Genomic DNA, 885,981 nt, shown 5'->3' with positions numbered 1-885,981 from the left:
TCGATCAACGAAACGCTGAACCGCACCCTCGGCACCTCGATGACGCTGCTCCTGTCGGCGCTTCCCCTGGCGCTGTTCGGCGGCGACACCCTGGCCGGCTTTGCCTGGACCATGGTGTTCGGCATTGTCGCCACCACGACCTCCTCGATCTTCATCGCCGCGCCGATCCTGCTGTTCCTGGGCGAGAACCGGCTGCGCCGCGGCACCGAGGCGCCGAGTCCGGCCACCCGCGCCGCATCCGGCACCTGAAACGGGGACGCCGTCCGGCCTTCCCCTTCGGGGAGAAGGCCGGACGGCGTCTCAATTTTAACCATATCTTTACTTTACGCGATGCCCCACTAACATCTTCCTGGCCTTCACCGCGAAGGGGAGGAAGATGGCTTTCCGCTTTCCACCGAACCTGGACGAGGCCGATCCGCCGCTGCTGCTGGCGGATGATCCGGCGATCGTCAGCGCCGCGCAGGCCGCGATGATGGGCCTCGGCCGTCTGGCGCCGCAGCGGGTTGCCTCCGGTCGGGAAGCGTTGCACCATCTGCTCGGGGGGGACCGGCCCCGCCGGCTGGTTTGCCAGCCTTCCGCCGCGGGATCGAGCTGGCCGGCCCTGCTGGCCACCGCCCGCGACCCGCTTTCCTCCGCCGGTATCGTTGTGGTGCTGGAGGATGGCCCGCCCATCGCCGGCATCAACGCGGTGCTGCCCAGGGCCGCCGATCTCGCCGCCGCGTTGAGCCTGCCGGAGCCGGTGGCGATGGCCTCGACGGCGATGCCTTTTCCCCTCACCGATCCCGCCGAGCTGGCTTCCGGCCTTGCCCGGGGCGAGTTCATGGTGCGGTACCAGCCCATCCTGCGGGTCGCTGACCGGCGCCCCGTGCTGCTGGAGGGACTGGCGCGCTGGCACCGCCACACCACCACCCCGGTCGGGCCGGAACTGTTCATCCCGTTGGCGGAAAGCAGCGGCCAGGCCCGCGCCCTGACCGAAGCCGTGGCCTGCGCCGCCTTCCGGGAGATGGCCACGGCTCCGGCCCGGCTGGGCGCCTCCATCAGCCTCAACCTGCCGCTTGCCCTGCTGCTGGAGCGCGACGTGCTGCCCTGGCTGCGGGGAATGATGGCCGGCCAGCGCTTCCCGGCCTCGGCCCTGATCCTGGAACTGACGGAAACCACCCCGGTCCGCGACCGCCCCGCCCTGCGGCGGGCGCTGCGCCGGCTTGAGGCGGCGGGCGTGCCGGTGCTGATCGACGACATGGGGCTGGAGGATGATCGCGCCGCCCTGATGGAACTGCCCTTCGCCGGCATCAAGCTGGACAGGCACCTCGTCGGCGCCCTGCCCGGCAGCCGGCGCGCGCGCGCGGAGGTGGAGCGGCTGATCCGCCACGCCCATCGCCGCCGCATGACGGTGACCGCCGAGGGCGTGTCCGACAGCCGCCTTTGGCGCGCGGCCGCCATGGCGGGGGCCGACCATGTGCAGGGCTATGCGGTAAGCCGCCCGCTCAGCGCCGCTGCCCTGGCGGGCTGGGCCTCGGCCTGGCGTGGCAAGCGGCCCCATGGCAGCGCCGTGCCGCGCCGCAGCCACTCCGGCTGAGCCGCCAACAGCCTGCCGGCGCCGGTTTATCTTGGGCCGGTTCACCTTGGGGCAGCGGCCCGATCCCGCCGGGCTGGTGCGGACCGCCAAACGTCGGCACGGGCATGGCGGCCCCACAGGGCACGCGGCACACTGGGCGGCATGCACCGCAGCCTGTTGATCTACCTCGCCGCCGCCCTCGCCGAGATCGGCGGCTGCTTCGCCTTCTGGGCCTGGCTGCGCCTCGGCCGCACGGCGCTGTGGGTGCTGCCGGGGATGGCCAGCCTCGCCCTGTTCGCCTGGCTGCTGACGCTGGTGGAAACCGAGGCGGCGGGCCGCGCCTATGCCGCCTATGGCGGGATCTACATCCTCGCTTCCCTGTTGTGGCTCTGGCTGGCCGAAGGACTGCGGCCGGATCGCTGGGACTTGGCCGGGGCGCTGATCTGCCTGGGCGGCGCGGCGGTGATCCTGCTGGCGCCGCGGACCGGCTGAGGCTCAGCCCTTGCCGCGATCCCGCCGATGAACCGGCAGATTGTCCGCCGGCACCATCCAGGCGACGCGGCTGCCGAAGAAGACATGGTCCTCCGGCGGCACCAGGGACGGGTCGTCCAGCGTGGCGGTGGCGATGTCCACCTCGGGCAGGTCCTTGCCGTGATAGGTCACGCTGGTGCCGCAATCGGGGCAGAAGCCACGCTGCGCCCGTTCACTGGATGAATGGCAGCGCAGCCGCCCCGCCACCACGCGGAAGCCGCTGGCGAGGATGCTGAACCAGGCCATGGCCGGCGCGCCGCTGCTGCGGCGGCAATCGGTGCAATGGCACCAAGTCGCGTGAAAGGGTTCGCCCTCCGCCTCGTAGCGGAGTTGCCCGCAATGGCAGCCACCGGTGAGCATCGCCATCCTCCCCTGCCTGACCGCAAGGAACCCCGGCTCCGGCCAATCGTTGCAAGGGCAGGACACCCTTCAGGAGAACACCGCATGGCCGAGGAACGCGCGCCTGGCACCGACACCACTGGCAGCGAAAGCACGCATCGCGAGATGGGCACCCCGCCCCGCAACCCCTGGCTGGAGCGCAAGCCGCGCCCTGTCGCCGCCGGGCAGGAAGCCGAGGGCGAAACGGAGCGCACGGGGGAGATGCCGCCCCCGGTGCGTCCGGGGAAATAGCGCTGGGAGGATAGCGCCTAGGCCTGGCCGACCGGCCGCAGGCGGGACAGCCGCAGCGCCACCAGGAAGGCGACCAGCAGGATGCCGCCCAGCATCCAGCCAATGCCGCCCCACCCGCCGCGGGCCCAGGCCCAGCCGCCGGCCGCGCCGATCAGGCTGGCACCCATGTAATAGGCGAACAGGTAGAGCGAGGAAGCCTGCGCCCGCGCCGACTGCGCCCGCCGCCCGACCCAGGAGGAAGCGAGGGAATGGGCGCCGAAGAAGCCGAAGGTCATGGCCGCGATTCCCGCCACCGTCGAAGGCAGGGAGGGCGGCAGGGTCAGCCCCAGCCCGGCCAGCATCAGCAGCAGCATCACCCACAGCATGGCGCGCCGCCCGAAGCGGTCTGCCAGCCCGCCCACCAGGGTCGAGGCGCCGATGCCCACGATGTAGAGGGTGAACACCAGGGCCACCGCGCCCGGGCCGAGGCTGAAGGGCGGCGCGATCAGCCGGAAGCCGATGTAGTTGTACAGCGTCACGAAGCTGCCCATGAACAGGAAGGCTTCCAGGAACAGCCAGCGCAGCCCGGCATCGCGCAGATGCAGCGTGAAGCTGGCCATAAGCCCGTCCAGCGCCAGCGGGCGTGGGCTGAAATGGCGGGACGGCGGCAGGGCCCGCCAGAAGATGATTGCGCTGGCAAGGCCAAGCAGGCCCATGCTGCCCATCGCCCAGTGCCACCCGCCCCAATCCTGCAGCAGCCCCGTGAGGACGCGCCCGGCCATGCCGCCCGCCGCCGTGCCGCTGATATAAAGGCCCAGGGCGAAGCCGCTCGCGGAGGGCTCCATCTCCTCGGCGATATAGGCCATGGCAACCGCCGGCAGGCCACTCAACGCGATGCCCAGCAACAGGCGCAGGCCCAGGAACAGCTCCCAGCCCGGCGCCAGGGCGCAGGCCAGGGTCAGAATCGCCGAGGCCATGACGGAAACCACCATCACCGGCTTGCGCCCCCAGGCATCCGACAAGGCGCCGGCCACCAGCAGGCAGAAGGCCATCACCGCCGTGGTCAGCGACAAGGACAGGCTGCTGGCGGCGGGGCTGATCCGGAAATCCGCAACAAAGGCCGGCAGCAATGGCTGCACGCAATACAGCAGCGCGAAGGTGGCGAAGCCGGCACACAGGAAGGCGAGGTTGGCACGGCGGAACTCGGCCGTGCCGCGGCGGATGAAGGGCACCTCCCGCAGCGGCGCGCGAAGGGTCGTGGGCAGGGTATCGGGCATGAAGATCCGGGCGGTGATCTGTTCCTGCCCCGGACCATGGGCCCGCGGCGGCAGGCTGTCATTGCCCTCCGCCGGCTTTTTCATTCGGCAGATCCGAATACACTCTTATCCAGCGCGATAATGAAGCGAGGCCCCCTGCTTGGAAACTGTCCGGCTGTGAGACCTCGTTGGCGTCCGCAGCAACGAGGCGGCGCCGGCCGCGCGCGACTTCATCCGCCACCTGCGGCAGATCGCGGCGCGGCAGCAAAAGGGAAACTGGGCCCGCGCCTCAATGGCGGGCCGCGAGAGGCGCGGAGACCGATTCCAGCGATCGCCGCTCCGCCGCGAAGCCCAGCTTCCATTCGGTGAAGGCCGCCAGCAGCATCAGGAAGGCGGCAAAGGCGAAGCCGCCGGCGATGTAGATCCGCTCCCCGCCCTCGATCAGCCAGCCGAACACGGCCGGGCCGGCGATGCCGCCCACCGCCGTGCCGAAGGCATAGAACACGGCAATCGCCATGGCGCGCATTTCCAGGGGAAAGCTTTCGCCCACCGTCAGATAGGCGGCGGAAGCGGCGGGCGAGGCGAAGAAGAAGATCACCGTCCAGGCCAGGGTCTGCTCCCAGGCGGTCAGCCAGCCATGGTGGAAGGCGAAGCCCGAAACCAGCATCAGGATGCCGGAGATGGCATAGGTGGCGGTGATCATCACCCGGCGCCCGATGCTGTCGAAGAACGGCCCCAGCACGAACGGGCCGAGCAGGTTGCCGAGGGCGAAGGGCAGGATGTACCAGCCGATCTCGGCCGCCGGGATATCGTAGAACTTGGTCAGCACCAGCGCGTAGGTGAAGAAGATCGCGTTGTAGCAGAAGGCCTGGCAGGCCATCAGCGTGACACCCAGCACGGTACGTTCGCGGTGGTGGTGCATCATGATGTGCAGCACTTCCCGCATGGTCGCCTGACCACGCCGCTTCAGCCGCACAGGGCCGTATTCCAGCGGCGGCAGCGGCCTGCCATAGCGCTTGGCGACGCCTTTCTCGATCTCCTCCACCACGCGGTCGGCCTCGCCGGGCTTGCCATGGGTCATCAGCCAGCGCGGGCTTTCCGGTATCCAGCTTCGGAGGAACATGATGACCACGGCCAGCGCACCGCCGACGATGAAGGCGGCGCGCCAGCCGATCTCCGGGTCCACCACGTCAGGGTCGAGCACCACCAGGGCGGAGGCGGCGCCAAGGGCGGCACCGGCCCAGAAGGTGCCGTTCACCGCGAGGTCCACCGTGCCGCGCTTGCGCGCCGGGATCATCTCCTGGATGGCCGAGTTCACTGCCGCGTATTCGCCGCCAATACCCGCACCCGTCAGCATGCGGAAAAAGGCGAAAGACCAGAAATCCCAGGAGAAGCCCGTGGCGATGCTGGACAGGATGTAGAGGATCACCGTGACGAAGAAGATCTTCCGGCGTCCGAGCTTGTCCGTCAGCCAGCCGAAGAACAGCGCCCCGGCCACCGCGCCGATCAGGTAGGCGGAGGCGGTCAGCCCCACCTGCGTCTCGCTCAGCCGGAGGGAGGGGCTTTCATGGATGGCGGCGGCCAGGGAGCCGACCAGCGTCACCTCCAGCCCATCCAGCGTCCAGGTGATGCCGAGCGCCGCGATCACCAGCCAGTGGAAGCGGTCCCATGGCAGGCGGTCCAGCCTGGCCGGCACATGCGTCTCGAACACGTCGCCTTCCAGGGCCCTGTCCTTCGACATGCCTTTGCTCTCCCTCCCGGTCCCGGCGGTCAACGTCAGGGGCGCGGCCGCGTTGCGGCTTGGCGCCGCCGCCAATGCCCCTATCCTGCGCGGGTGAGCTGTCTATCGATTCGATCCGCCGCCCCTTCTCGCCGGGATGCCCGCTGATGCTGGCCCCCGCCGCCGCGCCGGCGCGCAGCCTGGCACCGCGCCTCGCACGCGCCCACCTGGCCAGTGACCCGGTGCTGGGACCGGTGATCCGGCAAGTCGGGCCGCTGAAGCTGAGGCCGCTGAAGCGGGAGCCCTATGAGGCACTGGTGCGCGCCATCGCCCACCAGCAGGTGCATGGCCGCGCCGCCGAGGCGATGCTGAACCGCCTGATCGCGCTGTTCCCCGGCCAGGACTTCCCCCATCCCGAAGGTGTGCTGGCCCTGCCGGAGGACGCGATCCGCGGCTGCGGCTTTTCCGGCGCCAAGCAGGCGGCGATCCGCGACATCGCGCTCAAGACGGTGGGCGGGCTGGTGCCGACCCGCCGCGCCGCCGCGCGCCTGCCCGATGAGGAGCTGATCCAGCGGCTGGTGGCGCTGCGCGGCGTCGGCCGCTGGACGGTGGAGATGCTGCTGATCTTCACCCTCGGGCGGCCGGACATCCTGCCGGTGGATGATTTCGGCGTGCGGGAGGGCTACCGCCTCGCCGCCGGCCTGGACGCGCAGCCGAAGCCCAGGGAACTGGCCGGGATCGGGCTGCGCTGGGCGCCCTTTCGCTCGGCGGCGGCGTGGTATCTGTGGCGGGCGGCGGATCTCAATAAGGAAGGGCGCTTCAAGGCGCCCGCCGCCATCTAGAGCAGATCCCGATCAGGCGGGATCGCCTGATCGGGTGAAGATGCTCGACAGAACAAGGAGCTGGAGCATTTGAAGTGAGCCAGTGCGAACGGAAAATGCTCCAGCCGGGCTTGGCTCAGCCCAGAAAGGCCGCCAGGGCGGCCAGGAACCCTTCGGGCTTCTCCGCGTGCAGCCAGTGCCCCGCCCCCTTCACCTTGCCGAAGCGGGCGGCAGGAAAACGGGCGCGGAAGACTGGCCGGTGCTCGGGCAGAACATAGTCGGACCGCTCGCCGGACAGCACCAGCGTCGGGCCGTCATAGCGCGTGCCATCAGGGAATCCCGGCGCGGCCTCGACCACTGGCAGGGCGGCGGCGATCTCCCGCAGCCCGTTGCGCCACCGGGGCGCCTCGCCATCCAGGCGGAGGTTCTGCAGCAGGAAGCCGCGCACGCCAGGATTGGGAATGGCGCCGGCCAGCGCGGCATCGGCTTCCCGCCGCGTCAGGCCCGGGCGCAGCGGGAGGGACAGCATGGCCTCGGCATAGGGGCGGAAGGCCGGCGGATAGGCAACCGGCGCGATGTCGGCCACGACCAACCGCGCAACCATGTCGGGCCGCTCAAGAGCCAGGGTCATCGCCACCTTGCCGCCCATGGAATGGCCCAGCAAGGCGACGGGCCCCGTATCCAGGTCCTGCAGCGTTTCCAGCACATCCGCCGCCATGGCGGGGTAGTCCATCTCCGCAGCGTGCGGGGAATCCCCATGGTTGCGCAGATCAAGCGCGAGGACGCGGCGCGAGCCGGCCAGCACCTTCTGCACGGAAGCGAAGTTCTGCGCCTGTCCGAACAGCCCGTGCAGCAGCACCAGCGTTTCCCCGGCGCCCTGCCCCATCTCCACCGCTTTCAGCCGCATCGAACGCCTCCGCCTATCCGCGCGTCGCCACCACGACGCTGGCCCCGATCAGCAGCCCGGCGAGTATGACATCCCATCCCAGCGGCTCGCCCAGCCAGATGGTGGACACCACCACCCCGATCACTGGCGCCAACAGAAATCCGACCGAGGCCACCGAGCCCGGCAAACGGCGCCCGGCCTCGATCACCGCCCAGGTGCCGAGGGGCGCCACCACGCCGCCGATCAGCCCCGCATGCCAGTAGGCGCCGGGACCGATGCCGCCCTGCGGTTCCAGCAGCAGCGCCAGCGGCACCAGCACCACGCCGCCGAGCAGGAAGCAGTAAGGCAGCGTTTCCAGCATGGTGCGGGTGGGCGGGAAACGCCGCGTGGCGATAATGGCGCAGGACCACAGAAAGGCGGCCAGCACCAGCATGGCATGGCCGCCCAGCACGCCGGGATGGCTCCAATCCACCGCCCAGGGCCCCGCCAGCACCGCGACGCCAGCCAGGCCCAGCCCCGCCGCCAGCCAACGCCGCGGCGACACCTTCTCGCCCAGCAGCAGCACCGACATCGGCACCAGCCAGTAGATGGTGACGTTGGCCAGCACGGCCGTCCGCCCGGCCGGCACCAGCGCCACCGCCAGATGGGTCAGGGCGAAGAAGCCCCCCAGTTGCAGCAGCCCCACCGCCAGGATCGCCGGCCAGTCCCGGAGCCCGGGCCATGCCAGGCGGCGCAGCCCGGCCAGCGCCAGGCCCACGACCAGGGCACCCAGCAGCGTGCGCGACACCGCGAACCAGAGCGGCGTCGCGTCGCTGAGGGCGGCCTTGGTCACCGGCCAGGCGCCGCCGAACAGCGTCACCGCCACCAGCAGGAGGCGCAGATCGGCCAGGCGCAGCATCAGGCGGTGCGGTCACCCACCGTGAGGATGATCTTGCCGATATGGGTGCTGCTTTCCATCAGCGCATGCGCCGCCGCCGCCTCCCCGAGCGGGAAGGTGGCATGGATGGTGGGCAGGCATTCCCCGCGCTCCAGCAGCGGCCAGACCTGCTGTTGCAGCGCGTCGGCGATGGCGCCCTTCTCGGCCGTGCTGCGCGGGCGCATGGTGCTGCCCGTCACCACGAGGCGCTTGATCATGATCGGCCGCAGATCGGCGCGCTCCACCTCGTGGCCTTCCAGGAAGGCGATGATCACCAGCCGTCCATCCTTGGCCAGCACCTTGAGGTTGCGCTGGAAATAGCCGGCGCCGACCATGTCGAGCACCACATCGACGCCGCGGCCATCGGTGTGGGCGCGCACCGCCTCGGCGAAATCCTGTTCCCGGTAGTTGATCGCCAACTCAGCACCAAAGCCTTCGCAGGCCCGGCACTTTTCCGCGCTGCCGGCGGTGGCGATGACGCGGGCGCCAAAGGCGCGGGCCAGCATGATGGCGGTGACGCCGATGCCGGAGGTGCCGCCATGCACCAGCACCGTTTCCCCCGCCGCCAGGCGCCCATGGCCGAACAGGTTGGCCCAAACGGTGAAATGGTTCTCCGGCAGGGCGGCGGCGCGCACCGCGTCGAAGCCGGCGGGCCAGGGCAGGCTCTGCGCCTCGGGGGCGGTGCAGTATTCGGCGTAGCCGCCACCATTGGTCAGGGCGCAGACGCGGTCGCCGACACGGAAGCGGCGCGCCTCGGCGCCCACCGCCACCACCTCGCCCGCCACCTCGAGGCCCAGCACCGGGCTGGCGCCGGGCGGCGGCGGATACAGGCCCTTGCGCTGCTGCACATCCGGCCGGTTCACGCCGGCGGCCATGACACGGATCAGCACCTCATCCGGCTTCGGCGCCGGGAGGGAGCCATTGGCTGGCACCAGGACAGAGGGCTCACCGCCCTTGCCATGGTCGATGAAGCGCATCTGCCGGGGCAGGTCGGTCATGCTGCTGATGATCCCTCCAGGAGCCGGCGCACAGCCTCGGGCCGCACGGGGGCGCCGTCAAGGCAATGGCCGGAAACAGACCGGGCGGGGATCGCTCCCCGCCCGCTTCCGCTCAGTCAAGCTTGATGCCGGCTTCCTTGATGATCGGCTCCCACTTGGCCATCTCGTCGGTCAGCCACTTCTTCGTGCTGTCCGGCGTGGTGTCGCTGCGGGTGGACATGGTGAGGTCGGACAGCTTCGACCTCACGCTGTCCATGGCCATCACCTTGTTGATCGCCTCGTTCAGCTTGGCGATGATCGGCTGCGGCGTGCCGGCGGGCGCCAGCACCATGTGCCAGGTATAGGCCTCGTAGCCCGGCACGCCCGCCTCCTGGAAGGTGGGGATGTTCGGCAGCTGCGGCAGGCGCTGCGCCGAGGAGATCGCCAGGCCCTTCACCTCGCCGCTCTGCACGAAGGGCATCGCGCTGTTGGCCACGTCCAGCATCATCGCGACGGTGCCGTTCAGCAGGTCCGGCATGGCGGCGGCCGAGCCGCGATACGGGATATGGTTCACCTTCAGCCCGCCCGCCTGCTTCAGGAACAGCTCGCTGGCCAGGTGCAGGGCAGCGCCGCTGCCGGTGCTGGCGTAGTCATACTGGCCCGGCTCCTTCTTGAAGAGCGCGATCAGCTCCTGAAGGTTGTTGGCCGGCACCTGCTTGTTCACCATCAGCAGCATCGGGATGGTGCCGGTCAGCGCGACGGGCTGGAAATCCTTGACCGGATCGAAGGGCAGGTTCGGGTAGATGGCGCGGATCGTCGCCTGCGAGATGGTGGTGTAGAGCAGGGTGTGCCCGTCCTTCGGCGCCTTGGCGACGGCATCGGCGCCCACCACCGTTCCGGCGCCGGTGCGGTTCTCGACGATGACGCGCTGCGGCAGCATCTTGGACAGCTCATCGGCGACCAGGCGGGCGGGAATATCCGTCGGTCCGCCCGCTGAGAACGGAACCACCATCCGGATCGGCTGGTTCGGATAGTCGCCCTGCGCCCGCGCCCCGGCAGGAAGCAGAGCCGGCGCGGACAGGGCAGCGCCCAGCGCCAGGAGGTTGCGGCGGTGCAGCATCATGAACTCACTTCCACGGACAACATGAAATGGGCGCGCTTTATCAACTTCGGACGGCCGGAAAGTCCAGTGCTCGTCACAAGGTTTAACATTGGCCGGAAAAACGCCCAGCCACATTCATGGGCGGCCTGCGGCCAGGGTCATCGCGCCGTGTTTGTCATCGCGCCGTGTTTAAGGGCCGGCCCCGGCGGAGCGGCAAGCCCGCGCGCCATGACGGCGCGCGGGCGGCGCCGGTCACGGTCGGGCCCGCCGGAGACATGCGGGCCTCCGGCACGGCCCATTCCATGCTTTGCGGCGGACGCTCAGGGCCGCGCCGCACCCCGCAGTTCCGCCGGCACCAGCTGGTCATACAGGGTGGGATCGGTGGCGCCTTCCGTGCCGAACACCAGGACGCGGCTCGTGGCCTCCAGCCGGAGCGCGTGGCGCGCGTCCGGGTCCTGGGCCGCCAGCAGCAGCCCGGCCAGTCCAGCCGTGGCGCTTTCGCCGGCCACGATGCCTTTCGGCGCCAGCAGGCGCATGGCGTCCACAGCGGCCTGATCGGGGATCGCCATGAAGGCGAAGGCGGCCCGCTCCAGCTCCTGCCATGCCAGCAGGCTCGGCTCGCCGCAGGCGAGGCCCGCCATCAGCGTGTCCAGCTCGCCGGGAACCGTGCTGGGCGCGCCGGCCTCGGCGCTGGCCAGCAGGCATGCCGCCTTGTCGGGCTCCACCACCACCAGACGCGGCGCAGGGGCATCGGGGCGGGCGGCATGGCGGGTGCGAAGCTGCACCGACACCGCCGCCGCCACACCGCCCACGCCCCCCTGCACGAACACATGGGTGGGCGGGGCCGGCAGCGCCTCCAGCGCCTCCTCCGCCATCAGGCGGTAGCCCTGCATCACGTCGCGCGGCACCTCGGTGTAGCCGGGCCAGGACGTGTCGGAGATGACGAACCAGCCTTCGCGCTCCGCCACGGCGGCGGCCTCGCGCACCGCGTCATCGTAGTGGCCAGGCACCACACGGATCTCGGCGCCATAGGCGGCGATGGCATCGCGCCGCCCCTGGCTGACATTCTCATGCACGAAGATGACGCATCGCGCGCCGAAGCGGCGGGCACCCCAGGCGACGGAGCGGCCGTGATTGCCATCGGTCGCGCAGGTCACGGTGACGGAGCGCGCGGCTTCGGCATGCCGCCCGGCTTCCAGATCGGCCAGCGGCACGGCGTTGGCCACGCCGCGCCGCGCCAGCTCCGCCGCCAGCAGCCGGCCCACCGCATAGGCGCCGCCAAGGGCCTTGAAGCTGCCAAGACCGAAGCGCCCGCCCTCGTCCTTGTAGTGCAGCGCGGCGATGCCGGCTTCCGCCGCCTGCCCCGGCAGGACGTGGAGCGGCGTCGGCGCGTAGCCGGGCCAGGACGAGATCTCGGCGGCGGCGCGCCGGAACCCGCTCTCCGGCAGCACCACCACTCCGGGCGTGCCATGGCGGGGATTGGGGAACAGCCGGAAGGGCTGGCGCGGGATCATGCCGCCTGATCCTTGCAGTGCTGCGCCAGCTCGGCATGGGTGGCGAACCAGATGCCGTCATGGCCCCTGATGTGCTCGATCAGCCTTTCCAGCAGCGCGATGCGACTGCGATGGCCGATGATGTGCGGATGCATGGTCAGCAGGAAGGTGCCTCCCTCGGCATAGGCGCCGTCGAACTCGGCGCGGAAGATCTCCTCCACAGCGGAAGGCGGGGTGTAGGGCCGGATGCCGGAAAATCGCTGCATGTTGAGATAGGGCGCGTCGTCGCGGATCCATTCCGGCGGCAGCTCGACGATGCCGGTGGGCTCGCCATCGGCCAGCAGCTCGTAGGGCTCGTCATCCGCCATCAGGGAGCTGTCGTAGAGCAGCCCCATCTCCCGGATGATGCCCAGCGTGTCTGGGGAGAAATCCCAGCTTGCCGTGCGGATCCCCACCGGGCGCCGGCCCGCGACGCGCTCCAGCGTGTCGGCGGCGCGCAGGGTCAGCTCGCGCTCCACCCCCGGCGGCAGGCTCGTATTGACCTCGTGGATCCAGGAATGGATGCCGATTTCATGCCCCTCCCCGGCCACCTCCCGCACCTCCTCCGGATGCAGGAGGGCGGAAACGGCGGGATAGAAGAAGCTGGCCTTGATGCCGTGCCGCCGCAGCAGGGCGCGGATGCGCGGCACGCCGCGGCGGCTGCCATACTGGCCCTGGCTGATGCGCATCGGACTTTCATCGGCGTCGCGCAGCGGAATGGTCTCGTGGTCGGCGTCGAAGGACAGGGCGACGCAGCAGCGCGCGCCATTCGGCCAGGCCTTCGGGGACAGGCTGCGGCCGCCATAGGCGCGGCCGACAATGCGGCGCCACTGCTCCTCCGGCCATTCCCAGGGCCTGGATGCGCTTTGGTCGGCCATGGCGGGCAAATCTCCTTGGAAGTCGCAAAACACCGATCCTGCGCCGGCTGGCGCCGCGCGGGAACCCCCCTCCCCCTGGCGTGGCGGAGCCGCACCCGCCTTGCCACGATCCGCCCACGGCGGCCCATGGGCCGCCGCCCCCTGGAGGGGACATAAGGGAATCGCCACGCGCGCCCTTTCCCCCCGGTTCGGGCGGGCGCTATTGCCGGTTCTTCGAAGACCCGCGGAGTAGCCTCATGTCCGACACCGATCCGGCGCTGATGTCCGCCGAGCAGCTTTTGTCCCTTTATGCCAGCCGGCGCCTGTCGCCGGTGGAAGCGCTGCAGGCGGTGCTGGAGCGGGTGGCGCGCTACAATCCCTGGGTCAACGCCTTCGCCATGCTGAACCCGAAGGCGCTGGTGCAGGCCGGCGAATCCGAGGCCCGCTGGGCGGCCGGCCGGCCCATCGGGCCGCTGGACGGCGTGCCGGTCACGGTGAAGGACCTGCTGAACGTCCAGGGCATGCCGACGCGGCGCGGCAGCAAGACCACCAGCAGCGCCCCCGCCACCGAGGACGCGCCGGCCGTGCTCGGCCTGAAGGCGGCCGGCGCGGTGATCTTCGGAAAGACCACCACCACTGAGTTCGGCTGGAAAACCCCCGGCGACTGCCCCCTGCACGGCATCAGCCGCAATGCCTGGAACCCGGAGCGCACTGTGGGCGGCTCCTCCTCCGGCGCCGGCGCGGCAGGCGCGGCGGGGTTCGGGCCGCTGCATGTCGGCACGGATGCCGGCGGCTCGATCCGCATCCCGGCCGCCTATTGCGGGCTGGTGGGCATGAAGCCGAGCTATGGGCGCATCCCGCAATGGCCGCACAGCGCCTTCGGGCAGGTGTCCTGCGCCGGGCCGATGACGCGCTCGGTGCGGGATGCCGCGCTGATGATGTCGGCCATGGCGCAGCCCGACATCCGCGATCCCTTCTGCCTGCATGACGAGCCGCGCGATTGGCGGAGCGGCATCGAGGCCGGCGTGGCCGGGCTGCGCGTCGCGGTGGTGCGCCGCCTCGGCTATGCGCCGCCGATCGATGCCGAGGGCGAGGCCGCCATGCTCGCCGCCGCCCGCATCCTTTCGGAGCATGGCGCCATTGTCGAGGATGCCGAGCCCGACCTGCCGGATACGCGCCAGGTGTTCGGCCGCGTCTGGGGCGTGGCGCTGGCGCGGCTGGTGAAGACCACCGCGCCGGAGAAGCGCGCCCTGCTGGACCGTGGCCTGGAGGAGGTGGCGGAGCGCGAGGGCGGCATGTCGGCGGTGGATTTCCTGGGCGCCGAGGCGCTGCGCACCGAGGCGGCGCATGCTATGGCCCGGTTCCACCTGAAATACGACCTGGTGCTGTGCCCGACCACGCCGACCGCGGCCTTCGCCGCCGATGCGCCGACGCTGAAGCCGACCGAGGCGCTGTGGCGCGACTGGGCGCCCTGGACCTTTGCCTTCAACCTGACCCGGCAGCCCGCCATCTCCGTGCCCTTCGGGCTGGATGAGCATGGCATGCCGCGGGGCGTCCAGATCGCCGCCGCGCAGCTGCGCGACGACCTGTGCTTCCGCGCCGCACGGGTTATCGAGCAGGCCGTGGCGGTTCCCGTGGCGCAGCCGGAACAGCAAAGCTGCGGCCACCACCATTGATGCCCCGCGCCCGGCGCCATGCCGGGCGCGGCGGGCTTCAGCCCCGCATCTTGCGCAGGGCGTCTTCCAGGTGGCGCATGGCATAGGGCTTGGGCAGGAAGCCCAGGCCCTGCCGCAGTTCGGGAGGCAGGTCGAGCGTATCCGCCGACTGGCCGGTGGTCAGGAGGATGGGCACCGTGGGATGCGCCTGCCGCACCGCCACGGACAGCGCCACGCCATTCATGCCCGGCAGGCGGAGATCGGTCAGCAACAGGGCCGGCGGCCCGTTCTTGTTGATCCAGTCCAGCGCCGCCTCGCCGCGCGGCACCGAAGGAGCGGCGAAGTCCAGCATCTCCAGCATCTGCACCAGGTTCATGCTGATGAGCGGATCATCCTCCACCACCAGCACGGTGCTGCCCACCGGCCACCCGGTGCGGCCCGGCTGCGCGGCCTGTGCGGAGACGCCTGCCGGCGCCGGGGGGGGTGGGTTACCTGAACTCAAGACCACTGCTCCATCATCCTGCTGGCGGTAGCCAGTTTCCATGGCGCTGTCCATGCTTGCCTGGCATCGCCCGGCGGCTTCACGCCGGGCCGCCGATCCGTCACCCTGTCCGCCTTGCGATCACAGGAGACTCCGCCCATGGCCGGTACCGAATCCCGCATCACCGAGTGGCTCGCCACCCAGCAGGACGCCATGCTGGCCGAGCTGGAAGCCATGGTGAACACCGATGGCGGCTCCTACGACAAGGCGGGCGTGGACGCGGTGGGCGAGCGCGTGAAGGCATTCTGCGCCCGCCACGGCATCCCTGTGGAAACAATTCCCGGCGCGAAGCATGGCGACTGCCTGCGCGCCACCGTGGCGGGCGGCGATGGCCTCGCTTCCGGCAATGCCCGCCAGAACATCGTGCTGATGGGCCACCGCGACACCGTGTTCCCCAAGGGGGAGCCGGAGCGCCGCCCCTTCACGGTGAAGGATGGCATCGCCACCGGCCCCGGCGTCTGCGACATGAAGGCCGGGCTGGTGCAGAACATGTTCGTGCTGGCCGCCTTCGCGCAGTTCGGCGGCGCCCCGGGACCCCTGGTCGGGCTGTTCACGGGGGACGAGGAGATCGGCTCCCCCGAGGGCCGGCCGGTGATCGAGAAGGAAGCCCGCGCCGCCCGCGTGGTGTTCAATTCCGAACCGGGCCGCCCTTCCGGCGGTGTCGTCACCGGCCGCAAGGGCGGCGTGTTCATGGTGATGGACATCGAGGGCAAGGCCGCCCATTCGGGCGGCAATTTCGAGGCCGGCATCAGCGCCATCGAGGAACTGGCGCGCAAGGTGCAGGCGATCCACGCCCTGACCGACATCCCGCGCGGCATCACGCTGAATGTCGGGCTTGTCTCGGGCGGGCAGAGCGTCAACACCGTGGCGCCCTGGGCGCAGGGCCAGATCGACCTGCGCTACATCCATCCCGAGGACCGTGACGAGGTGATGGGCCGCATCGAGGGCATCGTCGCGCAAAGCTTCGTGCCCGGCACGCGCGCGAGCCTGACCATCCGCGGCGAGTTCCTGCCGCTGGCGAAGAACGCCGGCACCGAGGCGGTTTTCGCGCTGTACCGGCAGGCGGCGGCCGAAAGCGGCCTCGACACCCAGGCGGAGTTCGCCGGCGGCTGCGCCGATAGCGGCTTCACCGCCGCGCAGGGTGCCCCCACCCTGTGCGCTGTCGGCCCGGTCGGCGGCCGCGCCCACAGCCCCGAGGAATATCTGGAGGTGGCGACGCTGGTGCCCCGCGCACAGGCCCTTGCCCGCGCTATCCTGAAGCTGGACGCAGCCGGGATCTGATCCGGTGGGGGGGCGTGGCGCCGCCGCCGCGCCGCCCCATATGGGGAACCGGACCCGAGACGGAGGCAACGGCATGGCTCTCGCCGAAAAAACCTATCCCTTCACCCTGAGCGACGCCGAGTGGCGCCAGCGCCTGACGCCGGAACAATACCAGGTGATGCGCCGCCATGGCACGGAGCGCCCCGGCAGCTGCGCACTGTTGCATGAAAAGCGCCAGGGCCGCTTCGCCTGCGCCGGCTGCGGGCAGGCGCTGTTCGCTTCCGGCGGCAAGTTCGAAAGCGGCACCGGCTGGCCGAGCTTTGGCGAACCCCTGGAGGGCGCGGTGGAAACCAGCACCGACCGCTCCTATGGCATGGTGCGGACCGAGGTGCATTGCGCCAATTGCGGCAGCCATCTGGGGCATGTCTTCCCGGACGGGCCGCCACCCTCCGGCCTGCGCTACTGCATCAACGGCGTGGCCATGGATTTCGAGCCCGCCTGACCGCGCGCCTTTCGGTCAGGCGCCCCGTCCCCGCAGCAGCGCGCGCACCCGCCGCGCCAGCTCGGTCAGGGGGAAGGGCTTGGTCAGCACCGACATGTTGGGCGGCAGCTGGGTTTCCCCCAGCGCCGCCGATGCCGCGTAGCCGGTGATGAACAGGACGGCGAGGTTTGGCCGGCTTTGCAGTCCGGCCTCGGCCATTTGCCGGCCGGTCATGCCGCCCGGCAGGCCGATATCGGAGATCACCAGGTCCACCGCCACGCCGGAGCGGAGGATCTCCAGGCCCGAAGGCCCGTCCGCGGCTTGCAGGACGCTGTAGCCGAGATCTTCCAGCTGGTCGGCGACCAGCATGCGGATCGCCGCCTCGTCCTCCACCAGCAGGATGGTCTCGCCCGCCCCTTCCGCCGGCAGGGCGGTTTCGCCCAGCGACCGCGCGGGAAGAACGGTGCCGTTGTGCCGCGGCAACAGCAGCCGGACCTCGGTGCCCTCGCCCGGGGCGGTCTCGATCACCGCCTCCCCGCCCGACTGGTGGGCGAAGCCATAGATCATCGACAAACCAAGCCCCGTGCCGGTGCCAAGCGGCTTGGTGGTGAAGAACGGGTCGAAGGCGCGCGCCGCGACTTCCGGCGTCATGCCGGTGCCGGTGTCCCGCACGGCGATGGCCACGTAATCCCCCTTCGGCTCCGCGCCGGGCGCCGATTGCCGCACATGGTTGCGCGTGCTCAGCACCAGGGTGCCGCCCTGGGGCATGGCATCGCGGGCATTGATGCAAAGGTTGAGCAGCGCGTTCTCAAGCTGGTTGGCATCGCACAGGATCGGCCAGGTGCCGTTCTCCAGCGCGGTTTCCACCTGGATGGCCGGCCCGACGGTGCGGCCGATCAGGTCCAGCATCCCGCCCACCAGCATGTCGGGCTGCACCGGCCGCGGGTCCAGCGGCTGCCGCCGGCTGAAGGCCAGCAGCCGGTGGGTGAGCGCCGCGGCCCGCTCCGCGGCGCGCTGGGCGGAATCGATGTAGCGTTCCAGGCCGTCCGACTGGCCCTGGGCCAGCCGCATCGCGATCAGGTCCAGGCTGCCGGTGATGCCGGTCAGCAGGTTGTTGAAGTCATGCGCCAGCCCGCCGGTGAGCTGGCCGACCGCCTCCATCTTCTGCGACTGGCGCAGCTGGGCTTCCGCCTCCAGCAGCGCCGCCGCCTGGTCCTTTTCCACGGTGACGTCCCGCCCCGCGGCGTGGATGAGCCCTTCGCCGGGAGAGGCGGTCCAGGTGATCCAGCGATAACCGCCATCCCGGTGGCGGTAGCGGTTGTCGAAGGAGCGCACCTGCCGCCCCGCTGCCAGCACGCCGATGGCCTCCCTCGTGCGCGGCATGTCCTCCGGATGCAGCAGGTCGAATATGTTGCTGCCGATCAGCTCGGCTTCCGTCCAGCCCAGCACCATGGTCCAGGCCGGATTGACCGCATGGATGCGGCCGTTGAAATCGGCCAGCAGCATCATGTCGCCGGACAGGCGCCACATGCGGTCCCGGTCGGCGGTCCGCTCCGCCACGCGCTGCTCCAACGTGGCATTCAGGGCATCCAGGCGTTGCCGCTCGCGCTCCAGGTTGCGCTCGGCCACCATCTTGCCGGTGGTTTCCATCACCGTGTCCATGAAGCCGGCGACCGCGCCGGTTTCATCCCGCACCGGGCTGTAGCAGAAGGTTAGAAAGACTTCCTCCAGATAGCCGTGGCGGTCGATCTCCAGGCGGAAATCCTCGACAAAGGTGGCCTTGCCAGCCAGCGCGTCGTCGCAGATCGGCCCCAGGGAGGGCCAGGCTTCCGGCCACACGTCGCGAAACGACCGGCCCAGCGCGGGCTTGTCGCCAAGGATCGGCAGGAACGCATCATTGTGGATGGCGATCAGGTCCGGCCCCCAGCACAGGCATTTGGGGAAGGTCGAGGCCAGCATCATGTCCACCACGATCCGAAGGGCGGGCGGCCAGTCCTGGATGGGGCCGAGCGGCGTTGCGGCCCAGTCATGGCAGCGCACCGCTTCGGCCATGCGGCTGCCGGGCATTGGCCAGGCCTGCTGAAGGCGGGGGGAAGTGGACATCTGGCGGTGTGGTACTGCCCCTGGAGCGGAAAATGAACTGTTCTTCACTATACCGCGAGGATGGCCTCCTGGCAGCGCCGGTTCAAGCCCCAGCTTGGCATGGCAGCCTCAGCCCATGCCTGCTGGCGTTCCGCACCCTTCGCCCTGACGGCGATAAACCTGCAACCCGTCCACAACCGCGATCTGCCGGTAGCGCGCCCAGACTGCGGCAAAGCCAGGATTGGCCTGGGCCAGGATCGCCGGGTAGTTCATGGCGTCGCCGCGCCGGTCCACCACGACGAGGTCCGGGCAGCCTTCCATGAAGTCCTGCACGACCCAGTGGCGGATCGGCCATTCCTCGGGCGCCACGCCGTCCCGCCGCGCCTTCCACAACTCGCCGCGCAACGCCCACATGCTGTCAAAGCGGGAAGCCCAGGTGACGCCGGTGTTGTTCACCACCGGAAAGCCCAGCCCGATCCATTCCGAGAATGCCACATAGGAGCGCACCTTTTCGCGCCGGATCAGCCGCTCCAGCCGCACCTCCACCGTCTGGTCAGGCTCCACCGCCAGCACCAGCCGGCCATAGAAGCGGGCTGACGTATCCTGCGCGAACAGCAGAAGCGGCAGCGCCGCGAGAGCGAGCAGGACAGGGCGGAACCGCATGGCCCGGGCGCGGTAGAGCACCGCGTCGGCGCACCAGAACAGCAGCGCGAACACCACCCCGGTCATGGCGGGGATGCGGTGGTAGAACCAGTTCTTGCCGTCCAGGAACATCGCCACCGTGGCCGCCGCCGCGAAGGCCGTCAGCACCAGCATCAGGCCCGAGGCCGGGGTGCCGCGCGGCGTGCGCCAGGTGAGCAGAACACAAACGCCCAGGCCCAGCAGCAGCATCCAGCTTTCGGCGACCAGTTCCAGCGGCGCGCTGTCCGTGCCGCCATACAGCGTCAGCGCCAGGGGCACAGCGCGCTCGATAAAGGCGGGAAACCAGAACAGGATGCTGAACGCGTACAGCCCCGCCGCCAGCAGCGCGGCCAGCAATGCCATCCGCACGCGCAGGCCGCGATGCAGCCAGCCCGCCGCCTCCACCGCCAGGATGCACAACAAGTAACGCGGCTTCAACCCGCAGGCGAGGCCGGCCAGCAGCCCACCGCCCACCGCCGCGCCCGGCCGCAGGGGCAGCCCCTCCAGGCCGCGGACTAGGATGGCCAGATGCGGCAGCATGCCCATCACCAGAAGGTGCTCGCGCTGGCCGAACTCGACGCCCGGCATCAACAGCAACACGCAGGCGATGCAGGTGAAGACCGGAACCGGGTTCCTGAAAACCGGGCTGACGCCCTGCAGCAGCCGGGCGCTCACCCAGGCGGACAGCATCGCGGCGCCGCCGAACAGGGGAATGGCGACCTGCTTGGCGGTGACGCCCAGCGCATCGGCCAGCAACACGGGAATCGCGCTGATCCACACGATCAGCGGTGGGTTGACTTCCACGATGTCGACATAAAGTTCCTCCCCGCGCAGCCATTGCCGGGCTACCCAGATGAGCCAGGCAAGGTCGTCCTTCATGGGCGCGCGGAGCAGGGTGAACATCACCACGCCCGCCGTCAGCGCGACAATGCCCAGGCACACAAGGCTGGCCTGCCAGCCGGCACGCAGCCGGCGCCTGCCGGGAACAAGGCCATGAGGCCCCCCGGGAACGCTGTAGGTCACGCGATCATCCCCCCTTCCGCCCAGGCCGGACATCAACCGGGCAGACCATCCTCACGGCTCAACAAGACTGCTCGATCCCCGCGCGAAAAGCGAGAAGGATCGTTTCAAAAAGGCGCATTTTGCGTCGAATTGCATCATGCGGCCTGATCCACCGCCAGCCCGAGCATGCTGCGCGCCACCGCCTCAGCGGTGCGGATGCCATCCACTCCCGCGGACAGGATGCCGCCCGCATAGCCGGCGCCCTCCCCGGCGGGAAACAGGCCATGCGTGTTCAGGCTGTGGCCATCGGCGCCCCGCCGCACCCGCACGGGAGAGGAGGTGCGTGTTTCCAGCCCCGTCATCACCGCATCCGGACGGGCATAGCCCTTCAACTGCCGGTCGAAGGCCGGGATCGCCTCCCGCAGGGCCGCCACGGCGAAGTCCGGCAGCAGCGCCGCCAGGTCGGTAGGTGTCACGCCCGGCTTGTAGGAGGGGATGACCTCGCCCAGCGCCGCCGAAGGTCGGCCGGCCAGGAAATCGCCCACCGTTTGGGCCGGGGCGCGGTAATCGCGACCACCGGCCTCGAACGCCGCTTCCTCCAGCCGGCGCTGGAAGTCGATGCCGGCGAGCGGGCCGCCGGGGTAATCCTCCGGCCCGACACTGACAACCAGCGCGGCATTGGCGTTCCGCTCGGCGCGCGAATACTGGCTCATGCCATTGGTTACCACGCGGCCCGGCTCGGAAGCGGCGGCGACCACCGTGCCGCCAGGGCACATGCAGAAGCTGTACACCGCCCGGCCGTTGCCGGCGTGATGCACCAGCTTGTAGTCGGCGGCGCCCAGCGTCTTGTTGCCGGCGAAGTCGCCGAAGCGGCAGCGGTCGATCATGCCCTGCGGATGCTCGATCCGCACGCCCACGGAGAACGGCTTGGCTTCCAGGTAAACGCCCCGCTTCTCCAGCATGGCGAAGGTGTCGCGGGCGCTGTGGCCCACCGCCAGCACTACATGGTCGGATTCGAGGATGGCGCCATCCTCCAGCACCACGCCCCTGATCTGCCGGGCGCCATCGGCGGCCCTGTCGATCAGCAGGTCCGCGACCTTGCTGTTGAAGCGGTATTCACCGCCCAGCGATTCGATGGTGGCCCGCATGCTTTCCACCATGGTGACCAGGCGGAAGGTGCCGATATGCGGCTTGGAGACGGTGAGGATCTCCTCCGGCGCGCCCGCCTTCACGAACTCCTCCAGCACCTTGCGGCCATGGTGCTGCGGGTCCTTGATCTGGCTGTAGAGCTTGCCGTCGGAAAAGGTGCCGGCGCCGCCCTCGCCGAACTGCACGTTGGATTCCGGGTTCAGCTCGGAGCGGCGCCACAGGCCCCAGGTGTCCTTGGTCCGCTCCCGCACCACCTTGCCGCGTTCCAAGATCACCGGACGGAAGCCCATCTGGGCCAGCACCAGCGCCGCCATCAGGCCGCAAGGGCCGGCGCCGATCACCAGCGGGCGGCGCGCCAGCCGTTCCGGCGCGCGGCCCACGAAGCGGTAGCGTGTGTCGGGTGACGGGCCGACATGCGGGTCGGCGGCGAAGCGGGCCAGCACCGCCGCCTCATCCCGCAGGACGAGATCCAGCGTGTAGATCAGCCGGATCGCGGATTTCCGGCGCGCGTCATAGCCGCGGCGGAACACCCGCATTTCCAGCAGGGCGTCATCGGGGATGCCCAGCCGCGCCAGCACGGCCGCGCGCAGCGCCGCCTCCTCATGATCGAGGGGCAGCTTCAATTCGGTCAGTCGCAGCATCGGGGGGTTGCTATCCACCTGGAAGAGCGAGGGGTAATGTGGCGCCATATAGCCCTCCCCCGCCCTCCGATCCACGACCGCTAGCGCGCTTCTGCCCGCAGCGCGGCGCAGACCGCCTCGACCTGGGCATCCGTCAGCTCGGGAAAGATCGGCAGGCTCAGCACCTCCCGCGTCGCCAGCTCGGTTTCGGCGCAGGCGGCGGGGCCGAGCGGCACCCGGCCGAGATAAGCCTCCTGCTGATGCACCGCCGCCGGGTAGTGGATGGCGGTGGCGATGCCCTGGGCGCGCAGCCGCACCGCCAGTTCCTCCCGCGCCGCGCTGCGCACGACGTATTGGTGATACACATGCTCGACATTCGGCCGGCGCACAGGGGCCGCGATCGGGCCACCGGCCAGGGCGGCGTCATAGGCGGCGGCGATCTCCCGGCGGCGGGCATTGCCGGCATCCAGCAAGGGCAGGCGCGCGCGCAGGATGGCCGCCTGCATCTCGTCGAGCCGGCTGTTCACCCCGACCGAGTCGGAAAGGTAGCGGCGCTTCCAGCCATATTGGCGGATGGCCGCGATGCGGTCAGCCAGTGCCTCGTCATCCGTGGTCAGCACGCCGGCATCGCCCAGCGCGCCAAGGTTCTTGGTGGGATACAGGCTGTAGGCTGCGGCATCGCCGAAGCAGCCGACCATGGTCCCGTCCAGCCGGGCGCCATGGGCCTGGGCGCAATCCTCGATCACCGCGACGCCGGCCGCGCGGCAGGCGGCCAGCATCGGAAGCAGGTCGCAGGGATGGCCGTAAAGATGCACGGGGATCACGGCGCGGATCGGCGGCAGGCCTGGCGGCGGGTCGTCCAGAACAGCCAGCAACTCGTCCGGGTCCATGGTGTAGGTGTCGGGATCGATGTCGAGCAGCAGCGGCGTCGCGCCCACCATCTCGATCGCGGCGACGGTCGCGACGGCGGTGTGCGACACGGTGGCGACCGTCATGCCCGGCCCGATACCGAGCCCGCGCAGGATCAGCATCAGCGCATCGGTGCCGTTGGCGCAGCCGACCGCGCGCTTCTGCCGGTTCCAGGCGGCGTATTCGCGCTCGAAGGCGGCGCATTCGCCGCCCAGGATGTACCAGCCCGAGGCCAGAACACGGCCCACCGCCGCGTCGATGGCCGGCTGCTGCGCCCGGTAGGCGGCGCCCAGGTCGGCCTGGGGAACAGTGATCGAGGGCACGTCCATCGGCCCGAACTCCTGCGGGGGTCAGAGGTATTGGTGAAGGCGTGGGCGGAACCAGTCGAGGCTGCGGCGCAGCCCCTCCTCCAGCGGCACGCGCGGCGCCCAGCCCGTGGCGGCGCGGAAGGCCGCGTCATCGGCATGGAAGCTGCCGATGTCGATCGAGGCCCGCTCGGCAGGAAATTCGCGGGTGGTGAACTCGCCGCGCCCGCCATGCGCGGCGAGCGCCGCCTCCGCCAGCTCCAGCAAGGAAACAGGCGGCGCGCCGCCCAGGTTGAAGGCCTGCCCGGCGCAGGCGGGGGTTTCCGCCGCGGCCAGGAAAGCCGCCACCACATCGTCCAGATAAGCCAGGTCGCGCAGCTGCGCGCCGCCCCAGACCTCAAAGGGCTGGCCTTCCAGCAGGCGGCGGAACCAGATGCCCAGAAAGGTCTGCCGGGCATCCTTCACCCGCAGGCGCGGGCCGTAGCAATTGGTCAGCCGCAAGGAAACCACCGGGCGGTCATGCACCCGGCCTTCCATCAGCCAGTATTGCTCGCCGGCCAGCTTCGAGACGCCATTGGCATCGGGCGGGTTGATCGGGTGTTTCTCATCCACCGGCAGGTAGTGCGGGCGCCCGTAGAACTGCCGGGTCGAGGCATGCACCACCACGGCATGGGGGGAGCCGGTCCGCAGCGCCGCCATCAGCCGCAATTGCGCCGTGGCGTTCACGGCGAGGTCGGTGAAGGGATCGGCCATGCTGCCCGCATGGCTGGTCTGGCCGGCCATGTTGAACACGGCATCCAGGCCTTCCGCATGGGGCGCGAGGTCGGCGTCGCGCAGATCGGCCACAACGAGGCGGGCGCCGCTGCCTTCCAGATTGGCCGGGTTGGCGCCGCCTTCCGGCAGCATTGCGTCAAGCGCGATGACCTCGGCTCCTGCCGCGCCCAGCGCGTGACAAAGCCCGCTGCCCAGGAAGCCCGCGCCGCCGGTGACCAGCACGCGCCGCCCGGCCCAGCCGCCATGGGGCTTCATGAGCCGCGCCCCTTCCGGGTGGGGGCGCCCGCCGCCGGACACGCCGCAAGATTCTTCATGCTGCCTCAGCCGCTCAACCGATGTTCCGGCGAAAGTTGCTTTGTTTCTGCGGCGAACTCATGGCGGGCGAGAGGCTCTTCCAAGGCGCTTCCGCGGAAGGCGGAGCATGCATGTTCACGCGGCCGAAATGAAGCGCAATCACATGTCCGAGAGATTTCGATTTCTTAATAAAATGCCGAGACCAAGCTTGTGTCCGGCAGCCCGGCGGGAACGCCGGGCTGCCGGACCGGCATGTCAGGGGCGGTGGGGGCGGGAAACCGGGCCGCCGACACAATAGGCGGAATGAAGCACCCGTCCGCTCCGCGAGGTCGCCTTCAGCGCGGCGCCAGGGCGATGCCGGTGATCTCGACCTTCCATTGCGGGTCCACCAGCTGGCCCTGGATGGTCATGCGGGCGGGCTTGTGCGCCGGGTCCAGCCAGCGGTCCCAGGCGCGGTTCATGGCCGGGGCATCCTGGATGTCCGTCAGCACGATCTGAACCTGCAGCAGCGCCCGCTTGTCGGTGCCCGCCTCAGCCAGAAGCGCGTCGATCTGCGCCAGGATGTCGGCGGTCTGCCCTTCGGCGTCGAGGCTGGCATCGTCGGCCACCTGGCCGGCCAGGAACACGAAGCCATTGGCCACGGTGGCGCCGCACAGGCGCTGCTCCTCGGCGAGGCGGCGGATAGGGTCGGTCATGCGGCAAACCTTTCTGTCGAATCGAAGGGGCGACAGGCTGCCATGGGCGGTCCGGCCGGACGAGGCCCTACCCCGCCAGATGCGGCCGGTGCAGCAGGCGGGCCAGCAGGCCATCCACCGGGCCGGCCAGCACCGACACCACCCAAAGCCCGCCCGCCACCAGCACGATGGCCGGCCCGGTCGGCAGGTCGAGGTGGTAGGACAGCAGCAGCCCTGCCACGCTGGACAGCAGCGCGATGAACACCGCGGCATAGGCCATGCCGCCGACGCTCCGCCCCCAATGCCGCGCCGCCACCGCCGGCAGCATCATCAGCCCCACCGCCATCAACGTGCCAAGCGCCTGGAAGGCCGCCAGGACGTTCAGCACCACCAGCCCCAGGAACACCATGTGCCATGCCCCGCCGCGCGCCCCGGCGGCGGCGGCGAAGCTGGGGTCGAAGCATTCCAGCGCCAGCGGCCGCCAGGCGAAGGCCAGCGCCACCAGGGTCAGGCTGGCGACGCCCGCCATCAGGAACAGCGCCGGGTCATCGACGCCCAGCACGCTGCCGAACAGCAGGTGCGACAATTCCACCGAGCCGGCGCGGGTCGAGATCAGCGTCACCCCCAGCGCCAGCGCCACAAGGTAGAGCGCCGCCAGCGCCGCATCCTCCCGCCCGCCCGTGGCGCGGGAGATCGCCCCCGCCCCCACCGCCACCACCAGCCCGGCCAGCAGCCCGCCCACCGACATGGCGGTGACCGACAGCCCGGCGACCAGGAAGCCCGCGGCGATGCCCGGCAGGATGCCATGGGCCAGCACGTCGGCGGTCAGGCTCATCCGCCGCAGCATCAGGAACACGCCCAAAGGCGGCGCCGCGAGGGACAGGGCAAGGCAGCCCACCAGCGCCCGGCGCAGGAAGCCGAACTCGACAAAGGGCGAGAACAGGAGGTCGAACACGCCGGCGCTCAGGCGGCGCGGCCGCACGCCTCGGCGGCATCGTCCCAGGCCTCGGACATCATCCGGGCCTTCAGGCGGTTGGCGGCGGTCAGCACCGTGCCGGTCGGCCCCCAGGCCACGGGCTCGCGCGCCAGCAGCAGGGTTTCGGGGAACTGCGTCCGCACCAGGTCGAGGTCATGCAGCACGGCGAGGATGGTCCGCCCTTCCCCGTGCCAGCGATGCACCAGCGCCAGCAGGTCGGCGGCGGTGCGCGCATCCACGGCGTTGAAGGGCTCATCCAGCAGGATCACCGGCGCGTCCTGCACCAGCAGCCGGGCGAACAGCACGCGCTGGAACTGCCCCACCGACAGGCTGCCCACCGGGCGGCGCTCGAAGCCTTCCAGCCCCACCGCCGCCAGGGCGTCGCGAGCCGCGCCGGTTTCCGCCGGGCGTAGGGCACGGAAGGCGCCGGCGCGCGACCAGTGGCCGAGCTGCACCACATCCAGGCAGGAGATCGGGAACTGCCGGTCGGTGGCCGCCGCCTGCGGCAGCAGGGCGATGCGCCCCCGCGCCGAAAGCCGCCCTTCATGCGCCGGGTGCAGCCCGGCGATGGCGCGCAGCAATGTGGACTTGCCGGCGCCGTTCGGCCCCACAATGGCGGTGAGGCTGCCAGCCGCGAACTCGCCCGACAGGTGGTGCACCGCAGGATGCCGCCCATGCGTCAGCGTCACATCGGCCAGGAAAATCGGCGCGCTCATGCCGCCAGCGCCCACAGCACGCCGCCCCAGAGCACGGCCAGCAACAGCGCCGCCAGCATCAGGCGGGCGCCGGCACCGGCGGACAAGGCCAGGGGGTCGGCCAAAAGGAGCGAAAGGCGGTCATGCATGATTGTTATGAAATAACATACCTTGCGGGTGGCTCAAGGGTTTGCTGGCGGACGGCATTGTTTCGCCGTCGCGCCTCCCAGGGCGGGGGGCGGCGCACTACCTTGGCGGGGATGCATGGCATGACACCTCCCACCGCTCCGACCGCCCCCTTCCCCGATCCGGAGGCCGAGCTGCGCCGCAACCTGCGGCGCCACCGCCATTTCGCCACTGGCCTGCTGGTCGTCATGGCCGCGCTGATGCTGGGCAGCTATGCCCTGCCGCCCGGCTACTGGACCGATGTGCTGCAGGCCTCGGCCAAGGCCGGGCTTGTGGGCGGCCTCGCCGACTGGTTCGCGGTGACGGCGCTGTTCCGCCATCCGCTCGGCGTGCCCATTCCACACACGGCGATCATTCCGCGGCAAAAGGCCCGGCTGGGGCGCGGCCTGGGCCGCTTCGTCGGCAACCACGTGTTGACCGAGGCTGAGCTGAGCCGGCTGATCCAGCGGATCGACATCGCCGGCATCCTCCGGCGCGTCCTGTCCGACCCGGCCACCACCCGCCCGGCGGCGGAGGCGCTGGCGGCGCAGCTGCCGCGCCTGCTGACCTCCCTGGAGGATGGCCGCGCCCGCCGGCTGCTGCTGCGGCTGCTGCCGCGCATGGTGTCGGGGCCTGCCGCGGCCCGCATGCTGGCGCGCACGCTGCGCACCATGATGGCCGGCGGCCAGCACCAGGCGGTGTTCGGCCTGGCCCTGGCGCAGATCAAGGTGCTGCTGGCCGCCAAGGAAGCCGATCTGCGCGACGCCATCCAGACCCGCGTGCGGGCGGAAGGCGGCGCGCTGGTCGGCTGGCTGGCGGGCGGCGCGGTGGCGCGGCGCATCCTGGCCAGCATCAATGCCGAGCTGGAAAAGGTCGAGCCGGGCGACAGCGAGCTTCGCGCCGCCTTCGAGGCCTGGCTGAACAGCGAGATCGACCGGCTTGAGAATGACCCCGAGCGCGCCGCCGCCATCGGCCAGGCGCTGCGCCAGGCCATGGCGCACCCCACCGTGTCGGTCTGGCTGCTGGATGTCTGGGACCGCATGAAGGGCGCCCTGGCCGCCGATTCGGCGCGGCCGGACGGGCGTGGCGCGATGCTGATCGCCGGCTTGTTCGGCAACCTTGGCAACTGGCTGAGCGAGGACGAGGCGGCGCGGGCGCGGCTGAATGCCGGGGTCGAGCGGATGCTGCGAAGCGCCCTGCCTTCAGCCCAGGCGCAGATCGCCGAGTTCATTGCCGGGGTGGTGGCGCGCTGGGACACCGCCACGGTGGTGGACAAGATCGAGCTGCGGGTCGGGCGGGACCTGCAATATGTCCGCGTGAACGGCACCCTGGTGGGCTTCCTGGCGGGGGGCGCGCTGTTCATGCTGCTGACCGCCTTGTTCGGGCGGGTCGCTCAGTAAGGCGGTCGAAAGGGCATGTTCCTGGCGCGGCCTTCCGGCCGGGGCGCAGGGCGGTTGCCATTGCTCCGTCCTGCGCCGCACGCTAAACCGCCCCGCCGGACCGCCTCCCGCCCGCCGGGCGGCGGCCTTTTCGTGTTCCTTAAAGCGTTCCGCTCAAGACAGGTGCCCCGCCCATGAAGCAGCAGGCCAACCAGATGCGCCCCGGTCAGGTCATCGAGTATGAGGGCCGGCGCTGGACGGTGCTGAAGATCCAGATCATCACCCCGGGCAAGGGTGGCGCCTTCATCCAGGTCGAGATGCGCGACATCAAGACCGGCACCAAGAAGGATGACCGCTGGCGCACCGCCGACACCGTCGAGCGGCTGATGACCGAGGACAAGGAGTTCACCTACTCCTACGCCGATGGCGAGAACCTGGTGCTGATGGACCCCGAGACCTTCGAGCAGACCATGGTTCCCGGCGCCATCCTCGGCGACCGCCTGCCCTTCCTGGCGGAGAACATGACCGTTTCCGTCAAGCTGATCGAGGGCGACCCGGTGGCCATGGAGCTGCCGCAGACCGTGACGCTGGAAGTGGCCGAGGCCGACCCGGTGGTGAAGGGGCAGACCGCCTCCTCCTCCTACAAGCCGGCCCTGCTGTCCAACGGCGTCAAGACCATGGTGCCGCCCTTCGTCACCGCCGGCGAGAAGATCGTGGTGAAGACCGAGGACGCCTCCTACGTCGAGCGCGCCAAGGGCTGACGCCCGGCGGCACGGCCAGCCCGGCCGTGCCGCGCCGACCCCGGGGCCCCGCCCCGGCCAATACGCCTGAACCGGGCCGCGCCCTCCCCCGGGGTCAAGCCCCCCCGGCGGGGCGCCCGCCCCTCCCGCACCGGAGTTCCCCCCGAAGTGGCCCCTTCCGCCCGCCTTTCCCCTGCCCTGAACGTTGTTGTCGCGGCCGCCCAGAAGGCGGGCCGCCGCCTGTTGCGCGATTTCGGCGAGGTGGAGCAGCTGCAGGTCAGCATGAAGGGCCCGGGCGATTTCGTGTCCCAGGCCGATCTCCGCGCCGAGGAAACCCTGCGCGCCGAGCTCGGCCGCGCCCGGCCCAACTTCGCCTTCTATGGCGAGGAGCAGGGCGAAACCGGCGCCGCCGACTGGGAATGGCGCTGGGTGATCGACCCGCTCGACGGCACCACCAACTTCCTGCACGGCATCCCGCACTGGTGCGTCTCGATCGGCATCGAGAAGCGCACCGGGGAGAACAGCAGCGAGATCATGGCCGGCGTCATCTACAACCCTGCCTCCGATGAGCTGTTCTGGGCGGAGAAGGGCAATGGCGCCTTCCTGAACGACCGCCGCCTGCGCGTGTCCGGCCGGCGCGACATGCTGTCCGCCGTGTTCGCCACCGGCATTCCCTTCGCCAAGGTGCAGCGCAAGGCCGAGTTCTCGGCCACCCTCGCCAAGCTGATGCCGCAGGTGGCCGGCGTGCGCCGCATGGGCTCCGCCGCGCTCGACCTCGCCTGGACCGCCGCCGGCCGCTACGAGGGCTATTGGGAGCTGGGCCTTGCCAAGTATGACATGGCGGCCGGGTTGATCGTGGTGAAGGAAGCCGGCGGCTATGTCACCGATCCCGAGGGCGGCGACCCCTACGCCAGCGGCAATGTGGTTGCCGGCAACCCCTTCCTGCAGCCGAAGCTGCGCGATGTGGTGCAGGAAGGCATCGCCCTGGTGAACCGCGCCCGCGGCGAGGGCTGACAGGCGGCGCCAACGCGGCCGGCACCTGTTCCGGCCGCCATTGCCGCCACCGTTTCCGCTGCCGTTTCCGCCCTGGCACGATCTGCTCTAGGGTGGCGCCACCATGCTGCCTCGCCTTTTCCTTGCCCGTCGCCTGCTTCCTTCCCTGTTGTTGCTGGCGGGCGCCATGCCGCTTGCGGCGCAGCCGCTGCCGGCCGATCCGGCGCCATCCGCCCCAAGCCCGCCCGACCTGACCCGCCCTCCCCGCCCCGCCACGCAACTGCCACAGCCCGGCATCAGCCTGGCCCGCGGCATGGAAGCGCTGCCCGGCGGCGGCTGGCGGCTGACCGGCGCCCTCGCTCGGGGCCGTCCGGATGCGGCGGCGCGCGGCAGCCTCGCCGAGATCGCCCGCTGGCTGGCCCAGTCCACCACCGGGCGCGTCACCGTGACGGCGCAGGTCGCGGAACCGCAGGATGATCTCTCCGTCGCAAGGCGGGAATCGCTGGCCCGCGGCCTCGCCATCCGGCAAGTCTTGGAGGAGGCGGGGCTCGACGGCACGCGCATCGATGTCCGGCCGCTGGGCCGCACCGCCGAGGCGCGCGATGCCATCGAGTTGCTGCCGCCCGGCCAGGGCCGGCGAGGTGACAACCAACAGCGGGAGCGCCAGTCCGGCGCCCGCCAACCATGAGCCAGCGCATGACCCGCCCCAATCATTTTCTCATGCGCATGGTGCTGTTCCTGGCCGCCGTGCTGCTCCTGGTGGCGGTGCTGTCGCAGGAGCTGATCCGCGCCTTCGCCGCCAACCCGATCCTGAACGGCGTCATCGTTGCCGTGCTGCTGCTCGGCATCGCCTGGAACATCCGCCAGGTGATGGGGCTGAAGCGCGAGGTGGAATGGCTGGAAGGCTTCCGCGGCCCGCGCGCCGGCGCCAGCACCCGCCCGCCGCCGAAACTGCTGGCGCCGATGGCCTCCATGTTCGCGACGCGGCGTGGCGACCGCCTCGCCCTGTCCGCCATCGCCATGCGGTCCGTGCTGGATGGCATCGGCTCGCGGCTGGACGAAGGGCGCGAATTGTCGCGCTACATGACGGGGCTGTCGATCTTCCTCGGGCTGCTCGGCACCTTCTGGGGCCTGATCCTGACCATCGGCTCGGTGGCCGAGGTGATCAACACCATGTCCGTCGGCTCCGGCGACCTGAACCAGCTGTTCAACCAGCTGAAATCCGGGCTGGCGCAGCCGCTGGGCGGCATGGGGATCGCGTTCTCCTCCTCCATGCTCGGCCTCGCCGGCGCGCTGATCCTGGGATTCATGGACCTGACCGCCGGGCAGGCGCAGGGCCGCTTCTACAACGAGCTGGAGGAATGGCTGGCCGGCGTCACCCGCCTGTCCAGCGGCGCCATCGGCGGCGATGGCGACCTCGCCGGCTCGGTGCCCGCCTATGTGCAGGCCCTGCTGGAGCAGACGGCGGAGAACCTGGACAAGCTGCAATCCATCCTGGCGCGTGGCGAGGAAGGCCGCGCCAACACCACCCAGGCCCTGAACAGCCTGAATGACCGCCTTTCCGCCATGGCGGACCAGATGCGCGCCCAGCAATTGCAGATGCAGCGCTTCGCCGAGAATCAGTCCGGCCTCGTGCCCGCGCTGCAAAGGCTGGCCGAGGCGCAGGGTCATATCCAGGCCCATGGCGCGCTGGACGAGGCGTCGCGCACGCATCTGCGCAACCTGGAAGTCTACATGGCCCGGCTGTGCGAGGACCTGGCGCATGGCCGCGCCCAGTCCACTGCCGAGATCCGCAGCGAGATCAAGATCCTGGCCCGCACCATCGCGGCGCTCGCCGAGGAGAACCCGTGATGCGGCCCGCCATGAACGGGAAAGGCTGAGCCATGGCGCTCGGCCGCCGCCGCCGCGGCGCCCAGGAGGCGCCCAATGCCTGGCCCGGCTATGTGGACGCGTTGTCCACGCTGCTGATGGTCATCATCTTCGTGCTGCTGGTTTTCGTGCTGGCGCAGGGCTTCCTGTCCGTCACCCTGTCCTCCCGCGACCAGGCGCTGGACCGGCTCGACCGGCAGGTGGCGGAGCTGACCGACCTGCTTGCGCTGGAACGAGGCCAAGGCGGCGAGCTGCGCGCCAGCGTCGCCCGACTGAGCGAGGAGCTGCGCCTGGCCACCGCCGCGCGCGAAGCCGCCCAGGCCCAGGCTGGCACCCTGCGCGAGGAGCGCGACCGGCAGGCCGCCGAGCGGGACCGGCTGAACGAGGAACGCGACCGCCTGCAGGCCCGCCTGTCCGACCTGGAACTGTCAGCGGGCAGCGCCAACGCCCGCATCGCCAGCCTGGAGGAAAGGCTGGCCCAGGCGCAGGCGCGGGCGGAATCGCTGGGTGGCGGCAACGCGCAAACGGTGCGCGAGCTGACCGAGGCGCGGCAGCAATTGCAGGCCGAGCGCGCCGGCAATGCCGAGCAGGCACGCGAGTTGTCCCGCCTCGCCGACCAGATCCGCGCCCTGACCGCGCTCCGCGACGAGCTGGAGCGCCGTGCCGCAGAGGCCCTGGCCCGGGCCGAGGGCGAGAACCGTTCCCGCCAGCAGGCCGAGGCCGGTGCCGCCGAGCAGGCGCGGCTCGCGGACAGCGCCCGCGCGCAGGTCGCCCTGCTCAACCGGCAGCTTTCCGAGTTGCGGGCCGAGCTGTCGCGCATCGCCGGGCTGCTGGAGGCCGAGGAAGATGCCGGACGCGACAAGGACGCGCAGATCACGGCCTTGGGACAGCGGCTGAACGCCGCCCTCGCCGCGCGGGTCGAGGAGCTGCAGCGCTACCGTTCCGACTTCTTCGGGCGCCTGCGCGACGTGCTGGGCGAGCGGCCGGAGATCCGCGTCGTCGGCGACCGCTTCGTGTTCCAGGGCGAGGTGCTGTTCCCCGTGGGCGGCGCCGACCTATCGGATGCCGGGCGCGCGCAGCTGCGCAGCTTGGCCGCCGTGCTGAAGGAGGTCAGTCAGCAATTCCCGCCCGACCTGCCCTGGATCCTGCGCGTCGATGGCCATGCCGACCGCAACCCGATCCGGCCGGGTGGGCGCTACGCCTCTAACTGGGAATTGTCGGCGGCGCGGGCCATCGCGGTGGGCCAGTTCCTGATCGGCGAAGGGCTGCCCGCCAACCACGTCGCGGCGGCCGCCTTCGGCGACAACCAGCCGCTGGATGCGGGCGACTCGCCTGAGGCTTATGCCCGCAACCGCCGCATCGAGCTGCGCCTGACCGATCGCTGACACCGCGGCGGCAGGTGGAAACGCGCCTGCCGCCATGCCGGCGCACCGGGTGTCCTGGTTCCGGCCATGGCGGGATGGATGGCCCGCTCAGCGATCCATCCCGAATGGCTTTCGCGGCCTGGACGGGCCGCGATCCGCTCCGGGAGGGCGCGCATGAACCCTTATCGCTTCCGCAACTGCGCCCGGCGCGATCTGCCCCTGCTGGCGCGATGGCTGCATGCGCCGCAGGTGAGGCGCTGGTGGGGCGACCCGGCCGAGCAACTGGCGCTGATCGCCGCGGATCTCGACGAAACGCTGATGCGGCAATGGATCGTCTCGCTGCGCGGCGATCCCTTCGCCTATGCGCAGGCCTATGAGGTGCATGGCTGGGGCGCGCCTCATCTCGCGGCATTGCCGCAGGGCACGATGGCCATCGACTGCTTCATCGGCGAGCCCGCGCTGCTCGGCCGGGGCCATGGCGCCGGCTTCCTGCGCGTCCTGGCACGGAAACTATTGAAGGATGGCGCGCCGCTGGTGGCCATCGATCCCGATCCCGCCAATGAACAGGCGAGGCGCGCCTGCGCGTGCGCCGGCTTCCGCGGCGATACCGTGGTCGCGGCGCCCGAGGGGCCGGCGGTGCTGATGCTGTTCGGGGATGGTGCCGGGTGGTGCGGGTGGTCGGACTCGAACCGACACTCTGTTGCCAGAAACGGATTTTGAGTCCGTCGCGTCTACCATTCCGCCACACCCGCAGTGAGGCGCGCTGCTTTTGGCACAGAAGCGCGCCCGTGTCACGGGCTCCGGCGACGCAGAAGCGTCACGGCGAGCAGCAGCAGCCCCGACAGCAGCACCAGCACCATCGCCGCCGCCATGATGGTCAGGCTGATCGAATCGTTCAGCCCGGAGAACATCTGCCGCGGCAGGGTGCGCTGCGCCGGGCCGCTGATGAACAGCGCCACCGCAACCTCGTCGAGCGAGGTGGCGAAGGCGAACACCGCCCCCGCCGCCACGCCCGGCAGGATCTGCGGCAGGCAGACGCGCAGGAAGGCGCGGATGGGCGAGGCGCCGCAGGATGCCGCGGCGCGCAGCTGCACCGCATCGAATTGCTGCAAGGCCGCCAGCACCGTGACCACCACGAAGGGCGCGCCCAGAGCCGCATGCGCCAGGATCAGGCCGGTGAAGCTGTTGGTGAGGCCGAGCGGGCCGAACACCAGAAGCAGCGCCACGGCAACGATGATGCCCGGCACCACCATCGGCGCCAGCAGCACCGCCATCACCAGGCTCTTGCCGGGAAACTCGGCGCGCCACAGGCCAAAGGCGGCCAGCGTGCCGAGGCTGCCCGCCACCAGCGCCGCCCCCGTCCCCACCTTCAGGCTGTTCCACAGCGCCGGCAGCCAGAAATCGGATGTCCAGAAATCCGCGTACCAGCGCAGCGAAAGCCCCGGCAGCGGATAGAACAGGAAGGAGCCCGAGGAAAAGGACAGCGGCAGCACCGCCAGCACCGGCGCCATCAGGAACAGGATGGCCAGCGCGCCAAAGGTCCAGAGCAGGATGCGCGACGCCCTCATGCCGTGCGCACCTTGCTGAAGCCGACAAGCCGCCCATACAGCGCCACCACCAGCACCACCGCCAGCAGCAGCAGCACGGACAAGGCGGCCGCCATGCCCCAGTTCACCGTGCGGGAGGCATAGAAGGCCACGAAATAGGGCACCATCTGGTCATTCGCGCCGCCCAGCAGCGCGGGCGTGACGTAGAAGCCCAGCGCCTGGATGAACACCAGCAGGCACCCTGCCCCCACTCCCGGCAGGGACAGCGGCAGCGACACCCGCAGGAAGCTGCGCAGGGGCGAAGCGCCGAGCGACATCGCCGCGCGCGGCAGCCGCCAGTCCAGCGCGCGCAGGCTGCCATAGATCGGCAGCACCATGAAGGGCAGCAGGATGTGAACCATGGCCAGCAGCACGGCACCGCGGTTGAACAGCAATGGCAGCGGCTCGGTGATGAGATGCGTGGCCTGCAAGGCGGCGTTGACCACGCCTTCGCGTTGCAGCAGCACCATCCAGGCGGCGGTCCGCACGATCAGGCTCGTCCAGAAGGGCAGCATCACCCCGGCCACCAGGAACGGCACCCAGCGCGGTGGTGCCGTCGCCATCAGCCAGGCCAGCGGATAGCCGATCGCCAGGCAGATCACGGTCGCCAGGGCGCCGATCCACAGGGTACGCCACAGGATGCCGCGAAAGATCGCTTCATCGGCCGGGGCGGCGGTGATGCCGCCGGCCGCATCGCGCTTCAGGTCCAGCACGGCCAGCAGGTTGAAATCCGACACCGGCCCGCCGGCGCGTCGGATGGCGCCCCAGACCGCTGGGGTGCCCCAATCCTCCGAGATGGACAGCAGCGCTTCCCGTGGCGGACCCTCGGCCGCGGCGATGCGGCGGGCGGTCATCGGCAGCAGCGAACGGAAGCCGGGCCAGTCGGCGTTCAGCCGCGCCGCCGCCCGGGCGATGGCGCCGCCGCCGGTTTCCTGGTCACGCGTCCGGGCCTCCCGCAGGTCCTTGGCCAGGGCGGTGAAGGCCGCGTCGCCCGGCATGGCGGCGCCATTCCAGTCCGCCAGGACCGAGACGGTGCGCGGCAGCACCGGCGCTACATCGGCTTCCTGCACGGCGCGGAACAGGAAGGTGCCGATGGGCGCCACAAACACGAGCAACAGAAACAACAGCAGCGGCGCCACCAGCGCCGCGGCCTTCCAGCGGGCGCTCACCAGCCCGCCATGCCCCGTGGGCGAACGGCCCGGCGCGCGTTCACCGCATTTCTTGAGTCCTGCGCGCTCATCGCGCGACCCAGGTGTTGAAGCGCTGGTTCAGCTTGTCGAGGTTGTCGAGCCAGAACTGGTCGCTGAGCTGCAGCGCGCCTTCCGCATTGGCCGGCGCCGTCGGCAGGTTGGCCAGCACGGCGGGGGGCAGGCCGTCCTGCGCGCCCTTGACGGTCGGGCCGTAGGGGATGCGCTGCGGCAACTCGGCCTGGCGCGCCGGCTGGGTGACGAAGTTGATGAATTGCAGCGCCTTGTCCTTGTTCGGCGTGCCCTTCATCACCACCCAGCTGTCGAGGGTGAACAGGTTGTTGGCCCAGGTGATGCCGAAATTGCGGCCATCGCCCTGGTTGGCGGCGGTGATGCGGCCGTTATAGCCAACCGTGGTCACTACCTCCCCCGAGGCCAGCAGCTGCGCCGGCTGGCTGCCGCGCTCCCACCAGATCAGGTCGCCCTTGATGCTGTCGAGCTTGCGGAAGGCGCGGTCCACGCCGGCATTGGTGCCCAGCACCTTGTACACCTCGCCCGGCGGAACGCCGTCCGCCAGCAGCGCGATCTCCAGCGTCGCCTTGGGACCGCGCCGCAGGCCACGCTTGCCGGGGAATTTCCGGGTGTCGAAGAACTCGGCCCAGTTCGCCGGGCCTGTCGGGGTCCGCGCCTTGTCATAGGCGAGAACGAAGGAATACAGGATGTTGCCGACGCCGCATTCATGGACGGCGGAGGGGATGAAGCGTTCCTTTCCGCCGATCGCCGACCAGTCCATCTTCTCGAACAGGCCTTCCTCGCAGCCGATCAGCAATTCCTCGCTCTCGACCTGCACCACGTCCCAGTTGTTGGCGCCGGACTGGATCTTGGCGCGCAGAACGCCGACGCCGCCATCCCAGGTTTCCTCCAGCAGGCGGCTCTTGGTGTCCTGCTGGAAGGGGCGGAAGAAGATGTCGCGCTGGGCATCCTGGTAGGCGCCGCCCCAGGACACCACCGTCAGGTCGCGCCCCTGCGCCAGGGCTCCGCCGGCAGCCAGCAAAACCGCACCCAGCGCCACCATGGCGCCCATACCCCGTCGCAGCATCGCTCCACCCTCCCCGAATGGACGCCATGACAGGGCGCCCGGTCCCAGCCTGATCCTAGAGCCGGAACAAGGGGCTTGCGAAGAGGCGTCAGCGCGGCGGCAAGGCGATGTCCAGCAGCTTCAGCCCGGTCCGCTCCAGCGAATCCGCCGCCGTGAGATGGCCCAGATAGGGCGCCGATGCATAGGCGCCCTCGATCATCATCAGCAGCGCATCGCCCAGCACCTCCGGCTCCGCGGCGCCGGCTTCGGCACAAAGCCGGTGGATGGCGCTCCGCACCTTCAGCTTGTAGGCATCCGCCACCTGGCGGGCCGGGTGCTCGGGGTCGGGAAACTCGACGATCGCCATGACCATCGGGCAGCCGCGATAGCCCTTCTCCCGCATCGCCTCGGCCGCCGCCAGCAGATAGGCGCGCGGCCGCTCGCGCGAGGGGATCGCCTCGTCGCGCACCTTGTCGAACCAGCAGGCATCAGCGTCGCAATCGTCGCGCAGGACCGAGGCGATCAGCTCGTCCTTGGAGGGATAGGCGCGGTACAGGCTGATCTTGGTGGTTCCGGCGACGCGGCAAAGCTCCTCCACGCCCGTGGCGCGGATGCCCTGCTTGTAGAACAGTTCCTTCGCCACGTCCTTGAGGCGTTCCGCGGCCGAACGGGGGTCGCGCTTCCCGGCTTTCGGGGACTCGGACACGGCTGGATTCCCACTCCTTCTGGTCTTCCCTCCGCAGAAGCATTTCCACGGGGATCTTGCAATGTGACCGACCGGTTCGTATCAATGGTACGAACCGGTCGGTATCATCCGGCCATGGAGATAGGCAATGCCGACCCCCATCCGCAAGACCCTTCTGGCTTTTCCCTTGTTATCGCTGGCGATTGCCGCCCCCGGCTTCGCCCAGCCCGCGCCTCCCGCCGTGACCGTGGAACAGCCCCAGCGCCGCGACCTGACGGAATGGGAGGAGCATATCGCCCGGCTGGAGCCCTCCGCCCGGGTCGAGCTGCGCCCCCGCGTGTCAGGACTGGTGGAGCAGGTGCATTTCCGCGACGGCCAGATCGTGCGCGCCGGCGACCTGTTGTTCACGCTGGACTGGCGCCCCTTCGAGATCGCCGTGCAGAGCGCCGAAGCGGAGCGGGATGGCGCCCGCGCCCGGCTGGAGCTGGCGCGGCAGGAGATCCGCCGCACCCTCCCCCTGATCGAGCGCCGCATCGCGCCCGAGGCGCAGCTCGACGCCCGCCGCGCCGCCGAGCGCCAGGCCGAGGCCGCGCTGGCCGATGCCGAGGCCAGGCTGCGCCAGGCCCAGCTTGAGCTGACCTGGACCGAGGTGCGCGCGCCGCAGCCCGGCCGCGCCTCCGACCGGCGCGTCGATGCCGGCAACCTGGTGCAGGCGGGACAGACCCCGCTGACCACCATCCTGACGCTCGACCCCATCTATGCCAGCTTCGATCTCAGCGAGGCCGATTACCTCCGCCTAGCGCGGGACGGCGGCGCCCGCCAGGATGCCGCCGCGCCGGAGATCCGCCTGCGGCTGGCCGACGAGACCGAATGGCATCGCACCGGCCGGCTCGACTTCCTCGACACGGAGCTGCGCCCCCGTTCCGGCACCCTCCGCGCCCGCGCGCTGCTGCCCAATCCCGGCCTGTTCCTGACGCCGGGCGTTTTCGCGCGGCTGCGCCTGCCGGCTGGCCAGGGCGAGCGGCTGCTGGTGCCGGACGCCGCCATCGCCGCCGACCAGGCCAGCCGCGTGGTGATGACCGTCGCCGAGGACGGCACGGTGGTCGCCAAGCCGGTGACGCTCGGCCCGCTGGTGGATGGTCTGCGCGTGGTGCGCGAAGGCCTGTCTCCGCGCGACCGGGTGATCACCGCCGGGCTGCACCTCGCGCGGCCGGGCGCCCGGGTCACCGCGGAGGCGAAGGCGCCGGATGGCCGCCTCGCCGCCGCGACGCGCTGAAAAGGAGCCGCGCCATGCGCTTCGCCCAGTTCTTCATCGCCCGGCCCGTCTTCGCGGCCGTGATCTCGATCGCCATCCTGATCATCGGCGCCATCGCCGGCACGCGGCTGCCGATCAGCGAATATCCCGAGATCGCGCCGCCCACCATCACCATCGCCGCGCAATATCCCGGCGCCTCCGCCTCGGTGATCGCGGAAACCGTCGCCTCCCCCATCGAGCAGGAGATCAACGGCGTCGAGCGGATGCTCTACGTGTCCTCCCAGGCGACGGGCGACGGCAAGCTGACGATCAACGTGGTGTTCGAGCAGGGCACCGACATCGACCAGGCGCAGGTGCTGGTGCAGAACCGCGTCGCCATCGCCGAGCCCCGCCTGCCGCCGGAAGTCCGCACGCTGGGGCTGATCGTGAAGAAGGCCTCGCCCGACATCATGATGGTGATCCATCTGGTGTCGCCCGACAAATCCCGCAGCGACCAGTACCTGGCCAACTACGCCACGCTGAACATCAAGGACCGCCTCGCGCGGCTTGACGGCGTGGGCGACGTGCAATTGTTCGGCGGCGGCGGCGACTACGCCATGCGCGTCTGGCTCGACCCCGCGCGGATCGCCGCGCGCGGCCTGACGCCGGGCGAGGTGCTGGCGGCCCTGCGCCGCGCCAATGTCCAGGTCGCCGCCGGCGGCCTCAACCACGCGCCAACCAGCAATGCCTCGGGCGAGGCGTTCCAGATCAACATCTCCGCCCTTGGCCGGCTGCGCTCGGTGGAGGAATTCGGCGAGATCGTCGTCGCCGCCAACGAGGACGGCGCCGCGCTGCGCCTGAAAGACGTGGCCCGGGTGGAGCTGGGCAGCCAGGACTACACGCTGCGCGCCTACCTGACCGGCGAAAGCGCCGTCGCCATGCCGGTGTTCCAGCGGCCCGGCTCCAACGCCCTGGCCACCGCCGGATTGCTGCACCAGACGCTGGAACAGGCGAAGCGCGACTTCCCGCCCGGCGTCGACTACCGCATCGTCTACGACACCACCCAGTTCATCGAGCAGTCGATGGAGGCGGTGCTCCACACCTTCGTGGAGGCCATCATCCTCGTGGTGCTGGTGGTGATCCTGTTTCTGCAATCCTGGCGCGCCTCCATCATCCCGCTGGTGGCAATCCCCATCTCCATCATCGGCACCTTCGCCTTCATGGGCGCGCTGGGCATCTCGCTGAACTCGCTGTCGATGTTCGGCCTGATCCTGGCCATCGGCATCGTGGTCGATGACGCCATCGTGGTGGTGGAGAATGTGGAGCGGCACCTGGCGAACGGGCTCGACCCCCTCACTGCTACGCGGCGCACCATGGACGAGGTCGGCTTCGCGCTGATCGCCATCGCGCTGGTGTTGTGCGCCGTGTTCGTGCCCACCGCCTTCATCGAGGGGCTGGCCGGCGCCTTCTACCAGCAATTCGCCGTCACCATCGCGGTGGCCACGCTGCTTTCGGCGCTGGTGTCGCTGACCCTCTCACCCGCCCTGGCGGCCTTGCTGCTGCGGCCGCACAGCCATCACAAGGCAAGCGGCTGGCGGGCGGTGGTCGCGGCACCCTTCGGCCTGTTCTTCCGCGGCTTCAACAAGGTGTTCGACGCGCTGTCGCTCGGCTATGGCGCGCTGACGCGGCGGCTGGTGCGGATGAGCGCCATCGTGATGATCCTGTTCGGCGGGCTGCTGCTGCTGACCGGCCAGACCATCCGCACCACGCCGGTCGGGCTGATCCCGCCGCTCGACCGTGGCTACCTGATCGCCGCCTTCCAGCTGCCGCCCGGAGCCACGCTCGGCCGCACCGACGCGGTCATGCGCGCCGCGTCGGAGCAGGTGATGCAGGTGCCCGGCGTCGCCAACACGGTGATGTTCACCGGCTTCGACGGCGCCACCTTCACCAACGCGCCGAACACCGGCGTGATCTTCGTCACGCTGGACAGCTTCGAGAAGCGGGCCGCCGCCGGCATCGCCTATCCGGAGCTGATCGGCGCCGTGCAGGCGGCTGTGGCCACCCAGCGGGAAGCGATGGGGCTGGTGATCCCGCCGCCCTCCGTTTCCGGCATCGGCACGGGCGGCGGCTTCAAGCTCTACGTGCAGGACCGGGGAGACCGTGGCGCGCGCGCGCTGGAGGCGGTGACCAACCGCATCGTCGCCGCCGCCAGCCAGCGCCCCGAGATCGCCATGGCCTTCACCCTGTTCAACACCGCGACGCCGACGCTGCGCGCCGAGGTGGACCGCAGCAAGGCGGAAATGCTGGGCGTGCCGCTCGACCGTGTGTCGGAGGCGCTGTCGGTGTATCTCGGCTCGGCCTATGTGAACGACTTCAACATCCTCGGCCGCACCTATCGCGTCACGGCCCAGGCGGAGGAAGCGCAGCGCCGCGACGCGCGCGACGTGTCCCTGCTGCGCACCCGCAACGATGCCGGGGACATGGTGCCGATCGGCTCGGTCGCCACGCTGGAGCCGGATACCGGCCCCTACCGGGTGCCGCGCTACAACCTGTTCCCGGCGGCCGAGGTGCAGGGCGCCGCGGCGCCGGGCGTTTCCACCGGCCAGGCGATCGCGGCGATGCAGGAGATCCTGGCCCGCGAGCTGCCCCCCGGCTACAGCTTCGAATGGACCGAGATCGCCTTGCAGGAAACCACCCAGGGCAACACGGCACCGGTCGCCTTCGGGCTGGCCGTGGTGTTCGTCTTCCTGCTGCTGGCGGCGCTGTATGAAAGCTGGCTGCTGCCGCTGGCGGTGGTGCTGATCGCGCCGATGTCGGTGCTGGCGGCCTTGTCCGGCGTGTTGTGGCGCGGCCTCGACAACAATGTGCTGGTGCAGATCGGGCTGGTGGTGCTGATCGGCCTCGCCGCCAAGAACGCCATCCTGATCGTCGAGTTCGCCCGCCATGCCGAGCAGGAAGGCATGAGCCGCTGGCAGGCGGCGGAAGCAGCGGCGCGGACGCGGCTGCGGCCGATCCTGATGACCTCGCTGGCCTTCATCCTGGGCGTGCTGCCGCTGGCCATCGCCACCGGCGCGGGGGCGGAGATGCGGCAAAGCCTCGGCACGGCGGTGTTCGCCGGCATGCTGGGAGTGACGATCTTCGGCCTGCTGTTTACACCCGTCTTCTATGTCGTGGCCCGCGCCATGGCGCGGCGCGACCGGCCAGCCGTCGTGCAGCCGGCCGAATGAAGGAGAAGTTCCGCATGGAAAACGCCGCCAAGCCGCCCACCCTGCGCGCCATCACGCGGGACAGCCTACGGGATGGCTCGCTGCTGGCGGCGGTGCGTTCCATGCCGGGGCTGACGCTCAGGACCGACGCGGAGATGGAGGCCACCCTGGCCGATATCCTGGCCGCGCGCCCTTCCGGCGCGCCGGTCTGGGTGTTCGGCTACGGCTCGCTGATGTGGAACCCGAGCTTCCATTTCGCCGAGCGGCGGCAAGCCACGCTGCATGGCTGGCAGCGCCGCTTCTGCCTTTGGCTGCGCGCCGGCCGCGGCTCGGTGGCGAATCCCGGGCTGATGCTGGCGCTCGACCGCGGCGGCCACACCCACGGCGTCGCCTTCCGCCTGCCCGAGGGGCTGGAGGAGGAGGAACTCCGCCTCGTCTGGATGCGCGAGATGGCGGCGGTCGGCTACCTCGCGCAATGGGTGGAGCTGGACACGGCGGAAGGGCCGCTGCCCGCCATCACCTTTGTCGCCGACCGTGCCCGGGACACCTATGCGGAAGGGCTCAGCGACGCGGACAGCGCGGCCCGGATCGCCAGGGCCACCGGCCCGATCGGCAGCTGCGCCGATTACCTGATGCAGACGGCCGCGCATCTGGACGAAATGGGCCTGCATGATGAGGGACTGGAGCGCATCCGCCGCCTCGTCGGCGGCGCCTGCCTGCCATCCGGGATGGCGGCGGAACTGCCCGGGGGCGGCTGATCCATCTGGCCGCGCCACCGCCTTCCCAGCCTTTCTCAGGCGGCTTCCCGCACCCTCCCCCGCGCCGCCAGCCGGACCAGCACCCGGTCCAGCGCCAGCATCACCAGCAGCGACAGCCCGACCAGCGGGAAGATGATGCCGCCCACCGCCAGCATCGCCACCACGCCCCGCAGCACCCGGCGCTCACGCGGCAGGGGCGGCACGCCGAGCGCCCCTTTCGGCCGCCGCTTCCACCACATCACCGTGCCGCTGACGCAAAGCACCAGGATGCCGAGGCAGAACAGCACCAGCCCGATCTGGTTGGCCAGGCCCCATTGCTGGCCAAGATGGATGTTGATGCCCCATTCCAGCGCCCGCCCCAGCGGCCCATAATCGGCATAGCCCATGTCGAGCAGCGCCTGGCCGGAATACTGGTCGAGATGCACCACGCGTTGCCGCGCCAGGTCATTGGGGTAGACCGAGCCGGTGTAGACGCCGTTGCCGCCCACCGGCAGCGACACCGCGTAGCCGGGCGCCAGCTCCAACCGGTCGAACGCCGCGACCGCCGCATCGAGGCCGATCGGCTGCGCCCCATGCCCGGTGGAATGCGGCAGCCTGGCCTGTTCCAGCGACCAGCTGGTGGGCGCGGCGTGGCCGAGATGCTCCTCCGACATCGGCAGGGCGACGCGCAGCCCGGCCGGGTAGCCGAAATTATGGCCGTTGGCCCATTGGTTGACGGTGCTGCCCCAGAACACCGACCACGGCATGCCGGTGATCGCCAGGAACAGCAGCACCACCCCTACCCCGGCGCCGGTCACCGCATGCAGGTCACGCCAGAAGATGCGCCGGCCCGGATGGCCCCGCACCGTCACCACGCCTCCCTTCTCGCGGCCCGTCTCGCCGCTGGGCCTTGGCCACCAGAGATACAGGCCGGTGCCCACCAGCAGGATGCTCCAGCCCGCTGCGATCTCGATCAGCCCATTGGCCACGGGGCCGAAAAAGGCCAGGGAATGCAGCCGCCGGACAATGCCCATGGCCGTGCCCTTGTCCGCGATGGCGCCAAGCACATGGCCGGAATGGGGATCAGCATACACCACCAGCCGCTCCCCGGCGGCGGTGCGGATGCCGATCTCGGCCGACGCATCGGGGCGTGCTGGCGGCACATAGCGGAAGGCGGTGCCGGGCTGGGCCCGCAGCGCCGCGGCCACGAGTTGCTCCGGCGCGTGGCGCGGCCCCGGCTGCGCCACGACGCGCATCACGTCGCGATGGATCAGCGTGTCGATCTCGGCGCGGAAGGCATAAAGGGCGCCGGTCACGGACAACAGGATCAGAAACGGCACCACCAGCAGGCCGGCATAGAAATGCCAGCGCCAGACGGCGCGGTACAGATCCGGCACGCCACGCGGGCGCCCGGCCTGGGGCGAAGATGAAAAGGACATGTCTGCGGGAATCCCGAAAGGGCGCGGCAAACGGCGCCCGAGGTTGAGAAGGATCGGGGTTCAGGCAGCAGGAGGTGGGGCGCGGGCGCCATAGGCGGGGCGGAGATCGCCGACCGGCGGGGGCGGCGTACCGGGCCAGGAAAAGGCCAGGGCGATGTGGCGAAGCGGCGGCAAGGCCGGCCCGTCCGCCGGAAGCGCCGGGATTCCCACGGCGCAGGCCGCGCAGGCCAGGGTGCAGCACAGGGCGTGCCGGTCCCGTTGCGGGACATCGGGCGGGGCGTCCTGCCGCGGATGAAGGCCGCACAGCACGGCCGGGTCCACCGCCTGGTGGCGCGGAAACGCCGCCTCCGCGCCCGCCATGAGCTGAAGGAACAGCGACAGGCACAGGAGGATGGACACCATCTCCCGCCCCAAGGCCCGCCAGGGTCCCCGACGCCGCATGGGCGTCACCCTACGGCTCCCCATGGCACGGGGAAAGTGGCTCATCGGCCAGACCGGGCCACGCGCCCGGGGCGGAGCGGCTCAGATCGCGAAGGCCAGGGCGTGCTTCGCGTCCCACGCCACCGCCGCCGCGCCGCCCGGCTCCGGCAGGGCACCGCCGCCCACGGATCGCTTGGCCAGGATCTCGCCACCCTGTCCGATGCTCAGCCGCAGCCGGATGTGGTCGCCCTGGAAGATCGCTTCCTGCAGCGTCGCGGGAAGCGCTCCCTCGCCGATGTCATCGGCCTCGACCGGCGCCACGGCGATGCGCTCCGGCCGGATCGCCACCATGCAGCGGTCCCCGGCGCCGCCGGTGTCGACGATGCGCGCCTCCACCACCGGGCCGCAATCCAGCGCCACACGAGTGATGTTGCCTTCCGACCCGATGATGCGGCCGGGCAGCCGGTTGTTCTCCCCCACGAAGCCGGCGACAAAGGCGTTGGCGGGCGTCTCGTAGATGCGGCGCGGCGCGGCCAGCTGCCGCACCAGCCCGCCCTCGAACACGGCGATCCGGTCGGACAGGGTCAACGCCTCGGCCTGGTCGTGGGTGACATACATCATGGTCAGGCCCAGCCGCTGGTGCAGGGCGCGGATCTCGTACTGCATCTCCTCGCGCAGCGCCTTGTCCAGCGCGCCCAGCGGCTCGTCCAGCAGCACGATGGGGGGCTCGAACACCATGGCGCGGGCAAGCGCGATTCGCTGCTGCTGCCCGCCGGAAAGCTGGGAAGGGCGGCGGCCGCCGTAATTCTCCAGCCGCACCATGGACAGGGCGCGGGCGACGCGGGCGGCGCGCTCCGCCCGGGCAATGCCGCGCACCTCCAGCGGAAAGGCGACGTTCTCGGCCACCGACATGTGCGGGAACAGCGCATAGGACTGGAACACCACGCCGATGCCGCGCTTGTGCGGCGGCAGGCGGGCGATGTCGCGGCCTTCCAGCATGATGCGGCCCTCGCTGGGCTGCTCGAAGCCGGCCAGCATCATCAGCGTGGTGGTCTTGCCGGAACCGGAAGGACCGAGCAGGGTCAACAGCTCCCCCTTCTCCACCGATAGGTCGAGCTGCTTCACCGCATAACCGGAAGCCGCGGGGCCATAAGCCTTGCGCACGCCTTCGAACCGCACCAGCGCCTCGGCCATTCCGCCTGTCTCCCGTTGAGCCCGCGCTGCGTGCATCGACGCTGGCGGGGCCGCTTGTCAACCGGGCGCTCTGCCGCGACCCTGCATTCCAGGAAAACGGAGGATCCGCATGACCGAAGCCAGCCTGGTCGCCACGCGCGAGGGTAAAGTGGGTAGCCTGCTGATGAACCGGCCCCGCGCATTGAACGCGCTGGACCTGCCGATGATCGAGGGCTTCGCGCAGGCCATCCAGGCCTGGCGGAACGATCCCGATCTGCGCCTGGTGCTGCTGGAAGGTGCCGGCGGGCGGGCATTTTGCGCCGGCGGCGATGTGCGGCGCGTCCGCGAGATGGCGCTCGCGGGGGACACGGACGGGATCGATGCCTTCTTCAGCGGCGAATACGCGGTGAACGGCGCCATCGCCAGCTTCCCCCGCCCCTGGATCAGCCTGATCGACGGCGTGTGCATGGGGGGCGGCATCGGCGTCTCGGTGCATGGCAGCCACCGGGTGGTCACCGAGCGTGCCCTGCTGGCCATGCCGGAAACCGCCATCGCGCTGTTTCCCGATGTGGGCACCAGCCATGTGCTGCCGCGCCTGCCCGACGGGCTCGGCCGCTGGCTGGCGCTGACCGGCGCGCGTCTGCATGGGGCGGAGGCGGTGGAAGCCGGCCTTGCCACGCATTTCGTGCCGTCGGAGCGCCTGCCGGAACTGCGGGCCGCGCTGCTGGCCGAAGCCGATGCCGCGATGGTGGAGCGCTTCGCCCAGCCCGTGCCGCCGGGCCGCATCGCCGCCCTGCGCCCGGCCATCGCCCGCTGCTTCGGCCATCACGACCGCGCCGCGATCGAGGCGGCGCTGGAGGCGGAAGGCGGCGAATGGGCTGCGGAACAGCTGGCCATCCTGCGCCGGGTGTCACCCACTTCCGTCGCGGTGACGCTGGAACTGCTGCGGCGGGGGGCGACGATGGACCTTCCCGCCTGCCTGGAGATGGAGCTGGCCCTCACCCGCCACATCACCCGCCATCCCGACTTCGCGGAAGGGGTGCGGGCCGTGCTGGTGGACAAGGACAACGCGCCCCGCTGGCAGGCACCGCCCGCCGACGCCGCGGCCTTCTTCGCCTGAGGCCGGTGGAACGCCCGGCCGCGCCGGGCGTTGGTCCAGCATCACTCCACAGGAAAGGGCGCATCATGTCCGGCAAGCCCAAGGAAGGTCCGAAGGCGCGGTTCTCGGCGGAGGAAGCCACGGAAGGCTACATCCCCCGCCCTCCCACCCCGGAGGAGCAGGACAGGATCAGCGCCGCGCAAGGTTTGATCACCGACGAATGGACGGGTGAGCCACCGCCCGCCAAGCCGAAAGGCTGAGGCGGCCGCGCCTCAGCCCGCCCCGCCGGGCGGGATGGGCCGCATCGCTGCCGCGGCCAGGAAGGCCAGCACCGACAAGGCCAGGGCGGCGGAGAACACCGCCAGATGCTGCTCCCCCGTGGCGCGGAACAGCGCCGCGAGGCCGAAGCCGCCCAGGGCCTGGGCGGCGGCATAGATGATCGTGGCCCGCACCCAGAGCAGGCCGGCGGCGATGCCCGCCTGTTCCCGTGCCACCGTCAGGGCCACGGCCGACACGCCGACCCCCGCGAAGCCGCAGATCGGCGCCGCCAGCAACATGCTCGCCCAGCCCGGCAGCAGGCTCGTGGCCAGGGCCAGGACCTGCACCAGCAGCCAGATCAGCATCGCCCGCCGCCCGCCAAGCCGCCCGGCGACCCGGCCGCCCGTCAGGGTGCCGGCCACGCCCCCCAGCCCGAACAGCACCCAGGGCAGCGCGTCCAGCGGCGGCGCCAGGCCATGCCCGCGCACCGCGAAATCCGCCAGATACACCATGGGCGCCACCATGCCGGCGCCGGACAAGCCATAGGCCACCAGCATCGCGGCGGCGCGCGGCACGCGCAGCCCGCGCGGCAGGCGCATCATCTCCGCCGGCGGGTCCGGCCAGTTCCGCCGCAGCGCCAGCCAGATCAGCGCCGCCAGCGCGGCCAGGCCCAGCCAGGCCATCGCCACGCCGGCCGGCAGCAGGAACGGCACCGCCAGGGCGCCCAGCACGGTGCCGGAGCCCACGCCGGAGATCACCAGCCCGCTCGCGGCGGCGCGGCGCCCGGCCGGCACGACCGCCTGCACCGCAGGGCCGGCCAGGGCCATCATCAGCCCGCCGGCCAGCCCGGCCAGGGCCCGCCAGCCCGCCATCCAGCCCAGGCCCCAAGGCAGGGCGCAGGCCAGAAAGGACAACACCACCAGCGCCATGCCCAGATCCAGGGCCAGCGGCACGCCGGTTCGCCGGCCCAGGCTGCGGCCTCCCATCGCCCCCAGCAGGTAGCCGGCGAAGTTGCAGGCGCCAAGCAGCCCCGCCCCCGCCCCGTCCACCCAGCCGGCGGATACCAGCGCCGGAAACAGCGGCACATAGGCGAAGCGCGCCAGGCCGATCCCGGCCGACAGCGTGCCCGCCCCGGCCAGGGGCACACGCCATCCGACAGGCGTCGCGGGATGGGAAACCGGCGCGCCGGGTGCGCTCATGCCGGCCATCCAGGAAAAGCCTCAGGGCCGGGCCGTGTCGGCGCCGCCCTGCGTGGCCCGCACGGCGCGGCGCAGCTTGGCCACGCCGGCACGGAAATAGCCGTCCCGGCACAGCCTTCGCCCTTCCGCGGCCAGGCCACGCGCCGGGTCCCGCCAGGCCCGCGCGTTGCGCGCCAGGCGGGCCGACAATTCCACGCATTCGGCCTCGCCAAGTGGCAGCACGCGAACCTCCTGCGCCGAGGCCGGCATGGCCAGAAGAAGCAACAGCACGACATCTCGCCGCAGCAGATCCATGCGGCACAATCTGGCGCGGTGACCCCTGCGCGCCCATGGTCGGGGGATGAAGCCTGGGTCATGCCGCCGGCTTTTCCGTTCCCGCCGACACCGGCAGGCGGAGCAGCACGGCAAGGCCGGGATGGTCCGGCGGCCCGCCGGCATCGGCGAACCACAACGCCCCGCCATGCATCTGCACCACTGCCCGCACCAGCGACAGCCCCAGCCCTGAGCCCGGCGTGGTGCGTGCGGCATCGGCCCGGAAGAAGCGTTCCCCTACCCGGGCGCGATCAGGAACGGACAGGCCCGGCCCCTGATCCGCCACCCGCACCAGGACCGCGTCCTCCTCCTGCGCCGCCGAAACGCGGATCACGGCGCCCGGCGGGCTGAACTTCACCGCGTTATCCAGCAGGTTGGCCAGCACCTGCAGCAGCAGGTCCCGGTCGCCAACCAGGGGCAGGCTTTCCGGCCATTCGGTTTCCAGCACCTGGCCATGCGCCTCGGCCGAGGCGCCGTAGAGTTCCGCCGCGTCGGCCAGCAGCAGGGCGAGGTCGAGCGGCGCGAAGGCGGCGCGGCGGGCGCCATGCTCCACCTCGGCGATGCGCAGCACGGCCTGGAAGACGCGGCTGACATTGTCGAGGTCGGTGATACCGCGCTCGATGGCGCTGCGGAGCGCCGCCGGATCATTGGCCTCGTCCAGCAGCGCCTCCTCCAGGCCGTTGCGGGCGCGGGCGATGGGGTGGCGAAGGTCATGGGCAATGGCGTCGGACACGCCGCGCACCCCATCCATCAGCTGGGCGATGCGGTCCAGCATGGTGTTCATGCTGGCACCCAGCCGGTCGAACTCGTCATCATGCGGCGACAGCGGCACGCGGGGCGAAAGGTCGCCGCCGGCGATCTGCGCCGCCGTGCCGGACGCCGCGGCCAGCCGCCGCTCCAGCGCCCGGCGCATAAGCCAGGCGCCGATGATGGCGCACACCAGCGCGGCGCCGGTGGCCCAGGCCAGGCCCTCGGTCAGCAAATCCCGAAGCTGCTGCTTCTCGCCCACTTCCCGCCCGACGCCCAGGCGGCCGCCATCCGGCAGTTCCACCACCATCAGCCGGCCTTCGCCCGGCGGGCCATCCTCATGGCTGAGCGTGACGCTGTGCCAGGCGGAATTGCCGTCCCGGCGCGGCAGCTCGGCCAGGTTGCCCGCCTGCCGCGCACCATCGGCATCCTGCAGGAGATACAGCGTCTGGCCCTCGGCATCGACGGCCAGGCGCTCCTCGATCGCCTCCGCCACGGAGGGGGCGCCGCCATCGCGCCAGCGATCGGTCAGCGCATGCACATCGGCCCGGATAGCGGCATCGGTCTGGCGTTCCAGGGCGCCCGCCGTGCCCCACCACAGCACGCTGCCGAAGGCCAGGGCGGCGAGCAGGAACACGGCCGCGAACAGCGCCGCGAAACGGAAGCCGGCGGAGGAGAACAGCCGCCAGACCGGCCCGGGATGCTGCCGGCGCAGCCGGGAATGCGGCATGGCGGCGTTGCTCAGGCCTCGCCCCGGATCATGTAGCCGGCATTGCGGACCGTGTGGATCAGCGGCTTGTCGAAGCCCTTGTCCAGCTTCTGCCGCAGGCGGGAAACATGCACGTCGATGACGTTGGTCTGCGGGTCGAAATGGTAGTCCCACACCTTCTCCAGCAGCATGGTGCGGGTGACGACCTGCCCGGCATGGCGCATCAGATGCTCCAGCAGGCGGAATTCGCGCGGCTGGATGTCGATCTTCCGGCCACCCCGCGTCACGGTGCGGGACAACAGATCCAGCTCAAGATCGGCGACACGCAGCCGGGTGGCGGGAGCATCCACCGCCGGGCGGCGGCCCAGGGCCTCGACCCGCGCCAGCAGCTCGGCGAAGGCGAAAGGCTTCACCAGGTAGTCGTCGCCGCCGGCCTTCAGGCCCTTCACGCGCTCATCCACCCCCGCCAGGGCCGACAGGAACAGCACAGGCGTGTGGTTGCCCTGGGTGCGCAGCGTTTCCACCAGCCGGACGCCATCCACGCCCCCCGGCAGCATCCGGTCCAGCACCAGGAGGTCGAAGCCCTCGCTGGCGGCCATGAACAATCCGTCACGGCCGTTCTGCGCGTGCTCCACCGTGTGGCCCGCTTCCTGAAGGCCCTTCCGCACGAAGCGGCCGACCTCGGCGTCATCTTCCACCAGCAGGATTCGCATGGTGTGCTTGCTCCATCTTCCGGGCCCCCGGGGGCCGCTGCACCCGCCGGATGCCAGGCTTTCGCCGCCGGACCGCGGGCCGGGCGGGCGGATGGCAGGATGCCCCGGCGGGGCGCCTCACGCCAGTGTCCGCGCGGCAGGGCAGAACGGCGCCATCCGCCGCTTGCCGACGCCGCGGCAAGGGTTTATCGCGCGGCACAATTGCGAATGAATCTTAATTTCCTGGTGCCCCGATGATCCAGCCCGTTGCCCGAAACGACCGCCTGCCTCAACGGTTGCGGCATCAAACGCGCCTCCGGCGCCTCACCGTGCTGGCCACGGAACGGCTGACGCCGCACATGCTGCGCGTGACGCTGGGCGGGGAGGATCTGCGCGGCTTCGCGAGCCCCGGCTTCGGCGACCACGTCAAGCTGTTCTTCCCCCTGCCCGGCCAGGATGCCTCGGTGCTGCCGGTGCAGGGGCCGGACGGGATCCTGTTCCCCCGTCCGGACCGGCCGGCGGCGCGCGACTACACGCCCCGCCGCCACGACGCGGCGGCCAACACCTTGCAGATCGACTTCGCGCTTCACGAGGCCGGCCCCGCCACGGCCTGGGCGCAGCAGGCCGCACCGGGCCAGCCCCTGCTGATGGGCGGGCCGCGAGGCTCCCTGATGCTGCCCCTGGCCTTCGACTGGCACCTGCTGGTAGGCGACGACACCGCCCTGCCCGCCATTGCGCGGCGGCTGGAGGAGCTGCCCACGGGCCACCATGCCGTGGTGATCGCCGAGGTGGATGGAAAGGAAGACGAGATCGCCTTGCAGAGCGCCGCCGAGGTGACCGTCCGTTGGGTCCACCGCCATCCCGCGCCGGCCGGCGATGCGGCGGCGCTGCTGGCCGCGCTGGAGGACACGCCATTTCCGCCCGGCGAGTTCCAGGCCTGGGTGGCGTGCGAATCCGGGGTTACCCGGGCGCTGAGGCAGGCGCTGGTGGAAAGAAAAGGCGCCGATCCGCGCTGGCTGCGCGCCGCCGGCTATTGGCAGCGTGGCGCGGCGGGGGTGCATGAAACCCTGAACGACGCGAACTGACGCCCACGAATTGATGCCTGGGCCGCCCGCGTGGCGGCCCTCCCGCCTCAGCAGCCGCCCGGCAGCGAATCGAGGCTTTGCAGCACGGCATTTACCGCGAAATCCCCGAAATCCATGTTCATCTCGTCGGCCACGCCATTGGCGTAATAGCGGAGCCCGACCTCATATTCCGGCGCGGCCGCGCCCGCGCTGCCCGCCGCGCCCTGGTTGAAGAAGGCGATGCGCATGCGGGCGCTGCCCTGGTTGGCCAGCAAAGGAAAGCGTGCCTCGGGCCGGGGCTCGGTCCAGCCGGACAGCACGGTGGTGCTGTCCTGCGCGCCATCCTCGCTGGTGCCATCGAACAGGGGCGACACCAGCAGGCGCTTGCCGGTGCGCGCCATTTCCAGGGAACGGATGGTGTGGGCCATGGGCAGAAGCGTTCCGGGCTGCAGCGCCACCTGCGCCTGCGCCGGCGCCTCGTAGCGGACAACGCCATCCTGTCCCTCGCCCTTCAGCTCCGCCTCGCCGCTGATGCGCTGGGTCACCGCGCCCTGCGCCGTTTGCGTCAGGGTGAAGCGCAGGCGCTTGCCATCCTTGCTTTCCCAGGTGGAATAATCGGAGGCGGTTTCCACCAGCGAGCCCGCGCGGTCCGCCACGGTCAGCTGCAGGCGCTGGCGGGTGGTCCAGCCGTCGCAGGCATCAAGCACCTCGAACAGCATTGCGCCCTCGGCGCCGATCACCTCGCCACCCTGCCGCACCCGGTCGAGGTTCAGCTTGTAGGCGGCGCGGTGCGACACCATCGATTGCGGAGACACCTGCGCATTTGCGGCCGGAAGGGCGGCGGGCTGCGCGGCCCGGGCCGGCGAGGCCGCCTGGCCGAGGGCCAGCGCCGCCGCCAGCGACAGCGCTGCCCAGGCTCCTGCTGCCCGGGGGCCCGCCGCCCGGCTTCCGGTCATGGTGTCGCGCAGGCGCATCGCAGGGTCCTTTTCCTGGAAAGGCTTGGCGCGCGCGGGCCGGATTGCCCGCCGCGCCTGCCGACCTTGACTTAGGAAGATTTCGGCGCCGCGGCACCCTTGGCCGGCGGCAGATCCAGCCTGATGGACAGTTCTTTAAGCCGCGCGGGCTCCACGGCCGCCGGGGCGCCCATCATCAGGTCCTGCCCCTGCTGGTTCAGCGGGAACAGGATGACCTCGCGGATGTTGGGCTCATCGGCCAGCAGCATCACCATGCGGTCGATGCCGGGGGCCGAGCCGCCATGCGGCGGCGCGCCGTAGCGGAAGGCGTTCAGCATGCCGCCGAAGCGCTCCTCGACATCCTGCGCCGTGTAGCCCGCGATCTCGAAGGCGCGGATCATGATGTCCGGGCGGTGGTTGCGGATGGCGCCGGAAGACAGCTCGATGCCGTTGCAAACGATGTCGTACTGGAAGGCCTTGATCTCCAGCGGGTCCATGGAGTTCAGCGCCTCCAGCCCACCCTGCGGCATGGAGAAGGGGTTGTGGCTGAAATCGACCTGCTTGGTTTCCTCGTTCAGCTCGTACATCGGGAAATCGACGATCCAGCAGAAGCGGAACTCGCCCTGCTCGATCAGCCCCAGCTCCTCGCCCAGCTTGGTGCGGACCTTGCCGGCGAATTTCGGCGTCTCGTCCTTCTTGCCGGCGGCGAAGAAGACCGCATCGCCCGGCTGGAGGTTGCAGGCGCTCCGGATGGCCTCGACGCGCTCGGCCTCCAGGTTCTTGGCGATGGGGCCCTTGGGCCCCTCGGCGGCGAACTGGATATAGCCCAGGCCGCCGGCGCCCTCGGCGCGGGCCCATTCGTTCAGCTTGTCGAAGAAGCCGCGCGGGTTGCCCGCCGCGCCCGGCGCCGGAATGGCGCGGACGATGCCACCCGAGGCCACCACCTTGGAGAACAGCCCGAAGCCGGAATCGCGGAAGGCTTCCGTCACATCCGTGATCTTCAGCGGGTTCCGCAGGTCCGGCTTGTCCGAGCCGTATTCCAGCATCGCCGTGTCATAGGCGATGCGCGGGAACGGGGCCGGCGTCACCTTGCGGCCATTGCCGAACTCGTTGAACACGCCTTCCATCACCGGCTCGATCGCCGCGAAGACGTCTTCCTGGGTGACGAAGCTCATCTCGAAGTCGAGCTGGTAGAACTCGCCGGGCGAGCGGTCGGCGCGGCTGGCCTCGTCGCGGAAGCAGGGGGCGATCTGGAAGTAGCGGTCGAAGCCCGCCACCATGGCCAGCTGCTTGAACTGCTGCGGCGCCTGCGGCAGGGCGTAGAAGGTACCGGGGTGGTTGCGCGACGGCACCAGGAAGTCGCGCGCGCCCTCGGGGGAGGAGGCCGTCAGGATCGGCGTCTGGAACTCGGTGAAGCCCTGCTCGATCATGCGGCGGCGGATGGAGGCGATGACGCCCGCGCGCAGCATGATGTTGCGGTGCTGCTTCTCGCGCCGCAGGTCCAGGAAGCGGTAGCGGAGCCGCAAATCCTCGGGGAATTCCTGCTCACCCGCCACCTGGATCGGCAGCACATCGGCGTGAGACTGCACCTCCAGCGCCTTCACCCGCAGCTCGATGGCGCCGGTGGGCAGCTTGTCGTTCACCGTGGCCCCCTCGCGCGCCACGACCTCGCCGGTGACGGTGATCACGCTTTCGGGACGGATTGCATCAGCCTGGGCGAACACCTCCGAACCGGCGGGAAAGACGCATTGCGTGATGCCGTAATGATCGCGCAGATCGATGAACAACAGGCCACCATGGTCGCGCTTGCGGTGCACCCAGCCGGAAAGGCGGGCGGTCTGCCCCGCGTCGCTGGCGCGCAGCGCGCCGCAGGTGTGGGTGCGGTAGGCGTGCATGGATCAGTTCAACCCCGAGGCTCGGACGGAAAGGGCCGCAGAAGGGGCGCCAGACCCGCCGCTGTCAAGGGAAACCCCCAAGGGAGGCCAGGAAAGCGGCGGAACCGCCGCACTTTGCGGCGCAGCGCGGCTTCGCTAAACCCTTCCGCATGAGCCGACGCAACCAGGCCCAGGACGCCGACCCGGTCCTGATCACCACCACCGAGGCGCTTGCCGAACTGTGCGCCCGCCTGCGCGCCGAGCCCTTCGTCACGGTCGACACCGAATTCATGCGGGAAAAGACCTATTGGCCGGAGCTGTGCGTGGTGCAGCTCGGCGGGCGGGAGGACGTCGCCGTGATCGACGCCCAGGCGGAGGGGATCGACCTTGCTCCGCTTGGGGAACTGTTCGCCGACCCGGCGGTGACCAAAGTGTTCCACGCCGCCCGCCAGGATGTGGAAATCTGCATCCTGCGCTTCGGCGCACCGCCACGCCCGCTGTTCGACACCCAGGTGGCGGCCATGGTGGCCGGCTTCGGGGACCAGGCTTCCTATGACAGCCTGGTGCGCGGCCTGGCCGGCGCCTCGATCGACAAGGCGCACCGCTTCAGCGACTGGTCGGCGCGGCCGCTTTCCGCGGCGCAGGTCGCCTATGCCGCTGCCGACGTGACCCATCTGCGCCGCGTCTACACCGCGCTGGTGGAACGGCTGACGCAGGATGGCCGCCTGTCCTGGGTGGCCGAGGAAATGGCCGAGCTGATGGACCCGGCCACCTATCGCCAGGACCCGGAAACCGCCTGGGAGCGGCTGAAGCCGCGCACCGCCAACCGCCGCTACCTCGCCGCCATCCGCGCCGCCGCCGCCTGGCGGGAACGGGAAGCGCAGCGCGTCAACATTCCCCGCCAGCGCCTGGTGCGGGATGAGACGCTGCTGGAGATCGCGGCGACGCAGCCCGCCACCGCCGCCGAGCTTTCCCGCGCCCGGGGCATCACCAAGGGCTTCGCCGAGGGCAAGGCCGGTGCCGGCCTGCTGGCCGCGCTGGCCACCGCGCGCGAATTGCCGGAGTCGGACCTGCCGGAGCCGCCGCGCCAGGCGCTCAACCAGGGCACGCCCGCCTCCCCCGCGCTGATCGCCCTGCTGAAGGTGCTGCTGGCCGCCAAGGCCGAGGAACACCATGTGGCGCCGCGCCTCATCGCCAGCTCCGACGAGCTGGAGCGGCTGGCGAGCGAATCGGAGCCGTCCGTCCCGGCGCTGCATGGCTGGCGCCGGCAGGTGTTCGGGCAATCCGCCCTGGCGCTGAAGAATGGCCGGCTGGCGCTGGGCGTCGAGGGCCGGAAGGTGAAGCTGATCCCGGGCTGAGGCCCGGGCGGGAGGTCCGGGGCGGCTTCCTTCGCGCGGAAGCCGCTTCAGCGCGCCGCTTCGGGAGCGACCTCCACCGTGGCGGCAAGGCCCAGAACGGCGGCCAGCGCCTCCACCCGGCGCTGCACGCTGTCGCCGGCGAACAGGCCGCCGCCTTCCACCAGCCGCAAGGTCAGCCTGTCTGCGCCGAGCTGCAGCTCGGTATCGCGCAGCAGCGTCGGCGTGCCGCCCGACAGGGTGTAGGCCAGCCGCAGCGCCGCCCCCAGCATCTCCGCCCGCCGCTGCGATCCACTGTCCAGCAGGGCGCGCGCGGTGCCCAGCCAGGCGGCGTCCAGCTCCGGCTCGTAACGCAGCGCCACGGCGAGGGCGAGAAAGGCGCGCTCATGGTGGTCGAGGCCGATGCCGGGCTGCCGCAGGACGCGCAGGAAGCTTTGCTCGGCACGGTAATCCGGGTGGTCATGGCTGCCGATGTCGGAAAGCCAGCAGGCCGCGTGCCGCAGCGCCGCGCTGGCCTGCGTCTCGCCCGCGAAGATCGGCGCGGTCCAGGCAGCCAGCACCGCCGGCATCGCCGGGTCGCGGGCGAAGCGCAGGGCCATCTCCCGCCCCGCCGCCAGCAGCGGGTCCTCGGCCCGCACGGCAGCATCGAGGTGCCGGGCGTACCAGCCTTCCCGCAACCCGTTGGCGCTGAACACCACGCGGCGGGCACCGGTGGCGCGCAGCAGGCGGCGCAGCGCCACGGCGGCGAAAGGCAGGTCCTGCAGGCGCTTGGAGGGGGCGCCGGGCAGTCGTTCCAGCGTGCGGCGGGTGGCGGCCGTCAGCACCCCGCAAAGATCGCGGACCTCCTCCCGCGGCATCACGTAATGATGAACGATGGACAGCGGGTAGGCCGTCTGGGCGATGTGGATCTTGGCGATCGCGCGCCAGGCGCCGCCAACCAGATACAGGTCGCGATCCTTGCCATGCGCCAGCCAGGGCTGCTTCGCCATCTCCGCCTCGGCGATGCCGCGGGCCCTGCCGACATCGCCAGCCGCCTTGTCGGCCAGCCGGATAGCGCCCAGCGACAGGGAGGCGGTGGCGCCAGGCCGCCCCTGCGTCAGTTCCACCACCTCCAGCGACCCGCCACCGAGATCACCCAGGATGCCATCCGCCTCGGGGAAGCCCAGCAGCACGCCATCGGCGGACAGCGACGCCTCCTCCTCCCCTTTCAGGATCCGGATCGGCACGCCCGGCATGCGCTCGGCGATGGCGGCGGCAAAGGCCGGACCATTCTCCGCGTCGCGCACGGCGGCGGTGGCCAGCACTTCCAACGGCGCGACGCCCATGCCGCGCGCCACGGCGGCGTAGCGTTCCAGCACCGTCAGGGCCTGCGGCACCGCCTGCTCGTTCAGCTTGCCGGTGTTCTGCAGCCCGCGCCCGAGGCCAAGGACCGCCTTCTCGTTGAAGATGGCCAGCGGATTGCGGCCGGAACCTTCGAACACCACCAGGCGAACCGAGTTGGAACCCAGATCCACGATGCCGCTGCGCCGCGGATGGGACAGATCGGCCGCGGAGGCGGGGGCATTGATGTCCAAGATGGTGATGTTCCCTGTGGTAGACGGATCAGTCCTGCGCCACGCGGTCCTGGCGGCGGCGAACCGTGGCGTTGCTCCGCTTCAGCGCGCTGCCGCGGCCGGACAGCGACGGATTGGTCATGAAATACTCGTGCGCCGAAATTGGTTGCGAGCCCGTCGGCAGCCGGCGCCAGGAACCATCGGGCCGCAGCTGCCAGGACTGCGCCGTGTCCTTCAGGTTGGTGACCATGATCTGGTCCAGGATCTGCGCGTGGACCGTGGCGTTCTCCACCGGCACCATGGTCTCGACCCGCCAGTCCATGTTGCGGGCCATCCAGTCCGCGGAGGAGATGAACACCCGCGCCCGCCGCGACGGCAGCCGGTGGCCATTGCCGAAGATGTAGATGCGCGAATGCTCCAGGAAGCGCCCGACGATGGACTTCACCCGGATGTGGTCCGAAAGGCCGGGCACACCGGGGCGCAGGCAGCAGATGCCGCGCACCACGCAGTCCACCTTCACGCCGGCTTGGCTGGCCCGGTACAGCGCATCGATCAGCGCCTCGTCGACCAGGGAGTTCATCTTCAGCCAGATGCCGCCCGCGCGGCCTTCCTGGGCATGGGCGATCTCGGCCTCGATCAGGCTGAGCAGCGCCGGGCGGATGGTCAGCGGGGAAAAGGCCAGCTTGTCCATCGCCTCCGGCCGGGCATAGCCGGTCATGTAGTTAAACAGCTTCTGCGCATCCCGCGTCAGGGCGGGCTCGGCGGTGAAGTAGCTGAGGTCGGTATAGATGCGGGCGGTGACGGGATGGTAGTTGCCGGTGCCGAAATGCGCGTAGGAGCGCAGCGAGCCCGCTTCCCGCCGCACCACCAGAGACACCTTGGCGTGGGTCTTCAGATCCACGAAGCCATAGACGACCTGGACGCCCGCCGCCTCCAGCTCGCGCGCCAGGGCGATGTTGCGCTCCTCGTCGAAGCGCGCCTTCAGCTCCACCATGGCGGTGACCGACTTGCCGAGCTCCGACGCCTCGATCAGCGCGCGGGCGATCGGGCTGTCGCGGCTGGTGCGGTAGAGGGTCTGCTTGATCGCGACCACGCTGGGGTCGCGCGCCGCCTGCCGCAGGAACTGCACCACCACGTCGAAGGATTCGTAGGGGTGGTGGACGACGATGTCCTTGGCGCGGATCGCGGCGAAGCAATCGCCGCCAAAATCCAGGATGCGCTCGGGGAAGCGCGGCGTGTAGGGCGTGAACAGCAGGTCGGGCCGGTCATCGACGATCAGCTTCTTCAGGTCGGCGAGGCCGAGCAGCCCTTCCACCACGAAGATCTCGGCACGTGGGGCATCCAGCTCCTCCACCACGAAATCCACCAGGTCGGCGGCCATGTTGGCTTCCACCGAAAGCTGGATCGCGCGGCCGCGGCGGCGGCGCTTCAAGGCGCTTTCATAGGAGCGGACGAGGTCCTCCGCTTCCTCCTCGAATTCCACATCCGTGTCGCGGATCAGCCGGAACATCCCCTGCTCCGCATTGATGTAGCCGGGGAACAGGCGGGGCAGGAACAGGGTGATCAGGTCTTCCAGGCGCAGGAAGCGGATCGGGCCGGTGCCGGGGGTGATCTGCGGCGCGTCCTCGGCGGCCGGCAGGCGGATGAAGCGCTCGATCTGCGACGGCAGGGGCAGCAGGGCGCGCATGGTGCCGCCATCCTCCTCCCGCACCAGCTTCAGCACCATGCAGAGCGCGAGGTTGCTGATGAAGGGGAATGGATGCGCTGGGTCCACCGCCAGCGGCGTCAGCACCGGGAAGATGCGCTCCAGGAAGTAGGATTCGAGCCAGGCACGGTCCATCTCGGCGAGTTCGTCGAGGCCGCAGACGATCAGCCCCGCTTCCCGCATCTGGGTGCGCAGGCTGCGCCAGGTGGCCTGCTGCTCGTCGATCAGCGCGGCGGCGCGGGCATGGATGGCGGAAAGCTGCTGGCCCGGCGTCAGCCCGTCCGGCGAGGAAGGCTGGATGCCCGCCCGCTCCTGCCCCACCAGCCCGGCGACGCGGACGGAATAGAACTCGTCCAGGTTGGAGGCGGAAATCGCCACGAAGCGCAGCCGCTCCAGCAGCGGGTGGTTCGGGTTGGCCGCCTCCTCCAGCACGCGGGCATTGAAATCGAGCCAGGATAGTTCACGGTTGATGAAGCGCTCCGGGGCGTTCATCGCGATGGCGGGGGCAGGCTCCTGCCCGCGCGCCGGCATGGGCTCGGCCGCCGCGCCGGTGCGGGCGGAAGCGGGGGCGGTGCCGCGGCTGATGGCGGCCGGAGCGTCAGTGTCCATGGCCGCAGCTTATAGCAAGGCCGGCGCACCGGGCGAGGAAAGCTCGGCGGGTTCCATTGAAACGTCATCAAAGCCCTGGAAACCGGGCCAATCGGCCAGGGCGGCACGCGCCAGGGCACGGGTCACGGCCCCGCCCGCGGCCAGGGCGGCGCGGTCCAGGCGGACGGCGGCGATGGCCACCGCCGCCGCTTCCCGCGGCAGCCGGGCGAGCAGCCATTCCTGCACCGCTTCCGGCACCCGCAGCTGGCGCTCGGCGAAGTGGCGGGCCAGCAGGGTGGCGAGCAGCGCGTCCGAAGGCTCGGCGATGCCCACGGCCGTGGTGGCCCGCAGCCGGCTTTGCAGATCCGGCAAGCGCACCGGCCAGCGGGAGGGCGGCGCGCGTCCGGCCAGCAGCAGCGGCAGGCGCTGCGCGGCGCAGGCATTGATCAGGTGGAATAGCGCCGCTTCCTCAGCCACCGCGTCGGCATCGTCCAGGGCGGTGGGCGCCGGCTCCGGCACGCCGCGCAGGGCGGGGCCGGACAGCATGCGCCAGCCATGCGCCTCGGCCTGGCGCTGCAACAGGTGGGACTTGCCCACCCCTTCCGGCCCGAACAGCGCGAGGCGGCCGACCGGCCATTCCTCCACCCGCGCCAGCCATGTCCGCGCCTCGGCATTGGAGCGGTCGGGCAGCACCTCGCCCCGGAACATCACGGGAAGGTCGAGCGGCAGGACGAGCTGGGTGGTGCCGGCAGGCATGGCCTCCCTTCTACTCACCCGTCCGTGGCGGGTCGAGGTAGAGGGGGCTCTCCAGATAGCGGCGCAGCCAGTAGCGGGCCAGCACGCCGATGGCCGCCGCCATGGGCACCGCCAGCAGCACACCCAGGAAGCCGAAGGCGACGCCGCCGGCGAACAGCGCGAAGATCACCCAGACGGCGTGCAGTTCCACCCGGTCGCCCAGCAGCCGGGGATAGATGATGTAGCCTTCCACCACCTGCCCGGTCACGAACACCGCCGCCACCATCGCCACCCCGCTCCAGGTGCCGAACTGGCCCACCGCCAGCAGCAGCGCCGTGCCCAGCCCGGTCATCGAGCCGACATAGGGGATAAAGGAAAGCAGCCCGGAGGTCAGGCCGACGATCAGGCCCAGCTCCAGCCCGACGGCCGAAAGCCCGAACGCGTAATACACGGCAAGCAGCGCGCAGCACAGCAGCTGACCGCGCAGCCAGGCGGACAGCACCCGGTCGGTATCACGCGCCAGCTGCCGCAGCGTGGCGGCATAGCGGCGCGGCAGGCAGCGTTCTATGCGGAGCATGATGCTGGGCCAGTCGCGCAGCAGGTAGAAGGCCACCACCGGCGTCACCACAACCAGGGTGAAGACGGAGAACAGCGCATAGCCGCCGCCGATCAGCCGCGTCGCCGCCGTGCCGAGGAAGCTCAGTATGGCGCCGAGCTGGCTGACGGCGAGGTCGCGCAGGCGGGTGTCGAGCACCTCCGGGCCGAAGCGCTGCTCCAGCGCCTGCACCGCCTCCTGCATCGCGGCGCCGACGCCGGCGATGTAGCTGGGCAGCCGCGCCAGCAGCGTGCCGACCTGGGAAATGATCAGCGGGTAGAGCAGCAGCAGCGCCAGCAGCGCCAGGGCCATCAGCGTGGTGATCAGCAGCAGCGAGCCCAACCCGCGCGGCAGGCCGAGGCGCTGCAGCCGCGTCGCCACCGGGTCCAGGAAATAGGCGACGCAGGCCGCCAGCACGAAGGGCGTCAGGATCGCCGAGAACAGCCAGAGCAGAAACAGGATTGCGGCCAGCAGGCCCAGCACCAGTGCGATGCGCTGACCCCGCGTGGCGGTGCGCGGCGGCGGGCCAGGTGGCCGCACCGGCCGGGCGGGCGCCGCGATCGGCGGCGCCGCGGTCCGGGTGGCGGGCAGCAGGGGATCATGGCTGCCGGAGGGCGCCGTCGGCATGGTCACGGCGCCGCCCCCCGCCGCAGGGCCTGGGCGAAATAGGCCAGGCCCGACAGGGTCGTGGTGACCGCCACAACCACGATCAGCAGCCCGAGCAGCCCGGCATCCGGCAGGCCGAAGCCGGCTGTCGCCAGGGCCAGGGCGGCCAGCAGGATCTGCGCCACCGTGTTGCACTTGGACAGCATGGAGGGCGCCATGCGCGGCGGCTGGCCCAGCACCGCCAGCAGCCCCACGCCGCCCACGATCACCACGTCGCGGAACACCACCAGAATGGCCAGCCAGTCCGGCAGGACGTCCCGCCAGCCGAGGCAAAGGTAGCTGCAAACCAGCAAGGCCTTGTCGGCCACGGGATCCAGCATCGCGCCCAGGGGCGACTGGGCGTTCCACCGCCGCGCCAGCCAGCCATCCAGCGCATCGGACAGGCCGGCGGCGGCGAACAGGAAAAAGGCGAGGTCCAGGCTGTCATGCAGGATCAGCCAGACCGTGGCCGGCACCGCGCAAAGCCGCGCCAGGGTGATGGCGTTGGGGATCAGGCGCAGCATGCCGCCCGCCGTGACCCCCTCAGACGCCACCCGTCAGCCCGAGTTGCCAGGGGCCGGGAACAGGGCCGGAGCCAGGACCGGCCTCGGACGGCGCGGCGGAAACCGGGGCGGCCGGCGCCGGGGCGCCCCAGGGAACCGGCGGCGCCAGCCGGCCCGGAACCGGTGCCGGCGCGGCCCGCGGCGCCAGCCCGGGCGCCATGGACAATCCGCTGGCCGGCAGAGCCTGGGCCGCCGCCTGCGGGTCCTGCCGCAGGCCGAGCCGCAGCCGCGCGCCATCCACCGCGATCGCCTCCACATCGAAGGAGGCGATCTCCGGGCTGGCGGCGAGCCGGCGGCGGACCTCCAGCCATTCGCGCAGGCCGCTGTAGCGCACCTCGGCCTGGATGAAGCCCGTGGCGGGCTGGCGCGGCATGACCGGCGGGGCCGCGGCATCGCCCGGCCGCAAGGCGGGGGCGGCGCCGGCGACGCCACGGCCGGCGCCCGGCAGGCGATCCGGACTGAAGTTGACGGTCAGCCGGCCATTGTAGCCGGTGCGGCTGGTGCGCTCCTCCTCCACGATGATGGAGGACACCATGCCGTCGATCTGCGAATCGCTCAGCCCCTTGGGCAGCCCGAGCTCGGTGGCCATGCGCTCATAGGCAATGCGCTGGGCGGAGGCGATGGCGCGGGTGCGGGCGATCACCGCATTCGCCGCCGTCGCCTCGGCGGGCACGCCTCGCTGGGTGTAGCTGCTGGACGCTGCATCCGGGACCATGGCATCGCCCAGCGGCGGCAGGGCCTGCGCCATCGCCGGCGCCATCATCCCTGCCCCGCTGCCCAGGCCGACCAGGCTTCCCACGACAATGGTTGCGGCGAGACGCCGAAAATGTTGCATTCCGCCCCCTTGGACACCCGGCCCCGCGAAACACTTGCGCCCGGGTCTTTTGCGCATAGCCGATTGGGCCCCCTGATGACCAGTCTCACCTACCGCGACGCCGGCGTTGACATCGAAACCGGAGACGCCCTTGTCGATGCCATCAAGCCGCTGGCCCGCGCCACGAGCCGCAGCGGCAGCATGGGCTCCCTTGGCGGCTTCGGCGCGCTGTTCGACCTGAAGGCCGCCGGCTACACGGACCCGGTGCTGGTGTCCTCCACGGATGGCGTCGGCACCAAGCTCCGGCTCGCGATCGACACCGGGATGCATGACGCGGTGGGCATCGACCTGGTTGCGATGTGCGTCAACGATCTTGTCGTGCAGGGCGCGGAGCCGCTGTTCTTCCTCGACTATTTCGCCACCGGCAAGTTGCGGCTGGAACAGGCGCGCTCCGTGGTCGCCGGCATCGCCGAGGGCTGCAAGCTCGCCGGCTGCGCCCTCGTGGGCGGCGAAACGGCCGAGATGCCGGGCATGTACAGCAAGGATGATTACGACCTCGCCGGCTTCTCCGTCGGTGCCGCCGAGCGCGATGGGCTGCTGCCGAAGCCGGATGTCGGCGCCGGCGACGTGGTGCTGGGCCTGGCCTCCTCCGGCGTGCATTCCAACGGCTTCTCCCTGGTGCGCCGGGTGCTGGAGGCCGCCGGGCAGGACATCGCCGGCCCGGCGCCCTTTGGCGCCGCCGGGCAGACGCTGGGCCAGGCGCTGCTGGCGCCGACGCGGATCTATGTGAAGTCGGTGCTGGCGCTGCACCGCGCCGGGCTGGTGAAGGCGGCGGCGCACATCACCGGCGGCGGCCTGCCCGGCAACCTGCCGCGCGTGCTGCCGGCGGGCAGCATCGCCGTGCTGGATGCCGGCGCCTGGACCCTGCCGCCGGTCTTCGGCTGGCTGGCCCGCAGCGGCAACATCGCGGCGGAGGAGATGCTGCGGGTGTTCAACTGCGGCATCGGCATGTGCGTGGTGGTCAAGGACGCCGACGCGGATGCCGCTGCCGCGCTGCTGTCGGAACATGGCGAGACGGTGTTCCGCCTCGGCCGCATCGAGGCTGGCGCGGAAGGCGCCGTGCCCGAGGTGCGGGTCGAGAACCTTTCGCCGGGCTGGCCGGCCGCATGAGCCTGCGGCGACGCACCGCCATCCTGATCTCGGGGCGGGGCAGCAACATGCGCGCCCTGCTCGCCGCCGCCGCCGATCCCGCCTTTCCGGCGGAGATCGCGCTGGTGCTGTCGAACCGCGCCGACGCGGCCGGGCTCCTCCACGCGGCGGAGGCCGGCATCGCGACGGCGGTGGTGGAATCGCGCCCCTTCGGCAAGGACCGCGCTGCCTTCGAGGCGGCGATGGAAAAAGAACTGGCGGCGCATGGCATCGGGCTGATCGCGCTGGCCGGCTTCATGCGCGTGCTGACGGAGGGCTTCACCGCCCGCTGGTCGGGGCGGATGCTGAACATCCATCCTTCCCTGCTGCCCGCCTTCCCCGGGCTCGACACGCATGAGCGCGCCCTGGCCGCCGGGGTGCGGCTGCATGGCTGCACCGTGCATCTGGTGACGCCCGGCGTGGATGAAGGCCCGATCGTGGCGCAGGCCGCCGTGCCGGTGCTGCCGGGCGACACGGCCGAAGCCCTGGCCGCGCGCGTGCTGGCTGAGGAACACCGCCTTTATCCCGCCGCCCTGGCCTGGCTGGCGGCGGGAACGCTGCGGCTGGAAGATGGCCGCGTCCTGCTGGAGGACGCCCCGCTGCCCAGTGCCACCGCCCTGCGCAACCCGGGCTGAGCCCGGGGCCTCAGCGCAGCGAGGCGGTCCGCGGCAGGGGACAGGCCTCGACGGCGAATTCCACCCGCCGGTCCAGCGCATCCGTCAGGTCGTCGGTGCCGGTGCCGACCAGCGGCGCCGCCGCTCCCGCCCCTTCCGCGTCGGTCCGCAGGGCCAGCGACGCTTCCTCGGCCATCAGCGCCTGGCGGACCGATTGCGCCCGGCCGAGGGACAGGCGCTGGTTCCAGGCCGGGCTGCCGGTCGGGCTGGCATGGCCGGTGATCCCCAGGCAAATGTCGCGCGGCGCGCTCCGGCGCGCGATCTGCCGCAGCCACATGGGATAGTCGCCGCTGATCTCGGGGTTCGGCCAGAAGCTCGTGGTGCCCGGGCGGAACAGGAACTTCACCGCCAGCAGGCCACGATCCAGGCCGTGGTCCACCACATCGCCAAAGGCCTGCTCGGCCGCCTCGGCCCGGCCCAGGGCGCGGTTGCTGAGATAGATGCCGTTGCGCGCCTTCAGTTGCTCGCCATCCGGCTCCCGCAGCGCCGCCTGGTAAAAGGAAAGGGCCTGTTGCGGCTCGCCTTCCTCATAGGCGCGGATGCCATCCGCGATCAGGGCCTGGGCTTGCAGCGCTTCCAGGTAGCGTGGGTCGATGGGATCGCCAGGATTGCCGGCGCAGGTCTGCAGATAGGCGGTTGTGATGGTTTCGGCCGCCCAGGCGGGGCTGTCGCGGAAGAAACCGGTCGGAGCCGCGTCAACCGCGCCCGCCTGCACCCAGGCGGTTTCGTGCGACACCACCTGGCCGCTGCGCAAATCGCCCAGCACCGCCCAGATCCGGTAAACGCCGGGGCGCGGCTCGCGGCTGGGCGGGATGATGCCCTCCCCCGCCACGGGCGTGATGGCGCCCAGCAGGATGATCGGCTTCCGCGCCAGGCTGGCGCTGCTGAACGGCCGCAGCTCGAAATCGGGATAGCGCTCCCGCACAATGGCGGCCATGCGCTGTTCCATGCCGCGCGTAGCGGCTGTCTGGCTTCCGGTGGCGCGGTCGATCAGCGGGTCGATCACCAGATCATAGCGGTCGGACGGCCCCGGCGGATCGATCCGCGCCCGGTCGAACAGCGCCACCGTCATGTCCCGAACCGCCGCGTCCAGGCTTTGCGCGGTTGTTGGCGGGGTTGGCGCGCCTGGAACGCGCATCGGCAACGTGTTGCCCTGCCGTGTCATTGGCGGGACCGCGCAGGCAGACAACACCCCCAGGCCGCCCAGAACCATCAGGGCCCGGCGGGGCAGGACCTCAGCGGCACCCTTCCTGCAGAAAATCATGTTCGGCACGCGATGGCTCCTCCCCAAGCTGCGCCCTGAGAATGATCGCGCGGCAGCGTCGTTGCAGCGGCCCCCCCATAGCCACGGGCTGCACCCTGGCCGGAAGCGGCCGCGCGGCGGCACGGGCCGGCGCGCGCGAAGGGACCGCGGCAGCCATGCGCGGCGGAGCGGTGGGGCGGGTCGCCTCGATTGGCGCTTCCGCCGTGACCAGGGGTGCCGGCGGAAGCATCGCCGCCAGGGCCCTAGGCGGTGGCTGGGCCTGAAGGGTCTCCGGCGGGGCCGGCAAGGTGGCGGCAAGCTGAGGCGGCTGCGGTGTCATGGCGGTGGGCGCGGGCAAGGCGGCCAGGGCGTCCGGCGGGGGCAGCAGCGCCGTCACGGCGGGCAGCGTCGCCGCCGGCGCCAGCTGGGCGGCGACCGAGGCAAGGGCCTCGCTGTCCGGCCAGGCCGGGCGTCCCTGATCCAGCCGATCCAATGCCGCCTGCATGGCATCGGCCTGACGCAGCAATTCCTCGACCTCGGCCAGCAAGGCGGCCGTTTCGCTTTCCGGTGCGGGGGCGGCTTCGGCCAGAACAGGCGGCTGCTGGGGCAGCGGCCTTCCTTGCGGCTGCTTCTGGTTCTGTTGCTCGCTCTGCTTCTCGCTGGCCAGGGTCGGCAGATGCGGCATCGGTTGCTGCACCGACCAGACCAGGGTGCCAAGCGTCGTGGCCAGGCCGATTGCCAGGCCCGGAATGGCGAGCCGACCGGCCAAGCTGTCCCAGCGCCATGTTGGCCTCGGTGGTTTGGCTGTCATGCTCTGCTCCAACAGGTCGCGAGGGGTTTTCGCTCCGCGGATCCTAGCTAAGGTGGATGGCCGTCCTGTCGCACCCTTATCACGAAGCTGTCATACCCCTGGGATTGACAGGACAGCCAATCCCGAGAACGTTCTCAGTCAACAAGAAGACTCGTTCGGAGCTATTTTCAGGAGAACGTCATGGCCATGGGCAGCGCCCCGGTCGCGGCCGTGGGAAGCCATGCCTCCTAGGCCGTCCCAACGCATCACCATCAAGGATCTGGCGCGCGAGCTTGGCATGTCGGTGGCCACGGTCGCCCGTGCCTTCCACCCGGAAGCCGATATTGCCGTGGCGACGCGGGAGGCCGTGCTGCGCCTGGCGCGGGAACGGGGCTACCAGCCGGATGCCCTCGCGCGCAGCATGATCACCGGCCGCACCGGCATCGTGGGCGTGCTGGTGGCGGATCTACACAACCCCTTCTACCCGCAGGCGCTGGCCCTGCTGACCGCCGCGCTGCAGGCCGCGGGCTTCAACACCATGCTGGTCGTGGCCGAGCCCGGCGGAACCGTGGATGCGGCGATCCGGCTGCTGCTGTCCTATCGGCCCGAATATGCGGTTGTTCTGGCCACCGACCTGACCACCGAGGCCACCGCCACCTGCTCCGCCGCCGGCGTGCCGCTGTTGTTCTTCAACCGCGTCCCGGACGCGCCGGATGCGCGCGGCGTCGTTTGCGACAACCAGGGCGGCGCCGCGGCACTGGCGGCGCATATGATCGCCGGTGGCATGCGACGCCCGGGCTTCATTGGCGGGCTCGAAGGCACCTCCACCCACCGCGAGCGCCGCGACGGCTTCATCGGCCACTGCACGGCCGGCGGCCTGACGGTGCGGGAGGAGCCGGGCGGCGCCTTCACCTATGCCGGCGGCCAGGACGCGGCCCGCCGCCTCCTTCGGGGGCCCGACCGGCCCGACGGGCTGTTCTGCGCCGGCGACATCATGGCCCTCGGCGCCCTCGACACGGCACGGCACGAATTCGGCCTGCGCGTGCCGGAGGATCTCGCCATCGCCGGCTTCGACGACATTCCCATGGCCGCCTGGCCGGCGCATGACCTGAGCACGGTGCGCCAGCCGCTGGAGGCCATGGTCGAGAAGACGCTGGCCTGGGTGCGCGGCAGGCCGGCCGCCGGGGCGGAGGCCGGCTGCATCCTGCGCCTTCCCGGGCAACTCATGGAGCGCGGCACCACCAGGCCCGTGCCGTCCCTTCCGTTCAAGGAGATCTGCCGATGAGCATGCACAAGCTGAACACCGTGGCCATTGTCGGCTCCGGGCTGGTTGGCTCCGGCTGGGCGCTGGTTTTCGCCCGCGCCGGCGCCACCGTGCGCATCTTCGATGGCGATGCGGCGCTGCGCGCCCGCGCGCCCGCCCGCATCCGGCAGATGCTGCTGGACATGCAGGGCGCCGGCCTGGTGCAGGATGTGGAGGAACCGTTGTCCCGCATCACCGTCTGCGACACCCTGGCCGAGGCGGTGGGCCCGGCCGATTATATCCAGGAATCCGTGCTGGAACGGGTCGAGGTGAAGCAGGCGGTCTGCGCCGAAATCGACGCGGCGATGCGGCCGGAGGCGATCTGCGGCTCCTCCTCCTCCGGCATTCCGGCATCCGCCTTCACCGAGGCGCTGCGCAACAGGTCGCGCTTCCTGATTGCCCATCCGGTGAACCCGCCGCACCTGGTGCCGCTGGTGGAGCTGGTGCCGGCGCCCTGGACCGATCCCGCCATCCTGCCCGCCCTGCGCGCAGCCATGGAGGAATGGGGCCAGGCGCCGATCGTGGTGAAGGCGGAGATCGAGGGCTTCATCCTCAACCGCCTGCAAGGCGCGCTGTTGAACGAGGCCTGGGCGCTGTACGAGGCCGGGCTCGCCTCCGCCGCCGATATCGACCTGACGGTGAGCCAGGGCCTCGGCCTGCGCTGGGCCTTCATGGGACCGTTCGAAACCATCGACCTCAACGCGCCGGGCGGCATCGCGGATTATTCGGCCCGGCTGGCGCCGCTCTACCACAACATCGCCGTCTCCCGCGCCAATCCCCGCCCCTGGTCGGACGCGGCGATCCGCGGCGCCGAGAAGGAACGGCGCGAGGTGTTGCCGACCGATCAACTGCAGGAACGCACCGACTGGCGCAACCGCCGCCTGATGGCCCTGGTGGCGCATCTGCGAAGCCAGCCCAAGTAGCGTCCTGATCTTTCACTAACGAGGAGACGTTCCTTTGGGAACTCTTGCCATTGTCCTGTCGCTCGCGGGGCTGATGTACTTCGCCTATCGCGGCGTCAACGTGCTGATCCTGGCGCCGATCATGGCCGCCTTCGCCGTGCTTCTGGCGCAGGGCGGCCCGGTGCTGGCAACCTATACCCAGATCTTCATGACCAGCCTCGGCCGCTATGTCGTGCTGTTCTTCCCGATCTTCATGCTGGGCGCCATCTTCGGCAAGCTGATGGCCGATAGCGGCGCCTCCACCACCATCGCGCACACCATCGTGCAGAAGCTGGGGGCGAAGCATGCCATCGCGGCAGTGACGCTGGCCTGCGGCATCCTGACCTATGGCGGCGTGTCGCTGTTCGTCGTCGCCTTCGCCATCTACCCGATCGCCGCCGCGCTGTTCCGCGAGGCGGGGCTGCCGAAGCGCCTGATCGCCGGCGCCATCGCGCTCGGCTCCTTCACCTTCACCATGACCGCCTTCCCCGGCACGCCGGCGATCCAGAACGCGATCCCGACGCGCTTCTTCGGCACCACCACCTTCGCGGCCCCGGGCCTCGGCCTGATCGCGGGCTGCATCATGCTGTTCGGCGGCCTGGCCTGGCTGCACTACCAGGCGCGTCGCGCGAAGCTGGCGAATGAAGGCTACGGCAACCACGTCGAGAACCTGCCGAACTTCGACGATGGCGAGCGCCCCGGCTTCGCGCTTTCCCTGCTGCCGATCGTGGTGGTGATCGGGCTGAACGCGCTGTTCTCGCTCTGGGTCTTCCCGAGCATGGATCTCGGCTACCTGTCGCAGCAGATCTACGGCAACGTGTCGCCCACCGCGGTGATCGGCACCTGGGCGCTGGTGGTGGCGCTGGTCGGCGCCATCCTCACCGTGCTGGTGCTCCAGTGGCGCTACTTCCGGGACCCGCAGAAAACGCTGAACGAAGGCACCATGGGCTCCATGCTGCCAATCTTCAACACGGCCAGCGAGGTCGGCTACGGCGCGGTCATCGCCTCCCTCGCCGCCTTCATCGTGGTGCGCGACTTCGTGGTGGGCATCGCGCCGGGCACGCCCACCATCTCGCTGGCCATCGCGGTCAACGCGCTGGCGGGCATCACCGGCTCGGCCTCGGGTGGGCTCTCGATCGCGCTGGACACGCTGGGCAGCACCTATCTGGCCCGCGCCAATGAACTCGGCATCAGCCCCGACCTGCTGCACCGCATCGCCGCGATCGCCTCGGGCGGCTTCGACTCGCTGCCGCACAACGGCGCGGTGATCTCGCTGCTGACCATCACCGGGCTGACGCACCGCGAATCCTACAAGGACATCTTCGTAGTGAACCTGCTGATCCCGGTGACGGCACTGATCGTCATCATCGTGCTTGGCACCATGTTCGGCGCTTTCTGATCGGGTGGGAAAGGCTGGGGGAATGAATTCCCCCAGACCCCCATCTTTTTTCTGGTCTGTTCACGGGCGCGCCTTGCGGCGGCGCCCGTTTTCCTTGGGTGGGGTGCGCCGGAGGGCTTGGCCCTCCGGCGACTGCGGGTTCAGCCCGTGCTGCCTATAGAAATTCTGGCTTCGCCACGGTGGAGATCCCGTCTCAGTTCCCCCCCGAACCCCAACTGACAAAAAGAAGATGAGGGAGGTCTGGAGGGAGAATTCCTTCTCCCTCCAGCACTTCAAAGGGACGCGCGTTCCACCAGTTCCGCCGGCAGGCGCTCCGCGCGGGGGCCATCCGTCTCACCGGCTAGGCGGGCGCGCAGCAGGTCCACGGTGCGGGCCACCATGGCGGGCACGGGCTGGCGCAGGGTGGAAAGGCGGTAGGCGGGCCAGGCGGCCATCGGGATGTCGTCGAAGCCGAGGACGGAGACATCCTCCGGCACCCGCCGCCCCATCTCGTGGCGCAGCGCGTCCAGCCCGCCGAGGGCCAGGATGTCGTTGGCGAAAAAGATGCCGTCGGCCTCGCGCAGGTCCAGGGCGACGCGGTGCCCGGCCTCGTAACTGAAATCCCCCGCATCGGCGCGGAGCGGCGGCGGCAGGCCGCGCGCCTGCAAGGCCTCGCGGAAGCCGCGCTCGCGCTCCCGGCTGGTGGAGGTGTCCGGCCGCCCGGCGACAAAGGCGAGGCGCCGCCGCCCGCGCGCCAGCAAGGCCTCGGCGGCGGCATGGCCACCCGCGACATTGTCGCAGGCCACGCTGTCCGGCAGGGGCGTGCCGGCGATTGCTTGGGGTTCCGCCTCTCCCGCAGCGGTGCGGTTGAACAGCACGGCGGAACGGCCATCCCCCAGCCAGTCCGCGGCGCCGGCGGCGGAAAGGCTGGCGGCCGTCACCACCACCGCGTCCACATGGTATTGGCGCAGCATCGGCAGGGCGGCATCGGCCTCCTGCCCTGGCGGCACGGTGAACAGCAGGGGCTGGAAGCCGGCCGCGCCCAGGGCGCCCGTGAGCTGCTCCAGCACGGCCGGGTAAAAGGGATTGGAAAGCTCCCCCATCACGATGCCGACGATGCTGCTGCGGCGGCGGGAAAGCGCGGCGGCGATGATGTTGGGGCGGTAGCCCATCTCCGCGGCGGACTGGAGGATGCGCGCGCGCATCTCCGGCGCCACCGAGGCGCCCGGGCTGAAGGCCCGGGACACCATGGATTGCGAGACGCCGAGATGCCGGGCCAAGTCCCGCGCCGTGATGGCGGGGCCTGGCATGCGCGGCGCCCCGCGCTCAGGCGGCGTTCTTGCCACCGTAGCGCCGCACGCGGATATCGGCCTGCTCCTTGTGGCCGGCGAAGTTCTCGATGGCGCAGAGGCGCGAGCAATACTCGCCCACCATCGCGGAAGCCTCCGGCTTCACCTCCTGCCAAGTGCAGGTCTTGATGAACTTGCCGACCCACAGGCCGCCCGTGTAGCGCGCCGCCTTCTTGGTCGGCAGGGTGTGGTTGGTGCCGATCACCTTGTCGCCATAGGCCACATTGGTTTCCGGTCCCAGGAACAGCGCTCCGTAGTTGCGCATGTTGTCGCGGAACCAGCGCGGGTTCCTGGTCATCACCTGCACATGCTCGGAGGCGATCTCGTCCGCCACCTGCAGCATTTCCTCATCGGTGTCGCACAGGATCACCTGGCCATGGTCGCGCCAGGAAACGCTGGCGATGTCGGCGGTCGGCAGCACCTTGAGCTGGCGCTGGATCTCCGCCTCGATGCCCTCGGCGATCTTCTTCGAGGTGGTGAGCAGCACGGCGGGCGAGGTCGGGCCATGCTCGGCCTGCCCCAGCAGATCGACGGCGCAGATCTCCGCATCCACGGTGTCGTCGGCGATCACCAGGGTCTCGGTCGGGCCGGCAAACAGGTCGATGCCCACGCGGCCGTAAAGCTGGCGCTTGGCCTCGGCCACGAAGGCGTTGCCGGGGCCGACCAGCATGTCCACCGGCTGCACCGTCTCGGTGCCCAGCGCCATGGCGGCGACGGCCTGGATGCCGCCCAGCAGGTAGATCTCGTCGGCGCCGGCCATTGCCATGGCGGCAACCGTGGCCGCCGGGGCCTCGCCATTCAGCGGCGGCGTGCAGGCGATGACACGCGGCACGCCGGCCACCTTGGCGGTCAGCACGCTCATATGCGCGGACGCCACCATCGGGTAACGGCCGCCGGGGATGTAGCAACCGACGCTTTCCACCGGGATGTTCTTGTGGCCGAGCGTGACGCCGGGCAACGTCTCGATCTCCAGGTCCGTCAGGCAGGCCTTCTGCGCCTCCGCGAAGCGGCGGATCTGCGCTTGGGCGAACTTGATGTCCTCGATCACCTGCGCGGGCAGGCTGTCGATCAGCGCCTGGATCTGTTCCTTCGAAAGACGGAAGCTCTCGGGCGACCACTTGTCGAAATTTTCCGACAACTCGCGCACGGCGGCGTCGCCGCGGCTTTCCACATCGGCCAGGATGCCTTCCACCGTTTGGCGGACCTTGCGATCGTATTCGGCGGTCTCGGCAGCTTCGGCGCCCTTTTTCAGGTAGCGGATCATGGCGCACCCTTCCCTTCGGCTGTTGGTTCCGGACCAAGGGTGGAGATCTTTGCATCCGCATGCAAGGGGCTTTGCATGCGGATGCAATCACGATGGGCGTGAGGCTTCAGTCGGCGGTCCAGCCGCCATCCAGCATCAGCGCGCTGCCGGTCATCAGCGCCGAGGCGTCGGAGGCCAGGAACACCACGGCACCCATCACATCCTCCACCGCGCCGATGCGGCCCAGCTTGATCTTGCCCAGTGCCCAGTCGCGGAATTCCGGCTTTTCGAAGAAGGGCCGGGTCAGCGGCGTCTCGATGAAGGTTGGGCAGACGGTGTTCACCCGGATGTTGTGCCGGCCGAGTTCCACCGCCATCGCCTTGGTCATCCCCTCCATGGCGTGCTTGCTGGCGCAATAGACGGAACGGTTCGGCCCGCCCACATGCCCCATCTGCGATGACATCTGGATGATCGAGCCGGGGCGGCCCGCCACCATCAGCCGCCGCGCCACGGCCTGGGCCGCGAAGAAGGCGGCCCGGACGTTCAGCCCCATCACCGCGTCGAAATCCTCGGGGCTCACATCCGCGAAGGGCGCCGGGCGGTTGGTGCCGGCATTGTTCACGAGAATGTCAAACGGCTCCCGCTCCGCCACGGCCGCCGCCACGGCGCCGATGTCGCCCACATCCAGGGCCAGCGCCTCGGCCGCGTCGCCACGCGCCCGCAGGGCAACGGCGGCTTCCTCGATCTCGGTGGTGCTGCGCGCGGCCAGGGTCACATGCGCGCCCGCCGCCGCCAGCGCCGCGGCCGCCGCCAGGCCGATGCCCCTTCCGGCGCCGGTCACCAGGGCGCGGCGGCCATCAAGGCGCATGGCCGGGCTGCTGGGCAAGGTGATCATGTCGCGGGTTCCTTTCGCTGATTCGGCGCACAGGATGGAATAAACCGCCCGGCCATGGATACCCGGCGGCAGCGAACCACTTTAGAAGATGAAGGCCGCCATTGCCGGAAAGGCGCTGGCGGCCACACCGCCGGGGAGCGTCAGCATGGGCTGGGAATTCCTGCCAAGCGCACTGGACCTCGCACGATTCCAGTTCGCCTTCACCATCACCTTCCATTTTCTGTTTCCCGCCTTTACCATCGGCCTCGCCAGCTTCCTCATGGTGCTGGAAGGGCTTTGGCTCTGGACCAAGCGGGACATCTATCTCGACCTGTTCAAATACTGGCTGAAGGTCTTTGCCATCGCCTTCGCCATGGGCGTCGTGTCCGGCGTCGTGATGTCCTACCAGATCGGCACCAACTGGTCTGTCTTCGCCGACCGCACCGGCAACGTGCTGGGACCGGTGATGGGCTACGAGGTGCTGACGGCGTTCTTCCTGGAGGCCGGCTTCCTCGGCATCATGCTGTTCGGCCTGCAACGCGTCGGGCCGAGGCTGCATTTCGCCGCCACCTGCCTGGTCGCCATTGGCACGCTGATCTCCGCCTTCTGGATCCTGTCGGCCAATTCCTGGATGCAGACGCCGGGCGGCTACAGCATCGACGCCGAGGGCCGCTTCATGCCGGAGGATTGGTGGGCGATCATCTTCAATGCCTCCTTCCCCTATCGGCTGGCGCACACCGTGGTCGGCGCCTACCTCACCACCGCCTTCATCGTCGGCGCGGTGGGGGCATGGCACCTGCTCTACGACCGGCGCAACGAGCGCACGCGCACCATGTTCTCCATGGCGATGTGGATGGCGGCCATCGTGGCGCCGATCCAGATCCTGCTGGGCGACATGCATGGCCTGAACACGCTGGAACACCAGCCGCAGAAGGTCGCGGCGATGGAGGGCCACTGGGAAACCCAGCGCGGCGCGCCGCTGATCATCCTAGGCCATCCCGACATGGAGCGGGAGGAAACCCGGGTCTGGCTGGAAATCCCGAAGGCGTCGGCGCTGATCCTGACGCATGAGTTGGATGGCGAAACGCCGGGCCTGAAGGACTTCCCGCCGGAGGAAAGGCCGACCAACGTGCCCCTGGTGTTCTGGTCCTTCCGCGTCATGGTGGCGCTGGGCTCGGCCATGGCGGCGGTGGGCATCGTGTCGCTGTTGCTGCGCTGGCGCGGGCGGCTGTATGACAGCGCCTGGTTCCACCGCATCGCATTGCTGATGGGGCCGTCCGGGCTGGTCGCCGTCACGGCCGGCTGGATCACAACCGAGGCGGGGCGGCAGCCCTACACCGTCTATGGCCTGCTGCGCACGGCGGACAGCGTCGCGCCGCTGGCGGCGCCGGCGGTGGGTACCTCGCTGCTCGCCTTCATTGTCGTTTACTTCATCGTCTTCGGCGCCGGCATCTGGTTCCTGTTCCGGCTGTTCAGCCATGCCCCCTACCCCGCCGAACGCGGGCCGGAGGAAAACCAGCCGATCCGCACCAGCGGCATCACCCCCGCGCCCGGCATCCGCCATGCCGGCCATGGCGACTGAAGGAGGGCAAGCGCATGGAATTCTACCTGCCGCTGATCTGGGCCATCCTGATCGCGACCGCCGTGTTCCTTTATGTGTGCATGGACGGCTTCGATCTCGGCCTCGGCATCCTGTTCCCCTGGTTTCCGCACAAGGACGACCGGGACGTGATGGTGAACTCCGTCGCGCCCATGTGGGACGGCAACGAAACCTGGCTGGTGCTGGGTGGCGCGGGACTGTTCGCCGTGTTCCCGCTGGCCTACGCCACCATCTTCCCGGCGCTGTACATGCCGCTGATCCTGATGCTGCTGGCGCTGATCTTCCGCGGCGTGTCCTTCGAGATGCGGTTCAAGGCGCATAACGATCGCGCGCAGACCTGGTGGGACCGCGCCTTCTGCTGGGGCAGCTATGTCGCGGGCTTCTGCCAGGGCATCTGCCTGGGGGCGCTGGTGCAGGGCATCCGGGTCGAGAACCGCGCCTATGCCGGCGGCTGGTGGGACTGGCTGACGCCCTTCTCCCTGCTGACCGGCGCATCGCTGGTGGTCGGCTATGCGCTGCTCGGCGCCTGCTGGCTGATCTGGCGCACGGAAGGGCCGTTGGCGGCCAGGGCACGCCATATGGCGCGGCGGCTCGGTGTCGCGACGCTGGGCTGCATCGTGGTGGTGAGCCTGATCATGCCGTTCCTGCAATCGGCCTTCGCGGCGCGCTGGTTCACCATGCCCTGGATGGCGGCGGCCGCGCCGGTTCCGATCCTGGTGGCGCTGTTCACCTGGCGCTTCTTCCGCGCCATCGACGTCACGGAAAAGCGGGAAGCGGAGGCGCCGGCCGATCCCACCGGCCGCTCCTTCCGCTGGCGGGACGGGGCGCCCTTCCTGTATGCGCTTGGCTGGTTCTTCCTGTCCTATACCGGCCTTGGCATCAGCCTGTGGCCCAACATCGTGCCGCCCGGCATCGATATCTGGCAGGCAGCGGCCTCGCCTTCCTCGCAATTGTTCCTGCTGGTCGGGGCCTCGCTGCTGATCCCGATCATCCTGACCTACACGGCCTATGTGTACTGGCTGTTCCGCGGCAAGATCCGCGTCGGCGAGGGCTATCACTGATGCCGCCTGTCCTGCGGCGCCTGGGCTGGTTCGTCCTGCTCTGGGCCGCAGGCGTCGCCTGCCTCACGGCAACGGCGCTGGCGATCCGCTGGGTTCTCGGGACGGGCTGAGGCCCGGGCGGCGCCCCGCCACGAGCGCCATGCGCGCGGGACCTCCGCCATCCCGGCGCCGGCGCGCTGCCCGGCACCCGCAGGAGCCGCGGCCACCGGCCGCGCTTCCATGCGGCACAGCCGCTTCGCCGGGCGGCGCCAGGGTGCATCAGGCCGCGCCGGCCCGCAGCGCGGCAGGCGCGTAGACCCCCCTTTCCCCTGGCAGAGCGCCCAGCCTGTCGGTCAGCCCCAGCACCGTTTCCGCCCCCCCGAGATACATCACGCCATCCCCCGCCAGCTGCGCCGCAAGGGCGTTCAGCACCCGTCCCTTGGTGGGCGGATCGAAGTAGATCAGGACGTTGCGGCAGAAGACGATGTCGAAACGCCCGAGCATCCGGTGGTCCGAAAGCAGGTTGCGCTCCTCGAAGCGCGTCATGGCGCGCAGTTCGGGCACCGCCCGCCAGCGGGCCGCCTCCTGCCGGAAATACTTCACCATCATCTGGACCGGCAGGCCGCGCTGCACCTCGAACTGGGTGAACACCCCTTCCCTCGCGCGTTCCACCACGTCCCGCGACAGATCGGTCCCGAAGATCTCCGCATGCCGGACACCCAGCTCGGAAAGCACCATGGCCACCGAATAGGCTTCCTGCCCTGTGGAGCAGGCGGCGGACCAGACCCGCAGCTTGTGGCCAGCAGGGCGGGCGGCCAGCATCTTCGGCACGATCCGCCGCAAATGGTCGAATGGCTTCCCGTCCCGGAAAAAGCTGCTTTCATTGGTGGTCAGCGCTTCCGTCACGGCGCGGGCCAGGCTTTCCGCGCGCGGGTCACGCAGCCGCAGGGCCAAGCCATCCAGGTCGGCGATCTTCTCCGCCTTCAGGATCGGCGTCAGGCGCGTTTCCAGCATGTATTCCTTGTCGGGCGTCAGCACGATGCCGGACCGCGCCTTCACCAGCGCCGCGATCGAGGCGAAACCTTCCGCGTTCATGCCATCCCCCTCGCAGCGCCCGGGGTCCCCGCCCCGAATTGCGCCAGAACCCGTTCCGCCAACTGTTCCGGTGGCAGCAGATGCTCCGCCAGCCCCGCCCTGGCGACGGCGCCGGGCATTCCCCAGACCACGCTGGACGCCTCATCCTGCGCCATCACCGTGCCGCCCGCGGCCGCCACCGCCTTGCAGCCCAGCATCCCGTCCTGCCCCATCCCGGTCAGGATGACGGCCAGCACCTGGCCGTCGCAGGCCCTGACGGCGCTGCGCAGCATCGGGTCCACCGCAGGGCGGCAGAAATTCTCCGGCGGGCCTGATGTCAGCCTCGCCACCATGCCGCCAGGGCCGTTCTCCACCAGTAGGTGCCGGTCCCCGGGCGCGACGTAGAAGCGCCCCGCCCTCAGCATTTCTCCATCCCGGGCCTCGGCGGCCTGGGGGCCGCCCAGGCGCGACAGGTGATCCGCGAGCATGGCGGTGAAGCCGGCCGGCATGTGCTGGACGATCACGCCTGGCAGCGGCAGCGGCGCCGTCAGCCGCTTCACGAAGGCGGCCAGCGCCTGGAGGCCACCCGTGGACGCCCCGATCGCGAGCAGCCTTGGCCTGGGCCGCGCCCCAGGCATCCTGACCGGAATTCCGGCCGGCATGCCGATGGAACGCGGCTTCGCGGCAGAGACCTGGAATGCGTACGCAGGCGGGCGTGGCAATGGGCCGGGCTGCGAGACCACCGGTGCCGGTGCGGCCCGTGGCGCGGCCCGAACCCGTGCCCAGCCCTTCACCTTGGCCAGCAATTCCGCCCTGAAGGCGGGATCGTTCATTCCGCCGGCACTGGCGGTGGGCTTCGGAACGTAATCCGATGCCCCCGATCGCAGGGCGGCCATGGCGGCTTCGGCGCCACGCTGCGTCAGCGCGCTCGCGACAATGACGGCGAGGCCTGGCTGCAGCCTCAACAACCGGGGAAGCGCCGTCATGCCATCCATCACCGGCATTTCGAGGTCCAGCAACAGCACATGCGGGCGCTGCCCGGGCGGCAGCGCCGTGATCGCATCCAGCGCCTGCTGCCCATCGCCGACACCGCCGATGATGTCCAGCTCGGGATCGTTGCCGAGCAGCCGCGCGAAGGCCGAGCGCGCCGTCGCGCTGTCATCGCACAGCATGACCCGGACAGCCTGCCGCGCCGCGCGCGGCGGAAGGGAAAGCGGCCCGTTCAAGGCTCCGCTTCCTCAAGCAGGCCAAGCTGCACAAGCTTGCCGGTAACGATCCCGTCGTCGAAGGGCTTCATGATGTACTCGTTCGCGCCATTGCCCAGGGCGAGCACGATGCGGTCGAACTCACTTTCCGTGGTGCACAGCATCACCAGCGGCTCCCGCGGCCCGAATTCGGCGCGCAGGGCGACCAGGAACTCCATGCCGTCCATCACCGGCATGTTCCAGTCCAGCATCACCAGGCGCGGCATCTCGGCGCGGCAGGCCTCCAGCGCCGCCAGCCCGTTCTCCGCCTCCCGCACGGAAAAGCCGTGCCGTTCCAGAATGCGGCGCGCCGCCTTGCGCACGACGCGGCTGTCATCCACGCAGAGCACGGTGTTGGGGTCGCTCATGGCGGCGGGTCCTCAGTCGATGGCCAGGATGCGGTCGACATCCAGCACGATGAGCAACTGCCCGTCCTGCCGGTGCACGCCATGGGAGATGTCGCGCCACACCGTGTCGAGGGTCGGCGGGTTGCCGGCGAAGCCCTCGGATTTCAGCGGCACGACCTCGCCCACGGCATCCGACAACAGGCTGTAGAGCTCCCCGCCCTGCTCGACGACGACGCTCATCGGCGGCGGCGCGCCGGCTTCCCGCATGGGCAGGCCGAGCCGGCGCCGGAGGTCGATCGCCGTGACGATGCGGCCACGCAGGTTGAGGCTGCCGGCCACCTCGGGCGGGGCCAGCGGCACGCGCGTGATGGATGGCGCGGCCATGATGTCCCGCACCGCCAGCACCGGCACGCCGCACAACTGCCCGGCCACCGTCAGCGTCAGATACATCTGCGCGGCGCTGTCACTCATCAGCGCGGTGCCGGGACGCGCGGCCGTTGCCGCGGCCGTGGCCTGAATCGTGGTCTGCATTGCCGTCTTGCTCCTCAGGCCAGGGTCTGCGCGCTCAGGCAATCGCCCAGCGAGGCCAGCAAGGCCTCACGGTCCGATTTGCCAAGCGCGGTGTTGAAGCCGGCCGCCAGCGCCTGTTGCAGCCGTTCATTGTCCATGCGGCCGCTCAGGGCGATCATCGGCACGCCGCGCCACGGCCCTTCCAGCCGCACCGCCCGCGCCAGGCCGAGGCCGTCGAGATCCGGCATCTCGATGTCGGAAACGATCACGTCGAAAGCGGCGCCCTGCTCGCGCAGCCGCAGCGCCTCGGCCGCGCTGTTCACCGCCGTCACCGCGTAGCCGACGGCGCCCAGGCCGGGCACCAGCAGGTGGCGGAAGAAGGCGCTGTCCTCCACAAGGAGAACGCGCGGCGGCGACATCTCCTGGCGCTGCCGGAACCAGTCATCGCCAGCCTGGTGCAGCCACCAAGAGCAATCGATCACATCGGTCACCTTGCCGCAGATCACGGAGGAGCCGAGGAAGCCCGGCTGCTCGGAAGCGCCCTCGATGTTCAGGCATTCCTCCACCACGTCGAGGATGGCGTCCACCATCAGCCCCATGGCGCGGTCGCGGTCGTTGAACACAAGAACGGCCTGGCGGCGGCCCGGCGCGGGCGGCGCCCAATGGCCGGACATCGGCACCAGCGGCATCAGCTTGCCGCGATACTGCACCAGGAACTTGCCGCCGGAATGCTCGATGCTTTCGGCCGGCAGATCCTCCAGCCGCGCCACGAGGCCGAGCGGAACCGCCTTGGGCGTGCCATCCCCCGCGGAGAACAGCAGCAGCGCGGTGCGCTCGCCGGAACGGGTGCCGCGCCCGAGATTGCTGGCCTGCACCGCCTCATCCACCGGCCCGTCGGCGCCGACGCCGGTGGCGCGGGCGATGCCGTTGGGATCGAGAATCATGATGACGCTGCCATCGCCCAGGATGGTGTTGCCGCTGAACATCGTGACATGGCGCAGGATAGGCGCCACCGGCTTCACCACGATCTCCTCGGTATCGAACACCTTGTCGACAATGATGCCGAAGACGTTGCCGCCCACCTGGGTGACGATGACGAAGCCTTCCTCCTTGCCCGCCTCCTCCGGCCGCTGGTCGAGCTGCAGCAGCCGCGACAGCGACACCAGCGGCAGCAGGCGGTCGCGCAGGCGCATCACGGGGGTGTCGTGGATGCGCTCGATCTGCGCGCCCTCGGCACTGCCGCCGGCGCGCACCAGCTCCACCACGCCGATCTGCGGCACGGCGAAGCGCTCGCCTCCCGCTTCCACGATCAGCGCCGAGACGATGGCGAGCGTCAGGGGGATCTTGATGAAGAAGGTCGTGCCCTTCCCTTCCACCGAGCGCAGCTCGATGGTGCCGCCGATCTTCTCGACGTTGGTCTTCACCACGTCCATGCCGACGCCGCGGCCCGACACCGAGGTCACGGCGGCGGCGGTGGAGAAGCCGGCGCGGAAGATGAAATGCTGGATTTCCCGCTCGCTCATGCCGGCGAGCTCCGCCTCGTTGGTCAGGCCCTGGCTCAGCACCTTGGCCTTGATCTTTTCCACCGACAGGCCGCGCCCGTCATCGCCGATCTCGATGATGATGTGGCCGCCTTCGTGATAGGCGTTCAGCGTGATGCGGCCGAGTTCCGGCTTGCCGGCGGCCCGCCGCTGCTCGGGGTTCTCCAGGCCGTGGTCGCCGCTGTTGCGCACCATATGCGTCAGCGGGTCCTTGATCAGCTCCAGCACCTGCCGATCCAGCTCGGTGTCGGCGCCCTTCATCACCAGCTCGATCTTCTTGCCAAGCTCGTTGGCGAGGTCGCGCACGATGCGCGGCAGCTTCTGCCATGCATTGCCGATCGGCTGCATGCGCGTCTTCATCACGCCTTCCTGCAATTCCGACGTGATGTGCGACAGGCGCTGCAGGGGCACGGTCAGGGCCGCGTCGCCACGGGCGCGGACCAGCTGCAACAACTGGTTGCGCGTCAGCACCAGCTCGCTGACCAGCGTCATCAGGTCTTCCAGCACGTCCACCGAGACACGGATGGTCTGGGCTGGCGTGATCGGCCCTCCGCCCTGGGCGGAAACCGAAGCGGCGGCCAGGGCGGTGGCAGGCCCTTCGGCCTCTTCCGGGCGGGCCGGAACCGGGGGTGCCGGCGCGACGGCGGTGGGCTCGGGCGAAACCTGGAACAGCGCCTCGGCCGGGGCCGCGTCCTCGGCAGGGGAGCCGCCTGCCTCGGCACCGTCTCCTGCGGGTCCGGAGGGCGCCGCTCCGCCGCGCCAGGCGGCATCCAGCGCCGCGATCAGCGGCCCGTCATTGCCGGGCGGCTCGCTGCCGGTGCCTTCCAGCCCGGCCACGATGTTCTTCAGCCCGTCCAGGGCGGAAAGGATCAGCGTGATGCCTTCCGGCGTGACCGGCAACGTGCCGTCGCGATAGCGGCCAAGCACGTTCTCGGCCGCGTGGGCGACCTTTTCCAGGCGGGAAAGGCCGAGAAAGCCGCAGGTTCCCTTGATGGTGTGAACATTGCGGAAGATCTCGGAGAGGGTCTGCCGGTCGTTTGGCGCCTTCTCCAGCTTCAGCAACGCACCATCGAGGGCGGCCAACCCTTCATTGGTCTCGGTCAGAAAGTCAGCGAGCAGATCGTCCATCACAGTCCCCGACAGGCTGGGTTCGTCTCTCAGCCTGTGCGGCGGACCCACAACAACCGGTAAACGGCCTGTGCCGGATTCGCGCATTCCCGCCCTCGGCCATGGTCATCGGCCCGGCGCGGGCAGGACCCGGCTTCAGCCGCGGATGGCCGGCCGAAGCCGCAGCACGCCTTCCCGCACCGCCAGTTCCATCGTCCAGCCCGCCGCATCCGCGTGCCGCCGCAGCATGCCCGCCGGAAGTTCGCGCGGCCCCTGCGCCGGCTGCCCCTCCAGCACGGCCAGCAGCGCCGCCGGCCAGTTCACGACGCGGCCTTCCGGGCGCAGCGTGTAACCCTCCGCCTCCTGCGTCAGCGCCACGGTTCCACCGCGCGGCAAGGCTTCCCCGGCCAGCAGGGCCGCCATCAGCAGCATCTGCGCGACAGGGCTAGGAATGGGCTCGTCCTCCGCCAGGGTTCGCAGTTCCAGCCGGGCGCGCCCGCCGGCCAGCATGCCATCCAGCAATCCCGCCAGTTCCGGGACCGCAACCGCGCTGCCGCCCCCGCCGCAGGCCGCGCGCCAGAACTTCAACCGCCGCCGGATCTCCCCGGCCGCGTCGCGCGCGAGATCGGCGGCCTCCGGATCCTCGCCGAGCATGTCCAGCGCCCCGGCGACGGTGCCGAGCGGCCCCACCAGATCATGGCACAGGCGGGCGCACAGGTCCTGCGCCAGGGTTGTCTCAAGATCCATGCGCATCCTCCAGCCTGGCTCCGGCCGGAACGGCACGGGCCGGGCTGGCATCTTGGACATGGCCTGTTGAGAGAACCTTAAGGCCGCTTCCCTCGCCGCCCGCCGGGTCCGGAAATTTGCCGCTGGCATCGCGCTTGCGCCGGCGGCAGGCTGGCCGGATGATGACCTCCCTTGAGCCGGGCTTGTTTGTCCGGCATCCCGCCCATCCGGAATGGGGCACCGGCCAGGTGCAGTCCGTGGCCGGCGACCGCGTGACGGTGAATTTCGAGCATGCGGGCAAGCTGCTGATCAACGCCGCGCAGGTCACGCTGGAAGTGATCGACCCAGCGTGAAAGCCCAAGCCGCAGCCAGGGCTTGCGCGGATGGGGGGGAGCAGCCCAAATGAAGGATCGGTTTCGCATTCATCACCCGCCGGGAGTTGGCCGCCATGATTGATCCGTTCGGCCGGCGGATCAGCTATCTGCGCGTTTCCGTGACGGATCGCTGTGATCTGCGCTGTGTGTACTGCATGGCGGAACACATGACCTTCCTGCCGAAGGCCGAAGTGCTCACGCTGGAGGAGCTGGACCGCTTGTGCGGCGCCTTTATCGGCCTCGGCGTGCGCCGCATCCGCCTGACCGGCGGGGAGCCGCTGGTGCGCAAGGATGTCATGCGCCTGGTGCGCAGCCTTGGGGAGCGCATCGGCCCGGATGGCCTGCAGGAGCTGACGCTCACCACCAACGGCACCCAGCTGACCAAGCACGCGCCCGATCTGGCGGCGGCGGGGGTGCGGCGCATCAACGTGTCGCTCGACTCGCTGGACCCGGGGCGCTTCCGGGCCCTCACCCGCTGGGGCGACATCGACAAGACGCTGGACGGCATCTTCGCCGCCAAGGCCGCCGGGCTGCAGGTCAAGATCAACGCGGTCGCCATGAAGGGCGTCAATGAGGACGAGTTCGACCGCATGGTGGTCTGGTGCGGCGAACATGGCTTCGACCTGACGCTGATCGAAACCATGCCGATGGGCGAGGTGGATGCCAGCCGCGTCGACCAGTATCTGCCATTGTCCGTGGTGCGGGACCGGCTGCGGGCGCATTGGACGTTGCAGGAAACCGACTACGCCACCGGTGGTCCCGCCCGCTACTGGGTGGTCAAGGAAACCGGGCGGCGCCTCGGCTTCATCACGCCGATGACCCACAATTTCTGCGAAAGCTGCAACAGGGTCCGCCTGACCTGCACCGGCACGCTGTTCATGTGCCTCGGCCAGGAGGATGCCGCCGACCTGAGAAGCGTGCTGCGCGATCCCTCGGTGGACGAGGACGGGCTGCGCCAGGCGATCGAGGACGCCATCGCCCGCAAGCCGAAGGGGCACGACTTCATCATCGACCGCCGCCATGAGCGCCCGGCCGTGGGCCGCCACATGAGCATGACGGGCGGCTGATCCATGGAGGATGTGCGCCAGCTGGTTTCCTCCCTGGCCATTCCGGGCATGCCGGAATGGACGGGGCTTCTGCTGCTGCTGCTGGGCCTTCTTTGCGCCGCCGCCTTTCTGCTGATGCCGTTCAGCGTGTTCGGGGTGAAGGCGCGGCTGGAAGCCCTGGAGGTGCAGCTGGACGAGATCCAGGCGGAAATCCGCGAGCTCGCCTTCTCCTTGCAGGACCCCGGCGCCGCGCGCCGCGCCGCCACGACAGGCGAAGGCTGGGTCGAGCCGCCTTCCTTCAACGGCAAGGCGCCCCCCGAGCAGGCCCCGCGCGTGGTGCCGCCGGTGCTGCCCCCGCCCGCCTATCCCGACCGCGCGCCGCTGCGGAACTCGCGCGCCGAGCCGCGGCTGGACTGGCCGCGGCAGCGCTGAGGCTTCAGCGCGCCGCCATTTCCACGGCGCCCCGCGCCGCCAGGGCGATGCGGCGGGTGAAGCTGTCGGCATCCAGATTGAGCAGGCCGCGTTGCCTTTCCGGAACCGCCACGAACACCTTCAGGAAGCGGCCCGCGGCCACGCCGACGCAAACCTGCTGCCACATCGCCGTGCGGCCATAGCTGCCGCCCAGCACCGCGCATTGCAGCGGCCCGCCACCCGACACCGGCAGGACATGGCGCTCCCGCTCGGCCATGCTGCGGCCGGGCGCCGGGGACAGCGCCTCCGCCACGCCTTCCTCCAGCTTGGCGACCACATTGGCTTCCGGCGTCGCGGGGGGCAGCGGCGGCATGCCATGGTCATAGATCATCACCGTGGCGATGGCGGCCCGCGCCGCCACGCCATCCCGCGCCGCCGTGGCATAGTCGATGGCGCGGCCCTGCCCGGGCTGGTTCGCCTCCATGTCGGCGGTGATGCCGCGGGTGAAGCCCTCCGCTTCCCCCGGTAGCCGGGCCAGCACCTCATCGAGCGGGGGGCGCATCGCCGCGCCATCCTGGGAGCCTGGCGCCACGCACCCGGCCAGCATGGCCGCCAGCAGGGCGCCGGCAGCCATGCGGCGCAGCCTCAATGGCTCGCCTCCGGCACGCCCATCCCGAGGCCCAGCACCGTGTTCGCCATGATCAAGCCCTCCCACAACAGCTCCAGCCCCACATAGGTGATGAGCGCCACGCCGATGTAGGCGATGAATCTGTAGCGATCCAGAAGCTTGGCCAGCAATCCGCCCAGCAGCCCCATCATCAGGATGGAAACCACCAGGCCGACGATCAGCAAGGGGAGGTTGGCCCGCGCCACGGCGGCGACCGCCAGCACATTGTCCAGGCTCATGGAAACGTCGGCCAGGACGATCTGCCGCAGCGCCTGCGGCAGCGTCTTCTCGGCCGGCGCCCTGCCCTCGCCGGCGGCGCCCTCGCCGCCATGCCGCAATTCGCCAAAGAAGCTCCATGCGATGTAGAGCAGCGCCAGGCCGCCCAGAAGGTCGACCCACCACAAGGCCAGCAGCATGCTGGCGAAGACCGAGAAGACGACCCGCAGCACGGCGGCGGCGATCACGCCGAACAACACCGCCTTGCCGCGCTGGTGCGGCGGCAGGCCCGCAGCCGCCAGGCCGATCACCACCGCGTTGTCGCCGGACAGGATGATGTTGAGCCACATGATCTCGGCCAATGCCGGCAACATGCTGGTGAACGCTTCCATGGAACCTGATCGCCTCCTGGCCTTGCGGTGCCCGCGGCCCCGGGGGGCGGGACGCTAGTGGAGAGGAGATGGCCCGTGAAGGCGCCGAACCCTTTTATGACAAGGGCTTAACCGCCCCGCAAACAAGTCGGGCCGCCCCTTTCGGGGCGGCCCGCGCATGGTTCGATGTGGCGCCGGTCAGGGCGCGGGAGCAGGAGCCACGGCACCGCCGCCATTGCCGGTGATGTAGGGCAGCACCTCGCCGCCGCCGTGCCAGATCATCTCGATCGCGACATAGAGGATGACCAGCAGGCCGACCCAGGCGATCCAGCGGTGCTTCTCCAGCAGCCGGGCGATGAAGGTGGCGGCGACACCCATGAGCACGACCGAGATGGCCAGGCCCACGACCAGCACCCAGAGGTGGTCCTTGGCCGCGCCCGCCACGGCCAGAACGTTGTCCAGGCTCATGGAAACGTCGGCCACCAGGATCTGGATGATGGCGCTCCGCAGCGTCTTGCGCTCGCCGGTGCCGGCCGCCTGCTGCGCCTCCAGCTCCGCCTCGTCAACCTCGGGCTGGTGGCCGCGCTGCAGCTCGCGGAACATCTTGTAGCAGACCCAGAGCAGCAGGACGCCACCGGCCAGCGTCAGGCCAACGATCGCCAGGAGCTGGGTGGTGATGGCCGCGAAGCCGATACGCATGATGGTCGCAGCGACGATGCCCCAGAAGATCGCCTTGCGGCGCTGATCCGCCGGCAGGCCGGCGGCCGCCATGCCGACCACAATGGCGTTGTCGCCCGCCAGCACGAGGTCGATCAGCAGAACCTGACCGAGCGCGATCAGCTCGGGCATGAAGGCGGACAAATCCATGAACCTGTTCCCGTTCCATCAACAGACGGTCGCGCTTAAAGCGCTGCTCCCCGTTGCACAACGGGCATGTCCTATTTCTAAACATTCCTTCATCTTTACCCGAGGGAGCGGACCAGCGCGCCGAATGGTTGACGGATGCCACGAAGATGGCCATTCCCCGGCCACCGGGCCGCCTTCGGTCGGCCAAACGCCGCCCCTTCTCAGGCAGGAATTCCTCATGGTCCCGCGCTACGCCCGCCCCGAAATGACCGCCATCTGGTCGCCAGAGACCCGCTACCGCATCTGGTTCGAGATCGAGGCGCTGGCCGCGGAGGCGATGGGCGATCTTGGCACCATCCCGGCCGAGGATGCCCGCCTCATCCGTGAAAAGGGCCAGCCGCGGGCGGACGCCATTTCGGCGGCCGACATCGCCCGCATCGACGAGATCGAGCGCGAAACACGGCACGACGTGATCGCCTTCCTGACCTGGATGGCCGAGGGCATCGGCGAAAGCGCCCGCTTCATGCACCAGGGCATGACCTCCTCCGATGTGCTGGACACCTGCCTGTCCGTGCAGCTGACCCGCGCCGCCGACCTGCTGCTGATGGATCTGGACCAGCTGCTGGCGGCGCTGAAGCGCCGTGCCGAGGAGCACAAATTCACCCCCACCGTCGGCCGCTCCCACGGCATCCATGCCGAGCCGACGACCTTTGGCCTGAAGCTGGCCGGCCATTACGCGGAATTCGCCCGCTGCCGCGCCCGCATCGCCGCGGCCCGGGCGGAAGTCGCCACCTGCGCGATCTCGGGCCCCGTTGGCACCTTCGCCAGCGTCGATCCGCGCGTGGAGGAATTCGTGGCGGCGAAGCTCGGCCTCGCCGTGGAGCCCGTGTCCACCCAGGTGATCCCGCGCGACCGGCATGCCGCCTTCTTCTGCGCCCTCGCCGTCACCGCCTCGGCCATCGAGCGGCTGGCCACCGAGGTGCGCCACCTGCAACGCTCCGAGGTGCGGGAAGCGGAGGAATTCTTCCATCCGGGCCAGAAGGGTTCCTCGGCCATGCCGCACAAGCGGAACCCGGTGCTGAGCGAGAACCTGACCGGCCTCGCCCGCGTGGTGCGCGGCTACGCCACCCCGGCGCTGGAGAATGTGGCGCTGTGGCATGAGCGCGACATCAGCCATTCCTCCGTGGAACGCTTCATCGGCCCCGACGCCACCATCACCCTGGACTTCGCCCTGGCCCGCCTGACCGGCATGATGGACAAGCTGACCATCTATCCCGACCGGATGGTGGCCAATCTGGAAAGCCTGGGCGGCGTGGTGCACAGCCAGAAGGTGCTGCTGGCCCTGACCCAGGCCGGCCTGTCGCGCGAGGGTGCCTACAAGGCGGTGCAGCGCGCCGCCATGGCCACCTGGACCCGCCTGGCCGAGCCGGACGGCAGGAGCTTCCGCGACAACCTGCTGGCGGATGAGGAAGTGGCGGGCAAGCTGGGCGCCGAGGCGCTGGACGGAGCCATCGATCCACAGCGCGATTTCCGCCACGTGGACACAATCTTCGCCCGCGTCTTCGGCGCCTGATGCTGCGCCGCGGCACACGCGCTCGTGTTGCCGCGGCCATCCCGGCGCCCCAGCGTCGCCACGGTTCCGCCCCGACTCGCCGCCCTATATGGGAAGCATGACGAGGAGGACCGAAACCATGCGCCGCTTGCGTCAACTGGCCATGATCGGGCTGGCCGCCACCGGCCTGGTGCTGGGCACCGCCGCAGCCCTTCCCACCGAAACCAAGGCCGGCGAGGTCGTGCAGGTGCATGATGGCTGGCGCCGGGGGCCGCCGCCGGGCTGGAGGCACCACCGCCATCCCCCGCCACGCCATTATTACCGCCCGCCGCCGCGGGTCTATTATGCGCCGCCGCCGCGTTACTATCGCCCGCCGCCGCCACGCTATTACCGGCCCCCACCGCCGCCGCACTACTACTACCGCTACTAAGCGGCGCGGGCGGGGATCAACCCCGCCCGCTTCGCGTCAGCCGATATCCTGTTCCGGCAGCGGACCCGGCCTGGGCGTGCCGGATTCGGTGGAATCCGGCTCAACCACCGGCGGCGCGCCCTTCGGAACCGGCTCCACCTTGGGGCCCGATTCGCCCAGCTTCGCTTCCAGCGCGGCGACACGCTCCGCCAGGGCGGAGGATTCCTCCCTCGCCCGGCGGGCGACTTCCAGCGCCGCGTCCAGGTCTTCCCGCTTCACCAGGTCGAGGCGCTGCACCAGCATCTCCAATTGGGAGCGTGCCATCGCCTCCACCTCGGCGCGCAGCCCAGCCGCGACCGAGAACGCGCCGCCGGCCACGCCGGCCAGATCATCGAAAAAGCGGCCACGGCGGCCGGGGTCGCCGCCCGAACCCGTCTCAGAACCGGTATCCATCTGTCATGTGCTCCTTTGGCGGCGCGGGCGCCGCTGTGCCTTGTTCCACCCCCAACTTGCCCCCTGGCCGGCCCGGCGCCTATACCCGGCCAACCCGGCGGAAGGCCCCGGTGGAGGCCCCCGGTGGGAGGCTTCCGCGGAAGGCCAGTGGCCATCCGCCCTTTCCGGGCAACCCGCCCTGCAGCGGTTGGAGGTCTCGCTTTTATGTATCTGGTCACGGGCGGCGCCGGTTTCATCGGCTCCAACCTCGTCGCGGCGCTTTGCGAACGCGGGGCCGAGGTGCTGATCTGCGACCGGCTGCGGGCCGGCGATCCCGGGCGCGAGAAGTGGCGCAACATCGCCCACCACAACATCGCCGGCATCCTGCCGCCGGAACGGCTGTGGTCCTACCTGGCGGAATCGCCGAAGCCCGAGGCCATCTTCCATCTCGGCGCGATCAGCGACACCACCGTGACCGATGGCGACCTGGTGGCGGAGAACAACCTGTCCCTCACCCTCCAGCTCTGGAGCTGGTGCGCCGAGAACGGGGTGCGGCTGATCTTCGCCTCCTCCGCCGCCACCTATGGCGATGGCGGGCATGGCTTCGAGGATGACGCCACGCCGGACTTCCTGGCCAGGCTGCGCCCGCTCAACCTTTATGGCTGGTCGAAGCACGCCACCGACCGGCGCATCGCCGACCTGCTGGCCCGCGGCGGCGCGGCGCCGCCGCAATGGGCGGCGCTGAAGTTCTTCAACGTCTACGGCCCCAATGAATTCCACAAGGGTCGCATGGCCAGCGTGGTGCTGCACAAGTTCCGCCAGATCATGACCGGCTCCCCCGCGACGCTGTTCCGCTCCGACCGCGACAACATCGCCGATGGCGAGCAGCTGCGCGATTTCGTGCATGTCGATGACTGCGTGTCGGTGATGCTTTGGCTGCTCGACACGCCGGCCGCGTCGGGCCTGTTCAATGTCGGCACCGGCACCGCGCGCTCCTTCCTGGACCTGACGCGGGCGATCTACGCGGCGCTCGACAAGGCGCCCGACATCGCCTTCATCGAGATGCCGGCGGACCTGCAAGGCAAGTACCAGTACTTCACCCAGGCCCGCATGGACCGCCTGCGCGGCGCCGGCTACGAGGGCCAGCCGACGCCGCTGGAGGAAGGGGTGCGACGCTACGTGCAGGACTTCCTCCTCCAGCCCGATCCGTATCGTTGAGCGCCATGCTGCTCGCGCTTCCCTTTCCGGCCATCGACCCTGTTCTGGTGCAGATCGGCCCCTTCGCCATTCGCTGGTATGCACTGGCCTATATCGCGGGCATCGTGATCGGCTGGCGGCTGATGCGCCGCCTCGTCACGCTGGAGCCGGTGGCCGCCACGCGGGAACAGGTGGATGATTTCGTCACCTGGGCGGTGCTGGGCGTGATCCTGGGCGGCCGGCTCGGCTATGTGCTGTTCTACCAGACCGGCCATTACCTTTCGGCACCGTGGGAGGCGCTGTATCTGTGGAAGGGCGGCATGTCCTTCCATGGCGGCGCGGCCGGCGTCATCGCGGCCATCATCCTGTTCTGCCGCCGCCACGGATTGTCCATCCGGCGCTTCGGCGACCGGATCACCGCGGTGGTGCCGCTTGGCCTGTTCTTCGGCCGGCTGGCCAATTTCATAAATGGCGAGCTGTGGGGCCGCCCGGCCGATGTGCCCTGGGCCATGGTGTTCCCGCATGCCGGGCCGGAGCCGCGCCATCCCAGCCAGCTTTACCAGGCGGCCATGGAAGGCCTGTTCCTGTTCATCCTGGTGCAGGTGGTCATCCGCGTCCCGGCGCTGCGGGCCCGGCCCGGCTTCACGGCGGGCACCTTCCTCGCCGGCTATGGCGTGGCCCGCATCATTGGCGAGTTCTTCCGCCAGCCGGATCCGCAGCTCGGCTTCCTGTGGGCCGGCGCCACCATGGGGCAATTGCTGTCCATCCCGATGATCCTCGCCGGCCTGCTGCTGATGGTCCTGGCCCGGCCCACGCCCGAGCGGGCAACCGCTTGAACGCGGCGGCGATGACGGCTGCGGGCGAGGCGGAACGGCTGGACCGGTTCATGGCCCGCGCCGCCGCCACCTATTACGCGGCCCGCGATCCCTTCGGCGCGCGCGGCGACTTCACCACTGCGCCGGAGATCAGCCAGGCCTTCGGTGAATGCCTCGGCCTCTGGGCAGCCGTGCTGTGGCAGCAGATGGGGCGGCCCGACCCCGTGCTGCTGGTCGAGCTCGGCCCGGGCCGCGGCACGTTGATGGCCGATGCGCTGCGCGCCATTGGCGGCGTGATGCCGGCCTTCCGCGCCGCGCTGCGCCTGCATCTGGTGGAACAAAGCCTGGCGCTGCGGGAAGCCCAGCGGCGCGCCCTGCATGACGCCGCCCCGACCTGGCACGGGGACCTGTCCACCCTGCCCCCTGGCCCGGCGTTGATCCTCGGCAACGAGTTCCTCGACGCCCTGCCGATCCGGCAATTCGTCCGCCGGGGCGATGGGTGGCGGGAGCGCTTCGTGCTGCATGGCGCCTTTGCCGAGCGGGAACCCGACCCCGCCCCGGCGCTTCCCGACGAGGCGCCGGAAGGCGCGGTGCAGGAGGTCAGCGAAGCCTGCCGCGACCTGGCCACGGCCCTTGGCGCGCGGCTGGCGGCGGAAGGCGGCGCTGCCCTGTTCCTGGATTATGGCCCCGCCCGCAGCGCCCTAGGCGACAGCCTGCAGGCCTTGTCGGCCCATCGCGCGGCCGACCCGCTCGCGGCCCCCGGCACCGTCGACATCACGGCGCATGTGGATTTCCAGGCGGTGGCCGAGGCCGCCCGCGCCGCCGGCGCCGCCGTGCATGGCCCGGTGCCGCAGGGCATCTTCCTGCAATCGCTGGGCCTCGTCACCCGCGCCGCCACGCTGGCGCGCATGGCGCCGGCCAGGGCCGGCGAGCAGCTTTCCGCGGCCCAGCGCCTGATCGCGCCCGAAGGCATGGGGCGGCTGTTCAAGGCGCTGGCACTTTGCCACCCTGTTCTGTCATCCCTGCCTGGTTTCGAGTCCTCATGACCGCCGAATTCCTCACCGCCGACCCGCTGAGCGGCCTGCCGCATGGCTTCTTCACCCGGCGCGGCGGCGTGTCCGCGGGCGGCTTCGCCACGCTGAACTGTTCCCTGTCGGGCCAGGACGATCCTGAGCGGGTCGCCATCAACCGCGCCCGCGCCATGGAGGCGCTGGGATTGCCGCCCGAGTCGCTGTCCGGCGTCCACCAGGTGCATGGCATCGCGGTGGCCGAGGTGACGGCACCTATCCCCAACGGCGCCCGCCCCCAGGCCGATGCGCTGGTGACGCGGCAGCCCGGCCTGGCGCTGGGCGTCGTCACCGCCGATTGCGGGCCGGTGCTGTTCGCCGACCGCAAGGCCGGCGTGGTGGGCGCCGCTCATTCCGGCTGGCGCGGCGCCGTCGCCGGAATGCTGGAGGCGACACTGGACGCGATGGAGCGCCTCGGCGCGCATCGGGCGGACATCGCCGCCGTGGTCGGCCCCTGCATCCGCCAGGATTCCTACGAGGTCGGCGCCGATCTGCGCGATGCCGTGCTGGCGCAGAACGCGGAAGCGGAACGCTTCCTGATCGCCGCGCGCCGTCCCGGCCACTGGCTGTTCGACCTGCCCGGCTATTGCGCCGCGAGGCTGGTGGCCGCCGGGGCGGGCATGGTGGGGGTGATCGCCACCGACACCTTCGCCGATGCGGAACGCTTCTTCAGCCACCGCCGCCGCACCCTGAATGGCGAGGGCCCGATCGGCCACCAGCTTTCCGCCATCGCCCTGCCCCGATGAGGCCGCGATGCCCTACATGGTCATGTTCTTCGCCCTGATGCTGCTCGCACTTCTGGGATCCTGCTTTGCCCTGGTTTGATCGCCTTCCCCGGCTCCTGCTGGTGCCTCTCCTGCTGCTGGCCGCCGCTTGCGGGGATCTGCGGCCTTATGCCGGCAATCCGGGCGGGGACGCGGCGCGGCTGGTGCTTCCCCCGGCCTACCGCATCGCCGTGCCGGTGCCGGAGAACGCAGCCCTGCCCCCGGACGGCGCCGCCCGCTACGCCGCCCTGCTGGCCGAGGCGCTGGTCGCCGCCGAGGTGCCGGCCAGCGCGACGGAGGGCAACCCGCTCGACTGGCGGCTGCAGGTCACGGCCGAGCGCCAGGGAGGTCAGGTGGTGCCGCGCTACGCGCTGCGGGACGCGGATGGCTCCTCCCTCGGCGATACGGCCGGCGCGCCGGTGCCCCTGGACCGATGGGATGCGGGCCAGCCGGCGGCACTGAAGGAGGTCGCGATGCGGGATGCGCCGGCCATTGCCACGCTGCTCGGGGAGGTGGAAGCCAGCCGCAAGGCCAGCGACCCCGCCGCCCTGGCCGGCAGGGGGCCGCTGAAGCTGCGGCTGGCCGGCGTGCAGGGCGCGCCGGGCGACGGCAACAGCAGCCTCAACGACCGCCTGCGCGACTTCCTGACCAAGCTGGGCTACCTGCCGCAGAACACCGCCGAGGGCGCCACCTACGCCGTGCAGGGCGTGGTGAACGCGGTGAACGTGCCGGACAACAAGCAGCGCATCGAGCTGCAATGGATCGTTTCCCGCCGCGATGGCTATGAGCTGGGGCGGGTGGTGCAGCTGAACGAGGTGCCGCGCGGCACGCTGAACGGGCTTTGGGGCGACGTGGCCTTTGTTGCGGCCGAGCAGGCGGCATCCGGCATCAAGCAGGTGCTCGACAACGCCACCGATGCACCGCCCGAGGCATCCTCGGAAACACCGCCCGAGGCGCCACCGGCGGGCACCCGGCCGCCCCCGCAGCCCGGGCAACAGGCGGCGCGCTGATCCCGCGAGCCCCACGCCGTCACGCAGGGCTCTCATGCGCCGACGCGGCAGGTGATGGACATCGCGCCGCCACCTTGTTAGGACGCGCCCGTTCCTCGCCGGGCCCGATCACCCCCTTCAGGGCCTTTGCGGGTCCCGCAGCCCGGAGATGCCGCTCCCCATGAAGATCGTCGCCTGCAACAGCAACCGCCCCCTGGCCGAGGCGGTGGCCGCCGCGCTGAACCTGCCGCTCACCCAGGCTTCCATCCGCCGCTTCGCGGACATGGAAGTGTTCGTGGAAATCCACGAGAACATCCGTGGCGAGGATGTGTTCGTGGTCCAGAGCACCTCCTACCCTGCCAATGACAACCTGATGGAATTGCTGATCACGCTGGACGCGCTGAAGCGCAGCTCCGCCCGGCGCATCACGGCGGTGGTGCCGTATTTCGGCTATGCCCGCCAGGACCGGAAGTCGGGGCCCCGCACGCCGATCTCCGCCAAGCTGGTGGCCAACCTCATCACCGAGGCGGGCGCCGACCGCGTCCTGACGCTCGACCTCCATGCCGGGCAGATCCAGGGCTTCTTCGACATTCCGGTGGACAACCTGTTCGCCGCCCCCCTGTTCGCGCGGGACATCCTGGAGCGCTACAAGGGTCGCGACCTGATGGTGGTTTCCCCCGATGTCGGCGGCGTGGTGCGCGCCCGCGCCATTGCCGCCCGCCTGCACACCGACCTCGCCATCATCGACAAGCGCCGCCCGCGGGCCGGCGTGTCCGAGGTGATGAACGTCATCGGCGATGTGGATGGCCGCGATTGCATCCTCGTGGATGATATCGTCGATTCCGGCGGCACGCTCTGCAACGCCGCCGACGCGCTGATCAAGAACGGCGCCAAGTCCGTCAGCGTTTACGTGACGCATGGCGTGTTCTCGGGCGGCGCGGTGGCGCGCATCGGCGCCGCCTCGATCGAGCAGATGGTGGTGACGGACAGCATCCAGGCCACCGAGGCGGTGCGGGTTTCCTCCAACATCCGGCAGCTGACCATCGCGCCCCTGCTGGCCGAGGCGGTGCGCCGCATTTCCGAGGAAAGCTCGGTTTCCACCCTGTTCAACTGAGCCGGTTCCGGGCGGGGGCGCCATGCCTCCGCCCGGCCCGCTTCAGCTCATGGGTCCCGCGACATGCCGGGCATAGGCGGGGCGGGCCAGCAGCCGCTCATACCAGCGGCGCAGCGCGGGCAGGTCCGGCCGCTCCACCGGCAGGGCGAACCAGCGATGAACAAAGACGCCGAGCGCGATGTCGGCCAGTGAGAACTCGCCTTCCAGATAGTCCTGCCCGGAAAGCTGTTCTTCCACCACCCGCCACATGGCCGTGGCCCGCTTCAGCCCCTCCGCCGTCGCCGGCCAGTCGCGCTGCGCCTCGGGGATGCGGACATAGGTGAAAAAGATCACCGTCATGGGCGGCGTCAGATGGGCGAGTTGCCAGTCCATCCAGCGTTCCACCTGGGCGCGGCGCCGCGGGTCTTCCGGCAGCAGCGCGGCGCCGCCCGGGCGGGTGGCGGCCAGGTAGCGCAGGATGCTGTTGCTTTCCCACAGGCTCCAGCCATCCGCCTCCTCCAGAGTCGGCACCAGGGACATCGGGTTGCGCGCCTTGTAGGAAGCGTCCCCCACCACCCCGAAGGCGCCGCCCGCGTCGCGCCGCTCATGAGCCATTCCAATCTCATCGCAGAACCACAACAACTTCATGACGTTGCTGCTGTTGTTGCGCCCCCAGACCACGGTCATGCCGCTTCCTCCCACAGATCGGGAGGACGGTATGCGCCTGCCGCCGGTCGGTCCAGCCGACGGCATTCTTGACCCGGCGCGGCGCCGGGGCCAGCTTTCCCCCGGTCACTGGCCCAACGGGCCGCCGGCCCCCAAGGAGCCCGCATGAACAAGCCCGTGCCGCATCTGCCGCCCGCCGCCCCCGCCAGCGCGAGCCACCAGCCCAGCCAGGTGCTGGACCCCGTCTGGGTCCGGGTCCAGCGCGAAGCCTCGGCGGCGGCCGAGCGGGAGCCGGAGCTGGCCGGATTCCTTCATGCCGCGGTGCTGCAGCACGACTCGCTGGAAGCGGCGCTGGCCGGCCGGATCGCCGCCCGACTGGACCATGCGGATCTGCCGGAAGCGCTGCTGCGCCGGACCATGGAGCGCGCGCTGGCCGCCGACCCGCTGATGCGCGAGGCGGTGCGGCGCGACATCATGGCCGTGGTGGACCGCGACCCCGCGACCCCACGGGCCCTGGAGCCGCTGCTCTACTACAAGGGCTTCCACGCCATCTCGACCCAGCGGCTGGCGCACCGGCTGTGGCAGGACGGGCGGCGCGACATGGCGCTCTGGCTGCAATCCCGCGCCTCGGTCGTGTTCCAGGTCGATATCCACCCGGCGGTCCGCATCGGCAGCGGCATCTTCCTGGATCACGCCACGGGTGTGGTGATCGGGGAAACAGCGATGATCGAGGATGACGTGTCCATCCTGCAGGGTGTCACCCTGGGCGGCACCGGCAAGGAAGGCGGCGACCGCCATCCCAAGATCCGCCATGGCGTGCTGATCGGCGCCGGCGCCAAGGTGCTGGGCAATATCGAGGTGGGCGCCTGCGCCCGCATCGCCGCGGGGTCGGTGGTGCTGAAGCCGGTTCCCTCGGGCACCACGGTGGCGGGCGTTCCGGCACGGGTGGTCGGGCAGGCCGGCTGCGCCGAGCCTTCCCGCAGCATGGACCAGATGCTGGACGAAGCCGACGCCCCGCCGGGCCACGCCTGACAAGCCACGCCCGGAAATCGCCGATGCCCCTGCTGATCGCCCTTCTGGCGGCCGCGGCGCCCCTCCTCGCCATGGCGACGGAGCGCTGGGGCGGCCTCAACCCGTGCCTGCTGTGCCTGTGGCAGCGCCCCTCCTACTGGGTGGCGGCGATGCTGGCATTGCTGGCGCTGGCGCTGCCCCGCCGGCTGATGCTGTCCCTGGCCGCCCTTGCCGTTCTGTTTTCCGGCGCCGTGGCCCTTGTTCATGTCGGCGTCGAGGCCGGCTGGTGGCCCTCCCCCCTGCCCGGCTGCGCCGCGCCGCAGGCAGGCCAGGCGCGCTCGGTCGAGGATCTGCTGGCCACATTGTCACCCCGCCCGAACAAGCCCTGCGACGAGCCGGCCTTCCTGATCCCGGGCCTCCCGCTCTCGATGGCGGCGATGAACCTCGCCTATGCGCTGGGCCTCGCGGGCTTCATCCTGTGGACGGCGCGCCGCCGGCGCTAATTCTCCAGTTCCGTGTCCCAGTACAGGTAGTCACGCCAGCTTTCGTGGAGATAGTTGGGCGGGAAGGAGCGCCCGTTCTCCTGCAATTCCCAGCTGGTGGGCTGGCGCGGCTCGCGGTACGGAAACATGCGGATCTCGCGCGGCAGGCGGTTGCCCTTGCGCAGGTTGCACGGGCCGCAGGCGGTGACGACGTTGTCCCAGCTGGTCCGCCCCCCGCGCGAGCGGGGAATGACATGGTCGAAGGTCAGGTCATGCGTCGCATGGTGCTCGCCGCAATACACGCAGGCGAAGCCGTCCCGCAGGAAGACGTTGAAGCGGGTGAAGGCCGGGCGGCGCGCGGCCGGGATGAATTCCTTCAGCGCGATGACGCTGGGCAGACGGATCGCCTGCCGCGGGGAGCGCGCTTCCGCGTCATATTCCGACAGCACCGAAACCCGGTCCAGATAGACCGCCTTGACCGCATCCTGCCAGGACCACAGGGAAAGCGGGAAATACGACAGCGGCCGGAAATCAGCATTCAAGACCAAGGCCGGAAAGCCACCCGTCGGTCCCGGCTGGCTTCCCATCAACATCCCGTCAGGCAAGCGCCGCTCCTTTCAAGCGCCGCGCCTCAACCTCTGGGGCCGGACCGGACGACAGGCCCCAGATGTCGTGGCGCCGCCGGTGTGCGGCAGAATTCATGCCAGTCCGGAAAGGCCGGCGCAATGCCTGCCCATAATGGTTTCACGCAGCCGTCACGCGGGCGGGGAAAGCCCTTCGGCCGCGCGTTGCAGAAACAAGGCGCCGGCGCTCAATCCCGCATCGTCGATGCCATGGGCGAGGCCTGGCGCATACAGCGACTCCACTGGCACGCCGGCCTGGCGCAGCGCGGCCTCGGCGGCGCGGCTGGCCTCCGCCGGCACTACTTCATCCACCTCGCCATGCACGATCAGCACCGGCGGCCGGGAGGCGATCTCGGCGGGCAGGAGTTCCTCGCCGATCAGCCGGCCGCAATAGGCCAGAATGGCGGCGGGCGCGGCCGGGCGGCGCAGGCCAGTGAACAGCGCCATCATGGCGCCCTGGCTGAAGCCCATCAGGGCCACATGCGTTTCCGGCAGGCCGGCGGCGGCGCATTCCGCGGCTATGGCCTCGTCGAGCAGCGGGCGCGCCGCCTGCGCCCCGGCCAGCAACATGGCCGGGCTCCGATCCTGCAGGCTGAACCATTGCCGGCCATAGGGCCCGCCCTCGCAGGGCAGAGGGGCATGCGGCGAGATGAACAGGGCGTCCGGCACCGCCTGCGCCCAGTGCGGCGCGAGGTCGATCAGGTCGTTGCCGTCGGCGCCATAGCCATGCAGAAGAACAACAATCACCCTCGGCGCATGGCCGCTCCTTGGCCCCCAGCGCGGCCCTTCCAGTGCAGCCATGCGGCCCTCCTGCTTCCCGGGCCGGCTTGATCACCGCCCTTTCCCTCCGCTACGCGCCGGAGGCCATGCCCGCAAGACCGCGCGCCCTTGTCACCCGCTTCGCGCCCAGCCCCACCGGGGGGCTGCATCTGGGCCATGCCCACAGCGCCCTTATGGGCTGGCGCTGCGCCAGGGAAGCCGGCGGGCGCTTCCTGCTGCGCATCGAGGACATCGACCCGGTGCGCTGCCGCCCGGAATACGCCGCGGCCATCCTGGAGGACCTGCGCTGGCTCGGCCTGGACTGGGACGGGCCGGTGCGGGTCCAGTCGCGGCATCTGGCAGATTACCGCCGGGCGCTGGACCGGCTGGCAGGGGACGGGCTGCTCTATCCGTGCTTCTGCACCCGCGCCGACATCGCGCGGGAGATCGCCGCCATCGGCCATGCGCCCCACGGGCCGGACGGGGCGTTGTATCCCGGCACCTGCCGCCGCCTGCCGGCCGGGGAGCGATCGGCCCGCATCGCCGCCGGAGAGCCTTACGCGCTGCGGCTCGACATGGCTGCGGCCCTACGGCGCGCTGGTGGCCCGCTCTCATTCATCGAACGGGGCGAAGGCCGCATCCGCTGCGATCCGGCGCGCTTCGGGGACGTGGTGCTGGCGCGCAAGGACATCCCCGCCTCCTACCATCTCTGCGTCACCCATGATGACGCGTCGCAGGGCGTGACCCTGGTGACGCGTGCCGTGGATCTGCGCCCCGCCACCGACCTGCACCGGCTGTTGCAGGCCTTGCTGGGCTGGCCGGCACCGCATTACCGGCACCACCCGCTGCTGCTCGGCGCCGATGGCAGGCGGCTGTCTAAACGCGACAAGGCCCCGACGCTGGCGGCGCTGCGCGAGGCCGGCCACAGCCCGGAGGCGGTCCGGGCCCTGGCGATGGGGTAGGTTACTTCCCCTGCGGGTTCTGCAGCTTCGCCAGATCGAAGCCCTTCATCAACGCCGTGAGGATCTCGGCATCCTTCAGGCCGGAGCCTTCGAGCTTCACCGCGACATTGTTGCGGACCAGGGTCAGCTCGGCTTCGTCGCTGTCCGCCTCGCGCTCCAGGATGGCGTTGTCGCCGCCGATGCGCACCCGCTTGGCGTTGCTGCCCAGCATGGCCGGGTTCTTCGCCATGGCGGCAAGGGCCTGGATCAGCGGGCTGTCCACGATCACCGTGGCCTTGATCTCGCTGTCATCGCCGCGGGTGTAGCTGCGCGCGACCATGACGCCGCCGCCCATCATCTGGGCCGCCAGGGCATTGCCGGCCGTGTCCTCGGCCTCCCCCAGCGTCCAGCCGGCCGGGGCGGGCGGGAACAGCTTCGAATACTGCTCGCTGCGCTTCTGGTGCAGGGCGCTGACGGCAAAACCGAGTTCGGTGACCGCCCCGGCCAGATCGCCGGCCTCGTAAAGCTGCCGGGTGCGATCAAGCCCCTCGGTGATGTCGTCGGCCCGGGCCGCGCCGCCCGTAGCCAGCAGTGCTGATGCCAGTGCCGCGCCATGAATCCACCGCCTCATGCCAGCCTTCCTTTTCCCCTCTGCCACGGCCATAGCATTCCGGAGAGTGAAGGAAAGCCAGCTTCAGCGGGGCCGGCACCACATCGGCGCCAACCCCGCCAGCCGGTTCTCAGGCCCGGCCGTAGGTGTCCTCGAAGCGGACGATGTCGTCCTCGCCGAGATAGGAACCCGACTGCACCTCGATCAGCGTCAGCGGGATCATGCCGGGATTTTCCATCCGGTGGACGCAGCCCAGCGGGAGATAGATAGACTCGTTCTCCCGCAGCATGATCCGTTCCGCGTCCCGCTCCACGATCGCCGTGCCGGCGACGACCACCCAGTGCTCGGCGCGGTGGAAATGCTTCTGCAGCGACAGCTTGGCGCCCGGCTTGACCGAGATCTTCTTGACCTGGAAGCGGTCGCCCTTGATCAGGCCCTCGTAATGGCCCCAGGGGCGGTACATCCGCCGGTGCTCGGTGGCTTCCTTGTGGCCATTCGCCTTGAGCTGCTCCAGCAGCTTCTTGACGTCCTGCGCGCGGTCGCGGTGCATGGCCAGCACGGCATCGTCGGTGACCACGATCACCGCGTCCTTCAGCCCGACCACGCCGGTCAGCATGCCCTCGGAGCGGACATAGCAGTTGCGGGCGTCATACAGCTCGACCTTGCCCTGGGCGACATTGCCGGCCTCGTCCTTGGGCGCCACTTCCCACAGGGCCGCCCAGGAGCCGACATCGGACCAGCCAAGGGAAGCCGGGACCACCGCGCTCTGGCCGGTTTTCTCCATCACCGCGTAGTCGATGGAGATGTCCGGCGCGCCGGCGAAGGACGTCGCGTCCAGGCGGACGAAATCCAGGTCCCGCGTCGCGCCCTGCACCGCCGCGCGCACCGCGGCCAGCACCTCCGGCGCCAACTGCTCCAGCTCGGCGATCAGCGTGGCGGCGGTGGCCACGAACATGCCGGAATTCCACAGATGGCGGCCATCCTCCAGATAGGTCCTAGCAGTGGCGAGGTCCGGCTTCTCGACAAAGCTGGCAATGGCGGAAACACCGTCCAGCCCGCTCAAGGGCGCGCCGGCCTCGATATAGCCATAGCCGGTTTCCGGGGCGGTGGGCTTCATGCCGAAGGCGACGATGCGGCCGGCCCTGGCGGCGGCGGCGGCCTTGGAAAGCGCGGCATGCAGCGCGTCGGTGTCGGCGATGGCGGCATCGGCGGCCATCAGCCAGAGCAAGGCCTGCGGATCGGCCTCATGGGCCAGCAGAGCGGCGGCGGCGATGGCCGGGGCGCTGTTGCGGGCCACCGGCTCCAGCACGATGCGCGGCTCGGCAATGCCGGCGTCCCGCAGCTGCTCGGCCACCAGGAAGCGATGGGCTTCGTTGCACACAACCAGCGGGCTGGCGAACGCCGTGCCGCGAGCGCGATTCACCGTGTCCTGCAACATGCTGTTCCGGGACAGAAGTGGCCAGAATTGCTTGGGAAAGCCCTCGCGCGACAGCGGCCAAAGACGGCTGCCCGTACCCCCGCACAACACAACCGGGACGATAGTAGGGTGCCCTGTCACGCTCATCAGCCCAGCTCCTCACAACTTTGAGAAGAATACGGTGCGCCGCAAAAAAGTGAAAGCCGTTCCGAGCAAATGCCCGGAACGGCTCCCACAGTTTAACGAATTCGCCTTGGTGGCGCGACCCCGATGGCGGGGTCAGCCAGCCATGGCGGCTTCCTTCTTCTTACGCAGGGCGGGCAGCAGCATCAGGCCCAGGGCCAGGGCGGCGATGGCCAGCAGCACGGCGGAAATCGGCCGCTCGATGAAAACGATCGGGTCGCCGCGCGACAGCAGCATGGCGCGGCGCAGGTGCTCCTCCATCATCGGGCCGAGCACGAAGCCGACCAGCAGCGGCGCCGGCTCCATCTTCAGCTTGGCGAAGGCATAGCCGAGGATGGCGAAGAACACCGTCTGGTACACGTCAAAGACGTTGTTGTTGATCGAGTACACGCCGATCGCGCAGAAGGACAGGATCGCCGGGTACATGTACTTGTAGGGGACCTGCAGCAGCTTCACCCACATGCCGATCATCGGCAGGTTGATGATCAGCAGCATCAGGTTGCCCAGCCACATGGAGCAGATCAGGCCCCAGAACAGGTCCGGCTGCGCTTCCACCATGCGCGGGCCGGGCTGGATGCCCTGGATGATCAGCGCGCCGACCATCAGCGCCATCACGGCGTTGGACGGAATGCCCAGCGTCAGCAGCGGAATGAAGGAGGTCTGCGCCGCGGCGTTGTTGGCCGCTTCCGGACCGGCCACGCCCTCGATGGCGCCGGTGCCGAACTCGTTGCGGCCCTTAGACATCTTCCGCTCCATCATATAGGAGCCGAAGGAAGCCAGGGATGCGCCGCCGCCGGGCAGGATGCCGAGCGCCGAGCCGATCAGGGTGCCGCGCAGCACGGAGGGGGTAGCGCGCTTCCATTCCTCCTTGGTGAGGAACATGCTGCCCACCTTGGTGGTCAGCACTTCGCGCACTTCGGGCCGCTCGAGGTTCAGGATGATCTCGGCGATGCCGAACACGCCCATGGCGATGGCGGCGAAGTTGAGGCCGTCGGACAGTTCCGGCACGCCGAAGGTGAAGCGCTGCTGGCCGGTCTGGACGTCGGTGCCGACCAGGCCGAGGGCCACGCCGAACACCACCATGCCGACCGACTTCACCACCGAGCCCTGCGCCAACACGGCCGAGATGATCAGGCCCAACAACATCAGGGAGAAGTAGTCGGCCGGGCCGAAGGACAGGGCGACCTCGGTCAGCAGCGGACCGGAAGCCGCCACCAGGATGGTCGCCACCGAGCCGGCGAAGAAGGAGCCGATCGCCGCAATGGCCAGCGCCGCGCCGGCGCGGCCATTGCGGGCCATCTTGTAGCCTTCAAGCGTGGTGACGACGGCCGATACCTCACCGGGTAGGTTCAGCAGGATGGCCGTGGTCGAGCCGCCATACTGGGCGCCGTAATAGATGCCGGCGAGCATGATGATGGCGGTGGTGGCCGGCTGGCCGAAGGTGATCGGCAGCAGCAGCGAAATGGTGGCCACCGGGCCGATGCCCGGCAGCACGCCGATCGCCGTGCCGATAAAGGCCCCGAGCAGCGCGAACAGAAGGTTGTCAAGGCTCAGCGCGACGCCGAAGCCATGCACCAGGTTGGCGATAAGCAGATCCATCGTCGCTTGCCCTTAGAACATCGGCCAGACGTTGACGCGGATGTCCAGCTCGTAAATGAACACCCACCAGCACAGCACCAGCAGAAACACGATCATGCCCAGCACGCCGAGCGGGCGGTGCTTGGGTTCGGCGAAGGCGGAAACGATGATCAGCGCCGTCAGCGCCAGCATCAGCCCGCCCTGATCGAGCAGGATGCCGAACACCGTCATGGCGGCCAGGATCAGCGCCAGCTTGCGCCATCCCGGGCTCACCGCCATCACCCCGAGCCCGAGCATCAGCGCGATGCCGAGCGGGTACCAGTTGTTCGCCAGCCCCGGCACGGCGGCGATGATCGGATAGGCCCCCAGCGTCACGCCAATGCCGACAAACAGGGTGACGAAGTCCAGCTTCGCCCACTTCTCCAGCGGGTCACTGCCGCTGACGAACGAAATGCCCAGCACAATGGCGCCAAGGCCCAGCAGCAGCCAGAAGGTCAACATCGGCATGTAGCCGGGGCCCATCCGGCGGGCGCTGCCAAGCGTATGGTCGAGGTTGAGCCAAAGCCCAACCGCGGCCAGGGTGAGCAACAGCACCCCCGACCAGAAATCTTTCGCGTTGATCCTCATGCCGGTCCTTTCTCGATACCCTGCGTGCGGCAGACACGCGCCCTCTCCAACAATGCAGGATGGTCGCATCGCCCGGCCAGTAGCGGTCGGGTGATACGATCATCCGATAGGCAACTCCCGCCCCTGCCTGCGGGAAGTGCTCTTGATGCGGGATTGGTAACTGACCGCGGCCTGGATTCCGGGCCTGGATGGTCTCTGCGGACCCTGCCATGCCCGTGCTGGTGCGTCGGCTTAAAACAAAGCCCCTGCGCGCCAGCCCGCGATTTCGCCCCTCCCCCTCAGACGCGATCGGCGGCAACCTATGTCACTGACCTGCCCAGGGGCAAGCCAACAGGACGAAATTGAGCAAAGTTCATGGTCCTGCGACACAACAAAACTGTGGCCACCACTCTTCTGGCGCCTGAATCCGAAAGCCGAGAACGATGCCGAGCGAATTTTTGATCAACGACCCGACCACGCGCCTCCGGCAGTCGGCGGCTGCGCTGGCCCCCTGGATGGTTGAGCTGCGCCGCGACCTGCATGCTCATCCCGAACTCGCCTTCGCCGAAACCCGCACTGCCGGCGTGGTGAAGGCGGAGCTGGCGCGGCTGGGCATTCCCCATCGCAGCGGCATTGGCCGCACTGGCGTGCTCGGCATCATCGAGGGCGGCCTCCCCGGCCCCACGCTGGCGCTGCGCGCGGACATGGACGCCCTGCCGATCCAGGAGGAAACCGGGCTTCCCTTCGCCAGCACGGTTCCCGGCCAGATGCATGCCTGCGGGCATGACCTGCACACGGTCACCCTGCTCGGCGCCGCAGCGATGCTGAAGGAACTGGCCCCGCAGCTTTCCGGCCGCGTGGTTCTGGTGTTCCAGCCGGCGGAGGAAACCCTGGAAGGAGCCCCCGCCATGATCGCCGATGGCGCCCTGGAAGGCGTCGACATGGCGATAGGCTTCCACAACCATCCAGACATGCCGGTCGGCACCTTCGGCTTTGTGCGCGGCCCGGCCCTGGCCGCCTCCGACCTGTTTGACCTGGAGTTGCTGGGCAAGTCCGGCCATGCGGCCCATCCCTATGCCGCCGTGGACCCGATCGTGGCGGCAGCGCATTTCGTGACCCAGGCCCAGACGGTGGTCAGCCGCGAGGTGCCGCCGCTGCAACCCGTGGTGGTCACGATCGGCCAGTCGGTCGGGGGCACGACCTACAACATCATCCCGGAGCGCGTGCATCTGAAGGGCACCATCCGCACCCTGCATCCCGAGGCGCGCGACATCGCCGAGGCGGCGCTGCGCCGCCTGGTCAGCGGCATCGAGACGGGCATGCGGGTCCGCGCCAGCCTGACCTATCGCCGGATGATCTCGGCCCTGGTCAATGACGACCGCGTGCTGGACCCGGCGGTGACCGCCCTCCGTGCCCAGTTCGGCGAGGCACTGGTGGAGGAAGGCGAGCCCTCCATGGGGTCCGAGGATTTCGCCGCCTTCGCCGAGCGCGTGCCGGCGGCGCAACTCCGCATCGGCTCCTCCGCCCCGGGCCGGCAGGACCGGCTGCACAACGCCTTCTACCAGCCGGATGAGGGATGCCTTCCGGTGGGGGCGGAAGCCTTGTCGCGCGTGGCGCTCGAATTATTGTCCCGGCATGGCTGAACGGGCGCCCTGGCCGCCTTCCCGCCTGCCTTTCCCGCCTCAGCCCTGGGGATGAAGTAAGATCCATGAAGATCTGTGTGTTCGGCGCCGGCGCGATCGGTGGCCATGTGGCGGCGCGGCTGGCCCTGGGCGGCGCCGAAACCAGCGTTGTCGCCCGCGGTCCGCAGCTGGAGGCGATCCGGTCGCGCGGCCTGACCATCCGGGCGCCGGACGGCACCCATACCGTGCACCCGAAGGCCGGCACCGCCGCCGAGCTCGGCCCGCAGGACGCGGTGATCGTCACGGTGAAGGCGCCCGCCCTCCCGCAGGCGGCCGAGGCCATCGCGCCGCTGCTGAAGCCCGACACCACCGTGGCCTTCGTGATGAACGGCATCCCCTGGTGGTATTTCGACCGCCATGGCGGGGCGCTGGAGGGCCGCCGCCTGCCCGCCATCGATCCGGGCGACGCGGTGCGCCGCGCCATCGGCGTCGGGCGCACCCTGGGCGGCGTGGTGTATTCCGCCTGCACCGTGACCGAGCCGGGCCAGGTGCTGGTGGAGCATGCCAACAACCGTGTCATCCTGGGCGAGGTGGATGGCAGCGACAGCCCGCGCGCCCAGGCCATCGCCGACTACCTGACCAGGGGCGGAATTTCCGGCGAGGTGACCGGGCAGATCCGGCGCGAGATCTGGATGAAGCTGATGGGCAACCTGTCGCAGGGGCCCTTCACCATCCTGACGCGCCAGGGCATGTCCGGCACGCTGTCCGATCCCGTGGTGCGTGCCGCGATCCGGCGCGCCATGGGGGAAAGCATGGCGATCGCCGCGGCGCTGGGACAGGGCTTCGAGTTCGACCTGGACAGGCGCCTCGCCGCCTCGGCCAAGATCGCCCACAAGCCTTCCATCCTCCAGGACCTGGAACTGGGACGGCCGATGGAGGTGGATGCCCTGTTCCGCGTGCCGCTGGAACTGGCGCGCATGGCGGGGGTGGAAACGCCGACGCTGGACCTGTCCGTCGCGCTGGCCACCCAGGCGGCGCGGGCCGCGGGGCTGTACGGCGGCTGAGCCGGCCGGGTCAGCCCTTGCGTGAGGCGGTCTGGGGCAGCGCCGTCTGGCCCAGCACCCATCCTTCCCAGCGCCGCACCCAGGGATCGTCCGGCACGAAATCCGGCCGGGCGCCCTCCAGCACCCCGATCAGGCACAACAGGCCGAGCAGGCTGTCGAAGCGGTCCTCCCCATAGGCATCGGTGCCGAAGCCATCCTCGACAGCCCTCACCAGGGCGGCATCCGGCCGCACGCCCAGGCGCTGCATGGCGATGCGCAGGGGCGGGCCGGCGGCCTGCCGGGTGTCCCGCGCGCGCTTGCTGCCGGACAGGACCAGGCCCAGATGCCGCAGGGCTTCCGCCGGATACACCTCGGCCAGCACGGCGGTGCCGGGCGACAGCAACCCGTGCAACCCACCCGCGAAGGGCCACAGCCGCAGCGGAGCGCCCGCCCGCAGTGCCGGACACAGCCAGCCGCGCCAGGCGGCGATGGCGGCCTTGCCAGTCTGGTTGGCGCCAAGCGTCCAGAACAGCGGCGCGCCGGCCGGGCGCTCGGCGGTCGCCAGGTCGCACCAGCGGTTCAGCGCCGCCGCGCCGGCCAGGCCCAGCGCCGCCGCATGCGCCGCCCGCGTCATGCCGCGCACCCCGCGCGCCGGGTAGAAGGGGCGCAGGGCCGACACCGTATCCAGCCCGGCATTCACGGTGAAGAATGGATCGCCGGCATCAAGGCCGCGCAGGAAGGCGGGGAAATCCGGCTCGGGCCTGCTTTCGGCGAAGCCGCGCGGCACGCCCAGCGGCAGGTCAAGGCCGAAGGCCACCGGCTCCCCATCCCGCAGCAGATCGGCCAGCAGCGCCAATGGCTCTCCGACGGGCCGCGGCGCCGCCGCCAGCCAGCCGCCATCCTTGCGCCACGCCAGCGTCACCCAATTCTTACGGTGATCGACGCTCCAATCGGCATGCGCCGCGATCACCGGCGCCGCTCCGGCCGGTCGGCGTCGAGCGGGAGGAAAACGGCATGCGCTACACCCGCACGGCGCGCTGGCTGCACTGGATCACCGTGGCGGCGATCCTGGTTCTGGCGGTGCTGGGGATCTGGATCGGGATGTTCGAGCCGCAGCCCGAGGCCTTCAAGCTGCGGCTCTACAACATCCATGAAAGCCTCGGCATCACCTTGCTGCTGCTGACGCTGTTCCGCCTGTTCTGGCGGTGGCGCCACCCGCCGCCGCCCATCGAGCCGCCCTTGCCGCCCTTGCTCCAGCGGGCGGCCTTCGCCAGCCATGCGGCGCTGTACGCGCTGCTGATCGCGCAGCCGGTGGTGGGATTTCTGGCCACCAATGCCTGGGGCTTCCCGCTGACCGCCTGGGGCGTGATCCCGGTGCCTTCACCGATCGGCCGCAGCGAGGCCTGGGCGCCGGCCCTGTCCAACCTGCACGCGACCTTCGCCCTGTTGCTCGGGCTGCTGGTGGCGGTGCATGCCGCCGCCGCGCTGTGGCACCATTTCGGCCGGCGGGACACCACGCTGCGGCGCATGCTGTGAGGCCGCGCCGCCCGTGCGGTGGGGCTTACTTGATCGGGCGCTGGGCGCGTTCCAGCAGGCGGGCGAAGAAGCCGGCCTTCTTCGGCGGCTCGGCCGCCTTGGCCGCGGCGGCGGCCAGCTTGTCGCGGTCCTGCGCCTTCATGGCCAGCCACTTGTCCAGGCTGACGCCGGCCTTGGCCGCCCGCTTCGCCTCATAGGCCCGTTGGCCCTCGCTCAACCGGACCTGTTCCTTCACCGCCATTCTTCCACACCTCGCCGCAGGCTTCACCGCCAGCCGGTGGGATGACGCGCCGGCCCGTCTGCCGCAAGGTGTTTTTGCGGCTTGCATCGAGGCGCCGCCACGTCACCCTGGCCGGCATGGAAGCAAGAGTGAAAGCCGGGCTGTGGGCGCAGATGGCCCTGCGCCTGGCCGATATCGCCGGGCGGCCCGGCATGGTGCTGCGCAAGGGCGACCCGGATGCCGGCGGCATCCTGTGCCTGATCCGTGGCCGCGAAGGCTGCGTGGTGCTGGCCCAGACCCGCGACACGGCGGGCGAGCCCGCCTGGATCCGCGGCACCGGCAAGGAGCCGGTGCCGGAGCCCGACGCCGATGCCTATGTGCAGCGGCAGGTCGGGCGCGACCCGGATCTGTGGGTGCTGGAATTCGACGCCCCCGACCTGCTGCCGCCCTTCGAGGCGAAGATCCTGTAGAGCATGCCCGCTCAGCCGAACACCAGATCAACCTCGCTCGCCCGGCCCGTGCCGGTGCCCAGGAAGCCGAAGCTCGCGGTCTGCTCATCCCCCAGCACGCCGTTCCAGGACGCGTTGCGGATGAGATAGCCATCGGCATCGCGCGAAACGATCTCGGCGTTCCAGATCTGCGTGATGTCGAACGGCATGTCGAGCCGCAGGGTCCAGCCGCTCACCGCCGCCGGGCCGTTGTTCTGCACAGCCACGCTGCCCTGGAACCCGCCATCCCACGCATTGGCGAGGCTGTAGCTGCCTTCCAGCCCAGCCGTTGCCGGGGGCTCAGTTGGAGGCTCGGGCGGCGGCACCACTGGAGGAGACGCGGCGGCATCGTCATCCCGGATGGTGCCCGTGCCGGTCAGCTGGCCTCCCGTCGCGCCGCGGGGGTTGGACAATTGCAGGGTGAACTGCTCGTCCCCTTCCACCCTGTTGTCGGCGGTCAGCACCACGGCGACGGTTTTTGCCGTCTCGCCCGGCGCGAAATGCAGCGTGCCGGTGATGGGGGTGAAGTCCGCGCTGTCGGCCGTGCCCGGCATGGTGGCGTAGTCCACCCACACATCCTGCGCCGCGGCGGCGGACAAGGTCACCGCGAAATGCAGCGACCGCGCGCCAGCGGCGGCGCCCTCCGCCGGGGCGCCGAGATCATCCATCAGCGGGTCGAGCCAGGCGGTCTTCGCGGTGATCACCGTGGCCCAGTCATCCGCCAGGATGCCGCCCGTGTCGCCGGAATTCGGATTCCAGGACCACCAGGTCCAGCTCACCCCGTGGTCGCCGGCGGGAATGTCGCGCATGCCATCGGCGTCGAGGTCGCCCGCCAGATAGGCCGTGATCTTTTCCAGCCAGACCAGGTCCTTGGGATCGGCCAGCTTGCTGCCGAACTCGCCCAAGTAAACCGGGGCGATGCCTTCCCTGTAGATGTAGCCCCACATCTCGTCGAACTTGGCGGTGAGCTCGTTTTCCCATCCTGGGCCGCTGAACCAGCTCTGCCCGTAGATCGAGTTGGGATAGTCATGAGCGGAGTAAACCAGCTTGCCGGGCAGGTCGAGTTGCACTGGCCGGTCCCGCACGCCCATCAGGTTGCCGCCCCACCAGTAGCCCTCGCCCTGATAGGTGCCGACGCCTTCCACGAAGATCAGCCAGTCCGGGTTGGCCGACAGCACGGCATTGCCGGCACGCTCCGCGGCGGCGGCCCAGTCATTCGCGCCCCCGCCGCCCCAACTGCCGTTGTAGGGTTCGTTATGCAGGTCGGCGCCGATCACCGTGGCGTTGCCGGCATAGCGGCCAGCCAGCATGGTCCAGTCGGCGATCCACTGCGCCTCGGTATAGCCCTCGCCATACCAGAGCCCGTTGCCCGAGGTCCCTGCGCCGGCGCTGCCGCGATGATGGTCGAGGATGACGCGCAGCCCGATCTCCCCGGCATAATCGATGATCTTGTCCATCACCTGCAGGCCCGAGAGGCCTGCCAGATCGGGGTTCTTCGAGAAGTCGATGCCGTTCAGCCGCTGCGCCGTGTGCAGCAATTCGGAGGAGAATGGCAGGCGGATGGTGTTGAAGCCCTCCTCCTTCATCTGCTCCATCATCTCCTTGTAGCCGCGCGCCCACAGGCCATGCGGCGCAAGGTTGCCGGATTCCAATCCGAACCAGTTCACCCCCGCGATCCTGACCGGCTGGCCCGCCGAATCCACGATCTGGTTGCCGCGCGTGCTGAAGAAGCCATAGGCGGCGCCGTCATCCGGGCTGCCTTCCGGCCCCGCCGCATCGGCCACCGACAGGACCGGCAAAGGCGCGGGCAGCGGATCGTCGTCACGGATGCTGCCGATGGCGAGGCCGCCCGGAGCCAGCGTGGCGCCGGAAGGGTTGGCCAGCAGCAGCGAGAAGCTTTCGGCGCCCTCATGCGTGGCGTCGTCCAGCAGGGTGATCCGCACCGTCTTGCTGGTCTCCCCGGCGGAGAAGACCACGCTGCCTTGCGCGGCGACATAATCGGAGCCGGCCAGGGCGGTGCCATCCGCCGTGGCATAGGCCACGGTGACCGGGCCGCTGGCCGGCTTGTCCAGGCTGACGGTGAAAGCCAAGGCTCCATCGGCCTCCGCGGCCTCGCCACCGCCGACGCGAATCACGGGTGGCACCGGCGGTGCCTCGGGCACTGTCCCACCCTGGGCCACGCCGTTCAGCGTCAGGGCCGTGGCCGCGCCATCGCCGCTGCCCTGGAAACCGAAGGAGATGCCACCGCCCGCCGGAACCTTGGCGTTCCATTCCAGGTTGCGCAGCACGTAATGCGTGCCGACATGGCTGACGATCTCGGCACCCCAGATGTTGGTGATGGCGAAGCCAGCGTCGAAGGCGATGGTCCAGCCATCCAGCCCCGCCTCCCCGCCATTCAGGGCCATGTTGCCGATAAAGCCGCCGGTCCAGGAGTTCGGCACCGAATAGGTCAGGGTCGAGGGCACGCTGGTTCTCCGCGGGACGGAAATGGCGTCGCCATTCCCTGGCCCGTCATGCCAGAAGGGGTGCCGGTTTTCGGCGGGCGCGGCTTGGCCGCCCCGGTGGCGGGGCGGCGCGCACTCACGAAATTATGATCATATCCCTGGAACTGGCAATGAATTTCGTCGCCGCAACGAAGCCCGGCGCATCGTTCACACGCTGGCCATCTTGATCGGCGGCGACAGGTCGTCGGGCAGCGGGCAGACATAGGGGGTGGCGTCGGTCCGCGCCTTCAGGTCGGCCTTGGCCTGCTCAATCAGGGCAGGGTTCTGCAGCGCGTCCACAGCAACGCCGGCCATGATCTTGGCGACATGGACCATGCCCTTATGCGCCAGCGGGGACTGGCCCTGCGCCGTCAGCTGCCAGGAATGGCCGGGCGTTCCGATGGCATAGGTGGCGCCGCGCGCCTGCACCGTGGGCACCACCCAGGACACGTCGCCCACATCGGTGGAGCCCACCATGGCCGCGCCCTTGGCTTCCAGCGGGATGACCTCGTCCGCCAGCGGCACGCCGCGCCGCACCGGCACGCCCATGCGCCGGAAGGCGGAGGCAATGTCCTCCTCCGACAGGGTCTTCTGGAACTCGGCGGCCAGCGCCCGGTCCTCGTCATCGAAGGGGGGCGGGCCCAGGCGCTCGATGTTGTTCTGCATCGCCCGCTCCAGCGGGGTGTTGCCGAGCAGGTTGGACACCGCCGAGACCACCTGGGTGGAAACGCTGGTTTCGGTCATCAGCGCGGCGCCATCGGCGATCTTGCGCACCCGCTCGACCAAGCCGCCCAGCATCGGCAGGTCGGAAGCGCGGATCAGGTAGCGCACCTTGGCCGTGCCCTGCACCACATTGGGCGCGATGCCGCCGGCATCGAGATAGGCGTAGTGGATGCGCGCCTCGGACGGCATGTGCTCGCGCATGTAGTTGACGCCGACATTCATCAGCTCGACCGCATCCAGCGCCGAGCGCCCCAGATGCGGCGCCGCGGCGGCATGGGAGGAGCGGCCGGTGAAGGAAAAGTCGATGCGGGTATTGGCCAGCGACTTCGGCTCGTTCACCGCGGCAAAGGGCGCGGGGTGCCAGGAGATGGCGATGTCCACGTCCTTGAAGGCGCCGTCGCGCACCATGAAGGCCTTGGCGGCGCCGCCTTCCTCGGCCGGGCAGCCGTAATAGCGGACGCGGCCCTTGATGCCGTTCTTCTCCAGCCAGTCCTTCACCGCCGTCGCCGCCAGCATGGCGCCCGCGCCGAGCAGGTTGTGGCCGCAGCCATGCCCGGCGCCATCGCCCGGCAGGGGCCGCCGCTCGGCGACGCCCGCCGCCTGGGACAGGCCCGGCAGCGCGTCGTATTCGCCGAGGATGGCGATCACCGGGCCGTCCTCCCCCGCCTCGCCCATCAGCGCCGTGGGAATGCCGGCGACGTTCTCGGTCAGGCGGAAGCCATGTGCCTCCAGTTCCTTCTTGTGCTCGGCACAGGAGCGGAACTCGGCATAGGCCAGCTCCGGCATCTCCCACACCCGGTCGCTCAGGGCGATGAAGGCGTCCTTGCGGTCATCCACCAGGCGCCAGATTTCCTCGCTGTTCTGCATCGCGACCTCCCCATGCTGCGCAATCAGGGAAGTCAAACTGCGGCCCTGGCCAGCACTTGTCGAGAGGCGGGGCGGGCTATGCCGCCCCATTGCCGGCGAGCGCCTCCAGGCGCGCCACGCCGCGCGCATCAGCCAGCACGGCGGCCAGCTCCGCGCGGGGCAGGCGCAGTGCCTCCCCCAGTTCCTTCGCCTCCTCCACCCGCAGCAGCCCGACCAGCAGGGCGGGGTCGACCGGATCGAGGCGGGGGCGCCGTGGCGGCGGCAGCATGCGGCGATGCGCCTCCAGCAGACGGGGCTCGCGGAACAGTTGCGCCACGTCGCGCTCGGCGGTCAGGGCCTGCCATTCGGCCAGAAGGGCGCGGGCGCGGGCCAGCACGGCCGGCGGCTCCGCCTCCTCGGGCGTCAGGAGCAGGCCGAGGCGCCGCAGGCCGATGCCGACGCCGCGCCGCGCCGTCCAGGCCGCCAGCGGGATGGCCAGCGCCAGGCCCAGCACCACAGGCGACATCCACAAGGCCAGGTAGGGCGACACCAGCCAGGCGGCAGCGCCAAAGGCGAGGCCGAACGCGGTGTGCTTCCAGTAAAGCCGCGCCACCTGCCCGAAGGGAACGGAGCCATCGTCCCGCCGCTGGGCATTCCAGCCGGAATCGCGCCCCAGCAGGATGGCGCCCACATCCACGGACTGGGTCAGCATCGTGACCGGGGCCAGCAGGCCCGCCACCACGGTTTCCAGCAGCATGGACAGGAAGGCACGGATGGCGCCGCCGCTGCCGCGCCGGTCACGCGCGTGGAACAGCAGCGCGAACCAGGCCATCAGCTTCGGCAACAGCAGCAGGCTCATCGTGCCGATGAACACCCACATGGCGCGGACGGGATCGACCACCGGCCATTGCGGAAAAAGGCTCGGCCCCGCCGGGAAGTATTCCGGGCGGATGAAGCGTGCCTGGATGGCCAGCAGCACGCCGCAGACCAGGAACACCAGCCAGATCGGCGCGGTGATGTAGGAGCCGATGCCGGTCAGCAGGTGCAGCCGGCTCACCCAGTGCAGCCCACGCGCCGGCAGCACCCCCGCATGCTGGAGGTTGCCCTGGCACCAGCGCCGGTCGCGGATGGCGAGGTCCATCAGGGAGGGCGGGCTTTCCTCATAGGTGCCGCGCAGCCACGGCACCATGTGGACGGCCCAGCCGGCGCGGCGCAGCAACGCGGCTTCCACGAAGTCATGGCTCAGGATGTGGCCGCCGAAGGGCTTGCGCCCCGGCAGCTCGGGCAGCCCCGCCGCCTCGGCGAAGGCGCGGGTGCGGATGATGGCATTGTGGCCCCAGTAATTGCCTTCCGAGCCGTGCCACCAGGCGATGCCCTCCGCGATCAGCGGGCCATAAACCCGGCCGGCGAATTGCTGCATGCGCGCGAACAGCGTGTTGCCGCCGGCGATGATCGGCAGGGTCTGGATCAGCCCGACATCCGGGTGCCGCTCCATGGCATCGGCGAGGCGCAGGATGGTGTCCGCCTCCATCACGCTGTCGGCGTCGAGCACCAGCATCTGCGGATAGGCGCCGCCCCAGCGCCGCACCCATTCGGCGATGTTGCCGGCCTTGCGCTCCGTGTTCTTGGGACGGCGGCGGTAGAAGATGTTGCCCGCCTCCCCCGTGCGCTCGCGCAGGGCGAGATAGGCGGCTTCCTCGGCGATCCAGGCGGCAGGCTCGGTGCTGTCGCTCAGGATGAAGATGTCGAAGCGGTCCAGCGCGCCGGCCGCGGCCAGCGATTCATGGATCGCCTGCAGCCCGGCCATGATGCGCGCCGGGTCCTCGTTATAGGTGGGCATCAGCAGCGCCGTCCGAACCCCCGGCATGGGCGGCGGCCCGTCCGGGGCGATGCCGAGCCGCCGGTCCGGCCCCAGCAGCAGGCGGACGAAGCCGCAGCAGGCGCTGGTGAAGGACAGCGCGATCCAGGCGAACAGCACCACGAACAGCACCAGCACGAAGGCCTGCAGCGAGGTCGGCTGGCCGCTGCCCAGCACCAGCCACATCTCGCGCGCGCCATAGGCTGTGAGCGCGATGGCGCTGCCGATCACCAGCAGGCGGCGCAGCCACAGCGCCATTGGCCGGGACGGCATGCCGCCTTCCCGCCGCTGGGGCTTCTCGCGCAGGGACTGCACCGGCATCGGCAGCGGGGCTTCCGGCGGCAGGGCGTGCCAGCCGGCATCGGGCCTCAGGCTGTCCATCGGTACAGCATCGTCTCTGCGAGCGGCTTGCCGTCCTGGCGCAGCTCGGCGCGCAGCTCCGCCACGCGCTCCTTGCCGGGGATCAGCTCGAAGGACAGGCGCCACCCGCCGGCTTCGGCATTGCGCTGGGCCACGGGATTGCGGATTTCGCCGCGATCGGTGGTGACGACGATCTCGGGCTTCGCGTCGTCCGGGAGCTGGTCCAGCGTGCCGCCCTTGTAGTCCAGCACCACCTGGCGGCCATCCTTGTTGAAGTTGGCCCCGGAATGCGCTTCCACGATGCGCGCCAGGGCAGGATCGCGCGGCGCCTCGTCGCACCAGTGCATGCGGTAGGTGAAGCGGTATTCGCCCTTCGCCCGCAGCGGCTCCCTGGGTCGCCAGAAGGCGACGATGTTGTCATGGATCTCGCCGGTGGTGGGGATCTCCACCAGCTGCACGACGCCCTCCCCCCAGTCGCCGATCGGCTCGATCCACAGGCTCGGCCGCTTCTCGTAGCGCGCCTCCAGATCCTCGTAGCTGCTGAAATCCCGGCGGCGCTGCATCAGGCCGAAGCCGCGCGGATTGACATCCCCGAAGGAGGAGACCTGCAGGTCGCGCGGATTGTTCAGCGGCCGCCAGATCCGCTCGCCCCGGCCGGTGGACAGCAGCAGGCCGTCGGAATCATGCACCGCCGGCCGCCAGTCATCGCGTCCCGCGCGGTTCATCGCGGAAAACCAGAACATGCTGGTCAGCGGCGCGATGCCTGGGGTCGGCATGTCGGTGCGCGGGAAGATGGTGGATTCAACATCGAACACCGTCACCTCGCCCGGGCGGATGGCGAAGCGGAAGGCGGCCGAGCAGGAAGGGCTGTCGAGCAGCGCGTGCACCTGCGCGGCATTCACGCCAGGGCGCGGCCGTTCCACCCAGAAGGCGCGGAACAGCGGGAATTCCTCGCCCTTCGGATCGGCCGTGCCGATCGCCAGGCCACGAGCCGACAGGCCGTAGATTTGCGACTTGGCCACGGCGCGGAAATAGCTGGCACCCAGAAAGGCGCAGACCTCGTCGAAATAATCGGGACGGTTGAGCGGTGCGTGCAGGCGAAAGCCCGCGAAGCCGAGATTGCCGGGCTCGGGCCGTTCCAGGTTCTGGAAGGTGAACAGCGCGGGATCGTACAGCACTGGATGCGCCATGCCGTCGCGCACATCGTAGATGTCGATCTTCGGCTTGTAGAGGAAGCCGCGGTGAAACAGGTGCATCTGGAAGGGCAGCCCGTCCTGCCGCCAGAAGGCGCGATCCGGGTTGAAGCGGATGTCGCGATACTGGTCGTAGGTCAGATCCTTCAGCACCGCCGGAAGGTCGTCGGGCGGCGCCTTGAAGGGGGCCTGGGCGATCTGCCGCGCGATTTCCCGCACCGTGCCGCCATCGAAGCGGGTCGGCTCCGGACTGGCCAGAAGCTGTGGCGCCGCCGCGTGGGCCGGCTTCTCCGCCAGGGTCAGGGCGGAAAGCGATAAGGTGGCAAGCAGGGCGTCGCGGCGATTCACGGCAGCCGGGTCTCCTCGGGAACAACAATGCAATGCGGGGCGACGGGTCAACGCAGGCACGGCGTGGCAGTTGCGCCACGCCGCCCATCGGGGTGCCCCCAGCCGATCAGGGCCTAGCCCCGCGGCGAAAACCAAGCTTTTTCAGGCCATTGGGATGAATTGATCATCCACCAGCCGTGACCAGATGCCGGTGCGGATATCAAAGGAGCCGCCATGCAGCGTCAGGCGGCCGGCGGCGAGGCGATCGGCGATAAAGGGAAAGGTCAGCAGGTTGCGGAGGGAAAGCTTCACCGTTTCCAGCTCGCACTGGGCCTGGGCATCTTCCGCGGCGGGGGTGCAGGCCAGGGTGCGGCGGCGCGCCTCGGCCGCGATGCCGGTCATCCAGGGTTCCACGAAGTCGCGCGCCTCGGCGGGAAAGCCATTGAGCAGCGCCCTGACACCGCCGCACATGGCGTGACCCAGCACAATGACACGCGGCACTTCGAGCACGGACACGGCGAACTCGATAGCGGCGGAGGTGCCGTGGAAATCGCCATCCGGCTTGTAGGGCGGCACCAGGTTGGCGACGTTGCGCACGATGAACAGCTCGCCCGGCGCCGCGTTGAACACCATGGCCGGATCGACGCGGCTGTCGGAACAGGCGATCACCAGGGCCGTCGGGCTCTGCCCGTTCCGTGCCAGCGTCTCGAACAGCTTGCGGCGCTCCGGCCAGATATCCTTGCGGAAGCGCTGGTAGCCGGCGAACAGGTCCTCAAGTCCGGGGGCGGCATCCAGGGGCGCGGGCTTTGTGTCCATCCTCGGGTTCTCCGCTCAAGCTCTGCCAAGTGTTCCGGAACGGGTTCCTAGCGCCTCATGCTGCGACGCAAAACCCTGATGCGGCCTCCTTTGTCGATCAGGGCGGCGGATTGGCCGCGTTCTCCAGCGGCTCGGCGATGCCGGACAGGCCGAGCGGGGGCGGCACGCGCTGCGCCAGCATGACCTTCAGGGCAGCCGCCTCACCTTGCAGCCGCAGCGGCAGTTCACGCTCCGCCTCGTGCTGGATGGCGTCCTCCAGCGGCAGGGGCAGGCTGCCCGCGATCCGCTGGAGCTCCGCGCAGGCCTGGCGCAGCGTGGCCGCCAGCGCCCCCTCCCCGCTGCTGTCCAGGGCCGGCGCGAAGCCTTGCAGCACCATCGCCGCCGCCGCATCGACATTGGCGCGGATCGCCTGGCCCGAAAGCCGGCTGCGCCAGCATTCCAGCGCCTTTGGCCGCGCTTCGGCCGGGCCCGCCCCCAGCGCCGGCCCGAGCTTCCGGTCGGCCACCGCGGCAACGGCCGCATGCAGCGCGCGCAACAGGTCCAGCGTCGCATCCTGCGGCGTGGCATAGGGCGCCCGCGGCTCGGCCAGCGCGACGGCGTGCGGCGCTTCCCCGCCGGTCCAGCCGGCCAGAAGGTCCCGCCCCAGCGCCGCGAGGTTGCCGCCGATCGCCCGCAGCAGAGCGGCGCGATAACCCGCGCCGGCATCCCCGGCCGCCAGGGCCTCCGCCGCACCCTCGCCGAACAACAACCGTTCCAGCGCGGGCAGGCCCTGCACGCTGACGGCATTGAGGGCGGTGGAGCGGATCTCCAGCAGGCTGGTGTCACGCTGGGCGATGGCGCGCTCCAGATCCTGGCTCACCCTGTCCTGCGGGTCGGGCCAGAGCTGGATGCGGGCATGGCGGCTGAACAGGTCGGCCGGGCCGGAGCGGATATGCTGCACCCCTTCCCAGGCCAGCAGGGTGTCGGCGAAGCCCTGTCGCGCGGATTCCAGCGCCTGCGCCTCGCCGGGAGCGCGCGACAAGGCATCGAGCCGCGCCGTCAGATTGGCGGTGACCGAGGTGAAGCGCCGGTATCCGGGCAGCACCACCTGCTCCACCAGGGCGCGGTTGAGCGCGCGCAGGATGGCGTCGTCCGGCGCGGCATGGGCTGGGGCCGCGAGCAGGGCGGGCGGAAGCAGCAGGATGGCGCGGCGCCCGGCGCGCGGGACCGGCGCCTCCGGCGGGGGATAGGGATGACGATTCATGTTGCGCGCCCCTTCTCGGCCGGCGACAGGAGACGCCGGATGGCCGGGTGCCGGATCGGACCATCATGCCGCAGGATGAAGGCGGGGGAAACGCCTGCCGGGCAGCCCGGGCGCCACAAAGCCCGAACAATTTCCACATGCCTCGGGCCGGATGCCCCATTGGGAATGGTGGCGCATTCCCATGTGGGCGGTTCCGCCATGATCCGGCGCCAGGGGCGCCCTCAGAGGCCGCCTCGATGACGGTCCCCGCCCCGGGCATCCGGGCGCAGCAGCCGTCCGTCACGGGCCCTGTCCATCGGCCACCGGCCCGGTTCCGTCCAGGATATGCCGGCGGCTGCCGTGCGTGAGATGGTCATGCCCATCATGCGGCTGTTCGCCGCTCCCGGGGACGGGCATCCCGGAAGCTCCGGCGTTTCTGCCACGGACACGGGCCCATGCATGCGTCTACGGTCTGGGTGGCCGGCGAAGCCATGCATTGCGGAAGGGAAATGGAACCATCATTTCCCCGCTTCCCGTCATAGCTGGCTCAAGAAGTGGGCGCCGCGCGATGATCCGTTCCCGGCCTTTGGATGTTGGAGGCCGCTTCATGGGGGTCGCCATCGCCGTTTGCTGCCGCCCTGGCTGGCGGTTCCGCGCAGTGGCCCCTCAGGCCTTGTCGGCCGACGGCGCCGAATCCGAAAGCCTGACCGAGCTTGAGCGCCAGGTGCGCCGGGCGATGCAGCCGCTCCGCCAGGATGACGGCGCGCGGTCGCGCGCCGCCTGACGGCAGCGGCCGGCACTTCCGGCCCGGCGGGATGGGCCTCGGCTCAGCGCCAGGCGGGGCGGCCCAGATTCACCGTGTCCGGCCCGGTCAGCGCGCCGCCCGCCGCGCCCGCGGCACCGCCAATGAGCGCCCCGGCGCCGGCATTGCCCGAAAAGGAGCCGATCGCGGCGCCGGTGCCTGCGCCAAGCAGGCCGCCCGAGGCCGCCCGGTCGCCGGTGCTGTAGCCACAGGCGCCAAGGCCCAGCCCGGCCGCCGCCAAAAGGGCCAGAGTCGACTTGCGCATGATGACGATGCTCCTTCGGTTTTGGTTAGGGTGACGCTGTGGCTTCAACGCAACCAGGGCGGGAAAGGTTGCCCAGGCACCACCGATTGCAGCTTGAGCGGCCCTGGTGGCAGCGGTAAGCCACGGCGCTCTGTCACGCCGGCGCGAGCCGGGTGATTCGCCCGGAAGGTTCGCCCCATGTTTTCCCGCTTGTTCGGCTTCCTCTCGGCCGACATGGCCATCGACCTCGGCACCGCCAACACGCTGGTCTACGTCAAGGGGCGTGGCATCGTGCTGAACGAGCCCTCGGTGGTCGCGATCGCCGATATCCGCGGCCGCAAGCAGGTGCTGGCGGTGGGCGAGGAAGCCAAGATGATGCTGGGCCGTACCCCCGGGAACATCGCCGCCATCCGGCCGTTGCGCGACGGCGTCATCGCAGATTTCGAGGTGGCGGAGGAGATGATCAAGCACTTCATCCGCAAGGTGCACAACCGCCGCGGCTTCGCCTCTCCCATGATCATCGTCTGCGTCCCCTCCGGCTCCACCGCGGTGGAGCGCCGCGCCATCCAGGAAAGCGCGGAAAGCGCCGGTGCCCGCAAGGTGCTGCTGATCGAGGAGCCGATGGCCGCGGCGATCGGCGCGGGCCTGCCAGTGACCGAGCCTTCCGGCTCCATGGTGGTCGATATCGGCGGCGGCACCACGGAGGTGGCGGTGATCAGCCTGGGCGGCATCGTTTATGCCCGCTCGGTTCGCGTCGGCGGCGACAAGCTGGACGAGGCGATCATTTCCTACATCCGCCGGCACTTCAATCTTCTGATCGGCGAAAGCACGGCCGAGCGCATCAAGCTGGAGATCGGCGCCGCCGCCTATCTCGCCTATGGCGACGAGGGTCCTGTCACGGCCGTGAAGGGCCGCGACCTGATGAACGGCGTCCCACGCGAGGTGGTGGTCAGCCAGCGCCAGGTGGCCGAGGCCATCGCCGAGCCGGTGTCGCAGATCATCGAGGCGGTGAAGGTCGCGCTGGAGAACACGCCGCCGGAGCTTGCCGCCGACATCGTGGACAAGGGTATCGTGCTGACCGGCGGCGGCGCCCTGCTGCAGCGCATCGACGAGGTGCTGCGCGACGCCACCGGCCTGCCGGTTTCCGTGGCGGAGGATCCGCTGGCCTGCGTCGCGCTGGGCACTGGCCGCGCCCTCGATGAGATGAAGCGGCTGCGGCACGTATTGTCCTCGATGTATTGAAACCGGGGCGCCCTATAATGCGGTGGCCCGTCCCTCGCGAGTGGTTGGAGGCCGCGTGATCCGTCTCAGCATCCCGCTGCGGCAGTCTTTGTCCCGCCTTTCCCTGCCGGTGCTGATCGCGGCGGCGCTGGGCGTGATGCTGCTCGGCCAGGCCGATAAGGGAATGGTGGAACGCGGCCGGATGGCCTTGGCGGATACCCTGGCGCCAGCCTTTTCCGTGATCGCCGAGCCGATGGCCGCGCTCCGCGACCTGCTGGGCGACATGGCGGAATGGCGCGACATTCGCGCCGAGAATGCCCGCCTGCGGGAGGAGAATGATCGGCTGCACCGCTGGCAGGCCGCCGCCCTGTCCCTGCAATCGGAGAACGCGCTGCTGCGCCGGCAGCTCGGCTTCCTGCCGGACGCGCCGGCCAGCTTCCACACCGCCCGCGTCGTCGCCGATGCCGGTGGCACCTATGCCCGCGCCGTGCTGCTGGCGGTGCCGCCGGGCGTCGGGCTGCGCAAGGGCCAGGTGGCGCTGGATGAGCGGGGCCTGGCCGGGCGTGTCACGGATGTGGGCAGCCGCTCGGCGCGGGTGCTTCTGGTCACCGACATGAACAGCCGCATCCCGGTGGTGCTTGAAGGCAGCCGTGCCCGTGCCATTCTCGCGGGCACCAATGGCCGCCTGCCGCGGCTGGAGCATTACCCGGCCGACGCTCCGCCGCGGCAGGGCGACCGCGTCGTCACCAGCGCCGAGGCCGGGGTGTTCCCGGCCGGCTTGCCGGTGGGCGTGGTGCGGCACGGCGCCGGCGGCGCGCCGGAGGTCGAGCTGTTCGCGCGGCTCGACCGGCTCGACATGCTGCGGATCTTCGATTTCGGCCTGTCGGGCATCCTGCCTCCCGAGGCGGTGGCCCGGCCCGAGCCGCGCCCCCGCCGCTGATCCAACAGCATGGGAAGGCGCGCGCACCCTCTGGCCGGGCTGATGAAGCGGCTGGATGGCTGGGCGCGCGCCGCCCTGCCCGCGGGCGGCACGGCCCTGGCGATGGTGCTGGCCACCGCGCCCGCAGGCCTGCCCAGCGCGGTGCCCGCCCTGCTGCTATGCTGCCTGTTCTTCTGGACGGTGTTCCGCCCCGCCGCCCTGCCCCCGCCGCTGTGCTTCCTGCTCGGCCTGTTGCAGGATCTGCTGGGCTTCGCGCCCATCGGCACCGGCATCCTGACCGCCCTTCTGGCGCATGGGCTGGCGCTGCGCCTGCGCCGCATCCTGGCGCGGCAATCCTTCTGGCTGGTCTGGATGGCCTTCGCCGGCGTCGCCGCGGGGGCGGCGCTGCTGGGCTATGGCCTGCATGCGGTGCTGGGCTGGCGGCTGCCGCCTGCCGCGCCGGGCATCGTGCAATTCCTGCTTTCGGTCGGCTTCTATCCGCCGGTGGCGATGCTGCTGACACTCCTGCACCGCTCCATGCAACGCATGGAGGATCTGGTCTGAAATGAGCAAGCGCGACGAGGAGCGCCGCCGCAGCGCCTTCACCCGCCGGGCCCTGATGCTCGGGGCGGGGCAGCTCGGGCTGCTCGGCTTCCTGGGCTACCGGCTGCAGAAGCTGCAATTGCAGGAAGGCGAGCGCTACGCGACGCTGGCCGAGGAAAACCGCGTCTCGACCCGGCTGCTGGCGCCGCCGCGCGGCCGCATCCTGGACCGCGCGGGGCGAGTCGTCGGCGCCAATGAGCTGCATTGGCGCGTGCTGCTGACGGCCGAGGAAACCGAGGATGTCGGCGCCACCCTCGACACCTTCCAGCACCTCCTGCCGCTCGCCGAGGCGGAGCGCGCCCGCGTGGAGCGCGAGGTCCGCCGCCGCCGCCGCTTCGTTCCCATCGTGGTGCGGGAATTCCTCAGCTGGGAGGAGATGGCGCGCATCGAGGTCAACGCCCCCGACCTTCCCGGCATTTCCGTGGATGTCGGCACCACGCGGTCCTACCCCTATGCCGAGCATCTGGCGCATGTGATCGGCTATGTGGCGCCCCCCGCCGAGTCCGACATGGATGAGGATCCGCTGCTCGGCCTGCCCGGCATCCGCGTCGGCCGCGCCGGGGTGGAGCGCTTCCATGAGCGCACGCTGCGGGGCCGCGCCGGCACGGTGGAGATGGAGGTCAACGCCGTCGGGCGGGTGATCCGCGAGCTGGACCGGCGCGAAGGCCAGCGCGGCCAGGAGGTGCAGGTGTCGGTGGATGCCGAATTGCAGAAGGCGGTGCGCGGCCGCATCGGCGAAGGCACCAGCGTGGTTGTGCTGGATGCGCGGAATGGCGAGGTGCTGGCGATGGCCAGCCAGCCTTCCTTCGACCCCAACCTGTTTTCCTCCGGCATCTCGGCGGCGCAATGGCGGGAATGGACACGCAGCCGCGCAACGCCCCTGATCAACAAGACCATCAGCGGCCTCTACGCCCCCGGATCGACCTTCAAGATGGTGGTGGGGCTGGCCGCGCTGGAGGCCAAGGTGCTGTCGCCCGCCGACCGCGTCCCTTGCCCCGGGCATTACGACCTGGGCGATACCCGCTTCCATTGCTGGCGCCGCACGGGGCATGGCAGCCTCGATCTGCGCCAGGCCCTGAAGCAGTCCTGCGATTGTTATTTCTACGAGGCCGCGCGGCGCACGGGCATCAACCGCATCGCCGCCATGGCCACCCGCTTCGGCCTCGGCGTCGATCCGGGGATCGATCTGCCCGGCGCGAAGCCCGGCCTCGTGCCGACGCGGGAATGGCGCATCCGCCAGGGCAAGCCATGGAACATCGGCGACACGGTGGTGCATGGCATCGGCCAGGGCTTCTACCAGCTGACGCCGCTGTCGCTCGCCACCATGACGGCGCGGCTCGCCACGGGCCGGGCGGTGCAGCCGCACCTGACGCACAGCATCGACGGCAAGCTGGTGCATGGCACCCGAGCCGAGGACTGGCCGAGCCTCGGCATCCCCGAGCGCGACCTGGAGCTGATGCGGGAGGGCATGTGGGCGGTGGTGAACGAGGCCGGCGGCACGGCGAGGGCTGCCGCCCTTCCCGCCCCGCTCGGCGTCATGGCCGGCAAGACCGGCTCGGTGCAGGTGCGCCGCGTCACGCGGGAGCAGCGGGAGCGCGGCTACCGCGCCGAGGCCATGCCGCGGGAATGGCGGCCCCATGCGCTGTTCGTCGCCTTCGCCCCGTATGACACGCCGCGCTACGCCATCTCGGTGGTGGTGGAGCACGGGCTGAGCGGCGCCGGCGCCGCCGCGCCGCTGGCGCGCGATGTCATGGTGGATGTGATGAACCGGCTGCGCGACGCCCCCGCCGGGCCTCCGGCACGCCTGGCCGGGCAAGGCTCCCCCCGCCCATGACCGCTTTCGAGCGCCGGCTGCTGACCCAGGACCGAGGCTCCGGGCTGCTTGGCAAGCTGTGGCGCGTCCCCTGGATCTTCGTGCTGCTGCTCTGCGGCCTGGCGGCCATCGGCTATGTGGCGCTGTATTCCGCCGGTGGCGGCGCCCCGGAGCCTTATGCCAGCCGCCACGCCCTGCGCTTCGCCTTTGGGCTGGTGATGATGCTGGGCATCGCCCTGGTGGACATCCGGCTGATCGCCAAGCTGTCCTGGCCCGGCTACGCGCTGGGCATCGGCCTGCTGGTGCTGGTCGCGCTGCATGGGGAGGTCGGCAAGGGCGCGCAGCGCTGGATCGAGCTGGGGCCGATCCAGCTGCAGCCTTCCGAGCTGATGAAGATCATGCTGGTGCTGGCCCTGGCCCACTGGTTCCACCGGGCAAGCTGGGAGCGCGTCGGCAACGTCGTCTTTCTGATTCCACCGCTGATGGCGGTGCTGCTGCCGGTAGGCCTGATCCTGAGGCAGCCCAACCTCGGCACCGGCCTGATCACCCTGATGATCGGCGGTGCGGTGTTCTGGGCGGCCGGGGTGCGCTGGTGGAAATTCGTCCTGGTCCTGGCCGCCGCCGCCGCCATCGCGCCGGTCGCCTATGAGCATCTGCACGATTACCAGCGGGCGCGGATCATGGTGTTCCTTGATCCGGAAAGCGATCCGCTGGGCAGTGGCTACAACATCATCCAGTCAAAGATCGCCCTCGGCTCCGGCGGGCTGTGGGGCAAGGGATTCCTTCAGGGCACGCAGGGCCACCTGAATTTCCTGCCGGAAAAGCAGACCGATTTCATCTTCACCATGCTGGCCGAGGAGTTCGGCCTGGTCGGCGCTCTGGGCACGCTGCTGCTGCTGGCGGCGGTGGTGCTGTTCGCGCTGCTGGTGGCGCTGCGCACGCGGCACCAGTATGGGCGGCTGGTCGCGGTCGGGCTCGGCGTCAATGCGTTCCTGTACGTCTTCGTGAATGTCGGCATGGTCACCGGCTCGATCCCCGTGGGCGGCGTGCCGCTGCCGCTGATCAGCCATGGCGGCTCCGCCATGCTGACCTCCATGCTGGGTTTCGGCCTGCTGATGTCCGTCTTTGTGCATCGCGATGCGGAATTTGCGGCAAGCCGCGAATAAGGGGGTTGCGCGACGACCTGGATCGGCTAAAAGCCCCGCCACGGGCAAGGCGGAGACGCCGAACCGGTTGGGAAACTTCCCCGTTTGGGGGCGCATAGCTCAGTTGGTAGAGCAGCTGACTCTTAATCAGCGGGTCCTAGGTTCGAGCCCTAGTGCGCCCACCATTCCCACCTTCCCCCGACATCCGAAATCAAGTTCCCGGCGCCTCATTCCGCCGTGGCGCGTGCGATCAGCAGGTCCCACTCGGCGGCACTGATCAGGGCATCGGCCTTGGCCTGCGCCAGCGAGGAATAATGCCGATCCGGCTGGCCATCGAATTCCAGGGTGTAGGGCTGCTCGCGCCCAGTGCGCAGGCGCAGGCGGATGGGATAGCCGCTGAGGCACAAGGTCAGGTCGGAAGGCTTTTCGATCCAGTGATGGGCCATGTCACGCCTCTTGTGGCGGCCGCGCCTCGGCCGGGCCGCCATCGCATAAGAACACCACCGGCCATGCCACGATGCAAGCCTTGCCTGGGCCGCGCCGCGAGGCCCTGTTATGCGCGAAAGGCGGAGCGCCCCGGCGCCCCGCCCTTCACATCCATCCAGCCAGGCTTCGGCCTGCCTGGCTTCAGCCCGCCTGGGCCAGTTCCGGCGGCGCCGTGCGGCCGCGCTTGGCCAGCAGCTTGTTCAGCGCATGCACATAGGCGCGGGCCGAGGCGATGATGGTGTCGGTGTCGGCGCCCTGCCCGTCCACCAGCTTGCCATCCTCCTCCAGCCGCACCGTCACGCGCGCCTGGGCATCGGTGCCGCCGGTAACCGACTGCACGGCGAACAGCTTCAGCTCGGCCCGGTGCGGCACCACCTGCTGGATGGCGTTGAAGGTGGCATCCACGGCGCCATCGCCGCCGGCCACGGCATCGCATTGCTCGCCATCCACTTCCAGCGACAGGCTGGCGGCGGGGCGGGTGCCGAGGCCGGTGGCCACCGTCAGCGCCACCAGCTTCACCCGGTCCTTGATGCGCACCACCTCGTCATCGACCAGCGCGACGATGTCCTCGTCATAAACAACCTTCTTGCGGTCGGCGAGGTCCTTGAAGCGGCGGAAGGCGTCGTTCAGCTGGTTGTCGCCCAGGGTGTAGCCCAGCGTCGACAGCTTGTCGCGGAAGGCGGCGCGGCCGGAATGCTTGCCCAGCACCAGGGAGTTGGTGGTCCAGCCGACGCTTTCCGGCGTCATGATCTCGTAGGTGGCCTTGTCCTTCAGCACGCCATCCTGGTGGATGCCGGATTCATGCGCGAAGGCGTTGCGGCCGACGATCGCCTTGTTGGGCTGCACGTCGAAGCCGGTGATGGTGGCCAGCAGGCGACTGGTCTTCAGGATGTTCTGGGTGACGATGCCGGTGGTGAAGGGAATGGCGTCCTGGCGCGTGCGCAGCGCCATCGCCACCTCCTCCAGGCTGGCATTGCCGGCGCGCTCGCCGATGCCGTTGATGGTGGCCTCGACCTGCCGCGCCCCAGCCTGGATGGAGGCGATGGTGTTGGCCACCGCCAGGCCTAGGTCATCATGGTTGTGGGCGGAGAGGATCACGCCATCGGCGCCCGGCACCCGCTCCCGCAGCATGGTGAAGATGCGGTGCAGGTCGGCTGGCACGGCGTAGCCTACCGTGTCGGGGATGTTGATGGTGGTGGCGCCGGCGCGGATCGCCGCCTCGACGCAACGGCACAGGAAATCCGGATCGGTGCGGGAGCCGTCCTCGGCCGACCATTCCACATCCGCCACGTGGTTGCGGGCCAGGGTGACGGATTTGCTGATCGCCTCCAGCACCTCCTCGCGGCTCATCCGCAGCTTGACGCGCATGTGCAGGTCGGAGGTGGACAGGAAGGTGTGGATGCGCTGGCGGGCCGCGGGCTTCACCGCCTCGACGGCGCGCAGGATGTCACCGGGGGCGGAGCGGGACAGGCCGCACACCACGGGGCCGTCCTTGGCGAAGCGCTCGGAGATGGAGCGCACGCTCTCGAAATCGCCCTGGCTGGCGATCGGGAAGCCGGCCTCCATCACATCGACGCCCAGATCGGCCAGGGCATCGGCCATGCGCAGCTTTTCCTCCAGGTTCATGGAGAAGCCGGGCGATTGCTCGCCATCGCGCAGGGTGGTGTCGAACACGATGACGCGCTGGTCGTCGATGGTGCCGAAGCTGGGGTGGTTCAGGGCCATGGGGGCCGTCCTTGTTCGATTGCCGTTTGCCGAAAGCTGCGGGCGCGCTCCGCCCGGGTCACCCCCTGAGCGAAGCCGGCGCGCAGCCGGGCGTCACGCCCAGGGGCGGCTAAGTCGAAGAAGGAGCAGGCCGGACAGCGCGCGCGCCACAGTCCCGGTGAAACGACCGGTCAGCAGCGGAGTGGCGCGCGGGGTGGCGAACATGTTGCAACGATAGCAGCGCCCGCCGCCGATGCAAGCGCCTTGGGCGGCCGGGATCGTCATGAGGATTGGCCTGGCCAGGGCCGGCTCAGTCCAGCCGACCGTGCACCAGCGCCTGGATGAAGCCCAGCTTTCTCACCACCGCCGGCGACAGCACGAAGGGATAAAGGTCCGGCGTGCCCATGCAGCGGTTCAGGCTGTTCACCGCGACGGTCAGCGGCACCCAGGCTTCCATCAGTTCCTCAATGCTGGTGGAACGGTAGGCGTCGAAATCCACCTCCGTTGTCAGCTCGTCACGGCGATCGACGGCGGGGTCGATGCCGATGCCGAAGGCGCGGGCCATCTCCAGCGTGTCGATGATGTGCAGGTAATGCGCCCAGGTTTCGGCGAAATCCTCCCAGGGATGGGCCGTGGCATAGGTGGACACGAAGCCCTCCTGCCAATCGGCCGGCGGCCCTTCCTTGTAGTGGCGTTGCAGGGCGTCACCGTAATCCTGGCTGTCATCGCCGAACACGGCGCGGCACTGCTCCAGCCTGCCGCCATCGCGCACCAGCCTGTCCCAGAAATAATGGCCAGATTCATGGCGGAAATGGCCGAGCAGGGTACGGTAGGGCTCGCCCATCGCTTCCCGCCGGCGGGTGCGCTCGGCATCATCGGCTTCCACCAGGGCCAGGGTGATCAGGCCGTTGTCATGGCCGGTCATGACCTTCTGCGTGGCATCCGGCGCATCGGCCAGGAAGTCGAAGGCCAGCCCGTTCTCCGCGTCCTCCACCCGGTTCGGGAGCGGCAGGCCCAGCCGGATGAAGGCGTAGAAGGCGCGGCGCTTGGCCACCTCGATCTTGCGCCAGCGCTCCAGGTTCCGCGTGTCGGACAGATCGGGGATGGTGCGGTTGTGGCGGCAGGCCAGGCAGAATTGTTCCGCCGTGTCGTCCGGCAGCATCCAGTTGCAGGCTTCGTGCTGGGCATTGGTGCAGAAGCGGTAGGAGCGTTCGGGATCGGCCCGGGGCCGCCAGATCTGAGGCGCCGCCCGGGCGCCGACCTCCGGCTGGCCAGCCTCCTCGGCCCCGCTGGTCTGTTCCTGCACCGCCCGGTCCGATCCTATCTCGCCCGAGGCGGAAACCACCCCCGCCTCGCCGGCCGCCGGATCCAGCGCGCTCAGCCGGTTCTTGTTGGGCAGATAGCCCAGCGTGGCGCCGCAACGCATGCATTGCGTGTTCTCGAAATACAGGAGCTGGCCACAAACCTCGCAACTGAACAGGCGCATCATCCACTTCCCTTGCCGGCTCCGGCGATGCAATGCGGGGCGGCGCCCCAGGTTTCGGGGGCCGCGGGGCCACGGCCGCGATGCCGTGCTTGACGCCCCTCCCCGCCGGCCAGCAGGCTGGCGCCATGCCAGCCCCTTCCCTGAACCGCCGCGCCAGCCTGGGCGCCCTGTTGGGCGCGGCCGGCGCCCTCGCCACGCCCCGCCTCGGCCATGGCCAGGCGGCCCGCTCGCTGCGCTTCGTGCCGCAGGCCGACCTGACCATCCTGGACCCGGTCTGGACCCCCGGCATCGTCACCCGCAACCACGGGCTGATGGTGTTCGACACGCTCTACGGCGTTGACACGGATTTGCGCCCGCAGCCGCAGATGGCCGCCGGCCATGAGGTGGAGGATGGCGGCCGCCGCTGGACCATCACGCTGCGCCCCGGCCTCCGTTTCCACGATGGGGAGCCGGTGCGGGCGCGCGACGCGGTGGCCAGCATCCGCCGCTGGGGCCAGCGCGACACCTTCGGCATCGCCCTGATGGCGATGTGCGACGAGATCGCGGCGCCGGACGATGCGCGGCTGGTGTTCCGCCTGAAGCGCCCCTTCGCCATGCTGCCGGACGCGCTGGGCAAGCCCGGCACCATGAACGCCTTCATCATGCCCGAGCGCCTGGCCCTGACCGATCCCGGCACGCAGGTGACGGAGATGGTGGGCAGCGGCCCCTACCGCTTCCTGGCCGACGAGCATGTGGTCGGCGCGCGCACCGCGTATCGCCGCTTCGAGGGCTATCTTCCGCGCCAAAGCGGAACCCCCAGCCTGCTGGCCGGGCCCAAGGTGGCGCATTTCGAGCGCGTCGAATGGGTCTCCCTCCCCGATCCCGCCACCGCCGCCGCCGCGCTGCAACAGGGCGAGGTGGATTGGTGGGAACAGCCGCCCGCCGACCTGGCTGAGGCGTTGCGCCGCAACCGCAACATCCGGCAGGAGGTGCTGGACACGGCCGGCTCCCCGGCCTTCCTGCGCTTCAACCAGCTTTACCCGCCCTTCGACCGGCCGGCGATGCGCCGCGCTCTGCTCGGCACCATTTCCCAGGCCGATTTCATGCAGACCGTGGCGGGCACGGACCGCGCGCTCTGGCGCGACGACCTGGGCTATTTCCTGCCCGGCACGCCGATGGCGAGCGACGAGGGCATGTCCGCCCTCACCGGCCCGCGCGACCTCGATGCGGTGAAGCGCGCCCTCGCGGAGGCGGGATATCGCGGCGAGCGCATCATCCACCTCCAGCCGACCGACTACCCTTCAGTTAGCGCGCTGAACCTCGTGGCGGCCGACGTGATGCGCCGCTGCGGCATGAACGTGGAATTGCAGGCCATGGATTTCGGCAGCTTCATCCGCCGCATCGCCAACCAGGAAGCGCCCGAGCGGGGCGGCTGGAACTCGGTCTGCGTCAGCACGGCGGGGGCGAGCTGGGTGAATCCGGCGGCGCACAATTACCTGCGGGGCAATGGCCGCCGCTCCATCGTCGGCTGGCCGACCAGCGAGCGGCTGGAAGCCCTGCGCGACCGCTGGTTCGACACCCCGCCCGAGGGCCAGGCGGCGCTGGGACGGGAGATGCAGGCCGCCGCCTTCGAGGATGTGCCCTTCATCCCCGTGGGCCTGTTCCACCAGAACACGGCCTATCGGAGCGACCTCAGCGGCATGGTGAAGGGTGCACCGGTGTTCTGGAACATCCGCCGCGGCTGAAAACGAAAACGGCGCACCGGCCGGGGCCGTGCGCCGCAGGCAGCATGGCGGGGCCGGATCGCCGGCCCCGGCCCGCCTCAGTTCTTGGCCTTGTCGACCAGCGCGCCCTTGGTGATCCAGGGCATCATGCCGCGCAGCTTGGTGCCGACTTCTTCGATGGAATGCTCGGCCAGGCGGCGGCGGGTCGCCTTGAAGGAGGCCTGGTTGACCTTGTTCTCCAGCATCCAGTCGCGGGTGAACTTGCCGGACTGGATGTCGTTCAGGACGCGCTTCATCTCGGCCTTGGTTTCGGCGGTGATGATGCGGGGGCCGGTCACGTACTCGCCATACTCCGCGGTGTTGGAGATGGAGTAGTTCATGTTGGCGATGCCGCCCTCATAGATGAGGTCGACGATCAGCTTCACTTCGTGCAGGCACTCGAAATACGCCATCTCGGGGGCGTAGCCGGCTTCCACCAGCGTCTCGTAGCCCGCCTTGATCAGCTCCACGAGGCCACCGCAGAGGACGACCTGCTCGCCGAACAGGTCGGTCTCGCATTCTTCCTTGAAGGTGGTCTCGATGATGCCCGAGCGGCCGCCGCCGACGGCGGAGGCGTAGGAGAGCGCGATCTCCAGCGCATTGCCCGAGGGGTTCTGGTGCACGGCCACGAGGCAGGGCACGCCGCCGCCCTTCTGGTACTCGCCGCGCACGGTGTGGCCGGGGCCCTTCGGCGCGATCATGAAGACGTCGATATCGGCGCGCGGCTCGATCAGGTTGAAGTGCACGTTCAGGCCGTGCGCGAAGGCGAGCGCGGCGCCTTCCTTCATGTTGTCGTGGAGGTGGTCGCGATACAGGTCGCCCTGGCCCTCGTCCGGGGTCAGCACCATCACCAGGTCGGCCCACTTCGCCGCCTCGGCCGGGGAAAGCACCTTGAAGCCGGCGGCCTCGGCCTTCTTGGCGGAACCGCCCGGACGCAGCCCGATGACGACATCCGTCACGCCGGAATCCCGCATGTTCATGGCATGGGCATGGCCCTGGCTGCCGAAGCCGATCACGGCGACCTTCTTCGCCTTGACCAGGTTCACATCGGCATCACGGTCGTAATAGACGCGCATCGTCAGCGCTCTCCCTTTGGGTTCAGTTCGATTTCGCGCAAGGAGCGCCGCCCCTTCCGCTTTTGCCCACCAGAAACACCGGGTCCCGGCATTGTCCAGGGGCGTTGTCCAGGGGCGGTGCCCCTGGCCGTCCTCAAAGCGCCTTGGTGCCCCGCGCGATCGACACCACGCCGGTGCGCGACACTTCCACGAGGCCGATCGGCCGCATCAGGTTGATGAAGGCGTCCAGCTTCTCGCCGCTGCCGGTCATCTCGAACACGAAGCTTTCGGTGGTGGCATCCACGACGCGGGCGCGGAAGGCGTCGGCCAGCCGCAGCGCCTCCTGCCGGGCGGAGCCGGAGCCGGCCACCTTGATCAGCGCCAGCTCCCGGTTCAGGTGGGGCCCTTCCAGCGTCAGGTCCGCCACCTTGTGCACCGGCACCAGACGGTCGAGCTGCGCCTTGATCTGCTCGATCACCATCTCCGTGCCGGAGGTGACGACGGTGATGCGGGACAGCTTCCCTTCCGCATCCACCGGCGCCACGGTCAGGCTGTCGATGTTGTAGCCACGGCCGGAGAACAGCCCGATCACGCGGGCCAGCACGCCGGATTCGTTTTCCACCAGCACCGCGATGGTGGCGGCGCGGAAGGAGTTGTCGGTGGGGTCGGGCATCAGACCAGCGCGGTCCCTTCATCGGTCACGCCGGCGCCGGCGGCGATCTGGCCGGGGGCGAGCAGCATCTCGTTATGCGCGGCGCCCGAGGGGATCATCGGGAACACGTTTTCCTTTTCGTCCACCGCGACATCGACGATGACGGGGCGGTCGATGGCGATCATCTCGCGGATTACGCGGTCGAGGTCATCCGTGCTCTCGGCCCGCATGCCGACGCCGTGGAAGCTTTCCGCCAGCTTGACGAAATCCGGCAGCGCCTCGGAATAGCTTTCCGAGTAGCGGCCGCCATGCAGCAATTCCTGCCACTGCCGCACCATGCCCATATACTGGTTGTTCAGGATGAACACCTTCACCGGCAGGCGGTACTGCGCCACCGTGGACATTTCCTGGATGTTCATCAGGATCGAGGCCTCGCCGGCGATGTCGATCACCAGCGCGTCCGGATGCGCCACCTGCACGCCCATGGCGGCCGGCAGGCCATAACCCATGGTGCCGAGCCCGCCCGAGGTCATCCAGCGGTTCGGCTTCTCGAAGCCGAAATACTGCGCGGCCCACATCTGGTGCTGGCCGACCTCGGTGGTGATGAAGGTTTCGCGCCCGCTTTCCTTGGTCAGCTCATAGAGCCGCTTCACCGCATGCTGCGGCTTGATGATCTTGCTGTCCTGCACATAGGCCAGGCAGTTCTTGCCGCGCCATTCGTCGATCTGGCGCCACCACTCGGCCAGGGACGGCCGGTCCTGCTTCGCCTCATCTGCGTCCCAGGCCGCGATCAGCGCGCGCAGCACGGCGGCGGCGTCGCCGACGATGGGCACCTCGACCTTGACGTTCTTGTTGATCGAGGACGGGTCGATATCGGCGTGGATCTTCACCGAATTTGGCGCGAAGGCGTTCAGCCGTCCCGTCACCCGGTCGTCGAAGCGGGCGCCGATGTTGAACATCACGTCGCAGCCATGCATGGCGAGGTTGGCCTCGACCGTGCCGTGCATGCCCAGCATGCCCAGGAATTGCGGATCGGAGGACGGATAGGCGCCAAGGCCCATCAGCGTGTTGGTGCAGGGCAGCCCGGCCATGCGCACGAACTTCGTCAGCAGCGCGGAAGCCTCGGGCCCGGCATTGATCACGCCGCCGCCGGCATAGACAACCGGGCGCTTCGCTTCCTTCAGCAGTCGCACCGCCTTGCGGATCTGCACCGCGTCCGGCTCGGTCTGCGGGCGGTAGGAGCGGTGCTCCTGCGATGGCGGCGGGGTGTATTGCCCCTTGCCGATCAGGATGTCCTTCGGCAGGTCGATCACCACCGGGCCGGGGCGGCCGGAGCGCGCCACGTAGAACGCCTCGTGCACCGTGCTGGCCAGCTTGTCCATCTGCTTGACCAGGTAGTTGTGCTTGGTCGCGGGCCGGGTGATGCCGGTGGTGTCGGCTTCCTGGAAGGCATCGTTGCCAATCAGGTGCGTCGGCACCTGCCCGGTCAGGCAGACGATGGGGATGCTGTCCAGCAGCGCGTCCACCAGCCCGGTCACGGCGTTGGTGGCGCCGGGGCCGGAGGTCACCAGCACGCAGCCCACCTTGCCGGTGGAGCGCGCATAACCCTCGGCGGCATGCACCGCCGCCTGCTCATGCCGCACCAGGATGTGGCGGATGGCGTTCTGGTTGAAGATGGCGTCGTAGATCGGCAGCACGGCGCCGCCCGGATAGCCGAAGATGACCTCTACGCCCTGTTCCTTCAGCGCGCGCAGGACGATCTCGGCACCCGTCATGGACTGGGTCTCGGATGCGGCGGGAAGGGTGGCGGAGGACATTGATGCTGGCTTTCCTGCGGTTGCGGGATGCGGCGCGGGGGTGTTGTGCTTGGCGGCCGGTCTGCTGCCGGAAGCGCCGGTCTAGTCGTCTGTTTCGGACCCGTCAACGCCGGAACGAACAAACGAGAAAATTTCAGCCCCCTCACTTTCTGAAAATTGCTCCAATCCCGCGATCCGCGCATGGATCGTATGCGTCAGGCTGGGGGCAGCCAGGGCGTGATGGCGGTACCAGGTGGCCTGGCGCTTGGTGTACTGGCCGATGGCGAGGCAGGCACGGCGCCCCGCCTCCTCCAGCCCAATGGCGCCGCGCTGCACGGCGCCCAGCTCGGGCACGCCATGCGCGCGCATGGCCGGCAAGGCCGGGTCGAGGCCGCGCGCCAGCAGCGCCCGCACCTCGGCCTCCGCGCCGGCGCGCAGCATGGCGGCCCAGCGCAGGCGGATCGCGTCGCGCAGCGCATCCCGCGGCGGGTCTAGCCGGATCGCCGCGAAGCGCCAGGGCCTTTCCCCCAGCCTTGCCGGGCCCGTGCCCCCTTCCTTGTGCCAGAAATCCATTCCCCGGCCGGTGCCGCGCCATACCTCCCAGGCGCGGGCGAGGCGCTGGCTGTCGGAAGGGCGCAGCCGGGCGGCGCTGGCCGGGTCCGCCGCCGCCAGCCGGGCATGCAGCGCGGCGGGGCCTTCCGCCGCCAGCAACCCTCGCGCTTCCTCCCTGGCCTCAGGGGGAATCGGCGGGATCTCCGTCAGCCCTTCGGTCAGGGACCGGAAATAAAGCCCGGTGCCGCCGCACAGGATGGGCAGCCGTCCCGCCGCGCGGGCCGCCTCCATCTCGGCCAGGGCCTGTTCCCGCCACCAGGCGACGCTGGCGGCCTCGGCCGGGTCGCGCACGCCGTAGAGCCGGTGCGGCAGGCATGCCATCTCGGCGGCGGAGGGCTGCGCGGTCAGCACCCGCAGGCCCGCATAAACCTGCATGCTGTCGGCATTGATCACCGTGCCGCCGAAATGCTCGGCGAGTCCCAGCGCCAGGGCGGACTTGCCGCTGGCGGTGGGACCGGCGATCAGCAGGGCAAATGGTTGATCGCTCATGCGTCACCGGGCATGGTCCGCGCGCCATGCAGCATGTGCTCACCCTGATCGCTCCGCCCGGCGGCCTGCCAGCCACCCTCCCCGCGCGCATCCATGATGCGCTCACCCCCCTTGGCGCCAATGCCGCCGCGCCGGACTGGCTGTCGGAGGGCGAGGCGGTGGACCTGCCCTTCAACGGCCTGGCCCCCGAGCAGGCCGAGGCGGCCGCCCGGCTGGCGCTGGACGGCGCCGCGGTGGACGTCATCGCCCAATCTTCGGAAGGCCGGCGCAAGAAGCTGCTGATCGCCGACATGGACAGCACCATCGTCACCAGCGAAACGCTGGATGAGCTGGCCGCCTTTGCCGGGCTGAAGGACCGCGTGGCCGAGATCACCCGCCGCTCGATGAATGGCGAGATCGACTTCGCCACGGCGCTGCGCGAGCGCGTCGCCATGCTGAAGGGCCTCGATGTCTCGGCGCTGGAGGAAACCTGGAAGGACGTGCGGCTGACGCCGGGGGCGGAAGCGCTGGTGCGCACCATGACGGCCAACGGGGCGCATTGCGCCCTCGCCTCGGGCGGGTTCACCTGGTTCACCGGGCGCGTCGCGCGATGGGCCGGCTTCACCAGCCACCACGCCAACATCCTGGAAGATGACGGCCAGCGGCTGACCGGCACGGTGGCCGAGCCGATCTTCGACCGCGACAGCAAGCTCGCCACGCTGAAGCGCCTTTGCGCCGAGCTGAGGCTGACGCTGGCGGACAGCCTCGCCGTGGGGGACGGCGCCAACGACCTGGCGATGATCGGCGCTGCCGGGCTGGGTGTCGCCTACCATGCCAAGCCCGTGGTGGCGGCCTCGGCGCGGGTTCGTGTGGATCATACGGATCTGCGGGCCCTGCTTTTCGCACAAGGGTATCGCGCGGCGGAGTTCGTCGCGTAAAGGCCGCGCGGCGCCCTTCCGGGGCGGCCTGTCCGGAAGGAACGCGGGCCCGACCATGAAAAAAGGGCCGCAAGGGATGCGGCCCTGTTGCCGGAGAGCCCGGCGCCCCCAGGGGCAGCGCCCCCGGGGATATTTCTTCCGGCCTGTCAGCCCGGGCTGCCGCCGCCGCCCTCGGGCGCCAGGCGCAGCGGCACGAAGCGCTGGCCCTGCCCGGTTTCGATCAACAGCAGCGCCGAGGGGCGGTTCTGCCGGCGCAGCCGGGCCAGCTGCTCCTGCACCTCCTGCGGGGTGGAAACGCGGTTCTGCTGCACCTCCACGATCAGGTCCCCGGCGGACAGGCCACGCTCGGCGGCGGAGCTGCCGGGGGCGACCTCGGTCACGACCACCCCACGCGCATCTTCCTTGAGGCTGAAGCGCTCGCGCGTTTCCGGCGACACCGGCGCCACCTTCAGGCCGAGGCCGGAAAGCTCCAGCGCGGCGCCGGGACGCGGCTGTTCCGGCGCCCCGCCCGCCGCCTGCTGCTCGGCCGGCAGTTCCGCCACGGTCAACTCCAGCGTCTGCTCGCGGCCGTCGCGCCACACCACCACCGGCGCCTTGGTGCCGACCGGCGTTTCGGCGACCACCCGCGGCAACTGCCGCATCTCGCGCACGTCATGCCCGTTGAAACGCAGGATCACATCGCCATTCTGGATGCCGCCCTGCGCCGCCGGGCCGCCTTCCTGCGCCCGGGCCACCAGCGCGCCGCGCCCGCCACCCTGCAGGCCGAGGCTTTCGGCGATCTCGTCCGTCACCTGCTGGATGTTCACGCCCAGCCAGCCGCGCCGCACCTTTCCGCCATCCTGCAGCTGCGCGACGACGTTCTTGGCCAGGTTGGACGGAATGGCGAAGCCGATGCCGATCGAGCCGCCGGAGGGCGAGACGATGGCGGTGTTGATGCCGATCACCTCGCCCTGGACGTTGAACAGCGGGCCGCCGGAATTGCCGCGGTTGATGGCCGCATCCGTCTGGATGAAGTCGTCATACGGCCCGGCATTGATGTTGCGGCCGCGCGCCGACACGATGCCGGAGGTGACGCTGCCGCCGAAACCCAGCGGGTTGCCGATGGCCAGCACCCAGTCGCCCACCTCGGCGCGGTCGGAATCGCCGAAGGCCACGGTGGGCAGCGGCTTTTCCGACTTCACGCGCAGCACGGCGAGGTCGGTGCGCTGGTCGGTGCCAATCAGCTCGGCCTTCAGCGTGGTGTTGTCCTGCAGCACCACGTTGATCTCGTCGGCGCCGTCGATGACGTGGTTGTTGGTCACCACGATGCCGGAAGCGTCGATGATGAAGCCGGAGCCCTGGCTCTGCTGGCGGCGCTGCGGCTGGCCAGGGCGCATCCCGGGCGGGCGGTTGCGCTCAAAGAAGTCGCGGAACAACTCCTCGAACGGGCTGCCCGGGGGCGCCTGCGGCATTTCCGGCGCATCGGGCCGGTTGCCGCGCGCCTGCAATGTCTGGTTGGTCTGGATGTTGACCACCGAGGGTAGCAGGCGGCGCGCCAGCGGCGCGAAGCTTTCCGGCGTGGCGGCGGAGGGCGCGGGGGCCACGGGCGTGGGAGCCGATGGCGCGGGAGCCGGCTGCGGCTGGGCCATGGCCAGTTGCGGCAGGGTCAGCGGCGCCGTGGCGACGGTGGCGGACAGGATCAGGGTGGCGAGACGCATCGGCAAACCTCGCTGACGGGACGGGACCCGGGCAAGGCCCGGGCATCGGAAATGGGGCGGAACATGCCAGGGCGGAAGGGGCATCCGCCCTGGCCGGCGGCGCATTGATTGTTACACAATGAAGCGCGGGCGGCCCGGGACAGGCCGCGGGAATGCGCCGGCATCAGCCGCGCACAAGGAAGGTGGCCAGCGCGATACCGGTCACGGCCACGCCGAGCCCGACCAGCCGCAGCCGTTCCGGCGCCACGGCGCTGATGCCGGCCAGGGCGCGGCGCATGGCATCCGGAAAGGCGGCGTAAAGCAGCCCTTCCAGCGCCATCACCACCGCCACCCCGGCCAGCAATTGCAGCCCGGTCACGCCAGGCGCCTCACGGGGCTGGCGCCGCCATGGGCGCGGGCGCGGCGGACGGCGCCGCCTCTCCATCCGGCAGGGCCTGCCGGAAGTAGCGGAAGAACTCCGAGCTCGGCGTCAGGATCAGCCGCGTCTCGCCCTCGGAGAAGGCCTCGCGATAGGCCTGCATGGAGCGGTAGAAGCGCCAGAAATCCCGGTCGCCCTGCGCCGCCTCGGCGAAGATGCGGATCGCCTCCTGGTCGCCCTGGCCGCGCAGCGTGTCCGCCTGGGCCTGGCTTTCGGCCAGCAGAACGGTGCGCTCGCGCTCGGCGCCCGCACGAATGCGGGCCGCGACCTCGGCGCCTTCGGCGCGGGCCTCGCGCGCGACACGCTCGCGCTCGGACTGCATGCGCCGCAGGATGGCCTGGGTGTTCTCTTCCGGCAGGTCGGCGCGGCGGACCCGCACATCCTGCACCTCGACACCGAAGCGCCGGGCCTCGGCGTTCACCTGGCGCTGGATCTCGTTCATGATCCGCGCCCGGTCGGAGGACAGCACTGCCAGCAACGGCTCATTGCCGAGCACGCGGCGCAGCGCCGACGCGACAATGGAGGAAAGGCGGCCACGGATGCCGGCTTCCTGCGCGCCCACCGTCTGGAAGAACAGCAGCGGATCGACGATGCGGAAGCGGGTGAAGCTGTCCATGATCAGCCGGCGCTGGTCGCTGAGGATCACCTCCTCGCCCGGCGCGTCATAATCCAGCAGGCGGCGGTCGAAGGAGATCACCGTCTGGATAAACGGGATCTTGGCGTGCAGCCCCGGGTCGTTGATGACGCGCACCGGCTCGCCGAACTGGGTCACCAGCACCTGTTCGGTCTGCTGCACGGTGAACAGGGAGGAAGCGGCGGCGAGCAGCGCCACGGCGGCGACGCCGCCCAGGATCAGGGCGCGGTTCATCGGCTGGCTCCGGTTTGCGGACGCCCGGCGGGCGCCGGCGGATCAAGCACGGCCGGGGGTGCCGGCGGCGCGCTGTCCAGCGGCGTCACGCGGCCGCCACGGCCATCCAGCGGCAGATACGGCACCACGCCCTGCAACTGGTCGTCGACCAGCAGCTTGGGGTTCCGGCGCAGGATATCCTCCATGGTTTCCATGTAGATGCGGCGCATGGTGACATCCTTGGCCACCTGATAGGCCGACAGGATGGAGGTGAAGCGGGACGCCTCACCGCGGGCGCGGGCAACCTGGCTTTCCTTGTAGCCCTCGGCCTCCTGCACCAGCCGCTGGCCTTCGCCGCGGGCGCGCGGGATGATCTCGTTGCGGTACGCCTCGGCCTCGTTGCGCAGGCGCTCGCGGTCGGCATTGGCGCGCTGCACGTCGCGGAAGGTGTCGATCACCTCGTTCGGCGGATCGACCTTCAGCAGCTGCACCTGGGTGACGTCGATGCCGGACTTGTACTGGTCCATGATGAACTGCACGCCGGTCCGCACCCGCGTTTCAATATCGGCGCGGGCCTCGGTCAGCGCCGGCTGGATCGGCGTCTGGCCGACCACCTCGCGCATCACGCTTTCGGCCGCCGACTTCACGGTCTGGTCGGGATTGCGGGTGTTGAACAGGTATTCGCCGGCATCGCGGATCTGCCAGAACACCGCGAAGTCGATGTCGATGATGTTCTCGTCGCCGGTCAGCATCAGGCTTTCCTCGACCACGTCGCGGGCCGGCACCGGGCGGGCCAGCGGCGCGTCGCCGGCGGCGCGGAAGCCGACATCGATGCGGTTGATGCGGGTGACGCGCGGCGTGGTCACGCTCTCCACCGGCCAGGGGATGCGGTAGTTCAGGCCCGATTGGGTGACGCGGTTGAAGGCGCCGAAGCGCATCACCACGCCCTGCTCGTCCGGCTCCACGCGGTAAATGCCACTGGCCGCCCAGACCACCACCAATGCCAGCGCACCGAGGCCGATCCACTTGCCGCTGCTGCGGCCACCGCCCGGGAGGATGCGGCGTAGCGCGTCCTGCGCCTGACGGATCGCTTCCTCCAGGTCGGGGCCGCCCTGACCCGGGCCACGCCCCCCGCCCGAGGGAGGCTGCCCCCAGGGTCCGCCGGGACGCGGGTTCCCCCATGGGCTCCCCCCTTGGCCGGATCCGCCACTATTGTTCCACGGCATCGGCTGGCTCTTCTCCCGTCATCTGTCGTGCAACCCGGCCAGAAGTGCTTGCGCGATGAAGGTGCATGCGCGACAGGGCCGGACCGCGAGGTCCATATGTCGCCCTGTCCGGGCCGGATGCAACGCGAGGCGGCGCATTCGACGGGGGCGTGGCCGATATTGTCCGCTTTCTGGGGGTTTTCAAGCGATGCCGGAACCGAAGGCTGAAGAAGCGCTGGCTGAAGCGGTGCGCAACGCGCTGCGCGCGGTGCGGCATCCCGGCACCGGGCAGGATGTCGTGGCGGCCGGCATGCTGCAGGGGCTGGCGGTGCGCGGCAGCCTGGTGCAGTTCGCCCTGGCCGTCCGGCGCGAGGAAGCGCGTGCGCTGGAGCCGCTGCGCGCCGCGGCCGAGGCCGCCGCGGGCGCCGTGCCCGGTGTCGCCTCCGCCACCTGCGTGCTGACGGCGCACCGGGAGGCACCGGCCGCGCCACCGCCGCCGCCCCAGCGCCAGGCCGGAATCCAGCCGCGCCATGGCGGCACCGGGCAGATCCCGCTGCCGCTGATCGATTCGGTGGTGGCGGTGGCCTCGGGCAAGGGCGGCGTCGGCAAGTCCACCACAGCGGTCAACCTCGCCGTCGCGCTGGCGCAATCCGGCCTGCGCGTCGGCCTGCTGGATGCCGACATCTATGGCCCTTCCCTGCCGCTGATGCTGGGCACCACCGAGCGCCCGAAGGCCGAGGGCGGCCGCATCCTGCCGCTGGAGCGGTGGGGCCTGAAGGCGATGTCGATCGGCTTCATGGTGGACAACGAAACGCCCATGGTGTGGCGCGGCCCGATGGTGATGGGGGCGCTGGAACAGATGCTGGGCCAGGTGGAATGGGGCCGGCTCGACATCCTGGTGATCGACATGCCGCCGGGCACCGGCGACGCGCAGCTCACCATCAGCCAGCGGGTCAAGATGGCGGGGGCGGTGATCGTCTCGACGCCGCAGGACGTGGCGCTGATCGACGCCCGGCGCGGCATCCGCATGTTCGAGAAGGTGAACGTGCCGGTGCTCGGGCTGATCGAGAACATGTCCTATTTCTGCTGCCCGAACTGCGGCCACACGGCGCATCCCTTCGGCCATGGCGGCGCGCGGGCCGAGGCCGAGCGGATGGGCGTGCCCTTCCTCGGCGAATTGCCGCTGCGGCTGGAGATCCGCGAATTGTCGGATGCCGGCACGCCCGTCGTGATGGCCCAGCCCGAGGGCGAGGCCGCGGGCCGCTACCGCGCGATCGCCGCGGCGCTGCGCCAGCGGCTCTGAGGCCCTCAGCCCCGGCCGCGCCCGTGGCGCGGGGCGGCGGCCGGGGCGGCGCGCGGCGCCGTGGCCCGGCCCAGGGCGAAGCCGCCCACCCCCACCAGCAGCAGCAGCGCGCCCAGGTCGCCCACCAGCGCATGCGCCAGCGGCACGCCGATCAGCAGCACCGCGACGCAGATCATCACGGCGAGCCAGCGGCGCCAGTGGAACCCGGCCAGCAGCGCCGCCGGGGCACGCATCAGCCCGGGGCCGCGCGCCCGCCGGGGCTTGGGCGCGGCGCGACGGGCGGGCGCCGGCTGGCGCGGGCTGCGGGCGGGGGCCGCCATGGCGAAGGCGGCCTCAGGCGTCGCGGCCGAGCTGCGCCATCAGCTCGCGCCATTCCCGCTTGGACAGGCCGCTGCCTTCCTGCGCCACCGCCTCCCCGGCCAGCATGCGGCGCAGCACATCCATCATCTGCGCCGACAGGGTCACGGCGCCGAGGCGGTAATCGCGGAAGGCTTCCGCCACCAGCGGCACCCAGGCCTCCAGGGAGCGCAGCATCGCCTCGGCGTAAACGCGGATCTCGTACTGGGCGTGGCTGTCGGCGCGCAGGCTCAGGAAATGCAGCAGGTTGTTGAGGTCGGTCTTCCAGTACCACTGGGTGTAGGCGTTCAGCGTCAGGTTCATGCGCGCCAGCTCCCGCGCGAGGCCCTGGCGGGACGGGTCCAGGATGTTGCCCGCCTCATCGGCGTTCAGCATCTCCTGGTAATGGTCGTAATTGGTCATGGCGTCCTGCCGCAGCAGCGACAACACGCGCGCCGCCTCCTCCCCCTGCAGCACCGCGCCGCGTCCCTGGCGGTTGTCGGAGGATTGCGCGGCCAGCTGCTCCGGCGCCGGCAGATAGAATTCCCGGTCCATGATCGAATAGCGGGCGGAATATTCGTTCACATTCGCCGTGCGGTGCCGGATCCATTGCCGCGCCACGAAGATCGGCAGCTTCACATGGTACTTGATCTCGCACATCTCGAACGGCGTCGAATGGCGGTGCCGCATCAGGTAGCGGATCAGGCCACGATCCTCGTTGGCAGCACGGGTGCCGCGGCCATAGGAGACGCGCGCCGCCTGCACCACGGCATTGTCGTCGCCCATGTAGTCCACCACCCGGATGAAGCCATGGTCGAGCACCGGCAGCGGCTCGAACAACATCGCTTCCAGCGCCGGCACGGTGGGGCGGCGGGTTTCGGAGCGCACGGCCTTCGCCTCGGCGAGTTCCTGGAGCTGGGCGTCGGTGAGGGCCATGAATCGGGTCTTCCTGGGCAGTGCATCGCATCAATCCGCCGGCCATGGCCGGATAGCGGGCCTCCGGCGAGGGTCGGCAGAAGGCGGTTTACCCAGGCGGAGCCGAGCCACCTAGAGGCAATGTGCATGGCAAGCACAGCAGCTCCGCTCCGGCGGTGAGGCAGCGCCTTCTGCGGATGATGAATTCTGCCGCTCGGCGGCGCGCCACCCCTCGCAATCCGCGGCGTGGCGGCTTATATCCCTCCTGCTCACCTTCGGGTGGCTATGGCGATAAACGGCATGTGGAATAAGCGTTGCGGACCCGGGGGCAGTGCCCGGCGTCTCCACCAGCTTCAGGCACCTGGGATCGTCGGGTGTGCTTCTGGGGACGAAACAGGCTCGACGCGCGTGGTAAAGCCATGTCTTTTGCCCGGCATTGTACCGCCGTTATCGGGCTATATCACAAGTGCCAACGATAACAGCCGCGAGGCTGTGGCGCTCGCTGCCTAACAATAGGTAAGCGCGGTCCGGGGGGAACCGGGCAACAGAATCCCCCCACCTTTCCTGGCACTCCACGATTTGTTTTCCGCCTGCATTCCGCCGCTCCTCATCATCCGGTATGGGGGTCGGGACGACGACAGGCCGGCTACCGGGGTGGAACGCATGACCGAGGAATCGAAGCAGGTCGAGAGCCTGCTGCCCTATGACCGCTGGACCGAGGACGCGATGCGCGAGGTCGCCCTCCGGGCGCTCGACCATGCCGGCGCGCATGGGCTGCCCGGGGAGCATCATTTCTACCTCACCTTCCGCACCGACTATCCGGGCATCTCCATCCCCAGCCATCTGAAGGCCCGCTATCCGGAGGAGATGACCATCGTCCTCCAGCACCAGTTCTGGGACCTGAAGGTGAACCGGGAAGCGGGCATCGTCAGCGCCGGCCTGTCCTTCGGCGGGGTGCCGGCGACGCTGGTGATCCCCATTGCGGCGCTGACCGCGTTCTGGGACCCGCATGTGCGGGTCGGGCTGCGCTTTCCCTCGTCCGAGCCCGCCGCGCCGGCCCAGGCCCCGGAGCCGAAGCCGGCACCGCCCATGGCCACCCAGTCAGCTCCTTCCGACGCTGCCGAGGCAGCGGAGGAGGAAGAAGGCCCGGCCCAGGTGGTCAGCCTCGACGCGTTCCGCCGCCGCCCGACACGCGACGGCGCCTGACCGCCTTCCTTTGTTGCCGCCGCCCTGAGGCGGCGGATGGACAAGGCGGAACTGGGCAAGGCGGAAATCAGCGCTTCAGGATCGAGCCGAGAATGCCGCGCACCAAGGCGCGGCCGATCTGCCCCCCGACCTGCGAGCCGACGCTGCGCGCCACCGATTTGGCCAGCGCACCGGCAGCGCTGTCCCGGCGGCCATTGCCACCGCCCAGGATCTCGCCCAGCAATCCCCTGCCCGAGGCTGGCTGCGGCGCCGCGGCCCGGCGGCCCGCGCGGCGCCGGGGCGCCTCGGCCTGGCCCCAATTGGGGGATGGCAGGCCGCCCCATGGGCCGGATGCGGGGCCAGATGAGGCCTCGCGGCTCCCACCCCAGGGATCGCCGCCGCGCACCGGGGCGGGGGCATCGCCCCAGGGGCTGTGCGGCGCGTCGGCCGCGGGCACCGTCGCCGTGCGGTCCCGCAGCATCTCGTAGGCGGAAGCGCGGTCCACAACCTCGTCGTACTTCCCGCGCAACGGGCTGGCGGCCAGGATCTCCGCCCGCTCCTCCGGCGTCACCACGCCCATGCGGGAACGCGGCGGGCGGATCTTGGTGCGCTGGACCTCGCCCGGGATGCCGCCCGGCTGGAGGCAGGAAACCAGCGCCTCGCCCACGCCCATGGTGGTGATCGCCTCCTGCGTGTCGAAGCCCTTGTTGGCGCGAAAGGTTTCGGCAGCGGCGCGCACCGCCTTCTGGTCGGCGGCGGTGAAGGCGCGCAGCGCGTGCTGCACCCGGTTGCCGAGCTGCCCCAGCACGCCGGCCGGCACGTCCAGCGGGTTCTGGGTGACGAAATACACCCCCACCCCCTTGGAGCGGATCAGCCGCACCACCTGCTCCACCTTTTCCAGCAGCGCCTTCGGCGCGCCGTCGAACAGCAGATGCGCCTCGTCGAAGAAGAACACCAGCTTCGGCCTGGCGAGGTCCCCGGCCTCCGGCAGTTCCTCGAATAATTCCGACAACAGCCAGAGCAGGAAGGTGGCGTAGAGGCGCGGCCGCTGCACCAGCTGGTCGGCGGCCAGCACGTTCACCGCGCCGCGCCCGTGCGGCGCCAGCAGCATCAGGTCCTCCAGCTCCAGCGCCGGCTCGCCGAAGAAATGCTCGGCGCCCTGCTGCTCCAGCGTCAGCAGGCGGCGCTGGATGGTGCCTACCGTCGCCTTGCTGACCTGGCCGTAATGCGCCGAAAGCTCAGAGGCACGCTCAGCCACATGCGCCAGGATCGCCCGCAGATCCTTGAAGTCGAGCAGCAGCAGGCCCTCATCGTCGGCCAGGGCGAAGGCGATGTTCAGAACGCCTTCCTGCGTCTCGTTCAACTCCAGCAGCCGGGCCAGCAGCAGCGGCCCCATCTCGGACACCGTGGCGCGGATCGGGTGGCCCTGCTGGCCGAACACGTCCCAGAACACCACCGGCGCCGCCTCGTAGCCGAACTCGGCCATGCCCGTGGCGGCGGCCCGCTGCTCGACCTTGGGGTTGGGCGCGCCCGGGCGGCCGATGCCGGACAGGTCGCCCTTGATGTCGGCGCAGAACACCGGCACCCCGGCGCGCGAGAACCCCTCGGCCAGGATCTGCAGGGTGATGGTCTTGCCGGTGCCGGTGGCGCCGGCCACCAGCCCGTGCCGGTTGGCGAGCGCCAGATGCAGCCATTGCGGCTCGCTCCCGGCCGCCCCGATCAGGATGCGCGAAGGATCGCCCGAGGCAGTCTGGCTCATGCGGCATGCTCCCTGGCCGGTGATGGGACGGCGTTGCGCCACCATGCAGCCATGGCGGGGGCCGGGCTGTCCAGTTTGGCTGTTCCGTTGGCGCGCCCCAGGCCTGCGGCCATTCCCCGTTGGAATGTGGGGCCGGCTGCGCTACCTCCACCGTGAAAAATGGGGCGCCGCGCGTCGCGACGCCCAAAGGCATTGCCCAAGCCACTGCCCGATCCCTGCCGGAGCGTCCCCATGACCCCTGACAACATTCCCCCGGCCGCGCCACTGGCCGACACCCCGTTGAACGAGACGGATGCCGGCACCCCGGTCAGCCCGCAGCGCCCGGGCAACTTCCTGTACAGCCCGATGACGCCGCTGGGGGAAGACAAGACCCGCTACCGCCGCCTGCCGATCGAGGGCATCCGGACGGTCGAGGTCGATGGCAAGACGGTGCTGAAGGTGTCGCCCAAGGCGCTGGAGGAACTGGCCTTCACCGCCTGCCGGGAAGTGTCCCACTTCCTGCGCCCCAGCCACCTGCAGCAGCTCTCCAACATCCTGAAGGACCCGGAGGCCAGCGCCAATGACCGCTTCGTGGCGCTGGACCTGCTGAAGAACGCCTCCATCGCCGCCGGCGGCAAGCTGCCCATGTGCCAGGACACCGGCACCGCCATCGTGTTCGGCAAGAAGGGCCAGCGCGTCTGGGTCGAGGGCAATGAGGAGGAGGCGCTGAGCTACGGCGTCCACCGCACCTATACCGAGACCAACCTGCGCTACTCGCAGATGGCGCCGCTCTCGACCTTCGAGGAGGTGAACACCGGCAACAACCTGCCGGTGCAGTTCGACATCTACGCCTCCCCCGGCGAGTACCATGCGGACGAGTTCCACATGATGTTCGTCCTCAAGGGCGGCGGCTCGGCCAACAAGACCTTCCTCTACCAGCAGACCCGCGCCGTGCTGCACCCGGAGAAGCTGCTGAAGTTCCTGGAGGAGAAGATCAAGACGCTGGGCACCTCGGCCTGCCCGCCCTACCACCTGGCGATCGTGATCGGCGGCACCTCGGCCGAGACCACGCTGAAGACGGTGAAGCTCGCCTCCACCCGCTACCTGGATGAGCTGCCGACGGTGGGCAGCAAGGCGGGCCATGCCATCCGCGACCCCGAGTTGGAAGCGCAGGTCCACAAGCTGACCCAGAACCTCGGCATCGGCGCGCAGTTCGGTGGCAAGTATTTCTGCCACGACGTGCGCGTTGTCCGCCTGCCGCGACACGGCGCGTCCCTGCCGATCGGCATCGGCGTGTCCTGCTCAGCCGACCGCCAGGTGAAGGCCAAGATCACGCCGGAGGGCGTGTTCATCGAGGAGCTGGAGCACGACCCCGCCCGTTTCCTGCCCGAGGCCACGGATGAGATCCTGGGCGGCGAGGTGGTGAAGATCGACCTCAACCGCCCGATGGACGAGATCCGCGCCGAGCTGTCGCGCCACCCGGTGAAGACCCGCGTCTCGCTGACCGGCACCATTGTCGTGGCGCGCGACATCGCCCACGCCAAGCTGCAGGAGCGGCTCGACCGTGGCGAGGGCCTGCCGCAATACATCAAGGACCATCCGGTCTACTACGCCGGCCCGGCCAAGACGCCCGAGGGCATGCCCACCGGCTCCTTCGGCCCGACAACGGCCGGGCGCATGGACAGCTACGTGGCCGCCTTCCAGGCCGCCGGCGGCAGCCTGGTCATGCTGGCCAAGGGCAACCGCTCCAAGGCCGTGACCAATGCCTGCAAGCAGCATGGCGGCTTCTACCTCGGCTCGGTGGGTGGCCCGGCGGCCCGGCTGGCGCAGGACTGTATCCGGAAGGTCGAGGTGCTGGAATATCCCGAGCTCGGCATGGAGGCGATCTGGAAGATCCAGGTCGAGGACTTCCCGGCCTTTATCGTGGTGGACGACAAGGGCAACGACTTCTACGAAGGGCTGGAATAAGCCTGCCCTTCGCCACCCCTGGAGGGACGCCGGCCGCGTTGCAGCGAAGATGAGCGCGGCCGGCCAACCAGCGGAAGGACCCGGATGCCGCATTCGCCTTTATCGATCAGGGTGCCGGCCCGCTTCGGCGGGCTGGTGATGCCGCTCCTGCTTTCCATCATCATGACCTGCGTGGTGTCCGGGGTGGCGACGCTGAAGGCGCTGGGCTTCACCGCCGAGGCGCTGGCGAGTTGGCCATCCAGCTGGGCCGTGTCCTGGCTGATCGCCTTCCCGACCCTGCTTCTCGCGCTTCCCCTGGCCCGGCGCCTGACGTCGCGGCTGGTGGAAAGCGCGGGTTGAGCCGGCCGTGACACCCCGCCGCCTGATCTCCTCCGGCAGCCGCTTCGAGGCGGAGATCGGTTATTCGCGGGCCGTGGCCGTCGGGGATTTCGTGCATGTTTCCGGCACCACCGGCTATGACTATGCCACCATGACCATGCCGGAGGGCGTGGCGGAACAATGCGAGCAATGCTTCCGCAACATCGCCGCGGCGCTGGCCCAGGCCGGCGCCGGCATGGAGCAGGTGGTGCGCGTGACCTACATCGTGCCGCGCCGCGAGGATTGGCCGGCCTGCTGGCCGGTGACGCGGAAATGGCTGGGCGCGATCCGCCCCGCCGCCACGCTCATCCATGCGGGCCTGCAGGAAGGCGCGATGCGGATCGAGATCGAGGTGACGGCGCAGCACGGCCCCGTCCCCGTGGACCAACATGAAGGGGGACAGGCCTGATGCGTTTCGCGGTCGACCGGCTGGACCATCTGGTGATCACCTGCGCCGATCTGGAGAAAAGCGCCTCCTGGTACCAGCGCGTGCTGGGCATGGAGCGCGCCGCTTTCGGGGAGCATCGCCGCACCGCCCTGAAGTTCGGCGGCCAGAAGCTGAACCTGCGCCCGCAAACCGCGACTCAGGAGGAATGGTTCACCGGCGTGGCCCCGATCCCCGGCAGCCAGGATCTGTGCTTCGTGGTGGCGGTGACGGCACAGGACGTGATCGCCCATCTGCATGATTGCGGCGTCACAGTGGAGGCCGGCCCGGTGCCCAAGGCCGGCGCGTTCGGGCCGATCACCTCGGTTTATTGCCGCGACCCGGATGGCAACCTGATCGAGATCGCCACCTACGGCCCCGCTGCCTGAAGGCGGCGCAGCCCCAGCGATCCAGGCGCCCGGGAAAGCGTCACGCCGAAGCCCCAACTGCGCCACAATTCAGCGCCGATCGCTGCTATGATGGCGTTCATGCAGTTCAGGAGGCCCCGAGCATGAGAATGCTTCGTTCCGCGAGCCTGGCGGTGGCGTTGGGCGCGGCGCTGATGCTGGCAGCCCCCACCGCCGAGGCCGGCGGCTGGCACCGCCGCGGCTCCAATGGCGGCGCCGTCGCCGCCGGGATCATCGGTGGGCTGGCGGTCGGCGCCCTGGCCGGCGCGGCCCTGGCTTCGCCGCCGCCGCCGCCCGTCGCCTATTACGCGCCGCCCCCGCCACCCCGGATTTATTACGCACCGCCCCCGGTCGTGTATGCGCCGCCGCCCGTGGTGTATGCACCGCCGCCGCAGGTCTACTACTACGCGCCGCCGCCTCCGCCGCCACGGCACTATTACGGCTGGTGATCCAGGTGGGGCTGGCCGCGGGGCCGGCCCTTTCGTTTCTGGCCCTTGAGAATTGCCCAGCTGACCTGATCTCCCTGTTGCAAGGAGAGATCCGCATATGGCCGATACCCGTACCGAAACCGACAGCCTCGGCACGATCGAGATCGAGGCCGGGCGCTACTGGGGACCACAGACCGAACGTGCCCGCCGCCTGTTCCGGATCGGGGAGGAGCGCTTCCCCCGCATCCTGATCCGCGCCGTGGGCCTGCAGAAGCAGGCCGCCGCCGAGGCCAACAAGGCCCTGGGCGAACTGCCGGCCGAGGTCGCCGACCCGATCATCGCCGCCGCCGCCGAGATCGCGGCGGGGCAGCGGGACGCCGATTTCCCCCTGCCGGTGTGGCAGACCGGCTCCGGCACCCAGACCAACATGAACGCCAATGAGGTGATCTCGAACCGCGCCAACGAGATGCTGGGCCAGAAGCTCGGCACCCGGAAGCCGGTGCACCCGAATGATCACGTCAATCGCGGCCAGTCCTCCAACGACAGCTTCCCGACCGCGATGCACATCGCCGCGGCGGAGGCCGTGGTGCAGCGCCTGATCCCGGCGCTTGGCGTGCTGCGCGCTTCCCTGGAGAAGCGGGCGCGGGAATGGGACGACATCGTCAAGGTCGGGCGCACCCATCTGATGGATGCGGTGCCGGTGACGCTGGGCCAGGAATTCGCCGCCTGGGCGGCGCAGGTGGCGCATGGCCAGGACCGCCTGCGAGGCGCCCTGCCCCGGCTGCTGCTGCTGCCCCAGGGCGGCACCGCCGTCGGCACCGGGCTGAACCGCCACAAGGATTTCGACACCGCGTTCTGCGAACATGTCCGGGCGCTGACCGGCCTCGACTTCCAGCCCAACCCCAACAAGTTCGAGGGCATGGGCGCCGAGGACAGCTTCGTCGAACTGATGGGCGTGCTGAACACGGTCGCCGTGTCGCTGAACAAGGTGGCGAACGACATCCGGCTGCTGGGCAGCGGCCCGCGCTCGGGCTTCGCCGAGCTGCTGATCCCGGCCGATGGCCTTTCCTCCTCCATCATGCCGGGCAAGACCAACCCGACGCAGTCGGAGGCCATGACCATGGTGGCCGCGCAGGTGATGGGCAACCACACGACGGTCACGGTGGCCGGCGCCCAGGGCCACCTGGAACTCAACGTCTTCAAGCCCGTCATCATCAACGCCACGCTGCAATCGGCGATGTTGCTGGCCGATGTGGCCGAAAGCTTCGCCCGCAACATGGTGGACAAGCTGGAGCCGAACCGGCCGCGCATCGCCGAGAACCTCGCCAAGTCGCTGATGCTGGTGACGGTGCTGAACCCGCGCATCGGCTATGACAAGGCGGTGCAGATCGGCAAGAAGGCCCTGGCCGAGAACCTGACGCTGCGGGACGCGGCCGCCCAGCTCGGCCATGTCTCGCCGGAGGATTTCGACCGCTGGGTCAAGCCGGAGGAGATGGTGGCCCCCGGAGCGACGCTGGCGGGGGCCGGATGACCGGGCCGCATCTGCAGAAGCGGTCCTTCACCCTGGCCGGCCACCGCACCAGCGTGGCGCTGGAGCCGGCCTTCTGGAGCGCGCTGGAAGCGCTGGCGCGGGCCCGGCGGCTGGCGCTTTCCGCCCTGGTGCAGCAGGTCGACGCCGCCCGCACGGAGCCCGACCTTCCCCTCGCCAGCGCGCTGCGGGTGCACGCCCTGCTGTCGCAGGAGGAAGCGGCGCAGACCGGGCCGGTGCCCGGATGATGGGTCAGCGGGCGGCGCGCCAGCGCAGCCATTCGGCCAGTTCCGGCACAGGCCGGGGCGCCCCCGTGGTGCCGCCCAGCCGCAGGCCGAAGGGCGGGGCATCGCCATCCTGCACGGACAACAGAAGGTTCAGCCCGCCCCGCGCCAGATCCACCTCACCTTGAAGGCTGGCGCCGGGCGTCTCGGCCACGGCCAGCCGGCCGTCGCGCAGAACGGCGCGGCCCGCCTCCAGCGTGATCGTGGCGTCCAGTGCCTCGAATCCGGTGGCGCCCTCCGACAGGGCGTGGCGCATCCTGCTTTCCGCTTCCGGCATCGACGGCGCCCCGGCCGCGGCGAGAAGGGCGCGCAGATCCACCCCTTCCAGCACCCCGTCGCGGACCGACAACCGCCCCTCGCCCGCCAGCGTCGCCAGCAGCGCGGCCGGGCTGAACCCGGCGGCGCGCAACGCCGCCTCGGCTTCGATCTGGCCAGCCCGCAGGTCCACGGGCAGGCCCGTCAGGGGGCCGGTCACCGGCACGCCGCCCAGCTTGCCCTGCAGGGTGATCGCCGGGGGGCTGGTAGCGCCTTCCACCCGTAGCGTCCCGCCCAGGGCGCCACCGGCCAGCCGGGCCTGCAGCCCATCCAGCCGCAGCGTGCCGCCGGACAGGCGAAGCTGGGCCGAGGCGCCTTGCAGCGCCGGCAACCCGAAGGGCTCCACCCGGTGCGCCACCACCGCCAGCTCAGCCTCAAGGCCGGTCAGGGCCGCGAGGTCCAGCGGCTCGCGCGAGGCGGGATCGAAGCCGGGCAAGGGCAGCGTGTCGGCCACCACCCGCCCGGTGAAGCGGGGAACCCCCTCGCCGAGAACCGCCTGCACCTGGCCGCCGACCCTGAGGCCGGCGGCGATCAGGTCGAAATGGCTGGCGGACCATTCCTGCTGCGCCCCCGCCAGCCGCATCGCCACGTTGCCGGCCAGCGAGAACGAGCCCTCGCCCAGCCAGGCGGGGGACTGGCGGCCAAAGGCTTCCTGCAACAGCCGTGGCGCGCCGGGATGGCGCAACGTCACCGCCCCCGCATACCGGGCCGCCGGCAGGTCCAGCGTGCCATGCGCCTCCGCCCGCAGGTCGCCGAGGTCCAGGCTGCCTTGCAGCGCCAGCGCACCAGGCGGCCCGTTGCCGGACAGGCGCAGCGCCAGCCGACCATCCGCCAGCGGCGGCAATTCCGTGCCCGTTCGCGACAGCAGGGCGATCATCGGCGCGCCACGCTCGGCGGTGGCTTCCAGTGCCAGTTCCGCCAAACGCGGCACTTCCCCCAGCTGCGCCACCCCCGACAGGACAAGATCCGTTTCCGCCACGCGCCCGGCCAGGCGGCGCGCCGTCAGCCGGCCGCTTTCCAGCGACAGATCGGCGGACAGGCCGCCCACGGCCAACTGGTGCCAACTCGCCTGCTCGGCCGAAAGGCGCAGATTGGCATCCAGCCCCGCCAGGCGCGCCTGGATGTCGGCCCAGCCGGTGCCCGGCGGCAGCCATCCATCCAGCGCCAGCCGCTCCAGGTTCAGCCCCAGGCCCAGCGCCGGCCGGGCGCCCAGCCGCAGCGTCCCGGCGCCGGAAACCCGTCCTCCATCCAGCACGGCGGCGAATTCCGGCATGCCGATCTGGTTGCCATCCAGGGTGAGGCGGAACCGCCCCTCCCCCCGACGCAGCCGGGCCGGATCGATCCCGGCCAGCGGCGCCCCCAGCGCGGCCAGGGTGGCGCGCAGGTCTTCCCCGCGGAACCGCCCGGACACTTCCAGCCGTGCGGCGGGAGCCACGCCCTGCACCGCTTCCGCGGCGCGGGCGGTGGTGCCGTTCAGCGTCACCTCCGTGTCGCCCGGCAGCAGGGCACCAAGGTCGGTCAGCGTCAGCCGGTCGCCTTCCAGAAAAGCGGCGCCACGCAGGCGGCGAAGCGTCATCCCGCGGTAGTCCGCCGCCTCGGCGGACAGATCGAGGCCGAAGGGCAGCGGCACCCGCCCCGCCTGCCGCAGCGCCGCCACCCAGGGGTCCAGCTCCAGCCGCCCGGCACTGAGCGCGAGGTCGATCCGCGGCGCGGGCGCGACCCGCAGCGTGGCCGCGCCGCGCACCGGCGCGCCGCCAAGGTCCAGCGCCAGCTCGTCGGCGGTCAGCAGCTCGGCGGTGACGGACAAGCGGCCGCGCAGGCGGAAGCTGCCTTGCGGCGCCGGCAACAGCGCCGACAGGTCGCTTCCCCCGCCTTGCAGGCTGCCCTCGAAGCCCCCCTCGGGAAGCAGCACGCCGCTGGCCGAAAGCGAGGCGCGCGCCGCCGTCAGCGTCAGGGCCAGTGGCGCGATGCCATCCAGCCCCGGGCGGCCCAGCGTGGCCTCGAACCCAGCCTCCTTCTGGCGCCAGCGGAAGCTGCCCTGGATGCGCAAGGCGTCATTCGGGCCGCTGGCTGTCAGGGTGGCCTGCACCTGGTCGAGCCGGAGACCGCCCATCTCCACCTGGCTGTCCTGGATGCGGCCCTGCAACGTGGTGAGCCAGGGTGGCGGGCGGAAGGGCTGGCCAGGGCTTGGCGGCCAGGGCAGCCGGATCTCGGCGCCAACCACCGCGATCTCCCTTGGCTCCAGTTGCAGCCGCAGCAGCGCCACCCAGTCGAGCCGCAGCCGCAGGGCCTGCGCCTGAACGGACACTTCCCCATCGGGGCCGCCGATGGTGACGCCGCCCGCCTCCAGCATGGGTTGCGGCAGCAACACCAGCCGCACCGGCCCTTCCAGCGTGACGGGCTGGCCCAGCCGCCCGGCCGCGAGGATGGCCAGGCGGTCCCGGTGCTCGTTCCAATCGGTCAGGCGGGGCCCGAACCACAGCGCCGCCAGCACCAGAAGCGGCAGCAGCAGCAGGACCGTGACGGCAAGGACGCGGAACACGGATCGGGAAGCGGAAGGCTGCATCAGCCGCGGAAGGCCCCCCGGTTGCCGCCGGATGGTCCAGGGCGGGATGCCCCGGCCGCCGCCGGACGGGCGCGCCTCGGCAGGACGCAGCCGCCATTCGCCGGCAGGACGTCGTCGATCACCACGCCTTTCTCCCCAAGGATCGTGGCATCCGGCAGGGCTGAGCCGGGAACCAGGCCGCTGACGAGGGCATGGTGGCCCCGGCGATGGCCAAAGAACAGGATTTCCTCGCCAGCGCCCCGCCTGACGGGCGTGGTGGCCGCGCTGCGCGGCAAGTCAGGCCCCGCGCCAGCCACCTTCCCCCGGAATTGCGCAGGATGATGAACGGCATCGCTTGGTTGTACGTTCGCTTGCCTTATATACTTATGCGGGATGGTGCCGGCGCCTTCGGCGGCAATGCGGGAGACCGGATGTAGGGCAACATCCCATCCGGGCAACATCCGCCGCTTCATGGCGCCAGGGAATGGCCCAGGACGGACAACACGATGTCGCGGATAACAGGCCGCGATGCCCGTGAACCTGCCTGCAAGGCCGCTCCGGAATTGCCGAACTGCAACGCTCATTCCCGCCTCCACCCCTCCCGCTCCCGTGTGGCCTCCGGGCGCGCCGGGCGCAAGGGCTTCACAGCCGCTTGCGCTCACGCTTACGGGGTCACAAGAGGTTCCTGGCGCCATGGCAGGCGGCGTGGTGGCATGTTAGGGGTATCCGGCGATGGCCGTTTGGGCGGCGGACGGGGTGGGGGCAATTCAGCCTTGAGTTTCTGGGGCAAGATCCTGGGCGGCATGACAGGCTTCGCCATGGGCGGGCCTTTCGGCGCCGTGGTGGGCGCGGCGCTTGGCCATGCGGCGGAGAACGGGCGCGCGCCCGAACTCGACGTCCGGCCCGAGGCGTTGGCCCGCATCACCAACCGCGATCAGCTTTTCTCCATCGGCGTCATCGTGTTGTCCGCCAAGCTGGCCAAGTCGGATGGCGCGGTGAAGCGCGAGGAGATCAACGCCTTCAAGCGCGCCTTCCGCATTCCGCCCGAGAACCAGCGCCATGTCGGCATCCTGTTCGACAAGGCGCGCGAGGACCCGCAGGGCTTCGAGCCCTTCGCCCGCCGCATGGGGGAGGTTTTCGCCGACAACCGCGCCATGCTGGAGGAAGTGCTGGCCGCGCTGCACCAGATCGCCCGCGCCGATGGCCCGATGACCCGTGGCGAGGCCGCCTTCCTGGCCAAGGTGCGCGAAGCCTTCGGCCTGGACGCGACCGCTGGCGAGCGGGCGCGGCAGCAGCAGATCCCGCCCACCCCGTCCTATGCGCCTGATCCGTACCGCGTGCTGGGCGTGGCGCCCTCCGTTTCCGACGAGGAAGTGCGGCTGGCCTGGCGCCGGCTGATGCGCGAACACCACCCGGACAGCCTGGCGGCACGCGGAGTGCCTGCCGAGATGGTGCGCCGCGCCTCCGAGCGGGTGGCCGAGATCAACGCCGCCTGGGACCGTGTCAAGCGGGAACGTCGCCTGTGACAGGCGCCCCGGACGGGGTTTCCTGGCGTGCCGCCGCGCCGCCGCCCGAATACCGGCAGCGCCCCAGCCCGAACCAGGATGAGCGGCCCGAAGGGCCCATCGACATGCTGGTGCTGCATTACACCGGCATGCCCACCAGCCGCGCGGCACTGGACCGGCTTTGCGACCCCTCCCCGCCCGAGGGCCTGCCGCGCGTTTCCTGCCACTACCTTGTCGAGGAAGACGGCCTGATCTGGCAGCTCGTGCCGGAAACGCGGCGCGCCTGGCATGCCGGGCGGTCCTTCTGGCGAGGGCATGCGCTGCTGAACGGCCGCTCCATCGGCATCGAGGTGGTCAATCCCGGCCATGAATGGGGCTACCGGCCCTTTCCCCTGCTGCAGATGGCGGCGGTGGCCGAGTTGTGCCTCGACATCCTGGGCCGGCACCCGATTCCGGCGCGCAACGTGGTGGCGCACAGCGACATCGCGCCCGATCGGAAGCAGGACCCGGGCGAGCTTTTTGACTGGGAAGGACTGGCCAGCCAGGGCATCGGCCTTTGGCCCGCCGCCGTGCCGGCCGAGGACACGGCGCTGCCGGCCGGGGGCGCGGCGCGGGCGGCGGAGCTGCTGGCGCGCATCGGCTACCCCGTGGATGCGGCGCGGCTGGACCTCGCCCTCACCGCCTTCCAACGGCACTGGCGGCAGGAACGGATCGATGGCCAACCCGATGCCGGCACGCTGGCGCGGCTGGAAGCGGTCGCCGCGCTGGCGGAACGGCCAACCAACGAAAAGGCCGATTGACTTCCCGGCCGCGGCGGCACACATCCGCCGCGCGTCAGGGGGCCGGGCGGCCGCTGGTTCCGGGTAGATCCCGGGGCTGGAGGAAAGTCCGGGCTCCACGGGAATACGGTGCCGGTCAACGGCCGGCGGGGGCGACCCCAGGGAAAGTGCCACAGAAATCAAACCGCCGGGCCGGCTTGCCGCCCCGGTAAGGGTGAAACGGTGTGGTAAGAGCGCACCGCGCCCCTGGCAACAGGGGCGGCACGGTAAACCCCACCGGGAGCAAGGCCGAATAGGGGCGGCCGGCGGCGATTCCCTGGAATCGTGACGCAGGGGCATTCTCGCCCCGTCGCCCGGGTTGGCCGCGAGAGGCACGCCGCGAGGCGTGTCCCAGAGGAATGGTCGCCTCGATTCTCTCCTTCGGGGGCGGATCGGACAGAACCCGGCTTACAGGCCCCCTGACGCTTTTCCCCTCCCCGTCACGATTGATGGACCCGATCATACGCGGCTCACACGACGCCGCGTAATCGCATGATTTTTCTTGCTCTCGCGCCCACGTGATCATTGGGTTTTCACTTGAAGGCCCATGCTATCCCAGGTAGTCTCCATGTTATCCCATGAACGGTCCGGAGCTCGGGGGGGCGAGGGATCGAAAACCAGGGGATGGTCGGGTGTGCCGGTGGGGTCGGGGGGCCCTGCCGGCCGCTTTCCGGCCCGCCGACTTGGATCATTGCCGCAGGGGGGCATGGCGGCTTTCGATGACCCGGTTCCTGGGCACTCACGTCAATCGGCTGGATCGGAAAGGGCGGGTTTCCGTCCCGGCGCCCTTTCGCGCCGAACTCACCCGGGCCGAATCGGACGAACTGATCTTCGTGCCCTCGCACCGCGAGGCCTGCATCGAAGCATACACCAGCCGCGCCTTTGATGACCTGGTCGAGAAGCTTGAAAACTTCGATGAGTTCTCAGAAGAGCGTGAGGATTTCGCCGCCACCCTGTATGCCGACGCCCACCCCATGCGGCCGGATTCGGAAGGCCGGATCATGATGCCGGAAGCGCTGATCGCGCATGCCGGCCTGCAGGAAAGCGTCGCCTTCATCGGCATGGGCAAGAAGTTCCAGATCTGGGATCCCGAGGCCGCCAGGCAGCGCAACAGCCAGGCCCGCGCCCGTGTCGGCGAGAAAGGCCTGACCCTTCCGGGCCGCGGCCCGGCGCGGCCGGAGGGCGGGGCATGAGCGGCCATCTGCCCGTGATGCTGCGGGAAGTGCTGGAGCACCTCGCTCCGCGCGATGGCGGCACCTATGTGGACGGCACCTTCGGAGGGGGCGGCTATGCCCGCGCCATCCTGGAAGCTGGCCGCTGCACCCTGCACGCCATCGACCGGGACCCCGATGCCATTGCCCGCGGCGCCGCCCTGGCGGAGCGCTATCCCGACCGGCTGGCGCTGATCGAAGGCCGGTTCGGCGATATGTTCGAACTGCTCACGGAGCGGGGCGTCACCCGGCTCGATGGGGTGGTGCTGGATCTCGGCGTGTCTTCCTTCCAGATCGACCAGGCCGAGCGTGGCTTTTCCTTTCGCGCCGATGGCCCGCTGGACATGCGCATGGAGAAGGCCGGCCCCTCGGCCGCCGATCTGGTGAACCGCCTGCCCGAGGCGGAGCTGGCCGACATCCTGTGGCGCTTTGGCGAGGAGCGGCATTCCCGCCGAATCGCCCGCGCCCTTGTGGCCGCCCGGCGCGAAGCGCCGATCCAGACCACCGGCCAGCTCACCCGCATCATCCATTCGGTGATGCCGCGCGACCCTTCCGGCATCGACAGCGCCACCCGCTCCTTCCAGGCGCTGCGCCTGAAGGTCAATGACGAGCTGGGCGAGGTCGAGCGCGGCCTGGCTGGCGCGGCCCAGCTGCTGGCGCCCGGCGGGCGGCTGGTCGTGGTCGCCTTTCATTCGCTGGAGGACCGCATCGTGAAACGGTTCATGCAGCAGGCGGCGGGGCGCGCTCCGGGCGCTTCCCGCCATGCTCCGTCCGCCCACCTGGCTCCGGCGGCATCGCCGGAATTCCGCCTCGTCACCACCCAGGCCCTGCGGCCGGGTGACGTCGAAACCATGGCCAACCCGCGCGCCCGCTCGGCCCGCCTGCGGGCGCTCGAAAAACTGGAGACGGTCTGATGTTCCGCCCTCTCACCATGGTTGCCATCACCGCCTTCAGCCTGGTGGGCTGGCACGTCTACCGGGCGGAGGACGCGGCCGCGCAGCTGGAGCGCGAATACCGGACCATCGCCAAGCAGATCGACGCCGCCAAGGAGCGCACCCTGGTGCTGCGCGCCGAATGGGCGATGCTGAACGAGCCGGACCGGCTCCGGCAGGTGGCGCGGGTTCATCTGCCGCTGGAAAACATGACGCCCTCGCAGTTCCTGCGCATGGCGGACCTTGAGAAGCGCCTGCCCGCCCCTGTCGCCTTTGCCGGACCGGTCGACCTGTTCCGCAGCGCCCCGGAAACCGCCCTGGCGGCGGCTGATGTGCCGCCCGCCCAGCCTGCGGCGGAGGAGCCGGCCACGGCCAAGGCCGCGCCGGTGCCCGCCGCCATGGCGCGCAGCGTCGCACCGGCCGTGGTCGCCACCGCCGAGGCGGCGCCGCGCCCGGCAGCGCGTGTCGCGGCCGCCACGCCGCGGCCGGAACCCCGCCCTGAGCCGCGCCCCGAGCCGCGCCGCGCCCCGGTTGTCGCCGCCGCGACGCAGGCCGCGCCCGTGGCACAGCCGGTTTCCGTGGCCCGCCCGATCCGCCCGGCCGGGCCGGTCATCGCCGAAACCAAGCCCCGGCACGATGCCGGCCTGCTGCGGACGGCCGCTGCGCAACTGCCCATGGGCCGCGCCATGGCCGCGCCGCCGCAGCCTTCCGCCCTGGGCTACACCGGCACCGCGCTGGCGCCGCCGGTGCCACTCGGCCGCCCGGTTCCCGTCGCCCCCGGCAGCTGGAGCCGCTGAACGCATCATGACGCTGGTTCCCCCGCCCTCTCCGGACTCACCGCCGCTGCGGCGGCCCGCCCGCGCAACGGAAGGTGCCGCGGACGGCACGCCTGAGCTGGTGGTCCGCGTGACGCAGCCCGACCTGAAGCGGCGGCAGGAACTGGAGCGGACCCGGGGCCGGCTGGTGCTGGCCTCCCTCGGCTTCGGCGCGCTGTTCCTGGCGGTGGCGATGAAGGCCACCTGGTCCACCGTGATCGCCCCGGCCGATCCGGTGCGCCTCAACGCCGCCGTCCGGGCCACCCAGCCAGTGGCCGAGCATGCCGCCCGGCGCGCCCCGATCACCGACCGCAATGGCGAGATCCTGGCGATCTCGCTGCCCGTCACCGCGCTGGTCGCCAATCCGCGCGTGCTGCACAACGCGGCCGAAGTGGCCGACAAGCTGCGCACAGTGATGCCGTATCTCGACCGGGACAAGCTGGTGGAACGCCTTTCGGGCGATCGCGGCTTTGTCTACGTCACCCGCGCCATGACCCCGCGCGAGCAGCAGGGCGTCATCAACCTTGGCATCGCCGGGCTGGATTTCGAGGAAGCGGAACGCCGCTACTACCCGCAGGGCCGCGCCGCCGTGCATGTGCTCGGCAATGTCGATGTGGACGGCAACGGCATCTCCGGCATCGAGCGCACCTTCGACGCCCAGCTGCGCGGGCAGCCTGACAAGCCGCTGAAGCTGTCCCTCGATGTGCGGGTGCAGCTCGCGCTGCGCGACGCCGTCAACCAGGCGATCACCGACTTCAACGGCATCGGCGGCGCGGGCGTGGTGCTCGACGTCAATACCGGCGAAGTGGTGTCGATGGTCAGCCTGCCGGACTACGACGCGGGCGAGATCACCGACGCGACGCCCGACCAGCGCTTCAACCGCGTCACCGTCGGCATCTACGAGCCCGGCTCAACCTTCAAGCTGTTCACCGCCGCGGCGGCGCTGGAATACGGCACGGCCAACGTCAACACCTCGATGTTCGACGCATCCAAGCCGATCCGTTATGGCCGCTTCACCATCAGCGACTACAAGGGCAAGAACCGCTGGCTCACCTTTCCCGAGATGCTGGCCTATTCGTCCAATCTCGGCGCCGCGCACATGGCGGCAACCTTTGGCCCGCAGCGCCAGCGCGAATTCCTGAAAAGCGTCGGCATGCTGTCACGCCAGTCGATCGAGTTGCCGGAGCGCGCCGCCCCGCTGGTCCCGCCCGCCACGCATTGGCGCGACATCAACATGTACACCATCTCCTTTGGCCACGGCATCAGCGTCACGCCGCTGCATGTGGCGACGGGCGTGGCCGCGCTGGCCAATGGGGGCATCCTGCGGCAGCCGACGCTGGTGGCGCAGCAGCCCGGCGCGCAGCGCGAGGGAACGCGCATCATCAGCGAGGCGACCTCCGCCACCATGCGCAAGCTGATGCGCCTCGTTGTCACCGACGGCTCGGCCAGGAACGCGGACGTGCCGGGCTATTTCCTGGGCGGCAAGACCGGCACGGCGCAGAAGACGGGGCCGCATGGCGGCTACCTGATGAACAAGCGCATCGCCGCCTTTGTGGGCGCCTTTCCGATCCAGGCGCCGCGCTATGCGCTTTATGTCATGGTCGATGAGCCCAAGCCGAACAGCAAGAGCTTCGGCTATGCCACGGCGGGCTGGGTGGCGGCGCCGGCGGCCAACACCGTGATCTCGCGCATCGCGCCGATCCTGGGCCTGGTGCCGGAAGATCCGGCCAATCCCGCGATTGTCGCCGCCACCTCGATCCCGTTGCAGCCGCGCGCCCCGTCGCGCCCCGCCGTGCAGGCGGGGGGAACGGCCACGATGGCGGCCCCTGCCGCGGCGCGCCCGCCACAGCCCGCCGCGCCCCGCGCCGCCGCGCCATCCGAGGCCGCGCCGCGCAGCACGGGCGTGCATCCTCCGGTGGTGCCTCCTGGCCTGCGTGAGGGCGCCCGCGCCATGCCGATGCCCAACCTGCCCGCCCGCCCGGCGCCGCTCCAGCCCCCCGTGCCATTGCGATTGACGATGATGGAGCGCGGGGAGGCGCCACGAGGAGGCCTCGTTGCGCCTTGATGATCTTCTCGCCCGTGCTGCCGGATCGAGCCTTGTTGCCGGTGCGGTGCCGGATGGCGACATCGCCGGCCTGACCGCGGACAGCCGGGCCGTGCGGCCCGGCTTCGTCTTCGCGGCGCTGCCCGGCGCGAAGCTCGATGGCCGTGCCTTCATTGCCGACGCCGCGCGGCAGGGTGCCGCCGCGATCCTGGCGCCGCGCGGAACGGCCTTGCCCGACGGCGTGTCCCTGCCCTTGATCGCGGCCGAGGATGCGCGCCGTGTCCTGGCGCTGATGGCGGCGGCGCTGCATGCGCCGCAGCCCGCGGTCGCGGTGGCCGTCACCGGCACCAACGGCAAGACCAGCACGGTGGATTTCCTGCGGCAGATCTGGAGCATGGCGGGGCTGCCATCCGCCTCGCTCGGCACGCTCGGGCTGCGCGCGGAAGGCTTTCCGCCCACGCCCTCCCTCACCACGCCCGATCCGGTGGCGCTGCACGCGACGCTGGCCGGGCTGGCACGGGGCGGCATCGGGCATGTCGCGCTGGAGGCATCCTCGCACGGGCTGGAACAGCGGCGCCTGGATGGGCTGCGCCTCGCTGCCGCCGGCTTCAGCAACCTGACGCGCGACCATCTCGACTACCATGGCAGCATGGCGGCCTACGCGGCGGCGAAGCTGCGCCTGTTCGACACGCTGCTCGATGCCGGCGCCACCGCCGTGGCGCATAGCGATCTGCTACCGGACGTGCTGGCGCGCCTGCGCGACATCGCGGCGCGGCGTGGCCTGCGGATCTCCACCGTGGGGCCGGATGGCGACGCCATCCGCATGCTGCGGCAGCAGCCCCTGCCCGAGGGCCAGATGCTGGAAATCGAGGCCTATGGACACCGCGCCGAATTGACCCTCCCCCTGCCCGGCCGCTTCCAGGCCGACAATGTTCTGCTGGCGGCGGGCCTCGCCATCGCCACCGGGCTGGAACCCCGTGCCGTGCTGGCCGTCCTGCCGCGCCTTTCCGGCGTGCGCGGCCGCATGGAGCGCGCGGCGATGCTGCCGAACGGCGCAGCGGTCTACGTCGATTACGCGCACACGCCGGATGCGCTGGAACGCCTGCTCGCCGCGCTGCGTCCCCACACGACAGGGCGGCTGCATGTTGTGTTCGGCGCCGGGGGCGACCGCGATCCTGGCAAGCGGCCGCTGATGGGCGAAGTCGCGTCGCGGCTGGCCGATCATGCCATCGTCACCGACGACAACCCGCGCACGGAGGATCCGGCCGCGATCCGCGCGGCCCTGCGGGCCGGCATGACCGGCGCCGCCGCCGTGGAAGAAATTGGCGACCGTGCCGCCGCCATCGCGGCGGGCCTCGCGGCGCTCGGGCCTGGCGACGTGCTGGCGCTGGCCGGCAAGGGCCATGAGCCGGGGCAGACCATCGGCACGGTGACGCATCCCTTCGACGATGCCGATACGGTGCGCCGCCTGGCGGGGATGCCGGCATGAGCGCGCCGCTCTGGACCGCCGCCGAGCTGCGGGACGCCACCGGGGGCCGGTGCCCCGATGGCATCGCCATCCATTCGGTCGGCATCGACAGCCGCAACGTCGTGCCCGGCGAATTGTTCGTGGCGCTGCGCGATGCGCGGGACGGCCATGACTTCGTCGCCGATGCGCTGGCGCGCGGCGCGGCGATGGCCATGGTGGATCGCGATCCGCCCGGCGTCGCCGTCGGCGCGCCGCTGCTGCGCGTGGGGGAAACCCTGGCCGGGTTGCAGGCGCTGGGCGCGGCGGGCCGGGCGCGCAGCCAGGCGCGCATCGCCGCCATCACCGGCAGCGTCGGCAAGACCACCACCAAGGAGATGCTGCGGCACGCGCTGTCCGCGCTGGGTCCGACGCATGCGGCGGTTGCCAGCTACAACAATCACTGGGGCCTGCCGCTGACGCTGGCCCGCATGCCGCGCGATGCCGCGTTCGGCGTGCTGGAGATCGGCATGAACCATCGCGGCGAAATCGCGCCGCTGGCGCGTCTGGCGCGGCCGCACGTCGCCGCCATCACCACGGTGGAAGCGGCGCATATCGGCCATCTCGGCTCGATCGAGGAGATCGCCGAGGAGAAGGCCGACATCATGCAAGGCCTCGCGGCCGGCTCCACCGTGGTGCTGCCGCGCGATTCCGCCATGTTCCCTCGCCTGCTCGCCCGCGCGGAGGCGGCCAATCTCGCCGTGCTGAGCTTCGGCCAGGATGCGGCGGCGGAAGTGCGGCTGCTGTCCTATGATGGCGCGGCGGAATCCGGCGTGGCGCGCATCGCCTTCCGCGGCAGCATCCACGCGCTGAGGATCGACGCCCCCGGCCGCCACCTGGCGGTGAATGCCTGCGGCACCCTGGCGGTCGCATCCGCACTCGGCGTTGATCCCGCCGCCTCTGTCGCGGCACTGGATGGCTTTCGCCCCGGTGCCGGCCGTGGCGGCCGCGTCACCCTCGCGCTTGATGGCGGCAGCGCCCTGCTGATCGACGACAGCTACAACGGCCAGCCCGCGGCGATGCGCGCCGGGCTCGGTGTGCTGGGCGCGCAGGCGGGGCGGCGGATCGCCGTGCTGGGCGACATGCGCGAACTGGGCGAATACGGTCCTGCATTGCATGCGGGTCTGCTGCCCGATGTTCTGGCCTCCGCCGATCTTGTCTTCTGCTGCGGTCCGCAGATGCGCGTCCTATACGACGCGCTACCGGAGGACCGGCGCGGCGCGCATCGGGAGAACAGCGACGCGCTGGCCCCGCTGGTGCGCCAGGCGATCCGCCCGGGCGATGCCATCCTGGTGAAGGGGTCGCTGGGCAGCCGCATGGCGGTGATTGTCCGCGCCCTGACTGCGCGCGAAGGGGCGCCAACATGATCTTCAATCTCCTGTCCGGCTATGCGGACGGGTTCATCCTGTTCAATCTGTTTCGCTACACCACCTTCCGGGCCGCAGCCGCCTGCCTGACGGCGCTGATGATCAGCCTGTTCCTCGGCCCGGCGGTGATCAACTGGCTGCGTTCCTTCCAGAATGGCGGACAGCCGATCCGCGCCGACGGGCCCGAGGGTCATCTGCTGACCAAGAAGGGCACGCCCACCATGGGCGGCGTGCTGATCCTGCTGGGGCTGCTGTGTTCCACCCTGCTCTGGGCCGATCTTCGCAGCGGCCTGATCTGGGCGGTGATGCTGGTGACGGTGGCGTATGGCCTGCTCGGCTTCTGGGATGACTGGCTGAAGGTCACGAAGCGCAACACCAAGGGCGTTTCGGGCAAGGCGAAGCTCGCGGTGCAGGCCGGCGCCGGGCTCGTCGCGGCCGTGTGGATCACCATGCTGATGCCGGATGCGATCAGCAACCGCCTGGCGCTGCCTTTCTTCAAGGACGTGATGATCAATTTCGGCATCCTGTTCCCGCTGGTGGGGATGCTGGTGATGATGGGCGCATCCAACGCCGTGAACCTGACGGACGGCCTGGACGGGCTGGCCATCGTGCCGGTGATGCTGGCCGCCGCGGTGTTCGCGCTGATCGCCTATCTGGTCGGCAACCGCGTCTTCGCCGACTACCTGCAACTGAACGGCGTGCCGGGCACCTCGGAGCTCGCGGTGTTCTGTTCCGCGATGATCGGCGCCGGGCTTGGCTTCCTGTGGTTCAACGCGCCGCCGGCCAAGGTGTTCATGGGTGATACCGGCAGCCTGTCGCTCGGCGGCGCGCTGGGCGGCGTCGCGGTCGCCACCAAGCACGAGATCGTCCTGGCCATTGTGGGCGGCCTGTTCGTGGTCGAGACGGTCAGCGTCATGATCCAGGTCTTCTGGTTCAAGCGCACCGGCCGGCGCGTGTTCCTGATGGCGCCGCTGCACCATCATTTCGAGAAGAAGGGATGGGCCGAGCCCACCATCGTCATCCGCTTCTGGATCATCGCCATGATCCTGGCGCTGGTCGGCCTGTCGACGCTGAAGATCCGCTGATGCAGAACGCCGCTCCCCTTGCCGCCGCCTTCCGGCCTTTCGCCGGGCAGCGCATCGCCGTGGTCGGGCTGGGCAAGGCCGGGCTGCCGGCCGCCGCCCGGCTGCGCGGCTGGGGCGCGGATGTTCTGTGCTGGGATGATGGCGAGGCTGCGCGCGCCGCCGCCGCCGCCGCAGGCCTGCCGGTCGGCGATCCCGCCGCGCGGCCCGGCTTTCCGTTCGATACGCTGCTGCTTTCCCCGGGCATTCCGCACATCCGGCCAAGCGCGCACCCTGCCGCCGCTGCCGCGCGCGCCGCCGGCGTGCCCGTGTTGTGCGACGCCGAGCTGCTGTTCCGTGCCGTGCGCGCAAGCGGCAGCCGCGCGCGCTTCGTGGGCATCACCGGCACCAACGGCAAGTCCACCACCACCGCACTGGTTCATCACCTGCTGCGCTCCGCCGGCCGTGTCGCGGAGGTCGGCGGCAATCTGGGGCCGGCGGCGCTCGGGCTGGACCTGCTGGGCGATGACGGCGTTTATGTGCTGGAGATGTCCAGCTACATGCTGGAACGGCTGCAATCGCTGCGCTTCGACGTGGCGGCGGTGCTGAACCTGTCGCCCGACCATCTCGACCGGCATGGCGGCATGGAAGGCTATGCCGCCGCCAAGGCGCATGTGTTCGACCGGCAGCAGGCGGGCGATGTCGCGGTGATCGGGATGGATGACGCATCCGGCGCCGCCTTCGCGCGGGGCCGGGCGGCGCGGGTGGTGCCGGTCTCGGGCCTCGCGTCGCGGCCAGGCGGCATCTGGGCGGAAGGCCGGGCGCTGCGTGACGCCGAAGGGTTGCTGGCCGATCTCGATGCGGCCCCCGCCTTGCCCGGCAGCCACAACGCGCAGAACGCGGCCGCCGCCGCCGCCATCGTGCTGGCCCTCGGCCTGCCGCGCGGGGTCATCGCCGCCGGGCTGCGCTCCTTCCCCGGCTTGCCGCACCGGCAGGAGCGCGTGGGGGAACGCGGCGGCATCCTGTTCGTCAATGACAGCAAGGCCACCAATGCCGACAGCACGGAACGCGCGCTGGCCAGCTATGACAGCGTGGTGTGGATCGGCGGCGGCGTTCCGAAGGCGGGCGGCATCGAGGGCCTTGGCCCCCTGTTCCGCCGCATCGCCCATGGCGTGCTGATCGGCCAGTGCGCGGAGGAATTCTCCGCCACATTGTCCACGCACAACGTGCCGAACGAGATCGCCGGCACGCTGGAAGCGGCCCTGCCCGCCGCCCTCGCCGCGGCGCGGCGCCTGGGCGTGAAGGTGGTGCTGCTGTCGCCCGCCTGCGCGTCCTTTGACCAGTTCACCGGCTTCGATGCGCGCGGCGACAGGTTCCGCGCCCTTGTGGCCAGCTTGCCGGAGATGGAGTGATGGCTCTCTCGCGCGCTGATACCTCCGTGCTGGGGCGCTGGTGGTGGACGGTGGATCGCTGGACGCTGGCGGCGCTGATGATGCTGGTCGGCTTCGGCTATGTCATGCTCCTGGCGGCCAGCCCAGGCGTCGCGGAGCGCATCGGCGCGTCCTCGCGCGACCTGTTCATCCTCAAGCAGGTGTTCTTCCTGGCCGTCTCGGTCGGCGTGATCGTGGTGATCTCGCTGCTGCCGGTGAGGCAGGTCCGGCGCCTGGCGCTGATCGGCTTCGGTGGCGCCCTGTTCATGACGGCGGCCACCCTCTACATGGGCGTCGAGATCAAGGGCGCGCGCCGCTGGCTGCACCTGCCCGGCATGACCATCCAGCCTTCCGAGTTCCTGAAGCCCTGCTTCGCCGTGGTCGCGGCCTGGCTGCTGTCCGAAACCCGCTCGATCGGCTGGCGCGCCACCGTCGCGGCCTGCTTCCTGTTCCTGCTGGTGGCTGGCGTGCTGGTCAAGCAGCCGGACATGGGCATGCTGATCGTCGTCGGCGCGGTGTTCTGCGCCCAGCTTTTCGTGTCCGGCATCAACATGATGGTCGTCGCCGCCTGCGGCGCGAGCGGCGTGCTGGGTGGCATCGCGGCCTATTTCGCGCTGCCGCATTTCCGGTCCCGCATCGACCGCTTCCTCAATCCTGAGTCGGGCGATACCTATCAGGTCACCATCGCGATGGAGGCCTTCGGCCATGGCGGCATGCTCGGCGTCGGCCCCGGCGAGGGACGGCTGAAGGGCCTGCTGCCCGATGCCCATGCCGATTTCGTTTTCGCCGTGGCCGGCGAGGAGTTCGGGCTGGCGATCTGCCTGCTGATCCTGGCGGTGTTCGGCTTCATCGTGCTGCGCGGCCTGCTGCGCCTGCTGGGCGAGAAGGACATGTTCATCATCCTCAGCGCCACGGGCCTGCTGACGCAGTTCGGCCTGCAGGCCTTCATCAACATGGCCTCCACCCTTCACCTGATCCCGACCAAGGGCATGACGCTGCCCTTCATCTCCTATGGCGGCTCCTCCGTGGTGGCCGTGGCGCTGGGCATGGGCATGCTGCTGGCATTGACACGGCGCCGCCTGATGCGGACGGACGCGGCGTGAGCGCGCCGATCGTCATCGCCGCCGGCGGCACCGGCGGACATTTCTTTCCGGCCGAGGCGCTGGCCGCGGAGCTGCTGCGCCGTGGCCATGAGATCGCGCTGATGACCGATGCGCGCAGCGCCGATTATGCCAGCCCGGCCTTCACCAATGCCGAGCGCTTCGTGCTGAAGGGCGCCGGCCTCGCTGGGCGCGGCCTGAAGCGGGCGGCGCTGGGCGCGATGGGCATGGCGGCCGGCACGCTGCAGGCGCGCAACGTGCTGCGCCGGCTGCGCCCGCGCGCCGTGGTGGGCTTCGGCGGCTACCCCTCCGTCGCGCCCATGCTGGCGGCGCGCAGCCTCAGCGGCCGGCCGGTCCTGGTGCTGCACGAGCAGAACGCCGTGCTCGGCCGCGCCAACCGCCTGCTGGCGCGCGGCGCCGACGTGCTGGCGCTGTCCTTCGCCGAAACCAGCCGCGTGCCATCCGGGACGCATAGCGAGGTGATCGGCAATCCGGTCCGGCCGGCGCTGGCGGCGCTGGCCGGGCATGGCTTCGTGGTGCCGCAGGGTCCGCTACGCCTGCTGGTGCTGGGCGGCAGCCTCGGCGCGCGCATCTTCTCCGAGGTGGTGCCCGCCGCCATCGCCCTGCTGCCGGCTCCGCTGCGGGGGCGGCTTTCCGTGGTGCAGCAATGCCGGGCCGAGGATCTGCCGCCGGTGCGCGCGGCCTATGAGCAGCTTGGCATTCCCGCCCAGCTGGCGCCGTTCTTCGGCGATGTTGCCGGGCTCTACGACACGGCGCATCTGGTGATCGCGCGCGCCGGCGCTTCCACCATCGCCGAACTGGCCTGCGCCGGCCGTCCCGCCATTCTGGTGCCGCTGCCGCACGCCATCGACGATCACCAGAGCGCCAATGCGCGCGCCCTGGCGAAATTCGGCGGCGCGGCGCCGATGAAGCAGTCGGAGTTCACGCCGCCTGCCCTTGCCACTGCCCTGGAGCGCATGCTCAACGCGCCGGAGGAACTGGCGCGCGCCGCCGCCGCCGCCGCCAGCCTCGCCGCGCCCGATGCGGCGTCACGCCTCGCCGACCTCGTTCTCTCCCGCGCGGAAGCGCGCCGGTTTCAGGAAGCTTCGTAGAATGCGCGCCCTGCCGCTCAATATCGGTCCCATCCACTTCGTCGGCATCGGCGGCATCGGCATGTCGGGCATCGCCGAGGTCCTGCACAATCTCGGCTACCAGGTGCAGGGCAGCGACATCGCCGAAGGCTACAATGTCGAGCGGCTGCGCCATGCCGGCATTTCCGTGATGGTGGGGCATGACGGGGCCAATCTCGGCGCCGCGCAGGTCGTGGTCACTTCCACTGCGGTGAAGCGCGACAACCCCGAGGTGGTGGCCGCCCGCCAGCGCCTCATCCCGGTGGTGCGCCGCGCCGAGATGCTGGCCGAGCTGATGCGCCTGAAATGGGGCATCGCCATTGGCGGCACGCATGGCAAGACCACCACCACCTCCCTCGTGGCCACCGTGCTGGAAGGGGCGAAGCTCGATCCGACCGTGATCAATGGCGGTATCGTCAATGCCTATGGCACCAATACCCGCCTTGGCGCCGGCGACTGGATGGTGGTGGAGGCGGATGAGAGCGATGGCTCCTTCCTGCGCCTGCCCGCTGTCGCCGCCGTCGTGACCAACATGGATGCCGAGCATCTGGACCATTGGGGCACCGAGGAGGCGATGAAGCAGGGCTACGCCCAGTTCGTCGGCAACATCCCCTTCTACGGCTTCGCGGTTCTGTGCGCCGACCATCCCAATGTCCAGGCCATGATCCCGCATCTGGACCGGCGGCTGATCACCTATGGCTTCTCGCCGCAGGCGGATGTGCGCGCCGAGCGTCTGATCACCGACCGCATGGGCGCCACCTTCGAGGTGACGGTGCAGGACCGCGCCACGGGCCGCAGCCGCGCGATGAAGCCGATGCGCCTGCCGATGCTCGGCCAGCACAATGTGCAGAACGCCCTGGCCGCCATCGCCGTCGGCATCGAGATGGACATCGACGAAGCCACGATCCGCTCGGCGCTGGCCGGCTTCAAGGGCGTGAAGCGGCGCTTCACCCGGGTGGGCGAATCCAACGGCGTGCAGATCATCGACGACTATGGCCACCATCCGGTGGAAATCGCCGCCGTGCTGAAGGCGGCCCGGCAGGCGGGCGCGCGGGATGTCATCGCCGTGGTGCAGCCGCACCGCTATTCGCGCCTCAAGCAGCTTTTCGAAGAATTCTGCCAGTGCATGAACGACGCCGGCACGGTGATCGTGGCCGATGTCTATGCCGCGGGGGAACAGCCGATCCCGGGCGCCGACCGCGATGCCCTGGTGGATGGGCTGCGCGCGCATGGCCATCGCAGCGTCGTGCCGCTGCCGGGCCCCGACAGCCTGCCGGAAATGATCAACGCCATCGCCAAGCCGGGCGATTACGTGGTCTGCCTTGGCGCCGGCAACATCACCGCCTGGGCGCATGCGCTGCCGGAGCAGCTGCAAGCGCTGGCGCCGCGCGGCCCGCGCCGCGCGGGAGGGGCCCGGTGAGCCGCATGGCGGAGGAGTTTCCACAAAGCCTCCCGCCGCTGCGGGGCCGCGTCCAGGCAGCGGCGCCGCTCGCGCCCTTCACCTGGTTCCGCACCGGCGGCCCGGCGGAATGGCTGGTGCGCCCCGCCGATGTCGATGACCTTCTGCTCCTGCTGCGGGACCGGCCATCCGCCATGCCGGTGACGGTGATCGGCGCCGCCTCCAACCTGCTGGTGCGTGATGGCGGCGTGCGCGGCATCGTCGTCAAGCTGGCACGCGGCTTTTCCGACATCTCGGTGGAGGCGGATGGCATTGTCGCCGGCGCCGCAGCGCTGGATGCGACGGTGGCGGAGCACGCGGCGGCGGCCGGGCTGGCGGGGCTGGAGTTCCTGTGCGGCATTCCAGGCAGCATCGGCGGCGCCGTCGCCATGAATGCCGGGGCCTATGGCCGCGAGCTCAAGGATGTTCTCGACTGGGCGGAGATCGCGACGCCCGCCGGCCTGGTCCGCCTGCCTGCCGCCGAGCTGGGCTTCGCCTATCGCCGCGCCGTTCTGCCGCAACAGGGCATCGTCACCCGCGCCCGCTTCCGCGCGCTGGCGGGAGATGCTTCCGCCATCGCCGCCCGCATGGCGGAGATCCGCGCGGCGCGCGAGGAAGCCCAGCCGGTGCGCGCCCGCACCGGCGGCTCGACCTTCAAGAATCCGCCCGATGCCAAGGCCTGGGCGCTGATCGACGGCGCCGGCTGCCGCGGATTGCGGATTGGCGATGCGCAGGTGTCGGAAAAGCATTGCAACTTCCTGCTCAATCTCGGTAGGGCAAGCGCCGCCGATCTTGAAGGGCTGGGCGAAGCGGTGCGCAGCCGGGTGGCGGCAAGATCGGGTGTCACGCTGGAATGGGAAATCCGACGCATCGGGGAGGTGGCGGCATGACCCATGTCGCGGTGCTGCAGGGCGGATTCTCATCGGAGCGCGAGGTTTCGCTTTCCACCGGCCGCGGCGTGACCGCCGCGCTGCGCGAGGCCGGCTTCGATGTCACTCCGGTTGAAGTGACCGAGGATCTGGGCGCGTTGATCGCCCTGTTGCGGCAGGCGAAGCCCGATGTGGTGTTCAACGCCCTGCATGGGCCCTTCGGCGAGGATGGCTGCATTCAGGGCGTGCTGGACTGGCTGGGCATCCCTTACACGCATTCCGGCGTGCGGGCTTCCTCGGTGGCGATGGACAAGGCCGCGGCGAAGGCCGTGTTCGCGGCGCATGGCCTGCCGCTGGCGGAGCATCGCCTGGTGTCGCCGGAGGAGCTCGAAGCCGCCGATCCCCTGCCCCGCCCCTATGTGGTGAAGCCGGTGAACGAAGGATCGTCGGTTGGCGTCGAGATCATCAGGGCGGGCGACAACCGCCGTGAAACCATCGCGCGCAACTGGCGCTTCGGCGGGCAGGTCATGGCGGAGGAATACATTCCCGGCCGCGAGCTGACCGTCGCCGTGATGGGAAGCCGCCCGCTGGTGGTGACGGAGATCGGCACCGGCCACGTCTTCTACGACTACGACGCGAAATACGCCGCTGGCGGCAGCCAGCACACCCTGCCGGCCGAGCTTCCCGACAGGGTCGCCGAGGCTGCGAAGGACGCGGCGCTGCGCGCGCATCAGGCACTGGGCTGCCGCGGCGTGACACGTTCCGATTTCCGCTACGACGACAGCACCGGCCGCCTGGTTCTGCTGGAGGTGAACACCCAGCCCGGCATGACGCCGACCAGCCTGGTGCCGGAGCAGGCCGCCTATTGCGGCATCGGTTTCGCGGCGCTTTGCGCCTGGATGGTGCAGGAGGCTCGCCATGGCCCGTAGTCCGACACGGCTGCAATCCGGGGAACGCACGCGCCTTTCTCAGGATGGCCGCGCGCCGCAGCGCGCGGCGCAGCGGCCCAATGCGCTACGCCTTTGGCTGCGGCGGCAGCGGCCATATCTGCGCCCGGTCCTGATGGGTGCGGCGGGCGCCTGTTGCCTGGGCGCCGGCGTTGTCGCCGTCGCGGCGCTGGATCCGGCCGGCCGCTTCGCATGGCTCGGCCAGGGCGTGGCCGGCATCGCCGCCGAGGCGGGCCTCACCGTTGGCGACATTGTGGTTCGCGGCCAGCAGAACACGCCGCGCGAGCTGATCCGCACCGCCATCGGCACCGGCCGCGGGCAGCCCCTGCTTGCCTTCTCGCCCACTCAGGTGAAGGCGCGGCTGGAAAGCATCGCCTGGATCGAGGAAGCGGAGGTGCAGCGGCATCTGTCCGGCGACATCCTCATCACCCTCCGGGAGCGGCAGCCCTTCGCCATCTGGCAGCACGACAACCGCTTCGCCATTGTTGACCGCGAAGGCCGGGTGGTCACCGCCGAAACCCTGGACGCCTTCGGGCCGCTGCCGCTCCTGGTCGGCGATGGCGCGCAGAAGATGGGCGGCGCGCTGTATGATGCGCTGAAGGCGGAGCCCGAGGTGCAGCGCCGCGTGCAGGCGCTGGTTTATGTCAGCCAGCGCCGCTGGAACCTCCGGCTGCACAACGGCACCGATGTGCTGCTGCCGGAAGGGCATGAGGACGCGGCGATCCGCCGGCTGGGCGAATTGCAGCGCTCCAGCGCCCTGATGGACCGCACATTGGTCGCCATCGACATGCGCATGCCTGACCGTCTGGTTGTTCGGCAGCAGCCGCAGCCGGAGGAAGCCGAGCCCGTCAAGGCGCGCCGGGGGAGCAGCCGCGGATGATGCCGGTGCAACGCCTGATGCCGCCTCCCGAATTGTCCACCCCCGTGGCGCGGCGGCGGCGCGCCCGCAGCGGGCCTTACGGCGTGCTCGACATCGGCAGCAGCAAGGTTGTCTGCCTGATCGCCAGGGTGGAGGCCGATGGCCAGGCCCGGATCCTGGGTTGCGGCTGGCAGCGCGCGCGCGGGATCAAGGGCGGCAACATCGTTGAATTGCAGGAAGCGGAACAATGCATCCGCGCCGCCGTGGCCCAGGCGGAGGAAGCCGCCGAGCTGAAACTCTCGGGCGCAATCGTCAACCTGTCCTGCGGCCAGCCCGCTTCCCGCCTGATGAACATCCAATGGCCGATCGGCGGCCGCGCGGTGACGGATGCCGATCTGCGCGCGGTGCTGGCCGAGGGCCGCCGCCGCGCCGCGGAGGAAGGCCGTGAAACGGTGCACGCCACCAATCTCGGCTTCACCATCGACGCGACACCCGGCGTGCCGGACCCGCGCGGCATGGAATGCGAGACGCTGACGGCGCATCTGCATCTTGTGGATTCCGCCTCCAGCGCGCTGCGCAATCTGGGCATCTGCCTCAGCCACTGCGACCTGGAGGTCGAGGAACTGGTGTCCGCGCCCTTCGCCGCCGCCTTGTCGGTGCTGGTGGAGGATGAACGGCAGCTTGGCGCCACGGTGGTGGATCTGGGCGGCGGCACCACCAGCATCGCCGTCTATGGCGAAGGGCACCTGTTGCATACCTCGCAGATTCCGGTCGGTGGATGGCAGGTGACCAACGACCTGGCACGCGGCCTCGCCACGCCGATCGCACAGGCCGAGCGCATCAAGATCCTGGATGGATGCGCGCTGCAGGGCGGCGACGATGCCAAGACCATGGTCATGGTGCCGCAGGTTGGCGAGGACGAGGATCCCCTCGTCAGCGTGCCGCGCAGCACGGTGGTCAACATCATCCGGCCGCGAATCGAGGAAACGCTGGAACTGGTGCGTGACCGGCTGGAAGCCGCGGCGCTTGGCCGCGAGGCCGGCGCCCGCGTGGTGCTGACGGGCGGCGCCAGCCAGCTCGTCGGATTGCGCGAAATGGCGGCACAGATTTTGGACCGTCCCGTGCGCCTCGGCCGTCCCGGTTTTGTGCGCGGTTTACCGGAAGCTGCACAAGGTCCCGATTTCGCGACAACGCTTGGCCTCGTTGCCTGGGGCACGGGCGAAGGTCGCCCCCTGATTGATATAGATCCCGCTCCAGAACGTGGTTTTGGTCGATTTGCTCGATTCGTAAACTGGCTTCGGGAACGAGTCTGATGCAAAGTGTGACCGCGCCGAATCGCCGCTCGCCGGAAAACGCCCAAGGAGAATTGCTGGCATGACGCTGAACCTCACCATCCCGCGCCAGCAGCACACGGACTTCAGTCCGCGCATCACCGTTGTCGGTGTCGGCGGCGCAGGCTGCAACGCGGTCAACAACATGATCGCCATGGGCCTGGACGGGGTCGAGTTCCTGGTTGCCAACACCGACGCGCAGGCGCTGGTGAACAGCCGGGCGGAACGCCGCGTTCAACTGGGCCCGCATCTGACGCAGGGCCTGGGCGCCGGCGCGAAGCCGGAGATCGGCCGTGCCGCGGCGGAGGAAGCGACGGAAGAACTGGCGCGCCATCTCGAAGGCATGCACATGGTGTTCATCACCGCCGGGATGGGCGGTGGAACGGGCACCGGCGCGGCGCCGGTGATTGCCCGCATGGCGCGCGAGCGCGGCATTCTGACGGTTGGCGTCGTCACGCGTCCTTTCGACTTCGAAGGCATGAAGCGCCGTCGGGCGGCGGAAGCGGGCCTCGAGGATCTGCAGACCTATGTCGACACGCTGATCGTCATTCCGAACCAGAACCTGTTCCGTAAGGCGAATGAGCGCACCACCTTTGCCGAAGCGTTCAAGATGGCAGACGACGTGCTCTACATGGGCGTGCGCGGCGTCACTGACCTGATGGTCAATCCGGGCCTGGTGAATCTCGACTTTGCCGACATCCGCACCGTGATGGCGGAGATGGGCAAGGCGATGATGGGCACCGGCGAGGGCGAGGGCGAGGACCGCGCCACCGAGGCGGCCGAGGCGGCGATCAGCAATCCGCTGCTGGAAGACACCTCGATGCTCGGCGCGCGCGGCGTGCTGATCAACATCACCGGCGGCTACGACATGACGCTGTTCGAGGTTGATCAGGCGGTGAACCGCATCGGCCGGGAAGTCGACCAGGACTGCAACATCATCTTCGGCTCGTCCATCGACGAGGAGATGAATGGCCGCCTGCGCGTGTCGGTGGTCGCCACCGGTATAGACGCTGTGCGGGACGAAAGCCTGTCCGAGCGGCCGAAGCTGGTCGCCATGGGCGGCGGCGCGCCGGTGCAGGCGGTTGCCACCCAGGTCATTCCGACGCAGCAGGGCCCGCGCAGCGTGGTTGGCGCCCCGGTGGCCCCGCGCCCCGCCATGCCGCAGCCGGCTTCCCCGGTGCGCGTGGGCAGCAACCCGCCCCATGCCGGCGCCCCGCGCCGGCCGGCCGGCATGGCCGCCTCCCCCGCCCCGACGGCCTTCGAGCAGGCGCCGGTGCCGCAGGGCCCCGCCCCCGAAGCGCCATCCCCCGAGGATGTCCCGGCGCCGCTCGCCGGCACGGCCGCCGAAGCTCCGCGTCCCGCTTCGGCCCGCCCGATGGCACCCCCGCCGGTTTCGGCGCCCCCCGTCAGCAGCGGCTTCAACCTGTTCCGCAAGGCGACCGGCCTGATGCGCCGCAACCTGAGTGCCGAGCCGGAGGTGGCCCAACCGGCCGCCCAGCGCCCCGCCCCGCAACAGCCGGCGGCGGCCCCCCGCCAGGCTCCGGCGCAGCCGGCGGAGGAGATGGGCCTCGACATCCCGACCTTCCTGCGCCGCCAGAACAACTGACCTTTCGCCTTTTTGGCCATCCTTCGAGCCCCGCGCTGAAAAGCGCGGGGCTTTTTGCATCGCAAAAATTCTACCGAATCAGTATCTTAAGGACTGACTTTATCTCGAAATAATCGGAAACAAGCGTTGACTCGCACTGTTTTCAGGCCGGTGCCATCTAGACGATCAACGAGAGGCCGCGTTCTCGGCCACGAGACTGAGTGACAGCCAGGTAGGATAATGGACGGTTTCATCGCCACCGGTACGGAACGACGCAGGACGCTGAAGGCAGCCATTGGCTGCGTGGGCGTTGGCCTGCATTCCGGCCGCCGCGCGAGCCTGACGCTCCGGCCTGCTCCGGTTGATCATGGCATCGTGTTCCGCCGCACCGATCTCGGCATCGACATTCCCGCCCGCTTCGATCTGGTGTTCGACACCCGCCTTTGCACGGCCATCGCCCTGCCGGACCAGCCGCATGCCCGCCTTGGCACCATCGAGCACATCATGGCGGCGCTGTCCGCCTGCGGCATCGATGATCTGCTGATCGAGGTGGACGGCCCTGAGGTGCCGATCCTGGACGGGTCCGCCGCCCCTTTCCTGTTCCTGATCGACTGCGCGGGCATCCAGACCACCTTCATGCCGCGCCGCAGCATCGAGGTGCTCCGCACCGTGCGGGTGCAGGATGGCGAGGGCGAGAAGGCCGCCTGGGCGGCGTTGCACCCCAGCGCGACGCCGGGCTTCGAGGCGCATCTGGAGATCGACTTTCCTTCCTCCGCCATTGGCCGGCAGAACTTGTCGCTGCGGGTGACGGAAGCCTCCTTCCGCGGTGTGCTGGCCGATTCCCGCACCTTCACCCTGGCCGAGGACGTGGCGCGGCTGCGGGCCGCCGGCCTCGCCTTGGGCGGCAGCCTGAGCAACGCCGTGGTGGTGGATGGGCCCCTTGTGCTCAATCCGGGCGGGCTGCGCCACAAGGATGAGTGCGTGCGCCACAAGATGCTCGACGTGGTGGGCGACCTGGCGCTGCTCGGCGCGCCGGTGATGGCGCGGTTCGAGGGCAGCCGGTCCGGCCACGCCCTCAACAACCGTCTGGCGCGCGCGCTGATGGCCGACCCGTTCGCCTGGCGCTGGCGGGAGGCCAGTCTGGCCGAGCCCGCCCTGAGCCAGCGTTCCGAGGCGGTCGCCGCCTGAGCCTGATCCGGCCGGCCTGTTCCCCAGGCCGGCCGTTCCCGTTTCGCCGCCCCCTTCGTCTCGGGGGGGCGCCATGGTATAGAACGGCCGCCATGCGCCTCACCCCCCGGACCTTCCGTCTTCCTCTCCTCCTGGCCGTGCCGCTTCTGGCCGCCGCCTGCTCCCAGTGGGACGGCAAGCGGGACAGCCTCAACGCATCGCCGGCCGCCATGGCCGCGGCGACGCCGGATGCGCTGTATGGCGCCGGCATCGATTCGATGCGCAAGGGCGAATACCAGGACGCCATCGGCTATTTCGACAGCATCGAGCGCGAGCACCCTTATTCCACCTGGGCCACCAGCGCACGGCTGATGGCGGCCTATTCCGACTACATGCGCAACCGCTACACCGAGGCGATCGGCGCGTTGGACCGGTTCATCCAGCTGCATCCGGCGCATCGCGACATCGCCTATGCCTATTACCTGCGCGCCCTTTGCTATTACGAGCAGATCGTCGATGCCGAGCGCGACCAGCGCGCCACCGAGATCGCCATGAACCAGCTGCAGGAAGTGGTGAACCGCTTTCCGGGCACGCCCTATGCGCGCGATGCGCGGCTGAAGATGGACCTGGCGCGCGACCATCTGGCCGGGCGCGAGATGAATATCGGCCGCTTCTACCAGAACAAGGGCCTCTACACCGCTGCCATCGGCCGCTTCCGCCGCGTGGTGGATGAGTTCCAGACCACCAACCATGTGCCCGAGGCGCTGCACCGCCTGACGGAGATCTACATGGCGCTGGGCCTCACGGAGGAGGCGCGCAAGAGCGCCAGCGTGCTGGGCTACAATTATCCCGGCAGTTCCTGGTACCAGGATTCCTACGCCCTTCTGGGGGAAGGCGGCATCGAGGCAGGTGGCTCCGGCGCCAGCCGCCCCGGCTTCTTTGCCCGCACCTGGAACTCGATCTTCTGAGCGCCCCGCCGGCCGCTCCGCCATGCTAACCTCGCTCGCCATCCGCGATGTTGTCCTGATCGAGCGGCTGGACCTGTCGCTTGGCCATGGCCTGACGGTGCTGACCGGCGAAACTGGCGCCGGCAAGTCGATCCTGCTGGACAGCCTGGGCCTCGCACTGGGGCAACGGGCCGAGGCCGGCATGGTCCGCGCCGGCCAGTCCCAGGCCTCGGTCACCGCCTGCTTCCATCTGCCTCCCGACCATCCGGCCCAGCAATTGCTGGCCGAGCAGGACATCGAGCCGGAGGATGACCTTGTTCTGCGCCGCGTGGTGCAGGCGGATGGCCGCTCCCGCGCCTTTGTCAACGCCGAGCCGGTGGGCGTCGGGCTGCTGCGGCGGCTGGGCAGCCTGCTGGTGGAGGTCCAGGGCCAGCACGACCAGGTCGGTCTGGCGGACCCCGCGACCCATGCCGGCCTGCTCGATGCCTTTGGCGGGCTGGAAGGGCGGCGCGGCGCCGTGGCGGACGCCTTCCGGGAATGGCGCGGCGCCGAGCGGACCCTGAAATCCGCCCAGGACGCCATCGCCCAGGCGCAGCGCGACGAGGAATGGCTGCGCCACGCGGTGGAGGAGCTGTCCCTGCTCGCCCCCCTGGAAGGCGAGGAGGACGCGTTGTCCGGCGAGCGCCAGGCGATGCAGCTGGGCGAGCGCCGGGCCGAGGCCGTGGCGTCCGCCCTGTCCGAATTGCAGCCACGCGACCGCCGCGGCTCCACCGGCCCCGCCGCCGCCCTGCGCAGCGCCGCCCGTGCCCTGGAGCGCCTGCCCGCCCCCAATGAGGAAGCGGCGCCGATCCTGGCCGCGCTGGGCCAGGCGCAGGATGCGCTAGCCGAGGCCGAGGCCATGCTGGAACGGCTCGGCGCCGATCTCGGGCCCGATCCGCGCCGGCTGGAACAGGTGGAGGAGCGGCTTTTCGCCCTGCGCGCCGCCGCCCGCAAGCACGCGGTGGCCGTGGTTGAGCTGCCGGGATTGCTTCATGACCTGTCGGAGCGGCTGGCCGCTCTGGATGCGGGCGCCGAGCGTGCCGCCGCGCTGGAAGCCGCCGCCGCCGCCGCCCGTGCCGTTTTCGTGGCGGAGGCCGGGGCGCTGACCGCCGCGCGCGAGGAGGCCGCCGGCCGGCTGGAACAGGCCGTCGCGCGGGAGCTGGCGCCGCTGAAGCTGGAGCGCGCCCGCCTGCATATCGAGATCGCCCCGCGCGAGGAGCGCGCCTGGGGCGCCGATGGCCAGGACCGGGTCACCTTCCTGGTGTCCACCAATCCAGGGCAGAAGCCGGGGCAGCTCGACAAGATCGCCTCGGGCGGCGAGCTGTCGCGGCTGATGCTGGCGCTGAAGGTGGTGCTGGCGCGCGGCTCCCCGGTGCCGACCCTGGTGTTCGACGAGGTGGATAGCGGCGTCGGCGGCGCCACCGCCGCCGCGGTGGGGGAGCGTCTGGCCAAGGTGGCGGAACGGCTGCAGGTGCTGGTGGTGACGCACAGCCCGCAGGTGGCGGCGCGCGGCACGCAGCACTGGCGCGTCGCCAAGGGCATCCGGGCCGACCGGGCCGAAACCCGGGTGGAGCCGCTCGACCCCGCCGCCCGGCGGGAGGAACTGGCCCGCATGCTGGCCGGCGAAACGGTGACGGAGGCCGCCCGCGCCGCCGCGGACTCCCTTTTGCGCGGCGCCGCCTGAACGTCACGCTTCCGCTTGCATTGCCGGAACCTCGGGCGCAACGCTGACGCTTTGCGGAAGGCGGATGGCGATGGAGGTTCTGCTCACCTTTCTGGATCTGGCCGGCACCGTGGCGCTGCTGCTCTGGGGTGTGCGCATGGTGCAGACGGGCGTGCAGCGTGCCTTCGGCCCAAGGCTGCGGGGCATGCTGGCAGCCGCGCTGGGAAGCCGGCCGCGCGCCTTCCTGGCCGGGCTCGGCGCCACCGCCATCCTGCAAAGCAGCACGGCGACGGGGCTGATGGTCACCAGCCTCGCCGCCAGCGGGGCTGTCGGGCTGGTGCCGGCGCTGACGGTGATGCTGGGCGCCAATGTCGGCAGCACGCTGATCGTCCAGCTCCTGTCTTTCGATGTGTCGAGGCTGGCGCCCTTGCTGGTGCTGGGCGGCTTCCTGTTGTTCCGGCGCTCGGCGACGCAATGGCGGGATCTGGGGCGGGTCGGCATCGGGCTTGGCCTGATGCTGATGGCGCTGCACCAGATGCTGGCTGTCCTGGCACCGCTGGAACAATCCCCGGCCTTGCGGGCGGGACTGGACGCGTTGGCGGCGCAGCCGGTGCTGGCCCTGTTGCTGGCGGCGGCCCTGACCTGGGCGGCGCATTCATCCGTCGCCGTGGTTCTGCTGGTGATGTCGCTGGCGGCGCATGGGCTGGTGGCGCCGGCCCAGGCCTGCGTGCTGGTGCTGGGTGCCAATCTCGGCACCGCCATCAACCCGGTGCTGGAAGGAAGCGGCGGCGACGACCCGGCGGCCCGCCGCCTGCCCCTGGGCAACCTGCTGGCGCGCGCCCTGGGCTGCTTCCTGGCCCTGCCCCTGCTGGCGTGGCTGGAGCCGCTCGCCGCCTGGCCGCAATCGGACCCGGCCCGGGCGGTGGCAAATTTCCATACGGCCTTCAACCTGCTTCTGGCCCTTCTGCTGTTTCCTGTCCTGCCGGCCTATGCCCGGCTGCTGCGGCGCCTGCTGCCGGCCAGGGTCGATGCGGCCGATCCCGCCCGCCCGCGCCATCTGGACCGCGCCGCGCTGGAAACGCCCGTGCTGGCCATCGGCGCCGCCGCGCGGGAAGCCATGCGCCTGGCCGACGCGCTGGAGGAGATGCTGGAAGGCGTGCGGGACGCGCTGCTGCAGGGTGACCGCCGCCGCATCGCCACGGTGCGCCGCATGGACGATGTGCTGGACCGGCTGAACGGCGCCATCAAGGCCTATCTCCTGCGCCTGGACCCGGAGGCCCTGTCGGAAGCGGACCGTCGCCGCGTGGGGCAGATCCTGGCCTTCGCCACCAACCTGGAACATGCGGGTGACGTGGTGGAGCGCAACCTGATGCCGGCCGCGGCCAGGCGGCTGAAGCGTGGCCTGCCCTTCTCGCCGGAAGGCGAGGCCGAGTTGCTGCGCATGACCGAGCGGGTGCGGGCCAATCTGCGCGTCGCAGCCTCCGTCTTCATGACCGAGGACGCACGCGCCGCGCGGCACCTGGCCGCGGAAAAGGAAGCGTTCCGCGAACTGGAAGCCCAGGCGGTGCAGGCGCATTTCGAGCGGTTGCGCCAGGGCCAGGGCGGCACGGCGGAAACCAGCGCGCTGCATCTCGACCTGTTGCGCGACCTGAAGCGGCTGAACGCGCATCTGGTGGCCGCCGCCGCCTATCCCGTGCTGGAGGAGCAGGGCGAGCTGCTGCCGACCCGGCTGCGCCCGGCACAGGACATGCCGACCTGAGCGGGACGGCCGGAAGCACCGTGAATGGCGAGGCTGCCCCGCTTCCAAGCCGCCGCGGCGCGGGTTAGGGGAACAGCATGACCGCGCCGCTCCGCACCCTTCCCGTCGATGCCCTGACCGACGCCCAGGCGGCCGAGGAACTCGCCGCCCTGGCCGAGACCATCGCCACCGCCGACATCGCCTACCACCAGAACGACGCGCCGATCATGACGGATGCGGAGTATGACGCGCTGCGCCGCCGCAACGCCGCCATCGAGGCGCGCTTCCCCGCGCTGAAGCGGGCCGACAGCCCTTCCGACGCGCCGCCCGGGGCTGAGGCCGCCTCCGGCTTCGCCAAGTCCCGCCACGGCACGCCGATGCTGAGCCTGGACAACGCCTTCGCGCCGGAGGATTTCGCCGAATTCGCCAAAAGCGTCCGCCGCTTCCTGAAGCTGCCGGAGGACGAGGTTCTGCGCTTCGTGGCCGAGCCGAAGATCGACGGGCTTTCGGTCAACCTGCTCTACGAGGATGGCCGCTTCGTGCGCGGCGCCACGCGCGGCGACGGCACGGTGGGGGAGGACATCACCCGCAACCTCGAAACCCTGGACGAGCTGCCGCGCCAGCTGAAGGCGCCCTTCCCCGCCAGCATCGAGATCCGCGGCGAGGTCTTCATGACCAAGGCCGATTTCCTGTTCTTCCGGGACGAGCAGCAGCGGCTGCACGAGGAGCGCGAGGCGCGGCGCGAACGCGGCGAGAAGGTGGGCGAAGCGATCCGCATCCCGGCCAATCCACGCAACGCCGCCGCCGGATCGCTGCGGCAGCTCGACCCCTCGATCACCGCCAGGCGGCCGCTGAAGCTGTTCGCCTATGCCCAGGGCGTGTCCTCCGAGCCGGTTGCGGACACCCATTCCGGCTATCTGAAGGCGCTGGAGCGCTGGGGCTTCCAGGTGAACCCCCTCTCCCGCTCCCTGCCGGACGAGCACGCCGCCGAGGCGTTCCAGGCCGAGATGGCAACGCAGCGCGCCGGCCTCGCCTATGACATCGACGGGGTGGTGTACAAGCTGGACCGGCTGGACTGGCAATCCCGCCTCGGCTTCGTGGGCCGCGCGCCGCGCTGGGCCATCGCCTGGAAATTCCCGGCCGAGCAGGCCATGACGGTGTTGCAGGAGATCCAGATCCAGGTCGGCCGCACGGGCGCGCTGACGCCGCGCGCGGTGATGCAGCCGGTCAATGTCGGCGGCGTCATGGTGCAGCACGCCACGCTGCACAATGAGGACGAGATCGCCCGCAAGGATGTGCGCCTCGGCGACACCGTGATCCTGCAGCGCGCGGGGGACGTGATCCCGCAGATCATCGGCATCGTGCTGGAAAAGCGCCCGGCGGACAGCCAGCCCTTCACCTTCCCCGACCGTTGCCCGGCCTGCGGCAGCCACGCCATCCGGCCGGAGGGCGAGGTGGTGCGGCGCTGCACCGGCGGGCTGATCTGCCCGGCCCAGACGGTGGAGCGGCTGAAGCATTTCGTCAGCCGCAACGCCATGGACATCGAGGGGCTGGGCGAGGAGAACATCATCAAGCTGCATGAGGAAGGGCTAGTGAACAGCCCTGCCGACATCTTCCGCCTGCATGGCCACGCCGACCGGATGCGGCAATGGGAAGGCTGGGGCAAGGGCGCCAAGGCCGGCGCCACCAGGAAGGTGTCCAACCTGCTGGCCGCCATCGACAGCCGCCGCGCCGTGCCGCTGGAGCGCTTCATCTTCGCCCTGGGCATCCGCCGCATCGGCGCGCAGAACGCCAAGCTGCTGGCGCGGCACTACCATTCCCTGCGCCACTGGCGGGAAAAGATGCTGGCCGCCACCACTGTGGGCTCCGAGGCGCGGGAGGAGCTGGGCTCCATCCAGGGCATCGGCCCGGCCATCGCCACCGAGCTGGCCGAGTTCTTCGCTGAGAAGCGCAACCGCGACGCGCTCGACGACCTGGCGCGCGAGGTGACGCCGGAGGACGCGGCGGATTTCTCCGATCAGGACAGCGCCTTCGCCGGCAAGGTGGTGGTGTTCACCGGCACGCTGGAGCAGACCTCGCGCGACGAGGCGGAGGCCGTGGCCGAGCGGCTGGGCGCCAAGGTCACCAAGAGCGTGTCGAAGAAGACCGACTTCGTGATCATCGGCGCCGATGCCGGCTCCAAGGCCAAGAAGGCGGCGGAGCTGGGCGTCCGTACCCTGACCGAGGCAGAATGGCGGGAAATGGCGGGGCTGTAGCGCCGCCCTCCCTTCAGAACATCGCCAGCGCGTCCCGCAGCACGCCGATCGGGTCGCGCCCTTCCCCGGACGAGACCAGGGCGCGGTGGCTGGCATTCAGCACAAGGTGCCGCGCCCCGGGCAACAGGGCGGATCGCACCGAAACCAGCCCGTCATTCGGGCCGCCGCCGCGCCGCTCCACCCAATGCACCAGGGGCAGGTAGCGCCGGTCCGCCCCGCGCGCCGTGGCGCGGTCGAGGCTGCTGGCGATGCACAGCACCGGCAGCCGGGCGGTCAGTTCGGCGACGGCTTCGCCATTTTCCCGCATCCATGCGGCGCGGGCATGCGTGGTCAGGTCGGCCAGCCCGTCCCCTTGCCCGATCCGCAGCGCATGCGCCAGCCAGCGGGCCGCGTCGTGCAACCCGCCATGACCGACCAGCGCATCCGCCACGGCGGAACCGAAAAAGGGCGACTGGATGGCGACAAAGCCACGGCAATGGCCAGCGACCTCCGGCCGCAGCAGCGCCGCCAGCGATTCCAGCCCGCCCTTGCTGTGCGCGACCAGCAGGCAAGGCTGCGGCTCGGACAGGATGGCTTCGGCGATGCGGCGGGCATTCTCCGCCACCGGGGCCGAGGTAGGCACGGCGACGACCTCCGCCGCCGCACCCTCCGCGCGCAGCCAGGCCAGCTGGGCGCCCATGTAATCCATGCCGAAGGGGCGCAGGCGGTTCAGCGCCTCCCCCAGCAGGCCATAGGCCATCAGGATGCGGCGGCCCCGCAGCCCTGGCGGCGTCAGAGCGGGGCGCAGGCCTGTTCGAGCCATGCGCGCACCGGCGCCTCGAGATCCGGCCCGATCTCGGCCAGCACGCGGGCCTGGTAGGCATCCACCCAGCCCCGCTCCGCCGGCGTCAGCAGGGCCACATCGATCAGGCGGCGGTCATAGGGGGCCAGGGTCAGGGTCTCGAACTCCAGGAAAGGCCGCGCCTGGCCCGGCTGCGCCGGCGCCTCCCGCGCCAGCAGCAGGTTCTCGATGCGGATGCCATAGGCGCCGGGCAGGTAGAAGCCGGGCTCGTCGGACAGGATCATGCCGGCCTGCACCGGGATCGGCCGAGCGGCGCGGCTGATGCTGACCGGCCCCTCATGCACCGATAGGAAGCTGCCGACGCCATGGCCGGTGCCATGGTCGTAATCCAGCCCCGCCTGCCAGAGCGGCGCCCGCGCCACCGCATCGATATGCGGCCCGGCAACCCCCTGCGGAAAGCGCAGCGTCGCCAGGGCGACGTGGCCGCGCAGGACGCGGGTATAGCGTTCCACCAGATCGGGCGGCGGGGCGCCCGGCCCCGTCCAAAGGGTGCGTGTGACATCGGTGGTGCCATCGGTGAACTGCCCGCCGCTGTCGATCAGGTAGCATTCATTGGCGCGGATCGGGCGGTTGCTGGCCTCGGTGGCGCGGTAATGCACGATGGCGCCGTTTTCCCCCGCGCCGGAAATGGCGGGAAAGCTTTCGGCGCGGAACAGCGGCAATTCCCGGCGAAAGGCCAGCAGCCGCCCGGCGGCGCTGATCTCCGTTTCGCCCCCGGCGGACGCATGGCTGGAGAACCAGCACAGGAAGCGGGCCAGGGCCAGCGCGTCACGGTGATGGGCGGCGCGGGCGCCGGCCTGTTCCGCCGGGTTCTTGCAGGCGCGCGGCAGGCGGCAGGGATCCTCGCCCGGCCGCAGCGTGGCGCCTGCCTCCCGCAGCGTCGCGGCGAACCAGATGGGGGTGGTGTCCATGTCGATACGCACCGCCTGTCCGGCCAGCCCGGTGAGGATGGCCGGCAGCGCCGCCACCGGATGCACCACCACCGCATTGCCGAGATGCGCGCGCACCCGCTCATCCAGCTTTGCGGCATCCATGAACAGATCCACCGAGGCATCCGAGCGCAGCAGCGCAAAGCCGAGCGCCAAAGGCGTGTGGTCGAGGTCGCCGCCGCGGATGTTCAGCAGCCAGGCGATGGAATGGGGATCGGCCAGGATGGCGCTGTCCTCGCCGGCCTTTCGCAGCACGGCCGCCATCTCGGCGCGCTTCTCGGCGGCGTCGCGGCCGGCATATTCCAATGGCTGCGGCGCGGCGAGGCCACGGGGCGCCGCCGGCCGGCCGCTCCAGGCGGCATCCAGGGGATTCACCACCAGCGGCACCAGCATGGCGCCCGAAGCGGCCAGTTTGTCAATCTGGGCCTGCGGATGCAGCCAGGGGTCGTAGCCGATGCGGCGCCCCGCGGCGTGCTCAGCCAGCCAGTCGGCCGGCGGCTGCTCGGTCAGGTGCCGGCGTTCCCACAGCGCCGGATCGGTTTGCGCCGCCACCTGGGTGGTGTAGCGGCCATCAGTGAAGATGGCGGCCCGTTCGGGCAGCACGATGGCCATGCCGGCGCTGCCGGTGAAGCCGGAGATCCAGGCCAACCTTTCGCCACTGGGTGGAACATATTCCCCGAGAAACTCATCGTTGCGTGGGATGAGGAAGCCATCCAACCCGGTATTGGCAAGCTCGGTGCGAAGGGCGGCAAGGCGCTTGGCGTGTGTCACTTCCATTAGCATCCCGTTAAGAACATGTTTCCACAGGTTTCAATGCGTTTGGCGCATAGCTCCGCTTCAATGCCTGCGCTCCTGTTTACAAGCCGAAAGGATTACATCCCGCTCATCGCCATGGGGCGGGCGGTTGACGGCACGAGCCGATCCCGCGGACCGCACCAGGGTATTATCGGAACGCTAGAAACAATGAACGCCCGTGTCACCAAGCCGGAATTCGTCTCGGCTATCCCCAGCAGCATGATGACCCTGGCTCCGGCCCAGTCCGTGCAGCTGGAGGCGGCGCGCCAGCGCGACGAGGCCGTGGGCCAGTGGCTGCGCAAGACCCTTTCCGCGATGTTCCGCGCCGTGGTCGAGTACCCGCGCCGCCGCCGCATCTATGACGAGCTGTCCATGCTGTCCGACCGCGAGCTGACCGATATCGGCCTGACCCGCGGCGACATTCCGCATGTGTTCGAGGCCGAGTTCAAGGCCCGCGAGCAGCAGGCGGCGAACGCCCCCGCTCCGGCGCGCGCCATCGCCGCCTGAAACCCTGGCTGCGGCGGCGGGTTGTAGCTCCGCAGACCAAGAGAAGCGGCCTTCTTCCTCCCCCCTCCCCCCAGAAGCCGCTTCCAACCGATCGCCCGCCTCCCTCAGGAGGCGGGCGTTTCGTTTTGGTGTTCCGACGGGCAGTCCAATTTTGTGGCGCATGGGTGACATTTCAATTAAAAAACGAAGTCCTGAATTTGGAGGACCGGCGCGCCCCGCCTGCCTCGACCGGACTGGAGAGATGCCATGCCCCGCCTATCCGCTCAGGGGGTGTTCCGTGCCCATTGCTGGGTCATCGCGCTGGCTACCCTGGGCCATGTGCTGTCGCGGATCATGGCCGAGGCCAAGGGGCGGGAATCCAGCATCACCAAGGTTCTCAACTTCGCCGCGGAAAGCTCCATCCCGACCGTGGTTTCGGTGGCCGGGCTGCTTGCCGCCGCGCTGGCTGCCTGGCTGATCGCCGCGGATGCGCGGGAAAAGGGGGAAAGGCTGTGGCGGAGCTGGGCCCTGGTTCTGGCCATGATCCTGTTCCTCGCCCTGGATGAGGGCGCGGCACTGCATGACCGGATGGCCTTTCCCATGCAGAGCCTGATGGATCTGGGCGGCATCTTCTACATCGGCTGGGTGGTGCCCTATATCGGGTTGGTGGTGGTGTCCGGCGCGCTGCTCGTACCCCTGGTCCTGAAGCTGCCCCGGCGGACGCTGCTGCGGCTGGTCGTGGCCGGCACCCTGTTCATCGGCTGCGCCCTGGGGCTGGAGCTGGTGGAATCCGCCCTGATCCACCAGAGCGCCGGCGAGGGCGTCCCGCTGCAGGACGCCGATATCGAGGCGCTGGTCCAGACGCCGATGCTGACCTTCCTGATGACGCTGGAGGAATTGGGGGAGATGCTGGCGGTGGCCCTCGCCCTGCGCGCCCTGTTGCTGCACCTGACGGTGGATCGCGCCGTCACCGCGCTCGAACTCACGCCAGCCATCGCTCCGGCCCGTCGTCTGGCGCCGGCATCCGCGGCGCAGGCCTTTGGTGCGCGCGGCGGCGCCACTCCGCCGCAGGCCTGAATGATCCGGCGGGCTCAGCCCCGTCGGCGCAGCACCAGCGCTGACCAGGCGCCCTGGTCGATCCGCCGCTCCAGCACCAGCCCGGCGCGGCGATGCGCTGCCAGCACCATGCGGACCTGGGTGCCGAGCAACCCGGCCAGGATGGCGGTGCCGCCCGGCGCCAGATGGTCGGCCAGATCCCGGGCCATGGCGCAGAGCGGGCGCGCCAGGATGTTGGCGAACACCAGGTCATAGCGGCCGGCATGCACCGCCGGGCTGCGCCAGCCATCCGCCAGCCTGGCCCGGATCTGGTTGCGCAGGCCGTTCAGCTTGGCGTTCTCGGCGGTGATGCGCACGCTCCAGGGCTCGATATCGGTGGCCAGCACGCGGCGGCGCAACCGCTTGGCCGCCGCCATGGCCAGGATGCCCGAGCCGGTGCCGATGTCGAGGATGCGGCGCGGCCGCCGATGCGCCATGCCCTCGAAGCCGATCAGGCAGCCGCGCGTCGAGCCATGCTCGCCCGAGCCGAAGGCGATGCCGGCATCCAGCAGCAGCACCGTCCGGCCATAGGTCACCGGGTTGGGCAGGTGGGTCGGGCGGATCAGCACGCGGGCGCCGATCTCCTGCTCCGGGAAGGCCTGCACGGTGCGGGCCAGCCAGCCCTCCGCCTCCACCGGCTCCCGCATCAGCTCCGGCGGCTCGATGCCGGACAGCGCGGCGGCCAGCACCAGGGCAGGCATCAGCTCGTCATCGCCAACCCCGGTCTCGCGCACCGCTTCCAGCCGCCAGGTGTCGGTCGGGTCGTCCTTGAAATAGCCGACGCTCGGGCAGACGGTCTGAAACGCCGCCTCGAAGGCGGGTACGGCATGCTCGGGCAGGCCGTCGATGGAGAGGGTTTCAAGCGTTGAGGGATGGCGGCGGTTCAACGGGATCAGGCCTTTTCCACAAAGGTATCGAGCACGCGCTTCCGACCCGCCTTGTCGAACTCGACATCCAGCTTGTTGTCATCCACGGCGACCACGCGCCCATAGCCGAATTTCTGGTGGAACACCCGCGTCCCCTGCGGCAGGGCGCTCGCGCGGGCCGGACGCTCATTCACTTCCCAGGAACCGGCCTCGATGATGCGCGGCTTGCGCGCCACCAGCGGGAACTGGCCGTTGCCGAAGGCGGAGGGCTGGTTCATCAGGCGCTGCCGCTCGGCCCCGGCGCCGCCCTCCACCACCACCTGGTCGGGCGGCAGCTCGTCGAGGAAGCGGCTTGGGATCTGGCTGGTCCAGTTGGCGTAGATGCGGCGATTGGCGGCATGGCTGATCACGCAGCGCTTGCGGGCGCGGGTGATGCCGACATAGGCGAGGCGCCGCTCCTCCTCCAGCCCCTTCTCCCCGCCCTCGTCCAGGGCGCGCTGGTGCGGGAACAGCCCTTCCTCCCAGCCGGGCAGGAACACGCTGTCGAACTCCAGCCCCTTGGCGGCGTGCAGCGTCATCAGGGAAACGCGCTCGCCCTCGGCGTTCTCGTCATTCTCCATCACCAGCGCGACATGCTCCAGGAAGCCGGCCAGCGTCTCGAACTCGCCGAGCGCGCGCACCAGCTCCTTCAGGTTGTCGAGCCGGCCCGGCGCCTCGGGCGACTTGTCCTGCTTCCACATCTCCGTGTAGCCGCTTTCGTCCAGCAGCGTAGCGGCGACCACCACATGGCCGTCCTTGGGCAGCATCTCCCGCCAGCGGGCGAAGCCTTCCAACAGCTCGCGCAGCGCCGCGCGCGGCTTCGGGCGCAGCGCCCCCATCTCGATCAGCCGCCAGGCCGCCACCACCAGCGGCCGCTGCTCGGCGCGGGCCACGTCGTGTATGGCGCGGATGGCGGTGTCGCCCAGGCCGCGCTTCGGCGTGTTGACGATGCGTTCGAAGGCCAAATCGTCAGCCGGCTGGTTCAGCACGCGCAGATAGGCCATGGCGTCGCGGATCTCGGCGCGCTCGTAGAATTTCTGGCCACCGATCACGCGGTAGGGAATGCCCAGCGTGATCATCCGCTCCTCGAAGGCGCGGGTCTGGAAGCCGGCGCGCACCAGGATGGCGGTTTCGGACAGGTTGTCGCCCGCGCGCCGCGCCGCCTCGATGCGGGAGCCCACCATCCGGGCCTCCTCCTCGGAATCCCACAGCGACACCACGCGCACCTTGTCGCCCTTGGCGTCGTTGCGCCCGGGGCGCAGCGTCTTGCCGAGGCGGCCGCTGTTCTTGGCGATCAGGCCGGAGGCGGCGGCCAGGATCGGCGCGGTGGAGCGGTAGTTGGATTCGAGGCGCACGATGGTGGCGCCGGGAAAGTCCTTCTCGAAGCGCAGGATGTTCTCGATCTCGGCGCCGCGCCAGGAATAGATCGACTGGTCATCGTCGCCAACGCAGCAGATGTTGCGCTCGGCCGGGTCGGGGCGCTGCGCCAGCAGCCGCAGCCACAGATACTGGACGGTGTTGGTGTCCTGGTATTCGTCCACCAGGATGTAGCGGAACATGCGGTGGTAATTGGCCAGCACGTCCGGGTGGGTGCGCAGGATTTCCGTCATGTGCAGCATCAGGTCGCCGAAATCGGTGGCGTTGAGCTGGACCAGCCGCTCCTGATAGGCGGCGTAAAGGCTGCGGGCGCGGTTGTTGGCGAAATCCGAATCATCGGCGGGCGTGATGCGCGCCGGCGTCAGGCCACGATCCTTCCAGCGCTGGATGATGGCCATCATCCCCTGCGGCGGCCAGCGCTTCATGTCCACGCCAGCCGCGTCCATCACCTGCTTCAGCAGGCGCATCTGGTCGTCCGTGTCGAGGATGGAGAAGTTGCTGGAAAGCCCCACCAGATCGGCGTGCCGCCGCAGCATGCGGGCGCACAGCGCGTGGAAGGTGCCGAGCCACAACCCTTCGGCGGGCTGGCCCAGGATGGCGGCGACGCGCTCCCGCATCTCCCGCGCCGCCTTGTTGGTGAAGGTGACGGCCAGCACCTGGTTGGGATAGGCGCGGCGCGTCATCAGGATATGGGCGAAGCGGGTGGTCAACACGCGCGTCTTGCCGGTGCCGGCGCCGGCGAGAACCAGCAGCGGCCCGTCCACCGTTTCCACGGCGGCGCGCTGCTCCGGATTCAGGCGGGCGAGGTATTCGGTCATTGGCAAGTTCCCACCGATCCGGCGGCGCAAAGCTTTTCCCCATCCACCCAGCGGGCGCCATCCAGCGTCGCGGTGGACAGGTCGGTGCCGCTGATGTTGGCGCCGGTCAGGTCGGCCTCGGTCAGGTCGGCACGGAAGAAGCGGGCGGAACGCAGATCGGCCCGCACCAGCTTGGCGCCGATCAGCTTGGTGCGCGTGAAGTCGGCGCCGCGCAGAACGGCGCCGGACAGGTCGGCACCCGACAGGTCGGCCGAGGTGAAGCGGGAATCGGGCGCGTCGGCGCCCTTCAGCCGGGCCTGCCGCAGCTTCGCGCGGGTGAATCCGGCATCGCGCAGATTGGCACCGGACAGATCGGCCCCCGAAAGATCCTGCCCATCCTGGAGGCAGCGCCGCCAGTTGACACCCGGCGCCGCGGCATCGCTGCAGGCAGCCTGCGCGGGCAGGGTGGGCAGCACGAGGATCAGGAGGAGAGGCAGGATTGGCGAGCGCACCCCCGGCATATAGAACGGGATGCGAACGCGGCCAACCTCCCGGCCGCCGGGCCGAAGGAGTGCCGCCATCACCTTGCCGATCCGCGCCCTGGAATGGTGCGCAGGGCGCGGCAGCACCCTGCTGGCCTTTGGCATCCTGGTGGGGCTGGCCGTGCCGCCCATTTCCAGTGCCTTCCGCCCGGTGCTGACGCCCTCCGTGTTCCTGCTGATGCTGCTGGTGTTGCTGCGGGTCGATCCCGCGCAGGCACTATCCTATCTGCGGCGCCCCCTGCTGGTGGCGGCGCTGTGCCTTTGGCTGCTGATCATCTCGCCGCTGGCGGTGTTCGGCCTTGCCTGGCTGACGGGACTGACCAGCGGCGCCGCGGCGCCCTTCGGCGCGGCGCTGGTGATCATGGCGACGGGCTGCGCCGCCACCTCCTCTCCAGCCTTTGCGCGGCTGGTCGGGCTAGACGGGGAATTGTCGCTGGTGGTGGCGCTGCTGACCACGCTGCTGGTGCCTTTCACCGCGCCGCCGCTCGCGCTGGGGCTGATGGGGGTGGACCTTTCCATCTCGATCGGCGGATTGATGGCGCGGCTGGCCTTGCTGGTGGGCCTGCCCTTGCTGCTGTCCCTGCTGATCAGGCGGCTGGCGGGGCCGGAACGGCTGGCGAGGGCGGGCGGCGCGGTGGATGGCGCCGTGGTTCTGCTGGTGGTGATCTATGGCTTCGGCGTGATGGACGGCGTGCTGGCGCGGCTCCTGGCGGAGCCGGCCCTGATGCTGGGCGGCACCGCTCTCGCCTTCGCCGGCAGCCTCGGGCTGAACCTGATGACGGCCCTGGCATTCCGCCCTGTCGGCACCAGGCCGGCCTTGTCCGCCGGGCTGCTTTCGGGCAACCGCAACATGGCGCTGTACCTGGCGGTGCTGCCGGCGACGACCGAGCCGCACATCCTGTTGTTCTTCGCCTTGTGCCAGTTCCCCTTGTTCTTCAGCCCGTTTCTGTTGAAGCCGCTTTATGCAAGGCTGCTGCATCATGGCTGAAAAGATGTGGCCAAGGATGCAGGCCTGGGCCCGGCGTCTGCGGCGGGATGCGCATGCGCTGTTCCTGGCGGCGCGGGACCGGCGCACGCCCTGGCCGGCGCGGCTGCTGGCCCTGGCCATCGCCGCCTATGCGCTGAGCCCGATCGACCTGATCCCCGATGTGATTCCGGTTCTGGGCTATCTGGACGAGGTGATCCTGCTGCCGCTGGCAATCGCCCTGGTGGTGCGGCTGATCCCGCCGGCGCTGATGGTCGAACATCGGGCGGCGGCGGAGCGCGCGGCGGCACGCCCCCGCAGCCGCGCCGGGGCGGTGGCCATCATCGCCCTGTGGCTGGCGGCCCTGGCGCTGCTGGGGTGGTGGCTCTGGCCCGCCACCCCCGCCTGATCAGGCCAGGGCCAGCTGCCGCGGGCGGGCGCCGAGGATGTGGGCGATGGCGTAGGTCAGGTCGGCCCGGTTCAGGGTGTAGAAATGGAACTCGTCCACGCCATTGGCGCGCAGCAGCCGCACCTGCTCGGCCGCCAGGGAGGCGGCGACCATGCGGCGGGTTTCCGGATCGTCGTCCAGCCCCTCGAACAGCTTGCCCATCCAGGCAGGCACCCCGGCGCCGCACATGGCGGAGAACTTGGCGACCTGCTTGAAATTCGACACCGGCAGGATGCCCGGCACGATCGGCACGGTGATGCCGGCGGCCAGCGCACGGTCCAGGAAGCGCAGGAACACCTCAGTATCGAAGAAATATTGGGTGATGGCGCGGGTCGCACCAGCATCGATCTTGCGCTTCAGGTTGTCGATGTCATGCGCCGAGGACTGGGCGGTCGGGTGCGTCTCGGGATAGGCGGCCACCGAGACCTCGAAATCCGCCACCCGCTTCAGCCCGGCCACCAGGTCGGCCGCATAGGCATAGCCTTCGGGATGCGGAGTGTAACTCGCCTCGCCAGCCGGGGCGTCGCCGCGCAGCGCCACGATATGCCGCACCCCGGCGTCCCAATAGGCACGGGCCACATCATCCACCTCGCCGCGGCTGGCCCCCACGCAGGTCAGGTGCGCGGCGGGAGTCAGGCTGGTTTCGCGCACCAGGCGCGCCACGGTGGCGTGGGTTCGCTCCTGCGTCGTGCCGCCCGCCCCGTAGGTGACGGAAACAAAGCGGGGCGCCAGGGGCTCCAGCCGGCGGACGCAGGTCCAGAGCTGCTGCTCCAGGGCCTCCGTGCGCGGCGGGAAGAACTCGAAGGACAGCGCGGGCGGCGCCATCTCCGTGGGCAGACCGGCCACGCGCGGGGCCGTCAGCCAGCGCTGCAAGGTGCCTTCGGAGGCGGCCGCGGGCGCCGCGGCATGGTCGGCGATCTGGTTCATGGAGTTCCCTTACCGCAGCCCGGGGCGAAAATGAACATCGCAGCCATGGCGGCCAACCCAGGGCGGGGGCGCGCGTTATTCGCCGGCCCATCCGCCGGTCCCTCGAGGAAGGGCTTTCTGACATTCATCCCAGAATGTATGTAGCTTCGACGCCTCGCCCCGACCTTCCCCCCTCCCGCCCCGGTGGCGTTGACAGGAATCCTCCGCCCGATGTCCCTTTCCCGTCGCCCGTTGTTCTCGCTCGCGCTGGCCGGCCTGCTGGCGCTTTCCGCCTGCGCCACCCGCCCTCCGGCCAGCGAGCCCGAGGCGCTGGCGGAATACGAGTTCAACAACGATCCCCTGGAGCCGATGAATCGCGGGCTCTATGTGGTGCATAACGGCATCGACACGGTGCTGTTGCGCCCGGCCGCGGAGTTCTACCGCTTCCTGGTCCCGCAACCGGTGCGCGGCGGCGTGCGCAACGCCCTGGGCAACCTGCGGAGCCCGGTGATCTTCCTGAACGACGTGCTGCAGGGCGATCCGGAGCGCGCCGCCACAACCCTGGCCCGCTTCCTGATGAACAGCACCTTCGGCGTCGCCGGCCTGTTCGACGTCGCCAAGGCCGCCGGCCTGCCCGGCCATTCCGAGGATTTCGGCCAGACCCTGGCGGTCTGGGGCCTGGGCGAAGGCCCCTACCTGTTCATCCCCGTGATCGGCCCAAGCAACCCGCGAGACCTGACCGGGTTTGGTATGGGCATCGCCGCCGATCCGTTAACCTGGATCATCGCGGATGGCGACAGCACCGCGGAAGCGCTGGGCTGGACCCGCACCGGGTTGACCGCAGCGGATACGAGGGAAAGCCTGATCGAGGCCATCGACAGCGTGAACCAGACCAGCCTGGACCCCTATGCCACGCTGCGCAGCGCATACCGCCAGCGCCGCGCGCACGAGATCCGCAATGGTGGCGACAACGCCGCGCCCTCCGACGCGCTCGGCACCGGCCTCGGCGCCGGCGGATCGAGCTACGCGCCCCGCTGAGCAAAAACAGACACAAGCATGAGAATCATCCAGATGAACCGCCGCTCCCTGTTGTCCGCCGCCCTGGCCGTTCCCGCGGCCACGGCGCTGCTGGGCGCCCTGCCGGCCCGCGCGGAGATGGATATCGGCCGCGCCTCCAGCTTCATCGAAGCCACCGGACGCGAATTGGTGGCGACGCTGAACTCGAACCAGCCGATCGCCGTCCGCCGGCAGAAGGTCGCCGACATCCTGCGCCAGGCCGTGGACGTGGACGGCGTCGGCCGTTTCATCCTGGGCCGCTGGTGGCGCGTGGCCACCCCGGCCGAGCAGCAGGAATACATGCAGTTGTTCGAGGAAACGCTGATCCGCAACCTGTCCGCCCGCTTTGGCGAGTATCAGGGCGTGACCTTCAGCCTCGGCCGGTCGCAGCAGCGCACAGAGGATGACGCGCTGGTCAACACCGTGATCCAGCGCCCCAGCCTGGCCCCCTTCAGCCTGGACTGGCGGGTTGGCGAGGTTGGCGGGCAGCCCCGGGTGGTGGATGTGATCGCCGAGGGCACGTCCCTGCGGCTGACGCAGCGCAGCGAGTATTCCGCCGTGATCAGCCGCAATGGCGGCAAGGTCGCGCCGCTGCTCGATGCCATGCGGCAGCAGATCGCCGCGCTGGCGGCGCGCGAAGGGCGTTGACCGCCCCTCAGCCCACGCGATCGATCAGGGCATAAAGTCTGCGACCGCCGGGACCACGGAACAGCCGGCGGCGGGCCACCTTCGCCGCCGGCAGGCCCGTCAGCAGATCCTCCATCTCCTCCGGCCGGCGCCAGCGTGGCGCCAGCCGCAGCAGGGCTTCCAGGAAGGCGGCCTCCGGAGGGGCCTCGGCCACGCTGCCCAGCAACAGCAGGCCGCCCGGCTTCAGCGCATCGAAGCTCGATTCCACCAGTTCGCGCAGGCGGCGCGGCGGATGGTCGTCGGGCAGCAAGGCCAGGGTGATCAGGTCGAAGGCGCCGCGCTGGTAGGGCTTGCGGGCGAAATGCGGCAGACCGCAATGCAGCGTCCGCACCGGAAGGCCGGCCGGCACATCGTGGCGCAGCACCTGCAGCGCTTCCCGGCGGCCATCCTGGGCAACCCAGCGCCCGATGCGGGCCCGCTGCCTGACATGCTCGGCTTCCCGCAGATAGCCCGCGCCCAGCGTCAGGATCTCGGCCCCTGGCTTCTGGTCAGCCACCGTGTCGATGACCCGGGCCAGATAGCGCGGAACCGCCCGCATGGCGGCGAAATGGCCGAGTTCAACGGTTGCCGCCATGAGGTCCAGCCCGGCGCGGGACGTTTCCAGGGCCGCTGCAGCGGATGGGTGCCCTGTCACCATGTCGAGCAGGCGTGGCAGATCCTGCCCCGCCGTGGCATAGGCCAGGGCGCAGACCGGATCTTCATGCACCAGGCGGCGGACGGGATGCGCCTGCATCCGCGTCAGGATGTTCTGCCAGCCCGCGGGGCCTTCCTGGTCGCGCAATGTCTCGCAAAGCGACATCAGTCTTGAAAGAAACAATGGCGCCCAGCCGGGCTCCCAGGCGAGTTCAACAGTTGCGTCGAGCGCCTGCCCCAGATGCGCGGGGCCAAAGAGGTTCCCCGCGCCAATGGCAAAAGGTGAAACCGCATCTGACATTTTGCGCAATCCCTTTGCCCAGACTGTTCTACAGGACGAAATACCAAAGTTCCCGCGAGCAAAGCAAGAATGTTGCAATTTCGTCATTTTTAAAACTAGTTGGAGCAGAGACTGTGCGCCCGTGCTTGCGGCGCAGGAAAAACGTTCTCTATCCGGATCAACCGGGCCCGGACAGGTGATTACTTGAGCCTTGCTGTAAAATCTGGATGGGTAGGTGACATGCGACCGGACGTTGGGTCCACCAGCCGGGCGGGCGCCGATGCACCCCCTTCCCCCGCCCGGGACATTGTTCGCCTGCCTGGCGGCCAAGGGGCAGGCGCCCGAGGAAGCAGGCGCCAGGCAGGCGGCCGCAGGTTCAGAACAACAGGCGCAGCGCGGCAAGGCCCAGCAGCGGACGCGGCCCATCCGGATCGGCATGCATCACGCCGGTGGACAGATAGGCGTTCAAGGACAGCCTGGCGCTGCCGATCTCAGCCAAGGGCATGCCGCCTTGCAGCACCAGCTGAGGGCGGGCGTCGAAAACCGGACGGGTCTGGCTGACCAGGGGCAAGGTGCCGGCAAAGGTGATGCGTTGCACCGTGGCCGGCGCGCCGGCCAGCTTGGCCACAACAAAGGATTCCCGCCCCGCATAGGGCACGGCGCCACCAAGGGCGGCGTTCAAGGTGAAGCCCGGGCGGGGCTGCGCCTGCGCTGGAGGCGCGAGGAAGGCGGCGGCGACGGTCAGAAAGGTGGCGGCAAGCCACTGGCAATATCGGGGATGCATCGGCTGAAAGCTCCTGTCAGGCCGCTGCTCCCTCCCTGTGTTCTTGCCGCCGATATGCAGCTCAAGCTTGCCTCATTTCAACCACAATATGGCGATTCGGCCTTATTTTCTTCCTGTTGCTATACCGAAATGCCTTTCAGCGCTTTGATATCCAACAAAAAACCCTTCTTCGCACTCGCGAAGAAGGGCTTGATTGCGGAAGCCTGAACGGTCCGTCACATGGCTTCAGGAAGGGCTGAATGCTCCGGCCAGGAGGAATGCAGGCTTTCAAACACCAGCATCAGATGGCCCTGATGCCGGAATTCGCCGCAGGGCTGGAGGCCCAGATCGCCCAGAACCCCGCGAGAGGCGTGGTTGCTGTCGCGCGCCACGGCAATGATGCGATGAAGCCCGGCGGCATGGCCGAATTCCAGCGCCGCCCGCGCTGCTTCCCGCGCGAAGCCCTGCCCGCGCGACCAGGGCCAAAGGGCGAAACGCAACGCGATCCCCCGCCCATCCGGCCGCTCCATCAGGCCCGTTATGCCCAGGAACGCATCGTCGGACGCCCGGTGCACCGCCCAGGTGCCATAGCCATGCCGCGCCCAGAAGGCGATGTCCTCGCTCAGTTCCTGCTTGGCGCGCTCTGGCGTGCGGAGGCCGTTCAGCATCAGACCGAAGGCCGCCTCGTCCCCCTTGAGGGCGACGAGGTCAGCCAGATGCCCCGCTTCCACCGGCCGCAGCACCAGCCGGGCGGTGCGGATGGTGTGCGGGGCTTCCACCCGCGTCAGAGTGTCGGTCATCCCCTTGGGCGGGCTACCGGGTGAGCGGGCGGTACTTGATCCGGTGCGGCTGGTCCGCCGCCGCGCCAAGGCGTCGACGTCGATCGGCCTCATAGGCCTGATAGTTGCCCTCGAACCATTCGACGTGGCTGTCGCCCTCGAAGGACATGATGTGCGTGGCCAGCCGATCGAGGAACCAGCGGTCATGGCTGATGATCACCGCGCAGCCGGCGAAATCCACCAGCGCCTCTTCCAGCGCGCGGAGGGTGTCCACGTCGAGGTCGTTGGTCGGCTCGTCGAGCAGGATGACGTTGTGCGGCTTGCGCAGCATCTTGGCCAGGTGGACGCGGTTGCGCTCGCCGCCCGACAGGACGCCGACGGGCTTCTGCTGGTCGCCGCCCTTGAAGTTGAAGGCGGCGGCATAGGCACGCGAGGGCACGGCGCGCTTGCCCATCATGATCAGGTCCTCGCCATCCGAGATTTCCTGCCAGACGGTGCGCTTGTCATCGAGCGTGTCGCGGCTCTGGTCCACATAGCCGAGGGAGACGGTCTCGCCGATCTTGAGCGTGCCGCCATCCGGCTGCTCCTTGCCGGTGATCATCTTGAACAGCGTGGACTTGCCGGCGCCGTTCGGGCCGATGACGCCGACAATGCCGCCCGGCGGCAGCTTGAAGGACAGGCCGTCGATCAGCAGATTGTTGCCGAAGCCCTTGCGCAGGTCCTCCGCCTCGATGACGAGGTTGCCCAGGCGCGGCGCGGGCGGGATCTGGATCTCGGTCGGGTCGGGCGCGCGCTCCTGGCTCTTGGCCAGCAGCTCCTCATAGGCCTGGATGCGCGCCTTGCTCTTGGCCTGCCGGGCGGCGGGGGAGCGGCCGATCCATTCCTGCTCCTCGGCCAGCTGCCGCTGGCGGGTGCTTTCCTCCTTCTCCTCCTGCTGCAGGCGCTTGCGCTTGGCGGCGAGGTAGGCGGAGTAGTTGCCCTCATACGGGATGCCCCGGCCGCGATCGACCTCCAGGATCCAGTTGGTGACGTTGTCCAGGAAGTAGCGGTCATGGGTGACGATCAGCACGGCGCCCTGGTAGTCGCGCAGCGTCTTCTCCAGCCAGCTCACGCTTTCAGCGTCGAGGTGGTTGGTCGGCTCGTCGAGCAGCAGCAGGTCGGGCTTTTCCAGCAGCAGCTTGCACAGCGCCACGCGGCGCCGCTCGCCGCCCGAGAGGTTGGTCACAGGGCTGTCGGCCAGCGGCGCGCGCAGGGCGTCCAGCGCGATGTCGATCTTGCGGTCGAGGTCCCAGCCATCGGCGGCGTCGATCCGCTCCTGCAACTCGGCCTGCTCGGCGAGAAGGGTGTTCATCTCCTCCTCGCTCATCTCCTCGGCGAACTTCATCGAGATCTCGTTGAAGCGCTCCAGGTCGGCCGCCAGCGTGCCGAAGGCGTCACGGACGTTCTCGCCCACGGTCTTGTTGGGGTCGAGATGCGGCTCCTGCGGCAGGTAGCCGACCTTCACGCCCTCGGCAGCCCAGGCCTCGCCGCCGAATTCCTTGTCCTGGCCCGCCATGATCCGCATCAGCGTGGACTTGCCGGCGCCGTTCGGGCCGAGCACGCCGATCTTGGCGGTGGGCAGGAAGGACAGGGTGATGCCTTTGAAGATCTCTCGCCCGCCCGGGTAGGACTTGGTGAGATCCTTCATCACATAGACATACTGGTGAGCGGCCATGATCACACACTTTCCCGGGAGTACGAGGTTTGGCCCCCGGTTCTAGCCAGCATGGCGCCGCACGCCAAGCGTGGGGGTGGCAGCATGGCGCGAAGGGCTTTTCGCAGGCCGGTCCCGGCCAGGCGGGAGCCGCCCCTGCCCGCTGGATCACAGGGCCATCACATCGCCTTGAAGTCAGGCCCGGGACATGCCCGGCACCGCCATCGGATCACCCCTTGCGCCCGGCAGGACTTGAACCCGCAACCAAGCCGTTATGAGCGGCCCGCTCTAACCATTGAGCTACGGGCGCGCAGGACGATGACGAGCCCTTCAGGGCCGTCCTTCCCTGCTAAACCGAGTGGCGTCACGGAGCAAGAAAGCGACGGATCGCCGCCTCCGCCTGGGCGATGTTGCCGACCCCCTCCAGATGGCCGAGGCCGCCACTCAAGGCTTGCAATTCCACCTGCTTGCCGGCCTGGCGCAGCACCGCCTCCAATTCCCGGCTGTATTCCACGGGGAACACCCTGTCACCCTGGCTGGGCAGCACCAGCCAGCGCCGCGGGGCGCCGGACAGGGCAGCGGCGGGGCTCTCATATTCGTTCAGGAACAACTGGTTGGCACGCGCCAGATAAAGAAAGGAATTGGCATCCGACAGCCGCGCCCGGGCGGCGGCCGCGCTGTCCAGCCATTGCTCGACGGCGAAGCGGTCCTGGATGCGGCGGGCCGGTTCCTGCCCCTCGGCCGGGCGGCGGCCGAACTGGGCCGCCCAGCCCCGGTCGCGGGAATGCAGCGTCACGATCCTCAAGGCTTCCGCAAGGCCGCGCAACGGCGCCTCCCGGCCCTGCCCGTAATAATCGCCGTTGCGCCAGTTGGAATCGAGCCGGATCGGCGCGCACCACAGGTCGAGCCAGCCCATCATCCAGGCATCGACCTCCCCGGTGCCGATGGCCGGCATCACCCGCTCCACCATGGATGGATAGGCGGCGGCCCATTCCACGGCCTGCAACGCCCCCATGCTGGGCCCCGCCACCAGCGCCAGCCGCCGCACGCCGAGCGATTCCAGCAGGCGCTTCTGCACCTCCACGAAATCGCGGATCGACACCACGGGGAAGTTCATGCCCCAGGGGCGACCGGTGGAAGGATTCACCGAGGCGGGGCCGGTGGTCACGGTGTGCTGGTCCGGCGCGTTCAGGTTCACCAGCGTGTCGGAGGCCACGACATAGAAGCGGTCCGTGTCGATCGGCTTGCCGGGACCGATGATGCTGTCCCACCAGCCAACCGGGCCTTCCGGCCTCAGCCGGCCGAAGGCGTGGCCGTTGCCGCTGAAGAAATGGGTGATCAGCACCGCGTTGTCGCCTGCGGCATTCAGCCGCCCGGCGGTCTGGTAGCCGATCCGCACCACCGGCACCCGCGCGCCGCCCCGGGTGCTGTAGTCGGTGAAGCTGAAATCCTGGCGCACCACCAGGGGTGCCGCCGGGGACGCCACGGGGGGCGCCACGGGGGGTGCTACCGCCTGGGAATGCCCTGGCGCCGGCATGGCCAGGATGGGCAGGGTGGCGGCGGCCGAAAGCAGCTGGCGGCGCGTGGTCATGCGTGGCGTCCTGTGTGATCCCCCGCCGCGCGGCGCGCCGCATGGGAACGGCGGGGCCTCGCGGCGGCTCCATGCTGCCCGCGGCATGACGCCAGCGGCAAGCCCTGCCACGCCCGCGTTGCCGCCGTGGCCCGCCCCTGCTAACCAGCCCCGCCCCACCATCCCTTCGGAACGGATGCCCCGCCATGGACGTGACCAAGATTTCCACCGGCAAAACGCCGCCGCACGACATCAACGTGGTCATCGAGATCCCGCAGGGAAGCTCGGTGAAGTACGAGGTGGACAAGGACAGCGGCGCCGTGGTGGTGGACCGCTTCCTGTTCACCCCGATGGCCTATCCCGCGGCCTATGGCTTCATCCCCAACACGCTGGCCGATGATGGCGATCCCTCCGACGCCCTGGTGCTGGTGCCGGCCCCCGTGGTGCCGGGCGCCGTGATCCGCGCCCGCCCCGTCGGCGTGCTGTTCATGGAGGATGAAAGCGGCCAGGACGAAAAGCTGGTTTGCGTTCCCCATGACAAGATCTCCCTCGCCTTCACCGATGTGAAGGAACTGGAAGACCTGCCGAAGAGCATCCGCGACCAGATCGAGCACTTCTTCACCCGCTACAAGGACCTGGAGCCTGGCAAGTGGGTGAAGGTGAAGGGCTGGGGCAACGCCGCCCAGGCCGCCGAGATCATCGAGAAGCAGATCGCCGCCGCGAAGTAAGCGATAACCCCCGGGGCGGAGCGCTTTTCCGCCCAACTTAAGGGGCGGCGTGGATTGTCCGCCCCGCGCCGCCCGCTCCCGCCACGGCGGGACGATCAGGCCAGCAGGTGTTCCGGCACCTTCATGCCGAGCCGCACGGGCACCGGCCAGATCTCCCGCACGGTGCGCAGCCGGGTGAAGCCGGCGGACAGGTAGTTGGGCAAGGCGCGGGGATGGTCGGCGGTGCAGGTGTTCACCGTCACCACGCCGCAGCCCGTCGCCCATGCCGCGTCCACCGCGGCACGAAGGAAGGCGCGGCCCATCCCGTGGCCCACCATATGCGGCAGCAGGCCGAAATAGGCGATGTTGGTGGCGCCCATCGCCGGCCGCCGCTCCAGCTCGAAGAACCCCGCCGGGGCACCGTCGCGATACAGCACATGCACCGACACGGCCGGATCGCCGAGGATGGCATCCAGCTCGGCATCCGGGGTGGCGCGTCGCAGCCACCACAAATAATCGCCCCCCACCGTGCCATAAAGATAGCGGTAGAAGGGCACGGTGCAGCGCGCCAGCTTTTCCAGCCGCGCGTCGGGCGGCAGGGCCGTGCGGGGTTCCGCCGGCGGCGCCGCCATGCGCAGAAACGTCACATGCACGGCGACGCGGATCGCCGGCTCCACCAGCGACAGGCCCATCCTCAGCTGTCCAGGAAGGAGCGCAACTTGCGGCTGCGGCTGGGATGCTTCAGCTTGCGCAGCGCCTTGGCCTCGATCTGGCGGATGCGCTCGCGCGTCACGTTGAACTGCTGCCCGACCTCCTCCAGCGTATGGTCGGTGTTCATGCCGATGCCGAAGCGCATGCGCAGCACCCGCTCCTCGCGCGGGGTGAGGCTGGCCAGCACCCGCGTCGTCGCCTCCCGCAGGTTGGTCTGGATGGCGGCGTCCAGCGGGATGATGGCGGCCTTGTCCTCGATGAAGTCGCCGAGATGGCTGTCCTCCTCGTCGCCAATCGGCGTCTCGAGGGAGATCGGCTCCTTGGCGATCTTGAGGACTTTTCTCACTTTTTCCAGCGGCATACCGAGCTTCTCCGCGAGCTCTTCCGGCTGGGGCTCGCGGCCGATCTCATGCAGCATCTGGCGGGAGGTGCGCACCAGCTTGTTGATCGTCTCGATCATGTGCACCGGGATGCGGATGGTGCGCGCCTGGTCGGCGATGGAGCGGGTGATCGCCTGGCGAATCCACCACGTCGCGTAGGTGGAGAACTTGTAGCCGCGGCGATACTCGAACTTATCGACCGCCTTCATCAGGCCGATATTGCCTTCCTGGATCAGGTCCAGGAATTGCAGGCCGCGATTGGTGTATTTCTTGGCGATCGAGATCACGAGGCGCAGATTGGCCTCGATCATCTCCTTCTTCGCCTGGGTCATGTCGCGCTCGCCGCGCGACACGGTGGAATAGACCCGCTTGAACTCGTCGACCGGCAGGCCGGTCAGGGCGGCGGTCTGGCCGATCTGGGCGCGGATCTGCTCCACCTCGCCGCGCGAGCGCTCGACGAAGTTCTTCCAGGATTTCTGCGGCAGGGCGGCGATGCGCTCGAACCAGGCGGGATCGATCTCGGCGCCGCGCCAATGCTGCAGGAAGTCCTCGCGCTTGACCTTGCTGGCCTCGGCCAGCCGCAGCACCTGCCCCTCGAAGCCGGTGATGCGGCGGTTCAGGCCCTTGAGCTGGTCCACCAGCTCCTCGATGCGGTTGTTGTGGAGCTGCACCTTCTCGACCAGCGCCACCAGCTCGTCGCGCAGCTTCTCGTAGGTCTTCTCGCTCTTGCCGGCCAGCTCCTCGCCGGCGGTATAGGCGTCCATGCGCTTCGACTGCAGCTTCTGCAGCCGGCCATAAAGATCCTCGATCGCCTCGAAGGCGGCCAGCGCCTCCGGCTTCAGCTTCTCCTCCAGCGCGGAAAGCGACAGGCCCATGCCCTCGCCTTCCTCGCCTTCCTCGAACTCCTCGGCCTCGGCGGCGGGCGGCACCTCGGGGCTGTCGGCGCTGGCCGTCGCCTCGAGGTCGATCACCTCGCGCAGCGCCATGCGGCCATCCTTGACCGCCTCGTGCCAGGTGAGGATCGCCTGGAAGGTCAGGGGGCTTTCGCACAGCCCCCCGATCATCATGTCCCGCCCCGCCTCGATGCGCTTGGCGATGGCAATCTCGCCCTCACGCGAGAGCAGCTCGACGCTGCCCATCTCGCGCAGATACATGCGGACCGGATCGTCGGTGCGGCCGACGCTTTCCTCGTCCACATTGCCGGAAGATTCCTCTTCTTCCTCCTCGGCGCCCTCGGCCTTGGCCGGGGCCTTGCCGCCCTCGGTATCCTCGGTTTCCTCGGCCTCGACCAGGTTGATGCCGAGATCGCTCAGCATCGCCATGGTGTCCTCGATCAGCTCGGAGGACACCTGCTCCTGCGGCAGGGAAGCGTTGAACTCGTCATAGGTGACGTAGCCCCGCTCCTTGCCCCGCGCGACCAGCTTCTTGACCGCTGCCGAAAGGGTGTCGAGGAGCGCCCCCTCCACCGCCTCGTCGCGGTTCTCGACCGTGTCGGTGCCGTTCGCGACCTTGCTCGCCATGCCGATCCGCTCCGTCTGACACTGTCCGGGCCCGTTCTGGCCCGGATGCCTCACCCTGGTCCTACAGCCCCGCCCTGACGGGAAAGCTGGCGGCCGTCGCGCAGAGGCCAGAGGCACCCCACCCTGGGGCCATAACGCCCCCGCACCCGCCAACACAAGAGCGCGCGTGGCGCGGCCGGAAATGGTTGTCTGATGACACGGCAAAAGCCGGCCGCCGATCGTCCAGGCCCATCAATGCGGATCGCCGGCCGCATCTCCGAAGGCTTCCTCCTCGATCTCGCCGCGGCGCTGCGCGGCCAGCAACTCATTGAGCCGGATCAGCCGGGTCTGCGCCGCCGGATCGCCCGAGGCGGCGAAGTCGCGCTCGGCCTCCTGCCGTTCCGCCAGCAGCGCGGCCTCGCCGCGGAAGCGGCCGAAGAAATACCACCATTGCTCGGCCACCAGCTTCGGCAGGGCATCCGGCGCCACCGCCGCCGGCAACATGCGCGGAAAGCGCCGCAGCCACTCCCATCCTTCCGGCTCGGTCTTCCGGAGGTGGTCGGACAAGGCCGCGGCTTCAAGCGCCGGCGCTTCCGCATGCCAGGCGAGCAGGCATTGCCGCAGGCGGTCCGGCAGGCCTGCCGGCAGATCGAGCTGGCCCAGCGCTTCCTCGATCTCGGCCAGCAGCCAGGGATGCGCGGCGGTGATGGCCAGCAGGCAGCGCGCCTGCTCCCCGCGCACCTGATCCGGGTCGATGGAGGGGCGGGGCGGGGTGAAGGCGGGGATGGGAGTCCGCCCCCGGCCGCCACGCTCGCCGCGCCCGCCGCCGGTCCAGGGTTGCGGGGCCGGGCGGCGGGTGCTGGCGAAGAAGCGGTCCAGCAGGGCGCGCCGGTATTCGCCGGCCAGGAACTTGTCGGAGATCTTGCCCGCCGCCTCCTCCAGCGCGTGGCGCAGGGCGGCGCGGCTTTCCGGAGTGGCGCCGGGAAAGCGCGACGCGACCATGTCGTAAAGCACGCCCGACAAGGGCTGCGCGGCGTCCAGCACCGCCTGGAAGGCGCGCGGGCCGCCGCCCTTGATCAGGGTGTCCGGGTCATCCCCCTTCGGCAGGGTGACGAAGCCGAGGCGCCGTTCGGGAGAAAGCAGGGCCAGGGCCAGCTCGGCCGTGCGGGCGGCGGCGCGCATCCCGGCGGCATCGCCGTCGAAGCACAACAGCGGCTCGGGCGTGAGGCGCCAGAGTTCCGCCAGCTGATCCTCCGTCAGCGCGGTGCCGAGCGGGGCGACGGCGGCGCCGAACCCCGCCTGGTGCAGGGCGATGACATCCATGTAGCCCTCGGCCACCACCACCGGCGCGCCCTTGAAGGCGGCTTCCCGTGCCAGGTCCAGGCCGTAAAGGCTGCGCCGCTTGGAAAACAGCTCGGTTTCCGGGCCATTGACGTATTTCGGCTGCCCGTCACCCAGGATGCGGCCACCGAAGGAGATGATGCGGCCGCGCCGGTCACGGATCGGGAACATGACGCGGTTGAAGAACAGATCGGCCGGGGGCTGGTCCCCCTCGCCTTCCCGCATCAGCCCGGCCTCGCAAAGCTGGCGGATCTCGATCCCCTGCCCCTTCAGGTCGGCGGCCAGGGCGCCCCGTCCGCCGCCGGACCAGCCCAGGCCGAACTTGCGGATCGTTTCCTCGGACAGGCCGCGGCGCAGCAGGTAGTCGAGGGCCGGGCGCCCCTCGGGCAGGCGCAGCCGGCGCTGGAACGCCTCGGCCGCCGCCTGGAGCACGCCATGCAGGTCGCGGGCCTTGGCTTCCCGCCGGGCCTGCTGCGGGGTGGCCTTGGGGACTTCGAGCCCGGCCTCGGCGGCCAGGCGTTCCACCGCCTCGGGAAAGGTCGCGCCCTGGTTTTGCATGACAAAGGCAATGGCATCGCCATGCGCCCCGCAGCCGAAGCAATGGTAATGGTCGTCATAGACGTAGAAGGACGGCGACTTTTCCCCATGGAAGGGGCAGCACCCCTTCCACTGCCGGCCGGCGCGGGTCAGCTTGGTGCTGCGCCCGATCAGCGCGGCCAGCGGCGTGCGGAGGCGCAATTCCTCCAGGAAGTTCGGCGGCAGCGACATTCCGACCTCCCCTCGTCCAAGCCGGCGGCGAGCTTAGGCGCCCAGCGCCGCCTTCACCAGCGGCCCGGCCTTGGCCATGTCCATGGAGGCGGCGTGCTTCGCCTTCAGCACCGCCATCACCTTGCCCATGTCCTTGACGGAGCTGGCGCCCGCCTCCGTCACCGCCTCGGCCACGGCGGCCCGCATGGCGGCCTCGTCCATCTGCTGCGGCAGGAAGCCCTCGATCACCGTGATCTCGGCGGCTTCCTTGTCGGCCAGTTCGGGGCGGTTGCCCTGGCGGTACATGGTTTCGCTCTCGCGGCGGGACTTCACCATGCCGCGCAGCATGGAAATGATCTGCTCCTCCGGCACCTGATCCACGCCGGAAGGCCGGGAAGCAATGTCGGCGTCCTTCAGCTTGGCCATGATCATGCGGATCGTGGACGTGCGGGGCGCATCCTTGGCCATCATCGACGCCTTGAGTTCCTCGGTGAAGCGGGCGCGCAGGCTCATGGCTTGAAACTCCTGGTTCGGCCGGAAGGGTAGGCCCTTCCGTAGGGGGCGGGTATAAAGCCCTTTGACTGACCAACAACAATGCCCCACCCCTGGGAAGAATTTTCCCAGCCATCAAAGACAGCTTGCATTGGGAAATTTCTTCCCAGATAAGGGCGGCATGCGGTCCGTGGAAGATATCATTGCCCTGACGGGCGGCGCCGAAGCTCTGGCGGCGCGATGCGGCGTCGGCACAGAAGCCGTGCGGAAATGGCGCCAGGCGCGCGCCATTCCGCCCAAGCACTGGCCGGCGATCAGCACCGCCACCGGCCTGCCGCTGGATGCGCTGGCGCGGCTATCCGCTCCGGCGGCCCCGGCATCCTCCCCGTCCTTCCACCCGGCCCCTTCCAACGCGGAGACGAGCATGGCCCCCGAAACCGCCTCCGGGACCGTCCCCAGGACCGCCCCAGGTCTTTCCTCCGGCACGTCCCTGCAGGAGCAGCCGCCCGCCGGCGCCACCGCCGCCCTGGTGCTGGGCGATGGTTCCGTTTTCTGGGGCGTGGGCTTCGGCGCCCATACCACCAGCGTGGGCGAGATCTGCTTCAACACGGGCATGACGGGCTACCAGGAAACCCTGACCGACCCCTCCTATGCCGGGCAGATCATCACCTTCACTTTTCCCCATATCGGCAATGTCGGCGCCAATGCCGAGGATGTGGAAAGCATCACCCCTGCCGCGCGCGGCCTGGTGGTGAAGCTGGACCTGACCGAGCCCGCCAATTACCGCGCCACGCGCCACCTGGATGACTGGCTGAAGAGCCACGGCATCCCCGGCATTGCCGGCATCGACACCCGCGCCCTGACCATCCGCATCCGCGATGGGGGCGCGCCGAACGGCGTGCTGGCCTTCCCCGCCGATGGCCGCTTCGACATTCCCGCCCTGAAGGCGCAGGCCGCCGGCTGGCCGGGGCTGGAGGGCATGGACCTCGCCAAGGAGGTGTCCTGCCGCCAGTCCTATCGCTGGGAGGAAGGGCTGTGGCACTGGGGCGAAGGCTTCGAGCCCTCGCCCGCCAAGAAGCACAAGGTGGTCGCGGTAGATTACGGCGCCAAGCGCAACATCCTGCGCTGCCTGGCCGATGCCGGCTGCGACGTGACCGTGCTGCCCGCCACCGCCACGGCGGAGGATATCCTGTCGCAGAACCCGGATGGCGTGTTCCTGTCCAACGGACCCGGCGACCCGGCGGCGACGGGGGCCTATGCGGTTCCCGCCATCCGCGGCGTGCTGGACGCGGGCAAGCCGGTCTTCGGCATCTGCCTTGGCCACCAGTTGCTGGCGCTGGCGCTTGGCGCCAAGACCTACAAGCTGGACCGCGGCCATCGGGGCGCCAACCAGCCGGTGAAGGACCTGGCCACCGGCCGGGTCGAGATCACCTCGCAGAACCACGGCTTCGCGGTGGACGACAAGTCGCTGCCGGAAGGCGTGAAGGTCACCCATGTCTCGCTGTTCGATGGCTCCAACGAGGGCATCGCGGCCGAGCACAAGCCCGCCTTCTCGGTGCAATACCACCCGGAAGCCAGCCCCGGCCCTTCCGACAGCCACCATCTCTTCCACCGCTTCGTTAAGATGATCGAGGAACAGAAGGGCTGATCACGGCCCTGCCGGAAAAAGGAAGCGGGTGATGTTCGATCTCAGCGGGCGCGTCGCCGTGGTCACGGGCGGCAATGGCGGCATCGGGCTTGGCATGGCGCGCGGCCTGGCCGCCGCCGGCGCCTGGGTGGCGGTGGTCGGCCGCAATGCCGAGAAGAACAAGGCCGCCCTGTCCGAGCTGGGCAAGGACGCCTTCGCCATCCAGGCGGACCTGTCCGAGAAGGACGCCGCCGACCGCGTGGTCGCGCAGGTGGTGGATCAGGCCGGCGGCATCGACATCCTGGTCAACAATGCCGGCACCAACATCCGCCGCCTGCCGCAGGAGGTGACGGACGAGGACTGGCACGCCGTCATGGACGCCAACCTGACCAGCGCCATGCGGATGAGCCGCGCGGCCTATCCGCACCTGAAGGCCAATGGGCGTGGGCGCGTCATCTGCATCGGCTCCATGATGTCGATCTTCGGCCTGCCGCTTTCGCCGGCCTATGGCGCCAGCAAGGGCGGCATTGTGCAATACACCCGCTCCCTCGCCGTGGCCTGGGGGCCGGATGGCATCACCGCCAACGCCATCCTGCCCGGCTGGATCGACACCGAGCTCACGGCTGGCGCCAGGCGCGACATGCCGGAGCTGAACGACCGCGTGCTGTCGCGCACGCCGCAGAAGCGCTGGGGCCTGCCCCGCGACTTCGCCGGCATCGCCGCCTTTCTGGCCAGCGACGATGCCGCCTTCATCACCGGCACTGCCATCCCCGTGGATGGCGGCCTGTCGGTGCATGGCTGAACTTTCCCCCTAACGACAGGGTCCCCCCGATGCCGAAGCGCACCGACATCAAGTCCATCATGATCATCGGGGCCGGCCCCATCGTCATCGGCCAGGCCTGCGAATTCGATTATTCCGGCGCCCAGGCCTGCAAGGCGCTGCGGGCGGAGGGCTACCGGGTGATCCTGGTGAACTCCAACCCCGCCACCATCATGACCGATCCCGGCCTGGCGGACGCGACCTATATCGAGCCGATCACGGTGGAGATGGTCGAGAAGATCATCGCCAAGGAGCGCCCCGATGCCCTGCTGCCCACCATGGGCGGCCAGACCGCACTGAACACCGCGCTGAAGCTGGCCGAGGCCGGCGTGCTGGAGAAGTATGGCTGCGAGCTGATCGGCGCCAAGGCCGAGGTGATCGACAAGGCCGAGGACCGCCTGAAGTTCCGCGATGCCATGACCAAGATCGGCATCGAGAGCCCGCGCTCCCACATCGCGCACACCATGGAGGAGGCGCGCGCCGGGCTGGACATGGTGAAGCTGCCCTGCGTCATCCGCCCCTCCTTCACCCTGGGCGGCACGGGCGGCGGCATCGCCTACAATCGGGAGGAATTCGAGCAGATCGTCTCGGCCGGCCTCGCCGCTTCCATGACCACCGAGGTGCTGATCGAGGAAAGCGTGCTCGGCTGGAAGGAATACGAGATGGAAGTGGTCCGCGACAGCGCGGACAACTGCATCATCGTCTGCTCCATCGAGAACCTCGACCCGATGGGCGTGCATACGGGTGACAGCGTGACGGTGGCCCCGGCGCTGACGCTGACCGACAAGGAATACCAGCGCATGCGCGACGCCTCGATCGCGTGCCTGCGCGAGATCGGCGTCGATACCGGCGGCTCCAACGTGCAGTTCGGCGTCAACCCCGCCGATGGCCGCATGGTGGTCATCGAGATGAACCCGCGCGTGTCGCGCTCCTCCGCGCTGGCGTCCAAGGCCACCGGCTTCCCAATCGCCAAGATCGCCGCCAAGCTCGCCGTGGGCTACACGCTGGACGAGCTGAAGAACGACATCACCATGGTGACACCGGCTTCCTTCGAGCCGACCATCGACTATGTCGTCATCAAGATCCCCCGCTTCACCTTCGAGAAGTTCCCCGGCACGCCGGCGACGCTGACCACTTCCATGAAGTCGGTGGGCGAGGCGATGGCGATCGGCCGCTCCTTCAACGAGGCGCTGCAGAAGGGCCTGCGCTCGCTGGAAACCGGCCTGTCCGGCCTGGATGACATCGGCCAGCCAGGCGATGGCTCGAAGGAGGCGCATATCGCTTCGCTGGCCACGCCGAAGCCGGACCGCGTGCTGAACGTGGCGCAGGCCTTCCGCGCCGGGCTGACGGTCGAGGAGATCCATCAGGCCTGCAAGTTCGAGCCCTGGTTCCTGCGCGAGATCGAGAAGATCGTCCGCGCCGAGGAATGCGTCCGCGCCGAAGGGCTGCCGGATGACGCCACCGGGCTGCGCCGGCTGAAGGCGATGGGCTTCTCCGACAAGCGCCTGGCCACGCTGACGGGCCAGAGCGAGGCCGCGGTGATGGCGCTGCGGCACGAGCTGGGCGTGCTGCCGGTGTTCAAGCGCATCGACACCTGCGCCGCCGAGTTCGCTTCCGACACGCCCTACATGTACTCGACCTATGAGGGCGGCTTCGGCGCGCCGGTCTGCGAAAGCCGGCCGACGGACAAGAAGAAGATCGTCATCCTGGGCGGCGGGCCGAACCGCATCGGCCAGGGCATCGAGTTCGACTATTGCTGCGTCCATGCCTGCTACGCGCTGCGCGATGCCGGTTTCGAGACCATCATGGTCAACTGCAATCCCGAGACGGTTTCCACCGACTACGACACCTCCGACCGCCTCTACTTCGAGCCGTTGACGGCCGAGGACGTCATCTCCCTGATCCGCAAGGAACAGGAAAAGGGCGAGGTGCTGGGCTGCATCGTGCAGTATGGCGGCCAGACGCCGCTGAAGCTCTCCCAGGCGCTGCACAAGGCCGGCATCCCCATCCTGGGCACCTCCGCCGAGGCCATCGACATCGCCGAGGACCGCGAGCGCTTCCAGCAGATGCTGAAGGGCCTGGGCCTGAAGCAGCCGCAGAACGGCATCGTCCGCACGCTGGACGAGGCGGTGGATGAGGCGGAGCGCATCGGCTATCCGGTGGTGGTGCGCCCTTCCTACGTTCTCGGCGGCCGCGCCATGGAAATCGCCTATAACAGAGAGCAGCTGCTGCGCTTCGGCCAGGAGGCCGTGAAGGTTTCGGGCGAGAACCCGATCCTGATCGACCAGTATCTGCAGGACGCCATCGAGGTCGACGTGGACTGCATCGCCGATGAGGCGGGCGAGGTTTATGTCGCCGGCGTCATGGAGCATATCGAGGAAGCCGGCATTCATTCCGGCGACAGCGCCTGCTCCCTGCCGCCTTATTCGCTGTCCCCCGCCATCATCACCGAGCTGAAGGCGGAAACCGAGGCGATGGCCAAGGCCCTCAAGGTCAAGGGCCTGATGAACGTCCAGTACGCCGTCAAGGATGGCGAGATCTATGTGCTGGAGGTCAATCCCCGCGCTTCCCGCACCGTGCCCTTCGTCGCCAAGGCGACCGGCGTGCCGGTGGCCAAGATCGGCGCCCGCGTCATGGCCGGTGCCAGGCTGGCCGAGTTCAAGCTGGATGACGAGGCGATCAGCCGCCACGTCGCGGTCAAGGAAGCCGTCTTCCCCTTCAACCGCTTCCCGAATGTGGATGTCATCCTCGGCCCCGAGATGAAGTCGACGGGCGAGGTGATGGGCCTCGACGCGTCCTTCGAACGCGCCTTCGCCAAGTCGCAGCTGGGCGCGGGGGTGAAGCTGCCGGAGGCCGGCACCGCCTTTGTGTCCGTCAAGGACAGCGACAAGAAGACCGCCATCCAGCTGGCCCGCCGGCTGACCGAGATGGGCTTCCAGGTGATGGCCACCAAGGGCACGGCGGTGACGCTGCGGGAAGCGGGGCTGCCTGTTTCGGTGGTGAACAAGGTGATGGAAGGGCGGCCGCATTGCGTGGATGCCATCCGCAATGGCGAGATCCAGCTGGTGATCAACACCACCGGCACCGGCCAGGCCGTTTCGGACAGCTTCGACATCCGCCGCGGCGCCCTGACGCAGGGGGTGCCGCACTACACCACCATGGCTGGCGCGCGGGCCGCAGTGCATGCCATCGCGGCGCTGAAGGCCGGAACCCTTGATGTGGCGCCGCTCCAGGCCTATTTTCACTCCTCTTTCTAATGGACGGGCGGGTCCGCGAAACCGGATCCGCCCGTTCCGTATTTTCCGCCACAGGCCCCGCTCGACCGGGGCCATCCGGCCGCCCGGCATCAGCCCGGCGGCCGTAGCCGCGTATGAAGGAAGGGACTGCCGTGCAGAAGTTCCCGATGACCGCACAGGGCCTCGCCAAGCTGGAAGAGGAGTTGCGGCAATTGAAGTCGGAGGAACGCCCCGCCGTCATCCGGGCGATTGCCGAGGCGCGCGAACATGGCGACCTGTCGGAAAATGCCGAGTACCACGCCGCGCGCGAGCACCAATCCTTTATCGAGGGCCGCATCGCCGAGCTGGAAGGCGTGATCCCCTCGGTTGAGGTGATCGACGTTTCCAAGCTGTCAGGCGATCAGGTCCGCTTCGGCGCCACCGTCACGATCATCGACGAGGAAAGCGACGAGGAGAAGACCTACCGCATCGTCGGCCAGCATGAGGCCGATACGAAGCAGGGCTCGATCTCCTTGTCCTCCCCCCTGGCCAAGGCGCTGCTGGGCAAGTCGGTGGGCGACAGCGTCGAGGTGCCGGCGCCAGGTGGTGCCCGCGCCTATGAGATCACCAAGGTCCGCTTCGTTTAACCGATGCCGAGCCGCAGCTTGCCGGGGTCCCTGATGGAGGATCCCTCCCCCGCCGTCCTCACCCTCGCGGATGTGCGGGAAGCGGCTGAGCGGATCAAGGGCGCGGTGCTGCGCACCCCGGTGGTGCCGGCGCCGGCGATCAGCCGGGTCACCGGCTGCGAGGTCTGGCTGAAGCTGGACAATCTCCAGGCCACCGGCGCCTTCAAGGAGCGCGGCGCCGCCAACCGGCTGGCGCTGTTGACGGCGCGGGAGAAAGCCACGGGCGTGATCGCCATGTCCGCCGGCAACCATGCCCAGGCGGTGGCGCGCCATGCCAGCCTGCTCGGCATCCGCGCCACCATCGTGATGCCCCGCTTCACCCCGGCCACCAAGGTGGTGCGCACCGAAAGCTGGGGCGCCAATGTGGTGCTGCATGGCGACACGCTGGCCGAGGCCGCAGGCCATGCCCATGCGCTGGCGTTGCGCGACGGGCTGACCTTTATCCATCCCTATGACGATCCGGGCGTCATCGCCGGCCAGGGCACCATGGCGATCGAGATGATCGAGGATATCCCCGCCCTGGAGGCGCTGGTGTTTCCCGTGGGCGGGGGCGGCCTGCTGGCGGGCTGCGCCGCGGCCGCGCTGGAGCTGCATCCTGCCCTCAAGGTGTATGGCGTCGAGGTGGAAGGCTATCCCGCCATGGCGCAGCGCCTGGCCGGGCAGCCGGTTTCCGTGGGCGGCCCCACCGTGGCCGAGGGCATCGCCGTGCGCGATGTGGGTGATGGCCCCTATGACATGCTGAAGCGCCTCGGCATCGAGGTGCTGGTGGTGCCGGAGCGCGCGGTGGAACAGGGCATCGCCCTGCTGGCCGAGGGCGCCAAGGTGGTGGCCGAGGGCGCCGGCGCGGCCGGCGTCGCCGCCTTGCTGGCGCACCCCGCCCGGTTCGCCGGCAAGCGCGTTGGCACGCCGGTCTGCGGCGGCAACATCGATGCCCGCGCCCTGTCCAACGTCCTGCTCCGACAGTTGCTGCGGGACGGGCGCATCCTGCGGCTGCATTTCGACATTCCCGACCGGCCGGGCGTGCTGGCCGACATCTCGAAGCGCATCTCCGACGCCGGCGGCAATGTCATCGAGGTCAAGCACCAGCAGCTGTTCGGCGCCCCCACGGTCCAGTCGACCGAGCTGGAATTGATGATCGAAGTGCGCGACTCGATCCAGGGCCAGGCGATCATCGCTGCCATGGTGGCGGCGGACTACGTGGTGCGCCGCGTCCAGTAAGACGCATCAGGTGCCCCCCAAGGAGGGAATTCCGGGGCGGGAGGGCGGCGGCCTGCCGCTTTCCCGTGTCAGATCGGAACCCCCGGCTCCTCCTTGGCCGTCTGGATGGTTTGCAGCGTCATCACCCGCGCCACATTGGCGGCCGAGGTCAGCCGGTTGGTCAGGTGGTTCTCATGCGCCGTGTCGCGCGCCACCAGCCGCAGCATGAAGTCGCCGCCGCCGCGGATCATATGGCATTCCCGCACTTCCGGCCAGGTGGTGACGTCGGCCTCGAAGGCGGACAGGATGGCGTGCTTCTGGCTCTCCAGCCCGACCACCGCGAAGAATGTGATCTGCCAGCCCAGCGCCACCGGATCGATATCGGCATGATAGCCGCGGATGATGCCGGCCTCCTCCAGCCGGCGCACCCGGCGCAGGCAGGGGGGAGCCGAAAGATCCACGCGGCGGGCCAGTTCCACATTGGTCATGCGGCCATCGGCCTGCAGTTCGGCCAGGATCTGGCGATCCACTGCGTCAAGGGTTTCGGCTGTATCGGACTTCATTTGAAACCATTCATTGCTGGCGCGGCGTTTCCGACGCAATATCCTTGCAGAGTGACCACACTTCAAGGCATCGGGTTGCCAGCGCCGTCCTTCTTTCCGATATGCTCGGAACCGAACGCGATTCCAGGACCAGAGCCTTGCCCGAGACCCATCGTACCCGCCTGCTGATCCTTGGTGCCGGCCCCGCCGGGTACACGGCCGCCATCTACGCCGCCCGCGCCGGGCTGGAGCCGCTGGTGGTCGCCGGAATGCAGCCGGGCGGGCAGCTCACCATCACCACCGAGGTCGAGAACTTCCCAGGCTTCGCCCAGCCAATCCAGGGCCCCTGGCTGATGGAACAGATGCGCGAGCAGGCCGAGCATGTCGGCGCGCGCATCCAGTATGACCTGATCACCGCCGTGGACCTCGGCCAGCGTCCTTTCCGCGCAACCGGCGATTCCGGCGACACCTATGTGGCGGACGCCCTGGTGATCGCGACTGGCGCCCAGGCCAAATGGCTTGGCATCCCGGGGGAGAAGGAACTTTCCGGCTTCGGGGTTTCCGCCTGCGCCACCTGCGATGGCTTCTTCTACCGCGGCAAGGATGTGGCGGTGATCGGCGGCGGCAATTCCGCGGTGGAGGAGGCGCTTTACCTCGCCAACCTCGCGAGGCACGTCACGCTGATCCACCGCCGCGACTCGCTGCGCGCCGAGCGCATCCTGCAGAAGCGGCTTTTCGCCAAGCCGAACGTGACGGTGCTGTGGGACACGGTGACGGAGGAAGTGCTGGCCGAGACCGGTGGCCGCACCCCCGTCGCGCGTGCCCTGCTCCTGCGGGACCGCAAAACCGGCGAGGCGCGGGAACTGCCGGTGGACGGCGTCTTCGTCGCCATCGGCCACGCGCCCGCGACCGGCCTGTTCCACGGACAACTCGACATGGATGCGGAGGGCTATCTGGTGACAGCGCCTGACTCGACGCGCACCAGCCGGGAAGGCGTTTTCGCCGCCGGCGACGTGCAGGACCGCACCTACCGGCAGGCGGTGACCGCCGCCGGCACGGGCTGCATGGCGGCGCTGGAAGCCGAGAAATTCCTCGCCCTCAGCGAGGACGAGCAAGCGGCCGAGGCCGCCTGATGCCGCTCGACTGGGACAAGCTCAGGGTTTTCCATGCCGTCGCCGAGGCCGGCTCCTTTACCCATGCGGGGGAGTCGCTGAACCTCAGCCAATCCGCCGTGTCCCGCCAGATCCAGGCGCTGGAGGAGGCGCTGGCGGTTCCCCTGTTCCACCGCCATGCGCGTGGCCTGATCCTGACGGAACAGGGGGAAACCCTGAACCGCACGGTGCGGGAAGTGTTCGCCAAGCTCGCCATGACCGAGGCGCTGCTGACGGAAAGCCGGGAGCGCGCGGCGGGCCGCCTCAAGGTGACCACCACCACCGGCTTCGGGGCCACTTGGCTGGCGCCGAGGCTGCGCAAGTTCATGGCGCTCAATCCCGACGTCACCATCACCATGCTGCTGGACGATGCCGATCTCGACCTGGCGATGCGCGAGGCGGATGTGGCGATTCGCATGCACCCGCCGAAGCAGCCGGACCTGATCCAGCGCCATGTGGCAACCTTCGGCTGGAAGGTCGTGGGCCATGCCGACTACCTGAAGCAGGCGGGCATCCCGCAGCGGCCGGAGGACCTCGATGCCCATCGCCTGATCGTTTATGGCGACTACCGCCCGCCAGTGGAAAGCATCAACTGGCTGCTTGAGGCCGGGCGCCGGCCCGGCAGCCCCCGCCGCGCGGCGGTGGAGGTGAATTCGCTGCCGGCGATGCTGCATGCCGTGCGCTCAGGCCTCGGCCTCGCCGCCCTGCCGGACTACATGGGCGACCAGCTGGATGACCTTGTTCCAGTGCTGCAGGATTACAAGGCGCCGCGGATCGACGCGTATTTCGTGTATCCGGAGGAGATGCGGAACTCGAAACGTGTCGGTGTGTTCCGCGACTTCCTGGTTACCGAACTGACAAGCCTTGGAAGCTGAAAAATGACCAATTCATCATGTGTTTTGTGCATGGGTGCAGCGCGATAATCAATCTTCGCGCATGGGCGGCAGGAGGTTACGGTCTGGTCATCCGAAAGTTTTGTCGGACAGGGTCCCTGACCCTACGTCTCCCAGACGTGAAGCCTCCCTGTATCACTTGGCCCGCCAGCCCTCTGGGTTAGCGGGCTTTCTTTTTTTGGCAACTGGCGGTTCCTAGTTTGTCAGGCTCGCCCTGTGTGAGAGGCAAAGCCTCATAAAAAGCAAAACAGATATTTTCCTCAATGTTTGCGCGCTTCTGAGGAATTTTCTTCAACCTTAACAACTTGGTTGCTTCTTCTGGATTATGCTTCCGCAGGAGCCACTCCCCTCCCCCGAGGGCGGCTCTCCCCCATCCCAGGAAGGGAATGGCTATGCGTGACCTGAAGCTGATCCTTGGTTTCGCCGGCTTTCTGTTGTGCTTCTGGATGACCAGCGGCCTGCTTGCACCGGCCCTGCTGGAGCCCGATGAACCGCATTGCGCCACCCTGGAGCGGGAAACCAGCTTCCGCCCGCAAGGGAATGCCATGACGGACGGAAGCGGCGCGGCGAAGATTGCATACCGGATCTGCCAGACCCGCGCCGCCATTTCGCCCGGCGGGAAAGAGCCATCTTTGCTGGGCCGGCTGGTTCAGCCAGCCGGCTGAAGCGCCTTTCGCCTCAGCTCAGGCGACGCTTCGCCCGCCGCAGCAGCCATCCTTGCCAACCCGGCGCCCTTTCAATGGCGTCCTGCAGGCGCCGCAGCTCGGCTTCCGCCTTGGACCGCGCCAGCGTCGCCTCCACAGCAAGCCCTCGCGCCACCTGGCGCTCCTCTTCCAGCGTGGCCAGGCGCTTGGCCAGCACCAGACTGCCGGCCTCGCTGCGGTTCAGCTCGACCTGCTTCAGCAATGTGCGCGCTTCCTCCAGCTCCTGCCGCAGACGCGAAATCTCGCGACCAGGATCCGCTGCCAGCCGGGCTTGCCTGACGGCCCCCTTGGATCGGCCACGCCCCATGTCATCACTCCTTGCCATTGCGGCCCCAATTCCGGGCACGCCCCCATTCCGGCTCGACACTACCCATGGCGGCGGCGCTGTCGATGGGCTGGAAGGAAACAGTTGCGGCTTGGCAAGCCGGACAGCGGAGGCTACCGGCAGAAGCATGGACCTGTATCTTCCCGCCATGCTGCTGCTGTCCGGCGGCGCCTTCATCCACAGCCGTTCCACCGTGCCCGAGTTGCGGCCTGCCTCGGAGGCTGCCGACACGGTCTGGAAGCTGCTGGCAAAGCTGGCCTTCTTTCTCTGGATCGGATTGCTGGTCTGGGGGGCCTATCAGCGGCCGCTGATGGCGGTGGTGATGGCCTTCGTGCTGTCGCTGCTGTTCAACGTGCTGCTGGCCAGCCGCGGCCCCCGGCCTGTCTGGCCGGGCCTCTCGATGGCCCTTTCCGCGCTTGGGGTGGGGTTCGGCGTGTACACCATCCTGGCCGGCTGAAGCTCCGGCGGGTCAGGCCCGGCCCTGCACCACGTCACAGGACATGCGGACCAGCAATTGCACCAATCCCTCCAGGCCGTGGCGCGAATCGGCCGTGACCACGCCCTGGTCCTGCACCAGAGGCACGTCCAGCCAGATGGCACCCGCATTCTGCAGATCGGTGCGGATGGCGGCGCAGGAGGTCATGCGGCGGCCGGTTGCCAGGCCGGCATCCACCAGAATCCAGCCGGCATGGTCCCATGCCGCCACCGTCTTGCGCCGCGCGATGAAGTCACGGGCCAGGGCCAGCACGCGCGGCTCACTGCGCAGCCGGTCGGGGCTCCGCAGCCCGCCTGGCAGGACCAGCGCGTCATAGCTGGCCTCGCTGACCTCATCAAAGGCGCAATCCACCGAACGGGGTCGCTCCACCGGCCTGGACCCGGCGCCTCCTGCCAGGGCAGAAGCGCCCTGGGCAGGCAGGTTCCCACAGGCGCGGCGAGACGCCCTGGCCGCGCAACTGGTCCAGCAGCTCCGGCCGGGTGAAGCCATCGGTGGCAAGAACCAGAATGCGGGCCTGGAGAAGCGTGGCCATCATCCGGTTTCCCTGCCTTTTCAGACCTGGGGAACGCGGAGGGCGGCGTCCAGGTTGTCGCGGGCGGCCGGTACTACAGGACGCGGTAAAGCAGGATCTGATCCGCCGGCTGGCCGGCGGCGTCGCGGCCGAAACCAGGAATGCGCCCGGCCTGCACCCAGCCCAGCCCCCCGAACAGGCGCTCCGCCGCCTCCCCCGCGCGGCAATCCAGCGTCAGGAGGGAACGGCCAATGCCACGCGCCGCCTGTTCCGCCCGCTGCACCAGGGCCCGTCCCACCCCGGCGCGGCGGAAATCCGGATGCACCAGCAATTGCCGCAAAACGGCGCGGTGGGGTTCGGTTTCCGGCGTGGCGAGGTCGAGCTGCACCGTGCCGGCCATGCGCCCCTCCTGCCATGCGATCAGCAGCAGGCGGGTGCCCATGGCTACATCGGCCGAAACCTTGCGCCACAGGGCGCGTGCCGCATCCAGCGACAGCGGGTGCCGATGGTCCAGCGAGCCCCCATCGGCGACGCAGGCCACCAGGATCTCGGCCAGGCTACGCTCCGCGCTGGCCGCGGCGGCAGCATCGGCAGCTTCCACCACCAGGCCACGCGCCGGCTTGGCGTAGCGGAATTCCAGCGATTTCGAGAGGTCGTCGAGGATGCGGATCGAGCCCGCCCGCACATAGCCGCGCTTCTCGTAGAAGCGATGCGCCGCCTCGAAACGGGTATCGGTCCACAGCACCAGCCGTTCGGCACCCTGCTCCCGCGCATGGGATTCGGCGCCGCCGAGCAGACGATGCGCGAGGCCGGTGCCACGCTGCGTCTTCTCGACATACATCTTGTTGATTTCCCAGGCGCGGTCGGAGCCGAGCGGGCGGGTCGCCACCATGCCGATGGCGTGGCCGTTTTCCTCGGCCACCCACACCGCGCCACCCGCCTTCCGGAAATGGCTGGCCAGGGCGCGCAGTTCCGGCACCTCGCCATCCACGTCCAGGATGCAGTTGGGAAATTCCGACCAGGCGTCACCGATCAGGCGGATAAAATCGGCCGCATCATCGTCGCGGCCCGGGCGGATCATGGTCATGGCAGTGTTCAAGCAATCCTTCAGGTCGGGCCGGCGGAAGGTGCCGCCGGCCCTCATCGTGGCGGAGCGTGATTGCCTCAGCTCAGCTCGCGGCAGAACTCCTGGATCCGGCTGCAGGCTTCGCGCAGGCTTTCCGTGTCGGTGGCGTAGGAGATGCGGATATAGGGGCTCATGCCATAGGCCGCACCCTGCACGGTGGCTACCAGCTTCTCATCCAGCAGGGCCAGCGCGAAGTCGGTATCGGTCTCGATCTTCCGGCCGGCCTTGCTGGTCTTGCCCAGGCAGGCGGCGATGTTGGGATAAACGTAGAAGGCGCCTTCCGGCTTGTGGCAGGTGAGGCCCGGAGCCTCGCACAGCATGGAAACCACGAGGTCGCGGCGCTGGCGGTAGATGGCGGCACGCTCGGCGAGCAGCTCCTGCGGCCCTTCCAGCGCGGCGACGGCAGCGGCCTGGCTGATGGTGCTGATGCCGCTGGTGAGCTGGCCCTGCATGTTGGCCATCGCCTTGATCAGCGGCTTCGGCCCGCCGGCGAAGCCGACGCGCCAGCCGGTCATGGCATAGGTCTTGGAGGCGCCGTTCACCGTCAGCACGCGGTCCTTCAGGCGCGGCTCGACCTCGGCGATGGTGCAGAACTCGCCATCATAGACGAGGTGCTCATACATGTCGTCCGTCAGGATCCAGACATGTGGGTGCTTCAGCATCACGGCGGCGATGGCCGCCATCTCCGCGCGGGAACAGGCGGCGCCGGTCGGGTTGGACGGGAAGTTCAGGAACAGCCACTTGGTCTTCGGCGTGATCGCGGCGTCCAGGTCCTCCGGCCGCAGCTTGAAGCCGTTGTTCTGCGGGCAGTTCACGAAGGTCGGCGTGGCGGTGGCAAGCTTCGCCATGTCGGCGTAGCTGACCCAGAAGGGCGCCGGGATCAGCACCTCGTCGCCAGGGTCGCAGGTCGCGAGCAGCGCATCCATGATGATCTGCTTGCCGCCATTGGCCACCAGGATCTCGTCCAGCGCATAGTCGAGGTTGTTGTCGCGCTTGAACTTCTTCTGCACCGCCTGCTTCAGCGCGCGGGTGCCGTCGGTCGGGGGATATTTCGTATCGCCCCGCAGGGCGGCCTGATACGCCGCCTCGATGGCATGGACGGGGGTGTCGAAGTCCGGCTCGCCGGCGGCGAGGCTGATGACCTTCTTGCCTTCGGCCGCCAGTTCACGGGCGCGGGCGCCCATGACGACGGAGGCGGAAACGGCGATATCCTTCAGGCGACCGGCAAGGGCGGGCATAACGGCAGAATTCTCCGAGCAGCGAGGCTGAGGCCGCAAGCCTAGAAGCGAAGCCGGGCCTCGCCAAGGCCGCGCCGCTCCGGTCCCGCCATCGGTACGGCCCATGCCGCCACCATGCTGCTGCCTGCGCCCACGCCATACATGCCTGATCCGGCACCAGCCCGCCGCGGCCGAGACGGGGCCCCGCGTCTGGTCTCGGCCTCAGCCCCCCGGCGCGGCGCCCAGCCGCCAATTGGCCCTTTTCATGTCGGCCACCGCCGCATCGAAGGACGCCACGCGATCCGGCCCGGCCGGATGGGTCGAGAGCAGCGAGGTTTCAAGGCGACCCGACAGCCGCGCCAGGGCCAGCAGCATGCTGCGGCCCTGCGCCACGTCGTAGCCGGCGCGGTGCATGATGGTCGCGCCGATGGCATCCGCCTCGCGCTCCTGCGCCTTGCTGTAGGAGATCACCGCCAGCTGCGAGCCGATCCCCGCCGCGCCCTGCACCAGCCCATCCGGCGACACCCCCGCATAAGCACCGGCCAGCGAGGCCAGCACGCCGGCCAGCACGCCGCCGATCTGCGCCCGGGTGGTGGTGTTCTGCACATGGTTGGCCGCGTGGTGCGCCATCTCATGCGCGATCACGAAGGCCATCTCGTCGTCGTTGCGGGCATATTCCGCGACGCCGCGCTGGATAATGATGTCGCCTTCCCCGGTGGCGGCGGCGTTCAGCTCCTGGCTCGGATCATAGATGAAGCGCCAGTTGCAGGTGCGGCGAAGCTCCTGGCAGGCGCTGGTGCCGGCCGGCGCCAGGCGGCGTGCGACACGGGCGATCGCCTGCTGGGCCTGTTCATCCGTCATCGCGCGGCGCACCGGAGCCTGGCCGCCGGAAATCTCGGCCATGGCCGCGGATTGCTGCGCCGGCGTGAAGGCCGGCCCCTGATAGGCCGGGTCGGCGCAGGCCAGCAGCGGCAGCAGCATCAAGGCGGAGGTGGCAAGGCGCATGGTCGATGAAACTCCCGCAATCCTTGGCCCAAACACCCGAGCTTTGGCGAGGATGCAAGGGGTTTCGCGGCGATGCCCGGTTCAGGGCGGGGCTTCCCGCCCTTCCCCGGCGGTCCGTGGCGGCAGGCTGTAGAGCCAGTCCACCCCCTCCTCGCCGGTGCGCCGGAAGCCGTGCCGCTCATAGAAACGCGCGGCGCGGCTTTCGCGCAGCGTTTCGAGCCGCGCCGGCAGGTCCGGCGCTTCGGCCAGCAGGGCGCGCAGCACCGCGCCACCAAGGCCGCCGCCCTGCCGGGCCGGCTCGATATAGAAGGCGAAGACATGCAGGTGGTCCGGCTGCCGCCGCGCGCCGATGCAGCCGGCAAGAACGCCATTGCATTCGATGATCCGGAGGTCGCCGGTTTCGAAGGCCTTGCGCATGTTGGCGCGCCGCCGGGCCGGATCGAACCGGCCCAGCCGTTCCAGATCGGCCCGCAGGGCGCGGACCGACAGGTCGAGCAATGCCTCGAAATCCGCCTCCGTCGCGGGGCGGAAGCGGAAGGGCGGCGGCCCTTCCGCCGAGGTCACTTCAGGCCGGCGCAGAAGCGCTGGATACGGGCGCAGGCCTCGGTCAGCAGCTCGTCCGAGGTGGCGTAGGAGATGCGAAAATGGCCAGGGAACATGAAGGCCGCTCCATGCACGGCGGCAACGCCCTCCTCCTCCAGCAGCGCGGAGACGAAGGTCTCGTCATCAACGATCTTCGTGCCGCCCTGGCTGGTCTTGCCGATGCAACCGGAGACCGAGGGGAAGACGTAGAAGGCGCCATCCGGCGTCGGGCAATGCAGCCCCTGGGCTTCGTTCAGCATGCCCACCACGAGGTCGCGGCGGCGCTGATAAACCACGCGCATGGCCGCCACGCTGTCCTGCGGGCCGTTCAGCGCCTCCACCGCCGCCGCCTGGCTGACGGAGGAGGTGTTGGAGGTGGACTGGCTCTGCAGCTTGTCCATCGCCTTGGCGAGCTGGAGCGGCGCCCCGGCGAAGCCGATGCGCCAGCCCGTCATCGCCCAGGCCTTGGAGCAGCCATTCATGGTGATGGTGCGGTCCTTCAGCCGCGGCTCCACCGCCGCGATGGTCGAGGCCTTGAAGCCACCATAAACCAGCTGCTCGTAGATGTCGTCGGTGAACACCCAGATCTGCGGGTGGCGCAGCAGCACGGCGGCCAGCGCCTTCAGCTCCTCGGCCGTGTAGGCGGCGCCGGTCGGGTTGGAAGGGTTGTTCAGCATCAGCCACTTGGTCTTGGGCGTGATCGCCGCCTCAAGCTGCTCGGGCGTCATCTTGAAGCCCTGGTTCGGGCCGGCCGGGACGATCACCGGCTTGCCATCCGCAAGGGACACGATGTCTGGATAGGACACCCAGCAGGGAGCGGGAATGATCACCTCATCCCCGGCATTGATGGTGGCCAGCATGGCATTGAAGATCACCTGCTTGCCGCCGGTGGAAACGACGATCTGCTCCACCGCGTAGTCGAGGCCGTGCTCGCGCCGGAAGTAATTGGCCGCCGCCTCGCGCAGGGCGCGGGTGCCGGAAACGTCGGTGTAGCGCGTTTCGCCGGCCATGATGGCCTTCACGGCCGCCTGCTTGATGTTGTCGGGCGTGTCGAAATCCGGCTCGCCCGCCGAAAGGCTGATCACGTCCTTGCCCGCGGCCTTCATGGCGCGCGCCTTGGACGTGATGGCGATGGTCTGGGAGGGCGAAACGCGGTCGAGCCGCTCGGCGATCAGGTTCATGGTGCAGGACGGGTCCGGAACAAAAAATGCGCCGGACCGTAGCCCTGTCAGGGCCACCGGGGCAACCCGTGGTGGCCCTTCCGCGCCTGCCGTCCCTCCCCCAGGCGCTTGGCGCCAGGATTCACCCGGGCCCTGCCACACATCTTTCCGGTTGCTACCGCACCACCACCTTCCGGTAGAGATGCCATGTGGCATGGCCCAGCACCGGGAGCACCACGGCGAGGCCGACGAACAGCGGCAGGCTGCCCAGCGCCAGCAGGCCGGCGACCATCACCCCCCACAACGCCATCGGCACCGGATTGGCCACAACCGCCCGCAGCGAGGCGCGCAGCGCCGTGCCCGCATCGATGGCGCGGCCCTCAGCACCGCGGTCCAGCAGCAGGGGAAAGGACACCACGGTCAGGCACAGCACCAGCGCCGCGAACAGGAAGCCGACGCCATTGCCGAGCAGCAGCAGCCACCATCCCTCCGGCGTCGAGAAGACGGTGCGCAGCAGGCCTGCCAGGTCGGCGGGTCGGGAGGGCAAGGTGCCGACCGTGGCCTGGTAGATCTGTTCGGCCATCATCAGCCAGGCGGCAAAGATCGCCAGCAGCATCAGCCCCAGCAGCAGGATGGAGCCAAGCGCGGGATTGTGCCGCACGTCCAGGGCATGCCGCCAGGATACGTCCAGGCCGCGTTCGTGGCGCCGGCTCAGCTCGTAGATGCCGAGCGCGGCGATGGGCCCAACCAGCGCGAAGCCGGAAGCCAGGGGCCAGACCAACGGCATCACCCGCCCCCCGGACATGGCCCGGGCGGCCACCAGCCCCACCACCGGATACAGGATGGCCAGAAAGATCAGCTGGGTCGGGTTGGCCTGGAAGTCACGCCACCCGAGCCGCAGCGCATCCGGCACATCGGCAATGGTGATGCGGCAGATGCGGGGCTCCTCCGAGGGTGTCGCGCGCCGCAGGGTCCAGGTGGATTCCATCATGTGTCCTCCCATGCCGGCGGGCTTGTCCCGCAGGCTTCGCATTGGCGCGGAAGGCCCGATGGCGCCGGAAGCGACCGCTGGCGGGTCGTCCACAAGGCTCGATCTGGGTTGTGGCGGCGGCGTTGCAAGCACCGCCGGATGTTTAGGGCGGCCTGCCCCGGCTTTGCGACAGCCGCAGCGCCAGCATGGCCAAAGCCAGCAGCGATCCCGCCGCCGACAGCACCACCACGGCAAGCGCGTTGACCTCCGGCGTCAGGCCGAGGCGCAGCATGGAAAACACCACCATCGGCAGGGTGGTTCCAGCGGGGCCCGAAACAAAGCTGGCCACCACAACGTCATCCACCGACAGGGTGAAGGCAAGCAGCCAGCCGGCCACCAGGCTCGGCGCCAGCAGCGGCAGGGTGACGGTGGCGAAGGCGACGGGCGGCGCCGCGCCGAGGTCGCGCGCCGCATCCTCCAGCTCCGGCGCCAGCTCGGACAGGCGCGCCTGGACCAGCACCGCGACATAGGCGGCGCCGATCGTCGCATGGGCAAGCAGGATGGTGGTGGCGCCGCGTTCCGCCGGCCAGCCAGTCAGCGATTCCAGCATCACGAAGAACAGCAGCAGCGACAGGCCCGTGACAACGTCGGGAAGCACCAGCGGCGTGCCGGCCAGGGCGCCGAACAGGGCACGGCCCCGGAACGGGCCATGCCGCGCCAGAACCCACCCCACGGCGCCGCCCAGCAGCACCGCCAGCGTCGCCGCGCCGCAGGCCACCCGCAGGGACAGCCAGGCGGCCTCGATCAACCGGGCATTTCCCGCCAAGGCGGCGAACCAGCGCAGGGAAAAGCCGCCCCACTGGAAGGGAATCCGGGCATCGCTGAAGGCATAGGCAGCCAGCAGCAGCACCGGCAGCCACAGGAACAGCAGCCCCAGCACCAGGCCCAGCGCGGCCATGGGGAGCCGCTTCATCGCCGGGCCTCCAGCCGCTGGAACAGCCGGATCGGCAGGATCAGCAGGATCAGCAGCACCACGGCCAGCGCCGCCGCCACCGGCCAGTCCCGGTTCTGGAAGAACTCTCCCCACAGCACGCGGCCGACCAGCTGCGCCGAGGGCGGCCCCAGCAATTCAGGGATCACGTATTCCCCTGCCGCCGGGATGAACACCAGCAGGAACGCCGCCGCCGCGCCCGGCAGGGCCAGGGGCAGGGTCACGGTCAGGAAGGCCACAGGACCGGTGGCGCCCAGATCCGCCGCCGCCTCCTCCAGCACCGGATCGATGCGCGACAGGCTGGCGTAAAGCGGCAACACGGCGAAGGGCAGGTAGGCATGCACCATGCCGAGGAACAATGCCGGCCAGGAATACAGCAGCGGCAGCGGCGCCTCGATCAGCCCGAGCGATTGCAACAACCCATTGATCCATCCCTCGTCCCGCAACAGGCCGATCCAGGCGCCGAGCCGCGGCAGGAAGCCGGTCCAGAAGGGCAGCAGCACCAGCGCCAGCAGCAACGGCCGCCAGGACGGCGCCGCGCGCGCAAGGCCCAGCGCCATGGGAAAGGCCAGCATCAGGCAAAGCAGCCCGGTGCCGCCGGCCACGGCGAGCGCGCCCAGAAAGGCATCCCGGTAGAACGGGTCCTCCAGCAGCAGGGTGAAGGATTCGGTGTTCACACCCTCGGCGCAGTTGGGCAGGGAGAAAGGCGGAATGCCCTCCGCGGGGAAGGACAGGGACAGGACCAGAACCACCAGCAGCGGCATCGCCACCAGCAGGCCGAGCCACAGCGCCGGCAGGATCAAGGGCAGCCGCCGCATCAGCCGAGAAGCGGCACCACCGACGCCGCCTCCCACCCCAGATGAACCATGCTGCCGCGCGGCGGCGGCGCGCCATCCTCCTCGGCATGGCCGACCCGCAGCAGGGCGCCGCCCGGGGTGCGCACCAGCAGCAGGCTGTCATCGCCCCGGAAGGCCACCTCCTCCACCACGCCCCGCGCCGTGTTGGGGCCCTGGGACGGCGCGGGAAGCAGCGCGATGCGCTCGGGCCGCAGGGCGCAGGCGGTGGTGCCCGCTTCAACGGGCGTCCCGGGGCGCAGCGTGGCGGGCAAAGCGGGGCAGCCGAACCCCCCTGCCCCGTCCGGCCCGCCTTCGAGCACATTGGCGGCCCCGAGGAAGCCGGCCACGAAGCGGGTCGCCGGCCGCTCATACACGGCGCGCGGCGGGCCGGACTGCACCAGCCGCCCGCCTTCCAGCACGGCGACGCGATCGGCCAGGGCCAGCGCCTCGTTCTGGTCGTGGGTGACCATGATGAAGGCGGCGCCGGTTTCCCGCTGCACGGCGCGCAGCTCGAAGCCGGTCCGCTCGCGCAGATTGGCATCCAGCGCGCCCAGCGGCTCATCCAGCAGCAGCAGGCGCGGGCGCTTCACCAGGGCGCGCGCCAGGGCGACGCGCTGCTTCTGGCCGCCGGACAGGCGGTATGGCAGGCGGCGCCCGAAGCCTTCCAGCCCGACCAGGGCCAGCACCTCCGCCACGCGGCGATCACGCTCGCCGCGTGGCACGCCATCCCGCTTCAGGCCATAGGCCACGTTGCCCGCCACCGAGAGATGCGGAAACAGCGCATAGGACTGGAACATCATGTTCAGCGGGCGGGCATGCGGCGGAACCGCGCCAATCTCCTGCCCATCCAGCAGGACGGCGCCGGCATCGGCCGCCTCGAAGCCCGCAACCACCCGCAGCAGCGTGGACTTGCCGGAGCCGGAACCGCCCAGCAGCGTCAGGAACTCGCCCGGCGCGACGTCGAGGTCGAGCCGGTCAAGCGCCATCGTCTCGCCGAAGCGCTTCGTGAGGCCCCGCAGGGACAGCAGCGCCAAGGCCGTCAGCGCCCGGCCTTGAAGCGGTTCCACAGTCGGCTGCGGGCGCGCTCCGCCTGCGGCGACAGCACCTCGGCGGTGAAGGACCGGCTGAGCATCTCCGGCGTCGGATACACGTTGGGATCGCCGCGCACCGCCTCCTCCACCAGCGGGGTCGCGGCGGGAACGGCGTTGGGATAGCGGACCTCGTTGGTGATGCCCGCCATGACGTCCGGCCGCAGCAGGAAATCGATGAAGCGCTGGGCCGCTTCCGGATTTGGCGCGTCGGCGGGAATGGCCAGCATGTCGAACCAGAGCTGCGCGCCTTCCTTTGGCTGGACATAGGCGACCTCGACGCCGCGCCCAGCCTCGGTCGCGCGTGCCCTGGCCTGGATCGCATCGCCCGAATAGGTCATGGCGACGCAATACTCGCCGGTGGCCAGCGCATCCAGGATGCTGCCGCTGGCGGTGATGGCGCGCACATGCGGGCGGATCGCCAGCAGCGCCTGCTCGGCCGCGCGCAGGTCGCCGGTGTCGGTGCTGTTCGGATCGCGCCCCAGCCAGCGCAGCACGCTCGGCAGCACGTCGATCGCGGAATCCATCACCGCGATGCCGCAGCCGGCCAGCGCCCTGGCATTCTCCGGCTTCATCAGGAGATCGAGGCTGTCGAGCGACGCATCGGGCAGCACCGCGCGCACCTTGTCCGGGCGGATGCCAAGCCCCACCGAGCCATACAGATAGATGGCCCCGAACCTGTTGCCGGGGTCGCTGCTTGCCACCCGCTCCAGCAGCGTCGCATCCTGGTTCTTCCAGTTGGGGATGCCGGCGCGGTCGAGCGGCCGCAGCGCCCCCGCGCGGATCAGCCGGGCAAAGGTCGGCTCGCTGGTGGGAACGATGACATCATAGCCCGAGCGCCCGGCCGACAACTTGCCTTCCAGGGTTTCCAGGCTGTCGAACACGTCATAGCGGACCTGGATTCCGGTTTCCTGCTGGAAGCGCTCCACCGCCCCGGGGTCGATGTAGTCGGACCAGTTGTAGACATTGAGCGTGACAGCCTGCTGCGCCCGGGCCGGAGGCGAGGCCGAAAGGGCGATCGGCAGCAAGGCAGCGGCGCACAACGTGGCGGCAAGCAGGCGTCGGAGCATGGCGGCGATTCCATCGGACCAGAGGGAGGGCGGCGGAGAAGCGGCGCAGGCTAGAAGAGCTTGCCGCGCCGGTCCACGGTTACAGTGGCAATAGGATTTTTGTCCTTGACAGGGTGCCCCTCGATCCTTTAATTCCTGTTTCTGTCAGCGGGCGAACTGCGTCCGCGCCATTTCGACCATCACGGCGCCCACCCCAGCCGGCACGCAGCCCCCCTCCTGCGGCCGGATCGCTGCGCTTGCGCGACGCTCCGCCAAGGCGCGCTGCCGGGAACGGGATCGCCGCCCTTGCACCATTCAGGAGACGCGCATGCCCTTCGACCCCCGTGGGCTTTCGGCGCTGAGCAGCACCGGCAGCTTCACGCTCTGGCTCTACGTGACCACGGACACACGCGCCGGGGTGCTGGCCGGCGGCTATTTCAACAGCGTCGCCGACCGCCTGCAGGCAGGCCACATGCTGATCGTGCAAGCGGCCGATTCGATGAACTTCCTGCCGGTGCGCAGCAATGCGGCTGTCGGGAATGGCCTTGTGCTGGATGCCTCGGCGCCGCCCCTGCGCCTGAACGGCTACGCCGCCCTGGGCTTCTCCTTCGACATCCCGCCCGTGGCGGCGGTGACCCGCAGCGTGGCGCTGGGCCCCGTCCCGACCGGGCTCTATGTCGGCCGCCAATTCGCCATCGGCGCCACCGCCAGTGGCCCCGTGGCCACGCTGATCTTCAGCATCCTCAACGCCGCCGGCGCGGTGGTCGCCGGCCCGCTGCCGGTCGCGGTCGCGGCGGGCGGCGCTTCCGCGACCTTCACCGCCCCGGCGCCAGGCTCCGGCTACCGCATCCGCGTGGCCGACGCGGCCGAGCCCCTGGCGGCGCAAACCTCCGCTTCCTTTGTGGTCACCGAGCCTTTCGCGCTGCTGACGGAAACCGGCGCCTCCATCACCGCCGAGCAGGGAGGCGACATCCTGCTCTGACCCGCGCCTGCCGCCGCCACGCCCCCCTGAGGACTTCCCATGTCTGACAAGAAAATCAGCGAACTCCCCGCCGTCACGGCGCTGAACGACAATGACTCGACGCCGCTCGTTCAGGGCAGCCTGGCATTGGCCGAGACGCGGCGCGCCACCGTGGCGCAGTTGCGCGCCGGCATCCTGACCGAGCGTGCCCTGCATGTGCGCGACTTCGGAGCGGTGGGCGACGGCATCACCGACGATGCCGCGGCCATCCAGGCGGCGCTGAACGCCGCTGCGGCGCAAGGGGGCGGCACTGTGCAGCTGGGCCCGCGCCGCTACCGCGTCGCCGCGTCGGAACTGGACGTGAAGGATGGCGTGTTCCTGCAAGGACGCCCCGGCCCGGGCGGCTGGCGCAAGAATGGCGACTATTCGGGTGTCCGGTACGCGCTGCTGCTGAACCCGGCGCGCACCGTGCGGGTGCGCCGCAATGCCGGCGTTTCCGGCATCGCCCTCCTGCGCGAGGGATTGACCAGCCCGGCGACGCTGCGCCAGGGCCTCGACGCGGCCGCCGCCTTCGCCGGCACCGCCATCACCGTTGGAGATGGCGGCAGCGGCAACACGGATGGCAATGGCGCCGACGCGATGCTGACGAGGCTGCTGATCCTGGGCTTCAACTGGGGCATCTACAGCGAGGGGAATGCGCGGCTCCGCGTCGCCGATGTGCTGGGCGACTGCACCAACGGCATCCATCTCAGCCGGTCCTACGACGTGTCGCGCATCAGCGAGGTGAACTTCCATCCGCTTGTCACCACCTCGCGCTCCTGGTCCAATACCCGGCTGCTGATCTCGGCCGTCGCCAGCAATGGCGCGGGGCAGGTCCGCATCACCACGGCGACGGCGCATGGCCTGGTCAGCGGCGACATGGTGAACATCGCGGAGGTACGCAATTCCGGCGCCTCGGGCCTGTATGGCCGCTGGACCATCGCCATGGTGGACAGCACGAAGTTCGACCTGATCGGCTCCAGCTACGCGGCCGGCTGGACTTCGGGCGGCATGGTGTATGTCAATGCCAACCGGCGCCTCGGCAGCGCCTATGTGGTTGCCGATTGCGACATGGCCTCCTTCGAGAACTGCTTCGAGTACGGCCACGACATCGGCTTCGACGTGCAGGATGCCGTGCATTCCTGCTCCTTCTTCAACATCGGGGCCGATGGCTGGGTGGACATGGCCGACCCGGTCCCGCTGGGCATCCGCATCGCCGGCACGGCCCTGCGCACCAAGTGGGTCGGCGGCTTCCTGTCCTCCAAGGCCTGCTCCATCCAAGTCAACACCACCGGCTCCGAGCAGCACGAGGTAATCGGCGTCAATGTCACCGGCGGCGGGCGCCGCATCGCGGAAGTGCTGGGCGGGCAGCTTTCGCTGATCGGCTGCGACTTCACGGGGGCGCCGGGAACCGGCAATGTCACCATCAGCGCCATCCATCTGGGCAGCGGCGCCGGCAACCTGATCGTGGCCGGCTGCGACACCACGGCTGTCACCTTCACCGCCGACAATGCGGCGGCGATGCAGAAGCTGCAATTGCTCGGCAACCGCATGACGGGGACCGCCGGCACGCAGCGCATCGCGGCCGGGCGCGTGGAGCTGGCGTCGGTGTCCTCCGCCGCGGCCATCGAGACCCGGCTGTCCGCCGACACCGATGGCGCGGTCAACATCCATCGCCGCAGCGCCACGCTCGGCGGTCAGGTGAAGCTGTTCAACACCAGCAACAACAGCGCCGCCAGCTTCACCATCAGCGGGGCGGACTGCGTCTTCGCCGGCGACACCGGCAATCCGAATGCCGGCTTCACCTTCGGCGGCAGCGGCATGACCGCCCCGCAAACGGTCCGCCTGCGCCGCCTCTCGGCCACGCCGGCCGGCAGTGACCGCATCGGGGTGCTGGAAAGCACCGGCAACAACAGCGGCGGAACCGAGCAGGTTTACGCCCGGCTGGTGACGCTGGCGGAGAATGTCGCCGCCGGATCGGAGGCCGGCGCGGTGGTGCTGGAAACGCGCTCCGGCGGCAGCATCGCGGAGCGTTTCCGCCTGGCCGCGAATGGCACGGTCACGCTGTCCGGCCCCCTGCTTCTGCCGGGCAATCCGGCAACAGGCCTGCAGGCGGCGCCGAAGCAGTATGTGGACAGCCAGTTCACCGACCGTCGCCTGGCCACGTTGCCGCTTTCCGGCGCCACCACGATCAGCCACGCGGCGCACAACAACCGCGTCCTGCTCGCCAATCCCGGCACCGCGCTCAACCTTGCCTGGGCCAGCACGCTGGACGGCTTTTCCTGCACGGTGATCAACCGGACGGGCGCCGATCTGAGCATGGCCTTGTCGGGCTTCACCTCCAACACCGCCCCCACCAGCAGCGACGGCTTCACCAGGATCCGGGCCGGTGGCGTCGCGACGCTGATGGTTTATTCGCCGGATGGTGGCACAACGAAGATCTGCCATCTGGCGGGTGGCGGAGCCCCCTGAGCATGATGGTTCCTTCCCTGCCTGGCCTCGCCGGGTCGGGCCAGGCACTGCGCATCGTGGGGCCGGGCTATGCCGATCGCCTGCAGCATCTCCGCGACGGCGCGGCGCTGGTGCAAGGGCCGTCGGGCATGTTCGCCGATGCGGCGGCGAACACGCCACGCTTCCAGGGCGGCCCGAACCGGCTGCTGGTGGAGGATGCGCGGACCAACCTTGTCCGCAACCCGCGTGGCGAAGGCGCGTCGATCGGCAGCGGCATTACCAGGCTGCCGGCCTATTGGCAGATCGACGGCACCGTTCCGACGATCCATGTCATCGGAACCGGCACCGAGGATGGCCTGCCCTTCGTGGAACTGCGCTTTGTCGGCTCCTCGACCTTCGCGCTGCGCTTCGAGGGCGGCAGCATGCCGCTGGTGACATCGGGGCAGACCTATGTTTCCAGCTTCTTTCTGCGGCTGACAGGAGGCAGCCTTTCCAATCTGCTGCTGCAGAACAACCTCATCGCCGGGGGAAACGTGCAAAGCTCCCTGGCGCTGATGCCGCTGAACGCCCCGCTGGGGCAGCAGCGCAGCGCCCATGCCTGGACCTATTCGGGCGGGGCCGCCGCGCTGGCCAGCCGGCTTCGCGCACAATCCAGCGGCAGCTTCGACATCACGCTGCGGCTGGCGGCACCGCAACTGGAAGCCGGCTTCTCGGCCACATCGCCAATCCTCCCCGCGGCGGAGGCACGGATCGCCGCGCTCCGCACGGCCGACCGGCCGGTCTGGGCTCCTGCCCTGCCCTGGGCGCCATCGGGCACGCTGATCCTCCATGCCATGCTGCCGCAGCCGGCCCCGCCCAATGCGGAGCAAGGATTGCTGCAACTGGACGATGGCGGCGACCAGAACCGCCTTGTGCTGGCCAATGCCGCGGGCGGCAACACCATCCAGGCCCGGCTGGTGGGAAGCGGAACCGATCTGGGCATGGTGGCGGGCGGAACCGTGGCGCCCGGCACGGCATTCCGGGCCGCGCTTGCCTGGTCGCCGGATGGGATGGCCCTCTGCCTCGACGGGGGCATCGTACGATCGGTGGCTGGCGGCCCTTCTTCCAGCCTGACGCGGCTTCTGGTGGGCCATGCCTCCGCCGCCCTGAACCGCGCCGCCAATGGCGAGATCGCAGCACTCGACTACAGCGCGGCGCGTCTTCCCGATGCCAGCCTGCAAGCCCTCACCGCAGCAGGCTGACGCGAACAACGCCTTTCAAAGGACAACAGCATCATGCCCATCCTGACCGATTACGGCCGGAACCTGCTCGCGCGTGCCCTTTGCGGCCGCAATCCTTCCCTGCCGACAACGCTCTATGTGGCATTGGGAACCGGGGGCGGAAACACGGGCATCACCGGCGAGCCCGTTGGCAATGGCTATGCCCGCCAGCGCATCAGCTTCACCGGCAATGGCGGCCAGCGCAACACGGAGGTGGTGCGGTTCGTGTTCAATGCCGCGGCGGGCACGCTGAACCATGTGGGCCTTTATGACGCGCTGTCCGGCGGCAATGCGCTGGCCTATGGGCTGCTTGCCCAGAGTGCCGCCATCACCGGCCCCGGCACCGTGACCATTCCCGCCGAAGCCTTCGCCGTCACCGGCGAATGAGCGCCTTCTTCCTTTCCCCACGCTGGAGGACCCTGATGGAACCCTGGATCCGCGCTCAACTTGCCCAGCCCAGCACCTGGCGGGGATTGTTCCTGCTGCTCACCGCCTTGTTCGGCATCACGCTTTCGGCCGAGCTGCAAGCCGCCATCCCCAACCTGGCGATCGCGCTCCTCGGGATCTGGGAAGCGCTCCGGAAGGGCAGCCGTTTTGGTGAACCTGGCGCCTGAAGCGCTTGAGCACATCCCTGGGAGCCGTCGCTTCGCTGACTGTGCCGGCGACGCCTCGGGCTCCCAGGGTGTCGATGCCAGGAAAGCATATGCGCCTGGAGGAGCAGGCCGGGGAAAATCCTGGTCGGGCATCACCATCAGCACTGAATCATACGTAACTTATGGTTGAAATTTTCTAGGGGAATTTCAGAAAAACTTTCGCGCCGTTCTTTTCTCGGAAATCTTTTTCCTGAAACACTCCGAAATCTTCCCGTCCAGCGCTGCTCTTTTTCCAAAGGGTTGATTTAGAGCTTGCGGGCTCCTCGATTTCGCGGAAATAAGTGCTCGCGTTTTCGTGAGCCTCAAGCTAGGCAGTTCCTGTTCCGAGCGCATGGCGGGCGGCCACTTCGCCAGCGAACCTCGCGCAACTCGCACCGGATCTTCCCGACCTTGTCGTCCTGCGCGGCAAGGAATGGAAGATCCTGTGCCCGACGCACAGGAAGCAAAAATGGCTCTTCTCGGGGTCTATGTTGACAACAGCGCCCAGCACGTTCGCCAGTTCGAAAAATGGCTTGGCCGGGATGTGGACGGCGTGCATGGCGTGATCGGCAGTGCCAACTGGACCGATTTCGTTTCAAGCTCTCAATGGTCTGTGGACACGCTCTGGAAGCCAACCGGCCGTGAGGTGTTCTGGTCCGTGCCGCTGATCGTGAATGGGGCAAATCTTTATTCCGCCGCCAATGGCGACTACAACAAGTACTACAAGCAGGTTGCCGAAAACCTTCTAGATTACAGCAACAATCCCACCGGCGACATCTACGTCCGCACCGGATGGGAGTTCAACGGCGACTGGTTCCGCTGGTCCGCCGAGGGCAGGGAAGATGCCTTCATCGGTGCGTTCCGCGAGTTCGTGGACGCCTTCCGCTCTGTATCCAGCCGCTTCAAATTCGAGTGGAACGTCAACGAAGCCTATGGCGGCATGGACCCGGCCAAGGCGTATCCCGGTGACAAGTACGTCGACATCATCGGCATGGATTTCTATTTCAATCCCCAATGGCAGAACTGGGATTCAGCCAAGGCCTTCGCCCATGTCAGGGACCAGAAATATGGCCTGAACTGGCTGGAGAACTTCGCCAAGGCGCATGGCAAGCCCACCGCCTATTCCGAATGGGGCGCCCAGGGGAACAACGCGTCCGGCTTCATCAAGGCGGCGCATGACTGGTTCGAAAGCCACAACGTCGTCTATCAATCCTACTGGGATTCCGACGCCGCCTATCCCGGCCGCCTGTCGGATGGCAGCGATCCGAACACCGGCTCTGCCTACAAGTCGGTTTTCCGGGATGCAAGCACGCCCCCCTCGAATGGCGGCTCCGGCAATAATAGCGACCCGGTGGAGTTGCCAAGCATCGGCACGGGTGGCGCGAAGGCGTCCGCCGGCTGGACCAAGCAATCCTGGGGCGGCAGCGGCCGCGACAACTGGACCGGCACCAGCGGCAATGACTGGTATCAGTCGAATGGCGGCGGCGACATCATGCAGGGCGGCGCGGGGGACGACACATACAACATCTTCTCCAGCAGCGACCGCGTGGTGGAGAAGGCCGGAGCCGGCACGGACACGGTGCAGACCTGGATCGGCAGCTATACCCTGCCCGATCATGTCGAGAACCTGACCTTCTACGGCAGTGGCTGGTCGAACGGCACGGGCAACGGCCTCGCCAACATCATCATCGGCAACAGCGGCGCCAATGTGCTGAACGGCATGGGCGGCAATGACGTGCTGACGGGTGGTGCCGGGGCCGACCTCTTTGTCATCGGCAAGGGCATGGGCCATGACCGCGTCACGGATTTCCGCCGCGGCGAAGGCGACAAGATCAACTTCAAGGGCTTCGGCGACGGCACCTATCTCAGCCAGGAAGGTGATGTATGGTCGCTGCGTGCCGCCGATGGCTCGGTCACCAAGGTGACGATCGCCGGCACCACCTCCCTGTCCAGCAGCGATTACAGCTGGGGCTGAAGGGGGCGGCATCCCTGACCTGATGCCTGGCGAGGCCCGTCCCTCCCTTGCGGGAAGGACGGGCCTGTCGGTTCCGGCGTCAGATCTTCATCGGTCCGTTGAAGCTTTCGCTTTGATCGGCGGTCCAGTTCTCGCCGATCGACGACGCCCATGCCTCCTCCCAGGTGCCCTGGGTGCTGGCCTTGGAATATTCCGTGGCGCGGCCCTCGAAGAAGTTCATGTGCTCCACCGCGTTCAGGATCTCGTCCAGCCAGGGCAGCGGGTTCTTCTCGATGCCGTAATGCGGCTCCAGGCCCAGCTGCTGCAGGCGGCGGTCGGCGATGAAGCGGATATACTGCTTGATGTCCTCCGGCGTCATGCCCTGCACGCCGCCCAGCTCGAAGGCGAGGTCGATGAAGGCGTCCTCGTGCTCGACGATGGTGGTGCAGATCTCCGTCAGGTCGCGGCGGAACTGTTCCGTCCAGATTTCCGGATTCTCCTGGATGAAGGTGCGGAACAGGCGGATGACGGAAAGGCAGTGCAACGTCTCGTCGCGCACCGACCAGGTCACGATCTGCCCCATGCCCTTCATCTTGTTGAAGCGCGGGAAGTTCAGCAGGATGGCGAAGGAGGCGAAAAGCTGCAGGCCTTCGGTGAACGCGCCGAAGGCCGCCAGGGTCTTGGCGATCTCCGTCTTGTTCTCGGTGGTGAAGGACTGCATGTAGTCGTACTTGTCCTTCATCTCCTTGTATTTGAGGAAGGCCTGGTACTCCGTCTCCGGCATGCCGATGGTGTCGAGCAGGTGCGAATAGGCTGCGATGTGGATGGTCTCGATGTTCGAGAAGGACGAGAGCATCATCAGCACTTCGGTCGGTTTGAAGACCTGCGAATAGTGCTTCATGTAGGCCGAGTTCACCTCGACATCCGCCTGCGTGAAGAAGCGGAAGATCTGGGTGATGAGGTTGCGCTCGACGTCGGTGAGGTTCTTCTGCCAGTCCTTCACGTCATCGGCCATCGGAACCTCTTCCGGCAGCCAGTGGACACGCTGCTGGGTCAGCCAGGCGTCATAGGCCCAAGGGTAGCGGAAGGGCTTATAGACCGGATCGGCCGTCAGCAGGTCCATCTTCTCGGGCTGGTCGGACATAACGGAAGATCTCCGGCGGCTGCTGGCGCTGCCTCGCTCATGGCGGAAAGGCGGCTGCCGAGCCAGTTCGTGAGGTTGATCATGGGCCATCGGCCTGTTCAGGCGGCCCGCGCCCGGTTCCTGACGGGAAAGCCGGGTGCGGCTGGCTGGGCTGGATTATAGGCGGCAGGGGGAGAACTGTCGCCTGGCCCTGCGCTCTATTCGGGCCGCGGGATGTCCTGCCTGCCCTGTTCCTGGCGCAGCTTCCATTCATGCCGCCCCACCACGCCCATCCCGCCCACCACCATCAGTGCCAGGCCATACCAGGTGATGGCATAGACCAGGTGGTTGTTGGGAAAATCGAGAGGCGTCATGCCCGCGACAGGCGGGCTCGGCAGGCCGGGGGCTGGACGGGCATCGACGAAATAGGGCGCGACAGGCTGCGGCCCCAGCTTTCGCGCGCGTGCCAGGGCAGCCACGTCGCGGGAATACCAGCGGCCGGCCCCGGGTTCATTGGGCCGCCACAGGGCGCCGCCCGGCTCGTCCCACCGCAGCAGGCCGGTGAAGCGCACCACGCCTTCCGGAACCGGACCGGGCGGGCCGGTTTCGGAGCCCCGCTCGCCGCCCGCGAAGCCGCGATTGACCATCAGGATGAAGCCCTGCTCGCTCAGCAGCGGGCTCATCACCCAATGGCCGGGGCCACGCTGCGTGTTGGCGTCGACCAGCGTGTCCTGCCCGGGAAGGAAGCGGCCCGTGACCTGGAGAGCGCGGTACTCGGCCCCGGCGGCGGTCAGGCCCGGCCACTCCGCCGGGCCCGGCGGCACGGCCGGCGGCGCGTTCACCCGCCCCTCCACCCGGGAGATGAGGTCGAGCTTCCAGGTCCGCCGGGCCATCTGCCAGTTGCCTAGGGCGATGAAGCCGGCCAGGAGCAGCAATGCCAGCGCCGACAGGCCCGCAAGAAACCAGAAAGACCGCGGCCGCTCCGGCGGCTCCAGCAATGCGGGGGACGAGGGTGCTTCGGCGTTCATCGCCCTGCCGGGTTAACGGCGCGGGCGCGGCGGGGTCAATCCAGCCTCAGCAAACAGCGCGGGATGCCGGGCCAGGGAAGCGGCCTCCGAAGCGGCGCCGGCTCCCTGGCCCAGGTCATCCTGGGTCAGGGACTTACTGGCAGGCTAGGCATTCCTCGTAATTGGTGCCTTCCCCGGCCACGGCCCGCGCGGCGAGCGGGGGCGCGCCGGGCAGCACCGCCTCCAGGCTGGTCGCCGCGGCGAAGCCGAGCGTGGGCTGGACAGCGACCTTCTCGCTGATGGTGTCGGCACGCTGGATGGACAGCGAACGGCAGTAGTAGAGCGACTTCACGCCCTTCTTCCACGCCTGGTAGTGGATCTGGTGCAGGTCGCGCTTGTGCACATCCGCCGGCAGGAACAGGTTCACCGACTGCGACTGGCAGATAAAGGGCGTGCGGTCGGCGGCATGCTCGACCACCCAGCGCTGGTCAAGCTCGAAGGCGGTCTTGAACACCGCCTTTTCCTGTTCGCTGAGGAAGTCGAGGTGCTGCACGCTGCCCTTGTTCACCGTCACCAGCGTCCAGGTGTCCTCGTCATCGCGGCCATGCTTCGCCAGCACCTTCTTCAGGTACGGGTTGCGCACGATGAAGGAGCCGGACAGCGTCTTGTGGTTGTACACATTCGCCGCGATCGGCTCGATTCCCGGCGAGGCGCCGCCGCAGATGATGGAGATCGACGCGGTGGGCGCGATCGCCATCTTGTTGGAGAAACGCTCGTTGAAGCCGTACTCAGCCGCGTCCGGGCATGGCCCGCGCTCATCGGCCAGCAGGCGGGAAGCGGCATCGGCCTGTTCGCGGATGTGCTTGAACATCCGCTTGTTCCAAACCTTGGCGATGACGCTCTCGAACGGCACGTTCTGCGATTGCAGGAAGGAATGGAAGCCCATCACGCCGAGGCCGACGGAGCGTTCCCGCATGGCGCTGTACTTGGCGCGCGCCATGGAATCCGGCGCCTTGTCGATGAAGTCCTGCAACACGTTGTCGAGGAAGCGCATCACGTCGGGGATGAAGCGCGGCTCGTCCTTCCACTCGAACCAGGTCTCGAGGTTCAGGGAGGACAGGCAGCACACCGCCGTCCGCTCCTGGCCGTGCTGGTCGCGCCCGGTGGGCAGGGTGATCTCCGAGCAAAGGTTGGAGGTCTTCACTTCCAGCCCTGCCAGCTTCTGGTGCTCGGGCTGGGCGCGGTTCACATGGTCGGAATAGATGATGTAGGGCTCGCCCTGCTCGATCCGCGCCATCAGGATGCGGATCCACAGCGAGCGCGCCGAGATCTTGCGGATCACCGCGCCATCCTTGGGCGAGGTGAGCGCCCATTCCTCATCGGCTTCAACCGCGCGCATGAAGGCATCGGGAACCAGGATGCCGTGGTGCAGGTTCAGCGCCTTGCGGTTCGGGTCGCCGCCGGTGGGGCGGCGCATATCCACGAATTCCTCGATCTCAGGGTGCGAGACCGGCAGGTAAACCGCCGCCGAGCCGCGCCGCAGCGAGCCCTGGCTGATCGCCAGGGTCAGGCTGTCCATGACACGGATGAAGGGGATGATGCCGGAGGTCTTGCCGTTCTGCCCGACCTTCTCGCCGATCGAGCGCAGATTGCCCCAGTAGGAGCCGATGCCGCCGCCCTTGGAGGCCAGCCAGACATTCTCGTTCCAGAGGTCGACGATGCCGTTCAGGCTGTCATTCGCCTCGTTCAGGAAGCAGGAGATCGGCAGGCCGCGGGAGGTGCCGCCATTCGACAGCACCGGCGTCGCCGGCATGAACCACAGCTTCGAGATGTAGTCGTAGATGCGCTGGGCATGCGCCGCGTCGTCGCCATAGGCGCTGGCGACGCGGGCGAACAGGTCCTGGTAGGATTCGCCCGGCATCAGGTAGCGGTCGTCGAGCGTGGCCTTGCCGAAATCGGTCAGCAACGCATCGCGGGAGCGATCCACGCGGACCTGGCCATGCCCGGCAAGCTGAATATCGGCGGCAAGCTGAACGGCATCGAGCAAGGTACGAATCCCTCGAAAGGCTGGGGCAGATCGGGCGCACCTTTGCACCCTGCCGCATCCCGCTTCAACACCTTCTTAACCCACATATGGTATGTGAATTTGCGCGGTGACACCAAGATTGGGCTTGCATGCCGCCACCCGTCGCCGCGACTCCCAGTGCCGACAAGCCTTTGGGCGCCGTTTCGTGATCAACATGGCCCTTGCCGAACGGCGCCGCCGCAGGCAGCAGCAGCGGATGCTCCGCCATTTGGCCTCCGCCGCGCTGCTGGCCATGTTCCTGTCCCTGCACAGCGGGGCACGGGCCGAATCGGATGACTGGGCCGCTTGCCGCCAGGCCATCGCCGCCGCCGAGCCCGGCGCCGGCGTTCCGCCCGGCCTGCTGGCCGCCATCGCCCTGGTGGAAACCGGGCGGCGCAGCCCCACCGGGTCGCCACAGCCCTGGCCCTGGTCGGTCAACGCCGAGGGCCAGAGCTATTACGCCCCCAGCAAGGCGGCCGCCATCAGCCGCGTGCGGCAAATCCAGGAGCGCGGCGTGCGCTCCATCGATGTGGGTTGCATGCAGGTCAACCTCCTGCACCACCCGGATGCCTTTTCCAGCCTGGAGGAAGCCTTCGATCCCGCGGCCAATCTGCGCTACGCCGCGCGGTTCCTGCGCTCGCTGCAGGCGCAGACGGGGGATTGGGGCACCGCCATCGGCCGCTACCATTCCGGCGAGGCGGAGCGCGGCCTGGCCTATAGCCGCCGCGTCGCCCTGGCGCGGCTGGGCAAGGCGTGGGGCGGCGGCGGCCCGGTGCCGCTGTCACGGGAAGCGGTGGGCGATGTGTGCGCCGCCGGGCTGCGCCCTGCCCTGCTATTTGGCGGCGCGCAGGAGGCCCGCCGCTTCATGACGCTGGAGGCGCGCCGGGCCAACCGCGCCGTGCCCGTGCCGCCCGCCGCGCGCAAGCCGCGCCTGGTCTGCCTGCGGCCGGAAAGGCTGGCGGGCCGTTGAAGCCGGACACCGCCCGGGCCGGCAACCGCCTGTCGCGGCCCCACGTTGCATCCGTGAGCAGAGGACCCAGACCATGCGCCAGCCCCTCACCCGCGCCGCCCTGCTGCTGGGCCTGACGCTGCTTGCCGCCTGCGCGGGCGGCGGGACGGCCGAGTTCGACCACAACATGGCCAGCTATGTCGGCCAGCCAGAGGTGCGGCTGGTGGAAGGCCTGGGAGTGCCGCATCGCGTCTACGAGTCTGAAGGCCGGCGCTTCCTGGGATATGATTTCAGCAGCGAGGCGGCGCCGGCCTCTTCCGGCTTCAGCTTCGGCGTTGGCGGCGGCAGCTTCAGCGGGGGTCACCATGGCAGCGGGTTCGGCACCGGCATCGGCATCGGCATACCGCTGGGAGGCGGCTATGAAGCGCAGCCCTGCCTTGTGACCTTCGAGATCCGCGACGGACGGGTGCTGGATTTCCGCCGCCAGGGCGAGAACTGCCGCTAACGCCGCCCCGATCGGGAACGGTTGGCGCAGGCGCCTGTTGGCGATACTTCATGCGGATTCCCGGCCGTGGCCGGGTGCCCAGAACCCTCATGGAGGAAGCCCGGAGATGGAAGCCGTTCCGTTCGATACGCGCCTCAACCTGATCGGCGGCGAGTGGCACGAGCCTGTCGGGCGCGAGACCATGCCGCTGCTCAATCCGTCCGATGGCAGCAGGCTCGCCGCCATCGCGCGCAGCGATGCAAGCGACATCGACCGTGCCGTGGCGGCGGCGCAGGAAGCCCGGCGGGGCGCCTGGGGGCGCATGACGGCGGCCGAGCGTGGCCGGCTGCTGTTCACCATGTCGCGCATCGTGCTGGAGCGGGCGGACGAGCTGGCCCGGCTGGAAGCACTGGATGTCGGCAAGCCGCTGCGCCAGGCCAAGGCCGACGCGCTGGCGCTGGCGCGCTACCTCGAATTCTATGGCGGCGCCGCCGACAAGCTGCATGGCGACACCATCCCCTATCTGGATGGCTACACGGTGATGACGGTGCATGAGCCGCTCGGCGTCACCGGCCACATCGTGCCGTGGAACTATCCGATGCAGATCATCGGCCGCTCCGTTACCGCGGCGCTGGCCATGGGCAATGCGGTGGTGATCAAGCCGGCCGAGGAAGCCTGCCTCACCGCCATCGCCTATGCCCGCATCGCCCAGGAAGCCGGCTTCCCGGCCGGCGCGGTGAACCTTGTTTCCGGCACGGGCGAGGAAGCCGGCGCCGCCCTGTCGGCGCATCGCGGCATCAACCACATCTCCTTCACCGGCTCGGTGGCGGTGGGCACGCTGGTGCAGGCGGCGGCGGCGAAGAACGCCGTGCCGGTGACGCTGGAGCTCGGCGGCAAGTCGCCGCAGATCGTGTTCGCCGATGCCGACCTGGAGGCCGCTCTGCCCTTCCTGGTGAATGCGGGCATCCAGAATGCCGGCCAGACCTGCTCGGCCGCGTCGCGCATCCTGGTACAAAGCTCGGTGCATGACCGCGTGCTCGCCGCCATGGCGGAGCGCTACAAGGCGCTGCGCGTCGGCCCTGCCGCGGACGATCTCGACATGGGTCCCCTGGTCTCGGCCCGGCAGCAGGAGATCGTGCGTGGCTATCTCGACTGCGTGCCGCGCGACGGGCTGGTTGTGGCGGCCCAGGGCAGCCTCGCATCCGGTGCGCCCTCCGGTGGCTATTACGTGCAGCCGACGCTGGTGGCGGGCGCCTCGGTGGATTCGCGTCTGGCACAGGAAGAAATCTTCGGCCCCGTGCAGGTGGTGATCCCGTTCAAGGACGAGGAGGAGGCGCTGGCCATCGCCAACGGCACCGATTACGGGCTGGTAGCCGGCGTCTGGACCGCCGATGTCGGCCGCGCCATGCGCATGGCGCGCGGCATCCAGACAGGGCAGGTTTTCATCAACAACTATGGCGCCGGCGGCGGCGTGGAGCTGCCCTTTGGCGGCGTCAAGCGGTCCGGTCATGGGCGGGAAAAGGGCTTTGAGGCGCTGTATTCCTTTGCCTCGCTGAAGACCATCGCGATCCGTCACGGCTGAGGACACCCAGGGGATCGGGCATCGGATCGCCATTGTTCCAGGTGGCGAGCCGAAGTTCGGGCGGCACGCGCAACGTCGTGGCCAGCGGCGAAGTGGGCGTGTCGCCGCAGGTCCTGGCCGAATGGCCCGCCGCGCCCTGCCCGCACCAACCGGGCACATTGGCCGTGCCGTACATTTCCCGTGCATCACGCGGCTCTCATGTCCGTCAGATCGCCCAAGACGCAAGGCTGGACGGTGCGCCTCAGGCTTTGCCTTGCCCGATGCCGCGCGTGACATGAACCCTCGACGGAAACAACGATCTGCTGCAAAAGCCGCCATCCGGCCATAGCCGACAAGCCATGACATGATGGGGGAAAGCGCGATGGGCGCAGCTTCTGGCGAAGGTTCCGCTGCACGCGGCCCGACAACGGTCAGCGAGGTGGAGCGCCGCACCATGGGCAAGGTGGCGTGGCGCCTTCTGCCTTTCCTGATCGTCTGCTACTTCATTTCCTATCTGGACCGCGTGAACATCGGTTTCGCCGGCCCTGGGATGCGGGCCGATCTTGGCCTCAGTGCCAGTGCTTTCGGCCTTGCCGCAGGCGTCTTCTTCCTGGCCTATTTCGCCTTCGAGGTGCCCAGCAACCTGGCCTTGAACCGCTTCGGCGCGAGGCTGTGGATCGCGCGCATCATGTTCACCTGGGGCCTGCTGTCCGGGGCGCAGGCTTTTGTCGGCAGCGAGACCAGCCTGATCGTGGTGCGCGTGCTGCTCGGCGCCGCCGAGGCTGGCTTCTTCCCTGGTGTCATCTTCTATCTGACGCTGTGGTTCCCTACGGCTTATCGCGGCCGCATCGTCGGCTGGTTCATGTTCGCCATTCCGTTCTCCTCCGCGCTGGGCTCGCCGGTATCGGGCTACCTGCTGAACATGGACGGCATCTGGGGCCTGCATGGCTGGCAGTGGATGTTCATCATCGAGGCGATCCCGGCGCTGCTGCTGACGGCCGGCGTGCTGTGGTACCTGACGGATCGCCCCGCCGAGGCGAAGTGGCTGACCGGGGAGGAGAAGCAGTGGCTCGCCGCCACGCTGCGCGAGGAGGAGCGCCAGCGCGAGGCCGTGGTGCGCTACGAATGGTGGCAGACCCTGCTGAACCCGCGCATCATCGCCTATGGCCTGGTTTATCTCGGGCTGGTGTCGCCGCTCTACACGCTGGGCTTCTTCCAGCCGCAGATCATCCAGGCGATCGGCAACCTGTCCAATGTGGAGCTTGGCTTCGTCAACGCCTTCCCCTTCGCCGTCGGCGCGGTGACCATGGTGCTGTGGGGCTTCTTCTCCGACCGGCTGCAGGAGCGGAAATGGACCACCATCTTCGCCGCCGCCTGCGCCACCGCCGGCCTGCTGATCGCCGCCAGCAATGACGGGCTGATGCTGAAGATGCTGGGCCTGGCGCTCGCCAGCTTCGGCATCTTCGCGGCATTGCCGATCTTTTGGTCGCTGCCCACCGCCTTCCTCAGCGGCGCCGCCGCGGCGGCTGGCATTGCCTGGATCAACTCGGTGGGCAATCTCGGCGGCTATTTCGGGCCGCAGATCTTCGGTATCATCAAGGACTACTCCGGCGGCGATTACTATGGCCTGCTGTTCATGGCCGCCCTGCCGATCATGTCGATCCTGCTGATCCTGCTGCTGGAAAGGCGGGGCGCGCCGCACCGCCAGGCCCAGCAGCCAGCGGAATGACGCGCCGCCCTTTTCAGAAGTCGTAGAGCCGCGCCGGGTTGTCCACCAGGATGGCCCGGCGCGCCGCCTCATCCGGCACCCATTCGGCCAGCAGGTTCAGCACCCGTCCGTCATCGACCGGCATGGGGGGCGCGATGTCGGTGGGCTTGCGGCCCGCCAGGGTGGCGCTGTCCGGATGCGGCCAGTCGGTGCCCCAGACGATGCGCTCGGGGTTCGCCGCCACCAGGGCCCGCGCCAGCGGCGCCACGGCCGGATAATCCGGCGCCTCGCTGGAGGCGCGGTAGGCGCCGGAAATCTTCACATAGGCGCGGCCGGCCTTCACCAGGCCGAGCACCGCCGCGAAGCCCGGCTGCTCCACGCCCTGCGCCGCCTGGGCGCCGGCGAAATGATCGAACACCACCGGCATGGGCAGGGCGGAAAGCCGCTCCTGCAGCGCCGCCACCAGAGGCAGCCGCGCATAGACCTGGAGGTGCCAAGGGCGCCCCTGGATGCGGGCCAGCGCATCATCCAGGATGCGGCCGGCGGCAGCCGGGTCGGTGACGCCGCCGGTTTCCAGATTGACGCGGATGCCACGGATGCCGGCGGCATGCATGCTGTCCAGGACCTGCGGAGTGGTGTCGGCGCCGATCACCGCCACGCCGCGCGCCCGCTTCGGCCCGAGCTGCCGCATCCCGTCCAGCGTGGCGGAATTGTCGGTGCCGTAGACGCTGGGCTGCACGATCACCACGCGGTCCAGCCCCATGGCCTTCTGCAAGGCCAGAAGGTGGTCTGCGGTGGCGATGGGCGGGGTGTAGGCCCGGCCGCTCCAGAACGGAAAGCGCGCCGGGTCGGGGAATACATGGGTGTGGCAGTCGCAGGAGCCTGGCGGCGGGGTGAAGGCAACAGGCGTTTGCACGGTGGGGGCCATGGCCGTGGCGGCGTTGCCGGCCCTGCCATGGGCCGCGACACTCAGCGCTCCAGCCAGGAACAATCCTTCTCGGCGCGTCATCATGGGCGAATCTCCTTTTTGGGCCGCCATCTGATGTGGCGGATAGCGCAGGCTGGACCGCCGCCGCACGGGACGCAACGGCCTACCTCCGCGTCCGGCGCCGGCCTATATCCTTTCTGCATGAGCAGCTCCCTCCCCGGTTCCGTCTGCGACAGCCCCGAAGCGGCCGTCGATGCCCTGGAAGCCCTCTATGATGAAGCGGTGGAGGCGGAACGGGCCGCGCTGGACCGATTCATCGCGGGCGGCGCGCCGCCCGATGCGGCCGAGCGGGCGGCCTTCCGCTACCCCGCCCTGACGCTGCGCTGGCAGCCTGAAGGGCCGCCGCCCCAGACCCGCCGCGCCTGGGCCAAGCTGCAAAGTCCCGGCGACTATATCACCACCATCACCCAGCCCGCCGCCTTCCGCCGCTACCTGCTGGAACAGTTGCGGCCGCTGATGGCGGAATATGGCGCCACCGTGTCAGTCAGCCCCAGCGACCGGGAGATCCCCTATCCCTATGTCCTGGAGGGCGGCGACGAGCTGGCGCGCGGCGGCGTCTCGGCCGCGGCCCTGGCGCGGCACTTCCCGGTTCCCATGCTTTCGGCCGTGGGAGACGAGGTGGCGGACGGCCTGTGGCGCTTCCGGGAAAGCGAGCCGCTGCCGCTGTCGCTGTTCGACGCGGCGCGGGTGGATTACTCGCTGCGGCGGCTGCAACACTACACCGGCACGGATTGGCGCGACCTGCGGCCCTGGATCCTGCTGACCAACTACCAGCGCTATATCGGGCAGTTCGTGGATTGGGCGCTGGAGGAGCTGGCGCGGCCGGACAGCCCCTATGACCGGCTGGTGCTGCCCGGCGGCGGTGCCGTGACCCGTGGGCAGGACCAGGCCTCGGCCCTGGCTTCGGTGGCCGAGGCGCCCTGGCAGCGCTTCCAGATGCCGGCCTATCACCTGCACCGGGCCGATGGCGCGGATGGCATCACCATCGTCAACATCGGCGTCGGCCCCTCCAACGCCAAGACCATCACCGACCATCTGGCGGTGACGCGGCCGCATTGCTGGCTGATGATCGGCCATTGCGGCGGGCTGCGGCAAAGCCAGGAGATTGGCGACTACGTGCTGGCGCATGGCTATCTGCGGCGGGACCGCATCCTGGACGACCTGTTGCCGCCCGAGATCCCCGTCCCCGCCCTGGCGGAGGTGCAGGTGGCGTTGCAGCAGGCCGCCGCCGCCGTGACCGGGGAAGCAGGAGCGGCGCTGAAGCGGCGGCTGCGCACCGGCACCGTGGTGTCCTATGACGACCGCAACTGGGAACTGCGCTTCACCCAGGAGCGGCTGCGCATCAACCTGTCCCGCGCCATTGCCGTGGACATGGAAAGCGGGACGCTGGCGGCGCAGGGATACCGGCTGCGCGTGCCCTATGGCACGCTGCTTTGCGTGTCCGACAAGCCGCTGCATGGCGAGATCAAGCTGCCCGGCGCCGCCACCGCCTTCTACCAGCGCGCCGTCAGCGAGCACCTGGCGATCGGCATCGCCACCTTCGACATCCTGCGGGAACAGTTGACGGCGTTGCATTCCCGCAAGCTGCGTGCCTTCGACGAGCCGCCATTCCGCTGAAGCGGCCCGCCCTGGCCCCTCCGGGGCGTGTAGGACCGCGCGTTCATCCCCATGCGGTGAACGCGTGATCCACGCAGCTATCCACAACCCTATCCCCGCAATCTGGGGATAAGCGGGCGGATGGGCGGCAGTTCTCCAAACGTTCCGAAAGCTCCTGCCCTTCCTTCCGCCTCGACCGGCAAGGCCCCCAGGGCTCGTCACCGGGATCAGGAAACAGGCCACGTCCCCTTTGGAAACAGCCAGGCTAAAGATGAGAGATGCCATTGCGAGGCATTCTCAATAGTGGCATGAAGCTGTGCCCCATCCGTTTCGAGATCCCGCATGACCCGCTCCTCCCGCTCCTTCCTGCTGGCCTCGGCCGCCATGTGCTGCCTGCTCGGGTGGGGCCCGCCGGCTCGTGCGCAATCCGGAACCGCGAATGATTCCGTCCTTGTCCTGCCGCCGGTCGATGTTCAGGCCACGGCGTGGCGTTCCTGGGAAAGCGTGCCCGGCTATGTGGCGCCGGTCACCACCACCGGCTCCAAGACCGACACGCCGCTGATCGAGGCGCCGCAATCGGTGGGCGTGGTGACGCGCGACCAGATCGACGACCAGGCGGCGCAAAGCGTGTCCCAGGCGCTGCGCTACACTGCCGGCGTGCTGGGCGAGATTCGTCCCTCCGCCCGCTATGACAGCGTGTTCGTGCGCGGCTTCGGCGGACAGGGCACCAACGCCGCCTTCGTCAACTTCCTCGACGGATTGCGCCAGGGCCGCGGCCTGTATTTCGGCGTGCCCAACACCGATCCCTGGCTGCTGGAGCGCATCGAGGTGCTGCGTGGCCCGGCTTCCGTGCTGTATGGCCAGACCGGCGCCGGCGGACTGGTGAACCTGGTCAGCCGCCGTCCCAGCGCGGACCACGTCAATGAGGTGCGGCTGGAAGCCGGCAGCCACGCATTGATGCAGACCGCCTTCGACCTTGGCGGCCGGCTCACCGAGGACGGCACCCTTCTCTACCGCCTCACCGGCATCGCCCGGAGGTCCGACACCCAGTACGACCACACGGAGGAGGAGCGGATCGCGATCGCGCCCGCCCTCACCTGGCGCCCGGATGACAACACCAGCGTCACGGTCCTGGCCTCCTACCAGCACGACCCCGAGGGTGGCTTCTACAATTTCGTGCCGGCCTCCGGCACCGTGCTGCCCAACCCGGTTGGCACCATCCGCCGCAACTTCTTCGGCGGCGACCCGGCCTATGACCGCTACCACCGCACCCAGGCCGCCATCGGCTACCAGTTCGAGCACCGCCTCGACGATGTCTGGAAGGTGCGTCAGAACTTCCGCTATTCGCACATCGACGCGGAGGTCTACGTTCTTTCCGTGCGGTCGGTGGCCAACAACCGGACCGGAAATCGCGGCGCCACCTTTGTTTCCGATCATGCCAACGCCTTCGCGCTGGACAACCAGGCGCAGGCCGACTTCACCACCGGCGCCCTGCGCCACACCATGCTGTTCGGCGCCGACTGGCAGCGCACCTCCAGCCGCGCGCGGCAGGGCATGGGCCCCGCCCCTTCCATCGACCTGTTCGCGCCGGTCTACCACCAGCCGATCCCGCCGATCTTCACAACACCCGCCGGCCTGACCAACCAGGAACTGGATCAGCTGGGCTTCTACGTGCAGGATCAGGTCGCGCTAGGCCGCTGGCGCTTCAATCTCGGCCTCCGCTACGACCGCGCCAGCATCGGCACCACCACGCATCTGGCGAGCGGCGCCAACGCCGCCCAGGAATCCCAGTTCGACGACAAGGTGACCTGGCGGGCCGGCGCCCTTTACCTGTTCGACAATGGCGTGGCGCCCTATGCCAGCTATTCCACCTCCTTCCTGCCCAACACGGGCACGGCGGCGCCGCAGCGCGGCGGCGGCACCTTCTCGCCCACGACGGGCGAGCAGTACGAGGTCGGCGTGAAGTACCAGCCGCCGGGCCGCAACAGCTTCGTGCAGCTCGCCGCCTACCACATCACGCAGCAGAACGTGCTGACCGCCGATCCGCTCTACGCCACCTATTCCGTGCAGCAGGGCGAGATCCGCTCCCGCGGCATCGAGCTGGAAGGCCGCGCCAGTCTGAGCGACAGCCTGGATCTGATCGGCGCCTATTCCTACATCGATGCCGAGGTCACCAAGAGCAGCGCGGCGGGCGTGGCCGGCAACCGCGTGCCGCAGGTGCCGAACCACATCGCGAGCGGCTGGGCCAATTACAGCTTCCGCGACGGCCCGCTGCGCGGCCTATCCCTCGGTGGCGGCACGCGCTTCATCGGCTCGACCTACGGCAACGACACCAACACCTTCAAGGTCGATGCGGTGACGTTGTTCGATGCCGCGCTGCGCTACGACCTCGGGGCGCGCTTCGAAAGCGCGAAGGGCGTGGAACTCGCCGTCAACGCGCAGAACATCGGCGACAAGGACTACGTGGCCAGCTGCTCCTCGGCCACGGCCTGCTATTTCGGCACCGGCCGCCTCATCCTCGGCTCGGTCCGCGCCCGGTGGTAGGAAGGGCGCGCAGCGGCCTGGCGCGGAGCCTTCACCGGATCGGCAAGGCCCGGCCGGAGGCACCGCCGCCCGGCCAGGGCCATCCCGCCTTGTTGCCGCAGGGAAGCCCGGCATGAAGCGCCGTGGCCTGTTGCAGGCGCTTGTCGCGCCCGCCCTTGTGGCACCGCACCTCGCCCGCGCCGCCGCGCCGGTCGGGTTGACCGATATTCTGGGCCGCCGGGTGAGCCTGGCGCGGCCCGCGCGGCGCATCATCCTCCTGCAGGCACGGCACATCCTGGCCGTCGCCTTGCTGCATCCCGATCCGGTGTCCCTGCTGGTCGGCTGGGGCGATGATCTCCGGCGCATGAATCCACCGGATTACGCGGCCGTGCGCGCGCGCTTTCCCCAGGCGGAGGCCATTCCCGTGATTGGCCGCGGGCTGGCCACCGGCTTCCTGATCGAGAGCATCATGCAGTCCCGGCCGGATCTGGTGGTGTTCAGCCGCGCCCTTCTCCGGCTGCTGGGCGACGGCATGGCGGATCAACTCGCCGCCTTCGGCATACCCTCCGTGGTCATCGATTTCTTCGAGGACCCGATGGCGAACACGCGGCCCAGCATGGCCGTGCTGGGGCAGGCTCTCGGCGCGCCCGAACGCGCGGCGCAGTTCGACAGCTTCTATGCCGGGCAGCTTGACGCTATCTCGGCCCGGCTCCAGGGCCTGCCCACGGCGCGGCCCAAGGTCCTGATCCATGCGCATGCGGGCGGGACGCCCTGTTGCGCCTCGCCCGGGCAAGGCGCCTTCAACACCATGATCCGCTTCGCGGGCGGCCACAATATCGGCGCCGACCTGCTGCCGGGCGCGACCGGCGACCTGTCCCTGGAGCATGTCATCACGCAGGACCCGCGCATCTACGTGGCCACCGGCGGACCTTACGCCGGCCGTGGCGGCATCTCCCTGGGTGCCGGCGTCACGGCGGAAGGCGCGCTGCGCGAATTCGCCGACGTGATCAGGCGCGACCATCTGGAAAGCCTGTCCGCCATCCGTCAGGGCCGCGCCCATGCCATCTGGCACGGCTTCAACGACACGCCTGCGCATGTGCTGATGCTGCAGGCATTGGCCCGCTGGTTCCATCCGGAACGGTGCGGCGACCTGGACCCGGCGGCCACCATGGCCGCCCTCAACGACCGCTTCCTGTCCATACCGATGCAGGGCACGCATTGGGTGGACCTGCCGGCCGGAGCATTGTGACCTTGCGGGAAGGATATTCCTTGTGACGCCATTCATCGCCGAAGCTCGCGCCCATGCCGCCGCACCGGCGGCATTGCTGGAAAAATTCCTGGAGCACATGGTGGAGCACGGCCTGACGGCCGAGGGGCCACTCGCCGCGTCGCAGGTCGCCTTCCCTGGCGGAAAGGCGCTGCTGCGGCTGGAGGATGGCGGCATCGCGCTCCGCATCGAGGCGGAAAGCCTGGATCTGCTTTCGGATGCCAAGGCAAGCGTCGCGGGGCATCTGGAGGCCTTTGCGCCCGACGAGGCTCTCGGGATCGTCTGGGCCGGTGCCGGCGCCGTGCAGCCCGGCAGTCGGCCGCATAATTTCCGCGCCGTCCGTGTTCTGCGAAGCTGCGACATCACGCCGCGCATGCGCCGCATCACGCTGCGGGCGCCGGACCTCCACCGCTTCGAGTCCCGAATGATGCATGTGAAGATCCTGATTCCGGGCGAGGGGTCGGGTCATGGCCCGGATGGGGAGCCCCTTTGGCCCCGGCAAAGCCCGAGCGGGCAGGCGATCTTCGATGGCTGCGCCCTGACGCGCCGGACCTACACAATCCGCCGCATCGATGCCGCCGCCGGCGAGCTGGACATAGACTTCGTTCTCCATGGCGATGCCAGCCCGGGCTCGCGCTTCGCGCTGCGGGCGCGGCCGGGCGACTGGCTGGGGCTCACCGGCCCCGGCGGCGGCGACATCCCCGTCCGCGGCTGGACCATGATGGCCGGCGACGAAACCGCCCTTCCCGCCATTGCCCGTGCCCTGGAGGGCATGGCGCCGGATGCGCGGGGCGTGGCGATGATCGAGGTCGCCGATGCCGCGGAACGGCAGGATCTCGCGCATCCGCCGGGCGTTTCGCTGCGCTGGCTGTTCCGCGACGGCGCCCCTTGCGGCGCCATGTTGTTGCAGGCCGCGCTGGGCCAGGACCTGCCGGAGCATGATGACATCGCGATCTGGGCCGCCTGCGAAGCGGAAACCGCGCGGTCCCTCCGCACCCATTGGGGTGGCCAGGACCGCTTGCGGAAGGGGCGTTTCCGCGCAGCGGCCTATTGGCGCCGTGGTGTCGCGGAAGGAAGCGCGGAAGACGATCAGGACTGAGACCCTTCGCCGTCGCCGGTGAAGCCCGGGGCCGGCTTCCCTGCCGGGGCCGCCCCGCCCTGGCCCCGGCGGTCAGGAATCCGCTGTGATGCCGGCCTTGCGGATCACCGCACCCCATTTCTCGATCTCGGCCGCGAGGAAGCTGCCGCATTGTTCGGGCCCGGATGCCACGATGTCCGCGCCCTGTTCCTCGATCTTGCTTTTCACCGCGGGCTCGTTCAGCACCTGGGTCAATGCCGCGTGCATCCGCTCCACGATCGGGGCCGGCGTGCCGGCGCGGCCGAGCATCGCCCACCAGGTCACCGCCTCGAAATTCCCGAACCCCTGCTCGGCGAAGGGCTTGGTTCCGGGCACATGGCGGCTTTCCTGCCGCGTGGTGACGCCGAGCGGCCGCAGCAGACCGGATTTCAGGTGCTGCGCGACGGCCGGAAGATTGGTCATGAAGAGCGGAACATGCCCGGCCACGGCGTCCTGCGTCGCGGGGCCCGCGCCCTTGTAGGGCACATGGACCATGCGGAACCCGCCATCCTGCTGCAACAGGGTGGTGGACACATGGGAAAGGCCGCCAACGCCGCTTGTCGCGTAGTTCACCGTGTCCGGCGCCGCCTTCGCCGCCGCGACCACATCCTCGAAGCTCCGGTAGGAGGTGGTGTGGTGCGTCACCATGGCCAACGGGCCGGTGGCGATCAGGCTCACCGGAGCGAAGGCTTCCAGCGTGCGGAACGGGAGCTTCATGACGCTCTCATTCGTCGCCTGCGTGTCGTAGACCACGACCCAGGTGCTGCCGTCGGGTGCCGCGCGGGCCGCCTCGATGGCGCCGATGGAGCCCGATGCGCCACCGCGATTCTCGATGACCACGGGCTTGCCCAGCACTTCCTGCAGCCGGGGCTGGAAGATGCGGGTGACGGTGTCGACCGATCCGCCGGGCGGCCAGGGCACGATCATCCGGATCGGTCGGTCGGGCCATGCGCCCTGGGCGCGCAGCACCGCAGGGGCGAAGACGCCGGCCGCCGCGGCGGCGAACAGGCCACGGCGGCGGAAGGGGGGCGCGATCGGAATAGGAGCCATCTGGGTCGAACCTCCGGCGGTTTATTGTTGCCCGGAAGAATGCACTCCGTTCCGCCGGTTTGGAAGCGACCAAAAGATGAGATCAGGCCGGGGCGTGGCGCTTCCTCCTGGCCCCCGCTCCGGTAGATTGGCCTCCACCTCCACCTTCCCTGCGCCGCGCCCGCCTCGGCGGGAAGGGCAGCACGTCGCCGGGCATGCCGCCCCTTCCGCTCAGGAGTTCCGCCTTGTCCCTGGACCTCGCCACCGTGCTTTTCCTGCTGGCGCTGGCGATCGGGATGTTCGCCCTCAACCGGCCCCGCATGGATGCGGTCGCGCTGATCATGCTGGTCGCCCTTCAGCTGACCGGCATTCTGACGGTGCCTGAGGCGCTGGCGGGCTTCAGCGATCCCGGCGTGGTGCTGATCGGAAGCCTGTTCGTCATCGGGGAGGGGCTGGTCAGGACCGGCATCGCCCGCCGCCTGGGAGACTGGCTGGCGGGCCGCGCGGGCGGCAATGGCGGCAGGCTGGTGGCCCTGCTGATGCTGATCGTCGCCGCCCTCGGCTCGGTGATGAGCTCGACCGGGGTGGTGGCGCTGTTCATTCCGGTGGTTCTGCGCATCGCCGCGCGGCTGCGCATGGCGCCCGGCCAGCTGATGATGCCGCTGAGCTTCGCCGCGCTCATCAGCGGCATGCTCACCCTGGTGGGGACGCCACCCAATCTGGTGGTCAGCAGCGAATTGCAGCGGGCAGGGCATGCGGGCTTCGGCTTCTTCAGCTTCACGCCCTTCGGGCTGCCGATCCTGCTGCTGGGCATCGGCTACATGCTGGTTGCGCGCCGGTGGCTGGGCCGGGCGGAAGCGGATGAAACGGCGCATGCCGCCGGCCCCACCCTGTCGCGGCTGGTGGAAGATTACCGGCTGGGTGAATGCGCGCATCATCTCCGCGTCGGGTCCGGCTCTCCCCTGGCCGGACGCAGCCTTGAGGTGCTGCAACTGCACTCGCAGCACGGGCTGAATGTCATGGCCGTCGAGCGGCCGAAGCGTGGCGGCATCGACCTCCTCGATCCCACGGGCGAAACGGTGGTGCGGCCGGGCGATCTTCTGGCGGTCCATTTCACCGGCGCTGCCGAACAGCTCCGCATGGCTGTTGCCGAGCTGGGGCTGCATCCGGTCAACCCCGATGGCTTCGACCCGTCCGGCGAACCCCGCGCCATTGGCCTGGCGGAAGTCATCATCCCGCCGGATTCGAGCCTGCGAGGCAAATCGGTCCTGGAAGGCGAGTTCCGCTCCCGCTTCGGGCTCACCGTGGTGGGGCTGCGCCGCGGCCGCACGGCCTGGAGCGATGGCCTTCTTGAGGAAAGGCTGCAAACCGGGGACACGCTGCTGCTGGTGGGCCCCTGGGAAGCGCTGCGACGCTCGCAGCGTGGCAAGCGGGACTTTGTGCTGCTCAACCACCCGGAGGACCTGGAGGAAATCTCCCCCGCCGCCGATCGCGCGCCGCAGGCCCTGCTGAGTCTCGGGGTGGTGGTCCTGCTGATGGTCAGCGGCCTGGTGCCCCATGTGCTGGCGGCGCTGATCGGCTGTCTGATAATGCTTAGCTTCCGCTGCATCGACCTGGACGGCGCTTATCGCTCCATCCATTGGCCGACGGTGATCCTGATCGCCGGCATGCTGCCCTTCTCGCTGGCGCTGCAGAAGACCGGAGGCATCGCCCTGGCGGCGGAAGGCCTGATCCGGCTGGTCGGGGATGCGGGCCCCCACGCCCTGCTGGCCAGCCTGTTCGCGGCGACGGCAGTGACCGGCCTGTTCATTTCCAACACCGCCACGGCGGTGCTGATGGCGCCCGTGGCCATCGCGACAGCGCAGCAGCTCGGGCTTTCGCCCCACCCCTTCGCCATGACCGTCGCGCTGTCCGCCTCGGCCGCCTTCATGACGCCCGTATCCTCGCCGGTGAACACGCTGGTGCTCGGCCCGGGACGCTACCGCTTCGGCGATTTCGTGCGGATCGGGGTTCCCTTCACCCTGCTCGTGATGGCGGTGACGCTTGTTCTGGTGCCCTGGCTGCTGCCCCTGAAGTGATATCCGCGCCCCCTGGCCCCGCCCCGGTCACCGTGCTCCGGGGCCGGCCACGCGATGGGTCAGCAGCTTGCTCAACTCCCGCAGCCACAGCACCGAACTGGCCACCAACGCGCAAAGCAGCCAATCCTCCGCGCCCAGTGCGACCGTGGAGAAAGCGTCCCGCAGGAAGGGCGTGTAGATCACGGCGACATGCAGCAACAGGGAGAAGCCGATGGCCGCCCACAGCCAGTGATTGGCGAACAGGCCGCGGAAGGCGCTGTCCTCGTCTGACCGGGCATTCAGCACGTTGAACAGCTGGAACAGCGTCAGCGTCGTGAAGGCCATGGTCTGGCCATAGCGCAGGTCGCCCGAGCCCTCGATCATGCCGCCAGGCAGGGACATGTCGAGCACGAGCAAGGTCCCCGCCGCCATGATGAGCCCGACCAGGAAGATGCCGGCCCACATGCGGCGCGTGACGACGCCTTCCCCCCGTGGCCGCGGCGGGCGACCCATCGACCCGCCATCCGCCGGGTCCATCCCCAGTGCCAGGGCCGGCGCGCCATCGGTGACGAGGTTGATCCACAGGATCTGCGTCGCCAGCAGCGGAAGCACAACGCCGCTGCCGCCCGGCGCCGTCAGGCCGATGAAATCGGCCAGCAGCACGCCGAAGAACATGGTGGCCACCTCGCCGATATTCGATGACAGCAGGTAGCGGAGGAACTTCCGGATGTTGGCGAAGATCGCCCGCCCCTCCTCCACGGCGGCGACGATGGTCGCGAAATTGTCGTCCGCCAGCACCATGTCGGCCGCTTCCTTTGAAACATCCGTGCCGGTGATGCCCATGGCGATGCCGATATCGGCGGTTTTCAGGGCCGGCGCGTCGTTCACACCGTCCCCCGTCATCGCCACCGTGGCGCCCGCGCCCTGCAAGGCCTTGACGATCCTCAGCTTGTGCTCGGGATTGACGCGGGCAAAGACCGAAATCTCGCGCACGGTGCCGGCAAGCTCCTCTTCCGGCATTGCCTGCAATTCGGTGCCTGTCACCGCGCGCCCATCCCCGGCGATGCCGAGTTCCGCCGCGATCGCCGCGGCCGTGCGGGGATGATCGCCCGTGATCATGATCGGGCGGATGCCGGCGCCCCTGGCGCGGGCCACCGCCCGCTTCGCCTCGGCGCGGGGCGGATCGATCATGCCGATCAGCCCCAGAAAGACGAGCCCGCGCTCCAATTCCTCGGTCAGCCCGTCCGGGCCGGTTCCGTTGCTGGGCAATGACCGGAAGGCGATGCCCAGGGTGCGCAAAGCCTGGCCCGCGAGATCCTCGTTGGCGCGCATGATGGCCGCCCGGCGCTCCGTTGTCAGCGGCCGCGCCGTGTCGCCGGTCAGTTCATGCGTGCAGCGCTCCAGAAGAATGTCGGGGGCGCCCTTGGTGAAGGCCACCAGCCGGTCCTGCCGCTCGGCATCCTGATGCACGGTGCTCATGAGCTTGCGCTCGGAGGAAAACGGCACTTCCGCCACGCGCCCGAAGCGGGCATCGAGCGCCTCCTTTTCCAATCCCACCTTGCGCGCGGCAACGATCAGCGCGCCTTCCGTCGGGTCGCCCTGGACGGCCCAGCGCCCCGCCTCCGCTTCCTGCAGCACGGCATTGTTGGCGCGGTCCGCAGCCGAGAGCGCGCGCGCCAGCTCCGCCCGCAGCGCGCCCTCGACCACACCGCCATCCGCCCGCCGCACCTCGCCTTCCGGCACATAGCCCGCGCCGCCCAGTTCCACGGCTCCGCTGGCGGTGACGACACGGCGCACGGTCATCTCGTTCCTGGTCAGCGTGCCCGTCTTGTCGGACGCGATGATGTCGGCGGAGCCAAGCGTCTCGACCGCCGCCAGGTGCCGCACGATGGCGCGCCGCCGGGCCATGCGCTGCACACCGATGGACAGTACGGCCGTCACCACCGCCGGCAGCCCCTCGGGCACCGCCGCCACCGCCAGCGCCACGCCGAGGATCAGCACATCGAAGATCGCGCGCGCGCCATGCACGTCCTCGACCAGCAGGATGGTGCCGACCATCAACACCGCGATGGTGATGACAACGATCCCCAGCGTACGGCCAACCCGATCCAGCTCCTTCTGGAGCGGCGTCGTGTCCTCGGGCTCCGCCTTCAGCAGGCCGGCGATGCGCCCCATCTCCGACTTCATGCCGGTGGCGGTGACCACGGCCCGTCCATGGCCATAGGTCACGGCCGTGCCGCTGAAGACCATGTTGGCGCGGTCGCCTATCCCCACCTCCGACGCGATGGCGGCCGTGTTCTTCGACACCGGCAGGCTTTCCCCCGTGAGGGCCGCTTCGGCGGCCTGCAACGCGGCGGAATGGATCAGCCGCGCATCGGCCGGGATGGTGTCGCCTTCCTCGATGACGATCACATCCCCCGGCACAAGCTCGGCCGCGGGAATGCTTTGCTGCTTTCCGTCCCGCAGGACCTTGGCCTGGGCGGCCGACATCTGGCGCAGGGCGGCCACGGCCTGCTCGGCCCTGGCCTGCTGGAAATAACCCATCACCGCGTTGAGAAGCACAACAGCCAGGATGGCGATCGCCTCATAGGGCAGCGCCGCCTCTGGCTCCAAAAGCCAGAGCAGGGCGGAAACCATTGCCGCGATGATCAGCAGGATGACCAGAACATCCTGGAACTGCCGCAGGAATTTCCGCCAGGCGGGAACGGGCGCCTCCGCTCCCAGCTCGTTCCTGCCATGGCGGCGGGCCCTGATCCGGGCTTCATCCGATGACAAGCCGCGCCGGAGGTCGGAACCAAGATCCGCCAGCACCTCGGCAGCCGGGCGCCGGTAGGCTTCCATCGCATCCCGAAGGCCGTTCTCGCTCATATCCGGTGCCCGCCTGTTGTTCCGTGGAGCCGGCCCTTCGCTTCGAGGCAGCCTGGAGGGAACAGATCGCCTCGGCGTGGCCATCATCCCTGTTACTCCTTTTGAGGAGCGGCGTTCAATTCGCCTCGTGGAGCTTCCACCGGCAAGCCCAATGCCGCCGTGGCGTCGCGCGGCGTGAAACAGCGTTGCTCCTGAGGAAAGCGCTGTGCAGCGCCCACAGCGTGACTACACTGCGTGCAAGGAAAGCGCGGGAGGAACAAGAATGGCAGCCAAGGCCGATTCGCCATTTTCCCTGGCGGGGCAACGCATCCTGATCACCGGCGCCGCGGGCGGCATTGGCGGCGCAACGGCGCGGCTGTGCCTGCAACAGGGCGCACAGGTGGTGCTGGCTGACCGTCAATCGCCGGACCACATCGCGCGGCAGGTGGACATGGCGGTGAACTCGTCAGACTGCCATCAGCTGGACACCAGCCGGCGCGTCGAAGTGGAGGCGCTGGCGGCGCGGATCGGGCCAATCGACGGCCTGGTCGACACCGCCGCCATCTGCCCGGAAGATGACTGGATGTCCGAGGATTGGGACGAAGCGCTGCAACGCGTCTTCGAGGTGAATATCCGCGGCCCGATCAATCTGGCCCGTGCCTTCATGCCCGGCATGGCCGCGCGGAAGCAGGGGCGGATCGTGCTTTGCGGCTCCGTGGCCGGCTGGATGGGCGGCATCGTTTCCGGCCCGCACTACGCCTTCACCAAGGGCGGCATCCACGCCTTCACACGCTGGCTCGCACGGCGCGGCGCGCCGGACAATGTGCTGGTGAATGCCATCGCACCAGGCCCTGTCGCCACGGGCATGACAGCGGACAAGGATTATCGCACCGAGAAATACCCGTTGCGCCGCATGGCGGAGCCGGAGGAAATCGCCGCCATGGCCGCCTTCCTGCTGGGCCCTGGCGCCGGCTATGTCGCAGGCGCGGTGATGGATGTGAACGGGGCGGTGCATTACCGCTGAGGCAGCCGCGCTTTCCGCCGTTGCTGGCAGCCGGTGGTTGCCGCAGCGAACAAGGAATTCCGGAGGAGGACGTTTCCTCCTCCGGGACGCTCAACGCGCGGGGCGCATGCCGCCATAGGTTCCCATGGTCGCACCCGCGAGCCAGCCCGCATCGACCGGAAGGTTGATGCCGGTGATGGCGGAAGCATCGTCCGACAGCAGAAAGGCGACGCCTGCGCCGATCTCCTCGGGCTCGACAAGCCGTCCGAGCGGGGCGGCTTCCTTGAGCAGCTCAGGGTTTCGCAGCCCCCGCTCAATGGCCGCGCGCACCGGCGGGGTGGCCACATAGCCGGGTGAAACGGCGTTGACACGCACGCCGGAGCGCCCCCATTCGGCGGCGAGGCAGGTGGCCATGTGCACCGCCGCGGCCTTGGCGGGCGCATAGGCATGCAGCGGCGCGGCACGCGAGGCCGTCACCGATCCGGTGATAACGATGCCGCCGCGACCGCGCCGCGCCATGCGCTTGCCGGCCGCGACGCAGGAAAGATAAACGCCCCGCAGATTGACGGCGATGACGCGGTCGAACTCAGCCATGGGAAGTTCTTCCGGGATGTGGCCAGGCTGGATCACGCCGGCATTGGCGAACAGGGCCTCGACCGGCCCCTGCTCGGCTTCGATGCGCTCGATGGCGGCCTCGGTCGCCTGCTCATCGGCCACGTCGAAGGCAATGGGCGAGGCGCCGATCTCGGCGGCGGCGCTGGCGGTGCGATCGGCATCCAGGTCGCTGATCACCACGCGCCAGCCGCGCCGCGCCAACACGCCCGCCGTGGCGAACCCGATGCCGCTTGCGCCGCCCGTCACCAGAACAACGCGGCCGCGGCCTTCATCTCGTGTCATGGGCTGCATCCTCAAACCGCAAGATAGCGCTGCATGATGGCGTCATTGCCGCGCAATTCATCGATGGTCGCGCTGTAGACCACCTGCCCCTTGTCGATCACCGTGGCATGGGTCGCGATGCCGAGGCAGAAATGCATGTTCTGCTCGGCGATCAGGATGGTGACGCCCATGTCCCGCAATTGCCTGATAAGGTCGCCGATGGCCCGCACGACGATCGGCGCGAGGCCTTCGCTTGGCTCGTCCAGCAAAAGGATGTCCGGGTTGCCCATCAGGGTCCGGGCGATTGTCAGCATCTGCTGCTCGCCCCCGGAAAGGCGGCCAGCCATGCGGTTGCGCATTCCGGCGAGAATGGGGAACACCTCGTAGATGCGCTCGGTGGTCCAGTGACGGTCGCCACGCGGGCCACGCTTCGCGGCGACGATGAGGTTGTCGTCCACCGTGTGTTCCGGGAACACCTGCCGGTCCTCCGGCACGTAGCCAATGCCGGCGCGGGCGACCAGATAGGGCGCCTGGCCGGAAACCGGATGGCCCGACAGCAGCACCTGCCCGCCCCGCGGCGGGGCGATGCCGGCGATGGCCTTGAAGGTCGTGCTCTTGCCAGCGCCGTTGCGTCCAAGCAGCGCCATGGTCTGGCCGCGCTGCACCGCGAGATTGACGCCGAAAAGGATCTGGCTGGCGCCGTAGAAGACATTCGCGCCGCGCATCTCAAGGATCGGCGTGTCCATCGGCTCAGGCCTCCTCGGCGGCGAGCGCCATGTGGTGATCGGTGCCGAGATAGGCATCGATCACATCCTGGTTGCGGCGGATTTCCTCGGGCGTGCCCTGGGCGAGAACGGCGCCGTATTTCAGGACATGCACGGTCTGGGAGATCTTGAAGACGATATCCATGTCATGCTCGATGAAGATCATCGTCAGCTGCTTCGCCTGCCAAAGGCGATGCACCTTGTCGATCATGCGCCAGCGCTCATCCGGGCCCATGCCAGCCGTGGGCTCGTCCAGCAGCAGCACCTTCGGCTCCATGGCCAATGCCAGGCCGATGTCGAGCAGCTTCTGGTCGCCATGGGAAAGATTGGCGGAAAGCACATCCGCCTTCGCGGAAAGCCCGAGCAGTTCCAGCAGCTCCTGCACACGGTCCCTGCTGCCGGAAAGCGGGAAGCGCGAAAAGAGGCCGGCCGAGCGCCGCTGATGCGAGGTGACGGCAGCGGTCATGGCCTCCCTCACCGTCAGGCTGGGGAAAAGGGAGGCCACCTGGAAGGCGCGTGCCATGCCCCGCCGCACCACCTCCAGGCTGGAAAGCCCGACAAGATCCCGCCCCTCGAACAGGATACGGCCGGAATCCGGCCGGATATGTCCTGAGATCAGGTTGAAGAAGGTTGTCTTGCCAGCTCCGTTCGGGCCGATGATGGCCGTGAGCGATCCCGCCGGGAAGTTCAGGCTGACATCGCGCGTCGCCTGCACGCCGCCGAAGGATTTATTGAGGTTCTGTACGTCGAGCATCAGCTCACCGCCTTCTTGGCCGGCTTGGCCTCCAACGCCGCGGCCTCACGCGTGGTGCGGCGGGCCGCCAGCCAGTCGCGTGCGTAATCGGCCACTCCGCGCCGCAGGCCCAGCACGATGGCGAGGATAACGAGGCCCAGGACCAGCCCATGATGTTCCGTGTAGATGGTGACGTAATGGTTCAGCGTCTGCAGCAGGAAGGCGCCGATGACGGGGCCCAGGAAAACCTGCATGCCGCCCAGCATGATCATGAAGATCGCTTCGCCCGACATGGTCCAGAAGGCGAATTCGGCGTAAGCGCCCGAAACGAACAGCGCCATCAGGATGCCCGCCATGCTGGCCATGGTGCCGGCGAGAACAAAGATGCCGAGCTTCATGCGCAGGACATTCACGCCGAGGAAGTTGGCCCGCGCCGGGTTGTCGCGGATCATGCGCAGTGTGTAGCCAAAGGGCGATTGCCAGACCTGGCGCATGATCAGAAGGCAGACGATGAACACCACGGCGCAGAAGGCATAGAGCGTCCCGGCCTGGCTGAGATCGATGCCCAGGAACGCGGGCCGCGGGATGCCGCCCCGCAATCCCTGGTCGCCGCCGGTCACGTCCACCCAGGTCAGGATGATGCTGTGGATGAACATCTGGAAGGCCAGGGTGATGAAGGAGAAGTAGATCTCCTTCAGCCGCACGCAGATGGCGCCGATGACAAGCGCCAGCAACGCCGTGCCCGCCAGGGCACACAGCATCGCCATCGGCACGGAGAAATGGCCGCTCTGCATCAGCAGGCCGAAGCTGTAGGCCCCGGAAGCGAAGTAGGCGGCATGGCCGAAGGAAACCAGCCCCGTGAGCCCGACCAGCAGGTTCAGTGACATGGCCAGCAAGCCATAGGCGATGACATAAACCAGGAAGTCACGCAGCGCGGGTTGCGGGAAAAGCACCGGAAGCACCAGCAAAACGGCCAGCGCCACCGCTGCGATGAAAAGGTCGCGGAGGGATTCCCGGCGCATCTCAGCTTGCCTTCGCGCCAAGCAGCCCGCTGGGCCGGACCACCAGAACAAGCGCCATCAGGCCGAACATCAGCCCATCAACAAACAAGGGAAAGCCAATGGCGCCGAAGGAACGGGTCAGCCCGATCAACAATGCCGCCACCAGCGCGCCGGGGATCGATCCCATGCCGCCGATCACGGTGACGATGAAGCTTTCGATCAGCACGGAAAGCCCCATGCCCGGCGTCAGGCTGCGCACCGGCGCCGCCAGTGCGCCGGCCAGCCCGGCCAGCACGCAGCCGAGTCCGAAGACTCCGGCATAAAGCAGCTTGGTGTTGATGCCGAGCGCACCGACCATCTGGGGATTGATGGCCAGCGCCCGGATGATCTTGCCGATCCGGGTCTTGTTGATGCCGAGCCACAGGCCCAGTCCCGCCGCCAACGCCATGACCAGCATGAAGATGTAGTAGCTCGGCACGAAGCCGCCGGCGATCTGGATGGGAGCCGTAGCGAAGGCATCCGGCATGCCCATCAGCTTGTAGTCGGCGCCGAACAGGATCTTCACCAGGTCGTCGAAGATCAGGATCGCGGCGTAGCACACCAGCAGTTGCATCAGCACGTCATGGCCATAAACGCGGCTCATGATGAAGCGCTCGAACGCCACGCCAATGACCCCGGCCGCTAGGGCGCCGAATGCCAGCGCCGCGGTGAAGCTGGCGGTCTGTTCATAGGCCAGCAGCGCGAAATAGGCGCCGGCCATGTAGAAGGCGCCATGGGCGAAGTTGACGATCCCTAGCACGCCGAAGATCAGCGACAGGCCGGAAGCCACGAGAAAAAGCAGCATTCCCACAATCAGGCCGGAGGAGATCTGCGTGACGACGCAGGCGCCGGATGCGAGGCATCCGGCCAGAACCTCGAGATTCATGTTCGGTTTCCCGGCAATATGGCGGCTGGGGAAGCGTCAGGCGAAGCCTTTGTCCTTCTTCCACTCCTGCTCCATCTCCAGGATCTGCGCCCAGTCCACCGGAACGAAATCCTTGACGTAGGGCGCGGCCGGAATGGTGATCCCCCAGGGAACGGGATAGCCGATGATGGTGTGGTCGCTGGCACGCATGGTGATGGCCTCGTCCACCGCGAAGGCCGTCTTGAGCTCCATGCCGGAAATCTCGTTGGACAGCGCCGTGGGATCGGTCCGGCCATTGGTGCGGCGGAGCGCCTCCGCGATGAACTCGCAGGCGACATAATTCTGCCAGGCCCAGTTGGTCGGCTCATGCTTGGCCAGCTTGGTGAAATCGTCGGCGAAGGCGACGTTCGCCGGCTTGGCCGGATAGTTCCGGTTGTAGCGATAAGCGGTGTGGATGCCTTGCGGCAGCTGCTTGATGGCGCTGGCCACCGGCGGATCGCCGAGCGAGGAGGAAAAGAAGGTCAGGTTGCCGAACAGCCGGTAAAGATTGGCCTGCTCCACGAAGCTCACCAGATCCCCGCCCCACAGCGCGGAATACATCGCCTGCGGCTTCACCTGCAGGATCTTGGTGATGTTCTCCGTGTAGTCGGGCGCGAAAAGACGCGGCCAGATCTGGTCCACCACCTCGATGCCGGGATCGAATTTCTTGGCGAAGATCAGGAACTCGGCGGTGTTGTCGCGGCCGAAGGCATAGTCCGGCGAACAGGTCATCCAGCGCTTCAGCCCGCGCTCCTTGGAGATGGCCGAGGCATAGACGCCACCTGCCACCGCATCGTGAACGCCCTGCCTGGCGCAGCGGAAGGCGTGCTTCACCAGCATCTTCGGATCGGCGGTCAGCGACGAGGTTTCGCTGTTGGTGTGCAGGCAAAGGACAGGGATGTCGCGCACGACCTCATGCACGGCGAACGAGCCGGCGGAGGATTCCGCGTCGATCAGGATCTCGCAGCCGTCATTGTTGATCAGGTCACGCGTGATCTTGGCGGCTTCGTCCGGCCTCCCCTTGGTGTCGCGGTCCACCACTTCCAGCGTGCGGCCGCCAATGCCGCCTGCCTCGTTGATGCGGCTGAAGGCATAGCGGATCGCGGTCCGGCTGGAAGTGCCGAGAATGGCGATGCGGCCTGAAAGGGTGGTCGGCATGCCGACCCGGATCACCTTGGCCTGGGCGCCCGCCACATGCGGCATGGCGAGCATGGCGGTGCCCGCGGCCGCACCGCCTAGCAGCATGCGGCGCCCGATGGCGCCTCGGTTCTCGGACATTCGGTGGTCTCCCTTTGGTGGCTTCCTGTGCCCGCCTTGGGCGGTGCCGCGGAAGTCTCGTTTCATGTTTTCAGCTTGGCATCTTGGTGAGGGCGGCGCACCCAAGTCAATGTCCATCGCCACCCCGGCGGAATCATGCGTCCTCCTTTAGGGGACGCGATTTTTTGCATGGCGGCGCATGAAGGCGGCTGCCATGCAGAGGCCCTACCACGTTTCGCGCAGCAGCTTCGCTGCCATGTCGAGCACGCCTGCCGCCGGACCGGCGGCGCGGTCCATGGTCAGGAATCCATGGGTCATGCCGGACAGATGCAAGGCCGTGACGGCGACGCCCTCCGCCTCAAGCCGCGCGGCATAGCGCCGGCCTTCGTCGCGCAGCGGATCATGGCCGGCCGTCAGCACGAAGCTCACCGGCAATCCGGCCAGGCTGGCCGCCCGCAGGGGCGAGGCCTGCCATTCGGTTCTTTGCTCCGGCCGCGGCACATACTGCTCGATGAACCAGCGCATCGTGCTTGCACCCAGCAGCATGTTCTCGGTGGTGCGGGCGTAGCTCTCCTCCGTGATCGCGAGATCGACCGTGGGGTAGAACAGCAATTGGCAGGTGCTGGCCGGCGCCGTGCCGTCGCGGCCCATCAGTGCCAGCACCGCCGCGAGGTTGGCGCCGGCGCTGTCGCCGCCGACGGCGATGCGCGTTGCGTCGATGCCCAGGCGCTCCGCCTGCGCAACCAGCCAGCGCAGTGCTGTCAGGCAGTCCTCCACTGCCGCCGGATAGGGATGCTCGGGCGCCAGGCGGTAATCCACCGCCAGCACGCAGGCGCCGCTCAGCCGTGCCAGACGGCGGCAAACCCAGTCATGCGTTTCCAGGCTGCCCAGCACCCACCCGCCGCCATGCAGGAACAGCAGGCAGGGTTGTGCCGTACCCGCTTCCGGCGGGGTGGCACGGTAAAGCCGCACCCGCACGCCATCCGCCGCAAGATCCTGGACCACGGGCAGGCTGTCCCGCTCGCTTTGCAGGGCTAATGCGCGCTCCGCATGGACCTTGCGCGCGGCAACCGGGCCCAGCGCCTCGAAGGGAGGATTGCCGGCTTCGCGCACCTTTTGCATCAGGGCGCGAATGTCGGGATGAACCGCGGCCATGCTCAGCGCCTCAGCACAAAGCCTTCATAGCCGCGGGCGGCCACCTCCGCGCAGCGCTTGGCATAATTCGCCATGCCGCCCGCATAGGGCATGAAGACGCGCGGCTTGCCAGGCACATTGGCCCCCAGATACCAGGAGCTGTTCGCCATGGGCAGCAGCGTGGCATTGGCCGCGTCATTCACATGCGCCACCCATTCCTCGGCCGCCGCCGGCTCGGCCTCGATGGTCGCGATGCCCTGCTCGCGCATGTGGCGGATGCAATCGGTGATCCATTCCACATGCTGCTCGATCGCCACCGGCATGTTGGTCAGCACGGACGGGCTGCCCGGGCCGGTGATGGTGAACATATTAGGGAATTCCGCCACCTGCAGGCCCAGATAGCTGCGCGGCCCGGCCGCCCAGACATCCTTCAGCGGCACGCCGTCGCGCCCCTCGATGTCGAAGGCCAGCAGCGGCCCGGTCATGGCATCGAAGCCGGTGGCGAAGACGATGATGTCCAGCGCATATTCCGCATCGGCGGTGCGGATGCCGTCCGGCGTGATCTCGACGATGGGCGCCGCCTTGATGTCGACCAGCGTGACATTGTCGCGGTTGAAGGTCTCGAAATAATAGCTGTCCACCGGTGGACGTTTGGTGGCGAAGGGATGGTCCTTCGGCGTCAGCCGCTCCGCCACCTCGGGGTCCTTGACGATGCTTCGAATCTTGGCGCGGATGAACTCGGCAGCGGTGTCGTTCGCTTCCTTGCTGGTCAGCAGGTCCATGAAGCTGGCGCGGAAGCGCAGGCCGCCGGTTTCCCAGGCGGCCTCATACTGGGCGAGCCTCTCCTCGGGGGACACGGCCAACGCGGAAACCTGGTTCACCAGGAAGGGATGCCCGTTGGGGGAACGCTTCGCGAGGTCCCGGATCGCGGCATACTCGGCCTTGATCTTCTGCACCTCCTCCCGGCTCATCGGCGCGTTGCGCGCGGGAATGCTGTAATTTGCGGTGCGCTGGAACACGGTGAGATGCGCGGCCTGCTCGGCGATGACCGGCGTGGCCTGGATGCCGGTGGAGCCGGTTCCGATCAGCCCGACGCGCTTGCCTGTGAAATCCACCGGCTCATGCGGCCAGCGGCCGGTGTGGTACCAATCGCCCTTGAAGCTTTCGAGGCCAGGAAATTTGGGGATGTTGGCGGAAGACAGGCAGCCGACGGCGGTGATCAGGAAGCGGGCCGAGTAGCGTTCGCCGCCCTCCGTCTCGGCATGCCACAGATTGGCATCCTCGTCGTACCAGGCGCGGTTGACGCGGGTTTCGAAGCGGATGTTGCGGCGCAGGTCGAATTTGTCGGCGACAAAGTTCAGGTAGCGGCGGATCTCGTGATGCTCGGGATAGCGCTCGCTCCAGCTCCATTCCTGTTGCAGTTCATCGGAAAAGGAAAAGGAGTAGTAGTAGCTTTCGGAGTCGCAGCGGGCGCCTGGATAGCGGTTCCAGTACCAGGTGCCGCCGACGCCATCGCCAGCTTCCAGCACCTGCACCTTCAGCCCCAGCTTGTCCCGCAGCATATGCAGTTGGTAGAGCCCGGCGAAGCCGGCTCCGATCACCACCGCATCCAGAACGGTGGCCGGAGCGACCGTGGCTTCGATCGTGGATGTTTGCGCGCTGGACATGCTCCACCGCCTCCCCTGCATTGCTTCTTGGACGTCAGCGGCCCCTGTTGACAGGCCGCGCTTGGGAAAAGGTTAGGGGCTTGCTTCCGGACCAGCAATTTCCAAAACTGCCAAACTGATGTGACGGCACGGAACAGGTCAGATGGATCGGCTGGGGGAAATGCAGGTCTTCGTGCGGGCGGTGGAAGATGGCAGCTTCTCCGCCGCGGGCCGTTCCCTGTCCCTGACGCCTTCCGCCGTCAGCAAGCTGATCGCCCGACTGGAAAACCGGCTGGGGGTGGTGCTGTTCAACCGCTCCCTGCGCAGCCTGGCGCTGACGCCGGAGGGTGAAGCCTTCTATCCCGCCGCACGGCAGGCCATCGAGGCAGTGGAGGAAGCGGAATCCGTGGCCTTCACAGGCTCCCAGGTGCGGGACGTGCTGCGCGTCCGTTCCATTCCCACCTTCGCCGTTCATCTGCTGGCGCCGCTCCTGCCCGACTTCCGCCGGCAGCATCCCGCGCTGCGCCTGGAATTCATCCTGAGCAACGAGCCCGGCAACCTGCTGGAGGGCGGGGTGGATGTGGCCATCAACATCGGCGATCTGCCGGATTCGTCACTGATCGTCCGGCGGGTGCTCGACATGCGCTGGATCATCTGCGCCGCGCCATCCTACCTGGCGGAGCGCGGCATTCCCGAAAGCGCGGCGGCCCTGGCCGAGCATGAATGCCTGAACTTCAACAAGCGCATGCCCTGGAGCACCTGGACCTTCCGGGATGATGACCGCTCCGTCCGCCGCATCCAGGCCAGCGGCAGCGTGACGGCAAATCAGGGCCAGATGCTGATGGCAATGGCGCGCGCCGGGGTCGGCATTGCCCGTCTGGCCGATTTCCAGGTCACCCGCGACCTCGCCTCCGGCCGCCTGATCCAGCTCTTTCCGGGGCATGAGCACAGGATGGAGGACACCATCTATGCGGTTTATCAAAGCCGCCGGCATCTCAGCCAGCGGCTGCGGGTCTTTCTGGACTTCCTGGACAGCGCCTTCGCCCGCTAGGGCCTGAAGCAGGGCGTCCGGCGACACGGCCAGCCAACAGGGCATCCCGCCGGCCGGCCGTCCCCGATGGGCGCGGATGCCTGTGGCAGCCAAGGCCAAGCGTGGCGCGGAGCGGCGGCGCCCTAGGTTTGCGGGTGGTGCCGGCCCCATGCCCCCTGGGCTTCCCGGCGCACGGCCTGGCAGATTTCATTCGTTGCCGGGGCCGGGTAGCCCTGGTCCAGCAGGGTAGCCCTCATCTCGTCGATCCGGGCTTCAAGCGTCCTTTGGAAGGCTTCCTCCGGCTCTCCCCGCATCTTCTCGGCCAGGCGGTTGGCGATGCCCTGCGGCATCTGGGTATAGGCTTGGCTCACCATTCCATTCATTCATGCTCTCCATTTTGGACGTTGGATTTTGCTTATGAACGGGTCGCAGATGGCTTGGTTCCACGGGGCTGGCAGCGCAAAAGTGTTAGTTGCCGCCTGAAACCGCTCGCAAAGGTGGTATCAGAGGCTGCCCCCTTCCCTTCCTGAACTGAAAAACGGCCCGAATTCTCCACACCGATCGGACGGCGCCCCTCGGCCCGACATCCTGGCAAGGAGCATCATGCCTGCGGGACACGATCCGCTGGAAGACGATTCCGGGCTTCTCCCTTGCGGCATCATCCCGGACGGTTCGCCTTCCGCTGCGCCTGCCCCGGCGTGACGCCGAAGGCGGCGCGGTAGGCTGCGCCGAAAGCCGGGGCGCTGGCATACCCCACCGCCGCCGCGGCGCGGGCCGGCGGCACCCCGCGCGCCAGCAAGGCCGCGGCCTCCGCCAGCCGCCAATGCTGCCGCCACGCGCCAAAGCTCATTCCCGTTTCAGCCCGGAACAGGCGCGACAGGGTGCGGGCGCTGGCGCCCACCTCGGCCGCCCAGCCTTCCAGCGTCATGGCGCTGCCGGGCTGCTCCCGCAGCGCTTCCGCCAGTCGCATAAGGCGCAGGTCGCGCGGCTGCGGCACGCCGAGGGGCAGCGTCGGCGCGCGGCGGATCTCATCCAGGATCAAGGCGGCAAGATGCCCGGCCCGGCCCTCCGGGTCCCATTCCGGCGGCTCCTCGCAGGCGGCCAGGATAAGCTCCCGCAGCAGGGGGGAAACCGCCAGCACCGCCACGCCCGGCGGGCCGCTGCGCGCGGCGTCCTCCCGCAGGAACAGGGCCCGCATGGCCACCAGCCCCTGCGTCGCCACGGCATGCGGCAGTCCCGCCGGCACCCACAGCGCCCGCCCAGCCGGAACCACGAAGCCGGCCTGGTCGGTGGTGATCCGCATGACGCCATGGCTGGCATAGATCAGCTGCACGCGGCGGTGGGCATGGCGCGGGGTTCGGCCGCCATCGGGATAGTCACGCCGGAAACCGGCCAGGGGGCGGTCCACGGCATCCTGCGGCAGATCGCTCTGGGGAATGATGTAGGCTGGCGGTAATTGACGGTTTGGCGACATGATCTGGCCGGATGTCGTTTTCCGGTCAGGCTATCCTTCCCCGCAGGAACGGCAAGACCGGAATAACACCGCCATGTCCCTGCATCCCGCCACGCGGCAGATCGCCTTCATCAACGCGGCCCACAGCGCCACCCATTTCAGCCTGCTGATCCTGGCCACCGCCGTGCTCGGCCTGGTGCAGCAGGAGCCGGGGCGCTTCGGCACCGATTACGGCCCGATCCTGGCGCTCGGCACCGGCATGTTCGTGCTTTACGGCGTGGGCTCCCTGCCGATGGGCTGGCTGGCGGCGCGCTATGGGCGGCGCAACCTGATGCTGGCCTTTTTCCTGGGCACGGGCAGCTGCATGGCGCTGGCGGGGTTCGCCCCTTCGGCCTTCTGGCTGGCCCTGGCGCTGGCAGGAATGGGAGCCTTCTCCGCCATCTATCACCCGGTCGGAACCGCCATGCTGGTGGAGGCGGCGGGCGACAAGGTGGGGCGCGCGGTGGGCCTCAACGGTGTTTTCGGCAATCTCGGCGTCGCCACGGCGCCGGTGCTGACGGCCTTCCTGGTGGCCACGCTGGGCTGGCGCTGGGCCTTCCTGGTGCCAGGCGTGCTGTGCTGCGCCATCGGCCTGCTTTACTGGCGGGAACCGGCCATCGACATGGCGACGGCGCGGGGGGCGCAGAAGCCCTTCCCGGTTATCCCGCCCGCCGTGGTGCGGCGCGCGGTGGCGGTGCTGCTGGCCATCGCCGCCGTGTCGGGGCTGGTGTTCAACGCCTTCACCCTGCTGCTGCCCAAGCTGATGGAGGAGCGGCTGGCCAGCAGCCCCGACCTGCTGCCAGTGATCGGCGCGCTGGCCTTCATCGTGACCATCTGCGGCGGGCTGACGCAGTTCACCGTGGGCCGCATGATCGACCGGATGACGCTGAAGCGCGTCTTCCTGCCCATGGCACTGGTGCAGGTGCCGGCGATGCTGGCGCTTTCCTTTGTCGAGGGCTGGGTTGTGCTGCCGCTGGCGGCGATGCTGGCCGCCTCCATCTTCGGGCAGGTGACGGTGAACGAGACGATGACCGCCCGCTACATCGCGCCGCCCCTGCGGGTGAAGCTGTATTCCATCCGCTTCTTCGTGGGCTTCCTCGGTGCCGCGGCGGCGTCGCCCCTGATCGGCCTGCTGCATGAGGCGACGGGGCGGCTGGACATGACGCTGGTGGTGCTGGCCGGCTTCTCCGGCGTGACATTGGCCTGCGCCCTGTTCTTCCCCGACCGGCGGGAGGAGCTTCAGCCCGAATTGTGGCCGGCCCAGGCCGCTCCGGCGGAATAACGGCCGCCTGGCCACCCGGCCCGCAACGGAAGGGTGGCCAGGCAGGAACGAGGATGGGCGCGGCTTCCGGCTCTTGGGCTTTCGCGCATTCCATGCAGTGATCGCGGCATGAGAGCCGCTTCAAAATCGGACCGGATCGTGGCCCAGATCGCCGCCGCGATGGAAAGCGGCCTGCTGAAGCCTGGAACGCGCATCGCCTCCATCCGCAGCGCCGCGCGGGATCACGGCATTTCCAAGAACACGGTGGCGGAGGCCTATGACCGCCTTGTCGCATCCGGCCATCTGGAGGCCCGCCCCGGCGCCGGATATTTCGTCACCCATCTCCTGGCCCGTTCCCCGCCCCGGCGGAGGGAGGTGGCGGAAGCGCTGAACCTCGTTTCCCTGCTGCGCGAGCAGACCGAGCAGCATTACCTCGTCCGCCCCGGGGAAGGCCGCCCGCCACCGTCCTGGATGGAGGAATCCGAGCTCGCGCGCCATCTGGCGCAGGCCAGCCGGAAGCAGCATCGGGGCGAGGCGCATGCCTATGGCAGCTCCTGGGGCTACCCCCTGCTCCGCGAACAGGTCGCGGTGTCGCTGGCGGAGCGCTTCATCGAATGCGGCCCGGACCAGGTTCTCCTGACTCAGGGTGCGAATCACGCACTCGACCTCATCATCCGGCAGATGATCGCGCCGGGGGAGCGGGTGCTGGTGGACGATCCGGGTTATTATCCGCTGTTCGCCAAGCTGCGGCTGGCGAAGGCGGAGGTGGTCGGCATCCGCCGCAACCGGGACGGCCCCGATCTGCAGGACCTGCAGGCGAAACTCGCCCAGGGGCCCGCCCGGGCGTTCTTCACCCAGTCGCTGGCGCACAACCCGACCGGCGGCACCCTCTCGCTTCCCATCGCGCGGGGCGTGCTGCAACTGGCGGAACAGCACGACCTCCTGCTGGTGGAGGACGACGCCTTCGCGGACCTGCTGCCGGCCGCCAGCCCCCGCCTCGCTTCGCTCGATGGATTGCGGCGCGTGCTTTATGTCGGCACCTTTTCCAAGACATTGTCGGCATCGCTGCGCGTCGGCTTCGTGGCCGGCGCGGCGCCGGTGGCACGGGAACTCAACGACCTGAAGCTGCTGACCGTGGTGTCCACCTCGCAATACGCCGAACGCCTCGTGGCGCGCCTTATCGAGGAAGGGCATTATCTGCGCCATCTGCGGCGCCTGCGGAAGCGGATCGCGGTGGCGACAGCGGATGCCCTGCGGAACCTAGCCGGCGTGGGCCTGCCGGTCTGTTCCCCGCCCGGCGGCGGCTTCTATCTCTGGGCGGATCTTCCGAACGGCATCGAGGAAACGGCCTTGTGCCGCCTGGCCGCCACGCAAAGCATCTTTCTTGCTCCGGGCTCGGTGTTCAGCCCGGAGCGGAGCACGCGGCCAGCAGCCCTGCGCATCAACATCGCCCATGCCAGCGAGCCGCATTTCCTTAGCTTCCTGCAGCGGACCCTGTCCCGGCCGCATCTCTGACGGTCACGCCTTTCCGGGCAGTTGGCCGCCGGCCAGCAGGGCCCGCGCGACCCTGGAAGCCGGGCCGCGGCCGAGCTCACGCGTGATGAGGTTCCCCGCATCGGCCAGCAGCCGGAGGTCGACACCCGTGGCGACGCCCATGCCGTCGAGCATGTAGACCACATCCTCCGTCGCGACATTGCCCGCGGCGCCTTTGGCGTAAGGGCAGCCGCCCAGCCCGGCCACGGCGCTGTCCACCACCGCGACCCCCAGTTCCAGGCAGGCCAGGATGTTGGCGAGCGCCTGGCCATAGGTGTCGTGGAAATGCAGCGCCAGCCGCTCCACCGGCACGTCCCGCGCCACCGCCTCCACCATGCGGCGCGCCTTCAGCGGCGTGCCGGTACCGATGGTGTCGCCCAGCGACACCTCGTGGCAGCCCATGCCGGCCAGGGCCACCGCGACGCGGCGCACCGCCTCCGGCGCCACCTCCCCCTCATAGGGGCAGCCGAGCACGCAGGACACATAGCCCCTCACCCGCAGCCCCGCCGCCAGGGCCCGCGCCACCACGGGGGCGAAGCGCTCCAGGCTTTCGGCGACCGAGCAGTTGATGTTGGCGCGCGAAAAGCTTTCCGAGGCCGCGCCGAACACCGCCACCTCGCGCGCACCGGCCGCCATCGCGGCCTCCAGCCCCGTCAGGTTCGGCACCAGCACGGAATAAGCCACGCCCGGGCGGCGCCGCAGCCCCGCCAGCACCTCCGCCGTGCCAGCCATCTGCGGCACCCAGCGTGGCGACACGAAGCTCCCGACCTCGATGCTGCGGAGGCCAGCCTCCGCCAGCGCGTCGATCAGGTCCAGCTTCACCGCCACGGGCACCGCCACGGCCTCGTTCTGCAATCCGTCGCGCGGGCCCATCTCGACGATGCGCACCTGGGCGGGCAGCATCACCGCCGGCCCTCAGGCATCGCGCATTCTTTGCAGCTCCGCCGCGGCGACATCCTGCCGCACCTGCCGCTTCCCGATCAGGATGGCGGCCAGCCGCGCCACCTCCTCCCCCACCGCGCCGGCGGCGATGGCGACGTTGTTGGCGTGCAGCGCCATGTGGCCCTTCTGGATGCCCGTGGTGGCCAGCGCCTTCATGGCCCCGAAATTCTGCGCCAGGCCCACGGCGGCGATGATCCGCGCCAGCTCCGCCGCGGAGGAAACGCCGAGGATCTTCAGGCAGGCCTGCGCGGTGGGATGGATCTTGGTCGCGCCTCCGACAAGGCCGACCGGCATGGGCAATTCGATGGAGCCGGCCAGGTCGCCCGCCGCCGTCACCTCCCAATGGCTGAGGCTGGAATAGCGGCCGCCGCGCGCGGCATAGGCATGGGCGCCGGCCTCCACGGCGCGGGTGTCGTTGCCGGTGGCCAGCACCACGGCGGAAACGCCGTTCATGATGCCCTTGTTGTGGGTGGCGGCGCGGTAGGGATCGGCTTCCGCGAAATGGTAGGCGCTGATCATGCCGTCGCGCACCGCCGCGCCGCCAATCGCCTCCACGGGCCAGGTGGCGCGGGCGCGGGCAAGGCGGCGGTCGGCCAGGTTGGAAAGGATGCGCAGGAAGACACGCCCGCCCGTCCAGCGCTCGATGGCCGGCGCCAGCGTTTCGGCCATGGTGTTGACGGTGTTGGCGCCCATCGCGTCGCGCGTGTCGATGATGAGATGCGTCACCACCATGAGGCCGCCGCGGGAGGCGACAATCCGCACCTCCAGGTCGCGGAAGCCGCCGCCCAGCCGCACCAGCATCGGATCGCAGCCATCGCAGGTGGCGGCGATCTCCTCCTGCCGCTCCAGGATGCGCAGCCGGGCATTCTCCGGGTCGCTGACGCCGGTGAGCTGCACCTGCGCGATCATCAGGTTGCCGGAAAGGGAGGTGGTGAAGCCGCCCGCCTCGTGGCACTGGCGCGCCGAGTTGCAGACCGCGGCGACCACGGAGGATTCCTCGGTCGCCATCGGCACCAGCACGTCCCGGCCATCCACGCGCATGTTGGTGGCGACGCCGATGGGAATGGACAGCGTGGCCACGACGTTCTCGATCATATGGTCCGCCAGATGCGGATCGATGTTGCCGGGAATGGCGAGCTGCCCCGTGGCGGCATCATCCAGCCCGGCGAAGGCGGCAACGGCCTCCAGGCGTTCCGCCATGCTCATGCGGTGGAAGCCTGGAATGCGGGAAGACAGGTTGCTGATCGTCATCGTCAGGTCCGATGCGGCTGCGGAATGGGTATGGTGAGGCATTCCCGGACCGCGCGCGGCCCGGGCTGTTTGTTGTCCGGCATGGCCGCGTCCGGCGCGCGGGCGGGCTATTCGATCTTGATGCCGCCTTCGCGGATCACGTCGCCCCAGCGGCGCGTGTCGCTGAGCAGGATGCCGCGCAGCATCTCGGCGTCGCCCGAGACGAGTTCCACGCCCTGCTCGCTCATCCGGCCGCGCAGATCGGGGTCATCCGTGGCGGCGCGGAGCGCGGCGGCGGCGCGCGCCAGGATGGGCGCGGGCGTGCCGGCGGGGGCGAAGAGGCCCTGCCAGAAATATACCTCGAAGCCGGGCAGCGTCTGGGAGATGGGCGGCAGTTGCGGGTAGTTGGGGATGGGCGCGGCGGCGGTGACGGCCAGGCCGCGCGTCCCGCCATCGGCCAGGGTGGTGTTGGCTTCCTGGATGGCGTGGAAGACGACATGAATGCGCCCCTGGCGCAGGTCGAGCGCCGCCGGCGTGCCGCCCCGGTAGGGGACATGGACGATGTCGATGCCGGCGCGGGCCCGGAACATCTCCAGGCACAGATGGCTGACCGACCCGGTGCCGGGCGAGCCGAACAGCACCTTTCCGGGATTCGCCTTGCAATAGGCGATCAGCTCCGCCGTGTTCTTGACCGGCAGGGACGGGTGCACATGCAGGATGAAAGGCGTGCGGAACACCATGCCGATCGGGTCCAGCTCCTTCGCCGGGTCCTTGGGGGTCAGGGTGGGCTGCAGGGTCTGGTTGATGGCGAGGGTCGTGGTGCCCATCACCAGCGTGTAGCCATCCGGCCGGGCACGGGCGGCATAGGTGGCGGCGACGGAAGTGGCGGCGCCCGGGCGGTTTTCCACAACCACCGGAACGCCGAGATGGCGCGAAAGCGGATCGGCCACGGCCCGGGAAGCAAGGTCGGTCACGCCGCCTGGGGGATAACCCTCGACCAGGGTGACTGCGCGGTTCGGCCAGGCGCCCTGCTGGGCTCCCTGCCCCTGTGCGTGAGCCAAGGCCGGCAGAAAGGCTCCCGGCACCCCGAGTGCGGCCAGGAGGAGATGGCGACGATGCATGGAACGCTTCCTGTTTCTTGCTTGCTTGTACCTCCCACACTGTTCCACCGGCCGGATGAGCTACAGGGACAGTTTGCCGGAAAATCCCTGGTACAGTTCGGCCGTCCATCCCGGGAACAGGGATGCGGCGCCTGTTGCTCCGGCCACGATATCGGGGTGGAGGGAAGCGGCTTCCCGCGTCCCTCCGGCCAACCTCTAGGCCTGTTCCGCCAGCTCACGCCGCGCTTGCCGCGAGCCCGGGATGTGGTTGCCCCGCAGCGACTGGCCGGCCGTTTCGATGGTGAAGGCCAGCGCCAGCATTCCGACCGCGCAGGCCGCCATCATCAGATAGGCCGGCATGAGCGGATCGCCCGTCCGTTCGATCAGCCAGGAACTCGCCATCGGCGCCGTGCCGCCGAACAACGAGGTCGAGACATTGTAGGCGATGGCGAAGCCCGCGAAGCGAACCGAGGTGGGGAACATCGCCGGAAAGGTGGCCGAGATGGTGGCAAGCTGCGGCGCATAGAAAAGGCCCAGGGCCGCGAAGCCGAGGATCGCCCCGAGCAGGCTGGCCTCCATCAGGTGGTAGAGCGGGATCACCAGAACGAACAGCCCGACCAGGGAGAACCACCAGAGGGGCTTGCGCCCGATCCGGTCGGATATCGCGCCGGCAAAGGGCAGCAGGACCATCATGAACAGCATGCCGATGATGGGCACGTAAAGCGCCTGCTGCGTGGACAGCCCCAGGCGCCGCTCCAGATAGGTCGGCATGTAGCTGAGCAGCGTGTAGTTCACCACGTTCAGCGCGATCACCAGCCCGCCCATCACCAGCAGCGGCTTCCGGTAATGGCGCAGCAGATGCCCGAGGCCCCGCTCGGCTCCTTCCTGGCTGCCCTGGGCCTCGATCTCCCGGAAGACCGGCGTGTCCTCCATCTTCGAGCGCAGATACATGCCGATCAGCCCCATGGGTCCGGCGACCAGGAAAGGCAGCCGCCAGCCCCAGCTCCGCATCGCCTCATCCCCCAGAACCAACGAGAAGCCCAGCATCAGCAGCGCGCCGAAGGAAAAGCCCGCCAGCGTCCCCACCTCCAGGAAGCTGCCATAGAAGCCACGGCGCTTGTCCGGCGCGTATTCGGCCATGAAGGTGGCCGCGCCGCCATATTCGCCGCCGGTGGAGAAGCCCTGGATCATGCGCAGCACGATCAGCAGGGCGGTCGCCCACAGGCCGATGGAATCATAGGAAGGGATCAGGCCGACGCAGAAGGTGGCCCCCGCCATCAACAGGATGGTGGCGGCCAGCACCGATTTCCGCCCAAGCCGGTCGCCCAGCGGGCCCCAGAAGAACCCGCCCAGCGGCCGCACCAGGAAGGAGATGGCGAAGGTGGCCAGGGCGAAAAGCGTCGCCTCAGCCGCTTCCCCCGGAAACAGCGCCGCGGAGATATAGGTCACGCCATAGGCATAGATGCCGTAATCGAACCATTCCGTCGCGTTGCCAACGGCCGAGGCGGCGATTGCGCGCCTCAGCGTGCCTTGATCGGGCTGTCCCGCACCTGCTGGCGTCACCTCAGATCTCATCCGCTTTCCTTTCGGTTGTCATTGATGCGGCCGCGGCTCGCGCGCTCATGAACGATCCTCCGTCAGGGGATCCAGGCCGGCCGACATCGGCGTGGTGTGCGGCAATGCCTGGTAGGATTGCTGCAACTCGCCAGGAGGCGACGGGCGCGCCGCGAGGCGCCACAGCCCGAAGCCGGTCGCCGCCGCCGCGCAGGCCGCGATGAACAGAAACAGCCCCGCCGGCCCGAGCGCCGACATGCTCGCCGCTCCCGCCAGCGGCCCGGCTGCCGCCCCGGCGGAATAAACCAGCACCAGCCCCGCGCTCGCTCCCACCCGCTCCGCCGATGTCAGCCGGTCATTGGTGTGCGCGACGCAGAGCGGATACAGGGCGAAGCTCAGCCCGCCGAAGATCCCGCCCAGCAGAAGCAGCGCCGTTCCAGGGCTGCCCAGCAGCGTGATGCCGATCGCCACCCCGGTAACCGCCGCGAAAACGGCCAGGATCACCATCCGCCGGTCGAAGCGGTCGGACAGCCAGCCAAGCGGCCATTGCAGCGTCACCCCGCCCAGGATGACCGCGCTCATGAATGCCGCCGTTGCAGGAAGATCGAGGCCGATGCGCTGCGCATGCACCGCGCCAAGCCCGTAGAAGGCGCCCAGCGCCACCCCGGCCAGCACGGCACCGACCATGCCAAGCGGGGAGGCCACATAAAGGCGCCGCATGGATAATGCCTGGTAATCTCCCAGCACCGGGCTGCTGGCGCGGGTCAGCGTCACCGGCAGCACCGCCAGGGACAGCAGGATCGAGGCCATCACGAAGGGCCAGGTCGGGTTGGCCCCGCTGATCGTCAGCAGGTACTGCCCGAGGCCTTGTCCCGCATAGAGCGCGATCATGTAGGCCCCGAGCACCGAGCCCCTTGCCGCCGGATCGGCGCGGTCATTCAGCCAGCTTTCCAGGCAAACATAAACGCCCGCGATGCAGAAGCCGTCGATCAACCGCAGCGCCGCCCAGAAGCCCGACGCCTGGTACAGGCCATAGGCGAGCGTGCTCGCCGACAGCAGCGACACGAAGGATGCAAAGGCGCGGATATGGCCCACCCGCCGGATCACCGTGGCCGCCTGCAGGGAGCCAAGGGTCAGGCCCACGAAATAGGTGGAGCCGACCAGGCCGATCAGCAGGGCGCTGGCGCCCGCGGTTTCCAGCCGGACACTGACAAGGGTAGAAATGAAGCCCCCGCCGGCCATCAGGATGAAGATGGCGATCAGCAGGCTCCGGACGGGTCTCACGGCGCTGAACATCCGGCTACAACGGTTCTTCGCGCCAGTGGTTCCCTGGGTGCTCGCAATGTCTGGTGGCTTCGGCCAGGAGCGCGACCTTCTTCCGACCAAACCGGATGGACACCGGCCCCGACTGGCGTCAGCGTTGGTCCGAAGCGCCGCTCAAGGCGCAAGGAGGGAGGACAGGTCGATGACCTCTTGGACGAGGCGTTCCGTCATGGCCGCCATGGGGGCCCTGCCCCTCGGCGCGGCGCGCACAGGCACCGCCGCCACCGGCAGCTGGCCCAGCGAGCCCATCCGGATCGTTGTGCCCTTCGGGCCGGGTGGCTCCACCGACGCCGTGGCGCGCCTGGCGGCACCCGGCCTGCAGCAGCGCCTCGGCGTGCCCATCATCATCGAGAACCGCAGCGGCGCCGCAGGCAGCATCGGCACCGATGCCGCCGCCAAGGCACGGCCGGACGGGCATACCTGGCTGCTGACCTTCGATTCGCACGCCCTCATGCCGATCCTGGTTCCGAACCTTTCCTTCGATCTGGAGAAGGACCTGGTTCCCGTCACCCAGATCGGCCGCGCGCCCTATGTCACGGCCTGCCAGCCGGCCAAGCCCTATCGCAGCATGACCGATATCTTCAATGCCGCGCGGCGCGGCGGCGTGTCCTTCGGTTCGACCGGCAATGGCACGATCGGCCACCTGGTCATGCTGATGATGGCCCAGCGCATGGGGGTCGAGTTGACCCACCTGCCCTATCGCAGCGGCGGACTTGCCGTGAACGATGCCGTCGCGGGGCATGTCGATCTGATGATCGGCAGCGCCGCCCTGCTCGCCCCCCATGTCTCGGCCGGCACGCTGCGCCCCCTGATGCAACTCGGCAGCAGCCGCCTGCCGGCCCTGACGACGGTGCCGACAGCCATGGAATCCGGCTTTCCCGAATTGACCGCCGAAGCCTGGTGGGGCGTGTTCGGGCCGGCAGGCATTCCGGCCCCCATTGTTGCGCGCTTCCAGGCCGCCCTGATCGAAGCTTATCGCGAACCGCGCATCGCCCAGCAATTCCAGGAACTGAACCAGGCGGAGCTGGTGCTCGGAGACGCGCCGGCGCTGGCCAGCTTTGTGCAAAGCCAGATCCGCATCTGGGGCGGCGTGGCACGCGCCCACAATGTGCGGCCGGATTGATGATGGCACGGTCCTGAGGCCGAACATGGCTGGCGGCACAGGCGCGGCCCGCTGAATATCCGGCCTTTCTCATGCGTCGCGGACCACCCGCGCGATGCCGGCGCCCTTTGGGCGGGGCACCGGCCCAGCATCCCGTTGTTCAAAGAAGGAACCATCATGAGCCAATCAAAAGAATTCCATAACCTCGACAACGAGACGGGGGGGATTTTCCGCGAACTCGCGGCCGGGGTGACGACGCGCATCTTCGCCGGCGAACAGGCCATGCTTTCCATTGTCACCATTGCGCCCGATGCGGCGGGGGAGTTGCACCAGCATCCGGAAGAGCAATGGGGCGTGCTGCTGGAAGGGACCGCCGTGCGCATCCAGGGCGGCGAGGAGATCCCGGTCCGGAAGGGCGATTTCTGGCGAACGCCGGGCGGGGTTCCGCACACCATGCGAGCCGGACCCGAAGGCGCACGCGTGCTCGATATCTTCAGCCCGCCGCGGCCGGAATATCGCGTCGCCGGAAAGGGCTTCGGCGGCAGCTGACCGTGGTCTTCCGCTTCTGCAGCGGGGCGTGGCCCGGCCTGATCCCGATCCGATGGAACGGCCTTGAGGCTGCCACGCCCGGAGGGCGCGGCAGTTCTCAGCCGCCGGCCAGATAAGGCCCGGAGAACCAGACCAGGCCCACAACGAACACGCCCAGGGCCACCGTCATGCACCAAAGCAGCAGTACAATGAAACCCAGCATGGTTCCGCGAAGACGAGGCCGGAACAGTGGCAACCGGCTTCTTTGCTCACGGTAGAATTGCGCCATCATGGCAAGGCTTCTCCTTGCTGTCCGTGAATGAACGCCGCTTCCTCGCGGAAGCTTCCTGGTCCTGCCATGAATGTGAAAGGCGTGCCCAGCGCCTCCATTCTTGTTCCACGACAGAAGCGCCAGGGCCAAAGGAAGGGCTCTATCAATCACCTTTCGGTTGAAATACTTTTTCTGATCTTAAACCTGAAAGGGCGATTTTCCGACTGGCCTTCCATGCTTCCTTCCGGCCGCGGCGGCAACATCACCGCGGTCGCCGGCGGCGACAAGTTGAGAGACTTGCTTTCATCCGCGACCCCGCTTCCGGCGTTCACCAGCAACAATGAAAGACTGGCGCGCCTCAGCAGGCGCCCGATCGAAGCACTGAGAAGGCAGGTCCATGGCCCCTGATTCCATGCCTCGGCGCATCCGGGTGAACCGGGCGCCGGTCCTGACGCTCTGGGCCATCGTGGTCGCCGAACGCCTGGGCCATCCCCCTGAAACGGCGCTCAGCCTTGCCAGCCATGTGGCGGGCACGGCGGCGCGCGCCAAGGCACGCCGCCTGGGCCTGAGCGATGGCACCAGGCATGAGGCTGATGCGGCCCGCCTCGCATCGCGGGAAACCACCCGCCTGCTGGGCAAGGAGGTGCCGCTGGCGCATGACGCGGATGGCCAGGTGCTGGCGGATGCGGGAGACGGCAAGCCCGCACCCCCGGCGCCGGTCCATGCCTATGTCGCCCGGGCCTTCGGCCAGAGCCTGCCGGCCGTGAGGGCGGCCATGGAGGAACTGGCGGATCGCTACGAACCCCGGGAACTGAATCGCATCGGCTTCCGGCTGTATGAACGCTTCAGGCCCGAAGTGCCGGTGGATGTGACGGGTTGGGGCGCGCGGGGCGAGCTGGACCTGGAGGCGGTGCGAAGAGCGCATACCGAAACTTGAGTGACCCGCAGGAAGCGGTGAACCGCTTCGCTGTTCCGGCCCGGTCATCCGGCCAGAACAGTTCTGCGATGGCCATGAAGGCAGGCAATCCTGAGGAAGGTGTTCCCGGTCTTTGCAACGTGCGGGCCGGCCGGGTGGCTCGCTTGTTCCACGGCCATGCCGGAGGCAGTCTGGCAGCGCAGCCCCATCACCGGGGAAACAGGAAAAAGGAAGCCAGGGTGGCGTATCGCAGAACCTTCTTGAAAACGGCCGCCGGCGCGGCCGCGGCTATTGGGACGGGCCAGCTGTCCGCGCCGGCCCTGGCGCAGGGCAGCGCGGCGCGCACGCTGCGCTTCGTGCCGCAAGGCAATCTCGCCAGCATGGACCCGATCTGGGGCACATCCGTCCTGTCCCGCAATGCCGGGCTGATGGTCTATGACACGCTCTTCGGCATCGGCGCCGATTTCAAGGTCAGGCCGCAGATGGCGGCGGGGCATGAGGTGTCCGAGGACGGGCTGACCCACACGGTCACCCTGCGCCCCGGCCTGCGCTTCCACGATGGCGAGCCCGTCCGCACCCGGGACTGCGTCGCCTCGATCCGCCGCTGGTCGAAGCGCGACGTCCTCGGCCAGCGCCTCGACGTGCTGCTGGATGAGATGACGGCCGTTTCGGATGACCGCTTCACCATCCGCATCAAGCGGCCCTGGAACGGGCTGACCTGGGCGCTGGGCAAGGTGGGCGCGAATATCTGCGTGATCATGCCGGAGCGCGTCGCGCAGACCGATCCCTTCACCCAGGTCACCGACTTCACCGGCAGCGGCCCCTACCGCTTCCTGACCGACCAATGGGTGGCAGGCAGCCTGGCTGTTTTCGAGCGCAACGCCGGCTACCAGCCGCGCCAGGAAGCGCCGGACCTGCTGGCCGGTGGCAAGCAGGTGCATTTCGACCGCGTCGAGTGGCGCGTCATGCCCGATGCCGCCACGGCCGCCGCCGCGCTGCAGAACAACGAGGTGGATTGGTGGGAAACGCCCCTGCCGGACCTGCTGCCGATCCTGCGGCGCAACCGGCAGATCGCGGTGGAGACGATCAACACCTTCGGCGCCTTCGGCGTGCTGCGCTTCAACCACCTGCATCCGCCCTTCAACAATCCGGCGGTGCGGCGCGCCCTGTTCCCGGCGGTGGACCAGGAAGCCTTCATGCAGGCCGCGATGGGCACCGACCCCGAGTTGTATGGGATTCCGGCCGGCGCCTTCACCCCGGGCACGCCACTCGCCAATGACGCGGGGCTGGAGATCCTGACCGGTCCGCGCGACCTGGAGAAGGCGAAGCGATTGCTGCGCGACTCCGGCTACAACAACGAGCGCGTGGTGCTTCTCTCGGCCACCGACCTGCCGAACCTCAATGCCATGACGGAGGTCGCCGCGGACCTGATGCGCCGCGTCGGCTTCAATGTGGACCTGCTGGCGATGGACTGGGGCACGCAGATCCAGCGGCGCACCAATCGTGGCCCCGTGGAACAGGGCGGCTTCAGCGCCTTCTGCACCACCTGGGAAGGGATGGACACCTCCGTGCCCGGCAGCCACCAGCCGCTGCGCGGCAACGGCGCCAATGCCTGGTCCGGCTGGCCCGAAAGCCCGAAGCGCGAGGCCTTGCGCGACGAATGGTTCGAGGCCGAGGACATCGAGGCCGAGAAGCGGATCGCCGAGGAATTGCAGCGCAATGTGTGGGAGGAGGCGCCCTTCATCCCGCTGGGCCTCCAGCGCCCGCAGCAGGCCTATCGCCGCAGCATCACCGGCGTGCTCAAGGGCGGACCGGCGCTGTTCTGGAACGTGCGGCGCGCCTGAGCCACGGAACACCCTCCCCTGGAGCGACGGCACGGCCGTGCCCGTTTCGGGGGAAGGCCCCTTTCAGCCGGATCGGATCATGGCGCCTGGCGGTTTGACGTCCGCATGCGCGATGCGATGATGCGCGCAGATCCACGGGCCCACACCGATCAGGAGCCTTTCCATGGCCGAACCCCTCGCCGAGCAGCTGATCGAGCGATTTTTCCGCTACCTCGCAGTGGAAAGCCAGAGCGACGCGAAAGTGGACGCCATCCCGAGCACGCCCGGGCAGCGGCGGCTGGCGGAGATGCTCAAAGCGGAGCTGGAAGCGATCGGCCTGGAGGACATCCATCTCGACCGGCACAGCATCCTGACCGCCAGGCTTCCGGGAACGCTGCCGGAAGCCCCCTGCATCGGCTTTGTCGCCCATCTGGACACGGTGGATGTCGGGCTGTCGCCGGAGATCAGGCCACAGCGCCTGGCCTTCGACGGTGGCGACCTGCTGCTGAACAAAAGCCAGGACATCTGGCTGCGGGTGGGCGAGCATCCGGAAATCCTGCCCTATCGCGGGCAGGAGATCCTGGTAAGTGACGGCACCAGCGTGCTGGGCGCGGACAACAAGGCGGCCATCGCCGTTGTGATGACCTTGATGGCACGGCTGAAGAATGGCGGCACGCCGCATGGCGACATCATTGTCGCTTTCGTTCCCGACGAGGAGATCGGCCTGTGCGGGGCGAAGGTGATGGATCTGGCGCGGTTCCCTGTCGCCTTCGCCTATACGATCGATTGCTGCGAACGGGGAGAGGTCGTTTACGAAACCTTCAATGCAGCCGCCGTGACCGTGGACATCACGGGGGTGACAGCCCATCCCATGTCGGCGAAGGGTGTGTTGGTGAACCCCATCCTGGTCGCCGCCGAGCTGGTGCAGTTGTTCGACCCGATGCAGACGCCTGAAAGGACCGAGGGGCGCGAGGGCTATTGGTGGTGCAACGGCATCTCCGGCAACCAGAGCACCGCCCAATTGCAGATGTCGATCCGCGACCATGACGGAACACGGTTCGCGGAGCGGAAGGCCTTTGTCGCGGAAGCCGTCGAGGTCATCCGGGCGCGCCATCCCAAGGCACGAATCGAGTACCGCATCGAGGACAGCTACCAGAACATCGACGCCGCGCTGGGCAATGACCGGCACTGCGTGGACCTGATTTTCCAGGCGTTGCAGGACATGAACATCGCCCCGAAGGTGATCGCGATGCGCGGCGGCACCGACGGGTCGGCCCTTTCGGCGCGGGGCGTGCCGACGCCCAACTACTTCACCGGCGCCCACAACTTCCATTCGCGCTTCGAATTCCTGCCGGTGGAAGCTTTCGTGGAGTCCTACAAGGTCACCGAGCGCCTTTGCGAACTGGCCGCCCGTCCACGCCGCGACGGCTGAGCGGCGGCATCAGGCCGGTCATCCTAGCGGCGGCTGGCCTCGCTCATTGCCCGATAGGCGGCTTCCAGCGCCGCGAGGGAGCGGGCACCCTGGGCGGTCGCCGCCTTGTCGCTGCTGTCGACATCGTCCATCTGCATGCGCGCCGCCTCGACGCCTTCGGCCAGACTTTCGCAGCATTCGGTCAGGTGGTCGCTGACCTCCCCCTGGTCCAGCCCGGCGTCGGAACGCCAGGCCGCCACGATAGCCTGCACTTCCCGCGCCACCCGGTCCGGCGTGGCGCCGCGGCCGATCACCTCCGCGAGGCGCGTCAGGGCCTGCTTCGGCAGGTTGACCCGGGCGGGCTTTCGAACAGCGGCAGACTTCTTGCTCATCATGGATCCTGTGGCGGCGCGGCAAGGTCCGGCTATCCGGGGCCGGAGGCGGCGCAAATGGTGCTGACCGGTTTCCTTCCATATAGGCCGCCGGGGGCTGTTCCGCAGGAGATGGTTCTCCGCGGCGGAAGGGCATCGCCGCTTGGAGGCGGAATTGGCTCCTTGCGATGTAAAACGAACGCTTTACATTGTGCCCATGGACAAACGGGCAGACATCATTGCTTGTGCCGCCAGCGCCTTCGAGGCGGATGGCTTTCGAGGCATCGGGGTCGACAAGGTGCTGGCGCCGTCCGGCGCCTCCACCCGTACGCTGTACAAGCATTTCGGCTCCAAGGACGGGCTGGTGCTTGCCGTTCTTGAGGAACGGCACCGCCTCTTCGGCGCCCATCTGGAGGCCGCGGGAAAGGGCGCCGATCCCGTCGCCACCTTGTTCGAGACGCTGCGGCAATGGCTCGCGGAGCACGGTGCCCGGGGCTGCATGCTCCTGCGCGCCCGGGCGGAATACGCGGCAGCCAATGGGGAGATCGTCGCGCTGGTGCGACGGCAGAAGGACGAGTTCCGGCAAATGATCGCGCGCCGGGTGGAAGCGGCGCTGGGGTGGAAGGATGCCGGCCTGGCGACGCAGATCTGGCTTCTTTTCGAAGGTGCCACGGCGGCGGCCAGCGTCGCGGATCTTTCGGTTGTCGATGAGGCCAGGGCGGCCGCCCATTCCCTGATCGAAGCCGCGAAGAGCCACCGGCCTTGAAAGGCGGCAACCTTGTCGCCGCGGCCTTCGCGCTGACGGCCTTGTCCTATGGCTTGGCCCGCTTCGCCTATGGCCTTCTGCTGCCGCAGATCCGCGCGGATCTTTCGCTTGGCGCGGGGGCGGCGGGCTGGATCGGCGGCGGCGCCTTCGGGGCATATTGCATCGGCATCGCTTTCGCCTCCCTGGCGGGCGCGAAGCTGGGGGAGCGGGCCACAGCCATGCTCGCCGGCTTTGCCGCGACGGCAGGCGTCGGCCTCGTCGCCCTTGCCCCCTCCGCCCTGGTGCTGGCGGCCGCCATCGCGCTCGCCGGCCTCAGCACGGGCTTCACCTCTCCGCCATTGGCATCCGCCGTGGCCCGGGAATTCAGCGAGCATACGCGCCCGAAGGCGAACGGCATGATCAATGCCGGCACGGCGGCAGGGATCGTGTTCTCCGGCGCGGCAGCACTGGCCCTCGCGGCGGCATGGCGCGAGCTTTACGCGCTGTTCACCCTGATCGGCGTCGCCGTGACGGCCTGGCTATGGTTCGCGATGCCGGCTGGTTCGCCCGGGCGCGAGATTGGCTGCGTTTCGCCCCGGACGCTGGCGAGGCCAGGCCTTGCCGGCCTGTGCGCGGCCGCCTTCCTCATGGGCGCATCGAGCACCGCCATCTGGACATTCGGCGCCGACATGCTGCGCGGGGAGTTCAGCTTTCCGGAAGCGCGCATTCCGCTGGCCTGGATCGCGCTCGGCCTTGGCGGGCTGGCCGGCGCATTGACGGGCATCCTGGTTGCGCGTTTCGGGATCGGTTCCGTGCACCGGGCGGCACTTCTGGCAATGGCCCTTGGCTACGGCCTGCTCATGGCGGCGACGGCGGCTCCCCTCCTCGCCTTTGCGGCGATGGCCCTGTTTGGCGCCGCCTATATCGTTTCCAGCGGCGTTCTCCTGATCCGGGGAACTATGCTCCTTCAGGACCAGCCCCAGCTCGGGCTGGGCATTCCTTTCCTTGCGATCGCCGTCGGCCAGACGGCCGGCGCACCGCTCTTTGGCACCATGCTGGAAGGCGCAGGTGCCTGGGCCGCGCTGTCGATGTCCGCCGCCATTGCTTGCGGAGCGATGGTCTGGAGGATGAGCGATGACGCCCCTTCATCCTGACGGGCATCCTGACAGGCACAGCGCGCTTTCGGGCCGGAAAATGCGAAAGTCATTTCCGCCCTGAATGCGTTCAGCCACCAAGGCGCCCGACGCAAGGGCGGGCGCCCCGGCTTGCCAGGGCGCTTCCGCTATGCCCTGACGCCAGCCGGCGCAACAAGGGCGGATTGCGGCAGCGTCACCGCCTCCGCAGCCACAGCGTCACGAACATCACCGCCACCATGACGATGACGCCCGTGCGGTTCTGACTGATCCAGTCGAGGGCTTCAAAGATCGGCAAGTCATTCTCCCTGTCCAGGGCCGCGAAGCCGCTGAAGCCTCGCTAGGATGGCCTACCGTTCTGCCACCTCAGGGCCATCCCCGACCTGACCCTCGGGATGCGCTTCCTTAAGGTCGTCACCAGCCTCGCTCTTCTCGGCGCTCTGCTCCTGCTTCTTCTGGAGCTTCGCCTCGGCCTTCTTCCGCTTGGCGCCCTCACGCTGGGACCGTTCAAAGCTGTAGTTCGGCTTACGCATGGGCGAATCCTTGTTCAGTGATCGAGATAAGGGCGAGCTGTTTTCACGGCCTTCTCGCTTATCGGCCTTCCCTGGCCACTCTCCAACCCTACCCCCCGTCTAAGGGAGGAACTCCACCCCTGCTGCCTCCAGGGCAGCGCAGATTGTGGTGAGGGTGCCGGCGCGCCGCAATGTTCGGGTCATTCGAAGGGGCAACCGCCCCTTCGGCGGGTCCGGCCATGGCAGCCAACGGCTTCCGCACATTGATTTCCGTGCAGCGTATAGCTGAGCCGGCGCAATGTCCGTTGTCCTGGCATCTGCCCCGCCAATGTCTTGAATCATGACATAATCCGGCTTTGCCATCAAGGCGGCCGGACCTGCGGCTGGCATCTCCAGCCTGCCTTCGGGACACAGGCGTGGCTGTGATGAACGCAGAACCGGGACTGACAGAGCCGGCCAGGCCGAAGCCTGTCATGAAGCTAGAGTCAGACGGGAATTTTGGCGGAGAGGGTGGGATTCGAACCCACGGTCCCCTTGCGAGGACAACGGTTTTCGAGACCGTCACAATCGACCACTCTGTCACCTCTCCGCGGTGAAGCCCTGGCCGTCGGGCGGGGCGGGGTATAATGTGCCACGGGCGGCCATGCAACGGACGCGGCGCCGGAAAGTGCGGAAATCCTCCGCGGCGCTTCGGCCGGCGACGTTGACTCCCGGGGCTCCGGAGCGCTATAGGCGGCTCCTCCCGGCGGGGCCTTTCGGTTCCGCCGATGGCCGTTCTCGGCCGACCATCGTTTCAGATCAGGCCAGACGGCAGAGTATTCAGGGCGAACCATGACCTACGCAGTGATCCGCACCGGCGGCAAGCAGTACCGCGTCACCCCGGACGCCGTGCTGACCGTTGAGCGCCTCGAGGCCGAAGCCGGCGCCACCATCACCTTCCAGGACGTGCTGGCCATTGGCGGCGAGTCCGGCCTGACCGTTGGCGCGCCCACCATCGCCGGCGCCACCGTGACCGCCACCGTGGTCGAGCAGAACCGCGGCGCCAAGGTCATCATCTTCAAGAAGCGCCGCCGGCAGAACAGCCGCCGCAAGAACGGCCACCGCCAGCACCAGACGGTGCTGCGCATCTCCGCCATCAACGCGGCCTGATCCGGCTTCCGTAGGAGACACTCCCCATGGCTCACAAAAAGGCTGGCGGTTCCTCCCGCAACGGTCGCGACTCCGCGGGCAAGCGCCTCGGCGTCAAGAAGTTCGGTGGCGAGCATGTGCTGGCAGGCAACATCATCGTGACCCAGCGCGGCACGAAGATGATCCCGGGCACCAATGTGCTGCTCGGCCGCACCCACTCGATCCACGCCGCGGTCGAGGGCAAGGTGAAGTTCACCCGCCGTGCCGAAGGCCGCGTCCACGTTTCCGTGGAGCCGCTGGCGCAGGCCGCCGAGTAACCGCGCCGCCCTCGGCACGACACGAAGCATGGACGGGGGCCTCGCGGCCCCCGTTTTCGTATTTGGCGCCCCGGGCGCCCGCATCCACTGGACCCCTCCCCCCGATGAAGTTCCTCGACGAAGCCAAGATCTGGGTGAAGGCCGGTGACGGCGGCGATGGCGTGATCGCCTTCCGCCGCGAGAAATACATCGAGTTCGGCGGCCCCGATGGCGGCAATGGCGGCAAGGGCGGCGACATCGTCGTCGAGGCTGTGCCGGGCCTGAACACCCTCATCGACTATCGCTACGCGCAGCACTTCAAGGCGCGCAAGGGCGGCAATGGCGCCGGCGCCGACCGCACGGGTGCCGGCTCGGACGATGTGGTCCTGAAGGTGCCGGTGGGCACGGTCATCCTGGCCGAGGACAAGGAAACCGTGCTGGCCGACATGGTGCAGGAAGGCCAGCGCGCGGTGATCTGCCGCGGCGGCGATGGCGGCCATGGCAACGCCCACTACAAGACCAGCACCAACCGCGCCCCCCGCCGCGCCGACAAGGGCTATCCGGGCGAGGAGCGCTGGCTCTGGCTGCGGCTGAAGCTGATCGCCGATGCCGGGCTGGTCGGCCTGCCCAATGCGGGGAAGTCCACCTTCCTGTCCGTGGTCAGCGCGGCCAAGCCCAAGATCGCCGATTATCCCTTCACGACCCTGACGCCGCAGCTTGGCGTGGTGCGGCTGAACGCCACCGAGGAGTTCGTCCTCGCCGACATTCCCGGCCTGATCGAGGGGGCGGCGGAAGGCGCCGGCCTCGGGACCCGCTTCCTTGGCCATGTGGAGCGCTGCGCCGTGCTGCTGCACCTCATCGATGGCAGCCAGCCCGACCCCGTCCGCGCCTATGAGACGGTGCGGGCCGAGCTGGAGGAATATGGCGGTGGCCTGGCCGAGAAGCCCGAGATCCTGGCGCTGAACAAGCTGGACGCCATGACCCCGCAGGGGCGGACGAGCCGCGTCCGGGCGCTGGAGCGCGCCACCGGCAAGCCCGTCGCGCTGATCTCGGGCGCCACGCAGGAAGGCGTGCCGGAGGTGCTGCGCCGGCTGGCCGACACCATCCACGCGGCCCGCGCCGAGCAGGGCTGAGCCGGCCTGGCGGCGCTCAGCCGCCGGTGGTCGGATCGATGATGATGCGCAGCTCCGTCACCTTGCTGACGGGAAAGCCGCTGAGTTCGGCATGCTCCCGCACCGCTGCCTCGTCTTCGGCCAGATAGATGCAGAAGGTCTTGTTGTCGGCGACAAACGATTCGATCCACTGGGCGCGCCCGTTGAGCTGCGCCAGCGCCTTGTTCGAGGTGATGGCTGTTTCCTTCAGCTGTTCCGGCTTCATGGAGCCGACGCCCGGCAGTTCCCGTTCGATCATGTATCGCTTCATTCGTTGTCCCTTTCTGCGGCCTGGCTCCACGCGGCAGCATGGACTGGACAGCGCCGGCGCAACAAGGCCCGGCCCCGCAGACCGGCCGAGCCTGCCCCTCGCGGCCGCCTGGGGCCTGTGCTAAGGCCGCCCTCCCCCGCCGCGGCAGCACACACCATGGACCTGAAGCAACCCAGCCTCGCGGCCGCGCGCCGCATCGTCGTCAAGATCGGCTCCGCCCTGGTGGTGGACGCCGACACCGCCGCGCCGCGCGAAGGCTGGATCGCCTCCGTGGCCGCCGATGTGGCGGCGCTGCGGGCGCAAGGGGCGGAGGTGGTGCTGGTGTCCTCGGGCGCCATTGCCCTGGCCCGGCGCGCCCTCGGGCTGACGCGGCGCAAGCTGCGGCTGGAGGAAAAGCAGGCCGCCGCCGCGGTGGGCCAGATCCGGCTGGCCGGCGCCTGGCAGGCGGCGCTGTCGCGGCACGGGCTCAACGCCGCGCAATTGCTGCTGACGCTGGAGGACAGCGAGGACCGCCGCCGCTACCTCAATGCCCGCGCGACCCTCGGCACCCTTCTCGACCTCGGCTGCATTCCGGTGATCAACGAGAATGACACCGTCGCCACCACCGAGATCCGCTTCGGCGACAATGACCGCCTGGCCGCCCGCGTGGCCGAGATGATCCATGCCGACGCGCTGGTGCTGCTGTCGGACATCGACGGCCTCTATACCGCCGACCCCCGCAACGATCCCCGGGCCGAGCACCTGCCGGTGGTGGAACGCCTGACCGACGACATCATGGCCATGGGGGGCGAGCCGCCGCCGGGCTATTCCTCGGGCGGGATGCGCACCAAGCTGATCGCGGCGCAGGTCGCGACGAGCGCCGGCTGCGCCATGGCCATCGCCCTGGGCAAGCGTGACAACCCGCTGGCGGCGCTGCGCGACGGCGCCCGCTGCACCTGGTTCCTGCCGGCGCCCGAGGGGCGGACCTCCCGCAAGCAATGGATCGCCGGCTCCCTGGCGCCGCTCGGCGTGCTGCGGGTGGATGACGGCGCGGCGCGGGCGCTGCGCGAAGGCAGCTCGCTCCTTCCCGCCGGGGTGCGCGAGGTCAGTGGCAGCTTCGGGCGCGGCGACCCGGTCTCGGTGCGCGACATGGCGGGCGCGGAGCTGGCGCGCGGCCTGTCCGCCTATGATTCCGATGCCGCGCGGCAGATCGCCGGCCGGCGATCTGCCGAGATCGAGGACATCCTGGGCTGGCGCGGCCGCGACGAGATCATCCACCGCGACGACCTGGTGCTATTGTAGGACGAACTGGCGGCCGATCAGCGCCAGCCCCTCGGCCACCGAAACGAACTCGCCGCCGCCGGCCACCCGTTCGGCGCCGAAACGCTTATCGAACAGCCGCCGCACCGCCGGCACCAGGGACGTGCCGCCGGTCAGGAAGACGCGGTCCACATCGCCCGCCTCCAGCCCGGCATCGGCCAGGGCGGCATCGATGGCCTGCGCCATGCGGCCGAGTTCCGGCGCGATCCAGCGTTCGAAATCGGCGCGCGTCACCTCGGCATCGACATGGAAGCCTTCATGCTCGAAGACCAGCCGCGTGTGGTCGGCGCCGGACAGCGCCGCCTTGGCGCCAGATACCGCGCGGTAGAGGCCATAGCCCGCCTCATCCTCGATCAGGGTGATCAGGTGGCGCAGCTTGGAGGGATCGGCGGACAGGCGGGCCACCTCCCCGATCTCCCGCAGCGTCTTCGGGCCGCGCATCATGGAAAGCCGGTGCCAATGCGCGAAGTTGGAGAAGAAGGCGGGCGGCACCGGCAGGTCGGTGCCCATGACGCGGTAGGTGTCGCCCTTGCCCAGGGCCGGGGAAACCACCTTGTCGATGATGCGGTAATCCAGCGCGTCGCCGGCGATGCCGACGCCGGCATGGCCCAGCGCCGTGACGCCGTTCCCGGCCGGATCGAAGCGCAGGATGGAGAAGTCGCTGGTGCCGCCGCCGAAATCGCCCACCAGCACGATGGCGGGGCCATCCAGCGTGGCGGCGAAGCGGGTGCCGGCGGCTTGCGGCTCCAGCGCCAAATGCAGCGCCGGGCGCCCTGCTTCGGCGAAGGCGGTGCGCAGGCGGCGCTCGGCCAGGGCGTCATCCGCCGTTTCGCCCACGAAGCGGACCGGGCGGCCCACCACCAGCAGCGCGTCCGGTGCCGGCTCCCCCGCCGCGCCGAGCAGCGCGCGCAGGAACAGCGCGATCAGCCCTTCCAGGCTGTAGGCGCGGCCGAAGATGCGGGTTTCGGTGAAGCTCGACGTGGCCAGGTGGCTTTTCATCGACATGATGAGGCGGCTGGCCAGCGGGTCCTCCAGATAGGCCTCGATGGCCGCCGGGCCGGCCTCGTGCCGCAGCGCGTTGCCGCGCGCCGTGTCGGCCCAGAAGCAGAGCACGGAGCGGAACACCTCCAGCTCCTCCCCGCCGAGGGCGAAGCGCGCGGTGGTGCTGCGCCCTTCCTCATCCAGCAGCGAGATGACGCTGTTGGTGGTGCCGAAATCCAGTCCGATGATCGCCGTCATCCGCCATCCGCCTCCAGGCCGCGAAAGCGCGGCCTTTCAGCAGGGATGGCGGCGGCAGGCAAGCCTCATCCGGCCTGGATCTGCGGTCCCAGCCGGTCCACCAGCACCGCGCTGGCGGCGTTCATCCCGATCACCTCGACCTCGGCGCCGCGGCGCCGCAGGCGGGTCACCACCCCTTCCAGGGCGCCCACCGCCGTCACGTCCCACAGATGCGCGGCGGTGAGGTCGATCCGCACCCGCTTCGCCGTGTCGCGCAGGTCGAAGCTGTCGGCCAGCATCTCGGCGCTGGCGAAGAACACCTGGCCGGTGACGCGGTAGGTGCGGGTATCGGTCGCCGCGTCGTATTCGGCCCGCACATTCATCAGGCGCATGACCTTGAAGGCGAAGAACACGCCGCTGAGCATGACGCCCACCGCCACGCCCGCCGCCAGGTTGTGGGTGAACACGGTGACCGCGACGGTGGCCAGCATCACCACGCTCGACACCTTCGGGTGGCGCAGCAGGTCGCGCAGGGAGGACCAGGAGAAGGTTTCCACCGAAACCATGATCATGATCGCGACCAGCGCCGCCACCGGCACCTGCGCCACCCAGGGCCGCAGCACCACCATCAGCACCAGCAGGAAGGCGCCGGCGGTGAAGGTGGAGGCACGCCCCCGGCCGCCGAAGCGCACATTGCCCACGGTCTGGCCGATCATGCCGCAGCCGGCGATGCCGCCGAACAGCCCCGCCCCCAGATTGGCCAGCCCCAGCCCGGTGCATTCCCGCGACTTGGAGGAGGTGGTCTCGGTCAGGTCGTCCACCACGCTGGCCGTCATCATCGATTCCAGCAGCCCCACCATGGACATGGCCAGGGCATAGGGCGCGATGATGCTCAGCGTCTCAAGGCTGAACGGCACGTCGGGGATCAGGAAGGAGGGCAGCGAATCCGGCAGCCGCCCGAGATCGGCGACCGTCGCCACCGGCATCGGCACCATCATGGTCAGGCCGGTCAGCAGCAGGATGCAGATCAGCGGCGATGGCAACGCCGTGGTCAGGCGCGGCGCCAGGTAGATGATGGCGAGCCCGGCGGCGATCAGCGCATAGGTGTGCCAGGTGACGCCCACCATCTGCGGCACCTGCGCCGAGAAGATCAGGATAGCCAGGGCATTGACGAAGCCGGTGCGCACCGATTTCGACACGAAGCGCATCAGCACGTCGAGCCGCAGCAGCCCGAAGACGATCTGGATCACCCCCGCCAGCACGGTGGCGGCGAGCAGGTATTGCAGCCCGTGGCTGGCCACCAGCGCGGCGGCCACCAGCGCCACCGAGCCGGCGGCGCCGGAGATCATCGCCGGCCGCCCGCCGGTGAAGGCGATCACCACGCCGATGATGAAGGAGGCGAACAGCCCGACCTCCGGCGCGACGCCCGCCACGAAGGAAAAGGCGATCACCTCGGGGATCAGGGCGAAGGTGCCGACCATGCCGGCCAGCACGTCGCGGCGCAGGTCGCGCCAGCCGGTGAACCATTCGGCCCGGTCACGGGAAAGGAAGCGAGCTGCCATGGGATGAGGTCGTCCGCGGCCGGCGCATGGCTTCCCCGCCCCATGGGGGGCGGCCACATGGCACCGTGCCTTGATGCGTTATCCGGCGGATCGGCGGCCGGAGGAGCCACCCGGGATTTCACCGGGTCCGGGGCGAGTGCGGCGGAAGCTAGCCGAAGCCGATGCTGCCCCGCAACACTCGCCGGCGCATCGTCACCCGTTGCGGTGCCAGGTCGCGGGCAGCGGGTTGCGGCTGCGGAACTCGTCGGTGAACACCAGCCGCCGGCGCAGATCCTTCAGCGGGCGCTTGCCGACAAAGGCGTTGAACATCGCCTCGCCATGCGGCCGCTTGTCCAGCAACAGCCGGTACAGGTCCTCGACATCCTGGCGCGTCACCAGCCGGTCCTCGTCGAAGCGCTTCTCGGCATGGGTCGCGGCCATCTGCTCGAAGCCATCCTGGCGGAAGCGCCGCATGCCCTCCGCCGTCCCCTGCTGCATGCGGGCCACCGCATCCGGATCGACAGGGGCCAGGAACACGTCCTCCCGTTCCACCCACATCATGTCGCGGAAGCCATGCTTCTCGAAGTTCTTCGGCGTGAAATGGACGCCGTGCTCGCCAATGTAGCGGGCAAAGCAGACATCGGTGCGAACCCGCGCCAGCCCCAGCTCGGCGCAGGCCATGGCCTTGAACGCGTCCTGCGACGTGGCGGAGGTGGCGACGCCGCTGTCGCGCATCAGCTCATGCAGGCGGAAATGGTTGCGGGCGCCGTAGTCGCGGCCCTGCAGCACCTTGTAGAAGCCCCGAGCCAGCTTGGCGTCGATCTGCCGCCAGGCATCGCGCATCAGGCCGAAGCCCCAATTATGCGCCAGCGGCACCAGCTTCACCTCCGGCCCCTGCGCCTGCAGCTTCAGGTCGCCATAGGCGGCGAAGTAGCCCAGCTTCGGCACGCCGCGCAGCGCCGCGCGCAGTTCCTCCATCATGTGCATGTAAAGCGGGCCGGCCTCGAGGTCGTCCTCGAAGAAATAGCCCACCTCGCGATCCAGCGTGTCGAACACCAGCTGCTCGCCACGCCGGATGTTGAAGGCGATGCCCAGATTGTCCGGGCTGTGCATCACCACGCCCTTGGGGAAGTGCGCGCGGAAGGTTTCGACGCAGGCGGCGATGGCGTCGGCCTCGGCCATGCGAACGCCGCTATGCGGCGACACGGCGCCGTCCTGCAGCAGGAACACATCCTCGTCGCGGATCTCAACCCGCCGCTGCGCCTTCAGGGAGGCGCAGAGCCGGCCCAGGTAATGCGGCCTGTCGAAGGAGAAGATGACGATAGGGCCGGAGAGGCGCCGGGCTTCAGGCTGGGATGGCATCAAGCGGTTCTCCGGGGCGCCGTTGCGTTCCGGTTGAAACTAGGGTGCGGGGTGCAAGCGTGACAAGCCGGCCCGCTTACCGCTCCCGCCTTCCCTGCCTCCGTCCCGCTTCCCCTGAAGGCCGTCCCGCGCTACCGATGGGCAGCCCCGCCATGCGCCCCCCGCCATGGCGCCCACCACAGGATCGCAGGACCCGTGAACGCCATCTCTGACACCGTCGCCGAAGTGCTCGAAACCGCCGCCCGCGCCGCCCGCGCGGCCGCGGCGCAGCTCGCGCGCGCCGACCGACCGTCGAAGGACCAGGCGCTGCTTCACGCCGCGGCGGCGCTGCGCGCCCGCCAGGCCGCGATCCTGGAAGCGAATGCCGAGGACCTGACCCATGCCTCCGGCCTGTCTGCCGCCTTCCGCGACCGGCTGACCCTGACCCCGGAGCGCATCGACGCCATGGCGGCGGGGCTGGAACAGGTCGCCGCCCTGCCCGACCCGGTGGGCCGCACCCTGGCCGAATGGGACCGCCCCAACGGCCTGCGCATCCAGCGCGTCGCGCAGCCGATCGGCGTCATCGGCATGATCTTCGAGAGCCGGCCCAACGTCACCGCCGATGCCGCCGCCCTTTGCCTGAAGGCGGGCTCCGCCGTGCTGCTGCGCGGCGGCAGCGAAAGCGCCCGTTCCGCCGCCGCGATCCGCGATTGCGTCGCCGCCGGGCTGCGCGCGGCGGGGCTTCCGGAAGCCGCCGTGCAGATGGCCCCCACCCAGGACCGCGCCTTTGTCGGCGCCATGCTGCGCGCCGCCGGGCTGATCGACCTGATCATCCCGCGCGGCGGCAAGGGCCTCGTGACACGGGTAATGGAGGAAGCACGGGTGCCGGTGCTGGCCCATGCGGAGGGGCTGAACCACACCTATGTTCACGCTGCCGCCGACCCGGCCATGGCGCGCACCGTGCTGGCCAATGCCAAGATGCGCCGCACCGGCGTTTGCGGCGCCACCGAGACGCTGCTGATCGACGCGGCCATCGCCCCCGCCCTTTTGCCGCTGCTGGTCGGGGATCTGCGGGCGCTGGGCTGCGATTTCCGGGCCGATGCGCGCACCCGCGCCATCCTGCCGGAACTGGCGGAAGCGGCGGAGGGCGACTTCGCCACGGAATGGCTGGATGCCGTTCTCAACATCGCCGTGGTGGACGGGATGGAGGCGGCCCTGGCGCATATCCGCCGCTTCGGCAGCGAGCACACCGACGCCATCGTCACCAGCGACGCCGCCGCGGCCGAGGCCTTCCTGGCCGGCATCGATTCCGCGGTCGGGCTGTGGAACGCTTCCACCCAGTTCTGCGATGGCGGGGAGTTCGGCTTCGGCGCCGAGATCGGCATCGCCACCGGCCGGCTGCATGCGCGCGGGCCGGTGGGGCTGGAGCAGCTTTGCACCTATCGCTACCGCGTCCTCGGCACGGGTCAGGTCCGGCCCTGAGCCCGGCACGGCTTCCCCTGGCCGGCCTTGCCGCGCCGGGGCCCTGGGGGGACCGCCGCCGGCGGCGGATCGGCCTGCTGGGCGGTTCCTTCAACCCGGCGCATCCGGGCCATCGGCATGTCGCGCTGCGGGCACTGCGAACGCTGCGGCTGGATCAGGTCTGGCTGCTGGTTTCCCCCGGCAACCCGCTGAAGCCGCGCGCCGGCATGGCGCCCTTCGCGGAACGCCTGGCCTCGGCCACCGCCATCGGCGATGGCGTGCGGGTGATCGCCACCGGCATCGAGGCCGCCATCGGGGAGCGCTACAGCGCCCGGACGCTGGAACGGCTGTCGCGGCTGTTTCCATGCACCCGGTTCGTGTGGATCATCGGCGCCGACAATCTGTGGCAGTTGCCGCGCTGGCGGCAATGGCAGGACCTGGCGCGGCGAACGCCGATCGCCGTGCTGCCGCGCCCGGGCTGGACCCGCAAGGCACTGCAAGGTGCCGCCGCTTCCCGCCTGCGCCGCACCCGTCGCGGCCCGGCCGCGCTGCTGGAACGACCAGGGTCCGGATGGGCGCTGATCCCGGCGCCCGAGCATCCCGCCAGCGCCACCGCGCTGCGGCAGGCAGCGGCGCGGAACGGCGCCCCGGCGGTGGCCGGGGAACCAATTCTGGCGACCATGTTGCCATAAGCCCGCCAGGGCGTTGATTCGGTGCTGGCCGGAAGGCCCGCAACCGCGCCATACAGCGCCAGAAGCAAGAGCGCGCCGCAAGGCCGCCAGGACAATCCGTTGACACAGGAGGCCGCCATAGCCCGCACGCCCAAAACCCCGGATGAACCCCGCCGCAAAGCCCCGGCGCAGCGTTCCACCAATCCCTCCCGGAGCGCCGCCCCGGCCAAGGCCAGCCGTTCCGCCGCTGCGAAGAAGCCGGCGGGCGCCAAGCCCGCGGCCCGCGCCGCGGCCAGCCCCGCCAAGGCACCCCGCATGGCTGCCTCGTCCAAGGCCGCGCGCGGCGCGGGCACGGCAAAGCCCACGCGTGGCGCTGACGCCACAAAGGCCCCACGCGCCACCGGCACAACAAGGACGGCACGCGCCACGGGCGCGCCAAAGACAACACGCGCCGCCGGCGTGACAACGGCCGCGCGAGCCACCGGCGCGGCAACGGCCACGCGTGCTACCGGCACGGCAAAGGCTCCGCGCGCCACCGGCACGACAAAGGCTCCGCGCGCCACCGGGACGACAAAGGCTCCGCGCGCCACCGGCACGACGAAGACCCCGCGCGCCACCGCCGCAACAAGGGCGCCAGCCCGTACTGCCAGCACCGCCAGGCCGGCCCGCAGCATGAGCGCCTCCAGCGCGGCCCGGTCCCCGCGTCCGGCCACCGCCGCGCCGGCAAGTCCCCGGACGGCCCGCGCCGCCGCCAAGCCGGCCCGCGCCGACAGCAAGAGCCCGCGCGCAGCAACGGCCAGCAAGGCGCCGCGCGCCGCCGCCAGCGCCAAGGGCGCGCGCGGCAGCACGGCGGCCAAGCCCGCCCGGAGCGCGGCGCCCCGCAAGGCCGCCACCGCCACAGCCCAGGCGGCGCGCGGCACGGCCGCCCCGGCGAAACCCGCCCGCGCCACCCAGGCCACCAAGGCATCCCGCACGACGGCCGCCAAGCCTGCCGCGGCGCCCCGCACGCGCACGGCCAAGGGGGCGGCGAAGCCGCAACTGCCGCCGGTCGACGCCATCGTGCAGGCCGCCGTCACCAGCCTGGAGGATGACAAGGCGGAGGATGTGGTGGTGCTGGACGTCGCCAGCCGCGCCACCTTCGCCGACCGCATGATCATCGCCACGGGCCTCGCCGACCGGCAGATCCAGGCCATGGCCATGCATCTGGAGAAGAAGCTGGCCGAGCATGGCATCCGCCGCATCCGGATCGAAAGCTCGGCGGAATGGGTGCTGCTGGACGCCAATGACGTCATCATCCACCTCTTCAAGCCGGAAGCGCGCGCCAATTACCGGCTGGAGAAGATGTGGGGGCCGGACAGCCCGCCACCGGGCGAGGACCTCCCGGGCGAGGAGCGCATCCTGACCGCCGCCGTGGCCGGCGATCTCGATGCCGGGGAAGCCGGAATGGACGAGGATGAGGATGACCTCAACCTGTCCGAGGACAGCCTTTCCGAGGAGGAATGGACGGCCCTCGACGGCGACGACGACGAGGTTTTCGGGGAGGAAGACGAGGACGGGGACGAGGCGGACGATCTCCCCGGCGGCGGCGGCTGAGCCGGGCCCCGCTGCTGCTGGCGGTCGGCCGGCTGAAGCCGGGGCCGGAGGCGGCGCTGTTCGCGCAACACAATGCGCGGCTGCGACCGCCTCTGGCCGTCCGGGAGATCCCGGAGGCGCGCGGCTCCGCCGCCGAGGTGCGGCGCCGTGAGGGCGCCGCGCTGCTGGAGGCGCTGCCGCCCGCCGCGCTGGCCATTGCCCTGGATCTCGGAGGCCATGCACCGGACAGCGAAGGGCTGGCGGCCCTGCTCACCCGCTGGGAGGAGAGCGGCAAGCCGCTGGCCTTCATCATCGGCGGGGCCGAGGGGCTGGACCCAGCGGTGCAGGCACGCGCCGATCAGCGCCTGTCGCTCGGGCCCATGACCTGGCCGCATTTCCTGGTGCGGGGCATGCTGGCCGAGCAGCTTTACCGCGCCCAGGCGATCCGCTCCGGCCATCCCTATCACCGCCCCTGGCGGCCCTGACCGGCACAATGTCCGTGGCGGAACATCCCGCCGGAATGCCGCAATGGGATTTTCGCCATGGGCTCAGCCGTGCTAGGGGCGCGCCATCGTGTTCGCACCCATCCCATGCTCCGCAAGCTGATCCGGCACCCCCGCACCCAGGCCGCGCTGGCCCGGAGCCTCGGCGCCTATCTGGCGTTCTGTTACCGCACCACGCGCTGGTCGATGGCCGGGCACCAGCACATGGCCGCCTATGCCGGGCGGGGTGAGCCGGTGATCATCACCTTCTGGCATGAGCGCCTGCCGATGATGCCGATGCTGTGGACGGCCACCCACCGCCTTTTCCCGGAAGCCAAGCACTGGCAGCCGCATGTGCTGGTGTCGCAGCACCGCGATGGCCGCTTCATTGGCGAGATCGTTTCCCGGTTCCGGCTGACCATGCTGTATGGCTCCACCTCGCGCGGGGGCGCCTCTGGCATGCGCTCCATGCTGCGCGTGCTGCGGGGGGGCAGCCCCGTCGCCATCACGCCCGACGGCCCGCGCGGGCCACGCCGCAAGGCGGCCGAGGGCGTGGCGCAGCTCGCCGCCCTGTCGAACGCCGTCATCCTGCCCACCGCGGCGGCCACCATCCGCCACCGCATCCTGCCAAGCTGGGACCGCATGATGCTGCCCCTGCCCTTCACCCGCGGCGTGCTGGTCTGCGGGGAGGCGATCCGCGTGCCGCGCGGCGACACCGCCGCCGCCATGGCAGCCATCGAAACGGCGTTGAACGCCGTTTGCGACACCGCGGACAGCTGGGCCAGGAACCCCGCCGGCCTGGAAAGCCGCGCGCTGTGACGGTGCGCGCATGAGCCTTGCCGCCACCGCCGGGCGGGTGGCCGGGCAGGCGCTGGCGCCGGTGCTGCCTTTCTGGCTGAAGCTGCGGGCAAGGCGGGGCAAGGAAATCCCCGAAAGGCTGGCGGAACGCCGCGGCCTCGACGCGGCGCGCCCGGAGGGGCCGCTGATCTGGCTGCATGGGGCGAGCGTCGGCGAATCCCTGTCGCTGATCCCCCTGATGGCGGCGCTGGTGGATGCCCGCCCCGAGCTTCGCCTGCTGGTCACCACGGGCACCGTCACCTCCGCCGCCCTGCTGGCCCAGCGCCTGGCCCCGGCGCTGCGGGAACGGGTGATCCACCGCTTCGTGCCGCTCGATGTGCCGCGCTGGGCCGCCACCTTCCTGGATGGCTGGCGCCCGGACGCGGCGGTGTTCGTGGAAAGCGAGCTGTGGCCCAACATCCTGGCGGCGCTGGCGGAACGGAACATCCCGGCCGCCCTGGTCAATGCCCGGCTGTCCCCGCGTTCGGCCAGGGCGTGGCGCTGGGCGCCCGGCCTCGCGCGGCGGATGCTCGGCAGCTACCGGCTGGTGGTGGCGCAAAGCGAGGAGGATGCCGCGCGCCTGCGGGCCCTGGGGGCGGTGGATGCCGCCTGCTGGGGCCACCTCAAGGCCGCCGCCGAGCCGCCGCCCGCCGATCCCGCCGCCCTGGCGGCACTGCGCCGGGCGGTCGGCAGGCGTCCGGTCTTCCTGGCGGCCAGCACACATCCCGGTGAGGAGGCGGCGGCGCTGGCGGCGCACCGCCTGGCGAGGGCCAGCCTGCCGGACCTGCTCACGGTGATCGTGCCGCGCCATCCCCAGCGCGGCGAGGAGGTGGCGGAACTGATCGCCCCCCTTCCCTTCGCCCGCCGCAGCCAGGGGGCATTGCCCGCGCCGGAGCACGACATCTACCTGGCCGACACGCTGGGCGAGCTGGGGCTGTTCTTCCGCCTGGCCGGCGTGGCGCTGGTTGGTGCGACGCTGGTGCCGAAGGGTGGGCACAACCCGCTGGAGCCGGCCCGCCTCCGCTGCCCCATCCTGCTTGGCCCGCATACGGGCCATGTGGAGGCCATGGCGGCGGCACTGGTCGATGGCGGCGGCGCCCTGCGCGTCACCGATGCCGCCACGCTGGCAGAGGCGATTACAATCGTGCTAACGGATTCCGGCCGCGCGAAGGCCATGGCCGACGCCGCGGCAAAGATTGCCACGGATGCCAGCCAACTTCCGGCCCGGCTGGCCGCGGCGATCCTGGATTGGCTGCCCCAGCCTCCGTTCCGGTAACATTGCCCCCGGCCGGACCCGCCGGGGCCCTGGAGAGAAGGACAGGTTCGAGCCGAATGCGAGCCCCCGACTTCTGGAGCGGGGGCAGCGGGGGAATGGCGCCCTTGCTGCTGTCGCCCATTGCTTCGATCTATGCCGCCGCCACGGCGCGCCGCGTGGCGCGGTCCGGCTGGCGCGCGCCTGTGCCCGTGATCTGCTGCGGCAATGCCACCGCGGGCGGGGCGGGCAAAACCACCGTGGCGCTGGACCTCGGCCAGCGCCTGTCCCATCGCGGCGTCGCGGCGCATTTCCTCACCCGCGGCTATGGCGGCAAGCTGAAAGGCCCGGTGCGCGTCGATCCGGCCCAGCACAACAGCAAGGCCGTCGGCGACGAGGCCCTGCTGCTGGCCGAGATCCGCCCCACCTGGGTCGCCGGCGACCGGGAAGCCGGCGGCCGCGCGGCGGTGGAAGCCGGCGCCCAGGCCCTCGTGATGGATGACGGGCTGCAGAATCCGGGGCTGGAGAAGGACCTTTCGCTGCTGGTGATCGACGGCACCTACGGTTTCGGCAATGGCCACATCATCCCCGCCGGCCCCTTGCGCGAACCGGTTCCCAATGCAGCGGCCCGGTGCCGCGCGGCCGTTCTGATTGGCAAGGACGAGGCCAATTCCCTGTCCCTGCTGCCGCCGGACCTGCCGGTGCTGCGCGCCCGGCTGAAGCCAGGGCCGGAAGCGGAGCTGCTCCAGGGCCAGCCGGTCTTCGCCTTTTGCGGCATCGCCAATCCCCGCAAATTTTTCGCCACGCTGCAGGAGGCGGGCGCCGTGCTGGCCGGGCGGGTCGCTTATGCCGACCATTATCCCTTCGACGAGGGCGACCTCGAGGAGCTGCTGGGCCAGGCGGCGGCGCTGCGGGCCATCCCGGTGACCACGCGCAAGGATTTCGTCCGTATCCCCGCCGCCTTCCGCAGCCGCGTCACGGTGCTGAGCGTGGCGCTGGAATGGGAAAACACCACCCAGCTGGAAGCGCTGCTGGACCCGCTGGTGCAGCGCATCCCGGTTCCCGCCTGACGCCTCAGCCGGGCAGCCGGTCCGGCAAAGGGAACAGGGCGACAAAGCGCTCAGCCAGGGCGCGGTCGCCCTGGATGCGCAGCGCGCCGGCCTGTTCCAGGTCGGAAAGCGGCTGGCCGCCATACAGCGCGGCGGCCATCGCCGGCGGCGTGGCCTCGAAAACGAGATCGGCCAGCGCCGGATCTCCCGCCGCGATCTCGATGCGTCCTTTCTCCAGCCTCGCCAGATAACCATCATCGCCCAGGCGGAAGCCAATTCGGGCGGAAAGCCCCGCCGCCCGCGCGGGATCGAGCATGGTGCGCATCGACAGCAGCAGCGACGCGGCACTGAACGGCAAGGCTGGATCGTGCCGCGGCGAGCGCGCGCCCCAGCGGCCAAGGGCCTGGAAGATCGGCTCGCTTTCCCGCCCCCATGCGGTGAGCTCATAAACCTGCGCCGAGGCGGGCGGCGGCAGGCGGCGGCGCAGCAGCACGCCAGCCGCTTCCAGCCCTTCCAGCCGCTGGGTCAGCACATTGGCACTGAGGCCCGGCAGGCTGGCGCGGATCTCGCCGAAACGCCGCGGGCCGAACATCAATTCCCGGATCACCAGCAAGGCCCAACGCTCACCCAACAGGTCCAGCGCATGCGCGGCCGCGCAAGCATCGCGATACCAGTTAGGTCGCCTGTCGGTCAGCTTGGTTATCTTTTCTGACTTCATGGTTGCTTTTGATAACCAACAAGGGCAGAAAGGGCAAGTCGCCAAGGGAGAACAACATCCATGTCCAAGCTGATCTTCGTGAACCTGCCGGTCGCTGATCTGCCGCGTTCCATGGCGTTCTATGAGGCGGTGGGCTTCACCAACAATCCGCAGTTCACCGACAACACCGCCGCCTGCATGGTGCTGTCCGAAACCATCAGCGTGATGCTGCTGACGCATGACAAGTTCCGCCAGTTCACGCCGCGCCCCGTGGCGGATGCCCGCAGCGCGTCGGAGGTGCTGGTCTGCTTCTCCGCCAACAGCCGGGCGGAGGTGGACGCGCTGGTGGAAAAGGCTGCGGCCGCCGGCGGCCAAGCGGACCCCGGCCCCAGGCTGGACCATGGCTTCATGTATGGCCGCAGCTATGAGGACCCGGATGGCCACATCTTCGAGATCATGTGGATGGACATGGATGCGGCCCGCGCCGCCATGTCACAGGGCTGATGCCATGGCGAAGCTGATCCCCCGCCCGCGCTTCGATGGCCGGGCCCAGTGTCGCGGCGATCCGCGCCGCCTTCATGGCTGAGGAAAGGACCAGCACCATGCGCAAGATCGTTGCCGCGGCCTTTGTCAGTCTCGATGGCGTCATGCAGGCGCCTGGTGGCCCGCAGGAAGATCCGGAAGGCGGCTTCGCCCTGGGTGGCTGGACCGTTCCCTTCTGGCAGGCGGAGGGCGCCGAAACGCTGGGGGCGTTCATGGAGGAAATGTTCGCCCCGCCCTTCGACCTGCTGCTCGGCCGCAGGACCTACGAGATCTTCGCCGCCCACTGGCCTTTTGTCGGCCCCGAGGAGCCGATCGGCGCGCTGTTCACCAGCGCCACGAAATATGTCGCGACCGGTTCCACCGCGCCGCTGGGCTGGGCGAACTCGGTACCACTGGATGGCGACATCGCCGCCGCCGTCGCGCGGCTGAAGCAACAGGAAGGCCCCAGGCTGTTGACGCAGGGCAGCAGCCGGTTGCTTCAGGCGTTGCTGGCGCATGACTTGGTGGACGAGTTCCGGCTGCTGGTTTTTCCGGTCATCCTCGGCCAGGGCAAGCGCTTGTTCAGCGCCGGAGCAATGCCCAGGGCGCTGGCGCTGCGCCGCACGGAAACCTCCTCCAGCGGCGTCATCATGAGCGTGTATGAGCGTGCCGGCGCGGTGCGAACCGGCAGCTTCGCGCTGGCCGAACCATCGGAGGCCGAGGCCGCGCGCCGCCAGGAACAGGCGCGCGGCGGCTGAGGCGGCGGAAAGCCCGCCTGCCGCGTCACTCCCTGCGGACGCCCATGGCCAGGGTCTGCTCGTCCATGCGCGGCTCATAGGTCAGCGGCTTGCGGGCGGCCCAGGCATTCTTGAACAGCACCATCGGGATCAGCGCCAGATTCCGCACCGACTCCGCCACGGCGGCGGCGACGCGCCGTTCCCGCTCCGCCGGGTCCATGGTGGACAGCGCTTCCTCGATCTTCGCGTCCAGCGCGGGATTGTTGTAGCGCGTGTCGTTGCTGGCCCCGAGCCGCTTCGGCGCGTCGAAGCTGTGCACGATGTTCAGCAGCACGCTGCCGGCCTCCCCCGTGGTGCTGCCCCAGGAATTCTGCACGATCGAGTATTCCTGCTTCGCCAGCCGCGTCAGGTAGGTGGCGAAGGGCATCGCCTCGACGGAGGTGTTCACGCCGATGCGGCTCCACATCTGCGCCACGGCCTGGGCGGTCTGCGCATCGGCGGGGTAGCGGTCGTTGCTGGCATGCAGGGTGATGCGGAAGCCCTGCGGATAGCCGGCTTCCGCCAGCAAGGCACGCGCCTTCGCGACGTCATGGGGCGGCACGCCGACATCAGGATTGTAGCCGAACGCGCCGGGCGGCATCCATTGGCCGGTGGCCTCGGCCGCACCCTGCTGCACCCGCTCGGCCAGCCCCTGGCGGTTGATCGCCAGCGACAGCGCCTGCCGCACCCGGAGGTCGAGCAGGGGGTTCCTCGGCAACGGCCTGCCGTCATTATCGGTGATGAACGGCGATGCGCCGGTGCGGCTGAAATCCGGCGACAGGAACAGGGCGCGCGAGCCCTGGCGCTCGAAGATGCGAATGTTGCTGTCGGCGCGCAGCCGCGGCAGGTCCGTCGCGGGTGGTGCCGCGATCAGGTCCACATCGCCGGACAGCAGCGCGGCGCTGCGGGCGCCGGGGTTGGGAATGATGCGGAAATTCACCTTCTCCCAGGGCTGCTTCTCGCCCCAATAGGCATCGTTGCGCGCGACCTCGATCACGGAGCCGGAAACGTAGCGCACCAGCTTGTAGGCGCCCGTGCCGATCGCCGCCTTGCCGCTGTTGTAGTCGGCGGTGGAAGCGCCCTCCCCCGCGTGGCGGGAAACAATGGCGATGGCCGCGAGGTCGATCGGCAGGTTGGGCGTCGGCGCCGAGGTGGTGATGCGCAGCATCAGCGGCTCCACCGCTTCCACCTTGGTCACGGTGCGGAGGGAGCCGCCAAAGGACGCCGGGCTGTTCGGCACGTTGGGCGCTCGCCCATAGGAGAACACCACATCCTCGGCGGTGAAGTCCTGCCCGTCATGCCACTTCACGCCCGGGCGCAGCTTGAACTCCCAGACCGTATCGGACACCGCCTTCCATTCCGTGGCGAGATGGGCCGTTGGCCGGCCATCCGGCGCGCGCACCACCAGCGGATCGAAGATGTGCCGCGCGAAGGAGGAATTCGGTGCGGCATTGGCATAATGCGGATCGATCGACGTCACCGGCGCGGCGAGGCCGATGTTGAGATCCTCCGCCCAGGCAGCCCGGCCGACCGGCGCCGCCAGCAGCGGCAGGGCCATCAGCAGGGCGGCGGCGCGGCGAAGCCGAAGCATGCGGAACGGGGTCATGCCGGCAGGCCTTTCAATGACCGCCCGCCATGTCGAGCGGCGGCGGGACGTCCTTGGGAATGGGAAACACATCGGGCATCCCGGCGGTGCGGGCGGCATGGTCGGCCCTGGCGCGGGCGATCAGCGCCGGGTCGGCGAACAGATCGGCCGCGGTGCCGGCCATCACCTTGGCCACATGCTCCAGCCCCTTATGCGCCGCCGGCGCCTTGCCCTGCGCAACAAGCTGCCAGGAATGGCCCGGCGTGCCGATGGCATAGGTGGCGCCGCGCGCCTGCACCGTCGGCACCTTCCAGGACACGGTGCCGACATCGGTGGAGCCGACGCCCGCGGGCTCCGGCGCGGAAAGCGGCACCAGCCGCTCCGCCAGGACCTCGCCCGGGATGGGCGGCAGGCCGGCGCGGGCATAGGCAGAAGCGATCTCCTCCGCCGTGCAGGTCGCCTGGATCGCCCTGGCGAAATCCTTGTCGGCATCGTCGAAGCGCGGCGGGCCGAGGCGCTCGAAATTGCGCTCCATCAGCTGTTCCAGCGGATCGTTGCCGACCAGTTCGGCATCGGCGGAAAGCACCCGGTCGGACACGCTGGTTTCGGTCATCAGCGCCGCGCCCTGGGCGATCTTGCGCACCCGCTCCAGCAGCGACAGCACCTCCGCCATGGTCAGGGAACGCACGAGGTAGCGCACCCGCGCCTGGCCCTGCACCACATTGGGCGCGATACCACCGGCATCCTGCAAGGCGTAGTGGATGCGCGCGTGGCTCGGCATGTGCTCGCGCATGTAGTTGACGCCGACATTCATCAGCTCCACGGCATCCAGCGCCGATCGCCCCAGATGCGGCGCGGCCGCGGCGTGGGAAGAACGGCCGAGGAAGGAGAAATCCACCTCCATGCAGGCCAGGGAGCGCGGCTTGTTGACGCCGGAAAACGCCGCCGGATGCCAGCAGATGGCGATGTCCACATCATCGAAGGCGCCGTCGCGCACCATGAAGCCCTTGGCGGAGCCACCTTCCTCGGCGGGGCAGCCATAATAGCGGACGCGGCCTTCAAGGCCGCGCTCGGCCAGCCAGTCCTTCACCGCCGCCGCCGCCAGCAGGGAGGCGGAGCCCAACAGATTGTGGCCGCAGCCATGGCCGCTGCCATTCGGCTCGACCGGGCGGTGCTCGGCCACGCCGGCTTCCTGGCTCAACCCCGGCAGCGCGTCGTATTCGCCCAGGATGGCGATCACCGGGCCACCCTGCCCGGCCTCGCCCATCACCGCCGTCGGGATGCCGGCGATGCCCTGGGTGACGCGGAAGCCCTCAGCCTCCAGCGCTTCGAGATGGGCGGCGGCGGAGCGGTGCTCGGCGTAGTTCAGCTCGGGCATGCCCCATACGCGGTCGCTCAGCTCGGAGAAGCGGGGGCGCTTCCGTTCGACCTGCCGCCAGACCCCGTCCGTGTTCTGCATGAGCGCCTTCTCCGCTGCCATCCGGCCACGTGCCGGGCTTCCGCGCAGCCATCCGCCAACGTCGCCTTCCGTGCAAGAGGCGATGCCTGGCCGATTGGTGCAGATGGTCAGCGAGCGGGGCCCGACCAGACCCCCGGCCGCACGGACAGCGCCGTCACCACACCATAGGCCGTGATGCCAAGCGCCACCCCCAGGAAATGGCCGTCCATGCCGAGGCCCAGCGGATGCGCCAGCAGCCAGCCTCCCCCCACGGCGATGCCGATGCGGCTGAGCGCGGCCAGCAGGGGCCCGCGCATCCGGCCCGCTCCCATGGCCGCGAAATACAGGGCCATGCCAAGGCCGAAGCCACCGAAAGCCGGTGCGGTGAAGGACAGGCCGCGCGCCGCGATCGCCACCACGGACGGGTCGCCGCTGAAGGCATTGGCGAAGCTGCCTGGCATCAGCCCGACCATCATCCCGGCCAGTCCCGCGAAGCCCAGGGTCAACAGCGCGCCGGTCCAGGCGATGCGGCGGGCCAATGGCCAGTCCCCGGCACCGGCCGCGCGTCCGACCAGCGCGGTCAATGCCGAGCCGATGCCGAAGGCCAGCGGGATCATCAGGAATTCCAGCCGGGCGGCGATGCCATAGGCCGCCACGGCCGCCGCGCCATAGGGCGCGAGTTGCGCCGTCACCAGGATGGTGGTGAGGTTGGCGATGGCGGCCAGCCCGCAGGCCACCAGCCCGACGCCCAGGATGCGCCGGAACAGCGCCGCCTGCGGCCGGATGCGCAGCCGTGGGGTGAAGCCGGCGCCACCGCGCAGCACAACCACCGCCATGACGATCGCCGCGATCCAGAACGCCAGGGCAAAACCGATCCCGATCCCGGCAAGGCCGAAGCCCGCCGGTTCGGCGAAGGCCCAGGCCAGCATCGGAAAGCCTGCCCAGGCCAGTGCCAGCACGCGGGCGGCCAGGGTGTGCCGGGCCCCGCCCCGCAGCACGGAAGCCAGGGTGTTGGCCAGCCAGGCCGGCAACGCCCCCACCCCGAACAGCCAGGCCGCATAGGTTGCCGCCGCCTCGGCCGCCATGGACGAGATCCAGCCCAGCACGATGTGCGGCGCCAGTCCCAGTGCCAGCGCGAAGACGGACGCGGCCGCCACGGCGATCAGCACGGCGTGCAGCACCAGCGACGCGGCCTCGGCCGGGCGGCCGGCGCCGAGCGCGCGGGCCACCGAGCCCACCACCCCTCCGCCCATGGCGCCCGCCGACATCTGCTGCATCAGCAAGGAAAACGGCAGCACCACCGCCCAGCCTGCCAGGGCGGCCGTGCCTTGCCGGGCCGCCAGCCAGGTTTCGGCAAGCTGCGCCGCCACCTGGAGCAAGGCGACAAGGCTGGTCGGCGCCGCCAGCGCCAGGATGCGGCGCATCAGCACGCCAACAGAGCCGGGCATCCGCGCCGGCTCGGAAAGGGCCACGGCGTCAGTCATGGCGCATGGCCTCCGTGCCGCCGAAGCGGGCCCGCATCGCGGCCCCGGCGCCGGGGCCTGGGCGTGGCCGCACATCCTCGGGCGCCAGGGCCGTTCCGGAGGAGCCGGTCAACGGCGGCGACACCACCTCGGTGCCCGTGGCCGCCTCGACCAGCAGCACGGGCGGGCCTTCCGGGTCCGTCATCCAGCGATCGGCCCAGCGCTTCAGCGCCACATAGGCCGGAAAGAAATCGCGCCCCTTCTCGGTCAGGCGATAGGAATGGCGGCCGCCGCTTTCCGCAGGAACACGTTCCAGCAACCCATGCTCGACGAGGCGCGCCAGCCGAGCGCTGAGGATGTTGGGGGCGATGCCCAGATTGCGCTCGAAGGCATCGAAGCGGGTGGTGCCATAAAAGGCCTCCCGCAGCACCAGAAGCGCCCAGCGCTCCCCCAGCACCGACATGGAGCGGGCCACGGGGCAGCGCATCCGGGTGAAGTCGGTCTGCACCATGCGAGGGGCGCCTTCCATCTGACTTGCATCATGCAAGCATTTTGGGTTGCATGATGCAAGCTGAATGGCGAATGCCGGAACGCCTTAAAGGTAGCGTTCAGCCAGATGGGCCGTGAAATCGGCGGGATCGAGCAGCTTGCCGGTGGCTTCCCGCAGCAGATCCTGGAAACCGAGGCGCGAGCCCTGGCCATGCACCCGCATCCGCAGCCAGCCCAGCAGCGGCGCCATGTCGCCCCGCCCCAGCGCCTCGTCCAGCCCCGGCACGGCGATGCGCGCGGCCCGCATCAGCTGCGCCGCCGCCATCGCCCCCAGGGTGTAGGACGGAAAGTAGCCGAAGGCGCCGTCATACCAGTGGATGTCCTGCAGGCAGCCGCGCGCATCGTCCGGCGGCGTCAGGCCGAGCAGCCGGGCGAAGCCCTCGTTCCAGGCCCCGGGCAGGTCGGCCACGGCGAGATCCCCGCCGATCAATGCGCGCTCCAGCCGGAAGCGCAGGATGACATGGGCGGGATAGGTCAGCTCATCCGCCTCGATGCGGATGAAGCCGCGCGCCACCCTGCGCCACAGCCGCGCCAGGTTCTCCGGCGCATAGGCGGTCGCATCGCCCCCGAAGGCGGCATGGAGCCGTGGCCCCAGGAAGCCCAGGAAGGCGTCGGAGCGGCTGGCCTGCATCTCGATGATCAGGCTTTGCGATTCATGCGCCGCCATGCCGGCGGCCTCGCCCACCGGCTGGCGCGCATAGGCCGTGGGCAGGCCACGCTCATACAGGGCGTGGCCGGTTTCATGCAGCACGCCAAGCAAGGCCTGGGAAAAGGCGCCCGGCTCGTAGCGCGTGGTGATGCGCACATCGCTTGGCGTGCCGCCGCAGAACGGATGCAGGCTTTCATCCAGCCGCGCATGGGTGAAGTCGAGCCCCGCCCGCTGCGCCATGTCCCGGCACAGGGCCTGCTGCGCGGGGACGGCGAAAGGCCCCCGAGGCTCAATGGCGGCGGGCCGTTGCGCCTGGCGTTGCTCGGCGCGCGGCAAGGCATCGCGCAGGAAGGCTTCATAAGCGTCGAAGATCGGCTCCACATCGGCGGCGCCGATGCCGCGCTGGAAGCCCTGCATCAGGGAATCATAGGGCGACAATCCGGTGGCGACGGAAAGGGCCGCGGCCGTTTCACGCTGCAGCTTCACCACCTCGGCCAGGTAGGGCGCCACGCGGCGAAAATCGGAGGCGGCGCGGGCCTCGCGCCAAACCGTCTCGCAGGCGGCATTGGCGCGGGCGGCGGCCTCCACCAGATCGGTCGGCAAGGCGGTGGCGCGACGCTGCGCTTCCCGCATCAAAGCCAGATTGGCGACGTCCCATGCGCCGGATGCCTCCGCCTCACCCAGGTCAGCGGCCAGGGCAGGATCGATCATCAGCTCGTGCGACAATCCGGCCAGCGTCGCCAGTTGCTCGCCACGGGCCGCCGCGCCACCCGGCGGCATCACCGCCGACGCGTCCCAGTGCAGCATGGCCTGCGACTCGCCGAGAATGGCGATGCGGGCAAACCGCCCCTTCAATCGCTGATAGGCGGCATTGCCGGCGGCGGAGGACATGCTTCAGGGTTCCTTCAGGCGGATGCGGGCCCAGGCGATGAACACGCCGACCAGCGCCAGGGCGAGGCCGTACCAGGTGACCACATAGCCAAGATGATTGTTGGTCGGGCGTGGCAGGGATCGTGCCGGCTGCGGCAGGCCGCCCTCGGCCGGGGCCACCGCCACCAGGGCGAAGGGCGCGACCTCCGGCAATCCCAGCGCGGCGCCGATGGCGGCCGTGTCGAAGGTGTAGAAGCGCCGCCCCGCGGGATCATCCGTGGCCGCGAACAGGCCGGGCGATTCGCTGGGGCGGACATAGCCCTCGATGCGGACCCCGCCTTCCGGATGGTCGATGGGGGCGGTCCGCTCCAGTGGCACCCACCCGCGATTGACCAGCAATGGCGGCGACCCGGAGCGCTCCAGCGGCGTGACCAGGGATGCGCCGAGCGTGCCGTTGCGCACCTCCAGCCCCAGCAGCACTTCATGCCGGTGCATCAGCCGGCCGGTGGCGAACACCTTGGACCAGGGTTGGGGCGAAGCGGCCAGGGGCTGCGCCGGCCCGGCTTCCGCCGCGGCCAGATCCGCCAGCAGTCCTGTCTTCCAATGCAGCCGTTGCACCTGCCAGGTGCCGAGACCGATCAGGACGGCGAGAACGGGGAGCATGACCAGAACCGGCACCAGCAACCGGCGCCAGTTCGGCTTTCGCGAGGCCGGGAGGGACATCATGCGGGAGCCCTTCCGGCCGGTGCCCGCCCCAGCGGGGCGGGCACCCTGTCGGTCATCAATGCGCGGTGGGGCCGGCACCGAGGACGTAGATGCAGATGAACAGGAACAGCCACACCACGTCCACGAAGTGCCAGTACCAGGCCGCCGCCTCGAAGCCGAAATGGCGCTGCGGCGTGAAATGGCCGGCGCGGGCGCGGAACCAGCAGACCGCCAGGAAGATGGTGCCGATGATGACGTGGAAGCCGTGGAAGCCGGTCGCCAGGAAGAACACCGAGGGATAGATGCCGCCACCGGAGAAGGCGAAGGGCGCCTCGGCATATTCCACGGCCTGGAAGAACGTGAAAAGCAGGCCCAGCAGCACGGTGATGCCCAGGCCCTGCACCATGCCCTTGCGGTCGCCCTTCACCAGCGAATGGTGCGCCCAGGTCACGGTCGTGCCGGAAAGCAGCAGGATCAGCGTGTTCAGCAGCGGCAGGTGGAACGGGTCGAAGGTGAGGATGCCGGCAGGCGGCCAGACGGCGCGGGCGGCACCGGACACATGTTCCGGATACAGGGCGAAGTGGAAATAGGCCCAGAAGAAGGCAACGAAGAACATCACCTCGGAGGCGATGAACAGGATCATGCCGTAGCGCAGGCCGAGGCGCACCACCGGCGTGTGCAGGCCGGGCGTCCGCGCCTCGCGCACCACATCGCGGAACCAGTAGAACATCGAGACCAGCACGCCGAGCAGGCCGACAAGGAACACCCAGCGCGTGTCGTTGTGGGCGAACACGATGATGCCGAACAGCATCAGCCCCGCCGCGAGTGACGCCACCATGGGCCAGGGGCTGGGATCAACCAGATGGTATGGATGCTTGTTGGGCGGCGGGATCTCTGTATCCACCGTCACGTTGCTGCTCGCCATGGCGCTTCCCAGTTCCGATTCAAAGGGATTCGAACTTTGCAGGGGGGCCGACCGCCCCGCCGGCACCTATATGCCTGAACGCATCAATCCTGAAAAAGTAGCCTGGATCAAGCCTGTCACGGAGGGCTCGCGGCGTTGCTCTGCTTGCCGACATGCGGGCCGGCCTTGGCCAGCGCCCCCGCCTTCTCGGCATCCGCCAGGGTGCGGAAGAAGGTGTAGCTGAGCGTGATGGTCTTGATGTGCCGGGTGCTGGGATCCTCGGCGATCCGCGGATCGATCCAGAAGGACAGCGGCATCTCGACATGCTGGCCCGCCTGCAGCGTCTGCTCGTCGAAGCAGAAGCAATGCACCTTGTGGAAGTAGGGGCCAGCGATCTCCGGCGTCACATTGTAGGTGGAGATGCCGGTGCTGGGGCCGCCGCCGCGGTTCTCCGCCGTGTAGAACGCCATGGCGTCCTGGCCGGACACAACCTGCATGCTGTTCTGCGCCGGCTGGAACTTCCAGGGCAGGCCGGGATTGGTGTTGGCGTTGAAGCGCACCGTCACCGTCTTTCCCTCGACCCCGGGTGCCGCGCCGCTGATCTGCGGCGTGCCGCCATAGCCCGTGACGGCGCAGAAAAGGCTGTAGAGCGGCACCGCGGCGAAGGAAAGCGCCAGCATGCCGCCGCAGGCCAACAAGGCGCCGGTGGCGACCTTGCGGTTGCGGCGCGCGAGATCATTGTCCCGGATCGGCATGACTTGCTTTCTCCTCAGTGACCAGGGTGCGTCAGGTGATCTGCATCCGGGCAATGGCGATGAAGTAGAACAACGCCACCAATGCCAGGAGGGTCAGAAACACCGCCCAATTACGGCCACGGCGACGGCGGAGGAAGGCCTGCTTTTCTGCGTCCGACATGTTGCCGGGGACTCCGTTGCTCGTCACAGCCCGGATCCACGAAGGATCAGGATGTCCGCGGCCAGGGCGGCGAACAGCACGAACAGGTAAAGGATTGAGAACTTGAACCCGGCGCGTGCCGGCGCGTCACGGGTCAGGCTGAGGCCTTCCGCGTCCTGCCGGTCATGCTTCACCTTCCACATGGCGTGGAGGAACCAGGCACCGAGCGCCAGCGCAACCGCGCCATAGGCCCAGCTCGCCATGCCGATCAGCGTCGGCAACAGGCCGAGCGGCGCCAGCAGCAGCGAGTAAAGCCAGATCTGCCGCCGCGTCTCGCGCGCGCCGGCCACCACCGGCAGCATCGGCACGCCAGCCCGCGCGTAATCGCCGGAGGCGAAAAGCGACAGGGCCCAGAAATGCGGCGGCGTCCAGAAGAAGATGATGGCGAACATCACCACCGCTTCCAGCGAGATGCCGCCGGTGACGGCGGCCCAGCCGATCATGGGCGGAAAGGCGCCCGCGGCACCGCCAATGACGATGTTCTGCGGCGTCCGCCGCTTCAGCCACATGGTGTAGATGAAGACATAGAACGCGATCGAGCCGGCCAGCACGGCAGCGGCCACCCAGTTGGTGGCCAGCCCCATGACCATGACCGAAGCCAGGCTGAGCACGATGCCGAAGGCCAGCGCCGCCTGGGCGCGGATGCGCCCGGCCGGGATGGGCCGGTTAGCGGTGCGGCGCATCACCGCGTCGATATCGCGGTCGTACCACATGTTGATGGCGCCCGCCGCCCCTGCCGCCACGGCGATGCAGAGGATAGCGGTGACGGCCAGCACGGGATGCAGATGGCCCGGCGCGACCAGCAGCCCCACCAATCCGGTGAACACCACCAGCGACATGACCCGTGGCTTCAGCAGCGCGATCCAGTCGCGCACATCGCTCAGGTCAAGTTGCTCGGATAGACCGAGGGGGGCCGTAGCCCCCCTTTTCATCGCACTGTCGCTCACGCTTTGTCCCGCTTAGATCAACGGATGCGAGGCAGCTCATCGAAGGTATGGAACGGCGGCGGAGAGGAAACCTGCCATTCCAGCGTCGTGGCGCCCTCGCCCCAGGGATTGGCCGCGGCCACTTCCTTGCCGGTGAAGGTACGCCAGCAGACATACAGGAAGACCAGGAAGGATGCCACCGAGATGTAGGAGCCGACGCTGGCCACCATGTTCCAGCCGGTAAAGGCGTCCGGGTAATCCGGATAACGGCGCGGCATGCCCTGGGCACCCAGGAAGTGCATCGGGAAGAAGGTCAGGTTCACGCCGACAAACGTTGTCCAGAAATGCACCTGGCCCCAGAACTCGGGATACTGCTTCCCGCTCATCTTGCCGATCCAATAGTAGAAGCCGGCGAAGATCGAGAACACGGCACCCAGCGACAACACGTAGTGGAAGTGCGCCACCACATAGTAAGTATTGTGCAGGATCACGTCGACGCTGGCATTGGCCAGCTTCACGCCGGAGACGCCGCCCACCGTGAACAGGAAGACGAAGCCGATGGCGAACAGCATCGGCGTCTTGAAGGTGAGCGAGCCGCCCCACATCGTGGCGATCCAGGAGAAGATCTTGATGCCCGTCGGCACGGCGATGACCATGGTCGCCGCCATGAAGTAGGCGCGCGTGTCCACCGAGATGCCGGAGGTGAACATGTGGTGCGCCCACACCACGAAGCCCACCACGCCGATTGCCACCATGGCGTAGGCCATGCCGAGATAGCCGAAGATCGGCTTGCGGCTGAAGGTGGACAGCACGTGGGAGATGATGCCGAAGCCCGGCAGGATCATGATGTAGACTTCGGGGTGGCCGAAGAACCAGAACAGGTGCTGGAACAGGACCGGGTCGCCGCCGCCCGCGGGGTCGAAGAAGGCGGTGCCGAAATTGCGGTCGGTGATCAGCATGGTGATCGCGCCGCCCAGCACCGGCACGGACAACAGCAGCAGGAAGGCCGTCACCAGCATGCCCCACGCGAAGAGCGGCATCTTGTGCAGCGTCATGCCCGGGGCGCGCATGTTGAAGATGGTGGTGATGAAGTTCGCCGCGCCCAGGATCGAGGAGGCGCCCGCCAGATGCAGCGCGAACAGCGCCATGTCGACGCCCATGCCCGACTGGTAGGTGCTGTTCGACAGCGGCGGGTACAGCGTCCAGCCAGTGCCGGCGCCACCGACGAACAGGCTGCCCACCGCCAGGATCAGGGCGGGAACCAGCAGCCAGAAGGAAATGTTGTTGAGGCGCGGGAAGGCCATGTCCGGCGCGCCGATCATGATCGGCACGAAATAGTTGCCGAAGCCGCCGATCAGCGCGGGCATGATGACAAAGAACACCATCACCACACCATGCGCGGTAACGGCCACGTTCCAGGCCTGGCCGTCGGCGAAGATCTGCATGCCGGGGCTTTGCAGCTCGATGCGCATCAGCAGCGAGAGCCCGATCCCGACCAGCGCCGCGGCGACGGAGAAGATCAGGTACAGGATACCGATGTCCTTGTGGTTGGTGCTGAAGAACCAGCGCGCCACAAAGCCCGGTGTGTGATGGTCATGATGGCCATGGTGATCATGGCCGTGTTGCGTGTCTGACGCGGTCGCCATTGTTGCTCGTCCGTCCCGCTCTTTTGTCGTCCCCGAAGTCCCGCTTACCGGGCCAGCGTCGCCGCGGCGGCATCAGCCACCTTGGTCGGCACCGGCGCCGGGCTGACCGGGCCCTCCGCCGCGAAGCGCTGGCGCGCCGAAGCCGTCCAGCTCTCGAATTCCGCCTGCGGGACCGCCTTCACGACGATCGGCATCAACCAATGGTTCTGCCCGCAGATCTGGTTGCACTGCCCGTAATAGGTACCCGGTCGGTCGGCGCGCAGCCAGGTTTCCAGGGTGCGGCCGGGGATGGTGTATTTCTGCACGCCGAGGCTCGGCACGAAGAAACTGTGGATCACGTCCTCGCCGGTGGTGATGATGCGGATGTCCTGCCCGACCGGGATCACCATCGGCTCATCCACATCGAGGTTCCGCAGCTGGCCCGGCTTCAGGTCGGCTTCCTGCACGGGATAGCTGTCAAAGCCGAAATTGCCCTGGTCGGGATAGGCGTAATGCCAATACCACTGCCGCCCGGTGACGTTCACGGTCAGCGTCGCATCCGGCGCCCGGTCTTCGTAATACATCAGCCGGAAGGACGGAATGGCGATCACCAGCAGGATCAGCACCGGCACCACGGTCCAGGCGATTTCCAGCAGGGTGTGGTGGCTGGTGCGCGACGGCACGGGATTGGCCGAGGCACGGAAACGAAAGGCCACCCACGCCAGCAGAATGCCGACAAAGGCCGTGATGATGATCATCAGCCACAGCACGAGGCTGTTGAAGTCGTGGATGGCGTCCTTGATCGGCCCGGCCGCGGGCTGAAGGTTCATGCCCCAGTTATACGGCGCCCCGATCATGGGCGGCTCACCCTCGCCGGCCACCGGCTGGGCGAAGGCGGGCGCCCCAGACATCAAAGAGGCCGCGGCCACTCCCAGAGTGGCCAGCAAACCCGCGAAGCGCGAAACCGTCTTCCGCCGCATTCCCTATCCCGTCCGCTCATCATTCTGTCGCCCGGGGCCAGCCCGGGCGCCGGCGCTGGTGCGCCGATCCAATCCTGGCGGGCCGCACCGCGCGGCCTGCCCTTCAACCCCCGTCCCGCGGCAACCATCGCGCACGGGATTCCTGTGCCTGACCATAGTCGCGGGGTGCATGGCCGCACAAGGGAGGGGAGGAAGCGCTCCCCCGCGGCCACTGGCGGATGGCCTTCCGCGCCATCCAGCCAGCGGAGTTCAGGCCGCCGCCTGGTCCGGCATCGCCATCAGCCCGGGCGCGGCATTGCGCAGATGCACAAGCGTGAACAGCCCGGCCGGCGGGCAAGGCTGGATCGCCTCCACCTGGATGGCGTCGCGGTCGAACAGGTCGGCGAAGGCGAAGTCGGGGTGCCAGCCCAGCACGCGCGACAACGGCGCCATGGTCCGCTCCACCCACCAGCGCGGCCCGCCCTCGGCGGCGAAATGGTTGACAAACAGCAGGTGGCCGCCGGGGCGGACCACGCGCTGCATCTCCGCCAGCAGGCGCTTCGCGTCCGGCACCACGCTGGCGGTGAACATGGCCACCGCGATGTCGAAGGCGCCATCGGCGAAGGCCATCGACTCGGCATCCATCTCCAGCAGCCCGTCAACATGGGACAGCTTCTCCTGCTCCACGCGCTCGCGCGCCTTGAGCAGCATTTCCCGCGACAGGTCGATGCCGGTGACGCGCTTTTCCGCGCGGTAGCGCGGCAGGGCGAGGCCGGTGCCGACGCCCACTTCCAGCACGCGGCTGCCCGGCAGGCGGTTCACCGCCGCCACGGCGCGGCGCCGCCCGGGCGACGACACGCCGCCGAACACGGCGTCATACACGCCCGCCCAGCGGCGATAGGCATCCCGCACCGATTCCGCATCCAGAGCCGCGCGCGGGTGATCCCGCAGCGCCTGATCAACCGCCTGATCGCGCGGTGTTCCGAGTGTTGTGGCCATTCCCTGTCCTCGCGCCCGCATTCCGCTACCCGCTCCCCGCCTTTGGCGCAAGCGCCAGGTGTCCCTTTGACCTTCTTCAACCCGGCGCTGCGCCCTTCCTCCGGTCCGGCAGCGCGACCAGCACCCCGCCCAGGGTGATGATGGCGGCGCCCAGCCAGGTGAAGCGGTCGGGAGCGTGGCCGAACACCAGAAAGGAAGCGAGAACGGCCCAGATCAGTTGCGAATACGTCATCGGCGCCAGAAGGCTGGCGGGGGCCCGGGCGAAGGCCAGCACCAGGAACCCATGCCCGATGGCGCCCAGCGCGCCGATCACCAGCAGCCCGGTCCAGCCCCAGCCGGTCGCCGGCGCCTGCCAGACGAAAGGCTGCGCCAGCGCCGTGGCGAGGGCGGCGGCGATGCCGGTGTGCAGGATGGTGGTGTTGGGATCATCCACCCGCGCCAGGCGCCGCGTCAGGATCTGGTACACGGCATAGAACAGCGCGGTGCCCAGCGGCAGCAGGATCGCCCAGTGGGGCGCTTCCGCACCTGTCAGGAAGGGTGGCCGCAGCGCCACCGCCACACCCAACAGGCCGATCACCACACCGAGCCAGCGGCGGGCACTCACCCTTTCCCCCAGCCACAACGCCGCCATGGCCACGGTGAACAAGGGGGATGCGAAGTTCACCGCCGTCGCGTCTGACAGCGGGACCCTGGCCAGGGCCAGCGAGAACAACAGGTTGGCTGAGCACAGGCACAGGCTGCGCACCGCCTGCAATCCCGGCGCCCGGCTTCGCCAGGGCAACCGGCCGGTGAACAGCCGCAACAACACCGCCACCAGCACCACATGCACGGCGAAGCGGGTGAACATCAGCTGCGGCACGGGAAAACTGGCCGTCAGCAGCTTCACGATGGTGTCCATCGCCACGAAAAAGGCGATGGCCACCAGTTGCAGCGCGACGCCAACGAGGGTGGCGGACATGTTGGCGGCATCATGGCAGTCTCCCTTGAACGGGGAAACTGCCCGCGTCGCGCTTTCAGCGCCGCAAGGTGAAGGATGCCTCCGCCGTGGCATTGACCCATTCCGGCTGCGGCGCCGAAACCGGCGGCGCCGCCTCCGCGCGGGCCGACATCGCCGCCGCCCGGTAACGGGGCGCGGGAGAATCCGGCGCGTCCAGGCGCAGCTCGCGCAATTCCACGACTCGCATTCCGAGCTGCTGTGCCACCGACTCGGCCCGTGCCCGCAGCGCCTCCACCGCAAGGCGGCCGGCTTCCTGCCGGGCTTCCAGCCGCTGGGCGCGCGACAAGGACCAGTCCAGTCCGCCCATCACCATCCCCTGCCCTTGCAAGGCGCCTACCAGCTCCAGCAGCGGCCCCGGCTCGGTGCCGCGCAGGGTCAGGCTCTGGCTGGCCATCCAGTTGCGCTCCTTTTCCTGACGCGAGGTCCAGTAGCCGCCGGTGCTGGCCTGCACGCCCTGGACGCGACGTGCCGCCTCCAGCGCCGTGGTCATGCGGCTGTTCACCTGCGCCTGCACCGCGCGCGAATCGGCGCCCCGCGCCTCGGCGCGCAGGGTGGCGGCGATCTCGGACGGGGTGCGTTCCACCTCGGCGGTTTCGGACAGCTTCAGCACCGTGCCGGCTTCCTGCGCCTGCTGCGCGACTGCGGGAAGGGTCGCGCACAGCAGGGCGAAAGCCAGCAATGCCGAGATCGAGCTTGAACGCATGCATGCCTCCTCAGACAATCCGCGCCCCACCTATCAGCCATGGCGACCGAGGGGAAACACCGGGCGCCGGACGATCCACTTCCGGGTCCGCATGACATCCAACGATCGCCTTCCCGATCACTCTCTGTTCCGCCTGTCCGGCACGCATGTTCGCCGGCGCTCCCCGGCACCGGCATGACGGCGCGTCGGCCGTCCGGCCTGGCGATCAACCTCCTGCCCCTCGCCCCAGGCAGGGCGCGGGACCGCAACCCGGCCGAACACTGGTTCCGCGACCAGGCGATGGCTGCCTTTTCCCCCGCCTCCCGCCGGTTCTGACCGCCGAGGCCCACCCGGACACGCCCATGCCGCTCTGGATCGCCGTCACCTTCGCTGCTGCCCTGTTCCAGACCTGGCGCACCGCCATGCAGCAGAAGCTGCGCGGCCAGCTCTCGGTGAACGGCGCCGGGGTGGTGCGCTACCTTTACGGCGTGCCCTTCGGCCTGCTGCTGCTGCTGGCCTACGCCGCAGCCACTGGGCAGAACAGCCTGCCAGGGGCCGGCCTGCTGTTCCTGGCCTTCTGCGTCGCCGGCGGGCTGGCACAGATCCTGGGCACCAACCTGCTGATCATGGCCTTCGGGGCGCGCGGCTTCGCCGTCGGCACCGCCTATGCCAAGACGGAGGCGGTGCAGGGCGCCATCCTGGCGCTGATCCTGCTGGACGAACATCTCACACCCCTCGCCTGGGCTGGCATCGCGGTGAGCGTTGGCGGCGTGCTGTACCTGTCGCTCGCCGGGCGGCAGGAAGGGCTGGCGGGGCTGCTGCGGGCCACCACGCAGCCGGCGGCGCTGTACGGACTGGGCGCCGGGCTCGGCTTCGCCCTTTCCGCCATCCTGATCAAATCGGCCAACCTGTCGCTGGACCATCCCGATCCGGTGTTCCGTGCCCTGGTGTCGCTGGTGGCGATCAACACGCTGCAAACCCTGATGCAAGGAAGCTGGCTGCTCTGGAAGGAGCCGGACCAGTTCCGCGCCGTGTTCGCCACCTGGCGCGACAGCCTGCCGGTCGGCGCGCTCTCGGCCTGCGGTTCGGCCTGCTGGTTCACCGGCTTCGCCCTCGCCCCCGTGGCGCTGGTCCGCGCCCTGGGCCAGACGGAGATCCTGTTCACCCTGTTGTTCAGCCACTTCTACCTGAAGGAGCGGCCGAAACGCTCGGAGATCGCCGGCGCGCTGATCGTGGTGTTGGGTGTTGTGCTGGTGCTGGTCGGCCGCTGAGGCGGCCCGCAGCTTCAACAGGCTTGTCACCGCGCCGTCATCGGAGCGTCATGGAGGTGCTCTATACGCCCCACAGCCGAGGGGCCGCGGGGCCATGCAAGGCGGACGAAAAAGGGAAGCTTATGCTTCAGCTGGAGAACCTGACGCGCCGCTTCGGCACCACCCTGGCGGTGGACGGCGTCAGCCTGGCCGTTCCGGCCGGGCAGATGGTGGGGGTGATCGGCCGCTCCGGCGCCGGAAAATCCACCCTTCTGCGCATGATCAACCGGCTGGCCGAACCGAGTTCCGGCCGCATCCTGCATGACGGCACCGATGTCACCGGCCTGCGCGGACAGGCGCTGCGCGACTGGCGCACCTCCTGCGGCATGATCTTCCAGCAGTTCAACCTGGTTTCGCGCCTCGACGTGCTGACCAATGTGCTGGTGGGGCGGCTGAACCACCATCCGGGCCTTGGCGGCACGCTGGCCACGCTGTTCAAGCGCTTTCCGGCGGCCGAGCGCGTCATGGCGCTGGAAGCGCTGGACCGGCTCGGCCTCGTGGATCAGGCGCTGCAACGCGCGGACACCCTGTCCGGCGGCCAGCAGCAGCGCGTCGCCATCGCCCGCGCGCTGATGCAGCAGCCGCGCATCATCCTGGCGGACGAGCCGATCGCCAGCCTCGATCCCGCCAATGCACGGACGGTGATGGAGGCGCTGCGCGACGTGAACCGGCGCGAAGGCATCACCGTGCTGTGCAACCTGCACCACCTCGACACCGCCCGGCATTATTGCGACCGCATTGTCGCGATGCAGGGCGGGCGCGTGATGTTCGACGGCCCGCCCGCCGCCCTCACCCCGGCGCGGGTGCGCGAGATTTATGGCGTGTCGGAAGAAGAATTCGACAGCCTTGCGGCGGCCGAACCCTCGGTCGCCGGGCCGCAGGCCCCACCTCAGCCGGCCCTCGCCGAAAGGCAGGCCGCCCTGACTGCCTGACGCCATCGCCTGAAGCCCCGGACGCCGCCTGCCCTTCCGCGCGGCGCCCCACAGGAGAAGACCCGATGATCACCCGCCGTTCCCTGGCCGCCTTCGCGGCCGGATCCCTGGTGCTGCCCGCGTCCCTGCGGGCCCAGACCGCCGGACAGCCGGCCATCGCCATGCCGGCCCCGGGCGAGCGCGCCTGGGCCAAGGACGTGCCGCAGATCCGCATCGGCCTGCTCGGCGGCGAGAACGAGGGCGACCGCCTCGGCCGCTTCGATGGCTACCGCAAGCTGATCGAGGACACCTTCAAGGTGCCGGCCCGGCTGTTCCCGGCGGCCGACTATGCCGGCGTGATGCAGGCCTTCTCGGCCGGGCAGATCGAAACCTCGTCGATGGGCGCCTCCGGCTATGCCGGCACCTGGCTGGACACGGGTGGCGCGGTTGAGCCGCTGGTGGTGCCGCTGGAAAGCGACGGCTCCTCCTCCTACATCTCGGTGCTGGTGACGCGGAAGGATTCCGGCATCACCACGCTGGACGGCATGAAGGGCAAGTCATTGGCCTGGGCCGACCCGAACTCGACCTCCGGCTACCTGATCCCGCGCTCCGAGCTGCGCAATTCGGGCGTCGACATCAACAGCTTCTTTTCCCGCACCGGTTTCGCCGGCGGCCATGAGCAGGGTGTCGTGGCGGTGCTGCAGAAGCAGTATGATGGCTGCTGCACCTGGGCATCGGGCATCGGCGACGAAAGCCGAGGCTTCTCCCGCGGCAACCTGCAGGCGATGGTGGAGAAGGGCATGCTGAACATGGCCGACCTCAACATCATCTGGAAGTCACGGCCGATCCCGAACGGCCCGCTTGTGGTGCGCTCCGCACTCCCGGCGGCGTTCAAGGAAGACTTCACCAACTTCCACCTGGCGCTGCCCACCAGCCACCCGAAGATCTATGCCGATATCGAGCGGGGCGGCGGCAAGGGCTACACCAAGGTCACGCACGCGATGTTCGACCCGATCGTGACGCTGCGCCGCGAGGAGGCCGCCGAGCGCCGCCGCCGTTCCTGACCGGTCCGGCAGGAACAGGCAGGATCGGGGGAAGTTCTTTCCCCCGATCTTTTTCCGCGCGTCGCGCCTAGATTCGCTCCCCTCCGCGCGACCGAGGTTATCCATGCCCCATGCCACCCGCCGCATCCTTCTGGGCCTTGCCGCAGCCAGCCTGGCGCCGGCAGCCCAAGCCCAGCTCCAGGCGCCGCGCCGCAGCGCCGATGGCGACATCCCCTTCCCCGCGCCCGGCCGGCGGCCCTGGGCGGAGGCCGTGCCGCGCCTCGGCATCGCGCTGATGGGCGGCGAGAACGAGGTGGACCGCCTCGCCCGCTTTGACGGCTACCGCGCCCTGCTGGAACAAACCTTTGGCGTGCCGGCGCGGCTTTATCCCGCCGGCGACTATGCCGGGGTGATGCAGGCCTTTGGCGCGAAGCAGGTGGAGATCGCCTCGCTCGGCTCCTCCGCCTATGCGGGGGTGTGGCTGGACACGCAGGGCAATGTGGAGCCGCTGGTGGTGCCCGAGCAGGAGGATGGCTCGATCGGCTATCTCGCGGTGATGCTGGCACGGGCCGATTCCGGCATCGCCTCGCTGGAGGACATGCGCGGCCGGTCGCTGGCCTGGGCCGACCCGAACTCCGCCAGCGGATACCTGATCCCGCGCGCCGTGCTGCGCCGGCAGGGCGTCGATCCGGAGCCGGGCCGGTATTTCGGTGCCACCGGCTTCGCGGGCGGGCATGAGCAGGCGGTGGTCGCCGTGCTGCAGAAGCAATACGACGCCTGCTGCACCTGGGCCTCCGGCCAGGGCGAGGAAGCCAGTGGATTCACCCGCGGCAATCTGCGCGCCATGGTCGAGAAGAACATGCTGCGCATGTCCGACATTCGCATCATCTGGCGCTCCGAGCCGATCCCGACCGGGCCCATCACCATCCGGGCGGACCTGCCGGATGCCCTGAAGAACGACATGAAGCAGTTCCTGCTGGCATTGCCGCGCACGCATCCGGACATCTACCGCCAGATCAGCCGCGGCGAGGGCGCCGGATACCGGGAAGCGCGCCACGCCGACTACCAGATCTTCATCGACCTCAGACAAGAGGAGGCGGCGGCCAGGCGCCGCCGCAGATAGCGCATGCATGCCACTGCCATGAGCCCCGCGGCGGCGCGGGGGGAAGCGGCCTATGAGGCGCTTCGCCGCCAGCGCCGCAACGCCGGATTGCTCGGCGGCGCCATCCTGCTGGCCTGCCTGCTGCTGGCCGGCTGGGTCAGCGAGTTCAGCCCGGTGGCGCTGCTCGCCGGCCTCCCGCGCATTGGCGAGTATTTCGGGCGCATCCTGCCTTCGCTGCAATGGGCGAACCTGTTCGCCGGCAGCGAAACGGAAGGCAGCCTGGCCTTCTGGTTCTACCGCCTGGATTCCTGGCTGCTCCTGCTGCTGCAAACGGCGCAGATGGCGGCGCTGGCGACGCTGGGCGGCGCGGCGGTGGCGCTGCTGCTTTCCTTTCCCGCCGCGCGCAACCTGGTCCCCTCCCCCTGGCTGCACCACCTGAGCCGGCGCGCGCTGGAGGCGACGCGGACGGTGCCGGAGATCGTTTATGCGTTGATCTTCGTCTGGGCTTTCGGGGTAGGGCCGCTGGCCGGCATCCTGGCCATCGCCATCCACACCGCCGGCGCGTTGGGCAAGCTGTTCTCCGAGGTGATGGAGAATGCGGAGATGCAGCCCTGGGAAGGCCTGCGCGCCTCGGGCGCCAACTGGGCGCAGGCCTGCCGCTACGCCATCCTGCCGCAGGTGGCGCCCAACCTGGTGAGCTACACGTTGCTGCGCTTCGAGATCAATGTGCGCGGCGCCAGCGTCATCGGCTTCGTCGGCGCGGGCGGCATCGGGCAGGAACTCTATCAGGTCATCGCCTTCAACTATTACGAGGAGATCAGCGCCATCGTGCTGTTGATCGTGCTGGCGGTGATGCTGATCGACCTGGTGACCGACCGCTTGCGCCATCGCCTGATCCATGCCGCGGGAGCACGCTGAGATGAGCGGATCAACGATTGAATCCTGGCGCCAGCGCACGCCCCGGGCGTTCGGCGCGACGCCTGGGCAACGCCTGACGCGCTGGCTCGGCGGCGCTGCCTTCCTGGCTTGGCTCGCCTGGTCCTTCTGGCTGTTCGACATCACGCCGCAGCGCTTGTGGAACGGATTGTCCGGGCTTGCCACCATCCTGCGACTGATGGTGCCGCCCAGCCCTGGCGAATTGTGGTTCGACATCCTGAAGGGCATGGCGGAAAGCGTGGCGATGGCGTTCATCGGAACGGTGATCGCCGCGCTGATCGCGGTGCCGCTGAGCTTCCTCGGCGCCCGCAACATCCTGACGGTGACGCTGCTGCGCTTCTCGGTGCGGCGTTTGTTCGACGGCATCCGCGGCGTGGACCAGCTGATCTGGGCGCTGGCCTATGTGCGCGCCGTGGGGCTCGGCCCCCTGGCCGGCGTGCTGGCCATCATCACCAGCGACCTCGCCGTGCTGGCGAAGCTTTATTCGGAAGCGATCGAGAACGCCGACAAGCGTCAGGCCGAAGGCATCATCGCTTCGGGCGGCAGCCGGCTGCAGGCGATCCGCTATGGCATCCTGCCGCAGGTCCTGCCGGTGATGATCGCCCAGGCCTTGTATTTCTTTGAAAGCAACACGCGCTCGGCGGCCATTCTCGGCGTTGTCGGCGCCGGCGGAATTGGTTTGCAGATCGCCGAACGCATCAAGGTGCGCCACTGGGACGAGGTCGCCTTCATCATCCTGCTGATGATCGCAACCGTGGCGGTGATTGACCTGATCTCGGGCCAGTTGCGCAAGCGGCTGATCGGCCGCCGCGAGGGCGCCGCCGTTTTGTGAAGAGCGCGCCACGGAAAAGGGGCGCCGGCCCATGGCCGGCGCCCCCGTGAAATCCGGTGAAAGCCCCGCCTGCCCTCAGGCCGCGTCCTCGCGGCGGTCGCGGGCCTTCACATAGGCGATGGAGGCATGTTCCGGGCAGTAAGGCTTTCCGCTGATGGCCTCGGCCGTGCAGAACCGGAATTCTGGCGTGCCGGGCTCGCCGATCGGCCAGCAGCATGTGCGCCCCCCGAGACGCTGGAAAGGCCGCACAACCGCGCTCGGCTGCGCGGCGCGCCGGGGCGGCAGGGCGGGACGCGGCGCGGCCAGGGCCGCGGCCGGCATGATGGGCTTGGTGGCGGGCGGCAGGCTGGACACCGCTCCGGCAACAACGGCCGGCGGGCTGGGCTGCGCCGCCACCGGCGCAGGCTCCGCCACAGCTGGCTGGGGGGCGGCGGTGGGGCGCGCGCCAGCGCCCGCCTGGGTGCCGGCCTCGCGCCGGATCGGGCTCGGGCGCGCGGGCAGGCTCAGCCTGTGCGCCTTGCCCACAACGGCATTCTTGGAGATGCCCATGCGACGGCCGATCTCGGCAGTTGAATGACCTTCCGCCCAAAGCGCTCGCAGGGTCTCGATCGCCTCCGCCGTCCAATCCATTGCCAGTCTCCGACTTCCGCTACCAGATACGGTAGTTAATGCGCCAGGACAGGCACAAGATGCGGCCTGTGGTGCGACTCCGAAAAAGTTGTGGAAAACCGGGTTGCAAGCCCAATCATTCACATCGGGCGAAGAAAATCGCTTTTCCACCGCCGATGGTTGTGGCGGCGTGGTTCAGAATAGCAAGCCCTTCCGCAACAATCCGTGAACGCCTTTCTCACCATTCACGGTTTGTGTGACATGAAAGTCCACGGCCAGCGAGCAGAACTGATACGCTTCCGCCGCGGAGATATGCGCGCGCGCCACAATGAAGGCGATCATCTCGCGCAGCGCCTGCTTCATGGCGAGATCCAGATCCTCATGGATGCCCATGCTGATGAAATGCGTCGGTGTTTCCGCGCGCGGAAAGCGCAATGCGGGATCGCGCGCGCCGCCGCCCTTCATCAAACTCAGGCGGAAGGTGCCGGTGAGGCACATCTCCAGCGCGGTGACGCACACCTCGCCATCGCCCTGCACGCCATGGCCGTCCCCCGCGCTGAACAATGCGCCGGCCGTGTGCACCGGCAGGAACAGCGTGCTGCCCTCGACCAGTTCCTTGTTGTCGAGATTGCCGCCATGCGCACGCGGCTCCTTGGTGGAGATCGGGCCCCATTCCACCGGCGGCGCCACGCCCATGACGCCAAAGAAAGGCGACAGCGGCAGTGTCAGCGCGGCTTCCCCATTGCCGTCCCGCTCCGGCCCGAAAGGCAGGCGGCAGGTGTTGGCGGCACGGTCGACCGGGATGTGGATCAACCGGCGATAAGGAAAGTCCTCTGGCAATGTGCCAATCAGCGGGCGGAAGTGGTTGTAGCCCCAATCCGCGCCCAGCTCGATCTTCTCGATGTCGATGCGCAGGCAGTCGCCCGCCTCGGCGCCGGCTACTGCCACGGGCCCGGTCAGCAGGTGCGGACCAAGCCGCGGCAGCCGCCCATCGGCGATCGCTTCGTGGATAACCGCGAGTTCGGCCGGAACCTTCAGGCCGCTGGCCGCGGCCGGCACCACTTCGGGGGGACCGGAAACGCATTGCAGCACGACGGTGTCGCCTGACGCCACGGTCAGCACCGGCGCGAACTGGGCATCGAACGCGCCGAAGCGGACCGTTTCCGGCGTGGCTTTCACGTGATGCGTGGTGGACATGCGGCAAAACTCCTCCTGAAACCGAAAGCATCTTCCCCGGGGCGGCACAAGGTCAACCATCGCCCAGGAAGCCACCCGATTGGCGCCGCCAAAGGCGGGCATAAACGCCGTCGCGTGCCAGCAATTCGGCATGCGTGCCCTGTTCGGCGATGCGGCCGCGCTCCAGCACGACGAGGCGGTCCATGCTGGCCAGGGTGGACAGGCGATGCGCGATGGCGATCACCGTCTTGCCCGCCATCAGGTGATGGAGCTGGCCCTGAATCGCCGCCTCCACCTCCGAATCCAGCGCCGAGGTCGCTTCATCGAGAACCAGGATCGGCGCGTTCTTCAGCAGCACGCGCGCGATGGCGATGCGCTGGCGCTGCCCGCCCGACAGCTTCACGCCGCGCTCACCCACCTGCGCGTCGAAGCCGGCGCGTCCGCGCCAGTCGCGCAGCCCGGCGATGAATTCCTCGGCCTCGGCCTGGCGCGCGGCGGCGATGATGTCGCCTTCCGCCGCGTCGGGACGGCCATAGCGGATGTTGTCGCCAACCGACCGGTGCAGCAGCGCCGTGTCCTGCGTCACCACGCCGATCGCGCCGCGCAGGCTTTCCTGCGTCACGCCGGCGATGTCCTGCCGATCCACCAGGATGCGGCCGGCCTGGGGCGTGAAGAAGCGCAGCAGCAGGTTCATCGCCGTGGTCTTGCCGGCACCCGATCGCCCCACCAGGCCGATGCGCTCGCCGGGGCGGATCTCCAGGTTGAAATCCTCCAGCACGCCGTGCCCGCCGGCATAGGCGAAGCCCACATGCTCAAAGCGGATGGCGCCCTGCGTCACCACCAGCGGGCGGGCGCCGGGCCGGTCGGGCGCGGTGGGCGGCACGGCGATGGAGCGCGCGGCTTCCTGCACCACGCCGACATTCTCGAAGATGCCAGCGACGTTGAACGCCACCCAGCCGGAAATGTTGGCGATCTGGAACGCCATCGGCAGGGCAGTGGCGACAATGCCGACCTCGATGCGGCCGGCATTCCACAGCAGCAGCGCCAGCGTCGCCATCGACACCAGCATCACCGCGTTCAGCGAGGACAGCAGCAGGGCGTTCAGCGTGATCATGCGCATCTGCCGCTGAAAGGCGCGGGTCAGGCCCAGCACCCCTTCCCGCACAAAGGCATCCTCGTGCTCGGCGCGGGAAAACAACTTCAGCGTCAGGATGTTGGTGTAGCTGTCCACGATGCGCCCGGTGAGCAGGCTGCGCTGTTCCGAGGCCTGGCGGGCGCGGTCCCGCAGGCGCGGCACGATGAAGCGCAGCAGCGCGCAATAACAGGCGAACCAGAGCAGGATCGGGACGGCCAGCCACAGATCGGCCGTGGCCAGGAAGATCACCGCCCCGGTGCCGTAGACCAGGATGTACCAGACGGCGTTGATCAACTGCACCATGCTTTCGCGCAGCGCCGGCCCGGCCTGCATCACGCGGTTGGCGATGCGCCCGGCGAAATCCTCCTGGAAGAACGCCCAGCCCTGGCGCACCACATGCCAGTGGCTTTGCCACCGGATCAGGGATGTGACCGTGGCGTTGATCGCCTGCTGCCCGATCAGGTTCTGCGACAGGACCGCCAGAGGCCGCAGCACCAGAACGGCCGCCGCCATGCCGGCGAGCAGCGGCCACCGCTCGCCGAACAGCGTGCCGGGAGCATGCTGCGACAGCAGGGAAATGATGTGGCCGATGATCACCGGGATCAGCCCGTCGAGCAGCGCGACAGCGAGTCCCGCCAGGAACAGCATGCCGAACAGCGCCCGCGCCTGCCGGATGAAGTACCAGTAGAAGGCCAGCAGGCCGGGCGGCGGCGGCGCCTCGGGCACCGGCACGCCCAGGGCGCGGCTGGCGGCGGACCCGGGCGGAGCCACGGGGTCGATAAAGCGCTCGAAAAATCGGAAGGCCATGCCGGATGGCAGGCCCGCCCGCCGCCTCTGTCAAGCGCGCGGAAGGAAGCGAATGGCGCTTGGCTACAGCCAGCCCTTGCGCTTGAAGTACAGGATCGGCAGCACCGCGCTGACCACCATCACCAGCAGCGCCGCCGGATAACCGAAGCTCCAGTTCAATTCCGGCATGGACTGGAAGTTCATGCCGTAGATGCTGGCCACCAGCGTCGGCGGCATCAGCGCCACGCTGGCGACGGTGAAGGTCTTGATGATGCCGTTCTGGTCGATGTTGATGATGCCCAGCACCGCATCGAGCAGGAAGTTGGCCTTGTTGTTGAGAAAGGCCGCATGCTCCACCAGCGAGCGCACATCGCGCATCAGCGTCTTGATGGTGGTCTTGCTTTCCTTCCGGACAAAGAAATCCTTCTCCGCGCCGACATAGGTGAGGATGCGCGTGAGGCCGAGCAGCGTCTCGTTGGCGCGGCTGGTCACCTCCCCCACCTGGCCAAGGGCGATCAGCACGTCCTTCATCTGCGCGTCGCGCGCCTTGACCTTCACCTTCTTCTGCGAATGGGCATTGCCGAAGGCGGAGCGGCTGGCGCGGTCCATGTCGGCGCCCACGCGCTCGAGAACGTCGGCCAACCGGTCCACCACATGCTCGAACTGCGCGAGCATGGTACCGTCGGGACTGGTCAGCAGGGCCGGCGTGCGCAGCACGCGGGCGTTGAACACCGCGAAGGCCTTGGGCGTGGCATAGCGCACGGTGATCAGGCAGCGGGCATTGATGACAAAGGTGATGGCGGTGGAGCCGAACTCCCCCTCATCCACGCCATACAGAAAGGGCGCGGTGAGGAACAGCGTGTCGTCCTCCCGGTAAAGGCGGGATGAGCTTTCGATCTCCTGCATTTCCTCGCGCGTCGGCATCTCCAGCGCCAGGGCGTCCTGCACCGCCCGCGCCTCCTCCCGCGTGGGGGTCAGCAGGTCGATCCAGGCCGCCTCGCGCAGCACCTCCGCGTCCGGAATGCCCTCATGCCGGACCGTCCGGCCTTCGCGCACGGTGTAGGTCATCATCATGCCGCGCCGGCTCCCGGCAAGAGGTGGCTGGGCTCAGGGATATGGGGCGCCCGGGAGGATGCAAGGCTCAGGCGGCCTCGCCCTGCGACAGGCGCGGCACGGGTAGGCCAAAAACCGAGGCCACGCCAGGGAAATCCGCCGCCTGCAAATGCCGGCCGGAGGCGACCGTGCCATCCTCCGGCCGCACCAGCTGGCAGGTGGCGTAGCCGGCGCCCTTGGCCGCATCCAGCTCCTCCGCCACGTCCGACAGGAACAGGATCTCGCCCGGCGGACGATGCAGACGCTCGGCGATGGCGGCGTAGCTGGCGGTTTCCCGCTTGCCGCCGATGGCGGTGTCAAAGAAGCCCGAGAACAGCCCGGTCAGATCCCCCGCCACCGAATGCCCGAAGATCAGCTTCTGCGCCGCCACCGAGCCGGAGGAATACACGTTCAGCGCGATGCCGGCGCGCGCCCAGGCGCGCAGGCAAGGCGCCACATCCGGCCAAAGATGCCCGGTGATCTCGCCGCTGGCGTAACCGGCCTGCCAGATCAGCCCCTGCAACGTCTTCAAGGGGCCGATCTTGCTGTCCGCCGCCATCCAGCGGCGCAGCGCGGCGCGCGGCTCCTCGCCCGGCTCGGCGGCCTGGCGCACCGCGGACAGGCATGCCGCCACCTCCGGGTCGCCGTCCTTCGCATCGAGGAAACTGTCCAGCGAACGCTCGGCGAAGGGAAACAGCACCTCCTTCACGAAGGCGATGGCGCTGGTGGTGCCCTCGACATCGGTCAGCACGGCGCTGACCGGCACCGGCAGGGTGGTGCCGGCCGGCAGCCCGCTCATCCGGTCACCGCCGGGAAGCGCTCGGAAATGTCGGTGCCGGTGTAGTGCGGCGTCCAGCCCGACGTGTCGGTGAAGATGCGCAGCGCGGTGACCTTGGGCTCGACCCCGGCATCGAACCAGTGCTGGGTGTTGGCCGGCACGCTGATCAGATCGCCCCGCGTGCAATGCGCGTCATACACCTTGCCGTTGACGTGCATGATGAAATTGCCGCTGCCTTCATGGAAGAAGCGGACCTCATCCTCGGTATGGGTGTGCTCGGCCAGGAACTTCGCGCGCACCGCCTCCTTCTGCGGCAGGCTGCTGTCCATCTTGATCACATCCGCCGAACCTGCCTGGCTGCCGGCCATGAGGGCATCGAGCTGCGGGCGGTAGGCTTCCAGCACCGCTTCGGCCGGGGCATCGGCGGGCAGGTCGGCCGCCGGCCAGCGCTCGAAGCGAACGCCGATCGGCGCCAGGGCGCGGGCGATCTCGTCGGGGTCGCTGCTGCGCAGCTCCTCGGCGCCGGTCGCGGCATCCTTGATGGTCAGAAGGCTCATCAATCCCTCCTTTGCAGGTCCTGCAACGCGCATTCCAGCATGAACTCAAGCGCCTCCAGCCTCGCCAGGGCACCGTCCATGGTTTCGGCCCATACATAGACACCATGGCCGCGGATCAAATAGCCGGGCGGGATCGCGGTTCCGGATCGGGCCAGGCTGTCCCAGCGGGCATCCAGGCCCTGCTGCATCCGCGCGATGTCCTGGTCGTTTGGCACCACGGGCACCGCCACCGTCGCCTCATGCGTAGGCAGGCCCGGAAAAGCCTTCAGCAACTCATAGCCGGACAACAGGATCTCGCCGCCGGCATGAAGCGAAAGCACGGTGTTAGCGACCGAATGCCCGTGCAGCACGGCGCGGGCCTCGGGGAAGCGGCGGTAGATACCGCAATGCAGCAAGGTTTCAGCGGAAGGCCGCAGCGCCGGGTCCTCCGGCCGCCCTTCCCCATCCACCACCATCACATGCTCGGGCGCCAGAAAGCCCTTATGCACGCCGGAGCGGGTGACAGCGATCCGCCCGGCCGGAAGCCGCACTGAGAAATTGCCCGCCGTGGCCGGCACCCAGTTGTGGCGATCCATGCGGCGCCCGGCGGCGACGATGGCGGCGATGGCGGCATCGGGGATCGGCTCGGGCATCCATTCGGGTCCAGGCAGATGGGCGGAAACGGATCGCCCATAGCGCAGGCGGCCATGCCCGGCCAGCGGCGAAGCCGCGGCCAGGGCCGGGGGCTCCTGGTCGGCGAACGCAAAAGGGCCAGCGCGCGGCCTTTGCCACGTCTGGCCCCTCACGCTTCACCTGCTGGCGAACCCCTGTCCCCGCGGCATGTTCCACGGGGATGCGGGCCGGGCGGCCGTCAGGCCGCCGGATGAGTGGAGTTGGAGGTCTTCGGCTCCGTGCTCGGCCGCGCATGCGGGGCCGGGCCGGAGATGTTGCCGGCCGGCGGCGAATCGGCCGCCATGGAGGCATCGTCGTCATCCTCCTTCATGTTCTTCTTGAAGGATTTGATGCCCTTGGCGAGGTCGCCCATGAGCCCGCTGATCTTGCCACCGCCGAACAGCAGCAGGACCACGAGCAGCACAACAAGCCAATGCCAGACGCTGAAGGAACCCATAGCCCAAGCCTCGATCCAAAATGGGCGGCCGGATGAAGGGCGGGACTGCCCGATGGCCGGCCGCGATCTCTCGCCTCAGGACCGACACTAATGGGCCGCATCGTCCCGCGCAAACGACGAGATGGCGTGAATCGGTCCCTGAAACAACTGTCTTGCCCAATAATGAAAAAACATCCATATAGCCGCCGATCCGGGCCCCTCTGGCGAGAGGGCGGACGGCCGGCCGATGCGCTGTGCCCATGCCCCCGTGATGTCGGATCGACGTTTCGCGCAACCGGGCCCGGCGCGCATCAGGTATTCATGTGGGGGAGTCGTGCCCCCGCTGCTGCCGTCTGGCCCCTGGAACGAGGAGCCTTACGGCGTGGAAGCCTCACCCACATTCTGGATCGTGTTCAATGCGGCCATTCTCGGGCTGCTGCTGCTTGACCTTGGCGTGTTCGCCAAGAAGGACGCCAATGGCGACCCGGCCCCGGTGCCGGTGAAAACCGCCCTGATCAAGTCCGCCTTCTATATCGCGCTGGCCGTCGCCTTCTTTGTGTGGCTGCGCATGACCTATGGCGACACGCCCGAGGAACGCTCCGCCAGCAGCCTCGAATTCCTGACCGGCTACATCATCGAATGGTCGTTGTCGGTCGATAACATCTTCGTCTTCGTGCTGCTGTTCGCCAGGTTCGGCGTCCCGCCCGCCTTCCAGCACCGCGTGCTGTTCTGGGGCATCCTGGGCGCGCTGGTGATGCGTGGCGTGATGATCCTGGTCGGCACCGCCCTGTTGCGCGAATTCGACTGGCTGATGGTGCTGTTCGGCCTGTTCCTCATCTGGTCCGGCTGGAAGATGCTGCGCGCCGCCGATGAGGAGCCCAACCCCGAGGACAGCGCCATCCTGAAGTGGATGCGCCGGCGCCTGCCCGTCACCGACGGCTTCCGCGGCAACGCCTTCACCGTGCGGGAAGCGGGCAGGCTGATGGTCACGCCGCTGCTGCTGGTGCTGGTGCTGATCGAGCTGACCGACCTGCTGTTCGCGCTGGACAGCATCCCGGCCATCTTCGCCGTCTCGACCGACCCCTTCATCGTCTACACGGCGAATGTGTTCGCGATCCTCGGCCTGCGCGCCATGTACTTCGCGCTGGCAGGCATCATCCACCGCTTCCACTACCTGAAGCACGGGCTGTCGATCGTGCTGATGATCGTCGGCGCCAAGATGCTGGCCAACTGGTATTTCGGCGGCAAGGCGGTGCCGGTGGAATACGCGCTGATGGTCACCGGGGCGATCATCGCCGGCTCCATCGCCCTGTCGCTGTGGAAGACCCGTGGGGCCCCCGCGCCACACTACCCGGCCGAGCCCCTGCCTTCCCCTGCCGAGCGGCAGCAGCGCGAGGTCGAGCACACCTCGTGACGAAAGCGCGAGGGGCCTCCGCGCCCCTCCCGCCTGCCGCCGGGCCTCAGCCTTCCAGCGTCAGGCCCAGCTTGCGGATCAGTGCGCCCCAGCGCGCCGCCTCCGCCGCCACATAGGCGGACGCTTCTTCGGGCGACCCGGCGACGACCTCGAACGCCGCCGCGTCCATGGCCTGTCTGGCACGATCGGTGGACAGCGCCACCCGCGCTTCCCGCGCCAGCATCTCGACCCGCTCGCGCGGGGTGCCGGCGGGGGCGATCAGCACCTGCCAGCCATAGGAGGCCGCGCCGGGCAGCCCGACCTCGGCCAGGGTGGGCACATCCGGCAATTGCGGCATGCGGGCATCGGTGGTCACCGCCAGGGCGCGCGCCTGGCTCTCGCGAAGCTGCGGCAGAATGGCCGCCGCCGTCACCACCATGGCGCTGATGCGGCCCGCCACCAGGTCCAGCACGGCGGGCGGAAAGCCGCGATAGGGCACATGCTCCAACGTGATGCCGGTGCGCGCCTTGATGTCCTCCATCGCCAGATGCCCGCCCGAGCCGGCGCCGACCGAGCCAAAGGTCAGCTTGCCGGGATTGGCCCTGGCATGGGCGACGAAGCCGGCGAAATCGGTCGCCGGCACGGAAGGATGCACCACCAGCACCTGCCCGCCCCGCACCAGCAGCGAAACCGCCACCAGATCCTTCGCGGGGTCATAGGGCAGATTCGGGTACAGGGCCGGCGCGGTGGACAGCGGGCCGTTGATCGACAGGCCGATGGTCACCTCATCCGTCGCCTTGGCCACGGCGTCGGTGCCGATATTGCCGCCGGCACCGGCCCGGTTGTCCACCACCACCGGCTGGCCCAGCACGGTGGAAAGATGCTGCGCCACCAGCCGGCCCGTTAGGTCCGGCGAGGACCCGCCAGGAAATGGCACGACGAAGCGCACCGGGCGGTCCGGCCAGGCCGGCTGCGCGGCCGCGATGCGCGAGGCAGCCAGCGGGGCGGCCAAGGCGGCGGCGCCAAGGGCGAGCAGCGGACGGCGGGGCAGCATGGCGGCGATCTCTCCGGTTGACACGTCACCGCTTGCAGCATGGGACGGCGTGCCCGTCCAGGGCCTTCACCATCCGGCCAGCACCGCGCTGCCATGCACAAATCCGGCTGCCGGATAGGTGGTGACGCCATAGCCGGCGGAGGGCGGATACCAGACCCGCACCTGCGACCAGTCATTGCCTGGGGAGGCATCCCAGACCGGCTGGTCCCGCGTGATGCGGCCCTTGCCGCCACCACTGGCCCAGTTGGCATGATCGACACGGATCTCGCGCGGCGACACCACCCGCGTCACCACCGAAAGATGCCCGTCCCGCAGCCGGCCCGCGCGCTTCAGCACCAGCACGCTGCCCGGGCGCGGCGCCCGGCCGCGGGAATAGCGCCCGGCCGCGGCATCCCACCATTCCCAGGCATCGCCGCGCAGGTCGATGCCGGAGCGGGCCCGCGCATAGGGGACGCAGCTCACCGGTTCGCGCAGCGCCACGGCACCCAGCACCGGCCCCGCCGGATCGCCGCCGCCACACCCGGCCAGCGCCAACAGAAGCGCCAACAGCATTCCCCACCGCGTCATGCGCAATCCCCAAAAGCCATCCGGCCGCCCGTGGCGGAACCTAGCGAAGAAGTGGCGGCCGGTCTCCGCCGCGATGCGGCAGAAACCGGGCTTGCGGCACCCGGCCGGATCGGCCAGCCACCGGGGCTGACAGCTCCTTTTCTTTTTTGCAGCCGGACCGTGCCATGATCGCCCTGCCCCCAACCTCCTCCGGAGCCGCCTCATGATCGGCGGCCTGTCAATTCTGCTGCTTTGCCAGCTGGCCGGGGAGGTACTGGCGCGCGCACTCGATCTGCCTGTTCCCGGGCCAGTGATCGGCATGGCGCTGCTGTTCGCCGGCCTGCTGCTGCGCGACCGCTTCCTGCGGGGGGCCACCCGCCCCGATCCGGGGGTGCCCGGGCTTGGGCAGGTGGCCGATGCGCTGCTGACGCATCTGGGCCTGCTGTTCATCCCGGCGGGGGTCGGGGTGGTGGTGTATGGGCCCCAGCTCGCCCGCTACTGGGCGCCGATGTCCCTGGCGATCGTGATCGGCACGCTGGCGACCATCGCGCTGACCGGCCGCGTCGCCCAGGCGCTGATGCGGAGGAAGGGCTGATGGACCTGGCGGAAATCTGGGTTTACCTAGCGCGAGATCCGCTGGCCGCCCTGACGGCGACGCTGCTGGCCTGGATGGCGGGGCTGCGGCTGGCGGCGCTGTTCCGGCGCCACCCGGCTGCCAATCCGATCATCTTCGCCATCGCGATCCTGGCCGGGCTGCTGCTGGCTGCGGGCGTGGATTATCGCAGCTATTTCCAGGGCGCGCAGTTCGTCCATTTCCTGCTGGGCCCGGCCACCGTGGCGCTGGCGGTGCCGCTGTACCGGCAATGGGGGCATGTGCGCGCCTCCGGCCCTGCGGCGCTGGCGGCCGTGCTGGCCGGCGGAACCATGGCGGCCCTGGCCGGGATCGGCTTCGGCGTGATGTTTCATGCGGCGCCGGAGGTGACGGCCAGCCTCGCCCCCCGCTCCGTGACCACGCCGGTCGCCATGGGCATCGCCGAGCAGATCGGCGGGCTGCCGGGCCTCGCCGCCACGGTGGTGCTGGCCTCTGGCGTCACCGGCGCCATGCTGGGCCCGATGGTGCTGGACCTGGCGCGCGTGCGGGACTGGCGGGCACGCGGATTGGCCATGGGCACAGCGGCGCATGGCATCGGCACGGCGCGGGCCATTTCGGTTAATGCCACCGCCGCGGCGTTCAGCGGCCTGGCCATGGGGCTCAACGCCATGGCCACGGCGCTGCTGCTGCCCCTGCTGTGGCGGCTGTTCATGGGATGACCGGGGCGCACGCGGAAAACGCCTGAAGCCCCGGACGCATGAAGCGTCCAGGGCCCGTCCGGGCCGGAGCCCCGGCTCGCGTGCTCAGATGGTCAGGGAGCCATCCTTGGCCGCGGCGTAGCGCTGCGCCACCGCGTTCCAGTTCACCACGTTCCACCACGCCGCGAGGTAGTCGGCGCGGCGGTTGTTGTATTTCAGGTAATAGGCATGTTCCCAGACATCGTTGCCCATCAGCACCCGCTGGCCATCCATCAGGGGCGTGTCCTGGTTGGGGCGCGCGGCGATGGCCAGCTTTCCCGCGCGGTCCACGGTCACGAACACCCAGCCGGAGCCGAATTGCCGCGCCCCCGCGCCGTTGAAATCCGCCTTGAACTTGTCGAGGCCGCCGAGATCCCGGTCGATCGCCTGCGCCAGCTCGCCGGATGGCGCCCCGCCGGCATTGGCGCCCATGATCTGCCAGAACATCGCGTGGTTGGCATGCCCGCCCGCATTGTTGCGCAAGGTGGTCCGCACCGCCTCGGGGGCCTCGCCCAGCCGGGCCAGCAATTGTTCCAGCGGCAATTGCGCCAGTTGCCCATGGTCCTTCAGCGCGCCGTTCAGGGCGGTGACATAGGCGGCGTGGTGCCTGTCATGGTGCAATGACATGGTCGCGGCGTCGATATGGGGCTCCAGGGCGGTGGGTGCGTAGGTCAGCGGCGGCAGGGCGAAAGGCCCGGATGCCGTGGCTGGCCCGGCAGCCGGAGCAGCGGCCGGAGCGACAGGCGATGCGGATTGCGCCGTCGCCACGCGCATCCCGGCGAAGCCCGCCGTGGCCATGGAGGCGCCGGCGGCCAGAACAAAGCGGCGGGCCAGCAAGGTCGTGGTGTTCATGGCGAATCCTTCATCATCCCGTATCTCTCAACCAACTCATCGGGGAAGCGGCGGGATGCGCGACAAAATGAATCAGTTGCGGATCGTGGTGATCGGCATGCCAGGAGCCGGGAAAACCACCCTGGCCCGGCGCCTCGCCGCTGATCTGGCGCTGCCGCATCTGGAACTGGATGCCGTCCACTGGGGCCCCGACTGGTCGCCGGCGCCGAAGGCGGCAATGGAGCACCACCTGGGGCAGATGGCCGGGATGCCGTGCTGGGTGGCCGATGGCAATTATTTCGCCGAAGCGCGCCCGACCCTCTGGAGGCGCGCCACCCACCTGATCTGGCTGGATTTCCCCCGGCGCGTCGTGATGCCGCGGGTGATCGCCCGCATCATCGGGAGACTGGCCGGGCGGCAGGTGATGTGGAACGGCAACCGGGAGCAATGGCGCCACCTGCTCGATCCTGGCCACCCGATCCGCTATGCGTGGCGAATGCTGCATCCCCGCCGGGCCGCCATCGAGGCGGCTCTCGCGTCAGGTGCCTGGAACCATCTGGCCGTGATCCGGCTCCGCCGGCCGGCGGAGCTGGCTCCCGCCCTGGCCGGGCTTCAGCGCTCGCTCACGCCCCCGCCACCGTGAGCCCCTCGATCCGCAGCGTCGGCGCGTCGGTGCCGCGGCGGAAGCGCAGGTCATTGGCCGCGGCCATGTTGAGGAACATGTCCTTCAGGTTGCCCGCCACGGTGATGCCGCTGACCGCCTCGGCCAGCTCGCCGTTGCGGATCATGAACCCCGCCGCGCCCCGGCTGTAATCGCCGGTGACGCCGTTGACGCCGGAGCCGATCATCTCGGTGACGTAGAGCCCTTCGGCGATGTCGGCCCGCAGCGCCTCGGGCGTCATGGTTCCGCCGTCCAGCCACAGATTGGTGGTGGCCGGGCCGGGCGGCGAGGAAATGCCGCGCGCCGCACGGCCATTCGACCGCAAGCCGAGCTGACGCCCACTGCGCCAGTCCAGCACCCAGTGTTGCAGCACTCCGTCCTCGACCAGCGCCAGGGGCTGGCAGGGCATTCCTTCCCCATCGAAGGGGCGGGAGCGCAGGCCGCGCCGCCGCAGCGGATCGTCCCGCAGCGAAAGGCCGCGCGCCAGAACCTGCTGCCCCATGCGGTCGCGCAGGAAGGAGGTGCCGCGCGCCACCGACGCGCCATTCAGCGCCCCCGCCAGATGCGCAGCGAAGGAGCCGGCGACGCGCGGATCGAACACCACCGGCATCCGGGCACTGCGGGGCCGGATGGCGTTCAAGCGCTTCACCGCCCGCTCCCCTGCGCAGCGGCCGAGTTCGGCGGCATCTTCCAGGTCGGAGAGATGAACGGCGCTGCTGTGGTCGTAATCCCGCTCCATCGCCGTGCCGGAGCCGGCCAGAACCGTCACCATCGTTGAATGGCCGGAACGGGAATATTCCCCCGCGAAGCCGTTGGACGCGACCAGCGCCACCCGGCTGCGGGAAAATCCGGCCTCGGCGCCCTCGCTGTTGGTGATGCCGGGCACCGCCATGGCGGCTTCCTCGGCAGCGGCGGCGCGGGCGATCAGCGCCTCGGCCTCCGGCTCGGCCGGATCGTCGAGGTCGAGATCGGCCGACTGCGGCGGGTGGAACTCGCCCAGGCCGCCGAAGCGGTCCTCCGGCACGGCGCGGGCCATGGCGACCGCGCGGCCGGCCAGGGCCTCGAAGCCGCGCGGCTCCGGATCGGTGGTGGACACGATCGCCTGGCGCTGCCCGACAAACACGCGCAGCCCCAGGTCGAAGCCTTCGGAGCGCTCAAGATGCTCGATCCTGCCGAGCCGCCGCTGCACCGACAGCGAGGTGCCGGACACCAGCAGCGCGTCCGCTGCATCCGCCCCCGCCGCACGGGCGGCGACGACCAGGCTCTCAAGACGCTCCAGGGCATTCATGCCGCGAGGTTCTCCGCGATGACCGGCAGGCCCGGCACCTTGCCGGCCGGGCCGAGCGCCGCCAGGGTCGGGCGCGAGCGGAAGATCATCGCCGCCGCCTGCTGCACCTGCTCCACCGTCACGGCCGCGATCTTGCTCTTGGTTTCCTCCACCGGGATGATGCGGCCATGCACCTGGATCTGCCGCGCCAGCTGCTCGCAGCGGCTGCCGGTGGATTCCAGCGACATCAGCACGGAGGCGCGGAGCTGTGCCTTGGCGCGGGCCAGTTCCTCCTCGGTCACGTCGTGCTGCACGCGGCGCAGCTCCTCCAGCGCCACGGGCACCAGCTCCGCCGCCTGCTCCTCGCCGGTGCCGGCGTAGAGGGCGAACAGGCCGCCGTCGCGGAAGGGCTGGGCGAAGGAATAGATGGAATACACCAGCCCGCGCTTTTCGCGGATCTCCTGGAACAGGCGGGAGGACATGCCGCCGCCCAGCAGGGTGGAGAGCAGCATGGTCGGGTAGTGCATCGGCGTGGCCACCGCCGGGCCCTCGAAGCCCAGCACCACATGCACCTGGTCCAGCTCCCGCTCCTCGCGGAACTCGCCGCCGCCATAGCGTGCCGCCTGAGCAGGGGCGGGCGCCACGGTGGGCAGGTCGGCGAAGTGGCGGGTGACGAGATCCACCAGCTTGTCATGCTCCAGCGCGCCGGCGGCGGCCACCACCATGCGGCTCGGGCCGTAATGGCGGCGCATGTAGTCCTGCAGCATGGTGCCCGGCATGGAGCGGATCACCGATTCCGTGCCCAGGGTGGGGCGGCCCATCGGCTGGTCGGGGAAGGCCTGGGCCTGGAAATGGTCGAAGATGATGTCGTCCGGCGTGTCGTTGGCCTGGCCGATCTCCTGCAGGATGACGCCGCGCTCGCGCTCCAGCTCCTCCGGAATGAAGGTGGAATGCGTCAGGATGTCGCCCAGGATGTCGGCGGCGAGCGGCATGTCCTCCTTCAGGACCTTGGCGTAGTAGGCGGTGTTCTCCCGCGCCGTGTAGGCGTTCAGGTGGCCGCCCACATTCTCGATCTCCCGCGCGATGGCGGCGGCGTCACGCTTTGCCGTGCCCTTGAAGGCCATGTGTTCCAGGAAGTGGCTGGCACCATTCTCGTCCGCGGATTCATCGCGGGTGCCGGCATGCACATAGGCACCGATGGAAACCGTCTCCACGCGCGGCATGCTTTCGGAAACGATGGTCAGGCCATTGGCCAGGCGCGTCAGACGCACCGCATCAGACATAGGGCTCTCTTTCTGCTTGTCGTCATACAGGCCGGTCGGGGAGCCGGCGCTCCGTCACTCGGGGTGTAATGTAAGGGAACCCCCGCAAGGTTACGACCCCGGCCGAATTCAGGCCGGCCATGACGTGGAACCCGGACGCAGGCATGGCGTTGGTGGCGCGCCGGAAACGGCTTCGTTGCGTTTCCGGTAGAAAATCAACCTCGCAGCACACGCGAAACCCTGTGGAAGGAGCCTGTCACCATGCCCACCCGCTGCCAGCCGCCCCAGTCCACCCGGCCCGGCTTCGCCCGCCCCGCCCTGATGGCGATGCTGATCCTGGCCGCTCCGCTGGCCCTGACCGCCTGCGCCGGCGCCGCTGAACCGCCCCCTGCCCAGGGCGCCTCCCGCACAGGGCCGGAGCCGGCCCGTCCGGCGCAAGGCGGCCCGGCGCAGCGCGGCGAAGCGTCCTTCTACCATGACAAGTTCCATGGCCGGACCATGGCGAATGGCGAAACCTTCGACCAGAACTCTGATTCCGCCGCCAGCAAGACATTGCCGCTGGGTACCAAGGCGCAGGTGAAGAACCTGGAGAATGGGCGCACCGCCACGGTGACCATCGAGGACCGTGGCCCCTTTGTGGATGGCCGCGTGGTGGATGTCAGCAAGAGCACCGCGCGGAAGCTGGACATGGTGGAGGATGGCACAGCCCCGGTGGAAGTGCGGCCCCTGCGCAACAACTGATGCGGGATAATCCTGGAAAATCCAGGAATATCCGCGAGATCCCGGCGAAACTTGAATCGGAGGCGGAAGTTCTCAACGGCATAGGCCGCCTCGATGGCGATGCCGGAATGGCGGCCCCCCAGCAAGGGAGCCCAGCAATGCAAGGCCTGAAAATCGCGGCCATCTGCCTGGCGCTTGGCCTGAGCGCCTCCTTCTCTCCCGCCGAAGCGCGCCAGGAACCGCGCAAGGACGCGGCACAAAGTCAGGTGAAGAAGACACAGCCCCAAGCGCGCAAGCCGGTGCAGCGCGGCCGTGCCTCCTATTACGCCAGTCATTTCCATGGCAAGCGCATGGCCAATGGCAAGCGCTTCAACCGCAACTCCAACGCGGCGGCCAGCCGCACCCTGCCGCTCGGCACGGAAGCACGGGTGAAGAACCTGGAGAATGGCCGCACCGCGGTGGTCACCATCCAGGACCGTGGGCCCTACAAGAAGGGCCGGGTGCTCGATGTGAGCCCGCGCACCGCGACGCTGCTCGGCATGCGGGAGGAAGGCGTGGCAATGGTCGAGATCACGCCGATCCGCCTGCCCTCCAATCCCGGCTAGGCCCGTTCCAGAACCTCAGCGCGAGTTGCGGCGGGCATGGCCCCGAACCGCGGCCTGCACCGCGTCCAGCGCGTTGGGCAGAACGGTGAAGCGCTCCTCCCGCCCATACAGGTCAGCCATGCGTGGCGGCAGGGGCGGCCGGAAACCGGTGGCCTTCTCCACCGCATCCGGGAATTTCGCCGGATGCGCCGTGGCGGCGACGATCACCGGCATGCCGTCCTCCGGCCGCTGCGCCCGCGCGGCGGCGGTGCCAATGGCGGTGTGCGGGTCGGCCAGATAGGCGCTGTCCCGGTGCAGGCGGCGGATTTCCTCCAGCGTGGCCTCATCCGACAGCGCATGACCGTGGAACAGGGTGGTGGCCTGCCGCCAGGCGGCATCGGGCACCGGCATCCGGCCTTCCGCGCGGAAGCGGCGCATCATGTCCGCCGTGGCGGCCGCATCGCGGTCCAGCAGCTCGAACAACAGCCGCTCGAAATTGGACGAAACCTGGATGTCCATGGAAGGCGACAGGGAAGGCGCCACGCCCTGCACGCTCATGTCGTTGGCGGCCAGGAAGCGGGCCAGGATGTCGTTGCGGTTGGCGCCGATCACCAGCCGCTCGATCGGCAGGCCCATGCGGCGGGCCACCCAGGCGGCCAGCACATTGCCGAAATTGCCCGTGGGCACGGACACCGCCACCGGCCGGTCCGGCGCGCCCAGCGCCAGGGCGGCATAAACGTAATACGGCACCTGCGCCGCGATGCGCGCCCAGTTGATCGAGTTGACGGCGGAAAGCTGCATCTCCCGCCGGAAGGGCGCGTCGTTGAACATCGCCTTCACCAGGTCCTGGCAATCGTCGAAGGAACCCTGGACGGCGATGTTGTGGATGTTGGGCGACAGCACCGTGGTCATCTGCCGGCGCTGCACCTCCGAGGTGCGGCCCTCGGGGTGCAGGATCACCACGTCGATGGCGGCACGGTCGCGGAACGCCTCGATCGCGGCCGAGCCGGTGTCGCCGGAGGTGGCGCCGACGATCGTCACCCGCTCCCCGCGCCGGGCCAGCACATGGTCGAACAGCCGCCCCAGCAGCTGCATCGCCATGTCCTTGAAGGCCAGGGTCGGGCCATGGAACAGTTCCAGCGCGAAGATCTGCGGCTCGATCTGGACCAGCGGCGCGGTGGCGAGATGGCCAAAGCCGGCATAAGCCTGCCGCGTCATGCCGAGCAGCGTGGCATGGTCCAGCGACCCTTCGGCGAAGGGTGCCATAACCCGGGCCGCCAGCTCCGGATAAGGCAGTCCGCGCAGGGCCCGCCATTCGGCGGCGGAAAATTCCGGCCAGGATTCCGGCAGGAACAGGCCACCATCCTCGGCGAGGCCGGCGAGCAGGACGGATTCGAAATCGCGGGCTGGGGCTTCGCCCCTGGTCGAGACATAGCGCATGGCGATGCTGGAATATGCCAATGCGCCGCCGGGCGCCATCGCCGATACGCCGGATTCAGCCGCCTTGCGTAAGGGAGTCGATCAGGCGGTTGTTGTGGCGGCGAATCCAGCCCGGGATCAGGAAGGCATCCACCACCACCCAGATCAGCGACACCAGCAGCACGGCACCCACGGTCGCGAAGCCGATCAGGCTCAACGCTAGCAGGGCGAGGCCGGTGCCCATCCTGCCGGCGTAGAAACGGTGCGCGCCGAACAGGCCGAAGAAGAACCACAACAGATAGGCGATCAGTGGCGATTTCTTGCCGGCGTCGTAGCGCATCATGCTTCGCGCATCGGGGGGCATGGACAAGGCCGTGTTCCTTCCGGTTGCTCTTGCCCATCATGCTGGCACGAAGCCGGGCGGGACGCACGGGCGGATGGCAGGCCTTGGCGGCCATGGCGAACAGGTTCAACACTTGTTGCCATGAACGACGCGAACACCCTGCTGGAACAGCTTCTCTCCACCCCCGCCACCACCCTGCCTGCCTTTGCCGGCGATGGCCGCCTCTACGCCCTGCACGATGCCGGCGGCTCGGCGCAGGTCTGGGAATGGCCGGCGGAAGGCGGGCCGCCACGGCCGCGCACGGCGCACCGGGATGCCTGCGCCTTTGTGGCCGGGCTGCCGGATGGCGGCGCCATCTTCGGCCGTGACGCGGCCGGGGATGAGCGGGTGCAGCTTTACCACCTGCCGCCCGAGGGAGAGGCACGCGCCCTGACGGCAAATCCCGAGGCCATCCATGGCTGGGGCGCCATTTCCCCCGATGGCGGCCGCATCGCCTTCACCAGCAATGCCCGCCACCCCGCCCATGCCGATGCCTGGGTGCTGGAACTGGCGACAGGCGAGGCGCGCTGCGTCGCCGATGTGGAAGGGCCGCATGAATTGCTGGCCTGGCGCCCCGACGGGCAGGCCGTGATCCTGGGCACCGCCCCGCGCACCTTCGAGAGCAACCTTTACCTGGTGCCGCTGGATGGCTCCCCCCGCACCGAGCTGACGCCGCATGCAGGCGACGCCCGGCACATGAACCCGCGCTGGAAGAAGGATAACAGCGGCTTCTGGCTGCTTTCCGACCAGGGGCGCGACTTCCTGGGCGTCGCCTTCCTGCGCCCGGGCGAGGCGCCGCGCTGGCTGTTCACGCCCGCGGCCGATGTGGAGAAGCTGGAAGTTTCCCCCGACCAGTCCATCCTGGCGGTGGTGGTGAACGAAGGCGGCTATTCCCGCCTGCGCTTCCTCGATGCCGCGACGGGCGCCGAGCGTTCCGCCCCCGCCCACCCGCAAGGCGTGATCACCAAGCTGAGCTGGGCGCCGGAGGGCGGCAGCGTGGTGTTCGACCTGGCCGGCTTCTCCTTCCCCTCCGGCCTGCACCGCGTCCGCCCGGGCGCCGCGGAAGCCGAGCCGCTGCATGAAGCGACCGGGTTGCCGCCGCTGCGCCGCTGGGAAACGGTGAGCTTTCCCAGCCATGACGGCCGCGACCTGCCGGCCTTCCTGGCCTTCCCCGAAGGCGAGCGGCCGGCATCGGGCTGGCCGATGCTGGTCTGGGTGCATGGCGGCCCGGCGATGCAGGCGCTGCCGAACTGGCGCCCGGACCTGCAAACCTTCCTGTCCATGGGCATCGCCGTGCTGGTGCCGAATGTGCGGGGCTCCACCGGCTATGGCGTCGCCTATGCCGCGCTGGATGACCGGGAAAAGCGGCTGGACAGCGTGGCCGACCTGGCTTCGGCGCATCGCTGGCTGTCGGCGCGGCCGGAGGTGGATGCCGCCCGCATCGGCATCATGGGGCAGAGCTATGGCGGCTGGATGGTGCTGGCCGCCACCACCGAATACCCGGAGCTATGGGCCTGCGGCGTCGATTTCTACGGCATCGCCCGCTGGAAGACGTTCTTCGAGCGCACGGGGCCGTGGCGCATCGGCCACCGCGCCGCCGAATACGGTGACCCGGTGGAGGACGCCGAATTGCTGGAGCGCCTGTCGCCGCTCAACCACGCCGATCGCATCCGCTGCCCGATGCTGGTGGCGCAGGGGCTGACCGACCCGCGCGTGCCGCCGCAGGAAAGCGAGCAGATCGTCGAGGTGCTGCGCCGCCGCGACGTGCCGGTGGAATACCTGACCTTTCCCGATGAAGGCCATGGCTTCACCAAGCGCGAGAACCGCCGCCGGGTCTACGCGGCGGTGACGGCCTTTCTGGGCCGGCACCTGCTGGCACGCTAGGCAGCGGCCGGGGGAGGCGCCCTTCCCCCGGCCCGCGATCAGTCGAGGATGCGGATCACCGCCTCGATCTCCACCGGCACGTTGGAGGGCAGCGAGCCCATCCCCACCGCCGAGCGGGCATGGCGGCCGCGCTCGCCCAGCACCTCCACCAGCAGGTTGGAGCAGGCATCGATGACCTTGGGCTGGTCGCCGTAATCCGGCACGGCATTGACCATGCCGAACACCTTCAGCACCTCCACCTTCTCCAGCGAGCCGGCGGCCGCCTTGGCCACCGCGAGGATGTGCAGGGCGCAAAGGACCGCTGCCTGCCGGGCTTCCTCCAGCCCCAGCGCCTCCCCCACCTTGCCGGTGGTCAGGCTGCCATCGGCGTGGCGCGGCACCTGGCCGGAGATATAGGCGACATCCCCCGCCCGCCGGAACGGCACATAGGAGAACAACGGCTTGCCCACCACCGGCAGGCTGTGCCCGAGGGCGGCGAGGCGGGATTCGGCGGTGTCGTTCATCTGTTGCGCTCCACTCACTGGCTGCGCCCGCGCGCAGCGATGTCGCAGAAGCCCTGGAACACCCCGCCCCTGGTGAAGGCCAGGCGATCATGCAGGTTGCTGACCGGGCAGACATGGTTGGGAATGACGCGCAGCCGCTCGCCGATGCGCGGGCCCTCGGCGCAGGCGGACACGTCCACCATGCCGTGCTCCTCGCTCATTTTGGCCAGCTTCGCCCCCGGATAGGCAGGGAAATAGCCATGCCCCTCCCCCGTGCCGGCCGGCATCGGGTCGGAGGAGAACACCTTGGAACCGGCATCGATGATGGCGAGGTCCGGGCGGGGGCGGCTGATCACCGTGACATGCACGGCGTAGGCGCAATCTTCCCAGGCGGCATGGCCGGCGGCGACCGTCATGCGGTCATTGTAGATGTAGGTGCCGACGCGAAGCTCCGTGACCGGCGCCATCTCATGCGTGCGGAAGGCGTTGGGGGTGCCGCCGCCGGAGATCACCGCCGGCTTCAGCCCTTCCGCCTCCAGCCGCGGCAGGAGGTCGCGCAGGATCTCGCCGGTGCGGGCATTGACGGGATAGTTCATCAGGCCGTCGAAGCGCACACCATTCGTGTCCCGCGCGGCGCGGGCCAGTTCCAGCACCTGGTCGATGGAGGTGACGCCGGTGCGGCCATTGCCGCTGTCGAACTCGACCAGCACGCCGATCTCGCCGCCGATGCGGCCGGCCTCAGCGACCGTCGCCAGCGCCACGGGATTGTCCAGCGACACGCGCATCGCCGCGCGCTTCGCCAGCGCCGCCAGCCGCAGCGCCTTGCCTTCCCCTACAATGGGGTAGGAGATCAGGATGTCGTCGATGCCGGCATCCGCCATCACCTCGGCCTCGCCAAGCTTCTGGCAGGTGATGCCCTTGGCGCCGAGTTCCAGCTGGCGATGCGCCAGGGCGGGAATCTTGTGCGTCTTGATGTGCGGGCGCAGGGCGAGGCCCATGCGGTCGCAGTAATCCTGCATCCGCTTCAGATTGGCCTCGACAATATCCAGCCCCACCACGGGAACAGGGGTTTCCAGAAGGGCAAGGTCCATGGGGCGTGCTCCGCGAGTCATCAGCGGCCATCCAACACCGGATGGCGCCGCCTGTCGCCCCCCCCCTCAGCCCCGGGTGAAACTCCGGGCGACGGCATGCCACATCGGCTTCCGGCGGTAATCGCCATCCAGGGGCAGGCCCCGATGGGTGCGCCCCCCGGGCAGGGCCACGCCCGGATCGCTGGCGAGCCATGAATAGCGGTCGGTCAGGCCCCAGCTCAGCACCGTCCGCACGCCGGCCTGCACGGCGCAGGACAGAAAGGCTTCCGCCCGTTCCGCCACCAGCGCGTCCCGCCGCGCGAGGTCGGGCGGGGCCGCGGCGGTTTCGCGGATGTCCAGCTCGGTGATCAGCACGGCAAGGCCAAGGCCGCGGATCTCGGCGAGGAAGGCGGCGAAGGGCTCTGGCCGGAAGGGCCGCACCAATTGCAGATGCGCCTGGATGCCCACCGCGTCGATCGGCACGCCCCGGTTCACCAGATTCCGCAGCAGGGCCAGCAGGCGCCGGCGCTTCTCGGCCGCGTCCGGCGTATCCTCCTCCACCCCGTATTCGTTCAGCGTCAGGCGCAGCGTGGGGTCGCGCTCCCGCGCCATGCGGAACGCCGTCTCGATATAGGAGGGGCCAAGGGCCCGCAGCCAGGGCGTGTCGCGCAAGGGTCCCGGGCCGCGTTCAGGCAGATCGCTGCCAGGGGGATTGGCGATCGGCTCATTCACCACATCCCAGTCCCGGATCTGGCTGCGCGCATGGTTCAGGACGAAGTCGAAATGCGCTTTCAGCAGGCCGAGTGCGCGGTTCCGCCCCTCGCCCAGCGCCGCCACCAGCCAGTCGGGCATGGCGTTGTGCCAGACCAGCGCATGGCCGCGCACCGGCATCCGGGCGGCCCTGGCCCAGTTCAGGATGCCATCCAGCGGCGCGGTGTCGAAGCGGCCTTCCTCGGGCTGCAGGGCTTCCCATTTGGCCTCCCATTCCGGCACCAGCAGCGCCGCCTCATCGGCGAAGGCCTGGCGGTAGCGGGCATCCTGTTCCAGCAGGGAAAGCTGCACGGCGGCCCCGAAGCTGATGCCGCGGACCCGCCCCAGGGCGCCGAGACCTGCCTCTTGCGCCAAAGCAGGCGGCGCCAGGAGGCCAGCAGCGATGCCGGGCAGGCTCCGCCGGGTCAGACGCAAAATTTCACCCATAGATCCCGCGCCATCTCCACCTCCACCACAGGAGCGCAGTGCAGCACACACGGAATGGTTGCGAAACCTGTTTATGCGCCATCGCAAACGAAACGCCGCCCTGGTTGCCCAGGGCGGCGTCCGCATTCCGAAAAGATCGAAGCGTCAGGCGGCTTCGGCGGCGGCTTCCATTTCGCGAACCGCCAGGAGGCGGTCCATGGCCAGTTCCCGCTCCTCGGGCGTCGCGGTGGAAGCGGTGCCGGCATAGGCGGCCTCCGCCTCCCGGACTCGTTCCGCCGCCTGGGCGCGGGAAAGCTGCGTCACCGGCGTCGCCTCATCGGCCAGCACGGTCACGCGGGTCGGCGTGATCTCCGCGAAGCCGCCCATGACGAACAGCTTCTCGGTGATGGCGCCGTTTTCCTGCACGCGGATGACGCCGCCCTTCAGGGCCACGATCATCGGCGCCATGCCGGGAAGCACACCCATCTCGCCCTCGGCCGCCGGGATGATGGCCATCTCGACGGGGCGGGAAAGCAGCAGCTTCTCCGGGCTGACCAGTTCCAGGTCGAAGGTGGCCATCGCTCGATCCTCAGGCCTTGGCCGTCAGGGACTCGCCCTTCTTCACCGCATCCTCGATGGTGCCCACCATGTAGAAGGCGGCTTCCGGCAGGTGGTCGTATTCGCCGTTGCAGATGGCGGCGAAGGAACGGACCGTGTCCTCGATCTTCACGAACACGCCCGGCGTGCCGGTGAACACCTCGGCCACGTGGAAAGGCTGGCTCAGGAAGCGCTGGATCTTGCGCGCGCGCGCCACGATCAGCTTGTCGTCCTCGCTCAGCTCATCCATGCCCAGGATGGCGATGATGTCCTGCAGCGACTTGTAGGTCTGCAGGATGCGCTGCACCTCGCGGGCGGTGCGGTAGTGCTCCTCGCCGATGATGCGCGGGTCCATCGCACGGGACGTGGAGTCCAGCGGGTCCACGGCCGGGAAGATGGCCTGCTCGGCGATGGCGCGGTTGAGCACCGTCGTCGCGTCAAGGTGGGCGAAGGAGGTGGCGGGCGCCGGGTCGGTCAGGTCGTCGGCGGGCACGTAGATGGCCTGCACCGAGGTGATCGAGCCCTTCTTCGTGGACGTGATCCGCTCCTGCAGCGCGCCCATGTCGGTGGCCAGCGTCGGCTGGTAGCCCACCGCGGAGGGGATGCGGCCGAGCAGGGCCGAAACCTCGGCGCCCGCCTGGGTGAAGCGGAAGATGTTGTCGATGAAGAACAGCACGTCCTGGCCCTGCTCATCGCGGAAATATTCCGCCATGGACAGGCCGGACAGCGCGACGCGGGCGCGGGCGCCCGGCGGCTCGTTCATCTGGCCGTAGACGAGCGCCACCTTGGAACCGGCGGTATCGTTCTCGTTCAGCTTGATGACGCCGGCGTCGATCATCTCGTGGTAAAGGTCGTTGCCCTCGCGGGTGCGCTCACCCACGCCGGCGAAGACCGACACGCCGCCATGGCCCTTAGCGATGTTGTTGATCAGCTCCTGGATGGTCACGGTCTTGCCGACGCCGGCGCCGCCGAACAGGCCGACCTTGCCGCCCTTCAGGTAAGGGGCCAGCAGATCGATGACCTTGATGCCGGTGACCAGGATCTCGGCCGCCGTCGCCTGGTCCTCGAAGGGAGGAGCCTCGCGGTGGATGGTGTAGGTCTTCTCGGCCGGCACCGGGCCGCGCTCGTCGATCGGCTCGCCGATGACGTTCAGGATGCGGCCCAGCGTGCCCTCGCCCACCGGCACGGCAATGCCCTTGCCCGTGTCGACGACCTCGGAGCCGCGGACCAAGCCGTCCGTGGTGTCCATGGCGATGCAGCGCACGGTGCGCTCGCCCAGGTGCTGCGCGACTTCCATCACCAGGGTGCGGTCGCCGATCTTCACCTGAAGCGCGTTCTGCATGTTCGGCAGTTCGGAGGGGAACTGCACGTCCACGACGGCGCCCAGGACCTGGGTCACCTTGCCAACATTGTTCTTCATGGCGGTGCTCATTCCCCTCAGAGTGCCTCGGCCCCGGAGATGATCTCGATCAGCTCGCTGGTGATGTTGGCCTGGCGCGTGCGGTTGTAGGTCAGTGTCAGCTTGTTGATCATGTCGCCCGCGTTGCGCGTGGCGTTGTCCATCGCGTTCATCTGGCTGCCGAAGAAGCCGGCGGCGCTGTCGAGGATCGCGCGGTAGATCTGGATGGCGAGGTTCTTGGGCAGGATCTGCGCCAGGATGGTCGCCTCGTCCGGCTCATATTCGTACCAGGCCTGGGCGCCTTCCGGCTCCGCCGGGCTGGCCTCGGGCAGCTCGGTCGGAACCAGCTGCTGCGCCGTCGGCACCTGGGCGATGACGGAGCGGAAGCGGTTGTAGATCAGCGTGCAGACGTCGATCTCCCCGGCATCCAGCATGGCGGTGACGCGGGCCGCGATTTCCTGCGCCTCCGCGAAGCCGACCTGCTTCTTGCCCTGGAAGCTGACCTCGCCCACGATCCGGGAGGCGAATTCGCGCTTCAGATAGGCGGCGCCCTTGCGGCCCACGGTCAGCACCTTGACCGTCTTGCCCTGCTCCTCCAGCTCGCGGATGCGGGCACGGGCGAAGCGGCCGACATTGGTGTTGAACGCGCCGGCCAGGCCGCGCTCGCCCGACACCACGATCAGCAGGTGCGTCTGGTCGCGCCCCGTGCCCACGAGCAGCTTCGGCGCATCCGGGTTACCGGCCACCGCCTGCCCGAGGGAGGCGAGCATGCGCGCCATGCGCTCGGCATAGGGGCGCGCCGCCTCGGCGCGGTTCTGGGCGCGGCGGAGCTTCGCCGCCGCGACCATCTTCATCGCCTGGGTGATCTTGCGGGTCGATTTGACGCTGTTGATGCGCCCCCGCAGCTCCTTCAGGTTGGCCATGGATCCCTGTCCCCCGCGCCTGGCGTCAGGCCGCGAAGGTCTTGCTGAAGTCGTCCAGGAAGGAGACCAGCTGGGCTTCCGTCTCCTTGGTGATCTCGCGCTTGTCGCGGATGCTGGCGAGGATCTCCGGCGCGCTGGTGCGCACCCCCGCGAGCAGCTCCCGCTCGAACTTGCCGACCTGGTTGACCTCGATCCTGTCGAGATAGCCACGCGTGCCGGCGAACAGCGACACCACCTGCTCCTCGACCGGAACCGGCTGGAACTGCGGCTGCTTCAGCAGCTCGGTCAGCCGCGCGCCACGGGCCAGCAGGGCCTGGGTGGAGGGGTCGAGGTCGGAGGCGAACTGGGCGAAGGCCGCCATCTCGCGGTACTGCGCCAGCTCCAGCTTGATCTTGCCGGCGACCTGCTTCATCGCCTTGATCTGCGCCGCCGAGCCCACGCGGGACACCGAGAGGCCGACGTTCACGGCGGGGCGGATGCCCTTGAAGAACAGTTCCGTCTCCAGGAAGATCTGCCCGTCCGTGATCGAGATCACGTTGGTCGGGATGTAGGCGGACACGTCGCCCGCCTGCGTCTCGATCACCGGCAGAGCGGTCAGCGAGCCGAGGCCGGCGGCCTCGCCCATCTTCGCGGCGCGCTCCAGCAGGCGGGAATGCAGATAGAACACGTCGCCCGGATAAGCCTCGCGGCCCGGCGGACGGCGCAGCAGCAGCGACATCTGGCGATAGGCGACAGCCTGCTTCGACAGATCATCATAGATGATCAGCGCATGCATGCCGTTGTCGCGGAAGAACTCGCCCATGGCGCAGCCGGTATAGGGCGCCAGGAACTGCATCGGCGCCGGGTCGGAAGCGGTGGCGGCGACGACAATGGAATATTCCATCGCGCCGTTCTCTTCCAGCGTGCGCACCAGCTGCGCCACGGTGGAGCGCTTCTGGCCGATCGCGACATAGATGCAGTAGAGCTTCTTGCTCTCGTCATCACCGGCGTTGATCGGCTTCTGGTTGATGATGGTGTCGACCAGAACGGCGGACTTGCCGGTCTGGCGGTCACCGATCACCAGCTCGCGCTGACCGCGGCCAATCGGGATCAGGGCGTCGATCGCCTTGATGCCGGTCTGCATCGGCTCGTGCACGGACTTGCGCGGGATGATGCCGGGGGCCTTCACCTCGACCAGGGCAGGCTTGACGTCGACCAGCGGACCCTTGCCGTCGATCGGGTTGCCCAGGCCATCGACCACGCGGCCGAGCAGCCCCTTGCCGACCGGCACCTGAACGATGTCGCCGGTGCGGGACACGGTGTCGCCCTCACGGACGGCGCTGTCGTCACCGAAGATCACGATGCCGACATTGTCGGTCTCGAGGTTCAGCGCCATGCCCTTCAGGCCGGCGGAGGGAAACTCCACCAGCTCGCCGGCCATCACGTTCTGCAGGCCGTAGACGCGGGCAATGCCGTCGCCCACGCTCAGCACCGTGCCGACCTCGGCAACATTCGCATCGGCGTCGAAACCGGCGATCTGCTGCTTCAGGATCTCCGAGATCTCGGCAGGACGGATCTCCATATCAGGCGGCCCCCTTCATGGCGTACTGCAGGCGCTGCAGCTTGGACTTGATCGAGCTGTCGAACAGCCGGGACCCGATGCGCACGACCAGGCCGCCCAGAAGGGCGGGATCAACGCGCTCGACCAGCTTGACGTTGGAATAGCCGGCCTCGGTCAGGCGCGCAGTGAGCTGCGTGCGCTGGACGTCGGTCAGCGGGTGGGCGGTGGAAACCTCCGCGGTCTGCTGCCCGCGCTGCTCGGCGAGCAGCGCCGCGAAGGCGGCGATCACCTGCGGCAGGGCGGCGAGGCGGCGATTCTGGATCAGCACGCCGACCAGGTTGCGCACGTCACCGGACAGGCCGACCTTCTCCAGGATGGCGAAGGCGGCGCGCTGCTGCGCGCCGGCGTCCAGGCGCGGATCCTGGATGAAGGCGCGGAACCCGGCATCCTTGGCGATGAGCTCGCGCAGCTTCTCCAGGTCGTCGGCGGTGGCATCGACCGTCTTGCGGTCCTTTGCCAGTTCCAGCAAGGCGAGCGCATAGCGCTGCGTCAGGCCGGAGGGGTGGTTCGCGTGGGGCGAGACGTTGGTCGCTTCGGAGGCCACGGAAGATCCCGTTCTCTGCTTTACCGGCGTCCCGCCACCTGACCCCACCCGAGTGGCAGAGTCTGCGGCCGGACATGTTCATGAAGCGGCGAACAAGGTTCGTCGCGGCGCGCCGGCATTACCACGATGTGTCGCGATGCGGCAACTGGGGTAGCCGGGAATCCTTACGGCGGATTCACCGGCTGGCCGGTTTTCGGGAACAATCGGGCCACAGGGGCGGCTACAGGAAGCTCACCGGGTCCACATCCACCTGCACCTTCACGCTGGCGGGCACCGCGACCCGCCCCAGCCATTCCCGCAGGATGGGCTGCACCGCCACCTCCCTCCGGCACTTCAGGAGCAGGCGGCGGCGATGCCGGCCGCGCAGCATCGCCAGCGGCGCCGGGGCCGGGCCCAGCACCTCCATCCCCTCCCCACGCGGCGCCGCCATGCCGAGGTCCCGCGCCACCCGGTCGGCTTCGCGCTCATCCTCGGCCGAGACCACCAGGGCAGCGAGGCGGCCGAAGGGCGGCCAGTGGCCCGGGCGCCGCTGCCCGGCCTCCGCCGCCATGAAGCCATCAAGGTCGCCGGACACCAGCGCCTGCATCACCGGGTGCTCCGGGCTCCAGGATTGCAGCAGCACCCGGCCCGGGGCTTCCGCCCGGCCGGCGCGGCCCGCCACCTGGTGCAGCAGCTGGACGGTGCGCTCGGCCGCCCGCAGGTCGCCGCCGGCGAGGCCGAGATCGGCATCCACCACCCCCACCAGGGTCAGGTGCGGGAAGTGCCAGCCCTTGGCGACGATCTGGGTGCCGATGATCAGGTCCACCTCACGCGCCTCGATGGCCCGCGCTGCCTCCGCCGCAGCCGCCGGGCCGGGAATGGTGTCGGACGCCATCACCAGCCGCCGCGCATCGGGGAACATCTCGGCCGCTTCCTCCTGCACCCGCTCCACGCCGGGGCCGAGGGGCGTCAGGCTGTTCTCGGCGTTGCATTCGGGGCAGGTGGGCGGGATCGGCTCGGCATGGCCGCAATGGTGGCATTGCAGCCGGCGCTGCAGCCGGTGCTCCACCAGCCAGGCCGTGCAGTTGGGGCAGCGCATGCGGTGGCCGCAATGGCGGCACAGCGTCAGCGGCGCATAGCCGCGGCGGTTGAGGAACAGCATGGCCTGCTGGCCGCCGGCAATGGTGTCGCGGATCGCCGCCACCAAAGACGGGCTGAGGAAGCGGCCGCGCTCGGGCGGCGCCACGCGCTGGTCTATGACCTCCACCGCCGGCAGGGCGGCGCCACCGTGGCGCACCGGCAGGTGAACGGCGGCGTAGCGGCCCTGCTCGGCATTGGTCAGCGTCTCAAGGCTGGGCGTGGCGGACACCAGGACGCAGGCGGCCCCCGCCAGCCGGGCGCGCACCACCGCCATGTCCCGCGCGTTGTAGATGACGCCTTCCTCCTGCTTGAAGGAGGTTTCGTGTTCCTCGTCCACCACGATCAGGCCCAGATCGGGAAAGGGCAGGAACAAGGCTGAGCGGGCGCCCACCAGCACATCCACCCGCCCCTCCGCCACCGCCCGCCAGGTGTCGCGGCGCCGGCGCCCCCCAAGCTCGGAATGCCAAAGCGCCGGCTCGGCGCCGAAGCGGCGGGCGAATCGTTCCAGCCACTGGGTGGACAGCGCGATCTCCGGCAACAGCACCAGCGCCTGCCGCCCTTGCTTCAGGCATTCGGCCACGGCTTCCAGATACACCTCGGTCTTGCCGGAGCCGGTGACGCCGGTCAGCAGCGTCACGCCGAACTGGCGGGCCGCCGCCGCCGCGCGCAGCTGCGCCGCCGCATCCTGCTGCTCGGGCCCGAGCGCCGGGCCGGGGCGGGACAGGTCGGGCCGGGGGAACTCATCGGCGCGGGGCAGCAGGGCGGGCTCCAGCAGCCCCGCCTCCGCCATGCCGCGCACCACCCCGGCGGAAACACCGGCCGCCACCGCAAGCGAGGTGGCGCCGCGCACCTCCCCTTCCTCCAGCGTGTCCAGCACCCGACGCCGGTTCTCGGTGAAGCGGGCATTGGACTGGCCAAGTTTGGCGCGCAGCCCGGCCTCGGACAACCGCCAGCCGGCCTTGGCCGCGGGCGGGTCGAGGGCGGAAGGCGCGCTCATCGCCATGCGCAGCACCGCGCCGGGCGGCGAAAGCGTGTAGGCCGCCACCCATTCGATGAAGCGGCGCAGGCTTTCGGTCATCGGCGGGATGTCGAACACGGCGGCGATGTCGCGCAGCCGGCGCTCCGGCAGGTCGGGATCGGGCTCCCCGTCCCACACCACGCCCAGCGTTTCGCGCCCGCTCAGCGGCACCTGGACGAAGCTGCCGGGCGGCGGCGGCGGCATGCCCGCCGGCACCCGGTAATCATAGGTCCCGGCCAGCGGCAGGGGCAGCAGAACACGCAGACGAGCCATATCCCCTTATCTCCGCCGCCTCGGCCTTCCGTTCAACGTCCCCGGCTTGCTAAACCCTCGGCGCAACCGGAGGCCTGCCCCATGAAGTTCTTTGTCGACACGGCCGAGGTGGCCGATATCCGTGCCCTGGCTGAGCTTGGCATGGTGGATGGCGTCACCACCAACCCCTCGCTGATCGCCAAGTCGGGCCGCAAGATGAGCGAGGTGATCGCCGAGATCTGCGACATCACCCCGGGCCCGGTTTCCGCCGAGGTGACGGCGGAAGACCATGAAACCATGTTGGCCGAGGGCCGCTACCTGCGTGACATCGCCGGCAATGTCACGGTCAAGGTGCCGCTGACGGAGGCCGGGCTGCGCACCTGCCGGGTGCTGACGCAGGAAGGCACGCCGGTCAACGTGACGCTGTGCTTCTCCCCCACCCAGGCGCTGCTGGCGGCCAAGGCGGGCGCCACCTACATCTCCCCCTTCGTGGGCCGGCTGGACGACCTGGCGCAGGACGGCATGCAGCTGATCGCCGACATCGTGCAGATCTACCGCAACTACCCGGACCTGACCACGCAGGTGCTGGTGGCCTCCATCCGCCATCCGCTGCACCTGGCGCAGGCCGCCAAGCTCGGCGCGCATGTGGCCACCCTGCCGCCCGCCGTGATCCGCCAGCTGATCAAGCATCCGCTGACCGACCGTGGGCTGGAGGCCTTTACCGCGGACTGGAAGAAGACCGGTCAGAGCATCCTCTGACACGCCAGGGCGGGTTTTCTTTGACGCGCGGGCCCCGCTGCCCTTCTCTGCGCCGCATGACCCGCCTTTTCCGCCTGCCGGCCCGCGCCCGATGAATGAGGAGGACGTGGCCGGCTGGCTGCGCGACCATCCGGGCTTCCTGGCCGGGCGGCCGGACCTGTACCGGCTGCTGGCCCCGCCCCGCCGCGTGCATGGCGAGGAACTGGCCGACCACATGGCGGCGATGATCACCGCCGAGCGCGCGGCCACGCGCCACCTGACCGAGGCCGCGCGCGAAGGCGATGGCTTCGCCGCCCGCATCCAGGCCGCCATCCTGGCGCTGATCGCCAGCCGCGACCCGGCCGAAACGGTGGCGCAGGAATGGCCTGCCCTGCTGGGGCTGGAACATTGCGCCCTGGCCAGCGAGGGGCCGCCCGCCGCGCATCGCCTGTCGCTGCCGGCCGGAAGCGTTTCCCGCCTGATGCCTGCCGGGCGGGAGGCCCTCATCCGGCTGGAGCCGACCGAACTGCTCCTGCTGCATGCCGAGGCGGCGGCGCTGGTGCTGCGGGATGCCCTCGCCCTGGTGCCGCTGCCCGGCCCCCCGACGCTGCTGGTGCTGGGCGCCCGCGACAAGGCGGCGCTGCCCAGCCGCGGCGCCGCCGCCCAGTTGCAATTCCTGGCCGCCGCCCTGGCCGCCGCCCTGAGCCGCATCGAGGGGAAGCCGCGATGACGGGATTGGAGGCACGGCAGCGCTGGCTGGACTGGCTCGCCCGGGAACGGCGCGCCAGCCCGCACACCCTGGCCGCCTATGGCGCCGACCTGGCCGATTTCCTGGGATTCCTGACCCGCCACCAGGGGGCCGAGCCGGATCTCGGCGCCATCGCCGCGCTGCGCCCGGCCGATATCCGCGCCTTCCTGGCCGAGCGCGCCACGCGGGACAAGGTCGGCAACGCCACCCGCGCCCGGCAGCTGGCGGCCCTGCGCGGCTTTCTGCGCTTCCTGGCGCGGCATCACGGGATCGAGCCGCTGGCACTCGCAGGGTTGCGCGGCCCGAGGGTGGTGCCCCCCGCCCCCCGCCCCCTGACGGCGGAACAGGCGCGCGAGGTGGCGGGCTCGGTCGGCTCGGTGGAGCACACGCCCTTGCAGGCGGCCCGCGACACCGCCCTGTTCACCCTGCTTTATGGCTGCGGGTTGCGCATCTCGGAGGCTCTTGGACTCGACATCCGCGACGCGCCGCGCGCTGGCCAGGGCCTGAAGGTGCGCGGCAAGGGCAACAAGGAGCGAATCGTGCCGGTGCTGCCCGCCGTGGCGCAGGCGGTGGCAGCCTATGTCGCCCTGCGCGGCAATCCGCCGCCCGAGGCGCCGCTGTTCACCGGCGCGCGCGGCGGCAGGCTGGACCCCGCCGTGGCGCAGAAGGCCCTGCGCGATTACCGCCGCCTGGCCGGGCTGCCGGAGAATGCCACGCCCCATGCGCTGCGGCATTCCTTCGCCACCCATCTGCTGGGGGCCGGGGGCGACCTGCGCTCCATCCAGGAATTGCTGGGCCATGCCAGCCTGTCCACCACCCAGCGCTACACCACGGTGGACGCGGTGCGGCTGCTGGAAACCTGGCAGAAGGCGCATCCCCGCGCGGAATGAGCAGCGGCGGCCATTCCGCCAGGGAGGCCCGGCATTGATGGCAGGCCGCGCCCACCCATGATCAATTCATTTCGATTTGCCGCCGGATCATCCATTCTGAAGATCGGGCCGGGAAGCCGCCGCGCACGCGGCCAGCTTCCATCCGATTGCCAGAATCGCCCGGCGGAGGAGACGCATGGCCATGCAAGACAACGCTTTCCGCCCCGCCATCGCCCGTGTCTGGCGGGGCCGCGTCCCGCGGGACCGCGCCGATGAATACGAAGCCTATAATTTCGAGGCCGGCATCCGCCCGCTGATCGAGAAGGCGCTGGGCGTCCAGACCTTCCGCGAGGATCGTGCCGGCGAGAGCGAGTTCGTGACCATCTCCTACTGGCCGAGCATCGCGGCGATGGCCGCCTTCACCGGCGCCGATCCCACCGATGTTCACCACCTGCCGCGCGACGCGGAGTTCCTGATCGAGCTGCCACGCTCGGTGCAGATCCTCAGCCTGCGGCAAAGCCACGGCCGGACCGGCTGATCCCGCACGCCCCTGGAGCAGATCCCGATCGGCCGATATCGCCCGATCGGTTGAAGATGCTCGACTGAACAAAGAGCCAGAGCATTTGAAGGGAGCCGGTGCGGGCGGAAAATGCTCTAGCCGCCCGGGCCGAAGCCCAGGCGCCTGCCCCAGGCGCGGCCGCGGTCCAGCAGCCTCGCCTCCAGCCCGTCCATCCTGTCCATCTGCCGGGGCCAGCGCGCATGGCACCAGCCGAGGCAGCGGCGCGACCACGCATATTGGTCGCGCAGCACGAACACGCCCAGCAGCAGGAACAGCCCGCCCTGCAGCACGGGCAGCACCAGCCCCAGCACGCCCAGCACCAGCAGGAACACGCCCGTGGCCTTCCGTTTCCAGGAGCGTTGGCCCTGGACGTTGTTTGTGATCATGCTGCAGCAGATGGTGGGGCGCCGGCCGGCCTCAACCCCGCCCCAGGCTCAATCCCATCAGGGGCCCAATCCCATCAGGGGCTCAATCCCGCCCGGGGCCTCAGCCCGTCCGGGCGGTCCCGTTCAGGCAATCAGGGAAGCGGAGCGGCCGCCCAGCGCCTTCAGGGCATCCTCCGGCCGCAGGCGGACCTGCAGCCCGCGCTGGCCGCCATTGAGGAACACATGCGGCTCCCCCATCGCCGCCTGTTCGAGCACGGCCGGCAGGGCGCGCTTCTGGCCGAAGGGGCTGATGCCGCCCACATGATAGCCGGTCAGGCGCTCCGCCTCGGGCGGCGGCAGCATCCGCGCCGACTTGCCGCCAAAGGCCACCGCCAGCTTCTTCATCGATATTTCGCGGTTGGAAGGCACCACGGCGCAGACCGGGCGCCCATCCACCTCGGCCATCAGCGTCTTCAGCACCCGGGCGGGCGGCTCGCCCAGTGCCTCGGCGGCGGCGAGGCCGATGCTGGCCGCTTCCGGGTCGTAGTCATAGCTGTGCAGGGTGAAGGCGACGCCCAGCTTCCGCAGGGCCTGCGTGGCGCGCGTCGCCTTCGACATGGTTCAGCCCCAGGGGCTCAGATGTGCAGCGGGCGGCCATCCACGGCCAGCGCCGCTTCCTTCACCGCCTCGTTCAGCGTCGGGTGGGCATGGCAGGTGCGCGCCACATCCTCGGCGCTGGCGCCGAACTCCATGGCGATGGCCACCTCGGCGATCAGCGTGCCGGCATCCGGGCCCAGGATGTGGGCCCCCAGCACGCGGTCCGTTTCCTTGTCGGCCAGGATCTTCACGAAGCCATCGGTGTCGCCCATGGCGCGGGCGCGGCCATTGGCCATGAAGGGGAACTTGCCGACCTTGTAGGCCTGCCCGCGCGCCTTCAGCTCCTCCTCCGTCTCGCCCACGCTGGCGATCTCGGGCCAGGTGTAGACGATGGCGGGGATCACGGCGTAGTTCACATGGCCCGCCTGCCCGGCCAGGCGCTCGGCCAGGGCCACGCCCTCATCCTCGGCCTTGTGGGCCAACATGGCGCCGGCGATGACGTCGCCGATGGCATAGATGCCGGGGATGTTGGTGGCGAAGTGCTTGTCGGTCTTCACCCGGCCGCGCTCATCCAGCTCGACGCCCACCTCAGCCAGCCCCAGCCCGTCGGTGTAAGGACGGCGGCCAATGGCCAGCAGCACCACGTCGGCCTTGATTTCCTCGGCCGCGCCGCCGGCGGCGGGCTCCACCGTCAGGGTCACGCCCTCGGCCGACTTGGCGGCGCCGGTCACCTTGGACTTCAGCTTGAACTTGATGCCCTGCTTGCCGAGCACGCGCTCAAACTGCTTGGCGGTCTCGCCATCCATGCCGGGGGCCAGGCGGTCCAGATACTCGATCACCGTGACCTCGGCACCCAGGCGTCGCCAAACGGAGCCCAGCTCCAGCCCGATCACGCCGCCGCCGATGACCACGAGGTGGCCCGGCACCTTCTCCAGCTCCAGCGCGCCGGTGGAGGTGACGATCTGCTTCTCGTCCACCTCAACGCCGCGCAGCGGGGCGCTGTCGGAGCCGGTGGCGATAACGATGTTCTTGGCGTCATAGGTCTGGCCGGCGACCTCGACCTTGCCGGGGGCGGTGATCTTTCCCTCGCCCTTCAGCCAGGTGATCTTGTTCTTCTTGAACAGGAACTCGACGCCCTTGGTGTTGGCCGAGACGACCTCGCCCTTCCGCGCCTGCATCCGCGCCAGATCCAGCTTCACGCCGTCCACCAGAATGCCGTGATCGGCGAACTTGTGCTTGGTTTCCTCGAAGCTTTCCGAGGATTGCAGCAGCGCCTTGGAGGGGATGCAGCCGACATTGAGGCAGGTGCCGCCCAGGGTGGCGCGCTTCTCCACGCAGGCCACCTTCATGCCGAGCTGGGCGGCGCGGATGGCGCAAACATAACCACCGGGGCCGGCACCGATGACGATGACGTCGAAGCTGTCGGACATGAGCGAAGCACCTGCTTGACAAAATGGACCGGCCGCAAACTGGCGCGGTAACGCCTGGCGGGCAAGAGGCTGCGCCGCATTCCTGCGCCCCATTCCGGACAGTCCCGCCCCGCAGCCCCGTCGGCACGGCCCTGGAAGGCGCCGGATGGCGGGCAACAAAAAAGGCGGAGCCGAAGCCCCGCCCTGTTCCGGCCGGCCGCCGAGGATCAGAGATCCAGCAGCAGGCGGCGCGGGTCCTCGATGCTTTCCTTAACGCGCACCAGGAAGGACACCGCCTCCTTCCCGTCGACGATGCGGTGATCGTAGGAAAGCGCCAGATACATCATCGGGCGGATCTCGATCTTGCCGTTCACCACCATCGGCCGCTCCTGGATCTTGTGCATGCCCAGGATGCCCGATTGCGGCGGGTTCAGGATCGGCGTCGACATCAGCGAGCCGTAGATGCCGCCATTGGTGATGGTGAAGGAACCGCCCGAAAGCTCCTCCAGCTTCAGCTGGCCGTCACGGGCGCGCTTGCCGAAGTTGGAGATGCCCTTCTCGATCTCGGCGAAGGAAAGCTGGTCGGCGTTGCGCAGCACCGGCACGACAAGGCCGGAGGGGCCGCCCACCGCGATGCCCATATGCACGAAGTTCTTGTAGACGATGTCGTCGCCGTCGATCTCGGCATTGACCGCCGGGTAGTCCTTCAGCGCCGCCACGCAGGCCTTCACGAAGAAGGACATGAAGCCGAGCTTGGTGCCGAGCTTCTTCTCGAAGGCGTCCTTGTATTCGCTGCGCAGGGCCATCACGGCCGACATGTCCACCTCGTTGAAGGTGGTCAGCATGGCGGCGGTGTTCTGCGCCTCCTTCAGCCGGTTGGCGATGGTCTTGCGCAGGCGGGTCATCTTCACCCGCTCCTCGCCGCCTTCCAGGGCGCGGGGGGCCTTGGGGGCCGCCTTCGGGGCCTCCGGCGCAGGGCGGGACAGGAACGCCTGCACGTCGCCCTTGCTGATGCGGCCATCCTTGGCGGTGCCGGCGCCAATCTGCCCGGCGGAAAGGCTGTTCTCCTCCATCATCTTGGCCGCCGCCGGCAGCGGGGCGTGGCCGCCGCCGCCGCCCGGGCGGGACACCGGGCCGGTTTCGGCGCGCGGCGCCTCGACCTTCGGCGCGTTGGCCGGGTTGCCGGCGGTGGCGCCGGAAGCTTTGGGGGCCGGCGGCTTCTCCGTGCCGGGAACCTCGGTCGCCTTGGGGGAGACCTTGCCCTCCCCGGCGGAGATGGTGCCCAGGATGGCACCCGGCTCGACCTCGGCGCCCTCATCGGCGGCGATCGCCTCCAGCACGCCGGCGGCGGGGGCGTTCACCTCCACCGTGACCTTGTCGGTCTCCAGCTCCACCAGCGGCTCATCGGCGGCCACGGCCTCCCCGGCCTTCTTCATCCACTTCGCCACGGTGGCCGTGGACACGCTTTCGCCCAGGGTGGGCACCAAAATCTCGGTCATTCTGCCGTCGCCTTTATGCCGCTGCAGCTATGCTGATCAATGAGGTGAGGTGGTCAGGAAAGACCCAGCGCTTCGCGCACCAGGGCTTCCTGCTGTTGCTGATGGACCTTGGCGGAGCCGGTGGCGGGGCTGGCCGCCTCCTCGCGCCCGACATAGGAGGGGCGCTGCGCCTTGTTGCCGAGTTCCCTGAGAACCTTCTCGATGCGCCGGTCGAGGAAGTTCCAGGCGCCCATGTTCTCCGGCTCCTCCTGGCACCACACGATTTCGGCGTTCTTGTATTCGGCCAGGGCCCGCGCCAGCGAGCGCGCCGGGAAGGGATACATCTGCTCCATGCGGATGATCGCCACATCCTGCACCTTCTTGTCGCGGCGCTCCTGCAGCAGGTCGTAGTAAACCTTGCCCGTGCAGATCACGACGCGCTTCACCTGGTCGGGCGCCGCGATGGCATCGACCTCGGGGATCACGGTTTGGAAGATGCTGCCCGGCGCGAAATCGGCCAGGGAACTGACGGCCAGCTTGTGGCGCAGCAGCGATTTCGGGGTCATCACCACGAGCGGCTTGCGGTAATTGCGCTTCAGCTGGCGGCGCAGGGCATGGAAGTAGTTGGCGGGCGTGGTGAAGTTGCACACCGCCATGTTCTTCTCGGCGCAAAGCTGGAGATAGCGCTCCAGGCGGGCGGAGGAATGCTCCGGCCCCTGCCCTTCATAGCCATGCGGCAGCAGCATCACGAGGCCGGACATGCGCAGCCACTTCGTCTCGGCCGAGGCGATGAACTGGTCGATCACCACCTGCGCGCCATTGGCGAAATCGCCGAACTGCGCTTCCCACAGCACCAGGGTCTGCGGGTCGGCCAGGGTGTAGCCATAGTCGAAGCCCAGCACGCCCATCTCGGACAACAGGGAGTTGAAGGCTTCCATCCGCTTCTGGCCGTCGCGGATGTTGTTCAGCGGCATGTATTCCGCCTGCGTCTTCTGGTCGATCAGGACGCAGTGGCGGTGGGAGAAGGTGCCACGCTGCACATCCTCGCCGGACAGGCGGATGCGGTGCCCTTCCAGCAGCAGGGAGCCGAAGGCCAGCGCCTCGCCCGTCGCCCAGTCGATGCCCTCGCCGCTCTCGATGGCGTTCCTCTTGGCGTCAAGCTGGCGGGTGATCTTGGAATTGGTGTTGAAGTCGGCCGGCACGCGGGCCAGCGCCATGCCCACCTCGCGCAGCGTGTCCAGGGCGACAGCGGTGCCGTCCTCCTTTTCCTCCTCCTCGGAGCCGGCGGCCTTCAGCCCGGCCCAGTGGCCTTCCAGCCAGTCGGCCTTGTTGGGCTTGAAGGTTTGCGCCGCCTGGAAGGCTTCCTCCAGCTGGGCGTAGAACGCGTCCAGCATGGCCTTGCCTTCTTCGGCCGGCACGGCGCCGGACTGCGCCAGGCGCTCCGCATACAGGGTGCGCGTGGTGCGCGTTTCCTTGATGCGGCCATACATGATGGGCTGGGTGAAGGCCGGCTCGTCCGTCTCGTTATGGCCGTGGCGGCGATAGCAGACGATGTCCAGCACCACATCGGCGCCGAACTTCATGCGGTACTCGGCGGCCATCCGGGCGGCGAACACCACGGCCTCCGGGTCGTCGCCATTGACGTGCAGGATCGGCGCCTGAACCGACTTCGCGACATCCGTGCAGTACAGGCCGGAATAGGCATGCGCCGGCACGGTGGTGAAGCCGATCTGGTTGTTGACGATCACATGCACCGTGCCGCCGGTGCGGTAGCCGATGAGCTGGCTCATCGCCAGCGTCTCATAAACCACGCCCTGGCCCGCGAAGGCGGCGTCGCCATGCAGCAGGATGCCCATCACCGAGCGGCGGCCCTTAGTGTCGCCGGCCATGTCCTGGCGCGCGCGCACCTTCCCCGCGACCACGGGGTCCACCACCTCAAGGTGGGAAGGGTTGGGCTGCAGCGACAGATGGACCTGCCGGCCATTGATCTCGATATCGGTGGAGGTACCCAGGTGGTACTTCACGTCGCCGGAGCCCTGCACGTCGTCAGGGTTGGCGGAGATGCCCTTGAACTCGGCGAACACCTTGGTGAAGGGCTTCTTCACCACGTTCACCAGCGTGTTCAGGCGGCCGCGATGCGGCATGCCGATGGCGATCTCGGAAACGCCCTCATCGGCCGCCGTGGCGATAATGGTCTGCAGGGCAGGAATGGTGACCTCGCCGCCTTCCAGCCCGAAGCGCTTGGTGCCGACATATTTGCGGGCGCAGAAGGATTCGAACCCTTCGGCCTCGGTCAGCTGCTGCAGGATCTGGCGCTTGGCGGCGGCGTCGAAACTGCGGGTCCAGGGCGCGCCCTCGACCTTCTGCTGGATCCAGGATTTCTGCTCCGGGTCCTGGATATGCATGAACTCGACGCCGATCGGGCCACAATAAGTGGCGCGCAGGATCGACATGATCTCGCGCAGCGTCGCGGTTTCCTTGCCCAGGACGCGGTCAATGAAGATCGGCCGGTCCATGTCGGCGTCACTGAAGCCGTAGGTCCTGGGGTCCAGCTCCGGATGCGCCTTGGGCTTGGTCAGGTGCAGCGGGTCGAGTTGGGCTTCCAGATGCCCGCGCACGCGATAAGCGCGGATCAGCATCAGGGCGCGCAGCGAATCCAGCACCTGCTGGCGGGCGGCGGCGGGGCTGGCGGCCGGGGCGGCACCCGGCTTCTTCGGATCGGCCTTCGGCGCCTCGGGCGCGGGCGCGAACTCGCCGCGCGGGCGCGGCGCCCAGGAGGCGCCGGAGGCGTCGTGCAGCACGGCGCGGGCATCGTCGTTCAGCGCCGCGAACAGCTCCTGGAAGGAGACGTCCACGCTGTCCGGATTTTCCACCCAGCGCGCGTAAAGGTCGGCGAGGAAGGTGGCATTGGCCCCCACCATCGCGCTTGCCAGGATGTCGATACCGGCCATCATCTCCTCCTCGCCCGGGCCTCGGCGGGCACAGGGCGTCAGTTCAGTTCAGGGCGTCGGAAAATGGAACGCCGCCCCTATATAGGGGCGGCGCTGCATATCACACAGGATGTTGCTGCAACATTGCGGGTGAACAGGTCGTTCGTCGCGGGCCTGCATGTCAGACCCGCGCCACCCACCACTGCCATGCTGCGGCGCAACAAACATCAGCCACGCAGGGCCTTCACCATGGTCGAGCCCAGCGCCGCGGGGCTTTCGGCCACATGGATCCCCGCCTCGCGCATCGCCTCCATCTTCGCCGCCGCGGTGTCGCGGCCACCGGAGATGACGGCGCCGGCATGGCCCATGCGGCGGCCCGGAGGGGCGGTCGCACCGGCGATGAAGCCGACCACGGGCTTGTAGTTCCTGGAGCCCGGCTTGTTCTCGCGGCCGAGGAACTCGGCGGCCTGGATCTCGGACTGGCCGCCGATCTCGCCGATCATGACGATCGACTTCGTTTCGTCATCGGCCAGGAACATTTCCAGCACCTCGGTGAAGTCGGTGCCCTTCACCGGATCGCCGCCAATGCCGACGCAGGTGGACTGGCCGAGCCCGGCCGCCGTGGTCTGCGCCACCGCCTCATAGGTCAGCGTGCCCGAGCGGGACACGATGCCGACCGAGCCGCGCTTGTGGATATGGCCCGGCATGATGCCGATCTTGCAGGCTTCCGGCGTGATCACGCCCGGGCAGTTCGGCCCGATCAGGCGGGACTTGCTGCCCGAAAGGGCGCGCTTGACCTTGATCATGTCGATCACCGGGATTCCCTCGGTGATGCAGATGATCAGCGGGATCTCGGCGTCGATCGCTTCCAGGATGGAATCCGCGGCGAAGGGCGGCGGCACGTAGATGACGGAGGCGTTGGCGCCGGTCCGCTCCGCGCATTCGGCGACGGTGTTGAACACCGGCAGGTTCAGGTGGGTCTGGCCACCCTTGCCCGGCGTCACGCCGCCCACATAGTTGGAGCCGTAGGCGATGCCCTGCTCGGCATGGAAGGTGCCCTGCGAGCCGGTGAAGCCCTGGGTCATCACCTTCGTGTTCGCGTCGACGAGAATGGCCATGTTACGCGGCCTCCTTCACGGCGCGCACCACCTTCTCGGCGGCGTCGGCCAGGTTGTCGGCGGGGATGATCTTCAGGCCGGATTCCGCCAGGATCTTCTTGCCGAGTTCGACGTTCGTGCCTTCCAGGCGCACCACCAGCGGCACCGACAGCGTCAGGTTCTTGGCGGCCGCGACAACGCCGTTGGCGATCATGTCGCACTTGGCGATGCCACCGAAGATGTTGACCAGGATCGCCTTGACGTTGCTGTCGGAAGTGATGATGCGGAACGCCTCGGTCACGCGCTCCGCCGTCGCGGTGCCGCCAACATCGAGGAAGTTGGCCGGCGAGGAGCCGTACAGCTTGATGATGTCCATGGTGGCCATGGCGAGGCCCGCCCCGTTCACCATGCAGCCGATCTCGCCATCCAGCGCGACGTAATTGAGGTCGTGCTTGACGGCTTCCAGCTCCTTCGGGTCCATCTCGCTGTCGTCGCGCAGGGCCTCGAGGTCCTTGTGGCGGAACAGCGCGTTGTCGTCGAAGGACACCTTGGCGTCCAGCGCCACCACGTCGCCCGCGCCGGTCACCACCAGCGGGTTGATCTCGACAATGGCGCAATCCAGCTCGACGAACGCCTTGTACATGGCGGACACGAACTTGGTGAAGGCGGCGACCTGCTTGCCTTCCAGCCCAAGGCCGAAGGCCAGCTTGCGGGCATGGAAGCCGGAAACGCCCGAGGCCGGATCGACGACCGCCTTCAGGATCTTCTCCGGATTGTGCTCCGCGACCTCCTCGATCTCCATGCCGCCCTCGGTGGACGCCATGATGACGATGCGGGACGTGTCGCGGTCCACCAGCAACGAGAGATACAGCTCGCGCTTGATGTCGCAGCCATCCTCGACATAGACGCGGGACACGAGCTTGCCGGCCTCGCCGGTCTGCTTGGTCACCAGCGTCTTGCCGATCATGGCGTCCGCGGCCGCCTTCACGTCCTCGACCGACTTGACGACGCGCACGCCGCCCTTGCCGTTCGGGTCCTCCTTGAAGCGGCCGGCGCCACGCCCACCGGCATGGATCTGCGACTTCACCACATAAACGGGACCAGGCAGCTTCTTCGCCGCCTCGGCCGCCTCTTCGGCGGTCCAGGCCACATGGCCATCGAGCACCGCGACGCCATAGCGGCGCAGCAGCTCCTTGCCCTGATACTCGTGAATATTCATCCGCTCACCCTCTGTATGGGCTGGACGGCCGTGGCCCGGCCGGATTGTTGCCGGGGCCCAGGGCCCCGGCAGGCACGCTCAGACACCGAGCTTCTTGAAGTCCTCGACGAGCTTCTTGACCGCGTCGCAAGACTTGTCGAAGGCGGCCTTCTCCTCGGGGAGGAACTCGACCTCGACCACCTTCTCCACGCCGTCCTTGCCGATCACGACCGGCACGCCGACATAGAAATCCTTCTGGCCATACTCGCCGTTCAGCATGACGGCGCAGGGCAGGACGCGCTTCTTGTCCTTCAGGTAGCTCTCGGCCATCGCCACGGCGGACGCCGCCGGGGCATAGAAGGCGGAGCCCTTTTCCAGCAGCTTGACGATCTCGCCGCCGCCATTGGCGGTGCGCGCCACGATGGCGTCGATCTTCTCCTGCGTGGTCCAGCCCATCTTGATCAGGTCGGGCACCGGGATGCCGGCCACCGTGGAATAGCGCGTCAGCGGCACCATGGTGTCGCCATGGCCGCCGAGGACGAAGGCGGTCACGTCCTCAACCGAGACGCCGAATTCCTGCGCCAGGAACAGGCGGAAGCGCGAGGAGTCCAGCACGCCGGCCATGCCGACGACCTTGTGCGCCGGCAGGCCCGACTTCTGCTGCAGCGCCCAGACCATGACGTCGAGCGGGTTGGTGATGCAGATCACGAAGGCGTTCGGGGCGTATTGCTTGATGCCCTCGGCCACCTGACCCATCACGCCGGCATTCTTGGTCAGCAGGTCATCGCGGCTCATGCCCGGCATGCGCGGGAAGCCGGCGGTGACGATGATGACATCGGCATCCTTGATGGCGGAATAATCGGACCCGCCGCTCATGGCGCTGTCGAAACCATCGACCGGGCTGGACTGCATGATGTCCAGCGCCTTGCCGGCGGCCACGCCGCCGAACACGTCGAACATCACGACGTCGCCCAGTTCCTTCAGCCCGATCAGGTGGGCCAGCGTGCCCCCGATATTGCCGGCGCCGATCAGCGCAATCTTGTTGCGGGCCATGCTGAGGCTCCTTCCAGGAAATTCAATGTCAGGCGGAAATTTGGAAATCGTGCAGCGACTTCCTACTCCCCTCCCCGCGCCCCGACAAGCAGCGCGCGGAAGGCGAGGAACGGGTCAGGCCCCGCAATCAAAGAGGCAGGCAGCGCACCACGTCATCATGCCCGCGCGCGAGTGTCGCCATGGTGCCGATCGGGCATTCGCGCTGCTCGCCCGAGGCCATGGGCAGGCCCGCCTGCCAGGAGGTGCGCTGCGGCGCCACGACCCGCGCCTGCGGCGCGCGGCTGGCCGTGCGCTGCAGCTTCGGCTGGCGCAGCACCTGCGCCGGCTTGGCGGCGGCCTGGCGCGGACGGGCCGCCGCCGGGCTGGCGGCGCGCGCCACGGGCCGCGCCGCCTGCCGGGCCGCGGCCCCGCGCGTGGAAGTGAGCGCCTTGCCCGTCTTGCTCATGACCGGAGCCGGCTGGGCCTCGCGGCGGGGCGATGCCGCCTCGGCCTTGTGCTCCATCGCGACTGGGGCCAGCCCCACAAGCAGCATCCCCAGCAGGCAGGCGGTCACGGCGCTTCGCATGGCAGCTCCTTTTGAACGGGTGGCCGGGCCCTTCTCCACCGCGCCTCAGGTCAGGTGCGGCAGGCCCAGGTAATCGTGGCTTTGCATTTCCATGAGGCGGGACGCGGTGCGCTGAAACATCGCAGCGTTCTCACCCTGCTCGTACAGCCGGTCGGGTTCCGCAGCGGCGGAGGCGACCAGCTTACAGCGATGCTCGTACAGCGTGTCCACCAGGGTGATGAACCGCCGCGCCTTGTCGAAATTGTCGGGGCCCAGGCGCGGGATGCCGTCCAGCACCAGGGTGTGGAAATGAGTGGACAGGGCCAGGTAATCCGCCGGCCCGAGCGCCTGTCCGCACAGCTGGTCGAAATCGGCGCGGGCCACCCCGGCTGCGGCCTGCGGCACCTCGACCCGGCGGCCGAGCACCATCAGCACCTGTCGGCTGCCCTGCGCCTGCCCGGTCAGTTCCTTGAATGCGGCGTCGAGGGCGCGTTCCGCCCGGCCATCCGCCGGCGAATGCCAGGTGGGCAGCCCCTGGATGCGGCCACGCCGGTAATCCTGCGCCGATTGCAGGTGCAGGACGTCGACGTTCTTCTTGATCAGATTGATGAAGGGCAGGAAGGCATCACGCCCCGGCCGCCCCTTGAACAGGTCGTCCGGCGCCGTGTTGGAAGTCGCGACGACCACCGCGCCCCGGGCGAACAGCGCCTCGAACAGCCGGCCCAGGATCATCGCGTCGGCGATGTCATGCACCTGGAACTCATCGAAGCACAGCAGGGAGGCCTCGGCGATGATCTGGTCGGCCAGCGGCGGAATGGGATCGGCGGCGTCGCCATGCTGCCGCCGCCAGGCATGGATGCGCTGGTGCGACTGCTGCATGAACTGGTGGAAATGGATGCGCTTCTTGCGCGGCACGTCGGCGCATTCGAAGAACAGGTCCATCAGCATGGACTTGCCGCGCCCGACCTCCCCCACGAGGTAGAGGCCCTGCGGCGTGTTGCCCGGAGCCTCCGCTACCGGCTTGCGGCGGAAGAACCGTCCCATGAAGCCGCTGCCGGGCTCGGCCGTCGGCACCTCCCGCTTCGGATCATAGCCGCGGGTGCGGCGCCAAAGGTCCTGCAGGATCTCGGCGGCCTGGGCCTGGGCGGTGTCGGAACGCAGATCGCCCGCCGCGACACGGGCACGGTAGGCGGGCAACGGACCTTCACTGGTGGCGGCGGGGTTCAGCGCCGGCTTTGTCGAGCCATCCATCGCGTTGCGGCATAAAGGGTTATCGGCTGTCCGACAACCGGGCTGTGAAGAAGATTCCGCCGCTTCATGGCCGCCCTGCGCGGCATGCGTGCAAGCCTGACGGGAACCACCACCATTAGGTCCATCTTTGAACCAGGAAGCAGAACAGGCCGGCATTCCAAAGCGACAGCGCACCTTGCCCCTGCCGCGATGCGCAGGAGGCGCGACGCCCGGAAGCCTGGATTCGATGAAGAACGGATGCCACGCTCTGGCACCCCGGACAGCACAGGCAACCGTCGATGGGGGGGGTCGCCGCAGGCCCAGACGGCACCACCGCCTACCCCGCCATAGTCGCAGGACACCATGCATGCAAAAGGCCGGGGAGCATCCTGCCCCCCGGCCTTTTTCATGTCACCATGCGATTCAGCTCTGGCGCTCGATCATCAGCTGGCGGATCTCGCCGATCGCCTTGGCGGGGTTCAGACCCTTCGGGCAGGTGGCGGCGCAGTTCATGATGGTGTGGCAGCGATACAGGCGGAACGGATCCTCAAGATCGTCGAGGCGCTCGCCCGTCGCCTCGTCGCGGGAATCCGCGATCCAGCGATAAGCCTGCAGCAGCACGGCCGGGCCCAGATACCGGTCGCCGTTCCACCAGTAGGATGGGCAGGCCGTGGAGCAGCAGAAGCACAGGATGCACTCCCACAGCCCGTCCAGCTTGGCGCGCTCTTCCTTGGACTGGCGGCGCTCCTCGTCCGGCGGCGGCGCCGTCTCGGTCTTCATCCAGGGCTGGATGGAGCGAAGCTGCGCGTAGATATGCGTCAGGTCGGGCACCAGATCCTTCACCACCGGCATGTGCGGCAGCGGGGTGATGCGGACGTCCTTCTTCACGTCCTCGATCGGCTTGAGGCACGCGAGCGTGTTCATGCCGTCGATGTTCATGGCGCAGGAGCCACAGATGCCTTCCCGGCAGGAGCGCCGGAAGGTCAGCGTGGTGTCCACCTCGTTCTTGATCTTGATCAGCGCGTCGAGGACCATCGGCCCGCACTTGTCGAGATCGATCTCGTAGGTGTCGTAGCGCGGATTCTCCCCGGTGTCGGGATCGAACCGGTAGATCTTGAACGCCTTGACGTTCCGGGCTCCGGCCTCGGCCTTGTAGGTCCGGCCGGTGCCGATGGTGCTGTTCTTGGGCAGCGTGAAAGTGGCCATGTTGCGGCTCGTCCTCAGTACACGCGCGGCTTGGGCGGGAAGACCTGGACCTCGTTGGTGAGGGTCCGCATCTTCACGTCGCGATAATCGAGCCTGACCTGGTACTTGTCGTCGACCCAGGCCAGGGTGTGCTTCATCCAGTTGACGTCATCGCGCTCGGGGTAGTCTTCCTGCGCGTGGGCGCCGCGGGATTCCTTGCGGGCCTCGCCGCCGACCACGGTGGTCAGGGCGTTGCCGATCAGGTTGTCCAGCTCCATCGCCTCCATCAGGTCGCTGTTCCAGATCAGCGAGCGGTCGGCGATCTTGATGTCCTTATAGGTGTCGGCCACCTTGGCCATCTTCTCGCAGCCTTCCTTCAACAGCTCGGAGGTGCGGAACACGGCGGCATGGGTCTGCATGGTGCGCTGCATGTTCAGCCGCAGCTCGGACACCGAAACATCGCCCTTGGCATGGCGGACACGGTCCAGCCGGTCCAGCGCCATCTCGCCGGCCTTGGCCGGCAGCGGCGCCTGGGTGGCGCCGGGCTTCAGGGTCGCGGCGGCGCGCAGCGCCGCGGCGCGGCCGAACACCACGAGGTCGAGCAGCGAGTTGGTGCCCAGGCGGTTGGCGCCATGCACGGACACCGAGGCCGCCTCGCCCACCGCCATCAGGCCCGGAACCACGCGGTCCTGGTCCGTGGCGGTCGGGTTCAGCACCTCGCAATGGATGTTCGTGGGGATGCCGCCCATGTTGTAATGGACCGTAGGCAGCATCGGGATCGGCTCCTTGGTCACGTCCACGCCGGCGAAGATCTTCGCCGTCTCGGAGATGCCCGGCAGCCGCTCATGCAGCAGCTCGGCGCCCAGGTGCTCCAGATGCAGGTGGATGTGGTCCTTGTGCGGGCCGACGCCACGGCCCTCGCGGATCTCCATCGACATGGCGCGGGACACCACGTCGCGGGACGCCAGGTCCTTCGCCGTCGGCGCGTAGCGCTCCATGAAGCGCTCGCCCTCGGAATTGGTCAGGTAGCCACCCTCGCCGCGCGCGCCCTCGGTGACGAGGCAGCCGGAGCCGTAGATGCCGGTGGGATGGAACTGCACGAACTCGTTGTCCTGCAGCGGCAGGCCGGCACGCAGCACCATGCCGCCGCCATCGCCCGTGCAGGTATGGGCGGAGGTGCAGGAGAAATAAGCGCGGCCATAGCCGCCGGTGGCCAGCACCACGGTCTGGGCGCGGAAGCGGTGCATGGAACCGTCTTCCAGGTTCCAGGCCATGACGCCGCGGCAGGCGCCTTCCTCGTCCATGATCAGGTCGAGGGCGAAATACTCGACGAAGAACTCGCAGTTATGCTTCAGCGACTGCTGGTACAGCGTGTGCAGGATGGCATGGCCGGTGCGGTCGGCGGCGGCGCAGGCGCGCATGGCCGGCGTCTTGCCGTAGTTCTGCATGTGGCCGCCAAAGGGCCGCTGGTAGATCTTGCCATCCTCGGTGCGGGAGAACGGCACGCCGTAATGCTCCAGCTCGATGATCGCCGGCACGGCCTCGCGGCACATGTATTCGATGGCGTCCTGGTCGCCCAGCCAGTCCGACCCCTTGACGGTGTCGTACATGTGCCAGCGCCAGTCATCCTCGCCCATGTTGCCGAGCGCCGCGCCAACGCCGCCCTGCGCCGCCACGGTGTGGGAGCGGGTCGGGAAGACCTTGGTGATGCAGGCGGTTTTCAGGCCCGCGGCACCCATGCCGAAGGTGGCCCGCAACCCCGCCCCGCCGGCACCGACCACCACCACGTCATAGGTGTGGTCCACGATGCGGTAGGCGCCCGAGGAAGGCATGGTGATCGCGTTCATTCCGGGTCCGTCCATACAACTGCGCGGCGTGCTGTCAGGGGCCGCCGCCTTTGCTTCAATCCGCCAAACCGGTCAGGCGGCCCTGCCGCCCGAAGGTGCCTCAGACCGCGATGCGCAGCACGGCCAGCCCGGCCATCAGAGCCAGGATCCAGCACAGCGCCTTCACCGCCAGGATGCCGCCCTGCCGCGCCAGCTCGCCGCGGGTGTAGTCCTCGATCACCACCTGCACACCGATCGCCGCGTGGTAGAAGGACAGGCCGATGGTGGCCAGCAGCAGCACTGCGTTGAACGGCCGGGCGATCCAGGCCTGCGTGGCCTCAAAGGAATGGCCAGCCAGGGACGCGGCCGAGAACACGAACCACAGGGTCAGCGGCAGCAGCGCGATGGAGGTGACGCGCTGCATCCACCAGTGGTGCGTGCCACCCTTGGCCGAGCCGAGGTTGCGCACCCGGCCGAGCGGGGTGCGCATGGGGAACTTGATGCTGTTGTCGCTCATGATCTTGTTTCAGGCCCAGGCGATGATGGCGACCAGCCAGGTCAGCACGGTCATGACGGCGGTGGCGATCAGCACGATGCGGCCGGTGCGGTGCACCGCGGGCATGTCGCAGCCATAGCCGAAATCCCATGCCAGGTGGCGCAGGCCAGCCAGGGTGTGGAACCAGGCGGCGGCCGACAGCCCGAACAGGACCAGCATGCCCAGAAAGGAGGACATGAACCATTGCACATTGGCGAAGGCCGCCGGGCCGGACGCCGCCGCCGCCAGCCACCACACCATCAAAAGCAGCCCAACCGTCCAGGCGCAGCCGGTGATGCGGCTGCCGATCGACATGCCGCTGGTGATCTGCAGCATGTCATAGACCTGCAGATGCGGCGACTTCGGGCGCAGGATGCGCGTTCCGTCCGTGCGGAGCCCCACATAGGTCGCATCACGCAAGTCACTGTTTCTAGACATGGACCGATCCCGCTTCCGCACTGAATTCCGGCTGCCCCGTCCCACCGCCGGGGCAGCGGCGGGCGGGACGATGCCGGAACCTTTTATGGTGCGGCGCCCCAAAGCGTCAACGCGCCCCATGGGCGATAATGCCGATCCTTCATCCCTCGGTCGGTTCATGAGGCCCGGGGAGGTTCCCCGGACCCCAGATCGCCGTCAGTAGCCGCCCTGGTATCCCCCCTGGTAGCCGGGAGGCGGGCCATAGCCGCGGCGGTCATAATAGGGATCGGGAGCGCGTTCCGGCGTGGTGGCCGCGCCGCCCACAGCGCCTAGCGCACCGCCGATCAGCGCGCCTGTTCCCGCATTGCCGCTGAGCGAGCCCAGCCCGGCGCCCGCGCCGGCGCCCAGCAGCCCACCGCCGACGGCACGCTGGCCGGGGCTGTAGGAATTGCAGGCAGCGAGCCCGAGCCCGATGCCGCCCAGCAAGACCATCCGGGTGATCATGTTCCGCATCATGGTGTCCTCCTTCGCTGTTCCAACGTGGAACAGCCTGGGCGGGATGCGGGGCGGCAGCGTGGCGGAGGCAGGGCAATCCTGCCATAACCCGACACGCCTGCGTGAAGACGGGCGCCGCTGCCGCCTTCCGGTCAGGCGGCCTCGCGCGCCAGCAGCTTCCGCCGCACCAGTTCCTCGGCGATCTGCACCGCGTTCAGCGCAGCGCCCTTGCGCAGATTGTCGCCAACGCACCAGAAGGCCAGGCCATGCGGCACGGTGGGGTCGGCGCGCAGGCGGGATACGAACACCGGGTCCTCCCCCGCAATGTCCACCTGCGTGGCGTAGCCGCCATCTTCCCGGCGGTCGAGCAGGGTGATCCCCGGCGCCTCGCGCAGCGCCGCCCAGGCCTGCTGCACCGTGATCTCGCTCTCGAACTCCACATGCACCGCCTCGCCATGGCCGATAAAGGCCGGCACGCGCACCGCCGTGGCCACCACCTGGATGTCGGGGTCGAGGATCTTGCGGGTTTCCACCGCCATCTTCCACTCCTCCTTGGTGAACCCGTCATCCATGAACTTGTCGATATGCGGGATGCAGTTGAAGGCGATCGGCTTGGTGAACACCTCGGGCGTCGAGGCATCGTTGACGAACACGCCGCGGGTCTGGGTGAACAGTTCGTCCATCGCCTCCTTCCCGGCGCCCGAGACCGACTGGTAGGTGGCCACCACCACCCGCCGGATGCGGGCGATGGCGTGCAGCGGCTTCAGCGCCATCACCATCTGGATGGTGGAGCAGTTCGGGTTGGCGATGATGCGGCGCTTACGGAACCCTTCCAGGGCCTGGGGATTGACCTCGGGCACCACCAGCGGGACGTCGGGCTCCATGCGGAACTGGCTGGTGTTGTCGATCACCACGCAGCCCGCGGCGGCGGCGCGCGGCGCGTGCACCGCCGAAATAGCCGCGCCGGGCGAGAACAGCCCGATATCCGTTCCCTTGAAATCAAAGGTTTCCAGGTTCCGGACCGTGAGCACCTGCTTCTCGCCAAAGGAGATCTGCTGCCCGGCGGAGCGCGGCGAGGCCAGGGCCACGACCTCGCTCACCGGGAACTGACGCTCGGCCAGGGTTTTCAGGATCTCGCGGCCGACATTGCCTGTGGCGCCGACGACGGCGACGCGATAGCCCACCATGCGGTTCTTCCTTGTGTTCCCCGCCCCCGCCCCAGGCCGGAAAGGACTGGCAGGGCGGCTCCGGGCCGGCATGAAATCGGCGCTGCCTTACTCCGCGCCCTGGCCGCCACGCAATGATTTTGGCGGCGCCACCTCCAGCCGATTGCCTTTCCGGCGCTGGGAGGCGGCACCGCCATCCCGGATGTTCGCGCGGCGGGACCCTTGCCGCAGGCTCCGCGGGGCGTAGATGTGGCACCATGTTGCACATCCTGAAACTTTGCGTGGGGCCGCGCGACGTGGGGACCCTGCGGGCCTCGCAATCCCGCCGCGCCATGCTCGACCCGCCCCTGCGGCACCTGACCCGCATGGCCCCGAAACGCGCGGCGGAGGTGCTGGATGGCGGCTCCCTCTACTGGGTCGTGGCGGGCTATGCCTGCGTGCGGCAGCGCATCCTGGACATCCGGGCCGAGGCCAGCGCAGACGGCACGCCGCACACCGCCCTGGTGCTGGACCCGGAATTGGTGGCGGTGGCGGCGCGCCCGGTGAAGGCCTTCCAGGGCTGGCGCTACCTGGAGGCAGAGGCGGCGCCGGCCGATCTGGTGGCGGGCGCCACCGACAGTTCCGGCATCGCCGCCCTGCCCCCGGCCTTGCGGCAGGAATTGCAGGCGCTTTGCCTGATCTGAGCCGGCACGCCCCGGGATGACGGGGATTTCAGGTTCCGCCCATGATGGTGTCAGCTTTATTGGTTAACGTTTCGTATCGAAGGCTGGAGGGGCTGGTCCGCAATCAGAGCAAAGCGCATCCCCGGAAAGCCCCAGGGCCTGGGCCAGCCCCTCGCCGGCCTGTTCCCCGCCCACCTTGTCATGCTCCGGCCTGACCAGGCCGCGGGCAACCCTGCCAGCCAGGGACCGACCACCCGGCCCTTCAAGGGGCGGGAACAAAGCGATCGCTACCGGGTGGCAGCCAGACTTTCCCGGCAGGCTGTTATCCGGACGCCGGCTCCTTGCGGAGAACCGGCTCCTTGGGCCGGCCGGAGAATCCGGCCGGCCTCTTTATCATCCGGCTTCAGAATTCGGGCTCATTCCGCAACGGACCGGGCTGAGGCTCCGCATCCTCACGCTGCGCTTCCACCAGCGCCAGAAGCCCTTCCAGCATCAGGCCCGGCATGGGCGGGCAGCCGGGGATCACCAGATCCACCGGCAGGACCTGCCCGACTCCGCCTTCCACGGCATAGCTGTCACGGAACACGCCGCCATCCACGGCGCAGTCGCCCACCGCCACCACCCATTTCGGCTCCGGCGCGCATTGCCAGGCACGCTGCACCGCCTCCGTCATGTTGCGGCAGGCGGGGCCGGTGACCAGCAGAACATCGGCATGGCGGGGCGAGGCCACGAAGCGCAGCCCGAGTCGCTCCAAGTCATAAACCACCCCGGACAAGGCATTGATCTCCAGCTCGCAGCCATTGCAGGAGCCGGAGCCGACATGGCGAATGGCCAGGCTGCGGCCCAGCCTCGCGCGGGACGCGGCTTCCAGCCTTTCGGCCAGCGCCGCCACCGTCACTTCCGGCACAGGCGGGCCGGACTCGGTGAGCGGCGCCCGGAGCAGGTTGCAGGTCAGTCGCGGCAGCAGCATGGGCGGCCAGGAGAGGCCGGAAAGGGCCTGCCGCAGCGATGGCCAGGGCGCCTTGGCCGCCGCGTCCTGCTGCGACGCGTTCTCGGGTGGTTCGCTCACAGATCCACCCCGCTATAGCTGGCGTTGAAGGATTTGTTGCAGAGGGGGAAGTCGGCCAGGATGTTGCCCTCCACGGCCGCTTCCAGCAGCGGCCAGTGCAGCCAGGACGGATCCCGCGAGAAGCAGGCGCGGATCAGCCCCGCCTCGTCCAGCGCCATCCAGCACAGCACATCGCCGCGGAAGCCTTCCACCAGCGCGACGCCCTCGCCGGCGCGCATGGCCTCGGGCGGCGGGGCCACCAGGGTTTCGCCGGGCTCCAGCCGCGCCATCAGCGTTTCGGCCAGGGCCAGGGATTGCTCCAGCTCCGCCACGCGGATCGCCAGCCGCGCTTCCACGTCGCCGGCCTGCAGCACCGGCACCTCGAAGGCGAGGCTATCATAGGGCGGGTAGGCACCGTTCCGCCGCGCGTCGAAATCCCGCCCCGAGGCGCGGCCGACGAAGCCGCCGGCGGCGAAGCGCGCCGCCAGCTCCGGCCGCAGCACGCCGGTGCCGGACAGGCGGTCCTGCAGGCTCGCCTGTTCCTCGGTGATGCGGCGCAGGGCCGGCAACCCGTCGCCGATCCCGGCCAGCGCGGCGCGCAGCCTGTCGGGGCCGCTCCGCGCGATGTCGATGGACACGCCGCCGGGCACGACGCGGTCCATCATCAGCCGGTGGCCGAAGGCGGCTTCCTGCGCCCGCAGCAAGCCTTCGCGCAGCACGCCGCAACGCGCCTGCGGCCAGGCGAAGGCGGCATCGCCGCACAGCGCGCCCCAGTCGTTCAGGTGGTTGGCGATGCGCTCCAGCTCCGCCATCAGGCCGCGCAGCAACAGGGCGCGGGGCGGTGGCTTGACCCCGAGCGCCGCTTCCGCGGCGGCGGCGAAGGCCCAGGAATGCGCCACGGTGGAATCGCCCGAGATCCGCGCCGCGAAGCGCGCCGCCGCCCGCGGCGACTTGCCGCGCATCAGCCCCAGCGTGCCCTTGTGGGCATAGCCAAGCCGGGCCTCAAGCCGCACCACCGTCTCGCCCTGCACATGGAAGCGGAAATGGCCGGGCTCGATCACGCCGGCATGGATCGGGCCAACCGGCACCTGATGCACCCCGGGCCCGGTGGCGGGCAGGAAAACCGGCTGCGGCGGCTCGGACGTATTCGGGGCCGGCCTGGATGACAGCGGAGCGGTGACGGCCCACCGCCCGTGGTCGAGCCAGGGCCGCCCATCGGTGCCGCCTTCCGCCCGCCTGCCCCACAGATCCGCCACCGCCCGCTCGAACCAGGCGGCGGCCGGCCGGGCGGGCGACAAGGCGGGAAAGGCACCGCCCGTGACCGGCAGCGTCGCCAGCAACACGCCATCCGGGCCATGGAAGGCGGCATGCACGGCGCCCTCCTCCGCCCAAAGGCCGAGGAAATCCAGTTCCGGCTCCTCCGCCAGCGCATCGCGCAGGGCGAGCCAGCCGTCGGCGTCCAGTTCATGCCGGATGCCGGCACGGGCGACGCCGCGGCGGATCAGCTCGGTGGCGGGGCGGCTCATCCGGCAATCCTCCCCGCCTCAACCAGCATCGCGTAAAGGGCGGGCGGCAAGGCCAAGCCCAGCAGCAATGCCAGTAACAGGTGCAGATGCACCGGCACCATGGCCAGCCAGGGCGCCAGCCATGCCGGCACCACGGCACCCGCCGTCGGCGGAGCATGCTCCGCCGACGGCGCGGCGGGGCCCAGGGCGATGGCATGGACTTGCCGCAGCAAGGCCAGCGCCGCCACCAGCAGCCCGATTGCCAGCGGCACCACCAGCCAGGGCAGCCGCGCCGCGCTTTGCTGCACCAGCAGGAACTCGCTGGCGAACAAGGAAAAGGGCGGCAGGCCGGCGATGGCCAGCATTGCCACCACCAGCGGCCAGCCGATCCAGGCACGCGCTGGGGCCAGCCCGGCCAGTTCCGCCAATTGCCGCCGCCCGGCCTGACCCAGCGTGAAGAAGATGGCGCTTTTCACCAGGGAATGCCCGAGCAGGTGCAGCATCCCCGCCACCGAGGCCGCGCCGCCCAGGCCGAAGCCGATGGCGGCCAGCCCGATATGCTCGATGCTGCTCCAGGCGAAGAAGCGCCGCGCATCGCGCCGCCGCCACAGCGAGATGGCGGCCACCAGCAACGACAACAGCCCCATGCCCAGCAGCAGCGCGCCGGGCGACAGGGTCGCGGGGTTCAGCCCGACCACCGCCTTGGCGCGCAGGATGGCGTGCAGTGCCGCGTTCAACAGCAGGCCGGACAACACGGCGGACATCGCGACCGGCCCCTCGGCATGGGCGTCCGGCAGCCAGGAATGCAGCGGCACCAGCCCCGCCTTGGTGCCGTAGCCGACCAGCAGGAACACGAAGGCCAGGCTGAGCAGCCCGCCATCGGCCTGCGCCGCCACGCCGCGCAGCGCCGTGAAGGACAGGCTGGCTTCCCCGCCCAGCACCGGCTGGGCCGCCAGCCCCAGCACAATGGTGCCGAACAGCGCCAGGGCGATGCCGAGCCCGCCAAGGATCAGGAATTTCCAGGCCGCCTCGATCGCCGCGCGGCCACGGTGCAGCGCCACCATCAGCACCGAGGCCAGCGTCGCCGTTTCGATGGCGACCCAGGTGAGGCCCAAATTCTCCGCCAGCAGCGCCAGGTGGTGCGCGCCCAGGAAGATCTGGAAGGCGGCATGGAAGGCGCGCCCGGTGACGGGCGTGAAGCCTTCCCGCGGCAGGGTGGCGGCGGAGAAGCAGGCCGTGGTCAGCCCGACCAGCGCGCCCAGCAGGAGCAGCGGCAGGTTCAGCGCGTCGGTGTGCAGCCATCCGTTCACGCCGAAGGGCAGAGCCGCCAATGCCAGGGCCAGGGCGAAGCCCGCGGCCGCCAGGGCGATGTTCAGCATGGCGGCCAGCCGCGGCGACGGAATGGCGGCCAGCGCCACGCCGCCGATCACCGGCAGCGCCACCAGGAGGCCAGGCAGCGTCGGGATCAACATGGCCAGCGCCTCGTTCAAGGCGGGCCCTCCCCGGGCGGCGCGCTTTCCCCGCGATGGTGGTGCAGCAGGCCGAGATCCAGCCCGGCGAAATCGTCGCGCAGGCGCAGGGTGAAGAAGCCGGCCACGGCGGCCAGCGCCACCACCAGGGCGGCGGTGGCCAGCTCCACCACCAGCGGCAGGCCCCGCGCCCCGGCGGCGGCCAGCACCAGCCCGTTCTCCAGGCTGAGCAGCCCCACCACCTGTCCGATGGCGTGCCGGCGGGTGATCATCATCAGCATGCCCAGCAGCATCACGGACATGGCGAAGGCCAGGCCTTCCCGCACCAGCGCCCCGGCCCCCTGGGTCGCCGGCAGCACCACCAGGATGGCCAGCGCCACCAGCCCGACGCCCATGATCATCCCGGGGCCGATGCCGATGGCGGTTTCCACCGCCCGCCGCAGGCCGAAGCGCCGCACCAGCAGCCGCAGCCCGAGCGGAATGGCCACCGCCTTGGCCAGCAGCGCCGCCAGGGCGGTGACGTAAAGGGCGGGCACGTCGAGCACCCAGCCCTGCCACGCGACGGCCATCGCCAGCACCGCGCCCTGTGCGGCCAGGGCGCCGATCAGCGCCGTCACCCGCCGCTGGTAAAGCAGCACAAAGGACAGCAGCAGCACCCCGCCCGCCAGCAGATGCGCCATGTCGAAGGGAAGCTGGCCGAAGCCCATCACGCCAATCCGGTTGAAAGAAACAGGAACACCGCGCCCAGCAGCGCCAGCAGCAGGGCCGCGCCGAGGAATTCCGGCACGCGGAACACCCGCATCTTGGCAATGGCGCTCTCGAACACCGCCAGCGCCACCGCCAGGGCGCCGAGCTTCACGACCCAGGCCAGCAGCCCGAGCAGCCAGCCGCCCAGGCCGGAAAAGGCCGGCGCGGTGCCGAAGGGCAGGAACAGCGCCGCCAGCAGCGACAGCCACAGCATCAGCCGCAGCGCCGCCTGCATCTCCCACAGGGCGAGGTAGCGGCCGGAGGTTTCCAGCAGCATCGCCTCATGCACCATGGTCAGCTCCAGGTGGGTGGCGGGATTGTCCACCGGCATGCGGCCATTCTCGGCCAGGGCCACAGCGAGCAGCGCCAGCAGCGCCAGCAGAAGCGAGATGCGCAGCCCCGGCCCGCCATCGGCGAAGGCTGCACCGATGGCGTCGAGGTTGGTGGAGCCGGCCAGGATGGCGAAGCACAGCACGGACAGGATGAAGGCCGGTTCGGCAAAGGCGGCGAAGCTCATCTCCCGCGCGGCGCCGAGGTCGCCAAAGGCGGTGCCCACATCCATCGCCGCCAGCGCCAGGGCGAAGCGGGACAGCGCCAGCAGCCCGGCCACCAGGATCAGGTCGGCCATGGGTGCCAGCGCCATGCCGCGCGCGAAGCCGGGCACCAGCGCCGCCGCCGCGCTTGTGGCCGCCAGCGCCAGATAGGGCGTCGCCACCGACATCACGGACGCGCTTTCCGCCAGAAGCGGCTGCTTGCGCGCCAGCTTCGCCAAGTCCCGCCAGGGCTGCAACGGGCTTGGCCCCCGCCGCCCCATGAGCCGGGCCTTCAGCCAGCGCACCAGCCCGACCAGCAACGGCGCCAGCGCCAGCATCAGCGCCAGATGCACCAGCTGGGTGAAGATCGCGCCCGGCGTCATGGCGGGCCCGCCAGCGCCAGCAAGGCCAGCAGCAGCAACAGCGTGCCGAAGGCGATGCCGAGGAACTGCCGGATGCTGAGGTCACGCAGCCATTCGGCCGCCTGCGCCAGCCTGTCCCGCGCGATCAGCAGCGGGCGAAGAAAGGCGGGCAGGACCGGGTCGCGGAACCCGGCCTCCAGCCGGGCCGGCGCGGGATCGCCCGGGGCGGCGAAATGCACGGCCTCCCGCGCCATCAGCAGGCGGGTGCCCAGCATCCGCCGCAGCGGCTGCGCGAAGCCGGCGGCGCTGGCCTGGGTGGCCGGATCGCCGAAGGGCAGATGCGCCGGCGGCGCGATGAAGCCGCCATCCCAGACCGGGCCCCGCGCCGCGGGCTGCAGCGACAGGCGGCGCAACCCCGCCACCAGCGCCGCCGCCACGATCGCGACCAGCAGCAGCACGCCCAGCGGCCAATAGGCCGAGGCCGCCGTGGCGGCGCCAACCGACCAGGGGCCGGCCACCACCAGCCCCGCATGGCCGCTGACCTGCGCCACCGCCGGCGCGCCCAGGGCCAGCAGGCTGCCGGGCAGAAGCCCCGCCCCGGTGGCCAGCACCACCAGCGCGACCAGGGCGGCCCGGGCCGGCGGCGCCGCGTCCTGCGCACCCAATGTGCGCGGCGTGCGTGCCCGGCCCAGGAAGCACAGGCCCCAGAAGCGCAGCATCGCCATGGCGCCCAGCGCGGTGGACAGCGCCACCACCGCCGTCACCGCCGCCACCATCACCTGCACCCAGAGCGCGCCCACGCGCCAGGCGGACAACAGCGCCTGAAGCAGCAGCCATTCCCCGGCGAAGCCCACCAGCGGCGGCAGGGCGGCCGCCGCGGCGGCGCCGAACAGCGCGCACAGCGCCACCAGCGGCATGGCGTGGATCAGCCCGCCCAGCGCATCCAGCCGGCGCGATCCGGCGCCGTGCTCGACCTCCCCGGCGGACAGGAACAACAACGTCTTGAACAGGGCGTGGCCCAGGGCGTGCAGCAGCGCCGCCCCGGCGGCCACGGAAGCGAGCGGCCCCAGATCCGCCCCGCGCAGCACCGCGGACAGGCCGAGGCCCATCGCCACCAGCCCGACATGCTCGATGGTGGAGCAGGCCAGCAGCACCTTGCCATCCACCTCCTGCGTCGCGCGCAGGGCACCGAACAGGGCCGACGCGGCGCCGATCACCAGCAGCGGCGCGCCCCAGGCCGGCGGCTGCGCCGGCCCGCCGAGATCCAGCACCAGCCGCGCCACCACATACAGCGCCACCTTGGTCATGGCGCCGGACATCAGCGCCGAAACGCCGGCCGGCGCCACCGGATGGGCGATGGGCAGCCAGCCATGCAGCGGCACCAGCCCGGCCTTGGACCCGGCGCCCAGCAGCACCAGCGCCATCACCAGCGCCGCCATGCCGCCCTGCATAGGCGCGGCCCGCAGACCGGCAAAGGAAAGGTCGCCCGCCAGCCCGCCCATCAGCCCGATCGCCGGGATCAGGCAGGCGGCGCCGAACAGCGCGAAGCCGAGGTAAAGGCGCGCGGCGAGCCGCTCCCCTTCCCCGCGCGTTTCCATTGCCCGCGCCACCAGCAGGCCCCAGGAGGCCAGCGACATGGCCTCGAAGCCCAGGATCAGGGTGAAGCCGTCGGCGGCCCCCAGACACAGCGCCATGCCGAACAGGAACAACGGGTAGCACAGGAGGCGGCGTGGCGGGGCCTCGGCCTCATGGGTCCAGGCGAACAGGCCGGTGGCGGCGCCGACCAGCCCCAGCAGCAACAGAAACCAGGCGGACAGGCCATCCAGCGCCAGGCTCAGCGGCGCCCAGGGCGGGCCAACGGGCAGTAGCAGCGGATCGCCGCCACCGAAGACCAGCACGGCGACGCCCAGCGCCGCGAAGCCCAGCGAAACCAGAAAACAGCCGCCATGCACCAGCCGCGCCAGCGCCGGCCAGCGCGCCGCGCCGCCGCCCGCCAGGGCCAGCGGCAGCAGCATGAGCAACAAGGTCGCCAGCACCGCGCTCACGGCATGTCAGTCAAGCAGGTCACGTGGCGGAAGATAGGCACCCCTCACGCAAGCCGAAACCCGCAAAGCGAAGGCCAGGGTACCGGCCCTGGTCACAGCATCTCCAGCGGCTGCTTGCGCTTGGGCGGCGGAAAGGCGCCGTCGAGCTCCGCCAGGTCCTCCGGCGTCAGCACCACCTTCCACACATCGGCGTTTTCCCGCAGATGCGCCTCGTCTGCGGCCTTGGGGATGCTGATGATGCCGTCATTGCGCAGCGTCCAGGCCAGCGCCACCTGCGCCGTGCTGATGCCATGCCGCGCCGCGACGCGCCGCAGGGCTGGATGGCGCAGCAGGCTGCCGCCCTGGCCGATGGGGGAATAAGCCATCACCGGCATCATCAGCCGCGCCGCATAGGGCAACAGGTCGAATTCCACGCCGCGCGCCTCAAGATTGTACAGCACCTGGTCCGTGGCGCATTCCGGCAGCGCCTCCCCCAGCTCCTCCAGGTCGGACATGTCGAGGTTGGAAACCCCCCAGCGGCGGATCTTGCCCTCGGCCACCAGCCGGCGCATCGCCTCCACCGTTTCCGCCAGCGGCACCGCGCCCCGCCAGTGCAGCAGGTAAAGGTCGATCACATCCGTCCGCAGGCGCTTCAGGCTGCGTTCGCAGGCCTGCGGCAGCCGCGTGCGGGAAGCGTTCTGCGGATAGGCCTTGGTGACCAGGAACACCTCGTCCCGCCGCCCGGCGACGGCCTCGGCCACCACCTCCTCGGCGCCGCCCTCGGCATACATCTCGGCCGTGTCGATCAGCGTCAGGCCGAGATCCAGGCCCAGCCGGAGGACGCGCGTCTCGGCCGCCCGGTCGGCACCGCGCTCGCCCATCTTCCAGGTGCCCTGTCCCAGGACGGGAAGGCTGGCGCCGTCCGGCAAGGTGATGCGGTTCATGGCGAACTCCTTCCTCGATCCCTATCTTGCCGCATATGCGCATGACCGCCACCCCGACCCGGCCAGCCCCGCCCCTGCCAATCCTGGCCTTGCCAGCCTTGGCCCTGCTGGTCCTGCCCCTGCTTTCCGCCCCCGCCCGCGCGGCCACGGAAAGCTATGGGCCATGGATCCTCAGCTGCGCCGCCGACCCGATGACCGACCACACCGCCTGCCGCATGACCCATGCGACGCCGGTGGAGCCGGCCACCGCCACCGAATCGGCGCTGGCGCTGGAAGTGGCCGTGCGGCGCGGCGTGCTGGTGCCGGTGGTGACCGCCCGCGACCTCGGCATGGAAGGCGTGGCGCGCGGGCTGCTGGCCCTGGCGGGAACGGTTCAGCTGCGCTTCCCGCCCAATCCGATGATGGAGATGCCCTGCGGGCTGGAAGGCCGCTCCGTGGTTTGCGCGCCGCGTCCCGAGGATGCGGCGCGCGCCGCCGCCGAGCTGCCTCAGGCGAGCCACGCGCTGCTGCGGGTGATGGGGCTGGGCAGCGCCACGGCGGACAGCGCGCCGCGCGACCTGCCCTTGTCGGAAACCGGGCGGGCCCTGGCGGCCTTCCGCGCCGCGGCGCCGCCGAGCCAGGCCAGCGAGCCGCCACCGCCCTTCGACCTGCGGGACATGCTGATGCGGTTGCAACGCTTCTTTTTCTCGCAGTTCAGCCAGCCCCAGACCCAGCCCTAGCGCCCGGCCGGGCCGTCCGGTCCCCGCCTTCCGCGCGCAGGGAAGGCCGGCGCGGCGTCGCGGCGGGCCGGGACGCCGCGGACGGTTCCTGGAAGGGCCGCCATGCCAGGAAGCGCGGCAGCGGGGTGGAAGCCCTATCGCACCTGGTTTCGCGCGGCGGCTTGGGTTGCGGGCCGGACATCGGGCGCCTTCCCTGATGGTGGCTGTTCCCCCTGTCAATCGCCCAGCGGCGCCGAGGTTGCGGCGCCTGGGTTGCGGCGCTCGCCGAAGCGACTCAACCGGCAGTGGCCGTGATGATCCGCCTCAGCGCCCCAGCCAGCGGCGGAGGCGATCCGGCGCCTCGGCCATGGAAGCCTCGGCGCCGCAATAGGACAGGCGCAGGAAGCGGCGGCCCCGCTCGCGGTCGAAATCGACGCCAGGGGTCGCGGCGATGCCGGCCTCGGCCAGCATGCGGGCCGCGAAATCGACGCTGTCATTGGTCAGCGCCGAAACATCCGCCCAAAGGTAGAAGGCGCCATCCGCCGCCGCCAGCCGGTCCAGCCCCGCCGCCGGCAGGCCCGCCAGAAGCAGGTCGCGGTTGCGGGCATAGGCGGCTTTGTTGGCCTCCAGTTCATCGGTGCAGTCGAAGGCGGCCTCCGCCGCCACCTGCGCCACATGCGGGGCGGAGATGAACAGGTTCTGCGCCAGGCATTCCACGGGGCGCAGCAGGTCCTCCGGCAGCACCAGCCAGCCGATGCGCCAGCCGGTCATGGAGAAATATTTGGAGAAGCTGTTCACCACCACGGCGCTGTCGCTGAACGCCGCCGCCGTGCTTTCGGCCATGCCATAGGACAGGCCGTGATAGATCTCGTCCGAGATCAGCCGCACGCCGTTGGCGTGGCACCAGGCGGCGATGGCGGCAAGCTCCTCCGGCGACAGCATGGTGCCGGCGGGATTGCAGGGGGAAGCGATGATCAGCCCGTCCGGCAGCGGGTCCAGCCTTTCCAGCATGGCCAGGGTCGGCTGGAACCGGGTGGAGGCATCGCAGGGCAGCAGCACCGGATGCATGCCGAGGCCGGTCAGGATGTTGGCATAGGGCGGGTAGAAGGGCGCCGCCATGGCGATCCGGTCGCCGGGGTCGAAGGCCGCCAGGAAGGCCAGCGGAAACGCGCCCGAGGCGCCCACCGTCACCGCGATCCGCCGCGCGGGAATGTCGGCGCCGTATTTCTCCGCGTAATGCCGGCTGATCCGGCTGCGCAGGGAAGCCAGCCCGAGCGCTTCCGTGTAGCCCATGGGCGCCCCCGCCTGCAGGGCACGGATGGCGGCCTCGGCCGCGCCGCGCGGGGCGCCGGTGGAAGGCTGCCCCACCTCCATGCGCAGGATGCCCGGCGACCCGGCCGGCAGCGCGGCCGCCGCGGCATTGGCGGCGGCGATCACATCCATCACCAGAAAGGCTGGGGCATTGGCGCCCCGTCCGGTCTTCAGCATGGTCGGGCCTTTCCTGCTGTTGCGCGGCCTATTGGCCGCCGCTCACCGCGAGGCCGGCGCCGCGCGGATCGGCCACCGGAACGCACTGGCTGCTTTCGCCCGGCAGGTAGCGGGCGCAGCTGATGACATTGGCGCGGCCCGGCTCGGGCACCGCTGCCACCGCCTCGGCCGGAGAGCGGCGGTTCAGCAGCACGGCGGCCATGGGCTGGGCCAGGGCGATCGGCGCCGCGGCCTGGCCAGTGCCGGTGCCGGCATAGCGGAAAGCGCGCAGATTGGTGTTGTGGGCGATGGCGGCGGCCAGCAGGGGCGGCTCCACCCGGCCCCGGTTCGGGGCGGCCGCGGGCAGGTAGCCGAGCTGCGGCAGCACCCGCCCCGTGCCGAACAGGTTGTTCAGGGTAAAGGCGCAGCTCACCGCATTGCCTTCCCGGTCGAGAATGGCGAGCGAGGTCGAGGCCGGCAGGGCCGGCACGCCGCCCGACAAGGCCGGCGCACTGGCCAGCAGCGCCTGCGGGTCGCCGCCCTGTTCCCGCCAGGCGCGGGACACGGCGAGGCCCTGCTGCGAGGCGGCATCGACGCCGGCCCCGGATTGCAGCGCCTGGAATGCCGCGGCGCCGGCCAGCCCCCCATCGGCCGGCGTCGGCAGGAAGGAAAGGGTATCGGTGCCGAGCCGCAGCTGGATGGGCTGCACCACGGCGGGCACCGCGGCGCGCAGATCCTCGACCGTCAGCGGGCCGCCGGCGCGGCGCGACACTTCCTCCACGCGGCGGGCCAGGGCGCCGACATGCATGTCGCCGACGCCGGAAATGCGCAGCGCCGCCAGGGTTCCGGCGAGATCGGCCTGCACCAGCCGTTCCCCTTCGGCAACCGGAGCGCCGGTGGCCGGGTTGGCGAAGATGGCGGCGGCGCCCGGATCGGCCAGCAGCGGCCCCGCCACGGCGGCGAGGTCCTGCGCCAGGACGCGGGAAACGGTGGTGCCGAAGCGGGCCAGTTGCTCCGCCGGGGCGATCAGCTCGTTGAAGGGCCGGCGCGGGTTGCGGGTGTGCAGGGCGAACAGGCCGCGCGCCAGCATCGGCACCGCCGCCGGCCGGTCGGCCGCGCCGGTGCCGCCATGGGCCGGCGCATTGGCGGGGAACAGCAGCGCTTCCGTGCTGTTGCGCTGGCGGTTGAAGATCAGGCATGCGCCGCCGCCGCCCAGGCCGGTGCGGGAAGGCAGCGTCACCGCCATGGCGAAGCCGCTGGCCACCGCCGCGTCCACCGCCGTGCCACCCCCCGACAGCACGTCACGTGCCACCAGCGCGGCCCGCGGCTCATCGGCCACCACCGCGCCGAAATAGCCGCGCACATGGCCGGGCGTGCCTTCCGGGGGGCCACCGCTGCCGGTCACCGCGCCGCAGCCGGCCAGCCCCAGCATCAGGGCCGTCGCGAACAGGGCGCCCGGGCGCCGGGAATGGAGGCCAGGATAGCTGGCCCGTGGGGCCCGGTTCGGCGGGAGGCTGGTCATGCTGGCCTTCTGTTCTCCGATGCGGCGGCCACGGGGCGCGCGGGCACCCTGGCGGAATGGCTGCGGCCGGACGGTTCGGCGGCCGCCGGCATCGGCCATAGACGCCTTCGGCGGCAGCGGCAACCATTGCGCGTGCCCGCCCCTCCCCAGCCGCGTCCGGGGCCCGGCGGCTTGGCGCGGCGTCCATGATGGCCCACAACCTTGCATCCGGGCAGGCGGCGCGCCTGCCGCCGCGCTGAAGGAGCCCCGCATGACCCTGACCCGCCTGGCGGCCGCCATGCCGAGCGCCCCGCGCCCCTGGTGCACGCCACTCCTGCTGGCCGCCCTCGCATTGCCGCTCGCCTCGCCGGCGATGGCCCAGCCGCTGAGCCCGCAGCAGCGGGCGGAGGTGGTGGAGGTGGTGCGGGATGCCCTGAAGCGCGACCCTACCATTCTGCGCGACGCGGTGGCCGCCATGCAGCAGGCGCAGCAGCAGGACCGGGAAAGCAGCCAGCGCAGCGCCATCGCCGCGCATCGCGCCGCCCTGCTGGAGGACCCCGCCGACCCCGTGAAGGGCAATCCGCGCGGCGACGTCACCATTGTGGAGTTCTTCGATGTCCGCTGCGGCTATTGCAAAGTGCTGCACCCGACACTGGAGTCGCTGTTGCGCGAGGATGAAGGCATCCGGCTGGTGCTGAAGGACCTGCCGGTACTCGGCGCCGCCAGCGTCACCGCCAGCCGCGCCCTGCTGGCGGCGCAGCGCCAGAACAAATACCTGCCGCTGCAGGACGCGCTGATGCGGTTGCGCGGCGAGCCCACCGAGGCGGTGCTGCAGGCCGAGGCCGCGCGCGCCGGGCTGGACTGGGCGCAGATGCAGCGGGACATGGCCGATCCGGCAACGGAGGCGAAGCTGCGATCGAACCTGGACCTGGCGCGCGCCTTGTCCATCGAGGGCACCCCCGCCCTGGTGATCGGCGGCACGCTGGTGCCGGGCGCGGTGGACCTCGCCACCCTGAAGGCGCTGGTCGCCGAGGCGCGGCGGAAGCCGGGCTGAGCCCCAGTTGCCCAACCCGTCCCCGGCGGTAGGATGTTGCGGTGGGACAAGGAGCGAGGATGCGGGCGGCGCGCGAAGACGACACACGGCACGGCACCGCAACAGCCAGGGCGGCCGCCCGGTGAGCTTCTCGGGCGTCCTGCCGCGCTTTCCCCTGGAACTGGCGCCGCCCGACCTCCGCCCCTGGCTAGGGGGCAATGTGCTGCCCGGCGCCTGGAGCTTCGAAGCCGCCGCGCCCGGGCCGCATGTCGCCCTGGTCAGCCTGGTCCATGGCAATGAATATGCCGGCGCCATCGTGCTGGCGCGCTGGCTGGAGGCTGGGCTGCGGCCCACGCGGGGGCGCCTGACGCTGGTTTTCGCCAACCCTGCCGCCTTTGCCCGGTTCGACCCGGCCGAGCCGACCCTCAGCCGCTTCATCGACGAGGACATGAACCGGGTCTGGAGCGACCGCGTGCTGAAAGGCCCGCGCCGGGGCGTCGAGCTGGAGCGGGCGCGGGAATTGTTGCCCCTGCTGGAAAGCGCCGACCTGCTGCTCGACCTGCATTCCATGCTGTGGCCATCCGATCCGCTGATCATCACCGGGCGCCCGCGGCGGGCGATGCGGCTGGCGGCGCGCCTCGGCATGCCGCCGCTGGTGGTGGCGGATGAAGGGCATGGCACCGGGATGCGGCTGATCGACCGGCCCGCCTTCAGCGAGCCGGATGGAAGCCGCACCGCGATCCTGGTGGAAGGCGGCCAGCATTGGCGCCACGCCACGCTGGACACGTTGCAGGGCTGCGCCACCGCCCTGCTGCGGGAAAGCGGCTGTTTTGATGACGCGCCGGCCAGCCCCTCCCCTCCGCCACGCCTGGCCGAGGTGACGCGCACGGTGGTCGCCGGCACCCATTGCTTCACCTTCCTGCACCCCTTTCAGGGCGGCGAGGTGATCCGGGAAGCCGGCACGCTGCTGGCGCGGGATGGCGAGTCGGAGATCCGCACGCCGCATGACGATTGCCTGCTGGTGATGCCGAGCCCGCGCACCATGCGCGGCCACACCGCCGTGCGCCTGGCCCGCTTCCTGACCCCGGACGAGGTGGCCGCCGGCTGAATGGCGGCGCGGCGGGCCGCGGCTATCCCGGCTCGCCCTGGACCGGCGTGAAGCCGAGGCTGGCGATCAGCTCCGCCATCGCCGCCGCCACGGCTTCCAGCGCCGCACGCTCGGTGCCCTTGGCCACCAGCGCCACGCCGTTCCCTTCCGGCCGGTAATAAGGATAGGAGCCGATATCCACCTCCGGATGCCGCGCCTGGATCGCGGCGAGCCCTTCGGCCAATTGCCCTTCCATCAGCCCATGGGCGTGCACGGCCAGGGACTGCACGGGCGTGCCGCCCGCCAGCTTCGGCACCAGCCCCTCGAACATCGCCTGCATGATGCGCGGCACGCCGGCCATCACATGCACATTGCCGATGATGAAGCCCGGCGCCACGGAAACCGGATTGTCGATCAGCGTGGCGCCACGCGGCATGGTGGCCATGCGCTGGCGCGCGGCATTGAACTCGGCCGGCGGGTCGCGGCGGGCGTAGCTCGCCTCCAGCAACGCCCAGGCCTCGGGGTGCGGCTCCCAGGGCAGGCCGAAGGCGGCGGCGATGCATTCGGCGGTGATGTCGTCATGCGTCGGGCCGATGCCGCCCGTGGTGAACACGTAATCGAAGCGGGCGCGGACCGCGTTCACCGTCTCGATGATGGTGTCCCGCACATCGGGAATGACGCGCACCTCGCGCAGCGGGATGCCGATCTCGCCCAGCCGGGTGGCGATGAACTTCAGGTTGGCGTCCTGGGTGCGCCCCGACAGCACCTCGTTGCCGATGATGAGCAGGCAGGCGGTCGGGTTCGGCATGGCGCGGTGATCCTCCAGGAGAGGGAGAATACTACGCCCGCCGCGCCGCAGCGGAAGTGGCCAGCAACATGGCCGGGGATGAGATCAGAGGAAATCCCGCAGCAGCGCCACCAGCGGCTTGTCCGCCGGCGGCATGGCGTAGTCCGACAGCTTGTTCGGCCGCACCCAGGCCAGGGCCTGCCCTTCCGTCGCCCGCACCGTGCCTTCCCAGCGCCGGCACAGATACAGCGGCATCAGCAGATGGAAGGCGCCGGCATCATGGCTGGCGAAGGTGAAGGGAGCGAGGCAAGCGGCCGAGACATCGATGTCCAGCTCCTCCTTCAGCTCGCGGATCAGCCCCTGTTCCGGCGTTTCGCCGGGATCGAGCTTACCGCCCGGAAACTCCCACAGCCCGGCCATCGGCTTGCCTTCCGGCCGGCGGGCCAGCAGCACGCGGCCATCGGGGTCCACCAGCGCGCAGGCGGTCACCATCAGCAACGGCTTGGCCCCAGGCGGCAGGGCGCTGGCGGTGGACACCACAGGCTCAGGCAGCGGCGGCGGCGCGGTCAGATCCTCGCGCCCGGCCTCGAAATGCAGCACCGGCAGCACGCCGCCACGGGCGCGGAACTCGGCCTCGCCACGGCCGGCCTCAACCAGCCCGACGCGGCGCAGCACGGCGGCCGAGCGTTCATTCTCCACCAGCGCCTTGGCGAAGATGCAATCCAGGTCGAGATTGGCGAGGGCCCAGCGCGACAGCCGCCCTGCGGCCTCGGTCGCCACGCCATGGCCCCAGAAGCGGCGGCCGACCCAGTAGCCCAGCTCGGCGCGGCGCGTATCCGGCACGCGGGTCAGGCCGACGCAGCCCACCAGCACCTCGGTGTCGCCATCCTGGCCAACAATCGCCAGATGCCAGGCCGTGCCCTCGGCGATCTGCTTGTGGGTCGAGGCAATCCACTCATCCGCCAGCTCGCGCGGATAAGGAAAGGGCAAGCGGGACAGGTTGCGCACCACTTCCCAGTCATTGATCAGGCGATGCAGCTCCGCGGCGTCTTCAGCCCGCAGCGGGCGCAAGGTCAGCCGTTCCGTGCGAAGCGGTTGGAAATCGATCGTCATGCCAGCAAGCACCGGGCCGTGTCGTGAAAAACCCGGCCCCGCGACGGATGCCGCGGGGCCGGAAACCATGAGGCCGGGATCAGCGCTTCCACCAACCACGCTTCTTGGGCGCATCCGGCGCGGCGTCGATCAGCACCGGCTGCACCGGCGCGGAGGCGACGGGCTCGGCCGGCGCCGCCAGGGCGGGGTCCGCCACAGGCTCCGGCGCGCCAGCCACCACCGCATCCTCCGCCACCGGCGGCGGCACGGGCGCAGCCGCGGGTTCGGGCGCCGGTTCGACTGGCGCAGCCACGGCCTCAGCGGCGGCGGCCACCGGTTCCGCGGCCTTCTTGCTGCGCGTGCGGCGCGGCTTCGGCGCGGGCGCCGGCTCCGCAGCGGCCTCCGCCTCGACTTCGGCGGGAACCGCCTCGGCCGCGGCCTTCTTGCTGCGCGTGCGGCGCGGCTTGGCTTCCGCCACGCCCTCGGCAGCGGCATCCGCCGGGGCCTCGGCCGCCTTCTTGCTGCGCGTGGCGCGGGTGCGACGCGGCTTGGCGGGCGCATCCTCGGGGGCCGCTTCTGGATCGGCTGCCGGCTGGGAAACCGCCTCGGCCGGGGCCTGGGGCGCCTCCTCCACCGGCAGTTCCGGCTGCACCGGCGTGGCCGCGACCTCGACAGCGGGCGCCATCGGATCAGCCTCGGCCGGCGTGCCGCTCACCGGCAGCACCGGCGCCACCTCGGCGCTCACGGGCGGCAGGCTGGGCGGCGTTGCAGGCGGCTGCTCCGCGGCTTCCTCGGCCGCGGCCATGGCGTCGAAGATATCCTCCAGCGTGCCGCCGAACGGATCGGCCGGGGTCGGGCCGGCATAGCGGGCGGCGGCGGGCGCCTCCACCTCGCCCTGCGCCTCGGCCTCCCAGGGGCGACGGCGATTGCCGCGGCGGCTGCGGCGGCGAAGGCCACGTTCGCCTTCCCCGCCCTCGCGGCGCTCCTCCTCCCGCGGGGAAGGCTGCGGCGAAACCGGCACGGCGTCGGTGGCCGCGGCCATGTCGGGCGCGTCCGTCTCGTCCGCTTCCTCGTCCTCGCCATTCTCGTCGCCTTCGTTGGCGGCGTCCTGCTGCGGCAGGCCGTCCTCACGGCGCCCGCCACGGCGGCGGCGGCGGCGGCGGCGGCGGCGGCCATCGCCGCGCTCATCCCCCTTGGCCTCGCCCTCGGCGGGAGGCTCGCCATTGGCGGCCGGCGCCTCGCCGCTCACCTCGGCCTCGGCCTCCAGCGGCGCTTCCGGCACGGCGACGGCGACTTCCTCCTGCTCGGCTTCCGGCGCGTAATCCATGCGCAGGGCGGCAGGGCCCGAAGGGGCTTCCACCACCGTCTGGGCCCGCAGGCGCTCGATGCGGATCGCCGGGCCCAACAGCGAATCGTCGGTGCGGAACTGCACCGCCATGTTGTAGCGGGCCTCGATCTCCGACAGGCGGTCGCGGCGGCGGTTCAGGAGGTGGATGGCCAGGTCCGGCGCGATGTGCACGCAGATCTCGGCGGCGCGGCGCTTGGCGCCCTCCTCCTCGATCTGGCGCAGCACCTGCAGGGCGGCGCTTTCCGGGCTGCGCACGATGCCGAGGCCCTGGCAATGCGCGCAGGTGATGAAGGAATGCTCGGTGAGGGAGGGGCGCAGCCGCTGGCGGCTCATCTCCAGCAGGCCGAAATGGCTGATGCGGCCGACCTGGATGCGGGCGCGGTCGTGCTTCAGCGCTTCCTTCAGCCGGCGCTCCACCTGGGCATCGTGGCGCGACGACTCCATGTCGATGAAGTCGATCACGATCAGGCCGGCGAGATCGCGCAGGCGCAGCTGGCGCGCCACCTCGTCGGCGGCCTCCAGATTGGTGCGCAGCGCGGTGTCCTCGATGTGGCGGTCACGCGTGGCGCGGCCCGAGTTCACGTCGATGGCGACCAGCGCCTCGGTCTGGTTGATGACGAGGTAGCCGCCCGACTTCAGCTGCACCGTGGGCGACATCATGGCGTCGAGCTGGCTGTCCACGCCATGGCGGGCGAACAGCGGCACGCTCGCGTCGCGATACAGGCGGATCTTGCGCTCGTTCTGCGGCATCAGCATCCGCATGAAGTCGCGCGCCTGGCGGAAGGCGTCCTCGCCCTCGATCTGGATGTCCTCGATGCCGGAGCCGAACACGTCCCGGATCGAGCGCTTGATGAGGTCCGCCTCCTCATAGATCAGGGCGGGGGCGGTGGATTGCAGCGTGCGCTCGCGGATGTCGTCCCAGAGCTGCAGCAGGTATTCGCAATCGCGCCGGATCTCGGGCTTCGGGCGGCCTGCGCCGGCGGTGCGGACGATCATGCTCATGCCACGCGGCATGCGCAGGTCCTGGATCACCTCGCGCAGGCGCTTGCGGTCGGCGACGGAGGTGATCTTGCGGGAGATGCCGCCGCCCTTGGGCGAGTTCGGCATCAGCACGGAGAAGCGGCCGGCGAGGCTGATATAGGTGGTCAGCGCAGCGCCCTTGTTGCCGCGCTCCTCCTTCACGACCTGCACCAGCATGATCTGCCGGCGGCGGATCACTTCCTGGATCTTGTAGTGGCGCAGGAAGCGCGGAGGGATGCGGCGCTCGGCGCGGTCGTCGGAGTCGCCGTTCTCGGAGCGGCCGCGGCCACCGATCGTCTCGGGCGGCGGGCCTTCCTCCTCATCCTCGTCATCGCCATTCGGCGGCAGGTCGGAGCCGCCCAGCTCCTCGGGCGTGGCCGAGCGGCTTTCATCCGCCGCCGCCATGGGCTGCGAGCGCGGCGTCACCTGGTCGGGATCGACGCTGCGGGGATGCTCGGGCTCGTGGGACTCGCTGAAGGTGGAAGGCGGGCCGGCTTCGGCCGGGGCCCCGGACGCTGCCTCGGGCTGCGGCGCGGCGGCGCGGGGGTCCGCATCGGCGAAACGCTCGATGGCCTCGGCCATCGCCTCGGCCTCGGCGTCGCTGACCTCGTCCTCGTCCTCGTCCTCGTCGGCCTCCTGGGCCTGAAGGGCGAGCAGCTTCTCGCGGTCGGCGACGGGGATCTGGTAGTAATCGGGGTGGATCTCGCCAAAGGCGAGGAAGCCGTGGCGGTTGCCGCCATATTCAACAAACGCGGCCTGCAGGCTGGGCTCGACCCGGACCACCTTGGCCAGATAGATGTTGCCCTTCAGCGGCTTCTTGTTCTCGGTTTCGACGTCGAATTCTTCGAGCCGGTTGCCGTCCAGCACCACCACGCGGGTTTCCTCGCTGTGGGATGCATCGATCAGCATGCGCTTGGTCATGAACCGGGATGCTCCAGGCCACGGGCGCGGTCGCGCTTCCTGTGGCGGTCATGGTTGGGGAGGCCCGAGGCAGCGGGGTCGCGCAGGCGGCGTGGCGGATGGCATGCCATGCGGCTCTGGTTCCGACCTTCTCATCTCGGCGGGCCCTGCCCGGGGGATCACCCAGGGTCGGAGAGCCCGAAGTTGGGCGCGCCGCGCGCAGGCCCCGGAAACCTGCCCGGCATCGCATGCGCGACGCGGAACGAACAGGAACGGGCCAGCGGCAGGCACGGGTCCGGGGCGGCGGACAAGGTCCGCGCCACCATCCGCGCCATGAGATCCAGACCGGCGGAGCAGGCATCGGAACCCTGGCGAAGCCGGGAGCGGCCCCGATCCATGAGGCGGCATCCCATTGCCAGTTTTCCGGGCCGCACCGTGCCGCGGCCCGCCAGGGATCTGGCAAGGCCGAACAGGCCGGGCGGCCGCGCCCGGAATCTCCACCAGCGGGTTCGCCGCCGGGGCAAGGCACCATAAGCGCCCCCCTGCCCTTCCACAAGCGATTGCTGTGCTCAGTCGTTACATGAAGTAATGCCGTGATCCGACGGCAAAGCCATGATAGAGCCGGGTTTTCGCACCCATGGACCGGCCCTGAAGGCTGGTGGGCACGCGTTTTGTCGTGCAATCATGGGTTGACGATCATTGCGGCGCCGCCAGGCCAGGGGGGGAAACTGCCCATCGGCGCCGCGGATGCGTTTGGGGGATGCCGCACCATGTCCGATCCGTCCGGGCCCGCTTCGCCCGGCCCGATGCCGGCCCGCCGCCAGCTGCTGCGCGCCGGCCTCGGCCTGGCTGCCACCTTGTCATTCATCGCCGGCGCCGAAGCCGCGGTCACCAGCGCGCGCCTGGTCCGTGACGGCCGCGCCGCGCGGCTGAGCCTGGCGCTGGGCCAGGGTGCGGAATGGCGGCTTTCCGCCCTGCTGCGCCCGGCGCGGCTGCTGCTCAGCCTGCCTGGCAACACGTGGCGCGCCGCCACGCGGCTGTCCGGCGCCGGGCCGGTGGCCGGGGCGCGCTGGGATGGCCGCCAGCTGGTCATCGACCTGACCGGCGCGGTGGATGTGCGCGCCAGCAGCCAGGGCGGCACGCTGGTGCTGGAGATCGCGCCGGGCGGCATGTCCGGCTATGCCAACCTGGCGCGGTCGGGGCTGTCGGGCCGCGTCGGCGGCGCCACCGCCGCCGGCAGGCCGGCCGCCGCATCCGCGCCGGGGAACCGCCCCCTGGTGGTGCTGGACCCCGGCCATGGCGGCAAGGACCCCGGCACCATCGGCGTGCGCGGCACCCAGGAAAAGCGCATCACCCTGGCCGCCGCGACCGAGCTGAAGCGGCAGCTGGAGGCCGGCGGGCGCTGCCGCGTCATGCTGACCCGCTCCCGCGACGTGTTCATTCCGCTGGATGGCCGGGTGGAGTTCGCCCGCAAGCGCGGCGCCACGCTGTTCATCTCGCTGCATGCCGATTCCGCGCCGGGGGCGCGCGGGGCCAGCGTCTACACCTTGTCCGACCGCGCCTCGGACGCGCTGTCGGCCAGGCTGGCGCAAACCCAGAACAACGCCGACGCGGCGGGCGGGCTGAAGCTGCCGCCGGTTTCGCCCGAGGTGGAACGCATCCTGTTCTCGCTGGTGCGGCAGGAAACCAAGATCGGCTCCGCCCGGCTGGCGCAGTTCGCGGTGGATTCCCTGGGGCGCAGCGTCACCTTGCTGCCCAACACCCACCGGCAGGCCGCCTTCGCCGTGCTGAAGGCACCGGAAATCCCGTCCGTGCTGGTGGAGATGGGCTTTCTGAGCGACCGGCGGGACGAGGCATCGCTGAACCGGGCCGCCTACCGCGCCCAGCTTTGCCGGGCGCTCACCAGCGCCGTGAATGGCTGGCTGGAACGGCACGAAGCCGGCATGGCGTCGGCCGGGTAAGGAAAAACCCGGGGGCGGCGCGCCCCCGGCTGCCGGCCTTCCGCGTGGCGGGCGTCTCAGACGTCCCGGCCGTGGCAGTGCTTGTACTTCTTGCCCGAGCCGCAGGGGCAGGCGGCGTTGCGCGGCGTGCGGTGCCAGGTGGAAGGGTCCTGCGCGTCCACGCCATCCACCGGGCGCGCCAGCGCCGGAGCGAAGGCGCCGCCGGCCGGGGCGTGGTCCCAACCGCCGCCGCCCGGACCAGGCTCGGTCAGCCCGCCATCCGGGTCGGGATGGCGCATGTCGGACACCATCACCGGCTCGGGCAGCGGCGGCGGCGAGTTCGGCGCCAGCTCGATGCGCAGCAGCAGGGAGGTCACGCGTTCCCGCAGCTCGTCCAGCATGGTGTTGAACAGGTTGAAGGCTTCGCTCTTGTATTCGTTCAGCGGGTCGCGCTGGCCATAGGCGCGCAGGCCGATACCCTGGCGCAGATGGTCGAGCGCCAGCAGGTGCTCCTTCCACACCGCGTCGAACACCTGCAACAGCACGCTTTTCTCGATCATGCGCATGAATTCGGGGCCGATATTGGCGGCGCGCGAGGCGGCCGCCTGTTCCGCCGCCCGCTCGATGCGCTCGCGCACCTGCACCTCGTCGATGCCTTCCTCGCGCGCCCAGTCCTGCACCGGCAGGTCAAGGCCGAACTGCTCGCGCACCGCGTTCTCCAGCCCGGCGGTGTCCCACTGTTCGGGATAGGCATTCTCGGGAATGGCGCGGGCCACCATGGACTGGATGGTTTCGCGCCGCATCTCCTCGACCGTCTCGGACACGTCGGCCGCGGTCATGAAGGTCCGGCGCTGGGCATACACCTCCTTGCGCTGGTCGTTCATGACGTCGTCATATTTCAGCAGGTTCTTGCGCGTGTCGAAGTTGCGCGCCTCGACCTTCTTCTGCGCCTTCTCCAGCGCCCGGTTGATCCAGGGGTGGATGATGGCCTCGCCTTCCTTGAGGCCGAGCTTCTCCAGCATGCCGCCCATCCGGTCGGAGCCGAAGATGCGCATCAGGTCGTCTTCCAGGCTCAGGAAGAAGCGCGAGGCGCCCGGATCGCCCTGCCGGCCGGAGCGGCCGCGCAACTGGTTATCGATGCGCCGCGATTCATGCCGCTCCGTGCCGATGACGAACAGGCCACCGGCCTGCTTCACCACCTGCTCGTCGCGCCGCACCTCCTCGCGGAAGCGCTCCAGCGCGGTCTCGTATTCCGGACCCTCATGCGCCCCGCCGACGCTCTGCTGCGCCAGCATCTCGGCATTGCCGCCGAGTTTGATGTCGGTGCCGCGGCCGGCCATGTTGGTGGCGATGGTGACGGCGCCAGGGCGCCCGGCCTGGGCGATGATGCCCGCTTCCTGCTCGTGGTAGCGCGCGTTCAGCACCTTGTGCGGCACGCCCTCCTTTTGCAGCAGGGAGCTGATCAGCTCCGACTTCTCGATCGAGGTGGTGCCGACCAGCACCGGCTGGCTGCGCGCCTGCGCCTCCTTCACCAGCGCGGCGACGGCGGCGTATTTCTCCATCGCGGAGCGGTACACCTCGTCATCGCTGTCCTGGCGGATCACCGGCACGTTGGTCGGGATCTCCACCACTTCCAGCTTGTAGATCTCGGCGAACTCATCCGCCTCGGTCGCGGCGGTGCCGGTCATGCCGGCCAGCTTCGGGTAGAGGCGGAAATAGTTCTGGAAGGTGATGGAGGCGAGCGTCTGGTTCTCCGGCTGGATCTCCACATGCTCCTTGGCTTCCAGCGCCTGGTGCAGCCCTTCCGAGTAGCGGCGGCCTTCCATCATGCGGCCGGTGAACTCATCGATGATGATGAGCTTGCCTTCGCGGTTGACGATGTAGTCAACGTCGCGCGCGAACAGCGTGTGGGCGCGCAGGCTCTGGTTGACGTGGTGCACCAGCGTCACGTTGTGGAAGTCGTAAAGGTTGCCTTCCTTCAGCAGCCCCGCCTGCTGCAGCATCTGCTCAACCGTCGCCGTGCCGCTTTCGGTCAGCGAGGCGGTGCGCTGCTTCTCGTCCTTGTCGTAGGTGGACTTGTCGCGCACCAGTTCGGCCACCACGGAATCCACCTGACGGTACAGGTCGGAGCTGTCCTCGGCGGGGCCGGAGATGATCAGCGGCGTGCGCGCCTCATCCACCAGGATGCTGTCCACCTCGTCGACGATGGCGAAGTTGAAGGGCCGCTGGACCATCTCGTCCAGCCGGTACTTCATGTTGTCGCGCAGGTAGTCGAAGCCGAACTCGTTGTTGGTGCCGTAGGTGATGTCGCAGGCATAGGCGTCGCGGCGCTCGGTGTCGGTCAGGCCATGGACGATGACGCCGCAGGACAGGCCCAGGAAGTTGTACAGCCGCCCCATCTGCTCGCTGTCGCGGGTGGCCAGGTAGTCGTTCACCGTGACCACATGGACGCCCTTGCCGGACAGGGCGTTGAGATAGACCGCCAGCGTCGCCACCAGGGTCTTGCCCTCGCCGGTCTTCATCTCGGCGATGCGCCCCGAATGCAGCACCTGGCCGCCGATCATCTGCACGTCGAAATGCCGCATGCCGAGCACGCGCTTCGAGGCTTCCCGCGCCGTGGCGAAGGCTTCCGGCAGCAGGTCGTCCAGGCTTTCGCCGGCCTCCAGCCGGGCGCGCAGCTTGGGGGTCTGCGCCTGCAGATCGGCATCCGACAGGGCGGCGAGCCCTTCCTCGAAGCCGGCGATCGCCGGCAGCCGGGCGCGGAACTGCTTCAGCATGCGGTCATTGGCGGAGCCGAAGACGGCGCGGGCGAGGCGGGCGAACATGGGGCTGGAACGATCTCCGAAGGCCGCCCCGCCCCGCCAGACCTGCCGAATCGCCCGGAAGGGCGGAGGGCGAAGCCTGTGCGCGGCACGCCGGGTCATGCAAGATTGGCCACGGCAGGCGGCAGGATGCTTTGGCCGCAACAGATAGGCGCCGACCGGGCCAGGGTCAACGAAACCGGGGCTCAACGCCTGGAAGAAAAAGGGGGCGTTGCCACCGCCCCCCTTGCGGCTCAGGCCGCCAGGCGCGCTGCGCGGCCCAGTTCCTCGGCCAGATAGGCCGCCAGGGCGCCGGGGCCGGAGCGCACCGTGCCGGCCAGGCCCGCGGCCTCCTCCGCCCCCGCATTGTAGTTGGTGTTGGTATTCACGTCATAGACCAGGGGATTGCCGTTGGCGTCGCGGATGAACTCCACCCCCGCCACATCCACCCCGGCGGTGGCCAGGAACGCTTCCAGCCGGCCGCGCAGCGGGGCCTCGATCCCCTCGGGGATGATGGAGAAGCGCGGCGCCGGAGCCGGCGGCTGCTCGCCCGCCTGTTCTCCCACCTGCTCTCCCACGGGGCAGAAGGCATCGCCCACGGCGCAAACATCGGCCGGGCACAGCTCGAAGCCGGCGGTGGTGTCCACCTCCACGGCATACACGAAGCGGCCGCCGACGAATTCGGCGCGGGTGATCACCGGGCGTGGCGCCCGCACATAGTCCTGCAGCAGCCAGATGCCGTCCACCGGCGCCTCATCGGCCGGGGCGCTGTCGAAATAGGCCGCCAGCGCCTCCGTCGAGGGGAACAGCCGCACGCCCAGCCCCTTGCCGCCGCGGTTCGGCTTCAGGATCACCGGGCCGGGGGCGAAATGCCGCCGCGCCGCCTCCACCACCGCAGCCGGCTCGTCCTGCACCATAACCGTGCGCGGCACCGGCAGGCCGACGGCCTCCAGCGCGGCATATTGCCGCACCTTGGAGATTTCCAGGTCCAGGGCGCGCGGGCCGTTCACCACGCGGCGGCCATGCCGGGTCAGCCAGGCCAGCACGCCCGCCGTCAGTTCCGCCGAATAGCGGTGGCCACGGGTGTGGGAGGACGCGCTCATGCGGTTGTAGAACACGCCCTGCGGCGGCACGGAGGCCAAGTCGAAGGTGCCGCGCGACAGGTCCAGCTCCGCCCAGGGCAGGCCGGCGCGGTCGAAAGCCTCGGCCAGAGGCGGCAGCCAAGCCGGATTCTCGTGAATAACGTGGATCTTGGACATGTCGGAAGCATTCCTGACGGTGATTTAGGCGTTATGGCTATTCATTGTCGTTGATAAGGGTGAACCCCGCCTCCTTCAAGCGGCCAGCCTGTCACCTTTCGGTACGGACAGCCGGTTGCGGCAGCTTTCCGGCCCGGCCATCTTGCAGGCGGTCCCTGTGAAGGCATATGCCGCCCCATGCGTTCGACCCGACTTTCCCTTTCCGCCCTGGTGCTGCCGTTCCTGATGGGCGCGGCGCCCGTTCTGGCCCAGGCGCCGGCTCCGACCTCGCCGGGCGTCCCGACGCCGGCGCCCGCCCCGGCCGCCGCGAATCCGGCGCCCGCCGAGAACCCCGTGGTGGCGCGGGTGAATGGCGAGGAAATCCGCCTGGCCGATGTGCAGGCCGCCGTGCAAAGCCTGCCGCCCGAATTGCGCGGCGCACCGGGCCCCATGCTGTTCCCCCTGGTGGTGGACCAGCTGGTGGCCCAGAAGGCGATCGTGTCCGCCGCCCGCGCCGAGAAGCTGGACCAGGACCCGGTGGTGAAGGAGGCCATGCGCCGGGCCGAGGAGGAGCAGTTGCAGCAGGCCCTGCTGCGCCGCGCCGTGGCCCCGGCCCTGACGGATGAAGCGTTGCGCAAGCGCTACGACACCGAGATCGCCGGCAAGCCGGGCGAGGAAGAGGTGCATGCCCGCCACATCCTGGTGAAGACCGAGGAGGAGGCGCGCGCCGCCCTGGCCGAGGCCCGCAAGCCGAAGGCCGACTTCGCCGCCATCGCCAAGCAGCGCTCCACCGGCCCCGGCACGGAACAGGGCGGCGATCTGGGCTTCTTCAAGCGCGGCGACATGGTCCCTGAATTCGCCGAGGCGGCCTTCGCGCTGAAGGCGGGCGAGATCAGCGCGGCACCGGTGAAGACCGCCTTCGGCTGGCATGTCATCAAGGTGGAGGAGCGCCGCAGCGCGCCCGTTCCCACCTTCGAGGAAGCGCAAGGCCAGCTCCGGCAGGCCGCCTTCGAGGAAGCGGTGAACGAGGCGGTGGAGAAGTACCAGGCCACCGCCAGGATCGAGCGCTTCAACATGGACGGCTCCCCGCGCGAGGCGGAGCCCGCCGCCCCCGCCACCCGCCCCTGACCGAAAGGTGGGGGCGGGCGCCGAGCCCCCTCCCCACCTTTCCCGCTTTGCGGTATCGCTGCGGCGCTCAAGCCCAGAGGATGCCGTTGATGGCCAAGGACCTGCCTGTCTCTCCCCTCGCCCAGGAGCTTCCGGCGCTGCCGGCGGTCGCCGGGGTGGCGCTCGGCGTGGCGGCGGCGGGCATCCGATACAAGGGCCGCAACGACCTGACCCTGATGGAGTTCGCGCCCGGCACCACGGTGGCCGGCGTGTTCACGCGCAACAAGTGCCCCGGCGCGCCGGTGGATTGGTGCCGCGCCGCGCTGAAATCCGGCCGCGCCCGCGCCCTGGTGGTGAATGCCGGCAACGCCAACGTGTTCACCGGCAAGCCGGGACGGGACGCGGTGAAGGCCACCGCCGATGCCGCCGCCGCCCTGGTCGGCTGCAAGCCCAGGGAAGTGTTCCTGGCCTCCACCGGCGTGATCGGCGAAACCCTGCCGCATGAGAAGCTGACGGCCGCCCTGCCCGCGCTGCATGGCAAGCTGTCGGCGGAAGGCTGGGCCGAGGCCGCGCGTGGCATCATGACCACCGACACCTTCCCCAAGGGCTGCGTCCGCACCGCGGTGATCGGTGACGCGGAGGTGACCATCGCCGGCATCGCCAAGGGCAGCGGCATGGTGGCGCCGGACATGGCGACGATGCTCTGCTTCATCGCCACCGATGCCAAGATCCCGGCAGCCGCCCTCCAGGCCATGCTGAAGAAGGGCGTGGATGCCAGCTTCAACCGCACCACGGTGGATTCGGACACCTCCACCAGCGACACCGTGCTGGTCTTCGCCACCGGCCAGGCGAAGCACCCGCGCGTCCCGGCGGAAGGCGGCCCGATGCTGAAGGACTTCCAGCGCGCGCTGAACGAGCTGTTGCTCGACCTCGCCCTGCAGGTGGTGCGCGATGGCGAGGGCGCGCAGAAGCTGGTGCGCATCGACGTGACCGGCGCCACCACGGCCCGCTCGGCGCAGAAGATCGCCATGGCCATCGCGAATTCGCCCCTGGTCAAGACTGCCATCGCCGGCGAGGACGCGAACTGGGGCCGCATCGTCATGGCCGTCGGCAAGGCGGGCGAGCCGGCGGACCGCGACAGGCTGTCCGTCGCGGTGGGCGGCACCTGGATGGCGAAGGATGGCGGGGTGGTCCCCGGCTATGACGAAGGGCCGGTGGTGGCGCACATGAAGGGGCGCGAGATCGAGATCGCGGTGGATATCGGCCTCGGCCGCGGCAAGGCCACCGCCTGGACCTGCGATCTCACCCACGGCTACATCGACATCAACGGCTCCTACCGGAGCTGAACGGAACACCACGCCGCGGATGCGCGGCGCGGGCCAAGGTTCCGACCTGGTCCGACTCCACCACGCGGGATGACGGCGGCAGAGCCCGGCAGCGTTCGTCCCGCCGCGTTCACACCACGCCGGAGCGGCCCATCTCCAGGAACTTCTCGCGGCGATGCGCCTTCAGCGTGCCGCCATCGAGCGCCAGCAGCGGCTCCAGCGAGGCCCAGACCTTGTCGCCCACCGCCTTGACCGTGGCGGCCGGGTCCCGGTGCGCGCCGCCCAGCGGCTCCGGCACCACGCCATCGACCAGCGACAGGCGGGACAGGTCCTGCGCCGTCAATTTCAGCGCGTCGGCCGCCGTGGGCGCCTGCGCGGCGTCGCGCCACAGGATGGAGGCGCAGCCCTCGGGGCTGATCACCGAATAGATCGAGTGTTCCAGCATCAGCACCCGGTCGGCGGCGGCCAGCGCGATGGCGCCGCCCGATCCGCCCTCTCCGATGATGGTGGCGACAAAGGGCACCGGCACGTCGAGGCAGGCTTCGATGGACCGGGCGATGGCCTCGGCCTGGCCGCGCGCCTCGGCCTCGACGCCGGGAAAGGCGCCGGCGGTGTCCACGAAGGACAGGATCGGCAGCCCGAAGCGGCCGGCCAGCTCGATCAGGCGGCGCGCCTTGCGGTAGCCTTCCGGCTTGGCGGAACCGAAATTATGCTTGATGCGGCTGTCGGTGTCGGTGCCCTTCTCGGTGCCCAGCACCATCACGGCCTGGCCGCGGAACCGGCCCATGCCGCCCACCACTGCCGCGTCATCGGCGAAGGCGCGGTCGCCGGCCAGGGGGATGAACCCCTCGATCAGCTCCTCCACATAGGTGAGGCATTTGGGCCGGTCGGGATGGCGGGCCACCTGGGTCTTCTGCCAGGGCGTCAGCTTGGCATAGGTCGCCTGCAGCAGCTTCTCGGCCTTGTCGGACAGCTTGCCCACTTCCTCGGCGACGTCGATGCCGCCGGCGTCGGTGGTGCGGCGCAGCTCCTCGATCTTGCCTTCCAGTTCGGCAAGCGGCTTTTCGAAATCCAGGAAGTGGCGCATCGCGATCCCGTCTTTGGCGGCACCCGGTCGCAGCCTGGGCGCGGAAAGCGCGTGGCCTAGCGCAGGCGCGGCGTCAAGACCAGGGGGGCCGCGGCCCCCGCCTCAGCCAGGATAGCGCTGAAAGGCCGGCAGATCGTCCAGCCCGTCCATCCAGGGCAGGCGCTCCGCGACCTGGATCTGCGCGCCGGGCTTCAGGGCGGCGGGGTCGTCCAGCGTGCCGGACTGCACATCGACCATGCCGGGCAGCGTCGCCTCGTTCACGTAGAACAGGCCGGTGCCGCAATCGGCGCAAAAGGACCGCCTGCCATGCTCGGAGGAGCGGTACACCCTGGCCGTGCCGGTCACCTTCAGGTGCCGCGCCGGCACCATCGCCCAGCCCACCATCGGCGCCCCCGCATGGCGCCGGCAATCGCCGCAATGGCAGAGGGCGTGGTGCAGCACCTCCGCTTCCGGCATCTCGTACTGGATGGCGCCGCAATGGCAACGTCCGGTGAGCATGATGCGCGATCTCCGCTGGTGGCAGCCCGGCCCATCCTGTCACGGGCCGGCGGGGATTGTCATGCCAGCGGGTGATGCGTTTCCACCAGCTCGCGCAGCCTTTCCTCCAGCACGCGGGTATAGATCTGCGTGGTGGCAATGTCGGCATGGCCCAGCAGCATCTGCAGCGCGCGCAGATCGGCGCCGCCTTCAAGGAGGTGGCTGGCAAAGGAATGGCGCAGCACATGCGGGCTGACCCGCGCGGGGTCGATGCCCGCCTCCAGCGCCGCCTGCTTCACCAGCAGCACCAGGCTTTGCCGCGTCAGATGGCCGGAAGCGCCATAGGAAGGGAACAGCCAGCGGGTCGGCTTCTTCGGGTCCCGCAAGGCCAGCACCGCGGCACGGGCCCGGCCGGAAATCGGCACCAGCCGGTCCTTGTTGCCCTTTCCCCGCACCATCACCAGCGCCTCGTCCTGCGCCAGCGCGTTGGCCGGCAGCTCCACCAGCTCGGAAGCGCGCAGGCCGGAGCAATAAAGCAGCTCCAGCACCGCCGCCGTCAGCGGGCCGCGCCGGCCCGGCAGCCGCGCCGCCGCTTCCAGCAGCGCCGTCACCTCGGCGGTGCGCAATGCCTTGGGCAGCGACTTGCCCTGGCGGGGGCTGTCCAGCAACTCGGTCGGGTCATCCGGGCGCACGCCTTCCCGCGCCAGGAAGCGGAAGAATTGCCGCATGGCCGAAAGGCGCCGCGCCGCGGTGCGGGCGGAAAGCCCTTCCTCCGCCAGCCGGGCCAGATAGGCGCGCAGCGAATCGGCCGAGGCCGCGGCCAGGCCGCGCGGCTCCCGCTCGCGCAGGAACGCCGCCAGGTCGCCGAGATCGGCGGCATAGGCGGCCAGCGTGTTGCGGGCGGCGCCACGCTCGGCGGCCAGCATTTCCAGAAATGCCTCAAGGTGGCGGTCCATGCCGCTGGCCCTTCCCTTTGGCCTCCCCGCCGCCGTCAGCGCGTGTTGAAGCGCTCGTTGGGCAAGGCGCGCTCCACCGGCTGCGGCGTCACCGCAGGCGGAAAGGCCGCCATCACCAGCAATCCGCCCAGCAGGGCGACCAGCAGAACCAGGATCAACAGGAACAGGGGACGGCGGAACATGGGAGTTTGGAGCATCCTCGCGCGCTGAGCGTGATGTGCTAGCTTCCGCCCCCGTGTCACGCAACCTCGACTTCCCCATCCCTCCGCCGGCCGCCTCCGCGGCCTCCGTGCCTCCCCTTCCCGCCACGCCTGAAATGGCGCCGGCGACGCCCCGTGCCGGCACGGGAATCGGGCGCTCCATCGTGCTGATCGGCCTGCCGGGCGCCGGCAAGTCCTCGGTGGGCAAGCGGCTGGCGCAGATGCTCGGCCTGCCCTTCCATGACGCCGACCTGGAGATCGAGGCCGCCGCCGGCCTGCCGATCACCGAGATCTTCGCCCGCTATGGCGAGCCGCATTTCCGCGAGGGCGAGCGCCGCGTCATCGCCCGCCTGCTGGCCGGCCCGCCCCTGGTGCTGGCCACCGGCGGCGGCGCCTATGTGGACCCGGAAACACGCCGCGCGATCCGCGAATCGGGCGCGCTGACGGTGTGGCTGCGGGTGGAGATCCCGTTGCTGCTGCCGCGCGTCTCGAACCGCGCGACCCGGCCGCTGTTCCTGCAGCAGGACCCGGAAGCCGTGCTGCAGCGGCTGAGAGCCGCTCGCCATCCCATCTATGCCGAGGCTGACCTGACCGTGGATTGCTGCGACGAATCGCCCGAGGACACCACCGCGCGCGTGCAGCGGGCGATCGAGGGCTTCTCGGCCCCTGCCCGGCTGCCGGTGGCGCTGTCCGGGCGCGAATATGACGTGGTGGTGGGCGAGCACCTGCTGGAGCGCGCCGGCGGCCTGCTGTCCGGCGCCCTGCCGGGCCGGCGCGTCGCCATCATCAGCGATGCCTCGGTTGCGGCGCTGCACCTGCCGGCGCTGCGTGGCGGGCTGGAGGCGGCGGGCTTCACGATCGGCGCCAGCCTGACCATCCCGCCCGGCGAGGGCAGCAAGAGCCTCGCCTCCTTCGGCCGCGTGCTGGAGGAGCTGCTGGCGGCCGGCATCGACCGCAACACCGCCGTGGTGGCGCTGGGCGGCGGCGTGGTGGGCGACCTCGCGGGTTTTGTCGCCGCCTCGGCGCTGCGCGGCCTGCCCTTCGTGCAGGTGCCGACCACGCTGCTGGCGCAGGTGGACAGTTCCGTGGGCGGCAAGACCGGCATCAACCTCGCCTCCGGCAAGAACCTGGCCGGCGCCTTCTGGCAGCCGCGCATCGTGCTGGCCGATACCGGCGTGCTGGCCACCCTGTCGCCCCGCGAGTTGCGGGCCGGCTATGCGGAGGTCGCCAAGCACGGGCTTCTGCAAGGCCCGCTCTGGGACTGGTGCGAGGCGGAGGGCGCGCGCGCCGTGGCCGGTGACGCGGCCGCGCTGCGCCATGCCGTGCTGGAAAGCTGCCGGCTGAAATCCGCCGTGGTCGCCGCCGATGAGCGCGAGGAAAGCGCCGAGGGCGGCCGCGCCCTGCTCAATCTGGGCCACACCTTCGGCCACGCGGTGGAAGCCGAATGCGGCTATGACGGCTCGCTGCTGCATGGCGAGGCAGTGGCGCTGGGCTTGGGCCTCGCCGCCCGGCTTTCGGCGCGGCTCGGCTTCTGCGAGGCGGGGCTGCCGGGGCGGGTGGAAGCGCATCTGGCGGCGGTGGGGCTGCCGGCGCGGCTCGCGGAGCTGCCGCGGCGCTTTCCGGTGGAACGGCTGATGGCGCGGATGCGCAAGGACAAGAAGGTGCGGGAGGGGCGGATGCGCTTCGTGCTGCTGCGTGCCCCCGGCCAGGCCTTCACCTGGAGCGAGGTGCCACCGGCCGAGGTCGAGTCGCTGCTGCGCGACGAGGGCTGCCTGTCCTGAAACGCTCCTGAACCCAGCGACGGGCGGGGCTTTTCCGCCCGCCGCTGGCCGCAATGCGGCCATGCCGACCTTACCGGCCCAGGATGCATGTGCCATATGGCAATGTTCTTGCCGCACCGCACCATGCCGGAGGCCCACCCCCATGCCCCTTTCCGCCCCCGCGCCCCGCGCGCCCCTGCATCAGCGCCGTCTGGAGATGCATGGCTTCGAGCGGGAAGACGGGCTGTTCGACATCGAGGGCCATCTGGCGGACACCAAGAGCAAGGCCTTCGACACGATGGACCGCCACCTGGAGCCGGGGGACGTGCTGCATGGCATGTCGATCCGCCTGACGGTGGATGCCGAATTGCTGATCCATCACTGCGAGGCAGTGAGCGACCACACCCCCTACGCCGTGTGCCCCGCTGCGGCGGGCAGCTTCTCGCGCCTCGCCGGGCTGAGGATCGGACCGGGCTTCAACCGGGCGGTGCAGGAGCGTGTCGGCGGCATCGTCGGCTGCACGCATCTGCGGGAGATGCTGGCGCAGCTCGCCACCGTGGCCTTCCAGACGACCTATGCGGCGCGCCGCAGGATGGAGGAGGCTCGCGCGGACCCGGCCGATAGCCGCCCGCGCAAGCCCGCGATCCTGGGCACCTGCCTGGCCTATGCCCCCGACAGCCCGGTGGTGGCCCGGCGCTGGCCGGAATACGCCACCACGGAACCGGCCGGCGCTACTCGTCGCGGCTGAAGAAGGCGCTGAGGAAGCGCCGCAGCCCCGAGGGCGGCGGCCCCGCCTCCGCCGCCGCCAGCATCTCCGAAGGCGGCCCGAGCCGCGCGGCGATGGCCTGGACCTTGGGATCTCCGGGCAGCATCGCCGCCGCTTCCGCCGCCACCCGCCGCGCATCCTCGGCGCGGCCGCTCCGCTCCAGCGCTCGGGCGAGGCCGATATGGGCGGCCCCCAGCTCCGGCGCCGCGGCGAGGGCATCGCGGAACACCGGCTCCGCTTCCTCCGGCGCGCCGGTCACCAGCAGCAACTGCCCCAGCCACACAAAGGCGGCCGCATCCGTGTCGCCTGCCTCGACCAATTGCCGGGCGACGGCGATCGCCTCGTCGCGATTGCCCCGCGCCGCCAGGGTATGGCTGAGGCCCAGCATCGCCTTGCGGTCGGCCGGGTCGCTTTCCAGTGAGGCCCGGAACAGCCCCTCGGCCTCGTCCACATTGCCGGTGTTGAGCAGCAGATGGCCGAAATGCGCGCGCAGGCCGGTGTCCTGCGGGGCGGCCTCGATGCCCTGGCGGCACAGCGCCACCGCTTCCTCCGCGCGCCCCTGGCTGCCAACCACGAGGCTGAGCCCCTGGTAGATGTGGCCCACATCGGCCCGCAGGGCCAGGGCGGTGCGGAACGGCGCCTCGGCCGCGTCCACCGCGCCCATGGCCAGCAGCGCATGCGCGGCGTGGGACTGGCTGGCAAAGTCATCCGGCGCCAGGGCGGCCTGCCGCGACGCCAGGTCGCGGGCCGCCGCATCGCGTCCCGCGGCGCGCAGTTCCTGGATGCGCTGCGGCAACAGCCGGCCGACATCCTGCTCCCGCACCATGGGGTGCAGCCCGATCGCCACCGCCCGCGCCCAGAGCCGGTTGGCCATGGCCACATGGCCGCGCCGGAAGGCCGCGTTCCCGGCATGGCGGAACCAGTGCGGCGAGGTGTGCCGCCGCGCCCGCATGATCCGCGTCAGCCCCCCCAGATCCTGGGCCAGCACCCGTTCCAGCACCTGGGACAGGAAGGCGCTGTCCACCAGCAGCCAGATCGAGGCATGGTCCATGAACGGCGTGCGCAGCCAGTGCACCCCCGCCGTTTCGGCCAGGCGGCCCGCATGGGCGCGGTCTTCCGGCATGTAGGGATCGGCCAACATCACCGAGAAGGCGCCTGGCTCGCCTGGCCCAACCGCCATCGTGCCATGCAGCGCCGGCCGGTGGAAGCGGTGGAAGCGCGTGTCCCACGGCGCCTCGGCCGGGGCGATGGAGCTTTGCGGGCACACGGCGAAGGATTGCCCGATGCCGAGGGCCGCGGCGTGCTTCAGCGCCGCGTAGCCCCCCATGCTGTACCCATAGGCGACGGCCTCGCCCGGGATGGCCGCGCGCACCGCCGGCGCCGCGGCGGCGACCGAGGCGGCGGGGAACCAGTTTTCCCGCTTGGCGACGAAGCCGATGGCATTGAGGCCCAGCTTGCCCACCACCTCCTGCCCCCAGATCTGCGTGCCACTGGGACGGAAGGTGAGGTCGGAGAACGTCACCAGCGTGGCGGCGCCCGCCGTGCCGGCCGCGGCCGGGTGGTGCACCGCCAGCAGGTGCTCGTCCTCGAAAAGGATCTCGCTCTTCATCATCTGCCCACCGCCGCGTCAGGAGGCGCCGGGCGCCGCCCCCCCGGCCTCCGCAGGCGTCAGCAGGCGCAGGGAAAGCGCATGCAGGCCGCCGGAGAATTCCGGGGCCAGGGCCTCGTGCACGGCGCGGGAGCGCGCCACCCGGCTTTGCCCGGCGAAGGCGGGGCTGACCACGCGCACCGTGTAGTGCGTTTCGCCGCCCGGGCGGGCGCCGGCATGCCCGGCATGGTGATGGCTGTCATCGATGACCTCGACCTCCGCGGGGGCGAAGGTCGAGAGCAGGGTGTTTCGGATGCGGTCCGCGCGCTTCGACATGAGGCGAGGTTTTCCACGCCGGCGCGCACCTGCCAAGCGAAAGGTTTGCCCTTTCACTTCCTTTGCATCCTATGGTTGTCTGATCTGCGAAGCCAGGGCTGGCCGGGATGACGGATTATACCGCGGGGATGGCCGGGGTGCCTTGCGGCCGTCCGTCCTGGCGCCCATAAAGAACAGCCCATGGCCCGCCGCGGCGCCCGTCCCCGACCCGACATCCCCACCGACGCCCCGCCCTGCGACGCCCCCGGCTGCGAGGCCCCGGGCGAGTTCCGCGCGCCGCGCGACCGCAGCCGGCTGCGCGACTACTACCATTTTTGCCTGGAGCATGTCCGCGCCTACAATCAGGCCTGGGACTACTACAAGGGCATGAACGCCGACGAGATCGAGCAGAACCTGCGCTCGGACAGCGGCTGGCAGCGGCCCACCTGGCCGCTGGGGCGGCTCGGCGGCGCCAAGCTCAATCCGGAACTGTTCCGGGACCCCCTCGGCCTGTTCGGCCAGGCGCCGCCGACGCCCCGCAAGAGCGCCCGGGAAGCGCCGCCCGAGCTGCGCGCGGCGCTGGACCTGATGGGCCTCGGCTGGCCACTGGAACAGGATGCGCTGCGCGCGCGTTACAAGGAACTTGCCAAGCGCTACCATCCGGACAGCAATGGCGGCGACAAAACGGCCGAGGACAAGCTGAAGGACATCAACCGCGCCTACAGCCTGCTGCGCAAGCGGCTGGCTTCCATGGCCGAAAGCGCGGTGCCCGGGCAGGCGGGCAAGGCCGCCGGCAAGCCCGCTTCCAGCCGCGCGGCCTGAGAAACGCAGCCCCGGCGGCGGCTTTTAACCGCCGGACCCCCTGGACCGTGCCGCGTGCGCGGCCTGTAATGCGGCACGAGCGTATGAGAGCGAAGAGAACCCGATGAGCAAGGTCGCCACCCTGACTGAGAACCGCAGCACCAGCGCCATCAACCTGCCTGACACCACGGTCAAGGCGCGCGAGGTGTTCGGAATCGACAGCGACCTCGAGGTCCCCGCCTTCTCGGTCACCACCGAGCATGTCCCCGAGGCCGATCCCACCTACAAGTTCGATCCCGATACCACCCGCGCCATCCTCGCGGGCTTTGCCTTCAACCGGCGTGTCATGGTCCAGGGTTATCATGGCACCGGCAAATCGACGCATATCGAGCAGGTCGCGGCGCGGCTGAACTGGCCCTGCATCCGCGTCAACCTCGACAGCCACATCAGCCGCATCGACCTGATCGGCAAGGACGCCATCGTCCTGAAGGACGGCAAGCAGGTCACGGAATTCCGCGAGGGCATCCTGCCCTGGGCGCTGCAGCATCCCTGCGCCATGGTGTTCGACGAATACGATGCCGGCCGGCCGGACGTGATGTTCGTGATCCAGCGCGTGCTGGAGGTCGAGGGCAAGCTGACCCTGCTCGACCAGAACCGCGTTATCCGCCCGCATCCCGGCTTCCGCCTGTTCGCCACCGCCAACACGGTGGGCCTCGGCGACACCACCGGCCTGTATCACGGCACCCAGCAGATCAATCAGGGCCAGATGGACCGCTGGAACATCGTGGCCACGCTGAACTACCTGCCGCACGCCCAGGAAAGCTCCATCGTCGCCGCCAAGCTCGGCATCAAGCCGGATGACCTGGCCGGCAAGAAGCAGATCGAGGCGATGGTGGCGCTGGCCGACCTGACCCGCGCCGGATTCATCGCCGGCGACATCTCCACCGTCATGTCGCCGCGCACCGTCATCACCTGGGCCGAGAACGCCAAGATCTTCGGCGATGTCGGCTTCGCTTTCCGCCTGTCCTTCCTGAACAAGTGCGACGAGGCGGAACGCTCCACCGTGGCCGAGTACTACCAGCGCTGCTTCAACGAGGAGATCCCGACCGGGCTGTTGGTCCGCAAGGGCTGATCCACCCGCCCCCGGAGGCCCTGCGCGGCTTCCGGGGTTTTTCGTCGGCAGCGGGAGAGTTGAGTTCATGAGCGGTTCCAAGGACCAGACCCGGCAGGAAGAATTCAAGCGCGCCACGGCCGGCGCGTTGCGCGCCATCGCCCGCAACGCCGAGGTGCAGGTCGCCTATCAGCCCGGCCCTTCCGGCCTGGCCGGCAAGCGCGCCCGCCTGCCGCTGCCGACGCGCGCCCTGCCGCCGGCCGAGATGGCCAAGCTGCGCGGCGCCGCGGACGCCATCGCGCTGCGCCTGCGCCACCATGACGAGGCGGCGCACGCTGCCCGCACGCCTCAGCAGCGCGAGGCGCGCGAGGTGTTCGACGCGCTGGAACAGGCGCGGGTCGAGGTGGTGGGCAGCCAGCACATGCCCGGCGTGCGCGCCAATCTCGACGCCAAGCTGGCCGAGACCTGCGAAACCGAGGGTTACGACCGGATGACCCGCAAGGACCAGTTGCCGCTGCCCGCGGCGCTGTCCCTGCTGGCGCGCGAGCGCCTGTCCGGCGAGCCCGCCCCCGCCGCCGCCCAGCGCATCCTGGAGCAATGGCGCGACACGCTGGGCGAGAAGGCCGACACCGCCCTCTCCGAGATGGCGGCGGCGCGCGAGAACCAAAGCGATTTCGCCCGCGCCGCCCGCAAGCTTCTCACCGCCCTCGACCTGGTCGAGGCCGAGGTGGAGGCCGAGGCGGAGGAGGACGAGGCCGGCGAGGATGGCAGCGAAACCTCCTCCCAGCAGGACAACTCGGCCGAGGGCGAGTCCCAAAGCGAGCAGCAGGATCCGACGCTGGGCGCCCAGCCCGAGGCCATGCAGGGCGAGGCGGCCGAGGAAGAAGGCGACAGCCAGGAAGAAGAGGAAGGCGTCGCCGCCGAGGGCGAGGACCGTCCGGGTGGTCCGCAGCAGCGCAAGGACACCGGGCCAACCGACGATTCCTCCCTTTACCGCGCCTTCACCCGGAAATTCGACGAGGAGATCGAGGCGGAGGATCTGTGCGACGCCGAGGAGCTGGCCCGTTTGCGCCAGCAGCTCGACCAGCAGCTTTCCCATTTGCAGGGCGTTGTCTCGAAGCTGGCCAACCGCCTTCAGCGCCGCCTGCTCGCGCAGCAGCAGCGCGCCTGGGAATTCGACCTGGAGGAAGGGCAGCTCGACGCGGCGCGACTCGCCCGCATCGTCGCCAACCCGATGCTGTCGCTGTCCTACAAGCGGGAGCGGGAAGCGGATTTCCGCGACACCGTGGTCACCCTGCTGATCGACAATTCCGGCTCCATGCGCGGGCGGCCGATCTCGGTGGCGGCCATGTGCTGCGACATCCTGGCGCGCACGCTGGAACGCTGCTCGGTGAAGGTGGAGATCCTGGGCTTCACCACCCGCGCCTGGAAGGGCGGCCAGAGCCGCGAGCGCTGGGTGCAGGAAGGCAAGCCGCGCAATCCCGGCCGCCTGAACGACCTGCGCCACGTCATCTACAAATCCGCCGACGCGCCCTGGCGCCGGGCCCGCAAGAATCTGGGCCTGATGCTGCGCGAAGGGCTGCTGAAGGAAAACATCGACGGCGAGGCGCTGGACTGGGCCTATCGCCGCCTGTTGCAGCGGCCGGAACGCCGCCGCATCCTGATGGTGATCTCCGACGGCGCGCCGGTGGATGACAGCACCCTGTCCGTCAATCCGGGCAACTACCTGGAGCGGCACCTGCGCAAGGTGATCCACGATATCGAGCACCGGGACTTCGTGGAACTGATCGCCATCGGCATCGGCCATGACGTGACGCGCTATTACCGCCGCGCCGTGACCATCGTGGATGCCGAGGAGCTGGGCGGCACCATGATGAAGAAGCTGGCGGAATTGTTCGACGAGGACGCCGCCGCCGCCTTCCAGCGCGCCGCCACGGAACGCGCGCCCATGGTGGTGTGATCCGCTCCCGCCGCCGCGCCCTCCTGCTGGGGGCGCTGGCGCTGGGCGGGCTCGGCTCCTGCGCGCTGCTCCGCGGCGGCGATCCGGCGACCCCCGCGGCCCCCATTTCCCTGCCCCCCGACTCGCTCCTGGTGCCGCGTGGCCGGCTGCTGCTGGATCGCCACGCCATGGGGCTGGGCGGGCTGTCGGGCCTGCATGTGGGCGATGACCTCAGCTATACCGCCATCAGCGACCTGGGCCGCTGGGTGCTCGGGCGGCTGGTGCCGGGCCCGGATGGGGTGCCGGCGGCGCTGGAGGATGTGCGCAGCCTGCCGTTTCGGCAGGATTTCCCTCTGCCCCTGCCGCGCCCCCTGATGCGGGATGCCGAATCCCTGGCGCGGTTGCCGGACGGTACCTGGCTGGTGGGCTTCGAGCGCTGGCACCGCATCTGCACCTATGCCGCCCCGACCGCGCGCTGCGAGCCGGTGCTGCAGCCGCCTCCGGGGCTGGAGGAGGCGCCGCCCAATGGCGGGCTGGAAAGCCTCGCGGTGCTGGCGGATGGAAGCTGGCTGGCCATCACGGAGGGGCTGGAAGCGCCGGAAGGAACGCTGCGCAGCTGGATCGGCCGGCCCGGCACCTGGATGCCGCTGCGCTACCGCCCTTCCGCCGGCTTCGTGCCCACCGATGTGGCGCCGCTGCCGGATGGCGGCGCCTTGGTGGTGGAGCGGAGCTTCAGCCTGCTGCGGGGTGGCTTCCGGGGCATGTTGCGGCGCATTCCCGCCGCGCAGCTGGCCCGGCCCGTGGCCGGGGCGCTGCTGGAGCCGGAAACGCTGATCCGCCCGGACGACCTGCCGCCCGACAATTGGGAAGGCGTCAGCGCCTTCCGCCACCGGGGCGAGCTGTGGGTCGCCCTGCAGGTGGATGACAACGAGATGTTCTTCCAGCAGGGGCAGTTGCTGTTCTTCAGCTTCCGGCACTGACCTCCGCCCCGGGCAGCAGACGGAAGCGCGGCAGCGTGATCCAGGCGCGCGCGCCCACGCCACGCAGCGCCTCGATGGTCAGGTTGCCGCCATGGGCGCGCAGCAGCTGGCGGGCGACCGCCAGCCCCAGGCCGATGCCGCGCGTCCCCTCGCCGCCCAGGACGTGGCCCAGATCGCCGGCGGCCAGCCCGGCCCCCTCATCCTCCACCAGGATGGCAAAGGTTTCATCGGCGCGGACCAGGCGAAGCTCGATGGGATCGCCTTCCCGGGTGTGCCGCACGGCCCGGGTCAGCACCTGGGTCAGGATGCCACGCAGGGCGCGAGGGTCGGCGAGAACGGAAAGCTCGCGCAGCTCCGGGGCGATCCGCCATTCGCGGCGGCCGGGCGCCATGGCCAGCGTCACCTGGTCCAGCGTGGCACGCAGCAGCGGGTCCAGCGCCAGGCGTTCTTCCCGCAGCTTGCGTGGCCCCGCCCCCTGGGCCGCCACATCCTGAAGATCCGCGGCGAGACAGAGCAGCGTGCGCCCCAGCCCGGCGGCCGAGGCTCCGGCGGCGGCGGCCTCGCCATCCTGTCCCACCAGCCTCAGCCCCAGCCCATGCATCTCCTGGGCGCAAAGATGCAGGTGGCGGCTACGGGCGGCCAGTTCAGCCAGCAGCCTCGCGGCCTCGGCCCGGGAGGCCCGATGGAGGCCATGGCGGCGCCAGGCCAGCCAGGCCAGTCCGGCGCACAGCATGGCCAGGAACAGACAGGCGCCCGGAAGTGGCGGGCAAGCGGTGAGCAGGGCGGGATTGGCTGACATGCGGCCCATCCTGCGGGACAGCCATTGAGCAAACGTAAAAACGCCGCGCTCCAGGGGCTTTCCCTGAAGCGCGGCGCTTCACGCTCGTGTCAGCCTGGGCTGAGCAGGCTCAGGCGGCCGTGGCGGCAGCCTTCTTCACCTGGGCGCGCTGGATGCGGCGCTTCAGGGTCAGGGCCTCGGTCGGCAGCTTGCGGTCGGAGGTGCCGAGCAGGAAGGAATCCAGCCCGCCATTGTGCTCCACCGTGCGGATGCCGTTGGTGGAAAGCCGCAGCTGGATCGAGGTGCCCAGCACGTCCGAGAAGAACGACGTTTCCTGCAGGTTCGGCAGGAACCGGCGACGCGTCTTGTTGTTGGCGTGGCTGACGTTGTTGCCCGTCAACACGCCCTTGCCAGTGATGCCGCAACGGCGAGCCATGGCGCTAACCCTTCACAAAAATACGGTACGGGCCACGGCACGCACCGCACCCTCGACGAAAACAGAGCGCGCGTATGGCCCGCCGGCCGCCGAGAGTCAAGGATCCGGACGGCAAAGGCCGCGCCGGAGGACCAGGATCACCGGGCCGGATTGCCCTCACATGTCGTCATGGGCGGGGCCCTGGCGCATTTCCGCCAGTTCCCCCGATTCTACCGAGGCCAGCGCGCTGCGCAGCACATTGGCGATGGCGCGGTCCTCCATGGAGCGGGCCATCAGCCCCAGCGCGCCGCCCAGCAGGGCGGAAGCCACCGAGATCGGCGCGATCTTCTGCTCGATCATGTACTCGATCGCCTTGTCGACGACGGAGCCGGCATGGCTGAGGTCTTCCGGGGCGACCCCCTGCGGATCCAGTTGCATATGGTGCCCTCCTGATGCGAAGCGGTGACATAGGCACGACGGGGGCGAAGCAAAACCCCCGATCCTGTTTCAACCGGCCAGCGGGTCATGCGCGGGGCGCCGTCCCGGCCCCGCCTCCACCCCGGCCTCGGCCGCCGCCGCCTGGGCGCGCGCCGCCGCTTCCGCCGCCGCCACCGCCTCGGACTGGCGACGCCACATCTGGGCGTACAGGCCGTCCTCGGCCATCAGCGCGTTGTGGTTGCCGCGCTCGGCCACCTGCCCCTCCTGCAGTACGATGATCTCGTCCGCATCCACCACGGTGGACAGGCGGTGCGCGATCACCAGCGTGGTGCGGCCGCGGGACACGTCCCGCAGCGCCGCCTGGATCTCCTGCTCGGTGCGGGTGTCGAGGGCGCTGGTGGCCTCGTCCAGGATCAGGACGCGCGGGTCCTTCAGGATGGTGCGCGCGATGGCGACGCGCTGCTTCTCCCCGCCCGACAGCTTCAGGCCGCGCTCGCCGACGCGGGTGTTGTAGCCATCCGGCAGGCGCATCACGAAATCATGCACCTGGGCCAGCCTGGCGGCCTGCACAACCTCCTCCTGCGAGGCGTCGGGGCGGCCATAGGCGATGTTGTAGCGGATGGTGTCGTTGAACAGCACGGTGTCCTGCGGCACCACGCCGATGGCGTGGCGCAGGCTTTCCTGCGTGACCTGGCGGATGTCCTGCCCGTCCAGCAGGATCCGGCCGTCCTGGATGTCGTAGAAGCGGAACAACAGGCGGGAGATGGTGGACTTGCCCGCCCCCGTCGGCCCGACGATGGCCAGGGTCCGCCCCGCCGGCACATGGAAGGAAACGCCCTTCAGGATGGTGCGGTCGGGGCGGTAGCCGAAGCGGACATCGTGGAACGCCAGCGCGCCGGGCCCGGCGGCGAGCGGCTTCGCGTCCGGCGCATCGGCCACTTCCTGAGGCTCGCGCATCAGGGTGAACATGGCCTCCATGTCCACCAGCCCCTGCTTCAGCTCGCGATACACGAAGCCCAGGAAGTTGAGCGGCAGGTAGAGCTGGATCAGGTAGGTGTTCACCAGCACGAAATCGCCCACCGTCATGCTGCCATCGGCCACGCCATTGGCCGCCATCAGCATCACCGCCGTCAGCCCCAGCGCGATGATCGCCGCCTGCCCCATGTTGAGGTAGTTCAGCGTCACCTCGGAGCGGGTATAGGCCTGCTCGTAGCGCGCGAGGGTGCTGTCGTAGCGCCGCTCCTCGTGCTTCTCATTGCCGAAATACTTGACCGTCTCGTAGTTCAGCAGGCTGTCGATGGCCTTGGTGTTGGCCTCCTGGTCCATCTCATTCATGGCGCGGCGGAAGCGCAGGCGCCAATCGGTGAACACCAGGGTGAAGGCGATGTAGAGCCCGATCGTCACCAGCGTCACGGCGGCGAAGGAAAAGGAGAACATCCCCCACAGGATGCCCGCGACGAACAGGATCTCGATCAGCGTGGGGATGATGTTGAACAGCATGAAGTCGAGCACGAAGTTGATGCCGCGCGTGCCGCGCTCGATCACCCGGCTCATGCCGCCGGTCTGCCGGTCCAGATGGAAGCGCAGCGACAGGGCGTGCAGGTGGCGGAACACCTGCAGGGCAATCACGCGCCCCGCCCGCGCCTGCACGCGGGTGAACACCGCGTCGCGCAATTCCGCGAACCAGGATGAGGTGATGCGCAGCAGGCCATAGCCGACGATCAGCGCCACCGGCACTGTCACCAGCGCCGCGGCGGTGCCGCCCGTGGGGCCGAGCATGTCCACCGCGCGGGCATAGGCGATGGGCACCAGCACGTTGGCGGCCTTGGCCAGCAGCATCAGCGCCAGGGCGATGACCACGCGCGCGCGGAGCCCGGTTTCGCCACGCGGCCAAAGATAGGGAGCCAGGGTGCGCAGTGTTCCGAGATGGCCGCGCGAAGTTTCGGAAGGCAAAGGAAACACTCCGGTTCAGTCGCCCGGTTACATGGCGACCTGAACCGGAGGTGGCAATGCCGCGAAGATCAGCGCCGCGGCTGGTCCGGGTCGTGGCCCACCAGGCAGTTGGGCGTTTCCCCGCCGGTCGAGTTGATCTCGCCGCCGGGAGCCGCCGGAATGCCGAAGATCAGCTTGCTGCGCGTCTCCACCGAGGCCAGCAGGTCATGGCCCAGCCGCATCCCCTCCATGGCCCTGGTGCGGCTGTAGAAGCTCAGATACCGGCTGCCCAGCGCGGGCTCGTCCCTGGCGTACAGGATGTCGGCCGTGCGCTGCACATCGCCGATCTCGGCCAGCATGCGGCCCTCGAAGGCTTCCAGCGCGGCGGTCACCTCGGGCAGGAAGGTCTCGGGCCTGGCGCAGGTGTGGTACATCAGGCGCTTGAACAGCCGCCCGGCGAATTCGGTGGCTTCCTGGCTCTGGAAGGCCGGGTTCAGGAAATGCGCACCCGCGTTGCGATAAAGATAGCGGTGGATGCCGAATTCCGGCGGCACCTCCTCCGCACCGAGATGCCAGGGAATGAAGGGCGCGGTGACGGAGCCCGTCGGCGCCACCCAGACGAGGTTCAGTTCGGGCCGCACATCGCCGCGCAGATGCGCGACCTGGCCATAGCCCGCTTCCTCATCGGCGATGCGCGGATCGCGCACCATCTTCATCATCTTGGCCGGCGTCATCGGCGCGGCGGCGCGCAACTCCGCCTCGATCTCCTCGATCGCCCAGAACTTCGCGCCGGACCGCATCGGCAGATCCTGCCGGCTGTAGACGCCGTGGATGTTGAAGGGCTTGCCGGCCGCGCGATCATGCCAGCCCTGCTCCTCGGCGAAGGAGATCAGGTTGGCCGAGCCCATGAAGTCGGGATTGTCGCGGTAATCCGGCGGAAACTCGCCGATATAGCCGGGATAGGAGGCGCGCACCTCGTCCGGCCCGAGTCGTTCCGCCGCCCACAGCCCCTTGCCGCCGGCGAATTGCAGCACGACCCAGCCTTCATCCTTGTCGGCGATCAGGTGCGAATTGCCGCCATAGGTGGAGTAGCCATGCTCGTCGATGAGCCGGCCGATGATCTCCACCGCTTCCCGCGCGGTTCTCGCCCGCTCCAGCGCGATGCGCGCGAGATCGCTGTATTGCGGCCCTTGCTGCGGCCGGGGCGTCATCTCGATCAGCTCCCTGCGGGAAGTCGACCAGATGTCGCGAATGGCGACGCCGTGTTCGTTCAGCCCGCCATTGGTCAGCGGCGCCGGAAAACCCTGATAATCGCTGTAGTTCATCGTCAGGTAGCGGAAGGTTTCCGGCACCTGGGGAATGGTGGTCAGCTTGCCCGGGATGCTGGCTTCGTCGGTGACGCCCACGGTCACGGTGTCGCCGGGCGCGTGCTTCCGCCGTGGCACGATCTCAAGCCAGTGGCCGGAGACTTCCTCCCCCGTACCGCCCAGCAGCACGCTGCCATCGGCCGTCAGGTTCTTGCCGACATAGAAGCCGTAGCTGGCATCCGCATCCCGCGGCACGGCCAGCCAGGCGGCCGCGACAAGCAGGGCAGTGGTGACGGGCCGGCGCAATCGCGCCAAGGGAGGAAGCATCGTGAAACAGGGCAACAGCCGCCATCCTTCATGGTGAGGAGGTCGTGTTACCGTTTTGTCATCTCGCCGTCAGCCCCTCGCACAGTTCCAGCAGCCGGTCGATCTCGGCTTCCGTGTTGTAGTAATGTGGGGAAGCGCGGACCAGCACCGGCAGGTTCCGCCGCTCGGCATCGATGCGGGTGGAAGCCGGGTCCGAGGCGCCGATGGCGACGCCGGCCCGTTCGGCCGCCGCCACGACCTCATCCGCCGGCCGCCCATCCAGGGTGAAGGACACAATGGCTGAGGGATCGGGTCCAAGGTCGCGCAGCCGCGCCCCGGGCAGCGCCGCCAGCCCGGCGCGCAGCCGGTCCGACAACAGGTGGCACCGCGCCTCGATCGCTTCCAGCCCGATGCGCAGCGCGTAATCCACCGCGCATCCCAGCCCGGCGCGGGCGGCGTAGTTGTTTTCCCAGGTTTCGAAGCGACGCGCATCGGGCCGCAGGCGGTATTCCCCGCGCGCCACCCAGGGGGCGGCGAAATGGTCGATCACTGGCGGCTCCAGCTGCTCCAGCAGCCCTTGCCGCACGTAAAGGAAGCCGGTGCCGCGCGGGCCGCGCAGGAATTTCCGTCCGGTGGCCGAAAGCATGTCGCAGCCGATGGCTCGCACATCCACCGGCATCTGCCCCACCGCCTGGCAGGCATCGAGCAGGAACGGGATGCCATGCGCCCGCGCCACGCGCCCGACCGCCGCGGCCGGGTTGCGCAGGCCGCCATTGGTCGGCACCCAGGTGATGGCGATCAGCTTCACCCGCCCGTCGATCATCCGCTCCAGCGCCGCCACATCCAGCGCGCCTGAAGCGTCCGAGGGCACCACCTCCACCACGGCGCCGGTGCGGCGCGCCACCTGCAGAAAGGCGACATAGTTGGCGGCGTATTCGGCCTCGGCCGTCAGGATACGGTCGCCGGGCGCGAAGCGCAGCGAATAAAAGGCCATCTGCCAGGCGACGGTGGCGTTCTCCACCAGCGCGATCTCCCGCCGCCCGGCATTCAGCAGCCGCGCCACCGAGTCATAAACGGCATCGAGGAGCCCTGCCTCCGCCGCCATCGCGGCATAGCCGCCGATCTCCGCCTCCAGCCTCAGATGACGGATCTGCGCTTCCAGCACCGGCGCCGGCATCAGCGCCGCCCCCGCATTGTGCAGATAGGCGCGGCGGGCGGCACCGGGGGTCTCGGCGCGGATGCGGTCGATGTCGATCATGGGCGCAAGCCTTGCCGCAGGGCGGGCCCGGGGGCAAGAACGCCGCCATGGACGCTTTCCGCCGCCACATCGAGGCCTGCAACAATCTCCCCTCCCCTGCCGGGATGGTTCCCTTCCGCATCGGCGCCGAACAGGTCGGCTGGCTGGAGCCCGAGCTGGCCCGCTGGCTCGCCTTCCGCCCGCGCGATTTCCATTTCGATGCCGAAGGCGTCTCGGTCGCCGGGCGGCTGCCGGCGCAGCGCGACCGCATCCTGGCGGAAACCGCGCATGCGCTGGAAAAGGCCGGCTTCCTGCGCCTGCGCGACGAGCTTTTCGACATCCGCGCGACGCCGAAGGGGCCGGTGCTGGCGCGGCTGGACCGTGGCGCCGTCCCGCCTTTCGGCGTGCAGGCCCAGGGCGTCCACCTGAACGGGCTGGTGCGGCGGCCCGACGGGCTGCATCTCTGGCTGGGCAAGCGGTCGCGCAGCAAGAAGCTCGCCCCCGGCCAGTGGGACAACATGGTGGCGGGCGGCATGCCCTCCGGCCTGGATGCCGCCGCCACGCTGGTCAAGGAAGCGGCCGAGGAAGCCAGCGTGCCACAGGAGCTGGCGGCGCGGGCGAAGCCGGCCGGCCACCTGTCCTACATCATGCAGACCGAGGAAGGCCTGCGGCGCGACCTGCTGCACATCTTCGACCTGGACCTGCCCGAAAGCTTCACCCCCGTTCCGAATGACGACGAGGTGGAGCGTTTCGAGCTGTGGCCCCTGCGCCGCGCCTTCGAGGCGGTGCGCGACGGCGACGACTTCAAGTTCAACGTCAACCTGGTGCTGATCGACCTGTTCCTGCGCGAAGGCCTGATCGATCCCGCAAGCGCCGAGGGACGCGAGTTGCGGCGATCCCTCGATGCCGGGGTCTGAGGCCCCAGGCGGCGTGGCGGGCCGGCGCACCGGGCGCCGGCCCTCCCCTCAGCGCAAAGGCTCGGCCGTGACGCCGCTGCCGGGGGTGTAGCCCGGCGGCGCCTGATAAGGCTGGCTCTGGTAGGATTGCGGGGAAGGCTGGGCGCCCGGCTGCCGGTATTGCGGCGCCGGGGCGACCGGCTGCTGCGCGCTGCCATAGCGCATCAGCGCCGCGCGCAGCGGATCGGCGCCGGGATTGTAGGCGGCCATGTCCACCACGATCTGCCGTGCGCCATAGCTCTGGCCATAATAGGCGCGGTTCCAGTCGGAGCGGCCGGACAGCAGCGACCCGTCCAGGGCGATGCCGGCATACAGGCCGCGCGTCTTGGCGAAGGTGACGATGTCGGCCCCCACCGCCGCGGTGGTGGAGCCGGCGATGCCGCCGCCGATGGTGGCCACGGCGATGGACGCGTCGGCGCCGATCTTGAACTGGCTGTCCATCAGGGCGGACAGGCCCTTGTCGGTCAGGATCACCATCATCACCATGGCGTCCTGGATGCCGGCCTGCAGCCCGAAGCTGCCGGAGCCGAGGCCATAGAAGGCGGGCGAGGACCAGGAGCCCGCCCCGTCCCGCGCCACCAGCACGCAGGAGCCGCCCTGGCCACCCAGGATGAAGCCGGCGCGGAACACGCGGGGGCAGACCATGACGGCGCGGGCACGGCGCAGCAGATTTGCCGCGTCATTGAAATGCGCCGCGTTGCCGCCTTCGATGCCGCCCAGCATCTCCTGCACCGCGAGGGTGGAGCGGTCCACCAGGGCCTGCTGCTCCGCCTGCGCCAGGGCCGTGCGGGGCGGGGCTAGGCCGAACAGCGACACCGCGCCGAAAAGCGCTGCCCCGAAGATCGAACGCCGCATGAGGGTCCTCCGCCAAGTCCTTGCGAAGCAATGGCCTCTGCCGGAGCCGCTGGCAAGCCAAACTTGCCCGGGATCTCTCCCGACGGAGGCCTCAGAGCGGCCCCGGGGGTTCCTCGTTGACGGAAACCACCCGCCATTCGCCCGCATGGTTCTCCAGCCGGGTCAGCGACAGGTTCTTCACCGACAAGCGGAAGGCCTGGTGCGGATCAAGCCGCATGGCATGCGCGACGGCAGCCCGGATCGAGCCGCCATGCGCCACGATCACCACATCCTCGCCCGGATATTGCGCCGCCATGTCCTCCAGCGCCGGGCCGACCCGCCGCTCGATGACATCGCGCAGGCTTTCGCCGCCGGGCGGCGTTTCCTCGGCGCCATGCGGCCAGAAGGGATGCGGCGGATCGCGCAGCATCTCGGTCAGGGCCTCATGGGTGATGCCCTGCCATTCGCCCAGATGCTGCTCCACGAAGCGCGGCTCGATCTCCATGGGCGCCGCCGGGTAGCCGGCGGCGAAGATGGCGTCGGCGGTGGCGCGGGTGCGGGAGAGCGGGGTGTGGAACCAGCGCGCCCCGGCCGGCAGCCGGCCCGCCAGCCAGCGATAGGTTTCGGCATCCTGCACCATGGTCACGGCGCAAACGGCCACGTCCATGTCGCCATACATGATCAGCCGCGCGGTGGGCTCCACCAGGGCATGTCGGATCAGAAAGAAGCGGGTCGGGGTCACGATTCCGGCTGTAGCGCCATTCCGGCCCGGCGGGAATGGCGCGCCGCCATTCGCCGCCCGCTACTCGCCAATGGTCAGCAGCGCGCCGGATCGCCGCGCCGCCTCGAACTGGGCGCGGAACACCCGGCCCAGCACCAGCAGCCACAACAGGTCCAGCCCGAACGCCATGCCGAGATGGTAGCCGTCAATCCGCCCCTCGGTCAGGGCGGCGCGCATGCCCTCGAACACATGCGCCGCCGGAATCGCCTGCGCCACCCATTGCAGCGCCACCGGCAGGGTGGAGAGCGGGTAGAACACGCAGGCAAAGGGCGTCAGGCCGAACAGCACCGACCAGGCCAGCGGCTCCGCCCCGGCGCCATGCCGCAGGATCATGGCGGTGACACCGAGGGCCACGGCCCATCCCATCAGCATCAGCGCCGCGAAGAACAGCACCACCACCGGCCCCATGCGGAACAGGCCGAAGCCGTACAGCGCCCAGGCCAGCGCCACGGCGGGCAGCACGCCCACCAGCATGCGCAGCGTCGCCATGGTCATCAGCCCGGCCACCAGTTCCCCCGGCCGCAGCGGCGACACGAAGATATGGCCGAGATTGCGGCTCCAGATTTCCTCCAGGAAGGTGATGGCGAAGCCCATCTGGGACCGCAGCGCCACCTCCCACAGCAACACGCCGCCCAGCAGGATGCCTGCCGCCACGCTGGCGGTGTTCTGCTGCAACCCCGCCAGATAGGCGGTGACGAAGCCCCAGACCAGCATCTGCAGGATCGGCCAGTACATCAGCTCCAGCAGGCGCGGCCAGGAGCGGCGGTACAGCGCCAGATGGCGGTAGCACAGCCCCCAGACGCGGCGCAGCGAGGCCCTCATGCGGTGCTTTCCCCGATCTTCGCGCCGGCGGCCGAGCGGTTGCGGGCGATGTCCAGGAACACATCCTCCAGATTGTCGCGGCCGAAGCGGGCGGCGAGGTCGGCCGGGCTGCCCTGATCGACGATGCGGCCGCGCTTCATCATGAGGACGTGGCCGCAAAGCCGCTCCACCTCCGCCATGTTGTGGCTGGCCAGCAGGATGGCGCAGCCGCTTTCCGCCTGGTAGCGCTCCAGCCAGGACCGCACCCAATCCCCGGTGTCGGGGTCGAGGCTGGCGGTGGGCTCGTCCAGCAGCAGCAACTCGGGGCGGTTGACCAGTGCCTTGGCCAGCGCAACGCGTGTCTTCTGGCCGGCCGAAAGCTGCCCGGCCGGGCGGTCGAGGATCTCGTTCAGCTGCAGCGCCTCCGCCAGTTCCGCGATACGCGTCCCGGCCCGCGGCACGTCGTAGAGATGGGCGTAGACCCGCAAATTCTCCGCCACGGAAAGCCGGTGCGGCAGGGCCACATAGGGGGAGGAGAAGTTCATCCGCGCCAGCGCCGCGAAGCGGTCGCGCGCCATGTCGTGGCCCAGAACGGTGACCCGCCCGGCGCTTGGCACCAGCAATCCCAGCAGCATGGCGATGGTGGTGCTCTTGCCGGCGCCATTGCCGCCCAGCAACCCCCAGGTGGCGCCGCGCGGCAGCACGAAGGACAGCCCGTCCACGGCCAGGGTGTCGCCATAACGCTTGGTCAGGCCTTCGGCCCGGATCGCGGGGTCGGGTGTCATGCCTCGCGCTTGGTCCAGCCGGGCTCCGGCGTCAACAGGGGGAGAGAACGGAAAGGCGGCGGGCGCAACCGCACCCGCCGCCAAGCCTCAGGCCAACAGAAACCTCAGGCGATCACGGGGTCATAGGCCCCGGCGCGCCCTTCCACGGAGCCGTAGTTGATCCAGTGCTCCGCCAATGCCTCGGCCGTGACCACGCCGGCGACGGCGAGGTCCGGATTCCCGGCCGCATAGGTGGTTTCGTTGAAGGTATCCGTCGCCCGGCCTTCATTGAGGCCGAAGCTGATATAATGGTTGGTGCCCAGCGCATCGGCATCGCCCTGGCCGCGGAAGGCGGCGATCAGGTCGGCATGGCTCGCCACATATTGCGCGCCGTCGAAATCCGTCTGCCGGCCTTCGGCGCGGCCGAAGCGGAGGTAGTGCAGCGCGGCATCATCAACATTGCCGCCCTGCGCCGCCAGCACATCGGGATTGGCGGCCAGGTAGCCAGCACCGTCAAAGGTGATCGCGCGACCTTCAACCGCGCCAACCTGGTAGAAATGATCCCAGGCGACATCGCGATCCTCGCCGAAGGCGGCGGACAAGTCGGCATAGGATGCGAGATAGGCATAGCTGAGGAATTCGGGCACATCGGAAAATTCGCGCGTGCCGCTGATGTCCGTGCGGATGGCCTCGACATCGAGCAACGTGTCGACGCCCTCGGGCCCACGGATCACGCCTTCATTTCCGAAGGCGGTGTAGCGATAAAGCTCGTACTGGTCGAGGCTGCCGGGCAGCAGAACATCGTCGCGGCCATCGCCGCCCTCGATGCGGTCATTGCCCGGCCCGGGAAGGATCAGGTCGTCGCCGCCACGGGCTTCGATGCGATCGTCACCCGCCAGCGCGTTGATCGTGTCGTTGGAAGAAGCCTCGGGCGAGACAAGGTTGTCGTTGCCATCGGTTCCCACAATCGCGGCCATGCAGCATTTCTCCCGTCGGTTGCTGATGGCGGGAAAACTGCTGAACGGCGGCAGGGTTTCCGCCGGATGAGACGCGCATCATCCGGCGAGCAGTCACATATCGAAGAACACCGTTTCCGCGTCGCCCTGCAGGCGGATGGTGAAGCGATAGGTTGGCATGTCCGCCGCGTCCCCACGCTCCGCCACCAGTGTGGCGCGCCGCCCGGCCTGCTCGATGCTGCGCAGCACGGGATCAAGCTCCAGCGCGGCCTTGTCCTCCGGGAAGTAGATGCGCGTGTGCAGGTGGATGTTGATGCCGCGGGCGAAGATCAGCAGGCTGACATGCGGGGCCTGCGGGCGGCCGTCACGCCAGGGAACGGCACCGGGCCGCACGGTTTCGAACATCCATTCGCCGGTCTCGGAGGAAGCCGCGGCGCGGCCCCAGCCCAGGAAATCGCCGGCATTGTGCCGGCCCTGCGCATCCGCCTGCCACAATTCCAGCAGCGCATCCTTCACCGGGGTGCCGGAGCCGTCGATCACCACGCCGGTGATGCGGATGCGCTCCCCCGCGCCGTCCAGGATGTGCGGCTTTTCCTGCGTGCGCACCGCCAGCCCGGCAAAGGCCGGAAGCGTGCCGATATGGACATAGGGCCCGCCGGTCTGCGAGGGCGTTTCCTTGAGGTATTCGACGGGCATGGCTTACATCCCTTCCGGCTTGTTCTCGAAGAAGGTCTGGCGGCGGCCGCGCAGCACGATGTCGAAGCGGTAGGCGAGCGCGTCGAAAGGCACGGCATTCCCCATGTCGAGCTTGGCCACCAGCCGCTCCACCGCGCCCTTGTCCGGCAGGGTGCCGATGATCGGGCAGAACGGGATCAGCGGGTCGCCCTCGAAGTAAAGCTGGCTGACCAGGCGCTGCACGAAGGCGTGGCCGAACAGCGAGATGTGGATATGCGCCGGGCGCCAGTCGCTGCCATTGTTGCGCCAGGGATAGGGGCCGGGGCGGATGGTGCGGAAGAAGTAGTTGCCCTCCGCATCGGTCATGCAGCGGCCCTGCCCGCCGAAATTCGGGTCCAGCGGCGCCAGGTAGCTGTCGTTCTTGTGGCGGTACCGGCCGCCGGCATTGGCCTGCCACACCTCGATCAGCGTGTTCGGCACGGGGCGCGCATTCTCGTCCAGCACCTTGCCATGAACGATGATGCGCTCGCCCTGCGCGTCCCCGTCCTTGGAATAATTGCGGATCAGGTCGTTTTCCAGCGGCGCCAGGATGCGGGCGTTGAACACCGGCCCGGCATTCTCGCCCGGCCCGGGCTCCAGCGACACCAGGGCGCGGCGGGGGGAGCGCAGCACGCTGGTCTTGTATTGCGGAGTCAGGGCCGGCGGGTGCTGGGTGCGGTCGCGGCGCATGATGTCGCCCCGCGCCCCACTCAACAGGCCGGTCATGCCATCGGCGGGCATCGGCGTTCCTCCTGCGGTTGCTTGCGTTGCGCGGGAAGGCTGGCAGGCCGCCGCGTGAGCCCAGAATGGCGCCCCGCGTTGCATCGGAAAACCACGCCTTTATCATGCGACGCATGAATGGGATCGATGCATTGGCCCTGGATGGCCATGCGCTGCGGCTGTTCCTGGCGGTGCTGGACACCGGCTCCGTGACGCTGGCGGCGGAACGGCTCGGCCTCAGCCAGTCGGCGGCCAGCCATGGGCTGAACCGTCTGCGCGCCTCGCTGGGCGATCCTTTGTTCGTCAAGTCCGGGCGTGGCATCACCGCCACCGCCCATGCCCGCGGCCTGGCCGCGCCGGTGCAGGCGCTGCTCGACGGCATACAGAACCTGGGCCGCCAGCGCCCCTTCGATCCGGCCACGGCGGCATTCTCCCTCACGATCGCCGCCAACGACTTCCAGCGCGACCTGCTGTTGCCGGCCTTTTTCGCCCGCGTGCAGGCGCAGGTGGAGCGCTTCAGCCTGCGCGTGGTGCCCTCCGGCGCGCCCGCCGCCGCCCTGCTGCGGGAACAGGGCTGCGAGTTGCTGGTGACGCCCCTGCCCCCTTCCGGCACCGACATCCTGCAGAAGCGCCTGCTGTCCGACCGCTTCGCCTGCTTCTACGACCCGGATGCCCGCGCCGCGCCGCGCGGGCGGGAGGACTACCTCGCCGCCCGGCACATCACCGTGATCCACCCCGAGGGCGAGAAGCTGGATTTCGACCGCCGGCTGGAATCCTTGGGCGTGACCCGGGACATCGCCCTGCGGGTGGCGGATTTCACCGGCGTCGCCGGCTTTCTTCGCGGCAGCTCCATGCTGGCGACCTTGCCGGGAATGCTGCGGCGCTCGGCGCTGCGGGGCTTCGCCAGCGTGCCGGTGCCGCCGCGCCTCGGCAGCCGGGGCGCCGCGCCGCCCGACCGGTTGCCGCTCTACATGGTCTGGCACCGCCGCCACCAGCAGGAAGCACGGCATGCCTGGCTGCGGGCGCAGCTTGCCGCCGTCGCACAGGCGGTGCAGCCCCCGGCGGACCCCGCCTGATGGCGCTGTCCCAACGCCCGCCGGCCGCGCGGGACCAGCTCGGCGGGCTGGCGCGTGGCCTGGCGGTCATCGAGGCCTTCGGCGCCACCCGGCAGCGCGCCAGCATCACCGACATCGCCGCCGCCACCGGCAGCAGCCGCGCCGCGGCCCGGCGGTGCCTGCTGACCCTGGTATCGCTGGGCTATGCCGAAACGGATGGCCGGCACTTCACCCTGACACCGCGCGTGCTGCGGCTGGGCGGCGCCTGGCTGGCCAGCGCCGAACTGCCGGGGCTGATCCAGCCGCAGCTGGAGGCGGTGCGGGAAGCCACCGGGGAAAGCTGCTCCGCCGCCATCCTGGACGGGCCGGACGTGGTCTACATCGCGCGGGCCGCGGCGCGGCGGATCATGTCCGTGACGCTCGCGGTGGGCAGCCGCCTGCCCGCCCACTGCACCGCGCTGGGCCGCGCCCTGCTGTCCACCCTGCCGCCCCGGGCGCTGGAGCAGCACATCGCCGCCCTGACGCCCGAAGCGCTGACCAGCCACACCCGCACCACCCGCGCCGCCATCCGCGATGCGGTGGCCGCCGCCCGCGCGCAGGGCTACGCCCTGGTCGACGAGGAGCTGGAGCTCGGCCTGCGCTCGGTCGCGGTGCCGGTGCGGGACGGGCGCGGCCGCTGTGTCGCCGCCATGAACATCGGCGTGCAGGCCAGCCGGGCCGATGAGGCGGCGTTGCAGAACCGGCTGCTGCCGGCGCTGCTTCAGGCGGCGGCGGCGCTGCGGCACAGCATTCCCGGCTGATCCGTGCGCATAGCGCACCGCGTTGCGCCCCCCCGCGCCACGGACCTATCGTGCCGCACGGCTCAACGAAGCGAGGAAACCATGCCCAGGCAAGGCAACGCCGCATGATCAACAAAACCGTCCGCGACCTGGCCGAAGCGATGCAGGGCATCGCCGATGGCTCCACCGTGCTGGTTGGCGGCTTCGGCTCCGTCGGCCAGCCTGACGCGCTGATCGAGGCCCTGATCGAACAGGGCGCGACCGACCTGACCATCGTGGCCAACAATGCCGGCACCGGCCGCACCGGCCTGGCGCGGCTGATGGAGTTGGGGCGGGTCCGGCGCATCATTTGCTCCTTCCCGCGCTCCGTCGGCTCGGTGGTGTTCGAGGAGCTCTACAAGGCCGGCAAGCTGGAGCTGGAGATCGTGCCCCAGGGCACGCTGGCCGAGCGCATGCGCGCCGCCGGCGCCGGGGTGCCCGCCTTCTACACGCCCACCGGCTACGGCACGCTTCTGGCCGAGGGCAAGCCGACCGCCGAGTTCAACGGCAAGCCCTGCGTGCTTGAGATGGCCCTGCCGGGCGACGTGGCGCTGATCCAGGCGCACAAGGCCGATCGCTGGGGCAACCTGACCTATCGCCGCTCGGGCCGGAACTTCAATCCGGTCATGGCCATGGCCAGCCGGCTGACCATCGCCCAGGTGGACGAGATCGAGCCCCTGGGCTCGCTGGACCCGGAGGCCATCGTCACGCCCGGCATCTTTGTCGACCGCGTCATCCGCATCGGCGTCTGAGGGAGCCCGCATCATGAGCGACAGCTTCACCCCCCTTTCCCGCAGGGACATGGCGCGCCGCGTGGCGCAGGACATCCCGGAGGGCTGGTACGTCAATCTGGGCATCGGCATCCCGACGCTGGTGGCCGACTACGTCCCGCTTGAACGGGAAGTGATCTTCCATTCGGAGAACGGCGTGCTCGGCATGGGCCCGGCGCCCGGCCCGGACGACGCCGACCCGTGGCTGATCAATGCCGGCAAGCAGCAGATCACGCTGCGGCGCGGCGGCGCCTATATCCATCACGCCGACAGCTTCGCCATGATCCGCGGCGGGCATCTCGATCTTTGCGTGCTCGGCGCCTTCGAGGTGGCGGAGAATGGCGACGTCGCCAACTGGGCCACTTCGGTCAACGACACCGCGCCCGCCGTCGGTGGCGCGATGGACCTTTCGGCCGGCGCCAAGAACCTCTGGGTGGTGATGGAACACACCACCAAGGATGGCAGCCCGCGCCTGGTGACGAAATGCGCCTATCCGCTGACCGCGATGGGCGTGGTGCGGCGCGTCTACACCAACCTCGCCGTGATCGACATCACGCCGCGCGGCTTCGGCGTCGTCGAGATGGCGCCGGGCCTGAGCTTCGAGGCGCTGCAGGCCCGCACCGAAGCCAAGCTGCACATGGTCGAGACGGACAAGGAAGCCACCCATGACTGAAGCCTTCATCTGCGGCGCCGCCCGCACCGCCATCGGCCGCTATGCCGGCGGGCTGTCCGCCGTCCGCGCCGACGACCTCGCCGCCGTGCCCATCAAGGCGCTGATGGCGCGGCACAAGGACCTCGACTGGGGCGCGGTGGATGACGTCATCCTTGGCTGCGCCAACCAGGCGGGCGAGGACAACCGCAACGTGGCCCGCATGGCGACGCTGCTGGCCGGCCTGCCCGACAGCATCCCCGGCAGCACGGTGAACCGGCTCTGCGGCTCCGGCATGGATGCCACCGGCATCGCCGCCCGCGCCATCAAGGCCGGCGAGGCGGAGCTGATGCTGGCCGGCGGCGTCGAAAGCATGACGCGCGCGCCCTTCGTGCAGGGCAAGAGCGCCGAGGCCTTCGGCCGCCATGCCGAGATCTACGACACCACAATCGGCTGGCGCTTCGTGAACCCGCTGATGAAGGCGCAGTACGGCGTCGACTCCATGCCGGAAACCGGCGAGAACGTCGCCACCGACTTCCAGATCTCCCGCGCCGACCAGGACGCCTTCGCCTTCCGCTCCCAGCAGCGCGCCAAGGCGGCGATCGAGCGCGGCCGCTTCGCCGAGGAAATCGTCCCCGTCGAGATCAAGCGGCGCAAGGGCGAGCCGCTGATCATCTCGAAGGACGAGCATCCGCGCCCCGAGACCACGCTGGAAGCCCTGGCCAAGCTCGGCACGCCCTTCCGCAAGGAAGGCGGCACGGTGACGGCGGGCAACGCGTCCGGCGTCAATGACGGCGCCTGCGCCCTGCTCGTGGCGAGCGAGGCCGCCGCCGCCCGGCATGGCCTGACGCCGCGCGCCCGCGTGGTCGCCACCGCCACCGCCGGCGTGCCGCCGCGCATCATGGGCTTCGGCCCGGCGCCGGCCACCCGCAAGGTGCTGGACCGGGCCGGGCTGTCGCTCGCCGATATCGACGTGATCGAGCTGAACGAGGCCTTCGCTTCCCAGGCCCTGGCGGTGATGCGCGACCTCGGCCTGCCGGACGACGCGGAGCATGTGAACCCGAATGGCGGCGCCATCGCGCTCGGCCACCCGCTCGGCATGTCGGGCGCGCGGCTGGTGCAGACGGCGGTGGCCGAGCTGCACCACCGCGAGGGGCGCTACGCCCTGGTTACCATGTGCATCGGCGTCGGCCAGGGCATCGCCATGGTGCTGGAGCGCGTCTGAGCCTTCAGGGGGGCGGGTGTTGCGACCGCCCCCCGCCCCGGTCATGCTGGGCCGGAGGCAGCACGGCTTGGATGGGCATGGAATCCGACACGGTGGCAAAGGCCGTAAGGCAGCGCGACGCGGAGCAGACCCGCCGCAGCATCCTCGACGCCGCCATCGCCGAATTCGCCGCCAAGGGCCTGTCCGGCGCGCGGGTCGACGAGATCGCCGCCCGCACCCAGACCACGAAGCGGATGATCTACTACTACTTCGGCAGCAAGGAAGGGCTCTACGCCGCCGCGCTGGAGGAGATGTATGAGGGCATCCGTGCCACCGAGAAGGACCTGCTGCTCGACCAGCTGCCGCCCGAGGAGGCGCTGGCGCGGCTGGTGGAAACCACCTTCGACTACCATGCCGAGCACCCTGAATTCGTCCGCATGGTGACGGTGGAGAACATCCACGGCGCCCGCCACATCGCCGGCTCCGCCACCGTCAGCCAGCGCAACGAGGCGGTGATCGGGCTGATGCGCCGGCTGCTCGACCGCGGCGTGGCGGCGGGGGTGTTCCGGCCGGGGCTCGACCCGCTCGACCTGCATGTGCTGATCAACGGCTTCAGCTTCCACCGCGTCGCCAACCGGCACACGCTGGGCGTCATCTTCGGCCAGGACATGGCGGCGCCGGACCGCGCCGCGCAGCAGCGCCGCCTGATCGTGGAGGCGGTGCTGCGGCTGGTGCGGGCGGGTTAGAGCATTTTCCGTTCGCACCGGCTCACTTCAAATGCTCTGGCTCCTTGTTCTGTCGAGCATCTTCATCCGATCACGCGATCCCGCCTGATCGGAATCTGCTCTAGGACGTGGCCTGCATGCCGGCGAAATGCCGCAGCATGCGCTCCGCATTCGGCTCCCGCCCGGTGAACAGGCGGAAGGCGCCAACCGCCTGGAACACCGCCATGCCGCCGCCATCCACGGTGCGGCAGCCGATGCGCCGGGCGGTGCGCAGCAGCTCCGTTTCCAGCGGCACGTAGACCACCTCGGCCACCCAGTGATGCGGCCGCAGCAGCCCGGATGGCAGCGGCAGGCCGGGATATTTCGCCATGCCGGTTGGCGTGGCATGGATCAGCCCGTCGGCATCGCGCATGGCGCCGGCGATGTCGGTTTCGGCGACGGCGCGGCCGGCGCCGAAGCGGCCGGAAAGCTGTTCGGCCAGAACGGCGGCGCGGGCCGGGTCCATGTCGAGCAGCACCAGCCGCCGCGCTCCCATCGCCAGCGCGGCATGCGCGACCGCCGCCCCCGCGCCGCCCGCGCCAAGCTGCACCACCTGCTCCATCCCGGCCCCGGGCAGGCCGCGGCGGAAGCCTTCGGCGAAGCCGGAATGATCGGTGTTATGGCCGATCCGCCGTCCGTCCCGGAACACCACCGTGTTCACCGCGCCCAGCGCCCGCGCATCCTCCGACACCTCGTCCAGCAGCGGCAGCACGGCCTGCTTGCAGGGATGGGTGATGTTCAGGCCGTTGAAGCCGCAGCGCTGCGCCGCTTCCAACAGCGAAGGCAGCGCCTCCACCCCCAGCTTCAGCGCATCGAGGTCAAGCAGGCGATAGATGTAGCGCATGCCCTGCGCCGTTCCTTCCCGCTCATGCAGGGCGGGGGAGCGGGATGCCTGGATGCCGCTGCCGATCAGCCCCACCAGGCAGGCGGGACCGGGAGGCGGGAGCGGCGCGTCAAGGTCGGGAGGCGGCGTCATGACGTTTCCTTCAGGGCCGTCGGTTCTGCTTGCAGGCTTAATGTACTATCTGGTACGTACAAACCAACCAAAACTTTGCATCCTTTCCCCCGTCCCGCCGCGGGGCGCAGGATGCGCTGAAAACAACAACCGGAAGCACCCAGGAGGAACCATGCCGATTTCCCGCCGCGGCCTCACCACCGGCCTCGCCCTGATCGCCGCCAGCGGCGGCACGTTGCTGCGCCCGCGCTCCGCCGCCGCGCAGGGCGATTATCCCAACCACGCCATCACCATGGTGGTGTCCTGGGCGCCCGGCGGCTCCACGGATTTCGTGGCCCGCGTCGTGGCGCAGCAATTAACCAAGGAACTCGGCCAGCAGGTGGTGGTGGAGAACCGCGCCGGCGCTTCCGGCACCATCGGCCACGCTTCCGTCGCCCGCGCCCGGCCGGATGGCTACACCCTGCTGTTCGGCGTCAACTCGACCTACGCCATGGCGCGGCACCTGTTCCCGCAGCGCGGCTATGATGACGAGAAATCCTTTGTAGGCATCGGCCGTGTCGCCACCACGCCGATCTTCCTGTGCGTCAGCCCGCAGCTCGGCGTGAAGGACATCGCCGGCTTCATCGAGCTGGCGAAGAAGCAGCCGGGCAAGCTGTCCTATGGTTCCTCCGGCGCCGGCTCCTCGGCGCATCTGGCGACCGAGCTGTTCCTGCGGCAGACAGGCCTCGAGGTGCAGAACGTGTCCTATCGCGGCGGCGCCCCGGCGGTGCAGGCGCTGATCACCAACGAGGTGCAGATGGCCTTTGTCGATGCCGTCACCGCCCTGCCGCTGATCGCGGCGAAGCAGGTGGTGCCGCTTGGCGTTTCCAGCCCGCAGCGCAACCCGTTGCAGCCGGAGGTGCCGACCATCGCGGAATCCGGCCTGCCGGGCTACGAATGCGCCTCGGAATTCGCCATCATGGCGCCCGCCGGCACGCCACCGGAGATCATCCAGAAGCTGGCCGCCGCCATCGCCGCCTCCATGCGCAACCCGGATGTGACGGAGCGGCTGAAGCAGAACTCGATGTTCCCCGCCCTCGGCACGCCGCAGGAATTTCCTGCCTATCTCACGGCGGAAAGCGCCAAATGGGGTGAGCTGATCAAGGCGCGCGGCATCACGCTGGAATAAGCGCCCGCGAACAGGCGCCAGGCGGCGGAAGGGATCGCCTTCTCCCGCCGCCGCCCCATCCGGGGCCGCGCGGCCTGCGCGCGGCCCATCCTGTCGCGTCGCAGCCAAGGACCATCGTCATGCCCGGCCACCATTCCCGCTCCATTGCCACCGTCTGCCTGAGCGGCGAGCTGACCGACAAGCTGGAGGCGGCGGCCAATATCGGCTTCGACGGCGTCGAGATCTTCGAGAACGACCTGCTTACCTTCAACGGCTCGCCCGCCGATGTGCGCAGGATGGCGGCCGATCTCGGCCTCGCCATCACCATCTTCCAGCCCTTCCGCGACTTCGAGGCGATGCCGGAGCCGCAGCGCCGCCGCAACCTCGACCGCGCCGAGCGGAAGTTCGATGTGATGCAGGCCCTTGGCACCGATCTGGTGCTGGTCTGCTCCAACGTGCAGGAAGCCTGCATCGGCGACCCGGCGCGCGCCGCCGCCGATCTGCGCGACATGGCGGAACGGGCGGCGCAGCGCGGCCTGCGCGTCGGCTATGAGGCGCTGGCTTGGGGCCGCCACACCCGCCGCTGGCGCGAGGCCTGGGACATCGTGCAGCGCGCCGACCATCCGGCGCTGGGGCTGATCGTGGACAGCTTCCACACCCTGGCGCTGAAGGACGATCCCTCGGGCCTCGCCGAACTGCCAGGGGAACGCATCTTCTTCGTGCAACTGGCGGATGCGCCGCTTTACGACATGGACGTGCTGCAATGGAGCCGCCATTACCGCAACTTCCCCGGCCAGGGGCAGCTTCCGGTGACCGGCTTCCTGCGCGCGGTGCTCGCTTCCGGCTATTCCGGCCCGCTTTCGCTGGAAATCTTCAATGATGAATTCCGCGCCGCGCCCGTGCGGCAGACGGCGCGCGACGGGCTGCGTTCCCTGATCCTGGCCGAGGCCGGGGCGGCGGCGCCCTCCGCCCCCGGCACCGTTCCCGCCACCCCCCTGCCCCCCGTGCCGCGGCTTTCAGGGATCGAGTTCCTGGAATTCGCCGTCAACGAGGCGGCGGGCCGGCAGCTCGGGGATTTCCTGGGCGGACTGGGCTTCCAGCTGGCCGGCCGGCACCGCTCAAAGGCGGTGGAGCTGTACCGGCAGGGACAGGTGAACCTAGTGCTGAACAGCGAGCCGGACAGCGCCGCGGCCAGCCATTTCGAGATGCATGGCCCCTCGGTCTGCGCCATGGGCCTTGCCGTGGATGACGCGGCGGCCGCCGCGCGCCGGGCCGAGGCGCTGCTTTGCGCCTCCTGGAACGAGAAGCGCGGCGTGAGCGAGCGGCTGCTGCCCGCCCTGCGCGCGCCCAATGGCGCCCTGGTGCTGCTGGTGGAAAACCAGCCGGGCCGCCCGACGCTGTGGGACGACGATTTCCACCTGCTGCCGGCCGCGCCGCCCGCCGGCCCGCCCCTGCTCGGCATCGACCATGTGACGCAGGCCTTGGCGCCAGGCCAGATGGACGGTTTCGTTCTGTTCTATCGCGGCGTCTTCGGGCTGGAGCCGGAGCCGCAGCTCGACCTGCCCGACCCGCAGGGGCTGGTGCACAGCCGCGCCATGGTGAATGCCGGCGGCACGGTGCGCCTGCCGCTGAACACCTCGGAAGCGCGGGAAACGGCGACGGGCCGCTTCATCTCCGCCGCCGCCGGCGCCGGTGTGCACCATATCGCCTTTCTGGTCGAGGACGCCGCCGCCAGCGCCGCCGCCCTGGCCGGGAGCGGCGCGCCGCTGCTGCCGATCCCCGGGAATTATTACGACGACCTGTCGGCGCGCTTCGCGCTGGAGGATGCGGAGCTGGAGGCGCTGCGGCGCCTGAACCTCCTGTATGACCAGGATGCGGAAGGCGGCAGCTTCCGCCATGCCTATACCACCAGCTTCGCCAACCGCTTCTTCTTCGAGGTGGTGCAGCGGCGCGGCGGCTACCGCCAGTTCGGCGCGAACAATGCGGCGGTGCGCATGGCCGCCCAGGCGCGGTTCGAGGCCGGGCGGCGCGGCTGATGTTTTCGCCGTAACAAGGGCAAGGGGCCGGCAACTCCCCCGGATGCCCGGAATTCCATCCGCAGCGATCCTGCAGATCGCGGGAGTTGCCGCATGGCCCAAACGTCGCGCACCCCGACCATAAACTTGCGCCGGATGGCTGCCCCGGCTGCTGCCCACCATGGCAGCCGCGGCGCTGTGGACCTTTAAAGGGCCGGGCACAGGCCATGTCCATGCTCGCGCCGGGTTCCCTGCCGCCAGGATTGCGGGTTTACGCGATCGGCGACATCCATGGCTGTGCCGCGCGGCTGGCCGCCCTGCACGCCGCCATCGCGGCCGACTGGGACTTGTCGCCGACTGAGCGCTGCGCCGTGGTCCATCTTGGCGATTACGTCGATCGCGGCCCGGATTCGGCCGGCGTGCTGAAGCGGCTGATGCAGCCGCCGCCCTTGCCGGACGCGGAAACGGTTCTGCTGCGCGGCAATCACGAGGTGATGATGCTGGAAGCGCTGGCCGCCGGCCCCGGCACGGCGGCCGAGGATCTGTGGCTGGCCAATGGCGGCCGCACGACGCTGCGCAGCTATGGCCCCGCCGGCCCGCCCGAGGCGCATCTGGCGCTGCTGCGCGCCACCACCCTGTCCTGGCAGGCCGGCGACTATCTGTTCGTGCATGCCGGCATCGATCCCCGCCGGCCCTTCAGCCTTCAGCGGGAGCAGGACCTGCTCTGGATCCGGGAGCCTTTTCTGTCCTGGCCGCATCCGCTGGAGCGGGTCGTGGTGCATGGCCACACGCCCAGCCGCGCGCCCGAACTGCGCCGCCACCGCATCGGCATCGACACCGGCGCCGTCGCGGGCGGCCCCCTGACCGCCCTGGTGCTGGAAGCCGACATGCTGCGCTTTCTCTCCGCATGAGGAGCGTTCCGCCAGCCTGGCCTTGGCCGGGCCATGCCTTGCGCAGCGCGGTATGGCTGCGCTAGGCAACGATCCGATGCAAGGCCCCGTGCCCCCCTCGTCTTCCTCGACCGGCACTCCCGGCGATCCATCCGCCAGCGCCCCCGCGCCGGAGGCGCCCAACAACGTGTCCGCAGCCGTGCCCAATGTCGCCGACCTCACCGAAGCGGTGCGGATGCTGAAGCGCGCCTCCGTGCTGGTGGTGGGCGACGCCATGCTGGACCGCTATGTTTACGGCCATGTCGACCGCATCTCGCCCGAGGCCCCGGTGCCGGTGGTGGCGGTGGAGCGCGAGGTGGCGATGCCGGGCGGCGCCGGCAATGTGGTGCGCAACCTGACGGCGCTGGGCGCCGGGGTGGCCTTTCTGTCCGTGGTGGGGGATGACCAGGCCGGCTCCGACCTCACCGGGCTGATCGGCGGCCAGCCGCGCGTCGAGCCCTGGCTGCTGGTGCAGGGCGGCCGCGCCACCACCACCAAGACCCGCTACATCGCCAGCGGCCAGCAATTGCTGCGCGCCGACCACGAGATCGCCCGGCCCGTGCATCAGCGCCTGGCCGACCGGATGGTGCGCATCGCGGCCGACACGGTGGCCGCCACCTCGGTGATGGTGCTGTCCGACTACCGCAAGGGCGTGCTGGCCGGGGACGTGCCGGAGCGGCTGATCGCCGCCGCCAAGGCCGCCGGGCGGCGCGTCATCGTCGATCCCAAGGGCGATGATTACAGCCGTTATGCCGGGGCCGACGTGATCACCCCGAACCGCGCCGAGTTGCGCCTCGCCGCCGGGATGCCGGTGAACACCGAGGAGGAGATCGTCGCCGCCGCCCGCAGCCTGCGTGACCGGCATGGCTTCGGCGCCGTGCTGGTGACCCGCTCCGAGGACGGCATGACCCTGCTGGAGGGCGAAGCGGTTTATCACATGCCGGCCGAGGCGCCGGAGGTGCATGACGTGTCCGGCGCCGGCGACACGGTGGTGGCCGTGCTGGCCGCCGGCTATGCCGCCGGGCTGCCGCTGCCGGTCGCGGCCCGGCTGGCCAACATCGCCGGCGGGCTGGTGGTGGGCAAGATCGGCACCGCCGTCGCCCGCGAGGACGACCTGATGGAGGCGCTGACGCCGGAGCGCGGCGCGCTGCGCAAGGTGAAGCGCCGCGCCGCCGCCGCCGAGCAGGTGGAGCGCTGGCGCCAGCGCGGCTGGCGGATCGGCTTCACCAATGGCTGCTTCGACCTGCTGCATCCCGGCCATGTCCACCTCCTGGAACAGGCGCGCTCCTGGTGCGACCGGCTGGTGGTCGGCCTCAACGCCGATTCCTCGGTGAAGCGGCTCAAGGGTCCGACCCGCCCGGTGCAGCCCGAGGCAGCCCGCGCCGCCGTGCTGGCCTCTCTCGCCACCGTGGACCTCGTCACCCTGTTCGAGGAGGACACCCCGGTGGAGCTGATCCGGCTGCTGCGCCCCGAGGTGCTGGTGAAGGGCGCCGACTACACGGTGGAGCAGGTGGTCGGCGGGGAGCTGGTGCAGGATTGGGGCGGCGTGGTGCGGCTGGCCGAATTGCTGCCGGGCAATTCCACCACCGCCACCGTGGCCCGCATCCGGGGCTGACGAAGGAGCGGGGTGATGGAATGGGCCGCGCTGTTTAACACCGGCCGCTTTCCCGCCTCCCCGCCCCGGCAGACGCCGACCCGCAACCCCTTCCAGATCGACCAGGACCGCATCGTCTTCTCCCGCCCCTTCCGGCGGCTGCAGCAGAAGACCCAGGTGCATCCGATGGTCACCAACGCGCATGTGCGCAACCGGCTCGTCCACACGCTGGAGGTGGCCTCGGTCGGCCGCTCCATCGGCTTCGCCGTGGGCTCGGAGTTGCGGGACGAGCTGGCCGCGGCAGGGCACACGCCGGACGATCTCGGCTATCTGGTACAGGCCACCTGCCTGGCGCACGACATCGGCAACCCGCCCTTCGGCCATGCGGGCGAGGAGGTGATCGCCGACTACATGGCGGAATGGCTGGCTGCCGAGGCACGGCGCAGCGGCCTGGAACTGGACGCCGACCTGCACTTCTTCGACGGCAATGCTCAGGGCTTCCGCATCCTCACCCGCGCCGATGGCTATCGCGAGCGCGGCGGGCTGAAGCTCACCATGGCCAGCCTCGGCGCCTGCATCAAATATCCCTGGGCCGCCACCGACCCGCGTGCCGGGAGGCGGGGCCGGCCCGGCGTGAAGTTCAACCGCTTCGAAACCGAGGCCGAAGCCTTCGCCGCCGTTGCCAGGGCCTGCGGGCTGGCCGGCCCCCTGCCCCGCCATCCCGCCGTGTGGCTGATGGAGGCGGCGGACGACATCACCTACAGCCTCGCCGATCTGGAAGACGCGGTGGAGCTGCGCATCACCTCCTATGCGGATGCCGAGGCGCTGCTGCTGCCCCTGGCCGCGGTGGACCGCGCCCGCCTCGACGAGGAAGACAACGTATCCCAGAAGCTGGCCCTGCTCCGCTCCCAGGCGGCGGGGCGGCTGATCGGGGCGGTGAAGGATGCCTTCTGCGCGCATCGCGGCGCGATCCTGGCCGGCCGCATGCAGCGCGCCGGCCTGATCGACCTGATCGACCCGGCCCTGCGTGATCCCTTCGCGGCCCTGCAGAAAAGCAATGGCGACACGCTCTACACCCATCCCAGCAAGGCCGAGTTCGAGATCGGCGCGCGCGACGTGCTGGAAAAAACCCTCACCGTGTTCCTGGAAGCCTGCCTGGCCTTCCACACCCTGCCGGAGGACCGGCTGCCGTTGCGCCCACGCCAGGCGCTGGCCCTGATGCAGGACTATCACCCGAAGCGGGAATTCTCGCCCACCGAAACGTTGCGCTGCGCCATCGACTTTGTTGCCGGCATGACTGACCAGTATGCGGCGACCCTGGCGGCGCGCCTGCGCGGGCTTTGAGCCAGCGGGTTTGAACCAGGCGCCGTTTCCTCCGGCGCCTGGCCGTGCGCGCGGTTCTCGCTTCCGCCCTCAGCGCGAAGCCGTGCCACTACCCTGGCCCGGTGCCGCCATGCCCGGCGCGGCGGGTGCCGCATCCGGCCCGGAACCGCGCCCGGTGGCGGGGGGCGTGGTGGTGTTGCCCTCGTTCTGGGGATAGGCGCCCGAAGTGTTGGTGCCGGCGGCGCGGTCCAGCGCGCGGGTGGCTGCCGTGCCCGGCGGGTTGCCCGGCATGCCGTCGGACTGGCCCGGGTAGGCGCCCGAGGTGTTGGTGCCGGCGGCACGGTCCAGCGCCCGCGTCGCCGAGTTGTTCTGCAGGGTTTGCTCACCGCTGCCGCTGCTGCCGGCGGGAGCGTTCTGCGCCTGCGGCGCCGGCGTGGCGGTGCCCGGACCTGACTGGGCCAGGGCCGCCCCGGACAGGCCGGCCAGCCCGGCCGCCGCCAGCGGCAACAGGAAGCGGAATGCGGAACGGGGACGAGCGGCAAGGGCCATGAGCGTTCTCCTTCTCCGTCGGCGCCTGCGCGCCGGTTGAGCCCAGGGAACGGTCCATCCACCTGGACGGTTGCGGCCATCGGCTCGTGCGGCAGGCAACCCGCAGCCCTTTGACCAGGCGGCGCCTTTGCGTCAGTGTCGCTGTTTCCGCGGAACCCACGCGACAGGCGCGCGGGCCGCGGCGACTGCGGAGAAGTGTTCGCGTGATCCCCGCCCTGATGCCGACCTACAACCGTGCCGACCTCGCCTTTGAGCGGGGTGAAGGCGCCTGGCTGTGGACCACGGATGGGCGACGATTCCTGGATTTCGGCTCCGGCATCGCCACCACCTCCGTCGGCCACGCCCACCCGCACCTGGTGAAGACCATCCAGGAGCAGGCGGCGCAGGTGATGCACGTTTCCAACCTGTACCGGGTGCCTCAGGCCGAGCGCCTGGCCGCCCGGCTGGTGGAAAGCTCCTTCGCCGACAGCGTGTTCTTCTGCAACTCGGGCGCCGAGGCGAATGAGGGCATGATGAAGGCCGTCCGCAAATACCATGCGGAGAACGGCCACCCCGAGAAGTTCGGCTTTCTCTGCTTCGAGGGCGCCTTTCACGGCCGCACGCTGGCGACGCTGGCGGCGACGGGCAACCCGAAATACCTGGCCGGCTTCGGCCCGGTGGTGGAAGGCTACAGGCATCTCCCCTTCGGCAACATGAACGCGGTGCGGGACGCCATCGACGGCTCCACCGCCGCCATCATGATCGAGCCGATCCAGGGCGAGGGCGGCGTCCGCCCGGCCGACCTCCGCTTCCTGCAGGAGCTTCGCGCCGTCTGCGACGAATACGGCATCCTGCTGGCGCTGGACGAGGTGCAGACCGGCATGGGCCGCTCCGGCAAGCTGTGGGCGCATCAATGGGCCGGCATCGAGCCGGACGTGATGTCCTCGGCCAAGGGCATCGGCGGCGGCTTCCCGCTGGGCGCCATCCTGGCGAAGGAAAAGGTGGCCAAGCACCTCGTGCCCGGCACGCATGGCACCACCTATGGCGGCAACCCGCTGGCCTGCGCCGCCGGCAACGCCGTGCTGGACGTGGTTCTGGCGCCGGGCTTCCTCGACAATGTGGACCGCGTGGCGCGGCACCTGTGGCGCGGGTTGCAGGACCTCGCCGCCCGCAACCCGGAGGTCGCTTCGGGCGTGCGGGGCGCCGGGCTGCTGGTCGGCCTGCAACTGGTGCCGGCGGTTTCCAACGCCGAGATGCAGGCCGCGGCGGTGGAGGAAGGGCTGCTCACCGTTGCCGCCGGCCAGAACGTGCTGCGCTTGGCGCCGCCGCTGATCATCACCGAGGCCGAGGCTGACGAGGCGCTTGCGCGCCTCGAGCGCGCGGCGCAGCGCATGGCCGCGACCCTGAAGGCTCCCGCCAAGTGAGCGTGAGCCTGAAGCCGAGCGAGGGGGGCGTCACGCCCCCCCGCCACTTTCTGGAGCTGTCGGATTTCGACGCGCCGACGCTGCGCCGCATGCTCGACCTCGCGGCGCGCGCCAAGTCCGGTCAGCTCAAGGACAAGCCGTTGGCCGGCAAGACGGTGGGGCTGATCTTCGAGAAGCCATCCACCCGCACCCGCGTGTCCTTCGAGGTCGGCGTCCACCAGCTCGGCGGGCACCCGATCATGCTGTCCGCCAAGGAAATGCAGCTGGGCCGGGGCGAGAGCGTGGCCGACACGGCGCGGGTGCTGTCCCGCTATGTGGACGCCATCATGCTGCGCACCGACAGCGTGGCCAAGCTGCGGGAACTGGCGCGGCATGCCACCGTGCCGGTGATCAACGGCCTGACCGACGTGTCCCATCCCTGCCAGCTGATGGCCGACGTGCTGACCTTCGAGGAGCATCGCGGGCCGATCGCCGGCAAGGTCATCGCCTGGACCGGCGACGGCAACAACGTGGCGCAATCCTTTATCCAGGCGGCGGCGCGCTTCAACTTCACCCTGCGCCTCGCCACCCCGCCGGAGCTGGCGCCCCCCGCCCAGTTGATCGACTGGGCCCGCCGCGAGGGCGCCACCATCGAGCTGACCTCCGACCCGGTGGAAGCGGTGCGGGGCGCCGCCTGCGTCGTCACCGACACCTGGGTCAGCATGTCGGACGAGAAGGATGGCGGCCCCACCGCCCGGCACAACCAGCTTGCCCCCTACCAGCTGAACGAGGCGCTGCTGGCGCAGGCGGCGCCGGATGCCATCGTCATGCACTGCCTGCCCGCCCATCGCGGCGAGGAAATCACCGAGGCGGTGATCGAGGGTCCGCAATCGGTGGTGTTCGACGAGGCGGAGAACCGCCTGCACGCCCAGAAGGGTGTTCTGCTCTGGGCCCTGGCGGGGTTGTGACAAGGCTTTCCGCCTCCTGATCCGTGCCGGCACGATCCCCCGGGCCCCGCGCCCGGGGGATCGTTGTTGATGGGCGCCATTGGCCGGACATCGCCGGCTGCTTGCGGGACGCCGGGAAAGGCCCAACTTTGCGCCAGGACCCCTGCCGCTCTACGGGAGGCGGATCCACTCGGGAGAAGGGCATGCAAGGCGTTTCGCAGGATCAGGTGGCGCGGTGCGACGTGGCGGTGATCGGCGGCGGGCCGGCGGGCCTCGCCTTCGCCGCGTCGCTTGGAAACACCGGCCTTGCCGTGCAGGTGCTGGAACGCCAGCCCGAGGCGGCGCTGGCGGAGCCCGCCTTTGACGGACGGGAGATCGCCCTCACCCATGCTTCCCAGGCGCTGCTGCGCGAACTGGGCGCCTGGGACCGGATCCCCGCCGAAAGCATTTCCCCGCTGGTCGAGGCGCGGGTGCTGAACGGCACCTCCGGCTATGCGCTGCGCTTCGACACGGCCGAGCGGACGGAGCCGGAGCTGGGCAAGCTGGTTTCCAACCACGCCATCCGCCGCAGCCTTTACGAGGTCGTCCGCGCCACCAAAAGCGTCACGCTCCGCGCCGGCACGGCCGTTTCCGGCATCCGGACCGATGTGGAAGGGGTAGAGATCACCCTCGCCGATGGCCAGGAGTTGCGGGCGGGCCTGGTGGTCGCGGCCGACAGCCGCTTCTCCGCGGCGCGCGAGATGCTCGGCGTGCGCGCGGAACGGCATGATTTCGGCAAGCGCATGATGGTCTGCCGGCTGCGCCATGCCGCCCCGCATCATGGCATCGCGACCGAATGGTTCGATTACGGCCAGACCATCGCCATGCTGCCGCTGAACAACAACTGTTCCTCGGCCGTGCTGACGCTGGAGCCGGACGAGGCCGCGGCGCTGGAGCGCATGCCGGAGGCCGGGTTCGGGCCGGAGGTGGCCCGCCGCTACCGCCAGCGCCTTGGCGCCATGGAGCTGGTCAGCACCCGCCACACCTATCCCCTGGTCACCACCTATGCCCGGAGCTTCGCCACCACCCGGGCGGCGTTGCTGGGGGATGCGGCGGTGGGGATGCATCCCGTCACCGCGCATGGCTTCAATCTTGGCCTGCGCGGCGGCGCCACCCTGGCGCGCGAGATCCGCGCCGCCCTGGCCGCCGGGCGCGACTTCGCCGGGCCGGACGTGCTGCGCCGCTACGCCACCGCCCATCGCCTGGCGACGCGGCCGCTTTACCTGGCCACCAACGCCACAGCGATGATCTATGGCCAGGCCTCACGCCCCGCCCGCCTGCTGCGGGAAGCGGCGCTGCGCCTCGGCAACCATCTGGCCCCGGTGCGGCGGCGGATCGTGGCGGGGCTGATGGAGGCGCCCTGAGGCCTGGCCGGCCTGCGCGGAGGGCGCGGCTGGCATCCCGGGAGCCGCCCAAGGTCGCATCCAGCCTGGTCCCGCCCTATCTATGCCCCGAGCGATCCGCCCCTTTCCTGCAAGAGTTCCCCCCCGCGTGACCGATTCCACCGAACCCTCCGCCACCCCGGACTTCCTCAACAATGACCGCCCGCCCGTGCCGCACATCACCGTGCCGCGCGGCGTGCAGCCCTTTCACCTGGAGAACAGGCCCGTGCGGGGCCGCCTGGTGCGGCTCGGCCCGCTGGCCGATGCCCTGCTGACGCGGCACGAGAACGCGGAAGCGGTGACGGCGCTGCTGGGCCAGGCTTTGGCGCTGACGGCGGGGCTGTCCACGGCGCTGAAATTCCAGGGCAGCTTCAGCCTTCAGGCCAAGGGCGACGGCCCGGTCGGCATGCTGCTGGCCGATTGCACGGAGGATGGCGCCCTGCGCGGCTATGCCCGCGCCGATGGGGCGCGCCTGCCCGAAGACGCCGCGCCCCGCGCCGATGCGCTGCTGGGCAAGGGCTACCTCGCCTTCACCGTGGACCAGGGCGCGGAGATGGAGCGCTACCAGGGCATCGTCGCCATCAAGGGCGCGAGCCTGGCGGAGATGACGGGACATTACTTCGCCACCTCCGAGCAGCTGGCGAGCCGCGTCTGGCTGGCCGCGGCGCCGACACCGGCCGGCTGGCGCGCCGCCGCGCTGATCCTGGAGCGGGTCGCCGGCCAGGGCGGCGTCGGCCCAGAGATCAGCCAGGCCGAGCAGGAGGATGCCTGGGAAACCGCCCTGGCCCTGGCCGCCACCATCACCGAGCGGGAATTGCTGGATGATGCCCTGACGCCGGACCGCCTGCTGCACCGCCTGTTCCACGCGGAAGGGCTGGCCCTGGCCCGCCCCCGCCCGCTTTCCTATGGCTGCCGCTGTTCCCGCGCGCGGCTGGCCGGGGTGCTGGCCGGCTTCGGGGCCGAGGATCTGGACCACATGGCCGAGGATGGCAGCATCACCATGACCTGCGAGTTCTGCAATGTCGGCTTCCGCTTCGAGCGGGCGGAGATGCGGGACGGCGGCTGAGGAAGGGCGCTGCCGGAACTTCCGGCCCCGCGAAGCCTTGCTCCCGGGCTTCGCCGCGCGGAAAACGCTCTGGTATGATGTTGTTCGCGTGCATTCTCGCCGGCCGGGCGATCCGGCCCGGCCGGCCCGTGCCCGCACCGCGCCGTTGGGAGACCGAGAAACCAGATGACGCTGCCACGCCGCCACATGCTCACCGCCAGCCTTGGCCTGGCTCCCCTGGTTCTCGCCGCTTGCGCCGGCGGTGACGCCCAGCCACCGCTGCAGCCCGCGCCCGGCTATGGCTTCCTGACCCCCCTGAGGCTCAATGTCCTGGAGGTGGAGGTGCTGGAGCCGCCGCCGGCGCTGAACTTCCGCATCGATCCCCCGGCGCCGCTGTCGCCCCTGGCCCAGGCCCTGCGCATGGGGCGGGAGCGCTTGAGCGCCGTGGGCACCACCGGCCGCGCGCGCTTCATGGTGGACAATGCCACCCTGACCCGCGAGCTGGCGCAGCCCGGCGGGTTGTTCTCGCAGCGGACGGAAAGGCTCACCGCCGTGATCCGCGTTCGCGTCGAGGTGCTGGACAATGAAGGCCGCCGCGTCGGCTTCGCCGAGGCGGAGGCCCGCCGCACCGCCACCGCCATCGACGATGGCGAGGCCAGCCGCGCCCGCGCCGCCGACCAGATCGTTCGGCAGGCGATGGACGACCTGAATGTGGAATTCGAGTTCCAGCTGCGCCGCAACCTGCGCGACTGGCTGATGACCGGCGACCCGGCGGCCCCGCTGCCGGCGCCGTTGCAGCAGGAAACCCTGTCCCCCACCGGAAGCTGAGGCCATGGCGCGCATCACCCTGTCCAACCCGCCCGGCGTACATGTTCCCGCGGCGCGCTATTCGCAGGCCGCGCTGATCGAGGGCGCGCCGCGCCGCCTCGTGATCAGCGGGCAGATCGGCATGGCACCCGACGGCACGATCCGGGAGGGGGCGGAAGCGCAGATCCGGCAGGCGCTGGACAATCTGGGCGCCGTGCTGGCGGCGCATGGCATGGCGCCGGAACAGGTGGTGAAGGTCACGGTGCTGCTGACGGACCGCGCGCAGCTTCCGGTCTGGCGCGCGGCGCGTGACCGGCTGTTCGGCGAGCACGCACCCTGCTCCACCCTGATGATCGTGGCCGGCCTCGCCGATCCGCGGCTGCTGATCGAGGTGGAAGCGGAAGCCGCCGCCTAGGGCGGAGGCGTCGGCCGGCGAAACCCGGCGGGGGACACTGCCCCGCGCCCAAATTTCCGGGACGTTCAGGCTTTCGGGGCGTTCAGGCTTCCGGAACGGGGCGGCCGCTGTTCACCATGGCCAGGAACTCGCGGCGCAGCGACGCGTCGCTGCGGAACTCGCCCAGCATGCGGCTGGTGATCATGGCCACGCCCGGCTTGTGCACGCCGCGCGTGGTCATGCACTGGTGCCCGGCCTCGATCACCACGGCGACGCCACGCGGCTGCAGCACCTCCTGGATGCTGTTGGCGATCTGCGCCGTCAGCTTCTCCTGGATCTGCAGGCGGCGGCTATAGGCTTCCACGACCCGCGCCAGCTTGGAGATGCCGACCACCCGCCCGGCCGGCAGATAGGCCACATGGGCGCGCCCGATGATCGGCACCATGTGGTGCTCGCAATGGCTTTCCAGGCGGATGTCGCGCAGCACCACCATCTCGTCATAGCCATCCGTCTCGGCGAAGGAGCGGGCGAGCAGTTCCACCGGGTCCTCGGCATAGCCCGAGAAGAATTCCTCATAAGCGCGGGCGACGCGGGCGGGGGTGTCGAGCAGCCCTTCCCGCTCCGGGTCATCGCCGGCCCACAGCAGCAGCGTCCGCACCGCCGCCTCCGCCTCGGCGCGGCTCGGGCGGCGCGGGGCCTCGACGGGGCTGGTGGCGGTGGGCTGGGTCGGCTTGCGGGCCGGCGTCACGGTGATGTTCACGGTCAATCTTCCGGTGTCTCGTCCCGAGCGGCGGTGGGCATTGGCTGAACGGCAGTTTCAGGCACACAGGTCGGGCTTCGCGAACCGTAACACAAGCGCCGTTCTCGCAGGGCTCGCCCCCGCGCCGCGCCCGGCGGCACCGGGCGCACCCCCCGCGAGAGCCGCAACAGATAGCCATCCGGACCCCGCGCCACCAGTTCCCCGTTTCAACAAATTCACCGCAGGGCGGGCCGCGGCGCCACCATTCCGCTCAGTGGAGCACGCCGGCCTGGTGCGGGCTGTCGAGGCTGAAGGCGGGAATGGCGACGTCGAAGGGCTCGCCGCTCACCGTCTCGATCATGTGGTAGGTGCCGCGCATGAAGCCGGATGGCGTCGCGAGCGGGGTGCCCGAGGTGTATTCGAAGCTTTCGCCCGGCTCCAGCACCGGCTGCTCCCCCACCACGCCGGGGCCATGCACATGCTGCACCCGCCCGGCCCCGTCGGTGATTTCCCATGAACGGCGCAGCAGCTGCACGGTGTGGCTGCCCTCGTTCTCGATGGTGACGCGATAAGCCCAGGCGAAGTGGGATTCGCTGGGCTTCGACTGGTCGGCCAGATAGAAGGCGCGCACCGAGACACGCACATCGCGCGTTGTCTCGCTGAAGACCGGCGGCTGCGGCATGGGCTCTCCGCATGGTTGGGTAAGCGGCACCATTCTGCGCCGCCAGGCCCGCCACGTCGAGGCCCGCGCCGTCGAGACCGCCGACGGGCAAGCCAGGGGGGCCCAAGCCAATGGGGGCAAGCCAGTGGGCAAGGTGGTTCCCGCATGGCAGGATGCCGGCATGGAACGCCGAACAGGGCAGGAATCGCCGCGCGGCCAGCGCCGGCGGGCGGAGCCGCGCCCGGCCGGCCCGCCACCCGGTGCCGGCGCGCTGCGCGAGGCGGCGCTGGCGCATCTGGCCCGCTTTGCCGCCACCGAGGCGGGGCTGGTGCGCGTGCTGCACCGGCGCATCGACCGCTGGGCGCGCCGCGCCGAGGCCGAGGCGCAGCCCACCGACCGCATCGCCGCCGCCATCATCGCCGCCCGCGCCGATGCGGTGGAAGTGGCGCGGCGGCTGGTTGCGGCCGGCGCGGTGGACGACGCGGCCTTCGCCGCGTCCCGCGCGCGGCGGCTGAACCAGGCGGGGCGATCCCGCCGGGCCATCCAGGCGCATCTGGCCGCCAAGGGCGTGACCGGCGAGACCGCCTCCACCGTGCTGGAGGAAGCGGAGCCGGACGAGCTGGCCGCGGCGCTGGGCCATCTGCGCCGCCGGCGGGCCGGCCCCTTCGCCCCGCGCGCGCCGGACGCGCCGCTGGCGCCGGAAGCGCGGCTGAAGGCGCTCGGCGCCCTGGCCCGCGCCGGTTTCCCGCGTGACGTGGCCGAGCGCGCCCTGGACATGGACCCGGACGAGGCCGAGCAGCGCCTGCTCGATTCCCGCCGTGGCTGAGGCCGCGCCGGAGCAGGGCGGCAGCCCGGTGGTGTTCACCCGGCACGGCGTGCGGCATGGCGCCCGCACGGCCTTGCCCCTGCTGCTGGGCCTGACCCCTTTCGCGCTGGTGGTGGGGGTGATCGCCGCGGGCAAGGGGCTGAGCCTGGTGGAAACGCTTGTGATGTCCGGCCTGGTTTTCGCCGGCAGCTCGCAGCTCCTGGCGCTGGAGCTCTGGACCGACCCAGCCCCGATCCTCGCCGCCACCCTGGCCGCGGCGGCGGCCAATATCCGCATGGCGCCGATGGGCGCTGCCCTCGCGCCCTGGCTGAACCGGCTCAGCGGCTGGAAGCTTTGGGGCTCGCTCGGCCTCATGGTGGACCATTCCTTTGCCCTCAGCGTCACCGAGATGCGGGCGGGCGGGCGCGATGCCGGGTTCCTGCTGGGCATCGGGCTGGTGATGTACGCGGCCTGGCTCGTGGCGGTGGCGGCGGGCCATCTGCTGGGCGGCGCGGTGCGGCTGCCGCCCGGCCATCCCTTCCTGTTCGCGGGCGCCGCCACCTTTGTCGCCCTGCTGGCAGCGATGTGGCGCGGCCCGCGCGCCGACCTGCTGCCCTGGGGGCTGACCGCGCTCCTGGCCCTGTTGCTGCACCGTATCGGCCTGCCGGCGCCTTTGCCGCTGCTGGCGGCGGCGCTGGCCGGCGCGGCCCTCGCCGCGTGGCTGGAGCTGCGCCACGCACCGGCCGCTCCGGCTCCCTGAGATGCTGCGGGGCGATGTGCTGCTGGCCATCCTGGGAATGGCGGCGGTGACCTATCTCTGCCGGGCCGGCGGCTATGCCGTGCTGCGCGCCGTGCGCCCGCCCCCCTTTATCGAGGCCTGGCTGCGGCACCTGCCGGGGCCGCTTTTCGTGGCCTATGTGGCGCTGGCCTTCTCGGCCCTGGGCTGGGCGGGGCTGCCGGCGGTGGCGGCGGTGCTGCTAGCGCAACGGCTGACCGGCAGCCTGAGCGCGGCGATCCTGGCCGGCGTCGGCGCCATCTGGGCCTTGCAATGGATAGGCGCGGCCTGACCGGCCGGATGCCTCAGTTCACGCCCAGGGCCTGGAACAGCCGCGCCAGCGGCGGCCAGGCCGCCATCGCCTCCTCCCGCCACAGCCACAAGGCGGCCAGCGCGCCGCCCACCAGCAGCAACGAGGCCAGCCAGGCCAGCAGCGGCGCCACCAGGCCGGCGCGGGGCGCGGCGGGCGGCAGCGGGGCGGGCAGCATCATGGCCGTTCCCTCGGGCGGGGACAGCAGGGCACGGGCCGGCTCCGCCATCAGGACGCGGTCCGGGTCGGCCTCCGGCGCGGGCGCCAGGCGGGGCCGGGGCCGCAGGGGATGGCGCCGTCGGGAGCCGGCAGGCACGGCGGGGAGCGGCGCCGATTCGCCATCCTCCGCGGCCTCCACGGGCGCGGGGCCAGCGATATCGGCAGATGGCGCCGGGCCAGGGTCATCCGGCGCCGTGGTGGCCGGAACCGGGCCGCCCGTGGCCAGGGGCTGCCAGCGCTGGCCGCAGCGGGCGCAGCGGACGGGGCGGCCCGGCACCAGCATGGCTTCCGGCACTTCATAGGCGGCGGCACAATCGGGGCATTGGATGCGCATCGTCCTGCTATGTGCCGGCTGTCCCGCGGCGCCGCAAGCATTGTGCCGGGCGGCCGTTTCGGTGGCATATCCACCCGCGGCCGGAAGCGGGCAATTGCGTTCGGCGGGTGGCGGCGCAGGGCATGCCGTGGCATTTCCCTGCCGCATGGTGCGCTTCACTGCCGTCGGCCTCCGCTACCCCTCGCCTGATGGCGGGCTGGGGCCGGAGGCGCTTTCGGACCTCACCTTCACCCTGCCGGAAGGCAGCTTCACCTGGCTGCTCGGCACCTCGGGCGCGGGCAAGTCCTCGCTGCTGCGGCTGCTCTACCTGGCGCAGCTGCCGACGCATGGCACGCTGGAGGTGCTGGGCCACCAGGTGCGCCCCGACCGCCGGGATGCCCTGCCGGCGCTGCGCCGCCGGATCGGCGTGGTGTTCCAGGATTTCCGCCTGCTCCCCTATCTGTCGGCCTTCGACAATGTCGCCCTGCCCCTGCGCCTCGCCGGGCGGTCCGAGGGCAGCCTGCGCCCGGACGTGACGGAAATGCTGCGCTGGGTCGGGCTGCAGGGAAAGGAGATGTCCCTGCCGGAACAGCTTTCCGGCGGCGAACAGCAGCGCATCGCCATTGCCCGCGCCGTGGTCACCCGCCCCGCCTTGCTGGTGGCGGACGAGCCGACGGGCAACCTTGATTCGCATCAGGCACGGCGGCTGCTGGCGCTGCTGACGCAGATGAACCGCCTTGGCACCACCGTGGTGGTGGCGACCCACAGCGAGGATCTGGTGGCGCAGTTTCCTTCCCCTTCCCTGCGGCTTGAGGCCGGGCGGCTGGTGCATCATGGCTGATGACCGGAACCAGGGCGCCGTGGCGCGCCGCATCCGCCGCGCCCGCGACCCGCTGGGGCTGAAGCGGGCGCTGTCCGACCGGCTGCTGCCCGGGCTGGTGGCGGCGATGGCCCTGCTGGCTGCCCTGGCCCTGGCCGGCAGCCGCGGCGCCGAGGCGCTGAAAGAGCGCTGGCAGCAGGGCGCCGCCGCCGCCGTCACCGTGCAATTGCCCCCGGAACAGGCCGGACGCATGGAGGACGCCATGGCCCTGCTGCGCGCCCGGCCGGAAGTGGCCTGGGCCGAGCCGGTGAACCCGGAACGCATGCATGAATTGCTGCGCCCCTGGCTGGGCGAGGTGCCGGCCCTGCCGCTGCCATCCGTGCTGGAACTGCGGCTGCACAACACCGCCCTCGACCCCGCCCCGCTCCAGCGCGCCCTGTCGGACGCCATTCCCGGCGCCGAGGTGGAGGCGCATGGCATCTGGGTGGCACGCTTGGCGGCGCTGGCGCGCAGCGTGCAGGGCGTGGCGCTGGCGGTGCTGGCGCTGGTGATCGGCGTCGCGGTGGCGGTGGTGGCGGTGGCGACGCGCGCCGGCCTCGCTTCCCGCCGGCAGGCCATCGAGATCCTGCACGACCTCGGCGCCACCCAGTCGGACATCGCGGGGCGCTTCGCCCGCCGCATCGGCTTGCTGGCGGCGGGCGGCGCGCTGGCCGGCGCGGCCATCGCGGTTCCCGCCCTGGCGGCGCTGTCCGGGCTGGCCGCCCCCCTGGCCGGTGGCATGGTGCAGCCCTGGAGCGCCCTGCCCTGGCTCGACCTTGCCCTGCTGCCGCCCGTTGCCGGGCTGATCGGCTGGGCCACCGCGCAGCTCAGCGTCCGGCGCTGGCTGCGCCGCCTGCCTTGAGCCCGCCGCTTCCCGATGGCAGCCGGCGCGGCCGCCGCAGCCGTCTGTGGCTGCTGCCCGCCCTGCCGCTGCTGGCGCTGCTGGCCGGCTTCGCCTTTTTCGCCGGCCAGGCGCGCCAGGTACCGGAGCAGCCGATCCGGCCGACCGATGGCGTGGCCGTGCTGACCGGCGGGCCGCAGCGCGTCGGCGCCGGGCTGGTGCTGCTGGCCGAGGACCAGGCGCGGTGGCTGATCATCTCGGGCGTCGGGCCATCCTCCATGCTGGACGAGCTGTCGCGCTCCGCCGGGCTTCCCTCGGACCTCCTGACGGTGCCGGAGCTCGTTCCGCGCATCACCCTGGGCCGGGCCGCCACCAGCACCCGCGGCAATGGCGCCGAGATCGCCGACTGGGTGGCGCGCCACAACATCCGCTCCCTGCGCGTGGTGACGGCCGCCTTCCACATGCCGCGCGCCCTTCTGGAATTGCGGCGGGTCTTGCCAGGGGTGGCGCTGGTGCCGCATCCGGTGCAAACCGCCGGCCCCAGGCCGAGCCTGCTGGTACGGGAATACCTGAAGTTGATCGGCGCCATGCTGGGCCTTTCGGCCCTGAAACCGGAGTGAGCCTCGGATGACCTCCGACCTGGGACGTCCCGGCGGCGCTCCCGCATGCGCTTCCGCGAGCATCCCCACCCGCATTCCCGCCGGTGATCCCGAGAGCGCTTCCGCTGGCGAGCCCGTCGGCGATTCCTCTGGCCCTTCCTCTGGCCATTCCCTCGGCACCCCGCCCGGCGATCCCCTAGGCCCGCCCAGCACGCTGACATTGCTCCGCTCGGCGCTGTTCAACGTGCTGTTCTTCGGGCTGACGGGGCTGTGCTGCCTGTTCGGCATTCTGCTGCTGCCCTTTCCCCGCCGCCTGATGCGCCGCTACGTGCAGGGCTGGGCGCGGCTGATGCTGTGGCTGCTGCATGTGGTCTGCGGCATCACCCTTCGCGTCACCGGGCGGGAGAACCTGCCGGAAGGTCCGGTGGTGATCGCGGCGAAGCATCAATCCGCCTATGACACCATTGTCTGGCTCGCCCTGCTGCCGGAACCCGTTTACGTGCTGAAGCAGGAATTGCTGCGCATCCCGGCCTGGGGCTGGATGGCGCGCCATTACGGGGCCGTGGCGGTGGACCGGCGGGGCGGGGCCTCCGCCCTGAAGCGCATGGTGCGGCAGGCCGGGACGGCGCTGAAAGCCGGCGACCAGATCGTGATCTTCCCGGAAGGCACCCGCACCGCGGTCGGCACGCGCATCCCTTATCTTCCGGGCGTGGTCGCCCTGGCGGCGGCAAGCGGCGCGCCTGTTGTGCCGGTGGCCACGGATAGCGGCCTGCGCTGGGGCCGCCGCGCCTTCGCCAAGCGGCCGGGGGCGATCACGGTGGCCATCCTGCCGCCCCTTCCGCCCGGGCAGAACCGGACCCAGCTGCTGCGGGCGCTTTCCGACGCCATTGAAACGGAAACCGACCGGCTTGTCGTCGCGGCCGGCGGGCCGCCCTCGGCGGCTGTGGATAATTCTGTGGGATAAGTCGAACCCTGTTGTCGGGATCAGGGCCAGCATCGCTCCCCAACATGCTGCCGGACCTCGATTCTTGCGGTGCGATGGCGCGGCCGCGACGCTGCCGGGTCCTTTGCGTGGCAATCAAGTCACTGAAATCGGGGATAAACGGAACAGGCTTCCGGAAGCCTTGCTGTCAACACTGTGATTGTGCATCGGGAGAATGCCGAAGGGCTGTGGATAAACCTGCGGAAAAGCTTCGCGGAGCCTTGTGGCAGAAGCCGCGAATCGGGCCGCATGGCTCCCGGCCGGCGCCGTCCGCTATATACCCGGCATGAACCATCCCTCCGTACCCCCTGGCCAGCCCAACGGGCGCCCACGTCCGAAGCGTTTCCGGCGCCTGCTGGCCGGCCTGGCGGCGATCCTGCTGCTGCTGGCCGGGGCGCATGCCGGCCTATGGTGGTGGGCGGCCGGCCGCGTGGAACAGGAGATGGGACAATGGGCGGCGGCAAGGCGGGCCGAGGGCTGGCAGATCTCCCACGCCGCCCCGCGCCGCGAAGGCTGGCCGCTGCGCCTGGACGTGTCCTGGCCGGAGTTGCGGCTGGTGGTGCCGCTGGCGGGCCTTCCGGGCGGTGCCACCTGGCAGGCCCAGGCGCTGAGGCTGCGGCTTTCCCTGACGCCCTGGAACGATGCTTGGCGTGACGCCCTGGCCGAGCCCATCGGGGCGCAGCGATTGCAGGCGGCGGGCCGGAGCCTGCCGCTGACGGCGGACACGATGAACGCAACGATCCCGCTACGCCCCCGGGAAGCCGGGGCGCCCATCCGCGTCACCCTGCGCCAGCTCCGCCTGGGCGCCGCGCCACAGATGGTGGAAGTGGCCCAGGGCGCGGGACGGATCGAAGGCCGCTCGCTGACCCTCGACCTGCGCGACCTCACCCTGCCCGTGGAAGCGCCGCTGGGCCGCATCATCACGGCCCTGGGCGTGCGGGCGGCGATGCTCGGCCCCGTGCCCGACCTGGGCAGCTTCGGGCCACCGCCGGCAAGCCGCGCGGCCGCATGGCGCGATGGGGGCGGCGAGATCGACCTCCAGGCCCTGACCCTTCGCTGGGGTGGGCTGTCGGCCAGCGTTTCCGGCCGCCTCGGCCTGGATGGTGCGTTGCAGCCGCGGGGCAGCGGCCGGCTGGCCGTCGCGAACCCTGCCCAGGCCACCGACGCGCTCGCCGAGGCCGGCGTGCTGGCGCCGCGCATGGCCGCACTGGCGCGGGGCCTGCTCCCGCTTCTCGCCCGGCCCGATCCCGCGGGCGGCGCGCCACGGCTGGAAGTGCCGGTGCAATTGCAGGACCGCGCCGTGACGGCGGCGGGGCTATCCCTGCTGCGCCTGCCGGTTCTGGAATGGCCCGGCAGCTGAAGCCGGGCCGCCCGTTCAAAACGATTTCAGCAGCCGCTCGATGTAGTCCAGCTCGGTGGGCGGACGTTCGCGCTCGGCGCCGCGGCGGCGCAGCTCCTCCTGGATGCGGCGGCTGCGCAGCATCTCCGCTTCCTCCGGCACCCTGGTGTCGCTGCCCTGGTCGTTGGAGCCCGGCCCTTCCCGGGTCGGGCGCCCCAGCGGGTCGCGGCCCTGCGCCTGCTGGCCGGCGCGGTCCTGGCCGTTGCCCGGCGCCTGCCCCATGCTGTCCTGGCCGTCCTCCTGGCCCTCACCCTGGCCTTCGCCCTGGCCGAATTGCCGTTCCATGGATTGCGCCATCTGCCGGCCGCCTTCCTGCAACTCGCGGATTGCTTCCTGCTGGTCGGCCGTGGCGTCCCGTCCCTGCCCCAGCGCGTCCTGGGCCCGGCGCATCGCCTGATCGGCGCGGCCCAGCGCGTCCGGAACCTCGCCAGTCAGGTCGCCGAATTGCTGCATCAACTCGCCCAGGGCGCGGCGCAACGCCCGCTGCTGCCGCGCATCGGCCTGCGCCGACGCCTCTCCCTGCTGCGGCTGGCCTTGTTGCCCCTGTTGACCTTGCTGCGGCGCCTGGCCCGGCTGGCGCCGTTCCTGCGGCTGACCACGCTGCTGCGATGGCTGGCCGGGGCGCTGCTGCGCCCGCTCCTCGCCGCGCTGGTGGCTCCGGTCCAGCATCTGGCCCTGGCGCTGCACCATGTCCTGCACGGCACCCATCTGCTGCTGACCCTGCTGGCGCTGCTGCTGCTGGCGGCTGTTGTTGCGCCCGCCTTCAGGGCGGGCGGCTACCTGTCCGTTCTGCAATGCGTCCAGCATGCGTTCCAGCTCCGCCAGCTCCTGCTGCATGCGGTCGGTGCGGCCTTCGCGCGCCGCCTGCTCCATCTCGCGGGTGCGCTGGTCCAGTTCCCTCTGGTCCATCAGCCGCTGGCTGGCGTCAGGCGCCATGGGTTCGGCATTCTCCTGCCGCAGACGCTCGGCCAGGGCTTCGAGGTGGCGCTGGATCGCTTCCCGCAATTCCTGCACGCGCCGCTCCAGCTCGGCGCGCTGATCGGCATCCGGCGGGGCGCTCTCGGCCTCGGCCAGGGCCTCGCGCAGCGCCTCGCGCGCTTCGGCCAGGGCGCGGGCCGTGCGATCGGTGCGGCCTTCCTCCAGCGCCACGGCGATCTGCCACATCAGCGCCTGCGCCTCGTCCACCGCCTCGGGCCGCCGGTCCCGCTGCAGGCGGAAGCGGGTGACGCGCAGCGCCAGGAAGGTGTTGAGGTCGTGCTCGAACGCTTCGGGATGCGCGGAAAGCGCATCCAGCTCCCGGCGCGCCGGGGCGCGGGCCAGGGGGTCCAGCGACAGCGATTTCCGCAGCGCCGCCAGGCGCTGCGCCACCGGATGGTTGAAGCGACGCTCCGGCAGGGTGAATTCCAGCGTTTCCGAGCCGCCTTCCTGCCCGGCGCCGTCGCGCGCCAGGATGCGGGCGCGCACCGGCAGCCCGGCCCAGGGATGCCCGGACAGGTCCGGCTGCGCCAGGCCGCGCGGCTGCTTCGGGTCCCCACCCACCGGCAGTTCCACCACCAGCGGCTCGGCGCCGGGCCGCGCGGCGAGGCGAAGTTCCGCGCGCGCCGCCGCCACGCCCCAGTCATCCGTGGCGCGCCAGGGCAGCCGGGAGGCGAGGCCGCGCTGCGCCGGCCCGGGCGGCTCGGCGAAGGCGGCGGTTGGCGGTACGTCGGCCTGCACGCTGATGATCCAGGCCGCCAGCTCCGCCCCGTCCCGGCGCAGCGCCACGCGGGCGCCGCGATCCAGCGACTGTTCCAGGGCGAAGGAACCCGCTTCCAGCGTGCGGAAGGGCGTGGCGGCCTGATCCAGCTGCAACTCCGGCACGCCGCCGCCACCGCCGGACAGCGAGAGTTGCAGGCGGCTGCCCTGCGGTACCGTGAGCGATCCGCCGCCCAGGTCCAGGAAAACCGGCGCGGCGCCGGTATAGGCAGGCGGCGTCACCCAGGCTTCCAGCCGCAGGGCGGGAAGCGCGGCGACGGCGTGGAGGCCGCCGGGCCAGAAGGCACGGCGCAAACGCTCCCCGGCCTCGCCCCCCGCCGCGACAAAGGCGGCGAACAGCGCCACCAGCAGGCCGGCGCGCAGAGCGCGCGGGTCGCGCGCCGCGAGGTTGGGGCGGGGGCCGCCGACGCGCAGCCGCGTCAGCCCGGCCAGGACGCGGCGCTGATGCGCCTGCCACAAGGCCAGCGTTGCCGGGTCTTCGGACACGGCATGATCGCGAAGCGTAGAAATGGGGCGGTGCTTCAGGCCGGTGGCGGCCTCGATCCGCCGTTCGGCGGCGGCGTCACCCGGCCAGCGGAAGCCCCGAAAGGGGCGCCACACCGCCAGCGCCAGCGCGGCGGCGAACAGCGCCAGCAGGGCGAGGTGCAGCCAGGGGGGAACCGCCAGGAACAGCCCGGCCCATGCCAGGCCGACAAACAGCCCGGCGACGCCCAGGGACGGCCAAAGGCGCGGCCACAGCCCTTCCCAGCCCAGCGCCCAGCGCGCGAGCCGCCGCCCGCGCGTCAGGCGACGGGCCAGCGGATCGCGCGCTCCCCTCATGACGCGAGGGGAGCGGTGCCGGCCGCCATCAGCCAATCGGGGATGCGCTGCTGCGCGAGCAAATCCTCGGGCGTCTGCCGGGGCCTGATGACGGCGTGGCGGTTGCCGTCCACCAGCACTTCGGCCGCCAGGGGGCGGGCGTTGTAGGTGCTGCTCATCACCGCACCATACGCACCCGCATCCAGGAATGCGACCAAATCTCCCGGGTCCAGCATCGGCAAGGGGCGCTCCCGCGCGAAGGTGTCGCCGCTTTCGCAAACCGGGCCCACCACATCGGCCGGCGACAGCGCGGCCTTGGCGGCGATGGGCGAGAGCGGGAGGATGCCGTGCCAGGCGTCATACATGGACGGCCGCGCCAGGTCGTTCATGGCGGCATCCAGCACCACGAAGCGGCGGCCCGTGCCCTGCTTCTGGGTGCCCTGCTTCTGCAGGATCACCGAGGCCAGCAGCACCCCCGCCGGGCCGGCGATCCAGCGCCCCGGCTCCAGCATCACCGGCAGGCCGAGTTCGCCCAGCGTCGCCTTGATGGCGCCGGCCAGCGCCTCGGGCGGGGCCGGCACCTCGTCGCGATAAGGAATGCCGAGGCCGCCGCCGCAATCGACCCGCCGCACCGGCAGGCCGCGCGCCTGCAGGTCGCGGACCATCTCGGCCAGGCGGCCATAGGCGGCGCGGTAGGCGGAAACGCCACCGGTGATCTGGCTGCCGATATGCGTCGCGATGCCGACCGGGCGGATGCCCGGCAGCGCGGCCATGCGGGCATACAGTTCCGGCGCGTCGTCGAAGGCGATGCCGAATTTGTTTTCCGCCCGGCCCGTGGTGATCTTGGCATGGGTGCCGGCATCCACGTCCGGGTTGACGCGGATCGACATCGGCGCCTCCAGCCCCATTCCGGATGCGATGGCGGAGATCATCTCGATCTCCTCGGCGCTTTCGGCGTTGAGCTGGAAGATGCCCTCGGCGAGCGCGAAGGCGATCTCATGCGCCTGCTTGCCGACGCCGGAAAACACCGTGGCGGCGGCCGGGATGCCGGCCGCCAGCGTCGCGCGCAGTTCGCCCGCGGAAACGATGTCGGCCCCGGCGCCCTCGGCGGCGAGGACGCGCAGCACCGCCTGGCTGTCATTCGCCTTGGCCGCGTAATGGATGCTGGCCGAGAGTCCCGCCCCCTTCAGCGCGTCCCGCAGGGCGCCATAGCGGCGGCGCAGTGTGTTCGCCGAGTAAACCCAGGCCGGCGTGCCCACCTCCCGCGCGATGCGGGCCAGCGGCACCTCCTCCATCAGCAGCCCGTCCTGCGCGTCCATGCGCAGGGCGGGGCGGGCGGCGATCAGATCCTCGAAGGAGGGGTCGGGGTTGTCGGCGCCCTGGGGCGCGGGGAGCGGAGCGGCCATGGGGTTCATTTAGCGGCCGCCATCGGCGGCTGCCAGCCAGGCGGGCCGAAATCCCCCAAGGGCCCGGCCGGCCAGCTTCCGCTTCTGCTCCATGCCATTGCCCGGCAGCAGCGCCGGGCATCCCGCCGAAGCCGGGCGGATGGGCCACCGCCGTGAATTCGCTTCATGGGCGGAATGGCGGTTGCCGGCATTCCGCCCATATCGGTGGCATGGACGCGCCATTGATCCTGAGCCTGGGTTTCGACCAGGAAAGCTTCGCCCGGCTGGACGCCCTGCGCCAGACGCATTTCCCGCCCGAGCGCAACCTGATCCCCGCGCATCTGACACTGTTCCATGCCCTCCCTGGCGCCTCGGCCGTGGCCATCTCCGCCCATCTGGCCGCTTGCGCAGCCGCCACGCCGGCGCCGCGGCTGCGCTTCGTCAAGCCGCGCTTCCTGGGCCGGGGAGTCGCGCTGGACGCCGAAAGCCCGGCGCTGCTCGCGCTGCGCCGGAGCCTGGCCGCAACCTGGGCCGCCTGGCTGACGCCGCAGGACCGGCAGGGCTTCCGGCCCCATGTCACCATCCAGAACAAGGTGGCGCCCGAGGCCGCCCGGGGCCTTTTCGACCGGCTCGCCCCCGGCTTCATGCCCTGGAAGGCGCGGGGCGAGGCGCTGCTGCTCTGGCATTACCGCGGCGGGCCGTGGGAGGCGGCGGGACGTTTTCCGTTCAATGGCTGAAACCCGCAGCCAGGCCCGCGCTTGCCGCAGCATGAGCCGCCATTCCACCATCGAATCTGCTTCCGCCGAGGTGCCCGACCCGGATGCCTCGGGGCCGCTGACGCCGGAAGAACGCGAGGAGGTGGAGCAGCACGCCCATCTCCGCCCCCTGGCCATCTATGAGGTGGTCCGGCGGGAAGGCGCCGAGGAACTGGCGCGGGCCGGGCTGAGCCTGTGGTGGTCCGGCGTTGCCGCAGGCCTCTCGATCGGCCTGTCCATCGCCAGCGAGGGCGCGTTGCACAGCCTGCTGCCGGATGTCCCCTGGCGGCCTCTGGTGGAAAGCACCGGCTACACGGTGGGCTTCCTGATCGTCATCCTGGCGCGGCAGCAATTGTTCACCGAGGTGACGCTGACCGCCGTGCTGCCGGTGCTGGCAAAGCCGACGCGCGGCGGCTTCCGCGCGCTGATGCGCAACTGGGGCGTGGTGCTGGCGGCCAACATGCTGGGCACGGCCCTGTTCGCCGGCATGCTGGCCATTCCGGACCTGCTGCCGCCCTTTGTCACCGAAGGCGCGCTGGCGGTGTCGCGCCACATGGCCGAGCTGACGCCGGGCCAGGCCTTCGGCCGCGCCATCCTGTCCGGCTGGATGATGGCGCTGCTGGTCTGGCTGCTGCCCCTGGCCGAGGCGGCGCGGATCTGGGTGATCGCGCTGGTCGCCTATCTGATCGCGCTGTTCGAGCTGCCGCACGTGGTGTCCGGCGCGGTTGAGGTGTTCCTGCTGCTGTACCGGGGCGAGGTCGCGGCCGGCCCGGCGCTGTTCGGTTTCCTGCTGCCCTTCCTGGTGGGCAATGTCATCGGCGGCTCGGCGCTGTTCGCGCTGCTGGCCTATGGGCAGGTGCGGGAGGAGATGGAAGCCCGCTAGGACATTTTCCGTTCGCACTGGCTCACGTCAAATGCTCTGGCTCCTTGTTCTGCCGGGCATCTTCACCCGATCAGGCGATCCTGCCCGATCGGGATCCGCTCTAGGCGCCCCTCCCCTGTGTCGCGCTCCTGCGCCAGCAGCGCGCGCTTGCGCGCGATGCCCCAGCGATAGCCCGACAGCGCCCCGTCCTGGCGCAGCACCCGGTGGCACGGAATGGCGACGGCGAGCGGGTTGGCGGCACAGGCGCCGGCCACCGCCCGCACCGCCGCGGGCATGCCGATGCGGCGGGCGATGTCCGTGTAGCTGACCGTCTCGCCGGCCGGCACGGCCCGCAGCGCCTGCCAGACGCGCTGCTGGAAGGCGGTGCCACGGATGTCGAGCGGCAGGTCGAGGCCCAGGCGCGGCGCTTCCACGAAGCCCACCACCTGCGCCACCAGCGCCTCGAACCCGGCATCGCCGCCCACCAGCCGGGCACGCGGGAAGCGGTCCTGCAGGTCCCGCAACAGGGCCTCGGGCTCGTCGCCCAGCAGGATGGCGCACAGGCCGCGCTCGGTCGCCGCCACCAGGATGGCGCCGAGCGAGCATTCGCCCAGGGCGAAGCGGATCTCCTGCCCCGCCCCGCCGGCCCGCCAGGCACCGGGCGTCATGCCGAGCAGCCCATCCGCCGCCTCGTAGAAGCGGCCGCTGGAACTGAAGCCGGCGCTGAAGATCGCCTCGGTGACGCTGCGGCTCCCGGCCAGGGTGTCGCGGAGCCGTCGGGCGCGGTGCGCCGCGGCATAGCCGCGCGGCGTCAGGCCGGTGGCGGCGCGGAACAGCCGGTGGAAATGCGCGGGGCTCACCTCCAGGGCGGCGGCCAGTGCTTCCAGCGCCGGCGGCTCTTCCGCCGCCTCGATCAGCCGGCAGGCGCGGGCGACCAGGGCAGCATCGCGCGCGGCCTTGGGCGGCTCGTCCGGGCGGCAGCGGCGGCAGGGGCGGCAGCCCGTGGCCCGCGCCGCCGCCAGGCTGTCATGGATGCGCACATTCTCCGGCCGCGCCGGGCGGGACGCGCAGGAGGGCCGGCAATACACGCCGGTGGTGACCACCGAATACCAGAACTGCCCGTCGGCCGTGGCATCGCGGGCGAGGATGCGCCGCCAGCGCGGGTCGGCGGCGGTGCCGGGCACGCTTCCCGTGGCGGGGAGCGCCGGTGGCGCCGCCACGGCGTCATCCTGTTGCGGCATGGTCAGCATGGCTGTGTCCTCCGTTGGACTTGCACAGCGCATCCTGCCGCCCCGGCCCGGCTTTCGCGCTCCGGCGCTTGCGCGGCAATCCGGAAGAACTGGCGCGCCGGGGCGGGACTTCACACCCCTCCGGGCGCCGTCGCGAAGGGCCTCAGCGGCTCGGGTAGCTCCGCGGATAGGTGATCTCCTCCTGCGGGCCGGGCGGGCGGATCGGGCCGGGGCGGCCGCAGGCGGCCAGCAGCAGCGCTGCCGCCATCAGCACCAGGGCGCCGCGCAGGCCGGCGCCCCTCATGCCAGGCGCTCCCGCCACTCGGCCGCCATGCGGCGCACATTCACCGGCGCCGTGCCGCCATAGGAGGTGCGGGATGCCACCGAGGCCTCGACGCTCAGCACGCCGAACACGCCGGAATGGATGCGCGGCTCCTCCTCCTGCATTTCCTCCAGCGACAGGCCGGGCAGGTCCACGCCCCTCGCCTCGGCCTTGGCGACCAGGCGGCCGGTGACGTGATGGGCGTCGCGGAAGGGCAGGCGCAACTCCCGCACCAGCCAGTCGGCCAGGTCGGTGGCGGTGGAGAAGCCGGCGCCGGCGGCCTCGCGCAGCCGCGCCCCGTCGGGCTTCATGTCGCGCACCATGCCGGCGGTGGCGGCGAGCGCCAGGGCGATGCTCTCGGCCGCGTCGAAGATGCCTTCCTTGTCCTCCTGCATGTCCTTGCCATAGGTCAGCGGCAGGCCCTTCATCACCGTGAGCAGGCCCAGCAGGGAGCCGGAGATGCGGCCGACCTTGGCGCGCACCAGCTCCGCCGCGTCCGGGTTGCGCTTCTGCGGCATGATCGAGGAGCCGGTGGTGTAGGCGTCACTCAGCGCCACGAAGCCGAAATACGGGTTGGTCCACAGCACGATCTCCTCGGCGAAGCGGGACAGATGCGTGGCGCAGATCGACAGGGCGGACAGGAACTCCAGCGCGAAATCGCGCGAGGCGACGCCGTCCAGGCTGTTGCGGGTCGGCCGGTCGAAGCCCAGCGCCACCGCCGTCATGTGCCGGTCGATCGGGAAGCCCGTGCCGCACAGCGCCGCGGAGCCGAGCGGGCTCTCGTTCATCCGCGCGCGGCAATCGCCGAGCCGCGAGCGGTCCCGCCCCAGCATCTCCACATAGGCCAGGAGGTGGTGGCCGAGCGTGGTGGGCTGCGCCGGCTGCAGATGGGTGAAGCCCGGCATCACCGTCGCCGCGTGCTCGTCGGCACGGTCGGTCAGCGCCCGCATCAGGTCGGCGATCTGGCCATCGATGCCGTCGATCGCGTCGCGCACCCACAGCCGGATGTCGAGGGCCACCTGGTCGTTGCGGCTGCGCGCGGTGTGCAGCCGCTTGCCGGCCTCGCCGATCCGCTCGGTCAGGCGAGCCTCGATGTTCATGTGGATGTCCTCCAGCGCCTCGCTGAAGGGAAAGCTGCCGCCCTCGATCTCCTCGCCGATCGCCTTCAGGCCCTCCTGGATCGCGGCCTCGTCATCGGCGGAGATGATCCCCACATGGCGCAGCATGGCGGCATGGGCGAGGCTGCCCCGGATGTCCTGCCGCCACATCTTGCGGTCAAACCCGATGGAGGCATTGATGGCCTCCATGATGGCCGAGGGTCCGGCGCTGTAGCGCCCGCCCCATTGCTGGTTGCCCTGGCTTTGACTGTGACTGGACCCAATAGGACTGGACAAGGAAGGATCTGCCTCGTGTTGCTGGAACGCCGCTCCCTGCTTTCGCTGCTCGCGGCCGGGCCGACCCTAACCATGCTGCTTCCGGCACGGCAAGGGATTGCCGCCGAACAGGCCGAGGGGCTGGGCAAGCTGAGCCGGACGGAACCCCGCGCGCTGCCGGATTTCGTCTTCACCGATGCCGGCGGGGCGGAGAAGCGCGTGGCCGATTTTGCCGGCCGGCCGCTGCTGATCAACCTTTGGGCCACCTGGTGCGCCCCTTGCGTGGCCGAGATGCCGGCGCTGGACCGGGCGCAGCAGGCGCTGGCGGGGGAAGGCTGGGCGGTGCTGGCCTTGTCCTCCGACCGGGGCGGCGCGCCGGTGGTGCAGGGCTTCTACGGGCGCACGGGGGTCGGGACGCTGGATGTCTGGCTCGATCCCCGCGGCGCGGCCGGGCGGGCGCTGGGCGCGCGCGGCCTGCCCACCAGCATCGTCGTCAACCGGAAAGGGCAGGAGGTGGCACGGCTGGAAGGCGCCGCCGCCTGGGACCATCCCGACTGGCTGAAAGCGCTGCGCGAGCTGGCCGGCCCCGCCTGAGGGCGCTCACAGCATCCATTCGATGGGCAGGCGCATCAGCACCGACACCAGCAGGCGTTGCAGCAGGCTGGCCTGTGGCTCGGTCTCGTGCCGGACCACGCTTCCATCGAGGTTTTCCGTCCAGAACAACCGGCCGTCGGCCGTCAAGCCGGCCTTGTAGGACGTGGCCGGTATCGCCTGGTCGAAAGCCCGCCGGATGGCATCCGCCAGAACCGGGCTTTCGATCACGAAGCCCAGCTCCGTGTTCAGGTTGGCCGAGCGCGGATCGAAGTTGAACGACCCCACGAAAACCCGCCGCCGGTCCACCGCAAAGGTCTTGGCATGCAGGCTGGAGCCGGAGCTGCCGAAGGGCCCGGCGCTGTCATTGCGCTCTCCCGCGCCGGGGCCGAGGCGGCGCAGCTCATACAGCACGACCCCGGCGGCCAGCAGATCCTCCCGCCGCCGGGCATAGCCCGCATGCACCGCCGTCACGTCGGTGGAAGCCAGGGAATTGGTCAGGACGCGCACCCGGACGCCGCTTCTGGCCAGCCCCGCGAAGAATGCGGTGCCGGCCTCGGCGGGCACGAAGTAAGGCGAAACCAGCTCCAGCTCGCGCTCCGGCGTGTCGAGGATCTCGGCGAGCTGGCTGGTCAGCAACCCTTCCGGCGCCGCCCGCCCCAACCCCTTCGCCGGATCGTCGCTGACCATGCGCACCGGCGCCCATTCCAGCGCCAGCTCGCCATCCAGCAATTGCCGGATGGATGGCAGGTCCCGGATCGCCCCGACATAGCGGAGGGCCGCCGGCGATTGCGTCACTTCCTCGGCCGCGGCGCGCAGGGCCGGCAGTTGTTCGCGGTCCGGAGGCGGCAGGATGAGGTCCACGGGATAGGAGGAAAGGCTGGCCCAGTAGCGGTCGAAATCCGCCGCCACCTCCGGCACCACGGCACCGATGGCCAGCACGTCCAGGTCGGCGAACAGCGCGCCCTCGGCCGCGCCGAAATATTCATCCCCCACATTGCGGCCGCCAACGATGGTGGCCTGGCTGTCGGCGGTGAAGGACTTGTTGTGCATGCGCCGGTTGGCGCGGGAAAAATCGGTCAGGAAGCCGATCCACTTCGGATGACGGACGGCGAAGGGATTGAACAGGCGCACCTCGATGCCCGGATGGGCATGCAGCGCCGCCAGCCGCGCATCCAGGCCGGAGGTGCCGTTGTCGTCGAGCAGCAGGCGCACCCGCACCCCGCGCTCGGCCGCGGCGCGCAACTCGTCGAGCAGCAGCGTTCCCGTCAGGTCGCCATGCCAGATGTAATACTGCACATCCAGCGTCTTCCGCGCGGCGCGGGCCAGCAGGACGCGGGCCGCGAAGGCATCGCGCGCCTCTGCCAGAGCGTGGATGCCGGTCAGGCCGGGATGCCGCGCCGACAGCCCGGCCACCGCCTGACCGAGCGGCGTGTTCCGGGCGTCCTCCTGCGCCAGCGCCACGCTGGGCGGCCGCCCTTCCGGCGGCGGCAGGCCGCAGCCGGCGAGAACAAGCAGCGCCAGGCCCAGCATGACCGCCATCCCCCGCGGCCCTTCCAGGAAAGGGAGGAGCATCCCCGAGGCCCGCCGGGCGACGCGATGGATCATGCATGTCTCCTGCCACATCCCGGTGAGTCGCCGTTCCGGCGCCACCCGGTCCGGGAATGCCACGCCATGCCGGAACCGGCCACCGCCGCGGAAAAACGCCGCTTGGCGGCGGCACGCCCTGCCCCGACACTCGGCGGGCGACACCGCAGGGAGTTCCGGAATGACCAATGACCTTTGGCGCCTGAGCGCCACCGAAATCGCGTCCCGCATCGCCGCGCGAACCATCACGGCGCGGCAGGCCACCGAATCCGCCCTGGCCCGCCAGGCCGCCGTCAACCCTGCCATCAATGCCGTGGTCGCGGCCATGCCGGAGGAGGCGCTCGCCGCCGCCGACGCCGTGGATGCTGCCCTGGCCCGCGGCGCCACCCCGGGCCCGCTGGCCGGCGTGCCTGTGACGGTCAAGGTGAACATGGACCAGAAGGGGCATGCCACCACCAATGGCTTGCGCATCCAGCGCGACCTCATCGCCGCCACCGACAATCCCGTGGTGGCCAATCTGCGCAAGGCCGGCGCGGTGATCATCGGCCGCACCAACACGCCCGCCTTCTCGCTGCGCTGGTTCACCCGCAACAGCCTGCATGGCGCCACCCGCAACCCGCGCAACCCGGCGCTCACCCCGGGCGGCTCCTCCGGCGGGGCGGGCGCGGCGGTGGCGGCCGGCATCGGTGCCATCGCCCATGGCACCGACATCGCTGGCTCGATTCGCTTTCCGGCCTATGTCTGCGGCGTGCATGGCCTGCGCCCCTCGCTGGGCCGCATTCCCGCCTGGAACGCCTCGGGGCCGGAGCGGGCCATCGGCGCCCAGATCATGGCGGTGTCCGGCCCGCTGGCGCGCTCGGTGGCAGACCTCCGGCTCGCCCTGCAGGCCATGAGCGCGGAGGACGCGCATGATCCGTGGTGGGTGCCGGCGCCACTGGAGGGCCCCGCCCTGCCGAAGCGCGCCGCGCTTTGCGTCAGGCCGGAAGGCCTGAACACCGATCCGGCCCTTGAGCGCGCGCTGCGTCAGGCCGCGCTGGCGTTGCAGGAAGCGGGCTGGAGCATTGTCGAGACGCCCTGCCCGCCGCTGCGCGAGCCGGCCCGGTTGCAGGCGCATCTCTGGATGGCGGAGTTCCGCCGCAACGGCGCCGCGGCCGTCGCGCGCGAGGGCGACCCCGATGCCAGCTTCATCTATGCGCAGATGGAAAGGCTGGCCGGCCCGTGCGACCTGGACGGCTTCCATGATGCCTTGCAGGCGCGTGCCGGCCTGGTCCGGCAATGGCAGCTGTTCCTGCGGGATTATCCCCTGCTGCTGCTGCCGCCCTGTGGCGAACTGCCTTTCCCGGACATGCTCGATGTCAGTTCCCCGGAAGCCTTTGAGCGGGTGGTGGAAGCGCAGTTGCCGCAGATCGCGCTGCCGCTGATGGGCGTTCCCGCACTCACCCTCGCCACCGGGCAAGTGGAAGGCCCGCATGGCGCGGCGCCGGTCGGGGTGCAGCTGGTGGCCGGGCGGTTCCGGGAAGATGTGCTGCTGGCGGCCGGCGCGCTGATCGAGGCGGCCAGCCCGCCGGTGACCGCCTGCGACCCTGCCTGATCGGGAGACGGGGACGGGCCTCCTGGCGGAGCCCTGTCCCCGCGCAGGGGTCAGGGATGCCGATCCGCGTTTTTGCGGCGCGGTCAGGAGCGTCTCGTCAATGGGCAACCGGAAACAGCCCGGGTCATGCGTGGAGGGCAGCGGGGCTCGGCTTTGACCGACATCCACCGCCTCTCACCGCCGGTTTCCGGCGGCTCCGTCGCGTGGCCTCGGCCACGCCATGATTTGTTGCCGGGCCCGAGGCCCCGCAGACAGGTTTCCGTGCGGCGGTTCGCCGCGCGGCGATCAATCCACCGGCCGGCCCTGCGACTGGGCGGCCAGCGCCCTGGCCATCTGGCTCAGTGCTTCCTGGTGCTTCTCGTTGGTGATCTGGGCGAAGTTGCGCGCCAGCTCCAGGCACATGCGCTGGCGCATGCCAAGCGGCTGGCTTTCGCCATCCTCCTGCAGGCCCTCGAAGAACCAGGATACGGGAACCGCCAGCACGGTCGCGATCTCGAACAGGCGCCCGGCCGAGATGCGGTTGAGGCCGCGCTCGTACTTGTGGGCCTGCTGATAGGTCACGCCGATCATGCTGGCTAGCTGCTGCTGGGACAATCCCAGCATCAGCCGTCTTTCGCGGATCCGCGCGCCGACATGCTTGTCGGCGAGACGGGCGCGCTGCGTCGAAGTTTCCTCGGGTTCATCACCAGGGGTGATGCTGCCCGCATCGGTGTCGGCCATGCTCTACCTGTCAGGCTGAAAAATTGAACAGAACCTAAAATACGAGCCTGAGGCTGCTTGTTTATCGTATTTCGTTACCCTCGATCTAAAAAGCCCGTGATCACTTAATAGTTGCGTGAGGTCACAACTCTTTTAGTTTAATTAATTTTTCTTGCTGAGTTGTTCGCGCAAAAGGCGAATTTCTGCCTTTAGCGCTGCAACTTCCTCACTTTCGCCACTGGTGGCCGATTGTTCACGGCGCGTAAAGGGTGAGAACAGCGACATGGCGCGTTCCATCATGGCGATGTTTTGCTTGCCCAGTTCTTCCAGGCTAGTCATGGGATTGAACCCACCCATTGATTGTTCAACCGATACGCGCATTTGTTCCTGCTGACGCGCAAAGCTCCCCATGGTCATCTCCAAATAGCGGGGGACCAGCGATTGGAGGCTGTCGCCATAAAGGCCGATGAGCTGCCGCAGGAAGGAGGTGGGAAGCATGCTGCGTCCCTTGGATTCTTCCTCGACAATGATCTGCGTCAGAACGCTTCGGGTGATATCCTCTCCGGACTTTGCATCATACACGGCAAAATCGCGGCCTTCGCGCACCATTCGCGCCAGATCATCCAGCGTCACGTAAGAAGATGCCTCGGTGTTATAGAGCCGGCGGTTGGCGTATTTCTTGATGACAACCGTGGGTTTCGTCGACATTTCGGACGGTTGTTGTACCGCTTCAGACATTCGCCCCTCCCTGACTGCGAGATCCGCCAGCCGTTTCGCTGGTTTCCGACGCTACCATGACGCAGGCGCAGCGCGAACGTGATCACGCAGTCGCAGCACCGCTTTGGTGCATCCCGCGATGCGCGCCCTTTCCCCGCCGGGGCACCGCGCTATGTTCCGGCCGCAGGAACCGGAGGTGGCAGCGAAAGGCACATGGCACGGCCCGAGGAACCACCGGAGCAAGGCGCTGGCCAGCCGGGATCGGACATCCTGGAAGGCCTGGCGGAGGATTGGATCGCATTGTGGCAGAGCGAGATCTCGGCACTGGCGGCGGACCGCGAATGGGCGGAAGCCTGGGCCAGCTGGGCGGCCCTGGCGGCGGCCTGGATGCGGGTCCTGAGCATGCCGCCACCACGCGGCTTCCCGAATGGCTTTCCGGGCGGTTTCCCTGGTGGTTTCCCGGGCGGCTTAACCGCCGGCTTCCCCGGCACGGGATTCCCCACACCCGGCGCCATGCCGCCCGGCATGGCATCCGCGGGCTTCCCTTTTGCCGGCTTCCCGATGGCGGCTTCCGGTCCGGAGCGGACGGGTGACGGCACCGCTGCGCCGTCGCGGCCCACGGCCGCTGCCGCTGCACCTGCAACTGGCGCTGATGCGCGCGGTGGGGGCGATGCTGGCGCTGCGGGCGATCCGGCCGCCGAGCGGCATGCCGCCCTGCTCCGCCGCATCGATGAGCTGGAACAGCGGCTGGCCCAGAACGCCGGAACAGGACAAGTGGGGACCGAACCTCCCATGGCCGGTGTCTCCGGCCGGCCAGCGGGAAATCCACCGGATCGCCAGCGCCCTCGCCGCCGCCGGCCACCCGCCTGAAGCCTTGCAGGCGGCGGTGATGCGGCAATTGGCGCGGCAGGATCGCGCCTTGATCGCCGGCATCGCAGCCTATCGCCGCCACCCCTTCGCGCGGGACATGCCGGAGCCGCCGGCGATCTGGCGGGAAGGCGGCTCCCGCCTCCTGGATTACGGAGGGGATGGCTCGCCCCTGCTGGTGGTGCCGTCCCTGGTCAACCGCGCCCATGTGCTGGACCTGCTGCCGGGCCATTCCATGCTGCGCTGGCTGGCGGGGCGCGGCCACCGCGTGCTGCTGCTGGACTGGGGCTGGCCGGAGGAGGTGGAACGCGGCTTCACCCTGACGGACTACATCGCCGGGCGACTGGAACGCGCCCTGGGCGCCATGCCGGCCGGCAGGGTGGCGCTGCTGGGCTATTGCATGGGCGGGCTGCTGGCGCTGGCCACGGCCCTGCGCCGGCCGGAGCGGCTACAGGGCCTTGCCCTGCTGGCCACGCCCTGGGACTTCCATGCCGGCGGGGTGGACGCCGCGTCGCGCGCCGCCGCCCTGGCCGCGCTGCTGCCGGGGCTGGAACCAGGGCTGGAAGCAACCGGCGCCTTGTCCGTGGATCTCATCCAGTCGCTGTTCGCGGGGATCGACCCCTGGGCGCTGGCGGCCAAGTTCCGCGCCTTTGCCGCGCTGCCGCAGGACTCGCCACGGGCCCGGCTGTTCGTGGCGCTGGAGGACTGGCTGAATGACGGCGTGCCATTGGCCGCCCCGGTGGCGCGGGAAGTGCTGGCCGGGTGGTATGGCCGCAACGATCCCGGCCAGGGCCGGTGGCGCGTGGCCGGCGGGGTGGTGGAGCCCGCCGCCCTCCGCATTCCCGCCTTCGCCGCCATTCCGCGCGGTGACCGGATCGTGCCGCCCGCTTCGGCCCTGGCGCTGGCGCGGGCGCTGCCGGATGCCCATCAGGAGATGGTGGCGGCCGGGCATATCGGCATGGCCGCCGGCAGCCGGGCCGAGGCGGCCTTGTGGCAGCCGCTGGATGCGTGGCTCCAGCGGCTGGGCAGGTAAGGCGCGGCGCCTCAGCCCGGCGCGGCGCCATCCAGCGCGCGCCATTCCGCCACGCGCTGCTCCGGTGCAGGGTGGTTCACCACATCCGACACCACCGCCACCGCATCGGCCCCGGCGGCCAGGCACCCCGCCGCCCGTTCCAGGCTGATGCCGCCGATCGCCACCAGCGGCAGTGCACCGATCCGCCGCTTCCATTCGCCGAGCCGTTCCAGCCCCTGCGGCGCCCAGGGCATCTTCTTCAGGGTGGTCGGGTAGACCGGGCCGAGCGCCACGTAATCCGGCCGCGCCGCCAGGGCCGCCTCCAGTTCCTCATGCGAATGGGTGCTGACGCCGAGGCGCAGCCCGGCGGCGCGGATCGCCGGCAGGTCGGCTTCCAGCAGGTCCTCCTGCCCCAGATGCAGCCAGTCCAGCCGCAGCTCGATGGCCACCCGCCAATGGTCGTTCAGCACCAGCGTGGCGCCCTCGGCGCGGCATGCGGCATCGGCCTCGGCGGCCTGGCGGCGGATCTCGTCCTCGGTGGCATCCTTCAGCCGCAACTGCACGAAGCGGGCGCCGGCCAGCGCCACGCGGCGCACCCAGGCGGCATCCGGCACCACCGGATAAAAGCGGGAAGGCAGCGTCATGCGCCGAACACCGGCATGCCGATCACCGGGCTGGACGGCGCGGCCATGTCGCGCGCCTCCATCGGATCGGCCTCGAAGGCGAGGCGCCCCGCCTCCACCGCCCGCGCCATGGCGCGCGCCATGCGCACCGGGTCGCCGGCCCTGGCCACCGCCGTGTTCAGCAGCACCGCGTCATAGCCCAGCTCCATGGCCTGCGCGGCATGGGAAGGCAGGCCGATCCCGGCATCCACCACCAGCGGCACGTTGGGAAAATGCGCCCTGAGGGATCGCAGCGCGTAGGGATTGTTGATGCCCCGGCCGGAGCCGATGGGGGCGCCCCAGGGCATCAGCACCTGGCAGCCCGCATCCAGCAGCCGCCCGGCCACCACAAGGTCGTCCGTGGTGTAGGGGAACACCTGGAAGCCCTCGGCGGACAGGATGCGCGCCGCTTCCACCAGGCCGAAGACATCCGGTTGCAGCGTGTCGTCCTCGCCGATCACCTCCAGCTTGATCCAGGGGGTGCTGAACACCTCCCGCGCCATCCGGGCGGTGGTCACGGCTTCCTTCACCGTGTGGCAGCCGGCGGTGTTGGGCAGCACCCGCACCCCCAGATCCCGCACCAATTGCCAGAAGCCCTGCCCGCCGCCGGCCACCCCTTCACGGCGGAGCGAAACCGTCACCACCTCGGCGCCCGAGGCGCGCACCGCCTCGGCCAGCACGGCGGGGGATGGATATTGCGCGGTGCCCAGCAACAGGCGGGAGCGCAGTTCGGTGCCATAAACCAGCATCGGCTCAGCCTCCTCCGATCGGCGACAGGATTTCCACCCGGTCGCCTTCCTCCAGCCGGCAGGCGGCACGGGCGGCGGCGGGAACGAATTCGCCGCGATGGGCGGTGGCGACATGCGCACCGTTATAGCCCAGCTCGGCCAGCACCGCGTCCAGGGTCGCGGCCTTCACCTCGCGCGGCTTGCCGTTGACGATGATGGTCATGCTTCTCCTTTCTTGGGGCTGGCCGCGGGGAGGCTGGCCATGGTGGCGGAACGGCCCAGCAGCAGGGCAGCGGCACGCTCGGCCAGGGCGGGCGCCAGCAGGAAGCCATGCCGGTACATGCCATTCAGGCGCAGCACGCGCCCTTCCCGCCGCAGATCCGGCAGGTTGTCCGGCAAGGCGGGGCGGATGTTGCTGCCCATCTCCAGGATCTCCGCCTCGGCGAAGGCCGGGTGCAGGGCATAGGCGGCGTTCAGCAATTCCATGGCGGCGCGCGCGGTGACGGGGCGGCGGTCGGCGCTTTCCACCATGGTGGCGCCCACCATGAAGATGCCCCCGCCGCGCGGCACGATGTAGAGCGGGATGCGCGGATGCAGCAGCCGCACCGGGCGGGCCAGCGTCACCTCGGGGCAGCGCAGCAGCAGCATCTCCCCCCGCACGCCGCGCAGGGCCGGCCAGTCCGGCGCCGCCGCGTGGCCGCGGCAATCCAGCACATGGTCGAAGCCATCATCGGGAAAGCTTTCGGCCTCCCCTTCCCCGATGGTGGCGCTACGCGCGGCCAGCCGGTCCGCCAGCGCCGCGAGGGCGGCGCGGGGATCGAGATGCGCTTCCTCCGGAAAGAACAGGCCGCGCGGAAAGCGCCCGGCGAGGTCGGGCTCCAGCGCCGCCACGGCAGCGGCATCCAGGGCCTGGTGCCGGGCGGTGCGGCGGGCGAAGCGGTCCAGCTCCCCCTGGTCCCGCGGGGAAGCCAGCACCAGGCTGCCGGCGCGGTGGGTGCCGGCGAAGCGGGCCTGCCACCAGGGGATGGACGCCTCCCCTTCCGCCGCCACCGCCGGCGAGGCATCGGCCGCCTCGCACCAGGGGGCCAGCATGCCGCCGGCGAAATGAGAAGCGCGACCGGCGGGGTCCGGCCGGTGGATCACCGAAACCCTGGCACCCCGCTCGGCCAGCACCGTGGCGGCCACCAGCCCGGTCACGCCCGCGCCGATCACCAGCACGCGCGGGGTGGCGGCAGTAGGTGGGAAGTCCGCAGATGGGAAGTCCATGGTGGCGGCCCCTCCGGCTCGGGGGGTTCATGCCGCCGGAACAAGGGAATGCGCCCACGATGATGGGCGCCTTGCTCCTTCCTCCGCCGGCATGACCCGGATCAGGTTCGATGGGTTCGGCATGGCGCCGTCTCAGCCCGCCGCGCGGGCACCCCAGGATTGACGGCCAACTTAGCGCGGAACGGAGCGCGCACAACCCACCCGTACCCGTCCCGCCCCGTCTCGCACCCCGCCCTTGCCGCGAGGGGGGGTGCGGACGCACATTAACCCCGCGAGAACGTGGCCGGTGCACCGGCCCGACCATCCCGAGGAGAGTTCCAGCCCATGAGCGACATCGTCATCGCCTCTGCCGCGCGCACGCCCGTCGGTGCCTTCAATGGCGTCTTCGCGTCGCTTCCGGCCCATGCGCTGGGCCGCGCCGCCATCGAGGCGGCCCTCAGCCGCGCCGGGGTTTCCCCGGAGGAAGTGGACGAGGTGATCCTTGGCCAGATCCTGACGGCCGGCGCCGGCCAGAACCCGGCCCGCCAGGCTTCCGTCGCCGCCGGCATCCCGGTGGAGCGCACCGCCTTCGGCATCAACCAGCTTTGCGGCTCCGGCCTGCGGGCGGTCGCGCTGGCGGCGCAGCAGGTGGCGACGGGCGACGCCTCCATTGTTCTCGCGGGCGGGCAGGAAAGCATGTCCCAGGCGCCGCACTGCGCCAATCTGCGCGGCGGCGTGAAGATGGGCGATTTCCAGATGATCGACACCATGATCCGCGACGGGTTGTGGGATGCCTTCAACGGCTATCACATGGGCAACACCGCCGAGAACGTGGCGCAGAAATTCCAGATCGGCCGCGACGAGCAGGACGAATACGCTTTCCGCTCCCAGCAGAAGGCGGGCGAGGCGATGCGCAACGGCCAGTTCAAGGCCGAGATCGCGCCGGTCACCGTGAAGGGCCGCAAGGGCGACACGGTGGTGGAGATGGACGAATACCCGAAGCCGGAAACCACGCGGGAAATCCTGGCCAAGCTGCGCCCGGCCTTCGCCAAGGACGGCACGGTGACCGCCGGCAATGCGTCCGGCATCAATGACGGCGCGGCGGCGCTGGTGGTGATGTCGGCAGCCGAGGCGGCGAAGCGCGGCATCACCCCGCTGGCCCGCATCGCCTCCTGGGCCACGGCTGGCGTCGATCCCGCCATCATGGGCACGGGCCCGATCCCGGCCAGCCGCAAGGCGTTGCAGAAAGCCGGCTGGAACGTCCAGGACCTGGACCTGATCGAGGCCAACGAGGCCTTCGCCGCCCAGGCCTGCGCGGTGAACAAGGACATGGGCTGGGACCTGGAGAAGGTGAATGTCAGCGGCGGCGCCATCGCCCTCGGCCATCCGATCGGCGCGTCCGGCGCGCGGGTGCTGACCTCCCTGCTCTACGGGATGAAGGCGCGCGGCGCGAAGAAGGGGCTGGCCACGCTGTGCATCGGCGGCGGGATGGGTGTCGCGATGTGCGTTGAGGCGGGGTGAGTTCCGGCGCATTGCTCAGGCGCCGTGGCCTTCCAGGGCTTGCCGCGGCCCTGATCTGCCCGCCGCCGGCCGGCAAGGCGATGGCGGCGGCAGGCTCCGGGGGCGCGGCGGCATCCGAGATGGTACTGTCGGAGCGCCGCCAGGTCTTCCAGGGCCATGGCTACCAAGTCTGGCTGCCGGCGCTGCGTCCGGGCTTGCCGATGCAGGCCTTCCTGGAGCGCATGCAGGCCCGCTTCGTGCGAATGAGCATCACCGCCCCCGTCCCCGATGCCGCCATCAGGCCGGGTGACAGCCTGGAGGCCATGCGCCTTATTCTGCGCGCCGCCTATGAAGGCCGGGATCAGGCGGGCCCTCCCACAGTCCGCGCATCCCCCGCTGCTCCCAGTCAGCGCGAAAGGCTGCTCAACAGCATGCCGCTCCTCGCGCGGCTGGGCATCGAAACAATCGCCATTGTCTGGGATGCGCCGGAAAGCTTGCGGGCTGACCGTGTCGGCAAGGCAGGCCGCGCCAGGATCCTGCCGGCCGGGAGGGTAGAGGATTATGCGCGGCTGACCACCGCCCAGTTGCTGGAGATCGAACGGATCTCCCCCGCCTGCCTGCCCGCCTATGTTGAGGCCCCCAACGAGCCTGAAGGCACATGGTCTACCCAAATCGGCGCCGAGGCCTATGCCACCTTCATCCGCAGCCTCCGCGCCCAGATGGATGCCGCCGGATTGCGGCAGATCGGCCTGCTTGGCCCCGGCAATGGCTCGCTGCGCGCGGCCCGCGACTATGTCAGGGCGCTGCGGCGGCCCGGCGCGCCGGCCACCGATGCCCTTGCCGGCTGGTCGACGCATGTCTGGGACAACCGCATCGATGACGCGCCGCCCGTGGCGCGTCTCGACCGCGAATGGCGGGATGCGATCGCCGCCGTGCCCAAGCCACTCTTCATCACGGAATACAACGCGGATGGTGACCGCTGGAATGAGCCGCCCTTTGCCTGCGGCCCGCGCACCACGGTGCGGAGCCGCTGCAGCGGCCTTAGCGCGGATGAGGATCTGCGCTACGGCCTGAACATCGCCCAGCAGAGCCTGGCGCTGATCACCGATGGCGCGGCCGCCCTGGTGTTGTGGGAGGCGCAGGACCAGCAATGGGGCAAGCGGCTCGGCGCCCTCGATCCAGCGGGGCGTCCGAAGCCGGCGGCCACGGCGCTGGCCACCTTCATGCCCTTCATCCCGCGTGATGCCAGAGTCCTGGCGCCGCGCGGCGGCGCGCCGGATGGCATGGCGCTGTGCGGTTTCCTGGGGAAGGATGGCCGCTTCGTCATGGCCATGGCCGCCGTGGGTGCCGATCCCACGCGCCGCCAGCAGGTGCGGGTGGAGCTGGCTGACCAGCCGGGCGAGATCCGCTGGCGAAGCTATCCGGCCGATGCCGCCACCGACATGCAGGTCGAGCAAGGCCCGGATGGCCTGCGCCTGTCCTTTCAGCCGCAAGTGCGGGATTTCGTCGTCTCCGCCACGATGCAGATGGCGGAAAGTGGCGTGCGGTAGAGATCCGCCCGCCCACTCCCCCACTCTCTCTCAACAGAAATGCGCCCCCTGTGCCTCCACCGGCACCACATAAAGCGACTGGCTGGCGCACATGAAAAGCTGGTTCCGCCGCACGCCCCCGAAGCAGATATTGGCGCAGATCTCCGGCAGCCGGATCAGCCCGATGCGCTGCCCGTCGGGGGCGAAGACATGCACCCCGTCATAGCCATCCCCCACCCAGCCGCCGCCAACCCACAGATTGCCCGCCATGTCGCAGCGCATGCCGTCGCCCAGGCCGCTTTTGCCGTCCATCTCCATGCTCGCGAAGGTCCGCGGGTTGCGCAGCGTGGCGCCGTCCACGTCGAAGGCCCAGATGATGTTCTTGGCCTCGGGGTAGTGGCTGCTGCCGGTGTCGGCGACGTAGCAGATGCGGTAATCGGGGCTGAAGCACAGGCCGTTCGGCTTGAAGGGCTGGTCGGTCACCTTGGTCACCGCGCCGCTTTGCCCGTCGATGCGGTACACCGCTTCCTTGATGTAGGGGCGCGGGCTGCCATTGTCGGCGCGGGTCCCCTCATAGGCCACGAGCGAGCCATAGCCGGGATCGGTGAACCAGATGGAACCGTCCTCCGGATGCACCACGCCGTCATTCGGCGCGTTGAACTCGCCATCCGGCCCCCGCGCGGCCAGCACCGTCACCGTGCCGTCCGGCTCGTAGCGGACGACGTCGCGGTTCAAGTGGCGCATCGACACCTGCCGCCCTTCGCGGTCGAAGGTGTTGCCATTGGTGAAGCCGGACGGGCTGCGGAAGCGGCGGGACACATGCTCGTCCTCCTCCGTCAGGCGCAGGATCTCGTTGGCGGGAATGTCGGACCAGATCAGGAAGCGCCCGGCGGCGTGCCAGGCCGGCCCCTCCGCCCAGCCCATGCCGGTGTGCAGCCGGCGGATGCGGGTGTTGCCGATCCTGGCGGTGAAGCGCTTCGGGTCGATCGCCACGATGTCGGGGTCAGGATAGCGGCTGACCGGCGCGTTCGGGCCGTAATCCCGCCCTTCCGGGGCCATGGCGCGGCCGCCCTGCCCCTGAGCACGGGCCCCGGTGATCAGCGCCGGCATCAGCGCCGCCGCCCCGATGGCGCCGCCAAGCAGGCTGCGCCGGGCCGGCTGGAGCGGGGCCAGCTGGCGCGGGGCGCCCGCGCCACGCGGGGGTGGCGCGCCGCCTTCCGGATGCGGGGCGTCAGGCAGGACGATGCGTTCATTCATTGGGTTCCTCCCGTTCGCGCCCATGGACCCGGCCTGGCTCGGCCTTCACAGGCGTGCGAGCGGGATCATGGCCGATGGCGGGCGGCGGCGGGCAAATCATCTCCGCGTGCGGCCCAGGCGCCTTCCACCACCTTGACCCGCCGCCCCGGCACTTTCTGCGCCGCCTTGGGCATGACGCCGTAGAGTTCCTTGCGCGCCTCCACCATCACCACCCCGGCGAAGCGCGGCATCACCGCGCGCCCCACGGTTTCCCACGCGCCGGCCCCGCGCAGCATCAGGCGGGACCGGAAGGGTGGCAGGAACAGCGCCTTGTCGCGCCGGGAAACGGAGAAAAGGTTGCGCTTCAGCAGCCGGGCCAGCTGCCCCGGCGAATAAGGGCGCCCCTGGCCGAAGGGGTTGTTCTCCACATGCGCCCACAGGCCACGCCGATTCGGCGCCACGATCAGCAGGGAACCGTCATCCTTCAGCACCCGCCAAACCTCGCGCAGCATGCGGCGGGCATTCTCGGTATGCTCCAGCCCATGCACCAGCAGCACGTTGTCGAAGGACAGGTCTGGAAAAGGCAGGATGTCGTCCTCGACCCGGGCGCACAGGCCGGGGCCGTCCGGCGGCCAGGGCACGGTGTCGGTTTCCGGCAGGCTGGCGCAAAGGATGCGCGCCGCCTCCTCCCGCCACAGCCGCAGATAGGGGGCGGCATGGCCGAGGCCGAGGATTTCCCGCCGCTCCAGCCTGGGCCAGAAGCGCCGCAGCCGCTCGCGCAGGATGCGGGCCGCCACCAGCCCGGTGGCGGAGGCATAGAAATCCCGGTGGCCGTGGACCTCTAAGTTCATAGACTGGATATAGGCCGAGATCCCACGGGGCGCACAGCCCCGCCGCGCCGGCCAACACGCCAAAAGGAGATATGCCATGCCCGTCACTGTCCAGGCCGTTCCCTGCCTGTCCGACAATTACGCCTGGCTGCTGCGCGACCAGGCCACCGGCACGGTCGCCATCTGCGATCCTGGCGAGGCCGCGCCGGCCATCGCGGCGCTGGACGCCGCCGGCGGCCGTTGCGACCTGATCCTGCTGACCCACCACCATGACGACCACATCGCCGGCGTGGAGGAGGTGCGCGCCCGCTACGGCGCGAAGGTGATCGGCGCCAGGGCCGATGCCCACCGCCTGCCGAAGCTGGACCAGGCGGTGGCGCCGGGCGACTCGGTGCGGGTGGGCGAAACCGAGGGCGCGGTGATCGACAGCCCCGGCCACACCATCGGCCACATCGCCTTTCATTTCCCAGAAGGCCATGTGCTGCTTTGCGGCGACACGCTGTTCTCGCTCGGCTGCGGCCGGCTGCTGGAAGGCACGGCGGCCGACATGTTCCGCGCCCTGTCCCTGCTGAAGCCCCTGCCGCCCGAGACGCTGGTCTGCTGCGGCCATGAATACACCGAAAGCAATGCCCGCTTTGCCGTGACGGTGGAGCCGGACAACGCCGCCCTCCAGGCGCGGGCGGAGGCGGTGCGGGCGCTGCGCGCGGCGAACAAGCCGACCCTGCCGGTGACGCTGGGCGAGGAAATGCTGACCAACCCCTTCCTGCGCGCCGAAACCGCGGAGGAGCTGGGCCGCATCCGCACCGCCAAGGACAATTTCCGCTAAGGCGGCGCTGGCCCGTGCAGCTTTTCCATTCCCCCACCAGCCCTTATGTCCGCAAGGTCATGGCCTGCATCCTGCTGCGCGGGCTGCAGGGCCGGATCGAGCTGATCCCCACCCGCCCGATGGAGAATCCCGGCGCGCTGCTGGCCGCCAACCCGCTGGGCAAGGTGCCCTGTCTCGTCACGACCGAGGGCGCGGCCATCTTCGACAGCCCGGTGATCTGCGAGTACCTGGACGGGCTGGGCAATGCGCAGCCGCTGTTCCCGCCGCCGGGGCCGGCGCGGCTGGCCAGCCTGACCATGCAGGCCCTGGCGGACGGCCTTTGCGACGCCGCCGTGGCGCGACAGCAAAGCCGGGCGCAGCAGGAGGAAGGCGCCGCCCCGGCGCCGCGCCAGCACGCCTTCCAGGAGCGGCAGATGGCGGCCATCCGGCGTGGACTCGGGGCGCTGGAGGCCATGCCGCCGCAGGGGCTGGCCGATATCGGCGCCGTCGCCGCCGCCTGCGCGCTCGGTTATCTCGACCTGCGCATCCCGGAGCTGGGCTGGCGCGCCACGCACCCGAAGCTGGCCACCTGGCTGGCCAGCGTGGAGGCCAGTCCCGCCCTGTCACGCACCGCCCCGCCCGCCGGCTGAGGCCATGTTCGACCTCCGCGAGCCCGGGCTGGAGGCCCGGGCGGTGATCGCCGCCCTCAGCCTGTCCCCTCACCCCGAGGGCGGGCATTACCGCGAGATCTGGCGCGACGCCCCGCCGGATGGCGGGCGCGGCGCCGGCACCGCCATCTACTTCCTGCTGGCCGCCGGCGAGCGCAGCCATTGGCACAAGGTGGACGCCGCCGAGGCGTGGCACTGGTATGCCGGCGCGCCGCTGCGCCTGTCGGTGGCCGGCAACGGGCTGCGGCGGGAAGCGCTGCTCGGCCCCGACCTGTCGGCGGGCCAGGAACCCTTTGCCCTGGTGCCGCCGGAAGCCTGGCAGGCCGCCGAGTCGCTCGGCGCCTGGACGCTGGTGGGCTGCACCGTTTCCCCCGCCTTCGATTTCGCGGGCTTCACCCTGGCGCCACCGGGATGGAAGCCAGGAGGCGGCGCGTGAGCGATGCGGATGCCTGGAACAGCCGCTACGGGGCGGAGCCCTGGCTGTTCGGGGACCAGCCCAACCGCTACCTCGAAAGCCTGGGCCCCCGCCTCCGCCCCGGCATGGCGGCGCTGGCGCTTGGCGACGGCGAAGGGCGCAACGGGGTCTGGCTCGCGACCCAGGGCCTGATGGTGACGGCGGTGGACTGGTCCGCCACCGGCCTGCGCCATGCCAGCACCCTGGCCGCGCGCCGCGGCGTGGCCATGAACACCGTCACCGCCGACCTGACGCGCTGGAACTGGCCGGAGGCATGCTTCGACCTGATCGCCTGGGTGTTCGTCCACCTGCCGCCCACCGACCGTGCCCAGGTCGCCGCCCGTGCCTGCCGGGCCCTGGCGCCGGGCGGGCTGCTGCTGCTGGAAGGCTTCGCACCCGCCCCCGAGGGCCGCCGCGCCGGCGGTCCCCGGGACCCGGCCCTGCTTTGGCGCCGTGGCGACGCCGAAGCCTGCTTCGCCGGGCTGGAAATGCTGGAATGCCTGGAAGGCACCGTGCTGCTGGAGGAGGGTTCGCGCCACCAGGGCCATGCGGAGCTGGTGCGCGGCCTTTGGCGACGCGCCGCCTGAGAAAGGACCGCCTCAGAGCAGCGGCAGGATGGAGGCCTCGATCGCCTCGGGCTTGGTTGTCGGGGCGAAGCGGCCCGCCACCCGCCCCTGGCGGTCCACCAGGAACTTGGTGAAGTTCCATTTGATGCCTTCGCTGCCCAGCAGCCCGGGTGCGGCCTGCTTCAGGTAGCGGAACACGGGATGCGCCCCGGCGCCATTCACCTCGACCTTGGCGAACAATGGAAAGGTGGCGTCGAACTTCGTGCTGCAGAAGCTGGCGATGCTGGCCTCGTCACCCGGCTCCTGCCCGCCGAACTGGTTGCAGGGAAAGGCCAGCACCTGGAAGCCGCGCGGCCCGAACTTCCGCTGCAACGCTTCCAGCCCAGCATATTGCGATGTGAAGCCGCAGCGGCTGGCGGTGTTGACGATCAGCAGCACCTGCCCCTGGAATTCGGACAATGGCGTGTCACGGCCATCGTTCCGGCGGGCGGTGAGGCCGTACAACTCGGACATCGGCGATCTTCCCTGCGGTTCGAGGGGCAGAGATAGGGCCAGCCCCCCAAAGGTCCAGCGCGCGGCCCCTGAAACGGCCTTGCCGGAGAGGCGCCCTTTTCAGGCCGGAGCGCTGCGCCGGCCTGGCCAGGAAGCCAGCAGCCCGCCCCCTGCCACCAGCAGGGCGGCCATGCCCACCCGCAGGTCCAGCACCCCCTCGCCCGCCAGCAGCAACAGCATGGTGGACAATACCGGAATGCCATAGGCCAGGGTGCCGAGCAGCCGCGGATCGCCCCGCTTCATCCCGGCATCCCACAGAAAGAAGGCCCCGCCCACCGGCCCCAGCCCGAGCAGCAGCACGGCCAGGGCCTGCTGCCCGTCCGGCGGCACGGTGTTCTCGAAGGCCAGGTGGAGCGATCCGGCCAACAGGGCGGCGGCGAGGCAGAAGCCGGTCACCGCCTCGGTCGGCACCACGGACAGCCGGCGCGCGGTGACGGAATAGGTCGCCCAGACCACCGCGCCCGCGGCGGCGCAAAGCAGGCCCGGCACCGCGCCGGGCGGGAAATGCGCCCCCTGCCCCACCAGCAGGGCGCAGCCGGCGAAGCCCAGGCCCACCCCGGCCAGCCGCCGCGCCCCGAGCGGCAGGCCGAGCAACGGTGCCGACAACAGCACGATGAGCAGCGGCCAGAGATAGTTCACCAGGTTAGCCTCAACCGCCGGGGCCATCGCCAGCGCGGCGAAATACAGGGCGTGGTAGCCGAACAGGCCCGCCACGCCATGGAACCAGGCCAGCGGCCCTTGCCGGAGCCGGCCGAGGCGCCCCCGCGCCATGGTGACGCCAAGCCCCAGCATTCCGCCCACGGCCATGGCCATCGCCGTCACCTGCAAGGGCGGCAGGCCGGCCGCCAGCTTCGCCAGCAGGCCCAGAAAGGCCCAAAGCAGCATGGCGCCGCAGCCGGCCCAATTGGCCGCCCTGGTGGTGTTCCCGGTCAAGGCCGCATGCCCCGCATCGATGGCCTCATGAACAACATCGCTCCTGTTCCGGCAGGACGTGGCGACGGCCAGGGTGCCGTCGCCCTGGGGATCGCCCTCGGGATTGCCCGGAAAGCACATGAACCGTGCCGCGCCCGTGCGGGGCGCCTTTCGCATCTCCCGCCGCGGAACGGAACCCGCCTGCGGAAGCCGCACGAACAGCCGGCGGGGGCGCACCATATCCCATGGCCTGAGCATGACATTTCATTCACAACTGCGGCTGAACCCAGCCCGGCGGGCAGGCGGCCCCGGAAACCGCCAAGGCCGAGCTGCGTTGCCTGATCGGTTCACCCAACGGAGCAAAACCATGGGATTCCTGCTGCGCACCCTGATCACCGCGATCGGCTTCTGGGTCGCCGAGTACCTGATCGATGGCATCAGCTTCAGCGGCCCGGTGGCGACCATCATCGCCGCCATCGTGTTCGGCATCGTCAACGCGTTGATCCGTCCCGTGCTGATGCTGCTGACCCTGCCGCTGAACCTGGTGACGCTGGGGTTGTTCACCCTGGTGGTGAACGCGGCGATGCTGGGCCTGACGGCGCTGGTGATGCCGGGGATGCAGGTGCACGGGTTCTGGGCCGCCTTCTTCGGGGCCATCATCGTCGCGCTGGTGTCCTGGGCCGCCAACCGGCTGATCGCCGACCGCGAGGCCGTCGCGAATCGCTGAGTGGCAGGCCGGGCGGGCCCGATGCCCCGCCCGGCCGTCAGCACCGGCCCCGCCCGGCCGTCAGTACATGTGCTGGCCGCCGTTGATCGACAGCGTCGAGCCGGTGATGAAATCCGCCTCGTCGGCGGTCAGGAAGCAGACGCCGCGGGCGATGTCATCCGCGGTGCCAAGCCGCCCGCGCGGGATGCGGGCGATGATCTTCTGCAGCACGTCCTCCGGCACGGCACGGACCATTTCGGTATCCACATAGCCCGGCGCGATGGCGTTGACGGTGATGCCCAGCTTGGCCCCTTCCTGCGCCAGCGCCTTGGTGAAGCCATGGATGCCCGATTTGGCGGCGGCGTAGTTCACCTGCCCATACTGCCCCGCCTGGCCGTTGATGGAGCCGATGTTCACGATGCGGCCGAACTTGCGGCTGTTCATGCCATCCCAGACCAGCTTGCACAGGTTGAAGCAGGAGCCGAGATTGGTGTCGATCACCTCGTCCCACATCCTGCGGTCCATCCGCTTCATGGTCGCGTCGCGGGTGATGCCGGCATTGTTGACCAGGACCTCGATCGGGCCGTGATCGGCCTCGATCCTCGCCACCGCCTCCTGGCAGGCGGTGAAGTCCGACACGTCGAACTTGATGGTCGGGATGCCGGTGCGGTCGGTGAAGGCCGCCGCCGCCGCGTCATTGCCGGCATAGGAAGCCACGACCTTGCGGCCGGCCTTCTGCAACTGCTCACTGATTGCCGCGCCGATGCCGCGCTGCCCCCCGGTGACCAGGGCCACTCGTGCCATAGGCCTATCCTCCCTTATCGCTTGGCGGCCGCCACCAAGGCGCCGCCCATCCATCGCAACACACCAGCAAGCGGGATGTCACGTTTCTGCGCCGGATCAAGACCGAAAGCTGAACGGGCGGTTGAATAAGTCCGGTTTGGTGTGCTTGTGAGGTCGTGCAGAAATGCAACACCGCACGGTAACATCGGCGACTCCTACACTTGTTGGTTGCAGAGCGCGTTGAATCCGCGTAATCGCGAATTTGTGAACGACGGCAACTCCGCCGCCTTCCTTTCAGGCCGGACACGATGACCGCCTTTGCCGCACCCTCTGCCCGCCACCGACAGGCTGAGCCGAAGCGGATCGACCGCACGGCCTTGTTGATGATGCTTTCCTATGTCGAGGCGGAATGCCGCCGCCTTGGCGCGCTGGATGCGGCGCGCCACACGGCGATGGCCGCCGCCCTGCTGCCGGAAGCCCCGGACGGGGTCCTGGGCACCACGCCTTCGCTGCAATAGCGCAAGGCATCTTTTTCTGGCCCTGGCGTGGCGGGACGTGTATGCGCCTGCCCGCAGCGCAACACCAACCCACAGGCCCTTCCCGATGGACACCCCGATCGCCGCGGTCTTCTGGACCCATCCGGCGCAACGCGACCTGGCTTCCGCCCTGCGCCTGCTGGGCCATGCCGAGCGCGTCTGCCAGGATGCCGGCTCCGAGGAAGCCGCCGCCCTGGTGGCCGAGGCCATGGCCGTGCTGGCGCGGAACGCCGCTTCGCGCAAGCTGGCGGCCTGAGGCGGAATTCAGGCGGCCGGAAGCCCGGCCGGAGGCGGGCCGCCCGCCATCCAGTCCAGCAACTCCACCGTATGGATCGCCGGCAGGCTGCCATTCCCCAGCTGGGTCAGGCAGCCGATATTGCCGCTGGCGACCAGCACGGCGCCCGTGCGCTCCAGATTGGCGCGCTTGCGGTCCCGCAGCTGCGCCGCGATCTCGGGCTGCATGATGTTGTAGGTGCCCGCGGAGCCGCAGCAGAGATGCGCCTCGGCCGGCTCGCGCACGGTGAAGCCCGCCTTCGCCAGCAATTGCTTCGGCGCCGCCGTCACCTTCTGCCCGTGCTGCAGGGAACAGGCGGCGTGGTAGGCGACGGTCAGCCCCGGCCCCGGCCGGCTGGGCTCATAGCCGAATTGCAGCAGCACTTCTGAGATGTCGCGCGTGCGCTCCGCCACCCGGGCGGCGCGCTCCGGCCAGTTGCCGGGCTCGGCGCGGAACATGAAGCCGTAATCCTTCACGGTAGTGCCGCAGCCCGAGGCGTTCACCACGATCGCATCCAGCCCTTCTCCGTCGATCTCGCGGCTCCAGGCGTCGATATTGGCGCGGGCCAGCGCCATGGCGGGATCATGCTGGCCCATGTGGTGGTTCAGGGCGCCGCAGCAGCCCTGGTCGGCGGTCACCACCACCTCGATCCCCATGCGCGTCAGCAGCCGGATGGTGGCTTCGTTGATGGAAGGCGCCAGCACCGTTTGCGCGCAGCCGGTCAGCAGCGCGACGCGGCCGCGCCGGGTGCCTTCCGCCGGATGGATGCGCGGCGCGGCGCTGTTGCCGGCCGGCGGGAGACGCGCCGGCGCGAGTTGCAGCATGGCGCGCAACCGCTTCACGGTGGGGCCCTGTCCGGGCAGCAGCGCCTGCAAGGGCCGCCCCAGCCGGGCCGCCGCGAGAGCGAGGCGGAAGCGCCCCGGCCGGGGCAGCACCGTTCCGAGAACGCGCCGGAGGATGCGGTCCGGCCAGGGCCGCGCATAGCTTTCCTCGATATAGCGGCGCGCGTGGTCCACCAGGTGCATGTAGTTCACGCCGGAAGGGCAGGTGGTCATGCAGGACAGGCAGGACAGGCAGCGATCCACATGCCGCACCACCTCCTCGGTGGCCGGCGCGCCTTTCTCCAGCATGTCCTTGATCAGGTAGATGCGGCCGCGCGGGCTGTCGAGCTCGTCGCCCAGCAGCACGAAGGTGGGGCAGGTGGCGGTGCAGAAGCCGCAATGCACGCAGGTCCGCAGGATGGTGTTGGAGGACCGGGTATCCGGGTCCTGAAGCTGCGCATCGGTGAAGCTGGTTTGCATCGCGACGATCCGTTTCTCTCCCCCTGCAAGGTGACGGGGAAGCGGCGGCGCCGCAAGGCAACGCCCCGCGACCGCAGGAGCTGCTCATTTTGTTACCATTATCTTCATTTCGATGGGATATAGGGCGGCTTGTCGCGTCCCGAGACGCCTGCCGGCGCCACCCGGCACCAGCTGCTGGAGCTTGTTATGCCGCTTCCATCCTCAGACCTGCCTTCCGCGAACCCGGCGGCCGCCGCCCTGCCCTTGGCCCGTCCGCCTGCCGGCGATGCCGAGGCCGCGCGCCATGCCCTGCTGCTGCGCACCGGCGCTGTCGCCGCCGGCCCGGATGCCGAGCCGCCGCGCCGGCCCGACGCCCTGCCGCGGCGGCGTTGAGCAAGGCGGCTTGCCGCGGCGGCGAGCCGGGCGGAAAATCGCTCCTGCCCCACCTTCCGCCGAAGGAGCCGCGCCATGCCCAGCCCCGCCCACGCCGCACTTCGCGCCCTGCTGCATGAGGCCGGCTTCCCGGCGGCCCTGGCGGATGCCGCGACCCTGACGGGCACGGAGCCCGGCCTCCCTTCCTCCTTCCGGGTGGGAGCGGCGGCGCAATCCAGCATCGCCGCCGCCGCCCTGGCCGCCGCCGCCATCCATGGCCGGCGCGGAGGCCCGCAACAAGGCATCGCGGTGGATCAGCGCCACGCCCTGGCCGAGTTCCGCAGCGAGCGCCACCTCCGCCTGGATGGGCAGGCGCCGCCCGATCCCTGGGATGCCATTGCCGGGTTGTATCCCTGCGGCGATGGCGGCAGCGTGCGGCTGCACACCAATTTCCCGCACCACCGGGATGGCCTGCTGGCCCTGCTCGGCAACATTCCCGCCACCCGCGAAGCCGTCGCCGCCGCCCTGCTGGCCCGCCGCGCCGCCGAGTTCGAGGCGGAGGCCGCCGAGGCCGGGCTGTGCGTCGCCATGCTGCGCGACGATGCCAACTGGCAGGCGCATCCGCAGGCCGCCGCGCTGACGGGGCAGAAGCCCTTCACCCTGGAACGGATTGGCGACGCCTCCCCCGTGCCTCTGCCACCGGCTGGCGCGCAACCGTTATCCGGGCTGCGGGCGCTGGAACTGACCCGGGTCATCGCCGGGCCGGTGGCCGGGCGTTGCCTCGCGGCGCATGGAGCGGATGTGCTGCATCTGAGCGCCGCCCACCTGCCCTCCCTTCCCGCTCTGGAAATGGACACGCATCGCGGCAAGCGCACCGCGCGGCTGGATCTGCGCAGCCCGGCGGAAGCGGCGCGCATGGCCGGACTGGTCCGGGATGCCGACATCCTGCTGCAATCCTACCGCCCTGGCGCGCTGGACGGGCTGGGCTTCGGCCCCGCCCAGGCGGCGGCCTTGCGGCCGGGGCTGATCTATGCGTCGCTTTCCGCCTATGGGCCGATGGGGCCATGGTCGGGGCGCCGGGGCTTCGATTCCCTTGTCCAGACCGCCACCGGCTTCAACCAGGCCGAGGCCGATGCGGCCGGCACGCCGGACAAGCCCCGCCCCCTGCCATGCCAGGCGCTGGATCATGCCTCGGGCTATCTCCTGGCGCTGGCGATCATGGCGGCCTTGTTGCGCCGGGCGGAGGAAGGCGGCTCCTGGCTGGTGCGGGTTTCGCTGGCCGGAACCGGGCAATGGCTGCGCGGCCTGGGGCGCCTTTCCGACGGCTTCGCCGCCCCGGACCCGACGCAGGAGGACATCGCCGACCTGCTGGAGGAGAGCGACAGCGGCTATGGCCGCCTCACCGCCCTCCGCCACGCGGCGGCGATGGAGGCGACCCCGCCCCGCTGGGACCGGCCCTCCATGCCGCTGGGCAGCCATCCTGCCCGCTGGACCTGACCAGCCTTCAGAAGATGCGGTCCACCGGCAGCCCCAGGGCCATCGCCCCGGCATAGCGGGATTGCGGCCCCGCCTGCAGCGGATGGAACCGCGCGCCCTGGATGTCGCGGAACAGCCGCTCCAGCCCGCTGGCCCGGCAGAACCCTGCGCCGCCCGCCAGCTCCATGGCCAGTTCGACCGCGCGGATGGCATTCTCGGCCACCAGGGCGCGGCCGATCATCACCTCGTTGACGCTGGCGGCGGAGGGCGGGTGGCGCTCGATGGCGGAAAGCATCCAGCCATGCGCCAGCCGCGCCGCCTGGAGCGCCGTGTCCATGCGGCCGGCCAATTGCAGCGCATCCTCCCCCGGCGGCCGCTTCCGGGCGAGATCCACGGCGACATCCCGCGCATGCTCGGCGACGCCCAGATACACGGCATAGATCAGCGGAAAGGCGATGGTGGCGATGATGTGGAACAACGGGTGCCATTCGCCCGCCTTCCGCTTCAGCGCGACCTGGGCGTCGGCGATGAACAGGTCCTGGATGAGCACATCGTTGGAACCCGTGCCGCGCATGCCGAGGGCGCGCCAATTGTCCAGCACCCGCACCTCCGGCGCCTTCATCGGCACGGCGAAATGCAGCACGGATTCGCCTTCCGGCTCATGCAGCACCGCTCCGGTCATCATCAGGTCGCCGGCCGGGGAGCCGGAGGAAAAGGCCTTGCGCCCCGAGATGCGGTAGCCGCCCTCCACCCGGCGGGCCTCCCCCGACCCGCCGATCCAGTCGGACCCGCCGCTGGACAACAGGATGATGCGCTCGGCGGCGACCCGGCGCAGCAAGGGCTCGGCCGCCTGCAGCTTCTGCTGCCGCCACCGCCAGGCCGGCACCGCGACCTGATGCGTGTGCATGGAAAAGGCCAAGGCTGTGGAACTGCATCCCCGCGCCAGTATCCGCAGCATCTCGGACAACTCGGCGAGCCCCGCCCCCTGCCCCCCCAGCTCGGCGGGCACGCCCGCCTCCACCAGTCCGGCCTGCTTCAGCAGGGCGTAGTTCCCGGCGACGAAGCTGTCGGTTTCATCGGCCGCCGCGGCGCCTTCCGCCAGCAGGGGAACAAGCCGGGCGGCCCGTTCGGCGGGCGTGGCGATGGGGGTGCCCGTGGAAGCGCTGCCGGTGGTTGCCTGGCTTTCAGCGGGACTGATGGTGATGGTCATGACGGGATCCTCCTGGGGCCCTTGCCGGGCGCGAGGCACGATTGTTCCGTTCTCGTGACTTTTCCAGTTCAGGAACTGTATCATCCACCTGCGTTCCCGGCCGGCCCCGCGCATACGGCTGGCGGTCCAGGACAGCCATGAGGTCCTCCATGACCGATCACGGCGGGTATGGTCAGTTCTGCCCGGTGGCGATGGCCTCCGAGATCCTGTGCTCGCGCTGGACGGTGCTGCTGATCCGCGAGCTTCTCTGCGGCACCACCCGGTTCAATGACTTACGCCGCGGCGTGCCGCGCATGTCCCCCGCCCTACTGTCCAAGCGGCTGAAGGAACTGGAGCGATCCGGCATCGTGCTCACGGGCGTGAACAACAGGGGCATCACCGAATACCGCCTGTCGCCGGCCGGGGAGGATCTGCGCCCGATTGTCCTGGGGATGGGCTTCTGGGGCCAGCGCTGGGTCGATTCCCGCCTGTCCCTGAAGAACCTCGATCCTTCGCTGCTGATGTGGGACATGCGGCGCAACCTCAACCCGAAGCCGCTGCCGCCGAGGCGCTGCACGATTCAGTTCCAGTATCCCGAACTGCCCGAAAACAGGCGGAACTGGTGGCTGGTGGTCGATCGCGAGATGGTGGATCTCTGCGGCTTCGATCCGGGCTTCGAGGTCGACCTCGTGGTGACGGGCCCGCTGCGCAGCATGACCGCCATCTGGATGGGCCTGTCTTCCGTCCACCGGGAGGTCGAGACGGGGCGGATCGAGCTGCTGGGCGACAGCCAGGTCGCCCGCAGCATGCAGCAATGGCTCGGCCTCAGCCCCTTCGCCGGCGAAGCGAGGCGGGTCCAGTAGCGCGCAAGGGCAACAGGCTCCTGGCTGATGCCGGCGGCCCCGCCCCGGCCTTCGCGCTGTCAGGCCCGCATCCGCCCGGGGTTCAGCACGCCCGCCGGGTCCAGCGCCGCCTTCACCCGCCCGGCGATCGCCGCCAGCGCCACCGCCTCGGCCGGCAGCACGGGCACGGCGGCCCGCAGGGGGTCCGGGGCACGGAACAGGGTGAACACGCCGCCCGCCTCCGCCACCGCCGCCACAACCGCCTCATGCGCCGCGATGCTGGCCGAGCCTGTGGCCCAGACGAGCCCGCCACCCCAGTCCAGCAACAGGCGGGCCTCGAAGGCCGCATCCAGCCGGCGCGCCAGGTCGGGCGCCCGGGAAGGCCGCACAGAGATGCGCCACACCATCTGGTCCGGCGCCGGCTCCAGCAGCGCCGCGTCCCGCACCTGGCGCCAAAGGCCGGCGGAGTCTTCCTCCCCGATTAGCTGGACATCGCCGAAGCGGGACAACAGGCCGCGCAGCGCTTCCGCCCGGCGCGGCAGGAAGCGCCGGAAATCCTCCAGCCGCAGCACCGCCACGGGGCTGCCCGGAAGCGACGGCCCGCCAGGCATTCCGATGGGCATCCCGCTCGGTATGCCGCTGGGCAACAGGGCCGCTCCGGTGACGCCATAAGGGCTGCCCAGCCCGGCGGACAGCGCGGCGATCCCTTCCTCCAGGCCAGGCACCGCCACGGCCAGGCTCAGGCTGCCTTCCGGCCGCGGCACCAGCTTCAGCGTCACCTCCGTCATCACGCCCAGTGTGCCATGGCTGCCGGCCAGCAGCTTGCACAGGTCCAGGCCGGTGACGTTCTTGTGGACGCGGCCGCCGGAGCGGACCAGCTCGGCATGGCCGGTCACCATGCGGATCCCGAGCAGCTGGTCGCGCAGCGCGCCGCCCGGCCCGATGCGGCGCGGCCCGGACAGGTTGGCCGCGACCATGCCGCCAATGGTGGAAGGAATGGCGTGGCCGAACAGCGCGGCGAAATCCGGCGGCTCGGCCGGGATCATCTGGTTGTGCCGCTCCAGCTCCGCCTCGATCTCGGCAAGCGGGGTGCCGGCGCGGGCGGACAGGATCAGCTCCGCCGGCCGGTACAGCGTGATCCCGGACAAGGCGGCGGTGGACAGCGTCCGCCCCGCCTGCACCGGGCGCAGCATGGCGCGCTTGGAGCCATTGCCTTCCACCGCCAGGGGCGTGCCATCCGCCGCCGCCTGCCGCACCGCCTCGATCACGCCGGCCTCATCGGGGGGGCAAAGCCGCTCAGCCATGGGGCACGACCGCGGGAATGCGCGGCGCCAGGGCGGGATTGCCTTCCAGCGGAAACACCTTGGCCGGGTTGAGCAGCCAGTCGGGATCGAAGGCGCTCTTGATGGCGCGCTGCTGGCGCAGTTCGGTTTCGGTGAACTGGACGTTCATCAGGTCGCGCTTCTCGACGCCGACGCCATGCTCGCCGGTCAGGCAGCCGCCGACCTCGACGCACAGCTTCAGGATGTCGGCGCCGAAGGCCTCGGCCTTGCGGAAGCTTTCCGGGTCATTGGCGTCGAACATGATCAGCGGGTGCAGGTTTCCGTCCCCCGCATGGAAGATGTTGGCGACCTTGAGGCCGTAACTGTCGGACATCTCGCCGATGCGCTTCAGGACGTGCGGCAGCTCCCCGGTCGGGATGGTGCCGTCCATGCACAGATAGTCCGGGCTGATCCGCCCCACCGCGCCGAAGGCGCCCTTGCGGCCCTTCCAGATGGCAATGCTTTGTTCGGCGGTTTCCGCCACGCGCAGGGAGATCGGGTCGAAGCGGTTGCAGATGGCGGCGATGCTGCCCAGCAGGTCGTCCTGCTCGGCGGTGTCGCCCTCCACCTCGATGATCAGCATCGCCTCGGCGTCGAGCGGGTAGCCGGCATTGGCGAAGGCCTCGCAGGCATGGATCGCCGGCCGGTCCATGAATTCCAGCGCCACCGGGATGATGCCGCTGCCGATGATGGCATCCACCGCCTGGCCCGCCACCTCGTTGGAGCGGAAGGCCGCCAGCATGGCCCGCGCGCCCTCGGCCGCGCGCAGGATGCGCACCGTTACCTCCGTGACCAGCCCGAGCTGCCCTTCCGAGCCGGTGATCAGCCCCAGCCAGTCATAGCCCGCGGCATCCAGGTGGCCGCCGCCGATGCGCACCACCTCCCCCTCCATCGTGACAAAGGTGACGCCCAGCAGGTTGCCGGCGGTGACGCCGTATTTCAGGCAATGCGCGCCGCCCGAATTCATCATCACATTGCCGCCGATCATGCAGGCGAGCTGGGAGGAAGGATCGGGGGCGTAGAAGAAGCCCTCCCCCGCCACCGCCTGGGTGATGCCGAGATTGGTCACCCCGGCCTCCACCACCGCCAGGCGATCGGCGAAATCCACGTCCAGGATGCGGTTCATCCGCATCAGCCCGATCACCACCGCATCGGCCAGCGGCAGGGCGCCGCCCGACAGGCTGGTGCCTGCGCCGCGCGGCACCACGCGGATCTTCTCCCGGTGGCAGTAGCGCAGCACAGCGGCGACCTCCCCGGTGGAGGTGGGCAGCACCACGGCGAGCGGCGGCTGGCGATAAGCCGAAAGCCCATCCGTCTCATAGGCGCGCAGCCTGATGGCATCTCCGATCACGCCCGGCCCGAAAGGACCGTCCGGCACCAGGGTGCGCAGATCCCGCAGGATGACGTCCCGCCGGGCGAGCACCGCCGCATCCGGCTCCGGCAATGCGATCATGGCGAAGCGGCTCCTTCCCGTTCTTGCCGGGAAGATGCGGCGCCGGCCCGCGCAACACAAGCAAGGCCCGGATGCGAAAACGACGCCGGAGCGCAAAGGCCCCGGCGTCGCTTCCAGATCATCGAACCCTTGGTGGCCGCGCGCCGGCGGCCGCCGCAATCAGCCCTGGCGGACCTTCATGCGGGGGTTCTTCTTGTTCAGCACGTACAAGCGGCCGCGGCGGCGCACCACCACGCAGTTCTTGTCGCGCGTCTTGGCGCTCTTCAGGCTGTTACGGATCTTCATGGCCACCCTCTTCGAGCGGGCGCGTTTACGGTCTGGCGGTGCCTGAGTCAACCATAACGGCACGCCTGGCCCGGCCGGCGAAAGGCGGAAAGACCAGGGCGCCGGCCCACCGGCAACGCTTCCGGCGCACCGGACTATGCCGGCAGCGTGGTCCGTCTGGCCGGTCCCTTCGCCCTGACTGGGGGCTCGGTCCCCGCAGCTTCCTTCGCCTCCGCGTCCAGCACGGCATGGGCGATGGTTTCCGCCATGCCGCGGAAATCCGCCACCCTGGGCGAGCGGGTGCGCCAGGCGAGGCCCAGCATCCGGCCCTGCGGCTCGGCCAGCGGCTTCACCACCACGGGGGTGCCGGCGAGCACGCCGCCTTCCACGGCCAGCTTCGGTAGCAGGGTCACACCCAGGCCGCCCGCCACCATCTGCACCAGCGTATGGAGGCTGGTGGCGGCGAAGTTGTCCCCCGCCGCCGGGCTGGCGCCGGGCCGCCCGCAGGCCGACAAGGCATGGTCGCGCAGGCAGTGGCCGTCTTCCAGCAGCAGGAGCCGCTCGCCGCCCAGGGCGGCCGGCGGCACCGCCTCCTCCCTGGCCAGGCGGTGGCCGGGCGGCAGGGCGACCAGGAACGGGTCCTCGGCGATTCGCAGCGTTTCCACGTCGGGCAGCGTCACGGGCAGGGCCAGCAGCAGGAGATCGAGCCGGCCGGAAGCGAGATCCTCGCCCAGCCGCTCCGTCAGGTCCTCCCGCAGCCAGAGCTGCAGCCGGGGAAAGGCGGAACGGAGCGCCGGCATCAGCCGCGGCAACAGAAATGGCCCGATCGTCGGGATGATGCCCAGCCGCAGCGGGCCGGACAACGGATCGCGGGCGGCGGCGGCGGTTTCCACCACCGCCGTGAGGGCCGCCAGCGCGCCGCGCGCGCGCTTCACCAGATCGATGCCCAGCGGCGTGAACACCGGCCGCTTGGACGGGCCGCGTTCCAGGATCGCGGCATCCAGCTGCCGTTCCAGCGCGATGATGCCGGCCGACAGGGTCGACTGGGTGACGGCGCAGGAAGCGGCGGCACGCCCGAAATGGCCGAGATCAGCCAGCGCCACCAGATAGCGGAGCTGTTGCGGGCTTGGCAGGGAACTCATCGAGAGGGGCGATCATTCGTGCAAAAACAATTCATTGGCATATGTGCAGTGCAGCATCCATAAAAGCCCCGTGAACGGAGCGCCGACTCCAGTGTCGGCCAGCCCCGGACGATTGTGAACAGCCATGAGGGATTTCCACGCATGCTGACGGTTGGCGACAAGTTCCCCGCTTTCAAGCTGAACGCCGTGAAGGGCGGCCCGGAGGGCCTGGAAGGTCCCGGCAAGTCCTTCACCGAGATCTCCAGCGAGAGCGACGCGGGCAAGTGGAAGATCGTGTTCTTCTGGCCGAAGGACTTCACCTTCATCTGCCCGACCGAGATCGCCGCCTTCGCCAAGCTGAACGGTGAATTCGCGGATCGTGACGCGGTGCTGTACGGCGCCTCGACCGACAGCGAGTTCGTCCACCTGAACTGGCGCGTCCACAACAGCGACATCCGCGACCTAGCCATCCCGATGCTGGCCGACACCAAGCGCGAGCTGTCCTCGGCGCTCGGCATCCTCGACAAGAACGAGGGCGTCGCGCTGCGCGCCACCTTCATCGTCGACCCCGAGGGCACCATCCAGTGGGCCTCGGTGAACGGCCTGAATGTCGGCCGCAACCCGCAGGAAGTGCTGCGCATCCTCGACGCGCTGCAGACGGACGAGCTGTGCCCCTGCAACTGGAACAAGGGCGGCGACACCCTGAAGCCGGACGAGCTGTTCAAGGCCGCCTGAGGCTTCGCGCCCAGGCGGGAACCGGCTGGCGGGGCCGCGGCCCCGCCGGCGCTGTTCGGGCAGCCCCGGCCCATGCGGTTCCCGGCCATCCGGGCGGACCTCGCCCGCGGCGGGCCTGTCCTTCCCCCGACGCTTCCCCATCACCCGACCTGACCCTGACCGGAGGTTTCCTTCGCATGTCGCTCGAAGCCCTGCGCAACCGCCTGCCCGACTATGCCCGCGACCTGAAGCTGAACCTGGGCAGCCTGTCCACGGAGCCGGTGCTGACCGAGCAGCAGCTTGCCGGCACCTTTGTGGCGAGCGCCCTGGCCAGCCGCAATGCCGAGGTTTCCAAGGCGCTGGTGGCCGAGTTCGGCCCGAAGCTTTCCGCCGAAGCGCTGACGGCGGCCAAGGCCGCGGCGGCGATCATGGGCATGAACAATGTCTATTACCGCTTCGTGCATCTGGTGGGCGGTGACTACGGCAACATGCCGGCCAGGCTGCGCATGAACATCATCGGCAAGCCGGGCGTCGAGAAGGCCGACTTCGAGCTGTGGTCGCTGGCCGTTTCCGCCGTGAATGGATGCGGCATGTGCATGGAAAGCCACGAGAAGGTGGTGCTGCATGGCGGGCTGTCGAAGGAAGCCGTGCAGGCCGCCGTGCGCATCGCCGCCGTGGTGCATGCCGTCGCCGCCGTGCTGGATGGCGAGGACGCGCTGGCCGCCTGAGTTCGCGCTCCGACGCCGGGGTTCCGCCCCATCGAAGCCCCGCCCCGCGCGGGGCTTTTTTCGTTGTGGCACAACGCTTCCGGCCAAGCCATGCGACACCGGCATGGGCCCATAACTCGTTTGCATGCATATGGCCTTTCGCAGCGCAAAAAGACACTTGCGCACGAACGACCTCGGACCTATCTATCTCCTCACAGCAGCACAGTACGCTGTGCGGCTGTCTTTCTTGGACGTTTCCTCCCTAAACTCGGCGATGCTTCGGCATCGCCTTTTTTTTGCCTCTCGCCTGGCAAAAGGGGAGGCGCAGCGGCGGCACCGTTCAGCCACGCAGGAAATCCCAGTCCATCGCCATCAGCGCCGCGATCATGGCGGTGACATCCCGCTGCAGTGTCGCCATGCGCGGCAGCCGCTCGATGCTGGCCTCGTTCATGTAGAGCGAGCGGGCCATCTCGATCTGCAGCACATGCACGGCTTCCCGCGGGCGGCCGTAATGGCGGGTGACGTAGCCGCCGGCATAGGGATCGTTGCGCCGCACCCGGTAGCCCATGGACCAGAGCTGCTCCTCGACCCGGCGCACGGCGCGTGGGGCGCAGGCTGTGCCATGGGCGTCGCCCAGCACCATGTCCGGCGAGCCGCCTGGCTGGCCCGGATGGGCGGGCATGGAATGGCAGTCGATCACCAGGCAGCAGCCGAATTCGGCCTTGGTTTCCGCGATCAGCGATCCCAGCGCGGCGTGGTAGGGCTGCCAGCAGCGCTGCACCCGGTCCTCCGCCTCGCGAAAGGGAATGCGGCGCCGGTAGACCGGCTCGCCGCTGGCGACGACGCGGGCAATGGTGCCGAGGCCGGCGCCCACCCGGGGGCTGGCGCTGTTCACCCAGGCCGGCAGCGGCCCATCGAACATCGCCGGGTCCAGTTCCCAGGGCTCTCGGTTGGCATCGCAGTAGACACGCGGAAAGGTCGCCGCCAGCAGCGGCGCGCCGAGCGTCGGGGCGGCCGCATAGATCTCATCGACGAAGCTGTCCTCCGAGCGGCGCACTGCCAGGGCATCGAGCCGCGACTCCGCCAGAAAGGCGGCCGGATAGTCCCGCCCCGAATGGGGCGAGGCGAAGACCAGCGGCGCCCGTTGATAGGCGGGACGGTGAAGCTGATAGGGGCCGGGCTGTGGCAGCTCGGCATGGCGCGGCATCGGAAGGTCCATTGTTCCTCGAATGAAGCCACAGCGGCGCGCCGCTGTCACGATTTCGGCGGGGCTCGGCCTTTTTCGGCTGCACCGTCACGCCACCCCTTGCCCCCGCCGCGCCGGCGCGATAGAGAGCCGGCCCGACCGGATGGGCGCGTAGCTCAGCGGGAGAGCGTCCCCCTGACACGGGGAAGGTCACAGGTTCAATCCCTGTCGCGCCCACCATCCCGGCAATGCTCTCCCTCCTCCCTGGCCTGATCGCGTGGCCGGAGGAATGGTTTCCTTCCCATCGTCCCGATTTGCCGTATGCGGCGCGTTTGGCTGCCCTACAGCAGCACCAGCTGGTCCACCGGCGCGAAGCCGCGCCGGTGATGCGGGCATGGCCCCAGCTTCTGCAGCGCGGCCCGGTGCGCCGCCGTGGCATAGCCCGCATGGCGGGCGAAGCCATAGCCGGGCCAGCGCCCGTCCAGCCGCGTCATGGCGCGGTCCCGCGTCACCTTGGCGAGGATCGAGGCGGCGGCGATGGACAGGCTCAGCCCGTCGCCGCCCACCACGCAGCGCACGGCGCAATCCAGCGGCGGCGGCATGTTGCCATCCACCAGCACCACCTCCGGCGCGGTGCGCAGCCGCGCCACGGCGCGGCACATCGCCAGATGGGTGGCGCGCAGGATGTTCAGCCGGCCGATCTCGGCGGTGCTGGCGGCGCCGAGGGCGTAATCCAGCACCCCCGCGCGCGCGGCCGCCATCAGCACGCCAAAGGCCGCTTCCCGCTTCGCGGCATCCAGCTTCTTGCTGTCGTCCAGCAGGGCGGCGAGGGTGTTCGGCGGCTCGGCATGGAACAGCACCGCCGCCGCCATGACCGGCCCGGCCAGGGGGCCGCGCCCGGCCTCGTCCACCCCCGCGACACGGCCGCCGGCCTGGCGCTCCAGCGCGTAATCCGGCATTCAGGCTCCGCTCCGGGCTCGGTTCATCGCACAGCGCCATAAGCGGTCGCGTGGCCTGCCGGCAAGGTGCTCAGCCGCGCCCGACGCCATGCCGCGCCAGATGCGCTGGCAGCCGCCCGCTCAGCCACAGGCCCAGCATGCGGAAATCGCTGACCAGCGACCAGAGCGGGTGGCCAAAGGTTTCCGGCCGGTTGCCTTCCAGCCCCAGATGCGCCGCCCAGGCGAAGCCGTAGCCGACCACGGGCGCCAGTACCAGCAGCCGCCAGTCCAGCGTCAACAGCCCCGCCAGCAGCAGGGCCAGCGCCAGCAGGCTGCCGGCGAAATGCAGCAGCCGGGTCGAGGGCCTGCTATGCGCCCGAAGGTAGCGGCCCCAGAACTCGTCATAGGTCATGGCATGGCTTCCTTCCGCCCAAGCGCGGCCACGGCAGTAACGAAAAGGGCCGACTGACTTTCACGTGACAAATTGTTCTATCGGGTTGCTGATGAAGCCTTCCAGGCCGAAAGAACTCCCACTGGGAACCGCATGGATAATCTCGACTATGGCCCCGACAGACAAAACAGCTTGGACAGTGGGCAGGCTGCATTACCTCGACAATTTGCGCGCGTTTCTGATGCTGCTGGGCGTGCCTTACCATGCGGCGCTTGCGTATTCGGTCCTCCATGGCTGGATGGTCGTTTCGGAAAACGAAAAATCCGTTCTCCTGAGCTGGGCGTCGCAGTTCAGCCACACCTTCCGCATGCCCGCCTTCTTTCTCATCGCCGGCTTCTTCGCCGCCCTGCTGCTGCGCCGGAAGGGCGCCCTGCCCTGGTGGCGCAACCGCATGCTGCGCATCGGCGTGCCGATGATCACCGCGGCGCTTCTGCTCAATCCGCTGATGATGCTGGCCATGGCGCTGGATCGCGGCGGCGCCGCCGGCGCCGAGGGCGTGGGTGAGGCCTTCTGGGCCCTTTTCTCGGTGCCCGGGGAGCCATGGGTCGCGCATCTGTGGTTCCTGTTCGACCTGCTGATCTATTGCTCGCTCCTGGCGCTGGCCTGGCGCTTCATCGACCATGTCCGGGCGCGGCGCGTGATCGAGGGGGCGGAAGCCTTCGCCGGCCGTTTCAGGCTGGGCTACTGGCTGCTGCTGCCGATCGCCGGCTGCGCCTCCCTGGGCGCGGTGATGGCGTTCGTGGTGCTCGACATCAACAGCACCGCCTACGGGATGCTGGTTCTGGCCCGCACCGCCGGCCATGCGCCCGCCTTCCTGTTCGGTGCCCTGCTGGCCTGCTACCCGCAATGGCTGCAACGCTTCACCACCATCCACTGGCCAAGCTGGGTGCTGGCCTTCGCCCTGGCCGTCACGCTGTGCCTGGTGCAGTCGCAGGACCAGGATCTGCCCCGCGCCATGAAGTATTTCCTGATGCCTCTGGTCGGCATCATGATGTCGCATGTGCTGATGTCGGCGATGCGGAAGTGGCTGGACTGGGAAACGCCGCTCACGCGCGGCGCGGTGGATGGGGCTTTCACCATCTACCTGTTCCACCAGGTGTTCATTGTTTTCGGCGTGCTGCTGCTGCGGGACACCGGCCTGCCGGCGCTGGTGCAGTTCACCCTGCTCACCATCGGCAGCCTGCTTCTGTCGCTGGGGGTGCATCTCGTGATCCGGCGGCATCCGCTGCTGCTGATGCTGTTCAACGGCGTGCCGCCCCGGCAGCGGGCGGCGAGGCTGCATCAGGGCCGGACCGTCAGCCAGCATCCAGGGCAGCATCACAGCCAGCATCCCCTGCCGCCCTGAAGCGTTTTCCCGGTTCCAGTTCCGCAGCCACCGGGGAATGCAAGGCGATGTTGACCGAAATGCCCGCGCGGGCCGAGACGCCGCCCCGCTCCGCCCCGCCGGTGGAGGCGATCGCCGAAGCCAGGGCGGCCGGCCTGCGCTATGTCTCGGACACCCGGCCGGGCATCACCCGCCGCCGCAGCGGCAAGGGCTGGTCCTACCGCGATCCCGCCGGCGAGCCGATCCGGGACCGCAAGCGGATCGAGCGGCTGAACAAGCTCGCCATTCCTCCCGCCTATCGCGATGTCTGGATCTGCCCTTTCGAGAACGGCCACATCCAGGCCACAGGGCGCGATGCCCGGGGCCGCAAGCAGTACCGGTACCATCCCGACTGGCGCAGCCACCGCGATGCCAACAAGTACCATCACGTGATGCGCTTCGCCCGCGCCCTGCCGGCGATCCGTGCCCGGGTGCGGGAGGACATGGCGGCGCGCGGGCTGGGCCGCGAGAAGGTCCTGGCCACCGTGGTCCACCTTCTGGACACCACCCTGATCCGCGTCGGCAATGACGACTACGCCCAGGCCAACAAATCCTACGGCCTGACCACGCTGCGGGACGGGCATGTCGCGGTGAAGGGGCAGACGCTGCGCTTCAACTTCCGTGGCAAGAGCGGCAAGGAATGGCGCCTGTCCATCCAGGACCGGCGGGTGGCCAAGGTGGTGCGCGCCTGCCAGGACCTGCCCGGCCAGGACCTGTTCCAGTACCTGGACGAGGAAGGCGAGCGCCACAGCATCGATTCATCCGACGTCAACGACTATCTGCGGGAGATCACGGGCGAGGACATCACCGCCAAGGATTTCCGCACCTGGGCCGGCACGGTGCTGGCGGCCCTGGCCTTGTCCGAATTCGAGCGCTTCGACAGCCAGGCGGCGGCGAAGCGCAACCTGAAGGCGGCGATCGAGCAGGCCGCCGCCCGCCTCGGCAACACGCCCACCATCTGCCGCCAATGCTATGTCCATCCCGAGGTTCTGGACAGCTATCTCAGCGGCGAGCTGGCCCTGCAGGTGAAGCGCGAGGTCGAGGCGGAGCTGCGCGACGACCTGCCCGCCCTGAAGCCGGAGGAAGCGGCCGTGCTGGCCTTTCTCCGCCGCCGCCTCAGCGCCGCGGCGAAAGGCTGAAGTCGAGCCGGCCTGCGGCCCGCAGCGCGATCAACAGGCCGGAAACGTGCATGGACTGCGCCAGCAGGCCCTCGGGCAACCCGCGCAGCACCTGGTCCAGCGGCCACAGTTCCACCGAAATGTCCTCCCCCGCCTCATGCGCCGTTTCGGCCCGGCATTCGGCGTCCAGCGCCAGCACGGTGTGGGTGCGGTTGCGATGCGTGGCGGTGTTGGGGAACAGGCTGGAGGTGAGGCGGGGCGCCGGCGCCACGAAGCCGGTTTCTTCCCGCAATTCGCGCATGGCCGCGGCGGCGAGGTCGGTTTCCCCCGGGTCCACCGCGCCGGCGGGCAGTTCCAGCGTCCGCCGCCGCGCGCCATGGCGGTATTGCCGGACCAGCACCAGCTCATCCCGCGGCGTGATGGCCACCACATTGACCCAGTCCGGATAGGACAGGGTGTAGAACGGGTCGAGGATGTTGCCGCGCGCGTCGCGGCAGGCATCGGCGGTCACATGGATCCAACGGTCGCGCAGCGCGGTGCGGCTCGACAGCACGGCCCAGGGAACAGGATCGGGAGCGAGATCGGGGGGCGAGTCCTTCATGCGGCCCAGCATGGGGCGCCCGCCGCCGCATCGTCCATCGCGGCAGCATGACAATCGCGCCCGCGCCGCTCCGGGCCTTATCAGCCCGCCCGCAGCGGCCTACACCCTTCCCCGCCAACCGCACCGAGGATGACGCCATGACCGCCACCCTGACCGAGGCCCTGGCCAGCCGCTTCGCCGCCATCGCGCTGGGCCATGTTGAGCGCGAATACCCCAACAAGCTGACCCATGGCCTGGCCGGGCCGGAGGATGCGCGCACCCCGGCCGCGCTGCACCCCGTGTTCTTCGGCAGCCTGGACTGGCATTCCTGCGTGCATGGCTACTGGATGCTGGCGCATCTGCTGCGGCGCTACCCGGACATCCCCGAAGCGGCGGCGATCCGCGCCCTGTTCGACCGCCGCCTCACCGCCGGCGCCATCGAGGAGGAGCGCGCCTATTTCGACCACCCCTCGGCGCGCGGCTTCGAGCGGCCCTATGGCTGGGCCTGGCTGCTGAAGCTGGCCGCCGAGCTTTCCGCCCATGCCGATTCGCCCTGGGCCGAGACCCTGCAACCGCTGACCCTGACCATCGCCGACCGCTTCCGCGCCTTTCTGCCCAAGGCCACCTATCCGGTCCGCGTCGGCACCCATTTCAACACCGCCTTCGCCCTGCGCCTCGCCGCCGACCACGCCGAGGCGGCGGGGGATGAGGCCTTCCTGCACCTGCTGCGCAGCACCGCGCTCCGCTGGTATGGCGAGGATCAGGACTGCCCCGCCTGGGGTGAGCCGGGCGGCGACGATTTCCTGTCCCCCGCGCTGATCGAGGCGGAGGCCATGCGCCGCCTGCTGCCCGCCGCGCAGTTCCGGCCGTGGTTCGAGAGCTTCCTGCCGCGCATCGCCACGGCGCAGCCCACCACCCTGTTCCGCCCGGCCATCGTCAGCGACCGCGGCGACGGCAAGATCGCGCATCTGGACGGGCTGAACCTCAGCCGCGCCTGGTGCTGGCGCGCCCTGGCCGCAGCCCTGCCGGCGGAGGACCCGCGCGGCGGGCTGATGCGGCGCGTCGCCGCCCTGCACCTGGAGGCCAGCCTGGAGCACGTGGCCGGCGACTACATGGGCGAGCACTGGCTGGCCAGCTTCGCGGTGCTGGCGCTGGAGGCCTGAACGGCGGGCGGGGCACTGCTTTCATGCTTTCTTCAGCCAGTTGCCGGCACTGTGCGCGCCTCACCCGGACTGGCAGTGCAAGATGCGTGACAACGGCCCCATCACTGATCGCGAAATCCATCTCCGGGACGATGAGGTGCTGGTGTCGCGAACCGATACCGGCGGCCGCATCACCTTCGTCAACGACGCCTTCATCCGGATCAGCGGCTTCTCGCGGGAGGAGTTGATCGGCGCGCCGCACAATCTGGTGCGGCACCCGCACATGCCGAAGATGGCCTTCGCCGACCTCTGGGCCACGGTGAAGGCCGGCCGGCCATGGGAGGGCTTCGTCAAGAACCGCACCAAGGCCGGGGATTTCTACTGGGTGCGCGCCAATGTCACGCCGGCAATGGAGAATGGCCGCATCACCGGGCTGATCTCCATCCGCTCCCGTCCCGGCCGGGCACAGGTGGCGGAAGCCGAGAAGACCTATCGCGGATTGCGGGAAGGCACGTTGCGCAGCCTGCGCCTGCATGACGGCCAGGTGGTGCGGACCACCCTTCCCGCGCGGCTGTCGCGGCTGTGGAACAGCATGCTCGGCCGGGCCGGGCTGGGCTTCGCGGCGGTGCTTTCGGCAACCGGCCTGGGCAGCTTCGCGCTGCTGCGGAGCGGTGACGCGCAGCCGCTCCTGGCGGGAATGGCGCTGGCAACGGTTGCGGCGCTGGTCTTCCTGGTGTCCCTCCGGCGGACGCTGAACCGTTCGCTGCGCCGGCTGGACGAGCAATTCGCGGCCGTGGCGCGGGGAGAGCTGGGCAGCGAGATCGAGAACCTTCCGGTGCAGGAGCTGAGCCGCATCGGTGCCTTTCTGCGCGGCATGAAGGCCAGCCTGGCCTTTTCCGCCGAGGTGCGGGAGTTGCAGGAGCGCAGCGCCGGCACCGAGCGCATCGCGGCGCTGAGCGACATGGCCGCCCAGGTCGAGAACGAGGCCAGCCAGGCGGTGCAGCAGATCACCAGCATGAGCGATGGCATGGCGCAGCAGGCCGGCAGCATGGCGGCGTCGGCCGGGGCGGTCAGCCGCAACGCCCAGGGCGTCACCACCGCCGCCGAGCAGGCGATGGCCAGCGTGCAGGGCGTCGCGGCCGCGACCGACCAGCTGACCGGCTCCATCCAGGAGATCGTGCGCCGCGTGGAACGCTCCACCGGCATCACCCGCAGCGCCGTGGCGGAAAGCGAGCGCACACGGCAATCGATCGAGCACCTGCGCAGCGAGGTGACGCGGATCGGGGAGGCCGCCTCCCTGATCGCCAGCATCGCGCAGCAGACCAACCTCCTGGCGCTGAACGCCACCATCGAGGCGGCGCGGGCCGGGGAAGCTGGCAAGGGCTTCGCCGTGGTGGCGAACGAGGTGAAGAACCTCGCCAACCAGACCGCCCGCGCGACGGAGGAGATCGCCACCCAGATCACCGGGATCGAGCGCGCCACCGCGGAAACGGTGCAGGCGGTGGCCGGCATCACGGCGCGCGTCCATGAGATGGAGCAGGTTTCCGCCGGTGTCGGCGCCGATGTGGAAAGCCAGAGCGCCGCGACGCAGGAGATCGCCCGCAACGTGCAGCAGACCGCCATGGCGGTGCAGGATGTGGCGCGGCTGATCGGCGACGTTTCGCGCATCGCCGCCGAAACCGGCGAGCAGGCCGCGACGGTGCAGGGGGAAGTGGGCCGCATGGCCGGCAGCACGCGGGCCTTGCAGTCGAAGCTGGTGCATGTGGTGCGCAGCTCGACCGCCGAGGCCGGCCGGCGGCTGAATCAGCAATAGCGAGCGGCCGGCAGGGAAGCGGCGCCCCGCAAGGACACCGCGCCGGGGCTTGGCGGGAAGGCCGGCCCGAACCGCCCTTCCCCTTTCGGCTTATTCGGCCGCCTGGGCGTAGTCTTCCAGCGGCGCGCAGGTGCAAACCAGGTTGCGGTCGCCATAGACGTTGTCCACGCGCTTCACCGGCGGCCAGTATTTGTGGGCCGCGACGAAGGGCAGCGGGTAGGCGGCTTCCTCCCGGCTGTAGGGATGCGTCCATTCCGCGGCGGCGATCTCGGTCGCAGTGTGGGGCGCGTTCTTCAGCGGGTTGTCGGCCTTGTCCATGCGGCCCTGCTCCACCGCGCGGATCTCGGCGCGGATGGCGATCATGGCGTCGCAGAACCGGTCCAGCTCCGCCTTGGGCTCGCTTTCGGTAGGCTCCACCATCAGCGTGCCCGCCACCGGCCAGGACATGGTCGGCGCGTGGAAGCCGTAATCCTGCAGGCGCTTGGCGATGTCCTCGACCAGCACACCGCCGCCCTGCTGGAAGCCGCGGCAGTCCAGGATGCACTCATGCGCCACCATGCCGCGCGCGCCCTTGTAGAGCACGGGGAAGTGGCCATCGAGCCGGCGCGCGATGTAGTTGGCGTTGAGGATGGCCACCTGGGTGGCGCGCGTCAGCGCCTCCGCCCCCATCATGCGGATATAGGCGTAGGAGATGGGCAGGATCGACGCGCTGCCGAAGGGCGCGGCCGAGACCGGGCCGTATCCCGTGGCGGGGCCCGCTTCCTTCAGCAGCGGGTGGTTCGGCAGGTGCGGCGCGAGGTGCTTCGCCACGCCGATCGGGCCGACGCCGGGCCCGCCGCCGCCATGCGGGATGCAGAAGGTCTTGTGCAGGTTCAAATGACAGACATCGGCGCCGATGCGGCCGGGGGAGGTCAGGCCCACCTGCGCGTTCATGTTGGCGCCGTCCATGTAGACCTGCCCGCCGGCCTGGTGCACCGCGTCGCAGATGCGGATGATCTCCTCCTCGAACACGCCATGCGTCGAGGGATAGGTGATCATCAGCGCCGAGAGCTTCTCGGCATGCTGCGCGATCTTGGCATCCAGGTCGGCGAGATCCACGTTGCCGTCGCGGTCGCAGCCGACCACGACAACGCGCATCCCCGCCATCACCGCCGAGGCCGGGTTGGTGCCATGCGCCGAGGATGGGATCAGGCAGATGTCGCGCCCTTCCTGCCCGTTCGCGCGGTGGAAGGCCCGGATCGCGAGCAGCCCGGCATATTCGCCCTGGCTGCCGGCATTGGGCTGCAGCGACACGGCGGCGAAGCCGGTGATGGCGGCCAGCCAGCCTTCCAGCCGCCGGACCAGCGCGATGTAGCCCGCCGCCTGGTCCACCGGCGCGAAGGGATGCAGCGTGCCGAAGCCGGGGAAGGTGATCGGGATCATCTCCGCCGTGGCGTTCAGCTTCATGGTGCAGGACCCCAGCGGGATCATGCTGCGGTTCAGCGCGACATCCTTGTCCTCAAGCGATTTGAGGTAGCGGAGCATGCTGTGCTCGGCATGGTGGGTGTTGAACACCGAAGCCGTCAGGAAGGCGGAGCGCCGCTCCAGCGCCTCCGGGATGCCGCCGCGCGGCGCCAGCGCGTCCAGCGAAGCCTTGCCGCCGCCCACGGCGGCGAACAGCGCCACCAGGGTTTCCAGCTCCCGCCGCGTCACCGTCTCGTCCAGCGCGATGCCGATGCCGGTGGCATCGATGCGGCGCAGGTTGAAGCCATCGGCCAGGGCGCCGCGCATCAGCGCCTCGGCCTTGTCGCCGGCCTCGATCGCCAGCGTGTCGAAGAAGGCGTCGTGGCGCAGGGTGAAGCCGGCGCGGATGGCGGCATCGGCCAGCAGCCGCGCCTGCAACGAGACGCGCTTCGCGATGCGGGTCAGCCCTTCCGGGCCGTGCCACACCGCATACATGCCGGCCATCACCGCCAGCAGCACCTGCGCGGTGCAGATGTTGGAGGTCGCCTTTTCCCGCCGGATGTGCTGCTCGCGGGTTTGCAGGGCCAAGCGCATGGCCGGACGTCCGGCGGCATCGACCGAAACGCCGACGAGGCGGCCCGGCATCAGGCGCTTATAGGCATCCTTCACCGCCATGAAGGCCGCGTGCGGGCCGCCATAGCCCATCGGCACCCCGAAGCGCTGGGAGGAGCCGATCACCACATCGGCGCCCATCTCCCCCGGCGGCGTCAGCAGCACCAGCGACAGCGGGTCGGCCGCGACGATGGCCAGCCCGCCCGCCTTCTGCACGGCGGCGATCTCGGGGGCGATGTCGCGCACAGCGCCGGTGGAGCCGGGATATTGCAGCACCAGGGCAAAGGGCTTCCGCTCGGCGCAGGCGGCCGCCACCTCGGCCACCGGCACCACGGCCACCGTCAGGCCCAGCGGCTCGGCGCGGGTCCGGATCACGGCCAGCGTCTGCGGGTGGATGTCATCCGCCACCAGCAGGGTGTTGGACTTGCCCCTCGTGGCGGCCAGCGCCAGGGCCATCGCCTCGGCCGCCGCCGTCGCCTCGTCCAGCAGGGAAGCATTGGCCATGGGCAGGCCGGTGAGGTCGGTCACCATGGTCTGGAAATTGACCAGCGCCTCCAGCCGCCCCTGGGCGATTTCCGCCTGGTAGGGGGTGTAGGCGGTGTACCAGCCGGGGTTCTCCAGCACGTTGCGCAGGATCACCGGCGGCACATGCGTGCCGTGATAGCCCATGCCGATCAGCGAGCGCAGCGGCGTGTTCAGCTCCGACAGGTCGCGCAGCTCGGCGATGACCTCGGCCTCCGACGCCGGCGGCGGCAGGTGGGAGAAGTCCTGGCCGCGAATGGCGGCCGGAACCGTGCGCTCGGCCAGGGCGCCGAGGCTGTCCACGCCCACCACCTCCAGCATGGCGGCGATCTCGGCCTCGGAGGGGCCGATATGGCGGGCGGCGAAGGCGCCGTGATCCTCCAGCGCGGCCAGCTCGTCCAGGGCCGCGCTCACGACTGGCTGTCCACGAAGGCCTGGTAGGCCGCGGCATCCATCAGCCCGTCCAGCTCGTCCGGGTTCGACAGCTCGATCCTGAAGAACCAGCCATCTGACTGGGCGGCGCCGTTCACCAGGGACGGGTCGTCGGCCAGCGCGCCGTTGCTCTCGACAATGGTGCCAGCCACCGGGGCGTAGACGTCGGACGCGGCCTTGACGCTTTCGACCACGGCGATCGCCTCGCCCGCCGCCACCTCGCGGCCGGCCTCGGGCAGGTCGACGAACACCACGTCGCCCAGCGCGGTCTGGGCGTGGTCGGTGATGCCGACCGTGGCAACATTGCCCTCCAGCCGCACCCATTCATGATCCTTGGAGAACTTCAGATCGGCCATTGTTCAGGTCCTTATCGGGCGTAGCGGTGAGGGATGAAGGGGGTGGCGGCGACGCGGGCGGGGATCGCCTTGCCGCGCACCATCAGTTCCAGGGCCGTGCCATCGGCGGCATGTTCGCGCGCCACATAGCCCATGGCGCAGGGCCCGTTCAGCGAGGGGCCGAAGGTGCCGCTGGTCACCTCCCCCACCGTTTCGCCGCCAACGGCGATAGCGGTGTGGGCACGGGCGGGCTGGCGGCCTTCGGGCAGGATGCCGACGCGCAGCCGCTTCGGGCCGTTGTCCAGCTCCTCCCGGATGCGCTCGGCGCCGGGGAAGTTCCATTCAGTGCGGCGCCGCTTGCCGACCGTCCAGGTCAGGCCGGCCTCGACCGGGCTGGTGGTTTCGTCGATGTCGTTGCCGTAGAGGCAGAGCCCGGCTTCCAGCCGCAGCGAGTCGCGGGCGCCCAGGCCGGCGATGCTGGCACCGGGCAACGCCAGGAGGGTGCGGGCCAGATCCTCCGCGCGGTCGGCCGCGACGCTGATCTCCACCCCGTCCTCTCCGGTATAGCCGCTGCGGCTGACCAGCACCGGGATGCCGGCGATCTCGGCGGCGGCGACGCCCATGAAGGGCAGCGCGGCCACGGCCGGCGCCAGCGTCGCCAGGGACGGCACGGCGGCCGGCCCCTGGAAGGCGAGCAGGGCGCGGTCGGGCATGCGGTGCAGCGTGACGCCGGCCGGCAGCGCCGCCTCGATCGCGGCGCAATCCACGTCTTTGCGGCTGGCATTCAGCACCAGGAACAGCCGGTCGCCCAGGTTGGCGACCATGAAGTCATCCAGCACGCCGCCCGCCTCGGTGGTCAGCAGGCCGTATTTCTGCCGGCCCGGCTTCAGGATCTTCACGTCGGCCGGGGTCAGGCGCTCCAGTGCCTCGGCCGCGCCCTCGCCCCGCAGCTCGACCTGGCCCATGTGGGAAACGTCGAACAGCGTTGCCCCCTGCCGGGTGGCCAGGTGCTCGGCCAGGATGCCGGCGGGATACTGCACGGGCATGCTGTAGCCGGCGAAGGGCACCATCTTGCCGCCCAGCTCGCGATGCAGCGGCGCCAGCGGGGTTTCCAGAAGGGGTGAGTCGGACAGGATTTCGGCCACAGAACCTCCAGCGCCGCGCTGGCGCGCGGCGGGACAAGGGTTGTGGCCCCCCTCTGTCCCGGAACCTGAGAGATTCAGCGCGTATGCCGGCGCGCCTTACTCCGTCGGTGCCGATACCCGTTGCCGGGCGCCGGGCTTTCCAGAGGCCCCTTCCCCACGCGGTTCTTCTGCCTGAGCGTTTCCGGGGGCCGGTTGCGCCTTCGGCGACGGCGTGCCGCACCCGGCGAAGGGGCGGCGCCATTCTCTCCCGCGCGGGATCAACGGGTGCCGCCTTCCTGCCCGAGTGCCGGCCGCCGCGCAAGAGTTAACACCGGCCCGGCTCCCGGAGTGGTCAGCGCGGCCCGCGGCGGCGGTTCAGCGCCAGTTCCTCCGGGCTGAGCACGAAGCCGATCAGGATGTTCTTCTGCGCGGCGCTTTGCGGCGTGCCGGGAATGCGGATGCTGAGTTCCTCGCCCTGGCTCTGGGCGCGGGACACATTGCCCGGGAAGCTGATCTGCATGTTGTAGGCTTCGCGCGACAGGATGTGTTGCGGCCCGTCCAGCACCGCCACCATATAGGGGATGATGGCGGCACGGCCGGTGGCGGCGGGGCCGCGCTCGGCGGTGAAGCGCGGCGTCAGCGTGACGTCGAGGCCGGCGCGGTCCGGCGCATAGTCGCAGCTGGCGTCGAAGCCGGTGAGGGAGGCGTTCAGTTCCATGGCCGTGAGGTCCTGCCCGCCGCCCGGGCGGAAGCGGGTCAGTTCCGCCGCGTCGGACAGGATGCCGATATTCGGGCAGGGCGCCTGGGCATTGCGCAACAGGTCCGGCGGCGCGCTGCTGCCGCCGCAGGCCGCCAGCAGAAGCAGCGCCGACAATGCCGCGCCGCCCGCCAATTTCGCTTCCCGGAGGTTCCGCGCCTTGACCATGCTGCCTGTCTTCCCCTTAGTGCGCCGTCTTGTGTTCGGGCCGGAAGCCCTGGCGGGACACCCGGCCGCCGCGCCTGCAACCCTTGCGACTTGGACGACCACATGAACCACACTGCCCCTCTCAACCAGGGCGCCCCCATCGTCAAGTCCGCCGCCAGGCCCGCCCTGCACGTCCTGATGGCAGGGCCGCGGGGGTTCTGCGCGGGGGTGGATCGCGCCATCAAGATCGTCGAGGAGGCGATCCGCAAATTCGGCGCGCCGGTCTATGTGCGGCACGAGATCGTCCACAACAAATTCGTGGTGGAGAACCTGAAGGCCCAGGGCGCGGTGTTCGTCGAGGAGCTGGACGAGGTGCCGGAGGACGCGCCGGTGGTGTTCTCCGCCCATGGCGTGCCGAAATCCGTCCCCGCCGAGGCCCGGCGGCGGCAGATGATCTATCTGGATGCCACCTGCCCGCTGGTCAGCAAGGTGCACCGGGAAACGGAGCATCAATCGGCCGCCGGGCGCCACATCCTGCTGATCGGCCATGCCGGCCACCCGGAGGTGGTGGGCACGCTGGGACAGCTCCCCCCCGGCTCCTTCACCCTGGTGGAAACGGTGGAGGATGCCGAGCGCATCACCGTTCCCCCCGGCCCGCTATCCTACACCACCCAGACCACCCTGTCGGTGGAGGACACGGCCGGCATCGTCGCAGCGCTGCGCCGCCGCTTCCCCGACCTGATCGAGCCGCACAAGGACAGCATCTGCTACGCCACCACCAACCGCCAGGGCGCGGTGCGCGCCATCGCCGAGCGGGCGGAGATGGTGGTGGTGGTGGGCGCGCCCAATTCCTCCAACTCCGTGCGGCTGCGCGAGGTCGCCGAGCGTGCCGGCTGCCCGCGCGCCATCATGGTGCAGCGCGGGGCGGAGCTGGACCCGGCGCAGATGGAGGGCATGGCCACCATCGGCGTGACGGCAGGCGCCAGCGCGCCGGAGGTGCTGGTGCAGGAGGTGCTGGACCGGCTCCGCGAACGCTTCACCCTGACCCTTGAGGAAGTGGTGGTGGCGGAGGAAAACATCACCTTCAAACTGCCCCCGCTCCTGAACCGCTGAGGCAGCAACTTCCAACCACGGGACGCGGATGGCGGTCTACACTGATGTCACGGACGAGGCGCTGCGCCTGTTCCTGGCCGAATACGATCTGGGTGAGCTTCTGGCCTTCCGGGGCATCGCCGAAGGGGTGGAGAACAGCAACTTCGCCCTGAAGACCAGCAATGGCGACTTCATCCTGACCTTGTACGAGAAGCGGGTCGATCCGGCCGAACTGCCCTGGTTCCTCGGGCTGATGCGGCATCTGGGGGCCAATGGCCTGTCCTGCCCGCTGCCCGTCGCCGGCCGCGACGGCGTGGCGCTGCGCGAGCTGGCCGGGCGGCCGGCGGCGATCTGCACCTTCCTGCCCGGCATCTGGCCGCGCCGGGTGCGGCAGGCCCATTGCGCGCCGCTCGGCGCCGCCCTGGCCATGCTGCATTCGGCCGGCGAGGGCTTCCGCGCCGAGCGGCCTAACGCCCTGGGGCCGCGTGCCTGGGGGCCGCTGCTGGAGCGCTGCCGGGAAGGCGGCGACGATCTCCAGCCCGGACTGATCGCGGAGCTGGACCGGCACCTGGCCGGCATCCAGCACGACTGGCCGCGCGACCTGCCGCGCGGGCACATCCATGCCGACCTGTTCCCCGACAACGTGTTCTTCCTGGAAAACGAGCAGGGCTCGCCCGTTGTTTCGGGGCTGATCGACTTCTATTTCGCCTGCACCGATTTCCTGGCCTATGACCTGGCGATCTGCCTCAACGCCTGGTGCTTCGAGCCGGACCTCGCCTTCAACGTCACCAAGGCGCGGGCCATGATCAATGCCTACAACGCGCTGCGGCCGCTGACGCCGGAGGAGCTGGAAGCGTTGCCGGTGCTGTGCCGGGGCAGCGCCATCCGCTTCCTGCTCACCCGCCTGTATGACTGGACGCACACCCCGGCGGGCGCCCTGGTCACCCGCAAGGACCCGCTGGAATACCTGAAGCGCCTGCGCTTCCACGCCAGCGCCCGGGATGTTTCCGCCTATGGCCTCTGATACCCCTGAGACTGACCTCGAGACTGGCCCGGCCGAGGCCGCGGGGCGCGTGGTCGAGATCTGGACCGATGGCGGCTGCAAGCCCAATCCCGGTCCCGGCGGCTGGGCCGCCATCCTGCGCTTCGGCGAGGTGGAGAAGGAGCTTTCGGGCTATGACGCCGCCACCACCAACAACCGCATGGAGCTGACGGCCGCCTGCATGGCGCTGGAGGCGTTGAAGCGCCCCTGCACCGTCCGGCTGCACACCGACAGCGAATATGTCCGCAATGGCATCAGCCGCTGGATCCATGGCTGGGTGCGCAACAACTGGCGCAACGCGGCCAAGGACCCGGTGGCCAATCACGAGCTGTGGCAGCGGCTGCTGGCCGCCGCCCGCCCGCACAAGGTGGAATGGCTGTGGGTGCGCGGCCATGCCGGCGACCCGATGAACGAGCGGGCCGACCAGCTGGCCACCGCCGCGCGCCAGTCGGGCGGCTGACACCTGCCGCCGGCGCGCGACGCGGGCAGCGGCGCCGGCGATGCCCATGCCAGCCCGGCCATCGGCCGGGCGGCTATCCCCCTTCCTCGTCGTCGAGGCGCTGGACCGCATCCCCCAGCCGGACCATGCCCGGGGCGATGATGCGCGCGGTGATGCCGCCATGCCCGCGCACCGCATTGTAGCCGCCCTCGCCCAGAACCTCCTCCATCCTTGAGCAGGGATGGCATTCCCCGGTGACTTCGAGCACCGCACCGCCCAGGCGGATGCGGTGGCCCTTCAGGGCCAGCAGGTTGATGCCGGCGACAACGATGTTGCGCCGCAGGAGCGCCGGTTCCACCTCCGCCCGGCCAAGATGGCTGGCGATGGCGGACAGGTTCTCGGCGCCGATCAGCGTGACCTGGCGCGTCCGCTGGGTGCGGCTGCTGTAGCGGTCGCCGGCCAGCCCCTGCTCCGGTGTCGTCATTGCCTCCGCCAGCGGCAGCATGGCTTCCCGCCGGCCCGGCCGCACGCCGATCCAGAGGACCCGGCCAGGCCGCATGGGCGCCATCAGAAGGCGTGCGAGGGGTGAGGCCGGATTCAGCAAGGCTCGCTCTCCTGCGCTGGCCAGCCGGTCACGGGGAAGTTCGGATCGTCCTGTTCCCGCCCGCCGGCGAGGGGGCAACCTATTGGCCGCCGGGGCCTTTCAGCACAAGCCCGCAACGCCGTCCCCGCACCGCCCTTGAGGAACATCCACATGGCCGATGGTCCGACCCGCCGCGTTATCGTCATCACCGGAGGCTCCTCCGGCATCGGCCGCGCCGCCGCCCTGCGCTTCGCCCGGGAAGGGTGGGATGTCGGTCTGGTCGCCCGGGGCGAGGCGGGCCTGCAGGCCGCGCTGGAGGATGTGCGCGCCGCCGGGGCGCGCGGCTGCTACGCCGTGGCCGACGTGGCCAGCCCCGCCGCGCTGGAACAGGCCGCCGCCGAGATCGAGGAAAAGCTCGGGCCGATCCGGGCCTGGGTGAACGGCGCGGGCGTCAGCGCCTATGCCCGCTTCATGGATCTGACGGAGGAGGAATACAACCGCGTCACCGCCGTCACCTATCTGGGCCAGGTGCATGGGACGCGGGTTGCGCTGAAGCGGATGCTGCCGCGGAACCAGGGCAACATCGTCAATGTCGGCTCGGCCGTCGCCATGCGGGCGGTGCCGCTGCAATCCGCCTATTGCGCGGCCAAATATGCCGTCGCCGGCTTCACCGAGGCCATCCGGGGCGAGCTGATCCACGAGAACAGCGCGGTGCAGATCGGCATCGTGCATCCGCCTTCCACCAACACGCCCTTCTTCAATCATGCCCTGTCCAAGCTGGAGGATGGCGTGCCGCGCCCGCCCCCGCCGGTCTACCAGCCGGAGATCGTGGCCGATGCCATCCACCTGGCCGTGACCACCGGCCGGCGCGAGGTGAAGGTGACCGGCCAGACGGTGGCCTTCGCCATCGCCAACACGCTGACGCCCGGGCTGGTGGACTGGGCGGCCGGCAAGTTCGGCCCCGCCTTGCAAACCTCGCACAAGGAGGAGGTGCGGGCAGAGCGCGACGAAAACCTCTTCGAGCCTTCCAGCCGCCCGTCCGGCGCGCATGGCCCGTTCGACCGGGAAGCCCTGGGCTTCAGCCCGCAGATGGCGCTGAACAAGGCGCCGACCATCGGCATCATGATGGTGGGGGTGGCGGCGCTGGGCGTGCTGGCCTTCCTGGCGGGGCCGCCGCGCCGCCATTGAGGTGCGGGCCGGGGCGCTAGCGCCCCGGCCGCACCGTCAGTGCTGCAGCGCCTGCACGATCTGCTGCGTCACCTTCTTGGCGTCGCCGAACAGCATCATGGTGTTGTCGCGGAAGAACAGCTCGTTCTCCACGCCGGCATAGCCGGAAGCCATGCCGCGCTTGATGAAGAAAACCGTCTTCGCGCGCTCCACATCCAGGATCGGCATGCCGTAGATGGCCGACGACTTGTCGGTCTTGGCCGCCGGGTTGGTGACGTCATTGGCGCCGATCACGAAGGCCACGTCGGCCTCGGCGAATTCGGGATTGATCTCCTCCAGCTCATGCACCTCGTCATAGGGCACATTGGCCTCGGCCAGCAGGACGTTCATGTGGCCCGGCATGCGGCCGGCGACGGGGTGGATGGCGTAGGACACCTCGGCGCCTTCCTTTTTCAGCAGGTCGCCCATCTCGCGCAGCACCTGCTGCGCCTGCGCCACCGCCATGCCGTAGCCGGGCACGATGATGATCTTCCCCGCGTTTTTCATGATGTAGGCGGCGTCCTCCGGCGAGCCGGACTTCACCGGCCGCGCCGGGCCGCCATCTCCCCCCGCCGCCGAGGCCACGCCGGCATCCGAGCCGAAGCCGCCCAGCAGCACGTTGACGATGGAGCGGTTCATGCCCTTGCACATGATGTAGGACAGGATCGCGCCCGAGGCGCCGACCAGCGCGCCCGTGACGATCAGCAGCAGGTTGCCGAGGGTGAAGCCGATGCCCGCCGCCGCCCAGCCCGAATAACTGTTCAGCATCGACACCACCACCGGCATGTCGGCGCCGCCGATCGGGATGATCAGCAGGAAGCCCAGCGCGAAGGCCAGGATGGCGATCAGCCAGAACAGCACCGCGCTGCCCGTCGCGACGAAGCTGATCACCAGCACCAGCAGCAGGATGCCCAGGCCGAGATTGAGGTAATGCTGCCCCTTGAAGGTGATCGGCGCGCCCGACATCAGCGCCTGCAGCTTGGCGAAGGCGATCACCGATCCAGAGAAGGTGATGGCGCCGATGGCGAGGCCGAGCGACATCTCCACCAGCGATCCGGCATGGATGTTACCCGGATGGCCGATGCCGAAGGATTCCGGGTTGTAGAAGGCGGCCGCCGCCACCAGCACCGCCGCCATGCCGACCAGCGAATGGAAGGCAGCCACCAGTTGTGGCAGCGCCGTCATCTGGATGCGGTTGGCCAGATAAGCGCCGATGCCGCCGCCGATGGCGAGGCCGGCGATGATCAGCCCGAGGCCGCCCACCCCCATGCCGGCATGGAACAGCGTCGCCAGGATGGCGATGCCCATGCCGACCATGCCGTAAAGATTGCCGCGCCGGCTGGTCTCGGGATGGGACAGGCCGCGCAGCGCCAGGATGAACAGGACGGAGGCGACGATATAGGCGAGCGTCGAGAAGGTCTGGGCCACCGCGTCAGCCCTTCTTCTTGAACATGGCGAGCATCCGCCGCGTCACCAGGAAGCCGCCGAAGATGTTCACCGAGGCGAGCGTCATGGCCAGGAAGCCGAACACCTTGGCGGCGATGGAGTCGCCCAGGCCCGTGGCCAGGATGGCACCCACCACGATCACCGAGGAGATGGCGTTGGTGACGCCCATCAGCGGCGAATGCAGCGCCGGCGTCACGTTCCACACGACGTGGTAGCCGACAAAGCAGGCCAGCAGGAAAATGGTCAGCAGCAGCAGGAAGGGCTCGGCATGGCCGGCCGCCTGCGCCACGGCGGGGGCGGCGCTTTCCGCCATCATCCGGGCCTGCGCGGCCAGGGCCAGGGCACGCTCGGCCGTGGCGCTCGCCTGATTGGCGAGTTCGGTGGGATTCATCTCGGAAAGCTCCTCAGGCGGCCGGCTGGACGGCGAGCATCGGGTGGACCACCGCGCCGCCGCGCGTCAGGGTAACGCCGCGGACGATCTCGTCATCCTGCGGCAGCCTGGCCGCCTTGGCATCCTTGTCCCAGAAGGTGGCCAGGAAGGTCAGCAGGTTGCGGGCGTAAAGGGCGCTGGCCGCGCCGGCGATGCGGCCGGGCCAGTTGCGGTGGCCCAGGATCTTGACGCCATTCTCGGTGGTGATCGCCTCGCCCGGCTGAGTCAGGGCGCAATTGCCGCCAGCATCGGCGGCGATGTCCACAATGACGCTGCCCGGCTTCATCGAGGCCACCATGGCCGCGGTCAGCAGGGTCGGTGCCTTGCGGCCCTGCACCAGGGCGGTGGTCACCACCACATCCTGCTTCACCACATGCGCTGCCACCACCTCCGCCTGCTTGGCATAGAAATCGGCGGAAAGCTGCTTGGCGTAGCCGCCGGCGGTCTGCGCCGCCTTGCTTTCCTCATCCTCGTAGCCGACGAAGGAGGCGCCGAGGGACTTGATCTCCTCCTTCGCCGCGGGCCGCACATCGGTGGCGGAAACGCGCCCGCCGAGGCGGCGCGCCGTGGCGATGGCCTGCAGGCCGGCGACGCCAGCACCCATGATGAACACATTGGCGGCCGGGATGGTGCCCGCCGCCGTCATCAGCATGGGAAAGCCCTTGTCGAAGGCCCCCGCCCCCTCGACCACCGCCCGGTAGCCGGCCAGGTTGGCTTGGGAGGACAACACGTCCATGCTTTGCGCCCGGGTGATGCGCGGCAGCAGCTCCATCGAGCAGGCCTCGATCCCGGCGGCGGCATAGGCTTCGGCGCGGGCAGGGTCGGATACCGCCTCCAGCGTGCCAATCAGAAGCGCGCCGCGCGGGATCAGGGACAGCTCGTCCACCTCCCCTTCGCCGGCGGCCAGGGGCGCGCGCACCTTGAGCACGATCGCGGCCCCGGAAAGGGCCGTGGCGGCATCCGGGGCGATCTCTGCCCCCGCCTCGCGATAGGCGGCATCGGGGTAGCCGGAGGCCAGGCCCGCCCCGCTTTCCACCGCGATGGCAGGGCCGAGCGCCGCCAGCTTCTTTACCGTTTCGGGCGTCGCCGCCACCCGCGTTTCGCCCGAACGCCGTTCTTTCAGAACCGCAAGCCGCATCCGGCTCGTCCTCCACGACTTGGTCTATTGGGCGTGGAAGATGAACAACGATGCCGGATGCGACAAGCTAATCCTATCGCCCGGAATCATGGGGGAATGATCCGGGCGGTCAGCCGCCGAAGCGGAACACGGCGTGGCCCGGTGCCGCCTGCACCAGGGCAAGCCGGACACCGGCCGACGCTCCGCCCTGCTGCACCGTCAGCCAGGTGTCGTAGAGCCCTTCCAGCACCTCGGCCAGCCAGGCCCCCTCCGGGTCGCCCGGCGCCGGGATGCAGGGCAGCGCGGCATGCACCAGCCGCAGGCTGCGGTCCGTCTCGTCGAGGCGCAGCGAGAGATAACCCCAGGCCATGGCGCCCAGCGCCTCGTTCATGGCCAGTTCCAGCTCCTCCAGCGTGGCGGCGGTGCGGAGGGGCGCGTCGGCTGCCATCCGCCCGCCCACGGCGCGCAGCAGGGCGTTCCGCCCCGCCATGTCCATGTTGGCGCCCAGCGTGCCGATCAGCGCCTGCAGGAAGCCGCGCCATTGCGGACTGACATCCCGCCGCGCCAGATAGATCAGGGCGGCGGAATCGGTCATCGCTCGAGCCTCCACGCAGTTTCCTTCCGCTTCACCGGCCAGTCCGGGCTTACTGGTCCAGGCGGTAGCGCGCATAGATCAGGCCGCGCGCCTCGCTCCAATCCGCCGATTTGTCATAGCGCAGCGCGGCGCCGAGGCGCAGCACCGGCGTGACCTCGTATTCCAGGTCGCCGCGCAGCCCGCCCGTGAAGCCTGTCTGGGACTGGCCGGGATAAAACGCGGTGATCGTCGGGTCCGCCGCCGCCAGCGCCTCCAGCTGGGATTGCCTGCCGCCATCGGTCGGGAAGAAGGCCGCGCGGTCCTCCCGCCAGGACGCGATGCCGACCGTGCCGCCAAGGCGATAGCTGAGCAGCCCGGCGCGGGCGCGGTAATCCAGCGGAATGGTCGCCCCCACATAGGATTGCGGGCTGTAATAGCCGCCATGGCCCAGGGTGAAGAGGCGCAGGTTCTTGTCATAGGACTGGTAGACAAGGTCCAGCCCGGTGACGAGCTCCGCATCGGCGGTGCGGAACAGCGCATGGCTGAGCCCGGCCCCGGCCTCGATCCGGGTGTTGTCGGCCACGCCGTCGCCCTCGATCGTCGAATATCCACCGCCGACATAGAAATTCGTGTCGCCGGCGCTGATCTCGAACTGGCCGCGGGCGGTGTTGCGCACCACGCCGCCCCAGAGCTGGCCGGAAACCGGATCGCGCATGCCGGCCCAGGACAACATGGTGTCGGTCATGGCGCGCCGCTCGGCCGTGACGCGCAGGCGCAGGCTGCTGCTCAGCGCCGGCGCCACCTCGACGCCGCCCAGCAGGTTCTGCTTGCGGAAGCCGAGTGGCGAGGAACCGATATCAAGCGCGAAATTGTCCCGCGTGTAGCCCAGTGCCAGGCTGACGCCGGCCGCCGAACTGTCGGCAGGGGTCAGGCCCCGCGCCTGGGCCGGCGTGATGGCGGTGTTCTGGCCTGGCAGGCTGAGCGCGTTGCCGCCGAAGCGGCGCAGCGTGCCGGTATCCTGGCTGATGCTGCCGGCATCGATGTTGACCGCCTGCGCCCGCAGGGAGATCCGCCCGCCCGCTCCCGGCATGGCGGTGGACACTTCCGCGCCGGCGCCGAACTCGGTCAGCTGATCCAGCCCCGCCTCGCCCGAGCGGGTGCGGAAGGCGAAGCCCGGCGTCACGCGCGGCGCCACGTCATCCTCCACCACCGCCAACTCGCGGTTGATCTCCGCCAGCATCGGATCGGCCGCCAGCATCGTGGTGCCGGTGCCAAGGCCCTGGCCCACCGGCCCAGGCCCGGCCAGCGAGATGCGGCGGAAGGGATTGCCCCCCTGCCCCGGCGCCGCCGGCTCCGCGCCCGAGGCAGCCTGCGGAAAGGCCGTGGCGCCCGGCGCGAAGCCGCCACCGCTGGCGCCAAGCTGTCCGCGCCGCTGTTCCGCCGCGAGAAGCAGCGCCCGCCGCGCCCGCCTGCCATCGCCGCCGGCGCGGGCCAGCCGCGCTTCCAGCAGGCTCAGCCGCGGATCATTGGGCGCGAAGCCGCGCCCCTCATCCAGCAGGGCCGCGGCGCGCGACAACTGGCCGGCGGCGATCGCCGCGTCGGCGGCGGCCACCCGCGCATCGATGTTGCGGGGATCGCGGCCCAGCACCGCCTCGGCGATGCGCTGCGCCTGCCGTGGCTCCCGCGCGCCCTGGTAGAGCCGCGCCAGCGCCAGATTGGCATCCGGGTTCTGCGGGTCCTGCGCCAGGGCCGGAGCCAGGCGGTCATAGGCGGCGGCCTGCTGGCCTTCCTCGTTCAGCCGGTCGCTGGCGCGGATGGCGGCGCCGGCCCGTAGGCTGGCGAGCTGCCGCTGCTCATCGGCGGTCAGGCGGCTGTCCTGGCTGATCTGGCTGGCGACCAGGGCCGCCTCCTGCTCCAGCCCGCCGGCGAGCAGGGCATTGGCCAGAACGATGCGCCCGGCTGGCGGGGCGTTGCGGTTGACCGCCAGCCCCACCCGCGCCGCTTCCGTGGCGCCAGCGGTGTCACCCATCTCGCCCAGGCTGCGCACCACCTGCGCGGCGGTCTCGCCTGTCGGATCCGGCCGCGCGGCCAGGGTCAGCAGGCGGCGCCGCGCCTCGTCGGCCCGGCCATAGGATGCCAGCCCGGCGGCGGCGGCGACCTCCGCCTGGATCTGCGTCTGGCGCAGCAGCCGGGTCTGGTCGGCGCTGCGCAGCCGCACGGGGATGCGCTCGATCAACTGCGCCGCCTGGCGGGTGTTGCCCTGCTCGGTGGCGAACAGCGCCGCGGCATGCAGCGCCTCGGCCTTGCCACCCGCGGCCAGTTCGTTGACCAGAAGGCTGCCTTCCGCAGCCTGGCCCTGACGCGCCAGGCTGCGTGCAAGATCCAGCCGGATCCATGGATTTTCCGGATCGGAGGCTTGCGCCGCGCGCAGCAGGGCTACGGCGGATTGCGGGTCCGTGGCGCGGCTGGCCTCGGCCCGCAGCGATTCGGCGCGGCGCGCACCGACGGTGCTGGCGAAGCGGCCGCCGCGACGCTCGGCCAGTTGCTCGGCTTCCGCGAAACGGCCCTGTTGCTGCAGGGCGTCGTACAGGCCGGCCAGGGCGGGCGCCAGATCGGGCCGCCGCGCCAGGGCGGCGCGGTAGCGCTGCTCGGCCCCCGCCGGATCATTGCGTTGCAGCGCCAGATCGCCGAGCAGCGCCTCGGCATCGGCCCGTTCCCCACCATCGCGCTGCACGGCGCGCTGGAGGATGGCTTCGGCCTGGTCGGCCTGCCCGCGCTGGATCAGGTTGCGCGCCTGCGTCACCTGGCTGGTGAAGTTGGCACCATCGAGCGCCTGGCCCCATTTGCGGCGGCCTTCCTGCGGGTCGGCGGCGATGGCCTCCCCCAGCAGGCGGCGCGCATCGGCGGTGCGGCCCTGGCGCAGTCGCACCAGGCCAAGGCCGCCCTTGGCATCGGCATCGCCGGGCTGCTGCTCCAGCACCGCCTCGAATTGCTGCGCAGCCTCGGCCAGCCGCCCGGCGTTCAGGGCGTTGAAGCCCTGCATGCGGGCTTGGCCCACGGTGTCCACCGCGCCCGGCGGCGGATTGCGGATTTCCTCCAGCCGCCTGGCCAGGGCGGGATCATTCGGGTTGTCGCGCAGATATTGCTCGATCTCCGGCGCCGCGGCGGGATCGGGGCCTTCCCAGAGCAGCGCGTCCCGCAGCGCGGCGCGGGCATTGTTCGCCGTGTCGGGCTGCCGGGACAGGTTCTGCAGCCGCCGCACGCCCTCGGCGCGGGAGCCTTCGCGGTAGGTCAGGATCTGGGCATAGGCCAGGGCCAGGCGGCGATTGCCCGGATTGGCCTCGGCCAGCCGCTCCATGGCATCCCGCGCGGCGTCGTAGCCCTGCTCGGTGCCCGCCAGGGTCTGGTAGTATTCGATGGCGTAGCTGTCGGGCGGGGTTTCGCCGCCGAAGATCTGCCGGTAGCGCTCCACGGCCTGCGCCTGCTGGCCGGCCTGGGCCAGCCGCCGCGCCTCCGCCAGAACCGCCGGATCGGCCGTTGCGCCACGCACCGAACGGGAAGCGCCGGTCACCCGCGGGTCGGCCGGCGCCAATTGCCGCAGCCGGGCCAGATAGCTTTCCGCCGCCGTGCGGTTTCCGGCCTCCGCATGGGCCTGCGCGGCCGCCGACAGCGCACCGATGTTGTTGGGATCGACCGCCAGCACGCGTTCCAGCGTCTGCAGGGCGCGTTCGGGGCGGTTCTGGGCGCGCCAGTATTCCGCCTGCTCCATCAGCACGGACACGGCATTGCTTTGCGCCGCCGCCGGGCCGGAAGCCAGCATCGGCGCCAATGCCACGGACAACGCGCTGGCCAGAAGCCGGGTGCGGGGCGAGATCATTGCGTCCGGGTCCTCAGGCGAAGCGCGGCGCGGCGGCGCAGCAGCCAGTAAGTGGGCGTGGCCACGCAAAGCGCCGCCAGCATGGCCAGCGCCAGCAGTAGGTCGGGCCGCTTGCCGAACCAGTATTGCGGCCACAGATGCAGCGGCAGCGAGCCGACATTGTAGTTGCCGCCGACCTTGAAGGAGTCGACGCGGCCGCCGGACAGCAGCGCCAGGTCGCCCTGGATGCGCGCCTGCTGGTCATGATCCCCGAGCACGGCCAGCATGGCCTCCATGCCCTGCGGCGTGGTGCCCGACAGCGCCAGCACGGAACGGCCGGCGCGCAGCGGGCTTTCAAAGCCGGCCAGCATGCCGGTGCCCTCCCCCGGGGAAGCCAGCAATGCCTCGGCGTGCTGGCGCTCCTGGCGCGCATCGTCGCTCAGGAACAGGTTCCGGAAACCGCCCAGCATGTCGGGAACAGCCAGCGAAACCCGGTTGCCGTCGATGCGCAGCGCGCCGTCCCGGCCCATCAGCGCGGCCAGCGCCGGTTGGCGGCCCAGCGCGCCGATCACCAGCAATTCCTTGTCCGCCACCTGCTCCAGCGCCGCCGCGCGCACCACCTGGATGCCGGTGGCGGCGTGGCCGACATTGGCCGAAAGGCGGCCCAGCATGGTCAGGAAGCTGGAAACCTCCAGCGTGTTCGGACGATCCGGCAGCACGGCCGCGGTGGAGGACAGGTCCGCCATCTTGGTGAAGGGAAAACCCGAGCCAACGAAGAAGGCGAGGTTCGGCAACTCGGCGAAGCGGTAGCCCCGCGACAGGTCAATGGTGCTGTCCGGGTCGATGGAGGCGCGCACATCGGCCGGGATGGCCACGCAGTCGCCGCGGTTCATTGGCCGCATGTCGAAGCGCAGGCCCAGCTCGTTCTGGCCGAAGATCAGGTAGGGCGGCAGCGACACCTCGCCTTCCCCGACATCGGGCACGGTGCCGATGCCGGTCCGGCGCGCGATCCAGTTCCACGGCCAGCTCGGCTCGGCGGCCTGCAACGGGAAGGATTTGAGGTAAACGTTGTTCAGCGTGGCATCGATCCGCGAAACCGACACATCGGTGACCGGACCGGGCGGGGCGCGGAACTTCACGTTCACCGGCAGGGAACGGTCGCGCCAGGTGTACAGGTCGGGCGCGGTGCGGAACGGAATGGAAATGGCGCCGGGCGCGAAGCCGTAGCTTTGCAGCTCGGACGGGTCCATCAGCTCGCCGAAGCGCACGGGCCGGTCGGTGCGGATCCAGCGCGGCGCGTCATAGGGCGCGCGCGGCGGCAGGTCCGGCGCCTGCACCAGCGCGATCTCGCCGGACAAGGCCTGCTTGCCGGCGGCCAGGGCCTGGGCCGCCATGGCGGCCTCGCTGCCGGTGCGGCCGCCAACCACCAGCAGCACGGCCTGCGGGTCCACCGGGTTGGGCACGATCGCCAGGGTGGGCCCATCCATCCGTGGCAGGCTGATGCCGGGCACGGATTCATTGCCGGCAAGGACCACCATGGCATTGCCGCGCGGCGGCACCGCCGTGCTGACCGGGAATTCCGAGCCACGGTAATCCGCCTGCACCGCGAACCAGGAGGAGGCGATGGCGGCGGCCCGCAGCAGGTCGTTGCCGGGATTGTCGGGCATGACCACCGGCAGGACGAGCTTCTCGTTGCGCAGGCGCGGGTCGAAGAAGGGCTCCGGCAGGCGGGCCAGGTCGCGCGGCAGCGGCAGGTGCTCGAAGGTCAGCTGCAACGTCGAAAGGTCGGAGATGGTGGCCCATAGCAGGCCCGACATCGGGTCGTTGCATTCCTGCGTGTAGCGGCCGGTGAAACGGAAATTCAGCCGGTTGGCATCGGCGAAGTAAACCGGGTTGATCGGGAATTCGAGCGGGCCGATGGTCGGCCGGGTCCGGTCGGGCGCGATGGTGCCGACGAACTGCTCGTTCAGCGTCACGGCGATCTGGCTGAGGTCGGGGATCAGGGACGGGCTGGTGGCGCCCTGCAGAACCAGCTTGGCGCCGGTGACCACTTCATTGGCGCGGATGCCGAACAACACGCCCTGCAGGTCGGCGGTGCCGCGCAGCTGCATGGGGCCGCCAAGGCCGAGCTGCCGCAGCGTGCGGCTTTCAACCCGCGCCGTGCTGGACGGAATGGCGGCGGGGGCCGGCGGGGCGAAAGGGTCCGCCGCCGGCTGCGGCGCCGGGGCGGCAAGCGGCGCCGGCGCCAGGGGTGGCAAGGATGGCGCGGCGGCGGGTGGCGAAGCCGGCGGCGGCCGCTGCGCCTGGGCCGGAACCGCCAGGCCCAGCCCGGAGCCCGCGATCAACAGCAGCCCGGCCATGCGGCGGCTCTTGCCACCCACGGGCATCGGCTTCGGCACGGCGGCGGCGGCTGCCTTGGCCGCGGCCGCCGCGGCGGCACGGGCGCGCGCGCGGCGCTCCCGCCGGCCGCGCAAGGAAAGCTGGCTGTCGCCACGGAACAACCCACCGATGCTCACCGCAACCTCCCAAAGGGCCCGCAGCGGGCGATCCGGCCGCACATGGTCCCAGTCCAGCCAAGAATCCGCGCGGCCCAGCACGACCCGCACGATGTTGCCTTCATCCAGAAGCGCCTCGGGCGTGAAGCGGACCTGCAGGCGGTCCTGCTCGCCGCGCATCACCTCGCAGGGGATGGCAAGGCGGTCGGGCCCAATGTCGAACTCCATCTTCACGCGCAGCGCCGCGGCGAGGCCGGAAGCCCCCTTCACCGTCACGGCGGCCCCGCCCAGCGAAACGTCGTGGCTTTCGCCTTCCAGCCGGGTGCCATCGGGCAGCAGCACGGCCACGGGAAGCTTCGCATGCACGCGATGGCGCTCGCGCACCTGCCGGCGCTCGCGGCCCACGGCCAGCCCCACCATCACGATGGCCAGCGACAGCACCACCCAGAAGGAGTTCAGCGCATAGGCCTGGAATTCCAGGCTGCCCCAGGGATGGAGCACCATGCCGACCACGCCGCTGGCGAGGCCGAGGGCCAGCACCAGGGCCAGCACGAAATTGGCGGCCACGGCGCGGAAATCGAAATAGCCCTCGGCCAGGATGCCGCCCTTGTCGGTGACGTTGAACTTCCCCTTGCGCGGGTCGAACAACGTCGCCAGCACCACCGGCAGCAGATAAAGGGTCAGCACCGTCTCGTAGATCTCGGACCAGAAGCTGTGGCGCACCTTGCCCTGAAGCCGGCTGTTGGTGCCGATCGAGTGGACGATGTGCGGCCCGGCATAGGCCAGAATGGCGAGCGGCGAGGCCGCGATCATGTTCTGCCCGAACAGCAGGAAAGCCAGCGGCGCGGTCAGGAACACGAAGCGCGGCAGCGGGAACAGGAAGTGCCACTGGGCGTTCATGTAGCAAAGCCGCTGATGCAGCTTCAGGCCGGGCCCGAGCAGCGGGTTATCGATGCGGAAGATCTGCACCATGCCGCGCGCCCAGCGCATGCGCTGGCCGATATGCGAGATCAGCCGGTCCGTCGCCAGCCCGGCCGCGAGCGGCACCCGCAGATAGGCCGTCCGCCATCCCAGCCGCTGCATCTTCAGGGAGCAGTGGCAATCCTCGGTCACCGTCTCGGTCGGCACGCCGCCCACCTGCAGCAACGCGGTCCGGCGCAGCACCGCGCAGGAGCCGCAGAAGAAGGTGGCGTTCCACAGATCGTTGCCCTGCTGCACCAGGCCGTAGAACAGCAGCCCCTCATTCGGCACGCGGCGGCCGGAGGCGAGGTTCCGCTCGAAGGGATCGGGCGAATAGAAATGATGCGGCGTTTGCAGCATGCCGATGCCACGGTCGCGCATCATCCAGCCGATGGTCATCTGCAGGAAGGCGCGCGTGGCCACGTGGTCGCAATCGAAGATGACGATGTATTCGCCACTCGTCTTGGCGGTGGCGTGGTTGATGTTGCCGGCCTTGGCGCCCTTGTTGTCCGGGCGGATCATGTAGCCGACGCCGGCTTCCTCGCAGAACTGCCGGAAGTCGTCGCGCCGCCCGTCATCCAGCACATAGATGTTCATCTTGTCGCGCGGCCAGTCCATCGCCATCGCGCCATAGATCGCCGGCTTCACCACCTCGAGCGGCTCGTTGTAGCTGGGGATGAAGACATCCACGGTGGGCCAATCGGCCGGGTCGGCGGGCAGCGGCACGGGCCGGCGGTCCAGCGGCCAGAGCTGCTGGAAGTAGGACAACAGCAGCGCGATCACTGCATAGATCTCGGCCAGCAGCAGGCCGGTGCCGAAGAAGGTCGAGAAATAGCCCGAATAATCGAGCGTCTCGGTCAGCCGCCAGTACAGGTAGCGCGACGAGATCAGGGTGGAGAGCATCACCAGGAAGAAGATGGCGCCCCGCCCTTCCGCGCGGCTGATCGCCAGGAAGACCAGGAAGCCGCCCAGCGCCAGCCATGCCTGGTGCTCCGGCGCAAGCGGCGCAACCACAAAGGTGACGCCCAGCAGGCCGCCGATCAGGGACAGAACCACCGCCGTGGCTTTCAAACGCAGCAGGGTCCGGAAAAAGGCGCGCATTTTGTCGTCACCAGGCTCCGCGGGAGGCGGTCAGGGGAAAGGCGGCCGCGTGTTGCGGCTGCGCCGGGGCTGCCGGCTGGACGGGCCGGGCAACGGGTGCCGGAAGCAGCGCCTCCACCGCCGCGGCGACCTGCCGCAGATCGGCGGCGGCGGCGCTGGCCGGCGCGTGGTCCAGCAAGGGGCGCTGATAGGCCAGCGCCTCGGCCAGCGCTTCATCGCGCGACACGGCACCCAGCAGCCGCGGGCCGAGATGCTGCGCCACCGTCTCGGCCGTGCTGCGCGACAGGCGCGATTGCAGATCCACGCCGTTCAGCAGGAAATGCAGCCGGCCGGCAAAAAGCGCCGGCAGGGTGCCGCTGCCCAGGAAGCGGCCGCTTTCGACCTCCGCCAGCATCGCGGCGCTGATCGCCTCGCTTTGCAGCACGGTCAGCACCAGGCTGGCGAACGGCGCCGTGGCCTGCAGGGCGGCCGACGGGCCGGGCGGCAGGTCGGCCACCACCAGCACCGAGGGATCGGCCAGCATCTCGCGCAGCGGCGCCAGCAGCAGCGCGGGGTCATGCTCCATGGCCAGGGCGTTCTCCAGCGCCGCGCGCAGCTCAACGGCGCCATGCGGCAGAAGCAGCAGGCCCGGCGCCACCTGGCGCAGATGCGCCCGCCAGTCGGGCCGAGCGGCCCGGTCCGCCATGTAGCCGGCGCCATCCTGCACCGGGATGCCGAAATGCAGGCGCAGGGCATTCTGCGGATCGAGGTCCAGCAACAGGGTCGGACGGCCCTGGCGGCGCAGGGTGTCGGCCAGGTTGGCCGCCAGCGTGGTCTTGCCGACGCCACCTTTGGGGGATGCGATCAGGATCAGGGGCATGAGGTGCCTTAGCTCCGGCCTTGCAGACGCAGCGCCCGCAACACGTCGCCGGCGGGCGGAGCCGGCGACGGGGCGGCGGGCTGGCCCGGGTTGCGGAACATCTCCAGCAGCGGCGGCGTCTGGTGCGCCATTCCGGCCGGGGTGGCGGATGACAGGGCAGCCAGCAGCGGCGGCAAGGCGGCGGGATGCGCCACCGGCTGCGGAACCGGCGCCGGGAGGCCGAGCTGCGCCAGGAGCGGCTGCGCGGCTTGCGAATCGGCCGGGCGGAGCCGGGACAGCAGCGGCGGAGCGGACCGGCCGGCCGGTGGCGGGCCGTTTCCTGTTGCCGGAGCGCCGCCCGCAAGCCATCCCGCCGGAAAATCCGGGCCTGCCGGCGTGGCGGCTTGCGGCATCGGCAAAGGCACTGGGGCCGGGGCCGGGGCCGGGCGGAATTCCGCCATCACGGGCGCGGGCGCCATTCGCGGCGGGGCAGGCGGAGGGTCAGCGGGGGGAGCAGGCGGCGCGGCCACAGGGGCCGATGGCATTGCCGGCGGAAGCCCGGCTTGCGGGACAGGCGGCGCCGGGACCGGCTCTTCCGGTGCGGGCGCGGCGGCGGGCGGTGGCCGCACGACCAGGCTGGGGCGCACGGGCTGGTTGCCGAAGGAGCGGTATCGGATACCCAGTGTTCCCAGCACCGCCTTCAGCCGGTCTACATCGCGATCCTGGCTCATCAAGCACCGACATCCCTGCTCTGCGGCACAGAATGCAGTATCGCCTTTCGGAACAAAACCCCAGATTTAATGTCCATTGGATCGACTACCCGGCATATGGGCTGGAAGCCGCCGCACACCGCGTCATCAGTTTCAGGATGGATGAGTAGTAATCGCCCTGCGTGTCGCGGGAGGATCTGTTTCCCTGTTCCGTAATCCATCCAGCGAGGGCCTGAACGCCACTGGATGCGGGATAAGGCGCCGTCCGGTTGCTGCGCAGATCCACCCAGGCCGGAGCCGCCCCCTGCCCAGGGCGGCGCCAGAAGGCGGCAGCGGCCCGCAGGGCCGGCTCATCCCTCAATCCCGCCCAGCGGAGGTAAAGGGGCACGCGCACGGCATCATAGGAGAAGCGGGGCGGCCAGCGCTCGGGCAGTGACAAGGCGCCGCCTTCCCGTTCCAGCACCACCCAGTCCGGCGGCAAGCCCCAGGCGCCGAAGCGCGCGCGCCGGAGCAGGGCCAGGCCGTCCTCCGCGATGGCCAGCCAGATGGGATCGGGCACGGCCCGCGCCAGGACGGCCAGCACGGGAAAGGCGTAGTAGGAAGGGTTCAGCGTGACGCTGCCGGCATCCTCGAAGCCCTGGGCGCCCGGCAGCAGCACGGCTTGGCCGGCGACATGGCGCACCAGCAGGCGCAGGATGTCCCCGGCGATGGCGGCGCCGGATTCGGCGTAAGGGGCATGGTTCCAGCGCCGCGCGGCCAGCAGCAGCGCCGTGGCGGCGAACAGGTCACCATCGGTGGCATTGTTGCCATCCGCCACGGGGGGTGCCGATTCGGGCACGAAACGCCAGGCCAGCAGATGATCGCCCGGACGCGCCAGAACCCGGCGCGTCCAGGACCAGATCAGGTCGAAGCTGGCGCGGTCGGCGCAGCGCTCGGCACAGAACATCGCCCAGCCCTGGCCTTCGGAATGGGAAACGCCCTGGTTGCCGCTGTCCACCACCCGCCCGTCCGGGCGCAGGAAGTCCTGCCGGAAGGATTGCCAGGCCGCCAGCATCTCCCGTGTCGGGCCCGCGCCCGGCTGCGGCGCGGCCGCGTGCGCCGCCCTCCCCGGGGCGGACGCCAGAACGGCCAGCATCGCGCGACGGGACAAGGGCAAGGACATGCCCGCAGGTGTAGAAACAGAATCTTACCGAAGCGTTGACGCGGCGCCGTGGCGATGGCGGCCGGGGGCGCCATCGCCGCGCCCCCTTCACCCCGGCGGCCGGGCCAGCCAGTCGCGCAGCAGGGCGGTGCTGGCTTCAGGCCGCTCCATGGTGGGCAGGTGGCCGCTCTGTGGGATCAGCGCCAGCCGCGCGCCGGGAATCGCCGCCGCCATTTCTTCCGACAGCTCGGGCGGCGTCAGGATGTCCGCCTCTCCCACCGCAACCAGCGTGGGCACGCGGATGCCGGGCAGCATCGGGCGCGAATCGGGGCGGTGCAGGATCGCCAGCTGCTGCCGCAGGAACGCCTCCTTGCCGATACGGTCGGCCATATCCCGCACCTCGTGGCCGAGCGGGCCCTCCACGGCGTCGGGATGCAGCAGGCTGGGCAGCAGGCGCGGGGTGACGCCCTTGAACTGGCCGGACCGGCTGAGCGCCATCAGGCCACGCCGGCGCCGCGCGGCCTCCGGGCTGTCGGGTCGGGCCGAGGTGTCGAACAGCGCCAGGTGGGTCACGCGCTCCGGCGCCTGGCGCATGATCTCCAGCGCGACATAGCCACCCATGGACAGCCCCGCGAGGGCGAAGCGCGGCGGCGCGGCGGCCAGGGCGCGGCGCGCCATGGCGTTCAGCGTGTCATCCTGGGCGAGATCGGCGACGGTGGCGGCCACGGCATCGCCGAGCAGGGCCAGGGGATCGCGCCACAGCCGCGCATCGCACAGCAGGCCGGGCAGCAGCAGCAAGGGGACCGGATCGGGCATTATTGGCACGGTTACGCCCGGCAACACCCGATCGCAACCGTGGAAAACCTTGCCAAGGCGTCCCATCGGGCGCATATGCCGCCCTACGGACGCCGGATTGCAGGGCGCGTGGGTTTTCGCGTGGCCGGCCGGCCCACATCTCGCCGCCTGCCGGCGCAGGAACTGATAGCCCTTGAGCGACCCGCTGACACCGACCGCTGCTGACGCGGACGACACCGATCTTTCCGTCTCCCAGACCCTCCCGGCCGAGGCCGAGCCGGAGGACGCCGCCCTGCCGGATGCCGAACCGGAGGCGCCGCGCGCCACCTTTGCCGATCTCGGCCTTTCGGACCTGCTGCTGAAGGGCGTGGCCGACACCGGCTACATCCACCCGACGCCGATCCAGGAGCAGGCCATTCCGGTGGTGCTGATGGGGCGGGACGTGCTGGGCTGCGCCCAGACCGGCACCGGCAAGACCGCCTCCTTCGTGCTGCCGATGATGGACATCCTGGCCGGCAGCCGGGCCAAGGCGCGCATGCCGCGCTCCCTGATCCTGGAGCCGACGCGCGAGCTGGCCCTCCAGGTGGCCGAGAACTTCGTCAAGTATGGCCAGCACATGAAGCTGAACCATGCCCTGCTGATCGGCGGCGAAAGCATGTCCGACCAGCGGGACGTGCTGGACAAGGGCGTGGACGTGCTGATCGCCACCCCGGGCCGCCTGCTCGACCTGTTCGACCGCGGCCGCGTCATGTTGGCCGATTGCAAGGTGCTGGTGATCGACGAGGCGGACCGCATGCTGGACATGGGGTTCATCCCCGATGTCGAGCGCATCGTGTCCCTGCTGCCGCCGCTGCGCCAGACGCTGTTCTTCTCCGCCACCATGGCGTCCGAGATCCGCAGGCTGGCCGACGCCTTCCTTCAGAACCCGAAGCAGATCACCGTCTCCGCCCCCGCCTCGGTGGCGACCACCATCACCGCCGGCCTGGCCTTTGTGCGGCCGCACGACAAGCGCGAGGCGCTGCGGCGGCTGATCCGGTCGCAGGACGTGCAGAACGCGCTGATCTTCTGCAACCGCAAGCGCGATGTGGACGTGCTCCACAAGAGCCTGAGCAAGCATGGCTTCGCCGCCGGCGCGCTGCATGGCGACCTGCCGCAATCCGTGCGCTTCGCGACGCTGGAAAAGTTCAAGGCCGGCGAGTTGCAGCTGCTGGTCTGCTCGGACGTGGCGGCGCGGGGCATCGACATCGGTGGCCTGTCCCATGTCTTCAACTTCGACGTGCCGTTCCGCGACGAGGACTATGTCCATCGCATCGGCCGCACCGGCCGCGCCGGCCGTGAGGGCAATGCCTTCACCCTGGCCACCGCCGATGACGTGAAGCTGGTGGCCGCCATCGAGGCCCTGACCGGCAAGCCGATCCCGCGCATCGAGATCCCGGGCCTCGACCCGGTTTCGGCCGAGGAACTGGCCGAGGCCGCGACCGCGCCGCGCGGCCGTGGCCGTGGCCGCGCCGCCCCCGCCAAGGGGCGCGGCGGCAGCCGCGAGGAGCCGCGGGAGGTGCAGCGCCGCGGCAACAACCGCGTCCGCGATGCCCGGCGCCCCGACCCCGCCCCGATCGAGGAAGCCATGGAAGCGCCGCCGCCCGTCATGGCGGACGCCGCGCAGGAACCCCGGCGCCGGGATGACCACCGCCGTGCCGACAAGCGTGACGATCGGCGCGACGACCGGCGGAGCCACCGCCGGGAGGACCCGCGCGATGCCGGCCGCGCCCCGCGCGATGACCGCCGCCGCGACCGCGGGGACCCGCGGCGCGACGATCTGGGCCCGCCGGTGCTGGGCTTCGGCGATGCCGTGCCGGCCTTCATGCTGATCCCGATCCCCCGGCCCCGCCAGGAAGCAGCCGAGCCGCAGCCTTCCGAGAACGGGAACGGCTCCGAAGCGGCCTGATCCGCCGGACATCCCGGCAGCCACCGCCGGGATGGTTGCCGGATGGCCCATGCGAGGCCAATCTCCCGGCCTGTTCGAAGCTCGCCCAGGAGAAGCGCCCTATGAATGCCGTGACCCAATCCACTCGTCCCAGCTTTGTTTGGGATGACGCCCTGCTGCTGGAAGACCAGCTCTCCGAAGACGAGCGCATGATCCGCGACGCGGCGCGCGACTATTGCCAGGAGAAGCTGTTCCCGCGCGTGCTGGAAGCCAACCGGCACGAGGTCTTCCACCGGGAGATCATGAACGAGTTCGGCGAGATGGGCTTCCTGGGCGCCACCCTCGACAGCCATGGCTGCGCCGGCGTCAACTATGTCTCCTACGGCCTGATCGCCCGCGAGGTCGAGCGGGTGGACAGCGGCTACCGCTCCGCCTTCTCGGTGCAGTCCTCCCTCGCCATGTTCCCGATCTGGGCCTATGGCTCGGCCGAGCTGAAGGACCGGCTGCTGCCGGGCATGCAGAAGGGCGAGCTGGTCGGCTGCTTCGGCCTGACCGAGCCTGACGCGGGCTCCGACCCCTCCTCCATGCGCACCCGCGCGAAAAAGGTGGATGGCGGCTTCCTGGTCAGCGGCTCCAAGACCTGGATCACCAACTCCCCGATCGCCGATGTCTTTGTCGTCTGGGCGAAGGACGAGGCGGGCGATGTGCGCGGCTATGTCCTGGAGAAGGGCATGAAGGGCCTCACCGCGCCGAAGATCGAGGGCAAGTTCTCGCTGCGCGCCTCCACCACCGGCATGATCATGATGGAGGAGGTCTTCGTCCCCGAGGGCAACATGCTGGACGTGAAGGGGCTGAAGGGGCCGTTCTCCTGCCTCAACCGCGCCCGCTACGGCATCGCCTGGGGCGCGCTCGGCGCCGCCGAGTTCTGCTGGCACGCCGCGCGCACCTACACCATGGAGCGCAAGATGTTCGGCAAGCCGCTGGCGCAGACCCAGCTGATCCAGAAGAAGCTGGCCGACATGCAGACCGAGATCACCCTTGGCCTCCAGAGCGTGCTGCGCCTCGGCCGCCTGTTCGACGAGCACCGCGTGGCGCCGGAGATGATCTCCCTCTGCAAGCGCAACAGCTGCGGCAAGGCGCTCGACATCGCCCGCATGTCCCGTGACATGCATGGCGGCAACGGCATCGCCGACGAGTATCACGTGATCCGCCACGTCATGAACCTGGAGGCGGTGAACACCTACGAAGGCACGCATGACGTACACGCCCTGATCCTGGGCCGCGCCCAGACGGGCCTCAACGCCTTCGGCTGATCCGGCGCGGCGGCGGCGGGCATCGCCTGGCGCCGCGACCCTTTGCTCCTGACAGTTGCCGCCGGTGCGGGGAACCATCCTCCCGCCCGGCCTTTCACGATCCAGCCGGCACGCCGATCCCCATCGGCGCCGCGTTTCCGGCTTCGTCCGGCCGCGGCACATTCACCACCCTTCCAATCCCGTTGATGGCTGAGGCTGCCCGCCCCGGCCGCGTGAGGACCTGCCTGGACCATGACCACCCTGGAGCTGACGATCACCGCCCTGGGCGCCGGCGGCGACGGCCTGGCGGTCACGCCCGACGGCACGCGGCTGTTCGTTCCTGGCGCCTTGCCGGGGGAGCGGGTGCGGGTCGCGCCCGGCGCCAGGCGCGGCGACGGCATGGCGGCGGTGCTGGAGGCGGTGCTGGACCCTGTTCCGGCGCGCGCCGAACCGCCCTGCCCGCATTTCCCCCGCTGCGGCGGCTGCACCTTGCAGCACATGGCGCTGGCGCCTTATGCCGGCTGGAAGCGCGACCGCCTGGCTGAAGCGCTCCGGCGCGCCGGCTTCCCCGATGCCCCGGTTGCGGAAACCTTTGTCACCCCGCCACAAACCCGGCGCCGCGCGGATCTGGCGGTGCGGCGGCAGGCCGATGGCAGCATCCTGCTGGGCTTCCACGCCCGTGGCGCCGCCACGGTGGAGAACCTGTCCACCTGTCTGGTGCTGGACCCCGCCCTGGTGGCGCTGTTCGATCCGCTGCGCGCCATGCTGCGCGGGTTGCAGTCGCTGCGGCGGGAAGGCTCGGCGGTGCTGAACCTGCTGGACACGGGCCCTGACCTGCTGCTGCGGCTCGATGGGGAGCCGAATGCCGTCGATCGGGCCGCCATCGCCGCCTTTGCCTCGGCGCAGCGGCTGCCCCGCATCGCCGGTGCGCCGCTGAAGGGTAGCGGCACGGAGAACCTGGCGCAGATTGGGCCGGTGTCCATCGCCTTCGCCGGCGTGCCGGTGGCGCCGCCCCCCGGGGCCTTCCTGCAGGCGACACCCCAGGGCGAGGCCGCCATTGTCGCGGCCGTGCTGGAGGGGTTGCCGGGCAAGCTCACCGGCAAGGCCCGGATCGCCGAGTTGCATGCCGGTCTCGGCACCTTGTCCTTCCCCCTGGCGCAGCGCGGCCGCGTGGCGGCCTTCGAGGGCTCGGCGGAGGCCGTGGCGGCCCTGGACGCGGCGGCCCGCAGGGCGGGGGCACGCATTTCCGCGACACGGCGCGACCTGGTGCGCCAGCCCTTGTCGGCCAAGGAGCTGGAAGGCTTCGCCGCCCTGGTGCTGGACCCGCCCTTCGCCGGTGCCGCCGACCAGATGCCGGCCCTCGCCCGCAGCAGCCTGTCCCGCATCGTTTACGTGTCGTGCAACCCCGTGGCGCTGTCGCGCGATGGCAAGTTGCTGCAGCAGGCCGGATGGAGGGTGGCCCAGGCCACGCCGATCGACCAGTTCCTGTGGTCAAGTCAGCTGGAAGCCGTGGTCGCCTTTGAAAGGCCGCGCTGACGCCCTTCCGCGCCCCTTGATCACCGCCGGCTCGTGACCACCCTTGATGCGGCGCCACGCGCGTCGCAGGAGGAAGCATGAGCATGGAATTGGATCGACGGGGCCTGATGCTGGCGGCGGGCGCGGTGGCGCTGGCGCCGGCCGTGCTGCGGTTCGGGCTGGGCGAAGCGCGGGCGCAAGCCGCCACGGCGCCGCCCCTGGGCGACCCGGCCGCGCAGGCGCCCGGCTTCTACCGCTTCAAGCTGGGCAGCCGGACCGTGACAATGGTCAATGACGGCTTCGGCCGGCGCCCCAAGCCAACGGAAGGCTTTGTCCGCAATGCCGACAGCGCCGCGGTGGCGGCGGCGTTGCAGGACGCCTTCCTGCCCACCGACACGCTGGAGATCTCCTACACCGCCATGGTGCTGGACGGCCCCGAGGACCTGACCCTGTTCGACACCGGCACGGGCGGGCAACTCGGCCCCACGGGCGGCCGGCTGGGAGCCAACATGCGCGCCGCGGGGCTGGATGCCAGCCGGGTCACCCGCGTCGTCCTGACGCATTTCCATGGCGACCACATCATGGGCCTCACCGATGCGGAGGGCAGGCCGAGCTTCCCCAATGCCGAGCTGGTGGTGCCCAAGGATGAATGGGCCTTCTGGATGGATGACGGACAGGCCAGCCGGGCACCGGAGGCCATGAAGGCCGCCTTCGCCAATGTTCGCAGGAAGATGGAACCCTACAAGGCGAAGCTGCGCCAGGTGGACGGCGCCGCGCCGGTCGCGGACGGCATCCAGGCCGTGCCGACGCCAGGCCACACACCCGGCCACACCAGCTATCTCCTCGCGGATGGCGACGACCAGCTGATGGTGCTGGGCGACATCACCAACCACCCGGCGCTGAACCTGATCAACCCAGGCTGGCACCTGGTGTTCGACATGGACCCGAAGCTGGCGGAAAGCACCCGGCGCAGCACCTTCGACCGCATCTCGGCCGACCGGATCCGCTGCACGGGCTACCACTTCCCCTTCCCGGCGGTGGGCTTCGCCGCCAAGGAAGGCGAAGGCTACCGCTTCGTCCAGGCCCCCTGGTCCAGCGCCGTGTGACCTGCCGCGGCGGGCCTCAGGGCCCGCCGACGATCCTCAGACGTGGAAGCTTTCGCCGCAGCCGCAGCGGCCCTTTTCGTTCGGATTGACGAAGACGAAGCCGGCGGACATCGGCTTCACCTCGTAATCCATGGTGGTGCCGATCAGGAACAAGGTCGCCTTGCGGTCCACCAGCACCGTCAGGCCCTTGTCGGTCACCACCTCGTCGCCCGGACCGGGGGCATCGGCCCATTTCAGGTCATAGGCCATGCCGGAGCAGCCCTTGGTGTTCACGGCGATGCGCAGCAGCTTGCCCTGCTGGCCGCCTTCGTAGAGCGCGCGCAGCCGCTCGGCCGCGGCGTCGGACAGCGACATCAGCGGTGGCAGGGCACGGGTCGGACGCGGTGTGGTCGTGGTGCTCATGACAGCCTCGATGTGGCGTGGCTTCAGTACATGTTCAACGCCAGCCTGGCGTCTTCGCTCATGCGGGACGGGTCCCAGGGCGGGTCCCACACCACCTCGACCGAAACATCGCCGACGCCCGGCACGGTGCGGACCATTTCCTCCACCTGGGACGGCAGCTCCTGCGCGGAGGGGCAGGACGGCGTGGTCAGCGTCATCTCGACCTTGACCAGCCCATCCTCCCCAAGCTCGATCGCATAGATCAGGCCCAGCTCGTAGATGTTGACCGGGATCTCCGGGTCATAAACCTGGGCGATGGCGTTGATCACCGCTTCTTCGGAAATCCGGGGCGCGGTCTCGCCATCGGGCGTCCAGGCCGCATGCGCCTCGGGCGCGCCGCCGGATGTCCCCTGGGGCATGGAATTGCCGTCACTCACTGCTCGCCTCCTTGCCCGTGTTGTCCAGCGCGGCGTTCAGCGTGTGCCAGGCCAGGGTCGCGCATTTCACCCGGCTCGGGAATTCCGACACGCCGCCCAGCACCTGCAACCGCTCCATCTCGTCGGCCAGGGCGGCGCCGCAATCGGGGCAGGTGCCGGTGGTGGCCAGGGCGCGGAACCTGTCGGAAAGCTCCCGCGCTTCCTCCTGTGTCTTGCCGCGCACCGTTTCGGTCATCAGGCTGGCCGACGCCATGGAGATGGCGCAGCCCTTGCCCTGGAAGGCGACATCGTCGAGCCGCCCATCCGGCGCCAGCTTGACCCAGAGCTGCATGCGGTCGCCGCACATCGGGTTGTCGCCGCGCCCCTCGCGGTCGGCTTCCTCCAGCCGGCGGAAGTTCCGCGGCTTGCGGCCGTGATCGAGGATCACTTCCTGGTAAAGGTCGCGCAGATCGTCAAACATCAGCCGAAGAACTCCCGAGCCTTGTCCAGCGCCTCCGCGAGGTAATCGATCTCGCCCTCGGTGGTGTAGAGGCCGAAGGAGGCGCGGCAGGTGCTCTCGATCTCAAATCGGGTGTGCAGCGGCTCGGCGCAATGGCGGCCGGAGCGAACCGCGATGCCGACGCGGTCCAGCAATGTGGCAAGGTCATGCGAATGGGCATTGGGCAGCGACACGGCGAAGACGCCGCCGCGGTCCTGCGCGTTGCCCAGCAGCCGCAGCCCCTCGACCGCCGAAAGCTTCCGCATGGCGTGGTCCACCAGCCGGCGCTCATGCGCCTCGATGGCCGCCATGCCGATGTTCTGGACGTAGTCGATGGCGGCATGCAGCCCGACCGCCTCGATGATGGGGGGCGTGCCGGCCTCGAACTTGGCGGGAACCGGCGCGGGGCGGTAGCTGTCCAGCGTCACTTCCTCGATCATGTCGCCACCGCCGAGGAAGGGCGGCATCCGCTCCAGCAGGTCGAGCCGCGCCCACAACACGCCGATGCCGGTCGGGCCATACAGCTTGTGGCCGGTGAAGACGTAGAAGTCGCAATCCAGCGCCTGCACGTCCACGCGGCGATGCACCGCCGCCTGGGAACCGTCGAGCAGCAGCTTGGCGCTGTGCGCGTGGACGATGCGGGCGATGCGCTCGGCCGGCGTCACCGTGCCCAGCACGTTGGACATGTGGGTGATGGCAGCCAGCCCGACCTTGCCATCGGCCAGCTTGGCCTCCAGGTCGGCGAGGTCCAGCTCGCCATCATCGGTGACGCGGCAAACGCGCAGCTCGATGCCATGGCTGTCCCGCAGCATCAGCCAGGGCACGAAATTGGCGTGGTGCTCCATTTCCGACACCAGCACCGCCTGGCCCGGCCGCAGCACGCTGCGCCCATAGGAATGGGCCACGAGGTTGATCGCGGCGGTGGAGGAATTGGTGAACACCACCTCCCGCTCCGTCGCGGCGTTGAGGAAGCCAGCGACGGCGCGGCGGGCGGCCTCATAGGCCTCGGTCGCCGCCTCGGACAGGTGGTAGGCGCCGCGATGGACATTGGCATAGGCCGTTTCCATCATCCGCGTCATGGCCCCGATCACCTGCCGGGGCTTCTGGGCGGAGGCGCCGCTGTCGAGGAACACCAGATCCTTGCCGCGCACCTTCTGCGACAGGATCGGGAAGTCCTGGCGGATGCGCGCGACATCGAAGACCGGCGTTCCCCCATCCATCACGCGGCGGTCCTTTCCCACCAGCCGGACACCACCTCCACCAGCGCGGCGCGGGCCGTCTCGTCCCTCACCGTCTCGACGGCGTCGAGCAGGAAGGCCTCGATCAGCATGGAGCGCGCCTGGGCCTCGGGGATGCCGCGGGAGCGCAGGTAGAAAAGCTGCGTCTCGTCCAGCGCGCCCACCGTGGCGCCGTGGCTGCACTTCACGTCGTCGGCATAGATCTCCAGCTGCGGCTTGCTGTCGATCTCGGCCTGGTCGGACAGCAGCAGCGCCTGGTTCATCTGGTAGCCATCGGTGCGCTGGGCGATCTGGTGGACGTGGATCTTGCCCTGGAACACCCCGCGCGAGCGGCCGGCCAGCACCGTCTTCACCGTCTGGCGGCTCGGGCAATCCGGCGCCGCATGGTCGAGGAAGGTGGTGCAGTCGGCGTGCTGCCCGTCGCCCACCAGCTGCGCGCCGTCCAGATGCGCGGCGGAAAACGGACCGGCCAGCGTCACATGGGCCTCGGCCCGCGCCAGCCGGGCGCCGGCATGCAGCAGGAAGCTGTCATAGGTGCCCTTTTCCGCCACCTTGGCGAAGACGGTGGACAGGTGGATGCCGGCCCGCGCCTCCTGCTGGATGCGGACATGGGTGACATGGGCATCGGCGGCCACCTGGAACTCCAGCACCGGGCTGTGCAGGTAGCGGCTCTCGCCATGGCCCCAGGCGCGCTCGATCAGCACCAGCTTCGCGCCGGCCCCCAGGCGGACCAGATGGCGCGGATGCAGCGCCACCGGGCGGTCGGCCCGCACCACCGACAGGATCTCGACAATGCCGCCATCCTCGCCATCGGCGAGATCGATCAGCGCGCCATCCTCGAACAGCGCCGTGTTCAGCGCCGCCAGCGGCACGCCGTCATTGCGGGCCAGGGAACCCAGCAGCCCCTCGGCCGCGTCCAGATGCCGCGCCAGGGAGCGGACGGGGGCGTCGGGATCGGACAGCTCGGCGCTGAAGCGGCCATCGACGAACACCACGCGGCGCGGCGCGGCGGCGCGCGGCAGCGGGATGGCGCTGTCCACCGGGGTCAGCGCCTCGCCGAAGCCGGCTTCCTTCAGGGGGGCGAGATCCGTGTATTTCCAGGCTTCCACCCTGCGGGTGGGGAAGCCCTGCTCACGGAAGGACTCCGCCGCCGCCTCGCGCATCGCTTCCAGCCAGGGCAGGCCGCGGCCCGGCAGGCGGGCGCGCAGCCCCTCGAAGCGCTGCAGGAAGCCGGCGGCGCCGGGCTCGGTCAGCGCGTTGTGCTCGGTGACGGCGTTCATGCCGCCTCCACCGAGGCATAGCCCTCGGCCTCAAGCTGATGGGCCAGCTCCGGCCCGCCGCTGCGCGCGATGCGGCCATCCATCAGCACATGCACGCGGTCCGGCACGATGTAGTCGAGCAGGCGCTGGTAATGCGTGATCACCAGGGCGGAGAAGTCCGGCCCGCGCATGGCGTTGACGCCATCGGCCACGATCTTCAGCGCGTCGATGTCGAGGCCGGAATCAGTTTCATCGAGAATGGCGATGGCGGGCTTCAGCAGCGCCATCTGCAGCACCTCGTTGCGCTTCTTCTCGCCGCCGGAGAAGCCGACATTGACGCCGCGCTTCAGCATGTCCTCCGGCATGGACAATTCCTTCATGCGGGCGCGGGCCAGCTTCAGGAACTGCATGGCGTCCAGCTCGGGCTCGCCCTTGGCGCGGCGCTGCGCGTTCAGGGCGGTGCGCATGAAATTGGCGTTGCCGACGCCGGGCAGCTCGACCGGGTACTGGAAGGCCAGGAACAGGCCGGCGGCGGCGCGCTCCTCCGGCTCCATGCCCAGCAGGTCATGGCCGTCAAAGGTCGCGGAACCGCCGGTGATCTCGTAGCCCTCGCGTCCCGAAAGCACATAGGACAGCGTTGACTTGCCCGAGCCGTTCGGCCCCATGATGGCGTGGATTTCGCCCGTCGGCACCTCAAGGTCGATCCCCTTCAGGATCTCCTTGCCATCGATCTCGGCGCGCAGCCCTTCAATCTTCAACATCGTTCTTCCGATTCCGTCCTCGGAGGCAGCGCTGGCAGGGCGCCGCTTCCTTCATGCATTGCAGTGGGCGCGTCGCGCCCGGATGATTCCTGTCCGTGAAGCCGGATCGCGCTTCCGGGCGTCACCGCCCTCCAGCGCGAACCCTCAGCCGACCGAGCCTTCGAGGCTGATCTGCAGCAGCTTCTGCGCCTCCACCGCGAACTCCATCGGCAGCTCCTTCAGCACCTCGCGGCAGAAGCCGTTGACGATGAGGCCCACTGCGTCCTCTTCCGACAGGCCGCGCTGGCGGCAGTAGAAGAGCTGGTCCTCAGCGATGCGGGAGGTCGTCGCCTCGTGCTCCACCTTGGCGCTGATGCAGCGGTTCTCGATATAGGGCACGGTGTGCGCGCCGCACTGGTCGCCGATCAGCAGGCTGTCGCACTGGGTGAAGTTCCGCGCGCCCGACGCCTTCGGCAGGATCTTGACCAGGCCGCGATAGGTGTTCTGGCCCTTCCCGGCGCTGATGCCCTTGGACACGATGGTCGAGCGCGTGTTGCGCCCGATATGGATCATCTTGGTGCCCGTATCGGCCTGCTGGCGGTTGTTGGTGATGGCCACCGAGTAGAACTCGCCCACGCTGTCATCGCCCTGCAGGATGCAGGAGGGATACTTCCAGGTGATCGAGGAGCCCGTCTCCACCTGCGTCCAGGAGATCTTGGAGCGCTTGCCGCGGCAGGCGCCGCGCTTCGTCACGAAGTTGTAGATGCCGCCGACGCCATTCTCGTCGCCCGGATACCAGTTCTGCACCGTGCTGTACTTGATGGAAGCGTCGTCCAGCGCGATCAGCTCCACCACCGCGGCGTGCAGCTGGTTCTCGTCGCGCATCGGCGCGGTGCAGCCTTCCAGATAGGAAACGCTGGCGCCTTCCTCGGCGATGATCAGCGTCCGCTCGAACTGGCCGGTGCTCTTGGCGTTGATGCGGAAATAGGTGGACAGCTCCATCGGGCAGCGCACGCCCTTCGGGATGTACACGAAGGACCCGTCGGTGAAGACCGCCGAGTTCAGCGCGGCGAAGAAATTGTCGCCCTGCGGCACCACGGTGCCGAGATACCGCTTCACCAGCTCCGGATGTTCCTGCACCGCCTCGGAGATGGCGCAGAAGATGATGCCCTCCTTGGCCAGGCGCTCCTTGTAGGAGGTGGCGACCGAGACGCTGTCGAACACGGCGTCCACGGCGATGGGCATGCGGCCGCCCTCGGCCGGCGTGTCGCCCGCGCCCTCGACGCCCGCCAGGATGGCCTGCTCCTTCAGCGGGATGCCAAGCTTCTCATAGGTGCGCAGCAGCTCGGGATCGACCTCGTCCAGCGACTTCGGGCCCTGCTTCTTCACCGGCGCGGCGTAGTAATAGGCGTCCTGATAGTCGATCGGCGGGTACTGCACGGCGGGCCAGCGCGGCTCCTCCATGGTCTTCCACAGCGCGAAGGCCTTCAGGCGCCAGGCCAGCAGCCATTCCGGCTCGTTCTTCTTGGCCGAGATGAAGCGGACAATGTCCTCGTTCAGCCCCTTGGGGGCGAACTCCATGTCGATCTCGGTCTCGAACCCGTACTTGTAGGTGCCCGAGGTGACGGCGGCGACGGTGTCGATGGTTTCGGTAATGGCAGGCATTCAGATGTCCCCTACTCGGCAGGCAGGTGGGCCGGCGAAGCCGGCAGGGCAGTTCGACGGGCAGGCGGCGCAGGGAGCATCGCCAACTCGTCCAGGGTTATGTCGGACAGGGCGGCCAGGACGGCGCGGTTGACCCGGTCCCAGCGGCCCCGCACGGGGCAAAGCGTTTCGGCCTCGCACTGGCCGGCGGCGCCATCGACGCAGGCGGTCAGGGCCACCGGACCATCGATGGCGGCGATCACTTCCGGCAGCGTCATGGCGGCCAGCGGGCGCGACAGGCGGTAGCCGCCGCCGGACCCGCGCCGGCCTTCCACCAGCCCGGCATGGGCCAGGGCCTTCAGCACCTTGGCCACGGTGGGCTCGGCGATGCCGGTGGCGGCGGCGATGGCGGGCGCGGTCTGCGACACGGCGTTGGGCGGCTCGCCATCCGGCAGGGCCAGCCGGGCCAGCACCACGACGGCGTAATCGGTCAGCTTCGACAACCGCAACACGCGGAACAATCCTCCAAACCGGACCTGTGTTGTCCGCTTCGGGCAAATGAGCCTGCGCCCCGCCATTGTCAACTCTGGCCTGCCACTTTTCGGCGGCGCCCGAGGGTGCCAAGTTGAGGCATGGCCACGTCCCGCTTTGTTCATCCCCGCCACGCCGCCAGCCTGATCCTGTGGCGCCAGTCCCGCTCCGGCGGGACCGAGGTGCTGATGGGGCTGCGCGCCGCCGGGCACCGCTTCATGCCCAGCCGTCTGGTGTTTCCCGGCGGGCGGGTGGATTTCACCGACCGCGTCGCGCCCGCCGCCACCGAGTTGCGGCCGGAAACGCGCGCCGCCCTGATGCGCCGGGCCCCGCCCAGCCTCGCCCGTGCCCTGGCCATCGCCGCGGCGCGGGAGCTGGAGGAGGAAACCGGGCTGCGCCTGGGCGGCCCGGCGCCGCATCTGGACCGGCTGGATTATCTTTGCCGCGCCGTGACGCCGCCGCGTCGGCCGATCCGCTTCAATGCCCGCTTCCTGCTCGCCCCCGCCGAGGTCGCGGTCGGCACCCTGGCTGGTTCGGGGGAGCTGGAGGATCTGGCCTGGCGGGAAGTGGCGGCGACGCGCGCCCTGCCGCTGGCACCGATCACGGCCAAGGTGCTGGGCGAGCTGGAGGAATGGCTGGCCACGCCGCCCGAGCTTCGCCATGGCCGGGGGCTGATCTGCTTCCGCGGCCATGAGCGCCGGGAGCCGGAACAGGCCTGCTCCTGATCCACCCGCCCGGAAAGCCGGGCGGGAGAGGCGGGCGCCGGGCCGTGTGGACCCGGCGCCGGTTCGTCAGATCGCCGCCAGGATCGCCTGACCGCTCGACACCTCGAAGGCGCCGGGCTGCTCGACGCCGACATGCGTCACCTTGCCGTCCTTAGCCACCAGGGCGAAGCGCTGGCAGCGCACGCCCATGCCGCGCGCGGTCAGGTCCAGCTCCAGGCCCAGCGCCTTGGTAAAGGCGGCGGCGCCATCGGCCAGCATCACGACTTCATTCGTGATGCCCTGCTCCTTGGCCCAGGCGCGCAGCACGAAGGCATCGTTCACCGCCATGCAGGCGATGGTGTCCACGCCCTTGGCCTTCAGCGCCTCGGCGCTCTCCAGGAAGCTGGGCAGGTGCTTGGCGGAGCAGGTGGGGGTGAAGGCGCCCGGCACGCCGAACAGCACCACCGTCTTGCCACCGAACAGGGCATCGGTGGACAATTCGCGCGGGCCTTCGGCCGTGGCTTCGGTCAGGGTCGTGGTGGGGATGGTGTCGCCAGCCTGGATGGGCATCGGGTGCGCTCCATTGTGAGGCTTCCGGCTTTTCACCGTGGCGGCCGAAGTGTCAACCGGGACGCTTGCACCCACCCCCCAGGCCCGCCATGTTCTCATCATCATGGCACGACGCGCACGCGAGGACGAACTCCCCGACAGCTTCCGGACCGCCGCCCGGGAGGCGGGCGCGGATCTTTCCGCCCTGCCGTCGAGCTATCTGGGCGGCCAGCTCCTGATCGCCATGCCTTCCATGCAGGACCCCCGCTTCGCGCAGTCGGTGATCTGCGTTTGCGCCCATTCGGCGGATGGCGCCATGGGGATCGTGCTGAACAAGCCGCTCGACAGCCTGTCCTTCGAGGACCTGCTGAAGCAGCTGGAGGTGGAGCCGCTGCCGCCGCAGCGCCAGATCCGCCTGCTGGCCGGCGGCCCGGTGGAAGGCGGGCGCGGCTTCGTGCTGCACACCACCGACTGGTCCAGCGAAGGCAGCCTCAAGGTCACGGGCGATCTGGCCCTGACCGCCAGCGTCGACATCCTGAAAGCGATCGCCGGCGGCGGCGGCCCTCGGGAAGGCCTGCTGGCCCTGGGCTATGCCGGCTGGGGGCCCGGCCAGCTGGAAAGCGAGATCCAGCGCAATGCCTGGCTGAACGTGCCGGCCGACGAGGCGCTGCTGTTCGGCGGTATCCCCGACACCATGTGGCGCCAGGCCCTGGCCAAGATGCGCATCGACCCCCTGCTGCTGTCGGCCAGCGCCGGCCACGCCTGAGGCGGCCCGTGCCCTACGCGTCCCGCACAGGAGTTTGATCCCGCCACCCTGCGAGGGGGAGGATAATCCCGCCCCGGGCCGGCCGGCCGGCCGCGCATCGCGAACTCCCGCGCCGCAGCCCAGATCGGACAGGAGGTCCGCATGGCAGCGCGCAAATCCTTCCCCGGCAGGATCATGGGCACGGACGGCGATGACGTCCTGTTCGGCGACACGCCCGGCACCCTCGCCTCCGGTCGGGGCGGCCATGACCGCATCGATGGTGGCCCCGGCGTCGACAGGCTCTATGGCGATGCCTTTGGCCTGACCGGCCGGGCGCGCGGCGGTGACGACCACCTGATCGGCGGTCCCGCCTTCTACGACCAGCTTTATGGCGACGCGGACACCATGTCCGGCCGGTCGCGCGGCGGGAATGACGTGCTTGACGATTTCGGCGGCGGCTGGTCGCTGATCTATGGCGATGCCCGCGTCATGACGGACCAGGCGCGCGGCGGCCATGACGTGATCTTCGGCGGGGCGGACGCGGCCTGGGGGGATGCCTGGGGCATGTCCGGGCAAAGCCGCGGCGGCGATGACCTGATCCTGCTGGAGGATCGCGGCGTTATGAACCACGCCCATGGCGATGCCGGCGCCCTGGAAGGCGAGGCGCGTGGCGGCGACGACATTATCCGCGGCGCCGGCGGGGTCGACGAGATCTTCGGCGACGCCGTCGCCATGAGCGGCGCCGTTTGTGGCGGCGATGACGTGCTGTTCGGCCGGGATGGCGATGACATCCTGTTCGGCGATGCCCGCACCCTGTCGGTCATCACCTCCCCGGAAGGGGCCCAGGCGCCCCGGGCCGGGGATGACAGCCTGTTCGGCGGCGACGGGAACGACATCCTGCATGGCGATGCCGAAACCATCTGGTGGGGCGCCACGGGCGGAAATGACCGTCTGACGGGCGGCGGGGGAGCGGACATCTTCGTGGTCGCCGGCGACAGCAGCAATGGCCATGACGTCATCCTGGATTACGGCCGCGGCGGAGATGTGCTGCGGTTCGAGTTCCTGCCCATCCTCGTGCCGCACCGGCTGGAAGCCCGGGTGGAGGATGGCTCGACGGTGATCACCCTCGGGGATGGAACCGTGACGCTGCGGGGCTATGTGGGTGCCCTGAACACCAGCAGCGACGCGCCGCTGGACATCGTCTTTGTCTAGCCTCCCGATCGCGAAACCCCTCACCTTCGGGATCAGGGGACCAGTCTTGGCTTTCAGCGGCCTGCTGGTCCGCTGCGTCCGTGGGTGGGCCGCGAACTTCGGGCAGGGGACCGGCGGCCGGCGGGAGAACAGGTGCCGCGGCGACGAAGTTGCTGTAGGACAAGATCACGGAAAGCCGGGCAGCCCGCGCACCCCTCGCCGCGCCGGAACCGCCCGCAGCCCACGGAGGAACAACACACATGGACGCCATCGCCGACGCACCCTTCATCCGCCTGCACCCGGATGACACGGTGCTGATCGCCCGCCGGGCCGTCGCGGAAGGCAGCGCCGTCGCTCCCGGCATCGCCACCAGCGCGCGCATCCCCCCCGGTCACAAGGTCGCGGTGAAGGCCCATTCGCCGGGCGAGGCGGTGCGCCGCTATGGCCAGATCATCGGCTTCGCCACCAAGCCGATTGCCCCTGGCGACTGGGTCCACACCGACAATTGCGGCATGGGTGATTTCGAGAAGGACTATGCCTGGGGCGTGGACGCCAAGCCCACGCTCTACGTGCCCGAGCCCGCCACCTTCATGGGCATCGTGCGGCCGGATGGGCGCGTCGCCACGCGCAACTACATCGGCATCGTCACCAGCGTGAACTGCTCGGCCCATGTCGCCTCGATGATCGCCGATGCCTTCAAGCGCAACCCCTTCACCGGCACCGACCCGCTGGCCGAGTTCCCCAATGTGGACGGCGTGGTGGCCCTGACCCACAAGACCGGCTGCGGCATGGGCGACAATGAGGGCCTGCGCATCCTGCGCCGGACGCTCGCCGGCTATGCCCGCCACGTCAATTTCAGCCATGTCATCGCCATCGGCCTGGGCTGCGAGGTCAACCAGATCTCCGGCCTGCTGGAGGAGCAGAACCTCGCCGGGCGGCTGCGCAACATGGACATCCAGTCCATGGGCGGCACCCGCAAGACGGTGGAAGCCGGCATCGCCTTCGTGAAGGAGGTGCTGGAGGAAGCCAACCAGGTGCACCGTCAGCCCGTGCCGGCCAGCCACCTGACCCTCGCCCTGCAATGCGGCGGCTCGGACGGCTATTCCGGCATCAGCGCCAACCCCGCGCTCGGCCATGCCTCCGACCTGCTGGTGCGGCATGGCGGCACCGTGATCCTCTCCGAGACGCCCGAGACCTATGGCGCCGAGCACCTGCTGACCCGCCGCGCCACCTCCCGCGAGGTGGGGGAGAAGCTGGTGTCGCTGATGCGCTGGTGGGAGGACTACGCGGCCAAGGGCGAGGCGGAGCTGAACAGCAACCCCTCCCCCGGCAACAAGGCGGGCGGGCTGACCACCATCCTGGAGAAGTCGCTCGGCGCCATGGCCAAGGCCGGCACCACCAACCTCACCGCCGTCTACAACTACGCCGAGCCGGTGACGGAGAAGGGCTTCGTCTTCATGGACACGCCGGGCTACGACCCGGTGGCGGCCACGGGCCAGGTGGCGGGCGGCGCCAACCTGGTGTGCTTCACCACGGGGCGCGGCAGCGTGTTCGGCTGCAAGCCGGCGCCCTCCATCAAGCTGGCCACCAACTCCGCCATGTATGAGCGCATGGAGGAGGACATGGACGTGAATTGCGGCACCATCCTGTCCGGCCGCGAAAGCGTGCAGGAATGCGGGGAGCGCATCTTCCAGCTGATCCTGCGGGTGGCCTCGGGCGAGCGCTCCAAGAGCGAGAGCTTCGATTTCGGCGCGGCCGAGTTCGCGCCCTGGCCGATCGGCGCCACCATGTGACCGCCCGGCCCTGGCCGCCGCTTTCCGCTCAACGTCCCGCCTGGACTGGATGGCACCTGGCTTCGTCGCCACCATGACGGCGCTTGCAGGGAGGCAGCCATGGAATACCGCAATCTCGGTCGCAGCGGGCTGAAGGTGTCGCCGCTCTGCCTCGGCACCATGATGTTCGGCGAGGCGACGGATGAGGCCACCGCCGCCCGCATCATCGACGGTGCGCGCGACCGCGGCATCAACTTCATCGACACCGCCAATGCCTATAATGGCGGCCGGTCGGAGGAAGTGACCGGACGCGCCATCAGGGCCCACCGGGGCCATTGGGTGCTGGCCACCAAGCTGGGCAATCCCGTGGGGCCCGGCCCCAATGACCGGGGCCTGTCCCGGCGCCACTGCATCCTGGCCACCGAAGACAGCCTGAGGCGGCTTGGCACCGACAGCATCGACATCCTCTACTGGCACAAGGAGGATCACGCGACGCCGCTGGCCGAGACGGTGCATGCCATGGCCGAGCTGCTGCGCGCCGGCAAGATCCGCCATTTCGGCGTGTCCAACCATCGCGGCTGGCGCATCGCCGAGATCTGCCGCCTGTGCGACGAGGCCGGCATCGACCGCCCCGTGGTCAGCCAGCCCTATTACAACGCGCTGAACCGCATGCCGGAGGTGGAGCACCTTCCCGCCTGCAATTTCTACGGCCTGGGCGTCGTGCCCTACAGCCCCCTGGCGCGCGGCGTGCTGACCGGGAAATACGCCCCCGATGCCGCGCCCGAGCCCGGCAGCCGCGCCGGCCGCGCCGACCGCCGCATGATGGAAACCGAATGGCGGCCGGAAAGCCTGGCGATCGCCCGGACGCTGCGCCGCCATGCCGAGGCGCGCGGCATCACCGCCGGGCAGTTCGCCGTGGCCTGGGTGCTGAACAACCGGCTGGTGACGGCGCCGATCGCCGGCCCCCGCACCGAGGCGCAATGGCAGGACTACCTCGGCGCGCTGGATTACCGCTTCACCCCGGAAGACGAGGCGTTGGTGGACAGCCTGGTTCCCGCCGGCCATCCCTCCACTCCAGGCTACAACGATCCGGCCTATCCGCTGGAGGGCCGCAGGCCGCGCGGCTGAGAAGCCGGCGCAACAACCCCGCCGGGTGATCGTTCAGGACGCAGCATCCTGGGAGACCACCCGCCATGAACCGGCTGCGCAACTTCCTGCTGAACCGCCGCGCCCTGGGCCGCAAGCTGGTGGCCACGGCGGCGCCCCTGGTGGCCGCCTGCGCCTGCGGCCGTGCCCATGCGCAGCCGGTTCAGCATCATGGCGGCAGCCCCGCCACCGGCGAGGAGAATTCCCTGCGCAGCCGGGTGCTGGGCGCGGGCGCGGCGGCGCTGCAGACCAAGGCGCCGCTGAACGCCATGAACATGTATCTGAACGGATTCCACTTCTACGCCGACGACATGGGCCGCCCGGTGGAGGCGCATCATTTCTGCACCCACCTCACCGAGGACCTGCACCAATGCGTCATCTTCGACGGCAACAGCGAGGATTCCCGCCTCATCGGCATCGAATACATCGTGTCCGAGCGGGTTTTCCGCACCCTGCCGGATGAGGAAAAGAAGCTCTGGCACAGCCATCACTATGAAACGACATCGGGCGAGCTGGTGATGCCCGGCCTGCCGGACGTGGCGGAAAACGCCGCGATGCGGGACCTGTCCACCACCTATGGCAAGACCTGGCACACCTGGCAGGTGGATCGCGGCGACACCCTGCCGCTCGGCCCGCCGCAGCTGATGATGGGCTTCACCGCGGAAGGCCAGTTGCCGGCCCGCTACATCGAGCAGCGCGACCAGCGCCTGGGCGTTTCCAAGCAGCAAAGCCAGGAATCCCGCAAGGACATCCCGGTTCCGGCCGTGGCGGAGGGCGCGAATAGCTGGCAGTCGGGCCAGGTGCCGCAGCTGGCGCTGCAAACCGTGCCGGTGCGCAACCGGCGCTGAAGTCACGCGCCCGGCGGAAGGCCGGGCGCCGGCCTGCTCAGAACTCGGCCCGCACCGTGACCTGCTGCTGCTCGCCCAGGCCCTCGATGCCGAGGCGGATGGTCTGGCCTTCCTTCAGGAAGACCGGCGGCTTCTGGCCCATGCCCACCCCCGGCGGCGTGCCGGTGGTGATGACGTCGCCCGGATGCAGCGTCATGAAGTGCGACACATAGGACACCAGCTTGGCCACGCCGAAGATCATGGTGCGGGTGGAGCCGTCCTGGTAGCGCTGGCCATCCACCTCGCAGAACATGGACAGGTTCTGTGGGTCCGGCACCTCGTCCCGGGTGACCAGCCAGGGGCCGAGCGGGCCGAAGGTGTCATGCCCCTTGCCCTTGTCCCAGGTGCCGCCGCGCTCGATCTGGAATTCGCGCTCCGAGACGTCGTTGCAGACGGCGTAGCCGGCGACGTATTCCATCGCCTTGTTCTCGGGCACGTATTTCGCCTTCTGGCCGATGATGATGGCCAGTTCCACTTCCCAGTCCGTCTTGGTGCTGGCCTTTGGCAGTTCCACTTGGTCGTTCGGCCCCTGCAGCGCGCCGAGGGACTTCAGGAAGATGATCGGCTCCTTCGGGATGGAGGCGCCGGTTTCCGCCGCATGGTCGGCGTAGTTCAGCCCGATGCAGACGAAGTTCTTCATCCCCGAGACGGGCGGGCCCAGGCGGGGGGAGCCGCCGACCAGCGGCAGGCTGGCGGCATCCAGCGCCGCCAGCCTGGCGAGCCCGTCCGGCGACAGTACGGCGCCGGCGATGTCCGGCACCGTCCCGGACAGGTCGCGGATCTGGCCATCGGCATCGAGCAGGCCCGGCTTTTCCTGGCCCGGCGGTCCATAGCGCAGCAGCTTCATGTGTTCAGCGTTCCTCGGTCGGTTTCGGAAATTGGCGGGTTCGAAAAACGGTTCAGTTGGTCCAGCCGCCATCGATGACCACGGCCTGCGCGGTCACGAAGGCCGATTCGGGGGCGGAAAGATAGACCACCAGGGCGGCGATCTCCTCCGCGGTGGCCAGCCGCCCCATGGCCTGCCGGCCAACAAAGGCGGCGCGCGCCGCGGCCTCCCCGCCCGCCGCGGCGGCATTGGCGGAGATGCGCTCGCCGAGCGAGGGCGTGTCCACCGTGCCGGGGCAGACGCAGTTGCAGCGGATGCCCTTGGCAACGTAGTCGGCGGCGACGCTCTTGGTCATGCCGACCACGGCGGCCTTGGTCGTGCCGTAGACGAAGCGGTTGGCGACGCCCTTCACCGAGCCGGCGGCCGAGGCCATGTTGACGATGCTGCCGCCGCCGCGCGACAGCATGCCCGGCAGCGCGGCCCGGATCACCTTCCATTGCGCGCGGACGTTCAGCGCGAAGGCGAAATCCCATTCCTCGTCGGTGCAGCTCAGCACGTCGTTCTGGTGCACGAAGCCGGCGCAGTTGAACACCACGTCGAACGGCCCGTGCGCGGTGATGCAGGCCACCACCGCCTTGTCATCCAGCACGTCCAGCGCCTGGGTGGTGATGCCCTTCGCCTCCAGCCCGGCCAGCTTCTCCGCGTCCCGGTCGGTCGCCACCACCGTGGCGCCTTCGGCGGCGTAGGCCAGCGCGGTGGCACGGCCGATGCCCTGGCCGGCCGCGGTGACGAAGCAGTGCTTGCCGGCCAGTCTTCCGCTCATGCCGCGATCCTCAATGGTTGTGGCGGCTCTCGCCGCGCGTCTCGAGGATGTTGAGGTAGAGCGTCGCCGGCTCCAGGCAGCCGCCCGTGCCGAGCTGGCCCACCATGGAGCGGTAGATCTCCTCCCACGGCGTCTTGTGCTGCAGCTTGGGCGGCGTCCAGGCGGCGCGGCGGGCTTCCAGCTCCTCGGGCGGGATCAGCACGTCCACCTTGCGGGTCTTGAGGTTGATGCGGATTGGGTCGCCCGACTTCAGCAGGGCCAGCCCGCCGCCGACGGCGGCCTCCGGCGAGACATTGAGGATGGAGGGGGAGGCGGAGGTGCCGCTCTGCCGGCCGTCGCCCATGGTGGGCAGGCTGTGGAGGCCGGCTTTGATCATGGCGCCCGGCGGCTGCATGTTCACCACCTCGGCGCTGCCCGGATAGCCCACTGGGCCGCAATTGCGGATCACCAGAACGGTGTGCTCGTCCACGCCCAGATCGGGATCCTCGATGCGGTCGTGGTAGTCCTCGGGCCCCTCGAAGACGATGACCTTGCCCTCGAACACATCCTCGGGGTCGGAGAGGAAGCGCTTGCGGAAATCGGCGTCGATGACGCTGACCTTCATCACCGCGCTCTCGAACAGGTTGCCGGACAGCACCACGAAGCCCGCCTGCTCCTTCAGCGGCTCGGCATAGGGGCGGATCACCTCGCGGTCCGGCAGCGGCGCGCGCTTCAAATCCTCCTCCAGTGTCTGGCCGGTGACAGTCTTCACGCCGAGATGGAGCTTGCCGGCATCCGCCAGCTCCTTCATCACCGACTGCACGCCGCCGCCACGATAGAACATCTCGCCCAGGAAACGGCCGGCTGGCTGGCAATCCACCAGCAGCGGGACATCGGAGCCAATCTCCTGCCAGTCCTCGGTGGTCAGCTCCACGCCCATGTGGCGGGCGATGGCCACCAGATGCGGCGGGCAGTTGGAGGAGGCGCCGATGGCGCTGGCCAGCACGATGGTGTTCTCGAAGGCCTCGCGCGTCATGATGTCGGAGGGACGCAGGTTCTCCTTCACCATGTCCACGATGCGCATGCCGGTGGCGTGCGCCATCTGACCGCGCTCCCGGTAGGCGGCAGGGATGGAGGCGCAGCCGGGCAGCGACATGCCCAGCGCCTCGGCCAGGCTGTTCATGGAGAGCGCGGTCCCCATGGTGTTGCAGTGGCCGACGGAGGTGGCGGAGGAGGCCACCATCTGCATGAAGCCGTCATAGTTGATCTCGCCGGCGGCGAGCAGCTTGCGCGCTTCCCAGACAATGGTGCCGGAGCCGGAAAGGCGCCCCTTCCAGTGCCCGTCCAGCATTGGGCCGCCGGACAGCACGATGGCCGGGATGTTCACGGTGGCCGCGCCCATCAGGCAGGCAGGCGTCGTCTTGTCGCAGCCCGTGGTCAGCACCACGCCATCCAGCGGATAGCCGTGCAGGATTTCCACCAGCGAGAGATAGGCCAGGTTGCGGTCCAGCGCCGCGGTGGGGCGCTTGCCGGTCTCCTGGATCGGATGGATCGGGAATTCGAGGGGAATGCCGCCCGCGTCGCGGATGCCGGCCTTCACGCGTTCCGCCAGGGCCAGATGGTGGCGGTTGCAGGGGGCAATGTCGCTGCCGGTCTGGGCGATGCCGATGATCGGCTTGCCGGACTGCAATTCGGCCCGTGTCATGCCGAAATTCAGGAAGCGCTCGATATAAAGCGCCGTCATGCCCGGATCCTCCGGGTCATCGAACCAGCGCTGGCTGCGCAGCTTAAAGTGCTTCTTGGTCTGGTCCATTGCCTCGGCCCTCTGCTTCCACCCTGAGGGAGAACAGCCGGGCAGCGTGGCGCTGTCAATGGACCCAAAAGATGTCCGGGGGCCAGGCCCCCGGACAGGCAGAATCAGATCTGCTTCAGGTTGCCGGCGGAGATCTTGCCCTCGCGGCCCTTTTGCAGCTCGAACTCCACGCGCTCGCCCTCGTTCAGCCCCTGAAGGCCGGCGCGCTGCACATCGGTGATGTGCACGAACACGTCCTTGGAGCCGTCTTCCGGCTGAATGAAACCAAAACCCTTGGTCGGGTTGAACCACTTCACGGTACCAGTCGGCATCGCGGTGCTCCGTTAAGATGTAATTCCGCACCGCGACATGCGGAGCGGATCAACCTTCGATGGGACCGGGCACCAGGCACGCCGCACCTGCCACAAGAGCCGGTACGATGAAGGCAAGCCGAAACCAAAACCAGTCGACGGACTACATCTAGGGATGCTGGCCGGATATCACAACCGTAAAGGACATCCGATCGCGATTCAGCGTCCCGGGCCGACGAAGCCACCTTGACCGTGGCCGGGACCCTGGCCGGCATGGCAAGGCTGCGCGATTTTTCCGCTCATCCGCGCTAAAGCGGCGCCAATCATGCAAACGCACACCAATCGGACGCGCGCGACGCCGCGCCGCCATGCGGGAGGATGGACGCGCGAGCTGCGCGCCACCCTGATGCTGGCCTGGCCGCTGGCCATCACCAACCTGTCGCAGATCGCGCTGGTGCTGACCGACACGCTGGTTCTGGGGCGGATCGGCGAATTGCCGCTGGCGGCGGCGACGCTGGGCGGCAATCTCTACTTCATCGCCCTGGCCCCGGCCTTTGGCGCGGCCTTCGCCGCCTCCGCCATGCTGGCGCAGGAACGCGGGCGGGTGCGCCACCACATGCGGGAGATGCGCCGCACCGTGCGCGCCGCCGCCTGGCTGGGCATCCCGCTTTTCGCCCTGCTCGGCGCGCTGCTGTGGAACACCGGCGCCATCCTGGTGGCGGCCGGGCAGGACCCGGCCCTGGCGGCGGAGGCGCAGCGCTACAACCGGGCCCTGCTCTGGGGCATGCCCTTCTTCTATGGCTTCGCCGTGCTGCGCGGCTTCCTGGCGGCGCTGGAGCGGCCGGTGCCCGCCCTCTGGGTATCGGGCCTCGCCATCGGGCTGAACGCCGCCCTGCTGTACCTGCTGGTGGCTGGCGGCTTCGGCATCCCCTCGCTCGGCGTGATGGGCGCCGGCATCAGCAGCGCCATCGCCAATGGCTCCATGCTGGTGGCGCTGGCCGGCTGGATCATGCTGGACCGGAAATTGTCCCGCTTCCGGCTGATGGGCCGCTTCTGGCGCGCCGATTGGCGCCGCATCGGGGAAATGGTGGCGGTTGGCCTGCCCATCGCCGGCTCCATGCTGCTGGAGATCGGCATCTTCAGCGCCACCGCCCTGGTAATGGGCTGGATCAGCCCTTCGGCCGTGGCGGCGCATGCCGTGGCGCTGCAGGTGGCCAGCGCCTGCTTCATGGTGCCGATGGGTATCGGCCAGGCGGCGACGGCGCGGGTCGGCCTGGCCGCCGGGGCGGGCGACGCCATCGGCGCATGGCGGGCCGGCTGGGTCGCCATCGTGCTGAGCGGCGGCTTCATGGCGCTGACGGCCACAGCCCTGCTGCTGCTGGCCGATCAGGTGGCCGCCCTGTTCCTGGCGCCGGAGCTGACCGACACCCGCGCGCTGGCCGCCACATTGCTGATGGTGGCCGGGGTGTTCCAGCTGTCCGACGGGGTGCAGGCGGTCGCCGCCGGCGCGCTGCGCGGGTTGAAGGACACCCGCCTGCCGCTGCTGTTCGCGGCTCTGGGCTATTGGGGGCTGGGCCTGCCGATCGGGCTCGGCCTTGGCTTTCCCGCGGGCTGGGGGCCGCTCGGCGTCTGGATCGGGCTGGCCAGCGGGCTGGCCATCGTGGCGGTGCTGATGACGCTGCGCTGGGCGCAACTCGCCGGGCGCGAGGGCCCGGCGCTGCGGCGTCTGACGGCGCAGCCCGGCTAAAGCATTTTCACCCGATCAGGCGATCCCGCCCGATCGGGATCTGCTCTAGGCGCCCATCATCGCCGCGCCGGAGGGAACCGGTGCCCTTGGCCAGGGTGCCGCTTCGGTTCTACAGCTTTGGCTTCCCGCCGCAGAAGCCGAGAGCGCCATGCCCGATACCGCCTCCTCCAAGCCACGCGTTGCCTTTATCGGCAGCGGCGGGACCATGGCCTCCCTGGGGGAGAACGGGCTCGACATCCAGGATTACGGCCGTCATGGCCGGGTGATGGAAGCCGACGCCATCGTGGCGCGCGTGCCCGAGCTGGCGCTGGTCGCCGATGTGGTGCCCCGTCCCTGCAGCGCGGTGATCTCGACGCGCATCGGCTTCCGCGATTGGCAGGCCCTGGCCCGCGAATGCGACAAGGCGCTGGCCGAGATCCCCGGCCTCGCCGGCATCGTCATCGGCCATGGCACGGCGACGCTGGAGGAAACCGCCTATGCCCTGTCCCTCGGCCTGAAGATCGCGGTGCCGGTGGTGATGGTGGGCGCGCAGCGCCCCGCTTCGGGCCTGTCCACCGACATGGGCATGAACCTGTTGAACGCGGTGCGCGTCGCCGCCTGCCCCGAGTCGCGCGGTCTCGGCGTGCTGGTGCTGCTGAATGACGAGATCCAGGCGGCGCGGGAAGTGTCCAAGACCTCCACCTGGCGGCTGCAAACCTTCCGCACCCCGGATTTCGGCGTGCTGGGCCATGCCGACGCGGATCGCATCGCCTATTACCGCAAGCCGCTGCGCCGGGTGGCGCCAAACACCGAGTTCGACATCCGCGCGCTCGACGCCCTGCCGCGTGTCGACATCTGCTATTCCCATGCCGACGCCGACGAAACGGCGATCCGCGCCTTTGTGGCGGCCGGCGCGCGCGGCATCGTCAGCGCCGGCTTCGCCCCGGGCGGCCCGACCCCGGTGGAGCAGGATGCCCTGGCCGAGGCGGTGAAGCAGGGCGTGGTGGTGGTGCAATCCACCCGTGTCGGCAGCGGCCGGGTGGTGGCCGGCAGCAGGATGCGCCAACAGGGCATCCTTTCGGCCGACAACCTGACGCCACAAAAGGCGCGCATCCTGCTGGCCCTCGCCTTGACCGTGACAGCAGACCCTGCCGAGATCGAACGGATCTTCGCCACCTACTGAGCGCGGCAGCGGGACGGCCAGACCGTCCCGCAAGCCCGGCCCTAGACCGGGCTGAAGCGCATCGGGTCCACGGCGCGCAGGACGTAGTCATCGGCCTGCGGCGCGTATTCGGCCCAAAGCGAGGCCAGCGTCTCAATCGGATCGGCGTCGCGGTCCACCCGCAGATCGGCGTAAGGGAAGCTTTCGGTTCCCACGATCAGCAGCGCGGCGGAAACCAGCGGGCGGCCCTCGCCGCCCGCCGCCTCGCCGGCACGCAGCGCGGCGATCAGCCGGTCGCCCAGCGGCGCCTCGGGCTCCGCCACGAATGCCTCCACCATGCGCTGCGGCACCTGATCGCTGGCCAGGATGTTGCCGATGGCGACGCAATCGGCGCCCTGGGCGTGGTTGTGCGCCGGCTTCACCCGCGCGCCATGGAAGAAGGCGGTGCGCCCGGCGGCATCGATCGCCGCCAATTGCCGCCAGCCGATATCCGGCGTGCTGGCGGCCAGCGCGGCGATGGTTTCCGCGGCGGAGCAGCCGCTGCGCAACAGCTCGACGCCGCGCGGGCCAAGGCGCGGATCGGTGCGGTGCTGGGTCAGCACGCCGCCGGTCCCGGCCTGGAGAAACGGCACCCGCGCCCCGATGCTGAGGCCGGAGGTGGTGGCGACGGCGCCGAAATGGCCGGTGCGGATGCAGCGGCCGAGCAGGGAAAAGGTCATGGCGCGGCATTGGAGGCAAGGCGGCGCCGCTTGTCCATCGCCGGAGCAGTCAGCGCGCAAAACTCTGGCACCAATTATCGCCATTCGTTAGACTCACGAAATTGTGAGTATCTCCGCCGGAAAAGCCGGCAAATGCCCTCGCCTCGCGCGTCTGGTGGCCTTGCTGCTTCTGGCAGGCCTCGCCGGCGCGCGGGCGGAAGAACTGCCCGTCACCGGTGGCGATTTCGGTGGCGTCGGGCTGATCGAGATGCGCAATGCGCGCTTCCGGCCCGACGGGACGCTGGAAGCCGGCACCGCCCTGCGCCACCAGCGCCGCTTCTGGTTCCTGAACTTCCAGGCCTTGCCCTTTCTGGAAACCACCTTCCGCCTGACCGAGCGCCTGGACGCCACCAGCGGCCAGGACATGACCACCGACCGCGCCTTCGACCTGAAGCTGCGGCTGCTGGAGGAAGGCGAATACAATCCCGCCATCGCCATCGGCCTGCAGGACTTCATCGGCACCGGGCTTTATGCCGGGGAATACATCGTCGCCTCCAAGCGGTGGTGGGGGCTGGATGTTTCGGCCGGGCTTGGCTGGGGGCGCCTCGGCACCGGGGCGGAATGGAACAGCCCCCTCGCCATGGCCTCCGACACCTTGCGCTACAGGCCGCGCGATGTGGGGCGCGGCGGCACGGTGCAGACCGGCTTCTTCCGCGGGGAGGAGATGGCGCCCTTCGCCGGCCTGGAATGGAGCATCCCCTCCATCAACATGCCCTGGGGCGCGGTGGAGGGCTTGCGCGCCAAGGCCGAATGGTCCGGCGACGCGCTGCGGGACGAGCGCGGGGGCTATCCGGCCTGGCGCGGCGATCTGCGGGGCGAGGCGGCTTCCCGCGTCAATCTCGGCCTGCAATGGAGCAATGGCTGGGCGGATGCGGGCCTGCATTTCGTGCATGGCACCGACCTGCTGGCTCGCATCTCGTTCCGCATGGACCCGGCCGATCCGCCTGCATTTTCCCTCCCCGCCCCGCCTCCCCTCGCTTCCCGCCCGCGCCAGGCCAGGGGTGATGAGGCAATGGTTGCGCGGGCGGCCTTCGATGCCCTGGCCGCGGCCGGCTTCCGCGGCCTCGCCTTCCGGCAGGACGGTGGCGTGGCGGAGGTCGCGCTGTCCGGCGGCGCCTTCCGGACGTTGCCGCAGATCGCTTCCCGGGCCTTGCGGGCGATGCAGCCCGTGTTGCCGCCGGATCTGGAGATGCTACGGCTGCGCTGGTGGCGGGCCGGAGTTGAGATCGCCGTGCTGGAAGTGCCGCGCCTGACGCTGGAGGCACTAGCCGCCGGCATGGCCAGCCCCGAGGAAGCCTGGCTGGCCAGCCGCCTGCTGCCCCCAACCGGCGAAATCGCGCCCGGCACGCTGCGGGCGCCCGGCCCCTTCTGGGACTGGGAGGTGGGGCCGCGCCTCGGCCTGGCGCTCGGGGACCCGTCGCGCACCCTGCGCTGGCAGGCGGCGCTGGGGGCCGGGGCCCGTATCGGCCTTGGCCATGGCTTTGCCCTGGCCGGCGGCGTGCAGCAGGCCTTGTTCGGCAATCTGTCGGGCGGCCTTCCCTCGGACAGCCTGTTGCCGCATGTGCGCAGCGACTACGCCGAATATGCGCGGGAAGGCGGCACGGCGCTGGCGACGCTGTACGGCGAGCGGATCTGGAACCTGGCGCCGGATGTTTTCGCCCGCGCCTCGGCCGGGTATCTGGAACCCATGTTCGGCGGCATCTCCGCCGAGCTGCTGTGGCGGCCGCATGACCGCCCCTTTGCCCTTGGCCTGGACCTGAACTGGGTGGCGCAGCGGGATTTCAACCAGAAGCTTGGCTTCCAGGGCTACAGCGTCGCCACCGGCCATGCCTCGCTTTATGCCGACCTGCCGGTGTGGAACCTGTTCGGCATCGTCCGCGCCGGCCGCTACCTGGCGGGAGACTGGGGCGCGACCTTTGAACTGGGCCGGCGCTTCGACTCGGGCATCGAGATCGGCGGCTTCGCGACCTTCACCAATGTGTCGGCGGCGCAGTTCGGCGAGGGCTCCTTCGACAAGGGGCTGTATGTCCGCATCCCGCTGGCGCTGTTCGGGCGGCAGGATGCCGGGCTCGGCAGCGCCGTGATCCGCCCGGTGCAGCGCGATGGCGGCCAGCGCCTGTCGGTGGACAACCCGCTCTGGGAGGTGACGCGCGACGGCCGCCAGGACGCGCTGCGCCGGGGCATCGGCGGCTTCGCGCGATAAGCGCATGGCTGCCGGTTCTTGACCGGAGGCCCCCGGCACCCGACTTTCAACTGCGACACAAAAGGCGCCTTTCACCGGGCGCGCTGAGGAAAAAGCAGATGAGCGAAAACACCAAGGCCGTCAGCGACGACAGCTTCAAGCAGGATGTGCTGGGCGCTTCCGGCCCGGTTCTGGTGGATTTCTGGGCCGAATGGTGCGGCCCTTGCCGCATGGTGGGCCCGATCCTCGACGAGATCGCCAAGGATTATGCCGGCCAGTTGACCGTGGCCAAGGTGAACATCGACGAGAACCCGATGACGCCGAACGAATACGCGGTGCGCGGCATTCCCACCATGATCTTGTTCAAGGACGGCAAGCCGGTGGACACCAAGGTCGGCGCCCTGCCCAAGAGCGCCCTGAAGGACTGGATCGCCGGCGCGCTGGCGAAGTAATCCTCCGGCGCCATCACCGCAGGGAAGGCCTCCTTTGTTCCTTTCGCGTCCGTTCCGCTTCCCGGCGCTCGCGCTGGCCCTGACCATGGCCGGCGCCACCGCCGCCTGCGCGCAGGGAGGCGGGGCGCAAGGCCCGGGAAGTCCGGGCGCGGTGGTGCGCAGCGAGGCCGCCAGTTTCCGCGTCGCCACCTTCGCCGCCGGGCTGGAGCATCCCTGGGGCGCCGCCTTTCTGCCGGATGGCCGCCTGCTGGTAACCGAACGGCCGGGGCGGCTGCGGCTGCTGGGGCGCGATGGCGATGTTTCGCCGCCCCTGGCTGGCGTGCCCGCGGTGGCGGCGGCCGGACAGGGCGGGCTGCTCGACATCCGGCTGGCGCCGGATTTCGCCGAAACGCGTGAACTTTATCTTTGCCACGCTGCCGCGACGCGCGGCGGCAACCTGACCCGGCTGGTGCGGGCGCGGCTGGCCGCCGATGCGCGGTCGCTGGAAACCGTGCAAACCCTGCTGGACGCCGCGCCGGCGCAAACCGGCAACGGCCATTATGGCTGCCGCATTGCCTTTGGCCGCGACGGAAAGCTTTACCTGACCACCGGCGACCGGCAGCGCAACCCGGAGCGGGCGCAGGATGGCTCCGACCTCGCCGGCAAGCTGCTTCGGCTGGAACGGGATGGCCGCCCGGCGGAGGGCAACCCCGCCCTGCCCGGCGCCCGGCCCGAGATCCTCGCCCTCGGCCTCCGGTCGCCGCAAGGATTGGCGCTCAACCCGGCCACCGGCACCTTGTGGGAGGTCGAGATGGGCCCGCGTGGCGGGGACGAGGTCAATCTGGTCCGCCCCGGCGCCAATTTCGGCTGGCCCGTGGCCGGCCATGGCGTCGCCTATAGCGGCGCGCGGATCCACGAGGCCCCTTCCCGGCCCGGCATGCAGGACCCGCTGCGCCATTGGGTGCCCTCCATCAGTCCTTCCGGCGCCGCCTTCTATGCCGGCGATGCCTTTCCCGGCTGGAAGAACAGCCTGTTCCTCGGCACGCTGAGCAGCGCCGGCCTGTTGCGCCTTTCCGTCGAAGGGGATCGCATCACCGGGGAGGAGCGGCTGCTCTGGGGCCAGACCCGCATCCGCCATGTGGTGCCTGGCCCGGATGGCCTGTTGTACCTGCTGACCGATGAAAGCCGCGGCCGCGTGCTGCGGCTGGAGCCCACGGAAGGTTAGTCCGACAGGCCCAGCCCGCTGAACCATTCGGCATAGGGCGTGTTGCGGGCCATGCGGCGGTTGAGGTCGGGGGCGCCGTCATTCCACCAGACCGGGCCCCTTTCCCCCAGCGCGTGCTTCGCCGCATCCACCCGTTGCCGCGCCGCTCCCCGCGCCGCTTCATCGCCTTGCCGCATCGCCTGCTGCTTGGCGCGGCGGGCCGCCATCAGCTCACGGGTCAGCCGGGCGCGGGTGGCCTCGTCCAGCGCCGGGTTGGCGCGGCGCCAGAGCCGGCCGCGCACCACGAAATAGCGCCCGTCCGGGGTCACGGGATGCTCCGCCGGCACAGCCTGCCCTCGCCTCATTCGCCGAACATGTAGGCCTGCACGAACAGGATATGCGCCCGCATGACCCGGCGCGCGGCATCACGGTCCCGCTGCCGCACCGCCTCCACCATGGCGTGGTGCTGCTCCTGCAACGTCGCCCGGTGCCCGGCGGTGTTGCCGCGCGCCTTCAGCCTTCCCCAATCCGTGCGTTCCCGCACCCGCGCCAGGGAGCGGCTCATGGCGATCACGGCGTTGTTGTGGGTGGCCTGGGCGAAGGCGTCGTGCAGCGCCGCGTCCCAATGCTCGAAGGCGGGCAAATCGGGGGCGTCGTCGGTGCCGCGCAGGCATTCATCCATGCGGGCGAGATCGGCCTGGGTGGCGCGCGCCACCGCCAGGGAGATCATGTCCGGCTCCAGGATCAGCCGGCATTCCACCACGTCCGAGGGGCTGAGCGCCTCCTGCTCCGCCGATGCCGCCGGCGGCGCGCTGCGGAAGGTGCCGCGCCCCACATGCCGGTGGATCAGCCCCTGTTGTTCCAGCGCATCCAGGGCGCGGCGCACCGTGTTGCGGGCAACGCCGTATCGCAGCCCCAGCGCCCGTTCCGTGGGCAGCTTCTCGCCCGGCATCCACTGGCCTGCCCGCAGGGCCTGTTCCAGCGCCGCCTGCAGCCCCGCCGCGCCCACGCCCTCCTCTTTTGCCCTGGAAAGACCAGGATGCATCTTGACCGGATCAACCATTCCGTGAACCATAATGGCTAATTGGTTCAGCGCAAGAGCATATTGGTATAGGAGTCCGAGATGAAGCTGGCGATGGTCAAGCAGAGCGGCACGCCCCGGCTGGCACGGGTGGATGCGGAAGGGCGCCGCTTCTGGCCGGTGGCCACGCTGGCGCCGGACCTGCCGCAAGACATGGCATCGCTGATCGGCGCGCTGGCCGGCGGCGCCACCCTGCCCGAGCCCTCCGGCGAGGGCGAGGCGCTGGACCCCGCCATGCTGCTGGCGCCCCTGCCCAACCCGCCGCGCAACATCTTCTGCGTCGGCAAGAATTATTACGCCCATGCCCGGGAATTCGCCGGCAGCGGCTATGATTCCTCCTCGACCAGTGCCGCCGACGCCATCCCCAAGGCGCCGATCATCTTCAGCAAGCCCTTCACCTCGGTGTCAGGCCCGTGGGACGACATCCCGCTCTGGCCCGGGATCGATGAAGGCGTGGATTACGAAGCGGAGCTGGCGGTGGTGATCGGCCGCGGCGGCCGCAACATCCCGAAGGCCGAGGCGATGGCGCATGTCTTCGGCTACACCGTGGTCAACGACGTCACCGCGCGGGATTTGCAAGGCACCCATAAGCAATGGCTGCTGGGCAAGGGCATTGACGGCTTCTGCCCCATGGGTCCCTGGATCGTCACCGCCGATGAGCTGGATGCGCACGCCATGCGCGTCACCTGCACGGTGAATGGCGAGAAGCGCCAGGATGCCGTGACCGCCGACCTGATCTTCGACATCCCGACGCTGATCGAGACGATCTCGCGCAGCATGGCGCTGTTGCCGGGCGACGTGATCGCGACCGGCACGCCGGAAGGCGTCGGCATCGGCTTCAAGCCGCCGCGCTTCCTGCGCGATGGCGACGTGGTGGAATGCGCCATCGAGGGCATCGGCCGCATCCGCAACACGCTGCGCCGGATGGGCACCGACTGATCCCGGCGCCGGCCCCGACGGGCGCGGCGCCGATCCACAAGGGGAGCGGAACGGAGGCGCGGCGACAGATCGCGCCCCGATATCCGGCAGGTCCAGGAAAGCCGGGCGGATGACCGCCCGCGGGAGGAGAACACTTGCTGCCTCGTCGAAGGCTGATCGCGGCCCTGGGCGCCGCGGGATGCATGCCGCTCGCGGCCCGGGCCCAGGAGGCCTGGCCCAGCCGTCCCGTCCAGATGATCGTCGCCTTTCCGCCGGGCGGGCAGGCGGATGTCACCGCCCGCCCCACCGCGGCGGCGCTGGAGCGGGTGTTCCGCCAGCCCGTGCCGGTGGTGAACCGCCCGGGCGCCGGCGGCATCCTCGGCAGCGCCAGCGTCGCGCGGGCGGCGCCGGATGGCTACACGGCGCTGATGGCGCTGTCCTCGCTCGGCGTGCTGCCGGAAAGCGAGCGCATCATGGGCCGCAGCCCGGCCTACACGCTGGACCAGCTCGTTCCCGTTGCCCGCATCACCGCCGATCCCACGGTGCTGCTGGTGCCGGCGGCGTCGCCCTGGCGCACGCTGGAGGATTTCATCGCGGCGGCGAAGCAGCGGCCCGGCGCCATCACCTATGGCTCTGCTGGCAACTATTCGACGCTGCATGTGGCCATGGCCATGCTCACCGGCTCGGCCGGGATCGACCTGCTGCATGTGCCGTTCCAGGGCGGCGGGCCGGCGTTGACGGCGCTGCTGGCCGGCACGCTGGATTCGCTGGCTTCCGGCCCCGGCCCCGCCCTGCCGCATGTGCGGGAAGGGCGGCTGCGCGCCCTCGCCTGCTGGGGGCGCGAGCGCATCCCCGGCTTCGAGGAGGTGCCCACCTTCATCGAGCGCGGCCATCCGGAGGTCGAGTTCTACATCTGGTCCGGCGTGTTCCTGCCGGTGGCGACGCCGGCCCCGGTGCAGGAGCGCTGGCGCCAGGCGCTGCGCCAGGCCTGCGAGGGCGACGAGGCGCTGAAGCGCGCGCTCGATGCCGCCGGCAGTCCCCTCGCCTACCAGGATGGGGAAGCGTTCCGGGACTTCTTCCGCGAGGACACGGCGCGCCTGGTGCGCGCCGTGCAGCGGATCGGCAGGGTCGAGTAGCGAAAAGGATGCAGCCCATGACCTCGGTCATCACCCGGCGCGGCCTCGGCCTGCTGACCGCCGCCGCCCTCCCCCTCCCCGCCCTGGCGCAGGAAGGCGCCTGGCCTTCTCGGGCGGTGCGCATCATCGTGCCCTTCGGCGCCGGTGGCTCGGCCGACCTCGCCGCGCGCAACCTGGCGGAAGCCTTTTCGCGCGAGCTGGGCCAGCCCTTCGTGGTGGAGAACCGGCCCGGCGCCGGCGCCTCCATCGGCACCGAGGCCGCGGCGAAGGCGACGCCCGATGGCTACACGCTGCTGATGATGTCCAACACCCACACGGCGAACGAGACGCTGCTGCCGAACCGGCCTTATGTGCTGATGCGCGACCTCGCCGCCGCCGCTTCGGTGAACATCGCCCACCATGTGCTGGCTGTGCATCCCTCCCTGGGGGTGAGCAGCGTGGCCGAGCTGGTCGCGGCCGCGAAGGCAGCGCCCGGCAGCATCAACTACGCCTCCTCCGGCCCCGGCACGCCCTATCACATCGCCGGCGAGGTGTTCCGGGCCATGGCCGGCATCGAGATCCAGCACGTGCCCTTCCGCTCTTCCGGAGAGGCGCGCACGGCGCTGATCTCCGGCACCGTGCCGATGATGTTTGACGCCATTCCCACCATGCAGCCGCATGTCGCCGGCGGCCGCGCCCGGGCGCTGGCCACCACCGGCCCGCGGCGCGACCCGCTGATGCCGGATCTGCCCACCGTCGCCGAGGCGGGCCTCGCCGGCTACGAGGCCTCCATCTGGCTCGGACTGATGGTGCCGGCGCGGACCCCCGCCGCGGTGGTGGAGAAGCTGAACGGCACGGCGAATGCCTGGCTCGGCCGTGCGGAAACCCGCGACAGCATGGCGAAGCAGGGCGCGCAGCCCATGCCGATGTCGCCCGCCGCCTTTGATGCCTTCCTGCGGCAGGACATCGAAACCCAGCGCCGCTACGTGCAGATGGCGCGGATCGAGGTGAACTAGGATGACAACCGCCCTGTCCGTGGCCTTCACGCTGAACGGCCTTCCGGTCGCGCTGGAGGCGCCGGAGGGCATGACGCTGCTGCAGGCCCTGCGCGGGCCACTGGAGCTGAGCGGCCCCCGCTTCGGCTGCGGCGCCGAGGCCTGCGGCTGCTGCATGGTCGCCCTGGATGGCGAGCCGCGGCCGTCCTGCACCCTGCCGGTGGAGGCGGCGCGCGGCCGCGCCGTGGAAACGGTGGAAGGGCTGGGCAGCCCGGAAGCGCCGCACCCCTTGCAGGAGGCCTTCCTGGCCGAGCAGGCGGGGCAGTGCGGCTGGTGCCTCTCCGGCATCCTGGTCAGCGCCGCCGCCCTGCTGCGCCGCGATCCCGATCCGGACGAGGCGGCGGTGCGGGCGGCGCTGGAGCCGCATCTTTGCCGCTGCGGCGCGCAGAACCGGATGCTGCGCGCCGTGCTGCGCGCGGCGCGGGCGATGCGGCCATGAACCTCGCCTTCAATGCCGGGGCGCACGGCAACGCCCCCGCCCTGCCCGGCAGCCTCAGCGTCGAGCCGCGCCTGTCCCGCTGGCTGAGCTTCTCGGCCGAGGGCCATGTCACCGTGACGCCGGGCAAGGTGGAGATCGGCCAGGGCATCCTGACCGCGCTGGCGCAGATCGCCGCCGAGGAGTTGGAGGTCGCGCTCGACCGGGTGCGCGTCATGCCGGCCTCGACCCCCAACAGCCCGAATGAGGGCGTCACCTCCGGCAGCCTGTCGGTGCAGGAAAGCGGCACCGCCATCCGCCATGCCTGCGCCGAGGCGCGGGCCATCCATCTTGCCGCCGCGGCGGCGCGCGGCGGGCTGCGCCCCGAACAGGTGACGCTGCGGGACGGCAGCTTCCTGGGCCCCGATGGCGCCGTGATCGGCTCCTACTGGACACAGGCCGAGGCGGCGTTGCTGGAGGTGGAGGCGCGCGGCGACGTGGCGCCCCGCCCCGCCTCGTCACGGCAGGTGGCCGGGCATTCCGCGCCGCGCCTCGACCTGCCGGACAAGCTGTTCGGCCGGCCGCGCTTTCTGCATGACTGGCGCTGGCCGGGCATGCTGCATGCCCGCGCCGTGCGCCCGCCCGCGCGCCGGGCGACGCTGCTGGATGTGGCGGATGGCGCGTTGCCCGCCGGCGCGGACATGCTGCGCGACGGCAGTTTCCTGGCCGTTATCGCCGTGGAGGAATGGGCCGCCGAGGCCGCCGCCGCACGGCTGGCGCGCCGCGCCCGCTGGAAGGCCGAGGACAGCCTGCCGGAGGAGAACGACCTTTCCGCCTGGCTGGACGGCACGCCGGCCGAGCCAAGCGTGGTCGCCGAGCGGATCGGCCCCGCCCTTCCACCGGCCCACAGCCTGTCGGCCTGCTTCACCCGCCCCTTCCTGGCGCATGCCTCGATCGGCACCTGCTGCGCCGTGGCGCTGTGGCGGGAGGGGCTGCTGGAGGTCTGGACGCACAGCCAGGGCCTCTACAACCTGCGCGCGGACCTTGCCGTGACGCTGGGCCTGCCGCCGGAGCGTGTTCTGCTGCGGCATGTCGAGGGCCCCGGCTGCTACGGCCATAACGGCGCCGACGACGTGGCGCTGGATGCCGCCCTGGCCGCGCGTGCCCATCCGGGCCGCCATGTGCGCGCCCTGTGGAGCCGCGCCGAGGAGCTGGGCTGGGGCCCGCTTTCCCCCGCCGGGCTGATCCGGATCGAGGCGGGGATCGATGGCAGTGGCCAGCTTTGCCACTGGAATGCCGAACTGCGCGGCAACGGTCATTCCTCGCGCCCTGGCCGCGCCAAGGACCCGACGCTGCTGGCGGCAGCGCATCTCGATCCGCCCTTCCGCCTGCCGGTCGCCATTGACGCGCCGCTGGCCGGCGGCGGCGGCGGGCAACGCAACGCGGTGCCGGGCTACAGCATCCCCGCCCTGCGCGTCACCATGCACCGCCTTCAGGACATGCCGATCCGCAGTTCCGCCCTGCGCGGTCTCGGCGCGCTGCTGAATGTCTGGGCCATCGAATCGGTGATGGACGAGCTGGCGGCGCTGGGCGGCCAGGACCCCGTCGAATTCCGCCTGCGCCACCTGCCGGATGATGCGCGGGCGCGGGCCGTGCTGCGCGAGGCGGCGGCGATGTGTGGCTGGCCGCGCCGGGCGGCGGAGGATGGTGTCGGCACCGGCATCGCCGTGGCGCGCTACAAGAACAGCGGCGCCTGGTGCGCCGTGGCGGCCGAGGTGGAAGCCCAGGACGTGGTGCGTTGCCGCCGCCTGTGGATCGCCGCCGATCTGGGCGAGGTCATCAATCCCGACGGCGCCGCCAACCAGCTGGAGGGCGGCGCCATCCAGGCCACCTCCATCGCGCTGAAGGAAGCGGTGCGGTTCGACCGCCGCGCCGTCACCAGCGACAGCTGGGAGGCTTATCCGGTGCTGCGCTTCTCCGAGGTGCCGGCGGTGGAGCTGCGCCTGCTGCCGCGCCCCGAGGAAAAGCCGCTCGGCGCCGGCGAGGCCTCGCTCGGCCCCACCATCGCCGCCATCGCCGGCGGCATCCATGCGGCGCTCGGCATCCGCCCGCGCCGCCTGCCCTTCACGCCCGACACCCTCGCCGAAGCCATGGAGTAGGCGCTTGCCCGAGAATCTTCGCCTGTCGCTTGCCTGCACCGTTTCCGACCGCACCCGCCCGATCCTGGACGGCCGCGTGGCGGTTCCCGGCGTCAGCCTGACCACCCTGCCGGGCGAACCGGAGGACATCTTCCGCCGCGCCCTGCGCGACCGCGCCTTTGACATCACCGAATTGTCCATGGGCAGCCACATCGTCACCACGGCGCGCGGCGACGCGCCCTATATCGGCATTCCGGTCTTTCCCTCCCGCGCCTTCCGCCATTCCGCCATCTATGTGCGCGCCGATCGCGGCATCCGCGGCGCGGCCGACCTGGCGGGACGCCGCATCGGCCTGCCGGAATACCAGCAAACGGCCGCCCTCTGGGTGCGCGGCATCCTGCGCGAGCATTACGGCGTGGACAGCCGGGGCATCGCCTGGCGCACCGGCGGGATGGAGGAGCCGGGCAGCGGCGAGCGCGTGGCGCTGACGCTGCCGCCGGGCCTGGACGTGCAGCCGATCGGCCCCGGCGAAACGCTGAATGCCCTGCTGGCGGCGGGCGAGCTGGATGCCGTGATCAGCCCGCGCCCTCCTTCCTGCTTCACCCGGCAGGAAGCGCCGGTGCAGCGGCTCTACCCCGATTACCGGGCGGAGGAGGAAGCCTATTTCCGCGCCACCGGCTTCTTCCCGATCATGCATTGCATCGCCCTGCGGAAGGAATTGGCGGCGGCGCATCCCTGGCTGCCGCTGGAATTGTTCCGCGCCTTCGGCCGCGCCCGCCGCATGGCGCTGGAGGAGCTGAGCCTGGTGAATGTGCTGCGCGCCTCGTTGCCCTGGATCGCCGCCGAAGCGGAGGCCCAGACCCGGATCATGGGCGGCGATCCCTGGCCCTATGGCTTCCGCCGCAACCGGGACGAGGTGGCGGCGATGATCCGCTTCGCCGCCGCCGACGGGCTGGCCGCGCAGGAAATCGCGCCCGAGGCGTTGTTCCATCCCAGCGTGCTGGACGCGGCGCCTTATACCAAGTCTCTCTGATCAGCACCCATGAGCCCATTCTCGCAGGCCGATGGAGGTGATCTTCCAGGGCTGGCTGATGAGGGTGTTCCAGGCGAAACAGCAGTGGTCGACGATGTCGGCGTAGGATTTGAAGACCCGGTTGGCCAGCCAGTTGTCGCGCATGAACTGCCAGATGTTCTCGACCGGGTTCAACTCGGGTGAGCGGGGCGGCAGGGGCAGGATGGTGATGTTGCTGGGCACAGGGAGCTTGGGACTGGTGTGCCAGGCGGCCTGATCGACGATGAGGACGGCATGGGCGCCCGGTGCGATCGCCTGGGCAATCTCCACCAGGTGCAGTTCCATGGCCGCGGTGTTGCAGAAGGGCAGAACCAGGCCTGCGCCCTTTCCCTCGCGCGGGCAGATCGCGCCGAAGATGTAGGCCGAGCGGGTCCGCTGGTCACGTGGAGCACGCGGACGGCTGCCACGCAGAGCCCAGCGGCGGCTGATGGTGTTCTTCTGGCCAATCCTGGCCTGGTCGGCGAACCAGATCTCTACCGGGGTGTCCGGCGGCCTTGCCTGGGCAAGCTCTGCCAGGCGGGCAGCGAAGTTTTTTTAAATGCCTCCACCTGCTCCGGATCCTGGGCATGGTGCTGCGGCCGCGCGGAGATCTTGCGCAGGCGGAGCGCCCGCATCTCCCGGCTGAGGGTCTGCTTGGCGATCGAGAGACCGTATTCCTCAAAGAGCCACTGGGCCAGGTCGATCAGGCGCCAGCGGACCACACCGTGGATCGCGGGTGTCGGGCCTGTCTCCACCCTGCGCAGAAGCTGCTGACGCTGCTCGTCGTTGAGCTTCGAAGGCTGACCTGGCGCCTTGGCGTCGATCAGCCCAGCAGGGCCCGTGGCGTTGAAACGCAAAACCCAGTCGCGCAAGGTTTGCAGACCGACACCGCCGACCCTGGCCGCCTCGCCGCGGCTGCGGCCTTCGTAGATCTCGGCCAGAGCCAGCAGGCGCCGGATCTGGCCCGGGTCCTTGCTCCGCCGCGCCAATCTGCGCAGCGCCGCAGCATCAAAGTCACCCCGCAGTTCCACCGCGGCCGCCATGGCCAACTCCACACCGTTCGCCACTTTGAATCAGACCTGCGGCCCGGCGGGAATCCTCGATGAGTCTCGTTCACAGAGACTTGGTATTAGAGCAGATCCCGATCGGGCGGGATCACCTGATCGGGTGAAGATGCTCGACAGAACAAGATCTGGAGCATTTGAAGTAAGCCAGTGCGAGCGGAAAATGCTCCAGCCTGACGGCTTCCGCGGCAGCGGCCCTGGAGCGCGACGGCATCCCCCTCCGGGGTGCGCCGCCGCGCCGGTTCTCAGGCGGTGGGCGCCGTGTCCGCCCGGTTGCGCACCACGAGGCCCCAGAGGCGCGGCCCGGCCAGGGCCAGGACGGCGATCAGCAGGATGCACAGCGAGACGGGGCGGGTGATGAAGGTGGTCCAGTCGCCCTGGCTGATGGTCAGCGCCTGGCGCATCGCCTGCTCGGCCATCGGCCCCAGGATCATGCCGATCACCACCGGCGCGGTGGGGAAGTCGAAGCGGCGCATGAACATTGCGATGATGCCGATGCCGTAGAGCAGCAGCAGGTCCACCACGCTGTTGCTGATGCCATAGGTGCCGATGGTGGCGAACACCAGGATGCCGGCATAGAGCTGCGGCTGCGGGATCTTCAGGATGCGCGCCCACAGCCCCACCAGCGGCAGGTTCAGCACCACCAGCATGATGTTGGCGATGTAGAGGGAGGCGATCAGCGTCCACACCAGATCCGCCTGGGAGGTGAACAACAGCGGCCCCGGCTGGATGCCATAGGACTGGAAGGCCGACAGCATGATTGCCGCGGTGGCCGAGGTCGGCAGGCCCAGCGTCAGCATCGGCACCAGCACGCCCGCGGCGGCGGCATTGTTGGCCGCCTCTGGCCCGGCCACGCCCTCGATGGCGCCGGTGGTGCCGAATTCATGGCGGTGCTCCGGCCGCACCAGCTTGCGCTCGGCGTAGTAGCTCAGCATGGTCGGCATCTCGGTGCCGCCGGCGGGCATGACGCCGAAGGGGAAGCCCAGCAGCGAGCCGCGCCACCACGGCCCGACCGAGCGCTTCAGGTCCTGCTTCGACATCATCAGGCGGCCGACCTCGCGCACCTCCTGCTTGCCCCCCACATGGGTCCAAGCGAGGTAGAGCGTCTCCCCCACCGCGAACAGGGCGACGGCCACCAGCACCACGTCGATGCCGTCCAGCAGTTCCGGCACGCCAAAGGTCAGGCGCGGCTGGCCGGTCTGCAGGTCGATGCCCACCAGCCCGATCAACAGCCCGAGGCCGAGCGAGGCGAGGCCGCGCAGCGCCGAGCCGCCCAGCACCGCGGACACCGTCGCGAAGCACAGCACCATCAGCGAGAAATATTCGGCCGGGCCGAGCTTCAGCGCCAGTTCCACCACCACCGGGCCGATAAAGGAGATGCCCAGCGTGCCCACCGTGCCGGCGACGAAGGAGCCGATCGCGGCCGTGACCAGCGCCGGCCCGGCGCGGCCGTTCTTGGCCATCTTGGCGCCTTCCAGCGCGGTGATGATGGAGCCCGATTCACCCGGCGTGTTGAGCAGGATCGAGGTGGTGGAGCCGCCATACATCGCGCCGTAGAACACGCCGCAGAACAGGATGAAGGCGCCGGTGGCCGAAACCTGGAAGGTGATCGGCAGCAGCAGCGCGATGGTCAGAGCGGGGCCGATGCCGGGCAGCACGCCAATGGCGGTGCCAAGGAAGCAGCCAAGCAGCGCCCAGCCGAGATTGGTGATGGTCAGCGCATTGCCGAAGCCGAGCGCGAGGCCGGACCAGACATCCATTGGTCAGAGAACCCCTTCCAGGATGCCGGCGCCGATATTGACGCCCAGCAGCTTGTCGAAGGCCAGGAACGCGCCGAGCGACACGGCGATGCCGATGCCCAGGTCGCGCAGCGGATGGCGGCTGCCAAAGGCGGCCGCCACCAGCACGAACTGCGCCGTGGCCGCGAAAACAAAGCCCAGGCTGCCGATCAGCACCAGGTTGGCGATCAGCCCCGCGCCCAGCAGCCCGAGCGCCCGCCAATTGGTCGGCGGCAGGTGCTCCACCTCCTCGATGCCGTGCGACCAGCCGCCGCGCAACGCGGACAGGACCAGGCCGATGCCCACCGCGACCACCAGCCCGCCCACCACATAGGGCATGAATTTCGGCCCGACCTGTGCGTAAAGCGGCGTCACCGGGATCACCATCGCCTGCCACAGGCACAGCATTCCAAGCAGCAGCACGAAGATCGCGACCACGAGATCCGGCCCGGCTCCGGGCTTCGGCCGATCCATCCCTTGTTTCCTTATTCCGGTATTCAGATCAGGCCGACTTCGGTCAGCACCTGCCGCGTCGCCGCCTCGTCCTGCTTGAGGAAGGCGTCGAAGGCATCGCCGGACAGGAAGGCGTCGTCCCATCCCTGGCGTTGCAGCAATTCCTTCCAGGCGGGCAGCGCGTGCAGCTCGGTGACGAACTTCACCAGCTTGTCGCGCGCCGCGGCGTTGAGGCCGGGCGGGCCGAACACGCCGCGCCAATTGCCCAGCACGATGTCGATGCCGCTTTCCTTCAGCGTCGGCACGTTCTCCACCGAGCGCGTTTCGCCGGAGGTCGCCAGCGCCCGCATCCGGCCCGCCTTGATCTGCTCCGCGAACTCCGAATAGCCGGAGATGCCGGCCTTCACCTGGGCGCCGAGGATCGCCGCCTGGGCCGGCCCGCCGCCGGCGAAGGCGACGTAGGATGCGTCCTTGGCCGAGCGCCCGACCGACTTCAACAGCAGCCCCAGCAGGATGTGGTCCATGCCGCCGGCGCTGCCGCCGGCCACCGAGGTGCCGCCGGGATTGTTTTTCAGCGCGTCGATGAAGCCCTTCAGGTCCTGGATGTCGCTGTTGGCGGGCACGACGATGATGCCGGGCTCGCTGGTCATGCGCGCGATCGGCGTCACGTCCTTGATGCCCACCGGGGATTTGTTGGCCAGCACCGAGCCGACCATGATGGCGCCCGCCACCATGATGGCGCCCTCCCGCCCGCGGCGCTGCGCCACGAAGCGCGGCAGCCCGACGGTGCCGCCGGCGCCGCCGACATTCTCGAACTGGAAGGAGCCGACCATTCCGGCCTGGCGCGCCACCTGCTCCATGGCGCGGCCAAGGCCATCCCAGCCGCCACCGGGGCCGGCCGGGATGAACACGTTCATGGTGGCGTAGTGCTGCTCGGCCGCGCGGGCGGCGCAAAGCGGCAGCAGGGCACCCGCCGCCGCAGCGGAGAAAAGGGTACGACGCAGCATTCTCGTGTTCCTCCGGCCATGAACTGGCGACGATTCGAGGTTGGCCGATAGCCGCCACCACGGCAAACCGCAATGCGCTGACCTGTTCGCCGTCATGCAGCTGTGATCCGAAAGCCGCGCCGCGCAACACAATGGCGCGGCGCCCCCGCTCAGGCTTGCACCGCCCCGCCGCCCCTCCCATTCTGCGCCTGCGGCAAGGGGGTTTGTTCTGGATGCGGCGATGCTGGGGCCTCGTGTTGGCGCTGCTTGCGGTGCCCTGGGCCGGTGCAGGCACACCCGGCCTCCAGGCGGCCACCCCCGGCCCGGCGCAGCAATCCCGTCCCGCCCCTCCGGCGGAGCGCGAGCTGCTGGTCGCCAATGAACTGGGCCTCGGGCTGAGGGAACTGTATGTGACGCCGGCCGGCAGCGTCGAGCCGGGGCGTGACCGCCTGGACGAGGAAACCCTGCCCACGGGGGCGACGCTCCGCCTGTCGCTCGGCCGCAGCCGCCTGTGCCTTTACGATCTTCGCGCCGTGCTGGCTGATGGCAGCGTGGAGGAACGGCAGGGCCTCGACACCTGCCGCAATCCGCGCGTGACGCTGGGCGACCCCACCGCACCCATGCGCATGGCCGTGGTGGTGAACGACACCGACATCGCCATCCGCGAGCTTTACGCCGCGCCGGCCGGCGCGCCCGGCCGCGGCGCCGACCGCCTGGGCAGCGAAACGGTGGAGGCGGAGGCCAGCTTCGAGCTGCGCCTCGGCCGCACGCGTTCCTGCCTGTTCGACATCACCGTCGTTTTCGAGGACGACACCACGGAGGAACGCCGCCGCGTGGATCTGTGCCGCCGCACCCGCATCGCCTTCGGCGACCCCGCCATTCCCTGGCGCGAGGCCGAGATCGCCAACGGCGCCAATCGCGGCATCCGGAACCTGTATGCCGCCTCGGCCGGCAGCGTGGAGCGGGCGGCCACCGCGCAGCCCAATGGCGAGGACTGGGGCAATGACCGCCTGGGCAACGTCACGCTGGAGCCCGGCGACAGCTTCCGCCTGCGGCTGCGCAGCCGCGACTGCCGCGTCGACCTTCGCGCCATCTACGATGATGAAAGCGCCGAGGAGAAGCGGGCGGCCGATCTGTGCGCGACATCGCGCATCCTGTTCGACGGCAGCGGCGTGCCGCGCCCGCCGGAACGGTCCTTCGCCCTGGTGAACCGCCACGCCGCCACGGTGCAGCAGGTCTTCGCATCGGGCATCAGCAACAGCGACTGGGGCGAGGACCGCCTGCCCGACGGCCCGCTGGAGCGCGGCACCCGCGCCGACATCACCCTGCGCAGCGATTGCGAGCTGGACCTGCGCATCCTGTTCGCCAATGGCGGCGCCGAGGAGCGGCGCGGCGTGAATGTCTGCGACAACAGCCTGATCGTGCTGCGCCCCGGCTGGACCCTGGCGGAACGCCTGGACCAGGGTGCCGGGGTGGCGGATCGCGGCCCGCCGCGTGAAGGCAGCGTGCGGCTGCGCAATGCCGGCGCCACGCCGCTGGTGGAGTTGTATGTCGATCCCGCCGATGCGCAGCCGCAGGCGCAGAAGGGGCCGGACCGCCTGGGCAACACGGTGCTCGGGCGAGGGGAAACGCTGGATTTCCAGCCGCCCCTCGGCGTCGGCTGCATTGCCCGGCTGCGCGCGGTGTTCCGCGACGGGCAGGAAGTGGTCCGCCCCGAATTTGACCTGTGCTCCGGCACCGAGGTTTCGCTGCCCGAGGTGGCTGCGCCGGGCGGGGCGGCCAGGCCATGAGGCGCGGCGTCGCGGCGGCCCTGCTTCCCCTGCTGGCCTGCCTGTGCGCGATGCTGCCGCCCCTGGCGGCGCGGGCGCAATCGCCGGGCGCGGTGCCGCCCGCCCTGCGCGGCGCCTGGTTCAGCGGCGAATGCGCGGCGCCGGATGCGATGCTGCAGCTCACCGCGCGCGCCGCGGCGCGGCTGCCGGAAGGCGGGCCGGCGCGGCTGGTCCGCTTCATCTCGGTGCAGCCGCAAGGGGAATGGCTGGTGGGTACGGGCGGCGGCCCCGAGGCACCGCGGCTGATGCTGCGCGGTGAGGCGCAGGCGCTGCAAACCGCGGAGCCCGACGGCAAGCTGCGCGATGACCGCCTGCCAGGGAACACCCCCTTGGCGGATTGGCGGCGCTGCCCCGCGCCGCCGCCCGCCTTCGCCTTTCGACATGGGGAGGGCATCGCCATGCTGGGCACGCTGGAAACGCTGGAAGCGGGCTGCGCCCCGCCCGCCGGCGGCGTCCCCGCCTGCGTCGATGCCCTGCTGGCGGCGGGCGACGTGTCGGCCGACCGGCTGCTGTCGGTGGCGGAGCTGGCGCGGCTGCTGCGGGGCATGGCCTGGATCCTGGCCGCCGCCGAGGACGCCACGCCGGAGCGCCTGCTGATGGCCGGTGGCGGCGGGCTTGTGGTGGGGGTCGTCACGGCCCGCCTGCTGATGGACAGCCTCGATTACGATGGCGACCACCGGCTTTCCGCCGCGGAGCTGGCGCAAGACCGCGGAACGCTTTCCGCCGGCGGCGGCGCGGCGGCCGGAACGCCCGTGTCCCTGGAAGGCGCGCAAGACGCCGTGGCGCTGCTGCGCGGCCTGGTCGGCGGGCTGCTGCTCGGCCCCTGAGGCCCGCTGCCCCGTGAGGCGAGCGATCGCGGCCTCAGCCGGGCGCGCGCCCCTGGCCCAGCATCAGCGATCCCGTCACCGGGCCGAAGCCCATGGCGCGGCGGGCGAAAAAGGTCTTGAGCCGCGGCATCCGCTCCACCATGCCGAGGCCCAGGCGGCGCGCCAGCCGCAGGGGCGGCAGGCGGTTGCCGAACAGCCGCTCCAGCGCATGGGTGGCGCCCAGCATCAGCAGGGCATCCGGCCGCCGCGCCGCCTGGTAGCGCGCCAGCAGGCCGGGTGATCCCGGGTCCTCGCCCCGCTCCGCCGCCGCGATCACCAGCTCGGCCAGGGCCGCCACGTCGCGGAAGCCAAGATTGAGGCCCTGCCCGGCGATCGGATGGATGCCATGCGCGGCATCCCCGGCCAGGGCCAGCCGCTCGGCGGTGTAGCGCATGGCGTGCATGGCGGTCAGCGGATAGGACCAGCGGCGGCCGATCGGGGTGACGCGGCCCAGATGGTCGCCCATGCGGCGCTGGATCTCGCGCCCGTATTCGGCATCCGGCAGCTTCAGCATGCGCTCGGCGATGGCGCGCTTTTCCGACCAGACGATGGCCGAGGCGTTGGGGTGCTCCGGCGTCGGCGCCAGGGGCAGCTGCGCGAAGGGGCCATGGGGCAGGAACATTTCCAGAGCCAGCCCATCATGCGGGTGTTCATGCGCCACCGCCCCCACCAGCCCCATCTGGTGGTAGTCCAGCGTCGCGGTGCCGATGCCGGCCTGCTGCCGCAGGGGGGAGCGGCGGCCCTCGGCACCGACCACCAGCCCCGCCCGGATCACGGCGCCGGTGGAAAGGCGGATCTCGGCGCCGTCGGCGCGGCGCGTCACCTCGGCCCGCGCCGGGGCATGCACGGAAAGGTGGGCCAGTTCCCCCATCCGGGCATTCAGCGCCATGCGCAGCGCCCGCGCCTCCACCATCCAGCCGAACGGTCCTTCGCCCGTTTCGGCGGCGTCGAAATGCAGCGCCATGCGGCTCGGCGCCTCGCCCACCTCACCATCGATGCAGCGGATGCGGGTGATCGGCCCCGGCGCCCAGGGCAGCTTCGCCCAGACCCCGGCGGCTTCCAGCAGGTTGCGGCTGGTGAGCGCGATGGCATAGGCCCGGCCGTCGAATTCGGGCAGTTCCATGGGCGGCAGCGGCGCGCTGTCCACCACCGCCGTGCGCACGCCGGCGGCGGCCAGGGTGGTGGCGAGCGCCGCGCCCACCGGCCCGGCGCCGATGACGCAAACCGCCACGTCATGATGGGAGAAAGGGGGAACAGGCTGGGAGGCGGGGTGCATGCGCCCATCATGCCGCCGGATGCGCCTGCCCGGAAGGCCATGCGGCCGCCAACACGGGCGCAACCGCACAAATTTTGTGCAGCCTTCGCTCGATCCGGCCTTGCAGCCGCTGGGCCTCGCCTTTGGCACGCTCCTCGCATCAGTGCGGCCAGCCACGCGGAAAAGCAGAGGGGCCGCAGCGCATGAAACTGGTGATGGCTGTTATCAAGCCGTTCAAGCTGGACGAGGTGCGGGAAGCGCTCACCCCGCTCGGCGTGCAGGGCCTGACCGTGACCGAGGTGAAGGGCTTTGGCCGGCAGAAGGGCCAGACCGAGATCTATCGCGGCGCGGAATACCACGTGTCCTTCCTGCCGAAGCTGAAGATCGAGGTGGTGGTGGCGGACGGCATGGCCGACGCCGTGGCGGAGGCGATCGCCACCAGCGCCCGCACCGGCAAGATCGGCGACGGCAAGATCTTCGTGCTGGATGTGGAGCGCGCCCTGCGCATCCGCACCGGCGAAACCGACGACCAGGCGCTTTGATGCCGGTCAGCGCCCACACGACAGCAATGGAAATGAGGATGATGCGAGCGATCGCTCCCCGGGCCCGCGGCATTGCCGCGGCGCTCGCCACCCCCCTGACCGCCTTCCTGGCCACGCTTGCGTTGGCCGGCCCGGCCCTGGCGCAGGACGCCGCGGCGGCCCCGGACACCGGCGACACCGCCTGGATGCTGACCAGCACCGCCCTGGTGCTGATGATGACCATTCCCGGGCTGGCGCTGTTCTATTCGGGCATGGTGCGCAAGAAGAACGTGCTCGCCACCATGATGCAGTCCTTCTTCATCGCGGCGCTGGCCAGCGTCATCTGGATGGTGGCGGGCTACAGCCTGGCCTTCGGGGAAGGCGGCGCCTATGTCGGCGACCTGTCCAAGGTCTTCCTGTCGGGCGTGGCGGAGAACTGGTCGGCGCCCTTCACCCTGGGCAGCGGCGACGCGGCGGTGGCCTTCACCATCCCCGAGACGGTGTTCGTCATGTTCCAGATGACCTTCGCCATCATCACCCCCGCCCTGGTCACCGGCGCCTGGGCGGACCGGATCAAGTTCTCCTCGCTCGTGGTGTTCACCATCCTCTGGTCGCTGCTGGTCTACAGCCCGGTGGCGCACTGGGTGTGGCATCCGAATGGCTGGATCTTCGGCCTCGGCGCGCTGGACTTCGCGGGTGGCACGGTGGTGCACATCAATGCCGGCGTCGCGGGCCTGGTGGGCGCCGTGATGCTCGGCAAGCGCACCGGCCTCGGCACGGAGAACATGGCGCCGTTCAACCTGGCCCTGGCGGTGATCGGCGCCGCCATGCTGTGGGTAGGCTGGTTCGGCTTCAATGCCGGCTCGGCCGGCGGCGCGGGCGGCCGCGCCGGCATGGCGATGCTGGTGACGCAGGTGGCCGCCGCCGGCGGCGTGCTCGCCTGGGTGGCCGCCGAATGGGTCATCAAGGGCAAGCCTTCCGTGCTCGGCGCCATCTCAGGCGCGGTGGCGGGCCTTGTCGCCATCACCCCGGCGGCCGGCTTCGTGCTGCCCTTCCCGGCCCTGGTCATTGGCCTGATCGCCGGCCTGTCGGGCTTCTGGGGCGCGACGGCCCTGAAGCACTGGTGCGGCTATGACGACAGCCTGGACGCCTTCGGCGTGCATGGCATCTGCGGCATCGTCGGCGCGCTGCTGACCGGCATCTTCGCCTATGGCCCGCTCTCGGCCACACCGGCGGCGCCGGAGGGCATCGCCGGCTCCTTCGCGCAGTTCATGCTGCAGCTCTACGCCGTGGCCGCGACCTTCGTGTTCACCGCCATCGGCACCTTCATCATCCTGAAGGCGATCGACCTGGTGATGGGCCTGCGCGTGTCCGAGGAAGAGGAGCGCGAGGGCCTCGACGTTTCCCTGCACGGCGAGCGCCTCGGCTGAGCCGCCTCCCGCGGCGGTGAGGAAAGGGCGCCGGGGCGATCCCCGGCGCCCTTTCTGTGCGGAACCGCAACCGCCGGGACGGCGCATGGTTACGGGGATTGTCACGCTTCTGACGCGGAGGAAGGCAATCCATGGCAACCGACACGGCACGCGGCGCCGAGCCAGGGCTGCAGCGGCGCATCGGCCTCGGCCTGCTGATGATGTATGGCCTTGGCTCCATGCTCGGGGCGGGCATCTACGGCCTGGTGGGCGAGGCGGCGCGGCTGATGGGCAGCGCCATCTGGATGGCGTTCCTGGTCAGCATGGTGGCGGCGCTGCTGACCGGCCTGTCCTATGCCACCATCGCGTCCCGCTACCCGCGTGCCGGCGGCGCGGCCTATGTGACCCATCGCGCCTATCGCAGCCCCCTGCTCGGCTATGTGGTGGGGCTGGCCGTGGCCTGCTCGGGCCTGACCTCGATCGCCACGCAGGCCAATGTGGTGGCGCGGAACCTGCAGGTCGCCTTTGGCCTGGAAGGCGTTCCCGTGGCCCTGCTGGCCGCCGGCTTCCTGCTGATCCTGGCTGGCATCCTGTTGCGCGGCGTCCGTGAATCGCTGTGGCTGAACGCGTTCTGCACCCTGGTGGAGGCGTTCGGCCTGCTGCTGGTGATCGCCGTGGGCCTGCCCTACTGGGGCAGCGCCAGCCTGTTCGAATGGCCCGAAACGCCGGGCGGCGGGGAGGCCGCGGGCACCGCCCTGCTGGTGTTCCAGGGCGCGGTGCTGACCTTCTTCTCCTTTATCGGCTTCGAGGACACGCTGAACCTGTCCGAGGAGGTCAAGAACCCGGAGCGCACCATGCCAATGGGCCTGATCCTGGCGATGATCATCGCCACGGTCATCTACATGGCGATCTGCGTCACCGCCGTTTCGGTCGTGCCCTGGCGCGAACTGGCCGAGGCCCCCGCCCCGCTGGCCGAGGTGGTGCGCCGCGCCGCGCCCTGGTTCCCCTCCATCGGCTTCATCGGCATCACCATCTTCGCCGTCGCCAACACCGCCCTGGTGAACTACGTCATGGCTTCCCGCCTGCTTTACGGCATGTCACGGCAGGGGCTGCTGCCCAAGGCGTTCGGCCGCGTGCATCCGACGCGGCACACGCCGCATGTGGCGATCGGCGCGCTGTTCGTGATCGTGCTGGGCCTGTCGATGCTGGGCACCATCGCGGCGCTGGCCAGCGCCACCGTGCTGCTGCTGTTGTTTGTCTTCGCGCTGGTCAATGGCGCGCTGATCGTGCTGAAGCGCCGCGCCGGCGAGCCCCGTGGCGCCTTCGAGGTTCCGGTGATCATCCCCGCCCTGGGCATGCTGGTCTGCATCGGGCTGATCCTGGTCCGGGTCAGCAGCGGCGGCGCGGCGGCGCCGCTCATCGCCGGCGGGCTGTTGCTGGCGATCCTGCTGCTTTATGCCGTGACGGCGCGGGGCCGGCAGGCGCAGATCGATGAATTCGCCGCGGGTGACCTGACGTCCTGAGCCGCCCCCTGCCCGCCGGCGCCGCCGGGCTTCAGCCCAGCCGCCGGCGGTTGGCCGCCACCGTCTGCCGCACGGGCTTCAGCGATTGTTCCGCCATGTCCAGGGCCTCGGCGCCGAGCTGGGTCCAGAAGCGGGCAGCCCGCAGGCCGGCGCCGGCGGCCCATTCCGCCTGGGCCGTGGCCCAGCCCGCCGGTCCCCTCGCCGCGCTGCCGCGCAACAGCGCCTGATGGGCCGCGGCCTCCCCGAAGCCATATTCCATGCCGCGCTGCATGAGCCGCGTCCCGCCCTGCCACAGCGCCGCCTGGGCCGCGCTGAAGGCCAGGAGCTTCTCCGGCACCATCCGCCCATATTCCAGGACGGTGGCATCCAGGCCGCGCGCAACCGCCTGCTCCGCCGAAAGCCGGGACCCGGCCACCTGCCGTGCCGCCTCCAGCATGCCTGCCACGTTGCTGCCATGCCGGATCATGCGCAGGCCGGCGCTGCGGCGTTGAGCCATGGGATTTTCTCCTTGAGGCCGGGAACCGCCTTCCGGCCGTCCTGGCGGTGCCTGCCCTGAATGGCCTGTTCTTCAGGGCGCGCGCAATTGCGGATTGTCGAAAACGGGCTGGCGATAGGCCGCCAGCGCCTGCCGCAACGCCGCCGCCAGATCCGCTTTCTCCTCCGCCGACAGGAAGCGCCCGACCGGCACGCGGCGGTCGCGCTGCACCAGGGTCAGGCCGCGCCGGTCGCACAGCTCCACATGCACCCAGTAAGGGTCCAGCACCGCCTCGTCCTGCCGGCCGCGCCCATCCCGCCAGCGCACCGACAGGCGGGCGGGCCCGATGGAGATCACCTCCCACGCGCGGCCGGACCAGCGGTGGTGCAGCATCACCCCGAACAGCACCAGCGCCGATTCCAGGCCCAGGAATGGCACCACCGGCCAGGCGCCGATCAACATGAACACCACGCCGCCCACCAGCGGCCAGCCGACGCACAACACGGCCAGCACCGCCAGCGCCAGTGGCCGCAGGGAGCGGGGCGGCGTGCTGACCGCCTCGAACAATGGCGGCTCCGGACCGGTTTCGGGCATTGCGGACATTTGCGACCTACATAGGTTGTCGGGATGCGCTGCCCAGGTGGCGCGGCCCCTCACGATTCGCGGCCCATGAAACGACCCTCCAGATCCCCCCCGACACCCATTCCCCTCCCGGCGGATGCCACCTCCATCCCACCGCCGGCCCAGCTGGAACCGGACCCGGCCCTGGCGGCGAGCCGCAGGCCGCGCGGCAGCAAGCGCCCCCTGCACGGCACCGCCGAGGCGCCGCGGCGCGCCCGGCGCATGTCGGCCGCCCAGGCGGAGCGCTTCGTCCGGGCGCTGGCCGAAGCCAATCCCGCCCCCAGGACGGAGCTTGAGTTCACCTCTCCCTACACCCTCCTGGTGGCGGTGGCGCTGTCGGCGCAGGCGACGGACGTGTCCGTCAACAAGGCCACGGCGACGCTGTTCCGCGAGGCCGACACCCCCGCCGCCATGGTGGCGCTGGGGGAGGAAGGCGTGGCGCGGCACATCCGCTCCATCGGGCTGTGGAAGGGCAAGGCGAAGAACGTGATCGCCCTGTCGCGGCAATTGCTGGACCGGCATGGGGGGGAGGTGCCGGCCGACCGCGTGGCGCTGGAGGCCCTGCCCGGCGTCGGCCGCAAGACGGCCAATGTGGTGCTGAACGTCGCCTTCGGGGCCGAGGCGATGGCGGTGGACACCCACATCTTCCGCCTGGGCAACCGCACCGGCCTGGCCCCGGGCAAGACCCCGCGCGAGGTGGAGGATGGGCTGATGCAGCGCGTCCCGGCCGACCTGCTGCGCGACGCGCATCATTGGCTGATCCTGCATGGGCGGTATATCTGCAAGGCGCGCCTGCCGGAATGCTGGCATTGCGTGGCGCGGGAGGCCTGCAACTACCGCGACAAGGTCCTGTGGCCGCCGGCGCGGTCCGCGGCAAAATGACGCGTCGCACAAAATTCCCGCCTTTTTCCTTTCGGATGGCGGGCTGACGTGCCACATCCCTGGGGGCGCCCGCCGGCCGATAACGGCCCCGCGGTTGCGGCCCTGCCTCAGCAACCCTTATGTGACGGCGATGACCCGGCTCCTTCGCAATCTGATCCTGATCGGCGCGCCCATCGCGATGATGGCGTCGCTTCCCGCTGCCGCCCAGCAGCGCCCGCAGGCGCTTGGCACCTTCGGTGACTGGACCGCCGCCTCCATGGGCCAGGGCGCGCAGAAGATCTGCTACGCCTTCACCCGCGCCAGCAAGACCGACGGGGCCGGCAACCGGCAGAACGTCATCCTGACGGTGACGCACCGCCCGCAGGGGCGGGATCAGGTGGCGCTGCAATCCGGCTACACCTATGTCCGCAATGCCGAGGTCGAGGTCGAGGTCGGCGGCACAGACCTCGATTTCTATCCCGCGCAGGACAACGCCTTCGCCCGCGAGGGCACCCGCGCCGTGGCCGTCTTCAAGGCGGGCGCCAACGCGGTGGCCAAGGGCACCGGCCCGCAGGGCCGCGGCCGGGCCACCGACACCTTTTCCCTTTCGGGCTTCACCGCCGCCTATGAAGCCATCAGCAAGGAGTGCCCGGCCGGCCGCCGGTAACCCATCATGAGCATGTCCGTCGCCCCCAAGCCCGATCTGCCCCAGGACCTGACCGAAGCCGAGCGCGCACGCATCCTGGCCAAGTCGGCGCTGTTCGCGCCGCCCGAGGCCACGCTGCCCGATGGCCGCCGCGACCTGGTCGGCCTGTCGCGCGAGGAGCTGGCGGCGGAAATGGTGTCGATCGGCGAGAAGCCCTTCCGCGCCAAGCAGCTCTGGCACTGGATCTACCACCAGGGCGTCACCGACTTCGCGAAGATGTCCACCATCGCCAAGCCGATGCAGGCGAAGCTGGCGGAGCGCTTCGTGGTCGGCCGCCCCGGCGTGGACACCGAGCAGACCAGCGAGGACGGCACCCGCAAGTTCCTGTTCGCCTTCCGCGACGGGCAGAAGGTCGAGACCGTCTATATCCCCGACCAGCAGGAGGATCGCGGCGCGGTCTGCATCTCGACTCAGGTCGGCTGCACGCTCTCCTGCAAGTTCTGCCACACCGGCACGCAGAAGCTGGTGCGCAACCTGGGAGCCGCCGAGATCGTCGGCCAGTTCATGGCGGCGCGGGACAGCTATGGCGAATGGCCGAGCCCGACGGACGGCACGCCGCGCCTGCTTTCCACCATCGTCATCATGGGCATGGGCGAGCCGCTCTATAACTACGAGAACACCGCCAAGGCCATGAAGATCATCATGGATGGCGAGGGCATCGGCCTGTCGCGCCGGCGCATCACCCTTTCCACCTCCGGCGTGGTGCCGATGATGGATCGCTGCGGCGAGGAGCTGGGCGTCGGCCTCGCCGTTTCGCTGCATGCGGTGCGCAACGACATCCGCGACGAGATCGTGCCGCTGAACCGCAAATACCCGATCGAGGAGCTGATGGCGGCCTGCCGCCGCTATCCCGGCGCCTCCAATGCGCGGCGCATCACCTTCGAATACGTCATGCTGAAGGGCGTCAACGATTCGGAAGCCGATGCGCGGGAGCTGGTGCGGCTGCTGAAGGGCATCCCGGCCAAGGTGAACCTGATCCCGTTCAACCCCTGGCCCGGCAGCCCCTACGAGACCTCCTCCAACAACGCCATCCACCGCTTCGCCAGGGTGGTGTCGGATGCCGGCTATTCCTCGCCCATCCGCACCCCGCGCGGCCGCGACATCCTGGCCGCCTGCGGTCAGCTGAAGACCGAAAGCGAGCGCAGGCGGGCGGCGCGGCCCGCGCCGGATCGCCCCGCCGCCGCGCAGGAAGCCCGCGCGCCCGACGCGGCGTGAGCCCGTTGGACAGCCAGGGCCGCGCCGCCGGCCCGGCGCAGGCGGCCAGGCCAACGCTTTCCATCCTGCCGCTGCTGGCGGCGGCCGCCTTCGCCACCGGCTGCGGAATGCGGCTGCTCGACCCGCTGCTGCCGCTCGTCGCGCGTGACCTGCACAGCACCGTGGCCGAGGTGGCGGTGCTGATCACCGCCTTCGCCCTGCCCTATGGCCTGTGCCAGGTGGTCCTCGGACCATTGGGCGACCGCTTCGGCAAGCTGCGGGTGCTGACCATCGGGCTGGCCACCTATGGCCTGGCCATGGCGGCCTGCGCCATGGCCGGCTCGCTCGGGCAGATGATGGCGCTGCGCGCCGCCACGGGGGCGGCGGGCGGCGCCATCATCCCGCTCGCCCTGGCCTGGATCGGCGACAACGTGCCTTACGAGGAACGGCAGGCGACCATCAGCCGCTTCATGACCGGCATGGTGATGGCCCAGCTGCTCACCGGCCCGGTTTCGGGCGGCATCGGCCAGGCTTTCGGCTGGCGGTCGGTGTTCATGGTCACCGCCACGGTAGCCCTGGTCACGGCCGGAGCCATCGCCGCCACGCTGGGGGCGCGGCTGTGGCGCGGCCATCCCTCCAGGGTGGGAAATCTCGGCTTCGCCCGCTATGCGGAGCTGCTGCGCCGCCGCCCGGCCCGCCTGCTGCTGCTCACCGCCTTTCTGGACGGGCTGCTGCTGTTCGGGGGCGCCTTTCCCTTCATCGGCTCCTATCTGATCCAGGATTTCCATCTTGAGCCCTGGCAGGCGGGGCTGGTGGTGGCGGGCTTCGGCCTGGGCGCCCTGGCCTATACCCGCACCGCGCGGCACCTGCTGAACTGGCTGGGCGAGATGCGCCTGATGCTGGTGGGCGGCCTGCTGCTGTCCCTGGCCCTGGCCGGGCTGGCCCTGGCGCCCGTCTGGCCGGTGGTAGCGGTGTTGCAGGCGCTGATCGGGCTGTTTTTCTTCGGCTTCCACGGCGTGCTGCAGGCCCGCAGCACCGAGGCCCTGCCCGAGGCCCGCGCCACCGCCGTGTCCGCCTTCGCCATGGCCCTGTTCCTGGGCCAAGGGGTCGGCTCGATCGGCTTCGGCGTCCTGCTCCGGCATGGCGGCTACGGTGCCGGCTTCCTGACCGCGGCCGTGCTGATGGCGGTGCTGACCCTTTGGGCCCGTGCCGCCCTGCCGATGCCGGCCTCCCCCAGGCCGGGAGCGGACTGAACGCTTCCCTCTTCCCATGCCCGTTGCCTTGGCCAACTATGCCAGGGGAGACATCCGGGGAGAAAACACCATGGCCAAGTTCGGGCTCAGCCAGGCGGTCCGCCGCGTCGAGGATCCGCGCCTCTTGAAAGGCAATGGCCGCTACACCGATGACATCGCGGTGCCTGGCCAGTTGCACGCCGTGGTGCTGCGCAGCCCTCATGCCCATGCTCGCATCGAGTCCATCGACACCAGCGCCGCCACCGCCCTGCCCGGCGTGCATGCGGTGCTGACCGGCCAGGACTGGATGGCCGAAGGCCTGGGCGAGATTCCCTGCGCCATTCCGCTCAAGAACCGCGACGGCTCGCCGCGCGCCAACACGCCGCGCTACGGCCTGGCGGTGGACAGGGTGCGGCATGTCGGGGACGGCGTCGCCCTGATCGTCGCCGAAAGCGTCCAGGCGGCGCGGGACGCGGCCGAGGCGGTGATGGTGGATTACGACGTCCTGCCCGCCTGCACCGACCTCGCCACCGCCACCGGGCCGGGCCAGCCGCAGGTCTGGGAGACGGCACCCAACAACATCTGCTTCGACTGGGCGACGGGCGACGAGGCGGCCACGAACGCGCTGTTCGGCCAGGCCGCGCATGTCACCAAGCTGACGGTGGTGAACAACCGCATCATCGTGAACAGCATGGAAGGCCGCGCCGCCCTGGCGGAATACGACCCCGCCACCGAGCGCTTCACCCTGCATGCCGGCACCCAGGGCTCCTGGCTGGTGAAGGACATCCTGGCGAATTCGGTGTTCCACCTGCCGCCGGAGAAGTTCCGCGTCATCACCCCCGATGTCGGCGGCGGCTTCGGCATGAAGCTCTACATGTACGCCGAATACGCGCTGTGCTGCTGGGCGGCGCGCAAGCTCGGCCGGCCGGTGAAATGGGCCTCGGAACGGATGGAGGCCTTCCAGTCCGACACCCAGGGCCGCGCCAACCTGACCGAGGGCGAGCTGGCGCTGGACAAGGACGGCAAGTTCCTGGCGCTGCGCACCAAGAACTACGCCGACATGGGCGGCTATCTCTCGACCTTCGCGCCCTTCATCCCCTGCGGCGCCGGCACCAAGGTGCTGGCCAGCGTGTATGGCTTCCAGGCGATCTATGCCAACGTCCTCGGCGTTCTGACCAACACCGTGCCGGTGGATGCCTATCGCGGCGCCGGGCGGCCGGAAAGCAACTACCTGGTGGAGCGGCTGATCGACGCCGCGGCGCGCGAGATCGGCATGGACCGGATCGAGCTGCGCCGCCGCAACATGGTCCCGTCCTCGGCCATGCCGCACAAGACGCCGGTGGGGCAGACCTATGATTCGGGCGAGTTCGCCCTGGTGCTCGACAAGGCGCTGGAGAAATCCGACTGGGCCGGCTTCGAGGCGCGCCGGGCGGAAGCCGCCGCGCGGGGCAAGCGGCGCGGCATCGGCATGGCCTATTACCTGGAGGCGACCGGCGGCGACGCCTCCGAGCGCGCGGCGATGCGCTTCGCCCCGGACGGCATGCTGGACGTGCTGGTGGGCACCCAGTCCACCGGGCAGGGCCATGAGACGGCCTATGCCATGATCACCGGCCACCAGCTCGGCATTCCTGTCGAGAAGATCCGCGTGCTTCAGGGCGACTCGGACGGCCTCCCCTCCGGCGGCGGCACCGGCGGCGCGCGCTCGCTGTATTCGGAAGGCGCGGCGCTGCTGGCCACCACCGCCTCGGTGATCGAGAAGGGCAAGCAGGCGGCGGCCGAGGCACTGGAAGCCTCCCCGGCCGATATCGAGTTCACCGGCGGCCGCTTCGCCATCGCCGGCACCGACCGCGACATCGGCATCCTGGAACTGGCGGCGAAGCAGCTTGAGCGCGCCTCCAAGGGCGAGACGGTGACGCTGCTGGATGCCGCCGAGGTCGCGGCCATCCCGGCGCACACCTTCCCCAATGGCTGCCACATCGCGGAAGTGGAGGTGGACCCGGACACCGGCCACACCGAGATCGCCCGCTACATCGTGGTGGACGATGTGGGCCACGCGCTGAACCCGCTGATCGTGCGCGGCCAGGTGCATGGCGGCGTGGCGCAGGGCATCGGCCAAGCGGTGATGGAGCGCACCGCCTATGACAAGGAAACCGGCCAGCTGATCTCGGCCAGCCTCAACGACTATGCCCTGCCCCGCGCCAATGACCTGCCGGACATCGAGGTGGAGCTGGTGGAGATCCCCTGCGAAACCAACGCCCTTGGCGTCAAGGGCGCGGGCGAGGCGGGCGCGGTCGGCTCGCCACCGGCGGTGATGAACGCGCTGGTGGATGCGCTGGCGCCGGTGGGCGTCACTCATCTCGACATGCCCGCCACGCCGGAGGTGGTGTGGAAGGCCGTGTCGATGGCCCGCGCGGCCTGAGTCACGCCGCGCCGGGGGTTCACCGCCCCCGGCGCTTGCTTTCCGGCGCCGCCCGGCCCGCCTTCAGGGCTGGCGCCCCCGAACCGCCCAGGCGCCATCAGCCGCGGCCTGGACCGCGCCTTCCGTCTCCAGCTTCCGCAGATGCGCCAGCAGGCTTTTCGCCGCCGCCGGGCGCAGCCTCGGCTCCAGCCCGATGTAAAGGAAGGGCACCAGTTCCCCCACCGTGGCGGGGCCATGCCGGCCCAGGATTTCCAGCAGCCCGTCTTCCCGCGCCTGGCGGTGCGCCAGCAGCGCGCGGGTGAAGGCGATCGGCTCCGGCAGCGGCGCGCCATGGCCGGGTAGGAACAGCTGGTCATCGCGATCCGCGAGGCGGCGCAGCGCGGCCATGTAATCGGCCATGTCCCCGTCCGGCGGCACCACCACGCTGGTTGACCAGCTCATCACATGGTCGCCCGAGAACAGGACCCCGCTTTCTTCCAGCGCGAAGCAGAGATGGTTGGCGCAATGCCCCGGCGTGTGCAGGGCGGTGAGGCGCCAGCCCTCGCCCCGGAGCGTTTCGCCATCGGCGAGGCGGCGGTCGGGATGGAACTCATGGTCGCCGCCATCGCCGCCCTCGGCCGGCGGGGTCAGGTGCGGGCCGAAGCCGAAGGTGGCGGCGCCGGTGCTGGCCTTGAGCGCGGCGGCGCCTGGCGAATGGTCGCGATGGGTGTGGCTGACCAGGATATGCGTCAGGCGTTCCCCGGGCAGGGCGCGCAGGATGGCGTCATGGTGGGCGGGATCGGCCGGGCCGGGATCGAGCAGCGCCACCTCCCCTTCCCCGATCAGGTAGGTGTTGGTGCCGCGGAAGGTGAAGGGCCCGGGATTGTCGCAGCGGATGCGGCGCAGCCGGACGCCGCCCGGCCGGCCCAACTCCTCCACCGTGCCGGTGGGCAGCTTGTCCTCGCGGATGAAGGGAATGCTCAACGGTTCTTCTCCCGGCGGCGCAGTTCGCGGTGCAGGATGTACAGCCCGGCGGCGACGATCATCGCGGCGCCGGCCAGCATGGAGGGCGTCGGGATGTCGCCCCAGACCACCCAGCCGATGACGATGGCCCAGATCAGCGCCGAATAGGAATAGGGGCCAAGGGCGGAAACCTGGGCGCTGGCATAGGCCTCGGTCAGCATCACCTGCGCCAGCCCGCCCAGCAGCCCCATCCCGATCAGCAGCGGCAATTGTTCCCAGCTCGGCGTCACCCAGACGAAGGGCAGCGCCAGCGCCGTCATCCCGGTCATCAGGATGGATTGCCACAGCACGATGGCGGAACTGGCCTCGGTGGCGGAAAGCTGGCGCACCAGCAGCGTGGTCAGGCCGGAAAACAGCCCGTGCAGGGCGGCCGCGCCGAAGCCGGCCCAGAGCAGCCATTCCGCCATTCCCGGATCGTGCCGCCCCCCGCCGGTGAACGCCCCCTGCCCCAGCGCGATCACCAGGATGCCGAGGAAGCCCACCAGCACCGCCCCCCAGCGATGCGGCCCCGGCCGCTCCCCCAGCATCGGGATCGACAGGATGATGACGAAGAGCGGCGTGGAATAGGTCAGCGCCGTCTGCTCGGCCAGCGGCAGCACGGTCAGGGAGAAGAAGGAGCAGCTCATCGCCGCGATGCCGGCCAGGGCGCGCAGGAAATGCCCGCCGAAGCGCCGGGTGCGCAGATCCACCTTGCGCCGCAGCCCGATCGCCGCGACCACCGGCAGGGCCAGCAGGTTGCGGAAGAACATGATCTCCGGAAAGGGGATGCTGTCGCCCAGCCCCTTCACCAGCGCGCTCATCATCGAGAACAGCGCGGTGGCGCCCAGCATCATCAGCGCGCCGCGGCGCAGATCGTGGCGCAGCGGCATCAGCCGGTCGCCTCCTTCATGGATTCGCGCCGGCGGAGCCGCTCGCGATGCAGGTTGTAAAGCCCCGCGGCAATGACGATGGCGGCGCCGAGCAGCGTCCCATAGGCGGGGAAATTGCCCCAGACCACGAAGCCCAGCACGGTGCCCCAGACCAGGGTGGAATATTCGAAGGGCGCCAGCAGCGACACCGGCGCCAGGGCGAAGGCGCGGGCGAACAGCCAGTGGGCGATGCCGTTCGATGCCCCGAGCAGCACCAGCAGCACCATCGTGCCGGGGCTGGGCAGCCATTGCGGCGGCGGCAGCACCGGCATCAGCAGCAGCCCGGCCGGCACATGCGCCAGCATCAGCCAGAAGGTGATGGTGGCCGGCTTGTCGGTGCGCGCCAGCAGCCGCATCCAGATGCGGGTCACCGCCATCAGCACCACGGCGATCAGCAGCAGCATTGCGTCAGCGCCCCAGAGCGCCCCCCCGGGCCGGAGCATCACCAGCACGCCGCAAAAGCCGAAGGCGGTGCTGGCCCAGCGCCGCCATCCGACGCTCTCCCCCAGGATGGGAATGGCCAGCAGCGTCATCAGCAAGGGGGCGGCGGCGGAGATGGCATAGCTGTCGGCCAGCGGCATGCCGCGATGCCAGGCCAGGTAGAACAGCACCGTGACGCCGCAATGCAAAGCGCAGCGCGCGGCCAGCAGCCGCCGGTTCACGGCACGGGGGATGCGCCCGCGCACCAGCAGCGCGATGGTCAGGGCGCCGAACAGGCCACGCCACAGCATGGCAGCAGCGGTGCCGATCTCCGGCAGCACCCATTTCACCATGGCGTCCGACACGGCCACCGTGGCGTAGCCGGCCGCCACCAGGGCGATGCCGAGCAGGGCTTGGTCCAGCGGCCGGCTTTCAGGGGGAAGACTGGAGGGCGGCATCACCCCGTCCGCCGGAACGGCCAACTACGGGCGATCGCCAGGCTTCCGGGCGCGTCGGGGCCCGGGGCCGGCAGCAGCGCCGGAAGGCCGGTGAGCCGGGGGGCCAGGTCGAGGCCGGCAAGGCGCCCATATGTCGGGGGCGTAAAATCCCAGGCAGTGTCCTGCCGGGTCAAGGCATTCATGAATCGTGGCTTCATCCCGCGCCGGACCATCCTTTCTCCGGCGCGGCCTTTCTGCAATCCCATTGCGGCGCGGGTCGGGCACTGTCACAAGCTTTTCCCGTGGATCCCGCCGAATACGACCTGATGGACGCGGCCGAGCAGCGGATGTGGTGGTACCGCGCCCTGCATGCCCGCGTCGCCGCCGCGCTGCGCGCCGAATCGCCCCATGGTCCCTGGCTCGACATGGGCTGCGGTACGGGCGGGCTGCTGCGCAGCCTGTCGGCCGCCTTTCCCGGGCAGGCGCTGCACGGGCTGGAATACAACCCCGCCGCCGCGTGCCGCGCCGCCGCCAAGTCCGGCGCGCGGGTGGTGGCGGGCGATGCCGCCGCCCTGCCCTTCGCCGATGCGAGCTTCGGCGCGCTGTGCAGCATGGATGTGCTGTGTCACGCGGCGGTGGACCAGCGCCGCGCGCTGCGCGAGATGCGCCGCGTGCTGCGCCCCGGCGGCCTGCTGGTGCTGAACCTGCCCGCCTTCCGCTGGCTGCATTCGGCGCATGACCGGCGCGTCCACAATGCCCGCCGCTACACCGCCGGGGAGGCACGGGCATTGCTGCGCGAGGCCGGCTTCGCGCCGCGCCGCGTCGCCTACTGGAACGCCCTGCTGCTGCCGCTGATGGTGGCGCAGCGCAAGCTGCTGGCCCGCGCCGAGGATTCCGCGAGCGACGTTGCCCCGTTTCCGCCCTGGTTGGATGCCACATTGCACGCCGTCACCGTGGCGGAGGCCGCGCTGTTCCGCATCGGCCTGCGTTATCCGGCCGGCGGATCGGTGCTGGCCATCGCCACCCGTCCCTGATCGCCCGAGGCTGCCCCGCCATGAATGCTGACCATCATCCCGTCGGCCATCCCGTCGGCCTGTCCATCGTCGTGCCCGTGTATCGCGGCGCCGACACGGTGGGCCGGCTGGTCGCCGCCCTGTCGGCGCTGCAGCCCGAAGGCGGCATCGAGATCGTGCTGGTCAATGACGGCAGCCCCGACAACAGCGGCGATGTGTGCCGCGAGCTGGCCCGCACCGCCAGCGTGCCGCTCACCTATGTCGAGCATGCGCGCAATTTCGGCGAGCACAACGCGGTCATGACCGGGCTGCGGCACATGCGCGGCCGCTATGTCATCACCATGGATGACGACCTGCAGAACCCGCCCGAGGAGGTGCTGAAGCTCTACGATCATGCCCGCCTCGGCAACTGGGACGTGGTCTACACCCGCTATGCCGAGAAGAAGCACGAGGGCTGGCGCAATCTCGGCTCCCGCTTCGCCAACTGGGTGGCGGACCAGCTGATGGACAAGCCGCCGGGCCTGTATCTGTCCTCCTTCCGCTGCATGTCGGCGCTGGTGGTGCAGCAGGTCACGCGCTACGCCGGTCCTTATCCTTATATCGACGGGCTGGTGATGCAGGTGACTCAGCGCATCGACAGCATCGAGGTGATGCATCTGGCGCGCATGGAAGGCCGCTCCAACTACACGCTGCGCCGGCTGATCCGGCTGTGGCTGAACCTCGCCACCAATTTCTCGCTGATGCCGCTGCGGCTCGCCATGCTGGCCGGCGTCGGCATGGGCGTGTTGGGCGTGATCGGCGCCGTCTTCACCATGGTCGAGGCGCTGACGGTGGACACGCCCTCCGGCTGGGCCTCGGTGATGACCGTGTCGCTGCTGGTGGCGGGCGTGCAGTTCCTGATCCTGGGCGTGCTGGGCGAATATGTCGGCCGTGCCTTCCTGTCCGCCAATGGCAAGCCGCAGGGCGTGGTGCGGGACGTGGTCGCGGGCGGCCCGCGCTGATGCTCCACTGGCTGGTGCTGGCCGCAGCCATCTGCACCTCCCTGGCCGGGCAGGTGCTGCTGAAGATGGGCACGCTGGGCGGCGGCAGCTTCCTGGCGCAGCTGTTCCGCTGGCAGACCGTCATCGGCCTCGGCTTCTATGGCGGGGCGGCGATGCTCTACATCGTCGCGCTGCGCAAGCTGCCCATGAGCGTGGCGCTGCCCTGCACGGCCGCGTCCTACGTCATTGTCGCGATGATCGGCCATTTCGCCTTTGGCGAGGCGCTGGGCGCGCAGAAGCTGGCGGCCATCGGGCTGATCTCGGCCGGCGTGGTGCTGCTGGCGACGGCCTGAGCCGGGGCGCGGCCCGGCTTGCGGGTGCCCGGTGGCGGCCCTAGGCAGGGCCGCCGCAGGAGATGCCCGATGCCGACACAGGAACAAGCCGCTTCGTCCCGCCCTGGCCCGATGCGGCGGCTTTGGCGCATGCCGGTTCTGCTGCTGGTCGCCGCATCGCTGTTCTGGGCCTGCAACTTCGTCATCGGCCGCGCCGTGCATGGCGTGGTGCCACCCTTCTTCCTGGCCTTCTGGCGCTGGCTGCTGGCGCTGCTGCTGGTGCTGCCGCTGGCCTGGCCGCATCTGCGGCGGGACTGGCCGGCCCTGCGGCGGCAATGGCCACTGATGCTGCTGCTCGGGCTGCTCGGCATCGCGGTGTTCAGCACCTTTGTTTACCTCGGGCTGCAGACCACCTTGGCGGTCAACGCGGCGCTGCTGCAATCGGTGATCCCGCTGGCCATCCTCGGCTGCTCCTTCCTGCTGTTCGGGGAGGCACCGGGGCCGCTGCAACTGGCCGGCCTGGCGCTGTCGCTCGCCGGCGTGGTGGTGATCGCCTCGCATGGCTCGCTGGAGGACCTGTTGGGGCTGCGGCTGCGCAGCGGCGACCTGTGGGTGATGGGGGCGGTGCTGGCCTATGCGCTTTATTCCGCCTGCCTGCGCCTGCGGCCGAGGGTGCATCCCCTGAGCTTCCTGGCCTGCAGCATCGCCGCCGGCCTCCTCGCCCTGCTGCCGGCCTGGCTGTGGGAAGCCGCGACACAGGCCATGCCGCCCCTCGGGCCCGCCACGATCCTGTCGGTCGGCTTCCTGGCGGTGTTCCCTTCCCTGTTGTCCTACCTTTTCTTCAATCGCGGCGTGGAACTGATCGGCGCCAACAAGGCCGGGCAGTTCATCCACCTGCTGCCGGTTTTCGGCAGCCTCATGGCGGTGGCCTTTCTGGGCGAGTCGCTGGAGCTGTTTCACCTCGGCGGGCTGGCGCTGATCGGCTCCGGCATCCTGCTGGCGATGCGGGCGCGCTGATCCCTGGCGCCCGCGCGCTTCTTCAGTGCGCCGCCACCGCCGCCGACCACGGGGTCATCACATCGCTGATGCCGACATGCCCGCCTTCCTCGCGGCGGATCAGGTTCGGGCAGGCGAAGTTCACCGGCAGCACCGCATGCTCCACCACCGTCAGCCCGCCCTGCGCCTCCAGCGCCGCCAGCACGTCGGCCGGCAGGCGGCGGTCGGCCGTGGCGCCATCCGGACCTGACACGTCGATGCGCGGGAAATGCGCCGCCTCCTCCGGCGACATGCCGAAATCCAGCGTGAAGGCCAGCATCTGCACCACCGAGGCCAGGATGCGCCGCCCGCCCGAGGCGCCCAGCGCCATCAGCGGCCCCTGCGCATCCGACACCGTCACCGGGCACATGTTGCAAAGTGGCCGGGCGCCGGGGCGGATGGCATTGGCCGAGCCCGGGCGGGGGTCGAACCACATCATGCCGTTGTTCATCAGCACGCCGCTGCCTGGCAGCACCACGCGGCTGCCCATGGAGGACAGCAGCGTGGTGGTCATGGCCACCATGTTGCCTTCCGCGTCCACCACGGTGAGGTGGGTGGTGCAGGTTTCGGATGGCTCCACCGCCGTGGCGGCACCTAGCCCCTCCAGCCGCTCGGCATAGGCGCCGCGCAGGGTGCGCGCCAGGGCGCTGAACCAGGCGGCGTCCGGCGCAGCGGAGTCCAGCTTCGCCATTTCCGCCACCACCCGCGCCAGCGTCGGCGCGGCGGTCAGCCCGCCCGCCCCTTGAAGCACGATGTCGCCGCGCCAGGGGATGGACAGCGCCGGGCGAATGCGGGCCTGGCAGTTGCGCAGGTCGTCGGCCGACAGGAAGCCGCCCATCGCCTTCACATCGGCGGCGATGGAGGCCGCGACCTCGCCTTGGTAGAAGTCGCGCCAGCCGGCGTCGCGCAGCCGCTCCAGCGTGTCGGCCAGCCGGCCCAGGCGGAAGAAGCCGGGAGCGCCTTGATAGGGGGCGACCGGCGGCAGCCCATCCGGCAGGTAGATGCGGGCGCTTTCCGGGTAAAGCCGCAGCACCTTGGCCGAGTTGGCGACCTTCAGCGTGGTGTACCAGTCCTGCGGCAGGCCGCGCTTCGCCAGGGCGATGGCTGGGCCGAGCAGTTCGGCCAGGGGCAGGCCGGCGCCGAAGCGCTCCGCCAGGGTGGCGTAGCCGGCGACGGCGGAAGGGATCACCATCGACAGCGGGCCGTGGATGTTGCGGTCCCCCTCCACCTCCGGCCAGGCGAACAGGTCCTGCTTCATGTTTCCCGTCATCGGGAAGGCGGAAGGGTCGCTGGCGGCGGGAGCGACCGGGCCGAAATCCAGCAGCTCCGCCTGGCGCTGCCCGGCCTTGTGGATCAGCGCGAAGCCGATGCCGCCCAGCCCCGAGTTCCACGGCTCCATCGCCGCCAGGGCAAAGGCCGTGGCGGCGGCCGCGTCGGCGGCGTTGCCGCCCGCCTCCAGCACCGCGACGCCGGCCTCGGCGGCGGCGCGGCTCTGGCTCACCACCATGCCCCGCGCGCCGCGCGCCACCGGCTTGGTGACCTGCCAGTGCTGGGTTGCGAAGGGCGGGGGCGCGTAGGCGATGGCCATGGCGGCAGGCATCCTCATCCGGGAGTCGGGAAGCGCCAGGGTCCCCCGATTGGCGGGCCGGAGCAATGGGCTTCCGGCGGAAGGGCGGCTTTGCCGGCCATCCGGTTTGATGGCTATGCTCCCCCGTGAGGAACCAAACCGGAGGATCAGCGGACATGGCGGAAACCAAGGCAGGGCTGCAGGTGGCGCCGGTGCTGCGCCAGTTCATCGAAACCGAGGCCCTGCCCGGCACGGGCATCGAGCCGGCGGCGTTCTGGTCGTCGATGCAGGCGATCCTGAGCGACCTGGCGCCGCGCAATGCCGAGCTTCTGGCCAGGCGGGATGCGCTGCAGGCGAAGATCGACGAATGGCACCGCGCCCATCCGAAGAAGCCCGTGGACCTTCCCGCCTATCGCGCCTTCCTGGAGGAGATCGGCTACCTGCTGCCGGACCCCGGCCCCGTCTCGGTCACCACGGCCAATGTGGACCCCGAGATCGCGACCATCGCCGGCCCGCAGCTCGTCGTGCCGGTGAACAACCCGCGCTACGCGCTGAACGCCGGCAATGCGCGCTGGGGCAGCCTGTATGACGCGCTCTACGGCACCGACGCGATCCCCGAGGAGGGCGCCCTGGCGCGCGGAAAGGGCTTCAACCGCGCCCGCGGCGAGAAGGTGATCGCCCGCGCGCGGGCCGTGCTGGACGGCGCGGCGCCGCTGCTGGGCGGCTCCTGGGCCGACGTGGCCGGGCTGTCCGTGGTGGGCGGCGTCCTGGTGGTGGGGCTGGCCCAGGGCGGCGCCACGGCGCTGAAGGATGCCGCGCAATTCGCCGGCTATTCCGGCAAGGCGGATGCGCCTTCCGCCATCCTGCTGCGCAACAACGGCCTGCATATCGAGGTGGTGGTCAACAAATCCCATCCGATCGGCAGGGAGGACCCGGCTGGCATCGCCGACGTGGTGTTGGAATCCGCCGTTTCCACCATCATGGATTGCGAGGATTCCGTCGCCGCCGTGGATGCCGAGGACAAGGTGGCGGTGTACCGCGCCTGGCTGGGGCTGATGAAGGGCGACCTCGAAGCCTCCTTCGAGAAGGGCGGCCAGACCATGACGCGCCGCCTGAACGGCGACCGCAGCTACACCACGCCCGATGGCGGCACGCTGACGCTGCATGGCCGTTCCCTGATGCTGGTGCGCAATGTGGGCCACCACATGATGACCGACGCGGTGACGCTGGATGGCCAGGAGGTGCCGGAAACCATCCTCGACGCCCTCGTCACCGTCGCCATCGCGCTGCACGACATCAAGGGGCGGCGGATGAACAGCCGCGCCGGCTCCGTCTATATCGTGAAGCCGAAGATGCACGGGCCGGAGGAAGTGGCCTGGGCCAATGAGCTGTTCGGCCGGGTCGAGGATGCGCTGGGCCTGCCGCGCAACACCCTGAAGATGGGCATCATGGATGAGGAGCGGCGCACCACGGTGAACCTGCGCGCCTGCATCGCCGCAGCGAAGGAGCGCGTCGCCTTCATCAACACCGGCTTCCTCGACCGCACCGGCGACGAGATCCACACGGCGATGGAAGCCGGCCCCGTGCTGCGCAAGAACGACATGAAGGGCGCGGCCTGGATCAAGGCCTATGAGGACTGGAACGTCGACACCGGCCTCGCCTGCGGGCTGCGCGGCAGGTCGCAGATCGGCAAGGGCATGTGGGCGGCGCCGGACAAGATGGCGGACATGCTGGCGCAGAAGGGCGGCCACCCGAAGGCGGGCGCCAACACCGCCTGGGTGCCCTCCCCCACCGCCGCCACGCTGCACGCGCTGCACTACCACGAGACCAGCGTGGCGGCGCGGCAGGAGGAGATCGCGCAAGGCGGCGCGCGGGCGAAGCTGGACGACATCCTGACCATCCCGCTCGGCAGCAGCAACTGGGCGCCGGCCGATGTGCAGGCGGAGCTGGACAACAACGCCCAGGGCATCCTCGGCTATGTGGTGCGCTGGATCGACCAGGGCGTCGGCTGCTCCAAGGTGCCGGACATCAACGATGTCGGGCTGATGGAGGACCGCGCCACCCTGCGCATCTCGGCCCAGCACATCGCCAACTGGCTGCGCCACGGCATCGTCACCGAGGCGCAGGTGGAGGACACGCTGCGCCGCATGGCCGCCGTGGTGGACGAGCAGAACAAGTCCGACCCTGCCTACCGGCCAATGGCGCCGGACTATGACGGCCCGGCCTTCCAGGCGGCGCGCGACCTGGTGTTCGAGGGGGCGAGGCAGCCGAACGGCTACACCGAGTTCGTGCTGCACCGCCGCCGGCGCGAGGCCAAGGCGGCCGGCTGAGCCGGCCCCGCCTGGAGCGGCTTCCGCTTGCCCTGGCCCGCGGAAGCCGCCGCAGCGTTTTCTTCAGCACTCCTGCCCGACCGGATGGCGCCATCCGGTCGGGATCAGCCTCAGGGCCGCCTGGCGCGCAGCGGCGGCGCCATCACCTCCGCCGGGATCGGGCAGGCATAGGGCTTGCCGCCGGTGCGCTGCTTCAGCTCCGCCTTGGCGCGGGCCAGCAGCTCGGGGTCGCGGATGGCGTCCAGCGCCGTCGCGGCCATCGCCTTGGCGGCGTGCAGCATGCCCTTGTGCGCCGCCGGGCTCTTGCCCTGCGCCACCATCTGCCAGGTGTGGAAGGGCGTGCCCACCGCGTAGTTCGCGCCATGGCACTGCACCGTCGGCACCACCCAGGACACGTCGCCCACATCGGTCGATCCCGGCATCCAGCGCGGCGTGCCGTCGAAGGGCAGGATGTCCTCCGCCATGTCGAGCGAGGCCGCCTCGGGCGGGGCGCCGAAGAACTCCACGCTGCTTTCGATGTCGTCGGGTGTCAGCGTCCTGCGGATCTCCGCGGCGAAGGCGCGGTCGGCATCGTCGAAGACCGGCGGGCCGAGGCGGCGGATGTTCTCGTGCATCGCCATCTCCAGCACCGTGTTCGGCATGACCTCCGAGCACGCCTTGTCGATCTCGACGGTCAGCTGCGTCTCGGTCATGTGCGCCGCCCCCTCGGCGCAGCGCTTCACCCGCTCGAACAGCGCCGCGGCCTGGGCCACCTTGGGGGAGCGGATCAGGTACAGCACCTCGGCATTGGCCTGCACCACATTGGGCGAATTGCCGCCCGTGTCGGTGATGGCGTAGTGCAGCCTCGCGTCGGAGGGCATGTGCTCGCGCAGGTAGTTGGCGCCCATGTTCATGATCTCGACGGCATCGAGCGCCGAGCGGCCCAGATGCGGCGAGCCGGCGGCATGGGCGGGGCGGCCCTTGAAGCGGAAATAAACCTGGAAATTGGCCAGGGTCCTGGCCGAGTTCACGCCGGCAAAGACGCCCGGATGCCAGCAGAGGGCCGCGTCCAGATCGTCGAACACCCCTTCCCGCGCCATGAAGGTCTTGCCGGAGCCGCCTTCCTCCCCCGGGCAGCCGTAATAGCGGATGGTGCCCTTCCGCCCCTCGGCCGCCAAGGTGTCGCGCGCCGCGACGGCGGCCAGCATGGCGCCGGAGCCGAGCAGGTTGTGGCCGCAGCCATGGCCGATGCCGCCCTGGACCACCGGGCGCGGCTCGGCCACGCCCGCTTCCTGGGAAAGCCCGGCCAGGGCATCGAACTCGCCCAGGAAGCCGATCACCGGCCCGCCCTCGCCCCATTCGGCCATGAAGGCGGTGGGCAGGCCCGCCACGTCGCGGGTGATGCGGAAGCCTTCCCCCTCCAGCACGGCGATCTGCGCCGCAACCGATTGATGCTCGTTGAAGCGCAGCTCCGCGAAGCCCCAGATGGTGTCCGCCAGTTGCGTGTAGGCGGGGCCCTTGGCCTCGATACGGCCGGACAGCTCGTCCAGGCTGAGGGGGTCGTTGCGCATGATCAGGGCCTCCGCTGCGGTCAGGCCCGGATCTATACGCCTCCTGCACCGTGAAACAACGCGTCCGGCAACCGGCCGCCGCCTGCACCGTTGCCTTGACGGAGGGTGCCCATGCTGCCCGACGACCCGCAGGCCGCGACCATGCTGGGCCAGATCCGCGATCTGGCGATCGCCTACCTGCTGGCCTTGCCGATCGGCTGGGACCGGGAGCGCGAGGACCGCAGCGCCGGGCTGCGCACCTTTCCGCTGGTGGCCCTTGCCTCCTGCGGCTTCCTCCAGGCGGCCGAGCCGCTGCTCACCGGCCATCCCGAGGCCATGGCCCGCATCATGGAAGGGCTGATCACCGGCATCGGCTTTGTCGGCGCGGGCGCCATCATCCGGAACGGAGGGCGCGTGCATGGCACCGCGACGGCCGCCGGGCTGTGGGTGACCGGCGCGATCGGCGCGGCGGTGGCCCTGCATGCCTTCGCCGTCGCGGTGGTGCTGTCCGTCGCCACGGTCGCCACGTTGCGGGGGCTGCAATTCCTCAAGCCGAGGGACCGATCTTGATGGCCCGCGGCGCAGGCGCGATAAGCCGCGCATGAAGCGTTTCTGGGACCAGGTCACCCTTTCCGAAGGCGGGGATGCCTTTATCGTGCTGCTGGACGGGCGGCCGATGCGCCTGCCTGGCGGCGGCGCGCTGCGCTTCCCGGGCCGCACCCTGGCCGAGGCCGTCGCCGCCGAATGGCAGCAGGCCGGCGGCGCCAGGGGCGGCGAGATGAGCCTGGAGGAGGTGCCGCTGACCCGCGTCGCCGCCACCGCCATGGAGCGCATCGCCCCCGACCCGGCGCCCTCCGCCGCCGCGGTGGCCAAGTTCGCCGAAAGCGACCTGCTCTGCTACCGCGCCACCGAGCCGCGCCTGGCCGCCATCCAGGCCCTGGAATGGCAGCCGCTGCTCGATTGGGCGGCGCTGGAGCATGACGCGCCGCTGCGGGTGACCGCGGGCATCATGCCGGTCGCGCAGGATGCCGGATCGGTGGCCGCGCTGCACCGCGCCGTGGCCGCGCTGCCGCCGCTGGAACTGGCGGCGCTGGGTGTCGCGGTGCCGGCCCTGGGCAGCGTTGTGCTGGGCCTCGCCCTTTCGGGGGGGCGGGTCGATGCGACGGAGGCTTGCCGCCTCGCCTTTGTCGATGAAAGCTACCAGCAGGAATTGTGGGGCGTGGATGCCGAGGCGGTGGCACGGCAGCGGGCGGTGGAGCGGGATGTGCACCTGGCAGCCCGGCTGCTGCATCTGGCCCGCGCCTGAGGCGGCCCCTTCCGGGCCGCAGGGAGGGAAGCGCATGGATGCCAAGCTGGTGCGGATCCGTGGCCGGGTTCAGGGCGTCGGCTATCGCGATTGGATGGTCGGGGAAGCCACGCGGCTGGGCGTGCAAGGCTGGGTCCGCAACCGCGCCGATGGCAGCGTGGAAGCCCTGGTGGCCGGCGATGCCGCCGCCGTGGGGGCGCTGCTGACAGCCTGCCGCAAGGGCCCGGCCCTGGCCCGCGTGGAGCAGATCGACGAGGACTTCGCCGAGCCTCCCGCCGAGCCCGCCTTCCGGCAGATGCCCAGCCGGTAAACCCCGCCCCGGTAAGCCCCGCTCCAGGCGGTGGCCGGACCGCTGCCCGTTTGGCGGACGGAATGCCCGTTCCGCCATCATTCTCCCCGGAACGAGGCCGCCTGTTCAGGATTCCGTGCGCTCTTGAGAGCCCTGCGGCCCTGGTGGTTCCCGGCCCGTCGCTGCATGCTGCGCCAGCGGCGTGGCCTACGGACGGCCACGCCGAAGCTGTTTCCGCGTCACTCCTGGATCATTCCCGCCCATGCCCGTCTGGCTACCCCTTCTGCTTGGCTTCCTGACAGCGATCGGGCCGCTTTCCACCGACATGTACCTGCCGGCCTTTCCGGCCATCGAGCAGGGCTTCGCGGCGCCTCCGGGATCGGCCGAGCTGACCCTGGCCACCTGGTTCCTGGGCCTTTCAGTCGGGCAGTTGGTGCAGGGCACGCTGGGGGACCGCCTCGGCCGGCGGCGGCCATTGCTGATCGGGCTGGGCATCTATGTCCTGGGCTCGGTGGGCTGCGCCATGGCCACCAGCATCGAGATGCTGGCCGCCTTCCGCTGCGTGGCGGCCTTTGGCGGATCGGCCAGCATGGTGCTGCCCCGCGCCGTGGTGCGCGACCTGGCGGATGGCCACGCGGCGGCCAGGCTGATGTCGCGGCTGATGCTGGTGATGGGGGCCGCGCCGATCCTGGCGCCCAGCCTCGGTGGCCTGATGCTGAATTTCGGCGGCTGGCGCCCGATCTTCTGGTTTGGCGCCGGCTACGCCGTCATTTCATCGCTGCTGGTGTGGCGGCTGCTCCCGGAAACCCTGGCGCCGGAAAGGCGGCTGCGGCTCAACTTCGGATCGCTGATGGTGCGTTTCCTGCAGATCCTGCGGGAGCCGCATTTCATCACCAATGTGATGATGGGCAGCGCGATGCTGTTCCTGTTGTTCGCCTATATCGGCGGCGCGGCGGGCGTGTTCGTCGGCCAGTTCGGCATGACGCCCGGCACCTTCGCCATCCTGTTCGGCGTCAACGCATCGGGCTTCATCATCTGCTCCCAGCTCAACCCGCCGCTGCTGCTGCGCTTCGGGCCGCAGCGGCTGGTGCGCGCCGCCACGCTGGCGATCCTGGCCGCGACCCTGGTGCTGGTGGCGGTGGCCTATGCCGGGCCGTCCCACTGGCTTGCCATCCTGCTGCCGGTCGCGGTGGCGATGTCCTGCTCGTCCTTCGTGATGCCGAACGCGGCGGTGGGCGCGCTGAGCCGGCACGCCACCCAGGCGGGCTCCGCCTCGGCGCTGATGGGCACGCTGCAATTCGCCATCGCCGGCAGCAGCGGCTTCCTGCTCAGCCACTTCGCCGACGGCACGGCGCGGCCGATGGCGACGCTGATGCTGCTGGGCGCCGCGGGCGCCGTGGTGGCGGAGCGGCTGCGGCCAGCGCTGCGCTGAACGCGAATGGGGGAGGCCTCGCCGGCCTCCCTCATCATCGTCACGCCAGGGCGTGGCCTGGCGGCCTCATTCCCACTCGATGGTGCCGGGCGGCTTGCTCGTGATGTCGTAGGTCACCCGGTTGATGCCGCGCACCTCATTGACGATGCGCGCCGAGACACGGGTCAGGAATTCCATGGTGAACGGATACACATCGGCCGTCATGCCATCGGTCGAGGTCACGGCGCGCAGGGCGCAGACGCTCTCATAGGTCCGCCCATCGCCCATCACGCCGACGCTCTTGACCGGCAGCAGCACGGCGAAGGCCTGCCAGATGGCGTCGTAAAGGCCGGCGGCGCGGATTTCCTCCAGATAGATGGCGTCCGCCTTCTGCAGGATCTGCACCCGCTCCCGCGTCACCTCGCCAGGGATGCGGATGGCCAGGCCCGGCCCCGGGAAGGGATGGCGGCCGACGATCTCCTCCGGCATGCCCAGCTCGCGCCCCAGCTCGCGCACCTCGTCCTTGAACAGGTCGCGCAGCGGCTCGACGAGCTTCATGCGCATGTCCTCGGGCAGGCCGCCGACATTGTGGTGCGACTTGATGGTGACGGAAGGGCCGCCGGTGGCCGAGACGCTCTCGATCACGTCCGGGTAGAGCGTGCCCTGGGCCAGGAAATCGGCGCCGCCGATCTTGGCCTGCTCCTCCTCGAACACCTCGATGAACAGGCGGCCGATGGTCTTGCGCTTCTTCTCCGGGTCGGTGACGCCGGCGAGCGCGCCCAGGAACAGGTCGGACGCGTCGCGATGCACCAGCTTGATGTTGAAGCGGTCGCGGAAGGTGCGGACCACCTGCTCGCTTTCGCCGCCGCGCATCACGCCATGGTCCACATAGATGCAGGTGAGCTGGTCGCCGATCGCCTCGTGGATCAGCACCGCCGCCACGGAGGAATCGACACCGCCCGAAAGACCGCAGATCACGCGGCCGGAGCCGACCTGGGCGCGGATGCGCTGGATCGCCTCGGCGCGGAAAGCCGCCATGGTCCAGTCGCCCTGGCAGCCGCAGACGCCATGGGTGAAGTTGCGCAGGAGCTGGGCCCCGTGCGGGGTGTGGACCACCTCCGGATGGAACTGGATGCCGTAGAAGTGGCGGCTGTCATCGGCCACCATGGCGAAGGGCGCGCCCTCGCTGACGGCCACGATGCGGAAGCCCCCGGGCAGCTCGGCCACGCGGTCGCCATGGCTCATCCAGACCTGCTCCCGCGCACCGGGGGACCAGACCTCCCGGGTCAGGGCGCAATCCTCCCGCACCTCGACATAGGCCCGGCCGTATTCCTGGTGGTCGCTCTTTTCCACCCGGCCGCCAAGCTGCACGCACATGGTTTGCTGGCCGTAGCAGATGCCGAGCACCGGCACGCCCATCCCGAACACCGCCTGAGGCGCGCGCGGGCTGCCCTCATCCACCGTGCTGGCGGGGCCGCCGGACAGGATGATGCCCTTGGGCGCGAAACCCTGGATGCGCTCGGCGGTGGCGGTGAAGGGCCACACCTCGCAATAGACGCCCGATTCCCGGACCCGGCGCGCGATCAGCTGCGTCACCTGGCTGCCGAAATCGAGGATGAGGATGCGGTCCTGGTGGAGAGCTTGGGAAGAAAGGTCGGCCATGGGCGAGCTTGCACCACAGTCATTCCCCCAAGGCAAGCGTTTCGCGCGGATGGCCGGAACGCGGCGGCGTGCCCCCTTGACCGCCGCGCCGCCCTCTTTCCTGATGCGGCTGATGCCGGACAGGAAGGAATCGCCCGCATGACCTGGTCAATCGTGGCGCATGATGCCGCAACCGGCGCCTTTGCCGTGGCTGTCACCACCTGCGCCTTCGCGGTCGGGGCCTCATGCCCGTTCGTGCGGGCGGGCGTGGGGGCGGTGTCCACCCAGTCCTTCACCAACCGCTACCTGGCGCCGGCCGTGCTGGACGGGCTGGCGCGCGGCCTGAAGCCCGCCGCCGCTATTGAGGGTGCGCTGGTGGGCGATGACGGCAAAGCCCTGCGGCAGATCCATGTGGTGGACGCGCAGGGGCGCAGCGCCGCCTGGACGGGGGAAAGCTGCGTGGAATGGGCCGGCAGCCAGTCCGGCCCCGGCTTCAGCGTCGCCGGCAACATGCTGGCGGGGCCCGCCGTGGTGGGCGAGACGGCGGCCACCTTCGCCTCCGCCACCGCCTCTCCCCTGCCGGAGCGGCTGATGCTGGCGCTCGATGCCGGCGAGGCGGCGGGCGGCGACCGGCGCGGGCGGCAATCGGCGGCGATGAAGCTGGTGACCACAGAGGATTTCCCGGATCTCGACCTGCGGGTCGATGACCACCGGGAACCGCTGGTGGAGCTGCGCCGGCTGCTGGATGTCTGGCGGCGGGAGCGCGCGCCCGCCCTGCCCTTCAATCCGCGCAAGGCCAATCCGGCCGGCATGACGGACAAGGCCATCATCGAGGCGGGCTGGCGGGCACGGGGCCTCGACCTGCGCTTCCCCGATCATCCGCCGGCAAAAGGCTGAAGAAGGCGCCCGGGGACGTTCTGTCCCCGGCGACGCGCTTATTTGGGCGCCAGCACCATGATCATCTGGCGGTTCTCCAGGCGCGGCATCTGCTCGACCTTGGCCAGCTCGCCAAGCTCGGTGCGGACACGCTCAAGCACCTTCACGCCGAGATCCTGGTGGGCCATCTCACGGCCGCGGAAGCGCAGGGTGACCTTCACCTTGTCGCCTTCCTCCAGGAAGCCCTTGGCCGCGCGCATCTTCACGTCATAGTCGTGGTCATCAATGTTCGGGCGAACCTTGATTTCCTTGATCTCGACGATCTTCTGCTTCTTGCGGGCCTCGTTGGCCTTTTTCTGCTGCTCGTACTTGTACTTGCCGTAGTCGGTGATCTTGCACACCGGCGGCACGGCATTCGGGCTGATCTCCAGAAGATCCATGCCGACGTCATAGGCGCGCAGCAGGGCTTCGCGCGCCGACATGACGCCGAGCATCTCACCATCCTGGTCGATCAGGCGAACCTGCGGGACGCGGATATCCTCGTTGACCCGCGGTCCGTCGCGGGGTGGCAGCTGGTTCGGAAGGGGGCCTCGGGCCAGAGTCGGCTCCTGTTGCTGTTGGAACGAAATCGAAGTGTCTTATGGTGCAGCGTTCACGCCGCCGCAACCTTTGTAGGCGCCTTGAGATCGGGTGCCGCGGCCTCCGCTGCAAGGGCCTCCGCCGCTTCGGCCAGCGTCATGACCTGCTGTTCCCGTCCGGGAAGGCGCCGGAGGACCACCTTGCCCTCCTCCGCCTCGCGCCGGCCGATCACCGCCAGCACCGGGACGCGGGCCTCGATGTGGTCCACGACCTTGCGGTTGATCTTCTCGTTGCGCAGGTCCAGCTCGACCGACAGCCCGGCCTTGCGGAAGCTGTCCGCGACCTCGCGGGCGAAGGGCACCGCATCGTCCACGATGGTAGCCACCACCACCTGGGTCGGCGCCAGCCAGAGCGGGAAGCGCCCAGCATGCTCCTCGATCAGGATGCCGAGGAAGCGCTCAAAGGAGCCCAGGATGGCGCGGTGCAGCATCACGGGGCGGTGGCGGTTGCCGTCTTCCCCGACATACTGGGCGTCCAGCCGCTCCGGCAGCACGAAATCCACCTGCAGGGTGCCGCACTGCCAGTCGCGGCCAATGGCGTCCCGCAGCACGAATTCCAGCTTGGGGCCGTAGAAGGCGCCTTCCCCCGGGTTCAGCTCGTATTCCACGCCGGCGATGCGGCAGGCTTCCTTCAGCGCGCCCTCGGAGCGGTCCCAAGTGGCGTCGTCGCCGGCGCGCTTTTCCGGCCGGTCGGAGAATTTCACGCGGAAGCTTTCGAAGCCGAAATCCCGGTAGATGCGGGACAGCAGGGCCACGAACTCCACCGTTTCCTGCGCGATCTGCGCCTCGGTGCAGAAGATATGGGCATCGTCCTGGGTGAAGGCGCGGACGCGCATGATGCCGTGCAGCGCGCCGGAGGGCTCGTAGCGGTGGCAGGCGCCGAACTCGGCCATGCGCATCGGCAGCTCGCGGTAGGAGCGCAGCCCGTGGTTGAAGATCAGCACGTGGCACGGGCAGTTCATCGGCTTCAGGGCGAGGACGCGGTCCTTCTCGGACTCGTCATCCACATTCGCCAGGAACATGTTCTCCCGGTACTTGTCCCAATGGCCCGAGGCTTCCCACAGCTTGCGGTCCAGCAGCTGCGGGGTCTTCACCTCCTGGTAGCCGGTCGCGTCCAGCCGGCGGCGCATGTAGTCCTGCACCGTGGTGTAGAGGCGCCAGCCCTTGGGGTGCCAGAAGATCGAGCCCGCCGCCTCCTCCTGGAGGTGGAACAGCCCCATCTCCTTGCCGATCTTGCGGTGGTCGCGCTTCTCCGCCTCCTCCAGCTGGTGGAGATGGGCGTCCAGCTCCTTCCCGTCCCGCCAGGCGGTCGCGTAGATGCGGCTCAGCATGGCGTTGCGGTGGTCACCTCGCCAATAAGCGCCGGCCACCTTCATCAGCTTGAAGGCGGAACCAATATCGCCGGTGGAGCGCATATGCGGCCCGCGGCACAGATCCAGCCATTCGCCCTGGCGGTAGATCGAGATGGCCTCGCTTTCCGGCAGGTCGCGGATCAGCTCGGCCTTGTAGCGCTCGCCCTTCTTCTCGAAGAAGGCGATGGCCTCCTCGCGCGGCCATTCCTCGCGCACAAAGGCGGCGTTGCGGGCGATGATCTCCCGCATCTTGGCCTCGATCGCGGGGAAGTCCTCCGGCGTGAAGGGCTCGTTGCGGGCGAAGTCGTAATAGAAGCCGTTCTCGATGGCCGGGCCGATGGTGACCTGGGTGCCGGGAAACAGCTCCTGCACCGCCTCGGCCAGCACATGGGCGGCATCGTGGCGGATCATCGCCAGCGCCTCGGGGTCGCGGCGGGTGATGAAGCGCACCGCCGCGTCGGAGGCGATCTCATGCGACAGGTCGCGCAGCTGGCCGTCCACCTCCATGGCGAGGGCCGCCTTGGCGAGGCCGGGGCCGATGCTGGCGGCCACGGTGGTGCCCGTCACAGCCCCGTCGAACTGGCGGACGGACTGGTCGGGCAGCGTGATCGCAGGCATCGGAAAGGGGCTTCCCTTGGTTGAATTTCGGGCGGCGGACCATGCGGCCCGGCCACTGCCGCGTCAACGACAAAAGGCTTGCCGAAACCTTGACCGAGGAATGCGGCGGCGGCGCGGCCACCCGGAACAGGATGAAACGGGCCCGGGATCGGGGAGTTGCCCGCCTTCCCGGCCGCGCCGCCGACGGGGAGCTTCATCCCGGAGGCGGCGGACCGCTCTGATCAGGATCAGCCGGCAGGCGCGCCGCCATCCGGCGACAGGATCTTCTGCATGAGCAGCAGGTCCAGCCAGCGGTCGAACTTGCGGCCGACCTGCCGCAGGCATCCCGCCTCCCTGAAGCCGGCCTTCCGGTGCAGAGCGATGGAGGGCGCGTTGTTCGCCTCGATCCCGGCCACGATCACATGCAGCCCGGCCTGGCCCGCATGCGCCAGCAGCGCCGCCAGCAGGGCATGGCCAAACCCCTGTCCGCGCACGGCCCGGTCGACATACAGGGAATGCTCCACCGTCCGCGCGTAACCGGCGAAGGGGCGGAAATCGCCATAGGAGGCGAAGCCCTGCACCACTCCGTCCTGCTCGGCCACCAGCACCGGCAGGCCACGCCCCTGCCGCTCCAGCAGCCAGGCGCGGCGGGCTTCGAGGCTGGTTTCCTCCAGGTGCCAGACGGCGGTGCTGGTGCGGATCGCCTCGTTGAAGATGGCCAGGATGCGCGGCAGGTCGGGCTCGGTCGCGTCGCGGATCAGGAATCGGGCAGTGGTCATGGCGATCTCCTGGCAATCATCGCGGGAATTGTAACGGTGCCGGTTGTTTCGCGCCAAGGGCTGATAAGGCCAATCGCCCGTTGACCGCCAGGGTCCACCGGATCAGTTTCCGCGCTTTCCGCGACAGGCAAGGAATAAGCAGCGTGCGGCAGGACATCCTCGACGACATCCGGCAGGATGAGGCGGAGCTGATCGCCATCCGGCGGGACATCCACCGCCACCCCGAAACCCGCTTCGAGGAGGTGCGGACGGCCGCCCTGGTCGCCGACAAGCTGCGCGAATGGGGCATCGAGGTCGAAACCGGCATCGGCAAGACCGGCGTGGTCGGCACGCTGAAGGGCCGCCTCCCCCTTGGCCACAACGAGGCGCCGCGGGCCATCGGGCTGCGCGCGGACATGGACGCGCTGTTCATCCAGGAGGAGAACAGCTTCGCCCACGCCTCTTCCGTGCCGGGCAAGATGCATGCCTGCGGCCATGACGGCCACACCACCATGCTGCTCGGCGCCGCCAAGTGCCTGGCGCGCAACCCGGATTTCGCCGGCACCGTTCATTTCATCTTCCAGCCGGCCGAGGAAGCCGGCACCGGCGCCGCCGCGATGATCGCCGACGGGCTGTTCGACCGCTTCCCCATGGACAGCGTCTGGGGCATGCACAACACCCCCGGCATGAAGCTGGGCGAGTTCGCCACCCGCCCCGGCCCGATCCTGGCGGGCGCCGATTTCTGGGGCGTCACCTTCCATGGCACAGGCGGGCATGGCGGCGCCGCGCCGCACCTAGCCACCGACGCCACGGTGGTGCTGGGGCAGTTCCTGATGGCCGTCCACACCATCATCCCGCGCAACCTGAAGCCCACCGAGCCGGCGGCGCTGTCGGTCGGCTATGTGCATGGCGGCACGCATGGCTCGCCCAATGTCATGCCGGCCAGGATCGAGGTGCGCGGCACCGCCCGCTATTTCCGCCCCGAGGCGCAGGCGGTGATCAAGCGCCGCCTGAAGGAGCTGGCCGAGACCCTGGCCGCCGCCACGGGCTGCACGGCGGAATTCACCTATGAGGCGCTTTGCCCGCCCACGGTGAACGCCCCCGGCAAGGTGCCGGCGGCCAATGCCGCCGCCGCCGCCGTGACCGGCCTCGCCACCGCCGGCGAGTTCCCGATGAGCACGGGCGGCGAGGATTTCGCTTTCATGCTGCAACAGAAGCCCGGCGTGTTCATGCGCATCGGCAATGGAATGAACCCGGACGGTTCCTTCCACAACGTCCACACGCCGCTCTATGACTTCAACGACGAGGCCCTGGTGCCCGGCGTGGCCTACTGGGTCAGCCTGGTGCAACAGGAACTCGGGCCCGATGCCGCGGCGGCCATCACGGAGGACGCGGCATGAGCCTGACCCGTCGCGGTTTCGGCACGGCGCTGCTTGGCGCCGCCACGCTTCCCGCCCTGCCGCTGCGCGCCCAGGGGAATGGTTCAGGGAATGGTGAAGGCGATGCGCTGTCGGTCGCGGTCAGCGCGCCGCCGGCCAGCATCGACCCGCAATATTACACGCTCACGCCCAGCATCCAGGTTTCCACCCACCTCTTCGACGCGCTGGTGGAGCGGGACGAGAATTCCCGCACCAAGCCGGCGCTCGCCGAAAGCTGGCGGCTGGTCGACGACACCACCTGGGAATTCACCCTGCGATCCGGGGTGAAGTTCCACAATGGCGAAACCCTGGTGGCGGAGGACGTGGCCTACAGCCTGCGGCGCGTGCCCACGGTGCAGAGCCCGTCCTCCTTCGCGGTCTATACCCGCGCCATCACGGCGGTGGAGGTGGTGGATGAGCGGCGCATCCGCTTCAAGACCGCCAGCCCCTACCCTCAATTGCCCAACGACCTGGCCGCCGTGGCCATCCTGCCGCGCAGCCTGGGCGAGAACGTGCCCTCGGCCGATTTCAACAATGGCCGCGCCGCCATCGGCACCGGACCGTTCCGCTTCGTGTCCTACAGCCCGAATGACCGGGTGCGGATGGAGCGCAACGAGGATTACTGGGGCACCAAGCCGGAATGGCGCACCCTCGACTACCGCATCGTCACCAATTCCGGCCCGCGCGTGGCGGCGCTGCTGTCGGGCGATGTGGGCATGATCGACAACGTGCCGACGCCGGACCTCGCCAAGCTGCGCAAGGATGACCGGATCACCATTGTCGAGGGCAACAGCCTGCGGCTGATCTTTCTCGGCCTCGACATGTTCCGCGATGGCGACAGCCCGGACATCACCGGCCCGAACGGGGAGAAGCTGGGCAAGAACCCGTTGCAGGACCGCCGCGTCCGCGAGGCGATGTCGGTCGCCATCAACCGCGAGGCGATCGTGCGGCGGGTGATGGAGGGCGCCGCGGTGGCGGCCGGCCAGTTCATGCCGGAAGGCGCATTCGGCTACAACCCGGCCATCCCGGTGCCGGGCTTCGATCCGAACCGGGCCAAGGCGCTGCTGGCCGAGGCCGGCTACCCCAACGGCTTCTCCCTCATCCTGCGCGGGCCGAACGACCGCTACGTCAATGACGAGCAGATCCTGCAGGTGGTAGCGCAGCTCTGGTCCCGCATCGGCATCAAGACCCAGGTGGACGCGCAGCCCCTGGCCACGCTGATCGGCCGGCTGAACCGCTTCGAGGCCTCGGCCTATCTGCTGGGCTGGAGCAACAGCACGGGCGAGCCCTCCACCTCCCTGCGGGCCGTGCTCGGGACGCGCGGGTCGCCCGGCCTTGGCCTGTCCAACTATGGCCGTTATTCCAGCCCGGAGATGGACGCGCTGACCGCCGAGGGGCTGCGGACCCTGGACGAGGCGGCGCGCGAGAAGAAGCTGCAGGACGCCATGGCGATCGCCATGCGCGACGTCGCCGTGATCCCGCTGCACACGCAGAAAAGCGTGTGGGGCCTGCGCCGCGGCCTGACCACCACCGCGCGGGTGGATGAGCAGACCCTGGCTGCGACGGTGCGCCGGCAAGCTTGACCCTTGCCGGGTCCGTGGACGCTTGCGTCCGCGGACCCGGATGGGACATGAATGACATCCGACAAGAGCCACACCCTGCAATCCGGCCCTCAGGAGATGTTCATGACCTTGCGCCGCCGCACCCTGCTTTCCGCCGCTGCGCTGCTGCCCGCAGCATCCGGCCTCCTGTCCCGCCCGGCATGGTCCGCGGCCCCGGGGGAATGGCCGGCCCGGCCGGTGAGGTTCATCGTGCCCTTCGCCCCGGCCGGCACCACCGACATCGCCGCGCGCATCCTGGCGGCACGGCTGCAGCAGCGCCTCGGCCAGGCCTTCCCGATCGAGAACCGCGCGGGCGCGGGCGGCAATATCGGCTCCGACGCCGTCGCCAAGGCGGACCCGGATGGCTACACCATCCTGATGCAGACGGTGTCCTCCGGCGCCATCAACTACGCGCTCTATGCCGGGGAGATCCCCTACAAGCCGTCCGACCTCGCCAATGTCGGGCTGCTGATCCGTGTGCCCAACGTCATCTTCGTCAATCCCTCCCTGCCGGTGAACTCGTTGCAGGAGCTGGTGGCGCTGGCGAAGTCGAAGCCGGGGCAGCTGAACCACGGCTCCTCCGGCGCCGGCACCTCGCTGCACATGACGGGCGAGTTGCTGAAGCTGGAGGCCGGCATCCAGATGACGCACATTCCGTATCGCGGCGCCGGCCCGATGCTAGCCGAGATCATGGCCGGCCGGGTCGAGGTCGGCGTGGACAACCTGCCCTCCGCCATCGGCCATATCCGCGACGGGCGCCTGAAGGCGCTGGCGGTGACCACCGCGACGCGCAGCGCCGCCCTGCCCGACGTGCCGACCACCGCCGAGGCCGGGCTGCCGGGCGTCGAGGCGACCGGCTGGTTCGGCGTGCAGGCCCCGGCCAAGACGCCGAAGCCGATCATCGCCAAGCTGGGCGCCGAGATCGACGCGATCGTGAAGGAGCCGGACACCTGGGCCAAGCTCGCCGATCTGGGCGGCATGAAGCCCGACCTGACGCCGGATGGCGGCACCAGCCCCGAAGCCTATGAGAAGTTCGTCGCCGCCGAGGTGGCGAAATGGGCCGAGGTGGTGCGCCGCTCGGGCGCCAAGGTCGATTGACGCGGCCGCGCCGGAAGGGGCATCGGTCCCTTCCGGCGCGCTTCCGGCCTCAGAGCCGGCCGCCGATCCAGGCGGCGTGGGCGAACAGCGCCGCGTCCTCGTCGCGGAAGCCGAGCAGTTGCAGCCCGAGCGGCAGCCCCTCGCAGCGCAGCACCGGCAGGCTGACCACCGGCACCCCCAGCACCGAGCCCGGCGCCACGAAGGCCGGGTTTCCGGTTGAGCCGAGGCCCACCGGCGCCGCGCCGGCCGCCGTGACGCTGACCAGCGCCTCGCACAGCCCGGCCAGCTTCGCGTAGGCGGCGCGGGCGGCGGCGCGGCGCTCCAGCAGGGCGGCGTATTCGGCGCGGGTCATGGCGCGGGCCCGGGCCAGGCGCTCCCGCGCCGAAGGGCTCAGCGCCGCCGCGTCCCGCTCCGCGAAGGCACCGAGCGGCCACAGCCATTCCCAGGCATTGATGCCCAGCGCCAGTTCCCGCGCGTCGGCGACCGCGCCTTCCAGCGCCGCCAGCTCCGGGCATTCCTTCTGCGTCAGGATGCGGATGCCATCCCGGCGCAGGCTGTCCAGCGCGCCTTCCAGCGCGGCGCCGGCTTCCGGGTGCAAGTCCGGCCAGCCCTCGGTCCGCAGCAGGGCCAGGGTGGCGGGCCGCCGCGCCTCGGGCGGCAGCAGCGGGCCGCCCAGCCCGGGATGGCCGGGATCGCCGCCGACGCGCTCGGTGATGGCGCGCGCCATGCACCAGGCATCCGACAGGCTGGCGGCCATGGTGCCGGAACAGCTGTGGCTCAACATGTCGAGGCTGCCGCCGCGGTTGATGCCGCCCACGCTCGGCTTGAAGCCGTAAACCCCGGTATAGCCGGCGGGGCGGATGATGGAACCCACCACCTGCGTCCCCATCGCGCCCGACAGCATCCCCGCCGCCACCGCCGCGCCGGAGCCACTGGAACTGCCGCCCGGCGTGCGCGACAGGTCCCACGGGTTGCGGGTGCCGCGCGGCTCGGTGGAGGCGAATTCCGTGGTGACGGTTTTGCCCAGGATCACCGCCCCGGCATCCCGCAGGGCCCAGGCGCTGGCGGCGCTGAAGCGCGGCCGGTAGCCCTCATAGAGAGCGGAGCCCATCTGCGTCGGCAGGTCGTCGGTGTCGATGATGTCCTTGATGCCGACCGTCATGCCATCGATCGCGGAAAGCGGCCGGCCTTCCTTCCAGCGGGCGGTCGCGGCATCGGCGGCGCGGCGCGCACCCTCCACGTCGGTGGCGGTGAAGGCGCCGACCTGGGGCTCCCACATTGCCATGGCCTCCAGGCAGGCTTCCAGCACCGCGCGCGGCGTTTCACGGCCGGCGACCAGGGCCTCGGCATGATCGGTGTAGGGGCGAAGCTGCGGCGTCATGCCGGTGGGTCCTTCCGGAATTTCGGCGGAACGCAGCGGGCGTGCCGCACGGGTTCAGCCCTGCGGCAGCCGCGTCAGGGCAGGGGAAGGGCCGGTGTTCGCCGGCCCCGCGCGGGCAGCAGGCCGCCGGCGCGCGGCCGGGGCAGGTTCGGCCCCGTCAGCGCCCCGGCCAGCCTGGCCGCGCAGGTGGTACCGTCCAGCAACGGAACCGGCGAGGCAAGCCGTCCCGCCATGCCGGTCCGGTCAACGCTTCCCTCGGCGTGGCGGCAATGGCCGGGAAGGGCCGTTGGCGGCCGCGCTGATTCTGGCATTGGCGGCCAGGATGCGCGGGGCCGCTATTCCGGCGCGGCCGCCACCGGGGCGAAGGGCCCTTGCAGGCGGGTGGGCTCCATGATCACCGGCAGGGCGGTGAAGCCGGGCGTCGGGTTGGCCCAGACCAGGAAAGGATTGACGCAAAGCACGTCGCCGGGATGCAGCATGATGTTCAGCGCCAGTTCCGGGGCCTCGGCCGCGCTGCGCAGCGGCGGCGGCAGATCGCCTTCCAGCCGCGCCGCGAAAACGCCCTGGTGGACGGCGAAGACGGGCGTTCCGCCCTTTCCTGGCTGGCACAGCGCTTCCAGGGCGGCGCGGTTGGCCTTCAGCACGGCATTGTGCAGGGCGGCGGCGGAAAACAGCGTCGTGTTGCAGCCTTCCCGGCACAACAGCAGCAGGATGTCGCAGGCCGGGGCCTGGAAGGGACCGCCGGAGGGCGCCACCTCCATGACGGGGCCGCCCAGGCGGCCGAGGCGGCTGCCCAGCAGGGCCAGCAAGGCCTCCGCATCGGCCTGCTGCGGCAGGCCGCGCAACAGGCAAAAGCCCTGGCCATGCGACAGCCGCTCCGCCACCCGGCCGAGCAGCGGCCCCAGTCGGGGCATGCTGTCGCCGGACGCGTCCAGGGCGGCCTCGATCTCGGCGGCGTCCTCAGCGCCCAGCGGCATCATCCAGTCGGCGGGCGACAAGGCGGCACCGCTCCAGAAATGCGGTCCAGTCTGAGGGGCGATACGGCGCGGCGCGGCAGATTCGGTCATCGGGGAACGGTTTAGCGAGGATGCGCCATCCGCGTCACCTTTTTGGCCGCGATCCCCTTGTCGCCCTGCCGGCATCGACGCACCCTGAGGGGCCTCCGGTCCGCGGCGCCGCAAGCGCGAGGGCCAAGAAGGGCCACAAGGAAAGGAAGGACAGCGCATGAAGGACGACACCCTGTCGGGGCGGCATGGCGAGGCGCAGCGTGCCCTGGCCCTGCCCTTCGAGGCCGAAGCCCTGCTGGCCGGGCTGCGCCCCTGGGTGGAATGCGAAAGCCCGACCTTCGACACCGCGGCCGTGAACCGCATGATGTCCCTGGCCTCACGCGACCTCGCCATCCTTGGCGCGCGCATCGAGCGGATTCCCGGCCGCATGGGCCTGTCGGACTGCATCCGCGCGCGCTTTCCGCACCCGGATGCGGAGGGCGAGGGCGGTATCCTGGTGCTGGCTCATCTGGACACGGTGCATCCCGTGGGCACGCTGGGCGCCCTGCCCTTCCGGCTGGAAGGCGATCGCTGCTTCGGCCCCGGCATCTGCGACATGAAGGGCGGCACCTTTATCGCTGTCCAGGCGATGGCGGCGATCATCCAGGCCGGCATCGCGCTGCGCCGCCCCGTGACCTTTCTGCTGACCGGCGACGAGGAGATCGGCAGCCCTTCCACCCGCGACCTGATCGAGGCGGAAGCGGCGCGGCACGAGGTGGTGCTGGTGCCGGAGCCCGCCCGGCCCGATGGCGGGGTGGTGACCGGCCGCTACGCCATCGCCCGCTTCAACCTGCGCACCACGGGCCGCCCCAGCCATGCCGGCTCCGCCCTGTCGGAAGGCCGCAGCGCCATCCGGGAGATGTGCCGCCTGGTGCAGGCCGTGGAGGCGATGACCACCGAGGCCGCGACCTTCTCGGTGGGCGTGATCCATGGCGGGCAATGGGTGAACTGCGTCACCACCACCTGCGAGGCCGAGGCGCTCTCCATGGCCAAGCGGCAGGAGGATCTCGACCGCGCGGTGGAGCGCGTGCTGGGCCTGGCGGGCGCCCCCGGCGAGGTGGGCATCGAGATCACCCGCGGCGTCACCCGCCCCGTCTGGGAGCCGGATGATGCGACCCTCAACCTGTACCGCATCGCCGAGGGGCTGGCGCAGCGCCTCGGCTTTCCGCTGCCGCATGCCAGCGCCGGCGGCGGCTCGGACGGCAATTTCACGGGCGCGCTCGGCATCCCGACGCTGGACGGCCTCGGCGTGCGGGGCGGCGGCATCCACACCTTGCAGGAGCATCTGCGGGTGGAGGACCTGGTGCCCCGCGCGCGTCTTTTCGCCGGCCTCCTGGCCAGCGTCTGATCACACCCAACAGGAGCCTGACATGCCCTTCGTCCGCATCGATCTTTTCCCCGGCCGCACCGACGAGCAGAAGGCCAACACGGCCCGCGCCATCACCGAGGCGCTGGTGCAGCATGCCGGCTGCACGCCGCAAAGCGTGCAGATCGTCTTCGCCGAGGTGAAGAAGTCCGACTGGGCCACGGCCGGGGTGATGGCCTCGGCGCCGCAGCCGGCGGAATAGGATCGCCCGGCGGCGCGAAGCGGGCCAGGGACGGACCAGGGAAGGCAGGGTCCGGGGCGGCGTCCGCGAGCCGCCCCGGATGAACACCGCTATGCCGCCCGCGCCACCGGCAGCACGTCCCGCAGCGCGGCCATCAGCGTCTCGATCATCGCATCGGTGTGGAAGGGCGTGGCGCAAAGCCGCAGCCGTTCCGTGCCGCGCGGCACGGTCGGGTAGTTGATCGGGGTGACGTAAAGGCCATGCCGCTCCAGGAGCTGGCGGGCCACCCGGCGGCAATGCCCGGCGCCGGGCACCGGGATGGGGACGATGTGGCTTTCGCTCGGCAGGCGCGGCAGGCCGGCGCGGTCCAGCGCCGCCTTCAGGGCCGCCGCGCGTTCCGCCAGCCGCTCCCGCAGCGCGCTGTCCTGCTGGATGTGGCGGATGCTGGCGCGGATCGCCGCCGCCGTCGCCGGCGGCATGGAGGTGGTGAAGATCAGCCCGCCGGCGGTGGAGCGGACGTAATCCACCAGATCCGCCTCCCCCGCGATGTAGCCGCCCACCACGCCGACGCCCTTGGCCAGCGTGCCCTGGATGATGTCGATGCGGCCCGAGGCCTGGTCCCGCTCGGCGATGCCGGCGCCGGTCGCGCCATACAGGCCGACCGCATGCACCTCATCCAGATAGGTGATGGCGTCGTAGCGCTCGGCCAGGTCGCACACGGCGTGCAGCGGTGCCACGTCGCCTTCCATGGAATACACGCTTTCCAGCGCGATCACCTTGGGCGCGGCCGGGTCGGCCTCCTGCAGCAATTCCTCCAGATGGGCGAGGTCGTTGTGCCGCCAGATCCGCCGCCCTGCCCCGCTGCGCCTCATGCCGTCAATCATCGAGGCGTGGTTCATCGCGTCCGAGAACACGATCATCCCCGGCAGGGCGGTGAGCAGCGCCAGCAGCGCCGCCTGGTTGGCGATGTAGCCGCTGCCGAACAGCAGCGCCGACGGCTTGCTGTGCCAGGCGGCCAGTTCCGCTTCCAGCCCCGTATGCTCGGGCGAGGTTCCGGAAATGTTGCGCGTGCCGCCGGCCCCGGCGCCATAAGCCGCGATCGCCCCGGCCGCCGCCTGCCGCACCGCCGGATGGCAGCCCATGCCGAGGTAATCATTGGCGGACCACACGGTGATCTCCCGCGGGGCGCCGCCGCCGGGCTGGTGCCAGCGATAAAGGGGGAAGCGATCCGCGATCTTCTCCAGCCGGGCGAAGTCGCGGTAGCGGCCTTCGGCGCGCATCGTGTCGAGATGTTGGGCGCAATGCGCGCGCAGCGTTTGCCGGGTCCTCATGGGCCCTGCATAGATCAGCCGCCCGCGATTTTCATCTTCCTTCAGCGCCATGCTGGGTTGCTTCCGCCGCCAGAATGGCGCGCAGCCCCTCGCGGTAGGAAGGGTGGCGCCAGCGCAGTTCCAGCACCCGCCGCGTGGCCTCGCTGCTGACCCGGCGGCTTTCCGCCCAGAAGGAGCGGCCCATCGGCGACATGCCCTCCACCGCCTGCGCGAAAGGCAGCAGGGGCGGCGGCGCCACGCCCAGCAGGCGCGCCGCCTCCTCCACCACCGCCGCGCCGGAGGCCGGCTCGTCATCCACCAGGTGCAGCACGCGGGGCCTGCCGGGTGGGCCGGGCGCGCGCATCGCCGCCAGCACCGCGCCGGCGATGTCGTCGCGGTGGATGCGGGAAAACAGGTGCCCCGGCTTGTCCACCCGCCGCGCCCGGCCGGCGCGCAGGTCGTCCAGCGCCGAGCGGCCGGGGCCGTAGATGCCGCCGGTGCGGAACAGGTCCAGCGCCACCTCGCGCCCGGCCAGCGCCGCCTGCCATTCCTCCTCTGCCCGCAGCCGGCGGATGGCGCGCTCCTGCCGCGGCGCCGGCACGCTGGTTTCCGTGACCCATTCGCCGCCGCGATCGCCATACACGGCGGTGGTGGAGATGTAGCCGACCCAGCGCAGCGCCGGCGCCCGCCGCAGCGCTTCGGCATGCGCCGCCAGCACCGGGTCCCCCGATGCCTCCGGCGCCGCGGTGACCAGCAGGTGCGTGGCCTGCGCGAGGGCCGGGCCGGCCTCGGCGAAGCGCAAGGCTTCGCTGCCCGGGGGCGGGTCGCGCCGGGTTCCCTGCACCGCGAAGCCGGCTTCCCGCGCCATCGATGCCACGCAGCTTCCGGAATACCCAAGCCCCATCACAACCAGCCGGTTCATCGCCAAACACCCATTGTCGCCATCTGGCCCCATGTGGCGCGGGCGGCGGCACAGGGCTAGAGTGCCGGGATGCGCTTTCCCCTTCGCGGCCTGGCGCTGAGCGCCGCGGCCACCGGCTTCCTGCTGCTGTCCGGCACCGGCCCGCTTTCCGTGGCGGCACCCGATGCCGCCGAGGCAACGGCCGCCGCGCCCGGCACCTCCCCTTCCGCCCAGTCGCCACGGCAGGAACCGCCGCGCCTGGCCGAAGGCCCGGAATACGAAGCCTGCCTCGGCCAGTTGCGCAGCGATCCGGAAGGCGCCATCGCCCGCGCCAGCCAGTGGGAAGAAAGCGGCGGCGGGGATGGCGCCCGGCATTGCCTGGCGCTCGGCCTGCTGGCGGTGGGGGATGCGGAACGCGCGGCCGGGCGGCTGGAACGGCTGGCGGCCTCCTCCAGCGCTGCTGCGGCGGCGCGGGCGGCCCTTTATGCCCAGGCCGCGCAGGCCTGGATGCTGAGCAACGCGCCCAACCGCGCCTATGCCGCCGCGACCCTTGCCCTCAGCCTGACGCCGGAGGACCCCGCCCTGCTGGTGGACCGCGCCCTGGCCGCCGCCAGCCTTGGCCGCTATCCGGAAGCCCTGCTGGATCTCGATCAGTCAATCCGCGCCGATGGCACCCGCGCCGATAGCTGGGTGTTCCGGGCCGCGGCGCTGCGCCGGCTGGACCGGCGGGATGAGGCGCTGCGGGACGTGCAGCACGCGCTGTCCCTGGATCCGCGGAATGCCGAGGCCCTGCTGGAACGCGGCATCCTGCGCCAGCTCAAGGGCGACAGGGCGGGGGCGCGCGCCGATTGGCAAAGCGCCATCCGGCTGGCGCCGGACAGCCCGGCGGCGGATCTCGCGGCGCAGAACCTGGCGCTCAACGAGGCCGGCCCGAAGCGGCGCTGAACCCCGTCAGCCGGTGGCGCGCTGGGCCCGCTGGCTCATCACGCAGGCCAGCACCACGATCACCGCACCCGCCAGCGTCGCCGGGGCAGGCAGCACCTGCCAGATCAGCAGATCCGCCACCATCGCCCACAACAGGGCGGAGAATTCCAGCGGCGCCAGCCGCGCCGCGTTGGCGCGCCGGAAGGCGGCGGCCAGGCAGATGGTGGCGGCGCCGGCGAACAGGCCGTTCACGCCAAGGGCCAGCCAGTCCCCGCCCCGCGGCGGCACCCATTCCATGGCCGCAAAGGGAAGCAGGACCAGCCCCCCCGGCAAGGCCGACCACAGCACCAGCCGCGCGATCCCGGCCTCGTGCCGGAGCCCCCGGTTCACCGTCAGCACCAGCGCATAGGAAACCGTGGCGAGCAAGGCATAGCCATAGGCCAGCAGGCTGCCGCCGGCCTGCAATCCGGGCGCCATCGCCACCAGCACGCCCAGAAAGCCGACGCCGCTCCATCCCCAGACGGAGCGCGGCGGCTGCTCGCCCAGGAACAGGGCGGCGAGGCCCAGCGTCATGAAGGGCGCGGTGAAGTAAACCAGGTAGCCTTCCGCCAGCGGGATCTCCCGCAGCGCCTGGAAGAAGCCGATGGCGGAGCCCAGCATGGCCATGGCGCGCAACAGGTGCAGTCCGGGATGCCGCGTGCCCAGCTCGCCGCCGATGCCGGGCCGCAGCAGCCGCGCCGCCGCCAGCAGGGCCAGGATCACCACCAGCCGGATCAGCACCACCTGGGCCACCGGGTAGGACCCCGACAACAGCTTGCTGTTGGCGTCCAGTGCCGCGAACAAGCCAAGCGCCGCCAGCATCGCCGCCGGCCCACCGAAACGCACCGCCCGCTTCTCCCCACTGTGTGGAATGCCCGGCGGCTTCTCCCGCGCCGGCACGGCCTTGTCCATCCCGGGGGATCGGGGGGAGTTCCGGAGGGCCTTCCGGAAAACGCGGCTTTCCTTGCGCGCCGCGCCAAGGCACAAGCGGCGCTGACATGACCCCTGCCCTTGCCTCCGCCCTGATGCCGCTGATGCGCGGCATGGACCCCGAACACGCGCACAACCTCGCCCTCAAGGCCCTGCGCCTCGGCCTCGCCGGGCGGGACCGCACGCCGGATGATCCGGTGCTGGCCACCGAGGTGCTGGGCCTGCGCTTCCGCAACCCGATCGGCCTTTCGGCCGGCTTCGACAAGGACGCGGTGGCGGTGCGGCCGCTGATGCGCCTGGGCTTCGGCTTTGTGGAGCCGGGCACCACCACGCCACGGCCGCAAGCGGGCAATCCGCAGCCGCGCCTGTTCCGGCTGCCCGAGGATGCGGCGGTGATCAACCGCATGGGCATGAACAACGAGGGCGTGGCGGCCTTCGTGGTGCGGCTCGCGGCGCTGAAGCGGCCACTGCCGGCGGTGCTCGGCGCCAATATCGGCATCAACAAGGAAGGCGCCGACCCGGAACACGATTATCCCTCGCTCTACGCCGCCGTGGCGCCGCAGGCGGATTACGTCACCATCAACGTGTCCTCCCCCAACACGCCGGGCTTGCGCGACCTGCAGGGCGAGGCGAAGCTCGCCGCCATCCTGGACGCCGTGGCCGAGGTGCGCGCCGCCGCGCCGCGCCAGCCGCCGGTTCTGGTGAAGATCGCCCCGGACCTGGCGCAGGAGGCGGTGGCGCCGCTGGTGGAAACCTGCATCGCCGGCGGGGTCGCCGGCCTGATCGTGTCCAACACCACCATCGTCCGGCCCGACACGCTGCGCGGGGCGCATCGCGGCGAAACCGGGGGATTGTCGGGCCAGCCGCTGTTCGGCCCCTCCACCGCGCTGCTGCGGCAGGTCCACCGGATCGCCGCCGGGCGGCTGGTGCTGATCGGCTGCGGCGGCATCGCGACCGCGGAGCAGGCCTATGCCAAGATCCGCGCCGGCGCCGACCTGGTGCAGCTTTATGCCGGCTTCGCCTTCGCCGGCCCCGCACTGGTGCCGCAGCTCAAGCAGGGCCTCGCCGCGCTGCTGAAGCGCGACGGCTTCCAGCATGTCCACCAAGCCGTAGGAGCCGATGCCCGATGAACATCCTGGAATCCGTGGCGCCCCTGGCCGAAAGCCATGATGGCTTCATCCTGGACATCTGGGGCGTGCTGCATGACGGGGAAAAGCCCTATCCCGGTGTGCCCGAGGCGCTGCGGGAGCTGCGCGCGCGCGGCAAGCGCATCGTGCTGCTGTCCAACGCGCCGCGCCGCTCCTGGACGGTGGCCGAGGCGCTGGCGGAGATGGGCCTGCCCTCCACCCTGTTCGACGGCATCGTCACCTCGGGCGAGGTGGCCTGGACCCTGCTGCGCGACCGCACCCATCCCTTTTTCGCCAGGCTGGGCCGGCGGGCCTTCCATATCGGGCCAGAGCGTGACCTTTCAGTGATCGAGGGCCTGGACATCGCCGTGACGCGCAGCCCGGCCGAGGCGGATTTCGTGCTCAACACCGGGCCGGATTTCGAGCATGGGCGGGAAAGCACCGCCCCTTACCAGGCCATGCTGGAAGCGGCGGCGGCGAAGCGCCTGCCCATGGTCTGCACCAATCCCGACCGCGCCGTGATGGTGGCCGGACACCGGCTGATCTGCGCCGGCGCCTTTGCCGACATCTACACCGCCCTGGGCGGCGAGGTGATGGAGATCGGCAAGCCCGACCCCATGGTCTACGAGACGGTGCTGGCGACGCTCGGCCTGCCGCCTTCCCGGATCGCCGCCGTGGGAGACACGCCGCACACCGACCTCGCCGGCGCCGCCGCGGTGGGCGTGGACGCGGTATGGGCGCTGACCGGGCTGGCCGGGGACCATTTCGGTCCCGACCCCTCCCCCGCCCAGCTCGACGAGGAAGCCGAGCGGGAAGGCGTGCGGCCGATGGTGGCGCTGCGCTCGCTGCGCTGGTAGCCCTGCACCCGGCGCGGCGCTGACCCGCGCCGGCTTCGCGGGGGCGGGCGCTGGCGCGGGCTGCCCTCCACGCCCTAGGGTGCCGGGCATGAGCCCGAGAGATGTCCTGCCGGAAAGCCCCGCCGAACAGCATGATCCCCGGGAATGGCCGCCGCAACTGCGCGCCCGCGCCCCGGCGACCTGGCTGCTCACCGTGCTGATGGGCCTTGGCCCGTTCAGCATGCAGATCATCATTCCCGTCCTGCCCACCCTCGCTGCCGCCTTCGCGGTGCCCTATGCGACGGCGCAGATGACGCTGACCGTGTATCTGGCGGGCATCGCCATCGGCCAGCTGATCTATGGCCCGCTGTCGGATCATTTCGGCCGCCGCCCCGTGCTGCTGGCGGGCCTCGCGGTGTATCTGCTCGGCTCGGTGGCGGCGCTTCTGGCGCCCGGCATGGGCTGGCTGGTGGCGGCCCGCGCGGCGCAGGCCGCCGGAGGATGCGCCGGCATGGTGCTGTCCCGCGCCATCATCCGCGATGTCTTTCCGCGCAACCAGGCGGCCAGCAAGATCGGCTTCGTGATGATGGGCATGACGGTGGCGCCGATGATGGCGCCGCTGCTGGGCGCCGAATTGTCGGCCGCCTTCGGCTGGCGCGCCATCATGGTCGCCTGCACCGCCTTCGGCGTGGCGATGCTGCTTCTCGGGCTGCGCCTGCCGGAAACCCTGGCCACGCCGCAACCCCTGCCTGGCCTCGCCGGCATGGCGCAGGCCTACTGGCAGCTGGCGCGGCTGCGCTCCTTCCGTTGCTACACCGCCATCACCGCCTGCACCACCGGCACCTTCTTCGCCTTCATGGCCGGCGCGCCGCGCGTGGTGATCGAGGGCATGGGCCACAGCACCCGCAGCTATGCCGTGGCCTTCATGGCGGTTTCCGTGACCTACGCGCTGGGCTCCTTTGTCGCCGGGCGGTTCTCCGTGCGGTGGGGGCTGGAGCGGATGCTGTGGTACGGGCTGGTGATCGCCACGGGCGGCACCCTGCTGGGCGTCGCGATGCAGCTCGGCCTGCCCTTGATGCTGGGAACCTTTTTCCTGCCCATGGCGCTGGTGGCGGTGGGCAATGGCATGTCGCAGCCTTCCGCCGTGGCGGCCGCCGTCAGCGTCCGGCCGCAACTGGCCGGCACCGCCTCCGGCCTGGTGGGGGCGCTGCAAATGGGCTTCGGCGCGGTGATGACGCTGGTGACCTCCGCGCTGGAATTCGGCGCCGGCATCGGCACGGCGGCGGCCATGGCCGGCTGCGCGCTGGGTGCGCAGCTGGCCATGCGCGGGGCACGCCGGGCCTCGCCTTCCTCCGTGGCGGATTGACCCTGGGGAAGGGCTGCGGCAGTTTTGTTCTGTGATCGTCATTGACCACCGGATCGCCGGGCAACTGGCCGCAGAACTTCCAAAGGATGTTTTCCGGGAAATCCTGGAAGCCTATTGCCGCGATCTGGGCCGGCTTTGCCGCGAAATCCATGATGCCGCCGTGGCCGCCCGGCCCGAGGCCTTCCGCCAGGCCGCCCACGCCATGGCCGGGGCCTCCGCCTCGGTTGGCGCGGTGCAGCTTGAGGAACTGGCGCGCCGCGTGCTGCACCCACAAACGAATGGGGCGCAGGACCTGCAACTCCTGGCAGCGCAGATCCAGGAGGTCACGCACCGGACGGTGGCGGAGCTTCGCGTCCTGGCCCATAACTTCCAATAGCTTTTCCTGTAGCGTTCCAACACCTCAGGTCGCAAAAATTCGTTTTCGTAAGGATCCGGTAAAGGCATTCTGCGACTACATGGACGTTCAGCGACGAAACGCCGCTTGAGGTGGCCCGCAGGAGATGGTCCCTGGGGCGGCCCTGGAGGGGAGCCTGATGGAAGCGGTCTGGACCTGCCTGACCCAGGAGCATGATCCAAGGCTGGTGGCGCTGGCGGCCGTGATCTGCCTCGCGGGCGCGCTGGTGGGCCTGAGCGTGCTGCGCCGGGCCGTTGGCGCCACCTCGTACAGCCGTGCCGGCTGGCTGATCATGTCGGGCCTGAGCGCGGGGGCCACCGTCTGGTGCACGCATTTCGTCGCCATGCTGGCCTATGCCCCTGCGGGGCGGCTGGGCTTCCATCCCCTGATGACCCTCGCCTCCCTGCTGGTGGCGATCGCCATGGCGGCCCTGGGCTTCAGCCTCGCCATCAGCCGGCTGCCAGCGGCGGCCTGGCTGGGCGGCGGGGTTGTCGGGGCAGGCATCAGCGCCATGCACTACATCGGCATGGCCGCCTTCGGCGATGGCGGCATCCCCGGCTACGACATGACGCTGGTGGCCGCCTCGGTGCTGATGGCCTTGCTGTTCAGCATGGCCGCAGTGCCGCTGGCGCTCCATGCGGCTTCCTGGGCCGGCCACATGGGCGGGGTGGCGGCGTTCTGCCTTGCCGTGGTGTCCCTGCACTTCACCGGCATGGGCGCCGTGAGCCTGCTGCCGCCGCCGGTGGTGCAGCAGGATGGCGCGACGGGCCAGGCCGTTCTGGCGCTGGCGATCGGCCTGGTCGCCCTGATGGTCGTGGCCGCCACCGCCGCCGCGTGGCTGATCGATCGCCATGGCCATGCCGAAAGCCTCGTCCGGCTTCGGCGGCTGGCGGATTCCGCAATCGAAGGGCTGGCCGTGATCCAGAACGGCCGCATCGTTGAAGCCAATGGCAGCCTGCAGGCCATGACGGGGCTGTCCCGCCTCCAGTTGCTCGGCCGGACCATGGAGGGCGAGATGCTGCCCTCGCTGCGCCTGCCGGAACTGTTCGGCGAGGTGATGCTGGAAGCGCAGCTGCGCCGGGCCGATGGCAGCCTGATGGATGTGGAGCTGGTTGTTCGCGACAATGTCCCGCAGCCTGGCAAGCGCGTCTTCGCGCTGCGCGACCTGCGGGAGCGGCGGGAACAGGAGCGCCGCCTGAGCCATCTGGCCGCGCATGACGGGCTGACCGGACTGGCCAATCGCGCCGGCTTTACCCACCGCATCGCCCGGCAGCTGCGGGATGCCGCCGCCAGCGGCCAGCGCCTGGCCCTGCTGCGCATCGGCCTGAACCGCTTCAACGAGGTCAATGATCTTTTCGGACACGCCGCGGGCGACAAGCTGTTGAAGGGCTATGCCACCGCGTTGAAGGGGATGGCGCAGCCGCAGGGGTTGCCGGCCCGCCTGGGCGGAGACGAGTTCGCGCTGCTTCTGCCTTTTGCCGAGTTGCATGAGGTGGAGGCGCTGGTGCAGGCCGTCAGCGGCATCGCGCCCAGCGGGCCTGTGGCGCTGTCCGCCGCCATCGGCGTGGCCCTGTTCCCTGACGATGCCGCCGATGCGGAAGCCCTGCTGGCCAATGCGGATGTCGCCATGCGCCGCGCCAAATCACCGCACGCATCCGGGGCCTGCTTCTATCAGGCGGATATGGATGCCGCGGTCCGGGAGCGGCGGCGGCTGGTCAGCGATCTGCGGCAGGCGCTCAAGGCCGGACAGCTGAGCCTGTTCTACCAGCCCCAGATCGCCACCGGCACGGGCCGCCTGCGCGGCCATGAAGCCCTGATGCGCTGGCAGCACCCGTCGCGCGGCTTTGTTTCCCCGGCCGACTTCATTCCGCTGGCCGAGGAAACCGGCCTGATCCTGCCCCTCGGGGAATGGGCGCTGCGCACCGCCTGCGCCGCCGCGGCCGCCGAGCCACGCCTGGGCAAGGTGGCGGTGAACCTGTCGCCGGTGCAGTTCCGCCAGGCCGGACTGGCGGTGCTGGTGGCCGACATCCTGGCCGAGACAGGGTTGCCACCCGACCGGCTGGAACTCGAAATCACCGAATCGACCCTGATGCAGGACCCGGGCCGCACCCTTGAGGTGCTTCGGGCGATCAAGGCGCTGGGCGTCAGCGTGGCCATGGATGATTTCGGCACCGGCCATTCCTCCCTGGCCACGCTGCGCGCCTTTCCATTCGACAAGATCAAGCTCGACCGGTCCTTCGTGCCGGAGATCGACAGCAATCCGCAGGCCCGCGCCATTCTGCGGGCGGTGGTCGGCATCGGCCGGGGCCTTGGCATACCGGTCCTGGCCGAGGGAGTGGAAACACCGTCCGAACTGGCCTGCCTGCGCGACGAGGGGTGCGCCGAGGTGCAGGGCTACCTGATCGGACGCCCCGCGCCACTGGCCGCCCTCAGTCTTTCCGAGCCGGCGGCGGCCGCCTGAGCTTCAGCCCCGCTTCACCACCAGCGGGCCGAAGCTCTGGCAGACCGGCATCACCTGCACGGTGTTGATGTTCACGCGCGCCGGACGCGTCGCCGCCCAGTGGACGGTGTCGGCGATGTCCTCAGGCGTCAGCGCCTCGGTGCCTTGGTAGACGGCGGCCGCCTTGGCATCGTCGCCGAAGCGGACATTGGAGAATTCGGTGCCGCCCACCAGCCCCGGCTGGATGTCAGTGACGCGCAGCGCGGTGCCGGCCAGGTCGGCGCGCAGGTTCAGGCTGAACTGGTGCACGAAAGCCTTGGTGGCGCCATAAACATTGCCGCCGGGATAAGGCCATTCCGCGGCGGTGGAGCCGATATTGACCACATGGCCGCGGTTGCGCGCCACCATGCCCGGCAGCACTGCATGGGTCATCGCCACCAGCCCCTTGGTGTTGGTGTCGATCATGGTTTCCCAGTCCGACAGGGTGGCGCGCTGCGCCGGCTCGAGGCCCAGCGCCAGGCCGGCATTGTTGACCAGGATGTCGATCTCGGCCCAATCGTCCGGCAGGGCCGCGATGGCGGCGCCGATGCCGGCGGTGTCGCGCACATCCAGCGCCACCGGAAGCACGCGGTCGGCGCCCAGCTCCTGGGCCAGCGCCTCCAGCCGCTCGGCGCGGCGGCCAATGGCGATGATGCGCGCGCCGTCGGCGGCGAAGCGGCGGGCAATGGCGGCGCCGAAGCCGGAGGTCGCCCCGGTGACAAGAATGATCATGCGCGGGATTCCTGATGCATGGGACCTCCGGTATGGCAGTGCGCCACGGAAGCGGGAACCCCTTCCCCCGTCAGCCGACTCGCAGCAGGGCGGGGCCATTGGCCTTCAGCCAGTCCTGCGCCGCCATGCGGTGCGGGCTGAGCTGCGCCAGATGCGCCCAGAAGCGCGGCGAATGGTTCATCTCCCGCAGATGCGCCACCTCATGCGCCACCACGTAATCCAGCACCCAGGGCGGGGCCATGACCAGCCGCCAGGAAAACGCCAGGGTGCCGTCGGCGGCGCAGCTGGCCCAGCGGGTGCGGGTGTCCTTCAGCCGGATGGCGCGTGGCTGCACCGCCAGGGTGGCGGCATGGCGCTGCGCGCGCGGGGTGATGCGGCGCACCGCTTCCAGCCGCAGCAGGGCCAGGACGCGGCGCGGCAGCGCCTCGGCCGGCCCCCCCACCAGGATGGCGCCGTCCCGCAGCGCCGCCGGCCCGCGCAGCGCCGGCTGATGCCGGATCGGGTGCGGCACGTCGCCCAGGCGGATGGTGGTGCCGTCGACGAAGCGCAGCGCCGGCGGCAATTCCCGCAGCCGGGCCGAAACCCAGTCGGCATGGCGATGCAGCAGCGCCAGCCCGGCCTGCCGCGCGATGCCGGGGGGCAGGGTCAGCACCGCTTCCCCCGCTGTGGCATCGATCCGCAGCGACACCCGCCGCGCCCGAGCCGAGCGACGCCAGCGCAGCGCGCAGGCCCAGGGCGGCACATCGGCCGCAGGGCGCAGCAGCACGGTTTCGGCACCCCCGCCCTCAGGCCTCATTCAGGCTCAAGGGCGCGCCGCATCGCCGCTTCCACGGTTGCCGCCCGGTAAGGTTTGGTCAGGAACACGGAGCCGGGCACGGCCCTGGCGGCTTCCGCCGCCCCATAGCCGGACGCGAAAACGACGCGAAGATCCGGCACGCGCTGCCGGGCCTCCTGCGCCAGGACCACCCCTGACATGCCAGGCAGGCCGATATCGGTGAACAGGAGGTCAACCTGGTGCCGCTCCATCTCGCGCAGCGCGGAGCGGCCGTCGCGGGCACTGATGACATGAAAGCCGAGCGCGGCCAGCAGGTCCTCGCTGTCCATCAGGATCAGCGGATCATCCTCCACCAGCAGCACCCGCTTCCCCGCCAAGGGCTTCAGGCCAGGGGCAGGATGCGCCAGGGGCGGAGGCAGGCGGGTCTGGGCCAGCGCCGTCAGCTCCTGGCGCCGGTTGTTCAGGGTGTGGCGTACCTTGCGCGCCAGATCCTCGCGCCGATAGGGCTTGGACAGCAGGTTCACGCCCGGATCAAGCCGCCCGCCATGCACAATGGCGTTCTCGGTATAGCCGGAGGTGAACAGCACCGCGGCATGCGGCTGCAGCGCCTGCACCTGGCGCGCCAGGTCGGGGGCGCGCACCGGCCCGGGCATCACCACATCGGTGAACAGCAAATCGATGGCGATACCGCTGCGGACGATGTTCAGCGCCGCCTGCCCTTCCGAGGCGCGCAGCACGGTGTAGCCGAGATCGGCAAGCAGATCGACCACCACCTCCTGCACGACGGGATCGTCCTCGACCACCAGAATGGTTTCGCGGCCACCCTCCACGGGGGCCTCGGCCGTGGCCGGCAACACCTCCTCCGCGCCATGGGCGCGCGGAAGATAGAGGCGCACCGTGGTGCCCTGGCCAGGCTCCGAATAGATCTTGATGTGGCCATGGCTCTGCTTAACGAAGCCATACACCATGGACAGCCCGAGCCCGGTGCCGCGCCCTTCCCGCTTGGTGGTGAAGAAGGGCTCGAACACCTTGCCCAGGATCTCCGGCGGGATGCCGCTGCCGGTGTCGGACACGCCGAGCATGACATATTGCCCAGGCTGCACATCCTCATGCTGCGCGGCGTAGATGTCGTCCAGCATGGCGTTGCCCGCCTCGATGGTCAGGCGGCCGGCGCCTTCCATGGCGTCCCGCGCATTGACCGCGAGGTTCAGCAGCGCGTTCTGCAACTGCGCCGGGTCGGCCATGCTGTTCCACAGCCCGCCGGCCACCACCGTTTCCAGTTCGATCGCTTCCCCCAGGGCGCGGCGCAGCAGGTCGTCCATTTCCCGCACGAGGCGGCCGACATGCACGATGCGCGGCTCCAGCGGCTGGCGGCGGGCGAAGGCCAGCAATTGCGAGGCCAGCTTGCCGCCGCGCTCCACCGCGCTCATGGCGGTGGCGAGGCGGCGCTGGTCCTCCGGCGCCACCATCGAGAATTGCAGCATCTGCAGGTTGCCGCTCAGCACCTGAAGGATGTTGTTGAAGTCATGCGCCACGCCGCCGGTGAGCTGGCCGATCGCCTCCATCTTCTGGGACTGGTGCAGCGCCGCCTCGGCGCGCTGCCGCTCGGCCTCGCTCGCTTCCAGCGCGGCGGTGCGGACGCGCACCATTTCCTCCAGCTGGTCCTTGTAGCGCCGAAGCTCATCGGCGTTGCGCTTCGATTCCGTGACGTCGTAGCCCAGCACGAAAATGCCGAAGACCTGGTTCTCCGCGTCCAGGATGGGCTGGAAGACGAAGTTCAGGAAGCGCTCGGCCAGCGCGTCCTGGCCGGGTACCCGCAGGCGTGCCGGCATGGCTTCCGCCTGATAGGCCTGGCTCGAGGCATAAACCTTGTCGAGCAGCTCGAAGAAAGGCTGCCCTTCAAGCTCCGGCAAGGCCTCGCGGACGGGCTTGCCCAGCATGTCATCCCGGCCGACCAGCCGCGTATAGGCGGCGTTGACGATCTCGAACACATGGTCCGGGCCACGCACGAATGCCGCGAAGGCCGGCGCCTGCTCAACCAGCCGGCGCAGATGCAGCCGCTCCGCATCCAGCAGGAGGTTGGTGCGCGACACCATCTCGGCACGCCGGAAGATGCTTTCCTCCAGGTCCAGCGGCAGGTCGGATGCCCCGGTGCCGGCTTCCTGACGCAGCCGTTGCATCTCGGTCACGTCATCGGTTTGCTGCAGGATCAGCGAAACCTCGCCCGCCTCATCCAGGATCGGGGTATGGGTAGCGCTCCAGAACCGATCCTCGAAGCCCATCGCGGAGGGAATGGCGTAGCGGATCAGGGCGATCGTGTCGGGCTGCCGATGGGTCAGCACCGCCTGCAAAGACCGGCGGAGCTGCCGCAACCCTTCCCCGTCGGGATCATGCGGCCCGCCGGGAAAGGCATCGAAGATGTTGCGGCCGAGAATGTCCTCCGCGCGCCGGCCGGTGGCCATCAGATAGGCCCGATTGGCCCATACCAGCGTCAGCGCCGCATCCATGACCAGGTAGTTGCGCGGAGCGGCGTCGAGCAGCGCCTTGAAGTCCATCGGCATGATTCCTGCGCTGGCCCGATCGGCGAGCAAGATGCGGGGCCTCAGCCGGGATAAGCCTTCAACTCGATCTCGACGAAGCTGAACGGCGCATCCCCGATATTGACCACGTTGTGCTCGGTTCCCGCAGGCCGTTCATAGGAGATGCCCGGCTGCAGATTGACCTCGGCCGTGGCATTGCCGGGCAGTTCCAGCATCATGCGGCCCTGGTGCAGCGGCACCACGACATAGGACCAGCCATGCCGGTGCCAGCCAGTTTCCGCGCCCGGCGGAAAATCCCAGCGGGTGACCCGCACCGCCTCGGTATCGAGTTGCTGGGTCGCCGTGGCCGGCGGGCGGCAGCGCAAGGGTTCCGCCGGCGGCTTGCCGCCCAATCTGGTTTCTCCCATTCTTCAGCTCCTTTTCCTTATGGGCGGTACTGGCCATTCTCCCGGCCAGTTCACCACATGGTCCTCAAGGTCGCGAGCCTGGCGCTCCGGCACGGCGCGGCCGCGCACGGACGCCCCGGCCTCATGCACCGTTTCCGGCCGGCCGGAGACAAGGGGATGCCATTCCGGCAGGTCCTTGCCCTCCGCCACCAGGCGGTAAGCGCAGGAAGGGGGCAGCCAGTCGATCTGCGCCAGCCGCTTCGGCGTCAGGCGCACGCAATCGGGCACATGGTCGCGGCGATGGGCATAATCGCGGCAGCGGCAGCTTTCCGTGTCGAGCAGCCGGCAGGCCACGGCGGTGAAGGCCAGTTCCTCGGTGTCCTCGTCGCGCAGCTTGTGCAGGCAGCACCGCCCGCAGCCATCGCACAGGCTTTCCCACTCGGCGCGGCTCATCGCAGCCAGGGATTTTCGCTTCCAGAACGGCAAATCGGCACCCATTCGATCTATCCTAAGGCGCCACTGCTTGACGTGGGAGGGAACGGAGAGCGAACATAGGGCAGAGATGCTGGAACTCTCAACACCTGAACGGACTTTGCGCGTTTGCCGCGCGGCGTCGCGGCTTTGCGGCAGGCTGGGCTGGGCACCCCTGCTGGAGGTGCCCCTGCCCAGCGGGCGGCGCCTCGACATCCTGGCCCTGGATGCCGATGGCTGCCTGACCGCGATCGAGGTCAAGAGCTGCGCCCGCGACTTCCAGACCGACCTGAAATGGCCGGAATACCGCGAATGGTGCGACCGCCTGTTCTTCGCGGTGGACCTGGATTTTCCGCAGGCCCTGCTGCCGGAGGATGTCGGGCTGATCGTCGCCGATGACGGGGAGGCGGCCATTTTGCGGCCGGCACCGGCCCACAAGGTGGCGCCGGCGCGGCGCAAATCGCTGCTGCTGCGCTATGCTCGGCTGGCGGCCGGCCGCCTGCACGGGATGCTGGATCCTGCGGCGGCGACCGAGCTGCGCGCGGCGCTGAAGGCCGAATAGGGTCCGGGCCGGCCCTGGCAGGTCAGGGAATGTCCCCGGGAAACAGGTGGGTGCCATCCGGCTGCAAGGGCAGCGGCATCGCCCATTTCACGGCGGAGAAGGGCAGCGGCCCGTAGAGATGCGGGAACAACCCGGGCCGGGAGCCGCCGCTGGCCGGCTCCCACCGCAACGTGACCCCGAGCGCCGCGGCATCCGCGGCCACCAGCCACAGGTCAGGCTGGCCGGCTCGGTGCTTGGCGGCGCTGGCGCGCAGCTGCGCGGCGGTGGAGAAGTGCAGGAAGCCGTCCCGCGCATCATCCGCGCTGCCGCGATAGATGCCGGCTGCGCGGGCTTCCTGCCAGTCCTCGTCGCGGACCATGGTGTAGATGATGGGCTCCATGCCCCCCGTTTAGCGCCCGGCGAGGCGATAGAACAGCATGCCGCCGATCTCATCCACCGGCGCCTGGCCGATCGCCCAGGGTGGCAGTTCGCTGCCGTGATGGGCATGGGTGGCGCCGGAGGTCGGGTCCATCAACGTGCCGGATGCGGCGCGGGCGGCAATGCGGCGGCAGATCGCCATGCCCGCATCGCCGGGCGGGATCGACAGCATCAGCAGGTGCCGCAGATGGTTGCGGTTCCAGCAGGAAAACTGGAATGGCGCGCGGCACACGGCCGCCAGGTCCTTGCCCCAATGTGTTGCCGCGCCGCTCTCGGCGAGGCGGACGCGGTTCATGATGGTGGCGGCCAGCGCCTCGATGGCACGGACCGGGCAGGTGCCCGCCTCGGCCCAAAGCGTCATGGCCAGCACCTCCTGCGGGGGGATGGCCTTGGCAACAGCGGGGGCGGCGGCGGGAACGGCACTCGGCATGGTCGGAAAGCCTTCTGTGCGGAACAGGCTGGCGGGATCAGGCGCAGGAATCGGGACGGCGACCGAGCTGCGCCGCCTGGATGGCGGCGGTCGCGGTCGCCGCCCGGGTGGCGGCATCCAGCTTTTCCTCGATGCGCAGCAGGTGCTGGCTGAGGCGCTGATCCACGTCGCGGATCAGGGAAAGCGGGACATAGGTGCGGGCGACCTCCAGCTTGAAGGCCGCCAGTTCATCACGCGTGCGGGCCAGCGCTTCGGCAGGCTCCGCGATGTCGCCGCGGACCGGCTCGTGCGGCTCGCAGGCGGGGCCAGGCATGCCGCGGCGCAGGCCGTGCAGCATCCAGAACAGCAGCGCCAGCATCGGGGTCTGCACGGCGGCGGCCAATGTCTGGGGTTCCAGATCAAGCGGGTTCATCCGGCCCTCCTCGGGCTTCAGGGGGAAGCGGAACGCCATGCCGGATCAAGCGCGGCGGACATGGCGCGGGGATCGCGGAAACAACAAAAAGCCCGCCCCCGGGAAAAGGGCGGGCTGCCATCAGGCGCCGTGAAGGGTGAGCCGGAACGCGGCGGGCGCAACTCGCCCGCTGACAGCGTCATCCTTACGGGATGAGCAAAAGTGATGCAAACAAATAGTGAACATGCCAGTGGGATTTTCCCGCGACAGTGGATGCGCCCTCATGCGCCCCGCCAACCGGGAGCATGACGCGGGGGTGGCGAGCCCGGCAGCCGCACAGGCTCCGCCAGCAGGCAGCCTGACAACGCATCCAGCGCATCGTCCCGCGTGCCCGGGGCATCCGGCTTCCATTCCGCCATCTCCACGGGAAAGGGCGTGCGGAAGATCCGTTCATGGGCGTAAAGGCGCCGTGCCGCGAGCAGCGGGTCGAGCGCCGAAAGGATGCGCTCCTGCTTGGCGCGCCGGCTGTGCTGTTCCACCACCGCGCAGGCGGCGCCGGCGCGCGCCATCTCCCGCTTCAGCAGGGCGGGCAGGAAGCGGCCGATGCCGTTGGTTTCCACGCGCAGCACCGGCAGCAGCAGGTCCCGCGCGATGGCGGCCACCGCCCGGCATTGCTGGGTCGCCGGGTCCTCCGCCGCATCGGGCTCATGCGTCAGATAGGCCAGGCGGTGCAGGTAGTGATTGCCCTCCGCATCGGCATAAGTGGCGGCGAGCACGCTGCCATCGCCGGTTCCCGGCCGGCCATAGGCCGGATCCCAGAAGCCGCCGCCCGAGACCATCCGCCGGCCCAGAAGGTGCAGCACCGGACGCTGCTGGGCCTCGCTGTAATGGATCTCCTCGGCGTAGCGCAGGATCGAGGACGGATCGAGGCGGGCGGCGCCGCCGGCCACGGGGCGCAGCATCATCTGGCGGCCGAAATGGATCGGTCCTACGCGTTCACGCAGCTGGGCGATCATTGTGGCGGAGAACCGTTCCGGCCAGGCGCTCCGGCCGCCGCCATCCAGCAGCGGCACCAGGAGGCGGCGATAGCCGGAAAGGAACGCCTCCCCCGCCGCTGGGTCGCGATAAAGGCTGTCGGCGCAATGCGGCGTGCCGACATACAGGATTGTGCCGCCCGGTGTCAGGATGAACTCGGTTTCCGCCAGCCGCTCGCGCAGTTCGGCGCGCTTTCCGGCGGTGTCGCAATTGCCGGCGACCTCGACATCGTCGCAGATGATGACGTCGGCGCGGGTGCCGGTGATGTTGCCCGTCAGCCCCGCTGCCAGCATCGACGGATCGCGCAGCGCGCCGGCACGCCGCACGGTGAAGCGGTCCACCGTCCAGGCTTCCGGCGAATGCGGGATCAGGTGGCGGCAGAGCGGATGCCGTTCAACGATGCGGCGCACGGCTGCCACCATCTTGGTGGCCAGCATGTGATCGGCCGCCAGCACCAGGATGCGGGTTTCCGGCCGGCGCGACAGCAGCCAGGCGCAGTAGAGCCCGACCAGTGTGGATTTGCCGCAGCCGCGGAAGGCCATCAGCAGCAGCCGGCCATCGCCGCGATCGCGGCATTGCTGCAGCCAGCGCAGGATACGGCGGTGAACAACCGGCGTCCCCTGCCCCGCCACGCTGTTCCAGACCCAGGCGAATTCCGCGAGGTCAGCCGGAAGGTCCGCCATCGCCCTCGCCCTCCTCCTCATCATCGGGTGCGGCGGCCAGGGCGCCGCGGGCCTGCCGCAGCAGGTCGGCCGCCTGGGCGATGCCGGCCTGCTCGGCCGCCGCATCGCCCTGCCCCCGGGCGAGCTTCAGCAGATGCTCCAGATGCGCCAGGGCCGATTTCGCGGCGGCGTGATGGGCGGCGAAGGCCTTGGCGTCGTCATGCGTGCCAGGGGCGGGTCCGCGCCCCAGAAATGCGTCGTAATCCTCGACCACGCGCCGGATGGCGCGCTGAAGCGCTTCCGGCGCGACGTCTTCCCGGCGGTTCATGATCAGATCCTCGGTTTCACGGCCCGCACGAACAGGGTGCCTGCGCCCACGGCGATGCTGCCGCCGCTGATGTTGTGCGCCGTGACCCTGACCTGATCGGCGGAGGCGGTGCCGCCGATGCTGGCATGGAACACGACGCCGCCGGACTGGTATCCCTCCGCCTTGGCGAAGCTTGCCTGCACGAAGTCGCCCTGGCGGACGCCCGGCAGGGTCACATCGCGGGTGGCGCTTTCACCGGGCGCGAGAGCCGGCACGGCCCAGCCCGTGTCGGTGACGCCGTATTCTCGCACGCCCCATTTCCGGCTGCCGCCATAGATGAGGGCCGGCGCATGCAGGGACGAGCAATAAAGCCGCAGCGCCTTCAGCGTCGCGCCCGCGGTGCCGCCGCGCACGCCGATGGCGGCGAAGCGCGCATTGCCATGCAGCGTCACGCGCTGCAGGTTGTTGATGCCGATGCCACCAACCAGGCTATCCAGATCGGCATTGCCTTCCCAGAAGAAGGACGGGCCGCCGGCCCAGGCGGCGTTCATGTTGGAGAACAAGGCCGGGCTGGCATGGTCCAGCACCTTCTCCGCCGCGTCGAACTGCATGACCACCGGCCGCAGCTCGGTGCCCTCGGCCGCGATGAAGAACTCCTTGCACCTGCTGGCATCGACAACGAAGGCGAGGCCACGGCTGGTGGGGATGCCGATGGTGTCGGCGTTCAACACGAACTGCGACAACCCGGCGAAGGCGAAGCCGGCGAGGTTGGCCGGCGGCCCGGACGGATTGCCGGACAACACCGCCATCTGCTCGAATCCCACACCCTCCGGGCTGTCGATGGTCTGGCGGAAGGCGCGGCGGCGCAGATTTTCGGCCGCGGCCACAAGCCGGGGCGAACCCTGCGCGGCCGTCGCCTGATGCAAGGGCATCACGGTGCCGCCGGCGCGCGTCGCCGCCACCGTGTAGTCGATTCCGGCGCCCGTGAAGGCGTAGGTGCCGACATAGGACACCTCATAAAGGCAATCATTGGCGCCGCCGGCATGGCGCGCCACATAGGGGCTGCACTGCTCCATGCGCACGCTCCGCGCAACGATGCCGCGCTCATCGCCCGCCTGCAGCAGAAACGGAATGGCCGCAACGGTTCCGGGGCTGCCCTGGCGCTGCAATTCGAAGCCCGGCCCCAGGAACACATGGGCGTTGTGCCGGTTATAGGCCCCCGGGGCGCAGGAGAAGCGCACGCCAAAGCGGTCCATCGCCGGATGGGTGGCGCTGCTGTTGGCGAAATGGCCGCCGATATAGCGGATCGAATTGTTCCACGCCGCCGCCGTCGCGGTGTGGATGTCGAGGCCGATGCGGTTGTTGACGAAACGGCCCAGCACCAGCGTGCTGTCCTCGAAGCCCAGCTCCACGCCCATGGTGCGGACGCCGATGGTGAAGCCTTCCACCTGGCGGATCTCCACCTGGCAGGCATCCAGATTGCGCATCGCGATGCCGATATCGCGCTCGTCCAGCCAGTCGGACAGGGTGGCGCGCAGCACGCGCAGCCCGTGATAGGTCTTGGCCTGGTTGCGCACTGCCGCGCCATCGCCGAGCGTCAGGGCCGTCTCGCCCGCCGGTCCGGCGTAAAGGATGCTGCCGCGCATGGTCAGCCCCGCGGCCGCTCCTGGCAGCATCAGGGGAATGGTGGTGCGGTGCGTGCCTTCCCCGATCTCCAGATGCTTGCCGGACGCCGCCGCCGCGTTCATCGCGGCCTGCAGGGCCGGCCCGTCATCGGCGATTCCGTTGCCGGCCGCGCCGAAGTCACGCGCCGACAGGCGTTCGGACAGCTTGTCCTCCACGGTGCGCGGGATGGCGCCGCCGAATGGCGCCAGCAGCAACGGATCGCGCGACACGGTGGTGACGGCGCCGACGCTGTCGAAGGCCAGCAGGCGGTTCGCCCGGCCCTCACGCAACGGCAGAACCAGCGAGGCCGGCACGTCGCCAGGGTCGGCACAAACGGCGCCGCGAAGCTCCTCGCGCACGTCCTGCAACGAGGCGACCTGGCGGTCCAGCTCGTCATTCAGCGTGCGGGCGCGCAGCACGCCGTTGGACTGGAAGTCGGTGATGCGTTCGATCACCATCATCCGGCGCAGCAGCACCTGCCGGCCGGCGGCCGGCGGAACACCGAACAGCACGGCGCCGCCCGCGGACTGGCCCACGCCCTGGATGGTGAAGCCTTCGGACTGCACCATCCCATCGAGCCGGACCTCCAGATCCCCTTCCTCGAAGATGGGGAACGGAAAGACAAAGATGGTTTGGGCGCCATCCGCCGCGTAATGGGCACGCGGCGCAATGTCGCCGATGCGGATGTGCTCGGCCATGCGGATCTCTCATGCGAAGGGGGAAGACGGGATGGCCACGCCCATGGAAACAGGGTGGCGGCGGATGGTCAGTCCAGCAGCGAGCGGATCGCCCCGCCGAAGCTGTTGCCGGCCCGCAGCCAGGTGGTCAGCGACCCGTCGCCGTTGAGCAGGGATGAGCGCCCGCTCGCCATTCGCGCCGCATAGGATTCGCTGCTGCTGGCGGCGGCTTCGGCGGCATCCTGCCTCAGGCCCTCGGTGATGGCGGCCGCGGAGCCCTGGTCCGGGCTCACGCCGGAGGCGGCGAGCCGGGCGCGCGTGGAGGCCACCGTGCGGTCGAGCTGATCCTGGCGGCCGCGTGCCTCGGCCTGCTGCGCGGCGGCCAGTTGCTGCTGGCGGGCAGAAAGGCTGGCGGCTTCCTGCTGCTGCTGGGCCTTGGCCTGCGCGGCCTGCGCCTGGCCCTGGCGGACGGTGCCATAGAGCGAGGCGCCGGTGCCGACCAGGGTGGCAATGGGGGCGAGCTGGGCCATCAATTGGTCATCCTCGTCTCGGTGGTGACGGAAAGCAGGGTGAGCGGCAGCGGCGCGTCGCCGGAGATGCGCCACAGCGGCGCCAGCGTGTCACGGCGCCAGCCGAGGCCGCGCAGCGCCACATCGCCGGTGAAGCTGGGCGGCGCGGCATCCAGCAGGGGCGTGTCCATCCGGCGGAAGGGCACCGGTTGCGGGCCACGGCCAAGATCCACTTCCAGTGCCGCGGTTTGCAGCAGCCGGAACGTGACCCGCACCAGGCGGAGCGGCGCGCCCGGCGCGCCGCCCGCCGCGGCAAGCTGTGGCGGCAAAGGCTCGACCAGGTGGCCGTAGCCGAGGCCTACCTGAAGGGAGGTGGCGCCCTCATCCAGCTCGACGGCGTTGCCGACCACCGGCTTCGCGCCGAGCGGCGCGCCATTGGCGACCACCTGCACGACCCGGTCGTGCAGATGCTGCAAGCCTGTCCAGCGCAGCCGTTCCACCGGATCGCTGCCCGTCAAGCCGGCATCGACGCAGAGCGCATCGTCGAAGCGCTCCAGGCGAACCGCGCCATCCCGTTCCACGGCGCACCAGACGATGCCGTCCACCTCGGCCAGGGTCCGGAAGGCCCCATCCGTTTCCTGGCGCGTCCAGGCCGTGACCTGCTCCGTCCGGAACAGCGTGAGCGTCGCGACCGAGCCGTCGCGCATGGCGACATGCAGCAGGCGGCGCGCCTGGTCATAGGCCAGCGAAACCGGGCCGTTGATCAGGTGCCGCGCCACCAGCGCCAGATCATCCGCCTGATAAGCCTGCTGCACATCCGTGTAGGCATATTTATAAACAGCCTGATTGCCGCGGCCGACAAAGATCGTGCTGCCATCCACATCCACGGGCTGCAGGATGCGATCCACAGGGGAGCCGATGCGGGTCTGCCGGTGCAGCTGGATGGAGGCTGGCGTCAGCGGATCGCCGGTCACCATCCATTCGGCGCCCGAGGTGAAGACCTGGAGGTGCCGGCCGGAGAACACGGCGCGAATGGCGTTGACCTGATCGGACAGCAATCCGAACTCGATGGCCTGATCATCGAGGCCCACGCCGAGATCGAAATTGAACAGATCACCGGATCGCGACAGCCACAGCCGGTTCGGCAGGTCGCGCGAACCACCCAGAACCAGGCGATCCTGATGGAAGCAGGCGCAAACCGGCCAGCCGCGCGCCGCGCTGAAGGCGGCCTCGTCCCAGTCCGTTGTGGCCGCGGTGCCGGAAAGGGTGTCCAGCACCTGGGCTGTGGCCTGGGTTCCGGACGTGACGGCGGTGACCAGCACACGCTTCAATCCGATGCGCAGCACCACGCCGGCATGCGCGGCCACAAAGAAAGCGGTGCTGGCACTCAGCGTCACATGGCCGGTGGCCCCGCTGGCTGCCAGCGTGACGGCGGCCGGAGCAAAGCGGTGGAAAGGCTGCGCGACCCACTGCCAGGCGCCGATGGACCATGCCGTGTGGCTGCTGCGCGTCACGCGCTGGGGCGGCATGCCGGGATGCAGCAGCAGCAAAGTATCGGCGCTTTGCGTCCAGGCGATCTGGTCCAGCATCGCGGCGGTCCAGGGCGCGGCGAGGCTTGCGACCTCCGTGTCGCCCATGAACACCTGCAACCGCTGATGGGTCAGGGCCAGGAGATAGGTTTGCTCGGTGTTGAACTCGAAGCCGACCAGCCGGGCGGCGCCGGGCAGGATGGCGACATGGCGCAGGCCGGGGCGGCGCGTCACACCGCCGGTCGGCTGGATGAACACGTTGCGCAGGCGCCGCGCACCATTCTCATAGGCGCGCAGATCGCCGCGGCCGAGCAGATGGTCGCCGAGTTCGCCGGCCGTGAAGCTGGTTTTGATGCTGCGGCCACCGGCCATGGTGTTCATCCCCTCGCAGTGATCAGCGGAAAGTCGTTCAGCGCGCGCGGCGTGTCCTGCTGGCTGTCGATCAGCCTGGCGTGGCGGAACTCGCTTTCCGCCAAGCGATGCAGCATCTCCGCGCGGGACGTGCTTTCCGTCAGGGGAATGCAGAACTCGGCGGCGAGCCGCGCCACCAGCGCGCTGGCGAAGAAGGCCGGAAAGGCGCTCTCGGCCGGGCGGAACAGGTAGGTCAGCGTGGCCTGGGCCGCGTTGCTGTGCAGCCGGCTTTCATGGATGCGGTAGTCGAGGCCATGCCCTGCCCGGCCACCGCCGGCCGAGATCGCCCGCAGGAAATCCGCCGGCAACTGGAAGGCATGGGCGTAATCCGCACGCGGCACCGCGGTCAGGCGCGGCAGCTCCATCTGCCCCGTGGCGAAAGTCCAGGGATGCGCCGACAGCAGCGCGTCGCGGGCCGATGGATAAAGATGCGCCGCCACCTCCGCCTCGGCGGTGCCCTCATCGAGGGAGGCAATGGGCTGTGCGCCGATCTTCAGCAGCGCGCGCGAGCAAAGCACAAGGGCGGAGAGCGCCATCGTGGGGAACTCCCGTTGATTGTTCAGGAACAACAGAAAGGGAGCCCGGGCTCCCTTCCCCTTCTTCGATCCGCCGGCACGGCTTGGCGGATGGAAGAAGGGGATTGCAGGGGAAGTCTCCTTCCCCTGCCGCGCAGGCCTCATCCCGCCGCGCAAATCCGCAAACCTACTCTGCCGCGCGCATCCGCAGACTTACTCTGCCGCGCGCATCCGCACGACGCCGGCCGGATCGATCAGCGTCGCGCCCTGGCTCATCATGTTGTTGACGAAGAAGGCGGCGCGGTCGCCATGCCAGGTGATGTCGGTGGACACTTCCTGGGCCACGGCATGGCCGATCGCCGTCTTGTGGTAGAAGTAGCAGAAGCGCAGGCTGCCGCTCTTGGTCAGGCCCGAATGCGGCATCCAGGTCGCGCCCAGCCAGCGCTTCACCTGCGTCCCCTTCCAGGGCAGCTCGTCATCGCCGACATAGTTGGAGTTGGCGAATTCCTGGATCTGCAGCAGCTCGCTCCACTGCTTCCAGCCGACGATGGCGAAGCGGTTGCCGTCATCCGGCACATCGGCCGCACCCAGCATCTCGAACGCCTTCAGCACCTTCGCACGGGTCAGGCCATCGGTGTCCCCGGTGCCGGGGGCGGTGCCCGTGGCCTCGTTGGTGGCGGTGTCGAGCGCCGCGATGATCAGCTCGTCGGTCTTGCGGCCCAGCGCATAGGCACCCGCATTGGCGACAACCTGGCGCTCGTCGATATTGGTCTTCAGCTCATCGAGGCGGTCGATCCACTCGCCGGCGTAATAGTCCTGCAGAAAGCATTCCACGTTGGAATGCGACAGGTTCATCACCGGCACCGAGCCGTTGCGCGCCTTCGCCGCCGCGATGCCGCGGCCGACGATCGGGAACACGGTGGAGGCGCCACGCACGCCGGTCTTGCTGCGCACCGTGGGGCGCAGCTTGCTGCCCTGCCGCTGATAGGCGTCATGCACCTCGGACTGGAACTGCTTCGCGAAGACCTGGTCGATGGAAGCGGACATGCCGATTTCCTCAAGGAATGGATCAGGGGTGGATGGAAGCGGCCCGCTGCTCCGGCTTGCCGCGCGGGGCCGGAAAGGCGGGCATGCCAAGGCGCCCGGCGCGCATCCTGCGAGCCGGGTTGGTCCCTGGCGGAAAGGTGCCGGATGCGGCCGGGCCTCAGCCCTGGCCGAACAGCCGCTTGAAGCCGTCGGTGACGCGCTTGACGTATTCCGGCTCGCGGCTGCGCCAGTAGCGCGGGTCGCGCATCATCTTGCGCAGCGCCGCCTCGTCCACGGCCTCCGGCGCATCGGCCTCGCGCGCTAGGCCCGGCTCGCCCTTCGCCATCATACGGTGCAGCGCCAGCACGCCCTCGGCGGTGGTGGATAGCGCCTCATAAACCGGTGGGGCCAGGTTGGCGCGGCCCCAGGCGGCGATCTGCGGCGCGACGCGGCGGAACTGCTCGTCCCCGCCGAATTCCTGCGCTAGCTTCGCGACCTGCTTCTGCGCCTCGTAATCGGCGGCAGCCTCGGCGATCAGCGGCAGCAGCCGCTCGGCGGCGAGGTCATAGACCAGCTGCACCTGGTCGCAGGTGAAGCCCGCGGCGTGCAGCTTCGCGTTGATGGCGGGATCGGCACCGCACATCTCGTGCTTCGCCTCCACCGTGTAGTCTTCCGGGCTGTCCGGCACGCCGATGGCGCGGCGGAAGCGGATGCGCTCCTCCTCCGGCGCGTCGGCGGCGGGCGCGGCGAAGCGCTGCGACAGGCGCTTTTCCAGCTCGCGATAGGATTTCAGCAGCGCGTCGACGCGCAGCCTGCCGGTCTCGGCATCCCGGAACTTCTCGGGGATGTCCTCGGCAGGCGGCGCCGCCGGTTCCATCGCGGCGTCCAGCAGGTTCTCGGACATGCGGGGGTGTTACTCCTGGATCGGGTTCAGGATCCCGGCCGGCGCGGACAGCGCGCGGGCCAGGTATTGGGTGGCGGCCGGAATATCGAGCTGCGCCGCCGCCTGCGGGCCGAGCGCCGCCACCGCCTGCAGGAACAGCAGGGTGTTGGCGGCATCGGCCCGGCCCTGCACGCGCGCGAGCGGCGACTGATAGGTCAGCCGGACCTCGCGCCCGTCGAGCAGGATCGGCGGCACCTCGCCGCGCCGCCGCAGGATGGCCAGACAGCGGCCGATCAGCGGCGTCAGCAACTCGGATTGCAGCCGGCCATAGGTGGCGCCGAGCAGCCGCGCCGTCTCGGCGCTGCGCTCCAGCACCTCGGTCGCCGTCATCTGCCCGCCGCGCGGCGCGGCCAGCCGGTCGGCCAGCAGCGCGTGCCGGATGCGGCCGCGCAGATCGTCGAGCATCAGCTGCGAGACATCGAAATTGCCCGGCGCGGCCAGCGGCGTCAGCCCGGCGGAACCCGGCGCCTTCGGGATGATGGCGCCCGGCACCAGCCGCACCGTGGCCGGGTTCAGCACGCCGTCATCCTCCGCCTGCCAGATGCCGGTCGCGGCGATGGAAGCGTTCTTCAGCACCAGCTCCACCACCTTGTTGGCGGTGCGGATGTCGGGCAGTGCCTTCATCACCGGGCCGCGGCCGTAAACCTCGCCCGGCACCTTCATCCAGCGGAAGGCGATAAAGGGGCTGTCGAGGAACTTGCCCGAAGCCAATGGCACCGCCTGGCCATCATGATCCAGCACCGCCAGGAAGCCGCTGCCCGCCCGCTCCGGCCAGACCGCCTCGATGACGCGCAGGCGGCGCGGCGGGGCGCCTTCCTCCCCCGGCACCAGCAGCGCCGGTGGCAGGGTCGCGGCCGGGTAACGCGACAGGATCGCGGCGGCATCGAGCATCATGCAGCGGTAGACGGTATCGAGGCGGCCGGAAGGCCCTTCCTCCAGCACAGCTTCCCGCAATGGCACAGCGGTGAAGCGCAGGGCGGAATGGGCGCCGGGCGGCGCCTCCTCCACCAGCAGCACGCCGGTGCCGGCGACCACGAGGTCCAGAAAGGCCTGGTGCATCTCAACAACGAAGTTGGAGCGGTCAAGATGGCCTTGCAGCGTCTCGGCCGCGTCTTCCAGCGCGGCGGCGGCGGCGGCGCCATCGGGGCCATCGGCCAGGGCACGGCTGGGCGCCAGGCCGAACCAGCGGGACCAGGGCGGTGTCAACTCGGCCAGCAGGCTGGCCGCCAGCTGCTCGGCGGCGTCCGGGGCCGTCGCATCGTACAGCGCCGGCCCGCCGCTGCCGGGGGTGCCGTTCAGCACATGGTCGTAGCAATCCTGCCAAACGGTTTCCCAGGGCCGACGGCGGGCTTCGGCCGCCGCCTGCCGGGATAGCAGGGTTTCAGGGGACAGGCTCATGAGGTCCTCATTCCCCCAGCAGCGTCTTGCGCGCGCCGGCCAGGCCGGCCGGCCCCGCGTCCAGCACGCCGCGGGCGGAGGTGGTGATGGTGCCCGCCATGCCGCGGCGGGAGCGCTCCTGGTTCTGCTGCCGCGCGGCCAGCGCGGCCGCTTCAGGAGGAGGGCCCGGAGGCTGTGGCGCGACTGGCTCGCTTGCGGTCACGACCACCGGCTTCGGGGCTTGGAACAGGCCACCCATGCGCGTGCTGGCTCCTCTGCGATGCGGCGGTGAAAACGGAGCCCCAAAACGAAACGGGCCCTTCCGGAAGGTTCCGGAAGGGCCCGTGAGATCGGGGAGGATCGGGGATGGTCGGCACCGGGCGCAGCTCACCCGGTGACAGGTCTGTTTCTAAGGCGATGCCGCCAAAGTGTCAATGACTTTTTTCCTATTCTGCATCTGTTTCCGGAGGGCCGCGAAAAGCTGCCGGGGCGTCAGCGCGAAAGGCGCCTCGCGCCCCAGCACGGCCCGGCAAACGGCGACGCAGGAAAAGGGCGACATGGTGGGAAGCGCCGAACACATGGCCGGGCCAGGCTCGAAAGGCCCCAGCAATGCAAGATCCGCCCGGCGGTAAAAGGCCGGAAGATCGTAGTCGGGCTCAAGCTCCAGCCGTGCCACCAGCAGGCGGCCGGACAACGGTTCCACCACCGTCCAGCCACGGGCATCCTGCAGCACGGCGAAGCAATGCCGGAAGCCGGGCGCGAGCAGGCGCATCCAGAACCGGTCGGCACGCCCGCCGAAGCCGATCCAGACGCGCTGCTCATCCTCGGCCAGACGGCGGGGCGCCAGACGGGGAGCCATGAGGCGGCGCCTTAACCGCCGGAACGCAGCGGCAGGGCCACCACCGTGTCTTCATCGGGCACAACCATGGCGGGGCCAGCCACGATGCCCTTCATCCGCAGCGGCCAGTCCAGGCGCTGCATCGCTTCCGTCCAAAGGCGCCAATCGCCCTGTTCGCGCATGTAGCGCGGGTTCGGCGCCTCGCCCCGCTCGCCCCAGATCCGCAGGATGCGGGCATGGGTCATGTCGATGCGGCGCTGACGGTACAAGCGGTCCAGGCACTTGACCACATCATCCGGCTCGCAGGGGCGCTGCACCTTGCCGGCGCCGGCCACGATGCGGGCACCGTCGCGCCGCGCCGTAAGCGCGTTCATTGTCCAGAACCAGGCCTCCTCGGCACTGCGAAAGGGTTCGGACTTGCTCATGCCGGAAAGAACCGGTGCGGAGCTGGTGCGGAGCGTGGCAGCCATGGAAGTGTTCGCCTTTCGGTTGCGATGCCGTAAGGTTTCACGAAGTTGTTATAGGCGTCAACGCCTATTTAAGATTTATTTCCTGTTGAAAACTGACGGCAAGCCTAGGATATTAGGCCCATGCGTCATGACGACATCTGGCGTGCTGTGGATGCCCTGGCAGCCGAGCACGGCCTTTCTCCATCCGGCCTCGCGCGCAGAGCGGGGCTGGACCCGACCGCGTTCAATCCTTCCAAGCGCAGCGGCAGCGATGGCCGGGCGCGCTGGCCGTCCACCGAAAGCATCGCCAAGATCCTCGCCGCCACCCACACCGACATGGATAGCTTCGCCTCCCTGATCACAGGGGCTGCGGCCGCGCTGAACACCAGCGGCCGCAGCCAGGCAGGGCGGCGCATCCCGCTGATCGGCATGGCCCAGGCAGGGGGCGAGGGCTATTTCGGCGATGGCGGCTATCCCGTCGGCGCCGGCTGGGACGAGATCAGCACCCCCGAGCTGAGCGACCCCAACGCTTATGCGCTGGAAATCTCCGGCGAAAGCATGGAGCCGGTGTTCCGCGATGGCGACATCATCATCGTCTCGCCCAACGCCCCGGTGCGCCGGGGAGACCGGGTGGTGTGCCGCACGGCCCGGGGCGAGGTGATGGCCAAGGAACTGCTGCGGCAATCCGCCCGGCGGATCGAGCTGGCGAGCCTGAACCCGGCGCATCCCAACTACAGCTTCGACCTGTCCGAGGTCGCCTGGCTGCACCGCATCCTGTGGGCCAGCCAGTAAGGCCCCCTGCGAATCCCGATAAGGTCCGCATCACCTGACCGGGCAAGGATAGCCGACAAGGGGGAACCCTGGGCAGCTCCCGCCGGGAACCGGCACGGACGGAAACCGTCCTATCGGCCGCCGCCCAACGCCTCCAGCAGGCGCTGGGGATCGTTCTCCGCCCGACAGGCGAGGAACCGGCCATCGCCCAGCGGCACCGCGGCCAACCCGGTATCCTCATAGGCCCGGATCAGTTCCGGCCCGACCTGCCAGAAGGCATGCGCCACGCCATTGCGCTCGCACAGGTCGCGGAACCGCCACAAAACGGCAATGCGCGCGCTTGGCTCCCCCGCCGGGTCGCCCAGGCCGATCCAGACATCCTCCCGCCGGATGAAGGCGAAGCCGGCGCCGCGTCCGCCTTCCGCGAAGATGGCGCCATCGGCCTGGGCCGGCACGCGGGCGCCCAGCGCCACCAGCCGCGCCCGGGTGGCCAGGTCATAGGCCGGGGCGCGGATCCGCGCCGGGCGCAACAGGCGGAACACGGCCACCAGCAGCAGCACGCCGCTGACACCCACCGCGAAGCGCAGGGTGTGCGGGGTTTCCTCCGAGAACGGCACGGTCCACCAGGCTTCATCGGCCACCGGCCCCTGCCAGCCGATCTGCGCCAGGATCAGCGCCGCCGTGACCGAAGCCGCCAGCGGGATCAGCGTGCTGCCGGTCAGCGGCTCCCCGGTCAGCCTTGCATCGCGGTAGAAGGCGGTGCGCAGGCAGGCCAGCAGCCCCGCCAGGGCCAGGAAGCCCCCCGAGACGAACCAGGGCTCGCCGCGCAGAAGCGTGACGATGGAGCCAAGCATCAACAGCACGATGCCGGAAATCCAGGCGATGCGGAGCCGCCGCACCATGCCATAGGCCACCAGCAGCAGCAGGGAGCCAATCACCGAGGCGGCGAAATGGCTGGCGAGCGCCGCCCATTCCCCCACCCATTGCGCCAGGGGCGAGCCGCGCGCCGGCAAGGCGCCGATAAACAGCAGCGCCACGCCGCCCAGGCCGGAAAGGCCGGCCAGGGCCGGACCCTCCAGGGAGTCGGTCACCCGGCTTTCCGGTCCAAGGCGGGTCAGCAGGTGGCGGCGCTGGTTCAGCTCGAAGCCGGCGAACAGCGCGCCCGCCAGGAACAGCGGCACGATGTAGTAGAAGAAGCGGAACAGCAGCAGCGCGCCGATCACCTGCGGCGCCGGCACATAGGGCTGCAGCCCCAGCAGCACGGCCGAGTCGAACACGCCCAGCCCGCCGGGCACGTTCGCCGCCAACCCAGCCGTGTAGGCGGCGAGGTAGATGCCCAGGAAGCGCGCGAAGCTCAGCCCCTCGGCCGAAGGCAACAGGGCGTAGAAGATCATCGCCGTCACGGCGACGTCGACGCTGGCCAGCACGGTCTGCGCGCAGGCCATGCGGAAGCCCGGCAGGTCGATGCGGTAGCCGAACAGGGTGAAGTGCGGCAGGAAGCGGGACAACAGGATGTAGCCCCCCACCACGCCGAGCAGCCCCACGCCCACCAGCTGCATGGCCCAGTGCGGCAGGTTCGCGGCGATCCAGGGCACCACCTCCGGCTCCCAGATCAGCACCATGCCGCCCAGCGCCATGCCGCCCAGCCCGAAGGTCAGGGACGTGAAGGCGATCACCTTGGCGATCTCCGCCGGGGTCAGCCCCCAGGCGGCATAGAAGCGGTAGCGCACCGCCGCGCCGGACACGGCGGCGAAACCCAGATTATGCGCAAGGGTATAGGCGCAGAAGGAAGCCAGCGAGGTGCGGGCATAGCTGACCGGCTTGCCCGCATAAACCGAGCCAAGCCGGTCATAGATGGTCAGCACGCCATAGGCGAGGATGGTCCAGCCGCCGGCCACCCAAAGTGCGTGGGATGGCACGGCGGAAATCGCCGCGCCGATCTCCGCCATGGAAAGATGCCGCAGCTCGCGCTGCACGACGTAAAGGGCGCCCACCAGCAAAAGCAGGCCGAAAACGGTGGGACCATGCCGACGCAGCGCGCGCAGCACGGCACTCACGCCCGCGCCGTCTCCGCCGCCTGGACCTCGGGCGGACGGGCCAGCGCTTCCTCGATCAGCCGGATGGTTTCCGGCACGCCATAGGCCGCGGCCAGGGAGCCGAAGCGCGGCCCCTGATCGGCGCCCACCAGCACCTGGTACAGAGCGTTGAACCAGCCGCGCGCCACGCCGCGCGTGCCGTCCTTCTGGATCTGGATGAAAGGCTCCCGCCGACCCGCGTCATACACATCCACCTGGATGCGCTCGGCCTGCGGCAGGCCGGGCGGCAGCGCCTCGATCTCCGCCTGATGCTCGCGCAGCAGCGCGACCAGCGCTTCGAAGCAGGGGCGCTCGGCGGCGGTGGGGGCGCGGGGCGACAGGGCCGGCAGGATGAAGTCGCGCGAATAGGCGACGGCATATTCCACCAGCTGGCCAAGCAGCGGCTGCGTCTCCGGCGTCACGCCCGGGGCATAGTTGCGCACGAACTGCCACAGCCGCTCCGGCGTGTCGGCGGCGGACACGGTGGCGAGGTTCATCAGCATGCCGAAGGTCAGCGGCGGCTCCGGCGTGTTCGGCACCTCCCCGCCATGGATGTGCCAGTCGGGATTGGCCGGGTCCGGGTTGGCGCGCAGCCGCTCGCGCTGCTGGAGGTATTCGTCGGTCGCGCGCGGGATGACGTCGAAATGCAGCCGCTTGGCCCGCCCGGGCTGGCCATACATGAAATAGGCGAGGCTTTCGGGCGGCGCGTAGCGGAGCCATTCCTCGATGGTCAGCCCGTTGCCCTTGGACTTCGAGATCTTCTGCCCGTTGGCGTCGAGGAACAGCTCATAGGTCATGCTGACCGGCGGCTCCGCCCCCAGTACACGGCAGATGGCCGAGGACAGCTTCACGCTGTCGATCAGGTCCTTACCCGACATCTCGTAATCGACGCCGAGGGCGAACCAGCGCATCGCCCAGTCCGCCTTCCATTGCGCCTTGACGTGGCCGCCTGTGACCGGGGTCTCGAAGCGCTCGCCCGTATCCGGGTCGCGCCAGATCACCGTGCCGTCCTGGGGCCGGGTTTCCTCCATCGGCACTTGCATGACGATGCCGGTCCGGGGATGCAGCGGCAGGAAGGGCGAGTAGGTGGCGCGGCGGTCCGGGCCGAGGGTGGGCAGGATCACCTGCCGCACCTCCTCATGCGCTTCCAGCATGCGCAGCAGCGCGGCATCGAAGCGGCCGGAGCGGTAATAATCGGTGGCGGAGGCGAACTCGTACTCGAAGCCGAATTCGTCCAGGAACTTGCGAAGCCGGGCATTGTTGTGGTGCCCGAAGCTTTCATGCGTGCCGAAGGGATCGGGGATCGCGGTCAGCGACTTGCCCAAATGCTGCCGCAGCATGTCGCCATTCGGCACGTTGTCCGGCACCTTGCGCAGTCCATCCATGTCGTCCGAGAAGGCCACCAGCCGCGCCGGCAGGCCGGTGATGCGCTGGAAGGCCTGGCGCACCCAGGTGGTGCGGGCCACCTCCCCAAAGGTGCCGATATGCGGCAGGCCGGACGGGCCGTAGCCCGTCTCAAACAGCGCCGACGATTTGCCCGCCGCTGCGATGCGGTCGGCGACCTTGGCGGCTTCCTCGAAGGGCCAGGCCTTGACGGAGCGGAACGATGGATCGGCGGTCATGTGCGCCCCATGCCAGCGGGAAGGCCAACGGTCAACGCGCCAATCCGAGAGCCTGCCCCGGGTTGCGCGCAGGCGAGCCATGATCGGCGAAAACCCTGCCGCGATCTGGCCTCGTTCGCCTTTTGCCCCTAGGTTCCTGCGGTGTCCTCCCCTTCAGGCGCCAAGGGTGCCCTTCCCCCTCGCCTTGTATTGCCCGGCGCGCCGGCCCTGGTCGCGCCGGCCCCGGGGCGCGCCGCGCTGCTGACACCGGATGGCGAGCTGTCGCTGCTGACGGCGCGGGAGGTGCCCGCGGCGCTGCGTGAGCTGGGGCCGCCCATCTGCGTCCATGCTCCGGCCACGGCGAAGCGGCTGAACCTGCCCGGCCTGCCTGGCGCTTGGGACCTGCTGGAGCTGTTCGCCTTCTGCCTGCCTGCCCAGCCGGCACCGCCGACGCCGCGCGGCCTGGCCCTGGCGCTCGACCTGCCGCCACCCGCGGATGCGGAATCCGCCGCCGCCCTGCTGCCCGAAATCGCCACTGAGCTGCTGCGCCGCCTGGCGCGGGCGCGCCAGGCACCCTTGAACCGGGATGCCGCCGCCCTCGCCGCCCGGCTTGGCGAGGCGGCGAACTGGCCCTGGGCGGAGTCGGTGGTGGCGGCGCTCGGCCAGCCCGGCGCCCGCCCCTCGCAGGAAGCGCTGAAGGTTTGGCGCGGCTTGCCGGAATGGGAGGAGCCGTCCCCCCCGCCGCCGCCCGGCAGCCTGCCGGTGACGCCCGCCGAGGCCCGCGCCCGCCTGGCCGAGATCCTGGGAGAGGATGCCGAGCAGCGGCCATCCCAGGGTGATTTCGCCTCCGCCGCTTCCCTCGCCTTCACCCCGCGCGACCTGCCGGGCGAGCCGCGGCTGGTGCTGGCCGAGGCCGGCACCGGCACCGGCAAGACTTTGGGCTATGTGGCGCCGGCCAGCCTGTGGGCGGAGCGCAACGGCGCGCCGGTCTGGATCGCCACCTACACCCGGAACCTGCAGCGCCAGCTCGACCAGGAACTGGCCCGCCTTTATCCCGACCCCGAGGAGCGGCGGCAGCGCGTGGTCATCCGTAAGGGGCGGGAAAACTATCTCTGCCTGCTGAACTATGACGAGGCGACGGCGGGCGTCATGCCGGCCCGGCTGCCGGCCATGGCGCTGGTGGCGCGCTGGGCGCTGGCGACCCGGGATGGCGATCTGCTGGGCGGCGACTTTCCCGGCTGGCTGGTGGAGCTGTTTCCGCCCGGCGCCATCTCCCTGCTGGCCGACCGGCGTGGCGAATGCATCCATTCCGCCTGCCCGCACTGGAAGCGCTGCTATGTCGAGCATTCCATCCGCCGCGCTGCCCATGCACGCCTCGTGGTCGCCAATCATGCGCTGGTGATGGTGCAGGCGGCGCTGGGTGGCGGCGATGACGGTGCCGCGCTGCGCTATGTGTTCGACGAGGGGCACCACCTGTTCGACGCCGCCGATGGCGCCTTTTCCGCTGAATTGTCGGGCGCGGAAATGGCCGAGCTGCGCCGCTGGCTGCTGGGCAATGAGGGCGGGCGCGGCCGGGCGCGCGGCCTGCGCCGTCGGCTGGAGGAATTGCTGGCCGAGCATCCCGCCCTGGTGCCGCCGCTCGACCTGACGGAACGCGCCGCCCGGGCACTGCCTTCCCCGGGCTGGTGGGACCGCTGGGCCGCCCTGCCCCAGGCGGAGGAGGAACGCGCCGAGGCCCAGGACGAGGCACCGGCCGATCCGCGCCCGGCTCTTCCCGTCCCCGCCAGCCCGGAGGTGGCGGAAACCTTTCTGCGAGCCGTCCGCGCCCAGATCCTGGCCCGCAGCGCCGAGGCCGATCCGCTTTACGATGCCGAATGCGACCTCCACCCCCTGCATGACGTGCTGCCCGGCGCCGCCGCGCTGCTGGAAGATGCGCTTGAGCGGCTGCGCGCGCCGCTCAAGCACCTGAACAAGCTGCTGGCCGACCTGCTGGAGGACCCGGACCAGGAGCTGGAAACCGGCGACCGCATCCGGCTGGAAACCGCCACGCGCTCGATCGAGCGCCGCGCCATCATGCCGCTCACCGCCTGGATCTCGATGCTGGCCCGTTTGCGCGAGCCGCCGGCAGAGCCCGGCCAGCGCCCGACCTATGTGGACTGGCTGGCACTGTCCCGGCGGGAGGGGCGCGACATCGATGCCGGGCTGCACCGCCACTGGCTCGACCCCACCGTGCCCTTCGCATCCCAGGTGGCGGCGCCGGCGCATGGCGTGCTGATCGCCTCGGCCACGCTGCGCGACACCGCCCGCAAGGACCCGGATGCCGCCTGGAGGGAAGCGGAAGCGCGCACCGGCGTGCAGCACCTGCCCAACCCGGCGATCCGTGCCTCCCTGCCCTCGCCCTTCGATTACGCCGCCAACACCCGCGCCTTCGTGGTGGAGGACATCTCCCGCGACAGCCCCGGCCAGATCGCCGCCGCCATGCAGCAGCTTTTCCTGGCTTCCGGCGGCGGGGCGCTCGGCCTGTTCACGGCGATCCGGCGGCTGCGCGACGTGCATGCGCGCATCGCCCCGGCGCTGGCCGAGGCCGGCCTGCCGCTCTACGCGCAGCATGTGGACGCGATGGACAGCGCCACGCTGGTGGACATCTTCCGCGCCGAGGAGGATTCCTGCCTGCTCGGCACCGATGCGCTGCGCGATGGCGTGGACGTGCCGGGCCGGGCCCTGCGCCTGCTGGTGTTCGACCGCGTGCCCTGGCCCCGCCCCTCCATCCTGCACCGGGAGCGGCGCATCCATCTTTCCGGCGGCCGCCCTTCCGCCTATGACGACGCCATTGCCCGCCACCGGCTGCGCCAGGCCTTTGGCCGGCTGGTGCGGCGTGCCGATGACCGCGGCGTTTTCGTGCTGCTCGACCCGCGCACCCCGTCCCGCCTGCTGGCCGGATTGCCCGATGGGGTGGTGCCGCAGCGCCTGGGCCTGGCCGAGACCGTTCGCCAGACCACCGCCTTCCTGTCGGAAAGCTGAACCGTTGGCGCCTTGCGGGACAAGCCGCGGGGGGCGAACAATGCCGAAAAGGATACCGCCATGCCCCACACCAAGATCCGGTTCAGCAAGCAGGAGGCGCTGGTCTGCGCCATGGTGCTGATGTCGGCCGCAGATCAGCAGATGTCGGATGCCGAGCTCGGCATGATGTCCCGCCTCGTGCAGGAACTTCCGGTTTTCGATGGCTTCCAGCTGCGCGAGATCGAGACCGTCACTGAATCCTGCCTGACCCTGCTCAGCCAGAGCGACGGGCTGGACCGCGCCTGCACCCTGCTGCGCGAGGTGTTGCCGCCGCGCCTGCGGGAGACCGCCTATCTGCTGGCCTGCGAGGTGGCCGCCGCCGATGGCGAGGCGACGCAGGAGGAGTTGCAGTTCCTGCAGGATTTCCGCATCGGGCTGGACATCGACCGGCTGATCGCCGGCGCCATCGAGCGCGCCGCCAAGGCCCGCTACCAGATCGTCTGACCCGCATGGCCGATCCCCGCCCTACCCCCGACGCGCCCGATGACGATCCGTATCTCTGGCTGGAGGAGGTGGAGGGGGAACGCGCCCTTCAATGGGTCGAGGCCCGGAACGCCGCCACCCTCGGGCACCTGTCCGATGCCCGCGTCGCCGCCGACCGCGACGCGGTGAAGGCCGCGCTGGACCGGCCGGACAAGATCCCGCTCATCACCCGGCGCGGGCCGCATCTGTACAATTTCTGGCAGGACGCGGCGCATCCACGCGGATTGTGGCGCCGCACCAGCCCGACCTCCTTTGCCGGCGATCGTCCGGAATGGGAGGTAGTGCTCGACCTCGACATGCTGGCCCAGGCGGAGGGCGAGGACTGGGTCTGGCACGGCGCCGTCACCCGTCCCGGCGCGCATGACCGTGCCCTGCTGCGGCTGTCGCGCGGCGGCGGCGACGCCGTGGTGCTGCGCGAGTTCGATATCGCCGTCCGCGCCTTTCCCCCGGACGGCTTCGTTCTGCCGGAAGCCAAGGCCAGCGCCGACTGGCTGGATGCCGACACGCTGCTGCTGTCTTCCCCGCTTGGCCTGGCGGGCGATGGCGCTCCGGCCGCGTCCCAGTCGGGCTATCCGCGCGCCATCCGCCTTTGGCGGCGCGGCGCCGATCCGCTGGCCGCCCCGATCCTGTTCGAGGCCGCCGCCTCCAGCATGGGCGCTTGGGGCGGCGTGGACCGCGAAAACGGCCAGGAAACGCTGGTCTTCACCGAACAGCTTGGCTTCTTCGACACCGCCATCCATCTGGGCGACTGGGAAGGCGCGCGGCACCGCCTGCCCCTGCCGAGCGATGCGCGCGCATCCTGGCAGAAGGGCTGGATCGTCGCCTTGCCGCGCACCCCCTGGACGCTGGACGGCGTCACCCACCCGCCCGACACGCTGCTCGGCACCTCGCTGGCCGCGTTGCTGGCGGGAACGGCCCGGTGGCAGGTCCTGGCGCGTCCCGCGCCGCGCCGCGCGATCCAGAACTTCTTCTGGTGCAAGGGGCGCCTGATCCTGTCCGTGCTGGACGAGATGCGGCCGGTCTTCACCGCCTTCACGCCCGGGCCGGATGATTGGATGGAAACGCCGGTCGGCGGCCTGCCCGCCATCGGGGTAGTCAGCCTGTGGCCGCTGGATGAGCGGGAAGAAGAATCCGATGGCACGCTGCTTGCCCTGGCGCAGGACCCTGTCACCCCGCCCGAGTTGCTTCGGCTGGACCCCGCGCCCTCAGCGCCGCTGGTGCTGAAGCGTTCCTCCCCGGTGTTCGACGCCAACGGGCTGGTGGTGACCCGGCATGAGGCGGTGTCGAGCGACGGGGAGCGCATCCCCTATGTGCAGGTTGGCCCGACCGGCGAAACGGGCGATGCCCCCGTGCACCTGACCGGCTATGGCGGCTTCCAGGTTTCCATGCTGCCGAGCTACCGCGGCACGATCGGGCAGCTCTGGCTCGCCCGCGGCGGCACGGGCGTCATCGCCAACATCCGTGGCGGCGGCGAATTCGGCACGGCTTGGCACGAGGCCGGGCGGCGCGAGCGCAAGCGCCTGTCGCATGATGATTTCGCCGCCGTGGCCGCCGACCTGGTACGGCGCGGCGTCACGGTGCCGGGGCGGATCGCGGCGGAAGGCGGCTCCAATGGCGGCTTGCTGATCGCCAACATGCTGACCCGCTATCCGGAGCGGTTCGGCGCCCTGTTCTGCACCATCCCGCTGATCGACATGCGGCGCTACACGAAGCTTCTGGCGGGGGCGAGCTGGATCGCGGAATATGGCGACCCGGATAAGCCCGAAGACTGGGCCTTCATCCGTGACTTCTCGGCCTATCATCAGGCGGCGGAAGGAAAGCCCTATCCGCCGATCCTGATCGCCACCACGCGGCGGGATGACCGGGTGCATCCGGGTCATGCCCGCAAGATGGCGGCGAAGCTGCAGGCCTTGGGCTACCCCGCCCTGTTCCATGAGCCGGCGGCCGGCGGCCACGGCTATGGCAAGGACAATGGGGAGATCGCCGGCTTCGCCGCGCTGGGCGCCGCCTTCCTGCGGCGCGCCATCGGCTGGGAAAGCGAAGCCTGATAGCGGCGCCCGCCGCCTGACGGGCGGGCCGCCAGGACATTCAGGACGGGCGCCCGCAGCTTAAAGCGGCTTGAGGTTGATCGCCGCGGCCTTTCCGCGCTCCATCGCCACATCATAGCTGATCTTCTGGTTTTCATTCAGCCCGGACAGGCCCGCCTTCTGCACGGCGGTGATGTGCACGAACACATCCTTGCCGCCATCCTGCGGCACGATGAAACCGAAGCCTTTGGTCGCGTTGAACCACTTCACGGTGCCAATCGCCATGCGATGCGCTCCTCCTTCGCGTAGGCGGAGACAGGATCGCCTCCGGCCGATCCAGCCCGGTTCCCGGAACGGCTTGTTGGCGCCCGGGTCTCCGGAGGCACGGCAAGGCGACGGAAGCGGTTGGCCCGACAAGTGGGGCAGATCGTTAACGAACTGTCAACGACAACGATGCGGGGCATGCCGAACGGAAAAGGGGCGGCCCCTGCGGGCCGCCCCCTCTTGTTCCGGCGTTCTGATCCGTATGGATCAGAAGTCCATGTCGCCGCCCATGCCGCCCATGCCACCCGGGCCACCGGCCGGAGCCGACGGCTTGGAGGGCTTCTCGGCGATCATCGCCTCGGTGGTGATCAGCAGGGACGCGATGGAGGCCGCGTCCTGCAGGGCGGTGCGGACAACCTTGGTCGGGTCGATGATGCCGGCCTCGACCAGGTTCTTGTAGCCGTCGAGCTGGGCGTCATAGCCATACTCGTAGGTGTCGTCGCGCAGGACCTCACCGGCCACCACGGCGCCGTCCTTGCCGGCGTTCTCGGCGATCTGCTTCAGCGGCACCTGGATGGCGCGGCGGACGATCTCGATGCCGACCTGCTCGTCGTTGTTCAGGCCCTTGAGGTCGGCCAGCGTCAGCGAGGCGCGCAGCAGGGCCACGCCACCACCGGGGACGATGCCTTCCTCGACCGCGGCGCGGGTCGCGTGCAGCGCGTCGTCGACGCGGTCCTTGCGCTCCTTCACCTCGACCTCGGTGGAGCCACCGACGCGGATGACGGCCACGCCGCCGGCCAGCTTCGCCAGGCGCTCCTGCAGCTTCTCGCGGTCGTAGTCCGAGGTGGTCTCCTCGATCTGCGCCTTGATCTGCTCCACGCGGCCCTGGATGTCCTCCTTGGAGCCGGCGCCGTCGACGATCGTGGTGTTCTCCTTCTCGATGCGGACGGTCTTCGCCTGGCCCAGCATCTGGAGGGTCACGGTCTCGAGCTTGATGCCGAGATCCTCGCTGATGACCTGACCGCCGGTCAGGATCGCGATGTCTTCCAGCATCGCCTTGCGGCGGTCACCGAAGCCCGGGGCCTTCACGGCGGCGATCTTCAGGCCACCGCGCAGCTTGTTGACCACCAGGGTGGCCAGCGCCTCGCCTTCCACGTCCTCGGCCACGATGATCAGCGGGCGGCCCGACTGAACAACCGTCTCCAGCAGCGGCAGCATCGGCTGCAGCTGGGACAGCTTCTTCTCGTGGATCAGGATGTAGGGGTTCTCGAGCTCGGCGATCATCTTCTCCGCATTCGTGATGAAATACGGGGAGACGTAGCCGCGGTCGAACTGCATGCCCTCGACGACGTCGAGCTCGGTCTGGATGCCCTTGGCTTCCTCGACCGTGATCACGCCCTCATTGCCGACCTTCTCCATCGCTTCCGCGATCATGGAGCCGATCTCGGACTCGCCATTGGCGGACAGCGTGCCGACCTGGGCCACTTCGCCGGAGGTGGTGATCTTGCGGGTGCGGGCCTGCAGCTCGTCAACGATCTTGGCCACGGCCTTGTCGACGCCGCGCTTCAGGTCCATCGGGTTCATGCCGGCGGCCACGGCCTTGGCACCCTCGCGCACGATGGCCTGGGCCAGCACGGTCGCGGTGGTGGTGCCGTCGCCGGCCAGATCGTTCTGCTTCGAGGCCACTTCGCGCACCATCTGCGCGCCCATGTTCTCGAACTTGTCGGACAGCTCGATTTCCTTGGCGACCGTCACACCGTCCTTGGTGATGCGGGGCGCGCCGAAGGACTTGTCGATCACGACGTTGCGGCCCTTCGGGCCCAGCGTCACCTTCACGGCGTCGGCCAGGATGTCCACGCCACGCAGCATGCGCTCGCGGGCATTGGCGCCGAACTTAACGTCCTTAGCAGCCATCGTTCTCTACCTCGTCAAAAACTGTTGGAAGAAAATGGGGTCCGCAGGCGATCAGGCCGCGATCACGCCCATCAGGTCGGATTCCTTCATGATCAGGAGCTCTTCGCCGCTGATCTTCACTTCGGTGCCCGACCACTTGCCGAACAGGACGCGGTCACCGACCTTCACGTCGAGGGCGACGACGTCACCCTTCTCGTTGCGCGCGCCGGAACCGACGGCGACGATCTCGCCTTCCATCGGCTTTTCCTTCGCGGTGTCGGGGATGATGATGCCGCCCGCGGTCTTTTCCTCGGCGGTCAGCCGGCGGACCACGACGCGGTCATGCAGAGGACGAAACTTCATTGACCTTCTCCTGACGCCCTATCGGCGCATTCAGCGATGGTTGCCTCATCCGGGTGGATGAGCCTGTTAGCACTCACTCCCGGCGAGTGCTCACGATCTAGGACGCTCTGGATTTTCCGTCAAGCGGCAAGCAGCACTCTTTGGAGGAGAGTGCCAACGCTTTGAAAATAACAAGTTTTTTGTTGCCCTCAGTGCCCTTCCCCATGCCATGCTGACGCTCCCGGACGGGGGATGACCGGCGGCCAAATGCCGCCTCAGCCAGATGGGAGCAGGAATCCATGCTGCTGCGTGACATCGAGGGTATCGTGCGTATCCCCGACTGGCGGCTGACCACCGCCGAGATCCTTTACCACCTGCCCGATCATCCGGGCCTGTTGCAGAGCTTCGTCTGGCAGAAGGTGGATCACGCGCCCGGCTTTCCAGAGTTGCACCGCTTCCTGGCCTTCTGGCAGCGCGAGATCGAGGGGCCGCTGCATTCGGTGCGCGTGGCGTCCAGTGCCCTGACCCGCCCCGCGGAGTTCCGCTACGCCGAGGGCCAGTTCAACCTGCATTGACCGAGGCGTCGCCCGGCAGCATCGCCAGCAGCGCCGCCAATGTTGCCAGCGACAGGATGGTGGAGAGCAGCACCGTGGCGCCGGAGCGATCCGCCCCCGAAGCGTAGCGGCGGGCCAGGAAGAAGGCGTTGGCGCCGGTCGGCATGCCGGCCGCCAGCACCGCGACCGACAGCGCCAGGTGCGGCAGGCCGATCGCCCGGCCGATCAGCCAGACCAGCGCGGGAAACAGCAACAGCTTCAGCGTGGTGCAAAGCAGCGCCGAGGGCCAGTCGCGCCGCGCATCGAAATGGATCAGGCTGGCTCCCAGGCAGAACAGCGCCACCGGCGGCCCGGCCATTCCCGTGATGTTGAGGAAGCGTCGCGCCACCTCCGGCACCGGAAGGCCGGATTGATGCACAAGCAGCCCTGCCAGCACGGCCATGACGATCGGGTTCCTCAGCACCGACAGGAAGGTGGCCTTCAGGATCAGCGGCACCGGCTTGTGCGAGGAATGCGCGATCTCCGCGACGACGGTGCCGAGCGGCAGAAGGATAAGGGAATGCAATCCGACAATGGCCAGTATCTGCGCCAGCCCCGCCTGGCCATAGGCGGCCAGCACCAGCGGAATGCCGATCATCGCCGTGTTTCCGAAGGCGGCATTCAGCGCGAAGGTGCCGCCCTCCGACAGCCGCATCCCGAGCATGGAGCGCGAAAGCAGCAGCGCCAGCCCATAGCTGAGGAGACAGCCGGAAAAGAACGCGAAGGCCGTCGCCCCCCCATTCGGATGCGGCGTGATCGCGCCGGAGAACAGGAGGCAGGGCATGGCCAGGGCGAACACGAAGGAGGTCATCCCCTTCAGCGCTTCCTCCGACAGCCATTTGCGCCATGCCGACACGTAGCCGATCGCGATCAGCGTGAAGATCGGCGCCACGACATTCAGCAGGGTGGTCATGGCCATGCCTCCGTGGCCGGTAGCCGGAACGGGCCGGCCACGGTTCTCAGTGCCGCAGCAGGGTGTCGACGAAGCCGGGCAGCCAGGGCTGCCGGAGGCGCGTGCTGCGCGCGGCGCGGATGATGGCGCGCACCTCCGCCACCGTCTGGTGGAAATCGCGGTTCACCAGAACATGGTCGAAATCGCCCCAGTGGCTGATCTCGTCATGGGAAGCCTGCATGCGGCGGGCGATCTCCTCGGCGGAGTCCTGCCCCCGCCCGTGCAGGCGGCGTTCCAGCTCCTCCAGGCTCGGCGGCAGCAGGAACACGCTGACCACATCTCCCGGCAGGGCGGCGCGCAGCAGCAGGTGCCCCTGCCAGTCGATGTCGAACAGCACGTCGCGCCCGGCGGCCAGGGCTTCCTCCACCGGCGCGCGCGGCGTGCCGTAATGGCGGCCGAAGACGTTCGCGTGCTCCAGCATCCCGCCTTCCGCCACCATGGCGGCGAACTGCTCCGGCGAGCGGAAGAAATAATGCACCCCTTCCTGCTCCCCCGGCCGAGGCGCGCGGGTGGTGGCGCTGACCGAAAGGCGCAGCTCCGGCTCGCATTCCAGCAGGGCGCGGCTGACCGAGGATTTCCCGGCTCCCGAGGGCGCCGAGAGCACGAGGCAGATGCCGCGTCGCGAGATCCGGTTCATTCGAGGTTCGCCGCCTGTTCGCGCAGCCGCTCAACGGCCGCCTTGAGATCCAGGGAAAGCCCGGTCAGCGCCAATGATGCCGACTTGGCCCCCAGCGTGTTCGATTCGCGGCCGAATTCCTGGGCCAGGAATTCCAGCCGGCGGCCCACCGCCCCCCCTTCCGCCAGCAGGGCGCGCGCCGCCTCGACATGCGCGCCGAGCCGGTCCAGCTCTTCCCGCACGTCTGATTTCTGCGCCAGCAGCGCCACCTCGACGGCCAGGCGATCCTCAGGCACCCGCTTCTCGCCATCCAGCAGCTCGGCCAGGGCGGCGGACAGGCGCGCGCGGTGCGCGGCGGGCTGGCTGGCGGCCTCGGCCATGGCGGCCACGCGCAGGGCCGCGATCTCGTCCAGCAGCGCGCCGAGGATGCCGGCCAGCTTCTCCCCCTCCGCCCCGCGGGAAGCGGCCAGGGCCAGCAGGCATCGCTCGAAGCCGGCCGCCAGCGCGGCATGGCGCAGCATGTCGGCCTCCTCCTGCGGCTCCGGCGCCTCGGCGCGCAGCACGCCGGGCAGGGCCAGCACCGCCTCGGCGCGCGGCGGCGGGCAGCCGGGGATGCGGGCCGCGACCGAAAGCGCGAGCGCGATGGCCTGATCCAGCGCCGCCAGATCGGGGGTGAGGCGCGGCGCGCGGTCTTCCCGCTTCAGCGTCAGGGTGGCGGAAATGTTGCCGCGCCGGAACCGCGCCGTGGCGGCCTCGCGCAGCTTCGCCTCCAGCGCGTCCAGGCCGGGAGGCAGGCGCAGGCGCAGATCCAGGCCGCGCCCGTTGACGCTGCGCAGTTCCCACACGAAACCGGTGCCGTCCGGCAGGGCGCCCGCATCGCGAGCGAAGCCGGTCATCGAGGAAAGAGCCATGCCGGGCCTTCTCTCCCCCCCTGGCGCAGGATGCAAGCCATGACCGACGCGGTTCCGCCCTGGAATGTTGTTGCCATCACCGGGGCCTCCTCCGGCCTGGGGCGGGCCCTGGCGCTGGCCTGCGCCCGGCCGGGCGCCACGCTGCACCTCGCTGCCCGCAATCCTGGACGACTCGGAGAATCCGCTGCCGCCTGCCGGGCCCGGGGCGCCGTGGTGCGGGAAGTTGTTCTGGATGTGCGGGATGGCGCCGCCTGCGCCAACTGGATCGGCGGCATGGAACGGCTGGACCTGCTGGTGGCTAATGCCGGCATCTCCGGCGGCACGGGCGGCATGTCGGAGCCGGCGGCGCAGGTGCGGGCGATCTTCGACACCAACGTCTCGGGCGTGCTGAACACCGCCTTGCCGGCGCTGGACCGGATGGCCGCGCAGCCCGCCGGGCCGGATGGGGTGCGCGGCAGGATGGCGGTGATCGCCTCGGTCGCGGCCTTTGTCGCGGCGCCGGGGGCAGCCGCCTATTGCGCCAGCAAATCCGCCGTGCAGCGCTGGGCGGAAGCCACGGATGCCACGGAACGGGCCCGCGGCCTGCGTATCCATGCCGTCTGCCCCGGCTATGTCCGCACACCGATGACGGCGGTGAACGGCTTCCCCATGCCCTTCATGCTGGAGCCGGAGGACGCGGCGCGCCGCACCCTGGCCGGCCTGCGCGCCGGGCGCACGCGCATCGCCTATCCCTGGCCGACCTATGCCATGGCGCGGATCGCCGGGATGGTGCCGCTCGGGCTGCGGGCGGCGGTGGCGGCGCGGCTGCCGGCCAAGCCGATAACGGCGCCCTGAACGGCTGGCAGCCGGACCTTACCGGGCGCCGCGCTGCCGCTCGATCGCCCGCCACTTCGCCACATTGCGATTATGTTCCTGCAAGGTCCGGGCAAAAGCATGGCCGCCGGTGCCATCGGCAACGAAATACAGTTCATCCGTTTGCATCGGCTTCAGCACCGCGCGCAGCGCCTCCATGCCAGGGCTGGCGATCGGCCCCGGCGGCAGGCCGCGGTTGCGGTAGGTGTTGAAAGGATGGTCACGCTCCAGGTCGGCGCGGCTCAGCGGCCGGTCCAGCACGCCGCCATCGGCGGCGGCATAGGCCACGGTGGGATCCGATTGCAGCGGCATGCCCTGGCGCAGCCGGTTGATGAAAACCGCCGCGACGCGGGGCCGCTCCTCCTTCTGCCCGGTTTCCCGCTCCACGATGGAAGCCAGGATCAGCGCCTCGCGCGGGGTGTCCAGGGGCAGGTTCGGGGCACGCTCCGCCCAGAGCCGCTCCAGCGCCGCATGCATGGCGGCCTCGGCGCGGCGCACCAGGCCAGCGCGGGAATCACCATGGGAGAAGCTGTAGGTTTCCGGCAGCAGCGTGCCCTCGCCCACGGCCGGGATGTCGCCCGTCAGGCCCTCGGCCTGTTGCAGGATGGCCGCCATCTGCCGGGCCGTCAGCCCTTCCGGCAGGGTGACGCGGCGCTGCACCGGGCGCGCCTTGCGCAGCACATCCAGCACGGCTTCCAGCGAGGCGCGGGCGGGAAACAGATACTCGCCGGCACGCAGCGGGCCATCATCGCGCGTCGCCCAGACGGCTGCTGCGAAGATGCGGGGGTCGCGGATGGCACCCCGTTCGGCCAACAGGGTGCCGATCGCCTGGGCGCCGCTGCCGCGTGGTATGACGATGGCCGTGTCGGCCTGCAAAGGACCGGGGCTGAGCCAGGCTTCCCGGGCGAACCACGCGGCACCGCCGCCAGCCAGCACCAGAACCACCAACACTCCCAGAAGGAATTTGCGCATGTCGCCTCGTCCTTTGCAGGGCGGCGCAGCGCCCCATCCTTGCAGGCCGGCCACAACAGGGCATGGCCGTCGCCAAGATGGGGTGGGAGGGGCGTTCTGCCGCCCCCCGCCCGAAGTCAGATTCGCCGGAGCCGGCCGGCGGTCAGGTCACGGCACGCGGCCGGACCGCGCCGGCCCGCCCCTTCAGGGCGCCCGGCGGAATAGGATCGAGGCGTTGGTGCCGCCGAAGCCGAAGCTGTTGGACAGCGCCACCTCGATCGGCCGCTCCTGCGGTTGCAGCGCCACCCGGTCGATCACGCTTTCCCGGGAAGGCTCGTGCAGGTTCAGCGTCGGCGGGGCCACACGGTCGCGGATCGCCAGGATGGAGAACACGCCCTCCACCGCCCCGGCGGCGCCGAGCAGATGGCCGATCGCCGACTTGGTGGACGACATGGCGAGCTGCTTGCCGAACTCGCCAAACATCTTCTCCACCGCTTCCAGCTCCAGGTCATCGCCCATCGGCGTCGAGGTGCCGTGCGCGTTGACATACTGGACCTGATCCGGAGTGACGCCGGAGTTCTTGAAGGCAGCCTTCATGGCGCGGTAGGCGCCGTCATGGTTCTCGGCCGGGGCGGTGATATGGTAGGCGTCGCCGGACATGCCATAGCCGATGATCTCGGCATAAATCTTGGCACCACGCTTCTTCGCGTGTTCCAGTTCCTCCAGCACCATGATGCCGGCGCCTTCGCCCATGACGAAGCCGTCGCGCTCCTTGTCCCAGGGCCGGGAAGCTTCCTGCGGACGGTCATTGAAGCCGGTGGACAGGGCACGCGCGGCGCAGAAGCCGGCCATGCCGATGTCGGAGATCGCGGCCTCGGTGCCGCCCGCGACCATGACGTCGGCATCGCCCAGGGCGATCAGCCGCGCCGCGTCGCCCAGCGCGTGCACGCCGGTGGCGCAGGCCGTGACCACCGAATGGTTCGGGCCCTTGAAGCCGTATTTGATGGAAACATGGCCGGAAGCCAGGTTGATCAGCGCCGAGGGGATGAAGAAGGGCGACAACCGCCGCGCCTTGCCCGCTCCGACCAGCTGCGCGTTCTCGGAGATCGTCGGCAGGCCACCGATGCCGGAGCCGATCATCACGCCAGTGGCGTTGCGATCATCCTCCGACTCCGGAACCCAGCCGGAATCCTCGACCGCTTCCGTCGCCGCCACCATGGCGAGCTGGATGAAGCGGTCCATCTTCTTCTGGTCCTTGACCGGGATCCACTCGTTGAGATCGAGCTTCCCCTCGGCCTTCGGGCCGGTCGGCACCTCGCCGGCGATACGCGCCGGCAGGTCCTTGGCATCGAACAGATTGATCGGTCCGATGCCGCTCTCGCTGGCCAGCATCCGCTGCCACACATTCGCGACGCCGACGCCGAGCGGGCAAGCGATGCCCATCCCGGTGACGACGACGCGGCGCGGCGTCGTCAGAGATCCGAACACGCGTCTACCCCCTGATTCTTCAATGGCTCGGCGGCGCCAGGAAGGCCTTCAGGCGGCCTTCTGCGCCTCGATGTAGTCGATCGCGTCCTTGACGGTCGTGATCTTTTCCGCGGCATCGTCCGGGATTTCCACGCCGAACGCTTCCTCGAAGGCCATCACCAGTTCCACGGTGTCGAGGCTGTCCGCACCCAGGTCGTCAATGAAGGACGCCTCGGACGTGACCTTGGCTTCCTCGACACCGAGGTGCTCGACAACGATCTTCTTCACCTTCTCGGCGGTATCGCTCATCGACCGAGTCTCTCCTGCTTGCAGACATTGCCGCGCTTCCGGGTGGAGACCATCCCCGCCCTCGGCCAGCGCGGCCATTAACATGGAAGCCATCCGGGGAACAGAGAACCCCGGCCAGCCGTTTCAGGTCATGGCCATTCCGCCATTGACGTGAAGTGTTGCGCCGGTGACCCACCCCGCCTCCTCGGAGGACAGGTAGGCGACGGCGGCGGCGATGTCGGCCGGCGAGCCCATCCGCCCCAGGGGGATGCGTTCCATCAGCCGGGCCTTCTGCGCCTCGTTCAGCGCATCGGTCATCGGCGTCTCGATGAAGCCCGGCGCCACCACGTTCACCGTGATCCCGCGGGACGCCAGCTCCTGCGCCAGGGACTTGCTCATGCCGACCAGCCCGGCCTTGGCCGCGGCGTAATTCGCCTGCCCCGGATTGCCGGTGGTGCCGACAATGGAGGCGATCGAGATGATCCGCCCCGCCCGGCGCTTCATCATGCCGCGCATGGCGGCGCGCGCCAGGCGGAACGGCGCGGCGAGGTCGACCTCGATCACGTCGCTGAAATCCTTGTCGCTCATCCGCATGGCGAGGCCGTCGCGGGTGAAGCCGGCATTGTTGACCAGGATGTCGAGCCGGCCGAGTCCCGCCTCCACCTGATCCACCAGCGCCTGCGGGGCCGCGGGGTCGGACAGGTTGGCCGGCGCCACCAGCGCGCCGTCCCCCAGCTCCCCGGCCAGCGCCTCCAGCACCTCGCGCCGCGTGCCGGACAGCGCCACCCTGGCGCCCTGGCGATGCAGCACGCGGGCGATCTCGGCGCCGATGCCGCCCGTGGCGCCGGTAACCAGGGCGACCTTGCCGTCCAGTGCGAACATGGGGCGGGCTCCGCTCAAAGGATGTTCAGAGGGATTTCAGGAAGGCTTCGATGTCGGCCGGCGTGCCGACCGACTGCGCCTGCGCATCCGGCGCTAGCCGCTTCATCAGGCCGCTCAGCACCTTGCCCGAGCCGATCTCCACGAAGCGGTCGCAGCCCAGCTCCAGCATGGTGCCGACGCATTCGCGCCAGCGCACCGTGCCGGTCACCTGCTGCACCAGCAACTCGCGGATCTCCGCCGGATCGGTGGCCTTGGCGGCGGACACGTTGGCCACCACGGGCACCAGGGGCGGGCGCAGCTCGGCCAGCGCCAGGGCCTCGCTCATGGCATCGGCGGCGGGCGCCATCAGCGCGGAATGGAAGGGCGCGGACACCGGCAACAGCATGGCGCGCTTGATGCCGGCTTCCTTGGCCAGCGCCACGGCACGCTCCACCGCCGCGCGATGGCCGGAAATCACCACCTGCCCGCCGCCATTGTCGTTGGCGGCTTCCACCACCTCGGTCTCGCCCTCGGGGCCCGTGGCGGCGCGCTCGCAGATCGCGCGCGCCTGGTCCATCTCGGCGCCGAGAAGCGCGGCCATGGCGCCCATGCCGGCCGGCACCGCCTTCTGCATCGCCTCGCCGCGCAGCCGCAGCAGCCGCGCCGCGGTCGGGACGTCAAAGGTCTGGGCGGCGGCCAGGGCGCTGTATTCGCCAAGGCTATGCCCGGCAACCAGCGCCACGCGGGTTTTCAGGTCAAGGCCGCCTTCCTGCTCGAGCACCCGCAGCACGGCCAGCGAAACCGCCATCAGCGCCGGCTGGGCATTGGCGGTCAGCGTCAGCTCCTCCGCCGGCCCCTCGAACATCAGGCGGGACAGGTTCTGCTTCAGCGTCTCGTCGACGGCCTCAAAGACTTCGCGGGCCGGGGCGAAGGCTCCGGCAAGGTCGCGGCCCATGCCGACAGCCTGGCTGCCCTGGCCGGGGAACACAAAGGCGATCGGCATGGCTTCTGCTGGCTTCCCTGAGCAGGCGGCGCGTCGCGGCCGCAAAGGCGTTCCAATGGAAAGGCGGCGGGGTAACGGCGCCTTTCCTCCCTGTCAACATTTCTGACGTCCGCGTGAGCCTGCTTTTCCTTGCATGGTGGGGGGATTCATGATTAAGGCCGCGCTCCCCTGCCGGGCGCGTGAGGCATCGTGCCCGGCTATGCCTGTTTGCGCTCCCCGGCATGGGCCGGACGAGCCTTGGGCTGAGACAGCCAAAGGGAGATCCCATGCCGTTGTACGAGACCGTGCTCATCGCACGTAACGACCTGACGCAGGCGCAGGTCGAAACCATCACCGACCAGATCGCCTCCGTCGTCACCGAAGCCGGTGGCGAGATCAAGAAGCGCGAATACTGGGGCCTGCGTGGCCTGGCCTACCGGATCAAGAAGAACCGCAAGGGGCACTACATGCTCCTCGGCCTCGACTGCCCGCCGGCCGCCGAGCAGGAAGTCGCCCGTCAGCTCGGCCTGAACGAGGACGTGCTGCGCCACATGACGATCCGCGTCGAGGCGATCGACGCCGAGGCGCCGTCGGCGATCCTGGCCAAGCGTGGCGATGACCGCGAGCGCGACCGTTCCTTCCGTGGCCCGCGCCCGCCGGCCGGCCGCTTCTCGTCGGGCCGCCGCGAGCGCAGCGACGACCGTGAAGAATACCGTGCCCGTCCGCGCGACGAGGCCGAGACCACCGGCGGCGAGGAGTAATCCACCATGTCCGAGACCAACACCGACGTGAACATCGCCGCCCGCCGCCCCGCCGTGGGCGCCCGCCGGCCGTTCTACCGCCGCCGCAAGTCCTGCCCGTTCTCCGGCCCGAACGCGCCGAAGATTGACTACAAGGATGTGCGCCTGCTTTCCCGCTTCCTGAGCGAGCGCGGCAAGATCGTCCCTTCCCGGATCACCGCCGTGTCGGGGAAGAAGCAGCGCGAGCTGGCCAACGCCATCAAGCGCGCCCGCTTCCTGGCCCTGCTGCCCTACGTCATCAACGACTGAGCGCGGCGGACGGGATCTTCAGGACTTCAAGGAACACGGATCGGTGACGGCGGCGCAAACCCGGAACGGCCTGACCAACGACCCTCGCCTGCTGGCGGGCGTCGCGGGCGGGCTCGTTTCGGCGCTGGCGGCGCTGTTGGCCTTCCGTGGCCTGCCCTTCGGGCTCGGCCTGTTCTGGCTGTCGCCCCTGCCGCTGTTCATGGCGGGGCTGGGCTTCGGCAAGCTGGCTGGCGGCATCGCCGTCGGCACCGGCACCGTGGCCCTACTGCTGGCGCAGCCTGGATGGCTGACGGCGCTGTTGTGGCTCGGCCTTTATGGCGTGCCCGTGCTGCTGCTGCTGTTCCTCGGCTTGCAGGAACAGCCGCCGCGCATCAGCACCGGGCTGCCCTTGGCGGCGCTCGGCGTTTGGCCGGCGGCCCTGACCCTGCTGGCCGCCTTCCTGGCCGCCGATGCCGGTGGGCTGGAGGCGGTGCTGCGGGCGGCCGTGGCGATGGGGCTGGAACGGATGGGAACCGACGCGCCGGAAGCGGTGGTCACCCAGATCGTCCGCCTGCAGGCGGCGGCGCTGGCCTTGTGGCTGGCGATCGCGCTGGTGGCCAATAGCGCCGCGGCGCAGGCCTTCCTGCAGCGCCGGCGCCTGGCCCTGGCGCCGGCTCCCGCCTGGCGCCAATCGCACCTGCCCCGCTGGTACCCGGCGCTGCCGGGCCTGGCGGGCCTTGTGTGGCTGATGTCGGGCAGCGAGTCGCTGCTGCCGCTGTCGCTCTGCCTGGTGCTGTCGGTGCCGCTGCTGCTGCAGGGGCTGGCCGCCATGCACCGCAGACTGGCCAGCTTTTCCGGCCGGCTGCCGCTGCTGATCCTGTTCTATGTCCTGATTCTCGTCTTCAGCCTGCCGGGCGCCCTGGTTCTCGTGGCGCTCGGTCTCCTCGAACAATACGGGCGACGCAACCCGCCCGCGAACATGTGAGATCGGGGTTACACCGATGATCGAAGTCATCCTGATGCAGCGGGTCGACAAGCTCGGCCAGATGGGCGAGCTGGTGAAGGTCCGCCCAGGCTACGCTCGCAACTTCCTGCTTCCCCAGGGCAAGGCGATCCGCGCCAACAAGGACAACCTGGCCCGGTTCGAGCGCGAGCGCGCCCAGCTGGAAGCCCAGAACCTGAAGCGCCGCGAGGAAGCCGAGCGCGTGGCGGAGCGCATGGACGGCCTGACCGTCGTTCTGATCCGCTCCGCCGGCGAGTCGGGCGGCCTGTACGGCTCCGTTTCGGGCCGCGACATCGCCGAGGCCTGCAAGGAAGCCGGCCTCACCATCAACCGCAGCCAGGTGCTGCTGGAGCAGCCGATCAAGACCGTGGGCATCACCACGGTGAAGGTCGAGCTGCATCCGGAAGTGTCGCTGCCGGTGCAGGTGAACGTCGCCCGCTCCCCGGAGGAAGCGGAGAAGCAGGCGCGCGGCGAAGATGTGCGCGCCGAGCAGCAGGCCGAGGAGGAAAGCCTGGAGGCCGAGCTGGCCGCCGAGCTGTCCGACCTGGGCGCCGCCACGGAAGAGTGATCCTTCCCCTGTCCCGGCCTGCCCGGGGCTTCATCTGAATGCGGAAAGGGCGTCCCTCGGGGCGCCCTTTCCCGTTGCTGAACCGCCGGGCCGCGCTGACCGGGGCCGTTGATGCGGCCACACGGCCACCTTCCGCCGCCTGGATGAGGCCCGGGGGACACACCCCGGCTTTCATCCCCGCTATCCACAGGCGGAGCCTCGCCCCTGCCCGACGGGCGGGGCTAGTATGGCGGCATGAACAGCGTGTCCGCCCCCGGCGAGGGGATGCTCGGCCTTTCCCAGCGTCTTCCCCCTTCCAATGCCCAGGCTGAGCAGGCGCTGCTGGGCGCCCTGCTCGCCAACAACAAGGCCTATGAGCGGGTCTCGGAATTCCTCGCCGCCGAGCATTTCGCCGATGCCGTGCATGGCCGCATCTTCGCCGCCATCCAGCGCCGAATCGAGGCCGGGCAACTCGCCGATGCGGTGACGCTGCGCGCCGAGTTCGAGCATTCCGGCGCCCTGGCTGAGGTCGGCGGCTCCGCTTATCTGGCGCAGCTGCTGTCGGCCATGGTCGGCATCATCAATGCCGGTGAATATGGCCGCGTCATCCATGACGCCTGGCTGCGCCGGCAGCTGATTGATCTTGGCGAAACGGTGGTGAACCGTGCCTTCGGCGCCGAGGCCGAGCTGGACGCCAAGGAACAGCTGGAAGCCGCCGAGCAGGCGTTGTTCGACCTGGCCAAGGATGGCGGCAGCGAGGGGGGCTTCGTCACCTTCGGCCGCGCGCTGACCGACGCCGTGTCCCTGGCGGAAAAGGCCTTCAGCAGCGGCGGCGGCGTGTCCGGCCTGCCTTCCGGCCTGCGGGACCTCGATGCCAAGACCGGCGGGCTGCATCCCTCGGACCTCGTGATCCTCGCCGGGCGCCCCGGCATGGGCAAGACGGCGCTGGCCACGAAGGTGGCCTTCGGCGCCGCCAAGTCTCTGCTGCGCGCGGCCGAGGACGAGCACGGCCCCGGCGCCGTGCCGAAGGGCGGCTGCGCCATCTTCTCGCTGGAAATGAGCGCCGACCAGCTCGCCACCCGCCTGTTGTCCGAGGAAGCGCGGGTTTCCGGCGACCGCATCCGCCGCGGCGAGATCCAGCAGCGGGACTTCGACCGCTTCGTGGAAGTCAGCCGCGAGCTGGCCCGCCTGCCGCTCTTCATCGATGACACGCCGGCCATCACCATCTCGGCGCTGCGCACACGCTGCCGGCGCATCAAGCGCACGCGCGGCCTCGACCTGATCGTGGTGGACTATCTTCAGCTGATGCGCCCCGCCGCCGGATCGCGGCCGGAGAACCGGGTGCAGGAGATCAGCCAGATCACCCAGGGGCTCAAGGCCATCGCCAAGGAGCTGGCGGTGCCGGTGATCGCGCTGTCGCAGCTGTCGCGCCAGGTGGAGAACCGCGAGGACAAGCGCCCGCAGCTTTCCGACCTGCGCGAATCCGGCTCCATCGAGCAGGACGCCGACATGGTCATGTTCGTCTATCGCGACGATTATTACCTGAAGATGCAGGAGCCGAAGCAGACCGCCTTCGACAACATGGAGAAGTTCGAGGCCGCCCACACCTCCTGGCGGGACCGGATGGAGAAGGCCTATAACCGCGCTGACCTGATCGTCGCCAAGCAGCGCCACGGCCCCACCGGCACCATCCCCCTCTTCTTCGAGGCCGAGTTCACCCGCTTCGGCGACCTCGACATCACCCATGGCGGAGGGGCGGATGGCTATTGATCCGGTGGAAGGGGGCCGTGCCGGCGAGCTGCTGATCGACCTCGGCGCCCTGGTGGCCAATTGGCACGATTTGTGCGAGCGCCATCAGAGCGGCCCCGTGGCCGGCGTGGTGAAGGCGGATGGCTACGGCCTCGGCGCGGCCGCGGTGGCCAAGGCGCTGGCGTCCGCGAGTTGCTGGAACTTCTTCGTGGCGCAGCTTTCGGAAGGCATCGCCCTTCGCCGCGCCCTCAGTCAGGGGCCGATGATCGCCGTGCTGGGCGGCTTTCCGCCCGGGGCGGATGGCGGCGCCGGGCTGACGCCGGTGATCAACACGCCGCAGGACCTCGCCGCGCATCGCGCCGCCGGCACAAGGGGCGCCATCCTGCACATCGACACCGGCATGGAGCGTCTCGGCCTCGATGCGCGCGAGCTGGGCGAGGCGGGCGACCTGTCCGCCCTCGGCCTCCGCCATGTCATGACCCACCTCGCCTGCGCCGATGAGCCGGATCATCCGCTCAATGCCGTGCAGGCGCGCCGCTTCAACGAGATGGCGGCGATGCTGCCGGGCGTGCCGCGCTCCTTCGCCAATTCCTCTGGTCTGTTCCTCGGGGAGGCCTTCGAATCCGACCTCGCCCGCCCTGGCGCCGCGCTTTACGGGCTGAACCCCACACCCGGGCATCCCAACCCGATGCGCTGCGTGCTCCGCCTGTCCGTGCCGGTGCTGCAGATCCGCCAGGTGCGGGCCGGCGCCACGGTGGGCTATGGCGCCACCTGGATGGCGAAACGTGACAGCCGGATCGCCACCATTGCGGCCGGCTATGCCGATGGCTACCTTCGCGCCCTGTCCGGCCGGGGCCTCGCGGTGGCCGCCGGCCGCACCGTGCAACTGGTGGGCCGCGTATCCATGGACCTGATCACCCTCGACGTCACCGACGTGCCTGACCTCGCCGTGGGCGATCGCGTGGAGCTGATCGGCCCGGAGCAGACGCCGGATGCCGTGGCCGCGCTGGCGGGCACCATCGGCTATGAAGTCCTGACGGCGCTCGGCGCCCGCTACGCGCGGCGCTACATCACGGCATGATGCGGCATCACTGATTTGCTCAATCCGCTGTCTTTCCTGGCCCTGATCGGCGGGGCCGCGCTCGCGGCCTGCCGGCAGGTCGGCGCCCTCACCCTGTTCGCCGCGGAAGCGCTGTCGCATCTGCTGCGGCCGCCCTTCTACCCGCGCATGTTCGCCCGCGCCTTCGTCGAGATCGCCTATTTCTCGCTGCCGGTGGTGGCGCTGACGGCGGTGTTCACCGGCATGGTGCTGGCGCTGCAATCCTATTCCGGCTTTTCCCGCTTCGGCGCCGAGAGCGCGATCGCCAACGTGGTGGTGCTATCCATCACGCGGGAGCTGGGGCCGGTGCTGGCCGGACTGATGGTGGCCGGCCGCATCGGCGCCGCCTTCGCCGCCGAGATCGGCACCATGCGCGTCACCGACCAGATCGACGCCCTGACCACCCTGTCCACCAACCCGATGAAGTACCTGGTGGCGCCGAGGCTGGCCGCCGGGACGCTGGCCATGCCCCTGCTGGTGGTGGTGGCCGATATCCTGGGCGTCATGGGCGGCTGGCTGATCGGCACCACCCAGCTCGGCTTCTCCTCGGCCAGCTACCTGACCAACACGATCAACTTCGTCCAGTTCGAGGACGTGTTCTCCGGCCTGGTGAAGGCCGCCGTGTTCGGCTTCGTCATCACGCTGATGGGCTGCTGGAGCGGCTACACCAGCCGGGGCGGCGCGCAGGGCGTGGGCGCCGCCACCACCATGGCCGTGGTGTCCTCCTCCATCCTGATCCTGGCGCTGGACTACGTGGTCACGGCGATGTTCTTCGGCTGATGCACACCACCAACCCCAAGATCCGCCTGCGCGGCCTCACCAAGCGCTTCGGCGACAAGCTGGTGCTGGATGGCGTCGACCTGGACGTGCAGCCCGGCCAGGGGATGGTGATCCTGGGCGGCTCCGGCTCCGGCAAGTCGGTCACCATCAAGTGCATCCTCGGGCTGATCCAGCCCGACGCAGGCACCATCGAGATCGACGGCCGGAACGTGCTGGCCATGGGCCGGCGCGACCGCGAGGCGCTGCTCGACCGCACCGGGATGCTGTTCCAGAACGCGGCGTTGTTCGACAGCCTGCCCGTCTGGGAGAATGTCTGCTTCAAGCTCCTGGCGCAGAAGCGCATCACCCGCGCCCAGGCGCGCGACAAGGCGGCCGAGGTGCTGGCCCAGGTCGGCCTCGCCGCATCGGTGGGCGACCTTTCGCCCAATGAGCTGTCGGGCGGCATGCAGAAGCGTGTGGGCCTGGCGCGCGCCATCGCCGCCGAGCCGGACATCATCTTCTTCGACGAGCCGACCACCGGCCTCGACCCCATCATGGGCGCGGTGATCGACGGGCTGATCGTCGATGTGGTGGAGCGCCTGGGCGCCACAGCCGTGTCGATCACCCATGACATGGCCAGCGCCCGGCGCATCGGCACCAAGGCGGCGATGATCCACAAGGGGCGCATTGTCTGGACCGGCGCCGCCTCGGCGCTCGGCGAAACCGGCAACCCGCTGGTGGATCAGTTCGCCCGCGGCGAGCGCGAAGGCCCGATCCAGATGGAATTGCGGAAATAGGATCAGGCCGCCGGCCGGGCCAGGCAGCCGGTGCCTCAGGCGTCTTCCTCAGGCACGTCCCTCAGGCACGTTCCTGCAACCGCAGCATGGCGGTTCCGCCGGCTTCGTCGCTGCCGCTTTCGGGCAGGCCGGTCAGCTCGCGCAGCGCGGCTGCCAGGGCGCCGCGCGACAGCGGCTTGCGCAGCAGCGCGGTGCGTCCCTGGCCACCGCTGGTCGCCCAGCCGCCGGGCAGGCTGCCGTAACCGGTGGCGAACACCACCGGCACGCCACGCCGCACCAGCAGGTCGGCCACCGGAAACACCGCCTGGCCGGCCAGGTTGACATCCAGCACCGCCGCCAGCAGCTCGCCATCGGACGCCGCCAGATCCATCGCCTGCTGCAACGTCGCGGCCGGCCCGGTCACGGTGAAGCCCATTCCGCGCAGCTGGGCCTCAAGCTCCATCGCCACCAGCGGCTCGTCTTCCGCCAGCAGGATGCGGCGCACCGCGGGTGGCAGGGCCGGGCGGGCCGCGGGCTGCGGCAGGGCGGGCTGCGCATTGATCGGCCCCCGCAGCGACAGGCGCTCGGCGGCGATGGTCATGGTGCATTGCAGCCCATCCGGCTGCCAGTCATAGGTGATGCGCCCGCGGAACTGGCTTCGGACCGTGGCGTCCACCATCCGCAGGCCGAAGCCGCGCCGCACGGGACGCGCGACCGGCCGGCCCGGAGCGGCATGTTCCGTCCAGACCACCTGCAATCCCTGCTGCGGCGTCGCCTCCCAATGCACGGAAACGCGGCCGCCAGGATCGGCCAGCGCCCCATGGCGGATGGCGTTGGTGGTCAGCTCATGCGCCACCATGGAGGCCGCCTGCACCGCCTCCGGCGACAGCCATACCCTGGGGCCGCCGATGCTGACGCGCCCTTCGCCGACATAGCCCGCCAGTTCCGCCTCGATCAGCAGGCGCAGGTCGCTCCCGGTCCAGTTCTCGGAGGCAAGGAGCGTGTGAGCACGCGCCAGGGCGCTGACCCGGCCTTCCACCGTGGCCGCGAAATCAGCGGGGTCGGGGGTTTCGGTCATGCGCAGGATGGACTGCACCACGGCCAGGGCGTTCTTGGCGCGGTGATCCACCTCCCGCATCAGCATCACCTGCCGCTCCTCGGCGGCACGGGAATCGGTGACATCCTCGCCCGAGGCGACGATCACCGTCAGCCGCCCATCGGCATCGCGCAGCGTGGCGTTGTGCCAGGTGATCAGGCGCTGCTCGCCATCGGCCCGCAGGACGGAGGTTTCATGCACCGTGGGGAGCATGTCGACACCCCCGGTCGCGATCCGCTCGAACATCAGGCGCGTGGCGGGACGGGCCGCCAGGGGCAGGAACTCCGACACCCAGTCGCGGCCGATCGCCTCGTTCTCATGCCGCAGGCCCAGAACCTCCAGGCCGCGCCGGTTGATGCCCTGCACCCGGCCATCCGGCCCCAGCACCAGCAGCACCACCCCCGCCACGTCGAAATACAGCCGCGCCCGGTCGCGCTCGGCCCGCAGCGCCTGCGCCACCGCCTCGGCCGCCTGCACCCGCCCTTCCGCCACGGCACGGCTGCGGATCAGTTCAGCGGAACGGTGCAGGCCCAGGCGCAGCGCCTCGAACTCGGCCACCCCGACCGGCGTGTGGAGCTGCGGCGCGGGGCCGCCGGCCGCCAGTGCCTCGGCTTCGGCGGCCAGACTGCCGATCGGCTGCAGCAGGCGCCGCGAAACGATCAGGGCCAGGATCAACCCGGCGAGCAGGAGGGCCAGCCCCCCCAGGGACAGGCGCGTCAGCGGCGCGCGCCAGGCGGCGACATAGCGCTCATATGGAATGCCCACCACGGCGGCCCAGGGCAGGCGCTCCAGCCGCTGGAAGGCCGTGGTCAGCTCCCGCCCGTCCGAGGCGGTGCCATGCACCAGCCCGCTTTCAGCGCTGGCGACGGCAGTCGCGGCCCAAAGAGGAACCGACTGGCCGACCGCCGCCCGGCCGACGGAACGGGCAATCAGCCGCCCTTCCAGCGCATGGACCAGCCCCGAGATCTCGCCCGGACGCATGCCGATCATGGCATCCGCCAGATGAACGGAGTTGAAGGCCAGCATCACCACCAGCCCGTCATTCCGGTCGCCAGCCGACCTGTCGCCGTTCCTTTGGACGGGCGCGAAAATCGTGAGATGCGGCTGCTCGCCGGAATTCGGCAAAAAGATGTCGCTGATCGCCGGGCGCCCGCTGGTCAGGACCTGGTCGATCCAGAGCCGTCCGGCGACAGGCGGCAGATCACTGCCCAGCCTTTGGCGCGTGTCCAGCAAGCGGCCCCCGTCGGCGCGCGCCACCGACACCCAGCCATCATACCTTGCCGCCACGCTGGCGGCATGGGCATAGAAATCGGCCATCATTTCCGAGTCGATGGCGGCATTGCGGCGCAGGGCGGGCCAGCTCGCCAGGCCCGCGGCGCTGGCCAGCAGCGCCTCCAATTCGCGGTCCAGCGCGACGGCCATGGCGCTCGCGGAGGTGCGCAGGGATTCCTCGACCTGCTCCCGCTGCGCTTCCGACAACTGCCAGGTCGTGGCGATGCCGCCCGCCAGGGCCGGCACCAGCACCGCCCCTACCAGCGCAAGCAGGTAAAGGCGCAGGCCCCTGGCGCGGCGCCGCGGCCCTTCATCCACGCCATTCCGGGCCGAGCTGATCACGGCCGCTTCCGCAGAAGCGCTTGTGGGTCCGCCTCGCCGCGCAGGACAAGCATCATGTACCCTTGTCCGGAGGGCGGCAGGGCGCCGCCATCAAGATCTGCCATTGAGAACGGTCCAGAATTGAAACGTGCAAATCCTGCATCTCTACAACCAAAGGTACGCCGAACCTTACCTCTTACGCTCTCAAACTGAAGGGGCTTCTCATCACGAGAAAGTCAGAGTTTAGGTATCAGAATAAGCATCCTTTGAAAAATCATTACAAAACAGTCATGTAACTTCTTCTCTTGCTATGTATTAGCACCCATTCGATTCAAGCATGGCGCGAGCTTCACTGTTCGCCAAGCCTTGATTCTATCCTTCGACGCGCGTTGCGCCGCAGCATGGAGGCTAGGCCTTCCCTGGTTCCCTGCCCTCATGCGGAGGCGACTGACCTTCCGAAGGCAGTTCGGGTTCTGCTGGCGCCTTGGTGGCACGCTTCCGGCCCCGTGGCATGGACAGGCCGATGGCCTTCCTTCTTTCAGCCGCGCCACACGGTGTCGCCTACCCTGCGTGCGCGTTTTGTTCTAGAATCCGGCTCATGGCCAAAACCTCCACGCGCTTTGTTTGCCAGAATTGCGGTGCTGTTCATTCCCGCTGGCAGGGCCGCTGCGATGGCTGCGGCGAATGGAACACCATTGTCGAGGAACAGCCGGAGGCCCCGCGTGCCCCAGGCCCTGCCGGAAAGTCGCGGGGTGGCCGCGCCATCGAGTTCGTCGGGCTCAAGGGACGCGCCGCGCCGCCCCCGCGCACCCGCACCGGGCTGGAGGAGCTGGACCGGGTGCTGGGCGGCGGCTTCGTGCCCGGCAGCGTGGTGCTGGTGGGCGGCGATCCCGGCATCGGCAAGTCCACCATCCTGCTGCAGGCCGCCGCGCGCATCGCCAGCGCGGGCAAGCGCACCCTCTACATCTCGGGCGAGGAAGCAATCGACCAGGTGCGCCTCCGGGCGCTTCGCCTCGGCCTGACGGACAGCCCGCTCGGCCTCGCCGCCTCCACCAGCCTGCGCGACATCGCGGCCAGCCTGGAGGAGGAGCAGGACTGCACACTGGTGATCATCGATTCGATCCAGACGGTGTGGCTGGACAGCCTCGATTCGGCGCCGGGCACGGTCAGCCAGGTGCGCGCCTGCGCCGCCGAGCTGACGCGGCTGGCCAAGACCCGGAACTTCGCCGTGGTGCTGGTGGGCCACGTCACCAAGGAGGGGACGCTGGCCGGCCCGCGCGTGCTGGAGCACATGGTGGACGCCACGCTGTATTTCGAAGGGGATCGCGGCCACCAGTTCCGCATCCTGCGCGCGGTGAAGAACCGCTTCGGCGCCACGGACGAGATCGGCGTCTTCGAGATGACCGACAAGGGGCTGATGGAGGTGGCCAACCCTTCCGCCCTGTTCCTGGCCGAGCGGCGCGGCAACATCTCCGGCAGCGCCGTGTTCGCCGGCATGGAGGGAACCCGGCCGGTGCTGGTGGAGATCCAGGCGCTGCTTTCGCCCTCGGCCTCCGGCGGCTCGCCGCGCCGGCAGGTGGTGGGATGGGATTCGGGGCGGCTGGCCATGCTGATGGCGGTGCTGGAAAGCCGCTGCCGCGTCAGCCTCGGCCAGAACGACGTGTACCTGAACATCGCCGGCGGCCTGCGCATCAACGAGCCGGCGGCCGACCTCGCCGTCGCCGCCGCGCTGGTGTCCGCCGCGACCGACCGGCCCACCGACCCGGACCGCGTCTTCTTCGGCGAGGTCGGGCTGTCGGGCGAGGTCCGGCAGGTGGCGCAAACCGATCTGCGGCTGCGGGAAGCCGCCAAGCTCGGCTTCGCCGCCGCCACCCTGCCCCGCCGCGTGGCGCGCGGCGGCCGCCCTCCCGGCAAGGGGCCGGAAGGATTGCGCCTGGCGGAAATCGGCCATCTGGCCGATCTGGTGGCGCCGCTCGCCGCCGCGGCGGCGCGCAAGCCGGCCAAGGACGCGCCCCCGGAGGAGGAGGCCGCGGAGGAAGCGTGACTCGCTGCCCGGGCTTGGCTATAGGCTGGCGCCGATGACCTGGGTCGATGGCATTGTCCTCGCGGTGATGGCCCTTTCGGCCCTGATCGCCTTTTCCCGTGGCCTGGTGCGCGAGGTTCTGGGCGTCGGCGCCTGGATCGGCGCCCTGGTCGCCGCCCTTTACCTCTTGCCGGTGCTGAGCCCCCTCGCGGCCGGCGTCATCCAGCCCACCTGGCTGGCGGAGCTGATCGCCGCGGCTGGCGGCTTCCTTCTGGCGCTGATCGTGCTGAAGCTGCTGATCGCCTGGTTCGCCGCCCGCGTCCGGGCTTCGGTGCTTGGGGGTCTGGACCGCGCGCTCGGCATGGTGTTCGGCCTCGCGCGGGGTGCTTTTCTGGCCGTGCTCGCTTATATCCTGGCCGGCCTCGTGCTGCCTTCGGTGGAGCGCTGGCCGGAGCCTGTCCGCGATGCCCGCAGCCTGCCCGTGGTGGCCGGCGCCGCGGGATGGCTTGTCGCGCAGCTGCCGCCGGAGTATCGCCCCCGGCTTCCGGACCTGCCGCAGGGCAGGCTGCCGGTCATGGATGATCTGCTCCGCCCGCCCGCGCGGGAGCGCAGCTGAAACAGCCCCGCCGCCGAGCGGGGCTGACGCCTTTCCGGCCCCATCCCGGGACCGGCTGTGTTATCTGGCCTGTGCGACCCGGTCCTGGCCGAAACCGTGTTCAGACCGGTCCGTGGCCGGAAAAGAGGATGCCGATGCAGCCCCTGTTCTCCACCAATCCGCACGACGATGACGGCTTCCATGAGGAATGCGGCGTTTTCGGCGTTTGGAACGCGACCGACGCTGCGGCGCTGACCGCGCTCGGCCTGCATGCGCTGCAGCATCGTGGCCAGGAGGCTTCCGGCATCGTCACCCTGTCCGGCCATGAGGATGACCGCGGCAGCTTCCACCAGCATCGCGGTCTTGGCCTGGTGGGGGACATCTTCGGCGATGCCAAGGTCATGGCGCAGCTCAAGGGCCGCTGCGCGGTCGGCCACAATCGCTACGCCACCACGGGCGAGACCGCCCTGCGCAACGTGCAGCCGCTTTATGCCGATTTCGAGTTCGGCGGCCTTGCTGTCGCCCATAACGGCAACCTCACCAATGCGGGGACGCTGAAGCGCACCCTGGTGCGGCGCGGCTGCCTGTTCCAGAGCACCACCGATTCCGAGGTGTTCGTCCACCTCATCGCCATCAGCCTGTATTCCAACGTGGTGGACCGGCTGATCGACGCGCTGAAGCAGGTGCAGGGCGCCTATTCCCTGGTGGCGCTGCACAATGGCGCGCTGATCGGCGCGCGCGACCCGCTCGGCGTCCGCCCGCTGGTGCTGGGCCGCATCGGCCCCGCGGAAAACGGCGCCTATGTCCTGGCCAGCGAAACCTGCGCCCTCGACATCGTCGGCGCCGAGTTCGTGCGCGACATCGAGCCGGGCGAGGTCGTCATCATCAACAATGACGGGCTGCGCAGCATCCAGCCCTTCGGCCGCAGCCAGGGCCGCTTCTGCATCTTCGAATATGTCTACTTCGCCCGCCCGGATTCGGTGGTGGAGGGCACGCCTGTCTACCAGACGCGCAAGCGGATCGGCGCCGAGCTGGCGCAGGAAAGCCCGGTCGAGGCCGACGTGATCGTGCCGGTGCCGGATTCCGGCGTGCCGGCGGCGATGGGCTATGCCACTGAGTCTGGCATCCCGTTCGAGCTGGGCATCATCCGCAACCATTATGTCGGCCGCACCTTCATCGAGCCGACCGACCAGATCCGCCACCTCGGCGTGAAGCTCAAGCACTCGGCCAACCGGGCGATGATCGAGGGCAAGCGCGTCATCCTGGTGGACGATTCCATCGTGCGCGGCACCACCTCCAAGAAGATCGTCGAGATGGTGCGGCAGGCCGGCGCCCGGGAGGTGCACATGCGCATCTCCTCGCCGCCGACCACCCATCCCTGCTTCTACGGCATCGACACGCCGGAACGCGCCAAGCTGCTGGCCGCCAATCACGATGTCGAGGAAATGGCGCGCATCATCGGCGCCGACAGCCTGGCCTTCATCTCGCTGGACGGCATGTATCGCGCCCTCGGCCGTCCGGGCCGGGATGCCAGGAACCCGGGCTATTGCGATGCCTGCTTCACCGGCGACTACGCCATTCCGCTGACCGACCTGGCCGACCATCCGGAGCGCGAGCCGGCCCTGCTCGCCGCGAACGGGCAGTAAGCCGTGGCTGAACTGGATCGTCCCCTGAAGGGGCAGGTTGCGCTGGTCACCGGCGCCAGCCGCGGCATCGGCGCTGCGCTGGCGGTGGCACTGGCCCGGCGCGGCGCCCATTGCGTGCTGGTCGCCCGCACCCATGGCGGCCTCGAGGAAACCGACGACGCCATCCGCGCGGCGGGCGGCAGCGCCACGCTGCTGCCCTTCGACCTGGCCGGCAAGGAAGCCGACAAGATCGACAGCTTCGGCCCTTCCCTGGTGGAGCGCTTCGGCCGGCTCGACATCCTGGCGCATGTGGCCGGCGCGCTGGGCAGCCTGACGCCCATCGCGCATATCCAGCCGCGCGACTGGACACAGCTCGTGGGCGTCAACATGACCGCCACCTGGCGGCTGATCCGCACCTGCGACCCGCCGCTGCGCGCGGCGCCCGCGGGGCGGGCCGTCTTTGTCACCACCGGCCGGGTGCAGCGCCCGAAGCCCTTCTGGGGCCCCTATGGCGCCACCAAGGCGGGCATGGAGCACATGGTGAAGACCTGGGCCCTGGAGGTGGAGAACACGCCGCTGCGGGTGAACCTGTTCGACCCGGGCGTGGTGGCCACCAAGATGCGCGCCCAGGCCATGCCGGGCGAGGACCCCTCCACCGTCACCCAGCCGGAGGAGGTCGCCCCGGCACTGGCCGACCTTTGCATGCCTGCCGAGGCCCGGAACGGCGAAACGGTTCCGTTCAGCCGCTGATGCCCGCCGAATGGGGGCGCCGCCGCTTGACGGCGGCGCGGCCGCGGGCGCAGATACCCGGCATGTCCGCGACCATCATTATCAAGCGCATTACCAAGACGACCGCTCCGGCGGGGCGTCCTCTGGTGCGTGCGCGGTGACTGCCACGGCATAAAGCACCAGAAGGCCCCGCCGGAGACGGACGGGGCGCTGCAACAGGCCCCGTCTCTCCGGCCTCAAACGCGAGAGAGACACCATGCCCACCCTCGAAGACACCGTTGCCGCGCAGCCGCACCAGCAGGTGGCCAGCCATCCGGTTGTCGCCATTGTTGGCGCCACCGGCGCCGTCGGTGTCGAGCTGCTGCACTGCCTGGAGCGGCGAAACTTCCCCCTTTCCCGCCTGAAGCTGCTGGCCTCCGCGCGCTCGGCCGGTAAGACCATGCGCTTCAAGGGACAGGACCTCACGATCGAGGCGCTGGAGGAAGCCAGCTTCGAGGGCGTGGACCTCGCCCTGTTCTCCGCCGGCAGCGGCATCTCCAAGCGCTTCGCCGCGGCAGCGGTGAAGGCCGGCGCGGTGGTGGTCGACAATTCCTCCGCCTTCCGCATGGATGCCGAGGTGCCGCTGGTGGTGCCCGAGGTGAACGGCGCGGCGATGGCGGGCCATCGCGGCATCGTCGCCAACCCAAACTGCGTCGCCGCCATCGCCACCATGGCGCTGGCGCCGTTGCAGGCCCGCCATGCCATCCGCCGCCTGCATGCGGCGACCTACCAGGCCGCGTCCGGAGCCGGCGCCGCCGCCATGGAGGAGCTGCGCCAATCCACCGCCGCCGCCCTGCGGGGCGAGGCCTTCGAGCCCAAGGTCCTGCCGCACCCCTACGCCTTCAACCTGTTCAGCCACAATGCGGAGATGGACCCCGTCACCGGCTATAACGGGGAGGAGCTGAAGGTGGTGGCCGAGACGCGCCGCATCATGGGAATGCCGGAGCTGCCGATCGGCATCACCTGCATCCGCGTCCCCGTGCTACGCGCCCATGCCATGGCGCTGACCGTGGAGTTCGAGGAACCCGTCACACCGGAACAGGCCCGCGCCGCCTTCGAGAACGCCCCAGGCGTGAAGCTGGTGGACGACCGGGAGCGCAACTACTTCCCGATGCCCTCCGACGCTTCGGGCCAGGATGACGTGCTGGTGGGCCGCATCCGCGCCGATCTCGGCGATCCGTCCGGCCGCTCGGTCGCCCTGTTCGTGGTGGGCGACCAGCTGCTGAAGGGCGCGGCGCTGAATGCCGTGCAGATCGCTGAGGCGCTGCTGCGGCGCTGAGGGCCGCCGGGGGCCACATGCCCCCGGAAATCCCCCCCCGGCCGGCGGCCTTTCTGCCCGGCCGGGGACGGTGCTAGCATCGGGCCCGCTGCGGAACGGCCCAGCGCCAGCCACCGAAGCGGAGCAAGCCGGCATGATCTTCCTGTGCACCGCCTGCGGCACCTCCTACGCCGACGCCGCGTCCCCGCCCGCCGCCTGCGCGGTCTGCGAGGATGAGCGCCAATACATCCCCGCCTCCGGCCAGTCCTGGATCGCGCGGGACGATCTGCGGAAACGGCACCGCAATGCCTGGCAACAGCACGAGGCGGGCCTGTTCAGCCTGCAAACCGTGCCGGCCTTCGCCATCAACCAGCGCGCCTTCCTGCTCACCACGCCGCTGGGGAACATCCTTTGGGACTGCGTCGCGCTGCTCGACGAGGCAACGGAGGCGCTGGTGCACGGGCTGGGCGGGATCGCCGCCATCGCCATCTCGCACCCCCACTACTACACCACGATGCAGGACTGGGCCGCTGCCTTCGGGGCCACCATCCATCTGCACGCGGCGGACCGGGACTGGATCATGCGCCCTTCGCCGGCCATCCGGCTTTGGGATGGCGACACGCTGGAAATCGCGCAGGGGGTGACCTTGCTTCGCGCCGGCGGGCATTTTCCGGGCGGCACGGTGCTGCACTGGGCCAGCACGGCGGATGGCGCGGGCGCCCTGCTTCCCGGCGACATCGTGCAGGTCGCGCCGGGCGCGCGGCGCGTTTCTTTTATGTGGAGCTATCCAAACATGATGCCGCTTTCCGCGGCGGAGGTGCGGCGCATCGCCGCCCGGCTGGCACCCTGGCGGTACCGCCGCATCTATGGCGCCTTCGCCGGCCAGGATGTGATGCGGGATGGCCCGGCCATCATCGCCCGCTCGGCCCGCCGCTATGTCGAGCTGCTGGGCGAGGCTCCCTGAAGCGGCGTCCACCCCCGGCGGTCAGCCGAAGCGGCCTCACGCATACAGGTCATCGAAGAAGCGCCGCTCCAGCGCCACCGCCCGGCCGAACAACGCGCCGCAGGCGGCTTCCTCGGCCGGGCCGGTGCGGTCCAGCTCCGCCCGCAGCCAGCCCACGAAGTCGCGGAAGAACGGGTTGCGGTGCAGGGTGATCCATTCGGCATGGATGAACTCGGGCGGCGGCGGGCCGGTGTGGCGCTCCGCCCAGTCGAGGTAGAGCCCCTCGAACACCAGCAGCACGGCGATGCAGCGGGAATAGGACCGGCTGTCCGCCGCCTCCTTCATCAGCGCCTGGAAGCCGATGGTGGTTTCGGTCAGGACGGGGTTGCGGCGCTCGGCGGCGGGCACGCCGAGGGCGTCGAAGCAGCGCTGGAAATAGGTGTTCTCGTCGCTGGTGATCATGGCCAGGAAGCGCGCCAGGCGCAGCCGGGCGGGAAAGCTGTCGGCGCTGGCGATGGCGGCGCCGAGCAGCGCCACGAAGCGGTCGAGGAACTGGTAGTCCTGCACCAGGTAGCGCCGCATCACGGCGGTGGGGACGGTGCCGGCGCACAATTCCCGCACGAAGCGGTGGGTGGCGGCCGCTTCCCAATCGGCGGCATGGGCGGCGCGCAGCTTGGCGGTGAGGCTCATGGCGGTTCCTCCTTCCCGTGGCGGCTTCCCGGGAGACTTTCCCGGGGCCGCCCTTGTGCGGCGATGCGTAGCAGTTTCACGCGCGGGGGTCGCCCCCGGCGGCGAATCTGCCTAAAGACGAAGGCAACCGTTCCCCTGGAGAAAGCCCGCCATGACCAGCTTCGACCTCATCCTGCGTGGCGGGACCTGTGTGCTCCCCTGGGGGGAGGCCCGGGCCGATGTGGGCGTCAGCGCCGGCCGCATCGCCGCCATCGGTGACCTCGGCACGGCCACAGCGCCGGAGGTGGTGGACTGCAAGGGCCTGCACGTGCTGCCCGGCCTGATCGACCCGCATGTGCATCTGCGCGACCCCGGCGACCCGGCGGTGGAAACCATCCCCACCGGCACGAAGGCGGCCATCCTGGGCGGCATCACCGCCGTTTTCGACATGCCGAACACCACCCCCTCCATCACCAGCCAGAAGGCGCTGGAGGACAAGCGCGCCTATATCCAGGGCAAGGCGTGGTGTGACATCGGCTTCTATGTCGGCGCCGGCAAAAGCAACATCGCGCAGCTGGCCGAGCTGGAGCTGGAGCCCGATGTTTGCGCGATCAAGGTGTTCGCCGGCAGCAGTACGGGCGACCTGCTGGTGGAGGATGATGCCTCGCTGGAGCGGGTGATGCGCTCCGGCCGCCGCCGCATCGCCTACCATTCGGAGGACGAATACCGGTTGCAGGAGCGCAAGCCGCTCTATGCCGCCGGCGGCCCGCACAAGCTGCACGCCGAATGGCGCGATGTGGAATGCGCGCTGCTCGGCACCCGCCGCCTGATGGCGCTGGCCCGCGAGACCGGCCGCCCGGCGCACATCCTGCACGTTTCCACCGCCGAGGAGCTGGACTACCTGCGCGACTTCCGCGACGTCGCGACGGTCGAGCTGCTGGTGAACCACCTGTCGCAGACCGACGAGGCCTATGACCGCCTTGGCGGCTACGCGGTGATGAACCCGCCGATCCGCGAGGCGCGGCACATGGCGGCGGCCTGGGCGGCGGTGGCCGATGGCCGGGTGGACTGCATCGGCTCCGACCACGCGCCGCATTCCCGCGCCAACAAGGAGAAGCCCTGGCCGCAGACCGCCGCCGGGCTGACCGGGGTGCAGACCCTGGTGCCGATCATGCTGGACCACGTGAACAATGGCCGCCTCAGCCTGACCCGTCTCGTCGATCTGATGGCGGACGGCCCGGCCCGCGTTTACGGCGCGCTGAACAAGGGGCGCCTGGTGGCAGGCTTCGACGCCGACTTCACCGTGGTGGACATGAAGCACCGGCGCACCATCGAGGAATCCTGGATTGCCTCCCCCTGCGGCTGGACCCCCTTCGCCGGGCAGAGCGTCACCGGCTGGCCGGTGATGACGATCATCCGCGGCCAGGTCGCGATGCGGGAGGACGCGGTGCAGGGCGAGCCCGCCGGCCGCACCGTCCGCTTCCGCTGAACGGCGCGGCGGCGGGGGCTCAGCCGAACCAGAGGCGGCGGATCCGCATCGAATCCGGGTCCAGTTCGATGTTGAGCCGCTCCGGCACCAGTTCGCCGGCGGTCTCCTCGCCTGCCTGCTGAAGGCGGCAGGGGCGGTTCACCAGATCCAGCGCCAGGGTTGGCCGGCCGGAACGCAGCACCACCTCCGCCGGCCCCTCCCCCACGCTGCTGCGCGCCGTGGCCTCCACCACCTCGCCATCGGGCAGCGTGGCGCGCAGGGTCCAGAGGCCAGGCGGCAGGCCGGACAGGACGAACCGCCCGGCCTCGTCGGTGACGGGGGGCCGCTTCGGGGCGGCGGCGACGGGACCATCGGCGAGCGTCACCACGGCCCCCGGCACCGGCATGCCGGTATCGCCCCGCACCAGCTGCCCGACCAGCCGGCCGCGCTGGCCGCCGCCATCCACCTCGATGATTGCGAAGCTGGGCAGCGCCGGGCCGTCGGCATCGACGCCCGGCAGGTGCAACTGTACCTCCCCCATTTCTCCGCCACGACCCAGGGCCAGCAGCGCCAGCCGGCCGGTGCCGCTGTATTCCAGCGTGAAGCGGCCTTGCTCATCGCTCTGCGCGATGGAAGGGCCGGCCTCGTGGCCGGGGCCCGCCAGGATGCTGATGCTGGCGCCGGCCACGGGCCGGCCGGAGGCACGCCGCACCACCATGCCCCGCACAAGGGAAACCGGAAGCGGGTATCCGGTTCCGCCCGGCTCCTCAAGGGCGATCACAAGCTCCGCGCTGGCATGGTCCTGCACCAGCATGCTGGCCTCCCCGGCCTCGCCATACGGCCCCAGGACGCGCAGCAGCCAGCGCCCGGGCGCCAGCCCGTCCAGCACGAACCAGCCTTCCGCATCGGTCAAGGGCGCGATGTCGGGCGCCGGGCCGGGGCCGGCGATCAGGCTGATCGCGGCATCGGGCACGGGCCGGCCGCTGCCGGCCCGCACCACCCGGCCGCGCACGCTGCCCGCCGCGGCGGGGTTGGCGGTCAGCGGCGCCGTGGCCATTGCCACGCCGCCCTGACCGGAGGCCATGTCAGAGGCGCCATCGTCGAGCCCGACCAGCGTGGCGCTGATCCAGCGCTGCAGGCCGTTCACCTCGATGGTGGCGTCACTGGCGGCGTTGTCGAAGACCTGGACGGCGGCCTCGCCCGTTCCGCCGGACGGATCGGTGGCCTGCAGCACCCAGCGGCCTTCCGCCAGCCCGTCCAGGACAAAGGCGCCATCGGCACCGGACAGCAGGGCGATGTCCGGCATGGCCGAAGGCCCGCCCACCACAGTGATGCTGGCCCCCGCCACCGGCATCCGGCTGCCGGCCCGCACCACGCATCCGTTCACGCTCCCGAGCATGTTTTCCGCTCCCTCGTGCTGTGGCGCGGCACGGGCCGGGACCTGTGCCGCAGGCGGTCAGGGCGTCACATCTTACTCCATTGCAGCAGCCGCTGATAAACCGGCTGCGTGATGCGGGTGGCCGAATTGCCCGTGGTGGCGCCGTAATTGTGGATGCCCACCACAAAGCGCTGGCCGCCCCGCTTGATGTAGACGGGCGCGCCGCTGCAGCCGCCGGCCGTGTCGATCTGGTAGCCCAGCGTCTTCGGGCCCACCGTCTTGATGAAATCGGCCATGCCCCACAATTCGGCGAAGGGCTTGTCGCCATGGTAGCCGGCGATCACCGCCGGCTGCGCCACCAGCGCCGCGGCATCAAAGGCCGCGACGCCGAAATGGCCCAGCTTCTTGCCGTTGAAGGCGCTGTCCGGCAGCAGGATGCAGCCATAGTCGCATTCCGGAAGCTGCGAGCTGACCCACCCCCCGACCGAGCGGAAGATGGTCGCCTCCACCTGGCCGAAAGGCCGCTTCGTGCCGTTGCAGCCGGGGATCACCTCGACCTTGCGGGCCCAGCCGCCCTGGTTCTTCAGGAACACGCAATGGCCGGCCGTGGCCACGGCGCGGGGCCCGATGAAGAAGCCGGTGCCGCGATAGGTCGCGCCGCTGGGAAAGGTGATGCGCAGCGCGCAATAACGGCGCCACGGATCTTCCGTGGTGCGCAGGATGGGAAGGCGCTCATCCGTGCCGAGGATGACCTCCATCGCCGCCACCGCCTCGGTGACGACCGCTTCCTCGACACCGCCGGACTCGGCCCCGAAGCTTTCCGTCGCGCCGCTTTCCCCGGCCTTCTTGACGCCGTTCTGCAGCAGCTTGGCGAGCAGGGGCAGCAGGCTGGCCAGCCCGCCGGCCCCCGAGGTCGCGGGCGGGCGCGGGCCGCTCGGCTTCGGCAGCGCCGCAACGCGCTTGACGGCGGCCTGGGCACGGGGCGACAGCCGGCTGTTCACCGCCTTGGCCACCATCGGCCCGACCGTGGACACCAGGGTCGGCACCAGCGCCGCCAGGATCGGGAAGAATTCCTGCTGGCCGCCTTCCGCGCCGGCTCCGGCCTCCTGCAGCACGGTGCTTTCGGCGCCGGGGCTCGGCATCACGAAGCCTTCCATGCCGCGCAGGTCGGAAAAGGCGGATTCCTCGCCGCTTTCCGCGCCGCTGGCGGCCATCTGCTCGGGCGTCGCTTCAGCCATGTCGCCGGCCGATTCGGCGCTTTCCATGCCGACCTCGGCATGCGCCTCCGCCGAGGTTTCCGTGACGCCGGAGCTTTCCGCCGGCGTGACCGGGCGGACCACCGGGTCGCCTTCCACCTCGGCGAAGGAGAATTCCGTCATTCCCTCTCCCGGCAGGGGGCGGCTGGCGGGCGGAGGCATCGGGCGGCTGCCGCCACCATCCACCGCGCCGCCGGATGAGGAAGGGCGGGGCAGGACGGGAGAACCAATATCGTCGGACATTGAGTTTTTCTCCGCGACGGGATGTTTCCGGATCGTGCCGGCTGTTCCGTGAAGGCCGGGCGGGCGCCGGTCGCCGGATCGATGCTGATGGGCGGGAGGGTTCGTCCTGCCCCTGCCGCGGCACGGCTGGTCCAGCTCGCTGCGTATCCGTCAGAGCGTTGGTGGCAGGACTGGGGCCTGCGCGCCTGACTCCGGCAGACGTATAATATTTCAAAATATTTCCGCCGGGCGGCAAATCGTAATGGTTACGCATCAAGTTTCGGCGACGCCGCGCCGGTTGCCATCCGCCTTTGAAACACGCGCCACCCTTAACGCGGAGGACGGCGGAGGCTATGGTCCGCCGCGCTTTTCAGTGGGGCCGGAGCTTTGCCGGATATTTTCGACGAGGTGCAGGAAGAATTGCGGGCCGAACGGGCACGCAAGCTTGGCCTGCAATATGGCGGCATGCTGGCCGGGCTGGCGCTGGCGGTGCTGGTGGGCATCGGCGGCTGGCAGGGCTGGCAATGGTATCAGCATCGCGAGGCCACGCGCAGCGCCGAGGCCTTCCTGGAGATCCACCGCACGGCGGAAGCACCGGGCGCCGACCTGAAGGCCCTGGGCGACCGCTTCGCCACCCTTGCCGCCGATAGCCCGGACGGATACCGCATGCTGGCGCGGCTGCGGGCCGCGGCCCTGAAGGCGGAAACCGGCGATCGCGAGGCCGCCCTGGCGCTGTGGGACCAGGTGGCGGCCGATGGCGGCGCGCCGCAGCTTTACCGCGACCTTGCCAATGTGATGTGGGTGCTGCACGGGTTGGACACGCAGGACCCGGCGGTGCTGGCGTCGCGCATCGCCCCGCTGGCCACGCCCGGCACGGCATGGGGCGCCTCGGCGCGCGAGCTTCAGGCGCTGGTGGCGCTCCGCCGCGGCGAAAAGGCGGAAGCCAGGCGCACGCTGGAAGCGCTGGCGGCCGACGTCACGGCGCCGCCGGGCCTGCGCGAACGGGCCAGCCGGCTGGCGGCAGGATTGGGGGTCTGATGAACGGAACGATCTGGACGCGGCGCGCCGCCCTTCTCGGCGGCGCCGGGCTGCTCGCCGGCTGCAGCACCATCGACAGCCTGTTCGGCACGCAGAAGACCAAGCTGCCCGGCCGGCGACAGCCGGTGATCGCCGCCCGGCGCCAGTTGGAGGTCGATCCCACCGCCGCTAACCGGCCGCTGGCGCTGCCGGCACCGGAAATGCGCGACGCCTGGCCGCAGCCCGGCGGCGGCGTTGCCCACGCGCCGGGGCACCCGTCCCTGCCTGGCGAGTTGCGGCGCGCCTGGACCGCCGATGCCGGCACCGGCAGCGGCTATCGTCGCCGCATCACGACGGGGCCGGTGGTCGCGGAGGGACTGGTCTTCGCGTCCGACGCCTATGGCCAGATCACCGCGCATGACCTTGCCACGGGCCGCCGCCGCTGGCGTTTCGACAGCCGCCCCGAGGAGGACAGCTCCGGTGCCGTGGGCGCCGGCTTCGCCTTCGCCGATGGCACTTTGTATGTCGCCACCGGCATGGCCGAGCTGATCGCCCTGGATGTCGCCAATGGCGAGCCGCGCTGGCGGGTGAGGCTGCAGGCGCCTGCCCGCGGCGCTCCCGCCGTGGCGGGGGGCCGGGTCTTCGTGCCCACCATCGATTCCCAGCTCACCGCCTTCGCGGCGGAGGATGGCCGGCAGCGCTGGAGCTACCGCGCCCAGGTCACGGCGGCGGTGCCGCTCGGCCTGCCAGCGCCGGCCGTGTGGGAAGACTTCCTGGTGGCCGGCTTCCCGTCGGGCGAGCTGATCGCGCTGCGCCCCGAGGATGGCCGCGTGCTGTGGACCGAGAGCCTGGCGGGCGCCGGCTTCGGCGGCCTGGCCGAGATCTTCGGCGTGCGCGGCCTGCCGGTGATCCATGAGGGCCGCGTTTACGCCATGGGCATGGGCGGCACCTCCATGGCGGTGGATCTCCGCTCCGGCCGCAGGCTCTGGGAACGCGAGCTGGGCGGCACCGCCTCCCCCGTCCCGGTGGGCGACTGGCTGTTCCTGGTGGGCGATGACGGCACGCTGGTGGCGCTGGGCCGCGAGGATGGCCGGGTGCGCTGGATCAGCGACCTGAACGCGCCGCCGGAAGGCAAGGAACGCGAGGACGACCCCGCAACCTTCGCCACGCCGATCCTGGCAGGAGGGCGGCTGATCCTGCCTTCCTCGCGGGAGGAAGCGCTGCTGATCGACCCGTCCACCGGCGCCACCACCGGGCGGCTGCGCCTGCCCGCCTCCACCACCCTTCCCGGGGCCGTGGCGCAGGACACGCTGGTGCTGCTGTCCGACAACGGCACCCTTTCGGCCTGGCGCGGCTGACCACGTGACGCGGGAGGGGCGGCGCCCCTCCCCCACATCGCGCCTCAGCCGTTCCGGCGCAGCACCCCTTCCGCTTCCAGCCTTTCCAGTTGCTCCGGCGGCAGGCCGAGCAGGCCGCCCAGCACCGCGTCGGTGTCGGCGCCGACCTCCGGCCCGGTGGAGCGCGGCGGCGGCATGGCCCCGTCCACGCGCGGCACCACGCCCGGATGCAGCATGGTCCCGTGCAGCGGGTCCTCGACCTCCCGCACCATCTGCCGGGCGCGGAACTGCGGATCGGCGGCGCAATCCGCCACGGTGAAGACGCGGGTGGAGGGGATGTCGGCCCCGGCCAGCGCGGCCTCCAGCGCGGCGCCGTCGAAGCCCGCGGCCCAGGCGCCGATCCGCGCATCCAGCTCCGCCACGTTCGCGACGCGCGCCTGGTTGCCGGCGAAGCGTGGGTCCTCCAGCAGCTCCGGCTGTTCCATCAGCGTCGCCAAGCGGCGGAACAGCGGATCGGAATTGGCGGCGATCAGCACCCACACCCCGTCCCGCGCCCGGTAGGCATTGGTGGGTGCCGCCGTGGCGATGCCGCCGCCCGAAGGCTGCCGCACCGTGCCCAGCGTGCCGTAATCCGGCAAGGCGCCTTCTAGCAGCGAGAACACCGATTCGGTCAGCGCCACGTCGATCTCGGCGCCCGGGCCGGGCGGCGCCTGCCTGTGGTCCCGCCGCCACAGCGCCGCGACCACGCCCAGTGCGGCATAGATGCCCGCCACCGAATCGCCCAGGCTGACGCCGACGCGCACCGGCGGCAGGTCGGTGGTTCCGGGCGGATGGTCGGTCAGATGGCGAAGACCGCCGATCGCCTCCCCGATCACGCCAAAGGCGGCGCGGTCGCGATACGGCCCGTCCTGGCCGTATCCGGAGATGCGCGCGATCACGAGGTCAGGCCGCGCCGCCTTCAGCGCCTCCGCGCCGAGGCCGAGCTTTTCCAGCTGGCCGGGGCGGAAATTCTCCACCAGCGCGTCGCAATGCTTCACTAGGCCCAGCACGATGTCCCGCGCTTCTGGCCGCTTCAGGTCGAGCGCGATGCAGCGCTTGTTGCGGGCGTGCACGGACCACCAGGGGGCATGGCCATTGTGCCGCGCGCCCCATTGGCGCACCGGGTCGCCGCCCGGAGGCTCGACCTTGATGATCTCGGCGCCCAGGTCGCCCAGCAGGCGGGTGGCGAAGGGGGCGGCAACGAAATGCCCCAGCTCCAGCACGCGCAGGCCGGCCAGCGGCCCGCCATTCGGTGCATCATTCGCTTGCATGGCTCATTCCGGCTTGATGTTGGCGTTGCGGGCGACCGTGGTCCATTCCTCCAGCTCGTCGCGCACCCGCTGCTGCAAGGCGGCGGGCTCCAGCGCGCGGATCACGGCGCCCTGCTCCTCCGCGCGGCGGCGGAAATCCGGCTCCTGCACCACGGCGGCCACGGCATCGGACAGGCGCTTCAGCACCGGCTCCGGCGTGGCGGCGGGGGCGAAGACGGCGAACCAGGCCAGTTGCACGAAGCCGGGCTGGCCGGATTCCGCCATGGTCGGCACCTCCGGCAGCGCCGGATGCCGCTCGGCGGAGGTGATGGCCAGCGCCCGCAGCGAGCCATCCTTCACATAGGGCATCAGCGGCGGCGGGGTGGTGATGAACATCTGCACGCGGCCGGTCAGCAGGTCCTGCGTCGCCGGGCCGGTGCCGCGATAGGGCACATGGGCGATGTCGAGCCCCGCCTGCTGCTTCCACAACTCGGTGACCAAATGCTGCATCGAGCCATTGCCGGAGGAGGCGTAGTTGAGCTCGCCCGGGCGCGCCTTGGCGTAATCCACCAACTCCGCCACCGTCTTGGCCGGCACGGAGGGGTGCAGGAACAGCACCTGCGGCGCGTCCATCAGCAGCCCGACCGGCGCGAAATCCTTCACCACGTCATAGCCGAGATTGGGCACGATGGCGGGGGTGCCGACATGGTAGCCGGAATACTGCACCAGCAGCGTGGTGCCATCCGGCCGCGCCCGCGCCACGGCGCCGGTGCCGATGGCGCCGTTGGCGCCCGCGCGGTTCTCCACCACCACGCTCTGGCCCAGGCGCCTCGCCAGCGGCTCGGCCAGCAGGCGGCCGGCGAAGTCGGTGGTGCCGGCCGGTGCGGTGGGGACGATCAGGGTGATGGTGCCGCTTTGCGCGCCGGCGGGCCGGGCCAGCCCAGGCAGGGTCAGCGCGGCGGGAACGGCGCCCAGCAGGGCGCGGCGGGTCGGGGCCATGGTCGGAAACATCCTCCGCGTGATTTTGCCCGAGGATGCAGGGCCGGCCGCCCCGCCGCCAGCCGCATCTGACGAGGCGAGGCATCGCCGGGCGCGATGGCTGCGGCGGAAAGCGCGGCCCGGCGCCCGGCATCACCCACTGCCGGAACGATCGGCCGCGGGATAGGCTGGCACCAGGAGCCGGCCAGCGCGGCCAGCGGATGCGAAAGGACGTCCTTGATGCCAGATGCCGACATCGATCCACCCCTTCAACCGCCCGCCCTGACGCAGGGAGAGATCGACCAAAGAGTTTTTGACCTTTACGACGAATACTGCCATGGCCGCCTCGACCGGCGCGGCTTCCTGCAACAGGCCGCGGCCGTTACGGCGGGCGGGCTGGCCATGGCCCAGGCCCTCCTGCCCCGCTACAGCCAGGCGCAGACCATCTCCTTCACCGACGAGCGGATCAAGGCGCGCTATATCAGCTATCCCTCGCCGGGGGGCCTTTCCGGCACGATGCGCGGCTATCTCGTGCAGCCAACCGGCGCCGGGCCTTTTCCGGCCGTGCTCGTGCTGCATGAGAATCGTGGCCTGAACCCTTACATCGAGGATGTGGCGCGGCGGCTGGCGGTGGAAGGCTTCCTGGCCCTGGCGCCGGACGGGCTTTCGCCGGTTGGCGGCTATCCGGGGAATGACGATGACGGGCGGGCGCTTCAGGCAGGGCTGGACCAGGGCAAGCTGCGCACCGATATGCGCAACAGCGCCCTCCACCTGAAGAACCACCCGCTTTCCTCCGGCAGGCTCGGCGTCACCGGCTTCTGCTGGGGCGGCGGCACAACCAATGCCCTGGCGGTCAGCCTCGGGCCGCAGCTCCAGGCGGCGGTGCCCTTCTATGGCGCGGCGCCGGAAACCGCTGGCGTGGCCTCGATCAAGGCGCCTCTCCTGATCCACTACGCGGAGCATGACGCGCGCATCAACGCCCTTTGGCCGGCCTATGAGGCGGCGCTGAAGGCCGCCGAGGTGCCGCATGAGGCGCATGTCTATGAAGGCACCCAGCACGGCTTCCACAACAACTCGACGCCGCGATACCACGAGGCGGCGGCGAAGCTGGCCTGGAAGCGGACGATCGCCTTCTTCCGGCGGCACCTGGCCTGACAGGCATCCCGCAAGCCGGCTTACCCTAGGGCGGCGGCGCCTCCGCCCCGCTTCCGGCCGCCTGCCGCAGGAACAGCCGCGCCGGGGCCGGCAGGGTGGCGCAATCCCGCACGCACAGCTTGAGCCGCCGCGTTGCCCAGCCATCCCGCAGCGGAATGCCGCGCAGGCCCATCGCGGCGGCGAAGGGCCGGATGCAGGCCTCGGGCAGCACGGCCAGGCCGATGCCGACCTGCACCAGCCGGCGCAGCACGTCGAAACTGTTCACATGCACGCGCAGGTCGATGACCTGGCCGCGGCGCGCCGCTTCCTCCACCAGCATGCGCTGGATCGAGGATTCGCGCGCCAGCCCGACCTGCGGGAAATCCAGCGTCTGCGCGTAATCCAGCGCCGCCGCCCCGGCCAGCACATGGCCGGAAGGCACCACGACCTGCAGCCTGTCTTCCCGGTAGGGCAGGCTGTCCAGCCCCTCGGCCGGCACGTTCTCGGCCATGATGCCGACATCGGCGACGCCATCGCGCACGGCGCGGACGATCTCGGAACTGAGCAGCTCCTGCATCTCGACCCGGATGCCGGGCCAGTGCGTCATGAAGCGGGCCAGTTCCTCCGGCAGGAACTCGGCAAGGGAGGAGGTGTTGGCGGCGATCCGCACATGGCCACGCACGCCCTGGGCATGCTCGCCCATCTCGTCCCGCATGCGGCCCATCAGGGCGAAGACGCTGCGCGCGTGGCGCAGCAGGGCCTCCCCCGCCGGGGTCAGGGCGATGCCGCGGGCGTGCCGCTGCAGCAAGGCGGTGTCCATGGCGGCCTCCAGCTCCGCCAAGCGGCGGCTGACGGCGGAGGCGGCGATGTTGCGGCGGGCGGAAGCGCCGGCGATGCTGCCCTCCTCCGCCACGACCTGGAACAGGTCGAGCGTGACAAGGTCAAAGCGCAGCCGCGCATCATGTTCGCCCTGAGACATGGCTGGCGTTCCCGCATCTGTCCTGCCGTGGGAACGGCTGTATCAGCAGCGGGCCCTGCGGAACAGCAGGCCATTGAAAACAAAGGCGGGGTTCCGCCGGGCTGCTCGGCAGGCCGCCAGGCGCGGGGCAGTCCGCGGGCAGCCTTCGCCGGCCGCGATGTGCCCCTTCTGCAACCGGCACTGGTCGCCGCCGCGCCATCGCGCCACGCTGCGCGCCAAACGAGGAACCGCCCACATGCCCGATGTCACCCTTGTCGAAGTGGGGCCGCGCGACGGCTTCCAGCCCATTGGCCCCTTCATCCCGACCGCCGAGAAGCTCGCCATCATCCAGGGCTGCGTCGCCGCCGGGCTGACGCGGATCGAGGCCGGCGCCTTTGTCGGCGCCTCCGCCGTGCCGCAGATGGCGGATGCCGAGGCGATCCTGGCCGGCACCCTGGCGCTGCCGGGCGCCGACCCGCAGATGCTGGTGCCCAATGCCCGCCATGCGCGTCGCGCCATCGCCGCCGGAGCGCGGCACCTGGTATGGGTCATCTCGGTGTCGGAAGCGCATAACCGCGGCAATATCCGCCTCAGCCCGGCGGAATCGGTGGCCGAGTTCACCGCGCTGCTGCCCGAGCTGGAGGGCATCCGGCTGCGCATGAACATCGCCACCGCCTTTGACTGCCCCTTCACCGGCCGCGTGGCGCCGGAGGACACGCTGGCGCTGGTCGGGCAGCTCGCCGCCTTGCGTCCGGATGCCGAATACGGGCTGTGCGACACCACCGGCCGCGCCGATCCGGCGCATGTGGCGGAACTCGCCGCCGCCTGCCGCGCCAGCTTCCCGCGGGTCGCCGGCTGGGCCTTCCATGGCCATGACACCTATGGGCTGGGCCTGGCCAACATCATGGCGGCGCATGGCGCCGGCATCCGGGTGTTCGACGCCGCCATCGCCGGGCTGGGCGGCTGCCCCTTCGCGCCCGGCGCCACCGGCAACGTGGCGACCGAGGACGCGGCATGGATGTTCGCGCGCATGGGTCTGTCCACCGGCATCGACCTCGGCGCGCTGCGCCCCGTCGCGGAACGCGCCGCGCGCATCCCGGGCGGCAGCCCCGGCGGGCGGGTGCGGCAGGCGCTGGCGGCCCGCCCGGCACATCTGGCGGCCTGAGCCTCCACTCCGCTTCTCCAGGCAGGCCATGACGGCCTGCCTGCCACGCCATCCCGCGATGTCGGGATGACCGCCGCATGGCCACTTTCCATACATACATTCGGCTGATAACCTGACCTTATTGTATGGAGAAACGGCCGGCGATGACGCGCTCCCTCCCGGATCTGCCCTGGATTCCGGCCATCAGCCCGGCCGCCCGCCCGCTGTACCGGGCCATCGCGGATGCCCTGGAAAACGACATCCATTCCGGCCGCCTGGCCGTCGGCACCCGCTTGCCGCCACAGCGCCTGCTCGCCGACGCGTTGGGCATCGATTTCACCACCGTCAGCCGGGCTTACACCGAAGCCAGCCGGCGCGGGCTGGTCGAGGGCCGGGTGGGCCAGGGAACCTTTGTCCGTCCCGGCATCCGCGCGGCGCAAGCCGCGTCGCGAATGCCTTCCGCCCTGGGCCACCCCGCGCCGGCGAGCCTGGCTGATCCCCGAATGAACGTGCCGCCGCTGCCGGAAGGCCCGGAATGGCGGGAACGCATCCGACAGGGCATCGGGGCCTTCGCCGCCTCGGCGGACCCAGCCCTGCTGCTCCGCTACCAGCAGGCCGGCGGCGCGGAGGCCGATCGCGAGGCGGGCGCGGCATGGCTGACCGGCCGCGTGGCGGTGCCGGCCGAACGGCTGCTGGTTTGCGCCGGCGCCCAGGGCGCGCTGCTGGCCCTGCTCAGCATGCTCTGCGAACCGGGCGACCTGATCTGCTGCGAGGCCCTGACCTATCCCGGCTTCCGCAGCCTGGCCGCGCATCTCCGGCTGCGGCTGGCCGGGTTGGCCATGGACAGCCACGGGCTGCTGCCCGACGCCTTCGAGGAAGCTTGCCGCGGCCAGCGCCCCAAGGCGCTCTACTGCATCCCCACCCTGCACAACCCCACCATCGCCACCTTGCCGCTGGCACGCCGGCAGGCGCTGGTCGCGATCGCCCGGCGCCACGGCGTCCCGATCATCGAGGACGACGCCTATGGCGCCCTCCTCCCCGGCGCCCCGCCACCCATGGCGGCCCTCGGACCCGACATCGTTTATCACGTGTCGGGGCTGGCCAAATGCGTCTCTCCCGCCCTTCGCATCGCTTACCTGGCGGTGCCGGATGCCCGGCAGGCCGGGCGCCTGTCAGGCGCCATCCGGGCAACGGTCGGCATGGCATCGCCGGTGACGGCGGCGCTGGCCACGCGCTGGATCGGCGATGGCACGGCGGCCGCCATCCTGGCCGGCATCCAGGCGGAAACCGCGGCGCGGCACGCCATCGCGGCCGACATGCTGCCGGCGGCGCAGATGGCGGCCGATCCGGCGGCATTTCACCTCTGGCTGCGCCTTCCGGCGGGCTGGAGCCGCGGGGAGTTCATGAGCCGGCTTCGCCCTGCGGAGATCGGCATGGTGAGCAGCGATGCCTTCGCTCTGTCCGTGCCGCCCGAGGCCCTCCGCATCGCGCTCGGCGCGCCGCCCGGGCGGCAGGAACTCCGCGCGGGGTTGCGGCATGTGGCGGATCTGCTGGCCCAGGCACCGGCCATGTCCTGGCTGATTGTATGATGCAGATCAGCGTTCCTGTCGCATTGTATTGACAAACGCACCCAACAATGAACATACAATCTGATGTCTGAAGGCGGAGCAAAACACCGTCTCCATTTCCGCGAGGATCCTGCCATGCCGTCCGAACAGGAATGGCCCCCGCTGTCACCGATCCACACCGGCTTGCGCGGCCGATGCCCGCGTTGCGGCGAAGGGCATCTGTTCAGCGGCTTCCTGAAGCTGCGCCCGAGCTGCGAGGTATGCGGCCTGGATTATTCCTATGCCGACCCGGCGGACGGCCCGGCCTTCTTCGTCATCTGCTTCGCCTGCATCCCCAGCGTCATCCTCGCCCTCTGGATCGAGGCGAAGTTCGAGCCGCCCTACTGGGTCCACCTCGTCACGACCCTGCCCTTCATGCTGGCGAGCTGCATCCCGCCCCTGCGCCCCCTGAAGGGCTGGCTGGTCGCCAGCCAGTTCTTCTTCAAGGCCGAGGAAGCGCGCTTCGGCTCGGCCGCGCCGCGCAAGAAGCCCGCCATCCCCCCGGCGGGCTAGGCATTCCCCGCCCGCTCCTGCGGGTGGGCCTGACGCCCTTCCCCGCATCGCCAGCGATGAAAGGCTGGCTTTGCCGCACCGGCGCCGGCATGGCGCGGCGGGTTTCATTTCCCCTGTGCGCCGTTCCGGGCTAAAGCCCCGCCCATCATGCTCCCCCGTATCGCCATCATCGGCCGGCCCAATGTCGGCAAGTCCACGCTGTTCAACCGTCTGGCCGGCCGCAAGCTGGCGATCGTGAACGACACCCCCGGCGTCACCCGCGACCGCAAGGAAGTGCAGGCGCGCCTTGGCGGCCGCGACGTGTTGCTGCTGGACACGGCGGGGCTGGAGGAAGCGCCGCCCGACACCGTGGCGGGGCGCATGCGCGCTTCCTCGGAGGTGGCGGTCCGGCAGGCCGACCTGGTGCTGTTCGTGATCGACGCCAAGGCGGGCGTCACCCCCTCCGACCGCGCCTTCGCCGCCTGGCTGCGGCGCCAGCCCGCCCCCGTGCTGCTGGTGGCCAACAAGACCGAGGGCCGCGGCGGCGGCATGGCCGCCATGGAGGCTTATGAGCTTGGCCTCGGCGATCCCGTGGCGATCTCGGCCGAGCATGGCGAAGGCATCGCCGACCTGCACACCACCACGGCCGAGATGCTGCCGGAGGAGGAGGACCCGGAGGTCCGCGACCGGGACCGCCCGTTGCGCCTCGCCATCGTGGGCCGACCGAATGCCGGCAAATCCACCCTGCTGAACGCCTTGCTGGGCGAGGAGCGCATGATCACCGGCCCCGAGCCGGGCCTGACGCGCGACGCCGTCGCGGTGCAGTGGGAGGATGCCGAGGGCAAGGTCCGGCTGGTGGACACCGCGGGGATGCGCAAGAAGGCGCGCATCAGCGAGGACCTGGAGCAGATGTCGGTGGCCTCCACCATCGCCGCGCTGAAGGAAGCCGAGATCGCGGTGCTGGTGCTGGACGCCCTCCTCGGCATGGACGAGCAGGATCTGCGCATCGCCCGCCTCGCCGAGCGGGAAGGCCGCGCCGTGGTGATCGCCTACAACAAGTGGGATGCCGTGGAGGACCGCGCCGCCGCCCGGCAGGCGCTGGAGGACACGCTGCAAACCTCCCTGGCGCAGCTCAAGGGCATCACCGTGGTGGCCATCTCCGCCATGACCGGCAAGGGCGTGGACCGGCTGATGCCGGCCGTGCGGCAGGTGATGGAGCGCTGGAACCGCCGCATCCCCACCGGGGAGCTGAACCGCTGGTTCGAGGGGGCGGTGGCCAAGCACAGCCCGCCCCTGGCCAATGGCCGCCGCATCAAGCTGCGCTACGCCACCATGCCGAAGGCGCGGCCGCCGACCATCGCCATCTTCGGCCCGCGCGCCGAGGATTTGCCGGAAGATTACCGCCGCTACCTGGTGAACAGCTTCCGCGAAACCTTCGACATGCCGGGCGTGCCGATCCGTCTGCATTGCCGCGGCGGCAAGAACCCGTTCGTCGAGGAGTGACGCCGGGGGCGTGCGATTGACTTGCCCCGGGCAGCGGAGGCAACCTCCCTGCCTGGGGGAACAGCGACTATGGATATTGGCGTACCGCTCAAGGATCTCGGCCCCGTCGATGTTTCGGGGCTCATCAAGCTGGTGGAAGGGCTGACCGAGGCCGACTGGACCGGCAACACCTTCCGCCAGGACGCGCTGGCCGCCAGCGCGCATTCGGCGACGGACAACATCCTGATCAAGACGGAATGGCATCCCACCGCCTCCACCAGCGGTTTGCAGCATTTCGAGGACCTGATCAGCGTCTGGGCGCAGCAGAAGGGCCATGACGCCAGCAAGTTCCTGCCCATCGCGCGGGAGGACACCGATATCTGGCCGGTCTACACCCTGCCTGAATGGCTCAAATACAAGGACGTGCTGGAGCCGGTGGTGGAGCAGGCCATCGCGCCGCTGAAGAAGCCGCGCGGCGTGGTCAGCCGGCTCGCCCTGGTGCGGTTGAAGGGCGGCGGGACCATTGACCCGCACATCGACGGCCATGCGATGGCCGCCAAGGCCCACCGCATCCATGTCTCGCTGAGCAGCACCCCCTCCGTCGAATACAAGATCGACGGCCGCAAGTTCACCATGCTGATGGGCCACGCCTATGACTTCAATAACCGGGTGCGGCATTCGGTGAAGAACAAGGGCAAGCGGGAGCGCGTGAACCTGTTCGTGGATTATTATCCCGACCCGGGCATGGTGATCCGCAACCCGCTGGACGTTTCCCGCCCGCTCTACGCCGAGCCGACGCCGGTCATTAACTGAGCCGGACGCTCAACCCTTCATCGTCATGTCGGGGTTGAGCGCCACCCGCTGCTGCGTGGCGGCACTGCGGTAGAGCGCCTCGATGATGCGCATGTCGCGCAATCCCATCTCGCCCGGCGTGGCTACCGCGCCGTTGTTCAGGATGGCGTTGGAAAGATGGTCGATGACGCCGGTGAACTGCTCGGCGCTGGCGGCTTCCGAAATGACCTGCCGCTGTTCCCTGGCGTTCGACAGGGTGAGCCTGTTGTCCTTGTAGGCGGTGGCCGGGTCCAGCACCGCCACCGCCTTGTCGCCCCACAGGTCGATGCGCTTCTTGTCCGCCGTGTAGCCGGAGGAAATGTTCACCCGCGCGCCCGAGGCGAATTCCAGCTGCGCCGTCATGACGTTCTCGATCTCGGCGAAGCGCTTGTCGCCGGGCGGCGAATGGATGGTGGCGGTCACCGCGACCGGCTCCTCGCCCAGCAGCCAGATCAGCCCGTTCAGCGAGTAGATGCCGATATCCACCAGGGAGCCGCCGCCGGCGATGTCCTTGCGCATCCGCCATTCGTCGCGCGGCTTGGAAGGGTCGAGCGGCCTGTGGTGGTCGGAGGCGGCGAACCAGATCCGGCCCAGCTCGCCGGCCTCGGCCATCCGCCTGGCTTCCATGTTGTAGGGCTCGAAATGCGCGCGGTAGGCGATCATCAGCCGGCGCCCCGCCGCCTTCGCGGCATCGATCATGCGCTGACAATCGGCGGCCGAGGTCGCCATCGGCTTCTCGCACATCACATGCTTGCCGGCTTCCAGCGCCCGCACCGTCAGCTCGGCATGGGTGGAGTTGGGGGTGATCACGTAAACCACCTGCACCGAATCATCGTCGCGCAGCCGCGCCATGTCGTAGCCGTAGCGATGGGCCTCGCCGATGCCGTAGCGGGCGCCCACCGCGCGCAGCTTGTCCGGGCTGCCGGAGATCAGCCCGGCCGGGCGCGACATCAGCGCCCGCCCCAATGCCGGCAGGGCATAGGCCTGGGCGAAATGCCCGAGCCCTGCCACGGCCCAGCCCAGGCGCCGGTCCTCGGCCTGTTGCGGCGGCCGCTCCAGCTGCGGGTCCGGGCGTCCGGTGGGCGTGGCCGGCAGGCCTCCACCACCCTGCGCCGCGGCGGAGGCCGCCGCCAGCGAGCCGAGCCCCGCCGTCAGGGAGCCGATCATGACCCGGCGGGAAGGAATGGCGGGCTGCGGCATGGCGTTCTGCTCCGGTGGCTGTTGCCGGGCAGAACCCGCGCCCATCGCGGCTGTTGCGTCACGGAGCCGTCAAGCGCCAGCGCGGCCGGCCTGCCCGATGGCATTCGCCCCCGATGTGGCCCGCCGCCTCCGTGGATGGCCTGCGGCCTTGCGGGCAGACGCTAGCGCAGGCTGAGGTAATGGAAGGTGTCGCCCTGCGGGGCCAAGCCCTCCACGTGGCGCCGGTGCCAGAGCGCGTAGAACAGCAGGTGCCAGGCGGCGAAGCCTTCCCGCTTGCCCGCCGCCGCCTTGAACAGGGCTTCGACGCGGTCCGGCCTGGCGATCTCCGCCACGCCGGGCTGGGCCGCCACCAAGGGGCCGAGCTTCCCGCCCTGGGCGGCGATCCAGGCCCCCACCGGCACGGTGAAGCCCTGCTTCGGCTTGTGCGGATCGGCGGCGGGGAAGTTGCGCGCCAGCCATTCGCGCAGCAGCCACTTGCCGGCATGGCCGCGCACCTTGAGCGAGTCCGGCAGGCGGAAGGCGGCCTCGGCGATGGCGGGGTCGAGGAACGGGGTGCGCCCCTCCACGCCATGCGCCATCAGGCAGCGGTCCAGCTTGATCAGAAGGTCGTTGGGCAGCCAGTCGGCCACGTCCAGCGCCTGCGCCGCCATCAGGCGGGTGCGGCCCGGCAGCGCCACCGCGGCCTCCGCCGCCGCCACGCCGTCGCGCCAGCCGGTGGGCGGCTGGCGCAGCACGTCCAGACGGTCGAAGGCGCCCCGGGTGCGCGGGGCCTTGCCGCCCAGCCACCAGGGGCGCATGGCGGCGCGGTAGCGGCCATAGCCGCCCAGGATCTCGTCCCCGCCCTCCCCCGACAGCACCACCTTCACCTCCTGCCGGGCGCGGCGGGCTAGGAACCAGGTGGGGATGATGGCGTAATCCGCCGCCGGGTCGTCCACGGCGCCGACGATCTCCGGCAGGTGGCGCCACACATCATGCTCGGACACCATCACCGTGGCATGACGCGCGCCGGCAGCGCGGGCGAAGGCAGCGGCGCGCTCCCGCTCATCGGCGGCGCCGGGCACGTCGAAGCCGGCGGTGAAGGCGCGCACGGGCGCCTCGTTCAGCCGCGCCATCATCGCCAGCACGGCGGCGCTGTCGGTGCCACCGGACAGGAACATGCCATAGGGCACGTCGCTGCGCTGGTGCATCTCGACGCTGTCGCGGAAGGCGGCGCCGAAGCGGGCCAGCGCCTCCTCCTCCGTGGCGGCGACGGGGCCGCCCTCGGACAATGCGGCGCGGCGGCGCCGCTCCGTCACGCTGCCATCGGAGATGCAGATGCTTTCGCCGGGCAGCACCCGGTTGATGCCCTCGAAGATGGTCTCGGCGCCGGTGGTGAACTGCATCTGCAGCAATTCGGCGCGGGATTCGGCGCGCAGGCGCGGCTGGACCAGCCCCGCCGCCAGCAGGGCCTGCGGCTCCGAGGCGAAGGCGATGCCCCCGGCCACCTCGGCGGTGTAGAGCGGCTTGATGCCGAAGGGATCGCGCGCCAGCACCACCTGCCGCGCGACCCGGTCATGGATCGCCAGCGCATACATGCCGCGCAGCGTGTCGGCGAAGGCCATCCCGTCCCGGCGGTACAGATGCAGCGGCGGCTCGCAATCGCTCCCCGTCGCGCAGCCGAGCTGGTTCAGCTCCCGCAGCTCGCGGTAATTATAAACCTCGCCATTGCCGACCAGTGCCGCCGGCCCCGCGAACAGCGGCTGGTCGCCGCCGGCCAGGTCGATGATGGCCAGCCGCGTATGCGCGAGCGCCACATTGGCCGAGACATGGTGCCCCGCCCCGTCCGGCCCCCGGTGCGCCAGCGCCGCCGTCAGCCTTTGCAGGGTCATCGCGTCAGGGATCTGGCCTTGGCGCAGGATCAGGCCGGCAATGCCGCACATGCGAAAGCATCGTCTCCGCCCGCCCGGGGAGTGGTCAGGATGGCGCGCGCCCGGGGGCGGAAGAACGAGGCGCAGCAACCCCTTGCAGGAAGCCGCGCCAGCGCGCAAGCACCGGCGCCTCCGCGAACTCCGCCGCATAGGCGGCACGCCCCGCCTCGGCCAGGGCGGCGCGGCGCGCAGGATTGTCGAGCAGCGCGGCGATGGCAGTGGCCAGCGACTCGGGCCGGTCCCTCGGCACCAGCATGCCGGTTTCGCCATCCCGGATCAGTTCCGAAGGGCCCTGCGCATCGGCGGCGACCACCGGGCGGCGGGCGCTCCAGGCCTCGATCACCATGTTGCCGAGCGGCTCGTGGCGGGACGAACAAACAAAGATGTCGCAGGCGGCGAGCAGCGCCGCCGCGTCCTGGCGCCATCCCAGGAAGCGGACCCGCCCCGCGATTCCCAGCTCCGCCGCCAGGGCTTCCAGCGCGGCGCGCTCCGGCCCCTCCCCCGCGAGCAGCAGCACGGTGCCGGGCAGCGACGGCAAGGCCCGCAGCAGCGTGTCGAAGCCCTTGTGGCGGTGCAGCCGCCCAAGGGCGAGCAACACGGGCATACCTGAGGGCAGTTCCAGCGCCGCCGGGGTGGCCCCGGCCATGTCGTCCACGAAATTGGGCAGGTAGTGGGTGCGCTCCGCCGGCCAGCCCTGGGCGGCGATCCAGGCCGCAAGGTCGCGCGTGTTGCCGACCAGATGGTTGCAATGGCGGTAATACTTCAGGTCGTAATAGCCACCGAGCCGCCCTACCAGCGGCCAAGGCCCGCGCGGCGCCTTTGCCGCCCCACGGTTCATCCAGGCCACGGCCACATCGGGGCGGAAGCGGTGCAACGCCCAGCGCAGGCGCGGCCGCGTCAACAGATCCAGCGGACCGCCGAAGGGAAGCTGCAAGGGCTCGACCCCGCCGGCCAACAACCGCGCCGCGCGGGCGGAATCGCGGCGAATGGCCGGCAGCACCGTGTCCCCGGCCCGGTGCAGCGCCAGGGTCAGGCGCTCATAGAAGCCTTCGGCGCCGCCCATGGTGGCCCCGGCCATGATCTGGGCGATCCGCATCAGCGGGCCTGGGACCGCAGGAGCGCCCGCGCCGCCTTGCCTGCTTTCCGGACGGGCCGGCGTGGCTGCGCCATCAGGCCGCCACCGTCGCCGCGCCATCCAGCAGCCGGGTGGCGGCGTCCAGTGCCTTTTCCACCGGCAGGTCGCGCATCGACGCGGTGCCGACCGGGCCATCCGCCAGCACGGCGCGAGCCTGCCGGCCGACAGGGGCGTATTCATCCGCCGGCGTTGGACCGAACAGCCCCAGCGTCGGGACGCCCGCTGCCGCCGACAGGTGCATCAGGCCGGAATCATTGCCGACAAACAGCGCGCAGCGGGACAGCACCGCCGCCGCTTCGGGCAGTTCCAGTTGGCCGGACAGGTTTAGCGCATCCGGCAGCGCCTGCAGCACGGGGGCCACCATGGCCGCTTCCAGGGCTCCCGGTCCGGCCAGGATCACCGGGCGCGCGCCCGGCATCGGGCCTCCGGGCGCAGTCAGGGCGCGGAACAGCGCCACGAAGCGTTCGGGTGGCCAAACCTTGCCGGCCCAGTTGGCGCTGGGCCCGAGGGCGATGAACGGCCCGCCCCCCTGCAGCAGGGCGGCGGCGCGCGCCATGTCGGCACCGTTGAACCAGGCCACCGGATGTGGCGCCGGTTGCAGGCCCAGCACCCCGGCCAGATGACCGATGCGGTGCCCCGGCCGCCGCCCCCCCCGCATCACGGCACGCCGGCCGGCCGGCACCAGCCAGGCCAGGGCCGAGCCGCGCAGATCCACCACCAGGTCCCAGCGCCGCCCCGCCACCTGCCGCCACAGGCTCAGCCAATGGCGGGAAAAGCTCTGCTTCTCCAGCACGATGGTGGCTTCGCGCCGGGGCATGCGGGCGAACACTCCCTCGGCCACCGGGCCGCAGGCGACCGTGATCCGCGCCTCGGGATAGCTCCGCAGCAGATGGTCGAGCAGGCCGGTGGAGAGCACCGCATCCCCGATGCGGGTCGCGGTCACGAACAGGATTCGCATGGTTGGGCCGGCGCATAGCATGGTTGCGCCGCGCCGTGCAGCGCCGCCGCTTGTTCTGAGGGCTGATCGGGCCAAAATTGCCTGCATGCCGATCGCCCTTCTGCCCGCCCGCGCCGTTCTCGACCTGTCCGGCGAGGACCGCATCGCCTTTCTCCAGGGACTCGTCTCAAACGACGTGGCGCAGGCCGCGCCGAGCCAGGCCGTCTGGGCCGCGCTGCTGACGCCGCAGGGCAAGTGGCTGGCGGATTTCTTTGTCTTCGCGGATGGCGACCGGCTGCTGCTGGACGTGGCCACCGATCAGGCAGCCATGCTGGTGCAGCGCCTGTCCCGCTTCCGCCTGCGTTCCAGGGTCTCGCTGGGCGTGGCGGAAGGGCTGGCGGTGTGGGCCGGATGGGGCGGAACCCCGCGGCCGGAAGGAGTTTCCGCCGCCGACCCGCGCCTGCCGGAAGCGGGATGGCGCGCCATCCTGCCGGCCGGCGCCACCCCCGGGGGGGAGGCCGGCGATTACAACCGCCACCGCCTCATGCTCGGCCTGCCGGATGGCGTCCCGGACATGGAGGCCGAGAAATCCGTGCTGCTGGAAGCCGGCTTCGACGAGCTTGGCGGGGTTTCCTGGACCAAGGGCTGCTACATGGGCCAGGAGCTGACCGCCCGCACAAAATACCGGGGCCTGCTGAAGAAGCGGCTGTTCCCGGTGGCCGTGGAAGGCCCGCTTCCTGCCCCCGGCACCCCCATCCTGCGGGGCGAGGCGGAAGTGGGCGAGATGCGCTCCGGCATCGAAGGCCATGGGCTGGCGCTGCTGCGGCTGTCGGTGCCGCCGGGGGAAAAGCTGTCCTGCGGGACGGCGGTGCTGACCGCTTCCGTGCCGGACTGGATGCAATTGCCGGAAAAGGCGGGCTAAGGCTCCAAAGCCGATCCCGACCGGATGGCATCACCCGATCGGGCGAAGATGCTCATAAAAGCAAAGGCCTGGAACGGCGTCCGTGAGCCGGTGCGAACGGAACCCGCTCCAGGCGAAGGCCGGAGGCGCATGGCCTCCGGCACTGTCATCGTCGCGGGATGATCCCGCGGCCCTTCATTCAGGCCGTCCGGTCGCCGCCCGCCGCCGATAGGGCCGCCTGCGCCGCCGCCAGCCGGGCCACCGGCACGCGGTAGGGGGAGCAGGACACGTAATCCAGCCCGACGCCCTCGCAGAAGGTGATCGAGGCCGGGTCGCCGCCATGCTCGCCGCAGATGCCGAGCTTGATGTCAGGCTTCACGCCGCGGCCCTTGTCCTTGGCGATCTCCACCAGCGCGCCGACGCCATCCGGGTCGATCGACACGAACGGGTCCTTCGGCAGAATGCCCTTCTCCACATAGTAAGGCAGGAACTTGCCGGCATCGTCGCGGGACAGGCCGAAGGTGGTCTGCGTCAGGTCATTGGTGCCGAAGGAGAAGAAGTCCGCCACGCCGGCGATGGAATCAGCGGTCAGGCAGGCACGCGGCAGCTCGATCATGGTGCCGACCAGGTATTCGATGGTCGTGCCGGCCTCGGCGAAAACCTCCTTGGCCACCTTGTCGATCTGCGCGCGGGTGATCTCCAGCTCCTTCCTGGCGCCCACCAGCGGGATCATGATCTCGGGCACCGGGGCCTTGCCGGTTTCCCGGGCGGTGGCGACGGCCGCCTCGAAGATGGCGCGCGCCTGCATCTCGTAGATCTCGGGATAGGTCACGCCCAGGCGGCAGCCGCGATGGCCCAGCATCGGGTTGGCTTCCGACAGGTCCAGCGCGCGCCGCTTCATGGCGGCGAGGTCGGCGCCGAGGCTTTCGGCAACCTCCGCCAGCTCCTCCTCCCGGTGCGGCAGGAACTCGTGCAGCGGCGGGTCGAGCAGGCGGATGGTCACGGGCAGCCCCGCCATGATGCGGAACAGCTCGGTGAAGTCCTTGCGCTGGAAAGGCAGCAGCTTGGCCAGGGCGTCGCGGCGGCCGCCCTCGCTGTCCGACATGATCATCTGACGCACGGCGCCGATGCGCTCGGGGTCGAAGAACATGTGCTCGGTGCGGCACAGGCCGATGCCCTCGGCGCCGAACTTGCGGGCGGTGTCGGCGTCGAGCGGCGTTTCGGCGTTGGCGCGCACCTTCATGCGGCGGAACTTGTCGGCCCAGCCCATCAGCGTCGCGAAGTCGCCGGACAGCTTCGGCTCCACCATCGCCACGGCGCCCAGGAAGATCTCGCCCGTGGCGCCATCGAGGGTGATGGTTTCGCCCGCCTGGATGGTCTTGCCGCCGGCCATGAGTTGCTGGCTGGCATAATCCACCACCACGCCGCCGGCGCCCGCCACGCAGGGCCGGCCCATGCCGCGCGCCACCACCGCCGCGTGGCTGGTCATGCCGCCGCGGGTGGTGAGGATGCCCTTGGCGGCATGCATGCCGTGGATGTCCTCGGGGCTGGTCTCGATGCGGACCAGGATGACGCTCTCGCCCTTGGCGGCGCGCGCCTCGGCCTCGTCGGCCGAGAACACCACCGTGCCGCAGGCGGCGCCCGGCGAGGCCGGCAGGCCCTTGGAAAGCACGGTGCGCGGCGCCTTCGGGTCCAGCGTCGGGTGCAGAAGCTGGTCGAGCGATCCGGGGGCGACGCGCTTCACCGCCTCCGCCTCGTCGATCAGCCCCTCGCGCGCCATGTCCACGGCGATCTTCAGGCTGGCGGCGGCGGTGCGCTTCCCGTTGCGGGTTTGCAGCATGTACAGCTTGTTCTGCTGCACGGTGAACTCGATGTCCTGCATGTCCGTGTAGTGCTTCTCAAGCGTTTCACGGACGCGGACGAGTTCCTGATAGGCCGCCGGCATGGCCTTTTCCATGCTGCGCTCGCCCGGCTTGGCGCGGGCCTCGCTCATCGGCTGCGGCGTGCGGATGCCGGCCACCACATCCTCGCCCTGGGCGTTGATCAGGTATTCGCCGTAGAAGATGTTCTCGCCGGTGGACGGGTCGCGGGTGAAGCAGACGCCCGTCGCGCAATCATCGCCCATGTTGCCGAACACCATGGCCTGGACGTTCACCGCCGTGCCCCAGTCGGCCGGGATGTCGTGCAGGCGGCGATAGGTGTTGGCGCGCTGGTTCATCCAGGAGCCGAACACCGCGCCGATGGCGCCCCAGAGCTGCGCCTCGGGCTCCTGCGGGAAGGGGGAACCCAGCACCTCCTCCACCATCGCCTTGTAGCCGCCGACGACCTTCTTCCAGTCGGTGGCGGTCAGCTCGGTGTCCTCGGAAACGCCCTTGTCCAGCTTGGCGTCCTCGATGATCTCCTCGAAGCGGTGGTGATCGACGCTCAGCACCACGGAGCCATACATCTGGATGAAGCGGCGGTAGCTGTCCCAGGCGAAACGCTCATCGCCCGAGGCGGCGGCCAGCCCTTCCACCGTGCGGTCGTTCAGGCCGAGATTCAGCACCGTGTCCATCATGCCCGGCATGGAAACGCGGGCACCGGAGCGGACGGAAACCAGCAGCGGCTTCTGCTCGTCGCCGAATTTCAACCCGACCGCCTGCTCGATGCGGGCCAGGTTCTCGGCCACCTGCGCCTTCAGCTCGGCGGGGTACTGCTTCCCGTTCGCGTAATAGTAGGTGCAGACCTCGGTGGTGATGGTGAAGCCCGGCGGCACGGGCAGCCCGATCGAGGCCATTTCCGCCAGGTTGGCACCCTTGCCCCCCAGCAGGTTGCGCATCTCGGCCTTGCCGTCATTGCGGCCGGCGCCGAAGCCGTACACCCACTTCTGCATCCTAGGGTTCCCTTCAGCCTTCGATCTTGGAGAAATCCGCCACCTGGTCGATCGCATCCCGGAGGCGGGCCAACAGGCCAAGGCGGTTGCGCCGGAGCCGCGCATCCGCATCATTTACCACGACCTTGTCAAAGAACGCGTCAACCGGGGCGCGCAGTTCCGCGAGCGCGAGCATGGCCGCGCCATCATCCTCGGCCGCCAGGGCGGCATGCGCCTTGGGCAGCGCGGCGTCCAGTGCCGCGGACAAGGCGCGCTCCTCCTCCGCCGCGAACAGGGCGGGATCGGTTTCCGGGCGGTGCGGGCCGTCCTTCTTGTCCTCGATGCGCAGGATGTTGGCGGCACGGCGCGCGGCCGCCAGCAGGTTCGCCCCGTCCTCGCCCTCCAGGAAGCCGCGCAGGGCGCTGGCACGCGCCAGCAGGCGCACCAGATCGTCGCCACCGCCAGCCGAGAAGGTCGCGGCCAGCACGTCATGCCTCTCCCCTTCCGCGCGGAGCTGCACGCGGAGGCGGTCGGCCAGGAAGTCGAGCAGCCCGGCGGCGAAAGCGGCCACCATCGGCGGGTGGTCGGATTTCGGATCTGGCCGGAAGCCGTTCTTCATGGCCTCCTGCGCCACCGCCATGCCGAATTCCGGCTCGGCCGTCATGCCGACGGCCTGCGGGTAGCCAAAGAAGGCCTCGGCCAGCGCGTCGGACAGGCTGAGGCGCAGCCCGTTCTCGCGCAGGATGCGGATCACGCCGAGGGCGGCGCGGCGCAGCGCGTAAGGGTCGCCGGAGCCGGTCGGGCGCTCGTCGGCGGCGAAGAAGCCGGCCAGCTGGTCCAGCTTGTCCGCCAGCGCCACCGCGACGGCGACGGGCTCTTCCGGCACGGAATCGCCTGGCCCCATCGGGCGGTAATGCGCGGCGACCGCCTCGGCCACGCGCGGGTCCTCGCCGTCCTTCGCCGCGTAATAGCGGCCGATGATGCCCTGCAGTTCCGGGAACTCTCCCACCAGCCCGGTGGCGAGATCGGCCTTGGCCAGCCTCGCGGCGCGGGCGGCGAGCGACGGGTCAGCGCCCAGCCTGCCCGCCAGCCAGCGCGCCAGGCGCTCCAGCCGGCGCACCCGCTGCCCCTGGCTGCCGAGCTTCGCATGGAACACCACGCCATCCAGCTTCGGCAGGTAGGATTCCAGGGTCTGCCGGCGGTCCAGGTCCCAGAAGAAGCGGGCATCGGACAGGCGGGCGCGCAACACGCGCTCATTGCCGCCGACCACGGCCCGGCCGCCATCCTTCGCGGCGATGTTAGACACCACGGCGAAGAAGGGGGCGGCGGTGCCATCCGGCCGGCGCAGGGCGAAGTAGCGCTGGTTGACGCGCATGGTGGTGCGCATCAGCTCCGGCGGCAGGTCCATGAAGGCATCGTCGATGCGGCCCAGCAACGGCACCGGCCATTCCACCAGCCCGGCGACCTCGGCCACCAGCCCCTCATCCGGCACCACCTCGACACCCTCCGCCGCGGCCAGCGCCGCGATACCGTCACGCACCAGCTTGGCGCGCTCCGCGGGGTCGATAACCACGTGCCGGCCGGCGAGTTGCGCCGCGTAATCGGCATAATCCGCGACGGCGAAGGCGCCGGGCGACAGGATGCGGTGGCCTTCCGTCAGGTTCGCCGCCACCAGCCCATGACCGTCATCCTCCCCATTGGCGAGGGAGAACGGCACCACGGCCCCGTTGAACAGGCACAGGATGCGCTTCAGCGGCCGCACCCAGATGAAGCCGCTGGTGCCGCCCCAGCGCATGGATTTCGGCCATGGGAAGCGGCGCAGCAGGTTCGGGATGATCTCCGCCAGCACGGCGGGGGTGGGCCGGCCGGGCCGGTGGATCACCGCGTAAAGATAGGCGGTGCCCTTCACCTCCCGGGTTTCGAGCTGGTCGCGCGTGAGGCCGGTGGAGCGCAGGAAGCCTTCCAGCGCCGGGCCGGTGGCATCCGCGCGTGGGCCGCGCCGCTCCTCCCGCACCTCTGCGGTGCCTTCCGGCAGTTCCGCCACCAGGGTCAGGCGGCGGGGGCCATACAGGGTGCGCAGGCTGGCAGCCTGCAGGCCCGCGCCCTTCAGCGCCTCCCCCATCAGCCGCTGCAGGTCCTCCGCGGCGCGCGCCTGCATGCGCGCGGGGATTTCCTCGGAGAACAATTCAAGCAGAAGTTCGGGCATCGGGGGCCTTACACAGCAAACAGGGGCCGGATCGCGGAGGGAGGCGGGATCGTCAGGCGCCAGGCCGCCCGGAGGTCGAATCGGGGGCGAGCCAGGTTTCGCAGCAGGATTTCGCCAGGGCGCGCACGCGGCCGATATAGCTGGCGCGCTCCGTCACGGAGATGGCGCCGCGCGCATCCAGCAGGTTGAAGGCGTGGCTGGCCTTGATGCACTGGTCATAGGCCGGCAGGGCCAGCTTCTTTTCCACCAGCGCGGCGCATTCGCCTTCCGCGTCCTTGAAGTGCTGGAACAGCAGGGCGGTGTCGGCGTGCTCGAAGTTGAAGGCGCTGAATTCCTTCTCGGCACGCAGGAAGACGTCGCCATAGGTCACGCCCTCGCCGTTGAAATCCAGGTCATAGACGTTCTCGACGCCCTGGATGTACATGGCGAGGCGCTCCAGGCCGTAGGTCAGCTCGGCGCAGGGCTTCTGCACGGGGATGCCGCCGACCTGCTGGAAATAGGTGAACTGCGTCACCTCCATGCCGTCGCACCATACCTCCCAGCCCAGGCCCCAGGCGCCCAGCGTTGGGCTTTCCCAGTCATCCTCGACGAAGCGGATGTCGTGCAGGGCGGGGTCGATGCCGAGCGCGCGGTAGCTCTCGATCAGCAGGGCCTGCGGGTCGGCCGGGCTCGGCTTCAGGATCACCTGGTACTGGTAGTAATGCTGCAGCCGGTTCGGGTTCTCGCCATAGCGGCCGTCGGAAGGCCGGCGGGAGGGCTGCACATAGGCGGCCTTCCAGGGCTTGTCGCCCAGAGCGCGCAACGTGGTCGCCGGATGGAAGGTGCCGGCGCCCATTTCCATGTCATAGGGCTGCAGGATGACGCAGCCCTGCGCCGCCCAGAACCGGTGCAGGGTGAGGATGATGTCCTGGAAGCTGAGGGGCTTCCCGGTTTTGGTCTGGCTCATCGATGGCGTCTCGGCTGTTCTGGCGGCGCGGTGACTTGCGGCCCGGTTGCGCGCCGCACCATAAGATGCACCCCACACACGGGCAAGAAAGGGGCAAGTTCCCACATGGCAAGCACCGAATCACTGATCCGTTCGTATTACGAGGCGTTCAACGCCGGCGACGTGGATGGCATGCTGGCCCTGCTGACCGAGGATGTGGCGCACGACATCAACCAGGGCGGCCGGGAATACGGCATTCCCGCCTTTCGCGCCTTCATGGACCGCATGAACGCGCATTACCGGGAAGAATTGCGTGACATGGTGGTGATGACGGAGCCCGGTGGCAGCCGCGCCGCCGCCGAGTTCATCGTGCACGGCACCTACCTCACCACCGATGAGGGCCTGCCGGAAGCGCGCGGGCAGCGCTACATCCTGCCCGCCGGCGCCTTCTTCGAGATCCGGGGCGGGCGCATCGCGCGGGTTTCCAATTTCTACAACCTGGCCGACTGGATGCGGCAGGTGGGCGACTGAGGCGGGTGGGCGGCGCAACCCGGGCGAGCCCGCCGCAACCGGCCTTGCCCAGGCTCACCCGCCCTCGCCATGCCCTGGAGCGGTTCCGGACCAGCCCAGGGTGTCTCGCAGCGCCGCGACACGCTTGGCATCCGGGCGAGACTGGCGGGTCCAGGACACGCCTTCCCGCATCACCCGGGCCGGGATGCCGGCCGCCAGGGAACAGGGCGGCACGTCCCGCGTCACCATGGCCTGCGCCGCCACGATGGCGCCCCGCCCGACCGTCACGCCCTTCATGACGCTGGCGCCGGCGGCCAGCCAGACATGCGGCCCGACCAGCACGTCTTCCGGCAGGTTCACCTGCTCCCCGGTGGCGAGATCGACGATACCGTGAGAATCAGCGTTACGAAGCTGGACGCCCACCGCGAACATGGCGTCATCCCCCACCAGCATGCGCCGCCCCGGGCCTTCCACCATGGCATTGCCGCCATTGGTGGAACTGTCGCGGCCGAGCAGGAACAACGCTTCCCCGCTGCGCAGTGAGACCTGGAAATTGTGCCGCCCCGTGCCGCCGGCCACGGCGAACACATGCCCGCCGCCGGTGATCTTCAGCTTGAACTGACTGCCCGGCGCGGCGTCATCCAGCGCGAACAGGCTGTCGCCCCGCGCGGCAGCGCCAAAGACGATCCGCAGCGAGGCCGCCGGTCCGCCGCCCAGCAGCAGCCGGTCCCCGGCGGCAGCGCGGCCTTCGAGGATGACGCCATGCCGGGCGAGCAGATCGGGCGGCGCCGTGTCCAGCGCGATCTCCACCGCGCCCTCGGCGAAGCGTGGCAGGGAATAGCCTTCCGGCAAGCCGCCGCGCAGCAGGGGATGCGTGGCCAGCGCCGCCGCCGCCTCGGCCGGGCCCAGGCGTCTCATGCCCCGTCCCCGCCGCCCGCTGCCGTCAGACCCACTCACCCTGCCGCATCACCGGGGTGGCCGCGCCATCGAAGCCGATGCCGTCCACATCCACCTGTCCGCTGCCGATCATCCAGTCCACATGGATCAGCGAGGAATTGCCACCGCGCGCGGTGAAATCGGCGTCGGTCATGCTTTCGGCGTCGGTGAAGCACTTCTTGTAGGCCTGGCCGAGCGCGATGTGGCTGGCCGCGTTCTCGTCGAACAGGGTGTTGAAGAACAACAGCCCGCTTTGCGAGATCGGCGAGGAATGCGGCACCAGCGCCACCTCCCCCAGCCGCCGCGCGCCCTCATCGGTGCCGATCAGCTTTTGCAGCACCGCCTCGCCGCTGCTGGCATGGGCTTCCACGATGCCGCCCTTCTCGAAGCGGACGCGGATGTCGCGGATCAGCGTGCCGCCATGCGCCAGTGGCTTGGTGGCGGCGACGACGCCCTCGGTCATCGCCGCGTGCGGGGTGGTGAACACTTCCTCGGTCGGGATGTTGGGGTTGCCGGTGATGCCGTTGCGCGCCTTGGAGATGCCGCCCATCCAGGCATGCCCGTCCGCCAGCCCGACGGTGAGGTCGGTGCCCGGGCCGGTGAAGCGCAGCGCGCGGAAGCGCCTTTCCGTCAGCATCTTGCGGCGCGCCATCAGGCTGGCGTTGTGCTCGGCCCAGGCGGCCTGCGGGTCGGGGCGGTCGATGCGGGCGCTGCTGTACAGCGCGTCCCACAGCTTCGCCTGCGCCGCCGCCTCGGGCAGCTCGGGAAACACGGCCCGCGACCACGCGGCCGAGGCAAAGGGCACCAGCGTCCAGTTGATGGCCGAGGCGGTGATCAGCTCCAGCGCCGGGCGATAGGCCCTGGAGCGGGCGCGGTTGCTGCGCGCCACCTTCTCCGGGTCTTGCCCCGCCAGCAGGTTCGGGTCCTCCCCCACAATGGCCAGCCGCGCGGCGCCATTCCGGAAGGCCGCCGCCATCGCATCAAACATCCAGGCGGGCGCATGGTCGAAGACGCTGTCATCGGCGTGGCGGTAGCGCGCCAGCGTGCATTCGTCGTCCGAGAAGAAGGTGGTGACCTGGGAAGCGCCGGCCTTGTAGGCCTCGGCGGTGATGCGCCGGACCAGCGGCAGCGCCTCGACCGAGGCCGTCATCACCAGTTCCTGGCCCGGATGCAGCCCACCCAGGCCGACCCGGACCGCGACTTCCGCCAGCTTGTCCAGACGGGGATCGGCGGCGGCCGTGCTGTGCTCGGGCTGGTGCTGGTCCATGCGGCGTTTTCCTTTGGCTGCGGTGGCGCGTGTCGCGGGGATTGCCACCGGACGGGAGCCCGGTGTCAAGCGGGGCCGCTGCCGCCTACAGGCCCAGGCGCGCCCAGGCCATGCGTTCCTCCGCCACGGCCAGCCCCTCGGCCATGGCGCCGCGCAGCAGGCGCAAGGGCAGCGGCGGCCGGCGCTGGCCGAGCGGCACGATGCGCGCCTTTTCGCCGAAGCGGCGGCGGATCTCGCCGCGCGCATCGCCCAGCCCGTCCACCAGGCCGAGGGCCAGCGCTTCCCGCCCCGTCCAGAAGCGGCCGGTGAACAGCGCTTCCTCCGGCGCCTTCAGGCGGCTGCCCCGGCGATCGCGCACCCAGCCCTTGAACTCGGCATGCAGGGCGCCGAGCAATTCCTCCAGCCGCTCCTGCTGCCAGGGTTCCACCGGGCGGAACGGGTCCAGGAATGATTTCTGGCCGCCGGCCGTGGTCAGCCGGCGTTCCACGCCAAGCTTGGCCGCCAGCCCTTCCACACCGAAGCCGGCCGAGATGACGCCGATCGAGCCGACAATGGAGGACGGATCGGCGATCACCTCATCCGCCGCGCAGGCCAGCCAATAGCCGCCCGAGGCCGCCGCGTCCTCGCAGCAGGCGATCACCGGCACCTTGTTCTTGTCGGCCAGCTGGCGGATGCGCCCCGCGATCAGGCTGGATTGCACCGGGGAGCCGCCGGGCGAGTTGATCGCCAGCACCACGCCGGCCAGCCTTTTCAGGGCGAAGGCGCGCTCTAGCACCGGGCCGATGCCGTCGATGTTGAGGCCGGCCGGCGCCGGGCCCAGGCCGCCGCGCGCGGCGATGACGCCGGACAGCCGCACCACCGCCACGACGGGGGGACGGTTCAGGAAGGGGATCTGCATGACGCTCCAAATTGTTCCGCCATGGCTGCAACACAAGCCGCGCCGGGAACCCTGCCGCCTTCCCGGCGTTTCCCGGACCCGGCCTGGCCACGGGCTGGATGGAAGGGCGCTGGATGCCCGGCCGCGGAAGGTGGACGATGCCCGTGGGTCCGGCGGCAGTTTCCCCCGCCCCGCGCCGGGCGGAAAACCCCGCGCATCCCGCACTGCCAGCGCGAAGACCGAAGGAGAACCGGAATGACCATTGATGGCCTGGATGACGACGCCATCCGCCGCCTGCTGCTGAACACCCGCCGGGTCGCCGTGGTGGGCGCCTCGGCCAATCCCCTGCGCCCGTCGAACGGGGTGACCGGCTTCCTGGTCAGCCGGGGCTTCGACGTCACGCCGGTCAATCCCGGCCTGGCCGGGCAGAAGCTGCATGGCGCCACCGTGGCCGCTTCCCTGGAGGAAGCCGGGCCGCTGGATCTGGTGGACATCTTCCGCCGCTCCGAGGAAGCGGGCAAGGTGATCGACGAGGCGATCCGGCTCGGCGCCAAGGCGATCTGGACCCAGCTCGGGGTGATCGATGAAGCCGCCGCGGCGCGGGCCCGCGCGGCCGGGCTGGTCGCGGTGATGGATCGCTGCCCCGCCATCGAATGGCCGCGCCTGGGGCTTTCGGCCGGCGCCTGAGGCGGGACATTGGGGCGGATAGTCCCAAAAGATGTCCATTCTGTAATTTTGATCTTGAAAGCCACCCTGGCGCGGTCCAATTCCGGAAACGCGCGCGGGGCCGGTCGGTCCCGCGCGGGATAACGCCACCGTCTGGAAAGGCCCCTTTGGGGAACGGACATGACCGAAGAAGAACGCCGCATCATCTCCGCCTTCGTGGAGCGCATCGCCGGGGTTTCGGGCCAGCAGGCCGCCTCACCCTGGGGCGGCAGCAGCGTGCCGGCCACCCAGTCCAACCCGCCCCTGCCGCCGGTGGACCCGGAAGCGGACCGTCTGATCGGCGATCTGTTTGCCCGCTACCCTGAGGCGCGCTACCGCCTGACGCAGACGGCGTTTGTGCAGGAACACGCCCTGGTGCAGGCGCAGAACCGCATCCAGGACCTGGAATGGCAGCTGGAGAACGCGCAGCGCCAGGCACAGGCCCAGCCGCAGCGCGGCGGCGGCCTGTTCGGTGGCATGTTCGGCGGCGGCCAGCAGCAGCAGCGGCCCATGCCGATGACGCCGCGCCCGCAGCCGGTGATGCCGCCCCAGGGCATGAATCCCGGCATGATGCAGCAGGGCCGCGGCTCCGGCTTCCTCGGCTCGGCGCTCACCACCGCGGCCGGCGTGGCCGGCGGCATGGTGATGGGCAACATGCTGATGAACATGTTCTCCGGCGGCGCGGCCGAGGCAGCCACGGGCGCCATGAACGAGGCCGGCGCCTTTGGCGAGGAAGCGGTCGGCGCCGCCAGCCCCTGGACCGATCCGGGCGGCGCCGGGGATCAGGGCGGCAGCGACGCTTATGCCGACAATGCCGGCTATGCCGATGATGGCGGCTTCGCCGATGATTCGGGCTTCGCCGACGACGAGGACATCTGATCTGCCCGTGGCCCGGCGGGCTTGTTCCCGCCGGGCCGCGGCTTTCCCGCTTCACCGCTTTCCGGCATGGCAGTCCGGCGCCCGCGCTGTTTGACAGTGCTGCCGGCCGCGAGCAGCCTTGGGTTCCTTCCGCCTGCAAGAAGAAGTGACCCGAGGAACGCCATGCCCCCTGACGGCACCGCAGCCGCTGCCCCTGCCCGCCCCAGCCGCGACTGGCGCATCATCGGGCTGATCGGCACCGGGCATTTCCTGTCGCATTTCTACATGCTCTGCCTGGCACCGCTGTTTCCCGCATGGCGCGAGGAATTCGGCGTGTCCTATGCCGCGCTCGGCTTGTCCGTGGCGCTGATGAGCGCGGTGACGGCGCTGCTGCAAACGCCGGTCGGCTTCCTGGTGGACCGGCACGGGGCGCGGCCCTATCTGGTCGGCGGCACGCTGATCATGGCGTTGTCGATCTCGGCCATGGCCTTCGCCCCCAGCTATTGGGCGATCCTTGTTCTCGCCGTGCTGTCGGGCATCGGCAACAGCGTGATCCACCCGGCCGACTACGCCATCCTGGCCGGCAGCATCGACAAGGCCCGGATGGGCCGCGCCTTCGCCTGGCACACCGTGACGGGCAATCTGGGCTTCGCCCTGGCGCCGCCCACCATCGCCCTGCTGTCCACCGTCATCGGCTGGCGTGAGTCGCTCCTGCTGGTTGGCCTTCTCGGCATTCCTGTGATCGGCGCCATCCTGCTGCAAAGCCGCATCCTGATGGACCAGCCCAAGGCGCGGGAACGCAAGGGGGGCGGCGCCTCGGTGCTGTTCAGCCGCACCATGCTGCTGTTCTTCGCCTTCTTCCTGCTGTCCGCCATGGCCGGGTCGGGGATGCAGGCCTTCCTGATCACGGTGCTGGACCAGCTCTGGGGCATTCCGGTCGCGCTCGGCTCCATGGCGCTGACCGGCTACCTCGTCGGCTCGACGCTGGGCGTCCTGGTGGGCGGCTGGTTCGCCGATCGCTACAGCCGCCACGCGCTGTTCGTGATTTCCCTCACGCTCACGGCCATTGTCCTGATCCTGCTGCTGGGCGCGCTGCCGATGTCGGGCGCGACGGCCATCATGCTGGCGCTGGCGGCGGGGCTTTCCCTGGGCGCCAGCCGCACGCCGCGCGACGTGATGGTGAAGGACGCGGCGCCGCCGGGGGAGATCGGCAAGGTGTTCGGCTTCATCTCCGCCGGGCTGCCGTTGGGCGGCACGCTGACCCCGGTGTTTGGCCTGCTGATGGATGCCGGGCTGGCGCATTGGGTGCTGCCGCTGGTGGCCGCCATCCTGGCCCTGTCGCTGTTGTGCATGGGCAGCGCGCGCGGCAGCGCCCTCGCCGCCAGGGCCGTGCCCGCGGAATAGGCTGCCGCCTGCGATGCGCGGCCGCCTGTGAAATCTGCTGCACCGCGCAATCGGTGCTTGGCAAGCGGCGGCGCCTGCGGCACCTCCTGCCGCAGCATGACCCCCGTCGATTCCTTTCTCGCCGCGCATGGCTATGGCGCGGCCGCGCGAACCCCGCTGCCGCAGGATGCCGGCCACCGCCGCTACACCCGGCTCACCGGCGGGCCACGCTCGGCGCTGCTGATGGATTGCACCGATGCGCCCAGGGTCGGGGTGACGCCGGAGGAGGATCTGGTTCCCTTTCTTCGCCTGGCGCGGCACATCGCCGGCATCGGCCTTTCCGCCCCGGCCGTGCTGGCCGAGGACCTGCCGCGTGGCCTGCTGCTGGTGGAGGATCTCGGCCCCGACACCCATGCGCGGCTGCTGGATGCCGGCGCCGATCCGCGCCCCCTTTACGAAGCCGCAGCCGAGGCGCTCGCGGCGCTGCACGCCGCGCCGCCGCCGCCCGGCCTGCCGCGTTGGGAAGCGCCCCGCATGGCCGAGACGGCGGGGCTGACCTTTCTGGAATGGTGGTGGCCCGCCACCTTCGGAGCCAGGCCGGATGACGCCGTCCGGGCGGAATTCGCCGCCGCGATGCAGGCCATGCTGTCCCCCTTCGCGGGCGCCGGCTGCCTGGTGCATCGCGACTACTTCCCGGCCAACCTGATCGACCTGCCCGGACGGCCGGGGCCGCGCCGCACCGGCATCCTCGACTTCCAGGACGCCGCAGAAGGGCATCCCGCCTATGACCTGGTCAGCCTGGTGGAGGATGCCCGCCGCGACGTGGCGCCGGAGGTGCGGCAGGCCGCCATCGACCGCTACCTGGATGGCCGCGCCGGACTAGACGCGGACGCCTTTCTCGCCGCCTTCGCGGCCCAGGCGGCGCAGCGCCATCTGCGCGTGGCCGCGCTGTGGGTGCGGCTGGACCGGCGCGACAACAAGCCCGGCTACCTGAAGCACGGCCCGCGCTGCTGGGCCCTGCTGGACCGCGCCCTGCGGCATCCCTCCACCCGGCCCCTGGCCACCTTCCTCGACCGCCATGTGCCGCCCGACCTGCGGCGCAACCCGGACCCTGCCCCGGAGGACCTGCCCGCGTGATCACCCTTCATTCCGCCATGGTTCTGGCCGCCGGGCTCGGCACCCGCATGCGGCCGCTGACCGAGGCGACGCCGAAGCCGCTGCTGAAGCTGGCCGGACGCTCCCTGCTGGACCACGCGCTGGACCGCATCGACGCCGCTGGCATCGGCAACACCGTGGTCAACGCCCATTGGTTCCCCGACCAGGTGGAGGCAGCCTGCGCCGCCCGCGCCCGGCCGCCCCAGGTGCTGCGGGAAGACACCATCCTGGAAACAGGCGGTGGCGTGCGCAACGCCCTGCCCCTGCTCGGCCCCGATCCCTTTCTGGTGGTGAATGGCGACGCCTTCTGGCTCGACGGCCCGAACCCGGCGCTGGAAAACCTGGCCACGCGCTTCGATCCCGAGAGCATGGACGCGCTGCTGCTGGTGATGCGCGCCGCCTCGGTCGAGGGCGAGGTCGGGCGCGGCGATTTCCGCATGGACCCGATGGGCCGTCTGCTGCGCCCGCGCGAGCGCGAGGTCGTGCCCTACATGTATGCCGGCGTGCAGATCATCCACCCGCGCCTGTTCGAGGATGCGCCCGAAGGTGCCTTCAGCACCAACATCCTGTGGGACCGCGCCATCGAGGCGGAGCGCCTGTTCGGCCTGGTGCATGACGGCGCCTGGTTCCACCTTTCGACGCCGGTTGATCTCCGCAAGGCGGAAGGGCTGCTGGCGGCCAATCTGGTGAAGCCGTTGTTCTGAGGGCAGCGGGTCCGGACAGGATTCCTCCACGGTTTTCCCCCTCCCCGGGCGGGAGCCGTGGCGACGGGGCCGCAAGGGCCTGACGCGAAACCAGTGAGGAGGCCAGATGGACCAGCGCACCCAAAAGGAAAGAATGCTCGCCGGGGAGCTTTATGTCGCCGACTGCCCGGAACTCGCCGCCGACAACAGGCGCATCTCCGAATGGATGGCGCGCTACAACGCGGCGCTGGCCGTGCCGCCCGATGAGCGGCATGCCATGCTGGTGGAAGCCTTCGGAGCCGTCGGAGCCGGGGTGAACATCCGGCCGCCCTTCTTCTGCGATTATGGCTACAACATCAGCATCGGCGCCGGCTCGTTCATGAACTTCAACTGCGTCGTGCTCGACGTGGTGAAGGTGACGATCGGCGAGAAGACGCAGATCGGCTCCGCGGTGCAGATCCTGACCGCCGATCACCCGCGCGACCCGGCGCTGCGGGCGCAGCTCCTGGAATTCGGCCGGCCGGTGACCATCGGCTCCAATGTCTGGATCGGCAGCGGCGCCATCATCCTGCCGGGCGTCACCATCGGCGACCACGCCGTGATCGGCGCCGGCAGCGTGGTGACACGCGATGTGCCGCCCGGCGCCATTGCGGTCGGCAATCCCGCCCGGCTGAAAGACTGAACAGGGCCGCGCGGAGGCGGCAGCGGTGAAAAGGGCAGAAACGCCGCGGCGCTTCTGCCCCCTTCGGGCCTTCAGGCCGTGACCGGCGCCTTCACCACGCTGGTCCAGCCATGCGGGTCGGCCGCCTCGCCATACTGGATGCCCACGATGCTGTCATACAGCTTCTGGGTCAGGATGCCGGTGTGGCCATTGCCGATCGAGATCTTCTCGCCCTTGTAGCCCAGCTCACCCACCGGGGAGACGACGGCGGCGGTGCCGGTGCCCCACATCTCGCGCAGCGTGCCGTCGCGCCCGGCCTGCATCACCTCGTCGATCGAGACGCGGCGCTCGGACACGGTGTGCCCCCAGTCGCGCAACAACTGCAGGATGGAATTGCGCGTGACGCCATCGAGGATGGTGCCGGCCAGCGGCGGGGTGATCACCTCCTCGCCGATCTGCATCATGATGTTCATGGTGCCGACCTCGTCGATGTATTTCCGCTCGACGCCGTCCAGCCAAAGCACCTGGGTGTAGCCGGCGCGCTCCGCCTCCTGCTGGGCGGACAGGGAGGCGGCGTAGTTGGCGGCCGTCTTGGCCTCCCCCAAGCCCCCCTGCACGGCGCGCACATGGGTGTCGGTGGCCAGGATGCGGACCGGCTTCACGCCTTCCTTGTAATAGGCGCCAACCGGCGAGCAGATCACGAAATAGGTGTAGCGATGCGCCGGGTGCACGCCCAGCATCACGTCCCGCGCGATCACGGTGGGGCGGATGTAGAGCGAGGTGCCACGGGTGCGCGGCACCCATTCATGGTCGGCCGCGACGATCGCCTCGAAGGAGCGGCGGATCAGGTCCACATCCATCTCGGGGATGCAGAGCGCCCGGCAGGATTTGTTCAGCCGCTCGGCATGGCGCTGGGCGCGGAACAGGCGGATCTGGCCGTCCTTGCCGCGGAACGCCTTCAGCCCGTCGAACACCGCCTGGCCGTAATGCAGCACCGAGGTGGCGGGGTCCATGACCAGCGGCTCGTAGGGCACCACGCGCGGATCGTGCCAGCCCTTTCCTTCCTCGTAATCCATCAGGAACATGTGGTCGGTGAAGACCTTGCCGAAGGCCAGGGTCGCGTCATCCGGGCGCGGGCCCGGTCGCTGGGTGCGCGTCACGCTGATCGGCGTTTCGTTCTGGGAGGTCATGGCGCCCCTTCTCGCAGGATTGTTGCGTGTCTGCCGTCAGTATCGCAATAGCCTAACAGTTTAACCCTTGGCGACTGCACATTCCACCCATGCGCCCACGTTCTGATAGGTCAATGAAGCTGACTGTTCAGAGGCGGCGGGCAACCCTTGCGGCCTTGCGAATCCTTCGCAATATGACGCTTCGGTGCGGCCATGGCGCGGCGTCTCCGCTTGACCTGCCGCCGCCATGGGCACAGGAACACCGGTTCAACGGCCCAATCCTGACGGGGAGACCAGTTTCTTGCATCACGGCGCCACCCCACCCGGCGGAACCGACGCGCCCCAGCAGACCTTCGGCACCACCGACATGGCGCCGCTGGAACGGCCCAGCGCGATCACCCGCTTCTTCATGTCCGTTGTCGCCTGGGCCGAGAAGCTGAACCTGAAGCACTCGGCGGTCGGCAACCCGCCCGTCTATGACAACGCGACCTTTCCCTGGGCCGCCGAGGTCGAGCGGGAATGGCACCTGATCCGCAAGGAGCTGGAACAGGTGCTGGTGCGGCAGAGCGAGCTGCCGAGCTTCCACGACATTTCCACCGATGTGCAGACCATCAGCAAGGACAGCGCCTGGAAGACCTTCTTCCTGGCCGGCTACGGCCTGTCCTCGGCCGAGAACATCAAGCGCTGCCCGGAAACCTGGCGGATCGTGCAGAAGATCCCCGGCCTGAAGACGGCGATGTTCTCCATTTTCGAGCCGGGCAAGCACCTGCCGGCGCATCGCGGCCCCTATAATGGCGTGCTGCGGCTGCATCTCGGCCTGATCGTGCCGGAGCAAAGCGACCGCCTGGCGATCCGCGTCGACAAGCAGGTCTGCCATTGGCAGGAAGGCAAGGCGCTGATCTTCGACGACGCCTATGACCATGAGGCCTGGAACCACACCGACCAGACCCGGGTCGTGCTGTTCGTGGATTTCGTGAAGCCGCTGCGCTTCCCGGCCCGGCTGGTCAACTGGCTGCTGCTCAACCTCGCGGTGTTCACCCCCTTCATCCGCGAAGGGCTGGACAACCACAAGGAATGGGAAAAGAAGTTCTATGCGCAGGCGGAGCAGTTGCGGAACCGCCCCAACTGAACCGCCCGCGCTCACAGAACGCCCCCTGCGCGCAAGGAACGCCCGATGTCCCGCTTCACGGTTGACCACATCCATCTCCGCTCGCCCGACCCGGATGCGGCGGCGCGCTTCTACGTGGAGATGCTGCAGGCCACCGTGGCGGACCGGCTGGAAGGCCCCGATTCCCTGCGCGTCGTGGTGGACCTGGCCGGGCTGAAGCTGTTCATCGAGCGCGTGCCGCCCGGCACCGCCACCGTGCCGCCGCCGCCCTTCCAGGGGCTGGAGCATCTCGGCCTGGCGGTGAAGGACATCGACGCGGTCGCCGCCGAGCTGAAGGCCAAGGGCGTCGAGTTCACCCTGGAGCCGACCAGCCCCAAGCCCGGCATCCGCATCGCCTTCTTCAAGGCGCCGGACGGGGTGCGGATCGAGATCCTGGAACGAAGCTGAGCCCGCTTCCTCCGCGCCGATAAAGGCGGAGGGGGATGACTTGTGCGCCGCACCATCGGACACTGCGCCCATGCCATCCCCTTTTGTGAAACGTCCGCCGCTCTGGCTTCTGGTGCTGGTCACCACCTCCGGCACCCTGGGCATCCACATCTTCGTTCCGGCCCTGCCCCAGGCCGCGCAGGAGCTGGGCGTCGGCAATGGCACGGCGCAGCTCGCCATCAGCCTTTACATCCTGGGGCTCGCCCTGGGGCAGCTGGTTTACGGCCCCTTATCCGACCAATGGGGCCGGCGCCCGGTGCTGCTGGGCGGGCTCGGCCTTTACACCCTGGCCGGCCTCGTCGCGGCACTGGCGCCGGATGCCATCTCGCTGATCGCCGCGCGGCTGTTCCAGGCGCTGGGCGGCTGCGCCGGGCTGGCACTCGGCCGCGCCATCGTGCGCGACACGGCGGAGACCCGGGAAGCGGCGTCCCGCCTGGCGGCGCTGAGCATGGTGGTCTCGGTAGGGCCGGGGATCGCCCCGCTGATCGGCACAGCCTTGTCGGAATGGGTCGGCTGGCGGTCGATCTTCGCGCTGCTGGCGGGGCTGGGCGCGGTCACCATGGCGCTGGTGCTGTGGCGCCTGCCGGAAACCCGGGCGCGCGGCCATGGCCGCGGCGCCGCGGCGCTGATCTCCGATTATGCCGGGCTGCTGCGCTCGCCGCGCTTCCTCGGCTTCGCCATCGGCGGCGGCTGCGCCACCACCTCCTGGTATGCCTTTCTGGCGGCCCTGCCCTTCATCCTGGTGCAACAGCTCGGGCGGCCGGTGCATGAGGTGGGGTTCTGCTACATTCTGCTGGTGGGCGGCACCGCCTTCGGCAACCTCATGGCCAACCGCATGGTGGCGCGCTTCGGCTTCCGGCCGCTGATCCTGGGCGCCAGCGCGACCGGCGTGCTTGGGGCGTTGTTCTATCTCGCGGTGGTGCTGGGCGGTTGGATGAGCCTCACCACCGTCCTGATCGGGCCGCTGCTGTTCACGCTGGGCATCGGGCTGGCCAGCCCCCTGGCGCTGACCCAGGCCGTCAGCGTCAATCCGCAGGTGATCGGCTCGGCCTCCGGCCTGTATGGCTGCAGCCAGATGGCGGTGGGCGCGCTGTGCGCCTCCCTGGCAGGCGTGGGCGACGATCCGGCCCTGGCCTCGGCGGTGGTGCTGTTCGGCGCCGCGATGATCGGCTTCTGCGCCTTCGCGCTGGCGCTGCGCCGACCGCGCTGAAGGGGCGCACCTTCAACCAAGTTCCCGCAGGCGGTGGATGGCGGGCGGCGCCGCCAGCAACGCATCGAAGCGCGCGATGAGCCGCTTCATGTGCGGCTGTCCGAAATGCGCATCCAGCGCCGCGTCGTCGCGCCATGTTTCCCGCAGGATCAGATGCCCCGGCCGTGCGGCATCGCCCAGCAGCGTGTATTCGTGGCAGCCATCCTCGGCGCGGGTCGGCGCCAGCACCTCCTCCAGCGCCTGGCGCAATGCTTCCTCCTGTCCGGGGCGCGCGGTGAATTCGGCGATCACATGCAGCATCGGAAAGCCTCCCTGCGGGCCGGCTTGTGGCTTCGCGCCGGGCCGCCCCCGGCCTAGTCTGCGCGGCAATCCTCAAGACCATCAAGGAGCGGAAGCGGAATGAATTCGGGGAAACGGACCATGCGCATCGCGGTGCTGAAATTCTCTCATGAGACCGTAACTTTCCTGCCTTTCGACACCACCGAGGATGATTTCGTCTTCCCCGGCTCCCCCGCCTCGGGCGAAGCGCTGCTCGGCTCCGAGCCTGGCAGCTATATCGGCGGCTTCGTCCAGGTGGCGCGCGAATATGACGGCGTGGAGCTGGTCGGCATCGAATCGCCGCTCGACTCCAAGCGCGGCTCCGGCTCTGGCTGGATCACCACCCAGGCCTTTGAGCGCTTTGTCGGCAGGATGGTCGAGGAACTGCGGGCGCAAGGCCCCTTCGACGGCGTCTACCTGTCCCTGCATGGCGCCATGGGCGTGCGCGGCGTGCCCCGCCCCGAGGCCGAGATCGCCCGCCGCGTGCGGGAGGCGGTGGGGCCGAAGGCGCTGATCACCGCCACCTTCGATCCGCATGGCAATGAGGACGAGGAATTCCTCCGCCACGCCGACATGGCGTTCACCGTGAAGTACTACCCGCATTACGACGCCCATCTGCAGGGGCAGCGCGCGGCCCGCATGCTGGTGCGCGCCATCCGCGGCGATTTCCGGCCGAGCCATGTGACGGTGAAGGTGCCGATCATCTCGCCCACCGTGCTGCAATGGACGGGCGGCAACTCCCCCTGGGCCGCGCTGGTGCAGCGCGCCCTGGTGTGGGAGGCGCGGGAGCCGGATGTCTACGTGAACGTGTTCTTCGGCTTCCCCTGGTCCGACGTGCCCGATGTCGGCATGTGCTTCCAGGTGATCACGGACAACCGGCCGGACCTCGCCCGCGCCGTCGCCGACGACATGGCGGGCTTCGCCTGGCGCCAGCGGGAGGCGCTGCTGAACGCCGCGAAGATCTGGCGCATCGACCAGGGCGTGTCGCGCGCCGCCGAGGCGGTGGCCGAGGGCAGGACGCCCGTGGTGCTGTGCGACCACAGCGATCGCTCCGGCTATGCCACCTGGCTGCTGCGCGCCATTCTCGACCAGGGCCTGAAGAACACGCTGGTCGCCACGCTGGCCGATGCCGGCGCGGTGGAGAAGCTGCTGGCGGGCGGCATCAAGGCCGGCGATCCCTTCGACATGGCGGTGGGCGGGCTGGCCGACGAATCCTCGGGCGAGCCGGTGCGCATCCAGGGCCGGGTCCGGCAGGTGGTCGAGGGCCCCCGCCGCGCCTCCACCCAGACCTGCATCAGCATCGAGTTCGGTGAAGGCAACCTGCTGGTGCTGACACCCTTCCTGACCCAGATCATCGAGCTCCACACCCTGCGCGACATGGGCATCGACCCCGCAACCTTTGATGTCATCGCCATCAAGTCGCGCGTGCATTTCCGCCGCGGCTTCGACGACAACGGCTTCGCCAGGGAGATCCTGCTGGTGGAGCCGGATCAGCCCTTCCTGGGCACGGTGCGGCTGGACGGGCTGCGCTACGAGCACGTCACGCTCGGGAATTACTATCCTCACGGAAACCCCGCCTTCGGCTGAGGGCCGGCACGGAGCGCAGCGCGTGGCCGGCCGGATGCCTTCCGGCCGCGCGCTGCGCGGAAGAACCTGTCCGGGAACAGCCGGAAAAGCAGGAAAGCGCATGGCCCGCTGTGCAGCCGGCGCCCAATCCTGCTAGGGCTCGTGATCATGCCCGACCCGATCCAGCTTGCCTTCTACGTCGCCGCGGCCCTGCTGCTCGCCGTCACGCCCGGTCCGGGCATCTTCTATGTCGCGGCGCGCACCCTTGCCGGTGGCCGCGCGGAAGGCATGGCGTCCAGCTTCGGCACCGGGCTGGGCGGCATGGTCCATGTTCTGGCGGGCAGCCTGGGCGTTTCCGCCATTGTGCTGGCGAGCGCGGAACTTTTCACCGCGCTGAAGCTGCTGGGGGCCACTTATCTGGTGTGGATCGGCTTCCGCACCTTTCGCGCCGCCCGCCAGGATGCGGCGAACACCGTGGAAGGCGGCCCTGCCACGCCGCCGATGGGCGTGCGGCGGGCCTTCCGCGAGGGGGTTCTGGTTGAAGCGCTGAACCCGAAGACGGCCGCCTTCTTCCTGGCCTTCATCCCGCAATTCGTGGACCCGGCCCAGGGCGGCATCGCCCTGCAATTCATTGTGCTGGGCTTCGTGTCCGTCGCGCTCAACACCCTGGCCGACATCGCGGTGGCCTTCGCGGCGAGCCGCATCCGCGATGGCGCGGCCGCGCGCCCAACCCTGATCCGGCGCCTGCGAGAAGCCTCCGGTGGCGCGATGATCGCGCTGGGCCTCGGCCTCGCGCTGGCCCGGCGCCCCGCCGGCTGATCGCCGGACGCGCCCCGCCGGCTGATCCCCTCGCTTCTCCCGCAGCCTGGCCGGGTTCCCGCCTGAGCCGCTGTTTCCAAGGCACGCATCGCTCCCTTGCCCAGCTTCCGTTTCCTCCACGCCGCCGACCTGCATCTGGACAGCCCCTTGCGCGGCCTCGACGCCGACCTGTCCGCCCCCGCCGCCCGCATCCGCGGCGCCAGCCGGGAGGCGCTGGCCGCCCTGGTGGACGTCGCCCTGGGGGAGAAGGTGGATTTCGTGGTGATCGCCGGCGACCTTTACGATGGCGACTGGTCCGATTTCCGCACCGGCCAAGCCCTGGTCGCCAGCCTGGCGAAGCTGACCCGCGCCGGCATCCGCGTCGTCGCGATCCGCGGCAACCATGACGCCGAAAGCCAGATCACCCGCGACCTGCGCCTGCCGGATGGCGCCACCCTGCTGTCCACCCGCCGCCCCGAATCCCTGGTGCTGGAGGAGCATGGCGTGGTGCTGCACGGGCAAAGCTTCGCCAGCCGCGACGTGACCGACAACATCGCCATGAACTACCCGGCGCCGCGCCCGGGGCTGTTCAACCTGGCCCTGCTGCACACCGCCGCCACAGGCCGCCCAGGCCATGCCTCCTACGCGCCCTGCACGGTCGAGCAACTGGCGCGGCATGGCTATGACTACTGGGCGCTGGGCCACATCCACACGCGGGAGGAAGTGCTGCGCGACCCCTGGATCGTGTTTCCCGGCAACCTCCAGGGCCGCCACATCAACGAAGCCGGCGCCAAGGGCGCCAGCCTGGTCACGGTGCGCGACAACCGCGTCGTCGCGGTGGAGCACCGCACCCTGGACGTGGTGCGCTGGCAGCGGATCGTGGTGGATTGCAGCGGTGCGGCCGATGAGGAAGCGGTGCTGAACCGCGTGCTGCGGGCCATGGGCGAGGCGGCGGGCGCGGCCGAGGGACGCCTGCTGGCGCTGCGCCTGGAGCTTTCCGGCCCCACCGCCGCGCATGCCACCCTGTCGCGCAACCGCGCCGACACGCTGGGCCGGCTGCGCGCCGCCGCGCTGGAAGCGGTGGCGGAGGAGGATTTCTGGATCGAGGGGGTGCGCCTCAACACGCGCCCGGCCGCCCCGGCCTTGGCACGGAACGACGCGGTCGGACGCCTGCTGGACGCCCTGGCCGCCCCGCAGGCCACCGAACTGCCCGACCTCGCCGATTATGCCCGCCAGCTGCTCGACCGCGCCCCCGGCCTGCGGGAGGCGCTGGGGCCCGACCACCCGGCGGTGCAGGCGGCGGAAGGGCAGCTTGGCCCCGAATGGCTGGCCCGCGCGCGGGACCTGATCCTGGCCCGGCTGGCGGAGGGCTGAGATGCGCCTGACCCGCCTCGGCCTGCGGCATTACGGCCCCTTCACCGATGTCACCCTGGATCTCGATGCGCGGCCGGGCCGCGTCAATCTGGTGCTGGCCCCCAACGGCACCGGCAAGTCGGTGCTGCGCGGGGCCTTGGGCGACCTGCTGTTCGGCATTGGCGGGCAAACGCCGATGGGCTTCCGCCATGGCTATGCCAGCATGCAGATCAGCGCCGAGGGCCTTTCGCCCGACGGCTCGCGCTTCGCCTTCACCCGCCGCAAGGGCCGCACGGGCACGCTGCTTGGCGCGGATGACGCGCCACTGGATCCGACCCTGTTGCCCGGCCTTCTCGGCGGCGCCGACCGGGCCCTGCTGGAGCGGCTTTTCGCCCTGGACACGTCGCTGCTGAGGCAGGGGGGCGCCGGGCTCCTGGCATCCGGCGGCGATCTGGCGGAAGCCTTGCTGCAGGCGGCGGGCGGCTTGCGCCAGGCACAAACGCTGGGGCAGGAACTGGCCGGCGCGCGCGACCGGCTGGCACCGCTCCGCAAATCCGCGCAGCGGCCCTTCTACGAGGCGCTGGACCAGCTGAAATCCAGCCAAACGGCGCTGCGGCAATCCTTGCTGCGCCCGGCGCAATGGCGCGAGCGCGAACGCCATCTGGCCGAGGCCACCGAACGGCTGGAAGCCGCCCGCGCCGCCGCGGCCGGGGCGGCGGCGGCGCAGCGCCGGCTGGAACGGGCGCGCCGCCTGGCGCCCGCGCTGCGCCGGCTGGACATGGCCGAGGCCTGGCTGGCCGCCCATCCGGAGGCGCCGCTCCTGCCCGCCGGCCTCGGCGCGCGGCTGCATGCGGCGCGCGAGCAATCCGCCCAGGCAGCCCGCAGCGCCGGGGAAGCCGAGCGCCAGCACCAGCACCTCCGCGCCGAGGCCGCCGCGCTGGCGCCCGGTTCCGCATGGCTGGAACGGGCGGCGCGGATCGCCGCGCTGCGCGAGGCCGCCGGTGCCGCCGAAAGCAACCGCGCCCGGCGCCCCGCCCTGCTGGCGGAACAAGGCGAGCTTGATCGCCGCATCGAGGAAGCGCTGCGCGGCCTTGGCCTGGGCATGAGCGCGGCCCGGGCCGCCGAAGCCTTGCCCGCCCCCGCCCTGCTGGAAAAGGCTTGGCGATTGTTGCGCGAATACGCGCCGCTGGCCGATGCGGAAGCCGGGGCGCCGCGCGAACTGGAACGCCACCGCCTGCGGCTGCGCGAAGCCGAAGCCGCCCTCGCCGCCCTGCCGCCGCCGCGCGATGCCATGGCTCTGGAAGCGCTGGCCGGCGCGATCCGGGCGGAGGGAGACCCGGCCGCGCTGCTGGCCCGCGACCACCGTGCCGTGGCCGAGGCGGAAGCGGCCTGGGCCACCCGCGCCGCCCGCCTGCCGCCGGCCTGGCGCGAGGCCACGGCGCTGCGCGCCCTGCCGGTGCCGCCCGCCGACACCCTGTTCCGCCTCGGCGCCGGACTGGCGGAAGCCGAGGCGGCCCTGCGGGACGCCGCCGCCGCCGAGGCGCGCGCCGGCTCCGCCCTGGCCGAAAGCCAGGCGCGGCGGGCGGCGCTGGAAGCCCATGGCGCCCTGCCGGATGCCGCCGCCCTGGCGGCCATTCGCCACCGGCGCCAGGAAAGCTGGCTGCGGCTGCGCCGGCCCGGGGCCGGGGAAGCCGAGGCCATGGCCTTCGCCGCCCTGGTGGCCGAAGCCGACCGGGTCGCCGACCAGCGCTTCGCCGAGGCCAGCCGGCTCCGTGATGCCGAATTGCTGGCCGCCGCGCTGCGCCGGCAGGAAGCGGAGCATTCCCTGGCCGCGCAGCAACGGGACACGGCGCGGGCGGATGCGGAAGCCGCCCGGCGGGCCTGGGGCGCGGCCCTGCGGCCGCTGGGCCTCGATCCCGCCACCGCGCCGGACGCGCTGCGCCTGGCGCTGGACGCCCGGGACATGGCGCTGGACGCGGCGGAAGTTCTGGATCGGCAGCGTGCCGCCGCGATGGAACGGGAAGAACGGCAACAAGCCTGGGCCAGCCGCCTCGCCGCCGCGCTGGGCGAGAACATCGCGCCCCTTCCGGTGCTGCTGGACCGGGCCGAGGCAGCCCTGCGCGCCAGCCGCGCGGCCGACACGGACCGCGCCCTGCATGGCGGCAGCCTGGCCGAAAGCCGCCGCGCCCTGGCGGAAGCGGAGCAGGCGGCGGCAGCCTGGCGCCAGAAACTGCTGGCCTGGCGATCCGAATGGCAGGCCGTCCTGGCGGCGCTGGGCCGCCCGGCCGATGAGGCGCCGCAGGACAGCGCCGCGGCGCTGGAGCTCCTGGGCCGGCTGGGTCCGCTGGTGCAGCAGGCCCGGACAATGGAAGCGCAGCGACGGGCGCTGGACGCGGAACAGGCGGAGTTCGCGGCAGGATGCCGCGCGCTATGCGCCGAGCTGGGCGAGCCGGACCCCGCCGATCCGGTGGCGGCCGCCCGCAAACTGGGCGAGCGCCTCCAGGCCGAGCAGGCGCTGCAATCGCGCCGGGAAGCGTTGTTGCAGGAAGCGGACAAGGCCGCCCGCTCCGCCGCCGCCCTGCGGCGCGAAGCCGATGCCCAGGCCGGCCTGCTGCGCGATGCGGTGGCCGAAGCCGGCGCCATCGACGCCGAAACGGCGCTGCACCGACTTGCCCTGTCGGCCGAGCGGGCGGCACGGCAGGAGGCGCGGGACGCGGCGCTGGCCGAGATCGGGGAAGGCGGCGACGGCCTGCCGCTCCCGGCACTGCGGGAGGAACAGGCGGCGCATCCGCCGGAAGCGATGGAGCCTGCGCTGGCCAAGGCCCGGCAGGCCGGGGAAGCGGCGCAGCGCGCCGCCGAGGAAGCCGCCCGGGACCGCGCCAGGGCCGAGGCCGAGATGCAAAGCCTCAGCCGCGACGGCACGGCGCGCGAGGCGGCCGCGGATGAGCAGGCGGCACTCGCCCGGCTCGGCCACCTGCTGGAGGAGGCGGTGCTGCTGCAGGCCTCGCGCTCCATGCTGAACAATGCCATGGCGAAAGTGCAGGAGGCTGGGGACGATGCGCTGCTGCGCCGCATCGGCGCCATCTTCGCCGGGCTGACCGATGGCGCCTATCCTTCCCTGCTGGCGCGGGAAGATGAAAAGGGCGTCGCGCATCTGCTGGTCCGCCGTGCCGAGCCGGAAGGGGAGGAGGCCGGGGTGGAGGCCCTGTCGGAGGGCACGCGGGACCAGTTGTTCCTGGCCTTGCGGATGGTCGCGATCGAGGACCACGCCGCGGCGGCGACGCCCCTGCCTTTCCTGGGCGATGACATCCTGCAAAGCTTCGATGACCGGCGGGCGGCCGCGGCCTTCCGCGCCCTGTGCCGGTTCAGCGACACCGCGCAGGTGATCCTGCTGACGCACCACCGCCATCTGGCGGAGGTGGCGCGGGCGGCACTGCCGGCCGGGGCGCTGCACCTGCGGGAACTGGCCTGACCCCGCCTTCCGCCTGTCAGCCGGCTCCGCGCGGCGGGGCGATGTTTCCTTCCGCCACGCCGTGCTCGTGATGGTGGCAATGGCCGTGGTCGAAATCGGCCAGGGTTTCCAGGATGCGGCACGCGCCGGCGGGTCCGCCTTGACAGGCATCCGCCATTTCCACCAGTTCGGCCCGCAGCGCCTGCAACCGGCGCAGGCGGGAATCGATGGCCGCGATCTGGTCGGTGGCCAGGGCATGGATGGCGGCGCAATCATCCCGCGGGCGTCCGGCGAGGCCCAGCAGGGCGCGGATCGCCGGCATGGCGAAGCCCAGCTCCCGCGCGTGGCGGATGAAGCCGAGGCGGCGCAGATGGTCCTCGTCATACAGGCGGTGGCCGCCCTCGCTCCGGGCGGGCGGCGGCAACAGCCCTTCCGCCTCGTACCAGCGGATGGTGGTGGCCTTCACGCCCGTTCGCCGCGTCAGCTCGCCAATGCTGTGGCGCATGGAATTCCCCCTTGAACCTCCAGTCGCTGGAGGATGCATATGGGGAGCCGGCATCGAGGGAGCAAAGCGATGGATGGTGGCACGCGGCATGCCTGGCAGGTGCGGGGCATGGATTGCGCCGCCTGCGTCGCCAAAGTGACGCGGGCGGTGGAACGGCTGCCGGGCGTATCGGACGTGTCGGTGAACCTGATGGCGGAGGAGTTGGCGCTCGACCTCGCCCCCGGCAGCTCGGCACCGGGCGTGGTGGAGCGGCAGGTGGCGGCGCTGGGTTATGAGGTCACCCGCCTGGAGCCGGGCCGGCCGGTGGATGCCGGCGCCGCGCCGCGACGCGTCCATGACCACGAACACGCCCATGCCCACCGCCATGCCGTGCCCGACCCGGCCGATGCCGGGCTTCCCTGGCATGCCACCCGGCAGGCCAGGCTGGTCTGGATGCTGGGCGCGCTGGTGGCGGCGGCAGGGCTGGCCGGGTGGCTGCTGCCTCCGGCGGCGGAATGGCTCTACCTCGCGGCCACGCTGGTGGCGCTGGTGCCCTTTGGCCGCCGCGCCTGGGCCCTGGCGCGGGCGGGCAGCCCGTTCAGCATCGAGACGCTGATGGTGGTGGCCGCCAGCGGCGCGGCGCTGATCGGCGCCGCCGGGGAAGCCGCGATGGTGGTGTTCCTGTTCGCCCTGGGCGAAATGCTGGAAGGCGTCGCGGCCGGCCGGGCGCGGGCCGGCATCCGCGCCCTGGTGGCGATGATGCCCCGCACCGCCCGCCGCGAAGGCCCCGACGGGGTGCGGGAGGTGCCGGCCGACAGCCTTGCCCCCGGCGACGTCGTTCTGCTGCGGCCGGGCGACCGCGCGCCCTGCGACGGCATCGTGACCGAGGGCCGTTCCGCGCTGGATGAAAGCCCGGTGACGGGCGAGAGCATGCCGGTGGCGCGCGGCCCCGGCGATCCCGTGGTGGCGGGCAGCATCAATGCCGAGGGCGTGCTGCGCCTGCGGGTCAGCCGCGCCGGGCGGGACAGCACCCTGGCCCGCATCGCCCGGCTGGTGGCCGAGGCCACCGCCGCCCGCGGCCGCACCCAGCGCTTCATCGAGCGCTTCAGCAATGTCTGGACGCCCGGCGCCATGCTGGCGGCGGCGCTGGTGGCGGTGCTGCCGCCGCTGCTCGGGTCCGGCGCGTGGGAAGCCTGGCTGTACCGTGGCCTGGCGCTGCTGCTGGTGGCCTGCCCCTGCGCGCTGGTGATCTCGGTACCGGCGGCCATGGCCTCGGGCCTCTCGGCCGGCGCGCGGCATGGGCTGCTGGTGAAAGGCGGCACGGCGCTGGAGGCAATCGGCGAGGCGAAGATCGTGGCCTTCGACAAGACCGGCACGCTGACCGGGGGCCGGCCGCGAGTCACCGACCTGCATCCCGTGCCGGGCCAGACGGAGGATGGCGTGCTGCGCCTGGCGGCGGGGCTGGAAGCGGGCTCCGCCCATCCCCTGGCGCGCGCCGTGCTGGAGGCGGCGGCGGCGCGTCAGCTGGTGCTGCCGCCGCTGCGCGAATCCGTGGCCCTGGCGGGCGAGGCGGTCACCGGCCTGCTGGATGGCCGCCGCATGGGGCTGGGCAGCCCGGATTGGGCCGCCGGGGCCGGCTGCGCCCTTCCCCCCGGCCTCGCCGCGCGGGCGGCGGCGCTGGAGGCGGCGGGCAAGACCGTGATCGTGCTCGGCCGGCTGGATGGCGATGCCAGCGCCGCGCTGGGGCTGCTGGCGGTGCGGGACGAGCCGCGCGGCGACGCGGCCGCCGGCATTGCCGCCCTTGAGCGGCTGGGCGTGCGGAGCGTCATGCTCACCGGCGACAATCCGCGCGCCGGCGCGGCGATCGGGCAGGCGCTGGGCCTGCCGGTGCGCGCCGCGCTGCGGCCCGAGGGCAAGCTGGCCGAGATCGCCGCGCTGCGGCGCCAGGGCCCGGTGGTGATGGTCGGGGACGGCATCAACGATGCACCGGCGCTGGCCGCCGCCACCGCCGGGATCGCCATGGGCGGCGGCACCGATGTCGCGCTGGAGACCGCCGATGCCGCGCTGCTGCATGGCCGGGTGGGCGGCGTGGCCGAACTGGTGTCGCTGTCGCGCGACACGCTGCGCAACGTGAAGCAGAATGTGGGCGTGGCGGTCGGGCTGAAGCTGGTGTTCCTGGCCACGACGCTCATGGGCGTGTCGGGACTGTGGATGGCGATTCTGGCCGATACGGGCGCCACGGTGCTGGTCACCCTGAACGCGCTGCGATTGCTGCGCTGGCGGCCACGCGGGGGTTGAAAACGGCCGGGCCGGACAGGGTCCGCCGGCCGCCTTGAACACGAGTCGCGCACCCGCAACATAAGGAAGATGCGCCGCGGCATCCCTTTGGTTTGTTACTATTTCCTTGCCCTTTGACACGATTTTTTTTCGCCCAGGCAGCGATGATTCTCGTGACTTTTGCAGGCGGCAAGTCGGACACTATGTGATGTGGAGCGCAGGCGCCCCAAGAACGGGAAGCGCCCTTACGCCCGACAGGCAAGCCAGGAGCGCGTATGGCCCAGCTTGACGACATCTTCTCCCTTCACAACGCGATGCGGGAGCAACGTCGCGAGGTCGAGATGAGCCTCGCGGACTATCTGGAACAATGCCGGAGCGATCCCGGCTGCTATGCCTCGGCCGCCGAGCGCATGCTGCGTGCGATCGGCGAGCCGGAAACCATCGACACCGCGAAGGATGCGCGGCTCGGCCGCATCTTCCTCAACCGCACCATCCGCGTTTACCCGGCCTTCGCCGAGTTCCACGGCATGGAGGACACGATCGAGCGGATCGTCGGCTTCTTCCGCCACGCGGCGCAGGGCCTCGAGGAACGCAAGCAGATCCTCTACCTGCTCGGCCCCGTGGGCGGTGGCAAATCCTCGCTGGGCGAGCGGCTGAAGGCCCTGATGGAGCAGGAGCCGATCTATGTGCTGAAGGCCGGCAAGGATCTCAGCCCGGTGTTCGAAAGCCCGCTCGGCCTGTTCGACCCGGACCGGCTGGCGCCGGCCATCGCCGAGAAATACAACATCCCGATCCGCTACATGACCGGGATCGCCAGCCCCTGGGCGCTGAAGCGGCTCGATGAGTTCGAGGGTGACCTGCAGCGCTTCCGGGTGGTGAAGCTTTACCCATCCCGCCGGCGGCAGATCGCCATCGCCAAGACCGAACCGGGCGACGACAACAACCAGGACGTCTCGGCGCTGGTCGGCAAGGTGGATATCCGCCAGCTTGAGATCTACAGCCAGAACGACCCGGACGCCTATGGCTTCTCCGGCGGGCTGAACCGCGCCAATCAAGGGCTTCTCGAATTCGTCGAGATGTTCAAGGCGCCGATCAAGATGCTGCACCCCCTGCTCACCGCGACGCAGGAAGGCAACTATGTCGGCACCGAGAATATCGGCGCCATTCCCTTCAACGGCATCATCCTGGCGCACAGCAACGAGGCGGAGTGGCAGAGCTTCCGCAACAACCGCACCAACGAGGCCTTCCTGGACCGCGTTTCGGTGGTGAAGGTGCCCTACTGCCTCCGCGTCACGGAGGAAACCAAGATCTATGAGAAGCTGATCCGCTCCTCGGCGCTGGCGGAGGCGCCTTGCGCGCCGCACACGCTGGAGATGCTGGCCCGCTTCGCGGTGCTGTCGCGCCTGAAACCGCACGCCAATTCCCGGCCCTTCATCAAGATGCGCGTCTATGACGGGGAAAACATCCGCGAGATGGACCCCAAGGTGAAGACGATGCAGGAATACCGGGACACCGCCGGCGTGGATGAGGGAATGGACGGCGTGTCCACCCGCTTCGCCTTCAAGGTGCTGTCCGCCACCTTCAACCACGACCCCACGGAAGTGGCGGCCGATCCGGTGCATCTGATGTATGTGCTGGAACAGGCCATCAAGCGCGAGCAGTTCCCGCCCGAGGTGGAACAAAGCTACCTGACCACCATCAAGTCGGAGCTGGCCTCGCGCTACGCGGAGTTCATCGGCAACGAGATCCAGAAGGCCTATCTGGAAAGCTACCACGACTATGGCCAGAACCTGTTCGACCGTTACCTGGATTACGCCGATGCCTGGATCGAGGACCAGGACTTCAAGGACCCCGATACCGGGCAGATGATGAACCGCGAATTGCTGAATGCGGAGCTGACCAAGATCGAGAAGCCGGCGGGCATCGCCAATCCGAAGGACTTCCGCAACGAAGTGGTCAAGTTCGCGTTACGTACAAGAGCGAGCAATGGCGGGCGCAACCCCTCCTGGACCTCCTACGAGAAGATCCGCGACGTGATCGAGAAGCGGATGTTCTCCCAGGTGGAGGATCTGCTCCCGGTCATCAGCTTCGGCTCCAAGAAGGATGGCGAGACCGAGCGCAAGCACGGCGATTTCGTCGAGCGCATGGTTTCCCGCGGCTACACGGAGCGTCAGGTGCGCCGGCTTGTCGAATGGTACATGCGCGTCAAGCAGTCGGCCTGAAGGTTCGAAGGACGGGTATCGGCTTTGGACATCATCGACAGACGACCCAACCCGCATGGCAAGAACCTGGAAAACCGCCGCCGCGTCCTGGCCCGGGCCCGGCAGGCGGTGATCAAAGCGGTGCGGGATGCCGTGGATGGCGGCACGCTGCGTGAAACCGGCCATGGGGAGGCCGTGACCATCCCCGCCGATTCACTCCACGAGCCCGCCTTCCATGAAGTGTTCACCAGCGGGCAGCGCGACATCGTGCTGCCCGGCAACAAGGAGTTCTCGGTTGGCGACCGCATCAAGCGCCCGGATGGAAAGGGCGGTGGCGGCGGCAGCGGCGCGGGCAGCGGCGCTTCCGGCGAAGGAGGGGGCGGCAGCGAGGACAATTTCCGCTTTGTGCTGACGCGCGACGAGTTCCTCGACCTGTTCTTCGAGGATCTGGAACTGCCGGACCTGGTGAAGCGGGACATCCTGGACACCGAAACGGTGTCGCCGGTCCGCACCGGCATCTCCACCGATGGCTCGCCCTCGCAGATCGACCTGGCGCGCTCCATGCGCCAGTCCATGGCCCGCCGGATCGGGTTGAAGCGGCCGAAAGGCCAGGCGGTGCGCGATCTCGAAGCGGAGATCGAGGCGCTGGAGGAAGCCGGCGATGAGCCCGAGCGCCTCGCCGCCCTGCGCGCCGAGGTGACGGAGGCGCGGCGGCGCCAGTCCCGCATCCCCTGGGTGGACCCGGTGGATCTCCGCTATCGCCGCTTCACGCCCACGCCCAAGCCTTCCGCCCGGGCGGTGATGTTTTGCCTGATGGACGTGTCCGGCTCCATGACGGAGAGCATGAAGGACCTGGCCAAGCGGTTCTTCCTGCTGCTGCATGTTTTCCTGGAGCGGCGCTACAAGCGGGTCGAGCTGGTGTTCATCCGCCATACCGAGGCGGCCGAGGAGGTGGACGAGAAGACCTTCTTCACCGATCCGCGCACCGGCGGCACCATCGTCTCCTCCGCGCTGGAGGAGCTGATCCGCATCCAGCGGGAGCGCTATCCCGCCGGTTCCTGGAACATCTACGCGGCCCAGGCCTCGGACGGGGACAATTACGGCGGCGACACCGCCCGCGCGGTGGGCCTGCTGGAGAACGACATCCTGCCGCTGGTGCAGCACTTCGCCTATATCGAGGTGGCGCCCTCAGGCGCGGTGATCCGCGGCGAAACCGATCTGTGGCGCGGCTATGAGCCGCTGGCCGGGCGATCGGAACAGATGGCGATGCGCCGCGTCAGCGACCGGCGCGAAATCTTCCCGGTGTTCCGGGACCTGTTCGGCAAGCGGCCGGCTGCGGGGTAAGGATCATGGATAGCAGCTCCTCCCCCCTGCTTTACTCCGGCACGGCCTGGGATTTCGCGACCCTGCGCCGGTGCTATGACGCCATCGAGCGCATCGCCGAGCAGGAGCTTGGCCTCGACGTCTATCCCAACCGGATCGAGGTGATCACGGCGGAGCAGATGCTGGATGTCTACACGGCGCATGGCATGCCGATCACCTACCGGCACTGGTCCTATGGCAAGCACTTCCTGCAGCATGAGAACGAATACAGGAAGGGCTACAGCAACCTCGCCTATGAGGTGGTGATCAACTCCAACCCCTGCATCTCCTATTTGATGGAAGGGAACACGGCGACCATGCAGGCGCTGGTGATCGCCCATGCCGCCTTTGGCCACAACCATTTCTTCAAGAACAACCACCTGTTCCGGCAATGGACCGACGCCACCTCCATCCTGGATTACCTGGAATTCGCCCGCGGCTTCGTGTCGCGCTGCGAGGACAGGTATGGCGCCGCCGCGGTGGAGCGCGTGCTGGACGCGGCGCATGCCCTGTCGCGCAATGGCGTCCACCGGCATGGCGGCAAGCAGCGTGCCCTGAACCTGCAATCCGAGGAACAGCGGGAGCGGGAGCGGCGCGAATACGACCAGCAGATCTACAACGACCTTTGGCGCACCCTGCCTTCCGGCAAGCCTTTCTCCGGCACGGATGGCGTGGCCGAGCGCCGCCGCCGCCTCGGCCTGCCCGAGGAGAACCTGCTTTATTTCCTGGAAAAGACCTCCCCCGTCCTGAAATCCTGGGAACGGGAGCTGATCCGCATCGTCCGGCTGATCGCCCAGTATTTCTATCCCCAGCCCCAGGCCAAGGTGATGAACGAGGGCTGCGCCACCTGGGTGCACCACCAGATCATGACCCGCTTGCACGAGACGGGGCAGATCGACGATGCCGCCTTTCTGGAATGCATCCATTCCACCAGCTCGGTGATCCAGCAGCATGGCTTCGAGCATGTCGGGCCGAACCTGAACCCCTACGCGCTTGGCTATGCCATGATGAGCGACATTGCCCGTGCCTGCACCGATCCGTCGGCCGAGGACCGGCGCTGGTTCCCGGACTTCGCCGGGAATGGCGACGCCATCGGCACGCTGAAGCATGCCTGGGCCAATTACCGGGATGAAAGCTTCATCCTGCAATTCCTTTCACCGGCCGTGATCCGCCGCTTCCGCCTGTTCCGCCTGCTGGACGACACCACCGAGCCCAGCCTGCTGGTGGACGCCATCCATGACGAGGATGGCTACCGGGAGATCCGCCGTTCCCTGGCGCGGTCCTATGACCCGGGCCTGGGTACGCCGGATATCCAGGTGCTGGATGTGGACCTCCATGGCGACCGGCGGCTGCTGCTGGAACACCGCACCAGGCCGGGCCGGCTGCTGCATGCCAAGGACGCGGCGGCCACCATGCGCTACCTCGCCTCCCTGTGGGGCTACGAGGTGCGGCTGCAGGAGGTGGACATGGCCACCGACAACATCCTGGCGGTGCATTCCGCCGGCCCCTGAGGCTTTTCGACGGGGCCGGGCTCCTCTGCCCGATGGCCCTTCCGGCCGCCGTCAGGCGATCGCGGCGGCCAGGGGTTCGGCTTCCAGTTCCAGCACCGCGTCCAGCGCCGCCATCACCGAGGGCAGTACGGCGCCAGAGCTGTTCTCGGCATGGACCAGAACGGCCCCTTCCTCATCACGGACAATGATCCAGAACAACCGCCATCCCTGGCCCGCCCGCATGGGGCGGCCGCGGGGCGGCGCCACGCCCAGGGCGATTTCCGCATCGGCCAGGTGGATCGCCTCCACATGCCAGTCCGCGCCCTGCGCCTCGGCCCAGGCCAGTGCGGCCTGGAGTTCCGCGACCGAAACGCTCGGGGCGGCGAGAGCCCTGATGGGGTGGGCGGGCGGGCGGCGGAATGGAAGAACAACGGCGGACATGAAGCGGGGCTCCGGCAACGGCAGCGATAGGCCGCGCCAGAGTCCGGCATAATCCTTCAGAAATCCTTAGCCACGCGCCCGTCCGCACAAAAAAGGCGGGGCATCGCTGCCCCGCCCGGTCGCCTGTCGCGGCTGGAACCGCTTAGCGCGAGTAGAACTCGACCACCAGGTTCGGCTCCATCTGCACCGGATAGGGCACGTCGGAGAGCTTCGGGGCGCGCAGGAAGCGTCCCTTCATCTGGCGGTGGTCGATCTCGATGTATTCCGGCACGTCACGCTCGCCGCTCTGCGCGGCATCGAGCACGACAACCAGCTGCTTCGACTTCTCCTTGACCTCGATCACGTCGTTGTCGCGCACGAGATAGGAGGGGATGTTGACGCGCTTGCCATTGACCGTGATGTGGCCATGGTTGACGAACTGGCGGGCCGCGAAGGGCGTCATCGCCAGCTTCATGCGGTACACCACGGCGTCCAGGCGGCGCTCCAGGATCTCGATCAGGTTCTCGGAGGTGTCGCCCTTGCGGCGCACGGCCTCCTCGTAATACTTGCGGAACTGCTTCTCGCCGATGTTGCCGTAGTAGCCCTTGAGCTTCTGCTTGGCCATCAGCTGCACGCCGAAGTCGGTCGGCTTCTGCTTGCGGCGCTGGCCATGCTGGCCGGGGCCGTATTCGCGCTTGGCGACCGGGGACTTGGCACGGCCCCAGAGGTTCACGCCAAGGCGGCGATTGATCTTGTACTTGCTTTCCGCGCGCTTCGTCATGCGGCGGGCTCCTTCTTCTTGTGCGCCCTTGTGGCCAAGGTGTCGCTGATGTCCCGGTAGTCCCGATCGCCGCGCCCGGAGGCGGCCCCGATGGGGCGAACGGCAAAAGGGCGGGCGCGCGGGCACGGGGCCCACGTCCGCTTTCCCGGAAGGGAGCCGGGCTTTAGCCGCTGCCCATTTGGCTTGTCAAACCAGGATTCCCTGCTACTCCGCGCGGCATGGTGACGCGCGCGGAAATCCTGGTTCTGGGGCTGACGGCAGGGGTGGCCGGCACGCTGGTGGGGGGGCTGATGCTGGGCATCGGCCTCGGGCTGGTGGTGAACGGCGTCCACGCCGCCTGGGTGCTGGTGCTGCCCGCCGCGCCGGTCGGTGGCCTGATCGGCTATTTCCTGGCCAAGCGCCTGGCGCGGCAACTGGAAAGCTGACGCCGCAACCCCACTGCCCCGGCCCTGTTCTCACCCCGGTGCTGCAATGCGGCAGGCACCGGAGCGGAAAGGGGGCGCATCATGTCCACGACCCGGAGCGGGCGCGTCGTCGTTATCACCGGCGCCTCCAGCGGCATCGGCCGCGCCACGGCCTATGCCTTCGCCGAAAGGGGTGACCGCCTCGTCCTCGCCGCCCGCCGGGCCGACCGGCTGGAGGAGCTGGCGCGGGAATGCGCGCTGCTGGGGGTGGAGGCGCTGCCGGTGCCGACCGACACCACGGAGGAGGCGCAGGTCCAGGCGCTCGCCCAGCGGGCGCTGGAGCGATTCGGCCGGATCGACGTGTGGTTCAACAATGCCGGCGTCGGCATCTTCGGCCGGTTCGAGGACCTGCCCTCCGATGCCTGGCGCCGGGTGATCGACACCAACCTGTTCGGCTATGTCCATGGTGCGCGCGCGGTGATGCCGGTGTTCCGGCGGCAGGGCCATGGCGTGCTGATCCAGAACGCCTCCATCGTCGGGCGGACCGCCAAGCCCGATTCCACGGCGTATGCCACCAGCAAATACGCCGTGCGCGGCTTCTCGGAAGCGCTGCGGCAGGAAGTGCTGGATCAGCCGGGCATCCAGGTCTGCACCATCCTGCCCTCGGTGATCGACACGCCCTTCTTCCAGCACGCGGCCAATTACAGCCACCACCGGGTGCGCGCGGCGCCGCCGGTCTACACGCCCGAGAAGGTCGCGCGCGCCGTGCTGCGGCTGGCCGAGCGGCCGTGCGCGGAAACCATTATCGGCGGCTTTGGCTGGTTCGCCGCGCTGGTGAAGCGCACCGCGCCGCCGGCCCTGGCGACCCGGCTGATGGGCCGCGTGTTCAACGCCGGCTTCCTGGCACGGGAAGCCAGCCCCGAAACAACCGGCGCCCTGTTCGCTCCCATGGTGGACGAGGCACGAATCCGCGGCGGCTGGCGCCACGGCCCGAACAATGGCGGCGTGCCCCTGGCGGCCTTCGGCGTGCTGGCGGCCGTGCTGGTGCTCCGCCGGCTGACCCGCTGAGCCATGACCCAGCCCTTTCACGCCCTGGCGCTGTCGGGCGGCATCGCCCTCGGGGCCTATGAGGCCGGCGCCTTCGCCGCGCTGGCCGCGGCCGGCCGCGCGCCGCGCTGGATCGCCGGCGCTTCCGTGGGCGCCATCAATGCGGCGCTGATCGCCGGCAACCCACCGGACCGGCGGGTGGAAAGGCTGCGCCGCTTCTGGCAGGCGGCGGTGCGCGAGCCGGCGCCCCTGGCGCCGCTCTGGCTCGGCTCGCCCTTTGCCGGACCCTGGCGGGAAGCCGAGGCCGTCGCGGCCGCGCTGCAATCGCATCTGTTCGGCTCCCCGGGCGTCTTCCGGCCGCGGATGGGGCTTCCCGGGTCCGGCGCCACGGACGTGCCGGCGCTTTACGACCTGCATCCGCTTCGCGCCCAGCTGGAGGCGCTGGTGGATTTCGGGCGGCTGAACAGCGGCGAGATCCGCCTGTCGGTGGGCACCACCGACATCCTGAGCGGCGAGCGGGTCGTCTTCGACACGGCGCGGGGCGACCGGATCGGGGTGGATCACCTGCTGGCCTCCGGCTCCCTCCTGCCATTGTTCGCCCCGGTGGAGGTCGATGGGCGGCTGCTCGGCGATGGCGGGTTGTCGGCCAACCTGCCGCTCGACCTGATCCTGGACGATCTGCCGGACGAGGATGTGCTGTGCTTCGCGGTGGAATTGTTTGCCCGGCGCGGCAGGCGGCCCCACACCCTGGCGGCGGCGGCGGCCCGGGCCGGCGACCTCGCCTTCGGCAACCAGACCCGCCGCCTGCTCGAAGGGCGGGAACGGGAGCACCGGCTGCGCGGCCTGATCGCCCGACTGCCGCCCCGGCTGCGGGACGATCCGGATCTGGCGCCCCTTCTGGCGGAGGGCCGGGAAGAGCGCACCACCATCCTTTGCCTCGGTTACCGCGCGGCGCTGGATGAAGCCGGACTTGGCAAGGCCTTTGATTTTTCCCGCCGCACCCTGGCGGCGCGCTGGAAGGCCGGGGAGCAGGACATCGGGGAAGCGTTGCGGCAGATTGAAGATTGGTCACGGCAACCCGGCCTCACCTTCCATGAGGTCGCGCGCCCTGCCGGGGCACGCTGAGCCGGCACGAAAAAAGGGGAGCTTCCGCTCCCCTTTCCAGTATCCAGCCAAAGACCTTCGCAGGGCGGTTCAGGCCGCCACCTGCAGGGCCTCCGACTGCCGGCGCACCATCTCCTGGTAGGGGCCAGGGCGGCGCATCAGCTGGTCCGGCGGGCCGTCCTGCACTACCTGCCCCTGCTCCATCACCACGATGCGGTCGAAATTGGTCAGGGTGGCGAGGCGGTGGGCCACGGCGATCACCGTGCGGCCCTCCATCAGGGAGTCGAGGGCGGCCTGCACCTCGGCTTCCGATTCGCTGTCCAGGGCGGAGGTCGCCTCGTCCAGCAACAGGATCGGGGCGTCCTTCAGCAGGGCGCGGGCAATCGCCAGGCGCTGCCGCTGGCCGCCCGAGAGCTTGGCGCCGCGGTCGCCGACAATGGTGTTGAAGCCTTCCGGCAGCGCCTCGATGAACTCGCGGCAGCGGGCGGCCTCGGCGGCGCGCATCACCTCATCGTCGCTGGCATCGGGGCGGGCGTAGCGGATGTTCTCCAGCACCGTGCGGTGGAACAGCGACACGTCCTGCGGCACCACGGCAATCTGCTCCGCCAGGCTTTCCCGCGTCGCCTCGGCGATGTTCTGGCCGTCAATATCGACCTCGCCCCCCTGCGGCGCCGAATGGCGCTGCAACAGGGTCAGCAGGGTGGACTTGCCGGCTCCGGAACGCCCGACCACCCCCACCTTCTGCCCCCTGGGGATGGAAAGATTGAGACCGCGCAGGATCGGCGGCGCCCCCTCGGGCGCCTGCGGATAGCTGAAGGTGACGTCGCGGAACTCCACCGCGCCGCCCTTGCCCACCAGACCATGCGCGCTCTCGATATCCGGCAGGTCATGCGGCACCAGCAGCGACACCAGCGCTTCCCGCATGCGGGCGATGTATTGCGTCAGGTCCACCAGGGCCATGGCGAGGTCGCGGGAAGCGTGCAGGATGGTGAAGCCCAGGGTGCAGACCAGCACGATGTCGCCGGTGGTGGCGCGGCCCGCCTGCCACAGCGTCACCACCCACCACAGCAGCACGGCGGTGAGCACGGCGGTCGCCGCGCCATGCACCAGGCGCAGCTTCTCCAGGTAGCGCAGGCTGGCGCGGCGGGCGGAGGTTTCCTCGGCCAGCGCCTTGTCCAGCAGCATCCTTTCCCGGCCGAAGGCGCCAAAGGCGCGCACCAGGGAGAAATTCTGCACCACATCCACCAGCTGGCCATCCACGGCGGCAGCCTTGCTGGCGAAGCGGTCATGCTTCTGCTCGCCCTTGCGGCCAAGCCAGGCGACGCCGGCCGCCAGCGCGGCGGCGGCAACCACCAGGCAGCCGGCCATGACCGGATCGACGCTGGCAAGGAAGGCAATGGCGAGCACCACGGCCACGGCGGGGGGCACGGTGTGCCAGGTGAAGTTCTGCAGCACCGTGAAGCCGGCGGTGCCGGTGGCGCTGATCCGCGCCGCCAGCGTGCCGGCCGAGCGGTTGGCGAAATAGCCGGGCGAATGGCCGGACAGGTGGTGGAACAGCTCCGCCCGCATGGATGCGGTGGCGCGGGGAAAGCGGTCGGCTGCGATCCAGCCGCCGACGCGCCACAGCAGGTTGTCGGCGGTGATGATGCCGGCCAGGATCGCGAAGGCGGTCCAGACCGCCGTGGCGCTGACATTGGACGGCCCGCCCGACAGCGTGTCGATCAGGTTCTTCACGGCGTAGTTGGCGCCAACGGAACAACCGACCGCGCCCAGCACCGCGATCATCACCGCGACATGGCTGCCGGCATGCGGCCGCAGGTGGCGGAACAGAAACCCGATCGGACGCCGGGAAAGGCGGAGCAGGTCGCTGGGATCGGCGCGCTGCATGATTCGGGGAGCCTCCTGAAACGTGAGCACAAGCGCGTGATCGAAGGCCGCCAGTGCGTTGATGCAGAGGTAACGACATCAACAAGACCAAAACGTGGCGAAGTTTGCCGAATCCAAACCTCAATCAGGTGCGAGCTTCCCCCCAATGAAGTCCAACTGGAGATCCGGCCCGATGCGTATCGCTCAGATCGCTCCCCTGACCGAAGCTGTGCCCCCGAAGCTGTATGGCGGCACCGAGCGGATCGTGTCCTACCTGACCGAGGAACTGGTCGAGCTGGGCCATGAGGTCACGCTTTTCGCCAGCGGAGACTCGATCACCAAGGCAACCCTGGCGCCGATGAGCACCAAGGCGCTGCGGCTCGACCCTTCCGTGCGTGACGCCAACGCCCCGCTGACGCTGATGCTGGAGCAGGTGTATCGCCGCCGGCACGAGTTCGACCTGCTGCACTTCCACCTGGACTACCTGCCCTTCCCGCTGTTCTCCCGGCAAAGCGTGCCTTTCGTGACCACGCTGCATGGTCGGCTGGACCTGCCGGAGTTGCAGCCGGTGTTCGACGCCTTCCCCAACGCCCCGGTGGTGTCCATCTCGAACGACCAGCGCCGCCCGCTGCCGCAGGCGAACTGGGCCGGCACGGTCTATCACGGCCTGCCGCGGAACCTGCTGCGCCCCGACCCGGCGGCGAAGCCCGGCTACCTCGCCTTCCTCGGCCGCATCGCGCCCGAGAAGCGCTGCGACCGCGCCATCGAGATCGCCATCGCCACCAACACGCCGCTGAAGATCGCGGCCAAGGTGGATAAGGTGGATGTCGATTACTTCGAAAGCACGATCAAGCCGATGCTGGACCATCCGCTGATCGAGTTCATCGGCGAGATCAACGAAACGCAGAAGCAGGACTTCCTGGCCAACGCCATCGCCCTGCTGACGCCGATCGACTGGCCGGAGCCCTTCGGCTTGGTGATGATCGAGGCGATGGCCTGCGGCACCCCTGTGATCGCCTTCCGCCACGGCTCGGTGCCCGAGGTGGTGGATGACGGCATCACCGGCTACGCCGTGAGCAGCATGTCCGAGGCCATTGGCGCCGTGGCCCGCGCCAGGGCCCTGCCCCGCGCCGCCGTGCGCGCCCAGTTCGATAAGCGCTACACCGGCCGCCGCATGGCGGAAGACTATGTGTCCCTTTACGAGGGGCTGTGCCGCCGCGAAACGCCGGCCCTGGCGGTGGCCGCGGAATAAGGCGGGCCGGGAGGCTCCCTTCCGCAGGGGGGAAGCAGCGGCCTCCGTTTCCCATCCGTCTTGCGGGCTCCGCCCTTGGCCATGCGCCGGGGCGGGGCCTTTTTCATGATGGCGGCACGGGGTTCAACCGCCTCCGCCAGGGCGGCCCGCAACCGATGATGGCGGCACCCCTTGGCCTTGCCGGCCCGGTTGCGCTTTGATTCCCGGCTGTCATGCCTTATCTGCTGCGCTGAACTCGGCGGGTGCGCTCCGCCCTCGACCTGCCGCCGGAACAGCATGACCGACACACCTCTCTCCCGTATCCGCAATTTCTCCATCATCGCGCATATCGACCACGGGAAATCCACCCTGGCCGACCGGCTGATCCAGGCCACCCACACCATCTCCGCCCGCGAGATGAAGGAGCAGCTGCTCGACAGCATGGAGCTGGAGCAGGAGCGCGGCATCACCATCAAGGCGTCCTCGGTCCGGCTGGACTACGCGGCAAAGGACGGCAACACCTATGTCCTTAACCTGATGGACACTCCGGGCCATGTGGACTTCGCCTATGAGGTGAGCCGCAGCCTGGCCGCCTGCGAGGGCTCGCTGCTGGTGGTCGATGCCTCCCAGGGCGTCGAGGCGCAGACCCTGGCCAATGTCTACCAGGCGATCGACGCCAACCACGAGATCGTCCCCGTCCTCAACAAGATCGACCTCCCCGCCGCCGAGCCGGAACGGGTGAAGCAGCAGATCGAGGACGTGATCGGCCTCGACGCCTCGGACGCGGTGGAAATCTCCGCCAAGTCCGGCCTGAACATCGAGGGGGTGCTGGAGGCCATCGTGCACCGCCTGCCGGCGCCGGAAGGCAACCCCGACGCGCCGCTGAAAGCCCTGCTGGTCGACAGCTGGTACGACCCGTATCTCGGCGTCATCATCCTGATCCGGGTGAAGGACGGCACCATCCGCAAGGGCCAGAAGATCCGCTTCATGGCCGAAGGCACCACCCAGACGGTGGACAGCGTCGGCGTGTTCCGCCCCAAGATGACGCCCGTCGATTATCTCGGGCCGGGCGAGATGGGCTACCTCAACGCCGCCATCAAGACCGTGGCCGAGACCAATGTCGGCGACACCATCACCGATGACCGCAACCCGGCGGCCGAGCCGCTGGCGGGCTTCAAGCCTTCCATCCCCGTGGTCTGGTGCGGCCTTTACCCGGTCGATGCCGACGACTTCGAGAAGCTGCGCGAATCGCTGGGCAAGCTGCGGCTGAACGACGCCTCCTTCCATTTCGAGGCGGAAAGCTCGGCAGCGCTGGGCTTCGGCTTCCGCTGCGGCTTCCTGGGCCTGCTGCACCTGGAGATCATCCAGGAGCGCCTTTCGCGCGAATTCGACCTCGACCTGATCGCGACCGCCCCCTCCGTGGTCTACAAGCTGACCAACAACAAGGGCGAGACCGAGGACCTGCACAACCCGGCCGACATGCCGGACCCGACGCTGATCGAGAGCATCCAGGAGCCCTGGATCAAGGCCACCATCATGGTGCCGGACGAGCATCTGGGCGCCATCCTGACGCTGTGCTCCGAGCGGCGCGGCCAGCAGGTGGAGCTGACCTATGTCGGCAACCGCGCCATGGCCGTCTACCGCCTGCCGCTGAACGAGGTGGTCTTCGACTTCTATGACCGCCTGAAGTCGGTTTCCCGCGGCTATGCCTCCTTCGACTACCAGATGGACGGCTATGACGAGGGCGACCTGGTGAAGATCTCCATCCTGGTGAACAACGAGCCGGTGGACGCGCTTTCCTTCATGGCGCACCGCACCCAGGCCGAGCGCCGGGGCCGCTCCATCTGCGAGAAGCTGAAGGAGCTGATCCCCCGCCAGCTCTTCAAGATTCCCATCCAGGCGGCGATCGGCGGCCGCGTCATCGCGCGCGAGACGATTTCCGCCATGTCGAAGGACGTCACGGCCAAGTGCTATGGCGGCGACATCAGCCGCAAGCGCAAGCTTCTGGAGAAGCAGAAGGAAGGCAAGAAGCGCATGCGGCAGTTCGGCAAGGTCGAGATCCCGCAATCAGCCTTCATCGCCGCGCTGAAGATGGACAGCTGACCGCGCGGCAAGCACAAGGCAAAGCTTGGTGATTCCCGCAACGGTTGTGGCGGGGCGTCACTCCGATGCAGTAATATTCTTCCGTGCCCAGGCCGCCATTCCGGCGGCTCGTTGCGCCCACCCGCCCCAGAAGCGGGCTGTTCTGCCGGAAGGACGTACTTCATGTATCGACGCCCCCTGCTCCAAGCGCTTCCCCGCCTCGGACGCCTAGCCCTGGCCGCTGCGGGCCTGGCCACCATGGCCTGGATGCCCGCTCAGGCGCAGGGCAACTATCCCAGCCGCACCATCACCATGGTGGTGCCCTTCGCCGCCGGTGGACCCACCGACACCGTGGCCAGGCTGGTGGCGGAGTCGATGAGCCGCGACCTGAACCAGACGGTGGTGGTGGAGAATGTCGGCGGCGCGGGCGGCACGCTGGGCGCGGCGCGCGTGGCCCAGGCCCGGCCGGATGGATACACGGTGCTGATGCACCATATCGGCATGGCCACCACGCCGACGCTGTACCGACGGCTGTCCTATGATCCCGTGGGCGGCTTCGCGCCCATCGGGCTGGTCACCGAAGTGCCGATGACGGTGATCACCCGCAAGGACATCCCGGCCAAGGACCTCAAGGAGCTGGCGGCGCTGATCCGCAAGGAAACCACCGGCATCAACTACGCCAATGCCGGCATCGGCGCTGCCAGCCACCTTTGCGGCCTGCTGCTGCAGAAGGCCGTCGATGCGCCGATGACCACGGTGCCCTATCGCGGCACCGGCCCCGCCATGACCGACCTGATCAGCGGCACGGTGGACATGATGTGCGACCAGACCACCAACACCACCGAGCAGATCCGCGCCGGCGCGGTGAAGGTGTTCGCGGTGACCACGGCCGAGCGCCTGGCCGCCATGCCCGACGTGCCCACCGCCGCAGAGGCGGGGCTGCCCGGCCTGGAAGTCACCATCTGGCACGGCCTCTACGCACCCAAGGGCACGGACACGGCCATCGTCAACCGCCTTTCCGCCGCCCTGCAGAAGGCGCTGCAGGACCCCAAGGTGGGGCAGCGCTTCGCCGATCTCGGCACCACGCCGGTAGCCTCGGACCGCGCGACGCCTGCTGCGCATGCCGCCTTCTGGCAGAACGACATCGCCAAGTGGAAGCCGGTGATCGAAGCCGCCGGCCAATATGCTGACTGAGGGGATGATGCGGAATGATCCTGGCTGAATACCCGATGGTCATCGCCCACCCATGACCCTGCGGCTGGCCCGGCGCCGCCCCGCGCCGGTTCCGGCCGGCAGCCGCCCGCCTTCTGGCGCGGAGGCACTTGCGCGACAGCCTTTGCCGCGACATGGGGAACAGGACGCAACATCGCCATCGGCGGACCCGGGCAGGATGACGAGTCGGACGATCCGCCGGGCCCCTACCGTCCGGCTTTATCTTCTGTTGATCGCTCTGGCGGCCTTTCTGCCGGTCTGGGGCATGGCGGGGCATATCGCCGGCCGCATGGCCGAGGCGGAGCGCGAAAGGCTGTCCAAGCAGGCCAGCGACGCCGCGCGTGACCTCGCCTTCGGGCTGGAGCGGGAAGTGCTGGGCCTGCGCGGCGAACTGGCGGCGCTCGGCCGGTCCCCCGCCTTGCGCGACGGCGACCTCCGCGCCTTCCATGAGCAGGCGCGCACCCTGCCGATGACCTATCGCGCCCGGATCTGGCTAACCGACGTGCAGGGGCATGTGGTGGTGGATAGCGGCCGGCCCTTTATCGACCCCGCGCTTCCCGGCGCGGTGCTTCCCGTGCTGCGCGACGCGCCTTACCGCGCCGGCATCTCCACCCGGCAATCCCTGACCGCGGATGAGCCGCTGCGGCTCGACATCACGGAGGAGCTGACCCAGCCGGATGGCCGGCCCTCCCTGTTCCTCACCGCCTCGCTCGATCCGCTGCCCTTGTGGCGGCCACGCATCCAGCGCCTGGTGCTGCCTTCCGACTGGATCGTCGCCATTTTCGACGAGAATGCCCGGGTGCTGGCGCGCAGCCCGCCGACCGGAGGGCTGATCGGGCGGGAGGTTTCCTCTTCCAGCCCATTCCGGCGCATCCTCGGCGGCACCGCCAGCCATGGCTGGCTGACCAGCCGGAGCATCGCCGGCGATCCGCTCTACAGCGCCTGGCGCCAGGTGGAGGCGACGCCGTGGAAGGTGACGGTGTCCATGCCGATCGGCGTGCTGGACAACGCGCTCTATCGCGTGCTGAGCCCGATCGTCCTGATCGGCGGCGCCGTGCTGGTGTTGTTCACCCTGGCCCTGGCCTTCTGGGTGGATCGCCGCGTGGCCGCGCCGCTGAACCGGCTGGGCGAGATCGCCGCAGCCTTCGGCCGCGGCGGCGTCCTGCCCGACCTTCCCCCCACCGGCCTGCGCGAGATCGACGAGGCCGCCGCCGCCCTGAGAAAGGCCGCGTCCGAGCGCGACGCGCTGGAATCCGAACGCGTCGCCCTGTCCGCCCGGCTGCACACGGTGCTGGAAAGCACCACCGACGGCGTGCTGGTGCTCGATGGCGAAGGCGTGCTGCTCTACATGAACGGCCGCGCCCGCGCCCAGTCCAGCAACCCGGATGGCGGCATCGGCCGCAAGCTGGCGGACAGCTTCCCCGGCTGGGATGAGGGCCCCTTCGCGCAGGCCTTCCGGCAGGCCAGGGAGGATGGCGCGGCGCAATCCGTCACCGCCTTCCATCCTGTGCTGGGGCGATGGGTTTCCGCCGACATCTTTCCTTCCGCCGAAGGGCAGACCCTGTTCTTCCGCGATGTCAGCGATGAGCGCGCGGCGCAGGCGGCGCTGCGGGAAAGCGAGGCGCGGCTCAAGGCGGTGATGGACAACGTGCCGGTCGGCGTGTTGCTGGCGGAGGCGCCATCAGGGCGCATCCTGCTCGGCAACCGGCGGCTGGAGGAGATCCTGCGCCACCCGGTGGAGCTGCTCGGCAGCATCAACGAATACCGCGCCAAGTGGGAAGCCTACCACGCCGATGGGCGGCGGATGGACGGGCCGGAATTTCCCCTGGCCCGCGCCCTGCTGACGGGCCTGCCGGCCACCGCCGAATACCATTACCGCCGCGGCGACGGCAGCATGGTGTGGTTGCGCATCGTCGGCACGCCGATCCGCGATCCGCAGGGCCGCATCGCCGGCGCCGTGGCCGCCATCACCGATATCGACGCGACCCGCCGCGCCGCCGAGGCGCTGCGCGAAAGCGAGCTGCGCTTCCGCACCCTGGCCGAGGCGATCCCGCAGATCGTGTGGTCCACCATGCCGGATGGCCGCATCGACTACGTCAATCCCAGGCTGGAGGACTTCACCGGGCTGGTGCCGGGCGTCGCCGTGCAGTCGCTCGACCGCATCGTCCACCCCGAGGACCAGCGCCGCACCGAGCGCGCCTGGCGCCGGGCCCTGCGGCGCGGCCAGCCCTTTTCCGCCGAGCTGCGGCTGCGGCGGGCGGAAGGCGGCTGGCGCTGGTGCGTGGCGCGCGCCCTGCCCGCCCGCGCCGCCGATGGCACCATCCGCCGCTGGATCGGCGCCGTCACCGATGTGTCCGAGCTGGCCGAGGCGCGCGAGGCGCTGGCCCGCCAGGTGGCGGCGCAGACTGCCTCCCGCCAGGCCGCGGTGCAGGCGGCGGCCGATCTGGCCGCGTCCGAGAGCCGCTTCCGCCGCTTCGCCGAGGCGAGCCCGGATGTGATGTGGATGACGGACCCGAGCGGCGAGGCGCTGGAATTCCTCAGCCCCGCCTTTGAGCGCATCTGGGGCGTGGCGCAGGAGCGCATGGACCGGCAGCCTGCCCTGGTGCTGGACATGATCCACCCAGCCGACCGCGAACGCGTGGAGCAGGCCACGGCCCAGGCGCGGCAAAGCGGCATGATGGACACCGAATACCGCATCCTGCGCCCCGATGGCGGGCAGCGCTGGATCCGCGATGTGGGCTTCCCCATCCTGGATGTGCAGGGCGAGATGATCCGCCGGGGCGGGCTGGCGCGTGACGTGACCGACGCCAAGGCGGCCGAGGCACGGCAAGCCCTGCTGCTGGGCGAGCTGAACCACCGGGTCAAGAACACCCTGGCCACCGTGCATTCCCTGGCCCTGCAAACCGCGCGCAACGTGGCCGGGGCCGCGGACGCCATTCCGCGCTTCCTGCAGGATTTCCAGGCGCGGCTGCTGACGCTGTCCCGTGGCCATGACCTGCTGACCGCGCGCACCTGGCGCGGCGCCACGCTGGAGGAAGCCGCCCGCGCCGTGCTGGCGCCCTGGCAGGCGGAATCCAGCCGCCCCGGTGAGCTGCGCTTCCAGATCCAGGGGCCGGCGGTCTGGCTGGCGCCGAAGCAGGCCCTGGGGCTCGCCCTCGCCTTGCATGAATTGGCAACCAACGCTCTCAAGCACGGTGCGTTAACTCGCGCAGAAGGACATATCCTGGTGAAGTGGCAGGGAGAGCCGGACGGCATGGTGAGGTTGAGCTGGCAGGAGATGGACGGCCCGCCGGTGGTGCCGCCGGCCCGGCGCGGCTTCGGCAGCCGCATGCTGGAGCGCGGCCTGCCGGCGGAGCTGGGCCCCGGCTCCTCCGTGAAGCTGGACTATGACAAGAATGGGTTCATGGCGGCCATTCGCTTTCGCCCCGTGAACGGACCCGTGGTGGAAGAGGAATCCGCATGAGCGGCTTGAATGGGCGGCGCATCCTGGTGGTGGAGGATGAGGCGCTGATCGCCATGCTGGTGGAAGATGCGTTGCTGGAGGCCGGCGCCGTCGTGCTCGGCCCCGCGGCCACGGTGGAGGAGGCCCTGGCCCTGTTCGAGGCCGAGCAGCCGGAAGCGGCGGTGCTCGACATCAACCTCGCGGGGCAGGCTTCCACTCCGGTGGCCGATCTTCTGAACGACCACGCCATCCCCTTCGTGGTCGCCACAGGCTATGGCGCCGCCGGGCTGCCGGAGCGGCACCGCGATGTGCCGGTCCTGGCCAAGCCCTATGATCCGCGCGACCTCATCACCGCCCTGGAAAAGGTGTGCGGCTGACCGGCTGAGCCACCGGGCGGCCGCCGCAACAAGCGCGGCCGGCCGCCCCCGCTCGGTTCAGCCCGCCAGCACCCGCCCGGCAACGGCGTCGAGCTTGGCCATCAGCGCCGGGTCGCGCTTTTCCGGCGGGGTGACCAGCGCGTATTCCAGCGCCCGGTCGCAGCCCGCGGGACAAGGGCCACGCCTCGCTCCCAGCATCGGCACCACCGTCTTGACCAGGGCCTTGGCCCGGTCCGCATTGGCGTGCATCACCTTGACCACCGCATCCACGGTGACGTGGTCATGGTCCGGGTGCCAGCAATCGAAATCGGTGACCATGGCGATGGTCGCGTAGCAAAGCTCGGCTTCCCGGGCGAGCTTGGCTTCCGGCATGTTGGTCATGCCGATCACATCGCAGCCCCAGGCGCGGTACAGCTCGCTCTCGGCCTTGGTGGAGAATTGCGGGCCTTCCATCACCAGATAGGTGCCGCCGCGCTTGTGATTCAGTCCGATCCGGCGCGCCGCTTCTTCCGCCGCGTCGCCGAGGCGGGGGCAGACCGGATGCGCCACCGACACATGCGCCACGCAGCCCGTCTCGAAGAAGGATTTCTGGCGGGCGAAGGTGCGGTCGATGAACTGGTCGACAATCACGAAATGCCCTGGCGGCAGGTCGCCATTCAGGGAGCCGACAGCGGAGATCGACAGGATCTCGGTCACGCCGGCGCGCTTCATGGCGTCGATATTGGCGCGGTAGTTCAGCGCCGAGGGCGGCATGCGGTGGCCACGGCCATGTCGGGGCAGGAAGACCACCCGCACCCCTTCGAGGCGGCCGAACAACAGCTCATCCGAAGGCTCCCCCCAGGGGGACTCGATCCGGCGCCATTCGCGCTCCTCCAGCCCGTCAATGTCATACAGGCCGGAACCGCCGATCAGGCCAATCACGGGTTCGATGATGTCGCTCATGCGGTGCGCTCCCGATACGAAAAAGGGCCGCCCGGTGGAGGCAGCCCTTAATGGCAGGGACCGGTCCCGGCGGCGTTGCCAGGGCAGTCCTTGAAGCAGGACGCGGCCGGCCGCAAGCGGCGGCCGCGAGATTGTCAGGTGATCGGGTCGCCGTGGACGCGCGCCCAGATCTTGCGCTTCACCGCATAGGTCAGGCCGCCCAGGACCACCAGGAACAGGATGATCCGCACGCCCATGGCGCGGCGGGTTTCCGATTCCGGCTCTGACGCCCAGGCGAGGAAGGCGGTGAGGTCATGCGCCATGCGGTCCACCGTCGCCGCGGTGCCGTCACCCCACTGCACCTGGCCGTCGCCGGTCAGCGGCGGCGCCATGGCGATCTGATGGCCGGCGAAGTACTTGTTGTAGTACATCCCCTCCATCAGCGTGACGCCTTCCGGCGGGTCCTCGTAACCGGTCAGCAGCGCCTTGATGTAGTCGGCGCCGCCCTGGCGGGCCTTGACGATCACCGACAGGTCGGGCGGCAGGGCGCCGTTGTTGGCGGCACGCGCCGCCGCGTCATTGGCGAAGGGGCGGCGGAAGCGGTCGGAAGGACGGCCCGGCCGCTCGAACATCTCGCCATTGTCGTTCGGGCCGTCGGGGATCTGGTAGGAGGCGGCGATGGCCGTCACCTCCGCTTCCGACAGGCCGATGTCGCGCAGGTTGCGGTACGACAGCAGGTGCATGGAATGGCAGGCGGCGCAGACTTCCTTGTAGACCTGGAAGCCACGCTGCAGCTCGCCACGGTCAAAGGTGCCGAAGGGCCCGTCGAAGCTGAACTTGGTGTTCGGGATCTCGGCGCCCGACTCGGCCGCCCGGGCCGCCGGCGAAGCGAGGCCGAGCGACAGGGCGGCGGCGAGGATCGCCGCCTTCAGGGTGGTCACGCGCATCACGCCTTCTCCATCGGCTTGGCCGTGGCGGCGGCCCCATGCAAACGCCCCCCGCCACGCAGCACGGCATGGCTGATGCTTTCCGGCAGCGGCAGCGGCCGCTCGATCTTGGCCAGCAGCGGCAGGATCACCAGGAAGTAGGCGAAGTAATAGGCGGTCGAGAGGCGGGCGATGGTGACGTAGATGCCCTCGGCCGGCATGGCGCCCGCCCACATCAGAACGAAGAAGTTGATGCCCCACAGCATCAGCGCCCACTTGGCGATGGGCCGGAAGCGCATGGAACGCACCGGGGAGCGGTCCAGCCAGGGCAGCACGAACAGCACGGCGATGGCGCCGAACATCAGCAGCACGCCGCCCAGCTTGTCCGGCACCGCGCGCAGAATGGCGTAGAAGGGCAGGAAGTACCATTCCGGCACGATATGCGCGGGCGTCACCAGCGGGTTGGCCGGGATGTAGTTGTCGGTATGGCCCAGGTAGTTCGGCGTGAAGAACACCAGAACCGCGAAGACGATGAAGTAGGCGATGATGCCGACGCTGTCCTTGGCCGTGTAGTACGGGTGGAAGGGCAGCGTGTCCTGCGGGCCCTTGGGCTCGATGCCCAGCGGGTTGTTGGAGCCGGTGATGTGCAGCGTGGCGACGTGCAGGAACACCACGCCCGCGATCACGAAGGGCAGCAGGTAATGGAGCGAGAAGAAGCGGTTCAGCGTCGGGTTGTCGACGGAGAAGCCGCCCCAGAGCAGCGTCACGATGCTGTCGCCGACCAGCGGAATGGCCGAGAACAGGTTGGTGATGACCGTCGCGCCCCAGAAGGACATCTGCCCCCAGGGCAGCACGTAGCCCATGAAGGCGGTGGCCATCATCAGCAGGAAGATGACGACGCCGAAGATCCACAGCAGCTCGCGCGGGGCCTTGTAGGAGCCGTAGTAAAGGTTCCGCCAGATATGGACCATCACCACGATGAAGAACATCGAGGCGCCGTTCATGTGGACGTAGCGGATCAGCCAGCCATAGTTCACGTCGCGCATGATGCGTTCGACGCTGTCGAAGGCCATGCTGGTATGCGCCGTGTAGTTCATGGCCAGGAAGATGCCGGTGACGATCATGATCACCAGGTTGATCAAGGCCAGGGCACCGAAATTCCACAGATAGTTGAAATTCCGGGGCGTCGGGAAGGAGCCGTACTCCTTCTGCATCATGGTGAAGACCGGCAGGCGCTGGTCGATCCACCGGATAACGGGATTCTGAATGGTGCTGTCGTGCAGGCCGGATGCCATGGTGTCTGGTCCTCAGCCGATGCGGATCTGGGTGTCGGAGCGGAACTCGTACTCCGGAACGGCGAGGTTGGTCGGCGCGGGGCCACGGCGGATGCGGCCGGCCGTGTCGTAGTGGCTGCCATGGCAGGGGCAGAACCAGCCGCCGAAATCGCCGCGCGGATCGGTCGTCTTCTGGCCCAGCGGCACGCAGCCCAGATGGGTGCAGACGCCGACCACGACGAGCCAGGGCTCACGCTGGACGCGTTCCTGGTCCGGGGCGGGGTCGCGCAGCTCACCGAGCGGCACGGCCTTGGCTTCCTGGATCTCCTGCGCGGTGCGGTGCCGGACAAAGACGGGCTTGCCGCGCCACATCACGGTGACCGCCTGGCCCTCCGCGATGTGATCCAGCGTCACATCAGTGCTGGCCAGCGCCAGGACGTCCTTGGCGGGGTTCATCGACGCAATGAAGGGCCAGGCAATGGCCCCTACGCCGACAGCCGCGAAGGACCCGGTCACCAGTTTCAGAAAGTCCCGCTTCGTCCCCTGTTCAGGCCCATGGGGATCCCCCATGTCCGGGGAACTGGTGGGCGCAAGCGTATCAGCCATGCCTCATCGTCCCTTTTTGCGGCGCGTCCAGAAACGGACAGGCGGATGCGCCGCTGATGTTAGACCGCAATCGCGGTGACGCTGCACCGTGCGCGGCAGCACGCTACTCTGCGTGAAGCCACGGCGATCTATGCGCCGGCGACATATAAGGGCACCCCCGACATGGAGGCAATCGCCGCCCTTCGGCGCGGTGCCGCAATGCCGCGTTTCCCCTGGCTTGCGGCGGCCGGACGGGCGGGTTAGCCCCCTCCGGGCGCCGTCGGGGCGCCCGCGCGAGGACCGCCATGCCCGAAGCTCCTGCCTCCTCCCCTGCGGATCACCGCCTGGTCGCCCCTGCCCGGGCCTGGTTCGAGTCGCTGCGGGACCGCCTTTGCGCCAGCTTCGAGGCCATCGAGGACGAGCTGGTCGCCGGCCCGCATGCCGGCCTTCCGGCCGGCCGCTTCGTCCGCACCGCCTGGGACCGCCCGGGCGGCGGCGGCGGCGTGATGTCGGTGATGAAGGGCCGGGTGTTCGAGAAGGTGGGGGTCAATGTTTCCACCGTCTGGGGCGAGTTCAGCCCGGAATTCCGCCGGCAGATCCCCGGGGCGGAGGAAGATCCGCGCTTTCTGGCCACCGGCGTGTCCCTGGTGGCGCATATGCGCTCCCCCCGGGTGCCCGCGGCCCACATGAACACCCGCTTCATCACCACCCGCCGCTCCTGGTTCGGCGGCGGCGGCGACCTCACGCCGATGCGGATGGACGCGCCCGAGTCGCTGGCCGATGGCGAAGGCTTCCACGCCGCCTTCCGGGCCGCCTGCGACCGGCACGACCCGGCCTACTACCCCCGCTTCAAGGCCTGGTGCGACGAGTACTTCTTTCTGCCCCACCGCAACGAGCCGCGCGGGCTGGGCGGCATCTTCTATGACTGGCTTGGCCGCGACGAGGCGGAGGGCCAGCGGCTCGACGACCATTTCGCCTTCACCCGCGATGTGGGCGAGGCCTTTCTTTCGGCCTATCCCGCCATCATCCGCCGCCGCATGCACGAGCCCTGGACGGAAGCGGAGCGCGAGCACCAGCTGGTCCGGCGCGGCCGCTATGTCGAGTTCAACCTGCTGCACGACCGCGGCACGCTGTTCGGGCTGAAGACCGGGGGCAATGTGGAAGCGATCCTGATGTCGCTGCCGCCCGAGGTGCGCTGGCCCTGATCGCCCGCGCCCGGCCATGGCGGGCCGGGCTGCCCGCGCGGCGCCCACTCGGCGGCAGGGGGCGCGTCCACCACCATGCTGCTGCCACCCTTATAAGGCACATGGGCGGGCTGGCCGTGGCCGCGGCCATCCGCCATGCTCCTCCGGACACAAAAACACTTCGGAGGATCTCGTTCATGGCCACACGTCGCTGCCTGCTCGGTGCCCTGCCCGGCCTTGCCGCCCTGGCCGCCAGCGGCGCCGGCGCCCAGCCGTCCTGGCCCACGCGGCCGGTGCGGATGATCGTGCCCTATCCGCCCGCCGGCTCCACCGACCTGCTGACCCGCCTGATCTGCGAAAGGCTGCAGCAATCGCTGGGCCAGACCTTCGTGGTGGAGAACCGGCCCGGCGCCGGCGGCAATATCGGCATGGACGCGGTGGCGAAATCGACGGCCGATGGCTACACCTTCGGGGCCGCGACCATCGGCCACTTCGCCATCAACCAGTTCCTGTACCGGGACATGCCCTGGAACATCGACCGGGACTTCCAGCCCGTGTCGCTGACCTGGGAATTCCCCAATGTCGTCGTGGTGGCGACCCAGCATGTGCCCGCCACCACCTTGCAGGATTTCATCGCCTGGGCGCGGCAGCGGCGGGGCGGCGTATCCTTCGGCTCGCCCGGCGTCGGCACCACGCCGCACCTGTCGGGCGAGATCTTCCGCAACCGGCTGAAGCTGGACGCCACCCATGTGCCGTTCCGCGGCGCGGCGCAGACCATCCCCGCCATGCTGTCCGGCGACGTCACCTTCGCCATCGACAACCTCGCCTCCTATATCCCGGTGATCCAGGAAGGGCGGATGCGGGCGCTGGCGGTGACCAGCGCGCAGCGCTGGCCCACCCTGCCCGACGTGCCCACCATGGCCGAGGCCGGGATGGAGGATTTCGTGATCACCTCCTGGGGCGCCTTCGTGGCCCCGGCCGGCACGCCGCGCCCGGTGATCGACCGGCTGAACGCGGCGCTGAAGGATGTGGCGGCGAACGATGCCGTGCGGGAGCGCTTCCTGAAGGCGGGCGGCCTGCCGCTCTGGTCCACGCCGGAGGATGCGGCGGCGCGCGGCAAGACGGAGCGGCCGATGTGGGAAGAAGCGGTGCGGGTGTCGGGCGCGCGGGCGGATTGAGCGCCAGGGCGGCCGGCGCCTCCTTGCGGGGGCGCCGCCGCCTCGCCATACCCTGTGCGTGCCGCACGACCTTTCCTCCCCTGCCGGGCGCCGCGCCGCCTGGTTCAACAGCCTGTTCGTGGACCACGCCGTGCTGCGCCTCGGCTGGCGCAACTGGGGCGTGGTGGAGAAAGGGCGGCTCTACCGCTCCAACCACCCAAGCCCGAGGCAGATGCGGCTGGCGGTGGAGCGGGCCGGCATCCGCTCCATCATCAACCTGCGCGGCCACCGGGAAACCTGCGGCTCCGACGCGCTCGGCCGTGCCATGGCGGCGACGCTGGGGCTGGAGCATGTGGACGCGCCGCTGGAATCGCGCGGCGCGCCGCACAAGGACCGCATCCTGCGGCTGGCCGGCATCTTCCGCGACCTGCCGGAGCCGGTGCTGATCCATTGCAAGTCCGGTGCCGACCGCACCGGCCTCGCCGCCGGGCTGTGGCTGATGCTGCAGGGCCGCCCGGTGGAAGAGGCGATGCGCCAGCTTTCCTGGCGGCATGGCCATGTTTCCTCCTCCAAGACCGGCATCCTCGATGCCTTCTTCAAGGAATATGCCCGCTTCACCCGGGCGCACGGCGCCAAGCCGTTCCTGGACTGGGTGCGGGACGATTATGACGAGGACGCGCTGCGGGGCGCCTTCCGCAGCCGCGCCTGGGCGGATCGGCTGGTGGATGGCATTCTGCGCCGCGAATAAACCCGGAGGAACCGCGGCATGGCCGACACCCATTTCTATGAACCCGCCAAGGGCCACGGCCTGCCGCATGATCCGTTCAACGCCATTGTCGGGCCGCGCCCGATTGGCTGGATCTCGACGCGCGGCGCCGACGGGTCGCTGAACCTCGCGCCCTACAGCTTCTTCAACGCCTTCTGCTACACGCCGCCCATTGTCGGCTTCTCCACCACGGGGACTGAGAAGGACAGCCTCCGCAATGCGCGCGAAACCGGCGAATTCGCCTGGAGCCTGGTGACGCGCGAATTGTCGGAGCAGATGAACGCCACCTGCGCCCCGGTTCCCTACGGCACCGACGAATTCGAGCTGGCGGGGCTGGGCAAGGCGCCTTCCCGGCTGATCGGCGCCCCGCGCGTGGCGGAAAGCCCGGTCAGCTTCGAGTGCAAGGTCAGCGACATCATCGACCTGAAGTACCATGACGGCCGCCCCGCCAAGGGCTGGCTGGTGATCGGCGAGGTGGTGGCGGTGCATATCAGCAAGGCGCTGCTGAAGGACGGCATCTATGACACCTTCAACAGCGGCGTGGTGCTGCGCGCCGGCGGGCCGACGGCCTATGCCGCCGTCGCGCCGGAAAACCGCTTCGACATGACGCGGCCCCGCTGACGGGCCACGGCAACCGCGCCCTTCGCGGCGGCATTCTTTCCTCCGTGAGCCGTCGGCCGCCGCCGGCGCATGGAGGCGCCGCCGCCGATGACATCCGCCAGCCCGACCGTTCCGCCGCCAAGGCCGGAGCGGCTCAGCCATTCCCTCCGCCGCAACATCGAGGCGCTGGAGACGCGCCGCCGGCAGGAAGCCGCCTCGGCGACACGGCAGGACCGCGTGGCGGACGCCATCACCCGCTTCACCGGCAGCATGCGCTTCGTTTACCTGCACCTGGCGCTGTACGGGGCCTGGATCCTGGTGAATCTGGGCGTCGTGCCCGGGGTGCCGCGCTTCGACCCTTCCTTTGTGGTGCTAGCGATGGTGGCCTCGGTGGAAGCGATCTTCCTGTCCACATTCGTGCTGATCAGCCAGAACCGCATGGCCTCGGCCGCCGATCAGCGGGCCGATCTCGACCCTGCAGATCAGCCTGCTGACCGAGCATGAGCTGACCAAGCTGGCGGAAACCCTGTCGGCCATCGCCGAGCGCCTCGGCATCGAGGCCGGGACGGACCCGGAGCTGACCGAGGTCAAGAAGGACATCGCGCCCGAGGCGGTGCTGGATGCCATCCAGGCGCAGCAACGGAGCCGCTGAACGCCGCTCATTCCGCCGCGAAGGCCTGGGTACGCACCATGCGGGCATACAGCCCGTCCTGGCCCATCAGCTCCAGGTGCCGCCCGCTTTCGGTGGCGCGGCCTTCCTCCATCACCACGATGCGGTCGGCCTCCTTTACCGTGGCCAGGCGATGCGCCACCACTAGGGTGGTGCGGCCTTGGCGCAGCCGTGCCAGCGCCCGGCCGATGGCCGCCTCGTTCTCGGCGTCGAGGGCACTGGTGGCCTCATCCAGCAACAGGACGCGGGGGTTGCGCAGCAGGGCGCGGGCCAGGGCGATGCGCTGCCGCTGCCCGCCCGACAGGCGTGAGCCGCCCGGCCCCAGCACGGTGCCATAGCCCTGTGGCAGCGCCGCGATGAAGCCATGCGCGGCGGCGGCGCGGGCGGCTTCCTCCACCGCCTCCGGACCGGCACCGGGACGGCCGCAGGCGATGTTGGCCAGCACCGTGTCATCGAAGATCACCGCATCCTGCCCGACATAGGCGATGGCGGCGCGCAGGCTGCCGAGGGCCACGCTCCGGATGTCGGCGCCATCCAGGGTGATGCGGCCCTCCGTCACGTCGTAAAGCCGCGGCAGCAGGGCCAGCGCCGTGGATTTGCCGGCGCCCGAGGGGCCGACCAGCGCCACCGTCTCGCCTGGCTCGGCGGTGAAGGACAGGCCGGACAGCGCCGCCTGCGTGCCGGCGTAATGGAAGCCCACCCCCTCGAAACGGACGCGGCCAGGACCCGGCGGCAGGGCGGGCGCATCGGCGGGCGCGGCGATGGCGGGCCTGCGGTCAACCACCGCGAACACCCGGATCAGCCCGCCTAGGCCCTCCTGCAGGGCGGCGTTGAGCGAGCCGAGCGAGCGCACCGGCCGGGTCGCCATCAGCAGGGCGGTGATGAAGCCGGTGAACTCGCCCACCGTGCCGCGCCCGGTGCTGACCTTCCATCCGACAAAGGCCAGCACGCCGGCCACGGCGATGCCGCCCAGCGCCTCCAGGATCGGGTCCAGCTTGGCGCGGGTGCGGGCAATGGTGTGGAGCGCGCGGCGCAGCTCGGCAAAGGCGCCGGCCGCTCGGCGCTCCTCCTGTTCCTCCAGCCCATAGGTGCGGACCACGCGGGCGGCGGAGAAGCTTTCGGTCAGCATCGCCGCCGCCTCCCCCACCCGCTCCTGCATGCCGCCCGAGGCGCGGCGGATGCGCTTGCCGAGCTTCGTGATCGGCACCACGGCGATGGGGTAGAGGAAGGCCAGGATCAGGCTCATCTGCCAGTCCAGCCAGATCATCGAGGCGGCTAGGCCGATCACCGTGAGCCCGTCGGCCAGGGCGTTGATCGCCTTGGTGAGCGCTTCCCGGATCGCCTGGGCATCGGCGGTGAAGCGGGCCGCGGCCCGGGCCGGCGCCTCCAGCGCCACCTGCGCCAGGTCGGCGCGGGTATAAGCGCGGAACAGGTCGTTCTGCAGCCGCTCGATGACGCGCAGCACCACCGCCTGGACGGACACCGCCTGGCCGTACTGCGCCGCGGATTTCAGCGCGGTGATGACGATGATCACCGGCGGCACCAGCCAGACGATGCGCTCATCGCCGGCGGTGAACAGGTCGAAGGCCTGCTGGATCACCACCGGGTACAGGGCGGTGAAGCCGGCCAGCGCCAGGGTGCAGAACAGGGCCAGCAGGATGCCGCCGCGATGGTGGCGCACGTAATGCCGCCACAGCCGGACGATCAGGGCGCGGGTGGTGTCGGGAGGCGGAAGGGCGGCCATGCCCGGCGCTTAATGCGGATCGGGCCTGCGGGGAAGCGGGCACGGCGCATGCCGGCTTCCGGCGCCACGCCCTCGCCAGGACCATATACTTGCAAATGATTATCAGTTTAAAGTAATTGCAAATCAATTGCAGAAAGCTTCTTGAATCCGCGATTTGCTTTCTTGAAACGATTCATGGTTATCATGCGCTATACAGTTGTCGTTCCTTTATTGGGGAGTCCACGCACATGTCGTTCGCTGACAGCACCGATGCCGCCTGCACCAAGTGCAAGTTCTTCGACAACCATGCTGCCAAGGCCCATGGCGATGAAGGATTGTGCCGGTTCAACCCGCCGGTGACCCAGCCCAGCGCCGAGGCCCATGGGCTTTGGCCGGTGGTGTCCTCCACCGACTGGTGCGGCCATTTCAGCAAGGACGCCATGACCACCGGCATGGCGAACTGACCGCTTCCCCTTACGGGAAGGGCGCCATTCCTTCAGGGGTGGCGCCCTTTTTGCGTTCATCCGTCCATCGCAACCGGGATCAGCCGGGAGCGAAGTGCTTCAGCCTCGCGCGGCAGCATTCGGCGGATGCCGTGCATCCCCCCTCCCACCACCATCGGCGCACCACCGCCAGCGCCCGGCCCAACTCGGGCCCCGGCGGAATGCCCAGCGCCACCGCGTCCCGGCCTTGCAGCGGAAAAACAGGGGCCGGGGTGGCCGCGATCCGCGCCCGCAATGCGCCGCGGTCGCGGCCATCCCGGGCCTCGGCGGCGAAGGCGGCATCCAGCGCGGCCCGGGGCGCGGTGTCGGCCAGCCACCGGCGCAGATCGGCGCCTTCCAGCGCCGGATCGGGCGGCGGCCCGGCCAGCAGCAGGCGCAGCCGCTTGCCTTCCTCCCCCGACAGGCGCAGGCGCCGGATGACGCCATCGGCGGCGATGGCTTCCGGGCCACCGGCACCCAGCAGCACCGCGAAGCGCAGCAGCGGATCGGCTTCCCCGAGGCGGGACAGCGGCGCCAGCGGCCGCGCTTCCGGCAACACGGCGGCCAGCACCCCGGCCTGGCCCATCAGTTCCAGGGCGGGCACCGGATCGGGCGCTTCCAGCAACCGCTTCAGCTCCATCCAGACGCGCTCGGCGGATAGCCGCGCCAGTCCGGGCACGGCGGCGCGGATCGCCGCCATGGCCACCGGGTCGGGCTCGCCGATGCCATAGCGGGCCTGGAAGCGGAAGAAGCGCAACAGGCGGAGATAATCCTCCGCCAGGCGCTTCGCGGCGTCGCCCACGAAGCGCACCCGGCCAGCGGCCAGATCCTCGCGCCCGCCGAAATAATCCCAAAGCCGCCCTTCCGCATCCATGGACAGGGCGTTGATGGTGAAATCGCGGCGGGCGGCGTCCTCCCGCCAGTCCTCGGTCCAGGTCACGGTGGCGTGACGGCCATCGGTGGCGAGGTCGCGGCGCAGGCTGGTCACCTCCACCGGCTCATGGTTCAGCACGGCGGTGACGGTGCCGTGTTGCAGCCCCGTCTCGAACACCTTGAGGCCGGCCTCGCGCAGCCGCGCGGCGATCGCCTCGGGCGGCAGGGGCGCGGCCACGTCCACGTCATGGACGGGCCGGCCCGCCAGGGAATCGCGCACGGCGCCGCCCACGGCGCGGCTGCCCGGCAGCGCCGCCAGCACGGCGGAAGGGGCACCGCTCCGCAGCCAGGCGGGGGGCTCGACAAGGGCGCTGGGTGGGTCGCGATCTTGGCTCATGGAGGGCGGCAAGGCAGCATGGGGGGCGGCATGACGCAACCACGCATCCAAACCCGGGCTGAGGCGTTTGCCGGACATGCCGCCGGAAAGCCTGAGCGGCGCAAGGAAACAGGAGAGATCCCGATGGACGAGAACCGCGTCACCGGCGCCGCGCGTGAAGGTCTGGGCCGGGCGCAGGAAGCCGCAGGCGTCCTGACCGGCAATGACGAATACCGGGCGCGCGGTGCCTACAACCAGGGTGCCGGCACGGCGGAGAACATGGTCGGCCAGCTTTGCGACAATGTCCGCGAGCAGCCGCTGACCTCCCTCGCCATCGCGGCGGGGATTGGCTACATCCTGGGCCGGCTGCGCATTCTGTGATGTGTCCGGGGCGGGGCCGTCATGGTCCCGCCTTTGTTTTTCCGGAGGCCGCCTTACCTGAGGTTCGTTCGGAACCAGCAGGAGCCGCCTCCATGCTTTCGTTTCTTCTGCGCCGCCGCGCTGTTCTGGCGGGGGCGCCCGCCTTGCTGCTCCCCACCCTCGCCGCCGCCCATCATGGCTGGTCCTGGGCCGAGGCGGAGCAGGTCGAGCTGACGGGCGTCATCCGTGAAATCTATATCGGCCAGCCGCATCCCACCCTGCGGGTGGAAACCGCGCGGGATGGCCTCTGGACCATTGAGCTGGGCAATCCCTCGCAAACCCGCCGCGCCGGCTTCACCGCGGAGTCCGCCCAGGCCGGAGACCAGATCACCGCCCTCGGGAACCGTTCCAGCCAGGCCGGCGAGAAGCGGATGAAGGCGGTGCGCGTTTCGGTGCGCGGCAAGAGCTACGACATCTATCCCGATCGCATCCGCGGCAGCTGAGCCCCGCATGCTCGGGGCGCTGGCGGAATGGCCGGTGGCGGCGCTGCTGCGGAACTCGACCATCGCCTATCCGCTGGTGAACGCCGCCCATATCCTGGGCCTCGGCATCCTGGTGGGGGCCATCGCCACGCTGGACCTGCGGCTCCTGGGATTGTTCCGGGCCAGCCCGGTGCAGCAGCTGGCGCCGCCGCTCTGGCGCGTCGCGGCGGGCGGGCTGCTGCTGGCGGCGGCCACCGGCTTCCTGTTGTTCAGCACCCGGCCACAGGCCTATCTCGAAAACCCCGCCTTTCTGGTGAAGCTGGCGCTGGTGGCGCTGGGTGTGCTGAACGTCCTGTCGCTGCACCGCGCCGCCGCCTGGCGCCAGGCGCTGGACGGCGGCGCGATCGGCATGAGGCTGAAGCTGGGCGCCGTTCTGTCGCTGGCTTGCTGGGCCGGCGCCGTGCTGGCGGGGCGCTGGATCGGCTTCCTGCAATAAGGCTTCAGAACAGCGACAATTGCTGCTGCGCGCCCGCCCCCTCGGGAACCGCGAACTGGCCGCAATCCAGCGCTCCCTGCCCCCAGCGCTCGAAGCCCAGGCGCCGGGAGGCGACGCGGAAGCGGTTGGCCAGCATCTCGGCATAGGCGCCGCTGCCCGTCATCCGCTGGGCAAATTCCCCGTCATACAGCTTGCCGCCCCTGGTCTGCCGGACCAGCGCCAGGACACGCTGCGCCCGGTCGGGCATGTGCGTCCGCAGCCAGGATTCGAACAATTGGGCGATCTCCAGCGGCAGGCGCAACAGCACATAGCCGGCAAGCGTGGCCCCGGCGCTGGCGGCGCGCTCCAGGATGCGCTCCAGCTCCATGTCGTTGACGCCGGGGATCATCGGGGCGGCCAGCACGGCGGTGGGGATGCCGGCCTCGGCCAGGGCGCGCACCGCCTGCAACCGCCGCTCGGGGGAAGCGGCGCGCGGTTCCAGAATGCGCGCCAGCCTCGGGTCCAGCGTGGTGATGGACAGGCAGACACGGATCAGGTTGCGCGCCGCCATCCGCTTCAGGATGTCGAGATCGCGCAGCACGCCGGCCGATTTGGTGACAATGGTGACGGGATGCCCGAAACGCTCCAGCACCTCCAGCACGGCGCGGGTCAGCTTCAGCTGCCGCTCCACCGGCTGGTAGGGATCGGTGTTGGAACCGAGGGCGATCGGCCGCACCTGATAGCCGGGCTTGCGCAGCTCCTTGTCCAGCAGCGACGCAATTTCGGGCTTGAACAGAAGCTGGGTTTCGAAATCCAGCCCCGGCGACAGGCCGAGATAAGCATGGCTTGGCCGGGCATAGCAGTAGATGCAGCCATGCTCGCAGCCGCGATACGGGTTCACCGCCCGGTCGAAGCCGATATCGGGGGAATTGTTCCAGGCGATGGCGCTGCGTGCCGAGTCGCGCGTCAGGGTGGTGGGCAGCGGCGGCAGGTCGGCGAAGCTGTCTTCCAGCGTCTGCCAGCCATCGTCGAATGCCTCGGTGGCGAGCCGGTCAAAGCGCACAGGCGGGTTGACGGTCGCACCACGGCCCTTGCGCGCACCTTCCAGCAAGGTGGAGACGGTGGCGCTCATGCTTCCATCCGGCATGCCTGTTCCCCCTTCGTTCAGGAAGACACTGGCGGCGATTCGCACCCCAAGTCAAGAACATACAAGGAACACTCAAGCTCAGGCCGGGGTTCGGGCAGGCTGAAAGGGGCAGGTTCCGCCCTTGCGGCGGCGCCGGGCCTCGGCCGCGTAGCGGCCGGGGCGATGATCCTGCTCCTGGTTCGGCAGAACCACGTTGCGGTGGTAGTCGGCCCAGTCGGCCTCGCTCATCGCTTCCAGGGATTGCGTGGCGCCGGCGCTGGACAGCAGCGCATCGGAGTAAGCGATCTGCGGCACGGGCTGCGCCTGCAACAGCGGCTCGGCTTGGCGGAAGGGGATCGGCATGCCGGTGCGGGTCAGGCGGATATTGGTGAACAACGGGCCGAACCAATGATCGGCCTCCACCAGCCCCTCATAAGGTTCAAAGGCGGGATGGCGCGGCAGATTGGCCAGGGGGCGCAGCAGCAGGCTCCAACCCGGCGCGGTGCGCGCAGCAAGGCCGGTCCAGACCTGCACCACCCCCGGCTCCTGCAACGCGGTCAGGAAGGGCGGCGCGTAGCCGCGCACGGCCTCCGGCGCGGCGGCGTCGAAGCGGGCGGCGAAATGCGGGAATTGCGCGGCGCCGAGCGGCATCCAGGTTTCCAACCCCTCGCAGTGCCACCAGATCTGCCCGCCATCCCAAAGCAGGTCGAAATCCATCGGCGCATGGATGTGCCAGCCATAGCCGGCGGCGCTGGCCACCGCGTCGCAATGCCGCATGGCACGGATCGGCAGGCTGCCGAGGCAGGCGCGATCAGCGCGCACCGGCAACGGCGCGGTGTCGATCAAGCGGTGGAAGGTGACGCAGGGAATGGCATCGGCCATGCGGAAGGTCCGTTTCGGCGGGGTTCGGATGGCCGGGGCGCTGGCCCCGGCCCGGATGTCAGCCGCGGCGCATCCCGGCGCCGAAGCGGACCCGCCCGGCATCGGCCACGGCGGCCGGCGGCAGGAACGCGCCGGAGGCACCGGCCCCGGACGCGCCCTGCCCTGGTGCCGGCCGCATATCCGCCGGCATGGGGGGATGGCTGGCGGCGCGGCGCATCCCGGTGCCGAGGCGCAGCCTCCCGGCATCGGCCACCGCACCCTGCATGAAGGTCGGAAGGGGGGCGTGAATGATGTGCATGGAAGGAGTTCCGTGAAGGGCCGCGCCGGAACGCCAAACACCCCGCGGCCCTGGAAAAGGGCGGCGGGGCGTTTGGCGAGCATCGCGCGGGAGGAGGGAAGTTGGATTACCCAGGGCATGGCTCCGCCCTTGGCAATAAGGCTTTTAGTCCTATTTCAGCCCTGATCAAGGATAATTTTCAGATTTTCGGCTGCCTTTCGTTCCGCGGCTTTTTAACGCGGGCTTGACGATGTGCTGGCGGCAATGACGCGCAAGGTCGGAAGTCCAGCGCTAATCTTCCATCAGAACGCGAAACCACCAGGAAGCCCCGATGACCAGCGGCGATATGCAGAGCACAGCCTTTCCCCGCCAGGGCATGGACGGGCTGATCCAGGTTTACGCGGCGGCGCGCCGGCTGATGGCCCACCGGGACAGGGCCAGGGCTTTGCAACCACGGCTCGACAAGGTTCCGGACGATCTGGCGGAAGCCATCGACCGCGACTTCATCGAGTTTGACCTGATGCGGGCCGAGCGCCGGCTGCGCGATGCCCTGCGGGCCGCGGAGCCGGCGCTGGGCAACCGGAACCTGCCGCTGATGGATGAGGAAGACTGACCGCGCCGCTTCCTGCCGCTTCGGCAGGTGACAGCGGCGCGGCATAAGCTAGGCTTGCCGCATGGTCGGAATGCGGTGGGCCGAGGCCGGGCCGGGAAAAATTTCCGTGCCTGAGGCACCGTGGGCGGAAGTTCCGCCCACGGGCCCGCTTTTGCGCCTTGGATTGATTGGCAGCATGGAAGCCTGGGCACCCTCCAGCCGGGCCGTGCTGCCGCGCTCGCGCAAGGCACGCGGGTTGCTGGCGATGATGGCGCTGTCGCTGGGGCAGCCGGTGGCGCGCATCCAGCTCGCGGACCTGCTGTGGTCGCGGCGGGGGGTGGAGCAGCAGCGCGGTTCCCTGCGCCAGGCCCTGCATGAACTGCAAACAGCCCTGGCGCCCGTTGGCGCCCCGCTGCTGCAGGCCACCCGCGACAGCGTGCTGCTGCCGGCGGACAGGGTGTGGGTGGATGCCATGGCGGCGCGCCGCCCGGATGCCGGCCCTGCGGCACTCGACCTGCTTTGCGCGCCCCTGCTGCCGGATCTGGAGGATCTGGACCCCGCCTTCGATGCCTGGCTGTCGGAACAGCGTGAAATGCTGCGCGCCGCCGCCGCGGGCCGTGCCACCGCCCTGCTCGACCAGGCGGCCACGCCCGAGGCGGCGCTGGATGCCGCGGAACGCTTGTTGCGCATCGATCCGGCACGCGAGGCCGGCTGGCGCGCCCTGATCCGCCTGCGGCTGGACCGCGGCGACCGTGCCGGCGCCTATGCCGCCTATGAAGCCTGCCGCGACCTGATGCAGCGCCGCTTCGGCATCGCTCCCTCCCCCGAAACGGAAGCCCTGGCCGAAGCCCTCCGGTCCGAGGCCGGGCCGCCGCCGCCCAGGCCCGCCCCGCCCCGCCCGGCGCAGCGCGGCGCGCGCCTTGGCATCATTCCCTTGTTGCCCTTGGGCGAAGGCATCGCCCCCCATCTGGGCATCGGGCTGGCGGAGGAGATCGGAACGGCCCTGGCCCGTTTCCGCTGGATGTTCGTGGCCGACACCACTTCCCTCGCCGGACAGGCGGAGCGGGAAGGGGCGGAGGCGGCGGCGCGCTCCCTGCGCCTCGACTACCTGCTGAGCGGCACGGTGCAGCGGGGCGGCGACACCCTGCGCGTCACGCTGCGCCTGGCCGATCTGCGGGACACCGGCGAGCTGGTCTGGAGCCAGCGCTTCGACCGCCCGGCCAGCGACCTCCTGGCCTTGCAGGACGAGGTCGCCGCCGCCGTGGTGGCGCGCATCGACCCCGAGATCCTGTTGATCGAGGCCAACCGCGCCGTGGCCCGCCCGGCGCAGAGCGGCGCCTATGACCTGCTGCTGCGCGCCATCCCGGCGATCCACCGCCTGGACCGCGCCAGCTTCCTCCAGGCAGGGCGATGGCTGGCCGAGGCCGCGGCGATGGAGCCCGATTACGCCCAGGCCCATGCCTGGCACGCCTACTGGCACCTGTTCCTGGTCGGCCAGGGCTGGGCCGCGGACGAGGCCGCCAGCACCCGCGAGGCCGAGCGGCTGGCGCAACGGGCCAGCGCCCTGGATCCGCTGGACGCCCAGGCGCTGACCATCCACGGCCATGTGCGCGCCTTCCTGCACCACGAGATGGAGGCGGCGGCGGCGCTGCATGCCCGCGCCCTGGCGCTGAACCCCAATCTGGCCATGGCCTGGGTGTTCTCCGGCATGGCCGAAAGCTATCGCGGCCGGCACGAGGCGGCGCTGGAACGGCTCGACCGCTACGCCGCCCTGTCGCCCTGCCATCCGCATGCCTTCTTTTTCGACGCGGCACGGGGCATCCCCTTGCTGTCGCTGCGCCGGCACGAGGAAGCCGCGGCGGTGGGCCGCGCCAGCACCGCGCTGCGGCCGCAATTCAGCTATCCCTACAAGACCTATCTTTCCGCCCTCGGCCATCTGGGCCGCGCGGAGGAAGCCGCGGCCGTGCGGGCGCAGCTGCTGGCGATCGAGCCGGATTTCGACATCGCCAAGGCGCTGCGCCGCACGCCGCTGCGGCAGGAGGCCGACCGAGCGCATTACGCGGAAGGGTTGCGGCTGGCCGGGCTGTCCTGACCGTTCGTGGGATGGATCAGGGAACGGTGCCCAGCACCGTCCAGGCGCGGGCGGAAAGCGGGATGCGGCCATCGGGCCCGGCCGGCAGCGTGGCGCGCAGCCTTTCCCGCAGCAGCAGGCGCCGCGCCTCCGGCAGCGCCATGCAATAAGCTGGTGCCGGGGCCTGGCCGCCAAGGAAGGGCGCCCAGTAATCGTTGAAATCGCGGAACACCGTCGGCACCTCGATCTCCGCCACCGCCACGTCCCGCAGGCCGCCCTCCCCGAACAAGGCCCGCAGCGGCCCGGGGCGGCAGATGGCGAAGCGCAGCGCCTCGTCACGTCCGGCGACGCCATCCGGGTCGAGGGCGGCCGCCGCGTCCCAGAAGCGGCGCATCATCTGCATGCCTTCGGCGTAATCCCAGACATAGGCGGCAACGGTGCCGCCGGCGCGGACAGCCCGGCGCATCGCGGCCACGGCGCGGGGCGGGTCCGGCACGAAGTTCAGCACCAGCCCGCTCACCACCGCGTCGAAGCCACCATCCCTGAAAGGCAAAGCCTGCGCTTCCGCCCGCAGGAAGCAGGTGCGCGGATCGGCCATGCTTCGCCGCGCATGGGCCAGGAAGCCCGCCGAAGGGTCCATCCCGACCAGCAGGGCCGGGGCGCGGCGCGCCAGGATGGCGGCGCTGAGCGCGCCCGTGCCGCAGCCGACATCCAGCCACCGGGCGCCGGGCGCCACGCCGAGGCGGCCGATGAACTCCGCCGCCACCACCCGGCTCCAGCGGCCGACATAGGGCTCATACACCTCGCCGGTCGCCCACAGGCGGCCGGGTCCGGGCTGCTCACTGGCCATGATGCGCCGCCTTGCTGGACGCCGGCGCGGTGCCGCGCGCCGGCCTGCGCATCCTCACAGGCTCCGGGGCCGGCAACAAGCCAATCCGGCGTGACGCCCGCCTTGATCAGACGCCGAGCTTTTCCGCCGCGCCACGCAGAAAGCCGCCCAGCGCGGCGTGGAATTCCGGCTCGTCCAGCAGAAAGGCGTCATGCCCCTTATCCGAGGTGATCTCGACAAAGGACACATTGGCCGCCGCTTGGTTCAGCGCCCGCACCAGGGTGCGGCTTTCCTCCGTCGGGAACAGCCAGTCGGAGGAGAAGGAGGCGACGAAGAAGCGCGTGCGGGTGTTGCGGAAGGCGGCCGCCAGGTCGCCGCCATGCTCCGCCGCCAGGTCGAAGTAATCCATGGCGCGGGTGATGGTGAGGTAGGAATTGGCGTCGAAGCGGCGCACGAAGGTGCTGCCCTGGTGGCGGAGATAGCTTTCCACCTCGAACACGTCTTCCAGAAAGGTCAGGGCCGAGGCGCCGCGCAGCCGGCGGCCGAATTTGCGGGTCAGCGCCTGCTCGGACAGGTAGGTGATGTGCGCCACCATGCGCGCCACCGACAGGCCCTTGGCCGGCACCAGCCCCGGCTCCTCCCAGTAGCGGCCGCCGCGCCAGTCCGGGTCGGAATGGATGGCGGCGCGGCCCACCTCGTCAAAGGCGATGTTCTGCGCCGAATGATGCGGCGCCGTGGCGATGGGGGCGGCGGCGAACACCATCCCGGGAAAGGTCGCGGCCCATTCCAGCACCTGCATGCCGCCCATCGAGCCGCCGACCACCGCCAGTAGCCGGTCGATCCCCAGATGCTCCACCAGCAGCTTCTGCGCCCGCACCATGTCGCGGATGGTGATGGACGGAAAATCCGTGCCCCAGGGCCGCCCTTCCCCCGGCATGTCCGAGCGCGGCCCGGTGGTGCCCATGCAGCCGCCCAGCACGTTGGAGCAGATGACAAAGAAGCGGTCCGTGTCGATCGGCCTGCCGGGGCCGACCACCGCCTCCCACCAGCCGCCGCGCCCGGTGAGCGGGTGCCGCTCCGCCAGGTACTGGTCGCCGGTCAGGGCATGGCAGACCAGCACGGCGTTGCTGCGCCCGGCGTTCAGCCGGCCATAGGTGCGGTAGGCAACATCCACCGGCGCCAGCACGGCGCCGCAATCCAGCGCCAGCCCGTCCGGGAAATGGGCGCGCTGGTGCTCCGTCTCGGACAGGTGCGGCTCGGGGAGAATGGGCTTCGCCTGGTTCATGCCGGTGCGATGTGTAGAGCAACCGGGCCCCGGCCGGAAAGGTGGCGCTTGGCGTGGCAGCCCCGCGGTTCTATTGCTGAGCCGCCGCCATGCCCGATCAACCCACCCCTCCGCCCCCCACCGACCTGGCCTCCCTGCGCGTCGAGATCGACCGCATCGACGATGCCCTGCACGACCTGCTGATGCGGCGATCCGACCTCGTGGCGCATATGGCGTCGGCGCGGCTGAAGGGCGGCGCGCCGACCTTCCGCCCGGGGCGCGAGGCGCTGATCCTGCGCCGCCTCCTGCAGCGCAACCGGGGCGCCATGGCGCGGGCGGCCATTGTCCGGCTATGGCGCGAGATCATCGCCGCCTCCCTGGCGCAGCAGGGCCGCTTCACCATCGCCGTGCCCGATGCCGGCGGCGCGGATTGCGTCGCCAGCCGCATGGCCCGGGCGCATTTCGGCCTGCTGACGCCGCTGAAGGCCTATCCCACCCCGTTCCGCGCCCTGGCCAGCGTCGCGGGCGGCGAGACCGCCGTCGCCGTGCTGCCCGCCCCCGACGAGGCCGAGCAGCCCGAGCCCGCCTGGTGGATGCGCATGGAAGCGCCGGGGCTGCGGGTGGTGGCGGCCCTGCCCTTCCTGGCGCCCCCGGATGCACGGCCCCAGGCCTATGCCGTCGCCACGCTTGTGCCCGAGCCCACCGGCCGCGACCGCAGCCTGCTGCGGATCGAGCCGGGGCCGGAGCATACCCGCCCGCGCATCGCCGCCATCCTGGAAGCCGCCGGCCTGCCGCCGCGCTGGTTGATCCGCCGCGAATCCCCCTCCCCCATGGCGCTGGCCGAGGTGCCCGGCTATCTGCCGGATGACGAGCCACGCCTGTCGGCCCTGCCCTTTCCCCGCCTGCAGATCCTCGGCACCTATGCCGAGCCCGAGCCGGAAGAATAACCGCGATGAGTGTTGCGCCGCGCCCCTCCATCCTGTCGATCGATCCTTATGTCGGCGGCGAGTCGAAGATCCCGGGCGTCAACCGGATCATCAAGCTGTCCTCCAACGAGGGCGCCTTCGGCCCGCCCCCGGCCGCCATCGAGGCGATCACCCGTGCCGCCCGGGAAGCCCACCGCTACCCCGACGGCAACGCCACCGCGCTGCGCGAGGCGCTGGGCGCCCGCTTCGGCCTCGACCCCGCGCGGATCATCACGGGCAATGGCTCGGACGAGCTGATCTCGCTGCTCTGCCTCGCCTATGGCGGGGAAGGCACCGAGTTCATCATGTCGGCCTATGGCTTCATGATGTACGACATCTCCGGCCGCGCCATCGGCTCGCGCGTGCTGAAGGTGGCGGAGAAGCCGGGCCCCGATGGCGGCACGGTCGCCGACATCGACGCCATGCTCGCCGCCGCCGGTCCGCGCACCCGCATCGTCTTCCTGACCAACCCCAACAACCCGACCGGCGCCCTGCTGCCGAATGCCGAGGTGGCGCGGCTGCGCGCCGGGCTGCGGGACGACATCCTGCTGGTGCTGGACAGCGCCTACGCCGAATACGTCACCGAGCCGGGCTACGACCCCGGCGACAAGCTGGTGAACGCGGCCGGCAACACCATCATGCTGCGCACCTTCTCCAAGGTGTTCGGGCTGGGCGGCATGCGGGTCGGCTGGGGCTATGCGCCCGCCGACATCATCGACGTGCTGAACCGCGTGCGCGGCCCGTTCAACGTCGCCAGCGCCTCCATGGCCGCGGCCGTCGGCGCGCTGTCCGAGCCGGGCTGGGTGGAGAAGTCGGTCGCCCACAATGCCGAATGGCGTGGCAAGCTCGCCGCCGCGCTGCGCGCCGCCGGGGGCGATGTGTGGCCGAGCCACACCAACTTCCTTCTGGCCGATTTCGGCTCAACCGAGGCCGCACGGGCCGTGGACGCGAAGCTAAAGTCGCGCGGGCTGATCGTGCGCGGCATGGCCGGCTACGGCTTGCCGCAGGCGCTGCGCTTCACGGTCGGCGCCGCCGATGAATGCCAGCTGCTGATCGAGGCGCTCGGCGCCCCGCCCCCAGGCACCTCCCATGGCTGAGCCGATCTTCGAGCGGCTTTGCCTGATCGGGCTCGGGCTGATCGGCTCCTCCATCGCACGGGTGGCGCGGGAGCGCGGGGACATCGCCCGCACCCTGGTGGCCTGCGACCATGGCGTGGGCGTCGCAGCCCGGCTGCGGGAGCTGGACCTGGCCGACATTGTCGAGGTGGATGCCGCCACGGCCGTGCGGGGCTGCGATGGCGTGATCCTGTGCACCCCCGTCGGCAGCTTCGCCGGCATCATGGAACAGATCGCGCCGCATCTGGCGCCGGGGGCGGTGCTGTCCGACACCGGCTCCACCAAGGGCTCCGTGCTGCGCGACGTGCTGCCCCTGCTGCCGGAAGGCGTGCATCTGGTGCCCGCCCATCCCATGGCCGGCACGGAGCATTCCGGCCCCGATGCCGGCTTCCCGACCCTGTTCCAGGGCCGCTACGTCATCCTGACGCCGCTGCCCGAAGCCCCGCCCGCCGCGCAGGAAAAGATCGCCGAGCTGTGGCGCCGGGCCGGCGCCATGCTGGAAAGCATGGACCCCGTTACGCATGACAAGGTGGTGGCGATCGTGTCCCACCTGCCGCACCTGCTGGCCTTCACCATCTGCTCCACCGCCGACGACCTGGCGCAGGAAACGCGGGAACAGGTGCTGAAATTCGCGGCCTCCGGCTTCCGCGACTTCACCCGCATCGCTTCCAGCGACGTGGACATGTGGCGCGACATCTTCATCAACAACCGGGAAGCGCTGCTGGAGATGCTGGCCCGCTTCTCGGAGGACGCGCATGCCCTGGGCCGGGCGGTGCGCTGGAACGAGACGCAGTTCATCGAGGACCGCATCCGCCGTGGCCGCAAGATCCGCCGCTCCCTGATCGAGATCAAGCAGGCCTGAGGCCGGGCTTCATTCCCGCAGGTGGTCGCGCAGCAGCCTCGCCGGCTCGCTGAGCGGGGGATCGACGCGGTGGCACAGGCAAAGCTGCCGCACGGCCCAGGCCTCGGCCAGCCGCCGGATGGACAGCGCGCGGCGATGCGGCCGCGCCGCCGCTTCGGGCAGGATGGCGATGCCCGCCCCCGCCGCCACCATGCGGCAGGCGGCATCGAAGCCGGCGGCGCGGGCGCGCAACCGCGGCCTTCCGCCGAGTCGCGCCGCCTGCCAGGCCAGATGCGCCTGCAGCGCCGAGGCGGCATCCAGCCCGATCCAGGGCTGGTCCAGCAGTTCCGCGAACGCCACCGGGCGGGAGGCCGCCAGGGCATGGCCGCGGGGCAGCACCAGCACCAGCCGGTCGGTGCGGAACGGCAGAACCGCGAGCCCCGGCGCCGCATCCAGCGCCCAATGCGCGGCGATGCCCAGCTCGGCCGATCCCCCCGCCACCATCCGCAGCACGGCGGGGCTTGGCTTCTCCTCGGTTTCCACGTCGATCCCTGGATGCGCCGCCAGGAAGCCCGCAAGGGCATCGGGCAGGAACAGGCCGCAGGCAGCGCCATTGGCCGGCAGCCGCAGGGTGGCCCGCAGGGCACCGCCTGCCCCGCCCAGCGCCGCCTGCAAGGCCGCGACCTGTCCCAGCACCAGGCGGGCATGATGCAGCATTTCCAGCCCCGGCGCGGTCAGCCGGATGCCGCGGCGCCCGCGCAGCAGCAGGGCCGCGCCGCATTCCGCCTCCAGGGCACGCAGCCGGGCGCTGGCCGCCGCCAGCGCAAGATGGCAGCGCGCCGCCCCGGCGGTGATGCTGCCGGCCTCGGCCACGGCCAGGAACAGCCGCAGATCGGTGAGGTCGAAATGCATGACGGCCCCCGGCTGCCTTCGCCCCTGGCGAAGCCTCCCTTGCGCGATGCCGCATTGTGGCGCTCCCTTGGGCGCTGGCAAGCTGCGCCGCATGCCGCACGACCTGCCCACCGCCGCCACCATTGCCGCCGTGTTCCTGTTGGCCGGGATGGTGAAGGGGATCATCGGGCTGGGCCTGCCCACCATCGCCATCGGGCTGCTGGGCCTGTTCCTGCCGCCGGCCGAAGCGGCGGCGCTTCTGGTGCTGCCTTCGGCGCTGACGAATCTCTGGCAGGCCCTGTCGGGCGGGCTGCCACTGGCGCTGCTGCGCCGGCTGCTGCCGCTGCTGGCCGGGCTGCTGCTGGGCGCGGCGCTGGGAGCGATGCTGGGAATCGGCCTCAGCGGCGGCGATGCGGCGCTGGCGCGGCGGCTGCTCGGCGCGGCATTGCTGCTGTATGGCGGCTTCGGCCTGGTTGGCCGCGTCGCCACCCTGCCGGAGGGGGCGGGCGAAGGCTGGGCCGGGCTCGGCAGCGGCCTCGTGACCGGCATGGTGACGGCGGCCACCGGCGTGTTCGTGCTGCCCGCCGTGCCCTACCTCCAGGCGCTGGGACTGGAACGGCGGGCGCTGCTCCAGGCCATGGGGCTGTCCTTCGGCGTGTCCACCCTGGCCCTGGCGGCGAGCCTGCCGGCGGGCAGCCTTACCGGAAGTGCGTCAGGAGGCGGGATGCTGTTCGCCTCGGCCCTGGCGCTGGCGCCAACACTGCTCGGCATGGTCGTGGGCCAAAGGCTGCACCTGCCGCCGCTGCTGTTCCGGCGGATCTTCTTCGCGGGGCTGCTCGGCCTGGGGGCGCATCTGGCGCTGGCCTGACGCGACGGCGCCTGCCCCCTTGCCGTGCGGGGCGGCCCTCAGGCCACCAGGCGGATGTGGCGCCCTTCCATGGCCTCGACCTTCAGCACGCCAATGATCTGGCCGAGATTGCCGGCAACAAGATGCAGCATGTCCAGCGGCATGGCGTCCAAGGCGATTTCCGTGCGGAGATACTGCCCTTCGCGCTGGCTGCGCACCCGGTCGGGCACGAGGTCGCGCTTGGCGAAGGGCTCCAGCACGCGGGACAGCAGGCCGGGATAGGCTTCGGCCAGCACGGTGAAGCGGGCGGAAGTCAAGGCGGGGAAATTGTCGGACATGGAGGCAAGGATTCCGGATCGGCGGCTTGAAGGGCGTGCGGGGTTCCTCCCGGCCGCTGCCCCCCGCAGGGCGCTCAGGCGGCCGGGCCGCTAATAATGATGCCGATGGCCCGGATCTGATCCATGGGGCGGACGATAAGGGCGCCGCGGCGGCCGCGCAAGCGCCGCGTTGCCTCCGGCCGCGAACTCAGCCCTGCCTGGCGGGCGAAGCGGGGCGCAGCGGATTGGCGGCGGCCTCCTCGAACATCAGGCGCTGGCGGTGAGCCGGGATCTCGATGCCCAGTTCGTCGAAGCGGCGCTTGATGCGGCGGTTGGCTTCCCGCATCACCTCCCAGCGCTTGATCGGCTCCGTCTTGATGCGGACCCGGATGACCGGGCCGTCCGGCATCAGCTTGTCCACGCCCAGCACCTCCATCTCGTCCCGGATGACGAGGCCCCAGCGCGCTTCCGTCCGCATCTCGGCGCAGATGCCGGTCAGCACCTCCACCACCCGGTCGATGTCCTCCCGGTAGGCGACCTGGATGTCGAGCACCGCGAAGGAGAAGTCGCGCGTCATGTTGGTGACGCTGTTCACGGTGGAGAACGGGATGATGTGCAGGCTGCCATCCAGGTCGCGCAGCTTGATGGAGCGGATCGACAGTTGCTCCACCACCCCGGCCTTGCCGCCCAGATTGACCACGTCCCCCACCGCCATCGCGTCCTCGAACAACAGGAAGATGCCGGTGATGACGTCCTGCACCAGCTTCTGCGAGCCGAAGCCCAGCGCCAGGCCGATCACGCCGGCACCGGCCAGCAGCGGCGCGACATTGACCCCGATCTCGCTGAGCAGGGTGAAGCCCACGAACAACAGGATCACCACCAGAAGGGTGGTCCTCAGCATCGGCACCAGGGTGCGCACGCGGGCGCTGCGCGCCGCTTCCGCGTCGCGCGACAGGCGGTCGATGTGCCGCTGCAGGGCGGCATTGGCGATCTCCCACAACAACAGCGCCAGCAACACCGTCAGGCCAAAGGACAGGCCCGAGCCGAGCAGCCGGCTGCCCAGCGCGCCGGGCGCGAACCACCCGAAGGCGGCGATGCCCCAGACCTCCAGAAGGGTCATCAGCGTCAGCACCGTCATCACAATGGACAACAGGCCCTTCAACAGCGGCGCGTAGCGGCCGGCGCGGCTTTCCAGGCCCGGATGGCGGCCGGCCAGTTCATTGGCAGCGCGGAACAGCCGCCCGGCCAGGCGGCGCAACAGCATGTCCAGCAGCCGCGCCGCCGCCAGCACCACCAGCGTCAGGGCGCTGGTGCGCAGCAGGCGGGTGAAGCCGTCCTCGATCTGCAAGGCCCAGACCATCCACAGCGCCAGCAAGTAAAGAATGGCCAGGATGTGCCAGATCTCGGCCAGGCCATCCCGGAAGCGGCGCGCGGTGAGCCGGGCGCGGTTCGGCTGGTCCCCGGGCCTCAGCTCCGGCGCCCGCAACCAGCGCGCCACCGCCGCCCGGTTGTGCAGCACGATGATGCCCAGGAACACGGAGACCACCAGCAGGACCAGCCGCCGGATGGCATCGTAGACGCCCCAGGGCAGGCCAAACAGCAGCCCGGCCTCGGCGATGGCGTTGCCGGTGATCAGCACCGCCGCCACGCGGTGCAGCCACAACATGGCATAGGCGGCGGCGGCATCGTCGCAGGGCACCAGCCGCAGCCGCGCCGAGGCCGGGGAAAACAGCAGCCGCCCCAGCGCCATCACCACCCGGACCCCGAGATAGGCATGGGCGGCGGTCAGCAGGATCAGCTCGGTGGTCGGCAAGGGTTGCAGCAGCGGGATCAGCCCATAGGCGGCGAAGCCGAAGGCGGCGAGCGGGAACAGGTCCAGCAGCAGGCGGCCAAGCAGCAGCGGCATCCACCGCAGCCGCGCCCAGCCGCGCATCGGCCCCGGCGTGGTCTGGTCCAGCTTCCGCCGCGGGCCGGCCAGCGCCCGCGCCGCCAGCCTTTCCGCCAGCACGCCGAAGCCAAGGCTCAGCGCCAGCTTCCAGGAAGCATCGGCGATCCGCGCATGCGTCACCGGATCGCGCGCCTGGGCGGACAGCCATTCCACCAGCCCCGGCAGGTCGGTAATGGTGCGCACCGTCAGCACCACCTGGTCGCTGAGCCAGGACAGGTAGTGCGAGGCGCCGGTCAGCACCTGGCCGCCCAGGGTGTTGGGCGCCAGTAGCGGCGCCTCGGCCGGGACTGGCTGCGGCGCAGCGGGCTGGGAGGGGGCCGGGGCAGCACCGCCTGGAGCGGCCGGGGCGGGCAAAACCGCACCGTCTGCCGGAGGCGTGGCTGGGGCTAGGGGTGCCGTGGCCTGCCCCGCCGCCGCCAGCGCTTCCAGCGTGCGCATCAGCTCCGCCCGGCGCGCCTCGTCCTGCAGCAGATCAAGCAGGCGCCGCGCCTCGGCGGCGGGCGGGGGCGCCGGCGTGGCGGGCGCCTGGGCGAAGGCGGCCGGCAGGAGGCCGAGGCAGAACAACAGGATCATCAGCGGGCGCATGGCGGCGTGCCAAGCCGAAGCCGCTTCCGGGGTCAACCCCGCCTGCCCTCGCGGCAAGCGCGGCGGGCTGCTTGCACGGCGGCGGAATCATGCCATTTGTGGGACCTTATGGTGATCATCCTTTCCATTCTGCTCGCCCTCGCCATGCTGGCGACCGTGGGTGTCATGTTCGCCGGCATGCTGGGCCTGGCGCGGGGCGAGGAAGGCAGCGGGGCAACGCGCTCCAACACGCTGATGCGCTGGCGGGTCGGGCTGCAGGGCCTGGCAATCCTCCTGTTCCTGGCGCTGATGCTGGCCATGCGCGGATAGTCGCTGACCGATCCGTCACCTTGCCACCCTTGGCCGGCGCCCTTACGCTCCGGCGCCACAAGCGCAGAACCTCGTGGCGTCGCAACAAGCGGCGCGGAAACCCTCAAGGACACGGCCTGGCGATGAAGCTTCTCGTCCCCGTTAAGCGGGTAGTGGATTACAACGTGAAGGTCCGCGTGAAGGCGGATAACACGGGCGTCGAGACGGCGAACGTGAAGATGTCGATGAACCCCTTCGACGAGATCGCCGTCGAGGAAGCGGTCCGGCTCAAGGAGAAGGGGGTGGCCACCGAGATCATCGCGGTGTCCATCGGGCCGGCGCAGGCGCAGGAGCAGATCCGCACCGCCCTTGCCATGGGCGCCGATCGCGGCATCCTGGTCGAGGCGGAGAACACCGAGCCGCTGGGCGTCGCCAAGCTGCTGAAGGCCATCGTGGAGCGCGAGGGCCCGCAGCTCGTGATGATGGGCAAGCAGGCCATCGACGACGACATGAACGCCACCGGCCAGATGCTGGCCGCCCTGCTGGGCTGGAGCCAGGGCACCTATGCCAGCAAGGTCGAGCTGGCGGATGGCGCGGCCAAGGTCACGCGCGAGGTGGATGGCGGCCTGGAGACGGTCAACCTGAAGCTGCCCGCCATCGTCACCGCCGACCTGCGGCTGAACGAGCCGCGCTATGCCTCGCTGCCCAACATCATGAAGGCGCGCAAGAAGCCGATCGAGACGCTGAAGCCCGCCGATCTCGGCGTGGACGTGGCGCCGCGGCTGAGCATCCTGAAGGTGGAGGAGCCGCCGAAGCGCCAAGCCGGCGTCAAGGTGGGTTCGGTGGCCGAACTCGTGGCGAAGCTGAAGACCGAAGCGAAGGTGATCTGAGCATGGCCGTTCTTCTTCTGGCCGACCGCAGCGGCAACATCGTGTCCCAGCCCACCCGCTCGGCGGTGGCGGCGGCGTCGCAGATCGACAAGGACGTGCATGTGCTGGTGCTCGGCGGCGCCGAGGCGGCACAGGCCGCGGCGAAGCTGCCCGGCGTCACCAAGGTGATCCAGGCGGACGGCCCGGCCTATGAGCATGGCCTGGCCGAGCCCGCCGCCGCGCTGCTGGTGGCGCTGGCGCCGAACTATTCCCACCTGCTCGCCCCCGGCAGCGCCATGGGCAAGAACATCATGCCGCGCGTCGCCGCGCTGCTCGATGTCCAGGTGATCACCGACATCGCCGGGGTTGAGAGCCCCGACACCTTCCGCCGCTTCATCTATGCCGGCAATGCCCTGGCCACGGTGAAGACGTCGGACGGGAAGAAGGTGCTGACGGTGCGCGCCGCCTCCTTCGACCCGGTTCCGGCCGAGGGCGGCACGGCGGCGGTGGAGAACGCCCCGGCGGCCGAGGACCCGGGCGTGTCTGCCTTTGTCGGCGCCGAGATCGCGCAAAGCGAGCGGCCGGAGCTGACCGCCGCACGGGTGGTGATTTCCGGCGGCCGCGCACTCGGATCGGCCGAGAACTTCGCCATCCTGGACAAGGTCGCGGACAAGCTGGGCGCCGCCGTGGGCGCGTCCCGCGCCGCGGTGGATGCGGGCTACGCGCCCAACGACCACCAGGTCGGCCAGACTGGCAAGATCGTCGCGCCCGAGCTGTACATCGCGGTCGGCATCTCGGGGGCCATCCAGCACCTGGCGGGCATGAAGGACAGCAAGGTCATCGTCGCCATCAACAAGGACGAGGACGCGCCGATCTTCCAGGTGGCCGATTACGGCCTGGTGGGCGACCTGTTCACCATCATCCCCGAGCTGGAAAAGGAACTGGGCTGAGCCATGGCGGGGAGCGGCCCCAGGGGGATCAGCACGGTCGGCGTCATCGGCGCCGGGCAGATGGGCAACGGCATCGCCCATGTGGCGGCGCTGTCCGGCCTTTCGGTGGTGCTGGTGGACGTGAACCAGGCCGCGCTGGACAAGGCGCGGGCCACCATGACGAAGAACATGGACCGGCAGGTGGCCAAGGGCAGCCTGAAGGCCGAGGAAAAGGATGCCGCCCTCGCCCGCATCGCCACCGGCACGGAAATGCCGATGCTCGCCGAGTGCGACATCGTCATCGAGGCGGCGACGGAGCGGGAGGAGGTCAAGCTTTCCATCTTCCGCGATGTCTGCAAGCTACTGAAGAAGGAGGCGATCCTCGCCTCCAACACCTCCTCCATCCCGATCACCCGCCTCGCCGCCGCCACCGACCGGCCGGACCGCTTCATCGGCATGCACTTCATGAACCCGGTGCCGGTGATGAAGCTGGTGGAGGTGATCCGCGGCATCGCCACCTCCGAGGAAACCTTCGACGCCGTTGCCTCGCTGGCCTGGAAGATGGGCAAGATCACGGCGGTGGCGCAGGACTACCCGGCCTTCATCGTCAACCGCATCCTGGTGCCGATGATCAACGAGGCGGTGCAGACCCTTCAGGAAGGGGTGGGCGACATCCGCTCCATCGACGCGGCGATGAAGCTCGGCGCCAACCATCCCATGGGGCCGCTGGAACTGGCCGACTTCATCGGCCTCGATACCTGCCTCGCCATCATGCGCGTGCTGCATGAGGGCATGGGGGACAGCAAGTACCGCCCTTCCCCGCTGCTGGTGAAGTATGTCGAGGCCGGCTGGCTGGGGCGGAAGTCAGGCCGAGGCTTCTACGACTACAGCCAGGAGCCGCCCGCACCCACGCGCTGAAGGGCCATGAGCGTCGTCGCCGCCTATCTGTACCGCGACGGCCGACGGGCCGGGCCTGTGGAGCTCGGCCAGCCCATCGCCTGTTCCAGCGACCAGTCCGAATTCGTCTGGATCGGGTTGCTGGAACCTTCCGAGGCGGAACTCCGCATCCTCCAGGAAAGCTATGGCCTGCACCCGCTGGCGGTGGAGGATGCGCTGAAAGCGCATCAGCTGCCCAAGGTCGATGTGTATGGGGAGCAGCTTTTCGTGGTCGCCCGCACCGCGCATCTGGAAGGCGACCAGATCGAGTATGGCGAAACCGCCATCTTTGTCGGCCCCAGCCACATCATCACCGTGCGCCACGGCTCCGCCCGCCACCATGCCACGCTGCGCGCTCAGCTGGAGGCCGCGCCGAGGCTGCTGGCCAAGGGCGTCGACTACGTGCTGCACGGCGTGCTGGACTTCATCGTCGATGGCTACCTGCCGATCATGGAAACGATCGAGGAGGAGGTGCTGGAGATGGAGCGCCGCGCCCTCGACACCATGCTGGAGCGGGAAGCGGTGACGCGCATCTTCCACCTGCGCCGGCAGATGATCCGCTTCGGCCGCATCCTGGAGCCGATGGCGGAGCTGTGCAGCAAGCTGGTGCGGCTCGACATGCCCTGCATCGACCGCGATGCGCGGCCTTACTTCTCTGACGTGCTGGACCATGTGCGGCGGGTCCAGATCCGGGTGGGCGGGCTGCGCGAGATCCTGACCTCGGTGTTCGAGATCAGCAGCCTGCTGGAGCAGCAGCGCCAGGGCGCCATCACCCGGCAGCTGGCGGCCTGGGCGGCCATCCTGGCGGTGCCCACCGCCATCGCCGGTATCTACGGCATGAACTTCGAGAACATGCCGGAGCTGCGCTCGCATTATGGCTATTTCGTCGTGCTGGGCGTCATCGCCCTGCTGTGCGGCCTGTTGTACTGGCGCTTCAAGCGGGCCCGCTGGCTTTAGGGCAGGCCGCCCCCCTACAGCAGCCCTTCCCGCCGGAAGCTGAGATAGCGCCCATTGCCGACGATCAGGTGGTCATGCACCACCACGGCGAAGAACTGCCCGGCCTGCTTGATCTCGGCCGTCATCTCGATATCCGCCCGGCTTGGCGTCGGGTCGCCGCTCGGGTGGTTGTGCACCAGGATCAGCGCCGTGGCACGCAGTTCCAGGGCGCGCTTCATCACCTCCCGGGGATAAACCGGGGTATGGTTGACCGTGCCCTTGGCCTGCGCCTCGTCGGCGATCAGCCGGTTCTTGCTGTCGAGGAACAGGATGCGGAACTGCTCGATCTTCTCGCGCGAGATGGCGGCGTTCAGATAGGTGATGAGCCGGTCCCAGTTGTTCAGCACCGGCGCCTCCATCACCTCCGCCTTGGCCAGGCGCAGCGCCGCGGCCTGCACCAGCTTCAACGCCGCGACGCTGTGGGGCCCGAGGCCGCGGGTTTCCATCAACGTCTTCTGCGGCGCCGCCAGAACCGCCCCGAAGGAGCCGAACTGGTTGATCAGCGCCTTGGCCAGCGGCTTGGTGTCGCCTTGCTTGAAGGCGAAGAACAGCAACATCTCCAGCAGCTCATAATCGGCCAGGGCATCGGGGCCACGCTCCAGCAGCTTTTCCCGCATGCGGGCCCGGTGCCCCTGCGGGCCGGTGATGGCGAAAGGCTGCGCTGGCGCGGCATCCGGCGCCGGCGCCTCGATGGCCGGAAGCGTGCCGAAGGGCAGCCGCTCGGGCCGCAAGGGGAAGGCGTCCTCGCCCCCCGCCTCGCCGCCGCGCAGCAGCGCCAGTTCCCCCTTGATGGGGGCTTCGGCGAAGCCGCGCGGGCGGTGCGACGCCGGTTCGGCCTGGGGCGGGAGGGCATCCGCGGATGCCACGTCCCGCTTCGAGAAAGTTCTGGAAAGCCATCCGGCCACGGTGTTTCAGATCCGTCCTTGGCACCGCTTATGCGGCGATCTTTTGGACTATCCTTTCAACCAAATGGCGATTCAAGAATTTCCTTTCAGTTCCGGCTCGATCAGCCCCCGAAGCTGACCTTGGCATTCTCGCCACTGGTGTCGGGCCGTCCCGTGACCAGCGACTGCGCGTAGCCATAGGCGAAGCGCAGGGCGGAGGAGACGCCATCCCAGTATTCCGCTCCCTCGATCGTCACGGCGATCAGCGCGACCTCGGTGCTGTCCGGGCCTTCCGGCAGCCAGCTGCGCAGCCCCTCATGCCACAGCGCCTGCTTGCGCGCGGGGTCGGTGATCAGCTGCGCCCTGCCGGAGATGGCCACGTAATCCTGGTTGCGGGTGTCGGAATAGCCCAGGAGAACCCGGCCATCATGCCGGATCTCGACCACCTTCGGGCTGTCGGTGCGGGTGAAGAACCACAGCGTCCGGCCGTCCGGGTCCGGCTTCTGGCTGCGCATCGGGCGGCCGCGCAGCCGGCCTTCCCCATCAATGGTGGTGAAGATCGCGGTGCCGATCTCGGCGATCATGTCGCGCACCTTGATGCGCATCTCGTCTTCGTTGCGGTTGCTCTGCATGGCTTGCTTTCCACTCCAGGTCCGGGTGGAGAACCGAACAGCCCGCGGGGCGGTTGCCCAGCCCCGCGGCCATGTGCCGGATGGCGGGCGCGGTTCATTGCAAAAATGATGCTCACGGTTCCGTGATGGTCTAGGCTGCCGGCATGCGCCGCTTCCTCCTCCTCCTGCTTCCATTGGTGCTTCCCGGCTGCGGCTCGATGTTGCCGGAATCCTGGGTGCCCGACCTGTCCAGCCTGTGGGAAGCGCCACCGCCGGAAGCCGAGCCGGACCCGCCCGGCCTGCCGGCCGCGCGCGCGCCGGTGGATGGCACCCCCGCCCTCCGGCTGTCCTGGGGCAAGGGCAGCGCCATGGCCCTGCTGGTGTCGCAGAATGGCGAGCGGCGCCTGTGGCGCAGCACGGGGGGCGTCGTGGTGGCGACGGATGGCGCCCGCGTCACCGCCACCGCCGGGCTGCGGGAATGGATCGCCGGCACGCGGCTTGATGGCCCCGATCCGCTGGATGAGCCGCTGGAGCTGCTGGCGCAGCCGGCCTCGCTGCGGCGGCAGGTGGATTTCATGCGCAATGACCGCTCGCCGGCTCGGATGCGCTTCGGCGTGGCGCTGAGCTGCCAGCTTTCAGCGGCGCGGCAGGGGCCGGTGGTGCTGGTGCGCGAAGCCTGCCGTGGCGGCGGCAGCGGCGGCTTCACCAACCGCTACTGGGCCGACCCGGCCAGCGGCGGCATCTACCGCTCGGAACAATGGGTCGGGGAAATCGGCACGATGCGGCTGGAGGTCGTCACGCCGCCCAGCTGAGGCCGGCGCGGCGCACCCGCCAGGCGATGAAGCCCAGCCACAACAGCTGCACCAGCAGCGGCGGCAGGATCACCAGCGGCTTCAGGGCCGGGCCCAGGCGCAGGAACAGCAGCGCCAGCCCCAGGTGGAACAGCACGAACCCGCCATGCACCGCCGTCACGGTGCGCACGCCGAGGCCGCTGCGCTGCGCCATCTGGTACAGGTGGGTGCGGTGCGGCGCGCTGATCCGCTCGCCCATCCAGGCGCGGCGCAGCAGGGTGAAGCCGGTGTCGAACAGCAGCGCGAAGATCAGCAGAGGCATCAGCAGAAAGGAAAGCTGCGCCGCGTCCAATTGCGCCGCCGCCACCCCCAGCACCGCCAGCACGAAGCCCAGAAACTGGCTGCCCACATCGCCCATGAAGATGCGCGCGGGATGCAGGTTGAAGGGCAGGAAGCCGGCGATCCCGCCCCCCAGGATCAGCGCGGCGGCATAGATGAACCAGCCATTCTGCACCACCGCGACATAAGCGAGGCCGCCGCAGACCACCAGCACGGTGCCGCCCACCAGCCCGTCCATGCCATCCATGAAGTTGACGGCATTGGTGCAGGCCACGATCCAGAACAGCGTCAGCAACGGCCCGAGCCAGCCGAGTTCCACCACCCCGATCCAGGGCAGCGCCAGGCGGTGCACCACCAGGCCGCTGGCCACCGCCACCAGCGCCGCCAGCGCCTGGGCCGCCAGCTTCACCACGAAGCGGAAATCCCGGATGTCGTCCAGCAGGGCCACCACGGCGATGGCGATGGCGGCCAGGATGACGCCGATAAAGCCCTGCTCGGCCATGCGCGCGAACTGCGCCACGTCATACAGCACCGCCATGCCAATGATGAACGCGCAAACGATGCCGACACCGCCGCCCTTCGGGGTCGGCCGCGCATGGGCCTTGCGGTGGTCGGGATGGTCCAGGATCGGAAAGGCGATCATCAACCGCACCACGAGCGCGGACAACAGCGCCAGGCCGGAGGCGAAGCCGAGATGCTGCAGAAAGGCGGCAGAGGTCATGCGGGGCGGAACCTGGACGAAGTGGCGGGCGCCGCTCCCCTAGCGGAACTGGGCAGCAGGGGTAAGGGCGCCCGGCGGGATGGTGGCGCGGCGGGCGGCGGCGCGGGGAAGCATGGCGGGGCCTTCAGCGCAGCCGCGCTTCATCCAGGCTGGCATAGATGTCGCCGGAATTGGCCTCGGCCGGCAGGGCCTCCAGCCAGCGCGCCACGGTGCCGGCACGCGCCGGCCCTTCCAGCACGAAGCGCATCTCCTCCCCCAGGCAGGCATTGAAGCGGTAGGGGCCCAGCGCCCCGATCGCCTCCAGCGCATCCAGCGCCACCGCGCGCTGCAGGGTGGTGAACTCGAAGCTCAGGCTGCGCACCGGGCGCGACAGGCCGGCCAGCGCCTGCGCCTCGAAGCCTTCCACATCGAGCTTGATGAAGGCTGGCTCGCCATGCTCTGCCGCCAGGAGGTCCAGCGTGGTCACCGGCAGGGTCACGGCGCCGTCCCATTCCTGGCCTTCCCAGCCTGGCGCTCCCTCCGCCGCCGCCATGAAGGCTTCCGAGGCCGTGGCCACGGTGGGGTTGGCGCTGTTGAGGTGCAGCCGGGCTTCCCCCTGCTGGCTGCCGACCAGGGCCGGCACCAGCGCCACGCCGGGATCGCGGCTGAAGATCAGCCGCAACAGGCGGTGCAGGCGCGGCTGCGGCTCCACCGCAACGGCGCGGGCGCCGAGCCGGCGAAAGCTGGCGGTGCGGTCGCCGACATGCGCGCCGATGTCGAAGCCGAGCTCGCCCTCGCCCAGGAAGCGGCCCAGGAAGCGATCCAGCGCCGCCGCCCGTCCCGGCGCGTAATAGGTGCGCAGCGAAACGCCGATGGCCCGGGCCTGCGGCGCCAGGCTCAAGCGCGGAACACCAGCGCGGCGCCGCCGGCCTGTTCGGGCGGGACCATCACTCCGCCAGGCGCTTCCCGCAGCACCGCCCCGGCGATGCGCGTGATGGCGGCATTGCCGTCATCGGTGCGGAGCGTGCAGCCCGCGAGGAAGGGCAGCGTCGGCGCGGCGACCCCCGGCAGCACCGAATCCAGCGCGGCGGGGGGCAGGATGCGCACCGCGCCCTGCGGCAGAGGCAGGCGGTAGCCGCCCGCCAGGTCCGGCTCGAAGGGCTGGCCGGTCAGGCGGGACAGGGCGGCTGCGCTGCGGGCCGGCTCCGGCACGGCCAGGATCACGTCCTCCAGCGCCACAGCGCGGTTGGGGTGCTCCATCCAGCGTTCCTGCCACATCAGCTCCGGCGTGTGGTGCTGCACCAGCTGCACCCGGCCTTCCGGCGCGTCGGGCAGCGGCAGGCGGGAAAAGCGGGCCAGCGCCGGGTTGCCATCCTCCACCGGCCGTTGCAGGGGCATGATGCCGGGAATGTCCAGCCCGGCGCGGCGCAGCCTTTCCAGTTCCGCCGCCGCATCCTCCATGCCGAAGGCCAGGATGTGCATGCCGGCGTAGCGGGCCAGGAAGCGCCCCAGGCCGTTGTCGAAGCCGGACGGATCAACAACTGCCAGCAATTCCACATAGCCCTGGCGCAGCATGGCGCAGCGATTGGCGGTGCCGAAGGGCTCCAGCGGCGCATCCGGGCTGCGGCGGCCCGTTTGGCGGTTCACCGGGCTCAGAACAAAGCCGAGCCGCTCATAGGTGGCCCAGAGCGCCGGGCCATCGGCGGCGCAAAGGCCCACATGGTCCAGGCTGCTCGCGCCCATGCCGGTCATCGTGGCGCCGCTCATGCCGCGGCCACCTGCTCGTATTTGGCGAGGCGCCATTCGGCCGGCTCGGCCGCGGCTTCGTCATACCAGCGCCGCATGAGCGGATGCTCCCGCACCGCCGCCATGTAGTCGCGGCTGCGCGCCTCCAGCTCCGGCTCCCAGGTCAGGAAGCGGCAGACCACGGGGGCATACATGGCATCCACCGCGCCAAAGCGGCTGCCGAACAGGAAGGGACCGCCGGAGTCCAGCAACGCCTCGCGCCAGATCGCCTCGATGCGGGCAATGTCGACCAGCACCTCGGGGGTGCGGTTGCGGCCGGGGAAGTGGTTCAGGATGCTCATCGGCATGGCCATGCGCAGCGCGCGGAAGCCGGCATGCATCTCGGCCGCCATGGAGCGCGCCACGGCCCGCCGCACCGGGTCGGAGGGCCACAGGCGCGGCTCGATCTCGGCGCAATATTCCAGGATGGCGAGGCTTTCCCAGACCCGCGCCCCACGATGCTCCAGATAGGGCACGAGGCCGGTTGGGGTGGCGTCCTTGATCGCCGCGGTGTTGCCGCCGGCCAGCGGGATCAGCACCTCCTCCACCTCCAGCTTGGCCAGGTGCACGGCCAGCCAGCCGCGCAGCGACCAGGAGGAATACATCTTGGTGCCGATGACGAGACGGCCTTCCGCCATGGTTGCGCTCCCTGTCGCTGCCTGGGGAGCGACAACCTACGGCGTCGCGGGCCGGTGGGGAAGCCGCCCGTCCTCCCCACCTGGTGTTTGGGGCCTATTCCGCCGGCACGCCCTTGGTGGTGCTGTATTCGAAATGCAGCGCCTCCCCCGGGAAGACCTGGGGGTGGATGGCGTGGGCCGCCATCGCCGCTTCCGAGAAGCCCTGCAGGATCAGCTTCAGCTTGCCCTGGTAGGTGGCGATGTCGCCGATGGCGTGGATGCCGGGGATGGAGGTGGCGCAGGTCGCCGGGTTCACCACCACATGGCTGCGCTCCAGCCCCAGGCCCCAATTGGCGATCGGCCCCAGTTCCATGGACAGGCCGAAGAAGGCCAGCAGGTGGTCGGCCGGGACCATCCGCTTCTCGCCCTTCAGCGTCGCCAGTTCCACATGGGACAATTCGCCTCCCTCCCCGTGCAGCGCGTGCAGCTGGTAGGGGATGGCGAGGTCGATCTCGCCCCGCTCGGCCGCCGCTTCCATCTGCGCCACGCTTTCGGGGGCGGCGCGGAATTTCGGCCGGCGATGCACCACGGTGACGCGCTTGGCGATGTCCTTCAGGCTCAGCGCCCAGTCCACCGCCGAATCGCCGCCGCCGGCGATCACCACGCGCTTGCCGCGCAACTCCTCGCGCCGGGCCACCATGTAGCGGACGGCGCCGCTCGCCTCATAGGCGGGCAGGTCGTTCAGCGGCGGCCGGTTGGGGCCGAAAGCACCGGCGCCGGCCGCGACGATCACCGCCTTGGCGCGCACCACCTCATCCTTGCTGGTGCGCAGCTCGAAGCCGCCTTCCTGCATCTGCGCCAGGGAATCGACGCGGCGGCCGAGCAGGTAGATCGGCGCGAAGGGCTCCGCCTGCTGCTCCAGCTTGGCCACCAGATCGGCGCCGGCGATCGCCGGATAGCCCGGGATGTCGTAGATCGGCTTCTCGGGGTAGAGCGCGGCGCATTGCCCGCCGATCGCCTCCAGCGTGTCGATCACCACGCATTTCATGCGCAGCATGCCGCATTCGAACACCGCGAACAGCCCGGTCGGGCCGGCGCCGATGATGGCGACATCGGTGCTGACGGCGGCATGGGCGGCGGAATCATCGGGCATGGTCGGGCCTCTCCACGTCTGGCAGGGCCGGCATAGAAGCTTTGGAGCCAGGGGGCAAAGGGGCGCCGCTCAGCCGCCCGCCAGCCGCTCCAGCGTGGCCGCGTCCTCCGCGCCTCCGAAATAGCGCCGCAGCGCCTCGGCGAAGGCGGGCTCCTCCGGGCGGGCGCGGTGGAACAGCGTCATGGAGGAATGGAACTTCATGTCATCCGGGCTGCCGAAGATGGCATGCGCGGTGCGGCCGGGCACCGCGTTGACCAGCTCCGTGCATTCCAGCAGACGCGGCCCCAGCACCGGATGCTCCAGATAGGCCCGCGCTTCCGCCAGGGAGGCGATGGCGTAGCGCCGCGCCATGGCGCTGTGGCCGAGGCCTGCGATCTGCGGAAACACGAACCACATCCAATGGCTGCGCTTGTCACCCGCCGCCAGCTCGCGCCGGACCTGCGGCAGCACCGGGTCCTGGGCCTGCACAAAGCGTCCGAGGTCGAAGCGGTTTTCCATGCGCGGGAATCTGGAGGCCCGCGCCCACATTGAAAGAGGCCGCCAGGAACGGAACTCCCCTTCCCGGCGGCCTTCCCAAGAATCCGGCGCCAAGCCGCCGGTCAGCCCGTCCCTTGCCGGCGGGGCTTCAATCGCCCAGCGTTTCCAGCAGCTCGCACAGCGTGGCGCAGCGCGGCGCCAGTTCCCGCCACAGGATGTGCTCGAACTCCGCATGGGCACCGGCGCCGGCGCCGCCCAGGCCGTCCAGCGTGGGGATGCCCATGGCGGCGGTGAAGTTGCCGTCGGAGCCGCCGCCGCGATGCTGCTTCGGCAGGTCATAGCCGATGCGGCCGGCGATCGCCCGCGCCTGCTCATAGAGGGCCAGCACGGCGGGCGTTTCCACCATGGGCGGGCGGTTCATGCCGCCGGTGACGAACACCTCGGTTCCGTCCGGCTGCGGGCCGGCCAGGGCCTGGATGGCGGCCACCAGTTCCTCCCCCTTGGCGGCGGTGGCGACGCGGATATCCACCTCGCAGCCGGCCTCGTTCGGGATGACGTTGGGGCGGGTGCCGCCCCAGATGGGCGCGCAGTTGGTGGTGGTGCCGCCATCGAGGTCCACCATGCCGTGGATGGCGGTGATGATGCGCGCCAGCGTCACCACGGCGGAGGCGCCTTCCTGCCAGTTGCCACCGGAATGGGCGCTGCGGCCCTTCACCTTCACCACCATGCGGCCGGTGCCCTTGCGGGCGGTGACGCAGCACTTCTCGACGCCGCCCGCCGGCTCCGGGATCAGCACGGCGCAGGCGCCCGCCGCTTCCCGCTCGATCAGGGCGCGGCTGGTCGGGCTGCCCACCTCCTCATCCGAGGTCAGCAGCAGGGTGATGGGCGCGCGCGTCGCCACCTTCTGCCGCAGGAGCTCCCGCACCGAATGAAAAGCGAAGAAGGAGCCGGCCTTCATGTCGTAGATGCCGGGACCGAAGGCCTTGTCCCCTTCGACGCGGTAGGACAGCGCGCCATGGTCCCAGACGGTATCCAGATGGCCCGCCACCAGCACGGGCCGCCCCTGGCCCACCCCGCCTTGCCCTGGCGTGCGCGCCACCAGGTGGTCGCCGAAGCCGCGGGTGCCGGGGATGCGCTCCACCACCGCGCCCATCGCGCGCAGCTCGGCCTCGGCCTTGCCCATCAGGCCGTTGATGGCGGCCGGGTCGGTGGTGGGGGTCTCGTGCTCCACCCAGCCGCGGAGTTCCTCCAGCAGGCGTTCGCTGGTGCCGATCTGCGTGGCGGGCATTGGACGATGTCTCCGATTGCGGTGGAGCCGGTTTTGTCGCGCCGCCGGTCCTGCTTGTCCATCCGCACGCCGGGCGTTAAGCCGGAGGGGCGGCGTGCAGGCGCCGTGGGGAGCGGGCCTTCGCAGAGCCCCAGCCGCAGGCCGCCCCGGCCCCGGATGCCCACCCCTCCGCCGCGAAATCTCCAGGGTCTGTTCTCATGAAGCGTGTGTGCGTGTTCTGCGGCTCCAATCCCGGCCTCAACCCGGCCTATGCCAATGCGGCGCGCGCTCTGGGGCGCGCCATCGCCGGGCGCGGGCTCGGCCTGGTTTATGGCGGCGGCCATGTCGGGCTGATGGGCATCGTGGCGGATGCCGCCATGCGCGAAGGCGCCGAGGTGATCGGCATCATCCCCGAAACGCTGATGCGGCGGGAGGTCGGCCATGGCGCCATCACCGATCTGCGCGTGGTGTCCACCATGCATGAGCGCAAGGCGATGATGGCCGACCTGTCGGATGGCTTCGTGGTGCTGCCCGGCGGCATCGGCACGCTGGAGGAGGCGGTGGAGGCCTTCACCTGGACGCAGCTCGGCATCCACAACAAGGGCCTCGTCTTCCTCGACACCGCCGGCTACTGGGAGCGCCTCGGCGCCGTGTTCGACCACATGGTGACCGAGGGCTTCCTGCACGAGAAGCACCGGGCGCTGGCCACCCTGGCCGCCACGCCGGAGGAGGCGCTGGACGCGCTGGCGAGCTTCACCCCCGTGACGGTGGAGAAATGGGCCGAGAAGACGCAGCGCTGATGGCCGCCATCGCGGGGGCCATCCCCCCCGAAGCGCGCGGCGCGACGGTGGCGCTGGGCAATTTCGACGGCGTGCATCGCGGCCACCGCGCCGTGCTGCGCGCCGCCCATGCCGGCCGGCCGGAACTGCCGCTGGTGGCCCTGACCTTTGAGCCGCATCCGCGTGAGCATTTCCGCCCTGACGACCCGCCCTTCCGGCTGACCCTGGCCGCCGCCAAGGCGCGGGCGCTGCGCGAATGCGGCGCCGCCCATGTTGTGGCCCTGCCCTTCAACGAAGCCTTCGCCGCGCTGACCGCCGAGCAGTTCGTGGCGGAGATCCTGCACGGCGCGCTGGATGCGCGGCACCTGGCCTGCGGCGCCGATTTCGCCTTTGGCCACCGGCGCGGCGGCGACATCGCCTTTCTGGCCGGGCAGGCGGAACGGTTCGGCATGGGCCTGACCGTGGTGCCGCATGTCAGCGACGAATCCGGCCCGATCTCCTCCACCGGCATCCGCCGCGTGTTGCAGGACGGCTATCCCGAGCGGGCGGCGCGGGCCCTGGGGCGCGAATGGGAGATCCGCGGCATCGTCAGCCATGGCGACAAGCGCGGCCGCACCATCGGCTTCCCCACCGCCAACATCCCGCTGGGCCGCCACCTGGAGCCGGCGCGCGGCGTTTACGCGATCCACGCCCACCTGCCGGATGGGCGGAACATCCCCGGCGTCGCCAATATCGGCCTGCGCCCCACCGTGCAGGGCACGGAAAGCCGGGTGGAGGCGCATCTGTTCGACTTCGAGGGCGATCTTTACGGCCAGGAGATCGGCGTCGCCCTGTTCCATTTCCTGCGCCCCGAACGGCGCTTCGCCGGGCTGGCCGAGCTGACCGCGCAGATCGCCGCCGATGCCGAACAGGCGCGCGCCATGCTGGGCTGAGCCAGGGCGGCCGCGTAGACTTCCCGCAACCCGTGAAGAAGCGGGGCATGGGAGGTACCGCACATGCTGAAGCAGATCGAGGCCGGGGTGCTGCGCATCGCCTATCGCGAGCAGGGCGACCCCGATGGCTGGCCGGCCATCCTGCTGCACGGCTTTCCCTATGACGTGCACGCCTATGACGCGGTGGCCGAGCGGCTGGCGCGCGAGGGCGCCCGCGTCATCACCCCCTGGCTGCGCGGCTTCGGCCCCACGCGCTTCCTGTCGCTGGACACGCCGCGCTCGGGGCAGCAGGCGGCGCTCGCGGCCGACCTGCTGGCGCTGATGGACGCGCTGAACATCCCGCGCGCGGTGCTGGCCGGCTATGACTGGGGCGGCCGCGCCGCCTGCATCCTGGCGGCGCTGTGGCCGGAGCGCGTGGCGGGACTGGTCACCGGGGATGGCTACAACATCCAGGACATCGCCGCCGCCGCGCAGCCCCAGGCGCCGGAGCGGGAGTTCCGCCACTGGTACCAGTTCTATTTCCATGGCGCGCGCGGCGCCGCCGGCCTCGCCCGGAACCGGGCGGAGCTTTGCCGGCTGCTGTGGCGCCTCTGGTCGCCGGACTGGCGCTTCGACGAGGCCACCTTCCACCGCTCCGCCGCCGCCTTCGACAACCCGGACTTCGTCGCGGTGGTGCTGCATTCCTACCGCCACCGCTTCGGCCTGGTGGAAGGCGACCCGGCGCTGCGGGAAATCGAGGAGCGGTTGGCCGCGCAACCCGCCATCGCCGTTCCGGCGGTCAGCCTCGATGGCGGAAGCGATGGCGTGGCGCGCCCCGGCGGCAGCGCGGGGGACGCGCCGCGCTTCACCGGCCCCTACCGGCACCGCGCCCTGCCGCATATCGGCCACAACATCCCGCAGGAAGCCCCCGCCGCATTCGCCGAGGCGGTGCTGGAGGCACGCCGGATGGGCTGCCCGGAGGAGGGCCCGGCGGACGCCTCTGCCGGCATCGGCTGAGCGGCGCGCGCGGCGCCCTTGACCCCCGCCGCGCGGGATCGCACAAACCGCGACATGCACCGCTCGTCCATCTCCGTCGGGTCCCGCGCGACGGCGCGAATTACCCGCCCGGTCCTCCTCTGAGGGCCGGGTTTTCCGACGGCGCCACCCTCTTTCCTTTCCGCCATCCTTAGTTCTGGCTGAACCCCGCCCCAGGGCGGTATGGACCCCGAATGAACGACGCTCCCGCCACCCGCGACTATCGCGGCACCGTTTTCCTGCCGCAAACCTCCTTCCCCATGAAGGGGGACCTGCCGAAGCGCGAGCCCGGCTGGCTGGAGCGCTGGGAACGGATCGGGCTCTGGGACAGGCTGCGGACGCAATCCGCGGGGCGGGAGAAGTTCGTCCTGCATGACGGCCCGCCCTATGCGAATGGCGCGCTGCATATCGGCCACGCGCTGAACAAGATCCTGAAGGACGTGATCAACCGCGCCGCCCAGATGAGCGGCAAGGACGCGGACTACATCCCTGGCTGGGACTGCCACGGCCTGCCGATCGAGTGGAAGGTCGAGGAGGAATACCGCGACCCCAAGGGCAAGCATGGCGGGACGGGCAAGGATGCCGTCCCCGTGCTGGAATTCCGCGCCGAATGCCGCTCTTATGCCGCGCACTGGCTGGACGTGCAGCGGGAGGAGTTCAAGCGCCTTGGCGTCGCCGGCGACTGGGCCGGGCGCTACGCCACCATGGACTTCGCCTCCGAGGCCGCCATCGCCGCCGAGATCGGCAAGTTCCTGATGAACGGCTCCCTTTACCGCGGCCTGCGGCCGGTGATGTGGAGCCCGGTCGAGAAGACCGCCCTGGCCGAGGCCGAGGTCGAGTACCACGACCACAAATCCGCCATCCTCTACACCGGCTTCCCCATCCTGAAGGCGGCACGGGAGGATCTGGTCGGCGCCGAGGCGGTGATCTGGACCACCACCCCCTGGACCATCCCGGCCAACCGGGCGCTGGCCTATGGCGCGGAGATCGATTACGCGCTGCTCACCGTGGATGGCGTCGAGGAAGGCGCCCTGCCGCGCCTGGGCCAGCGCTTCATCGTGGCCGAGGCGCTGATCGGCGCCTTCGCCAAGGAAGTGGGCCTCGCCGCCTTCTCCGTCTCGCGCGTCTTCAAGGGCACGGAACTGGCGGGCGCGGTCGCCGCCCATCCGCTGCGCGCGTGGGACAAGGCCGATGGCGGCTACCAGTTCGACGTGCCGCTGCTGGAAGGCAATTTCGTCACCACCGAGGCCGGCACGGGCCTTGTCCACATGGCTCCCGCCCATGGCGAGGACGATTTCCACCTGACCCGCGCCCATGGCATCGCTGTGCCGGAATGCGTGGCGGATGACGGCACCTACACGGTGCAGGCGCCGGGCTTCGTGGGCATCCATGTGTTCAAGGCGCATGAGCCGGTCTGGGCGGCGCTGGAAAGCACCAGCCACCTCGCCGGCAAGGGCTTCATCACCCACAGCTACCCGCATAGCTGGCGCTCCAAGAAGCCGGTCATCTTCCGCGCGACGCCGCAATGGTTCATCGCCATGGACGATGGCAACCAGATCCGCGCCAAGGCGCTCCAGGCGATCGCCGACACGCATTTCGTGCCGGACCAGGGGCGCAACCGCATCGGCTCCATGGTCGCGGCGCGGCCGGACTGGTGCATCAGCCGCCAGCGCGCCTGGGGCGTGCCCATCGCCGTCTTTGTCGAGAAGAAGTCCGGCGAGGTGCTGCGCGACCAAACGGTGCTGGACCGCATCGACGCCGCCTTCCGCGCCGAAGGGGCGGATGCCTGGTACAAGCCCGGTGCCGCCGCCCGCTTCCTCGGCAATGACCGGAACCCGGACGACTACGAGCAGGTCATGGACATCGTCGATGTCTGGTTCGAGTCCGGCTCCACCCATGCCTTCGTGCTGCGCCCGCGCGGGCTGCCTGTGCCGGCAGACCTCTATCTGGAAGGCTCGGACCAGCATCGCGGCTGGTTCCATTCCTCGCTGCTGGAAAGCATCGGCAGCCAGGGCTTCGCGCCCTTCAAGGCCATCCTGACCCACGGCTTCGTCCTGGACGAGACGGGGCGGAAGATGTCGAAATCGCTCGGCAACGTCACCGCGCCGCAGGAAGTCACCAAGCAGTATGGCGCCGACATCCTGCGCCTCTGGGTGATGAACTCCGACGTTTCGGACGATTTGCGCATCGGCAAGAACATCCTCGGCCAGCAGGCGGAGCTGTATCGCCGCATCCGCAATACGCTGCGCTGGCTGCTCGGCAACCTCGCCGGCTTCGAGGAAAGCGAGAAGCTGCCCGTTTCCGAGTTGCCGGAGCTGGAGCGCTGGGTGCTGCACCGCCTCTCCGAGCTGGACGCGCGGATGCGGAAGGCCGTCGCCGACTACGACTGGAACGGCGTCTATCCCGAGATCCACGCCTTCTGCGCGACCGACCTTTCGGCCTTCTACTTCGACATCCGCAAGGACAGCCTTTATTGCGACGCGGCGGACAGCCCGCGCCGCCGCGCCGCCCGCACCGTGCTGGACGCGCTGCACCGCTGCCTTTCCGCCTGGCTGGCGCCCGTCATGCCCTTCACGGCGGAGGAGGCCTGGCTGGCCCGCTTCCCCTCGGAGGATGACTCGGTCCATCTCCATGGCTTCCCGGAGATCCCCGCCGGCTGGCGCAACGAGGCGCTGGCCGCCAAGTGGGACAAGCTGCGCGACATCCGCCGCGCCGTGACCGGCGTGCTGGAGAAGGCGCGCGGCGCCGGCGAGATCGGCTCTTCCCTGCAGGCGGCGCCGGTGCTGCACCTGCCGCGGGACCAGATGGGCCTGCTGTCCGCCGCCGGCTGGGCGGAGCTGTGCATCACCTCCGGCATGGTGCTGTCCGACGCGCCGCCCCCGGACAGCGCCCATTTCGCCGATGGCCAGCCCGGCGTCGCCGCCCGCTTCGCCCCGGCAACCGGCAACAAGTGCGAACGCTGCTGGCGGGTGCTGCCGGAAGTCGGCCGTTCCGCCGCCCATCCCGGCCTGTGCCTGCGCTGCGAGGCGGTGGTGGGCGCCGCATGAGCCTGAAGCTCGGCCTGCCGGTGGCGGGCGGCCTGCTCATCGCCGACCAGATCAGCAAGTGGTGGATCCTGGAGATCCTCCGCCTGCCGGAGCGGTTCCAGGTGAAGCTGCTCGATCTTGGCGCCCTTGGCTTCGACTTCACCATGGTCTGGAACCGCGGCGTCACCTTCGGCCTGCTGGCCGGGGATGCGCCCTGGCACCGGCTGCTGCTCGCCGTGCTGGCCATGGTGGTGGTGGGCTTCCTGCTGCGCTGGATGGCGCGGGCGGAAAACCGGCTGACCGCCGTGGCGCTGGGCGGCATCGTCGGCGGCGCCATCGGCAACGTCATCGACCGGCTGCGCTTCGGCGCGGTGGTGGATTTCGCCGATTTCTGGATCGGCTCCTTCCACTGGTACGTGTTCAACCTGGCCGACGCGGCCATCGTGCTGGGCGTCATCGCGCTGATGGGCGATGCCTTGTTCCGGCCACGCGCCACCGCTAAGGAAACGCCATGAGGCAGCCTCCCTTCCGGGCGCGCGGCGCCGCGCCAATCCTTCGCTCCATGGCCCTGATGGGCGGCCTGGCGCTGGCCGGCTGCGGTTCCGACACCGCGCGCAGCCTGGGCTTCACCCGTGACGCGCCGGACGAGTTCAGCGTGGTCACCCGCGCGCCGCTCTCGCTGCCGCCCACGCTGGGCGAGTTGCCGCGGCCGCGCCCCGGCACGCCGCGCCCGCAGGAGTTGCGCGGCCCGGCCGCCGGCGAGGCGACGCTGGCCCCGGCCTCGGTGTATGGCGTCGGCGCCAGCACCGCGCCCTCTCCGGCCGAGCAGGCGCTGCTGGCCCAGGCCGGGGGCCAGGCCCCGGCCGGCATCCGCGCCCTGGTGGATGAGGAAAGCCTGCGGCTGGAAACCGCCGACCGCTCCGTGGTGGACCGGCTGATGTTCTGGCGCGACGCCCCCCCGCCCGGCACGGCGGTGGACCCGACGCGGGAGGCGCAGCGCCTGCGTGAGAATGCCGCCCTCGGCCGCGATGCCGTGGAAGGCGAGACCCCGATCATCCAGCGCCGGCGCCAGGGCCTGTTCCAGGGGCTGTTCTGACCAGCGCCGCGCCGGAGGCAGCGCCCCCTGTTGTCAATGGGGCCGCGGGGCCATCTGATGAGGCCATGTGCCCGATCAGCCGCCGGGCGGCCCTCACGGCCGCCGCCGCCCTTCCCATGCTCGTCGCCCTGCCGCCCCTGCCGGAAGCGGCCGTGCCCGAAGCCCCCATCCCCGCAGGAGAGCGCCCGCTGTTCGGTGCCAGCCTCTGGACCCTGCCCAACGGCCTGACCGTGGTGCATGCCGAGAACCGCCGGGCCCCGGTGGTCGCGCACTACGTCTTCTACAGCATCGGCGCCGGGGATGACCCCGCCGGCAAGTCAGGGCTGGCGCATTTCCTGGAACATATGATGTTCAAGGGCAGCGCCAACGTGCCCTCCGGCGCCTTTTCCCGCCGCGTGGCGCGGGAAGGCGGGCAGGACAATGCCTTCACCTCCCGCGATGTCACCGCCTACCACCAGCATGTGGAGGCCACGCGCCTCGCCCTGGTGGCTGGGATGGAGGCGGACCGCATGGCCTCCGCCCTGTTTCCGGCCGGCGAGATCGAGGCCGAGCGGCAGGTGGTCCAGGAGGAACGCCGCCAGCGCGTCGAAAGCACCCCGCGCGGGCGCTACCGCGAGGCCTGGGACGCCGCCTTCTGGGGCCGCCAGCACTGGCGCGGCCGGCCGCTGATCGGCTGGCCGGAAGACCTCGCCTCCCTGTCCCGCGACGACATGCTGGAATTCTTCCGCACCGGATACACCCCGGCCAACGCCACGCTGGTGGTGACCGGCGCGATCGGCCGGGAGGAGCTGGAGCGCCTGGCGGTCGAGGATTACGGCGCCATCCAGGGCCGCCCCGCCCCCTGGCCCAAGGCCAGCCGGGGCCGCGCCCCCGCCCCCGCCGCGCCGCTGGAGGAGCGGCTGGTGCGGCGCGAGGCGACCTTGCAGGAAGCCGCCTTCATGCGCGGCTGGGTCGCGCCTTCCCTGCTGGATGGCACGGCCGCCGCCCGCCACGCCCATCCGCTGGAGGTGCTGTCGCATCTGCTGGGCGGCGGCCAGGGCTCGCGGCTGTTCAAGGCGCTGGTGGAAAGCGGCCTCGCCGTGTCGGCCGGCTGTTCCTATGACGGCGATTCGTTGGGCACCGGCACCTTCGACATCTTTGTCACGCCCCGCCGCGACACCCCGGCGGAAAAGCTGGAGCAGGTGGTGCAGTCCGAGATCGCCCGCCTGCTGGACAAGGGGCCGGCCGAGGCGGAGGTGGCGCGTTCGATCCGGCAGCTGACCGCCGGCACCCTGCTGGCGCTGGACAGCCTGGGCACGGCGCCGCGCATCCTGGGCGGCGGCATCGCCAATGGCATGCCGCTGGACGCCATCGAATACTGGCCTTCCCGCATCCGCGCCGTGACCCTGGCGCAGGTGCAGGATGCGGCCCGCGCCGTGCTGGCGCAGCCCTCCATGAGCGGCTGGCTGCTGCCGGAAGGCGCGGCATGAGCGGCGGCAGCGGCTTTTCCCTGCCGATCCAGGTGGTGCAGGGCAGCGGCCTGACCGCCTGGCTGGCTGAGGATCATTCGGTGCCGGTGGTCAGCCTGTCCTGGTCCTGGCCCGGCGGCGCCGCGCTGGACCCGGAGGGGCAGGAAGGCGCCGCCCGCCTCGCCGCCCGGCTGATGACCGAGGGCGCCGGGAACCTGGATGCCAACGCCTTCGCCGACGCGTTGCGGGACGAGGCGATCGGCCTGGATTTCGGCGCCGACCGGGACAGCTTCGAGGGCGGCTTCCGGGCCCTGGCCCCGGCGCTGCCGCAGGCGGTGCGGCTGGCCCGGCTGGCGATGACGGCGCCGCGCTTCGATCCCGCCGACATCGCCCGGCTGCGGGCCCGCGCCATCGCCTCCGCCCGCCAGTCCCTGGAAGGGCCGCGCGGCCGCGGCAGCCGCGCCTTCTGGGCCGCGGCCTATCCAAACCATCCCGCCGGCCGGCCCGGCGGCGGCACCGAGGAAAGCCTGGCCGCGCTGACCGCCGAGCAGCTGCGGGCGCCGCTCGCGCGGCACCTGCGGCGCAATGACAGGCTGCTGATCGCCGCCGCCGGCGCCATCACGGCGCCGCAGCTTGCCACCCTGCTGTCCGACCTGTTCAGTGACCTGCCGGCCCAGCCCGCCGAAACGCCGCCGCCGCTGCCCGCCTTCCGCGATTTCGGCACCCAGGTGGTGCCGGTGGCGGCCCCGCAATCGGCGATCCTGTTCGGCCAGCCCGGCATCCCGCCGCGCGACCCGGACTGGGAAACCGCGCAGGTGATGCTGCGCATCCTGGGCGGCGGCGGCTTCACCGCCCGCCTCACCCGCTCCATCCGGGAGGAGCGCGGCCTGACCTATGGCATCGCCACCGGGCTGGATTCGCTGTTCGGCCAGGGCATCCTGGTCGGCTCCTGCGCCACCGCCAATGCGCGGGTGCCCGAGCTGCTGACGGTGCTGCGCGCCGAATGGTCGCGCATGGCCGCCGAGGGCCCGACGCAGGAGGAGATGCAGGAAGCCGTCGCCTACCTCACCGGCAGCCAGCCCCTGCAATTCACCGACAGCCGCCGCATCTCCGGAACGCTGCTGGCCATGCGCCGCAACGACCGCCCGCTGGACTGGCTGAGCCGCCGGCCGGAGCGGCTGTCCGCCATCACCCGCGACCAGGCGGCCGCCCTGGCGAAGCGTTTACTTCGCCCTGACGCACTCTCCGTTACGGTCGCGGGGCAACCGGAAGGGCTCTGAACGGTTACAGCCGAGCTTGAGCCTGACGGACAAAGAGGGACGCATCGCATGACGCCGGACGCGCGGAACGCCGCTTGGGGCAAAATCACCTCGCTCGCCGCCCGGCCCGATGCGGGCGCCATCCGCGCCCTGTTCGCCGCCGACCCGAAGCGCTTCAGCCGCTTCCACCGTCAGGGCTGCGACATCCTGATGGATTTCTCCAAGACCTCCATCACCGAGGACGTGCTCAAGGCGTTGCTGGACCTGGCCGAGGCCTGCCAGGTGATGCCGAAGCGCGACGCCATGGCGGCGGGCGAGCTGGTCAACTGCACCGAAGGCCGCGCCGTGCTGCACATGGCGCTGCGCGCGCCGCGCTCGGCCGGCTTCAAGGCCAAGCACGCCGATGGCTCGGTGGAGGATGCCGGCGCCAGTGTGGAGGAAACGCTGGCGGCGATGGAGCGCTTCACCCGCGCCATCCACACCGGCGACATCCGCGGCGCCACCGGCGAAACCTTCACCGACGTCATCAATATCGGCATTGGCGGCTCCGACCTCGGGCCGTTCATGGCCGGGCGCGCGTTGTGGACGGTGCGCTCGCCGATGCGGCCGCTGTTCCTGGCCAATGCCGACGCGCATAACTGGGAAGCCATCCGTCCGCGGCTGAACCCGCACCGCACCCTGATGCTGGTGGCCTCCAAGACCTTCACCACCGCCGAGACCATGGCCAATGCCCATGTGGTGCGCGGCTGGCTAGAGCGGAATCTGGGCGAGATGGGCGCGCGCCGGCACATGGCGGCGCTTTCCACCAACCTGGAGGCCACGGCCGCCTTTGGCGTCCCCTCCGACCGCGTCTTCGGCTTCCGCGACTGGGTGGGCGGGCGCTTCTCCTTGTGGTCGGCGATCGGGCTATCCATCGCGCTGAGCTGCGGCTGGAACGCGTTCCGCCAGTTGCTCGACGGCGCCCGCGTCATGGACGAGCATTTCCTGTCCGCCGCGCCCGACCGCAACCTGCCGCTGCTGCTGGCGCTGATCACCGCCTGGCATGTTAACGGCCTCGGGCTGAAGGCCCATGCGGTGCTGCCCTATGACCATCGCCTGTCCCGCTTCCCGGCCCATCTGCAGCAGCTGGAGATGGAAAGCCTCGGCAAGCGGGTGACGGTGTCGGGGGAGCCGGTGGGGCGCGAAACCGGTCCTGTGATCTTTGGCGAGCCCGGCACCAACGCGCAGCATTCCTTCATGCAGCTGCTGCACCAGGGCACCACGCCCGTGCCGGCGGATTTCGTGCTGGTGGCGAACCCGGACCATCCTTACGCCGAGAACCACCGGCTGCTGCTGTCCAACGGGCTGGCCCAGGCGGAAGCGCTGCTGCGCGGCCGGGGGCCGGAGGAAGTGGCGGCCGAGATGCGCCGCGCCGGCAAGCCCGAAGCGGAGGTCGAGCGCCTGCTGCCGCATCGCGTCTTCCCGGGCGACCGTCCCAGCACGACGCTGCTGCTCGACCGGCTGGATGCCTTCACCCTGGGCCAGCTCATCGCCCTGTACGAGCACAAGGTGTTCTGCCTGGGCGCCTTGTGGGACATCGACGCCTTCGATCAATGGGGCGTGGAACTGGGCAAGCAGCTGGCCGGCTCGATCCTGCCGGAGCTGGCGCCCGCCGGCAGCATCGGCGAGCATGACGCCTCCACCACGGGTCTGATCTCCCGCATCCGCGAGTTGCAGGCGCTGAAGGCCTAGCGCCCGCTTCCGATGGGGCGGGATTGATCGCCGGGGCGGCTGCATCGCCGCCCCCGCCGCGCTAGATCCGTTTCATGGACCGCATCCGTCTTCTTTCCGCCACCACGGCCGACCGCATCGCCGCCGGCGAGGTGGTGGAGCGCCCCGCCGCCGCCGTGAAGGAGCTGGTGGAAAACGCGCTGGATGCCGGGGCGCGGCATGTTCTGGTGGCCCTGGAAGGCGGCGGCGTGTCCCGCATCCTGGTGGAGGATGACGGCGCCGGCATGTCGGCGGCCGACCTGTCGCTCGCCGTGGAGCGCCACGCCACTTCCAAGCTGCCCGAGGAGGCGGCGCTGTTCCGCATCGCCACGCTGGGCTTCCGGGGGGAGGCGCTGCCCTCGATCGGCGCGGTGGCGCGGCTGTCCATCACCAGCCGCCTGCCCGGCGGCGACGCGCACCGCCTGGTGGTGGAAGGCGGCCTCAAGGAGGAGGTGCGCCCCGCTTCCGGCGCCCCTGGCACGCGGGTCGAGGTGCGGGACCTGTTCTTCGCCACCCCCGCGCGCCGGAAGTTCCTCAAATCCCCCGCCACCGAGGCCGGCCACGCGGTGGAGGCGGTGCGCCGCCTGGCGCTGGCCTGGCCCGAGGTGGCGTTCCGCGTGGAGGTGGAAGGACGGCAGGTGCTGAACCTCGCAGCCGCCGACCGCGCCAACCGGCTGCATGCCCTGCTGGGGCCGGATTTCGCCGGGGCGTCGGTTGCGGTGAAGGGAGCCTGGAGCGACCTCGACCTCGACGGCATGGCGGCCCTGCCCACCCTGACCCGCGCCACCGCCTCGGAACAGCATCTGGTGGTGAACCGCCGCCCGGTGCGCGACCCGCTGCTGCGCGCCGCGCTGCGCGTCGCCTATCGCGACCTGATCGCCTATGGCCGGCATCCGGTGGCGGCGCTGTTTCTCGACTTGCCGCCCGAGCTGGTGGACGTGAACGTCCATCCCATGAAGACCGAGCTTCGCTTCCGCGATGCGGGGGCGGTGCGCGGCGCCCTGATCTCGGCGCTGCGCCGGGCCCTGGCGGTGGGGGCGGGCGGGCAGGTCCCGCCGCCCCCCGCGCCCGCGGAATGGTCGGCGACCGAGGTCGATCCGGTTGAGCTGGCCGGCTTCGCGGAATCCCAGCCTGCGCTGGACAGCCCCGCCCCCTCCGCCGGCTTCCTGGCACCGCGCCCGGCGTCCTGGCAGCCCGGGCTGCGCCTGCCGGCTCCGGTGCCCCGCCCGGAAGCCGCCCCGCCATCGCCGCCGCGAGAGGATGCTGGCGGCGCCGTCATGGAGGGCCCGCTGGGTCGGCCGGTCGCCCAGTTGATGGACACCTACATCCTGGCCGAGGCCCCCGACGGCGCCCTGGTGCTGGTGGACCAGCACGCGGCGCATGAGCGGCTGACGCATGAGGCGCTGAAGGCGCAGCTCCTGGAAGGTGGGGTGCGCAGCCAGCCCCTGCTGCTGCCGGCCGTGGTGGACCTGCCGGCGCAGGATGCGCAGCGCCTGCACGACGCCGCCCCCGCCCTGGCGCGGCTCGGCCTGGAGCTGGAGGGCTTCGGGCCGGGCGCCGTGCTGGTGCGCGCCCTGCCCGCCTTGCTGGGCAACCCCGATCCCGCCCCCCTGCTGCGCGACCTCGCCGCCGAGTTGGAGGAATGGGAAGACATCACGGCGCTGGAGCGGCGGCTGGACGCGGCCGTGGCGCGGCTGGCCTGCCATGGCTCGATTCGTGCCGGGCGGCGCCTGAAGCCCGAGGAAATGGCCGCCCTGCTGCGCCAGATGGAGGCAACGCCGCGTGCCTCCACCTGTTCCCATGGCCGGCCCACCTGGCTGCGCTTCGGCAAGGGCGAGTTCGAGCGGATGTTCGGCCGTCGCTGAAAGGCTATCCGGAACGTCATGCGGCCTGGCCTTGTCAGGTGACATGATCCGCGCCAGCCTCCCCTAGCCGCGCCATCACAGGGCGGGAGGAATCAAGGCACCGGCGCCCAAACGTCGGGCCGGACATGTCCCGGGAACCATCGCATGCGCCTGCCATGAACTATGTTTTCGAGTTCAGCGCCGTTTTCGAGGCATGGGATGAGCTGCTGGCCGGCCTCATCCGCACCGTCTGGCTTTCCGCCGCCGCCATGGCCATCGGCCTCGTGGTGGCGGTCCTCGGCGCCCTGGCCAAGACCGGCGGGCCGAAACCCCTGCGCTGGGTGATCGACGCCTATATCGAGCTGATCCGCAACACGCCCTTCCTGATCCAGCTCTTTGTCATCTTCTTTGGCCTGCCTGCCATCGGGCTGCGGCTGGAGGCGGACCAGGCCTCGCTGCTGGCGCTGGTGGTCAATGTCGGCGCCTATGGCATCGAGATCATCCGCGCGGGGATCGAGAGCATCCACCATGGCCAGATCGAGGCCGGGCGGGCGCTAGGGATGAGGCCCTTGCAGATCTTCCGCCTCATCGTGCTGAAGCCGGCGCTGCAGGCGATCTATCCCTCGCTGACCAGCCAGTTCATCCTGCTGATGCTCAACTCCTCGGTCTGCTCGGCCATCGCGGCCAGCGAGCTGACCGGCGCGGCCAACGACATCCAGGCGCGCACCTTCCGCTCCTTCGAGGTGTATTTCGTGGTCACCGCGCTCTACCTCGCGCTGTCGGTGATGTTCTGGGGCATCTTCGCCTGGATCGAGCGCGCCTTCCTGCGCCAGCCCGAACCGCGCTGAGGGAGGAGAGCCATGCGAACCCTCGGCTCCGCCGACATCCTCTTCATCCTGGCGGCCCTGCGCTGGACGCTGCTGCTGTCCGCCGCCGCCTTTGCCGGCGGCGCGGTGGGCGGGCTGCTGGTGGCGCTGATGCGCAGCGGGCAGATCGCCGCGCTGCGCTGGATCGCCTTCGGCTACATCAAGCTGTTCCAGGGCACGCCGCTGCTGATGCAGCTTTTCCTGGCCTTCTTCGTGCCGGGCATCTTCGGCTTCAACGTCGATCCCTGGGGCGCGGCGGCGCTCGGCCTTTCGCTCCATGCCAGCGCCTTCCTGGGCGAGATCTGGCGCGGCGCCATCGAGACGGTGCCGAAGGGGCAGTGGGAGGCCTCGGCCGCGCTGGGGCTGAAATACTGGCGGCAGATGCGGCTGATCGTGCTGCCGCAGGCGCTGCGCGTCGCCATCCCGCCCACGGTCGGCTTCCTGGTGCAGCTGATCAAGGCGACCTCGCTCGCCTCCATCATCGGCTTCGTGGAGATCACCCGCGCGGCGCAGGTGATCAACAACGCCACCTTCCAGCCCTTCACCATCTTCGGCCTGGTGGGGCTGGCCTATTTCGTCATCTGCTGGCCGCTCTCGCTCTACAGCAAGCGCATGGAGCAGCGGCTGGCCACGGCCCGGCGCTAAACAAGATCCAGGAGGACACAGGAATGACCGAACGCCTCACCCTTACCCGCCGCGGCGTGGCGGCCCTGGCGCTGGGCGCCGCCATGCTGCCGGGGATGATCCGCCCGGCCGCCGCCGCCACCCCGGAGGAGATCAAGAGCCGCGGCCGCATCATGGTCGGCGTGCTGACCGACTACCCGCCCTTCGGCGGCACCGACGCCAACCAGAACCCCGCCGGCTACGACGTGGATGTCGCCAACCTCCTGGCGAAGGAGCTGGGGGTGGAACTGCAACTGGTCCCGGTGACCGGCCCTAACCGCATCCCTTTCCTGCTGACCAACAAGGTGGACATGCTGGTGGCGACCTTCGGCATCACCGAGGAACGCTCCAAGCAGGTGCTGTTCTCCAACCCCTACAGCGCCTTCACCACCTATATCCTCGCGCCGAAGAGCACCCCCATCAAAGGCCCGGACGACCTGAAGGGCGTGCGCGTCGGCGTGGCACGGGCCAGCACGCAGGATTCCGCGCTGGTCGCCGTGGCGCCGAAGGAGACGCGCATCATGCGCTTCGACGACGACGCCACCACCACCCAGTCCATCATCTCCGGCCAGGTGCAGGCGATCGGCGCCTCCTCCACCGTGCTGGCGCAGCTCACCCAGAACTATGCCAACCTGCAGATCGAGCCGAAATTCACCCTGCGCGCCCAGGCCAATGGCATGGCCTTCCGCAAGCAGGACACGGCGCTGCGCGACTGGAGCAACACCTTCATCGCCAAGCTGGTGGAAAGCGGCGAGCTGAACCGCATTCACGAGAGGTGGTTCAAAGCAAAGATGGACCCGCTGCCGCCCATGCCGCAATTCTGATGGCCCGCCGGGGGAAAGGATGACCTCTCCCCCCGGCGCTTGCCTTTCCGCCCGACCCGCGCCGCTCTCCGGCGGTGTCATCGCGGAAGCATTTGAACACCCGCGCCTAACCTCCGGGTGCCTCGCGTGTTGAGCAAGCACGATGGCTGCTGCGGCCATCGGATGGCAGGCGCATGAGGGCACTCGATGGGACGTTCCAGATTTGCCAGGGCAACCGATGCGGGCATTGGCCGGATCGAGGCGGCTTCATCGCTCGACGGGCCCGGCTACGCGGTTGAAACCGCCATGGCGCGGCCGGCCCAGATCGCGGGATCTCCCGCCGAGGGGGTGGCAAATGCCCTGCACGGAACCGGCTATGGCCATCCCGTCCATCCGATGCTGGTGACCATTCCGCTCGGGACCTGGACCCTGGCCTTCGCGCTGGATCTCCTGGCCACGCTTGGCATCCGGCGCCGGGGAACGGAGCGCACCGCCGAACTGGCCCTGAAGGTCGGCAGCGCCGGCGCCGTTGCCGCCGCGGCGACGGGGCTGGCGGACTGGCAGCACACCAATGGCCGCGACCGGCGGGTCGGCATGGCGCATGCCCTGGTCAACAGCACGGCGCTGGCCCTCAACCTGGCGTCCATCGCGCTTCGCGGCCAGGGGCGCCTTCGCGAAGGGCGGCTGGCCAGCGCCGCCGGCTGGGCCTGCATGTTTGTCGGCGGCTATCTGGGCGGCCACATGGTGTATCGCCGGCGGATCGGCGTCGATCAGGCCGACCGGAGCCTGGAGCCGCGCGACTTCAGGCCGGTGCTGCCTGTCGCCGAGCTGGAGGAGAACCGGCCGCGGCGGGTCGAGATCTGGGACGAGGACCAGCGCCAGGGCGTCGGGATCGTCCTGGTCCGGCACAAGGGGCGCGTGCACGCGATGGGCGCGCGCTGTTCCCACCGGGGCGGCCCGCTCGACCAGGGATGGGTTCTCAACGGCGCGCTGGTCTGCCCCTGGCACGGTTCGGGATACGACCTGGAAACCGGGTGGCCGGTCAGCGGCCCCTCGACCTGCCCGCAGCCGCGCTACGAGGTGCGGCTGCGGGCCGGCATGGTCGAGATCCGGCGGGAACAGGAGCCGGGCGAGGATGTCGTCACCGCCGCCGGCCTCGCCCAGGCGCCGTCGGATTCGCAGCCGGATGCGCGGCGGGACGGGCGCCGTGGCACCTCACCCGGCCGGAAGGCCGACGAGGTCCTGTTCGAGCACCACCAGCTGATCCGGCGGCTGTTCGAAACCATCAGGGACACGCCCGCGCATGATCCGCAGCGCCGCGACCTGCTGCGGGTCCTCGCCTCCGAGCTGGAGATCCACGAGCATGTGGAGGACCACATCTTCTACCCGGCGGTCCATCCGGTGAGCGAGGACGTGCCCATCGCCCATTCCGAGCACCGCCAGCTTTCCGACCTGCTGGCGATGACCCTGAAGCTGAACACGGCCAGCCCCGAATTCGACGAGCATTTGCGGGCGCTGCATGTCGCCATGGATCACCACGCCACCTCGGAGGAGCGATCCATGTTCCAAGAGGCCCAGCGCCTCGGCGAGGACCGCCTGCGCGAGCTGGGGCGGGCGCTGGAAGCCATGCTGGAGGAGCAAAGGACCTCCCGCGCCCGGCGCACCTTCCGCGACCTCAAGATCCGGCTGCTGGAAGGATTGTAGCGCGATACCGGGGGGAGGTTGAGCATTCCCCCCCCCGGGCCGCATCCTCAGCCGCGCAGCGTCGCGCCCGTCGCCTTGGCCACGGCGGCGACGATCTTCGCCGCCACCGCCTCGATCTCCGCATCGGTCAGGCTGCGCTCGCGCGGTTGCAGCGTGACTTCCAGCGCCAGCGACACCTTGCCTTCCGGCAGCTTGTCGCCGGCATAGCGGTCGAACAGCGACACCTCGGTGATCAGCGCCCGTTCGGCGCCACGCGCTGCGCGAACGAGGTTCTCCGCCGGCACGGCGGCATCCACCAGGAAGGCGAAGTCGCGCCGCAGCGGCTGGAAGGCCGCAAGCTCGGGGGCTGCCTTCCTGCGCTTCTTGGGGTCGGGGATGTTGTCGAGGAACACCTCGAACGCCACGGCGGGGCCGGGCAGGCCGAGTTCCTCGCGCAGCTTCGGGTGGATCTCGCCAAAGGTGGCCAGCACCGTCTTCGGCCCCTGCCGCACCACGCCGGAGCGGCCGGGATGATAAAATCCGGGCGCATCGGCGGTGACGGTCAGCGCCGCCATCGGCACGCCCAGCGCCCCCAGCACCGCCAGCGCGTCGCCCTTGGCGTCCATCGCATCCACCGCGCGGGCGGGCACCGCCCAGTGGCGCGGCGTCTCGCCCGCGCGCAGCCCGGCGGCGACGGCGAGCTGCCCTTCCGGCGTGATGTCGCGATAGGCCGCGCCCAGCTCGCTCAGCGCCAGGTCGGGATAGCCACGGGCGATGTTGCGCGCCGCCGCCAGCGCCAGGCTGGCCACCGGCGTCGGGCGCATCTGGTCGAGATCGGCGGCGATCGGGTTTTCCAGCCGCAGCGCGTCAGGGGTCTCGCCAAACAGCGCCGCCACCCTGCGGTCAAGGAAGCCGAAGGACACGCAATCCAGCATGCCGCGCGCCGCCAGGGTACGGCGGGCCAGCACGGCGCGGGACTGCCTCGGCGTCAGCGCCGGCAGCGGCACGGGGGAGGACACCGGCAGCGAGGCGGGCGGGATGCGGTCCAGCCCGATGATGCGCAGCACCTCCTCCAGCAGGTCGCATTCCGGCTCGATCGCGGCACAGCCCTCGGCGGCGGCGCGCGCCTTGTCGGCGGGCAGGCCGGGCGCCTGGGTCAGCGCCCCCTGCCCCGCGATGTCGTTGCGCCAGGACGGGACGGAGACGGTAACCTTCTCCGCGTCCCGCGCCACCACGCCGAAGCCGAGGCGCTCCAGGATGCCCACCGCGTCGTCGGGCGCGACCTCGGCGCCGCCCAGTCCGGCGATGCGCTCGAAGCGCAGGCTGGCCTCGCGCCGCCAGGCGGGCTCGGCACCGCCCTCGGTGAGGGCGGACGCCTCGCCGCCGCAAAGCTCGATCACCATGGCGGTGGCGGCTTCCAGCGCGTCCGGCAGCAGGGCGGGGTCGATGCCGCGCTCGAAGCGGGCGCGGGCATCGGAGCGCAAATCATGCCGCCGGCCGGTCAGGGCGATGCGCACCGGGTCGAACAGCGCGCATTCGATGAACACCTCGGAGGTGTTCTCGTCCGAGCCAGAATGCTCCCCGCCCATGATGCCGGCGAGCGATTCCACCGCCTCGCGGTCGGCGATGACGAGGTCCTCCGGCGTGACGGCGATCTCCTTGCCATTCAGCGCCAGATAGCTTTCGCCCTCGCGGCCGCGCCGCATGAACAGCAAGTCGCCCTTCACCTTCTTCGCGTCGAAGACGTGCAGCGGGCGACCCAGGTCGTAGGTGAAGAAATTGGTGATATCGACCAGCGCGTTGATCGGCCGCTGGCCAATGGCCACCAGCCGGTCCTGCAGCCATTTCGGCGATGGCCCGTTCCTCACCCCGCGCACGGCGCGGCCGAGCACCCAGGGGCAGGATTCCGCGTCCTCCACCACCCAGCGCAGCGGCGAGGGATAGACCCCCGGCACCTTGGCCGGCGCGAAGGGCTTCAGCGTGCCGAGGCCCGCCGCCGCCAGGTCCCGCGCGATGCCGCGGATCGCCAGCGCGTCGCCCCGGTTGGGGGTGATGCTGATCTCGACAACCGGATCGTCCAGCCCGGCCCAGCTGGCGTAAGGCACGCCCACCGGCGCGTCCTCCGGCAGGTCGATGATGCCTTCATGGTCGTCGCCGAGGCCTAGCTCGCGCGAGGAGCACATCATGCCCTCGCTCTTCACGCCCCGGATCTCGCCCACCTTCAGGGTGATGCCGCTGCCGGGCACATAGGCGCCGGGCAGGCCCAGCACCGCCTTCATGCCCGTGCGCGCATTCGGCGCGCCGCAGACAACGGAGCGGATCACGCCATCGCCCACATCCACCTTGCAGGCGCGCAGGCGGTCGGCATTCGGGTGCTGCGCCGCCTCGACCACATGGGCGATGCGGAAGGGCGCCAGCGCGGCGCCACGATCCTCGACGCCCTCGACCTCCAGCCCGATGCTGTTCAGGGCGGTGGTGATCTGATCCAGCGTCGCATCCGTCTCCAGATGCTGCTTCAGCCAGGACAGGGTGAACTTCATCGCCTCAGACCCCTTCGGCCAGGTTGGCGGGGGACAGAACCGGGCTGCCGTAATGGCGCAGCCAGCGGATGTCGCTTTCATAGAAGGGGCGCAGATCGGGGATGCCGTGCTTCAGCATGGTGATCCGCTCGATGCCCATGCCGAAGGCGAAGCCCTGCCATTCGCGCGGGTCGATGCCGCAATTGGCCAGCACCTTCGGGTGGACCATGCCGGAACCCAGGATCTCCAGCCAGTCGCCGCCCTTGCCCAGTTCGCCCGTCTTCCGGTTCCAGCCGATATCGACCTCCATGGAGGGCTCGGTGAAGGGGAAGTAGGAGGCGCGGAAGCGCACCGGCAGGTCGCGGATGCCGAAGAAGGCGCGCAGGAAGTCGATCAGGCAGCCCTTGAGATGCGCCAGGGTGATGCCGCGATCCACCACCAGCCCCTCCACCTGGTGGAACATGGGGGAATGCGTGGCGTCATGGTCGGCGCGGTAGGTGCGGCCGGGAACGATGACGCGGATCGGCGGCGCCTCGCCCAGCATGGTGCGGATCTGCACGGGGCTGGTGTGGGTGCGCAGCACGGGGCGGCGGCCATCCGGGCCGGCGGGGACGTAGAAGGTGTCGTGGTCCTGCCGCGCGGGGTGGTGGTCGGGGATGTTCAGCGCGCCGAAATTGTACCAGTCGCCCTCGATGTCCGGGCCTTCCGCCACGCTGAAGCCCATGGCGCCGAAGATGGCGGTGACTTCCTCGACGGTGCGGGCGATCGGGTGCAGCGCGCCACTCTCGGGGCCGGCGGGGGGGAAGGGGCGCGGCGGCAGCGTGACATCCATGCGCTCGGCGGCCAGGCGCGATTCCAGCGCGGCGGCGTCCAGTTCCACCCGGCGGGTCTCGATGGCGGCTTCCAGCGCGGCCTTCAGCCGGTTCACCGCCGCGCCACGCTCCTTGCGCTGCTCGGCGGGCACGGCGCCCAGCCCCTTCAGCAGCGCGGTGACGCGGCCGCTCTTGCCCAAGGTCGCGACGCGCACCGCGTCCAGCGCGCGCAGGTCGCCCGCCGCCGCCAGTGCCGCCTCGGTTTCCGCCTGCAGCCCGGCAAGGTCATCCGTCATGCTCTTGGTCCCATCGAAACCCGGATATGAAAAAAGCCGCCTGACGCCCCGGATTGCCCGGGGCGGCGGCGGCTCTGTTCTTCAGCGACCCTGACGGGCCGCTCAGATCACGCTGCGGCGTTCGCCGGCAGCGCCGCCTTGGCCTTCTCGACCAAGGCGCCAAAGGAGGCGGCGTCATCGAAGGCGATGGCGGCCAGCACCTTGCGATCCAGCTCGATGTTCGCGGCCTTCAGCCCGGCGATGAACTTCGAGTAGGTCAGGCCCTGCTCGCGGCAGGCCGCGTTGATGCGCTGGATCCACAGGCCGCGGAAATCGCGCTTCTTGTTGCGGCGGTCGCGATAGGCGTATTGCAGCGCCTTCTCGACCCGCTCCAGAGCGGGGCGGTAGCCGGTGGAGGAACGGCCCACATAGCCCTTGGCGAGCTTCAGGACCTTCTTGTGGCGGGCATGGGCGGTAACGCCGCGCTTAACACGAGCCATTTGTGCGCTCCCCTCTTATCGATCGAGGCCGTAGGGAAGCCACTGCTTCACCGTGTCACCGTCCTGCTTGTTCAGCACGAACATGCCGCGGTTCTGCCGCTTCATCTTGTTGGTCTTGGCGGTCAGCATGTGGCGCTTGTTGCCGGCGCCGGCCTTCACCAGACCCGTGGCGGTCAGCCGGAAGCGCTTCTTCACGCTCGACTTGGTCTTCATCTTGGGCATTTGGAACTCCTGAGTCTTGAGGCACCCGCCCGAGGGGCGGGCACGAAACCGCGGCCGGGCATGCCCTACAGGCCCGGACGCGCGGAAGAAGGCGGCGGTATAGCGACGGCCAGGACCAGGGGCAAGGGCCGGCGGAAAGGGGGGCCGCCCCCAAGGCCGCGCCGCTTCCTCGCCGCCGCGCGATGCCCGATCGCCCGCACTTGCCCGCAACTCCCGCAAGCGAACATCCTCACGCCAGATAAGAAACGGCGAATCCAGGAGGAGCCATGCACCCGAACCGGCCCACACCAGCCCCCGCACTGTCCCGGCGCAGCCTGCTCGCGGCGATGGGCGCATCCTCGGCCCTCGTCGCGACATCCTGCGCCCGGCCCGTGGCGCCGCCGCCCTCCCGGCAGGCGGTGCTGGACGCGGCGCTGCGGCAACAGGTGGAAAGCGGCAAGGTGGGTGCCATTTCGGCCCTGGTGGTGCGCCAGGACGGCACCGTGCTGTACAGCGGCGCCGCCGGCCCCCTCAGCTTCGGCGGCGGCGAGCCGGTGCGGCCCGACAGCCTGTTCCGCCTGGCCAGCATGACCAAGCCGATCACCTCCGTGGCCATCCTGCAATTGGTCGAGCAGGGCAGCATCCGGCTCGACGACCCGGTGGGCCGCTTCCTGCCGGAATTCCGCAACCTGCGCGTCCTGGCCCCGCGCCCGGGCGAGCCGGAGCGCACCGTGCCGGCGGAACGGCAGCCCACCGTGCGGGACCTGCTGCGCCACACGGCCGGCTTCTCCTACGGCTTCCTGAACCGTCCCGGCGTGGTGGACGCTTACCGCCGCCTCGGCGTGGATGACGGGCTGGCCGAGCCGCGCCGCGGGCTCGCCGACAACATGCGCCGGCTGGCGGCGGCCCCGCTCGCCATGCAGCCTGGCAGCGCCTGGCATTATTCCCTGGCCACCGACGTGCTGGGCGCCATCGTGGCGCGGGCCAGCGGCCTGCCGCTCGATGCCTACGTGGCCAACCACATCAGCGCGCCGCTGGGCCTCACCAGCCTCGCCTTCCGCGTGCCGCTCGCCGACCAGCCGCGCATGGTGACCGCGCTTTATCCCGACCCGTCCGGCGCGTTGCAGCCGATGGGCAGCTCGCAGCGTGTCCCCTACCCGCTGACAGGCGGATATTGGATGGGCGACCCGATCCGCGCCTTCAGCGACGGTGCCTACCCGTCCGGCGGCGCCGGCGCGTCCTCCACCATCGGCGACTATGCCCGCTTCGCCCGCATGCTGCTGAATGGCGGCGAGCTGGACGGCCGGCGCATCCTGAAGGCGGAAACGGTGGCCGAGATGACCCGCCCGCAAACCGGCGGCATGGCCATCGACCTGCGCGGGCCGGGCCATGATTTCGGCTATGGCGTCTCGGTGCTGACGGACCCCGGCGCGGCGAAAACGCGGCAGGGCGTCGGCACCTATGGCTGGGGCGGCATCTACGGCACCGGCTTCTTCGCCGATCCGACGAATCGCATCGTTACCGTGGTGATGACCCAGACGGCGGTGAATGGCGGCGCGGCGGCGAACGCGGTGCGGGAGGCGGTGTACGGCACGCTGGCCTGAGCCATCCCCTCCCCGTCCCCCGAACGTTACGCGGCGGCGGCTTTCGCGCCCCGGGCGGGTTCCGCCCGATCGCCGCGCCGCCTATATAGGCCGGCGTGCAGATCCCCTTTCGCAAGATGCATGGCCTGGGCAATGACTTCGTGGTGGTCGATGGCCGCCCGTGGCCACTCGGCCTGAGCCCGGCCCGCATCGCCGCCCTCGCTGACCGCCATCGCGGCATCGGCTGCGACCAGTTCATCACGCTGGAGCCGCTGGCGGCCGATGCGCCCGGGGAGGCGCCGGCGGAGGCCGATGTGTTCATGCGCATCCACAATCCGGACGGCTCGGAGGCCGGCGCCTGCGGCAACGCCACGCGCTGCGTCGCCTCCCTGCTGATGGCGGAAACCGGGCGCGACCACGTCACGGTGCGCACCGTCAGCGGCGACCTGCCCTGCGAGCGCCTGCCCGACGGCACGGTCCGCGCCAATATGGGCCATCCCCGCTTCGGCTGGGACGAAGTGCCGCTGGCCGAGGCGATGGACACCGCCCACCTGCCCCTGGCGCTGGGCGCCGTTTCCGATCCCGCCGCCTGTTCCATGGGCAACCCGCACGCCACCTTCTTTGTGGAGGACCTGGACAGGCTGGACTGGCGCGCGCTGGGGCCGCAGCTGGAACGCCACCCGCTGTTTCCCGACCGTGCCAATATCGGCTTCGCCCAGGTGCTGGCGCCCGACCATCTCCGCGTCGCCATCTGGGAGCGTGGCGCCGGCCCGACCCTGGCCTGCGGCTCCGGCGCCTGCGCCACGCTGGTCAATGCGCACCGGCGCGGCCTCGCCACCCGGCGCGCCCGCGTCGAGTTGCCGGGCGGCGCGCTGGAGCTGGAATGGCGGCTGGACGGCAGCGTGCTGATGGCTGGCCCCGTCGCCACCGCCTTCACCGGCCAGGTCGAGCTGGACCACTTCGCCGCATGAGCGGGGCCGAGGCCCTGGACCAGGGCCCGCTTCGGGTGCTGAGCTTCGGCTGCCGCCTCAACACCTATGAAAGCGTCGCCATGCGCGACCTCGCCCGGCGCGGCGGGCACCGGGAAGCGCTGCTGGTCAACACCTGCGCCGTCACCGCCGAGGCGGAGCGGCAGGCGCGCAAGGCGATCCGCCGCGCGGCGCGGGAACACCCCGGCACCCCCATCCTGGTCACCGGCTGCGCCGCGCAGCTGCGCCCCGATGATTGGGCCACGCTCCCCGGCGTTGCCCGCGTCATCGGCAATGCCGACAAGCTGAAGCCCGAATCCTGGCGGGCCGATGCGCCCCCCGCGCCGGTCAGCGACGTGATGGCGGCGCGGGAAACGGCCGCGCACCTGGTCACCGATTTCGCCGGCCGGGCGCGGGCCTTCCTGCAGGTGCAGCAGGGCTGCGACCATCGCTGCACCTTTTGCGTCATTCCCTTCGGGCGCGGCCCGTCCCGTTCCGTGCCGCTCGGCGCCATGGTGGAGCAGGCGCGCGCCGCCGTGGCCGCCGGCTACCGGGAGGTGGTGCTGACCGGGGTGGACATCGCCTCCTACGGCCCCGACCTGCCGGGGCAGCCCAGCCTCGGCCAGGCGCTGCGGCGGCTGCTGGCGCTGGTGCCGGATCTGCCCCGGCTGCGCCTTTCCTCCCTCGACCCCGCCGCCATGGACGAGGATCTGTGGCGCCTCATCGCCGAGGAGCCGCGGCTGATGCCGCATCTGCATCTTTCCCTGCAGCATGGCGACGACCTGATGCTGAAGCGGATGAAGCGCCGCCATTCGCGCGCGGAGGCGCTGGCGGTGGCCGAGCGGGCGCGGCGGCTGCGCCCCGGCATCGCCCTGGGCGCCGACCTGATCGCGGGCTTCCCGACCGAGACCGAGGCGCATTTCACCGCCCTGCTGGACTTCGTGACCGAGGCGGGGCTGCACTTCCTGCACGTCTTCCCTTATTCCGAGCGCCCGGGCACCCCGGCGGCGCGGATGCCGCAACTGCCGGTGCCGCTGCGGCGGGAGCGCGCGGCACGGCTGCGCGCGGCCGGAGCCGACGCCGCCAACCGCTTCTTCGCCGCCCGCGTTGAACAGGCCCGACAGGGACAGGAGGAAATCGTGCTGCTGGAAGCCCCCGATCGCGGCCACACCGAGCATTTCGCGCCGCTGCGCCTGTTGCGCGGCGAGGGCCGCCATGGCGCCCTGATCCGCGCGCGGGTGACCGGCGCCGACGCGCTGGGCCTGCTGGCCGAGATGGCCTGACCGATGGCGCTGCGCGACCTTTGGGCCAAGCTGACCGGACGGGAGAAGCCCGCCGAGCCCACGCCGCCCCCGGCCGAGGAGCCACTTCCCTCCGCGGAGCCTGGCGTCCCCGCCGGGGAACCACCTGCCGCCGCGGCGCCTGAAGCGCCTGCTCCGGACGCGCCCTCACCCGAGCCGCCGCCGCTCCAGGCCCAGCCGGCGGCCAGCGCCCCCGCCCCGGCGGAAACCCGCAGCCCTGACCCGGCGCCCTTGCCCCCGCTGCCGCCGCGCGCCGAATCGCATGGCGCCGTGGCGCCGCCCGAAACCCGCTCCCCCCCGCCGGAAGACCTGCGGGCGGATGACCTGCCATCGGGCGGTCCGCTGCCGGGCGACCTGCCGCAGGTGCCCGCCGAGATCCCGCCCCCGCCGCGCCCCGGCGAGGGACCGTTGAGCGAGCGGCCCTTCCAGCCCGCCACCGAGATCCCGTCCCCGGCGCCGCCGCTGGAGGTTCCGCCCTCCGCCATTCCGCCCGAGCAGCCGGCGCCGCCCCCTGTTCCCGACACCGCGCCGCCAGGCTGGGACCGCCCGCCGGCCGAAACGCCGCCGCCCGCCGCCCCTCCCCCCGCGCCGCCGCCGCCGCCCGAGGCGCCTCCCCCCGCGCCACTGCCGGAGGCTCCGCCCGTGCCGGCCGTGCCCGAGGTGGAACCGCCCCCGGAGCCGTCGCGCGAGGATGCGGCCGTGCCGGTCATCCCCCCATCGGCCGCCTTCCTGCCGGACGAGGCGGAGGCGGAGCCGGAAGCAGCCCCTGTCGAGGAACGGGGCGGCTGGTTCGGCCGGCTGCGCGCCGGGTTGTCGCGCTCCACAGCGCGGCTCACCGATGGCCTCACCGGCCTGTTCACCAAGCGCAAGCTGGACGATGCCGCGCTGGAGGAGCTGGAGGAGGCGCTGATCACCGCCGATCTCGGCGTATCCGCCGCCGGGCGCATCGTCGAGGGCTTCCGCCGCACCCGCTTCGGCCGCGAGGTCACCGACCAGGAGGTGAAGGAAGCGCTGGCCGCCGAGATCGCCACCATCCTGGAGCCGGTGGCGCAGCCCCTGGTGCTCGACCGCGGCAAGCGGCCGCATGTGGTGCTCGTGGTCGGTGTCAACGGCACCGGCAAGACCACCACCATCGCCAAGCTCGGCCAGCAATTCCGCGAGGAAGGCCGCTCCGTCACCTTTGTGGCGGGCGACACCTTCCGCGCCGCGGCGGTGGAGCAGCTGCAGATCTGGGGCGGCCGCACCGGCTGCGACGTGGCGGCGCCCGCGAAACAGGGCGCCGATGCCGCCGGGCTGGCCTTCGACGCGCTGAAGCAGGCGCGGGAAAAGGGCACCGAGGTGCTGCTGGTGGACACCGCCGGCCGGCTGCACAACAAGACCGCCCTGATGGAGGAGCTGCGCAAGGTGGTGCGGGTGATGCAGCGCATCGATCCCACCGCCCCGCATTCCGTGCTGCTGGTGCTGGATGCCACCACCGGCCAGAACGCCACCCAGCAATGCAAGGTGTTCGCCGAGATGGTGAACGTGACCGGGCTGGTGGTGACCAAGCTGGATGGCTCGGCCAAGGGCGGCATCGTGGTGGCGCTGGCGCAGGAATTCGGCCTGCCGGTGCATGCCGTCGGCGTGGGGGAGAAGGCGGCCGACCTGCGCCCCTTCTCCGCCCGGGACTTCGCCCGCTCCCTGCTGGGCCTGTAGCGGCGGGGGCGGCCCGCCTCCGCCCCCGTCCGGGGCCGGGATGCAAGAGGCTCATGGGAGGGTGGCGGAGGCTTGATGCCGCGCTTGGAAACCCGCTTGCGCTTTCCTAGGTTCCCATAAGCCGGCGGCGGCAACGCGGCCATCATCCGGCGCCTCACCACGCGGAGCAAAGGTTCAACGTGTTTTCCCGGAATGCAGCATGACGCCCCTGGACTCCCCCCTGCCGGAGAGCCAGGGCCAGGAGGGCGGTTCCGTGCAAGCCAAGGGCCCGCGGGCCAGGGCGCAGAAGCTGATCGGCGCGGGGCTGGCCCGCAACATCGCCGGCAGCCTGGCGTCGCTGCGCGACCGGCATGGCGTGCCGCTGCTGCCATCCGTGCCGCCGCCCCCGCCGCCCGAAGGGCCGGAAATCACGGTCGCGTCCTACAACGTCCACAAATGCGTCGGCACCGACCGCCGCTTTGATCCGTCCCGCATCGCCCAGGTGATCACGGAGATCTGCCCGGATATCCTGGCGGTGCAGGAGGCGGATCGCCGCTTCGGCCGCCGCACCGGCCTGCTGGACACGGCGGCGCTGCGCGATTGCGGCTTGCAGATGGTGCGGGTGTCCCGCCTGCCGGATGGGCATGGCTGGCATGGCAATGCCCTTCTGGTGCGCCAGGGCACGGCGCTGGAGGTGCACCGGCTGAGTCTGCCCGGTGCCGAGCCGCGCGGCGCGGTAATGGTGGAGATGGAGCTGCCGGGCGGCCGGCTGCGGGTGGTGGCGGCGCATTTCGGCCTGCTGAAGCGCTGCCGCATGCGGCAATCCGCCGCCATCCTGGAGGCGATCGGCCGCGGCCCCACCATGCCGACGCTGATGCTGGGCGACCTCAATGAATGGCGCCCCGGCCGCCGGTCCTCGCTGCGGCCGCTGGAGCCGCTGTTCGGCGGGGTGTCCTTCGGCCCGCCCAGCTTTCCGTCCCGCCTGCCGGTGTTCGCGCTGGACCGCATCCTGGGCTGGCCGCAGGGGCTGGTGCGCCAGGTCGAGGCCCATGACAGCCCGCTGGCCCGCATCGCCTCGGACCACCTGCCGCTCAAGGCGCGGCTCAGCCTGAACCGCGCCCACCCGGCCGAGCCAGGGGTGGCGGAGGCCGCATGAACCACGCGCTGCTGCATCCCCCGCGCTCGCCGCCGGTGACGGTGAACGGCACCCCCGTGCCCAGCGCCCTGGATGCGGCGGTGAGCCGGCTGCTGCAGGATGCCGGCGCCACCACGGGCGTGACGCTGCTGCCGAAGGGGCTGGAAGCCTTCATGCTGCGCGCCCACAGCGCCCGCATCGCCGGCCGCACGCTGGACCTGCAATATTACCGCTGGTCCGACGACATCACCGGCGGCCTGCTGGCGCGCGAGGTGCTGGCCGCGGCGGATCGCGGCGTGCGGGTCCGGATGCTGCTCGATGACAGCTACGTGCTGGGGGTGGAGCGGCGCATTGCCCTGCTTTCCGCGCATCCCCGCATCGAGGTGCGGCTGTTCAACACCGCCCGGCTGCGCTGGCTGGGGCAACTGGGCCTGGCGGTGGAGTTCGCGCTGGGCGGCTGGCACCTGAACCACCGCATGCACAACAAGAACTGGGTGGTGGATGGCCGCATGGCGCTGGTGGGCGGCCGCAACATCGCCGATGCCTATTTCGACGGCGCCGGCGACTTCAACTTCCGCGACCTCGACCTGCTGATCGCCGGGGAGGCCGCCAGCCAGGCCCAGACGGTGTTCGACAGCTACTGGGCATCCTCCCTGGCCCGTCCGGTGGAGCGGTTCCGCGTCGCCGCCGGCCTCAGCACCCCTGCGCTGGCCGCTTTCCGCGCCGAGCTGGATGTCATCCCCGATTCCGACAAGGCACGCCCCTATCTGAAGGCGCTGGCCGCCAAGCGGGCGGTGCTGCTGGGACAGGACCATTCCCTGCTGCCCGCCGACGGCGCGGTGCGGGTGATGGCCGATCCCCCCGCCAAGGCCAAGGGCCGCGCGCACCGCGCCGGCATGGCGCCCGCCATCCTCAGCCGGCTGCGGGAGACGCAGCGGGAAGCGGTGCTGATCTCGCCCTACTTCGTGCCGGGGCGGGAAGGCATGGCGCTGATCGAGACGCTGGTGCGGCGCGGGGTCAGGGTCACGGTGGTGACCAATTCCCTGGCGGCGACCGACGTGGTGGCCGTGCACAGCGGCTATGCCCGCTACCGGCCGCGCCTGCTGGAACTCGGGGTCGAGCTGTTCGAGCTGAAGCGCATGGGCTCGCATGGCCGTGGCGTGTTCGGCTCGCGCGGGGCCAGCCTGCACACCAAGGCGATGATGCTGGACGGGGAGGTGGTGTTCGTCGGCTCCTTCAACCTCGATCCGCGCTCGGCCAACCTGAACACCGAGATGGGCGCCTTTGCCCGGCATCCCGGCTTGGCCGGGCATCTGGCGCGCGAATACCGCCGGCTGGTCGATCCGCGGCGTTCCTACCGCCTTTCGCTGACGCCGCGCGGCAGGCTGCGCTGGACGGATGCCGCCGGCACCCAGCCCCATGAGCCGGATGCCAGCTGGTCCCGCCGCGCCATGGCGCGGCTGGTGAAGTGGCTGCCGATCGAGGCGCAGCTCTGAGGCAGGCCGGAGCGGGCTGTCCGCTCAATAGCCGCGCGCCGGGTCCACCACCTGCCGCATCTCCAGCCCGGCCTTGAAGCGCTCCAGGTTGGCGAAGAACCCGTCCAGGCATCGGCGCCCATAGGCCGCCGGATCGTACAGCCCGCAATGCGGCGTGATGATCAGGTTGGGCGTGCGCCAGAGCGGTGATTCGGCCGGCAATGGTTCCTGCGGCAGGGCATCCAGCACCGCGCCGCCCAGCCGCCCGTCGCTCAGCCGGGCCGCCAGCGCGTCATGGTCCAGCAGCGGGCCCCGGCCGATATTCACCACCCCCGCGCCGGGCGGCAGCAGGTCCAGCTCCCGCGCGCCGATGATGTTGTGGGTGTCGGGGGTCAGCGGCAGGGTGATCACCAGGAAATCGGCCCGCGGCAGCAGCGTGGGCAAGGCGGCGATCGGATGGCTTTCCGCCACCGCCGGATGCGGGCGGGCGGAGCGGCTGACGCCGATCACCGTCAGCCCGGCGCCGGACAGCGCCTCGGCCGCCGCGCCGCCAAGGCCGCCCAGCCCCAGCACCAGCGCCGTCCGCCCCGCGACGGTGGGCGCCGGGCGCGGGTCCCAGCGCGCTTCCCGCTGCGCGGTGAACAGGGCCGGCATGTTGTTGCCCAGCATCAGCACGCAAAGCAGCGCGAATTCCGCCGTCTTGGGGGCGTGGGTGCCGCTGGCATTGGTCAGCAGGAGGTCGGATGGCAGCCCTTCCTGCAGCAGCCATTCCACCCCGGCCGAGGTGTAGTGCAGCCAGCGGAGCCGTGGCGCCCTTTGCCGCAGGGCGCCGAGCGGCGCCTGCCCGACCAGCACCAGGATGTCGGCGCCGGGCAGCGCCTGCTCCAGCGCCGGGCCGGTGTCGCAGAAGCCGAGCTCCACCCCTTCCAGCACGCCGGGGCGGCGGGTGGCGGCGTCCAGCACCGCGTCCCGCGTGAAGGCCGTGCGCAGAGAGGAGGCGGCGTTGACCGCCACCTCGATGCGCAAGGGCGATGCGGCTCGGCTCATGCGGTCGGCTCCCTCAATCCGGCCTGATGTTGTTCTCGCGGATCAGGCGGCCATAGTTCTCGGTTTCGCGGTCCAGCCAGGCGCGCATGCTGTCCGGGCCTTCCGGGCGCGGCTGCCCGCCCAGTTCCGTGATGCGGGAAGCGATGGCGGGCTTGGCCAGCACCTCCTTCAGCGTGGCCGCGATGCGCTCCACCATGGCAGGGGGCGTGCCGCCGGTGGTGATGATGCCCTGCCAGGTGCCGCTGTCGGGATTGTTCCAGCCCAGCTCGCGGAAGGTGGGCGAGTCGGGCAGGGATTTGAAGCGCTCCGGCCCGGTCACGGCGATGGCGCGCATCTGCTTGTTGGTGACATAGGGCAGTGCCTGGGTGGCGCCCACCACCGTCATGTCGGCCTCGCCGGTGACCAGGGCGGTCAGGCCGGGCGCCCCGCCGCGATAGGGGACATGGGTGAAGGGGGCCTGCCACTGCTCGGCCAGGGCGACCTGCACGAGGTGGCTGGCGGTGCCGGTGCCGGAATTGGCGGCGTTCAGCTTGCCCGGATTCGCCTTGGCATAGGCCTGCAGCTCGGCCGCGCTGTTCACCGGCAGGGCGTTCTTCACCGCCAGGATGTAGGGCGCGTAGATCACCATGGAGACGGGCGCCAGATCCTTCTTCGCGTCGAAGGGGATCTTGGGGAAGAGCGACGGGTTGATCGCCAGCACCGACAGGTCCAGCAGCGCCAGGGTGTGGCCATCCGGGTCGGCCTTGGCCACGGCATCGGCGCCGATATTGCCGCCGGCGCCGGCCCGGTTCTCCACCACCACGTTCTGGCCGAAGGCCTGGGTCAGTTCCGGCGCGATCAGCCGGGCCAGGATGTCGCTGGTGCCGCCCGGGGCATTCGGGACGATCAGCCGCACCACATGGGTGAAGCCGGGGGATCGGCTTTGCGCCCGGATGGCCGGGGCGGCCAGCGGGGAAAGCAGCGGCGCCGCCAGGGCGGCACGCAACAGGCTGCGTCGTTCCATCTTGTCCGTTCCTCCTGCGGGTTATGGACCCGCTGTTACCTTTCCGAACCTAAAACAGAGAAACGTCATCGTGCAATACGACAAGCCCTGTCCCGGCCCGCCGGCCTTTCGGCCGTTGTCCGCCCGCCAGCACAGCGGGAGCCGGCCCTGCCGGGCAGGCGGCCGGGCCGGCGTCGATCCGCCCGCGCCATCTTGGCGCCGCCGCCCCGTCATGGTTCGCTGCCCTTCAGGAAACACCAGGAGATGCCGATGAGCCTGCTGCCCGAGAACGCGGTCCGGTGGGAGCGCCTGACCGCGCCGGAACTCCGCGCCCTGGCGGAACGCGGCGCGCTGGTGGTGCTGCCGGTAGCCTCGCTGGAACAGCACGGGCCGCATCTGCCGGTCTGGACCGACAGCATGATTGGCCATGCCTGCTGCCTGATGGCGGCCCGCAAGGCGGGCGCCGAACAGCCCGTCGTGGTGCTGCCGCCGATGTGGACCGGCATGTCGGAGCATCACCTGCCCTTCGGCGGCACCATCACGCTGGACTATGCCGCCTTCCGCGCCGTGCTGGCCTGTGTCTGCCGCTCGCTCAAGGCGCAGGGCTTCCAAAGGCTGTTCCTGGTGAACAGCCATGGCGGCAACATCGACCCGCTGGCGGTCGCCGCGCGGGAATTGTGCGTCGAGTTCGCCATGCCGGTGGTCACCAGCACGGTGTTCCATGTGGCGGGCGAGAAACTGGGCGCGGTGCTCGACACCCAGCCCGGCGTCATGCATGCCTGCGAGGCCGAAACCAGCTTCTGGCTGCATATCGACCCCGCCCAGGTGCGGCAGGAGGAGATCGCCGGCGCCCTGTCCGCCCCCGCCACCAGCGTCAGCGGCCCGTTCCACCGCTTCTGGTCCTTTGCCGAGCGCGCCCCGAACACCGGCGTGATGGGCGATCCCCGCGCCGCCACCGCCGAAAAGGGCGCGTGGCTGCTGGAGGTGGTGTCGGACGCGCTGGCGGAAGCCATGCGCAACCAAGCCTTGTGGCAGGCGCCGCAACAGGTCTGGGCGCCGCGCTGAACAGGGCGAGGCGCAGAAACCGCACAAGGGAAGCCGCGCGCCTGTCTTTCCTGGCCGGCGCGGCTCAGGCCTTGCGCTGCCAGCCGCGCTCCTCCTGCTGCCAGTAGGTGAGGCTGTGGCCGGCCGCCCGCGCGGCGGACCAGCGTTGCCGCGCCGCCTGCACCGCTGCCTCGTCCCCGCCATCGAACAGGTCGAATACCCGGTCGAAGGCCTCCAGCCGGCTGCTGGACGCGCCATCCACCAGGAACAGGAAGCGGGCGCCGTTCGGGGCCTCTTCCTCCGTGGTCAGCCAGATCGGCTGCAGGTCGGGATTTCCGGTGCTGCGGGCCGAGCCATGCGGCAGCCAGTCCGGATCGGCGCAGAGCCAGAGGGAGGCATCGAGGCTGTCGAGCCGGGCCGCGTCCCCCAATTGCACCACCGCCCGCCCGCCCTGCGCCAGCACGCGGCCAAGCAGCTTCGGCAGCGCCGCTTCCATCGGGGTGCGGGTCAGGTGGTAGAAGCCGATCTCGCTCATATGCGGTGCGGGTCCTCGAAGCGGTTGGCCACCAGCGCATCCAGCAGGCGCACGCCGAAGCCGCCCGGCACGGTCAGGGGCGTGTCCGGCGACGCGGCATCGCCTTCCGGTCGCCAGCGGACCTCCTCGCCGATGGTGCCGGCGATGTCCAGATGCGCCCAGGCCGGCGGGTGCGGCCCCAGGAAACGGTGCAGAAAGGCGGCGGCATGGCTGGCATCCGGCACATGCCGCCCCTGCGGCCCGGAAGGGCAGCATTGCCGAAGGTCGGCGATGTCGCTGCGCAAGGCCTCGTCATCCGCTTCCGTCACCGGCAGCGGCCAAAGGCGCTCCCCCACCGCCTCCCCCGCCGCGCACAGCGCTGCCGCCAAAGGCGGATCATTGGTGAAGATCGCCGCCCGCTCATGCCCCAGCGCGGCGATGGCGGCGCCGGTCAGGGTCGCCAGGTCCACCACCGCCTCCGGGCGGAAGGCGCGCACCGCGTAGTTCAGCGCGTCGGCCAGGACGAGGCGCCCCTCGGCGTCGGTGTCCACCACCTCCACCGTCTGGCCGGACAGGGTGGTGATGACGTCACCGGGGCGGCAGGCGGCGGCGCCCGGGCTGTTCTCGGCGAGCGGCAGCACGGCGGCCAGCGGCGCCGGACTGTTGCGCAGCGCCGCCGCCAGCATCGCGCCCGCGCAGGCGGCGGCGCCGGCCATGTCCCCGGCCATCACCTCCATTCCCGGGCCGCGCTTGAGGGACAGCCCGCCCGTGTCGAAGGTGATGCCCTTGCCCACCAGCACCAGCGGCGCCACCGGGATGCGCCCGGCCCAGCGCAGCACGGCGAGCCTTGGCGGATTGGCGGAGCCCTGCCCCACCGCCAGCAGGGCGCCGAACCCGGCCTGCCGCAACCGCTTCGGCCCCAGCACATGCACCGCGATGCCATGCCGCTCCAGCCGCTTCAGCCGGTGGGCGAAGCGCCGGGGTGTCAGCACATTGCCTGGCGAGGCGACCAGCCGCCGCGCCAGCGCCACGCCGCGCAGCACCGCGCGCGCCCGTTGCCAAAGCGGCGCCAGCGCCTCCGGATCATCGTGCCAGAGATCCAGGCGGAAACCGCGCGGCGCCCGCAATGCCATGCCGCCGGCCATCGCCACCGCCGCGTCCGGTGCCAGCGCGCGCGCATCCAGCACGGCGCGCCGCGTGCCGGCGGGCAGCGCCAGCACGGCCGCGGCCCCGGCGCGCTCAGGCTCGGCACCGCCGATGCGCAGCATCCCGCCCCACCAGAAGGCGGCCCCACGCGGCAGGGAGGGATCGGGCAGGATGCGCGGGCGGGAGGCCGCCCGCGGGCCCAGCCGGCCACGCAGCCGCAGCCGCATCAGGCGGGGTCCGTCAGCCCTCGTAATGCTCGGCCACCAGCCGGTCGAGCAGCCGCACGCCGAAGCCCGTCGCCCCCTTCGGCACGGTGGCGGTGGGCTTGGTGGCCCAGGCGGTGCCGGCGATGTCGAGATGCGCCCAGGCCACATGGCCGTCGCGCGTGTCGACGAAGCGCTGGATGAACTGCGCCGCGGTGATCGAGCCGCCCGGCCGGCCGCCGACATTCTTCATGTCGGCGATGTCGGACTTGATCTTCTTGTCGTATTCCTCGCCCAGCGGCATGCGCCACAGCGCCTCCCCCGTGGCGGTGCCGGCGGCGGCGAGCTGCTGGGCCAGGGCGTCGTCATTGCTGAACAGCCCCGCATGCTCATGCCCCAGCGCCACGATGATGGCGCCGGTCAGGGTGGCGAGGTCCACCATGAAGCGCGGCTTGAAGCGCTCCCGCGCGTACCAGAGCACGTCGGCCAGCACGAGGCGGCCCTCGGCGTCGGTGTTGATCACCTCGATGGTCTGGCCGGAAAGCGACTTCACCACGTCCCCCGGGCGCTGCGCCGTGCCGGAGGGCATGTTCTCCACCAGCCCAACCACGCCCACCGCATTGACCTTGGCCTTGCGCCCGGCCAGCGCCGCCATCAGCCCGATCACCGCCCCGGCGCCGGCCATGTCGAACTTCATGTCCTCCATCCCGGCGGCCGGCTTGATGGAGATGCCGCCGGTATCGAAGGTGACGCCCTTGCCGATGAAGGACACCGGGGCCGCGCCCTCGGCGCCGCCATTCCATTGCATCACCACCACGCGCGGCTCCTGCGCGCTGCCCATGGCCACGCCGAGCAGCGCCCGGAAGCCGAGGCGCCGGAGATCCCCGGGCTCCAGGATCTCGACCGAAACGCCGAGCTTTTCCAGCGCCTTGCAGCGATTGGCCATTTCGGTCGGGTGCAGCACGTTGGGCGGCTCGCTGACCAGGTCGCGCGCCACGAACACGCCATGGGCGATGGCGGCCAGCGGCGCATGGGCGGCGCGCGCGGCCTCCGGCTCGGCGGTGGCCAGGCTGAGCCGGACCAGCTTGGGCTTGTCCTCGGCGCTTTCCTTGGTGCGGTATTTGTCGAAGCGGTAGCCGCGCAGCGTCACGCCGAAGGCGAAGCTGGCGGCCAGGGCGGCGTTCATGCCATCCGCCGCGATCACCACCTCCGGCTCGGCCGACACCAGCGGATAGGTGGCCCCGCCCGCCGCCTCGGCCGCGCTGGCATCGGGCGCGGCGCCAAGCCCGATGGCGACGATCCGCGACAGGTGGTCCTTGCCGCCGCCCGGCGCCCACAGGGTGCAGCTTTGCCCCTTCTTGCCCTTGAAGCCGGCCGCCTCCAGCCCGCGCGCCACGGCCCCGCCGGACGCCTCGTTCGCCTGTTGCGCCAGCCCGGCCAGGGTGAAGCCTTCCGCCAGCGGCAGCACCAGCGCGCCGGCGCGGGGCAAGGCGGGCTTGACGAAGTGAATGTCGGACATCGGGGACTCCAGATCTGCGGCGCGGAGCGGGCCACGGGACAAAACGATAACACCCGCAGCCGAGATCGCCAGGGGAGGCCATCCAGCGGAGGCAAGGGCAGGCGCGGGAAAGGGCGGGCGCGGCGACGGGGCGCATTTTTCCGCCTGGGGATGCGGCGGCGCGCGGCGCGTGGTGCTACACCCTTGGCACGATGACCGATGCCGAACTCCTCGCCCTCGCCGCCCGCCTGGCCCAAAGCGCCGCCGCCGCCATCCTGTCCGTCCGCGATGCCGGCTTCGCGGTGGAACGCAAGGACGACATGAGCCCCGTGACCGCCGCCGACCGGCTGGCCGAGGCGATCATCGCCGAAGGCCTCCGCGCGGCGGCGCCGGACATTCCCGTGGTGGCGGAGGAGGAATGCTCGGTCAGCGACGTCACCACCGACGCGGATCGCTACTGGCTGGTGGACCCGCTGGACGGGACGCGGGAATTCGCCGCCGGCCGGGCCGAGTTCACGGTGAATATCGGGCTGGTGGAGCGCGGCCGGCCGCTGCTCGGCGCCGTGGCCATCCCGGCCTATGGCGAGTTGTTCACCGGCATCATCGGGGTCGGCGCCTGGAAGCGCAGGGCCGATGGCGCGGACCGCCCGATCGCCGCCCGCCGCGTGCCCGCCGAAGGCCTGACGGTGATGGCCAGCCGCCATCATGGCGACGACCCGCGCCTGGACCAGTTCCTCGATGGCCAGAAGGTGGCGCGGATCGTCAAGATCGGCTCGGCGGTGAAGTTCTGCCGCCTGGCGGAAGGGGCGGGCGATGTTTACCCGCGCTTCGGCCGCACCATGGAATGGGACACGGCGGCGCCGGAAGCCGTGCTGCTGGCCGCCGGCGGCCGCTGCGCCACCTTCGACGGCGCGCCGCTCGCCTATGGCAAGCCGCTCTGGGAGAACCCGCCCTTCCTGTGCCACGGCGCCGCCTGACGCCGCCATGACCCTCCGCCTGACGCCTGGGGATGTATCGCGCGCCGCCGCCCTGCTGCGGACGGGGGAGCTGGTCGCCTTTCCGACGGAAACGGTCTACGGCCTCGGCGGCGATGCGCGAAACCCGGCCGCGGTGGCCGCGATCTACGCCGCCAAGGGGCGCCCTTCCTTCAACCCGCTGATCAGCCATTTCGCCTCGGCCGAGGCCGCCTTCCGCGAGGTGCTGGCCGATGACCGCGCCCGCGCCGTGGCGGCGCGCTTCTGGCCCGGCCCGCTGACCCTGGTGCTGCCGCGCGCCCCGGATTCCGCCATCGACCTGCTGACCGGCGCCGGCCTTTCCTCCCTCGCGGTGCGGGTGCCGGCGCATCCGCTGGCGCATGCGCTGCTGGAGCAGGCGGGCATTCCGGTGGCGGCGCCTTCCGCCAACCGGTCCGGCGCCGTGTCGCCGACCACGGCGGCACATGTGCTGGACGGGCTGGAAGGGCGCATCGCCGCCGTGCTGGATGGCGGCCCCTGCGCGGTCGGGGTGGAAAGCACCGTGCTCGACCTCACCGGCGCGACCCCGGTTCTTCTGCGCCCCGGCGGCGTGCCGGAGGCGGCGCTGGCAGCGCTGCTTGGCCCGATCGGGCGCCCCGGCACGGTGGCCGAGGCGGCGGGCGGGCTGAAGGCGCCGGGCATGATGACCTCCCACTACGCGCCCGCCCTGCCCGTGCGGCTCGACGCCGAGGCGGCGCAGCGCGCGGAAGCGCTACTGGCCTTCGGGCCGCCGCCGCCGGGCGCCGGGCTGGTGTTCCAGCTCAGCGCCGGGCGCGACACGGTGGAGGCAGCCGCCCGGCTGTTCGCCGGGCTGCGCTGGCTGGATGCGGAGGGGCAGCGACTCGGCCTCACCGGCATCGCCGCCATGCCGGTGCCGGAGGAAGGACTCGGCGCCGCGATCCGCGACCGGCTTCGCCGCGCCGCCGCGCCGCGCCCCCGGCAAGGCCAGGGAAGCAAAGCCGATGCCTGAAGCCCGGCCTGTTCCGGTTCCCATCGTCATCTTCGCCTTCAACCGGCCCGATTACCTGGAACGGCTTTGCCGGTCGCTGAAGGCGCAGCAGGGCGTGGTGCTGGATGGGCGCAACATCCACCTGATGCAGGATGGCGCCATCTCCCCCCGTTCCGGCATGCGCTTCGCCGAGGACGAGGCGATCGCCGCCAGCATCGCCGCCTTCCAGGCCGAGTTCCCGCAGGGCAAGGTGCATGCCTCCCCCCGCAATCTCGGCATCGCCCTGAACCTGCATCGCGGCGAGTCCCTGGTGTTCGAGCGGCTCGGTGCCGAGGTCGGCTATTTCTTCGAGGAAGACCTGGAGCTTGGCCCCCACTACCTCGCCATGCTGGAGGCGATCCGGGTCCAGGCGGCGGATCACCCGCGGCTCGGCTATTTCGCGGCCTATGGCAACCACCGGCAGCCCGCCGACCCAGCGCGGCCCGGCCTGATCCCGCTGGAGCACCATTGGGGCTTCGGGCTGACGCGGGCCTGCTGGCAGGCCATGCAGCCCTGGCTGGCGCCCTTCCACACGATCTGGAACGAAACCGACTACCAGGCGCGGCCGCATCTGCGGCTGGTGGAATGCTACCTGGACAAGGCGGTGGCCAGCACCCAGTCCTCCCAGGACGTGGCCAAGACCATGGCCGCGGCCGATCTGGGCTTCGCGCGGATCAACACCGATGTCTGCTATGCCCGCTATATCGGCAAGCAGGGCCAGTCCTTCCGCGAGGCCAGCTTCCAGCGCCACGGCTTCGACGCCATGGACTACGCCGCCGAATGGCCGGCCGAGCCGCCCCGGCTGACGGCGGCGCAGCTCGAGGGCTTCGCCGCCGCCAAGCGCGCGCACCACGCCGATTACCGCGCCGGGCGGTTCATGGCGGATCTGGAGGCGATGCGGCAGCGCCTGTTCAACCCCGACCGGCCGGCGACGCGGCAGGACATCCTGGATCTATGGCGCCTGCTGATGGACCGCGTTCCCGAGGATGAGGGCTATTTCGAGCGCAATGTGGGCAAGAGCACGGTGCGCCACATCCGCACCAGCCTGCTGCGCGGGCGCGAGGCGCGCTGCAAGAGCTTCTTCATGAAGTGATGCGAATTCGGCTGCGCCGCGCCGCGCGGCCCGCCAGGATGGGCCGCATGCGCAACCCCGCCTCCCGTCCCGCTCCACGCCCGGGCCGGCGCGCGGCCGCCCTGTTGTGCGCCCTGCTGCTGCCGGCGGCCTGCACCGCTCCCGGCGCCACCCGCGATTGGCCGGAGGAGCGCGACAGCCTCGCCGCCGTCAGCGCCGGCCCGGGGCCGGAATGCCGCTCCAGCGGCGTCGCGGTGCATATCGGGCGGCGGCGCTTCCTCACGGCGGCGCATCTGGTGGATGGCACCCAGGCGCTGCTGCATGGCTGCGGCCGGGGGGCGGCACCGGCCTCGCTGCGCTTCGCCGGCCGGAACTGGGAGGCGGAGATCCTGCGCAAGGGCCAGGCGGACCTCGCGGCCGGCATCGGCACCTTCTATGTCGGTGGGCGGGACGTGGCGCTGCTGCGCACCGCGCCATTGCCGCCGGATGTTCCCGCCCTGCCGCTTTGCGCCGCCCCGCCGCGGCCGGGGCAGCGCGTGCTGGTGGACACGCCGCGCCGCCGTGCGGTGACCGAGATCGCCGCCCTGGTGCGCGAGGCAAGCCCGCTGCATGGGGGTTATGCCGAGCTGCCGCTGCGGCTGGAGCCGGGCGAATCCGGCGGCGCCGTGATCGACCTGGGGGGCGCCTGCCTCGCCGGGCTGGTCAGCCACCGCCAGGAACGGGACGGGCTTTGGCGCACCCGCATCGTGCCGTCGCCCGTGCTGCGCGCCTTTGTCGGGGACTAGCCGCAACGCCGCTCGGGTTGGCGGCCAGGGCGCGGGGGCCTACATGCAGCGCGGCGAAGCCTGCCCCGCCCTGTCGTCCTTTCCCCCGCCGCCCAAGGATTGTTTCCGGCCCGCATGACCCGCATCGACCGATACCTGTTCCGCCAGCTCGGCATCGCCCTGCTGGCCGTGACCATCGGCCTCGCCGCCCTGGTGTGGTTGACGCAAAGCCTGCGCTTCATCGAGCTGGTGCTGGACCGCGGTCTGTCCCTGGTCGTGTTCATCGAGCTGACCGGGCTGCTGCTGCCCTCCTTCTTCGCGGTGATCCTGCCGATCACCACCTTCGTGGTGCTGCTGTTCACCTATGTGCGGCTGACCGCCGACCGCGAGCTGGTGGTGATGCGCGCCGCCGGCCTGTCCGACTGGCGGCTGGCCCGACCGGCGCTGCTGGTCGCCGGCATCGCCACGGGGCTGTGCCTGTTCCTGCAGCTCTGGCTGGTGCCGGTCAGCCACGCCGCCTTCCGTTCCTGGCAGTTCGAGATCCGCAACCAGATGGCCGCCGTGCTGCTGCAGGAAGGGGTATTCTCCGCCCTGGGCGATGACCTCACCGTTTACGCCCGCCGCCGCGACGCCGACGGCACCCTGCGCGGCATCCTGGTGCACGACACGCGCGAGCCTGGCGTTCCCGTCACCATCATGGCGGAACAGGGCCGCCTGCTGACCACCGCAGCCGGGCCGCGCGTCATCCTGCTCAACGGCGTGCGGCAGCAGCTGGAACCCGCGACGGCGACGCGCCCGGCCCGCTTCTCCACCCTGTCCTTCACCGAGAACAGCCTGGACCTCGCGGATTCGGCCCGCAACGAGCCGGAAGCGGTGCGCAACCGCGACTCGCGGGAACGCTTTGTGTCCGAATTGCTGAACCCCGACCCCGCGGAAAACCTGCCCGGGCGCGACATCGTCAAGTTCCGCGCGGAAGGCCATGGCCGCCTCGCCTCGCCCTTCACGGCGCTGTCCTATGCCATGGTCGGGCTGGCGGTCGCGCTGGCCAGCGGCTTCCGCCGCTATGGCGACTGGCGGCCGGCGGTGATCGGCGTCGGCATGGTGGTCACCCTGCTGGCCATCGGCCTGTCCGTCGGCACCCTGGCCGCGCGCGACAACCGCTTCATTCCGCTGATCTGGCTGCACCCGATCCTGCCGATCCTGGCTTCCGCCTGGGTGCTGTCCGGGCAGCCGGGAATGCCGCGGCGGCGGCCGCATCTGGCGGAAGGGCGCTGAGCGGTGCCGGTCTTCTCCCCCACGCTTTCGCTCTACATCGCCCGCCGCTTCGCCGGCATGGCGGTGGCCATGATCCTGGCGCTCGCGGCGCTGGTGGCCTTGTTCGACTTCATCGAGCTGCTGCGCCGCGCCGCCACGCGGGAGGAAGCGAGCTTCGCCCTGGTGGCCAGCATCGCCGCGCTGCGGCTGCCCTATGTGGTGATGCAGATCCTGCCCTTCGGCATCCTGCTGGGCGGCATTGTGGCCTTCTGGCGCCTGTCCCGCGCCTCGGAGCTGGTGGTGGCGCGGGCCGCCGGCGTGTCGGCCTGGAGCTTCCTGTTCGGCCCCATCATGGTCGCCCTGCTGCTGGGCGGGCTGGCGATCACGGTGGTCTCGCCGCTTTCGGCGGCGATGTTCTCGCGGGCCGAGCGGATGGACGCCACCTATCTGCGCAACGCCACCGGCCTCAGCTCCCTGGCCGGCGGCCGCCTATGGCTGCGGCAGGCGGATGACGGGCTGGAGCCGGGCGGCGTCGCCATCCTGGCCGGGGTGCCGGAAGTGCGCCCGGGCGAGGGCTTCGTGCTGCGGGATGCCTCCCTCTGGCGCCTTTCCGCCCAGGACCGGCCGCTGACGCGGGTGGAGGCGCCGCTGGCCCGCCTGACCCCCGGCATCTGGGAACTGGGGCAGGCCGTGACCTATGTCACCAACCGCCCCCCTTCGGCGCCCGAGGCGCTGCGCCTGCCGACCACCCTGACGCCCGACCGCATCGAGGAAAGCTTCGCTTCCCCCGACACGCTGTCCTTCTGGGCGCTGCCGGGCTTCATCAAGGTGCTGGAAAGCGCAGGCTTCTCGGCGGTGCGCCACCGGCTGCACTTCGAGTCGCTGTTGTCCACGCCCCTGCTGGCCGTCGCCATGGCGCTGCTGGCCGCCGGCTTCTCCATGCGCCATGCGCGGCGCGGCGGGGTGGCGCAGATGCTGGGCGCCGGCGTCGCCGCGGGCTTCGCCCTGTTCCTGCTGGACAAGGTGGTGGAGGAGCTGGGCCAGGCCGGCACCCTGCCGGTGGTGCTGGCCGCCTGGGCGCCGTCCGTCGCCGGGCTGATGTTCGCCCTGACCCTGCTGCTTTATGTGGAGGATGGCTGAGATCGCAATGGCCGTGCTGGGGCCTCTCGCCGCCGTCCGCCGAAGCCGCTATGCAGGCGGGTATGGAGCAAGCCAAGCGCGTGGCCGCGGCGAATCCCGCGGGGAACCGGAAGGCCGGACCGGGCAACACCGCCCCGGCCTGGCGCGCCCTGCTGCTGGGCGGCGTGGCGCTGGTGGCGCTGGCCCTGCCCGCCGGACGCGGCCATGCCCAGCACGACGCCCGCGGCTGGGGCGGCCCCGCCACCCTGCCATCCGGTGGACCGGGCCATGTTCCCGGCGCGCCGGGGTTGTCGGGGCCTGACGCGCTCGGCCAGCTCGCGGTGCCGGGCGGCACCGGCATGGACCCGGGCCTGGCCACCCCCGCCCCGCCGCCCGCCCCCCTGCCGCCGGGCGCGGCCAGCCCGGACCAGACCGGCAACAACGCCCCCGTCACCTTCACCGCCGAGCAGGTGGAATACGACCGGGACAACAACCTGGTCACCGCCACCGGCGCGGTGGAGGCCTGGCAGAACGAGCGCATCCTTCGCGCCGACCGCTTCACCTACAACCGGCAAACCGGCATCGCGGTGGCCGAGGGCAATGTCCAGCTCCTCCAGCCGGATGGGCAGGTGTTGTTCGCCGACCGCGCCGAGCTGACCGGCAACATGCGCGACGGCGTGCTGCAGGGCCTGTCCGCCCGGCTGGCGCAGAACGGGCGCATGGTGGCCACCGGCGCGCGGCGCACGGACGGCACCATCCTCGACCTGTCGCGGGTGCTGTATTCCTCCTGCGACCTTTGCGCCGACGACCCGACGGCGCCGCCACTGTGGCAGCTGCGCGCCCGCTACGCCACGCATGACCAGGCCCAGAAGCGGCTGCGCTACCGCGACGCCTCGCTGCTGATGGGCGGCTGGCCGGTGTTCTGGACGCCCTACCTGTCGCATCCCGACCCGTCGGTGCCGCGCCAGTCCGGCTTTCTGACGCCGAGCCTCGGCTCGTCCTCCTTTCTCGGCGGTTTCGTCGAGACGCCCTATTACTGGGCGATCGACCCGAGCTCCGACCTGACGCTGTCGCCCACCTTTTCCACCAAGCAGGACCCCGCGCTGGGCCTCGACTATCGCCGGCGCTTCAATTTCGGCCAGGTGCAGCTCAACGCCTCGGTCGGCCAGCGTGGCGGCGCGGAGGATGAGGAAGGCTGGGGCGGCCATATCTTCTCCAAGGGCCTGTTCGCCATCGACGAGAACTGGCGCACCGGCTTCAACCTGAACCGCGCCAGTTCCGAGGCTTATCTGCGCGCCTGGCGCTATCCGTCGCAGCGGCAGCTCGCCTCCGACCTGTATCTGGAAGGCTTCTGGGGCACCGAAAGCTATTTCCGCGCCGACACCCGCTTCTACCAGGGGCTGTCGGAAGTGGACGACACCGGACAGATCCCCCTGGTCCTGCCGAACCTGTTCGGCGACCGCTGGTTCGGGCGGGACCGGTTCGGTGGCTACATGACGTGGGATTTCAACGCCTTCGCCATCAGCCGCACCCAGGGCACCGACACACGCCGCCTGGCGTCGCGGGTGACCTATGAGCGGCCCTCGATCGACGGCATGGGCGCGGTGTGGACGCTGCGCGGACAGGCTGACGGCATTGGCCGCTGGGCGGACGACTTCAACGAGGCGCCGAATTTCGGCAACCGCAGCGCCGTGTCGGATGTGCAGGGCAATGTGCGGCTCGGCCTCGACTGGCGGCTGCCGGTCACCCGCAGCGCCGGCGCCTATGGCAGCCAGCTGCTGGAGCCACGCGTGCAGCTGGTCACCGGCCCCGCCACCGGCCGCCAGCTCATGGTGCCCAACGAGGACAGCTACGGCTTCGAGTTCACCGACGCCAACCTGTTCCAGCTCAACCGCTTCACCGGCCGCGACCGGCAGGAAGGCGGCACGCGGGTGGATGCGGCGCTGCGCGGTGCCTGGTTCTTCCCCAATGGCGGGCAGCTGGAGGGGCTGGTCGGCCGCTCCTTCCGCACCACCCGGGAGGACGTGTTTTCCGAGGAATCGGGGCTGCGGGACAAGGCCTCCGACTGGGTCGGGCGGGTGCGGCTGTCGCCCACGCCCTGGCTGGACCTGATCGGCCGCACGCGCCTCGACAAGGACGGGCTGGATGCGCGGCTGGTGGAAGCCCAGGCCAGGGTCAGCGTCAGCCGTGTCAGCCTCGGCGCCAGCTATCTCTACACCATCCCGTCCGACGCGCTGATCTCGACGCGCGAGCGGCGGGAGATCGCCGGCAGCGTGCAAGGGCAGATCAGCCGCCACTGGAGCGCCGGCGCCTATGGCCGCTACGACATGGAGCTGGACCGTGCCGTGGGCATCGGCGCCAACCTCACCTACGAGGATGAGTGCCTGATCTTCGCCACGCATTTCTCCAAGAGCTATGCCGAGCCGAGCTCGCGCTCGAATTATTATCCCGCCGAGACCATTCTGCTGTTCCGCGTCTCTTTCAAGACCATCGGCGATTTCGGCTTCCGCGCCATCTGAGCGGCGGCCGGTTCCCGCGAGGCGGGATCTGCATTAGGAAATGGCCATGCGACGCGCCTCCGCTCCCCTTCGCGCCTTCCCCCGCCCCGTGGCCCTCGCGGTGCTGCTTCCCCTGGCGGCCCTGCTGCCGCTGGCGGCGCTGCCGGCCGCGGCCCGGGCGCAGGGCACCGCCCCCGCCGGCGCCGCCGACACCAACCGCATCGTCGCGGTGGTGAATGGCGACATCGTCACCGCCAATGAGGTGACCAACCGCGCCCGCCTGTTCGCGCTGAACGCCGGCATGGGGCCGAACCCCGACGTGCTGGCCCGGCTGCGGCCGCAGGTGACGCGGCTGCTGGTGGATGAGCGGCTGCGCATGCAGGAGGTGCAGCGCCGCCGCATCCCTGTCGCCGATGCCGACGTGGCGGCCGCCGTGGCCGAGATCGAGGGCCGCAACGGCATGCCCCCGGGGCGGCTGGCGCAGCAGCTGCAATCCAGCGGCGTGCAGCCCCGCGCCCTGTACGACCAGATCCGCAACCAGATCGGCTGGTCGCGGCTGGTGCGCCAGCAGCTCGGCGCCCAGGGCCAGATCAGCCAGGCGCGGGTGGACGAATACATCGCCACCCACAATGCGCGCATCGGCGAGCCGGAATACCTGGTGTCCGAGATCTTCATTCCCGTGGACGACCCCGCCGCCGAGCCGGAGGTGCGCCGCTTCGTGGACGACGTGGTGGGCCAGCTTCGCGCCGGCGTGCCCTTCCCCGCCGCCGCCACCCAGTTCAGCCAAAGCCAGACGGCGCTGCAGGGCGGCGACATGGGCTGGGTGCGGGCCGACGAGTTCGACCCCGCCGTGGCCGACGTGATCGGCCGCATGCCCTCCGGCGCCATCGCCAATCCGGTGCGCGTGCCCGGCGGCTTCCAGATCGTGGCGCTGCGCCAGAAGCGGGAAACCGGGCGCGACCTGGCGACGCTGGTGTCGCTGCGTCAGGCGTTTTTCGGCTTTTCCTCGCCGCTCGACCCGCAGGCGCCGACGCAACAGCAGCTGCAGGCGGTGGAGCGTGCCCGCGCCCTGGAAGGCAAGTCCTGCCCTGCCGTGGAAGCGGCCGCCCAGGGCGGCAGCCGCCCGGCCGATCCCGGTGGCCCGCTGCGGCTGGATGGAATGCAGCCGCCGCCGCTGCGCAACATCGTGGCGAGCCTGGCCGTCAACCGCGCCAGCCAGCCGCTGATCACCCCCGATGGCGTGCTGGTGATCGCCGTCTGCTCCAGGGAAACGCGCAACATGGCGGAGCTGACGCCGGACCAGGCGCGGCTGATCATCCTGCGCGACCGCATCGAGCTCACCTCGCGCCAGTTGCAGCGTGACCTGCGGCGCCGCGCCCAGGTCGAGATGCGGAGCTGATCGGCTGCTTCCGCCGCTGTCCGAGGTCATCGCCCGGCATGGGCTGGCCGCCCGCAAATCGCTCGGCCAGCATTTCCTGCTGGATGCCACGCTGTGCGCCCGCATCGCCGCCCTGGCGGCGCCGCTCGACGGGCGGCGGGTGCTGGAGGTCGGGCCCGGCCCCGGCGGCCTGACCCGCGCCCTGCTCGACGGCCCGGCGGCCGAGGTGGTGGCGGTGGAGCTGGACCGCCGCGCCATCGCCGCGCTGGAGGAATTGTCGGCCGCCCATCCGGGCCGGCTGCGCATCATCGAGGGCGACGCGCTCCGGATCGATGCCGAAAGCCTGCTGTCGGCGCCGCGCAAGATCGTCGCCAACCTGCCCTATAATGTCGGCACGCCGCTGCTGATCGGCTGGCTGCGCCAGGCGCATCTGTTCGAGAGCCTGACGCTGATGTTCCAGCAGGAGGTGGCGGAGCGCATCGTCGCCGCCCCGGACACGGAGCATTACGGGCGGCTGGCCGTGTTGTCGCAGTTCCGCTGCCAGTGCCGCATGGCGCTGCGCCTGCCGCCCGGCGCCTTCGCGCCCCCGCCCAAGGTGTGGTCGGCCATTGTCCATCTCGTGCCGCATGCGGAGGCGCCGGAGCCGGCCCTGCTGGCGGCGCTGGAAAAGGTCACCGCCGCCGCCTTCGGGCAGCGCCGCAAGATGCTGCGCTCCAGCCTGAAATCACTGGGCGAGGCGGAAGCGCTGCTGCGGCAGGCCGGCCTCGACGGCACGCGCCGCGCCGAGACGCTGTCGGTGGCCGAGTTCGAAACCCTGGCGCGATTGCTTCTGGCCCGCGGCGGATGACCGGCACGCGGGGCAAGGTGTTCGCCTGGGCGCTGTATGACTGGGCCAACAGCGCCTTCCCCACCGTGGTGTCCACCTTTGTCATCGCCACCTACTTCACCCAGGGCATCGCCGCCGACCCGGTCACAGGGCAGGCGCAATGGGGCTGGATGCAGGCCCTGGCCGGCATCGCCATCGCGGTGCTTTCGCCGGCGCTGGGGGCGGTGGCCGATGCCGGGGGGCGGCGGCGCTTCATGCTGCTGTGCTGCACGGCGGTCACGGCGCTGGCCACCGGGCTGATCTGGTTCGCGACCCCCGGCCCCTCCTCCACCCTTTGGGCGCTGTTCTGCGTCGGCATCGCCACGGTCGGCTTCGAGCTGGGCACAGTGTTCTACAACGCCATGCTGCCCGGCGTGGCGCCGCCGGAAAAGCTGGGGCGGGTGTCCGGCCTCGCCTGGGGGCTGGGCTATGCCGGGGGGCTGGCCTGCCTGCTGGTGGCGTTGTTCGTGCTGGTGCGCCCTGATCCGTCGCCGCTCGGCCTGGACCACGCGGCGGCCGAGCATGTCCGCGCCACCGCCCTGCTGGTGGCGATCTGGCTGATCGGCTTCGGCTGGCCGGTGCTGCTGGCCCTGCCCGACCCGCCGCCGCCGCGGCCCGCCTGGGGCGCCGCCATCCGCGGCGGCCTGGCCGAGATCGCCCGCCTGCTGCGCGGCCTGCCGCGCAGCCCGGTGATCGGCCGCTTCCTGCTGGCGCGGCTGTTCTACACCGACGGGCTGAACACCCTGTTCGCCTTTGGCGCCATCTTCGCCGCCGGCCAGTTCGGCATGACGTTCGAGGAGATCCTGCTGTTCGGCATCGCCCTCAACGTCACCGCCGGGCTGGGCGCGGCGGCGGCGGGGCTGCTGGAGGACCGGCTGCTGGGCGCGCGCAACACCGTGCTGCTGTCGCTGGCCGCGATCATCGGCCTCGGCACCGCACTGGTCCTGGTGGACAGCAAGGCGGCGTTCTGGGGGCTGGCGCTGGCGCTCGGCCTGTTCATGGGGCCGGCGCAATCCGCCAGCCGCTCCCTGATGGCGGCGCTGGCCCCGCCGGAGGAGGTGGCGGCGCATTTCGGCCTGTTCGCCCTGTCCGGGCGGATCACCGGCTTCATGGGCCCCGCCATGCTGGCCGCCGTGACCGCCGCCACCGGCAGCCAGCGCGCCGGCATGGCCACGGTGCTCGGCTTCCTCGCCCTTGGCGCCGTTATCCTGTTCACCATCCGCCCGAGGCGTGGCGCGTGAGCCGCGCCATCCTGCTGACCCATCCCGAAGTGGCGATCGACCCGGCCATTCCGGTGCCGGACTGGACGCTGTCGGAGACCGGCTTCAACCGCATGCGGGCGGTTCTGGACCGCCCCTGGATCGGCGGCATCCGCCACATCGCCAGCAGCGCCGAGCGCAAGGCGCGCGATGCCGCCGGGGTGGTCGCGGCGCATCTCGGGCTGGAGGTGCGGGTGATCCCCGGACTGGGCGAGAATGACCGCTCCGCCACCGGATTTCTGCCGCAGGCGGAGTTCGAGCGGGTGGCCGACGCCTTCTTCGCGCAGCCCGAACTGTCCGTCTGTGGATGGGAACGCGCCGTGGATGCCCAGGCCCGCATGCTCGCGGCGGTGGAGCAGGCCCTGGAGGCACCGCCGGGCAACATCCTGCCAGGGGACATCCTGCCAGGGGACATACTGATCGTGGCGCATGGCGCGGTGGGGGCGCTGCTGCTGTGCCACCTCATGAAGCGCCCGATCGGCCGCGACGCCGACCAGCCCGGACAGGGCGGCGGCAACCTTTTCGCTTTCCGGCGCGGCAACCGCGAGCTGCTTTGCGGCTGGCAACGGATGGAACAGGCCCGGCTGCCCGGCTGACCTCCTGCAAATCCTCGGCCTTTGGCGCATCCAAGCCCCGCCCCCGGCGTTCTCGTCCTGCAGGAATCAGGAAGCGGACCTCCATGACCGAAATGACGATCGAGTTGCCGGACGAACTCGCCGAAGCCATCGCGCAGACCGCCACCGCCCTGGGCACGACCCCGGCCGAGCTGCTGTCGGTGGTGGTGAGCGACGCCGTGGCGGAAATGCCGTCGGGGGATGCGGAGGATTGGCGCTTCCGCTGAGCCGGAAAGCCGGACGGAACCCGGAGGGGCGCATCGCGATCCGGGATTCACCTTGCCGGCAATGGGCCTGATGCTTCAAGGAACGGCCTGCCATCCTGGCGGGCCGTTGTTTTTGCGGGGAAGTTGAGCAAAGGCCGGTGCCCGCCCGGGGGGCGTTCTCCCGGCCCCGCAGGCCGCTCAGGCCTCCGCCGCCGGGCTGCCTTCCACCGTTTCGCTGCCGGCGCGCCAGCGATGCGTGGAGGCGCCGAAGGCCACCAGGGTGCCGGCCTCGTCGAACACCTCGGTCCGCACGAAGAAGATGTTGCGGCCGCGCGACACCAGCTTCGCCTCGGCGACGACGCGGCCGCCCTTCACCTGGCCGGTGAAGCGGCAATCGAGATCGATGGTGACGGCCTTGCGGGTGTTGCCCGGCACGCTGCACCACAGGCCGGCATAGCCCGCCGCCTGGTCGATCATCGACAGCAGCACCCCACCATGGACGATGTTGCTGCGGTTCATGTGCTTCTGGGCGATGTTGCAATAGAGGCGGGCGAAGCCGTCGCGCCATTCCTCCAGATGGATGTCGATCAGGTCGTGATAGGGAGCGGAATGCTCCCCGGGAAGGATCTTGGTCATTCCCGCATGGGGGCGGCTTTCCGCGCGCAGGTCAAGACAGGGGCCGCGATGCGGCGCCTTCAGTGTCCGGGCTTGTTGAAGCGCCAGGGCGCGGCGCTTTCCACCAGCGGGTCCAGCGCCAGGCGGTGTTCCATCGGCGGAAAGGCGCGGGAGCGGCAATCCTCCCGGTCGCAAAGGCGGCAGGACAGGCCGATGCCGGTGCGGGCCCGCGCCGCGTCGAGGCCATCGGCATACACCACCTCCGCCGCCCGGCCGATGTCGCAGCCCATGGCGATCACATGCACCGGCAGCGGCTCGCCCCAGCGCAATGCCGGGCCGGTGACGGTGCGCGCGAAGCACAGAAAGGCGGCGCCATCCGGAAGCTCGGCCAGCTGCACCCGCATCACGCCCGGCGTCGCGAAGGCGGTGTGCGGAATCCAGCGCGGGCAGGAACCGCCGAAGCGGGCGAAAGGAAAGCCGGCGGCGGAAAAGCGCTTGTCCACATTGCCGGCAGGATCGACGCGCAGGAAGAAGAACGGCACGCCGCGCGCGCCATCGCGCTGCAAGGTGGAAAGCCGGTGCGCCACCTGCTCGAAGGACACGCCGAAGCGCGCCGCCAGCAGGTCGAGGTCGTGGCGCAGCGTGGCGGCGGCAGCGAGAAACGCCGCATAGGGCATCAGCAACGCGCCGGCGGCATAGTTCAGCAGGCCGATGCGGATCAGCGCCGCCGCTTCCTGCGTGCTGGGCACGGGATCGAGCAAGGCTTCCACCGCCTCCCGCGCTTCCAGCAGCATCAGCTGGAACGCCATCTGGAAGCCGCGGCTTTCACGCGGCAGGAACTCCGACAGGTCCAGCACGCGGCTGGCGGGATCGTAGCGGCGCAAGGCCCCTTCCAGCGGGCCGACGCGCACATGCACCGCATGGCGGTGGCGCAGGCGCTCGGCGATGGCGTGGTTCAGCTCGGCCGGCGCGGCGCCGAGCTCGCGGCCGATGGCTTCCGCCACCGCCTCCAGCGAGGCGAAATGGTTGGCGTGGTTGCCGAAGAAGTCGCGCGCCTCCTCGGAGGGCAGCATCATCAGCCGGCCGCTGGGCAGGGCGATGCCGCTGGAATCTTCCCGCGCCACGCGCCAGGCGCGGTACAGCGCCAGCACCGCGCGCGCCGCGTTGGGCGCGCTGCCGGCCAGGGCCTGCACTTCCTCCTCCGCCACCGGATCCAGGCCGAGGGCCGGGTCGCGGAACACCTCGCGCAGATGGTTCTCGGTCTGCCGTTCCTCGCTGCCGGACAGCGCCGCCAGATCCACCTGCAGGCTGTGCCCGAGCTTGATCAGCAGGGAAGCGGTGACGCCGCGCTGGTCGTGCTCGATCAGGTTCAGGTAGCTGGCGGAAATGCCCAGCCGCGCCGCCAGCGCCTGCTGCGTCAGCTTCTGGTCCTGGCGCAGCCGCCGGATGGTGCGGCCGATCAAGGGTCGAGCCATCTTTACACTCTTTACAAATTTACGGCCGCCTCGGTGAAGATCCACACCTTGTTGCAGCAACGTCGGAAGATTGCGGGATGAACTGTGCGCCCGCAATGTGAATTATTGACGCATGGGCGGCGAGCAACACAGCCGCGCAACACGGAAACGGAGACACCATGCGCCCCGAAATCAACACCGCCCCGGAAGGCCTGTCCGCCGCCCCTGGCGGTGAGCGCTTCACCGGCATCCGCCGCGACTACACGCCCGCCGATGTCGAGAAGCTGGCCGGCTCCTTCCGCGTCAAGCACACCCTGGCCGAGATGGGGGCCCGGCGGCTGTGGCAGCTGCTGCACAGCGAGCCTTATGTGAACACGCTGGGCGCGCTCACCGGCAACCAGGCGCTGCAGCAGGTGAAGGCCGGGCTGAAGGCGATCTACCTTTCGGGCTGGCAGGTGGCGGCGGATGCCAACACGGCGGCCACCATGTATCCGGACCAGTCGCTGTATCCGGTGAACTCGGTGCCCCAGGTGGTGACGCGCATCAACAACGCGCTGCGCCGCGCCGACCAGATCGCCCACATGGAAGGAAAGGGCGACGCCACGCACTGGATGGCGCCGGTGATCGCCGATGCCGAGGCCGGCTTCGGCGGCGCGCTGAACGCTTATGAACTGATGCGCGCCATGATCGAGGCGGGTGCCGCCGGCGTGCATTTCGAGGACCAGCTGGCGTCGGAAAAGAAATGCGGCCATCTCGGTGGCAAGGTGTTGGTGCCGATTTCGCAGCATATCCGCACGCTGAACGCGGCGCGCCTCGCCGCCGATGTGGAAGGCGTTTCCACCGTTCTGCTGTGCCGCACCGATGCCGAAAGCGCGCAATTGCTCACCGCCGACGTGGATGAGCGCGACCGCCCCTTCATCAGCGGCGAGCGCACCGCGGAAGGCTTCTTCCGCATCAAGCCCGGCGTCGGCAAGGATTACGCGATCGCGCGCTCCCTCGCCTACGCGCCCTATGCCGATCTGCTGTGGTGGGAAACCTCCGACCCCGACCTCGACGATGCGCGCGCCTTCGCCGAAGCCGTGCACAAGGAATTCCCGGGCAAGCTGCTGGCCTATAACTGCTCGCCGAGCTTCAACTGGAAGCGCAAGATGGGGGAGGACGCGGCGGCGAAGTTCCAGCGCGAGATCGGCGCCATGGGCTACAAGTTCCAGTTCATCACCCTGGCCGGCTTCCATTCGCTGAACTATTCGATGTTCCAGCTGGCGCGCGGCTACAAGGAACGCGGCATGGCCGCCTATTCCGAGCTGCAGCAGGCGGAGTTCGCCGCGGAAGCCGATGGCTACACCGCGACGCGCCACCAGCGCGAGGTCGGCGTCGGCTATTTCGATGCCGTGGCCACGGCGGCCTCGGGCGGCACCTCATCGACCACGGCGCTGGCGCACAGCACCGAGGCCGCGCAGTTCCACGACAACCACGTGCCCGCGGCGCCCGCCGTGGCGGCCGAATAACAACACCGAACCGGAGAACGACCATGACCCACGAGCATGATTACGACGACGGCCTGGTGCACAGCCATTCCTGGGCCACCGAGCCGCCCACCGCGCCCGCCGGGCGCGGGCTTAAGGCCGTGGCCGATGCCGCCGCCGTGCCGACGCCCAGCACGGCCTATCGCGACGATCAGATGGACCACTGACCTCCCGCCTTCCTCCTGCCCTGACGATCCTGCCGGGGGAGCGATCCCCCGGCCTTTTTGCGCCCTCCCCGCATGGCGCGGAAGGCGCCGGTCTGACATGCTGCGCTGGCCCTGGGAGCCCTTGCCGCGCATGCCGCTCGCTTACCTTCAGCTGGCCACCGCCATGGCCCTGGTCGGCGCCAATGTCGCGGTGGCCAAGCTTCTGGCGGAAGCCCTGCCCATCATCATGATCGTCGCGCTGCGCTGCCTTCTGGCCTGCGTGGTGTTGTGGCCGCTGGCGCGCCTGGTGGATGGGCGGGTGCGCCCGTCAGGGCCGATGCTGCGCAACCTGGCGGCGCAGGCGCTGGTCGGCACGCTGCTCTACAACGCGGCGCTGCTCGCCGGCCTGCGCCATACCACGGCGCTGGAGGCCGGGCTGGTGCTGGCCACCCTGCCCGCGGTGATCGCGCTCGGCTCGGCGCTGTTCCTGCGCGAGCGGCTGGCGCCGCGCCATTGGCTGGCGGCCGGTCTGGCCGCTATCGGCATGGGCGCCATCACCCTGGCACGGCTGGCCTCGGGCGATGATTCCGGCGGCGGCAGCCTCATCGGCAATGCTCTGGTGTTCCTGGCGGTGTGCGGGGAGGCCGGCTACGTGCTCCTGGCCAAGCGCGTCGTCGGCCGGGTGCCGGTGATCACCGCCTCCTTCTGGATGCAGGTTTTCAGCACGCTGATGGCATTGCCCCTCTGCCTGCCGGCGCTGGGAGCCGCAGCCGGATTGTGGCAGCCGGGGATCGCCGGATTGCTGCTGTTCCACAGCCTGACGGCTTCGGTGCTGTGCCTGCTGCTCTGGTACCAAGGGCTGAAGCGGGCGCCGGCCGGGGTGGCGGGCGTGTTCACCGCGCTGCTGCCCGCGGCAGCGGCGGTGGTCGCGGTGGCGCTGCTGGGCGAGGCCTTCCAGCCGCTGCACGGCCTGGGCTTCGCGCTGATGCTGGGCAGCATTGGTCTGGCAACCTGGCCAGGGCGGCGGAACGGTGCCGTCGCCGATGCCCGGATCGCCCGCTAGGCCGCATCGCATGAAGGCATGGGTTTCCACCACCGGCGCGGAACTGTTGGCCCAGCCGGCCGATCATTGGGCGGGGCGGCTGGCTTTCGCCCAGGCGGGCCAGATGTCGGAACTGCAACGGGCGCAGCGCGAAAGCTGGCTTGGCCTGGTGGCGCTGCTGCAACAGGCATTGCCGATGGCAGGCGGTGAAGGCTGGACCGTTCTGCTGGAATGCGACCTGCTCCGGCTCGAGAAGCGCATCGATGCGGTGATCCTGACCGATCGTGCCGTGGTGGTTCTGGAATACAAGCATGGCGCCGGCGGCTTCACCGCCGCCGATCTGGCGCAGGCCGAGGATTACGCGCTCGACCTGCATGATTTCCATGCCGGCAGCCGCTGCTGCCCCGTGGTGCCGGTTCTTCTGGCCAGCGCCGCGCCGCCGCCCGCCAATCAATGGCCGATCTTCCACGCCGTCACGCCGGTTCTGCGCAGCAACGCCGCCGGATTGGGGCCATTGCTGCGGAATATCCAATCCGCCATTCCGGAACCGCCGCGGCTCCTCGACCCTGCGGCCTGGGCCGCGGCGCCGTACCGGCCGGTGCCAACGATCATCGATGCGGCCCGGCGGCTGTTCGACCGCCATGAGGTGGAGGCCATCGCCACCGCCCGGGCGGATGCCCTCAATCTCGGCCGCACCACGGATGCGATCCGCCGCGCCATCGCCACGGCCTCGGCACGGCGGGAGCGCTGCGTCGTGTTCGTGACCGGCGTGCCGGGCGCCGGCAAGACCCTGTGCGGGCTGAACCTGGCCTTCGGCACGCATGCGGAGATCGGCGCGGCGTTCCTGACCGGGAACGCGCCGCTGGTGGCGGTGCTGCGCGGCGCCCTGGAACAGGATGCGCGGCAGCGCCAGGGCCGGACGGGCCGGCAACCCCGGCGCGAGGCGCGCGCGGTGCTGCAAAACGTCCACCGCTTCCTGGAACATCATGTTCGCGCCCCTGATGAGGCACCGGCCGAACACGTGGTGATCTTCGATGAAGCCCAGCGCGCCTGGGATGCCGCGCAGGCCGGGCGGGACACGCAACGCCGGAGCTCGATCCTCAGCCTGTCCGAGCCAGCCCACATGCTGGAGATCATGCACCGAGTGCCGGACTGGTCGGTCATCGTGGCGCTGATCGGCAATGGGCAGGAAATCAACACGGGCGAAGCCGGGCTGGCGGAATGGGGCGCGGTCATCGCCAACAGCGGAGGGGCATGGCAGGCCGTGGCGGCACCCCGCGCGCTGGACGCCGCCGAGCCCGTGCAACGCCTGGCCCAGGGCCATCCATCCTGGTTGCGGCTGGACCCCGACCTGGACCTCACCTTGCCGCTGCGCGCTGTCCACTACGCCGCCGCGGCGGATTGGGTGGATGCCGTGCTGACCGACCGCGCCGCGGATGCCGCCGCCATTGCCGCGCGCGGCGGACTACCCTTCCGACTGACCCGCGACCTCGGCGCCCTGAGGGCAGCCCTGCGCCAGCGGGCACGTGGCCTGCGGCGCGCGGGGTTGGTTTGTTCGGCCAAGGCGAAACGGTTGCGGGCGGAAGGGCTGGGGGCGCAGCTGCACGGCGCGGATGCGGAGGTGGTGAACTGGTTTCTGCGCCGCTGGCCGGATGTCCGCGCCTCCGATGCGCTGGAAGTCTGCGCCACCGAATATGCCTGCCAGGGCCTGGAACTCGACTGGGTGGGCCTCGCCTGGGGCGGCGACTTCATCCGGCACGGGGGACAATGGCGGGCGCGCCGCTTCGTTGGCCACGCTTGGCAACGGGTCGGCAGCCCGGCCAGCCAGCACCACATCCGCAACACCTATCGCGTGCTGCTCACCCGTGCCCGCTTCGAAACATTGATCTTCGTGCCGCACGGTGATGCCGCCGACGCGACGCGGCCAGCCGCGGAAGCCGATGCGGTGGCGGATTACCTGCTCCGCTGCGGCGTCCCGCTCCTGGACAATGGCGAAGTGCCCGCCATCCCCGCCACGGCTCCGCTGCCCTTCCTTCTTTGAGCCGGCATCCCGCATCACGCCGCCATTGTGCCGCCTTCCCAACAAGCTCACCCTGGCGGCGCATCCGACGGTGCCCGAGGCAAAAAGGAAAGCCGCCAATGGAACAAAACGCCATCTACCCAGATCTGGCCGGGCGCAGCATCTTCATCACCGGCGGCGGCAGCGGCATCGGCGCCGCCCTGACCCGCGCCTTTGCCGCCCAGGGCAGCAAGGTCGCCTTTGTGGACATCGCCCGCGAGGAAAGCGAAGCCTTGGCCGAAAGCATCGCGGCGGAAGGCGCACGGCACAAGCCGCTGTTCCTGTTCTGCGACCTGCGCGACATCGAGGCGCTGCGCGACTCGGTCCGCCGCGCCGCCGAGGCACATGGCGACATCACCGTGCTGCTCAACAACGCCGCCCATGACGAGCGCCACGCGGTGGAGCGCGTCACCGTGGAATACTGGGACGACCGCATCGCCGTGAACATGCGCCCCGTCTTCTTCGCCGCCCAGGCGGTGATCCCGATGATGCAGCGTGCCGGCGGCGGCTCGATCATCAATTTCGGCTCGGTGTCATGGAAGCTGCGGCAGGGCGGGATGCCGGCCTACACAATGGCCAAGGCTTCGATGCAGGGCCTGACGCGCGGCCTGGCGCGCGACTTCGGCAAGCAGAACATCCGCGTCAACACGCTGGTGCCGGGCTGGGTGATGACGGAGCGCCAGCTCAAGCTCTGGGTCACGCCCGAGGCGGAGCGCGAGATCGATGCCGGGCAGGCCCTGGCCGGGCGCGTGCGGCCGCAGCACATCGCCGACATGGCCCTGTTCCTGGCCTCCGGCGCATCGTCCATGTGTTCGGCGCAGGAATTCGTGGTTGATGGCGGATGGACCTGATTTCATCCACATCACAGCTTCGTGCAGCCCCGCCGTGATCCGGTGCGACGCGGAAGGCATCTGCTAGCCTTCCACGCAACGGCCCTGTTCAGGGCTTAAGGCCCGGAACAGGGCCCGCAGGGAGGAACTCGACATGCAACGGCGTTCATTGCTGGCGGCCCCGGCCGCGCTTGCCCTGGCTGCGCTGCCCCGGGCGGGGGCAGCGCAGGAGAAGCGGAGCCTGGCCTTCGTGGTCAACGTCTCGGCCGATTTCTGGACCATCTGCCGCCGCGGCATCGAGAAGGCCAATCGCGAGCATCCCGACTTCGCCATGGAAATGATCGTGCCCGGTCAGGCCAGCGCCGCCGAGCAGCGGCGCATCATAGACGAGTTGCTGGCGCGGCGTGTCGCCGGCATCGCCATCTCGCCGATCAATCCCGCCAATTCGACCGAAACGCTGAACCGTGTCGCGTCGCAGTCGATCCTGTTCACCTCGGACAGCGACGCGCCGAACAGCAACCGCCTCGTCTACATCGGCACCGACAACGTCGCCGCGGGGCGCGAGGCCGGCAAGCAGATGAAGAAGGCGCTGCCGCAGGGTGGCAAGGCGATGCTGTTCGTCGGCACCATGGATGCCGACAATGCGCGCGAACGCGTGCAGGGCATCCGCGAGGAGCTGCAGGGCGGCGAGATCAACATCATCGACATCCGCACGGATGAAAGCGACATCGCCCGTGCCAAGCGCAACGTGGAGGACACGCTGGCGCGCTATGCCGACATCAACCTTCTGGTCGGGCTCTGGGCCTACAACACGCCGCAGATCTACCAGGCGGTGAAGGGCGCGGGGCGCGATGGCAAGGTCAAGATCGTCGGCTTCGACGAGGACGCGCTGACGCTGCGCGGGATCGCCGACGGCACCATCGAATCCACCGTGGTGCAGCAGCCCTTCGAGTTCGGCTATCAGAGCATGGTGGGCATGGTGAAGGTGCTGAACGGCGACCGCTCCTTCATTCCGCCCAACAAGCAGATCATCATCCCGACGCGGATCATCGACAAATCCAACGTCGCCGAATTCCAGAAGCAGATGCGGGACCTCCTTCGGGGGGCCTGACGCCGCATGGCACCGCTGCTGGAGCTGGACGGGATCGGCAAGACCTATCCCGGCGTGCGGGCGCTGGATGGCGTCAGCCTGCGACTCGAACGGGGTGAGGTGCTGGGGCTGATCGGCGAGAACGGCGCCGGCAAGTCCACACTGATGAAGGTGCTGGGCGGCGTCGTGCCGTCCAGCGAGGGCACGATCCGCATCGATGGCCAGCTGCAGGCATCGTGGGACGTGCCGGCGGCGACCCGGGCGGGCATTGCCTTTGTCCACCAGGAACTCAGCCTGTTCGACAATCTCGATGTCGCCGGCAACGTCCTGTTCGGCCGGGAGCCGCTGCGCGGCGGCCCCTTGCGGCTGTTCGACCGCCGCGCGGCGCGCGAGAAGGTGGCGCCGATCCTGCGGCGGCTCGGCGCCGACTTCACGCCGGACACCCCGGTGGCCGAGCTGTCCATCGCGCAGCGGCAATTGGTGGAGATCGCCCGAGCCCTGGCGGCCGAGGCCCGCATCATCATCCTCGACGAGCCGACCTCCTCCCTGACGCTGTCCGAAACGGCGCGCCTCCTGTCGGTGGTGAAGGAGCTGCGCGCCGGCGGCGTGGGGCTGATCTACATCACCCACCGCCTGGGCGAGATCATCGATTGCGCCGACCGCGTGGTCTGCCTGCGTGACGGTCGGATGGTGGGCGCGCTGCAGCGCGAGGACATCGCCCATGGCACCATGATCCGGCTGATGATCGGGCGCGAATTGCGCTCGCTCTATGCCCCGCCCACCAATCCGCCCGGCGAGGGCGGGCTGGAGGTGCGCGGCCTGGTGACTTCCGCCTTTCCGGCACGCCAGGTGGACCTGCATATCCGGCCCGGCGAGATCCTGGGCCTCGCCGGGCTGGTGGGCGCCGGGCGCACCTCGCTGGCGCGCACCCTGTTCGGCATCGACCCGCCCCTCGCCGGGGAAATCCGGCTGGATGGCCGCCCCCTCGCGCTGCGCGGCCCGCGGGACGCGGTGGCCGCCGGCATCTACCTGGCGCCGGAGGACCGCAAAAGGGCGGGGCTGGTGCTCGACATGCCCATCACCCAGAACGTCACGCTGGCCAACGCCGCGGATTACACGCGTGGCGGCCTGCTGATGCACCGGCTGGAGCGCGCGGCGGCCGAGAAGCAGCGGCAGGGGCTGCGCATCAAGGCGCCGGATTGCGGGGTCAGGGCCAGCACCCTGTCCGGCGGCAACCAGCAGAAGGTGGTGCTGGGCAAATGGCTGTCCATGGCGCCCAGGGTGATCCTGTTCGACGAGCCGACGCGCGGCATCGATGTCGGCGCCAAGGGCGAGATCTACGCGCTGATGCGCGCCCTGTCGGACCATGGCGTCGCCATCCTGATGATCTCCTCCGACATGGAGGAGGTGCTGGGCGTCAGCGACCGCATCGTGGTGATGCATGAGGGGCGCATCAGCGGCGGGCTGGACCGATCCGGCTTCAGCGAGCAGGCGGTGCTGCGGCTCGCCATCGGCGGCACGCGGCAGGAGGCGGAGGAAACGCACGCATGAGCAAGAAGGAACTGGGCCTGGCCCTGCTGCTGATCGTGATCGGCGGCATCACCGCGGCGCTGAACCCGCTTTTCCTGTCCGGGGTGAACCTGCTGAACATGGCCAACCTGATCGGCCTGTTCGGCATCTTCGCCATCGGCCAGGGGCTGATCATCATCACCGGCGGCATCGACCTGTCGGTGGGCTCGATGTTCGCCCTGCTGGGCGTGATCCTGGTGGACCTGCTGGTGAATTTCGAGCTGTTCTGGCCACTGGCGGTGCTGGCGGTGATCGGCGTCGGTCTGGTGCTGGGGCTGCTGCACGGCCTTCTGGTCACCCGGCTGAAGCTGCAGCCCTTCGTGGTGACGCTGTGCGGCCTGCTGATCTATCGCGGCATCGCCCGCTACTACACGCAGGATTCCACCAGCGGCTTCGGCTATGCGGGCGACATCGACACGGTTTCCTGGCTGGCGGCCGGCCGCTCCTTCGGCATTCCCAACCCCTTCATCATCATGGTTGTGGTGGCCCTCATCATGGCGGTGGTGCTGCACCGGACGGTGTTCGGCCGCTATCTTTACGCCGTCGGCCGCAACGAGGAGGCGGCGCGCTATTCCGGCATCAACACCGATGCGGTGATCACCGGCGCCTATGTCCTGGGCGGCGCCCTGGCCGGGCTCGCCGGCGTGCTGCTGGTGTTCTACACCTCCTCCGTCTCGCCTTCCTCCTTCGGCAATTTCTACGAGCTTTACGCCATCGCCGCGGCGGTGCTGGGCGGCTGCTCGCTGCGCGGCGGGGAAGGCAGCGTCCTCGGCATCGTGCTGGGCACGGTGCTGCTGCAGATCCTGCAGAACCTGGTGAACATCCTGGGCATCCCGTCCTCGCTGAACTTCGCGGTGATGGGGGGCGTGATCCTGCTCGGCGTGATCGCCGACCAGCAGCTCGGCCAGCGCAAGCAGCGCATCCAGTCCAACCGGGCGCAGGGGCTCGCGCCCGCCGAATAGGCAGGCAACATCCCTCCCCCTTCGGCGTTGGTTCGGGCATCGCCCCACCACGCTGAAGGGAGTTTCCCATGGCCAAGACCGTCGCGGATTTCGTCTGGGAGCGTCTTGGCCAATGGGGCGTGAAGCGGGTCTATGGCTATCCGGGGGATGGCATCAACGGGCTGATCGGCGCGCTCGACCGCGCCAGGGACAACATCCATTTCGTCCAGGCCCGGCATGAGGAAATGGCCGCCTTCATGGCCGGGGCCCATTCCAAGTACACGGGGGAGGTGGGGGTCTGCCTCGCCACCTCCGGCCCCGGCGCCATCCACCTGCTGAACGGCCTCTACGATGCCAAGGCCGACCACATGCCGGTGCTGGCCATTGTCGGCCAGCAGGCCCGCGCCGCGCTGGGTGGCCATTACCAGCAGGAAGTGGACCTGTCCGCGCTGTTCCGCGACGTGTGCGGCTTCGTGCAGCAGGCCAGCGTGCCGGAGCAGATCCGCCACCTGATCGACCGCGCCATGCGCATCGCCATGGGCCGGCGGGAGATCGCCTGCATCATCCTGCCCAACGACATCCAGGACCTGCCGGCGGTGGAAACCCCGCCGCACGCCCATGGCACCATTCACAGCGGCGTCGGCTATGCCGAGCCGCGCCTGGTGCCGGAGGACGCGACGCTGCGGCAGGCGGCCGAGGTGCTGAACGCTGGCCAGAAGGTGGCCATGCTGGTGGGCGCCGGCGCCCTGGGCGCCACCGAGGAGGTGCTGTCGGTGGCCGGCGTGCTGGAGGCGGGCATCGCCAAGGCGCTGCTCGGCAAGGCCGCCGTGCCGGATGACCTGCCCTGGGTGACCGGCTCCATCGGCCTGCTCGGCACCGAGCCGTCCTGGAAGCTGATGCAGGAATGCGACACGCTGCTGATGGTCGGCTCCGGCTTCCCGTATTCCGAGTTCCTGCCCAAGGAAGGCGCGGCGCGCGGCGTGCAGATCGACCGCAACCCGGCCATGCTCAGCCTGCGCTACCCGATGGAGGTGAACCTCACCGGCGATGCCGCCGCCACGCTGCGCGCCCTGCTGCCGCTGTTGCAACCCAAGGAGAAGGGCCGCTGGCGGGAGCGCATCGCCGGCTGGACCGGGGATTGGTGGCGCCTGACCGAAAAGCGCGCCATGGCCAGCGCCGAGCCGGTCAACCCGCAGCGCGTCTTCACCGAGCTGTCGAAGCGCCTGCCCGACGATGTCATCATCGGCGCCGATTCCGGCTCCTCAACCAACTGGTATGCGCGGGACCTGAAGCTGCGCCGGGGCATGATGGCGACGCTGTCCGGCGGGCTGGCCAGCATGGGCTCGGGCATGCCCTACGCCATCGCGGCGAAATTCGCCTATCCCGACCGCCCCGTGCTCGCCATCTGCGGCGACGGCGCCATGCAGATGAACGGCATGAACGAGCTGCTGACCGTCAGCCGCTATTGGCGGGACTGGGCCAGCCCCCGATTCGCCGTGCTGGTGCTGAACAACCGCGACCTCAACCAGGTCACCTGGGAACAGCGGGTGATGAATGGCGACCCCAAATTCCTAGGCTCGCAAAGCCTGCCGGAATTCTCCTATGCCCGCATGGCCGAGCTGGCCGGACTGCGCGGCATCGCCGTGGACGATCCGGAGCTGCTCGGCGCCGCCTGGGACGAGGCGCTGGCTTCCGACATCCCCGTGGTGCTCGATGTCCGCACCGATCCCAATGTGCCGCCGCTGCCACCGCACATCACCCTGAAGCAGGCGCAGGCTTTCCTGAGCAGCATGTTTGGCGAGCCGGAACTGGGCTCGGTGCTCGGCAACACGGCGCGCCAGGTCGCGAGTCGGATCCTGCCCGGCGGGAGCTGAAGCGCCAGTCCACCCCCGGAGGGAGAGCCATGCGGGATATTTCCCGCATGACTTTCCTTCTGTTCCAAGCCTTTGCCGTGTTAGCTTACCGGCCTCACTCAGCAACAACCATGTTGAGGCCAATGTCGCGCGCCCTTGCCGATCGTCGTTCATCTTCCCGCACCCCGCCTCAACCGGAGCGCGGCAGCGCAGCGCGCCGCTTCGCCTCGCCCGCTGTCCTGAACCTCCTGCGGCGCCGCGCAGCGGAAATGGCCGGGCTGGTGCTCGGGCTGGCCGGCCTGGCGCTTCTTGTGGCGCTGGTCAGCTACAATCCCGCCGATCCGTCGCTCTCAACCGCCACCACGCGGGCGCCGACCAACCTGGCCGGTCCGGCCGGCGCGGTCACCGCGGACCTGCTGCTGCAGGCCTTTGGCTGGGCGGCGCTGCTGCCGGTTGGCGTATCGCTGGGCTGGGCGTGGCGGCTGGCGACGCATCGGGGCTTGGCGCCCTTCCCCGGCCGTGTCGCCGCCGTGCTGGCCGCCGTGCCGATGCTGAGCGCCGCCCTGGCGCTGGCGCCCCTGCCGGCCGGCATGCCCGCCGCCACCGGTCCGGGCGGCGCCATGGGAATCCTGATCGCGCAGGCTGTTCAGGGCACCGGCAGCGCCATTTTCGGCCCCTTCGGCATGGTTGTGGCGCAGGTGGTGATCATCGCGCTGGCGGGCTGGCTGTCCTTCGCGGCCCTGGCGGTGCCCTTGATGGTGTGGCGGCAGGCGGGCCGGCAGGCCGGGCGCGCCGCCGGCGGCGCCGCGCGCGGCGGCGTCAGCCTGACCTCCCGGCTTTTCGCCCGCAGTTCCGCCCCGAAGCCGCAGCCCGCGCCCCGCTGGCAGCCGGAGCCCGAGGACGAGGCCGAGGAAGCCGGCCCCAGCGTCGCCACCCGTCTGGCGCGCCCCTTCCTGGCGGTGGGCGATGCCGTGGGCGGGCTGCTGAACCGCCGGGGCGAGGCCCCTTCCCCGCAGCTGGCCGCCATGCTGCGCGCCGCCGACGAGGCGATGGGCGAGGCCGGCCCGGCGCCGGAACCCCCCCCTCGCCGCGAGCGGCGCGCCCCGGTGCTGCATGCGCCCGGCGAGCGCCGCGCCGAGCCCTCCATCGGCCGCCTGGCGCGCGAGGCCGCGCCGCCGCCGCCCGTGCGCGACGCCCGGCATGACCTGCCCGACCTCGGCGCCGCGGAAGCGGACGAGGACGAGGACATGGCGGATGACGGCCCGCTGCTGGCGCCGGAGCCGCCGCGCGTCCGGCAGGCCGCCGCCGCGCCCGAAGCGCCGCGCATGCTGGACCGCGTGCCGCCATCCCGCCCCAGGCCGCAGCCGGCGCGGGAGCCGACGCCCTTCCAGTTCCCGCCGCTCGATCTGCTGGCGCCGCCGCCGGCGCGCCGCGCCGCCGGCCCGTCCGAGGAAGCGTTGCAGAACAATGCCCGCCTTCTGGAATCCGTGCTGGAGGATTACGGCGTGCGCGGCCGCATCGTGGAGATCCGCCCCGGCCCGGTGGTGACGCTGTATGAGCTGGAGCCGGCGCCCGGCACCAAATCCGCCCGCGTCATCGGCCTGGCCGACGACATCGCCCGCTCCATGAGCGTGGTCGCCGTGCGCATCGCCACCGTGCCGGGCCGCAACGTGATCGGCATTGAATTGCCGAACGCCAAGCGGGAGATGGTGTTCTTCTCCGAGATGATGATGGCGGAGGATTGGGGCCGCCATAGCGGCAAGCTGCCGCTGGCGCTCGGCAAGGACATCGGCGGCGCGCCGGTGATCGCCGACCTCGCCCGCATGCCGCATCTGCTGATCGCCGGCACCACCGGCTCGGGCAAGTCGGTCGGCATCAACACCATGATCCTGTCGCTGCTCTACCGCTTCAGCCCGGATGAGTGCCGCTTCATCATGATCGACCCCAAGATGCTGGAATTGTCGGTCTATGACCGCATCCCGCATCTCCTGGCGCCGGTGGTGACGGAGCCGACCAAGGCGATCGGCGCGCTGAAATGGACGGTGCGGGAGATGGAGCGCCGCTACCGCGCCATGTCGCAGCTCGGCGTCCGCAACATCGGCGGCTACAACGAGAAGGTGCAGGCCGCCCAGGCGCGCGGCGAGGTGCTGAGCCGCCGCGTGCAGACCGGCTTCGACCCCGACACCGGCAAGCCCGTCTTCGAGGACCAGCCCCTGGCGCTGGAGCCGCTGCCGATGATCGTCGTGGTCATCGACGAGATGGCCGACCTGATGATCGTCGCGGGCAAGGAGATCGAGGCCGCCGTGCAGCGCCTGGCGCAGATGGCGCGGGCCGCCGGCATCCACGTGATCATGGCGACGCAGCGGCCGTCGGTGGACGTCATCACCGGCACCATCAAGGCCAACTTCCCGACCCGCATCTCCTTCCAGGTGACGTCGAAGATCGACAGCCGCACCATCCTGGGCGAGATGGGCGCCGAGCAGCTTCTTGGCCAGGGCGACATGCTGCACATGGCCGGCGGCGGCCGCGTGTCCCGCGTGCACGGCCCCTTTGTCTCGGATGCCGAGGTGGAGCGGGTGGTGGACTGGCTGCGCGAGCAGGGCGAGCCCGCCTATATCGAGGAAGTCACCGAATCCGACGAGGAGGATGGCGGCGACAACGGCCTGTCCGGCATCGCCGGCGCCTCGGATGGCGAGAAGGGCCTGTTCGACCAGGCGGTCGCGCTGGTGACGCGGGAAGGCAAGGCTTCCACCTCCTTCATCCAGCGGCACCTTTCCATCGGCTACAACCGCGCCGCCAAGCTGATCGAGCAGATGGAAAAGGAAGGCGTCGTCGGCCCTGCCAACCATGTCGGCAAGCGCGAGGTGCTGGCGCGGCGCAGCGATGACTGAGGGCTTCCGCATCCGCCGCCTCGGCGTGGCGGATGCCGCGGCGTTCCGCGCCATCCGGCTGGAAGCGCTGGCCGCGCAGCCCGAGGCCTTCGGCAGCAGCGTGGAGGAGGAGGCGGCGCAGCCGGAGGAGGTCTTCATCGGCCGCCTTGCCGAAGGCGCCATTTTCGGCGGCTGGCTGGAAGGCCGGCCAGAGCTGGCGGGGGTGATGGCGCTGGCCGTGCCGGACAAGGCGAAGTCGCGGCACAAGGGCCTGCTCTGGGGCGTTTATCTGTGCCCCGTGGCGCGCGGCACCGGCCTGGCGCCGGCCATGCTGCGCCATCTGCTGGACCATGCGCGCGGCGTCGTCGAGGAAGTGCGGCTGTCCGTCACGCGTGGCAATGGGCCTGCCCGGTCGCTGTATCTGCGGGCCGGCTTCACCGACTGGGCGCTGGAGCCCCGCGCCCTGAAGATTGGCGGCACCTACCATGACGAGCACCTGATGGTGCTGCGCTTCTGAGCGCCGCCCCTCCCATGCCGCGGGCGCGGAGGCGCGGCAACTCCGGCCATCCGCCCGCCGTTCATGCGCAGACAAGCAAAAGCATCCGGGAGCGGCCAGAATGAAATCCATGGGTCCGGCCGATCTGGCGGCGTGCGTCGTCCTGGTGCTGTTGGCGCTGCCTACCCTCGCGATGGCCGCCAGGGAACTTCCCCGGGCTTGGCAGGACGGCGTGCCGCCGGACGGGCTGACGGGCCATGTGCTGGCCCAGGACTATCCCGCGCCGCCCGGCTGGACGTTTCTTTCCAACGAATAGCGCCGCCGCGCCTCCCGTCAGGCGCGGGTCATGCCGGCGACGGGGGCCGGTCCAGCATGGCGCGGATGCGCGTGGCTAACGCCTCCAGGGAGAAGGGCTTGGGCAGCATCTCCGTGCCGGCATCCAGGCCGCGCGCATCCAGCCCGGCCGCCTCGGCGAAGCCGGTGATGAACAGCACCTTCAGCCCCGGCTGTGTCCGGCGCGCGGCCTCGGCCAGTTCGCGTCCGTTCAGCCCGCCCGGCAGCCCAAGATCGGTGACCATCAGGTCCAGCCTTTCACCGCCCTGCAACAGCCGCAGGGCCGTGGGGCCATCCGCCGCTTCGAGCGTGGCATAGCCCAGCTTGCGCAGCGCCTCGCCCATCAGCATGCGGATCACCGCCTCATCATCCACCAGCAGCACGGTTTCGCCGCGCCCGGCGGCCGGGGTGGCAACAGCGCCCTTCGGCGCTTCCTCCGCCATCCCCTCATGCCGGGGCAGGTAGAGCCACACCGTCGTGCCCTGCCCCAGCGCGCTTTCGATCATCGCCTGCCCACCCGATTGCCGCGCAAAGCCATAGATCATGGACAGGCCGAGCCCGGTTCCCTCCCCCGCCGGCTTGGTGGTGAAGAAGGGGTCGAAGGCGCGCGCCGCCGTTTCGGGCGACATGCCGATGCCGGTATCGGACACGAACAGGGCGACGCAGGGGCCCGGCGCCATTCCCGCTTCCCGGCACGCTTCCGGCGTGGCGAGAACATTGGCGGTGCCGATCACCAGCGTGCCGCCATCCGGCATGGCGTCGCGCGCGTTGATGGCGAGGTTCAGCAGCGCGTTCTCCATCTGGCTGGGATCGCACAGAATGGTGCCGGCATCGTCGGCCAGCTCCGTGCGCAGCGCGATGGCGGGGCCCACGGTGCGGCTCAGCAGCTCGGCCATGCCCTCCACCAGCCTGTTGGGTGACAGCGGCTGCGGCGCCAGGGTCTGCCGCCGGGAAAAAGCCAGCAGCCGGTGGGTCAGCGCCGCGGCCCGGTGGGCCGAGGCCATGGCCGAGGCGACATAGCGTTCCAGCCCGACGATGCGCCCGCGCAGCACCGCTTCCTGCATCAGCTCCAGGCTGCCGGTGATGCCGGTGAGCAAATTGTTGAAGTCATGCGCGATGCCGCCGGTGAGCTGGCCGACCGCTTCCATCTTCTGGCTTTGCCGCAATGCCGCCTCGGCGGCCTCGCGCTGGGCGATCTCGGCGCGCAGCAAGGCGTTGGCGCGCGAAACCTCGCGCAGGTGCGCGCGCTGCGCCGAAAGGTCGGACAGCACGCCGCACAGCACGGCGCCTTCCCCCTCGACCGCCAGCCAGCCCAGCGAGGCCGCCACCGGCATCTCGCCGCCCCGGGCGCCGCGCAGCGTCAACTCGCCACGGCCGCCTTCCCGAAGCAGCCAGGCCAGGACGGGACGCTCGCCTTCCGGCAGGAACAGGCCGAGATCGCGGCCGATCACCTGCTCCTGCGGCAGTTCCAGCATCTCCGACAGGCGGTGGTTGCCGTAAAGGATGGTGCCGTCGGGCGACAGGGTCACCGCCCCCTCACGCATCTGCTCGATCAGCACGCGATAAGGGCGGTCGGCGCTTTCCAGGGTATAGACGCGATGCTGCTGCCCGCCGCTGACCACCAGCGCATCGATGGCGCCCCGCCGGATCGCGTCCAGCGTGTCCTCGCTTTCCTGCAGCCGCGCTTCCAGCTCCCGCAGCTGCCGGCGCAGCGCCGCCTCCAGATCGGGCTCAGGCATCAGGCGGCTCCGGGGCCCAGGGCCATGGCGCGCAGCACCCGCTCCGGGTCGGACAGGTCGCCCACCAGCCGCCGTACCGGCGCCGGCGAAAGCCGCACCAGGGTGGGCGCGGCCACCACTCCATTCCGCTCCGCCAGGTCGGGCTGCTGGAAGATGTCCACCACCTCCAGCTCCGTCGCCGGGCCCAGGCCCTGCCGGCAGGTCCGCCGCAGCGCATGGATCATGTCCTGCGACCGGGCACTGCTGCCGGCCACGAACAGGCGCAGCCGGTAAGGCGCGGCCTCGCTCACGGCTGCGCTGTCTGCGACCGGATATCGAGCCCGACCAGCACCTTCTCCGTGTTGGACAGGTCGCCGATGATGCGCTTCAGCGGGGCGGGAAGCCGCCGCACCAGGGTCGGGATGGCCAGGATCTGGTCGCCCGCGGCCAGGCGCGGATTCTGCATCAGGTCGATCACCTCGATCTCGTAGCGCCCGGCCAGGTGCTGCTCGCAGACCCGCTTCAGATTAGCCATGGCGGTCAGGGATTTGGGTGTCTGCCCGGCGACGTAGAGGCGAAGGCGGTAGACGCCGTCATCCTCCCCGGATGCCGTCGGATCGATGTTGTGGGCCGTCATTCCGCGGCGGTCCGGTGGCGGGCCATGGCCTGCCGGTCGCGGGCCAGGGCGGATTCGCGCTCCTGATCCTGTTGATGCAGCAGCGTGACCTCCTGTTCCTCGGCTTCCAGCGCGGCGCGCAGCTCCTGGATCTGGCGGTCCACGGCGGCGCGGCGGCGGGCGATCTCCCGGCGGCGGCGCTCGATCTCCTGCTGGCGGCGCAGGGCGGCGGCCTGTTCCCGCGCCACCTGGCTGAGCCGGGCGGAGCCGGTCAGCACGCCTTCCGGCCCGATATAGGGCTCGATCAGCCCGATGCCGGCTTCGCTCATCTGGTATTCCCGCACTTGGTTGGAATGGCTCATGCCCCGCGCCTTGATGATGTAGAGGGTGCGGTTGATCTCGCCATTCGCCTCCTCATGCGTCAGCCGCACCCAGGCATCCATCAGCGAGGACATGCCGAGATCGGCATCGGCATCGATGGTCGCGCCGGTGCCGCCATGCATCAGGCTGGTGAAGATGCCGGTGATGCCTCTCGCCTTCAGCAGGTCCACCATGCGCAGCAGCACCGACTGCACCTCGGCCTCCGGCCCGCGGAAGGCGGTGATCGGGTCGATCACCACGAGCTGCGGCCCGAACGCCTCCACGTCGCGGTGCATGCGCGCCAGATGCATCTCCAGGCCGTACAGGCTGGGCCGCGCCGCCTCGAAGCGCAGCAGCCCGGCATCCGCATGGCGCTGCAGGTCGAGCCCGATGGAGCGCGCGTTGCGCACCACCTGCGCCGCGCTTTCCTCGAACACGAACATCATGCAGCGCTCGCCGCGCTCGCAGGCGGCGTTCACCATGGTCGAGGAAAAGGACGTCTTGCCGGTGCCCGCCGTGCCGGTGAGCAGCAGGGAGGTGCCGCGGAAGAAGCCGCCCTGCCCCAGCATCGCATCCAGCCCCGGGATGCCGGTGGACACCACCTCGCTCGACACGCCATGCGACAATCCGGCGCCGGTGACCGGCAGCACGCTGATGCCCTGCGCGTCGATCAGGAAGGGGTATTCGTTGGTGCCATGGGCCGAGCCGCGATACTTCACCACGCGAAGGCGGCGGGTGGTGATCTGCTCATGCACGCGGTTGTCCAGCAGCACCACGCAGTCGGACACGTATTCCTCAAGGTCCTGGCGGGTGAACTGCCCTTCGCCGCGCTCCCCGGTGATGATGCAGGACAGGCCGCGATCCTTGATCCAGCCGAACAGCCGGCGCAGCTCGGAGCGGAGGATGGCCTGGTTGTCGAAGCTGCTGAACAGCGTCTCGATGGTGTCCAGCACGACGCGCTTGGCGCCAACCGAATCGACGGCGAAGCCGAGGCGCAGGAACAGCCCCTCCAGGTCGTATTCGCCATTCTCCTCGATGTCGGAGCGGTCCACCTGGACATGGTCGATGGCGATGCGGCCATCCTCCACCAGCTTGTCCAGGTTGTAGCCCAGCGAGGCGACATTGGCGGCCAGGTCCTCGCTGCGCTCCTCGAAGCTCATGAACACGCCGGGCTCGTCAAACAGCGTCGTGCCGTTCACCAGGAACGTGGTGGCGAACAAGGTCTTGCCGCTGCCGGCGGAGCCGCAGATCAGCGAAGGCCGGCCCGCCGGCAGCCCGCCTCCGGTGATGTCGTCGAAGCCGGCAATTCCCGTGGGCGCCTTCGGCAGAGTGGGACGAGACGAAGGGGCAGCCTCAAGGGACATCGTGTATTCCATGATCATCGGGCGGGTGGCGGCGCGACCGCTGCCCGTTCCAGGGTCATAGCCGGGCATCCCCGGCATTCAAGTGAATTCATGCCAACCGGCCTCAGCCCACTTCCTCCGGCGTGCGGCACAGGCCGGCCCGCCGCAGCCGGCCGGAAAACCCCGGATGCGCCGTCAGCACGGCGAAAGGAATGCCCAGCAGCAGGGGCAGCACCACGGGCAGGCCCCAAAGCCAGGCGGTGCCACCGCCCGCCAGGAGCCCCGCGAGGCTCAACCCTCCCAGCACCGCCTGCGGCCAAAGCAGGCGCGCCGCGTCCCGCCACCGCACGCCCTGCGAGTCGCGGTTCTGCGGCAGCCATCCGGGCCGCGCCCCGAAAGGCAGGCGCAGCAGGAACAGCGCCTTGTCGGCCATGACCAGCGGATCGCAGAAGGCGGTGAACACAAGCTCCGCCAGGGCGCCGCGGGCCACCGCCCGGCGGCCGCCATAGGCGGCGGCCCGCCACGGCCAGAACAGCAATTCGGCATAGCCCAGCAGCTTCGGCGCGTAGAGGGCCAGCCAGTTGGCCAGCAGCAGCGCGCCCAGCGCCGCGGCTTCCGTGGCCGCCCCCCCGCCCGTCGCCACATTGCCCACGGCCGCCAGCAGCAGCACCAGCCAGAGCGGCGAGGAGGCGAACAACAGGATGGCCTGCAGCAACTGCCAGCGCCCGACCGGCCGCAGTCCCGGCAGGCGCAACAGCGCCCAGTACTGCATGTTGCCCGCGCCCCAGCGCTGATCGCGGATCAGGAAGTCCGGCAGGGTGGGAGGGTTGCCTTCAAGGCTTCCCGCATCATCCGGCAGGCAGCGCACCTTCCATCCGGCGGCGTGCAGCCGCACCGCCTCGATCTGGTCATGGGACAGGATGTGGCTGCCATCGGGCAGCGGCTCCAGCCGCGCATGGTCGCGGAACGGGGCGATGCGCAGCAGGGCGTTGTGGCCCCAATAGGGCCCCTCATCGCCCTGCCACCAATCCTGGCCACTGGCCCAGACCCGCATGCCCGCGCGCATGCCGAACTGGAAGATGCGGGTGAAGGCGGTGGCCGCCGGGCGGCCGGCGATCAGCGGCTGCAGGATGGCCAGGCGCGGATCGGCCTCCATCATCGCCACCAGCCGCAGCACCGCCGCCGCCGTCATCTCGGAATCGGCGTCGAGGCACAGGGCGTAGTCATGGCCGGCGGCATGGTGGTCCAGGAAATCCATGACGTTGCCGGCCTTGAAGCCGTGATTCACCGTCCGGCGGCGATAGCGCACGGGGATCAGGCGCTGCGACCGCAGGGTGGCGAAGGCGGCCACCGCCGCTTCCTCCCGCGCCACCGCCGCCGCTTCCTGCGAATCGGACAACAGCCAGAGCGTGAAGCGGTGCCCCGCCCCCGCCGCCTCCAGCCCATCCAGCAGGGGAACCAGGTTGCGCAGCGCGGCGGCGCTGTCCTCGTGCCGCAGGCACAGGATGATGGCGGTGCTGCGATCCGGCGGCCCAGCCAGCGCGCCATCCAGCGAAGCGGGCGACCGCCCGGCCAGCCGCAGCCCGAAGCCGATCAGCGCGTTGCCCGCGCACAACGCGGTCCATGGCAAGGTGCCGAGCCAGGCCAGCAGCAGCAGCACCTCCCATCCGGTCCAACCGCCGGGGGCCAGCACCCGCCCCATCAGCAGCAGCAGCCCAAGCGCGATCACCAGGCAGACGCCGATGAAGACCGGCCGGCGCACGGCCTGGCGCCCGCCCGCCATACTCCCGGAAGGCCGGAACAAGGAAAGCGAGGCGGCCTTCAACGCTCCGGCCCGGAGAAAGGCCGCCTCCGGCAATTTCCGGCAGAAGGTCCGGCCGTGCTGGCGCCCCACCGTGTCAGGCCGGCGCCGACACCCCGAGCGAAGCGGCTGCCTGCACCAGGCTGGTCCAGGTGTCCGGCTGCAACGGCACCCCATGGGCGAGGCGATCGGCGCGGGTGCGGGCCTCAGGCTGGCCGGGCAGCAGCACCGGCTCATCGGCCTTGGCGGGGCGGCTGCTGGCGAACCAGTCCACGTAATCGCGGCCGATGCGGTGGAACTCCGCTTCCGTGCCGAAATGCGCCGGCGAAAGGTAGAGGGACAGCATGCCGTTGCTGATGCGGGTGCGGCCAACGGTCGGACCGGCGCAGCCGCCGCCGGTGAAGGCGCCGGCCAGCAATTCGCACATCAGCGCCAGGCCCGATCCTTTATGATCGCCAAAGGCGCGGATCGCCCCCGCCCCCTTGCCGGCCTCGCGCAGCCCGACCGGCGGGTAATCGCCATACAGCGTGTGCGGATCGCCCGAGAAGCTGCCATCCGGCTCGATCAGCGCATCCGACGGCAGCGGCTTGCCGCCATTGGACGCCACCAGCACCTTGCCTTCCGCCACGCGGGAGGTCGCGAAATCGAGCACCACCGGGCGTTCCGGCAGCGGCACGCCAATGGCGAAGGGCGCGGTGGACAGCCGCCGCTCCACCCCGCCAAAGGGCGCCACCAGGTTGGAGCCGGCGACATTGACGAAATGCACGGAAATTAGCCCGGCCTCCATCGCCATTTCGGCGTAATGGCCGATCCGGCCGACATGGCCGGCATTGCGCAGGGCGATCACCGCCGCGCCATTCTGCTGCGCGCGGGCGATGCCCGCCTCCACGGCCTTCTTGGCCATGGGCTGGCCGAAGCCGAACTGCGCGTCGAACAGCATGAAAGCGCCGCCATCCATCACCGTCTGCAGCTCCCGGCCGGCATGCACGAAGCCGGAGCGCATCCAGTCGATGTAGCGCGGCACCCGCACCACCCCGTGACTGTCATGCCCGGCCAGGTTGGCGCCCACCAGATGGGTGGCGATGATCGCCGCTTCCTCCTGGGCGCAGCCGGCGGCGACGAACATGTCACGCACCAGTGCCTCCAGCACGGGCACCTCGATCATGACAGGGGGGTGAGCGTCCATTCTGTTCCTCTCCGCGTGGTCCGGCTTCGTGTCGGCCGGAAGGACAGAATGGCGCCGTCCCGCGGAATCGGCCACCCCCTCCCCGCGCGATGCGGCATGGAAGGGGTGGCCAGGGCTCAGGGCATGGCGGCGATCTGCTGCGCCCACTCGGTGCGGAAGCGGTTCCAGGTCGGCGTCACCACCATCTCCTCCATGCAGACGCGGTCGGGCAGATTGGCCACGAACAGCACGGCGGCGGCGATGTCCTCCGCCTGGAGCATCTTGGCGCGCTCATCCGCCGGCACCGGCACCGGGCGCTTGTCGAGGATCGGCGTCGCCACCTCGCCCGGGCAGATGCAGGTGGAGCGGATGTTGTGGATGCCATTCTCCGCGTTCAGCGTGGCCGACAGCGCGACAAAGCCGGATTTCGCGGCGATGTAGCCCGGCCCCGAAACGGGCGAGGAACTCTTTCCCGCCACCGAGGCGATCTGCACGATCACCCCGCCTCCCCGCGCCTTCATGGCCGGCAACACGGCGAGGCTGGTCATGAAGGGCGCGGTCAGGTTGGCGTCCAGCAGGCGCTCCACATCCGCCGGCACGAGCTGGTGCCAATGGCGGCGCGGCACGTTGGAGCCGGCATTATTCACCAGCAGGTCCGGTCCGCCCAGTTCCTCGGCCACGCGCTTCGCCGCCGCCTGCACGGCCTCCGGATCGGTGACGTCGAGCGGCAGCACCAGCGCGTCGCCGCCGACCAGGGCGGCGGTTTCCCGCAGGGGCTCCTCGCGGCGGCCGGACAGCGCCAGGCGGTAGCCGGCCCCGGCCAGCGCCACCGCGGTGGCGCGGCCGATGCCGGACCCCGCGCCGGTGATCCAGGCGGTGCGGGCGCTCAAAGCACGCGCCCCGTCTGCGGATCGAGCAGATGCATGTTGCTCATGTCCACCGCCATGGGCAGCGGGTGGCCCGGCTGCGCCGGCGCGCCGGGATCGACACGGCCGCAGATCTCGGCCCCGTTCATCTTGAAGTGCACCAGTGTTTCCATTCCCATCGGTTCTGTCACCTCCGGCGTCGCGGTCATGGCCGCGACATGGGGGCGATCCAGGTTCTTGGCCTCGGTCAGGTGCTCCGGCCGGATGCCGAACAGCACCTCGCGCCCGGCCAGCGCCTTATAGCGCTCCGTCCGCTCCGCCGGCACCGGCAGCACGATGTCGCCGGGCAGATGGACGCGCAAGGCGCCCGCGCCGTTCTCCAGCCGGCCGGGGATGAAGTTCATCGCCGGCGAGCCGATGAAGCCGGCCACGAAGCGCGTCTTGGGATTGTGGTAGAGTTCCTGCGGCGGCCCCACCTGCTCGATGATGCCGCCATTCATCACCACCACGCGGTCGGCCAGCGTCATCGCCTCCACCTGGTCATGCGTCACATAGATCGTCGTGGTGCGCACTGTCTGGTGCACCTTCTTGATCTCGGTGCGCATCTGCACGCGCAGCTTGGCGTCGAGATTGGACAGCGGCTCGTCGAACAGGAACACCTTGGGATCGCGCACGATGGCACGGCCCATGGCGACGCGCTGCCGCTGCCCGCCGGACAGCGCCTTCGGCTTGCGATCGAGAAGCGGCCCGATCTCCAGGATGCGCGCGGCGTTGTCAACGCGGCGCTTGATCTCCGCCTTGTCGAACTTCCGCAGCATCAGCCCGAAGGCCATGTTGTCGAACACCGTCATGTGCGGATACAGCGCGTAGTTCTGGAACACCATGGCGATGTCCCGGTCGCGCGGCGGCACGTCGTTCACCACCCGCCCGCCGATGGAGATCTCGCCATCCGAGATTTCCTCCAGCCCCGCGATCATGCGCAGCGTCGTCGATTTGCCGCAGCCCGAGGGGCCGACCAGAACCACGAACTCATGGTCGGCGATGTCGAGGTCGATGCCCTTCACCGCCTGGACACCGCCCTCATAAGCCTTGACGACTTTTCTCAGTGCGACCTGAGCCATTCTGCCGGATCTCCCCTCAGCCTTTCGTTGCGCCGGCGGTGAGCCCGGCGATGTAGTAATCCATCAGGAAAGCGTAGACCAGCAAAGGCGGCAAGGCGGCCATCAGGGCGCCTGCCATGATCTTGCCCCACTGGAAGGTGTCCGCGCGGATCAGGTCGGACACGATGCCCACCGTCAGCACCATCTGGTCCGAGCTGACGAGAAAGGCGATCGGATAGATGAAGGCCGCCCAGGACACGGTGAAGGCGAAAATCATCGCCGCCAGGATGCCCGGCAGCGCCACGGGGATGAAGATCTTCCACAGCATCTGCAGGTGCCCGGCGCCGTCGATCAGCGCCGCCTCGTCCAGCTCCTTCGGGATGGAGGCGAAATAGCCGATCATGATCCAGGTGCAGAACGGCACCGTCAGCGTCGGGAAGATCAGCACCATGGCCCAAAGGTTGTTGTACAGGCCGAGTTGCCCGACGATCTGGAACATCGGGATGAACAGCAGCGTTTCCGGCACCAGGTAGGTGAGGAACACCCCAGTCGCCAGCGTCGCGCTGCCCCAGAACTTCATCCGCGCCAGGGCGAAGGCCGCCATGGTGGAGATCACCATGCTGATCAGCACCGTGCACACCGTGACGATCACCGAGTTGCGGAAATGGATCAGGTAGTTCCCCTCGGTCAGCAACTCCCAATAGTTCATCAGCGTGGGCGAGCCGACGATCCAGGGATTGCCGGACAGGTCGGCGATCTCGGCGGAGCTCTTGAGGCTGGTCATCAGCATGTGGAAGGGCGGCGTCATGAAGAACACCACGAACACCGCCAGCGCGATGTAGGCGCCGATCATCGCCCAGCGCCGCTCCCGCTTCAGGCTGCCATGGCGGGCCTCGGCGGCGGCGGGCGGCGCCGGAAGGGTGGTCGTCCCCATCACGCCATCTCCTTCGAACGCTTGTTGACGCCGCGCAGCGTGAAGATCGCGAACACCGCCAACAACGGGAACATGAACAGGCTGACCGAGGCGCCGAGCGGAATGTCGCCCGACTGGATGCCGACCTGGAACGCGTAGGTCGCGAACACATGCGTGGTGTCCTGCGGCCCGCCATTGGTCAGGATGCGGACAATGTCGAAATTCGCGAAGGTGACGATCAGCGAGAACAGCACGGTGATCGAGATGATGTTGCGCATCATCGGGAAGGTGACGTGGCGCAGCTTCTGCCATCCCGTCGCGCCATCGATCGCGGCGGCCTCGTAGAGCTGGTCCGGCACCGATTTCAGCGCGGCCAGATACATGATCATGAAGAAGGGCGATCCGTACCAGACATTCACCAGGATCACAGAGAAGCGCGCCCATCCCGACTGGCCGAGCCAGGGCACGGGATCGACGCCGATGCCCATCAGCGCCCAGTTGAAGGCGGAATAGGAGGGGTCGAACAGCCACCACCAGGCCAGCGTCGAGATGGCGGGCGGAACCACCCAGGGCACCAGCAGCATGCCGCGCCATTTCCGCTGCCCCTTGGAGGGGAGCGCGTGCAGCACATGCGCCAGGATGAAGCCGATCAGCGCCTTCAGCACCACCGCCGACACGGCGAACAGCACCGACTGGAACACGACGTTCCAGAAGGTCTCGCGCGTGAACAGGAAGGTGAAGTTCTCCAGGCCGATGAAGCGCGTCATGCGCTTGTTCAGCGTGGACAGGTAGAGCGCGTACAGGAACGGATACACCACCAGCCCGAGGATCAGCAGGATCAGCGGCAGGGTCAGCAGGAAGGCGATCGTGGAGTTGCGCCGCGCCAGCCGCCTCAGGCCGCCGCGCGGCGCCACGGCGGGAGGGGCGGAAGCGATAAGCGTGCCTTGGGACATGCCAGGCTCCGTCAGAAGAATCGCGGAAGGCAGGGCGGCGGAAGGCGCCGCCCCGGGATGGTCAGCCGCGCTTGAAGCCCTCCATCTCGCGCTCGGCCCAGGCGATGGCGCGGTCGGGCGTTTCGTTGTTCTGCACCACGCGGGCGATCATCTTGGCCTGGATGCCCTGGTTGTACATCTGCACCGCGATCTCGGGCGGCGCCGGGTAGCAGGCGATGAATTGCTGCGCCTGGTGATGCGGCTTGACCGGGTAGTTGTAGACGACGCCGGTGGGCGGGCCTTCGGTTTCCCAGGTCTTGAAGTCGGTCATGCTGGTGAAGGGCGGGATGTCATAGCCATTGCTGGCGGCGACCATGGCTTCCGCCTGTTCCCGCTCACTCAGATATTCGACCAGCGCCTTGGCCGCGCCCTTGTTGCGGCTGAAGCTCCAGATGCCCCAGAAATACGGCAGGTAGGGCGTGAAGCGCCCGGCGCTTCCGGCGGGGGAGGGGAAGGTCCAGCAATGCTCGGCGACCTGCGGCGCGTCGCGCTTGGCCACCGCCCAGGCGCTCGGCGGGTTGAAGATCAGCGCCGACTTGCCGGAGATCAGCGCGCGGTTGTTCGAGGCGTCGTCCCAGGAGAACACGTCGCTCGGGATAAAGGCGCACAGCTTCTTGGCGTATTCCAGGGCGGCGCGGACATTGTCAGTCTTCGCCGTGATGTCGCCCTTGCTGTTCACCAGCTCCGCGCCGAAGGAGCGGAACATGCTGCCGATCCAGTCGGTCGCGTCGGTGAACTGGCCGACCGCCAGGCCGAAGGGGAAGCCGGCCTTGTGGCAGCCCTCGGCCGCCTTCAGGAAGGCGTCCCAGGTCCATTCCTTGGCGCCGGTGCCGGTTGTGGTGTTGGCCGGATACATTGCCTGGATGTCCAGGCCGCCATGCTGCTTCAGCAGGTCGATCCGCCCCAGGGCGGGCTTGTTCTGGCTGCCCGAGATGGCCGGCACCGCCCGCCACTTGCCCTCGACCTTGGCGAGGTATTCGACGATCGGGTTCAGCGCACCGTATTTCTGGCTCAGCCGGCCCATGATGTCATCGACGGGTTCCAGCAGGTCCTGCTTCGCATGCACCTCCCAGGTGGGGAAGGACAGCATGTCATGCCCCTGCCGCGCCTGGCTCTCGGCGGCGATGGTCAGCAGGTTCTTGTTGCCGACGGAGGTGATGAAGTCGAGCTGGATCTCGACCCGGTTCTTCTGCCCCCATTCCGTGACGATCTTGCGCATGGCGTCATTGCCGGCGGGAACCCAGTGGTCCCACAGGCCGAGCGCCAGCCTGCCGCCCGAGCTCTGGCCATGCACATTGACCAGCGGCAATGTGCTGGCGGCCGCGCCCAGGGCAGCAGCACGCAGCACGGTACGACGGGGATACCCGTTGCCTTCCATGTTCGAAACCTCCTCTGCACGGGCGAAGATCGCCACGGGCCTTATGGCCACTCGTTGCGGAAATGAGGTTAGGCGGTGCCGCGGGGCTCTGGCAATGATTCACCGCAGGCGACCTGAGCCTGACATTTTCGCGCGCCCGGCCCGCGCCCTTCCGGCCGCCCGCCCTTGCCACGCTTCAGCCGCTCAGGCGCAGCACCAGGGCCACCAGCTCCGCCTGCCGCCGGCAGCCGGTTTTGCGGCGGATGGCCGCCAGGTGGCTGCGCAGGGTTTCGGGCGAAACGCGGCGAAGGCGTGCCTGCGCGGCGATGCTGCGCCCCTGCGCCAGGGCGGCGGCGAGGTCGGCCTCGGCCGGCGTCAGGCCCAGCAGCTTCTGCAGCAGCATCGCGGAAGGCGTGCGGCGCGCGGCGCTGTCCGTCACCACGGCTACGGCGCCGCGCAAACCCGGCAGCCGGCCGCGTTCCGCATGGCGTAGGGGCAGCATCTGCACCAGCCAGGGCGGCTTGCCGGAAGGCCGCGGCGCCACGAAGCTCATTCCAGCCGGCAACAGGCGGATCCGGCCGGCGGACACCGCCAGGGCGATTTCCAGCGCGTGCCGCGCCTGCGCCATTGCGTCCCGGTTCGCCAGCATCAACCCCTCGGTGGTCAGGCTCAGCCCGTCGCGCTGCGCCGCCATGGCTTCCAGGGCCGCATTGGCGTGGCGCAGCCGGCCGCTGCCATCCAGCAGGGCGATGCCCTGGTGCATCGCACCCAGCCCCGCTTCCAGCCATTCCCCGTATTCCCGGACTGCCCGGAGCCGCGATTGCGCCAGCAGCGCCTGCCGCAAATGTGGGAACAGCGCGGCAAGGAAGGCCTCGTCCTCATCGCCGAAGGGTTCCGCGTCCGGCGGCCGGTGGAGGGCGAGCGCGGCACGGATATCATTGTTCTCCTCGACGATGCTTGTCATCGCGTGAACGCAGGGCTCCACCTTCCGGCCAAACTCGTTCCAGTATTCCGAGTTCATGAACACCGAGGGCGGGCAGCTTCGCTGAAAGTTGAACACGCCCGAGCGGCTCCAAAGCGTCGGGCTGCTTCGCGGGTCCAGTGCCACCCACCGCTCCGCATATTCGTCGAGCGTGGATTGGCGAAGCTGGAAGCGGGTGAAATCCGTCGCGGTGACAGGCTTCCCCTGATCCAGGCCAATGCGGCTGATGAAGCCGGTCTGCGCCTGAACCGCCCGGGCAATGGCCGCAAGCGACTGTTCCAGGGGCTGGCCCTGCAGCACGGCGTCATAAAGGCTCAGCGCGAGATCGCGGGGATCGGCCATTCATTCTGCTCCTCCAGCCCAGATTCTGCTGGGTGAAGAATATGTTAGATGTTTGGAACAAAGCGGGCCTCACCCGAACGGGTGAGTTTCCGCCTCAACGCTCCTCGCGGAACGGGGATGCGTCGGCCAGCAACGCCATCTGCTCCGCGACCGCGGGGCGCTCGGCTTCCAGGAACTCGGCCACGGCGCGGCGCAATCCGCGATGGCGGATCCAGTGCGCGGAAAAGGTCGGCACCGGCAGGTAGCCGCGCTGGATCTTGTGCTGTCCCTGCGCCCCTGCCTCGACCCGCTTCAGGCCCCGCGCGATGGCGAAGTCGATGGCCTGGTAGTAGCAAAGCTCGAAATGCAGGAAGGGCGCCTCGGCCACGGCGCCCCAGTTGCGGCCATACAGGGTGTCGCTCCCCATCAGGTTCAGCGCGCCCGCCACTGGCTCGCCATCGCGCTCGGCCACCATCAGCACCACGCGCTCCCCAAGCCGTTCGGACAGCATCGGCCAGAAGCGCGCGGTCAGGTAGGCGCTGCCCCATTTGCGGTCCACCGTGTCCATGTAGAAGCGGTGAAAGGCCTCCCAATGGCGCGGCGTGATGGCCGCCCCTTGCAGCGCCCGGAAGGCGAGGCCGGCGGATTGCGCATCGCGCCGTTCCCGCCGCAACTGCTTGCGCTTGCGGCTGGACAGGGCGCCCAGGAAATCCTCGAAGCTGTTGTAGCCGTCATTATGCCAGTGGAACTGCGTGCCGGTGCGCGGCAGCCAGCCGGCCTCGCCCAGGGCCTGGCATTCTGCCTCCGAACAGAAGGTGACATGGGCGGAGGACAGGTCGAGTTGCTCCGTCACCTGCGCCAGCGCTTGGCCAAGCCCGGCCCAGGCGATGCCGGAACCCGGGCGCACCAGCAGCCGCCCGCCCGGCACCGGGCTGAACGGCACCGCGACCTGGAGCTTCGGGTAATAGCGCCCGCCGGCGCGCTCCAGCGCATCGGCCCAGGCGTGGTCGAAGACATATTCGCCATAGGAATGGCTCTTGGCATAGGCGGGGGCCACGGCGACCAGCCGCCCTTCCGCGTCCCGCAGCGCCACATGCTGCGGCAGCCAGCCGGTACGCCGGCTGGCCGAGCCGCTATCCTCCAGCGCGGACAGGAAGGCATGGCTGGTGAAGGGGTTGTCAGGTCCGGCGCAGGCATCCCATTCGGCCGCCGGAATCTCGGCAATGGCGGGATGCAGGCGAAGGGTCAGTTCCTGCTGGCTGTCGGGCATGTCGCCCAGCATGTGTCCCCGGATGCGGCCCCCGCAAGGGTGCGGCGCAACATCACCGCCATGCCGTCACCGGCCGGCATCACCGGCGCGGCATCTCATTGGCGCGGAACGGGGCGGCAGGCTTCCGCGCACAGCGCCGCCAGCCGCGTCATGCGCCGCGCCGCCACCGCGGCACCCGCCGCGCCGCCTGCCAGCTTCGCGGCATGGCCTTCCACCAGCTGCTCCACCCCCGCCTCCACGGCGAGATCCACGCCAGCGGTCAGCCCGGCGGAAAATGCCAGCCGCCGCAGCAGCCGCCACAGCACCACGGCGCCCGGGCGGACGCCGTGCAGCACCGCAACCTGCCGCATCAGCCGCAGCCCGATCAGCGCCATCGCACCAGCATCCAGCGCCGGGGACGGCAGCACGGCGGCGGTGAGAAAGACCTGGCGCGCGGATTGCCAGCCCAGCGCCTTCACCCGCGCATCCAGGATGGGCATCAACCCCGTGCGCAACAGGCCGCGCGCCTCCTCCATGGTGGAAGCGCGGCCCAGCTCCGCCACGGCGGCGGAGGCTTCCGGCAGGCGCTCCGCCACGCCTTCCGCCCAGCGGATCAGGGCGCGCGGGGGGGCGGCCCTGTCCGGCGCCTCGCGCAGCGTGCGGGCGAGATCCTCCAGCGCGTCCAGCCGGCGCAGCGCCCGCCATTCCCGCCCCAGCCCCCACAACATGGTGGCGCCGACGCCGATGCCGAGCCCGGTGCCGAGCCAGCCCAGCACCGGGGAAGCGTTGAACAGGTCGTCGATCATCAGCCCCAGGCCGAGGCCGAAGGAGCCCAGCACCAGCAGCGCCGCCGCCGCGCCGAAGCTTCCGAGGGAGGCCAGCCACCCCGCCGCCTTGCCCGCCGAATCCGGCACGCCGAGCGAGCCGGGCTCGCCATGGCGGATCAGCCCGCCCGTGGCCTCCGGCTCCAGCAGCGCCGGGCCCATGGCGGTGTCGAGCGACGCGTCGAAGGAGGCGCGCAGGGCATCATCGCGGCCACGGGTCGCGGTCTGGGGCTCGTCGGCCCATCCAGGCTGGTTGCCGCCGAGAGAAGTCTTGCCGGGTCGGTTGGTCACAGCGCGTCCTCCAGCAGCCAGGCCAGCAGGCGGTCCATGCCGATATGCGGCATGCCTTCCCGCCCATCCGGGTCGATCACAGGTGGGCGGAACACCGGCAATTCGAAATAGGGGCGGCGCCAGAAAGCATCGCCCGGCGGCGGCGGGGCGGCGGGGATGTGGCCGGGCCGGAACGGGCGGCGGCGCTGCTCGCCCATCGGCACGCCGTAAACCACGGGCGGCTCCCCGGGGCGGGCCTCGCCTTCCTCGGTGCAGCGGAGGGCGGAGACGGCCAGGTGGTTCACCATGCGGCCGCCATCGCCGCCGCCGACCATGGCGCGGAACAGGCTCTCGAAAGCCGGGCGCTGCACCTCCGGCGCGTAATCCGCCTTGCTCGCCACGAAGGCGACCCGCTTCAGCGTGGAAAAGCCGGGCAGCCAGCGCGAGCGGGAGCGCGTGTCATAGGCCCGGGCGATCTGCTCCACCGCGTGCCGGGCATCCTCGAAGGCGCCTTCCCCGGCGCAAAGCGCGCCCAGCGCGTCCACCAGCACCACCTGCCGGTCGAAGCGTGCGAACCAGGGATCGAAATAGCTGGCGCGCATATCGTCGCGATAGGCATCGAAGCGCCGGGCCAGCAATTCGCGCAACGAGCCGGGCGCGGGCGCGCCCTTCCCCGGCAAGGGGAAGAACCACATCATCGGGCTGTCGCCCTTCGGCCCCGGCACCAGGAAACGCCCCGGCTGCAGCCAGCGCAGGCCGAGCCGGTCGCGCGCCGTCGCCAGCAGCTCGCGGTACAGCATGAAGCCGCGTCGGGCGACGGGCTCCTCGGCCGGGGCGTTGGGATCGAGGCTGGCGAGGAAGGCCAGGAAATCCCCGGCGATGGCGGCGCGGGGCGGGCGGCGCAGCAATTCCAGCGTGGCGGCCGACCAAGCCTCGTGGCTCTGGTCGAGCAGCGGCAGGTCGAGCAGCCATTCCCCAGGGTAATCGAGCAGCTCCAGCCGCACCCGGCGTGGCGGCAGCCAGGTGCCGAAGGGCCCGCCGCGCTCCACCGTCAAGGTCAGGCTGGCGGAAGCCAGGTCGCTGGTGCGCGGCGGCCAGTGCGGGCTGGCGCCGGCGAGGTCGCGCAGCTTGTCGGCCGCGTCGAACCAGTCCAGCGCCTGGGTGCCCGCAGGCTCCAGCCGCACGGAGCGGATACGGCGCTCCTCCCCGCCTTCCCGCATCATGCGCGACAAGGCGGGAAGCGTGTCCCGCCCCCGTCCCATGGCCAGCATGTTGGCGATCAGGGAGGTGATGAACACCGTCTTGCCCGATCGGCTCAGCCCGGTGATGGCGACGCGCAGGGTGGATTCGTTGAGGAAACGCTCCGCCTCATCCGTGAGGCGGGTCAGGTTGTTGCCGATCCAGTCCAGCCCCAAGCCCAGTCCCAAGCCGTTCGCCGCCATGAGCCTCCGCCCTAATGCCACGCTGCCGCATGTGGGGCGGCCGGGGCGCCAGGGAAAGACGCCCCGTGGCCCGAAGCCTCACCGCGCCGCCATCGGCCTCTCCGCGAGGGGCAGGCGCAGCAGCTGCGCGAAGCCGGTATCCGCCACCTTGTCCACCCCCTCGGGCAGCACCAGCGGCCCTTCGCGGTCCGGCAGGTCGGCGTTCACCACCAGCACATAGTCGAAGCGATCGCGCCATTTCAGGGCATAGGCCTGGCTTCCGATCACCGGGTAGTCGGGGCGGTCCAGCACATGGATGGAGGCCAGGTCGCCCTCCGGCACCGAGATCTCGTTGAAGGGCGGCAGCACCAGCAAGGGCTGCTTGCCACGCGCCGCGAACAGATTGGGGATGAAGGCCTGCCGCCAGATCACCGCATAGGAGGCGATGTGCGTGAAAAGCGGGTGGTCATCGAGGAAATAGCGGCCAAGCGGCGCCTGCCGGATCGCCTCGGCCGAGGGATTGTGCTGCAGCGGCAGCACGGTGCTGCCGGGCGGCAGCTTCTCCATCACCTCGCGCAGCGCGGCCACGTCCTGCCCCGCGCGGGCCCAGTGCCGCGCCACATCGCCGGTGCGCACGGTGCCGAGCAGCGCCAGGATGGCCGCCGCGGCCATTGCTTCCCGCCGCGTCGGCATCTCGATGCGCAGCGAGGCGGCGAAGGCCAGCAGCGCCATCAGCGGCAGGCGCACTTCCAGCACCACCGTGCCAGCCATTGCCTTGGGCATGAAAAGCGAGGCGATGCCCAGGATCACCGCCGCCGCGAACAGGCCCTGATGCAGGCTCAGCCGGCGGCGGACCAGCGCATAAAGCGGCACCAGCGCGAGCAGCCCGGTGATGACGATGTCGAACCGGCGGCTGTAGTTGCGGATCGGCGAGATCAGCGCCGCGACCCGGTTCATGCCTTCCATCCAGATGATCTGCGAGCCTTCGGAATGCTGGTCCTCGCCCGGCAGATGCGCCGCCGTCAGCGTCAGCACCAGCAGCGGCAGCGCGCACACCGCGACCAGCAGCAGCCCCTGGCGCAGGAAGCGCAGAAAGGCGGGGCGGGAAGCGAGATGGTCCAGCAGGCGCGGGCCCAGGATGAGCCCGCCGGTCAGCGCGGCATAGAACAGCAGCGCGAAGGGATGCACCACCAGCAGCAGCGCGGCGCAACCCAGCCGGTACAGCCACCGCCCCCTGCCTTCCGGCAGGGATGTGTCGATCGCCGCCATGATCAGCGCCAGGCCCATGCCCATCTGGAAGGTGATGAAGCCGAACAGCAGCGTCTGCGTCCAGGCCAGGAACGGAAAGGCGAACATCCAGACATTCCAGCCCAGCAGGCGCTTGTTCAGCAGCAACAGGCCGAAGGGCGGGCCGATGATGGCGATGGCCAGGATGGCCTGCCCCACCTGATCTCCCGTGGCGATCCCGGCGAAGAAGCGCGCCAGCAGGTCGCCGCCGATATTGATGAAAGCGCGCGTCCAGTCGGCGCCATACACATCCGGCATCTGTCCGATGCCGCCGCCCAGCAGCCAGAAGCGGGCGGCATGGTTGGCGAAGTCGCCCAGGGACGGCATGGGCGAAAGCATCATCGGCGTGAGCAGCAGCAGCCCCGCCAGTGCCACCAGGGCACCGCGCGTCATTCCCACGAAAGGTCGCATCGGCATGATCCGGATTGGAGAAGGAGGCGGTTCAGCCTTGCGGCCGCGAACCGTAAACAAGAAGGCTGTTGAGCACGTAGCCGCAGGCGAAGGTGGCGATGACGGAGCCGAGCTTGGCCGCCAGCACCGGCATGAAGGACGACAGCGCCGCCAGCGCCGCCAGCGACACCAGCAGGCAGCCGAGATTGACCGCGGCGAAGCGCGCCGCCCGGCGCCAGGAGGCCAGCCGCACCCCCCGCGCACGGAAGGTGACGCGGCCATTCAGCAGGTAGCTGTTGAGCGCCCCGGCGCCATAGCTCACCACATTGGCCATCAAGGGCGGCACCGCCAGCAGCGTCACCAGGGCAGCGAACACCGCCAGATCCACCAGCGTGTTCAGCACGCCCACCCCGGCAAACAGCGCCATCTCCCGCAGGCGCGCCGAAGGGGTGGTGGGCGGCACAGGCAGGTCAGCCGGCGGCAAGGTCAGTTCGCCCCAGACCATGCTGCCACGACGCCGTCGCGCAGGGTTGGCTCCATGCGGGAGAAATGGCCGGGCACCTCGTGGCGGCGCTTGCCGGC

The 885,981-nt window shown here is 70.1% G+C and carries 823 protein-coding genes, 5 tRNA genes, 2 other RNA genes, 3 pseudogenes, 3 riboswitches and 1 other annotated feature (1 of these 837 only partly in view); of the genes and pseudogenes, 408 read left to right on the top strand and 425 right to left on the bottom strand.

All coding sequences use genetic code 11. The annotated features are described in order from the left end of the window. From secF to F0Q34_RS04090, 3 genes are all read left to right on the top strand, one after another. Positions 1-249 carry the final stretch of a protein translocase subunit SecF gene (gene secF / locus F0Q34_RS04100; RefSeq protein ID WP_174241973.1) on the top strand. It extends 714 nt beyond the left edge of the window, so only the last 249 of its 963 coding nucleotides appear in the window; its start codon lies beyond the left edge, outside the window; the stop codon is at positions 247-249. A 127-nt stretch (positions 250-376) separates the two neighbouring features. Then, on the top strand, positions 377-1,576 hold the full coding sequence (locus F0Q34_RS04095; RefSeq protein WP_149810824.1) for an EAL domain-containing protein: 1,200 nt from the start codon (positions 377-379) through the stop codon (positions 1,574-1,576). Positions 1,577-1,717: 141 nt separating this feature from the next. Then, a complete protein-coding gene (locus F0Q34_RS04090; protein ID WP_149810823.1) occupies positions 1,718-2,047 on the top strand; it encodes a YnfA family protein in 330 nt (109 codons plus the stop codon). A 3-nt stretch (positions 2,048-2,050) separates the two neighbouring features. On the opposite strand, the gene F0Q34_RS04085 is transcribed toward F0Q34_RS04090, so the two are convergent. Then, positions 2,051-2,452 (bottom strand): GFA family protein, encoded by a 402-nt coding sequence (locus F0Q34_RS04085; protein ID WP_241665306.1) that lies wholly within the window; start codon positions 2,450-2,452, stop codon positions 2,051-2,053. 78 nt (positions 2,453-2,530) lie between these two features. Between F0Q34_RS04085 and F0Q34_RS04080 the strand changes: the two genes are divergently transcribed. Next, on the top strand, positions 2,531-2,716 hold the full coding sequence (locus F0Q34_RS04080) for a hypothetical protein (protein WP_149810822.1): 186 nt from the start codon (positions 2,531-2,533) through the stop codon (positions 2,714-2,716). A 17-nt stretch (positions 2,717-2,733) separates the two neighbouring features. Here F0Q34_RS04080 and F0Q34_RS04075 read toward each other — a convergent pair whose 3' ends face one another. Both F0Q34_RS04075 and F0Q34_RS04070 read right to left on the bottom strand, forming a co-directional pair. Further along, positions 2,734-4,056, bottom strand: coding sequence for an MFS transporter (locus tag F0Q34_RS04075; RefSeq protein WP_306419374.1), 1,323 nt, complete (start codon positions 4,054-4,056; stop codon positions 2,734-2,736). 184 nt (positions 4,057-4,240) lie between these two features. Then, positions 4,241-5,692, bottom strand: a complete 1,452-nt coding sequence (locus F0Q34_RS04070) for an MFS transporter (protein WP_149810821.1) — start codon at positions 5,690-5,692, stop codon at positions 4,241-4,243. Positions 5,693-5,838: 146 nt separating this feature from the next. On the opposite strand from F0Q34_RS04070, the gene F0Q34_RS04065 reads away from it, so the two are divergent. Then, positions 5,839-6,513: a DNA-3-methyladenine glycosylase family protein gene (locus tag F0Q34_RS04065; RefSeq protein WP_149810820.1), complete on the top strand. Its 675-nt coding sequence runs from the start codon at positions 5,839-5,841 to the stop codon at positions 6,511-6,513. Positions 6,514-6,628: 115 nt separating this feature from the next. Here the strand turns inward: F0Q34_RS04065 and F0Q34_RS04060 are convergent, their stop codons facing one another. The 6 genes from F0Q34_RS04060 to F0Q34_RS04035 form a co-directional block, all read right to left on the bottom strand. Beyond that, positions 6,629-7,399: an alpha/beta fold hydrolase gene (locus tag F0Q34_RS04060; RefSeq protein WP_149810819.1), complete on the bottom strand. Its 771-nt coding sequence runs from the start codon at positions 7,397-7,399 to the stop codon at positions 6,629-6,631. A 13-nt stretch (positions 7,400-7,412) separates the two neighbouring features. After that, positions 7,413-8,276 (bottom strand): DMT family transporter, encoded by an 864-nt coding sequence (locus F0Q34_RS22475; RefSeq protein WP_149810818.1) that lies wholly within the window; start codon positions 8,274-8,276, stop codon positions 7,413-7,415. Then, positions 8,276-9,292, bottom strand: coding sequence for an NAD(P)H-quinone oxidoreductase (locus F0Q34_RS04050; RefSeq protein ID WP_149810817.1), 1,017 nt, complete (start codon positions 9,290-9,292; stop codon positions 8,276-8,278). The genes F0Q34_RS22475 and F0Q34_RS04050 overlap by 1 nt, the downstream gene beginning before the upstream one ends. A 112-nt stretch (positions 9,293-9,404) precedes the next feature. Then, positions 9,405-10,394 (bottom strand): Bug family tripartite tricarboxylate transporter substrate binding protein, encoded by a 990-nt coding sequence (locus F0Q34_RS04045; protein ID WP_306419373.1) that lies wholly within the window; start codon positions 10,392-10,394, stop codon positions 9,405-9,407. A gap of 299 nt (positions 10,395-10,693) precedes the next feature. Next, positions 10,694-11,887 carry a diaminopropionate ammonia-lyase gene (locus F0Q34_RS04040; RefSeq protein WP_149810816.1) on the bottom strand — a complete coding sequence of 398 codons (1,194 nt, stop codon included), beginning with the start codon at positions 11,885-11,887 and terminating at the stop codon, positions 10,694-10,696. Further along, positions 11,884-12,783 carry a polysaccharide deacetylase family protein gene (locus F0Q34_RS04035; RefSeq protein ID WP_149810815.1) on the bottom strand — a complete coding sequence of 300 codons (900 nt, stop codon included), beginning with the start codon at positions 12,781-12,783 and terminating at the stop codon, positions 11,884-11,886. Before F0Q34_RS04035 ends, F0Q34_RS04040 begins: the two co-directional genes overlap by 4 nt. Before the next feature lie 236 nt (positions 12,784-13,019). Here F0Q34_RS04035 and F0Q34_RS04030 point away from each other — a divergent pair, with 236 nt between their 5' ends. Next, positions 13,020-14,438: an amidase gene (locus F0Q34_RS04030; protein ID WP_149810814.1), complete on the top strand. Its 1,419-nt coding sequence runs from the start codon at positions 13,020-13,022 to the stop codon at positions 14,436-14,438. A 37-nt stretch (positions 14,439-14,475) separates the two neighbouring features. Here F0Q34_RS04030 and F0Q34_RS04025 read toward each other — a convergent pair whose 3' ends face one another. Beyond that, entirely contained in the window at positions 14,476-14,919 is a 444-nt protein-coding gene (locus F0Q34_RS04025) for a response regulator (protein WP_161600774.1), read from the bottom strand. 138 nt (positions 14,920-15,057) lie between these two features. Between F0Q34_RS04025 and F0Q34_RS04020 the strand changes: the two genes are divergently transcribed. Beyond that, the gene (locus tag F0Q34_RS04020) at positions 15,058-16,239 is read left to right on the top strand and encodes a M20 family metallopeptidase (protein ID WP_149810812.1); all 1,182 of its coding nucleotides are present in this window, start codon (positions 15,058-15,060) and stop codon (positions 16,237-16,239) included. Between the two features lie 73 nt (positions 16,240-16,312). Beyond that, the gene (msrB, locus tag F0Q34_RS04015) at positions 16,313-16,720 is read left to right on the top strand and encodes a peptide-methionine (R)-S-oxide reductase MsrB (RefSeq protein ID WP_149810811.1); all 408 of its coding nucleotides are present in this window, start codon (positions 16,313-16,315) and stop codon (positions 16,718-16,720) included. Positions 16,721-16,735: 15 nt separating this feature from the next. Here msrB and F0Q34_RS04010 read toward each other — a convergent pair whose 3' ends face one another. From F0Q34_RS04010 to F0Q34_RS22470, 9 genes are all read right to left on the bottom strand, one after another. Continuing rightward, positions 16,736-18,766, bottom strand: coding sequence for a hybrid sensor histidine kinase/response regulator (locus F0Q34_RS04010; protein WP_206667944.1), 2,031 nt, complete (start codon positions 18,764-18,766; stop codon positions 16,736-16,738). Between the two features lie 144 nt (positions 18,767-18,910). Continuing rightward, positions 18,911-20,485, bottom strand: coding sequence for a hypothetical protein (locus tag F0Q34_RS04005; protein ID WP_149810809.1), 1,575 nt, complete (start codon positions 20,483-20,485; stop codon positions 18,911-18,913). Positions 20,486-20,619: 134 nt separating this feature from the next. Continuing rightward, the gene (locus F0Q34_RS04000; RefSeq protein WP_149810808.1) at positions 20,620-22,254 is read right to left on the bottom strand and encodes an NAD(P)/FAD-dependent oxidoreductase; all 1,635 of its coding nucleotides are present in this window, start codon (positions 22,252-22,254) and stop codon (positions 20,620-20,622) included. Between the two features lie 80 nt (positions 22,255-22,334). Next, positions 22,335-23,471 (bottom strand): DegT/DnrJ/EryC1/StrS family aminotransferase, encoded by a 1,137-nt coding sequence (locus F0Q34_RS03995; protein ID WP_149810807.1) that lies wholly within the window; start codon positions 23,469-23,471, stop codon positions 22,335-22,337. Between the two features lie 21 nt (positions 23,472-23,492). Further along, positions 23,493-24,476, bottom strand: a complete 984-nt coding sequence (locus tag F0Q34_RS03990) for an NAD-dependent epimerase/dehydratase family protein (RefSeq protein ID WP_149810806.1) — start codon at positions 24,474-24,476, stop codon at positions 23,493-23,495. Between the two features lie 374 nt (positions 24,477-24,850). Beyond that, entirely contained in the window at positions 24,851-25,210 is a 360-nt protein-coding gene (locus F0Q34_RS03985; RefSeq protein ID WP_149810805.1) for a RidA family protein, read from the bottom strand. Between the two features lie 67 nt (positions 25,211-25,277). Continuing rightward, positions 25,278-26,144 (bottom strand): metal ABC transporter permease, encoded by an 867-nt coding sequence (locus tag F0Q34_RS03980; protein ID WP_149811261.1) that lies wholly within the window; start codon positions 26,142-26,144, stop codon positions 25,278-25,280. A gap of 8 nt (positions 26,145-26,152) precedes the next feature. Next, on the bottom strand, positions 26,153-26,881 hold the full coding sequence (locus tag F0Q34_RS03975) for a metal ABC transporter ATP-binding protein (RefSeq protein ID WP_149810804.1): 729 nt from the start codon (positions 26,879-26,881) through the stop codon (positions 26,153-26,155). After that, positions 26,878-27,009: a hypothetical protein gene (locus F0Q34_RS22470; protein ID WP_277755245.1), complete on the bottom strand. Its 132-nt coding sequence runs from the start codon at positions 27,007-27,009 to the stop codon at positions 26,878-26,880. The genes F0Q34_RS03975 and F0Q34_RS22470 overlap by 4 nt, the downstream gene beginning before the upstream one ends. A gap of 120 nt (positions 27,010-27,129) precedes the next feature. Between F0Q34_RS22470 and F0Q34_RS03970 the strand changes: the two genes are divergently transcribed. From F0Q34_RS03970 to F0Q34_RS03940, 7 genes and pseudogenes are all read left to right on the top strand, one after another. Continuing rightward, entirely contained in the window at positions 27,130-28,425 is a 1,296-nt protein-coding gene (locus F0Q34_RS03970; RefSeq protein ID WP_149810803.1) for a DUF445 domain-containing protein, read from the top strand. A gap of 173 nt (positions 28,426-28,598) precedes the next feature. After that, positions 28,599-29,165 (top strand): elongation factor P, encoded by a 567-nt coding sequence (efp, locus tag F0Q34_RS03965; protein WP_149810802.1) that lies wholly within the window; start codon positions 28,599-28,601, stop codon positions 29,163-29,165. Positions 29,166-29,312: 147 nt separating this feature from the next. Continuing rightward, positions 29,313-30,158: an inositol monophosphatase family protein gene (locus F0Q34_RS03960; RefSeq protein WP_149810801.1), complete on the top strand. Its 846-nt coding sequence runs from the start codon at positions 29,313-29,315 to the stop codon at positions 30,156-30,158. 103 nt (positions 30,159-30,261) lie between these two features. Beyond that, on the top strand, positions 30,262-30,825 hold the full coding sequence (locus F0Q34_RS03955) for a hypothetical protein (protein ID WP_149810800.1): 564 nt from the start codon (positions 30,262-30,264) through the stop codon (positions 30,823-30,825). 8 nt (positions 30,826-30,833) lie between these two features. After that, on the top strand, positions 30,834-31,988 hold the full coding sequence (locus tag F0Q34_RS03950; RefSeq protein WP_149810799.1) for a MotA/TolQ/ExbB proton channel family protein: 1,155 nt from the start codon (positions 30,834-30,836) through the stop codon (positions 31,986-31,988). Between the two features lie 32 nt (positions 31,989-32,020). Continuing rightward, positions 32,021-33,391: a peptidoglycan -binding protein gene (locus F0Q34_RS03945; protein ID WP_149810798.1), complete on the top strand. Its 1,371-nt coding sequence runs from the start codon at positions 32,021-32,023 to the stop codon at positions 33,389-33,391. A 66-nt stretch (positions 33,392-33,457) separates the two neighbouring features. Beyond that, positions 33,458-33,913: pseudogene (locus tag F0Q34_RS03940) on the top strand (GNAT family N-acetyltransferase); the annotation flags it as partial. A 123-nt stretch (positions 33,914-34,036) separates the two neighbouring features. Here F0Q34_RS03940 and F0Q34_RS03935 read toward each other — a convergent pair. From F0Q34_RS03935 to F0Q34_RS03915, 5 genes are all read right to left on the bottom strand, one after another. Further along, a tRNA-Leu gene (locus F0Q34_RS03935) sits at positions 34,037-34,122 on the bottom strand. Positions 34,123-34,161: 39 nt separating this feature from the next. Beyond that, positions 34,162-34,938 carry an ABC transporter permease gene (locus F0Q34_RS03930; protein WP_149810797.1) on the bottom strand — a complete coding sequence of 259 codons (777 nt, stop codon included), beginning with the start codon at positions 34,936-34,938 and terminating at the stop codon, positions 34,162-34,164. Further along, entirely contained in the window at positions 34,935-36,125 is a 1,191-nt protein-coding gene (locus F0Q34_RS03925; RefSeq protein WP_241665305.1) for an ABC transporter permease, read from the bottom strand. The genes F0Q34_RS03930 and F0Q34_RS03925 overlap by 4 nt, the downstream gene beginning before the upstream one ends. A gap of 67 nt (positions 36,126-36,192) precedes the next feature. Next, positions 36,193-37,242, bottom strand: a complete 1,050-nt coding sequence (locus F0Q34_RS03920) for an ABC transporter substrate-binding protein (RefSeq protein ID WP_149810796.1) — start codon at positions 37,240-37,242, stop codon at positions 36,193-36,195. A gap of 88 nt (positions 37,243-37,330) precedes the next feature. Beyond that, complete coding sequence (locus tag F0Q34_RS03915) at positions 37,331-37,927, bottom strand: TetR/AcrR family transcriptional regulator (protein WP_149810795.1); 597 nt, start codon at positions 37,925-37,927, stop codon at positions 37,331-37,333. Positions 37,928-38,054: 127 nt separating this feature from the next. Between F0Q34_RS03915 and F0Q34_RS03910 the strand changes: the two genes are divergently transcribed. The 3 genes from F0Q34_RS03910 to F0Q34_RS03900 are packed head-to-tail and all read left to right on the top strand — an operon-like array spanning position 38,055 to position 43,104. Next, positions 38,055-39,182, top strand: coding sequence for an efflux RND transporter periplasmic adaptor subunit (locus F0Q34_RS03910; RefSeq protein ID WP_149810794.1), 1,128 nt, complete (start codon positions 38,055-38,057; stop codon positions 39,180-39,182). Positions 39,183-39,196: 14 nt separating this feature from the next. Further along, positions 39,197-42,367, top strand: coding sequence for an efflux RND transporter permease subunit (locus F0Q34_RS03905; RefSeq protein WP_149810793.1), 3,171 nt, complete (start codon positions 39,197-39,199; stop codon positions 42,365-42,367). A gap of 14 nt (positions 42,368-42,381) precedes the next feature. After that, positions 42,382-43,104, top strand: coding sequence for a gamma-glutamylcyclotransferase (locus tag F0Q34_RS03900; RefSeq protein ID WP_161600773.1), 723 nt, complete (start codon positions 42,382-42,384; stop codon positions 43,102-43,104). Between the two features lie 35 nt (positions 43,105-43,139). On the opposite strand, the gene F0Q34_RS03895 is transcribed toward F0Q34_RS03900, so the two are convergent. The 3 genes from F0Q34_RS03895 to F0Q34_RS03885 all read right to left on the bottom strand — a co-directional run bounded on the left by F0Q34_RS03895 (position 43,140) and on the right by F0Q34_RS03885 (position 46,136). Further along, positions 43,140-44,522: a PepSY-associated TM helix domain-containing protein gene (locus F0Q34_RS03895; protein ID WP_149810791.1), complete on the bottom strand. Its 1,383-nt coding sequence runs from the start codon at positions 44,520-44,522 to the stop codon at positions 43,140-43,142. 60 nt (positions 44,523-44,582) lie between these two features. Further along, entirely contained in the window at positions 44,583-44,924 is a 342-nt protein-coding gene (locus tag F0Q34_RS03890) for a hypothetical protein (RefSeq protein ID WP_149810790.1), read from the bottom strand. A 120-nt stretch (positions 44,925-45,044) separates the two neighbouring features. Further along, entirely contained in the window at positions 45,045-46,136 is a 1,092-nt protein-coding gene (locus F0Q34_RS03885; RefSeq protein WP_149810789.1) for an ABC transporter ATP-binding protein, read from the bottom strand. A 109-nt stretch (positions 46,137-46,245) separates the two neighbouring features. On the opposite strand from F0Q34_RS03885, the gene F0Q34_RS03880 reads away from it, so the two are divergent. Together F0Q34_RS03880 and F0Q34_RS21725 are read left to right on the top strand one after the other, a co-directional pair. Beyond that, a complete protein-coding gene (locus F0Q34_RS03880) occupies positions 46,246-47,235 on the top strand; it encodes an enoyl-CoA hydratase/isomerase family protein (protein WP_149810788.1) in 990 nt (329 codons plus the stop codon). 65 nt (positions 47,236-47,300) lie between these two features. Then, entirely contained in the window at positions 47,301-47,474 is a 174-nt protein-coding gene (locus tag F0Q34_RS21725) for a hypothetical protein (protein ID WP_161600772.1), read from the top strand. A gap of 12 nt (positions 47,475-47,486) precedes the next feature. Here F0Q34_RS21725 and F0Q34_RS03875 read toward each other — a convergent pair whose 3' ends face one another. Genes F0Q34_RS03875 through F0Q34_RS03860 form a run of 4 tightly spaced genes read right to left on the bottom strand, consistent with a single transcriptional unit; the run spans position 47,487 to position 51,152 of the window. Then, the gene (locus tag F0Q34_RS03875) at positions 47,487-48,671 is read right to left on the bottom strand and encodes a YbfB/YjiJ family MFS transporter (protein WP_161600771.1); all 1,185 of its coding nucleotides are present in this window, start codon (positions 48,669-48,671) and stop codon (positions 47,487-47,489) included. A 21-nt stretch (positions 48,672-48,692) separates the two neighbouring features. Then, positions 48,693-48,965, bottom strand: coding sequence for a hypothetical protein (locus F0Q34_RS03870; RefSeq protein ID WP_149810786.1), 273 nt, complete (start codon positions 48,963-48,965; stop codon positions 48,693-48,695). A 58-nt stretch (positions 48,966-49,023) separates the two neighbouring features. Beyond that, on the bottom strand, positions 49,024-50,460 hold the full coding sequence (locus F0Q34_RS03865) for a sensor histidine kinase (RefSeq protein WP_149810785.1): 1,437 nt from the start codon (positions 50,458-50,460) through the stop codon (positions 49,024-49,026). Between the two features lie 11 nt (positions 50,461-50,471). Next, on the bottom strand, positions 50,472-51,152 hold the full coding sequence (locus F0Q34_RS03860) for a winged helix-turn-helix domain-containing protein (RefSeq protein WP_149810784.1): 681 nt from the start codon (positions 51,150-51,152) through the stop codon (positions 50,472-50,474). Between the two features lie 233 nt (positions 51,153-51,385). Here F0Q34_RS03860 and F0Q34_RS03855 point away from each other — a divergent pair, with 233 nt between their 5' ends. Continuing rightward, positions 51,386-52,216, top strand: coding sequence for a siderophore-interacting protein (locus F0Q34_RS03855; RefSeq protein ID WP_149810783.1), 831 nt, complete (start codon positions 51,386-51,388; stop codon positions 52,214-52,216). A gap of 47 nt (positions 52,217-52,263) precedes the next feature. Here the strand turns inward: F0Q34_RS03855 and F0Q34_RS03850 are convergent, their stop codons facing one another. Beyond that, positions 52,264-53,169: an EipB family protein gene (locus tag F0Q34_RS03850; RefSeq protein WP_241665304.1), complete on the bottom strand. Its 906-nt coding sequence runs from the start codon at positions 53,167-53,169 to the stop codon at positions 52,264-52,266. 71 nt (positions 53,170-53,240) lie between these two features. Beyond that, the gene (gene aspS, locus F0Q34_RS03845) at positions 53,241-55,043 is read right to left on the bottom strand and encodes an aspartate--tRNA ligase (protein ID WP_149810782.1); all 1,803 of its coding nucleotides are present in this window, start codon (positions 55,041-55,043) and stop codon (positions 53,241-53,243) included. Positions 55,044-55,192: 149 nt separating this feature from the next. On the opposite strand from aspS, the gene rnd reads away from it, so the two are divergent. After that, complete coding sequence (rnd, locus tag F0Q34_RS03840; RefSeq protein ID WP_149810781.1) at positions 55,193-56,380, top strand: ribonuclease D; 1,188 nt, start codon at positions 55,193-55,195, stop codon at positions 56,378-56,380. A 47-nt stretch (positions 56,381-56,427) separates the two neighbouring features. On the opposite strand, the gene F0Q34_RS03835 is transcribed toward rnd, so the two are convergent. Genes F0Q34_RS03835 through F0Q34_RS03810 form a run of 6 tightly spaced genes read right to left on the bottom strand, consistent with a single transcriptional unit; the run spans position 56,428 to position 63,596 of the window. Further along, positions 56,428-57,951, bottom strand: a complete 1,524-nt coding sequence (locus F0Q34_RS03835) for a Ppx/GppA family phosphatase (RefSeq protein WP_241665303.1) — start codon at positions 57,949-57,951, stop codon at positions 56,428-56,430. A gap of 28 nt (positions 57,952-57,979) precedes the next feature. Continuing rightward, positions 57,980-60,244 (bottom strand): RNA degradosome polyphosphate kinase, encoded by a 2,265-nt coding sequence (locus tag F0Q34_RS03830; RefSeq protein WP_174241972.1) that lies wholly within the window; start codon positions 60,242-60,244, stop codon positions 57,980-57,982. 9 nt (positions 60,245-60,253) lie between these two features. Continuing rightward, positions 60,254-60,979: a P-loop NTPase family protein gene (locus F0Q34_RS03825; RefSeq protein WP_149810780.1), complete on the bottom strand. Its 726-nt coding sequence runs from the start codon at positions 60,977-60,979 to the stop codon at positions 60,254-60,256. Between the two features lie 10 nt (positions 60,980-60,989). Then, positions 60,990-62,180: an AI-2E family transporter gene (locus F0Q34_RS03820; RefSeq protein WP_149811256.1), complete on the bottom strand. Its 1,191-nt coding sequence runs from the start codon at positions 62,178-62,180 to the stop codon at positions 60,990-60,992. Between the two features lie 2 nt (positions 62,181-62,182). Beyond that, complete coding sequence (locus F0Q34_RS03815) at positions 62,183-62,722, bottom strand: CDP-alcohol phosphatidyltransferase family protein (protein WP_149810779.1); 540 nt, start codon at positions 62,720-62,722, stop codon at positions 62,183-62,185. Between the two features lie 19 nt (positions 62,723-62,741). After that, the gene (locus tag F0Q34_RS03810; RefSeq protein WP_149810778.1) at positions 62,742-63,596 is read right to left on the bottom strand and encodes a hypothetical protein; all 855 of its coding nucleotides are present in this window, start codon (positions 63,594-63,596) and stop codon (positions 62,742-62,744) included. 75 nt (positions 63,597-63,671) lie between these two features. Here F0Q34_RS03810 and purM point away from each other — a divergent pair, with 75 nt between their 5' ends. Together purM and purN are read left to right on the top strand one after the other, a co-directional pair. Then, positions 63,672-64,745, top strand: coding sequence for a phosphoribosylformylglycinamidine cyclo-ligase (purM, locus tag F0Q34_RS03805; RefSeq protein WP_149810777.1), 1,074 nt, complete (start codon positions 63,672-63,674; stop codon positions 64,743-64,745). Next, positions 64,742-65,398: a phosphoribosylglycinamide formyltransferase gene (gene purN / locus F0Q34_RS03800; RefSeq protein ID WP_149810776.1), complete on the top strand. Its 657-nt coding sequence runs from the start codon at positions 64,742-64,744 to the stop codon at positions 65,396-65,398. Before purM ends, purN begins: the two co-directional genes overlap by 4 nt. Before the next feature lie 10 nt (positions 65,399-65,408). Here the strand turns inward: purN and F0Q34_RS03795 are convergent, their stop codons facing one another. Then, a complete protein-coding gene (locus F0Q34_RS03795) occupies positions 65,409-66,575 on the bottom strand; it encodes an OmpA family protein (RefSeq protein ID WP_161600770.1) in 1,167 nt (388 codons plus the stop codon). Between the two features lie 97 nt (positions 66,576-66,672). Then, complete coding sequence (locus F0Q34_RS03790; RefSeq protein ID WP_149810774.1) at positions 66,673-67,449, bottom strand: hypothetical protein; 777 nt, start codon at positions 67,447-67,449, stop codon at positions 66,673-66,675. A gap of 262 nt (positions 67,450-67,711) precedes the next feature. On the opposite strand from F0Q34_RS03790, the gene F0Q34_RS03785 reads away from it, so the two are divergent. From F0Q34_RS03785 to F0Q34_RS03775, 3 genes are read left to right on the top strand one after another with little or no spacing between them, the layout of a single operon-like run. Beyond that, positions 67,712-68,755, top strand: coding sequence for a LacI family DNA-binding transcriptional regulator (locus tag F0Q34_RS03785; protein WP_161600769.1), 1,044 nt, complete (start codon positions 67,712-67,714; stop codon positions 68,753-68,755). After that, on the top strand, positions 68,752-69,696 hold the full coding sequence (locus F0Q34_RS03780) for a 3-hydroxyacyl-CoA dehydrogenase (protein WP_241665302.1): 945 nt from the start codon (positions 68,752-68,754) through the stop codon (positions 69,694-69,696). Before F0Q34_RS03785 ends, F0Q34_RS03780 begins: the two co-directional genes overlap by 4 nt. A gap of 34 nt (positions 69,697-69,730) precedes the next feature. Then, the gene (locus F0Q34_RS03775) at positions 69,731-71,113 is read left to right on the top strand and encodes a GntP family permease (RefSeq protein WP_149810772.1); all 1,383 of its coding nucleotides are present in this window, start codon (positions 69,731-69,733) and stop codon (positions 71,111-71,113) included. 272 nt (positions 71,114-71,385) lie between these two features. On the opposite strand, the gene F0Q34_RS03770 is transcribed toward F0Q34_RS03775, so the two are convergent. The 3 genes from F0Q34_RS03770 to F0Q34_RS03760 form a co-directional block, all read right to left on the bottom strand. After that, positions 71,386-72,402 (bottom strand): LacI family DNA-binding transcriptional regulator, encoded by a 1,017-nt coding sequence (locus tag F0Q34_RS03770; protein ID WP_149810771.1) that lies wholly within the window; start codon positions 72,400-72,402, stop codon positions 71,386-71,388. A 16-nt stretch (positions 72,403-72,418) separates the two neighbouring features. Further along, on the bottom strand, positions 72,419-73,705 hold the full coding sequence (gene hisD, locus F0Q34_RS03765; protein ID WP_149810770.1) for a histidinol dehydrogenase: 1,287 nt from the start codon (positions 73,703-73,705) through the stop codon (positions 72,419-72,421). A 106-nt stretch (positions 73,706-73,811) separates the two neighbouring features. Next, positions 73,812-74,579 carry an SDR family NAD(P)-dependent oxidoreductase gene (locus tag F0Q34_RS03760; protein WP_149810769.1) on the bottom strand — a complete coding sequence of 256 codons (768 nt, stop codon included), beginning with the start codon at positions 74,577-74,579 and terminating at the stop codon, positions 73,812-73,814. A gap of 145 nt (positions 74,580-74,724) precedes the next feature. On the opposite strand from F0Q34_RS03760, the gene F0Q34_RS03755 reads away from it, so the two are divergent. The 3 genes from F0Q34_RS03755 to F0Q34_RS03745 are packed head-to-tail and all read left to right on the top strand — an operon-like array spanning position 74,725 to position 77,329. Beyond that, a complete protein-coding gene (locus F0Q34_RS03755) occupies positions 74,725-76,140 on the top strand; it encodes a cytochrome ubiquinol oxidase subunit I (RefSeq protein WP_149810768.1) in 1,416 nt (471 codons plus the stop codon). 14 nt (positions 76,141-76,154) lie between these two features. Further along, on the top strand, positions 76,155-77,219 hold the full coding sequence (cydB, locus tag F0Q34_RS03750; RefSeq protein ID WP_149810767.1) for a cytochrome d ubiquinol oxidase subunit II: 1,065 nt from the start codon (positions 76,155-76,157) through the stop codon (positions 77,217-77,219). Continuing rightward, complete coding sequence (locus tag F0Q34_RS03745; RefSeq protein WP_149810766.1) at positions 77,219-77,329, top strand: DUF2474 family protein; 111 nt, start codon at positions 77,219-77,221, stop codon at positions 77,327-77,329. Before cydB ends, F0Q34_RS03745 begins: the two co-directional genes overlap by 1 nt. Before the next feature lie 148 nt (positions 77,330-77,477). On the opposite strand, the gene F0Q34_RS03740 is transcribed toward F0Q34_RS03745, so the two are convergent. The 6 genes from F0Q34_RS03740 to F0Q34_RS03715 form a co-directional block, all read right to left on the bottom strand. Continuing rightward, positions 77,478-78,293, bottom strand: a complete 816-nt coding sequence (locus tag F0Q34_RS03740) for a CheR family methyltransferase (RefSeq protein WP_149810765.1) — start codon at positions 78,291-78,293, stop codon at positions 77,478-77,480. Then, the gene (cheB, locus tag F0Q34_RS03735) at positions 78,290-79,498 is read right to left on the bottom strand and encodes a chemotaxis-specific protein-glutamate methyltransferase CheB (protein ID WP_241665301.1); all 1,209 of its coding nucleotides are present in this window, start codon (positions 79,496-79,498) and stop codon (positions 78,290-78,292) included. The genes F0Q34_RS03740 and cheB overlap by 4 nt, the downstream gene beginning before the upstream one ends. Continuing rightward, positions 79,495-79,884 carry a response regulator gene (locus F0Q34_RS03730; RefSeq protein ID WP_149810764.1) on the bottom strand — a complete coding sequence of 130 codons (390 nt, stop codon included), beginning with the start codon at positions 79,882-79,884 and terminating at the stop codon, positions 79,495-79,497. The genes cheB and F0Q34_RS03730 overlap by 4 nt, the downstream gene beginning before the upstream one ends. Positions 79,885-79,896: 12 nt before the next feature. Further along, positions 79,897-80,394, bottom strand: a complete 498-nt coding sequence (locus F0Q34_RS03725) for a chemotaxis protein CheW (RefSeq protein WP_149810763.1) — start codon at positions 80,392-80,394, stop codon at positions 79,897-79,899. A 14-nt stretch (positions 80,395-80,408) separates the two neighbouring features. Next, the gene (locus F0Q34_RS03720; RefSeq protein ID WP_149810762.1) at positions 80,409-83,042 is read right to left on the bottom strand and encodes a hybrid sensor histidine kinase/response regulator; all 2,634 of its coding nucleotides are present in this window, start codon (positions 83,040-83,042) and stop codon (positions 80,409-80,411) included. Positions 83,043-83,177: 135 nt separating this feature from the next. Next, on the bottom strand, positions 83,178-83,768 hold the full coding sequence (locus F0Q34_RS03715) for a histidine phosphotransferase family protein (protein WP_161600768.1): 591 nt from the start codon (positions 83,766-83,768) through the stop codon (positions 83,178-83,180). A gap of 158 nt (positions 83,769-83,926) precedes the next feature. Between F0Q34_RS03715 and F0Q34_RS03710 the strand changes: the two genes are divergently transcribed. The 3 genes from F0Q34_RS03710 to F0Q34_RS03700 all read left to right on the top strand — a co-directional run bounded on the left by F0Q34_RS03710 (position 83,927) and on the right by F0Q34_RS03700 (position 85,599). Further along, the gene (locus F0Q34_RS03710; RefSeq protein ID WP_149810760.1) at positions 83,927-84,100 is read left to right on the top strand and encodes a DUF3553 domain-containing protein; all 174 of its coding nucleotides are present in this window, start codon (positions 83,927-83,929) and stop codon (positions 84,098-84,100) included. Positions 84,101-84,195: 95 nt separating this feature from the next. After that, positions 84,196-85,188, top strand: a complete 993-nt coding sequence (gene moaA / locus F0Q34_RS03705; protein WP_149810759.1) for a GTP 3',8-cyclase MoaA — start codon at positions 84,196-84,198, stop codon at positions 85,186-85,188. Positions 85,189-85,191: 3 nt separating this feature from the next. Further along, a complete protein-coding gene (locus F0Q34_RS03700) occupies positions 85,192-85,599 on the top strand; it encodes a hypothetical protein (protein WP_149810758.1) in 408 nt (135 codons plus the stop codon). Positions 85,600-85,603: 4 nt separating this feature from the next. On the opposite strand, the gene F0Q34_RS03695 is transcribed toward F0Q34_RS03700, so the two are convergent. From F0Q34_RS03695 to F0Q34_RS03685, 3 genes are all read right to left on the bottom strand, one after another. Continuing rightward, entirely contained in the window at positions 85,604-86,212 is a 609-nt protein-coding gene (locus tag F0Q34_RS03695) for a hypothetical protein (RefSeq protein WP_149810757.1), read from the bottom strand. A gap of 11 nt (positions 86,213-86,223) precedes the next feature. Continuing rightward, positions 86,224-86,853 carry a YjbE family putative metal transport protein gene (locus F0Q34_RS03690; protein WP_149810756.1) on the bottom strand — a complete coding sequence of 210 codons (630 nt, stop codon included), beginning with the start codon at positions 86,851-86,853 and terminating at the stop codon, positions 86,224-86,226. A gap of 177 nt (positions 86,854-87,030) precedes the next feature. Beyond that, a complete protein-coding gene (locus tag F0Q34_RS03685; protein ID WP_149810755.1) occupies positions 87,031-87,699 on the bottom strand; it encodes a TerC family protein in 669 nt (222 codons plus the stop codon). 217 nt (positions 87,700-87,916) lie between these two features. On the opposite strand from F0Q34_RS03685, the gene purB reads away from it, so the two are divergent. Further along, positions 87,917-89,251 carry an adenylosuccinate lyase gene (purB, locus tag F0Q34_RS03680; RefSeq protein WP_149810754.1) on the top strand — a complete coding sequence of 445 codons (1,335 nt, stop codon included), beginning with the start codon at positions 87,917-87,919 and terminating at the stop codon, positions 89,249-89,251. Positions 89,252-89,369: 118 nt separating this feature from the next. Next, on the top strand, positions 89,370-89,660 hold the full coding sequence (locus tag F0Q34_RS03675) for a hypothetical protein (protein WP_149810753.1): 291 nt from the start codon (positions 89,370-89,372) through the stop codon (positions 89,658-89,660). Positions 89,661-89,696: 36 nt separating this feature from the next. Here F0Q34_RS03675 and F0Q34_RS03670 read toward each other — a convergent pair whose 3' ends face one another. Continuing rightward, positions 89,697-90,092, bottom strand: coding sequence for an accessory factor UbiK family protein (locus tag F0Q34_RS03670; RefSeq protein WP_149810752.1), 396 nt, complete (start codon positions 90,090-90,092; stop codon positions 89,697-89,699). Positions 90,093-90,296: 204 nt separating this feature from the next. Between F0Q34_RS03670 and rfaD the strand changes: the two genes are divergently transcribed. The 6 genes from rfaD (at position 90,297) to F0Q34_RS03640 (ending at position 96,017) form a co-directional block, all read left to right on the top strand. Beyond that, positions 90,297-91,289, top strand: a complete 993-nt coding sequence (gene rfaD, locus F0Q34_RS03665; RefSeq protein WP_149810751.1) for an ADP-glyceromanno-heptose 6-epimerase — start codon at positions 90,297-90,299, stop codon at positions 91,287-91,289. A 5-nt stretch (positions 91,290-91,294) separates the two neighbouring features. Next, a complete protein-coding gene (lgt, locus tag F0Q34_RS03660) occupies positions 91,295-92,104 on the top strand; it encodes a prolipoprotein diacylglyceryl transferase (protein ID WP_149810750.1) in 810 nt (269 codons plus the stop codon). Positions 92,105-92,115: 11 nt separating this feature from the next. Next, positions 92,116-93,129 (top strand): class I SAM-dependent methyltransferase, encoded by a 1,014-nt coding sequence (locus tag F0Q34_RS03655; RefSeq protein WP_149810749.1) that lies wholly within the window; start codon positions 92,116-92,118, stop codon positions 93,127-93,129. Next, on the top strand, positions 93,126-93,896 hold the full coding sequence (gene pgeF / locus F0Q34_RS03650; RefSeq protein WP_149810748.1) for a peptidoglycan editing factor PgeF: 771 nt from the start codon (positions 93,126-93,128) through the stop codon (positions 93,894-93,896). The genes F0Q34_RS03655 and pgeF overlap by 4 nt, the downstream gene beginning before the upstream one ends. 101 nt (positions 93,897-93,997) lie before the next feature. Beyond that, complete coding sequence (locus F0Q34_RS03645; RefSeq protein ID WP_149810747.1) at positions 93,998-94,924, top strand: hypothetical protein; 927 nt, start codon at positions 93,998-94,000, stop codon at positions 94,922-94,924. Positions 94,925-95,084: 160 nt separating this feature from the next. Continuing rightward, the gene (locus F0Q34_RS03640) at positions 95,085-96,017 is read left to right on the top strand and encodes a ribose-phosphate pyrophosphokinase (protein ID WP_149810746.1); all 933 of its coding nucleotides are present in this window, start codon (positions 95,085-95,087) and stop codon (positions 96,015-96,017) included. A 42-nt stretch (positions 96,018-96,059) separates the two neighbouring features. On the opposite strand, the gene F0Q34_RS03635 is transcribed toward F0Q34_RS03640, so the two are convergent. After that, positions 96,060-96,683, bottom strand: coding sequence for a glutathione S-transferase family protein (locus F0Q34_RS03635; RefSeq protein WP_149810745.1), 624 nt, complete (start codon positions 96,681-96,683; stop codon positions 96,060-96,062). Between the two features lie 144 nt (positions 96,684-96,827). Between F0Q34_RS03635 and cysE the strand changes: the two genes are divergently transcribed. Both cysE and F0Q34_RS03625 read left to right on the top strand, forming a co-directional pair. Then, a complete protein-coding gene (cysE, locus tag F0Q34_RS03630; RefSeq protein ID WP_149810744.1) occupies positions 96,828-97,694 on the top strand; it encodes a serine O-acetyltransferase in 867 nt (288 codons plus the stop codon). Between the two features lie 23 nt (positions 97,695-97,717). After that, on the top strand, positions 97,718-98,176 hold the full coding sequence (locus F0Q34_RS03625; RefSeq protein ID WP_149810743.1) for a disulfide bond formation protein B: 459 nt from the start codon (positions 97,718-97,720) through the stop codon (positions 98,174-98,176). Here F0Q34_RS03625 and F0Q34_RS03620 read toward each other — a convergent pair. Further along, positions 98,173-98,742 carry an HNH endonuclease gene (locus tag F0Q34_RS03620; RefSeq protein ID WP_370751024.1) on the bottom strand — a complete coding sequence of 190 codons (570 nt, stop codon included), beginning with the start codon at positions 98,740-98,742 and terminating at the stop codon, positions 98,173-98,175. The genes F0Q34_RS03625 and F0Q34_RS03620 overlap by 4 nt on opposite strands. A 168-nt stretch (positions 98,743-98,910) precedes the next feature. After that, complete coding sequence (locus F0Q34_RS03615; protein ID WP_149810742.1) at positions 98,911-99,579, bottom strand: alpha/beta hydrolase; 669 nt, start codon at positions 99,577-99,579, stop codon at positions 98,911-98,913. 65 nt (positions 99,580-99,644) lie between these two features. Here F0Q34_RS03615 and gluQRS point away from each other — a divergent pair, with 65 nt between their 5' ends. Continuing rightward, entirely contained in the window at positions 99,645-100,499 is an 855-nt protein-coding gene (gene gluQRS / locus F0Q34_RS03610) for a tRNA glutamyl-Q(34) synthetase GluQRS (RefSeq protein ID WP_149810741.1), read from the top strand. Between the two features lies 1 nt (position 100,500). Here gluQRS and F0Q34_RS03605 read toward each other — a convergent pair whose 3' ends face one another. From F0Q34_RS03605 to F0Q34_RS03590, 4 genes are all read right to left on the bottom strand, one after another. Beyond that, a complete protein-coding gene (locus F0Q34_RS03605; protein ID WP_149810740.1) occupies positions 100,501-101,109 on the bottom strand; it encodes a hypothetical protein in 609 nt (202 codons plus the stop codon). Between the two features lie 109 nt (positions 101,110-101,218). Beyond that, positions 101,219-102,652: a mannose-1-phosphate guanylyltransferase/mannose-6-phosphate isomerase gene (locus tag F0Q34_RS03600; RefSeq protein ID WP_149810739.1), complete on the bottom strand. Its 1,434-nt coding sequence runs from the start codon at positions 102,650-102,652 to the stop codon at positions 101,219-101,221. A 132-nt stretch (positions 102,653-102,784) separates the two neighbouring features. Beyond that, entirely contained in the window at positions 102,785-104,287 is a 1,503-nt protein-coding gene (locus tag F0Q34_RS03595; RefSeq protein WP_149810738.1) for a tripartite tricarboxylate transporter permease, read from the bottom strand. Positions 104,288-104,299: 12 nt separating this feature from the next. Further along, on the bottom strand, positions 104,300-104,893 hold the full coding sequence (locus tag F0Q34_RS03590) for a hypothetical protein (protein WP_149810737.1): 594 nt from the start codon (positions 104,891-104,893) through the stop codon (positions 104,300-104,302). A gap of 422 nt (positions 104,894-105,315) precedes the next feature. Here F0Q34_RS03590 and F0Q34_RS03585 point away from each other — a divergent pair, with 422 nt between their 5' ends. After that, the gene (locus F0Q34_RS03585) at positions 105,316-106,515 is read left to right on the top strand and encodes a M20 metallopeptidase family protein (protein ID WP_149810736.1); all 1,200 of its coding nucleotides are present in this window, start codon (positions 105,316-105,318) and stop codon (positions 106,513-106,515) included. 65 nt (positions 106,516-106,580) lie between these two features. Continuing rightward, positions 106,581-107,558 (top strand): ketopantoate reductase family protein, encoded by a 978-nt coding sequence (locus F0Q34_RS03580; protein ID WP_149810735.1) that lies wholly within the window; start codon positions 106,581-106,583, stop codon positions 107,556-107,558. 10 nt (positions 107,559-107,568) lie between these two features. Here the strand turns inward: F0Q34_RS03580 and F0Q34_RS03575 are convergent, their stop codons facing one another. Next, positions 107,569-108,507 (bottom strand): DUF429 domain-containing protein, encoded by a 939-nt coding sequence (locus F0Q34_RS03575; RefSeq protein ID WP_149810734.1) that lies wholly within the window; start codon positions 108,505-108,507, stop codon positions 107,569-107,571. Between the two features lie 44 nt (positions 108,508-108,551). On the opposite strand from F0Q34_RS03575, the gene F0Q34_RS03570 reads away from it, so the two are divergent. Continuing rightward, complete coding sequence (locus F0Q34_RS03570) at positions 108,552-109,073, top strand: cytochrome b (RefSeq protein WP_149810733.1); 522 nt, start codon at positions 108,552-108,554, stop codon at positions 109,071-109,073. A 25-nt stretch (positions 109,074-109,098) separates the two neighbouring features. Here F0Q34_RS03570 and F0Q34_RS03565 read toward each other — a convergent pair whose 3' ends face one another. Further along, the gene (locus F0Q34_RS03565) at positions 109,099-109,290 is read right to left on the bottom strand and encodes a hypothetical protein (protein WP_241665300.1); all 192 of its coding nucleotides are present in this window, start codon (positions 109,288-109,290) and stop codon (positions 109,099-109,101) included. 140 nt (positions 109,291-109,430) lie between these two features. On the opposite strand from F0Q34_RS03565, the gene F0Q34_RS03560 reads away from it, so the two are divergent. Continuing rightward, entirely contained in the window at positions 109,431-109,763 is a 333-nt protein-coding gene (locus F0Q34_RS03560) for a DUF1491 family protein (protein ID WP_149811251.1), read from the top strand. Positions 109,764-109,774: 11 nt separating this feature from the next. Here F0Q34_RS03560 and F0Q34_RS03555 read toward each other — a convergent pair whose 3' ends face one another. The 6 genes from F0Q34_RS03555 to F0Q34_RS03530 form a co-directional block, all read right to left on the bottom strand. Next, a complete protein-coding gene (locus tag F0Q34_RS03555; RefSeq protein WP_149810732.1) occupies positions 109,775-112,246 on the bottom strand; it encodes a cellulase family glycosylhydrolase in 2,472 nt (823 codons plus the stop codon). 186 nt (positions 112,247-112,432) lie between these two features. Beyond that, entirely contained in the window at positions 112,433-113,854 is a 1,422-nt protein-coding gene (locus F0Q34_RS03550; protein WP_149810731.1) for a M20 family metallopeptidase, read from the bottom strand. A 76-nt stretch (positions 113,855-113,930) separates the two neighbouring features. Next, on the bottom strand, positions 113,931-116,072 hold the full coding sequence (gene mdoH, locus F0Q34_RS03545) for a glucans biosynthesis glucosyltransferase MdoH (protein WP_149810730.1): 2,142 nt from the start codon (positions 116,070-116,072) through the stop codon (positions 113,931-113,933). Beyond that, positions 116,060-117,592, bottom strand: coding sequence for a glucan biosynthesis protein (locus F0Q34_RS03540; protein ID WP_149810729.1), 1,533 nt, complete (start codon positions 117,590-117,592; stop codon positions 116,060-116,062). Before F0Q34_RS03540 ends, mdoH (F0Q34_RS03545) begins: the two co-directional genes overlap by 13 nt. 141 nt (positions 117,593-117,733) lie before the next feature. Continuing rightward, positions 117,734-118,387 (bottom strand): carbonic anhydrase, encoded by a 654-nt coding sequence (locus F0Q34_RS03535; protein WP_149810728.1) that lies wholly within the window; start codon positions 118,385-118,387, stop codon positions 117,734-117,736. A 97-nt stretch (positions 118,388-118,484) separates the two neighbouring features. Continuing rightward, a complete protein-coding gene (locus F0Q34_RS03530) occupies positions 118,485-119,630 on the bottom strand; it encodes an imelysin family protein (protein ID WP_149810727.1) in 1,146 nt (381 codons plus the stop codon). Positions 119,631-120,216: 586 nt separating this feature from the next. On the opposite strand from F0Q34_RS03530, the gene F0Q34_RS21720 reads away from it, so the two are divergent. After that, a complete protein-coding gene (locus tag F0Q34_RS21720; protein WP_161600767.1) occupies positions 120,217-120,393 on the top strand; it encodes a hypothetical protein in 177 nt (58 codons plus the stop codon). Between the two features lie 43 nt (positions 120,394-120,436). Here the strand turns inward: F0Q34_RS21720 and F0Q34_RS03525 are convergent, their stop codons facing one another. After that, positions 120,437-120,676, bottom strand: a complete 240-nt coding sequence (locus F0Q34_RS03525; protein ID WP_149810726.1) for a YMGG-like glycine zipper-containing protein — start codon at positions 120,674-120,676, stop codon at positions 120,437-120,439. Between the two features lie 177 nt (positions 120,677-120,853). On the opposite strand from F0Q34_RS03525, the gene F0Q34_RS03520 reads away from it, so the two are divergent. From F0Q34_RS03520 to F0Q34_RS03495, 6 genes are all read left to right on the top strand, one after another. After that, positions 120,854-121,897 (top strand): rod shape-determining protein, encoded by a 1,044-nt coding sequence (locus F0Q34_RS03520; protein WP_149810725.1) that lies wholly within the window; start codon positions 120,854-120,856, stop codon positions 121,895-121,897. A gap of 55 nt (positions 121,898-121,952) precedes the next feature. Then, positions 121,953-122,816, top strand: coding sequence for a rod shape-determining protein MreC (gene mreC / locus F0Q34_RS03515; RefSeq protein WP_149810724.1), 864 nt, complete (start codon positions 121,953-121,955; stop codon positions 122,814-122,816). 9 nt (positions 122,817-122,825) lie between these two features. Then, positions 122,826-123,359, top strand: coding sequence for a rod shape-determining protein MreD (gene mreD / locus F0Q34_RS03510; protein ID WP_149810723.1), 534 nt, complete (start codon positions 122,826-122,828; stop codon positions 123,357-123,359). Position 123,360: 1 nt separating this feature from the next. Further along, positions 123,361-125,232, top strand: coding sequence for a penicillin-binding protein 2 (gene mrdA / locus F0Q34_RS03505; protein ID WP_149810722.1), 1,872 nt, complete (start codon positions 123,361-123,363; stop codon positions 125,230-125,232). After that, a complete protein-coding gene (gene rodA / locus F0Q34_RS03500) occupies positions 125,229-126,377 on the top strand; it encodes a rod shape-determining protein RodA (RefSeq protein WP_149810721.1) in 1,149 nt (382 codons plus the stop codon). The genes mrdA and rodA overlap by 4 nt, the downstream gene beginning before the upstream one ends. An 88-nt stretch (positions 126,378-126,465) precedes the next feature. After that, positions 126,466-126,541: transfer RNA gene (locus F0Q34_RS03495), tRNA-Lys, on the top strand. Positions 126,542-126,583: 42 nt separating this feature from the next. On the opposite strand, the gene F0Q34_RS03490 is transcribed toward F0Q34_RS03495, so the two are convergent. The 3 genes from F0Q34_RS03490 to F0Q34_RS03480 all read right to left on the bottom strand — a co-directional run bounded on the left by F0Q34_RS03490 (position 126,584) and on the right by F0Q34_RS03480 (position 130,032). Continuing rightward, complete coding sequence (locus F0Q34_RS03490) at positions 126,584-126,802, bottom strand: hypothetical protein (RefSeq protein WP_149810720.1); 219 nt, start codon at positions 126,800-126,802, stop codon at positions 126,584-126,586. Between the two features lie 181 nt (positions 126,803-126,983). Further along, positions 126,984-128,567 (bottom strand): 2-isopropylmalate synthase, encoded by a 1,584-nt coding sequence (locus tag F0Q34_RS03485; RefSeq protein WP_149810719.1) that lies wholly within the window; start codon positions 128,565-128,567, stop codon positions 126,984-126,986. Positions 128,568-128,856: 289 nt separating this feature from the next. Continuing rightward, entirely contained in the window at positions 128,857-130,032 is a 1,176-nt protein-coding gene (locus tag F0Q34_RS03480) for a zinc-binding metallopeptidase family protein (RefSeq protein WP_149810718.1), read from the bottom strand. A gap of 125 nt (positions 130,033-130,157) precedes the next feature. Between F0Q34_RS03480 and F0Q34_RS03475 the strand changes: the two genes are divergently transcribed. After that, positions 130,158-131,756 carry an ABC transporter substrate-binding protein gene (locus tag F0Q34_RS03475; protein WP_149810717.1) on the top strand — a complete coding sequence of 533 codons (1,599 nt, stop codon included), beginning with the start codon at positions 130,158-130,160 and terminating at the stop codon, positions 131,754-131,756. A 77-nt stretch (positions 131,757-131,833) separates the two neighbouring features. Here the strand turns inward: F0Q34_RS03475 and ilvC are convergent, their stop codons facing one another. From ilvC to miaA, 4 genes are all read right to left on the bottom strand, one after another. Continuing rightward, the gene (gene ilvC, locus F0Q34_RS03470) at positions 131,834-132,850 is read right to left on the bottom strand and encodes a ketol-acid reductoisomerase (RefSeq protein WP_149810716.1); all 1,017 of its coding nucleotides are present in this window, start codon (positions 132,848-132,850) and stop codon (positions 131,834-131,836) included. Between the two features lie 133 nt (positions 132,851-132,983). Then, on the bottom strand, positions 132,984-133,502 hold the full coding sequence (ilvN, locus tag F0Q34_RS03465) for an acetolactate synthase small subunit (protein WP_149810715.1): 519 nt from the start codon (positions 133,500-133,502) through the stop codon (positions 132,984-132,986). Continuing rightward, positions 133,502-135,298: an acetolactate synthase 3 large subunit gene (locus tag F0Q34_RS03460; protein ID WP_149810714.1), complete on the bottom strand. Its 1,797-nt coding sequence runs from the start codon at positions 135,296-135,298 to the stop codon at positions 133,502-133,504. The genes ilvN and F0Q34_RS03460 overlap by 1 nt, the downstream gene beginning before the upstream one ends. Before the next feature lie 81 nt (positions 135,299-135,379). Further along, positions 135,380-136,378 (bottom strand): tRNA (adenosine(37)-N6)-dimethylallyltransferase MiaA, encoded by a 999-nt coding sequence (gene miaA, locus F0Q34_RS03455; protein ID WP_149810713.1) that lies wholly within the window; start codon positions 136,376-136,378, stop codon positions 135,380-135,382. A 26-nt stretch (positions 136,379-136,404) separates the two neighbouring features. On the opposite strand from miaA, the gene serB reads away from it, so the two are divergent. Beyond that, a complete protein-coding gene (gene serB / locus F0Q34_RS03450; protein WP_149811250.1) occupies positions 136,405-137,295 on the top strand; it encodes a phosphoserine phosphatase SerB in 891 nt (296 codons plus the stop codon). A 146-nt stretch (positions 137,296-137,441) separates the two neighbouring features. Here the strand turns inward: serB and F0Q34_RS03445 are convergent, their stop codons facing one another. The 4 genes from F0Q34_RS03445 to hflK form a co-directional block, all read right to left on the bottom strand. Further along, positions 137,442-138,992, bottom strand: a complete 1,551-nt coding sequence (locus tag F0Q34_RS03445; protein WP_149810712.1) for a DegQ family serine endoprotease — start codon at positions 138,990-138,992, stop codon at positions 137,442-137,444. A gap of 163 nt (positions 138,993-139,155) precedes the next feature. Beyond that, on the bottom strand, positions 139,156-139,350 hold the full coding sequence (locus F0Q34_RS03440) for a DUF2065 domain-containing protein (protein ID WP_174241970.1): 195 nt from the start codon (positions 139,348-139,350) through the stop codon (positions 139,156-139,158). Between the two features lie 10 nt (positions 139,351-139,360). Next, entirely contained in the window at positions 139,361-140,278 is a 918-nt protein-coding gene (gene hflC / locus F0Q34_RS03435) for a protease modulator HflC (RefSeq protein WP_149810710.1), read from the bottom strand. After that, positions 140,275-141,483: an FtsH protease activity modulator HflK gene (gene hflK / locus F0Q34_RS03430; RefSeq protein ID WP_149810709.1), complete on the bottom strand. Its 1,209-nt coding sequence runs from the start codon at positions 141,481-141,483 to the stop codon at positions 140,275-140,277. The genes hflC and hflK overlap by 4 nt, the downstream gene beginning before the upstream one ends. A gap of 187 nt (positions 141,484-141,670) precedes the next feature. Here hflK and F0Q34_RS03425 point away from each other — a divergent pair, with 187 nt between their 5' ends. Further along, entirely contained in the window at positions 141,671-142,765 is a 1,095-nt protein-coding gene (locus F0Q34_RS03425) for an Mrp/NBP35 family ATP-binding protein (protein WP_149810708.1), read from the top strand. Positions 142,766-142,770: 5 nt separating this feature from the next. Here F0Q34_RS03425 and F0Q34_RS03420 read toward each other — a convergent pair whose 3' ends face one another. Then, a complete protein-coding gene (locus F0Q34_RS03420) occupies positions 142,771-143,085 on the bottom strand; it encodes a hypothetical protein (protein WP_149810707.1) in 315 nt (104 codons plus the stop codon). A gap of 13 nt (positions 143,086-143,098) precedes the next feature. Further along, on the bottom strand, positions 143,099-144,037 hold the full coding sequence (thyX, locus tag F0Q34_RS03415) for an FAD-dependent thymidylate synthase (RefSeq protein WP_149810706.1): 939 nt from the start codon (positions 144,035-144,037) through the stop codon (positions 143,099-143,101). A gap of 207 nt (positions 144,038-144,244) precedes the next feature. Between thyX and ssrA the strand changes: the two genes are divergently transcribed. Continuing rightward, positions 144,245-144,576, top strand: a transfer-messenger RNA (tmRNA) gene (ssrA, locus tag F0Q34_RS03410). Between the two features lie 103 nt (positions 144,577-144,679). Next, positions 144,680-145,222 (top strand): SspB family protein, encoded by a 543-nt coding sequence (locus tag F0Q34_RS03405; protein WP_149810705.1) that lies wholly within the window; start codon positions 144,680-144,682, stop codon positions 145,220-145,222. Between the two features lie 67 nt (positions 145,223-145,289). Here the strand turns inward: F0Q34_RS03405 and F0Q34_RS03400 are convergent, their stop codons facing one another. Next, positions 145,290-146,960 (bottom strand): helicase HerA-like domain-containing protein, encoded by a 1,671-nt coding sequence (locus F0Q34_RS03400; RefSeq protein WP_149810704.1) that lies wholly within the window; start codon positions 146,958-146,960, stop codon positions 145,290-145,292. A gap of 345 nt (positions 146,961-147,305) precedes the next feature. On the opposite strand from F0Q34_RS03400, the gene F0Q34_RS03395 reads away from it, so the two are divergent. From F0Q34_RS03395 to F0Q34_RS03365, 7 genes are all read left to right on the top strand, one after another. After that, the gene (locus tag F0Q34_RS03395; RefSeq protein WP_149811249.1) at positions 147,306-148,907 is read left to right on the top strand and encodes a fumarate hydratase; all 1,602 of its coding nucleotides are present in this window, start codon (positions 147,306-147,308) and stop codon (positions 148,905-148,907) included. A gap of 84 nt (positions 148,908-148,991) precedes the next feature. After that, positions 148,992-149,246, top strand: coding sequence for a DUF2798 domain-containing protein (locus F0Q34_RS03390; protein WP_149810703.1), 255 nt, complete (start codon positions 148,992-148,994; stop codon positions 149,244-149,246). A 7-nt stretch (positions 149,247-149,253) separates the two neighbouring features. Beyond that, complete coding sequence (locus F0Q34_RS03385) at positions 149,254-149,673, top strand: RidA family protein (protein WP_149810702.1); 420 nt, start codon at positions 149,254-149,256, stop codon at positions 149,671-149,673. Then, positions 149,673-150,077 carry a VOC family protein gene (locus tag F0Q34_RS03380; protein WP_149810701.1) on the top strand — a complete coding sequence of 135 codons (405 nt, stop codon included), beginning with the start codon at positions 149,673-149,675 and terminating at the stop codon, positions 150,075-150,077. Before F0Q34_RS03385 ends, F0Q34_RS03380 begins: the two co-directional genes overlap by 1 nt. Positions 150,078-150,199: 122 nt before the next feature. Then, entirely contained in the window at positions 150,200-150,544 is a 345-nt protein-coding gene (locus tag F0Q34_RS03375; protein WP_149810700.1) for a hypothetical protein, read from the top strand. A 97-nt stretch (positions 150,545-150,641) separates the two neighbouring features. Further along, positions 150,642-152,054, top strand: a complete 1,413-nt coding sequence (locus tag F0Q34_RS03370) for a class II fumarate hydratase (protein WP_149810699.1) — start codon at positions 150,642-150,644, stop codon at positions 152,052-152,054. Continuing rightward, the gene (locus tag F0Q34_RS03365; RefSeq protein ID WP_149810698.1) at positions 152,051-152,299 is read left to right on the top strand and encodes a ribbon-helix-helix domain-containing protein; all 249 of its coding nucleotides are present in this window, start codon (positions 152,051-152,053) and stop codon (positions 152,297-152,299) included. Before F0Q34_RS03370 ends, F0Q34_RS03365 begins: the two co-directional genes overlap by 4 nt. 4 nt (positions 152,300-152,303) lie before the next feature. On the opposite strand, the gene F0Q34_RS03360 is transcribed toward F0Q34_RS03365, so the two are convergent. Both F0Q34_RS03360 and F0Q34_RS03355 read right to left on the bottom strand, forming a co-directional pair. After that, a complete protein-coding gene (locus tag F0Q34_RS03360) occupies positions 152,304-155,192 on the bottom strand; it encodes an AsmA family protein (protein WP_161600766.1) in 2,889 nt (962 codons plus the stop codon). Positions 155,193-155,215: 23 nt separating this feature from the next. Beyond that, the gene (locus F0Q34_RS03355) at positions 155,216-155,491 is read right to left on the bottom strand and encodes a hydantoinase B/oxoprolinase family protein (protein ID WP_149810696.1); all 276 of its coding nucleotides are present in this window, start codon (positions 155,489-155,491) and stop codon (positions 155,216-155,218) included. Between the two features lie 477 nt (positions 155,492-155,968). Between F0Q34_RS03355 and F0Q34_RS03350 the strand changes: the two genes are divergently transcribed. From F0Q34_RS03350 to ligA, 24 genes are all read left to right on the top strand, one after another. Beyond that, positions 155,969-156,721: a TerB family tellurite resistance protein gene (locus tag F0Q34_RS03350; protein ID WP_149810695.1), complete on the top strand. Its 753-nt coding sequence runs from the start codon at positions 155,969-155,971 to the stop codon at positions 156,719-156,721. 104 nt (positions 156,722-156,825) lie between these two features. Continuing rightward, on the top strand, positions 156,826-157,500 hold the full coding sequence (locus tag F0Q34_RS03345; RefSeq protein WP_149811248.1) for an N-acetylmuramoyl-L-alanine amidase: 675 nt from the start codon (positions 156,826-156,828) through the stop codon (positions 157,498-157,500). A gap of 34 nt (positions 157,501-157,534) precedes the next feature. Continuing rightward, positions 157,535-157,945, top strand: an RNA gene (gene rnpB / locus F0Q34_RS03340) — RNase P RNA component class A. 151 nt (positions 157,946-158,096) lie between these two features. After that, positions 158,097-158,711 carry a division/cell wall cluster transcriptional repressor MraZ gene (mraZ, locus tag F0Q34_RS03335; protein WP_306419372.1) on the top strand — a complete coding sequence of 205 codons (615 nt, stop codon included), beginning with the start codon at positions 158,097-158,099 and terminating at the stop codon, positions 158,709-158,711. Next, positions 158,708-159,643 (top strand): 16S rRNA (cytosine(1402)-N(4))-methyltransferase RsmH, encoded by a 936-nt coding sequence (gene rsmH, locus F0Q34_RS03330; RefSeq protein WP_149810694.1) that lies wholly within the window; start codon positions 158,708-158,710, stop codon positions 159,641-159,643. The genes mraZ and rsmH overlap by 4 nt, the downstream gene beginning before the upstream one ends. Then, on the top strand, positions 159,643-160,458 hold the full coding sequence (gene ftsL / locus F0Q34_RS21715; protein ID WP_161600765.1) for a cell division protein FtsL: 816 nt from the start codon (positions 159,643-159,645) through the stop codon (positions 160,456-160,458). The genes rsmH and ftsL overlap by 1 nt, the downstream gene beginning before the upstream one ends. Positions 160,459-160,465: 7 nt before the next feature. Further along, positions 160,466-162,541, top strand: a complete 2,076-nt coding sequence (locus F0Q34_RS03325) for a peptidoglycan D,D-transpeptidase FtsI family protein (protein ID WP_161600764.1) — start codon at positions 160,466-160,468, stop codon at positions 162,539-162,541. Further along, complete coding sequence (locus tag F0Q34_RS03320; protein ID WP_149810692.1) at positions 162,531-164,009, top strand: UDP-N-acetylmuramoyl-L-alanyl-D-glutamate--2,6-diaminopimelate ligase; 1,479 nt, start codon at positions 162,531-162,533, stop codon at positions 164,007-164,009. Before F0Q34_RS03325 ends, F0Q34_RS03320 begins: the two co-directional genes overlap by 11 nt. Beyond that, on the top strand, positions 164,006-165,391 hold the full coding sequence (locus F0Q34_RS03315; RefSeq protein WP_149810691.1) for a UDP-N-acetylmuramoyl-tripeptide--D-alanyl-D-alanine ligase: 1,386 nt from the start codon (positions 164,006-164,008) through the stop codon (positions 165,389-165,391). Before F0Q34_RS03320 ends, F0Q34_RS03315 begins: the two co-directional genes overlap by 4 nt. Then, positions 165,388-166,476: a phospho-N-acetylmuramoyl-pentapeptide-transferase gene (gene mraY / locus F0Q34_RS03310; RefSeq protein WP_149810690.1), complete on the top strand. Its 1,089-nt coding sequence runs from the start codon at positions 165,388-165,390 to the stop codon at positions 166,474-166,476. Before F0Q34_RS03315 ends, mraY begins: the two co-directional genes overlap by 4 nt. Beyond that, positions 166,476-167,864: a UDP-N-acetylmuramoyl-L-alanine--D-glutamate ligase gene (gene murD / locus F0Q34_RS03305; RefSeq protein WP_241665299.1), complete on the top strand. Its 1,389-nt coding sequence runs from the start codon at positions 166,476-166,478 to the stop codon at positions 167,862-167,864. Before mraY ends, murD begins: the two co-directional genes overlap by 1 nt. Then, positions 167,861-168,985: an FtsW/RodA/SpoVE family cell cycle protein gene (locus tag F0Q34_RS03300; RefSeq protein WP_370750923.1), complete on the top strand. Its 1,125-nt coding sequence runs from the start codon at positions 167,861-167,863 to the stop codon at positions 168,983-168,985. Before murD ends, F0Q34_RS03300 begins: the two co-directional genes overlap by 4 nt. Next, on the top strand, positions 168,982-170,094 hold the full coding sequence (gene murG, locus F0Q34_RS03295; protein ID WP_149810687.1) for an undecaprenyldiphospho-muramoylpentapeptide beta-N-acetylglucosaminyltransferase: 1,113 nt from the start codon (positions 168,982-168,984) through the stop codon (positions 170,092-170,094). Before F0Q34_RS03300 ends, murG begins: the two co-directional genes overlap by 4 nt. A 1-nt stretch (position 170,095) precedes the next feature. Continuing rightward, complete coding sequence (gene murC / locus F0Q34_RS03290) at positions 170,096-171,532, top strand: UDP-N-acetylmuramate--L-alanine ligase (RefSeq protein WP_149810686.1); 1,437 nt, start codon at positions 170,096-170,098, stop codon at positions 171,530-171,532. Positions 171,533-171,537: 5 nt separating this feature from the next. Continuing rightward, positions 171,538-172,440: a UDP-N-acetylmuramate dehydrogenase gene (murB, locus tag F0Q34_RS03285; protein WP_149811246.1), complete on the top strand. Its 903-nt coding sequence runs from the start codon at positions 171,538-171,540 to the stop codon at positions 172,438-172,440. Beyond that, the gene (locus F0Q34_RS03280) at positions 172,437-173,348 is read left to right on the top strand and encodes a D-alanine--D-alanine ligase (RefSeq protein ID WP_149810685.1); all 912 of its coding nucleotides are present in this window, start codon (positions 172,437-172,439) and stop codon (positions 173,346-173,348) included. Before murB ends, F0Q34_RS03280 begins: the two co-directional genes overlap by 4 nt. After that, on the top strand, positions 173,338-174,246 hold the full coding sequence (locus F0Q34_RS03275) for a cell division protein FtsQ/DivIB (protein ID WP_241665298.1): 909 nt from the start codon (positions 173,338-173,340) through the stop codon (positions 174,244-174,246). The genes F0Q34_RS03280 and F0Q34_RS03275 overlap by 11 nt, the downstream gene beginning before the upstream one ends. After that, positions 174,243-175,538 carry a cell division protein FtsA gene (gene ftsA, locus F0Q34_RS03270; RefSeq protein WP_149810684.1) on the top strand — a complete coding sequence of 432 codons (1,296 nt, stop codon included), beginning with the start codon at positions 174,243-174,245 and terminating at the stop codon, positions 175,536-175,538. Before F0Q34_RS03275 ends, ftsA begins: the two co-directional genes overlap by 4 nt. 61 nt (positions 175,539-175,599) lie before the next feature. Next, the gene (gene ftsZ / locus F0Q34_RS03265) at positions 175,600-177,162 is read left to right on the top strand and encodes a cell division protein FtsZ (RefSeq protein ID WP_149810683.1); all 1,563 of its coding nucleotides are present in this window, start codon (positions 175,600-175,602) and stop codon (positions 177,160-177,162) included. A 219-nt stretch (positions 177,163-177,381) separates the two neighbouring features. Beyond that, complete coding sequence (gene lpxC / locus F0Q34_RS03260; protein ID WP_149810682.1) at positions 177,382-178,329, top strand: UDP-3-O-acyl-N-acetylglucosamine deacetylase; 948 nt, start codon at positions 177,382-177,384, stop codon at positions 178,327-178,329. 92 nt (positions 178,330-178,421) lie between these two features. Then, complete coding sequence (locus tag F0Q34_RS03255) at positions 178,422-179,276, top strand: outer membrane protein assembly factor BamD (protein ID WP_149810681.1); 855 nt, start codon at positions 178,422-178,424, stop codon at positions 179,274-179,276. A 22-nt stretch (positions 179,277-179,298) separates the two neighbouring features. Then, positions 179,299-180,978 (top strand): DNA repair protein RecN, encoded by a 1,680-nt coding sequence (gene recN, locus F0Q34_RS03250; RefSeq protein WP_149810680.1) that lies wholly within the window; start codon positions 179,299-179,301, stop codon positions 180,976-180,978. Positions 180,979-181,042: 64 nt separating this feature from the next. After that, positions 181,043-182,716 carry a Na/Pi cotransporter family protein gene (locus tag F0Q34_RS03245; protein WP_241665296.1) on the top strand — a complete coding sequence of 558 codons (1,674 nt, stop codon included), beginning with the start codon at positions 181,043-181,045 and terminating at the stop codon, positions 182,714-182,716. Between the two features lie 77 nt (positions 182,717-182,793). After that, a complete protein-coding gene (gene ligA / locus F0Q34_RS03240; RefSeq protein ID WP_149810679.1) occupies positions 182,794-184,950 on the top strand; it encodes an NAD-dependent DNA ligase LigA in 2,157 nt (718 codons plus the stop codon). Positions 184,951-184,963: 13 nt separating this feature from the next. Here the strand turns inward: ligA and F0Q34_RS03235 are convergent, their stop codons facing one another. Together F0Q34_RS03235 and F0Q34_RS03230 are read right to left on the bottom strand one after the other, a co-directional pair. Further along, positions 184,964-185,752, bottom strand: coding sequence for a hypothetical protein (locus F0Q34_RS03235; RefSeq protein ID WP_149810678.1), 789 nt, complete (start codon positions 185,750-185,752; stop codon positions 184,964-184,966). Then, the gene (locus F0Q34_RS03230) at positions 185,722-187,497 is read right to left on the bottom strand and encodes an aminopeptidase P family protein (RefSeq protein ID WP_149810677.1); all 1,776 of its coding nucleotides are present in this window, start codon (positions 187,495-187,497) and stop codon (positions 185,722-185,724) included. Before F0Q34_RS03230 ends, F0Q34_RS03235 begins: the two co-directional genes overlap by 31 nt. Before the next feature lie 186 nt (positions 187,498-187,683). Between F0Q34_RS03230 and F0Q34_RS03225 the strand changes: the two genes are divergently transcribed. Further along, positions 187,684-188,022, top strand: coding sequence for a DUF1127 domain-containing protein (locus tag F0Q34_RS03225; protein WP_206667943.1), 339 nt, complete (start codon positions 187,684-187,686; stop codon positions 188,020-188,022). A gap of 246 nt (positions 188,023-188,268) precedes the next feature. Continuing rightward, a complete protein-coding gene (locus F0Q34_RS03220) occupies positions 188,269-189,078 on the top strand; it encodes a hypothetical protein (protein WP_149810676.1) in 810 nt (269 codons plus the stop codon). A gap of 14 nt (positions 189,079-189,092) precedes the next feature. On the opposite strand, the gene F0Q34_RS03215 is transcribed toward F0Q34_RS03220, so the two are convergent. The 3 genes from F0Q34_RS03215 to F0Q34_RS03205 are packed head-to-tail and all read right to left on the bottom strand — an operon-like array spanning position 189,093 to position 192,756. After that, complete coding sequence (locus tag F0Q34_RS03215; protein WP_149810675.1) at positions 189,093-189,992, bottom strand: 50S ribosomal protein L11 methyltransferase; 900 nt, start codon at positions 189,990-189,992, stop codon at positions 189,093-189,095. Next, positions 189,989-192,196 (bottom strand): ATP-dependent helicase, encoded by a 2,208-nt coding sequence (locus F0Q34_RS03210; RefSeq protein ID WP_149810674.1) that lies wholly within the window; start codon positions 192,194-192,196, stop codon positions 189,989-189,991. The genes F0Q34_RS03215 and F0Q34_RS03210 overlap by 4 nt, the downstream gene beginning before the upstream one ends. Continuing rightward, positions 192,193-192,756: a pentapeptide repeat-containing protein gene (locus tag F0Q34_RS03205; protein ID WP_241665295.1), complete on the bottom strand. Its 564-nt coding sequence runs from the start codon at positions 192,754-192,756 to the stop codon at positions 192,193-192,195. The genes F0Q34_RS03210 and F0Q34_RS03205 overlap by 4 nt, the downstream gene beginning before the upstream one ends. Positions 192,757-192,760: 4 nt before the next feature. Here F0Q34_RS03205 and F0Q34_RS03200 point away from each other — a divergent pair, with 4 nt between their 5' ends. Together F0Q34_RS03200 and F0Q34_RS03195 are read left to right on the top strand one after the other, a co-directional pair. After that, positions 192,761-193,705, top strand: a complete 945-nt coding sequence (locus F0Q34_RS03200; RefSeq protein ID WP_149810673.1) for a hypothetical protein — start codon at positions 192,761-192,763, stop codon at positions 193,703-193,705. Continuing rightward, a complete protein-coding gene (locus F0Q34_RS03195) occupies positions 193,698-194,090 on the top strand; it encodes a YkvA family protein (protein WP_241665294.1) in 393 nt (130 codons plus the stop codon). Before F0Q34_RS03200 ends, F0Q34_RS03195 begins: the two co-directional genes overlap by 8 nt. On the opposite strand, the gene metF is transcribed toward F0Q34_RS03195, so the two are convergent. Next, positions 194,091-195,056 (bottom strand): methylenetetrahydrofolate reductase, encoded by a 966-nt coding sequence (gene metF, locus F0Q34_RS03190; RefSeq protein ID WP_149810672.1) that lies wholly within the window; start codon positions 195,054-195,056, stop codon positions 194,091-194,093. It lies immediately after the preceding gene. Between the two features lie 210 nt (positions 195,057-195,266). On the opposite strand from metF, the gene F0Q34_RS03185 reads away from it, so the two are divergent. Then, positions 195,267-196,073: an MlaA family lipoprotein gene (locus F0Q34_RS03185; protein WP_149810671.1), complete on the top strand. Its 807-nt coding sequence runs from the start codon at positions 195,267-195,269 to the stop codon at positions 196,071-196,073. A 33-nt stretch (positions 196,074-196,106) separates the two neighbouring features. Further along, a complete protein-coding gene (locus F0Q34_RS03180) occupies positions 196,107-196,739 on the top strand; it encodes an MlaC/ttg2D family ABC transporter substrate-binding protein (RefSeq protein WP_241665293.1) in 633 nt (210 codons plus the stop codon). 7 nt (positions 196,740-196,746) lie between these two features. Here F0Q34_RS03180 and F0Q34_RS03175 read toward each other — a convergent pair whose 3' ends face one another. From F0Q34_RS03175 to F0Q34_RS03150, 6 genes are all read right to left on the bottom strand, one after another. Further along, the gene (locus F0Q34_RS03175; RefSeq protein ID WP_149810669.1) at positions 196,747-197,712 is read right to left on the bottom strand and encodes a hypothetical protein; all 966 of its coding nucleotides are present in this window, start codon (positions 197,710-197,712) and stop codon (positions 196,747-196,749) included. 355 nt (positions 197,713-198,067) lie between these two features. Beyond that, the gene (locus F0Q34_RS03170; protein WP_149810668.1) at positions 198,068-198,475 is read right to left on the bottom strand and encodes a hypothetical protein; all 408 of its coding nucleotides are present in this window, start codon (positions 198,473-198,475) and stop codon (positions 198,068-198,070) included. Positions 198,476-198,690: 215 nt separating this feature from the next. Beyond that, a complete protein-coding gene (locus F0Q34_RS03165) occupies positions 198,691-199,254 on the bottom strand; it encodes a GNAT family N-acetyltransferase (protein WP_149810667.1) in 564 nt (187 codons plus the stop codon). Positions 199,255-199,267: 13 nt separating this feature from the next. Further along, positions 199,268-200,947, bottom strand: coding sequence for an energy-dependent translational throttle protein EttA (gene ettA, locus F0Q34_RS03160; protein WP_149810666.1), 1,680 nt, complete (start codon positions 200,945-200,947; stop codon positions 199,268-199,270). Positions 200,948-201,163: 216 nt separating this feature from the next. Beyond that, positions 201,164-201,236 (bottom strand) — tRNA-Ile (locus F0Q34_RS03155). 54 nt (positions 201,237-201,290) lie between these two features. Next, positions 201,291-202,517: an E22 family MetX-like putative esterase gene (locus F0Q34_RS03150; protein ID WP_149810665.1), complete on the bottom strand. Its 1,227-nt coding sequence runs from the start codon at positions 202,515-202,517 to the stop codon at positions 201,291-201,293. A gap of 185 nt (positions 202,518-202,702) precedes the next feature. Here F0Q34_RS03150 and ppa point away from each other — a divergent pair, with 185 nt between their 5' ends. After that, the gene (ppa, locus tag F0Q34_RS03145; protein WP_149810664.1) at positions 202,703-203,224 is read left to right on the top strand and encodes an inorganic diphosphatase; all 522 of its coding nucleotides are present in this window, start codon (positions 202,703-202,705) and stop codon (positions 203,222-203,224) included. A gap of 95 nt (positions 203,225-203,319) precedes the next feature. Here the strand turns inward: ppa and F0Q34_RS03140 are convergent, their stop codons facing one another. The 4 genes from F0Q34_RS03140 to F0Q34_RS03125 form a co-directional block, all read right to left on the bottom strand. Further along, positions 203,320-203,895 (bottom strand): GNAT family N-acetyltransferase, encoded by a 576-nt coding sequence (locus F0Q34_RS03140; RefSeq protein WP_149810663.1) that lies wholly within the window; start codon positions 203,893-203,895, stop codon positions 203,320-203,322. A 2-nt stretch (positions 203,896-203,897) separates the two neighbouring features. Continuing rightward, positions 203,898-205,814 carry an RNA polymerase sigma factor RpoD gene (gene rpoD / locus F0Q34_RS03135; protein WP_149810662.1) on the bottom strand — a complete coding sequence of 639 codons (1,917 nt, stop codon included), beginning with the start codon at positions 205,812-205,814 and terminating at the stop codon, positions 203,898-203,900. Between the two features lie 231 nt (positions 205,815-206,045). Continuing rightward, positions 206,046-207,902 carry a DNA primase gene (dnaG, locus tag F0Q34_RS03130; RefSeq protein ID WP_149810661.1) on the bottom strand — a complete coding sequence of 619 codons (1,857 nt, stop codon included), beginning with the start codon at positions 207,900-207,902 and terminating at the stop codon, positions 206,046-206,048. A 33-nt stretch (positions 207,903-207,935) separates the two neighbouring features. Next, positions 207,936-208,394: a GatB/YqeY domain-containing protein gene (locus F0Q34_RS03125; protein WP_149810660.1), complete on the bottom strand. Its 459-nt coding sequence runs from the start codon at positions 208,392-208,394 to the stop codon at positions 207,936-207,938. A 160-nt stretch (positions 208,395-208,554) separates the two neighbouring features. Between F0Q34_RS03125 and carA the strand changes: the two genes are divergently transcribed. The 5 genes from carA to F0Q34_RS03100 all read left to right on the top strand — a co-directional run bounded on the left by carA (position 208,555) and on the right by F0Q34_RS03100 (position 215,939). Beyond that, complete coding sequence (gene carA, locus F0Q34_RS03120) at positions 208,555-210,021, top strand: glutamine-hydrolyzing carbamoyl-phosphate synthase small subunit (protein ID WP_149810659.1); 1,467 nt, start codon at positions 208,555-208,557, stop codon at positions 210,019-210,021. 31 nt (positions 210,022-210,052) lie between these two features. Further along, a complete protein-coding gene (locus F0Q34_RS03115; RefSeq protein WP_149810658.1) occupies positions 210,053-210,802 on the top strand; it encodes an SDR family NAD(P)-dependent oxidoreductase in 750 nt (249 codons plus the stop codon). 29 nt (positions 210,803-210,831) lie between these two features. Then, the gene (carB, locus tag F0Q34_RS03110; protein WP_149810657.1) at positions 210,832-214,077 is read left to right on the top strand and encodes a carbamoyl-phosphate synthase large subunit; all 3,246 of its coding nucleotides are present in this window, start codon (positions 210,832-210,834) and stop codon (positions 214,075-214,077) included. A 131-nt stretch (positions 214,078-214,208) separates the two neighbouring features. Next, complete coding sequence (gene greA / locus F0Q34_RS03105; RefSeq protein ID WP_149810656.1) at positions 214,209-214,682, top strand: transcription elongation factor GreA; 474 nt, start codon at positions 214,209-214,211, stop codon at positions 214,680-214,682. A gap of 33 nt (positions 214,683-214,715) precedes the next feature. Further along, on the top strand, positions 214,716-215,939 hold the full coding sequence (locus F0Q34_RS03100; RefSeq protein WP_149810655.1) for a threonine ammonia-lyase: 1,224 nt from the start codon (positions 214,716-214,718) through the stop codon (positions 215,937-215,939). Positions 215,940-216,007: 68 nt separating this feature from the next. Here the strand turns inward: F0Q34_RS03100 and F0Q34_RS03095 are convergent, their stop codons facing one another. Beyond that, positions 216,008-216,481: an Lrp/AsnC family transcriptional regulator gene (locus F0Q34_RS03095; protein ID WP_149810654.1), complete on the bottom strand. Its 474-nt coding sequence runs from the start codon at positions 216,479-216,481 to the stop codon at positions 216,008-216,010. Positions 216,482-216,618: 137 nt separating this feature from the next. Here F0Q34_RS03095 and trxB point away from each other — a divergent pair, with 137 nt between their 5' ends. The 3 genes from trxB (at position 216,619) to F0Q34_RS03080 (ending at position 219,169) form a co-directional block, all read left to right on the top strand. After that, positions 216,619-217,593 carry a thioredoxin-disulfide reductase gene (gene trxB, locus F0Q34_RS03090; protein WP_241665292.1) on the top strand — a complete coding sequence of 325 codons (975 nt, stop codon included), beginning with the start codon at positions 216,619-216,621 and terminating at the stop codon, positions 217,591-217,593. Next, a complete protein-coding gene (locus F0Q34_RS03085) occupies positions 217,593-218,486 on the top strand; it encodes a LysR family transcriptional regulator (RefSeq protein WP_149810652.1) in 894 nt (297 codons plus the stop codon). Before trxB ends, F0Q34_RS03085 begins: the two co-directional genes overlap by 1 nt. A gap of 410 nt (positions 218,487-218,896) precedes the next feature. After that, on the top strand, positions 218,897-219,169 hold the full coding sequence (locus F0Q34_RS03080; RefSeq protein ID WP_149810651.1) for a hypothetical protein: 273 nt from the start codon (positions 218,897-218,899) through the stop codon (positions 219,167-219,169). A 13-nt stretch (positions 219,170-219,182) separates the two neighbouring features. Here F0Q34_RS03080 and F0Q34_RS03075 read toward each other — a convergent pair whose 3' ends face one another. After that, the gene (locus F0Q34_RS03075) at positions 219,183-219,515 is read right to left on the bottom strand and encodes a hypothetical protein (protein ID WP_149810650.1); all 333 of its coding nucleotides are present in this window, start codon (positions 219,513-219,515) and stop codon (positions 219,183-219,185) included. Positions 219,516-219,660: 145 nt separating this feature from the next. Between F0Q34_RS03075 and F0Q34_RS03070 the strand changes: the two genes are divergently transcribed. Then, positions 219,661-219,990, top strand: coding sequence for a multidrug DMT transporter permease (locus F0Q34_RS03070; RefSeq protein WP_149810649.1), 330 nt, complete (start codon positions 219,661-219,663; stop codon positions 219,988-219,990). 12 nt (positions 219,991-220,002) lie between these two features. Here F0Q34_RS03070 and F0Q34_RS03065 read toward each other — a convergent pair whose 3' ends face one another. The 11 genes from F0Q34_RS03065 to F0Q34_RS03015 form a co-directional block, all read right to left on the bottom strand. Beyond that, complete coding sequence (locus tag F0Q34_RS03065) at positions 220,003-220,398, bottom strand: DJ-1/PfpI family protein (RefSeq protein WP_241665291.1); 396 nt, start codon at positions 220,396-220,398, stop codon at positions 220,003-220,005. A 236-nt stretch (positions 220,399-220,634) separates the two neighbouring features. Further along, positions 220,635-221,627 carry a GNAT family N-acetyltransferase gene (locus tag F0Q34_RS03060; RefSeq protein ID WP_149810647.1) on the bottom strand — a complete coding sequence of 331 codons (993 nt, stop codon included), beginning with the start codon at positions 221,625-221,627 and terminating at the stop codon, positions 220,635-220,637. A 77-nt stretch (positions 221,628-221,704) separates the two neighbouring features. Then, positions 221,705-222,904 (bottom strand): pyridoxal phosphate-dependent aminotransferase, encoded by a 1,200-nt coding sequence (locus F0Q34_RS03055; protein ID WP_149810646.1) that lies wholly within the window; start codon positions 222,902-222,904, stop codon positions 221,705-221,707. Between the two features lie 201 nt (positions 222,905-223,105). Next, positions 223,106-223,888 carry a M48 family metalloprotease gene (locus tag F0Q34_RS03050; RefSeq protein WP_149810645.1) on the bottom strand — a complete coding sequence of 261 codons (783 nt, stop codon included), beginning with the start codon at positions 223,886-223,888 and terminating at the stop codon, positions 223,106-223,108. An 81-nt stretch (positions 223,889-223,969) separates the two neighbouring features. Beyond that, positions 223,970-224,452, bottom strand: a complete 483-nt coding sequence (locus F0Q34_RS03045) for a GNAT family N-acetyltransferase (RefSeq protein WP_149810644.1) — start codon at positions 224,450-224,452, stop codon at positions 223,970-223,972. After that, positions 224,449-225,651: a pyridoxal phosphate-dependent aminotransferase gene (locus F0Q34_RS03040; protein WP_149810643.1), complete on the bottom strand. Its 1,203-nt coding sequence runs from the start codon at positions 225,649-225,651 to the stop codon at positions 224,449-224,451. The genes F0Q34_RS03045 and F0Q34_RS03040 overlap by 4 nt, the downstream gene beginning before the upstream one ends. 154 nt (positions 225,652-225,805) lie before the next feature. Next, positions 225,806-226,621: a DUF2189 domain-containing protein gene (locus F0Q34_RS03035; RefSeq protein WP_149810642.1), complete on the bottom strand. Its 816-nt coding sequence runs from the start codon at positions 226,619-226,621 to the stop codon at positions 225,806-225,808. Positions 226,622-226,763: 142 nt separating this feature from the next. Then, entirely contained in the window at positions 226,764-227,573 is an 810-nt protein-coding gene (locus F0Q34_RS03030; RefSeq protein WP_149810641.1) for an ABC transporter permease subunit, read from the bottom strand. Next, complete coding sequence (locus F0Q34_RS03025) at positions 227,570-228,409, bottom strand: ABC transporter permease (protein ID WP_149810640.1); 840 nt, start codon at positions 228,407-228,409, stop codon at positions 227,570-227,572. The genes F0Q34_RS03030 and F0Q34_RS03025 overlap by 4 nt, the downstream gene beginning before the upstream one ends. Then, positions 228,409-229,461: an ABC transporter ATP-binding protein gene (locus tag F0Q34_RS03020; RefSeq protein WP_206667942.1), complete on the bottom strand. Its 1,053-nt coding sequence runs from the start codon at positions 229,459-229,461 to the stop codon at positions 228,409-228,411. The genes F0Q34_RS03025 and F0Q34_RS03020 overlap by 1 nt, the downstream gene beginning before the upstream one ends. A 5-nt stretch (positions 229,462-229,466) precedes the next feature. Next, the gene (locus F0Q34_RS03015; RefSeq protein WP_149810639.1) at positions 229,467-230,585 is read right to left on the bottom strand and encodes a polyamine ABC transporter substrate-binding protein; all 1,119 of its coding nucleotides are present in this window, start codon (positions 230,583-230,585) and stop codon (positions 229,467-229,469) included. Positions 230,586-230,892: 307 nt separating this feature from the next. On the opposite strand from F0Q34_RS03015, the gene F0Q34_RS03010 reads away from it, so the two are divergent. From F0Q34_RS03010 to F0Q34_RS02985, 6 genes are all read left to right on the top strand, one after another. Further along, on the top strand, positions 230,893-231,546 hold the full coding sequence (locus tag F0Q34_RS03010) for a hypothetical protein (protein WP_149810638.1): 654 nt from the start codon (positions 230,893-230,895) through the stop codon (positions 231,544-231,546). 39 nt (positions 231,547-231,585) lie between these two features. Then, positions 231,586-234,036, top strand: coding sequence for a glycosyl hydrolase family 28-related protein (locus F0Q34_RS22125; RefSeq protein ID WP_174241969.1), 2,451 nt, complete (start codon positions 231,586-231,588; stop codon positions 234,034-234,036). A gap of 2 nt (positions 234,037-234,038) precedes the next feature. Next, the gene (locus F0Q34_RS03000) at positions 234,039-235,256 is read left to right on the top strand and encodes a phage head spike fiber domain-containing protein (RefSeq protein WP_149810637.1); all 1,218 of its coding nucleotides are present in this window, start codon (positions 234,039-234,041) and stop codon (positions 235,254-235,256) included. Positions 235,257-235,289: 33 nt separating this feature from the next. Further along, positions 235,290-235,661 carry a phage tail fiber protein gene (locus F0Q34_RS02995; protein ID WP_149810636.1) on the top strand — a complete coding sequence of 124 codons (372 nt, stop codon included), beginning with the start codon at positions 235,290-235,292 and terminating at the stop codon, positions 235,659-235,661. 35 nt (positions 235,662-235,696) lie between these two features. Continuing rightward, positions 235,697-235,888 (top strand): hypothetical protein, encoded by a 192-nt coding sequence (locus F0Q34_RS02990; RefSeq protein ID WP_149810635.1) that lies wholly within the window; start codon positions 235,697-235,699, stop codon positions 235,886-235,888. A 487-nt stretch (positions 235,889-236,375) separates the two neighbouring features. Continuing rightward, entirely contained in the window at positions 236,376-237,881 is a 1,506-nt protein-coding gene (locus F0Q34_RS02985; RefSeq protein ID WP_161600763.1) for a glycosyl hydrolase, read from the top strand. A gap of 79 nt (positions 237,882-237,960) precedes the next feature. Here the strand turns inward: F0Q34_RS02985 and F0Q34_RS02980 are convergent, their stop codons facing one another. From F0Q34_RS02980 to F0Q34_RS02970, 3 genes are all read right to left on the bottom strand, one after another. Continuing rightward, on the bottom strand, positions 237,961-239,004 hold the full coding sequence (locus F0Q34_RS02980) for a ribonucleotide-diphosphate reductase subunit beta (protein WP_149810633.1): 1,044 nt from the start codon (positions 239,002-239,004) through the stop codon (positions 237,961-237,963). A 197-nt stretch (positions 239,005-239,201) separates the two neighbouring features. After that, positions 239,202-240,011, bottom strand: coding sequence for an SURF1 family protein (locus F0Q34_RS02975; RefSeq protein WP_149810632.1), 810 nt, complete (start codon positions 240,009-240,011; stop codon positions 239,202-239,204). Between the two features lie 133 nt (positions 240,012-240,144). Next, positions 240,145-242,037, bottom strand: a complete 1,893-nt coding sequence (locus tag F0Q34_RS02970) for a ribonucleoside-diphosphate reductase subunit alpha (protein ID WP_149810631.1) — start codon at positions 242,035-242,037, stop codon at positions 240,145-240,147. A 235-nt stretch (positions 242,038-242,272) separates the two neighbouring features. Here F0Q34_RS02970 and F0Q34_RS22120 point away from each other — a divergent pair, with 235 nt between their 5' ends. The 4 genes from F0Q34_RS22120 (at position 242,273) to F0Q34_RS02950 (ending at position 246,778) form a co-directional block, all read left to right on the top strand. Beyond that, positions 242,273-243,025, top strand: a complete 753-nt coding sequence (locus F0Q34_RS22120) for a lytic transglycosylase domain-containing protein (protein ID WP_241665290.1) — start codon at positions 242,273-242,275, stop codon at positions 243,023-243,025. 73 nt (positions 243,026-243,098) lie between these two features. Beyond that, positions 243,099-243,509 carry a hypothetical protein gene (locus F0Q34_RS02960; RefSeq protein WP_149810629.1) on the top strand — a complete coding sequence of 137 codons (411 nt, stop codon included), beginning with the start codon at positions 243,099-243,101 and terminating at the stop codon, positions 243,507-243,509. 106 nt (positions 243,510-243,615) lie between these two features. Further along, complete coding sequence (locus tag F0Q34_RS02955; RefSeq protein ID WP_149810628.1) at positions 243,616-245,070, top strand: aldehyde dehydrogenase family protein; 1,455 nt, start codon at positions 243,616-243,618, stop codon at positions 245,068-245,070. 361 nt (positions 245,071-245,431) lie between these two features. Continuing rightward, on the top strand, positions 245,432-246,778 hold the full coding sequence (locus tag F0Q34_RS02950) for an MFS transporter (RefSeq protein ID WP_241665289.1): 1,347 nt from the start codon (positions 245,432-245,434) through the stop codon (positions 246,776-246,778). Between the two features lie 13 nt (positions 246,779-246,791). Here the strand turns inward: F0Q34_RS02950 and F0Q34_RS02945 are convergent, their stop codons facing one another. Beyond that, a complete protein-coding gene (locus tag F0Q34_RS02945; protein WP_149810627.1) occupies positions 246,792-247,769 on the bottom strand; it encodes an amidohydrolase family protein in 978 nt (325 codons plus the stop codon). A 117-nt stretch (positions 247,770-247,886) separates the two neighbouring features. On the opposite strand from F0Q34_RS02945, the gene F0Q34_RS02940 reads away from it, so the two are divergent. The 4 genes from F0Q34_RS02940 (at position 247,887) to F0Q34_RS02925 (ending at position 254,230) form a co-directional block, all read left to right on the top strand. After that, positions 247,887-249,362, top strand: coding sequence for an AMP nucleosidase (locus tag F0Q34_RS02940; protein WP_149810626.1), 1,476 nt, complete (start codon positions 247,887-247,889; stop codon positions 249,360-249,362). 321 nt (positions 249,363-249,683) lie between these two features. Continuing rightward, positions 249,684-251,885 carry a TonB-dependent siderophore receptor gene (locus F0Q34_RS02935; protein ID WP_149810625.1) on the top strand — a complete coding sequence of 734 codons (2,202 nt, stop codon included), beginning with the start codon at positions 249,684-249,686 and terminating at the stop codon, positions 251,883-251,885. 112 nt (positions 251,886-251,997) lie between these two features. Next, positions 251,998-253,113, top strand: coding sequence for an ABC transporter substrate-binding protein (locus tag F0Q34_RS02930; RefSeq protein ID WP_149810624.1), 1,116 nt, complete (start codon positions 251,998-252,000; stop codon positions 253,111-253,113). 22 nt (positions 253,114-253,135) lie between these two features. Then, positions 253,136-254,230, top strand: a complete 1,095-nt coding sequence (locus F0Q34_RS02925; RefSeq protein WP_149810623.1) for a siderophore-interacting protein — start codon at positions 253,136-253,138, stop codon at positions 254,228-254,230. 72 nt (positions 254,231-254,302) lie between these two features. Here F0Q34_RS02925 and F0Q34_RS02920 read toward each other — a convergent pair whose 3' ends face one another. Further along, positions 254,303-255,298 carry a tripartite tricarboxylate transporter substrate binding protein gene (locus F0Q34_RS02920; protein WP_241665288.1) on the bottom strand — a complete coding sequence of 332 codons (996 nt, stop codon included), beginning with the start codon at positions 255,296-255,298 and terminating at the stop codon, positions 254,303-254,305. A gap of 224 nt (positions 255,299-255,522) precedes the next feature. On the opposite strand from F0Q34_RS02920, the gene F0Q34_RS02915 reads away from it, so the two are divergent. Continuing rightward, entirely contained in the window at positions 255,523-257,355 is a 1,833-nt protein-coding gene (locus tag F0Q34_RS02915) for an SLC13 family permease (RefSeq protein ID WP_149810622.1), read from the top strand. 27 nt (positions 257,356-257,382) lie between these two features. Here F0Q34_RS02915 and F0Q34_RS02910 read toward each other — a convergent pair whose 3' ends face one another. After that, positions 257,383-260,202, bottom strand: a complete 2,820-nt coding sequence (locus F0Q34_RS02910; RefSeq protein WP_149810621.1) for a cation-translocating P-type ATPase — start codon at positions 260,200-260,202, stop codon at positions 257,383-257,385. A 262-nt stretch (positions 260,203-260,464) separates the two neighbouring features. On the opposite strand from F0Q34_RS02910, the gene F0Q34_RS02905 reads away from it, so the two are divergent. Then, complete coding sequence (locus F0Q34_RS02905; RefSeq protein WP_149810620.1) at positions 260,465-261,205, top strand: SDR family NAD(P)-dependent oxidoreductase; 741 nt, start codon at positions 260,465-260,467, stop codon at positions 261,203-261,205. 90 nt (positions 261,206-261,295) lie between these two features. Here F0Q34_RS02905 and F0Q34_RS02900 read toward each other — a convergent pair whose 3' ends face one another. The 8 genes from F0Q34_RS02900 to F0Q34_RS02865 all read right to left on the bottom strand — a co-directional run bounded on the left by F0Q34_RS02900 (position 261,296) and on the right by F0Q34_RS02865 (position 269,559). Then, positions 261,296-262,081 carry an SDR family NAD(P)-dependent oxidoreductase gene (locus F0Q34_RS02900; RefSeq protein ID WP_149810619.1) on the bottom strand — a complete coding sequence of 262 codons (786 nt, stop codon included), beginning with the start codon at positions 262,079-262,081 and terminating at the stop codon, positions 261,296-261,298. 11 nt (positions 262,082-262,092) lie between these two features. Continuing rightward, positions 262,093-262,806 (bottom strand): ABC transporter ATP-binding protein, encoded by a 714-nt coding sequence (locus tag F0Q34_RS02895; RefSeq protein ID WP_149810618.1) that lies wholly within the window; start codon positions 262,804-262,806, stop codon positions 262,093-262,095. A 4-nt stretch (positions 262,807-262,810) separates the two neighbouring features. Beyond that, on the bottom strand, positions 262,811-263,578 hold the full coding sequence (locus tag F0Q34_RS02890) for an ABC transporter ATP-binding protein (RefSeq protein WP_149810617.1): 768 nt from the start codon (positions 263,576-263,578) through the stop codon (positions 262,811-262,813). Next, positions 263,578-264,579, bottom strand: a complete 1,002-nt coding sequence (locus F0Q34_RS02885; protein ID WP_149810616.1) for a branched-chain amino acid ABC transporter permease — start codon at positions 264,577-264,579, stop codon at positions 263,578-263,580. The genes F0Q34_RS02890 and F0Q34_RS02885 overlap by 1 nt, the downstream gene beginning before the upstream one ends. Position 264,580: 1 nt before the next feature. Next, entirely contained in the window at positions 264,581-265,483 is a 903-nt protein-coding gene (locus tag F0Q34_RS02880; RefSeq protein WP_149810615.1) for a branched-chain amino acid ABC transporter permease, read from the bottom strand. A gap of 36 nt (positions 265,484-265,519) precedes the next feature. After that, positions 265,520-266,779, bottom strand: coding sequence for an ABC transporter substrate-binding protein (locus F0Q34_RS02875; RefSeq protein ID WP_149810614.1), 1,260 nt, complete (start codon positions 266,777-266,779; stop codon positions 265,520-265,522). A gap of 204 nt (positions 266,780-266,983) precedes the next feature. Then, positions 266,984-267,913 (bottom strand): alpha/beta hydrolase, encoded by a 930-nt coding sequence (locus F0Q34_RS02870; protein WP_149810613.1) that lies wholly within the window; start codon positions 267,911-267,913, stop codon positions 266,984-266,986. A 2-nt stretch (positions 267,914-267,915) separates the two neighbouring features. Continuing rightward, positions 267,916-269,559, bottom strand: a complete 1,644-nt coding sequence (locus F0Q34_RS02865; RefSeq protein ID WP_149810612.1) for a flavin-containing monooxygenase — start codon at positions 269,557-269,559, stop codon at positions 267,916-267,918. A 142-nt stretch (positions 269,560-269,701) separates the two neighbouring features. On the opposite strand from F0Q34_RS02865, the gene F0Q34_RS02860 reads away from it, so the two are divergent. Beyond that, the gene (locus F0Q34_RS02860; RefSeq protein ID WP_149810611.1) at positions 269,702-270,589 is read left to right on the top strand and encodes a LysR family transcriptional regulator; all 888 of its coding nucleotides are present in this window, start codon (positions 269,702-269,704) and stop codon (positions 270,587-270,589) included. Positions 270,590-270,711: 122 nt separating this feature from the next. Here F0Q34_RS02860 and F0Q34_RS02855 read toward each other — a convergent pair whose 3' ends face one another. Then, positions 270,712-270,939, bottom strand: a complete 228-nt coding sequence (locus tag F0Q34_RS02855; protein ID WP_161600762.1) for a hypothetical protein — start codon at positions 270,937-270,939, stop codon at positions 270,712-270,714. Positions 270,940-271,226: 287 nt separating this feature from the next. Next, positions 271,227-271,976 carry an AraC family transcriptional regulator gene (locus tag F0Q34_RS02850; protein WP_241665287.1) on the bottom strand — a complete coding sequence of 250 codons (750 nt, stop codon included), beginning with the start codon at positions 271,974-271,976 and terminating at the stop codon, positions 271,227-271,229. Positions 271,977-272,115: 139 nt separating this feature from the next. On the opposite strand from F0Q34_RS02850, the gene F0Q34_RS02845 reads away from it, so the two are divergent. After that, positions 272,116-273,342 (top strand): MFS transporter, encoded by a 1,227-nt coding sequence (locus F0Q34_RS02845; protein WP_149810608.1) that lies wholly within the window; start codon positions 272,116-272,118, stop codon positions 273,340-273,342. 108 nt (positions 273,343-273,450) lie between these two features. Continuing rightward, entirely contained in the window at positions 273,451-274,836 is a 1,386-nt protein-coding gene (locus tag F0Q34_RS02840) for an aminotransferase-like domain-containing protein (RefSeq protein ID WP_149810607.1), read from the top strand. A 3-nt stretch (positions 274,837-274,839) separates the two neighbouring features. Here F0Q34_RS02840 and F0Q34_RS02835 read toward each other — a convergent pair whose 3' ends face one another. From F0Q34_RS02835 to F0Q34_RS02815, 5 genes are all read right to left on the bottom strand, one after another. Beyond that, entirely contained in the window at positions 274,840-275,757 is a 918-nt protein-coding gene (locus F0Q34_RS02835) for a hydroxymethylglutaryl-CoA lyase (RefSeq protein ID WP_370750910.1), read from the bottom strand. A 12-nt stretch (positions 275,758-275,769) separates the two neighbouring features. Beyond that, complete coding sequence (locus F0Q34_RS02830) at positions 275,770-277,047, bottom strand: hydroxymethylglutaryl-CoA reductase, degradative (protein ID WP_149810605.1); 1,278 nt, start codon at positions 277,045-277,047, stop codon at positions 275,770-275,772. A gap of 107 nt (positions 277,048-277,154) precedes the next feature. Next, positions 277,155-278,147 (bottom strand): Bug family tripartite tricarboxylate transporter substrate binding protein, encoded by a 993-nt coding sequence (locus F0Q34_RS02825; RefSeq protein ID WP_149810604.1) that lies wholly within the window; start codon positions 278,145-278,147, stop codon positions 277,155-277,157. A gap of 195 nt (positions 278,148-278,342) precedes the next feature. Further along, positions 278,343-279,689 carry an MFS transporter gene (locus F0Q34_RS02820; protein WP_206667941.1) on the bottom strand — a complete coding sequence of 449 codons (1,347 nt, stop codon included), beginning with the start codon at positions 279,687-279,689 and terminating at the stop codon, positions 278,343-278,345. 57 nt (positions 279,690-279,746) lie between these two features. After that, on the bottom strand, positions 279,747-280,964 hold the full coding sequence (locus tag F0Q34_RS02815; RefSeq protein WP_241665286.1) for an MFS transporter: 1,218 nt from the start codon (positions 280,962-280,964) through the stop codon (positions 279,747-279,749). 181 nt (positions 280,965-281,145) lie between these two features. On the opposite strand from F0Q34_RS02815, the gene F0Q34_RS02810 reads away from it, so the two are divergent. After that, the gene (locus F0Q34_RS02810) at positions 281,146-282,126 is read left to right on the top strand and encodes a Bug family tripartite tricarboxylate transporter substrate binding protein (RefSeq protein WP_161600761.1); all 981 of its coding nucleotides are present in this window, start codon (positions 281,146-281,148) and stop codon (positions 282,124-282,126) included. Between the two features lie 156 nt (positions 282,127-282,282). Continuing rightward, on the top strand, positions 282,283-282,654 hold the full coding sequence (locus F0Q34_RS02805; RefSeq protein ID WP_149810600.1) for a cupin domain-containing protein: 372 nt from the start codon (positions 282,283-282,285) through the stop codon (positions 282,652-282,654). A gap of 97 nt (positions 282,655-282,751) precedes the next feature. On the opposite strand, the gene F0Q34_RS21710 is transcribed toward F0Q34_RS02805, so the two are convergent. Further along, the gene (locus F0Q34_RS21710; RefSeq protein ID WP_161600760.1) at positions 282,752-282,925 is read right to left on the bottom strand and encodes a hypothetical protein; all 174 of its coding nucleotides are present in this window, start codon (positions 282,923-282,925) and stop codon (positions 282,752-282,754) included. Between the two features lie 27 nt (positions 282,926-282,952). Between F0Q34_RS21710 and F0Q34_RS02800 the strand changes: the two genes are divergently transcribed. The 4 genes from F0Q34_RS02800 to pepT all read left to right on the top strand — a co-directional run bounded on the left by F0Q34_RS02800 (position 282,953) and on the right by pepT (position 287,075). Then, positions 282,953-283,312, top strand: a complete 360-nt coding sequence (locus F0Q34_RS02800; RefSeq protein ID WP_149810599.1) for a hypothetical protein — start codon at positions 282,953-282,955, stop codon at positions 283,310-283,312. Continuing rightward, on the top strand, positions 283,302-283,841 hold the full coding sequence (locus F0Q34_RS02795) for a hypothetical protein (protein WP_149810598.1): 540 nt from the start codon (positions 283,302-283,304) through the stop codon (positions 283,839-283,841). Before F0Q34_RS02800 ends, F0Q34_RS02795 begins: the two co-directional genes overlap by 11 nt. Positions 283,842-284,059: 218 nt before the next feature. After that, positions 284,060-285,664 (top strand): ABC transporter substrate-binding protein, encoded by a 1,605-nt coding sequence (locus F0Q34_RS02790; protein WP_241665285.1) that lies wholly within the window; start codon positions 284,060-284,062, stop codon positions 285,662-285,664. 163 nt (positions 285,665-285,827) lie between these two features. After that, on the top strand, positions 285,828-287,075 hold the full coding sequence (pepT, locus tag F0Q34_RS02785) for a peptidase T (RefSeq protein WP_149810597.1): 1,248 nt from the start codon (positions 285,828-285,830) through the stop codon (positions 287,073-287,075). Between the two features lie 23 nt (positions 287,076-287,098). Here pepT and F0Q34_RS02780 read toward each other — a convergent pair whose 3' ends face one another. Further along, entirely contained in the window at positions 287,099-287,446 is a 348-nt protein-coding gene (locus tag F0Q34_RS02780; RefSeq protein ID WP_149810596.1) for a hypothetical protein, read from the bottom strand. Between the two features lie 196 nt (positions 287,447-287,642). Between F0Q34_RS02780 and F0Q34_RS02775 the strand changes: the two genes are divergently transcribed. Together F0Q34_RS02775 and F0Q34_RS02770 are read left to right on the top strand one after the other, a co-directional pair. Further along, positions 287,643-288,191 carry a TetR/AcrR family transcriptional regulator gene (locus F0Q34_RS02775; RefSeq protein WP_149811236.1) on the top strand — a complete coding sequence of 183 codons (549 nt, stop codon included), beginning with the start codon at positions 287,643-287,645 and terminating at the stop codon, positions 288,189-288,191. After that, positions 288,188-289,324 (top strand): MFS transporter, encoded by a 1,137-nt coding sequence (locus F0Q34_RS02770; protein WP_149810595.1) that lies wholly within the window; start codon positions 288,188-288,190, stop codon positions 289,322-289,324. Before F0Q34_RS02775 ends, F0Q34_RS02770 begins: the two co-directional genes overlap by 4 nt. A gap of 329 nt (positions 289,325-289,653) precedes the next feature. On the opposite strand, the gene F0Q34_RS02765 is transcribed toward F0Q34_RS02770, so the two are convergent. Together F0Q34_RS02765 and F0Q34_RS02760 are read right to left on the bottom strand one after the other, a co-directional pair. Then, positions 289,654-289,836 (bottom strand): hypothetical protein, encoded by a 183-nt coding sequence (locus F0Q34_RS02765; protein ID WP_149810594.1) that lies wholly within the window; start codon positions 289,834-289,836, stop codon positions 289,654-289,656. Positions 289,837-290,314: 478 nt separating this feature from the next. Continuing rightward, positions 290,315-290,404 (bottom strand) — tRNA-Ser (locus F0Q34_RS02760). Positions 290,405-290,646: 242 nt separating this feature from the next. Here F0Q34_RS02760 and rplU point away from each other — a divergent pair. The 3 genes from rplU to obgE all read left to right on the top strand — a co-directional run bounded on the left by rplU (position 290,647) and on the right by obgE (position 292,372). After that, entirely contained in the window at positions 290,647-290,964 is a 318-nt protein-coding gene (rplU, locus tag F0Q34_RS02755; protein ID WP_149810593.1) for a 50S ribosomal protein L21, read from the top strand. Positions 290,965-290,990: 26 nt separating this feature from the next. Continuing rightward, complete coding sequence (rpmA, locus tag F0Q34_RS02750) at positions 290,991-291,260, top strand: 50S ribosomal protein L27 (protein WP_149810592.1); 270 nt, start codon at positions 290,991-290,993, stop codon at positions 291,258-291,260. Positions 291,261-291,364: 104 nt separating this feature from the next. After that, positions 291,365-292,372, top strand: coding sequence for a GTPase ObgE (gene obgE, locus F0Q34_RS02745; RefSeq protein ID WP_149810591.1), 1,008 nt, complete (start codon positions 291,365-291,367; stop codon positions 292,370-292,372). A gap of 16 nt (positions 292,373-292,388) precedes the next feature. Here obgE and F0Q34_RS02740 read toward each other — a convergent pair whose 3' ends face one another. Then, entirely contained in the window at positions 292,389-292,649 is a 261-nt protein-coding gene (locus F0Q34_RS02740; RefSeq protein ID WP_206667940.1) for a DUF4242 domain-containing protein, read from the bottom strand. Positions 292,650-292,817: 168 nt separating this feature from the next. On the opposite strand from F0Q34_RS02740, the gene proB reads away from it, so the two are divergent. After that, positions 292,818-293,942 carry a glutamate 5-kinase gene (gene proB, locus F0Q34_RS02735; protein ID WP_149810589.1) on the top strand — a complete coding sequence of 375 codons (1,125 nt, stop codon included), beginning with the start codon at positions 292,818-292,820 and terminating at the stop codon, positions 293,940-293,942. Here proB and F0Q34_RS02730 read toward each other — a convergent pair. From F0Q34_RS02730 to F0Q34_RS02720, 3 genes are all read right to left on the bottom strand, one after another. Beyond that, positions 293,934-295,199, bottom strand: a complete 1,266-nt coding sequence (locus tag F0Q34_RS02730) for an Hsp70 family protein (RefSeq protein WP_149810588.1) — start codon at positions 295,197-295,199, stop codon at positions 293,934-293,936. The two genes, proB and F0Q34_RS02730, sit on opposite strands and share 9 nt — an antisense overlap. Before the next feature lie 65 nt (positions 295,200-295,264). Continuing rightward, a complete protein-coding gene (locus F0Q34_RS02725; RefSeq protein WP_149810587.1) occupies positions 295,265-296,740 on the bottom strand; it encodes a SulP family inorganic anion transporter in 1,476 nt (491 codons plus the stop codon). A 76-nt stretch (positions 296,741-296,816) separates the two neighbouring features. Continuing rightward, positions 296,817-296,872 (bottom strand) — a sequence feature (sul1 is cis-regulatory element that is thought to sense ions involved in sulfur or methionine metabolism; They are found in Alphaproteobacteria). A gap of 60 nt (positions 296,873-296,932) precedes the next feature. Beyond that, positions 296,933-298,081, bottom strand: a complete 1,149-nt coding sequence (locus F0Q34_RS02720; protein WP_149810586.1) for a hypothetical protein — start codon at positions 298,079-298,081, stop codon at positions 296,933-296,935. A 195-nt stretch (positions 298,082-298,276) separates the two neighbouring features. On the opposite strand from F0Q34_RS02720, the gene F0Q34_RS02715 reads away from it, so the two are divergent. The 7 genes from F0Q34_RS02715 (at position 298,277) to lpxK (ending at position 305,405) form a co-directional block, all read left to right on the top strand. Then, positions 298,277-299,542, top strand: a complete 1,266-nt coding sequence (locus tag F0Q34_RS02715; protein WP_149810585.1) for a glutamate-5-semialdehyde dehydrogenase — start codon at positions 298,277-298,279, stop codon at positions 299,540-299,542. A gap of 17 nt (positions 299,543-299,559) precedes the next feature. Continuing rightward, positions 299,560-300,213, top strand: coding sequence for a nicotinate-nucleotide adenylyltransferase (locus tag F0Q34_RS02710; RefSeq protein ID WP_149811235.1), 654 nt, complete (start codon positions 299,560-299,562; stop codon positions 300,211-300,213). Positions 300,214-300,864: 651 nt separating this feature from the next. After that, the gene (gene rsfS / locus F0Q34_RS22615; RefSeq protein ID WP_149810584.1) at positions 300,865-301,785 is read left to right on the top strand and encodes a ribosome silencing factor; all 921 of its coding nucleotides are present in this window, start codon (positions 300,865-300,867) and stop codon (positions 301,783-301,785) included. Between the two features lie 14 nt (positions 301,786-301,799). After that, positions 301,800-302,249: a 23S rRNA (pseudouridine(1915)-N(3))-methyltransferase RlmH gene (locus F0Q34_RS02700; protein ID WP_241665344.1), complete on the top strand. Its 450-nt coding sequence runs from the start codon at positions 301,800-301,802 to the stop codon at positions 302,247-302,249. Between the two features lie 105 nt (positions 302,250-302,354). Then, positions 302,355-303,065: a lysophospholipid acyltransferase family protein gene (locus F0Q34_RS02695; protein WP_149810582.1), complete on the top strand. Its 711-nt coding sequence runs from the start codon at positions 302,355-302,357 to the stop codon at positions 303,063-303,065. 10 nt (positions 303,066-303,075) lie between these two features. Then, positions 303,076-304,359, top strand: a complete 1,284-nt coding sequence (locus tag F0Q34_RS02690) for a 3-deoxy-D-manno-octulosonic acid transferase (protein WP_149810581.1) — start codon at positions 303,076-303,078, stop codon at positions 304,357-304,359. 56 nt (positions 304,360-304,415) lie between these two features. Beyond that, positions 304,416-305,405 (top strand): tetraacyldisaccharide 4'-kinase, encoded by a 990-nt coding sequence (gene lpxK, locus F0Q34_RS02685; protein WP_149810579.1) that lies wholly within the window; start codon positions 304,416-304,418, stop codon positions 305,403-305,405. A 4-nt stretch (positions 305,406-305,409) separates the two neighbouring features. On the opposite strand, the gene F0Q34_RS02680 is transcribed toward lpxK, so the two are convergent. Next, positions 305,410-306,102, bottom strand: coding sequence for a winged helix-turn-helix transcriptional regulator (locus F0Q34_RS02680; RefSeq protein ID WP_149810577.1), 693 nt, complete (start codon positions 306,100-306,102; stop codon positions 305,410-305,412). Positions 306,103-306,162: 60 nt separating this feature from the next. Here F0Q34_RS02680 and F0Q34_RS02675 point away from each other — a divergent pair, with 60 nt between their 5' ends. Beyond that, on the top strand, positions 306,163-306,585 hold the full coding sequence (locus F0Q34_RS02675) for a VOC family protein (protein WP_149810575.1): 423 nt from the start codon (positions 306,163-306,165) through the stop codon (positions 306,583-306,585). Positions 306,586-306,683: 98 nt separating this feature from the next. Next, positions 306,684-307,361 (top strand): dihydrofolate reductase family protein, encoded by a 678-nt coding sequence (locus F0Q34_RS02670; protein WP_149810573.1) that lies wholly within the window; start codon positions 306,684-306,686, stop codon positions 307,359-307,361. 25 nt (positions 307,362-307,386) lie between these two features. On the opposite strand, the gene F0Q34_RS02665 is transcribed toward F0Q34_RS02670, so the two are convergent. From F0Q34_RS02665 to F0Q34_RS02600, 15 genes are all read right to left on the bottom strand, one after another. Continuing rightward, positions 307,387-308,985 (bottom strand): ABC transporter substrate-binding protein, encoded by a 1,599-nt coding sequence (locus F0Q34_RS02665; RefSeq protein ID WP_241665284.1) that lies wholly within the window; start codon positions 308,983-308,985, stop codon positions 307,387-307,389. A 13-nt stretch (positions 308,986-308,998) separates the two neighbouring features. After that, entirely contained in the window at positions 308,999-310,423 is a 1,425-nt protein-coding gene (locus F0Q34_RS02660) for a M20 family metallopeptidase (protein ID WP_149810570.1), read from the bottom strand. Between the two features lie 107 nt (positions 310,424-310,530). After that, on the bottom strand, positions 310,531-311,886 hold the full coding sequence (locus tag F0Q34_RS02655) for an MATE family efflux transporter (RefSeq protein WP_241665283.1): 1,356 nt from the start codon (positions 311,884-311,886) through the stop codon (positions 310,531-310,533). Then, entirely contained in the window at positions 311,879-312,394 is a 516-nt protein-coding gene (locus F0Q34_RS02650; protein ID WP_241665282.1) for a winged helix-turn-helix transcriptional regulator, read from the bottom strand. Before F0Q34_RS02650 ends, F0Q34_RS02655 begins: the two co-directional genes overlap by 8 nt. A 66-nt stretch (positions 312,395-312,460) precedes the next feature. Then, the gene (locus tag F0Q34_RS02645) at positions 312,461-313,954 is read right to left on the bottom strand and encodes a carboxypeptidase M32 (protein ID WP_149810569.1); all 1,494 of its coding nucleotides are present in this window, start codon (positions 313,952-313,954) and stop codon (positions 312,461-312,463) included. A 3-nt stretch (positions 313,955-313,957) separates the two neighbouring features. Further along, entirely contained in the window at positions 313,958-314,659 is a 702-nt protein-coding gene (locus tag F0Q34_RS02640; RefSeq protein ID WP_241665281.1) for an SURF1 family protein, read from the bottom strand. A 55-nt stretch (positions 314,660-314,714) separates the two neighbouring features. Then, positions 314,715-315,563: a cytochrome c oxidase subunit 3 gene (locus F0Q34_RS02635; protein ID WP_149810567.1), complete on the bottom strand. Its 849-nt coding sequence runs from the start codon at positions 315,561-315,563 to the stop codon at positions 314,715-314,717. Between the two features lie 116 nt (positions 315,564-315,679). Then, positions 315,680-316,297 (bottom strand): cytochrome c oxidase assembly protein, encoded by a 618-nt coding sequence (locus F0Q34_RS02630; protein WP_149810565.1) that lies wholly within the window; start codon positions 316,295-316,297, stop codon positions 315,680-315,682. 31 nt (positions 316,298-316,328) lie between these two features. Next, the gene (locus F0Q34_RS22460; RefSeq protein WP_277755242.1) at positions 316,329-316,457 is read right to left on the bottom strand and encodes a hypothetical protein; all 129 of its coding nucleotides are present in this window, start codon (positions 316,455-316,457) and stop codon (positions 316,329-316,331) included. A 23-nt stretch (positions 316,458-316,480) separates the two neighbouring features. Beyond that, entirely contained in the window at positions 316,481-317,443 is a 963-nt protein-coding gene (locus F0Q34_RS02625; protein WP_241665280.1) for a heme o synthase, read from the bottom strand. A 17-nt stretch (positions 317,444-317,460) separates the two neighbouring features. Next, positions 317,461-319,068 carry a cytochrome c oxidase subunit I gene (ctaD, locus tag F0Q34_RS02620; protein WP_149810564.1) on the bottom strand — a complete coding sequence of 536 codons (1,608 nt, stop codon included), beginning with the start codon at positions 319,066-319,068 and terminating at the stop codon, positions 317,461-317,463. Between the two features lie 44 nt (positions 319,069-319,112). Next, complete coding sequence (gene coxB, locus F0Q34_RS02615) at positions 319,113-319,958, bottom strand: cytochrome c oxidase subunit II (protein ID WP_241665279.1); 846 nt, start codon at positions 319,956-319,958, stop codon at positions 319,113-319,115. Between the two features lie 318 nt (positions 319,959-320,276). Beyond that, positions 320,277-321,005 (bottom strand): class I SAM-dependent methyltransferase, encoded by a 729-nt coding sequence (locus F0Q34_RS02610; RefSeq protein WP_149810561.1) that lies wholly within the window; start codon positions 321,003-321,005, stop codon positions 320,277-320,279. 76 nt (positions 321,006-321,081) lie between these two features. Next, a complete protein-coding gene (locus F0Q34_RS02605) occupies positions 321,082-321,963 on the bottom strand; it encodes a DMT family transporter (protein WP_149810560.1) in 882 nt (293 codons plus the stop codon). A gap of 55 nt (positions 321,964-322,018) precedes the next feature. After that, on the bottom strand, positions 322,019-322,705 hold the full coding sequence (locus F0Q34_RS02600) for an SIMPL domain-containing protein (RefSeq protein ID WP_149810558.1): 687 nt from the start codon (positions 322,703-322,705) through the stop codon (positions 322,019-322,021). 174 nt (positions 322,706-322,879) lie between these two features. Between F0Q34_RS02600 and F0Q34_RS21705 the strand changes: the two genes are divergently transcribed. From F0Q34_RS21705 to phnE (F0Q34_RS02570), 7 genes are all read left to right on the top strand, one after another. Next, positions 322,880-323,020 (top strand): hypothetical protein, encoded by a 141-nt coding sequence (locus F0Q34_RS21705; protein ID WP_161600759.1) that lies wholly within the window; start codon positions 322,880-322,882, stop codon positions 323,018-323,020. Positions 323,021-323,046: 26 nt separating this feature from the next. Continuing rightward, positions 323,047-323,955, top strand: a complete 909-nt coding sequence (locus tag F0Q34_RS02595) for an EamA family transporter (protein WP_149810557.1) — start codon at positions 323,047-323,049, stop codon at positions 323,953-323,955. Positions 323,956-324,077: 122 nt separating this feature from the next. Then, a complete protein-coding gene (gene phnC / locus F0Q34_RS02590; RefSeq protein WP_149810556.1) occupies positions 324,078-324,926 on the top strand; it encodes a phosphonate ABC transporter ATP-binding protein in 849 nt (282 codons plus the stop codon). 65 nt (positions 324,927-324,991) lie between these two features. Next, positions 324,992-325,969, top strand: a complete 978-nt coding sequence (gene phnD / locus F0Q34_RS02585; RefSeq protein WP_149810554.1) for a phosphate/phosphite/phosphonate ABC transporter substrate-binding protein — start codon at positions 324,992-324,994, stop codon at positions 325,967-325,969. Between the two features lie 103 nt (positions 325,970-326,072). Next, a complete protein-coding gene (gene phnD / locus F0Q34_RS02580; protein ID WP_149810553.1) occupies positions 326,073-327,071 on the top strand; it encodes a phosphate/phosphite/phosphonate ABC transporter substrate-binding protein in 999 nt (332 codons plus the stop codon). 18 nt (positions 327,072-327,089) lie between these two features. Beyond that, positions 327,090-327,968: a phosphonate ABC transporter, permease protein PhnE gene (gene phnE, locus F0Q34_RS02575; RefSeq protein WP_241665278.1), complete on the top strand. Its 879-nt coding sequence runs from the start codon at positions 327,090-327,092 to the stop codon at positions 327,966-327,968. A 1-nt stretch (position 327,969) separates the two neighbouring features. Then, on the top strand, positions 327,970-328,818 hold the full coding sequence (phnE, locus tag F0Q34_RS02570) for a phosphonate ABC transporter, permease protein PhnE (RefSeq protein ID WP_241665277.1): 849 nt from the start codon (positions 327,970-327,972) through the stop codon (positions 328,816-328,818). A gap of 75 nt (positions 328,819-328,893) precedes the next feature. Here phnE (F0Q34_RS02570) and F0Q34_RS02565 read toward each other — a convergent pair whose 3' ends face one another. The 8 genes from F0Q34_RS02565 to F0Q34_RS02530 all read right to left on the bottom strand — a co-directional run bounded on the left by F0Q34_RS02565 (position 328,894) and on the right by F0Q34_RS02530 (position 336,059). Then, a complete protein-coding gene (locus tag F0Q34_RS02565; protein WP_149810548.1) occupies positions 328,894-329,448 on the bottom strand; it encodes a GcrA family cell cycle regulator in 555 nt (184 codons plus the stop codon). 174 nt (positions 329,449-329,622) lie between these two features. Then, on the bottom strand, positions 329,623-330,624 hold the full coding sequence (locus F0Q34_RS02560; protein WP_149810546.1) for an acetamidase/formamidase family protein: 1,002 nt from the start codon (positions 330,622-330,624) through the stop codon (positions 329,623-329,625). A gap of 52 nt (positions 330,625-330,676) precedes the next feature. Next, positions 330,677-332,545 (bottom strand): ABC transporter ATP-binding protein, encoded by a 1,869-nt coding sequence (locus tag F0Q34_RS02555; protein ID WP_149810544.1) that lies wholly within the window; start codon positions 332,543-332,545, stop codon positions 330,677-330,679. Between the two features lie 63 nt (positions 332,546-332,608). Next, complete coding sequence (locus tag F0Q34_RS02550) at positions 332,609-333,598, bottom strand: magnesium transporter CorA family protein (RefSeq protein WP_149810543.1); 990 nt, start codon at positions 333,596-333,598, stop codon at positions 332,609-332,611. A gap of 67 nt (positions 333,599-333,665) precedes the next feature. Continuing rightward, positions 333,666-334,415, bottom strand: coding sequence for an acireductone synthase (mtnC, locus tag F0Q34_RS02545; RefSeq protein ID WP_149810542.1), 750 nt, complete (start codon positions 334,413-334,415; stop codon positions 333,666-333,668). Then, positions 334,412-334,951: a 1,2-dihydroxy-3-keto-5-methylthiopentene dioxygenase gene (locus tag F0Q34_RS02540; RefSeq protein WP_149810540.1), complete on the bottom strand. Its 540-nt coding sequence runs from the start codon at positions 334,949-334,951 to the stop codon at positions 334,412-334,414. Before F0Q34_RS02540 ends, mtnC begins: the two co-directional genes overlap by 4 nt. Then, positions 334,951-335,583 carry a methylthioribulose 1-phosphate dehydratase gene (locus tag F0Q34_RS02535; protein WP_149810539.1) on the bottom strand — a complete coding sequence of 211 codons (633 nt, stop codon included), beginning with the start codon at positions 335,581-335,583 and terminating at the stop codon, positions 334,951-334,953. Before F0Q34_RS02535 ends, F0Q34_RS02540 begins: the two co-directional genes overlap by 1 nt. A gap of 218 nt (positions 335,584-335,801) precedes the next feature. Beyond that, positions 335,802-336,059 (bottom strand): twin-arginine translocase TatA/TatE family subunit, encoded by a 258-nt coding sequence (locus tag F0Q34_RS02530; protein ID WP_149810537.1) that lies wholly within the window; start codon positions 336,057-336,059, stop codon positions 335,802-335,804. Positions 336,060-336,420: 361 nt separating this feature from the next. Between F0Q34_RS02530 and F0Q34_RS02525 the strand changes: the two genes are divergently transcribed. Beyond that, complete coding sequence (locus F0Q34_RS02525; RefSeq protein WP_149810536.1) at positions 336,421-337,452, top strand: TerC family protein; 1,032 nt, start codon at positions 336,421-336,423, stop codon at positions 337,450-337,452. A 46-nt stretch (positions 337,453-337,498) separates the two neighbouring features. Here F0Q34_RS02525 and F0Q34_RS02520 read toward each other — a convergent pair whose 3' ends face one another. Next, on the bottom strand, positions 337,499-338,485 hold the full coding sequence (locus F0Q34_RS02520) for a Bug family tripartite tricarboxylate transporter substrate binding protein (RefSeq protein ID WP_149810535.1): 987 nt from the start codon (positions 338,483-338,485) through the stop codon (positions 337,499-337,501). Between the two features lie 66 nt (positions 338,486-338,551). Next, positions 338,552-339,037, bottom strand: coding sequence for a CHAP domain-containing protein (locus tag F0Q34_RS02515; protein WP_149810534.1), 486 nt, complete (start codon positions 339,035-339,037; stop codon positions 338,552-338,554). A gap of 217 nt (positions 339,038-339,254) precedes the next feature. On the opposite strand from F0Q34_RS02515, the gene F0Q34_RS02510 reads away from it, so the two are divergent. Further along, positions 339,255-339,626: a CidA/LrgA family protein gene (locus tag F0Q34_RS02510; RefSeq protein ID WP_149810533.1), complete on the top strand. Its 372-nt coding sequence runs from the start codon at positions 339,255-339,257 to the stop codon at positions 339,624-339,626. Next, positions 339,626-340,342, top strand: a complete 717-nt coding sequence (locus tag F0Q34_RS02505; RefSeq protein WP_174241968.1) for an LrgB family protein — start codon at positions 339,626-339,628, stop codon at positions 340,340-340,342. The genes F0Q34_RS02510 and F0Q34_RS02505 overlap by 1 nt, the downstream gene beginning before the upstream one ends. Positions 340,343-340,426: 84 nt before the next feature. On the opposite strand, the gene F0Q34_RS02500 is transcribed toward F0Q34_RS02505, so the two are convergent. Beyond that, on the bottom strand, positions 340,427-341,212 hold the full coding sequence (locus F0Q34_RS02500) for a superoxide dismutase (RefSeq protein WP_149810532.1): 786 nt from the start codon (positions 341,210-341,212) through the stop codon (positions 340,427-340,429). Between the two features lie 55 nt (positions 341,213-341,267). On the opposite strand from F0Q34_RS02500, the gene F0Q34_RS02495 reads away from it, so the two are divergent. Further along, positions 341,268-341,834, top strand: coding sequence for a P-loop NTPase family protein (locus F0Q34_RS02495; RefSeq protein WP_149810531.1), 567 nt, complete (start codon positions 341,268-341,270; stop codon positions 341,832-341,834). Here the strand turns inward: F0Q34_RS02495 and F0Q34_RS02490 are convergent. Together F0Q34_RS02490 and F0Q34_RS02485 are read right to left on the bottom strand one after the other, a co-directional pair. Continuing rightward, positions 341,815-343,140, bottom strand: a complete 1,326-nt coding sequence (locus F0Q34_RS02490; RefSeq protein ID WP_149810530.1) for a TldD/PmbA family protein — start codon at positions 343,138-343,140, stop codon at positions 341,815-341,817. The two genes, F0Q34_RS02495 and F0Q34_RS02490, sit on opposite strands and share 20 nt — an antisense overlap. Then, a complete protein-coding gene (locus F0Q34_RS02485; protein WP_149810529.1) occupies positions 343,137-344,402 on the bottom strand; it encodes a M16 family metallopeptidase in 1,266 nt (421 codons plus the stop codon). Before F0Q34_RS02485 ends, F0Q34_RS02490 begins: the two co-directional genes overlap by 4 nt. A 240-nt stretch (positions 344,403-344,642) precedes the next feature. On the opposite strand from F0Q34_RS02485, the gene F0Q34_RS02480 reads away from it, so the two are divergent. Both F0Q34_RS02480 and F0Q34_RS02475 read left to right on the top strand, forming a co-directional pair. Beyond that, positions 344,643-345,122: a septal ring lytic transglycosylase RlpA family protein gene (locus F0Q34_RS02480; protein ID WP_241665276.1), complete on the top strand. Its 480-nt coding sequence runs from the start codon at positions 344,643-344,645 to the stop codon at positions 345,120-345,122. Positions 345,123-345,259: 137 nt separating this feature from the next. Beyond that, positions 345,260-345,706: a septal ring lytic transglycosylase RlpA family protein gene (locus F0Q34_RS02475; RefSeq protein ID WP_149810528.1), complete on the top strand. Its 447-nt coding sequence runs from the start codon at positions 345,260-345,262 to the stop codon at positions 345,704-345,706. A gap of 15 nt (positions 345,707-345,721) precedes the next feature. On the opposite strand, the gene thrC is transcribed toward F0Q34_RS02475, so the two are convergent. After that, positions 345,722-347,125 carry a threonine synthase gene (gene thrC / locus F0Q34_RS02470; protein ID WP_149811227.1) on the bottom strand — a complete coding sequence of 468 codons (1,404 nt, stop codon included), beginning with the start codon at positions 347,123-347,125 and terminating at the stop codon, positions 345,722-345,724. A 55-nt stretch (positions 347,126-347,180) separates the two neighbouring features. After that, positions 347,181-347,468, bottom strand: a complete 288-nt coding sequence (locus tag F0Q34_RS02465; protein ID WP_149811226.1) for a TM2 domain-containing protein — start codon at positions 347,466-347,468, stop codon at positions 347,181-347,183. 120 nt (positions 347,469-347,588) lie between these two features. On the opposite strand from F0Q34_RS02465, the gene F0Q34_RS02460 reads away from it, so the two are divergent. Then, positions 347,589-349,370 carry a S9 family peptidase gene (locus F0Q34_RS02460; RefSeq protein WP_149810527.1) on the top strand — a complete coding sequence of 594 codons (1,782 nt, stop codon included), beginning with the start codon at positions 347,589-347,591 and terminating at the stop codon, positions 349,368-349,370. A gap of 38 nt (positions 349,371-349,408) precedes the next feature. Here the strand turns inward: F0Q34_RS02460 and F0Q34_RS02455 are convergent, their stop codons facing one another. From F0Q34_RS02455 to F0Q34_RS02415, 9 genes are all read right to left on the bottom strand, one after another. Then, complete coding sequence (locus F0Q34_RS02455) at positions 349,409-349,873, bottom strand: RidA family protein (protein ID WP_149810526.1); 465 nt, start codon at positions 349,871-349,873, stop codon at positions 349,409-349,411. A 14-nt stretch (positions 349,874-349,887) separates the two neighbouring features. After that, entirely contained in the window at positions 349,888-350,943 is a 1,056-nt protein-coding gene (locus F0Q34_RS02450) for an alanine racemase (RefSeq protein ID WP_149810525.1), read from the bottom strand. Between the two features lie 66 nt (positions 350,944-351,009). Then, on the bottom strand, positions 351,010-352,119 hold the full coding sequence (locus tag F0Q34_RS02445; protein WP_149810524.1) for an endo-1,4-beta-xylanase: 1,110 nt from the start codon (positions 352,117-352,119) through the stop codon (positions 351,010-351,012). A gap of 144 nt (positions 352,120-352,263) precedes the next feature. Continuing rightward, positions 352,264-352,677, bottom strand: coding sequence for an ATP synthase F1 subunit epsilon (gene atpC, locus F0Q34_RS02440; RefSeq protein WP_149810523.1), 414 nt, complete (start codon positions 352,675-352,677; stop codon positions 352,264-352,266). 10 nt (positions 352,678-352,687) lie between these two features. Next, entirely contained in the window at positions 352,688-354,115 is a 1,428-nt protein-coding gene (gene atpD / locus F0Q34_RS02435) for a F0F1 ATP synthase subunit beta (protein ID WP_149810522.1), read from the bottom strand. A 17-nt stretch (positions 354,116-354,132) separates the two neighbouring features. Beyond that, a complete protein-coding gene (locus F0Q34_RS02430) occupies positions 354,133-355,017 on the bottom strand; it encodes a F0F1 ATP synthase subunit gamma (protein ID WP_149810521.1) in 885 nt (294 codons plus the stop codon). 25 nt (positions 355,018-355,042) lie between these two features. After that, complete coding sequence (atpA, locus tag F0Q34_RS02425; RefSeq protein WP_149810520.1) at positions 355,043-356,578, bottom strand: F0F1 ATP synthase subunit alpha; 1,536 nt, start codon at positions 356,576-356,578, stop codon at positions 355,043-355,045. Between the two features lies 1 nt (position 356,579). Further along, positions 356,580-357,161, bottom strand: coding sequence for a F0F1 ATP synthase subunit delta (locus F0Q34_RS02420; RefSeq protein WP_149810519.1), 582 nt, complete (start codon positions 357,159-357,161; stop codon positions 356,580-356,582). Positions 357,162-357,381: 220 nt separating this feature from the next. Then, the gene (locus F0Q34_RS02415; RefSeq protein WP_149810518.1) at positions 357,382-359,571 is read right to left on the bottom strand and encodes a primosomal protein N'; all 2,190 of its coding nucleotides are present in this window, start codon (positions 359,569-359,571) and stop codon (positions 357,382-357,384) included. Positions 359,572-359,652: 81 nt separating this feature from the next. On the opposite strand from F0Q34_RS02415, the gene fsa reads away from it, so the two are divergent. The 4 genes from fsa to F0Q34_RS02395 all read left to right on the top strand — a co-directional run bounded on the left by fsa (position 359,653) and on the right by F0Q34_RS02395 (position 362,443). After that, positions 359,653-360,309 carry a fructose-6-phosphate aldolase gene (fsa, locus tag F0Q34_RS02410; protein WP_149810517.1) on the top strand — a complete coding sequence of 219 codons (657 nt, stop codon included), beginning with the start codon at positions 359,653-359,655 and terminating at the stop codon, positions 360,307-360,309. A 91-nt stretch (positions 360,310-360,400) separates the two neighbouring features. Beyond that, positions 360,401-361,018 carry a DUF484 family protein gene (locus F0Q34_RS02405; RefSeq protein WP_149810516.1) on the top strand — a complete coding sequence of 206 codons (618 nt, stop codon included), beginning with the start codon at positions 360,401-360,403 and terminating at the stop codon, positions 361,016-361,018. Next, positions 361,015-361,926: a tyrosine recombinase XerC gene (locus F0Q34_RS02400; protein WP_149810515.1), complete on the top strand. Its 912-nt coding sequence runs from the start codon at positions 361,015-361,017 to the stop codon at positions 361,924-361,926. Before F0Q34_RS02405 ends, F0Q34_RS02400 begins: the two co-directional genes overlap by 4 nt. A gap of 181 nt (positions 361,927-362,107) precedes the next feature. Next, positions 362,108-362,443: an antibiotic biosynthesis monooxygenase family protein gene (locus tag F0Q34_RS02395; protein ID WP_206667939.1), complete on the top strand. Its 336-nt coding sequence runs from the start codon at positions 362,108-362,110 to the stop codon at positions 362,441-362,443. A 116-nt stretch (positions 362,444-362,559) separates the two neighbouring features. Here F0Q34_RS02395 and F0Q34_RS02390 read toward each other — a convergent pair whose 3' ends face one another. From F0Q34_RS02390 to F0Q34_RS02315, 16 genes are all read right to left on the bottom strand, one after another. Continuing rightward, positions 362,560-362,796 carry a hypothetical protein gene (locus tag F0Q34_RS02390; protein WP_161600758.1) on the bottom strand — a complete coding sequence of 79 codons (237 nt, stop codon included), beginning with the start codon at positions 362,794-362,796 and terminating at the stop codon, positions 362,560-362,562. Positions 362,797-362,973: 177 nt separating this feature from the next. Next, a complete protein-coding gene (ybaK, locus tag F0Q34_RS02385; protein WP_149810512.1) occupies positions 362,974-363,447 on the bottom strand; it encodes a Cys-tRNA(Pro) deacylase in 474 nt (157 codons plus the stop codon). A 17-nt stretch (positions 363,448-363,464) separates the two neighbouring features. Next, entirely contained in the window at positions 363,465-364,949 is a 1,485-nt protein-coding gene (gene lpdA, locus F0Q34_RS02380; protein WP_370750887.1) for a dihydrolipoyl dehydrogenase, read from the bottom strand. 113 nt (positions 364,950-365,062) lie between these two features. Then, complete coding sequence (gene odhB, locus F0Q34_RS02375) at positions 365,063-366,334, bottom strand: 2-oxoglutarate dehydrogenase complex dihydrolipoyllysine-residue succinyltransferase (RefSeq protein ID WP_149810510.1); 1,272 nt, start codon at positions 366,332-366,334, stop codon at positions 365,063-365,065. Positions 366,335-366,387: 53 nt separating this feature from the next. Beyond that, the gene (locus F0Q34_RS02370; RefSeq protein WP_149810509.1) at positions 366,388-369,264 is read right to left on the bottom strand and encodes a 2-oxoglutarate dehydrogenase E1 component; all 2,877 of its coding nucleotides are present in this window, start codon (positions 369,262-369,264) and stop codon (positions 366,388-366,390) included. Positions 369,265-369,470: 206 nt separating this feature from the next. After that, positions 369,471-370,361, bottom strand: a complete 891-nt coding sequence (sucD, locus tag F0Q34_RS02365; protein ID WP_149810508.1) for a succinate--CoA ligase subunit alpha — start codon at positions 370,359-370,361, stop codon at positions 369,471-369,473. 1 nt (position 370,362) lies between these two features. Beyond that, positions 370,363-371,559, bottom strand: a complete 1,197-nt coding sequence (gene sucC, locus F0Q34_RS02360; protein WP_149810507.1) for an ADP-forming succinate--CoA ligase subunit beta — start codon at positions 371,557-371,559, stop codon at positions 370,363-370,365. 78 nt (positions 371,560-371,637) lie between these two features. After that, complete coding sequence (gene mdh / locus F0Q34_RS02355; protein ID WP_149810506.1) at positions 371,638-372,591, bottom strand: malate dehydrogenase; 954 nt, start codon at positions 372,589-372,591, stop codon at positions 371,638-371,640. Between the two features lie 127 nt (positions 372,592-372,718). Then, complete coding sequence (locus F0Q34_RS02350; protein WP_149810505.1) at positions 372,719-373,156, bottom strand: hypothetical protein; 438 nt, start codon at positions 373,154-373,156, stop codon at positions 372,719-372,721. 45 nt (positions 373,157-373,201) lie between these two features. Next, entirely contained in the window at positions 373,202-374,386 is a 1,185-nt protein-coding gene (zapE, locus tag F0Q34_RS02345) for a cell division protein ZapE (RefSeq protein ID WP_149810504.1), read from the bottom strand. A gap of 402 nt (positions 374,387-374,788) precedes the next feature. Continuing rightward, positions 374,789-375,571, bottom strand: a complete 783-nt coding sequence (locus F0Q34_RS02340) for a succinate dehydrogenase iron-sulfur subunit (RefSeq protein WP_149810503.1) — start codon at positions 375,569-375,571, stop codon at positions 374,789-374,791. Positions 375,572-375,585: 14 nt separating this feature from the next. After that, entirely contained in the window at positions 375,586-377,397 is a 1,812-nt protein-coding gene (sdhA, locus tag F0Q34_RS02335) for a succinate dehydrogenase flavoprotein subunit (protein WP_149810502.1), read from the bottom strand. 100 nt (positions 377,398-377,497) lie between these two features. Then, a complete protein-coding gene (gene sdhD, locus F0Q34_RS02330) occupies positions 377,498-377,893 on the bottom strand; it encodes a succinate dehydrogenase, hydrophobic membrane anchor protein (protein WP_149810501.1) in 396 nt (131 codons plus the stop codon). Positions 377,894-377,902: 9 nt separating this feature from the next. Next, positions 377,903-378,331, bottom strand: a complete 429-nt coding sequence (sdhC, locus tag F0Q34_RS02325) for a succinate dehydrogenase, cytochrome b556 subunit (RefSeq protein WP_241665275.1) — start codon at positions 378,329-378,331, stop codon at positions 377,903-377,905. Between the two features lie 213 nt (positions 378,332-378,544). Further along, the gene (locus F0Q34_RS02320) at positions 378,545-378,844 is read right to left on the bottom strand and encodes a hypothetical protein (protein ID WP_241665274.1); all 300 of its coding nucleotides are present in this window, start codon (positions 378,842-378,844) and stop codon (positions 378,545-378,547) included. Positions 378,845-378,975: 131 nt separating this feature from the next. After that, positions 378,976-380,007, bottom strand: coding sequence for an aspartate-semialdehyde dehydrogenase (locus tag F0Q34_RS02315; RefSeq protein WP_149811224.1), 1,032 nt, complete (start codon positions 380,005-380,007; stop codon positions 378,976-378,978). A 239-nt stretch (positions 380,008-380,246) separates the two neighbouring features. Here F0Q34_RS02315 and F0Q34_RS02310 point away from each other — a divergent pair, with 239 nt between their 5' ends. Beyond that, positions 380,247-380,672, top strand: coding sequence for a DUF1489 family protein (locus F0Q34_RS02310; protein WP_149810499.1), 426 nt, complete (start codon positions 380,247-380,249; stop codon positions 380,670-380,672). 382 nt (positions 380,673-381,054) lie between these two features. Here the strand turns inward: F0Q34_RS02310 and F0Q34_RS02305 are convergent, their stop codons facing one another. From F0Q34_RS02305 to F0Q34_RS02275, 7 genes are all read right to left on the bottom strand, one after another. Further along, positions 381,055-381,720 (bottom strand): NADH-quinone oxidoreductase subunit B family protein, encoded by a 666-nt coding sequence (locus tag F0Q34_RS02305; RefSeq protein WP_456316228.1) that lies wholly within the window; start codon positions 381,718-381,720, stop codon positions 381,055-381,057. Beyond that, positions 381,717-383,225 carry a hydrogenase large subunit gene (locus tag F0Q34_RS02300; protein ID WP_149810498.1) on the bottom strand — a complete coding sequence of 503 codons (1,509 nt, stop codon included), beginning with the start codon at positions 383,223-383,225 and terminating at the stop codon, positions 381,717-381,719. The genes F0Q34_RS02305 and F0Q34_RS02300 overlap by 4 nt, the downstream gene beginning before the upstream one ends. After that, positions 383,222-384,694 (bottom strand): proton-conducting transporter transmembrane domain-containing protein, encoded by a 1,473-nt coding sequence (locus F0Q34_RS02295; protein ID WP_241665273.1) that lies wholly within the window; start codon positions 384,692-384,694, stop codon positions 383,222-383,224. The genes F0Q34_RS02300 and F0Q34_RS02295 overlap by 4 nt, the downstream gene beginning before the upstream one ends. Beyond that, on the bottom strand, positions 384,691-385,380 hold the full coding sequence (locus tag F0Q34_RS02290) for a hydrogenase-4 component E (protein WP_149810497.1): 690 nt from the start codon (positions 385,378-385,380) through the stop codon (positions 384,691-384,693). Before F0Q34_RS02290 ends, F0Q34_RS02295 begins: the two co-directional genes overlap by 4 nt. Further along, on the bottom strand, positions 385,380-386,336 hold the full coding sequence (locus tag F0Q34_RS02285) for a respiratory chain complex I subunit 1 family protein (RefSeq protein WP_149810496.1): 957 nt from the start codon (positions 386,334-386,336) through the stop codon (positions 385,380-385,382). Before F0Q34_RS02285 ends, F0Q34_RS02290 begins: the two co-directional genes overlap by 1 nt. Beyond that, positions 386,333-388,360, bottom strand: a complete 2,028-nt coding sequence (locus F0Q34_RS02280) for a proton-conducting transporter transmembrane domain-containing protein (RefSeq protein ID WP_149810495.1) — start codon at positions 388,358-388,360, stop codon at positions 386,333-386,335. The genes F0Q34_RS02285 and F0Q34_RS02280 overlap by 4 nt, the downstream gene beginning before the upstream one ends. A gap of 92 nt (positions 388,361-388,452) precedes the next feature. Continuing rightward, positions 388,453-389,283, bottom strand: coding sequence for an aldo/keto reductase (locus tag F0Q34_RS02275; protein WP_149810494.1), 831 nt, complete (start codon positions 389,281-389,283; stop codon positions 388,453-388,455). A 41-nt stretch (positions 389,284-389,324) separates the two neighbouring features. Here F0Q34_RS02275 and F0Q34_RS02270 point away from each other — a divergent pair, with 41 nt between their 5' ends. Then, positions 389,325-390,002, top strand: a complete 678-nt coding sequence (locus F0Q34_RS02270; RefSeq protein ID WP_241665272.1) for a hypothetical protein — start codon at positions 389,325-389,327, stop codon at positions 390,000-390,002. A 303-nt stretch (positions 390,003-390,305) separates the two neighbouring features. On the opposite strand, the gene F0Q34_RS02265 is transcribed toward F0Q34_RS02270, so the two are convergent. Further along, a complete protein-coding gene (locus F0Q34_RS02265) occupies positions 390,306-391,469 on the bottom strand; it encodes a pyridoxal phosphate-dependent aminotransferase (protein WP_149810493.1) in 1,164 nt (387 codons plus the stop codon). Positions 391,470-391,497: 28 nt separating this feature from the next. Then, positions 391,498-392,970 (bottom strand): gamma-glutamyltransferase, encoded by a 1,473-nt coding sequence (locus F0Q34_RS02260; RefSeq protein WP_149810492.1) that lies wholly within the window; start codon positions 392,968-392,970, stop codon positions 391,498-391,500. Positions 392,971-393,220: 250 nt separating this feature from the next. On the opposite strand from F0Q34_RS02260, the gene F0Q34_RS02255 reads away from it, so the two are divergent. Then, complete coding sequence (locus F0Q34_RS02255; protein WP_241665271.1) at positions 393,221-394,003, top strand: DsbA family protein; 783 nt, start codon at positions 393,221-393,223, stop codon at positions 394,001-394,003. Between the two features lie 121 nt (positions 394,004-394,124). Further along, positions 394,125-395,090, top strand: coding sequence for a M14 family metallopeptidase (locus F0Q34_RS02250; protein ID WP_149810491.1), 966 nt, complete (start codon positions 394,125-394,127; stop codon positions 395,088-395,090). 22 nt (positions 395,091-395,112) lie between these two features. On the opposite strand, the gene F0Q34_RS02245 is transcribed toward F0Q34_RS02250, so the two are convergent. The 3 genes from F0Q34_RS02245 to F0Q34_RS02235 form a co-directional block, all read right to left on the bottom strand. Further along, positions 395,113-395,877, bottom strand: coding sequence for a competence/damage-inducible protein A (locus F0Q34_RS02245; RefSeq protein WP_149810490.1), 765 nt, complete (start codon positions 395,875-395,877; stop codon positions 395,113-395,115). An 84-nt stretch (positions 395,878-395,961) separates the two neighbouring features. Further along, entirely contained in the window at positions 395,962-396,969 is a 1,008-nt protein-coding gene (locus tag F0Q34_RS02240) for a bifunctional GNAT family N-acetyltransferase/(deoxy)nucleoside triphosphate pyrophosphohydrolase (RefSeq protein WP_149810489.1), read from the bottom strand. Between the two features lie 79 nt (positions 396,970-397,048). Continuing rightward, positions 397,049-400,237, bottom strand: a complete 3,189-nt coding sequence (locus F0Q34_RS02235; RefSeq protein WP_149810488.1) for a ribonuclease E/G — start codon at positions 400,235-400,237, stop codon at positions 397,049-397,051. Between the two features lie 749 nt (positions 400,238-400,986). Between F0Q34_RS02235 and F0Q34_RS02230 the strand changes: the two genes are divergently transcribed. After that, entirely contained in the window at positions 400,987-402,177 is a 1,191-nt protein-coding gene (locus F0Q34_RS02230; RefSeq protein WP_241665270.1) for an N-acetylmuramoyl-L-alanine amidase family protein, read from the top strand. Between the two features lie 56 nt (positions 402,178-402,233). Here F0Q34_RS02230 and secA read toward each other — a convergent pair whose 3' ends face one another. Further along, the gene (gene secA / locus F0Q34_RS02225) at positions 402,234-404,981 is read right to left on the bottom strand and encodes a preprotein translocase subunit SecA (RefSeq protein ID WP_149810487.1); all 2,748 of its coding nucleotides are present in this window, start codon (positions 404,979-404,981) and stop codon (positions 402,234-402,236) included. Positions 404,982-405,211: 230 nt separating this feature from the next. After that, the gene (locus tag F0Q34_RS02220) at positions 405,212-406,216 is read right to left on the bottom strand and encodes an ATP-grasp domain-containing protein (RefSeq protein ID WP_149810486.1); all 1,005 of its coding nucleotides are present in this window, start codon (positions 406,214-406,216) and stop codon (positions 405,212-405,214) included. A gap of 177 nt (positions 406,217-406,393) precedes the next feature. On the opposite strand from F0Q34_RS02220, the gene F0Q34_RS02215 reads away from it, so the two are divergent. Next, on the top strand, positions 406,394-407,323 hold the full coding sequence (locus tag F0Q34_RS02215; RefSeq protein WP_149810485.1) for a peptidylprolyl isomerase: 930 nt from the start codon (positions 406,394-406,396) through the stop codon (positions 407,321-407,323). Positions 407,324-407,412: 89 nt separating this feature from the next. Then, positions 407,413-408,648: a bifunctional glutamate N-acetyltransferase/amino-acid acetyltransferase ArgJ gene (argJ, locus tag F0Q34_RS02210; protein WP_149810484.1), complete on the top strand. Its 1,236-nt coding sequence runs from the start codon at positions 407,413-407,415 to the stop codon at positions 408,646-408,648. Between the two features lie 109 nt (positions 408,649-408,757). On the opposite strand, the gene F0Q34_RS02205 is transcribed toward argJ, so the two are convergent. The 4 genes from F0Q34_RS02205 to F0Q34_RS22010 all read right to left on the bottom strand — a co-directional run bounded on the left by F0Q34_RS02205 (position 408,758) and on the right by F0Q34_RS22010 (position 411,329). Next, a complete protein-coding gene (locus F0Q34_RS02205; protein ID WP_149810483.1) occupies positions 408,758-409,714 on the bottom strand; it encodes an acetyl-CoA carboxylase carboxyltransferase subunit alpha in 957 nt (318 codons plus the stop codon). Between the two features lie 102 nt (positions 409,715-409,816). Continuing rightward, positions 409,817-410,212: a GFA family protein gene (locus F0Q34_RS02200; RefSeq protein WP_149810482.1), complete on the bottom strand. Its 396-nt coding sequence runs from the start codon at positions 410,210-410,212 to the stop codon at positions 409,817-409,819. 59 nt (positions 410,213-410,271) lie between these two features. Further along, on the bottom strand, positions 410,272-411,147 hold the full coding sequence (locus tag F0Q34_RS02195; protein WP_149810481.1) for a site-specific tyrosine recombinase XerD: 876 nt from the start codon (positions 411,145-411,147) through the stop codon (positions 410,272-410,274). Between the two features lie 35 nt (positions 411,148-411,182). Continuing rightward, positions 411,183-411,329: a hypothetical protein gene (locus F0Q34_RS22010; protein ID WP_174241967.1), complete on the bottom strand. Its 147-nt coding sequence runs from the start codon at positions 411,327-411,329 to the stop codon at positions 411,183-411,185. A 134-nt stretch (positions 411,330-411,463) separates the two neighbouring features. Between F0Q34_RS22010 and aroB the strand changes: the two genes are divergently transcribed. Together aroB and F0Q34_RS02185 are read left to right on the top strand one after the other, a co-directional pair. Further along, positions 411,464-413,128 (top strand): 3-dehydroquinate synthase, encoded by a 1,665-nt coding sequence (aroB, locus tag F0Q34_RS02190; RefSeq protein WP_174241987.1) that lies wholly within the window; start codon positions 411,464-411,466, stop codon positions 413,126-413,128. A 142-nt stretch (positions 413,129-413,270) separates the two neighbouring features. Continuing rightward, positions 413,271-413,855, top strand: a complete 585-nt coding sequence (locus tag F0Q34_RS02185; protein WP_149810480.1) for a DUF2889 domain-containing protein — start codon at positions 413,271-413,273, stop codon at positions 413,853-413,855. Here F0Q34_RS02185 and F0Q34_RS02180 read toward each other — a convergent pair. Both F0Q34_RS02180 and F0Q34_RS02175 read right to left on the bottom strand, forming a co-directional pair. Beyond that, positions 413,839-415,482 carry a tetratricopeptide repeat protein gene (locus F0Q34_RS02180; protein WP_161600757.1) on the bottom strand — a complete coding sequence of 548 codons (1,644 nt, stop codon included), beginning with the start codon at positions 415,480-415,482 and terminating at the stop codon, positions 413,839-413,841. The two genes, F0Q34_RS02185 and F0Q34_RS02180, sit on opposite strands and share 17 nt — an antisense overlap. Positions 415,483-415,500: 18 nt before the next feature. Next, on the bottom strand, positions 415,501-415,797 hold the full coding sequence (locus tag F0Q34_RS02175) for a BolA family protein (protein WP_149810478.1): 297 nt from the start codon (positions 415,795-415,797) through the stop codon (positions 415,501-415,503). A 180-nt stretch (positions 415,798-415,977) separates the two neighbouring features. Between F0Q34_RS02175 and F0Q34_RS02170 the strand changes: the two genes are divergently transcribed. The 4 genes from F0Q34_RS02170 (at position 415,978) to F0Q34_RS02155 (ending at position 420,607) form a co-directional block, all read left to right on the top strand. Beyond that, positions 415,978-416,598 carry a J domain-containing protein gene (locus tag F0Q34_RS02170; protein WP_149810477.1) on the top strand — a complete coding sequence of 207 codons (621 nt, stop codon included), beginning with the start codon at positions 415,978-415,980 and terminating at the stop codon, positions 416,596-416,598. A 103-nt stretch (positions 416,599-416,701) separates the two neighbouring features. Continuing rightward, a complete protein-coding gene (gene cobS / locus F0Q34_RS02165; RefSeq protein WP_149810476.1) occupies positions 416,702-417,709 on the top strand; it encodes a cobaltochelatase subunit CobS in 1,008 nt (335 codons plus the stop codon). 67 nt (positions 417,710-417,776) lie between these two features. Then, entirely contained in the window at positions 417,777-419,648 is a 1,872-nt protein-coding gene (gene cobT, locus F0Q34_RS02160) for a cobaltochelatase subunit CobT (RefSeq protein WP_149810475.1), read from the top strand. Beyond that, positions 419,645-420,607 carry an esterase-like activity of phytase family protein gene (locus F0Q34_RS02155; RefSeq protein WP_149810474.1) on the top strand — a complete coding sequence of 321 codons (963 nt, stop codon included), beginning with the start codon at positions 419,645-419,647 and terminating at the stop codon, positions 420,605-420,607. The genes cobT and F0Q34_RS02155 overlap by 4 nt, the downstream gene beginning before the upstream one ends. Here F0Q34_RS02155 and F0Q34_RS02150 read toward each other — a convergent pair. From F0Q34_RS02150 to F0Q34_RS02125, 6 genes are all read right to left on the bottom strand, one after another. After that, the gene (locus F0Q34_RS02150; protein WP_161600756.1) at positions 420,591-421,406 is read right to left on the bottom strand and encodes a sensor histidine kinase; all 816 of its coding nucleotides are present in this window, start codon (positions 421,404-421,406) and stop codon (positions 420,591-420,593) included. The two genes, F0Q34_RS02155 and F0Q34_RS02150, sit on opposite strands and share 17 nt — an antisense overlap. A gap of 109 nt (positions 421,407-421,515) precedes the next feature. After that, positions 421,516-421,821 carry a 50S ribosomal protein L28 gene (gene rpmB / locus F0Q34_RS02145; protein WP_149810472.1) on the bottom strand — a complete coding sequence of 102 codons (306 nt, stop codon included), beginning with the start codon at positions 421,819-421,821 and terminating at the stop codon, positions 421,516-421,518. Positions 421,822-421,977: 156 nt separating this feature from the next. Further along, the gene (locus F0Q34_RS02140) at positions 421,978-422,238 is read right to left on the bottom strand and encodes a hypothetical protein (protein ID WP_149810471.1); all 261 of its coding nucleotides are present in this window, start codon (positions 422,236-422,238) and stop codon (positions 421,978-421,980) included. Positions 422,239-422,307: 69 nt separating this feature from the next. Further along, the gene (locus F0Q34_RS02135; RefSeq protein WP_370750872.1) at positions 422,308-424,200 is read right to left on the bottom strand and encodes an ABCB family ABC transporter ATP-binding protein/permease; all 1,893 of its coding nucleotides are present in this window, start codon (positions 424,198-424,200) and stop codon (positions 422,308-422,310) included. A gap of 59 nt (positions 424,201-424,259) precedes the next feature. Further along, a complete protein-coding gene (locus F0Q34_RS02130) occupies positions 424,260-425,792 on the bottom strand; it encodes a C69 family dipeptidase (protein ID WP_206667938.1) in 1,533 nt (510 codons plus the stop codon). Between the two features lie 70 nt (positions 425,793-425,862). Further along, positions 425,863-427,041: an aminotransferase class V-fold PLP-dependent enzyme gene (locus tag F0Q34_RS02125; RefSeq protein WP_149810470.1), complete on the bottom strand. Its 1,179-nt coding sequence runs from the start codon at positions 427,039-427,041 to the stop codon at positions 425,863-425,865. A 47-nt stretch (positions 427,042-427,088) separates the two neighbouring features. Between F0Q34_RS02125 and F0Q34_RS02120 the strand changes: the two genes are divergently transcribed. Next, on the top strand, positions 427,089-427,937 hold the full coding sequence (locus F0Q34_RS02120) for an NUDIX hydrolase (protein WP_149810469.1): 849 nt from the start codon (positions 427,089-427,091) through the stop codon (positions 427,935-427,937). 48 nt (positions 427,938-427,985) lie between these two features. Here the strand turns inward: F0Q34_RS02120 and F0Q34_RS02115 are convergent, their stop codons facing one another. The 7 genes from F0Q34_RS02115 to pcaH form a co-directional block, all read right to left on the bottom strand. Next, a complete protein-coding gene (locus F0Q34_RS02115; protein WP_149810468.1) occupies positions 427,986-428,831 on the bottom strand; it encodes a lipid-binding SYLF domain-containing protein in 846 nt (281 codons plus the stop codon). A gap of 91 nt (positions 428,832-428,922) precedes the next feature. Beyond that, on the bottom strand, positions 428,923-429,552 hold the full coding sequence (locus tag F0Q34_RS02110) for a histidine phosphatase family protein (RefSeq protein WP_149810467.1): 630 nt from the start codon (positions 429,550-429,552) through the stop codon (positions 428,923-428,925). Between the two features lie 60 nt (positions 429,553-429,612). Further along, positions 429,613-430,413, bottom strand: coding sequence for an ABC transporter permease (locus tag F0Q34_RS02105; RefSeq protein ID WP_149810466.1), 801 nt, complete (start codon positions 430,411-430,413; stop codon positions 429,613-429,615). After that, positions 430,410-431,177, bottom strand: coding sequence for an ABC transporter ATP-binding protein (locus tag F0Q34_RS02100; protein WP_149810465.1), 768 nt, complete (start codon positions 431,175-431,177; stop codon positions 430,410-430,412). Before F0Q34_RS02100 ends, F0Q34_RS02105 begins: the two co-directional genes overlap by 4 nt. A gap of 104 nt (positions 431,178-431,281) precedes the next feature. Then, positions 431,282-432,133 (bottom strand): hypothetical protein, encoded by an 852-nt coding sequence (locus tag F0Q34_RS02095; protein ID WP_149810464.1) that lies wholly within the window; start codon positions 432,131-432,133, stop codon positions 431,282-431,284. Between the two features lie 93 nt (positions 432,134-432,226). After that, complete coding sequence (pcaG, locus tag F0Q34_RS02090) at positions 432,227-432,808, bottom strand: protocatechuate 3,4-dioxygenase subunit alpha (RefSeq protein WP_149810463.1); 582 nt, start codon at positions 432,806-432,808, stop codon at positions 432,227-432,229. Positions 432,809-432,811: 3 nt separating this feature from the next. Then, positions 432,812-433,567, bottom strand: a complete 756-nt coding sequence (gene pcaH, locus F0Q34_RS02085; RefSeq protein ID WP_174241966.1) for a protocatechuate 3,4-dioxygenase subunit beta — start codon at positions 433,565-433,567, stop codon at positions 432,812-432,814. Between the two features lie 113 nt (positions 433,568-433,680). Between pcaH and F0Q34_RS02080 the strand changes: the two genes are divergently transcribed. The 6 genes from F0Q34_RS02080 to F0Q34_RS02055 all read left to right on the top strand — a co-directional run bounded on the left by F0Q34_RS02080 (position 433,681) and on the right by F0Q34_RS02055 (position 438,788). Then, positions 433,681-434,622, top strand: a complete 942-nt coding sequence (locus F0Q34_RS02080; RefSeq protein WP_149810462.1) for a LysR family transcriptional regulator — start codon at positions 433,681-433,683, stop codon at positions 434,620-434,622. Continuing rightward, positions 434,622-435,401 (top strand): IclR family transcriptional regulator domain-containing protein, encoded by a 780-nt coding sequence (locus F0Q34_RS02075; protein ID WP_149810461.1) that lies wholly within the window; start codon positions 434,622-434,624, stop codon positions 435,399-435,401. Before F0Q34_RS02080 ends, F0Q34_RS02075 begins: the two co-directional genes overlap by 1 nt. 104 nt (positions 435,402-435,505) lie before the next feature. Continuing rightward, positions 435,506-436,171 (top strand): 3-oxoacid CoA-transferase subunit A, encoded by a 666-nt coding sequence (locus F0Q34_RS02070; protein WP_149810460.1) that lies wholly within the window; start codon positions 435,506-435,508, stop codon positions 436,169-436,171. Between the two features lie 13 nt (positions 436,172-436,184). Further along, positions 436,185-436,862 carry a 3-oxoacid CoA-transferase subunit B gene (locus F0Q34_RS02065; protein ID WP_149810459.1) on the top strand — a complete coding sequence of 226 codons (678 nt, stop codon included), beginning with the start codon at positions 436,185-436,187 and terminating at the stop codon, positions 436,860-436,862. Further along, a complete protein-coding gene (gene pcaF / locus F0Q34_RS02060) occupies positions 436,855-438,063 on the top strand; it encodes a 3-oxoadipyl-CoA thiolase (protein WP_149810458.1) in 1,209 nt (402 codons plus the stop codon). The genes F0Q34_RS02065 and pcaF overlap by 8 nt, the downstream gene beginning before the upstream one ends. 77 nt (positions 438,064-438,140) lie before the next feature. Continuing rightward, positions 438,141-438,788 (top strand): TetR/AcrR family transcriptional regulator, encoded by a 648-nt coding sequence (locus F0Q34_RS02055; RefSeq protein WP_149810457.1) that lies wholly within the window; start codon positions 438,141-438,143, stop codon positions 438,786-438,788. A gap of 100 nt (positions 438,789-438,888) precedes the next feature. On the opposite strand, the gene F0Q34_RS02050 is transcribed toward F0Q34_RS02055, so the two are convergent. Beyond that, a complete protein-coding gene (locus tag F0Q34_RS02050; protein WP_149810456.1) occupies positions 438,889-439,782 on the bottom strand; it encodes a shikimate dehydrogenase in 894 nt (297 codons plus the stop codon). A gap of 151 nt (positions 439,783-439,933) precedes the next feature. Here F0Q34_RS02050 and F0Q34_RS02045 point away from each other — a divergent pair, with 151 nt between their 5' ends. From F0Q34_RS02045 to dgt, 5 genes are all read left to right on the top strand, one after another. Then, the gene (locus tag F0Q34_RS02045; protein ID WP_149810455.1) at positions 439,934-440,929 is read left to right on the top strand and encodes a Bug family tripartite tricarboxylate transporter substrate binding protein; all 996 of its coding nucleotides are present in this window, start codon (positions 439,934-439,936) and stop codon (positions 440,927-440,929) included. Between the two features lie 119 nt (positions 440,930-441,048). Next, a complete protein-coding gene (locus F0Q34_RS02040; RefSeq protein ID WP_149810454.1) occupies positions 441,049-442,944 on the top strand; it encodes a bifunctional sugar phosphate isomerase/epimerase/4-hydroxyphenylpyruvate dioxygenase family protein in 1,896 nt (631 codons plus the stop codon). 206 nt (positions 442,945-443,150) lie between these two features. Next, entirely contained in the window at positions 443,151-443,834 is a 684-nt protein-coding gene (locus F0Q34_RS02035) for a metallophosphoesterase family protein (RefSeq protein ID WP_149810453.1), read from the top strand. 214 nt (positions 443,835-444,048) lie between these two features. After that, positions 444,049-445,467 carry a D-glycero-beta-D-manno-heptose-7-phosphate kinase gene (rfaE1, locus tag F0Q34_RS02030; RefSeq protein ID WP_149811214.1) on the top strand — a complete coding sequence of 473 codons (1,419 nt, stop codon included), beginning with the start codon at positions 444,049-444,051 and terminating at the stop codon, positions 445,465-445,467. A gap of 15 nt (positions 445,468-445,482) precedes the next feature. Then, on the top strand, positions 445,483-446,790 hold the full coding sequence (dgt, locus tag F0Q34_RS02025) for a dGTP triphosphohydrolase (protein WP_149810452.1): 1,308 nt from the start codon (positions 445,483-445,485) through the stop codon (positions 446,788-446,790). 69 nt (positions 446,791-446,859) lie between these two features. Here the strand turns inward: dgt and F0Q34_RS02020 are convergent, their stop codons facing one another. Then, complete coding sequence (locus F0Q34_RS02020) at positions 446,860-447,318, bottom strand: hypothetical protein (protein ID WP_149810451.1); 459 nt, start codon at positions 447,316-447,318, stop codon at positions 446,860-446,862. A 203-nt stretch (positions 447,319-447,521) separates the two neighbouring features. On the opposite strand from F0Q34_RS02020, the gene F0Q34_RS02015 reads away from it, so the two are divergent. From F0Q34_RS02015 to F0Q34_RS01990, 6 genes are all read left to right on the top strand, one after another. Further along, positions 447,522-448,721 carry an aspartate aminotransferase family protein gene (locus tag F0Q34_RS02015; protein ID WP_174241965.1) on the top strand — a complete coding sequence of 400 codons (1,200 nt, stop codon included), beginning with the start codon at positions 447,522-447,524 and terminating at the stop codon, positions 448,719-448,721. Further along, entirely contained in the window at positions 448,718-449,668 is a 951-nt protein-coding gene (gene argF / locus F0Q34_RS02010) for an ornithine carbamoyltransferase (protein WP_456316227.1), read from the top strand. The genes F0Q34_RS02015 and argF overlap by 4 nt, the downstream gene beginning before the upstream one ends. A gap of 182 nt (positions 449,669-449,850) precedes the next feature. Continuing rightward, positions 449,851-451,050, top strand: a complete 1,200-nt coding sequence (gene ubiM, locus F0Q34_RS02005) for a 5-demethoxyubiquinol-8 5-hydroxylase UbiM (protein ID WP_149810450.1) — start codon at positions 449,851-449,853, stop codon at positions 451,048-451,050. Between the two features lie 127 nt (positions 451,051-451,177). Continuing rightward, entirely contained in the window at positions 451,178-452,134 is a 957-nt protein-coding gene (hslO, locus tag F0Q34_RS02000; protein WP_241665267.1) for an Hsp33 family molecular chaperone HslO, read from the top strand. Between the two features lie 165 nt (positions 452,135-452,299). Then, positions 452,300-452,941: a hypothetical protein gene (locus tag F0Q34_RS01995; RefSeq protein WP_149810448.1), complete on the top strand. Its 642-nt coding sequence runs from the start codon at positions 452,300-452,302 to the stop codon at positions 452,939-452,941. Positions 452,942-452,945: 4 nt separating this feature from the next. Beyond that, positions 452,946-453,335, top strand: coding sequence for a RidA family protein (locus F0Q34_RS01990; RefSeq protein ID WP_149810447.1), 390 nt, complete (start codon positions 452,946-452,948; stop codon positions 453,333-453,335). Positions 453,336-453,417: 82 nt separating this feature from the next. On the opposite strand, the gene folE is transcribed toward F0Q34_RS01990, so the two are convergent. Both folE and apaG read right to left on the bottom strand, forming a co-directional pair. Then, positions 453,418-454,062, bottom strand: a complete 645-nt coding sequence (gene folE / locus F0Q34_RS01985) for a GTP cyclohydrolase I FolE (protein ID WP_149811211.1) — start codon at positions 454,060-454,062, stop codon at positions 453,418-453,420. A gap of 262 nt (positions 454,063-454,324) precedes the next feature. Beyond that, a complete protein-coding gene (gene apaG / locus F0Q34_RS01980; protein ID WP_149810446.1) occupies positions 454,325-454,735 on the bottom strand; it encodes a Co2+/Mg2+ efflux protein ApaG in 411 nt (136 codons plus the stop codon). A gap of 160 nt (positions 454,736-454,895) precedes the next feature. Here apaG and F0Q34_RS01975 point away from each other — a divergent pair, with 160 nt between their 5' ends. Genes F0Q34_RS01975 through F0Q34_RS01965 form a run of 3 tightly spaced genes read left to right on the top strand, consistent with a single transcriptional unit; the run spans position 454,896 to position 456,586 of the window. Next, positions 454,896-455,540 carry a RecX family transcriptional regulator gene (locus F0Q34_RS01975; protein ID WP_149810445.1) on the top strand — a complete coding sequence of 215 codons (645 nt, stop codon included), beginning with the start codon at positions 454,896-454,898 and terminating at the stop codon, positions 455,538-455,540. After that, positions 455,533-456,279, top strand: a complete 747-nt coding sequence (locus F0Q34_RS01970) for an AzlC family ABC transporter permease (RefSeq protein WP_241665266.1) — start codon at positions 455,533-455,535, stop codon at positions 456,277-456,279. The genes F0Q34_RS01975 and F0Q34_RS01970 overlap by 8 nt, the downstream gene beginning before the upstream one ends. 1 nt (position 456,280) lies before the next feature. Then, the gene (locus F0Q34_RS01965) at positions 456,281-456,586 is read left to right on the top strand and encodes an AzlD family protein (RefSeq protein ID WP_149810444.1); all 306 of its coding nucleotides are present in this window, start codon (positions 456,281-456,283) and stop codon (positions 456,584-456,586) included. Between the two features lie 13 nt (positions 456,587-456,599). Here F0Q34_RS01965 and F0Q34_RS01960 read toward each other — a convergent pair whose 3' ends face one another. Further along, positions 456,600-457,157, bottom strand: a complete 558-nt coding sequence (locus F0Q34_RS01960) for a zinc-ribbon domain-containing protein (protein WP_161600755.1) — start codon at positions 457,155-457,157, stop codon at positions 456,600-456,602. Between the two features lie 145 nt (positions 457,158-457,302). On the opposite strand from F0Q34_RS01960, the gene F0Q34_RS01955 reads away from it, so the two are divergent. The 5 genes from F0Q34_RS01955 to F0Q34_RS01935 all read left to right on the top strand — a co-directional run bounded on the left by F0Q34_RS01955 (position 457,303) and on the right by F0Q34_RS01935 (position 461,777). Then, positions 457,303-457,977, top strand: coding sequence for a cell division ATP-binding protein FtsE (locus F0Q34_RS01955; protein WP_149810442.1), 675 nt, complete (start codon positions 457,303-457,305; stop codon positions 457,975-457,977). Next, entirely contained in the window at positions 457,970-458,857 is an 888-nt protein-coding gene (locus F0Q34_RS01950) for a cell division protein FtsX (RefSeq protein ID WP_241665265.1), read from the top strand. Before F0Q34_RS01955 ends, F0Q34_RS01950 begins: the two co-directional genes overlap by 8 nt. Then, entirely contained in the window at positions 458,854-459,456 is a 603-nt protein-coding gene (locus F0Q34_RS01945; protein WP_149810441.1) for a YdcF family protein, read from the top strand. Before F0Q34_RS01950 ends, F0Q34_RS01945 begins: the two co-directional genes overlap by 4 nt. 7 nt (positions 459,457-459,463) lie before the next feature. Next, positions 459,464-460,399: a lysophospholipid acyltransferase family protein gene (locus tag F0Q34_RS01940; RefSeq protein WP_241665264.1), complete on the top strand. Its 936-nt coding sequence runs from the start codon at positions 459,464-459,466 to the stop codon at positions 460,397-460,399. 304 nt (positions 460,400-460,703) lie between these two features. Continuing rightward, positions 460,704-461,777 (top strand): DUF2125 domain-containing protein, encoded by a 1,074-nt coding sequence (locus F0Q34_RS01935; protein ID WP_149810440.1) that lies wholly within the window; start codon positions 460,704-460,706, stop codon positions 461,775-461,777. A 15-nt stretch (positions 461,778-461,792) separates the two neighbouring features. Here the strand turns inward: F0Q34_RS01935 and F0Q34_RS01930 are convergent, their stop codons facing one another. Together F0Q34_RS01930 and lysA are read right to left on the bottom strand one after the other, a co-directional pair. Further along, a complete protein-coding gene (locus F0Q34_RS01930) occupies positions 461,793-464,390 on the bottom strand; it encodes a TIGR02302 family protein (RefSeq protein ID WP_149810439.1) in 2,598 nt (865 codons plus the stop codon). Then, positions 464,387-465,775 (bottom strand): diaminopimelate decarboxylase, encoded by a 1,389-nt coding sequence (gene lysA / locus F0Q34_RS01925; RefSeq protein ID WP_149810438.1) that lies wholly within the window; start codon positions 465,773-465,775, stop codon positions 464,387-464,389. The genes F0Q34_RS01930 and lysA overlap by 4 nt, the downstream gene beginning before the upstream one ends. Before the next feature lie 221 nt (positions 465,776-465,996). Between lysA and F0Q34_RS01920 the strand changes: the two genes are divergently transcribed. Next, on the top strand, positions 465,997-466,491 hold the full coding sequence (locus F0Q34_RS01920) for a 2'-5' RNA ligase family protein (RefSeq protein ID WP_241665263.1): 495 nt from the start codon (positions 465,997-465,999) through the stop codon (positions 466,489-466,491). Next, positions 466,484-467,392, top strand: a complete 909-nt coding sequence (locus F0Q34_RS01915) for a formate/nitrite transporter family protein (protein ID WP_149810437.1) — start codon at positions 466,484-466,486, stop codon at positions 467,390-467,392. The genes F0Q34_RS01920 and F0Q34_RS01915 overlap by 8 nt, the downstream gene beginning before the upstream one ends. A 62-nt stretch (positions 467,393-467,454) precedes the next feature. Here F0Q34_RS01915 and ada read toward each other — a convergent pair whose 3' ends face one another. The 3 genes from ada to argH form a co-directional block, all read right to left on the bottom strand. Beyond that, a complete protein-coding gene (gene ada, locus F0Q34_RS01910; protein WP_408902046.1) occupies positions 467,455-468,621 on the bottom strand; it encodes a bifunctional DNA-binding transcriptional regulator/O6-methylguanine-DNA methyltransferase Ada in 1,167 nt (388 codons plus the stop codon). A gap of 142 nt (positions 468,622-468,763) precedes the next feature. Further along, positions 468,764-468,904, bottom strand: a complete 141-nt coding sequence (locus F0Q34_RS22005; protein ID WP_174241957.1) for a hypothetical protein — start codon at positions 468,902-468,904, stop codon at positions 468,764-468,766. Further along, entirely contained in the window at positions 468,901-470,316 is a 1,416-nt protein-coding gene (argH, locus tag F0Q34_RS01905; RefSeq protein WP_149810436.1) for an argininosuccinate lyase, read from the bottom strand. Before argH ends, F0Q34_RS22005 begins: the two co-directional genes overlap by 4 nt. Before the next feature lie 15 nt (positions 470,317-470,331). Here argH and F0Q34_RS01900 point away from each other — a divergent pair, with 15 nt between their 5' ends. Beyond that, positions 470,332-470,889: a TlpA family protein disulfide reductase gene (locus tag F0Q34_RS01900; RefSeq protein WP_149810435.1), complete on the top strand. Its 558-nt coding sequence runs from the start codon at positions 470,332-470,334 to the stop codon at positions 470,887-470,889. 6 nt (positions 470,890-470,895) lie between these two features. On the opposite strand, the gene F0Q34_RS01895 is transcribed toward F0Q34_RS01900, so the two are convergent. Beyond that, on the bottom strand, positions 470,896-472,494 hold the full coding sequence (locus F0Q34_RS01895; protein ID WP_206667937.1) for a phospholipase D family protein: 1,599 nt from the start codon (positions 472,492-472,494) through the stop codon (positions 470,896-470,898). 160 nt (positions 472,495-472,654) lie between these two features. Here F0Q34_RS01895 and F0Q34_RS01890 point away from each other — a divergent pair, with 160 nt between their 5' ends. Beyond that, the gene (locus F0Q34_RS01890; RefSeq protein WP_149810434.1) at positions 472,655-474,064 is read left to right on the top strand and encodes an amidase family protein; all 1,410 of its coding nucleotides are present in this window, start codon (positions 472,655-472,657) and stop codon (positions 474,062-474,064) included. 285 nt (positions 474,065-474,349) lie between these two features. Here F0Q34_RS01890 and F0Q34_RS01885 read toward each other — a convergent pair whose 3' ends face one another. Then, positions 474,350-474,784 carry a helix-turn-helix domain-containing protein gene (locus F0Q34_RS01885; protein WP_149810433.1) on the bottom strand — a complete coding sequence of 145 codons (435 nt, stop codon included), beginning with the start codon at positions 474,782-474,784 and terminating at the stop codon, positions 474,350-474,352. 141 nt (positions 474,785-474,925) lie between these two features. After that, entirely contained in the window at positions 474,926-475,501 is a 576-nt protein-coding gene (phaR, locus tag F0Q34_RS01880) for a polyhydroxyalkanoate synthesis repressor PhaR (RefSeq protein WP_149810432.1), read from the bottom strand. Positions 475,502-476,069: 568 nt separating this feature from the next. Here phaR and F0Q34_RS01875 point away from each other — a divergent pair. Next, positions 476,070-477,380, top strand: a complete 1,311-nt coding sequence (locus F0Q34_RS01875) for an alpha/beta fold hydrolase (RefSeq protein ID WP_241665262.1) — start codon at positions 476,070-476,072, stop codon at positions 477,378-477,380. An 11-nt stretch (positions 477,381-477,391) separates the two neighbouring features. Here F0Q34_RS01875 and F0Q34_RS01870 read toward each other — a convergent pair whose 3' ends face one another. The 4 genes from F0Q34_RS01870 to F0Q34_RS01855 are packed head-to-tail and all read right to left on the bottom strand — an operon-like array spanning position 477,392 to position 480,015. After that, positions 477,392-478,003, bottom strand: coding sequence for a thiamine phosphate synthase (locus F0Q34_RS01870; RefSeq protein ID WP_149810430.1), 612 nt, complete (start codon positions 478,001-478,003; stop codon positions 477,392-477,394). Further along, a complete protein-coding gene (locus F0Q34_RS01865) occupies positions 478,000-478,770 on the bottom strand; it encodes a thiazole synthase (protein ID WP_149810429.1) in 771 nt (256 codons plus the stop codon). Before F0Q34_RS01865 ends, F0Q34_RS01870 begins: the two co-directional genes overlap by 4 nt. Positions 478,771-478,774: 4 nt before the next feature. Next, on the bottom strand, positions 478,775-478,972 hold the full coding sequence (gene thiS / locus F0Q34_RS01860) for a sulfur carrier protein ThiS (RefSeq protein ID WP_149810428.1): 198 nt from the start codon (positions 478,970-478,972) through the stop codon (positions 478,775-478,777). Then, a complete protein-coding gene (locus tag F0Q34_RS01855) occupies positions 478,969-480,015 on the bottom strand; it encodes an FAD-dependent oxidoreductase (protein ID WP_149810427.1) in 1,047 nt (348 codons plus the stop codon). The genes thiS and F0Q34_RS01855 overlap by 4 nt, the downstream gene beginning before the upstream one ends. A 61-nt stretch (positions 480,016-480,076) precedes the next feature. Next, positions 480,077-480,181, bottom strand: a riboswitch (TPP riboswitch). Positions 480,182-480,339: 158 nt separating this feature from the next. Between F0Q34_RS01855 and F0Q34_RS01850 the strand changes: the two genes are divergently transcribed. After that, on the top strand, positions 480,340-481,515 hold the full coding sequence (locus F0Q34_RS01850; protein ID WP_149810426.1) for an acetyl-CoA C-acetyltransferase: 1,176 nt from the start codon (positions 480,340-480,342) through the stop codon (positions 481,513-481,515). 119 nt (positions 481,516-481,634) lie between these two features. Continuing rightward, on the top strand, positions 481,635-483,044 hold the full coding sequence (locus F0Q34_RS01845; protein ID WP_149810425.1) for a hypothetical protein: 1,410 nt from the start codon (positions 481,635-481,637) through the stop codon (positions 483,042-483,044). A 30-nt stretch (positions 483,045-483,074) separates the two neighbouring features. On the opposite strand, the gene F0Q34_RS01840 is transcribed toward F0Q34_RS01845, so the two are convergent. Together F0Q34_RS01840 and F0Q34_RS01835 are read right to left on the bottom strand one after the other, a co-directional pair. Continuing rightward, entirely contained in the window at positions 483,075-484,280 is a 1,206-nt protein-coding gene (locus F0Q34_RS01840; protein WP_241665261.1) for an SMP-30/gluconolactonase/LRE family protein, read from the bottom strand. A gap of 65 nt (positions 484,281-484,345) precedes the next feature. After that, the gene (locus F0Q34_RS01835) at positions 484,346-485,110 is read right to left on the bottom strand and encodes a methyltransferase domain-containing protein (protein WP_149810424.1); all 765 of its coding nucleotides are present in this window, start codon (positions 485,108-485,110) and stop codon (positions 484,346-484,348) included. A 76-nt stretch (positions 485,111-485,186) separates the two neighbouring features. On the opposite strand from F0Q34_RS01835, the gene gloB reads away from it, so the two are divergent. From gloB to F0Q34_RS01815, 4 genes are read left to right on the top strand one after another with little or no spacing between them, the layout of a single operon-like run. Beyond that, positions 485,187-485,915 carry a hydroxyacylglutathione hydrolase gene (gloB, locus tag F0Q34_RS01830; RefSeq protein ID WP_149810423.1) on the top strand — a complete coding sequence of 243 codons (729 nt, stop codon included), beginning with the start codon at positions 485,187-485,189 and terminating at the stop codon, positions 485,913-485,915. A gap of 14 nt (positions 485,916-485,929) precedes the next feature. Then, the gene (locus tag F0Q34_RS01825; protein WP_149810422.1) at positions 485,930-486,544 is read left to right on the top strand and encodes a glutathione S-transferase N-terminal domain-containing protein; all 615 of its coding nucleotides are present in this window, start codon (positions 485,930-485,932) and stop codon (positions 486,542-486,544) included. Between the two features lie 4 nt (positions 486,545-486,548). After that, the gene (locus F0Q34_RS01820; protein ID WP_149810421.1) at positions 486,549-486,998 is read left to right on the top strand and encodes a cupin domain-containing protein; all 450 of its coding nucleotides are present in this window, start codon (positions 486,549-486,551) and stop codon (positions 486,996-486,998) included. Beyond that, positions 486,995-487,603, top strand: a complete 609-nt coding sequence (locus F0Q34_RS01815; protein WP_149810420.1) for a class I SAM-dependent methyltransferase — start codon at positions 486,995-486,997, stop codon at positions 487,601-487,603. The genes F0Q34_RS01820 and F0Q34_RS01815 overlap by 4 nt, the downstream gene beginning before the upstream one ends. A gap of 12 nt (positions 487,604-487,615) precedes the next feature. On the opposite strand, the gene F0Q34_RS01810 is transcribed toward F0Q34_RS01815, so the two are convergent. Beyond that, entirely contained in the window at positions 487,616-488,095 is a 480-nt protein-coding gene (locus tag F0Q34_RS01810) for a glutathione peroxidase (RefSeq protein ID WP_149810419.1), read from the bottom strand. Positions 488,096-488,194: 99 nt separating this feature from the next. Next, positions 488,195-489,286: an aromatic amino acid exporter YddG gene (gene yddG, locus F0Q34_RS01805; protein WP_241665260.1), complete on the bottom strand. Its 1,092-nt coding sequence runs from the start codon at positions 489,284-489,286 to the stop codon at positions 488,195-488,197. 127 nt (positions 489,287-489,413) lie between these two features. Between yddG and F0Q34_RS01800 the strand changes: the two genes are divergently transcribed. Continuing rightward, on the top strand, positions 489,414-489,773 hold the full coding sequence (locus F0Q34_RS01800; protein WP_149810418.1) for a phage holin family protein: 360 nt from the start codon (positions 489,414-489,416) through the stop codon (positions 489,771-489,773). A gap of 60 nt (positions 489,774-489,833) precedes the next feature. On the opposite strand, the gene phbB is transcribed toward F0Q34_RS01800, so the two are convergent. Continuing rightward, positions 489,834-490,556 carry an acetoacetyl-CoA reductase gene (gene phbB / locus F0Q34_RS01795; protein WP_149810417.1) on the bottom strand — a complete coding sequence of 241 codons (723 nt, stop codon included), beginning with the start codon at positions 490,554-490,556 and terminating at the stop codon, positions 489,834-489,836. A gap of 287 nt (positions 490,557-490,843) precedes the next feature. Here phbB and F0Q34_RS01790 point away from each other — a divergent pair, with 287 nt between their 5' ends. Next, a complete protein-coding gene (locus F0Q34_RS01790) occupies positions 490,844-491,053 on the top strand; it encodes a hypothetical protein (RefSeq protein ID WP_149810416.1) in 210 nt (69 codons plus the stop codon). A gap of 85 nt (positions 491,054-491,138) precedes the next feature. Further along, positions 491,139-491,327 carry a soj family protein gene (locus tag F0Q34_RS01785; RefSeq protein WP_149810415.1) on the top strand — a complete coding sequence of 63 codons (189 nt, stop codon included), beginning with the start codon at positions 491,139-491,141 and terminating at the stop codon, positions 491,325-491,327. An 8-nt stretch (positions 491,328-491,335) separates the two neighbouring features. Here F0Q34_RS01785 and glcF read toward each other — a convergent pair whose 3' ends face one another. Further along, complete coding sequence (glcF, locus tag F0Q34_RS01780; protein WP_149810414.1) at positions 491,336-492,646, bottom strand: glycolate oxidase subunit GlcF; 1,311 nt, start codon at positions 492,644-492,646, stop codon at positions 491,336-491,338. 129 nt (positions 492,647-492,775) lie between these two features. On the opposite strand from glcF, the gene F0Q34_RS01775 reads away from it, so the two are divergent. Both F0Q34_RS01775 and F0Q34_RS01770 read left to right on the top strand, forming a co-directional pair. Beyond that, the gene (locus F0Q34_RS01775; RefSeq protein ID WP_149810413.1) at positions 492,776-493,018 is read left to right on the top strand and encodes a hypothetical protein; all 243 of its coding nucleotides are present in this window, start codon (positions 492,776-492,778) and stop codon (positions 493,016-493,018) included. Between the two features lie 75 nt (positions 493,019-493,093). After that, positions 493,094-494,494, top strand: coding sequence for a CoA transferase (locus F0Q34_RS01770; RefSeq protein ID WP_149810412.1), 1,401 nt, complete (start codon positions 493,094-493,096; stop codon positions 494,492-494,494). Positions 494,495-494,501: 7 nt separating this feature from the next. Here F0Q34_RS01770 and F0Q34_RS01765 read toward each other — a convergent pair whose 3' ends face one another. Beyond that, the gene (locus F0Q34_RS01765; protein WP_149810411.1) at positions 494,502-495,683 is read right to left on the bottom strand and encodes an acyl-CoA dehydrogenase family protein; all 1,182 of its coding nucleotides are present in this window, start codon (positions 495,681-495,683) and stop codon (positions 494,502-494,504) included. A 149-nt stretch (positions 495,684-495,832) separates the two neighbouring features. On the opposite strand from F0Q34_RS01765, the gene F0Q34_RS01760 reads away from it, so the two are divergent. Continuing rightward, positions 495,833-496,525 (top strand): winged helix-turn-helix transcriptional regulator, encoded by a 693-nt coding sequence (locus F0Q34_RS01760; RefSeq protein ID WP_149810410.1) that lies wholly within the window; start codon positions 495,833-495,835, stop codon positions 496,523-496,525. Between the two features lie 59 nt (positions 496,526-496,584). Here F0Q34_RS01760 and F0Q34_RS01755 read toward each other — a convergent pair whose 3' ends face one another. The 4 genes from F0Q34_RS01755 to F0Q34_RS01740 form a co-directional block, all read right to left on the bottom strand. Then, positions 496,585-497,808: an FAD-binding protein gene (locus F0Q34_RS01755; RefSeq protein ID WP_149810409.1), complete on the bottom strand. Its 1,224-nt coding sequence runs from the start codon at positions 497,806-497,808 to the stop codon at positions 496,585-496,587. After that, complete coding sequence (locus F0Q34_RS01750; RefSeq protein WP_149810408.1) at positions 497,801-499,279, bottom strand: FAD-linked oxidase C-terminal domain-containing protein; 1,479 nt, start codon at positions 499,277-499,279, stop codon at positions 497,801-497,803. Before F0Q34_RS01750 ends, F0Q34_RS01755 begins: the two co-directional genes overlap by 8 nt. Positions 499,280-499,438: 159 nt before the next feature. Beyond that, positions 499,439-499,564 carry a type B 50S ribosomal protein L36 gene (gene ykgO, locus F0Q34_RS01745; protein ID WP_120639961.1) on the bottom strand — a complete coding sequence of 42 codons (126 nt, stop codon included), beginning with the start codon at positions 499,562-499,564 and terminating at the stop codon, positions 499,439-499,441. Positions 499,565-499,698: 134 nt separating this feature from the next. Then, complete coding sequence (locus F0Q34_RS01740) at positions 499,699-500,685, bottom strand: hydrogen peroxide-inducible genes activator (protein WP_149810407.1); 987 nt, start codon at positions 500,683-500,685, stop codon at positions 499,699-499,701. Between the two features lie 141 nt (positions 500,686-500,826). Here F0Q34_RS01740 and F0Q34_RS01735 point away from each other — a divergent pair, with 141 nt between their 5' ends. Both F0Q34_RS01735 and F0Q34_RS01730 read left to right on the top strand, forming a co-directional pair. Beyond that, a complete protein-coding gene (locus tag F0Q34_RS01735) occupies positions 500,827-501,399 on the top strand; it encodes a peroxiredoxin (protein WP_149810406.1) in 573 nt (190 codons plus the stop codon). A 176-nt stretch (positions 501,400-501,575) separates the two neighbouring features. After that, positions 501,576-502,106, top strand: coding sequence for a carboxymuconolactone decarboxylase family protein (locus tag F0Q34_RS01730; protein ID WP_149810405.1), 531 nt, complete (start codon positions 501,576-501,578; stop codon positions 502,104-502,106). Between the two features lie 319 nt (positions 502,107-502,425). Here F0Q34_RS01730 and F0Q34_RS01725 read toward each other — a convergent pair whose 3' ends face one another. Continuing rightward, positions 502,426-503,304 (bottom strand): N-formylglutamate amidohydrolase, encoded by an 879-nt coding sequence (locus F0Q34_RS01725; RefSeq protein ID WP_149810404.1) that lies wholly within the window; start codon positions 503,302-503,304, stop codon positions 502,426-502,428. Between the two features lie 132 nt (positions 503,305-503,436). Here F0Q34_RS01725 and F0Q34_RS01720 point away from each other — a divergent pair. Then, positions 503,437-503,511, top strand: a tRNA-Val gene (locus F0Q34_RS01720). A 101-nt stretch (positions 503,512-503,612) separates the two neighbouring features. Here the strand turns inward: F0Q34_RS01720 and F0Q34_RS01715 are convergent. Then, the gene (locus F0Q34_RS01715; protein WP_149810403.1) at positions 503,613-504,230 is read right to left on the bottom strand and encodes a ribonuclease HII; all 618 of its coding nucleotides are present in this window, start codon (positions 504,228-504,230) and stop codon (positions 503,613-503,615) included. A 70-nt stretch (positions 504,231-504,300) separates the two neighbouring features. After that, the gene (locus F0Q34_RS01710) at positions 504,301-504,621 is read right to left on the bottom strand and encodes a DUF962 domain-containing protein (RefSeq protein ID WP_149810402.1); all 321 of its coding nucleotides are present in this window, start codon (positions 504,619-504,621) and stop codon (positions 504,301-504,303) included. 148 nt (positions 504,622-504,769) lie between these two features. Here F0Q34_RS01710 and F0Q34_RS01705 point away from each other — a divergent pair, with 148 nt between their 5' ends. Then, positions 504,770-506,005, top strand: a complete 1,236-nt coding sequence (locus F0Q34_RS01705; RefSeq protein ID WP_161600754.1) for an acyltransferase family protein — start codon at positions 504,770-504,772, stop codon at positions 506,003-506,005. A 47-nt stretch (positions 506,006-506,052) separates the two neighbouring features. After that, on the top strand, positions 506,053-507,162 hold the full coding sequence (locus tag F0Q34_RS01700) for a DNA topoisomerase IB (RefSeq protein ID WP_241665258.1): 1,110 nt from the start codon (positions 506,053-506,055) through the stop codon (positions 507,160-507,162). On the opposite strand, the gene F0Q34_RS01695 is transcribed toward F0Q34_RS01700, so the two are convergent. Continuing rightward, the gene (locus tag F0Q34_RS01695; protein ID WP_149810400.1) at positions 507,140-507,742 is read right to left on the bottom strand and encodes an NUDIX hydrolase; all 603 of its coding nucleotides are present in this window, start codon (positions 507,740-507,742) and stop codon (positions 507,140-507,142) included. The genes F0Q34_RS01700 and F0Q34_RS01695 overlap by 23 nt on opposite strands. Positions 507,743-507,879: 137 nt before the next feature. On the opposite strand from F0Q34_RS01695, the gene F0Q34_RS01690 reads away from it, so the two are divergent. Both F0Q34_RS01690 and F0Q34_RS01685 read left to right on the top strand, forming a co-directional pair. Further along, positions 507,880-508,884 carry a DUF2891 domain-containing protein gene (locus F0Q34_RS01690; RefSeq protein ID WP_149810399.1) on the top strand — a complete coding sequence of 335 codons (1,005 nt, stop codon included), beginning with the start codon at positions 507,880-507,882 and terminating at the stop codon, positions 508,882-508,884. An 82-nt stretch (positions 508,885-508,966) separates the two neighbouring features. Continuing rightward, a complete protein-coding gene (locus tag F0Q34_RS01685) occupies positions 508,967-510,676 on the top strand; it encodes a methyl-accepting chemotaxis protein (protein ID WP_149810398.1) in 1,710 nt (569 codons plus the stop codon). Between the two features lie 90 nt (positions 510,677-510,766). On the opposite strand, the gene gcvP is transcribed toward F0Q34_RS01685, so the two are convergent. The 4 genes from gcvP to F0Q34_RS01665 form a co-directional block, all read right to left on the bottom strand. After that, positions 510,767-513,667, bottom strand: a complete 2,901-nt coding sequence (gene gcvP, locus F0Q34_RS01680) for an aminomethyl-transferring glycine dehydrogenase (RefSeq protein WP_149810397.1) — start codon at positions 513,665-513,667, stop codon at positions 510,767-510,769. Beyond that, on the bottom strand, positions 513,664-514,041 hold the full coding sequence (gene gcvH, locus F0Q34_RS01675; RefSeq protein WP_149810396.1) for a glycine cleavage system protein GcvH: 378 nt from the start codon (positions 514,039-514,041) through the stop codon (positions 513,664-513,666). The genes gcvP and gcvH overlap by 4 nt, the downstream gene beginning before the upstream one ends. An 11-nt stretch (positions 514,042-514,052) precedes the next feature. Beyond that, positions 514,053-515,153: a glycine cleavage system aminomethyltransferase GcvT gene (gcvT, locus tag F0Q34_RS01670; RefSeq protein WP_149811201.1), complete on the bottom strand. Its 1,101-nt coding sequence runs from the start codon at positions 515,151-515,153 to the stop codon at positions 514,053-514,055. Between the two features lie 62 nt (positions 515,154-515,215). Further along, a riboswitch (glycine riboswitch) is annotated at positions 515,216-515,311 on the bottom strand. A 3-nt stretch (positions 515,312-515,314) separates the two neighbouring features. After that, a riboswitch (glycine riboswitch) is annotated at positions 515,315-515,425 on the bottom strand. A gap of 71 nt (positions 515,426-515,496) precedes the next feature. Next, a complete protein-coding gene (locus tag F0Q34_RS01665) occupies positions 515,497-516,069 on the bottom strand; it encodes a hypothetical protein (protein WP_149810395.1) in 573 nt (190 codons plus the stop codon). Between the two features lie 102 nt (positions 516,070-516,171). Here F0Q34_RS01665 and ispH point away from each other — a divergent pair, with 102 nt between their 5' ends. Genes ispH through rnhA form a run of 3 tightly spaced genes read left to right on the top strand, consistent with a single transcriptional unit; the run spans position 516,172 to position 518,642 of the window. Next, positions 516,172-517,161, top strand: a complete 990-nt coding sequence (ispH, locus tag F0Q34_RS01660) for a 4-hydroxy-3-methylbut-2-enyl diphosphate reductase (RefSeq protein ID WP_149810394.1) — start codon at positions 516,172-516,174, stop codon at positions 517,159-517,161. Between the two features lie 28 nt (positions 517,162-517,189). Next, the gene (locus tag F0Q34_RS01655) at positions 517,190-518,164 is read left to right on the top strand and encodes a homoserine kinase (protein WP_149810393.1); all 975 of its coding nucleotides are present in this window, start codon (positions 517,190-517,192) and stop codon (positions 518,162-518,164) included. Further along, positions 518,154-518,642, top strand: a complete 489-nt coding sequence (gene rnhA, locus F0Q34_RS01650) for a ribonuclease HI (RefSeq protein ID WP_149810392.1) — start codon at positions 518,154-518,156, stop codon at positions 518,640-518,642. Before F0Q34_RS01655 ends, rnhA begins: the two co-directional genes overlap by 11 nt. A gap of 73 nt (positions 518,643-518,715) precedes the next feature. Here rnhA and F0Q34_RS01645 read toward each other — a convergent pair whose 3' ends face one another. Beyond that, positions 518,716-519,225, bottom strand: a complete 510-nt coding sequence (locus tag F0Q34_RS01645; protein WP_206667936.1) for an MOSC domain-containing protein — start codon at positions 519,223-519,225, stop codon at positions 518,716-518,718. A 150-nt stretch (positions 519,226-519,375) separates the two neighbouring features. On the opposite strand from F0Q34_RS01645, the gene F0Q34_RS01640 reads away from it, so the two are divergent. Then, positions 519,376-520,392 carry an SDR family oxidoreductase gene (locus F0Q34_RS01640; protein ID WP_149810391.1) on the top strand — a complete coding sequence of 339 codons (1,017 nt, stop codon included), beginning with the start codon at positions 519,376-519,378 and terminating at the stop codon, positions 520,390-520,392. A gap of 36 nt (positions 520,393-520,428) precedes the next feature. On the opposite strand, the gene F0Q34_RS01635 is transcribed toward F0Q34_RS01640, so the two are convergent. The 10 genes from F0Q34_RS01635 to F0Q34_RS01590 form a co-directional block, all read right to left on the bottom strand. Further along, positions 520,429-521,838, bottom strand: a complete 1,410-nt coding sequence (locus F0Q34_RS01635; protein ID WP_149810390.1) for an NAD(P)(+) transhydrogenase (Re/Si-specific) subunit beta — start codon at positions 521,836-521,838, stop codon at positions 520,429-520,431. Between the two features lie 4 nt (positions 521,839-521,842). Continuing rightward, on the bottom strand, positions 521,843-522,247 hold the full coding sequence (locus F0Q34_RS01630; RefSeq protein ID WP_149810389.1) for an NAD(P) transhydrogenase subunit alpha: 405 nt from the start codon (positions 522,245-522,247) through the stop codon (positions 521,843-521,845). 13 nt (positions 522,248-522,260) lie between these two features. Further along, a complete protein-coding gene (locus F0Q34_RS01625) occupies positions 522,261-523,424 on the bottom strand; it encodes a Re/Si-specific NAD(P)(+) transhydrogenase subunit alpha (protein WP_149810388.1) in 1,164 nt (387 codons plus the stop codon). 109 nt (positions 523,425-523,533) lie between these two features. Further along, complete coding sequence (bcsD, locus tag F0Q34_RS01620; protein ID WP_161600753.1) at positions 523,534-523,998, bottom strand: cellulose biosynthesis protein BcsD; 465 nt, start codon at positions 523,996-523,998, stop codon at positions 523,534-523,536. Between the two features lie 49 nt (positions 523,999-524,047). Then, positions 524,048-527,854 carry a cellulose biosynthesis protein BcsC gene (locus tag F0Q34_RS01615; protein ID WP_149810386.1) on the bottom strand — a complete coding sequence of 1,269 codons (3,807 nt, stop codon included), beginning with the start codon at positions 527,852-527,854 and terminating at the stop codon, positions 524,048-524,050. Next, positions 527,851-532,389: a UDP-forming cellulose synthase catalytic subunit gene (gene bcsA / locus F0Q34_RS01610; protein ID WP_149810385.1), complete on the bottom strand. Its 4,539-nt coding sequence runs from the start codon at positions 532,387-532,389 to the stop codon at positions 527,851-527,853. The genes F0Q34_RS01615 and bcsA overlap by 4 nt, the downstream gene beginning before the upstream one ends. A 7-nt stretch (positions 532,390-532,396) precedes the next feature. Next, complete coding sequence (gene bcsQ / locus F0Q34_RS01605) at positions 532,397-533,248, bottom strand: cellulose biosynthesis protein BcsQ (RefSeq protein WP_149810384.1); 852 nt, start codon at positions 533,246-533,248, stop codon at positions 532,397-532,399. An 8-nt stretch (positions 533,249-533,256) separates the two neighbouring features. Continuing rightward, positions 533,257-533,640, bottom strand: coding sequence for a hypothetical protein (locus tag F0Q34_RS01600; RefSeq protein ID WP_149810383.1), 384 nt, complete (start codon positions 533,638-533,640; stop codon positions 533,257-533,259). A 403-nt stretch (positions 533,641-534,043) separates the two neighbouring features. Beyond that, the gene (locus F0Q34_RS01595) at positions 534,044-535,087 is read right to left on the bottom strand and encodes a glycosyl hydrolase family 8 (protein WP_161600752.1); all 1,044 of its coding nucleotides are present in this window, start codon (positions 535,085-535,087) and stop codon (positions 534,044-534,046) included. Positions 535,088-535,186: 99 nt separating this feature from the next. Beyond that, the gene (locus F0Q34_RS01590; protein WP_149810381.1) at positions 535,187-535,894 is read right to left on the bottom strand and encodes an alpha/beta fold hydrolase; all 708 of its coding nucleotides are present in this window, start codon (positions 535,892-535,894) and stop codon (positions 535,187-535,189) included. 172 nt (positions 535,895-536,066) lie between these two features. Here F0Q34_RS01590 and F0Q34_RS01585 point away from each other — a divergent pair, with 172 nt between their 5' ends. The 4 genes from F0Q34_RS01585 to F0Q34_RS01570 all read left to right on the top strand — a co-directional run bounded on the left by F0Q34_RS01585 (position 536,067) and on the right by F0Q34_RS01570 (position 541,710). Beyond that, the gene (locus F0Q34_RS01585; RefSeq protein ID WP_370750846.1) at positions 536,067-537,818 is read left to right on the top strand and encodes a DEAD/DEAH box helicase; all 1,752 of its coding nucleotides are present in this window, start codon (positions 536,067-536,069) and stop codon (positions 537,816-537,818) included. Positions 537,819-537,919: 101 nt separating this feature from the next. Continuing rightward, positions 537,920-539,110, top strand: coding sequence for an acyl-CoA dehydrogenase (locus tag F0Q34_RS01580; protein ID WP_149810380.1), 1,191 nt, complete (start codon positions 537,920-537,922; stop codon positions 539,108-539,110). 231 nt (positions 539,111-539,341) lie between these two features. Then, positions 539,342-540,625, top strand: a complete 1,284-nt coding sequence (locus tag F0Q34_RS01575; RefSeq protein WP_149810379.1) for a class I SAM-dependent RNA methyltransferase — start codon at positions 539,342-539,344, stop codon at positions 540,623-540,625. Between the two features lie 77 nt (positions 540,626-540,702). Next, on the top strand, positions 540,703-541,710 hold the full coding sequence (locus tag F0Q34_RS01570) for an MBL fold metallo-hydrolase (protein WP_241665257.1): 1,008 nt from the start codon (positions 540,703-540,705) through the stop codon (positions 541,708-541,710). A gap of 36 nt (positions 541,711-541,746) precedes the next feature. Here the strand turns inward: F0Q34_RS01570 and F0Q34_RS01565 are convergent, their stop codons facing one another. The 8 genes from F0Q34_RS01565 to F0Q34_RS01530 form a co-directional block, all read right to left on the bottom strand. Further along, positions 541,747-542,112: a HesB/IscA family protein gene (locus tag F0Q34_RS01565; protein WP_149810378.1), complete on the bottom strand. Its 366-nt coding sequence runs from the start codon at positions 542,110-542,112 to the stop codon at positions 541,747-541,749. Positions 542,113-542,135: 23 nt separating this feature from the next. Continuing rightward, positions 542,136-542,510 carry an SUF system Fe-S cluster assembly protein gene (locus tag F0Q34_RS01560; RefSeq protein ID WP_149811197.1) on the bottom strand — a complete coding sequence of 125 codons (375 nt, stop codon included), beginning with the start codon at positions 542,508-542,510 and terminating at the stop codon, positions 542,136-542,138. A gap of 10 nt (positions 542,511-542,520) precedes the next feature. After that, on the bottom strand, positions 542,521-542,988 hold the full coding sequence (gene sufU, locus F0Q34_RS01555; RefSeq protein WP_149810377.1) for a Fe-S cluster assembly sulfur transfer protein SufU: 468 nt from the start codon (positions 542,986-542,988) through the stop codon (positions 542,521-542,523). Further along, positions 542,988-544,226 (bottom strand): aminotransferase class V-fold PLP-dependent enzyme, encoded by a 1,239-nt coding sequence (locus F0Q34_RS01550; RefSeq protein WP_149810376.1) that lies wholly within the window; start codon positions 544,224-544,226, stop codon positions 542,988-542,990. Before F0Q34_RS01550 ends, sufU begins: the two co-directional genes overlap by 1 nt. Beyond that, entirely contained in the window at positions 544,226-545,524 is a 1,299-nt protein-coding gene (gene sufD, locus F0Q34_RS01545) for a Fe-S cluster assembly protein SufD (protein WP_149810375.1), read from the bottom strand. The genes F0Q34_RS01550 and sufD overlap by 1 nt, the downstream gene beginning before the upstream one ends. Continuing rightward, positions 545,521-546,264 carry a Fe-S cluster assembly ATPase SufC gene (gene sufC, locus F0Q34_RS01540; protein ID WP_149810374.1) on the bottom strand — a complete coding sequence of 248 codons (744 nt, stop codon included), beginning with the start codon at positions 546,262-546,264 and terminating at the stop codon, positions 545,521-545,523. The genes sufD and sufC overlap by 4 nt, the downstream gene beginning before the upstream one ends. A 144-nt stretch (positions 546,265-546,408) precedes the next feature. Continuing rightward, positions 546,409-547,908 carry a Fe-S cluster assembly protein SufB gene (sufB, locus tag F0Q34_RS01535; protein ID WP_149810373.1) on the bottom strand — a complete coding sequence of 500 codons (1,500 nt, stop codon included), beginning with the start codon at positions 547,906-547,908 and terminating at the stop codon, positions 546,409-546,411. An 11-nt stretch (positions 547,909-547,919) separates the two neighbouring features. Then, a complete protein-coding gene (locus F0Q34_RS01530; protein ID WP_149810372.1) occupies positions 547,920-548,399 on the bottom strand; it encodes an SUF system Fe-S cluster assembly regulator in 480 nt (159 codons plus the stop codon). 120 nt (positions 548,400-548,519) lie between these two features. Here F0Q34_RS01530 and F0Q34_RS01525 point away from each other — a divergent pair, with 120 nt between their 5' ends. Further along, positions 548,520-549,143: an NUDIX hydrolase gene (locus F0Q34_RS01525; RefSeq protein WP_149810371.1), complete on the top strand. Its 624-nt coding sequence runs from the start codon at positions 548,520-548,522 to the stop codon at positions 549,141-549,143. A 66-nt stretch (positions 549,144-549,209) separates the two neighbouring features. Here F0Q34_RS01525 and F0Q34_RS01520 read toward each other — a convergent pair whose 3' ends face one another. Further along, the gene (locus F0Q34_RS01520; RefSeq protein WP_149810370.1) at positions 549,210-549,692 is read right to left on the bottom strand and encodes a peroxiredoxin; all 483 of its coding nucleotides are present in this window, start codon (positions 549,690-549,692) and stop codon (positions 549,210-549,212) included. Positions 549,693-549,795: 103 nt separating this feature from the next. Here F0Q34_RS01520 and F0Q34_RS01515 point away from each other — a divergent pair, with 103 nt between their 5' ends. The 5 genes from F0Q34_RS01515 (at position 549,796) to F0Q34_RS01495 (ending at position 555,373) form a co-directional block, all read left to right on the top strand. Then, complete coding sequence (locus F0Q34_RS01515) at positions 549,796-550,437, top strand: YqgE/AlgH family protein (protein WP_149810369.1); 642 nt, start codon at positions 549,796-549,798, stop codon at positions 550,435-550,437. A gap of 141 nt (positions 550,438-550,578) precedes the next feature. Further along, positions 550,579-551,628 carry a calcium-binding protein gene (locus tag F0Q34_RS01510; RefSeq protein ID WP_149810368.1) on the top strand — a complete coding sequence of 350 codons (1,050 nt, stop codon included), beginning with the start codon at positions 550,579-550,581 and terminating at the stop codon, positions 551,626-551,628. A 239-nt stretch (positions 551,629-551,867) separates the two neighbouring features. Continuing rightward, a complete protein-coding gene (locus tag F0Q34_RS01505; protein ID WP_206667935.1) occupies positions 551,868-553,400 on the top strand; it encodes a UxaA family hydrolase in 1,533 nt (510 codons plus the stop codon). Between the two features lie 99 nt (positions 553,401-553,499). After that, positions 553,500-554,507 (top strand): aldo/keto reductase, encoded by a 1,008-nt coding sequence (locus F0Q34_RS01500; protein WP_149810367.1) that lies wholly within the window; start codon positions 553,500-553,502, stop codon positions 554,505-554,507. Positions 554,508-554,572: 65 nt separating this feature from the next. Beyond that, positions 554,573-555,373 (top strand): OBAP family protein, encoded by an 801-nt coding sequence (locus F0Q34_RS01495; protein ID WP_174241963.1) that lies wholly within the window; start codon positions 554,573-554,575, stop codon positions 555,371-555,373. Positions 555,374-555,410: 37 nt separating this feature from the next. Here the strand turns inward: F0Q34_RS01495 and F0Q34_RS01490 are convergent, their stop codons facing one another. The 4 genes from F0Q34_RS01490 to F0Q34_RS01475 all read right to left on the bottom strand — a co-directional run bounded on the left by F0Q34_RS01490 (position 555,411) and on the right by F0Q34_RS01475 (position 559,164). Further along, positions 555,411-556,259, bottom strand: coding sequence for a fumarylacetoacetate hydrolase family protein (locus F0Q34_RS01490; protein ID WP_149810366.1), 849 nt, complete (start codon positions 556,257-556,259; stop codon positions 555,411-555,413). A 52-nt stretch (positions 556,260-556,311) separates the two neighbouring features. Further along, complete coding sequence (locus F0Q34_RS01485) at positions 556,312-557,061, bottom strand: SDR family oxidoreductase (RefSeq protein ID WP_149810365.1); 750 nt, start codon at positions 557,059-557,061, stop codon at positions 556,312-556,314. A gap of 10 nt (positions 557,062-557,071) precedes the next feature. Next, positions 557,072-558,853 (bottom strand): IlvD/Edd family dehydratase, encoded by a 1,782-nt coding sequence (locus tag F0Q34_RS01480; protein WP_149810364.1) that lies wholly within the window; start codon positions 558,851-558,853, stop codon positions 557,072-557,074. A 104-nt stretch (positions 558,854-558,957) separates the two neighbouring features. Then, a complete protein-coding gene (locus F0Q34_RS01475; RefSeq protein ID WP_149810363.1) occupies positions 558,958-559,164 on the bottom strand; it encodes a cold-shock protein in 207 nt (68 codons plus the stop codon). A 304-nt stretch (positions 559,165-559,468) separates the two neighbouring features. On the opposite strand from F0Q34_RS01475, the gene F0Q34_RS01470 reads away from it, so the two are divergent. After that, a complete protein-coding gene (locus tag F0Q34_RS01470; protein WP_174241962.1) occupies positions 559,469-560,890 on the top strand; it encodes an MATE family efflux transporter in 1,422 nt (473 codons plus the stop codon). A 148-nt stretch (positions 560,891-561,038) separates the two neighbouring features. After that, complete coding sequence (locus F0Q34_RS01465) at positions 561,039-562,052, top strand: asparaginase (RefSeq protein WP_149810362.1); 1,014 nt, start codon at positions 561,039-561,041, stop codon at positions 562,050-562,052. Positions 562,053-562,093: 41 nt separating this feature from the next. On the opposite strand, the gene F0Q34_RS01460 is transcribed toward F0Q34_RS01465, so the two are convergent. Next, positions 562,094-562,750, bottom strand: a complete 657-nt coding sequence (locus F0Q34_RS01460; protein WP_149810361.1) for a DUF1028 domain-containing protein — start codon at positions 562,748-562,750, stop codon at positions 562,094-562,096. Between the two features lie 154 nt (positions 562,751-562,904). On the opposite strand from F0Q34_RS01460, the gene F0Q34_RS01455 reads away from it, so the two are divergent. The 3 genes from F0Q34_RS01455 to F0Q34_RS01445 all read left to right on the top strand — a co-directional run bounded on the left by F0Q34_RS01455 (position 562,905) and on the right by F0Q34_RS01445 (position 566,627). Beyond that, a complete protein-coding gene (locus tag F0Q34_RS01455) occupies positions 562,905-564,992 on the top strand; it encodes a YjbH domain-containing protein (protein ID WP_241665256.1) in 2,088 nt (695 codons plus the stop codon). 98 nt (positions 564,993-565,090) lie between these two features. Beyond that, complete coding sequence (trxA, locus tag F0Q34_RS01450) at positions 565,091-565,423, top strand: thioredoxin TrxA (RefSeq protein ID WP_149810360.1); 333 nt, start codon at positions 565,091-565,093, stop codon at positions 565,421-565,423. A gap of 34 nt (positions 565,424-565,457) precedes the next feature. Beyond that, positions 565,458-566,627 carry a PQQ-dependent sugar dehydrogenase gene (locus F0Q34_RS01445; protein WP_241665255.1) on the top strand — a complete coding sequence of 390 codons (1,170 nt, stop codon included), beginning with the start codon at positions 565,458-565,460 and terminating at the stop codon, positions 566,625-566,627. Here the strand turns inward: F0Q34_RS01445 and F0Q34_RS01440 are convergent. Continuing rightward, the gene (locus tag F0Q34_RS01440; RefSeq protein ID WP_241665254.1) at positions 566,624-566,935 is read right to left on the bottom strand and encodes a hypothetical protein; all 312 of its coding nucleotides are present in this window, start codon (positions 566,933-566,935) and stop codon (positions 566,624-566,626) included. The genes F0Q34_RS01445 and F0Q34_RS01440 overlap by 4 nt on opposite strands. Before the next feature lie 32 nt (positions 566,936-566,967). After that, positions 566,968-567,669 (bottom strand): FadR/GntR family transcriptional regulator, encoded by a 702-nt coding sequence (locus F0Q34_RS01435; protein WP_241665253.1) that lies wholly within the window; start codon positions 567,667-567,669, stop codon positions 566,968-566,970. A gap of 60 nt (positions 567,670-567,729) precedes the next feature. On the opposite strand from F0Q34_RS01435, the gene F0Q34_RS01430 reads away from it, so the two are divergent. From F0Q34_RS01430 to F0Q34_RS01405, 6 genes are all read left to right on the top strand, one after another. After that, positions 567,730-568,626 (top strand): fumarylacetoacetate hydrolase family protein, encoded by an 897-nt coding sequence (locus F0Q34_RS01430; RefSeq protein WP_149810357.1) that lies wholly within the window; start codon positions 567,730-567,732, stop codon positions 568,624-568,626. A 134-nt stretch (positions 568,627-568,760) separates the two neighbouring features. Next, positions 568,761-569,741, top strand: a complete 981-nt coding sequence (locus F0Q34_RS01425; RefSeq protein ID WP_241665252.1) for a tripartite tricarboxylate transporter substrate binding protein — start codon at positions 568,761-568,763, stop codon at positions 569,739-569,741. Between the two features lie 17 nt (positions 569,742-569,758). Next, the gene (locus F0Q34_RS01420; RefSeq protein WP_149810356.1) at positions 569,759-570,736 is read left to right on the top strand and encodes a tripartite tricarboxylate transporter substrate binding protein; all 978 of its coding nucleotides are present in this window, start codon (positions 569,759-569,761) and stop codon (positions 570,734-570,736) included. Between the two features lies 1 nt (position 570,737). Continuing rightward, positions 570,738-571,214, top strand: coding sequence for a (2Fe-2S)-binding protein (locus F0Q34_RS22455; protein WP_149810355.1), 477 nt, complete (start codon positions 570,738-570,740; stop codon positions 571,212-571,214). Further along, entirely contained in the window at positions 571,211-573,349 is a 2,139-nt protein-coding gene (locus F0Q34_RS01410) for a molybdopterin cofactor-binding domain-containing protein (RefSeq protein WP_241665251.1), read from the top strand. Before F0Q34_RS22455 ends, F0Q34_RS01410 begins: the two co-directional genes overlap by 4 nt. A gap of 4 nt (positions 573,350-573,353) precedes the next feature. Then, the gene (locus F0Q34_RS01405; RefSeq protein ID WP_149810354.1) at positions 573,354-574,361 is read left to right on the top strand and encodes a substrate-binding domain-containing protein; all 1,008 of its coding nucleotides are present in this window, start codon (positions 573,354-573,356) and stop codon (positions 574,359-574,361) included. Here F0Q34_RS01405 and F0Q34_RS01400 read toward each other — a convergent pair. From F0Q34_RS01400 to F0Q34_RS01385, 4 genes are all read right to left on the bottom strand, one after another. Continuing rightward, a protein-coding gene (locus tag F0Q34_RS01400) for an IS630 family transposase (RefSeq protein ID WP_149810353.1) occupies positions 574,362-575,422 on the bottom strand; the annotation gives its coding sequence in 2 pieces (ribosomal slippage) (positions 574,362-574,930 and positions 574,930-575,422; 1,062 coding nt in all). It lies immediately after the preceding gene. Between the two features lie 266 nt (positions 575,423-575,688). After that, the gene (locus tag F0Q34_RS01395; protein WP_149810352.1) at positions 575,689-577,203 is read right to left on the bottom strand and encodes a tripartite tricarboxylate transporter permease; all 1,515 of its coding nucleotides are present in this window, start codon (positions 577,201-577,203) and stop codon (positions 575,689-575,691) included. Positions 577,204-577,206: 3 nt separating this feature from the next. Beyond that, complete coding sequence (locus F0Q34_RS01390) at positions 577,207-577,695, bottom strand: tripartite tricarboxylate transporter TctB family protein (RefSeq protein WP_149810351.1); 489 nt, start codon at positions 577,693-577,695, stop codon at positions 577,207-577,209. A gap of 23 nt (positions 577,696-577,718) precedes the next feature. Beyond that, positions 577,719-578,681, bottom strand: coding sequence for a Bug family tripartite tricarboxylate transporter substrate binding protein (locus F0Q34_RS01385; RefSeq protein WP_149810350.1), 963 nt, complete (start codon positions 578,679-578,681; stop codon positions 577,719-577,721). Between the two features lie 236 nt (positions 578,682-578,917). Here F0Q34_RS01385 and F0Q34_RS01380 point away from each other — a divergent pair, with 236 nt between their 5' ends. Then, on the top strand, positions 578,918-580,450 hold the full coding sequence (locus F0Q34_RS01380; RefSeq protein WP_149810349.1) for a hypothetical protein: 1,533 nt from the start codon (positions 578,918-578,920) through the stop codon (positions 580,448-580,450). Next, on the top strand, positions 580,447-581,316 hold the full coding sequence (locus F0Q34_RS01375; protein ID WP_149810348.1) for a hypothetical protein: 870 nt from the start codon (positions 580,447-580,449) through the stop codon (positions 581,314-581,316). The genes F0Q34_RS01380 and F0Q34_RS01375 overlap by 4 nt, the downstream gene beginning before the upstream one ends. Before the next feature lie 34 nt (positions 581,317-581,350). Here F0Q34_RS01375 and F0Q34_RS01370 read toward each other — a convergent pair whose 3' ends face one another. Then, positions 581,351-582,631, bottom strand: coding sequence for a UbiH/UbiF/VisC/COQ6 family ubiquinone biosynthesis hydroxylase (locus tag F0Q34_RS01370; RefSeq protein WP_149810347.1), 1,281 nt, complete (start codon positions 582,629-582,631; stop codon positions 581,351-581,353). A 182-nt stretch (positions 582,632-582,813) separates the two neighbouring features. Here F0Q34_RS01370 and F0Q34_RS01365 point away from each other — a divergent pair, with 182 nt between their 5' ends. The 3 genes from F0Q34_RS01365 to F0Q34_RS01355 all read left to right on the top strand — a co-directional run bounded on the left by F0Q34_RS01365 (position 582,814) and on the right by F0Q34_RS01355 (position 586,063). Continuing rightward, positions 582,814-583,152 (top strand): P-II family nitrogen regulator, encoded by a 339-nt coding sequence (locus tag F0Q34_RS01365; RefSeq protein ID WP_149810346.1) that lies wholly within the window; start codon positions 582,814-582,816, stop codon positions 583,150-583,152. Between the two features lie 41 nt (positions 583,153-583,193). After that, entirely contained in the window at positions 583,194-584,561 is a 1,368-nt protein-coding gene (locus F0Q34_RS01360; RefSeq protein ID WP_149811190.1) for an ammonium transporter, read from the top strand. A 131-nt stretch (positions 584,562-584,692) separates the two neighbouring features. After that, positions 584,693-586,063: an APC family permease gene (locus F0Q34_RS01355; RefSeq protein WP_149810345.1), complete on the top strand. Its 1,371-nt coding sequence runs from the start codon at positions 584,693-584,695 to the stop codon at positions 586,061-586,063. 31 nt (positions 586,064-586,094) lie between these two features. Here F0Q34_RS01355 and F0Q34_RS01350 read toward each other — a convergent pair whose 3' ends face one another. Both F0Q34_RS01350 and F0Q34_RS01345 read right to left on the bottom strand, forming a co-directional pair. After that, positions 586,095-586,559: a hypothetical protein gene (locus F0Q34_RS01350; RefSeq protein WP_149810344.1), complete on the bottom strand. Its 465-nt coding sequence runs from the start codon at positions 586,557-586,559 to the stop codon at positions 586,095-586,097. Between the two features lie 72 nt (positions 586,560-586,631). Continuing rightward, on the bottom strand, positions 586,632-587,132 hold the full coding sequence (locus F0Q34_RS01345; RefSeq protein ID WP_161600751.1) for a DUF2244 domain-containing protein: 501 nt from the start codon (positions 587,130-587,132) through the stop codon (positions 586,632-586,634). 249 nt (positions 587,133-587,381) lie between these two features. Here F0Q34_RS01345 and nth point away from each other — a divergent pair, with 249 nt between their 5' ends. The 5 genes from nth to F0Q34_RS01320 all read left to right on the top strand — a co-directional run bounded on the left by nth (position 587,382) and on the right by F0Q34_RS01320 (position 593,571). Next, complete coding sequence (nth, locus tag F0Q34_RS01340) at positions 587,382-588,041, top strand: endonuclease III (protein WP_149811189.1); 660 nt, start codon at positions 587,382-587,384, stop codon at positions 588,039-588,041. Between the two features lie 130 nt (positions 588,042-588,171). Next, positions 588,172-588,687 (top strand): invasion associated locus B family protein, encoded by a 516-nt coding sequence (locus F0Q34_RS01335; protein ID WP_149810342.1) that lies wholly within the window; start codon positions 588,172-588,174, stop codon positions 588,685-588,687. Positions 588,688-588,693: 6 nt separating this feature from the next. Then, positions 588,694-589,941, top strand: a complete 1,248-nt coding sequence (rlmN, locus tag F0Q34_RS01330; RefSeq protein WP_149810341.1) for a 23S rRNA (adenine(2503)-C(2))-methyltransferase RlmN — start codon at positions 588,694-588,696, stop codon at positions 589,939-589,941. Then, positions 589,938-591,173: an MFS transporter gene (locus F0Q34_RS01325; RefSeq protein ID WP_149810340.1), complete on the top strand. Its 1,236-nt coding sequence runs from the start codon at positions 589,938-589,940 to the stop codon at positions 591,171-591,173. The genes rlmN and F0Q34_RS01325 overlap by 4 nt, the downstream gene beginning before the upstream one ends. A gap of 70 nt (positions 591,174-591,243) precedes the next feature. Beyond that, a complete protein-coding gene (locus tag F0Q34_RS01320) occupies positions 591,244-593,571 on the top strand; it encodes a xanthine dehydrogenase family protein molybdopterin-binding subunit (protein ID WP_149810339.1) in 2,328 nt (775 codons plus the stop codon). Positions 593,572-593,634: 63 nt separating this feature from the next. Here F0Q34_RS01320 and F0Q34_RS01315 read toward each other — a convergent pair whose 3' ends face one another. Genes F0Q34_RS01315 through F0Q34_RS01305 form a run of 3 tightly spaced genes read right to left on the bottom strand, consistent with a single transcriptional unit; the run spans position 593,635 to position 596,359 of the window. Continuing rightward, positions 593,635-594,534, bottom strand: coding sequence for an MBL fold metallo-hydrolase (locus F0Q34_RS01315; protein WP_149810338.1), 900 nt, complete (start codon positions 594,532-594,534; stop codon positions 593,635-593,637). Then, complete coding sequence (locus F0Q34_RS01310) at positions 594,531-595,442, bottom strand: DMT family transporter (protein ID WP_149810337.1); 912 nt, start codon at positions 595,440-595,442, stop codon at positions 594,531-594,533. The genes F0Q34_RS01315 and F0Q34_RS01310 overlap by 4 nt, the downstream gene beginning before the upstream one ends. Further along, positions 595,442-596,359, bottom strand: a complete 918-nt coding sequence (locus F0Q34_RS01305; protein ID WP_241665250.1) for a DMT family transporter — start codon at positions 596,357-596,359, stop codon at positions 595,442-595,444. Before F0Q34_RS01305 ends, F0Q34_RS01310 begins: the two co-directional genes overlap by 1 nt. Before the next feature lie 281 nt (positions 596,360-596,640). On the opposite strand from F0Q34_RS01305, the gene F0Q34_RS01300 reads away from it, so the two are divergent. The 4 genes from F0Q34_RS01300 to F0Q34_RS01285 all read left to right on the top strand — a co-directional run bounded on the left by F0Q34_RS01300 (position 596,641) and on the right by F0Q34_RS01285 (position 599,680). Then, the gene (locus F0Q34_RS01300) at positions 596,641-597,372 is read left to right on the top strand and encodes a class I SAM-dependent methyltransferase (protein ID WP_149810336.1); all 732 of its coding nucleotides are present in this window, start codon (positions 596,641-596,643) and stop codon (positions 597,370-597,372) included. Between the two features lie 20 nt (positions 597,373-597,392). After that, on the top strand, positions 597,393-598,352 hold the full coding sequence (locus F0Q34_RS01295; RefSeq protein ID WP_149810335.1) for a glycosyltransferase family 2 protein: 960 nt from the start codon (positions 597,393-597,395) through the stop codon (positions 598,350-598,352). Then, positions 598,352-598,684, top strand: a complete 333-nt coding sequence (locus F0Q34_RS01290; protein WP_149810334.1) for a DMT family transporter — start codon at positions 598,352-598,354, stop codon at positions 598,682-598,684. The genes F0Q34_RS01295 and F0Q34_RS01290 overlap by 1 nt, the downstream gene beginning before the upstream one ends. Positions 598,685-598,753: 69 nt before the next feature. Further along, positions 598,754-599,680, top strand: coding sequence for a DMT family transporter (locus tag F0Q34_RS01285; protein ID WP_241665249.1), 927 nt, complete (start codon positions 598,754-598,756; stop codon positions 599,678-599,680). Between the two features lie 22 nt (positions 599,681-599,702). Here F0Q34_RS01285 and F0Q34_RS01280 read toward each other — a convergent pair whose 3' ends face one another. After that, positions 599,703-601,286 (bottom strand): gamma-glutamyltransferase, encoded by a 1,584-nt coding sequence (locus F0Q34_RS01280; RefSeq protein WP_149810333.1) that lies wholly within the window; start codon positions 601,284-601,286, stop codon positions 599,703-599,705. Positions 601,287-601,441: 155 nt separating this feature from the next. Here F0Q34_RS01280 and F0Q34_RS01275 point away from each other — a divergent pair, with 155 nt between their 5' ends. Further along, positions 601,442-603,595, top strand: coding sequence for a malate synthase G (locus tag F0Q34_RS01275; protein ID WP_149810332.1), 2,154 nt, complete (start codon positions 601,442-601,444; stop codon positions 603,593-603,595). A 110-nt stretch (positions 603,596-603,705) separates the two neighbouring features. On the opposite strand, the gene F0Q34_RS01270 is transcribed toward F0Q34_RS01275, so the two are convergent. After that, the gene (locus tag F0Q34_RS01270; protein ID WP_149810331.1) at positions 603,706-605,145 is read right to left on the bottom strand and encodes a M20 family metallopeptidase; all 1,440 of its coding nucleotides are present in this window, start codon (positions 605,143-605,145) and stop codon (positions 603,706-603,708) included. A 111-nt stretch (positions 605,146-605,256) separates the two neighbouring features. Here F0Q34_RS01270 and F0Q34_RS01265 point away from each other — a divergent pair, with 111 nt between their 5' ends. The 4 genes from F0Q34_RS01265 (at position 605,257) to F0Q34_RS01250 (ending at position 608,151) form a co-directional block, all read left to right on the top strand. Next, the gene (locus F0Q34_RS01265; RefSeq protein WP_149810330.1) at positions 605,257-605,694 is read left to right on the top strand and encodes an MgtC/SapB family protein; all 438 of its coding nucleotides are present in this window, start codon (positions 605,257-605,259) and stop codon (positions 605,692-605,694) included. Positions 605,695-605,725: 31 nt separating this feature from the next. Next, positions 605,726-606,430, top strand: a complete 705-nt coding sequence (locus F0Q34_RS01260) for an ATP12 family chaperone protein (RefSeq protein WP_149810329.1) — start codon at positions 605,726-605,728, stop codon at positions 606,428-606,430. Between the two features lie 34 nt (positions 606,431-606,464). After that, positions 606,465-606,740 (top strand): acylphosphatase, encoded by a 276-nt coding sequence (locus tag F0Q34_RS01255; RefSeq protein ID WP_149810328.1) that lies wholly within the window; start codon positions 606,465-606,467, stop codon positions 606,738-606,740. A 241-nt stretch (positions 606,741-606,981) separates the two neighbouring features. Then, positions 606,982-608,151 carry a multidrug effflux MFS transporter gene (locus tag F0Q34_RS01250; protein ID WP_149810327.1) on the top strand — a complete coding sequence of 390 codons (1,170 nt, stop codon included), beginning with the start codon at positions 606,982-606,984 and terminating at the stop codon, positions 608,149-608,151. A gap of 66 nt (positions 608,152-608,217) precedes the next feature. Here F0Q34_RS01250 and guaA read toward each other — a convergent pair whose 3' ends face one another. Further along, positions 608,218-609,792, bottom strand: coding sequence for a glutamine-hydrolyzing GMP synthase (guaA, locus tag F0Q34_RS01245; protein ID WP_149810326.1), 1,575 nt, complete (start codon positions 609,790-609,792; stop codon positions 608,218-608,220). 138 nt (positions 609,793-609,930) lie between these two features. Here guaA and F0Q34_RS01240 point away from each other — a divergent pair, with 138 nt between their 5' ends. Continuing rightward, the gene (locus F0Q34_RS01240; protein ID WP_149810325.1) at positions 609,931-610,668 is read left to right on the top strand and encodes a DUF1028 domain-containing protein; all 738 of its coding nucleotides are present in this window, start codon (positions 609,931-609,933) and stop codon (positions 610,666-610,668) included. A gap of 38 nt (positions 610,669-610,706) precedes the next feature. Here the strand turns inward: F0Q34_RS01240 and infC are convergent, their stop codons facing one another. The 3 genes from infC to F0Q34_RS01225 all read right to left on the bottom strand — a co-directional run bounded on the left by infC (position 610,707) and on the right by F0Q34_RS01225 (position 614,013). Continuing rightward, positions 610,707-611,219, bottom strand: a complete 513-nt coding sequence (infC, locus tag F0Q34_RS01235; protein WP_149810324.1) for a translation initiation factor IF-3 — start codon at positions 611,217-611,219, stop codon at positions 610,707-610,709. A gap of 80 nt (positions 611,220-611,299) precedes the next feature. After that, on the bottom strand, positions 611,300-613,255 hold the full coding sequence (gene thrS / locus F0Q34_RS01230; protein WP_149810323.1) for a threonine--tRNA ligase: 1,956 nt from the start codon (positions 613,253-613,255) through the stop codon (positions 611,300-611,302). Between the two features lie 227 nt (positions 613,256-613,482). Then, positions 613,483-614,013 (bottom strand): GNAT family N-acetyltransferase, encoded by a 531-nt coding sequence (locus tag F0Q34_RS01225; RefSeq protein ID WP_149810322.1) that lies wholly within the window; start codon positions 614,011-614,013, stop codon positions 613,483-613,485. A gap of 143 nt (positions 614,014-614,156) precedes the next feature. Between F0Q34_RS01225 and F0Q34_RS01220 the strand changes: the two genes are divergently transcribed. Genes F0Q34_RS01220 through F0Q34_RS01210 form a run of 3 tightly spaced genes read left to right on the top strand, consistent with a single transcriptional unit; the run spans position 614,157 to position 618,109 of the window. Continuing rightward, positions 614,157-615,392, top strand: coding sequence for an amidohydrolase (locus F0Q34_RS01220; protein WP_149810321.1), 1,236 nt, complete (start codon positions 614,157-614,159; stop codon positions 615,390-615,392). Then, the gene (locus tag F0Q34_RS01215; protein ID WP_149810320.1) at positions 615,389-616,993 is read left to right on the top strand and encodes an ABC transporter substrate-binding protein; all 1,605 of its coding nucleotides are present in this window, start codon (positions 615,389-615,391) and stop codon (positions 616,991-616,993) included. Before F0Q34_RS01220 ends, F0Q34_RS01215 begins: the two co-directional genes overlap by 4 nt. Before the next feature lie 51 nt (positions 616,994-617,044). Next, positions 617,045-618,109 carry a Bug family tripartite tricarboxylate transporter substrate binding protein gene (locus tag F0Q34_RS01210; protein ID WP_149810319.1) on the top strand — a complete coding sequence of 355 codons (1,065 nt, stop codon included), beginning with the start codon at positions 617,045-617,047 and terminating at the stop codon, positions 618,107-618,109. A gap of 49 nt (positions 618,110-618,158) precedes the next feature. On the opposite strand, the gene F0Q34_RS01205 is transcribed toward F0Q34_RS01210, so the two are convergent. The 3 genes from F0Q34_RS01205 to F0Q34_RS01200 all read right to left on the bottom strand — a co-directional run bounded on the left by F0Q34_RS01205 (position 618,159) and on the right by F0Q34_RS01200 (position 620,557). Beyond that, positions 618,159-619,490 carry an amidase family protein gene (locus tag F0Q34_RS01205; protein ID WP_149810318.1) on the bottom strand — a complete coding sequence of 444 codons (1,332 nt, stop codon included), beginning with the start codon at positions 619,488-619,490 and terminating at the stop codon, positions 618,159-618,161. A gap of 74 nt (positions 619,491-619,564) precedes the next feature. Continuing rightward, positions 619,565-619,723 carry a hypothetical protein gene (locus tag F0Q34_RS21700; RefSeq protein ID WP_161600750.1) on the bottom strand — a complete coding sequence of 53 codons (159 nt, stop codon included), beginning with the start codon at positions 619,721-619,723 and terminating at the stop codon, positions 619,565-619,567. A gap of 102 nt (positions 619,724-619,825) precedes the next feature. After that, positions 619,826-620,557, bottom strand: a complete 732-nt coding sequence (locus F0Q34_RS01200; protein WP_149810317.1) for a Fe(II)-2OG oxygenase family protein — start codon at positions 620,555-620,557, stop codon at positions 619,826-619,828. Positions 620,558-620,714: 157 nt separating this feature from the next. Between F0Q34_RS01200 and F0Q34_RS01195 the strand changes: the two genes are divergently transcribed. After that, positions 620,715-621,884, top strand: coding sequence for a M20/M25/M40 family metallo-hydrolase (locus F0Q34_RS01195; RefSeq protein WP_149810316.1), 1,170 nt, complete (start codon positions 620,715-620,717; stop codon positions 621,882-621,884). 22 nt (positions 621,885-621,906) lie between these two features. Next, positions 621,907-622,104: a tautomerase family protein gene (locus tag F0Q34_RS01190; protein WP_149810315.1), complete on the top strand. Its 198-nt coding sequence runs from the start codon at positions 621,907-621,909 to the stop codon at positions 622,102-622,104. Positions 622,105-622,193: 89 nt separating this feature from the next. Here F0Q34_RS01190 and hemA read toward each other — a convergent pair whose 3' ends face one another. Then, a complete protein-coding gene (gene hemA / locus F0Q34_RS01185; protein WP_149810314.1) occupies positions 622,194-623,414 on the bottom strand; it encodes a 5-aminolevulinate synthase in 1,221 nt (406 codons plus the stop codon). Between the two features lie 31 nt (positions 623,415-623,445). Further along, a complete protein-coding gene (locus F0Q34_RS01180) occupies positions 623,446-624,315 on the bottom strand; it encodes a Rossmann-fold NAD(P)-binding domain-containing protein (RefSeq protein WP_149810313.1) in 870 nt (289 codons plus the stop codon). 69 nt (positions 624,316-624,384) lie between these two features. Between F0Q34_RS01180 and F0Q34_RS01175 the strand changes: the two genes are divergently transcribed. Continuing rightward, positions 624,385-625,239, top strand: coding sequence for a tetratricopeptide repeat protein (locus tag F0Q34_RS01175; RefSeq protein ID WP_149810312.1), 855 nt, complete (start codon positions 624,385-624,387; stop codon positions 625,237-625,239). A gap of 6 nt (positions 625,240-625,245) precedes the next feature. Here F0Q34_RS01175 and F0Q34_RS01170 read toward each other — a convergent pair whose 3' ends face one another. Further along, complete coding sequence (locus F0Q34_RS01170; RefSeq protein WP_241665248.1) at positions 625,246-626,169, bottom strand: DMT family transporter; 924 nt, start codon at positions 626,167-626,169, stop codon at positions 625,246-625,248. A gap of 86 nt (positions 626,170-626,255) precedes the next feature. On the opposite strand from F0Q34_RS01170, the gene F0Q34_RS01165 reads away from it, so the two are divergent. The 5 genes from F0Q34_RS01165 (at position 626,256) to F0Q34_RS01145 (ending at position 632,371) form a co-directional block, all read left to right on the top strand. Next, the gene (locus F0Q34_RS01165; protein ID WP_149810311.1) at positions 626,256-627,317 is read left to right on the top strand and encodes a quinone-dependent dihydroorotate dehydrogenase; all 1,062 of its coding nucleotides are present in this window, start codon (positions 626,256-626,258) and stop codon (positions 627,315-627,317) included. Continuing rightward, complete coding sequence (locus F0Q34_RS01160) at positions 627,314-628,171, top strand: TIGR01459 family HAD-type hydrolase (RefSeq protein ID WP_149810310.1); 858 nt, start codon at positions 627,314-627,316, stop codon at positions 628,169-628,171. Before F0Q34_RS01165 ends, F0Q34_RS01160 begins: the two co-directional genes overlap by 4 nt. Before the next feature lie 88 nt (positions 628,172-628,259). Then, the gene (locus tag F0Q34_RS01155) at positions 628,260-629,516 is read left to right on the top strand and encodes a multidrug effflux MFS transporter (RefSeq protein WP_149810309.1); all 1,257 of its coding nucleotides are present in this window, start codon (positions 628,260-628,262) and stop codon (positions 629,514-629,516) included. Positions 629,517-629,547: 31 nt separating this feature from the next. Further along, complete coding sequence (locus tag F0Q34_RS01150; protein ID WP_161600749.1) at positions 629,548-629,892, top strand: Hpt domain-containing protein; 345 nt, start codon at positions 629,548-629,550, stop codon at positions 629,890-629,892. 124 nt (positions 629,893-630,016) lie between these two features. Further along, the gene (locus tag F0Q34_RS01145; RefSeq protein WP_149810307.1) at positions 630,017-632,371 is read left to right on the top strand and encodes a bifunctional diguanylate cyclase/phosphodiesterase; all 2,355 of its coding nucleotides are present in this window, start codon (positions 630,017-630,019) and stop codon (positions 632,369-632,371) included. 3 nt (positions 632,372-632,374) lie between these two features. Here the strand turns inward: F0Q34_RS01145 and F0Q34_RS01140 are convergent, their stop codons facing one another. From F0Q34_RS01140 to F0Q34_RS01120, 5 genes are all read right to left on the bottom strand, one after another. Continuing rightward, the gene (locus F0Q34_RS01140) at positions 632,375-633,121 is read right to left on the bottom strand and encodes an SDR family NAD(P)-dependent oxidoreductase (protein WP_149810306.1); all 747 of its coding nucleotides are present in this window, start codon (positions 633,119-633,121) and stop codon (positions 632,375-632,377) included. A gap of 70 nt (positions 633,122-633,191) precedes the next feature. Continuing rightward, a complete protein-coding gene (locus F0Q34_RS01135) occupies positions 633,192-633,917 on the bottom strand; it encodes a M48 family metallopeptidase (RefSeq protein ID WP_149810305.1) in 726 nt (241 codons plus the stop codon). Beyond that, on the bottom strand, positions 633,914-636,451 hold the full coding sequence (locus tag F0Q34_RS01130) for a response regulator (protein ID WP_241665247.1): 2,538 nt from the start codon (positions 636,449-636,451) through the stop codon (positions 633,914-633,916). Before F0Q34_RS01130 ends, F0Q34_RS01135 begins: the two co-directional genes overlap by 4 nt. 47 nt (positions 636,452-636,498) lie before the next feature. Continuing rightward, a complete protein-coding gene (locus F0Q34_RS01125; protein WP_149810303.1) occupies positions 636,499-636,843 on the bottom strand; it encodes a cupin domain-containing protein in 345 nt (114 codons plus the stop codon). A 3-nt stretch (positions 636,844-636,846) separates the two neighbouring features. Continuing rightward, on the bottom strand, positions 636,847-637,320 hold the full coding sequence (locus F0Q34_RS01120; RefSeq protein WP_149810302.1) for a YcgN family cysteine cluster protein: 474 nt from the start codon (positions 637,318-637,320) through the stop codon (positions 636,847-636,849). A gap of 64 nt (positions 637,321-637,384) precedes the next feature. Here F0Q34_RS01120 and F0Q34_RS01115 point away from each other — a divergent pair, with 64 nt between their 5' ends. Further along, positions 637,385-637,855, top strand: coding sequence for an MmcB family DNA repair protein (locus F0Q34_RS01115; RefSeq protein WP_149810301.1), 471 nt, complete (start codon positions 637,385-637,387; stop codon positions 637,853-637,855). Between the two features lie 22 nt (positions 637,856-637,877). On the opposite strand, the gene F0Q34_RS01110 is transcribed toward F0Q34_RS01115, so the two are convergent. From F0Q34_RS01110 to F0Q34_RS01040, 15 genes are all read right to left on the bottom strand, one after another. Beyond that, on the bottom strand, positions 637,878-638,234 hold the full coding sequence (locus F0Q34_RS01110) for a DUF952 domain-containing protein (protein ID WP_149810300.1): 357 nt from the start codon (positions 638,232-638,234) through the stop codon (positions 637,878-637,880). A 9-nt stretch (positions 638,235-638,243) separates the two neighbouring features. Beyond that, complete coding sequence (locus F0Q34_RS01105; protein ID WP_149810299.1) at positions 638,244-638,702, bottom strand: cell wall hydrolase; 459 nt, start codon at positions 638,700-638,702, stop codon at positions 638,244-638,246. Between the two features lie 37 nt (positions 638,703-638,739). Next, a complete protein-coding gene (locus tag F0Q34_RS01100) occupies positions 638,740-639,114 on the bottom strand; it encodes a hypothetical protein (protein ID WP_194163317.1) in 375 nt (124 codons plus the stop codon). Positions 639,115-639,374: 260 nt separating this feature from the next. Then, the gene (terL, locus tag F0Q34_RS01095; RefSeq protein ID WP_149810298.1) at positions 639,375-640,811 is read right to left on the bottom strand and encodes a phage terminase large subunit; all 1,437 of its coding nucleotides are present in this window, start codon (positions 640,809-640,811) and stop codon (positions 639,375-639,377) included. Beyond that, positions 640,792-641,118, bottom strand: coding sequence for a hypothetical protein (locus F0Q34_RS01090; RefSeq protein ID WP_149810297.1), 327 nt, complete (start codon positions 641,116-641,118; stop codon positions 640,792-640,794). The genes terL and F0Q34_RS01090 overlap by 20 nt, the downstream gene beginning before the upstream one ends. 2 nt (positions 641,119-641,120) lie before the next feature. Next, complete coding sequence (locus F0Q34_RS01085; protein ID WP_149810296.1) at positions 641,121-643,460, bottom strand: hydrolase; 2,340 nt, start codon at positions 643,458-643,460, stop codon at positions 641,121-641,123. 68 nt (positions 643,461-643,528) lie between these two features. Beyond that, positions 643,529-643,969, bottom strand: coding sequence for a hypothetical protein (locus tag F0Q34_RS01080; RefSeq protein WP_149810295.1), 441 nt, complete (start codon positions 643,967-643,969; stop codon positions 643,529-643,531). Then, the gene (locus F0Q34_RS01075) at positions 643,969-645,849 is read right to left on the bottom strand and encodes a hypothetical protein (protein ID WP_149810294.1); all 1,881 of its coding nucleotides are present in this window, start codon (positions 645,847-645,849) and stop codon (positions 643,969-643,971) included. Before F0Q34_RS01075 ends, F0Q34_RS01080 begins: the two co-directional genes overlap by 1 nt. A 5-nt stretch (positions 645,850-645,854) precedes the next feature. Continuing rightward, complete coding sequence (locus F0Q34_RS01070; protein WP_149810293.1) at positions 645,855-646,424, bottom strand: hypothetical protein; 570 nt, start codon at positions 646,422-646,424, stop codon at positions 645,855-645,857. Between the two features lie 192 nt (positions 646,425-646,616). Further along, complete coding sequence (locus F0Q34_RS01065; RefSeq protein WP_149810292.1) at positions 646,617-647,450, bottom strand: phage capsid protein; 834 nt, start codon at positions 647,448-647,450, stop codon at positions 646,617-646,619. 157 nt (positions 647,451-647,607) lie between these two features. Then, positions 647,608-648,333 (bottom strand): capsid assembly protein, encoded by a 726-nt coding sequence (locus tag F0Q34_RS01060; RefSeq protein ID WP_149810291.1) that lies wholly within the window; start codon positions 648,331-648,333, stop codon positions 647,608-647,610. Between the two features lie 9 nt (positions 648,334-648,342). Then, positions 648,343-649,770, bottom strand: a complete 1,428-nt coding sequence (locus tag F0Q34_RS01055; protein WP_149810290.1) for a portal protein — start codon at positions 649,768-649,770, stop codon at positions 648,343-648,345. A 7-nt stretch (positions 649,771-649,777) separates the two neighbouring features. Beyond that, the gene (locus F0Q34_RS01050; protein ID WP_149810289.1) at positions 649,778-650,008 is read right to left on the bottom strand and encodes a hypothetical protein; all 231 of its coding nucleotides are present in this window, start codon (positions 650,006-650,008) and stop codon (positions 649,778-649,780) included. Between the two features lie 150 nt (positions 650,009-650,158). Beyond that, positions 650,159-650,608, bottom strand: coding sequence for a hypothetical protein (locus F0Q34_RS01045; RefSeq protein ID WP_149810288.1), 450 nt, complete (start codon positions 650,606-650,608; stop codon positions 650,159-650,161). Positions 650,609-650,619: 11 nt separating this feature from the next. Then, complete coding sequence (locus tag F0Q34_RS01040; RefSeq protein ID WP_149810287.1) at positions 650,620-651,057, bottom strand: hypothetical protein; 438 nt, start codon at positions 651,055-651,057, stop codon at positions 650,620-650,622. Positions 651,058-651,177: 120 nt separating this feature from the next. Here F0Q34_RS01040 and F0Q34_RS01035 point away from each other — a divergent pair, with 120 nt between their 5' ends. Beyond that, on the top strand, positions 651,178-651,828 hold the full coding sequence (locus F0Q34_RS01035; RefSeq protein ID WP_149810286.1) for a S24 family peptidase: 651 nt from the start codon (positions 651,178-651,180) through the stop codon (positions 651,826-651,828). Positions 651,829-651,938: 110 nt separating this feature from the next. On the opposite strand, the gene F0Q34_RS01030 is transcribed toward F0Q34_RS01035, so the two are convergent. After that, entirely contained in the window at positions 651,939-653,864 is a 1,926-nt protein-coding gene (locus F0Q34_RS01030; protein ID WP_149810285.1) for a phosphatidylglycerol lysyltransferase domain-containing protein, read from the bottom strand. Then, a complete protein-coding gene (locus F0Q34_RS01025; RefSeq protein ID WP_149810284.1) occupies positions 653,861-655,504 on the bottom strand; it encodes a lysine--tRNA ligase in 1,644 nt (547 codons plus the stop codon). Before F0Q34_RS01025 ends, F0Q34_RS01030 begins: the two co-directional genes overlap by 4 nt. A 141-nt stretch (positions 655,505-655,645) precedes the next feature. On the opposite strand from F0Q34_RS01025, the gene F0Q34_RS01020 reads away from it, so the two are divergent. Genes F0Q34_RS01020 through F0Q34_RS01010 form a run of 3 tightly spaced genes read left to right on the top strand, consistent with a single transcriptional unit; the run spans position 655,646 to position 661,074 of the window. After that, positions 655,646-658,504: an ATP-dependent DNA helicase gene (locus F0Q34_RS01020; protein WP_241665246.1), complete on the top strand. Its 2,859-nt coding sequence runs from the start codon at positions 655,646-655,648 to the stop codon at positions 658,502-658,504. A 60-nt stretch (positions 658,505-658,564) separates the two neighbouring features. After that, positions 658,565-658,987, top strand: coding sequence for a tellurite resistance TerB family protein (locus tag F0Q34_RS01015; RefSeq protein WP_149810283.1), 423 nt, complete (start codon positions 658,565-658,567; stop codon positions 658,985-658,987). A gap of 5 nt (positions 658,988-658,992) precedes the next feature. Further along, complete coding sequence (locus tag F0Q34_RS01010) at positions 658,993-661,074, top strand: prolyl oligopeptidase family serine peptidase (RefSeq protein ID WP_174241961.1); 2,082 nt, start codon at positions 658,993-658,995, stop codon at positions 661,072-661,074. Between the two features lie 60 nt (positions 661,075-661,134). On the opposite strand, the gene F0Q34_RS01005 is transcribed toward F0Q34_RS01010, so the two are convergent. The 3 genes from F0Q34_RS01005 to groES all read right to left on the bottom strand — a co-directional run bounded on the left by F0Q34_RS01005 (position 661,135) and on the right by groES (position 663,573). Then, positions 661,135-661,338 (bottom strand): cold-shock protein, encoded by a 204-nt coding sequence (locus F0Q34_RS01005; protein WP_149810281.1) that lies wholly within the window; start codon positions 661,336-661,338, stop codon positions 661,135-661,137. Positions 661,339-661,584: 246 nt separating this feature from the next. Further along, a complete protein-coding gene (gene groL, locus F0Q34_RS01000; RefSeq protein WP_149810280.1) occupies positions 661,585-663,231 on the bottom strand; it encodes a chaperonin GroEL in 1,647 nt (548 codons plus the stop codon). A gap of 51 nt (positions 663,232-663,282) precedes the next feature. Then, positions 663,283-663,573 (bottom strand): co-chaperone GroES, encoded by a 291-nt coding sequence (gene groES, locus F0Q34_RS00995; RefSeq protein WP_149810279.1) that lies wholly within the window; start codon positions 663,571-663,573, stop codon positions 663,283-663,285. Between the two features lie 278 nt (positions 663,574-663,851). Here groES and F0Q34_RS00990 point away from each other — a divergent pair, with 278 nt between their 5' ends. Next, a complete protein-coding gene (locus tag F0Q34_RS00990) occupies positions 663,852-664,127 on the top strand; it encodes an usg protein (RefSeq protein ID WP_149810278.1) in 276 nt (91 codons plus the stop codon). Here the strand turns inward: F0Q34_RS00990 and F0Q34_RS00985 are convergent. Genes F0Q34_RS00985 through F0Q34_RS00975 form a run of 3 tightly spaced genes read right to left on the bottom strand, consistent with a single transcriptional unit; the run spans position 664,114 to position 666,624 of the window. Continuing rightward, entirely contained in the window at positions 664,114-665,058 is a 945-nt protein-coding gene (locus F0Q34_RS00985) for an AEC family transporter (RefSeq protein WP_149810277.1), read from the bottom strand. The two genes, F0Q34_RS00990 and F0Q34_RS00985, sit on opposite strands and share 14 nt — an antisense overlap. A gap of 46 nt (positions 665,059-665,104) precedes the next feature. Then, a complete protein-coding gene (gene gmk, locus F0Q34_RS00980) occupies positions 665,105-665,734 on the bottom strand; it encodes a guanylate kinase (RefSeq protein WP_149810276.1) in 630 nt (209 codons plus the stop codon). Then, a complete protein-coding gene (locus F0Q34_RS00975) occupies positions 665,731-666,624 on the bottom strand; it encodes a YicC/YloC family endoribonuclease (RefSeq protein ID WP_149810275.1) in 894 nt (297 codons plus the stop codon). Before F0Q34_RS00975 ends, gmk begins: the two co-directional genes overlap by 4 nt. A gap of 39 nt (positions 666,625-666,663) precedes the next feature. Between F0Q34_RS00975 and F0Q34_RS00970 the strand changes: the two genes are divergently transcribed. Further along, positions 666,664-667,458, top strand: coding sequence for an SDR family NAD(P)-dependent oxidoreductase (locus F0Q34_RS00970; protein ID WP_241665245.1), 795 nt, complete (start codon positions 666,664-666,666; stop codon positions 667,456-667,458). Between the two features lie 18 nt (positions 667,459-667,476). On the opposite strand, the gene mltG is transcribed toward F0Q34_RS00970, so the two are convergent. From mltG to fabD, 5 genes are all read right to left on the bottom strand, one after another. Then, positions 667,477-668,448 (bottom strand): endolytic transglycosylase MltG, encoded by a 972-nt coding sequence (gene mltG / locus F0Q34_RS00965; RefSeq protein ID WP_149810273.1) that lies wholly within the window; start codon positions 668,446-668,448, stop codon positions 667,477-667,479. Between the two features lie 183 nt (positions 668,449-668,631). Next, positions 668,632-669,915, bottom strand: a complete 1,284-nt coding sequence (gene fabF / locus F0Q34_RS00960) for a beta-ketoacyl-ACP synthase II (RefSeq protein ID WP_149810272.1) — start codon at positions 669,913-669,915, stop codon at positions 668,632-668,634. Between the two features lie 48 nt (positions 669,916-669,963). Continuing rightward, positions 669,964-670,203 (bottom strand): acyl carrier protein, encoded by a 240-nt coding sequence (locus F0Q34_RS00955; protein ID WP_120009070.1) that lies wholly within the window; start codon positions 670,201-670,203, stop codon positions 669,964-669,966. A 123-nt stretch (positions 670,204-670,326) separates the two neighbouring features. Further along, complete coding sequence (gene fabG / locus F0Q34_RS00950; protein ID WP_149810271.1) at positions 670,327-671,064, bottom strand: 3-oxoacyl-[acyl-carrier-protein] reductase; 738 nt, start codon at positions 671,062-671,064, stop codon at positions 670,327-670,329. Between the two features lie 25 nt (positions 671,065-671,089). Further along, positions 671,090-672,046: an ACP S-malonyltransferase gene (fabD, locus tag F0Q34_RS00945; RefSeq protein WP_149810270.1), complete on the bottom strand. Its 957-nt coding sequence runs from the start codon at positions 672,044-672,046 to the stop codon at positions 671,090-671,092. A gap of 266 nt (positions 672,047-672,312) precedes the next feature. Here fabD and rpsF point away from each other — a divergent pair, with 266 nt between their 5' ends. The 8 genes from rpsF to F0Q34_RS00905 all read left to right on the top strand — a co-directional run bounded on the left by rpsF (position 672,313) and on the right by F0Q34_RS00905 (position 679,007). Next, on the top strand, positions 672,313-672,786 hold the full coding sequence (rpsF, locus tag F0Q34_RS00940) for a 30S ribosomal protein S6 (protein ID WP_149810269.1): 474 nt from the start codon (positions 672,313-672,315) through the stop codon (positions 672,784-672,786). Positions 672,787-672,792: 6 nt separating this feature from the next. After that, positions 672,793-673,074, top strand: a complete 282-nt coding sequence (rpsR, locus tag F0Q34_RS00935; RefSeq protein ID WP_109516818.1) for a 30S ribosomal protein S18 — start codon at positions 672,793-672,795, stop codon at positions 673,072-673,074. Between the two features lie 43 nt (positions 673,075-673,117). Further along, positions 673,118-674,038, top strand: a complete 921-nt coding sequence (locus F0Q34_RS00930) for a DUF2232 domain-containing protein (RefSeq protein ID WP_149810268.1) — start codon at positions 673,118-673,120, stop codon at positions 674,036-674,038. Positions 674,039-674,054: 16 nt separating this feature from the next. Then, positions 674,055-674,624, top strand: coding sequence for a 50S ribosomal protein L9 (rplI, locus tag F0Q34_RS00925; protein WP_149810267.1), 570 nt, complete (start codon positions 674,055-674,057; stop codon positions 674,622-674,624). Positions 674,625-674,858: 234 nt separating this feature from the next. After that, positions 674,859-676,373, top strand: coding sequence for a replicative DNA helicase (locus tag F0Q34_RS00920; RefSeq protein WP_149810266.1), 1,515 nt, complete (start codon positions 674,859-674,861; stop codon positions 676,371-676,373). Further along, positions 676,363-677,433: an alanine racemase gene (alr, locus tag F0Q34_RS00915; protein WP_149810265.1), complete on the top strand. Its 1,071-nt coding sequence runs from the start codon at positions 676,363-676,365 to the stop codon at positions 677,431-677,433. Before F0Q34_RS00920 ends, alr begins: the two co-directional genes overlap by 11 nt. Before the next feature lie 15 nt (positions 677,434-677,448). Beyond that, positions 677,449-678,231 carry an MlaE family ABC transporter permease gene (locus F0Q34_RS00910; RefSeq protein ID WP_149810264.1) on the top strand — a complete coding sequence of 261 codons (783 nt, stop codon included), beginning with the start codon at positions 677,449-677,451 and terminating at the stop codon, positions 678,229-678,231. Then, on the top strand, positions 678,231-679,007 hold the full coding sequence (locus F0Q34_RS00905) for an ABC transporter ATP-binding protein (RefSeq protein WP_149810263.1): 777 nt from the start codon (positions 678,231-678,233) through the stop codon (positions 679,005-679,007). Before F0Q34_RS00910 ends, F0Q34_RS00905 begins: the two co-directional genes overlap by 1 nt. A 61-nt stretch (positions 679,008-679,068) precedes the next feature. Here F0Q34_RS00905 and F0Q34_RS00900 read toward each other — a convergent pair whose 3' ends face one another. Continuing rightward, a complete protein-coding gene (locus tag F0Q34_RS00900) occupies positions 679,069-681,696 on the bottom strand; it encodes an HWE histidine kinase domain-containing protein (protein ID WP_149810262.1) in 2,628 nt (875 codons plus the stop codon). 577 nt (positions 681,697-682,273) lie between these two features. Here F0Q34_RS00900 and radA point away from each other — a divergent pair. The 6 genes from radA to F0Q34_RS00870 all read left to right on the top strand — a co-directional run bounded on the left by radA (position 682,274) and on the right by F0Q34_RS00870 (position 688,908). Then, positions 682,274-683,719, top strand: a complete 1,446-nt coding sequence (gene radA / locus F0Q34_RS00895; RefSeq protein WP_149810261.1) for a DNA repair protein RadA — start codon at positions 682,274-682,276, stop codon at positions 683,717-683,719. A gap of 34 nt (positions 683,720-683,753) precedes the next feature. Then, complete coding sequence (locus F0Q34_RS00890) at positions 683,754-684,314, top strand: CvpA family protein (RefSeq protein ID WP_149810260.1); 561 nt, start codon at positions 683,754-683,756, stop codon at positions 684,312-684,314. A gap of 128 nt (positions 684,315-684,442) precedes the next feature. Beyond that, positions 684,443-685,939 carry an amidophosphoribosyltransferase gene (gene purF / locus F0Q34_RS00885; RefSeq protein ID WP_149810259.1) on the top strand — a complete coding sequence of 499 codons (1,497 nt, stop codon included), beginning with the start codon at positions 684,443-684,445 and terminating at the stop codon, positions 685,937-685,939. Positions 685,940-685,942: 3 nt separating this feature from the next. Next, positions 685,943-686,668 (top strand): SDR family NAD(P)-dependent oxidoreductase, encoded by a 726-nt coding sequence (locus F0Q34_RS00880; protein WP_241665244.1) that lies wholly within the window; start codon positions 685,943-685,945, stop codon positions 686,666-686,668. A gap of 235 nt (positions 686,669-686,903) precedes the next feature. Next, a complete protein-coding gene (locus F0Q34_RS00875) occupies positions 686,904-687,965 on the top strand; it encodes an aspartate-semialdehyde dehydrogenase (protein ID WP_174241960.1) in 1,062 nt (353 codons plus the stop codon). Between the two features lie 133 nt (positions 687,966-688,098). Further along, on the top strand, positions 688,099-688,908 hold the full coding sequence (locus tag F0Q34_RS00870) for an MBL fold metallo-hydrolase (RefSeq protein WP_149810258.1): 810 nt from the start codon (positions 688,099-688,101) through the stop codon (positions 688,906-688,908). A gap of 36 nt (positions 688,909-688,944) precedes the next feature. On the opposite strand, the gene F0Q34_RS00865 is transcribed toward F0Q34_RS00870, so the two are convergent. Continuing rightward, positions 688,945-689,577, bottom strand: a complete 633-nt coding sequence (locus F0Q34_RS00865; protein WP_149810257.1) for a TenA family protein — start codon at positions 689,575-689,577, stop codon at positions 688,945-688,947. A 151-nt stretch (positions 689,578-689,728) separates the two neighbouring features. Between F0Q34_RS00865 and F0Q34_RS00860 the strand changes: the two genes are divergently transcribed. Beyond that, positions 689,729-691,045, top strand: coding sequence for a dihydroorotase (locus F0Q34_RS00860; RefSeq protein ID WP_149810256.1), 1,317 nt, complete (start codon positions 689,729-689,731; stop codon positions 691,043-691,045). A gap of 19 nt (positions 691,046-691,064) precedes the next feature. Here the strand turns inward: F0Q34_RS00860 and F0Q34_RS00855 are convergent, their stop codons facing one another. Together F0Q34_RS00855 and F0Q34_RS00850 are read right to left on the bottom strand one after the other, a co-directional pair. Then, entirely contained in the window at positions 691,065-692,423 is a 1,359-nt protein-coding gene (locus F0Q34_RS00855) for an MSCRAMM family protein (protein WP_149810255.1), read from the bottom strand. A 65-nt stretch (positions 692,424-692,488) separates the two neighbouring features. Further along, positions 692,489-693,901: a hypothetical protein gene (locus F0Q34_RS00850; RefSeq protein WP_149810254.1), complete on the bottom strand. Its 1,413-nt coding sequence runs from the start codon at positions 693,899-693,901 to the stop codon at positions 692,489-692,491. Between the two features lie 366 nt (positions 693,902-694,267). Here F0Q34_RS00850 and F0Q34_RS00845 point away from each other — a divergent pair, with 366 nt between their 5' ends. After that, positions 694,268-694,918 carry a tetratricopeptide repeat protein gene (locus F0Q34_RS00845; RefSeq protein WP_149810253.1) on the top strand — a complete coding sequence of 217 codons (651 nt, stop codon included), beginning with the start codon at positions 694,268-694,270 and terminating at the stop codon, positions 694,916-694,918. Next, positions 694,918-696,255, top strand: a complete 1,338-nt coding sequence (locus tag F0Q34_RS00840) for an outer membrane protein assembly factor BamB family protein (protein WP_149810252.1) — start codon at positions 694,918-694,920, stop codon at positions 696,253-696,255. The genes F0Q34_RS00845 and F0Q34_RS00840 overlap by 1 nt, the downstream gene beginning before the upstream one ends. Before the next feature lie 44 nt (positions 696,256-696,299). Here F0Q34_RS00840 and F0Q34_RS00835 read toward each other — a convergent pair whose 3' ends face one another. Together F0Q34_RS00835 and F0Q34_RS00830 are read right to left on the bottom strand one after the other, a co-directional pair. Beyond that, the gene (locus F0Q34_RS00835; protein ID WP_149810251.1) at positions 696,300-697,544 is read right to left on the bottom strand and encodes a CaiB/BaiF CoA transferase family protein; all 1,245 of its coding nucleotides are present in this window, start codon (positions 697,542-697,544) and stop codon (positions 696,300-696,302) included. 3 nt (positions 697,545-697,547) lie between these two features. Continuing rightward, the gene (locus F0Q34_RS00830) at positions 697,548-698,522 is read right to left on the bottom strand and encodes a Bug family tripartite tricarboxylate transporter substrate binding protein (protein ID WP_241665243.1); all 975 of its coding nucleotides are present in this window, start codon (positions 698,520-698,522) and stop codon (positions 697,548-697,550) included. Positions 698,523-698,741: 219 nt separating this feature from the next. On the opposite strand from F0Q34_RS00830, the gene F0Q34_RS00825 reads away from it, so the two are divergent. Then, the gene (locus F0Q34_RS00825; protein WP_149810249.1) at positions 698,742-699,656 is read left to right on the top strand and encodes a dienelactone hydrolase family protein; all 915 of its coding nucleotides are present in this window, start codon (positions 698,742-698,744) and stop codon (positions 699,654-699,656) included. 25 nt (positions 699,657-699,681) lie between these two features. On the opposite strand, the gene F0Q34_RS00820 is transcribed toward F0Q34_RS00825, so the two are convergent. Further along, complete coding sequence (locus F0Q34_RS00820; RefSeq protein ID WP_149810248.1) at positions 699,682-700,614, bottom strand: LysR family transcriptional regulator; 933 nt, start codon at positions 700,612-700,614, stop codon at positions 699,682-699,684. Between the two features lie 235 nt (positions 700,615-700,849). Here F0Q34_RS00820 and F0Q34_RS00815 point away from each other — a divergent pair, with 235 nt between their 5' ends. From F0Q34_RS00815 to F0Q34_RS00795, 5 genes are all read left to right on the top strand, one after another. Further along, the gene (locus tag F0Q34_RS00815; RefSeq protein WP_149810247.1) at positions 700,850-701,758 is read left to right on the top strand and encodes a hydroxymethylglutaryl-CoA lyase; all 909 of its coding nucleotides are present in this window, start codon (positions 700,850-700,852) and stop codon (positions 701,756-701,758) included. 143 nt (positions 701,759-701,901) lie between these two features. After that, a complete protein-coding gene (locus F0Q34_RS00810; protein WP_149810246.1) occupies positions 701,902-703,326 on the top strand; it encodes an aminotransferase-like domain-containing protein in 1,425 nt (474 codons plus the stop codon). Positions 703,327-703,440: 114 nt separating this feature from the next. Continuing rightward, positions 703,441-703,857 (top strand): DUF983 domain-containing protein, encoded by a 417-nt coding sequence (locus tag F0Q34_RS00805; protein ID WP_149810245.1) that lies wholly within the window; start codon positions 703,441-703,443, stop codon positions 703,855-703,857. Positions 703,858-704,004: 147 nt separating this feature from the next. After that, positions 704,005-705,339 carry a ribosome biogenesis GTPase Der gene (der, locus tag F0Q34_RS00800; protein ID WP_149810244.1) on the top strand — a complete coding sequence of 445 codons (1,335 nt, stop codon included), beginning with the start codon at positions 704,005-704,007 and terminating at the stop codon, positions 705,337-705,339. Positions 705,340-705,408: 69 nt separating this feature from the next. After that, entirely contained in the window at positions 705,409-706,131 is a 723-nt protein-coding gene (locus tag F0Q34_RS00795) for an aspartyl/asparaginyl beta-hydroxylase domain-containing protein (RefSeq protein ID WP_149810243.1), read from the top strand. A gap of 9 nt (positions 706,132-706,140) precedes the next feature. Here the strand turns inward: F0Q34_RS00795 and F0Q34_RS00790 are convergent, their stop codons facing one another. The 4 genes from F0Q34_RS00790 to F0Q34_RS00775 form a co-directional block, all read right to left on the bottom strand. Then, positions 706,141-707,349 (bottom strand): Gfo/Idh/MocA family protein, encoded by a 1,209-nt coding sequence (locus tag F0Q34_RS00790; RefSeq protein ID WP_149810242.1) that lies wholly within the window; start codon positions 707,347-707,349, stop codon positions 706,141-706,143. A gap of 161 nt (positions 707,350-707,510) precedes the next feature. Beyond that, positions 707,511-709,268 carry an asparagine synthase (glutamine-hydrolyzing) gene (asnB, locus tag F0Q34_RS00785; protein WP_149810241.1) on the bottom strand — a complete coding sequence of 586 codons (1,758 nt, stop codon included), beginning with the start codon at positions 709,266-709,268 and terminating at the stop codon, positions 707,511-707,513. 34 nt (positions 709,269-709,302) lie between these two features. After that, the gene (locus F0Q34_RS00780; RefSeq protein WP_149810240.1) at positions 709,303-710,352 is read right to left on the bottom strand and encodes a glycosyltransferase; all 1,050 of its coding nucleotides are present in this window, start codon (positions 710,350-710,352) and stop codon (positions 709,303-709,305) included. Positions 710,353-710,425: 73 nt separating this feature from the next. Then, a complete protein-coding gene (locus F0Q34_RS00775) occupies positions 710,426-711,349 on the bottom strand; it encodes a glycosyltransferase family 9 protein (RefSeq protein WP_149810239.1) in 924 nt (307 codons plus the stop codon). An 85-nt stretch (positions 711,350-711,434) separates the two neighbouring features. On the opposite strand from F0Q34_RS00775, the gene ygfZ reads away from it, so the two are divergent. Next, positions 711,435-712,250: a CAF17-like 4Fe-4S cluster assembly/insertion protein YgfZ gene (ygfZ, locus tag F0Q34_RS00770; protein ID WP_149810238.1), complete on the top strand. Its 816-nt coding sequence runs from the start codon at positions 711,435-711,437 to the stop codon at positions 712,248-712,250. Positions 712,251-712,428: 178 nt separating this feature from the next. On the opposite strand, the gene ppdK is transcribed toward ygfZ, so the two are convergent. The 3 genes from ppdK to F0Q34_RS00755 are packed head-to-tail and all read right to left on the bottom strand — an operon-like array spanning position 712,429 to position 718,232. Continuing rightward, entirely contained in the window at positions 712,429-715,101 is a 2,673-nt protein-coding gene (gene ppdK, locus F0Q34_RS00765) for a pyruvate, phosphate dikinase (RefSeq protein WP_149810237.1), read from the bottom strand. Between the two features lie 13 nt (positions 715,102-715,114). Next, a complete protein-coding gene (gene glyS / locus F0Q34_RS00760; RefSeq protein WP_149810236.1) occupies positions 715,115-717,286 on the bottom strand; it encodes a glycine--tRNA ligase subunit beta in 2,172 nt (723 codons plus the stop codon). Positions 717,287-717,338: 52 nt separating this feature from the next. Continuing rightward, positions 717,339-718,232 carry a glycine--tRNA ligase subunit alpha gene (locus F0Q34_RS00755; protein ID WP_149810235.1) on the bottom strand — a complete coding sequence of 298 codons (894 nt, stop codon included), beginning with the start codon at positions 718,230-718,232 and terminating at the stop codon, positions 717,339-717,341. A gap of 105 nt (positions 718,233-718,337) precedes the next feature. Here F0Q34_RS00755 and F0Q34_RS00750 point away from each other — a divergent pair, with 105 nt between their 5' ends. Next, complete coding sequence (locus F0Q34_RS00750; RefSeq protein WP_149810234.1) at positions 718,338-718,742, top strand: ketosteroid isomerase-related protein; 405 nt, start codon at positions 718,338-718,340, stop codon at positions 718,740-718,742. 54 nt (positions 718,743-718,796) lie between these two features. On the opposite strand, the gene F0Q34_RS22245 is transcribed toward F0Q34_RS00750, so the two are convergent. From F0Q34_RS22245 to F0Q34_RS00735, 3 genes are all read right to left on the bottom strand, one after another. Next, positions 718,797-719,639: an acyltransferase gene (locus F0Q34_RS22245; RefSeq protein ID WP_149810233.1), complete on the bottom strand. Its 843-nt coding sequence runs from the start codon at positions 719,637-719,639 to the stop codon at positions 718,797-718,799. Positions 719,640-719,664: 25 nt separating this feature from the next. Further along, on the bottom strand, positions 719,665-720,924 hold the full coding sequence (locus F0Q34_RS00740) for an aminopeptidase (protein WP_149810232.1): 1,260 nt from the start codon (positions 720,922-720,924) through the stop codon (positions 719,665-719,667). A gap of 85 nt (positions 720,925-721,009) precedes the next feature. Beyond that, complete coding sequence (locus F0Q34_RS00735) at positions 721,010-721,822, bottom strand: S49 family peptidase (RefSeq protein WP_149810231.1); 813 nt, start codon at positions 721,820-721,822, stop codon at positions 721,010-721,012. Between the two features lie 234 nt (positions 721,823-722,056). Between F0Q34_RS00735 and F0Q34_RS00730 the strand changes: the two genes are divergently transcribed. The 7 genes and pseudogenes from F0Q34_RS00730 to F0Q34_RS22605 all read left to right on the top strand — a co-directional run. Further along, positions 722,057-722,488: a CoA-binding protein gene (locus F0Q34_RS00730; RefSeq protein WP_149810230.1), complete on the top strand. Its 432-nt coding sequence runs from the start codon at positions 722,057-722,059 to the stop codon at positions 722,486-722,488. Positions 722,489-722,647: 159 nt separating this feature from the next. Further along, positions 722,648-723,385, top strand: coding sequence for a DUF2076 domain-containing protein (locus tag F0Q34_RS00725; RefSeq protein WP_149810229.1), 738 nt, complete (start codon positions 722,648-722,650; stop codon positions 723,383-723,385). 162 nt (positions 723,386-723,547) lie between these two features. Further along, the gene (locus F0Q34_RS00720) at positions 723,548-724,768 is read left to right on the top strand and encodes an MFS transporter (protein ID WP_149810228.1); all 1,221 of its coding nucleotides are present in this window, start codon (positions 723,548-723,550) and stop codon (positions 724,766-724,768) included. A gap of 96 nt (positions 724,769-724,864) precedes the next feature. Then, positions 724,865-725,884 (top strand): aminoglycoside phosphotransferase family protein, encoded by a 1,020-nt coding sequence (locus tag F0Q34_RS00715; protein ID WP_149810227.1) that lies wholly within the window; start codon positions 724,865-724,867, stop codon positions 725,882-725,884. Further along, positions 725,881-726,606 (top strand): nucleotidyltransferase family protein, encoded by a 726-nt coding sequence (locus tag F0Q34_RS00710; protein WP_241665242.1) that lies wholly within the window; start codon positions 725,881-725,883, stop codon positions 726,604-726,606. The genes F0Q34_RS00715 and F0Q34_RS00710 overlap by 4 nt, the downstream gene beginning before the upstream one ends. 106 nt (positions 726,607-726,712) lie before the next feature. Beyond that, a pseudogene (locus F0Q34_RS22610) lies at positions 726,713-726,880 on the top strand (maltose acetyltransferase domain-containing protein); the annotation flags it as partial. 234 nt (positions 726,881-727,114) lie between these two features. Continuing rightward, positions 727,115-727,258 (top strand): annotated as a pseudogene (locus F0Q34_RS22605) (DapH/DapD/GlmU-related protein); the annotation flags it as partial. 80 nt (positions 727,259-727,338) lie between these two features. On the opposite strand, the gene F0Q34_RS00700 reads toward F0Q34_RS22605, so the two are convergent. After that, positions 727,339-728,436 (bottom strand): branched-chain amino acid aminotransferase, encoded by a 1,098-nt coding sequence (locus tag F0Q34_RS00700; RefSeq protein ID WP_149810225.1) that lies wholly within the window; start codon positions 728,434-728,436, stop codon positions 727,339-727,341. A gap of 280 nt (positions 728,437-728,716) precedes the next feature. Between F0Q34_RS00700 and F0Q34_RS00695 the strand changes: the two genes are divergently transcribed. From F0Q34_RS00695 to F0Q34_RS00685, 3 genes are all read left to right on the top strand, one after another. After that, positions 728,717-729,544, top strand: coding sequence for an ornithine lipid ester-linked acyl 2-hydroxylase OlsC (locus F0Q34_RS00695; protein WP_241665241.1), 828 nt, complete (start codon positions 728,717-728,719; stop codon positions 729,542-729,544). 45 nt (positions 729,545-729,589) lie between these two features. After that, positions 729,590-729,970 carry a VOC family protein gene (locus tag F0Q34_RS00690; RefSeq protein WP_149810223.1) on the top strand — a complete coding sequence of 127 codons (381 nt, stop codon included), beginning with the start codon at positions 729,590-729,592 and terminating at the stop codon, positions 729,968-729,970. 70 nt (positions 729,971-730,040) lie between these two features. After that, positions 730,041-731,219 carry a multidrug effflux MFS transporter gene (locus F0Q34_RS00685; RefSeq protein WP_149810222.1) on the top strand — a complete coding sequence of 393 codons (1,179 nt, stop codon included), beginning with the start codon at positions 730,041-730,043 and terminating at the stop codon, positions 731,217-731,219. Positions 731,220-731,231: 12 nt separating this feature from the next. Here the strand turns inward: F0Q34_RS00685 and F0Q34_RS00680 are convergent, their stop codons facing one another. After that, positions 731,232-731,519 (bottom strand): putative quinol monooxygenase, encoded by a 288-nt coding sequence (locus F0Q34_RS00680; RefSeq protein ID WP_149810221.1) that lies wholly within the window; start codon positions 731,517-731,519, stop codon positions 731,232-731,234. Positions 731,520-731,639: 120 nt separating this feature from the next. On the opposite strand from F0Q34_RS00680, the gene F0Q34_RS00675 reads away from it, so the two are divergent. The 4 genes from F0Q34_RS00675 (at position 731,640) to F0Q34_RS00660 (ending at position 738,726) form a co-directional block, all read left to right on the top strand. Further along, positions 731,640-733,124, top strand: coding sequence for a M81 family metallopeptidase (locus tag F0Q34_RS00675; protein ID WP_149810220.1), 1,485 nt, complete (start codon positions 731,640-731,642; stop codon positions 733,122-733,124). A gap of 147 nt (positions 733,125-733,271) precedes the next feature. Then, positions 733,272-733,922, top strand: coding sequence for a LysE family translocator (locus F0Q34_RS00670; protein ID WP_149810219.1), 651 nt, complete (start codon positions 733,272-733,274; stop codon positions 733,920-733,922). A 96-nt stretch (positions 733,923-734,018) separates the two neighbouring features. Then, the gene (locus F0Q34_RS00665; protein WP_161600748.1) at positions 734,019-735,275 is read left to right on the top strand and encodes a metallophosphoesterase family protein; all 1,257 of its coding nucleotides are present in this window, start codon (positions 734,019-734,021) and stop codon (positions 735,273-735,275) included. A 1-nt stretch (position 735,276) separates the two neighbouring features. Next, a complete protein-coding gene (locus tag F0Q34_RS00660; RefSeq protein WP_149810217.1) occupies positions 735,277-738,726 on the top strand; it encodes an AAA family ATPase in 3,450 nt (1,149 codons plus the stop codon). A gap of 16 nt (positions 738,727-738,742) precedes the next feature. Here the strand turns inward: F0Q34_RS00660 and F0Q34_RS00655 are convergent, their stop codons facing one another. Next, positions 738,743-739,210: a MerR family transcriptional regulator gene (locus F0Q34_RS00655; protein ID WP_149810216.1), complete on the bottom strand. Its 468-nt coding sequence runs from the start codon at positions 739,208-739,210 to the stop codon at positions 738,743-738,745. Positions 739,211-739,279: 69 nt separating this feature from the next. On the opposite strand from F0Q34_RS00655, the gene F0Q34_RS00650 reads away from it, so the two are divergent. The 4 genes from F0Q34_RS00650 (at position 739,280) to F0Q34_RS00635 (ending at position 746,540) form a co-directional block, all read left to right on the top strand. Beyond that, positions 739,280-741,487, top strand: a complete 2,208-nt coding sequence (locus F0Q34_RS00650) for a heavy metal translocating P-type ATPase (protein ID WP_241665240.1) — start codon at positions 739,280-739,282, stop codon at positions 741,485-741,487. 254 nt (positions 741,488-741,741) lie between these two features. After that, complete coding sequence (locus F0Q34_RS00645) at positions 741,742-743,688, top strand: PrkA family serine protein kinase (protein WP_149810215.1); 1,947 nt, start codon at positions 741,742-741,744, stop codon at positions 743,686-743,688. 24 nt (positions 743,689-743,712) lie between these two features. After that, positions 743,713-745,011 carry a YeaH/YhbH family protein gene (locus F0Q34_RS00640; protein ID WP_149810214.1) on the top strand — a complete coding sequence of 433 codons (1,299 nt, stop codon included), beginning with the start codon at positions 743,713-743,715 and terminating at the stop codon, positions 745,009-745,011. Between the two features lie 5 nt (positions 745,012-745,016). Beyond that, positions 745,017-746,540 carry a SpoVR family protein gene (locus tag F0Q34_RS00635; protein WP_149810213.1) on the top strand — a complete coding sequence of 508 codons (1,524 nt, stop codon included), beginning with the start codon at positions 745,017-745,019 and terminating at the stop codon, positions 746,538-746,540. Positions 746,541-746,591: 51 nt separating this feature from the next. Here F0Q34_RS00635 and F0Q34_RS00630 read toward each other — a convergent pair whose 3' ends face one another. Further along, on the bottom strand, positions 746,592-746,960 hold the full coding sequence (locus tag F0Q34_RS00630) for a hypothetical protein (protein WP_149810212.1): 369 nt from the start codon (positions 746,958-746,960) through the stop codon (positions 746,592-746,594). A 142-nt stretch (positions 746,961-747,102) separates the two neighbouring features. Continuing rightward, the gene (gene rpsD / locus F0Q34_RS00625) at positions 747,103-747,720 is read right to left on the bottom strand and encodes a 30S ribosomal protein S4 (RefSeq protein ID WP_149810211.1); all 618 of its coding nucleotides are present in this window, start codon (positions 747,718-747,720) and stop codon (positions 747,103-747,105) included. Between the two features lie 218 nt (positions 747,721-747,938). On the opposite strand from rpsD, the gene F0Q34_RS00620 reads away from it, so the two are divergent. The 3 genes from F0Q34_RS00620 to F0Q34_RS00610 all read left to right on the top strand — a co-directional run bounded on the left by F0Q34_RS00620 (position 747,939) and on the right by F0Q34_RS00610 (position 750,296). Next, the gene (locus F0Q34_RS00620) at positions 747,939-748,145 is read left to right on the top strand and encodes a hypothetical protein (protein ID WP_149810210.1); all 207 of its coding nucleotides are present in this window, start codon (positions 747,939-747,941) and stop codon (positions 748,143-748,145) included. Between the two features lie 81 nt (positions 748,146-748,226). Then, entirely contained in the window at positions 748,227-749,192 is a 966-nt protein-coding gene (locus F0Q34_RS00615; RefSeq protein WP_149810209.1) for an SDR family oxidoreductase, read from the top strand. Positions 749,193-749,195: 3 nt separating this feature from the next. Continuing rightward, a complete protein-coding gene (locus tag F0Q34_RS00610) occupies positions 749,196-750,296 on the top strand; it encodes a patatin-like phospholipase family protein (protein WP_149810208.1) in 1,101 nt (366 codons plus the stop codon). A gap of 69 nt (positions 750,297-750,365) precedes the next feature. Here the strand turns inward: F0Q34_RS00610 and F0Q34_RS00605 are convergent, their stop codons facing one another. Further along, positions 750,366-752,162, bottom strand: a complete 1,797-nt coding sequence (locus tag F0Q34_RS00605) for an ABC transporter ATP-binding protein (RefSeq protein WP_149810207.1) — start codon at positions 752,160-752,162, stop codon at positions 750,366-750,368. Positions 752,163-752,334: 172 nt separating this feature from the next. Here F0Q34_RS00605 and F0Q34_RS00600 point away from each other — a divergent pair, with 172 nt between their 5' ends. The 5 genes from F0Q34_RS00600 to F0Q34_RS00580 all read left to right on the top strand — a co-directional run bounded on the left by F0Q34_RS00600 (position 752,335) and on the right by F0Q34_RS00580 (position 760,485). Next, on the top strand, positions 752,335-753,393 hold the full coding sequence (locus F0Q34_RS00600; protein WP_149810206.1) for a glycosyltransferase family 4 protein: 1,059 nt from the start codon (positions 752,335-752,337) through the stop codon (positions 753,391-753,393). A gap of 276 nt (positions 753,394-753,669) precedes the next feature. Continuing rightward, positions 753,670-755,475 (top strand): translation elongation factor 4, encoded by a 1,806-nt coding sequence (gene lepA / locus F0Q34_RS00595; protein ID WP_149810205.1) that lies wholly within the window; start codon positions 753,670-753,672, stop codon positions 755,473-755,475. A 162-nt stretch (positions 755,476-755,637) separates the two neighbouring features. Beyond that, positions 755,638-756,648, top strand: a complete 1,011-nt coding sequence (locus tag F0Q34_RS00590) for a tripartite tricarboxylate transporter substrate-binding protein (RefSeq protein ID WP_149810204.1) — start codon at positions 755,638-755,640, stop codon at positions 756,646-756,648. 247 nt (positions 756,649-756,895) lie between these two features. Beyond that, the gene (locus F0Q34_RS00585; RefSeq protein ID WP_149810203.1) at positions 756,896-760,129 is read left to right on the top strand and encodes a PAS domain S-box protein; all 3,234 of its coding nucleotides are present in this window, start codon (positions 756,896-756,898) and stop codon (positions 760,127-760,129) included. Further along, positions 760,126-760,485, top strand: coding sequence for a response regulator (locus F0Q34_RS00580; RefSeq protein ID WP_149810202.1), 360 nt, complete (start codon positions 760,126-760,128; stop codon positions 760,483-760,485). Before F0Q34_RS00585 ends, F0Q34_RS00580 begins: the two co-directional genes overlap by 4 nt. Before the next feature lie 57 nt (positions 760,486-760,542). On the opposite strand, the gene F0Q34_RS00575 is transcribed toward F0Q34_RS00580, so the two are convergent. The 4 genes from F0Q34_RS00575 to petA form a co-directional block, all read right to left on the bottom strand. Continuing rightward, the gene (locus F0Q34_RS00575; RefSeq protein ID WP_149810201.1) at positions 760,543-761,427 is read right to left on the bottom strand and encodes an S-methyl-5'-thioadenosine phosphorylase; all 885 of its coding nucleotides are present in this window, start codon (positions 761,425-761,427) and stop codon (positions 760,543-760,545) included. A gap of 134 nt (positions 761,428-761,561) precedes the next feature. Further along, on the bottom strand, positions 761,562-762,353 hold the full coding sequence (locus F0Q34_RS00570) for a cytochrome c1 (protein WP_149810200.1): 792 nt from the start codon (positions 762,351-762,353) through the stop codon (positions 761,562-761,564). Continuing rightward, positions 762,353-763,627 carry a cytochrome b gene (locus F0Q34_RS00565; RefSeq protein WP_149810199.1) on the bottom strand — a complete coding sequence of 425 codons (1,275 nt, stop codon included), beginning with the start codon at positions 763,625-763,627 and terminating at the stop codon, positions 762,353-762,355. The genes F0Q34_RS00570 and F0Q34_RS00565 overlap by 1 nt, the downstream gene beginning before the upstream one ends. Positions 763,628-763,639: 12 nt before the next feature. Next, positions 763,640-764,176 (bottom strand): ubiquinol-cytochrome c reductase iron-sulfur subunit, encoded by a 537-nt coding sequence (gene petA, locus F0Q34_RS00560; RefSeq protein ID WP_456316231.1) that lies wholly within the window; start codon positions 764,174-764,176, stop codon positions 763,640-763,642. A 320-nt stretch (positions 764,177-764,496) separates the two neighbouring features. On the opposite strand from petA, the gene hemF reads away from it, so the two are divergent. From hemF to F0Q34_RS00535, 5 genes are all read left to right on the top strand, one after another. After that, entirely contained in the window at positions 764,497-765,396 is a 900-nt protein-coding gene (gene hemF, locus F0Q34_RS00555; protein WP_149810197.1) for an oxygen-dependent coproporphyrinogen oxidase, read from the top strand. 176 nt (positions 765,397-765,572) lie between these two features. Next, positions 765,573-766,553 (top strand): Bug family tripartite tricarboxylate transporter substrate binding protein, encoded by a 981-nt coding sequence (locus F0Q34_RS00550; protein WP_149810196.1) that lies wholly within the window; start codon positions 765,573-765,575, stop codon positions 766,551-766,553. A gap of 58 nt (positions 766,554-766,611) precedes the next feature. Next, positions 766,612-767,280: a dual specificity protein phosphatase family protein gene (locus F0Q34_RS00545; protein WP_241665239.1), complete on the top strand. Its 669-nt coding sequence runs from the start codon at positions 766,612-766,614 to the stop codon at positions 767,278-767,280. An 18-nt stretch (positions 767,281-767,298) separates the two neighbouring features. Continuing rightward, complete coding sequence (locus tag F0Q34_RS00540; RefSeq protein WP_149810194.1) at positions 767,299-767,919, top strand: flavin reductase family protein; 621 nt, start codon at positions 767,299-767,301, stop codon at positions 767,917-767,919. An 87-nt stretch (positions 767,920-768,006) separates the two neighbouring features. Next, positions 768,007-768,402, top strand: coding sequence for a DUF1003 domain-containing protein (locus F0Q34_RS00535; RefSeq protein WP_241665238.1), 396 nt, complete (start codon positions 768,007-768,009; stop codon positions 768,400-768,402). Between the two features lie 155 nt (positions 768,403-768,557). On the opposite strand, the gene F0Q34_RS00530 is transcribed toward F0Q34_RS00535, so the two are convergent. Further along, positions 768,558-770,312, bottom strand: coding sequence for an ABC transporter ATP-binding protein (locus F0Q34_RS00530; protein WP_149810193.1), 1,755 nt, complete (start codon positions 770,310-770,312; stop codon positions 768,558-768,560). A gap of 227 nt (positions 770,313-770,539) precedes the next feature. Here F0Q34_RS00530 and F0Q34_RS00525 point away from each other — a divergent pair, with 227 nt between their 5' ends. Further along, positions 770,540-770,755 carry a hypothetical protein gene (locus F0Q34_RS00525; RefSeq protein ID WP_149810192.1) on the top strand — a complete coding sequence of 72 codons (216 nt, stop codon included), beginning with the start codon at positions 770,540-770,542 and terminating at the stop codon, positions 770,753-770,755. 79 nt (positions 770,756-770,834) lie between these two features. Here F0Q34_RS00525 and F0Q34_RS00520 read toward each other — a convergent pair whose 3' ends face one another. After that, a complete protein-coding gene (locus tag F0Q34_RS00520) occupies positions 770,835-772,043 on the bottom strand; it encodes a CCA tRNA nucleotidyltransferase (protein ID WP_149810191.1) in 1,209 nt (402 codons plus the stop codon). 123 nt (positions 772,044-772,166) lie between these two features. Here F0Q34_RS00520 and F0Q34_RS00515 point away from each other — a divergent pair, with 123 nt between their 5' ends. The 3 genes from F0Q34_RS00515 to F0Q34_RS00505 all read left to right on the top strand — a co-directional run bounded on the left by F0Q34_RS00515 (position 772,167) and on the right by F0Q34_RS00505 (position 773,360). After that, complete coding sequence (locus tag F0Q34_RS00515) at positions 772,167-772,403, top strand: CsbD family protein (RefSeq protein ID WP_149810190.1); 237 nt, start codon at positions 772,167-772,169, stop codon at positions 772,401-772,403. Positions 772,404-772,495: 92 nt separating this feature from the next. After that, complete coding sequence (locus F0Q34_RS00510; RefSeq protein WP_149810189.1) at positions 772,496-772,885, top strand: DUF6152 family protein; 390 nt, start codon at positions 772,496-772,498, stop codon at positions 772,883-772,885. 7 nt (positions 772,886-772,892) lie between these two features. Then, a complete protein-coding gene (locus F0Q34_RS00505; RefSeq protein WP_149810188.1) occupies positions 772,893-773,360 on the top strand; it encodes a DUF6644 family protein in 468 nt (155 codons plus the stop codon). A 4-nt stretch (positions 773,361-773,364) separates the two neighbouring features. On the opposite strand, the gene F0Q34_RS00500 is transcribed toward F0Q34_RS00505, so the two are convergent. The 3 genes from F0Q34_RS00500 to F0Q34_RS00490 all read right to left on the bottom strand — a co-directional run bounded on the left by F0Q34_RS00500 (position 773,365) and on the right by F0Q34_RS00490 (position 775,645). Further along, positions 773,365-774,486 (bottom strand): PA0069 family radical SAM protein, encoded by a 1,122-nt coding sequence (locus F0Q34_RS00500; RefSeq protein ID WP_149810187.1) that lies wholly within the window; start codon positions 774,484-774,486, stop codon positions 773,365-773,367. 78 nt (positions 774,487-774,564) lie between these two features. Then, complete coding sequence (locus F0Q34_RS00495) at positions 774,565-775,347, bottom strand: DUF6065 family protein (RefSeq protein ID WP_149810186.1); 783 nt, start codon at positions 775,345-775,347, stop codon at positions 774,565-774,567. Between the two features lie 58 nt (positions 775,348-775,405). After that, entirely contained in the window at positions 775,406-775,645 is a 240-nt protein-coding gene (locus F0Q34_RS00490) for a hypothetical protein (protein ID WP_149810185.1), read from the bottom strand. Between the two features lie 310 nt (positions 775,646-775,955). On the opposite strand from F0Q34_RS00490, the gene F0Q34_RS00485 reads away from it, so the two are divergent. Beyond that, positions 775,956-776,237 (top strand): hypothetical protein, encoded by a 282-nt coding sequence (locus F0Q34_RS00485; protein WP_149810184.1) that lies wholly within the window; start codon positions 775,956-775,958, stop codon positions 776,235-776,237. Between the two features lie 175 nt (positions 776,238-776,412). Further along, complete coding sequence (locus tag F0Q34_RS00480) at positions 776,413-778,308, top strand: BTAD domain-containing putative transcriptional regulator (protein WP_149810183.1); 1,896 nt, start codon at positions 776,413-776,415, stop codon at positions 778,306-778,308. A 16-nt stretch (positions 778,309-778,324) separates the two neighbouring features. Here F0Q34_RS00480 and F0Q34_RS00475 read toward each other — a convergent pair whose 3' ends face one another. Both F0Q34_RS00475 and metX read right to left on the bottom strand, forming a co-directional pair. Continuing rightward, on the bottom strand, positions 778,325-779,137 hold the full coding sequence (locus F0Q34_RS00475) for a class I SAM-dependent methyltransferase (RefSeq protein ID WP_149810182.1): 813 nt from the start codon (positions 779,135-779,137) through the stop codon (positions 778,325-778,327). Positions 779,138-779,243: 106 nt separating this feature from the next. Next, positions 779,244-780,401: a homoserine O-acetyltransferase MetX gene (metX, locus tag F0Q34_RS00470; protein WP_149810181.1), complete on the bottom strand. Its 1,158-nt coding sequence runs from the start codon at positions 780,399-780,401 to the stop codon at positions 779,244-779,246. Positions 780,402-780,490: 89 nt separating this feature from the next. On the opposite strand from metX, the gene F0Q34_RS00465 reads away from it, so the two are divergent. The 3 genes from F0Q34_RS00465 to F0Q34_RS00455 are packed head-to-tail and all read left to right on the top strand — an operon-like array spanning position 780,491 to position 783,322. Continuing rightward, complete coding sequence (locus F0Q34_RS00465) at positions 780,491-781,327, top strand: chorismate mutase (RefSeq protein WP_149810180.1); 837 nt, start codon at positions 780,491-780,493, stop codon at positions 781,325-781,327. A gap of 5 nt (positions 781,328-781,332) precedes the next feature. After that, positions 781,333-782,442 carry a histidinol-phosphate transaminase gene (gene hisC / locus F0Q34_RS00460; protein ID WP_149810179.1) on the top strand — a complete coding sequence of 370 codons (1,110 nt, stop codon included), beginning with the start codon at positions 781,333-781,335 and terminating at the stop codon, positions 782,440-782,442. Then, positions 782,435-783,322: a prephenate dehydrogenase/arogenate dehydrogenase family protein gene (locus tag F0Q34_RS00455; RefSeq protein WP_149810178.1), complete on the top strand. Its 888-nt coding sequence runs from the start codon at positions 782,435-782,437 to the stop codon at positions 783,320-783,322. The genes hisC and F0Q34_RS00455 overlap by 8 nt, the downstream gene beginning before the upstream one ends. Positions 783,323-783,331: 9 nt before the next feature. On the opposite strand, the gene F0Q34_RS00450 is transcribed toward F0Q34_RS00455, so the two are convergent. Beyond that, positions 783,332-784,213: a LysR family transcriptional regulator gene (locus F0Q34_RS00450; protein WP_149810177.1), complete on the bottom strand. Its 882-nt coding sequence runs from the start codon at positions 784,211-784,213 to the stop codon at positions 783,332-783,334. 91 nt (positions 784,214-784,304) lie between these two features. On the opposite strand from F0Q34_RS00450, the gene F0Q34_RS00445 reads away from it, so the two are divergent. After that, positions 784,305-785,060: a TSUP family transporter gene (locus F0Q34_RS00445; RefSeq protein WP_206667933.1), complete on the top strand. Its 756-nt coding sequence runs from the start codon at positions 784,305-784,307 to the stop codon at positions 785,058-785,060. A gap of 38 nt (positions 785,061-785,098) precedes the next feature. Here the strand turns inward: F0Q34_RS00445 and F0Q34_RS00440 are convergent, their stop codons facing one another. Then, positions 785,099-785,377 carry a hypothetical protein gene (locus F0Q34_RS00440; RefSeq protein WP_149810175.1) on the bottom strand — a complete coding sequence of 93 codons (279 nt, stop codon included), beginning with the start codon at positions 785,375-785,377 and terminating at the stop codon, positions 785,099-785,101. Between the two features lie 187 nt (positions 785,378-785,564). Next, on the bottom strand, positions 785,565-787,889 hold the full coding sequence (locus tag F0Q34_RS00435; RefSeq protein WP_149810174.1) for a mechanosensitive ion channel domain-containing protein: 2,325 nt from the start codon (positions 787,887-787,889) through the stop codon (positions 785,565-785,567). 108 nt (positions 787,890-787,997) lie between these two features. Between F0Q34_RS00435 and F0Q34_RS00430 the strand changes: the two genes are divergently transcribed. The 5 genes from F0Q34_RS00430 to F0Q34_RS00410 all read left to right on the top strand — a co-directional run bounded on the left by F0Q34_RS00430 (position 787,998) and on the right by F0Q34_RS00410 (position 791,868). After that, positions 787,998-788,198, top strand: a complete 201-nt coding sequence (locus tag F0Q34_RS00430) for a twin transmembrane helix small protein (RefSeq protein WP_149811180.1) — start codon at positions 787,998-788,000, stop codon at positions 788,196-788,198. 122 nt (positions 788,199-788,320) lie between these two features. Then, positions 788,321-789,067, top strand: a complete 747-nt coding sequence (locus F0Q34_RS00425; protein ID WP_149810173.1) for an electron transfer flavoprotein subunit beta/FixA family protein — start codon at positions 788,321-788,323, stop codon at positions 789,065-789,067. A 2-nt stretch (positions 789,068-789,069) separates the two neighbouring features. Beyond that, positions 789,070-789,996 (top strand): electron transfer flavoprotein subunit alpha/FixB family protein, encoded by a 927-nt coding sequence (locus F0Q34_RS00420; RefSeq protein ID WP_149810172.1) that lies wholly within the window; start codon positions 789,070-789,072, stop codon positions 789,994-789,996. A gap of 3 nt (positions 789,997-789,999) precedes the next feature. Continuing rightward, positions 790,000-790,893, top strand: a complete 894-nt coding sequence (locus tag F0Q34_RS00415) for a 3-hydroxybutyryl-CoA dehydrogenase (RefSeq protein WP_149810171.1) — start codon at positions 790,000-790,002, stop codon at positions 790,891-790,893. A gap of 6 nt (positions 790,894-790,899) precedes the next feature. Then, complete coding sequence (locus F0Q34_RS00410; protein WP_149810170.1) at positions 790,900-791,868, top strand: magnesium and cobalt transport protein CorA; 969 nt, start codon at positions 790,900-790,902, stop codon at positions 791,866-791,868. Positions 791,869-791,882: 14 nt separating this feature from the next. On the opposite strand, the gene radC is transcribed toward F0Q34_RS00410, so the two are convergent. Together radC and F0Q34_RS00400 are read right to left on the bottom strand one after the other, a co-directional pair. Next, a complete protein-coding gene (gene radC / locus F0Q34_RS00405; protein WP_370751017.1) occupies positions 791,883-792,623 on the bottom strand; it encodes a RadC family protein in 741 nt (246 codons plus the stop codon). A 290-nt stretch (positions 792,624-792,913) separates the two neighbouring features. Further along, complete coding sequence (locus F0Q34_RS00400; protein WP_149810169.1) at positions 792,914-793,423, bottom strand: pyridoxamine 5'-phosphate oxidase family protein; 510 nt, start codon at positions 793,421-793,423, stop codon at positions 792,914-792,916. Between the two features lie 143 nt (positions 793,424-793,566). Between F0Q34_RS00400 and F0Q34_RS00395 the strand changes: the two genes are divergently transcribed. Further along, positions 793,567-794,214 carry a YjbF family lipoprotein gene (locus tag F0Q34_RS00395; RefSeq protein WP_149810168.1) on the top strand — a complete coding sequence of 216 codons (648 nt, stop codon included), beginning with the start codon at positions 793,567-793,569 and terminating at the stop codon, positions 794,212-794,214. On the opposite strand, the gene F0Q34_RS00390 is transcribed toward F0Q34_RS00395, so the two are convergent. The 7 genes from F0Q34_RS00390 to F0Q34_RS00360 all read right to left on the bottom strand — a co-directional run bounded on the left by F0Q34_RS00390 (position 794,198) and on the right by F0Q34_RS00360 (position 800,552). After that, positions 794,198-795,253: a glycosyltransferase family 4 protein gene (locus tag F0Q34_RS00390; protein ID WP_149810167.1), complete on the bottom strand. Its 1,056-nt coding sequence runs from the start codon at positions 795,251-795,253 to the stop codon at positions 794,198-794,200. The two genes, F0Q34_RS00395 and F0Q34_RS00390, sit on opposite strands and share 17 nt — an antisense overlap. Before the next feature lie 124 nt (positions 795,254-795,377). Then, positions 795,378-796,133 carry an FkbM family methyltransferase gene (locus F0Q34_RS00385; RefSeq protein WP_149810166.1) on the bottom strand — a complete coding sequence of 252 codons (756 nt, stop codon included), beginning with the start codon at positions 796,131-796,133 and terminating at the stop codon, positions 795,378-795,380. Further along, the gene (locus F0Q34_RS00380) at positions 796,130-796,999 is read right to left on the bottom strand and encodes a VOC family protein (protein ID WP_241665237.1); all 870 of its coding nucleotides are present in this window, start codon (positions 796,997-796,999) and stop codon (positions 796,130-796,132) included. The genes F0Q34_RS00385 and F0Q34_RS00380 overlap by 4 nt, the downstream gene beginning before the upstream one ends. Next, the gene (locus tag F0Q34_RS00375) at positions 796,996-797,655 is read right to left on the bottom strand and encodes a glutathione S-transferase (RefSeq protein ID WP_149810165.1); all 660 of its coding nucleotides are present in this window, start codon (positions 797,653-797,655) and stop codon (positions 796,996-796,998) included. Before F0Q34_RS00375 ends, F0Q34_RS00380 begins: the two co-directional genes overlap by 4 nt. 94 nt (positions 797,656-797,749) lie before the next feature. Beyond that, the gene (locus F0Q34_RS00370; protein WP_149810164.1) at positions 797,750-798,787 is read right to left on the bottom strand and encodes an NAD(P)/FAD-dependent oxidoreductase; all 1,038 of its coding nucleotides are present in this window, start codon (positions 798,785-798,787) and stop codon (positions 797,750-797,752) included. A 69-nt stretch (positions 798,788-798,856) separates the two neighbouring features. Further along, positions 798,857-799,285, bottom strand: a complete 429-nt coding sequence (locus F0Q34_RS00365; protein WP_149810163.1) for a DUF1810 domain-containing protein — start codon at positions 799,283-799,285, stop codon at positions 798,857-798,859. 127 nt (positions 799,286-799,412) lie between these two features. Continuing rightward, a complete protein-coding gene (locus F0Q34_RS00360; protein ID WP_149810162.1) occupies positions 799,413-800,552 on the bottom strand; it encodes a M20 family metallopeptidase in 1,140 nt (379 codons plus the stop codon). Between the two features lie 197 nt (positions 800,553-800,749). Here F0Q34_RS00360 and F0Q34_RS00355 point away from each other — a divergent pair, with 197 nt between their 5' ends. The 14 genes from F0Q34_RS00355 (at position 800,750) to F0Q34_RS00290 (ending at position 817,714) form a co-directional block, all read left to right on the top strand. Next, the gene (locus F0Q34_RS00355; RefSeq protein WP_149810161.1) at positions 800,750-801,331 is read left to right on the top strand and encodes an LOG family protein; all 582 of its coding nucleotides are present in this window, start codon (positions 800,750-800,752) and stop codon (positions 801,329-801,331) included. Beyond that, complete coding sequence (locus tag F0Q34_RS00350; RefSeq protein ID WP_149810160.1) at positions 801,331-802,242, top strand: bifunctional riboflavin kinase/FAD synthetase; 912 nt, start codon at positions 801,331-801,333, stop codon at positions 802,240-802,242. Before F0Q34_RS00355 ends, F0Q34_RS00350 begins: the two co-directional genes overlap by 1 nt. Positions 802,243-802,305: 63 nt before the next feature. Further along, entirely contained in the window at positions 802,306-803,238 is a 933-nt protein-coding gene (locus tag F0Q34_RS00345) for an alpha/beta fold hydrolase (protein WP_149810159.1), read from the top strand. A 212-nt stretch (positions 803,239-803,450) separates the two neighbouring features. Then, entirely contained in the window at positions 803,451-806,303 is a 2,853-nt protein-coding gene (gene ileS / locus F0Q34_RS00340) for an isoleucine--tRNA ligase (RefSeq protein ID WP_149810158.1), read from the top strand. Then, positions 806,300-806,797: a signal peptidase II gene (lspA, locus tag F0Q34_RS00335; protein ID WP_149810157.1), complete on the top strand. Its 498-nt coding sequence runs from the start codon at positions 806,300-806,302 to the stop codon at positions 806,795-806,797. Before ileS ends, lspA begins: the two co-directional genes overlap by 4 nt. Further along, the gene (locus tag F0Q34_RS00330) at positions 806,794-807,378 is read left to right on the top strand and encodes a DUF3035 domain-containing protein (protein ID WP_149810156.1); all 585 of its coding nucleotides are present in this window, start codon (positions 806,794-806,796) and stop codon (positions 807,376-807,378) included. Before lspA ends, F0Q34_RS00330 begins: the two co-directional genes overlap by 4 nt. Before the next feature lie 65 nt (positions 807,379-807,443). Then, positions 807,444-808,847 carry a M16 family metallopeptidase gene (locus F0Q34_RS00325; RefSeq protein ID WP_149810155.1) on the top strand — a complete coding sequence of 468 codons (1,404 nt, stop codon included), beginning with the start codon at positions 807,444-807,446 and terminating at the stop codon, positions 808,845-808,847. Further along, the gene (locus F0Q34_RS00320) at positions 808,844-810,106 is read left to right on the top strand and encodes a M16 family metallopeptidase (protein WP_149810154.1); all 1,263 of its coding nucleotides are present in this window, start codon (positions 808,844-808,846) and stop codon (positions 810,104-810,106) included. Before F0Q34_RS00325 ends, F0Q34_RS00320 begins: the two co-directional genes overlap by 4 nt. A 48-nt stretch (positions 810,107-810,154) precedes the next feature. Further along, on the top strand, positions 810,155-811,816 hold the full coding sequence (pgi, locus tag F0Q34_RS00315; RefSeq protein WP_149810153.1) for a glucose-6-phosphate isomerase: 1,662 nt from the start codon (positions 810,155-810,157) through the stop codon (positions 811,814-811,816). A 74-nt stretch (positions 811,817-811,890) separates the two neighbouring features. After that, positions 811,891-813,699: a DNA mismatch repair endonuclease MutL gene (gene mutL, locus F0Q34_RS00310; RefSeq protein WP_149810152.1), complete on the top strand. Its 1,809-nt coding sequence runs from the start codon at positions 811,891-811,893 to the stop codon at positions 813,697-813,699. A 155-nt stretch (positions 813,700-813,854) separates the two neighbouring features. Further along, positions 813,855-814,526: an amino acid ABC transporter permease gene (locus F0Q34_RS00305; RefSeq protein ID WP_149810151.1), complete on the top strand. Its 672-nt coding sequence runs from the start codon at positions 813,855-813,857 to the stop codon at positions 814,524-814,526. Between the two features lie 12 nt (positions 814,527-814,538). Next, positions 814,539-815,189, top strand: coding sequence for an amino acid ABC transporter permease (locus F0Q34_RS00300; protein WP_149810150.1), 651 nt, complete (start codon positions 814,539-814,541; stop codon positions 815,187-815,189). Between the two features lie 23 nt (positions 815,190-815,212). Next, positions 815,213-816,031 (top strand): transporter substrate-binding domain-containing protein, encoded by an 819-nt coding sequence (locus tag F0Q34_RS00295; protein ID WP_149810149.1) that lies wholly within the window; start codon positions 815,213-815,215, stop codon positions 816,029-816,031. A gap of 186 nt (positions 816,032-816,217) precedes the next feature. Beyond that, entirely contained in the window at positions 816,218-817,714 is a 1,497-nt protein-coding gene (locus tag F0Q34_RS00290; protein ID WP_149810148.1) for a DUF2231 domain-containing protein, read from the top strand. Between the two features lie 47 nt (positions 817,715-817,761). Here the strand turns inward: F0Q34_RS00290 and pheT are convergent, their stop codons facing one another. From pheT to rpmI, 4 genes are all read right to left on the bottom strand, one after another. After that, positions 817,762-820,233 carry a phenylalanine--tRNA ligase subunit beta gene (gene pheT, locus F0Q34_RS00285; RefSeq protein ID WP_149810147.1) on the bottom strand — a complete coding sequence of 824 codons (2,472 nt, stop codon included), beginning with the start codon at positions 820,231-820,233 and terminating at the stop codon, positions 817,762-817,764. Positions 820,234-820,237: 4 nt separating this feature from the next. Next, entirely contained in the window at positions 820,238-821,320 is a 1,083-nt protein-coding gene (pheS, locus tag F0Q34_RS00280; protein WP_149810146.1) for a phenylalanine--tRNA ligase subunit alpha, read from the bottom strand. 107 nt (positions 821,321-821,427) lie between these two features. Continuing rightward, positions 821,428-821,799: a 50S ribosomal protein L20 gene (rplT, locus tag F0Q34_RS00275; RefSeq protein WP_149810145.1), complete on the bottom strand. Its 372-nt coding sequence runs from the start codon at positions 821,797-821,799 to the stop codon at positions 821,428-821,430. 15 nt (positions 821,800-821,814) lie between these two features. Beyond that, on the bottom strand, positions 821,815-822,021 hold the full coding sequence (gene rpmI, locus F0Q34_RS00270; RefSeq protein WP_149810144.1) for a 50S ribosomal protein L35: 207 nt from the start codon (positions 822,019-822,021) through the stop codon (positions 821,815-821,817). A 266-nt stretch (positions 822,022-822,287) separates the two neighbouring features. Here rpmI and F0Q34_RS00265 point away from each other — a divergent pair, with 266 nt between their 5' ends. The 6 genes from F0Q34_RS00265 to F0Q34_RS00240 all read left to right on the top strand — a co-directional run bounded on the left by F0Q34_RS00265 (position 822,288) and on the right by F0Q34_RS00240 (position 830,157). Next, positions 822,288-823,604 (top strand): serine hydrolase domain-containing protein, encoded by a 1,317-nt coding sequence (locus F0Q34_RS00265; protein ID WP_149810143.1) that lies wholly within the window; start codon positions 822,288-822,290, stop codon positions 823,602-823,604. Between the two features lie 116 nt (positions 823,605-823,720). Then, on the top strand, positions 823,721-824,554 hold the full coding sequence (dapF, locus tag F0Q34_RS00260) for a diaminopimelate epimerase (protein WP_370751016.1): 834 nt from the start codon (positions 823,721-823,723) through the stop codon (positions 824,552-824,554). Then, positions 824,551-825,834, top strand: coding sequence for a tRNA (N(6)-L-threonylcarbamoyladenosine(37)-C(2))-methylthiotransferase MtaB (mtaB, locus tag F0Q34_RS00255; RefSeq protein WP_149810141.1), 1,284 nt, complete (start codon positions 824,551-824,553; stop codon positions 825,832-825,834). The genes dapF and mtaB overlap by 4 nt, the downstream gene beginning before the upstream one ends. Before the next feature lie 747 nt (positions 825,835-826,581). Further along, on the top strand, positions 826,582-827,547 hold the full coding sequence (gene ftsY, locus F0Q34_RS22730) for a signal recognition particle-docking protein FtsY (protein WP_206667951.1): 966 nt from the start codon (positions 826,582-826,584) through the stop codon (positions 827,545-827,547). 199 nt (positions 827,548-827,746) lie between these two features. Further along, positions 827,747-828,682 carry an endonuclease/exonuclease/phosphatase family protein gene (locus F0Q34_RS00245; RefSeq protein WP_149810140.1) on the top strand — a complete coding sequence of 312 codons (936 nt, stop codon included), beginning with the start codon at positions 827,747-827,749 and terminating at the stop codon, positions 828,680-828,682. Next, positions 828,679-830,157, top strand: a complete 1,479-nt coding sequence (locus F0Q34_RS00240; protein ID WP_149810139.1) for a phospholipase D family protein — start codon at positions 828,679-828,681, stop codon at positions 830,155-830,157. Before F0Q34_RS00245 ends, F0Q34_RS00240 begins: the two co-directional genes overlap by 4 nt. A gap of 24 nt (positions 830,158-830,181) precedes the next feature. On the opposite strand, the gene F0Q34_RS00235 is transcribed toward F0Q34_RS00240, so the two are convergent. Beyond that, positions 830,182-831,183, bottom strand: coding sequence for a D-2-hydroxyacid dehydrogenase (locus F0Q34_RS00235; protein ID WP_149810138.1), 1,002 nt, complete (start codon positions 831,181-831,183; stop codon positions 830,182-830,184). 13 nt (positions 831,184-831,196) lie between these two features. Next, a complete protein-coding gene (locus F0Q34_RS00230) occupies positions 831,197-832,186 on the bottom strand; it encodes a Bug family tripartite tricarboxylate transporter substrate binding protein (protein WP_149810137.1) in 990 nt (329 codons plus the stop codon). Between the two features lie 249 nt (positions 832,187-832,435). On the opposite strand from F0Q34_RS00230, the gene F0Q34_RS00225 reads away from it, so the two are divergent. After that, complete coding sequence (locus tag F0Q34_RS00225; protein WP_241665236.1) at positions 832,436-833,230, top strand: creatininase family protein; 795 nt, start codon at positions 832,436-832,438, stop codon at positions 833,228-833,230. Between the two features lie 64 nt (positions 833,231-833,294). Here the strand turns inward: F0Q34_RS00225 and F0Q34_RS00220 are convergent, their stop codons facing one another. Genes F0Q34_RS00220 through F0Q34_RS00210 form a run of 3 tightly spaced genes read right to left on the bottom strand, consistent with a single transcriptional unit; the run spans position 833,295 to position 836,591 of the window. Beyond that, positions 833,295-833,744 carry a DNA polymerase III subunit chi gene (locus F0Q34_RS00220; protein WP_149810136.1) on the bottom strand — a complete coding sequence of 150 codons (450 nt, stop codon included), beginning with the start codon at positions 833,742-833,744 and terminating at the stop codon, positions 833,295-833,297. Beyond that, a complete protein-coding gene (locus F0Q34_RS00215; protein ID WP_149810135.1) occupies positions 833,741-835,096 on the bottom strand; it encodes a leucyl aminopeptidase family protein in 1,356 nt (451 codons plus the stop codon). The genes F0Q34_RS00220 and F0Q34_RS00215 overlap by 4 nt, the downstream gene beginning before the upstream one ends. A gap of 13 nt (positions 835,097-835,109) precedes the next feature. Further along, the gene (locus tag F0Q34_RS00210; RefSeq protein WP_149810134.1) at positions 835,110-836,591 is read right to left on the bottom strand and encodes a leucyl aminopeptidase; all 1,482 of its coding nucleotides are present in this window, start codon (positions 836,589-836,591) and stop codon (positions 835,110-835,112) included. Positions 836,592-836,782: 191 nt separating this feature from the next. On the opposite strand from F0Q34_RS00210, the gene cysQ reads away from it, so the two are divergent. From cysQ to F0Q34_RS21695, 12 genes are all read left to right on the top strand, one after another. Beyond that, positions 836,783-837,547, top strand: coding sequence for a 3'(2'),5'-bisphosphate nucleotidase CysQ (cysQ, locus tag F0Q34_RS00205; protein ID WP_149810133.1), 765 nt, complete (start codon positions 836,783-836,785; stop codon positions 837,545-837,547). 7 nt (positions 837,548-837,554) lie between these two features. Beyond that, positions 837,555-838,553, top strand: a complete 999-nt coding sequence (locus F0Q34_RS00200) for an L-threonylcarbamoyladenylate synthase (protein WP_149810132.1) — start codon at positions 837,555-837,557, stop codon at positions 838,551-838,553. Continuing rightward, positions 838,546-839,664, top strand: coding sequence for a glycosyltransferase family protein (locus F0Q34_RS00195; protein WP_149810131.1), 1,119 nt, complete (start codon positions 838,546-838,548; stop codon positions 839,662-839,664). Before F0Q34_RS00200 ends, F0Q34_RS00195 begins: the two co-directional genes overlap by 8 nt. 47 nt (positions 839,665-839,711) lie before the next feature. Further along, positions 839,712-840,428 (top strand): S1 family peptidase, encoded by a 717-nt coding sequence (locus tag F0Q34_RS00190; protein WP_161600747.1) that lies wholly within the window; start codon positions 839,712-839,714, stop codon positions 840,426-840,428. Positions 840,429-840,542: 114 nt separating this feature from the next. Continuing rightward, entirely contained in the window at positions 840,543-841,682 is a 1,140-nt protein-coding gene (gene lptF / locus F0Q34_RS00185) for an LPS export ABC transporter permease LptF (protein ID WP_149810129.1), read from the top strand. Between the two features lie 3 nt (positions 841,683-841,685). After that, positions 841,686-842,801, top strand: a complete 1,116-nt coding sequence (gene lptG / locus F0Q34_RS00180) for an LPS export ABC transporter permease LptG (protein WP_149810128.1) — start codon at positions 841,686-841,688, stop codon at positions 842,799-842,801. Between the two features lie 62 nt (positions 842,802-842,863). Next, entirely contained in the window at positions 842,864-845,299 is a 2,436-nt protein-coding gene (locus tag F0Q34_RS00175; protein WP_149810127.1) for an LPS-assembly protein LptD, read from the top strand. A gap of 46 nt (positions 845,300-845,345) precedes the next feature. Continuing rightward, positions 845,346-846,677 (top strand): peptidylprolyl isomerase, encoded by a 1,332-nt coding sequence (locus tag F0Q34_RS00170; RefSeq protein ID WP_241665235.1) that lies wholly within the window; start codon positions 845,346-845,348, stop codon positions 846,675-846,677. Continuing rightward, entirely contained in the window at positions 846,637-847,503 is an 867-nt protein-coding gene (gene rsmA, locus F0Q34_RS00165; protein ID WP_241665234.1) for a 16S rRNA (adenine(1518)-N(6)/adenine(1519)-N(6))-dimethyltransferase RsmA, read from the top strand. Before F0Q34_RS00170 ends, rsmA begins: the two co-directional genes overlap by 41 nt. Further along, a complete protein-coding gene (locus F0Q34_RS00160; protein ID WP_149810125.1) occupies positions 847,500-848,762 on the top strand; it encodes an MFS transporter in 1,263 nt (420 codons plus the stop codon). Before rsmA ends, F0Q34_RS00160 begins: the two co-directional genes overlap by 4 nt. Then, positions 848,759-849,376 (top strand): histidine phosphatase family protein, encoded by a 618-nt coding sequence (locus F0Q34_RS00155; RefSeq protein WP_149810124.1) that lies wholly within the window; start codon positions 848,759-848,761, stop codon positions 849,374-849,376. The genes F0Q34_RS00160 and F0Q34_RS00155 overlap by 4 nt, the downstream gene beginning before the upstream one ends. Before the next feature lie 83 nt (positions 849,377-849,459). Beyond that, on the top strand, positions 849,460-849,621 hold the full coding sequence (locus tag F0Q34_RS21695) for a hypothetical protein (RefSeq protein ID WP_161600746.1): 162 nt from the start codon (positions 849,460-849,462) through the stop codon (positions 849,619-849,621). Between the two features lie 177 nt (positions 849,622-849,798). Here F0Q34_RS21695 and F0Q34_RS00150 read toward each other — a convergent pair whose 3' ends face one another. Both F0Q34_RS00150 and F0Q34_RS00145 read right to left on the bottom strand, forming a co-directional pair. After that, positions 849,799-850,236 (bottom strand): PaaI family thioesterase, encoded by a 438-nt coding sequence (locus F0Q34_RS00150; RefSeq protein WP_149810123.1) that lies wholly within the window; start codon positions 850,234-850,236, stop codon positions 849,799-849,801. 59 nt (positions 850,237-850,295) lie between these two features. Continuing rightward, on the bottom strand, positions 850,296-851,690 hold the full coding sequence (locus tag F0Q34_RS00145; protein ID WP_149810122.1) for a helix-turn-helix domain-containing protein: 1,395 nt from the start codon (positions 851,688-851,690) through the stop codon (positions 850,296-850,298). Positions 851,691-851,848: 158 nt separating this feature from the next. On the opposite strand from F0Q34_RS00145, the gene aceA reads away from it, so the two are divergent. The 12 genes from aceA (at position 851,849) to F0Q34_RS00090 (ending at position 866,407) form a co-directional block, all read left to right on the top strand. Next, entirely contained in the window at positions 851,849-853,177 is a 1,329-nt protein-coding gene (gene aceA, locus F0Q34_RS00140; RefSeq protein WP_149810121.1) for an isocitrate lyase, read from the top strand. A gap of 23 nt (positions 853,178-853,200) precedes the next feature. Further along, a complete protein-coding gene (locus F0Q34_RS21690) occupies positions 853,201-853,362 on the top strand; it encodes a hypothetical protein (protein WP_161600745.1) in 162 nt (53 codons plus the stop codon). 97 nt (positions 853,363-853,459) lie between these two features. Beyond that, on the top strand, positions 853,460-854,404 hold the full coding sequence (locus F0Q34_RS00135; protein ID WP_241665233.1) for a DMT family transporter: 945 nt from the start codon (positions 853,460-853,462) through the stop codon (positions 854,402-854,404). Positions 854,405-854,414: 10 nt separating this feature from the next. Continuing rightward, entirely contained in the window at positions 854,415-856,424 is a 2,010-nt protein-coding gene (locus F0Q34_RS00130; RefSeq protein ID WP_149810120.1) for a DNA/RNA helicase domain-containing protein, read from the top strand. A 98-nt stretch (positions 856,425-856,522) separates the two neighbouring features. Next, on the top strand, positions 856,523-857,293 hold the full coding sequence (locus F0Q34_RS00125) for an SDR family NAD(P)-dependent oxidoreductase (RefSeq protein WP_149810119.1): 771 nt from the start codon (positions 856,523-856,525) through the stop codon (positions 857,291-857,293). 133 nt (positions 857,294-857,426) lie between these two features. After that, the gene (locus F0Q34_RS00120; RefSeq protein ID WP_149810118.1) at positions 857,427-858,383 is read left to right on the top strand and encodes a sugar-binding protein; all 957 of its coding nucleotides are present in this window, start codon (positions 857,427-857,429) and stop codon (positions 858,381-858,383) included. Between the two features lie 6 nt (positions 858,384-858,389). Then, positions 858,390-859,913, top strand: a complete 1,524-nt coding sequence (locus F0Q34_RS00115; protein ID WP_149810117.1) for a sugar ABC transporter ATP-binding protein — start codon at positions 858,390-858,392, stop codon at positions 859,911-859,913. Beyond that, on the top strand, positions 859,910-860,893 hold the full coding sequence (locus F0Q34_RS00110) for an ABC transporter permease (protein ID WP_149810116.1): 984 nt from the start codon (positions 859,910-859,912) through the stop codon (positions 860,891-860,893). The genes F0Q34_RS00115 and F0Q34_RS00110 overlap by 4 nt, the downstream gene beginning before the upstream one ends. 68 nt (positions 860,894-860,961) lie before the next feature. Then, positions 860,962-862,746: a thiamine pyrophosphate-requiring protein gene (locus F0Q34_RS00105; protein ID WP_149810115.1), complete on the top strand. Its 1,785-nt coding sequence runs from the start codon at positions 860,962-860,964 to the stop codon at positions 862,744-862,746. A 122-nt stretch (positions 862,747-862,868) separates the two neighbouring features. Further along, complete coding sequence (locus tag F0Q34_RS00100; RefSeq protein ID WP_174241959.1) at positions 862,869-865,616, top strand: DNA translocase FtsK; 2,748 nt, start codon at positions 862,869-862,871, stop codon at positions 865,614-865,616. Then, the gene (locus F0Q34_RS00095; protein ID WP_149810114.1) at positions 865,609-866,112 is read left to right on the top strand and encodes a GNAT family N-acetyltransferase; all 504 of its coding nucleotides are present in this window, start codon (positions 865,609-865,611) and stop codon (positions 866,110-866,112) included. The genes F0Q34_RS00100 and F0Q34_RS00095 overlap by 8 nt, the downstream gene beginning before the upstream one ends. A gap of 100 nt (positions 866,113-866,212) precedes the next feature. Beyond that, on the top strand, positions 866,213-866,407 hold the full coding sequence (locus F0Q34_RS00090) for a hypothetical protein (RefSeq protein ID WP_149810113.1): 195 nt from the start codon (positions 866,213-866,215) through the stop codon (positions 866,405-866,407). A gap of 28 nt (positions 866,408-866,435) precedes the next feature. Here the strand turns inward: F0Q34_RS00090 and F0Q34_RS00085 are convergent, their stop codons facing one another. From F0Q34_RS00085 to F0Q34_RS00005, 17 genes are all read right to left on the bottom strand, one after another. Next, positions 866,436-868,163, bottom strand: a complete 1,728-nt coding sequence (locus tag F0Q34_RS00085) for a PAS domain-containing sensor histidine kinase (RefSeq protein WP_149810112.1) — start codon at positions 868,161-868,163, stop codon at positions 866,436-866,438. Next, on the bottom strand, positions 868,163-868,453 hold the full coding sequence (locus F0Q34_RS00080; protein ID WP_206667932.1) for a circadian clock KaiB family protein: 291 nt from the start codon (positions 868,451-868,453) through the stop codon (positions 868,163-868,165). Before F0Q34_RS00080 ends, F0Q34_RS00085 begins: the two co-directional genes overlap by 1 nt. Further along, positions 868,450-868,779: a circadian clock KaiB family protein gene (locus F0Q34_RS00075; RefSeq protein WP_149810111.1), complete on the bottom strand. Its 330-nt coding sequence runs from the start codon at positions 868,777-868,779 to the stop codon at positions 868,450-868,452. Before F0Q34_RS00075 ends, F0Q34_RS00080 begins: the two co-directional genes overlap by 4 nt. Beyond that, positions 868,776-870,560, bottom strand: coding sequence for a circadian clock protein KaiC (kaiC, locus tag F0Q34_RS00070; RefSeq protein ID WP_241665232.1), 1,785 nt, complete (start codon positions 870,558-870,560; stop codon positions 868,776-868,778). The genes F0Q34_RS00075 and kaiC overlap by 4 nt, the downstream gene beginning before the upstream one ends. 25 nt (positions 870,561-870,585) lie before the next feature. Beyond that, on the bottom strand, positions 870,586-872,223 hold the full coding sequence (mdoH, locus tag F0Q34_RS00065; protein WP_241665231.1) for a glucans biosynthesis glucosyltransferase MdoH: 1,638 nt from the start codon (positions 872,221-872,223) through the stop codon (positions 870,586-870,588). 136 nt (positions 872,224-872,359) lie between these two features. Then, entirely contained in the window at positions 872,360-873,448 is a 1,089-nt protein-coding gene (locus tag F0Q34_RS00060) for a malate/lactate/ureidoglycolate dehydrogenase (protein ID WP_206667931.1), read from the bottom strand. A 116-nt stretch (positions 873,449-873,564) separates the two neighbouring features. Continuing rightward, a complete protein-coding gene (locus tag F0Q34_RS00055; protein WP_149810109.1) occupies positions 873,565-874,317 on the bottom strand; it encodes an SDR family oxidoreductase in 753 nt (250 codons plus the stop codon). Then, the gene (locus F0Q34_RS00050) at positions 874,314-875,414 is read right to left on the bottom strand and encodes an ABC transporter ATP-binding protein (RefSeq protein ID WP_149810108.1); all 1,101 of its coding nucleotides are present in this window, start codon (positions 875,412-875,414) and stop codon (positions 874,314-874,316) included. The genes F0Q34_RS00055 and F0Q34_RS00050 overlap by 4 nt, the downstream gene beginning before the upstream one ends. 16 nt (positions 875,415-875,430) lie before the next feature. Further along, entirely contained in the window at positions 875,431-876,327 is an 897-nt protein-coding gene (locus F0Q34_RS00045; protein WP_149810107.1) for a carbohydrate ABC transporter permease, read from the bottom strand. Continuing rightward, positions 876,327-877,259, bottom strand: a complete 933-nt coding sequence (locus F0Q34_RS00040; protein ID WP_149810106.1) for a carbohydrate ABC transporter permease — start codon at positions 877,257-877,259, stop codon at positions 876,327-876,329. Before F0Q34_RS00040 ends, F0Q34_RS00045 begins: the two co-directional genes overlap by 1 nt. A gap of 61 nt (positions 877,260-877,320) precedes the next feature. Next, positions 877,321-878,676 carry an ABC transporter substrate-binding protein gene (locus tag F0Q34_RS00035; protein WP_149810105.1) on the bottom strand — a complete coding sequence of 452 codons (1,356 nt, stop codon included), beginning with the start codon at positions 878,674-878,676 and terminating at the stop codon, positions 877,321-877,323. A gap of 175 nt (positions 878,677-878,851) precedes the next feature. After that, complete coding sequence (locus tag F0Q34_RS00030; RefSeq protein WP_149810104.1) at positions 878,852-879,979, bottom strand: helix-turn-helix transcriptional regulator; 1,128 nt, start codon at positions 879,977-879,979, stop codon at positions 878,852-878,854. A gap of 94 nt (positions 879,980-880,073) precedes the next feature. Continuing rightward, positions 880,074-881,240, bottom strand: coding sequence for a GNAT family N-acetyltransferase (locus tag F0Q34_RS00025; RefSeq protein ID WP_241665230.1), 1,167 nt, complete (start codon positions 881,238-881,240; stop codon positions 880,074-880,076). 83 nt (positions 881,241-881,323) lie between these two features. Then, positions 881,324-882,322 carry a DUF697 domain-containing protein gene (locus tag F0Q34_RS00020; protein WP_149810103.1) on the bottom strand — a complete coding sequence of 333 codons (999 nt, stop codon included), beginning with the start codon at positions 882,320-882,322 and terminating at the stop codon, positions 881,324-881,326. After that, positions 882,319-883,743: a YcjX family protein gene (locus F0Q34_RS00015; protein ID WP_241665229.1), complete on the bottom strand. Its 1,425-nt coding sequence runs from the start codon at positions 883,741-883,743 to the stop codon at positions 882,319-882,321. Before F0Q34_RS00015 ends, F0Q34_RS00020 begins: the two co-directional genes overlap by 4 nt. A 78-nt stretch (positions 883,744-883,821) precedes the next feature. Continuing rightward, positions 883,822-885,420: a hypothetical protein gene (locus F0Q34_RS00010; protein WP_149810102.1), complete on the bottom strand. Its 1,599-nt coding sequence runs from the start codon at positions 885,418-885,420 to the stop codon at positions 883,822-883,824. Between the two features lie 31 nt (positions 885,421-885,451). Next, positions 885,452-885,904, bottom strand: a complete 453-nt coding sequence (locus tag F0Q34_RS00005; RefSeq protein WP_149810101.1) for a GtrA family protein — start codon at positions 885,902-885,904, stop codon at positions 885,452-885,454. Between the last annotated feature and the right edge of the window lie 77 nt (positions 885,905-885,981).

It is taken from the genome of Teichococcus oryzae (assembly GCF_008386565.1).
Classification (GTDB): Bacteria; Pseudomonadota; Alphaproteobacteria; order Acetobacterales; family Acetobacteraceae; genus Pseudoroseomonas; species Pseudoroseomonas oryzae.
The sequence above is the reverse complement of the archived record's forward strand: the minus strand, read 5'-3'. Positions and strand labels throughout refer to the sequence as shown.

What these genes read in the sequence shown, in the direction of transcription:
- F0Q34_RS02670 (WP_149810573.1), top strand. Translation starts at nt 306,684, where the DNA reads ATGCGCAAGATCGTTGCCGCGGCCTTTGTCAGTCTCGATGGCGTCATG.
- F0Q34_RS04000 (WP_149810808.1), bottom strand. Translation starts at nt 22,254, where the DNA reads ATGCTGCGACTGACCGAATTGAAGCTGCCCCTCGATCATGAGGAGGCG.
- F0Q34_RS03715 (WP_161600768.1), bottom strand. Translation starts at nt 83,768, where the DNA reads ATGGATCTTGAGACAACCCTGGCGCAGGACCTGTGCGCCCGCCTGTGC.
- F0Q34_RS00425 (WP_149810173.1), top strand. Translation starts at nt 788,321, where the DNA reads ATGAAGCTTCTCGTCCCCGTTAAGCGGGTAGTGGATTACAACGTGAAG.
- F0Q34_RS00830 (WP_241665243.1), bottom strand. Translation starts at nt 698,522, where the DNA reads ATGGCCCCGACCCGCCGCGCCCTGCTGGGCGCCGTTCCCGCCGCGCTG.
- F0Q34_RS00075 (WP_149810111.1), bottom strand. Translation starts at nt 868,779, where the DNA reads ATGACGGCCCACAACATCGATCCGACGGCATCCGGGGAGGATGACGGC.
- F0Q34_RS01630 (WP_149810389.1), bottom strand. Translation starts at nt 522,247, where the DNA reads ATGAATCCCACCGAACTCGCCAATCAGGCGAGCGCCACGGCCGAGCGT.
- F0Q34_RS02045 (WP_149810455.1), top strand. Translation starts at nt 439,934, where the DNA reads ATGCCGATTTCCCGCCGCGGCCTCACCACCGGCCTCGCCCTGATCGCC.
- F0Q34_RS00150 (WP_149810123.1), bottom strand. Translation starts at nt 850,236, where the DNA reads ATGACCAAGATCCTTCCCGGGGAGCATTCCGCTCCCTATCACGACCTG.
- F0Q34_RS03170 (WP_149810668.1), bottom strand. Translation starts at nt 198,475, where the DNA reads ATGCATCCCCGATATTGCCAGTGGCTTGCCGCCACCTTTCTGACCGTC.
- aceA (WP_149810121.1), top strand. Translation starts at nt 851,849, where the DNA reads ATGCGCCCCGAAATCAACACCGCCCCGGAAGGCCTGTCCGCCGCCCCT.
- F0Q34_RS01855 (WP_149810427.1), bottom strand. Translation starts at nt 480,015, where the DNA reads ATGGACTTCCCATCTGCGGACTTCCCACCTACTGCCGCCACCCCGCGC.
- F0Q34_RS03620 (WP_370751024.1), bottom strand. Translation starts at nt 98,742, where the DNA reads ATGGGAAGCCAGCCGGGACCGACGGGTGGCTTTCCGGCCTTGGTCTTG.
- F0Q34_RS03325 (WP_161600764.1), top strand. Translation starts at nt 160,466, where the DNA reads ATGACGCTGGTTCCCCCGCCCTCTCCGGACTCACCGCCGCTGCGGCGG.
- F0Q34_RS02260 (WP_149810492.1), bottom strand. Translation starts at nt 392,970, where the DNA reads ATGACCAGCCTCCCGCCGAACCGGGCCCCACGGGCCAGCTATCCTGGC.
- F0Q34_RS01995 (WP_149810448.1), top strand. Translation starts at nt 452,300, where the DNA reads ATGACGCTGCCACGCCGCCACATGCTCACCGCCAGCCTTGGCCTGGCT.
- F0Q34_RS02935 (WP_149810625.1), top strand. Translation starts at nt 249,684, where the DNA reads ATGACCCGCTCCTCCCGCTCCTTCCTGCTGGCCTCGGCCGCCATGTGC.
- F0Q34_RS00525 (WP_149810192.1), top strand. Translation starts at nt 770,540, where the DNA reads ATGTCGTTCGCTGACAGCACCGATGCCGCCTGCACCAAGTGCAAGTTC.
- F0Q34_RS02565 (WP_149810548.1), bottom strand. Translation starts at nt 329,448, where the DNA reads ATGGATTGGACGGCGGAGGCGATCGAGACCCTGCGAGCGCTTTGGGCG.
- F0Q34_RS01640 (WP_149810391.1), top strand. Translation starts at nt 519,376, where the DNA reads ATGGCCGATGGTCCGACCCGCCGCGTTATCGTCATCACCGGAGGCTCC.
- rpmI (WP_149810144.1), bottom strand. Translation starts at nt 822,021, where the DNA reads ATGCCCAAGATGAAGACCAAGTCGAGCGTGAAGAAGCGCTTCCGGCTG.
- F0Q34_RS01800 (WP_149810418.1), top strand. Translation starts at nt 489,414, where the DNA reads ATGGGATTCCTGCTGCGCACCCTGATCACCGCGATCGGCTTCTGGGTC.
- rpmB (WP_149810472.1), bottom strand. Translation starts at nt 421,821, where the DNA reads ATGGCTCGCCGTTGCGGCATCACTGGCAAGGGCGTGTTGACGGGCAAC.
- atpD (WP_149810522.1), bottom strand. Translation starts at nt 354,115, where the DNA reads ATGAAGAACAATGTTGGCAAGGTGACCCAGGTCCTGGGCGCCGTCGTG.
- gmk (WP_149810276.1), bottom strand. Translation starts at nt 665,734, where the DNA reads ATGAACCGGATCTCGCGACGCGGCATCTGCCTCGTGCTCTCGGCGCCC.
- F0Q34_RS03625 (WP_149810743.1), top strand. Translation starts at nt 97,718, where the DNA reads ATGCCCCTGCTGATCGCCCTTCTGGCGGCCGCGGCGCCCCTCCTCGCC.
- F0Q34_RS00455 (WP_149810178.1), top strand. Translation starts at nt 782,435, where the DNA reads ATGGCTGAGCCGATCTTCGAGCGGCTTTGCCTGATCGGGCTCGGGCTG.
- thrC (WP_149811227.1), bottom strand. Translation starts at nt 347,125, where the DNA reads ATGCGCTATGTCTCGACCAGGGGCGAAGCCCCAGCCCGCGATTTCGAA.
- F0Q34_RS03185 (WP_149810671.1), top strand. Translation starts at nt 195,267, where the DNA reads ATGTCCCTTTCCCGTCGCCCGTTGTTCTCGCTCGCGCTGGCCGGCCTG.
- F0Q34_RS00345 (WP_149810159.1), top strand. Translation starts at nt 802,306, where the DNA reads ATGCTGAAGCAGATCGAGGCCGGGGTGCTGCGCATCGCCTATCGCGAG.
- glcF (WP_149810414.1), bottom strand. Translation starts at nt 492,646, where the DNA reads ATGCAAACCAGCTTCACCGATGCGCAGCTTCAGGACCCGGATACCCGG.
- F0Q34_RS01160 (WP_149810310.1), top strand. Translation starts at nt 627,314, where the DNA reads ATGAACATCCTGGAATCCGTGGCGCCCCTGGCCGAAAGCCATGATGGC.
- F0Q34_RS00510 (WP_149810189.1), top strand. Translation starts at nt 772,496, where the DNA reads ATGCTTTCGTTTCTTCTGCGCCGCCGCGCTGTTCTGGCGGGGGCGCCC.
- F0Q34_RS01460 (WP_149810361.1), bottom strand. Translation starts at nt 562,750, where the DNA reads ATGACCTTTTCCCTGCTCGGCCGCTGCATCCGCACCGGCCATTTCGGC.
- F0Q34_RS04070 (WP_149810821.1), bottom strand. Translation starts at nt 5,692, where the DNA reads ATGTCGAAGGACAGGGCCCTGGAAGGCGACGTGTTCGAGACGCATGTG.
- F0Q34_RS00130 (WP_149810120.1), top strand. Translation starts at nt 854,415, where the DNA reads ATGAAGGCATGGGTTTCCACCACCGGCGCGGAACTGTTGGCCCAGCCG.
- rnhA (WP_149810392.1), top strand. Translation starts at nt 518,154, where the DNA reads ATGGCCTCTGATACCCCTGAGACTGACCTCGAGACTGGCCCGGCCGAG.
- F0Q34_RS00855 (WP_149810255.1), bottom strand. Translation starts at nt 692,423, where the DNA reads ATGCTCGGGAGCGTGAACGGATGCGTGGTGCGGGCCGGCAGCCGGATG.
- F0Q34_RS02075 (WP_149810461.1), top strand. Translation starts at nt 434,622, where the DNA reads ATGGCGCTGTCCCAACGCCCGCCGGCCGCGCGGGACCAGCTCGGCGGG.
- F0Q34_RS00035 (WP_149810105.1), bottom strand. Translation starts at nt 878,676, where the DNA reads ATGGAAGGCAACGGGTATCCCCGTCGTACCGTGCTGCGTGCTGCTGCC.
- pcaH (WP_174241966.1), bottom strand. Translation starts at nt 433,567, where the DNA reads ATGCCCGCCGATGGCATGACCGGCCTGTTGAGTGGGGCGCGGGGCGAC.
- F0Q34_RS03690 (WP_149810756.1), bottom strand. Translation starts at nt 86,853, where the DNA reads ATGGAAGCGTTCACCAGCATGTTGCCGGCATTGGCCGAGATCATGTGG.
- purM (WP_149810777.1), top strand. Translation starts at nt 63,672, where the DNA reads ATGACCAGTCTCACCTACCGCGACGCCGGCGTTGACATCGAAACCGGA.
- F0Q34_RS01930 (WP_149810439.1), bottom strand. Translation starts at nt 464,390, where the DNA reads ATGAGGGGAGCGCGCGATCCGCTGGCCCGTCGCCTGACGCGCGGGCGG.
- F0Q34_RS03475 (WP_149810717.1), top strand. Translation starts at nt 130,158, where the DNA reads ATGCCAGCCCCTTCCCTGAACCGCCGCGCCAGCCTGGGCGCCCTGTTG.
- murB (WP_149811246.1), top strand. Translation starts at nt 171,538, where the DNA reads ATGGCGGAGGAGTTTCCACAAAGCCTCCCGCCGCTGCGGGGCCGCGTC.
- rpoD (WP_149810662.1), bottom strand. Translation starts at nt 205,814, where the DNA reads ATGGCGAGCAAGGTCGCGAACGGCACCGACACGGTCGAGAACCGCGAC.
- F0Q34_RS01435 (WP_241665253.1), bottom strand. Translation starts at nt 567,669, where the DNA reads ATGGTTGATCCGGTCAAGATGCATCCTGGTCTTTCCAGGGCAAAAGAG.
- F0Q34_RS01100 (WP_194163317.1), bottom strand. Translation starts at nt 639,114, where the DNA reads ATGAACCCGCTTGATCTGGAACCCCAGACATTGGCCGCCGCCGTGCAG.
- F0Q34_RS01270 (WP_149810331.1), bottom strand. Translation starts at nt 605,145, where the DNA reads ATGCGCAACGACCCCCTCAGCCTGGACGAGCTGTCCGGCCGTATCGAG.
- F0Q34_RS03780 (WP_241665302.1), top strand. Translation starts at nt 68,752, where the DNA reads ATGAGCATGCACAAGCTGAACACCGTGGCCATTGTCGGCTCCGGGCTG.
- F0Q34_RS03030 (WP_149810641.1), bottom strand. Translation starts at nt 227,573, where the DNA reads ATGAAGCGGCTCCCCATGGCCGCGCTGGGCCTGGTGCTGGGGCTGCTG.
- F0Q34_RS01685 (WP_149810398.1), top strand. Translation starts at nt 508,967, where the DNA reads ATGCGTGACAACGGCCCCATCACTGATCGCGAAATCCATCTCCGGGAC.
- F0Q34_RS01070 (WP_149810293.1), bottom strand. Translation starts at nt 646,424, where the DNA reads ATGGCGCTCTCCGCCCTTGTGCTTTGCTCGCGCGCGCTGCTGAAGATC.
- F0Q34_RS00795 (WP_149810243.1), top strand. Translation starts at nt 705,409, where the DNA reads ATGGATATTGGCGTACCGCTCAAGGATCTCGGCCCCGTCGATGTTTCG.
- F0Q34_RS00840 (WP_149810252.1), top strand. Translation starts at nt 694,918, where the DNA reads ATGAACGGAACGATCTGGACGCGGCGCGCCGCCCTTCTCGGCGGCGCC.
- F0Q34_RS03695 (WP_149810757.1), bottom strand. Translation starts at nt 86,212, where the DNA reads ATGGCTGCCGGCGCCCTGCTGGCGGCCATGCTGGCCGGGTGCGTGGCG.
- F0Q34_RS03425 (WP_149810708.1), top strand. Translation starts at nt 141,671, where the DNA reads ATGCCGGAACCGAAGGCTGAAGAAGCGCTGGCTGAAGCGGTGCGCAAC.
- F0Q34_RS02065 (WP_149810459.1), top strand. Translation starts at nt 436,185, where the DNA reads ATGAGCGACAGCTTCACCCCCCTTTCCCGCAGGGACATGGCGCGCCGC.
- F0Q34_RS00230 (WP_149810137.1), bottom strand. Translation starts at nt 832,186, where the DNA reads ATGGAACGACGCAGCCTGTTGCGTGCCGCCCTGGCGGCGCCGCTGCTT.
- F0Q34_RS22005 (WP_174241957.1), bottom strand. Translation starts at nt 468,904, where the DNA reads ATGAGGGGCGCCGGCCTGCGCGGCGCCCTGGTGCTGATGGCGGCAGCG.
- F0Q34_RS02600 (WP_149810558.1), bottom strand. Translation starts at nt 322,705, where the DNA reads ATGCGTTCAAGCTCGATCTCGGCATTGCTGGCTTTCGCCCTGCTGTGC.
- F0Q34_RS21695 (WP_161600746.1), top strand. Translation starts at nt 849,460, where the DNA reads ATGACCGAAATGACGATCGAGTTGCCGGACGAACTCGCCGAAGCCATC.
- ligA (WP_149810679.1), top strand. Translation starts at nt 182,794, where the DNA reads ATGACCGCGCCGCTCCGCACCCTTCCCGTCGATGCCCTGACCGACGCC.
- F0Q34_RS00955 (WP_120009070.1), bottom strand. Translation starts at nt 670,203, where the DNA reads ATGAGCGATACCGCCGAGAAGGTGAAGAAGATCGTTGTCGAGCACCTC.
- F0Q34_RS00610 (WP_149810208.1), top strand. Translation starts at nt 749,196, where the DNA reads ATGACCCAGCCCTTTCACGCCCTGGCGCTGTCGGGCGGCATCGCCCTC.
- F0Q34_RS01505 (WP_206667935.1), top strand. Translation starts at nt 551,868, where the DNA reads ATGGACGCCATCGCCGACGCACCCTTCATCCGCCTGCACCCGGATGAC.
- lgt (WP_149810750.1), top strand. Translation starts at nt 91,295, where the DNA reads ATGCTGCTCGCGCTTCCCTTTCCGGCCATCGACCCTGTTCTGGTGCAG.
- F0Q34_RS02490 (WP_149810530.1), bottom strand. Translation starts at nt 343,140, where the DNA reads ATGAATGCCCTGGAGCGTCTTGAGAGCCTGGTCGTCGCCGCCCGTGCG.
- F0Q34_RS03580 (WP_149810735.1), top strand. Translation starts at nt 106,581, where the DNA reads ATGAAGATCTGTGTGTTCGGCGCCGGCGCGATCGGTGGCCATGTGGCG.
- F0Q34_RS02880 (WP_149810615.1), bottom strand. Translation starts at nt 265,483, where the DNA reads ATGAATCTCGAGGTTCTGGCCGGATGCCTCGCATCCGGCGCCTGCGTC.
- F0Q34_RS02830 (WP_149810605.1), bottom strand. Translation starts at nt 277,047, where the DNA reads ATGACGATCAGCAACCTGTCTTCCCGCATTCCAGGCTTCCACCGCATG.
- F0Q34_RS04085 (WP_241665306.1), bottom strand. Translation starts at nt 2,452, where the DNA reads ATGGCGATGCTCACCGGTGGCTGCCATTGCGGGCAACTCCGCTACGAG.
- F0Q34_RS00865 (WP_149810257.1), bottom strand. Translation starts at nt 689,577, where the DNA reads ATGAGCCTCACCGCCAAGCTGCGCGCCGCCCATGCCGCCGATTGGGAA.
- F0Q34_RS03165 (WP_149810667.1), bottom strand. Translation starts at nt 199,254, where the DNA reads ATGACCGACACTCTGACGCGGGTGGAAGCCCCGCACACCATCCGCACC.
- F0Q34_RS03895 (WP_149810791.1), bottom strand. Translation starts at nt 44,522, where the DNA reads ATGTCCTTTTCATCTTCGCCCCAGGCCGGGCGCCCGCGTGGCGTGCCG.
- carA (WP_149810659.1), top strand. Translation starts at nt 208,555, where the DNA reads ATGCGGTCCGTGGAAGATATCATTGCCCTGACGGGCGGCGCCGAAGCT.
- F0Q34_RS00390 (WP_149810167.1), bottom strand. Translation starts at nt 795,253, where the DNA reads ATGACCTCTGCCGCCTTTCTGCAGCATCTCGGCTTCGCCTCCGGCCTG.
- ftsL (WP_161600765.1), top strand. Translation starts at nt 159,643, where the DNA reads ATGTTCCGCCCTCTCACCATGGTTGCCATCACCGCCTTCAGCCTGGTG.
- yddG (WP_241665260.1), bottom strand. Translation starts at nt 489,286, where the DNA reads ATGGTGCGCCCCCGCCGGCTGTTCGTGCGGCTTCCGCAGGCGGGTTCC.
- F0Q34_RS00450 (WP_149810177.1), bottom strand. Translation starts at nt 784,213, where the DNA reads ATGCATTTCGACCTCACCGATCTGCGGCTGTTCCTGGCCGTGGCCGAG.
- fabD (WP_149810270.1), bottom strand. Translation starts at nt 672,046, where the DNA reads ATGCCGATCGCCTTTGTGTTCCCCGGCCAGGGCAGCCAGGCTGTCGGC.
- F0Q34_RS02205 (WP_149810483.1), bottom strand. Translation starts at nt 409,714, where the DNA reads ATGCGCCACTTCCTGGATTTCGAAAAGCCGCTTGCCGAACTGGAAGGC.
- F0Q34_RS02530 (WP_149810537.1), bottom strand. Translation starts at nt 336,059, where the DNA reads ATGGGTTCCTTCAGCGTCTGGCATTGGCTTGTTGTGCTGCTCGTGGTC.
- F0Q34_RS01915 (WP_149810437.1), top strand. Translation starts at nt 466,484, where the DNA reads ATGGCTGAAACCCGCAGCCAGGCCCGCGCTTGCCGCAGCATGAGCCGC.
- F0Q34_RS02465 (WP_149811226.1), bottom strand. Translation starts at nt 347,468, where the DNA reads ATGCCCCCCGATGCGCGAAGCATGATGCGCTACGACGCCGGCAAGAAA.
- mdh (WP_149810506.1), bottom strand. Translation starts at nt 372,591, where the DNA reads ATGGCCCGCAACAAGATTGCGCTGATCGGCGCCGGCAATATCGGGGGC.
- F0Q34_RS03420 (WP_149810707.1), bottom strand. Translation starts at nt 143,085, where the DNA reads ATGGCGGCCCCCGCCCGCAGCCCGCGCCAGCCGGCGCCCGCCCGTCGC.
- secA (WP_149810487.1), bottom strand. Translation starts at nt 404,981, where the DNA reads ATGTTCGCCCGCCTCGCCCGCGCCGTCTTCGGCTCCGCCAATGACCGC.
- F0Q34_RS01485 (WP_149810365.1), bottom strand. Translation starts at nt 557,061, where the DNA reads ATGAGCGGAAGACTGGCCGGCAAGCACTGCTTCGTCACCGCGGCCGGC.
- F0Q34_RS22475 (WP_149810818.1), bottom strand. Translation starts at nt 8,276, where the DNA reads ATGCTGCGCCTGGCCGATCTGCGCCTCCTGCTGGTGGCGGTGACGCTG.
- phnD (WP_149810553.1), top strand. Translation starts at nt 326,073, where the DNA reads ATGCCCCATGCCACCCGCCGCATCCTTCTGGGCCTTGCCGCAGCCAGC.
- sufC (WP_149810374.1), bottom strand. Translation starts at nt 546,264, where the DNA reads ATGTTGAAGATTGAAGGGCTGCGCGCCGAGATCGATGGCAAGGAGATC.
- F0Q34_RS00850 (WP_149810254.1), bottom strand. Translation starts at nt 693,901, where the DNA reads ATGTCCGACGATATTGGTTCTCCCGTCCTGCCCCGCCCTTCCTCATCC.
- F0Q34_RS00810 (WP_149810246.1), top strand. Translation starts at nt 701,902, where the DNA reads ATGACGCGCTCCCTCCCGGATCTGCCCTGGATTCCGGCCATCAGCCCG.
- F0Q34_RS03855 (WP_149810783.1), top strand. Translation starts at nt 51,386, where the DNA reads ATGATCCAGCCCGTTGCCCGAAACGACCGCCTGCCTCAACGGTTGCGG.
- F0Q34_RS01175 (WP_149810312.1), top strand. Translation starts at nt 624,385, where the DNA reads ATGCGCTTTCCCCTTCGCGGCCTGGCGCTGAGCGCCGCGGCCACCGGC.
- F0Q34_RS01895 (WP_206667937.1), bottom strand. Translation starts at nt 472,494, where the DNA reads ATGATCCATCGCGTCGCCCGGCGGGCCTCGGGGATGCTCCTCCCTTTC.
- F0Q34_RS03900 (WP_161600773.1), top strand. Translation starts at nt 42,382, where the DNA reads ATGGAAAACGCCGCCAAGCCGCCCACCCTGCGCGCCATCACGCGGGAC.
- sdhD (WP_149810501.1), bottom strand. Translation starts at nt 377,893, where the DNA reads ATGAGCGACAACAGCATCAAGTTCCCCATGCGCACCCCGCTCGGCCGG.
- F0Q34_RS02845 (WP_149810608.1), top strand. Translation starts at nt 272,116, where the DNA reads ATGTCCCTGCATCCCGCCACGCGGCAGATCGCCTTCATCAACGCGGCC.
- F0Q34_RS04010 (WP_206667944.1), bottom strand. Translation starts at nt 18,766, where the DNA reads ATGCCCGGCAGCCGCATGGCCGAAGCGGTGCGCTGCCATGACTGGGCC.
- F0Q34_RS00360 (WP_149810162.1), bottom strand. Translation starts at nt 800,552, where the DNA reads ATGCCCGCCACGCAGATCGGCACCAGCGAACGCCTGCTGGAGGAACTC.
- cobS (WP_149810476.1), top strand. Translation starts at nt 416,702, where the DNA reads ATGAGCAAGGTCGCCACCCTGACTGAGAACCGCAGCACCAGCGCCATC.
- F0Q34_RS00290 (WP_149810148.1), top strand. Translation starts at nt 816,218, where the DNA reads ATGGGACGTTCCAGATTTGCCAGGGCAACCGATGCGGGCATTGGCCGG.
- rpsR (WP_109516818.1), top strand. Translation starts at nt 672,793, where the DNA reads ATGTCCGAGACCAACACCGACGTGAACATCGCCGCCCGCCGCCCCGCC.
- F0Q34_RS02395 (WP_206667939.1), top strand. Translation starts at nt 362,108, where the DNA reads ATGCAAGACAACGCTTTCCGCCCCGCCATCGCCCGTGTCTGGCGGGGC.
- F0Q34_RS00570 (WP_149810200.1), bottom strand. Translation starts at nt 762,353, where the DNA reads ATGCGCGTGACCACCCTGAAGGCGGCGATCCTCGCCGCCGCCCTGTCG.
- F0Q34_RS03375 (WP_149810700.1), top strand. Translation starts at nt 150,200, where the DNA reads ATGAGAATGCTTCGTTCCGCGAGCCTGGCGGTGGCGTTGGGCGCGGCG.
- F0Q34_RS00295 (WP_149810149.1), top strand. Translation starts at nt 815,213, where the DNA reads ATGACCGAACGCCTCACCCTTACCCGCCGCGGCGTGGCGGCCCTGGCG.
- F0Q34_RS00500 (WP_149810187.1), bottom strand. Translation starts at nt 774,486, where the DNA reads ATGCCGGATGGAAGCATGAGCGCCACCGTCTCCACCTTGCTGGAAGGT.
- F0Q34_RS02675 (WP_149810575.1), top strand. Translation starts at nt 306,163, where the DNA reads ATGTCCAAGCTGATCTTCGTGAACCTGCCGGTCGCTGATCTGCCGCGT.
- F0Q34_RS02720 (WP_149810586.1), bottom strand. Translation starts at nt 298,081, where the DNA reads ATGCCATCCCAGCCTGAAGCCCGGCGCCTCTCCGGCCCTATCGTCATC.
- F0Q34_RS03910 (WP_149810794.1), top strand. Translation starts at nt 38,055, where the DNA reads ATGCCGACCCCCATCCGCAAGACCCTTCTGGCTTTTCCCTTGTTATCG.
- rnd (WP_149810781.1), top strand. Translation starts at nt 55,193, where the DNA reads ATGAGCCGACGCAACCAGGCCCAGGACGCCGACCCGGTCCTGATCACC.
- F0Q34_RS21700 (WP_161600750.1), bottom strand. Translation starts at nt 619,723, where the DNA reads ATGGCGGGACGGCTTGCCTCGCCGGTTCCGTTGCTGGACGGTACCACC.
- F0Q34_RS01940 (WP_241665264.1), top strand. Translation starts at nt 459,464, where the DNA reads ATGACCTCCGACCTGGGACGTCCCGGCGGCGCTCCCGCATGCGCTTCC.
- carB (WP_149810657.1), top strand. Translation starts at nt 210,832, where the DNA reads ATGCCGAAGCGCACCGACATCAAGTCCATCATGATCATCGGGGCCGGC.
- phbB (WP_149810417.1), bottom strand. Translation starts at nt 490,556, where the DNA reads ATGGCACGAGTGGCCCTGGTCACCGGGGGGCAGCGCGGCATCGGCGCG.
- F0Q34_RS02215 (WP_149810485.1), top strand. Translation starts at nt 406,394, where the DNA reads ATGCGTTCGACCCGACTTTCCCTTTCCGCCCTGGTGCTGCCGTTCCTG.
- F0Q34_RS22455 (WP_149810355.1), top strand. Translation starts at nt 570,738, where the DNA reads ATGACAACCGCCCTGTCCGTGGCCTTCACGCTGAACGGCCTTCCGGTC.
- F0Q34_RS21710 (WP_161600760.1), bottom strand. Translation starts at nt 282,925, where the DNA reads ATGATGGCGCAATTCTACCGTGAGCAAAGAAGCCGGTTGCCACTGTTC.
- F0Q34_RS00400 (WP_149810169.1), bottom strand. Translation starts at nt 793,423, where the DNA reads ATGCAGAGCAACCGCAACGAAGACGAGATGCGCATCAAGGTGCGCGAC.
- purN (WP_149810776.1), top strand. Translation starts at nt 64,742, where the DNA reads ATGAGCCTGCGGCGACGCACCGCCATCCTGATCTCGGGGCGGGGCAGC.
- trxA (WP_149810360.1), top strand. Translation starts at nt 565,091, where the DNA reads ATGAGCGAAAACACCAAGGCCGTCAGCGACGACAGCTTCAAGCAGGAT.
- F0Q34_RS01865 (WP_149810429.1), bottom strand. Translation starts at nt 478,770, where the DNA reads ATGCTGGTTTATGGCACCGAACTGCGCTCCCGCCTGTTGCTGGGCACC.
- F0Q34_RS00040 (WP_149810106.1), bottom strand. Translation starts at nt 877,259, where the DNA reads ATGTCCCAAGGCACGCTTATCGCTTCCGCCCCTCCCGCCGTGGCGCCG.
- miaA (WP_149810713.1), bottom strand. Translation starts at nt 136,378, where the DNA reads ATGAGCGATCAACCATTTGCCCTGCTGATCGCCGGTCCCACCGCCAGC.
- recN (WP_149810680.1), top strand. Translation starts at nt 179,299, where the DNA reads ATGCTAACCTCGCTCGCCATCCGCGATGTTGTCCTGATCGAGCGGCTG.
- F0Q34_RS01170 (WP_241665248.1), bottom strand. Translation starts at nt 626,169, where the DNA reads ATGGACAAGGCCGTGCCGGCGCGGGAGAAGCCGCCGGGCATTCCACAC.
- F0Q34_RS03315 (WP_149810691.1), top strand. Translation starts at nt 164,006, where the DNA reads ATGAGCGCGCCGCTCTGGACCGCCGCCGAGCTGCGGGACGCCACCGGG.
- F0Q34_RS02080 (WP_149810462.1), top strand. Translation starts at nt 433,681, where the DNA reads ATGAATGGGATCGATGCATTGGCCCTGGATGGCCATGCGCTGCGGCTG.
- lpxK (WP_149810579.1), top strand. Translation starts at nt 304,416, where the DNA reads ATGCGAGCCCCCGACTTCTGGAGCGGGGGCAGCGGGGGAATGGCGCCC.
- F0Q34_RS00465 (WP_149810180.1), top strand. Translation starts at nt 780,491, where the DNA reads ATGCCCGATCAACCCACCCCTCCGCCCCCCACCGACCTGGCCTCCCTG.
- efp (WP_149810802.1), top strand. Translation starts at nt 28,599, where the DNA reads ATGAAGCAGCAGGCCAACCAGATGCGCCCCGGTCAGGTCATCGAGTAT.
- ppdK (WP_149810237.1), bottom strand. Translation starts at nt 715,101, where the DNA reads ATGCAGAAGTGGGTGTACGGCTTCGGCGCCGGCCGCAATGACGGCAAG.
- F0Q34_RS03080 (WP_149810651.1), top strand. Translation starts at nt 218,897, where the DNA reads ATGCGTGACCTGAAGCTGATCCTTGGTTTCGCCGGCTTTCTGTTGTGC.
- F0Q34_RS01510 (WP_149810368.1), top strand. Translation starts at nt 550,579, where the DNA reads ATGGCAGCGCGCAAATCCTTCCCCGGCAGGATCATGGGCACGGACGGC.
- apaG (WP_149810446.1), bottom strand. Translation starts at nt 454,735, where the DNA reads ATGCCGCAGCCGCCGGTCTTCAGCGAGACAACGCGCGATGTGCGTGTC.
- rplI (WP_149810267.1), top strand. Translation starts at nt 674,055, where the DNA reads ATGATCGAAGTCATCCTGATGCAGCGGGTCGACAAGCTCGGCCAGATG.
- aroB (WP_174241987.1), top strand. Translation starts at nt 411,464, where the DNA reads ATGGCGCCGGCGACGCCCCGTGCCGGCACGGGAATCGGGCGCTCCATC.
- F0Q34_RS00875 (WP_174241960.1), top strand. Translation starts at nt 686,904, where the DNA reads ATGCCCACCCTCGAAGACACCGTTGCCGCGCAGCCGCACCAGCAGGTG.
- F0Q34_RS02835 (WP_370750910.1), bottom strand. Translation starts at nt 275,757, where the DNA reads ATGCTGCCCGCCCAGGTGCGCATCGTCGAGATGGGCCCGCGCGACGGA.
- F0Q34_RS03560 (WP_149811251.1), top strand. Translation starts at nt 109,431, where the DNA reads ATGGAAGCAAGAGTGAAAGCCGGGCTGTGGGCGCAGATGGCCCTGCGC.
- F0Q34_RS02905 (WP_149810620.1), top strand. Translation starts at nt 260,465, where the DNA reads ATGGCAGCCAAGGCCGATTCGCCATTTTCCCTGGCGGGGCAACGCATC.
- gluQRS (WP_149810741.1), top strand. Translation starts at nt 99,645, where the DNA reads ATGCCCGCAAGACCGCGCGCCCTTGTCACCCGCTTCGCGCCCAGCCCC.
- F0Q34_RS03920 (WP_149810796.1), bottom strand. Translation starts at nt 37,242, where the DNA reads ATGCTGCGACGGGGTATGGGCGCCATGGTGGCGCTGGGTGCGGTTTTG.
- F0Q34_RS02805 (WP_149810600.1), top strand. Translation starts at nt 282,283, where the DNA reads ATGAGCCAATCAAAAGAATTCCATAACCTCGACAACGAGACGGGGGGG.
- rpsD (WP_149810211.1), bottom strand. Translation starts at nt 747,720, where the DNA reads ATGACGAAGCGCGCGGAAAGCAAGTACAAGATCAATCGCCGCCTTGGC.
- F0Q34_RS03460 (WP_149810714.1), bottom strand. Translation starts at nt 135,298, where the DNA reads ATGTCCTCCGCCACCCTTCCCGCCGCATCCGAGACCCAGTCCATGACG.
- F0Q34_RS01560 (WP_149811197.1), bottom strand. Translation starts at nt 542,510, where the DNA reads ATGCCCCAGGGGACATCCGGCGGCGCGCCCGAGGCGCATGCGGCCTGG.
- moaA (WP_149810759.1), top strand. Translation starts at nt 84,196, where the DNA reads ATGATTGATCCGTTCGGCCGGCGGATCAGCTATCTGCGCGTTTCCGTG.
- F0Q34_RS03970 (WP_149810803.1), top strand. Translation starts at nt 27,130, where the DNA reads ATGACACCTCCCACCGCTCCGACCGCCCCCTTCCCCGATCCGGAGGCC.
- F0Q34_RS00030 (WP_149810104.1), bottom strand. Translation starts at nt 879,979, where the DNA reads ATGGCCGATCCCCGCGATCTCGCGCTGAGCCTTTATGACGCCGTGCTG.
- F0Q34_RS03885 (WP_149810789.1), bottom strand. Translation starts at nt 46,136, where the DNA reads ATGGCCGAGGCGCTGGTGCGGTTCGAAGGCGTGCGCAAGGCTTATGGC.
- F0Q34_RS03740 (WP_149810765.1), bottom strand. Translation starts at nt 78,293, where the DNA reads ATGAACGCGGAAGGTTTCGCCTCGATCGCGGCGCTGGTGAAGGCGCGG.
- F0Q34_RS01125 (WP_149810303.1), bottom strand. Translation starts at nt 636,843, where the DNA reads ATGGGAGAAACCAGATTGGGCGGCAAGCCGCCGGCGGAACCCTTGCGC.
- F0Q34_RS01975 (WP_149810445.1), top strand. Translation starts at nt 454,896, where the DNA reads ATGGAACGCCGAACAGGGCAGGAATCGCCGCGCGGCCAGCGCCGGCGG.
- F0Q34_RS00365 (WP_149810163.1), bottom strand. Translation starts at nt 799,285, where the DNA reads ATGGAAAACCGCTTCGACCTCGGACGCTTTGTGCAGGCCCAGGACCCG.
- F0Q34_RS02240 (WP_149810489.1), bottom strand. Translation starts at nt 396,969, where the DNA reads ATGACGATCGATTTCCAACCGCTTCGCACGGAACGGCTGACCTTGCGC.
- F0Q34_RS03655 (WP_149810749.1), top strand. Translation starts at nt 92,116, where the DNA reads ATGACGGCTGCGGGCGAGGCGGAACGGCTGGACCGGTTCATGGCCCGC.
- F0Q34_RS03945 (WP_149810798.1), top strand. Translation starts at nt 32,021, where the DNA reads ATGGCGCTCGGCCGCCGCCGCCGCGGCGCCCAGGAGGCGCCCAATGCC.
- F0Q34_RS03865 (WP_149810785.1), bottom strand. Translation starts at nt 50,460, where the DNA reads ATGCCGCATTCCCGGCTGCGCCGGCAGCATCCCGGGCCGGTCTGGCGG.
- F0Q34_RS02895 (WP_149810618.1), bottom strand. Translation starts at nt 262,806, where the DNA reads ATGGACACGCCGATCCTTGAGATGCGCGGCGCGAATGTCTTCTACGGC.
- F0Q34_RS02350 (WP_149810505.1), bottom strand. Translation starts at nt 373,156, where the DNA reads ATGCGAAGCGCCGTGACCGCCTGCCTGCTGGGGATGCTGCTTGTGGGG.
- cobT (WP_149810475.1), top strand. Translation starts at nt 417,777, where the DNA reads ATGAGCGGTTCCAAGGACCAGACCCGGCAGGAAGAATTCAAGCGCGCC.
- F0Q34_RS01285 (WP_241665249.1), top strand. Translation starts at nt 598,754, where the DNA reads ATGCCGACACAGGAACAAGCCGCTTCGTCCCGCCCTGGCCCGATGCGG.
- F0Q34_RS02650 (WP_241665282.1), bottom strand. Translation starts at nt 312,394, where the DNA reads ATGGAAGGCGCCCCTCGCATGGTGCAGACCGACTTCACCCGGATGCGC.
- odhB (WP_149810510.1), bottom strand. Translation starts at nt 366,334, where the DNA reads ATGACCGAGATTTTGGTGCCCACCCTGGGCGAAAGCGTGTCCACGGCC.
- F0Q34_RS03670 (WP_149810752.1), bottom strand. Translation starts at nt 90,092, where the DNA reads ATGGATACCGGTTCTGAGACGGGTTCGGGCGGCGACCCCGGCCGCCGT.
- F0Q34_RS01590 (WP_149810381.1), bottom strand. Translation starts at nt 535,894, where the DNA reads ATGCCCGATCCGGTCCCCTTGCTGCTGCTGCCCGGCCTGCTGTGCGAT.
- mraZ (WP_306419372.1), top strand. Translation starts at nt 158,097, where the DNA reads ATGAACGGTCCGGAGCTCGGGGGGGCGAGGGATCGAAAACCAGGGGAT.
- msrB (WP_149810811.1), top strand. Translation starts at nt 16,313, where the DNA reads ATGGCTCTCGCCGAAAAAACCTATCCCTTCACCCTGAGCGACGCCGAG.
- F0Q34_RS03365 (WP_149810698.1), top strand. Translation starts at nt 152,051, where the DNA reads ATGACCGGGCCGCATCTGCAGAAGCGGTCCTTCACCCTGGCCGGCCAC.
- F0Q34_RS03140 (WP_149810663.1), bottom strand. Translation starts at nt 203,895, where the DNA reads ATGGGCCTGTCGCTGGTGGAGCCGGCGATCCGCGTCGCCGTGCATGTG.
- F0Q34_RS01200 (WP_149810317.1), bottom strand. Translation starts at nt 620,557, where the DNA reads ATGACCGAATCTGCCGCGCCGCGCCGTATCGCCCCTCAGACTGGACCG.
- F0Q34_RS04090 (WP_149810823.1), top strand. Translation starts at nt 1,718, where the DNA reads ATGCACCGCAGCCTGTTGATCTACCTCGCCGCCGCCCTCGCCGAGATC.
- sucC (WP_149810507.1), bottom strand. Translation starts at nt 371,559, where the DNA reads ATGAATATTCACGAGTATCAGGGCAAGGAGCTGCTGCGCCGCTATGGC.
- F0Q34_RS03175 (WP_149810669.1), bottom strand. Translation starts at nt 197,712, where the DNA reads ATGTCAGATGCGGTTTCACCTTTTGCCATTGGCGCGGGGAACCTCTTT.
- atpC (WP_149810523.1), bottom strand. Translation starts at nt 352,677, where the DNA reads ATGGCCACCTTCGACCTGGAACTGGTCAGCCCGGAGAAGCTGCTGCTT.
- ftsA (WP_149810684.1), top strand. Translation starts at nt 174,243, where the DNA reads ATGATGCCGGTGCAACGCCTGATGCCGCCTCCCGAATTGTCCACCCCC.
- F0Q34_RS00005 (WP_149810101.1), bottom strand. Translation starts at nt 885,904, where the DNA reads ATGGTCTGGGGCGAACTGACCTTGCCGCCGGCTGACCTGCCTGTGCCG.
- F0Q34_RS01145 (WP_149810307.1), top strand. Translation starts at nt 630,017, where the DNA reads ATGGTCCCTGGGGCGGCCCTGGAGGGGAGCCTGATGGAAGCGGTCTGG.
- F0Q34_RS02610 (WP_149810561.1), bottom strand. Translation starts at nt 321,005, where the DNA reads ATGGCCACAACACTCGGAACACCGCGCGATCAGGCGGTTGATCAGGCG.
- F0Q34_RS02795 (WP_149810598.1), top strand. Translation starts at nt 283,302, where the DNA reads ATGGCCCCTGATTCCATGCCTCGGCGCATCCGGGTGAACCGGGCGCCG.
- F0Q34_RS02035 (WP_149810453.1), top strand. Translation starts at nt 443,151, where the DNA reads ATGTCCATGCTCGCGCCGGGTTCCCTGCCGCCAGGATTGCGGGTTTAC.
- F0Q34_RS00145 (WP_149810122.1), bottom strand. Translation starts at nt 851,690, where the DNA reads ATGGCTCGACCCTTGATCGGCCGCACCATCCGGCGGCTGCGCCAGGAC.
- pepT (WP_149810597.1), top strand. Translation starts at nt 285,828, where the DNA reads ATGGCCGAACCCCTCGCCGAGCAGCTGATCGAGCGATTTTTCCGCTAC.
- F0Q34_RS01835 (WP_149810424.1), bottom strand. Translation starts at nt 485,110, where the DNA reads ATGAACTTAGAGGTCCACGGCCACCGGGATTTCTATGCCTCCGCCACC.
- F0Q34_RS01850 (WP_149810426.1), top strand. Translation starts at nt 480,340, where the DNA reads ATGAGCGACATCGTCATCGCCTCTGCCGCGCGCACGCCCGTCGGTGCC.
- F0Q34_RS04020 (WP_149810812.1), top strand. Translation starts at nt 15,058, where the DNA reads ATGGCCGGTACCGAATCCCGCATCACCGAGTGGCTCGCCACCCAGCAG.
- F0Q34_RS02910 (WP_149810621.1), bottom strand. Translation starts at nt 260,202, where the DNA reads ATGAGCGAGAACGGCCTTCGGGATGCGATGGAAGCCTACCGGCGCCCG.
- F0Q34_RS00650 (WP_241665240.1), top strand. Translation starts at nt 739,280, where the DNA reads ATGGATGGTGGCACGCGGCATGCCTGGCAGGTGCGGGGCATGGATTGC.
- F0Q34_RS02665 (WP_241665284.1), bottom strand. Translation starts at nt 308,985, where the DNA reads ATGACCCCGTTCCGCATGCTTCGGCTTCGCCGCGCCGCCGCCCTGCTG.
- thrS (WP_149810323.1), bottom strand. Translation starts at nt 613,255, where the DNA reads ATGCCTGCGATCACGCTGCCCGACCAGTCCGTCCGCCAGTTCGACGGG.
- F0Q34_RS00485 (WP_149810184.1), top strand. Translation starts at nt 775,956, where the DNA reads ATGACCAGCGGCGATATGCAGAGCACAGCCTTTCCCCGCCAGGGCATG.
- F0Q34_RS03070 (WP_149810649.1), top strand. Translation starts at nt 219,661, where the DNA reads ATGGACCTGTATCTTCCCGCCATGCTGCTGCTGTCCGGCGGCGCCTTC.
- F0Q34_RS03950 (WP_149810799.1), top strand. Translation starts at nt 30,834, where the DNA reads ATGACCCGCCCCAATCATTTTCTCATGCGCATGGTGCTGTTCCTGGCC.
- F0Q34_RS03830 (WP_174241972.1), bottom strand. Translation starts at nt 60,244, where the DNA reads ATGGACACTGACGCTCCGGCCGCCATCAGCCGCGGCACCGCCCCCGCT.
- F0Q34_RS03815 (WP_149810779.1), bottom strand. Translation starts at nt 62,722, where the DNA reads ATGCTGCGCCTGATCCCCAACGCCATCACCCTGGCGCGGCTTTGCGCG.
- F0Q34_RS00330 (WP_149810156.1), top strand. Translation starts at nt 806,794, where the DNA reads ATGAGGCAGCCTCCCTTCCGGGCGCGCGGCGCCGCGCCAATCCTTCGC.
- nth (WP_149811189.1), top strand. Translation starts at nt 587,382, where the DNA reads ATGTCGGCCGCCCAGGCGGAGCGCTTCGTCCGGGCGCTGGCCGAAGCC.
- F0Q34_RS00920 (WP_149810266.1), top strand. Translation starts at nt 674,859, where the DNA reads ATGAACAGCGTGTCCGCCCCCGGCGAGGGGATGCTCGGCCTTTCCCAG.
- F0Q34_RS02655 (WP_241665283.1), bottom strand. Translation starts at nt 311,886, where the DNA reads ATGACTGACGCCGTGGCCCTTTCCGAGCCGGCGCGGATGCCCGGCTCT.
- F0Q34_RS00575 (WP_149810201.1), bottom strand. Translation starts at nt 761,427, where the DNA reads ATGAGCGACATCATCGAACCCGTGATTGGCCTGATCGGCGGTTCCGGC.
- F0Q34_RS00265 (WP_149810143.1), top strand. Translation starts at nt 822,288, where the DNA reads ATGCACCCGAACCGGCCCACACCAGCCCCCGCACTGTCCCGGCGCAGC.
- F0Q34_RS02540 (WP_149810540.1), bottom strand. Translation starts at nt 334,951, where the DNA reads ATGAGCCTTCTGACCATCAAGGATGCCGCGACCGGCGCCGAGGAGCTG.
- F0Q34_RS00715 (WP_149810227.1), top strand. Translation starts at nt 724,865, where the DNA reads ATGACCCCCGTCGATTCCTTTCTCGCCGCGCATGGCTATGGCGCGGCC.
- F0Q34_RS00015 (WP_241665229.1), bottom strand. Translation starts at nt 883,743, where the DNA reads ATGGCGGCGAACGGCTTGGGACTGGGCTTGGGGCTGGACTGGATCGGC.
- F0Q34_RS02235 (WP_149810488.1), bottom strand. Translation starts at nt 400,237, where the DNA reads ATGACCAAGCGCATGCTGATCGATGCATCCCACAGCGAGGAAACCCGC.
- F0Q34_RS02980 (WP_149810633.1), bottom strand. Translation starts at nt 239,004, where the DNA reads ATGTCCGACCAGCCCGAGAAGATGGACCTGCTGACGGCCGATCCGGTC.
- F0Q34_RS02245 (WP_149810490.1), bottom strand. Translation starts at nt 395,877, where the DNA reads ATGCCGAACCCGACCGCCTGCCTGCTCATCATCGGCAACGAGGTGCTG.
- F0Q34_RS00175 (WP_149810127.1), top strand. Translation starts at nt 842,864, where the DNA reads ATGGAGCAAGCCAAGCGCGTGGCCGCGGCGAATCCCGCGGGGAACCGG.
- F0Q34_RS00590 (WP_149810204.1), top strand. Translation starts at nt 755,638, where the DNA reads ATGTATCGACGCCCCCTGCTCCAAGCGCTTCCCCGCCTCGGACGCCTA.
- F0Q34_RS00105 (WP_149810115.1), top strand. Translation starts at nt 860,962, where the DNA reads ATGGCCAAGACCGTCGCGGATTTCGTCTGGGAGCGTCTTGGCCAATGG.
- F0Q34_RS02740 (WP_206667940.1), bottom strand. Translation starts at nt 292,649, where the DNA reads ATGATCGAACGGGAACTGCCGGGCGTCGGCTCCATGAAGCCGGAACAG.
- F0Q34_RS00475 (WP_149810182.1), bottom strand. Translation starts at nt 779,137, where the DNA reads ATGGCCAGTGAGCAGCCCGGACCCGGCCGCCTGTGGGCGACCGGCGAG.
- F0Q34_RS03720 (WP_149810762.1), bottom strand. Translation starts at nt 83,042, where the DNA reads ATGGACGATCTGCTCGCTGACTTTCTGACCGAGACCAATGAAGGGTTG.
- F0Q34_RS02995 (WP_149810636.1), top strand. Translation starts at nt 235,290, where the DNA reads ATGCCCATCCTGACCGATTACGGCCGGAACCTGCTCGCGCGTGCCCTT.
- F0Q34_RS01765 (WP_149810411.1), bottom strand. Translation starts at nt 495,683, where the DNA reads ATGACCATCACCATCAGTCCCGCTGAAAGCCAGGCAACCACCGGCAGC.
- metF (WP_149810672.1), bottom strand. Translation starts at nt 195,056, where the DNA reads ATGAACCAGATCGCCGACCATGCCGCGGCGCCCGCGGCCGCCTCCGAA.
- F0Q34_RS01500 (WP_149810367.1), top strand. Translation starts at nt 553,500, where the DNA reads ATGGAATACCGCAATCTCGGTCGCAGCGGGCTGAAGGTGTCGCCGCTC.
- dnaG (WP_149810661.1), bottom strand. Translation starts at nt 207,902, where the DNA reads ATGTCGCTGCCGCCGAACTTCCTGGAGGAATTGCGCCTCCGCACGCCG.
- F0Q34_RS01520 (WP_149810370.1), bottom strand. Translation starts at nt 549,692, where the DNA reads ATGCCCATCCAGGCTGGCGACACCATCCCCACCACGACCCTGACCGAA.
- F0Q34_RS00550 (WP_149810196.1), top strand. Translation starts at nt 765,573, where the DNA reads ATGGCCACACGTCGCTGCCTGCTCGGTGCCCTGCCCGGCCTTGCCGCC.
- F0Q34_RS03685 (WP_149810755.1), bottom strand. Translation starts at nt 87,699, where the DNA reads ATGGATTTGTCCGCCTTCATGCCCGAGCTGATCGCGCTCGGTCAGGTT.
- F0Q34_RS00235 (WP_149810138.1), bottom strand. Translation starts at nt 831,183, where the DNA reads ATGAGCCGAGCCGCATCGCCCTTGCGCATCGAGGTGGCGGTCAACGCC.
- F0Q34_RS01015 (WP_149810283.1), top strand. Translation starts at nt 658,565, where the DNA reads ATGCCCCACACCAAGATCCGGTTCAGCAAGCAGGAGGCGCTGGTCTGC.
- F0Q34_RS03755 (WP_149810768.1), top strand. Translation starts at nt 74,725, where the DNA reads ATGGGCTGGGAATTCCTGCCAAGCGCACTGGACCTCGCACGATTCCAG.
- F0Q34_RS01370 (WP_149810347.1), bottom strand. Translation starts at nt 582,631, where the DNA reads ATGCACCCCGCCTCCCAGCCTGTTCCCCCTTTCTCCCATCATGACGTG.
- F0Q34_RS02940 (WP_149810626.1), top strand. Translation starts at nt 247,887, where the DNA reads ATGAGCAGCTCCCTCCCCGGTTCCGTCTGCGACAGCCCCGAAGCGGCC.
- F0Q34_RS03995 (WP_149810807.1), bottom strand. Translation starts at nt 23,471, where the DNA reads ATGGACGTGCCCTCGATCACTGTTCCCCAGGCCGACCTGGGCGCCGCC.
- F0Q34_RS02400 (WP_149810515.1), top strand. Translation starts at nt 361,015, where the DNA reads ATGACGGGATTGGAGGCACGGCAGCGCTGGCTGGACTGGCTCGCCCGG.
- F0Q34_RS02055 (WP_149810457.1), top strand. Translation starts at nt 438,141, where the DNA reads ATGGAATCCGACACGGTGGCAAAGGCCGTAAGGCAGCGCGACGCGGAG.
- sufD (WP_149810375.1), bottom strand. Translation starts at nt 545,524, where the DNA reads ATGAACGCCGTCACCGAGCACAACGCGCTGACCGAGCCCGGCGCCGCC.
- proB (WP_149810589.1), top strand. Translation starts at nt 292,818, where the DNA reads ATGGACCTGAAGCAACCCAGCCTCGCGGCCGCGCGCCGCATCGTCGTC.
- F0Q34_RS02125 (WP_149810470.1), bottom strand. Translation starts at nt 427,041, where the DNA reads ATGATCGACATCGACCGCATCCGCGCCGAGACCCCCGGTGCCGCCCGC.
- alr (WP_149810265.1), top strand. Translation starts at nt 676,363, where the DNA reads ATGGCTATTGATCCGGTGGAAGGGGGCCGTGCCGGCGAGCTGCTGATC.
- F0Q34_RS03590 (WP_149810737.1), bottom strand. Translation starts at nt 104,893, where the DNA reads ATGAGGATCAACGCGAAAGATTTCTGGTCGGGGGTGCTGTTGCTCACC.
- F0Q34_RS00215 (WP_149810135.1), bottom strand. Translation starts at nt 835,096, where the DNA reads ATGCGGCTGCGGCTGCGTGGCCGGCTGGGCCCGCGGGCGGCCTCCCGC.
- F0Q34_RS02775 (WP_149811236.1), top strand. Translation starts at nt 287,643, where the DNA reads ATGGACAAACGGGCAGACATCATTGCTTGTGCCGCCAGCGCCTTCGAG.
- pgi (WP_149810153.1), top strand. Translation starts at nt 810,155, where the DNA reads ATGACGCCGGACGCGCGGAACGCCGCTTGGGGCAAAATCACCTCGCTC.
- F0Q34_RS03230 (WP_149810677.1), bottom strand. Translation starts at nt 187,497, where the DNA reads ATGGAAGTGACACACGCCAAGCGCCTTGCCGCCCTTCGCACCGAGCTT.
- F0Q34_RS02535 (WP_149810539.1), bottom strand. Translation starts at nt 335,583, where the DNA reads ATGCCCGAGCCGATCCCCGATGCCGCCATCGCCGCCATCGTCGCCGCC.
- F0Q34_RS00790 (WP_149810242.1), bottom strand. Translation starts at nt 707,349, where the DNA reads ATGCCGCAGCCCGCCATTCCTTCCCGCCGGGTCATGATCGGCTCCCTG.
- sufB (WP_149810373.1), bottom strand. Translation starts at nt 547,908, where the DNA reads ATGCCTGCCATTACCGAAACCATCGACACCGTCGCCGCCGTCACCTCG.
- F0Q34_RS00225 (WP_241665236.1), top strand. Translation starts at nt 832,436, where the DNA reads ATGAGCCTGCTGCCCGAGAACGCGGTCCGGTGGGAGCGCCTGACCGCG.
- F0Q34_RS01525 (WP_149810371.1), top strand. Translation starts at nt 548,520, where the DNA reads ATGGCCACGTCCCGCTTTGTTCATCCCCGCCACGCCGCCAGCCTGATC.
- F0Q34_RS01385 (WP_149810350.1), bottom strand. Translation starts at nt 578,681, where the DNA reads ATGCTGCGTCGTACCCTTTTCTCCGCTGCGGCGGCGGGTGCCCTGCTG.
- F0Q34_RS02985 (WP_161600763.1), top strand. Translation starts at nt 236,376, where the DNA reads ATGGCTCTTCTCGGGGTCTATGTTGACAACAGCGCCCAGCACGTTCGC.
- mutL (WP_149810152.1), top strand. Translation starts at nt 811,891, where the DNA reads ATGGACCGCATCCGTCTTCTTTCCGCCACCACGGCCGACCGCATCGCC.
- ettA (WP_149810666.1), bottom strand. Translation starts at nt 200,947, where the DNA reads ATGGCCGCTCACCAGTATGTCTATGTGATGAAGGATCTCACCAAGTCC.
- F0Q34_RS00600 (WP_149810206.1), top strand. Translation starts at nt 752,335, where the DNA reads ATGCGTATCGCTCAGATCGCTCCCCTGACCGAAGCTGTGCCCCCGAAG.
- F0Q34_RS03990 (WP_149810806.1), bottom strand. Translation starts at nt 24,476, where the DNA reads ATGAAGCCCCATGGCGGCTGGGCCGGGCGGCGCGTGCTGGTCACCGGC.
- F0Q34_RS03745 (WP_149810766.1), top strand. Translation starts at nt 77,219, where the DNA reads ATGCCGCCTGTCCTGCGGCGCCTGGGCTGGTTCGTCCTGCTCTGGGCC.
- F0Q34_RS01960 (WP_161600755.1), bottom strand. Translation starts at nt 457,157, where the DNA reads ATGCGCATCCAATGCCCCGATTGTGCCGCCGCCTATGAAGTGCCGGAA.
- F0Q34_RS00685 (WP_149810222.1), top strand. Translation starts at nt 730,041, where the DNA reads ATGCCATCCCCTTTTGTGAAACGTCCGCCGCTCTGGCTTCTGGTGCTG.
- F0Q34_RS00305 (WP_149810151.1), top strand. Translation starts at nt 813,855, where the DNA reads ATGAACTATGTTTTCGAGTTCAGCGCCGTTTTCGAGGCATGGGATGAG.
- F0Q34_RS01700 (WP_241665258.1), top strand. Translation starts at nt 506,053, where the DNA reads ATGTTGACCGAAATGCCCGCGCGGGCCGAGACGCCGCCCCGCTCCGCC.
- pgeF (WP_149810748.1), top strand. Translation starts at nt 93,126, where the DNA reads ATGACCGCCGAATTCCTCACCGCCGACCCGCTGAGCGGCCTGCCGCAT.
- F0Q34_RS03675 (WP_149810753.1), top strand. Translation starts at nt 89,370, where the DNA reads ATGCGCCGCTTGCGTCAACTGGCCATGATCGGGCTGGCCGCCACCGGC.
- F0Q34_RS02520 (WP_149810535.1), bottom strand. Translation starts at nt 338,485, where the DNA reads ATGCTGCCCCGCCGTCCGCTGCTCGCCCTTGGCGCCGCCGCCTTGGCC.
- F0Q34_RS02550 (WP_149810543.1), bottom strand. Translation starts at nt 333,598, where the DNA reads ATGATGATGACCTACACCGTGCGCGAAGGCCGGACGGTCCGGCATGAG.
- F0Q34_RS03730 (WP_149810764.1), bottom strand. Translation starts at nt 79,884, where the DNA reads ATGAGCGACCCCAACACCGTGCTCTGCGTGGATGACAGCCGCGTCGTG.
- F0Q34_RS01065 (WP_149810292.1), bottom strand. Translation starts at nt 647,450, where the DNA reads ATGTCCGCTTCCATCGACCAGGTCTTCGCGAAGCAGTTCCAGTCCGAG.
- F0Q34_RS00565 (WP_149810199.1), bottom strand. Translation starts at nt 763,627, where the DNA reads ATGGCATCCGGCCTGCACGACAGCACCATTCAGAATCCCGTTATCCGG.
- F0Q34_RS00655 (WP_149810216.1), bottom strand. Translation starts at nt 739,210, where the DNA reads ATGCGCCACAGCATTGGCGAGCTGACGCGGCGAACGGGCGTGAAGGCC.
- cysE (WP_149810744.1), top strand. Translation starts at nt 96,828, where the DNA reads ATGAACAAGCCCGTGCCGCATCTGCCGCCCGCCGCCCCCGCCAGCGCG.
- phnC (WP_149810556.1), top strand. Translation starts at nt 324,078, where the DNA reads ATGCTTCAGCTGGAGAACCTGACGCGCCGCTTCGGCACCACCCTGGCG.
- ada (WP_408902046.1), bottom strand. Translation starts at nt 468,621, where the DNA reads ATGCTGACCATGCCGCAACAGGATGACGCCGTGGCGGCGCCACCGGCG.
- F0Q34_RS02300 (WP_149810498.1), bottom strand. Translation starts at nt 383,225, where the DNA reads ATGAGCCGCCCCGCCACCGAGCTGATCCGCCGCGGCGTCGCCCGTGCC.
- serB (WP_149811250.1), top strand. Translation starts at nt 136,405, where the DNA reads ATGCAGCATGTGCTCACCCTGATCGCTCCGCCCGGCGGCCTGCCAGCC.
- rplT (WP_149810145.1), bottom strand. Translation starts at nt 821,799, where the DNA reads ATGGCTCGTGTTAAGCGCGGCGTTACCGCCCATGCCCGCCACAAGAAG.
- F0Q34_RS00300 (WP_149810150.1), top strand. Translation starts at nt 814,539, where the DNA reads ATGCGAACCCTCGGCTCCGCCGACATCCTCTTCATCCTGGCGGCCCTG.
- F0Q34_RS02510 (WP_149810533.1), top strand. Translation starts at nt 339,255, where the DNA reads ATGATCGGCGGCCTGTCAATTCTGCTGCTTTGCCAGCTGGCCGGGGAG.
- F0Q34_RS01820 (WP_149810421.1), top strand. Translation starts at nt 486,549, where the DNA reads ATGTTCGACCTCCGCGAGCCCGGGCTGGAGGCCCGGGCGGTGATCGCC.
- F0Q34_RS03485 (WP_149810719.1), bottom strand. Translation starts at nt 128,567, where the DNA reads ATGGCCCTGAACCACCCCAGCTTCGGCACCATCGACGACCAGCGCGTC.
- F0Q34_RS02515 (WP_149810534.1), bottom strand. Translation starts at nt 339,037, where the DNA reads ATGCTGTTGGCGCTTCTGTTGGCGCTGGCCGGGTGTGGCGGCGGCGAT.
- F0Q34_RS00580 (WP_149810202.1), top strand. Translation starts at nt 760,126, where the DNA reads ATGAGCGGCTTGAATGGGCGGCGCATCCTGGTGGTGGAGGATGAGGCG.
- F0Q34_RS04050 (WP_149810817.1), bottom strand. Translation starts at nt 9,292, where the DNA reads ATGACCGACCTGCCCCGGCAGATGCGCTTCATCGACCATGGCAAGGGC.
- groL (WP_149810280.1), bottom strand. Translation starts at nt 663,231, where the DNA reads ATGGCTGCTAAGGACGTTAAGTTCGGCGCCAATGCCCGCGAGCGCATG.
- F0Q34_RS02660 (WP_149810570.1), bottom strand. Translation starts at nt 310,423, where the DNA reads ATGCAGAACACGGACGGGGTCTGGCGGCAGGTCGAACGGAAGCGCCCC.
- F0Q34_RS22460 (WP_277755242.1), bottom strand. Translation starts at nt 316,457, where the DNA reads ATGTCGGACGCAGAAAAGCAGGCCTTCCTCCGCCGTCGCCGTGGCCGT.
- F0Q34_RS03055 (WP_149810646.1), bottom strand. Translation starts at nt 222,904, where the DNA reads ATGCCCGCCCTTGCCGGTCGCCTGAAGGATATCGCCGTTTCCGCCTCC.
- F0Q34_RS02825 (WP_149810604.1), bottom strand. Translation starts at nt 278,147, where the DNA reads ATGCATCGTCGCCATCTCCTCCTGGCCGCACTCGGGGTGCCGGGAGCC.
- pheS (WP_149810146.1), bottom strand. Translation starts at nt 821,320, where the DNA reads ATGACGGATGACCTTGCCGGGCTGCAGGCGGAAACCGAGGCGGCACTG.
- F0Q34_RS02810 (WP_161600761.1), top strand. Translation starts at nt 281,146, where the DNA reads ATGACCTCTTGGACGAGGCGTTCCGTCATGGCCGCCATGGGGGCCCTG.
- ppa (WP_149810664.1), top strand. Translation starts at nt 202,703, where the DNA reads ATGGACGTGACCAAGATTTCCACCGGCAAAACGCCGCCGCACGACATC.
- F0Q34_RS03400 (WP_149810704.1), bottom strand. Translation starts at nt 146,960, where the DNA reads ATGAGCCAGACTGCCTCGGGCGATCCTTCGCGCATCCTGATCGGGGCG.
- F0Q34_RS02945 (WP_149810627.1), bottom strand. Translation starts at nt 247,769, where the DNA reads ATGATGACGCGCCGAGAAGGATTGTTCCTGGCTGGAGCGCTGAGTGTC.
- F0Q34_RS00740 (WP_149810232.1), bottom strand. Translation starts at nt 720,924, where the DNA reads ATGGACCAGCACCAGCCCGAGCACAGCACGGCCGCCGCCGATCCCCGT.
- atpA (WP_149810520.1), bottom strand. Translation starts at nt 356,578, where the DNA reads ATGGAGATCCGTCCTGCCGAGATCTCGGAGATCCTGAAGCAGCAGATC.
- F0Q34_RS02890 (WP_149810617.1), bottom strand. Translation starts at nt 263,578, where the DNA reads ATGCTCGACGTACAGAACCTCAATAAATCCTTCGGCGGCGTGCAGGCG.
- F0Q34_RS02340 (WP_149810503.1), bottom strand. Translation starts at nt 375,571, where the DNA reads ATGGCCACTTTCACGCTGCCCAAGAACAGCACCATCGGCACCGGCCGG.
- F0Q34_RS01105 (WP_149810299.1), bottom strand. Translation starts at nt 638,702, where the DNA reads ATGCCGAGTGCCGTTCCCGCCGCCGCCCCCGCTGTTGCCAAGGCCATC.
- F0Q34_RS01690 (WP_149810399.1), top strand. Translation starts at nt 507,880, where the DNA reads ATGACCGCCACCCTGACCGAGGCCCTGGCCAGCCGCTTCGCCGCCATC.
- F0Q34_RS00120 (WP_149810118.1), top strand. Translation starts at nt 857,427, where the DNA reads ATGCAACGGCGTTCATTGCTGGCGGCCCCGGCCGCGCTTGCCCTGGCT.
- F0Q34_RS03150 (WP_149810665.1), bottom strand. Translation starts at nt 202,517, where the DNA reads ATGACCACGCGCCGCCAGCTGCTTTCGGCCGCCGCCACCCTGCCCATC.
- F0Q34_RS02840 (WP_149810607.1), top strand. Translation starts at nt 273,451, where the DNA reads ATGAGAGCCGCTTCAAAATCGGACCGGATCGTGGCCCAGATCGCCGCC.
- F0Q34_RS00860 (WP_149810256.1), top strand. Translation starts at nt 689,729, where the DNA reads ATGACCAGCTTCGACCTCATCCTGCGTGGCGGGACCTGTGTGCTCCCC.
- F0Q34_RS01140 (WP_149810306.1), bottom strand. Translation starts at nt 633,121, where the DNA reads ATGATCATTCTTGTCACCGGGGCGACCTCCGGCTTCGGCGCCGCCATT.
- F0Q34_RS02320 (WP_241665274.1), bottom strand. Translation starts at nt 378,844, where the DNA reads ATGATGCGGAACATGATCACCCGGATGGTCTTGCTGGGCGGCATCGGG.
- F0Q34_RS04095 (WP_149810824.1), top strand. Translation starts at nt 377, where the DNA reads ATGGCTTTCCGCTTTCCACCGAACCTGGACGAGGCCGATCCGCCGCTG.
- F0Q34_RS03040 (WP_149810643.1), bottom strand. Translation starts at nt 225,651, where the DNA reads ATGAACCTGATCGCCGAGCGGCTCGACCGCGTTTCGCCCTCCCAGACC.
- F0Q34_RS03015 (WP_149810639.1), bottom strand. Translation starts at nt 230,585, where the DNA reads ATGCTCCGACGCCTGCTTGCCGCCACGTTGTGCGCCGCTGCCTTGCTG.
- F0Q34_RS01490 (WP_149810366.1), bottom strand. Translation starts at nt 556,259, where the DNA reads ATGAAGCTGCTGCGCTATGGACCGCCGGGCCAGGAAAAGCCGGGCCTG.
- F0Q34_RS01495 (WP_174241963.1), top strand. Translation starts at nt 554,573, where the DNA reads ATGAACCGGCTGCGCAACTTCCTGCTGAACCGCCGCGCCCTGGGCCGC.
- F0Q34_RS01365 (WP_149810346.1), top strand. Translation starts at nt 582,814, where the DNA reads ATGAAACTGGTGATGGCTGTTATCAAGCCGTTCAAGCTGGACGAGGTG.
- F0Q34_RS00115 (WP_149810117.1), top strand. Translation starts at nt 858,390, where the DNA reads ATGGCACCGCTGCTGGAGCTGGACGGGATCGGCAAGACCTATCCCGGC.
- purB (WP_149810754.1), top strand. Translation starts at nt 87,917, where the DNA reads ATGGTCCCGCGCTACGCCCGCCCCGAAATGACCGCCATCTGGTCGCCA.
- F0Q34_RS00505 (WP_149810188.1), top strand. Translation starts at nt 772,893, where the DNA reads ATGCTCGGGGCGCTGGCGGAATGGCCGGTGGCGGCGCTGCTGCGGAAC.
- F0Q34_RS00245 (WP_149810140.1), top strand. Translation starts at nt 827,747, where the DNA reads ATGACGCCCCTGGACTCCCCCCTGCCGGAGAGCCAGGGCCAGGAGGGC.
- guaA (WP_149810326.1), bottom strand. Translation starts at nt 609,792, where the DNA reads ATGGCCGACCTTTCTTCCCAAGCTCTCCACCAGGACCGCATCCTCATC.
- F0Q34_RS02255 (WP_241665271.1), top strand. Translation starts at nt 393,221, where the DNA reads ATGACCCTGACCCGCCTGGCGGCCGCCATGCCGAGCGCCCCGCGCCCC.
- pcaG (WP_149810463.1), bottom strand. Translation starts at nt 432,808, where the DNA reads ATGCCCGTCGAATACCTCAAGGAAACGCCCTCGCAGACCGGCGGGCCC.
- F0Q34_RS02195 (WP_149810481.1), bottom strand. Translation starts at nt 411,147, where the DNA reads ATGGACCGCCACCTTGAGGCATTTCTGGAAATGCTGGCCGCCGAGCGT.
- F0Q34_RS03115 (WP_149810658.1), top strand. Translation starts at nt 210,053, where the DNA reads ATGTTCGATCTCAGCGGGCGCGTCGCCGTGGTCACGGGCGGCAATGGC.
- cysQ (WP_149810133.1), top strand. Translation starts at nt 836,783, where the DNA reads ATGACCGATGCCGAACTCCTCGCCCTCGCCGCCCGCCTGGCCCAAAGC.
- F0Q34_RS01225 (WP_149810322.1), bottom strand. Translation starts at nt 614,013, where the DNA reads ATGACCACTGCCCGATTCCTGATCCGCGACGCGACCGAGCCCGACCTG.
- F0Q34_RS00750 (WP_149810234.1), top strand. Translation starts at nt 718,338, where the DNA reads ATGGCAAGCACCGAATCACTGATCCGTTCGTATTACGAGGCGTTCAAC.
- F0Q34_RS00240 (WP_149810139.1), top strand. Translation starts at nt 828,679, where the DNA reads ATGAACCACGCGCTGCTGCATCCCCCGCGCTCGCCGCCGGTGACGGTG.
- F0Q34_RS00220 (WP_149810136.1), bottom strand. Translation starts at nt 833,744, where the DNA reads ATGAGCGAGATCGGCTTCTACCACCTGACCCGCACCCCGATGGAAGCG.
- F0Q34_RS01465 (WP_149810362.1), top strand. Translation starts at nt 561,039, where the DNA reads ATGCCCGATACCGCCTCCTCCAAGCCACGCGTTGCCTTTATCGGCAGC.
- F0Q34_RS01010 (WP_174241961.1), top strand. Translation starts at nt 658,993, where the DNA reads ATGGCCGATCCCCGCCCTACCCCCGACGCGCCCGATGACGATCCGTAT.
- F0Q34_RS02485 (WP_149810529.1), bottom strand. Translation starts at nt 344,402, where the DNA reads ATGTCTGATGCGGTGCGTCTGACGCGCCTGGCCAATGGCCTGACCATC.
- F0Q34_RS03275 (WP_241665298.1), top strand. Translation starts at nt 173,338, where the DNA reads ATGGCCCGTAGTCCGACACGGCTGCAATCCGGGGAACGCACGCGCCTT.
- ykgO (WP_120639961.1), bottom strand. Translation starts at nt 499,564, where the DNA reads ATGAAGATCCGTAACAGCCTGAAGAGCGCCAAGACGCGCGACAAGAAC.
- F0Q34_RS01705 (WP_161600754.1), top strand. Translation starts at nt 504,770, where the DNA reads ATGGCCCCGACAGACAAAACAGCTTGGACAGTGGGCAGGCTGCATTAC.
- F0Q34_RS01165 (WP_149810311.1), top strand. Translation starts at nt 626,256, where the DNA reads ATGACCCCTGCCCTTGCCTCCGCCCTGATGCCGCTGATGCGCGGCATG.
- F0Q34_RS01990 (WP_149810447.1), top strand. Translation starts at nt 452,946, where the DNA reads ATGGCGCGCATCACCCTGTCCAACCCGCCCGGCGTACATGTTCCCGCG.
- F0Q34_RS03600 (WP_149810739.1), bottom strand. Translation starts at nt 102,652, where the DNA reads ATGAGCGTGACAGGGCACCCTACTATCGTCCCGGTTGTGTTGTGCGGG.
- obgE (WP_149810591.1), top strand. Translation starts at nt 291,365, where the DNA reads ATGAAGTTCCTCGACGAAGCCAAGATCTGGGTGAAGGCCGGTGACGGC.
- F0Q34_RS01045 (WP_149810288.1), bottom strand. Translation starts at nt 650,608, where the DNA reads ATGGCTCCCCGTCTGGCGCCCCGCCGTCTGGCCGAGGATGAGCAGCGC.
- F0Q34_RS00835 (WP_149810251.1), bottom strand. Translation starts at nt 697,544, where the DNA reads ATGCAAGCGAATGATGCACCGAATGGCGGGCCGCTGGCCGGCCTGCGC.
- F0Q34_RS04035 (WP_149810815.1), bottom strand. Translation starts at nt 12,783, where the DNA reads ATGGCCGACCAAAGCGCATCCAGGCCCTGGGAATGGCCGGAGGAGCAG.
- der (WP_149810244.1), top strand. Translation starts at nt 704,005, where the DNA reads ATGCTCCCCCGTATCGCCATCATCGGCCGGCCCAATGTCGGCAAGTCC.
- lpdA (WP_370750887.1), bottom strand. Translation starts at nt 364,949, where the DNA reads ATGGGGCGCAGGAATGCGGCGCAGCCTCTTGCCCGCCAGGCGTTACCG.
- F0Q34_RS00050 (WP_149810108.1), bottom strand. Translation starts at nt 875,414, where the DNA reads ATGGCTCAGGTCGCACTGAGAAAAGTCGTCAAGGCTTATGAGGGCGGT.
- F0Q34_RS03060 (WP_149810647.1), bottom strand. Translation starts at nt 221,627, where the DNA reads ATGACCATGATCCGCCCGGGCCGCGACGATGATGCGGCCGATTTTATC.
- F0Q34_RS01725 (WP_149810404.1), bottom strand. Translation starts at nt 503,304, where the DNA reads ATGGACCTTCCGATGCCGCGCCATGCCGAGCTGCCACAGCCCGGCCCC.
- F0Q34_RS01655 (WP_149810393.1), top strand. Translation starts at nt 517,190, where the DNA reads ATGGCGGTCTACACTGATGTCACGGACGAGGCGCTGCGCCTGTTCCTG.
- mreD (WP_149810723.1), top strand. Translation starts at nt 122,826, where the DNA reads ATGGGAAGGCGCGCGCACCCTCTGGCCGGGCTGATGAAGCGGCTGGAT.
- F0Q34_RS02865 (WP_149810612.1), bottom strand. Translation starts at nt 269,559, where the DNA reads ATGTCCAGCGCGCAAACATCCACGATCGAAGCCACGGTCGCTCCGGCC.
- F0Q34_RS00320 (WP_149810154.1), top strand. Translation starts at nt 808,844, where the DNA reads ATGAGCGGCGGCAGCGGCTTTTCCCTGCCGATCCAGGTGGTGCAGGGC.
- ilvN (WP_149810715.1), bottom strand. Translation starts at nt 133,502, where the DNA reads ATGCCCGACCCCACCGACAACTCCTTCCGCGCCGCCACCATCGCGGTG.
- fabG (WP_149810271.1), bottom strand. Translation starts at nt 671,064, where the DNA reads ATGTTCGCACTGGACGGCAAGGTCGCCCTGGTTACCGGCGCCACGGGC.
- F0Q34_RS00700 (WP_149810225.1), bottom strand. Translation starts at nt 728,436, where the DNA reads ATGACCTCCCAGAACGAAACGCCGATCAGCGTGACGCGCACCCAGCGA.
- F0Q34_RS02730 (WP_149810588.1), bottom strand. Translation starts at nt 295,199, where the DNA reads ATGACGGCGATCATCGGACTGGATTTCGGCACCACCAACAGCGTCATC.
- F0Q34_RS00190 (WP_161600747.1), top strand. Translation starts at nt 839,712, where the DNA reads ATGCGCAACCCCGCCTCCCGTCCCGCTCCACGCCCGGGCCGGCGCGCG.
- F0Q34_RS02955 (WP_149810628.1), top strand. Translation starts at nt 243,616, where the DNA reads ATGGAAGCCGTTCCGTTCGATACGCGCCTCAACCTGATCGGCGGCGAG.
- F0Q34_RS03345 (WP_149811248.1), top strand. Translation starts at nt 156,826, where the DNA reads ATGCTGGTGCTGCATTACACCGGCATGCCCACCAGCCGCGCGGCACTG.
- F0Q34_RS03710 (WP_149810760.1), top strand. Translation starts at nt 83,927, where the DNA reads ATGATGACCTCCCTTGAGCCGGGCTTGTTTGTCCGGCATCCCGCCCAT.
- ileS (WP_149810158.1), top strand. Translation starts at nt 803,451, where the DNA reads ATGAACGACGCTCCCGCCACCCGCGACTATCGCGGCACCGTTTTCCTG.
- terL (WP_149810298.1), bottom strand. Translation starts at nt 640,811, where the DNA reads ATGGCGGACCTTCCGGCTGACCTCGCGGAATTCGCCTGGGTCTGGAAC.
- lptF (WP_149810129.1), top strand. Translation starts at nt 840,543, where the DNA reads ATGACCCGCATCGACCGATACCTGTTCCGCCAGCTCGGCATCGCCCTG.
- F0Q34_RS03180 (WP_241665293.1), top strand. Translation starts at nt 196,107, where the DNA reads ATGAACCGCCGCTCCCTGTTGTCCGCCGCCCTGGCCGTTCCCGCGGCC.
- F0Q34_RS00970 (WP_241665245.1), top strand. Translation starts at nt 666,664, where the DNA reads ATGACCGACGCGGTTCCGCCCTGGAATGTTGTTGCCATCACCGGGGCC.
- F0Q34_RS01190 (WP_149810315.1), top strand. Translation starts at nt 621,907, where the DNA reads ATGCCCTTCGTCCGCATCGATCTTTTCCCCGGCCGCACCGACGAGCAG.
- F0Q34_RS03000 (WP_149810637.1), top strand. Translation starts at nt 234,039, where the DNA reads ATGATGGTTCCTTCCCTGCCTGGCCTCGCCGGGTCGGGCCAGGCACTG.
- F0Q34_RS01050 (WP_149810289.1), bottom strand. Translation starts at nt 650,008, where the DNA reads ATGGGTGGCCTGTTCCAAGCCCCGAAGCCGGTGGTCGTGACCGCAAGC.
- F0Q34_RS02270 (WP_241665272.1), top strand. Translation starts at nt 389,325, where the DNA reads ATGACCGCCACCCCGACCCGGCCAGCCCCGCCCCTGCCAATCCTGGCC.
- ctaD (WP_149810564.1), bottom strand. Translation starts at nt 319,068, where the DNA reads ATGGCGACCGCGTCAGACACGCAACACGGCCATGATCACCATGGCCAT.
- F0Q34_RS02680 (WP_149810577.1), bottom strand. Translation starts at nt 306,102, where the DNA reads ATGAAGTCAGAAAAGATAACCAAGCTGACCGACAGGCGACCTAACTGG.
- F0Q34_RS03550 (WP_149810731.1), bottom strand. Translation starts at nt 113,854, where the DNA reads ATGCAGAACAGCGAGGAAATCTGGCGCCTGGTGGATGACCGCAAGGAC.
- F0Q34_RS00100 (WP_174241959.1), top strand. Translation starts at nt 862,869, where the DNA reads ATGTCGCGCGCCCTTGCCGATCGTCGTTCATCTTCCCGCACCCCGCCT.
- F0Q34_RS01295 (WP_149810335.1), top strand. Translation starts at nt 597,393, where the DNA reads ATGAATGCTGACCATCATCCCGTCGGCCATCCCGTCGGCCTGTCCATC.
- F0Q34_RS03445 (WP_149810712.1), bottom strand. Translation starts at nt 138,992, where the DNA reads ATGCGTCTCGCCACCCTGATCCTGTCCGCCACCGTCGCCACGGCGCCG.
- ubiM (WP_149810450.1), top strand. Translation starts at nt 449,851, where the DNA reads ATGCAAGGCGTTTCGCAGGATCAGGTGGCGCGGTGCGACGTGGCGGTG.
- F0Q34_RS01060 (WP_149810291.1), bottom strand. Translation starts at nt 648,333, where the DNA reads ATGTCCGAGAACCTGCTGGACGCCGCGATGGAACCGGCGGCGCCGCCT.
- mtaB (WP_149810141.1), top strand. Translation starts at nt 824,551, where the DNA reads ATGAGCGGGGCCGAGGCCCTGGACCAGGGCCCGCTTCGGGTGCTGAGC.
- hisC (WP_149810179.1), top strand. Translation starts at nt 781,333, where the DNA reads ATGAGTGTTGCGCCGCGCCCCTCCATCCTGTCGATCGATCCTTATGTC.
- F0Q34_RS02150 (WP_161600756.1), bottom strand. Translation starts at nt 421,406, where the DNA reads ATGTCAGCCAATCCCGCCCTGCTCACCGCTTGCCCGCCACTTCCGGGC.
- F0Q34_RS01710 (WP_149810402.1), bottom strand. Translation starts at nt 504,621, where the DNA reads ATGACCTATGACGAGTTCTGGGGCCGCTACCTTCGGGCGCATAGCAGG.
- F0Q34_RS03395 (WP_149811249.1), top strand. Translation starts at nt 147,306, where the DNA reads ATGACGCCGCTGGGGGAAGACAAGACCCGCTACCGCCGCCTGCCGATC.
- purF (WP_149810259.1), top strand. Translation starts at nt 684,443, where the DNA reads ATGCCGATGCAGCCCCTGTTCTCCACCAATCCGCACGACGATGACGGC.
- F0Q34_RS03210 (WP_149810674.1), bottom strand. Translation starts at nt 192,196, where the DNA reads ATGACCGAATACCTCGCCCGCCTGAATCCGGAGCAGCGCGCCGCCGTG.
- petA (WP_456316231.1), bottom strand. Translation starts at nt 764,176, where the DNA reads ATGGGGGATCCCCATGGGCCTGAACAGGGGACGAAGCGGGACTTTCTG.
- F0Q34_RS03050 (WP_149810645.1), bottom strand. Translation starts at nt 223,888, where the DNA reads ATGCGCCTTGCCACCTCCGCCTTGATGCTGCTGCCGCTGCTGGCCTGC.
- gcvH (WP_149810396.1), bottom strand. Translation starts at nt 514,041, where the DNA reads ATGGCCGATCTGAAGTTCTCCAAGGATCATGAATGGGTGCGGCTGGAG.
- F0Q34_RS03850 (WP_241665304.1), bottom strand. Translation starts at nt 53,169, where the DNA reads ATGCGCCTGCGCGACACCATGACCGGAAGCCGGGCGGCGGGCCCCCGG.
- F0Q34_RS21725 (WP_161600772.1), top strand. Translation starts at nt 47,301, where the DNA reads ATGTCCGGCAAGCCCAAGGAAGGTCCGAAGGCGCGGTTCTCGGCGGAG.
- F0Q34_RS00690 (WP_149810223.1), top strand. Translation starts at nt 729,590, where the DNA reads ATGTCCCGCTTCACGGTTGACCACATCCATCTCCGCTCGCCCGACCCG.
- F0Q34_RS02170 (WP_149810477.1), top strand. Translation starts at nt 415,978, where the DNA reads ATGGCCCGCCGCGGCGCCCGTCCCCGACCCGACATCCCCACCGACGCC.
- F0Q34_RS01420 (WP_149810356.1), top strand. Translation starts at nt 569,759, where the DNA reads ATGACCTCGGTCATCACCCGGCGCGGCCTCGGCCTGCTGACCGCCGCC.
- F0Q34_RS01885 (WP_149810433.1), bottom strand. Translation starts at nt 474,784, where the DNA reads ATGGCCGACACCGATGCGGGCAGCATCACCCCTGGTGATGAACCCGAG.
- hflC (WP_149810710.1), bottom strand. Translation starts at nt 140,278, where the DNA reads ATGAACCGCGCCCTGATCCTGGGCGGCGTCGCCGCCGTGGCGCTGCTC.
- bcsD (WP_161600753.1), bottom strand. Translation starts at nt 523,998, where the DNA reads ATGACCGATTCCGCCGCCCTGATCTATCTGGCGCGGCGGGATGTCAGT.
- F0Q34_RS03025 (WP_149810640.1), bottom strand. Translation starts at nt 228,409, where the DNA reads ATGCGGCGGCTGCCCTTGATCCTGCCGGCGCTGTGGCTCGGCCTGCTG.
- F0Q34_RS00160 (WP_149810125.1), top strand. Translation starts at nt 847,500, where the DNA reads ATGACCGGCACGCGGGGCAAGGTGTTCGCCTGGGCGCTGTATGACTGG.
- ftsZ (WP_149810683.1), top strand. Translation starts at nt 175,600, where the DNA reads ATGACGCTGAACCTCACCATCCCGCGCCAGCAGCACACGGACTTCAGT.
- groES (WP_149810279.1), bottom strand. Translation starts at nt 663,573, where the DNA reads ATGAAGTTTCGTCCTCTGCATGACCGCGTCGTGGTCCGCCGGCTGACC.
- F0Q34_RS02450 (WP_149810525.1), bottom strand. Translation starts at nt 350,943, where the DNA reads ATGGACCTTGCCCTTCTGGAAACCCCTGTTCCCGTGGTGGGGCTGGAT.
- thyX (WP_149810706.1), bottom strand. Translation starts at nt 144,037, where the DNA reads ATGGCCCTCACCGACGCCCAGCTCCAGGAACTCGCCGAGGCGAAGGCC.
- F0Q34_RS03075 (WP_149810650.1), bottom strand. Translation starts at nt 219,515, where the DNA reads ATGGGGCGTGGCCGATCCAAGGGGGCCGTCAGGCAAGCCCGGCTGGCA.
- F0Q34_RS02405 (WP_149810516.1), top strand. Translation starts at nt 360,401, where the DNA reads ATGAATGAGGAGGACGTGGCCGGCTGGCTGCGCGACCATCCGGGCTTC.
- F0Q34_RS01730 (WP_149810405.1), top strand. Translation starts at nt 501,576, where the DNA reads ATGTCGCTCGAAGCCCTGCGCAACCGCCTGCCCGACTATGCCCGCGAC.
- glyS (WP_149810236.1), bottom strand. Translation starts at nt 717,286, where the DNA reads ATGCCCGAACTTCTGCTTGAATTGTTCTCCGAGGAAATCCCCGCGCGC.
- F0Q34_RS01840 (WP_241665261.1), bottom strand. Translation starts at nt 484,280, where the DNA reads ATGAATGAACGCATCGTCCTGCCTGACGCCCCGCATCCGGAAGGCGGC.
- F0Q34_RS02920 (WP_241665288.1), bottom strand. Translation starts at nt 255,298, where the DNA reads ATGGCTCCTATTCCGATCGCGCCCCCCTTCCGCCGCCGTGGCCTGTTC.
- phaR (WP_149810432.1), bottom strand. Translation starts at nt 475,501, where the DNA reads ATGTCTGAAGCGGTACAACAACCGTCCGAAATGTCGACGAAACCCACG.
- F0Q34_RS03820 (WP_149811256.1), bottom strand. Translation starts at nt 62,180, where the DNA reads ATGCCGACGGCGCCCTCCGGCAGCCATGATCCCCTGCTGCCCGCCACC.
- F0Q34_RS01430 (WP_149810357.1), top strand. Translation starts at nt 567,730, where the DNA reads ATGAAGCTGGCGATGGTCAAGCAGAGCGGCACGCCCCGGCTGGCACGG.
- rpsF (WP_149810269.1), top strand. Translation starts at nt 672,313, where the DNA reads ATGCCGTTGTACGAGACCGTGCTCATCGCACGTAACGACCTGACGCAG.
- F0Q34_RS01390 (WP_149810351.1), bottom strand. Translation starts at nt 577,695, where the DNA reads ATGGATCGGCCGAAGCCCGGAGCCGGGCCGGATCTCGTGGTCGCGATC.
- dapF (WP_370751016.1), top strand. Translation starts at nt 823,721, where the DNA reads ATGCATGGCCTGGGCAATGACTTCGTGGTGGTCGATGGCCGCCCGTGG.
- F0Q34_RS02370 (WP_149810509.1), bottom strand. Translation starts at nt 369,264, where the DNA reads ATGGCCGGTATCGACATCCTGGCAAGCGCGATGGTGGGGGCCAATGCC.
- F0Q34_RS01740 (WP_149810407.1), bottom strand. Translation starts at nt 500,685, where the DNA reads ATGAGTTCCCTGCCAAGCCCGCAACAGCTCCGCTATCTGGTGGCGCTG.
- F0Q34_RS00200 (WP_149810132.1), top strand. Translation starts at nt 837,555, where the DNA reads ATGACCCTCCGCCTGACGCCTGGGGATGTATCGCGCGCCGCCGCCCTG.
- F0Q34_RS02070 (WP_149810460.1), top strand. Translation starts at nt 435,506, where the DNA reads ATGATCAACAAAACCGTCCGCGACCTGGCCGAAGCGATGCAGGGCATC.
- F0Q34_RS01275 (WP_149810332.1), top strand. Translation starts at nt 601,442, where the DNA reads ATGGCGGAAACCAAGGCAGGGCTGCAGGTGGCGCCGGTGCTGCGCCAG.
- F0Q34_RS02860 (WP_149810611.1), top strand. Translation starts at nt 269,702, where the DNA reads ATGGATCGGCTGGGGGAAATGCAGGTCTTCGTGCGGGCGGTGGAAGAT.
- F0Q34_RS03615 (WP_149810742.1), bottom strand. Translation starts at nt 99,579, where the DNA reads ATGGCTGCACTGGAAGGGCCGCGCTGGGGGCCAAGGAGCGGCCATGCG.
- F0Q34_RS03125 (WP_149810660.1), bottom strand. Translation starts at nt 208,394, where the DNA reads ATGAGCCTGCGCGCCCGCTTCACCGAGGAACTCAAGGCGTCGATGATG.
- F0Q34_RS00825 (WP_149810249.1), top strand. Translation starts at nt 698,742, where the DNA reads ATGCCAGATGCCGACATCGATCCACCCCTTCAACCGCCCGCCCTGACG.
- F0Q34_RS03220 (WP_149810676.1), top strand. Translation starts at nt 188,269, where the DNA reads ATGCCCCGCCTATCCGCTCAGGGGGTGTTCCGTGCCCATTGCTGGGTC.
- F0Q34_RS03100 (WP_149810655.1), top strand. Translation starts at nt 214,716, where the DNA reads ATGGAGGATCCCTCCCCCGCCGTCCTCACCCTCGCGGATGTGCGGGAA.
- F0Q34_RS00870 (WP_149810258.1), top strand. Translation starts at nt 688,099, where the DNA reads ATGATCTTCCTGTGCACCGCCTGCGGCACCTCCTACGCCGACGCCGCG.
- F0Q34_RS00375 (WP_149810165.1), bottom strand. Translation starts at nt 797,655, where the DNA reads ATGGCGGAAGGCCGTCTCGTCATCGGCACCAAGATGTATTCCTCCTGG.
- F0Q34_RS02640 (WP_241665281.1), bottom strand. Translation starts at nt 314,659, where the DNA reads ATGATGTCCCTCCCGGCCTCGCGAAAGCCGAACTGGCGCCGGTTGCTG.
- sdhA (WP_149810502.1), bottom strand. Translation starts at nt 377,397, where the DNA reads ATGAACGCGATCACCATGCCTTCCTCGGGCGCCTACCGCATCGTGGAC.
- F0Q34_RS00350 (WP_149810160.1), top strand. Translation starts at nt 801,331, where the DNA reads ATGGCCGCCATCGCGGGGGCCATCCCCCCCGAAGCGCGCGGCGCGACG.
- aspS (WP_149810782.1), bottom strand. Translation starts at nt 55,043, where the DNA reads ATGCACGCCTACCGCACCCACACCTGCGGCGCGCTGCGCGCCAGCGAC.
- rpmA (WP_149810592.1), top strand. Translation starts at nt 290,991, where the DNA reads ATGGCTCACAAAAAGGCTGGCGGTTCCTCCCGCAACGGTCGCGACTCC.
- F0Q34_RS02175 (WP_149810478.1), bottom strand. Translation starts at nt 415,797, where the DNA reads ATGTCGAAGCGCGCGGACCGCATCCGAAACACCCTGCTCTCGACCTTC.
- F0Q34_RS03535 (WP_149810728.1), bottom strand. Translation starts at nt 118,387, where the DNA reads ATGGACACAAAGCCCGCGCCCCTGGATGCCGCCCCCGGACTTGAGGAC.
- F0Q34_RS00135 (WP_241665233.1), top strand. Translation starts at nt 853,460, where the DNA reads ATGCTGCGCTGGCCCTGGGAGCCCTTGCCGCGCATGCCGCTCGCTTAC.
- fsa (WP_149810517.1), top strand. Translation starts at nt 359,653, where the DNA reads ATGAAGTTCTTTGTCGACACGGCCGAGGTGGCCGATATCCGTGCCCTG.
- F0Q34_RS03085 (WP_149810652.1), top strand. Translation starts at nt 217,593, where the DNA reads ATGCCGCTCGACTGGGACAAGCTCAGGGTTTTCCATGCCGTCGCCGAG.
- F0Q34_RS01785 (WP_149810415.1), top strand. Translation starts at nt 491,139, where the DNA reads ATGGACACCCCGATCGCCGCGGTCTTCTGGACCCATCCGGCGCAACGC.
- F0Q34_RS00415 (WP_149810171.1), top strand. Translation starts at nt 790,000, where the DNA reads ATGGCGGGGAGCGGCCCCAGGGGGATCAGCACGGTCGGCGTCATCGGC.
- F0Q34_RS02635 (WP_149810567.1), bottom strand. Translation starts at nt 315,563, where the DNA reads ATGGCGAGCAGCAACGTGACGGTGGATACAGAGATCCCGCCGCCCAAC.
- F0Q34_RS01120 (WP_149810302.1), bottom strand. Translation starts at nt 637,320, where the DNA reads ATGGGTGCCGATTTGCCGTTCTGGAAGCGAAAATCCCTGGCTGCGATG.
- phnE (WP_241665277.1), top strand. Translation starts at nt 327,970, where the DNA reads ATGAGCGGATCAACGATTGAATCCTGGCGCCAGCGCACGCCCCGGGCG.
- F0Q34_RS02285 (WP_149810496.1), bottom strand. Translation starts at nt 386,336, where the DNA reads ATGACGCCGGGCGCGATCTTCACCCAGCTGGTGCATCTGGCGCTGATG.
- F0Q34_RS03725 (WP_149810763.1), bottom strand. Translation starts at nt 80,394, where the DNA reads ATGCAGACCACGATTCAGGCCACGGCCGCGGCAACGGCCGCGCGTCCC.
- F0Q34_RS00520 (WP_149810191.1), bottom strand. Translation starts at nt 772,043, where the DNA reads ATGAGCCAAGATCGCGACCCACCCAGCGCCCTTGTCGAGCCCCCCGCC.
- F0Q34_RS03700 (WP_149810758.1), top strand. Translation starts at nt 85,192, where the DNA reads ATGGAGGATGTGCGCCAGCTGGTTTCCTCCCTGGCCATTCCGGGCATG.
- F0Q34_RS03860 (WP_149810784.1), bottom strand. Translation starts at nt 51,152, where the DNA reads ATGCGAATCCTGCTGGTGGAAGATGACGCCGAGGTCGGCCGCTTCGTG.
- F0Q34_RS02105 (WP_149810466.1), bottom strand. Translation starts at nt 430,413, where the DNA reads ATGAGGGCCTCGCTGCGCCGCGTCTGGGGGCTGTGCTACCGCCATCTG.
- F0Q34_RS00985 (WP_149810277.1), bottom strand. Translation starts at nt 665,058, where the DNA reads ATGACCACCCTGCTGAATGTCGTGGCGCCGATCTTCACGCTGATCGCG.
- F0Q34_RS01005 (WP_149810281.1), bottom strand. Translation starts at nt 661,338, where the DNA reads ATGGCGATTGGCACCGTGAAGTGGTTCAACGCGACCAAAGGCTTCGGT.
- F0Q34_RS01965 (WP_149810444.1), top strand. Translation starts at nt 456,281, where the DNA reads ATGCTGCGGGGCGATGTGCTGCTGGCCATCCTGGGAATGGCGGCGGTG.
- F0Q34_RS01955 (WP_149810442.1), top strand. Translation starts at nt 457,303, where the DNA reads ATGGTGCGCTTCACTGCCGTCGGCCTCCGCTACCCCTCGCCTGATGGC.
- F0Q34_RS00820 (WP_149810248.1), bottom strand. Translation starts at nt 700,614, where the DNA reads ATGTCTCAGGGCGAACATGATGCGCGGCTGCGCTTTGACCTTGTCACG.
- F0Q34_RS02265 (WP_149810493.1), bottom strand. Translation starts at nt 391,469, where the DNA reads ATGCTGAAGACCGGACGGGGCGCCAATGCCCCAGCCTTTCTGGTGATG.
- F0Q34_RS03480 (WP_149810718.1), bottom strand. Translation starts at nt 130,032, where the DNA reads ATGCGCCTGTTCAGTTGCGAGGTTTGTGGCCAGCTCCTGTATTTCGAG.
- F0Q34_RS03370 (WP_149810699.1), top strand. Translation starts at nt 150,642, where the DNA reads ATGGCCGATACCCGTACCGAAACCGACAGCCTCGGCACGATCGAGATC.
- F0Q34_RS00975 (WP_149810275.1), bottom strand. Translation starts at nt 666,624, where the DNA reads ATGGCTCTTTCCTCGATGACCGGCTTCGCTCGCGATGCGGGCGCCCTG.
- F0Q34_RS03010 (WP_149810638.1), top strand. Translation starts at nt 230,893, where the DNA reads ATGCCCTTCGACCCCCGTGGGCTTTCGGCGCTGAGCAGCACCGGCAGC.
- F0Q34_RS21705 (WP_161600759.1), top strand. Translation starts at nt 322,880, where the DNA reads ATGACGGCGCGTCGGCCGTCCGGCCTGGCGATCAACCTCCTGCCCCTC.
- F0Q34_RS01205 (WP_149810318.1), bottom strand. Translation starts at nt 619,490, where the DNA reads ATGACGCCGCAGCTTCGCCCCTACACCGATCATGCCGAGGCCCTGGTC.
- F0Q34_RS02020 (WP_149810451.1), bottom strand. Translation starts at nt 447,318, where the DNA reads ATGGCCCTTGCCGCTCGTCCCCGTTCCGCATTCCGCTTCCTGTTGCCG.
- F0Q34_RS01395 (WP_149810352.1), bottom strand. Translation starts at nt 577,203, where the DNA reads ATGGATGTCTGGTCCGGCCTCGCGCTCGGCTTCGGCAATGCGCTGACC.
- F0Q34_RS02885 (WP_149810616.1), bottom strand. Translation starts at nt 264,579, where the DNA reads ATGCGCCGGGAATCCCTCCGCGACCTTTTCATCGCAGCGGTGGCGCTG.
- F0Q34_RS03235 (WP_149810678.1), bottom strand. Translation starts at nt 185,752, where the DNA reads ATGGCTCGAACAGGCCTGCGCCCCGCTCTGACGCCGCCAGGGCTGCGG.
- F0Q34_RS02480 (WP_241665276.1), top strand. Translation starts at nt 344,643, where the DNA reads ATGCCCACCCGCTGCCAGCCGCCCCAGTCCACCCGGCCCGGCTTCGCC.
- hisD (WP_149810770.1), bottom strand. Translation starts at nt 73,705, where the DNA reads ATGATCCGCTACCTGAAAAAGGGCGCCGAAGCTGCCGAGACCGCCGAA.
- F0Q34_RS00060 (WP_206667931.1), bottom strand. Translation starts at nt 873,448, where the DNA reads ATGGACGCTCACCCCCCTGTCATGATCGAGGTGCCCGTGCTGGAGGCA.
- kaiC (WP_241665232.1), bottom strand. Translation starts at nt 870,560, where the DNA reads ATGCCGGGGATGCCCGGCTATGACCCTGGAACGGGCAGCGGTCGCGCC.
- murC (WP_149810686.1), top strand. Translation starts at nt 170,096, where the DNA reads ATGCGCGCCCTGCCGCTCAATATCGGTCCCATCCACTTCGTCGGCATC.
- F0Q34_RS03245 (WP_241665296.1), top strand. Translation starts at nt 181,043, where the DNA reads ATGGCGATGGAGGTTCTGCTCACCTTTCTGGATCTGGCCGGCACCGTG.
- F0Q34_RS01375 (WP_149810348.1), top strand. Translation starts at nt 580,447, where the DNA reads ATGAGGCGCGGCGTCGCGGCGGCCCTGCTTCCCCTGCTGGCCTGCCTG.
- F0Q34_RS00675 (WP_149810220.1), top strand. Translation starts at nt 731,640, where the DNA reads ATGCGCATCGCGGTGCTGAAATTCTCTCATGAGACCGTAACTTTCCTG.
- F0Q34_RS02100 (WP_149810465.1), bottom strand. Translation starts at nt 431,177, where the DNA reads ATGACACCCGACCCCGCGATCCGGGCCGAAGGCCTGACCAAGCGTTAT.
- F0Q34_RS00025 (WP_241665230.1), bottom strand. Translation starts at nt 881,240, where the DNA reads ATGCTGGGCGACATGCCCGACAGCCAGCAGGAACTGACCCTTCGCCTG.
- F0Q34_RS01615 (WP_149810386.1), bottom strand. Translation starts at nt 527,854, where the DNA reads ATGATCTCGCCCCGCACCCGGCTTCTGGCCAGCGCGTTGTCCGTGGCA.
- F0Q34_RS01360 (WP_149811190.1), top strand. Translation starts at nt 583,194, where the DNA reads ATGCGAGCGATCGCTCCCCGGGCCCGCGGCATTGCCGCGGCGCTCGCC.
- F0Q34_RS01090 (WP_149810297.1), bottom strand. Translation starts at nt 641,118, where the DNA reads ATGAACCGCCGGGAAGACGTCGCGCCGGAAGCGCTTCAGCGCGCCATC.
- F0Q34_RS02290 (WP_149810497.1), bottom strand. Translation starts at nt 385,380, where the DNA reads ATGGGCTTCGGCCAGCTTCCCTTCGACATGGCGCATCTGCTGGCGGGC.
- F0Q34_RS03525 (WP_149810726.1), bottom strand. Translation starts at nt 120,676, where the DNA reads ATGCGCAAGTCGACTCTGGCCCTTTTGGCGGCGGCCGGGCTGGGCCTT.
- pcaF (WP_149810458.1), top strand. Translation starts at nt 436,855, where the DNA reads ATGACTGAAGCCTTCATCTGCGGCGCCGCCCGCACCGCCATCGGCCGC.
- coxB (WP_241665279.1), bottom strand. Translation starts at nt 319,958, where the DNA reads ATGTCTGGGGCGCCCGCCTTCGCCCAGCCGGTGGCCGGCGAGGGTGAG.
- F0Q34_RS01950 (WP_241665265.1), top strand. Translation starts at nt 457,970, where the DNA reads ATGGCTGATGACCGGAACCAGGGCGCCGTGGCGCGCCGCATCCGCCGC.
- F0Q34_RS00905 (WP_149810263.1), top strand. Translation starts at nt 678,231, where the DNA reads ATGCACACCACCAACCCCAAGATCCGCCTGCGCGGCCTCACCAAGCGC.
- F0Q34_RS00670 (WP_149810219.1), top strand. Translation starts at nt 733,272, where the DNA reads ATGCCCGACCCGATCCAGCTTGCCTTCTACGTCGCCGCGGCCCTGCTG.
- hemA (WP_149810314.1), bottom strand. Translation starts at nt 623,414, where the DNA reads ATGAGGACCCGGCAAACGCTGCGCGCGCATTGCGCCCAACATCTCGAC.
- F0Q34_RS01085 (WP_149810296.1), bottom strand. Translation starts at nt 643,460, where the DNA reads ATGGCCGAGCACATCCGCATCGGCGACATTGCGCCGCGTGCCCATTAC.
- F0Q34_RS01075 (WP_149810294.1), bottom strand. Translation starts at nt 645,849, where the DNA reads ATGGCCGGTGGCCGCAGCATCAAAACCAGCTTCACGGCCGGCGAACTC.
- F0Q34_RS03880 (WP_149810788.1), top strand. Translation starts at nt 46,246, where the DNA reads ATGACCGAAGCCAGCCTGGTCGCCACGCGCGAGGGTAAAGTGGGTAGC.
- F0Q34_RS02310 (WP_149810499.1), top strand. Translation starts at nt 380,247, where the DNA reads ATGTTGCACATCCTGAAACTTTGCGTGGGGCCGCGCGACGTGGGGACC.
- phnD (WP_149810554.1), top strand. Translation starts at nt 324,992, where the DNA reads ATGATCACCCGCCGTTCCCTGGCCGCCTTCGCGGCCGGATCCCTGGTG.
- rsmH (WP_149810694.1), top strand. Translation starts at nt 158,708, where the DNA reads ATGAGCGGCCATCTGCCCGTGATGCTGCGGGAAGTGCTGGAGCACCTC.
- F0Q34_RS00445 (WP_206667933.1), top strand. Translation starts at nt 784,305, where the DNA reads ATGCCGCACGACCTGCCCACCGCCGCCACCATTGCCGCCGTGTTCCTG.
- F0Q34_RS02120 (WP_149810469.1), top strand. Translation starts at nt 427,089, where the DNA reads ATGGACGCTTTCCGCCGCCACATCGAGGCCTGCAACAATCTCCCCTCC.
- F0Q34_RS02690 (WP_149810581.1), top strand. Translation starts at nt 303,076, where the DNA reads ATGAGCCTTGCCGCCACCGCCGGGCGGGTGGCCGGGCAGGCGCTGGCG.
- F0Q34_RS03595 (WP_149810738.1), bottom strand. Translation starts at nt 104,287, where the DNA reads ATGGATCTGCTTATCGCCAACCTGGTGCATGGCTTCGGCGTCGCGCTG.
- F0Q34_RS02780 (WP_149810596.1), bottom strand. Translation starts at nt 287,446, where the DNA reads ATGAGCAAGAAGTCTGCCGCTGTTCGAAAGCCCGCCCGGGTCAACCTG.
- F0Q34_RS00660 (WP_149810217.1), top strand. Translation starts at nt 735,277, where the DNA reads ATGCGCCTGACCCGCCTCGGCCTGCGGCATTACGGCCCCTTCACCGAT.
- F0Q34_RS02200 (WP_149810482.1), bottom strand. Translation starts at nt 410,212, where the DNA reads ATGCTCACCGGACGTTGCCATTGCGGCGCCATCCAGTACGAGATGCCG.
- F0Q34_RS02950 (WP_241665289.1), top strand. Translation starts at nt 245,432, where the DNA reads ATGGGCGCAGCTTCTGGCGAAGGTTCCGCTGCACGCGGCCCGACAACG.
- F0Q34_RS01570 (WP_241665257.1), top strand. Translation starts at nt 540,703, where the DNA reads ATGAGCATGGAATTGGATCGACGGGGCCTGATGCTGGCGGCGGGCGCG.
- F0Q34_RS03635 (WP_149810745.1), bottom strand. Translation starts at nt 96,683, where the DNA reads ATGACCGTGGTCTGGGGGCGCAACAACAGCAGCAACGTCATGAAGTTG.
- F0Q34_RS00125 (WP_149810119.1), top strand. Translation starts at nt 856,523, where the DNA reads ATGGAACAAAACGCCATCTACCCAGATCTGGCCGGGCGCAGCATCTTC.
- lspA (WP_149810157.1), top strand. Translation starts at nt 806,300, where the DNA reads ATGAGCCTGAAGCTCGGCCTGCCGGTGGCGGGCGGCCTGCTCATCGCC.
- F0Q34_RS01410 (WP_241665251.1), top strand. Translation starts at nt 571,211, where the DNA reads ATGAACCTCGCCTTCAATGCCGGGGCGCACGGCAACGCCCCCGCCCTG.
- F0Q34_RS01130 (WP_241665247.1), bottom strand. Translation starts at nt 636,451, where the DNA reads ATGGACTTCAAGGCGCTGCTCGACGCCGCTCCGCGCAACTACCTGGTC.
- F0Q34_RS01335 (WP_149810342.1), top strand. Translation starts at nt 588,172, where the DNA reads ATGACCCGGCTCCTTCGCAATCTGATCCTGATCGGCGCGCCCATCGCG.
- F0Q34_RS00605 (WP_149810207.1), bottom strand. Translation starts at nt 752,162, where the DNA reads ATGCAGCGCGCCGATCCCAGCGACCTGCTCCGCCTTTCCCGGCGTCCG.
- F0Q34_RS01810 (WP_149810419.1), bottom strand. Translation starts at nt 488,095, where the DNA reads ATGTCCGAGTTGTACGGCCTCACCGCCCGCCGGAACGATGGCCGTGAC.
- mltG (WP_149810273.1), bottom strand. Translation starts at nt 668,448, where the DNA reads ATGCGCAAATTCCTTCTGGGAGTGTTGGTGGTTCTGGTGCTGGCTGGC.
- F0Q34_RS04065 (WP_149810820.1), top strand. Translation starts at nt 5,839, where the DNA reads ATGCTGGCCCCCGCCGCCGCGCCGGCGCGCAGCCTGGCACCGCGCCTC.
- F0Q34_RS01890 (WP_149810434.1), top strand. Translation starts at nt 472,655, where the DNA reads ATGACCAATGACCTTTGGCGCCTGAGCGCCACCGAAATCGCGTCCCGC.
- F0Q34_RS03870 (WP_149810786.1), bottom strand. Translation starts at nt 48,965, where the DNA reads ATGGATCTGCTGCGGCGAGATGTCGTGCTGTTGCTTCTTCTGGCCATG.
- F0Q34_RS01715 (WP_149810403.1), bottom strand. Translation starts at nt 504,230, where the DNA reads ATGCCGGATTACGCGCTGGAGCGCCAGGCCGGCGGCCGTGTCGCGGGG.
- F0Q34_RS00010 (WP_149810102.1), bottom strand. Translation starts at nt 885,420, where the DNA reads ATGCGACCTTTCGTGGGAATGACGCGCGGTGCCCTGGTGGCACTGGCG.
- F0Q34_RS03810 (WP_149810778.1), bottom strand. Translation starts at nt 63,596, where the DNA reads ATGCAACATTTTCGGCGTCTCGCCGCAACCATTGTCGTGGGAAGCCTG.
- F0Q34_RS02645 (WP_149810569.1), bottom strand. Translation starts at nt 313,954, where the DNA reads ATGTCCTCCGCCGCCGGCAATGCCGCCTATCAGCGATTGAAGGGGCGG.
- sucD (WP_149810508.1), bottom strand. Translation starts at nt 370,361, where the DNA reads ATGGCCATTCTCGTCGACGCGAACACGAAGGTGATGACCCAGGGCTTC.
- F0Q34_RS01480 (WP_149810364.1), bottom strand. Translation starts at nt 558,853, where the DNA reads ATGGACCAGACCAAGAAGCACTTTAAGCTGCGCAGCCAGCGCTGGTTC.
- F0Q34_RS01475 (WP_149810363.1), bottom strand. Translation starts at nt 559,164, where the DNA reads ATGCCGACTGGTACCGTGAAGTGGTTCAACCCGACCAAGGGTTTTGGT.
- F0Q34_RS00615 (WP_149810209.1), top strand. Translation starts at nt 748,227, where the DNA reads ATGTCCACGACCCGGAGCGGGCGCGTCGTCGTTATCACCGGCGCCTCC.
- F0Q34_RS00480 (WP_149810183.1), top strand. Translation starts at nt 776,413, where the DNA reads ATGGAAGCCTGGGCACCCTCCAGCCGGGCCGTGCTGCCGCGCTCGCGC.
- F0Q34_RS22010 (WP_174241967.1), bottom strand. Translation starts at nt 411,329, where the DNA reads ATGTTCCGCCGTCCCCTGTTCCTGTTGATCCTGGTTCTGCTGGTCGCC.
- F0Q34_RS02595 (WP_149810557.1), top strand. Translation starts at nt 323,047, where the DNA reads ATGCCGCTCTGGATCGCCGTCACCTTCGCTGCTGCCCTGTTCCAGACC.
- F0Q34_RS01345 (WP_161600751.1), bottom strand. Translation starts at nt 587,132, where the DNA reads ATGCCCGAAACCGGTCCGGAGCCGCCATTGTTCGAGGCGGTCAGCACG.
- F0Q34_RS02555 (WP_149810544.1), bottom strand. Translation starts at nt 332,545, where the DNA reads ATGGCCTTCCGATTTTTCGAGCGCTTTATCGACCCCGTGGCTCCGCCC.
- F0Q34_RS02220 (WP_149810486.1), bottom strand. Translation starts at nt 406,216, where the DNA reads ATGTCCAAGATCCACGTTATTCACGAGAATCCGGCTTGGCTGCCGCCT.
- F0Q34_RS00325 (WP_149810155.1), top strand. Translation starts at nt 807,444, where the DNA reads ATGTGCCCGATCAGCCGCCGGGCGGCCCTCACGGCCGCCGCCGCCCTT.
- F0Q34_RS03520 (WP_149810725.1), top strand. Translation starts at nt 120,854, where the DNA reads ATGTTTTCCCGCTTGTTCGGCTTCCTCTCGGCCGACATGGCCATCGAC.
- F0Q34_RS03955 (WP_149810800.1), top strand. Translation starts at nt 30,262, where the DNA reads ATGCTGCCTCGCCTTTTCCTTGCCCGTCGCCTGCTTCCTTCCCTGTTG.
- F0Q34_RS00535 (WP_241665238.1), top strand. Translation starts at nt 768,007, where the DNA reads ATGACATCCGCCAGCCCGACCGTTCCGCCGCCAAGGCCGGAGCGGCTC.
- F0Q34_RS02495 (WP_149810531.1), top strand. Translation starts at nt 341,268, where the DNA reads ATGCGCGACAAAATGAATCAGTTGCGGATCGTGGTGATCGGCATGCCA.
- F0Q34_RS01320 (WP_149810339.1), top strand. Translation starts at nt 591,244, where the DNA reads ATGGCCAAGTTCGGGCTCAGCCAGGCGGTCCGCCGCGTCGAGGATCCG.
- F0Q34_RS22120 (WP_241665290.1), top strand. Translation starts at nt 242,273, where the DNA reads ATGCTCCGCCATTTGGCCTCCGCCGCGCTGCTGGCCATGTTCCTGTCC.
- rplU (WP_149810593.1), top strand. Translation starts at nt 290,647, where the DNA reads ATGACCTACGCAGTGATCCGCACCGGCGGCAAGCAGTACCGCGTCACC.
- F0Q34_RS01550 (WP_149810376.1), bottom strand. Translation starts at nt 544,226, where the DNA reads ATGGATGGGGGAACGCCGGTCTTCGATGTCGCGCGCATCCGCCAGGAC.
- bcsQ (WP_149810384.1), bottom strand. Translation starts at nt 533,248, where the DNA reads ATGCCCCTGATCCTGATCGCATCCCCCAAAGGTGGCGTCGGCAAGACC.
- F0Q34_RS00490 (WP_149810185.1), bottom strand. Translation starts at nt 775,645, where the DNA reads ATGCACATCATTCACGCCCCCCTTCCGACCTTCATGCAGGGTGCGGTG.
- F0Q34_RS02050 (WP_149810456.1), bottom strand. Translation starts at nt 439,782, where the DNA reads ATGACGCCGCCTCCCGACCTTGACGCGCCGCTCCCGCCTCCCGGTCCC.
- F0Q34_RS03795 (WP_161600770.1), bottom strand. Translation starts at nt 66,575, where the DNA reads ATGCGCGTTCCAGGCGCGCCAACCCCGCCAACAACCGCGCAAAGCCTG.
- F0Q34_RS00090 (WP_149810113.1), top strand. Translation starts at nt 866,213, where the DNA reads ATGAAATCCATGGGTCCGGCCGATCTGGCGGCGTGCGTCGTCCTGGTG.
- F0Q34_RS01355 (WP_149810345.1), top strand. Translation starts at nt 584,693, where the DNA reads ATGGCAACCGACACGGCACGCGGCGCCGAGCCAGGGCTGCAGCGGCGC.
- F0Q34_RS00635 (WP_149810213.1), top strand. Translation starts at nt 745,017, where the DNA reads ATGGATAGCAGCTCCTCCCCCCTGCTTTACTCCGGCACGGCCTGGGAT.
- F0Q34_RS01210 (WP_149810319.1), top strand. Translation starts at nt 617,045, where the DNA reads ATGACATCCGACAAGAGCCACACCCTGCAATCCGGCCCTCAGGAGATG.
- F0Q34_RS01515 (WP_149810369.1), top strand. Translation starts at nt 549,796, where the DNA reads ATGGCACGACGCGCACGCGAGGACGAACTCCCCGACAGCTTCCGGACC.
- F0Q34_RS01695 (WP_149810400.1), bottom strand. Translation starts at nt 507,742, where the DNA reads ATGAAGGACTCGCCCCCCGATCTCGCTCCCGATCCTGTTCCCTGGGCC.
- F0Q34_RS01040 (WP_149810287.1), bottom strand. Translation starts at nt 651,057, where the DNA reads ATGGCTGCCACGCTCCGCACCAGCTCCGCACCGGTTCTTTCCGGCATG.
- F0Q34_RS02230 (WP_241665270.1), top strand. Translation starts at nt 400,987, where the DNA reads ATGTCCGATCCGTCCGGGCCCGCTTCGCCCGGCCCGATGCCGGCCCGC.
- F0Q34_RS03605 (WP_149810740.1), bottom strand. Translation starts at nt 101,109, where the DNA reads ATGAGGCGGTGGATTCATGGCGCGGCACTGGCATCAGCACTGCTGGCT.
- F0Q34_RS00170 (WP_241665235.1), top strand. Translation starts at nt 845,346, where the DNA reads ATGCGACGCGCCTCCGCTCCCCTTCGCGCCTTCCCCCGCCCCGTGGCC.
- dgt (WP_149810452.1), top strand. Translation starts at nt 445,483, where the DNA reads ATGGAATGGGCCGCGCTGTTTAACACCGGCCGCTTTCCCGCCTCCCCG.
- F0Q34_RS02415 (WP_149810518.1), bottom strand. Translation starts at nt 359,571, where the DNA reads ATGGCTCGTCTGCGTGTTCTGCTGCCCCTGCCGCTGGCCGGGACCTAT.
- F0Q34_RS01790 (WP_149810416.1), top strand. Translation starts at nt 490,844, where the DNA reads ATGACCGCCTTTGCCGCACCCTCTGCCCGCCACCGACAGGCTGAGCCG.
- F0Q34_RS01265 (WP_149810330.1), top strand. Translation starts at nt 605,257, where the DNA reads ATGCTGCCCGACGACCCGCAGGCCGCGACCATGCTGGGCCAGATCCGC.
- F0Q34_RS02500 (WP_149810532.1), bottom strand. Translation starts at nt 341,212, where the DNA reads ATGAACACCACGACCTTGCTGGCCCGCCGCTTTGTTCTGGCCGCCGGC.
- F0Q34_RS03770 (WP_149810771.1), bottom strand. Translation starts at nt 72,402, where the DNA reads ATGCCAGGCCCCGCCATCACGGCGCGGGACTTGGCCCGGCATCTCGGC.
- rfaE1 (WP_149811214.1), top strand. Translation starts at nt 444,049, where the DNA reads ATGCTGAAGCGCGCCTCCGTGCTGGTGGTGGGCGACGCCATGCTGGAC.
- F0Q34_RS00775 (WP_149810239.1), bottom strand. Translation starts at nt 711,349, where the DNA reads ATGCGAATCCTGTTCGTGACCGCGACCCGCATCGGGGATGCGGTGCTC.
- F0Q34_RS00530 (WP_149810193.1), bottom strand. Translation starts at nt 770,312, where the DNA reads ATGGCCGCCCTTCCGCCTCCCGACACCACCCGCGCCCTGATCGTCCGG.
- bcsA (WP_149810385.1), bottom strand. Translation starts at nt 532,389, where the DNA reads ATGCGCGCCTTTTTCCGGACCCTGCTGCGTTTGAAAGCCACGGCGGTG.
- F0Q34_RS01135 (WP_149810305.1), bottom strand. Translation starts at nt 633,917, where the DNA reads ATGAGGCCTGAGGGCGGGGGTGCCGAAACCGTGCTGCTGCGCCCTGCG.
- F0Q34_RS01625 (WP_149810388.1), bottom strand. Translation starts at nt 523,424, where the DNA reads ATGCGGCTTGCGGTTCTGAAAGAACGGCGTTCGGGCGAAACGCGGGTG.
- F0Q34_RS03760 (WP_149810769.1), bottom strand. Translation starts at nt 74,579, where the DNA reads ATGATCACCTTGCCCAGCAGCCCGGCCATGCGCCTTGATGGCCGCCGC.
- F0Q34_RS00890 (WP_149810260.1), top strand. Translation starts at nt 683,754, where the DNA reads ATGACCTGGGTCGATGGCATTGTCCTCGCGGTGATGGCCCTTTCGGCC.
- F0Q34_RS02460 (WP_149810527.1), top strand. Translation starts at nt 347,589, where the DNA reads ATGAACGACGCGAACACCCTGCTGGAACAGCTTCTCTCCACCCCCGCC.
- F0Q34_RS01760 (WP_149810410.1), top strand. Translation starts at nt 495,833, where the DNA reads ATGACCGATCACGGCGGGTATGGTCAGTTCTGCCCGGTGGCGATGGCC.
- lpxC (WP_149810682.1), top strand. Translation starts at nt 177,382, where the DNA reads ATGGACGGTTTCATCGCCACCGGTACGGAACGACGCAGGACGCTGAAG.
- hflK (WP_149810709.1), bottom strand. Translation starts at nt 141,483, where the DNA reads ATGCCGTGGAACAATAGTGGCGGATCCGGCCAAGGGGGGAGCCCATGG.
- F0Q34_RS01290 (WP_149810334.1), top strand. Translation starts at nt 598,352, where the DNA reads ATGCTCCACTGGCTGGTGCTGGCCGCAGCCATCTGCACCTCCCTGGCC.
- F0Q34_RS01565 (WP_149810378.1), bottom strand. Translation starts at nt 542,112, where the DNA reads ATGAGCACCACGACCACACCGCGTCCGACCCGTGCCCTGCCACCGCTG.
- rsfS (WP_149810584.1), top strand. Translation starts at nt 300,865, where the DNA reads ATGAGCGCCTCCAGCGCGGCCCGGTCCCCGCGTCCGGCCACCGCCGCG.
- F0Q34_RS01770 (WP_149810412.1), top strand. Translation starts at nt 493,094, where the DNA reads ATGCCCAGCCCCGCCCACGCCGCACTTCGCGCCCTGCTGCATGAGGCC.
- ispH (WP_149810394.1), top strand. Translation starts at nt 516,172, where the DNA reads ATGAACCACACTGCCCCTCTCAACCAGGGCGCCCCCATCGTCAAGTCC.
- F0Q34_RS00110 (WP_149810116.1), top strand. Translation starts at nt 859,910, where the DNA reads ATGAGCAAGAAGGAACTGGGCCTGGCCCTGCTGCTGATCGTGATCGGC.
- F0Q34_RS04045 (WP_306419373.1), bottom strand. Translation starts at nt 10,394, where the DNA reads ATGATGCTGCACCGCCGCAACCTCCTGGCGCTGGGCGCTGCCCTGTCC.
- metX (WP_149810181.1), bottom strand. Translation starts at nt 780,401, where the DNA reads ATGAACCAGGCGAAGCCCATTCTCCCCGAGCCGCACCTGTCCGAGACG.
- pheT (WP_149810147.1), bottom strand. Translation starts at nt 820,233, where the DNA reads ATGAAGTTCACCCTGTCCTGGCTGAAGCAGCATCTGGAGACGGATGCG.
- F0Q34_RS01115 (WP_149810301.1), top strand. Translation starts at nt 637,385, where the DNA reads ATGCTGGAACTCTCAACACCTGAACGGACTTTGCGCGTTTGCCGCGCG.
- ybaK (WP_149810512.1), bottom strand. Translation starts at nt 363,447, where the DNA reads ATGTCGAAGGCGACGCGCGCCACGCAGGCCCTGCGGAAGCTGGGCGTC.
- F0Q34_RS04040 (WP_149810816.1), bottom strand. Translation starts at nt 11,887, where the DNA reads ATGATCCCGCGCCAGCCCTTCCGGCTGTTCCCCAATCCCCGCCATGGC.
- F0Q34_RS00805 (WP_149810245.1), top strand. Translation starts at nt 703,441, where the DNA reads ATGCCGTCCGAACAGGAATGGCCCCCGCTGTCACCGATCCACACCGGC.
- F0Q34_RS02275 (WP_149810494.1), bottom strand. Translation starts at nt 389,283, where the DNA reads ATGAACCGCATCACCTTGCCGGACGGCGCCAGCCTTCCCGTCCTGGGA.
- F0Q34_RS02505 (WP_174241968.1), top strand. Translation starts at nt 339,626, where the DNA reads ATGGACCTGGCGGAAATCTGGGTTTACCTAGCGCGAGATCCGCTGGCC.
- F0Q34_RS00630 (WP_149810212.1), bottom strand. Translation starts at nt 746,960, where the DNA reads ATGTCCGCCGTTGTTCTTCCATTCCGCCGCCCGCCCGCCCACCCCATC.
- F0Q34_RS00210 (WP_149810134.1), bottom strand. Translation starts at nt 836,591, where the DNA reads ATGTCCGACATTCACTTCGTCAAGCCCGCCTTGCCCCGCGCCGGCGCG.
- F0Q34_RS02875 (WP_149810614.1), bottom strand. Translation starts at nt 266,779, where the DNA reads ATGTCCGAGAACCGAGGCGCCATCGGGCGCCGCATGCTGCTAGGCGGT.
- hemF (WP_149810197.1), top strand. Translation starts at nt 764,497, where the DNA reads ATGCCCGAAGCTCCTGCCTCCTCCCCTGCGGATCACCGCCTGGTCGCC.
- F0Q34_RS01870 (WP_149810430.1), bottom strand. Translation starts at nt 478,003, where the DNA reads ATGACGCTGCCTTCCCGCTTTTATCCGGTGGTGCCGGATGCCGCCTGG.
- F0Q34_RS02115 (WP_149810468.1), bottom strand. Translation starts at nt 428,831, where the DNA reads ATGCGGCGTTCGATCTTCGGGGCAGCGCTTTTCGGCGCGGTGTCGCTG.
- F0Q34_RS02960 (WP_149810629.1), top strand. Translation starts at nt 243,099, where the DNA reads ATGCGCCAGCCCCTCACCCGCGCCGCCCTGCTGCTGGGCCTGACGCTG.
- F0Q34_RS03985 (WP_149810805.1), bottom strand. Translation starts at nt 25,210, where the DNA reads ATGACCGACCCTATCCGCCGCCTCGCCGAGGAGCAGCGCCTGTGCGGC.
- asnB (WP_149810241.1), bottom strand. Translation starts at nt 709,268, where the DNA reads ATGTGCGGCATTGCCGGCCTGATCCTGCGCCAAGGCCAGATCCCTGAC.
- F0Q34_RS01600 (WP_149810383.1), bottom strand. Translation starts at nt 533,640, where the DNA reads ATGCCGCAAGCCGCCACGCCGGCAGGCCCGGATTTTCCGGCGGGATGG.
- F0Q34_RS00440 (WP_149810175.1), bottom strand. Translation starts at nt 785,377, where the DNA reads ATGTCCGACAATTTCCCCGCCTTGACTTCCGCCCGCTTCACCGTGCTG.
- F0Q34_RS21720 (WP_161600767.1), top strand. Translation starts at nt 120,217, where the DNA reads ATGGGGGTCGCCATCGCCGTTTGCTGCCGCCCTGGCTGGCGGTTCCGC.
- F0Q34_RS02870 (WP_149810613.1), bottom strand. Translation starts at nt 267,913, where the DNA reads ATGGCCGCGGTTCATCCCGACATTCGCGCCCTGATGCAAAAGGTGCGC.
- F0Q34_RS04060 (WP_149810819.1), bottom strand. Translation starts at nt 7,399, where the DNA reads ATGCGGCTGAAAGCGGTGGAGATGGGGCAGGGCGCCGGGGAAACGCTG.
- F0Q34_RS03930 (WP_149810797.1), bottom strand. Translation starts at nt 34,938, where the DNA reads ATGAGGGCGTCGCGCATCCTGCTCTGGACCTTTGGCGCGCTGGCCATC.
- murD (WP_241665299.1), top strand. Translation starts at nt 166,476, where the DNA reads ATGCAGAACGCCGCTCCCCTTGCCGCCGCCTTCCGGCCTTTCGCCGGG.
- F0Q34_RS01575 (WP_149810379.1), top strand. Translation starts at nt 539,342, where the DNA reads ATGACCACCCTGGAGCTGACGATCACCGCCCTGGGCGCCGGCGGCGAC.
- F0Q34_RS01350 (WP_149810344.1), bottom strand. Translation starts at nt 586,559, where the DNA reads ATGGCTCAACGCCGCAGCGCCGGCCTGCGCATGATCCGGCATGGCAGC.
- F0Q34_RS03975 (WP_149810804.1), bottom strand. Translation starts at nt 26,881, where the DNA reads ATGAGCGCGCCGATTTTCCTGGCCGATGTGACGCTGACGCATGGGCGG.
- F0Q34_RS01025 (WP_149810284.1), bottom strand. Translation starts at nt 655,504, where the DNA reads ATGACCGCCGATCCATCGTTCCGCTCCGTCAAGGCCTGGCCCTTCGAG.
- F0Q34_RS03570 (WP_149810733.1), top strand. Translation starts at nt 108,552, where the DNA reads ATGCGCTACACCCGCACGGCGCGCTGGCTGCACTGGATCACCGTGGCG.
- F0Q34_RS03255 (WP_149810681.1), top strand. Translation starts at nt 178,422, where the DNA reads ATGCGCCTCACCCCCCGGACCTTCCGTCTTCCTCTCCTCCTGGCCGTG.
- F0Q34_RS04075 (WP_306419374.1), bottom strand. Translation starts at nt 4,056, where the DNA reads ATGAAAAAGCCGGCGGAGGGCAATGACAGCCTGCCGCCGCGGGCCCAT.
- F0Q34_RS03875 (WP_161600771.1), bottom strand. Translation starts at nt 48,671, where the DNA reads ATGAGCGCACCCGGCGCGCCGGTTTCCCATCCCGCGACGCCTGTCGGA.
- F0Q34_RS00680 (WP_149810221.1), bottom strand. Translation starts at nt 731,519, where the DNA reads ATGCTGCATGTGATCGCCGAATTCACCGCGCGCCCCGGACAGGAGGAA.
- mtnC (WP_149810542.1), bottom strand. Translation starts at nt 334,415, where the DNA reads ATGAGCGGGCTGCCGGCCGGCACCACCCTGCCGGTGCCGGTCAGCGCC.
- F0Q34_RS22125 (WP_174241969.1), top strand. Translation starts at nt 231,586, where the DNA reads ATGTCTGACAAGAAAATCAGCGAACTCCCCGCCGTCACGGCGCTGAAC.
- radA (WP_149810261.1), top strand. Translation starts at nt 682,274, where the DNA reads ATGGCCAAAACCTCCACGCGCTTTGTTTGCCAGAATTGCGGTGCTGTT.
- F0Q34_RS00420 (WP_149810172.1), top strand. Translation starts at nt 789,070, where the DNA reads ATGGCCGTTCTTCTTCTGGCCGACCGCAGCGGCAACATCGTGTCCCAG.
- F0Q34_RS01055 (WP_149810290.1), bottom strand. Translation starts at nt 649,770, where the DNA reads ATGAGCCTGTCCCCTGAAACCCTGCTATCCCGGCAGGCGGCGGCCGAA.
- F0Q34_RS02140 (WP_149810471.1), bottom strand. Translation starts at nt 422,238, where the DNA reads ATGCAACTGGATCCGCAGGGGGTCGCCCCGGAAGACCTCAGCCATGCC.
- F0Q34_RS03905 (WP_149810793.1), top strand. Translation starts at nt 39,197, where the DNA reads ATGCGCTTCGCCCAGTTCTTCATCGCCCGGCCCGTCTTCGCGGCCGTG.
- F0Q34_RS03380 (WP_149810701.1), top strand. Translation starts at nt 149,673, where the DNA reads ATGCGTTTCGCGGTCGACCGGCTGGACCATCTGGTGATCACCTGCGCC.
- F0Q34_RS02630 (WP_149810565.1), bottom strand. Translation starts at nt 316,297, where the DNA reads ATGCCGATCCGGGACAATGATCTCGCGCGCCGCAACCGCAAGGTCGCC.
- F0Q34_RS02040 (WP_149810454.1), top strand. Translation starts at nt 441,049, where the DNA reads ATGCCCGGCCACCATTCCCGCTCCATTGCCACCGTCTGCCTGAGCGGC.
- F0Q34_RS22245 (WP_149810233.1), bottom strand. Translation starts at nt 719,639, where the DNA reads ATGAGACGCCTGGGCCCGGCCGAGGCGGCGGCGGCGCTGGCCACGCAT.
- F0Q34_RS01470 (WP_174241962.1), top strand. Translation starts at nt 559,469, where the DNA reads ATGCAAACGCACACCAATCGGACGCGCGCGACGCCGCGCCGCCATGCG.
- F0Q34_RS01240 (WP_149810325.1), top strand. Translation starts at nt 609,931, where the DNA reads ATGACCTGGTCAATCGTGGCGCATGATGCCGCAACCGGCGCCTTTGCC.
- F0Q34_RS03035 (WP_149810642.1), bottom strand. Translation starts at nt 226,621, where the DNA reads ATGATGGAATCCACCTGGACCCTGCGGCGCGCGACACCCTCGGAGGAG.
- F0Q34_RS01665 (WP_149810395.1), bottom strand. Translation starts at nt 516,069, where the DNA reads ATGGTCAAGGCGCGGAACCTCCGGGAAGCGAAATTGGCGGGCGGCGCG.
- F0Q34_RS02475 (WP_149810528.1), top strand. Translation starts at nt 345,260, where the DNA reads ATGCAAGGCCTGAAAATCGCGGCCATCTGCCTGGCGCTTGGCCTGAGC.
- F0Q34_RS00730 (WP_149810230.1), top strand. Translation starts at nt 722,057, where the DNA reads ATGACCATTGATGGCCTGGATGACGACGCCATCCGCCGCCTGCTGCTG.
- F0Q34_RS00095 (WP_149810114.1), top strand. Translation starts at nt 865,609, where the DNA reads ATGACTGAGGGCTTCCGCATCCGCCGCCTCGGCGTGGCGGATGCCGCG.
- F0Q34_RS02185 (WP_149810480.1), top strand. Translation starts at nt 413,271, where the DNA reads ATGCCCCTTTCCGCCCCCGCGCCCCGCGCGCCCCTGCATCAGCGCCGT.
- F0Q34_RS03890 (WP_149810790.1), bottom strand. Translation starts at nt 44,924, where the DNA reads ATGGTGTCCATCCTCCTGTGCCTGTCGCTGTTCCTTCAGCTCATGGCG.
- F0Q34_RS00725 (WP_149810229.1), top strand. Translation starts at nt 722,648, where the DNA reads ATGACCGAAGAAGAACGCCGCATCATCTCCGCCTTCGTGGAGCGCATC.
- F0Q34_RS01155 (WP_149810309.1), top strand. Translation starts at nt 628,260, where the DNA reads ATGAGCCCGAGAGATGTCCTGCCGGAAAGCCCCGCCGAACAGCATGAT.
- F0Q34_RS00720 (WP_149810228.1), top strand. Translation starts at nt 723,548, where the DNA reads ATGCCCCCTGACGGCACCGCAGCCGCTGCCCCTGCCCGCCCCAGCCGC.
- F0Q34_RS01035 (WP_149810286.1), top strand. Translation starts at nt 651,178, where the DNA reads ATGCGTCATGACGACATCTGGCGTGCTGTGGATGCCCTGGCAGCCGAG.
- F0Q34_RS02180 (WP_161600757.1), bottom strand. Translation starts at nt 415,482, where the DNA reads ATGAAGAGCGAGATCCTTTTCGAGGACGAGCACCTGCTGGCGGTGCAC.
- F0Q34_RS02975 (WP_149810632.1), bottom strand. Translation starts at nt 240,011, where the DNA reads ATGAACGCCGAAGCACCCTCGTCCCCCGCATTGCTGGAGCCGCCGGAG.
- F0Q34_RS00355 (WP_149810161.1), top strand. Translation starts at nt 800,750, where the DNA reads ATGAAGCGTGTGTGCGTGTTCTGCGGCTCCAATCCCGGCCTCAACCCG.
- F0Q34_RS01280 (WP_149810333.1), bottom strand. Translation starts at nt 601,286, where the DNA reads ATGGCCATCGCCTACGCGCCCCCGCCCTTCGCAACCCAGCACTGGCAG.
- phnE (WP_241665278.1), top strand. Translation starts at nt 327,090, where the DNA reads ATGAGCCCCGCGGCGGCGCGGGGGGAAGCGGCCTATGAGGCGCTTCGC.
- F0Q34_RS00515 (WP_149810190.1), top strand. Translation starts at nt 772,167, where the DNA reads ATGGACGAGAACCGCGTCACCGGCGCCGCGCGTGAAGGTCTGGGCCGG.
- F0Q34_RS00540 (WP_149810194.1), top strand. Translation starts at nt 767,299, where the DNA reads ATGGCCGACACCCATTTCTATGAACCCGCCAAGGGCCACGGCCTGCCG.
- zapE (WP_149810504.1), bottom strand. Translation starts at nt 374,386, where the DNA reads ATGGATGGCTCGACAAAGCCGGCGCTGAACCCCGCCGCCACCAGTGAA.
- F0Q34_RS00410 (WP_149810170.1), top strand. Translation starts at nt 790,900, where the DNA reads ATGAGCGTCGTCGCCGCCTATCTGTACCGCGACGGCCGACGGGCCGGG.
- F0Q34_RS02430 (WP_149810521.1), bottom strand. Translation starts at nt 355,017, where the DNA reads ATGGCCAACCTGAAGGAGCTGCGGGGGCGCATCAACAGCGTCAAATCG.
- lysA (WP_149810438.1), bottom strand. Translation starts at nt 465,775, where the DNA reads ATGGCCGCTCCGCTCCCCGCGCCCCAGGGCGCCGACAACCCCGACCCC.
- ilvC (WP_149810716.1), bottom strand. Translation starts at nt 132,850, where the DNA reads ATGCGCGTCTATTACGACCGTGATGCCGATGTGAACCTGGTCAAGGCG.
- F0Q34_RS02990 (WP_149810635.1), top strand. Translation starts at nt 235,697, where the DNA reads ATGGAACCCTGGATCCGCGCTCAACTTGCCCAGCCCAGCACCTGGCGG.
- F0Q34_RS01255 (WP_149810328.1), top strand. Translation starts at nt 606,465, where the DNA reads ATGGATGCCAAGCTGGTGCGGATCCGTGGCCGGGTTCAGGGCGTCGGC.
- F0Q34_RS03205 (WP_241665295.1), bottom strand. Translation starts at nt 192,756, where the DNA reads ATGGCGGCACTCCTTCGGCCCGGCGGCCGGGAGGTTGGCCGCGTTCGC.
- F0Q34_RS00395 (WP_149810168.1), top strand. Translation starts at nt 793,567, where the DNA reads ATGCGCCGCTTCCTCCTCCTCCTGCTTCCATTGGTGCTTCCCGGCTGC.
- F0Q34_RS02800 (WP_149810599.1), top strand. Translation starts at nt 282,953, where the DNA reads ATGAACGCCGCTTCCTCGCGGAAGCTTCCTGGTCCTGCCATGAATGTG.
- F0Q34_RS00435 (WP_149810174.1), bottom strand. Translation starts at nt 787,889, where the DNA reads ATGCGCCCGCTGATGATCCTGTTGTTCTGCCTCGGCCTCCTGCCGGCC.
- cydB (WP_149810767.1), top strand. Translation starts at nt 76,155, where the DNA reads ATGGAATTCTACCTGCCGCTGATCTGGGCCATCCTGATCGCGACCGCC.
- F0Q34_RS01750 (WP_149810408.1), bottom strand. Translation starts at nt 499,279, where the DNA reads ATGATCGCATTGCCGGAGCCGGATGCGGCGGTGCTCGCCCGGCGGGAC.
- F0Q34_RS01735 (WP_149810406.1), top strand. Translation starts at nt 500,827, where the DNA reads ATGCTGACGGTTGGCGACAAGTTCCCCGCTTTCAAGCTGAACGCCGTG.
- F0Q34_RS01250 (WP_149810327.1), top strand. Translation starts at nt 606,982, where the DNA reads ATGCCCGTCTGGCTACCCCTTCTGCTTGGCTTCCTGACAGCGATCGGG.
- F0Q34_RS03530 (WP_149810727.1), bottom strand. Translation starts at nt 119,630, where the DNA reads ATGAATCGTCATCCCTATCCCCCGCCGGAGGCGCCGGTCCCGCGCGCC.
- F0Q34_RS03280 (WP_149810685.1), top strand. Translation starts at nt 172,437, where the DNA reads ATGACCCATGTCGCGGTGCTGCAGGGCGGATTCTCATCGGAGCGCGAG.
- F0Q34_RS21690 (WP_161600745.1), top strand. Translation starts at nt 853,201, where the DNA reads ATGACCCACGAGCATGATTACGACGACGGCCTGGTGCACAGCCATTCC.
- F0Q34_RS02930 (WP_149810624.1), top strand. Translation starts at nt 251,998, where the DNA reads ATGAAGCGCCGTGGCCTGTTGCAGGCGCTTGTCGCGCCCGCCCTTGTG.
- F0Q34_RS02605 (WP_149810560.1), bottom strand. Translation starts at nt 321,963, where the DNA reads ATGTCCGCCACCCTCGTTGGCGTCGCGCTGCAACTGGTGGCCATCGCC.
- F0Q34_RS00085 (WP_149810112.1), bottom strand. Translation starts at nt 868,163, where the DNA reads ATGCCTGAGCCCGATCTGGAGGCGGCGCTGCGCCGGCAGCTGCGGGAG.
- F0Q34_RS03785 (WP_161600769.1), top strand. Translation starts at nt 67,712, where the DNA reads ATGCCTCCTAGGCCGTCCCAACGCATCACCATCAAGGATCTGGCGCGC.
- ygfZ (WP_149810238.1), top strand. Translation starts at nt 711,435, where the DNA reads ATGCCGATCGCCCTTCTGCCCGCCCGCGCCGTTCTCGACCTGTCCGGC.
- F0Q34_RS04030 (WP_149810814.1), top strand. Translation starts at nt 13,020, where the DNA reads ATGTCCGACACCGATCCGGCGCTGATGTCCGCCGAGCAGCTTTTGTCC.
- F0Q34_RS04080 (WP_149810822.1), top strand. Translation starts at nt 2,531, where the DNA reads ATGGCCGAGGAACGCGCGCCTGGCACCGACACCACTGGCAGCGAAAGC.
- F0Q34_RS01310 (WP_149810337.1), bottom strand. Translation starts at nt 595,442, where the DNA reads ATGCCGCTGCGCCACGATCTGCGCCGCGGCGCGCTGATGATGCTGGGC.
- F0Q34_RS00380 (WP_241665237.1), bottom strand. Translation starts at nt 796,999, where the DNA reads ATGAGCGGCGCCACGATGACCGGCATGGGCGCGAGCAGCCTGGACCAT.
- F0Q34_RS02560 (WP_149810546.1), bottom strand. Translation starts at nt 330,624, where the DNA reads ATGTCCACCACGCATCACGTGAAAGCCACGCCGGAAACGGTCCGCTTC.
- F0Q34_RS01215 (WP_149810320.1), top strand. Translation starts at nt 615,389, where the DNA reads ATGAGCCTGACCCGTCGCGGTTTCGGCACGGCGCTGCTTGGCGCCGCC.
- F0Q34_RS00430 (WP_149811180.1), top strand. Translation starts at nt 787,998, where the DNA reads ATGGTGATCATCCTTTCCATTCTGCTCGCCCTCGCCATGCTGGCGACC.
- F0Q34_RS02765 (WP_149810594.1), bottom strand. Translation starts at nt 289,836, where the DNA reads ATGCGTAAGCCGAACTACAGCTTTGAACGGTCCCAGCGTGAGGGCGCC.
- F0Q34_RS03095 (WP_149810654.1), bottom strand. Translation starts at nt 216,481, where the DNA reads ATGAAGTCCGATACAGCCGAAACCCTTGACGCAGTGGATCGCCAGATC.
- F0Q34_RS03585 (WP_149810736.1), top strand. Translation starts at nt 105,316, where the DNA reads ATGCCGAGCGAATTTTTGATCAACGACCCGACCACGCGCCTCCGGCAG.
- F0Q34_RS02695 (WP_149810582.1), top strand. Translation starts at nt 302,355, where the DNA reads ATGCTCCGCAAGCTGATCCGGCACCCCCGCACCCAGGCCGCGCTGGCC.
- F0Q34_RS01305 (WP_241665250.1), bottom strand. Translation starts at nt 596,359, where the DNA reads ATGCCGCCCTCCAGTCTTCCCCCTGAAAGCCGGCCGCTGGACCAAGCC.
- F0Q34_RS02445 (WP_149810524.1), bottom strand. Translation starts at nt 352,119, where the DNA reads ATGGGTGAAATTTTGCGTCTGACCCGGCGGAGCCTGCCCGGCATCGCT.
- F0Q34_RS00495 (WP_149810186.1), bottom strand. Translation starts at nt 775,347, where the DNA reads ATGGCCGATGCCATTCCCTGCGTCACCTTCCACCGCTTGATCGACACC.
- F0Q34_RS03195 (WP_241665294.1), top strand. Translation starts at nt 193,698, where the DNA reads ATGGCTGAAAAGATGTGGCCAAGGATGCAGGCCTGGGCCCGGCGTCTG.
- F0Q34_RS01080 (WP_149810295.1), bottom strand. Translation starts at nt 643,969, where the DNA reads ATGGCCCAGCTCGCCCCCATTGCCACCCTGGTCGGCACCGGCGCCTCG.
- F0Q34_RS00370 (WP_149810164.1), bottom strand. Translation starts at nt 798,787, where the DNA reads ATGCCCGATGATTCCGCCGCCCATGCCGCCGTCAGCACCGATGTCGCC.
- F0Q34_RS01580 (WP_149810380.1), top strand. Translation starts at nt 537,920, where the DNA reads ATGAATGCCGTGACCCAATCCACTCGTCCCAGCTTTGTTTGGGATGAC.
- F0Q34_RS01195 (WP_149810316.1), top strand. Translation starts at nt 620,715, where the DNA reads ATGAAGGACGACACCCTGTCGGGGCGGCATGGCGAGGCGCAGCGTGCC.
- F0Q34_RS00045 (WP_149810107.1), bottom strand. Translation starts at nt 876,327, where the DNA reads ATGGGGACGACCACCCTTCCGGCGCCGCCCGCCGCCGCCGAGGCCCGC.
- rodA (WP_149810721.1), top strand. Translation starts at nt 125,229, where the DNA reads ATGACCGCTTTCGAGCGCCGGCTGCTGACCCAGGACCGAGGCTCCGGG.
- F0Q34_RS02900 (WP_149810619.1), bottom strand. Translation starts at nt 262,081, where the DNA reads ATGACACGAGATGAAGGCCGCGGCCGCGTTGTTCTGGTGACGGGCGGC.
- F0Q34_RS00755 (WP_149810235.1), bottom strand. Translation starts at nt 718,232, where the DNA reads ATGAGCCAGACCAAAACCGGGAAGCCCCTCAGCTTCCAGGACATCATC.
- lepA (WP_149810205.1), top strand. Translation starts at nt 753,670, where the DNA reads ATGACCGACACACCTCTCTCCCGTATCCGCAATTTCTCCATCATCGCG.
- mdoH (WP_149810730.1), bottom strand. Translation starts at nt 116,072, where the DNA reads ATGGACAGCCTGAGGCCCGATGCCGGCTGGCACGCCCTGCCGCCGGAA.
- F0Q34_RS03225 (WP_206667943.1), top strand. Translation starts at nt 187,684, where the DNA reads ATGAACGCCCGTGTCACCAAGCCGGAATTCGTCTCGGCTATCCCCAGC.
- F0Q34_RS03405 (WP_149810705.1), top strand. Translation starts at nt 144,680, where the DNA reads ATGACCGAGGAATCGAAGCAGGTCGAGAGCCTGCTGCCCTATGACCGC.
- F0Q34_RS03825 (WP_149810780.1), bottom strand. Translation starts at nt 60,979, where the DNA reads ATGCCTGCCGGCACCACCCAGCTCGTCCTGCCGCTCGACCTTCCCGTG.
- F0Q34_RS01260 (WP_149810329.1), top strand. Translation starts at nt 605,726, where the DNA reads ATGAAGCGTTTCTGGGACCAGGTCACCCTTTCCGAAGGCGGGGATGCC.
- rfaD (WP_149810751.1), top strand. Translation starts at nt 90,297, where the DNA reads ATGTATCTGGTCACGGGCGGCGCCGGTTTCATCGGCTCCAACCTCGTC.
- F0Q34_RS01755 (WP_149810409.1), bottom strand. Translation starts at nt 497,808, where the DNA reads ATGGCTGAGCGGCTTTGCCCCCCCGATGAGGCCGGCGTGATCGAGGCG.
- F0Q34_RS02455 (WP_149810526.1), bottom strand. Translation starts at nt 349,873, where the DNA reads ATGAACGACACCGCCGAATCCCGCCTCGCCGCCCTCGGGCACAGCCTG.
- rlmN (WP_149810341.1), top strand. Translation starts at nt 588,694, where the DNA reads ATGAGCATGTCCGTCGCCCCCAAGCCCGATCTGCCCCAGGACCTGACC.
- gloB (WP_149810423.1), top strand. Translation starts at nt 485,187, where the DNA reads ATGCCCGTCACTGTCCAGGCCGTTCCCTGCCTGTCCGACAATTACGCC.
- F0Q34_RS00645 (WP_149810215.1), top strand. Translation starts at nt 741,742, where the DNA reads ATGGCCCAGCTTGACGACATCTTCTCCCTTCACAACGCGATGCGGGAG.
- sufU (WP_149810377.1), bottom strand. Translation starts at nt 542,988, where the DNA reads ATGTTTGACGATCTGCGCGACCTTTACCAGGAAGTGATCCTCGATCAC.
- F0Q34_RS02725 (WP_149810587.1), bottom strand. Translation starts at nt 296,740, where the DNA reads ATGGCAGCTCGCTTCCTTTCCCGTGACCGGGCCGAATGGTTCACCGGC.
- F0Q34_RS03390 (WP_149810703.1), top strand. Translation starts at nt 148,992, where the DNA reads ATGCCGCATTCGCCTTTATCGATCAGGGTGCCGGCCCGCTTCGGCGGG.
- F0Q34_RS00620 (WP_149810210.1), top strand. Translation starts at nt 747,939, where the DNA reads ATGGTGACGCGCGCGGAAATCCTGGTTCTGGGGCTGACGGCAGGGGTG.
- F0Q34_RS22470 (WP_277755245.1), bottom strand. Translation starts at nt 27,009, where the DNA reads ATGCATGACCGCCTTTCGCTCCTTTTGGCCGACCCCCTGGCCTTGTCC.
- F0Q34_RS01180 (WP_149810313.1), bottom strand. Translation starts at nt 624,315, where the DNA reads ATGAACCGGCTGGTTGTGATGGGGCTTGGGTATTCCGGAAGCTGCGTG.
- F0Q34_RS00990 (WP_149810278.1), top strand. Translation starts at nt 663,852, where the DNA reads ATGCTGCTGCGTGACATCGAGGGTATCGTGCGTATCCCCGACTGGCGG.
- F0Q34_RS00735 (WP_149810231.1), bottom strand. Translation starts at nt 721,822, where the DNA reads ATGCAGATCCCCTTCCTGAACCGTCCCCCCGTCGTGGCGGTGGTGCGG.
- F0Q34_RS00780 (WP_149810240.1), bottom strand. Translation starts at nt 710,352, where the DNA reads ATGCGGATCGCCCAGATCATGGCCGGGGCCACCATGGGCGGCGCCGAA.
- mrdA (WP_149810722.1), top strand. Translation starts at nt 123,361, where the DNA reads ATGAGCAAGCGCGACGAGGAGCGCCGCCGCAGCGCCTTCACCCGCCGG.
- F0Q34_RS00195 (WP_149810131.1), top strand. Translation starts at nt 838,546, where the DNA reads ATGCCTGAAGCCCGGCCTGTTCCGGTTCCCATCGTCATCTTCGCCTTC.
- argJ (WP_149810484.1), top strand. Translation starts at nt 407,413, where the DNA reads ATGGCCAAGGACCTGCCTGTCTCTCCCCTCGCCCAGGAGCTTCCGGCG.
- mraY (WP_149810690.1), top strand. Translation starts at nt 165,388, where the DNA reads ATGATCTTCAATCTCCTGTCCGGCTATGCGGACGGGTTCATCCTGTTC.
- F0Q34_RS03640 (WP_149810746.1), top strand. Translation starts at nt 95,085, where the DNA reads ATGAAGATCGTCGCCTGCAACAGCAACCGCCCCCTGGCCGAGGCGGTG.
- F0Q34_RS01110 (WP_149810300.1), bottom strand. Translation starts at nt 638,234, where the DNA reads ATGGAGCCCATCATCTACACCATGGTCCGCGACGAGGACTGGCAGGAA.
- F0Q34_RS01845 (WP_149810425.1), top strand. Translation starts at nt 481,635, where the DNA reads ATGGTACTGTCGGAGCGCCGCCAGGTCTTCCAGGGCCATGGCTACCAA.
- F0Q34_RS01935 (WP_149810440.1), top strand. Translation starts at nt 460,704, where the DNA reads ATGAACCATCCCTCCGTACCCCCTGGCCAGCCCAACGGGCGCCCACGT.
- F0Q34_RS03490 (WP_149810720.1), bottom strand. Translation starts at nt 126,802, where the DNA reads ATGGCCCATCACTGGATCGAAAAGCCTTCCGACCTGACCTTGTGCCTC.
- F0Q34_RS02095 (WP_149810464.1), bottom strand. Translation starts at nt 432,133, where the DNA reads ATGGCCGCGATTGTGGGAACCGATGGCAACGACAACCTTGTCTCGCCC.
- F0Q34_RS00815 (WP_149810247.1), top strand. Translation starts at nt 700,850, where the DNA reads ATGCCCGATGTCACCCTTGTCGAAGTGGGGCCGCGCGACGGCTTCCAG.
- thiS (WP_149810428.1), bottom strand. Translation starts at nt 478,972, where the DNA reads ATGACCATCATCGTCAACGGCAAGCCGCGCGAGGTGAAGGCCGCGACC.